This is a genomic window from Thalassolituus hydrocarboniclasticus, assembly GCF_025345565.1.
Taxonomy (GTDB): Bacteria; Pseudomonadota; Gammaproteobacteria; order Pseudomonadales; family Oceanobacteraceae; genus Venatoribacter; species Venatoribacter hydrocarboniclasticus.
Genome location: NZ_CP054475.1, coordinates 1,730,161 through 2,652,906, shown reverse-complemented (window position 1 = coordinate 2,652,906; position 922,746 = coordinate 1,730,161). Strand labels below are relative to the sequence as shown.

General features: G+C 53.2%; 813 protein-coding genes, 26 tRNA genes, 1 other RNA gene, 3 pseudogenes and 1 riboswitch (2 of these 844 cut by a window edge). Of the genes and pseudogenes, 460 read left to right on the top strand and 383 right to left on the bottom strand.

Translation table 11 applies throughout. The features are described 5' to 3' along the window. From HUF19_RS11835 to HUF19_RS11805, 7 genes are all read left to right on the top strand, one after another. A protein-coding gene (locus HUF19_RS11835; protein WP_260996818.1) for a TatD family hydrolase crosses the window boundary here: on the top strand, positions 1-633 show its 3' portion. It extends 189 nt beyond the left edge of the window; only the last 633 of its 822 coding nucleotides appear in the window; its start codon lies beyond the left edge, outside the window; it ends in the stop codon at positions 631-633. Positions 634-774: 141 nt separating this feature from the next. Further along, entirely contained in the window at positions 775-1,377 is a 603-nt protein-coding gene (locus HUF19_RS11830; RefSeq protein WP_260996817.1) for a Yip1 family protein, read from the top strand. A gap of 154 nt (positions 1,378-1,531) precedes the next feature. Further along, positions 1,532-2,875: a DUF1329 domain-containing protein gene (locus tag HUF19_RS11825; RefSeq protein WP_260996816.1), complete on the top strand. Its 1,344-nt coding sequence runs from the start codon at positions 1,532-1,534 to the stop codon at positions 2,873-2,875. Between the two features lie 55 nt (positions 2,876-2,930). Continuing rightward, positions 2,931-4,016, top strand: a complete 1,086-nt coding sequence (locus tag HUF19_RS11820) for a murein transglycosylase domain-containing protein (RefSeq protein ID WP_260996815.1) — start codon at positions 2,931-2,933, stop codon at positions 4,014-4,016. Positions 4,017-4,151: 135 nt separating this feature from the next. Then, positions 4,152-4,736, top strand: a complete 585-nt coding sequence (locus HUF19_RS11815; RefSeq protein WP_260996814.1) for a class I SAM-dependent methyltransferase — start codon at positions 4,152-4,154, stop codon at positions 4,734-4,736. A gap of 49 nt (positions 4,737-4,785) precedes the next feature. Further along, positions 4,786-5,340: a hypothetical protein gene (locus HUF19_RS11810; RefSeq protein WP_260996813.1), complete on the top strand. Its 555-nt coding sequence runs from the start codon at positions 4,786-4,788 to the stop codon at positions 5,338-5,340. A 168-nt stretch (positions 5,341-5,508) separates the two neighbouring features. Beyond that, positions 5,509-5,964 (top strand): ferritin family protein, encoded by a 456-nt coding sequence (locus HUF19_RS11805; RefSeq protein ID WP_260996812.1) that lies wholly within the window; start codon positions 5,509-5,511, stop codon positions 5,962-5,964. 71 nt (positions 5,965-6,035) lie between these two features. Here HUF19_RS11805 and HUF19_RS11800 read toward each other — a convergent pair whose 3' ends face one another. Continuing rightward, positions 6,036-7,088 (bottom strand): AraC family transcriptional regulator, encoded by a 1,053-nt coding sequence (locus HUF19_RS11800; protein ID WP_260996811.1) that lies wholly within the window; start codon positions 7,086-7,088, stop codon positions 6,036-6,038. Between the two features lie 179 nt (positions 7,089-7,267). On the opposite strand from HUF19_RS11800, the gene HUF19_RS11795 reads away from it, so the two are divergent. The 4 genes from HUF19_RS11795 (at position 7,268) to HUF19_RS11780 (ending at position 10,154) form a co-directional block, all read left to right on the top strand. Next, positions 7,268-7,344, top strand: a tRNA-Met gene (locus HUF19_RS11795). Between the two features lie 45 nt (positions 7,345-7,389). After that, positions 7,390-7,466 (top strand) — tRNA-Met (locus HUF19_RS11790). A gap of 51 nt (positions 7,467-7,517) precedes the next feature. Beyond that, on the top strand, positions 7,518-7,817 hold the full coding sequence (locus HUF19_RS11785) for a hypothetical protein (RefSeq protein ID WP_260996810.1): 300 nt from the start codon (positions 7,518-7,520) through the stop codon (positions 7,815-7,817). 57 nt (positions 7,818-7,874) lie between these two features. Then, positions 7,875-10,154: an FG-GAP repeat protein gene (locus tag HUF19_RS11780; RefSeq protein WP_260996809.1), complete on the top strand. Its 2,280-nt coding sequence runs from the start codon at positions 7,875-7,877 to the stop codon at positions 10,152-10,154. A 268-nt stretch (positions 10,155-10,422) separates the two neighbouring features. Here HUF19_RS11780 and HUF19_RS11775 read toward each other — a convergent pair whose 3' ends face one another. Together HUF19_RS11775 and HUF19_RS11770 are read right to left on the bottom strand one after the other, a co-directional pair. Continuing rightward, complete coding sequence (locus HUF19_RS11775; protein ID WP_260996808.1) at positions 10,423-11,400, bottom strand: helix-turn-helix domain-containing protein; 978 nt, start codon at positions 11,398-11,400, stop codon at positions 10,423-10,425. Beyond that, positions 11,397-12,350, bottom strand: a complete 954-nt coding sequence (locus tag HUF19_RS11770; RefSeq protein WP_260996807.1) for a helix-turn-helix domain-containing protein — start codon at positions 12,348-12,350, stop codon at positions 11,397-11,399. Before HUF19_RS11770 ends, HUF19_RS11775 begins: the two co-directional genes overlap by 4 nt. A gap of 583 nt (positions 12,351-12,933) precedes the next feature. Here HUF19_RS11770 and HUF19_RS11765 point away from each other — a divergent pair. From HUF19_RS11765 to HUF19_RS11755, 3 genes are all read left to right on the top strand, one after another. Further along, positions 12,934-15,438 (top strand): FG-GAP repeat protein, encoded by a 2,505-nt coding sequence (locus HUF19_RS11765; protein ID WP_260996806.1) that lies wholly within the window; start codon positions 12,934-12,936, stop codon positions 15,436-15,438. Positions 15,439-15,717: 279 nt separating this feature from the next. Further along, positions 15,718-18,309 carry a penicillin acylase family protein gene (locus tag HUF19_RS11760; RefSeq protein ID WP_260996805.1) on the top strand — a complete coding sequence of 864 codons (2,592 nt, stop codon included), beginning with the start codon at positions 15,718-15,720 and terminating at the stop codon, positions 18,307-18,309. 74 nt (positions 18,310-18,383) lie between these two features. Further along, positions 18,384-19,097, top strand: coding sequence for an SDR family oxidoreductase (locus HUF19_RS11755; RefSeq protein ID WP_260996804.1), 714 nt, complete (start codon positions 18,384-18,386; stop codon positions 19,095-19,097). Here HUF19_RS11755 and folK read toward each other — a convergent pair. Then, on the bottom strand, positions 19,079-19,474 hold the full coding sequence (folK, locus tag HUF19_RS11750; protein WP_260996803.1) for a 2-amino-4-hydroxy-6-hydroxymethyldihydropteridine diphosphokinase: 396 nt from the start codon (positions 19,472-19,474) through the stop codon (positions 19,079-19,081). The two genes, HUF19_RS11755 and folK, sit on opposite strands and share 19 nt — an antisense overlap. Before the next feature lie 184 nt (positions 19,475-19,658). Between folK and HUF19_RS11745 the strand changes: the two genes are divergently transcribed. From HUF19_RS11745 to HUF19_RS11735, 3 genes are all read left to right on the top strand, one after another. After that, complete coding sequence (locus HUF19_RS11745; protein ID WP_260996802.1) at positions 19,659-20,507, top strand: DNA ligase; 849 nt, start codon at positions 19,659-19,661, stop codon at positions 20,505-20,507. A gap of 117 nt (positions 20,508-20,624) precedes the next feature. Next, entirely contained in the window at positions 20,625-22,331 is a 1,707-nt protein-coding gene (gene recJ, locus HUF19_RS11740; protein ID WP_260996801.1) for a single-stranded-DNA-specific exonuclease RecJ, read from the top strand. Between the two features lie 28 nt (positions 22,332-22,359). After that, positions 22,360-22,800 (top strand): DUF4124 domain-containing protein, encoded by a 441-nt coding sequence (locus HUF19_RS11735; protein ID WP_260996800.1) that lies wholly within the window; start codon positions 22,360-22,362, stop codon positions 22,798-22,800. 11 nt (positions 22,801-22,811) lie between these two features. Here the strand turns inward: HUF19_RS11735 and HUF19_RS11730 are convergent, their stop codons facing one another. The 3 genes from HUF19_RS11730 to HUF19_RS11720 form a co-directional block, all read right to left on the bottom strand. Then, a complete protein-coding gene (locus HUF19_RS11730) occupies positions 22,812-23,393 on the bottom strand; it encodes a chalcone isomerase family protein (protein ID WP_260996799.1) in 582 nt (193 codons plus the stop codon). A gap of 154 nt (positions 23,394-23,547) precedes the next feature. Next, positions 23,548-26,661 (bottom strand): efflux RND transporter permease subunit, encoded by a 3,114-nt coding sequence (locus HUF19_RS11725; RefSeq protein ID WP_260996798.1) that lies wholly within the window; start codon positions 26,659-26,661, stop codon positions 23,548-23,550. Positions 26,662-26,676: 15 nt separating this feature from the next. Beyond that, positions 26,677-27,807: an efflux RND transporter periplasmic adaptor subunit gene (locus HUF19_RS11720; RefSeq protein ID WP_260996797.1), complete on the bottom strand. Its 1,131-nt coding sequence runs from the start codon at positions 27,805-27,807 to the stop codon at positions 26,677-26,679. Positions 27,808-28,380: 573 nt separating this feature from the next. On the opposite strand from HUF19_RS11720, the gene HUF19_RS11715 reads away from it, so the two are divergent. The 4 genes from HUF19_RS11715 to HUF19_RS11700 all read left to right on the top strand — a co-directional run bounded on the left by HUF19_RS11715 (position 28,381) and on the right by HUF19_RS11700 (position 32,027). Beyond that, on the top strand, positions 28,381-29,235 hold the full coding sequence (locus HUF19_RS11715; RefSeq protein WP_260996796.1) for an EamA family transporter: 855 nt from the start codon (positions 28,381-28,383) through the stop codon (positions 29,233-29,235). A 100-nt stretch (positions 29,236-29,335) separates the two neighbouring features. Next, positions 29,336-29,842 (top strand): TIGR03546 family protein, encoded by a 507-nt coding sequence (locus tag HUF19_RS11710; RefSeq protein WP_260996795.1) that lies wholly within the window; start codon positions 29,336-29,338, stop codon positions 29,840-29,842. A 4-nt stretch (positions 29,843-29,846) separates the two neighbouring features. Further along, positions 29,847-31,697 (top strand): TIGR03545 family protein, encoded by a 1,851-nt coding sequence (locus HUF19_RS11705; RefSeq protein ID WP_260996794.1) that lies wholly within the window; start codon positions 29,847-29,849, stop codon positions 31,695-31,697. Between the two features lie 12 nt (positions 31,698-31,709). Further along, positions 31,710-32,027: a hypothetical protein gene (locus HUF19_RS11700; protein WP_225690885.1), complete on the top strand. Its 318-nt coding sequence runs from the start codon at positions 31,710-31,712 to the stop codon at positions 32,025-32,027. Between the two features lie 45 nt (positions 32,028-32,072). Here the strand turns inward: HUF19_RS11700 and sufT are convergent, their stop codons facing one another. The 6 genes from sufT to sufB all read right to left on the bottom strand — a co-directional run bounded on the left by sufT (position 32,073) and on the right by sufB (position 37,977). Continuing rightward, the gene (sufT, locus tag HUF19_RS11695) at positions 32,073-32,600 is read right to left on the bottom strand and encodes a putative Fe-S cluster assembly protein SufT (RefSeq protein ID WP_260996793.1); all 528 of its coding nucleotides are present in this window, start codon (positions 32,598-32,600) and stop codon (positions 32,073-32,075) included. Positions 32,601-32,689: 89 nt separating this feature from the next. After that, positions 32,690-33,076, bottom strand: coding sequence for a HesB/IscA family protein (locus HUF19_RS11690; RefSeq protein ID WP_260996792.1), 387 nt, complete (start codon positions 33,074-33,076; stop codon positions 32,690-32,692). Positions 33,077-33,089: 13 nt separating this feature from the next. Further along, positions 33,090-34,322: an aminotransferase class V-fold PLP-dependent enzyme gene (locus HUF19_RS11685; RefSeq protein ID WP_260996791.1), complete on the bottom strand. Its 1,233-nt coding sequence runs from the start codon at positions 34,320-34,322 to the stop codon at positions 33,090-33,092. Further along, the gene (gene sufD / locus HUF19_RS11680; RefSeq protein WP_260996790.1) at positions 34,319-35,689 is read right to left on the bottom strand and encodes a Fe-S cluster assembly protein SufD; all 1,371 of its coding nucleotides are present in this window, start codon (positions 35,687-35,689) and stop codon (positions 34,319-34,321) included. Before sufD ends, HUF19_RS11685 begins: the two co-directional genes overlap by 4 nt. A 1-nt stretch (position 35,690) precedes the next feature. Continuing rightward, positions 35,691-36,449, bottom strand: coding sequence for a Fe-S cluster assembly ATPase SufC (gene sufC, locus HUF19_RS11675; RefSeq protein WP_145470095.1), 759 nt, complete (start codon positions 36,447-36,449; stop codon positions 35,691-35,693). A gap of 85 nt (positions 36,450-36,534) precedes the next feature. Continuing rightward, positions 36,535-37,977, bottom strand: coding sequence for a Fe-S cluster assembly protein SufB (gene sufB / locus HUF19_RS11670; protein ID WP_145470096.1), 1,443 nt, complete (start codon positions 37,975-37,977; stop codon positions 36,535-36,537). A 325-nt stretch (positions 37,978-38,302) separates the two neighbouring features. Here sufB and HUF19_RS11665 point away from each other — a divergent pair, with 325 nt between their 5' ends. The 4 genes from HUF19_RS11665 to tcdA all read left to right on the top strand — a co-directional run bounded on the left by HUF19_RS11665 (position 38,303) and on the right by tcdA (position 41,735). Next, positions 38,303-38,773, top strand: coding sequence for an SUF system Fe-S cluster assembly regulator (locus HUF19_RS11665; RefSeq protein ID WP_260996789.1), 471 nt, complete (start codon positions 38,303-38,305; stop codon positions 38,771-38,773). A gap of 76 nt (positions 38,774-38,849) precedes the next feature. Continuing rightward, entirely contained in the window at positions 38,850-40,025 is a 1,176-nt protein-coding gene (locus HUF19_RS11660; RefSeq protein WP_260996788.1) for a TonB family protein, read from the top strand. A 157-nt stretch (positions 40,026-40,182) separates the two neighbouring features. Continuing rightward, positions 40,183-40,851 (top strand): hypothetical protein, encoded by a 669-nt coding sequence (locus HUF19_RS11655; protein WP_260996787.1) that lies wholly within the window; start codon positions 40,183-40,185, stop codon positions 40,849-40,851. A gap of 89 nt (positions 40,852-40,940) precedes the next feature. Then, on the top strand, positions 40,941-41,735 hold the full coding sequence (gene tcdA / locus HUF19_RS11650; protein ID WP_260996786.1) for a tRNA cyclic N6-threonylcarbamoyladenosine(37) synthase TcdA: 795 nt from the start codon (positions 40,941-40,943) through the stop codon (positions 41,733-41,735). 27 nt (positions 41,736-41,762) lie between these two features. Here the strand turns inward: tcdA and HUF19_RS11645 are convergent, their stop codons facing one another. The 3 genes from HUF19_RS11645 to dmeF are packed head-to-tail and all read right to left on the bottom strand — an operon-like array spanning position 41,763 to position 43,827. Further along, entirely contained in the window at positions 41,763-42,116 is a 354-nt protein-coding gene (locus tag HUF19_RS11645) for a GFA family protein (protein WP_436317709.1), read from the bottom strand. Continuing rightward, positions 42,113-42,820, bottom strand: a complete 708-nt coding sequence (locus HUF19_RS11640) for a DUF4336 domain-containing protein (RefSeq protein WP_260996784.1) — start codon at positions 42,818-42,820, stop codon at positions 42,113-42,115. The genes HUF19_RS11645 and HUF19_RS11640 overlap by 4 nt, the downstream gene beginning before the upstream one ends. Before the next feature lie 23 nt (positions 42,821-42,843). Beyond that, complete coding sequence (dmeF, locus tag HUF19_RS11635) at positions 42,844-43,827, bottom strand: CDF family Co(II)/Ni(II) efflux transporter DmeF (RefSeq protein ID WP_260996783.1); 984 nt, start codon at positions 43,825-43,827, stop codon at positions 42,844-42,846. A gap of 271 nt (positions 43,828-44,098) precedes the next feature. Between dmeF and HUF19_RS11630 the strand changes: the two genes are divergently transcribed. Then, positions 44,099-44,866, top strand: a complete 768-nt coding sequence (locus tag HUF19_RS11630; protein WP_145470104.1) for a hypothetical protein — start codon at positions 44,099-44,101, stop codon at positions 44,864-44,866. 74 nt (positions 44,867-44,940) lie between these two features. Here the strand turns inward: HUF19_RS11630 and HUF19_RS11625 are convergent, their stop codons facing one another. After that, a complete protein-coding gene (locus tag HUF19_RS11625; protein ID WP_145470105.1) occupies positions 44,941-46,041 on the bottom strand; it encodes a nucleoid-associated protein in 1,101 nt (366 codons plus the stop codon). Positions 46,042-46,065: 24 nt separating this feature from the next. Next, entirely contained in the window at positions 46,066-46,608 is a 543-nt protein-coding gene (locus tag HUF19_RS11620; protein ID WP_145470106.1) for an adenine phosphoribosyltransferase, read from the bottom strand. A gap of 264 nt (positions 46,609-46,872) precedes the next feature. Between HUF19_RS11620 and HUF19_RS11615 the strand changes: the two genes are divergently transcribed. Continuing rightward, positions 46,873-48,165 carry an NCS2 family permease gene (locus HUF19_RS11615; protein ID WP_260996782.1) on the top strand — a complete coding sequence of 431 codons (1,293 nt, stop codon included), beginning with the start codon at positions 46,873-46,875 and terminating at the stop codon, positions 48,163-48,165. Between the two features lie 109 nt (positions 48,166-48,274). On the opposite strand, the gene fghA is transcribed toward HUF19_RS11615, so the two are convergent. Both fghA and HUF19_RS11605 read right to left on the bottom strand, forming a co-directional pair. Then, on the bottom strand, positions 48,275-49,141 hold the full coding sequence (gene fghA, locus HUF19_RS11610; protein ID WP_260996781.1) for an S-formylglutathione hydrolase: 867 nt from the start codon (positions 49,139-49,141) through the stop codon (positions 48,275-48,277). Between the two features lie 9 nt (positions 49,142-49,150). Further along, positions 49,151-50,281, bottom strand: coding sequence for an S-(hydroxymethyl)glutathione dehydrogenase/class III alcohol dehydrogenase (locus tag HUF19_RS11605; RefSeq protein WP_145470110.1), 1,131 nt, complete (start codon positions 50,279-50,281; stop codon positions 49,151-49,153). 129 nt (positions 50,282-50,410) lie between these two features. Here HUF19_RS11605 and HUF19_RS11600 point away from each other — a divergent pair, with 129 nt between their 5' ends. From HUF19_RS11600 to HUF19_RS11585, 4 genes are all read left to right on the top strand, one after another. Continuing rightward, the gene (locus HUF19_RS11600; protein WP_270049421.1) at positions 50,411-51,322 is read left to right on the top strand and encodes a LysR substrate-binding domain-containing protein; all 912 of its coding nucleotides are present in this window, start codon (positions 50,411-50,413) and stop codon (positions 51,320-51,322) included. Positions 51,323-51,384: 62 nt separating this feature from the next. Then, positions 51,385-51,768, top strand: coding sequence for a DUF2750 domain-containing protein (locus HUF19_RS11595; protein WP_260996780.1), 384 nt, complete (start codon positions 51,385-51,387; stop codon positions 51,766-51,768). Positions 51,769-51,858: 90 nt separating this feature from the next. Then, the gene (locus tag HUF19_RS11590) at positions 51,859-52,446 is read left to right on the top strand and encodes a glutathione peroxidase (RefSeq protein WP_260996779.1); all 588 of its coding nucleotides are present in this window, start codon (positions 51,859-51,861) and stop codon (positions 52,444-52,446) included. A gap of 629 nt (positions 52,447-53,075) precedes the next feature. Next, positions 53,076-54,238 (top strand): IS3 family transposase gene (locus tag HUF19_RS11585; RefSeq protein WP_260996778.1). Its coding sequence is split into 2 segments (ribosomal slippage): positions 53,076-53,331 and positions 53,331-54,238, totalling 1,164 coding nucleotides; the frame shifts between segments, so codons are not numbered across the junction. Positions 54,239-54,338: 100 nt separating this feature from the next. Here HUF19_RS11585 and HUF19_RS11580 read toward each other — a convergent pair. Further along, positions 54,339-54,911 carry a VF530 family protein gene (locus tag HUF19_RS11580; RefSeq protein WP_260996777.1) on the bottom strand — a complete coding sequence of 191 codons (573 nt, stop codon included), beginning with the start codon at positions 54,909-54,911 and terminating at the stop codon, positions 54,339-54,341. A gap of 165 nt (positions 54,912-55,076) precedes the next feature. On the opposite strand from HUF19_RS11580, the gene HUF19_RS11575 reads away from it, so the two are divergent. The 3 genes from HUF19_RS11575 to HUF19_RS11565 all read left to right on the top strand — a co-directional run bounded on the left by HUF19_RS11575 (position 55,077) and on the right by HUF19_RS11565 (position 59,460). Continuing rightward, complete coding sequence (locus HUF19_RS11575; RefSeq protein WP_260996776.1) at positions 55,077-55,556, top strand: MgtC/SapB family protein; 480 nt, start codon at positions 55,077-55,079, stop codon at positions 55,554-55,556. Between the two features lie 99 nt (positions 55,557-55,655). Beyond that, positions 55,656-57,035: a molecular chaperone gene (gene yegD, locus HUF19_RS11570; protein ID WP_260996775.1), complete on the top strand. Its 1,380-nt coding sequence runs from the start codon at positions 55,656-55,658 to the stop codon at positions 57,033-57,035. Between the two features lie 172 nt (positions 57,036-57,207). Then, a complete protein-coding gene (locus HUF19_RS11565) occupies positions 57,208-59,460 on the top strand; it encodes a chitobiase/beta-hexosaminidase C-terminal domain-containing protein (RefSeq protein WP_260996774.1) in 2,253 nt (750 codons plus the stop codon). A 47-nt stretch (positions 59,461-59,507) separates the two neighbouring features. Here the strand turns inward: HUF19_RS11565 and HUF19_RS11560 are convergent, their stop codons facing one another. Further along, positions 59,508-61,472 (bottom strand): phytase, encoded by a 1,965-nt coding sequence (locus tag HUF19_RS11560; protein ID WP_260996773.1) that lies wholly within the window; start codon positions 61,470-61,472, stop codon positions 59,508-59,510. A 109-nt stretch (positions 61,473-61,581) separates the two neighbouring features. Then, positions 61,582-64,323 carry a TonB-dependent receptor gene (locus HUF19_RS11555; protein WP_260996772.1) on the bottom strand — a complete coding sequence of 914 codons (2,742 nt, stop codon included), beginning with the start codon at positions 64,321-64,323 and terminating at the stop codon, positions 61,582-61,584. Between the two features lie 517 nt (positions 64,324-64,840). Between HUF19_RS11555 and HUF19_RS11550 the strand changes: the two genes are divergently transcribed. Both HUF19_RS11550 and HUF19_RS11545 read left to right on the top strand, forming a co-directional pair. Beyond that, positions 64,841-65,719 carry a diguanylate cyclase domain-containing protein gene (locus tag HUF19_RS11550; protein ID WP_260996771.1) on the top strand — a complete coding sequence of 293 codons (879 nt, stop codon included), beginning with the start codon at positions 64,841-64,843 and terminating at the stop codon, positions 65,717-65,719. Continuing rightward, positions 65,716-66,762, top strand: a complete 1,047-nt coding sequence (locus HUF19_RS11545) for an AraC family transcriptional regulator (protein ID WP_260996770.1) — start codon at positions 65,716-65,718, stop codon at positions 66,760-66,762. Before HUF19_RS11550 ends, HUF19_RS11545 begins: the two co-directional genes overlap by 4 nt. A 5-nt stretch (positions 66,763-66,767) precedes the next feature. Here HUF19_RS11545 and HUF19_RS11540 read toward each other — a convergent pair whose 3' ends face one another. The 3 genes from HUF19_RS11540 to HUF19_RS11530 all read right to left on the bottom strand — a co-directional run bounded on the left by HUF19_RS11540 (position 66,768) and on the right by HUF19_RS11530 (position 72,478). After that, complete coding sequence (locus HUF19_RS11540; RefSeq protein WP_260996769.1) at positions 66,768-69,215, bottom strand: fatty acid cis/trans isomerase; 2,448 nt, start codon at positions 69,213-69,215, stop codon at positions 66,768-66,770. A 102-nt stretch (positions 69,216-69,317) separates the two neighbouring features. Then, positions 69,318-69,986 carry a glutathione S-transferase family protein gene (locus HUF19_RS11535; protein ID WP_260996768.1) on the bottom strand — a complete coding sequence of 223 codons (669 nt, stop codon included), beginning with the start codon at positions 69,984-69,986 and terminating at the stop codon, positions 69,318-69,320. 176 nt (positions 69,987-70,162) lie between these two features. Next, positions 70,163-72,478, bottom strand: a complete 2,316-nt coding sequence (locus tag HUF19_RS11530; RefSeq protein ID WP_260996767.1) for a methyl-accepting chemotaxis protein — start codon at positions 72,476-72,478, stop codon at positions 70,163-70,165. Positions 72,479-72,600: 122 nt separating this feature from the next. Here HUF19_RS11530 and HUF19_RS11525 point away from each other — a divergent pair, with 122 nt between their 5' ends. Beyond that, entirely contained in the window at positions 72,601-72,831 is a 231-nt protein-coding gene (locus HUF19_RS11525) for a hypothetical protein (protein WP_260996766.1), read from the top strand. Positions 72,832-72,903: 72 nt separating this feature from the next. On the opposite strand, the gene HUF19_RS11520 is transcribed toward HUF19_RS11525, so the two are convergent. From HUF19_RS11520 to arsC, 4 genes are read right to left on the bottom strand one after another with little or no spacing between them, the layout of a single operon-like run. Then, positions 72,904-73,350 (bottom strand): YtoQ family protein, encoded by a 447-nt coding sequence (locus HUF19_RS11520; RefSeq protein ID WP_260996765.1) that lies wholly within the window; start codon positions 73,348-73,350, stop codon positions 72,904-72,906. A gap of 14 nt (positions 73,351-73,364) precedes the next feature. Next, positions 73,365-73,739 carry a DUF2069 domain-containing protein gene (locus tag HUF19_RS11515; RefSeq protein ID WP_260996764.1) on the bottom strand — a complete coding sequence of 125 codons (375 nt, stop codon included), beginning with the start codon at positions 73,737-73,739 and terminating at the stop codon, positions 73,365-73,367. Then, positions 73,739-74,344, bottom strand: a complete 606-nt coding sequence (gene wrbA / locus HUF19_RS11510; RefSeq protein WP_145470148.1) for an NAD(P)H:quinone oxidoreductase — start codon at positions 74,342-74,344, stop codon at positions 73,739-73,741. Before wrbA ends, HUF19_RS11515 begins: the two co-directional genes overlap by 1 nt. Then, a complete protein-coding gene (gene arsC / locus HUF19_RS11505; RefSeq protein ID WP_260996763.1) occupies positions 74,344-74,694 on the bottom strand; it encodes an arsenate reductase (glutaredoxin) in 351 nt (116 codons plus the stop codon). Before arsC ends, wrbA begins: the two co-directional genes overlap by 1 nt. Before the next feature lie 199 nt (positions 74,695-74,893). Here arsC and HUF19_RS11500 point away from each other — a divergent pair, with 199 nt between their 5' ends. The 5 genes from HUF19_RS11500 to HUF19_RS11480 all read left to right on the top strand — a co-directional run bounded on the left by HUF19_RS11500 (position 74,894) and on the right by HUF19_RS11480 (position 80,267). Continuing rightward, complete coding sequence (locus HUF19_RS11500; RefSeq protein WP_260996762.1) at positions 74,894-76,189, top strand: YihY family inner membrane protein; 1,296 nt, start codon at positions 74,894-74,896, stop codon at positions 76,187-76,189. A gap of 65 nt (positions 76,190-76,254) precedes the next feature. Next, the gene (locus HUF19_RS11495) at positions 76,255-77,634 is read left to right on the top strand and encodes a DUF3422 family protein (RefSeq protein ID WP_260996761.1); all 1,380 of its coding nucleotides are present in this window, start codon (positions 76,255-76,257) and stop codon (positions 77,632-77,634) included. Positions 77,635-77,762: 128 nt separating this feature from the next. Continuing rightward, the gene (locus HUF19_RS11490) at positions 77,763-78,479 is read left to right on the top strand and encodes a hypothetical protein (protein WP_260996760.1); all 717 of its coding nucleotides are present in this window, start codon (positions 77,763-77,765) and stop codon (positions 78,477-78,479) included. After that, positions 78,454-79,311 carry a hypothetical protein gene (locus tag HUF19_RS11485; RefSeq protein WP_260996759.1) on the top strand — a complete coding sequence of 286 codons (858 nt, stop codon included), beginning with the start codon at positions 78,454-78,456 and terminating at the stop codon, positions 79,309-79,311. The genes HUF19_RS11490 and HUF19_RS11485 overlap by 26 nt, the downstream gene beginning before the upstream one ends. Positions 79,312-79,520: 209 nt before the next feature. Then, entirely contained in the window at positions 79,521-80,267 is a 747-nt protein-coding gene (locus HUF19_RS11480; protein WP_260996758.1) for a hypothetical protein, read from the top strand. A 119-nt stretch (positions 80,268-80,386) separates the two neighbouring features. Here HUF19_RS11480 and HUF19_RS11475 read toward each other — a convergent pair whose 3' ends face one another. Both HUF19_RS11475 and HUF19_RS11470 read right to left on the bottom strand, forming a co-directional pair. Beyond that, positions 80,387-80,818: a hypothetical protein gene (locus HUF19_RS11475; protein WP_260996757.1), complete on the bottom strand. Its 432-nt coding sequence runs from the start codon at positions 80,816-80,818 to the stop codon at positions 80,387-80,389. Between the two features lie 240 nt (positions 80,819-81,058). Then, on the bottom strand, positions 81,059-82,993 hold the full coding sequence (locus tag HUF19_RS11470; RefSeq protein ID WP_260996756.1) for a DUF885 domain-containing protein: 1,935 nt from the start codon (positions 82,991-82,993) through the stop codon (positions 81,059-81,061). A 172-nt stretch (positions 82,994-83,165) separates the two neighbouring features. Here HUF19_RS11470 and HUF19_RS11465 point away from each other — a divergent pair, with 172 nt between their 5' ends. The 11 genes from HUF19_RS11465 (at position 83,166) to HUF19_RS11415 (ending at position 92,200) form a co-directional block, all read left to right on the top strand. Continuing rightward, positions 83,166-84,026 carry a DUF4892 domain-containing protein gene (locus HUF19_RS11465; RefSeq protein WP_260996755.1) on the top strand — a complete coding sequence of 287 codons (861 nt, stop codon included), beginning with the start codon at positions 83,166-83,168 and terminating at the stop codon, positions 84,024-84,026. Positions 84,027-84,028: 2 nt separating this feature from the next. Beyond that, entirely contained in the window at positions 84,029-84,949 is a 921-nt protein-coding gene (locus HUF19_RS11460; RefSeq protein WP_260996754.1) for a patatin-like phospholipase family protein, read from the top strand. Positions 84,950-85,038: 89 nt separating this feature from the next. Further along, the gene (gene prmB / locus HUF19_RS11455; protein ID WP_260996753.1) at positions 85,039-85,968 is read left to right on the top strand and encodes a 50S ribosomal protein L3 N(5)-glutamine methyltransferase; all 930 of its coding nucleotides are present in this window, start codon (positions 85,039-85,041) and stop codon (positions 85,966-85,968) included. A gap of 54 nt (positions 85,969-86,022) precedes the next feature. Next, a complete protein-coding gene (gene aroC, locus HUF19_RS11450; protein WP_260996752.1) occupies positions 86,023-87,123 on the top strand; it encodes a chorismate synthase in 1,101 nt (366 codons plus the stop codon). Between the two features lie 72 nt (positions 87,124-87,195). Then, a complete protein-coding gene (locus tag HUF19_RS11445) occupies positions 87,196-88,350 on the top strand; it encodes an MFS transporter (protein ID WP_260996751.1) in 1,155 nt (384 codons plus the stop codon). A gap of 60 nt (positions 88,351-88,410) precedes the next feature. Then, the gene (locus HUF19_RS11440) at positions 88,411-88,665 is read left to right on the top strand and encodes a DUF6489 family protein (RefSeq protein WP_260996750.1); all 255 of its coding nucleotides are present in this window, start codon (positions 88,411-88,413) and stop codon (positions 88,663-88,665) included. A gap of 199 nt (positions 88,666-88,864) precedes the next feature. Next, positions 88,865-89,251 (top strand): phasin family protein, encoded by a 387-nt coding sequence (locus HUF19_RS11435; RefSeq protein ID WP_260996749.1) that lies wholly within the window; start codon positions 88,865-88,867, stop codon positions 89,249-89,251. A 70-nt stretch (positions 89,252-89,321) separates the two neighbouring features. Beyond that, positions 89,322-91,133, top strand: a complete 1,812-nt coding sequence (phaC, locus tag HUF19_RS11430) for a class I poly(R)-hydroxyalkanoic acid synthase (RefSeq protein ID WP_260996748.1) — start codon at positions 89,322-89,324, stop codon at positions 91,131-91,133. A gap of 102 nt (positions 91,134-91,235) precedes the next feature. Continuing rightward, positions 91,236-91,679, top strand: coding sequence for a hypothetical protein (locus HUF19_RS11425; RefSeq protein ID WP_260996747.1), 444 nt, complete (start codon positions 91,236-91,238; stop codon positions 91,677-91,679). Further along, complete coding sequence (locus HUF19_RS11420) at positions 91,669-92,016, top strand: YheU family protein (RefSeq protein WP_260996746.1); 348 nt, start codon at positions 91,669-91,671, stop codon at positions 92,014-92,016. Before HUF19_RS11425 ends, HUF19_RS11420 begins: the two co-directional genes overlap by 11 nt. Next, positions 92,003-92,200, top strand: a complete 198-nt coding sequence (locus tag HUF19_RS11415) for a hypothetical protein (RefSeq protein WP_260996745.1) — start codon at positions 92,003-92,005, stop codon at positions 92,198-92,200. The genes HUF19_RS11420 and HUF19_RS11415 overlap by 14 nt, the downstream gene beginning before the upstream one ends. Before the next feature lie 10 nt (positions 92,201-92,210). Here the strand turns inward: HUF19_RS11415 and mnmC are convergent, their stop codons facing one another. Further along, on the bottom strand, positions 92,211-94,316 hold the full coding sequence (gene mnmC / locus HUF19_RS11410) for a bifunctional tRNA (5-methylaminomethyl-2-thiouridine)(34)-methyltransferase MnmC2/FAD-dependent 5-carboxymethylaminomethyl-2-thiouridine(34) oxidoreductase MnmC1 (protein WP_260996744.1): 2,106 nt from the start codon (positions 94,314-94,316) through the stop codon (positions 92,211-92,213). A gap of 90 nt (positions 94,317-94,406) precedes the next feature. Here mnmC and HUF19_RS11405 point away from each other — a divergent pair, with 90 nt between their 5' ends. Beyond that, entirely contained in the window at positions 94,407-95,288 is an 882-nt protein-coding gene (locus HUF19_RS11405) for an AEC family transporter (RefSeq protein WP_260996743.1), read from the top strand. Between the two features lie 7 nt (positions 95,289-95,295). On the opposite strand, the gene HUF19_RS11400 is transcribed toward HUF19_RS11405, so the two are convergent. Further along, positions 95,296-95,904, bottom strand: a complete 609-nt coding sequence (locus tag HUF19_RS11400) for a peptidylprolyl isomerase (protein ID WP_270049420.1) — start codon at positions 95,902-95,904, stop codon at positions 95,296-95,298. 124 nt (positions 95,905-96,028) lie between these two features. On the opposite strand from HUF19_RS11400, the gene HUF19_RS11395 reads away from it, so the two are divergent. Continuing rightward, entirely contained in the window at positions 96,029-96,268 is a 240-nt protein-coding gene (locus tag HUF19_RS11395) for an Rdx family protein (protein ID WP_366516508.1), read from the top strand. A 75-nt stretch (positions 96,269-96,343) separates the two neighbouring features. Here the strand turns inward: HUF19_RS11395 and HUF19_RS11390 are convergent, their stop codons facing one another. Together HUF19_RS11390 and HUF19_RS11385 are read right to left on the bottom strand one after the other, a co-directional pair. After that, positions 96,344-97,006, bottom strand: coding sequence for a TIGR04211 family SH3 domain-containing protein (locus HUF19_RS11390; RefSeq protein WP_260996741.1), 663 nt, complete (start codon positions 97,004-97,006; stop codon positions 96,344-96,346). Between the two features lie 25 nt (positions 97,007-97,031). Then, the gene (locus tag HUF19_RS11385) at positions 97,032-97,331 is read right to left on the bottom strand and encodes a YciI family protein (RefSeq protein WP_145470192.1); all 300 of its coding nucleotides are present in this window, start codon (positions 97,329-97,331) and stop codon (positions 97,032-97,034) included. 271 nt (positions 97,332-97,602) lie between these two features. On the opposite strand from HUF19_RS11385, the gene HUF19_RS11380 reads away from it, so the two are divergent. From HUF19_RS11380 to rluB, 7 genes are all read left to right on the top strand, one after another. After that, the gene (locus HUF19_RS11380; RefSeq protein WP_260996740.1) at positions 97,603-98,439 is read left to right on the top strand and encodes a PHP domain-containing protein; all 837 of its coding nucleotides are present in this window, start codon (positions 97,603-97,605) and stop codon (positions 98,437-98,439) included. Positions 98,440-98,500: 61 nt separating this feature from the next. Then, the gene (locus HUF19_RS11375) at positions 98,501-99,121 is read left to right on the top strand and encodes an L-threonylcarbamoyladenylate synthase (RefSeq protein WP_145470195.1); all 621 of its coding nucleotides are present in this window, start codon (positions 98,501-98,503) and stop codon (positions 99,119-99,121) included. A 117-nt stretch (positions 99,122-99,238) separates the two neighbouring features. Next, positions 99,239-100,255, top strand: coding sequence for a tryptophan--tRNA ligase (trpS, locus tag HUF19_RS11370; RefSeq protein WP_260999497.1), 1,017 nt, complete (start codon positions 99,239-99,241; stop codon positions 100,253-100,255). Between the two features lie 73 nt (positions 100,256-100,328). Beyond that, a complete protein-coding gene (locus HUF19_RS11365; protein ID WP_260999496.1) occupies positions 100,329-101,504 on the top strand; it encodes a tryptophan--tRNA ligase in 1,176 nt (391 codons plus the stop codon). A gap of 83 nt (positions 101,505-101,587) precedes the next feature. Then, a complete protein-coding gene (locus HUF19_RS11360; protein WP_260999495.1) occupies positions 101,588-102,442 on the top strand; it encodes a segregation and condensation protein A in 855 nt (284 codons plus the stop codon). After that, complete coding sequence (scpB, locus tag HUF19_RS18435; protein ID WP_366516507.1) at positions 102,439-103,521, top strand: SMC-Scp complex subunit ScpB; 1,083 nt, start codon at positions 102,439-102,441, stop codon at positions 103,519-103,521. Before HUF19_RS11360 ends, scpB begins: the two co-directional genes overlap by 4 nt. A 3-nt stretch (positions 103,522-103,524) precedes the next feature. Continuing rightward, complete coding sequence (gene rluB, locus HUF19_RS11350) at positions 103,525-104,394, top strand: 23S rRNA pseudouridine(2605) synthase RluB (protein ID WP_186436001.1); 870 nt, start codon at positions 103,525-103,527, stop codon at positions 104,392-104,394. A 72-nt stretch (positions 104,395-104,466) separates the two neighbouring features. Here the strand turns inward: rluB and HUF19_RS11345 are convergent, their stop codons facing one another. From HUF19_RS11345 to HUF19_RS11320, 6 genes are all read right to left on the bottom strand, one after another. Then, positions 104,467-105,423, bottom strand: a complete 957-nt coding sequence (locus tag HUF19_RS11345; protein WP_260996739.1) for a GGDEF domain-containing protein — start codon at positions 105,421-105,423, stop codon at positions 104,467-104,469. Between the two features lie 374 nt (positions 105,424-105,797). Then, positions 105,798-106,931, bottom strand: a complete 1,134-nt coding sequence (locus HUF19_RS11340; RefSeq protein ID WP_260996738.1) for an aminotransferase class V-fold PLP-dependent enzyme — start codon at positions 106,929-106,931, stop codon at positions 105,798-105,800. 204 nt (positions 106,932-107,135) lie between these two features. Continuing rightward, entirely contained in the window at positions 107,136-107,879 is a 744-nt protein-coding gene (locus HUF19_RS11335) for a YciK family oxidoreductase (protein WP_260996737.1), read from the bottom strand. 66 nt (positions 107,880-107,945) lie between these two features. Continuing rightward, positions 107,946-108,638, bottom strand: coding sequence for an HAD-IA family hydrolase (locus HUF19_RS11330; protein WP_260996736.1), 693 nt, complete (start codon positions 108,636-108,638; stop codon positions 107,946-107,948). Beyond that, positions 108,635-109,354 (bottom strand): bifunctional 2-polyprenyl-6-hydroxyphenol methylase/3-demethylubiquinol 3-O-methyltransferase UbiG, encoded by a 720-nt coding sequence (gene ubiG, locus HUF19_RS11325; RefSeq protein ID WP_145470215.1) that lies wholly within the window; start codon positions 109,352-109,354, stop codon positions 108,635-108,637. Before ubiG ends, HUF19_RS11330 begins: the two co-directional genes overlap by 4 nt. A 31-nt stretch (positions 109,355-109,385) precedes the next feature. After that, positions 109,386-110,720 carry a TRZ/ATZ family hydrolase gene (locus tag HUF19_RS11320; protein WP_260996735.1) on the bottom strand — a complete coding sequence of 445 codons (1,335 nt, stop codon included), beginning with the start codon at positions 110,718-110,720 and terminating at the stop codon, positions 109,386-109,388. A gap of 521 nt (positions 110,721-111,241) precedes the next feature. Between HUF19_RS11320 and gyrA the strand changes: the two genes are divergently transcribed. The 41 genes from gyrA to pgm all read left to right on the top strand — a co-directional run bounded on the left by gyrA (position 111,242) and on the right by pgm (position 154,920). Continuing rightward, positions 111,242-113,878, top strand: a complete 2,637-nt coding sequence (gyrA, locus tag HUF19_RS11315) for a DNA gyrase subunit A (RefSeq protein WP_260996734.1) — start codon at positions 111,242-111,244, stop codon at positions 113,876-113,878. A gap of 8 nt (positions 113,879-113,886) precedes the next feature. Then, a complete protein-coding gene (locus HUF19_RS11310; RefSeq protein ID WP_260996733.1) occupies positions 113,887-114,990 on the top strand; it encodes a GNVR domain-containing protein in 1,104 nt (367 codons plus the stop codon). Between the two features lie 78 nt (positions 114,991-115,068). Beyond that, on the top strand, positions 115,069-116,163 hold the full coding sequence (gene serC / locus HUF19_RS11305; protein ID WP_260996732.1) for a 3-phosphoserine/phosphohydroxythreonine transaminase: 1,095 nt from the start codon (positions 115,069-115,071) through the stop codon (positions 116,161-116,163). Positions 116,164-116,215: 52 nt separating this feature from the next. Further along, positions 116,216-117,307, top strand: coding sequence for a prephenate dehydratase (pheA, locus tag HUF19_RS11300; RefSeq protein ID WP_260996731.1), 1,092 nt, complete (start codon positions 116,216-116,218; stop codon positions 117,305-117,307). Between the two features lie 42 nt (positions 117,308-117,349). Then, the gene (hisC, locus tag HUF19_RS11295; protein WP_260996730.1) at positions 117,350-118,477 is read left to right on the top strand and encodes a histidinol-phosphate transaminase; all 1,128 of its coding nucleotides are present in this window, start codon (positions 117,350-117,352) and stop codon (positions 118,475-118,477) included. Then, a complete protein-coding gene (locus tag HUF19_RS11290) occupies positions 118,474-120,723 on the top strand; it encodes a bifunctional prephenate dehydrogenase/3-phosphoshikimate 1-carboxyvinyltransferase (RefSeq protein WP_260996729.1) in 2,250 nt (749 codons plus the stop codon). Before hisC ends, HUF19_RS11290 begins: the two co-directional genes overlap by 4 nt. A gap of 10 nt (positions 120,724-120,733) precedes the next feature. Beyond that, on the top strand, positions 120,734-121,417 hold the full coding sequence (gene cmk / locus HUF19_RS11285; protein ID WP_260996728.1) for a (d)CMP kinase: 684 nt from the start codon (positions 120,734-120,736) through the stop codon (positions 121,415-121,417). 168 nt (positions 121,418-121,585) lie between these two features. After that, on the top strand, positions 121,586-123,268 hold the full coding sequence (rpsA, locus tag HUF19_RS11280) for a 30S ribosomal protein S1 (RefSeq protein ID WP_230330859.1): 1,683 nt from the start codon (positions 121,586-121,588) through the stop codon (positions 123,266-123,268). A 213-nt stretch (positions 123,269-123,481) separates the two neighbouring features. Further along, on the top strand, positions 123,482-123,703 hold the full coding sequence (locus tag HUF19_RS11275; protein WP_260996727.1) for a hypothetical protein: 222 nt from the start codon (positions 123,482-123,484) through the stop codon (positions 123,701-123,703). 47 nt (positions 123,704-123,750) lie between these two features. Further along, positions 123,751-124,044 (top strand): integration host factor subunit beta, encoded by a 294-nt coding sequence (gene ihfB / locus HUF19_RS11270; protein ID WP_260996726.1) that lies wholly within the window; start codon positions 123,751-123,753, stop codon positions 124,042-124,044. Between the two features lie 26 nt (positions 124,045-124,070). Continuing rightward, on the top strand, positions 124,071-124,352 hold the full coding sequence (locus tag HUF19_RS11265) for a LapA family protein (RefSeq protein WP_260996725.1): 282 nt from the start codon (positions 124,071-124,073) through the stop codon (positions 124,350-124,352). Positions 124,353-124,358: 6 nt separating this feature from the next. Beyond that, entirely contained in the window at positions 124,359-125,537 is a 1,179-nt protein-coding gene (locus HUF19_RS11260; RefSeq protein ID WP_260996724.1) for a hypothetical protein, read from the top strand. Beyond that, positions 125,534-126,271, top strand: a complete 738-nt coding sequence (gene pyrF / locus HUF19_RS11255) for an orotidine-5'-phosphate decarboxylase (RefSeq protein ID WP_260996723.1) — start codon at positions 125,534-125,536, stop codon at positions 126,269-126,271. Before HUF19_RS11260 ends, pyrF begins: the two co-directional genes overlap by 4 nt. Before the next feature lie 27 nt (positions 126,272-126,298). Then, positions 126,299-126,781 (top strand): transcription/translation regulatory transformer protein RfaH, encoded by a 483-nt coding sequence (rfaH, locus tag HUF19_RS11250; protein WP_260996722.1) that lies wholly within the window; start codon positions 126,299-126,301, stop codon positions 126,779-126,781. Positions 126,782-127,105: 324 nt separating this feature from the next. Next, positions 127,106-127,993 (top strand): UTP--glucose-1-phosphate uridylyltransferase GalU, encoded by an 888-nt coding sequence (galU, locus tag HUF19_RS11245; RefSeq protein ID WP_260996721.1) that lies wholly within the window; start codon positions 127,106-127,108, stop codon positions 127,991-127,993. 123 nt (positions 127,994-128,116) lie between these two features. After that, the gene (locus HUF19_RS11240) at positions 128,117-129,283 is read left to right on the top strand and encodes a nucleotide sugar dehydrogenase (RefSeq protein ID WP_260996720.1); all 1,167 of its coding nucleotides are present in this window, start codon (positions 128,117-128,119) and stop codon (positions 129,281-129,283) included. A gap of 12 nt (positions 129,284-129,295) precedes the next feature. Further along, a complete protein-coding gene (locus tag HUF19_RS11235; protein ID WP_260996719.1) occupies positions 129,296-130,357 on the top strand; it encodes a Gfo/Idh/MocA family protein in 1,062 nt (353 codons plus the stop codon). After that, positions 130,354-130,833, top strand: a complete 480-nt coding sequence (locus HUF19_RS18370) for an acyltransferase (protein ID WP_270049419.1) — start codon at positions 130,354-130,356, stop codon at positions 130,831-130,833. Before HUF19_RS11235 ends, HUF19_RS18370 begins: the two co-directional genes overlap by 4 nt. Then, positions 130,826-131,926: a DegT/DnrJ/EryC1/StrS family aminotransferase gene (locus HUF19_RS11220; RefSeq protein WP_260996718.1), complete on the top strand. Its 1,101-nt coding sequence runs from the start codon at positions 130,826-130,828 to the stop codon at positions 131,924-131,926. The genes HUF19_RS18370 and HUF19_RS11220 overlap by 8 nt, the downstream gene beginning before the upstream one ends. Before the next feature lie 48 nt (positions 131,927-131,974). Beyond that, entirely contained in the window at positions 131,975-133,801 is a 1,827-nt protein-coding gene (locus HUF19_RS11215) for an acyltransferase family protein (protein WP_260996717.1), read from the top strand. Then, the gene (locus HUF19_RS11210) at positions 133,794-135,230 is read left to right on the top strand and encodes a lipopolysaccharide biosynthesis protein (RefSeq protein WP_260996716.1); all 1,437 of its coding nucleotides are present in this window, start codon (positions 133,794-133,796) and stop codon (positions 135,228-135,230) included. Before HUF19_RS11215 ends, HUF19_RS11210 begins: the two co-directional genes overlap by 8 nt. Beyond that, complete coding sequence (locus HUF19_RS11205; RefSeq protein WP_260996715.1) at positions 135,224-136,807, top strand: asparagine synthase family protein; 1,584 nt, start codon at positions 135,224-135,226, stop codon at positions 136,805-136,807. The genes HUF19_RS11210 and HUF19_RS11205 overlap by 7 nt, the downstream gene beginning before the upstream one ends. 1 nt (position 136,808) lies before the next feature. Next, positions 136,809-137,360 carry a GNAT family N-acetyltransferase gene (locus HUF19_RS11200; protein ID WP_260996714.1) on the top strand — a complete coding sequence of 184 codons (552 nt, stop codon included), beginning with the start codon at positions 136,809-136,811 and terminating at the stop codon, positions 137,358-137,360. A gap of 17 nt (positions 137,361-137,377) precedes the next feature. Beyond that, positions 137,378-138,868: an AMP-binding protein gene (locus HUF19_RS11195; protein WP_260996713.1), complete on the top strand. Its 1,491-nt coding sequence runs from the start codon at positions 137,378-137,380 to the stop codon at positions 138,866-138,868. Next, complete coding sequence (locus HUF19_RS11190; protein WP_260996712.1) at positions 138,865-139,104, top strand: acyl carrier protein; 240 nt, start codon at positions 138,865-138,867, stop codon at positions 139,102-139,104. The genes HUF19_RS11195 and HUF19_RS11190 overlap by 4 nt, the downstream gene beginning before the upstream one ends. Before the next feature lies 1 nt (position 139,105). Further along, on the top strand, positions 139,106-140,011 hold the full coding sequence (locus HUF19_RS11185; RefSeq protein WP_260996711.1) for an AAC(3) family N-acetyltransferase: 906 nt from the start codon (positions 139,106-139,108) through the stop codon (positions 140,009-140,011). Between the two features lie 144 nt (positions 140,012-140,155). Then, complete coding sequence (locus tag HUF19_RS11180) at positions 140,156-141,520, top strand: polysaccharide deacetylase family protein (RefSeq protein WP_260996710.1); 1,365 nt, start codon at positions 140,156-140,158, stop codon at positions 141,518-141,520. A 21-nt stretch (positions 141,521-141,541) separates the two neighbouring features. Further along, the gene (locus HUF19_RS11175) at positions 141,542-142,702 is read left to right on the top strand and encodes an O-antigen ligase family protein (protein ID WP_260996709.1); all 1,161 of its coding nucleotides are present in this window, start codon (positions 141,542-141,544) and stop codon (positions 142,700-142,702) included. Further along, positions 142,695-143,822 carry a glycosyltransferase gene (locus HUF19_RS11170; protein ID WP_260996708.1) on the top strand — a complete coding sequence of 376 codons (1,128 nt, stop codon included), beginning with the start codon at positions 142,695-142,697 and terminating at the stop codon, positions 143,820-143,822. The genes HUF19_RS11175 and HUF19_RS11170 overlap by 8 nt, the downstream gene beginning before the upstream one ends. After that, a complete protein-coding gene (locus tag HUF19_RS11165; RefSeq protein WP_260996707.1) occupies positions 143,822-144,601 on the top strand; it encodes a glycosyltransferase family 2 protein in 780 nt (259 codons plus the stop codon). The genes HUF19_RS11170 and HUF19_RS11165 overlap by 1 nt, the downstream gene beginning before the upstream one ends. Positions 144,602-144,611: 10 nt before the next feature. Beyond that, positions 144,612-145,730: a dTDP-glucose 4,6-dehydratase gene (rfbB, locus tag HUF19_RS11160; protein WP_260996706.1), complete on the top strand. Its 1,119-nt coding sequence runs from the start codon at positions 144,612-144,614 to the stop codon at positions 145,728-145,730. Beyond that, positions 145,730-146,611 carry a glucose-1-phosphate thymidylyltransferase RfbA gene (rfbA, locus tag HUF19_RS11155; RefSeq protein WP_260996705.1) on the top strand — a complete coding sequence of 294 codons (882 nt, stop codon included), beginning with the start codon at positions 145,730-145,732 and terminating at the stop codon, positions 146,609-146,611. The genes rfbB and rfbA overlap by 1 nt, the downstream gene beginning before the upstream one ends. After that, on the top strand, positions 146,608-147,009 hold the full coding sequence (locus HUF19_RS11150) for a sugar 3,4-ketoisomerase (protein WP_260996704.1): 402 nt from the start codon (positions 146,608-146,610) through the stop codon (positions 147,007-147,009). Before rfbA ends, HUF19_RS11150 begins: the two co-directional genes overlap by 4 nt. Beyond that, on the top strand, positions 147,006-147,467 hold the full coding sequence (locus tag HUF19_RS18365) for an acyltransferase (protein WP_270049418.1): 462 nt from the start codon (positions 147,006-147,008) through the stop codon (positions 147,465-147,467). Before HUF19_RS11150 ends, HUF19_RS18365 begins: the two co-directional genes overlap by 4 nt. Then, positions 147,464-148,582 (top strand): DegT/DnrJ/EryC1/StrS family aminotransferase, encoded by a 1,119-nt coding sequence (locus HUF19_RS11135; protein WP_260996703.1) that lies wholly within the window; start codon positions 147,464-147,466, stop codon positions 148,580-148,582. Before HUF19_RS18365 ends, HUF19_RS11135 begins: the two co-directional genes overlap by 4 nt. 2 nt (positions 148,583-148,584) lie before the next feature. Next, positions 148,585-149,178 carry a GNAT family N-acetyltransferase gene (locus tag HUF19_RS11130; RefSeq protein ID WP_260996702.1) on the top strand — a complete coding sequence of 198 codons (594 nt, stop codon included), beginning with the start codon at positions 148,585-148,587 and terminating at the stop codon, positions 149,176-149,178. Next, the gene (locus tag HUF19_RS11125) at positions 149,175-150,335 is read left to right on the top strand and encodes a DegT/DnrJ/EryC1/StrS family aminotransferase (protein ID WP_260996701.1); all 1,161 of its coding nucleotides are present in this window, start codon (positions 149,175-149,177) and stop codon (positions 150,333-150,335) included. Before HUF19_RS11130 ends, HUF19_RS11125 begins: the two co-directional genes overlap by 4 nt. Beyond that, a complete protein-coding gene (locus HUF19_RS11120) occupies positions 150,328-150,921 on the top strand; it encodes a sugar transferase (protein ID WP_260996700.1) in 594 nt (197 codons plus the stop codon). Before HUF19_RS11125 ends, HUF19_RS11120 begins: the two co-directional genes overlap by 8 nt. A 74-nt stretch (positions 150,922-150,995) precedes the next feature. Further along, positions 150,996-151,505 (top strand): RNA methyltransferase, encoded by a 510-nt coding sequence (locus HUF19_RS11115; protein WP_260996699.1) that lies wholly within the window; start codon positions 150,996-150,998, stop codon positions 151,503-151,505. Positions 151,506-151,630: 125 nt separating this feature from the next. Beyond that, complete coding sequence (locus HUF19_RS11110) at positions 151,631-153,100, top strand: MBL fold metallo-hydrolase RNA specificity domain-containing protein (RefSeq protein WP_260996698.1); 1,470 nt, start codon at positions 151,631-151,633, stop codon at positions 153,098-153,100. A gap of 245 nt (positions 153,101-153,345) precedes the next feature. Beyond that, complete coding sequence (gene pgm / locus HUF19_RS11105) at positions 153,346-154,920, top strand: phosphoglucomutase (alpha-D-glucose-1,6-bisphosphate-dependent) (protein ID WP_260999494.1); 1,575 nt, start codon at positions 153,346-153,348, stop codon at positions 154,918-154,920. Positions 154,921-155,376: 456 nt separating this feature from the next. Here pgm and HUF19_RS11100 read toward each other — a convergent pair whose 3' ends face one another. Next, positions 155,377-157,284, bottom strand: a complete 1,908-nt coding sequence (locus HUF19_RS11100; RefSeq protein WP_260996697.1) for a polysaccharide biosynthesis protein — start codon at positions 157,282-157,284, stop codon at positions 155,377-155,379. A 157-nt stretch (positions 157,285-157,441) separates the two neighbouring features. Continuing rightward, positions 157,442-157,517, bottom strand: a tRNA-Asn gene (locus tag HUF19_RS11095). Between the two features lie 245 nt (positions 157,518-157,762). Here HUF19_RS11095 and HUF19_RS11090 point away from each other — a divergent pair. Then, entirely contained in the window at positions 157,763-159,262 is a 1,500-nt protein-coding gene (locus HUF19_RS11090) for a hypothetical protein (RefSeq protein ID WP_260996696.1), read from the top strand. Positions 159,263-159,317: 55 nt separating this feature from the next. Here HUF19_RS11090 and dcd read toward each other — a convergent pair whose 3' ends face one another. From dcd to purM, 4 genes are all read right to left on the bottom strand, one after another. Next, positions 159,318-159,899 carry a dCTP deaminase gene (gene dcd, locus HUF19_RS11085; RefSeq protein WP_260996695.1) on the bottom strand — a complete coding sequence of 194 codons (582 nt, stop codon included), beginning with the start codon at positions 159,897-159,899 and terminating at the stop codon, positions 159,318-159,320. 70 nt (positions 159,900-159,969) lie between these two features. Beyond that, on the bottom strand, positions 159,970-160,770 hold the full coding sequence (locus HUF19_RS11080) for a DUF3108 domain-containing protein (protein ID WP_260996694.1): 801 nt from the start codon (positions 160,768-160,770) through the stop codon (positions 159,970-159,972). A 45-nt stretch (positions 160,771-160,815) separates the two neighbouring features. Continuing rightward, the gene (gene purN / locus HUF19_RS11075) at positions 160,816-161,490 is read right to left on the bottom strand and encodes a phosphoribosylglycinamide formyltransferase (protein ID WP_260996693.1); all 675 of its coding nucleotides are present in this window, start codon (positions 161,488-161,490) and stop codon (positions 160,816-160,818) included. Then, a complete protein-coding gene (purM, locus tag HUF19_RS11070; RefSeq protein ID WP_260996692.1) occupies positions 161,487-162,539 on the bottom strand; it encodes a phosphoribosylformylglycinamidine cyclo-ligase in 1,053 nt (350 codons plus the stop codon). Before purM ends, purN begins: the two co-directional genes overlap by 4 nt. 264 nt (positions 162,540-162,803) lie before the next feature. On the opposite strand from purM, the gene HUF19_RS11065 reads away from it, so the two are divergent. Both HUF19_RS11065 and hda read left to right on the top strand, forming a co-directional pair. After that, the gene (locus HUF19_RS11065; protein WP_260996691.1) at positions 162,804-163,814 is read left to right on the top strand and encodes a DUF2066 domain-containing protein; all 1,011 of its coding nucleotides are present in this window, start codon (positions 162,804-162,806) and stop codon (positions 163,812-163,814) included. Beyond that, positions 163,815-164,522, top strand: coding sequence for a DnaA regulatory inactivator Hda (gene hda, locus HUF19_RS11060; protein WP_301332378.1), 708 nt, complete (start codon positions 163,815-163,817; stop codon positions 164,520-164,522). Positions 164,523-164,684: 162 nt separating this feature from the next. Here hda and HUF19_RS11055 read toward each other — a convergent pair whose 3' ends face one another. Next, complete coding sequence (locus tag HUF19_RS11055; protein WP_301332385.1) at positions 164,685-165,869, bottom strand: pyridoxal phosphate-dependent aminotransferase; 1,185 nt, start codon at positions 165,867-165,869, stop codon at positions 164,685-164,687. 113 nt (positions 165,870-165,982) lie between these two features. Between HUF19_RS11055 and uvrB the strand changes: the two genes are divergently transcribed. Beyond that, positions 165,983-168,013, top strand: a complete 2,031-nt coding sequence (uvrB, locus tag HUF19_RS11050) for an excinuclease ABC subunit UvrB (protein ID WP_260996690.1) — start codon at positions 165,983-165,985, stop codon at positions 168,011-168,013. A gap of 103 nt (positions 168,014-168,116) precedes the next feature. Here uvrB and HUF19_RS11045 read toward each other — a convergent pair. From HUF19_RS11045 to HUF19_RS11035, 3 genes are all read right to left on the bottom strand, one after another. Then, positions 168,117-168,193 (bottom strand) — tRNA-Val (locus HUF19_RS11045). Between the two features lie 153 nt (positions 168,194-168,346). Continuing rightward, positions 168,347-169,285 carry a GGDEF domain-containing protein gene (locus tag HUF19_RS11040; protein ID WP_260996689.1) on the bottom strand — a complete coding sequence of 313 codons (939 nt, stop codon included), beginning with the start codon at positions 169,283-169,285 and terminating at the stop codon, positions 168,347-168,349. Positions 169,286-169,486: 201 nt separating this feature from the next. Continuing rightward, positions 169,487-170,356 (bottom strand): sterol desaturase family protein, encoded by an 870-nt coding sequence (locus HUF19_RS11035; protein ID WP_260996688.1) that lies wholly within the window; start codon positions 170,354-170,356, stop codon positions 169,487-169,489. A gap of 126 nt (positions 170,357-170,482) precedes the next feature. Between HUF19_RS11035 and HUF19_RS11030 the strand changes: the two genes are divergently transcribed. The 10 genes from HUF19_RS11030 to HUF19_RS10985 all read left to right on the top strand — a co-directional run bounded on the left by HUF19_RS11030 (position 170,483) and on the right by HUF19_RS10985 (position 179,174). Beyond that, positions 170,483-171,481, top strand: coding sequence for an AraC family transcriptional regulator (locus HUF19_RS11030; protein ID WP_260996687.1), 999 nt, complete (start codon positions 170,483-170,485; stop codon positions 171,479-171,481). Positions 171,482-171,596: 115 nt separating this feature from the next. Continuing rightward, positions 171,597-173,528, top strand: a complete 1,932-nt coding sequence (thrS, locus tag HUF19_RS11025) for a threonine--tRNA ligase (RefSeq protein WP_260996686.1) — start codon at positions 171,597-171,599, stop codon at positions 173,526-173,528. Positions 173,529-173,611: 83 nt separating this feature from the next. Beyond that, on the top strand, positions 173,612-174,073 hold the full coding sequence (gene infC, locus HUF19_RS11020) for a translation initiation factor IF-3 (protein ID WP_436317707.1): 462 nt from the start codon (positions 173,612-173,614) through the stop codon (positions 174,071-174,073). Positions 174,074-174,203: 130 nt separating this feature from the next. Beyond that, complete coding sequence (rpmI, locus tag HUF19_RS11015; protein ID WP_145470287.1) at positions 174,204-174,398, top strand: 50S ribosomal protein L35; 195 nt, start codon at positions 174,204-174,206, stop codon at positions 174,396-174,398. 21 nt (positions 174,399-174,419) lie between these two features. Then, positions 174,420-174,773, top strand: a complete 354-nt coding sequence (gene rplT, locus HUF19_RS11010; RefSeq protein ID WP_230331460.1) for a 50S ribosomal protein L20 — start codon at positions 174,420-174,422, stop codon at positions 174,771-174,773. Between the two features lie 139 nt (positions 174,774-174,912). Then, complete coding sequence (gene pheS / locus HUF19_RS11005) at positions 174,913-175,917, top strand: phenylalanine--tRNA ligase subunit alpha (RefSeq protein WP_145470290.1); 1,005 nt, start codon at positions 174,913-174,915, stop codon at positions 175,915-175,917. Between the two features lie 26 nt (positions 175,918-175,943). After that, positions 175,944-178,337, top strand: a complete 2,394-nt coding sequence (gene pheT / locus HUF19_RS11000) for a phenylalanine--tRNA ligase subunit beta (RefSeq protein WP_260996685.1) — start codon at positions 175,944-175,946, stop codon at positions 178,335-178,337. Position 178,338: 1 nt separating this feature from the next. After that, complete coding sequence (gene ihfA / locus HUF19_RS10995) at positions 178,339-178,644, top strand: integration host factor subunit alpha (protein WP_015487305.1); 306 nt, start codon at positions 178,339-178,341, stop codon at positions 178,642-178,644. Beyond that, positions 178,622-178,990 (top strand): MerR family transcriptional regulator, encoded by a 369-nt coding sequence (locus HUF19_RS10990; RefSeq protein WP_260996684.1) that lies wholly within the window; start codon positions 178,622-178,624, stop codon positions 178,988-178,990. The genes ihfA and HUF19_RS10990 overlap by 23 nt, the downstream gene beginning before the upstream one ends. Positions 178,991-179,097: 107 nt before the next feature. Next, positions 179,098-179,174, top strand: a tRNA-Pro gene (locus tag HUF19_RS10985). A 100-nt stretch (positions 179,175-179,274) separates the two neighbouring features. On the opposite strand, the gene HUF19_RS10980 is transcribed toward HUF19_RS10985, so the two are convergent. Genes HUF19_RS10980 through HUF19_RS10965 form a run of 4 tightly spaced genes read right to left on the bottom strand, consistent with a single transcriptional unit; the run spans position 179,275 to position 183,609 of the window. Then, the gene (locus HUF19_RS10980) at positions 179,275-180,471 is read right to left on the bottom strand and encodes an ABC transporter permease (protein WP_260996683.1); all 1,197 of its coding nucleotides are present in this window, start codon (positions 180,469-180,471) and stop codon (positions 179,275-179,277) included. A gap of 8 nt (positions 180,472-180,479) precedes the next feature. Next, on the bottom strand, positions 180,480-181,697 hold the full coding sequence (locus HUF19_RS10975; protein ID WP_260996682.1) for an ABC transporter permease: 1,218 nt from the start codon (positions 181,695-181,697) through the stop codon (positions 180,480-180,482). Next, positions 181,694-182,452, bottom strand: coding sequence for an ABC transporter ATP-binding protein (locus tag HUF19_RS10970; RefSeq protein WP_260996681.1), 759 nt, complete (start codon positions 182,450-182,452; stop codon positions 181,694-181,696). Before HUF19_RS10970 ends, HUF19_RS10975 begins: the two co-directional genes overlap by 4 nt. Beyond that, entirely contained in the window at positions 182,449-183,609 is a 1,161-nt protein-coding gene (locus HUF19_RS10965) for an efflux RND transporter periplasmic adaptor subunit (protein WP_260996680.1), read from the bottom strand. Before HUF19_RS10965 ends, HUF19_RS10970 begins: the two co-directional genes overlap by 4 nt. A gap of 189 nt (positions 183,610-183,798) precedes the next feature. On the opposite strand from HUF19_RS10965, the gene HUF19_RS10960 reads away from it, so the two are divergent. The 3 genes from HUF19_RS10960 (at position 183,799) to HUF19_RS10950 (ending at position 186,130) form a co-directional block, all read left to right on the top strand. Further along, the gene (locus HUF19_RS10960; protein WP_260996679.1) at positions 183,799-185,154 is read left to right on the top strand and encodes an APC family permease; all 1,356 of its coding nucleotides are present in this window, start codon (positions 183,799-183,801) and stop codon (positions 185,152-185,154) included. 217 nt (positions 185,155-185,371) lie between these two features. Then, positions 185,372-185,704, top strand: coding sequence for a hypothetical protein (locus HUF19_RS10955; protein WP_260996678.1), 333 nt, complete (start codon positions 185,372-185,374; stop codon positions 185,702-185,704). Positions 185,705-185,827: 123 nt separating this feature from the next. Next, the gene (locus HUF19_RS10950) at positions 185,828-186,130 is read left to right on the top strand and encodes a hypothetical protein (protein ID WP_260996677.1); all 303 of its coding nucleotides are present in this window, start codon (positions 185,828-185,830) and stop codon (positions 186,128-186,130) included. A gap of 148 nt (positions 186,131-186,278) precedes the next feature. Here the strand turns inward: HUF19_RS10950 and HUF19_RS10945 are convergent, their stop codons facing one another. The 3 genes from HUF19_RS10945 to purE form a co-directional block, all read right to left on the bottom strand. After that, positions 186,279-186,833: a DUF2058 domain-containing protein gene (locus HUF19_RS10945; protein ID WP_260996676.1), complete on the bottom strand. Its 555-nt coding sequence runs from the start codon at positions 186,831-186,833 to the stop codon at positions 186,279-186,281. Between the two features lie 9 nt (positions 186,834-186,842). Continuing rightward, positions 186,843-187,913 carry a 5-(carboxyamino)imidazole ribonucleotide synthase gene (locus HUF19_RS10940; RefSeq protein ID WP_260996675.1) on the bottom strand — a complete coding sequence of 357 codons (1,071 nt, stop codon included), beginning with the start codon at positions 187,911-187,913 and terminating at the stop codon, positions 186,843-186,845. Positions 187,914-187,974: 61 nt separating this feature from the next. Continuing rightward, positions 187,975-188,469, bottom strand: a complete 495-nt coding sequence (gene purE / locus HUF19_RS10935; protein ID WP_145470314.1) for a 5-(carboxyamino)imidazole ribonucleotide mutase — start codon at positions 188,467-188,469, stop codon at positions 187,975-187,977. A 468-nt stretch (positions 188,470-188,937) separates the two neighbouring features. Between purE and HUF19_RS10930 the strand changes: the two genes are divergently transcribed. Beyond that, positions 188,938-191,301, top strand: coding sequence for a hybrid sensor histidine kinase/response regulator (locus HUF19_RS10930; protein ID WP_260996674.1), 2,364 nt, complete (start codon positions 188,938-188,940; stop codon positions 191,299-191,301). Between the two features lie 33 nt (positions 191,302-191,334). Here the strand turns inward: HUF19_RS10930 and HUF19_RS10925 are convergent, their stop codons facing one another. The 4 genes from HUF19_RS10925 to HUF19_RS10910 all read right to left on the bottom strand — a co-directional run bounded on the left by HUF19_RS10925 (position 191,335) and on the right by HUF19_RS10910 (position 196,806). Continuing rightward, a complete protein-coding gene (locus HUF19_RS10925; protein WP_260996673.1) occupies positions 191,335-193,209 on the bottom strand; it encodes a long-chain-acyl-CoA synthetase in 1,875 nt (624 codons plus the stop codon). Between the two features lie 118 nt (positions 193,210-193,327). Next, complete coding sequence (locus tag HUF19_RS10920; RefSeq protein ID WP_260999491.1) at positions 193,328-194,533, bottom strand: acyl-CoA dehydrogenase family protein; 1,206 nt, start codon at positions 194,531-194,533, stop codon at positions 193,328-193,330. Between the two features lie 15 nt (positions 194,534-194,548). After that, positions 194,549-195,859 (bottom strand): acyl-CoA dehydrogenase family protein, encoded by a 1,311-nt coding sequence (locus tag HUF19_RS10915; RefSeq protein ID WP_260996672.1) that lies wholly within the window; start codon positions 195,857-195,859, stop codon positions 194,549-194,551. A 251-nt stretch (positions 195,860-196,110) separates the two neighbouring features. Further along, positions 196,111-196,806, bottom strand: a complete 696-nt coding sequence (locus HUF19_RS10910; protein ID WP_260996671.1) for an adenosylcobinamide amidohydrolase — start codon at positions 196,804-196,806, stop codon at positions 196,111-196,113. Between the two features lie 72 nt (positions 196,807-196,878). Between HUF19_RS10910 and yaaA the strand changes: the two genes are divergently transcribed. Both yaaA and HUF19_RS10900 read left to right on the top strand, forming a co-directional pair. After that, entirely contained in the window at positions 196,879-197,667 is a 789-nt protein-coding gene (yaaA, locus tag HUF19_RS10905) for a peroxide stress protein YaaA (RefSeq protein ID WP_260996670.1), read from the top strand. Continuing rightward, positions 197,660-198,256 (top strand): YajG family lipoprotein, encoded by a 597-nt coding sequence (locus tag HUF19_RS10900; RefSeq protein WP_260996669.1) that lies wholly within the window; start codon positions 197,660-197,662, stop codon positions 198,254-198,256. The genes yaaA and HUF19_RS10900 overlap by 8 nt, the downstream gene beginning before the upstream one ends. An 80-nt stretch (positions 198,257-198,336) precedes the next feature. Here the strand turns inward: HUF19_RS10900 and HUF19_RS10895 are convergent, their stop codons facing one another. Next, positions 198,337-200,454: a carboxy terminal-processing peptidase gene (locus tag HUF19_RS10895; RefSeq protein WP_260996668.1), complete on the bottom strand. Its 2,118-nt coding sequence runs from the start codon at positions 200,452-200,454 to the stop codon at positions 198,337-198,339. Positions 200,455-200,772: 318 nt separating this feature from the next. Here HUF19_RS10895 and HUF19_RS10890 point away from each other — a divergent pair, with 318 nt between their 5' ends. Next, positions 200,773-201,216 (top strand): acyl-CoA thioesterase, encoded by a 444-nt coding sequence (locus tag HUF19_RS10890; RefSeq protein WP_145470330.1) that lies wholly within the window; start codon positions 200,773-200,775, stop codon positions 201,214-201,216. A gap of 76 nt (positions 201,217-201,292) precedes the next feature. Here the strand turns inward: HUF19_RS10890 and HUF19_RS10885 are convergent, their stop codons facing one another. After that, complete coding sequence (locus HUF19_RS10885) at positions 201,293-202,201, bottom strand: LysR family transcriptional regulator (protein WP_260996667.1); 909 nt, start codon at positions 202,199-202,201, stop codon at positions 201,293-201,295. Positions 202,202-202,361: 160 nt separating this feature from the next. Next, entirely contained in the window at positions 202,362-203,264 is a 903-nt protein-coding gene (locus HUF19_RS10880) for a DMT family transporter (RefSeq protein ID WP_260996666.1), read from the bottom strand. A gap of 259 nt (positions 203,265-203,523) precedes the next feature. On the opposite strand from HUF19_RS10880, the gene clpB reads away from it, so the two are divergent. From clpB to nadA, 15 genes are all read left to right on the top strand, one after another. Beyond that, a complete protein-coding gene (gene clpB / locus HUF19_RS10875; protein WP_260996665.1) occupies positions 203,524-206,109 on the top strand; it encodes an ATP-dependent chaperone ClpB in 2,586 nt (861 codons plus the stop codon). 135 nt (positions 206,110-206,244) lie between these two features. After that, positions 206,245-206,682, top strand: a complete 438-nt coding sequence (locus tag HUF19_RS10870) for a protease complex subunit PrcB family protein (RefSeq protein ID WP_260996664.1) — start codon at positions 206,245-206,247, stop codon at positions 206,680-206,682. Beyond that, positions 206,679-207,194: a crossover junction endodeoxyribonuclease RuvC gene (gene ruvC / locus HUF19_RS10865; protein WP_145470338.1), complete on the top strand. Its 516-nt coding sequence runs from the start codon at positions 206,679-206,681 to the stop codon at positions 207,192-207,194. The genes HUF19_RS10870 and ruvC overlap by 4 nt, the downstream gene beginning before the upstream one ends. An 85-nt stretch (positions 207,195-207,279) precedes the next feature. Further along, positions 207,280-207,891, top strand: coding sequence for a Holliday junction branch migration protein RuvA (ruvA, locus tag HUF19_RS10860; protein WP_260996663.1), 612 nt, complete (start codon positions 207,280-207,282; stop codon positions 207,889-207,891). A gap of 8 nt (positions 207,892-207,899) precedes the next feature. Then, on the top strand, positions 207,900-208,925 hold the full coding sequence (gene ruvB / locus HUF19_RS10855) for a Holliday junction branch migration DNA helicase RuvB (protein WP_145470342.1): 1,026 nt from the start codon (positions 207,900-207,902) through the stop codon (positions 208,923-208,925). Position 208,926: 1 nt separating this feature from the next. Further along, positions 208,927-209,397 (top strand): tol-pal system-associated acyl-CoA thioesterase, encoded by a 471-nt coding sequence (gene ybgC / locus HUF19_RS10850; protein WP_260996662.1) that lies wholly within the window; start codon positions 208,927-208,929, stop codon positions 209,395-209,397. Continuing rightward, positions 209,394-210,113 (top strand): protein TolQ, encoded by a 720-nt coding sequence (gene tolQ, locus HUF19_RS10845; RefSeq protein ID WP_222428601.1) that lies wholly within the window; start codon positions 209,394-209,396, stop codon positions 210,111-210,113. Before ybgC ends, tolQ begins: the two co-directional genes overlap by 4 nt. Continuing rightward, positions 210,113-210,562, top strand: coding sequence for a protein TolR (tolR, locus tag HUF19_RS10840; protein WP_225690720.1), 450 nt, complete (start codon positions 210,113-210,115; stop codon positions 210,560-210,562). The genes tolQ and tolR overlap by 1 nt, the downstream gene beginning before the upstream one ends. Before the next feature lies 1 nt (position 210,563). Then, complete coding sequence (tolA, locus tag HUF19_RS10835) at positions 210,564-211,385, top strand: cell envelope integrity protein TolA (RefSeq protein WP_145470350.1); 822 nt, start codon at positions 210,564-210,566, stop codon at positions 211,383-211,385. Further along, the gene (tolB, locus tag HUF19_RS10830; protein ID WP_366516505.1) at positions 211,379-212,659 is read left to right on the top strand and encodes a Tol-Pal system beta propeller repeat protein TolB; all 1,281 of its coding nucleotides are present in this window, start codon (positions 211,379-211,381) and stop codon (positions 212,657-212,659) included. Before tolA ends, tolB begins: the two co-directional genes overlap by 7 nt. A gap of 30 nt (positions 212,660-212,689) precedes the next feature. Further along, positions 212,690-213,241 carry a peptidoglycan-associated lipoprotein Pal gene (gene pal, locus HUF19_RS10825; protein ID WP_260996661.1) on the top strand — a complete coding sequence of 184 codons (552 nt, stop codon included), beginning with the start codon at positions 212,690-212,692 and terminating at the stop codon, positions 213,239-213,241. After that, positions 213,241-214,020 carry a tol-pal system protein YbgF gene (gene ybgF / locus HUF19_RS10820; protein ID WP_260996660.1) on the top strand — a complete coding sequence of 260 codons (780 nt, stop codon included), beginning with the start codon at positions 213,241-213,243 and terminating at the stop codon, positions 214,018-214,020. The genes pal and ybgF overlap by 1 nt, the downstream gene beginning before the upstream one ends. Positions 214,021-214,205: 185 nt before the next feature. After that, positions 214,206-214,281: transfer RNA gene (locus HUF19_RS10815), tRNA-Lys, on the top strand. Between the two features lie 73 nt (positions 214,282-214,354). After that, a tRNA-Lys gene (locus tag HUF19_RS10810) sits at positions 214,355-214,430 on the top strand. Between the two features lie 161 nt (positions 214,431-214,591). Continuing rightward, positions 214,592-215,626, top strand: coding sequence for a quinolinate synthase NadA (nadA, locus tag HUF19_RS10805; protein WP_260996659.1), 1,035 nt, complete (start codon positions 214,592-214,594; stop codon positions 215,624-215,626). A 101-nt stretch (positions 215,627-215,727) separates the two neighbouring features. Here the strand turns inward: nadA and HUF19_RS10800 are convergent, their stop codons facing one another. After that, the gene (locus tag HUF19_RS10800; RefSeq protein ID WP_260996658.1) at positions 215,728-217,188 is read right to left on the bottom strand and encodes a M48 family metalloprotease; all 1,461 of its coding nucleotides are present in this window, start codon (positions 217,186-217,188) and stop codon (positions 215,728-215,730) included. Positions 217,189-217,346: 158 nt separating this feature from the next. Between HUF19_RS10800 and HUF19_RS10795 the strand changes: the two genes are divergently transcribed. The 7 genes from HUF19_RS10795 (at position 217,347) to HUF19_RS10765 (ending at position 222,791) form a co-directional block, all read left to right on the top strand. Then, positions 217,347-217,589 carry a sulfurtransferase TusA family protein gene (locus HUF19_RS10795; RefSeq protein ID WP_260996657.1) on the top strand — a complete coding sequence of 81 codons (243 nt, stop codon included), beginning with the start codon at positions 217,347-217,349 and terminating at the stop codon, positions 217,587-217,589. Between the two features lie 4 nt (positions 217,590-217,593). Beyond that, positions 217,594-218,664, top strand: coding sequence for an AI-2E family transporter (locus HUF19_RS10790; RefSeq protein WP_260996656.1), 1,071 nt, complete (start codon positions 217,594-217,596; stop codon positions 218,662-218,664). A gap of 84 nt (positions 218,665-218,748) precedes the next feature. Beyond that, positions 218,749-219,624 (top strand): 4-hydroxy-tetrahydrodipicolinate synthase, encoded by an 876-nt coding sequence (gene dapA / locus HUF19_RS10785; RefSeq protein WP_145470366.1) that lies wholly within the window; start codon positions 218,749-218,751, stop codon positions 219,622-219,624. Between the two features lie 13 nt (positions 219,625-219,637). Further along, on the top strand, positions 219,638-220,288 hold the full coding sequence (bamC, locus tag HUF19_RS10780) for an NlpB/DapX family lipoprotein (RefSeq protein ID WP_260996655.1): 651 nt from the start codon (positions 219,638-219,640) through the stop codon (positions 220,286-220,288). Next, positions 220,285-221,046: an MBL fold metallo-hydrolase gene (locus HUF19_RS10775; protein WP_260996654.1), complete on the top strand. Its 762-nt coding sequence runs from the start codon at positions 220,285-220,287 to the stop codon at positions 221,044-221,046. Before bamC ends, HUF19_RS10775 begins: the two co-directional genes overlap by 4 nt. A 48-nt stretch (positions 221,047-221,094) precedes the next feature. Next, the gene (purC, locus tag HUF19_RS10770; protein WP_145470372.1) at positions 221,095-221,805 is read left to right on the top strand and encodes a phosphoribosylaminoimidazolesuccinocarboxamide synthase; all 711 of its coding nucleotides are present in this window, start codon (positions 221,095-221,097) and stop codon (positions 221,803-221,805) included. A 233-nt stretch (positions 221,806-222,038) separates the two neighbouring features. Further along, positions 222,039-222,791: a TIGR04219 family outer membrane beta-barrel protein gene (locus HUF19_RS10765; RefSeq protein ID WP_260996653.1), complete on the top strand. Its 753-nt coding sequence runs from the start codon at positions 222,039-222,041 to the stop codon at positions 222,789-222,791. A 90-nt stretch (positions 222,792-222,881) separates the two neighbouring features. Here HUF19_RS10765 and HUF19_RS10760 read toward each other — a convergent pair whose 3' ends face one another. Next, a complete protein-coding gene (locus HUF19_RS10760; protein WP_260996652.1) occupies positions 222,882-223,718 on the bottom strand; it encodes a hypothetical protein in 837 nt (278 codons plus the stop codon). Positions 223,719-223,882: 164 nt separating this feature from the next. On the opposite strand from HUF19_RS10760, the gene HUF19_RS10755 reads away from it, so the two are divergent. Further along, positions 223,883-224,083 carry a hypothetical protein gene (locus tag HUF19_RS10755; RefSeq protein WP_260996651.1) on the top strand — a complete coding sequence of 67 codons (201 nt, stop codon included), beginning with the start codon at positions 223,883-223,885 and terminating at the stop codon, positions 224,081-224,083. A gap of 118 nt (positions 224,084-224,201) precedes the next feature. Further along, entirely contained in the window at positions 224,202-224,894 is a 693-nt protein-coding gene (bamJ, locus tag HUF19_RS10750; protein WP_260996650.1) for a BamJ family beta-barrel-assembly machinery protein, read from the top strand. Positions 224,895-224,991: 97 nt separating this feature from the next. On the opposite strand, the gene HUF19_RS10745 is transcribed toward bamJ (HUF19_RS10750), so the two are convergent. From HUF19_RS10745 to HUF19_RS10735, 3 genes are all read right to left on the bottom strand, one after another. Continuing rightward, on the bottom strand, positions 224,992-225,219 hold the full coding sequence (locus HUF19_RS10745) for a hypothetical protein (RefSeq protein WP_260996649.1): 228 nt from the start codon (positions 225,217-225,219) through the stop codon (positions 224,992-224,994). 87 nt (positions 225,220-225,306) lie between these two features. Then, a tRNA-Pro gene (locus tag HUF19_RS10740) sits at positions 225,307-225,383 on the bottom strand. A gap of 9 nt (positions 225,384-225,392) precedes the next feature. Further along, a tRNA-Asn gene (locus HUF19_RS10735) sits at positions 225,393-225,468 on the bottom strand. 356 nt (positions 225,469-225,824) lie between these two features. Between HUF19_RS10735 and zwf the strand changes: the two genes are divergently transcribed. From zwf to HUF19_RS10710, 5 genes are read left to right on the top strand one after another with little or no spacing between them, the layout of a single operon-like run. Beyond that, positions 225,825-227,282, top strand: a complete 1,458-nt coding sequence (gene zwf / locus HUF19_RS10730; RefSeq protein WP_260996648.1) for a glucose-6-phosphate dehydrogenase — start codon at positions 225,825-225,827, stop codon at positions 227,280-227,282. Positions 227,283-227,291: 9 nt separating this feature from the next. After that, on the top strand, positions 227,292-228,041 hold the full coding sequence (gene pgl / locus HUF19_RS10725) for a 6-phosphogluconolactonase (protein ID WP_260996647.1): 750 nt from the start codon (positions 227,292-227,294) through the stop codon (positions 228,039-228,041). Next, positions 228,022-229,833, top strand: coding sequence for a phosphogluconate dehydratase (edd, locus tag HUF19_RS10720; RefSeq protein ID WP_260996646.1), 1,812 nt, complete (start codon positions 228,022-228,024; stop codon positions 229,831-229,833). Before pgl ends, edd begins: the two co-directional genes overlap by 20 nt. A gap of 48 nt (positions 229,834-229,881) precedes the next feature. After that, positions 229,882-230,490 (top strand): bifunctional 4-hydroxy-2-oxoglutarate aldolase/2-dehydro-3-deoxy-phosphogluconate aldolase, encoded by a 609-nt coding sequence (gene eda, locus HUF19_RS10715; protein WP_145470386.1) that lies wholly within the window; start codon positions 229,882-229,884, stop codon positions 230,488-230,490. 10 nt (positions 230,491-230,500) lie between these two features. After that, on the top strand, positions 230,501-232,240 hold the full coding sequence (locus tag HUF19_RS10710) for a sugar phosphorylase (RefSeq protein ID WP_260996645.1): 1,740 nt from the start codon (positions 230,501-230,503) through the stop codon (positions 232,238-232,240). A gap of 10 nt (positions 232,241-232,250) precedes the next feature. Here the strand turns inward: HUF19_RS10710 and HUF19_RS10705 are convergent, their stop codons facing one another. Further along, positions 232,251-232,862, bottom strand: coding sequence for a TetR/AcrR family transcriptional regulator (locus tag HUF19_RS10705; RefSeq protein WP_260996644.1), 612 nt, complete (start codon positions 232,860-232,862; stop codon positions 232,251-232,253). A 206-nt stretch (positions 232,863-233,068) separates the two neighbouring features. On the opposite strand from HUF19_RS10705, the gene HUF19_RS10700 reads away from it, so the two are divergent. Continuing rightward, the gene (locus HUF19_RS10700) at positions 233,069-233,356 is read left to right on the top strand and encodes a DUF6482 family protein (protein ID WP_260996643.1); all 288 of its coding nucleotides are present in this window, start codon (positions 233,069-233,071) and stop codon (positions 233,354-233,356) included. Between the two features lie 44 nt (positions 233,357-233,400). On the opposite strand, the gene HUF19_RS10695 is transcribed toward HUF19_RS10700, so the two are convergent. From HUF19_RS10695 to HUF19_RS10685, 3 genes are read right to left on the bottom strand one after another with little or no spacing between them, the layout of a single operon-like run. After that, the gene (locus HUF19_RS10695) at positions 233,401-234,612 is read right to left on the bottom strand and encodes a glycosyltransferase family protein (protein ID WP_260996642.1); all 1,212 of its coding nucleotides are present in this window, start codon (positions 234,610-234,612) and stop codon (positions 233,401-233,403) included. Beyond that, a complete protein-coding gene (locus HUF19_RS10690) occupies positions 234,605-235,438 on the bottom strand; it encodes an HAD-IIB family hydrolase (RefSeq protein ID WP_260996641.1) in 834 nt (277 codons plus the stop codon). The genes HUF19_RS10695 and HUF19_RS10690 overlap by 8 nt, the downstream gene beginning before the upstream one ends. Next, a complete protein-coding gene (locus HUF19_RS10685) occupies positions 235,435-236,430 on the bottom strand; it encodes a hypothetical protein (protein ID WP_260996640.1) in 996 nt (331 codons plus the stop codon). The genes HUF19_RS10690 and HUF19_RS10685 overlap by 4 nt, the downstream gene beginning before the upstream one ends. Before the next feature lie 394 nt (positions 236,431-236,824). Here HUF19_RS10685 and HUF19_RS10680 point away from each other — a divergent pair, with 394 nt between their 5' ends. Then, positions 236,825-237,661 carry a prephenate dehydratase gene (locus HUF19_RS10680; protein ID WP_260996639.1) on the top strand — a complete coding sequence of 279 codons (837 nt, stop codon included), beginning with the start codon at positions 236,825-236,827 and terminating at the stop codon, positions 237,659-237,661. 8 nt (positions 237,662-237,669) lie between these two features. Here the strand turns inward: HUF19_RS10680 and HUF19_RS10675 are convergent, their stop codons facing one another. The 7 genes from HUF19_RS10675 to HUF19_RS10645 all read right to left on the bottom strand — a co-directional run bounded on the left by HUF19_RS10675 (position 237,670) and on the right by HUF19_RS10645 (position 246,191). Then, complete coding sequence (locus HUF19_RS10675) at positions 237,670-239,325, bottom strand: alpha-amylase family glycosyl hydrolase (RefSeq protein WP_260996638.1); 1,656 nt, start codon at positions 239,323-239,325, stop codon at positions 237,670-237,672. A gap of 91 nt (positions 239,326-239,416) precedes the next feature. Next, positions 239,417-242,191 carry a hybrid sensor histidine kinase/response regulator gene (locus HUF19_RS10670; RefSeq protein WP_260996637.1) on the bottom strand — a complete coding sequence of 925 codons (2,775 nt, stop codon included), beginning with the start codon at positions 242,189-242,191 and terminating at the stop codon, positions 239,417-239,419. Further along, positions 242,154-243,167, bottom strand: coding sequence for an AraC family transcriptional regulator (locus tag HUF19_RS10665; protein WP_260996636.1), 1,014 nt, complete (start codon positions 243,165-243,167; stop codon positions 242,154-242,156). The genes HUF19_RS10670 and HUF19_RS10665 overlap by 38 nt, the downstream gene beginning before the upstream one ends. 109 nt (positions 243,168-243,276) lie before the next feature. Further along, complete coding sequence (locus tag HUF19_RS10660) at positions 243,277-244,245, bottom strand: sensor domain-containing diguanylate cyclase (RefSeq protein ID WP_260996635.1); 969 nt, start codon at positions 244,243-244,245, stop codon at positions 243,277-243,279. A gap of 3 nt (positions 244,246-244,248) precedes the next feature. Beyond that, the gene (locus tag HUF19_RS10655) at positions 244,249-244,869 is read right to left on the bottom strand and encodes a histidine kinase (protein ID WP_260996634.1); all 621 of its coding nucleotides are present in this window, start codon (positions 244,867-244,869) and stop codon (positions 244,249-244,251) included. A gap of 1 nt (position 244,870) precedes the next feature. Next, a complete protein-coding gene (locus HUF19_RS10650) occupies positions 244,871-245,245 on the bottom strand; it encodes a response regulator (protein ID WP_230331428.1) in 375 nt (124 codons plus the stop codon). A 142-nt stretch (positions 245,246-245,387) separates the two neighbouring features. Continuing rightward, positions 245,388-246,191, bottom strand: coding sequence for an acyl-CoA thioesterase (locus HUF19_RS10645; protein ID WP_260996633.1), 804 nt, complete (start codon positions 246,189-246,191; stop codon positions 245,388-245,390). Between the two features lie 321 nt (positions 246,192-246,512). Between HUF19_RS10645 and HUF19_RS10640 the strand changes: the two genes are divergently transcribed. The 11 genes from HUF19_RS10640 to HUF19_RS10590 all read left to right on the top strand — a co-directional run bounded on the left by HUF19_RS10640 (position 246,513) and on the right by HUF19_RS10590 (position 257,198). Next, a complete protein-coding gene (locus HUF19_RS10640) occupies positions 246,513-247,007 on the top strand; it encodes a PaaI family thioesterase (RefSeq protein ID WP_260996632.1) in 495 nt (164 codons plus the stop codon). Continuing rightward, positions 247,004-247,438, top strand: a complete 435-nt coding sequence (locus HUF19_RS10635; RefSeq protein WP_230331426.1) for a PaaI family thioesterase — start codon at positions 247,004-247,006, stop codon at positions 247,436-247,438. Before HUF19_RS10640 ends, HUF19_RS10635 begins: the two co-directional genes overlap by 4 nt. 125 nt (positions 247,439-247,563) lie before the next feature. Continuing rightward, a riboswitch (TPP riboswitch) is annotated at positions 247,564-247,695 on the top strand. A 155-nt stretch (positions 247,696-247,850) separates the two neighbouring features. After that, the gene (gene thiC / locus HUF19_RS10630) at positions 247,851-249,773 is read left to right on the top strand and encodes a phosphomethylpyrimidine synthase ThiC (RefSeq protein ID WP_270049416.1); all 1,923 of its coding nucleotides are present in this window, start codon (positions 247,851-247,853) and stop codon (positions 249,771-249,773) included. Then, complete coding sequence (locus HUF19_RS10625; RefSeq protein ID WP_260996631.1) at positions 249,770-250,912, top strand: FAD-binding oxidoreductase; 1,143 nt, start codon at positions 249,770-249,772, stop codon at positions 250,910-250,912. The genes thiC and HUF19_RS10625 overlap by 4 nt, the downstream gene beginning before the upstream one ends. Next, positions 250,903-251,136 carry a MoaD/ThiS family protein gene (gene thiS / locus HUF19_RS10620; RefSeq protein ID WP_260996630.1) on the top strand — a complete coding sequence of 78 codons (234 nt, stop codon included), beginning with the start codon at positions 250,903-250,905 and terminating at the stop codon, positions 251,134-251,136. Before HUF19_RS10625 ends, thiS begins: the two co-directional genes overlap by 10 nt. Before the next feature lie 20 nt (positions 251,137-251,156). Next, positions 251,157-252,014 carry a thiazole synthase gene (locus HUF19_RS10615; RefSeq protein ID WP_260996629.1) on the top strand — a complete coding sequence of 286 codons (858 nt, stop codon included), beginning with the start codon at positions 251,157-251,159 and terminating at the stop codon, positions 252,012-252,014. After that, positions 252,011-253,633: a bifunctional hydroxymethylpyrimidine kinase/phosphomethylpyrimidine kinase gene (locus tag HUF19_RS10610; protein WP_260996628.1), complete on the top strand. Its 1,623-nt coding sequence runs from the start codon at positions 252,011-252,013 to the stop codon at positions 253,631-253,633. Before HUF19_RS10615 ends, HUF19_RS10610 begins: the two co-directional genes overlap by 4 nt. A gap of 40 nt (positions 253,634-253,673) precedes the next feature. After that, positions 253,674-255,575: a molecular chaperone HtpG gene (gene htpG, locus HUF19_RS10605; protein ID WP_260996627.1), complete on the top strand. Its 1,902-nt coding sequence runs from the start codon at positions 253,674-253,676 to the stop codon at positions 255,573-255,575. 172 nt (positions 255,576-255,747) lie between these two features. Then, positions 255,748-256,320: a YfaZ family protein gene (locus tag HUF19_RS10600; RefSeq protein ID WP_260996626.1), complete on the top strand. Its 573-nt coding sequence runs from the start codon at positions 255,748-255,750 to the stop codon at positions 256,318-256,320. Between the two features lie 25 nt (positions 256,321-256,345). Then, positions 256,346-256,825 (top strand): DUF6586 family protein, encoded by a 480-nt coding sequence (locus tag HUF19_RS10595; RefSeq protein WP_260996625.1) that lies wholly within the window; start codon positions 256,346-256,348, stop codon positions 256,823-256,825. Positions 256,826-256,946: 121 nt separating this feature from the next. Then, on the top strand, positions 256,947-257,198 hold the full coding sequence (locus HUF19_RS10590; RefSeq protein ID WP_145470427.1) for a hypothetical protein: 252 nt from the start codon (positions 256,947-256,949) through the stop codon (positions 257,196-257,198). 113 nt (positions 257,199-257,311) lie between these two features. Here the strand turns inward: HUF19_RS10590 and HUF19_RS10585 are convergent, their stop codons facing one another. Next, positions 257,312-257,758: a cell division inhibitor SulA gene (locus tag HUF19_RS10585; protein WP_260996624.1), complete on the bottom strand. Its 447-nt coding sequence runs from the start codon at positions 257,756-257,758 to the stop codon at positions 257,312-257,314. 32 nt (positions 257,759-257,790) lie between these two features. Continuing rightward, positions 257,791-258,390: a transcriptional repressor LexA gene (lexA, locus tag HUF19_RS10580; RefSeq protein WP_260996623.1), complete on the bottom strand. Its 600-nt coding sequence runs from the start codon at positions 258,388-258,390 to the stop codon at positions 257,791-257,793. Positions 258,391-258,656: 266 nt separating this feature from the next. On the opposite strand from lexA, the gene HUF19_RS10575 reads away from it, so the two are divergent. The 4 genes from HUF19_RS10575 to HUF19_RS10560 are packed head-to-tail and all read left to right on the top strand — an operon-like array spanning position 258,657 to position 261,766. Continuing rightward, positions 258,657-259,301, top strand: a complete 645-nt coding sequence (locus HUF19_RS10575; RefSeq protein ID WP_145470433.1) for a TetR/AcrR family transcriptional regulator — start codon at positions 258,657-258,659, stop codon at positions 259,299-259,301. Positions 259,302-259,349: 48 nt separating this feature from the next. Next, positions 259,350-259,892 (top strand): L,D-transpeptidase, encoded by a 543-nt coding sequence (locus HUF19_RS10570; protein WP_260996622.1) that lies wholly within the window; start codon positions 259,350-259,352, stop codon positions 259,890-259,892. Then, the gene (gene nagZ, locus HUF19_RS10565) at positions 259,877-260,968 is read left to right on the top strand and encodes a beta-N-acetylhexosaminidase (RefSeq protein ID WP_260996621.1); all 1,092 of its coding nucleotides are present in this window, start codon (positions 259,877-259,879) and stop codon (positions 260,966-260,968) included. Before HUF19_RS10570 ends, nagZ begins: the two co-directional genes overlap by 16 nt. Before the next feature lie 51 nt (positions 260,969-261,019). Continuing rightward, a complete protein-coding gene (locus HUF19_RS10560) occupies positions 261,020-261,766 on the top strand; it encodes an S-methyl-5'-thioinosine phosphorylase (protein WP_260996620.1) in 747 nt (248 codons plus the stop codon). Positions 261,767-261,849: 83 nt separating this feature from the next. Here HUF19_RS10560 and HUF19_RS10555 read toward each other — a convergent pair whose 3' ends face one another. The 3 genes from HUF19_RS10555 to mfd are packed head-to-tail and all read right to left on the bottom strand — an operon-like array spanning position 261,850 to position 266,664. After that, positions 261,850-262,383, bottom strand: a complete 534-nt coding sequence (locus HUF19_RS10555) for a dihydrofolate reductase family protein (protein WP_260996619.1) — start codon at positions 262,381-262,383, stop codon at positions 261,850-261,852. Positions 262,384-262,390: 7 nt separating this feature from the next. Then, positions 262,391-263,203 carry a peptidoglycan binding protein CsiV gene (locus HUF19_RS10550; RefSeq protein ID WP_260996618.1) on the bottom strand — a complete coding sequence of 271 codons (813 nt, stop codon included), beginning with the start codon at positions 263,201-263,203 and terminating at the stop codon, positions 262,391-262,393. Then, positions 263,200-266,664, bottom strand: a complete 3,465-nt coding sequence (gene mfd, locus HUF19_RS10545; RefSeq protein WP_260996617.1) for a transcription-repair coupling factor — start codon at positions 266,662-266,664, stop codon at positions 263,200-263,202. Before mfd ends, HUF19_RS10550 begins: the two co-directional genes overlap by 4 nt. Before the next feature lie 180 nt (positions 266,665-266,844). Between mfd and HUF19_RS10540 the strand changes: the two genes are divergently transcribed. From HUF19_RS10540 to HUF19_RS10475, 14 genes are all read left to right on the top strand, one after another. Beyond that, complete coding sequence (locus HUF19_RS10540) at positions 266,845-268,293, top strand: glyceraldehyde-3-phosphate dehydrogenase (RefSeq protein ID WP_230331415.1); 1,449 nt, start codon at positions 266,845-266,847, stop codon at positions 268,291-268,293. A gap of 341 nt (positions 268,294-268,634) precedes the next feature. Next, the gene (locus tag HUF19_RS10535) at positions 268,635-269,969 is read left to right on the top strand and encodes a Na(+)-translocating NADH-quinone reductase subunit A (RefSeq protein ID WP_260996616.1); all 1,335 of its coding nucleotides are present in this window, start codon (positions 268,635-268,637) and stop codon (positions 269,967-269,969) included. A 2-nt stretch (positions 269,970-269,971) separates the two neighbouring features. Continuing rightward, the gene (locus HUF19_RS10530) at positions 269,972-271,186 is read left to right on the top strand and encodes an NADH:ubiquinone reductase (Na(+)-transporting) subunit B (RefSeq protein WP_260996615.1); all 1,215 of its coding nucleotides are present in this window, start codon (positions 269,972-269,974) and stop codon (positions 271,184-271,186) included. Then, positions 271,173-271,970 carry a Na(+)-translocating NADH-quinone reductase subunit C gene (locus HUF19_RS10525; protein WP_260996614.1) on the top strand — a complete coding sequence of 266 codons (798 nt, stop codon included), beginning with the start codon at positions 271,173-271,175 and terminating at the stop codon, positions 271,968-271,970. Before HUF19_RS10530 ends, HUF19_RS10525 begins: the two co-directional genes overlap by 14 nt. A 1-nt stretch (position 271,971) precedes the next feature. Further along, on the top strand, positions 271,972-272,634 hold the full coding sequence (locus HUF19_RS10520; RefSeq protein WP_145470448.1) for an NADH:ubiquinone reductase (Na(+)-transporting) subunit D: 663 nt from the start codon (positions 271,972-271,974) through the stop codon (positions 272,632-272,634). Next, positions 272,634-273,248, top strand: coding sequence for an NADH:ubiquinone reductase (Na(+)-transporting) subunit E (gene nqrE, locus HUF19_RS10515; RefSeq protein WP_145470449.1), 615 nt, complete (start codon positions 272,634-272,636; stop codon positions 273,246-273,248). Before HUF19_RS10520 ends, nqrE begins: the two co-directional genes overlap by 1 nt. A 12-nt stretch (positions 273,249-273,260) precedes the next feature. Continuing rightward, positions 273,261-274,484, top strand: a complete 1,224-nt coding sequence (gene nqrF, locus HUF19_RS10510) for an NADH:ubiquinone reductase (Na(+)-transporting) subunit F (protein WP_260996613.1) — start codon at positions 273,261-273,263, stop codon at positions 274,482-274,484. A gap of 346 nt (positions 274,485-274,830) precedes the next feature. After that, positions 274,831-275,970 (top strand): acyl-CoA desaturase, encoded by a 1,140-nt coding sequence (locus HUF19_RS10505; RefSeq protein WP_260996612.1) that lies wholly within the window; start codon positions 274,831-274,833, stop codon positions 275,968-275,970. A gap of 84 nt (positions 275,971-276,054) precedes the next feature. Next, entirely contained in the window at positions 276,055-276,852 is a 798-nt protein-coding gene (locus tag HUF19_RS10500; RefSeq protein ID WP_260996611.1) for a hypothetical protein, read from the top strand. Between the two features lie 110 nt (positions 276,853-276,962). Further along, positions 276,963-278,216: an oxygenase MpaB family protein gene (locus HUF19_RS10495; protein ID WP_260996610.1), complete on the top strand. Its 1,254-nt coding sequence runs from the start codon at positions 276,963-276,965 to the stop codon at positions 278,214-278,216. A gap of 177 nt (positions 278,217-278,393) precedes the next feature. Then, complete coding sequence (locus tag HUF19_RS10490) at positions 278,394-279,065, top strand: SDR family oxidoreductase (protein ID WP_260996609.1); 672 nt, start codon at positions 278,394-278,396, stop codon at positions 279,063-279,065. A gap of 68 nt (positions 279,066-279,133) precedes the next feature. Continuing rightward, positions 279,134-279,496: a hypothetical protein gene (locus HUF19_RS10485; protein WP_260996608.1), complete on the top strand. Its 363-nt coding sequence runs from the start codon at positions 279,134-279,136 to the stop codon at positions 279,494-279,496. 48 nt (positions 279,497-279,544) lie between these two features. Beyond that, the gene (locus HUF19_RS10480; RefSeq protein ID WP_260996607.1) at positions 279,545-280,198 is read left to right on the top strand and encodes a hypothetical protein; all 654 of its coding nucleotides are present in this window, start codon (positions 279,545-279,547) and stop codon (positions 280,196-280,198) included. A gap of 106 nt (positions 280,199-280,304) precedes the next feature. After that, positions 280,305-280,895 (top strand): DUF4349 domain-containing protein, encoded by a 591-nt coding sequence (locus HUF19_RS10475; protein WP_260996606.1) that lies wholly within the window; start codon positions 280,305-280,307, stop codon positions 280,893-280,895. 72 nt (positions 280,896-280,967) lie between these two features. Here HUF19_RS10475 and HUF19_RS10470 read toward each other — a convergent pair whose 3' ends face one another. Together HUF19_RS10470 and HUF19_RS10465 are read right to left on the bottom strand one after the other, a co-directional pair. Further along, entirely contained in the window at positions 280,968-281,630 is a 663-nt protein-coding gene (locus HUF19_RS10470; RefSeq protein WP_260996605.1) for a nitroreductase family protein, read from the bottom strand. Positions 281,631-281,848: 218 nt separating this feature from the next. Then, positions 281,849-284,575, bottom strand: coding sequence for a DUF349 domain-containing protein (locus tag HUF19_RS10465; protein ID WP_260996604.1), 2,727 nt, complete (start codon positions 284,573-284,575; stop codon positions 281,849-281,851). A 253-nt stretch (positions 284,576-284,828) separates the two neighbouring features. On the opposite strand from HUF19_RS10465, the gene HUF19_RS10460 reads away from it, so the two are divergent. From HUF19_RS10460 to HUF19_RS10450, 3 genes are all read left to right on the top strand, one after another. Next, positions 284,829-285,800, top strand: coding sequence for an alpha/beta fold hydrolase (locus HUF19_RS10460; RefSeq protein ID WP_260996603.1), 972 nt, complete (start codon positions 284,829-284,831; stop codon positions 285,798-285,800). Positions 285,801-285,826: 26 nt separating this feature from the next. Beyond that, positions 285,827-287,269, top strand: a complete 1,443-nt coding sequence (gene sbcB, locus HUF19_RS10455) for an exodeoxyribonuclease I (RefSeq protein WP_260996602.1) — start codon at positions 285,827-285,829, stop codon at positions 287,267-287,269. Positions 287,270-287,550: 281 nt separating this feature from the next. Further along, entirely contained in the window at positions 287,551-288,948 is a 1,398-nt protein-coding gene (locus HUF19_RS10450) for a solute carrier family 23 protein (RefSeq protein ID WP_145470470.1), read from the top strand. A 111-nt stretch (positions 288,949-289,059) separates the two neighbouring features. Here the strand turns inward: HUF19_RS10450 and HUF19_RS10445 are convergent, their stop codons facing one another. After that, a complete protein-coding gene (locus HUF19_RS10445; RefSeq protein ID WP_260996601.1) occupies positions 289,060-289,641 on the bottom strand; it encodes a hypothetical protein in 582 nt (193 codons plus the stop codon). A gap of 103 nt (positions 289,642-289,744) precedes the next feature. Here HUF19_RS10445 and HUF19_RS10440 point away from each other — a divergent pair, with 103 nt between their 5' ends. The 3 genes from HUF19_RS10440 to HUF19_RS10430 all read left to right on the top strand — a co-directional run bounded on the left by HUF19_RS10440 (position 289,745) and on the right by HUF19_RS10430 (position 294,899). Continuing rightward, positions 289,745-290,500 carry a TSUP family transporter gene (locus tag HUF19_RS10440; RefSeq protein WP_260996600.1) on the top strand — a complete coding sequence of 252 codons (756 nt, stop codon included), beginning with the start codon at positions 289,745-289,747 and terminating at the stop codon, positions 290,498-290,500. Positions 290,501-290,733: 233 nt separating this feature from the next. Then, positions 290,734-292,944 carry an EAL domain-containing response regulator gene (locus HUF19_RS10435; protein WP_260996599.1) on the top strand — a complete coding sequence of 737 codons (2,211 nt, stop codon included), beginning with the start codon at positions 290,734-290,736 and terminating at the stop codon, positions 292,942-292,944. Next, positions 292,944-294,899: a sensor histidine kinase gene (locus HUF19_RS10430; RefSeq protein ID WP_260996598.1), complete on the top strand. Its 1,956-nt coding sequence runs from the start codon at positions 292,944-292,946 to the stop codon at positions 294,897-294,899. The genes HUF19_RS10435 and HUF19_RS10430 overlap by 1 nt, the downstream gene beginning before the upstream one ends. Before the next feature lie 27 nt (positions 294,900-294,926). Here HUF19_RS10430 and HUF19_RS10425 read toward each other — a convergent pair whose 3' ends face one another. The 3 genes from HUF19_RS10425 to trmA all read right to left on the bottom strand — a co-directional run bounded on the left by HUF19_RS10425 (position 294,927) and on the right by trmA (position 298,261). After that, positions 294,927-295,520, bottom strand: a complete 594-nt coding sequence (locus HUF19_RS10425) for a GNAT family N-acetyltransferase (protein WP_260996597.1) — start codon at positions 295,518-295,520, stop codon at positions 294,927-294,929. 216 nt (positions 295,521-295,736) lie between these two features. Further along, complete coding sequence (dbpA, locus tag HUF19_RS10420) at positions 295,737-297,125, bottom strand: ATP-dependent RNA helicase DbpA (RefSeq protein WP_260996596.1); 1,389 nt, start codon at positions 297,123-297,125, stop codon at positions 295,737-295,739. Further along, positions 297,122-298,261, bottom strand: a complete 1,140-nt coding sequence (trmA, locus tag HUF19_RS10415; protein WP_260996595.1) for a tRNA (uridine(54)-C5)-methyltransferase TrmA — start codon at positions 298,259-298,261, stop codon at positions 297,122-297,124. Before trmA ends, dbpA begins: the two co-directional genes overlap by 4 nt. Positions 298,262-298,813: 552 nt before the next feature. On the opposite strand from trmA, the gene HUF19_RS10410 reads away from it, so the two are divergent. Together HUF19_RS10410 and HUF19_RS10405 are read left to right on the top strand one after the other, a co-directional pair. Further along, entirely contained in the window at positions 298,814-299,707 is an 894-nt protein-coding gene (locus HUF19_RS10410; RefSeq protein WP_260996594.1) for an acyl-CoA thioesterase, read from the top strand. Continuing rightward, positions 299,704-300,264 carry an acyl-CoA thioesterase gene (locus HUF19_RS10405; RefSeq protein WP_145470489.1) on the top strand — a complete coding sequence of 187 codons (561 nt, stop codon included), beginning with the start codon at positions 299,704-299,706 and terminating at the stop codon, positions 300,262-300,264. Before HUF19_RS10410 ends, HUF19_RS10405 begins: the two co-directional genes overlap by 4 nt. Before the next feature lie 18 nt (positions 300,265-300,282). Here the strand turns inward: HUF19_RS10405 and HUF19_RS10400 are convergent, their stop codons facing one another. The 4 genes from HUF19_RS10400 to xseA all read right to left on the bottom strand — a co-directional run bounded on the left by HUF19_RS10400 (position 300,283) and on the right by xseA (position 304,094). Further along, positions 300,283-301,494: an HD-GYP domain-containing protein gene (locus HUF19_RS10400; RefSeq protein ID WP_260996593.1), complete on the bottom strand. Its 1,212-nt coding sequence runs from the start codon at positions 301,492-301,494 to the stop codon at positions 300,283-300,285. 83 nt (positions 301,495-301,577) lie between these two features. Further along, positions 301,578-301,790, bottom strand: coding sequence for a hypothetical protein (locus HUF19_RS10395; protein WP_260996592.1), 213 nt, complete (start codon positions 301,788-301,790; stop codon positions 301,578-301,580). Then, positions 301,780-302,670 carry a M23 family metallopeptidase gene (locus HUF19_RS10390; RefSeq protein ID WP_260996591.1) on the bottom strand — a complete coding sequence of 297 codons (891 nt, stop codon included), beginning with the start codon at positions 302,668-302,670 and terminating at the stop codon, positions 301,780-301,782. The genes HUF19_RS10395 and HUF19_RS10390 overlap by 11 nt, the downstream gene beginning before the upstream one ends. Positions 302,671-302,672: 2 nt before the next feature. After that, complete coding sequence (gene xseA / locus HUF19_RS10385) at positions 302,673-304,094, bottom strand: exodeoxyribonuclease VII large subunit (RefSeq protein ID WP_436317766.1); 1,422 nt, start codon at positions 304,092-304,094, stop codon at positions 302,673-302,675. A gap of 205 nt (positions 304,095-304,299) precedes the next feature. On the opposite strand from xseA, the gene HUF19_RS10380 reads away from it, so the two are divergent. The 5 genes from HUF19_RS10380 to guaA all read left to right on the top strand — a co-directional run bounded on the left by HUF19_RS10380 (position 304,300) and on the right by guaA (position 310,863). Next, complete coding sequence (locus HUF19_RS10380; RefSeq protein WP_260996589.1) at positions 304,300-304,773, top strand: DUF3015 domain-containing protein; 474 nt, start codon at positions 304,300-304,302, stop codon at positions 304,771-304,773. Between the two features lie 182 nt (positions 304,774-304,955). After that, a complete protein-coding gene (locus tag HUF19_RS10375; RefSeq protein WP_260996588.1) occupies positions 304,956-306,752 on the top strand; it encodes an Lnb N-terminal periplasmic domain-containing protein in 1,797 nt (598 codons plus the stop codon). Further along, positions 306,752-307,678 (top strand): alpha/beta hydrolase, encoded by a 927-nt coding sequence (locus HUF19_RS10370; protein ID WP_260996587.1) that lies wholly within the window; start codon positions 306,752-306,754, stop codon positions 307,676-307,678. Before HUF19_RS10375 ends, HUF19_RS10370 begins: the two co-directional genes overlap by 1 nt. 53 nt (positions 307,679-307,731) lie before the next feature. Further along, positions 307,732-309,216, top strand: coding sequence for an IMP dehydrogenase (gene guaB, locus HUF19_RS10365; RefSeq protein WP_260996586.1), 1,485 nt, complete (start codon positions 307,732-307,734; stop codon positions 309,214-309,216). A gap of 66 nt (positions 309,217-309,282) precedes the next feature. After that, positions 309,283-310,863, top strand: coding sequence for a glutamine-hydrolyzing GMP synthase (guaA, locus tag HUF19_RS10360; RefSeq protein WP_260996585.1), 1,581 nt, complete (start codon positions 309,283-309,285; stop codon positions 310,861-310,863). 622 nt (positions 310,864-311,485) lie between these two features. On the opposite strand, the gene HUF19_RS10355 is transcribed toward guaA, so the two are convergent. The 3 genes from HUF19_RS10355 to HUF19_RS10345 form a co-directional block, all read right to left on the bottom strand. Further along, positions 311,486-312,415, bottom strand: a complete 930-nt coding sequence (locus HUF19_RS10355; RefSeq protein WP_260996584.1) for a class I SAM-dependent methyltransferase — start codon at positions 312,413-312,415, stop codon at positions 311,486-311,488. 263 nt (positions 312,416-312,678) lie between these two features. Then, positions 312,679-313,068 (bottom strand): hypothetical protein, encoded by a 390-nt coding sequence (locus tag HUF19_RS10350; protein ID WP_260996583.1) that lies wholly within the window; start codon positions 313,066-313,068, stop codon positions 312,679-312,681. A gap of 233 nt (positions 313,069-313,301) precedes the next feature. Then, positions 313,302-315,326: an NADPH-dependent 2,4-dienoyl-CoA reductase gene (locus HUF19_RS10345; RefSeq protein ID WP_260996582.1), complete on the bottom strand. Its 2,025-nt coding sequence runs from the start codon at positions 315,324-315,326 to the stop codon at positions 313,302-313,304. Positions 315,327-315,439: 113 nt separating this feature from the next. On the opposite strand from HUF19_RS10345, the gene HUF19_RS10340 reads away from it, so the two are divergent. Continuing rightward, complete coding sequence (locus HUF19_RS10340; protein ID WP_260996581.1) at positions 315,440-315,988, top strand: PadR family transcriptional regulator; 549 nt, start codon at positions 315,440-315,442, stop codon at positions 315,986-315,988. Between the two features lie 103 nt (positions 315,989-316,091). Next, on the top strand, positions 316,092-317,042 hold the full coding sequence (locus HUF19_RS10335) for an MBL fold metallo-hydrolase (protein WP_260996580.1): 951 nt from the start codon (positions 316,092-316,094) through the stop codon (positions 317,040-317,042). Here the strand turns inward: HUF19_RS10335 and HUF19_RS10330 are convergent. Next, complete coding sequence (locus HUF19_RS10330) at positions 317,021-317,920, bottom strand: LysR family transcriptional regulator (RefSeq protein WP_260996579.1); 900 nt, start codon at positions 317,918-317,920, stop codon at positions 317,021-317,023. The two genes, HUF19_RS10335 and HUF19_RS10330, sit on opposite strands and share 22 nt — an antisense overlap. Before the next feature lie 129 nt (positions 317,921-318,049). On the opposite strand from HUF19_RS10330, the gene HUF19_RS10325 reads away from it, so the two are divergent. From HUF19_RS10325 to HUF19_RS10315, 3 genes are all read left to right on the top strand, one after another. After that, complete coding sequence (locus HUF19_RS10325) at positions 318,050-318,496, top strand: DoxX family protein (RefSeq protein WP_145470538.1); 447 nt, start codon at positions 318,050-318,052, stop codon at positions 318,494-318,496. 69 nt (positions 318,497-318,565) lie between these two features. Further along, a complete protein-coding gene (locus HUF19_RS10320) occupies positions 318,566-319,519 on the top strand; it encodes a glutathione S-transferase family protein (protein WP_260996578.1) in 954 nt (317 codons plus the stop codon). A gap of 231 nt (positions 319,520-319,750) precedes the next feature. Then, positions 319,751-319,960 (top strand): cold-shock protein, encoded by a 210-nt coding sequence (locus tag HUF19_RS10315; RefSeq protein ID WP_145468155.1) that lies wholly within the window; start codon positions 319,751-319,753, stop codon positions 319,958-319,960. A 117-nt stretch (positions 319,961-320,077) separates the two neighbouring features. On the opposite strand, the gene HUF19_RS10310 is transcribed toward HUF19_RS10315, so the two are convergent. Continuing rightward, positions 320,078-320,938 (bottom strand): PA4780 family RIO1-like protein kinase, encoded by an 861-nt coding sequence (locus HUF19_RS10310; protein ID WP_225692803.1) that lies wholly within the window; start codon positions 320,936-320,938, stop codon positions 320,078-320,080. 97 nt (positions 320,939-321,035) lie between these two features. Then, entirely contained in the window at positions 321,036-322,316 is a 1,281-nt protein-coding gene (locus HUF19_RS10305) for a saccharopine dehydrogenase family protein (RefSeq protein WP_260996577.1), read from the bottom strand. Positions 322,317-322,543: 227 nt separating this feature from the next. Here HUF19_RS10305 and HUF19_RS10300 point away from each other — a divergent pair, with 227 nt between their 5' ends. From HUF19_RS10300 to HUF19_RS10280, 5 genes are read left to right on the top strand one after another with little or no spacing between them, the layout of a single operon-like run. Next, positions 322,544-322,882 carry a metalloregulator ArsR/SmtB family transcription factor gene (locus HUF19_RS10300; protein ID WP_366516504.1) on the top strand — a complete coding sequence of 113 codons (339 nt, stop codon included), beginning with the start codon at positions 322,544-322,546 and terminating at the stop codon, positions 322,880-322,882. A gap of 18 nt (positions 322,883-322,900) precedes the next feature. Further along, the gene (locus tag HUF19_RS10295) at positions 322,901-323,365 is read left to right on the top strand and encodes an arsenate reductase ArsC (protein WP_260996575.1); all 465 of its coding nucleotides are present in this window, start codon (positions 322,901-322,903) and stop codon (positions 323,363-323,365) included. Between the two features lie 3 nt (positions 323,366-323,368). Next, complete coding sequence (gene arsB / locus HUF19_RS10290) at positions 323,369-324,412, top strand: ACR3 family arsenite efflux transporter (RefSeq protein WP_260996574.1); 1,044 nt, start codon at positions 323,369-323,371, stop codon at positions 324,410-324,412. Then, positions 324,409-325,119, top strand: coding sequence for an arsenical resistance protein ArsH (gene arsH, locus HUF19_RS10285; protein ID WP_260996573.1), 711 nt, complete (start codon positions 324,409-324,411; stop codon positions 325,117-325,119). Before arsB ends, arsH begins: the two co-directional genes overlap by 4 nt. Then, positions 325,116-325,655, top strand: a complete 540-nt coding sequence (locus HUF19_RS10280) for a DUF6942 family protein (protein WP_260996572.1) — start codon at positions 325,116-325,118, stop codon at positions 325,653-325,655. The genes arsH and HUF19_RS10280 overlap by 4 nt, the downstream gene beginning before the upstream one ends. Positions 325,656-325,736: 81 nt before the next feature. Here the strand turns inward: HUF19_RS10280 and HUF19_RS10275 are convergent, their stop codons facing one another. Beyond that, positions 325,737-325,940 carry a hypothetical protein gene (locus HUF19_RS10275; protein WP_260996571.1) on the bottom strand — a complete coding sequence of 68 codons (204 nt, stop codon included), beginning with the start codon at positions 325,938-325,940 and terminating at the stop codon, positions 325,737-325,739. 243 nt (positions 325,941-326,183) lie between these two features. Here HUF19_RS10275 and HUF19_RS10270 point away from each other — a divergent pair, with 243 nt between their 5' ends. Then, on the top strand, positions 326,184-326,969 hold the full coding sequence (locus HUF19_RS10270) for a DUF599 domain-containing protein (RefSeq protein WP_260996570.1): 786 nt from the start codon (positions 326,184-326,186) through the stop codon (positions 326,967-326,969). Positions 326,970-327,022: 53 nt separating this feature from the next. On the opposite strand, the gene HUF19_RS10265 is transcribed toward HUF19_RS10270, so the two are convergent. Further along, a complete protein-coding gene (locus HUF19_RS10265; protein ID WP_260996569.1) occupies positions 327,023-327,820 on the bottom strand; it encodes an alpha/beta hydrolase in 798 nt (265 codons plus the stop codon). 101 nt (positions 327,821-327,921) lie between these two features. Here HUF19_RS10265 and bamJ (HUF19_RS10260) point away from each other — a divergent pair, with 101 nt between their 5' ends. Genes bamJ (HUF19_RS10260) through HUF19_RS10240 form a run of 5 tightly spaced genes read left to right on the top strand, consistent with a single transcriptional unit; the run spans position 327,922 to position 331,423 of the window. Next, positions 327,922-328,401 (top strand): BamJ family beta-barrel-assembly machinery protein, encoded by a 480-nt coding sequence (gene bamJ, locus HUF19_RS10260; RefSeq protein ID WP_260996568.1) that lies wholly within the window; start codon positions 327,922-327,924, stop codon positions 328,399-328,401. A 6-nt stretch (positions 328,402-328,407) separates the two neighbouring features. After that, complete coding sequence (locus HUF19_RS10255; protein ID WP_260996567.1) at positions 328,408-329,043, top strand: hypothetical protein; 636 nt, start codon at positions 328,408-328,410, stop codon at positions 329,041-329,043. Between the two features lie 20 nt (positions 329,044-329,063). Beyond that, entirely contained in the window at positions 329,064-329,906 is an 843-nt protein-coding gene (locus tag HUF19_RS10250; RefSeq protein ID WP_260996566.1) for a M90 family metallopeptidase, read from the top strand. Positions 329,907-329,961: 55 nt separating this feature from the next. Beyond that, positions 329,962-330,699: a substrate-binding periplasmic protein gene (locus tag HUF19_RS10245; RefSeq protein ID WP_260996565.1), complete on the top strand. Its 738-nt coding sequence runs from the start codon at positions 329,962-329,964 to the stop codon at positions 330,697-330,699. Further along, on the top strand, positions 330,692-331,423 hold the full coding sequence (locus tag HUF19_RS10240; protein ID WP_260996564.1) for a substrate-binding periplasmic protein: 732 nt from the start codon (positions 330,692-330,694) through the stop codon (positions 331,421-331,423). Before HUF19_RS10245 ends, HUF19_RS10240 begins: the two co-directional genes overlap by 8 nt. Here the strand turns inward: HUF19_RS10240 and HUF19_RS10235 are convergent, their stop codons facing one another. Further along, entirely contained in the window at positions 331,424-331,972 is a 549-nt protein-coding gene (locus HUF19_RS10235; protein WP_260996563.1) for a YaeQ family protein, read from the bottom strand. It lies immediately after the preceding gene. A 484-nt stretch (positions 331,973-332,456) separates the two neighbouring features. Between HUF19_RS10235 and pdhA the strand changes: the two genes are divergently transcribed. The 3 genes from pdhA to HUF19_RS10220 are packed head-to-tail and all read left to right on the top strand — an operon-like array spanning position 332,457 to position 335,775. Beyond that, positions 332,457-333,536 (top strand): pyruvate dehydrogenase (acetyl-transferring) E1 component subunit alpha, encoded by a 1,080-nt coding sequence (pdhA, locus tag HUF19_RS10230; RefSeq protein WP_260996562.1) that lies wholly within the window; start codon positions 332,457-332,459, stop codon positions 333,534-333,536. Position 333,537: 1 nt separating this feature from the next. After that, positions 333,538-334,575, top strand: a complete 1,038-nt coding sequence (locus tag HUF19_RS10225; RefSeq protein WP_260996561.1) for an alpha-ketoacid dehydrogenase subunit beta — start codon at positions 333,538-333,540, stop codon at positions 334,573-334,575. Between the two features lie 42 nt (positions 334,576-334,617). Beyond that, the gene (locus HUF19_RS10220; protein WP_260996560.1) at positions 334,618-335,775 is read left to right on the top strand and encodes a dihydrolipoamide acetyltransferase family protein; all 1,158 of its coding nucleotides are present in this window, start codon (positions 334,618-334,620) and stop codon (positions 335,773-335,775) included. 7 nt (positions 335,776-335,782) lie between these two features. Here HUF19_RS10220 and HUF19_RS10215 read toward each other — a convergent pair whose 3' ends face one another. From HUF19_RS10215 to HUF19_RS10185, 7 genes are all read right to left on the bottom strand, one after another. Next, a complete protein-coding gene (locus tag HUF19_RS10215) occupies positions 335,783-336,271 on the bottom strand; it encodes a P-loop nucleotide/nucleoside kinase family protein (RefSeq protein ID WP_260996559.1) in 489 nt (162 codons plus the stop codon). 104 nt (positions 336,272-336,375) lie between these two features. Next, on the bottom strand, positions 336,376-336,840 hold the full coding sequence (locus HUF19_RS10210) for a 3'-5' exonuclease family protein (protein ID WP_225692520.1): 465 nt from the start codon (positions 336,838-336,840) through the stop codon (positions 336,376-336,378). Between the two features lie 33 nt (positions 336,841-336,873). Then, a complete protein-coding gene (locus HUF19_RS10205; protein ID WP_260996558.1) occupies positions 336,874-338,823 on the bottom strand; it encodes a putative bifunctional diguanylate cyclase/phosphodiesterase in 1,950 nt (649 codons plus the stop codon). Next, positions 338,808-339,950, bottom strand: a complete 1,143-nt coding sequence (locus tag HUF19_RS10200) for an FIST signal transduction protein (RefSeq protein WP_260996557.1) — start codon at positions 339,948-339,950, stop codon at positions 338,808-338,810. Before HUF19_RS10200 ends, HUF19_RS10205 begins: the two co-directional genes overlap by 16 nt. A 7-nt stretch (positions 339,951-339,957) precedes the next feature. After that, entirely contained in the window at positions 339,958-340,212 is a 255-nt protein-coding gene (locus HUF19_RS10195; RefSeq protein WP_260996556.1) for a DUF2789 domain-containing protein, read from the bottom strand. 114 nt (positions 340,213-340,326) lie between these two features. Next, on the bottom strand, positions 340,327-341,391 hold the full coding sequence (locus tag HUF19_RS10190; RefSeq protein WP_260996555.1) for a fatty acid desaturase family protein: 1,065 nt from the start codon (positions 341,389-341,391) through the stop codon (positions 340,327-340,329). A gap of 66 nt (positions 341,392-341,457) precedes the next feature. Then, entirely contained in the window at positions 341,458-342,534 is a 1,077-nt protein-coding gene (locus tag HUF19_RS10185) for an AraC family transcriptional regulator (protein WP_260996554.1), read from the bottom strand. A 134-nt stretch (positions 342,535-342,668) separates the two neighbouring features. On the opposite strand from HUF19_RS10185, the gene HUF19_RS10180 reads away from it, so the two are divergent. Both HUF19_RS10180 and HUF19_RS10175 read left to right on the top strand, forming a co-directional pair. Next, entirely contained in the window at positions 342,669-344,393 is a 1,725-nt protein-coding gene (locus tag HUF19_RS10180) for an AMP-binding protein (protein WP_260996553.1), read from the top strand. 226 nt (positions 344,394-344,619) lie between these two features. Further along, positions 344,620-346,425 (top strand): acyl-CoA dehydrogenase C-terminal domain-containing protein, encoded by a 1,806-nt coding sequence (locus HUF19_RS10175; protein ID WP_260996552.1) that lies wholly within the window; start codon positions 344,620-344,622, stop codon positions 346,423-346,425. 69 nt (positions 346,426-346,494) lie between these two features. Here HUF19_RS10175 and HUF19_RS10170 read toward each other — a convergent pair whose 3' ends face one another. After that, positions 346,495-348,273 (bottom strand): HAMP domain-containing protein, encoded by a 1,779-nt coding sequence (locus tag HUF19_RS10170; RefSeq protein WP_260996551.1) that lies wholly within the window; start codon positions 348,271-348,273, stop codon positions 346,495-346,497. Between the two features lie 315 nt (positions 348,274-348,588). On the opposite strand from HUF19_RS10170, the gene HUF19_RS10165 reads away from it, so the two are divergent. After that, entirely contained in the window at positions 348,589-349,161 is a 573-nt protein-coding gene (locus HUF19_RS10165) for an OmpW/AlkL family protein (protein WP_260996550.1), read from the top strand. 83 nt (positions 349,162-349,244) lie between these two features. Here the strand turns inward: HUF19_RS10165 and HUF19_RS10160 are convergent, their stop codons facing one another. The 4 genes from HUF19_RS10160 to murI form a co-directional block, all read right to left on the bottom strand. Further along, positions 349,245-349,895, bottom strand: coding sequence for a chalcone isomerase family protein (locus tag HUF19_RS10160; protein WP_260996549.1), 651 nt, complete (start codon positions 349,893-349,895; stop codon positions 349,245-349,247). A gap of 101 nt (positions 349,896-349,996) precedes the next feature. Then, positions 349,997-351,394 carry a cardiolipin synthase gene (gene cls, locus HUF19_RS10155; RefSeq protein WP_260996548.1) on the bottom strand — a complete coding sequence of 466 codons (1,398 nt, stop codon included), beginning with the start codon at positions 351,392-351,394 and terminating at the stop codon, positions 349,997-349,999. A 41-nt stretch (positions 351,395-351,435) separates the two neighbouring features. Continuing rightward, positions 351,436-351,987 (bottom strand): GTP cyclohydrolase I FolE, encoded by a 552-nt coding sequence (gene folE, locus HUF19_RS10150; RefSeq protein ID WP_260996547.1) that lies wholly within the window; start codon positions 351,985-351,987, stop codon positions 351,436-351,438. Positions 351,988-352,068: 81 nt separating this feature from the next. After that, complete coding sequence (gene murI, locus HUF19_RS10145; RefSeq protein WP_260996546.1) at positions 352,069-352,884, bottom strand: glutamate racemase; 816 nt, start codon at positions 352,882-352,884, stop codon at positions 352,069-352,071. Positions 352,885-353,013: 129 nt separating this feature from the next. Here murI and HUF19_RS18360 point away from each other — a divergent pair, with 129 nt between their 5' ends. From HUF19_RS18360 to HUF19_RS10125, 3 genes are all read left to right on the top strand, one after another. Next, on the top strand, positions 353,014-354,009 hold the full coding sequence (locus HUF19_RS18360; RefSeq protein WP_270049415.1) for a GGDEF domain-containing protein: 996 nt from the start codon (positions 353,014-353,016) through the stop codon (positions 354,007-354,009). Between the two features lie 63 nt (positions 354,010-354,072). Further along, positions 354,073-354,945 (top strand): polyphosphate kinase 2, encoded by an 873-nt coding sequence (gene ppk2 / locus HUF19_RS10130; RefSeq protein WP_260996545.1) that lies wholly within the window; start codon positions 354,073-354,075, stop codon positions 354,943-354,945. Between the two features lie 274 nt (positions 354,946-355,219). Beyond that, positions 355,220-355,441 carry a phosphatase gene (locus HUF19_RS10125; protein ID WP_260996544.1) on the top strand — a complete coding sequence of 74 codons (222 nt, stop codon included), beginning with the start codon at positions 355,220-355,222 and terminating at the stop codon, positions 355,439-355,441. Between the two features lie 56 nt (positions 355,442-355,497). Here HUF19_RS10125 and HUF19_RS10120 read toward each other — a convergent pair whose 3' ends face one another. From HUF19_RS10120 to HUF19_RS10100, 5 genes are all read right to left on the bottom strand, one after another. After that, positions 355,498-356,070: a YceI family protein gene (locus HUF19_RS10120; RefSeq protein WP_260996543.1), complete on the bottom strand. Its 573-nt coding sequence runs from the start codon at positions 356,068-356,070 to the stop codon at positions 355,498-355,500. A 71-nt stretch (positions 356,071-356,141) separates the two neighbouring features. Further along, entirely contained in the window at positions 356,142-356,624 is a 483-nt protein-coding gene (locus HUF19_RS10115; protein WP_260996542.1) for a DUF2489 domain-containing protein, read from the bottom strand. 76 nt (positions 356,625-356,700) lie between these two features. After that, positions 356,701-356,886 carry a hypothetical protein gene (locus tag HUF19_RS10110; RefSeq protein WP_260996541.1) on the bottom strand — a complete coding sequence of 62 codons (186 nt, stop codon included), beginning with the start codon at positions 356,884-356,886 and terminating at the stop codon, positions 356,701-356,703. 17 nt (positions 356,887-356,903) lie between these two features. Further along, on the bottom strand, positions 356,904-358,619 hold the full coding sequence (locus HUF19_RS10105) for a SulP family inorganic anion transporter (RefSeq protein ID WP_260996540.1): 1,716 nt from the start codon (positions 358,617-358,619) through the stop codon (positions 356,904-356,906). Further along, the gene (locus HUF19_RS10100; protein WP_260996539.1) at positions 358,606-358,962 is read right to left on the bottom strand and encodes an ArsR/SmtB family transcription factor; all 357 of its coding nucleotides are present in this window, start codon (positions 358,960-358,962) and stop codon (positions 358,606-358,608) included. The genes HUF19_RS10105 and HUF19_RS10100 overlap by 14 nt, the downstream gene beginning before the upstream one ends. Positions 358,963-359,063: 101 nt before the next feature. Here HUF19_RS10100 and HUF19_RS10095 point away from each other — a divergent pair, with 101 nt between their 5' ends. Continuing rightward, on the top strand, positions 359,064-359,951 hold the full coding sequence (locus HUF19_RS10095) for an MBL fold metallo-hydrolase (protein WP_260996538.1): 888 nt from the start codon (positions 359,064-359,066) through the stop codon (positions 359,949-359,951). 82 nt (positions 359,952-360,033) lie between these two features. Next, positions 360,034-360,471: a DUF695 domain-containing protein gene (locus HUF19_RS10090; RefSeq protein WP_260996537.1), complete on the top strand. Its 438-nt coding sequence runs from the start codon at positions 360,034-360,036 to the stop codon at positions 360,469-360,471. Here HUF19_RS10090 and ylqF read toward each other — a convergent pair. Then, on the bottom strand, positions 360,434-361,318 hold the full coding sequence (gene ylqF, locus HUF19_RS10085; protein WP_260996536.1) for a ribosome biogenesis GTPase YlqF: 885 nt from the start codon (positions 361,316-361,318) through the stop codon (positions 360,434-360,436). The genes HUF19_RS10090 and ylqF overlap by 38 nt on opposite strands. Positions 361,319-361,552: 234 nt before the next feature. Between ylqF and HUF19_RS10080 the strand changes: the two genes are divergently transcribed. Beyond that, positions 361,553-361,744, top strand: coding sequence for a hypothetical protein (locus HUF19_RS10080; RefSeq protein WP_260996535.1), 192 nt, complete (start codon positions 361,553-361,555; stop codon positions 361,742-361,744). A 97-nt stretch (positions 361,745-361,841) separates the two neighbouring features. On the opposite strand, the gene HUF19_RS10075 is transcribed toward HUF19_RS10080, so the two are convergent. Then, the gene (locus tag HUF19_RS10075; RefSeq protein ID WP_260996534.1) at positions 361,842-362,465 is read right to left on the bottom strand and encodes a hypothetical protein; all 624 of its coding nucleotides are present in this window, start codon (positions 362,463-362,465) and stop codon (positions 361,842-361,844) included. Positions 362,466-362,587: 122 nt separating this feature from the next. Here HUF19_RS10075 and HUF19_RS10070 point away from each other — a divergent pair, with 122 nt between their 5' ends. The 3 genes from HUF19_RS10070 (at position 362,588) to HUF19_RS10060 (ending at position 365,183) form a co-directional block, all read left to right on the top strand. After that, the gene (locus HUF19_RS10070; RefSeq protein WP_260996533.1) at positions 362,588-362,884 is read left to right on the top strand and encodes a BolA family protein; all 297 of its coding nucleotides are present in this window, start codon (positions 362,588-362,590) and stop codon (positions 362,882-362,884) included. Between the two features lie 158 nt (positions 362,885-363,042). After that, entirely contained in the window at positions 363,043-363,705 is a 663-nt protein-coding gene (locus HUF19_RS10065; protein WP_260996532.1) for an START domain-containing protein, read from the top strand. Between the two features lie 113 nt (positions 363,706-363,818). Next, positions 363,819-365,183 carry a substrate-binding domain-containing protein gene (locus HUF19_RS10060; RefSeq protein WP_260996531.1) on the top strand — a complete coding sequence of 455 codons (1,365 nt, stop codon included), beginning with the start codon at positions 363,819-363,821 and terminating at the stop codon, positions 365,181-365,183. 75 nt (positions 365,184-365,258) lie between these two features. Here the strand turns inward: HUF19_RS10060 and HUF19_RS10055 are convergent, their stop codons facing one another. Then, complete coding sequence (locus tag HUF19_RS10055) at positions 365,259-365,834, bottom strand: YecA/YgfB family protein (RefSeq protein ID WP_260996530.1); 576 nt, start codon at positions 365,832-365,834, stop codon at positions 365,259-365,261. A 44-nt stretch (positions 365,835-365,878) separates the two neighbouring features. Between HUF19_RS10055 and HUF19_RS10050 the strand changes: the two genes are divergently transcribed. Further along, the gene (locus HUF19_RS10050) at positions 365,879-366,577 is read left to right on the top strand and encodes a M48 family metallopeptidase (protein WP_260996529.1); all 699 of its coding nucleotides are present in this window, start codon (positions 365,879-365,881) and stop codon (positions 366,575-366,577) included. A gap of 6 nt (positions 366,578-366,583) precedes the next feature. Here HUF19_RS10050 and HUF19_RS10045 read toward each other — a convergent pair whose 3' ends face one another. From HUF19_RS10045 to HUF19_RS10035, 3 genes are read right to left on the bottom strand one after another with little or no spacing between them, the layout of a single operon-like run. After that, complete coding sequence (locus HUF19_RS10045) at positions 366,584-367,627, bottom strand: polysaccharide deacetylase family protein (protein ID WP_260996528.1); 1,044 nt, start codon at positions 367,625-367,627, stop codon at positions 366,584-366,586. Beyond that, positions 367,624-368,244 carry a DNA-J related domain-containing protein gene (locus HUF19_RS10040; protein ID WP_260996527.1) on the bottom strand — a complete coding sequence of 207 codons (621 nt, stop codon included), beginning with the start codon at positions 368,242-368,244 and terminating at the stop codon, positions 367,624-367,626. Before HUF19_RS10040 ends, HUF19_RS10045 begins: the two co-directional genes overlap by 4 nt. A gap of 50 nt (positions 368,245-368,294) precedes the next feature. Further along, positions 368,295-368,561: a PGPGW domain-containing protein gene (locus HUF19_RS10035; protein ID WP_260996526.1), complete on the bottom strand. Its 267-nt coding sequence runs from the start codon at positions 368,559-368,561 to the stop codon at positions 368,295-368,297. 136 nt (positions 368,562-368,697) lie between these two features. Here HUF19_RS10035 and greB point away from each other — a divergent pair, with 136 nt between their 5' ends. Continuing rightward, a complete protein-coding gene (gene greB, locus HUF19_RS10030; RefSeq protein ID WP_260996525.1) occupies positions 368,698-369,246 on the top strand; it encodes a transcription elongation factor GreB in 549 nt (182 codons plus the stop codon). Positions 369,247-369,311: 65 nt separating this feature from the next. Beyond that, a complete protein-coding gene (locus HUF19_RS10025) occupies positions 369,312-369,806 on the top strand; it encodes a hypothetical protein (protein ID WP_260996524.1) in 495 nt (164 codons plus the stop codon). A 37-nt stretch (positions 369,807-369,843) separates the two neighbouring features. Here the strand turns inward: HUF19_RS10025 and ttcA are convergent, their stop codons facing one another. The 12 genes from ttcA to ccoN all read right to left on the bottom strand — a co-directional run bounded on the left by ttcA (position 369,844) and on the right by ccoN (position 381,181). After that, entirely contained in the window at positions 369,844-370,695 is an 852-nt protein-coding gene (ttcA, locus tag HUF19_RS10020) for a tRNA 2-thiocytidine(32) synthetase TtcA (RefSeq protein ID WP_260996523.1), read from the bottom strand. A gap of 122 nt (positions 370,696-370,817) precedes the next feature. Then, positions 370,818-371,312 (bottom strand): hypothetical protein, encoded by a 495-nt coding sequence (locus HUF19_RS10015; protein WP_260996522.1) that lies wholly within the window; start codon positions 371,310-371,312, stop codon positions 370,818-370,820. A 255-nt stretch (positions 371,313-371,567) separates the two neighbouring features. Beyond that, positions 371,568-372,335 carry a fumarate/nitrate reduction transcriptional regulator Fnr gene (gene fnr, locus HUF19_RS10010; RefSeq protein WP_260996521.1) on the bottom strand — a complete coding sequence of 256 codons (768 nt, stop codon included), beginning with the start codon at positions 372,333-372,335 and terminating at the stop codon, positions 371,568-371,570. An 85-nt stretch (positions 372,336-372,420) separates the two neighbouring features. Beyond that, entirely contained in the window at positions 372,421-373,083 is a 663-nt protein-coding gene (locus tag HUF19_RS10005) for a sulfite exporter TauE/SafE family protein (protein ID WP_260996520.1), read from the bottom strand. Next, positions 373,080-373,274, bottom strand: coding sequence for a cbb3-type cytochrome oxidase assembly protein CcoS (gene ccoS, locus HUF19_RS10000; protein ID WP_260996519.1), 195 nt, complete (start codon positions 373,272-373,274; stop codon positions 373,080-373,082). The genes HUF19_RS10005 and ccoS overlap by 4 nt, the downstream gene beginning before the upstream one ends. Positions 373,275-373,277: 3 nt before the next feature. After that, positions 373,278-375,722: a heavy metal translocating P-type ATPase gene (locus tag HUF19_RS09995; protein ID WP_260996518.1), complete on the bottom strand. Its 2,445-nt coding sequence runs from the start codon at positions 375,720-375,722 to the stop codon at positions 373,278-373,280. Next, the gene (locus HUF19_RS09990; RefSeq protein ID WP_260996517.1) at positions 375,719-376,219 is read right to left on the bottom strand and encodes a FixH family protein; all 501 of its coding nucleotides are present in this window, start codon (positions 376,217-376,219) and stop codon (positions 375,719-375,721) included. Before HUF19_RS09990 ends, HUF19_RS09995 begins: the two co-directional genes overlap by 4 nt. Positions 376,220-376,401: 182 nt before the next feature. Then, positions 376,402-377,808, bottom strand: a complete 1,407-nt coding sequence (gene ccoG / locus HUF19_RS09985) for a cytochrome c oxidase accessory protein CcoG (protein ID WP_260996516.1) — start codon at positions 377,806-377,808, stop codon at positions 376,402-376,404. Positions 377,809-378,017: 209 nt separating this feature from the next. After that, positions 378,018-378,941, bottom strand: a complete 924-nt coding sequence (gene ccoP / locus HUF19_RS09980) for a cytochrome-c oxidase, cbb3-type subunit III (protein ID WP_260996515.1) — start codon at positions 378,939-378,941, stop codon at positions 378,018-378,020. Between the two features lie 2 nt (positions 378,942-378,943). Next, positions 378,944-379,120, bottom strand: coding sequence for a cbb3-type cytochrome oxidase subunit 3 (locus tag HUF19_RS09975; protein ID WP_260996514.1), 177 nt, complete (start codon positions 379,118-379,120; stop codon positions 378,944-378,946). 5 nt (positions 379,121-379,125) lie between these two features. Continuing rightward, a complete protein-coding gene (gene ccoO, locus HUF19_RS09970; RefSeq protein WP_260999487.1) occupies positions 379,126-379,731 on the bottom strand; it encodes a cytochrome-c oxidase, cbb3-type subunit II in 606 nt (201 codons plus the stop codon). 16 nt (positions 379,732-379,747) lie between these two features. Then, positions 379,748-381,181 (bottom strand): cytochrome-c oxidase, cbb3-type subunit I, encoded by a 1,434-nt coding sequence (gene ccoN, locus HUF19_RS09965; RefSeq protein WP_260996513.1) that lies wholly within the window; start codon positions 381,179-381,181, stop codon positions 379,748-379,750. A 371-nt stretch (positions 381,182-381,552) separates the two neighbouring features. Here ccoN and HUF19_RS09960 point away from each other — a divergent pair, with 371 nt between their 5' ends. From HUF19_RS09960 to HUF19_RS09935, 6 genes are all read left to right on the top strand, one after another. Then, on the top strand, positions 381,553-382,194 hold the full coding sequence (locus HUF19_RS09960) for an alpha/beta fold hydrolase (RefSeq protein WP_260996512.1): 642 nt from the start codon (positions 381,553-381,555) through the stop codon (positions 382,192-382,194). Positions 382,195-382,347: 153 nt separating this feature from the next. Continuing rightward, entirely contained in the window at positions 382,348-384,711 is a 2,364-nt protein-coding gene (locus tag HUF19_RS09955) for a TonB-dependent receptor domain-containing protein (RefSeq protein WP_260996511.1), read from the top strand. Between the two features lie 161 nt (positions 384,712-384,872). Continuing rightward, entirely contained in the window at positions 384,873-385,496 is a 624-nt protein-coding gene (locus HUF19_RS09950; protein ID WP_260996510.1) for a PepSY-associated TM helix domain-containing protein, read from the top strand. Positions 385,497-385,506: 10 nt separating this feature from the next. Next, on the top strand, positions 385,507-386,046 hold the full coding sequence (locus tag HUF19_RS09945; RefSeq protein WP_260996509.1) for a DUF2271 domain-containing protein: 540 nt from the start codon (positions 385,507-385,509) through the stop codon (positions 386,044-386,046). 13 nt (positions 386,047-386,059) lie between these two features. Beyond that, the gene (locus HUF19_RS09940) at positions 386,060-386,887 is read left to right on the top strand and encodes a DUF4198 domain-containing protein (protein WP_260996508.1); all 828 of its coding nucleotides are present in this window, start codon (positions 386,060-386,062) and stop codon (positions 386,885-386,887) included. Positions 386,888-386,889: 2 nt separating this feature from the next. Next, positions 386,890-388,272, top strand: a complete 1,383-nt coding sequence (locus tag HUF19_RS09935; RefSeq protein WP_260996507.1) for a sulfite reductase subunit alpha — start codon at positions 386,890-386,892, stop codon at positions 388,270-388,272. A 284-nt stretch (positions 388,273-388,556) separates the two neighbouring features. On the opposite strand, the gene HUF19_RS09930 is transcribed toward HUF19_RS09935, so the two are convergent. Next, positions 388,557-388,838, bottom strand: coding sequence for an antibiotic biosynthesis monooxygenase family protein (locus HUF19_RS09930; RefSeq protein ID WP_145468287.1), 282 nt, complete (start codon positions 388,836-388,838; stop codon positions 388,557-388,559). Between the two features lie 553 nt (positions 388,839-389,391). Between HUF19_RS09930 and HUF19_RS18465 the strand changes: the two are divergent. The 13 genes and pseudogenes from HUF19_RS18465 to HUF19_RS09865 form a co-directional block, all read left to right on the top strand. Next, positions 389,392-389,487 (top strand): annotated as a pseudogene (locus HUF19_RS18465) (SDR family NAD(P)-dependent oxidoreductase); the annotation flags it as partial. A 577-nt stretch (positions 389,488-390,064) separates the two neighbouring features. Continuing rightward, positions 390,065-390,985, top strand: coding sequence for a restriction endonuclease (locus HUF19_RS09920; RefSeq protein WP_260996505.1), 921 nt, complete (start codon positions 390,065-390,067; stop codon positions 390,983-390,985). A 145-nt stretch (positions 390,986-391,130) separates the two neighbouring features. Continuing rightward, positions 391,131-392,795 carry a type I restriction-modification system subunit M gene (locus HUF19_RS09915; protein ID WP_260996504.1) on the top strand — a complete coding sequence of 555 codons (1,665 nt, stop codon included), beginning with the start codon at positions 391,131-391,133 and terminating at the stop codon, positions 392,793-392,795. Continuing rightward, positions 392,785-394,251, top strand: coding sequence for a restriction endonuclease subunit S (locus tag HUF19_RS09910; RefSeq protein ID WP_260996503.1), 1,467 nt, complete (start codon positions 392,785-392,787; stop codon positions 394,249-394,251). Before HUF19_RS09915 ends, HUF19_RS09910 begins: the two co-directional genes overlap by 11 nt. A gap of 32 nt (positions 394,252-394,283) precedes the next feature. Beyond that, on the top strand, positions 394,284-395,519 hold the full coding sequence (locus HUF19_RS09905; protein ID WP_260996502.1) for a TIGR00725 family protein: 1,236 nt from the start codon (positions 394,284-394,286) through the stop codon (positions 395,517-395,519). Next, positions 395,506-396,420: a M20/M25/M40 family metallo-hydrolase gene (locus tag HUF19_RS09900; protein ID WP_260996501.1), complete on the top strand. Its 915-nt coding sequence runs from the start codon at positions 395,506-395,508 to the stop codon at positions 396,418-396,420. Before HUF19_RS09905 ends, HUF19_RS09900 begins: the two co-directional genes overlap by 14 nt. Further along, positions 396,408-397,901 carry an asparagine synthetase B family protein gene (locus HUF19_RS09895; RefSeq protein WP_260996500.1) on the top strand — a complete coding sequence of 498 codons (1,494 nt, stop codon included), beginning with the start codon at positions 396,408-396,410 and terminating at the stop codon, positions 397,899-397,901. Before HUF19_RS09900 ends, HUF19_RS09895 begins: the two co-directional genes overlap by 13 nt. After that, complete coding sequence (locus HUF19_RS09890; RefSeq protein WP_260996499.1) at positions 397,898-398,629, top strand: arylamine N-acetyltransferase; 732 nt, start codon at positions 397,898-397,900, stop codon at positions 398,627-398,629. The genes HUF19_RS09895 and HUF19_RS09890 overlap by 4 nt, the downstream gene beginning before the upstream one ends. After that, positions 398,626-401,118 (top strand): glycosyltransferase family 2 protein, encoded by a 2,493-nt coding sequence (locus HUF19_RS09885; protein WP_260996498.1) that lies wholly within the window; start codon positions 398,626-398,628, stop codon positions 401,116-401,118. Before HUF19_RS09890 ends, HUF19_RS09885 begins: the two co-directional genes overlap by 4 nt. After that, on the top strand, positions 401,115-404,381 hold the full coding sequence (locus HUF19_RS09880; protein WP_260996497.1) for a type I restriction endonuclease subunit R: 3,267 nt from the start codon (positions 401,115-401,117) through the stop codon (positions 404,379-404,381). The genes HUF19_RS09885 and HUF19_RS09880 overlap by 4 nt, the downstream gene beginning before the upstream one ends. Before the next feature lie 109 nt (positions 404,382-404,490). Then, entirely contained in the window at positions 404,491-404,637 is a 147-nt protein-coding gene (locus tag HUF19_RS09875) for a hypothetical protein (RefSeq protein ID WP_260996496.1), read from the top strand. Positions 404,638-404,700: 63 nt separating this feature from the next. Continuing rightward, entirely contained in the window at positions 404,701-405,090 is a 390-nt protein-coding gene (locus tag HUF19_RS09870; RefSeq protein ID WP_225692564.1) for a DUF3127 domain-containing protein, read from the top strand. 221 nt (positions 405,091-405,311) lie between these two features. Further along, positions 405,312-406,145, top strand: coding sequence for a glutathione S-transferase N-terminal domain-containing protein (locus HUF19_RS09865; protein WP_260996495.1), 834 nt, complete (start codon positions 405,312-405,314; stop codon positions 406,143-406,145). Between the two features lie 15 nt (positions 406,146-406,160). Here the strand turns inward: HUF19_RS09865 and HUF19_RS09860 are convergent, their stop codons facing one another. Then, entirely contained in the window at positions 406,161-406,655 is a 495-nt protein-coding gene (locus tag HUF19_RS09860) for an RrF2 family transcriptional regulator (protein ID WP_260996494.1), read from the bottom strand. 144 nt (positions 406,656-406,799) lie between these two features. Between HUF19_RS09860 and HUF19_RS09855 the strand changes: the two genes are divergently transcribed. Continuing rightward, entirely contained in the window at positions 406,800-407,771 is a 972-nt protein-coding gene (locus HUF19_RS09855; RefSeq protein WP_260996493.1) for an NAD(P)/FAD-dependent oxidoreductase, read from the top strand. 777 nt (positions 407,772-408,548) lie between these two features. Here the strand turns inward: HUF19_RS09855 and HUF19_RS09850 are convergent. Beyond that, positions 408,549-410,264, bottom strand: a complete 1,716-nt coding sequence (locus HUF19_RS09850; RefSeq protein ID WP_260996492.1) for a beta-ketoacyl synthase — start codon at positions 410,262-410,264, stop codon at positions 408,549-408,551. 285 nt (positions 410,265-410,549) lie between these two features. On the opposite strand from HUF19_RS09850, the gene HUF19_RS09845 reads away from it, so the two are divergent. The 4 genes from HUF19_RS09845 to aceF all read left to right on the top strand — a co-directional run bounded on the left by HUF19_RS09845 (position 410,550) and on the right by aceF (position 417,604). After that, complete coding sequence (locus tag HUF19_RS09845) at positions 410,550-411,536, top strand: GlxA family transcriptional regulator (RefSeq protein ID WP_260996491.1); 987 nt, start codon at positions 410,550-410,552, stop codon at positions 411,534-411,536. 286 nt (positions 411,537-411,822) lie between these two features. Continuing rightward, positions 411,823-412,860 carry an outer membrane beta-barrel protein gene (locus HUF19_RS09840; protein ID WP_260996490.1) on the top strand — a complete coding sequence of 346 codons (1,038 nt, stop codon included), beginning with the start codon at positions 411,823-411,825 and terminating at the stop codon, positions 412,858-412,860. A 372-nt stretch (positions 412,861-413,232) separates the two neighbouring features. Next, the gene (aceE, locus tag HUF19_RS09835; protein ID WP_260996489.1) at positions 413,233-415,911 is read left to right on the top strand and encodes a pyruvate dehydrogenase (acetyl-transferring), homodimeric type; all 2,679 of its coding nucleotides are present in this window, start codon (positions 413,233-413,235) and stop codon (positions 415,909-415,911) included. Between the two features lie 13 nt (positions 415,912-415,924). Beyond that, complete coding sequence (gene aceF, locus HUF19_RS09830; protein WP_260996488.1) at positions 415,925-417,604, top strand: dihydrolipoyllysine-residue acetyltransferase; 1,680 nt, start codon at positions 415,925-415,927, stop codon at positions 417,602-417,604. A gap of 122 nt (positions 417,605-417,726) precedes the next feature. Here aceF and HUF19_RS09825 read toward each other — a convergent pair whose 3' ends face one another. Both HUF19_RS09825 and HUF19_RS09820 read right to left on the bottom strand, forming a co-directional pair. After that, the gene (locus HUF19_RS09825) at positions 417,727-418,596 is read right to left on the bottom strand and encodes a CPBP family intramembrane glutamic endopeptidase (protein WP_260996487.1); all 870 of its coding nucleotides are present in this window, start codon (positions 418,594-418,596) and stop codon (positions 417,727-417,729) included. A gap of 146 nt (positions 418,597-418,742) precedes the next feature. After that, positions 418,743-419,351, bottom strand: coding sequence for a MarC family protein (locus HUF19_RS09820; protein ID WP_260996486.1), 609 nt, complete (start codon positions 419,349-419,351; stop codon positions 418,743-418,745). A 177-nt stretch (positions 419,352-419,528) separates the two neighbouring features. Here HUF19_RS09820 and rlmF point away from each other — a divergent pair, with 177 nt between their 5' ends. Next, positions 419,529-420,836, top strand: a complete 1,308-nt coding sequence (gene rlmF, locus HUF19_RS18430) for a 23S rRNA (adenine(1618)-N(6))-methyltransferase RlmF (RefSeq protein ID WP_366516503.1) — start codon at positions 419,529-419,531, stop codon at positions 420,834-420,836. A 51-nt stretch (positions 420,837-420,887) separates the two neighbouring features. Here rlmF and HUF19_RS09810 read toward each other — a convergent pair whose 3' ends face one another. The 3 genes from HUF19_RS09810 to HUF19_RS09800 form a co-directional block, all read right to left on the bottom strand. Further along, the gene (locus HUF19_RS09810) at positions 420,888-421,097 is read right to left on the bottom strand and encodes a tautomerase family protein (RefSeq protein WP_145468326.1); all 210 of its coding nucleotides are present in this window, start codon (positions 421,095-421,097) and stop codon (positions 420,888-420,890) included. Positions 421,098-421,109: 12 nt separating this feature from the next. Beyond that, positions 421,110-421,478, bottom strand: a complete 369-nt coding sequence (locus tag HUF19_RS09805; protein WP_260996485.1) for a nuclear transport factor 2 family protein — start codon at positions 421,476-421,478, stop codon at positions 421,110-421,112. Between the two features lie 64 nt (positions 421,479-421,542). After that, on the bottom strand, positions 421,543-422,166 hold the full coding sequence (locus HUF19_RS09800; RefSeq protein ID WP_260996484.1) for a glutathione S-transferase family protein: 624 nt from the start codon (positions 422,164-422,166) through the stop codon (positions 421,543-421,545). Between the two features lie 165 nt (positions 422,167-422,331). Between HUF19_RS09800 and HUF19_RS09795 the strand changes: the two genes are divergently transcribed. Beyond that, positions 422,332-423,225: a LysR family transcriptional regulator gene (locus HUF19_RS09795; RefSeq protein ID WP_260996483.1), complete on the top strand. Its 894-nt coding sequence runs from the start codon at positions 422,332-422,334 to the stop codon at positions 423,223-423,225. A gap of 51 nt (positions 423,226-423,276) precedes the next feature. Here HUF19_RS09795 and HUF19_RS09790 read toward each other — a convergent pair whose 3' ends face one another. Next, a complete protein-coding gene (locus HUF19_RS09790) occupies positions 423,277-424,395 on the bottom strand; it encodes a helix-turn-helix transcriptional regulator (RefSeq protein WP_260996482.1) in 1,119 nt (372 codons plus the stop codon). Between the two features lie 133 nt (positions 424,396-424,528). On the opposite strand from HUF19_RS09790, the gene HUF19_RS09785 reads away from it, so the two are divergent. Further along, the gene (locus tag HUF19_RS09785; protein ID WP_260996481.1) at positions 424,529-425,779 is read left to right on the top strand and encodes a hypothetical protein; all 1,251 of its coding nucleotides are present in this window, start codon (positions 424,529-424,531) and stop codon (positions 425,777-425,779) included. Between the two features lie 59 nt (positions 425,780-425,838). On the opposite strand, the gene HUF19_RS09780 is transcribed toward HUF19_RS09785, so the two are convergent. Then, positions 425,839-426,603 carry a GntR family transcriptional regulator gene (locus tag HUF19_RS09780; protein ID WP_260996480.1) on the bottom strand — a complete coding sequence of 255 codons (765 nt, stop codon included), beginning with the start codon at positions 426,601-426,603 and terminating at the stop codon, positions 425,839-425,841. Positions 426,604-426,879: 276 nt separating this feature from the next. Here HUF19_RS09780 and HUF19_RS09775 point away from each other — a divergent pair, with 276 nt between their 5' ends. The 8 genes from HUF19_RS09775 to HUF19_RS09740 all read left to right on the top strand — a co-directional run bounded on the left by HUF19_RS09775 (position 426,880) and on the right by HUF19_RS09740 (position 438,848). Beyond that, entirely contained in the window at positions 426,880-427,746 is an 867-nt protein-coding gene (locus HUF19_RS09775; RefSeq protein WP_260996479.1) for a (Fe-S)-binding protein, read from the top strand. Continuing rightward, positions 427,743-429,332: a LutB/LldF family L-lactate oxidation iron-sulfur protein gene (locus HUF19_RS09770; protein WP_260996478.1), complete on the top strand. Its 1,590-nt coding sequence runs from the start codon at positions 427,743-427,745 to the stop codon at positions 429,330-429,332. The genes HUF19_RS09775 and HUF19_RS09770 overlap by 4 nt, the downstream gene beginning before the upstream one ends. Continuing rightward, positions 429,329-430,033, top strand: a complete 705-nt coding sequence (locus tag HUF19_RS09765; RefSeq protein ID WP_260996477.1) for a LutC/YkgG family protein — start codon at positions 429,329-429,331, stop codon at positions 430,031-430,033. The genes HUF19_RS09770 and HUF19_RS09765 overlap by 4 nt, the downstream gene beginning before the upstream one ends. Before the next feature lies 1 nt (position 430,034). After that, positions 430,035-432,839, top strand: a complete 2,805-nt coding sequence (locus tag HUF19_RS09760; RefSeq protein WP_260996476.1) for an FAD-binding and (Fe-S)-binding domain-containing protein — start codon at positions 430,035-430,037, stop codon at positions 432,837-432,839. Between the two features lie 147 nt (positions 432,840-432,986). Then, positions 432,987-434,831 carry a PAS domain-containing protein gene (locus HUF19_RS09755; protein WP_260996475.1) on the top strand — a complete coding sequence of 615 codons (1,845 nt, stop codon included), beginning with the start codon at positions 432,987-432,989 and terminating at the stop codon, positions 434,829-434,831. 22 nt (positions 434,832-434,853) lie between these two features. Further along, entirely contained in the window at positions 434,854-437,253 is a 2,400-nt protein-coding gene (locus tag HUF19_RS09750; RefSeq protein WP_260996474.1) for a two-component system response regulator, read from the top strand. 111 nt (positions 437,254-437,364) lie between these two features. Then, positions 437,365-438,288 (top strand): Dyp-type peroxidase, encoded by a 924-nt coding sequence (locus tag HUF19_RS09745; protein ID WP_260996473.1) that lies wholly within the window; start codon positions 437,365-437,367, stop codon positions 438,286-438,288. A gap of 23 nt (positions 438,289-438,311) precedes the next feature. Beyond that, entirely contained in the window at positions 438,312-438,848 is a 537-nt protein-coding gene (locus HUF19_RS09740) for an isochorismatase family protein (RefSeq protein ID WP_260976411.1), read from the top strand. An 88-nt stretch (positions 438,849-438,936) separates the two neighbouring features. On the opposite strand, the gene lon (HUF19_RS09735) is transcribed toward HUF19_RS09740, so the two are convergent. Further along, on the bottom strand, positions 438,937-441,318 hold the full coding sequence (lon, locus tag HUF19_RS09735) for an endopeptidase La (protein WP_260996472.1): 2,382 nt from the start codon (positions 441,316-441,318) through the stop codon (positions 438,937-438,939). Between the two features lie 200 nt (positions 441,319-441,518). Between lon (HUF19_RS09735) and HUF19_RS09730 the strand changes: the two genes are divergently transcribed. Together HUF19_RS09730 and HUF19_RS09725 are read left to right on the top strand one after the other, a co-directional pair. Continuing rightward, a complete protein-coding gene (locus HUF19_RS09730) occupies positions 441,519-442,733 on the top strand; it encodes a YeiH family protein (RefSeq protein WP_260996471.1) in 1,215 nt (404 codons plus the stop codon). A 246-nt stretch (positions 442,734-442,979) separates the two neighbouring features. Further along, positions 442,980-444,338 carry a TrpB-like pyridoxal phosphate-dependent enzyme gene (locus tag HUF19_RS09725; RefSeq protein WP_260996470.1) on the top strand — a complete coding sequence of 453 codons (1,359 nt, stop codon included), beginning with the start codon at positions 442,980-442,982 and terminating at the stop codon, positions 444,336-444,338. A 102-nt stretch (positions 444,339-444,440) separates the two neighbouring features. Here HUF19_RS09725 and HUF19_RS09720 read toward each other — a convergent pair whose 3' ends face one another. From HUF19_RS09720 to HUF19_RS09710, 3 genes are all read right to left on the bottom strand, one after another. Beyond that, complete coding sequence (locus HUF19_RS09720) at positions 444,441-446,717, bottom strand: DUF6351 family protein (RefSeq protein WP_260996469.1); 2,277 nt, start codon at positions 446,715-446,717, stop codon at positions 444,441-444,443. 138 nt (positions 446,718-446,855) lie between these two features. Continuing rightward, positions 446,856-449,168 carry a DUF6351 family protein gene (locus HUF19_RS09715; RefSeq protein WP_260996468.1) on the bottom strand — a complete coding sequence of 771 codons (2,313 nt, stop codon included), beginning with the start codon at positions 449,166-449,168 and terminating at the stop codon, positions 446,856-446,858. A 186-nt stretch (positions 449,169-449,354) separates the two neighbouring features. After that, positions 449,355-450,071 (bottom strand): pseudouridine synthase, encoded by a 717-nt coding sequence (locus HUF19_RS09710; protein ID WP_260996467.1) that lies wholly within the window; start codon positions 450,069-450,071, stop codon positions 449,355-449,357. Positions 450,072-450,294: 223 nt separating this feature from the next. Here HUF19_RS09710 and rimO point away from each other — a divergent pair, with 223 nt between their 5' ends. From rimO to HUF19_RS09690, 4 genes are all read left to right on the top strand, one after another. Then, the gene (gene rimO / locus HUF19_RS09705) at positions 450,295-451,638 is read left to right on the top strand and encodes a 30S ribosomal protein S12 methylthiotransferase RimO (RefSeq protein WP_260996466.1); all 1,344 of its coding nucleotides are present in this window, start codon (positions 450,295-450,297) and stop codon (positions 451,636-451,638) included. Between the two features lie 169 nt (positions 451,639-451,807). Continuing rightward, positions 451,808-452,170, top strand: a complete 363-nt coding sequence (locus HUF19_RS09700) for a helix-turn-helix transcriptional regulator (RefSeq protein ID WP_260996465.1) — start codon at positions 451,808-451,810, stop codon at positions 452,168-452,170. Then, positions 452,164-453,492 carry a type II toxin-antitoxin system HipA family toxin gene (locus HUF19_RS09695; RefSeq protein WP_260996464.1) on the top strand — a complete coding sequence of 443 codons (1,329 nt, stop codon included), beginning with the start codon at positions 452,164-452,166 and terminating at the stop codon, positions 453,490-453,492. The genes HUF19_RS09700 and HUF19_RS09695 overlap by 7 nt, the downstream gene beginning before the upstream one ends. Then, positions 453,489-454,523 (top strand): tRNA-queuosine alpha-mannosyltransferase domain-containing protein, encoded by a 1,035-nt coding sequence (locus HUF19_RS09690; RefSeq protein ID WP_260996463.1) that lies wholly within the window; start codon positions 453,489-453,491, stop codon positions 454,521-454,523. Before HUF19_RS09695 ends, HUF19_RS09690 begins: the two co-directional genes overlap by 4 nt. Here the strand turns inward: HUF19_RS09690 and HUF19_RS09685 are convergent. Next, positions 454,514-455,641, bottom strand: a complete 1,128-nt coding sequence (locus HUF19_RS09685; RefSeq protein WP_260996462.1) for a response regulator — start codon at positions 455,639-455,641, stop codon at positions 454,514-454,516. The two genes, HUF19_RS09690 and HUF19_RS09685, sit on opposite strands and share 10 nt — an antisense overlap. A 249-nt stretch (positions 455,642-455,890) precedes the next feature. Continuing rightward, the gene (locus HUF19_RS09680; RefSeq protein ID WP_260996461.1) at positions 455,891-457,363 is read right to left on the bottom strand and encodes a RimK family ATP-grasp domain-containing protein; all 1,473 of its coding nucleotides are present in this window, start codon (positions 457,361-457,363) and stop codon (positions 455,891-455,893) included. Positions 457,364-457,701: 338 nt separating this feature from the next. Here HUF19_RS09680 and HUF19_RS09675 point away from each other — a divergent pair, with 338 nt between their 5' ends. Beyond that, complete coding sequence (locus tag HUF19_RS09675; protein WP_260996460.1) at positions 457,702-458,826, top strand: GNAT family N-acetyltransferase/peptidase C39 family protein; 1,125 nt, start codon at positions 457,702-457,704, stop codon at positions 458,824-458,826. On the opposite strand, the gene HUF19_RS09670 is transcribed toward HUF19_RS09675, so the two are convergent. Next, positions 458,805-459,017, bottom strand: coding sequence for a hypothetical protein (locus HUF19_RS09670; protein WP_145468375.1), 213 nt, complete (start codon positions 459,015-459,017; stop codon positions 458,805-458,807). The two genes, HUF19_RS09675 and HUF19_RS09670, sit on opposite strands and share 22 nt — an antisense overlap. Before the next feature lie 301 nt (positions 459,018-459,318). On the opposite strand from HUF19_RS09670, the gene HUF19_RS09665 reads away from it, so the two are divergent. Continuing rightward, a complete protein-coding gene (locus tag HUF19_RS09665; RefSeq protein WP_260996459.1) occupies positions 459,319-461,043 on the top strand; it encodes an endonuclease/exonuclease/phosphatase family protein in 1,725 nt (574 codons plus the stop codon). A 69-nt stretch (positions 461,044-461,112) separates the two neighbouring features. On the opposite strand, the gene HUF19_RS09660 is transcribed toward HUF19_RS09665, so the two are convergent. After that, positions 461,113-462,327: a GNAT family N-acetyltransferase gene (locus HUF19_RS09660; protein ID WP_260996458.1), complete on the bottom strand. Its 1,215-nt coding sequence runs from the start codon at positions 462,325-462,327 to the stop codon at positions 461,113-461,115. A gap of 136 nt (positions 462,328-462,463) precedes the next feature. On the opposite strand from HUF19_RS09660, the gene HUF19_RS09655 reads away from it, so the two are divergent. Next, the gene (locus HUF19_RS09655; protein WP_145468381.1) at positions 462,464-462,922 is read left to right on the top strand and encodes an HIT domain-containing protein; all 459 of its coding nucleotides are present in this window, start codon (positions 462,464-462,466) and stop codon (positions 462,920-462,922) included. Positions 462,923-462,943: 21 nt separating this feature from the next. Next, positions 462,944-463,738, top strand: coding sequence for a hydroxyacylglutathione hydrolase (locus HUF19_RS09650; protein ID WP_260996457.1), 795 nt, complete (start codon positions 462,944-462,946; stop codon positions 463,736-463,738). Between the two features lie 20 nt (positions 463,739-463,758). Here HUF19_RS09650 and HUF19_RS09645 read toward each other — a convergent pair whose 3' ends face one another. From HUF19_RS09645 to HUF19_RS09630, 4 genes are all read right to left on the bottom strand, one after another. Beyond that, a complete protein-coding gene (locus HUF19_RS09645; protein WP_260996456.1) occupies positions 463,759-464,523 on the bottom strand; it encodes an SGNH/GDSL hydrolase family protein in 765 nt (254 codons plus the stop codon). Then, entirely contained in the window at positions 464,520-465,107 is a 588-nt protein-coding gene (locus HUF19_RS09640) for a uracil-DNA glycosylase family protein (RefSeq protein WP_260996455.1), read from the bottom strand. The genes HUF19_RS09645 and HUF19_RS09640 overlap by 4 nt, the downstream gene beginning before the upstream one ends. Positions 465,108-465,276: 169 nt before the next feature. After that, positions 465,277-465,780: an HU family DNA-binding protein gene (locus HUF19_RS09635; RefSeq protein ID WP_260996454.1), complete on the bottom strand. Its 504-nt coding sequence runs from the start codon at positions 465,778-465,780 to the stop codon at positions 465,277-465,279. Between the two features lie 211 nt (positions 465,781-465,991). Next, positions 465,992-466,810, bottom strand: a complete 819-nt coding sequence (locus tag HUF19_RS09630) for an SDR family NAD(P)-dependent oxidoreductase (protein ID WP_260996453.1) — start codon at positions 466,808-466,810, stop codon at positions 465,992-465,994. Positions 466,811-467,111: 301 nt separating this feature from the next. Between HUF19_RS09630 and aspS the strand changes: the two genes are divergently transcribed. Beyond that, on the top strand, positions 467,112-468,887 hold the full coding sequence (gene aspS, locus HUF19_RS09625; RefSeq protein ID WP_260996452.1) for an aspartate--tRNA ligase: 1,776 nt from the start codon (positions 467,112-467,114) through the stop codon (positions 468,885-468,887). Positions 468,888-468,956: 69 nt separating this feature from the next. Beyond that, entirely contained in the window at positions 468,957-469,298 is a 342-nt protein-coding gene (locus HUF19_RS09620) for a hypothetical protein (RefSeq protein WP_260996451.1), read from the top strand. Between the two features lie 51 nt (positions 469,299-469,349). Here the strand turns inward: HUF19_RS09620 and HUF19_RS09615 are convergent, their stop codons facing one another. From HUF19_RS09615 to HUF19_RS09595, 5 genes are all read right to left on the bottom strand, one after another. After that, complete coding sequence (locus HUF19_RS09615) at positions 469,350-470,276, bottom strand: lysophospholipid acyltransferase family protein (RefSeq protein ID WP_260996450.1); 927 nt, start codon at positions 470,274-470,276, stop codon at positions 469,350-469,352. 301 nt (positions 470,277-470,577) lie between these two features. Further along, positions 470,578-471,513 carry a 1-acylglycerol-3-phosphate O-acyltransferase, YihG family gene (gene yihG / locus HUF19_RS09610; RefSeq protein ID WP_260996449.1) on the bottom strand — a complete coding sequence of 312 codons (936 nt, stop codon included), beginning with the start codon at positions 471,511-471,513 and terminating at the stop codon, positions 470,578-470,580. A 136-nt stretch (positions 471,514-471,649) separates the two neighbouring features. Next, positions 471,650-472,168, bottom strand: a complete 519-nt coding sequence (locus tag HUF19_RS09605; RefSeq protein ID WP_260996448.1) for a hypothetical protein — start codon at positions 472,166-472,168, stop codon at positions 471,650-471,652. Between the two features lie 155 nt (positions 472,169-472,323). Continuing rightward, positions 472,324-474,093, bottom strand: coding sequence for a phosphoethanolamine transferase family protein (locus HUF19_RS09600; RefSeq protein ID WP_260996447.1), 1,770 nt, complete (start codon positions 474,091-474,093; stop codon positions 472,324-472,326). Positions 474,094-474,326: 233 nt separating this feature from the next. Further along, positions 474,327-476,930, bottom strand: a complete 2,604-nt coding sequence (locus HUF19_RS09595; RefSeq protein ID WP_260996446.1) for a bifunctional aconitate hydratase 2/2-methylisocitrate dehydratase — start codon at positions 476,928-476,930, stop codon at positions 474,327-474,329. A gap of 592 nt (positions 476,931-477,522) precedes the next feature. On the opposite strand from HUF19_RS09595, the gene HUF19_RS09590 reads away from it, so the two are divergent. The 3 genes from HUF19_RS09590 to HUF19_RS09580 all read left to right on the top strand — a co-directional run bounded on the left by HUF19_RS09590 (position 477,523) and on the right by HUF19_RS09580 (position 479,154). Then, positions 477,523-477,759 (top strand): hypothetical protein, encoded by a 237-nt coding sequence (locus HUF19_RS09590; protein WP_260996445.1) that lies wholly within the window; start codon positions 477,523-477,525, stop codon positions 477,757-477,759. Beyond that, positions 477,756-478,226: a DUF8453 domain-containing protein gene (locus HUF19_RS09585; protein ID WP_260996444.1), complete on the top strand. Its 471-nt coding sequence runs from the start codon at positions 477,756-477,758 to the stop codon at positions 478,224-478,226. The genes HUF19_RS09590 and HUF19_RS09585 overlap by 4 nt, the downstream gene beginning before the upstream one ends. Positions 478,227-478,305: 79 nt before the next feature. Further along, the gene (locus tag HUF19_RS09580) at positions 478,306-479,154 is read left to right on the top strand and encodes a hypothetical protein (protein WP_260996443.1); all 849 of its coding nucleotides are present in this window, start codon (positions 478,306-478,308) and stop codon (positions 479,152-479,154) included. Between the two features lie 272 nt (positions 479,155-479,426). Here HUF19_RS09580 and acnA read toward each other — a convergent pair whose 3' ends face one another. Further along, positions 479,427-482,144 carry an aconitate hydratase AcnA gene (gene acnA, locus HUF19_RS09575; protein WP_260996442.1) on the bottom strand — a complete coding sequence of 906 codons (2,718 nt, stop codon included), beginning with the start codon at positions 482,142-482,144 and terminating at the stop codon, positions 479,427-479,429. 270 nt (positions 482,145-482,414) lie between these two features. On the opposite strand from acnA, the gene HUF19_RS09570 reads away from it, so the two are divergent. The 3 genes from HUF19_RS09570 to HUF19_RS09560 all read left to right on the top strand — a co-directional run bounded on the left by HUF19_RS09570 (position 482,415) and on the right by HUF19_RS09560 (position 489,534). Continuing rightward, on the top strand, positions 482,415-484,280 hold the full coding sequence (locus HUF19_RS09570; RefSeq protein WP_260996441.1) for an ankyrin repeat domain-containing protein: 1,866 nt from the start codon (positions 482,415-482,417) through the stop codon (positions 484,278-484,280). A 927-nt stretch (positions 484,281-485,207) separates the two neighbouring features. After that, a complete protein-coding gene (locus tag HUF19_RS09565; RefSeq protein ID WP_260996440.1) occupies positions 485,208-487,733 on the top strand; it encodes a DUF8727 domain-containing protein in 2,526 nt (841 codons plus the stop codon). Positions 487,734-487,743: 10 nt separating this feature from the next. Beyond that, on the top strand, positions 487,744-489,534 hold the full coding sequence (locus HUF19_RS09560) for a hypothetical protein (RefSeq protein ID WP_260996439.1): 1,791 nt from the start codon (positions 487,744-487,746) through the stop codon (positions 489,532-489,534). 419 nt (positions 489,535-489,953) lie between these two features. On the opposite strand, the gene HUF19_RS09555 is transcribed toward HUF19_RS09560, so the two are convergent. Beyond that, the gene (locus HUF19_RS09555; protein WP_260996438.1) at positions 489,954-492,746 is read right to left on the bottom strand and encodes a bifunctional aconitate hydratase 2/2-methylisocitrate dehydratase; all 2,793 of its coding nucleotides are present in this window, start codon (positions 492,744-492,746) and stop codon (positions 489,954-489,956) included. 523 nt (positions 492,747-493,269) lie between these two features. On the opposite strand from HUF19_RS09555, the gene HUF19_RS09550 reads away from it, so the two are divergent. Beyond that, positions 493,270-495,405, top strand: coding sequence for a molybdopterin oxidoreductase family protein (locus HUF19_RS09550; RefSeq protein WP_260996437.1), 2,136 nt, complete (start codon positions 493,270-493,272; stop codon positions 495,403-495,405). Positions 495,406-495,491: 86 nt separating this feature from the next. Beyond that, positions 495,492-496,634 (top strand): 4-phosphoerythronate dehydrogenase PdxB, encoded by a 1,143-nt coding sequence (gene pdxB / locus HUF19_RS09545; RefSeq protein ID WP_260996436.1) that lies wholly within the window; start codon positions 495,492-495,494, stop codon positions 496,632-496,634. Between the two features lie 751 nt (positions 496,635-497,385). Here pdxB and HUF19_RS09540 read toward each other — a convergent pair. Both HUF19_RS09540 and HUF19_RS09535 read right to left on the bottom strand, forming a co-directional pair. Then, positions 497,386-497,823 (bottom strand): hypothetical protein, encoded by a 438-nt coding sequence (locus tag HUF19_RS09540; protein WP_260996435.1) that lies wholly within the window; start codon positions 497,821-497,823, stop codon positions 497,386-497,388. Continuing rightward, entirely contained in the window at positions 497,823-499,040 is a 1,218-nt protein-coding gene (locus tag HUF19_RS09535; RefSeq protein WP_145468422.1) for a pyridoxal phosphate-dependent aminotransferase, read from the bottom strand. The genes HUF19_RS09540 and HUF19_RS09535 overlap by 1 nt, the downstream gene beginning before the upstream one ends. A gap of 94 nt (positions 499,041-499,134) precedes the next feature. Between HUF19_RS09535 and msrB the strand changes: the two genes are divergently transcribed. The 3 genes from msrB to HUF19_RS09520 all read left to right on the top strand — a co-directional run bounded on the left by msrB (position 499,135) and on the right by HUF19_RS09520 (position 500,579). After that, entirely contained in the window at positions 499,135-499,533 is a 399-nt protein-coding gene (msrB, locus tag HUF19_RS09530; RefSeq protein WP_260996434.1) for a peptide-methionine (R)-S-oxide reductase MsrB, read from the top strand. Between the two features lie 95 nt (positions 499,534-499,628). Then, positions 499,629-500,108, top strand: coding sequence for a glutathione peroxidase (locus tag HUF19_RS09525; RefSeq protein ID WP_260996433.1), 480 nt, complete (start codon positions 499,629-499,631; stop codon positions 500,106-500,108). A 3-nt stretch (positions 500,109-500,111) separates the two neighbouring features. Continuing rightward, positions 500,112-500,579, top strand: coding sequence for a MarR family winged helix-turn-helix transcriptional regulator (locus HUF19_RS09520; protein ID WP_260996432.1), 468 nt, complete (start codon positions 500,112-500,114; stop codon positions 500,577-500,579). Here HUF19_RS09520 and HUF19_RS09515 read toward each other — a convergent pair. Beyond that, positions 500,548-502,704 carry a response regulator gene (locus HUF19_RS09515; RefSeq protein WP_260996431.1) on the bottom strand — a complete coding sequence of 719 codons (2,157 nt, stop codon included), beginning with the start codon at positions 502,702-502,704 and terminating at the stop codon, positions 500,548-500,550. The genes HUF19_RS09520 and HUF19_RS09515 overlap by 32 nt on opposite strands. Before the next feature lie 94 nt (positions 502,705-502,798). After that, positions 502,799-503,542 (bottom strand): hypothetical protein, encoded by a 744-nt coding sequence (locus HUF19_RS09510; protein ID WP_260996430.1) that lies wholly within the window; start codon positions 503,540-503,542, stop codon positions 502,799-502,801. Between the two features lie 183 nt (positions 503,543-503,725). On the opposite strand from HUF19_RS09510, the gene HUF19_RS09505 reads away from it, so the two are divergent. The 4 genes from HUF19_RS09505 to HUF19_RS09490 all read left to right on the top strand — a co-directional run bounded on the left by HUF19_RS09505 (position 503,726) and on the right by HUF19_RS09490 (position 504,192). Beyond that, positions 503,726-503,801, top strand: a tRNA-Glu gene (locus HUF19_RS09505). A gap of 26 nt (positions 503,802-503,827) precedes the next feature. Continuing rightward, positions 503,828-503,903, top strand: a tRNA-Gly gene (locus HUF19_RS09500). A gap of 110 nt (positions 503,904-504,013) precedes the next feature. Further along, positions 504,014-504,089, top strand: a tRNA-Glu gene (locus HUF19_RS09495). A gap of 27 nt (positions 504,090-504,116) precedes the next feature. After that, positions 504,117-504,192 (top strand) — tRNA-Gly (locus HUF19_RS09490). Positions 504,193-504,278: 86 nt separating this feature from the next. Here HUF19_RS09490 and HUF19_RS09485 read toward each other — a convergent pair. After that, the gene (locus HUF19_RS09485) at positions 504,279-504,680 is read right to left on the bottom strand and encodes a PA2817 family protein (RefSeq protein ID WP_260996429.1); all 402 of its coding nucleotides are present in this window, start codon (positions 504,678-504,680) and stop codon (positions 504,279-504,281) included. 22 nt (positions 504,681-504,702) lie between these two features. Between HUF19_RS09485 and HUF19_RS09480 the strand changes: the two genes are divergently transcribed. The 3 genes from HUF19_RS09480 to queF are packed head-to-tail and all read left to right on the top strand — an operon-like array spanning position 504,703 to position 507,233. Then, positions 504,703-505,626, top strand: coding sequence for an ABC transporter ATP-binding protein (locus HUF19_RS09480; RefSeq protein WP_260999485.1), 924 nt, complete (start codon positions 504,703-504,705; stop codon positions 505,624-505,626). After that, on the top strand, positions 505,623-506,399 hold the full coding sequence (locus HUF19_RS09475; RefSeq protein ID WP_260996428.1) for an ABC transporter permease: 777 nt from the start codon (positions 505,623-505,625) through the stop codon (positions 506,397-506,399). Before HUF19_RS09480 ends, HUF19_RS09475 begins: the two co-directional genes overlap by 4 nt. A 12-nt stretch (positions 506,400-506,411) precedes the next feature. Next, positions 506,412-507,233, top strand: a complete 822-nt coding sequence (gene queF, locus HUF19_RS09470; protein WP_260996427.1) for an NADPH-dependent 7-cyano-7-deazaguanine reductase QueF — start codon at positions 506,412-506,414, stop codon at positions 507,231-507,233. A 77-nt stretch (positions 507,234-507,310) separates the two neighbouring features. On the opposite strand, the gene HUF19_RS09465 is transcribed toward queF, so the two are convergent. Next, a complete protein-coding gene (locus tag HUF19_RS09465) occupies positions 507,311-508,699 on the bottom strand; it encodes an adenylate/guanylate cyclase domain-containing protein (RefSeq protein WP_260996426.1) in 1,389 nt (462 codons plus the stop codon). A 188-nt stretch (positions 508,700-508,887) separates the two neighbouring features. Between HUF19_RS09465 and HUF19_RS09460 the strand changes: the two genes are divergently transcribed. From HUF19_RS09460 to HUF19_RS09410, 11 genes are all read left to right on the top strand, one after another. After that, entirely contained in the window at positions 508,888-509,454 is a 567-nt protein-coding gene (locus HUF19_RS09460; RefSeq protein WP_260996425.1) for a nitroreductase family protein, read from the top strand. A gap of 83 nt (positions 509,455-509,537) precedes the next feature. Then, a tRNA-Ser gene (locus tag HUF19_RS09455) sits at positions 509,538-509,625 on the top strand. Between the two features lie 782 nt (positions 509,626-510,407). After that, positions 510,408-511,925: a glutamate--tRNA ligase gene (gene gltX / locus HUF19_RS09450; RefSeq protein WP_260996424.1), complete on the top strand. Its 1,518-nt coding sequence runs from the start codon at positions 510,408-510,410 to the stop codon at positions 511,923-511,925. 152 nt (positions 511,926-512,077) lie between these two features. After that, positions 512,078-512,153: transfer RNA gene (locus tag HUF19_RS09445), tRNA-Ala, on the top strand. A gap of 21 nt (positions 512,154-512,174) precedes the next feature. Then, positions 512,175-512,250, top strand: a tRNA-Glu gene (locus HUF19_RS09440). Positions 512,251-512,285: 35 nt separating this feature from the next. Then, positions 512,286-512,361, top strand: a tRNA-Ala gene (locus HUF19_RS09435). Between the two features lie 18 nt (positions 512,362-512,379). Next, positions 512,380-512,455, top strand: a tRNA-Glu gene (locus tag HUF19_RS09430). A gap of 183 nt (positions 512,456-512,638) precedes the next feature. Further along, positions 512,639-513,199: a KdsC family phosphatase gene (locus tag HUF19_RS09425; protein ID WP_260996423.1), complete on the top strand. Its 561-nt coding sequence runs from the start codon at positions 512,639-512,641 to the stop codon at positions 513,197-513,199. Beyond that, positions 513,196-514,203, top strand: a complete 1,008-nt coding sequence (locus HUF19_RS09420) for an NAD-dependent epimerase (RefSeq protein WP_260996422.1) — start codon at positions 513,196-513,198, stop codon at positions 514,201-514,203. The genes HUF19_RS09425 and HUF19_RS09420 overlap by 4 nt, the downstream gene beginning before the upstream one ends. A gap of 7 nt (positions 514,204-514,210) precedes the next feature. After that, positions 514,211-514,978: a 3-deoxy-manno-octulosonate cytidylyltransferase gene (gene kdsB / locus HUF19_RS09415; protein WP_260996421.1), complete on the top strand. Its 768-nt coding sequence runs from the start codon at positions 514,211-514,213 to the stop codon at positions 514,976-514,978. 278 nt (positions 514,979-515,256) lie between these two features. Beyond that, entirely contained in the window at positions 515,257-515,673 is a 417-nt protein-coding gene (locus HUF19_RS09410) for a DUF3429 domain-containing protein (protein WP_260996420.1), read from the top strand. 21 nt (positions 515,674-515,694) lie between these two features. On the opposite strand, the gene HUF19_RS09405 is transcribed toward HUF19_RS09410, so the two are convergent. The 3 genes from HUF19_RS09405 to purB all read right to left on the bottom strand — a co-directional run bounded on the left by HUF19_RS09405 (position 515,695) and on the right by purB (position 519,211). Continuing rightward, on the bottom strand, positions 515,695-516,606 hold the full coding sequence (locus HUF19_RS09405; RefSeq protein ID WP_260996419.1) for a GNAT family N-acetyltransferase: 912 nt from the start codon (positions 516,604-516,606) through the stop codon (positions 515,695-515,697). Beyond that, complete coding sequence (locus HUF19_RS09400; RefSeq protein WP_260996418.1) at positions 516,596-517,765, bottom strand: cupin domain-containing protein; 1,170 nt, start codon at positions 517,763-517,765, stop codon at positions 516,596-516,598. The genes HUF19_RS09405 and HUF19_RS09400 overlap by 11 nt, the downstream gene beginning before the upstream one ends. 78 nt (positions 517,766-517,843) lie before the next feature. Further along, entirely contained in the window at positions 517,844-519,211 is a 1,368-nt protein-coding gene (gene purB / locus HUF19_RS09395; RefSeq protein WP_260999484.1) for an adenylosuccinate lyase, read from the bottom strand. Positions 519,212-519,436: 225 nt separating this feature from the next. Between purB and HUF19_RS09390 the strand changes: the two genes are divergently transcribed. Continuing rightward, complete coding sequence (locus HUF19_RS09390) at positions 519,437-519,997, top strand: DedA family protein (protein ID WP_260996417.1); 561 nt, start codon at positions 519,437-519,439, stop codon at positions 519,995-519,997. 103 nt (positions 519,998-520,100) lie between these two features. Here HUF19_RS09390 and HUF19_RS09385 read toward each other — a convergent pair whose 3' ends face one another. Further along, positions 520,101-520,937, bottom strand: a complete 837-nt coding sequence (locus HUF19_RS09385; protein ID WP_260996416.1) for a 6-carboxytetrahydropterin synthase — start codon at positions 520,935-520,937, stop codon at positions 520,101-520,103. 316 nt (positions 520,938-521,253) lie between these two features. Here HUF19_RS09385 and HUF19_RS09380 point away from each other — a divergent pair, with 316 nt between their 5' ends. After that, positions 521,254-524,208: a hypothetical protein gene (locus HUF19_RS09380; protein ID WP_260996415.1), complete on the top strand. Its 2,955-nt coding sequence runs from the start codon at positions 521,254-521,256 to the stop codon at positions 524,206-524,208. Positions 524,209-524,283: 75 nt separating this feature from the next. On the opposite strand, the gene HUF19_RS09375 is transcribed toward HUF19_RS09380, so the two are convergent. After that, the gene (locus HUF19_RS09375; protein WP_260996414.1) at positions 524,284-525,228 is read right to left on the bottom strand and encodes a nucleoside recognition family protein; all 945 of its coding nucleotides are present in this window, start codon (positions 525,226-525,228) and stop codon (positions 524,284-524,286) included. 296 nt (positions 525,229-525,524) lie between these two features. Between HUF19_RS09375 and HUF19_RS09370 the strand changes: the two genes are divergently transcribed. From HUF19_RS09370 to dinG, 6 genes are all read left to right on the top strand, one after another. Continuing rightward, positions 525,525-527,705, top strand: coding sequence for a malate synthase G (locus HUF19_RS09370; protein WP_260996413.1), 2,181 nt, complete (start codon positions 525,525-525,527; stop codon positions 527,703-527,705). A 139-nt stretch (positions 527,706-527,844) separates the two neighbouring features. Beyond that, a complete protein-coding gene (locus HUF19_RS09365; protein ID WP_260996412.1) occupies positions 527,845-530,880 on the top strand; it encodes a hypothetical protein in 3,036 nt (1,011 codons plus the stop codon). After that, complete coding sequence (locus HUF19_RS09360; protein WP_260996411.1) at positions 530,877-531,926, top strand: hypothetical protein; 1,050 nt, start codon at positions 530,877-530,879, stop codon at positions 531,924-531,926. Before HUF19_RS09365 ends, HUF19_RS09360 begins: the two co-directional genes overlap by 4 nt. A 161-nt stretch (positions 531,927-532,087) precedes the next feature. Beyond that, on the top strand, positions 532,088-533,605 hold the full coding sequence (locus HUF19_RS09355) for an ExeA family protein (RefSeq protein WP_260996410.1): 1,518 nt from the start codon (positions 532,088-532,090) through the stop codon (positions 533,603-533,605). After that, the gene (locus HUF19_RS09350) at positions 533,606-534,256 is read left to right on the top strand and encodes a general secretion pathway protein GspB (protein ID WP_260996409.1); all 651 of its coding nucleotides are present in this window, start codon (positions 533,606-533,608) and stop codon (positions 534,254-534,256) included. A 15-nt stretch (positions 534,257-534,271) separates the two neighbouring features. Further along, complete coding sequence (gene dinG / locus HUF19_RS09345) at positions 534,272-536,362, top strand: ATP-dependent DNA helicase DinG (RefSeq protein WP_230332304.1); 2,091 nt, start codon at positions 534,272-534,274, stop codon at positions 536,360-536,362. A 64-nt stretch (positions 536,363-536,426) separates the two neighbouring features. Here the strand turns inward: dinG and HUF19_RS09340 are convergent, their stop codons facing one another. Both HUF19_RS09340 and HUF19_RS09335 read right to left on the bottom strand, forming a co-directional pair. Continuing rightward, on the bottom strand, positions 536,427-537,704 hold the full coding sequence (locus HUF19_RS09340) for an alpha/beta fold hydrolase (protein WP_260996408.1): 1,278 nt from the start codon (positions 537,702-537,704) through the stop codon (positions 536,427-536,429). 187 nt (positions 537,705-537,891) lie between these two features. After that, positions 537,892-538,530 (bottom strand): hypothetical protein, encoded by a 639-nt coding sequence (locus HUF19_RS09335; RefSeq protein ID WP_260996407.1) that lies wholly within the window; start codon positions 538,528-538,530, stop codon positions 537,892-537,894. Positions 538,531-538,799: 269 nt separating this feature from the next. Here HUF19_RS09335 and HUF19_RS09330 point away from each other — a divergent pair, with 269 nt between their 5' ends. Continuing rightward, positions 538,800-540,050, top strand: coding sequence for a lipoprotein-releasing ABC transporter permease subunit (locus HUF19_RS09330; RefSeq protein WP_260996406.1), 1,251 nt, complete (start codon positions 538,800-538,802; stop codon positions 540,048-540,050). Further along, a complete protein-coding gene (locus tag HUF19_RS09325; RefSeq protein WP_260996405.1) occupies positions 540,043-540,732 on the top strand; it encodes an ABC transporter ATP-binding protein in 690 nt (229 codons plus the stop codon). Before HUF19_RS09330 ends, HUF19_RS09325 begins: the two co-directional genes overlap by 8 nt. A 49-nt stretch (positions 540,733-540,781) precedes the next feature. Here HUF19_RS09325 and HUF19_RS09320 read toward each other — a convergent pair whose 3' ends face one another. Next, positions 540,782-541,327: a DUF2062 domain-containing protein gene (locus HUF19_RS09320; protein ID WP_260996404.1), complete on the bottom strand. Its 546-nt coding sequence runs from the start codon at positions 541,325-541,327 to the stop codon at positions 540,782-540,784. Positions 541,328-541,384: 57 nt separating this feature from the next. Between HUF19_RS09320 and HUF19_RS09315 the strand changes: the two genes are divergently transcribed. From HUF19_RS09315 to murB, 8 genes are all read left to right on the top strand, one after another. After that, positions 541,385-543,775, top strand: a complete 2,391-nt coding sequence (locus HUF19_RS09315) for a DNA internalization-related competence protein ComEC/Rec2 (protein ID WP_260996403.1) — start codon at positions 541,385-541,387, stop codon at positions 543,773-543,775. 115 nt (positions 543,776-543,890) lie between these two features. After that, positions 543,891-544,523 (top strand): MotA/TolQ/ExbB proton channel family protein, encoded by a 633-nt coding sequence (locus HUF19_RS09310; RefSeq protein WP_145468493.1) that lies wholly within the window; start codon positions 543,891-543,893, stop codon positions 544,521-544,523. Next, positions 544,524-544,946, top strand: a complete 423-nt coding sequence (locus tag HUF19_RS09305; protein ID WP_260996402.1) for an ExbD/TolR family protein — start codon at positions 544,524-544,526, stop codon at positions 544,944-544,946. It abuts the gene before it with no gap. A 5-nt stretch (positions 544,947-544,951) separates the two neighbouring features. Next, positions 544,952-546,691 (top strand): lipid A export permease/ATP-binding protein MsbA, encoded by a 1,740-nt coding sequence (gene msbA / locus HUF19_RS09300; protein ID WP_260996401.1) that lies wholly within the window; start codon positions 544,952-544,954, stop codon positions 546,689-546,691. Between the two features lie 8 nt (positions 546,692-546,699). Beyond that, on the top strand, positions 546,700-547,707 hold the full coding sequence (gene lpxK, locus HUF19_RS09295; protein WP_260996400.1) for a tetraacyldisaccharide 4'-kinase: 1,008 nt from the start codon (positions 546,700-546,702) through the stop codon (positions 547,705-547,707). Next, positions 547,700-547,915, top strand: coding sequence for a Trm112 family protein (locus HUF19_RS09290; RefSeq protein ID WP_145468501.1), 216 nt, complete (start codon positions 547,700-547,702; stop codon positions 547,913-547,915). Before lpxK ends, HUF19_RS09290 begins: the two co-directional genes overlap by 8 nt. Positions 547,916-547,920: 5 nt before the next feature. Next, positions 547,921-548,418: a low molecular weight protein-tyrosine-phosphatase gene (locus HUF19_RS09285; RefSeq protein WP_260996399.1), complete on the top strand. Its 498-nt coding sequence runs from the start codon at positions 547,921-547,923 to the stop codon at positions 548,416-548,418. Next, positions 548,415-549,440: a UDP-N-acetylmuramate dehydrogenase gene (gene murB / locus HUF19_RS09280; protein ID WP_260996398.1), complete on the top strand. Its 1,026-nt coding sequence runs from the start codon at positions 548,415-548,417 to the stop codon at positions 549,438-549,440. The genes HUF19_RS09285 and murB overlap by 4 nt, the downstream gene beginning before the upstream one ends. Before the next feature lie 79 nt (positions 549,441-549,519). On the opposite strand, the gene HUF19_RS09275 is transcribed toward murB, so the two are convergent. Both HUF19_RS09275 and HUF19_RS09270 read right to left on the bottom strand, forming a co-directional pair. Then, a complete protein-coding gene (locus HUF19_RS09275; protein ID WP_260996397.1) occupies positions 549,520-550,245 on the bottom strand; it encodes a UDP-2,3-diacylglucosamine diphosphatase in 726 nt (241 codons plus the stop codon). Next, positions 550,245-550,739, bottom strand: a complete 495-nt coding sequence (locus tag HUF19_RS09270) for a peptidylprolyl isomerase (protein ID WP_145468505.1) — start codon at positions 550,737-550,739, stop codon at positions 550,245-550,247. Before HUF19_RS09270 ends, HUF19_RS09275 begins: the two co-directional genes overlap by 1 nt. A gap of 161 nt (positions 550,740-550,900) precedes the next feature. Between HUF19_RS09270 and HUF19_RS09265 the strand changes: the two genes are divergently transcribed. Beyond that, on the top strand, positions 550,901-552,571 hold the full coding sequence (locus tag HUF19_RS09265; protein WP_260996396.1) for a glutamine--tRNA ligase/YqeY domain fusion protein: 1,671 nt from the start codon (positions 550,901-550,903) through the stop codon (positions 552,569-552,571). Positions 552,572-552,579: 8 nt separating this feature from the next. Continuing rightward, the gene (gene cysS / locus HUF19_RS09260; protein ID WP_260996395.1) at positions 552,580-553,950 is read left to right on the top strand and encodes a cysteine--tRNA ligase; all 1,371 of its coding nucleotides are present in this window, start codon (positions 552,580-552,582) and stop codon (positions 553,948-553,950) included. A 79-nt stretch (positions 553,951-554,029) separates the two neighbouring features. On the opposite strand, the gene folD is transcribed toward cysS, so the two are convergent. Further along, positions 554,030-554,887 (bottom strand): bifunctional methylenetetrahydrofolate dehydrogenase/methenyltetrahydrofolate cyclohydrolase FolD, encoded by an 858-nt coding sequence (folD, locus tag HUF19_RS09255; protein ID WP_260996394.1) that lies wholly within the window; start codon positions 554,885-554,887, stop codon positions 554,030-554,032. A gap of 225 nt (positions 554,888-555,112) precedes the next feature. Here folD and HUF19_RS09250 point away from each other — a divergent pair. From HUF19_RS09250 to HUF19_RS09205, 10 genes are all read left to right on the top strand, one after another. After that, a tRNA-Pro gene (locus HUF19_RS09250) sits at positions 555,113-555,189 on the top strand. Between the two features lie 23 nt (positions 555,190-555,212). Then, positions 555,213-555,289 (top strand) — tRNA-Arg (locus HUF19_RS09245). A 27-nt stretch (positions 555,290-555,316) separates the two neighbouring features. Continuing rightward, positions 555,317-555,392: transfer RNA gene (locus HUF19_RS09240), tRNA-His, on the top strand. Between the two features lie 170 nt (positions 555,393-555,562). Further along, a complete protein-coding gene (gene tig / locus HUF19_RS09235; RefSeq protein ID WP_260996393.1) occupies positions 555,563-556,876 on the top strand; it encodes a trigger factor in 1,314 nt (437 codons plus the stop codon). 114 nt (positions 556,877-556,990) lie between these two features. Beyond that, on the top strand, positions 556,991-557,614 hold the full coding sequence (gene clpP, locus HUF19_RS09230) for an ATP-dependent Clp endopeptidase proteolytic subunit ClpP (protein WP_145468515.1): 624 nt from the start codon (positions 556,991-556,993) through the stop codon (positions 557,612-557,614). 95 nt (positions 557,615-557,709) lie between these two features. Then, complete coding sequence (gene clpX, locus HUF19_RS09225) at positions 557,710-558,996, top strand: ATP-dependent Clp protease ATP-binding subunit ClpX (protein WP_260996392.1); 1,287 nt, start codon at positions 557,710-557,712, stop codon at positions 558,994-558,996. 131 nt (positions 558,997-559,127) lie between these two features. Beyond that, positions 559,128-561,518 (top strand): endopeptidase La, encoded by a 2,391-nt coding sequence (lon, locus tag HUF19_RS09220; protein ID WP_260996391.1) that lies wholly within the window; start codon positions 559,128-559,130, stop codon positions 561,516-561,518. A 117-nt stretch (positions 561,519-561,635) separates the two neighbouring features. Continuing rightward, positions 561,636-561,908 (top strand): HU family DNA-binding protein, encoded by a 273-nt coding sequence (locus tag HUF19_RS09215; RefSeq protein WP_145468521.1) that lies wholly within the window; start codon positions 561,636-561,638, stop codon positions 561,906-561,908. Positions 561,909-561,922: 14 nt separating this feature from the next. Further along, positions 561,923-561,999: transfer RNA gene (locus HUF19_RS09210), tRNA-Asp, on the top strand. A 66-nt stretch (positions 562,000-562,065) separates the two neighbouring features. Then, entirely contained in the window at positions 562,066-563,901 is a 1,836-nt protein-coding gene (locus tag HUF19_RS09205; RefSeq protein WP_260996390.1) for a SurA N-terminal domain-containing protein, read from the top strand. An 87-nt stretch (positions 563,902-563,988) separates the two neighbouring features. Here HUF19_RS09205 and HUF19_RS09200 read toward each other — a convergent pair whose 3' ends face one another. The 3 genes from HUF19_RS09200 to HUF19_RS09190 form a co-directional block, all read right to left on the bottom strand. Next, a complete protein-coding gene (locus HUF19_RS09200) occupies positions 563,989-564,786 on the bottom strand; it encodes an enoyl-ACP reductase FabI (protein WP_260996389.1) in 798 nt (265 codons plus the stop codon). 45 nt (positions 564,787-564,831) lie between these two features. Beyond that, positions 564,832-566,562 carry an ABC transporter substrate-binding protein gene (locus HUF19_RS09195; protein WP_260996388.1) on the bottom strand — a complete coding sequence of 577 codons (1,731 nt, stop codon included), beginning with the start codon at positions 566,560-566,562 and terminating at the stop codon, positions 564,832-564,834. 88 nt (positions 566,563-566,650) lie between these two features. After that, on the bottom strand, positions 566,651-568,198 hold the full coding sequence (locus HUF19_RS09190) for a LysM peptidoglycan-binding domain-containing protein (protein WP_260996387.1): 1,548 nt from the start codon (positions 568,196-568,198) through the stop codon (positions 566,651-566,653). A gap of 72 nt (positions 568,199-568,270) precedes the next feature. On the opposite strand from HUF19_RS09190, the gene HUF19_RS09185 reads away from it, so the two are divergent. The 3 genes from HUF19_RS09185 to dnaQ are packed head-to-tail and all read left to right on the top strand — an operon-like array spanning position 568,271 to position 570,178. Beyond that, a complete protein-coding gene (locus HUF19_RS09185) occupies positions 568,271-569,041 on the top strand; it encodes a class I SAM-dependent methyltransferase (RefSeq protein WP_260996386.1) in 771 nt (256 codons plus the stop codon). Between the two features lies 1 nt (position 569,042). Beyond that, entirely contained in the window at positions 569,043-569,483 is a 441-nt protein-coding gene (gene rnhA, locus HUF19_RS09180; RefSeq protein ID WP_225692649.1) for a ribonuclease HI, read from the top strand. Continuing rightward, positions 569,480-570,178, top strand: a complete 699-nt coding sequence (gene dnaQ / locus HUF19_RS09175; RefSeq protein WP_260996385.1) for a DNA polymerase III subunit epsilon — start codon at positions 569,480-569,482, stop codon at positions 570,176-570,178. The genes rnhA and dnaQ overlap by 4 nt, the downstream gene beginning before the upstream one ends. A 31-nt stretch (positions 570,179-570,209) precedes the next feature. On the opposite strand, the gene nhaB is transcribed toward dnaQ, so the two are convergent. After that, a complete protein-coding gene (gene nhaB / locus HUF19_RS09170; RefSeq protein WP_260996384.1) occupies positions 570,210-571,721 on the bottom strand; it encodes a sodium/proton antiporter NhaB in 1,512 nt (503 codons plus the stop codon). Between the two features lie 253 nt (positions 571,722-571,974). On the opposite strand from nhaB, the gene HUF19_RS09165 reads away from it, so the two are divergent. Together HUF19_RS09165 and HUF19_RS09160 are read left to right on the top strand one after the other, a co-directional pair. After that, complete coding sequence (locus HUF19_RS09165) at positions 571,975-573,618, top strand: FimL-related protein (protein ID WP_260996383.1); 1,644 nt, start codon at positions 571,975-571,977, stop codon at positions 573,616-573,618. A 1-nt stretch (position 573,619) separates the two neighbouring features. Beyond that, positions 573,620-574,261: a hypothetical protein gene (locus HUF19_RS09160; protein WP_260996382.1), complete on the top strand. Its 642-nt coding sequence runs from the start codon at positions 573,620-573,622 to the stop codon at positions 574,259-574,261. 69 nt (positions 574,262-574,330) lie between these two features. Here the strand turns inward: HUF19_RS09160 and HUF19_RS09155 are convergent, their stop codons facing one another. Continuing rightward, the gene (locus HUF19_RS09155; protein WP_145468542.1) at positions 574,331-574,645 is read right to left on the bottom strand and encodes an SCP2 sterol-binding domain-containing protein; all 315 of its coding nucleotides are present in this window, start codon (positions 574,643-574,645) and stop codon (positions 574,331-574,333) included. Between the two features lie 234 nt (positions 574,646-574,879). On the opposite strand from HUF19_RS09155, the gene sohB reads away from it, so the two are divergent. The 4 genes from sohB to HUF19_RS09135 all read left to right on the top strand — a co-directional run bounded on the left by sohB (position 574,880) and on the right by HUF19_RS09135 (position 578,245). Then, positions 574,880-575,941: a protease SohB gene (sohB, locus tag HUF19_RS09150; protein WP_260996381.1), complete on the top strand. Its 1,062-nt coding sequence runs from the start codon at positions 574,880-574,882 to the stop codon at positions 575,939-575,941. Positions 575,942-575,962: 21 nt separating this feature from the next. Continuing rightward, positions 575,963-576,955, top strand: coding sequence for a YhdH/YhfP family quinone oxidoreductase (locus tag HUF19_RS09145; protein WP_260996380.1), 993 nt, complete (start codon positions 575,963-575,965; stop codon positions 576,953-576,955). A gap of 123 nt (positions 576,956-577,078) precedes the next feature. Beyond that, a complete protein-coding gene (locus HUF19_RS09140; RefSeq protein ID WP_260996379.1) occupies positions 577,079-577,792 on the top strand; it encodes a helix-turn-helix transcriptional regulator in 714 nt (237 codons plus the stop codon). A 72-nt stretch (positions 577,793-577,864) separates the two neighbouring features. After that, positions 577,865-578,245: a VOC family protein gene (locus HUF19_RS09135; protein ID WP_260996378.1), complete on the top strand. Its 381-nt coding sequence runs from the start codon at positions 577,865-577,867 to the stop codon at positions 578,243-578,245. A 29-nt stretch (positions 578,246-578,274) separates the two neighbouring features. Here the strand turns inward: HUF19_RS09135 and HUF19_RS09130 are convergent, their stop codons facing one another. From HUF19_RS09130 to metH, 6 genes are all read right to left on the bottom strand, one after another. Beyond that, positions 578,275-579,435 carry a cation:proton antiporter domain-containing protein gene (locus HUF19_RS09130; protein WP_260996377.1) on the bottom strand — a complete coding sequence of 387 codons (1,161 nt, stop codon included), beginning with the start codon at positions 579,433-579,435 and terminating at the stop codon, positions 578,275-578,277. Positions 579,436-579,541: 106 nt separating this feature from the next. Continuing rightward, positions 579,542-580,030, bottom strand: a complete 489-nt coding sequence (locus HUF19_RS09125) for a DUF934 domain-containing protein (protein ID WP_145468554.1) — start codon at positions 580,028-580,030, stop codon at positions 579,542-579,544. Beyond that, positions 580,014-581,675: a nitrite/sulfite reductase gene (locus HUF19_RS09120; RefSeq protein ID WP_260996376.1), complete on the bottom strand. Its 1,662-nt coding sequence runs from the start codon at positions 581,673-581,675 to the stop codon at positions 580,014-580,016. Before HUF19_RS09120 ends, HUF19_RS09125 begins: the two co-directional genes overlap by 17 nt. 168 nt (positions 581,676-581,843) lie before the next feature. Then, on the bottom strand, positions 581,844-582,635 hold the full coding sequence (locus tag HUF19_RS09115; RefSeq protein ID WP_260996375.1) for a glycerophosphodiester phosphodiesterase family protein: 792 nt from the start codon (positions 582,633-582,635) through the stop codon (positions 581,844-581,846). 38 nt (positions 582,636-582,673) lie between these two features. After that, complete coding sequence (locus HUF19_RS09110; protein ID WP_260996374.1) at positions 582,674-584,032, bottom strand: MATE family efflux transporter; 1,359 nt, start codon at positions 584,030-584,032, stop codon at positions 582,674-582,676. A gap of 3 nt (positions 584,033-584,035) precedes the next feature. Continuing rightward, positions 584,036-587,746 carry a methionine synthase gene (gene metH, locus HUF19_RS09105; RefSeq protein ID WP_260996373.1) on the bottom strand — a complete coding sequence of 1,237 codons (3,711 nt, stop codon included), beginning with the start codon at positions 587,744-587,746 and terminating at the stop codon, positions 584,036-584,038. A gap of 143 nt (positions 587,747-587,889) precedes the next feature. On the opposite strand from metH, the gene nfuA reads away from it, so the two are divergent. After that, the gene (gene nfuA, locus HUF19_RS09100; protein WP_260996372.1) at positions 587,890-588,480 is read left to right on the top strand and encodes a Fe-S biogenesis protein NfuA; all 591 of its coding nucleotides are present in this window, start codon (positions 587,890-587,892) and stop codon (positions 588,478-588,480) included. Between the two features lie 70 nt (positions 588,481-588,550). On the opposite strand, the gene HUF19_RS09095 is transcribed toward nfuA, so the two are convergent. Next, a complete protein-coding gene (locus HUF19_RS09095; protein WP_260996371.1) occupies positions 588,551-588,853 on the bottom strand; it encodes a PilZ domain-containing protein in 303 nt (100 codons plus the stop codon). A gap of 258 nt (positions 588,854-589,111) precedes the next feature. On the opposite strand from HUF19_RS09095, the gene HUF19_RS09090 reads away from it, so the two are divergent. The 8 genes from HUF19_RS09090 (at position 589,112) to HUF19_RS09055 (ending at position 595,084) form a co-directional block, all read left to right on the top strand. Next, a complete protein-coding gene (locus HUF19_RS09090) occupies positions 589,112-590,284 on the top strand; it encodes a PP2C family protein-serine/threonine phosphatase (protein WP_260996370.1) in 1,173 nt (390 codons plus the stop codon). Continuing rightward, the gene (locus HUF19_RS09085) at positions 590,281-590,775 is read left to right on the top strand and encodes an STAS domain-containing protein (protein ID WP_260996369.1); all 495 of its coding nucleotides are present in this window, start codon (positions 590,281-590,283) and stop codon (positions 590,773-590,775) included. Before HUF19_RS09090 ends, HUF19_RS09085 begins: the two co-directional genes overlap by 4 nt. Positions 590,776-590,811: 36 nt before the next feature. Then, on the top strand, positions 590,812-591,837 hold the full coding sequence (locus HUF19_RS09080) for an NAD(P)H-dependent glycerol-3-phosphate dehydrogenase (RefSeq protein WP_260996368.1): 1,026 nt from the start codon (positions 590,812-590,814) through the stop codon (positions 591,835-591,837). A 47-nt stretch (positions 591,838-591,884) separates the two neighbouring features. Then, on the top strand, positions 591,885-592,157 hold the full coding sequence (locus HUF19_RS09075; RefSeq protein ID WP_260996367.1) for a DUF4389 domain-containing protein: 273 nt from the start codon (positions 591,885-591,887) through the stop codon (positions 592,155-592,157). A gap of 18 nt (positions 592,158-592,175) precedes the next feature. After that, positions 592,176-592,640 carry a phosphohistidine phosphatase SixA gene (gene sixA, locus HUF19_RS09070; protein ID WP_260996366.1) on the top strand — a complete coding sequence of 155 codons (465 nt, stop codon included), beginning with the start codon at positions 592,176-592,178 and terminating at the stop codon, positions 592,638-592,640. 97 nt (positions 592,641-592,737) lie between these two features. Further along, entirely contained in the window at positions 592,738-593,523 is a 786-nt protein-coding gene (locus HUF19_RS09065) for an alpha/beta fold hydrolase (RefSeq protein WP_260996365.1), read from the top strand. After that, on the top strand, positions 593,520-594,362 hold the full coding sequence (locus HUF19_RS09060; protein WP_260996364.1) for an alpha/beta fold hydrolase: 843 nt from the start codon (positions 593,520-593,522) through the stop codon (positions 594,360-594,362). Before HUF19_RS09065 ends, HUF19_RS09060 begins: the two co-directional genes overlap by 4 nt. Further along, a complete protein-coding gene (locus HUF19_RS09055; protein ID WP_260996363.1) occupies positions 594,359-595,084 on the top strand; it encodes a lipoprotein intramolecular transacylase Lit in 726 nt (241 codons plus the stop codon). The genes HUF19_RS09060 and HUF19_RS09055 overlap by 4 nt, the downstream gene beginning before the upstream one ends. Positions 595,085-595,108: 24 nt before the next feature. Here the strand turns inward: HUF19_RS09055 and HUF19_RS09050 are convergent, their stop codons facing one another. The 6 genes from HUF19_RS09050 to HUF19_RS09025 form a co-directional block, all read right to left on the bottom strand. After that, positions 595,109-595,726: an RluA family pseudouridine synthase gene (locus HUF19_RS09050; RefSeq protein ID WP_260996362.1), complete on the bottom strand. Its 618-nt coding sequence runs from the start codon at positions 595,724-595,726 to the stop codon at positions 595,109-595,111. Continuing rightward, a complete protein-coding gene (locus HUF19_RS09045; RefSeq protein WP_260996361.1) occupies positions 595,723-597,024 on the bottom strand; it encodes an ABC transporter substrate-binding protein in 1,302 nt (433 codons plus the stop codon). The genes HUF19_RS09050 and HUF19_RS09045 overlap by 4 nt, the downstream gene beginning before the upstream one ends. Positions 597,025-597,119: 95 nt before the next feature. Next, positions 597,120-598,454, bottom strand: a complete 1,335-nt coding sequence (trhP, locus tag HUF19_RS09040) for a prephenate-dependent tRNA uridine(34) hydroxylase TrhP (RefSeq protein WP_260996360.1) — start codon at positions 598,452-598,454, stop codon at positions 597,120-597,122. A gap of 100 nt (positions 598,455-598,554) precedes the next feature. Continuing rightward, entirely contained in the window at positions 598,555-599,055 is a 501-nt protein-coding gene (locus HUF19_RS09035) for a hypothetical protein (RefSeq protein ID WP_260996359.1), read from the bottom strand. A gap of 72 nt (positions 599,056-599,127) precedes the next feature. Beyond that, a complete protein-coding gene (locus HUF19_RS09030; protein ID WP_260996358.1) occupies positions 599,128-599,646 on the bottom strand; it encodes a hypothetical protein in 519 nt (172 codons plus the stop codon). After that, positions 599,643-600,680 (bottom strand): MBL fold metallo-hydrolase, encoded by a 1,038-nt coding sequence (locus HUF19_RS09025; protein ID WP_260996357.1) that lies wholly within the window; start codon positions 600,678-600,680, stop codon positions 599,643-599,645. The genes HUF19_RS09030 and HUF19_RS09025 overlap by 4 nt, the downstream gene beginning before the upstream one ends. A 437-nt stretch (positions 600,681-601,117) precedes the next feature. Between HUF19_RS09025 and HUF19_RS09020 the strand changes: the two genes are divergently transcribed. Then, on the top strand, positions 601,118-601,483 hold the full coding sequence (locus HUF19_RS09020; protein WP_260996356.1) for a hypothetical protein: 366 nt from the start codon (positions 601,118-601,120) through the stop codon (positions 601,481-601,483). A 1-nt stretch (position 601,484) separates the two neighbouring features. On the opposite strand, the gene HUF19_RS09015 is transcribed toward HUF19_RS09020, so the two are convergent. From HUF19_RS09015 to HUF19_RS09005, 3 genes are read right to left on the bottom strand one after another with little or no spacing between them, the layout of a single operon-like run. After that, the gene (locus HUF19_RS09015) at positions 601,485-602,099 is read right to left on the bottom strand and encodes an IMPACT family protein (protein WP_260996355.1); all 615 of its coding nucleotides are present in this window, start codon (positions 602,097-602,099) and stop codon (positions 601,485-601,487) included. Between the two features lie 8 nt (positions 602,100-602,107). Continuing rightward, entirely contained in the window at positions 602,108-603,196 is a 1,089-nt protein-coding gene (locus HUF19_RS09010) for a class I SAM-dependent methyltransferase (protein ID WP_260996354.1), read from the bottom strand. Further along, positions 603,196-603,555 (bottom strand): hypothetical protein, encoded by a 360-nt coding sequence (locus tag HUF19_RS09005; protein ID WP_260996353.1) that lies wholly within the window; start codon positions 603,553-603,555, stop codon positions 603,196-603,198. Before HUF19_RS09005 ends, HUF19_RS09010 begins: the two co-directional genes overlap by 1 nt. Positions 603,556-603,720: 165 nt before the next feature. Here HUF19_RS09005 and HUF19_RS09000 point away from each other — a divergent pair, with 165 nt between their 5' ends. Beyond that, positions 603,721-604,659, top strand: coding sequence for an AEC family transporter (locus HUF19_RS09000; RefSeq protein ID WP_260996352.1), 939 nt, complete (start codon positions 603,721-603,723; stop codon positions 604,657-604,659). Positions 604,660-604,720: 61 nt separating this feature from the next. Next, entirely contained in the window at positions 604,721-605,650 is a 930-nt protein-coding gene (locus HUF19_RS08995; protein WP_260996351.1) for a DUF4062 domain-containing protein, read from the top strand. A gap of 9 nt (positions 605,651-605,659) precedes the next feature. On the opposite strand, the gene HUF19_RS08990 is transcribed toward HUF19_RS08995, so the two are convergent. Continuing rightward, positions 605,660-605,998, bottom strand: coding sequence for an ArsR/SmtB family transcription factor (locus HUF19_RS08990; protein WP_145468606.1), 339 nt, complete (start codon positions 605,996-605,998; stop codon positions 605,660-605,662). 214 nt (positions 605,999-606,212) lie between these two features. Here HUF19_RS08990 and HUF19_RS08985 point away from each other — a divergent pair, with 214 nt between their 5' ends. From HUF19_RS08985 to sthA, 3 genes are all read left to right on the top strand, one after another. Continuing rightward, complete coding sequence (locus tag HUF19_RS08985) at positions 606,213-607,250, top strand: FAD:protein FMN transferase (RefSeq protein WP_260996350.1); 1,038 nt, start codon at positions 606,213-606,215, stop codon at positions 607,248-607,250. A gap of 17 nt (positions 607,251-607,267) precedes the next feature. Further along, positions 607,268-607,501: a (Na+)-NQR maturation NqrM gene (gene nqrM, locus HUF19_RS08980; protein WP_145468610.1), complete on the top strand. Its 234-nt coding sequence runs from the start codon at positions 607,268-607,270 to the stop codon at positions 607,499-607,501. Positions 607,502-607,640: 139 nt separating this feature from the next. Then, positions 607,641-609,032 carry a Si-specific NAD(P)(+) transhydrogenase gene (gene sthA / locus HUF19_RS08975; RefSeq protein WP_260996349.1) on the top strand — a complete coding sequence of 464 codons (1,392 nt, stop codon included), beginning with the start codon at positions 607,641-607,643 and terminating at the stop codon, positions 609,030-609,032. Positions 609,033-609,109: 77 nt separating this feature from the next. Here sthA and HUF19_RS08970 read toward each other — a convergent pair whose 3' ends face one another. Genes HUF19_RS08970 through tal form a run of 3 tightly spaced genes read right to left on the bottom strand, consistent with a single transcriptional unit; the run spans position 609,110 to position 611,348 of the window. After that, on the bottom strand, positions 609,110-609,967 hold the full coding sequence (locus tag HUF19_RS08970) for a DNA replication terminus site-binding protein (protein ID WP_260996348.1): 858 nt from the start codon (positions 609,965-609,967) through the stop codon (positions 609,110-609,112). After that, on the bottom strand, positions 609,964-610,401 hold the full coding sequence (locus HUF19_RS08965) for a tellurite resistance TerB family protein (protein ID WP_260996347.1): 438 nt from the start codon (positions 610,399-610,401) through the stop codon (positions 609,964-609,966). Before HUF19_RS08965 ends, HUF19_RS08970 begins: the two co-directional genes overlap by 4 nt. After that, on the bottom strand, positions 610,398-611,348 hold the full coding sequence (tal, locus tag HUF19_RS08960; RefSeq protein ID WP_260996346.1) for a transaldolase: 951 nt from the start codon (positions 611,346-611,348) through the stop codon (positions 610,398-610,400). Before tal ends, HUF19_RS08965 begins: the two co-directional genes overlap by 4 nt. Positions 611,349-611,513: 165 nt before the next feature. Here tal and HUF19_RS08955 point away from each other — a divergent pair, with 165 nt between their 5' ends. Then, entirely contained in the window at positions 611,514-611,852 is a 339-nt protein-coding gene (locus tag HUF19_RS08955) for a rhodanese-like domain-containing protein (protein WP_260996345.1), read from the top strand. A 44-nt stretch (positions 611,853-611,896) separates the two neighbouring features. On the opposite strand, the gene dusA is transcribed toward HUF19_RS08955, so the two are convergent. From dusA to HUF19_RS08930, 5 genes are read right to left on the bottom strand one after another with little or no spacing between them, the layout of a single operon-like run. Continuing rightward, positions 611,897-612,892, bottom strand: coding sequence for a tRNA dihydrouridine(20/20a) synthase DusA (gene dusA, locus HUF19_RS08950; protein ID WP_260996344.1), 996 nt, complete (start codon positions 612,890-612,892; stop codon positions 611,897-611,899). Beyond that, positions 612,889-613,539, bottom strand: coding sequence for a high frequency lysogenization protein HflD (gene hflD, locus HUF19_RS08945; RefSeq protein WP_145468624.1), 651 nt, complete (start codon positions 613,537-613,539; stop codon positions 612,889-612,891). Before hflD ends, dusA begins: the two co-directional genes overlap by 4 nt. Continuing rightward, positions 613,536-614,633, bottom strand: coding sequence for a tRNA 2-thiouridine(34) synthase MnmA (mnmA, locus tag HUF19_RS08940; protein ID WP_270049414.1), 1,098 nt, complete (start codon positions 614,631-614,633; stop codon positions 613,536-613,538). Before mnmA ends, hflD begins: the two co-directional genes overlap by 4 nt. 2 nt (positions 614,634-614,635) lie before the next feature. Next, a complete protein-coding gene (locus HUF19_RS08935; RefSeq protein ID WP_260996343.1) occupies positions 614,636-615,085 on the bottom strand; it encodes an NUDIX hydrolase in 450 nt (149 codons plus the stop codon). Positions 615,086-615,144: 59 nt separating this feature from the next. After that, positions 615,145-615,771 (bottom strand): pseudouridine synthase, encoded by a 627-nt coding sequence (locus HUF19_RS08930; RefSeq protein ID WP_260996342.1) that lies wholly within the window; start codon positions 615,769-615,771, stop codon positions 615,145-615,147. A 264-nt stretch (positions 615,772-616,035) separates the two neighbouring features. Between HUF19_RS08930 and HUF19_RS08925 the strand changes: the two genes are divergently transcribed. After that, positions 616,036-618,270, top strand: coding sequence for an NADP-dependent isocitrate dehydrogenase (locus tag HUF19_RS08925; RefSeq protein WP_260996341.1), 2,235 nt, complete (start codon positions 616,036-616,038; stop codon positions 618,268-618,270). 71 nt (positions 618,271-618,341) lie between these two features. On the opposite strand, the gene cspD is transcribed toward HUF19_RS08925, so the two are convergent. Further along, positions 618,342-618,617 carry a cold shock domain-containing protein CspD gene (cspD, locus tag HUF19_RS08920; protein ID WP_260996340.1) on the bottom strand — a complete coding sequence of 92 codons (276 nt, stop codon included), beginning with the start codon at positions 618,615-618,617 and terminating at the stop codon, positions 618,342-618,344. A 215-nt stretch (positions 618,618-618,832) separates the two neighbouring features. On the opposite strand from cspD, the gene clpS reads away from it, so the two are divergent. Together clpS and clpA are read left to right on the top strand one after the other, a co-directional pair. Further along, positions 618,833-619,192, top strand: coding sequence for an ATP-dependent Clp protease adapter ClpS (clpS, locus tag HUF19_RS08915; protein WP_260999449.1), 360 nt, complete (start codon positions 618,833-618,835; stop codon positions 619,190-619,192). 14 nt (positions 619,193-619,206) lie between these two features. Then, complete coding sequence (gene clpA, locus HUF19_RS08910) at positions 619,207-621,465, top strand: ATP-dependent Clp protease ATP-binding subunit ClpA (protein WP_260999448.1); 2,259 nt, start codon at positions 619,207-619,209, stop codon at positions 621,463-621,465. A gap of 28 nt (positions 621,466-621,493) precedes the next feature. Here the strand turns inward: clpA and infA are convergent, their stop codons facing one another. The 3 genes from infA to aat all read right to left on the bottom strand — a co-directional run bounded on the left by infA (position 621,494) and on the right by aat (position 623,209). Then, entirely contained in the window at positions 621,494-621,712 is a 219-nt protein-coding gene (infA, locus tag HUF19_RS08905) for a translation initiation factor IF-1 (protein WP_028292799.1), read from the bottom strand. A gap of 100 nt (positions 621,713-621,812) precedes the next feature. Beyond that, a complete protein-coding gene (locus HUF19_RS08900) occupies positions 621,813-622,517 on the bottom strand; it encodes an arginyltransferase (RefSeq protein WP_260999447.1) in 705 nt (234 codons plus the stop codon). Then, positions 622,514-623,209 (bottom strand): leucyl/phenylalanyl-tRNA--protein transferase, encoded by a 696-nt coding sequence (gene aat, locus HUF19_RS08895; RefSeq protein WP_260999446.1) that lies wholly within the window; start codon positions 623,207-623,209, stop codon positions 622,514-622,516. Before aat ends, HUF19_RS08900 begins: the two co-directional genes overlap by 4 nt. A 52-nt stretch (positions 623,210-623,261) precedes the next feature. Here aat and HUF19_RS18460 point away from each other — a divergent pair. The 8 genes and pseudogenes from HUF19_RS18460 to HUF19_RS08855 all read left to right on the top strand — a co-directional run. Then, positions 623,262-623,783: pseudogene (locus HUF19_RS18460) on the top strand (DNA translocase FtsK 4TM domain-containing protein); the annotation flags it as partial. A 573-nt stretch (positions 623,784-624,356) separates the two neighbouring features. Then, positions 624,357-625,898 (top strand): annotated as a pseudogene (locus HUF19_RS18455) (DNA translocase FtsK); the annotation flags it as partial. A gap of 12 nt (positions 625,899-625,910) precedes the next feature. Continuing rightward, positions 625,911-626,597 (top strand): outer membrane lipoprotein periplasmic chaperone LolA, encoded by a 687-nt coding sequence (gene lolA / locus HUF19_RS08880; protein WP_260999445.1) that lies wholly within the window; start codon positions 625,911-625,913, stop codon positions 626,595-626,597. Next, positions 626,587-627,924: a replication-associated recombination protein A gene (locus tag HUF19_RS08875; protein ID WP_260999444.1), complete on the top strand. Its 1,338-nt coding sequence runs from the start codon at positions 626,587-626,589 to the stop codon at positions 627,922-627,924. Before lolA ends, HUF19_RS08875 begins: the two co-directional genes overlap by 11 nt. Then, complete coding sequence (gene crcB, locus HUF19_RS08870) at positions 627,921-628,295, top strand: fluoride efflux transporter CrcB (protein ID WP_260999443.1); 375 nt, start codon at positions 627,921-627,923, stop codon at positions 628,293-628,295. Before HUF19_RS08875 ends, crcB begins: the two co-directional genes overlap by 4 nt. A 6-nt stretch (positions 628,296-628,301) precedes the next feature. Further along, a complete protein-coding gene (gene serS / locus HUF19_RS08865) occupies positions 628,302-629,576 on the top strand; it encodes a serine--tRNA ligase (protein WP_260999442.1) in 1,275 nt (424 codons plus the stop codon). Continuing rightward, positions 629,573-630,943 (top strand): siroheme synthase CysG, encoded by a 1,371-nt coding sequence (cysG, locus tag HUF19_RS08860; RefSeq protein ID WP_260999441.1) that lies wholly within the window; start codon positions 629,573-629,575, stop codon positions 630,941-630,943. Before serS ends, cysG begins: the two co-directional genes overlap by 4 nt. Before the next feature lie 100 nt (positions 630,944-631,043). Further along, positions 631,044-632,663: a methyl-accepting chemotaxis protein gene (locus HUF19_RS08855; protein WP_260999440.1), complete on the top strand. Its 1,620-nt coding sequence runs from the start codon at positions 631,044-631,046 to the stop codon at positions 632,661-632,663. A gap of 70 nt (positions 632,664-632,733) precedes the next feature. Here the strand turns inward: HUF19_RS08855 and HUF19_RS08850 are convergent, their stop codons facing one another. Genes HUF19_RS08850 through tusD form a run of 5 tightly spaced genes read right to left on the bottom strand, consistent with a single transcriptional unit; the run spans position 632,734 to position 635,031 of the window. After that, positions 632,734-633,708, bottom strand: coding sequence for a glycosyl transferase family protein (locus HUF19_RS08850; RefSeq protein ID WP_260999439.1), 975 nt, complete (start codon positions 633,706-633,708; stop codon positions 632,734-632,736). Continuing rightward, a complete protein-coding gene (locus tag HUF19_RS08845) occupies positions 633,705-634,019 on the bottom strand; it encodes a TusE/DsrC/DsvC family sulfur relay protein (protein ID WP_260999438.1) in 315 nt (104 codons plus the stop codon). Before HUF19_RS08845 ends, HUF19_RS08850 begins: the two co-directional genes overlap by 4 nt. Further along, entirely contained in the window at positions 634,020-634,286 is a 267-nt protein-coding gene (locus tag HUF19_RS08840) for a DsrH/TusB family sulfur metabolism protein (RefSeq protein ID WP_260999437.1), read from the bottom strand. A 1-nt stretch (position 634,287) separates the two neighbouring features. Then, a complete protein-coding gene (locus HUF19_RS08835) occupies positions 634,288-634,635 on the bottom strand; it encodes a DsrE family protein (protein WP_260999436.1) in 348 nt (115 codons plus the stop codon). Between the two features lie 6 nt (positions 634,636-634,641). Next, positions 634,642-635,031, bottom strand: a complete 390-nt coding sequence (tusD, locus tag HUF19_RS08830; RefSeq protein WP_260999435.1) for a sulfurtransferase complex subunit TusD — start codon at positions 635,029-635,031, stop codon at positions 634,642-634,644. A gap of 143 nt (positions 635,032-635,174) precedes the next feature. Between tusD and HUF19_RS08825 the strand changes: the two genes are divergently transcribed. After that, positions 635,175-635,264, top strand: a tRNA-Ser gene (locus HUF19_RS08825). Between the two features lie 55 nt (positions 635,265-635,319). On the opposite strand, the gene HUF19_RS08820 is transcribed toward HUF19_RS08825, so the two are convergent. Beyond that, positions 635,320-635,463, bottom strand: coding sequence for a hypothetical protein (locus tag HUF19_RS08820; protein WP_260999434.1), 144 nt, complete (start codon positions 635,461-635,463; stop codon positions 635,320-635,322). Positions 635,464-635,576: 113 nt separating this feature from the next. Beyond that, positions 635,577-636,503 (bottom strand): histone deacetylase family protein, encoded by a 927-nt coding sequence (locus HUF19_RS08815; protein WP_260999433.1) that lies wholly within the window; start codon positions 636,501-636,503, stop codon positions 635,577-635,579. An 80-nt stretch (positions 636,504-636,583) separates the two neighbouring features. On the opposite strand from HUF19_RS08815, the gene HUF19_RS08810 reads away from it, so the two are divergent. The 9 genes from HUF19_RS08810 to HUF19_RS08770 all read left to right on the top strand — a co-directional run bounded on the left by HUF19_RS08810 (position 636,584) and on the right by HUF19_RS08770 (position 644,306). Next, a complete protein-coding gene (locus tag HUF19_RS08810; protein WP_260999432.1) occupies positions 636,584-639,298 on the top strand; it encodes a bifunctional acetate--CoA ligase family protein/GNAT family N-acetyltransferase in 2,715 nt (904 codons plus the stop codon). Positions 639,299-639,383: 85 nt separating this feature from the next. Then, on the top strand, positions 639,384-640,031 hold the full coding sequence (uvrY, locus tag HUF19_RS08805) for a UvrY/SirA/GacA family response regulator transcription factor (protein WP_260999431.1): 648 nt from the start codon (positions 639,384-639,386) through the stop codon (positions 640,029-640,031). Further along, entirely contained in the window at positions 640,031-641,851 is a 1,821-nt protein-coding gene (uvrC, locus tag HUF19_RS08800) for an excinuclease ABC subunit UvrC (RefSeq protein WP_260999430.1), read from the top strand. The genes uvrY and uvrC overlap by 1 nt, the downstream gene beginning before the upstream one ends. Before the next feature lie 15 nt (positions 641,852-641,866). After that, positions 641,867-642,415 (top strand): CDP-diacylglycerol--glycerol-3-phosphate 3-phosphatidyltransferase, encoded by a 549-nt coding sequence (pgsA, locus tag HUF19_RS08795; protein WP_260999429.1) that lies wholly within the window; start codon positions 641,867-641,869, stop codon positions 642,413-642,415. 75 nt (positions 642,416-642,490) lie between these two features. Beyond that, positions 642,491-642,566, top strand: a tRNA-Gly gene (locus tag HUF19_RS08790). Between the two features lie 26 nt (positions 642,567-642,592). Beyond that, positions 642,593-642,666 (top strand) — tRNA-Cys (locus HUF19_RS08785). Between the two features lie 41 nt (positions 642,667-642,707). After that, a tRNA-Leu gene (locus HUF19_RS08780) sits at positions 642,708-642,793 on the top strand. Between the two features lie 110 nt (positions 642,794-642,903). Further along, on the top strand, positions 642,904-643,788 hold the full coding sequence (locus HUF19_RS08775) for a radical SAM protein (RefSeq protein ID WP_260999428.1): 885 nt from the start codon (positions 642,904-642,906) through the stop codon (positions 643,786-643,788). Next, on the top strand, positions 643,788-644,306 hold the full coding sequence (locus HUF19_RS08770; protein WP_260999427.1) for a DUF1285 domain-containing protein: 519 nt from the start codon (positions 643,788-643,790) through the stop codon (positions 644,304-644,306). The genes HUF19_RS08775 and HUF19_RS08770 overlap by 1 nt, the downstream gene beginning before the upstream one ends. Before the next feature lie 93 nt (positions 644,307-644,399). Here the strand turns inward: HUF19_RS08770 and HUF19_RS08765 are convergent, their stop codons facing one another. Then, entirely contained in the window at positions 644,400-646,040 is a 1,641-nt protein-coding gene (locus HUF19_RS08765) for an electron transfer flavoprotein-ubiquinone oxidoreductase (RefSeq protein WP_260999426.1), read from the bottom strand. A gap of 360 nt (positions 646,041-646,400) precedes the next feature. On the opposite strand from HUF19_RS08765, the gene HUF19_RS08760 reads away from it, so the two are divergent. From HUF19_RS08760 to gorA, 13 genes are all read left to right on the top strand, one after another. After that, positions 646,401-647,150 carry an electron transfer flavoprotein subunit beta/FixA family protein gene (locus HUF19_RS08760; RefSeq protein WP_260999425.1) on the top strand — a complete coding sequence of 250 codons (750 nt, stop codon included), beginning with the start codon at positions 646,401-646,403 and terminating at the stop codon, positions 647,148-647,150. A 14-nt stretch (positions 647,151-647,164) separates the two neighbouring features. Then, on the top strand, positions 647,165-648,094 hold the full coding sequence (locus HUF19_RS08755; protein WP_145468689.1) for an electron transfer flavoprotein subunit alpha/FixB family protein: 930 nt from the start codon (positions 647,165-647,167) through the stop codon (positions 648,092-648,094). Between the two features lie 118 nt (positions 648,095-648,212). Continuing rightward, complete coding sequence (locus HUF19_RS08750; protein ID WP_260999424.1) at positions 648,213-649,553, top strand: UDP-glucose dehydrogenase family protein; 1,341 nt, start codon at positions 648,213-648,215, stop codon at positions 649,551-649,553. A 2-nt stretch (positions 649,554-649,555) separates the two neighbouring features. Further along, entirely contained in the window at positions 649,556-651,097 is a 1,542-nt protein-coding gene (gspE, locus tag HUF19_RS08745) for a type II secretion system ATPase GspE (RefSeq protein ID WP_260999423.1), read from the top strand. A gap of 2 nt (positions 651,098-651,099) precedes the next feature. Beyond that, positions 651,100-652,311: a type II secretion system inner membrane protein GspF gene (gspF, locus tag HUF19_RS08740; RefSeq protein WP_260999422.1), complete on the top strand. Its 1,212-nt coding sequence runs from the start codon at positions 651,100-651,102 to the stop codon at positions 652,309-652,311. A gap of 18 nt (positions 652,312-652,329) precedes the next feature. Next, entirely contained in the window at positions 652,330-652,761 is a 432-nt protein-coding gene (gene gspG / locus HUF19_RS08735; RefSeq protein ID WP_260999421.1) for a type II secretion system major pseudopilin GspG, read from the top strand. Next, the gene (gspH, locus tag HUF19_RS08730; protein WP_260999420.1) at positions 652,761-653,342 is read left to right on the top strand and encodes a type II secretion system minor pseudopilin GspH; all 582 of its coding nucleotides are present in this window, start codon (positions 652,761-652,763) and stop codon (positions 653,340-653,342) included. The genes gspG and gspH overlap by 1 nt, the downstream gene beginning before the upstream one ends. Then, positions 653,332-653,703, top strand: coding sequence for a type II secretion system minor pseudopilin GspI (gspI, locus tag HUF19_RS08725; protein ID WP_260999419.1), 372 nt, complete (start codon positions 653,332-653,334; stop codon positions 653,701-653,703). Before gspH ends, gspI begins: the two co-directional genes overlap by 11 nt. After that, on the top strand, positions 653,703-654,437 hold the full coding sequence (gene gspJ / locus HUF19_RS08720; RefSeq protein WP_260999418.1) for a type II secretion system minor pseudopilin GspJ: 735 nt from the start codon (positions 653,703-653,705) through the stop codon (positions 654,435-654,437). Before gspI ends, gspJ begins: the two co-directional genes overlap by 1 nt. 8 nt (positions 654,438-654,445) lie before the next feature. After that, positions 654,446-655,453, top strand: a complete 1,008-nt coding sequence (gene gspK / locus HUF19_RS08715) for a type II secretion system minor pseudopilin GspK (RefSeq protein WP_260999417.1) — start codon at positions 654,446-654,448, stop codon at positions 655,451-655,453. Between the two features lie 10 nt (positions 655,454-655,463). Then, positions 655,464-656,720, top strand: a complete 1,257-nt coding sequence (gspL, locus tag HUF19_RS08710) for a type II secretion system protein GspL (protein WP_260999416.1) — start codon at positions 655,464-655,466, stop codon at positions 656,718-656,720. Then, positions 656,717-657,241, top strand: a complete 525-nt coding sequence (locus tag HUF19_RS08705) for a type II secretion system protein M (RefSeq protein WP_260999415.1) — start codon at positions 656,717-656,719, stop codon at positions 657,239-657,241. Before gspL ends, HUF19_RS08705 begins: the two co-directional genes overlap by 4 nt. A gap of 26 nt (positions 657,242-657,267) precedes the next feature. Further along, complete coding sequence (gorA, locus tag HUF19_RS08700; protein WP_260999414.1) at positions 657,268-658,623, top strand: glutathione-disulfide reductase; 1,356 nt, start codon at positions 657,268-657,270, stop codon at positions 658,621-658,623. Between the two features lie 116 nt (positions 658,624-658,739). On the opposite strand, the gene rapA is transcribed toward gorA, so the two are convergent. Further along, positions 658,740-661,499, bottom strand: a complete 2,760-nt coding sequence (rapA, locus tag HUF19_RS08695; RefSeq protein ID WP_260999413.1) for an RNA polymerase-associated protein RapA — start codon at positions 661,497-661,499, stop codon at positions 658,740-658,742. Between the two features lie 263 nt (positions 661,500-661,762). Between rapA and HUF19_RS08690 the strand changes: the two genes are divergently transcribed. Next, the gene (locus HUF19_RS08690; RefSeq protein ID WP_260999412.1) at positions 661,763-663,055 is read left to right on the top strand and encodes a YdgA family protein; all 1,293 of its coding nucleotides are present in this window, start codon (positions 661,763-661,765) and stop codon (positions 663,053-663,055) included. Between the two features lie 379 nt (positions 663,056-663,434). Here HUF19_RS08690 and HUF19_RS08685 read toward each other — a convergent pair whose 3' ends face one another. The 5 genes from HUF19_RS08685 to HUF19_RS08665 form a co-directional block, all read right to left on the bottom strand. Beyond that, positions 663,435-664,688, bottom strand: a complete 1,254-nt coding sequence (locus tag HUF19_RS08685) for a tetratricopeptide repeat protein (RefSeq protein ID WP_260999411.1) — start codon at positions 664,686-664,688, stop codon at positions 663,435-663,437. Between the two features lie 86 nt (positions 664,689-664,774). After that, positions 664,775-665,197, bottom strand: coding sequence for a hypothetical protein (locus HUF19_RS08680; protein ID WP_260999410.1), 423 nt, complete (start codon positions 665,195-665,197; stop codon positions 664,775-664,777). A gap of 20 nt (positions 665,198-665,217) precedes the next feature. Next, positions 665,218-665,679: a hypothetical protein gene (locus HUF19_RS08675; RefSeq protein ID WP_260999409.1), complete on the bottom strand. Its 462-nt coding sequence runs from the start codon at positions 665,677-665,679 to the stop codon at positions 665,218-665,220. Positions 665,680-665,880: 201 nt separating this feature from the next. Further along, positions 665,881-666,426, bottom strand: a complete 546-nt coding sequence (locus HUF19_RS08670; protein ID WP_260999408.1) for an RNA polymerase sigma factor — start codon at positions 666,424-666,426, stop codon at positions 665,881-665,883. Between the two features lie 72 nt (positions 666,427-666,498). Further along, a complete protein-coding gene (locus tag HUF19_RS08665) occupies positions 666,499-667,404 on the bottom strand; it encodes a DUF4382 domain-containing protein (RefSeq protein ID WP_260999407.1) in 906 nt (301 codons plus the stop codon). 264 nt (positions 667,405-667,668) lie between these two features. Between HUF19_RS08665 and HUF19_RS08660 the strand changes: the two genes are divergently transcribed. Further along, positions 667,669-668,904, top strand: coding sequence for a tyrosine-type recombinase/integrase (locus HUF19_RS08660; RefSeq protein WP_230332782.1), 1,236 nt, complete (start codon positions 667,669-667,671; stop codon positions 668,902-668,904). 64 nt (positions 668,905-668,968) lie between these two features. Here HUF19_RS08660 and phbB read toward each other — a convergent pair whose 3' ends face one another. Further along, positions 668,969-669,715, bottom strand: coding sequence for an acetoacetyl-CoA reductase (phbB, locus tag HUF19_RS08655; RefSeq protein WP_260999406.1), 747 nt, complete (start codon positions 669,713-669,715; stop codon positions 668,969-668,971). A 250-nt stretch (positions 669,716-669,965) separates the two neighbouring features. Between phbB and thiI the strand changes: the two genes are divergently transcribed. Next, positions 669,966-671,483, top strand: coding sequence for a tRNA uracil 4-sulfurtransferase ThiI (gene thiI / locus HUF19_RS08650; RefSeq protein ID WP_260999405.1), 1,518 nt, complete (start codon positions 669,966-669,968; stop codon positions 671,481-671,483). A 117-nt stretch (positions 671,484-671,600) separates the two neighbouring features. Here thiI and HUF19_RS08645 read toward each other — a convergent pair whose 3' ends face one another. Then, complete coding sequence (locus tag HUF19_RS08645) at positions 671,601-673,436, bottom strand: TonB-dependent receptor plug domain-containing protein (RefSeq protein ID WP_260999404.1); 1,836 nt, start codon at positions 673,434-673,436, stop codon at positions 671,601-671,603. Between the two features lie 493 nt (positions 673,437-673,929). On the opposite strand from HUF19_RS08645, the gene xthA reads away from it, so the two are divergent. Further along, complete coding sequence (gene xthA / locus HUF19_RS08640) at positions 673,930-674,742, top strand: exodeoxyribonuclease III (RefSeq protein WP_260999403.1); 813 nt, start codon at positions 673,930-673,932, stop codon at positions 674,740-674,742. 75 nt (positions 674,743-674,817) lie between these two features. Here xthA and HUF19_RS08635 read toward each other — a convergent pair whose 3' ends face one another. The 7 genes from HUF19_RS08635 to HUF19_RS08605 form a co-directional block, all read right to left on the bottom strand. Next, a complete protein-coding gene (locus HUF19_RS08635) occupies positions 674,818-676,086 on the bottom strand; it encodes a tetratricopeptide repeat protein (RefSeq protein WP_260999402.1) in 1,269 nt (422 codons plus the stop codon). Beyond that, entirely contained in the window at positions 676,086-676,706 is a 621-nt protein-coding gene (locus HUF19_RS08630) for an energy transducer TonB (protein WP_145468763.1), read from the bottom strand. The genes HUF19_RS08635 and HUF19_RS08630 overlap by 1 nt, the downstream gene beginning before the upstream one ends. Beyond that, positions 676,706-677,113 carry an ExbD/TolR family protein gene (locus HUF19_RS08625; protein WP_145468764.1) on the bottom strand — a complete coding sequence of 136 codons (408 nt, stop codon included), beginning with the start codon at positions 677,111-677,113 and terminating at the stop codon, positions 676,706-676,708. The genes HUF19_RS08630 and HUF19_RS08625 overlap by 1 nt, the downstream gene beginning before the upstream one ends. An 18-nt stretch (positions 677,114-677,131) precedes the next feature. Continuing rightward, a complete protein-coding gene (locus HUF19_RS08620) occupies positions 677,132-677,635 on the bottom strand; it encodes a MotA/TolQ/ExbB proton channel family protein (protein ID WP_145468765.1) in 504 nt (167 codons plus the stop codon). A gap of 1 nt (position 677,636) precedes the next feature. Beyond that, complete coding sequence (locus tag HUF19_RS08615; protein WP_260999401.1) at positions 677,637-679,034, bottom strand: MotA/TolQ/ExbB proton channel family protein; 1,398 nt, start codon at positions 679,032-679,034, stop codon at positions 677,637-677,639. Continuing rightward, positions 679,034-679,870, bottom strand: coding sequence for a DUF3450 domain-containing protein (locus tag HUF19_RS08610; RefSeq protein WP_260999400.1), 837 nt, complete (start codon positions 679,868-679,870; stop codon positions 679,034-679,036). The genes HUF19_RS08615 and HUF19_RS08610 overlap by 1 nt, the downstream gene beginning before the upstream one ends. A 130-nt stretch (positions 679,871-680,000) precedes the next feature. Then, positions 680,001-682,898, bottom strand: a complete 2,898-nt coding sequence (locus HUF19_RS08605) for an insulinase family protein (RefSeq protein WP_260999399.1) — start codon at positions 682,896-682,898, stop codon at positions 680,001-680,003. Between the two features lie 150 nt (positions 682,899-683,048). Between HUF19_RS08605 and HUF19_RS08600 the strand changes: the two genes are divergently transcribed. Beyond that, a complete protein-coding gene (locus tag HUF19_RS08600) occupies positions 683,049-684,188 on the top strand; it encodes an aminotransferase class V-fold PLP-dependent enzyme (protein WP_260999398.1) in 1,140 nt (379 codons plus the stop codon). A gap of 77 nt (positions 684,189-684,265) precedes the next feature. On the opposite strand, the gene HUF19_RS08595 is transcribed toward HUF19_RS08600, so the two are convergent. The 15 genes from HUF19_RS08595 to rluC form a co-directional block, all read right to left on the bottom strand. Next, the gene (locus HUF19_RS08595; protein ID WP_225692736.1) at positions 684,266-684,616 is read right to left on the bottom strand and encodes a PilZ domain-containing protein; all 351 of its coding nucleotides are present in this window, start codon (positions 684,614-684,616) and stop codon (positions 684,266-684,268) included. Continuing rightward, the gene (locus HUF19_RS08590; RefSeq protein WP_260999397.1) at positions 684,613-685,614 is read right to left on the bottom strand and encodes a DNA polymerase III subunit delta'; all 1,002 of its coding nucleotides are present in this window, start codon (positions 685,612-685,614) and stop codon (positions 684,613-684,615) included. Before HUF19_RS08590 ends, HUF19_RS08595 begins: the two co-directional genes overlap by 4 nt. Next, positions 685,611-686,270, bottom strand: coding sequence for a dTMP kinase (tmk, locus tag HUF19_RS08585; RefSeq protein WP_260999396.1), 660 nt, complete (start codon positions 686,268-686,270; stop codon positions 685,611-685,613). The genes HUF19_RS08590 and tmk overlap by 4 nt, the downstream gene beginning before the upstream one ends. Before the next feature lie 15 nt (positions 686,271-686,285). After that, positions 686,286-687,326 carry an endolytic transglycosylase MltG gene (gene mltG / locus HUF19_RS08580; RefSeq protein WP_260999395.1) on the bottom strand — a complete coding sequence of 347 codons (1,041 nt, stop codon included), beginning with the start codon at positions 687,324-687,326 and terminating at the stop codon, positions 686,286-686,288. Beyond that, a complete protein-coding gene (gene pabC / locus HUF19_RS08575; RefSeq protein ID WP_260999394.1) occupies positions 687,323-688,156 on the bottom strand; it encodes an aminodeoxychorismate lyase in 834 nt (277 codons plus the stop codon). The genes mltG and pabC overlap by 4 nt, the downstream gene beginning before the upstream one ends. Beyond that, on the bottom strand, positions 688,146-689,387 hold the full coding sequence (gene fabF / locus HUF19_RS08570) for a beta-ketoacyl-ACP synthase II (protein ID WP_260999393.1): 1,242 nt from the start codon (positions 689,385-689,387) through the stop codon (positions 688,146-688,148). Before fabF ends, pabC begins: the two co-directional genes overlap by 11 nt. A gap of 104 nt (positions 689,388-689,491) precedes the next feature. Then, complete coding sequence (gene acpP, locus HUF19_RS08565) at positions 689,492-689,725, bottom strand: acyl carrier protein (RefSeq protein WP_145468776.1); 234 nt, start codon at positions 689,723-689,725, stop codon at positions 689,492-689,494. 44 nt (positions 689,726-689,769) lie between these two features. After that, positions 689,770-690,510 (bottom strand): 3-oxoacyl-ACP reductase FabG, encoded by a 741-nt coding sequence (gene fabG, locus HUF19_RS08560; protein ID WP_260999392.1) that lies wholly within the window; start codon positions 690,508-690,510, stop codon positions 689,770-689,772. Between the two features lie 2 nt (positions 690,511-690,512). Further along, on the bottom strand, positions 690,513-691,451 hold the full coding sequence (gene fabD, locus HUF19_RS08555) for an ACP S-malonyltransferase (RefSeq protein ID WP_260999391.1): 939 nt from the start codon (positions 691,449-691,451) through the stop codon (positions 690,513-690,515). Between the two features lie 177 nt (positions 691,452-691,628). Beyond that, positions 691,629-692,609, bottom strand: coding sequence for a phosphate acyltransferase (locus HUF19_RS08550; RefSeq protein WP_260999390.1), 981 nt, complete (start codon positions 692,607-692,609; stop codon positions 691,629-691,631). Positions 692,610-692,634: 25 nt separating this feature from the next. Further along, positions 692,635-692,820, bottom strand: a complete 186-nt coding sequence (gene rpmF / locus HUF19_RS08545; protein WP_145468780.1) for a 50S ribosomal protein L32 — start codon at positions 692,818-692,820, stop codon at positions 692,635-692,637. A gap of 20 nt (positions 692,821-692,840) precedes the next feature. After that, complete coding sequence (locus tag HUF19_RS08540; protein ID WP_145468781.1) at positions 692,841-693,377, bottom strand: YceD family protein; 537 nt, start codon at positions 693,375-693,377, stop codon at positions 692,841-692,843. Between the two features lie 30 nt (positions 693,378-693,407). Then, the gene (locus HUF19_RS08535) at positions 693,408-694,394 is read right to left on the bottom strand and encodes a S49 family peptidase (protein WP_260999389.1); all 987 of its coding nucleotides are present in this window, start codon (positions 694,392-694,394) and stop codon (positions 693,408-693,410) included. Further along, positions 694,387-695,046 (bottom strand): HAD-IIIA family hydrolase, encoded by a 660-nt coding sequence (locus HUF19_RS08530; RefSeq protein WP_260999388.1) that lies wholly within the window; start codon positions 695,044-695,046, stop codon positions 694,387-694,389. The genes HUF19_RS08535 and HUF19_RS08530 overlap by 8 nt, the downstream gene beginning before the upstream one ends. Continuing rightward, positions 695,030-695,998, bottom strand: coding sequence for a 23S rRNA pseudouridine(955/2504/2580) synthase RluC (gene rluC / locus HUF19_RS08525; protein WP_260999387.1), 969 nt, complete (start codon positions 695,996-695,998; stop codon positions 695,030-695,032). Before rluC ends, HUF19_RS08530 begins: the two co-directional genes overlap by 17 nt. A gap of 464 nt (positions 695,999-696,462) precedes the next feature. Between rluC and rne the strand changes: the two genes are divergently transcribed. Both rne and HUF19_RS08515 read left to right on the top strand, forming a co-directional pair. Beyond that, positions 696,463-699,612 carry a ribonuclease E gene (rne, locus tag HUF19_RS08520; RefSeq protein WP_436317763.1) on the top strand — a complete coding sequence of 1,050 codons (3,150 nt, stop codon included), beginning with the start codon at positions 696,463-696,465 and terminating at the stop codon, positions 699,610-699,612. Between the two features lie 170 nt (positions 699,613-699,782). Beyond that, a complete protein-coding gene (locus tag HUF19_RS08515; protein WP_260999385.1) occupies positions 699,783-701,678 on the top strand; it encodes a hypothetical protein in 1,896 nt (631 codons plus the stop codon). 68 nt (positions 701,679-701,746) lie between these two features. On the opposite strand, the gene prpF is transcribed toward HUF19_RS08515, so the two are convergent. The 5 genes from prpF to HUF19_RS08490 all read right to left on the bottom strand — a co-directional run bounded on the left by prpF (position 701,747) and on the right by HUF19_RS08490 (position 708,525). Next, on the bottom strand, positions 701,747-702,919 hold the full coding sequence (prpF, locus tag HUF19_RS08510) for a 2-methylaconitate cis-trans isomerase PrpF (RefSeq protein WP_260999384.1): 1,173 nt from the start codon (positions 702,917-702,919) through the stop codon (positions 701,747-701,749). 146 nt (positions 702,920-703,065) lie between these two features. Further along, positions 703,066-705,663 carry a Fe/S-dependent 2-methylisocitrate dehydratase AcnD gene (gene acnD / locus HUF19_RS08505; protein ID WP_260999383.1) on the bottom strand — a complete coding sequence of 866 codons (2,598 nt, stop codon included), beginning with the start codon at positions 705,661-705,663 and terminating at the stop codon, positions 703,066-703,068. Between the two features lie 90 nt (positions 705,664-705,753). Then, positions 705,754-706,884 (bottom strand): bifunctional 2-methylcitrate synthase/citrate synthase, encoded by a 1,131-nt coding sequence (gene prpC / locus HUF19_RS08500; protein WP_260999382.1) that lies wholly within the window; start codon positions 706,882-706,884, stop codon positions 705,754-705,756. Between the two features lie 97 nt (positions 706,885-706,981). Then, positions 706,982-707,860 carry a methylisocitrate lyase gene (gene prpB, locus HUF19_RS08495; RefSeq protein WP_260999381.1) on the bottom strand — a complete coding sequence of 293 codons (879 nt, stop codon included), beginning with the start codon at positions 707,858-707,860 and terminating at the stop codon, positions 706,982-706,984. Continuing rightward, positions 707,857-708,525 carry a GntR family transcriptional regulator gene (locus HUF19_RS08490; protein WP_260999380.1) on the bottom strand — a complete coding sequence of 223 codons (669 nt, stop codon included), beginning with the start codon at positions 708,523-708,525 and terminating at the stop codon, positions 707,857-707,859. The genes prpB and HUF19_RS08490 overlap by 4 nt, the downstream gene beginning before the upstream one ends. Positions 708,526-708,717: 192 nt before the next feature. Between HUF19_RS08490 and HUF19_RS08485 the strand changes: the two genes are divergently transcribed. After that, positions 708,718-710,001 carry an FAD-dependent oxidoreductase gene (locus HUF19_RS08485; protein ID WP_260999379.1) on the top strand — a complete coding sequence of 428 codons (1,284 nt, stop codon included), beginning with the start codon at positions 708,718-708,720 and terminating at the stop codon, positions 709,999-710,001. 126 nt (positions 710,002-710,127) lie between these two features. On the opposite strand, the gene rraA is transcribed toward HUF19_RS08485, so the two are convergent. From rraA to ppsA, 4 genes are read right to left on the bottom strand one after another with little or no spacing between them, the layout of a single operon-like run. Further along, a complete protein-coding gene (rraA, locus tag HUF19_RS08480) occupies positions 710,128-710,619 on the bottom strand; it encodes a ribonuclease E activity regulator RraA (protein WP_145468793.1) in 492 nt (163 codons plus the stop codon). 58 nt (positions 710,620-710,677) lie between these two features. After that, the gene (locus HUF19_RS08475; RefSeq protein ID WP_260999378.1) at positions 710,678-711,358 is read right to left on the bottom strand and encodes a Rossmann-fold NAD(P)-binding domain-containing protein; all 681 of its coding nucleotides are present in this window, start codon (positions 711,356-711,358) and stop codon (positions 710,678-710,680) included. A 1-nt stretch (position 711,359) separates the two neighbouring features. Beyond that, positions 711,360-712,331 (bottom strand): alpha/beta fold hydrolase, encoded by a 972-nt coding sequence (locus tag HUF19_RS08470; RefSeq protein ID WP_260999377.1) that lies wholly within the window; start codon positions 712,329-712,331, stop codon positions 711,360-711,362. Further along, entirely contained in the window at positions 712,332-714,701 is a 2,370-nt protein-coding gene (gene ppsA, locus HUF19_RS08465; protein ID WP_260999376.1) for a phosphoenolpyruvate synthase, read from the bottom strand. It abuts the gene before it with no gap. Between the two features lie 123 nt (positions 714,702-714,824). On the opposite strand from ppsA, the gene ppsR reads away from it, so the two are divergent. Then, positions 714,825-715,646 (top strand): posphoenolpyruvate synthetase regulatory kinase/phosphorylase PpsR, encoded by an 822-nt coding sequence (gene ppsR, locus HUF19_RS08460; protein ID WP_260999375.1) that lies wholly within the window; start codon positions 714,825-714,827, stop codon positions 715,644-715,646. A gap of 15 nt (positions 715,647-715,661) precedes the next feature. Here the strand turns inward: ppsR and HUF19_RS08455 are convergent, their stop codons facing one another. From HUF19_RS08455 to HUF19_RS08430, 6 genes are all read right to left on the bottom strand, one after another. Further along, entirely contained in the window at positions 715,662-716,510 is an 849-nt protein-coding gene (locus HUF19_RS08455; protein WP_260999374.1) for an alpha/beta hydrolase, read from the bottom strand. Continuing rightward, positions 716,491-717,378, bottom strand: a complete 888-nt coding sequence (locus HUF19_RS08450) for a DUF4124 domain-containing protein (protein ID WP_260999373.1) — start codon at positions 717,376-717,378, stop codon at positions 716,491-716,493. The genes HUF19_RS08455 and HUF19_RS08450 overlap by 20 nt, the downstream gene beginning before the upstream one ends. Beyond that, positions 717,288-718,937, bottom strand: coding sequence for an OmpP1/FadL family transporter (locus HUF19_RS08445; RefSeq protein ID WP_260999372.1), 1,650 nt, complete (start codon positions 718,935-718,937; stop codon positions 717,288-717,290). The genes HUF19_RS08450 and HUF19_RS08445 overlap by 91 nt, the downstream gene beginning before the upstream one ends. Positions 718,938-718,988: 51 nt before the next feature. Further along, entirely contained in the window at positions 718,989-720,056 is a 1,068-nt protein-coding gene (locus HUF19_RS08440) for a transporter (RefSeq protein ID WP_260999371.1), read from the bottom strand. Between the two features lie 27 nt (positions 720,057-720,083). After that, the gene (locus tag HUF19_RS08435; RefSeq protein ID WP_260999370.1) at positions 720,084-720,995 is read right to left on the bottom strand and encodes a C39 family peptidase; all 912 of its coding nucleotides are present in this window, start codon (positions 720,993-720,995) and stop codon (positions 720,084-720,086) included. 246 nt (positions 720,996-721,241) lie between these two features. After that, positions 721,242-722,222, bottom strand: a complete 981-nt coding sequence (locus HUF19_RS08430; RefSeq protein ID WP_260999369.1) for a DUF6160 family protein — start codon at positions 722,220-722,222, stop codon at positions 721,242-721,244. Positions 722,223-722,745: 523 nt separating this feature from the next. Here HUF19_RS08430 and pabB point away from each other — a divergent pair. After that, entirely contained in the window at positions 722,746-723,933 is a 1,188-nt protein-coding gene (gene pabB / locus HUF19_RS08425; protein ID WP_260999368.1) for an aminodeoxychorismate synthase component I, read from the top strand. 111 nt (positions 723,934-724,044) lie between these two features. Here pabB and thrH read toward each other — a convergent pair whose 3' ends face one another. Then, on the bottom strand, positions 724,045-724,662 hold the full coding sequence (gene thrH, locus HUF19_RS08420) for a bifunctional phosphoserine phosphatase/homoserine phosphotransferase ThrH (RefSeq protein WP_260999367.1): 618 nt from the start codon (positions 724,660-724,662) through the stop codon (positions 724,045-724,047). A gap of 244 nt (positions 724,663-724,906) precedes the next feature. Between thrH and HUF19_RS08415 the strand changes: the two genes are divergently transcribed. After that, a complete protein-coding gene (locus HUF19_RS08415) occupies positions 724,907-725,632 on the top strand; it encodes a phosphoadenylyl-sulfate reductase (protein WP_260999366.1) in 726 nt (241 codons plus the stop codon). Between the two features lie 92 nt (positions 725,633-725,724). On the opposite strand, the gene cysB is transcribed toward HUF19_RS08415, so the two are convergent. Next, on the bottom strand, positions 725,725-726,699 hold the full coding sequence (cysB, locus tag HUF19_RS08410; protein WP_260999365.1) for an HTH-type transcriptional regulator CysB: 975 nt from the start codon (positions 726,697-726,699) through the stop codon (positions 725,725-725,727). Positions 726,700-726,833: 134 nt separating this feature from the next. Between cysB and HUF19_RS08405 the strand changes: the two genes are divergently transcribed. Further along, positions 726,834-727,607 (top strand): sulfite exporter TauE/SafE family protein, encoded by a 774-nt coding sequence (locus HUF19_RS08405; protein WP_260999364.1) that lies wholly within the window; start codon positions 726,834-726,836, stop codon positions 727,605-727,607. Between the two features lie 111 nt (positions 727,608-727,718). Beyond that, positions 727,719-727,898: a helix-turn-helix domain-containing protein gene (locus tag HUF19_RS08400; protein WP_260999363.1), complete on the top strand. Its 180-nt coding sequence runs from the start codon at positions 727,719-727,721 to the stop codon at positions 727,896-727,898. 13 nt (positions 727,899-727,911) lie between these two features. On the opposite strand, the gene HUF19_RS08395 is transcribed toward HUF19_RS08400, so the two are convergent. Continuing rightward, a complete protein-coding gene (locus HUF19_RS08395) occupies positions 727,912-728,841 on the bottom strand; it encodes a DUF72 domain-containing protein (RefSeq protein WP_260999362.1) in 930 nt (309 codons plus the stop codon). A 61-nt stretch (positions 728,842-728,902) separates the two neighbouring features. Between HUF19_RS08395 and HUF19_RS08390 the strand changes: the two genes are divergently transcribed. After that, positions 728,903-729,976, top strand: coding sequence for a 3-deoxy-7-phosphoheptulonate synthase (locus HUF19_RS08390; RefSeq protein WP_260999361.1), 1,074 nt, complete (start codon positions 728,903-728,905; stop codon positions 729,974-729,976). Positions 729,977-730,046: 70 nt separating this feature from the next. Here the strand turns inward: HUF19_RS08390 and HUF19_RS08385 are convergent, their stop codons facing one another. From HUF19_RS08385 to HUF19_RS08355, 7 genes are all read right to left on the bottom strand, one after another. Next, positions 730,047-730,682, bottom strand: a complete 636-nt coding sequence (locus HUF19_RS08385; protein WP_260999360.1) for an MlaA family lipoprotein — start codon at positions 730,680-730,682, stop codon at positions 730,047-730,049. Positions 730,683-730,878: 196 nt separating this feature from the next. Next, a complete protein-coding gene (locus tag HUF19_RS08380; RefSeq protein ID WP_260999359.1) occupies positions 730,879-731,487 on the bottom strand; it encodes an HvfX family Cu-binding RiPP maturation protein in 609 nt (202 codons plus the stop codon). Between the two features lie 15 nt (positions 731,488-731,502). Beyond that, entirely contained in the window at positions 731,503-732,276 is a 774-nt protein-coding gene (locus tag HUF19_RS08375; RefSeq protein WP_260999358.1) for an HvfC family RiPP maturation protein, read from the bottom strand. Then, on the bottom strand, positions 732,269-733,147 hold the full coding sequence (locus HUF19_RS08370) for an HvfB family MNIO-type RiPP peptide maturase (RefSeq protein WP_260999357.1): 879 nt from the start codon (positions 733,145-733,147) through the stop codon (positions 732,269-732,271). Before HUF19_RS08370 ends, HUF19_RS08375 begins: the two co-directional genes overlap by 8 nt. Positions 733,148-733,149: 2 nt before the next feature. Continuing rightward, positions 733,150-733,530 (bottom strand): HvfA family oxazolone/thioamide-modified RiPP metallophore, encoded by a 381-nt coding sequence (locus HUF19_RS08365; protein WP_260999356.1) that lies wholly within the window; start codon positions 733,528-733,530, stop codon positions 733,150-733,152. Positions 733,531-733,690: 160 nt separating this feature from the next. Beyond that, entirely contained in the window at positions 733,691-737,608 is a 3,918-nt protein-coding gene (gene hrpA, locus HUF19_RS08360) for an ATP-dependent RNA helicase HrpA (protein ID WP_260999355.1), read from the bottom strand. Between the two features lie 112 nt (positions 737,609-737,720). Beyond that, complete coding sequence (locus tag HUF19_RS08355) at positions 737,721-739,400, bottom strand: AMP-binding protein (protein WP_260999354.1); 1,680 nt, start codon at positions 739,398-739,400, stop codon at positions 737,721-737,723. Positions 739,401-739,636: 236 nt separating this feature from the next. Between HUF19_RS08355 and HUF19_RS08350 the strand changes: the two genes are divergently transcribed. After that, positions 739,637-740,548, top strand: a complete 912-nt coding sequence (locus tag HUF19_RS08350) for an alpha/beta fold hydrolase (protein ID WP_260999353.1) — start codon at positions 739,637-739,639, stop codon at positions 740,546-740,548. Between the two features lie 46 nt (positions 740,549-740,594). Beyond that, positions 740,595-741,071, top strand: a complete 477-nt coding sequence (locus HUF19_RS08345; RefSeq protein ID WP_260999352.1) for a MaoC/PaaZ C-terminal domain-containing protein — start codon at positions 740,595-740,597, stop codon at positions 741,069-741,071. Between the two features lie 90 nt (positions 741,072-741,161). Here HUF19_RS08345 and HUF19_RS08340 read toward each other — a convergent pair whose 3' ends face one another. The 26 genes from HUF19_RS08340 to ybfE form a co-directional block, all read right to left on the bottom strand. Then, entirely contained in the window at positions 741,162-742,124 is a 963-nt protein-coding gene (locus HUF19_RS08340; RefSeq protein ID WP_260999351.1) for an AgmX/PglI C-terminal domain-containing protein, read from the bottom strand. Further along, positions 742,124-742,630, bottom strand: a complete 507-nt coding sequence (locus HUF19_RS08335; RefSeq protein WP_260999350.1) for an ExbD/TolR family protein — start codon at positions 742,628-742,630, stop codon at positions 742,124-742,126. The genes HUF19_RS08340 and HUF19_RS08335 overlap by 1 nt, the downstream gene beginning before the upstream one ends. Then, complete coding sequence (locus HUF19_RS08330) at positions 742,627-743,082, bottom strand: biopolymer transporter ExbD (protein ID WP_260999349.1); 456 nt, start codon at positions 743,080-743,082, stop codon at positions 742,627-742,629. Before HUF19_RS08330 ends, HUF19_RS08335 begins: the two co-directional genes overlap by 4 nt. A 67-nt stretch (positions 743,083-743,149) precedes the next feature. Further along, on the bottom strand, positions 743,150-743,800 hold the full coding sequence (locus HUF19_RS08325; RefSeq protein WP_260999348.1) for a MotA/TolQ/ExbB proton channel family protein: 651 nt from the start codon (positions 743,798-743,800) through the stop codon (positions 743,150-743,152). A 148-nt stretch (positions 743,801-743,948) separates the two neighbouring features. Next, a complete protein-coding gene (locus HUF19_RS08320) occupies positions 743,949-744,266 on the bottom strand; it encodes a hypothetical protein (RefSeq protein WP_260999347.1) in 318 nt (105 codons plus the stop codon). After that, positions 744,266-744,880 carry a tetratricopeptide repeat protein gene (locus HUF19_RS08315; protein ID WP_260999346.1) on the bottom strand — a complete coding sequence of 205 codons (615 nt, stop codon included), beginning with the start codon at positions 744,878-744,880 and terminating at the stop codon, positions 744,266-744,268. The genes HUF19_RS08320 and HUF19_RS08315 overlap by 1 nt, the downstream gene beginning before the upstream one ends. Further along, positions 744,861-747,695, bottom strand: a complete 2,835-nt coding sequence (locus HUF19_RS08310) for a tetratricopeptide repeat protein (protein WP_260999345.1) — start codon at positions 747,693-747,695, stop codon at positions 744,861-744,863. The genes HUF19_RS08315 and HUF19_RS08310 overlap by 20 nt, the downstream gene beginning before the upstream one ends. Next, positions 747,688-749,667 (bottom strand): hypothetical protein, encoded by a 1,980-nt coding sequence (locus HUF19_RS08305; protein ID WP_260999344.1) that lies wholly within the window; start codon positions 749,665-749,667, stop codon positions 747,688-747,690. The genes HUF19_RS08310 and HUF19_RS08305 overlap by 8 nt, the downstream gene beginning before the upstream one ends. Before the next feature lie 25 nt (positions 749,668-749,692). Next, positions 749,693-750,205 (bottom strand): hypothetical protein, encoded by a 513-nt coding sequence (locus HUF19_RS08300; RefSeq protein WP_260999343.1) that lies wholly within the window; start codon positions 750,203-750,205, stop codon positions 749,693-749,695. Next, a complete protein-coding gene (locus HUF19_RS08295; RefSeq protein ID WP_260999342.1) occupies positions 750,202-750,723 on the bottom strand; it encodes a peroxiredoxin family protein in 522 nt (173 codons plus the stop codon). The genes HUF19_RS08300 and HUF19_RS08295 overlap by 4 nt, the downstream gene beginning before the upstream one ends. Continuing rightward, entirely contained in the window at positions 750,693-751,298 is a 606-nt protein-coding gene (locus tag HUF19_RS08290; RefSeq protein ID WP_260999341.1) for a hypothetical protein, read from the bottom strand. Before HUF19_RS08290 ends, HUF19_RS08295 begins: the two co-directional genes overlap by 31 nt. Then, positions 751,295-752,020: a hypothetical protein gene (locus HUF19_RS08285; RefSeq protein WP_260999340.1), complete on the bottom strand. Its 726-nt coding sequence runs from the start codon at positions 752,018-752,020 to the stop codon at positions 751,295-751,297. Before HUF19_RS08285 ends, HUF19_RS08290 begins: the two co-directional genes overlap by 4 nt. Before the next feature lie 123 nt (positions 752,021-752,143). Further along, entirely contained in the window at positions 752,144-753,325 is a 1,182-nt protein-coding gene (locus HUF19_RS08280; protein ID WP_260999339.1) for a vWA domain-containing protein, read from the bottom strand. 4 nt (positions 753,326-753,329) lie between these two features. Beyond that, positions 753,330-754,172 (bottom strand): AAA family ATPase, encoded by an 843-nt coding sequence (locus HUF19_RS08275; protein WP_225692780.1) that lies wholly within the window; start codon positions 754,170-754,172, stop codon positions 753,330-753,332. A gap of 143 nt (positions 754,173-754,315) precedes the next feature. Further along, on the bottom strand, positions 754,316-756,571 hold the full coding sequence (locus HUF19_RS08270) for a VWA domain-containing protein (RefSeq protein WP_260999338.1): 2,256 nt from the start codon (positions 756,569-756,571) through the stop codon (positions 754,316-754,318). Between the two features lie 23 nt (positions 756,572-756,594). After that, positions 756,595-757,263 (bottom strand): YEATS-associated helix-containing protein, encoded by a 669-nt coding sequence (locus tag HUF19_RS08265; protein ID WP_260999337.1) that lies wholly within the window; start codon positions 757,261-757,263, stop codon positions 756,595-756,597. 359 nt (positions 757,264-757,622) lie between these two features. Beyond that, entirely contained in the window at positions 757,623-757,973 is a 351-nt protein-coding gene (locus HUF19_RS08260; protein ID WP_260999336.1) for a hypothetical protein, read from the bottom strand. After that, positions 757,961-758,401 carry a YcgN family cysteine cluster protein gene (locus HUF19_RS08255; protein WP_260999335.1) on the bottom strand — a complete coding sequence of 147 codons (441 nt, stop codon included), beginning with the start codon at positions 758,399-758,401 and terminating at the stop codon, positions 757,961-757,963. The genes HUF19_RS08260 and HUF19_RS08255 overlap by 13 nt, the downstream gene beginning before the upstream one ends. Continuing rightward, the gene (locus HUF19_RS08250) at positions 758,398-758,682 is read right to left on the bottom strand and encodes a YcgL domain-containing protein (RefSeq protein ID WP_260999334.1); all 285 of its coding nucleotides are present in this window, start codon (positions 758,680-758,682) and stop codon (positions 758,398-758,400) included. Before HUF19_RS08250 ends, HUF19_RS08255 begins: the two co-directional genes overlap by 4 nt. After that, positions 758,663-759,844: a ribonuclease D gene (gene rnd, locus HUF19_RS08245; protein ID WP_260999333.1), complete on the bottom strand. Its 1,182-nt coding sequence runs from the start codon at positions 759,842-759,844 to the stop codon at positions 758,663-758,665. The genes HUF19_RS08250 and rnd overlap by 20 nt, the downstream gene beginning before the upstream one ends. Further along, positions 759,841-760,446: a toprim domain-containing protein gene (locus HUF19_RS08240; RefSeq protein WP_260999332.1), complete on the bottom strand. Its 606-nt coding sequence runs from the start codon at positions 760,444-760,446 to the stop codon at positions 759,841-759,843. Before HUF19_RS08240 ends, rnd begins: the two co-directional genes overlap by 4 nt. A gap of 1 nt (position 760,447) precedes the next feature. Continuing rightward, positions 760,448-760,774: a YbaB/EbfC family nucleoid-associated protein gene (locus HUF19_RS08235; protein ID WP_145468840.1), complete on the bottom strand. Its 327-nt coding sequence runs from the start codon at positions 760,772-760,774 to the stop codon at positions 760,448-760,450. 22 nt (positions 760,775-760,796) lie between these two features. Further along, positions 760,797-762,842: a DNA polymerase III subunit gamma/tau gene (dnaX, locus tag HUF19_RS08230; protein ID WP_260999331.1), complete on the bottom strand. Its 2,046-nt coding sequence runs from the start codon at positions 762,840-762,842 to the stop codon at positions 760,797-760,799. Positions 762,843-762,924: 82 nt separating this feature from the next. Further along, positions 762,925-763,021, bottom strand: an RNA gene (ffs, locus tag HUF19_RS08225) — signal recognition particle sRNA small type. A gap of 83 nt (positions 763,022-763,104) precedes the next feature. After that, complete coding sequence (locus HUF19_RS08220) at positions 763,105-763,500, bottom strand: hypothetical protein (RefSeq protein ID WP_260999330.1); 396 nt, start codon at positions 763,498-763,500, stop codon at positions 763,105-763,107. Positions 763,501-763,786: 286 nt separating this feature from the next. After that, on the bottom strand, positions 763,787-764,056 hold the full coding sequence (gene ybfE, locus HUF19_RS08215; protein ID WP_260999329.1) for a LexA regulated protein: 270 nt from the start codon (positions 764,054-764,056) through the stop codon (positions 763,787-763,789). A 129-nt stretch (positions 764,057-764,185) separates the two neighbouring features. On the opposite strand from ybfE, the gene HUF19_RS08210 reads away from it, so the two are divergent. Beyond that, on the top strand, positions 764,186-766,576 hold the full coding sequence (locus tag HUF19_RS08210) for a Lon protease family protein (protein ID WP_260999328.1): 2,391 nt from the start codon (positions 764,186-764,188) through the stop codon (positions 766,574-766,576). A 5-nt stretch (positions 766,577-766,581) separates the two neighbouring features. Here HUF19_RS08210 and HUF19_RS08205 read toward each other — a convergent pair whose 3' ends face one another. From HUF19_RS08205 to HUF19_RS08185, 5 genes are all read right to left on the bottom strand, one after another. Next, positions 766,582-768,240, bottom strand: a complete 1,659-nt coding sequence (locus HUF19_RS08205; RefSeq protein WP_260999327.1) for a hybrid sensor histidine kinase/response regulator — start codon at positions 768,238-768,240, stop codon at positions 766,582-766,584. 383 nt (positions 768,241-768,623) lie between these two features. After that, positions 768,624-769,184 (bottom strand): chalcone isomerase family protein, encoded by a 561-nt coding sequence (locus HUF19_RS08200; protein WP_260999326.1) that lies wholly within the window; start codon positions 769,182-769,184, stop codon positions 768,624-768,626. Between the two features lie 91 nt (positions 769,185-769,275). Beyond that, positions 769,276-769,638: a diacylglycerol kinase family protein gene (locus tag HUF19_RS08195; protein WP_260999325.1), complete on the bottom strand. Its 363-nt coding sequence runs from the start codon at positions 769,636-769,638 to the stop codon at positions 769,276-769,278. A gap of 64 nt (positions 769,639-769,702) precedes the next feature. Next, positions 769,703-770,167, bottom strand: coding sequence for a DMP19 family protein (locus HUF19_RS08190; RefSeq protein WP_260999324.1), 465 nt, complete (start codon positions 770,165-770,167; stop codon positions 769,703-769,705). 95 nt (positions 770,168-770,262) lie between these two features. Further along, positions 770,263-771,156: an alpha/beta fold hydrolase gene (locus HUF19_RS08185; protein ID WP_260999323.1), complete on the bottom strand. Its 894-nt coding sequence runs from the start codon at positions 771,154-771,156 to the stop codon at positions 770,263-770,265. Positions 771,157-771,412: 256 nt separating this feature from the next. Between HUF19_RS08185 and HUF19_RS08180 the strand changes: the two genes are divergently transcribed. After that, the gene (locus HUF19_RS08180) at positions 771,413-771,595 is read left to right on the top strand and encodes a gas vesicle protein GvpG (protein WP_260999322.1); all 183 of its coding nucleotides are present in this window, start codon (positions 771,413-771,415) and stop codon (positions 771,593-771,595) included. On the opposite strand, the gene HUF19_RS08175 is transcribed toward HUF19_RS08180, so the two are convergent. The 4 genes from HUF19_RS08175 to HUF19_RS08160 all read right to left on the bottom strand — a co-directional run bounded on the left by HUF19_RS08175 (position 771,596) and on the right by HUF19_RS08160 (position 775,352). Further along, positions 771,596-772,213 (bottom strand): MiaE family protein, encoded by a 618-nt coding sequence (locus HUF19_RS08175; protein WP_260999321.1) that lies wholly within the window; start codon positions 772,211-772,213, stop codon positions 771,596-771,598. It abuts the gene before it with no gap. Beyond that, positions 772,210-772,626: an acyl-CoA thioesterase gene (locus HUF19_RS08170; RefSeq protein ID WP_260999320.1), complete on the bottom strand. Its 417-nt coding sequence runs from the start codon at positions 772,624-772,626 to the stop codon at positions 772,210-772,212. The genes HUF19_RS08175 and HUF19_RS08170 overlap by 4 nt, the downstream gene beginning before the upstream one ends. A 126-nt stretch (positions 772,627-772,752) precedes the next feature. Then, positions 772,753-773,520 (bottom strand): flap endonuclease Xni, encoded by a 768-nt coding sequence (gene xni, locus HUF19_RS08165; protein ID WP_260999319.1) that lies wholly within the window; start codon positions 773,518-773,520, stop codon positions 772,753-772,755. Then, positions 773,520-775,352, bottom strand: a complete 1,833-nt coding sequence (locus HUF19_RS08160; RefSeq protein WP_260999318.1) for an ABCB family ABC transporter ATP-binding protein/permease — start codon at positions 775,350-775,352, stop codon at positions 773,520-773,522. The genes xni and HUF19_RS08160 overlap by 1 nt, the downstream gene beginning before the upstream one ends. A 29-nt stretch (positions 775,353-775,381) precedes the next feature. Between HUF19_RS08160 and HUF19_RS08155 the strand changes: the two genes are divergently transcribed. From HUF19_RS08155 to HUF19_RS08145, 3 genes are all read left to right on the top strand, one after another. Continuing rightward, positions 775,382-776,476: a DUF2817 domain-containing protein gene (locus HUF19_RS08155; protein WP_260999317.1), complete on the top strand. Its 1,095-nt coding sequence runs from the start codon at positions 775,382-775,384 to the stop codon at positions 776,474-776,476. A gap of 145 nt (positions 776,477-776,621) precedes the next feature. After that, on the top strand, positions 776,622-777,329 hold the full coding sequence (locus HUF19_RS08150) for a TorF family putative porin (RefSeq protein WP_260999316.1): 708 nt from the start codon (positions 776,622-776,624) through the stop codon (positions 777,327-777,329). 17 nt (positions 777,330-777,346) lie between these two features. Further along, a complete protein-coding gene (locus HUF19_RS08145) occupies positions 777,347-778,204 on the top strand; it encodes an alpha/beta fold hydrolase (RefSeq protein ID WP_260999315.1) in 858 nt (285 codons plus the stop codon). Here HUF19_RS08145 and HUF19_RS08140 read toward each other — a convergent pair. The 3 genes from HUF19_RS08140 to HUF19_RS08130 all read right to left on the bottom strand — a co-directional run bounded on the left by HUF19_RS08140 (position 778,122) and on the right by HUF19_RS08130 (position 780,793). Then, positions 778,122-778,697, bottom strand: coding sequence for a hypothetical protein (locus HUF19_RS08140; RefSeq protein ID WP_260999314.1), 576 nt, complete (start codon positions 778,695-778,697; stop codon positions 778,122-778,124). The two genes, HUF19_RS08145 and HUF19_RS08140, sit on opposite strands and share 83 nt — an antisense overlap. A gap of 69 nt (positions 778,698-778,766) precedes the next feature. Next, a complete protein-coding gene (gene rhlB / locus HUF19_RS08135) occupies positions 778,767-779,954 on the bottom strand; it encodes an ATP-dependent RNA helicase RhlB (protein WP_260999482.1) in 1,188 nt (395 codons plus the stop codon). Between the two features lie 284 nt (positions 779,955-780,238). After that, on the bottom strand, positions 780,239-780,793 hold the full coding sequence (locus HUF19_RS08130; protein WP_260999313.1) for an elongation factor P hydroxylase: 555 nt from the start codon (positions 780,791-780,793) through the stop codon (positions 780,239-780,241). Between the two features lie 166 nt (positions 780,794-780,959). Here HUF19_RS08130 and HUF19_RS08125 point away from each other — a divergent pair, with 166 nt between their 5' ends. From HUF19_RS08125 to HUF19_RS08105, 5 genes are all read left to right on the top strand, one after another. Next, on the top strand, positions 780,960-782,339 hold the full coding sequence (locus tag HUF19_RS08125; protein ID WP_260999312.1) for an MATE family efflux transporter: 1,380 nt from the start codon (positions 780,960-780,962) through the stop codon (positions 782,337-782,339). 54 nt (positions 782,340-782,393) lie between these two features. After that, on the top strand, positions 782,394-783,212 hold the full coding sequence (gene mtgA, locus HUF19_RS08120) for a monofunctional biosynthetic peptidoglycan transglycosylase (protein WP_260999311.1): 819 nt from the start codon (positions 782,394-782,396) through the stop codon (positions 783,210-783,212). Positions 783,213-783,297: 85 nt separating this feature from the next. Beyond that, positions 783,298-784,593, top strand: a complete 1,296-nt coding sequence (locus tag HUF19_RS08115; protein WP_260999310.1) for a BaiN/RdsA family NAD(P)/FAD-dependent oxidoreductase — start codon at positions 783,298-783,300, stop codon at positions 784,591-784,593. 94 nt (positions 784,594-784,687) lie between these two features. Then, positions 784,688-785,980: a GGDEF domain-containing protein gene (locus tag HUF19_RS08110; RefSeq protein WP_260999309.1), complete on the top strand. Its 1,293-nt coding sequence runs from the start codon at positions 784,688-784,690 to the stop codon at positions 785,978-785,980. A 67-nt stretch (positions 785,981-786,047) separates the two neighbouring features. Further along, positions 786,048-786,221 carry a DUF1289 domain-containing protein gene (locus HUF19_RS08105; RefSeq protein ID WP_366516553.1) on the top strand — a complete coding sequence of 58 codons (174 nt, stop codon included), beginning with the start codon at positions 786,048-786,050 and terminating at the stop codon, positions 786,219-786,221. Positions 786,222-786,476: 255 nt separating this feature from the next. On the opposite strand, the gene HUF19_RS08100 is transcribed toward HUF19_RS08105, so the two are convergent. After that, entirely contained in the window at positions 786,477-786,890 is a 414-nt protein-coding gene (locus HUF19_RS08100) for a hypothetical protein (RefSeq protein ID WP_260999307.1), read from the bottom strand. Between the two features lie 115 nt (positions 786,891-787,005). Here HUF19_RS08100 and HUF19_RS08095 point away from each other — a divergent pair. Then, positions 787,006-788,168 (top strand): IS3 family transposase gene (locus HUF19_RS08095; RefSeq protein ID WP_260996778.1). Its coding sequence is split into 2 segments (ribosomal slippage): positions 787,006-787,261 and positions 787,261-788,168, totalling 1,164 coding nucleotides; the frame shifts between segments, so codons are not numbered across the junction. Positions 788,169-788,268: 100 nt separating this feature from the next. On the opposite strand, the gene HUF19_RS08090 is transcribed toward HUF19_RS08095, so the two are convergent. Next, on the bottom strand, positions 788,269-789,303 hold the full coding sequence (locus tag HUF19_RS08090; protein WP_260999306.1) for an NADP(H)-dependent aldo-keto reductase: 1,035 nt from the start codon (positions 789,301-789,303) through the stop codon (positions 788,269-788,271). Positions 789,304-789,630: 327 nt separating this feature from the next. Between HUF19_RS08090 and HUF19_RS08085 the strand changes: the two genes are divergently transcribed. Both HUF19_RS08085 and HUF19_RS08080 read left to right on the top strand, forming a co-directional pair. Continuing rightward, on the top strand, positions 789,631-790,512 hold the full coding sequence (locus tag HUF19_RS08085) for an SDR family oxidoreductase (RefSeq protein ID WP_260999305.1): 882 nt from the start codon (positions 789,631-789,633) through the stop codon (positions 790,510-790,512). Positions 790,513-790,527: 15 nt separating this feature from the next. Continuing rightward, the gene (locus HUF19_RS08080; protein WP_260999304.1) at positions 790,528-791,697 is read left to right on the top strand and encodes an acyl-CoA dehydrogenase family protein; all 1,170 of its coding nucleotides are present in this window, start codon (positions 790,528-790,530) and stop codon (positions 791,695-791,697) included. 5 nt (positions 791,698-791,702) lie between these two features. On the opposite strand, the gene HUF19_RS08075 is transcribed toward HUF19_RS08080, so the two are convergent. Both HUF19_RS08075 and HUF19_RS08070 read right to left on the bottom strand, forming a co-directional pair. After that, positions 791,703-792,305: a hypothetical protein gene (locus HUF19_RS08075; RefSeq protein ID WP_260999303.1), complete on the bottom strand. Its 603-nt coding sequence runs from the start codon at positions 792,303-792,305 to the stop codon at positions 791,703-791,705. A gap of 29 nt (positions 792,306-792,334) precedes the next feature. After that, positions 792,335-793,327 (bottom strand): thioredoxin family protein, encoded by a 993-nt coding sequence (locus HUF19_RS08070; RefSeq protein ID WP_260999302.1) that lies wholly within the window; start codon positions 793,325-793,327, stop codon positions 792,335-792,337. A 238-nt stretch (positions 793,328-793,565) separates the two neighbouring features. Here HUF19_RS08070 and HUF19_RS08065 point away from each other — a divergent pair, with 238 nt between their 5' ends. Next, on the top strand, positions 793,566-794,279 hold the full coding sequence (locus HUF19_RS08065) for a DUF6436 domain-containing protein (protein ID WP_260999301.1): 714 nt from the start codon (positions 793,566-793,568) through the stop codon (positions 794,277-794,279). Positions 794,280-794,295: 16 nt separating this feature from the next. On the opposite strand, the gene HUF19_RS08060 is transcribed toward HUF19_RS08065, so the two are convergent. From HUF19_RS08060 to leuC, 17 genes are all read right to left on the bottom strand, one after another. Further along, a complete protein-coding gene (locus HUF19_RS08060) occupies positions 794,296-796,350 on the bottom strand; it encodes a transglutaminase TgpA family protein (RefSeq protein WP_260999300.1) in 2,055 nt (684 codons plus the stop codon). Then, positions 796,347-797,324 (bottom strand): DUF58 domain-containing protein, encoded by a 978-nt coding sequence (locus HUF19_RS08055; protein WP_260999299.1) that lies wholly within the window; start codon positions 797,322-797,324, stop codon positions 796,347-796,349. The genes HUF19_RS08060 and HUF19_RS08055 overlap by 4 nt, the downstream gene beginning before the upstream one ends. After that, on the bottom strand, positions 797,321-798,247 hold the full coding sequence (locus HUF19_RS08050) for an AAA family ATPase (protein WP_260999298.1): 927 nt from the start codon (positions 798,245-798,247) through the stop codon (positions 797,321-797,323). Before HUF19_RS08050 ends, HUF19_RS08055 begins: the two co-directional genes overlap by 4 nt. Positions 798,248-798,445: 198 nt before the next feature. Further along, complete coding sequence (locus tag HUF19_RS08045; protein WP_260999297.1) at positions 798,446-799,660, bottom strand: O-succinylhomoserine sulfhydrylase; 1,215 nt, start codon at positions 799,658-799,660, stop codon at positions 798,446-798,448. 26 nt (positions 799,661-799,686) lie between these two features. Further along, complete coding sequence (gene purF, locus HUF19_RS08040) at positions 799,687-801,207, bottom strand: amidophosphoribosyltransferase (protein WP_260999296.1); 1,521 nt, start codon at positions 801,205-801,207, stop codon at positions 799,687-799,689. Positions 801,208-801,237: 30 nt separating this feature from the next. Beyond that, positions 801,238-801,732 (bottom strand): CvpA family protein, encoded by a 495-nt coding sequence (locus HUF19_RS08035; RefSeq protein WP_260999295.1) that lies wholly within the window; start codon positions 801,730-801,732, stop codon positions 801,238-801,240. Positions 801,733-801,876: 144 nt separating this feature from the next. Further along, complete coding sequence (locus HUF19_RS08030) at positions 801,877-802,431, bottom strand: SPOR domain-containing protein (RefSeq protein ID WP_260999294.1); 555 nt, start codon at positions 802,429-802,431, stop codon at positions 801,877-801,879. Next, on the bottom strand, positions 802,416-803,702 hold the full coding sequence (locus HUF19_RS08025) for a bifunctional folylpolyglutamate synthase/dihydrofolate synthase (protein ID WP_260999293.1): 1,287 nt from the start codon (positions 803,700-803,702) through the stop codon (positions 802,416-802,418). The genes HUF19_RS08030 and HUF19_RS08025 overlap by 16 nt, the downstream gene beginning before the upstream one ends. Before the next feature lie 4 nt (positions 803,703-803,706). After that, entirely contained in the window at positions 803,707-804,510 is an 804-nt protein-coding gene (gene trpA, locus HUF19_RS08020) for a tryptophan synthase subunit alpha (protein ID WP_260999292.1), read from the bottom strand. A gap of 222 nt (positions 804,511-804,732) precedes the next feature. Continuing rightward, entirely contained in the window at positions 804,733-805,959 is a 1,227-nt protein-coding gene (gene trpB, locus HUF19_RS08015) for a tryptophan synthase subunit beta (RefSeq protein ID WP_260999291.1), read from the bottom strand. Beyond that, positions 805,925-806,572 (bottom strand): phosphoribosylanthranilate isomerase, encoded by a 648-nt coding sequence (locus tag HUF19_RS08010; RefSeq protein ID WP_260999290.1) that lies wholly within the window; start codon positions 806,570-806,572, stop codon positions 805,925-805,927. The genes trpB and HUF19_RS08010 overlap by 35 nt, the downstream gene beginning before the upstream one ends. Before the next feature lie 92 nt (positions 806,573-806,664). Beyond that, a complete protein-coding gene (gene truA, locus HUF19_RS08005) occupies positions 806,665-807,495 on the bottom strand; it encodes a tRNA pseudouridine(38-40) synthase TruA (RefSeq protein WP_260999289.1) in 831 nt (276 codons plus the stop codon). A gap of 12 nt (positions 807,496-807,507) precedes the next feature. Next, positions 807,508-810,657, bottom strand: coding sequence for a FimV/HubP family polar landmark protein (locus HUF19_RS08000; RefSeq protein ID WP_260999288.1), 3,150 nt, complete (start codon positions 810,655-810,657; stop codon positions 807,508-807,510). 255 nt (positions 810,658-810,912) lie between these two features. Continuing rightward, the gene (asd, locus tag HUF19_RS07995; RefSeq protein ID WP_260999287.1) at positions 810,913-812,037 is read right to left on the bottom strand and encodes an aspartate-semialdehyde dehydrogenase; all 1,125 of its coding nucleotides are present in this window, start codon (positions 812,035-812,037) and stop codon (positions 810,913-810,915) included. Between the two features lie 2 nt (positions 812,038-812,039). Beyond that, on the bottom strand, positions 812,040-813,125 hold the full coding sequence (leuB, locus tag HUF19_RS07990) for a 3-isopropylmalate dehydrogenase (RefSeq protein ID WP_260999286.1): 1,086 nt from the start codon (positions 813,123-813,125) through the stop codon (positions 812,040-812,042). Between the two features lie 60 nt (positions 813,126-813,185). Then, positions 813,186-813,827, bottom strand: coding sequence for a 3-isopropylmalate dehydratase small subunit (leuD, locus tag HUF19_RS07985; RefSeq protein WP_230332018.1), 642 nt, complete (start codon positions 813,825-813,827; stop codon positions 813,186-813,188). An 11-nt stretch (positions 813,828-813,838) separates the two neighbouring features. Next, complete coding sequence (leuC, locus tag HUF19_RS07980; RefSeq protein ID WP_260999285.1) at positions 813,839-815,257, bottom strand: 3-isopropylmalate dehydratase large subunit; 1,419 nt, start codon at positions 815,255-815,257, stop codon at positions 813,839-813,841. Positions 815,258-815,392: 135 nt separating this feature from the next. Here leuC and HUF19_RS07975 point away from each other — a divergent pair, with 135 nt between their 5' ends. The 4 genes from HUF19_RS07975 to HUF19_RS07960 are packed head-to-tail and all read left to right on the top strand — an operon-like array spanning position 815,393 to position 818,772. Then, entirely contained in the window at positions 815,393-816,334 is a 942-nt protein-coding gene (locus HUF19_RS07975) for a LysR family transcriptional regulator (protein ID WP_260999284.1), read from the top strand. Between the two features lie 46 nt (positions 816,335-816,380). Then, positions 816,381-817,304 (top strand): universal stress protein UspE, encoded by a 924-nt coding sequence (gene uspE / locus HUF19_RS07970; protein ID WP_260999283.1) that lies wholly within the window; start codon positions 816,381-816,383, stop codon positions 817,302-817,304. Between the two features lie 10 nt (positions 817,305-817,314). Beyond that, positions 817,315-818,268: a bifunctional enoyl-CoA hydratase/phosphate acetyltransferase gene (locus HUF19_RS07965; protein ID WP_260999282.1), complete on the top strand. Its 954-nt coding sequence runs from the start codon at positions 817,315-817,317 to the stop codon at positions 818,266-818,268. 42 nt (positions 818,269-818,310) lie between these two features. Beyond that, positions 818,311-818,772: a flavodoxin family protein gene (locus tag HUF19_RS07960; RefSeq protein ID WP_260999281.1), complete on the top strand. Its 462-nt coding sequence runs from the start codon at positions 818,311-818,313 to the stop codon at positions 818,770-818,772. 7 nt (positions 818,773-818,779) lie between these two features. Here HUF19_RS07960 and HUF19_RS07955 read toward each other — a convergent pair whose 3' ends face one another. The 11 genes from HUF19_RS07955 to sdhC all read right to left on the bottom strand — a co-directional run bounded on the left by HUF19_RS07955 (position 818,780) and on the right by sdhC (position 834,657). Further along, the gene (locus HUF19_RS07955) at positions 818,780-821,068 is read right to left on the bottom strand and encodes a putative bifunctional diguanylate cyclase/phosphodiesterase (RefSeq protein ID WP_260999280.1); all 2,289 of its coding nucleotides are present in this window, start codon (positions 821,066-821,068) and stop codon (positions 818,780-818,782) included. A 304-nt stretch (positions 821,069-821,372) separates the two neighbouring features. Next, complete coding sequence (locus HUF19_RS07950) at positions 821,373-823,268, bottom strand: propionyl-CoA synthetase (protein WP_260999279.1); 1,896 nt, start codon at positions 823,266-823,268, stop codon at positions 821,373-821,375. Between the two features lie 174 nt (positions 823,269-823,442). Continuing rightward, positions 823,443-824,315: a succinate--CoA ligase subunit alpha gene (gene sucD, locus HUF19_RS07945; protein WP_225691984.1), complete on the bottom strand. Its 873-nt coding sequence runs from the start codon at positions 824,313-824,315 to the stop codon at positions 823,443-823,445. A gap of 9 nt (positions 824,316-824,324) precedes the next feature. Beyond that, entirely contained in the window at positions 824,325-825,491 is a 1,167-nt protein-coding gene (sucC, locus tag HUF19_RS07940; RefSeq protein WP_225691983.1) for an ADP-forming succinate--CoA ligase subunit beta, read from the bottom strand. A gap of 138 nt (positions 825,492-825,629) precedes the next feature. Next, on the bottom strand, positions 825,630-827,075 hold the full coding sequence (lpdA, locus tag HUF19_RS07935) for a dihydrolipoyl dehydrogenase (protein ID WP_260999278.1): 1,446 nt from the start codon (positions 827,073-827,075) through the stop codon (positions 825,630-825,632). 22 nt (positions 827,076-827,097) lie between these two features. After that, positions 827,098-828,306, bottom strand: coding sequence for a 2-oxoglutarate dehydrogenase complex dihydrolipoyllysine-residue succinyltransferase (gene odhB, locus HUF19_RS07930; protein WP_260999277.1), 1,209 nt, complete (start codon positions 828,304-828,306; stop codon positions 827,098-827,100). 29 nt (positions 828,307-828,335) lie between these two features. Then, a complete protein-coding gene (locus HUF19_RS07925) occupies positions 828,336-831,173 on the bottom strand; it encodes a 2-oxoglutarate dehydrogenase E1 component (RefSeq protein ID WP_260999276.1) in 2,838 nt (945 codons plus the stop codon). A 266-nt stretch (positions 831,174-831,439) separates the two neighbouring features. Continuing rightward, positions 831,440-832,150, bottom strand: a complete 711-nt coding sequence (locus HUF19_RS07920) for a succinate dehydrogenase iron-sulfur subunit (RefSeq protein ID WP_260999275.1) — start codon at positions 832,148-832,150, stop codon at positions 831,440-831,442. A 15-nt stretch (positions 832,151-832,165) separates the two neighbouring features. Next, entirely contained in the window at positions 832,166-833,938 is a 1,773-nt protein-coding gene (gene sdhA, locus HUF19_RS07915; RefSeq protein ID WP_260999274.1) for a succinate dehydrogenase flavoprotein subunit, read from the bottom strand. A 3-nt stretch (positions 833,939-833,941) separates the two neighbouring features. Then, entirely contained in the window at positions 833,942-834,289 is a 348-nt protein-coding gene (gene sdhD / locus HUF19_RS07910) for a succinate dehydrogenase, hydrophobic membrane anchor protein (RefSeq protein WP_260999273.1), read from the bottom strand. Continuing rightward, the gene (gene sdhC / locus HUF19_RS07905; protein WP_260999272.1) at positions 834,283-834,657 is read right to left on the bottom strand and encodes a succinate dehydrogenase, cytochrome b556 subunit; all 375 of its coding nucleotides are present in this window, start codon (positions 834,655-834,657) and stop codon (positions 834,283-834,285) included. Before sdhC ends, sdhD begins: the two co-directional genes overlap by 7 nt. Before the next feature lie 352 nt (positions 834,658-835,009). On the opposite strand from sdhC, the gene gltA reads away from it, so the two are divergent. The 3 genes from gltA (at position 835,010) to HUF19_RS07890 (ending at position 837,871) form a co-directional block, all read left to right on the top strand. Further along, a complete protein-coding gene (gltA, locus tag HUF19_RS07900) occupies positions 835,010-836,287 on the top strand; it encodes a citrate synthase (RefSeq protein ID WP_260999271.1) in 1,278 nt (425 codons plus the stop codon). 63 nt (positions 836,288-836,350) lie between these two features. Continuing rightward, the gene (locus HUF19_RS07895) at positions 836,351-837,229 is read left to right on the top strand and encodes an NAD(P)-dependent oxidoreductase (protein ID WP_260999270.1); all 879 of its coding nucleotides are present in this window, start codon (positions 836,351-836,353) and stop codon (positions 837,227-837,229) included. A gap of 60 nt (positions 837,230-837,289) precedes the next feature. Next, the gene (locus HUF19_RS07890; RefSeq protein ID WP_260999269.1) at positions 837,290-837,871 is read left to right on the top strand and encodes a hypothetical protein; all 582 of its coding nucleotides are present in this window, start codon (positions 837,290-837,292) and stop codon (positions 837,869-837,871) included. A 20-nt stretch (positions 837,872-837,891) separates the two neighbouring features. On the opposite strand, the gene HUF19_RS07885 is transcribed toward HUF19_RS07890, so the two are convergent. Together HUF19_RS07885 and HUF19_RS07880 are read right to left on the bottom strand one after the other, a co-directional pair. Further along, on the bottom strand, positions 837,892-838,692 hold the full coding sequence (locus HUF19_RS07885) for an MOSC domain-containing protein (protein WP_260999268.1): 801 nt from the start codon (positions 838,690-838,692) through the stop codon (positions 837,892-837,894). Between the two features lie 135 nt (positions 838,693-838,827). Next, entirely contained in the window at positions 838,828-839,778 is a 951-nt protein-coding gene (locus HUF19_RS07880; protein ID WP_260999267.1) for a chemotaxis protein CheV, read from the bottom strand. Between the two features lie 100 nt (positions 839,779-839,878). On the opposite strand from HUF19_RS07880, the gene HUF19_RS07875 reads away from it, so the two are divergent. Next, positions 839,879-841,108 (top strand): EAL and HDOD domain-containing protein, encoded by a 1,230-nt coding sequence (locus HUF19_RS07875; RefSeq protein WP_260999266.1) that lies wholly within the window; start codon positions 839,879-839,881, stop codon positions 841,106-841,108. Between the two features lie 19 nt (positions 841,109-841,127). Here HUF19_RS07875 and HUF19_RS07870 read toward each other — a convergent pair whose 3' ends face one another. The 3 genes from HUF19_RS07870 to HUF19_RS07860 form a co-directional block, all read right to left on the bottom strand. Then, the gene (locus HUF19_RS07870) at positions 841,128-842,687 is read right to left on the bottom strand and encodes an FGGY-family carbohydrate kinase (protein WP_260999265.1); all 1,560 of its coding nucleotides are present in this window, start codon (positions 842,685-842,687) and stop codon (positions 841,128-841,130) included. Positions 842,688-842,773: 86 nt separating this feature from the next. Then, positions 842,774-844,369 (bottom strand): glycerol-3-phosphate dehydrogenase/oxidase, encoded by a 1,596-nt coding sequence (locus HUF19_RS07865; RefSeq protein WP_260999264.1) that lies wholly within the window; start codon positions 844,367-844,369, stop codon positions 842,774-842,776. Positions 844,370-844,470: 101 nt separating this feature from the next. After that, the gene (locus tag HUF19_RS07860; protein ID WP_260999263.1) at positions 844,471-846,147 is read right to left on the bottom strand and encodes an FAD-binding oxidoreductase; all 1,677 of its coding nucleotides are present in this window, start codon (positions 846,145-846,147) and stop codon (positions 844,471-844,473) included. Positions 846,148-846,316: 169 nt separating this feature from the next. Between HUF19_RS07860 and HUF19_RS07855 the strand changes: the two genes are divergently transcribed. The 3 genes from HUF19_RS07855 to HUF19_RS07845 all read left to right on the top strand — a co-directional run bounded on the left by HUF19_RS07855 (position 846,317) and on the right by HUF19_RS07845 (position 849,972). Further along, positions 846,317-847,339: an AraC family transcriptional regulator gene (locus tag HUF19_RS07855; protein WP_260999262.1), complete on the top strand. Its 1,023-nt coding sequence runs from the start codon at positions 846,317-846,319 to the stop codon at positions 847,337-847,339. Between the two features lie 101 nt (positions 847,340-847,440). After that, entirely contained in the window at positions 847,441-848,061 is a 621-nt protein-coding gene (locus tag HUF19_RS07850; RefSeq protein ID WP_260999261.1) for a TetR/AcrR family transcriptional regulator, read from the top strand. 27 nt (positions 848,062-848,088) lie between these two features. Then, positions 848,089-849,972 (top strand): MFS transporter, encoded by a 1,884-nt coding sequence (locus HUF19_RS07845; RefSeq protein WP_260999260.1) that lies wholly within the window; start codon positions 848,089-848,091, stop codon positions 849,970-849,972. Positions 849,973-850,006: 34 nt separating this feature from the next. Here the strand turns inward: HUF19_RS07845 and dgt are convergent, their stop codons facing one another. Then, complete coding sequence (gene dgt, locus HUF19_RS07840) at positions 850,007-851,530, bottom strand: dGTPase (protein WP_260999259.1); 1,524 nt, start codon at positions 851,528-851,530, stop codon at positions 850,007-850,009. 95 nt (positions 851,531-851,625) lie between these two features. After that, entirely contained in the window at positions 851,626-852,645 is a 1,020-nt protein-coding gene (gene waaC, locus HUF19_RS07835) for a lipopolysaccharide heptosyltransferase I (protein ID WP_260999258.1), read from the bottom strand. Positions 852,646-852,821: 176 nt separating this feature from the next. Between waaC and HUF19_RS07830 the strand changes: the two genes are divergently transcribed. The 4 genes from HUF19_RS07830 to HUF19_RS07815 all read left to right on the top strand — a co-directional run bounded on the left by HUF19_RS07830 (position 852,822) and on the right by HUF19_RS07815 (position 857,474). Next, positions 852,822-853,757, top strand: a complete 936-nt coding sequence (locus HUF19_RS07830) for a lysylphosphatidylglycerol synthase transmembrane domain-containing protein (RefSeq protein WP_260999257.1) — start codon at positions 852,822-852,824, stop codon at positions 853,755-853,757. 225 nt (positions 853,758-853,982) lie between these two features. Continuing rightward, positions 853,983-855,086: a glycosyltransferase family 2 protein gene (locus HUF19_RS07825; protein ID WP_260999256.1), complete on the top strand. Its 1,104-nt coding sequence runs from the start codon at positions 853,983-853,985 to the stop codon at positions 855,084-855,086. Next, a complete protein-coding gene (locus HUF19_RS07820; protein ID WP_260999255.1) occupies positions 855,076-856,686 on the top strand; it encodes an ArnT family glycosyltransferase in 1,611 nt (536 codons plus the stop codon). The genes HUF19_RS07825 and HUF19_RS07820 overlap by 11 nt, the downstream gene beginning before the upstream one ends. Continuing rightward, a complete protein-coding gene (locus HUF19_RS07815; RefSeq protein ID WP_260999254.1) occupies positions 856,683-857,474 on the top strand; it encodes a phosphatase PAP2 family protein in 792 nt (263 codons plus the stop codon). Before HUF19_RS07820 ends, HUF19_RS07815 begins: the two co-directional genes overlap by 4 nt. 48 nt (positions 857,475-857,522) lie before the next feature. On the opposite strand, the gene HUF19_RS07810 is transcribed toward HUF19_RS07815, so the two are convergent. After that, on the bottom strand, positions 857,523-857,774 hold the full coding sequence (locus HUF19_RS07810; RefSeq protein WP_260999253.1) for a hypothetical protein: 252 nt from the start codon (positions 857,772-857,774) through the stop codon (positions 857,523-857,525). Between the two features lie 174 nt (positions 857,775-857,948). On the opposite strand from HUF19_RS07810, the gene fabB reads away from it, so the two are divergent. The 4 genes from fabB (at position 857,949) to HUF19_RS07790 (ending at position 866,208) form a co-directional block, all read left to right on the top strand. Then, the gene (gene fabB, locus HUF19_RS07805) at positions 857,949-859,160 is read left to right on the top strand and encodes a beta-ketoacyl-ACP synthase I (RefSeq protein WP_260999252.1); all 1,212 of its coding nucleotides are present in this window, start codon (positions 857,949-857,951) and stop codon (positions 859,158-859,160) included. 205 nt (positions 859,161-859,365) lie between these two features. After that, on the top strand, positions 859,366-864,288 hold the full coding sequence (locus tag HUF19_RS07800; protein WP_260999251.1) for an ATP-binding protein: 4,923 nt from the start codon (positions 859,366-859,368) through the stop codon (positions 864,286-864,288). A 232-nt stretch (positions 864,289-864,520) separates the two neighbouring features. Further along, positions 864,521-865,003 carry a protease complex subunit PrcB family protein gene (locus HUF19_RS07795; protein WP_260999250.1) on the top strand — a complete coding sequence of 161 codons (483 nt, stop codon included), beginning with the start codon at positions 864,521-864,523 and terminating at the stop codon, positions 865,001-865,003. A gap of 38 nt (positions 865,004-865,041) precedes the next feature. Continuing rightward, a complete protein-coding gene (locus tag HUF19_RS07790) occupies positions 865,042-866,208 on the top strand; it encodes a dipeptidase (protein ID WP_260999249.1) in 1,167 nt (388 codons plus the stop codon). A gap of 48 nt (positions 866,209-866,256) precedes the next feature. Here the strand turns inward: HUF19_RS07790 and HUF19_RS07785 are convergent, their stop codons facing one another. The 9 genes from HUF19_RS07785 to ald all read right to left on the bottom strand — a co-directional run bounded on the left by HUF19_RS07785 (position 866,257) and on the right by ald (position 882,895). Next, positions 866,257-868,554 (bottom strand): DUF748 domain-containing protein, encoded by a 2,298-nt coding sequence (locus tag HUF19_RS07785; RefSeq protein ID WP_260999248.1) that lies wholly within the window; start codon positions 868,552-868,554, stop codon positions 866,257-866,259. Positions 868,555-868,652: 98 nt separating this feature from the next. Next, positions 868,653-870,347 (bottom strand): flotillin family protein, encoded by a 1,695-nt coding sequence (locus HUF19_RS07780; RefSeq protein ID WP_145468924.1) that lies wholly within the window; start codon positions 870,345-870,347, stop codon positions 868,653-868,655. Positions 870,348-870,411: 64 nt separating this feature from the next. Then, entirely contained in the window at positions 870,412-871,056 is a 645-nt protein-coding gene (locus tag HUF19_RS07775) for a YqiJ family protein (RefSeq protein WP_260999247.1), read from the bottom strand. Further along, positions 871,056-871,709: a PspA/IM30 family protein gene (locus HUF19_RS07770; protein ID WP_260999246.1), complete on the bottom strand. Its 654-nt coding sequence runs from the start codon at positions 871,707-871,709 to the stop codon at positions 871,056-871,058. Before HUF19_RS07770 ends, HUF19_RS07775 begins: the two co-directional genes overlap by 1 nt. Positions 871,710-871,713: 4 nt before the next feature. Further along, on the bottom strand, positions 871,714-872,196 hold the full coding sequence (locus HUF19_RS07765) for a hypothetical protein (protein WP_145468927.1): 483 nt from the start codon (positions 872,194-872,196) through the stop codon (positions 871,714-871,716). A 133-nt stretch (positions 872,197-872,329) separates the two neighbouring features. Beyond that, positions 872,330-874,291: an exodeoxyribonuclease V subunit alpha gene (gene recD, locus HUF19_RS07760; protein ID WP_260999245.1), complete on the bottom strand. Its 1,962-nt coding sequence runs from the start codon at positions 874,289-874,291 to the stop codon at positions 872,330-872,332. Further along, a complete protein-coding gene (gene recB / locus HUF19_RS07755) occupies positions 874,288-878,076 on the bottom strand; it encodes an exodeoxyribonuclease V subunit beta (RefSeq protein WP_260999244.1) in 3,789 nt (1,262 codons plus the stop codon). Before recB ends, recD begins: the two co-directional genes overlap by 4 nt. Continuing rightward, positions 878,073-881,612: an exodeoxyribonuclease V subunit gamma gene (gene recC / locus HUF19_RS07750; protein ID WP_260999243.1), complete on the bottom strand. Its 3,540-nt coding sequence runs from the start codon at positions 881,610-881,612 to the stop codon at positions 878,073-878,075. The genes recB and recC overlap by 4 nt, the downstream gene beginning before the upstream one ends. A 164-nt stretch (positions 881,613-881,776) precedes the next feature. Beyond that, positions 881,777-882,895 carry an alanine dehydrogenase gene (gene ald / locus HUF19_RS07745; protein WP_260999242.1) on the bottom strand — a complete coding sequence of 373 codons (1,119 nt, stop codon included), beginning with the start codon at positions 882,893-882,895 and terminating at the stop codon, positions 881,777-881,779. A 433-nt stretch (positions 882,896-883,328) separates the two neighbouring features. On the opposite strand from ald, the gene HUF19_RS07740 reads away from it, so the two are divergent. Both HUF19_RS07740 and HUF19_RS07735 read left to right on the top strand, forming a co-directional pair. Then, the gene (locus tag HUF19_RS07740; RefSeq protein ID WP_260999241.1) at positions 883,329-884,816 is read left to right on the top strand and encodes an SIR2 family protein; all 1,488 of its coding nucleotides are present in this window, start codon (positions 883,329-883,331) and stop codon (positions 884,814-884,816) included. A gap of 74 nt (positions 884,817-884,890) precedes the next feature. Continuing rightward, positions 884,891-885,334: a hypothetical protein gene (locus tag HUF19_RS07735; RefSeq protein ID WP_260999240.1), complete on the top strand. Its 444-nt coding sequence runs from the start codon at positions 884,891-884,893 to the stop codon at positions 885,332-885,334. Between the two features lie 90 nt (positions 885,335-885,424). On the opposite strand, the gene HUF19_RS07730 is transcribed toward HUF19_RS07735, so the two are convergent. From HUF19_RS07730 to HUF19_RS07720, 3 genes are read right to left on the bottom strand one after another with little or no spacing between them, the layout of a single operon-like run. Continuing rightward, positions 885,425-886,855 (bottom strand): PepSY-associated TM helix domain-containing protein, encoded by a 1,431-nt coding sequence (locus HUF19_RS07730; RefSeq protein WP_260999239.1) that lies wholly within the window; start codon positions 886,853-886,855, stop codon positions 885,425-885,427. A gap of 7 nt (positions 886,856-886,862) precedes the next feature. Then, positions 886,863-887,408 carry a hypothetical protein gene (locus HUF19_RS07725; protein ID WP_260999238.1) on the bottom strand — a complete coding sequence of 182 codons (546 nt, stop codon included), beginning with the start codon at positions 887,406-887,408 and terminating at the stop codon, positions 886,863-886,865. Positions 887,409-887,466: 58 nt separating this feature from the next. Next, positions 887,467-889,626: a TonB-dependent siderophore receptor gene (locus tag HUF19_RS07720; RefSeq protein ID WP_260999237.1), complete on the bottom strand. Its 2,160-nt coding sequence runs from the start codon at positions 889,624-889,626 to the stop codon at positions 887,467-887,469. Between the two features lie 503 nt (positions 889,627-890,129). Here HUF19_RS07720 and HUF19_RS07715 point away from each other — a divergent pair. Then, positions 890,130-890,768, top strand: a complete 639-nt coding sequence (locus HUF19_RS07715; RefSeq protein WP_260999236.1) for an NAD(P)H-dependent oxidoreductase — start codon at positions 890,130-890,132, stop codon at positions 890,766-890,768. 106 nt (positions 890,769-890,874) lie between these two features. Here HUF19_RS07715 and HUF19_RS07710 read toward each other — a convergent pair whose 3' ends face one another. Further along, positions 890,875-891,912, bottom strand: a complete 1,038-nt coding sequence (locus HUF19_RS07710) for an SAM-dependent methyltransferase (protein WP_260999235.1) — start codon at positions 891,910-891,912, stop codon at positions 890,875-890,877. Positions 891,913-892,044: 132 nt separating this feature from the next. Beyond that, the gene (locus HUF19_RS07705) at positions 892,045-894,198 is read right to left on the bottom strand and encodes a YgiQ family radical SAM protein (protein WP_230331983.1); all 2,154 of its coding nucleotides are present in this window, start codon (positions 894,196-894,198) and stop codon (positions 892,045-892,047) included. Between the two features lie 314 nt (positions 894,199-894,512). Here HUF19_RS07705 and HUF19_RS18450 point away from each other — a divergent pair, with 314 nt between their 5' ends. The 10 genes from HUF19_RS18450 (at position 894,513) to HUF19_RS07655 (ending at position 908,026) form a co-directional block, all read left to right on the top strand. Then, positions 894,513-895,505, top strand: a complete 993-nt coding sequence (locus tag HUF19_RS18450; protein WP_260999234.1) for an AraC family transcriptional regulator — start codon at positions 894,513-894,515, stop codon at positions 895,503-895,505. Between the two features lie 463 nt (positions 895,506-895,968). Beyond that, positions 895,969-897,711, top strand: coding sequence for a parallel beta-helix domain-containing protein (locus HUF19_RS07695; protein WP_260999233.1), 1,743 nt, complete (start codon positions 895,969-895,971; stop codon positions 897,709-897,711). Positions 897,712-897,768: 57 nt separating this feature from the next. Then, positions 897,769-898,971 carry an SO2930 family diheme c-type cytochrome gene (locus HUF19_RS07690; protein ID WP_260999232.1) on the top strand — a complete coding sequence of 401 codons (1,203 nt, stop codon included), beginning with the start codon at positions 897,769-897,771 and terminating at the stop codon, positions 898,969-898,971. After that, positions 898,971-900,095: a hypothetical protein gene (locus tag HUF19_RS07685; RefSeq protein WP_260999231.1), complete on the top strand. Its 1,125-nt coding sequence runs from the start codon at positions 898,971-898,973 to the stop codon at positions 900,093-900,095. Before HUF19_RS07690 ends, HUF19_RS07685 begins: the two co-directional genes overlap by 1 nt. A 267-nt stretch (positions 900,096-900,362) precedes the next feature. Further along, positions 900,363-901,649 carry a nitrate regulatory protein gene (locus HUF19_RS07680; protein WP_260999230.1) on the top strand — a complete coding sequence of 429 codons (1,287 nt, stop codon included), beginning with the start codon at positions 900,363-900,365 and terminating at the stop codon, positions 901,647-901,649. 364 nt (positions 901,650-902,013) lie between these two features. Next, a complete protein-coding gene (locus tag HUF19_RS07675) occupies positions 902,014-903,411 on the top strand; it encodes a CmpA/NrtA family ABC transporter substrate-binding protein (RefSeq protein WP_260999229.1) in 1,398 nt (465 codons plus the stop codon). A gap of 91 nt (positions 903,412-903,502) precedes the next feature. Next, entirely contained in the window at positions 903,503-904,519 is a 1,017-nt protein-coding gene (locus tag HUF19_RS07670) for an ABC transporter permease (RefSeq protein WP_145468947.1), read from the top strand. Positions 904,520-904,534: 15 nt separating this feature from the next. Beyond that, positions 904,535-905,473 carry an ABC transporter ATP-binding protein gene (locus HUF19_RS07665; RefSeq protein ID WP_260999228.1) on the top strand — a complete coding sequence of 313 codons (939 nt, stop codon included), beginning with the start codon at positions 904,535-904,537 and terminating at the stop codon, positions 905,471-905,473. A 24-nt stretch (positions 905,474-905,497) separates the two neighbouring features. Continuing rightward, entirely contained in the window at positions 905,498-906,673 is a 1,176-nt protein-coding gene (locus HUF19_RS07660) for an alginate export family protein (RefSeq protein WP_260999227.1), read from the top strand. A gap of 84 nt (positions 906,674-906,757) precedes the next feature. Further along, positions 906,758-908,026 (top strand): NAD(P)/FAD-dependent oxidoreductase, encoded by a 1,269-nt coding sequence (locus tag HUF19_RS07655; RefSeq protein WP_260999226.1) that lies wholly within the window; start codon positions 906,758-906,760, stop codon positions 908,024-908,026. Positions 908,027-908,044: 18 nt separating this feature from the next. On the opposite strand, the gene HUF19_RS07650 is transcribed toward HUF19_RS07655, so the two are convergent. Next, on the bottom strand, positions 908,045-908,377 hold the full coding sequence (locus tag HUF19_RS07650; RefSeq protein WP_260999225.1) for a DMT family transporter: 333 nt from the start codon (positions 908,375-908,377) through the stop codon (positions 908,045-908,047). Between the two features lies 1 nt (position 908,378). Then, positions 908,379-909,857, bottom strand: coding sequence for an aminotransferase-like domain-containing protein (locus tag HUF19_RS07645; RefSeq protein WP_260999224.1), 1,479 nt, complete (start codon positions 909,855-909,857; stop codon positions 908,379-908,381). Positions 909,858-910,117: 260 nt separating this feature from the next. On the opposite strand from HUF19_RS07645, the gene HUF19_RS07640 reads away from it, so the two are divergent. Then, the gene (locus HUF19_RS07640) at positions 910,118-911,086 is read left to right on the top strand and encodes a DMT family transporter (RefSeq protein WP_260999223.1); all 969 of its coding nucleotides are present in this window, start codon (positions 910,118-910,120) and stop codon (positions 911,084-911,086) included. Between the two features lie 32 nt (positions 911,087-911,118). Here HUF19_RS07640 and HUF19_RS07635 read toward each other — a convergent pair whose 3' ends face one another. From HUF19_RS07635 to HUF19_RS07615, 5 genes are all read right to left on the bottom strand, one after another. Then, the gene (locus tag HUF19_RS07635; RefSeq protein WP_260999222.1) at positions 911,119-912,948 is read right to left on the bottom strand and encodes a bifunctional protein-serine/threonine kinase/phosphatase; all 1,830 of its coding nucleotides are present in this window, start codon (positions 912,946-912,948) and stop codon (positions 911,119-911,121) included. 243 nt (positions 912,949-913,191) lie between these two features. Continuing rightward, positions 913,192-914,676: a NarK family nitrate/nitrite MFS transporter gene (locus HUF19_RS07630; protein ID WP_260999221.1), complete on the bottom strand. Its 1,485-nt coding sequence runs from the start codon at positions 914,674-914,676 to the stop codon at positions 913,192-913,194. A gap of 406 nt (positions 914,677-915,082) precedes the next feature. Next, complete coding sequence (nirD, locus tag HUF19_RS07625) at positions 915,083-915,448, bottom strand: nitrite reductase small subunit NirD (RefSeq protein ID WP_260999220.1); 366 nt, start codon at positions 915,446-915,448, stop codon at positions 915,083-915,085. Between the two features lie 16 nt (positions 915,449-915,464). Continuing rightward, entirely contained in the window at positions 915,465-918,029 is a 2,565-nt protein-coding gene (gene nirB / locus HUF19_RS07620; protein ID WP_260999219.1) for a nitrite reductase large subunit NirB, read from the bottom strand. Between the two features lie 547 nt (positions 918,030-918,576). Continuing rightward, on the bottom strand, positions 918,577-919,917 hold the full coding sequence (locus HUF19_RS07615) for a diguanylate cyclase (RefSeq protein WP_260999218.1): 1,341 nt from the start codon (positions 919,915-919,917) through the stop codon (positions 918,577-918,579). 480 nt (positions 919,918-920,397) lie between these two features. On the opposite strand from HUF19_RS07615, the gene HUF19_RS07610 reads away from it, so the two are divergent. Further along, positions 920,398-922,746 carry the 5' portion of a nitrate reductase gene (locus HUF19_RS07610; RefSeq protein WP_260999217.1) on the top strand. 408 nt of this gene lie beyond the right edge of the window, so only the first 2,349 of its 2,757 coding nucleotides appear in the window; the start codon lies at positions 920,398-920,400; its stop codon lies off the right edge, out of view.

Genomic DNA, 922,746 nt, shown 5'->3' with positions numbered 1-922,746 from the left:
GCTCTTGGGTTGCATCCGTACTTTATCGCTCAGCATCAGCAGGATGATCTGAACTGGCTTGAGCAAACCCTGCAGGATCAGCTTCTTGCTCAAAAGCTGGTGGCCTTGGGAGAAACCGGACTCGACTGGATGCTGGCGACGGATGCTGAACAGCGCGAAGAACAGTGGTTCTGGTTCCGGGCTCAGGTGGCGCTGGCAAAAAAATATCAGTTACCGCTGATTCTGCATGTCCGTGGAGCACACGATGAAGCGGCGTCTTATCTGCGTCAGCAGCAGTTTACCCATGGAGGCATGGTGCACGCCTTCAGTGGCAGCGAACAGCAGGGCAGAGCCTGGTACAAACTGGGTTTTCGCCTGGGGATTGGTGGGGCAATGAGTCATTCACGGGCGCATAAGTTACGGCGTACAGTCGCTTCTCTGCCGCTGGATTGCTGGTTGCTGGAAACCGACAGTCCGGATATGAAACCGGCGTTTTGGGCGGGGGAGCATAACAGTCCGGCTTGTATTCCCGTACTTGCAGCTTTACTGGCCAGTCTGCATAAGCTCAGCCTGCCGGCATTGGCGCTGCAGCAGCAACAGAATCTGCTGCACAGTTTTCCGCGCATGGCGCAGACAAGGGATAAGGCCGAATGAGCCATTATCGCTTCTTTTATTGCCACCAATGCTGAAGGAACGGTTTTTTAGACAAGCTTATTGCATTAAACCCCGGCGGCTTGCTTTGTCCGCCAATAGCGCATAATTCTTGTAACGTAGTCACACAAAGAGGTGAGCACTATGTTTGCAAATCATATGTTTGGGCTGCTGTACCATCCCCGCCGTGAATGGGATGAAATCCGTCGTGAACGGGCAGGCTCTATTCTTGAAGTCTTTCTGCGCAACCTGGTATTTCTGGCTCTGATTCCCCCCGTATCCTTGTATATCGGGACCACGCAATACGGCTGGAGTATTGCCGGAGGCGATGTGGTGAAGCTCAGTGCTGAAAGTGCGTTGCCGATGGCGGTTGCCTTTTACTTTGCTTTGCTATTCGGTGTCGCAATGGTGGCTTATGCCATGTTCTGGATGGAGCGGACCTTTGGTGTCAGTGCCAGCTATGAACGATGTCTGATTTTTACCGTTTTTACTTCCACGCCCATGTTTTTATCCGGCTTTATTGGTCTGTTGCCGATTTTGTGGCTGGATGTTCTGGTCGTGCTGTCGGCTGTCTGCTACAGCGTTTACCTGTTGTATTCCGGCGTTCCCATTTTTATGGATATACCGGAAGAGCGCGGGTTTATCTTTGCCAGCTCCATGTTAACGGTCGGATTATGTGCTTTGGTTGGCTGTATGGCGGTGACCGTTATCCTTTGGGGCATGGGGGTAGCGCCAGCCTTCGTCTGATATAGCAGTACCAGTGCTTACCATTACGGAGAGGACGTATTACGCCTCTCCGTGGTTCTCTGGAGTTTTGTAGTGATTTTGTAACACATAGTTGATCATAGAATCACCAGTCAGTAGCCTGCACGCCCCCTGAATATGGCTCTATGGTGATGTGATGAAACGACGGCTTTTGTTTGCTACGTTAGTGTGCTTTGTTTTGCCGGCCATGGCTGCCGTCGCTCCGGAAGACATTGCCAGACTGGGCAAAGACCTGACTCCGGTAGGCGCAGAGAAACTGGGCAATGGTAATGATATTCCGGCCTGGCGAGGTGGTCTGCCTCTCGATAAAAAACACAAACCAGGCGCGTTTCATGCCGACCCTTTCGCCGCCGATCAACCACGATTCCGGATTTCGGCCGCTAATGTTGCAGAGCACCGTTCACGTCTGACCGATGGTCAGGTTGCCTTGCTGCAGCGTTTTCCCGACCTGTATTTCGAAGTTTATCCAACCCGTCGTTCAGCGTCTTACCCGGACTACGTATATGACGCAATTAAGGTCAATGCGAAACGTGCCGGTCTGATGAAATACGGTGCCGGTGTTACCGGTGCCACCATGACGTCGCCTTTCCCTGTGCCGGAGAACGGCCTGGAAGTGTTGTGGAACCATACCCTGCGTTTCCGCGGTCACTCGATGTCTTATACCTCCGTTGCTTCATCCGTCACTCAGGGGGGTCAGCGCATCGATGCCTTGCGTGAATATGAATACTTCCTGCAATACAGTATGCCAGGTGCTGAACCTGCAGATCTCGATAATAAAATCTTCTATCTGAAGCGTAAAACCCTTGCTCCGGCACAGCTGGCAGGTGGTATCACACTGGTTCATGAAACCCTCGATCAGGTACGTTCACCACGTAAATCCTGGATTTATATGCCGGGCCAGCGTCGTCTGCGCCGTACCCCCGATCTTGCGTATGACACGGCGGATATCAACACCAACTCTATCCGTACCGTTGACCAGGTGGATATGTTTAACGGCGCGCCGGATTACTATGACTGGGAGCTGAAAGGTAAGCGTGAAATCTATATTCCGTACAATGCCTACAAGGTTCATCAGGGCACGCTGAAAATTGATGATATCCTGCAGGATCATCACATAAACCCGTCACTGTTGCGTTATGAGGCACACCGTGTCTGGGTCGTTGAAGCTAAGTTGCGTCTTGGTTACAGCCATCGTTATTCAACCCGCCGCTACTACGTGGATGAAGACTCCTGGTCGATCATTTACGCTGAAGAATACGATGAAGAAGGTAAGCTGTGGCAGGTTACCGAAGCTCACACCATTAACTACTATGATGTTCAGCTGGTCTATCCAACGCTGGAAGTAACCTACGATCTTGAGAGTGGTCGTTACTACGCCGAGGGGCTGGATAACGAACGTGGCGGCACTATCGATTTCAGCCAGGAGCTGGATGCCGACGACTTTTCGCCGAATGCCATCCGCCGTGAGGCCGTGCGCTGACATTCAGCGGTATGGCGATTACACTGGGCAGCAATCTTTGCTGCCCGTGTTTTTTGTGAACCTTAATTTTTCTCCGTCGTTCTTTTCTTACTTCCGTCTTGTTGGGCTGTGGCTGCTCTGTTTGCCGGCGCTGGCAGACGACGGACGCCTGCCGGATAACTTTGCCGAGCTGTCGGATGATGTACAGGCGGTGATTCTCGAATACGCCTTCTTTTCTGAAAAAGCCAATCAGGTCTGGGGTCAGGACTTCGAAGAGGCCTCAGCTCATGCGATGGTTAAATATCTCGATGATTACCACACCCGGGTTCATATCGACTTTGCTGCCGGGCGTATCCGGGTCGAAAGTGAGCGCAGTAAAACGCCGTTAACGGCAATAAAGCAGGCATTGGTGGCTACACTGCTGACGCCGGCCGATCCTTCGGCCGTCGATCTGTACACGGCAGCCGATATGGGCATTACCGGCAAACCTTTTCTGGCCGGGCAGGTGCTTGATCAGGATGGTAAAAGCATTGAATACCCCTGGCGGGCTGAGCGCTTTGCCCAGTATCTGATTGATCACAAAGTCCGCCATAAAGGCGCGCGCTATTGGGTCGATGTTGCTATGGTGCGCAGTCATAAACAGCGCAGTGCCGCCGGCTACCGGCCTCTGGTTGAGCGTGCAGCAACACGTTATAAATTATCGCCATCATTAATTCTGGCGGTGATTGAAACAGAAAGCAGTTTTAATCCTTTTGCCGTTTCCCACGCTGGTGCCTATGGCCTGATGCAGGTTATGCAGAATACCGCCGGGCGTGATGTCTATCAGCGTATTTATGGCCGTGATGACCGTCCGACACGCAGCTACCTGTTGAATCCGGCTAATAATATTGACGCTGGCAGTGCCTATCTATCGATTCTGCGGGATGTGTATCTGCGTGATATTCAGGGTTGGCAAAAACGTGAATACTGCATTATTGCCGCTTATAACGGCGGCGCCGGAAATCTGTTTAAAGCCTTTCACTCCGACCGTAAAAAAGCTGTACAGCGTATTAATGCTATGTCGGCAGAGGAAGTTTACCGCACGATAGTACACAAGCATCCGAAAGCAGAATCCCGGCGCTATCTGGAAAAAGTAACGGCGTTTAAAAAACACTGGTTTTAAGCGTCATCTGCTTTTTACACAGCAATATTTCAAAAAACAGGTTTTTTGTACGTTATGCCAACCGATACTTCAGCGCCAACACAGTTGCAACAGGCATTGATACTGCCTGATGCTCAGCTTGTTATGGAAAAGCTCATGCAAGAGCAGTTAACCCTGTGGTTGCTCAGTCTGCCAGACAGTGAATTGGCTCTGGATACTCAGGCCATCGGTGCTTTCTGGCAGCGTCTGCCGTACTGGGCCTTTGCCTGGGCGGGCGGGCGTGCTCTGGCGCAATGGATTGTGGCTAACCCTCAGGCGGTTGCCGGCAAGAAGGTGCTGGATTTTGGCTGTGGCTCAGGGTTGGTTGGCATCGCCGCAGCTAAGGCCGGAGCAGCGGAAGTCTGGGTTGCCGATCTGGACGCAAATGCTCTGCAGGCTGCAGCCGAAAATGCAGCCCTGAACGGGGTGGAGGTTTTACCGGTAAAAGGTGAGTGGCCACAGGTCGACCTGCTGCTGGCCAGTGATGTGCTCTACGACATCAGCTCCAGTGCCGATCTTAAGCAGCTGATGCTGAGTATTCCCGACTGGATTCTGGCCGAAAGCCGCTTTGTTGCACCGGATTTTGTTGCGCTGGATTGCCTGCACTCCATGGTCAGTTCGACACTTCCCGCCATTGGTGATTTTGATGAGGCGGTGGAGGTTGAGATTTATTGCCGCGCCGGTCAATCTCGACTAACGTAACCGCCTTATCAATAATAACGCTTTAATAAACACTCTCAGGGAGATACTCATGCGCATCGTTATGACGTTGTTGTTCAGCTTATTGGCACCACTGGCAATGGCCGCTGATCTGACAGAAAAAGATGTAAAACACTGGATGGAAGCCATGCCAGCGCTCGAAAACTGGCTGGATCAGCATGAAGATCAGTTGCCGGAAGAAGATTTCAGCGGCAGCGAAACCAGTATTGATGCCATGTTTAATAAAGGCATTGAGCAACTGAAGGCGGCCGGCTTATATGATGATTTCAGCAAGCAGGTAAAAGCGGGCGGTTATAAAAACATTGAACACTGGGCTGAAGTTTCCCGCCGGGTGACCATGGGCTATATGGCGCTGGAAATGGAAAACGAACAGGTCAGTCTGTCACAGCTTGAAGCTCAGCTCGAACAGATCCGTCAGGCAGAAGGCATGCCTGCTGAGCAAAAAATGATGATGGAACAAATGATGAGCGCCTCACTGATGATGATGCGTGCGGTGGAAAACGTCAGCGAACAGGATAAATCCGCCGTACGTCCATTCCGTCAGCAGCTGGCGGACCAGTTTGCTGAATCCGGTGATGACGAATAAAGCCTGCGCAGGCTGCTCTGCTTGATCCTGCGCAATGGCGTATACAGCGGCTAACGCTATGCTGTAGTTATCCACTGTGTATATGCCCTCAGGCCATAGCGTCTGAGGACAGCAGGGGTCTTTGAAGCCGGAACGTTGAGCCAGAGCCTTTGAACAGGAAGCAGAGATATGAGTTACTCCACGGTCAAAGACGTACTCGAATACAGCCGCCGCTTACATGAGCACGCGCGCAATCTGTATCAGCAATTACGCGATCAGACGCAGCGCGAGCGGGTCGATATGATGCTGCAGTTGCTGGCAGCCCATGAAGATACGCTGGCGAAATCAATGGTCAGTATGCAGGAGCATATCAGCCAGAAGGTACTCTCTGAGTGGCATCAGTTTGAACCAGGTTCCATCAGCGAAGCCCTGAAAGGCTGTCGTGAGCTGCATCCGGATATTTCGGTGGATGAGTTAGCCCGGGTAGCACTGAAAATTGATGACTACCTGATCGGGTTGTACCGGCAGATGCTCAGCGAAGCGACAACGGACGATTCGCGGCAGCTGTTTGAAAACCTGATCGCATTGGAGGAGTCCGAAAAGATGCGTACCGTCAGGGCGGCACTGTCCGCCAGTGACTGGTAGTCAGACGGAAATAGCAGTTCATAAAAAAAAGCGGCCAATGGCCGCTTTTTTTTTGAGCTGTTGATCAGCCGTTAATCGGCCTCGGCCATTTCGGTAACCACTTCACTGCGGGAGCGACAATTGCGCCGATAGGCTGCCGGAGTTTCACCGGTCCATTGCTTGAACGCCCGCTCAAACCCCCGACGGTCAGAAAAGCCCAGCTCAATGGCCAGCTGCTGTACATCGGTATGACCGCGCTCCAGTGCCTGTTTGGCCTTCTCCAGGCGTACGTCACGCAACAGGGAAGAGAACTGGCAGTTTTCTTCCTGCAGGCGCCGGGTCAGGGTACGGCTGCTGGTGCTCAGCAGGTCGGCAACGGCTTCTTTGGTGATCGGGATGGAGTCCGGCCACTGATACAGAATATGCATCACCTTACGGCTGAACGCCTGCAACTGGCCGAAACGGGTTGTTGCTACTTCAGCCTGACGACGCAGAGAGTTGAATAACTCCGGGTTTGCCTGCGCCAATGGCTTATCCAGTAACTTGCCGGAAAACGATATCCAGTTATGTGGCTGATTGTACTGAACCGGAATACCGAAGAACTGCTCCAGCCGGTCACGGTAGGACGGTGGCGGAAAGCGGAAGCCAACCCCCTGTACCTGATAGTAACTGCCGCCAAAGGCCTTGCCGGCGGTATGAATGCTGGTGGCGATAAACTCGCTGCGGGCATGACTGCCAAAGGCACTGCCTTCGGCAACATAGTAAAGCACTTTAATGCTTTCATTACCGACAAACAGGTCAGGCGAACGGGTATCACTGATCAGCGAGTAGTAACGACGCAGAATGGTCAGGGCTTCCCGGCCAGTCTGGCAACCGCTCAACAGGAACCCCAGCAGATAAAAGCTGGGCAGGTCGAGATGCTGTCCGGCGGCAAGGCCGATGGCAGGTTCGTTAAGCAGTTTACTGGCCTGTTCCAGCAGCCGGTCAAACTGGCTGATGGACATGCGCTGGCTGGAAAGATGCTCGGTTCTGGCCTCATGGCCCGGTGACAGCAGGTCCATGCCGGAGAAGCCTTTGCTTTCCAACAAACGCAACAAGGGCTGCAAAGCCGCCGTTGTCAAAGTATTGGTCGGATGCGAACTCATATGCTCGATTTTTATTGTTGTTATTTTTTGTTCAGATAACGTACCACCTGTATTCCATACACGCCAGACGATGATGCAACTTTTCTGTAAATTCCCGGTCATTGCGGGAAAAATACCTAAAAAACAAAATGTTAGGCTTGACAGCACAAGGGGGCATCCGTATTATTCGCAGCCTCTGACGCGGGATGGAGCAGTCTGGTAGCTCGTCGGGCTCATAACCCGAAGGTCGTAGGTTCGAATCCTGCTCCCGCAACCAACCGCTTCTGTTGGTTGTAACGTCAGAAAGTAGTGAAGCAATTGTCGCGGGATGGAGCAGTCTGGTAGCTCGTCGGGCTCATAACCCGAAGGTCGTAGGTTCGAATCCTGCTCCCGCAACCAAAATTGATGAAAAAGCCCGAATGTTCGCATTCGGGCTTTTTTATTGCCTGAATGTCGCGCGAATTCCTCATCTTTTATGTCACAGCGTTAGCCATGTCCGCGACGGATGATGCTGCCATGATTGTTTTCGTTTTACGTATCCGCGAACACTTTATTCAGCCTGCCCTTATTGCCGCAGCGCCGCAGGGCAGATGTGCCTGCTGCCATCAGTCTGTTGCGAAACTTCAGACCGGTAACAACCCTGCCGGCAGGTTGAGACAAATTGAAAGCCATATCGCGGTTTTTGCCCGTCAGGCTCCTGTTGTTCTCTGTATCATTACCCAACTTTTGGTGGATCTTGAGCGCTGTTAATCGCAAACGGCGTGCTTTTGTGCGCCATCGATTTTTGCGGATACTAAAGGATATAGAATGAATCAAAGGCATGTTAAGGCGCGCTCTGTCGCGTCTGCGGTTCAGGTCACGCTCGTCAGTGCGTTGTTATCGGCCTGTGGCGGCAGCAGCAGTGACGACCCGCGCTTCAGTGTTACTCCGTCAGCGGGTAATGGCGGCAGCATCAGCCCGGACACGGCGCAGGTGTTGAATAAAGGTGAGACCACCCGTTTCGACATTATGGCCGAGAGTGGCTACCGCATTGATGACGTGTCAGGCTGTGACGGTACGCTGCAGGGCAGCACCTATACCACCGGGGCCATTACGGCTGACTGTACGGTAGAAGCCAGCTTTATGCGGACTCACCGCGTTGCTGTCAATGCTGGCGCAGGCGGCAGCATCAGCCCGGACACGGCACAGGTGGTGGATACCGAAACCACCACCAGTTTTGAGATTACAGCAGACAATGGTTACCGCATTGATGGCGTGTCGGGCTGTGACGGTGCGCTGCAGGGCAGCACCTATACCACCGGGGCCATTACGGCCGACTGCACGATAGAGGCGAGCTTTATTCCCGCGGACCCGGTACTGAGTCTGTCGTTGGCGGCGACTAAAACCTTCAGTTTCAGCTGGCAGGATGTTGCCGAAGAAACCGAATACCGTTTGCTGGAAAGCCTGGACGGCCAGCAGGATTTCACCCAGATTCAGACGTTACCCGCCGATACAACCAGTTATCAGTATTCGGTGTTTCTGCCCCAGCGTGTGAATGCCCGCTACAGATTACAGGCCTGTAATCTGTCAGATGGCTATGAAGACTGCCGCACCTCTGCTGAAGTAACAGCCCAGGGAAGCCTGACCGACGCGGTGGGTTATGTTAAAGCAGCGCGGATTGATTGGGGCTTGAATGATCCTGCCTATAGGTCTGCCGAAGGTCAGTTTGGATTGGCTGTAGCGCTATCGGCCGATGGCAGTACGCTGGCGGTAGGTATGCCAGAGGAGACCAACCTTAACTCTGGCATTGATGCGGAGCAGTCAGATATCCGTGGCAATAGTGTCGGTGCTGTGTATGTGTTCCGCCTTATCCATGGGCAGTGGCTGCAGCAGGCTTATATCAAAGCCTCGAATGCCGATGAATTGGACAGCTTTGGCAGCAGTCTGGCATTGTCAGGCGATGGCTCGACACTGGCGGTTGGCGCTTTTAATGAAGGCAGCAGCGCGACCGGTGTTAACGGTGTTCAGGCAGATAACAGTACTCCTTACGCAGGTGCGGTGTATGTGTTTCAGTACTCAGGCGCTGGTTGGGCGCAGCAGGCCTATATAAAAGCCTCGAATACTGGGGCGGGTGATCGGTTTGGCCGTTCGTTAGCGTTATCGGCCGATGGCAGCACCCTGGCGGTAGGCGCTTTTTTTGAAAGCAGCAGTGCAACCGGTGTTGACGGTGATCAGGCGGATAACAGTGCCTATTTAGCGGGTGCGATATATATGTTCCAGCGTGCAGGCCTTAGCTGGACACAACAGGCTTACATCAAAGCCTCGAATACCGGGGTAAAAGATCAGTTTGGCATCAGCCTGGCGCTGTCGGCCGATGGCAGCACTCTGGCGGTCAGCGCTTTGGCTGAAGCCAGCAGTGCAACCGGTGTTGGTGGTGATGAGACGGATGACAGTTTGACATACGCAGGTGCGGTGTATGTGTTTCTGCGTGCAGACCAAGCCTGGGCTCAGCAGGCTTATATTAAGGCTTCTAATACCGGTGCAAATGACTATTTTGGCTCGAGTGTCGCATTATCGGCTGATGGCAGCACTCTGGCGGTTGGCGCTCAGAATGAAGGCAGCAGCGCAGCCGGTGTTGGTGCAGGGCAGGAGGACAACAGTGCTTCTAAAGCAGGTGCGGTGTATGTGTTCCAGCGTACCGGCTTGCACTGGGCGCAGCAGGCCTATCTTAAGGCCTCTAATACCGGCACGAGAGATAACTTTGGCTATGCCGTCGCCTTATCGGCGGATGGCGACAGCCTGGCGGTAAGCGCTCCGGGCGAAAGGAGCAGTGCAGCCGGTATTAATGGTGAGCAAATGGATGATGCCGCTTATGAATCTGGTGCGGTGTATCTGTTTCAGCGCACAGAGGCTGGCTGGGCGCAGCCGGCCTATATCAAAGCCTCCAATACCGGTTACGGTGACACGTTTGGCCGATCGGTTGCCTTATCCGCGGATGGCCAGACTCTGGCTGTGGGGGCGCCACTAGAAGCGAGTAGCGCTACCGGTGTTAATGGCGATCAAACTAATAACAACGCTGTAGGGTCTGGCGCGGTGTATCTGTACTGATCGCGTTAGCTGGCAGGCCGGCTTGTGGTGTAATGCCTGAGTTGGCCTGACCTGTAAAAACCTAATCCGCCGGGTGGTGACAGCCGGCGGATTTTTTATTCTCCGCCGTTAATGCTTTGTCTGGCAAAAAAGCCTTTATTCGTTTGCTGGTATATGTGCCATTTTTCTCAGGCTTGCGCGTTCAGCTCCGCTGGATATATTGCTGAAAATATAAACCATGGATGCTGCAGGCTTGATTGTATTAATAACGATGATTGCGGATTCTGTCTTACTCAGAATGACCTGGAGACGGGTTAATGCGGTTATGGATATCACTTAAGAACTTACTCGGCACGACGCCGGTTACACTTTTAAATATCCGCCGGAAGGCTGATTCAGACCTGAATCCCAGATCAAGTGACAGCGCATAAAGGTTGTAAGAGTAGTCGATACCTTGGTGTAGTTTTCTGCAAAATTCCTCAATTCTGGCCTTGTTGATGTACTGCTTCAGGCCACCGTGAGGTTGCATAATTTTCTGCAGTTCGTAAGTCGATATATCGAGTTCTTTACACAGGGTGGCTGCGGTGATGTCGGGCTGAAATATATTTGCAGCTAAGTATTTTTGCACCGCCATGGTTTTTTCATGGCTGTTGCGGATTCTGGCCAGATATTGATCCTGTACCATTAACCGCAGAATATGGCTGGCTGTTTCCTGTCGTATTGTATAACCAGAACTGTTCAGATTCCGGAACCGGTCAAACTCATCCCGAATAAAGTGCTGCAATAGTTCTGCTTTATTGTTATGGCTTAACGGCATGATGCGCGTCATTTTTATCAGTGGATAAATGGCCGATATAAGGTGCAGGTTAAATATCACCAATCTCAGGCGACATGTGTCAGCCCGAAGAATAAAAGGCTGGCTGTTTTCAATAATAAATGTCTCGCCGCAGTTAATTTTTATGTTCTGGCTGCAGGTAAACAACTCTGCGCTGCCTTGCTCTGTATACACTAAGACAGCGGATGCATTTTCTTGCAGCGATGCGTTTATTTGAGATTGAAGCAATACTTCCTGGTGTATTTCCAGGCAAAGAATGGTCATTCCATCGGTAGTGCAGGTTTCTGCCTGATTCTCCGGGGGCGGATGCGGGTTAATTTTTGTCTGGACTTTAAAAAAAGGAGACAGAGCCTTATCCCACTGGCCCTCTGTGCTGCTCATAGAGTGATTGCCACCAATAGCATATTGAAAATAAAGATCCTTTTTCATCATATATTCCAGATGAAATAGCTCCGGAACCATGCATAGAAACGCGGTTTTTGGGCATGGCTTTGACCGGATTCATTGTCTTGATGTAATGACTTCAATCCGTTTTTTCTGATGTCACCCGGAGGGACACCATGAATTTTTCTGAAAGCACGAAGAAAGCAACCGTAAGAGCTGAAACCATAGTTAGGGTATGCATCTTTGAAGGATATGTCAGCCCGGTCTTCATTCAGAATGTCAATCAGTGCGAGTGTTGAGCGCATATGATTGATTAACCCGATGGCTCCGCCGAAGTGATTGGTCAGACGATAAATACCCGCGCGTGACATAAACGTTGCCTCTGTCAGCATGTTGATGCCCAGCTTGCGTGAATTCAGGTTTCTGCCAATATAAGAAAGTAGTCTGTAATAACTATCTGTTAGTTTCTTTTCGCAGGCATTCTGTTCGAGTTCACTGTTAATCGTCTCGAAAAGATAGCCGCTGATAATCTGACTTATGCTTGTTGCACGCAGTGAATCCTGCTCGTTTAATGCAGTAAAAAGTTGATGCAGATCAAAGCAGAGGTTGTTCTCCAGCCAGTCATCGTTATTCATCAGAATCACGGTCTTACTGTTAATGAGACTATTGAGGTCAACCTGAAGGCCAGGAATCAGCATGCCAAAAAAAGAGCATTCATTAGTGCTTATATGGCGGATAGCATGGAGATTACATAAATAAAACCTATCCGTTAAAAGATGCTGGTCATTAAGCTTCAGATGGCCGTTATTAACCCGGATGAGCGCAACAGACATGCCTGTATTAAATGGACTGTCAGACAAGGAAAGATCTTCTGCATGGCCCTGAAAACCAATAAAGCCATGAAGAAAGTGTAAGTTGATCTGTGACGCTGACACTTTCTTACATAACCTGGCATTTGGCTTTAAATAAATATTTTCTGAAAACAATTGGGTAACCATTCCGTAAGATCAGGATTTGGGTGCTTGCTTTGACGGGTATCAGGCTTGCGCTCAGGGCTTGTTTTATTCTTCCCCGGTATTTTCCTGGGGAAATTAACTTTTTTTTCATTCTATTGGATATTGTAAAGTAAAAACAGATTTAGTTGATATTTTTAATTTTACTGGTCAGGTGTTGTGTAAAACTGTGAAATATTCAAGAGGATCACCCCTCTTATTAGCTTTATTTGATAATGGTTATCAGTTTTAAAGTGACTGACGATGGAGAGTTAAAGGTTGCAGGTGCTATATCTGGCCGCTTTTCATCGTTAAGAACACTTGAGTTTTTCGTATTTTTAGGCTTTGTTTCTGTTTTTATTTGAATATTCTGCCCGGGTTATTTTTGTTTCCTTTATGTCACTTATATGACCAGAGAAATCGGAGTAATTTGAGACAAAATGAAAGATTGATTGCATTTTTTGCCCGTCAGATATCAGTTGTTATCTGTATCATTAGAAAACATTTTTGTGCCGATATCGCACGCTGTTTATAGCAAACAGCGTGTTTTTTTGTGCCATTAATTTTTGCGGATACTAAAGGATATAGAATGAATCAAAGGCATGTTAAGGCGCGCTCTGTCGCGTCTGCGGTTCAGATCACGCTCGTCAGTGCGTTGTTATCGGCCTGTGGTGGCGGCAGCAGCAGTGACGACCCGAGTTTCAGTGTTACTCCGTCAGCGGGTAATGGCGGCAGCATCAGCCCGGACACGGCGCAGGTGGTGGATACCGAAACCACCACCAGTTTTGAGATTACAGCAGACAATGGCTACCGCATTGATGGCGTGTCAGGCTGTGACGGTACGCTGCAGGGCAGCACCTATACCACGGGAGCCATTACGGCTGACTGCACGGTAGAAGCCAGCTTTATGCGGACTCACCGCGTTGCTGTCAATGCTGGCGCAGGCGGCAGCATCAGCCCGGACACGGCACAGGTGGTGGATACCGAAACCACCACCAGTTTTGAGATTACAGCAGACAATGGCTACCGCATTGATGGCGTGTCAGGCTGTGACGGTACGCTGCAGGGCAGCACCTATACCACGGGAGCCATTACGGCTGACTGCACGGTAGAAGCCAGCTTTATGCGGACTCACCGCGTTGCTGTCAATGCTGGCGCAGGCGGCAGCATCAGCCCGGACACGGCACAGGTGGTGGATACCGAAACCACCACCAGTTTTGAGATTACAGCAGACAATGGTTACCGCATTGATGGCGTGTCGGGCTGTGACGGTACGCTGCAGGGCAGCACCTATACCACCGGGGCCATTACGGCCGACTGCACGGTAGAGGCGAGCTTTATTCCCGCGGACCCGGTACTGAGTCTGTCGTTGACGGCGACAAAAACCTTCAGTTTCAGCTGGCAGGATGTTGCCGAAGAAACCGAATACCGCTTATTGGAAAGCCTGGACGGCCAGCAGGATTTCACCCAGATTCAGACGTTACCCGCCGATACAACCGGCTATCAGCATTCGGTGTTTCTGCCTCTGCGTGTGAATGCCCGCTACAGATTACAGGCCTGTAATCTGTCAGATGGTTATGAAGACTGCCGCACCTCCGCTGAAGTAACAGCCCAGGGAAGCCTGGCCGACGCGGTGGGCTATGTTAAAGCCGCGCGGGTTGATTGGGGATGGAATTATCCTGATGACGGGTATGCCGCTGGTTGGTTTGGCACTGCCGTAGCGTTATCGGCCGATGGCAGTACGCTAGCGATAGGTATGCCAGGGGAGAGTAACCTTAACTCTGGTATTGATGCTGAGCAGTCAGATATCCGTGGCTATAGCGTCGGTGCGGTGTATGTGTTCCGCCTGACCCATGGCCAGTGGCTACAGCAGGCTTATATCAAAGCCTCGAATGCCGATGAAGGGGACATCTTTGGCATCAGTCTGGCATTGTCAGACGATGGCTCGATACTGGCGGTTGGCGCTTTTAATGAAGGCAGCAGCATCGGGGGCGTGGATGCTGCTGGCGCTGAGCAGGATAACGCTGCACGCGATGCAGGAGCGGTGTATGTTTTCCAGCGCACAGGCGAGAGCTGGGCGCAGCAGGCTTATATCAAGGCTTCGAATACGGATGCCGGCGATGAGTTTGGCCGTTCGTTAGCGTTATCGGCCGACGGTTTTACCCTGGCGGTGGGTGCACCCCGTGAACGCAGCAGCGCAACCGGTGTTGGTGGTGATGAGACAGATAACAGTTCTGGAGGCGTAGGTGCGGTGTATATGTTCCAGCGTGCAGGCCTTAGCTGGGCACAGCAGGCTTATATCAAGGCCTCGAATGCCGGGGAAGGAGACGAGTTTGGCAGTTCAGTCGCATTGTCGGCCGATGGCAGCACTCTGGCGGTAGGCGCTTATCGTGAAGCCAGCAGTGCAACCGGTGTTGGTGGTGATGAGACGGATGACAGTTTGAGATACGCAGGTGCGGTGTATATGTTCCAGCGCACCGACTTGAGCTGGACGCAGCTGGCCTATATTAAGGCTTCTAATACCGATGCAGATGACTATTTTGGCAGCAGCCTCGCACTGTCTGCTGATGGCTCTACTTTGGCGGTAGGCGCTTGGGGTGAAGCCAGCAGTGCAACCGGTGTTGGTGGTGATCAGGTTGATAACATTGCTAATAGGGCAGGTGCGGTGTATCTGTTCCAGCGCACCGATTTGAATTGGGCGCAGCAGGCTTATATTAAGGCCTCTAATTCCGGCAGAGACGATCACTTTGGCCATGCAGTCGCCTTATCGGCGGATGGCGACAGCCTGGCGGTAAGCGCTCCGGTCGAAAGCAGCAGCGCAACCGGTATTAATGGTGAGCAAATGGATGATGCTGCTCCTGGATCTGGTGCGGTGTATCTGTTTCAGCGCACAGAGGCTGGCTGGGCGCAGCCGGCCTATATTAAGGCCTCGAATACCGGTGAACTTGACTTTTTTGGCAATTCGGTCGCGTTATCGGCGGATGGCCAGACCCTGGCCGTGGGTGCGTCAGAAGAAGCGAGTAGCGCTACCGGTATTAATGGCGATCAAACTAATAACAACGCTGTAGGGTCTGGCGCGGTGTATCTGTACTGATCGCGTTAGCTGGCAGGCCGGCTTGTGGTGTAATGCCTGAGCTGGCCTGACCTGTAAAAACCTAATCCGCCGGGTGGTGACAGCCGGCGGATTTTTTATTGTCTGCCGGATCTGTTTCTGTCTGTGTTTCTGTCTGTGTTTCTGTCTGTGCTTTTTTGGCTTTAGTTCACTCAGTGCCTGTTTGGCACAAAAGTCCCTGTTCGCTCTCTGGCCTGCCCGCCATAATCCGCTGCGTTCTCACCTTTTCTTATGAGTCGCAACTGCGGCACGGGTATCTCTGTGAATAATAAAAAATATAAAAAGCTTTCAGGTCTGCGTCAGGCCTTGTTTCTGCCGTTTCTGGCAACCACCACCTTATTAACCTTAACCGGCTGCGGTCAGGTGTTTGACTGGATCAGCGAGCGCAATCTTGATCCTGCTGTGGGTGTGGTTCAGGTTCGCGGTCTGCAGGAAGACGTCAGTATCCGTCGCGATGACTACGGCGTGCCTTTTATTGAGGCGCAAAGCCTGCAGGATCTGACCTTCGGCATCGGCTATGCCATGGCAGAAGACCGTCTGGCGCAGATGGTATCGATGAATCTGCTGGCGCGTGGCCGTCTGGCGGAGATGACCGGCGATATCGCGCTGGATATGGATATCTACATGCGTACCCTGGGTATTCCGCAGATTATCGAAGAGCGCTATGCCGCATTAAGCCCGGAGCTGAAGCAACACCTGACGGGCTTTGCCGCCGGGGTGAACGCTTACATTAACAGCCACCGCGATCGTCTGCCGCTGGAGCTGATGATTAACGATTATCAGCCGGAAGCCTGGCAGCCCGCCAACACGCTGGGCTTGTTTGTGATGCTCAATCTGGGGGTGGGTTTTAACCTGCATGAAGAGCTGGGCTTTCTGCAGCTGGCAGAAAAACTGGGTGTCGAAAAAGCCGCGTATCTGGCGCCGATTTATCCGGATGAACCCATCGACCTGGCAGAAGCCAACAAGCTTGCCGCTGTGGATTTGGCCGGCGCTGAAAGCCCGGTGGTTGCTGTTAAAGAGCAACTGGAATATCTGGCCGCGGTTGAGCAGAAGCTGAAGCGGATTAACGGTCAGGGTATTGCCGCCTCCAATAACTGGGGCGTGCATAAAGATAAAACCGCCGCCGGTGCGACCCTGATCGCCAACGATACCCACCTGTTGTTATCGCATCCGTCGACCTGGATGCTGATGGGGGTAAAAAGCCCGGAATACAGCGGTGTGGGCATTACCTTGCCGGGCATTCCGGCACTGGTTGCCGGCTACAACGGCCATATTGGCTGGGGTGAAACCATGGTGATGGCGGATACCCAGGATGTGTTTCTGGAGAAATTGCGCGAGCGCGATGGCAAAACCGAATATCTGTATCAGGAACAGTGGTATCCGGTCAGCAGTCGCAGCGAAACCATTCAGGTTAAAGGTGCAGAACCGGTCACTATTGAAGTGCAGTCCACACGCCATGGACCATTGCTGAATGCCGCAATTAAAGGCAAACCTAAACACGAAATGATCGCCATTCCGGCCAGCTCGGAATTCGGTCTGGCATTAAGCTGGACGGCGCAATTTCCGGATAACACCATCGATTCCTTTTTTAATCTGGGTAAAGCCAAAACCATGGATGAGGCTGAGCAGGCATTAAATGGTGTCGGTTTTATTCATCTGAACGTGATTTATGGTGACAAAGACAATGTGGCCTGGCAGGTGACGGGGAATTATCCCAAACGCAAAGCCGGAAGCGGCCATTTTCCAAGCCCTGGCTGGACCGGCGAGTACGACTGGCAGGGTTACTGGGGCGGTGCCGATACACCGCGTTCACGTAATCCGCAAAGCGGTTATTCAGGCACGGGTAATAACCGCACGGTGGCAGCTGATTACAGCCCGCGCCTGACCAGTTCCTGGTATTACCCGGAACGCTCCGAGCGCATTATGCAAATGCTGACGCAGCACGGCGGTGGCCACGACTATGCCAGCATGGAAGCCATGCAGGCCGACCGGCGCGATATTCTGGTGGCCAAGGTGCAGCAGCTCTGGGGGTCTGAAGCGTGGCAAAATATGATCCGCGATGGCATTGCAGCTTTACCACAGGCACAGCAGGCTGATGCTGAGAACGTGCTGCAGATTATCCGTGCATTTGACGGCGATATGGCGCAAGGCTCACGCAGCGCGGCGGTGTGGGGTGGCTTCGAACACAATCTGATCCGTGCGATTTTTATGGACGAATTGGGGCCGGAAGACGGCCAGCTGTGGCAGGCCTTTCTGGCGATGAATGGCCGTGCTTATTCCGGTTATCAGGATCATTTACTTGGGCGCACACAAGGCAGCAACTGGGCACCGTTCTGGGATGATATCAATACCGCTGATAACGAATTACCGGGGCAGATTATTGCCCGCGCACTGGCGGCGACCTGGCCTTATCTGCAACAGCAATTGGGTAGTGATGACAGCCAGTGGCGCTGGGGAGATCTGGCGTTTTATCACTGGCAAACTGAAACCACGCATATGCTGCCGTTTCTCTCCGGTCTGAAAGCCGCGGCGGTGGAAAGTCTGGCGGAATATACCGACCGCGGACCGTATCCGGCTGGTGGTAACCGTAATACGCTGAATGTGGCAGGCTACGATTTAGGCTCGGATTATGCCGTCTGGAATATTCCGGCGATGCGTATGATCGTCGATTTCAGCCAGCCGGAACCGCTGAATCTGATTGTCGCCGGCGGGCAGTCCGGTAATCCGGCATCGCCGCATTACGACGACGGTATTCAGCTGTGGCTGTCGCGTAAAAACCGCAATTTACCTTTTAACGATGCGGAAAAAGTCAGAGCGCACTTCAGTTATGAACGTGTACTGCACGCAGAGTAATTTCACACATTCGTGACAGCTGCAATAAAGCCGGTTAACGTACCGGCTTTGTTGTTTTTGTGCGTGGAAAAATCATGAGCAAACGTATTCTGATTACCGGAGCCGGCCGGCGTTTGGGGAAAGTTCTGGCCGAGCATTATCTGGCACAGGGCTGGCAGGTTGTTGCGCACTACAACAGCGCGAATGAATTAGCCGCTCATCCGGCGCTGACCTGTCTGCAGGCGAATCTGGCCGACAGTGAAGATATCCGTCAGCTGGCCCTTAAATTACCGGCACTGGGTAATTTTGATGCGGTTATTCATAATGCTTCCTGCTTTGTACCCGATGCCGCCGCCAGTGATCTGATTGCCCATCATGAAATGCACCAGCGCGTTCATGTACTGGCACCGGCGCTGATTAGCGAAGCGCTGAACAGTATATGGAATCCGGGCGCATCGATGGTGTGTATCAGTGATATTTATGCCGATATTCCCAATCAGCGTTTTTCCGCTTATTGCGCCGCAAAAGCCGGGTTGCAGAATTTTGCCCTGAGTATGGCGCAGCGTCTGGCCGGCAGAGTGCGGGTCAATGTGATTCAGCCCGGGCCGATTCAGTTTTTACCTGAGCATGATGAGGCGTACCGCAAAAAAGTGCTGTCGCAATCGCTGATCGGTGAAGAGCTGGGCTATAGTGCAATTGTTCAGGCCTGCGATTATTTACTGCAGGCTGAGGCGGTGACCGGTTCGGTGATGCGTGTCGATGGCGGGCGCTTTGTTGCCAACCGTTACGATCAGACGTTTTCTTCCTGATGCCATAATTGCTGCAATTCGCGGTAATAACTTTCTTCCAGCGGCGTATTGCGACACTCCGCTGCGCTGGCCGCCATCGCTAGAATATCGATATCAATTGTGCGGTCTTTTATTTTTCGCGACGGGTTTTTAGGCTCACGGCCAAGGTCCACTTCAATTTTCTGCAGTCGTTGCTTCAGCGGTCCGGGTAATAATTCTGACGACAGAATCAATAATTGATTTTTAAATTCAAAATGAAAGGTATCGCCGACTGGCGCGCTTCTCAGTACCGGTGATTGAGCGCAGAGTGTGCCCAGAGAGGCTAATGCTTCACGCGCCTGCAGCATATGCTGCTCAGGATCGATGTTGCTGCCAAGGCCAAGTAAATAAAATCGCATAACCGAAACATCAATAAATGACAGGCAAGGATTAAGGTTCAGGCTGCAGGTGTCAAGCACAGAGCCGTCAGCATCTCGTCTGAAAGTCTGAAAATCACTGCAAAAGGCTGGTATTTAGCCTGAGCAATTGCTTGATTGACGGCATTGCAGTGAAGACCAATGGTGCGTTCAGGGAGGACTGCCCATGGAAAATACAATTGTACTGACTCTGTTGTTATTGGTGAGCCTGTGGCCACAACTGGTCGTGGCATCGGAACTGATTCCGCCACCGCTGATGTTGGCCAAGGTGTACAACAAGGGCATTGATGTCAGCCAGTATTATGTCAGTGAAAAACTCGATGGCGTGCGCGCCTACTGGAATGGCAGGCAGCTGTTAACCCGCAGTGGCCGGCCGGTTAATGCGCCGGCCTGGTTTCTTTCTGCGCTACCTAAAAATCCTCTGGATGGCGAATTATGGGCCGGACGCGGGCAGTTTTCTTTTGTCAGTGGTCTGGTCAGACGCCATCAGGCGGATGACGAAGACTGGATGAAAGTAAAATACATGGTGTTCGATCTGCCGCAGATGGCCGCACCTTTTACCGAACGCTTATGGGTATTACGCACTCTGGTTGCGCAGCAGGCGAACCCGCAGCTTAAAGTTCTCGACCAGACTAAAATCGGCAGTGAGCAGGAGCTGGAAAAAAAACTGCAGATGATTACCGCTGCCGGTGGTGAAGGTTTAATGCTGCGCCGCAGTCAGTCACTGTATCAGGTAGCGCGCAGTGACGATTTATTAAAGCTGAAACTCAGTGAAGATGGCGAGGCGGAAGTGGTGGGCTATGTTCCCGGCGAGGGCAAATACCGCGGTGCATTAGGGGCTTTGGTGGTGCGTACTGCCGATGGCCGTGAATTTCGTCTTGGCACCGGCTTCAGCGATGATGAGCGTTTTTCGCCGCCACCGCTCGGTGCACAGGTAACGTTTTCTTATAACGGTCTGACTGAGCATGGCCTGCCGCGCTTTGCCCGTTTTGTGCGGGTAAGACCACAGGAGTAGCCGCTCCATTCTCCCGCTGCCAGCCGGACAAGCAAGACCGGGGCTGGTAAACTGCCGGCCTCAGTTCTTTCTCTGTGCTTATGCACGCAGGTTCACCTCTTTTTCAGACGATAATTCATGGTTCAGATCAGTCAGCGCTCTTTCTCTGCCGGGTTGCAGTTGCCCGGCGTGCATCCGGTACTGCAGCGTGTTTATGCTGCCCGTGGTATTGCCGATGCCGCACAACTGGAGCTCAGTTTGCAGGGGCTGTTGCCATTTTCTTTGCTGAAAGGCATCACCGCTGCAGTCGAGCTGTTATTGCCGGTGGTGACGCAGCAGAAGCGCTTACTGGTGGTTGGCGATTTTGATGTCGATGGTGCCAGCAGCACGGCGTTGGCGATTCGTGCTTTGCGTTTGCTGGGAGCGCGCCATCTGGATTACCTGGTGCCTAACCGCTTCGATTTTGGCTATGGCCTGTCCCCGGAACTGGTGCAGGTTGCACTGCCGATGAAGCCGGATCTTATTATGACGGTGGACAACGGCATTGCCTCCCATGAAGGCATTGAGGCTGCACAGGCGGCCGGAGTTCCGGTGCTGGTAACCGATCATCATCTGGCTGCGGCAACCCTGCCGGATGCCGCCGCCATTGTGAACCCAAATCAGCCGGGCTGTGAATTTCCCAGTAAGGCTGCCTGCGGCTGTACGGTGGTGTTTTATCTGATGCTGGCGCTGCGCGCGCGTCTGGCGGAACTTGGGCAATTACCACAGCCGGCACCCAATATGGCGCAGTTACTGGATCTGGTGGCACTGGCAACCGTTGCCGATGTGGTGCCTCTGGATTACAACAACCGCATTCTGGTGGAGCAGGGTTTGCGCCGTATCCGTGCCGGGCATGCCAGTGCAGGTATTCTGGCGCTGTTGCAGGTTGCCGGGCGTGAGCCGTCGCGCATTATCGCTGCCGATTTTGGCTTTGCTATTGGCCCGCGCCTGAATGCCGCCGGCCGGCTGGATGATATGTCGCTGGGGATTGAATGCCTGCTCAGTGACGATGCCGGACGGGCAGCGCAGCTGGCCCAGACGCTGGATGAGATGAACCGTGACCGGCGTGAGATCGAGCAGGGCATGCAGGCCGAAGCGTTGCAGTATCTGAGCCGTTTTGAGGCGGACGACAACCTGCCCACCGGATTATGTCTGTTTCAGCCGGACTGGCATCAGGGTGTGATTGGTATTCTGGCATCGCGTATCAAAGAAAAAGTGCATCGTCCGGTGATTGCCATGGCGGCGGATGAGCAGGGCATGCTGAAGGGCTCGGCGCGTTCTATCCCCGGTTTGCATATGCGTGATGCACTGGATGAGGTTGATAAACGCGCGCCACATCTGCTGAAAAAATTTGGTGGTCATGCCATGGCCGCAGGGCTGACTTTGCATGCCAGCGGTCTGGAAGAATTCTCGCGTTTATTTGATGACGTCTGTCGCCGCCATCTGAGCGACGCGCAGCTGCAGCAGCGGATTGAAACCGATGGAGAGCTGAGCCCGGCAGAATTCAGCCTTGAACTGGCGCAACTGCTGCGCTGGGGCGGGCCCTGGGGGCAGGCATTTCCTGAGCCGTTGTTCAGTGGCGATTTCCGTTTAGTGCAGCAGCGTATCGTCGGCGAGCGCCATCTTAAGCTGGTGCTGCAGCCCAAAGGCTCAGATCTGGCACTGGATGCCATCTGGTTCAATATCGACCCCAAAGTCTGGCCACAGCCTCAGGCTGAGTGGGCGCACTGCGTGTTTCAGCTGGATGTGAATGAATTCCGCGGGCGTCAGAGTGTGCAGCTGCTGGTACGTGAACTGGTGGCATAGATGTAATGTTATGACGGAGGACTCAGGGATGAGTATTCGCTATCTGATCGGTTTAATGCTGTTAAGCAGTCTGTCTGTACGGGCAGATATTTATCGCTGGGTGGATGAGCAGGGACGGTTACAGTTTTCTGACCGGCCGCCGGCAGAGGAGCATGCCGAAACCGTAGAGCTTAAACCGCTGAATCAGTATGACGCGGATGAGGCTGAGCGGGAGGGACGTTCGCTGACAGAAGGACGTGATTACCGGGCAGAAGAGAAGGCCGATAAAGCCAGACGCAAAGCACAGCGTCTGGCCCGGGAAAAAGAACAACAGCAGGCGCAGCAACGCGCCGCCCAGTGCGAAAAAGCGCGCTACGATCTGCGTATGTTCAGTGCCAAACCCTATGGCTCAACCAGTCTTGAAGCGATGCAGAAAAAGCGCCGGCGGCGTGATGCTCTGAACGACAAAATTAAAAAATATTGTCACTGAGAGCCGGCAGTTCAGCTGTTGCTGTGACCCAGCACTTCTTCTTTAAAACGCTCACTGACCGGATGATCGCCGATCCAGATCTTCAGCAAAGCATCGTTCAGGTCTTTGCCCGGAACGCTGCCGCGCACGGTATCGTCAATGACGATGCGGGACTCCTGCAGGTCCGGAACCCATTCGATATAACCCACAGTACCTTCGACAAATTTGTGATCAAACAGATTGACCAGCTGGCTGACCCGGTCAGCCATAGCTGCCATTTCATCTTTGCTGATGTTAATGGCCAGACCTTCCTGGATAGCGTTGGTAAAGCGCCGCGCACTGACCCGTTCAGAGGTCACGTAAAACACCATGCGGCGGGGCTCGTCGACACGGATGATTTCCTGTTCTTCAAGAGCGTTATTCTGCAGATATAAAGCGCCCACATAGACTTCAACAAAGCCATATACCCGGCGTACAGAAGCGCCACGCAGCGTCATTTCCGGTGAGTCGGAGGTGGCGGCAACGATTTCGGGAACGTCGACATTTTCGACAGTGATCGCCCATAACGGAGCGGCTGCTGTGAACAGCAGTGTTATGAACAGAGTGCGTAACATATTAGACCTTCTTATTGTTATTTATCGTAATGCTGCAGAGGGTAGTGCGATGAGGACAAAAAGTGCAAGCGAAAGATGATGCTGTCCCTTTATGACCTGTCATGGGTCAGGGAAAAGGATGAAGGAAGCGCCCGGACAGACCGGGCGCTGATACTTACTGCGCGTTCTGGCCGCGCAGCTTGTGGGTGAGTTTCATCACCAGAACGTAGAACAGTGGCACAAAGAAGATGGCCAGGAAGGTTGCTGCCAACATACCACCAATCACACCGGTACCAATAGCCTGGCGGCTCATGGCGCCGGCACCGGTACTGATGGCCAGTGGCAGTACGCCGAGAATGAAGGCCAGCGAGGTCATCAGAATCGGACGCAGACGCATACGACAGGCTTCGATTGTGGCTTCAGCCAGATCTTTACCCTGTTCAACCAGCGATTTGGCGAATTCGACGATCAGGATCGCGTTCTTCGCAGCCAGACCAATGGTGGTCAACAGGCCAACCTGGAAGTACACGTCGTTGCTCAGTCCGCGGCCAGTGGCTGCCAGCAAGGCACCCATAACGCCCAGTGGTACCACCAGGATCACGGAGAACGGCACCGACCAGCTTTCGTACAGGGCCGCCAGACAGAGGAAGACAACCAGCAGCGACAGTGCATACAGCAGTGGTGCCTGAGAACCGGCAACGCGCTCCTGATACGACATCCCCGTCCATTCAATACCGACACCGGCCGGCAGCTTGGCGACGATTTCTTCAATGGCCTGCATCGCATCACCGGTGCTCAGACCCGGAGCTGCCTGACCCTGAATGTTCATCGACGGAACACCGTTATAGCGCTCCAGGCGTGGTGAACCGTAATCCCAGCGAGTGGTGGTAAAGGCGGTGAAAGGAACCATTTCGCCGTTTTTATTGCGCACATACCACTGCTCAAGATCCTCAGGCAGCATGCGCGATGATGCTTCGCCCTGGATATATACTTTCTTAACCCGGCCGCGGTCGATGAAGTCGTTGACGTAAGAACCACCCCAGGCGGTGCTCAGGGTTGAGTTTACATCGCTGATGTTCAGGCCCAGAGACTTCACTTTCTCGTAGTCGATATCGACGCGGAAAATAGGTACGTCGGGCATACCGTTAGGACGAACCTGGCTCAGGCGCGGGTCCTGTGCAGCCATTCCCAGCAGCTGATTACGCGCCTGCTGCAGTTTCTCATGGCCTAAGTTGTTACGGTCCTGCAGCATCACATCGAAGCCGGAAGCTGTGCCCAGCTCAGGAATCGGTGGCAGGTTGATCGGGTAAATGGTGGCATCTTTCAGCTGGCTGAGAGCGCCCCAGGCACGGCCGATTACCGCTTTCGCTGACAGAGCCGGGTCCTGACGTTCATCCCAATGCTTCAGTTTGACGAAGCCAATACCCATATTCTGACCCATACCGGCAAAGCTGAAGCCGGAGGCGGTAAAGACAGATTCAACCGCCGGATCATTCATATAATGCTCACGCATTTTATCCATGGCTTCGTTGGTGCGGGTCAGGGTGGCGCCCTGTGGCAGCTGTACCAGGTTAAGGACAACCCCCTGATCTTCTTCCGGCAGGAAGGAGGTTGGCAGACGGGCATACAGCAGCACCAGTACCGCAACCATAGCGCCATACACCAGCATCATGCGTAACGGACGCTTCAGCGTACCTTCAACGCCGGTCACATAACCTTTGGTGCCTTTGGCGAAGGTGCGGTTAAACCAGCCGAAGAATCCTTTCTGATGCTCCAGTTCATTTTTATGAGCGGGTTTCAGAATGCTTGCACAGAGTGCCGGTGTCAGAATCAGGGCGACCAGCACCGACAGCACCATGGCCGACACGATGGTCAGCGAGAACTGACGGTAAATGGCACCGGTCGAACCACTCATAAAGGCCATAGGTACGAATACCGCCGACAGAACCAGGGCAATACCCACCAGAGCGGAGGTAATCTGTTCCATGGATTTACGGGTAGCTTCGCGTGGTGGCAGACCTTCTTCGTCCATTACCCGCTCAACGTTTTCCACCACAACAATGGCGTCATCAACCAGCAGACCAATGGCCAGCACCATACCGAACATGGTCAGGGTGTTGATGCTGTAACCAAAGGCGGCCATTACCCCGAAGGTACCCAGTAATACCACCGGCACCGCGATGGTCGGAATCAGGGTGGCGCGGAAATTACCCAGGAACAGGTACATCACCAGGAACACCAGCACAACGGCTTCGATCAGGGTCTGTACCACTTCTTCAATGGAAATCTGCACGAACGGCGTGGTGTCATAGGGGTACACCACCTTCATGTCTTTCGGGAAGAAAGCGGAAAGCTCGGTAATGCGTTCACGGACGGCGTTGGCGGTATCCAGCGCATTGGCACCGGAAGCCAGCTGAATCGCCATACCGGTGGCCGGCTTACCGTTGTAGAAGCCTTCCACTTCATAGTTTTCGGCACCGAGTTCAATGCGGGCCACGTCTTTCAGACGTACCTGAGAACCATCGGTATTCACCTTCAGCAGAATGTTTTCGAACTGCTCCACGGCTTCCAGACGGGTCTGGGCGATGATGGTGGCATTCAGCTGCTGATTTTCAACCGCAGGCAAACCACCCAGCTGACCTGCGGCAAACTGACTGTTCTGTTCGCCCACCGAGCTGCGCACATCCAGTGGTGTCAGGCCATAGGCCGTCAGTTTCTCAGGCTGCAGCCAGATACGCATGGCGTACTGGGAGCCGAAAATCCGCATCTCACCCACACCCGAAGTACGGGACAGCGGATCTTTGAGATAGCTGTTGGCATAGTCGGCCAGATCGGAACGGGTCATGGCGCCGGATTCTGATACCAGGCCAACAACCATCAGGAACGAGGTGGATGCCTTGGTAACACTGATCCCCAGCTTGGTCACTTCCTGAGGCAGCAGGGCTTCGGCCAGAGACAGCTTGTTCTGCACCTGAACCTGAGCAATATCCGGATCGGTTCCGGCGGCAAAGGTCAGAGTGATGCTGACGTTACCGGAAGAGCTGCTTTGTGAGGACATGTAGAGCAGGTTGTCCAGCCCGGTCATGTTCTGCTCAATCACCTGGGTGACACTGTCTTCCAGTGTTTTTGCCGAAGCCCCCGGATAGTTGGCGCTGATACGCACGGATGGCGGAGCAATAGTTGGATACTGCTGTACCGGTAATGTGATCACCGACATGATGCCCGAAAGCATAATGATGATGGCAATCACCCAGGCAAAAATTGGCCTGTCGATAAAATACTTAGCCATGTTTCAGGACTCTCCTTAAGGCTTGGCTTCTTCCGGGGCGACGGTAATTCCCGGTTTCACTTTCTGCAGACCACTGATAATCACGCGATCACCGGCATTCAGACCGGCTTTAACCAGCCACTTGTCACCAATTGCACGGGTGACTTCAACACCACGCAGACTGACAACATTGGCGTCATCAAGCACGTAAGCGGTTGTGGTGGCATTGGCCTGACGCACAATCGCCTGTTGCGGAACCAGGATGGCATTCTCGATCAGTGCGCTCGGAACATTGGCACGAACGAACATTCCCGGCAGCAGCAGGGCATCTTTGTTTTCAAACTGTGCACGGACGTTAACGGTACCTGTACCCTGATCAACGCTGACATCGGCAAACTGCAGTTCACCCACGTCTGCATAGGGAGTGCCATCATCCAGTTCCACGGTGACGCTGCGTGACAATGAAGGGTTCTTCATACGCATCAGGGAAGCGGCCGGACGCTGGATATCGACATAGATAGGAGTCAGCTGACGGATGGTGGTCAGTGCCGTTGCCTGCTGGGCTGATACCAGAGCACCTTCGGTAATGGTCGAGCGACCGATGACACCGGAAATCGGAGCCGTGATTTCGGTATAGCCGAGGTTTACTTTGGCGCTGCGTACCTCTGCCTGAGCTGCTTTAACCTGAGCGTCAGCCTGTTTGGCTGCGGCTTCAGAGTCGTCCACTTCCTGGGCACTGATGGCCGATTTCTTCGACAGCTCTTTGTAGCGCTTGGCTTTCAGGCGTGCGGCGTAAGCATTTGCTTCGGCTACGGTCAGCTGGGCTTCGGCACTGGCAAGGGCTGCCTGATACAGGCTGGGATCAATCTGGTAGAGCTTGTCACCGGCTTTGACGGTGGCGCCTTCATCAAAGAAGCGCTTCAGAATAATGCCGTTAACCTGCGGACGGATTTCTGCTGTGCGGAATGCTGATACCCGTCCGGCGAGGGTATCTTTCAGTTCCAGGGTTTCACTTTTCAGTGTCACGACATCAACGGCAGGAGGTGGCATTTGCATCGCCTGTGGCGCCGCCGCCTGCTGGTCGCTGCAGCCTGCCAGTGTCAGTATGGTGGCGCTGGCGGCTGCGAGAAGGAGCCTGTAGCGGATACGTGGTTCAAATTTTCCCATAATGTCCTCGTAAAGTGACGATTGCGTCGTTGTGCAGTCTTATTGATCTGGCGTGGTGGCGCAGGCCGGAATTTCTCCCGGCGTGCCCACAGAACACTGCTGTTAATCTGCTGACAAATTTATAACGGCTCAGCTGACTGGTTACTAGATGAGCCCTGCGGAATGGATTGTTTACTTGTGTGGAATAATCGCAGTCCGTTGTCTTACTGTTCTTTACATCCTGTCGCCAGACAGGGTTTTCAGCGGCGCCAGCGCCCGGTCAACCGCGGAGCGGATGGAGCCCGCCGGCTTCAGCGGCCAGTGAGGCTGCACAGCATGCAGGTTTTCCGTGATATTGCTCTTGCAACCGCGGCAGGGCTGTGTACAGACTCAATCTATGCTCTTAGCGCACAGCAAACAAACCTTATTTGCCGTTGTGACGCTATAAACCGGCCGCGACGGGATGATGCATTACAGCCTCCCGTGCAACAGTTGCCGATATTCAACCATCTGTCTGGTGAGCACAAACCATAATTAACAAAAAAGACAAAAAAGTATGATTCTTATTCAAGTGCTGTGCCAAAGGGTGAACCTGTGCCGTTACTGACCGCCCTTGTGTTGCTGGCCTTTGCCGCTAACTCTTTGCTGTGCCGCTGGGCGCTCTCGGTTTATGAACTGGACCCTTTGCTGTTCAGCGCGCTGCGCCTCGGCAGCGGAGCGCTGACCCTGACGTTATTACTGACATTCAGCGGCCGTCCGGCGCTGCAGTGGCGTGACGTTTTTACCGGTGCGGCGTTGCTGACTTATGCCCTGGCTTTTGCTTATGCCTATCTGGCACTGGATACCGGAGTCGGTGCTTTTATTCTGTTTGCCACCGTGCAGCTCAGCTTGCTGGTCGTTTCTCACCGTCAGGGTAAGCGCTTGCAGGGGCTGGCGTTGTTCGGCGTGCTGATGTCGTTTACCGGGCTGGTGATGTTGTTGCTGCCGGGCAATGAGCTGCCGGACCCCGGACCTTCCTTATTAATGCTGTTATCCGGTCTGGGCTGGGCGGCCTTTGTGGTGCTGGGGCAGGGGTCGTCACAACCGCTGCGCGATGTGCAGGGGGCTTTTGTCAGCGCTTCTCTGTTACTGCTGCCGTTGCTGATGGTCTGGTTATTCTGGTTTGCTGATCCGGTAACAAACGGACTAAAAAATGCGCTGCCATGGCAGGGGGTTTTGCTGGCGCTGATTTCGGGAGTGCTGGCATCGGGATTAGGTTACTGGGGCTGGTATCGGTTGCTGCCGTCCTTAGGTCTGCAACGGGCTGCGCAATTGCAGTTGTTGGTGCCGGTTCTGGCGACATTAATGGGCAGCCTGATCCTGGCGGAATTACCGGATCTGCTCAGTATTCTGGCCATGCTGCTGATTATCAGCGGTGTCTTTATGGCACTGCGTTTACGCAAAGCCTGAGGTATTTTCCGGTGTTTTTATCTGACCTGAGACGTCCACTGTTTCGTCACAGGTCACATGGTATAGTGTGCGTTATTAAATCGGATGCCGGGAATGCATTATGTTGAGTATGTTGGCAAAACTGCTGAAAGCGCTGAATTCTGAATCAGCACCGGGCCAGATTGCGCTGGCCTTTTCATTCGCTCTGATCGTCGCACTGACTCCCATGTTTACCCTGCACAATGCCATTATTTTGCTGCTGGCATTTGTGTTGCGTATTAACCTGAGTGCATTCTTTTTGGCGCTGGCTGCCTTTTCTGCGCTGGCCTGGTTTATTGATCCTTACTCGGCGCGTCTGGGAGAGAGTCTGCTGGCAAATCCGGCGTTAGTGGATACCTGGCGTGACATGTATCAGAGCGATTTCTGGCGTATGACCGCGTTTAATCATTCACTGGTGCTGGGTGGGTTGCTCATCAGCCTGCTGGCTGCAGTGCCGGTTTTTGTGCTCAGTAAAGTACTGATCAATCTGTACCGTCATCGCTTACTGGCCTGGTTTAATAAGCTGAAAATTGCTCAGGTATTAAAAGCCTCGAAATTCTACAACCTGTACAAGTCAATCGCGGAGTAAGGCTATGAAGCAATGGATTCGCTGGTCAGGCCTGGCCGCATTTATCGTTATTTCCCTGGTTCTGGTTGCTCTGTTCTGGTTTGTTGCCGGCCCGTTAATCGAAAAAGGCATTGAATCGTTTGGCTCCGATGCCGCCGATGCCAAAGTGGAAGTGGACAGTGTGTCGCTCAGTTTAAGTCCGCTGGGTTTTGTTATTCATGGCCTGACGGTTGCCGACAGCCGCAAGCCGATGACCAATGCTCTGCAGCTGGATAAAGCGACCGCCGAACTGGAGCTGGCGCCACTGTTTCTGGGTAAAGCCATTATCAGTGATCTGGCGGTGGATAATCTGCAGTTTGGCACTGCCCGTACAAGCTCCGGCGCGCTGGAGAAAAAGGCAGTAAAAGAAGATGAAGCAGAGCAGGTTGCAGCCAAAGAAGAGACCGCTTCGCCTTTCAGCAGCGTGGACCTCCCCAGTGCCGATGAAATACTGGCGCGTGAATCCCTGCGTACTGAGCAGGCCGGTGCTGAATTTGAGCAAAGTTATGCCAGCCATAAAGAAGCGGTAGATCAGGCACTGAATAATGTCCCGGATGATAAAGCCCTGAGCCAGTACGAGCAGGAAATCAAAGCGCTGACGTCCGGCAGCTTTAAATCACTGGATGATTTTAAAGCGCGTAAGAAAAAACTGGATGAACTGAAAGCCCGTTTCAAAAATGACAAAGCCGCAATTGCAACGGCGAAAAAAGCAGTGGCTGAGGCGCGTAGCGATATCGCTGACAAGCTCAAAGCATTAAAAGCAGCGCCGGGTGAAGATATCAGCAGTATTCGCGGTAAATACCAGCTGAATGCCGGTGGTGCTGCCAATATGAGTGCTCTGCTGTTTGGTGATCAGGCCGGCGAATGGGCGGAGAAAGCCCTGTACTGGTATGAAAAAGTAAAACCGTATCTGGCTGAAGATGAAGCAGGCAGCGCGGCAGAGGAAGAAAGCCCAAAAGCTCCGCGTGATGGCCGCTTTGTGCATTTTCCGTCGGATAATCCATGGCCGGGCTTTTTACTGCGTAATGCACAGCTGACAGCAAGCACAGCTTCCGGAAATCTGTTGATTAATGCGCAGGATATTACCAGTGAGCCTCGGGTGTTAGGTCGTCCGACGCGGATTCTGATCAATGGCTCAGGTTTAAAGCAGGTTGAAGATATGAGCGTGGATATTGTACTCGACCACCGTAAAACGCCGGGTACCGATACACTGACGCTGACGATCAAAGACTGGCAACTGCATGATATGAATCTGGGCGTTGCCGGCGCCAAACTGGCTTCGTCACTGGTACAGGTACAGGGTCTGGCCGTTGTCAGTCAGGGTAAACTGAATGCCCAGAGTGATGCGCAGTTTGGCCGTACTCAATTCAGCAGTAAGGGAAAAACAACCTTTGCCAAAGAACTGGGGCTGGCACTGGCGAACGTGCAGCAGTTTGATGTGAATGCCAAAGCCAGTGGTAAAATCACCTCGCCGGATTTCAGTTTAGGTTCAGATCTGGATAAGCAATTAAATGCTGCTTTTGGTGCCCGCCTCAAAGACAAACAGGCGGAGCTGGAAGCGAAGCTGCAGGCCAGACTGGAGCAGAAACTGCAGGGCTATATCGGTGATTACGCCGGTAAGCTGGGCGAGTTCAACCAGCTTGAAGGCTCGCTGGACCAGCGCCTGAATAAAGTGTCAGAGCTGGCTGGTCAGAACCTTGAAGATTATCAGGCGCAGAAAGAGCGTGAAGCCCGTGAAAAAGCGGAGCGTGAAAAAGCCGCTGCCAAAGCTGACGCTGAACGTAAGAAAAAAGAAGCTGCAGAAAAAGCCAAAGAAAAACTGAAAAACCTGTTTTAACGAGAGATAACCATGCAGACCCGTAAGCTGAACCCGCTGGAATTTCATGAAACCCGAATCAACCCGCAGCGGGTTGAAGCCGGTGAGCCGGTGGTTGATTTCTGGGAATACGTTGCCGCGATTCCACCCGAAGATTTTGCCTTTGCAGATTGCCGGGCCGGTAACGTTACCCATGTGTACCGCATGGAAGATAAGTACGAACACGTACTGATCAACAGCCAGTATCAGGGCGTAGCGATGGTGATAGTGGTCGATCTGCAGAGCCAGTCTATTTATGGACACATGCTGCTGGATCTGAACCCGGCGGGGACTAAAGAGCCGGAGGCCTGAGGCTAAAGCGGAAATAAAAAACGGGGCTGATGCCCCGTTTTTTTATCAGAAGAATAAACCCGCTTCTAACTGGGCTTCTTCGGTCATCATGTCACGGCTCCATGGCGGGTCGAACACCAGTTCAACTTCAACGCGTTCTACATTCGGTACTTTGGCGACACGGTATTTAACATCGGAGATCAGTACCGGGCCCATACCGCAGGTTGGCGCGGTTAAGGTCATACGGATTTTTACCGCGTTATTGTCGATATCGATACCGTAAATCAAACCCAGATCAAGCAGGTTGATCGGAATTTCCGGATCATAAATGGTGCGCAGCGCCTGACGGATCTGATCTTCATGCACCAGACCGTCGCTGCGCTGTTCAAATTCAATTTCTTCGGCTTCAAGACCCAGGGCTGCGGCATCGGTACCGTCAACGCGCAGCATATTGCCGTTCAGTGTCACGGTGTAATTGCCACCCAGAGCCTGATTGATGGTGACAAAGCTGCCGGCCGGAATGGTGGTTGGCGTACCGGATGGCACCATACGGGCGGGGCAGGTGGCGTGCGCCACGACCATTCTTCTTTCCACATTGACTCCTGTATGAAGCTACTGCGCTCGTGACGCTTCATGAATGTTGCTATTGCCGCGATATTTTCAACAAATTTCAGCAGCTTCGGTTAAACCGAAAATGATTCACCGCAGCCGCAGAGATCTTTGGCATTCGGGTTGTTGAACTTAATGGTGCTGTTCAATCCTTCTTTGCTGAAATCAATTTCAGTGCCGCGTACATAAGGTGCAGCATCGGCGGCAATAAACAGCAGAATATCGTCGGCCACCTGAATGGTCTGATCACCGTCATGAGCCTGTTCGACAAATTCGATATCGTATTTAAAGCCGGAACAACCGCTTTTTTTCACACCCAGACGAATACCTTTCATCGCCGGATTTTTCGCCAGCTGTTTGCGGATATGGCTGATAGCCGCTTCCGTCATACTGGCGCTGGCAACCGCATTTGGGTCGTAGGTGGCTGGCTGTGCATTTGGATCAAAGGTTTCGGTGCTCATTGTCCTTCCATCCTCAGAGTAAAAACAGTTTGGCTTTTTCCAGGCCTTTAAACAGTGCGTCCACTTCTTCCAGCGTATTGTAGAAGGTGAAAGACGCCCGCACAGTGCCGGGAACTTTAAATTGCTCCATCACCGGCATGGCGCAGTGATGGCCTGTGCGTACCGCAATACCCTGCTGGTCGAGCAGGGTGCCGACGTCGGCCGGGTGCGCACCTTCAAGAATAAAGCTGAATACTGACGCTTTATGAGCGGCATTACCGATAATGCGGATTCCGCCCATCTCAGCGGCCAGCTCGTTGGCGCGCGCCAGCAGGGCATCTTCATGGGCTGCCAGAGCTTTACGGTCGAGGGTATTTAAATAATCAATGGCGGCTGCCATACCAATGGCGCCGGCAATGTTGGGCGTACCGGCTTCGAATTTATACGGCAGAACGTTGTAGGTGGTTTTGCTGAAACTGACGTGCTCAATCATTTCGCCACCGCCCTGATAAGGTGGCATAGCATTGAGCAGAGCTTCTTTGCCATAGAGTACGCCGATGCCGGTCGGGCCAAAAAGTTTATGGCCGGAAAAGGCGTAAAAATCGGCATCCAGCGCCTGTACGTCGATATCCCAGTGAGCAACGGCCTGCGCACCATCGATCAGCACTTTACTGCCGTTGGCATGGGCCAGTGCAATAATGTCTGCTACCGGATTAATGGTTCCGAGGGCATTGGATACGTGTACAACCGAAACCAGTTTGACTGCGGGAGTCAGCAGGCTTTTAAAGGCGGCCATATCCAGCTCGCCATTTTCCAGTACCGGAATGGGCAGCAATTCGGCGCCACTTTGCTCACACAGCATCTGCCAGGGCACGATATTGGAGTGGTGCTCCATACCGGAGACCAGAATGCGGTCGCCGGCTTTAATATTGCTTCGGCCCCAGGTGGCTGCCACCAGGTTAATGGCCTCGGTAGTGCCGCGGGTCCAGACGATTTCTTCCGCTTTGGCCGCATTTAAAAAGCGCTGTACGGTTTTACGCGCGTTTTCAAAATGTTCAGTCGCACGGTCACTCAGGGTATGAGCACCACGGTGAACATTGGAGTTATCGTGCTCGTAATAACGGCTCAGCGCATTGATAACCGCTTTCGGTTTTTGCGTGGTGGCACCGTTATCCAGATAAATCAGCGGCTTGCAGTTCACTTCCTGATGCAGGGCAGGGAACTGTTCGCGGATGCTGTTTAATTGTTCCGGGCTGATTGTACTCATGCGTCTTCTCCGCTGAGACCGGCAGCTTCATTTTCCAGCAGATGACGGCTTAACGACTGATCGCGGCCAAAACGGCGCGCCAGTAATGGCCGCAATACCAGTGCGATGTCTTCGTGCGGAAGAGCTTCGAGTAATTCGTTAATAAAGCCAAAGCTGAGCATGACTTCAGCTTCTTTTTTGCTGATGCCGCGGCTCTGCATATAAAACATGGCTTTTTCTTCCAGCTGAGCAACGGTCGCACCGTGGGCGCATTTTACGTCGTCGGCGTAGATTTCCAGTTCCGGCTTGGTGTAAATCTCAGCGGTATTGGTCAGCAACAGGTTTTTATTGCTTAACTCGGCCAGTGTTTTCTGCGCCTGCGGATGAATATGAATACGGCCATTAAATACAGCACGGGCTTTGTCATTCATAATGCCGCGGAATACTTCGTTGCTGGTGCAGTGCGGCACTTTGTGTTCAATGCAGGTGTGGAAATCCAGCAATTGCTGGTTCTGCGGAATATACACGCCGTTCAGTTCGCAGTGCGAGCCACTAACATTGTGATTAACCACAATATCGTTACGGGTCAGGCGGGTGCCCAGGCCCAGATGAAAAGCGTTGTACTGACTGTCACGCGCCAGATCAACATGAGTGCTGCCGATATGCAGGGCATCTTCCTGCATTAACTGCAGGCGGTAATGTTGCAGGCGGGCGTTATCGCCAATCACCAGCTCGCTCAGAGCGTTGGTAAAGCTGTTCTGCGGCTGTTCATCGGAAGCATAATGCTCAACCAGCGTTGCTTCGGCACCGCTCTCCAGTACCATTAACATACGGCTGGTGATGCTGAACGGCTGCGGATTATTACTGCTCAGCCAGCTGATCTGCAGCGGCTGTTCGAGGCGCTGGTTTTTACCGACGTGAATCAGTACGCCATCGTTCAGGGCGGCATTATTCAGGTCATTAAATAAATGCGCGCTGCCGCTGTTACTGCTGCTGGCCTGCGCCAGTACAGTGCCCAGATGCTGGCTGATTAATACCTGTTGCTCTGCATCTGCCTGGCTGAACAGGGTAACCTGTTGCAACGCCAGGGCATCGGATAATTCGCTGCTTAACCGGCCATTAATAAATACCAGTCGTGCTGCTTTTAAATTGCCCAGAGTTGCCACTTCACGCAGCCCGGCGGTTAATTCCGACTGGCTGGCAGTACGCTGAAAATCACCGGTCAGCAGGTTATGCAGCGAGGTGTATTTCCAGGCTTCGGTTTTACGGTTGGGCACAGACGCTGCGGCAAAGGCTTGTTGGCCGGCTGCATTCAGGGCAGCCAGCAGCGGGTTGCGGGCCTGCTCTGTGGCCAGCGCCAGCTGTTGTGCGTGAAACTGTTCTGCCATGTTACGCCGCTCCGTTGTCTGCGCTTTCCAGCCAGCCGTAGCCTTTTTCTTCCAGCTCCAGTGCCAGCTCTTTACCGCCGGATTTAACGATGCGGCCGTTGGCCAGTACGTGAACGTAATCCGGTACGATGTAGTCGAGCAGACGCTGATAGTGGGTCACCACAATAAAGCTGCGGTTGGCATCGCGCATCGCATTCACACCTTCGGCTACCACCTGCAGTGCGTCGATATCCAGACCGGAGTCGGTTTCATCGAGAATGCACAGGGACGGTTCGAGCAGCATCATCTGCATCAGTTCATTACGTTTTTTCTCGCCGCCGGAGAAGCCTTCGTTGACACCACGCTTAAGAAAGCTCTGGTCGAGATTAACGGCTTTGCATTTTTCCCGCGCCAGTTTTAAAAACTGAACGGAATCCAGTGCAGGCTTGCCCTGATGAGCGCGCACGGCATCAACAGAGGCTTTTAAAAATTCGAGGTTGGAGACACCGGGAATTTCTACCGGATACTGGAACGCCAGAAATAAACCTTCACGGGCACGTTCTTCCGGCTCCATCTCAAGAATATCTTTACCGTTCAGGGTGACACTGCCATCGGTCACTTCATAACCATCACGACCTGCCAGAACGTTGCCCAGAGTACTTTTACCGGCACCGTTCGGACCCATGATGGCGTGCACTTCACCGGGTTTAATCTCCAGGTTCAGACCTTTGAGAATGTTTTTGTCTTCTACGTTGGCGTGCAGGTTTTTAATGCTGATCATGGTTAGCAGTACCTTTTTTCAGTCTGTCATCCGCGCGATGGCAGATAAATTTCAATTTTTTAGTCCCGGTTAAGTCTGGCCTTAATCAGCCGACAGAACCTTCCAGTGACACTTCCAGTAACTTGCCGGCTTCCACCGCAAATTCCATCGGCAGCTCTTTGAATACCTCTTTACAGAAACCGTTAACGATCATGGACACGGCTTTCTCGGTATCAATGCCGCGCTGACGGCAGAGGAATAACTGGTCGTCGCTGACGGTTGAGGTGGTGGCTTCGTGCTCCACGACCGCAGAAGGATGTTTGCTTTCGATATAAGGGAAAGTATGGGCGCCACACTGATCACCGATTAACAGCGAGTCACACTGGGTGTAGTTACGCGCACCGGCGGCGGTCGGATTCATACGTACCAGACCGCGGTAGGCATTCTGACTTTTACCGGCAGAGATACCCTTGGAAATAATGGTTGAGCGGGTGTTTTTACCCAGATGAATCATCTTGGTGCCGGTATCGGCCTGCTGATAATTATTGGTTAACGCCACGGAATAAAATTCGCCGACCGAGTTATCGCCTTTTAATACACAGCTTGGGTATTTCCAGGTCACGGCAGAACCGGTCTCTACCTGGGTCCAGCTCACTTTGGCATTGGTATGGGCAACGGCACGCTTGGTTACGAAGTTGTAAATACCGCCTTTGCCTTCTTTATCGCCGGGATACCAGTTTTGCACGGTGCTGTATTTAATTTCGGAGTTGTCCAGCGCGATCAGTTCAACCACCGCTGCATGCAGCTGGTTTTCATCACGCATCGGAGCGGTACAGCCTTCGAGGTAGCTCACGTGGGAACCTTCGTCGGCAATAATTAGGGTACGTTCAAACTGACCGGTTTTGGCTTCATTAATACGGAAGTAAGTGGACAGCTCCATCGGGCAGCGTACGCCTTTGGGGATGTATACGAAGGAGCCGTCAGAAAACACGGCTGAGTTCAGTGCTGCGTAAAAATTGTCACGCTGTGGCACGACGGTGCCGAGGTATTTTTTAACCAGTTCCGGATGCTCATGCACGGCTTCGGAAATCGGCATAAAAATAACGCCGGCTTCGGCCAGTTTGGCGCGGAAGGTTGTGGCAACGGATACCGAGTCGAATACGGCGTCAACGGCGATGCCGGCCAGCGCCATCTGCTCATGCAGTGGGATACCCAGCTTTTCATAGGTACGCAGCAATTCAGGGTCGACTTCGTCGAGGCTTTTCGGTTTGTCAGCCATGCTTTTCGGCGCGGAATAATAAGACAGCGCCTGAAAATCAACTTCCGGGTAATGCACATGCGCCCAGGTTGGCTCAGCCATTTCCTGCCAGGCACGGAAGGCTTTTAAACGCCATTCGGTCATCCACTCGGGTTCACCTTTTTTGGCGGAAATAAAACGCACCACATCTTCGCTCAGGCCCGGTGCAATGGTGTCTGACTCGATGTCGGTAACAAAGCCGGCCTGGTAGTCGTTACCAATGCGGCGTTCGATTTCAGCGTTGCTGCTCATAGTGAACTCTCTCGTATGGATGCGGCCCGATCTGCCTGCGGTTCCGCTCAGTGAAACCGCTGTGCGCCGGACCCGCGTCTGGCGTTTACCCTGATGTATCATCCGCTCCGTCCCGGGGGATGTCTGACGTGCGGTGCGCTCTTGGCGCCATATTCTAACGCAGATCAGGGTAATAACAGAGTAATTTAGTCGGGTATATTAATCAATACCGTATTGGTATGCTTTAATGGATGCGCGCATTCTAGCAAAGCGGATGAATTCTGACCAATCGCGACATATTCTCGTTTGGCCAGACCCTTAACTACTGATCAGACAGGGCAGGAGTATGCTGAAAATAAGTAAGCTGACCGATTATGGCGTGGTCGTCCTGAACGAGCTGGCACAGGCCGGCGCGGTTAAGCTGTCGACCGACGACATTACCGGCCTGACCGGGCTGGCACTGCCCACGGTGCGTAAAGTGATGAAAGCCCTGGTCGACAGTGGTCTGGTAAGCGCCCAGCGCGGTGCGCGCGGTGGCTACCGCCTGGCGCGGGCGCCGGGGCAGATCCGTATGCTGGATGTGGTGCAGGCCTTTGAAGGCCCGGTTGCCCTGACCGAATGCGCGGCCGACGATCATCAGTGTGACATCACCGCCAGTTGCTCACTGTCATCTAACTGGGGCGGCATCAATCAGCTGATTACCCAGGTGCTGGCACGGGTGACCTTGCAGGATATCCGTAACCCGGAGCGTCAGGAACAGCTGGTGCGTGATGCGGTACCGCTGACTTCCTTTATTGAACTGGTGAATCTGTCCTGATACAGGTCCTGCTGCCGACAATTTTCTGTCATCTTTTCTTATTAGAATCGCCGGAAATCTTTCAGGATGACCGACGATGCGCTTCTTACTCTTCTTTCTGACTTTCTGGCTGGCTCCTGCCCAGGCGCTTGAGTTACAGGCGATGGGAACTTATCGCCGTCTGCATAACGATGTGTACCTGGCGGCTGTTTACAGCGACCTGAACGACAGCCAGCAGTGGCTGAGCGCAGAGCAGCCCCTGGCTCTGGAAATCCGTGTGCTGGCGGAGCGTATATCGCCGCGCCGTTTTTACCGGCTGTGGAATGAAGGGCTGGCCATCAATCTGAGTGAAGCGGAAATGAATGCGCGTTTGGAAGATATCAGCCGCTTTACCAATCTGTTGCAAGATGATTTGCGTGAGGGAGACCGGATGCTGATCAGTAATGAAAGCGGTCCCTGCCGTGTGCTGATCAATGATGTGGAAGTACTTCTGATTGAGGATGGTAGTTTTGTGCGTCTGTTGCTGGCTGCCTGGATTGGCAAGTTCCCGCAGTCTCCGGGATTTCGTGAAGATCTGCTGCGGATGAAAGCAGCGGAGCGCAGCGAGCTGAAAGCCAGTTGGGATGCCAGGCAGGTCAGGCCGGGGCGGGCAGAGGCCGTTGCGGGCTGGCTGAAACGTGACGCGGATCACGTTGCTCAGGCACAACCGGTCACAGCGGCGCGACCTGTCGCAGGCGGAAATGTAACGGTGGTGGCGCAAAATGTGGAGTCCAATGTACCAAAATTGTCACAACCTGCAGTAAAAACGCCGCCAGAGGTTACAGAACAGGTGTCGCTGCCGGAGGTGTCGGAGCGGAAAAAACAGCCGGAAACGGCATCGGATCTGGCGGCCAGAGCGGCAGAAAAACGTGAAAAAGAGCGTGCTCTGGCAGCAGCCGAACAGGCCCGGGAGAGGGCACAACTGATCGCCCGTCAGCAGGCTGAGATGCAGTATTACCGTGCCTTGTTGCGGCAGGCCAATAGTCAGGTTCAATACCCGGATCAGGCACTGAGAAAGCGGCTGGAAGGCACGGTGCGCGTGAGTTTGCAGCTGAACCGTTTCGGCGAATTATTGCTGGCGGATACCAGTGAAAGTTCGGCGGTCAGTCTGCTTGACCGGGCAGCCTTACGGGCCGCGAAAAAAGCCGCGCCATACCCTCCGGTGCCAGAGCTTCTGCAGGGTGAAAACTTTGAATTTGATATCCCTTTCCGCTTTGTTCTGGCCCGTAACTGATTTTATTTTTGTGATTAAAAACAAGGAATTAGGTCACACTTTGGGAGGTTGCAAAACCTTTCTCCGGTGGCGCAAAGGGTCGTTGAGTACTGTTGACTGCAAGCACATTATACCTGTGTCTATTGAGTTGTATGAAAGCAGGAATAGAGGTTTTACCATGCGTAGTCTGCTTGCCGTTTTTGCTGCTCTGATCTGGTCGGTACATAGTCAGGCCGCTGAATTACAGGGCGTCGGTATTTTTCAGACGCTGAACAAGCCCTGGTTTTTGACCGCACTTTATACGACCGAAGTCAGTGCCGCCGATAAATCGGCCGTCACCGAAGCGCCGCAGCCGGAGCGTCTTGAGTTTAAGGTGGTGGAAGACAAAATCAGCGCTTACCGTTTCCGCCAGTTATGGCAGGAGGCCTTTGCCGTGGTTCATGGTGATGATATCTGGAACACCTATGCGGCCGATCTTGGTGTGTTCTTTGATCTGCTCAAGGGGCCGTTAAAAACCAATGATCATCTGATTATTGAGCAGAACAACGGCGCGGCGGTTGTCAGCCTCAACTATCGTGAGCATGCCCGTTTGTCGTCCGGTTTTCTGCCATTGCTGGTCAGTACCCTGACCGCGCGTATTGCCCCGATTCCGGAGCTGAAAGCCGGCTTGCTGGGTGAATTACCGGCGTCTGAAGCCAAGACTCTGTTGCTGAAGTATGATCGTGGCGAGCCTTCGCTGCGCCGTATTGCCGAAACTGCCCGCTGGTTACGCCGTAAAGAGCCGCAGGTCAGCGCTCAGGCATCGGTTGCAACCAATCTGCAGGCAGCCCGCGTCCCTACCCTCTGATATACTGCGCGCCGTTATTAACGGCGGCGCTTCTTTGTGTTCGCCTGATATTGCTCTGGTATTGATCTGCTATTGCTCAAAAGGTGTGCATGACTCCCGACTATCTTGATCGTTTTGGTGGTATTGGCCGTTTGTACGGCGTTGCCGGTCTTCAGCGTCTGCACGCATCCCATGTCTGTGTGGTCGGCATTGGTGGTGTGGGTTCCTGGGCGGCGGAAGCGCTGGCGCGTTCCGGCGTAGGGGAAATCACCCTGATCGATATGGATGATATCTGCGTTACCAATACCAATCGCCAGATTCATGCGTTGGGCGGGGATATCGGCAAGCTGAAAGTCGAAGCCGTGGCCGAGCGTATCCGCCGTATCAATCCTGAGTGCAAAGTGCATGCGCTGATGGAATTTGTGACCGTCAATAATCAGCGGGAATTAATCCATAGCGGTATGGATTATGTGATTGATTGCATCGACAGCGTAAAAAACAAAGCAGCCCTTATTGCGCACTGTAAACGCAATAAAATCCGTATTGTTACCACTGGCGCTGCTGGTGGTCAGACTGACCCGACGCAGATTCAGGTCGCGGATTTAAATAAAACCTTTAATGACCCGCTGGCGCGTAAAGTACGTTCCTTGTTGCGGCGTGAATATAATTTTTCGCGTAATGCCGCGCGTAATTATTCCATTCCCTGTGTATTTTCCAGCGAGCAGCTGCAATACCCGCAGCCGGATGGCAGTGTCTGTCAGACCAAATCCTTTGACGGCGACAGCACACGGCTGGATTGTTCATCGGGCTTTGGATCGGCCACCATGGTCACCGGCACCTTTGGTTTTGTCGCTGCCGCCCGGGTGGTGAAACGCATTGCTGATGAGTCCGGCAAAAAGAGCTGAGGTGTTTTAACCGTTGCAGGCGGCGCTTTACAGCGCCGCACCATCAAACACCTCAGTGCGCAGGCTGAACGGGTCGATACCTTCAATACAGCCGATATTCACCCGGTAATGGCCGGGCTTGCGCAAGGTCTGGTGAAACGTATAAATACCGCAATGGCGGCAGAAGTGATGTTTGGCGATACCGCTGGCAAATTCATAGGTGGCCAGGGCGTCATTCTGTACGCCGATGGTTATCTCATCCGCAGCCAGTACAAAGCTGGTCATTAAGGCGCCTTTACGGATGCAGATGGAGCAATTGCAACGCAGGCCTTCGCTTATTTCTTCATGGCTAAAAGAAAATTTTACAGCGCCGCAGTGGCAGGAACCTGAATACGCTCTCATTGCACATTCTCTTGTTTAAAATTCAGCCAGCTGAATGAACGGCGCAAAAAAGCGACGGCATTGCTTTCAACCATCAGGCCGTGTGCCATGCTGATTTTCTCCGGCTGCCAGTCGATAATCCGTAGCATATGAGCGCGGGCTTCAGCCTTGTGAAACAAAAAGCTTAAACGCCAGTCGGCCGGCATTTTACCGTTGGGGGCGAGAATCCCCGCGGCTTTGGCCAGCAGACGTTTCAGCGGGGTAAAAGAATCCGGGGCAAAGTTTTCGATCAGGTCTGTGACGATCAGTATTTTTGATGCTTTGTGAAAGAAGACGGCTTCTTCCATTACCGCAGAGCCGGTAAACAGCAGTTGTTCTATATCGTCCTGCCAGGGGGCGCTAAAGCCGGCAGTGAACACTCCGTCAAAGCGGATATCGGCACGTTTCTGCTGTACGCCCTGAGTTCCGAACAGCTGCGCCTGAGGGTATTGCTGCTGCCACTGGGGCAGAAAAAGATGATGCAGCTGGTTGGGTGCGATCAGATAGCGAACGGGGCCAAGCTGATCAATCTGCTGCTTCAGCGTCTCATCCAGACGAATTGGACTGTGTATCCAGAGCGAGCCACACGACAGGCGAATCACTGTCATGCGGGTGGTATAGGGAAGGGTGAAAAAAGGTACCGCTTCCCCGTCAAAAGACCAGATATTATCTGCAAGATTATTCATCGCACTCCCTGCCTTATGTCTGTTCAATGTTGCGGACGGTTAACCGGGCACTCCGGCATCCGGCATTCGTTCACCTCGATGGTGATATGCGCCAGTTGGTGGAAATCACTCAGCAATGCTTTGTAGTGATCGGTATGGCGTGGCTGGTGGGTCACCAGCGAAATAATCGCCGCGTAATCATTACCGCTTACTTTCCAGATATGAATATCGGCTACCTGATTATCACCATCCTGTTCAATGGTCTGACGGATAGCGGCACGCTGTTGATCGCTGATACTGGCGTCGAGTAACACCGGTGCACTTTGTTTAACCAGACCGATTGCCCAGCGGGAAATAATCAGAGCACCGACAATGCCCATTAACGGATCAAGCCAGTTAAGGCCAAAATATTTACCGCCCAGCAGCGCGGCAATGGCCAGCACCGAGGTCATGGCGTCCGCCAGGACGTGCAGGTAAGCGGCGCGTAAATTATGGTCATGGCCTGTATGGCTATGGTCGTCATTATGATCGTGATCGTGGTGTGCATGGTCATGATGATCATGGCCGTGATGATGGTGGTCTTTCAGCAACAGCGCACTGACCAGATTCACCGCGAGACCGAGCAGGGCCACCAGAATGGCCTGATCAAATTGAATGGCGTGCGGCTCAAATACCCGTACCACCGATTCGACCAGCATCACCAAAGCCACGACGGCCAGCGCCACTGCACTGGCAAAGCCACCCAGAACATTCACTTTACCGGTGCCAAAACTATAGGCCGGATTATCGGCATGGCGGCGTGCATAGCGGTAAGCAAATAAAGTAATAAGAAAAGCGGCCACATGGGTGCCCATATGCCAGCCATCGGCCAGCAGTGCCATGGATCCGTACCAGGCGCCGGCGATAATTTCTGCCACCATGGTAACGGCGGTCAGAATCAGTACATAAAAGGTATTGCGCTCGCCATCCGGATTGCTGCCGCTGAAGTGGTGTGGGTGCTGCCAGTGGCTGATATTGTGCTCGGTCATTAAAACCCCTGTCATACATTTAGCATACGGCTTCCACTAAATTGGAACGCTATGCCCAGATTTCATGATGTATCGCGACAATCTTATCGCACTTAGCGGCAAAAAGGACGTACCACAAAAATCCGGGGGTTAGTGTCCGCCTTTATGACAAACCACTATTGACACCATGGCCCGGTTAAAGAGAAGGTTCAGCCAATGAAAAAAACAAGCGACAGATTAACTGTCCTCTCTCAGTATTAAGCGCGCACCATAAAATAAGGAGTATAAGCGAGTGAAACGTCTGTTGTTGCTGATGGTGGCCCTTGGGTCAGTATTGATGAATCCTGCTCAGGTGAGTGCTGATGAAAACCCGGTAAATACAAGCCAGCCTCAGGTAAACCTGAGCGCCGATACAGTGCGCCAGCGCTTGTTCTTGCAGACTCTGGCCTATCGCAGCAGTGCTGAATTCAGCCTTTATTCTTTACAGCATGGTGATCGTAAATCCGCTCAGCGTCTGGATGCCGTATTGGCTGAAGGGCAGGCTATGGCGAACGCTCTTAAAGCAACCTGGCCAGAGCTGGCGCCTGCCTGGCAAGACATGACTCAGTTCGTTGACAGCAACCGTGCCATTGCAGCAAAAGCGGAAGACGTTAGTTTTTCCATCCGCCTGAATGAAAACTACAGCAAACTGTATGCGGTGCTTGATGGCAGCATTCCTGATACCTCGGTACTGGATAATGAAACCCGGCGCATATTGAATATGCTCGATAGTCTTGAACATATGGTTTCAGCTTATCTGTTTTTTAATATCAATATTTTCGGTGGTCTGGCGGTGACGGATACCGGTATCGAACAACAGAATAAACTCTTTAAGGCGTTAACTGCCGAACTGGATGATGCGGAATTACGTACCCAGGTTGAGCGCAAGTGGGGCTTTTTGGAAAGTACTTTGCTGGCCTATAACGAACGCTCAGCCGTCTTTATTGTGACCCGCACCTGTGACTCCATTCGTGAGTTATTACTGAAGAAACTGCAGCCCGAAGACAGTGCTGAATCCTGAGTTAACAGCATAAAAAAAGCCGCAGTTGCGGCTTTTTTTATGTCCGGGTTTTTATTCTTCCGCGTTGCCGGTAATCAGGATTCTTTTAATTGTTTCAGCAGCGACTCCGGCACCTTGGTGATGCGCAGCTCGTTACTGCTTTTATCAAAGATAATATCTTTATCCAGCAGGCTGGCAGAGAAACTCAGGCTCAGGTCTTTATTTTTACCGCTGTAACGGATAAATCCGCGCAGCTTTTTACGGTCGGGAATCAGTTCGGTTTTAATGGCTTCCGCCACCACCTGTTGTGAGGCTCCCTGAGCCGCCAGCTGCTCCGGCGTTAATCCGCTGTTTTGTCGCTGGCTTTGCTGGCGTTCTTTTTGTTTGTCGACAATATAGTGAGCAAAGGCTTTGGCCGGTTCGGCTTTGACCTGGGTTTCCATATAGCTGGCCAGCTCATCGAACACGACTGGTTCACCGCGCAGATCCTGCTCAATACAGTAATCCACCACCTTGGTTTTGTATTCGAAGCTGTCTTCCGGACTCAGGGTCTGGCTGAACTCGTCAACAATTTCCAGAAACTCTTCGGTTTCGGCAGCGGTATTTAAGGTATCGGTAAAACCAATGCATTCGGCAAACTGGTTCTGCAGCGGTTTATCGCCGCGGCCAAAACTGAACGTCAGATATTTGCTGTCGTCATCGGCCAGCCAGTCGGTGATGTTGAGCATGACACCAAAACCGGTATTGGAAAAATCCAGATAATGGGTTTCGCTCAGCGTCATATCGGTATTAATCGATACGCTGCTTTTGCGCCGCAGGTGGAACATGTACAGGCGGTCGCTGTCGGCCAGCTGCTCGTAAAAGAAGGCGAGGTAGCCTTCCAGTGCCAGCTCGGTATTGTCGAGAGCGTTGGCGAACTGTTTGCTCAGGCGGCGGGTGAGGGCAACAAAACTCTGACGCTCGCCCTGCCAGTCCTGAATCTGCGCCCGCGCCTGGGTAATTTCCGGATGAAAAATACCGTAACGCTTACCCGCGCGCTGGGTCAGCACGGCTTTTAGCTGCGCCGCAGTCTGGGCGTAGAAGTGGGCGACCAGTTCGCTGTCGAGATCGGCTTCCTGTTCACTGCATACCAGCGTTGCCGCCGGGTCTTTGATGTCTTTGCTGATCTGATGGGTTACAAAATGGCGCAGGCTCATGATTTTTTATCTCTTAGCGGGCTTTCAGTGTCCGTCAAATTCGCAGATGGCATAAACGTCGAAACCGGCGTTACGCAGTTTTTCGCTGCCTTTCAGGTCTGGCAGATCAATAATGGCGGCTACTTCCACCACCTCGGCCTGCAGCTGGCGCACCAGTTCACAGGCCGCCAGCATGGTGCCGCCGGTGGCGATCAGATCGTCCATTACCAGTACGCGGTCGCCGGCTTTAAAGGCATCGGTATGCAGTTCGATGGTGGCACTGCCGTATTCCAGATCATAGCTCTGGGTCACGGTTTTAAATGGCAGCTTACCTTTCTTGCGTACCGGTACCAGGCTCAGACCCAGCTCGTAGGCCAGCGGCGCGCCGAGGATAAAGCCGCGGGCGTCGATGGCGGCGATGGCATCCAGCTGCTGGTCCTGATAGCGGTGTACAAAGCTGTCGATCAGCTTACGGAATACGGCACGGTTCTGCAGCAGCGGCATGATGTCGCGGAACATCACTCCATCTTCCGGCCAGTTGGCTACGGTACGGATGGCGTCTTTAATTTCCTGGCTGTAGGCACTCATGGTCTGTCTCTGTCGGTTCGGGTACGGCAATGTACGTGGGTATAAGAGCGTGTGCGGCGTATGGCCTGCGGTGCTGGCCGGCAAAAGAACCGACCATTCAGTCAGGTTTTCTTGGGCTTTGGCCAGCAGGGCATTATAATCCGCGGCCACAAAAAGTCTCCCTCCGCCGGATGCGGATCACTTATGGCAGCAGTCTGCCTGAGTTGAGGCCAGCATGAATGCAGGCTGCCGGGCTTGTTTCGCTAACCAACAAAGGTTCTTCCCATGCTGGAAAAGCTGTTTCAGCTGTCGCGCTTCGGCAGCAATGCACGCACCGAGCTGCTGGCTGGTGTCACCACCTACCTGACCATGGCGTACATTATTTTCGTTAACCCGTCGATGCTGGCCGATGCCGGTATGGACCACGGTGCGGTGTTTGTGGCGACCTGTCTGGCGGCGGCTGTTGGCTGCTTTATTATGGGTTTCTGGGCTAACCTGCCGGTGGCGCTGGCGCCGGGCATGGGCCTGAATGCTTTCTTCACCTACGGTGTCGTGCTGGGTATGGGTTACAGCTGGCAGACCGCTCTGGGGGCGGTATTCCTGTCGGGCTGTATTTTTATTCTGCTCAGTCTGTTCAGAATCCGTGAATGGGCGATCAATGCCATTCCGGTCACGCTGAAAAAAGCCATTGCTGCCGGTATCGGCGCCTTTCTGGCACTGATCGCCCTGAAGAATGCCGGTATTATCGTTGCTAATCCGGCGACACTGGTCAGTCTCGGTAATTTAGGTGATTTCGGCCCGGCCATGGCCATTCTGGGTTTCTTCCTGATCATTGCCTTCACCCAGCGTAATATCCACGGTGCTGTGTTGCTGGCGGTGTTGCTGGTAAGCGTGATTGCAGTCGCTAGCGGCCATGTGGAATACACGGGCATTGTTTCTGCGCCGCCGTCTATCGCGCCGACCTTTATGCAGATGAATCTGGCGGAAGCCTTTGATGTGGCGATGCTGAGCGTTATTTTCGCGTTTCTCTTTGTTGATCTGTTCGATACCTCCGGCACCCTGATTGCCGTGACCCAGCGTGCCGGTCTGACCAAAAGTGATGGTCAGGTGCCACGCTTAAAGCAGGCCTTGCTGGCTGACAGTACCGCGACCGTGACCGGCGCGATGCTGGGCACCTCAACCACCACCAGTTATATCGAAAGTGCGGCCGGTGTTTCCGCCGGTGGCCGTACCGGCTTAACGGCGGTTGTGGTCGGCGTTCTGTTTCTGCTGAGCATTTTCTTCGCACCACTGGCCGGAATGATTCCGCCTTATGCGACAGCCGGTGCGATTTTTTATGTCTCGATTCTGATGCTGTTTACGCTGAAAGAAGTGGACTGGGAAGACCTGACCGAAGCCGCGCCGGTGGCGGTGGTGCTGCTGATGACGCCGCTGACGTTCTCCATTGCCCATGGCATCACGCTGGGCTTTATCACCTATGCGCTGGCGAAAGTGCTGGGCGGTAAGGCGCGTGAGCTGTCGGTTGGTGTCTGGGTGTTGTCGGCGCTGTTATTGCTGAAAGTAATTTTTGTGCACTGATAGAGAGTGCGTAAAACCCCCGGTTATCAATGGGCAATAAAAAAGGCAGTGGAGCAATCCACTGCCTTTTTTGTTTTACCGTTCTTTTTGGTTTTACCGTGCTGGTTGATCAGGCAACTAAATACTGCGCATGAAAGCGCAGATGATCATCAATAAAACTGCTGATGAAATAGTAGCTGTGATCGTAGCCTTCATGACGGCGCAGGGTCAGCGGATAGTTGCTGGCTTGGGCGGCGTCTTCCAGCGTTTCCGGGTGCAGCTGGTTGCTTAAGAAATCATCGGCCAGGCCCTGATCGACCAGCGCCGGCAGATGTTCACCTTGCGGGCTGTTGCGCATCAACTCGCTGCTGTCATAAGCCAGCCATTGCTCGCGGTCGTTGCCCAGATACGCGCTGAACGCTTTGATGCCCCAGGGGCAGCGGCTCGGATTACTGATCGGGCTGAACGCCGACACCGAGGTAAAGCGCTGCGGATTTTTCAGCGCCAGCGTCAGCGCACCGTGTCCACCCATAGAGTGACCACTGATGGCGCGCTTGTCGCTTACCGGAAACAGCGCTTCGATTAAGGCCGGTAATTCCTGCAGTACATAATCTTCCATGCGGTAGTGCGCGGCCCATGGCGGCTGAGTTGCGTTCAGGTAAAAACCGGCTCCTAAGCCCAGATCGTAAGCGCCCTGCGGATCGTCGGCGATACCTTCGCCGCGCGGACTGGTGTCCGGGGCGACGATGGCAATGCCCAGCTCAGCGGCCAGGCGCTGGGCGCCGGCCTTCTGCATAAAGTTTTCATCGCTACAGGTCAGGCCGGACAGCCAGTAGAGCACCGGCACCGGGTTGTCGTTACTGGCCTGTGGCGGCAGAAAAATCGCAAAGCGCATGCTGCAGTTAAGCACCGCCGACTGATGCCGGTATTGCTTATGCCAGCCGCCAAAACTTTTGTTCTGGCTGAGGCGCTCAACATCGGTATTCACGTCCGTCATAGCAGCCCCTTACTGGTTGTAATGAATAACGCTGCGGATGCTTTTGCCTTCGTGCATTAAATCGAAGGCGTCGTTAATGGCATCCAGACCCATGGTGTGAGTAATAAAATCACTCAGTTTGAATTCGCCTTTTAAATAACGCTCAACGTAATCCGGCAGTTCGCTGCGGCCTTTCACACCACCAAAGGCGGTACCGCGCCAGACGCGGCCGGTAACCAGCTGGAACGGACGGGTGGAGATTTCCTGACCGGCACCGGCAACGCCGATAATCACCGATTCGCCCCAGCCTTTGTGACAGCATTCGAGGGCTGAGCGCATCACGTTAACGTTGCCGATACATTCGAACGAGAAATCCACACCGCCATCGGTCATCTCGACGATCACGTCCTGAATCGGCTTGTCGAAGTTTTTCGGATTTACACAGTCAGTCGCACCCAGCTGTTTGGCCAGTTCGAATTTACTTTCGTTAATGTCGATAGCGATGATGCGCGAGGCCTTGGCCATGGCCGCACCAATCACCGCCGATAAACCAATACCACCCAGACCGAAAATGGCCACGGTATCGCCTTCTTTTACTTTGGCGGTGTTCATCACCGCGCCCATACCGGTGGTGACGCCACAGCCCAGCAGGCAGACTTCTTCCAGTGGCGCCGTCGGGTTGACCTTGGCCAGAGAGATTTCCGGCAGTACGGTGTACTCAGAAAAGGTTGAGCAGCCCATGTAGTGATAAATGGTTTTGCCGTTTTGTGAGAAGCGGCTGGTACCGTCCGGCATCAGGCCTTTGCCCTGGGTGGCACGGATTTTCTGACACAGGTTGGTTTTACCCGACAGGCAGAATTTACATTCGCCACATTCCGGGGTGTACAGCGGAATCACATGGTCGCCAACGGCAACACTGGTTACGCCTTCACCGATGGATTCCACAATACCGCCGCCTTCGTGGCCGAGAATGGCCGGGAAAATACCTTCAGGGTCTTCACCGGACAGAGTGAAGGCATCGGTATGGCAGACGCCGGTGGCAACGATGCGCACACGCACTTCACCAGCCTTGGGTGGCGCTACCTGAACTTCTTCGACGGATAACGGCTGGCCCGGGCCCCAGGCAATGGCGGCGCGGCAGGTAATGGTTTCTGCGGTCATGGTGTATCTCCAACAGCAAAGGTGATGGGTAAAAGATTCTGAACCGGCAGTGTAATCATTTCTTTTGGTGAGATAATCCCGCTGGTTATAAAATCACTTTTACATATTGGTAATAATCGGGCGGAAAAGATGCAATCAATACCCCAGTGGGAGGGCATCCGTGAGTTTGTCGCGGTGGCGGAATCCTGCAGTTTTACCGCGGCGGCGGTGCAGCTTGGGTTGTCTACCGCGCAGGTGAGCCGTCAGGTGCGGGCGCTGGAGCAGCGTCTCGGCAGTGAGTTGCTGTTCCGCACCACGCGACGGGTGGCGTTAACCGAACCCGGGCAGTTGTATTACCAGCACTGCCGCCTGCTGCTGGATGGTCTGGCCGAGGCGGAGCTGGCGCTGGGCAATCTGCAGGCTACGCCGCAGGGTAAGCTGCGCATCACTGCGCCGATGAGTTACGGCGAGCGCCATATTGCGCCCTTATTAAATGACTTCGCTTTGCGTTATCCGCAGATTCAGCTGCATTATCTGCTCACCAATGAAAAGCTTGATCTGGTCGGCGGCGGTTACGATATGGCCGTGCGACTTGGCAAACTCGATGACGACCGGCTGGTGGCGCGGCGTCTGGCATCGCGCGAGCAGTACACCTGTGCTTCGCCGGGCTATCTGGCGGCCCATGGCGAGCCGCATTCGCTGGCGGAACTGAAGCAGCATAATTGCCTGGCCGGCACCCTCGATTACTGGCGTTTTCAGGAGCAGGGGCGCGAGCGGGTGGTGCACATCCGCGGCAGCCTAAGTGCTAATAGTGGCCCGGCGCTGCTCGATGCGGCGCTGAAAGGCATCGGTATCGTGCAGCTGCCGGATTATTACGTGCAGCCCTATATTGAGCGTGGTGAGCTGATCAGTTTATTACCGGCCATCCGCACCTCGCGTGAAGGTATCTGGGCGCTGTATCCGCCAAGCCGCAATTTATCGCCCAAGGTGCGTCTGCTGATTGATTATCTGGAGCAGCAGCTGAACGGAGCAGGCAGCGATCCGGACGCTGAATATCTGTGATGACTTAACCGGTACGAGTCCTTATAGTGCGCTTTTTAACGCCCGCATTAAGGCACCGCATCATGAGCTATACCCTCAGTCCGAAAGAACATCAGGCCAGCCTGAAATTGTCGAACCATCAGCGCTATCAGCACTTTATTGACAAAGTTGTGGCGAACGGCGAAATCTGGAGTCTGGCCAACGACGAAGGCTGGGTAACCCTGACCTCCGAAGGCGATAACTGCCTGCCTGTCTGGCCCCATGCGGACTATGCCGCTGAATGGGCAAACGGCGAGTGGGAAGATTGCGTTCCCAAAGCTGTTGCGCTGGATGTCTGGCTGGAGCGCTGGACGCCGGGCCTGACCGCCGATGAAACCTATCTGGTGGTGTTCCCGAACCTGAAAGAAGAAGCGTTGCTGGTTGAGCCGAATGAGCTCGATGAAGCCCTGCGTGAGGCGATGGAATAAACCCGCCTTTAGCGGCGCTCATTGCTTGTTGTATAGGTTTTGTATAGTGTTGGTGTTCTGTGACATCAACCCTTTCCTGCGGAGAACACCATGACTGTTATTCCCCTGCTTAAACGACTCGCCATGGGCGTTGTGCTGCTCAGCGTCAGCGCCTGTTCAACCCAGGCGGTTGCCATTGATCGCAGTGCTTTTACCACCACCGCTGAGGGCAATGCCTGTGCACCGATTTTTCAGCACAAAATGAAAAAACTGCACAGCTCCAAAACGCTGGATCTGTGTGAAGTGGTGCAGGGCAGACCGGTGCTGTTAATCAATACCGCCAGCCATTGTGGCTTTACCAAGCAGTTTGGCGATCTGGAAGCCATTCACGAAAAATACAAAGACCGTGGTCTGGTGGTGATTGGTGTATCGTCGGACTCGTTTGATCAGGAAGCCAAATCAGAAGAAGAAGCGGCGACCATCTGCTTCGAGAATTTTGGTGTCAGCTTTACCATGCTGGCGACCGTGCCGGTCAAAGGCGATAACGCTCATCCGCTGTTTAAAGAAGTGGCCCGCCAGGACACAGCACCGAAGTGGAATTTTTACAAATACCTGATTAACCGCGACGGTCAGATCATCAGCTCCAACTCCAGTTTTACCATTCCCGGTGACGACGATATTGAAGCGCTGCTGAAATAAGGAAAGTGTTCGGTATTATCGTGCTCTGAAAAAGCTGCCTATTCGGACACCGCTGTCCGACAGTTTTTAATCAGCACCATAAGTAGCAAAAACATTGTTTTTAAATCAAAGCCTGTTGCCTCCCAGGGGAACTTATCCCCTTGCCGGCGGGCCGACCCCAGCTTCGCGCTGTGCAGTACTTAATCCGCTCTGAATAATCCTGCGTTCTCGGTAATGCGAATAATGGGCCATCCATGGCCCTATTCGCTCGCCCGGCATCCATGCCGGGACGTACCGGCGCAGCATTATTCAAACCGGCGTCCTGCAGGCGCATTGATTATTCCGCTAAGCGGCTTTTCAGAACGGACATTGCTGTTCGATAAAACGACGTTGCGGCTGGGATAAACCGCGCCTCTGGGCCCGCCGCCATGAACGATGATTTTTACGATCTGTCTGGCATGGATGCCAGGCAAGCCCTGCCTTTACAAGAAAGGGGCCATGGATGGCCGATATACGCGTGGTCAGTAAAAAACGAGTGAATAAGGATTACGGGCCAGAAAGCGCAAAGCAGGGGTCCGGGGAGAAGTGTAGTGGTCTAATCAATCCGGACACCCGCTTAGGTGATAAAATCACAACCCAAGAGGTGTCCAATGAAAAAACAACGTCGTATTTTTACTGCAGAGTTCAAGCAAGAAGCTGCCAGCATGGTGCTCGATCAGCAGCGCGCTGTTTCCGAGGTTTGTCAGGCGCTGGATATTGGCGATACCACTCTGCGACGCTGGATTGATCAGTTACAGGAAGAACGCGGCGGTGCTACGCCAAAGGGCAAAGCCCTCACGCCTGAACAGCAGAAAATTCAGGCACTTGAAGCCCGAATTAAAGAGCTGGAGGAAGACAAGGTCATTCTAAAAAAGGCTACGGCTCTCTTAATGTCAGACGCGATCAAGCCTACCCGCTGATCAACCAATTGAGAGAGCGGTATCCGGTTAAAAAGCTGTGCTCACTATTTGAGATTCACCGCTCTTGTTACTACGCCTATCGCAACAGAGTAAGCCGTATCAATAGCCAGCGGGTACGCCTTAAAGCTCACGTGGCTGAGGTCTTTAAAATCAGCCGTGGTTCACTTGGAAGCCGGGGAATTCGCGACAAGCTGAACGAAAATGGCAACCAGGTGAGTCGCTATCTGGTCGCCCGATTAATGAAAGAGCAGCGCTTAGTCAGCAAACAGCCCGGAGCACATAAATATAAACCAGCAACGGCAGAGCATCTGTCGATTCCTAATCGTCTGAACCGTAGGTTTACCGTGACAGCACCCAATCGGGTCTGGTGTGGCGACATCACTTTTATACGAGCCGGTGGACGCTGGATTTATCTGGCCGTTGTACTGGATCTGTACGCCCGCAAAGTGGTGGGCTGGGCGATCTCTGATAAAGCGCAGACAGGGCTGGTCACTAAGGCTTTGGATGATGCGTATCAGCGACGGGGAAAACCATCCGGCGTGATGTTTCATTCCGATCAGGGCGCTCAATATACAAGCCTGAAGTATCGGCAACAGCTGTGGCGTTACAGGATGCAGCAGAGTATGAGCCGTCGCGGAAACTGCTGGGATAATGCGCCGATGGAGCGTTTATTCCGAAGTCTGAAAACCGAGTGGATACCGGATAAGGGGTATCGTTCGGTGATGGAAGCAAAAATGGATGTGGGCCGGTATCTGATGCATTACTACAACGGCTACAGACCACACAGTGCTAACAATGGGCTGAGCCCATCGGCAGCCGAAGAATTACTTAAGACCGTGTCCGGAATTAGTTGACCACTACAAAGTTCCCCGGGTTGGGGCGCAGGGGCTTGCCCCGCAAAGGCTGTTCAAATGCAGTCAGCGCTGGCTGGTTGCTTAAGTGAACAGCATTAGCCTATTCGGCAGCTTTTTTCGCTTTAGCCCAGGGATCAACCTTTGTGCCAGATGCCGGCTTATCGTGTTTATCGGTAGTTTCCTCACGTTGACTGCGCGCAGGCGGGCGCTGTTCAGAACGGGCGGCAGGGCGCCCTGAGGACTGTCGCCCGGAACGCTGACTATGATGTTGGCCTGAACGCTGCGGACGTCCGCCACGGCCAAAGGCCGCTGTTTTTTCTGCCTGCTTGGCCCGCAAGCGCTCGGCGTCTTCCAGGCTCAGTACCGCAGGTTCCCCCGGAGTCTGGTCGGCCGGAATTATGCGGTCACGCGGAGGCAGGGCAAATTGTTTGCCCGAGGCTTTCGGCAGGCTTTTAAACTGATACAGATAAAAGGCTTCAACCTTTTCCCGCGCCCAGTCGGTTTTTTTCAGGAATTTTACGCTGGATTCAATGCTCGGCTTGGTTTTAAAGCAGTTGATATTCAGATAAGCATGGAGGATTTCAAAGCCATAATGATCAACAAGTTCAATCAGCAGATTTTTTAAACTGACCCCGTGCAGCGGGTTGTTCTGGTAATTGACCTGATCGTTCATGGCGGTATCCGGTAGGAAGAATGAACGCTCTATTGTACGGCTTTAAGGCGGGTGATCCTATAGCGCTTTTGTAGCCGGGAGTAACGATTGCAGAAACAATACCGCGCCCGCTTTTCTCTCCACAATCAGCACTGCTAAACTCGGGGTTAATAACGGAGGTTATCGATGACGCTGACTGAATTTCTGAGTGTTGATCCGCTGAGCTGGCCGGCAATTGCCGCCTGTTTACTGTGTGGCTCCATTGTTGGCCTTGAACGCCAGCTGCGGGGCAAGCCGGTGGGTATCCGCACCTCATCACTGATTGTGCTTGGCACCTATGTGTTTATTGCTTTGTCACAGGCGGTGACCACCGATGCCACCGATGCCTCGCGTATTATCGGTCAGGTGGTAACGGGTGTTGGTTTTCTTGGTGCCGGGGTGATGCTGGCCAAAGATGGTATGGTACTTGGCGTTACGTCAGCCGCGACCATCTGGGCGCTGGCTTCCATCGGTATCTGCGTGGCGGTGGCCAGTCCGCTGGTGGGTATCAAGTTGGCGTTGCTGGTAGTCGCGATTCTGGTTGGCGTCGATATTCTGGAAAACTATTCCAGCATGCTGACCCGTGGTGTGCATGCGCGCTACAGTGCCTGGCGCCAGCGCCGCTGACTTTTGTGGCTGTCTTTAGCGGCAGCCATTCTCCGACTTCCTTCCTTTTTCTCTCCGCCCTGTGCTACCTTGCGCCGCTTTTTTGCAGCGGGGGTTTTTATGATCTGTGGTTTTGACTATGGCACGTCCAATTGTGCTATCGGTGTGATGACAGAGGATCGTGTCAATCTGCTGCCGGTCGACGGTGAGAAAACCTTTATGCCATCGGCGCTGTATGCGCTGGGCCGTGAATTAATCTGCGAGCAGGTTGGTCTGGGACTGCCTGCAGGCATGCTGCGTGATGATTTTCTGCTCAGCCGCAAAGTGCAGTTACAGCAGGCGCTGCGTGCCCGCCGTGAGCTGGAGTTAAGCAACGATGAGCAGGTGATGTTTGTTGGTCATCAGGCCTTTGCTCATTATTTTGCCGATCCGGAAGAGGGCTATTTTGTTAAATCACCGAAATCCTTTTTAGGGGCCAGCGGTTTACGGCCGGAATTTGTGCATTTTTTTGAAGATATCGTCACCGCCATGATGCAGACGGTAAAACAGCGTGCTGAGCAGGCTTCTGGAAAAACGCTGACCCATACCGTTATTGGTCGGCCGGTGAATTTTCAGGGCTCACGCATCAGCGATAACAGCGCCGAACAAAGTAACCAGCAGGCGCTGGCTATTTTAACTGCCGCAGCAAAACGCAGTGGCTTTCAGCAGGTTGAATTTTTATACGAGCCGATCGCTGCAGGCTTAAGTTTTGAACGCAATCTTACTGACAATAAAACCGTGCTGGTGGTTGATATCGGTGGTGGTACGTCTGACTGTGCCATGGTGCGCATGGGGCCGGATCACCGTGGGCGCAGCGAGCGCAAAGCGGATTTTCTCGGTCACAGTGGTGAACGGGTCGGCGGTAACGATCTGGATATTCAGCTGGCGGGTAAACAGCTGATGCCACTGTTCGGCATGACCGCGCCATTAAAAAGCGGCAAGCCGATGCCCACCAAAACCTTCCTCGATGCCGTATGCACCAACGATGTCGGCGCTCTTGGCCGTTTCAGCAGTCTCGAAACCGGACTCTACCTTGAGCAATTACAGCGTGATTGTTTACAGCCGGAACTCATTGCCCGCTTAATCCGCCTGCGTGATAACAAGCAGAATCAGCAACTGGTGCGCAGCGCAGAAAATGCCAAAATTGCCTTATCCGACAGCGATAACACCTGTGTGGCACTGGATTATATTGAAACCGGGCTGAATACCCATATTCAGCGCACAGAGCTTGAACAGGCCATTGAGCGTCCGCTGCAACGCATTATGGCGTTAATGCAGGAAGCGGTTGCTCAGGCCGGCGTGCAGCCGGATCTTATTTTTGTGACTGGCGGCAGTGCCCGTTCGCCGGTTATCCGCGAGGCTGTTGCCCGGGTATTTGGTGATATTCCACTGCTGGACGGTGACCATTTTGGCAGTGTTGCCTCTGGTCTGACGGAGTGGGCGGAGAAAATTTACTGCTGATTTCCGCCGGCTGGCTGACCGCCAACTGACCGTCGATAGGGTATCGCGGCGGTCAGTGTAAGAGGCTTGCCAGGCGTTTTATCCATTCTGGTTACATCTTTCAACCTTTTGGCTGGTATAGCTTGTATCAGTATTCGCTTATTGTAGGAACTATTCTGATGAGATCTGTGATATGAGCGCCTTTTGTTTGCCTGAGCACAGGTCTGCCCCCTTATTTCTTGCCTGCGTGGTGTGCTTAACCACGCTGCTGCCATCCGTTCCTGCTTATGCTGAAAAAGTGGTTGAGAAAAACCTGACGCTGACGGCGTTTATTGGTGCTGACTCAACGGCTGTCCAGCTCAGCGATCATTCGGCGGGTGCGGATATTATTGATGGACTGAAATTTTATCGCAGCAGCGACAATAATTGCGACAGTGAAAATTATGCTGCCTGCACCGCCGGACAGATGGATATTTTCAGCCTTGATAGCAGCAACAGTAATCTTATTACCGACACCGCTGCGCAGTTAAATCAGACCGGCTATTACCGTTTTCAGCAAGGCAGTTTTTTCAGTGATCAGTTCGGTGTGACAGCCGGAGAATATCTGACCGCAATGCCGGTACGTTTTGGCCATGCGACGGTAAAATTTAAAAATAAAATATGGGTTATTGGTGGCCGTACCCGCAGTACTTTTGACAATGATGTCTGGTCATCCGCCGATGGTGTTTCCTGGGCACTGGAAACCGCCCATGCTGCCTTCAGGGGCCGTGCCGGACATTCGGTAGTCTCTTTTCCTGACCCTGAAACCGGCGAGGAAACATTATGGCTGACCGCTGGTATGACCTGGGACGGAGTTCCTTTTAATGATGTCTGGTCGTCAGTGGATGGTGTTAACTGGACTCAGGCTTATCCGACAGACCCGACTTCGGAGCATTTCCAGCGTCGTGATCAGACCCAGATAGTTGTTTTTCCTGATGCGGTAACAGGCAAAGACAAACTGTGGTTAATCGGTGGTGGTTTTAACTATTCGATGGCTGGTATACATTTTTTCGGGATTCTTAACGACGTCTGGTCATCGGTCGATGGCAGGAACTGGGTCGAAGAAACCAGCAGTGCTGCATTCCCGCCACGATTATCCCATCAGGTGGTTGTTTTTCCTGATCCGGTAACCCACGAAAAGAAACTCTGGTTGATTGGTGGGGGAACGGGTGGTGAAGACAGGTTCGACGACTACAAGCATGATATCTGGTCATCAACGGATGCGGTTAACTGGGTTCAGGTAAAAGAGACCAGCCCGTTTTCACGCAGAGCTCATCACCGGGCCGCCGTTTTCACCGATCCGGTGGATGGTATTGAAAAGATCTGGCTGATGGGTGGTTTCTTTATGGGGACTACTCTGGGCGATATCTGGTCGTCTGCGGATGGTGAAAACTGGCAGAAGCGGCTTGAGCGTGGGGCATTTGTATTTTCCAGCCGTCATGGACTGGAGGTATTTCAGGACCCTCAGACCGGCCAGCAAAGAATGTGGAAAATTGCCGGCAGAACACCAACCAATGGTCCGGAAAAAGATATCTGGGTATCCGACGACGGCGTTAACTGGGCGCAGGCTTACCAGCGACAGCTGACATTGTCTCCGACCTTTTATGATATTACGGCTGCGCCAGCCAGAAGCGGAAAGATATCTCCGGCTGCCACCTCGCTGGTGCAGGGAGGCAATACTACGCTGACTGTTATACCGGATGCTCATTACCGTATTAGGAATGTGATGGGGTGTGATGGGGAATTAAACGGCAATCTGTATCAGATTAATAATATTGCCGCTGATTGCACGGTCATCGCCCAGATGGCGGCGATTCTTTATACGGTTAATACCGTTGCAGAAGGTCAGGGAACACTGACGCCAGAGCTGAAACTCGTACAGGAAGGCAGTGACCTGCAATTAACGGTAACACCGGAGCCCGGTTTCCGGCTTACCAGCATTGATGGCTGTGATGGCTCGTTGCTGGGGGATATTTATCGTATTAATAATCTGTCCGGTGACTGTACGGTAACCGCGGTATTTGAACCTGGCACTGTTTTTATCGCAACACCGGTGTTTGATATTCCGGCAGGAACCTATTCTGTTGCTCAAACCGTTACTATCCACAGCTCCAGTGAGAATGTCAGCATCCGTTATACGCTCGATGGCAGCAGCCCGGATATTAATACCGGCAGTGCGCTGAATAATGGTGGCACAGTGCTGTTGACTGAATCGGCACAGCTTAAAGCAATAGCGGTTGATGCTGAGGGCAATACCTCAGAGCTGTTGCAGGCAACCTATCGTATTGAAAAGAACAGTACGGCTGCCGGCAATAACTCATCCGGCAATAACAGTGGTGGGGCGTTGAGTCTGTTCTGGCTGTTGTCTCTGGCACTGATTATGACCGGCCGGCGCAGGCTGGTATAAAAAAAAAGCGGGCCTGATTACAGGCCCGCGATTTTTACACTGTGCGGTTAGGGGTTGAGTACAGGCTGAATCAGCGCCTGAATATCCTGCCAGTTCACATATTTAAAGTTCTGATTCTCTTCCGGCAGAAAGTTACGGCCATCCTGAACAACCAGCATACCTTGTGGGTATTCCGTACCCAGATTGGCTGAGGTAACGGTTAAGCCATCGGTTTCTGATGCACCATCAATGCCTTTTTCAGCGTTAATACCCACGCGGAAGCGGCCAATATATTCATAGGGTGCTTCGGCCTGATAAAGCACATAGCTGTCGTTGCCCTGGCTGGAAACTACCAGATAGGCTTCTTTTTCGTTACGGTAAATATCCATACCTTCAATATCGGCGACCAGAATGTCGGAGGCTGCTGCGACCTGAGTGAGCCTTTCTCCGGCGTCAGCTTCAGCACCAATGGTCCAGATAGCGACATCTTCTTCACCCAGAAATAATTGCTGTTTTATATCATCAGCAGCACAGCCTTCGGGTTGGGAATTGACGTGGAACTCACGCACTTTTTTACCATTCCAGCCATTGGCCGAGTCGGTAATTTCATATTGATCGAAGCGTCCGTCTTCATCGTTAATAAAAACAAAAAACTGTTCTTTAAGGTTTTTGTACATGCACAGGCCGTAGACATTATCCAGAGTGGTGGTAATTTCTGTGGTGGCACTGACATGTCCGCTTAACGGATCAATATGAAATAACGCAATGGACTTTCGGTCACGCTGGCTGGCTGCGGCAATATCCGCAGGCTGGTTTTTAAAGGTAAAACCCTGGCGCACATCGACATTATTAACCCGCCCGGCCTGCAGTTCCTGCAGCTCCTGACCATTCAGATCATAAACATAAAGACCGAATTTTTTATTGGTGCCTAGAATACGGCTATTTTCCGGCTTACCAGTATTTACCCAGATAGCCGGATCGTCGGCAGCGTCGCCGGTTTTCCGTACCGGTGTTGTTTCTGTATGGGCAGCAATTTCCGGGATATTTTCCTGATTACGTGCCTGTTGTGGCAGGTGAATATTGCTGCTGAATAACTGGCCGCTGTTATCATCCAGAACAATCAGACGGGTTGTTCCATCGCTGTTAATGGCGGTACGCAGGCTGTCAGCGGCCAGTGACTGGTCAAGAATAACTGCGCGGCCTGCGCCCGTTGCCTGTGTGCTGCCTGCCTGTGGTAAAGGATAGTGGTGCAGAACATTGTGAGCCAGCTCGGCGATAAACAGTTGTCCCTGGCTGATGGCTAACGGACCGCTGTTGCTGTGCAGCTGCCCCCATGGTTGTATCAGATCAACGGCCTGACGGCTGACTTCACTTTCGGCGCGGGCGTTATAGGCCCAGACACCAACATTTTCTTCGCTGACAAACAGCTGGCCACTGACATCATCGACGACACAGTATTCACTGTTGGGTGGCACTGGGAAACGGCGGATTTCCTGCTGGGTTAACACTTTACCGTCGCTTTTAATTAACAGATGGTGTGCCATTTGTTGCTCGTCGAGAACAAATAACTGCAGTGGCGATCTGGCCGGTTGATACAGGCAGATGCCTTCAACCGGGTAGGTCAGCGCCTGGCCAAAGGCCAGTTCGGTAATACGCTGGTTGTTAATGCGATAGCTGACCGGGCGGTTGTTTTCTTTATCGATACTGACAAACAGCGTGCCTTGCTGATCACGGCGCTGATCAATAAATTCAGCCTGAATGTCTTTTTTATCTAATAGGGTAAAGTGGCTGTCCTGTAACTGGATACCGTTATCTGGCCCGGTACTGAGCCAGAGTTTTTGTGTGGTATCTCCTGCGCTGTTGATCAGAATAGCCTGCTCGGCACTTACCGGCAGAAGGCTTGCCGCCAGCGTTGCAGAAGGCTGGCGGGGTTGATGACCTGTGTTTTCAGACAGGTCGTTACTGGCACAGGCGGCGAGCAGCAACGACAGGGTGGCAGTGCTCAGGGCGCGGTTAAGGTTACGGATAGTCATAAATTAAGTCTTTCTCTTTATATCGTTGTGCATCAGTGTGAACGGCATTCGGTCGTAATCAGCATGTTAAAAAACCGGACCCATAACAGGCCCGGCTGGTTTCTGATAATCAGAAACTGGTGTAGCTGATACCTACACGGTAGGTCGGACCGTAGTCTTCATACTGTGCGTTGTAGCGTTCTTTATTGACGTAGGCGTAATACGGCTCGTCGGTAATATTGGCGACCTCAAAACTGAGTTTCAGTTGTTCGGTCATTTTGTATGAGGCATTAAAATCGAGCTGGGTCTGAGCGCTTTGGTAAACATCCCCTTTGCTGTTTTCCAGATTGCCGACTTCAGCCAGATATTCCGATTTATAGTTGGTTGCCAGACGCATGCTCAGGCGCTCATTTTCGTAACCGATAATAAAGTTACCGGTCAGGTCTGATTGATTCGGCAGGCTGATATCACGCTGCAGCAGAGTGCCGCTGTCATAGGCCGATACAGTTGCATCTGAGCGGGTAAAGGTCGTGTTGGCGGCGAGCAATAAGCCATTAAAGGGGGCCGGCAGCATTTCCAGTTTGTGGGAAAATGCCAGTTCCAGACCGTTCAGTGTGGCCTGATCACCGTTGCGGAAGGTAATTACCTCGTCGTATGCAGCATAGTCGGCAGAGCCTGCCAGATCGGTTTCGTAAATAAAGTTGTCGATTTTTTTACGGAATACAAAGGCCGACAGAGTACCGGCACTGCCCATAAAATGTTCGATGCCAAGGTCAAAGTTGGCGGCTTCCAGTGCTTTCAGGTCCGGGTTACCCAGTTCGGCTTCGCTGCCGTCATCAGTAAAGTTAGGACGCATCTGTTCAAAGGTCGGGCGAACGACGGCGTTGGTCCAGGCGGCACGTACCTGAGTACTGTCAGCAAGCTGCCAGCGTGCCTGTACCGATGGCAGTACATGGCTGTAGTCGTTGTCTTTTTTAACGGTAACCAGTTCATCGCTCTGGTTCAGGGCATTACCGCGCGCGCTGATTTTGGTTTGCTCATAACGTACACCGGCAATTACCCGCAGTTCGTCAGCATCTATACGTCCCATCAGATAGCCGGCATTGATATCTTCGTCGATGTCGTAGTCTTCCAGTACGGAGTCTTCATCATCGAATGCGCCGGCACGATCCAGAGTTGCCATATAGCTGCGCACTTTATTGCTGGAAATTCCCGGCCCAAAACGTCCCAGACTGTAATCACGTTCGCCACTGGCGAAACCGCTCATAGAAACAGAGCTGTCTTCTGACAGGTCTTTATATTTCCAGGTATCGGCATCCTGAGATTTTTCACGCATTTTGGTTTTGGCACCGAATTTTACCAGTGCAGGGTTATCCGCCAGATCGAAATCACGGGTGATATCCAGCTGAGCCATGGTTTGTTTGTCTTCGGTATAACTGCGTGTACGCTCGATTTTATCCAGCTCATATTGTGCCGGGTCATAAAAAGCGGCAGGAGCATTAATACGTGGCTTACGGCTGTTGCTGAAGCTGAGCCCGGTAATATCGGCGGTGCTGACAAAATCGGCGCCGGCGATGGTGTCGGGTTCATCTTCTGAGGCCTTGCTGATACCGACTTTGTATTCCACGGTCCAGTCACCGATAAAATGATTGGCGCCCAGGGTTGAAGAAACAATTTTCTGCGATTCTTCACGGTCTTTCAGCGAGCGGACAACTTCCGCATCACTGCTTTCACCCAGACCGATGGCATCGGTAAATTCAATTTCGTTGGCAACCCGCTGTTCGTTATCACTGAATTTGCTGTACAGGTTGTGCATATAAAAGCTGTGATTAACGCCATGTTCGTAATCCAGGTTCAGTGCGGCACCTAAGCGTTCACGCTCGATGCTGTATTCGCGCTGTTCCAGTTCTCCGAGCTTTGCACCGCTATCAAAATCCCAGGCACCACCGGTTTCAACGTTATCTGAGCCGAATTTCCGGTTATCAAAACTCAGTGCTGCAGCAACCCCCAAACGACGGTCGTTACCGAAATCAAAGGTATTGCCACCGGCAACAGAATAAGCCGGGTTGGTTTGTTCGCTTTGCTCGTCATAGCTCAGCTGCGTGGCGGCGGAATAAAATGCACCTTCACGGTCGAGTGCTGAAATACTGTTAATTTCAACGGCGCCACCAATGGCATTGGCATCCATATCCGGCGTCAGGGTTTTGGTGACCACCAGTGAACTGAGCAGATTCGATGGAATTACATCGAGGGCAACCGAGCGACTGCCGGCTTCCGGCGCCGGAATTTGTGTGCCGTTAACGGTTACGCTGTTTAAATCGGAGCTGATGCCACGGATACGGACAAAGCGGCCTTCCCCCTGATCGCGTTCGATGGATAAACCCGGTACCCGTTGTAAGGCTTCAGCGGCGTTGGCATCCGGCAATTGACCAATGGCATCGGCATTAATAACGCTGATCATATTGTCGGCGTAACGCTGGCGATCGAGGGCGCGTTGCATCTGCGCTGCCTGACCAATGACCAGAATTTCTTCTACATCTTGTTGTGCGTTGTTCAGCACAATATTGGCGGTCAGGGTTTCGCCATCGCGGATGGTGATGGTGCGGCTGTCGACGGTCTTGCCGCCAACCACGGTGCTCAGTAAATAATCACCGGCCGGAACCTGGGGCAAGCGGAAACGTCCGCCTTTGGTCGCCAGCACTTCACGGTTCATGCTGGCATCGCCCGGCATTTCCAGACGGATAACGGCGCCGCTGTATACGGTTTGATTGCGGGTATCGCTGACCCGGCCTTCGAGGTTGCCATCGGCCTGGGCCAGTGCCGCGCAGCTGAGGGCAATGACCGCCGCCAGTGGCTTAATGCAAAAATTCATGCTCGTCTCCATGTCGTTCTTTATCGATCGTTTTTATATCTGCCCCAGAGCCTGTCGACAGAATCTGGCGGGCAGCAGGTGGCGCGACGGTAGAAAGAGCGTATGACGGTTCTGTGACAGCCAGTCGGTAAGACGGCAGAAAACCCCGGTTTTCAGTGGCTTTCAGTCTGATAATGATCTGATTTAACCCTTATTACTGATAACGGAGACGCCGTCAGCAGTGCGCAATAGCAGGCCATGCTGAAGGTTGGCATTAACCTTTTAAGAGTGGCCAGAACGGTCAGAGCAGGTTTTTCATAAAGAATCTCCGGTTGCATGAGACAAAAAAACGCCGGTAAAAATGTAAATAATGCAGCACTGTGCTGAGCCAAATTAACCCCCGGGGTGATGTGTGCCGTATTTACCTTCTTATGCCGGATTGTCATGTTTTTGTCATAAAGCCCTGCTAGTTATGCCAGCCATTATTGATTAGCTGGTATTTTTTATGTTCAGCACGTTGTTTTTACACCGGCGAAAGTTGCTGTTGATTTTTAGTCTGGCACTGGGGTCGGTTATTGCTTCAATTCTGGTCGGTGATGCCAAACACTGGCGTGAAATTGACTGGCTGGATGTTCTGGGGGAGGGCGGCAGTGCGATCGCGGTGGCGATCTGGATGCTGTTGATTCTGGGCAGCCGGCCGGCGGGCAGAGTGACAGATCTGCTGATGCTGGGGCTGGGGTTTATTTTTCTGGCGATGTGGCAGGATAATCTGGATGAATTTATCCGTATTCCTGCAGAGCAGTGGTGGGACGCCTGGCTGGAATCGGTTGCCATGCCTGTTGGTATTGCGTTGCTGACGTATGGTTTATTTCACTGGCACAGTGAGCAGCTGTCGATTAATCGTCAACTGGCGAAACGTGAGCGGTTATTCCGCGAACATCGTTTTATCGATGGTCTGACTCAGCTTGGGCGCGCCGATTATTTAAAAGAACAATTACAGCAGCATTTGAACAGTACCCGGCCGATGACGCTGATGATGGTTGATATTAACGAATTCGGCAGTTTTACCCGGCGTTTCGGTCATCGGGAAGGTGATCGCCTGGTGCGTGAAATTGCGGAGCTGCTGCTGCTGAATCTGCGTCAGAGCGATCTGATCTGCCGTTATGCCGGCGACCGTTTCGCATTGTTGTTACCCGATACTCAAGGTGATGCAGCATTACAGCTGGCGCAGGAGATTGAGCTTTCGGTACAGCATTTTGCGTTTAAACACAGCCAAAACGGAGAAACACTCTATCAGCGTATCAGTATTGGCCTGACTGAATGCCGTTCCGGTGATCAGCCTGCTCAGAGCATTGAACGTGTTAATCAGGCTCTGCTGACAGCGCAGCGTCAGCATGGCTGTTTTCTGGCAGCATGACGATGTATTGCGGTCGCTGGTATGAGCGTGACGAGCGGATTATTGCCGCTCATCATCAACCGGCTCTGCTGATTGATCTGTTGCTGGCACGTGATATTTCCAGCCATAAAATACTGCGCGGCAGTGGGCTTTTTTATGACGATATTCTGACCGGCAGTCATTATCTTTCACCCGCACAATTACAGCAGCTGATCATTAATGGACGGAAATTACTGCCTGAAGAAGATTTAAGTTTTCGCTGGGGTGACAGCTTATGGCCCGGACATTACGGTGTATTCAGTCAACTGCTGGCGAATGCACCGGATCTGGCAAGAGCACTGCAGGCGCTGGTGGACTTCCGGCAGTTTTTATCTCCGTTACTGGTTCCCCGTATTTATCAGGATGAGCGTTATTGTTATGTGCAGTGGCTGGACGCCTGTGGTTTGCAGGATGAACGGCGCTTTATGGTTGAAACAGCAATGACCGGCTTAACCGCCATGAGTCGCTGGCTGGCGCAGGAAGCTTTACCCTGGCGCTATGGTTTCAGCTATGCACGCCCGGCCAGAGACGAGCAGTATCAGGTGTATCTGGGGCCAGATCTGCACTTTTCGGTCGGTGTGGATGTCATGATGATTGAAAAGCACTGGCTGGAAAAAGTCTGGCCGCGTGGCTCATCAACGGCTTTTCAGGTGGCTTTGCGTGAAGCGCAATTGTTGATTGAAGGGGAGCCGGCCATGAATGGTTTTAATGAAGCGGTATATCATTATTTAACCCGGCAGTTGCGTACACCGCAGAGTTTGCCGGAGGTTGCCCGGGCTTTTGCCATGAGTCCGGCGACTTTTAAACGGAAACTGCAAAAGCATCACTGCCATTTTCAGCAGTTACAGGATCAGGCAAGGCTGCATGTCTGTCTGTATTTATTCCATATTAACGGCTGGACCAACGAACAGGTGGCGCATTATCTGAATTTTAATGACACCACCAATTTCCGTCGCGCCTTTAAGCGCTGGTCTGGCCTGACACCGAGTGACAGCAAACAACTGTTATTGTTTGCTGCGGGCTGAACAGCTCAGCGGTTTTCCAGACGGTTATAATCCAGCAGACCGGCATTCAGCGGGTCATTATGCAAAAACCACTGATGTATCTGATCACTGTGCGTCCAGAATTGCGGATCAGTACGGCGTACGGCGAAACGGTCTGCCAGCTTTTCATAATCGTCTTCATCTTTCAGTGCGGTGACTGCGCTGACAAAATCATTCAGGCGGAACGATGACACACGATAATATGCTGAAGGGTAGGCACCGATAATACCGGGCACCAGCGTCAGATAATCTTCTTGTGGCAGACGGTTTTCTTCTTCGTAGAGCAGCCCGGTCAGGTTGCTGTGACCGCTGTTGCGTATCAGTGTGTAGACCTTGCTGTCTCCCTGCATATTTTCAACCAGTAATAAGGATATTTCCGGCATCAATGTTGCCGGCTCTCCCTGTACCCGGTTAATCCGGCTGAGAATATTCAGATCCTGTGGGGTAATCCGGCGTGCAAGATCGTATTTATCTTCCAGTACCGGCTGCAGGTGCTGACGTAGTTTTTCGTACAATTCAGCCTGCGGATTCTGGCTGTGATAGGCGATCGCCGGGTCATTAAGAACATGCTCCTCGTAGTTGACCAGATGTTTTTTTACTCTGTCGGAAGCATCGCGATACCAGTAATCGGCCAGTCGTACTCTTTCTTCCTGTGGCAGCAGGGTAAGAAAATTAAATTCACCTTCCATCCGCAGGAAGTCCATATACAGGCGGGTCATCAGCTGATGTCCGATATTGCCGTAAACATCAAACTCAGCGACCAGTAAGTAATGAATACGCTCGAGTAACGAATAGTTAATGACCCAGGCGGTTTTCGGGTGCTGGCCAACCATGCCTTTAACCACGGTAGAGCTGTCAAAGTGGCGGAAAATGGTCAGTGCAGCATTGGGATTGCGGATACCGTCGCGATGGCTATTACTGATGCTGTCATTACCCCGCCAGATCAGATCCAGATTAACCGGCTGGCCATCGGGAAATTTTTTAACAAGAGCAGCATTTTTCGCATCCAGATATTCGTTGTGCAGGCTGGAATAGCGTATCCAGTCGGTAATGATTCCGGAATTGCTTTCTGCTTCGCCGGGTAAGCGCAGGTGGTCGCTTTGCTCGGTTAAAAACTGGCTGTAATCAGGATCATTCTGGATTTCAGGCTCGACAAAAAAGACCCAAAAGTGATCGTCGATAACGTTCAGCGCCACCTGGCCACGGCATACCGGGCCTTTAATAAAGCCGGTGATAATAAATTCCGCTTCTTCCAGCATAAAGCGGTAGCGGGCATTTACCGGAAGCTGTGCGAAGGCGATAAACGGATTGGCTGCGGTTTCCGGTTTATAATCGGGCAGATAATCAACGTCGTATTCAGGCTCAATAAACAGGGCTTTAATCCAATCCATGCGCTCGTTATTCAGGCGATAGGGCATATGGGTTTTGGCAACAACGCTGCTGCTGTCACGCATAAGGCGGTAATAAACCCGCTTAACCTGAGGATCATCATATGGCCTGCGTGTTGCTACCGGACTGATAGGCAGGCCCGGAGGTGTGGCAGAGCGAACCAGTCTGAAAAAATATTCAGGTCGTTTGGCCGGTTGCTGGTTACGGAATAATGGTTCCGGTGAAAAATACAGGCTGGCGAGAAATAAGTGCTCGTAAATATAACGGCTGGTTAAACGCTGTTTTAAATTATCCTGATTAAGGAAGGCTTCCCAGTGATCGATTTCTGCCTGAATTGCTTCAGGTAATGGCAGATCAGCAGCCAGTGCCGCGCCGCTTTTCATCCACTGGGTAAGTTTGGAATATTCATCATGACTGAGGGCGGGGAGTGCATAAGGCATGCCCCAGAGCGGGTGCTCTTGCGCGAAATCGGTAAATTCTTCCTGAGTCGGGCATTGCTGGTTACGGTTCAGTCCCAGGGCAAAATCATCATCGTCGAGAATTTTTCCTTCAGGCAGCGGGTTGTTTGCCTTCAGTGCCAGCATCTGGAAGAACACGCTGTTTTGCAGATTAATGTCAGCCGTTTGTGAGCGTTCGTTCAGAACCGGAAAAAAGCCTTTATTACGCCACTGCTCGGTGGTCTGAGCATCGATACCAAGGCGACTGGGTTCGCTGGCAAGAATGCGGGTGCCGTCGTAGACCAGGGTTTTACTGGCACCACGCATAATGCCCTCGGGAGACGATAATTTCAGCTGGCAGGGTGCATCGTAGCAGCCGTGGCATACGACACAGCGGTTTTCGAGAATCGGCTGGATCGTGTCACGGTAATGGTGCGCCTGGCTGCTGTTGGCCTCTGCTCTGCGGTCGGTAATAACGGTTTTACCGAAAAGATCATCGGCATTCATACTTACGCCAACGGTTGCGCAGCCAGCAATCAAAAGTGTCAGCAGGGTCGGGTTGAGTAAGCGACGAATGTTTACAGAAAGATGTTGCAACAGGATAGCCATAACGACTCCGGGCAATAAAACAGTGTTTATTATAGCGATGCCCGGATAAGCATGACAGCCGCCGGACGCTTTCCGCGCGGCTGGCATGCCTGAACGCTGTGTTCAGGCGTAGTCGTATGGCCCGCCTTTTTGTAAGGCTACCTGGTAGGCCGGCAGGGCATGAACCTTTTGCACCCAGGCGGTAATGTTAGGGTAATCGCTGCTCTGACTACCGCGGTTAAGAGCGGCCTCCAGAGGGAATATCAACTGAAAATCGGCACCGGTCATCTGCTCTCCTGCGAACCACGGGTTGCTGCCCAGATGCTGCTCAATGTATCGCAGATTATTCAGAACATTAGGACCGACATAGCTTTGCATGACTTTATCGGCGATGCCGCGGGCAATGGGTTTGATGAAAAATGGCATTGGCGCGGTTTTGATTTTATTAAAAATCAGTGACATCACCATCAGTGGCATTAATGACCCTTCGGCATAGTGCAGCCAGTATAGGTATTGCCAGTACGCCGCAGAGCCTTCTTCGGGCAAAAAACGTTCTTTGCCATAAGTACGGATTAAGTACTCGATAATCAGCCCGGACTCGGCAATGGTCTGATCGCCGTCGGTAATTACCGGGGATTTACCCAGCGGATGGATGGCTTTCAGACTGGCGGGCGCCAGGGATGTTTTGGCATCGCGTTCATAACGTTTGATGTCGTAGTCAACGCCCAGCTCTTCAAGCAGCCAGATAATACGTTGCGAGCGTGAATTATTCAGATGGTGCAGAGTGATCATAAAAGCCTCTGGGATGGATGAGATAAGAGGCCAAGGATGCAGGTAAAACGGTGAACTGCGCAGAGCCATTTGTGCCAGCGCAGACTTTTCTCCGGGAGTATTCCGGCATTGATCCGGATATTTTTATAAAAGACTCCGGCCACAACCACACGAGCAGAGGTCGCGGCCGGAAAAGATCAGAATTTAAATTCGCTGATCTGACTGCGGATCGTGGTGGTTATATTATCCAGATCGGTACTGGAGTTCTGGATCATGGCGGTGGCATCAAGAATACCATCCGACAGATCTTTAACGTGGGTAATGTTGCGGCTGATTTCGGTGGTTACGCTGCTTTGTTCTTCTGCGGCGGTGGCAATCTGCGCGCTCATTTCTTCCATCTGATCAATCAGGGCGGACACTTCGTCCATCAGGCGCGCGGTACCTTCCACTTTTTCCAGACTGTCGTTGGTGCCTTCCTGTGATGTACTCATGGCATGCTGGGCACTGCTGACGCATTGCTGCAGTGACTGAATTTTATTGCGGATTTCTTCTGTACTCTGAGCGGTACGGGAAGCCAGCGTGCGCACTTCATCGGCAACCACGGCAAAGCCACGCCCCTGCTCACCAGCCCGTGCTGCTTCAATGGCTGCGTTCAGCGCCAGCAGGTTGGTCTGCTCGGCGATGGTCTGAATGACATCCAGCACCGCCCCGATACCTTCGCTTTCCTGTGCCAGCTGCTCCATACCGGCAATAGACTGGCTCATATTTTCCTGTAACTGATAGATGGTGGTGCGTGCGGTATTGGACATTTCGTGGCTTTCTTTTACCCGCTCACGGGTATTGCGCATATTTTCCGCGGCCAGTTCGGCGTGGCTTGCCACTTCACCGACAGAGGCGCTGACTTCGGTAGTGGCGGTTGCTGCAGAATTCACTTCTTCATTCTGCTGCATCACCTGGTTGGCGGTGGAGTTACTGGATGTTTTCAGCTGTTCTGAATGATGAGTCAGGATATCGGCGGTTTGCTGCATTTCACCAAAAAATGATTGCAGCTGACGGAACAGCTGATTCAGCGCCTGGCCCAGCTGAACGAATTCGGCAGCACCTTTTTCGCTGAAGCTTGCGTTCAGTTCGCGCCGTTCTGCAACCTGACGAATACGGTCTATTACATTCACAATCGGCGCGGTGACCCGGTTACCCAGCCAGATCCCGACTATCGACATGATTACCGCCATCACCAGTACCAATATGACGCTGTTACGGATAAGTGTCTGCGCCATCTGGCTTACACCGGCATAGGCTTCATCGCGATCAATCTCGCTGATCAGCGCCCAGCGGGTACCGACAAAGTCGATATAGGTATAGGCCGAGAGTACGGGAACATCACGATAGTCGTTGATGGTCTGCACACCGTTTTCACCCTGTAGCGCTTTTTTGACCGATGGCGTCTCCAGTGGCTGCAGGCCAATGGAAGAATTACGCTGGTCAATTTCATTCAGCAGCGTTTTGGATAAGCCGGCCTGCTGCAGAGCCTGCAGATAACCGGCTTTATCTTCGATTAAAAAACGGCTCTGGCTGCGTGGTGTCATATCCTGACCGACCAGATAACTTTCGCCGGATTGGCCAAAACCCACTTCGGTCCAGCGGTTGTCATTGGTCATAATGCCGTTAATTTTATCGACCGGCATCTGAAAGATCAGTACCCCGCTGCGCTGGCCGTCGGTAAAGATAGGAGTGGCAATAAAAGATGCCGGTGCGTTATATGACGGCATATACGTGGTGAAATCACTGAAGGCAACTTCTCCTGCGGACAGGCTCATAGCTTTATTGAAGACGTCAGCAATGCCGCTGTCTTTATAGGGGCCGGTGCGCAGCGAGGTGGCGAAATCCAGCTCTTTAAAGACCGAGTAAATAATATGCCCGCTGTCAGCATCGGCGATAAAAACATCGTAATAGCCAAAGCGCTGCTGAAACTGGTACAGATAAGGATGAATAGTGCGGTGCAGCTCATCGTATTCAGTACCATTGTTGAGCGCGATCAGTTCGGCTTTGGCGCCCAGCGGGTGACTGTTGCCGCTGATATAGGCACTTTGCAGATAACGGGCATTATCACCCAGCTGGGAATATAGCTGCTGTTGCGGCGCATTCTGGCCGTCGTTCAGTCTTGCAAAGGTGGCGTTGAAATCGTTGGCGTAGTAGTTTTTTAACGGCTGTTCATCGAGTGCTTCGCCGTACTGCAGCGGGTAATCGAAGAACGCGGTTTTCAGCAGCACGGCAGATTGCTGGATCAGTGGGCTGCTGCTTAAGGTAATCAGCTGGGATTCAAGAGTTGCCAGATAGCGTTCGATGCTGGCTTTATTCAGGTCACGGCGGCTGATTAATGCCTGAACAACCTGTTGGTCAGCACCTTCCCTGGCGGTGGTTACGGAAGTCTCACTGCCAATGAAGGCTGTCAGAATAACGGCGCAGAGGGTGCTGGCAACAATCGTCAGTACCAATTGATGTTTTACATTCATTAACAGGATCCATATTCAGGCTTTGCTATAAAGCGTAGAATAAACCGCAGTATTTTTCGGGGAATATCCTGATAATCTCACGCCATTCTGTGGTGATTTAGTATTAAAACCGGAGTAACACAATGGAACGAACCGAACGCGATTTTTACGCACGTGATAAAGAAGATCAGGAAGCCTTCCTGAGCCAGACCTGGTGTAACAACTGTATGGAAGCCGATCTGGGTATGGTTGAGCCGGTAGAATTTGAGCAGGAAGGAGTGATCTTTATCGAAGGCAAGTGCGCCAAGTGCGGCGAGCCTGTTACCACCGAGATCGCTGATGACAGCACTGATGGTGAATGGGACGACGAGTAACCGTTCGGCTGCGGGAGCCTGATGCAGGCTCCCGGGCATTAGGCTGCCGCGCTGAACAGCGGTTTGAACCGTTCAGTTGTCGCGGTTGATATAACGTAAAATCTCCACCACCTGCAGCGGTGTTTCACAGACTGCCATTGCCGCAGCGTCTACTTCTTTCAGCGGATGAGTCAGGGCCGGATCGTGTTGCACAATCAGCGACTTACCCAGCGCCGCGGCGTAGCCTGCATCAAAGGCCGCATTCCACTGCTTGTACTGATCACCAAAACGCACCACCACAATATCGGCATCGGCAATCAGCTTGCGGGTACGCAGTGCATTGATCTTGGCGGCTTTGTGATCTTTCCAGAAAGCTTTCTCTTCGGCGCCCAGAATCTGGTCGCCACAGTCGTCGCTGGCGCCATGGTTGGTATTTGGCCCGGTCAGTTCAACGTCCAGCCCGGCATCAGCAACACCGCGGGCAATGTCAGCGCGCCAGTCCGTATGAATTTCGCCGGATAAATACACGGTCAGTTTCATGGTATGAATTCCTGTTATTGGTGGGTGTTCGCAGCCGTTTGGTTGACAGCTGCAGCATCGGCCTTGGCCCAGCGGGTGTACAGCATGCTGCTGAGGAACAGTACGATGCACAGGCTGGCGGCCGTGAATGAGCCAAGGCCAACCAACACGGCAAAGCTCAGAATCGACATATAGGACAGCCAGGCCGCGGCTTTGTGTGAGCGCTTGATCAGGCCGGGAATAAACAGCAGGAAAGGCAGCACTTTAATCAGCCACCAGAGTACGCCAACGGCGTAATTGGCAGTGCCTTCACTGCCAGCCGGAGCGTTGCTCAGTGTGCCGTACAGTAACACCAGCAGAACCGCCAGATAGCTGGCCAGCATGATGCGGTATGCATTCAGGGTTTTCATCAATTGGCCTCCGCCAGTGCTTTGGCCAGGGTGGCAATACGTTGCCCCTGCGCCTGACAGAGCTGGCTTTCGGCCTGACTCAGTTCGTTATTGTTATCGGCTCCGGCCCAGTGGCTGGCACCGTAAGGTGTACCGCCGCTCTGGGTATTGAGCAGGGCGGCTTCGCTATAGGGAATGCCGGCGAATACCATGCCGTGGTGCAGCAGTGGCAGCGCCATACTCAGCAGGGTGCTTTCCTGGCCACCGTGCAGTGACGAGCTGGAGGTAAACACCCCGGCTGGTTTGTTGATCAGTGCGCCGGTCAGCCACAACGGGCTGGTGCCATCGAGAAAGAACTTCAGCGGTGCGGCCATATTGCCAAAGCGCGTCGGGCTGCCAAGCAGCAGGCCGGCGCAGTGTTTCAGATCATCGGCGCTGCAGTATACGGCACCGCTGTCCGGCACTGCCGGCAGGCTGGCATCGGTATCGGCCGACACTTCCGGCACGGTGCGCAGTCTGGCTTCCATACCGCTGACTTTTTCGATACCGCGCGCCATCTGCTGCGCCATGCGCTCCGTTTTGCCATGGCGGCTGTAATACAGCACCAGAACGTAAGGCTGGGCCATTACAGAATCTCCAGAACCTGTTGTGGCGGACGGCCGATACGCGCCTGTGATCCTTTGATCACAATCGGGCGTTCAATCAGTTTCGGGTGCGCGCACATGGCGGCAATGATGTCATCATCGCTCAGCTGCAGATTGTCGAGGCCGGCTTCTTTGTATTCGGCTTCTTTTGTGCGCAGCAGATCACGGGCGCCGATGCCCAGTTTGCTCAGTACGCTTTTCAGTTCGGCGGCAGAGGGCACATTCTTCAGATATTCGATCACCTCGGGTTCAATGCCCTGTTCCTGCAGCAGGGCCAGGGTTTCGCGGGATTTGGAACAGCGAGGATTGTGGTAGATCTGTATTTCGCTCATGCTTTGCGTGTCCTGTGTCGTTGTCCGGAATTACCGGCAGCGGATGATGTCTGGCGGCCGTGAACAGCCTGTCGGGCAATTTTGTCTCACGGACTGAATGGCCGGTATCTTAACAAAGGATGCCCGCGCAGAGGAAAAGCTTGCGTAAAAAGCCGGTATTTTTGTTTCCGGCTGCACTCAGACGAACGGAAAATTGCATATGACAGTCAGCGGACAGGAAGCGGCAGCAATTCTTACCCCGATGCGGCGTTTCTGGCGGCGGTTACGCCTGACCGGCCAGATTTTATGGCAGACACTGAAGCGCTTCGAAGGCGAAGAGCGGCGCCGTGATGCTGCTGCGTTAACCTATACCACGCTGTTTGCACTGGTGCCGGTGATCACCGTGACCTACGCCATCCTCAGTGCTATTCCGGAACTGCAAAGCTGGGGCGATCAGGCCCACGGCGAGCTTCTGGCTTATGTTATGCCGGAGGGCAGCGAAACCATTTCGGCCTATTTAGTACAGTTCAGCCAGCAGGCGCGCAAGCTGACCTGGGTTGGTGTTGCCTTTCTGTTTGTAACGGCTTTTATGTTGTTGCGTACCATTGAGATGCAGTTCAACCGCATCTGGAATGTCGACAAGCCGCGTTCCGGTCTGCAGACCTTTTTCCGTTACTGGGCGGTACTCAGTCTTGGCCCGCTGTTGTTCGGGGCTGCCTTTGCTGCCAGCTCGCTGCTGGCGGCGATGCCTTTGTGGCAGGACGCCGGCGCGTTAACCGGCCAGATTGCCTTACCCGTCAGGCTGCTGCCCTGGCTTTTAAGCAGCGGTGCTATCTGTGCGCTGTATATGCTGGTGCCTAACTGCCGGGTGCCGTGGCGTAATGCCTTACTGGCGGCGGTACTGGTGGCTACGGTATTTGAAGCCGGTAAGTTTCTGTTTGCCAAGGCGGTGGGGTTATTTCCGTCATACCAGTTGATTTACGGCGCCTTTGCCGCGGTGCCGCTGTTTCTGCTGTGGATCTATCTGGCCTGGATGCTGTTATTGCTGGGCGCCGAACTGAGCTACAGCCTGAGCCATGTACGCAGCCAGAAACGCCGTTTGCCGTTATTGTGGCAGCGTCTGTTGTTATTGCAGACGCTGTGGCAGGCACAGCAATCCGGTCAGCTGCCGGATGAAGCACGCCTGTGCCGGCTGGCCCGTGATCTGCCGGCGGCCGATGTCGGGCGTCTGCTGCAGGAGTTTCAGCAGCAGGGCTGGGCGACTCAGACGCAGGATCAGCAATGGGTATGGATCGCCGATCTGAATGGTCTGAGTCTGGCGTCTTTTTTCCGTACACTGACTCTGCAGCAATTGCAGCAGCCGTTACCCGATAACATCAGTGGGCCGGCGTTCGGTGCTCTGCAAAACTGGCAGCAACAGTGGCTTGAACAGCGCAGCACCCTGCTCGATATGCGATTAAGCGAATTGTTGCCTGCTGCGACGACTGCTGCTGAGGAAGTGCACGGACCGGCCTGAAAAGTCGCATCTGTGCCTGCCCTTGGGTAAAATCCGCGCACTTTTATAGCAGGCAGCAGGATGGAATGATGAAAAACGCTCTAACGGATCAGGCTCCGGATATTGCCGCACCTTCGGTTGCCCTGAAGGTGCATCCATGGCGTTCGGCTCTGTACGAAGAGCTGCACAACCGTCCTTCACCCATCATCGAAGGCAACTGTCATGTTGCTCATTTCACCGTTCTGCTGAACGATAACCGCGAAGACCTGCACGCTCATGTGGTCGATCTTTGCCGCCGTTTCAGCGTGCCGGCGCCAGCACCGGAATCGTCCTGCCTGTATCAGGATTTCGGTGGTTTTGAGCTGCGCTGGGAGCGTCACCTTGAGTTTGCCAACTTCACCTTTATCTGTCCCGATGTGGAGCCTTTCTCTGCCGATGCCCTGAGCTTTGTGCCCAAAGACTGGCTGGCTGCTATGCCCGGCGAGCTGGTGGTGGCGGTGAATCTGGCGCTGGTCGACAGCTTGCCTGATGATAAACAGATCCAGCGCTGGTTCGAAGGGCAGCGGGTTTCCGGCGCCTGGGTGGCCGATGATAAAGCCCAGGTGTGGACAGCCTTTAAGCTGCACTCTGATGGTTTTGGCCGCATTGTGGTGTGTAATAAAGGTGCTGAAACCACCACTCAGCAACTGACACCGTATCAGACCGGGCGGTTGGTGCAGCGCTTATTCGAACTGGAAACCTACCGTCTGATGTCGCTGATTGCGCTGCCGATTGCGCGTCAGATGGGCGGCGAATTAAGCCGTATCGAAGACAATCTGGCGACACTGAATCAGAGCATTTCCGATATTGATGCCGGCAAAGACGAGCGTGTACTGCTGCAGGAATTATCGCAGCTGGCGGCCGAAGTGGAACGTCATCGCTCCAATACCAACTTCCGCTTTTCGGCAGCCGTGGCTTACCACGATCTGGTGCGTGACCGCCTGCGCCAGCTGAAAGAAAGCCCGATTGACGGGATGCAGAGTTTGCGCGAGTTCCTTGAACGGCGTCTGACGCCGGGTATTAAAACCTGTAACTCGGTGCGTGACCGGTTGGAAGATTTATCACGCCGCATCAACCGTACCACCAGTCTGTTGCGTACCCGTGTTGACCTGTCGATTCAGGAACAGAATCAGCATTTACTGTCTTCCATGAACCGCCGCAGCCAGCTGCAGCTGCGCCTGCAGCAAACCGTGGAAGGCTTGTCGGTCGTCGCCATCGGTTACTACATACTGGCGTTGCTCGGCATTGCTTTTACCGCCCTGAAAGCCGCGGGTCTGAATATCAACAGCGATCTGTTGAAAGGCATTGCCTTGCCCTTGGTGCTGGGGACGGTGTACTGGGGCGTACACCGTCTGCGCCAGCATATTACCCGTCGTGCGCGCGTCCCCGGCGCGGCTCAGGATGCGGATGAGCAAAAGGGAAAGTAGCGGCAAAAAGCTGACGCAAAGCGGCGAGTGCTTGCCGCTTTTATTTATAAATTATTGATTATTAACAGGATTGTTTGTCTGGCCTGGTAATTGCGTATTTCTTCTCAGTCTTTTTGGGAGGATGTCAGGTGGATATCAATAATTCCTCGTCCGGTTATCAGAACCTGCTGGCGATGTTGGGTAAAAGCGTTGCTTCAACAACCGATGCGCTGAATGGCGACAACCGCCAGGCAGCCGAAAGTGATGAGGCGGCAGCGGCCGGTCAGGCCAGATCTGCGGCCCCGGCGGCAAGCCAGATGAATGCCGACAGCAGTGATAAAGTCTCTTTTTCCTACCGCGCAGAAAAACTCAGCCGCATCAGTGCAGAGTTTTTTTCCGGCACTATTAATTCCAGCCAGATTCCGGCACTGACCCAGCGTCTTTACGAAGATGGTTTTTTATCCAATGGCGATTTTCAGGCACTGGGCGGGCAAACACAAAAGGTATCTGCGATTGCTGAGGCTTCCAATTTCCTCAACAGCTTTATTCTGAATGAAGCCGTGGATGGTGACAGCGAAGCTGCCAAATCATTACTCAATGTTGTGGATGTGATTGGCCGCATGGATGAAAGTGCCACGCCAGCGCAGCGCCGTGCCGAAACCGAGGCGTATGAGTACGTTGCCAACTACACTGATCTTCTGAAAGAGGTGGGAGCGCCGGACGATATAGTGGCCGGTTTCGAGAATGTTCTCGACGTTCTGACCGCACTCGATACCGTCCGCAAAAATGAGCAATCGACAGGCGCACTGGCCAGTTATGCCAGTGTTCAGGAAGCATACAATGACCTTTATCCCGATGAAAACTGATGTACGTAAAATCGGCACGGTAGTGGCTGGCTGTTTGTGCAGCTGGGCTGCCGCGGCCAATGGCCTGTATTGGGCTAATGAAGGACCGGCGGCACCGGAAAACGGTGCCGGAACAGAATTTGGCCGCAGCGAGCTGAGCCTGACTCTGCCACTGGAGCATAAAAAGCGCGGTGGCGAGCAGCTGTCGTCCTCTTTTCATCTGGATATGAGTAAATTCCGCTGGACCGGTACGACCGCCTTGCAGAACGATTATTTCTGGATTTCTTTGCCGCTGGAATATCGTCAGAAGCGGGGCAGAAACGCAGAGTTTTTATTACGCGCTGAACCGGGCTTTATGACCGATTTAAATGTGCTCGACAGTGAGAGTATCGGCGTTAATGCCGATATTATTGGTCGCCTGTATCGCCGTGGTGGTTCTTTCTGGCAGTTTGGTATTACTGTTAATCGTGAGTTCGGTGATTTTAATCCGCGTCCGGTGATTGGAATGGCAACCAAAGCAACACGCGACACCGAAGTGTTATTGGGTTTTCCGCAAACCAGAATCCAGACCCGCTGGAGCAACGATTTATCGTCCTATGTGCATTTGCGCCCGGCCGGTGGTGTCTGGGTTGAAGAAGTGAAAGACCAGACCGGAAGTTTTAAAGCGAATTACACTAACTGGAAGCTTGGACTGGGTGGTGAATTTCACTGGCGCGGTGCTTTATGGCTGACAGCAGAGCTGGGCCAGATGCGTCATCGCCGTATTGTGGCAACGGATACGACCGGTGCGCAGGTCAAAGCCACACCAGCCGATGACCGCTACTGGCAGGCCGGTATCGAACTGCGTTATTGAGGCGCCAGATAACACTGAAGTAAAAAGCCCGGATTTCCGGGCTTTTTTGTATCTGGCAGATGGTGGCAGCAGGGAAGATTGATCTGTCAGGCCTGTTTGCAGTGGATGCACTTTATTTTTCTGCAGTGTGCTGGCCACTGGCTTATCGTTGCGTGTCTGTTATCGTCGCGTCTTCACCATTTTATCAGGGCTACGGCTCAGGGAAGACAATGAATAATCATGTACAGAAAAAGGCAGCGGCGTCCTGGCTGAATAAACATGGACGATCGCTACTGGTGGTATTCATCCTGATGCTGTTATTTCTGCATTTTGTTGTGGGTTTTCATCATATACCAACGCACTGGGAAAGTTTCCGGATTAATGTTCTGAATCTGGGCGGCGAAGAATTTTCCGATCTGGATGATGTACCGCAAGCACGTGATGAAAACGATAACGCAGATTCTGTCTGGGCTGAACATTCGGCCTCGGCACAGGATTTTACCGCTGCGGTTGATGCTCCTGAGGTCCGTTACCCATTCGATATCAATAAAATCACTGATCCGGAACGTAAAGCTAAAGAGCTTAAGGCAATACAGGCGCAACATTTTGAACAGCTTGAAATTGCGGATGATTACCCGATTGATGAAAATGCCCAGAGCGGACTGATTCGTCTGACTGAGGGGTTACTGCTGGATGTCATCCGTGAACAGGGCTTAACCATCCGGCTGGGAACCTGCTACAACAACCCACAGACCGATGGTAACTACCGCTGCATCAGCTGTATGGTTTTACTGTATGACGATACGATTAACCGCTATCAGGAAGCGCCGGAAGGCATTAACTTTATGAAGCCCGCTTACGATTTTTGCCGGCCTTCAGAGGGAGCGTTATGGCAGGCAAGGGATCTGACCATGAGTATTCCCTACGACTATGCATTGTTTAAACGCTACAGCGTGAAAGATAAAGAGCGGCTATAACGCCGCTCTTTTTTATGTACTGATGAATGCCAGTGCCACGGCTGTCAGTATAGAAAAGTGCCACAGCTGTCGGTTTAGAAAAGTGCCACAGCTGTCAGTTTCGAAAAGTGCCGCAGCTTTCAGCGCAGAAACAATGCTGCGGAATCGTCGTTAAAATAAAAGGTATTCAGTAACCACTTATCTTTTGGCTTGTAAAAAATAAAGTGCCAGGTCATCAGGTGGCGTTCAAATTTTTGCAAAAATATATATTTAACCAGCGTGTCACCGATCAGCTCTTTGGATACAAAGTCGTAGCCTAAGGATTTGCCATAGTGTTGATCCATTACCGGTAACTGCGAACTGACATTATTCATCTGCGCGTTAAATTCTGCTTCCGAAAACATGACATAAGGTTTTAACAGGGCCAGGCCTTTGAGCATGGCGTTATTGCCGACATCGCTCATGACCGCTTCCGCCAGTTCTTTGGTTTTTTCTATTGATGCCAGCGATCTGGCTTCAGCGAAAGCCTGCAGTGGCAGCAATGCTGCAAGGAGAAACAGGATTCTTATCATGGTGGAGGTCTCTGCTGGAATATTGGCCCGGAAATACGCCGGGAAGCGCTGCAGAGGAAATCGTCAGAACGAAGCGACGGAACAGCGGCATGAGATCCGCTATCCGGAGGGGCTGCTGCATTCCTTTGCCTGAGGGAGGCTAATGCAGGCAGGCTTCAGGCACAATCGTCAGTATTGGACGCCGGAGGTATCTGGCCCGAAAGGACAGAAATTTGGTGTCCTTTCGGGGTACCGGCAGGTTTATTCCTTATCGGTCGGTTTGTCTGTAACGTCAGAAGCGTTATTCATTGCCGCTGTTGTCGCTTTCGGCTGTTTGTTTTTCTGTTGCTTGGCCCAGCGGATCATCCACTCCTGCAATACATCCAGCGGCAGCGCCCCCTGACTGAGCAGGGCGGAATGGAAGGCGGCAAGATCAAAGCGGCTGCCAAGAATGTCCTTTACCTGCTGGCGAATCGACAGGATACGTAATTCGCCCATTTTGTAAGACGTAGCCTGACCCGGCATCACCAGATAGCGGTTAACGGCCGCTTCGCTGTCGGCGCGGGAGAATGGGGTGTTTTCCAGACGGAAATTAATCGCCTGTTCGCGGCTCCAGCCTTTGGCGTGTAAACCGGTATCCAGCACCAGACGCATGGCGCGCCACAGTTCCATAACCAGGCGGCCGTATTCTTCTTCTGCCGATTCGTAAGCGCCCATTTCGGCGGCCAGTTTTTCGGCATATAAAGCCCAGCCTTCGCTGAAGGCGCTGTAACTCAGATTACGGCGGAAATCCGGCAGCTGTTCATTTTCCTGGGTCAGGGCAATCTGCATATGGTGACCTGGCAGGGCTTCATGGAAGGCCAGTGCGGCCAGACGGTAGCGCGGCAGATCGTTCATACGTGCCGGATTGACGTAGTAAATACCGGGACGTGTGCCGTCCATCGACGGTGACTCATAGAAAGCGATAGGGGCATTGCTCTGGCGATAGTCTTCCACCGCTTTAACCACGATCGGGCTGACCGGCAGGCGGGTAAAAAAGTAGGGCAGGCGCTCGGCCATCTGCCGCACTTTATTTTTCTGGTAGCCAATAAACTCATCCCGTCCCTGTTGATCATCAGGGAAACGATAACTGCGTTCTTCCATCCACTGAAAAAAGTCGCGTAACTGCTGCTGATTGTTGCTGCCATCGGCTGGTTGGTAACCGAGCGCCGGCATCAGGGCAATGATTTCCTGCTGAATGCGGGTAACTTCGGTCAGCCCCAGCTGGTGAATACGGTCGGCGTCAAACTGACTGTTGGTGTAATGCGTCAACAGCAGCTGGTAATAGCGCAGGCCATCGCTCAGGTTGAGTGCGGCCTGATGCTGCGGTGCGCGTTGCTTCTGCTCGCGCACCAGCGCCAGCATATTGCGGTAGGCCGGTAATACATCCTGCAGCAGTGCTGAACGGGCTTTGCGTTCCAGTAATTTACGGCTGGACGGGTACAGGTCCAGCTGGTCGAGCTTGCTGTTAAAGTCGGCCCACAGTGGTGAGACGTCCGGGCCGTTATCAAACGGAATGCCTTTGATAATGGCTTCCATGCTGCTCTCGACGGCCGGGTAAACAAAAGCCGGCGGAATGATGCCGTCTTCTTCCGCGGCGCGGATATTCTCACTCCAGCGTTTAAACAGTGCAGGAATGGTTTTCATCCGGCTGATGTAATCATGGGCTTCAGGAACGCTGCTGATCGGGTGGTTATTAATTAACACATCCACCACCAGTGTATGCCAGCCACCCATCTGGCTGAAGGCATAGCGGTGCTGCTCAAACGGCACCATTAACAGGCTGAATTCCAGATCGGATAACAGGGTGCGGTAGCTGGCCTGATGGTCGGCTGACAGTGCTTCTTCGTCGATAGCGTGCAGGCGGCTGCGCAGATCCTGATAGAACGCGACCTGCTGTTCCCGTGCTTCGGGAGAAATATCGTCCCAGTCAAACTGACCGCTGATACCCAGCTGGCTGCGCAGCACCGGGCTTTGTTCCAGTGCAAACTGGTAGTATTCATTAAACAGTTCATCGGCTGCAGCATTGGCCTGTTGCTGCTGTTCCTGGCTGTAGACCTGTACCTGAACCGGTGATCCTGATTTTGGCAGCATGGCCTGACAACCAGCGAGGATGAGCAGACAGGAAAGAGTAGCGGGACGGAGTAGCGAATTCATAAATACTGGCTTCTGACTCTGAAAAATGGCGCGGCCGAGTGTAACAGCCACAAGGGCAGGGGTTAAAGGGCGGGGCCTGAGGCGAGTGTCAGAAGAACCACTTTATTCACAGCATAGGGAGTGCCCTGTGCGCCGTGTTACTCTAACGCCGTATTTCAGAAAGGAGTAACCCATGCGCTGGTTGGTATTGTTAACAGGTTTGCTGGTGTCGCCACTTTGGGCGCTGGATGCTTTTCCGCAGGCGGGTGTGCTGGAAGACAAAACACAGGATGTCAGTAATTACCGTCTGGTTATTTCAGGACTGAAGCGCAATCAGGCCACCACCTATGGTGAGCATGAACGGCGCCTGCAAGGCTCTCTCTGGCGCCGGGTCTGGGCGGTGGAAGACCGGGTGCCGCTGGATACCGTGATTAATCATTACACACAGCAGCTGAGTGACAGCCGGGTGATTTATCAGTGTCGTGCCCTGGATTGCGGCAGTAATCCATTCTGGGCCAATGAAATATTTCATAACGCCCGTCTGGGCGGACGTGAACAGAATCAGTTTTATAGGGTGGCGCTGAAAGAGCAGGAAGGACGCAAAGAAAAGACACTCTACGTTCTTTATATTATCGAGCGTGGCTCAAAGCAGGTGATGGTGAATCTGGATGTGCTGACCACCACTGATGCGGTACAGGAACAGGCCGATATGAACGTGCTGATCCAGCAGGCTTTGGTCAGCAGTCATGGCTGGCTGCCGGGGCTGGTGGCCGATAATGGCCGTATTGATGAGCAACAGAGCAGCGCGCTGATTGCCTATCTGAAAAATCTTACCCCGGGGATGAAACGCCGTTTATATCTGCTGGTCCATTGTTACGACGCCAGCCATATGAGTGACAATATTCAGTGTTCGCAGCGTCTGGCCAAGCAGCTGCGGCTGGCAACCTTTGACGGTCAGTATGAACTGAATATTGATGGTCATGGCGCACTGACGCCGGCGCCGGATAACAGTCTGCAGCCGGCTTTACGTTTTATATTCTGGCCAGGGAGATAAGCATGAAAAAAACAGTGGCACTGGCACTGGGCAGTGGTGCGGCACGGGGCTACACCCATATCGGTGTGATCGATGCGCTGGAAGCGCGCGGTTATGACATCGTGATGGTTTCCGGCTGCTCGATGGGAGCCGTGGTCGGTGGTTTTTATTGCGCCGGTCAGCTGGATGTTTACCGCGACTGGGTGTGTGGTCTGAAATATCTGGATGTACTGAAACTGGTGGATCTGAGTCTGTTATCCGGTGGTGTTATCCGTGGCGACCGGGTGTTTAACATCATCAGCGAAATGCTTAACGGCCGTAATATTGAAGACCTGCCGATTCCCTTTACGGCGGTCGCCACCGATCTGACCAATAAAAAAGAAATCTGGTTTCAGCGTGGTTCGCTGCAGGATGCGGTGCGGGCATCGGCGGCTATTCCCAGTCTGCTGACGCCGGTGGCGAACAATGGCCGTATGCTGGTGGATGGCGCGGTGCTGAACCCGCTGCCGATTACCCCCTGTGTGTCCGCCCATGCTGACTTCATTATTGCCGTGGATCTGAACGCTGAAGTGCCGGTACCGCAGGAGCTGGCACACGACCCCGAGAGTGAGCGCAAAGAAAAGCAGGACTGGTTTAACACGCTGGTGGATAAGGCCAGTCAGTGGTTTGAAAACAAAAGCAATGCACGTAAAGAAGCAAATGACAGCCTCGGCAAACTGGATATTCTGAGTCAGGTGTTTGAGGTGATGTCAGCATCGCTGACCCAGTACAAAATTGCCGGTTACCCGCCGGATCTGCTGATCAAAATCCCGCTGAACTGCTGTGAGGTGTACGAGTTTTACCGCGCCGAAGAAATGATCGCGCTGGGACGGCATATTGCCGATCAGGCGCTGGATGCGTTCGAGGCTGGTAACAGCAGCCTGTATGGCCAGCGTATGGGCTAGGAATCGTACGGTGGAAAGATGCCCTGAGCCTTCAAAATAGGTAAACTAGCGCACTTTCTGCCCGATTCATCTCACAGAGCTTTTCTTTTATGGATTTACAGCATCACGCCGAATGTGCCGTTGATGAACTTAACACCCTGCAGGATGTGATCCGCTGGTCGGTCAGCCGTATGTCAGAGGCTGGTATTTACTATGGTCACGGCACGGATAATCCCTGGGATGAAGCTTTGTTACTGGTTACCCACGCCCTGCATCTGCCGTGGAATCTGGCCAACGAATGGCGCAACGCGCAGCTGACCCGGACAGAGCGTCAGGCGGCGATTGAGCTGATTCTTACCCGTATTGAACAGCGCGTACCGGCCCCTTACTTAACCGGCGTGGCCTGGTTCTGCAATCTGCCGTTTGTGGTGGATGAGCGGGTGCTTATTCCACGTTCGCCGATCGGCCAGATGATTGATCAGGGCTTTGCGCCCTGGTGGCAGGGCCATACGCTGGACGGTCAGCCGCAGCCACAGCGCATTATGGATCTGTGCACCGGCAGTGGTTGTATCGGTATCGCGATGGCGAAAAAATTCCCGCAGGCTGAGGTTGAGCTGCTCGATCTGTCGTTCGAAGCGCTGGAAGTGGCCGATGAAAATATTCAGCGTCACCAGCTGGAAGACCGGGTAATGGCGCTGCAGTCGGATCTGTTTGCTGCCGCCAGCGGCAAATACGACCTGATTGTGTCCAATCCGCCCTATGTCGATGCTGATGATATGAGCTGCCTGCCGGAGGAATACCACCACGAACCGGAAATGGCACTGGCCGCCGGCGACGATGGCCTCGATCTGGTGCGCATTATGTTAAAAGAAGCCCGCCAGTATCTGACCGATGATGGTCTGCTGGTGGTGGAAGTCGGTAACAGCTGGCCGGCTCTGGCCGCGGCGTATCCGCAGTTACCTTTTGTCTGGCCGGAGTTTGAACACGGCGGACACGGCGTGTTTGTGCTGCAGGCGCGCGACTTAGATCTACTGAATTAGATTTATTGAATTAATAGACGGCCGCCTGACCGGCCCTGAAATAAGAGACTGATTATGTCCGGAAATACCTTTGGCAAAAGTTTCACCGTTACCACCGCCGGTGAAAGTCATGGCCTGGCGCTGGTGGCTGTCGTTGATGGCTGCCCTCCGGGTATTGAACTGAGCGAAGACGATCTGCAGCTTGATCTTGATCGCCGTAAGCCCGGTACCTCACGCTATACCACCCAGCGTCGTGAAGACGATGTGGTGAAAATTCTGTCCGGCGTGTTTGAAGGCAAAACCACGGGCACACCGATTGGCCTGCTGATCGAGAACACTGACCAGCGTTCGAAAGATTACGCTGACATAGCCAAGACCTTCCGTCCGGCCCACGCCGATTACGCCTACACGCAGAAATACGGTTTCCGTGATTACCGTGGTGGTGGCCGTTCGTCAGCCCGCGAAACCGCAATGCGTGTGGCGGCCGGTGCCATTGCCAAGAAAGTGCTGGCAGCGAAAGGCATTCAGGTGCGTGGTTACTTAAGCCAGCTGGGGCCGATCAAAATCGAACAGTTCGATTGGGATCAGGTGGAGCAGAACCCGTTCTTCAGCCCGGATGCCTCTAAAGTGGCCGAAATGGAAACCTACATGAACGCGCTGCGTAAAGAAGGTAATTCCGTTGGTGCGAAAATCTCTGTGGTGGCGACCGGTCTGTTCCCGGGCCTGGGTGAGCCGATTTTTGATCGTCTGGATGCCGAGCTGGCCCATGCGCTGATGAGCATCAATGCGGTAAAAGGCGTTGAAATTGGCGATGGCTTTGCCTGTGTTGAGCAAAAAGGCACCGAGCACCGTGATGAAATGACGTCGGAAGGCTTCTTAAGCAACCATGCCGGTGGTGTGCTGGGTGGTATTTCCACCGGTCAGGACATCATTGCCCATATCGCGCTGAAACCGACCTCCAGCCTGATCATTCCGGGCCGTTCCATCGATTCTGATGGCAACCCGATTGAAGTCATCACTAAAGGCCGTCATGACCCTTGTGTAGGCATCCGTGCCACGCCGATTGCCGAAGCGATGATGGCGATGGTGCTGTGTGATCATCTGCTGCGTCATCGTGGCCAGAACGCTGATGTGCACTGCACAACACCGGTGATTGCCGCTGAGGCAAAACAGTAAAATGAAGGGCCGGCTCTGCCGGCCCTTTTTTGTATAACCGCATTTCAGGCATGAGGCTGAGCGTTCAACGCCATGATGTCTTCCGCTTTGCCGTTTAAACGGCTCTCTTTCTTTTACGCCCTGTATTTCGCCCTGTTGGGTTGTATCGCGCCTTACTGGGGGTTATTTCTGCAGAACCGCAGTTTTAATCCGGAGCAGATCGGTCAGCTGATGGCCTGCTTTGGTCTGGTACGCATACTGGCACCGAATCTCTGGGCTTACTGGAGCCGTTATTTCCGTACGCCAATGCAGATGGTGCGCTGGGCCGGGATGCTGACCATGCTGTGCTTCTCGCTGATCTGGTGGGCTGACAGCTTTGTCAGCATGGCTGCGGTGATGATTCTGTACGGTTTTTTCTGGGCGGCCATGCTGCCACAGTACGAAGCCATGACATTGCAGCACTGTGGCACGCAGGCTGATATCTATGGCCGTATCCGTATGTGGGGCTCTATTGGTTTTGTGCTGGTGGTGCTGGGCGCTGGTTATTTATTCGAGTGGATTTCCGTTGGCTGGTTGCCGCTGCTGATGCTGAGCCTGATGGCGCTGATCGGTATTAACAGTCTGACTTTGCCTGAACCGGCCGAAGGGCATCCGCAGCCGGCGCCGTCAGGACAATTTTTAAATTTATTAAAATCACGGCCGGTGCAGGTGTTTATTCTGATGAATATTCTGCTGCAGATCAGTCATGGCCCTTATTACACATTTTTCAGTATTTACCTTGAAAATCATGGATATAAACCAGCAGAGATCGGTTTGCTGTGGTCGCTTGGGGTTATTGCCGAGGTTTTTTTATTCTGGAAATTTCACCGATTGGTCAGCTTTTTCAGCTGGCGGACCTGGTGCGTATTAAGTTTATTAATTACAGCGGTACGCTGGACACTGATTGGCAGTCTGGTGGATTTCTGGGGCTGGTTGTTGCTGGCACAGCTGGGACATGCGTTCAGCTTTGCTGCTATGCATGCCGTATCCATGCGTTATATTCAGCATTTATTTCCGCGGCCACTGCAGGGGCGGGCACAGGCAATGTATTCCAGTGTCGGCTTTGGCATCGGCGGTGCGCTCGGCGCCTGGTTAAGTGGCAGCCTGTGGTTGTCTTTGGGTGGCAGTCAGGTCTTTTTTCTGGCTACATTAGCGGCAGTGCTGGGTGCCTGGGTAGCATGGAAGGGCCTGGATAAACAGGATGGCTGACAACGGGCGGCTTATGCTGATGTCTTTAAAAATAAAACATAGAACGACAGGGAATAAACGATGAAAATTAATGTTACTTTTGATCTTACGCCGGAAGAATTTCGTCGCGTTATGGGATTGCCGGATGTACAGGAGTTCCAGAAAGAACTGTTTGCCAGCATGCTGGAAAAAATGAAATCCGGGGAAGACGGCTACGATGCCATGAGCCTGTATCAGCCGATGTTTAACGAAGGCATGAATGCGATGGGACAGTTTCAGAAAATGATGATGAGCATGATGTCGGGTGCATCTTCTTCTGATAAAGAGAACAGTTAGAATTTAAAGTGAATGCTCTAGGGCAATTGGCGCCAGCCTTTGGCCTCATTGTTAAGCACTTTAAAAAAGAGATCATAAAAAAGGCTGATATTAATCAAAAAAAACCTCTTTGATTGGGGGGCTGTCATTTAAGTGTAAGATAAAATGCCATAGGATAGATTTACCCCAACTGCTATTAGACTTTTGAAGGAGCAAGACTATGCAAGAGAATATTCTTAATGCATTCGCAGAGCAGGCTAAAACCATGTACGCACCCATGGCGAAATTTAACAGTCTGTTTGTCGACAACATGGAAAAAATGACGGAATTCCAACTGAACGCGATTAAATCGTATGCAGATCTGGGTCTGGAGCAGATGAAAAAAGCGGCAGAAGTTAAGGATGCAGAAAGCATGCGTTCTTTTACCGCTAACCAGGCGGAAACTGCTTCTGCACTGAACAAAAAAGTGATGGAAGATGCCAAGGCATTTTCTGACATGGCGATGGAATTCAAAACCCAGATTGAATCCATCATGGAAGAAGCCCGCTCAACCGCAGCGGCGACTACCACCACTAAGCCAGCTGCCAAGCCTAAATCAGCTGCCTGATCACGTCTGATATCAGAGGCCACCTTCGGGTGGCCTTTTTTGCTCAACCGTTTCTGAATGCAGGTGATACATGAATATGCCAATGGAAAGCATAGAAACAGCCGTTAGTGATTTTTATGATATGGCCAGCCGCGCAGCGGAGCAGTACGGACGCCTGCTGGAAAAGGCGGTAAATCAGCCGACCAGCGCCGATGACCCGGCTGCCTCTGTATTGACCGATTTCAGCGAAGCCTTCCGTGAGCTGGGCGAACATATGCTGGAGAACCCGGGCAAGCTGATGAGTTACCAGATGGATCTGCTGAAAAAACAGCAGGAACTGTATCAGCACACGGCTTTGCGCTTTTTAGGGAAAGACGCTGATCCGGTCGTTACACCGGATAAAAGCGATAAGCGCTTCAAAGATGCACAGTGGAGCGAGAATCCGCTGTTCGACTACATCAAACAACTCTATCTGCTGCAGGGCAACGCCCTGATGCAGATGGTCAAAGATACCGACGGCCTGAGCGAGCATGCGCAGCAGAAAGTTGAGTATTTTGTGCGTCAGTACGTCAATGCCCTGGCACCGACCAATTTTGCCGCACTGAATCCTGAGGTCATCCGTAAAACACTGGAAAGTGGTGGTGCCAATCTCTATGCCGGTATGGAACAGCTGGGTAATGATCTGGAAGCCAGTGTCAAAGGGGCACTGAACGTTGCCATGACTGACACCAGTGCGTTTCAGGTTGGCCGCAATCTGGCGACTACGCCGGGCAAGGTGGTGTATCAGAATGATCTGATTCAGCTGATTCAGTACACGCCGACAACGGAAAAAACGTATAAACGTCCGCTGCTGGTGATCCCGCCATTTATTAACAAGTACTACATTCTCGATCTGCGTGAGAATAACTCGTATCTGAAATGGCTGGTCGATCAGGGGCACACCGTGTTCTGTATTTCCTGGATTAATCCGGGGCCGTCGCTGCGCGATAAAGGGTTCGACAACTATATGCTTGAAGGCCCGATTGCGGCACTGGAAGCGATCGAACAGGCAACGGGAGAAAAAGAAGTTAACGCCATCGGCTACTGTCTGGGCGGCACTTTGCTGGCCGCGACGCTGGCTTACCTGAAGAAAAAGAAACAGGAGCCGATCAAGTCTGCAACCTTCCTGGCAACCCTGACCGATTTTTCCCAACCGGGGGAGATTGGCGTCTTTATCAATGAGACGGCAATTTCGGCGCTGGAAAAACAGATGAATTTACTCGGGTATTACGACGGCCGGCAAATGGCTTTCAGTTTTAATACCCTGCGGGAAAATGATCTGTTCTGGTCGTTCTTTATTAACAACTATCTGAAAGGTGAGCGCCCGGCGGCTTTTGATCTGTTGTACTGGAATACCGACAGTACCAACCTGCCGGCGGCTATGCATTCTTTCTACCTGCGTAATATGTATCTGGAAAATAAACTGGTGCAGAAAAATGCGCTGGAACTGGATGGCGAGAAAATCGATCTGAGTGCGATCAGCATTCCGACCTATTTCCTTTCTACCGCTCAGGATCATATTGCTCTGTGGCAGGGAACCTATAAAGGCCCGCTGCTGATGGGTGGTAAAAACCGCTTTGTGCTGGGTGGCTCAGGCCATATCGCCGGGGTTGTTAATCCTCCTTCAGCCAATAAATATGGCTACTGGACGAACGAAGCTCTGCCTGCAGATCCGGAAGAGTGGTACCGCAATGCCGAGCAGCATGAAGGTTCGTGGTGGCTTGACTGGCAACAGTGGGCAACCGCTCAGGGCGGCTCTGAGCAGACCGACGCACGTCAGCCCGGAAGCGGTAAGCTCGGTATCATCGAAGATGCCCCGGGGCGTTATGTTAAACAACGCATCATTGATGTACTGAATAAGTAATCAGCCCTGATTACTGGCTCACAAAAACGGCGCTTCGGCGCCGTTTTTGTTTTTCCATAATTCCGCTATGATGGCCGCAGCATTCAGTTGTAAGGATTTTGCGTGTCACAATTCGATCAGGAATCCATCGTCTACGGCGTGATCCGCCATATACCGGCTACCGATGAGTTCAGTGCCCGTCTTCACCGTCGCGCCAACTGGAGTGCCATTCAATCATTGCCTTTAGGTGTTGATGATGACTGGTCACTGTTGTGCCGGGAAATGTTTTCCATGCCCGGTGATGATGTATTCAGCGGCACTTACCATACCCAGCTGATTCACTTTGCTGCCTCTTATAAAGCGGTGGAGTATGAGTGGGAGCAGTGGCTGCGTCAGTTCGAGGCTTTGCTGAAAAGCATGTACTGGGTGTCGGCCACCGTGCATCTGGAAACCGAGCTGTCCGGTAAGCACACTTTTAACTGGAACACCGACCAGGGCCATGTGCCTTCAGATGCCGATCTGCGCATGAGTTGTGAGTGGGAGCGGGAGGCAGGTTTTGCCATCTGATTCCGTACCGTCTGATGACCACGACTACACCAGTACTTCTTGCGAAGAAGCTCCTTACGGTGAGGATGCGCCGCAGGAAGGTGTTCTGGCGATTCCTTACCAACAGCTGAGTGCCGAAGCACTGGACGGTATTCTGGAAGACTTCGTCTGCCGTGAAGGCACAGATTACGGCGATTACGACGTCAGCCTGGAAGATAAAAAGGCCCAGGTTAAAGCTCAGTTAGCCGACGGCAGTGCCATACTTTTGTTTGACCCCATCCAGCAGACCTGCCACATTGAAATGACCCGCGTATTACGCAGTCATGGCTGGTCTGGTGGTGACTATGGACGATCTTAAGCAGCAACAACTGAAACGACGCCTGCGCACAGCCATTGGCGATATCGATGAGATGAAAGCACAGCTGGCAGAAGTCCGCCGCTGCTGTGCTGAGCTGGCCGCTGCTATGCGCCAGATCCGCGAAGAGGCCGAGCAGGCCAGGCTGGAAGCTGAGCGGCGCAAGCGCATCAAACGCGTTGTCTGATCTTTCCGGCTCAGCCCTGAGCCAGTTCCGGCGGCAATTTGCGCCGCACCATATCCCGCAGTAAAAACCGTCCCGGCCATAAGGCTTCGGCCACATCCAGTGCCACGGGCAGCGGAGCACCCATCATCTGTTGAGTCAGCAGCTCGGCACAGAGCGGAGCTGACGCCAGTCCGCGTGAACCATGACCAATATTCAGCCATAAACCCGGATACTGCGGTGCTGCTTTGGCTGGAATACGCTTGGCATTACGCACCAGCCCGCTGAAGCACTGCACAAACCCGCGGCTCTCTGGCACGGCTCCGACCATCGGCAGGTAATCCGGAGTGGTACAGCGGAAACCAACCCGTCCGCCGAGTACCAGTTTCATACCCTGTTGTTTATTCAGCTCCTGCCATTGCGGGCCGAAATCCGGCAGGTGATCAAGGTTGGTCTGATGGTCGCTGTCACGCAGCTGAGTGTCATCATCCCGCAGGTTATAGGTTGCCCCCAGACACAGCCGGCCATTACGCGCCGGCGCCATATAGCTGCGGCCGCAGAGTACGGTATTCAGTGCCGGAGTCTGCGCTGGGTTTAAATAACTGAGCTGGCCGCGAATACGTTTCAGCGGCAGATACGCCTCAGGCAGCAGGTTTGTGGCCGCATTGGCGCAGGCCAGTACCAGCTGGCGGCTTTGCAGGATGGTGCCGTCGCTGCACTGAATCTGCCAGCCCTGTGGGATTTGTTGCAGCGCGCTGACCTGACGTTGTGTGAAGCGGATATTCGTGTGTTGCAGCAGAATCCGGCATAAATCTGCCGGGCTGACCCAGCCTGCCTGTGGGAAAAACAGACCGCCGCTCTGTTGCGGATTACCTGCAATGTTTCCCGCCTGTGCCTGATCCAGCGACTGCACCAGAGTCTCGGGCAGGCTGCGGGTCTGGCTGAATTTCAGCTGGCGCTGGGCTTCTTTATTATCGTAAGCCAGCTGCAGCACGCCACATTGTGACCAGTAGGGGTTATCCGCATCGCCAGCGCCTAAATAGCGGCGCATATAGGGCAGGGCATACTGAAAGGCGGCCAGATAAAAATCGGTATGAATGGCGTTGTCGCCGGCCGCGAGTTTTACATAGAGCCCGCCCTGAGGGTTGCCGGAGGCCTGCTGGGCAATGCCTGCGGCATCAATCACCTCTACCTTCAGGCCACGCTCGGCCAGTGCTCTGGCGGTGGTGGCTCCGGCGAGTCCGGCGCCGATAACAACAACCTCGGCGTCATCGGGCCATCTGTTTTCCTGCAGTAACCAGGGTTTGTGCAGAAAGCAGGGCGCCAGCTCTGGTCCCTGACGGCGGTTAAAGCTGCCGGCCAGCATCTCGCGTTTACGGCCATAACCGGGCACCCGTTTAACATGAAAACCTGCGCCCAGCAGGCCACGGCGGACAATGCCTGCCGAGGTGAAGGTGGCGACCGTGGCGGGCTGTTCGCCCTGATATTGGCCCGGCTGGCGCTGGCTTAAGCGGCGCATACCGCTGAATAATTCTTCCGACCACATCTGTGGATTTTTTGAGGGTGCAAAGCCATCCAGATACCAGGCATGCACCGGGCCGCTTAATTGCGGCAGAGCCTCTTTGACATCGGCAAAGATCAGCGTCAGGGATATACGTTCTTCTGGCCAGACCAGACGATGGAAACCGGCAACCGGCAGTGGGTATTGGCTAAACAGCTGAGCGCTCAGCTCGCTGAGTTGTGGCCACAATGCCAGTGCCTGTTGCAGCTGGCTGAGTGTCAGCGGGAATTTTTCAATGCTGGTGAAATGCAGCCAGCTGCTATCGTGTCTGTTGCTCTGGCGCCAGCTTTCCCAGGTCATCAGGAAATTCAGCCCGGTGCCGAATCCGGTTTCAACAATGCTGAAGTCGCCCTGCCAGTCAGACCAGCGCTGTGGCAGACCATTGTGCTGCAGAAAAACATAGCGGCTTTCTTCCAGACCGTTATCCACAGAAAAATACGGATCATTAAATTCACGGGAAACCGGCAGGCCGTCGTCATTCCATAACAGGTCAGGAGCAGAGGGTGCCTGATTACTGTTTGCCGGAATATTATCTGCCGGCGGATGGCTGGCCGGGTGGTCGGAAGGACTGGAAGACACAGATATTCTCAGAGTAGTGGGTATAAACGCCGCTATTTTAGCGTCAGTACGCTGCAGACAAAAAGCACGGCACTCACGTATGATCCGCCCATGATAACCGAAATTTTCGCCATTATGGCGCCTGTACTGGCCTGTGCCGCCATCGGCTTTTTCTGGGCGCGCCAGGGCTATGCGTTTGATCCGGAATTTATTTCCCGGCTGGTGCTGAATGTGGCCGCGCCCTGCCTGATGTTGTCGGTACTGGGCTCTGTTGAAATCGACATTGTGGCTTTTCAGCGTACCGCGCTGGCCTGTGTGCTGGTGGCTGCTTTTATGGCGCTTCTGGGGGCTTTGGTCCCTCGTCTTCTGGGCGATGATGTACGCGCTTATCTGCCATCTTTTGTCTTTCCTAATGTCGGTAATATGGGATTGCCGGTATGCCTGCTGGCATTCGGGCAGGAGGGACTGGCACTGGCGCTGGCATTTTTTATGGTGCTGTCTGTTGCGCATTTTCCGGCCGGGATTTTGCTGGCCGGCGGACGTCAGGCCGGTGGTCTTGCCGGGCTGGCTAAAATGCCAATTTTATATGCCATTGTGATTGCATTGCTGTTGTTATGGGCGGATTGGACGTTACCGGCTGCGGTGCAGAATTCGGTGCGTTTAATCGGTGGTATGACGATTCCGTTAATGCTGATTACCCTGGGTGTTTCGTTGCAGCGTCTGCAGGTCCGGCAGTGGCGGCAGGCTCTGCTTTACAGCCTGTTGCGGATATTCGGTGGTTTTGTTGTGGGCTTACTGGTGGTGAGCTTGCTGGATCTTTCCGGAACGGAAAAAGGCGTCGTGCTGTTGCAGGCGTCGATGCCGGTTGCGGTGTTTAATTATTTGTTTGCGGAGCGCTATCAGCGGGCTCCGGAAGCGGTGGCCGGAATGGTGGTTATGTCGACTCTGATCTCATTTATTACCATTCCGGCTCTGCTCTGGTGGCTGCTTTAATCAGGCCTTACTGAGCTTCTGCCGCTTCCGCTGTATTGTCGTCGCTGATCACGCTGACGGATTCAATCAGGATGGTCTCGCGCGGAATATCGCGGGCACCGGTTGGGCTGGTGGCAATACTGTCAACCACATCCATGCCTTTCACGACCTTACCGAAAACGGCATAACCGAAATCCCGCGCACCGTGATCAAGGAAGCTGTTGTCTTTCACATTAATAAAAAACTGGCTGGTGGCGCTGTCGATAACGCTGGTACGCGCCATGGCAATGCTGCCGCGGGTATTTTTCAGGCCATTTTCTGCTTCATTTTTAATCGGTGGCAGTGTGGCTTTCTGGCGCATATCGGCACCGAAACCACCGCCCTGGATCATAAAGTCACGGATCACGCGGTGAAAAACCGTGCCGTCGTAGTGCTTGCTTTCAACGTAGGTTAAAAAATTGTCGACACTGATCGGCGCTTTGCTGCGGTCCAGCTCCAGTTCGATATCACCGGCGCTGGTTTTCATCAGTACATGAACACTGTCAGCGGCTTCTGCTGCGTGCAGGCTTAGCGGTGCGAGTAAGACAGACAAGCTCAGGGCGGCGCTTTGCAGGGTTGTTTTTATCAGACGTTGCATTAATCATCTCCGCAGGAAAAAGTCTCCGGTTTAGTGCCGGAATTCGTTAAATGGTTCATATGGGGTCAGGCTTTTGGCTAAAGCTAAAGTAAGAATCGTATTTTGTGAAGGCTGTAAATGGGCTTTGCGTTCTGGCTGGTATGCGCAGGAGCTGTTTTCGACCTTTCACGGCAAGCTTGCAGCCATCGAACTGGTGGTTGGCGAATCCGGGCAGTTTCAGGTCTGGGCCAATGATCAGTGTCTGTGGGATCGTAAAGAGCAGGGCGGTTTTCCGGAAATTGCCGAGCTGAAGCGCCTGTTGCGCGACTGCATTGCCCCGGATGCATCGCTCGGGCATTGCGATCTGGAGGCCGGAGCGGAATAGCGTCCGGCACGTCGGTCGGCACACGCACAAAAAAAGGGAGCACAAAGCTCCCTTTTTTATTATTGAGGCAGAGCCTCAGGACCAGCCGCTGCTGCGTTTGCCTCGCAGAGACGGCAAAATCAGACCCGCCAGAATACCGATAATCACCAGCGCGCCACCGTACAGAATAAAGGTCTGCTGACGGTTATCCTGCAGCTGGGCATTTTCAGCCGTCAGCGCTTCTACCTGAATTTCCAGTTCCTGATTACGCATGGTCAGCTTTTTCGATTTTTCATCCAGCGCCAGAGCGTTGGCAGAAATACTTTTGATGCGTTCCAGTTCTTTTTCCAGGTCGGTGTTTTCACGTCCCAGACCTGAACGTTCACTTTTCAGTTTTTCTACTTCGCTCTGAAATTCAGCGCGCTGGGTTTTGGTGGTTTCCAGTTCCGCTTTTACTTTTTCCAGTTCGCGGTTGGCCAGAATTAATTTTTCTTTGGCAATGGGTTCCATTTCCAGAAAACGGGTCAGTACGTAACCTTCCACACCTTTATCGGTCTGCACTTTGGTGTAACCGGTTTCGGCATCTTCTTCGATAAAAATCAGATGCTCACCACTTGGTAAGGCTTTCAGAATGCGGAATTCCTGGCTGGGGCCGGAACGCAGTTGCAGCCACAGGGTGTCGGTAACGTAGCGTTTTTCAACAGCAGCGGCCGTAGCCGCGGTGGCCAGCAGGGAGAGGGCAATCAGAAATTTTTTCACAGCAAATACCTTTTATTTTTTCCGTTCAGGGAAGGACTTTACGGAACGGCTTAACCGTTACCTGCTGGTAAACACCAGCACTGACATAAGGATCGGCATCGGCCCAGGCCTGAGCATCAGCCAGAGAAGCAAACTCCGCCACAACAAGGCTGCCGGTGAAACCTGCACTGCCAGGATCTTCACTGTCGATGGCCGGGTGCGGACCAGCAATCAACAGGCGACCTGCGGCGGTTAAATCCTGCAGGCGCTGCAGGTGAGCAGGGCGGACTGACAGGCGTTTTTCCAGACTGTCAGGTACGTCCTGACTGATAATGGCGTACCACATGCTTACTGTTCCTCATTATTCATGTAGCGGTATAAAAACAGCGACTGACCGATAATAAACAGGACGGTCAGAGCCGGCAAACCGAAGAGTGTGACGTCGACCCTGATATCTTCGACACATTGAGCGCGAGAAGGTTAGTCAGCCCGGGTGCCCATTTATAAACCAGTAAAAAGCACAATGGGCAGGTCGCCGGGGAGTAACTTCATTCGCTTAGTGGCTTCAGTGTCATTACAATGGGGCGATTATGGCGTAACCGGGAGTGAGCGTCCACGTGAACTCAGAAATCGATCTTCATTGCCACAGCACAGCATCCGACGGCAAATTACCGGCGGCTGAACTGGTTGCGCGGGCGGCGGAGCGCGGCGTAAAAACCCTGGCGATCACCGATCACGATACCGCCGAAGGCTATCGTCAGGGGCAGGCCGCAGCGCAGGAACTGGGCGTGCGGCTGATTCCCGGTATTGAGCTGTCCTGTATCTGGGGCGGTGTCACGATTCATATTGTTGGCCTTAATTTTGATCCTGAGTCGGCGGCTATGCGTGCCGCTGAGCAGTCTCAGACCGAAGCGCGCAGCAGTCGTTCCCAGCTGATTGCCGAACGGGTCGGCAAACGTCTTAAACACGATATTAATCTGCAGGAAGTGCAGGCCTATGCCGGTGGAGAATCAGTGGGGCGTCCGCATTTTGCCCAGTATCTGATCGATAAAGGGCTGGTGCCGTCAATGGCCGTTGCCTTTAATAAATACCTCGGTGCCGGTAAACCCGGTGATGTCAAAGCCAGCTGGCCGGAAATGGCCACCGTGGTGCAGTGGATTATTGAGGCCGGTGGTATCCCGGTAATGGCCCACGCGCATCTTTATAATATGACCCGCACCAAGCTGCGTGCCTGTCTGGCCGACTTTGTCGAGGCCGGTGGTCGTGGTCTGGAAGTGGCGTATGGTCAGATGGATAACAACCAGCGCGGTCAGATGGCGGTGTTGGCGCGTGAATTTGAGCTGCTGGGTTCCTGCGGCAGCGATTTCCATGGTCCGAACCGCTTCGGACTTGATCTGGGCGTGATGCCGGCCTTTCCGGCGGATATTACCCCTGTATGGCAGAGCTGGGCCTGATCGGGCACAGCATAATTCCCTGACATAGCGAATGCCGTTGTGCGTGGGTTAAGGAGCTTTAGTGAGCCAATTTTTCCAGATTCACCCTGATAATCCTCAGGCGCGGCTGATCAAGCAGGCCGCAGAAATTATCCGTAATGGCGGCCTGGCTGTGATTCCGACCGATTGTGCCTATGCGCTGGCCTGTCGTATCGGCGATAAAAAAACCACCGACCGGGTACAGCGTTTACGGCAATTGCCGCCGAAGCATAATTTCACCCTGCTGTGCCGCGACCTGTCCGAGTTGTCTCTGTTTGCCAAAGTGGATAACACCAAATACCGCATGCTCAAAGCACACACGCCCGGTGCTTTCACTTTTATCCTGGAAGCCACGCGCGAAGTACCGCGCCTTCTGATGCATCCGAAAAAGCGCACCATCGGCATCCGTGTACCCAATAACCCGATTGCCATGGCGCTGCTGGAAGAGATGAACGAGCCGCTGATGACCACCTCGCTGATCATGCCTGGTGATGAGCTGCCGTTGTCTGACCCTTACGATATCCGCCAGTCGCTGGAGCATGAGCTGGAGCTGGTAATTGACGGCGGTCACTGTGGCTTCGAGGCCACCACCGTGATTGATATGACCGATGAAATACCGGTCGTGCTGCGTCAGGGCGTCGGCGACGCCAGCGATTTTCTCTGAGAGCTGGGCGTTAGACTGGTGGGATGCTGAAACTGGTGCTTAAGGAGACTGAAACGCGCCGCTAAAACCGGTATGATGGCGCGTTTTCAGATTCAGAATTTCACCAAGCAGGGCAGTATGAGCAAGCAGCGTGTATTAACCGGTATTACAACCACAGGCACCCCGCATCTGGGTAACTATGTTGGCGCTATCCGTCCGGCCATTGCCGCCAGCCAGGATCAGGCTAACGATACGTTTTATTTCCTCGCCGATTACCATGCCCTGATCAAGTGTCAGGACCCGGCGGCGGTGCATCAGTCGACCATGGAAATTGCCGCCACCTGGCTGGCACTGGGTCTGGATACCGATAATTCTGTGTTCTACCGCCAGTCGGATATCCGTGAAATTCCGGAACTGAGCTGGATTCTGAACTGTGTCTGCGCCAAAGGCCTGATGAACCGCGCCCATGCCTACAAAGCTGCGGTGGATGCTAATCTGGCCGAAAACGAAGACGCCGACAAAGCCATCACCATGGGTCTGTTCAGCTACCCGGTATTAATGGCCGCCGATATTCTGATGTTTAACGCCAACAAAGTACCGGTCGGTAAAGATCAGATTCAGCACGTTGAAATGGCGCGCGATATCGCCGGCCGTTTTAACCATATCTACTGCAAAAAAGAGCCGTTACTGAGCCTGCCGGATTATCAGGTTGATGATCAGGTGTCGGTACTGCAGGGGCTGGATGGCCGTAAAATGAGTAAGAGCTACGGCAACACCATTCCGCTGTTTTTAACCGAGAAGCAGCTGCAGAAGCACATCAACAAAATCAAAACCAACCTGCTGGAACCGGGTGAGCCAAAAGATCCGGATTCCTCGACCGTATTCCAGATCTGGCAGGCATTTGCCACAGCAGAGCAGAGCGCTGAAATGCGTCAGGCATTTGCTGATGGTATTGGTTGGGGCGATGCCAAGAAGCAGTTGTTTGCCCTGATTAACGCTGAAATCGGCGAAGCGCGTGAACGCTACAACGATCTGCTGGCCCGCCCGGCCGATATCGAAGCCGAGCTGCAGAAAGGTGCTGCCAAGGCCCGTGCCATCAGCCAGCCGCTGCTGGAGCAGGTACGTGAAGCCGTTGGCATCTTTAAGCTGGCCTGATATCTGTGAACGACAGCACTGAGAGGCATTCCCTGTGAGCAGCGTCGATCCGCAGAGGCGGGTGGTATCGGGCATGCGCCCGACCGGTCAGTTACATCTTGGTCATTATCATGGTGTGCTGAAAAACTGGGTAAAACTGCAGCATGAGTTTGAGTGCTTCTTTTTTATTGCTGACTGGCATGCGCTGAGCACCGATTACGAAACCGCGACCGGTGTGCGCCGCTCAAGCCGCAATCTGCTGATTGATTGGCTCGCCGCCGGAGTAAATCCCGGCTCGACGACCCTGTTTGTGCAGAGTCAGGTGCCGGAGCTGGCGGAGTTGCATCTGCTGTTGTCGATGATTACACCAACGTCCTGGCTGGAACGGGTGCCCGGCTATAAAGACCAGCAGGAAAAGCTGCAGGATAAAAACCTCAGCACCTATGGTTTTCTCGGTTACCCGCTGCTGCAGAGTGCCGATATTCTGGCTTACCGCGCCGGTCTGGTGCCGGTTGGTGGTGATCAGGAAGTGCATATTGAAATCGCCCGCGACATCGCCCGCCGTTTTAATCATCTTTATGGTCGTGAACCCGGCTTTGAAGCCAACGCACTGGCCGCGGTAAAAAAACTGGGTAAAAAAACCTCTGCGCTGTATCAGCAGATGCGCACTGCTTATATCAGTCATGGCGATGTTGAGGCCCTGCAAACCGCGCAGGCGCTGGTGAAAGAGCAAAGCAATCTGACACTGGCCGATAAAGAGCGACTGCTGGGGTATCTGGAAGGAACCGGGAAAAATATTCTGACTGAACCGCGGGCGCTGCTGACCAGTGAAGCGCGTATGCCGGGCCTTGATGGTCAGAAAATGTCCAAGTCGTACAGCAATATGATTCCGCTGCGGGCCGAGCCTGATGACGTGGTAAAAAAGGTGCGCAGCATGCAGACCGACCCGGCGCGTATTCGCCTGAGTGATGCCGGTGATCCGGAAAAATGCCCGGTCTGGCATTTTCATAAAATCTATTCCGATGAGGCAACCTGCGAGCGGGTGCAGACCAACTGCCGCAGCGCGGCCTGGGGTTGCCTTGAATGTAAGCAACCGGTGACCGATGCCATCATTGCGGAACAGGCGCCGATCCGTGAGCGTGCGCAGCAGTTTGAAGAAAACCCGGAACTGCTGACGCGCATTCTGACCGAAGGCAGTGAGCGTGCGCGGGATGCCGTGCGCAGTACTATGGCTGATGTGCGTGAAGCAATGGGGCTGGGTTACCGATGAGCACACAGGACGTTACTGATCATTCCTCAGAGCCGGCCGCAGACGCGACGGCCGCGCCGGTACCCGATCTGGCGAAAGCCAGCATGCGGGTAAAGACCGGCCAGCAGGAAATGCCGTTTGCACTGGTGCAGGGGCAGCCGATGACCCAGCTGCCACTGGATCTGTATATTCCGCCGGATGCGCTGGAAGTGATCCTTGAGCAGTTCGAAGGGCCGCTGGATTTACTGCTGTATCTGATCCGCAAGCAGAACCTCGATATTCTCGAAGTGAATGTCTCTGAGATTGTTGACCAGTACATCGAATACATCGACATGATGCAGGCCATGCAGCTGGAGCTGGCCGGGGAATATCTGGTGATGGCGGCGATGCTGGCGGAAATTAAAAGCCGTGTGCTGTTGCCGCGTAACCGCGAAGACGGCAGTGACGAAGAAGAAGACGATCCGCGGGCGGAATTGCTGCGCCGTTTGCAGGAATATGAACGCTTTAAAACAGCCGCCGAAAACCTCGACGAATTACCACGGCTGGAGCGCGATATCTTCCTGCCGGAAGTAGATGCACCCGACCGCATTCAGGAGCGGGTGCATCCGGAAGTAGAAATGCGTGAGCTGATGCTGGCCTTTGCCGCAGTATTACGCCGCGCTGAGCGTTTTGAGCATCACGAAATTCAGCGTGAGCAATTGTCGACCCGAGAGCGTATGAGTGATGTTCTCGGGCGACTGCAGGCAGGGCACTTTATGTCGTTCCGCGCCTTGTTTGATCCCAGCGAAGGCAAGCTGGGCGTGGTGGTGACCTTTCTGGCCATTCTGGAGCTGGTTAAAGAGTCACTGATTGATATCGTCCAGCAGGACACCTTTGGTCCGATTCATTTGCGCGTACGCGAGCAGCGTGCTGCCGGCGGACCGGCGTATGAAGAATTTGGCCGCGGGGATGAGGCATGACACAGCCAGCGTTAAAAAACATTCTTGAAGCAGCACTGATGGCGGCAGGCGGCCCGCTGTCGCTCGAACGGATGCAGAGTCTGTTCGATGAAGATCAGATTCCGCTGCCGTCAGCCCTGAAAGCTGCCCTGACGGAATTGCAGCAGGACCTGCTCGGGCGCGGTATTGAACTGGTCGAAGTCGCCTCCGGCTACCGCCTGCAGGTTCGCACCGAAGTGGCGCCCTGGGTGGCACGCCTGTGGGATGAACGGCCACAGCGTTATTCGCGCGCATTGCTGGAAACCCTGGCGTTGATTGCCTATCGCCAGCCCATTACCCGCGGCGATATCGAAGATGTGCGCGGCGTGGTGGTCAGTTCCAGTATTATGAAAACCCTGCTCGAGCGTGAGTGGGTGCGGGTTGTGGGCTATCGTGATGTGCCGGGGCGGCCGTCGATGTACGCCACCACGCGCGAGTTTCTTGATTACTTTGGTTTAAAAAGTCTCGAAGACCTGCCGAGTCTGGGTGAAATCCGCGAACTGGATGACGCCAACCGCAAGCTGGAACTGGGCGATGATGCCGAAGCACGTAAAGAACCGGCGAAAGATTTTGAATTCCGCAGCGATGAAGAAGTGGCCCAGCGTGGTGCCGATGTACTGGCTGCCACCGAAGAAGATCTGGCAAAAGCGGCTGATATTGTCGCGCGGGTAGAAAGTAATCTGTTCGCACGGGATGACGACGACGGCGACGAAGCGGATAATGACGGCGAACCGAAAAAACGCAGCATTGGCGATCTGCTGCAGCGGCTGGAACAGAAAGCCGTTGAAGAAGAGCAGGCGGCAGAATCAGCTGAGGTTGAGACTGACAGCAAAGAGCCTGATTCAGAAGAATCTGAGCAGGCTGAAGAAGAGAGCGTGAACGAAGACGCTGACGTTCACGAAGCAACAGAACACACACAAACTGATGGCGAAGAGTACGGCGATGACGCTGACGATATTGCCGTTCAACGGACTCAGGATGTTCCGAGTTTATTTAACCAAACCCCTGACACGGTGCGGCCGGATGCCCCTGACACAGCTGCAGATGAAGAAGACCGATAAATTATGAATGAACGTATCCAAAAATTGCTGGCGCTGGCTGGTGTGGCTTCCCGTCGTGAAGTCGAACGCTGGATCGGTGAAGGCCGTGTCAGTGTTAACGGCGTAACCGCCAAACTCGGCGACCGTGCCAGCCGCTACGACGATGTGCGCGTCGATGGCCGCCAGATCAAACTGGAAGACGCCGGCCGCTCACGCCGCGTACTGGCCTATAACAAGCCAGTGGGTGAAGTCTGCACGCTGAAAGATCCGGAAGGCCGGCCAACGGTGTTTGATCACCTGCCGAAAACCAAAGGCGAGCGCTGGGTAAATATCGGCCGTCTGGACATCAATACCAGTGGTCTGCTGCTGTTCACCACCGATGGTGAGCTGGCCAACAAGCTGATGCATCCGTCCTCCGGTGTTGACCGTGAATATGCGGTGCGTGTGCGCGGTGACGTCGATGAAGCCATGATCGAACGCCTCAAAGAAGGGGTGATGCTGGACGATGGCATCGCGCGTTTTACCGACGTGAAATTCTTTGATGGTGAAGGCCAGAACAAATGGTTCCACGTTGTGCTGATGGAAGGTAAAAACCGCGAAGTCCGCCGTCTGTGGGAGAGCCAGGGCATCGCCGTGAGCCGCCTTAAACGCGTACGTTATGGCTGTATCTTTATGCCGTCTAACGTACCTGTCGGTACCTGGGTGGAGCTGGGGCAGCGCGAAGTAAACGATCTGGCGGATCTGGTTGGCATCGAACGTAAGCAGACCAAACGCATGGTTGGCCGTGAGAAAGAGCAGTTCCAGCGGGTGGCCAAACGTCAGAAAATCCGTCAGCAGGCGACTGCGCGTAAAACCTCTGCGCCGAAACCGCGCCAGAAGAAAAAGATCGACTGAACCTCTGTATTCGCTGTATTGCTCAGCCATAAAAAAGCCGCTCATTGAGCGGCTTTTTTATGTTTTATCAATTCACAACACACTCTTTGACGCCGGTGTGCCCAGTTCATCGTCGGTATCGCAGATCACCCGGTTGCGGCCATTGCGTTTCGCCTGATACAGCGCTTTATCGGCGCGTTGAACCAGAGATTCCATACTGTCTTCCATCATCAGGGTGGCGCAGCCGATGCTGGTGGTGACCTGTAAACGGCCTTTGTCATTACTGAAATCCAGAGCACTGATGCTCATGCGGATACGTTCGGCAATGCGCAATGCACCGGCGTGCTCGGCATTGCTGAGCATGATCAGAAATTCTTCGCCGCCATAGCGGAAGCACATATCAGTCTGGCGGATACAACCGGTAATGCAGGTAACGGCTTCCTTCAGTACTTTGTCGCCCATGCTGTGACCGAATTCGTCGTTCACCAGTTTGAAGTGATCAAGATCCAGCATCAGAATCGACAGTTGCTGTCCGTGGCGCTTGGTCAGCTCGATTTCCCGTTGCAGGGTTTTATCCAGTGCAACACGGTTACCGGCGCCGGTCAGCGGGTCGCGGAAGGCGGCGGCCAGAGCTTCGTGGTAACGCAGCGCGTTGCGCATCGGATAAACCAGCGTCGTCAGCAGGCCTTCGAGATTGGCCAGTTCGTGCTCACGGAAGCGGGTCGAGCGGTGAAAGACCAGATCACCCATATAGTCCTGCTGCGTCTGCAGGCGATAGCTGGCACTGTGCACGCTGTTGCGGCCATAGCTCAGCAACAGGTTCTGGGCGTTATGACTGAAGCTGATGCCGTCGACCAGTACCGCTTGCTGGATTTCCTCAAAGAAAATTTCCAGCAGTTGCGACAGCTCTAATGTTGTCTGCAGTTTGCCTGACAGCTTCAGCAGCACTTCCGGGCGTATATCGGGCTTCGGTGCCAGATCTCCGATACTGGAAACGATCTTGTCGTCCTGGAGTTCTGCCCGGCCGTTGCTGTGTAACGGACTGACCATGAGTTACCTCATACAGGTAAATGATTCCTGATCAGTAGAAGCGATTTCTGTGCCAGTATTTATATTGGATATTTTTCCTTAAAAAACAAAGTGTTAGATACTAACTCTGTGTCTTGGTGGCAGGATGTTGGCAATTTGACAAAAGGCCATACTGATTTTTTGCCAATAAAATGACTGCTTGGTCAGAGAATAATGACAAAAATCGGGCAAAACTTTGCGGGACGGATCGGTTATCTGCAGTAATTGGTAATAAAGTGATCAGGTCTAGGGGGAAGGTAGTAAGTTTACCGGGTCAGCGGCAGAGGTATGCCGCTGATCATTGCCGCTTACTCTTGCCGCCGATCCTTGCCGGTGACTACAGTCACCGATCAGGATTAAACAAGCTGGTCGATAACCTTTTCCAGGCGCGTAACGGCACCGTCGATATCGTGCAGCTTATCGAGCCCGAATAAACCGATGCGGAAGGAGCGGTAATCGTCACCTTCATCACACATCAGCGGCACACCGGCGGCCGCCTGCAAGCCCAGTGCGGCAAACTTTTTACCGTTCTGCAGTTCGGCGTCGCTGGTGTAATTAACCACCACGCCCGGTGCTTTAAAGCCTTCGGCGGCGACACTGTGAATGCCTTTACTTTCCAGCATCTGGCGTACGCGTTTGCCCAGGGCCAGCTGCTCGTCCCGGACTTTATCAAAACCGTAGGCTTTGGTTTCCAGCATGGTGTCGCGGAATCTGGCCAGAGCATCGGTTGGCATGGTGGCGTGATAAGCGTGGCCGCCGTTTTCGTAGGCCTGCATGATCATATGCCATTGCTTCAGATTGGCGGCAAAGCTGGTACTGGTGGTGGTGGCCATTACATCCAGCGCAGCCTGATTCATCATGATTAATGCCGCACAGGGGGAAGAGCTCCAGCCTTTCTGCGGGGCGCTGATTAAGATATCGACGCCCACGGCTTTCATATCGACCCACAGGGTGCCGGAAGCAACGCAGTCGAGTACCAGTAAACCGCCGACCGAATGCACGGCGTCGGCGACCGCTTTCAGGTAATCGTCCGGCAGAATCATGCCGGAAGCGGTTTCAACGTGGGGCGCGAACACGACGTCCGGTTTTTCTTTTTGAATAGTGGCGACAACTTCGTCGATGGGCGCTGGCGCAAAGGGGGCCGGAATCTGAGCGCTGTCTGCGCTGCGGCGTGCTTTTAATACCGTGCTGGAGGCCGGAATATTGCCCATGTCAAAAATCTGGGTCCAGCGGTAGCTGAACCAGCCATTGCGGATTACCAGTGTCTTTTTATCCTGAGCGAACTGGCGCGCCACGGCTTCCATGCCATAGGTACCACCACCGGGAACGATGGCGACGGCGTCGGCGTTATAAACCGACTTCAGGGTGGCGGAAATATCATTCATTACGCCCTGAAAACGCTTGGACATATGGTTCAGAGAGCGGTCGGTAAATACCACGGAATATTCGAGCAGGCCTTCGGGATCGGGGGTGGGAAGTAAGCCAGCCATACGGTGTGCCTCCTGCGCATCTGCGCTCTGATCAATCGGTAATATCTGACGGATTGGACAGGAAAAGCACGGTGGGGTAAAGAGCAGGTTGGGCAAAAGTCGGAGGGGGGAGCGGGAAAAACCGTACCCGCTGCAGCAACAGTAATACTAAACAGTGTTACTAAACTGTGACTACAGTGCTGCGCGGGAGGCGGGCTTTACGGATTATTTTTTCGGTTGTGCGTCCAGGCTCTGGCCGTGGGTGCCAATGGATTCCGGACTCATCAGATGCAGGTAGAGCGGCATGATGGTATCGGCTTCCGGTACTTTGCTCGGATGCTCGGCCGGGTAAGCAGCGGCGCGCATGCTGGTGCGGGTACCGCCGGGATTAATACAGTTAACGCGGATGTTGCTGGTGTTTTCCAGTTCCTGCGCCATAACCTGCATTAAGCCTTCGGTGGCAAACTTGGAGACCGAATAGGCTCCCCAGTAAGCACGGCCTTCGCGGCCAACGCTGCTGGTGGTGAAAATAACTGAAGCATCCGCCGGTGCCTTACGCAGCAGAGGCAGCAGGTGCTTCATCAGCGCGAACTGGCCGTTAACGTTAATCTGCATCACCTTCTGCCAGGTATTCCAGTCGTAGTTTTCCAGGCTGGTGCGCTGGCCGAGGACGCCGGCATTGAGCAGTACACCATCGAGATGGCCGAAGTTTTCGTCAATCAGTTCGGCCAGCTGGCGGAAAGGATCTTCATCATGCTGTTCCAGATCGAAGGGCAGCACGGCGGCCTGTGGCAGGTTTTCAGCCTCGATCAGGTCGTAGGTATCGTTCAGCGCTTCCTGGGTGCGGCCCAGCAGTAAAACGGTGGCTCCGGCCCGGGCATAGGTGAGGGCGGCCGTCCGGCCGATGCCGTAGCCGGCGCCGGTTACCAGAATAGTGCGGCCTGTCAGTGAGTTCGGGGCGGTTTCCATCGGTCTACCTTTTTTCTGTATATAGGGTTGTTGTTAATGGCGCGCGGCCGTATCCGGTTCCGGGCTTTATCCGTGGCTGGCCTGCAATAAGCTCAGCAGATCCAGCGGCTGATGAATCAGCCGGTCGGCCTGCCAGTTGTCAGGATGATCACCGGCTTCGATATAACCGAAGGTGGCGGCAATACTGAGCATGCCGGCGGCGCGGGCGGCGTCGATATCGCGGATATGGTCGCCGACATACCAGCAATCAGTGGCCTGCAAACCAAGATCGGCGGCGGCTTTTAATAATGGCTCGGGGTGGGGTTTGGATTTTGTGACATCATCCGGGCACACCACCACATCACCTGTAATGGCGAGTTTCGCCAGCAGGGCTTCGGTATACAGCCGTGGCTTATTGGTCACAATTCCCCAGCGGATATCCTGCTGTTCGAGGGTGGTAATCACCTCCGCGAAGCCTGGAAAATAACCACTTAACAGGCCGATGTTCTGCAGATAACGGTCGAGAATCTGCTGCCGCTGGTCGAGAAATTCCTGCGCTGCGCTGGCCAGATCACGCCCGGCATGGTCCGGGTGATCAAAGGTCAGACGGGTCAGTGCGGCGCCACCGTTGGATACCTGCTCGCGGATGGTTTCATCGGCCAGCAGCGGTTTACCCAGCTCTTTGCGCAGGCCGTTCACCACGTCATAAAAATCCGGCGCGGTATCGACCAGCGTGCCATCCAGATCAAACAGGATGGCCTTGGGGCGGCTCAGGCTCATACCGCGCTGTCCGGTTTACGCGTTGCCATCAGGTAATTCACGCTGACGTCGTTGTCTTTCAGTTTGTAGATTTTGGTCAGCGGGTTATAGACCATGCCGGTCATATGCTGCACTTCCAGACCCACGTTACGGCACCAGCGGGTCAGTTCGCTGGGTTTGATGAATTTGTGGTAATCGTGGGTGCCGGCCGGCAGCAGGCGCATCAGATATTCAGCGCCAAGAATGGCAAAGGCATAGGCTTTCGGATTGCGGTTAATGGTGGAGAAAAACACCTGACCGCCCGGTTTTACCAGCTGATAGCAGGCGCGGATAATGGATTCCGGGTCCGGTACGTGTTCCAGCATTTCCAGGCAGGTGACTACGTCAAAGCTTTCCGGTTGCTGTGCCGCCAGCTCTTCCACCGGAATGCACTGATAACTGACCTTTACGCCGGATTCCAGCGCGTGCAGTTTGGCGGTGTTGAGGTTGGCTTCGCCCATATCAATACCGGTCACCACGGCGCCGCGGCTGGCCATGCCTTCGCTCAGAATGCCGCCGCCACAGCCAACGTCGAGCACGGTTTTGCCGGCCAGTGGCGCATAGCGGTCGATGTAATTGGTGCGCAGCGGGTTGATGTCGTGCAGCGGTTTGAATTCGCTTTCCAGATCCCACCAGCGCGAGGCGAGGGCTTCGAATTTGGCGATTTCGGCGCGATCAACGTTCTGTGTCTGTTCCATGCTCGGCTCCTGCAAAAAGTAATTCGTTGGTTCAGGACTGGCGGATACGGTCAGCCCACTGACGGGCGTTGTGCTGTATCTGTTGTTCGTCCAGGGTGGTCAGCTCGCCCTTATTCAGCAGCAGTTTACCGGCGACCCAGACATGGCTGGTGGCGCGGCTGCTGTCGGTGTAAACCAGCTGGGAAATCGGATCGTACAGTGGCTGCTGCCCCAGCTGTGACAGATCCACCGCCTGCAGATCGGCCCATTTACCGGGGGTCAGCGAGCCGGTCTGGTCGTCCAGTCCCAGTGCTTTGGCGCCGCCCATCGTCGCCATATACAGCGCCTGTGCGGCAGGGACGGCGGCAGCGTCGCCGGCGACGGCTTTGGCCAGCATGGCCGCGGTTTTCATTTCGCCCTGAATATTCAGATCGTTATTGCTGGCGGCACCGTCGGTACCGAGGGCGACATTAATCTGACTGTTCAGTAATTGTGCCGACGGGCAGAAGCCGGAGGCCAGTTTCAGGTTGGATTCCGGGCAATGCACCACCGAAGCGCCGCTATGTTGCAGGACGCTGATGTCTTCAGCGCTGATCTGGGTCATGTGCACGCAGCTTACACGCTCGGTCATAAAGCCCAGTTCGGCCAGACGCTGAGTCGGCCGGCAACCAAACTGCTCCATGCTCTGCGCCACTTCAAAGGCGGTTTCCTGCAGATGGATCTGGATCGGCATCTCCAGCTGATCGGCCAGCGTGGTGATTTCCTGCAGCGGGCCGTTGGAGACGGTGTAGGGCGCGTGCGGACCAAGGCCCAGAGTCAGCAATGGCTGATGTTTATAGCTGTCGCGCACGGCGAGGGCTTTCTTGATGTACTCGTCGGCGTTCTGGGCAAAGTTGGTGGGGAAATCCAGCACCGGGGTAAAGCTGACGTTGCGGATACCGGCTTCGAGGGCGCTTTCCACCCCCGAGCCCGGATAAAAATACATATCGGCATAGGTCGTGGTGCCGCACTTCAGCATCTCGGCGATGGCAAGTCGGGTACCGTCACGCACGAAGGCGTCATCCACCCAGCGTCCTTCGGCCGGCCAGATATGTTCCTGCAGCCAGGTCATTAAGGCCAGGTCATCGGCCATACCGCGAAACAATGACATCGCCGCGTGGCCGTGAGCGTTCACATACCCGGGAAGTAACACGTGGTCAGGCAGGTCGAGGGTTTCGGTGGCCTCGTGGCTAACAGCTGCCTGATCCTGCACGGCGAGAATCCGGCCATCTTTGATAAACACCGCCTGATGATGCAGCAGGCTGGCAGCGTTGCTGGTCTGGCCGCCGCTCTGCTGACTGTTCATCGGAATCACCCAGCGGGCATTAATTCTCAGGTCGGCCTGCATGGCTCGGTTCTCTCCGGTGCGTATAAAGGCTGGCATTATAAACGTGCCGACCTCTCCCGTCTCGTCTTCAGGGGATTGCCGGACTCGCTGGGGACCCTCTGAATAACTCGGTGCCCGCTCTGGATTGCGGGGTGTTTCTGAATCAAGAAGCCGATTTGCAGGCCTGGCGGGTCAAGTCAAAAATCGGCGACAAAGAGTCAGGGATTCCCCGTAATCCCCAACGGGCGCGGCCAGCAGCCCACCAGAATTGTGTTGGCGAATTTGAAAAGGATCTGTCGTTTCGCTGCGTTCGCCGTCTTGTTCTGACGAGCTGCGGGACTCGCGCAGAGCTGTGCAGAGTTATTCAGAGGGTCCCTAGGTATCTTGTTGATTTATGGTATGATTCGGCACTTTATTGGCAGCCTCGTCCGGACGGTGTCAGCACAGAGCCTTGTGCATCCGGGGAGGTGGTCAACAACAAGGACAGAATCACCTGAAAATGACCATAAAAGGGTGATCCGCAGAACACGGGCCGAGTATCTATGGGTGAGTTAGCCAAAGAAGTTCTTCCGATTAACATTGAAGACGAGCTGCAGCAGTCGTATCTCGATTACGCCATGAGCGTAATCGTAGGGCGCGCATTGCCGGATGTACGCGATGGCCTTAAGCCCGTACACCGTCGTGTACTGCATGCGATGAACGTGCTCGGTAACGACTGGAACAAGCCTTACAAAAAATCGGCGCGTGTGGTCGGTGACGTGATCGGTAAATACCACCCACACGGTGACTCTGCGGTGTATGACACCATCGTGCGGATGGCGCAGGACTTCTCCATGCGTTACACGCTGGTCGATGGCCAGGGTAACTTCGGTTCGGTCGACGGCGACTCTGCGGCGGCGATGCGTTATACCGAAGTGCGGATGAAAAAGATCAGCCATGACATTCTGGCTGATATCGACAAGGAAACCGTGGATTGGGTGCCTAACTACGACGGCACTGAACAGATTCCGGCGGTGATGCCGACCCGTATCCCGAACCTGCTGGTCAATGGTTCGTCCGGTATCGCGGTGGGTATGGCAACCAATATTCCGCCACACAATCTCACCGAAGTTCTGAACGGCTGTCTGGCGCTGATTGATAATCCGGAACTGGATGTCGATGCGCTGATGGAATATATCCCGGGCCCGGATTTCCCGACCGGTGCCTTTATTAATGGCCGTGATGGCATTGTTGAAGCTTACCGCACTGGCCGTGGCCGTATTTATCTGCGTGCGCGTCATCATTTTGAAGAAGATGAGCGTAACGGCAAGGTATCGATTATTTTCACCGAGATCCCGTATCAGGTGAACAAAGCCCGTCTGATCGAAAAGATCGCCGAGCTGGTTAAAGAGAAGAAGCTGGAAGGCATTACCGAACTGCGCGACGAGTCGGATAAAGACGGTATGCGTATTGTGGTTGAACTGCGCCGTGGCGAAATGCCGGAAGTGGTGCTCAATAACCTGTTTGCCCAAACTCAGCTGCAGGGCGTGTTCGGTATCAATACCGTGGCGCTGGTTGATGGTCAGCCAAAAATCCTGAACCTGAAGCAACTGCTCGAAGCCTTTGTTAAGCACCGCCGTGAAGTGGTGACCCGCCGTACTATCTACGATCTGCGCAAGGCGCGTGAACGTGGTCACCTGCTGGAAGGTCTGGCGCTGGCACTGGCGAATATTGATCCGGTGATTGAGCTGATCAAAAAATCCCCGACGGCTGCCGAAGCGAAAGAAAATCTGATTGCCACACCGTGGGCGCCGGGTGATGTACTGGATATGCTGGAACGTGCCGGCCCGGATGCCTGCCGTCCGGATGATCTGCCGGAAGAATACGGTTTCCGCGATGGTAACTACTATCTGTCACCGGCTCAGGCACAGGCGATTCTGGATCTGCGTCTGCAGAAACTGACCGGCCTTGAGCACGAAAAACTGATTGAAGAATATCAGCTGAAACTGACCGAAATTGCCGAATATCTGGAAATTCTGGGCAGCGCCGATCGCCTGATGCAGGTGATCCGCGAAGAGCTGGAAGCGGTGCGTGAAGAATACGGTGATGCCCGTAAGACCGAAATTATGGCGGTTAAGCGCGACCTGACCATGGCCGACCTGATTCCGGAAGAAACGCTGGTACTGACCCTGTCGCACGGTGGTTATGCCAAGACCCAGCCGATGGATGCCTACCAGGCGCAGAAGCGCGGTGGTAAAGGTAAGTCGGCCACCTCGGTTAAAGATGAAGACTTTATTGAACGTCTGCTGGTGGTCAACAGCCACGACACCGTGTTGTGCTTTACCGACGCCGGTAAGGTGTACTGGCTGACCGTATACGATATTCCGCAGGCCAGCCGTAATGCCAAGGGCCGTCCGATTGTGAACGTGCTGAATATGTCGGAAGAAGGCGAGCGCATTACCGCTATTCTGCCGGTCACAGAATACAGCGAAGACCGTTATGTCTTTATGGTGACAGCACGCGGTACCGTGAAGAAAACCACGCTGGATCAGTTCAGCCGTCCGCGTTCTTCCGGTCTGATTGCCTGTGAACTGGACGAAGGCGATCACCTGGTGGGTGTCGCTATTACTGACGGCAGCAAAGACATTCTGATGCTGTCCGATGCCGGTAAAGCGGTACGCTTTAAAGAATCCGATGTGCGTGCCATGGGCCGTACTGCCCGCGGTGTACGCGGTATCAAACTGGGCGATGGTCAGCGCGTTATCTCGCTGATTATTCCGGAAGAGGGCGGCACTATCCTGACCGCTTCCCAGCGTGGTTACGGTAAGCGCACCGACGTGACTGAATTCCCGACCAAAGGCCGCGGCACTCAGGGTGTTATCGCCATGGTCACCAGCGACCGTAACGGCCCTCTGGTCGGCGCGGTACAGGTGTTCGAAGGCGATGAAGTGATGCTGATCAGCGATCAGGGCACGCTGGTCCGTACCCGTGTGAACGAGGTCTCTGTACTGGGTCGTAACACTCAGGGTGTGACCCTGATTAAAGTGTCCGAGAAAGAAAAACTGGTCGGCGTTGAGCGCATCTGCGATGCCGAAGAAGATGAAGACGATCTGCTGGAAGGTGAAGTCGTTGCGGAACAGGCTCAGGCTGCAGTTGCAGAGGACAGCACTTCCGGCTCTGCTGATACTGAAGAGGAATAATCAAAGGAATGAGTGTTGAGACACCGCACCCGGTGAATCACGATGAGATCGATATTTTCGATCTCATCGATGACATTAAGGATAAATGGTACTGGTTGCTGGGCACGGTGGTTGTTGCTCTTTGTCTGGCAGCGGCTTATGCCTATAACGCGACGCCGGTTTATCAGACGCAAATCGTTTATAAACAGGTCGCGCAGGTGGATTTGCTGCCGGTTAATCAACCGCGTCTGCAGGACGTGTTCTCAATCAGCAGTGAAGATGCCTTTAAAGAGGTTCGTGCACTGGCCCGCTCCGGTAATACCAAGCGAGCCTTTTACGAGCAGCTGTTAAGTGAACAGAATGAGGCATTGTCTGCGCTGATTTATGATCAGGCACTGACCGCAGAGCAGAATTTCAGCCGCTTTGCCCAGCGCTTTGTTTATGTTGATCCGGGCGCCAAAGATACCGATGTGCATCTGACGATTAAATTTGAGTTAAACGATGCAGAATGGGCAACGGCATTGCTGAACCGCTTCAGTGATTTTGTTCTGCAGAGTTACCTAGATGAAGTGCGCAATACCGTTGAATTAAGCCGGCAATCGATACTGGATGCGCTGCGTCTGGAGGCCGATGGCTTGCGCACTCAATATCATGCGCATAAAAATCAGCGGATTTTAACGCTGCAGGAAGCTGCGTCTATTGCTGCTTCGGTGAAGCAACAGCAGCCTTTTTATGCGGCCTCTAATAATGTGGTGCTGAGCGCTCAGCCGCCGCTGTTTATGATGGGGCAGACCGCTCTTAATGCTGAGCTTGCGCAATTACGTGGCCGTGGCGAACGCAATGAAGATGCTTATATTGCCGGGCTGCCAGAGCTGACATGGAAAATTCAGAATCTGGAAGACGCCAGGATCGATTGGGATCGGGTGCGCTTTGTGCAGCTGGATGAATCGGCGGTATTACCGTTAAAACCGGTTAAACCCCGTAAGCAGCTGATTATTGCCTTAGGCGGAGCGCTGGGATTAATGGCGGGAACAATGTTCGCCTTGCTGGCTGCGGCTTATGTTCGCCGCCGCAAATCAAAACGTGGCAGCCGGCGTGGCCGTCTGGCCGCGATGCTGACGCCGCGTTTATAAACGGCAGAAAAGAGTAACTATTTCCGGTGCGGCTTTAACAAAGCCGCGCCTTTTTGTTATCAGTGAGTTCAAAGCAAAATGAGTCGAGCGTATAACTTCTGTGCGGGGCCGGCGGCATTGCCAACGGCGGTTCTGGAACGTGCCCGTGAGGAAATTGCGGACTGGCATGGCAAAGGCCTGTCCATTATGGAAATGAGCCATCGCAGTAAGGATTATGTCTCGGTTGCGCAAAAAGCCGAGCAGGATCTGCGCGACCTGCTGGCGATTCCGGCCAACTACAAAGTGCTGTTCATGCAGGGCGGCGCCAGCAGCCAGTTCAGCATGATTCCGATGAACCTGTTCCGTGGTGCGTCCGCTGCCGATTACGTGGCCGATTATGTGAATACTGGGCAGTGGTCGATTAAAGCCATCGCCGAAGCGCAGCGTTATGGTCAGGTGAATGTGATTGCCTCGACTGAGCACAACAAATTCACCTCGGCACCCACTCAGAGCGAACTGCAGCTGAGCGCCAATGCCAGTTACGTGCACTACACCCCGAACGAAACCATCGGTGGTGTGGCCTTCGATTACATTCCGGACGTGGGCGATAAGCCGCTGGTAGCTGACTTCTCGTCTTCTATTTTGTCCGAGCCGCTGGACGTGTCCAAATTCGGTCTGATCTATGCCGGTGCGCAAAAAAACATCGGCCCGGCCGGTCTGTGTGTGGTGATCGTGCGTGAAGACCTGCTGGGTAACACCATTGCCGGTACGCCAACCATGTTCGATTACAAGGTCTGTGCCGATAACGACTCCATGTACAACACGCCACCAACCTACAGCTGGTATCTGGCTGGCCTGGTGTTCGAGTGGCTGAAAGAGCAGGGCGGTCTGGAGGCAATCGCTGCGGTTAACCGTCGCAAAGCTGAGAAGCTGTACGGCTTTATCGACAGCAACGATTTTTATGCCAACCCGGTGGCGAAGGCAAACCGCTCCATCATGAACGTACCCTTCACCCTGGCCGATGCTGCGCTGGATAAAACCTTCCTGGCGGAAAGTGAAGCGGCTGGTCTGCTGAATCTGGCCGGTCACCGCAGCGTCGGTGGTATGCGTGCTTCTATTTATAACGCGGTATCGGAGCAGGCGGTTGATGCCCTGATCGGCTTTATGGGTGATTTCGCCAAGCGTCACGGCTAAGTAGCGCAGGCTTGCAGATCATGGCTAAACAGACAGAAAACGGCAGAACACTATGAGCGAAGCACAAGAGCTGGATCAGCTGCGTCAGCAGATTGATTCACTGGATCAGCAGATTCAGGACCTGATTAACCAGCGCGCCAACTGCGCCCAGCAGGTGGCAGAGGTTAAGCAGAAATACGCATCGCCCGGCGAGCTTGTGGTGTTTTACCGGCCTGAGCGTGAAGCTCAGGTGCTGCGCAAAGTGATGGAGCGTAATCAGGGGCCGCTGCCGGATGAGGCCATGGCGCGACTGTTCCGCGAAATCATGTCGCAGTGTCTGGCGCTGGAAGAGCCGCTGCAGGTGGCCTATTTAGGGCCGGAAGGGACCTTCACTCAGCAGGCGGCGGTGAAACATTTTGGTCATGCGGTGCAGTGTCGCGGTCAGGTGTCGATTGCCGATGTATTCCGCGAAGTGGAAAGCGGTGCCGCTAACTATGGTGTGGTGCCGGTTGAGAACTCTACCGAGGGCGTGGTAACCCATACCCTCGACAGTTTCTTCGACTCCAATCTGCAGATCTGTGGCGAAGTAACGCTGCGCATTCATCATCATCTGCTGGTGAAAGCCGATGCTGAGCCGGTAGAACGCATTTATTCCCATGCCCAGTCGCTGGGGCAGTGCCGCCGCTGGCTGGATCAGAATTACCCTAATGTTGAGCGCATTGCCGTCAGCTCTAATGCCGAAGCGGCACGTCGCGCCAGCAAAGAAGCCAATGCAGCAGCCATCGCCAGTGAAGCGGCGGCGGAGTTGTATCAGCTGCGGATTCAGGCGGCCAATATTGAAGACCGTCCGGATAACACCACGCGTTTCCTGATTATTGGCCGTCAGGCAACCACGCCGAGCGGTGATGATAAAACCTCGGTACTGGTATCCAGCCGCAACCAGCCCGGTGCGCTGTATCAGGTATTGGAGCCGTTTCATAAGGCCGGTATCAGCCTGACCCGGATTGAAACCCGCCCGGCACGCAGCGGTACCTGGAATTACGTATTTTTTATCGATTTTGAAGGTCACCGCCACGACGCAAGCATCGCGCCGTTAATTGATGATCTGCGCGATGTCGCGCTGGATTTCAAATGGCTGGGCTCCTATCCGAAAGCCGTGCTTTAAGCCGGCTTTTCTTCCCTATTAACGCATTGTAAGGCAGGCACTATGGCAGTCGATTTTCAGCAGCTGGCAGTGGAAGGCGTTCGTGGCCTGATGCCCTATCAGCCGGGTAAACCTATTGATGAACTGGCGCGCGAGCTCGGCCTGAAAGAAGCCGACATTGTTAAACTCGCCAGTAACGAAAATCCAATGGGCCCAAGCCCGAAAGCACTGGCGGCCATTCAGGCGGAACTGGCGGATCTTACCCGCTACCCGGATGGCGCCGGTTTTGAGCTGAAAAAAGCCCTGTGCAATACACTGAGCAGCGATGCTTATCAGGTTGCGCCAGAGCAGATTACTCTGGGTAACGGCTCCAGCGATATTCTCGATTTTATTACCCGTGTGTTTGTCAATGACGGCGATGAGATCGTGGTGTCACAGCACGCCTTTGCCATTTATGAGCTGGTCGCACGCATGGTTGGCGCCCGTACCCTGGCGGCGCCGGCGAAAGATTTCGGCCACGACCTCGACGCCATGCTGGCACTGATCGGTGATAAAACCCGCATCGTATTTATTACCAATCCGAATAACCCGACCGGCACCTGGCTGACAAAAGACGAACTGACGGCGTTCCTCGATAAGGTGCCGGAGCGCGTACTGGTGCTGCTCGACGAAGCCTATTTTGAATACGTCGATGAAGCCGAGTATCCCGATGGTATTCAGCTGCTGAGCCGTTATCCGAATCTGGTTATTACCCGTACCTTCTCCAAAGCCTATGGTCTGGCGTCGTTGCGCGTGGGTTATGGTATTTCCAGCCCGCAGATTGCCGACTTGCTCAACCGTGTACGTCCGCCGTTTAACGTTGATTCCTTTGCGCTGGCGGCCGCAGCGGCGGCGTTGTCTGATGACGATTATGTGGCACAGAGTGTGGCGGCGAATAAGGCCGGTATGCAGCAACTGACCGCAGCGTTTGAGGCGCTGGGGCTGAGTTTTATTCCATCGGTTGGTAACTTTATTGCCTTCCGTGTGCCGGAGGCTATGGGTGCGATGGATGTGTACAACCAACTGCTGGCAAAAGGGGTGATTGTGCGCCCGGTGGCGAACTACGAGATGCCGCAATATCTGCGCGTTTCTATTGGAACCCAGGCCGAAAATGCCACTTTTATCAGTGCTTTGACCGCGGTGTTGTCTTGAGCAGAAAAGCGACGTTGTTTATTCCCCGGGTTGCCGTTATTGGCCTCGGTCTGATCGGCTGTTCCTGGGTGAAAGGCTTGCGCGTGCGCGGCTGTGTCGGTCAGGTTGCCGGTTTCGACCGCAATCTGGATTCGATGCAGCAGGCGCTGGACGTTGGCCTGATTGATGAATTCAGCAGTGATATCACCGAGGTGGTGCGCGCCGCGGATCTGGTGATTATTTCGGTGCCGATTCTGGCCGTGCGTCAGGTGCTGCAGGATATTGCCGCAGCCATCGGTGACGCTACTGTGCTGACCGACGTTGGCTCGGTGAAAGGCTCGGTGGCCGGTGATGTTGAAGCCGTGTTTGGCGCTGACTTCGGTCGCTTTGTGCTGGGCCATCCGATTGCCGGTTCTGAGCGCAGCGGGGTGAGCGCCGCCGATGAACATCTGTATGTTCGCCATAAAGTGATTATCACGCCGCAGGCACATACCGATAAAGCAGCGTTGCGTCTGGTGCGTGCCGCCTGGCAGGCGGTGGGCGCGGATGTTGAGGATATGGCGGTCAGTCATCACGATGAAGTGCTGGCGGCGACCAGTCATCTGCCGCATCTGCTGGCCTATTCGCTGGTCGATACCCTGGCCAACAGCCACGAAAACAAAGAAATCTTTAACTATGCCGCCGGCGGCTTCCGCGATTTTACCCGCATCGCTGCCAGCAGCCCGGTGATGTGGCGTGATATTTTTTCCGCCAATAAAGAGCAGATTCTGAAAACCCTGGATCTGTTTCAGCACGACCTGAATTTTTTACGCAGCGCGATCGAGCAGGAAGACACCACCACGGTGATGGGGGTGCTGACCCGTGCTAAAGTGGCGCGCGACCATTTTTCTAAAATACTCGCCCGCAGGGCCTACGTTGAACCTATGAAAACCGCATCTGTTACTTATATCGCATCACCTGCCGGTTCGCTGAGCGGCAGTTTCCGTGTTCCCGGAGATAAATCCATTTCCCACCGTTCCATCATGCTGGGCTCGCTGGCGGAAGGCACGACCGAAGTCAGTGGCTTCCTTGAAGGGGAAGACAGCCTGGCAACGCTGCAGGCATTCCGTGATATGGGCGTGGTGATCGAAGGTCCGCACCGTGGCCGGGTAACCATTCATGGCGTTGGTCTGCACGGTCTGCAGCCACCACCGAATGCGCTGTATCTGGGTAACTCAGGTACCTCTATGCGTCTGCTGGCGGGCTTAATGGCCGGTCAGAATTTTGATGTGGAAATGAGCGGCGATGAGTCGCTGTCCAAGCGTCCGATGGGCCGTGTGGCCGATCCGCTGAAACTGATGGGTGCAGTGGTGGAAACCGCCGAAGCCGGTCGTCCGCCAATCAAAGTGCATGGTGCCGGTAAACTGAAAGGCATTCACTACGATCTGCCGATGGCCAGTGCCCAGGTAAAAAGCTGTGTGCTGCTGGCCGGTCTGTACGCCGAAGGCGAAACCTCGGTGACTGAGCCTGCGCCAACCCGCGATCATACCGAGCGAATGCTGAAAGGCTTTGGTTATGACGTACAGGTTAATGGCAGTACGGTAACGCTGCAGTCCGGCGGCAAACTGACCGCAACCAGCATTGATGTGCCGGCGGATATCTCATCGGCAGCCTTCTTTATGGTCGCCGCGAGCATTGCCGAAGGTTCCGATATCACCCTCGAACACGTGGGCATCAACCCGACCCGTATTGGTGTAATCAATATTCTGCGCGCTATGGGCGGCAATATTGAGGTGCTGAACGAGCGCGAAGTGGGCGGTGAGCCGGTGGCGGATATCCGTATCCGCAGTGCGCAGTTAAAAGGTATTCATATTCCGGAAGATCAGGTGCCGCTGGCCATCGACGAATTCCCGGCGCTGTTTATTGCCGCCGCCTGTGCCGAAGGCGAAACCGTTCTGACCGGTGCAGAAGAATTGCGGGTAAAAGAAAGCGACCGTATTCAGGCCATGATTGATGGTCTGATCACCCTGGGTGTGGATGCCAAAGGTACCGAAGACGGCGCAATCATTCAGGGGATGGGAGCTGCCGGCAGTTTTGGTGGTGGTGAAATTGTTACCCATCACGATCACCGTATCGCCATGAGTTTTGCTATTGCTTCCGTGCGTGCTGCCGAGCCGATCATCGTGCTCGACTGCGCCAACGTCGCGACCTCATTCCCGGACTTTGTTGGTCTGGCCAATAATGCCGGTCTGCAGATGGATGTAATCAGCAAGCCAGCTGCTGAATAAAGGAGTTTTGATGAACCTGTCCGCCGCCCCCGTAATTACAATCGATGGCCCGTCCGGTGCCGGTAAAGGCACCGTGTGTGCCCGTCTGGCGCAGGTGCTGAACTGGCAGCTGCTCGACAGCGGTGCGCTGTACCGTATTACCGGTCTGGCTGCGAGCCGCAAAGGCCTGAAACTGGATGATGAAGCGGCGCTTGCTGCGGTCGCCGGCAGTCTGGATGTGCGTTTTGAACCGACTCCGGTAGGCGTGCGGGTTATCCTGGAAGGGGATGACGTGACCGATTCAATCCGCACCGAAGAAGTCGGTAGCCTGGCTTCTCAGGTGGCGGCATTACCGGCGGTACGCGATGCATTATTGCAGCGCCAGCGTGATTTCCGCACAGCTCCGGGTGTCATTGCCGACGGCCGCGATATGGGTACGGTGGTTTTCCCGGATGCACCGGTCAAGGTATTCCTCACCGCCAGTGCCGAAGAACGCGGTCAGCGCCGTTACAAGCAGTTGCTTGAAAAGGGATTTAGTGCTAGTTTACCCGCCCTTATCGAAGACATCCGAGCTCGCGATGAGCGTGACAGCAACCGTTCTGTCGCCCCATTGAAGCCCGCGCAAGATGCTGTGCTGATCGACAGCACCTCAATGAGCATTGAGGAAGTATGCGATCAGGTTATGAATCTTGTCCGTACTACAGGACTGATCTGAGATGAAACCGGTGCGTTAGCCGGCTCTGTCCCCGCGGCGGGAAAATGAGAAAACGCACAGGTTTTTATGTTTGACTAACCCCGAATGTCTGGCCATTTGGTACGCGTTGTCTTCCATTAATTACCCCACGGAAGCGCGCCTTAACGAGATAGGTACATACTCATGAGCATGAGCGAAAGCTTTGCAGAATTATTTGAAGAATCCCTTAAAGAACTGGACATGCAGCCAGGTTCCATCGTTACCGGTACTGTTGTCGATATCGACAGCGATTGGGTTACCGTTAACTCTGGCCTGAAATCTGAAGCTGTTATCCCACGCAGCCAGTTCCTGAATGAAAAAGGCGAGCTGGAAGTTGCTATCGGCGACACCACTCAGGTATCCCTGGAAGCCGTTGAAGATGGTTTCGGTGAAACCCGCCTGTCTCGTGAAAAAGCGAAACGCGCAGAAAGCTGGATTGAGCTGGAAAAAGCCTTCGAAGCTGACGAAATGGTTATGGGTATCATCAATGGTAAAGTCAAAGGTGGCTTCACTGTTGATCTGAAAAACATCCGTGCCTTCCTGCCAGGTTCCCTGGTTGACGTACGTCCGGTACGCGACACTCTGCACCTGGAAGGCAAAGAGCTGGAATTCAAAGTTATCAAGCTGGATGCCAAGCGTAACAACGTGGTTGTATCCCGTCGTGCCGTTCTGGAAGCTGCTAACAGCCAGGAACGCGAAGAACTGCTGGCTAACCTGCAGGAAGGCCAGTCTGTTAAAGGTATCGTTAAGAACCTGACCGACTACGGTGCTTTCGTAGATCTGGGCGGTGTTGACGGCCTGCTGCACATCACTGACATGGCGTGGAAGCGCATCAAGCACCCAAGCGAAATCGTTGCTGTTGGCGATGAAATCGACGTTAAAGTGCTGAAGTTCGACCGTGAGCGCAACCGCGTTTCTCTGGGTCTGAAGCAGCTGGGTGATGATCCATGGGTGAACATCAACGAGCGTTACCCAGAGCACGCCCGTGTTAAAGCACGCGTAACTAACCTGACTGACTACGGCTGTTTCGCCGAGCTGGAAGAGGGTGTTGAAGGTCTGGTTCACGTATCCGAAATGGATTGGACCAACAAAAACATCCACCCAAGCAAAGTGGTTCAGGTTGGCGACGAAATCGAAGTTATGGTTCTGGACATCGACGAAGAACGTCGTCGTATCTCCCTGGGTATCAAGCAGTGCACCATGAACCCATGGGAAGAGTTCGGTACCAAGTTCAACAAAGGCGACAAGATCTCCGGTAAGATCAAGTCCATCACTGACTTCGGTATCTTTATCGGTCTGGATGGCGGCATCGACGGTCTGGTTCACCTGTCTGACATTTCCTGGAACGACAGCGGCGAAGAAGCCGTTCGTAACTACAAGAAAGGCGACGAACTGGAAACTGTGATCCTGTCTATCGATCCTGAGCGTGAGCGTATCTCTCTGGGCGTTAAGCAGCTGGAAAGCGATCCGTTCTCCGAGTACGTAGCTGAAAACGACAAAGGCACTCTGATCACCGGTAAAGTGATCTCTGTAGACGCTAAAGCCGCTATCATTGAAATCGCTCCTGGCGTTGAAGGCACTCTGAAAGCCTCTGACATCAGCCGCGACAAGGTAGAAGATGCCCGTAACGTGCTGAACGAAGGTGACGCGGTTGAAGCTGTGATCACTGCCGTTGACCGTAAGAACCGCGCTATCAGCCTGTCTGTTAAAGCAAAAGACAGCGCAGAAGACAAAGCGGCTCTGAAAGAACAGCGTGCTAAGGCTGATGCCGAAATGACTGGTCCTACCACTATTGGTGACCTGATCAAAGAGCAGCTGAACCAGAAAGACTAAGTCTTGCTGAGTTAAGCTGATCTGAAAAAACCCGCTTCGGCGGGTTTTTTTATGCCTGACCATCCATGGCCGGCACCCTGCGGGCCGCACTTCGTGCGTTAAGCTTTGTTCCTGACAGAGCTTTGATGCCTGACCATCCATGGCCGGCACCCTGCGGGCCGCACTTCGTGCGTTAAGCTTTGTTCCTGACAGAGCTTTGATGCCTGACCATCCATGGCCGGCACCCTGCGGGCCGCACTGCGTGCGTTAAGCTTTGTTTCTGACAAAGCTGTGATGCCTGCGCTCTGTGGCCGTCGCTCACAGAGGATCAATACGGCCATTGCAGCGCAGATATTGGCTGCTTTATCCCTGTTTGTTACAGATTTTGGTCAAAAGGACGCGGAAAGTGTTGTACAAACAATCAACACTTGCAAAAGGGTTGAGCTAACTGCATGATTTGGCTAGGTTTATTGCCATGCTTCGTTCTCAAGGAGGGAAAAGCCATGACAAAATCTGAGCTGATAGAAAAAATCGTCAGTCGCCAGCCGCAGTTGTCATCGAAAGATGTCGAGCTGGCGGTTAAGACCTTGCTGGATCATATGTCGCAGACCCTGTCGTCAGGTGAGCGGATTGAGATTCGTGGTTTTGGCAGTTTTTCGCTGCATTACCGCGCACCGCGCATGGGGCGTAACCCCAAGACCGGCGAAACGGTCGATCTGAAAGGCAAGTTTGTTCCTCACTTTAAGCCCGGCAAAGAGCTGCGTGATCAGGTGAATGACAGCCCGGAAGAAGAGTAAGTATTCCGGCTTATGGAGTCGATGCTATGAAAACGCTGAAAGTAGGCCTGAGTGTTGTACTTTTTGTTGTTGTACTGGCCTATGCCCTTGCGTTTGCCGCGCAGAACAGTCTGCTGGTTGAACTGAACTTTCTGTTTGGCAATCCGGTTGCGCTGCCTGTCTCACTGTGGCTTGGTGCTGTACTGCTGCTGGGCGTGGTTGCAGGCCTTATCAGTGGCATCATGATCAATGCCCGTCAGAAACTGCAGATGCGCCAACTGCGCAAAGAACTCGCCAACACCCAGCAACGCCTGAACAAACTGCCATAGGCACTTATGATGGATTCTGCACTGGTTTATGTGCTGCTACTGCTGGGAATTGCTATCGGCTGGACACTGGGTTACCGCTTTGCCCGCCAGGTTAAGAAAGATTCCCCTCCGGACTGGATTCCCAGTGTCGAATTCCTGCTGGCCGAAGCCAATGATGCTTCGCTTGAGCGCTTCCTGAATATTCCGCAACTGGATGATGATGCGATCGATCTGTTCCTTAAGCTGGGGCGTTCCCTGCGTGAGAAGGGCGAAGTAGACCGCGCGATTCACCTGCATCAGGCACTGTTCGCCCGCACCGATCTGGCCCGTAATACACAGATGCAGCTCGAACTGGAACTGGCCATTGATTATTCCTATGCCGGTCTGCTGGACCGTGCAGAACGGCTGTTTGTAGAGTTGCTGGAAGCCCGTGGCCGGGTGCAGGAGCAGGCTGCGCGTTATCTGGTTGAACTCTATGAAGAAGAGGGTGAGTGGCAGCGCATTCTTGATCTGTTCCGCGAGAAAAAACTGGTTGGCAACACGACGCTTAATAAGCGTATTGCCCATGCGGTGTGCGAGCTGGCGGAAGATGCGTCTGCCCGGGGTGATTTTCTCGAAACCCAGCAATTGTGCCGTCAGGCATTAAAAATAGACAACCGCTGTGCCCGCGCCTTTGTTGTTTTGGGCGATATGGCTTACGGCCAGAAAGAGCCGCGCGAAGCCATACGCTGTTACCTGAAGGCGGTGGATGTTGACAGTCAGGCAATTGTGACAGTGCTGGAACGCATGGTGGATTCCTTTCATCAGGTGGATGATGACAATGGTTTGTTAACGCATCTGGCCAGACAGTGGCAGGCGACACAATATGTTCCTGCTCTGGTGTCAAAAGCTGAATGCGAAGTTAAAAATCAGGGAATAAAACAGGCGATGACAACGTTATTGTCAGAGCTGGCCGCACAGCCATCCAACCTGGGTTTTTTTGCGCTGGTTGAGTTAGTGGTGCGTCACAGACAGCAGCTCGACAAGTCGCAGTTGCTGGTTGTGTATGATATTCTGCGGCGCATTGTTGAAAACGAGCCTAAGTTCGTTTGTAAAAATTGTGGTTTTAAGGCCAAAGAATTTCACTGGCGTTGTCCCAGCTGTAAAGACTGGTCAACCATTCATTCCTTTGTTCCGCAGTTGCCAAAAGCGAAGCTCGATTTATGAATAAACAATCTTTTTCTGCTGACAATGCAGGTTCTATCCGCTCTGTCAGCTCTCCTGTTGTGGTTGCCCTGGATTACCCCGATCAGACGCAGGCTCTGGCAATGGCCGCGCTGCTTAATCCGCATCAGTGCCGCGTAAAAGTAGGCAAAGAACTCTTTACCGCTGCAGGCCCGGCCATTGTCGAAGCCCTGCATAAGCTTGGCTTTGAAGTTTTTCTCGATCTCAAATTTCATGATATTCCCAACACCTGCGCCAAAGCCGTTGCGGCTGCTGCCGATTTAGGTGTCTGGATGGTGAATGTTCATGCCTCCGGCGGACGTCGCATGATGGAAGCGGCACGCAACGAAATTGACAAAAAAACGCATAAACCATTACTCATCGGCGTAACGGTACTGACGTCTATGGAACGTGCGGATCTGGCTGATATTGGCCTTGATATTGAGCCGCGAGTACAGGTTGAGCGTCTGGCAAAATTAACCGAAAACTCAGGTCTTGATGGTGTTGTATGCTCCGCTCAGGAAGTTGATCTGATCCGTGCGGCCTGCGGTAAAGAATTTCTGACCGTAACGCCAGGAATTCGTCCGGAAGGTTCGGAGCAGGGAGACCAGCGCCGTGTCTTAACTCCTCGTCAGGCGCTGGATGCCGGTGTTAATTATATGGTTATTGGCCGGCCAATAACCCAGGCGGCCGATCCGGCCCTTGCCTGTGAGCGGATTCTCGCAGGCCTTAGCTGAGGCTTCTGGAACGGCATGGATGTGTCAATGCAATGGTACGTTGTTCTGACTAAACCCCGTCAGGAGCAGCGTGCCCTTGAGCACCTTGTGCAGCAGGGGGCTTCTGCCTTCTTACCTCTTTTTCGCCGTGAGCATGTTGCTAACGGCAAGCGCGCTGTGCGCGACGAACCTTTGTTTCCCGGATATCTTTTTCTGCAATCAAACGCCAATAATCCACTGTTGAGTAAAATACGCTCTACACTCGGGGCGCGTGGTTTGTTGTATTTCGGGACACAACCGGCCGTTGTCAGCTCTTTACTGGTTGATGACTTGCAGCAGCGCAACCTTTGCAACGAAAATGAAAGCCTTTATAAAAAAGGGCAGAAAGTGACGCTGAACAGCGGCCCTTTTAAAAATTATGAAGCCATTTTTCAACACTATGATGGCGAAGAACGGGCAATGATTTTGCTGTCTTTATTGGGGCAGCAAAGTGAATTACTGGTTGAGTTGCAAGAATTAGCTCAGGCCTGAAGTGTTGCCTGTACAAACAGATCGGTCAGCCAACAGCGGCTAAAGCCAGTATTGGTAACGACAGCAGATGCGCAAAAGAATCTGCAAAGATCTGAAAAATTAAGAGTAACGATGCGACCTCAGGGATTATTCGCGAACAACCCTCGGGCGGCAGCGTGTCTGAACGAAACCGGAACGACAGCGATAACAGTCCGGAACAACAGCGATAACAGCTCAGAATGAAAGCAATAAAAGTCTTGTGCGTGGCAGTATCTGTCCCGACTGTCTGTTAATTAATCTGATTATAATTTGTGCGAAATCAGGAGCGGGTAATCCCGGTTTATTATGAAAAAAGTTACCAAAGCAGTAATTCCGGTCGCAGGTCTTGGCACCCGTATGCTCCCGGCGAGCAAAGCCATTCCCAAAGAAATGCTGACGCTGGCCGATAAGCCACTGATTCAGTATGTGGTTAACGAATGTGCTGCAGCGGGCATTACCGAAATTGTGCTGGTGACCCACTCGTCAAAAAATGCCATCGAAAATCACTTTGATACCTCCTTTGAACTGGAATCGACACTGGAAGCACGGGTTAAGCGCCAGCTGCTGGACGAAGTGCGTTCGATTACTCCCAAAGGCGTAACCATCATGCATATTCGCCAGGGACAGGCTAAAGGCCTTGGCCATGCGGTACTCTGTGCCAAACCACTGGTTGGAGATGCACCTTTTGCCGTGGTGTTACCAGACGTGCTGATTGATGACGCCAGTGCCGATCTGGAGCAGGAAAACCTCGCCGCCATGATCCGCGAGTATGAAACAACAGGCGCCAGCCAGATTCTGGTAGAAGCTGTAGCACAGCAGGACGTGGATAAATACGGCATCGTCGATATTTCAGGGGCTGAACTTAAACCCGGCGAAAGCGCTCCGATTTCGACCATTGTTGAAAAACCGGCGGTTAAAGAAGCACCATCCAATCTGGCCGTTGTTGGCCGTTATGTTCTGCCCGCCAATATCTGGGAGATTCTTGAACATACCGCCCCTGGTGCCGGCGACGAAATTCAGCTGACCGACGCCATCTTTACCCTGATGAAACAGGACGCCGTTAACGCGTTCTATATGACCGGTAAATCCCATGATTGCGGTGGCAAGCTGGGCTATATGAAAGCCTTTGTTGAATACAGTATGCGCCATGAAAAAGAGGGTAAAGCCTTCAGTGAATGGATTAAAACCCTGTAATCAGGCGTGATAAATCGAGGGAGCGGGCAATGCCCGCGAACCGCCGTAATAAACCGTAGGAGCGGCATTTTGCCGCGATAAATTGCAGGAGCAGCATCTTTGCTGCGACCATGAGGAATCAACATGAAAATCGCCATTGCCGGAACCGGTTACGTCGGTCTTTCCAATGCCATGTTACTGGCACAACACAACGAAGTAATTGCCGTTGATATTATTGCCGAAAAAGTTGAGATGCTTAACAACAAGCAATCTCCCATAGTCGATGCTGAGATCGAAGATTTTCTGCAGAACAAACAACTCAACTTCCGTGCAACACTGAATAAAGAAGAAGCCTACGCCGCTGCTGAGTTCGTAATTATTGCTACGCCAACCGATTACGATCCGCAAACCAACTACTTCAACACCAAAAGCGTTGAATCGGTTATTAAAGATGTTATGGCGATCAACCCTGCTGCGGTAATGGTGATTAAATCGACCATTCCTGTAGGTTATACCAAGCGACTGAAAGAAGAGTTTGGCTGTGACAACCTGATTTTCTCGCCGGAATTCCTGCGTGAAGGTAAAGCTCTGTACGATAACCTGTACCCATCACGGATTATTGTTGGTGAGCAAAGCAAGCGCGCAGAAACCTTTGCAGGCTTGCTGAAGCAAGGAGCGGTTAAGCAGGATATTCCGGTATTGTTTACCGACAGTACCGAAGCCGAAGCAGTAAAACTGTTCTCCAATACTTACCTGGCATTACGGGTTGCTTACTTCAACGAGCTCGACACCTATGCCGAAACCCATGGCCTGGATGCCAAACAGATTATTCAGGGTGTAGGCCTCGACCCGCGTATTGGCAACCACTACAACAACCCATCCTTTGGATACGGTGGTTACTGCCTGCCGAAAGATACCAAACAGCTGCTGGCCAACTTTGATGATGTACCCAATAACATTATCCGCGCCATTGTAGACTCCAATACCACCCGTAAAGACTTTGTTGCCGACTCGATTCTGCGTCGTAATCCGAAAGTGGTTGGCATTTATCGTCTGGTCATGAAAACCGGCTCAGACAACTTCCGTGCCTCGGCCATTCAGGGCGTAATGAAGCGTATTAAAGCCAAGGGTATCGAAGTGGTGGTGTATGAACCGGTACTGGAAGAAGAAGAATTCTTCCACTCGCGGGTGATCAATAACCTTGAAGAGTTTAAGAAAATTTCTGATGTGATTGTCGCCAACCGGCCATCCGCCGAGCTGGAAGATGTGGCGGGCAAAGTATATACCCGTGATTTGTTTGGTAGTGATTAATAGGAATATTTCATGCTTAAGTTTGCACTGGTTGGATGCGGTCGTATTGCAAAAAGACACTCTGAATTACTGGGTTGTGATCAGATAAAAAATGCAAAACTAGCTGCAGTTTGTGATATTGATCTGCAAAAAGCGAAAAAAATAGGGGAGCAGTTTGATGTTCCTTATTACGCAGACATGCATGAAATGATGCGTAAAGAATATGTAGATGTTGTTTCTGTTCTAACTGAAAGTGGTTATCACGCAGAGCATGTTATTCAGCTTGCACAATATGGCAAGCATATCGTTGTTGAGAAACCAATGGCTCTGACGCTGGATGATGCGGATGCGATGATTCAGGCTTGTGATAACGCTGGCATAAAACTTTTTGTGGTTAAACAAAATCGCTTCAACGTGCCTGTTACGAAAGCTCGGGAAGCACTCGAGGCCGGGCGTTTCGGTAAGCTGGTGCTGGGTACAGTTCGGGTAAGATGGTGTCGACCACAATCATACTATGATCAGGATTCATGGCGTGGAACCTGGGCCCTGGACGGTGGAGTGTTAACTAACCAAGCAAGCCATCATATAGATCTTCTTGAGTGGATGATGGGAGATGTTGAAAGCGTTTACGCTATGAGTACTACTGCGCTGGTTAATATCGAGGCAGAAGATACAGCAGTTGTAACGCTCAGGTTTAAAAATGGCGCTCTTGGTGTCATAGAAGCAACAACTGCATGCCGCCCCAAAGATCTGGAGGGTTCACTCTCTATTATGGGCGAAACCGGCACTGTTGAAATTGGCGGTTTCGCAGTCAATAAGATGAAAGTCTGGAACTTTGTCGAATCTGCCCCCGATGACGAATGTGTTATGGAAAAGTACTCTGTGAACCCCCCAAATGTTTACGGATTTGGCCATCAGGAATATTACCAACATGTAGTAGACTCGATTATGAATAATACGCAACACCTCGTTGATGGGTTGGTTGGGCGTAAAAGTCTTGAGTTAATCAATGCAATCTACGAGTCTATTGAGACCAAAAAGGAAGTCTTCTTAAGATTTAAACCAGACTACTGTAAATTAGGTCAAAAAAAATGACCTCACCATCTTTCAAATACATTGGAATCAGAGAAGATGTTGAATTTGGTAAGGATGTAGTTCTGGTTGAGCCAGTAAATATTTATGGATGCAATATCTCAGACTCTGTATTCATTGGTCCATTTGTTGAAATTCAGAAAGACGTCAGGATTGGCGCAAGAACAAAAATTCAATCTCACACATTTATATGTGAACTGGTTTCAATTGGAGCTGACTGTTTTGTTGGACATGGAGTCATGTTTGTTAATGATCTTTTTTCTAACGGTGGACCAGCCCGAGGTGATAAAACGTTATGGAAGAGTACAATAATTGGCAATCATGTTTCCATTGGCAGTAACGCTACTATTCTTCCGGTTGAAATTTGTGATTATGTTGTTATCGGTGCTGGATCCGTCGTTACAAAAAGTATTACCAGTTCAGGCATATATGCAGGTAATCCTGCTGTGAAAATAAAGGATATCGAACAAAATGGTTAAGTTTTTAGACCTGCAGTCTCAGTATCAGTTAATCAAAACTGAAATAGACGAGGCTATAGCCACTGTTATTTCAGAATCAGCGTATATTGGTGGAAAATACGTTAAAAAATTTGAGGAGGAGTTTTCTCAATATTGTAATACTGCCTATTGTATTGGTGTTGCGAATGGTACAGATGCACTAGAAATAGCAATTGAAGCACTGGATCTACCGAAAGGCTCGGAGATAATTGTCCCGGCGAATTCATTTATAGCAAGTTCGGAGGCGGTTACCAGAACGGGGCATCGCGTGATATTCGCTGATGTAACACCAGATTCCTATATTCTTGATGTTTCAGATGTGGCAAAAAGAATAACAAAAAAGACATCGGCTATTGTGGCTGTTCATTTATATGGTCATCCATGTGATATGGATCCACTGAAAGAACTCGCAAGTATTCATGGTCTGAAAATTATTGAAGATTGTGCTCAAGCTCACGGTGCAGAATACAAGGGTAAGCGGGTTGGTTCACTTGGTGATATAGCGACATTTAGTTTCTATCCGGGGAAAAATCTTGGTGCCTATGGTGATGCCGGAGCAATAACGACAAATAATGCCGAGCTTGCAGAAAAAAGCCGCATGATTGCGAACCATGGGCGTATTGCAAAGTATGATCATGAGTTTGAAGGTAGAAACTCCAGGCTTGACGGCCTGCAGGCTGCAATCCTGTCTGTTAAGTTAAAACACTTAGATGCATGGACAGGTAAGCGAATAGCTGCAGCAAACGACTACCTGGAAAACATGAAGGAAATCGGTGAAATTATACTACCTGTTAGGCAGGAGTGGGCTAAGCAAGTATATCACTTGTTTGTAGTTCGGTGTGTTAACAGAAATGAACTTGCAGAATATCTAAAAGAACATGGAGTTCAAACAGGTGTGCATTATCCGGTTGCACTGCCAAAATTGAAAGCATATTCATATTTAGGGCAGTCGGAAGATAGACTATTTGCAAATGAATCTGATGGTATGTTGCTGAGTCTGCCGATAGGCGAGCACTTGAGTCAAGAGGATACTCTCAAGGTCGTGAAGCTTATTAAGAAGTACTTTGATGTTTAAGTATTGAAGCAGTATATACATTAAAGATGTCTGGTTAAGGCTATAATAATGTATAGAAAAGATATTCAGGGTTTGAGAGCCATTGCTGTAATTGCTGTAATGGCTTTTCATTTTAATCCAGCTTTATTGCCGGGGGGGTTCATCGGAGTCGATGTATTCTTGGTAATATCTGGATTTCTGATAACTCACATTTTGCTTAGCCATAAAGCGAGGAAAGATTACAGCCTGAAGAAAACCCTGCAATATTTTTACATCGGCCGATTAAAGCGTATCGTCCCGGCTTACTTCGCGATGCTTGTCGTTGTAGCACTGTTGGCAGCAGTATTATTTCTACCGCAAGACTTTATGACCTTCAAACAAGGGCTTGAGAAGGCAGTTTGGTTTAACAGCAATAGCTATTTTGCTGGCTTTGGCGACTATTTTTCTCCGGCAAGCAATGAACAGCCATTGCTGCATACCTGGTCATTGGCAGTAGAAATTCAGTTCTATCTACTTGCACCATTTTTAGTTTTGATGATGCCAATTCATTGGTTGAAATGGGTACTTGCAAGTCTTCTGGTGTGCTTAACCGCTTTGGCAGAGTATCGTTTACGCGTAATGGGTCTCGAACAAAATACTTATTACAGTTTATATGCTCGTCTGCCAGAGTTTTTTGCAGGTAGTCTGGCGGCTTTATTTTCAAATACAAAGTCAGGAATTGAGGATGCTAAACGCCCCAGTGAACTCGGATTGTTATTCATTTTTATCGCTGCCATCACTCAGCCTCTTTTAGGGGCTTTCCCAGGTGTAACTGCTTTATTGCCGGTACTTGGGGGAGCGCTATTACTTTGCCAACCAGCACAAGGATTGGCTGGTAGATTTTTAGTTTCAAGAGCCATGGTCTGGATAGGAACTCTATCCTATTCGCTTTACCTGTGGCACTGGCCAGTTTTGGCCTTCATACGCTACTACACGGGTACGGAAATATTAGACTGGCAATTCAGTTTCGCTTTTGTCGGCTCCACTCTAGCACTGGCCATTGCCAGCTATTACTGGATTGAAACGCCATTACGACAGAAACGCAGCAAAAAGCAGGTGACTGGCTATGCCTGTTTAGTGCTGTTAACCCTAGGGGCAGGGGGGGGGATGCAGAAAGTTAACGCTTATTTTACGCCAGAACCGTTACCTATTGAATACACACGCTCTGCAGATCCTGAAAGGACTTGTCATGGTGAGATCATTGGTGATTGCCTATGGGGAAAAAGTAACAGCGATAAAGAAGTACTTGTTATAGGTGACTCGCACGCAAACATGCTTTCACATTTTTTTGAAACTCTGGGAGAAGAGCTAAATTTTAAAGCAAAGATAATAAGTGGGAGCAGCTGTGTAACTATCCCTAATTTTGATTACCAGCGCATCTCTGAGTGGGCACAAAAAGCCTGCTTGGCTCAGATAGAGTATTCATCTAGGCTGGTTGGAAACTACAAGAATATTTTTCTAGCGGCTTCCTGGAATTACCACTTAGAAAGTAACAACTTTAAAGAAGCCTTAGATTCATTTTTGAAGCAATACAACTCTAAAAGTATTTACATAATAGGACAGGAGCCGCTGCTAACCGGCAGTCCATTACGAAGTATACGATTCAATTTTATAGGGCTCCCATCTTTGGTTCAAATAAATAATAGCTATTTAGATACAAATAAGATGCTCGTCAATATGGCAAATGAGCATGAAAACGTAACGTATCTAGATTTTTCGATGCTACCAATATTTCAAAGCGTGCCAGTGTATGAAGATATGGTGATATATAGAGATTATCATCATATACATTCAGTAGCTGCAGAAGAATATGGCCGTCAGGCAAAAGAGCAGTTTAAGAAAATATTAAATGATTAAAAAATTATTACCAAAAAGCACATTTGCTCGTGCTGTTAGTGTGTTAGTGGGAGGAACTGCTGGTGCGCAGGCCTTGATGATACTTGCTTCACCTTTGCTTACCCGTTTATATAACCCTGATGATTTTGGTGTTTTAGCTGTCTACAGCGGTCTTCTCGCACTTTTTGCAGTTGTTGCCAGCCTTCGCTATGAGATTGCTATACCGTTACCCGAAAGTGACATCGATGCTGCTAACTTGGTGATGCTTAGTTTGCTTGTTGTTCTGTTTATGACTAGCATTTCAGCTGTTATCGTGCTTGCTTATGGCAAAGATATAGCCTTGGCTTTAGATACCCCGCAGTTGGCTGACTATTTCTGGTTGTTACCGCTCGGTGTTTTACTGACTGGCTTCTATAATATTTTTAGTTTTTGGTCTGTCCGAACGAAAAAGTTTGGGAATATTGCAACTACTCGTATAAGCCAGACAATAATAACTCTTGCAGTCCAGATTATGGGTCATAGATTTGGTGGCGGGGTTCTTATCTTTGGTCAAGTTGGAGGTTTGGGGGTTGCAAGCATATCTCTGGGATATTCTTCATTTATGCAGGGGATATTTACTAAGTGTTCCTGGTCTGGTGTTATTTGTGTTGCAAAGCGCTACCGACAGTTCCCGATATTTTCAACATGGTCAGGTTTGTTTAACACTGCAGGGACTCAATTACCTCCTTTAATGTTTGCGGCTTTTTTCAATACTGGTGCTGCGGGTCTGTATGCTCTTGCTCACCGAGTGCTTGCTATGCCAATGGCAATAGTTGGCGATGCGATCGGGAAAGTTTTTTTCTCAAATGCAGCTGATGCCCATAGAGATGGAAAATTGGGTAGCTTGGTTGAAAACGTACATTTAAAGCTTTCCGAAATAGCTATGCCTATAGCCTTGTTGCTAATAATCGCAGCACCAGATCTCTTTGTCTTTATTTTTGGCAGTGATTGGCGTGTGGCTGGTGAGTTTGCACGCTATATGGCTCCATGGTTGTATATGGTCTTCGTTACTTCACCTTTATCGACCCTTTTTTCAGTATTTGAGCGAGAACGTTTAGGGATGCTATTCCAAGGAGGCTTGTTTGTTGCCCGACTGCTTTCAATTTTTCTTGGTGCATATTGGCTCCAAGCTTTGATGCCAACAATTATTCTTTTTAGCACAGTCAGTGCAATATTTTGGTTGGCTTTTTTAGGATGGGTAAGTTTTGTATCAGGATGCGGGATTATCTCGACCATGAAGCGTACTGTCAAAGTTGCTGGTAAATCTTCTTACTGCGTAGTTCCATTTCTTATGTTGAGAATCATTAATCCAGAAGAAGGTAGTTGGTTCTACTATGCATTATTCGCAACCAGTTCATTACTGGCTTTGTATTACTTCTTATTATTTCGTAAGGCTTATACCCGATGCTGATTTCGGTACACTTGACCTGTGAAGACTGGCAAGAAAAATTAAATGGTCAAATCAAACAACGCGGAACTTGCTTTCAGGAAATTGATTCTCTTTTGAAAGTATCGGAAACCGACCTAATCATTTCAGAACTCAGGAAAAAGAACGGTTTTTATGCATTGATCTGGGAACAGGGTGATAAGTTCTACGCAGCAGTAGACCATATACGCAGTATTCCGCTGTTTTATGGCCAAAAAGACTCAGTTTTCTTCTTGTCAGATAGTGCAGACTGGGTGCGTGAGCAAGTTGGTAATACAATTATAGATGAGGTTTCTAGGGATGAGTTCCTGCTTACAGGTTATGTTACCGGTAGCGAGACCCTATATCCGGATGTTAAACAATTGCAGGCCGGTGAGTTTTTGACTGTCAATAAAAAAGACAACGAGCCTGTTGTAAATCTAAAGCGTTATTATAGATTTCTTCATACAGAACCATCATTATTTGATAAGCAAGCTCTGAATAAGGGTTTGGATAATGTCGCCTTATCTTCTATTGATAATTTAATCCGTTATGCTAATGGCCGCCAAATTGTCATTCCTTTGAGTGGCGGATATGATTCGCGCTTAATTGCAACATTGCTAAAATACAAAAACTATAAGAATATATTAACGTTTACTTATGGGGTTTTAGGAAATAAAGAATCTGAATACAGCCAAAAAGTTGCTAACTCGTTAGGATTGAAATGGCATTTTATAGAGTATGACAGTGATTTATGGAGCAACGCTTGGAATACAGAAGAAAGGATTCAATATCAAAAGTGGGCCAGTGGTTGGAGCAGTCTTCCGCATATGCAAGACTGGTTGGCAGTCAAAATACTGAAGAATAGTAATATTGTCGCGCAAGATTGTATTTTTGTTCCAGGCCATTCTGGAGACTTCGTCGCTGGTAGTCATATCCCAGAAGTCGCTTTTATAAGAAAAAATCTTACTTTAGTCGATTCGTGTCGCTTAACCTACAACTTTCATTATTCAATCAGCCCTTCCGAAGAATCCAAGAAAAGTCCAAACTATTGGTACGCGAGGATTAAACAGAATATGGAATACGATGATTTTTGTTCCAGTGAGAGCCTTGCTGATAGCTATGAAAAGTGGGATTGGCAGGAAAGACAAGCAAAATTCATATGTAATTCGGTGAGAGTATACGAATTTTATGGTTATGACTGGTGGCTACCATTGTGGGATAAGGACTTTGTAACATTTTGGCAAGAGATACCATTGGAGCTGCGGAAGAAAAGACTGTGGTATATTGAGTATGTTCAGAAAAAGTACAATTCAATTTGTGCTGAAACCATAGATAATGCATCAGACACCTCCGCTGTTAAAATGTTGGTTTTATCACTTCTGAAAAGGAATCAAGTGCTATTAAAGATTCTAAAAAAAGTCAGAAATAATGTAAGAAGACGCACCGGATTAGGTACCAATTTTGCAATTGAAGCAGTGTTTGATAGGGAAGATTTAAAATCTTATGCTTCAAAGGGTTATTCGATTAATGGTATTTTTGCCAGTGAGTTTATTAAATCCTTGAATAATGGTGATTTTTAATTTGAAAAATATTATTCGCCGAGTATTTTTCTTGCTGGGTGAGTGCCTGTTTGTACGTAGTTTGAATGCAGCTGAACCATGGTCTGATGGCGGAATTACATATGGTTTTGCGACAAAATCAGACTATAAACGTATAAGAGAACTCTATTGGACATTAAGCGGTTCGGACTTCTCAAGGTCCCAGAAATGCATGCTGCGACTGTATATTAATAAGCAAATTGTAGTTGCTAAAATGGGTGCTGAAGTACTGGGGTTTAACTACTATTACAGAAATCTTGAAGACAAGAAAAAGCAAATGATTCACGAAGGTTATATTGGTGTGCTTTCGTCTTATAATGGTAAGGGGGTTGCTACATCAATGCGTAAGTATGCTCATGCCTATTTTAGGAGTGAAGGACTTAAAGGAGTGTCAAGCCGTATCTCAGAAGCTAACATGGCTTCACTTAATTCAGCCAGAAAACTTGGCTTTAAGGTTATTGAAAAGTATTTTGACGCGGGCATGAATGAATGTCGTTACTATCTTATCTGTACATTCAATGAATCAGACAGTTAGGGAAATGTTGGTGAGCTATGTTTAATGCGATTCTGGATGGAAGTCAATATAAAAGTCTTGAAGTCTTCGATGGTGAATCCACTGTTGGAAACAAGCTAATTGAAAAATATTCTTCTCGATTGATAAGTATTGCAGAAGATTTTTTTGAAAAAAATCAGCAGCCGGGTATCTGTATTTTGATGGAACGGAGTGCTGATTATATAGCTTTGATATTATCTGCTTGGCATGCCGGGTTTTATGTGGTTCCTTTAAACACCTCTTGGCCAGTCGAAAAGAATCTTGATATTATAAAACGAATAAAGCCCGCTGTTGTTCTGGTGGATGATGGTTTTGATTCTGCTCTTGTTCAGGATGTTAACTTTGTTACTAAGGAGGCTCTATTAGAGACCCCTCATGATCCTAAAGTATGTAAGCGTTCTTTAAAACCTTGTGATATTGCATATATTATTTTTACTTCAGGTTCTACGGGTGAGCCGAAAGGGGTTGTAATATCTGCATCTTCTTTTCGCTCCTATATGGATTGGACAAAACGCCATTTTAATGAATATAAGAATTCAAAGAAACTATTGCTGACATCAGAGCTGACCTTCGATATTACGATGGGAGATATTGCATTTGCTCTGGCCTTTGGAACGCATATTGGTGTTGCGAGATATAATACCAATATTCCTAGTGTGCTAGCTATGATCATGCAGCATCAAATTGATGTTTTGTACTCAGTGCCAACAACGCATTTGGCACTGAGTGCATTTGCGAAGAAGAAGCGCGGCGCAGATCTTTCATCCCTGAAGCTCATTCTGTCTGGTGGTGACCGATTCCCCTGGCAACTTGTTGATGACTATAAAAAGCTAACCAATGGCGCTCATTTCTACAATGTATATGGGCCTACAGAGGTAACAATTAACTGTTTTTCCATTCGTCTTGATGATAAGAATTATCTATCAGATTCTGGAGCCCCCGTTCCCATCGGTTATTGCTTTGATTCGTTGGATTATCTATTGCTAGATGAAAATGGAGATCAAGCAAAGGAAGGAGAACTTTGTATTACGGGCCCGCAAATTATGATGGGTTATCACAACGATTCTGAATTAACGAAGAAAGCTCTTACAACGGACCCGAGACTAAGCAGTGTAAACAGATTGGTATACAGGACTGGAGATCTGGCTTACAGTGAAGAAGGTATAGTTTATCTTAAGGGTAGAATAGACGGACTGGTAAAAATAAGGGGTTACCGTATTCACCCTGACGAGATATCTAAAGCTCTTGACGCCTGTCCTGGAGTCGTTGCTTCAGCTGCAGTAGCTTATGGCGCACAATCTGAAGCTGCCCTTGCTGTATTTCTACAGCTGGAAAAAGACTGTGATCTTCTGGCTCCTCAAGTAGAAGCATTTCTCAGAAGTAAAGTACCGGAATACATGATTCCTGATAGAATTGTTTTTATAGATGAGTTCCCGCTGAATCAAAGTGGTAAAATTGACAAGAAAGTACTGACTACGAGATTGATATGAGTTTGACAGAAAAAGTATGTGCAATTGTTGCTGGTGTACTGAAAACCGAAGCCAATACACTCGATAGCCATTCAGGGCTCGGCGTAACACCAAAATGGGATTCCCTGAATCATACTAAACTGGTTTTAGAGCTTGAGGAGGTTTTCGATATTGAATTTGATTTCAGCGAACTTGATAAGATTATTACAGTAGAGGCTATAGTTTCTTCGTTGGAGGGTAAAGGGGTGTGCAGTTAATATGTTGGTGATTTTTTTTAAAAAACTTAAGGGATATTGTACAACAATACCCAGTCAAATCACTGGCAGGGTCGCTAGTTATCTGCACGAGAAACTCCATACTTCCAAGAACAGGAAGGTTCCATCTGATATTTCAGTTGAAGGCATTCTGCACTTTCTAGAGCGGGCAGAAGTAAAGCAGGGTGACGTATTATTTGTGCATTCATCCTGGGGCAATCTGAACAGTGGTAAGTTTGATGCACAGGAGCTGATAAACTCTTTACTTTCCTATTTGGGAAGTGATGGTACTCTTGCTATGCCGGCAATCCCAAATATACCCCATGTAAATGGGGCTTTATTTAAGTTAAAACGCACACCTTCAGCTGCGGGTTTACTTACAGAAGTCTTTCGGCGTTACCCGGATGTTAAGCGTAGTATTAATCTCAATCATTCGGTATGTGCGCTTGGACCACAGGCAGATTTTCTTACGAAAGATCACCACCATTCAGAAACTTCTTGGGATGATATGTCACCCTACTATAAGTTAGGACAGTTTGAAAATGCCTGGATTATCGGATTAGGGGTTGGCCATCGGCTGAAAGTTGCCACGTCGTTACATTGTGTGGAAAGTAAGTTGTGGAAAAATAACGCTTATTTCAATAAGTTATTTAAAAAACAAATTTGTTACAATTACGTAGATGAGCTGGGCAATGAGGGCCAGCATTGTTATCGACAACGTTTCGGGCAAATTTATACACCTAAAATTGCTAAATATTTCAGTAAAGATGAACTGCGAGAGGAAACTGTCGATGGACTTGAGGTGTATGCAGTTAGAGCAAAAGTTCTTATTGAGCGTTCTGTTGCGCTAGGTGTACAGGGGAAGACGATGTATGTTTGGCCAATTCCTTGGCCATGGCTATTTAAATAAAGCAATTAGCCTATAAGTGATGTGTTGCTTATATCGTGTTGGATTTTGATGTATTAATAAAATCATGCTTCTATTGAGAGTATAGAATAACGTTTTCAGAATTATGATTTTAAAATCTAATCTTGTACAAGAGGTGAAACTGATATGTTAATAGTCAGTATTCCGGATTATTGTCAGAGTCAGATTACTTATTCATTGAATGTTTTACTGAAATATTTTCTTGGATTGGATTTTATTATCTCCGATAAGGTGTCCAGCTGCATTGAAATACGCTGTCAAAGCTCAATCAAAGTACTCAGCATTGATGTCAGCTTTTTTAGTGGGGCGGTTGATAACTGGCTGAAGTCAGATTCACTACCATTGCTGCCTTTGCGAAGCTGGAAACCCCAGGATGATAATCTTCGTGCAATACTTGTGAATGAAGAGCTTCCCATTCTTTATGGAAAAGGATTGATTGTTGATGATGGAGATCACGTCCAACTCGGGATTGATATTTTCGGCAGTGCCTTTTTTATGTTATCACGCTATGAGGAATTGGTAGTACAGGATCGGGACAATCATGATCGTTTTCCTGGTACTTCTTCTTTAGCTTATAAGGCTAACTTTCTGGATCGGCCCATTATTAATGAATATTTAGAAGTCTTATGGTTCTCTATGTCCAGGCTTTGGCCTGCTCTTGATAGAAAAAAGCATACAGCATCAATAAGAGTGAGCTGTGATGTCGATGATCCGTTTGATTCTCTGGTAAATAAGCCCTTGGGTCTTTTTAAAACAGCCCTTATGGACGTAATTAAAAGAAAGGATATTATTCTCGCTTTTAAAAGGGTTCTCAATGCTATAATCGCCCCTTTAAAAATATACAAGCTTGACCCATACAATACATTCGATTGGTATATGGATGCCTGTGAGCGTAATGGTTTGAAAGCTACTTTTTACTTTATAGTTAATCATAGTGCAGGAAAAATTGATGGTGAATATAGTATACAGGAACAAAGAATTCAGCAGCTTATAAAACGTATTATTTCCAGGGGGCACAATGTTGGTGTGCATGGCAGTTATAATACATATCGTGATGGTGGAATGATTGCATATGAAAAAAGACAATTTGATAAATTTGTAATTGCTTGTAATAAGTATGCAAAACCAATTGGCATTCGTCAGCATTATTTAAGAGTAGATTACTCTGTTACTCAGGACTACTTTGAACGTGCTGGCTATAGCTACGATACAACAGGCGGCTATGCAGATGTTCCCGGTTTCAGGTTTGGCGTTTGCTACAGCTTTCCAATGTGGAGCTGGCTTGAAGGTCGTCAAATAAATTTGATTCAACGGCCACTAATTGTCATGGAAGTGGCTGCTTTTTCTTTATATCCTCCGAGTGAGGTTTTATATAAATTAAATATTCTTAAAGCGAATTGCTACAAGTTTAATGGGGACTTCTCCTTGCTTTGGCATAATAGCCAGTTCTTTCTGGGTAGAAAAAAAATGTTCAATTTTATAATCTCTTGAGCTAAGTTTATGTATCGAAATATGGGTTATAATATATCCTTCTTGGCTATATTTCCTGGTTTTCTTATCTATAATTTTTTGATCTTTAAATATGGTTTTTACCCATATCTGGGGGGCTATTTTACTCTTGTAACAGCTGCCTTATCCCCTTTGCTGGTGCTTGGATTTAAACTCAATAGATTTGATTGTTTGTTTGTATTTACAATGCTATTCTTTTTGTCTGTTTCGGTAATACATTATATGTTATCCGAAAGTGGTGTGGCTCAGGTTGAATTGCTAGTTTGGACTGTTGTCTATTTGTTTAATGTTCTGTATCTATTCTTTCTTTTTAAGAAGGCTTATGTGTTCTATGTTCACATATGGCCTGTTTTGCTTTATCTTGTATTTTATTCACTAATGATTTTTTTCAATTTAGAAGGTACTTATCATTTCAATCCAAGAAGCATGAGCAAAGATGTAAGTACTTATCTGATATTTGCTTTTCTTTATATTGTTCCTGTGTTTATTGTTTTTTCTTATCTGTTATCAAAGAATAAAATGCTACTCCTTTGTTTATTTTTCTTTGTTTCCATGAGTTCTATTTTTTTGATTGGTTCTAGATCGGTTTTAATATTTTATGTGGTTTCCTCATTGATTACTTATATTTATTTTAAGGGAGCTTTTACAAAAGAGTTCGTTTTTGTTTGTGTTGTCGCACTATTGCTCAGCATGCTTTACTTAATGTTTGATATTGAATTGAATAATAGAATTATGAGGATTTCAGCAAGTGATGAAAGCGTTTCTAATCGATATGAATATATTGTGTTCGCTTTAAATGAGATAATTGAATCTCCTATTTGGGGCAACTATGGGGCATATTTATCTGAATTTGGAAGTGTATCGGCCTACCCTCATAATTTCATATTAGTGTGGTTGAATAATGGTTTGATAGGTCTTGTGTTATATCTTTGGCTATTGTTATTGCCTGCTTTGGCTTTTTTAGGCAAGAGAAAGCGCTTCTTACGAATTGCTGAATGTTCACCATATTTTTATTTCATTTATGTACTGTCATTCTTGCTTTACATATTTCTTCTAATGAAAGTTTTAGTATCTGACCAATATTTGACGCTCTATCTTGGGGTTTCAAGTGGTGTTTTCTCATTATTTTATTCTGTCTACAAGAGTGAGCGTGTAAGTGTCTAGTATTTTTCATATTACAACTGTCCATAAAAGACATGACATCCGAATCTATTTAAAGGAGCTAATATCGCTGTCTAGAGCGTATGATAGCACTCTTATCGTTTTTGATGGCCATGGTAACGACGATGATTCGGTAGTCAAGATTGTTGATCTGGGGGAGCGGGTTGGTAATCGGCTTTTCAGGGTTTTCTCTCACTATCGTGGAGTCATTGCATATTTAGCAGATATTAAGCGAACAGTTGTTTCTAGTGAAAAAGTGGTTGTTCACTTTCACGATCCTGAAAATCTGATCCTGGCATATATCCTGACTTTCAAAGGGTTTAAAGTGATCTGGGACTCTCATGAGGATTTTCCTAGGCAATTGCTGTATAAAATGTGGTTGCCAGTCTTGATAAGAAAGCCACTTTCATCAGTTGCTGAGATTATCGAAAATTTTGTTTCGAAGCGTATTGCTGGGGTTGTTGCTGCAACCCCATTAATTGAGAGCCGCTTTAAGTCTATTAATAATAACACTGTTTGCGTTAAAAATTATCCTATTTTAGACGAGTTTCTTGATCTTCCTGTAATAAAAGAAGGTGAAAAAGTTATTTGTTATATTGGGTCTATTAATGTTGAGCGGGGGATTGTTGAGCTTATGGATGCACTCGGGGTGCTTGGTCCTGAGTACAAATTAATTTTGTGTGGCACCTTTGATTCACCCAATACAGAAAGGCTTGTTAATAGTCATTGTTGCTGGAGTCAGGTTGATTTTAGAGGAATGCTAGGACGTGAGGGTGTCCGGAAGGCGCTTTCTGAATCAAATGTTGGAATGGTTACATTACACCCGAGCCCTAATCAAGTTGAGGCTTTGCCAATCAAACTGTTTGAATATATGGCTGCAGGGGTGCCCGTTATTGCTTCCAATTTTCCTCTTTGGGAGACTATTGTAAATGAGTCCTCTTGTGGAAAAGTAGTCGACCCATATTCTGTTGATGAGATTGTAGATGCAATTAAATCTATTTGTGGCAATGTTGGTCTGGCGCGGAGTTATGGCGAATCCGGCCGTGCTGCAGTTATGCAAAAATACAGTTGGGAGTCTGAGGAGAAAAAGCTGTTAGAATTCTATAAGGATATTATCCAATAATGAATATGCCAAAAGTTAGTGTTATTGTTCCTTGTTATAACCATGAAGCTTATGTAGAACAGGCTATTCTTAGTGTTCTTAATCAGAGTTACAAGAATATTGAGTTGATTGTTATTGATGATGGGTCAAAAGATAATAGTTGTAGTACCATTCGCTCGCTTTCAGATAAGCATGGCTTCACTTTTGTTGAGCAGTCTAACGCCGGTGTATGTAAAACGCTTAACCGGGGTGTATCAGAGTTTTCCACGGGTGATTATATTGCACTGCTGGCTTCTGATGATTATTGGGCGCTTGATAAAATTGAGAAGCAAATGAAATTGATTCTGTCGTCTGATAATGCTGAGTTTTGCTATACGCAGGCATTAGAATTCGATTCGGATTCTGCTGAAAATATGCGTGTTTTCCCCAAAAATCCCAAGGTTGGGAGGGTGCTGAATAGTGTATTTGTCAGCCAGCATGTTCCTGCAGGTTCAATTCTGTTCAGCAGCCGGTTATTTCATGAGATGAATGGTTTTGACGAATCGCTTAAAGAAGAAGACTGGGATTTTGTTATACGTGCTGCCAGTCTGACTAATTTTGTAGCTGTTCCTGAGCCGTTGTTTTATTACCGATCACATCGTGGAAATACAATGAAAACTCGCTCGCGGAGAAGTATATTTCACGACAAAGCTAAAATTTTGGCTAAAAATTATATGCTGGTATCGCCACTGATTTGGTTATTTTCTGTGGTTTTGCATTTTACCTATGATCATTTGATTTATTACTACAAAAGTAGATGAGGATTGGCTCTTGAAGATTCTGGTAACTGGTGGAGCGGGCTTTATTGGCTCAGCAGTTGTTCGCCATATTATTAACGACACCAATGATTCAGTCGTAAACCTCGATAAACTGACATATGCCGGAAATCTGGAAAATCTGTCTGCTGTTAGCACGTCTGAACGTTATACTTTCGAACAGGTAGATATCTGCAACCGTGCTGAATTAGACCGTGTGTTTGCCCAGCATCAGCCTGATGCGGTGATGCACCTGGCAGCTGAAAGTCATGTGGATCGTTCGATAGATGGTCCCGCTGCGTTTATTGAAACCAACGTCGTTGGCACTTTGACGTTACTGGAAGTGGCTCGCAGCTACTGGCAAGAGTTGGACGAAGGTCGTAAGGCGGCGTTCCGCTTCCATCATATCAGTACCGATGAAGTCTATGGCGACCTGCCGCACCCGGATGATGTGGCGAATAGCGAACCTATAGGAGCGGGCCATGCCCGCGACAACGATACAGAATTACCGTTATTTACAGAAACAACAGCTTATGCGCCAAGCTCGCCCTATAGTGCCAGTAAAGCCAGTTCCGACCACCTTGTACGTGCCTGGCGGCGTACTTATGGTTTACCAACTATTATTACTAACTGCTCCAACAACTATGGCCCTTATCATTTCCCGGAAAAACTGATACCGCACGTGATTCTGAATGCCTTACACGGTAAACCACTGCCCATTTACGGCAAGGGAGATCAGATTCGCGATTGGCTGTATGTAGAAGACCATGCGCGTGCGCTGTATCGGGTAATTACACAGGGAGCAGTAGGTGAAACCTACAATATTGGTGGCCATAACGAAAAGCGGAACATTGAAGTAGTTCAGGCTATCTGCACCATTCTGGATGATTTAGTGTCAAGCCAGGCGCCGAAAGGAGGCCATTCGACCCTCATCACCTATGTGAAAGACCGTCCTGGACACGATCGCCGCTACGCCATTGATGCCAGTAAAATTGCCAATGAACTGGGCTGGCAACCGGAAGAAACTTTTGAAACTGGCTTACGTAAAACCGTAGAGTGGTATTTAAACAACGAACAATGGTGGCAACGTGTATTAAACGGCGACTACCAATTAGCACGTTTAGGAAATAAATAATGAAAGGTATCATCCTCGCAGGAGGCTCCGGCACTCGTTTGTACCCCATTACGATGGGCGTATCCAAACAACTGTTACCGATCTACGACAAGCCTATGATTTACTATCCGTTGTCGGTGCTGATGTTGGCTGGTATCCGCGACATTCTCATTATTACCACAGCGGAAGATCAACCCGCCTTTCAGCGTCTGCTGCAAGATGGCAGTCAGTTTGGTGTAAACCTGAGCTACGCCATACAGCCAAGCCCCGATGGCTTGGCTCAAGCTTTCATTATTGGCGAGGAGTTTATCGGGACTGACGATGTATGTTTGGTACTGGGCGATAATATTTACTACGGTCAAGGCTTCACTCCAAAACTGAAAGAAGCGGTTAAAAAGGCCAAAGAAGGCAAGGGTGCAACCGTATTTGGTTACCAGGTAAAAGACCCAGAACGCTTTGGTGTGGTGGAGTTCGATACCAACATGAAAGCTGTTTCAATCGAAGAAAAACCGAATAAACCCAAGTCCCACTATGCGGTAACTGGCTTGTATTTTTACGATAACCGCGTAATCGAAATCGCAAAAAACGTGAAGCCCAGCGATCGTGGCGAGTTAGAAATTACCTGTGTTAACAACGCCTACCTCGATTTAAACGAACTGAACGTAGAGCTGCTGGGGCGTGGCTTCGCCTGGTTAGATACCGGCACCCATGAAAGCTTGTTGGAAGCCGCACAGTTTGTAGAAACTATTGAAAAGCGCCAGGGCTATAAAGTGGCCTGTATCGAAGAAATCGCTTTCAACAATGGCTGGATGAGCAAAGAACAGCTGCAAGAAGCTGGCAAGTTAATGAGCAAAAACAGCTATGGCCAATATCTGCTGGAAGTGTCAGAGGGTAAAATATGAGCCTTATTCGTCTTATTGATCTACCATCGCTCGGGGATGAACGTGGTTCATTGGTAGCAATAGAAGCAAATAAGCACATCCCCTTTGAGGTTAAACGTGTTTATTACATCTTTGCCACCCAGCCTGGCGTTTCCCGTGGGTTTCATGCGCACAAAAATCTGCAACAGCTTGCCGTTTGTGTAGCTGGAAAGTGCCGTATGCTGTTGGACGATGGTATAGATAAAGAATCGGTATGGTTAGATTCACCGACAAAAGGTCTTCTGATTGGTAATAATGTGTGGCGGGAAATGCACGATTTTAGTGACGATTGTGTTTTGTTGGTCTTGGCCAGTGAACACTATGATGAATCGGACTATATCCGTGATTATTCTGATTTTACAAAATCGGTGAATAAATGAGTTTTATCCATTCACTCGCGGATGTTTCAGAATGTACCTTAGGTGCTGGCACAAAAGTTTGGCAATTTGTTGTGATTTTAAAAGGTGCAATAGTCGGTGAAAACTGTAATATTTGTGCACAATGCCTTATTGAAGGCGATGTTATTATTGGTGATAACGTAACCGTCAAGTCAGGAGTCCAGGTTTGGGATGGTACACGAATTGGTAATAATGTTTTTATTGGACCCAATGTCACATTTACCAATGATCCTTTTCCACGCTCAAAAGAATATCCTGACAGCTTTACTGGCATTACAGTGTGTGATTCTGCGAGCATTGGAGCTAATGCAACAGTGCTGCCAGGAGTTACAATTGGTGCGTCGGCTATGGTTGGTGCTGGTGCGGTTGTAACAAAAGATGTTCCTCCAAAAGCAGTTGTTGTCGGTAATCCAGCTAAAATAATCAGGTTTTTAGAATGATCTCATTTTTAGATTTAAAAGCGATCAATGCTCAGTATCGCGACGAATTAATTCAGGCTTGTGCCCGTGTTATAGATTCTGGCTGGTATATTCAGGGGGCAGAAGTTAAAGCATTCGAGCAAGAATTTGCAGATTACTGCGGAACCAAACATTGTATCGGTGTGGCGAACGGTTTAGATGCTCTGATTCTGGTTCTTCGTGCCTGGAAAGAAATGGGCAAGCTCAAAGACGGTGACGAGGTAATCGTACCCGCCAATACCTATATCGCCAGTATTTTAGCCATTACCGAAAATCACCTCCGGCCAGTGTTAGTAGAGCCAGACCCTGCTACTTACAATATTAGCCCGGAAAATATTCGTGCGGCTATTACGGATAAAACCAAAGCAATTGTAGCGGTTCACCTATATGGCCAGCTGGCAGATATGCCAGAAATTATGAATATTGCAAATAAACACGACTTGTTAGTGCTGGAGGATTCTGCTCAGGCGCACGGTGCAGCAATCAATGGTAAAAAAGCCGGTAACTGGGGTCATGCTTCGGGTTTTAGCTTCTATCCAGGTAAAAACTTGGGTGCACTTGGTGATGCGGGGGCTGTAACTACAAATAATGATGAGTTGGCACAAACGATTCGAGTACTGGGTAATTATGGTAGCAACAAAAAATACGAAAACCTGTATCAGGGGGTAAACAGCCGGCTTGATGAAATGCAAGCTGCCATGCTGCGTGTAAAATTGAGATATCTTGATTCAGAAACGAAACGTCGCCGGGAAATTGCAGCTACCTATGCTGATGGTATAAATAATCCCGCGATATTATTGCCAGTTTCTTCAATAGATGTTTCCCGTGGATTGGAACATCATGCCTTTCATTTATTTGTGGTTCGTACTGGTCAGCGGGATTGTCTGCAACAATACCTATCAAATGTTGGCATTCAGACTATGATTCATTACCCTATAGCACCTCATAATCAGAAGGCTTATTCTAGGGTTTTTAGTGGTCATTTTGATACAACTGAGAGCATCCATTCCGAAGTGTTAAGCTTACCTGTTAGTTCAGTTATGAGTGGCTCTGATGTAGCTTTCGTCATTGATGCTTGTAATGCTTACAGGGGATAATTATGTCATTTAAATGTATAAATGTGAGTCCAATTCATCTTGATGATGTGGCCTTGATTCATGCTGCTAGTTATCCATCTGATCATATCAGTGGGAGTATGGGGCGTGATCTTATTGTTAAGTATTACTCTGAATTTTTAACTGATGAAAATGCTTTCTATGTTTGTGTAGAAAATGGTTTAACTACTGATATTAAAGGGTTTGTTGTTTTTGGTAAAGGCCTGCCAGGTAAGGTTTCAAAATTCAAAAGAGAGAATCGTCTGGATATAATTAAGTTTTTTCTTTCCAGACCCTCAGTTTCCTTTAGATTCATATTGAAGCGTCTCTCTGCGATTATTCAGAACTCCGATCGTTTTGATGAGGCAGAACACCTTATACTTTCGATAGCCGTTAGTAATGATTCTGTAGGTGTAGGGTCTTTCCTGATGAATGCAGTTGATAACTATTGCACTGGTAATGGTGTAGATAAGCTGGGTTTGTATGTTGCTTGTTCAAATGTCAGAGCGTTAAATTTTTACTATAAAACAGGTTTTAAAGTACAAGCATTTATTTCGGGTCAGTATTATATGGAAAAGACTTTTGAGGTTGCACGATGAATGGTTTTCTTCCGTTTGCTTTGCCGGAAATCGGTGAAGAGGAGATTTCTGAGGTTGTTGATTCCTTACGCTCTGGCTGGGTAACTACTGGGCCGAAGGCTAAGAAATTTGAAGAGCAGTTTACTGAGTTTTTAGGCGATTCCTCACTTCAGTCAATTTCTGTAAACTCCGCCACTTCTGGGTTGCATCTGGCTTTAGAAGCCTTAGGTGTTGGCCCGGGGGATGAAGTTATTGTGCCCGACTATACCTTCACTGCAACTGCAGAAGTGATTCGTTACTTGGGGGGGACACCGGTTTTTGTTGATGTTGATTCAGCAACTTTCAATATGACTGCGGAATCCTTTGCTGCGGCCATTACCGATAAAACCAAGGCGGTGATGCCAGTTCATTTTGCTGGGCTGTCGTGCGATATGGATGCCATTATTAAAGTTGCTAAAACGCATGGTATTCGTATTGTTGAAGATGCGGCTCATGCATTGCCTACCCATTATAATGGTAAACTGATCGGTACCTTGGATTCTGATTTTACGGTATTCAGTTTTTATGCCAACAAAACCATGACTACTGGTGAAGGTGGTATGGTGGTAACCCGTGATGCAGAGCTTGCCAAGCGTTGTCGCATTATGCGGTTGCATGGGATAAGCCGGGATGCCTTTGATCGTTATACGTCTACTAAACCTGCTTGGTTCTATGAGATTGTTGCACCGGGTTTTAAGTACAATATGCCCGATATCGCAGCCGCCATTGGCATACATCAGTTAAAGCGTTTACCAGCATTTCAGCTGAAGCGTAATGACATGGCGGGATTTTATAATCAGGAGTTTTCGGGTGTGCCTTTGGTGCTACCTGCATTACCTGGTAATGGGTCTGAACATGCATGGCACTTGTATCCCATCCGTCTTAAGCCTGAAGCAGGTATTGCGCGGGATGAGTTTATACAGAAAATGGCTGATGAAGGCATCGGTTGTTCGGTGCATTTTATTCCTCTGCATTTACAGCCGTACTGGCGTGACACTTACTCTCTTACTCCTGAAGTGTTCCCAAATGCGCATGCCGCTTATGAGACGGAAGTTTCTTTGCCCTTGTACACTAAGATGACGTATTCAGACCAGCAGCGTGTTGTTCGTGCAGTCAAGAAGGTGCTTGGTTGTGATTAAGCGGCTTTTAGATGTGCTGGCATCTTTTTTCGGGTTGCTGATTCTTGCACCTTTTTTTGCCCTGATTGCAATATGGATTAAGTTGGATTCAGCTGGCCCTGTTTTTTTCAGGCAGAATCGAGTCGGTCGTTTTGGCGTGCCATTCAAAATCCATAAATTTCGTACCATGCGTCTGGATGCCGAAAAATCAGGTCGTTTGACGGTAGGAGCAGACTCACGCATTACTCGTTCAGGTCATTTTTTACGCAAAACAAAAATTGATGAATTACCACAGTTGATCGACGTTCTTATGGGGCGAATGAGTCTGGTCGGACCGCGCCCGGAAGTTCAGGAGTTTATTGACTGTTATCCCATTGATGTGCGGGAGAAGGTGTTGTCTGTAAGACCTGGTATCACAGACAAAGCTTCTATTGAAATGGTCGATGAAAACGAAATTCTCGCGAAATATAATGATTCAAGGCAGGCATATATCGATATCATTTTGCCGATAAAGCAATCTTACTATTTAGAATATGTTGATTCGAAGAGTCTGTGTCTTGATCTTAAATTGATTTTTCTGACTCTTAAAAAGATTATCACACGTTAATTTCAGGTATTTTGAGATTTGCATGACTGGTTTTTATTCTCGGCACTTCTAATTCTAAATTTCACAAAGAGCTTATGGTTTATCTTGGTTTAGAAAACCCCAAAGATGCCGGTAACGTCGGTTCGGTTTTACGGGCGCTGGGGTGCTATCAGGCTGATGGCATCTTTTACACCGGCAGCCGTTATGACCGTGCCGTAAAGCACAGTACCGATACGCGTAACGTGGCAGAAAAAGCGCAGATGTCTCATGTCGGGAGTCTGCTTCTGGTTAAAGAGCAGTTGCCGGATGATACCCGCCTTATTTGTGTGGAACTGGTTGTCGGTGCAACGCCGCTGCCGGAGTTTGAGCATCCTGAGCATGCGCTTTATGTGTTCGGCCCTGAAGATGGCAGTATTCCGCAGGATATTGTCAGTGCTGCAGATGAGGTGGTTTATATCCCTACGGTGGGGTGTATGAATCTGGCGGCAACGGTTAATGTTGTGCTTTATGACCGCCTGGCAAAGCTTGGCCCGGCAAAGGACATTAAATCAGGGGATGAGCTGATAAAAAGAAGTCGGGATAACAGAAACAGGTTAAAGCGTTAATTAGTCGGAAGTCGGAAGTCGGAAGTCGGAAGTCGTCCTGCTTATCCGACAATTGCCTGATAGGTTTGGGTTCAGGGGAGTGTCAGCATACTGATGTGGTTATTGCAGCATTTAAAAGGATTTTTATGTTTGAAATACTTCATCATGGCGCGGTTAATGGTGTAACCGGCTCCTGTCATCAGCTGAAACTGGCGAACGGGCTGTCGTTGCTGGTTGATTGCGGTTTGTTTCAGGGGGCGGAGTCCATTGACCGGGAAAGCGGTAACGAAGATTTTAACCGCAAGCAAATCGATTTTCCGCTGGCAGGTATTCAGGCTTTAGTGGTTACCCATTGCCATATTGATCATGTTGGGCGTATCCCTTATTTATTGGCGGCGGGATTTGACGGCCCGGTGTATGCCAGTGAGGCAACGGCACAGTTACTGCCTCTGGTAATTGAAGATGCTATTAAAGTGGGCGTCAGTCGTGATGAGCGGTTAATCCGCTCGGTGTTGCAGAAGTTGCAGTCGCTGTTGGTGCCGGTGCCTTATAAGCAGTGGTTTGATATTGCGGGTATCGATGGTTTAAAGGCAAAGTTTCATTGTGCAGGGCATATTCTGGGCTCTGCCTATGTGGAGTTTGATCTGGCTGCCGCCTCTCTGACTGCGGCCGCCTCTCCGGCAGAAAAACATGCTCGGGAAAAGTCCCATAAAATCGTATTTTCCGGTGATTTGGGTGCACCGTATTCACCGTTATTGCCTGCGCCAAAAGCCCCGTATCGTGCCGATACTCTGGTTATTGAAAGCACCTATGGTGACAGGGTGCATGAATCGCGCCGCCAGCGCCGAGCACAGTTGCAGCAGGTTATTGAAACCTGTCTGAAAAATGGCGGAACGGTATTAATCCCGGCATTTTCGATTGGCCGTACGCAGGAGTTGTTGTACGAGCTTGAGGAGATTATTCACCGGGTAAGCGCGGCCAATACCCGTAACAGTGGCTCTGACAATGTGTGGGAGCATCTGGATATTATTGTCGATTCGCCGCTGGCTGCTGAATTTACCGCCAGTTATCGCGCATTAAAGCATCTGTGGGATGCTGAGGCGCGCAATAAGGTAAGGGCAGGGCGGCATCCGCTGGATTTTGAGCAGTTGCTTACTGTTAACCGCCATGCCGATCATCTGAATACCGTTGCTTATCTTAAAAAGACCGGCCGTGCGGCTGTTGTAATTGCCGCCAGTGGAATGTGCAGCGGTGGTCGTATTCAGAATTATTTAAGAGCCCTGCTGCCGGATGAGCGTACCGATGTGATATTTGTTGGTTATCAGGCGCGTGGTACAGCGGGGCGTGATATTCAGCAATATGGCCCGCGTTTCCGCGAGGGTAAATCACCTGGTTACGTGGTGCTGGATGGTCAGCGGGTAGATATTAAAGCGGGTGTGTATACGCTTGGTGGATACAGTGCCCATGCCGATCAGCGCGACCTGCTTAATTTTGTCAAACGTATGCGCCATAAGCCGCAGCATATCCGTATTGTGCATGGTGATGATGAGGCGAAGCGTGAATTGCGGCAGCTCTACCGGGAGATGTTACCGGATACCGATGTGGTGATTGGGTAGGAGAGGCCCATGGCCGCGAATCGGGGTTTTTAAAGTCGCTATGCAGCGTTGATGTTTATCGGCCCGCCGTTGGCGGGCATCGCGGCCATGGGCCGCTCCTGCACAAAACGATGTGTCGCGGCAGACATTCCGCTCTTACCGTTTCATCGCGAAAGACATGTCACTCCCAGAGCTCCGTGTTACAGGAGCCACTCATGCTATTATGGGGCCATTATCAGAACACCCAAAATGAGGATGCGTGTGTGATTCAGAATTTACTGGATGCTTTTTATGCGATTAAACCAGACGCCTCTGTCGCGGCACAGCGTGTTGCTTTTGGCACATCCGGGCACCGTGGCTCTGCATTAAAAAGTACCTTTAACGAGTGGCATATTCTGAGTATTGCTCAGGCTGTGGCCGATTACCGCGCTCAGGCCAATATTGGTGGGCCACTGTTTCTCGGTCAGGATACTCATGCTTTGTCACAGCCTGCCTGGGAAACCGCTTTGCAGGTGCTGGCTGCTAACAATATTGATGTGCGTATTGCCGCGGGTGGAGAGGTTACGGCAACGCCGCTGGTCAGCCGTGCCATTCTCAGTTTTAACGCGTCTGAGCCGGCAGGGCAGGCCGATGGTCTGATTATTACGCCTTCGCATAATCCGCCGGAAGACGGTGGTATTAAGTACAACACCCCGGATGGCGGCCCTGCCGATAGTGACGTTACCGGCTGGATTGAACAGCGTGCTAACGAATATCTGCATAATGGCTGCACGGATGTGAAGCGCCTGGATATCAGTACGGCCCGCACGCAGGCGCAGGAATACGACTTTGTTGCTGAGTATATTGCCCAGCTGGGTCAGGTTGTTGATCTGCAGGCTATCCGTAACAGCGGGCTGAAGCTGGGTGCTGATCCTATGGGGGGTACTGCGCTGCCGGTGTGGCAGGCGCTGGGCGCTGAAGCCGGTATGAATATCAGCGTGGTTAATCAGCAGGTCGATCCGGCATTTGCTTTTATGCCGCCGGATCACGATGGCCGTATCCGTATGGATTGTTCCAGTACCGCTGCGATGGCGAATTTGCTTAAGGTCAGAGATCAATTTGATATTGCCTTTGGTAACGACCCCGATGCCGATCGTCATGGTATTGTCGATTCTGCAGGCTTAATGAATCCGAATCATTTCCTGTGTGTGTGTGTTGATTATTTATTAACCCATCGTCCACATTGGTCAGCCACTCTGAAAGTGGGCAAAACCCTGGTTACCAGTTCAATGATGGACCGCGTGGTACAGGCGAATAACCGTGAATTGTACGAAGTGCCGGTCGGGTTTAAATGGTTTGTACCAGGGCTGTTTAATGCTGAGCTGGCATTCGGTGGAGAAGAGAGCGCCGGTGCCAGCTTTTTAACCCTGAATGGCAAACCATGGACTACCGATAAAGACGGCATTGTATTGTGCCTGCTGGCCGCAGAAATTATGGCGGTAACGGGTCTGAAACCATCGGAATATTACGCCAGGCTGGTGCAGCAGCATGGTAATCCTGTTTATCGTCGCATCGATGCGCCAGCAACCCCGGCACAGAAAGCGGCTTTTAAACAGCTGACAGCTGACCGCATTCAGGCTTCACAACTTGCCGGTTCTGACATTACCGCGGTACATACCCGTGCGCCAGGTAATGGGGCAGCTATTGGCGGAATTAAGGTGTGTACAGAGCAGGGTTGGTTTGCTGCACGTCCGAGCGGGACGGAAGATATTTATAAAATTTATGCAGAAAGTTTTGTCGGTGAGGAGCACTTAGGACAGTTGATTAATGAAGCGCAGAGTTTGCTGAGCGCGGTGCTCTGACAGGAGTTTCACTTTTTTAAAATCACCTGGCTTCCACGCTCTGCGTACATCTGGCTCCCACGCTCTGCGTGGTAGCCCTTGCGGGCACAGTTGCATTCCCACGCGGAGTGTAGGAGTTGCGTTCCCACGCGGAGCGTGGGAACGAGAAAAAATCACCTGGCTCCCACGCTCTGCGTACATCTGGCTCCCACGCTCTGCGTGGTAGCCCTTGCGGGTACAGTTGCATTCCCACGCGGAGCGTAGGAGTTGCGTTCCCACGCGGAGCGTGGGAACGAGAAAATACACCTGGCTCCCACGCTCTGCGTGGTAGCCCTTGCGGGTACAGTTGCATTCCCACACGGAGCGTAGGAACGAGGAACGAAGGAACGGGAAAAGGTAACATCTGGCTCCCACGCTCTGCGTGGTAGCCCTTGCGGGACAGTTGCATTCACACGCGGAGCGTAGGAACGAGAAAGCTTATTTAAGTGTTTTTGATGCATTTAAAGATGCATTTAACACCCAGTCCGGTGATTCTCCCTGCTTACTGTAGGCAGCCGGAGCTTCGAGTAATAAGTTAATCACGTCTTCTACGCGGAATTCGTGACAGGCTTTATCCAGTCTGTTCAGTAAATTGTGGGTTTCAGGCCAGGACAAGTGCACTTCATTTGCAGTCATAATACGTGGGTGATCAGTGCCTTCTACATTGTCGCCAATCAGCAGCTCTTCGTAGAGCTTCTCGCCGGGGCGCAAACCGGTAAATTGCAGTTCAATATCACCATGAGGGTTCTGCTCGGTTTTTTCTGTTAAACCTGATAGCCGGATCATTTTCTTCGCCAGGCTGGTAATTTTTACCGGCTCTCCCATATCCAGTACAAATACGTCGCCACCTTTACCCATGGCCCCTGCCTGAATGACCAGCTGCGAGGCCTCAGGAATGGTCATAAAGTAACGGATAATATCCGGGTGCGTAACCGTAATGGGGCCGCCTTCTTTAATCTGTCTGCGGAATAAGGGCACAACCGAGCCGGATGAGCCCAGCACATTGCCAAAACGTACCATGCAGAACAGGGTATCGCGCTGGCGTTCAGCCAGTGCCTGTAAAATCAATTCGGCCATGCGTTTAGATGCGCCCATTACATTGGTCGGGCGTACGGCTTTATCGGTAGAAATTAATACAAAGCGTTCGACACCGGCGGCGATCGCAGCCTCTGCACAGTACCAGGTGCCGAATACATTGTTGCGCACACCTTCAACCACATTATGCTCGACCATAGGTACGTGTTTGTACGCAGCAGCATGATAAATAGTCTGTACACCGAAGGTGCGGAAGATAGCTTCAAGACGATTCTGTTTTTGTACCGAGCCCAGGATGGAAATAATTTCAGTATCGATATGATGGGTGCTGCTCAGTTGTTGCAGCTCCTGCTCGATGGCATACAGGCTGTACTCGTTCAGTTCAAACAGAATGAGTTGTTTTGGTTGTTGCAGCAGGGCTTGCCGGCAAAGCTCAGAACCGATAGAACCACCTGCACCGGTAACCAGTACAATTTTATTGTGAATATTGTTTTGCAGCAGTTCGCTGCGTGGAGTAACGCAATCACGGCCGAGTAAATCTTCGATTTCAACTTCGCGCACTTCTTCAATCCGCGCTTTGCCACTGATAATGTCATTAACAGATGGAGCGGTCAGTACTTCCAGTTTGCTGTCAGCCAGTTTCTCAATCAGCCGTTTGCGTTCGGCGATACTGGTTCTGCCCAGAGCCAGCAGGACTTTTTTTATCTGGTGAAGTTCCGTCAGTTTTTTGATTTCATCGGCAGCATGAACTTTCAGACCCTGAATATTCATATTCTGCTTTTTATTATCATCGTCAATAAAAGCAAAGGTACGGTAGTGATCACTGCCGGTTAATGCATTGGCGAGTGCAACCCCTTGTTGTCCTGCGCCATAAATTAATACCGGTTCGCATTTTGACCGGCCCAGCTGGGTGACAATGCTGCGGATAAAAAGACGCGGTGTTCCCAGTACGGCAAAGGCGGTGAAGCAATAAATAATAAGGCTTGAACGTGGCAGGCCGGCATGGGTAAAAAAAGAACTGCTGGCCAGAGTGATGGCCGATATGGCAATTCCCAGAGCCAGTCTGACAAACGCCTGGCCAGTCATAAAACGTACAACCGCGCGGTACAGGCCTAATTTGACGAAGGTAATTAAAGTAATAAGTGTTGTGATCAGTGCTGCTGAAATAACGGCGTTATCTACGTTTGGTGTTACGCTACCAAAGCGCAGTGCAAGGGCGAGATAAATTGCAAAAGGAACGGCAATAAAATCGTAAGTGACAGAAATAATGCGCTTAACGGGACGCGAAGCATTCAGCAAAAAGTTGATCATATGGCCAAAAATCATCTGGTTATTAGACACGAAAGTTTAGCAGCATACGCAGAAAATTTGCGGTTATACTCTGTAAATTCTGGCTTTTTTATCGGATGTTTTTTGAGTTTTGTCTCAATTAGAGACTGGGAAGATCTTTGGCGGGATCTTACTGAAGTGGCTCCCCGAGTTGGACTTGAACCAACGACCAATAGATTAACAGTCTACTGCTCTACCGACTGAGCTATCGGGGAACATCAGTAAGTGATGCGCATTATGCTGATGCGGATTTCGGCTGTCAAGCATCTGTTTGATTTTATTGGCTTTTACTGAGGATTTTGTTCTTTGGCGGAGAACTTTTGCTTGTCGTCGGCTTTTTGTTTTTCTGGTACCTTAAATGTAACCAATTGAGACTATCCTTAGTGGCTGTGAGTTGAATGGCTGGGCATTTCTGAATCTTTCAGGCGTGTGCAGGTTTTGTTTATAGAATGGAGCTCGTATGAGTCAGCAACACCCCGTTAATCCTGCGGCAGTAAGCCCTGTTATTGGTATGGAAGATGAAGTTAATCTGACGGATCTGTTCCGTAATATCTGGCGTCAGCGTGGGCTGGTGTTGGGTGTTGCACTGTGTGTGGGACTTGCCGTACTGATGTTTCACTTTGCCAGAGCTTCGTTTGCGGTGCCGCACAGCGTTGATTATCCCATTACGCTGACCTTTCTGAATGGCGATAAATACCCCAATGGCCGGGTGTTCAGCCCGCGTGACATTATTACCCCGGCCGTACTGAACGCTGTTGAGACGCAGGGCAGGGTTACGGTCTCTGCTGAGCAGCTGGCAAAATCCCTGGATGTATATTATTCCAACTCACTGTACCGGGCGACCGAAGAAAAGCTGAATGAACTGCTGGTAAACAGCAAAACCCCTCCGGAAATGCGTGCCGCCGCCGAGTCAGCGCTGAAAGAGCTGCGTGAAAAATCCCATGCTTCGCTGACTCTCAGCCTGAACCTTCAGACCGCAGGGATTACCGCTGCTGAAGCTGAGCAGGCGGTTGCGGCTGTAGTTGATGCCTGGGCGCAGCTGGCCACCGAGCGTGGGCTGATGAATGCCGATATTGAACGGCCATTGCAGGCATTCAGTGCCGCAGACAATCTGAACATTATTGATGTATACGACAGCGCAACCTCGTATCTGGAATCGTTGCAGCTGGCCGTGGCTAAGCTGTCGGAGTTTCCGGGCACAGGCAGTCTGGTGGTGGATGGCCGCACCCTGGATGATATTCGCCGGCAGTTACTGATGCTGGAGGGAAGCGAAATTGGCCCGCTGCGCGAATTTGCCTACTCCAACTCATCTGAGCTGGCAGCAAAAGATCCTGCGATTATGGTGCGTCTGTTTTCCCGCCAGCGTTTACTGCGCCTGGAACATGAGCGTCTGACCAAGCTGGTTGCCTCTTATGATGCGGCGTTAAATCAGTTGTCTCGTACCAGCGCACAGGATCTGAACAAAACGGCGGGCAGCAATGAGTCTTCCGGAGCGCAGTTTGATGAGTCGTTTCTGGATTCGTTATTGGCATTGGGCAATAAGCTTGGTGATGTCGAAATGCGCAAGGATCTGTTTCAGCGCCGTACTGCTGCGACCGAGGAATTGTTGGGGCTGGAAAAAGAAATTGCCATTCTGACCGGTACTGACAACAAGAATTATGGCAACCTGGATTCTCAGGCAATCCTGCGCGGCTCGCTGGCTGGCGTTGAAACCAGTCTGAATACTATTCAGCAGCAGCTGGATCGTTTTATTGCTATTTACCGTCAGCAGACCTTGCAGAGTGGCGGACATCTGTTTGTTGCCGATGCGGCACCTGTTGTTCGTGGTGGTAGTGCACAGGTGGGCAGAAAGATAGGCACACACCTGACACTGGGCATTATTCTTGGTGGCATGCTGGGTGTGATGCTGGCGCTGATGCGTGCGGCGATGATCTCCAGCAGGAATAAAAACCGCAGCTGAATGATATAAAAAAGCCCGGAATTTACCGGGCTTTTTTATGCGTGTTGCCTGAGAATCAGTCCTTCGCTATGCGGCTGAAGGTGGCGCCTTTCTGGTCGCGGTATTTGGCATTTTCGCGTTTGTTATAAGGACGCAGTGCCGGGCTTGAAAGCATCTCAAACGACATGGCACAGATCACCATCCCCGGTCGCAGTGCCAGTGGCAGTTTGCCGTTGTTATAGAACTCCAGCACGATCTGCCCCTGCCAGCCCGGATCAATCCGTCCGGCAGTCACATGCACCATCAGGCCGAGGCGGGCGAGGGAGCTGCGGCCATCCAGCCAGCCAACCAGATCTTCGGGTACGCTGACCGATTCCAGCGTCGCGCCCAGCACCAGTTCGCCCGGGTGAATAAACAAAGCGTCATCGGCTTCAATCTCGATCTCTTTACTCATGATGCGGTTGATGTCGCGTTCAAGCTGAATGCGGTCACCGGACAGGTCGAGGTGAGTCACTGAGTTGTTGTTGAATACGCGGAAGCGGTGGTCGAGGCGCAGGTCTACGCTGATGCCGGCGATGGCATCGCTGGCTGGCTGTGGATCGATAACAATGCTGCCATCGGCAATGCGTTGTTCAATATCGCCGTCGCTGAGTCGCATGCTGTGCTTCCTGTGGAGTCAAAAGAGCAGGCAGTTTACCTGAAAAGCACAGTTGGGCGAAGACGGTGAGTTATCCGTCTTTGAGGTCGGTAATATCAATCTGATAGCGTGTTTTGCCTTTTTCCTTGTCAACCAGACGTACCAGCTGGTAGTCACGATCGATGGCAAACCAGGCAAAGACTTCGCGCCCTTTTTTCTGACGTATCTGTTCAACCTTGATGGTTTTCAGCTTACCTATCCGTGTACTCAGCTGCTCTTCGCCGATAATTCTGAACTGGAACTCTTTAACACGTTTTTTCTCAAACACCGGGTATGTCAGTTCTTTGCCGTGCAGGCCGTTTTCATAATCACTTTGCTGTGGCGCGGTTTGAGCAAGATCCAGACTGGCCTGCAGCATATAGGTAAGGTTGTCATGAACCTCATGTTCCCATGCCTTCGGGTAGTCTTTGTTGTTTTCCAGATCTTTAATCAGTTTCAGTTCCGGAGAAAACAGCAGTGTACGGTCGGGTTCGTTAAACAGGCCGCTGGCGCGGTAGTGATAGGCCAGTGGTGTTATCCGGCCGTTGTGAAGATTAAATTCGGAGGTTTCTTTTAAAGCTGCGGCGCTGGTTTCTGCTTCGAAGGTTAACAGCCAATGGCCACTGGCAAGCTGGCGCAAACTGCGCTTGGCTTCAACGTCAATGCTGAACCAGCCGAGTTTCCACTCTGTTTTGTAGTGCGCGGAAAAAGGCTTAAGGAGTGTCACTTCGCTTGCAGCTATGCTGACAGGTTTTGCTTTGGCGTCTGTTTTTTCTGCGGCAGTGGCAAAAGAAAAGGGTGTACAGACAAGCAGGGTAAAAGCGAGCAGGCGGGAATATAAAGAGGAAATCATAGAGGTCAGCCAAATCCGTTTGGCCAACAGTATATCGGAGCAAAATCAGGACGTCAGTTGCAATCCGGTCGCGGGAATCACATTTCCATCCAGGCGGGCAGTGTTGCCGGCCATGGTCAGGCGGCCTTCAACAAACCATTTAACCGCAATCGGATAAATTATGTGTTCCTGTATTTGTACGCGCGCTTGCAGGCTGGCAGCATCGTCACCGTCGTAAACCGGTACAACCGCCTGAATCACGTTCGGTCCGCCGTCCAGCTCTTCGGTCACAAAATGCACCGTCACACCGTGTTCATTCTCGCCATCATCAAGGGCACGCTGATGGGTATGCAGGCCCTGATATTTCGGCAGTAATGACGGGTGAATATTCAGCATGCGGCCATGATAATGAGCGACAAAATCCGGCGTCAGAATGCGCATAAATCCGGCCAGCACCACCAGATCGGGGGCATGTTCGTCGATTTCTGCCATCAGTGCGCGGTCAAAGTCTTCACGGCTGCTGAATTCTTTGTGATCCAGTACGGAGGCCGGCAGGTCGCGGTCGCGGGCTTTCTGCAGGCCCGCCGCTTCCGGACGGTTACAGATAACCGCGGCGATTTCGGCTTCCATACTGCCACTTTTAATGGCATCGGCAATGGCAACCATATTGCTGCCACTGCCGGAGATCAGAATCACGATACGCGGTACAGCAGGCTTATCGTGGGTGCTGCTGTCGTTCATAGACTGCGGTTACCGGTAAATTCAACCTGTTCGTCGGCGTCGTCTTTGGCCTGAATTTCACCAATCAGCCACGCCTGTTCGCCTTCGGCGTTGAGCAGGGCGATAGCGGCATCGGCTTTTTCTTCCGGCAGCGCGACAATCATGCCGACACCACAGTTAAAGGTGCGGAACATTTCTGCGGTAGCCACTTTACCGTTGCTCTGCAGCCATTCAAAAACCGCAGGCCATTTCCAGCTGTTGGTATCAATAACGGCTTTGCAGTCGTCAGGCAGAACGCGCGGAATGTTTTCCTGGAAACCGCCGCCGGTTACGTGGCACATAGCGTGTACGTCAGAGGCGTTAATCAGCTTCAGTGCGGATTTCACATAAATGCGGGTTGGCGCCATCAGTGCATCAGCAACCGGCTGACCATCCAGATCGGCGCTCAGGTCGGCACCAGATACTTCGATAATCTTACGGATCAGCGAGTAGCCATTGGAGTGCGGGCCGCTGGATGCCATCGCGATCAGCTTGTCGCCGGCTTTTACTTTGGAGCCGTCGATGATGTCGTCTTTCTCAACGATACCGACGCAGAAACCGGCCAGGTCGTAGTCTTCGCCTTCGTACATGCCCGGCATTTCGGCGGTTTCACCACCAACCAGAGAGGCTCCGGCCTGCTCGCAGCCATCACCGATACCGCTGACAACCGCGGCGGCTACGTCCACGTTCAGTTTGCCGGTGGCGTAGTAGTCGAGGAAAAACAGCGGCTCAGCGCCGGCAACTACCAGATCGTTGACACACATGGCAACCAGATCGATACCGATGGTGTCGTGTTTTTTCAGATCCATTGCCAGGCGCAGCTTGGTGCCTACACCGTCAGTGCCGGATACCAGAACCGGTTGGCGGTAGCCCTGTGGCAGCTCGAACAGGGCGCCGAAACCACCCAGTCCGGCCATCACTTCCGGGCGGCGGGTACGTTTGGCAACGCCTTTGATGCGTTCGACCAATGCATTTCCGGCGTCGATATCGACACCAGCGTCTTTGTAGCTCAGGGATTGTTGTTCACTCATGCCGTCGTCACTGGGTGGCCCATAGAAAGGCGCGTATTCTAACGATTTGTGCGCCGTCCTGCATCATGGAAATGAGCAAATCTGAGAGCGGCTGAAAGCTGTCTGTGTGGTCAGATTTTCGCGGGCGTGCTGTGAGGAAAGATGCCGGAAGGCACATTCTTATTTTGCGGCCTGCGGCACAATTTCGGACGCAGTAGTGGTTATGTTGAACATTCGTGGCACAATACCGCCCGATTTAAATATTCAGCTGTAAGGAACCTGTCTGTGCGTGCAGCCAGTCTGATTTTATTGTTGTTTCTAAGCCTTGGCAGTCATGCAGTGACCGTCTCTGACCTGTATCAGGTGCGTGTGCCGGTTACCGATCAGTCGCAGGACAGCCGCCAGAGCGGTATTCAGGATGCGCTGCAGCAGGTGCTGGTGAAGGTCTCCGGCCAGACGGCGAGTGTGCAGAATGAGACAGTACAGGCAGCGGCGGCCAATGCCGACCGTTATGTAAAAAGTTTTCGCTACAGCCGCGACGAAGCCGACGACAGTCTGCTGCTGGAAGTGTTATTTGCCCAGAACCTGATCGATTCCCTGTTAAAAGACGCGCAGCAGCCGGTATGGGGTAAAAGCCGTCCGCTGGTATTGCTGTGGCAGGGCGTTGAAGATGAGTTGCAGCGCAAGGCGCTGAACCAGAACAGCGGCGCCTGGCGGGCACGGCTTGAGCGCGCCATGAGTGAGCGCGGTATTCCTCTGTTATGGCCGGCGCAGGATCTGGAAGACGAGCTGATTCTGCCAGTAGAGCGCCTGTGGGGTTTATTTAAAGACGACGTGCAAAAAGCCTCTGCCCGTTACGCCGCCGATGCCTTTATAGCCGGGCGTTTGTCTCCGGGGCGCGATAATGGCTGGCTTTATCAGGGCTTTATTCAGCATAAGGGTGACTGGCTCGATCTGCAGGCTGAAGGTGAGGATGTGAATGCCGTGCTGCTGCAGGTGGCCGATCAGGTGGCTGGCTTTCTGTCTGCACGTTATGCCCTGCGCAGCGATGGTATTGCCGGTGGTCACCAGCTGATGATTCAGGGCGTGCAGAATTTCCGCCAGTATCACGATGTGATCAGTTATCTTAACGCCAATGTGGCGGTGAATTCGGTACGTGTGCTGGCGGTTAATCAGCAGGATTTAACACTGGAGCTGGATCTGGCGGCCGACTGGGCGCAGGTCTGGAGTACTCTGGCCCTGGATAAGCGCCTGCTCGCCACGGAGCAGGAGCAGGTTTTTCGCTGGCAGCCATAAATGCAGACCATGGATCATCATCAACAACTGACCCTCTCGGTCGCGGTGCGCGATGATGCGCGCTTTGCGAACTATTACGCCGGCCCGAACGAGCAGATCGTGCAAGCGCTGCAGCAGCAGTGGACGGTACATGGCGAGCCTTATCTGTATTTGTGGGGCGCGCCGGGCGTTGGCTGCAGCCATCTGCTGCAGGCTTCCTGCCATTATGCTGAAGGGCTGGGGCATCAAAGCGTCTATCTGCCGCTGGACGAACTGGTGGAATACAGCCCGGCAGTTCTCGATGCGATGGAGCAGTTACCGCTGGTTGCGCTGGATAATATTCAGGCCGTTGCCGGTCGTCCGGACTGGGAAGAGGGGCTGTTCCATTTATTTAACCGTATCCGCGACCGTCAGGGGCATCTGCTGATTGCCGCCAGTCAGGCGCCGGGTCATATCGGTGTGCAGCTGCCCGATCTCTCATCCCGCCTCAGTTGGGGCATGGTGTATCAGGTCGAGCCGCTGGAAGATAACGATAAAGTGCTGGCGCTGTTGCTGCGCGCCAAACGCCGTGGTCTGAATATGAGTGATGAAGTGGCGCGCTTTATTCTGACCCGTGGTCCGCGTGATATGCAGGGATTGTTTGATTTGCTGGAAACCCTCGATCAGGCTTCTTTGTCGGCCCAGCGTAAGCTGACCATTCCTTTTATTAAGGCGGAAATGGGCTGGTAAGTGGCCTTTTGCTGATATTTCCTCGTTCCTACGCTCCGCGTGGAAATGCAACTGCGCCAGTAAGGGCTACCACGCAGAGCGTGGGAGTCAGGTGAACAGCAGACATAAAAAAACCGCCAGCAGGCGGTTTTTTTATATGCGTTAAACGTGTCGTAAAAGCACTCAGCTGAGTGCTTTTTTGATGCGGTTCAGGGCATCTTCCAGAGTTTTCATGCTGGTCGCGAATGACAGGCGCATATAACCCGGTGAGCCGAAGGCAGAACCCGGAACCAGCGCGACACCGGCTTCCAGCAACAGTTTTTCGGCAAAGTCGACATCGTTATCGATACCGGCTTTATCCATCGCGCCTTTGACATTCGGGAATGCGTAGAAAGCGCCGTCGGCCGGGATGCAGCTGAAGCCCGGAATCTCGTTCAGGGTTTTCACCACGTAGTCGTGACGTTCTTTAAAGGCTTCAACCATTGGCAGAACGCAATCGCGGCCGCCATTCAGTGCCGCTTCTGCTGCGACCTGAGAAATGGAGGTCGGGTTAGAGGTGCTCTGCGACTGTACCTTCTTCATCGCGCCAATCAGCTTGGCCGGACCGGCGGCATAGCCGATACGCCAGCCGGTCATGCTGTACGCCTTGGATACACCGTTCAGTACGATGGTGCGGTCGTACAGTTCAGGGCAGACGGTGAGGATGTTTTCGAAGGCAAAATCTGCCCACCAGATGTACTCGTACATATCATCGGTGGCGATCATGATCTGCGGATGCTTTTTCAGAACGGCGCCCAGGGCCTTCAGTTCGTCAGCGGTATAAGCCACACCGGACGGGTTGGACGGGCTGTTCAGTACCACCAGTTTGGTGTTAGCGGTGATCGATGCTTCCAGCTGCTCGGCGGTGATTTTAAAGCGGGTGCTTTCATCGGTTTCGATAACCACCGGTACGCCACCGGCAATCACAACCATATCCGGGTAAGAAACCCAGTATGGCGCCGGAATAACCACTTCATCGCCCGGATTGATGTAGGCCAGAGCCAGGTTAAAGAAGCTCTGCTTGCCGCCGCAGGACACCAGAATCTGGTTGGCTTCGTAGCTCAGGCCATTGTCTTTCTGCAGCTTGTTAATAATCGCTTTCTTCAGACCCGGAGTACCGTCCACCGCGGTGTACTTGGTGAAGCCGTTGTTAATAGCCTCAACCGCCGCCTGCTTGATATGCTCGGGGGTATCGAAATCCGGCTCACCGGCACCCAGGCCAATAATGTCTTTGCCTGCAGCCTTGAGTTCGGCAGCACGGTTAGTCACGGCCAGTGTTGGGGAGGGCTTGATCTGTTGAACGCGATCAGACAATTGCAGATCCAAAATGTGTATCCTCAATAACGCGATGGTCGGCGGCAGAAACGGGCGTAAAGCGCCAAGTCCTGCCGGTAAAAAAAACCGTATAATGCTACTTGATTTAACCTATAACTGGAATCCTGATGAGCAAGGCATTTGAGCTTTCTGCCAAATATTCTCCCGCCGGTGATCAGCCGGAAGCCATCCGTCAGCTGGTCGGTGGTGTAAATGCCGGTCTGCTGAAGCAAACCCTGCTGGGTGTGACCGGTTCAGGCAAGACCTACACCATGGCTAATGTCATCGCTCAGTGTCAGCGCCCGGCCATTATCATGGCGCATAACAAGACCCTGGCGGCCCAGCTGTACGGTGAGTTTAAAGAGTTTTTCCCCAATAACGCGGTTGAGTATTTCGTTTCTTACTACGACTACTACCAGCCGGAAGCCTATGTGCCATCGTCCGACACCTTTATCGATAAGGATGCTTCGGTTAACGAGCACATTGAGCAGATGCGGCTGTCAGCAACCAAAGCGCTGATGGAGCGCCGCGATGCGGTGATTGTGGCCACCGTATCGGCGATTTATGGTCTGGGTGATCCGGACTCCTATCTGAAAATGATGCTGCACATTGTGCGTGGTGACCGCATTGATCAGCGCACCGTGCTGCGTCGTCTGGCTGAGCTGCAATACACCCGTAACGATATGGATTTTCATCGCGGTACTTACCGGGTGCGCGGTGATGTGATTGATATCTTCCCGGCGGAAAGCGACGACGAAGCGGTACGTATTGAGCTGTTTGACGACGAAGTGGAACAGATCAGCAGCTTCGACCCGCTGACCGGTGAGGTGCTGAACCGTCTGGCGCGGGTAACTATTTATCCGAAAACCCACTATGTGACCCCCCGCCAGCGCATCCTTGATGCGGTTGAAGGTATTAAGGTCGAGCTGGAAGAACGCCTGCAGTATTACCGCGATAATAATCTGTTGGTGGAAGCGCAGCGGCTGGAGCAGCGTACCCGTTACGATATCGAGATGATGCAGGAGCTGGGTTATTGCTCCGGTATCGAAAACTACTCGCGCTATTTATCCGGACGTGAAGAGGGCGCGCCACCGCCAACGCTGTTTGATTATATTCCCGATGATGCGCTGGTGTTTGTCGATGAATCCCATGTGACCATTCCGCAGATCGGCGGTATGTACCGCGGTGACCGCTCGCGTAAAGAAACCCTGGTGCAGTTTGGTTTCCGTCTGCCGTCGGCGCTGGATAACCGGCCGATGCGCTTTGAAGAATGGGAAGCCATTGTGCCGCAGTGCATTTTTGTTTCGGCGACGCCGGGTAATTATGAAAAAGAGCATCAGGATGCTGTGGTTGAGCAGGTGGTGCGTCCGACCGGTCTGATTGACCCTGAAATTGAAGTGCGTCCGGCCACCGGCCAGGTGGACGATGTGCTGCATGAATTGCGCGAGCGCGTCGCCAACGGCGAGCGGATTCTGATTACCGTGCTGACCAAACGCATGGCCGAAGACCTGACCGAGTTTTTGCTCGAGCAGGGTATCCGCGTGCGTTATCTGCACTCTGATATTGATACGGTTGAGCGGGTGGAAATTATCCGCGACCTGCGTCTGGGCGAGTTTGACGTGTTGGTGGGTATTAACTTATTGCGTGAAGGTCTGGATATTCCGGAAGTGTCGCTGGTGGCGATTTTCGATGCCGATAAAGAAGGCTTCCTGCGTTCCGAGCGCTCGCTGATTCAGACCATCGGCCGGGCTGCGCGTAACCTGAATGGTAAAGCGATTCTTTACGCTGACCGCATGACCGATTCGATGCAGAGAGCCATCGATGAAACCGACCGCCGCCGTGAAAAGCAAGTGGCTTTCAATACCGAGCATGGCATTACTCCGGTTGGGGTGACCAAGTCGGTGGAAGACATTCTCGAAGCGGCGCCACCGCCGGGTAAGAAAGGCAAAGGCAAGACCCGTGGGCGTAAAGTGGCTGAAGATCAGGCCGGTTATGCGGCGGATGACTGGCAGGCATTGTCTGCCGCTGAGTTGGTTAAGCGCGTGGCTAAAGTTGAAGATCAGATGTTTAAAGCGGCGAAAGATCTTAATTTTGAAGAAGCGGCGCGTCTGCGTGACTTATTGCATCAGATGAAAAATAAGGTGATCGAGAACAGCTGAGGCTGTTCTTGTTTCACTGACGCAGTCTGATAAAAAGCCACGTGCAGAACTGAAGCAAAGTGCAGAAACGAAAAAACCGGCCAGAGGCCGGTTTTTTTAATTCTGGTAGGACTAGCCAGATTCGAACTGGCGACCTCTACCATGTCAAGGTAGCGCTCTAACCAACTGAGCTATAGTCCTGAAGTGGCGCGTATATTAACGATGCCTTTTCGCGGGTGCAAGTGCTTTTCTTGTTTGTTAAACGAATTTCTGCGCGATAAGTGCTTGAAAAACAATCACCTGCGCAGTGCTCTGCATCCGCCAGGGGATGGCGGGGCACTGCTGTTGGTGATGTTAAGGCTTGCTGATCTGGTGTACCGATATACGGTTGCGACCATGCTGTTTGGAAAGGTAGAGCTGTTCATCGGCAATATTCAGCAGGCCGGCCAGCGTCAGATCGTCGCAATGCTCGCAGCTGCTGATGCCAAAACTTGCCTGAACATGAATGTCTGTGCCGTTGATTAACAGGGTATCGCTGTCCAGCGTCTGGCGGATGCGCTCGGCCAGTATGCGTGCCTGCGGCATATCGGTCTGTGGCAGCAGGATGGCAAACTCTTCGCCGCCAATACGGGCCAGAATGTCCGCATTCCTTATGGTTGCTTCGGCCAGCGTTGCAACCCTTTGTAAGACGGCATCACCGGCACTGTGTCCCCAGGTATCGTTGATCTGCTTAAAGTGGTCGAGGTCAAACATGATGATGGACGTCGGGCGACCAAAGCGCTGTGCCTCTTTCAGAACCTGTTCGCCCAGTTTAAAAAAGGCGCGGCGGTTATTCAGCCGGGTCAGGGCATCGGTGCCGGCCAGATATTCAGCTTCGCGGCGGGCTGCTTCCAGTTCCTGCTCCATACGTTTTCGGTCGGAGATATCGGTCGCAATTTCAATACGTACCAGACGACCATCGATCCAGCGGATGGCTTCATCGCGACACTGATACCAGTGCTTGTTCTGAGTGTTCTGGAATTCCCAGACGTATACCCCGGTTGGCTGCTGCTGTTCATCCAGCAGTTTATGATTGGTGCAGAACGTACAGGGGCCCTGCTGATCTTTCTGCAGATATTCCCAGCAGCGTTTGTTACCGGGTTCGCCCCATTTCTGGCGGGCATAATCGTTGATGAAAAGCAGCTCATAGGTCGACATGTCGGCGACATAAATCAGTGCATCAAGGCTGTTCAGAACGGTGACAACGGCAGCCCCCTGAGTCGCCTCTTGTGAGGCGTCCGGGGTGTTGTTCATGTTTGTTTCAGGAGGCTTAGTCATGTCAGAAAGGCTGGCTAATACAGCAATGAGCTTAGACGGCTGTGGCTGATGCGGCAATGCTGGCCAGAGAATTTCGCTCTGTCCTTATTGGCCGTAATGGCCGGCGGCGTTGTTGCAGTCGTATGCCGGAGGGGGCTGTAGCCTTGAGTGAATGCCCGGAGCCCCCTTTGAGCGTTATCACTTTATATCATTCTGCCGGCCGTATTGCTGCTGTGCCCAGTCGGGGTGTTTGTAGAGAATCCGCAGATCTTTATAGCGCCACACGTCCTTAAACATGTCGACCCAATCGTGTACCTGTAAATAAAAGGGATTGTAAGGTTTGGCAGGCATGCGGGTGACGCCGTATTTAATCTCGCCGGCGTCATCTTCTGCCCGGAAAGTACCGAACAGTTTGTCCCAGACAATAAAAATACCGCCGAAGTTGGTATCAATCTGCTTCGGATTGCTGCCGTGATGCACGCGGTGGTGTGACGGGGTATTCATAAATTTTTCCAGCCAGCCGAGCTTACGCACCTGCTCGGTGTGCATAAAAAACTGATAAACCAGATTGCCTTCAATGGCGAGCAGAACCCAGTTTTTATCAAAGCCAATCAGTGCCGCCGGAATCCACCAGAACAGCCAGGAGCCGGACAGGGCAAAGGTAAAGTTCTGGCGCAGCGCAGTGGAGAAATTCATATGTTCAGACGAATGATGGGTAACATGCACATTCCAGAACCAGCGCACTTTGTGCATCAGTACATGGTTGATGTAAAAGCAGAAGTCGATAAACACAATCAGCGCCAGCACGCTGAGAACAGACAGCTCCGGATTCCATTGCAGGCCGTAGTCGTACACCCACAAATAGAACGCCTGAATAAACAGCGCGATGGCAATACCATCGACCAGTTTGTAGGAAAAGCCGGTGGTCAGGTTGGCGAGGGTTTCGCGTGCATGGTAAATGCCGGTTTTTCCCTGACGGCGGGCATACCAGTATTCCGCCAGCATAACGCCAAGAAACAGGCCGCCAAAGGCGACGACGAAAAACAGGGCGTGCAGAACATCCTGCATATCTGGCTCCTTATTATTGTTGTTGTGACGTTCTACTTTAGTGCGTTGCTTTGGTTCTGAATTGACATTATCTGCCTTTGTTTTGACAATCTCTGCCAAGGTGGGCCGTAACAAAGAGAGGAGGGCATGATGACAATGCTGGCGCAGCTGCAGGTCAGTGGTGATCTGGCAGGTCTGGCGCGTTGCTTTCTTGAACAGGAGGGCGATACCCGCTGCGACTTATATGCCTATCTGCAGGGCTTTTCGGCCGACAGTCGCATCAGCTTCAGCCAGTGGTGGGAACTGCTTGAGCGTTTGCAGCAGCGTTATCCGCAGCGTCATATTGGTCTGGAGCTGGGGCAGCTGGTGCGGCCGGAGTTTGTCGGCGTACTGGGTTATTTGTTGCTGTCGAGTGAAACGGTGGCTGACGCTCTGCAGGGTTTTCAGCGTTATCAGCGGCTGCTGCACGATGGCGACCGGGCAACAGCCAGCCTGCAGGATGGTTGTCTGCGTCTGAGCTGGAGTACCGACTACGGCCCGTCGTCGCGCTTGTCGGATGAGGTGCTGGTGGTGGGGATGCTGACCTTTATCCGTCAGATGACAGCGCGGGCCGATTTAAGCCCGCAGGTGGTGCATTTTTCTTTTGCCGAGCCGGCCGATACTGAACCCTATCGCCAGACGCTGGGCTGTGAGGTGCTGTTTCAGCAGGCGCAAACCGCCATTCTGATCCGACCGGAATATCTGGCGTTGCCGGTCAATAACCACAATGCCGGCTTAAAGCAATTGCTGGAGCAGCAGGCTCAGGCATTAATGGATGTGCTGCCGCAGAGCGAAAGCTTTGTGCAGAGCCTGCGTACCGCACTGCTGAAAGCCTTACAGAGTGGCGAACCAACCTCGCGTACAGTTGCGCGCTTGCTGCATCTTTCCGAGCGCACATTATTCCGTCGTCTGGAAGAGTACCAGCTGGCCTTTAAAGAGGTGCTGGCGCAAACGCGTATGCAGCTGGCGAAAGAATATCTGAGTGAAGGTCGCCTGACCCACAGCGAAATTGCGTTGCTGCTGGGCTATTCCGAGCAGAGCGCCTTCAGCCGGGCGTTTAAGCGTGAAAGCGGATTATCGCCGCGCCAGTGGCTGCACCGGAGCTGAGGTTGCTGGCGTGATAAAACCCGCGGTTTACAGCACGCGGCGCGGTCTGTAGAGTACGTCCTCTTTTTTTATTCATGTGGCCTGTCGTGGGGGCCACCACTGACAAGGATCTGATATGCCTGTTATTACCCTTCCTGATGGTTCCAAACGCGAATTTGCCCAGCCGGTAACACTGCTGCAGGTGGCCGAAGATATTGGCCCCGGTCTGGCAAAAGCAACGGTATGTGGCCGTATTAATGGCCAGCTGGTGGACGCCTGTGAACTGATCACCGAAGACGCAAATATCACACTGATCACCGGTCGCGATGAAGAAGGTCTGGAAGTGATCCGTCACTCTTTTGCGCACCTGGTCGGACATGCGGTAAAGCAGCTGTACCCAACAGCAAAAATGGCAATCGGTCCTGTTATCGATAACGGCTTTTATTACGACATCGAGTTCGAGCGTCCTTTTACCCCGGAAGACGTCACCGCCATCGAAAAACGCGTTGGTGAGCTGATCAAGAAAGACTACGAAGTCATCAAGAAAATGACGCCGATTAAAGAAGCGCGTCGTGTTTTCGTTGACCGTGGCGAAGATTACAAAGTTGAGCTGATTGACGACCTGATTCAGAAAGGTGAAGAGGCCGTTGGTCTGTATCATCACGAAGAATACATCGACATGTGTCGTGGTCCACATGTGCCGAATACCCGTGTTATGCGTGTATTTAAGCTGATGCGTGTGTCCGGTGCATACTGGCGTGGTGACTCGCAGAACAAACAGCTGCAGCGTATTTACGGTACTGCCTGGAACGACAAAAAAGATCTGAAGGCCTACATCACCCGTATCGAAGAAGCGGAAAAACGCGATCACCGTAAACTGGCCAAGCAGCTGGACCTGTTCCACCTGCAGGAAGAAGCGCCGGGTATGGTGTTCTGGCACCCGAATGGCTGGACTATGTGGCAGGTGCTGGAACAGTACATGCGCAAAGTGCAGCAGGATGCCGGTTATCAGGAAATCAAAACACCGCAGGTAGTTGACCGTACCCTGTGGGAAAAATCCGGCCACTGGGAACACTATGGCGATGCCATGTTCACCACTGAGTCTGAGAAGCGTACTTACGCGGTTAAGCCGATGAACTGCCCGTGTCATATTCAGGTGTTCAATCAGGGGCTGAAGAGCTACCGCGACCTGCCGCTGCGTCTGGCAGAATTCGGTTCCTGTCACCGTAACGAGCCGTCCGGTGCACTGCACGGCATTATGCGTGTGCGTGGCTTTACCCAGGACGATGCACACATTTTTGTGTCGGAAAAGCAGATCCGTCAGGAAGCCTCTGACTTCATCAAGCTGACTCTGGCTGTGTACAAAGACTTCGGCTTCGATGCGGTGGAAATGAAGCTGTCCACCCGTCCGGAAGGCCGTATCGGTGATGACTCCCTGTGGGATCAGGCTGAAGCGGCACTCGAAGACGCGCTCAACGATGCGGGTCTGGAGTGGGAGCTGCAGCCGGGCGAAGGTGCCTTCTATGGTCCTAAAATTGAATTCTCACTGCGTGATTGCTTAAACCGCGTCTGGCAGTGTGGTACTGTGCAGCTCGATTTCATGCTGCCGGAGCGTCTTGGTGCTCAATACGTCGATGAAGACGGCGAGCGTAAAACACCAGTGATGCTGCACCGGGCGATTCTGGGCTCTTTCGAGCGCTTTATCGGAATTCTGATCGAGCACTATGCGGGTGCGATGCCGCCATGGCTGGCACCGCAGCAGGTATCGGTTCTCAATATCACCGACAATCAGGGTGAATATTGTCAGAATCTGGCCCAAAACCTGAAATCAAAAGGCTTCCGGGCCGTTGCGGACTTGAGAAACGAGAAGATCGGCTTTAAAATCCGCGAGCACACTTTGCACAAGGTACCCTACCTGTTGGTTGTAGGGGATAAAGAAGTAGAAGCAAACACCGTCGCTGTGCGTACCCGTAAAGGTGAAGACCTGGGTGTAATGAGCATCGATGCCTTTATAGAACTCTTAGAAGGCAGCATTGCACAGCGCGGACGGTTTGGAATGGAGAACTGATCATCAGACGCGATAACAGAAAGGGCGGCCGTCAAGACAATCGAGCTGCCATTAACGATCAAATTCGTGCAACCGAGGTACGTTTGATCGGCGCCGATGGAAGCCAGGTTGGTATCGTCAGTATTGAAGACGCTTTGCGTATGGCGGAAGAAGCAGCCCTGGATCTGGTACAGATTTCAGATGGCGATCCGATCGTATGTAAGGTGATGGACTTCGGTAAGAAGCTTTACGAAGAGAAGAAGCAAAAAGCCGAAGCCAAAAAACGCCAGCATCAGGTCCAGATTAAGGAAATGAAGTTCCGTCCGGGCACTGAAGAAGGTGATTATCAGATTAAATTACGTAATCTGACACGTTTCCTTGAGGGTGGTGATAAAGCGAAAGTGTCTCTGCGCTTCCGCGGTCGTGAGATGGCTCACCAGCATATCGGGATGGAGTTGATGAAACGCATTGAAGAGGACCTGAAGGAACTCGGCACTGTGGAACAACACCCGAAAATGGAAGGCCGTCAAATGGTGATGGTCATCGCCCCGGGTAAGAAGAAGTAGTCTGGTTCCTAAATGAATCACATAACCCCGGCTTAATGCCGGGTTTATGCGTTCTACCGACTGCTCGTTATGGCAGGTGTTATACAGGGTCTTAGTTTCTGTATGCACCATAACCTTTTGGAGTAACAAAATGCCTAAAATCAAAACTAAGAGCGGCGCAGCCAAGCGCTTCAAGAAGACCGCGAACGGCTTCAAACACCGTTGTGCGTTCCGTAGCCACATCCTGACCAAAAAGAGCACCAAGCGTAAGCGTCATCTGCGCGGTATGTCTCAGGTTCACGCCTCTGACGTTAAGCTGGTAGCACGCATGCTGCCTAATCTTTAATCGGTATTCAGGAGATAAACTATGGCTCGTGTAAAACGTGGTGTGATCGCTCGTCGTCGTCACAAAAAAATTCTGAAGCAGGCTAAAGGTTATTACGGTGCGCGTAGCCGTGTATTCCGTGTAGCTAAACAAGCTGTGATCAAAGCTGGTCAGTATGCTTACCGCGACCGTCGTCAGCGTAAGCGTCAGTTCCGTCAGCTGTGGATCGCGCGTATCAACGCCGGTGCACGTATTAACGGTCTGTCTTACAGCAAGTTCATCAACGGCCTGAAAAAAGCCGCTGTTGAAATTGACCGTAAAGTACTGGCTGATCTGGCGGTTAACGAAAAAGCAGCGTTTGCGGCTCTGGTTGAAAAAGCCAAGTCCAGCCTGTAATTTCACCGCTTAGCCGGAAAACGGTAATGGTCAGTGTGTAAGCTCTGACCAACGCCTGCGAAATAGGGGATGAGCTTAGGTAATCTAGGTGATTCCCCTATTTTTTTGTCAATCTGACGTCAATTGATGGATAGCAACGATGGAAAACCTTGAGGCCCTGACACAGCAAGCCCTGGCCGCCGTAAGTGAAGCGCAAGATGTAGCGGCGCTGGATCAGGTACGGGTTCAATTTCTGGGCAAAAAAGGGGAAATCACTTCCCTGATGAAAAACCTTGGCAGCGTGGCGCCGGAAGATCGTCCGAAAATGGGTGCGATCATCAACGAAGCCAAAGACCAGGTTGAAAATGCAATCAGCCAGCGTAAACAACTGCTGGAAAGTGCCGCTCTGGATGCCAAACTGGCCGCTGAAACCATCGACATTACTCTGCCGGGCAGAGCAATGCAGGAAGGCAGTCTGCATCCTGTTACCCGCACCATCGAACGTATCGAATCCTTTTTTGCCGGTGCCGGCTTCCAGGTGATGGAAGGTCCGGAAATCGAAGACGAATTCCATAACTTCGAAGCGCTGAATATTCCGTCGCACCATCCGGCGCGTGCTATGCACGACACTTTCTATTTTGACGCCGGACGCCTGCTGCGTACCCATACCTCGCCGGTACAGGTGCGCACCATGGAAGCCCAGCAACCGCCGCTGCGCATTATCTGCCCGGGTCGTGTTTACCGCTGCGATTACGATCAGACCCATTCCCCGATGTTCCACCAGATGGAAGGGTTACTGGTTGATAAGGGCGTCAGCTTCGCCGACCTGAAAGGCATTCTGCAGGAATTTATGGCCGCCTTCTTTGAAAAAGACATCAAGGTGCGCCTGCGTCCGTCGTATTTCCCGTTTACCGAACCCTCTGCAGAAATCGACATTGAATGGGTGATTGAAACCCCGGAAGGCACCAAAACCCGCTGGCTGGAAATTGGCGGCTGCGGCATGGTGCACCCGGAGGTGTTCCGCCATGTAGGCATCGATCCGGAAGAGTACACCGGTTTTGCCTTTGGTATGGGAATGGAGCGTATGGCGATGCTGCGTTACGGCGTTAACGACCTGCGTCTGTTCTTCGAAAATGATCTGCGCTTCCTGCAGCAGTTCCGTTAATCGCTTATTACAGGATTTAGTACAACATGAAATTCAGCGAACAATGGTTACGCGAGTGGGTGCAGCCGGCTGTCAGCACTGAAGAACTGGCCGCCCAGGTAACGATGGCTGGCCTCGAAGTTGACGGCGTAGAAGCCGTTGCCGGTATGTTCTCCGGCGTTGTGGTGGGCCAGGTAGTCAGCCGCGAACAACACCCGGATGCCGACAAACTCAGTCTGTGTCAGGTGACCGATGGCAATGAAACCTTCCAGATTGTCTGTGGTGCGGCGAACGTCCGTACCGGCCTGAAGATCCCGCTGGCGAAAATCGGAGCGGTGCTTCCCGGCGACTTTAAAATCAAGAAAGCCAAGCTGCGTGGCGTCGAGTCCTTCGGTATGTTGTGTGCCGAAGCCGAGCTGGGTATGGCCGAAAGCTCCGATGGTCTGATGGAATTACCGGAAGATGCACCGGTTGGCGCCGATTTCCGCGAATATATGAACCTCGATGATGCCATCATCGAAGTGGATCTGACCCCGAACCGCGCCGATTGCCTGAGCATGGCCGGTCTGGCGCGTGAAGTGGGCGTACTGAACAAAGCCGATCTGACCGAGCTGGTCGTTAACGCTGTAGCGCCTGCCATCGATGACAAACCTGCCATCGAAGTCTCGGCAGCCGAGCAGTGCCCGCGTTATCTGGGCCGTATCGTCAAAGGCGTCAACGTAAAAGCCGTTACACCATTATGGATGGTGGAAAAGCTGCGTCGTGGCGGTATCCGCTCCATTGATCCGGTGGTCGATGTTACCAACTACGTGATGCTGGAGCTGGGTCAGCCGATGCATGCTTTCGATCTGAAACAGATTGACGGTGGCATTCGTGTGCGTATGGCCGAGCAGGGCGAAAAACTGACGCTGCTCGATGGTCAGGACGTTGAACTGAACGCCGACACTCTGGTGATTGCCGACCACGCCAAGCCGCTGGCTATTGCCGGTATTATGGGTGGTGAGCACTCCGGTGTGGCGGACGATACGCAGGATCTGCTGCTCGAAGCAGCTTTCTTTGCACCGCTGGCGATTGCCGGCCGTGCCCGTAACTATGGCCTGCATACCGATTCTTCCCACCGCTTTGAGCGTGGTGTTGATTACAATCTGGCGGCCAAAGCCATGGAACGTGCGACAGCATTGCTGCTGGATATCTGCGGTGGTCAGCCCGGCCCTGTGGTGGAAGTGGCAAGTGAAGCGCATCTGCCAAAAGCGCCGACCATTCACCTGCGTCGTGCCCGTGCCGAGCTGATTCTGGGCCTGAAGCTGGCCGATAGCGAAATTGAAGACATCCTCACCCGTTTGGGTATGCAGCTGACTGCGACCGACGATGGCTGGGATGTGGTTGCGCCAAGCTACCGCTTCGATATGGCGATTGAATCTGACCTGATCGAAGAACTGGCCCGTATCTACGGTTACGAGCGCCTGCCGGTGCGTCTGCCAAGTGCGGCCTCGCCGCTGGCGCGCGTGGCTGAAAACCGCCTGAGCATGGGTGATCTGCGTCGTCATCTGGTGGCACGCGGTTATCAGGAAGCCATTACCTACAGCTTTGTTGAACCTCAGCTGCAGAAATCCATGGACCCTGACCATGCACCGATTGCACTGCTGAACCCGATTTCGGCAGAAATGTCGGTGATGCGTACCGATCTGCTCGCCGGTCTGGTACAGGCGGTCAGCTACAACCTCAAACGTCAGCAGCCGCGTGTGCGTCTGTTCGAAACCGGCCTGCGCTTTGTGCCACAGGCCGATGGCCAGCTGGATCAGATTCCGACACTGGCTTTTGCTCTGACGGGCAATCGTCTGCCGCAGTCCTGGGCTGATACCGATGCCGGCGTCGATTTCTTTGATGCCAAAGGCGATGTGGAATCCCTGCTGGCACGTACCGGTCAGCTGAGCCGCTACCGTTTTGTCGCGGCAAGCCATCCGGCGTTGCATCCGGGCCAGACTGCACGCATCGAAAAGCTCGACGCGGACGGTCAGTGGCAGGAAGTTGGCGTAATGGGTGCGCTGCATCCGAGCCTGCAGAAGCCTCTGGGCGTTAAGCAGGCGCTGTATCTGGTGCAGCTGGATCTGGCGGCAGTGCGTGAGATTGCGATTCCGGATTTCTCCGAATTGTCGAAGTTCCCGGAAATGCGCCGCGATCTGGCTCTGGTGGTCGCTCAGGATGTGCAGGTTGATCAGGTTTTACAGGCAATCCGTGCGAAAGCAGGGGATTACCTGACAAAGCTCAACCTGTTTGATGTGTATGTCGGCAAAGGCATTGATCCAGATAGAAAAAGTCTGGCTTTGGGGTTGACCTGGCAGCATCCTTCGCGCACATTAACTGATGAAGAAGTGAACGATTCTGTTTCATCAGTACTGGCTCATCTTGAAGAGAGCTTGGGAGCAACGCTAAGGGGTTAGCATGACCGCTTTGACCAAAGCAGAACTGGCAGAAAAACTGTTCGAAGATCTTGGTCTCAACAAGCGCGAGGCGAAAGATATGGTGGATCTCTTTTTTGATGAGATCCGCGATAGCTTAAGCCGTAATGAGCAGGTGAAGTTGTCGGGTTTCGGCAACTTCGACCTGCGTGATAAGCGTCAACGGCCGGGTCGCAATCCAAAAACAGGCGAAGAAATCCCTATCTCCGCCCGTCGCGTTGTGACCTTTAAGCCGGGGCAAAAACTTAAGGTTCGGGTAGAGGCGTATGCTGGAACCCAGCCACAATAACGAACTTCCCCCCATCCCCGCCAAGCGCTATTTCACCATCGGTGAAGTGAGCGAATTGTGCGATGTGAAACCTCATGTTCTGCGTTACTGGGAACAGGAATTTCCACAACTCAGTCCGGTGAAACGCCGTGGCAACCGCCGTTATTACCAGCGTCAGGATGTGATCCTCGTGCGTGAAATCCGCGCCTTGCTCTACCACGAAGGCTACACCATCGGTGGTGCGCGTCAGCGTCTGAGTGAAGAGGGTGAATCCAATGCCGTGGCGATGGATCAGGCACTCATCAAAAACATGATTGCCGAGCTTAAAGAACTGGCCGATTTACTCAGCCCGGACAACCGTTCCTGAGCCTCCCGCACAGTCCCGCATTCTAAAAAAATCTTTAACTTTTCAGTGGCTTAAGTATACTTGAGCGCGTTCTTAAGGGGCTTTTCAGCTCGTTTCTGAACATGTGTCGGGGCGTAGCGCAGCCTGGTAGCGCACTTGCATGGGGTGCAAGGGGTCGCGAGTTCGAATCCCGCCGTCCCGACCAATTTCCAGAATTCCTATAAAAAGGCCAGTCAGCGATGACTGGCCTTTTTTATTTTATTGCACTGAACAGCGCTTAATAATAAATCTTTTTTATCCCGCTTTTATTCATCCCTCAGCGCCTCAATCGGACTTAATTTAGCCGCCTGCCAGGCCGGACCCATGCCGGCCATTAAGCCAATCAGTGCGGAAAAAATAAGGGAAATCATCAGGTACAGCGGGCTGGGTTGTATCGGGAAGTCCGGCATTATTAAACCGGTGATGGCGAGCAGGGCGAGGGCGCCAAACATGCCGGCGAGGGCACCAATAACCGATAATAAGACGGCCTCGCCAAGAAACAGGCTGAGCAGTTGCCGGCGGGAAATACCAATGGCGCGCAGCAGACCGATTTCCGGCGTGCGCTCGCGTACGTTGGTGGTCATGATGGTGAAAATGCCGACGCCGCCGACCAGTAATGAGATGGAGCCGAGCGCGGCAACGCCCATGGTCAGCACCGACAGAATGCTGTTCAGGCTTTCCAGCATTTCGTCCTGAGTGACGATGGTAAAGTCTTCCTGACCGTGGCGTTCGATGAGCCGTTTGCGCACAATGTCGCGCATATTTTCTGAGGTGGTGGCGGCGGAGAACACCACGTCTACTTCCATTAATCCTTCGCGGTTAAACAGTGTCAGTGCGCGGTCGGCGGGAATGTAGACCATGTCGTCGAGGTCGAAGCCGAGCATGCTGCCTTTGGGTTTCATCACACCAATGACGCGAAAGCGCTGACCACCAACGCGGATAAACTGCCCCAGCGCATTGCTGCCTTTAAATAATTCCTGCCAGACCTTATGGCCAAGCACAACAAAGGCGCGCGAATTACCGCCCTGGGCTTCGGGCAGAAAGCGCCCGCTGGCCAGCGGAAAATCCCAGGCCTGTACCATGCTCGGTGTGGTGCCATAAATATCGGTGTTGCGTACCCGCTCGCCAAATTCAATTGGGCCGGTGCCCTGCACGCTGGCGACCACGTGTTCGGCGTAGGGCAGGTTAATCAGGCTGCGGTAATCTTCCATGGTCAGCAGGCGTACCGAGTTGAGCACACCGCCCATACCGGCGGTGTCGTTCTTGCCCGGACTGACGGCAATAATGCGGGTGCCAAACTGTGAGAAGTTATCCATCACATACATGCGTACGCCTTCGCCCAGCGAAGTCAGCAGGGTAACGGCGGCAATACCAATGGCGATGCCAAGCGCGGTGAGCAGGCTTTTCAGCGGGTTGTAGCGCACGGAGGAAAACACCAGATGTAACCAGTCAGTGCTGTGCATTGGGCCTCCTATTTGCCGTTCTGATGTTGCAGGGCGGTAACCGGCGCCATATGTGCGGCGCGGCTGGCGGGAATCCAGGAAAACAAAAAGCCGCAGCCTACGGCAATGGCGGTGGCCGCGACGGTAGCCCATAAGGGAGCAGCAAAAGGAATTTCCGGATAACGGATGCGCACCAGCCATAACAGAATTTCGGCCAGCAGGGTGCCCAGCAGGGCGCCAAACAACGACAGCATTACCGCTTCGGTTACAAACAGCTGGCGCACTTCGCGGCTGGAAGCCCCCAGCGCTTTCAGCAGGCCGATTTCGGCGGTGCGCTGCGATACGGTAATTAACGTCATGTTCATAATCAGTACGCCGGCGACAAACAGGCTGATGGCACCGATACCGGCAATGGCAAAGGTCAGCACCGAGAGAATACTGTCGAAGGCTTTCAGCAGTGAGTCGGGAGTAATCAGGGTGACGTCGAGCTGGCCGTCGTGGCGCTCGCGCATAATGTCTTCGATCTGGCGGCTTAACACGCCCATGCCCATGGCCGAGCGCACATCAATCATTACCCGGAACACGCCTTCGGTATTAAACAGCTGCATACTGCTGGCCACCGGCATGATCAGCGCTTCGCTCATATTCATGCCGAGGCCGGTGCCGGTATCGGCCAGAATACCAATCACCCGGCAGCGGTAGGTGTCGATGCCAACCCACTGGCCAAGTGCCTGTTCGGCGGCAAACAGTTCTTGTTTTAATGTGGTGCCGATCACACAGACCGGGCTTGGCTGATCGAGTGGCAACTCAGGCAGAATCTGGCCGCGTGCCAGCTGAATATGGCGGATATCGAAGAAGGTGCTGTTGGTGCCCAGCACCAGGGTTTCGCGGCTGCGAGCGCCGCGCGAGATTTCGGCATTACCGACGACCAGCGGAGCAATACGCTCCACTTCGGGCAGGCGCAGCAGGCTCTGGGCATCCTGCAGGGTAATATCGCGCGTGCCTTCGCCAGTCATCGGTGGCATACCGCCGGAGGTTTCTTTGCGCCCCGGCAGCATAATCAGAATGTCTTTTCCCAGTACCGAAAATTCGCCCAGCACATACTGGCGCGCGCCTTCACCGAGGCCGGTTAATAACACCACCGCGAGTACACCAATTGACATCGCAATCAGCTGCATCAGCGTGCGGAAGCGCTGACGCAGCAGGGCGCGGATGCTGAAATTAAGCTGGTCGCGGGTGCGGATCATGGTGCGTCGCTCTGATCGGTACGGCTTTGAGTGTCTGAAGAAGGCGTACGGTCATCGCTGACGATCACGCCATCCACCATACGGATACGGCGGCTGGCGCGGCGGCCCAGATCGGCATCGTGGGTAACCACAACTAAGGTAATGCCGTCGGCATTCAGCTCTTCCAGCAGCTGTACGACTTCGGCACCGGACTGACTGTCGAGGTTACCGGTTGGTTCATCGGCGAGCAGCAGGCGCGGTTTCATAATAATGGCGCGGCCAATGGCTACGCGCTGACGCTGGCCGCCGGATAACTGATTGGGTAAATGTCCGGCGCGGCTGCCAAGGCCCAGACGCTCAATCACCGGTGCCAGCCGGCGTTTGCGTTCTGCCGGTGCAATGCCGGCCAGAATTAACGGCAGCTCGATATTTTCGCTGGCACTTAAACGCGGAATTAAATGGTACGACTGAAAAACAAAACCGATATGGCTGCGGCGGTAAACCGCGCGTTGTTCTTCACTCATGGGCACGGTATCGGCACCGTTCAGCCAGTACTGGCCATTATCCGGTACATCGAGCAGGCCGAGCATATTCAGCAGGGTAGATTTACCGGAACCGGATGGCCCCATTACCGATAAATATTCACCGGCCTGAATACTCAGGCCAATATTATTCAGCGCGTGTACCGGCTCATCACCGAGCAGGAAGGTTTTATTTACCCCCTGCACACGGATGAGTGCGGTGTTGGCTGCAGCTGCAGATTTGGCCTGGTTCATGGCTGATCAGCCTGACGCTTATCGCCGTCGTCGATGACCGTCACTTCGGCACCATCGACCGCTGCCGGATTATCTAGGGATAACAACACCGGCTGGCCAGCGTCTAAGCCTTCTTTTACTTCGGTCCAGGTCCAGTTACTCAGGCCCAGGGTCAGCGCTTTTTTCTGCAGGGTTTTACCGTCAGCAGCCAGAGTCAGCACATGATTACCTTCAAGCAGCGCTTCGCTGGGAATACGCAATGCCTGCGGACTGGCGGCGGTAATTACTTCAATATCGGCGCTGTAGCCAACCAGCAACTGCACATCGTCGGGCAGGGCATTTAAGGTGACATCCACATTCACTGTGCGTGCCTGCTTTTCTTTATCTTCCACGTAAGGGGCAATGCGGCTGACCTTGCCGGTAAAGGCCTGATCGCGGAAGGCATCGAGGGTTACCCGTGCATCCATACCGACGCGGATTACTGAAGCGTCCACCTCGTCGATCGGTGCGCGCACATACAGGCAGCGCTCGTCGATCAGATCAATGGCGGGGGGGGTGGCAACACCTGGCGGAGAAGGGGTGGCGTATTCGCCGACCTCGCCATTCACTTCGGCAACAATACCGGCGAACGGCGCGCGCAATTGTGTCTGCGCTAAGCGTGCCTGCTGCACCGCCACGCTGGCTTTGGCATTCTGCACCTGAGCTTCATTCTGCTGGCAGCTTAAACGGGTAATTTCGGCACTGGTTTCTACCCGGTCGAGCTGTTCGGCTGAGGCCAGTTGTTTTTTGAATAATTCACGCTGGCGTTTTACTTCGCGCTCATCGGCCTGAGCCTGACGGCAGGCGGAGGCTTTATTTAATTCCGCCATGCGCACCTGTGCCTTGCTTTGCTCCAGTGCGGCTTTTAAATCGTCGTTCCATAATTCCAGCAATAATGTACCGGCTTCGACTTTATCGCCCTGATCAACGTATAAATGATTCACCTGTCCGCCCAGCGCCAGAGAAAGGCGGGAGCGTTGGCAGGCTTTAATAGTGCCTGAGCGGGTATTGGAAACCAGTGCTTCGACCAGTCCCGGAGCAGCCTGACCCATGCGTACTTCGATGGGTTTAGCGGGGCGCAGCATAAAGGCGGCAACCAGAGCGGCCAGAATGGCGGCGGATATCAGCAGTTTTTTCACGGTATAACGTCCTGTTGCGGCAGCTGTGGAGTTACCTTAGAGCTTTTTCATATGCTTGCCCAGTGATATAAGTCATAGGATTATTCCTGCTGCTGCAACACAATTCCCTTTTTATAGGGCACAGTCAGTTCAGCCTCTGTTCACGCTTTATTATTCTTACTGATCACCGATATTCAGCCCGGAGCTCCGATGAAATTACCCCACTGGTTCAGCGTACGCAGCGAAGGTAAAGCGCTGGGATTACCCGAGCTGATCGCCATTGCCCTGGGCGGCATGGTGGGGGGCGGTATTTTTACCATTCTCGGTATTTCCGTTGCCCTGATCGGCCCCTATACGCCTCTGGCGATTATGGCTGGCGGCATCATTGCCGCGCTGGCGGCGTATTCTTACGTAAAACTGGGCGTGTACTACCGTGACGAAGGCGCGACCTACGGTTTTTTTAAACGTACCTTTCCCAGCTCGCCACTGGCCGCCGCGCTGATTGGCTGGTACGTGATTTTCGGTTATATCAGCACCATTGCCCTTTATGCCTACACCTTTGCTTCCTATGCGTTAAGCGGCACCGGTTTTGCCGATAATAACGATCTGCGCAAAGCGGTGGCCTGTGGTGTGATTGCGCTTTTTACTCTGGTGAATGTCTGGAGTGTGCGCGGCATGGGCAAAATCGAAGACATTATGGTGTACAGCAAACTGGCTTTATTACTGCTGATTGCCGTGATTTTACTGCTGCACCGTGAAACCAGCCTGACGGAACTGCTGGTGCATCCGGAGATTGAATTCTCCTGGCTCAATATTCTTACTGTTGCGGCCGTTACCTTTGTGGCTTACGAAGGCTTTCAGCTGGTGATTAATGCGGTAAAAGAAATGGAAAACCCCGATAAAAATATTCCGCGTGCGATTTACAGCGCCATCGTCATTGCCATCATTTTGTACGTGGTAATCGCTGTGGCTGCCATTCTCGCCATTCCCGCCGCCGATATTATCGCCAACGAAGAATACGCACTGGCCGCCGGAGCCGGAAAAATACTCGGCCATATCGGCGCCGATATTGTGGTACTGGGGGCAGTACTGGCAACCAGCAGTGCCATCAACGGTACCTTATTCGGCGCCTCACGCCAGGTGGCGGTGATTGCCGGTGATGGTTTCTTCCCTAAAAGTCTGGAAAAACGCAGCAATAATATACCGGTGGCAGCCATCGCCATGATGGCGGTATTAGCGATGGCGCTGATTCTGGCCGGTGGCTTAAAAGTAATACTCGAATTCGGCAGCGTTACCTTTTTGCTGGTGTCATTGTTAATGGCCATTGCCAACTTCCGTATCCGCAAGCTGACTGATTCATCGCTGTTTATTACCCTGTTATCCATTGTCGGTCTGGCGATTGGCGGCGGCCTGATTCTGCACTTTGAATACACCGACAACCCGGAGCAGCTGATCTTTATGCTGGTGCTGTACGCCATTCTGACTCTGGGCGCGCTGGTATTTGCGCGGATTAATGCGGTGCGCGGTTACTCGGCGGAGAAGCAGGCCGGAGGTAAAGAAGAATGAGGGTTAATCGTTAAATAACAGTTAAACCAGTGTAAGCAGAATGGCCAGATGCAAGATGTATTGGTCAGGTATGGCTATTGCCGGGATTATGTTGGGGTGGTAGCTTACCTGGAAAATAATCAACGGCCTGCGAGCAAAGTGCAAAAGCTGTGCGGGATAAGATAAGCAGTTGTACGTTCTTGCCGAAAGGATATCTGAGTAAGGATCATTTCAATTGATGAATTTTTTTAAACCGGTACTGGTCTCTTTCTTATTGCTTTCATCGGTGTCTTCCTATGCCGGAAAATATGTTCTGGTTGAGGAGAACCGGGCTGAAATCAGTCACGACGGTGCTATATATCTTTTGAATACCTACATTGTGATGTTTGAGCAGCCTTATTACATCACTGTAGAAAGAACTGACGGACAGGTAGTGGATATCAACGTCGCTGAGAAAATAGCGGTTGAGTATATAAAGCCAAGAGGCTGCACTCAGGAACCTGAACGACGGGCGGATCTTGATCAGAAAAACGAGAAGCAAACAAAGGTTGTTATCGGTGTTGCTTGCTAGGTGACGGCATCGTCTGGCTCCCATGTTCTGCGTGGGAGTCCTTACGGGTAAAGTTGCATTCCCACGCAGAGCGTAGGAACGAGAGATCTCTGCGTTTTATCGAATGGTTACTCTGGAAATAAAATGAGGCATAAAACCCGCGAGCTTTTAGCCTATATCGAACCGGGAAACGGCGAGGTACTGATTGATCTTGTGAAGCTCACCCGTAACGGGCATTCATATTATTTTCAGGATAAGCGCTGGCTGCGGAATCTGCGCTGTATGGGCGGTGATGGCTGCACTTCCGATCAGGGCGAGACAATCAATATTGCCATACTGAACCGCAGATACAGCCCGGCATGGGTTGCCGGTAAAACCATTCGGGTTACTGACAGGGCAAAAGAGCGGTATCAGCTGTGGCTTGAAGGTATGCATCGCTGCGAGTAGCAATTTCATCTGGCTTCCACGCTCTCATCTGGCTCCCATGCTCTGCGTGGGAGTCCTTGCGGACACAGTTGCATTCCCACGCGGAGCGTAGGAACGAGAGGGCAGCCATAAAAAAGCCCGCATCAGCGGGCTTCTTTTTAACCGTGTGTCACCACATCAGATCATCCGGAATCTGATACGCTGCATACGGATCATCTTCATCCATCGCATCAGCAGTGCTTTCTGCAATATAAATAAAGTGATTATCTTTGCGCTGGCGGATTTTCTCAGCAATCTGCAGTGGCAGTACTTCGTATTTTTTCTCACCCGGTAAATCCAGTGCGATAACCGCCAGCTGGCCGCGGCTTAAGCGGTCCCAGATGGCCTGGTCAACGTAAATGGATTTCACTTTTTTGCCATCAACAAACTGATATTTAATATCGGCATGTTCGCTTTTAATGGCGTTGGTGGTAACCAGCTGACGCACCTGAGCAGCAATGGCTTTTTGCTGTGCTTCCTGTTCCTTTTTCTGGTTCAGTTCGCGGTCGCGCTCAGCTTTTTCTTTACGCGCAGCGTCGGCTTTGGCCTTGGCTTCGTCGATCTGGTTGTCTTGTCCGGTACGCTGCAGGTGATCCTGCTTTTTCAGTTCTTTAGCGGCTTTTTTCGCTTTTTGCTTGTCGATCAGACCGGCGGCGAGCAGCTGTTCCTGTAATGACTTGGCCATAATAATTCCTCAGCGTTGCCATACACCGGCAGGAATTAAATCTGCCAGCTGGTCGATGGTGTTATCGCGTTCGTTAACGTCGGCGGCAACCACGGTAACGTGGCCGAGCTTACGCGCCGGGCGCGCTTCTTTGCCATAGGAGTGGCGGAAGGCGTTGCCGATGGTGGCGGCTTTTTCTGCCGGGGTTTCATCGCTGATCACGTTAAGCATGGCAACGGCCGGGTATTTGGCGGTGGTGTCGCCCAGTGCGCGGCCGGCAATGGCCAGCATATGATTGCGGAACTGGCTGGTGGCAGCGCCTTCAATCGACCAGTGGCCGGAATTGTGTACGCGCGGTGCCACTTCGTTGGCGACCAGGCCGTTTGCGGTGTCGAACAGTTCCAGCGTGATGGTGCCGACATAGTCGAGGCTGTCGGCCAGCTGGCGGATATAGCGCTCGGCCTGTTGCGCTTTTTCGGCACTGAGGTCGGCGGCCGGGAACAGCGAATAACGCAGAATGCCTTCGTGGTGTACGTTTTCGGTCATCGGCCAGATCACCATATTGCCGTTAACGTCGCGGCTGGCGATGACGGAGGTTTCACGCTCGAAGCTGACAAAGGCTTCGGCGATCAGTTCACGTCCGCCAATGGCGGCCCAGGCCGGTTCGGCATCGGCCGGGCTGCGCAGCACGTACTGACCTTTACCGTCGTAACCTTCGGTGGTGGTTTTCAGCACGATAGGCAGGCCCAGTTGTTCTACCGCGGCGTGCAGATCGTCGAGTGAATTAACGGCACAGAAATCGGCGGTGTCGATGCCGGCGGCACGCAGGGCGGTTTTTTCCAGCAGACGGTTCTGGAAGGTTTTCAGTGCTTTCAGGCTGGGATACAGCTTGTCGGCAACGCTTTCCAGACGGGCAACGATGTGTGCCGGGATATTTTCGGTTTCGAACGATACGCGCTCAACACTGGCCAGAAACGCATCCAGAGCTTCGTCGCTGTGGGCACGCAGATCGTACAGCGATACGTCAATATCGCTGATGTCCTGCACACTGTCAGACAGCATCTGGCCCAGCTGGCCGTTACCTAAAATACCGATTTTCATGCTTCTTCACTCTCAGAAAAGTCGGGCCCGGCAGTACCGGGCCCGGATAGGTCGTTAACGCTTACAGTGCGGTGCGCGGATCGGGTTCGGCCAGCACGCTGTCGGTCTGTTCGGCGCGGAAGGCGTCGATTTTGGCCAGCAGGTCGTTGTCGCTGGTGGCCAGAATCTGGGCGGCCAGCAGACCGGCGTTTTTCGCACCGGCATCACCGATGGCCAGAGTACCAACGGCAACACCACCAGGCATCTGCACGATGGACAACAGCGAATCCAGGCCGCTCAGGGCGCGGGATTTAACCGGCACGCCGAGTACCGGCAGCGAGGTCTGGGAGGCACACATGCCCGGCAGGTGAGCAGCGCCACCGGCACCGGCGATGATGACTTTAATGCCGCGGCCCTGAGCGGTTTTGGCGTAATCAAACAGCAGATCCGGGGTGCGGTGGGCAGACACCACTTTTACTTCGTAGGCCACGCCCAGTTTATCCAGCATATCTGCTGCGTGTTGCATGGTGGGCCAGTCGCTCTTTGAGCCCATGATGATACCAACCGCTACGGTCATCGGGTCATCCTCGTTGAATTCAGTCAGGGCAGCCAAAGTGGCGGCCGGTGCAGGAAAGCGGCGCATTCTATCACAAGGTTTACAGCATGATTAAGCGGATACGGGGGCAGGAAAGCGGGGTCAGCGCTACCACGAGGTTTACAACATGATTAAGCGGATACGGGGGCAGGGAAGCGGGTGCGAGCTACCACAAGCTTTGCGCTGGCTCAGTCTCCGCGGCTGACGCACTTTTATTCCCCCAAGGTCTTAGTCGTTATGGGGCAGTGATGATGCCATGTCGGAAAGAGTCATACTTCCGGATTGGGGAAAAATCAGCGGGTTTTGGCCCGTCAGGCTCTTCCTATCCGGCTTAAAACCATTTACTTTGTGCGGTTTAATGGTCTACAGTTGTGTAAATTATAATCAATTCCGGACGAACCGGGATGCAGGGGCAGGTTGTTAAGGGGCATAGCCTGAGGAGTTGAAAGGATGCCAAGTCTTTATGGCCGGGTCAGACAGATGGTGACCCGTCTGAATATGAAAAACGACAGTGAGTTGTATCAGATATTGTTCGACACGGCGGCGGCCGGGATTGTGACGATCAACAGTGATGGGCAGATTCAGGCCTGCAATCCGGCGCTTTGCCGTATTTTCGGTTATGAAGCAGAGGAACTACTGGGCGAGAACATCGCTATGCTGATGCCGGTTCGCCATGGTCAGCGCCATCAGGGTTATATTGAAGAGTACCTGCATAAAGGACACGCCACGGTGATGGGGCGTGGCCGTGAGTTGCCTGGTTTACGTAAAAACGGCGAAGAATTTTTGCTGCATCTGTCGGTCAGTGAGATGAACCTGGGCGGTGAGCGTAGCTTTACTGCGATTGTTCATGATTTAACCGCCTCTTTAGCGGGGCAGAACCGCACCCAGCAGGGTGATCAGGCCTGGCTGGGCAGTGTGCTGGACCATACTCCGGCAGCAGTAACGGTTAAGGATATGAAAGGCCGTTACCTGCTGCTGAATCACCGCGCAGAAAGCCTGCTGGGCATCAACTCCCGTGATGCTGTGGGGCGCACTGACAGCGAGCTGTTTACCCCGCAGTGGGCGGCATTGCAGCAGCGCACCGATGAGGAAGTCAGTCATGCTGAGGGGTTCCGTGTTTTTCTTGAACCCTTTTTGGCTACCCGCCATAGCGCTGCTGCGGTGAAGGCAGCGGCAGAGACAGAGACCCTGCGTTTCCTGACCAGTAAAAATGTTCTGCGCGATGCCGCCGGTGAGGCCATGGGCATTGTGGCTATCAGTCTTGATATCTCGTCGCTGCCATTATTCAGTCGCTCAGCCTCGGCCGATGGAGAGCACCTGCTGAATGCGTTGCCTCAGCCGCTGGCATTACTGACGGCTGACGGTGAAGTGCTGCAGGCTAACGAAGCCTATGCGCGCCGCTTTGGTCTGAGTGCGCGCTCGGTGAAGGGGTGTCAGGTGCAGATGCTGGAGTCGGAAGGCTTTGTTGAGTGGTTCCGGCATTTTCAGTTGCAGGATGGGCTGCAAAAAACGCGGCATAACGAAGACAGCCTGCAGCTGCAGTTACAGTCCCACGAGCAGGATGGTCAGAAGTTGCTGTTACTGACAGCGACAGAGCGACCGTCCGGAGCGCCTGTACCTTTATCTGCGCCGGTTGCCAGCGCTGATGGTGTTGCTAATGGTGCTGCTGATGACCGTGCTCCTTTCCATGCCCTGACCGATAATGCCCGCTTTATTGCCGGGCTCAGCCATGAACTGCGTACCCCTTTAAATGCGGTGATTGGCTTCAGTCAGTTGCTGAAGCCGGAGCTGCAGTTACCTGGGCAGAAAGAAGCTATCGACATGATTGAGCGTGCCGGTAAGCATCTGGTGGATCTGGTTGATCAGGTGCTTGATCTGGTCAAAATCGAAGGTCATATCACCCCTCCGCAGATGGAGGCTGTCGCGGTGCTGACCTTACTGGAAGAATGCTGTGAGATGCTGCGTGCCACTGCTTTAGCCTGTGGTGTCCGTATCCGCATGCACAGCGAGGTTGCCGAACCCTGGATATACGCCGACCGGGTGCGTTGTAAGCAGATTATTCTTAACCTGCTCAGCAATGCGATCAAATACAACCGTGAGGGTGGCAGCGTGGATATCCGCATTGAGTCTGCGGAAAACGAGCGCTTACGGATCAGTGTCCGTGACACTGGCTGCGGTATAGCAGACAAAGATCAGGCCGCTCTCTTTACCCCTTTTCAGCGCTTTGGCAGTGAGCAAAACCTCATTGAAGGGAATGGTCTGGGTCTGGTGATCAGTCGCTTACTGGCCAGTCGTATGAATGGCGTGCTGAATTTCAGCAGCCGCGAAGGTGAGGGCAGTTGTTTCTGGCTGGAACTGCCGCAGACGGCACCGATGTACTCGTTTAATGCTATTCCGCCGGTTTATTCCGGTGTGCCGGTGGGACAAAAGCAGAAGGTCGCCGAAAATCAGCGCCGTGTGCTGTATATCGAAGATAACCCGATTAATGCCCGCTTTGTTGAGCTGGGTCTGAAGCGTCGTGACAATCTCGATGTTGCCATTGCCCGTACCGGCCGCGAAGGCATGGATATGGCGCAGCAGCAGACCCCGGACGTTATTTTACTGGATATGCGTCTGCCGGATATTCATGGTCTGGATGTGCTGAAAAAATTACGCGCGATGCCGGAGTTACGTCATGTGCGTATTTATGGGGTCAGTGCTGATGCTTTGCCGGATCAGATCCGTCAGGCGCAGGATGCCGGTGTCGACGGTTATATGACCAAGCCCTTCGACCTGCAGGCACTGGGAGAGATGATCGACAACCCACAGCAATAATTGCTGTGGGCTGCCGGAAGGCACTGGTGCGCATTACAGGCTGAGCTGGCCGTTATTAATGGCTTGCTCTAGTGCCGGTGTTAATGGCTGATAAGGCTCATTTTTACCGCTTAGTACCAGCAGCGGATCGCTGACTCTGGCCAGATGGAAGGCCTCGTCTTTTAACTCCACCTTGCGGTATTTAAACGTACCGGTCACTTCTTCCTGCGGACGCAGGCGCAAAAATAATGGAATGGCGTAGGCCGGTAATTTTTCGCGCAGGTGCAGGGTCAGAGCATTCCAGTTAATGTCGGCCCCGGCGCGCAGGGTGAGTGCGGCCATACCGGCACGGCCATCGGTGTGGGGTACTTCCACGCCATACACCACCGCATGCTCAATATCGGCAAATTCCATCAGGATGGATTCCACCTCAGTGGTGGCCACGTTCTCGCCTTTCCAGCGGAAGGTATCCCCCAGACGGTCAGCAAAAGCGACGTGTTTAAAACCCTGGTTCAGCACCAGATCACCGGTATTAAACCAGCAATCGCCTTTTTTAAAGACATTGCGGAACAGTTTTTTCTGGCTCGCTTCGGCGTCGGTATAACCCTCAAACGGCTGCTTGTCGTTGACCTCGGTGATTAACAGCCCTGTGCCACCTTTTTTAACCGGCAACATAAAACCTTTTTTATCCCGCAGCGGTTCGTCGTTTTCAATATCGTAGGCCACGATGTTGTAAGACAGCGGGCAGATACCCGCGGTCTGATCGAGATTTAATGCATTGGTAAAGACCAGATTGCATTCGCTGGCGCCGTAAAATTCGTTGATGTGTTTAATATTGAAACGCTGCTTGAATTCCATCCAGATATCCGGACGCAGACCGTTGCCGATAATCACGCGGATATTATGCAGCTGGTCTTTGTCTGACGGTGCTGTATTCAGCAGATAACGGCACAATTCACCGATATAGCAGAAGCCGGTGGCACCATAGTCGCGGATTTCATCCCAGAAACGCGAGACACTGAATTTACGCGAAATTGCAATGCAGGCACCGGCACCAAGAACAGCGGCCAGTGATACGGTTAAGGCATTGTTGTGGTACAGCGGCAGGCTGACATAGAGCACATCGTCTTTGCGTAATTTCATCGATGCCAGGCCCATACCTGCCATGGATTTAAACCAGCGGTAATGGCTCATGACTGAGGCTTTGGGCAGACCGGTGGTGCCGGAAGTAAAAATGTAATAGCAGGGCTGATGCATTTTTACCTGTGGTGTACTGGCCGGGTTATTTTTGTCCTGTGAGGCGATCACCTGCTCAATATTCTGATAATGGCCCGGACATTCGTGCCGACTGTCAGCACCATCCTGCCAGAAATATAACTGCATTTTTAATGCGGCAGGCAGAGCATGTTCGACCGTTGCCATATTGCCCAGCATTTCTTCACCGACAACCAGCAGTTTGGGTTTGACCAGATTAATGCTGTGCTCCAGCACTTCACCGCGCTGGGACGTATTAAACATACTGGCAATGGCACCGAGTTTAACTGTGGCCAGTACGGCCAGCAGGGTTTCCGGGCGGTTTTCCAGCATGACGCCGACGGTATCACCATGGCTGATGCCCTGACTGGCAAAATAGTGGGCCAGCTGATTCACTTTTTCGTTCAGCTGACGGTAGCTGATGCGCTGCTGCTGATAGCGGATGGCAATATGATCCGGCTGGCGGGCGGCGTGTTGTTCCAGCAATAAACCAATGGATTTGTTTTTTTCCGGCTTGGTGGTTGCCAGCGCGAGTACGCCTTTCAGGGTGATGCCGATATCCGGTAATCCGATGATGGCGCTGCGGATAATATTAACCAGACTGACAGTGCGCGGTTTCAGGGGCGGCTGGCTCATGCCTTCGGCGGGCAGGCGGGTAGTCGCTGAACGATTCATGGATCTGACCTTGGTGATGTATTTATAGTTATGAAGTCGAGAATGACATAAATCCTGCCGGCCGGGCCACAGGATTTATGTCAGGTTTTATCTAGGGCACCTCTGAATAGTGTGCAAATCAGCGCAATTCGGCTGAGCTTTTACCCAATAAACGGCGGGCAATAATCAGTTGCTGAATTTGCTGCGTGCCTTCAAAAATATCGAGAATTTTTGAATCCCGCGCCCATTTCTCCAGTAATTCATCTTCGCTGTAACCCAATGAGCCAAGCAATTCGACACAACCTAAGGTGATGGCGTTGGCACTGCGTCCGGCTTTGGCTTTTGACATCGACGCTTCTTTCGAATTAGGCATGCCATTATCGGCCATCCACGCGGCTTTTAACGTCAGCAACCGGGCGGCTTCCCAGTCGGCTTCGTAGCGGTACAGCTGCGCTTCGATCTGGCTGCTGTTTTTAATACTGGTGCGGTAGCCGGCGCTGATGCCGTACTCTTTCAGCAGCTCGCGGCTGCGGTCGAGGGCGGCTTTAGCCACGCCGACGGCCATGGCGGCAACTACCGGGCGGGTGTTGTCGAAGGTTTGCATGACACCGGCAAAGCCCTGATCGACATTGATTTCCGGTGAACCCAGCAGGTTGGCCGCAGGCACACGGCAATCGGTAAAGGTAATGGCGGCGGTGTCAGAGGCTTTAATACCGAGTTTCTTTTCCAGGCGCACCACTTCCATGCCGGGGGTGCCTTTTTCCACCACAAAGGATTTAATGGCCGCGCGGCCGATATTACGGTCGAGGCTGGCCCAGACCACCACGGCTTCGGCACGCTCACCGGAGGTGACGTAAATCTTTTCGCCGTTCAGCACATAATGATCGCCGTCTTTGACCGCGGTGGTGCGGATGGCGGCAGAATCCGAACCGCAGCCCGGCTCGGTAATCGCCATGGCTGCCCATTTTTTGCCGAAACGGGCCAGCTGTTCATCATTGGCTACTGCGGCAATCGCGGCGTTACCCAATCCCTGGCGTGGCAGGGTTAATGACAGGCCAACATCCCCCCAGCACAGTTCCTGCAGCCCCAGTACCGTGGTCATATTGGTGCTGTTAACGATGCCGTCGGTTTTTTTCTTATCCTGTTTGAGTTTGCCGGCACCGGCGCCTTCGCCCAGGGTGCCGTCGTTCATGCCATCCATAATGGCGGCCAGCATATCCAGCTCGACCGGATAGGCGTGTTCGGCGCGGTCATATTTACGCGAGATCGGGCGGAAGACATGTTCGGCAACCTGACGGGCCTGATTGACCAGCGGGCGGAATTTCTTCGGAACTTCAAGATTCATCATATGCTGTTCTCCTTACAGGTGCAGACCGCTGTTAACACAACCCAGAATGCGCAGGTCGCGGTACCAGCGTTCAGCCGGATGTTCTTTGGTAAAGCCGTGGCCGCCGAGCAGTTGCACGGCATTGGTGCCGATTTCCATGGCTTTGTCGGCACACAGAACATGGGCCAGATAGGCTTCGCGGTGGAATGGCTGACCCTGTTCGGCCAGTGCGGCCGCACGCCAGGTGAGCAGGCGCATGGATTCCAGTTCGATGGCGATATTGGCGATCATAAAGGCCACTGACTGGCGGTGACTGATGGGCTCGCCGAAGGCTTCACGCTCGTTGCAGTAAGGAATCAGGTAATCCAGTGCGGCCTGACAGGTGCCGATGGCCAGGGCGCACCAGTGCAGCTGGCCAAGATCGACAAAGGCGCGGTAATCGAAATCACTGTCTTCACCACCCAGCAGGGCATCGACATTCACCTGCACTTTATCCAGTGTCAGGGTGCCGGAGGCGGCGGCGCGCAGACCCATCGCCGGGCTGCGGGTAAAGTTCAGGCCATGGCTGTCGCCGGGCACAATAAAGAGTTGTGGTTTGCCATTCAGCAGCGCGGCAACCAGATACAGATCGGCGTTACCGGCAAAAGGCACCAGGGTTTTCACGCCATTCAGCACATAGCCCTGCTTATTGCTTTTGGCGCTGCAGGTCAGCTTATCGGGGGCGAACAGCGGATGCGGTTCCTGCAGGGCAATAGCGGCAGTTACCGGTTGCTCGGCCAGCCACAGTGGCAGCCAGCGTTGCTGTTGCTGTTGTGTGCCCCAGCGCACCAGTGCGTTGGCGACCCCCACGGGGGCGAGGGCAGCATAGGCCAGGGTAAAATCGCCCCAGGCCAGTTCTTCGGCAATGATGGCGCTGGTGGTCGGGCTGTAGCTTTGTGCCGCACCGCCCAGAGATTCGGGCACCGAGAACAGATTCAGACCCAGGGCCATGGCGTCCTGCAGATAACTGTCGGGCAGTTGCAGGTTTTCGTCGGCGTCGTGGGCCAGGCCGCGTACGATTTCTTCCGCGTAGGAGCGCACGCTGTCGCGGATCATCTGTTGCTCTTCACTTAAGCTCAGATCAAACAGGGCCTGGGGCTTACGTTCCGGCAGGCGTTCGCCACGGGTGCTGTCCTGTTTTTGTGCACGCTTCTGCATCATTTCGCCGGCAAATTTAAAACCGGCGCGGGTGGAAAGGTAAGCGATGCGCTCGGCGGGTTTACGCAGCCCGTATTTTTCAGCCCAACGGCTGCCGGCAAAGCGACTGGCCAGGCCAAGGCCCAGTCCCTGAATATCTTTAGCCATACAATCTGCCCTCAGTGGATCGTTGTAATTATTGTCAGGGCCGGACGCTGCGGTGGCGGTATCGCGACGCGGTGTTGCGATGGGTGTTACGGGGGAGATACAGCGTGACCGGCCCTCTGCCTGGCAGAATAAAACACAGGCAGCGCTGGCAGGTTCGCAGTTTGGCGCTGGTGGCGCATTGGCAGAGGTGTCAGTTACTGCCGGGCAAAGTGGTCATATTGCGCAGCTCAGCTGCTGCTGAAGTGGCGGGATCAGCTGGCTGCAGCGCGCAAGCAGTGGCCGATGCTCTGCTCGCAGGCGTCCAATACCACACGGCCAATCAGCTCGCCGGCCAGGGTATGTTTGCCGCAAAAAGCGAGGGCTTCACCATGGGCAGGCAGCGGTGGGCAGATCACTGCATGACTGTCGGTGCCGGTACCGCTGGCGGGCAGGTTGGATAAAGGGCTGAGCAGCTCAGCATCGCGGATGGCGGTAACCTTGGCTTCGGTCAGCTGGATCAGGGCTTCGGCCATAGCCGCCGGGGTCAGGGCAAAATGCAGCAGCAGCCAGATATTAATGGTTCCGGCACCGGCAAAAGCATCGGCCGGATCGCCGCTGCGGCGCAGATTGGAAAGTCCGGCGGTTACCCAGCATTCGGCGCGCAGTTGTTGCAGGCTCAGGCTGCTGTAGCCCAGTGATTTCATGGAGGCGGCGGTCATCATGCCGCAGCAGGGCACTGGCAGCATAAGCTGTTCAGCCTGTTGTTGCAGGGTCTGTTCTGCTGGTGGCCAGGGCGGCGGTGCATGCTGATCAACACGCAGGTTAAGCAGGCTGTGGGTACTGCCAAAGCCGCCGTTGAGTACCGCAGAACTCAGCACCGGCCAGGGCTCAGGTAACGTCAGAGCGATATGGGTGGCGCTGTGCGCAAAGCGGATTGTGCCCTGATTATCCTGTTTAAACAGGGACATAGGCGGACTCTATTTGGGTCATGGGATGGGACTCGTTATGATAGGCGCAATTTTCATTTACAGGATGCCCGCATGCTGACGTTACTGTCACCGGCGAAAACGCTGGATTTTGACACGCCGCCGACCACGGCAAAAGCAACTCAGGCCGATTTTCTGCAACATTCTGCCGAATTGGTGGATGTGCTTAAACAGTATTCTCCGGATGATATCGGTGCGCTGATGAAACTCAGCCCGGCGCTGTCGGAACTGAATGTGCAGCGCTACCACGACTGGCGCCTGCCGTTTAATGCCGATAATGCCAAGGCGGCTATTCTGGCCTTCAAAGGTGACGTTTATACCGGTCTGCAGGCCGACACACTGGATGAGCAGCAGCTGGATTTTGCCCAGAATCATGTACGTATCTTAAGTGGCCTGTATGGTTTACTGCGACCGCTGGATTTAATTCAGCCTTACCGGCTGGAGATGGGCACCAAACTGAATAATGCCCGCGGTAAAGATCTGTACAGCTTCTGGGGCAGCATTATTACCGATGCCCTGAACCGCGAGCTGGAACAACAGGGTACAGATGTGGTCGTTAATTTAGCGTCGAACGAATATTTTAAATCGGTGCAGCCAAAAAAACTGAACGCGCGCCTGATTACACCGGTCTTTAAAGACGAAAAAAACGGCCAGTATAAAATCATCAGTTTTTACGCGAAAAAAGCCCGTGGTCTGATGACGGCTTATATTATCCGCAGACAGCTGCAAAAGGCTGAAGCCCTGCAGGATTTTGATGTGGCGGGTTATCGTTTCAGCGCCGAAGATTCGCGCGGCGATACCTGGGTATTTAAACGAGCAGAGAAGGATATTCCGAATGCGTAAGTTAGTAATCGCCAGCCTGTTAACTGGCACCATGGCAGCGGGTCTGAGTGGCTGTGTACTGGCACCACAAACCATTGCCCTGAATGAAAGCGTCACTGTACCCGGCGGCATGCCGGCAATTCAGCGTGACGCCCTGGTGCGGGTAGTGGATGAGCGCGGACAAGGCGCCGATGTGCTGGGACACCGCGGTGGCCGGGCGCCGGAAAATTCTCCGCTGCTGTCAGAAAAACCATTAAGCGATGTGTTAACGGCGCGCATGCAGGAGTCGCTGAAATCTTTGGGTTTTGGCTCTGCCAGTCCGGTTGATCCGGTGCGGGTACAGCTGACGGTTGAAGAGTTTTCTTATCAGTGTAATGAAGGCGCGATCGTAAATGAATGCGGCATGAAAATGCGCTTTATGATTACTGTTATGGATAACGGAAAAATCTTCACCAAGCCCTACAGCGCCAACGAAACCCGCTCTCTGGCGGCGTCACCAGCGGTGGAATATAACCAGAAATGGGTGAACGAGGTTCTGGATAAACTGTGGCAGCATATGTTTAACGATAAAGAACTTCAGCAGGCACTGAATGTGACGGTGCAGGGCTGATTTTTTACAGCATGACTGACGCATAAAAAAAAGCCCGGAGTACTCCGGGCTTTTTTTATAGCTTAAATAACCTCTGGAGGTTATTTTTCTTCGCGCTGGGCGGTCAGGCTGGCGGTCTGAATATTCATATAATCCACCAGAATATGTCCGGCTTCGATCAGCAGGGCATCATCTTCTTCCGGCTTTTTATCGTCTTCTTTCTCCGCGTCAGCAGCGTTATCGGTTTCTTCATCGTCGATGCTGGTTAACAGCGGCATGCCTTTGGCTTTGCGGCGTTCGTTTTCCAGTTTCAGACGCTTATCGTCGTTGGCTTTGCGTTCCTGCTCGCGCACTTTTTCGTTCAGCGATACCTGAGTCTGCTGACGCAGTTCGGTAATCAGGGCTTTTTGCTCGCGCAGGAAACGAAAATCCGGATTGTGTTCGATACGGGTCTGGTGCAGCTGGCGTAACGCGGGCAGGGTAGCCGCGATGCCTTTATTGCTGCGGTATTCCGCCGGCCGGATGGTGTCCCACGGCAGGGCTTCTTCCAGCGCGCTTTCGCCGATTTTTTCCTTATCGAACAGCGACGGGAACAGAATATCCGGGATAACGCCCTGGTGCTGGGTACTGTCACCGGATACCCGGTAGAACTTGGCCTGGGTAATTTTCAGCTGGCCGGAGCGCAGCGGACGCAGGCTCTGAACCGTCCCTTTACCGAAGGTCTGGCCACCGACAATTAAACCGCGGCCATAATCCTGAATCGCACCGGCAAAAATTTCCGAGGCCGACGCACTGAGGCGGTTAACCAGAACGGTAAGCGGTCCGTCGTACAGTACGGAAGGGTCCTGATCAGGCAGAACTTCAACCCGGCCATGAGTACTGCGTACCTGTACCACCGGGCCCTGCGGAATAAACAGGCCGGTCAGGGTAATGGCTTCTTCCAGTGAGCCGCCGCCGTTATTGCGCAGATCAATGATCAGGCCATCGATGCCTTCTTCTTTCAGTTCGTTAATCAGCACGGTGACGTCACGGGTCGTGCTCTTATAGTCCGGCTTGTTTTCCATACGACCCTGGAAGTCGATATAGAAGGTCGGAATATCGATCACACCGATTTTATGGGTCACGTCGCCATCTTTAACCTCGATAACGTCTTTCTGGGCGGATTGCTCTTCCAGTTTGACCTCATCACGTACGATGGAAATGATTTTGCTGTCGGTGCCGGAAGAGTTGGCCGGCAGAATTTCCAGCCGCACGGTGGTGCTTTTCGGACCACGGATCAGCTCGACCACTTCATCCAGACGCCAGCCGATCACATCAACGATATCGCCTTCGGCCTGACCAACGCCGATGATTTTATCGGCAGGCTGCAGGTTACCGGCTTTGGCGGCCGGGCCGGCCGGCACCAGACGTACCACCTTGGTGTGTTCGTCTTCGGTTTGCAGCACGGCGCCAATGCCCTGTAAGGACAGGCTCATATTGATATTGAAGTTCTCGGTGTTGCGCGGCGAGAAGTACTGGGTGTGCGGGTCGAAGGCGCGGGTAACGGCATTCATAAAGGTCTGATACGCGTCTTCAGATTGTGACTGATGGACACGGTTCAGCTGGTTCTGATAACGCTTGCTCAACAGCTCAATAATGGCGTCTTTTTCTTTGCCGGCCATTTTCAGATTGAGGATGGAGTTTTTCAGACGCTTGCGCCACAGGTCGTCGAGTTCGGCGCTGGTGGTCGCCCAAGGCGCTTTTTCGCGGTCGAGATCGAGACGCTCGTCAGTGTCGAAGTGGTAATCGGCGGCTTTGCTGTGCAGTTCGTTGAGCAGAAATGACAGGCGCTCAGACACACGCTGCTGGAAACGGTTAAAGATGATGAAGGCCGGGCGCATATCACCGCGGTTCAGGGCTTCATCCAGACTGTAACGGTATTGCTCAAATTCTTTGACGTCGCCAGCCAGCAGATAGCTGCGGGTGCTGTCGATATCGTCGAGCAGGATATCGAGCACCCGTGATGACAGTTTGTCATCCAGACGCTGATGCTCGTAATGGCCGCGCAGCAGGTTGTTCATGATCTGCTGGGTGATCATGGCGTGATCACGGGTCGGCTCAAGGGGTTTGAAGGCGGTGCCGGGGGCAATTTCCGGGATGGTGGCCTGGCTCAGCTGGGCCGTGAGCAGCGCTGTAAGGGTCAGCGCAATTTTCAATGTGCGGAAGCAAATGGAAAGCATAGTCGTTGCCAGATTTCCTTGTTGTTATCTGTTTGTACTGTGCGCCGGGCGCCGTTATCATGCCGGCGCTTTGTCAGGATAAGCCCTGTACGCACGTACCGTTACGGTGTTCAGTCATGGTTCTTGTCTGTATCTCAGACAGCTGAACATCCGTTTGGGTGCCACTGGTGTAAAGCACAGAGAGCTGGCGTAAGACGCATGGCTCATCTGCACACCCCGGCTACTGCGGTATAGTAGACCGCATTGGAATCGCAGTTGCCAGAATAATTCCCCGGATTTTGCTGCATTGGCAGCAAAACAGACGATCAGGAGGCTGTTTTGGCCAGAGTACAACTCGAATTACCCGATGAATTTACCTTCAGTACAACGCTGGATGTGCGGGTAACGGAAATTAATTACGGCAATCATGTGGGTAACGACCGCATGGTGTCTCTGTTGCATGAAGCCCGCTTACGTTTTTTGCGCGAACATGGTTTCGGTGAATTTAATATTGGCGGTCTGGGATTAATGGTGTCGGATCTGGTGGTGTGTTTTACCGCAGAATCCTTTGTTGGCGATATTCTCACCTTTCATGTTGGCGTGACCGACTTCAATAAATACGGTTGCGACTTTATTTACCGGGTCGAAAATCAGGCTCAGGACAAACAGGTGGTGAAAGCCAAAACCGGTATCGTCTTCTTTGACTATGACGAGCGTAAGATCGCTCAGGTACCGCGGGTTTTCTACGAGCGCTGCGCGCCACAGTTGCTGCCACAGGAATAATCCGGCGGCATTCAGCGCATAAAAAAACGGGCCTCTGATCAGGCCCGTTTGTTTATGTGCGGAACTCAGCTGCAGCTCAGTTGTTCTGGCTTGGATCGTCAAAGTAGGCGGTAATAAAGTCGAGGAATGCACGGCTTTTGTTCGCCAGATAACGGTTCTGCGGGAACACCACTTTGATACTGCGCACCGGAATATCCACTTCCGGAAATAATCTCACCAGTTCACCACTTTCCAGATGCCGCTCGGCAATATAGGTTGGCAGGGCAGTGATCCCCATACCGGCCAGACAGGCTTCATATACCAGGTCGATATCATTCACAGCCAGTTTGCGTTCGACGCTCGACAGGCTGAAACCATGGTCTTTTTCAAACTGACGCAGCCAGTTGATACGGGCGTATTCGGCGTTGGCGACAATCAGAATGCGATGGTTATTGAGGTCTTCCAGTTTTACCGGGGTGCCCCAGCGTTCCAGATATTCTTTTGACGCACAGATAACAATGCTTTGCTCGGCCACCGGTTTGGCAATCAGGCGCGAGTCTTCCAGCGAGCCCAGGCGCAGGGCGAAGTCGTAGCCTTCTTTCACAATATCCAGCGGGCGGTCAGAAATATGCAGGTCGAAGCTGATGTCCGGGTACTTCTGGGCAAAATCGGTAAACATACGCGCCAGCTCACGGCGGCCGAAGTTCGACATCGCAGTGATGCGCAAACGGCCGCGTGGCGTGACGTCAAAGTCGGTGACCAGCTTTTCGGCTTCCGTGATCGACTCAAGAATATTCTCGCAGTGCTGGTAGAACATTTGTCCGGCTTCGGTTGGGCTGACGGAGCGGGTGGTACGGTTCAGCAGACGTACGCCAAGGCGTTCTTCCAGACCGCTGATCTGCTTACTGACGGCAGATGGCGTCACTCCCAGTGAATCGGCTGCTGAAGTAAAGTTACGCGAGCGCACAACGGAGACAAAGGTTTGCAATGAGTCGATACGGGACATAATTAATGATTCATTCTAGGCAATTCATCAGAATGGCCAGTATATTTAATTCTGAGGAAATAATAAGCCTGTTTTGATCATAAATTAGACTTATATCTAAGAGAATGGCGCCTTATACCTGTGCCGGGAATTCTCCCCATGCATTCACCTGCAGTCGAAATCAGCTTTTGTTGCCGGTTTTGGGCGCATACAGGTTCAGTAAGCCTGCCAGTACGATCAGAATGGCCCCGGCCCAGGTCGTCCACGGCGGAATCTCTCCCCAGAACCACCAGCCCATCAGGGCGCCATAAATAACCGCACTGTAAACATAAACACCGACCTTGCCGGTAGGCGCGATGCGGTAGGCGCGGGTCAGCGCCAGCTGGCCGCTGGTAGCGACCACGCCAAGCGCCAGCAGCCACAGCCAGGTACTGTCAGGAACCGGCTGCCAGTTGAGCAGGGCGCCGGGGGCTGAAACCAGTGTGGCGGTCAGGCCAAAATAAAACACAATACGCTGGCTGGATTCGGTAGCCGACATGCGGCGGATGGTCACCTTGGCCAGTGCGGCCAGAAAAGCACCGAGCAGACCGATCAGCAGCGCTGTGTTGTAGCTGTCGCCATTACTCAGCATGGCCGGGTGTTCAGCGCCGGGCTGCAGGATGACACTGACCCCGGCAAAGCCGATCAGCAGCGCCAGCCAACTGTGGCGCCCGGCGGGTTCTTTCAGCCACCAGAGTGCCAGTAATGGCATAAACAGCGGCGCCGAAAGCTTCACCAGAAAGGCTTCGGTGAGCGGCAGATGAGCCAGCGCCCAGAAGTAACAGTACATGGCGCTGACACCAACCAGACCGCGCAGCAAATGCCAGTGCCAGACCCGGGTTTTCAGCTCAGTTAAGCCAGTACGCAGCAATAAAGGGGCGAGTACGATCAGACCGGCGATATTACGGAAGAACACAATCTGCTCGGTCGACAGCACGTCCGACAGGTCTTTGACCAGCGCGCCCATTAATGCCAGCAGGGCTTCACCCAGCAGCAGAAATAAGGCACCGCGGCGCAGGGCGTCGGTCATTGCAGGGGCTGTCATGGCTGGTTTGTGTCCTACGCTTTAAAAGGTGAATCGCGCCACTATATAAATGAAGGCTGACGATACGGATGAAGGCTGGCGATTATACGCGATCACACGCTTGGCAGCCGGGTCTTTGCGCTGCATCAAGATGAATTTCTATTAGTTTTACTAAATTTAATCTAGAAGGTGTTGAAAAAAATTAATCTGGTCGCATCTAAGTGGTAATGAATCAACTCTGCTCGGGGCTGCCCTGAGCGTCTATTTAGGAGATTGGAATATGCGTATGGATCGGTTGACCACCAGTCTGCAGAACGCTCTGGCCGAGAGCCAGAGTCTGGCGCTGGGGCAGGATCATAATCAGATTGATACCGTCCACTTACTGTTGGCATTGCTCGAGCAGCCAAGCAGCTCGGTTAAAGATGTGGTGCGCCGTTGTGGTGCCAATGTCGTTGAGCTTGGCCGTGCCCTGCGGGCGCTGCTGGACGAGCAGCCCAAAGTCAGCAGCCCGGATGGCAATATTCAGCTGGCGCCGGAACTGGGCCGTCTGCTCAACCTGGCGGATAAAGAAGCGCAGAAACGCGGTGACCAGTATGTGTCGAGCGAAGTCTTTCTGCTGGTGGCGCTGGACGATAAAAACAGCACAGGTAAGGCTCTGGCTGCGGCTGGTCTGAATAAAGACGGCGTTAATAAAGCCATTAACGAACTGCGTGGCGGTGAAAGTGTGCAGGACGCCAATGCCGAAGATAACCGTCAGTCGCTGGATAAATACTGCATCGACCTGACCGAGCGTGCCGAAGCGGGCAAACTGGACCCGGTGATCGGCCGTGATGATGAAATCCGCCGTACCATTCAGGTGCTGCAGCGCCGTACGAAAAATAACCCGGTGTTAATCGGACCTCCGGGCGTGGGTAAAACCGCGGTGGTGGAAGGTCTGGCGCAGCGTATCGTTAATGGTGAAGTGCCGGAAAACCTGAAGCATAAGCGCATCCTGTCGCTGGATATGGGTTCGCTGGTGGCCGGTGCCAAATACCGTGGTGAGTTCGAAGAACGCTTAAAAGCCGTTTTAAAAGACGTCACCAAGGCCGAAGGCAGCATCATTCTGTTTGTCGATGAATTGCATACCATGGTCGGTGCCGGTAAGGGCGATGGCGCTATGGATGCCGGCAATATGCTGAAACCGGCGCTGGCCCGTGGTGAGCTGCACTGCGTGGGCGCAACCACACTGGATGAATACCGCGAATTTATTGAAAAAGACGCGGCACTGGAGCGTCGTTTCCAGAAAGTGATTGTTGATGAGCCGAGCGTGGAAGACTCCATTGCCATTCTGCGTGGTTTAAAAGAACGCTACGAAGTGCACCACGGTGTGCAGATTACCGACAGCGCGATTATCGCCGCGGCCAAACTGTCGCAGCGCTATATTCCAGATCGTCGCCTGCCAGATAAAGCCATCGACCTGGTGGATGAGGCGGCATCGGTTATCCGTATGGAAATCGACTCCAAACCACAGGAAATGGACAAGCTCGAACGGCGCCTGATTCAGCTGAAAATCGAACGTGAAGCACTGCGTAAAGAAAAAGACGAAGCAGCGAAAAAACGCCTGAGCGATCTCAATGAAGAGATCAACAAGGCCGGACGTGCTTACGTCGAGCTGGAAGAAGTGTGGAAGAAAGAAAAAGCCCTGCTTGAAGGTGCCAGCAAATCGAAAGAACAGCTGGAACAGGCGAAAATCGAGATGGAAGCGGCGCGCCGTGCCGGCGATCTGCAGCGTATGTCGGAACTGCAGTACGGCCGTATACCGGAGCTGGAAAAGCAGCTTGCCACAGCCGCCGAGGCAGAAACCTCCGGTAAGCAGGAATTTACCCTGCTGCGCAATAAAGTGACCGAAGACGAAATTGCTGAAGTGGTATCAAAATGGACCGGTGTGCCGGTGACCAAGATGCTGGAAGGCGAGCGTGAAAAACTGCTGCGCATGGAAGAGGTGCTGCACGACTCGGTGGTGGGGCAGGATCAGGCTATTGCTGCAGTATCGAACGCGGTGCGCCGTTCCCGTGCCGGGTTGTCTGACCCGAACCGGCCGAATGGTTCGTTCCTGTTCTTAGGGCCAACCGGTGTCGGTAAAACCGAACTCTGTAAGGCGCTGGCGACCTTCCTGTTCGACAGCAGAGACGCCATGGTGCGCATCGATATGTCGGAATATATGGAGAAACACTCCGTGGCCCGCTTAATCGGTGCGCCTCCGGGTTATGTTGGTTACGAAGAGGGTGGCCTGCTGACCGAAGCCGTGCGGCGTAAACCTTATTCGGTGATTTTGCTCGATGAAGTGGAAAAGGCGCATCCGGATGTGTTCAACATTCTGCTGCAGGTGCTGGATGATGGTCAGCTGACCGACGGTCAGGGACGCCGGGTCGACTTTAAAAACACCGTACTGGTGATGACCTCGAACCTGGGCTCGGATGTGATCCAGACCATGTTTGCCGATAAGCCGTACGAGGAAATGCGCGAGGCGGTGATGGATATTGTCGGCAGCCACTTCCGTCCGGAATTTATTAACCGGATTGATGAGGCGGTGGTATTCCATCCGCTGCTGAAAGATCAGATCCGCGGCATTGCTGATATTCAGCTGGATCTTCTGCGCGGCCGTCTGAAAGAACGCGATCTGGCGTTTGAAATGAGCGACGCGGCCATCAGCAAGCTGGTGGATGTGGGTTACGACCCGGTGTTTGGCGCACGGCCTTTAAAACGTGCGATTCAGCGCTGGATCGAAAACCCGCTGGCGCAGGATATTCTGGCGGGTAAATTCCTGCCGGGTACCACCATCGTTGCCGATGTTGACAACGATCAGCTGGTTTTCCGTGCGGGGTAAGCTCCGCGCCGCTTAAACCGGCTGAGTGCCACTGACAAAACCCCCGTTGCAGTCTCTGCAGCGGGGGTTTTGTGTATACTGCGCTCATCTTTATTTTTGCCCCGCGAATGCAACGGTTACGGAGGACGGATCATAATGCGTCATTTATTCAACCACTCCCTGCTTGTGGCTGGCCTGACGATGGTGCTGAGTGCCTGCACCACGGTAATGCCGCTCAGTCTGCCACTTAGCACCATGGACCAGTGTGCTGCTCCTGAAGGTGTCAGCCTGCGTTTCAATGCCCTGACCATTGCTCTGGGTGAACGTCCGCACGCCGGTTATGGTATCGATCTGGTGGGGCAGCAACAGGATGACGGCGATTACCAGCTGATCTTCCGTGAGCGCTATCCCGACCCGGACAGGAAATACGCACAGGTGATTACCTCACCTTGTCTGCAGGTTATTCTTCCGGCGGGCTGGCAGCATCTGACGGTGACCGATCAGGTCAGTGGCCGTGAATGGACCTTTACCCCGCAAGACGCTCTTCAAAGTCAGACTCCGCTGAAAAAACAGGCGCCTGTAAAAGTCCCATGATTATTCTTGGTATTGACCCGGGATCACGCATTACCGGTTTTGGTGTGATCCGCCGTACGGGCCAGAAAATTGAATACGTCGTCAGTGGTTGTATCCGTACCGGCGAGGGCGAATTGCCCGGGCGGCTGAAGAAAATTTACGACGGCGTCAGTGAATTAATCAGTACCTACCAGCCAGAGCAATTTGCCATCGAGCAGGTGTTTATGGGCAAAAATGCCGACTCCGCATTAAAACTGGGTCAGGCCCGTGGGGTGGCCATTGTGGCGGCGGTACAGCAGGGCTTGCCGGTAGCAGAATATGCCCCGCGTACCATTAAACAGGCGGTTGTCGGTAAAGGTGGCGCGGCGAAAGAGCAGGTTCAGCATATGGTGCAGTACCTGTTAAAGCTGCCGGGCATCCCGCAGGCGGATGCCGCGGATGCGCTGGCCATTGCCATCTGCCATGCCCATACCAGCGCCAGTCTGATGGCTCAGGCCGGAGTGAAAGGTGTTACCCGCGGACGGATGCGTTAGCGTCTCTGCCACTACCTTCCATTGAGCCGCCCCGGCCATGCTGGTAGGCTAGGCCGCTTTCCAGTTATGCAGTCAGAACGCAATCATGATCGGACGATTACAGGGCGTTATTCTTGAGAAGCAGGCTCCGGAGCTGCTTCTTGACGTCAACGGCGTGGGCTATGAGATTCAGGCGCCGATTTCCACCTTTGCCATGCTTGGCAAAACCGGCACCGAGGCGGTGCTGTATACCCACCTTGCCATCCGCGAAGATGCGCACCAGTTATATGGCTTCAGTGATAAGAGTCAGCGCACGCTGTTCCGTACCCTGATTAAAGTCAGCGGTGTCGGGCCTAAGCTGGCGCTGGCGATTTTATCCGGTATGGATGTCAACGCCTTTGCCGTCTGTGTGCATAACGAAGATGTCACAGCGCTGACCAAGCTTCCCGGTGTCGGCAAGAAAACCGCCGAACGTTTAATTGTTGAAATGCGCGATCGTCTGACCGAATGGCAGGCGCCGGCGCCATTGTGGGCGGCAGCGGATAATGCCGAAAAAGCCTCACAGGATAATCTGTTGCGCGAAGCGGAAAGTGCACTGGTCGCGCTGGGCTATAAGCCACAGGACGCGGCGAAAATGCTGAATAAAGTCAGTGCCGGTGTCGACAGCGCGGAAGAAATGATCCGCCTGGCACTGCGCAGCACTCTGGGTTCTAAATAAGGTGATCCATGATCGAAACTGACCGCTTTATCAGCCCTCAGCCGCAACCGGCCGAAGAACATCAGGACCGGGCTATCCGTCCCAAATCGCTGAACGAATACATCGGTCAGCCCCATGTGCGTGAGCAGATGGAAATTTTTATCGGCGCGGCACGGGCCCGTAACGAAGCGCTGGATCATACGCTGGTATTTGGTCCGCCGGGTCTGGGTAAAACCACGCTGGCGAATATTATTGCCGAAGAAATGGGCGTGGCGATTAAGTCGACCTCCGGCCCGGTGCTGGAAAAAGCCGGTGATCTGGCGGCATTGCTGACCAATCTCGAAGAAGGCGACGTTCTCTTTATTGATGAAATTCACCGTCTGAGTCCGGCGGTGGAAGAAGTGCTGTATCCGGCCATGGAAGATTATCAGCTGGATATTATGGTGGGCGAAGGACCGGCGGCGCGCTCGATTAAAATTGATCTGCCACCTTTTACCCTGGTCGGCGCCACCACCCGTGCGGGTCTGCTGACCTCGCCACTGCGTGATCGCTTCGGCATTGTGCAGCGGCTGGAGTTTTATAATATCGCCGATCTGACCCATATCGTGTCGCGCTCCGGGCGTCTGATGCAGCTGGAAGTGGATGACAGTGGCGCCAAAGAAATTGCCCGCCGTGCACGTGGCACGCCGCGTATTGCCAACCGTCTGCTGCGCCGTGTACGTGATTACGCTCAGGTGAAAGGCGATGGCACGGTTAACCATGCCTGTGCCGATGCGGCGCTGAATATGCTCAATGTCGATGTGCAGGGCTTCGATCATATGGACCGCCGCCTTCTGCTGACGCTGCTGGAAAAATACGACGGTGGCCCGGTGGGCGTTGACAGTCTGGCGGCTTCCATTGGTGAAGAACGTGACACCATTGAAGACGTGCTGGAGCCTTATTTAATGCAGCAGGGGTACATTACCCGTACACCGCGCGGACGTATGGCGACCAAACTGGCCTATCTGCATTTTGGTCTGGATTTGCCGGTTCGTTTTAATCAGGATGCGCAATAACATGGCATTTACCTGGCCGCTGCGGGTGTATATCGAAGACACCGATGCCGGTGGCATTGTGTATTACGCCAATTATTTCCGCTTTCTGGAACGCGCGCGCAGCGAGTGGTTACGCGCACTGGGCTACGGTCAGGAACAATTACGTCATCAGAATGTGTTATTTGTGGTGCGTGAGGTACAGGCCAAATACCTGAGTCCGGCACGACTGGATGATGAACTTCTGGTGTCGGTGGCCGTCGAACACAGCCGCAAAGCCAGTCTGGTGCTGAGTCAGAAGGTCTGGCGCAAACCGGCAGCAGAAAGCCCGGAGGCAGTTGCTGCACATGAATATCTGGTAGAGGCGCAAATAACCATCGCCTGTATCAGCGATACCGGACGTCCGCAGGCGGTACCCGCGGACATTCTTAAACGGATGACGGCAGGGGCCGTTTATCCGTCCGAACATAATGATGAATGTCAGGAGACGTTGTGAACGAGTCTGTTTCTATTTTTTCGCTGATTATCAACGCCAGCTTTGTTGTGCAGCTGGTGATGCTGATGTTGCTGGCGGCTTCGGTAATGAGCTGGGTGGTAATCGTACAGCGTACCCGTTTGTTATCTGCCAGCCGTGAGCAGCTGCACGATTTTGAAGAACGCTTCTGGTCGGGTGTGGATCTCAATGATCTGTACCGCGAATGTCAGCAGAAGGCGGTGCCAAGTGCAGTTGAAAACGTCTTTATGGCGGGCCTGAAAGAATTCGGAAAAATGCGCCAGCAAAACACCAATGACCCGGATGCGGTCATGGCCGGTGTACAGCGTGCGATGCGTATTGCCATTACCCGCGAATCTGAATTACTGGATACCCATCTGCCATTTCTGGCAACTGTGGGCTCTACCAGCCCGTATATCGGTCTGTTCGGTACCGTGTGGGGCATCATGCATTCCTTCCAGGGGCTGGCCAGTGTTAAGCAGGCGACTATTGCCACCGTTGCTCCCGGTATTTCTGAAGCGCTGGTCGCTACGGCAATGGGTCTTCTGGCGGCGATTCCGGCGGTGATTTTCTACAACCGTTTCGCCAGCCGCGTCGATCAGACGGTAACCGGCATGCATACCTTTGCCGATGAGTTCTCCTCACTGCTGTACCGTCAGGCACATAAAATTCAGCAGGCAGTCAAAGCCGAAGAGAAAAAGGCGGCGGAGAAAAAATAATGGAACCTATGGCTCCTCCTGCGGCCAAGCGCCGGCCGATGGCCGAAATTAACGTAGTACCTTACATCGATGTGATGCTGGTGCTGCTGATTATTTTTATGGTGACAGCACCCATGCTGGTGCAGAGCGTACCGGTTAATCTGCCGGATGTAGACGCGACACCGACCGAGATCGAACCGGATGACAGCACTATTATTGTGTCGGTTAACGAACGCGGTATTTATTTTATCGAGCGTGATGAAGGTCAGCCCACCGCCATGACACTGGGCGAAATTCAGGAATACGCGCAGAAAATTATTGGCGCAGTGCCCGAGACCCGCCTGATGATCCGCGGCGATGAAGCCGTTCCCTACGGCAAGGTGGTCGCGCTGATGGGCGGGCTGCAGAGTGTTGGTATTAATAATGTTGGCCTGATTACTGAAGCGCCGGACCCGGAGGCTCGCCGCTGATATGAGCTGGCTGAATCCGGAACGGTACTCGCTGCCGGTCGTATTATCTGTGGGGCTGCATATTCTGGTGGCCTCGCTGTTTCTGCTTGAATGGCCAACAGAGCACCGCGTGCCTGAGCCTGTGCCACCGCATGTCGTGGCCACGGTCGTGCAGGTGGAAAGTGCGGCCGAAAAGCAGCGCAAACAACAGGCAGAGAAACAGAAAAAGCGTCAGGAGCTTGCCGCCAAACGGGAAGCGGAACGTAAGAAAAAACTGGCTGAACAGAAAAAACGCGAAGCTGAGCAAAAGAAAAAACAGGCTGCTGCGAAAAAACGCGAACAGGAAAAAGCGTTAAAAGAAAAAGCACTGGCAGAAAAGCAGGCAAAAGACAAAGCAGCAAAAGAAAAGGCCAGTAAAGAAAAAGCCGCCGAGCAGGCAAAACAGAAAGCCGCTCAGGAGCAGGCCTTGCTGGAGCAGATGGCACAGGAAGAAGCTGCTGCAGAATTGAAAGAACAGCAGGAGGCCAAGATTCAGGCTGAACGTGCTGCTGCCCTGACGCTGGAGTTTACCGATCAGATTAAAGCCCGGGTGGAATCGGTATGGCGCTATCCACCGGCGGTGACGGCCAGTCAGGAAGTGGAAGTGCGGATTACTCTGGTACCGACCGGGCAGGTGATTCAGGTTCAGATTACCAAGGGCAGTGGTAATGCGGCGCTTGACCGTTCCGTTGAACAGGCCGTTTATAAAGCCTCGCCACTGCCGGTACCAAAAGATGTGCGGGTATTTGAAGAGAACTTCCGCAGCTTTTTAATGAAATTCAGACCGGAGAATGCAACGTGGTAAAGCACAGTTTGATTGTCCTGATGTGGCTGTTCGCCAGCCTGAGTCAGGCCGAGTTATTAATTGAAGTCACTCAGGGGAAGCAGAGCGCGATTCCGGTTGCGGTTGTGCCTTTCAGCTGGAATGGCAGCAGTGCTCTGCCGGAAGATGTCAGCGCAATTGTCACCAATGATCTGGCCAGCAGTGGTTATTTCCGCACGCTGGGGGTCAACAGTATGATCAGCCAGCCGCATCAGCTGAGTGAAGTGATTTATGCTGACTGGTCGCGCCTGAAGCAGGATTTTGTCGTCATTGGTACGGTTGAACTGCAGGCCGATGGTTATGCGGTGCAGTTTCATGTGATGGATGTGCACCAGCAGGTCGAAATTCTGCGTCACCGTGTAAAAGGCAAAGCATCACAATTACGTGACCTGGCGCATTACATCAGCGATTACATCTTTAAAAAGCTGACGGGTGTACCCGGTGTGTTTTCCACCAAGCTGATTTATGTGACCACCAATCGTGAGCGCAGCCGGTTTAATCTGAATTATGCCGACGCCGACGGGGCACGTGAGCAGCTGATCTACAGCTCAAAGCATCCGATTATTTCTCCGGCCTGGTCGCCGGATGCAAAAAAAGTGGCGTATGTTTCCTTTGAAAATGGCCGCAGTGAAATTTTCTTCCAGGAACTGTCTACCGGTAAGCGTGAAAAGATTGTCGCTTTTGACGGCTCTAACAGTGCGCCGGCTTTTTCACCGGATGGAACCCGGCTGGCGTTTGTGTTGTCAAAGCTCGGCAATCCAGACATTTATGTGATGGATCTGGCAACCCGGAAAGTTGAGCGCATGACTAATCACTACGCAATTGATACTGAACCTCAATGGGATATTGATGGCCGGCATCTGTTTTTTACCTCGAGCCGTGCAGGTGGTCCTCAGGTTTACAAACTGGACACTGACAGCAAAGAGGTAGTACGCGTAACCTTTGATGGTGGTTATAACGCACGCCCCCGGATTACCGCAGATGGCCGCAAATTGGTGTATGTCCATAAGGCAAATAACCGCTTTCATATCGCTTCACAGGACGTGAAAAGTGGATTAGTGCACATTCTTACCAGTGAGACCGAATTGGATGAGTCTCCTAGTGTTGCACCTAATGGAAGTATGGTAATTTATGCTGCGAGTGAGGCGAACCGAAGCATTCTGGCGGCCGTATCGGTCGATGGTGATGTTAAGTTCCGCTTACCATCTAAATACGGTGACGTCAGGGAGCCTGCTTGGTCGCCGATTTTCCAATAATTCAAACTTACTTCGGACTGGAAAACTGTTATGCAAACTACTGCACTGTATAAAACCTTAGGTTTGGCCTTTGGCGCTATGTTGATTTCTGCTTGTGCAAGCAAGGGAGACGTAAATGAGGGTGCAGGTTCTACTGTTGCACCAACAGCTACTGAACAACAGGCCGAAGACACCAATGCTGTTGAAAGCGCTGGCGTAAACGGCGAAGCTCTGGAAGCAGAAGCAAACGAAGCTCAGGCTGCGCTGCGTGAACAAACTGTATTCTACTTTGACTTCGATCAGAGCACTCTGAAGAGCGAAGGCAAAGCGGCACTGATGGCTCACGCTGCGTTCCTGGCGGCTAATCCAGCAGCTTCTGTTGTTCTGGAAGGCCACGCTGATGAGCGCGGTACTGTTGAATACAACCTGGCTCTGGGTGAGCGTCGTTCTATGACTGTTCGTCGTTTCCTGATGGCTAATGGTGCCAACGGTTCTCAGCTGAAAGTTGTGAGCTTTGGTGAAGAGCGTCCGGTTATGATGGGTCACGATGAAGGCTCTTACTCCAAGAACCGTCGCGTTGAAGTGAAATACCAGAGCCGTTAATGAAATCTGTCGTCCTGACCTTTGCGCTGGTTGCAGTAACGGCCAGCGTCAATGCGGATGATCAGTGGGTATCTGTTGGTGCGGCCCGAGCGGTCGCACCGGCAACTCAGAACACTCCGACCGACTCCTCCGACCGGGCAAGCGTTAACGTCCCGGCTGCTATAGCTCCTTCTGTTACACCCGCCGCTTCCTCCGGTCTGTTGTCTGAAATGGCCATGCAAATGGAACAGATGCAGATGGAGATTGCTGAGCTGCGTGGGCGTGTAGAAGAGCAGGATCACCTGATTCGCCGTCTGACTCAGGATCAGCAGGAACGTTACCTGGATCTTGACCGGCGTATGGCTGCCTTATTAGCTGGTGGTACTCCTGCTGCTGTGGTTGCTCCTGCTGCGGTAAAAGAATCTCCGGCTGAGGCCTATAAAAATGCCATGACGCTGGTGCGCGAGAAAAAATTCGCTGAAGCCAATGTTGCCTTTAACGATTTTGTGAAAAATTACCCGCAGGATCCGTTAGTAGGTAATGCGTTGTATTGGTCTGGTGAGGTTTATCTGGTTCAGAGCGATCTGGATAAAGCCCTGGAGAGCTTCCGTAAGGTGGTTACCCAGTATCCTGATCATGACAAAGCAGCCGATGCGACTTATAAAATGGGAATCACACTGCATAAAAAAGGCGATGTGGCGCAGGCAAAAGTCTGGCTGCAGACGGTCATCGACCTGTACACCGGTAAAGCCGATGGTACGGTCAGACTGGCTAAGTCCTATCTTGCAAAGCTTTCCTGACAGGCCTTTTAAGGCCTGTTTTTCTTTCTGAATATTCGTTGTTATCGCGCCTGAAAGCCCATGAATTCTGGGCTCGTAACCTGTCTTTTGTAGCCACCGGATGACGCTAAGTCCCTGATAGTGAAACTTTTTTCGAAAAAAGGGTTGTCAGCTCCGGAAAATTAAGTATTATATGCGCCTCTTCCGGGTCGTTAGCTCAGTTGGTAGAGCAGTTGGCTTTTAACCAATTGGTCGCAGGTTCGAATCCTGCACGACCCACCAATTTTTACGGAAGAGGTAAGTTACTGAAAAGGTTGACTTTTTTTTAGAACCCGGTAACATACGCAGCACTTAAGGGTCGTTAGCTCAGTTGGTAGAGCAGTTGGCTTTTAACCAATTGGTCGCAGGTTCGAATCCTGCACGACCCACCAACACCTAAAAGGGGAGAAAGCGAAAGCTTTCTCCCCTTTTTATTTGCCTCCCGGAACCCCATCTGTTCTGTGCAGGGTTCTGGTCCGCAGGGTGACGCAGCGGACAGTGTTCTGTCTGTGATAAAATTGCCACGTTATATCTATGCCTGACAGAGAGATGTATGAACGAAACCATACCGGCTGCACAACAGATTGTCCGTGACTTCTGGTCTGCACCTGCTGCACCACTGACGGCCGAGCAAAGCGCTGAGCTTAAGCAGGAAATCCGTGAATTATTAATTCAGGAAGATGCGGCTCTGGTTGCCCATTATTACACCGACCCTGAAATCCAGGCGCTGGCAGAAGAAACCGGCGGCTGTGTGGCTGATTCTCTGGAAATGGCCCGTTTTGGTCGTGACCACAAAGCCAGTACGCTGATTGTGGCTGGTGTACGTTTTATGGGGGAAACCGCAAAAATTCTCAGCCCGGAAAAACGCATTCTGATGCCGACGCTGGAGGCAACCTGCTCGCTGGATATCGGTTGCCCGGTCGAAGAGTTTTCTGCGTTCTGTGATCAGCACCCGGATCGCACCGTGGTGGTGTATGCCAATACCTCGGCGGCGGTAAAAGCGCGTGCGGATTGGGTGGTCACCTCGAGCATTGCCCTTGATGTGGTTAATCATCTTAAAGAGCAGGGGCAGAAGCTGATCTGGGCACCGGATAAGCACCTGGGCAGTTATGTGCAGCGTGAAACCGGGGCTGACATGATTCTGTGGGACAGTGCCTGTATTGTTCACGATGAATTTAAAGCCAAGGCGCTGGAAGATCTGAAGAAGGTTCACCCGGAGGCTGCGGTTCTGGTACATCCGGAATCACCGGAGTCGGTTGTCAAAATGGCCGATGCTGTGGGCTCGACCAGTCAGCTGATTGCGGCAGCCAAAAACTTACCTAACCCGGTGCTGATTGTTGCTACTGATAAGGCCATTTTTTATAAGATGCAGCAGGCTGCGCCGGATAAGTTACTTATCGAAGCGCCAACTGCCGGTAATGGTGCAACCTGTCGCAGCTGTGCGCATTGCCCGTGGATGGCGATGAATGGTCTGCAGAGCATTCGCGATGTGCTGGTTAATGCTGATCAGGAAATTCTGATTGAAGAAGGTTTGCGTCAGCGGGCGGTGGTCAGCCTGCAACGCATGCTGAATTTCAATAAAGGCTGACATTTAATTAAGCCTTAATGTAATAAGGTTTGGGTGCAGCAAATAAAAGTGGGCCTTCTGGCCCATTTTTTATGTCTGTATTTCAGGTGTTATGGATGTATTCAGGGAAGAATTGCAGCGCTGTTGGCCATGACCCGCAGGCGCTGCCCCAGTGCAGCTTCCTGCTGAAAATCACGGTTCTTTTTCGCCAGCTGTAAAGCCAGTTCCATCTGTCGCAGTGCTTTGGCGTGGTACCCTGAATAAAACAGATATTCAGCATTAGCGCGGTGGCCCAGCAAAATCATATTGGCATCGCCTGCAGCTTCACCCAGCATGCGCCAGACGGCCGGATTGGTGCTGCGTAATTCACTCAGGTGTTTGAGGACCGCAACGGCCTCATTTTTCTGGCTGGACTGGCGCAGCAATGAAGCTTTGATGCTTAACAGCAGATAATCCTGAGGATCGAAGGGCAGGGCGTTATCGATGGCTTCAATGGCTTCTGTATATTTACTTTCCGCTGCCAGGTTGCGGGCATTAAGGGCAACCACGGCAGAGTGATCGCGCCACGGACTGATGATTTTTTTCAGATAAGCCCGGCTGCTTTTGCTGTCATTATTATCCAGTGCCAGGCGGGCCAGGCTGTACAGTGCTGCAGCATGCTCAGCGCTGCTGCGCGCTGTGATCTGCAGTTGTTGAGTGAAGTAATCCACGCGCTTATCGGCGCTGAGCTGGTAGCGGATCATGGCTTCGTTCTGCAGGGCGCGGAATTCAAACCCCGCCAGTCGTGGTTTACGCGGATATGTCTGGGCGCGGTCTGCAGCATCCGCGACACGGGACTCGGTGACCGGGTGGGTCAGCAAGAATTCCGGTGGTCGCTGACTGTAACGATTGGCCTGCAGCATCTGCTGAAACATAGATGGCATAGCGTAAGGATCGAGCCCGGCGGTTGACAGGGTGCGCATGCCAATACGGTCTGCTTCCTGCTCCCATTCGCGTGAATAGGCCAGACGGCTCTGAATGCTGGCGGCCTGACTGGTAACCAGACCGGCAAAACCGGCGTCGGGATTGTTGGTGGCAATCAGCAGGATGCTCGCCAGCAGCGTGGCGATAGCAATGGGTTCCTGTTTTTCTGCGGCTTCGATCTGGCGGGCAAAGTGACGCTGACTCAGGTGGGCCAGTTCGTGCGCCAGAACGGCTGACAGTTCGTCTTCGTCGCGGGTGTGTAACAGTATGCCGAAGTTAATACCGATAATGCCGCCGGGCACGGCAAATGCATTTAATTCCGCGCGGTCAACGACAACAAACTCAAAGTCGGATTGTTTGACCTCGCTGTGCGGCACCAGACGGAAAATCAGGTTTTCCAGAAATTCGGTGATCAGCGGATCGTCTACCGTTTTTGCCTGTGCGCGCAGCTGGCGCAGCCAGACCCGTCCGAGGTCGTGTTCTTCCTGCAGCGAGACATAGCTGGAGGCGCTGTCGCCAAGATCCGGCAGGTCGGCAGTTGCGGCCTGAATGGTTGGAGTGCTGAAGGCGGCGCAGCTGCTCAGCAGTAACAGCGCGAGACGTGTTAGGCGGAAATTCAAGCCCGGATTCCTGATGTTGATTTGCGTTAGACCCGCCAGAGGAAAGGAGTTCAGCAGGTTCTGATGAATCATTGTCGCCGAACTGCAATTTCCTGTGCAGGCGTTATCAGCAGACATCCGTATATAATGAAGCTTCAGTTTGGCAAAAGGCGTGCGCTGTGTCTAATTCAAACCAATATCATCAGGCTCTGGATGCATCCGGACTGGAATGCCCGTTGCCACTGTTAAAAACCAAGCTGGCGCTGAAGACGCTGGCGGCCGGTGAGGTGTTGTGGGTGACGGCAACCGATGCCGGTTCGTGGCGTGATATCCGTAAATATATTGCAATGACCAATAATGAACTGGTGGCCGCTTCCGATGTCGATGGTTGCTATCAGTTCTGGATTAAAAAAGGAGCCTGAGGGCATGATTAAGGTATTCCGGCGCTGGATTGACCGCTATTTTTCTGATGAAGAAGCGCTGCTGTTGTTATTGCTTATTACGGCGGTATTGCTGGTCATTATTACGCTGGGCAAGGTGCTGGCACCGTTCCTGACAGCCATCGTGCTGGCGTATCTGTTACAGGGGACAATGAATTACTGTAAGCGCCGGGGGTTGGGTCATCTCGGTGCGACGATACTGGTCTTTATGTTGTTTGTTGGCGTACTGATGCTGCTGTTGCTGATTATTCTGCCCGCCACCTGGCAGCAGCTGACGCAGTTTTTTTATGAATTGCCGCGTATGGCCAGTAAGGGACAGGAGCTTCTGATGCTGCTTCCACAGCAGTATCCGGATCTGGTATCGGTCGATCAGGTGAAAGTCTGGACCAAGCAGATTGGTGATGAACTGGCGTCAGTCGGGCAATTTGCCGTAAGTTTTTCCATCACCGGGATTACCGGGGTTATGGCGGTACTGATTTACTGCGTACTGGTGCCGATTCTGGTGTTCTTTCTGTTGAAAGACTCTGATCAGATTCTTTCCTGGTGTACGGCATTTTTACCGCAGCGCCGGCAATTACTGAACCGCATCTGGTCTGAAATGGATGTACAGATTGCCAACTATATCCGCGGTAAGGTGCTGGAAATTGTTATCGTCGGTGGTGTCACCTATGTGGCTTTTCTGATTCTGGGCGTGAACTATGCGGCGCTGCTGGCCATTGCGGTGGGTTTGTCGGTACTGGTGCCTTATATCGGCGCTGCGGTGGTCACCATTCCGATTGCTCTGGTGGGTTACGTGCAGTGGGGCTGGACCAACGACTTTATCTGGCTGATGGTGGTGTACGGCATTATTCAGGCACTGGATGGCAATGTGCTGGTGCCGTTGTTGTTTTCTGAAGTGGTCAACCTGCATCCGGTGGCGATTATTGTGGCGGTGCTGGTGTTTGGCGGGCTGTGGGGATTCTGGGGTGTGTTTTTTGCAATCCCGCTGGCAACCCTGTTTAAAGCGGTTTTGCAGGCCTGGCCCGATAACAGAGTAAGCGATAGTGACTGCGTCTGACTTGTCACCAATCCCTTGCATCAGTAGACTTGCGCCTTTGTTTTTCTGCGCCCGTTCCGGGCGGATATTTTGGAGTAGAGCTCAATGATTACCGGCAGTATTGTGGCTTTGGTAACCCCTATGCACGCTGATGGCAGTGTGGATTGGGAAAGTCTGGACGGACTGGTGGAGTTCCACATCAAACAGGGCACCGACGCGATTGTTGCCGTGGGCACAACCGGCGAGTCGGCAACCCTGAGCACAGAAGAGCACTGCGCGGTGATTGAGCGTGTGGTTAAAGTCACTGCTGGTCGTCGTCCGATCATTGCCGGCACCGGTGCCAACTCAACCTCAGAAGCGATTGAGCTGACTCAGGAAGCGAAAAACCTGGGTGCCGATGCCTGTCTGCTGGTGACTCCGTATTACAACAAACCACCACAGCGCGGCCTGATCAAGCACCACGAGGCCATTGCTGCGGCCGTCGATATTCCGCAGATTCTGTACAACGTACCAGGCCGTACCGCCTGTGACATGCTGCCGGAAACCATTGCGGCACTGGCGGATGTTGAGCAGATTGTGGCCGTGAAAGAAGCGACCGGCGATCTGGAGCGGGCGCGTAAAGTCATTGAACTGGTAGGAGACCGTATGGCGGTCTATTCCGGTGATGACGCTACGGCTTATGAGCTGATCCTGCTGGGCGGTAAAGGCAATATTTCGGTAACGGCCAACGTGGCACCGGCTTTAATGCATCAGCTGTGCATGCTGGCGCTGGATGGTCAGGCGGCGGAAGCGAAAGCGCTGAATGAGCGTCTGATGAATCTGCACAACGCCATGTTCTGTGAAGCCAACCCGATTCCGGTGAAATGGGCTCTGCACAAAATGGGGCTGATGGGTCGTGGTATCCGTTTGCCGCTGGTTGAACTGGATGAGCGTTACAAGCCAAAAGTCGAGCTGTCTCTGGCCGCTCTTGAACTCATTTAAAGCAGGCGATTGCATGCGTATTTTATTGTTGCCAGCCGTTGTTATGCTGTCCGGTTGCAGCTGGATGTTCGGTGATACTTTCCGCGATCGTGCGATGGATTATCTGGATGCAGAAGAGCAGGCGCCAACCCGCACGGAGCAGGACATCCGTCTGGTAACATCTGATGCCTATGCCATCCCGGCTTTACCGGTGACACCGGACAAACCGTCTTCATTCGAGACCCCGCAGCCGCAGCGTTATATTGCGGAAGATGAAGAGGCCGATGGTGTTGCCTCGCTGAATGAATACCGTTCTGAGGCACTGAATCCGCGTCTGGATAAAGATGGCGCCGGCACTCAGATTCTGCGTATGGACGGTGGTTTTGCCAGTGCCTGGGCGGCGGTTACGGAAGCTCTGAGTGCTTCAGATCTGAAGCTGACCGACCTTAACCGCAGTACCGGTACTTATTATCTGGAAATGAAAACCCGTAATGATGCCGTGCAGCTGAGCTGGTGGGATCGCTTCTGGGGTAATGACAATATCGTGACCGAAACCTATCTGCTGAAGATGAACCGTGCCCGTCAGGGGGTGTATCTGTCACTGTTGACTGATGCTGATAATCTGGCCGGCGAAGCCATAACGGCTGATGTGCTGAACGAGATTAAAGCCCAGCTGGAAAAGTGAGATACGCATCTTTGGGCAGTGGCAGTCGCGGCAATGCCACCATTGTTTTGCAAAATGACCGTGGAGTGCTGATTGACTGCGGCTTTAACCGTAAAAACATTCTGCTGCGTCTGCAGGAGTCAGGCATTGATCCGCGCCAGCTGGATGGTGTGTTTGTTACCCATGAGCACAGTGATCATGCCAAGGGCGTGGCAGCGTTATGTGAAACGCTGAATATTCCGTTTTATGCATCCTTTGGTACCGCGCGCAAAATGGAATGGACGGAACATCCGCTCTGGCGTTGCATCAGCTCAGATCAGGTAACCAGTGTAGGTGGTCTGGCGGTGTTGCCGGTTGTGGTTCCCCACGATGCGGAAGAACCGCTGCAGTTTGTACTGGAAAACAGTGCGGAAAAACGTCTTGGTGTATTGTCGGATCTGGGTTCGCTAACACCGCATATTGTGAATGTTTATCAGCGCTGCCATGCCTTGCAGATTGAAGCCAATCACGACCCGCTGATGTTGCAGAATGGTCCTTATCCACCCAGTCTGCGCGCCAGAGTGGCTGGTAATTTCGGTCATCTGAGTAATCAGCAGTGTGCTGAGCTGATCAGTCGCGTGCAGTGGGACGGACTACAGCATGTAACCGCAGGCCATATCAGTGAAAAAAATAACGACCGTGCTCTGGTTTGTCAGACACTGTCACAGGCGCTGCAGTGCGCGCCGCATGAAGTATCTTTGCTGCAGCAGGATCAGGTATCCGACTGGCGGCAGCTTTAGTAACCGGTTTTTAAGATCCACAATTTAAGATCATCCTCGGAGAACCCCATGGAAAAGCGTGAATTACTCTACTCAGGTAAGGCGAAGTCTGTGTATACCACTGACGATCCGGACTACATGGTGCTGGAGTTCCGCAACGATACTTCCGCTTTCGATGGCAAGAAGGTCGAGCAGCTGGACCGTAAAGGTATGGTGAACAATAAGTTCAACGCCTACATCATGACCAAGCTGGCTGAGGCGGGTATTCCGACGCACTTTGAACGTCTGTTGTCGGATACCGATGCGCTGGTTAAGCGTCTGGATATGATTCCGCTGGAGTGTGTGGTGCGTAATATCGCCGCAGGTTCTCTGTGCCGTCGTCTGGGTGTGGAAGAAGGTATCGATCTGGTTCCGCCAACCTTTGAACTGTTTCTGAAAAACGATGCGCTGGGCGACCCTATGGTCAATGAATACCACGCCCGTTCTTTTGGCTGGGTCGAAGACCAGCATCTGGCGCGCATGAAAGAGCTGACCTTTAAAGTGAACGATGTGCTGAAGCAGATTTTCCTTGAAGGTGGTCTGCTGCTGGTTGATTCCAAGCTGGAATTCGGCCTGTTTAAAGGTGAAGTGGTGCTGGGTGACGAGTTCTCACCAGACGGCTGCCGCCTGTGGGATAAAGACTCCCGTGAGAAGCTGGATAAAGACCGTTTCCGTCAGGGGCTGGGCGGTGTGGTTGAAGCCTATGAAGAAGTGGGCCGTCGTATCGGCGTAACCTTCTGATCAGCGGGTAAACCTCTGGTATATACTCTGTGTCGCTGCTGCTGGCGCAGAGTATTCACTTCTTTTATTTTTATTCCCTCTTTTCTCTCCTTTTTCCGCTTTTCTCTTCTGTTTGTGAAGTATTTCCTGCTTGTAGCGCAAATAATTGGCAATCGCGCCATTTGCGGGCAAACTAGCCGTACTCGGCCGCACTGACGGTTGACTGGATAAATCATAAGAACGGGAATATCTCCATGAAAAAGACTGCAATCGCTGCGTTTCTGCTGGCAATGACGCCGGTGGCCGCACAAGCTGATTTACTTTTTACCGTCGGTGCCAAAGCCAGTGTCTGGAATGCTGAAGCCGGTGGCCAGATTGATGAAGGCGTTTCGGTTGAAAAAGACGGCCTGAATCTCGACTCTGACAACGGTCAGCAGCTGACTGTGTTCTTCGAACACCCGCTGCCGTTTATTCCGAACCTGAAGCTGAAGCAGACCTCACTGGAATTGGAAGGTGACGGTAATATTAACGCCCAGTTTGCTGATCAGACGTTTAATGAAGACGTTAGCAGTAAACTGGATCTGAGCCACTCTGATCTGACCCTGTACTGGGGCCTGCCGCTGCCGGTACCTTTTGTTGATGTGAATTTTGGTCTGACTGCCCGTCAGTTTGATGGCGTTGCAGAAGTCAGCGGAAAAACCACCAGTGTTAATGAAAGTGTTGATCTCGATTTCGTGATGCCGCTGGTTTACGGTGAAGTAAAAATCGACAGCCCATTTGGCCTGTATGCGTCAGCCGATATTAACTACATCGGTATGGGCGGTAATAAGCTGAGCGATATCAGCTACGGCATCGGTTACGATCTGCCGGTACCGGTTGTGGATATCGGTCTGGAAGCCGGTTACCGCAGCATTAACCTGAAAGCCGATAAAGACCTGGCTGACATCGATACCGATTTCGATGTGTCCGGTGCTTACTTTGGTGCTTCTCTGGCACTGGGTTTCTGATAAGTGCTTCTGATAAGAGCTGATATGTCAGCATAAAAAAAGCGGCCTTATGGCCGCTTTTTTTATACATCGTTTTGCTGTTCTGCGTACTTATTCTTTTTCACGGATAAATTCGGCCAGAATGTCACCATTCTTATGGCTGGCGATCAAAACGCTCATTACTTCAGCGCGTACTGCATGGGTCGGGTGTTTGCGGTAATCGGAATCAAGGTAGCAGCGGTCGGTCAGCAGGCAGAAGCGCAGGCCAAGTTGCAGGGTCAGGGTGCGTTCTGAGGTGTAAGGGTAGGCGGCTTCCGGTGTGATATTCCAGGACAGGTCGTCAAACAGGCCCGGTTCCCAGTACCACTTGCTGGTGTTGTTCTGATTAACCAGAGAGTCGTAGCTTTTAAAATTCAGAGTTGCGGCTACCCAGCGCTGTCCGCGATCGCGTAATACTTCCTGGCCAATGCGGTTAATTTCGGTTTCTTCTTTCAGTGCAAATTCCAGTACCGATTTGGCCAGCTGCCCTGGCTGATACTGGGCTTTTTCATCGGGAAATAATGGCCCGTAAACGGCGCTGTTTGGCAGATTACGCATACCAACAATGGTGAAGCTCTGCTTATTCTGGCCGTAGTTATATTTGGCCGGCTGCAGATCGAACTGAACATAATAGATTTTATCGGATGACAAGGCGGCTGCAGGATTTTGGCCAAACAGGTTGTCAATCTGAGATGAACTCAGTTTGGTTTTCTTTTGCCATGCTGTGCGTGCGTCGGAGAGGCGCTGGCGGGTGCGGATTTCACGTTCCTGAGCTTCTTTCTGAGCGGCGAGGGCGGCTTGTTCTGCGCGCTGTGCTTCCAGCAGTTGCATGCGCCGCAGTTCTTCTTTAGAAGGGCCGGAGCAGGCTTGCAGTGTGAGTATGCAGGCCAGAATAATCAGCATCCGCATGGTGGTATCTCCTTTATTTTTCTCATTTGTGGCGGATTATATCCTGCTTTTATCCTGATTGTGTTACAGAAAGGAAATCAGGTTATTGCTGATGTGCGGCATGTGGCTGGACACTGGTGTGATGCTGTGCGAATCTTTGCCAAAATGTGCATTTGGATAATGCTGTGAAAGTTCTTTTCTGTGTGTTGTTTCTGAGTTTGTTGGGCTGCAGTGAGGGGTTGGGGAATATACCGGATTCTGAACTGCGCCAGCGCCATTATCGTTGTCAGATGGCAACCGGTCTGTCTCAGGCTGAAATTCAGGTCTGCAAAAACATCAAGCGGGAATGCGAGCAGCGGGCTAAAAACGGTAATTTTGCCTGCTGAATGTGGTTTGATTCTCTGTTTGGGCGGAAAAACTTCGTATTGCTTTTGCTGTCATAGGAATTGCTACGGGCTTGTAGTAGTGTACTGGCCTCTTGGATAACTCATGCAAGGAATTTTCATGAATCTGATTAAATCAGCACCTGCGGTCATTCTGGGTGCTTTGTTGTTGGCCGGTTGCGGTCAGGAGGACTCTGTGAAGTTAGAAAATCATGTTGATCAGGCGAGCTATGGCGTTGGTCTTAATATTGGTCGTCAGTTGTCTCGCGAAGAAGTCGACATGAATGCCGATGCGATTGCTGCAGGCATCAAAGATGCTCTGGCAAATGCTGAGCCGCGCATCGGTGAAGATGTGATTAAAGCCGCTTTCGATAAAATCCGTGAAGAGCAAACCATGAAGCAGGAAGCACTGAATGATGCTGCTGCTAAAGCGGGTCAGGATTTCCTGGCTGAAAATGCCAAGCGTAAAGATGTGACTGTGACTGAATCTGGTCTGCAGTATGAAGTTATGGTTGCTGCGGCCGATGGCCAGCCAGTGCCGGAAGCTTCTGATACTGTGCGTGTGCATTATCATGGCACTCTGATTGACGGTACTGTATTTGACAGTTCTGTTGAGCGTGGTGAGCCTGCACAATTCCCGGTTACCGGTGTTATCCGTGGTTGGGTAGAAGCGCTGCAGATGATGAAAGTGGGTGATAAGTGGAAGCTGTATATTCCTGCTGAACTGGCTTACGGCGCACGTAGCCCAAGCCCGCGTATTCCTGCAAACTCCGCTCTGGTGTTTGAGGTTGAGCTGCTGGATATCGTTAAGTAATTAACGCCAGTTGTAAGGTGCGGTATATGCCGCACCTGCTTTTCTGTTTTTCTCCGCTCGTCCTTCTCTTCTTTATTTCTATTGGCTGCCCTGTGTATTAATCGGTGTGTGTCGCCGGTGTTTGCCCTTCTCTCAGATAGTTGGCCATATCGGCCAGTGTGCGGCGCAGGCTGTTCAGCTGATTTTCGTTCATGGCGATGGTGTGTTCACATTTGCGGCAATTAAGGCTTTTGTTCTGAAGGAGTTCGGCTGCACGTTTGGCATTGATGGTGTTGCAGGCAGGGCAGGTGACCGGATAATGGGCAGATTGAGCAACAGAATTCACAGCAATTCCCGCAAGTTAACATGAATAGTAAACAAGCTAATGGAAAAGTATGAAGAAGAAAAGAAGGAAGTGTTAAAAGTGTAAATATGGTCGGGGTAGAGAGATTCGAACTCCCGACATCCTGCTCCCAAAGCAGGCGCGCTACCAGACTGCGCTATACCCCGAATGCTGTTTGGCTCCCCGAGTTGGACTTGAACCAACGACCAATAGATTAACAGTCTACTGCTCTACCGACTGAGCTATCGGGGAACTTCGTAACAGCGAGGCGTATATTACGGAGAGGCCTGTTGTTCGTCAACACCTTTTTTCAATAAAAACAAAAAACTAGCGAAGATTTTACCATCAGCGGCATTCTGTCTGCGCAGCCCGGCTAAAGTGGATTAAGGGGAGGTTCGGCGGCGTATGGTTGTCAGCGGACAAAGCGGCCGAAGATGCCGCGCGGGCAAGGCAATTCATGTCACACTTTGTCCAGATTATGGTTGGTTGCTACGACTCAGACAAACTGTGGGTGCGGAATGTGCATCAGGCAGTGGTGTTCTGCCACACTTGATGAGATGTTAACGAGTGACAGGAAAGCCCTGATTTCTTTGCAAAGGAGATAGCGGATGCATATCAATGCTCCATTCGAGCTGATTCTGTTTGGTGGCCTGGGGGATCTGGCGCAACGCAAGCTGCTGCCGGCGTTGTATCTGCTGCATCGTGACGGGCGTCTGCCGGCCGGGCGTATTTATTCGACTACCCGGCGCGACATCAGTGCCACCGATTTTGCCGAGATGGTCCGCGCGGCACTTAAACGGCATGTCGCAACCGAATATCTGGAAGAAAGCAGCTGGCAGAGCTTCAGTGAGCGTCTGCACTGTCTGACGGTAGATCTCAGCGATGAGGCCCAGTACAGCCTGTTGGCCGGCGCGCTGATGCCCGGCGATATTAACCGTATTTTTTATCTGGCTACCGGTTCCGATCTGTATACCGGCATTGCCCGCGGCTTGCATAACAGTGGTCTGATTCTCAGCCAGAGCAAAATCGTGCTGGAAAAGCCCATCGGTCATGACTTTGCTTCAGCGCAGGCGATTAATAACGCCGTTGCTGAATACTTTGCTGAATCGCAGATTTACCGTATCGACCATTATCTGGGCAAAGAAACGGTACAGAATCTGATGGTGCTGCGCTTTGCCAATTCCCTGTTTGAATCCCAGTGGAATCAGAAGTACATCGATCATATTCAGATCACCATTTCTGAATCTCTGGGCGTGGAAAAACGCGCGGGTTTTTATGATCAGGTCGGCGCTATGCGCGATATGTTTCAGAACCATCTGCTGCAATTACTCTGTATTACCGCGATGGAACCGCCGGCCCGGCTGGAACCGGATGCGGTGCGTGACGAAAAGGTAAAAGTACTTAAATCCCTGAAGGCCATTACGGCAGAAGCGGTCAGCGATAAAGTGGTTCGTGGTCAGTACGATGCCGGCGTATCCGATGGTCAGCCGGTGCCGCGCTACCGCGATGAACCCGGTGTGCAGGCCAAAAGCATGACCGAAACCTTTGTTGCGGTAAAAGTTGAGATTGATAACTGGCGCTGGGCGGGGGTGCCGTTTTATCTGCGTACTGGTAAGCGTCTGGCGGACCGGGCCTGTGAAATTGTGGTGCATTTTAAAGCCATTCCGCACTCCATCTTCCCGATGCAGCATAAAAATACCATGGCCAACAAACTGATCTTCCGCCTGCAGCCGGATGAAGGTATCCGCCTGATGTTGTGCGAAAAACGGGTAGGGCCGGGCATGAATGTGCGGCCGATGAATCTCAGTCTGAATCCGGCCAACCATAAGCAGACACGGGTGCCGGAAGCCTACGAACGTTTGTTGTTTGATGTACTGAGTGCAAATGCCACGCTGTTTTTACGCGATGATGAATTACTTGAGGCATGGCGCTGGGTCGATCCGATTCTGCAGGCGTGGAACGACTCTGAGCAGCGTCCGGAACCCTATACTTCGGGCTCCTGGGGGCCGGCTGCAGCAACCTTGCTGCTGGCCAAAGATGGCCGTCTGTGGGATGAGAACAGCTGAGGAATGCCTATGTTGAACGGAATGCAGGATCTGCGCTTTAACAGCAGTGATACGCTGGCCAGACAGCTGGCGGGTGATCTGGCGACGCGTCTGCAGCGCTGCATTGAACGCCGTGGCCGGGCTTGTCTGGCGGTCAGCGGTGGCAAGACGCCGGTCGCTTTTTTTCAGCAGCTGGCACAACAGCCGGTCGACTGGCAGAAAGTTCTGATTACGCTGGTGGATGAACGCTGGGTGGACGAGCATGATCCTCAGAGCAATGCCGCGCTGGTGCGTGAGCATCTGCTGCAACATCAGGCGGCACAGGCTTACTTTCTGCCGTTAAAAAACAAGGCAGCGTCGCCGCAGCAGGGCTTTATGGACTGTGAAAATACCCTGCATGAGCAGCTTGATCAGCTCGATTATGCGGTACTGGGTATGGGCAGCGATGGACATACGGCGAGCTGGTTTCCACACAGCCAGGCACTGCCGCGCTGTCTGGATGGTAACTCCGGCGCCTGGTGTTGCCCGGTGAGCGACGAACAGGTCACGCCGCCACGTATGACCCTGACCTGGAGTTTACTGGCGAACTGCCGCCATCTGTTTTTGTTATTTGACGGTGACGATAAAAACCGCGTGTTCAGTCTCGCCTGCGATACCGCTGAAGCAGGCAACACCGCGGCCATGCCGGTGCGCCGGGTTTTGTTTCAGTCACAGGTCGGCCTGAGCGTTTATCGCCGGGAAAATTTACACGGAGAGCCTGATGCACCCCTTACTGCTTGATGTTACCGAACGCATCCGCCAGCGCAGCAAAGCCACCCGCGCTGCTTATCTGGCACAAACAGAACAGGCCGTAGCGCAGGGGCCTGTGCGCGAACAGCTGAGCTGTACCAATCTGGCCCATGATTATGCGGCGTCCCCAGATGCTGAAAAACTGATCCTGAAGCAGAATCACCGTGCCGCCAATATTGCCATCATCAGTGCGTATAACGATGTGCTGTCGGCTCATGCGCCATATCGCGATTACCCGCAGCAACTGAAAAAAGCACTGGCGGCCAGTGGGCATGTCGGACAGATGGCCGGTGGTGTGCCGGCGATGTGCGATGGTGTCACTCAGGGGCAAACAGGAATGGAGTTGTCGTTATTCAGCCGTGATGTGATTGCGCTGAGTACGGCGGTGGCGATGTCACATCAGGTGTTTGACGGCATGCTGCTGCTCGGCATCTGCGACAAAATTGTGCCGGGGTTATTGATGGCTGCTCTGCGCTTTGGTCATCTGCCGGCGGTGTTTGTACCGGCAGGCCCCATGCCCAGCGGTATCAGTAACAACGATAAAGCCAAAGTCCGGCAGGCTTATGCTGCCGGAGAGGTCGGCCGCGATGAGCTGCTGCAGAGTGAGATGGCGTCGTATCACAGTGCCGGCACCTGCACCTTTTATGGCACAGCCAATTCCAATCAGATGCTGATGGAAATCATGGGCCTGCAGTTACCTGGGTCATCGTTTATTAATCCGAATGATCCGTTGCGGGCGCCGTTAACCGCTGCCGCAGCCCAGCGTGTCAGCGAGCTTACTGCTCTGGCGCCAGACTTTATGCCACTGGGACAAATGGTCGATGAACGCACGCTGGTGAATGCCATGGTGGGGCTGCTGGCGACCGGTGGTTCGACCAATCACAGCATTCATTTACCGGCGATCGGACGTATGGCCGGAGTGATTATCGACTGGCAGGATATGGCCGATCTGTCCGATGTCGTACCGCTGCTGACGCGGGTTTATCCCAATGGCAAGGCCGATATCAACGCCTTTCAGCAAAGTGGTGGTATGGCCTATTTAATGCGCGAACTGGCTTCCGCCGGGCTGCTGCATACCGATGTTAAAACCATTATGGGCGATGGCCTGGAGCCGTATTTCAAAGAGCCGTATCTGAATTCAGAGGGCACACTGGGCTGGCGTCCGGCGGTGGCTGAGAGTCTCGATTTATCGGTACTGGCACCGGCTCACGCGCCTTTTATGCGCGAAGGCGGCATGAAATTACTGCAGGGCAATCTGGGGCGGGCGATTATGAAAGTCTCTGCGGTGCCGGATGACCGCTGGCAGGTCGAAGCCCCGGCGCGGGTATTCACAACCCAGGAAGCGGTGCTTACCGCTTACCATAATGGTGAACTCAACTGCGATGTGGTGGTGGTACTGAAGTATCAGGGGCCAAAAGCCAATGGTATGCCGGAGCTGCATCAGCTGACACCGGCGCTGACCAATCTGCAGGACGCCGGCTACCGTGTGGCGCTGGTGACCGATGGTCGCTTATCCGGTGCTTCCGGTAAGGTTCCGGCGGCCATTCATGTCTGCCCCGAAGCTTATGCCGGCGGCTGGCTGGATCGGGTTCAGGATGGTGATGTGATTCGCCTCGACGGCCATCATGGTGAGCTGACGGTGTTGGCCGAAGGTTTTGCTCAGCGTCCGGCCCAGGAGCCGCCCGTGTTGTCGGCGACCGGGGTTGGTCGCGAGTTATTCGCCGGCTTGCGCAAATTAGTCACTCCGGCCGATCAGGGCGCGTTGTCTGTCGGCTGGGATTAAAACAGAACACTCGTCTGAGCATTCAGGGTACGTTTAAGGAGAATCGTGATGTGGGATTTATGGTTAGACCGCGCCAAGCCTCTGGTGCCGGTGATGGTGATTGAAGACCCGGAAGACGCGGTGCCGATGGCGCAGGCGCTGGTGCAGGGCGGTGTGCGTCTGCTGGAAATTACCCTGCGTACCCGTCATGGGCTGGAAGCCATTACGCGGATAAAGCATGAAGTTCCCGGAGCTATTGTCGGCGTGGGTACCGTAACCAGTGCACAGCAGATGGAAGATGCACTGAACCGGGGCGCCGAGTTCGTTGTCAGTCCGGGCATTTCGCCGGAGTTGCTGGAATGTGCCCGTCGTTGGGGAGGCCCTTATCTGCCCGGTGTGGCAACCCCGAGCGAAGTGTTGCAGGCGCGGGCCGCGGGCTTTAAATATCAGAAGTTTTTCCCCGCTGCAGCGGCTGGTGGCATCGAGATGCTGAAAGCCTTTTCAGGCCCTTTTGCCGATGTGAAATTCTGCCCGACCGGCGGTATTGGTCAGAAAAATTATCAGGATTATCTGGCACTGAATAATGTCTTTGCGGTAGGCGGCAGCTGGCTGACACCGGCAGAGGCCGTCTCGGCACGAAACTGGCAAGCCATTACAACCATGGCCATTGCCGGATAACTGAGAGCCTATGAATGACCCAATACTGAGCGGTTTTAAACAGCGCCTGGAGCGTATTTATTCTGAGCGGAACGATCTGGATGAGCTGGCGCAGAATATTCTGCGTCTGTGCCAGCAGTTTTCTGACAATACGCTCCGGAAGGAAAAAACAGCCAGAGCGGAACGCTGGTCGGAGCAGGACGTTATTCTGATTACCTACGGCCACAGTATTCAGAGCAGTGGTGAGATTCCGTTGCAGACACTGGGCGATTTTTTACGCGCTCATTTGCAGGATACGATTAACAATGTGCATATCCTGCCGTTTTTTCCTTACAGTTCGGACGATGGCTTTTCGGTAATTGATTACCGTCAGGTTAACCCTGACTGGGGCAGCTGGGAGGATATCAGCGCCATCGCCAGAGATTTTGATCTGATGATGGATCTGGTGATCAATCATTGCTCGCGGGAAAATCTGTGGTTTGTCGATTACATCGCTAACCGTGAACCCTACAGTGAATATTTTATTGAAGTGGACCCGGCAACCGATGTGTCGGTGGTTACCCGTCCGCGTAATACGCCGTTATTAACCCCGGTGCATACTCACCGTGGCGTGCGCCATGTCTGGGCTACGTTCAGCGAAGACCAGATCGATCTGAACTTTGCCAACCCTGCCGTTTTACTCGAATTTATTCAGATATTACTGTTGTATGTGGAGCGTGGTGCGCGCTTTATCCGGCTGGATGCGATTGCTTTTTTATGGAAAAAAATCGGCACCCGCTGTGTGCATCTGCCGCAGACCCATGAGGTGGTAAAACTGCTGCGCGATGTACTTGCTTATGCCGCACCGGAAGCGGTGTTAATTACCGAAACCAATGTACCGGTGGCAGAAAATCTGAGTTATTTTGGCCAGTCCGATGAAGCTCATATGGTCTATCAGTTCGGTCTGCCACCGCTGGTTTTACATGCGCTGAATCGTGGTAATGCCAGCTTTCTGACCGACTGGGCGGATAAAATACCGCCGCTGCCAGCCGACTGCACCTATCTGAATTTTACCGCTTCCCACGATGGTATCGGCGTACGCCCGGTAGAGGGCATTTTGCCTGAGCGTGAAGTGCAGGATCTGATTGATTCCATGCACCGTTTTGGTGGCTTTGTCAGTATGAAAGCCAACCCTGATGGCAGTCAGAGCCCTTATGAAATCAATATCAGCTTGTTTGATGCCTGCATGGGCACCCGGCGCGGCAGCGATCATTTTCAGGTGCAGCGTTTCCTTTGTTCGCAGGCCATTATGCTGGCCCTGAGGGGGATTCCGGCGTTGTATATTCACAGTCTGGTCGCCACCCCGAACGATCTGGATCATGTTGAACAAACCGGTCGAACACGCTCAATTAACCGTAAAATCTGGGATAAGCATGAACTGGAATGTCTGTTAAATAACCCAGTGACACCCCAGGCGGAAGTCTTTACGGAATTACGCCGTATGATCAGAATACGCCGTGAGCAGAAGGCTTTTCACCCGGATGCAAAGCAGGACATTGTACGGATTAATTCCGATTTATTTATTGTTAAGCGCACCAGTGTGGATAACCGTCAGACACTGTATGCACTGTCAAATGTGACGGAGCGTATTCTGCAATTGCCGTTAGCCAGTCTGGGTTTTTTACCGGGAGGATTGGTTGATCTGCTGAGTCACCACGAAGCCGATATTGCCGCAACGGAGATATTAACTCTGGCGCCGTATCAGACGGTATGGCTGACTCAGAGTCTGTAACAACAATACCTCAGCGGCTGAGGCCGCCGATCATCAGGCGGATAATCTCACGCCGCCAGGGTTCAATCTGCTTGTCGCTGAAATCATTAAGGGCGACATGTTTAACCGTTTCCATCAGCATTGCGGTCACCAGCCGGGCAGCGATGGCAGTGTCCATTTCGCTGCGCAGGAAGGCCTTGCTGATACCGTTTTGCAGATAGTAAGCGGTAAATTCAGCGAATAATTCCTGAATACGGTTTACCGCATCACTGATTTCGGCATCGACTCCGTAAGACTCGTAAAAGGCAATGCGTGCCAGCTGCGGGCGTTCACGGAAAATAGCAATTAACCGGTCAGCAATCCGTTCCAGCTGTTGCTGATATTCCGGCAGCGAGTTGGTGTTGGGCGGATCCTGTTGCACGACGGTCGACATCTCGCTCAGCAGCAAACTCAGAATTTCATTAAAGATATCCCGTTTGTTTTTGTAATAGCGGTAAACCGTGCCGTGCCCAATCCCCAGGCGGGTGGCGATATCAGCGATGCCACTGGCATGGAAGCCTTTTTCAGCAAAAATATCGATGGCTGCATCCAGAATATCCTGGCGGCGGCGGGCAATTTTTTCAGGTGACGCAATATTAACCATAACAGTCCAACGGTTTGCCGCAGGCTTTAGTTGCGACGCAAAAACGGAAAGAGGCGTCATTTTTGAGGGCATCATCGCATATTGTCAAATACAGAGGTTGGTGTTTTTTTTGATAGCAAACAATTCTTAACCCCTATGGAGCTGTCTGTGTATATTGTTGTATATGTTTTGTATAGGTATATTTAAGCAGAGGCAGGAGAAGGGTTATGACTACATCAGAACTTAAAAAAGCACTGCGCCAGGGGGGAGTGGATGTCAATATCCTCACCAATGAGGGCGATCTCTATCTGGTACAGGTGGACTATCTGGGACGCCTGAGCCTGCTGATGGAGGATGGTATGCCGGTACGTTTCCGTGGCTTATCGGAATGTTCCGGAAAACTGGCCAGTCTGGGTGTAAGCAAAGGCTTTATGGTGCAGCAATTACCCTATGACGAGATGATCAATAACGCCGAGCGTCCCCAGGCAGACCGCCTGCCGATGCATTTTCATTGATACACCGGTCATGGCAGGCAGTCTGAAGACAATCACTGAACCTGTCAGTGGTTGTCTTCCTCGACAGCTTCATAGATGCGGTCGAGAATATCAGGCACGGCTGAAATCACCCGGTTCCAGCTCGGGATAAAAGGCGTTTCCATCGGATTGGCGAGGAAATGTTCACCGGCAGACATAATATTTTCGGCAAAGAGTTCTACGGCTTTTTCTTCGGCATGGCGATCGAGTGTTAAGCCATTCATGCGCGCATCGTTGTAATAGGTTTCAACAAAATCCAGCGCAATGCGGAAGTAGGTGGCTTTGATTGAGCGGAAGGTTTCAGTAGTAAAAATCTCTCCCTGGGTGGCCAGCTTACGGAAAATGGCTTTGCAGATATCGGTGCTCATTTTCGATAAGCCGCGGCTGGCGTCTTCTTCCGACAGAGGCTGGTGTTTATGGTCATACACATCGGCAATATCGACCTGGCAGATACGGTTAGTCGAGTAATTACGCTTCATTTCTGACAGGACACCGATTTCCAATCCCCAGTCCGAGGGAATGCGGATATCGTTCAGCACATCGGTACGCATAGAAAATTCACCCGACAGCGGATAACGGAAGCTGTCGAGGTATTCCAGATAATCGAGAGAGCCATAGACTTTTTTCAGGGCGCGGATTAACGGTGTTACCAATAAACGACTGACCCGGCCATTCAGTTTTTGTGTGGCCACGCGGGCATAATAGCCTTTGGCAAATTCGTAGTTAAAGGCCGGATTAGCCACCGGATAAATTAAGCGCGCCAGCATGCTGCGGTCGTAGGTAACGATGTCGCAATCGTGCAGTGCAACCGATTCGGCACGGCCCGACGCCAGCACATAGCCATAGCAGTACCAGACATTACGGCCTTTCCCCATTTCTTTCGGCGCCAGGCCTTCGTTTTGCAGCAACTCATCAATTTTGCGCAGGCGCGGGCCATCGTTCCATAAAATGCGGTGATGCTGTGGCAGGCGCGAGAAAAACTCCCGGGCATGGGCATATTCTTTTTCATCGGCGCGATCAAGGCCAATCACGATTTCGTTAAGGTAGGGGACTTTGGCAACGTCGTTAATAATGTTGTCCAGTGCCGGGCCGCTGAGTTCGGAGTAGAGAGAGGGCAGCACCAGCGACATGGGCCTGATACGTGAAAAACTGATGAGTTCTTTTTCTAATTCGTCCAGCGGACGGTCAACCAGATTATGCAGAGTGGTAATAATGCCGTTCTGATAAAAATCAGCCACTATGAGCCTCCTTGAACAGGTCATCTAACAGGGAAAGTAAGGTTTCATTCCAGCCCGCCGGTCCGGCTTTGCTGGCAATCCGCAGCTGTGGGTGCTGCAGTTCGAGGGTGTTTTTTATACCGGGAATCACAATGGCGTAGTCGGCGGCGCTGAGCATGGCGCGGTCATTTTCGCCATCACCGAGGGCGATAACTTTGACCGGCTGTTGCCATAACGCTTCGTAATGATGACGGCAGAATTCCAGGCCGTGGGCCTTATCGTTAGGCCCCATTACATGATGAAAACGGCCGCCACTGAGCAGACGCAGATTGTGCATGGTCAATGCCTGGCGGAACTCTTCCAATTGCTTTTCCGTACCGGTCCAGACCAGCGGTTCGGACGCGCTGCGCTGTTTTGCCAGATGAGCGTCGTCTACCGATAAACCGGTTAATGCCGCTACTTCGGTGGCGGTCATATCGTTAAAACCACGGAACTGAAAACCCTGCTGACGCAGGCTGTGCAGCACTTTCAGTATGGCCAGATAACTGCTGTGCAGAATTTCGCTGTTGTAGCCATTGCCGTTGCTTTTCGGAATAAAAATCGCGCCGCCGTTTTCGCAGACAAAGGGATCGTGGTTGTCGAGCGTTTCCCTCAGAAGCAGCATTTCGTCAAAGGTTTTACTGCTGTTAAAGACGCAGGGAATATTCAGGCTGTGCAGTTTTTTTAAGGCTTTTTCTGCTGCCTGCGCGCTGTAGCTGTGATGATCTAGCAGGCAGCCATCAAGATCGGTGACCACAACCAATGGCAGCTCCGGCGGGGTATTGTGCGGATGTGTGGATGTATTCATGGCTTATCCACCTCCGGGGTTTTGCTGTGAATGGCGGCAACCTGATGCTGCGTGTCGAGTTCCAGCACCAGATCGGCATGCTCAGGCAGTTCGCGCAATGCGTTCTCGGTCAGGCGCTGATAGTGCTGAATAAAGCGTATCAGCCCGGCCTCGCTGAGGCTGCGGTCGGTGGTTTTGCGCAGGCTGATTTTGTTCTGTGACAGGGCTTCCGATTGTTTGCGGTTGTTGTCTTCCTGCTCGCGCCGCCATTGGTGTACGGCTTTCATGTCGGGGACTTTCAGCATCAGCAGGCGGTCGATCTGAGCGAACCATTCGGCATAGCTGCCGGCCAGTTGCTGATTGACCCAGCGCCGCCACTGGCCGTCGCTGTCATCGCTGGCTTCGAGGCTGTTGACCGGCTCCTGCAGGTCTTCTTCTGCAACCGGCAGACAGCCTACACACCAACCTTCAAACAGGATCAGATCGACCGGGCCTGTCACTTTATGCCAATAATTATCCGGCAGGCGGTCATCCTGAACTTTATCGAAGACCGGAATCATCAAACGCTCACCTTCGTTCAGCTTGCGCAGCTGGCGGGTCAGCAACATGCCCAGTGCCACGTCATGGGTACCGGGTACGCCGCGGGTGCTCAGCAGCGGGTGAATATTCAGCGCCAGCTGGCTGCGTTCGGAGTGCGTCAGGTAGAGATCATCAATGGACAGTACCACCGTGTTCCAGCCCAGAGCTTTGCGGTAGACCAGTGCCAGAGCTTTACACAGGGTGGATTTCCCCGATCCCTGGCCACCATGAATACCAATAACCGGCACTTCTGTCGGCAGGCGGCCTTTCTCGCTTGCCAGCCAGGCGGCAAGCGGTGCCCAGACATCCGGCCACTGACTCCGCCAGGCGGCAGGAAAGTCCTGCAGCTCGGTTTCGCCGGCGCTGCGTAATTGTTCCAGCAGTTGTGGATCGCTGCTGAGTGATTGTGGCCAGAGTGTTGGTTGAAAATTCATATCGATACCTGTTATCTGTCCCGGTTAAATTAATGGTAGAGCAGATACCTGAATGAGACAGAGCAGGCACTGTGCCAGATAAAATTTTTCGCCTGATTTTACTGACCCAGAGCACGGCTTTTGTGTGCTTTGGTGAGCATGTACCGGTGTAGAATGGTCTGTATAAGCTCAGAACAGCGGGGCTGGCAGTCTGCACAGGCAGTGCAGATGCGGGAACGCCAGCGGGAAAGGTGGCGTTTTATTTTAATGCTTTGTTTTGGTGCATTTTATGCTGGTGTTTTTCATGCGCCCCATGGTGGTGCAATAATGCGGTGGTGCGATAATGCCGCCCAGACCGGACGATGCATGTGTTGTTCTGTTCGCTTCTTTCAGTCGCTTATTTCAGGAGAGTTTCATGCAGCCACGGGTTGCCTATCAGGGCACTGCCGGCGCTTATTCGCATCTGGCTTGTTGTAAGGTGTTCCCACATTGGGAAGCGGTCGCCTGCGATGATTTTTTATCGGCGCTGGAGCTGGTGGCTTCGGGGTTTGCCGATCGGGCGATGATTCCGCTGGAAAACTCAACCGCCGGGCGGGTTGAAGAGATTTACCGGTTGATTCCGAAAACCTCGCTGTTTGTTATTGCCGAGCATTTTGAACCGGTGAATCACTGTTTGCTGGCATTGCCGGGGGTCAGCCTCAGCGAAATTGAGGAGGTGGCTTCCCATCCGCAGGCGCTGGCGCAGTGCCATCAGCGCATCGTTAATCTGGGCATGAAAGCGGTGGCGGCGGTTGATACGGCAATGGAAGCGCGTAACCTGAGTCAGGGTGAAAACCGCAAGCGTGGCGCCATTGCCTCGGCGCTGGCCGCCGAGCTGTATGGCCTGAATGTGGTGCACGATAACTTTCAGGATGTCATCGGTAATACCACCCGTTTTCTGGTGTTCAGCCGCGAGCAGGAGCATCAGCAGGCTGAACCCGGTATGGATTACATCACCAGTATTCTGTTTTCGGTGCGCAATATTCCGGCAGCGCTGTATAAAGCCCTGGGCGGCTTCGCCACCAACGGTGTGAACCTGTTAAAGTTGGAAAGTTATATGGATGGCGGCACCATGGAGGCCAGCCATTTTCATGTTGATATTCAGGGGCACCCGCAGCAGCACAATATGATTCTGGCCCTGGAAGAGCTGGAATACTTTGCCCGCGAAGTGCGCATATTAGGCAGTTATCCGGCGCACGATTACCGCGTTTAAGCAGGTACTCAGACATACATCTTCAGCGGATAATCATCCTGTAATTGCAGCACCAGAGCCTGCAGGGGCTGCAGTTGCAGACGTCCGCCATGAAAATGAAGGGTTTCCGGGGCGGCGTTCTTTTGATCCTTTTTCTTATTATTCAGCAGACAACTGGCCAGCGCCTGCGGGTGCAGACTGGTGGATTGCGTGCGGTTGGAAAAATTCAGCAGTATCAGCAGTCGTTCGCTTCGGCCGGCATTTATACCACTGCGTTCATAGGCGAGGACATCCGCTGACGCCTGCAAAAGGCGCAGTTTTCCCTGATGCAGGGCCGGTGTTTTTTTGCGCAGCCAGATCAGTTTTTTATACCAGCTCAGCAGGCAGTGCGGGTTTTGCTGTTGTTGCGCAACGCTGTGAGCAGGTATGGCTTCATCCGGCAACCAGCTCTGTCCCTGACTAAAGGTGTTAAGCGGAGCATCCCACATCATCGGCCGGCGGCAGCCGTCGCGTCCGGGATGCAGTGGCCAGTAACGGATACCCACCGGGTCCTGCAGGTCGCCACGCTTAACGTTTTGTTCCGGCATTCCGGTTTCTTCACCGTAATATAAAAACGGCGTTCCGCGTAACGTCAGCAGCAGGGCGGCGAGTATTTCAAGGCGGGCCTGGGTATGTTTACCGGCCTGATAACGGCTGGCATGACGGCAAAAATCGTGATTACTTAATGTGTAATTAGGCCAGTTTTCACTGCCCAATAATTCCGTCCATTTTCTGATGATGGCGTGAAACGCACTGGCTTTAAAGGGTGCACGCAGAAATTCAAAATTAAAGGCCAGATGCAGCTCGTCATTCTGACCATAATAACTGGCTGGTAAATCACTGTTGCCAGCATCAGCAAGCATCACTTCGCCTACCATCATCCGCTCTGGCCAGGCATCAATCCAGTGCCGCATTTCATGCAGCAGACTGTGCATCTCCGGCTGATCACGATCATAGATATGACGCTGGCGATCATAAGGCCGTGCCAGCCTGAACCAGTCGGTCGGGTTATTACGCAGTTGCGCATCTTTGTAATACAGATTCACCACATCCAGGCGGAAGCCATCGACGCCTTTCGCCAGCCAGAACTCCATAACCTGTTTTACGGCCTGTTTAACCGCAGGATTGCGCCAGTTGAGGTCGGGCTGCTGTGGCAGAAAAGAGTGGTAATACCAGGCCTGACGCTGAGCGTTAAAGGTCCAGCCGCGCCCGCCAAAACAGCCAAGCCAGTTATTAGGCGGCTGTTTACCGTTATGCCATATATACCAGTCGGCTTTATCAGAATCCGGATCGCAGCTTTGCTGAAACCAGGGATGCTGGTCGGAGGTATGATTGACCACCAGATCGAGAATAATCCGGATCTGGCGCTGATGCGCCTGCTGCAGTAATTCATCGAAATCATCCATGCTGCCGAACTGCGGATCGATAGCGCAGTAGTCGCTGATGTCGTAACCAAAATCGTGCATGGGGGATGGAAAAAACGGTGACAGCCAGATGGCATCAATGCCGAGAGATTGTTCAGTGCCATCATTTAAATAATCAAGACGCTGAATCAGCCCCTGCAGATCACCGATACCATCGCCGTTGCTGTCCTGAAAACTGCGCGGATAGATCTGATAAAAAACTCCCTGTTGCCACCAGTTCATAAAGGCCTCTGCTGTCCGTAATAAGGCGATTATGGCCGGCGCTTTGTGACAGAGGTATGAAGCTCAGGGTTAATTATCAGCACACTTACCGTTAGCAGCTTTCGTCGGATGGTGGCAGCAGCCAGCGCAGGCATAACTGGCGCAGCTGTTCCTGACGGATGGGTTTGCTGAGGAAATCATCAAAGCCATTATTCAGGGCTTTTTCCCGGTATTCAGGCAGGGCATGGGCGGTGAGAGCAACCACCGGAATGCGCTTATAGTCCGGGGTTTCCTGCTCATGTTCCCGTAGCCGCTGGGTGGCGGTAAAGCCATCCATCACCGGCATTTCACAGTCCATTAAAATCATATCCGGATGAGCCTGTTGCTTTTCCTGCCAGGCCTTAATAAGGCTGCTGCCATCGGAAAAAAGCTCATATTTAACACCAAGATGGCGCAGCATGCCGGCAACAACCTTTTGATTAACCGGATTATCTTCGGCTACCCAAATGAGGCAATCTTTGAATAACTGCGCAGGCGTTGTATGAGTGTTGCCATACTGCGTACCTGTATTATTCAGGCGGTGAACAATGCTGGAAGTTTTCAGTGGCCGAACAATCTGTTGTAACGGGTTCAGGTCGCTTTGATTCTCATCGCAAAGATATATAACACGCCGGTAATCCTCAGGGTTTATTTCTGCTGCAGCTTTGTCGCTGAATAATATATCGGCGGGCGCGTGCCGGGTTTGCTGGAAACCGAGTTCACGCATAAAGCGTGCTGTTAATTCCTGTTCTTCGGGCTTATCCAGCTGAATACATACACTGCCTGAGCCTATGTTTCTGATATCGATGGGATTGTCCGGCAGGCAGTCGGGTAGGGTAAAAATAAATTCTGTGCCCTCGCCGCTGCGGCTGTGAACGTTGATATCGCCACCGAGTAATTCGCTTAACTGTTTACAGATGCTTAACCCCAGACCGGTGCCGCCGTAATTACGGGAGGTAGAAGCATCAGCCTGGCTGAAGTGTTCAAATAAGCGTGTTTGATATTCTTCACTGATACCGATCCCCGTGTCTTTAACACTGAGCAGCATTTTTCCATCGCTGAAACGCACTGTCAGGATAATACTGCCACGGCTGGTAAATTTGACGGCGTTGCTGAGCAGATTATTGATGATCTGGCGCAGGCGTGTGGGGTCAGTATGAATGGTCTGGTACATTGGCAGATGCAGGTAGGCCAGTAATGTCAGATCTTTTTCTTTTGCCTGCTGGGAATACAGTGTCAGGCAGTCACTGATCAGTTCGTGTAAAAGAACTTCCTGCATCTCCAGCTGCAGTTTGCCGGAATTCATTTTTGATAGATCCAGAATGTCATTAAGAATGGTGAGCAGTGATTCGCCGGATGTGTTGATGGTTTCCAGATAGCGTTGCTGCTGTGGGTCGAGTCGCGTCTGCCCCAATAATTGCACCATACCCAGTACACCATTCAGCGGTGTGCGGATTTCGTGGCTCATCATGGCCAGGAATACCGATTTAGCCTGATTTTCCAGTTCGGTCTGTTTGCGCTGCAGTTCTGCTTCCTGCATACGATAGCGCGAGCGCAGGCTTTCTCTCTGTGCTTCCGTCATCTGCTCCAGCGTGAGTTTATGTTGCTGGCGTTCTTCGTAAAAACGCAGGGCAATGGCCATGCTGTGCGTACAGACCAAGAAAATGGAGCCAATGTGTGAGGAGTATTCAATTAGTGGCGTGATGGGCAGCAAGCCTTCTTTGCTCAGGCTGTGGACGATGACTCCCAAAAGCAGAGTCAGCCAGCCGCCGGCATAAAGTACCCCGGATATTGTCCGTTGCAGAGCTGCACTGATGCCGATCATCAGACTGAGCAGGCCTACAGTAAAAGTACCGGCCATGGTTATTTTTACGGCGAGCTGATAATCCAGCAGAGGATTCAGCACCAGCATCAGCCAGGCAGAATATAAACAGAGCTGATTCAGGCGGTTCAGACGCGGATAGTATTTCTTCAGGTGTAAAAAGCGCTGGGTGAAAAGGGCAGCAAAAATACAGGAGGCAGCGATAGCAATAATGGTCAGACGTTCCTCCAGCCATAAATTGTCAGGCCACAGGTATTCAAATCCATAACCGCTGAGAGAGACGTAAAAGACCAGATAACCAAATAAAAAGCAGGTGAAATACAGGATGTACATTTCACGGGTTGTTGCGGCAATAAAGAAATTAAACAGCAAAATGGCCGCAATAAAACCGATATACAGCCCCGCGCCCAGATAGTCGCTGGCTGCCTCGGCTTCCTGCTCGTCCCTTAACCAGAATGCAACAGGCAGCTGCATAGAGCCCGCACTTTGTGCCCGGAGATAAATCTCGTACTCACCGGCATAATTCAGCCGCAGGGGTATATGGAAATTACGGTGTCGCAGGGGGCGCTGGCTGAACGGCAAGCGATCGCCAAACTGTTCCTGCTGAATGGTTCGCTGGTCAAACTGCAGATACAGATCAACCCGGTCAAGCAGCGGGAATTCAATACTCAATCGCCACTGGTCGCTGGCTTCCGGTAATTTTACACGCAGCCGGAACCAATAAGCATGCGGCGATAAGCCGAAATTCGGGATGGTATCAGAGTGGCGCCGCCAGTCGGGCTTTAAAGCTTTTAATTCGTCCAGAGTAAGAGCTTGCTGGCTGTCTTCCCGCCAGTACTCAAGTTCGCGCCCCAGCAGGCGCCCTGAGTCCTGTGCGCTGAGTGTCCAGCTGGCTGGTGTTATGGCAAAGGCCGTCAGTGACTGGCCGGAAAGACAGAGCAGAAATATCAGGGAGACAGCAAAGCGGATAACGGACGGATAACCGGAATCAGCGGCGTATGCCTTGTTGTTGGCTGCGATAATCACCCGGTGTCAGTCCCATCCATTTTTTGAAAGCGCGGTGGAATGTGCTGGTTTCGGTGTAACCCAGATACTCGGCAATTTCACGGATGCTGGTATCCTGCTGCGCCAGACGCAGGCTGGCTTCTTCCAGCCGGCATTCATCTTTCAGTTTCTGAAAAGAGGTCTGCTCGTCATGCAGGCGCCTTCTCAGTGTAGCACCGGATACACCGAGCTGGACGGCGCTTTCCGCCAGATCCGGAAGGCTGTCGAGTTCGTAACGGCGGAACAGCTGACGCAGTTTACCGGTCATGCTTTCATGCGGATTCGGCCGGGCGAGAAAATCGGCCGGAGAGTGATTTAAAAAGGCGCGCAGGGAGGCCGCAGTCTGACTGACCGGCAGGCTGAGTACCCGGCTGGGAATCAGCAGATAGGTACTGTCTTCGTTGAATTTAACCGGTGTGGCAAACAGGTTCTGATACAGCGCGGCATGGGCAGGGGGCGGATAGTTGCAACCGACCGACAGCAGGGGAATACCCTGGCCTACCAGCCAGCTGCTCAGCCTGTGCCAGATAGCCAGCAGGGATTCACTGAGAAAATGATCAGGGTCTGCAACCGGATCATGTTCAATCTGTATTCGCGACAATTGCGGACCGCGAATAACAAGTATATTGGGGGCGCCATCAAACAGCGCGTAAAAGCTGTGGGCACGGTGTAAGGCATGCTCCAGTGATGAGCAACTGATGATGGCCTTGCACATCATGGCAAAGGTGCCGGAATGGCTGCGCACTTTCGCCAGCCCCATAAATTCATCGTCGCTGTGGGCCCACAGGGTGGCCATCAGACTGGCGTAGTCATTAGCATTAATCTGCCCTTCAGGATCGGCCAGAACAGCGGTATCCAGTCCGGCCGCCGTCCACAGCTGTTCAGGGTTCAGACCCAGTCGGGCAGCACCGCGCAGTGGCGCATCAATAAAGGGGCGGGGTATCCAGTGACTCGACATGCCTGAAACTCACAGTATCCGGCCGGAGTGGCCGGATGTGATTTTGTTGTTATTGATCAGGAATGGCAAGGTTTGATGAGCATATCTGCTATACCGTGCAGGCGTCGGCTTAGCGGGCTTTGGGCTGATAGACTGTGGTTTTGTTACGACCGCTTTCTTTGGCGTGATAGAGCGCTTTGTCGGCGGCCTGTAGCCAGTCCTGAGCACTGGAGAAGCTTTTCTGATAGCGGGCAATACCCAGGCTGGCGGTGGCATGAATGCTTTGCTGTTCATACCGGACTTCCATGCGTTCAATCATCTTGCGGATACGCTCGGCAAAGACCACGGCCTCTTCTTCATCGGTATCGACCAGCAGAGCCGCAAACACTTCACCACCAAAACGGCAGACATGGTCGGTCTGGCGCAGTGTCTGGCGAACGCCTTCCGATACCGAGCGCAGTACCTCGTCACCGGCCTGATGGCCATAGCGGCCATTAATGGTACGGAAATCGTCCAGATCAAACATGACCAGGGTGCTTGGTAATACCGAACGCTGGCAGCGCAGAAATTCACGCTCGATATCTTTCAGCCAGTAACCGCGACTGGACAGCTCGGTCAGCTGGTCTGTGCGGTTCAGTTCATTCAGGGTCTGATGAGCAGACTGTACGTCTTCGCGGCTGACGGCAATGTCGGTTACGTCATAAATAATCACGCAGATATGATCAACACTGCGGTTAATCGACTCCAGCGGAATAATACTGGTGTTCTGATACATCACCGACGCGCGGCCGGTAATAGGGCGGTAATTTTTAAAGCGGAATAAATACGGACGTTGCTCCCAGATGGTAAAGGTGCGGGTTTTCAGCTGATAAACCGGCTCCGCTTTTTTCATAAACCAGTCTTTGGGAATTTCGTTGAACAGGTCGAACAGATTTTCGCCCTTGGCTTTTTGCGGGCTTAAGCCACTGTGGCTTTCCATAAAGCCATTCCACAGCTGGATATTGTACTGGCGGTCGAGTACCACCAGACCGACGTCGATATTCTGCAGAATATCCATCAGCCAGTGGATGTCACCAAATTCAATGTTTGAATCCGTCATACGTTAATCCAGCAGATAATTAATTTTGTTGTTCAGTTTCGCGACTGAGTCTTCGGTAAACAGCAACAGCAGGTCACAGTCGATATTCACATGCTCAATGGTGTAGTGGATTTCAATGGCCAGGGTTTTGGTCCACTGATGATTACCACTTTTTAAAATGTCCTCGACTTTGCAATGCTGGCCAAGCACCACCGGATGACCCTGATTAAAGTGAATCTCCAGCTGCTCACCAATGCCCTGAATACAGGCGCCGATTAACAGTGAGCTGACGTCCATTAATAATTCCAGCTCGCCGTAACGGTCGAGTTCGCCACCATAATTCATCAGTGCGGCCAGGTCGGAGAAGCTGGTGTCGTTAAATAACAGCAGCGCTTCACCGGCAATACCTGAACCAATAAATCCCTGGCATACCGCTGACATAGCCGAATCGGTTTCAGCATCCTGAATCGCCATATGCAGATCGCTGGATTCAATCAGGTTTACTTTGGGAATCGGCAACACCACATAGACATCCAGCAGTCGTGCTAAACGGTCGGCGGCCTGACCCATGGCAACGTTAGTCAGCTCCTGATAACAGTCGCGTTGGTCTTCGTTCAGAGATACTGCGGTAGATGTGACGCTCATATCAGGCCCCTGTCAGAATGCCGTATTCGGTCAGCACTTCGCGGGCTTTATCGGCATCAATCGGCTTTTTGATAAAAGCCATTGCACCGAGTTTTCTGACTCTGTCCTGAGCATCGGGCTGAATATCGCCGGACACAACAATCACCATGGCAGGCAGATCTTCTTTGCGGATGGTTTCCAGTACGCCGTAGCCATCCATATTGGGCATGGTCAGGTCGAGAAAAACCACTTCGCCTTTTCCTTCGCGGATGGCCTGTACGCCTTCCACGCCATCACCGGCAAAATGAATGTCCACTTCCCATTCTTTGGGGATCGCCCGCGCCATTTGTTTACGGGCAAAACTTGAGTCGTCGCAGATCAGAACGTTGGTAGCCATAGCTGTCATCGGCAGAGAAATTGATGACTAAGTAATAGTTGCCCGCTGCTTATTGAGCAACTAATCGGAAGGAATAGAGGGAAGAAACTGCTGTTGCAGCCTGATAGTCAGACGAAGGTATCAGGCTACAGTAAGAACGTCCTCAGCGTTTATCGTAAACCACCACCAGCTGACGGCTGAGTGCCAGCAATACACCGTCGGCGGTGTAGATCCGCGCTTCTGTGTGGCCATAACCATCGTGCGCCTGACGGATGTCCGCCTCGTACCAGAGCCAGTCGCTGCCGCCCGGTAACTGCGGCAGCTGGCTTAACGGCGTCACCATCTCGATGCTCCAGGTTACGCTGGCACAGGGCGCCGGGCTTTTCAGTTTTTGCAGCAGCGTTGGCGGCCAGGCATCGATCAGGGCGACCAGATGGGCATTGCTCAGCGCGCGTTCGCCATCGTTAAAGCGCATCCAGCCACGGATAACATTGTGTTTGCTGTTGGTGAAGGGTAGGCCGCCTTCCACATAGGTGAAGTTAATATGCTGGGTAAACTCCGGAGTTATGCCTTTGATAAAGGGCATGGCCTGACCTGATCCTGGCGTGCCACAGCTGACAGGTGGCAGCTTAACCTCTATGTCGGATTCCCGCTCACGCCCAAAGCAGGCATTAACCAGCGTGGTTACCTGATCCTGCTGTACGGTCTGGCCCTGATAGTGAGCAACGGATTTACCAACGCGGATGCTTTGGCTGCTGAGGGTAAAGGATTCAGCGGTATTGAGCGGGCCGCAAAAACTGACATTCAGTGAACGCAGCACCTGGCCGTCATCCAGACCCTGTTCTATGCGGTGCAGGATCAATGCCGCCGACAGGCCGCCAAAGGTGGTGCGGCCCTGACCCCAGCTGGGGTGGATTTCCAGCGTATCCTGCTGACTAACCTGCTGCAGGTAATCGTCAAAATTCATAGCGTCTCACTTTTAAAGGCAGGTCCCTTTTAAGGGCAGATCCTTGTTAAGGGCTGATTCGGGTGTGTATCCGGGACATTCTCAGGCGTCAAACCATAGCACAGGGCGCTTGTTTGTCTTATAGCGTGGTGGGAAAAACGTTCAGTTCTTATGTCTGTTTTGAGCAATTCTGTTAACAGAATCGGGCAAAGCGATCATTGCCAAAATCCAGCTTTCCGGTATAACGGGCGCCCTTTGCGCCGGTCAGGCCATTTCCTGATAGAATTCACACAGTCGTGCTGTGCCTGTCTGGCTATCACAATCACCCTCAGCGGAGATCTTATGAGCTTATCGGTTAAAACACGGGCCGAGCGTTTCGTTGCCACCCTGCGTCATTGTCAGGTACTGGGGCTGACGGTTGAAAGCGCGCAGGACAATGTACTGGTTATGCGCCTGCCATACAGTGAACAGATTGTGGGCAACCCGGTCACCGGCACTGTGCACGGCGGCAGCCTGACCACGCTGATGGATACCGCCTGTGGTACGGCGGTGTTCTCCTCGCTGCCGGGTTTCGAGTTGTGCCCGACACTGGATCTGCGTATGGATTATATGAAAGCGGCAACACCAAACCGCGATCTGTTTGCCGAAGCACGGGTAACGCGTATCGCCAGCTCGGTGGTCTTTACCGAGTGTGAGGTATTTCAGGGCGAAGAGCGCGACCTGGTGGCCAAGTGCGCTGCTACTTTTATGCGTATCGGTGAGAATATGACCCCACCGGAATTCCGTGCCCGTATCGAGCAGGGCGATGATGTAACGGCTGCAGGAGCTGCACAATGAGTTTTGAAACCGTGCTGCAACAGGCGCAGCAGAGTGGTGATTTCCAGCCGCTGGTGGATGGTATTCCCTATGCCAATTTAATTGGTCTGAAATTTCAGCGTTTTGGTCAGGATGTGCTGTTTCATCTGCCGGCTAACGAAGACAATATCGGCAATCCGATTTTACCGGCCATTCATGGCGGCGTGATCGGCGGCTTTATGGAGCTGGCGGCGTCACTGCATCTGATGATGACTATGGATACTGCCGCCTTACCGAAAATGATCGATTTCTCCCTCGATTATCTGCGTGCCGGACGTCATCAGGATACCTTTGCTGAATGTCAGGTCTGGCGTCAGGGCTCGCGTGTCGCCAACGTCGCCATTACCGCCTGGCAGACTGAGCGCACCAGCCCGATTGCCACGGCCCGCGCGCATTTTCTGTTGGCGCGTTAATGTCCGGCTGTTTTTCTTACGGCGGCTTTTCTGACCGCCGTTGATGCCTGCCCGGCGCGGATGTTTTGCATAAATAACCCGCCGGGTGTCTTGTCCGCGTAGTCTTCTCTGCCGTACACTCTGTGCCGATTCTGTCGGGGTGCCTCAGGATGTTCAGCGTGCTGAAACATCAAAGAGGTTGAGATCGCAATGTGTTTGCGGATCCCGTTGAACCTGATCTGGTTAGTGCCAGCGTAGGGAACAGAAAAGCGGGTTTTTCGCGGCTGTCGCCGATTTCTTAAACCCCGGTCAGTCACCGTTTACGGTGTGGGCTGTCAGTATTTTACTGCTGCCTGTGATCATCTTTTTCTTTTCTTCGCTGCCTGCCGTTATTTTTCTTCCGTCGTCTGCGACGGCTAAAAAGGTATTGAGCATGGGCAAAAACAATTCAGCGCATACATCGTTAAGCGAACAGATGCGTGTTGACGAACTCTCTCTGCAGCCATTTCCGGCGTCCAGCAAATTCTATGTGCAAGGCAGCCGTGCCGATTTACAGGTTGCACTGCGCGAAATTGCGCTGTCCGATACACAGCTGGCTAATGGTAAAACCGAAGCCAATGCGCCGGTGCGGGTATACGATACTTCCGGCCCTTACACCGACCCGGCCGTGAATATTGATGTGCGCAAAGGTCTGCAAGCGCTGCGTCAGAACTGGATTAATGAACGGGCCGATACTGAGGAGCTTGCCGGTTTCAGCTCCGAATATGCGCGTATCCGCGATATGAACCTGACGCTGGAAAAACTGCGTTTTGAACTTAAGCGTCGTCCGCGCCGGGCATTACCCGGCAAAAATGTCACCCAGCTGCATTATGCACGACAGGGCATTATCACCCCGGAAATGGAGTATGTGGCCATCCGCGAAAATCTGGCATTAAGCCGGGCACAGCTGGATGAGGCACAAAAAAGCCAGCATCCGGGTATGAGTTTCGGTGCGTCGATTCCGGCGGAAATTACCCCGGAATTTGTTCGCTCAGAAATTGCCCGTGGCCGGGCGGTGATTCCCAATAATATTAACCACCCGGAAACCGAGCCGATGATTATCGGCCGTAATTTCCGCACCAAGGTCAATGCTAATATCGGCAATTCGGCAGTTACGTCGTCCATCGAAGAAGAAGTGGAAAAGATGGTCTGGGCCACCCGCTGGGGCGCCGATACCGTGATGGATTTATCCACCGGCGATCATATTCACGAAACCCGCGAATGGATTATCCGTAATTCACCGGTGCCTATTGGTACCGTGCCTTTGTATCAGGCGCTGGAAAAATGCAACGGCGTGGCCGAAGACCTGACCTGGGAATTATTCCGCGATACCTTAATTGAGCAGGCCGAGCAGGGCGTGGATTATTTTACTATTCACGCCGGTGTGCGTCTGGCGCATGTGCCGCTGACCGCCAAACGGGTGACGGGTATTGTCAGCCGTGGTGGTTCGATTATGGCGAAATGGTGTCTGGCGCATCATAAAGAGAGTTTTCTCTACACCCATTTCGAAGATATCTGCGACATTATGAAAGCCTACGATGTCTGCTTCTCCCTCGGCGATGGTCTGCGTCCCGGCTCCATTGCCGATGCCAATGACGAAGCGCAGTTTGCCGAATTAAAAACTCTGGGGGAATTAACCAAAATCGCCTGGAAGCACGATGTGCAGACCTTTATTGAAGGTCCGGGCCATGTGCCGATGCATTTAATTAAAGAAAATATGGAGATGCAGCTCGAGCATTGTGACGAAGCGCCGTTTTATACCTTAGGACCGCTGACCACCGATATTGCACCGGGCTACGACCATATTACCTCAGGCATCGGCGCGGCATTAATTGGCTGGTATGGCTGCGCCATGCTGTGTTACGTCACGCCGAAAGAGCATTTGGGCCTGCCCAATAAAGAGGATGTTAAACAGGGCTTAATTACCTACAAAATTGCTGCTCATGCCGCTGACTTAGCCAAGGGGCATCCGGGCGCGCAGCTGCACGATGATGCGATGTCGAAGGCGCGTTTTGAATTCCGCTGGCAGGATCAGTTCAACCTGGCCCTTGATCCTGATACGGCACGCAGTTACCACGATGAAACCCTGCCGAAAGAAGGCCATAAGCTGGCGCATTTCTGTTCTATGTGCGGGCCAAAATTCTGCTCGATGAAAATCTCGCAGGAAGTGCGCGATTTTGCTTCGGCCCAGGAGGCGGAAGACGCGCCGCAAAGCGAAGGCGTGCCACAGTACGAAGAAGCGCAGCAGGGCATGGCTGAAAAAGCCGCAGAATTCCGCGCCAGCGGCAGTGCGCTCTATCAGGAGGCCGAAGCATGAGCGAGCAGCGTCGGGTTTGTATTGCCGGCGCGGGCCTGATGGGCAGCTTGCTGGCGTGGCGTCTGGCCCGTCAGGGCTTTCAGGTGGAGGTCTATGAGGCCGCCGCCGAAGACCAGCCCGCCAGTGCTGCGCATACCGCCGCGGCGATGGTCGCGCCTTACAGCGAGCGCTCGCTGGCGCATCCGGAAGTCTTTGCGCTGGGCCTGCAGTCGTTGCAGCTGTGGCCGCAGTTATTACCGGAGTTGCACGCCGACAGTGGTATTGCCGTGCACTATGGTCAGAGCGGCAGTCTGGTGGTGGCCCATCCGGCGGATCAGGCCGAGCTTACGCAGTTTGCTCAGGATCTGCGTCAGGGCGGTTTATGGAATCCCGCCGATGACGGCCGTGAAAACGAAGCCGCCATTCAGCGTCTGAATCAGGCGCGGTTGCAGGACCTTGAGCCTGCGCTGAATCCGCAACTGGCCGAAGGTTTCTGGCTGCGCCACGAAGCCTGGGTCGATAACCGTGCGTTATTACCGGCCCTGCACAAAGCAGCGCGCAGTTTTGGCGCGCGCTTTTATTTTTCAACAGCGCTGAACGATTTACCGCCTTACGCCGCCATTAAGCTTGATTGTCGTGGATTGGGCGCCAAAGCCGCCTTGCCACAGCTGCGTGGCGTACGCGGTGAGGTGTTGTGGATTGAAAGCCAGGAGGTGCAGATTTCGCGGCCGATACGGTTGCTGCATCCGCGTTATCACCTCTATCTGGTACCGAAAGGGCGTCACCGCTATGTACTGGGTGCTACCGAAATCGAAAGCGAAGACCGCTCGCCGGTCAGCGTGCGCTCGGCGCTGGAAATGCTCAGTGCGTTGTATTGCCTCAGTCCGGCGCTGGCCGAAGCGCGGATTCTGAACTTCGACGTCAATTTACGCCCGGCACTGGCCGATCATCGTCCGCAGATCCTTGCTCAGGATGATGGGGTGCTCAGCATTAACGGCCTGTTCCGTCACGGTTATCTGCTGGCGCCAGCGCTGCTGCAGCGCCTGCAACAGCAGCATGGTCTGGTGCTGGGGCTGGAGCCTGCGCCAACCGGGCAGTCCGCCCCCTCAAAGTCCATCCCCTCACAAGCCATCGCCTTCGGAGGTGAAGCATGCGCCTGATTATTAATGGCGAGTCGTGTGATCTGCCGGTCAGCGCAGGGCTTAGCCTGCAGCAATTGCTGCAACAGCTTGGCTATCTGCAAATACGGCCGGAGGATGCTGCTGTGAGTGGCAATTTTATTGTTGCCGTGAACCAGCAGATCGTCAGTGCAGCGCTCTATGCCACGACCGGCCTTAACGAAGATGACTGCATCGACATTCTCGGTGCTATTACCGGTGGCTGAGCGGGGTTCTGGAGAAGGATATGAATACAGAAAATAATGTTGCACCTGACGCTGGTGCCGACGTGCTGCAGATTGCCGGTGAAACCATCGGCAGCCGTTTGTGGCTGGGCTCCTCCCTGTACCCGTCACCACAGGTGATGGGTGATGCCATTGCCGCGGCAACCCCCGGATTTGTTACCGTATCGCTGCGCCGCCAGAGTGCTGCTCAGGTACAGGAGCAGGTGAGTGAACATGGTCACTGGCATCTGCTGCATCAGCAACTGGCCAGTACCGGGGCAAAACTGCTGCCCAATACCGCCGGTTGTCACAGTGCCCGTGAAGCGATTCTGCTGGCGCAGATGGCGCGTGAGCTGTTTGTCACCGACTGGATCAAGCTCGAAGTTATCGGTGACGACTACAGCCTGCAGCCGCATCCGCTGCAGCTGGTGGAAGCGGCGCGCGAGCTGGTGGCGCAGGGCTTTAATGTGCTGCCGTACTGCACCGACGATCTGGTATTGTGCCAGACCCTGCTGGAGCTGGGCTGTGCGGCGGTGATGCCCTGGGGTGCACCGATCGGTACTGGCAAAGGGCTGATGAATCCTTATCAGCTGAAAACCCTGCGCGAACGTCTGCCACAGGCGGTATTGGTGGTGGATGCCGGACTGGGCAAACCCTCTCAGGCGATGGCGGCGCTGGAAATGGGCTTTGATGCGGTACTGCTCAACACAGCGGTGGCGCGTGCCCATGATCCGGCAGCGATGGCAGCGGCGTTTAAGCAGGCGGTGGATGGCGGCCGGGCTGCCTATCGCGCTGGTCTGATGTGCGAGCGTGATCAGGCATCGCCTTCCACGCCGACGCTGGGGCTGCCGTTCTGGCATCAGACCGGAGGCGGAGTATGAGCCTCTGTTCAGGCCCGGTGAACCGGGCAAAAATCTGGAGCATTGCCGCCTCCGACTGCAGTGCTGGCGCCGGCAGTCAGGCGGATTTAACCATGGCGCGGGCGCTGGATACCGATTGTGCCACGCTGATCTGTGCCATAACCGCGCAGAACAGTCAGGGCGTGCAGGCCGTTGAGGTGCTGTCGCGGGCAATGCTGGAGCAGCAATGGCAGAGCCTGAAAGCCGATGGCTGGCCGCAGGCGATTAAAATCGGCTGGCTGCCACCGGGCAATCTGCTGCTGCCCTGGTTGCTGGAAAAACTGCAGGAATATTCCGGGCCAGTAATCTGGGACCCGGTGCTGTCGGCATCGCAGGGTGGTTTCCCCCAGGCCAACTGGCCGAAAGACGCATTGCAGGCCCTGCTGCAGCGGGTTGATGTACTGACGCCTAATCTGGCAGAAGCACAGGCGCTGCTGACGTTATTGCAGCCGCAGGATGATGGCGGCGCTGTACAAAACGATTACGAGCCAAGCGATTACGAGCTAGGCCATTGCGCAGACATCTCCGCCGCACTGCAGGTACTGGGCGTTAATCATCTGCTGATTACCGGCGGCGACAGCGCTCGGGCTGGCAGTGCTGAATCTGACGAATGGATTCAGGATGCGTTCTTTGCGGCTCCCTCGTCGGCATCAGGATCTGCTTTCGGTGATCAGCTGCCGGGCCCGGATTTATTGCGGGCGTTTGTTTTCCGCCACCGGCGCTTACCGCTCAAGGTACACGGCACCGGCTGTCATCTGGCCAGTGCCATTGCCTGCGGTCTGGCGCAGGGCTATACGCTGTATGATGCCCTGAGCAGAGCGGTGGCGGCGGTACGCCTGGCGATCCGTTCGGCCAGTGAGCGCGCCAATGGTTACCACAATGCCTGGGCGCGCCCGCTGAATGAGTCGCTGGCCGAAGACTGGCCGCAGGTGGTTCCTGTGCAACAGCGGGCATCCGCTGTGCATTTTCCGCGCTTGCCGCAGCCTCTGGGGCTGTATGGGCTGGTGGACAGTCTGCCGCATCTTAAGCGTCTGCTGGCGCTGGGTATCGACAGTCTGCAATGGCGGGTTAAATCGCCGGGGGCAGAGCATAAAGCTCAGACCGCTGAGGCCATTTATTATGCTGCAGAATCTGCAGTACCTTTGTTTATCAACGACGACTGGCAGCTGGCGCTGGAGTTGGGGGCTTTTGGTGTGCATCTGGGGCAGGAAGATCTGTTAACGGCGGATCTGCAGGCGCTGGCAGAAGCGGGTATCGCACTGGGCATCAGCACCCACAGTGACTGGGAGATTGCCCGGGCGCGCGGGGTGAATCCGTCTTATATCGCCTTTGGCCCGGTGTTTACGCCGCTGTCGAAAGTGTTGCGTTACCAGCCTTTGGGCACGGAAACCTTAGCCCTGTGGGTTGAACGTTTTACCGATCATCGGCTGACCTGTATCGGCGGGATTACAACAGCGAATATTGCTCAGGTCATGGCCAGTGGCATTGATTCGGTCGCCATTGTAACTGAGCTTGCCGACGATGAAGCGCTGCCGCAGCGACTGGCCAATTTGCGTAAGTGTATTCCGGCGCTTGAAAAGCGTTGCGGCGTCCCCATTTAAACAACACTGTTTTTTATGGCGCGTTGTAAAGGAGACGAACATGACCGCAGCCAGCAAAGAAACCTTGGGTTTTAAAACCGAAGTTAAACAACTGCTGCATCTGATGATTCACTCTTTGTATTCCAACAAAGAGATTTTTCTGCGTGAGTTGATTTCCAACGCTTCAGACGCCTGCGACAAGCTGCGCTTTGAAGCCCTGCAGAACGATGCTCTGTTTGAAGGTAATGCAGATCTGGGCGTGCATATCGATTTCGACAGCGAAGCCCGTACCCTGACCATCGAAGACAATGGTATCGGTATGAACCGTGAAGAGGTGATTAACCACCTCGGCACCATCGCTAAATCCGGTACGGCCGAATTCCTCAGCAAACTGAGCGGCGATCAGAAAAAAGATTCGCAACTGATTGGCCAGTTTGGTGTTGGCTTTTATTCGGCCTTTATTGTCGCCGATAAAGTCACGGTTGAAACCCGTCGTGCCGGTGATGATGCGTCTGAAGGCGTGTGCTGGGAATCGGCCGGTGAGGGTGAATTTACCCTGGAAAGCATCGACAAAGCGGAACGCGGTACCCGCATTACCCTGCACCTGAAAGAAGACGATGCAGAATTTGCCGACAGCTTCCGTCTGCGTTCGCTGATTAAAAAATATTCAGATCATATCGCTGTGCCTGTGTATCTGCCGCAGGAAGTCAGTGAAGATGATGCTGACGGCGAGAAAAAACAGATTCCGGAAGCGGTTAACCAGGCCAAGGCGCTGTGGACCCGCAGTAAGTCCGACCTGAGCGATGACGAATATAAAGAGTTTTACAAGCACGTTTCCCACGATTGGAACGACCCGCTGCTGTGGTTGCACAACCGTGTGGAAGGCAAACTGGATTACACCAGTCTGCTGTATATCCCGGCCAAGGCGCCGTTCGATATCTGGAACCGCGATGCGACCCGTGGTCTGAAACTGTACGTGCAGCGTGTCTTTATTATGGATGACGCTGAGCAGTTCCTGCCGCTGTACCTGCGCTTTGTGAAAGGTGTGTTGGATTCCAACGACCTGTCGCTGAACGTTTCCCGCGAAATTCTGCAGAAAGACAAACAGGTCGACAGCCTGCGCAGCGCGCTGGTTAAACGGGTACTCGATTCACTGGAAAAACTGGCGAAAAATGAGCCGGAAAAATACCAGAGCTTCTGGGATGAATTCGGTGATGTGCTGAAAGAAGGCCCGGCAGAAGATTTCGCCAACCGTGAAAAAATTGCCAAACTGTTCCGCTTTGCCACCACCAAGAGTGACAGTGCCGTACAGAATGTCGGTCTGGAAGACTATGTTGCGCGCATGCGTGAAGGTCAGAAAAAGATTTACTACATCACCGGCGACAACTATGCCGCGGTGTCCAGCAGCCCGCATCTGGAATATTTCCGCACTAAGGGTGTTGAAGTGCTGCTGCTCACCGACCGTGTTGACGAGTGGATGGTTGGCCACCTGACCGATTTCGACGGCAAAGTTTTCCAGGACGTTACCAAAGGCGAACTGGATCTGGATGAACTGGCGGATGCTGCGGAAAAAGAGCAGCAAAAAGCGCTGGAAGAAACCCATAAAGATCTGGTTGAACGCGTGCAGAAAGCCCTCGAAGGTGAAGTGAAAACCGTCCGAGTCAGCTCACGCCTGACCGATTCACCGGCCTGTCTGGTGGTTGGCCAGTACGATATGGGTGGCCATATGCGCCGGCTGATGGAAGCCGCGGGGCAGGCGGTGCCTGAACCTGAAACGGCCCTGGAAATTAATCCGTCGCATCCGCTGATCGAACGTCTCGACAGCGAGCAGGATGAAAGCCGCTTTGCCGAGTTAGCGCAGGTGATTCATGCCCAGGCGCAATTGGCAGAAGGCAGCCAGTTAAAGCAACCGGCAGAATACGTCGCGCGGCTGAACAAACTGTTGCTCGATTTAATGCGTTAACAGGGACTTTTACTGGTCTTAGTCGCGGCGGCCGTGGTTTAACCACTGCCGCCGCACTGCTATTATGCCGGCAAATAAAAATCAGCTGCTGTCTGTTGCTCTCTTTGTGGGAGAACAGTGACGGGTAATCCGCGCAGCAGCCGGTACTGTGATCTGATCATTGGGGAATGCTATGAAAATGTTGCGTATGACCGCTCAGGGAATTCTGACGGCTGGTGCTCTGGTTTTGCCGACACTGGTACAGGCGGGTGGTTCGCTGGATATCAGTCTGGCCGATGATGTCGCCCGCGTTGCTTACGACGCCACCCAGATGGGCTCCGGCCTGCATGTCAGCCTGGCGGCTCTGCACCATGAAGATGACGGTGATATGGTTTCTGCCGGTCTGCATGTGGTGGATGTACGTCCATCAACCAGTCATCTGTACATTGGCGTGGGTGCCAAGGTTTTTGCGTTTAATACCGATCACTTTGATGGTGCGGCTATGGGGGTGGGAGGCTTTTTCCGCTACAGCTTCCCGGCAGCACCGGATGTTGGTCTGGCAGGTTATGCCTATTACGCGCCGCCGGTTGTGTCATTCGGTGATGCTGAAAATATGATCAACAGCGATATCCGTCTGCAGTTCAGCCTGCTGCCGACCGCGCGTATTTATGCCGGTTACCGCTATAACAGCATTCGTATCGAAGACATTAACGAGCGTTACGAGCTGGGCGATGGTGCTCACTTCGGTCTGACCATCGACTTTTAATCTCAACCTTCCGCCGGAGCAGGCTATGTCGCAGTGGATTGGCTTTACCAATCAGAAACTCTATCAGTGCCGTTTATTGCTGGAGCAGCTGGCAGCGCTGCAGTCGGCTGCGCCTGCTTTGCAGCAGGCTCTGGAAGAGAGTGCACTGTATCAGCTGCGCGATGCCTGGCTGTCTTATCTGGCAGAGTTGGGGGATATGGTGGCGTATCGTCAGCCTGTCAGCTCTCTGGAATCACTGCTGCAGAATACGCCGCTGATCACCGGCGAAATGCGCGAGCTTAAGCATCTGGCGGAGAACGGCTTTTCCTGGCTGGCGCAGATGCTGGCGGCGGCAGATGCTCAGGGACGTCCGGCCGGAATGAATCAGCCGGCAGCGGCGGTGCAGACGGTTGAGGCTCCGGGCAGAATTGCGCTGGTGGCGACGCAGCAGTCGCCGGTTGCCGGTTGGCTGCAGGATCTGACCCGCCTGATTGAAGCTCAGCGCGCCAATCGTCAGGAAAGCTGATGCCTTGCTGAGTGCATTTATGCAGAGCCGTTTACTTTTTATTACTAACGGTTCTGTGTGTCGTTCAAGCTATTGAAAACATCCTGTGATACACTCCCGCGCCCAGTTTTGAGAGGCGGTTATGGCGCGCTTTTTTGAAATCGTAGAACTTTCCAATGGTGATATCGCCCTGCGTCGTGCTGACGATCAGGACAGCGATGCACTGGTGTGTATTCATTTTTCCGAAGATGCCAAGGCCAGCCTGCAGGCGCATCATATGGATGTTGCGCGGGTGATGCTGGAAGCCGGAGTGCGTAAAGTCGGCGAGCTTTCCGGTATGGAAGTTGAGCGCGAAGACTTTGACACCCCTGAGTATCAGCAGCGACTGCACTGAATGGTGTCTGGCGGTATTGAATCGCCCACCGTTGTGCGTATGAAATTGTGCTGAAAACACAAAAAAGCCCTGATAAAAATCAGGGCTTTTTTGTGTTCGTCGTTTGCTGCACTTCAGGGACGGCGCTGAATCAGCACCACATGGCTGCCGCTCTGGTCGGCCTGCTGGCGGATGATCTGCCGTTCGTGGTTGCTCAGTTCTCCCTGCCATTCAACAATCATATGGCTGTTGCCGGCCGCCAGAACTTTGCTGCACAGGGCCAGTTGGGTGTCATTGCACAGATCGAGATGAATCACCGGCGAATGCTGCAGGCCCATGCTTTCCAGCCAGCTTTTATTCATCGGACGGTGCGGGCTCAGCCACATCAGCCAGCGCTTGTGCGCATTGCACTGTGCCAGCATCGGCAACAAATGCATGGGCTGAATGGCACCGCCTTCACTGACGATGACCTCGGTCAGACTGCCGCGCAGCGCACTGGTGCTGACTCTGGCCATCCTGCCTGGTTGCTGGCTGCTGAGAGATAAGCCGGCTTCTTCCATTCCGAGTAATAACTGACGCATAACAATCACCCCGAACCTGTGAACAGTTGCTGTTAGCTGCGGCGTACAACGCCGACGTATAAACCTTCAACGGCAAATTCCGTTTCCCGCAGATCAACTTCAATCGGCTTAAAGTCGTCATTTTCCGGGTGCAGAATCACCTGATTACGCTTCTTCTCGTAGCGCTTGACCGTTACTTCGTTATCGACGCGGGCAACAATGATTTCGCCATTACGGGCGGTTTCGGCCTTGTGCACCGCAATGTAGTCGCCGTCGAGAATGCCGATGTTCTTCATGCTGTCGCCATGAACTTCCAGCAGGAAGTCGGCAGAAGGGCGGAAGAAGCTGGGTGGAATCTCGCAGTAATCGGCGATGTGTTCCTGAGCCAGGATGGGCTCACCGGCGGCTACACGGCCAACGATCGGCAGACCCGGGTTCTGCTCTTCAACAATGCGCAGGCCGCGGGAAGCGCCGGGCATAATCTCAATCGCACCTTTACGTGCCAGCGCCTTCAAGTGTTCCTCTGCGGCGTTAGGCGATTTAAAGCCCAGCTCGGCAGCGATTTCGGCGCGGGTGGGCGGAAACCCTGTATCTTCCAGTGAGGAGCGGATGAAATCCAGAACCTGCTGTTGTCGTGCCGTGAGCTTGATCATGATGCTTATCCAGTCTGTTGATCCATACAGTATGGTGTAAATGTATACAGTATTTTATCCAGTGTAAACCCCTGTTGTCAGAGGTCTGTGGATTGCTGTGGATGCATTGCTGCTGCACCGGCCCGGATGATGGTATGAGGCTTTTAGCCTTTGGCCGTATATGGGGTTGCCTAAATCTCGTTTTAAACGTATGTTTGAAACAGTTGTTTTGTACTGTCGGCGATGGCAATAAAGCCGCGACAGCGTGATAGGGCAGATGCAGGGTTATGGCACAGAAAGATACGGTTAAAAGTATCCTGAATGCGGCAGAGGAGTTGTTTTCGGAGCGTGGCTTTGCCGAGACCTCATTGCGGAATATCACCACCAAGGCCGGAGTGAATCTGGCGGCGGTGAATTATCATTTTGGCTCTAAGAAAGCGTTGATTCAGGCGGTGTTTGCCCGTTTCCTGACGCCATTCTGCGAAGATCTGGAGCGTGAGCTGGACGCCGTACAGGCGCGGCTGGATGGCAAGGTGCCGGAATTACCCGGCATATTAATGCTGCTGTCGCAGACGGCGCTGCGTGCCGGGCATGACAGTCCGCGTCGTCTGGGGATCTTTATGCGTCTGCTGGGGCTGGCTTACACCCAGGGGCAGGGGCATTTACGCCGTTTTCTGCAGAAAGAATACGGTCCGGTGTTTAAAGCCTTTATGCGTCTGGTGACGGCGGCGACGCCTGAGCTTTCCGATGAAGACCGTTTCTGGCGTATTCACTTTATGCTGGGGGCGACGGTGTTTACGTTGTCGGGGGCCGATTCACTGACGGCGATGGCAGAACACGATCTGGGTAAGGGATCGGATATTGCGCAGGTTGTTGATAAATTGATACCTTTCCTCGCATCCGGTCTTAACGCTCCGCATCAGGCTGGTTGAGCGGAGCCGGGCTTTCCGTTTTTCGCTTTTTACCAACAGGCCTTTGCTATGGCGCCCACGGCTGCGCAATCTGCGTTACCGCAAACATTAATAGAAGTTTCTATTGCCGATCAGGTACTGCGCGTGTCGAGCGCCGGTATCTGCCACCTGTATCCGGTTTCCACGGCGCTTAATGGTGCCGGTGAGCAGGAAAATTCCGGTTGTACCCCCCGTGGCTGGCACCGTGTCCGTGCGGCTATTGGTGCCGGTTTGCCACTGAACACCGTATTCGTTGGCCGGCGCCCGACCGGTGAAATGTATTCGCCTGAACTGGCGCTACAGCAACCACAGCGCGACTGGATTTTAACCCGCATTCTTTGGCTGCAGGGACTGGAAGTCGGCGTCAACCGTATGGGCAATGTCGATTCCATGCGCCGTTATATTTATATCCATGGCACGCCGGATTCTGAACCTATGGGCCAGCCACTGTCTCATGGCTGTATCCGTATGCGTAACAGTGATATTGCTGAATTATTTGAACTGGTCAGTGCCGGTACGCCGGTGTGGATTCAGCCACACAGTTTTTCGAGGATTCCATGCCGCAATCTGTAATACAGAATCTGAACCAGCGTATCGGTGTGGTTGCCGATATTGAAGGTACAGAATTAACCGCTGCCGACCGTGAATTTTTATTGCAGCCGGAAATCTGCGGGTTAATTTTTTTCGCGCGTAATTATCAGTCGCCACAGCAGTTAAAGGCTCTGACCGGCGATATTCTCAGCCTGCGCCCGGATTTATTATTGTGCGTGGATCAGGAAGGCGGTCGCGTACAGCGTTTCCGTGAAGGCTTTACCCGTCTGCCGCCAATGCTGGCTCTGGAAAAAGAATATCAGCACAACAGCACAGAAGCGCTGACCCTGGCCCATGAACTGGGCTGGCTGATGGCCGCCGAGCTGCGTCAGCAGGGGGTGCATCTGAGCTTTGCGCCGGTGCTGGATATTGAAACCGATGTGTCGCAGGTGATTGGCGATCGTGCCTTTGCTCATGATGCAGCGACCGTTATTGCGCTGGCTTCCGCCTTTGTGCGTGGTATGAATGAGGCCGGCATGCTGGCGGTAGGCAAGCATTTTCCCGGTCACGGTGCCATTGCCGCAGACTCGCATCTGGCGCTGCCGGTGGACACTCGTTCGCGCATTGAACTGAATAACGATATCGAGCCTTTTCATGTGCTGATGTCGATGGGGCTGTTAAGCGGTATTATGCCCGCCCACGTGATTTATCCGGCGGTCGACAGTGACAATACCGCCGGTTTTTCTGCGCACTGGCTGCAGAATATTCTGCGCACCGAGCTGCAGTTTAATGGTGTGATTTTCAGTGATGATTTATCCATGGCCGGTGCGGCCAGTGTTGGCAGTTACGCCGAACGTGCCGGCTGTGCCATGCGTGCCGGTGCCAATGCGCTGCTGGTGTGTAATGACCGCCCGGCCGCGCAGCAAGTCATCCTTACTGTACGTGAACAATTACAACAGCCGGGCTGGCAGACGCTGAGCCTTACCGGATTGCAAGGGACCTCGGAAGAGCTACAGGGTTCGGTAGGCGGGTTGCAGGGAGCAGCAGGTGATATTTCAGAGAACATGCTGGCCGAACGCCGCTCGGCGATCTTGCTGCAGCTGGAAAAGCTGCGCTGAATAATGAATAACGGTGCCTTTAAAAACGCCGTCTGAAAACGTTGGAATGATATGAGCATTAACAAAATAGCCATTATTGGTGGCACCGGTTTAACCCAACTCGAAGGTCCGGAAATTACCGCCAGCCATGATGTGAGCACGGCGCTGGGTCAGCCTTCATCAGCGGTTCAGGAAGGTCGCTGGAATGATAAAACCGTACTGTTTTTAGCGCGCCACGGACACCCGCATGCTGTACCGCCGCATAAAATTAATTACCGTGCAAATTTACTGGCGCTGCAGGAGCAGGGGGCAGAGGCTATTATTGCGGTAAATGCTGTCGGTGGTATTCATCCGGCCATGCAATCCGGTGCAATTTCGGTTCCGCATCAGGTGGTTGATTACACCTGGGGGCGTGAGGGTACCTTTTTTGATGGTGAATTCCGTCCGCTGGATCATATCGACCTGACGCATCCCTACGATGAAAATCTGCGTCAGGCTTTAATTTCTGCCGCCGCCGATATTGCTTTGCCGGTGTGTGATTTTGGCGTGTACGCTGCGACTCAGGGCCCGCGTCTGGAAACCATCGCTGAGATTAACCGACTGGAAAAAGACGGTTGTGATCTGGTGGGAATGACCGGTATGCCGGAAGCCGCTCTGGCGCGTGAACTGGGTATTCCTTATGCGAGTATCTGTCTGGTGGTTAACCCCGCGGCCGGTAAAAGCGAAGGCGAAATTACCATGGATGAAATCCGCGCAGTATTAAGTGGCGGTATGCAGCAGGTGCGTGATTTGCTGGCGGCGACGCTGAAGCGGGTTTAAATAACCTTTTTGCTGAAGCCGATAGACAAAAAAGCCCGGAATTTCCGGGCTTTTTTATTTGGTATTTCTTATATCAGTGGGCCTCAACCGATACGGTAATGACTCTGCACAAAACCATTGGCGTAGCTTTTATTGGCAAGCAGGTGTAGCAGGATATCACCGTTCAGTTCGCCGAATAACGGAATCCCGCGGCCCAGCAGCAGCGGAACACGGGTCACGATCAGCTCGTTGAGCAATCCGGTGCGCAGAAACGACTGAATCAGGCGGCCGCCATCAATATAGAGTGAGTCTTCGCCTTCGCGCTGCAGACGCTCGGTTAAGGTCAGTGGTGACTCGGCACTTAATTCTGCTTTATCCCGGTGTGTTTCCGGCAGGGTTTTAAGCGATTGGCTGAGCACAATCACGCGTGTGCCCTCATAGGGCCATTCACCAAAGGTGAGGACTTTTTCGAACGTATTACGCCCCATTACCAGACAGCTGGTGCCGGCCATAAATTGCGCATAGCCGAAATCTTCTTCTGCGATGGTAAAGGCCGGATTTTCCAGCCAGTCGAGTGCACCATCCGGCCGGGCAATAAAACCATCCAGGCTGCAAGCGATAAAGGAGCGGATTTTCATGGTCGGCTTAAAGGTCTTCTGCACGTTCAACGGGAATAATTTTCAGCACAATGCCGAGCATCGGGTGATCAATGTAGTGCAGCTCGTTACTGCGCATACGGCGGCTCTGTTGTACCCGTGCGGCGCGGATAGGGGCTGGTAAATCAACCGCCATGGACGCTTCCATATCCGTCTGGGCCAGCAGATCGCTGCGGTAATCGGCGCGGTTATCGCTGGCGGGTAAGGTCAGCGCACTCAGTTCGGCCGGTTCGTGGATTTCGTATTGCTGTACCTGTAAATCGGTATTGATATGCAGGTAACGGCTGCGGTGCAGCTCAAAGCTACCGGTCAGCTGAATATCCAGTTTGTCCTGCAGGCGTACATTCAGGTTGTGGCGGATCGCCTGGCCTTCTTCCTGAATGGGTTCCACCCAGGCCTGATGCCAGATCACTTTCATATCACTGCGCTTATTAATGCGTTCGGCTTCATTGGCCATTTTCAGTTCGGCCAATGGCTGCAAAGGGGCAGGCCATTCCGCTTTCGGGATGCGGGCAAAACCAAAGCCTGCAAATAATGCATTATGCAGTTGCTGGTAGCGGGCCGGACTCAGCCACCAGGTGTAGTCGGGTGCCGTATCCGCTTCGGTCTGTAAACTGCCGGATTCATTGTCCTCGCTGGCGCTGGTTTCCAGCACTTCAGGCCAGAGTTCCTGATCAATCAGGCTTTCGTCTTCGTAGGCGACCAGGATCATTTCTACACGATACCAGGGCGCGGCACTGGCCGATAAGGGCAGGGCAACAGAGCACAGAAGCAGAAAGGCACGGCAAAACAGCTGGCTCACAGATTAGGGTCCTTTTGTAATTCGGTTAATACCAGATCGATCTGGTTAAAGCGCTGATCGATACTGGTCATGTTGAGGTTGAAACGCAAGGTATGACCACCTTCGAGTTTGAAGGTGCCGGATTTGCTTTGCACCAGTTTTACCAGTACGAAAGGGTTGATATTGGTTTCGGCGGCAAATTCAATGCGGCCACTTTGCTCGCCGGCATCCAGCTTGGCAATACCGAGGGGGGTCAGTTTCAGTTTTAATGAGGTCTGACGGAACAGGTTTTTGACGGCATCCGGCAACAGGCCGAAACGGTCGATCATTTCTACCTGCAGTTCTTTCAGCTCATTGTCGTCGCGCGCGCTGGCAATGCGCTTGTACAGTGTCAGGCGGCTGTTAACGTCGGGCAGATAATCCTGCGGAATCAGTGCCGGAATGTGCAGATTTACTTCCGCGCCCTGATTCAGTGACAGATCCGCGGATGGGGTTTTACCGGATTTCATGGCTTTTACGGCCTGTTCCAGCATTTCCATATACAGGGTAAAACCGATGGTTTCGATCTGGCCGCTCTGTTCTTCACCGAGCAGCTCACCGGCGCCGCGGATTTCCAGATCGTGGGTGGCGAGCATAAAGCCGGCGCCCAGATCCTGCGCGGCCGAAATGGCTTCGAGGCGTTTTTCGGCGTCTTTGGTCAGGGTTTTCGGCGGCGGAGTCAGCAGGTAAGCGTAGGCCTGATGGTGCGAACGACCGACGCGGCCACGCAGCTGGTGCAGCTGGGCAAGGCCGAATTTATCGGCGCGCTCAATAATAATGGTGTTGGCCGACGGCACGTCGATACCGGTTTCAATAATGGTGGTACACACCAGCACGTTAAAGCGCTTGTGATAAAAATCGCCCATCACCCGTTCCAGCTCGCGTTCGGACATCTGGCCGTGTGCGACCACCACGCGTGCTTCGGGAATGGCTTCGCTTAATTCGCGGGCGGTTTTCTCGATGCTTTTAACTTCGTTGTGCAGGTAATACACTTGACCGCCGCGCAGAATTTCACGCAGAACCGCTTCTTTAATGGTCGGTTCGTCATGCTGGCGCACAAAGGTTTTTACGCTTAAGCGCTTGGCCGGCGGTGTGGCGATAATGGACAAATCGCGGATGCTGGCCATGGCCATATTTAATGTACGCGGAATCGGCGTGGCGGTGAGGGTCAGAATATCTACTTCGGCACGCAGGGCTTTAATGCGCTCTTTCTGCTGCACACCAAAGCGGTGTTCTTCGTCGATAATCAGCAGGCCCAGATGATCGAATTTCACATCTTTCTGCAGCAGTTTATGGGTGCCGACAACAATATCGGTTTTGCCTTCGAGCATACGGTCGAGGGCAGCCTGGGTTTCTTTGGCGGAATTAAAGCGCGACAGTACGTCGACCTTCACCGGCCATTCGGCAAAGCGGTCGGCAAAATTCTGATAATGCTGCTGCGCCAGCAGGGTGGTGGGCACTAACACAGCCACCTGTTTGTCGCTCTGCACCGCCATAAAAGCTGCGCGCATGGCGACTTCGGTTTTACCAAAACCAACGTCACCACAGACCAGACGGTCCATGGGGCGTGGCGAGCACATATCGTTAATGACGGCATCGATGGCGGCCTGCTGATCCGGGGTTTCCTCAAACGGGAAACCGGCGGAAAAACGCTCGTACTCTTCATCCGGGCCGCTGAAGGCGAAGCCCTTACGCGCTTCACGGCGGGCATAAATATCCAGCAGTTCGGCGGCAGTATCGCGGATTTTTTCGGCGGCTTTACGTTTCGCCTGCGCCCATTTATCGGTGCCGAGTTTATTCAGAGGTGCCGCACCCTGTTCGGCGCCACCGTAGCGGGCAATTAAATGCAGGGCAGAAACCGGCACGTACAGTTTGGCGTTACCGGCGTATTCCAGCACCAGAAATTCATTCACCTGACCGCCGGCTTCCAGTGTCTGTAAGCCCTGATAGCGACCAACGCCGTGATCGAGGTGCACCACCGGCGCGCCGGGTTGCAGCTCTGACAGATCGCGGATCACCAGTTCAGAATCGGTTTTCTGTTTACTGCGGCGGCGGGTCTGGCGGATGCGCTGACCGAATAACTGATTTTCGGTAATGATGCTCAGCGTTTGCTGGCCGTCGCTGACGGTGACGCCATCATCAAGCGGGCCAACAATTAATCCCAGCGGCTCGCTGCCGGTAATAAAGTCAGTCCAGCCGTCCTGATCTTTCGGCCGCAGCTGAATGCGGCCGAGTAATTCTTTTAATGCTTCACGGCGACCGGCAGATTCGGCGCAGAACAGCACGCGCTGATCTTTGTTGTCTGTCAGCCAGGTCTGCAGGCGCTGCAGCGGTTGCTCAAGACGGGAATCGACGCTGATGTCGCTTAACACCTGCGTATTAAAGTGCTGGCTGCCGGCGCGTTCCGGAGGTGCATCGGCCTGCCACTGAATACGCGGGAATTCGTTCAGACCGGAAAATAACTGCTCGGCGGATAAAAACAATTGTGACGGTGACAGTACCGGACGCAGGCGGTCGTAGCGGCGGCTTTCGTAGCGCTGTTCGGCGTCTTTACGGAACTGGTTGGTTGCCTGCTCGAGCCGGGCATCGTGAATCACCAGGGTTTTACGTGGCAAATAGTCGAGAAAGCTGGCCAGGTCCTCACTGAAAAACAGCGGCAGATAATATTCGATACCGGCCGGCGCAATGCCCTGAGAAACGTCGGTGTACACCGGGCAGGCTTTCGGGTCGTGCTCAAAAAAATCAAACCAGCGGGTTTTAAAGGTGCGGATGGCACCGGTATTCAGCGGAAATTCACGCGCCGGCAGAATGCGGATGGACTCCACTTTATCCAGTGTGCGCTGGGTTTCCGGATCGAAGGTACGCAGGGTTTCGATCTCGTCATCGAATAATTCGATGCGGAAGGGGGTGTCCTGACCCATCGGAAAGATGTCGATAATCGAACCGCGTACGGCAAATTCGCCATGCTCGTAAACGGTGTCGACACAATGGTAACCGGCCGACTCAAGTTGCAGGCGGGTGTTGTCGACATTAAAGGTCTGGCCAATATCTAGTGCAAAACTCTGGCCCTGATAAAAGCTGGCCGGCGGCAGACGGTGCAGCAGGGTAGTGACCGGCAGAATCAGCACGCCCTGTGTCAGGTCGTGCAGGCGGCTTAAGGTGGCGATCCGCTGGGAGACGATGTCCTGATGCGGCGAGAACACATCGTACGGCAGAATTTCCCAGTCGGGGAAATGCAGTACGGTCAGGTCGCTGGCAAAAAAGCGGATTTCTTCTTCCAGCCGTAACGCACTGGCCGGATCGGCACTGATCACCAGCGTCAGCCCCTGTTGCTGGCTGGCTGCACTGGCAATGGCCAGAGCCTGGCTGGCGCCATGCAGATTTCCCCAGAAGCGCCGTTCGGCAGCTTTGGCGGGCAGTTCCGGATGGAATGGGCTGACCATTCAGGTTCCTCAGGCAGTCAGAAAATAAGCGCGCTAGTGTAACCAAAGGGCAGGGGGCTGTTAAGGAACCTCTGCATAATGGTCGCCGCCGCGAAATGCGCTCAGGTTTGTGCATTGTCTGACATACAGGCATAATATGCGCCCCGAATTTGCCCACTGATTTTTACGGAAGGTGAACCCGTGAGCCAAGACATGCGCGAAGCCTGTTTGCAGGACTGGATGGACCGTGAAGCCATCGCCGAATCTATGATTCCTCTGGTTGGTACTATGTACCGCAAGAAGAACGTTGTGACTTCCATCTATGGACGTCCTGTTATTAACCGTTCTGTTATCGATCTGCTGAAAGCGCACCGTTTTGTGCGTCATATGGAAAAGCAGGAACTGTCTGTACACGACACTTTCCCGGTTCTGGCTGCGCTGAGCGAACTGGATGTGGGCCGTGCCCATGTCGATATCGGCAAGCTGGCGGTTAAATTCCGCGCTGAAGGCAATGGCCGTGATCTGAATACCTTCCTGCAGGACGAACTGGCTGATGTGATCGGCAAAGATCTGCCGGATGGAGAGAACCGTGATGTGGTTCTGTACGGTTTTGGCCGTATCGGTCGTCTGCTGGCCCGTATCCTGATTGAAAAATCCGGTGGCGGCCGTGGTCTGCGTCTGCGCGCTATTGTTGTTCGTCGCGGTAAAGGCGATGACCTGGTGAAGCGTGCTTCTCTGCTGCGTCGTGATTCTGTACACGGTACTTTCCGTGGCACCCTGACCGTGGATGCAGAAAACGAAGCGCTGATCGCCAACGGTAACTTCATCAAAATCATTTACGCTGGCAACCCGGCTGAAATCGATTACACCCAGTACGGCATCAAAAACGCGCTGGTTATCGATAACACTGGTGTATGGCGTGACGAAGCTGGCCTGGCTCAGCATCTGCAGGCTAAAGGTACTGCCCGTGTACTGCTGACTGCACCTGGTAAAGGCGATCTGAAAAACATCGTATACGGCATTAACCACGGTGATATCGAAGAGTCTGACAAAATTCTGTCTGCTGCTTCCTGTACCACCAATGCCATTACTCCGGTACTGAAAGTGATGGATGATGCTTATGGCATCAACAGCGGTCACGTTGAAACCGTTCACTCCTACACCAATGACCAGAACCTGATCGACAACTACCACAGCGGTGACCGTCGTGGCCGTTCTGCACCACTGAACATGGTTATTACCGAAACCGGCGCTGCGAAAGCCGTTGCCAAGGCGCTGCCTGCCCTGAAAGGCAAGCTGACCGGTAATGCTATCCGTGTTCCGACGCCAAACGTTTCTATGGCGATTCTGTCTCTGAACCTGAAGAAAGAAACCACGGTCGAAGAGCTGAACAACTACCTGCGTGAACAGTCTCTGCACTCTGCAGTGCAGAAACAGATCGACTGGGTGAACTCTCCTGAAGTGGTATCTACCGACTTCGTGGGTAACAGCCATGCCGGTATCGTGGATGCCAAAGCAACCATCGTTAACGGTAACCACGTTAACCTGTATGTGTGGTACGACAACGAGTACGGCTACAGCCGTCAGGTTGTGCGTATTGCTCAGCAGGTGTGTGGCGTTGAGTATCCGACTTTCCCTAAAGTGGTGTAAGCCAGCTTTAGCCGGATTGGATGTTAAATGCTCCATAAAAAAGCCGCTGCCTCTGCAGCGGCTTTTTTTTATTGGCTTATTGGCTAAGCTTTAACCAGTTTTGGGCTGCTGGTACGAATAAGCCAAAAGGGGTAGTCAATTGCCGGGATGACCGGTGGATTAATCCGTTAGCGGTCATTATACTTAGCGCGATTTTTAACTTGGAAAATGAGTCCAAGTACTTGTTTCCTGTGCAAAAAGCATCTGAACGTACCGCAATCTTGATGAGAGGGAGTGTTGTGCGTCTTTTGTTGCACGCCGGAAGCAATGACCTTGGAAGCAACAGTGATTAGGCGAGGCGTATGATCAATATCAGGAAGGGTCTCGACTTACCAATCACCGGAACTCCTGAACAAGTCATTTCTGCAGGGCGTGCCGTTACGCAAGTAGCTGTACTCGGAGCAGATTACGTTGGTATGAAACCAACGATGGCCGTACAGGAAGGTGATCGAGTCAAGAAAGGCCAGGTGTTATTCACCGATAAAAAAACCGAAGGTGTTCAGTACACAGCTCCTGCTGCCGGTGTGGTGAAAGCCATTAACCGTGGTGAGCGTCGGGTATTCCAGTCCATTGTCATCGATGTCGATGGCACGGATGAAGAAACCTTCCAGAGTTATGCGCCGCAGCAACTGTCGTCGCTGTCTGCTGATGATGTTCAGGCTAATCTGGTGAATTCCGGACTGTGGACGGCACTGCGTACCCGTCCGTTTTCCCGAGTTCCGGCGCCGGGCTCCCGTGCACAGGCGATTTTCGTCAATGCCATGGATACCAATCCGCTGGCGGCGAATCCGGAACTCTTTATCAACGAGCAGGCTGAAGCCTTTAAAAACGGTCTGACCGTGCTGAAGCAACTGACCGAAGGTCCGTTGTTTGTCTGCAAGGCGCCGGGAGCCAATATCCCGACTGCTGGTGTTGAAACCACTGAAGAATTTGCTGGTCCGCATCCGGCTGGTCTGACCGGTACTCATATTCATACCCTGTTTGCCGTGAGTGCAGAGCGTGTGGTGTGGAGCATTGGTTACCAGGATGTGATTGCTGTGGGCCAGCTGTTTACCACCGGTAAACTGTTTACTGACCGTGTAATCTCTCTGGCCGGTCCTCAGGTTAAGCAACCACGTCTGGTCCGCACTCAGGTCGGTGCCAGCCTGGCACAGCTGACTGAAGGTGAGCTGGCCGATGGCGAGAACCGCCTTATTTCCGGTTCTGTATTTGGTGGCCGTACCGCCACTGGCGAAAGCCAGTTCCTGGGTCGTTACCACAATCAGGTTTCTGTACTGCGCGAAGGGCGTGAACGTCCGATGCTGCATTACCTGACTCCGGGTGCTAACCGCTTCTCGGTAATGCCTATCTACCTGTCCAAACTGCTGAAGAAAACCTTTGCCTTCACCACCACGACCAATGGTTCTGAGCGTGCAATGGTACCGGTGGGCGCGTATGAGAAAATCATGCCGCTGGATATCCTGCCAACCCAGCTGCTGCGTGCGCTGATCGTTGAAGATATGGATACCGCCATCAATCTGGGCGCTCTGGAACTGGATGAAGAAGACCTGGCTCTGTGCAGCTTTGTTTGCCCGGGCAAATATGAATACGGTCCGATTCTGCGGAAAAATCTCACCCGAATTCAGGCGGAGGGTTAATCATGGGCTTGCGTAGTATGCTCGACAGCCTGGCACCCAAGTTTGAAAAGGGTGGCAAGTTTGAAAAAATGTATCCGCTGTATGAAGCGGTAGACACTGGTCTTTATTCACCACCAAACGTGACCAACAACACGGCTCACGTGCGTGATGGTATCGACCTGAAGCGCATCATGATCACTGTGTGGTTGTGTACTTTCCCGGCCATGTTCTTTGGTATGTACAACATCGGTCTGCAGGCTAACGAAGCTCTGGCAGCCGGAACCGGTACTGCGATTGAAGGCTGGCGTGAAATGCTGATCGCCCTGCTGGGTGGCAGCGCTCATAACGCCGCCAGTATCTGGGACAACTTTGTCTTTGGTGCTGCCTACTTCCTTCCTGTGTATGCCGTTACCTTTATTGTGGGTGGCTTCTGGGAAGTGCTGTTTGCCACTATTCGCCGCCATGAAGTGAACGAAGGTTTCTTCGTAACTTCCGTACTCTTTGCCCTGACGCTGCCGCCAAGCATTCCGCTGTGGCAGGTTGCACTGGGTATTACCTTTGGTGTGGTGATTGGTAAGGAAATTTTCGGTGGTACCGGTAAAAACTTCCTGAACCCGGCGCTGACTGGTCGTGCTTTCCTGTTCTTTGCCTACCCGGCCAACATGTCCGGTAACGCGGTATGGACTGCAGCCGATGGTTTCAGCGGTGCGACCGCTCTGAGTAACGCTGCCGAAGGTGGTGTGCAGAGCATCATCGACAACGGCGTCAGCTGGATGGATGCCTTCATCGGTACGATTCAGGGCTCTATGGGTGAAACCAGTACACTGGCGATTTTCATTGGTGGTGCTGTTCTGCTGGTGATGGGTATTGCCTCTGCGCGTATCGTGGCCGGTGTGATGATCGGTATGGTTGCTACCACGCTGCTGCTGAACGCTGTTGGTTCTGATACCAACCCGATGTTTGCGCTGCCATGGTACTGGCATCTGGTTCTGGGTGGTTTTGCCTTCGGTATGATCTTTATGGCGACCGACCCGGTATCGGCTTCTATGACCAATAAAGGTAAGTGGTTCTTTGGTGCCCTGATCGGCTTTATGGTGGTGATGATCCGTGTGGTTAACCCGGCATTCCCGGAAGGCATGATGCTGGCGATTCTGTTTGCCAACCTGTTTGCACCTTTGATTGACCACTTCGTGGTTCAGGCAAATATTAAGCGGAGGACTGCCCGTGTCAGCCAATAATGACAGCATTCAGAAGACCCTGCTGGTCGCCATTCTGCTGTGTCTGGTGTGTTCCGTTATCGTAGCCGGTGCTGCGGTCGGACTGCGTCAGAAGCAGAATGAAAACAAAGCTAACGACAAGAAAGCAGCAGTACTGCAGGCGGCTGGCCTGTATCAGGCTGATGTTCCCGTTGCAGAGCAGTTCAAACAGGTCACAACCCGTATTGTGAATCTGGAAGCCGGTCGTTTTGCGACTGACGCTGAACTGGATGAGATCCGTGCCGCTAACCTGAATCCGGAAAATTTCGATCAGCGTAAGTCTTCCAAACTGCCTGCGCTGTCGCGCAAGCTGTCTGGTGCAGAAGACAAGGCCAGCATCAAGCGTCTGGAAAAGTTCGCTGCGGTTTACATGATTGAGAAAGACGGCGCGATCGAAACTCTGGTTCTGCCGGTTCATGGCTACGGTCTGTGGTCGACCCTGTATGGCTTTATCGCTCTTGAGGGCGATATGGAAACCATCGCTGGTCTCGGTTTCTACGCTCACGCAGAAACTCCTGGTCTGGGCGGTGAAGTCGACAATCCAAAATGGAAAGGCATGTGGATTGGTAAAAAACTGCATAACGCCAAAGGCGAACTGGCTATCACCGTTGTGAAAGGCAGTGCGGCCGAAGGCAACCTGAACCAGGTTGATGGTCTGTCCGGTGCGACTCTGACCAGTCGCGGTGTCGATAATCTGGTGAAATTCTGGGTTGGCGATATGGCGTTCGGCAAGCTGCTGACTCAATTGAAAGGACAGGGGGCTTAATATGTCTGATATGAAAAATGTCCTGCTGGACCCGTTGTTTAATAAAAACCCGATTGCTGTGCAGATTCTGGGTGTGTGTTCTGCGCTGGCAGTAACCACCAGTCTGCAGGTTACGCTGGTAATGTGTATTGCACTGACCTCGGTAACCGCATTTTCGAACTTTGGTATCGCCCTGATCCGTAACCATATTCCGAACAATATCCGTATCATCGTGCAGATGATCATTATTGCCTCGCTGGTTATTGTGGTGGACCAGATTCTGAAGGCGTATGCCTATGACATCAGTAAGCAGCTGTCGGTATTCGTTGGTCTGATTATCACCAACTGTATCGTAATGGGTCGCGCTGAAGCCTTTGCCATGAAAAATGGTCCGGTGCTGAGCTTCTTTGATGGTATCGGTAACGGTCTGGGCTACTCCGTCGTACTGATCACTGTTGGTACCATTCGTGAACTCTTTGGTGCCGGTAAACTGCTGGGCTTCGAAATTCTTCCGCTGATTCAGGATGGCGGCTGGTATCAGTCCAACGGTCTGCTGCTGCTGCCACCGTCAGCGTTTTTCATTATCGGTCTGTTTATCTGGGTACTGCGTACCTGGAAGAAAGATCAGGTGGAAACCGCAGAGTTCAAAATTCTGCCTAACACTGAGCATTCCGGAGGCCATTAATGGAACACTATATCAGTCTGTTCGTTAAGGCGGTCTTTGTTGAGAACATGGCGTTAGCCTTCTTCCTCGGCATGTGTACCTTCCTGGCGATTTCGAAAAAAATTCAGACGGCTATTGGTCTGGGTGTAGCGGTTATTGTGGTACTGGCGATCACTGTACCGGTTAACAACCTGATTTACGGTCTGCTGCTGAAAGAAGGCGCACTGACCTGGATCAGCCCGGATTTCGCTACTGTGGATCTGAGCTTCCTGGGCCTGCTGACCTACATCGGCGTAATTGCTGCGATGGTGCAGATTCTGGAAATGGTACTCGATAAGTACGTTCCGTCCCTGTACAACGCGCTGGGCGTGTTCCTGCCACTGATCACCGTTAACTGCGCGATCATGGGTGCGGTACTGTTTATGGTTGAGCGTGACTACACCTTTGGTGAGAGTGCGGTATACGGTGTTGGTGCTGGTCTGGGCTGGGCTCTGGCGATCACTGCTCTGGCCGGTATCCGCGAAAAGCTGAAGTACAGTGATGTGCCTGCAGGTCTGCAGGGACTGGGCATTACCTTTATGACCGTTGGTCTGATGTCGCTGGGCTTTATGTCATTCTCTGGCGTGTCGCTGTAAGGAGTCGGTATTTTGAATATTGAAATCATCCTCGGCGTTGTGATGTTTACCGTGATTGTACTGTCACTGGTATTCATCATTCTCGGCGCCCGTGCCAAGCTGGTCAGCTCTGGTAACGTAAAAATTCTGATCAATGGCGAGAAAACCATTGAAACGGAAGCCGGTGGCAAGCTGCTGCAAACCCTGGCTGCCAATAACATTTTCCTGTCCTCTGCCTGTGGTGGTGGTGGTACCTGTGCCCAGTGTAAGTGTGTGATTAAAAGCGGTGGCGGCGAAATGCTGCCAACGGAAGAGTCCCACTTTACCAAGGGTGAGGCCCGCGAAGGCTGGCGTCTGTCTTGTCAGGCACCGGTTAAGCAGGACATGGTGATTGAAGTTCCGGAAGAAGTGTTCGGCGTTAAGAAATGGGAAACCACCGTGGTTTCCAACCCTAACGTGGCAACCTTTATTAAAGAACTGACCCTGAAGCTGCCGGAAGGTGAAAACGTAGACTTCCGTGCCGGCGGTTACGTTCAGCTGGAATGTCCTCCGTATGAAATCAATTTCTCTGATTTCGACATTCAGGAAGAATACCGTGGTGACTGGGAACGTTTTGGCTTCTTTGATCTGAAAGCGGTTAATAAAGAAGACACTATCCGTGCTTACTCCATGGCGAACTATCCGGAAGAGCGTGGTCTGGTGAAATTTAATATCCGTATTGCGACCCCACCTCCGGGCAGCAAGGGTATTAACCCGGGCATCATGTCTTCTTATGTCTTCAATCTGAAGCCAGGTGATAAGGTCACTGTTTACGGTCCGTTTGGTGAATTCTTCGCCAAAGACACCGATGCCGAAATGGTATTCATCGGTGGTGGTGCCGGTATGGCGCCGATGCGTTCACACATCTTCGATCAGCTGAAGCGTCTGGGCTCCAAGCGTAAGATCAGCTTCTGGTACGGTGCACGTTCATTGCGTGAACTGTTCTATCAGGATGAATACGATCAGCTGGCGGCCGAGAATGATAACTTCGAATGGCATGTGGCCATGTCTGATCCGCAGCCTGAAGATAACTGGACAGGCCTGACCGGCTTTATCCATAACGTGCTGTACGAACAGTATCTGCGTGACCATCCGGCGCCGGAAGACTGTGAGTTCTACATGTGTGGACCTCCGATCATGAACCAGTCGGTGATCAACATGCTGCTGAGTCTGGGTGTTGAACCCGAGAACATCATGTTGGATGACTTCGGCGGTTAATCTGCCGGAATAAAAAAACCGCGCCAGGCGCGGTTTTTTTATGTCTGTATGAAAAGGGGCGTGGGTAGTGATGCGCACAGGTGTCGTTATATTGCCTCTTCCTCAGGATATTCTCTTATTCCATTATCGATATAATCGACTGTCAGTTCCGGTTCTGCTGCAGAAATGGGCAGTATAAAGCCTTTCGGTTACATGTTTTGATTAAAAAGTAACCAGTCAGAGTGATTTACCGCAAGCCTTTACGCAGCCTGCCGTGCCGGAATTGCGACAATCAGGTATCATGTAACGCAGATTTAACAACCGGTCTGTATCCGTGTTGTCTGTATATCCATAAAGAAAGAGCCTTATGAGCGATACCAATAATAAAGAAACCGCCCCGATCAACTGGGTTCCCGCCATCATGTTTTCAGTTACCGGCCTGGCCGCTCTGACGTTAGTGCCATGGTACGGATTAACCTATGGCTACACACTGGCCGCGGTGGTGTTTTATATCCTGCTGACCTCAGCGACTGAGCTTGCGATTACCGCCGGTTATCACCGTTTGTGGTCACACAATGCTTATGAAGCCCACTGGAGCCTGCGTCTCTGGTATGCGCTGTTCGGCGCCATGGCACTGCAGAATACCATTCTGCACTGGAGTTCCGGTCACCGGGTGCATCACCGTCATGTCGATGATGTGGATCTGGACCCTTATTCGGCTAAGCGCGGTTTGTGGTTTTCCCATATGGGCTGGATGGTTCGCCAATATAAAAGCGGCGAAGTGAATTTCGATAATGTTAAAAACCTGATGAAAGACCCGATCGTGATGTGGCAGTACAAGTACTACGTGCCAATTGCAGTGGGGATGAATATTGGTATTCCGGTTGCTTTGGGTCTGATGTTCGATGACCTTTGGGGCATGATCCTGTTGGCCGGCGTACTGCGCATTGTGACCACGCATCACTTTACCTTCTTTATCAATTCCATCGCGCACAAGTGGGGCTCACAGCCATACACCGATGAAAACACGGCCCGCGATAATCATTTCTTTGCCTTTCTGACTTTTGGTGAGGGCTATCACAACTATCACCATATTTTTCAGACCGATTACCGTAATGGCATCAAATGGTGGCAGTGGGACCCGACAAAATGGCTGATCAAAAGCTGCTCTATGCTGGGGCTGGCGAGAAATCTGCGTGTCGTTCCGGATTTTAAAATTCAGCGTGCCAAACTGAAAATGCAGTTTAAACGTGCTCAGGAGCGTCTGGCCAAATCGAAAAACTCTGACAAATGGTCGCACCTGCTGGAAAAAGAATACGAAGAATTTAAAGTGATGCTGGCCGAATGGACTGAACTGCAATCAGAAAAGTATCAGGAAACCCGTCGCCATCTGCAGGAAAAATGGGAGAAGGCAGCTCTGCATACTCGTTACAAAGAGCTGGAATACTCATTAAAAATGCAGCAGAAACGACTGAAGTTACTGACGGCACAATTTGCCGCTGGCTGAGTTTCTGACGCAAAACGCAGCGGATTAAAAGCTGTAGTGTGATTAACCCCGCAGGTTTCGGCCTGCGGGGTTTTTTATTGGCTGATGATCATTGAGAATATAATTATCAGTAATGTGAGGGAGAACGACGTGAAGCATGTGTATTTATCTGTGTTGGCGCTGGCATTAACGGCATGTGGTGGTGGTAGTTCGTCAGGCGGTACTAATGCGGATAGTGGTAATTCGGGCGGTGATCAGGGGCGCGACTCTCCGCAGGCGATCGACTGCAGTGCCGATAAAAGTCAGAACTTAATCATTCCGGTGCCTGAATATGCCGGCAGCTTTTCGGCCTACCAGGGTGATTATTCCGATTTTCCTGTTGGCGGTGGACTTGACCCTGAGAATCTTGTGGGCATGGCTCAGTTGGGCATTTTGCTGATGGTGTCGGGCAGCAATGAAGGAATAATGCACCCTGGCCCGCGCTGGACTAACGAGCAGGATCAGCCAACTAAATATCTGGACTACAGCCATAATGCCGAAGGTGAAGTCTGGCTTTTCACACAAGATGGCTACGATGCTGAAAACGACCTAACTATCCGCATGGAGCAACCTGCAAATTGTGGTTACAACGAATACCAGTATGAAGATGGCCATCTTGTGCGCGCCCTCGAATCTTCGAAATACGAATGGACGCTGAAGGGCTATACCGCAGGTGTGCAGGATAGCCTGATCGAAACGCAGATCAACACAGACCGCAGTGGCCGTACGGTAGCTGTCAGTCTTCCAGTAGATGGCGACTATCCGTACACCATCATGACCTGGGATGGTAATGGTGAAAATGTCCTGCTGAAATACTGTGAAACCGCAGCGGGCACTAACTGCGCATCGGCAACGGCTCCCTGACACCGGGTGCAGCTGCTTCCCTGACAGATCGGCCGATCTGTCATTGTTCAGTTTTCCGGCTTTCTGAAATACTGCGGTGATCATTTAATCACCGCAGCAGAGAGACTGTTATGTCCGAGCAACCGCACCCGCAACATCCCCCGCGCTTTGTTTATCTGGCAGAGCAGGGCCGGGGACGATCCCGCAAAATTGCCTGGGGGCTGAAGCTGCTGATGGGGAAGAAACCAAATCCCCCGGCAGAGCTGACCGATGCTGTTGCTGCCAGCTATTACCGCAGTGATGAGTTGGGGGATGCCGTCGCCGCTGAGCTTTTTGCCAATCCCGAGCTGCGTGCCGCAGGCATTCATCCGCAGCAGTTGCTGAAGAAAGCCATTCACGATGGCAGTCATATTCTCGATGACCGTACCCCCGCGCTGAAAGCGCTGCTGCAGCAGGCCGAGCAAACACCCGACTGGCTGGACGCTGACAAGCTGAGCCATGCCTGTGCCGTCATTCACCGCTGCGGCCGATTTGCTATGTACGCGCTGGGGGATTTCTCCTTACTGGGCGGTTATGCCAACAGCGATATTTCCAAACCCCTGGCCTTTACCGGTGCCCTGAGTGGCAACAGCTCGTTTGACCGCGTGTCGGAAACCACCTCGTTCTGGTTTGATGTCACCACGCCGGGCGGACTGGAACGTGGTGCGCCCGGTTACAGTGCTGCCGTGCATGTGCGCGTTATGCATGCACTGGTACGCCGGCGTTTACTGCAACACCCGGACTGGAACAGCGACGAGTGGGGCCTGCCGATTAATCAGGGTGATGCACTGGCCACCAATGTGGCGTTTTCCATGATGATGATGACCGGCCTGAGCATGCTCGGCTGGCGGTTCAGTAACCGTGATCTGGAAGCCGTACTGCACCTGTGGCGCTATGTGGCGTATCTGATGGGCGATGATATCGAGTTGCTACCACAAAACCGTCAGCAGGGTGTCGACTGGCTGTACATCATTGCCACCGGCAGCCGGGTAAACCCGGATGCCGACAGTCGCCAGCTGGCGGCGTCTTATCTGGAAAGTTTCCGCCAGGTGCCGGGCAGCCGTTTTTATCAGCATTTTGTTTACTGGTTTCACCGCAGTTACGCGACATTTTTTATTCCCTCTGATATTCGCCGCGCGCTGGATTTACCGCGTACTCCGTTGCTGGGGCTGTTGCCATTGCTGCAGTTTCCGTTTTTACGTCTGGCCGACATGCTGGCGCGGGTTTCGCCACGTTTTGATCGTTGGCTGCAGCAGTTTGGCCGTAAGGGGCAGGCTTATATTGTAAACAGCCGGTTGCAGGGGCGGACTGTCAGTTTTGCCGATAAAAAGACGCTGACCCGCTGATATTTTATACCGTTATCTTTATGTGCCGGATATTTTCAGCAGGTGTGTATTCTGTCGTCCGGGCAGAGAGGTAAACAGGACACTCCGTATTGCTGGCGTTGGTGTGAACAGGGGGCAAAACAGGGTAGTATTGCCGCCTGTTAACCGCGAACGAACACCTAAAACCAGGAGGCCCTGATGGCAAATGTAGTAATTACCGGTGCAAACCGGGGTATTGGTCTGGAACTGGCGAAGTTGTATGCCGCCCGCGGGGATTCGGTTACCGGTATTTGCCGTGAAACCAGTGATGAACTGGAAGATCTTGCCGATCAGGTCATCAGTGGTATCGATCTGACCAACGATGAAAGCATTTTTGCGGTCACCAGTATTCTTGAACAATTACTGGAGGGCGAGCTGGATATTCTGATCAATAATGCCGGCCTGTTCTGTAACGAAACTCTGGAAGAAATGAATTTCGATACCATTCAGCAACAGCTGGATATTAATGCTATCGTGCCGCTGAAACTGACCTGCGCTTTACTGCCATTTATGGGTGAAGGCAGCAAAATTGCCAACATCACCAGTCGTATGGGTTCCATCGCTGATAACACCTCCGGCAGCTATTACGGTTACCGTGCTTCCAAAGCTGCACTCAACGCTTTTGGCAAATCGCTGGCCGTAGATCTGGAGCCGCGCGGCATTGCCGTGGCACAACTGCATCCGGGGTTTGTTCAGACCCGTATGGTCGGCTTTAATGGTGACATCACCCCGGCACAGGCGGCAGAAGGTCTGGCAGCCCGTATTGATGAACTGAATTTGTCTAATACCGGCGGTTTCTGGCATTCCAATGGCCAGTCGCTGCCCTGGTAACACAAGCGCAACCGATTCTGCGTTCTGCCGCTTTGACAGAACGCACACACAAATAACAGGAACAGAATATGTCTAACCGTCGTATCACTAAAAAATTCCACAGCCGCTATCTGGCCGATTTTTTTGTTGAATGCAGCCAGGACCCGGAATGGGAAAAGAAACTGCGTGAACTGAAAATCGAAGACAAACTGAACACCGTTGAAGACGGTTTTCCAGCGGACTTTGCTGAGATTTTCCCGGAAACCCAGGGCCTGAACCTGCAATACTGCATTGAGCGTATCACTCTGGCCGATGTACCCCGTGCAGCTTCGTGCTGGTGGCCAACCGATGAAAACACGCATTTTTATATGGCTTATCCGGCCGAATTCCCGCAAAGCTCTATCTATATGGCCATCGATTTTCCGGATGGTCATGAGAACTGCTGCGGCTGAGCAGGGTTTAACAAAGCGATGACTGTTTCAGTCACAGAGCCGGGCGCCATGAATGCAGACGTTTTAAAAGAACGTCTGCGTGCGCAGCGCGATCTGTTGAATGAGCTGCATTCGACCCGTCTGCACCGGGCATTAAGCTGGTTGCAGGCGGCACAGGCACAACAGGACGATGATGATCTGCGTTTTATCAGTGGCTGGATTGCCTTCAGTGCCTGTTGTTCGGTGGATGTTGGCGGTCAGCCGCTGGAAGATCAGTACGCGGTACAGCGTTTTGTGCAGCAGCTGGTCAGTTTTGATCAGCACAATAAAATCTACCATTGCCTTTGGCATCAGTATTCCGGGCCGGTTAAAGCCCTGCTGAAAAATCCTTTTGTGTTTGCACCGTTCTGGGTCAGCCAGCGCGCCGGTAACGACGACTGGCGTAAAGCCTTTGATGAATCCTCTGTTGCCGCGCTGAATTGCTTAAGCCGCAAAAAAGTCCCCGAATTACTCACCATCGTACTCGACCGATTATTCGTTCTGCATAATCAGGTGGTGCGTGGCGGTGCGACTTATAAAAGCCGGGTTAACCGCGAGCAGGTAATCGACGGCGCCAATCTTCTGCAGACGCTGGTGCCGGTGTTTGTCGATATAATGCTGGAAGCTCAGCATCAGGACTGGGGTGAGTTAGCCTATCCGGTGGTCAGCAGCCCGGCCCCTTAATATTCTTTCTCCGTTATTCGTAAAGGACTCTATGAAATATCCGGATCTGTTTTTTAAACTCCCTCTGCTTGTTTTCGTTTTTCTGTTGTCGGCCTGCGCTGCTCCGATGAATCAGCATATTAGCTATGACGCAGCTGAGCAGGCGCAAGCGCCGGTGGATGGTCGCCTGATCATCAAATCCGCTTCGCTGACGCTGGTGGTTGAAGATATCAGCTCTGCATCAGCGGGTGTTAAGGCGGTACTGAACGAGGTTGAAGGGTATGTCGATTCGTCTTACGATGAAGGCGATAAAACCCGTCGTCTGTCGCTGCGTGTACCTGAGGCTCAGTTTGATAAAACCGTTCAGCGTCTGGGTACTCTGGGAGAGGTCAGCGATCAGAATATCCGCACTCAGGATGTCACCAGCGAGATTGTTGATTATGAAGCCAGACTGGCCAACCTGATTGCCCTGCGTGAACGCATGAAAGTGCTGCTTAACCGGGCAGAAAAAATCGAAGATATTCTGGTGATTGAAAAAGAAATCAGCCGCCTGCAGACCGAAATTGATACCTATGAAGGCCGCCGCAAAGTCCTGCGCCAGCAGGTCGCACTGTCGGATATCCGTGTAACACTGGAAAAGAAAGTGACTCTGGGTCCGCTGGGTTATATCGGCTACGGTTTGTATTGGGCTGTCAGTAAATTATTTGTGATTGAATAAAAAAGATAAACCGCTGCGGCTTACCGCAGCGGTTTTTTATTCAACTGACATTTTATTCAGCTGACATTTTATTCAACTGATAAAGCTCACTGCATCCTGAAGTGCGGCACGGTCGGTGCGCGTTTTATTGGCGTCGGCATTGTCATCGGCATAACCGAACGACATACCGAACAGCACACCACGGCCTTGCGGTAATTCAAGGAATTCACGCACTGGCTGCGGGAATTGTCCCAGCGCCCCCTGCATACAGCTGTCGATACCACGTTCTTTCAGCAGCAAGGTCAGCGTTTGCGCGTAAATCCCCACATCAACCGCACCCATAATATCGAGATAGGTATCCATGGTGAAAAAAGCCACGTGCGGTGCATCAAAGAATGCCCAGTTACGCAGCATCGCCATATTGCGTTTCATCTTGTCTTCACGGGCAATGCCCATTGAGCTGTACAGCGCATTGGCTGAACCGAACTGACGCTCGCGGTGAATGCCTTCGTAAGCGACCTTCCAGTTAAAATCCGGCTCCGGTTGCTGTTGCTTCATGACCGTGCCGATTAACAGGTTTTTCAGCTGATCTTTTTTCGCGCCGGATACCACATAGGTCTGCCAGGGCTGAACATTACAGTTGGATGGCGCGCGCTGAGCGGCGGTAAATACTTCTTCGAGGATGCTTTGCTCAACCGGATCTTTTTTAAAAGCACGGACAGAGTAGCGGGAATTCAGGATTTCGCTCAGGGACATCGTTCAGTCTCTTATTATCAGTAAACAGATGAACCCGATGTTAGCAGTGAACGCGTTTTCCGTGCAGGGCAGATGTGCCAGAAAAGGAGTCAGATAAAGACAGTGACTGAGAGGGAGCTGCAGGGTAAGACGGAGAGCAGGGCGGGGATGATAACGGAAAAGCCTGCGGCGGCGGTGCACCGCCGCAGGTCTTATTTTTTATGCTTCAGGACACTCGCTCAGAGACTGGCCTGCAGTGCCTGAATAAAACGCTGCTGCAGGGCTGCATCGCGGTTGCCACTGGCATTCAGCCAGCGCTCAACCAGCTGCTGACGTTCCTGCGCCGGGGTAAGACCTTTGCCCAAGCCTTCGGCCAGACGCTGAACCTGCAGTGCCATACGGCGGGATTTATCGGCGTCGGCACTGTCGCTGTCGGCCAGAATCTCCATCAGGATGCATAAATCCTGCGCGCTCTCATCGGCTTTGCCGCTGTTTTCACGGGCCTGACTGAACAGAGCTTCGTCGTATCCCTGTGGCAGGGCAGCACTGCTGGCTTCTGCCCATTGTGCCTCATCGGCGCCGAGGTTCTGCAGACGGCTGATCAGGCCGGCCCAGCGTGCCTGTTCGGCCTGTTTCTGCTGCTGCTGGCGCAGGTCCTGCAGCTGCTGCTCGTGCTCCTGCAGCTGTTTGCTCAGGCGCTGATGGACGCTGCGTGGCAGCTCCAGTGCTGAGAACTGCTGTTTGATGTCGGCCAGGGCTTCACGCAGTTGTGGTAATTGCGCTTCGCTGGCACCGTTCAGCAGTTCAGCGGCCTGTTGCACCAGTACCTCAGCGTTACTGATAACCTGTTCGAGCTGTGCCTTACGTTCGGCTTTGCTTTCGTCCAGACGGGCAAATACGGCATCGCAGTGAGCGCGGAACTGCTTCCACAGCTTCTGATCCGGATTGCGTGGCGTGACGCCTACGGCCTTCCATTGCTGTTGCAGTTGTTTGACCTGATCAATGGCGCCGCTCAGATCGTCCTGCTCAATCAGTGCTGCGGCATTATCTACCAGTGCCTGTTTGGCTTGCAGGTTGCGGTCGTACTCGGCTTTCAGGTGACCATAAATGGCATCGCAGGCCTGCTGGAAAGCTTCCTGAGTGCTCTTATGGGCATTACGTTCTACCGGTGAATACTGGCGGAAGGTTTCACGCGCGGCATCCAGTGTTTTCTGTACGGTTTTCCAGTCGGCGTTGCTCCAGTCCATCGCCGCTTCGTAGCTGAGCAGCTCGGCGGTCAGTTGCTGGCGCAGCTCAATGTTACGGTTACGCTGCTCAGCAATGGCGGCAAAGTAGGCACGGCAGGGCTCAAATGCCTGATCGCCGGCGGCCTGAAAACGCTCCCACAGTGCCTGATCGGCCGGTGCGTGGCCGAGGGTTTTCCACTCTTCCTGCAGGGCGTGAATTTTGTCGGCCAGAATACCGGCATCAATATCGGCATTGATCAGGGCTTCCATGGCACTGACCAGCGCTTCTTTTTTCGGTGTGGTGGCAAAGCCCTGCCAGTCGCGCATTTCCTGCAAGCGGGCACTGAGGTTGCGGTACTGACGCTGAGCGTTTTGCGCAGCCTGGCTGTCTACCTGACGCAGATTCTGCTGTACCTGCTGACTGAGGCGACCGGCGTCTTTCAGCTGACCATCGTTCAGCGCCTGTTCCAGTGCACTCAGCTGCTGGTCGAGGGTATTCAGGCGCGCCTGTTGCTGCTGTTGCAGCTGCGCCAGAGCCGCTTCGGCCTGCTGCTGTTTATTGTGAATGGCATTCAGCCAGGCCGGGGTTGGTAAGGCTTGTGGCCAGGCCAGTTGCTTCAGCCATTGCTGGGCCTGCCTGGCGGTATTTTTCAGGCCGTTCATATCATCGGCCAGGGGGGCATTCAGCCACTTCTGCAGTTTTTCCTGCTGATTGCTGTAATGCTGATTGGCGGATTGCAGCGCCAGTAACTGTTGCAGCTGATTTTCAAAGCGGCGTGCCTGTTCAGCGGCGGGTTTGTGCTGATGGAAGGCCTGATCCCAGTCCTGTTGTAGCTGCTGTAAGGCAGCGCTGATATCCGTTTGTGGCTCAGCAGCGGCGTCTTCAGCCAGCTGATTCAGGTGTTGCAGCAGTTGTTCCTGCTGGCTTGCGGCTTCGCTGGCAGCAGCACGGGCGGCCGCCTGACGCTGTTCTTCTTCGGCGTGGGCGCTGAGCAGGGCATTGGCCTGAGCTAGTTCGGCATTGATGCTGGCGGCAGTTGTGGTGTCAGCCTGAGCCTGCAGTTCCTGCCATTGTTTGTTCAGCAATTGCAGCTTGCCGTTAAATTCCGGGTGATAGCCGACCTTGTTCAGATATTTCGCCTGCGCCAGCAGGTTATCGATGGCATCGGTCTGCGCCTGACGTTCCTGTTGTACGGCTTTGTGAGCGGCCAGACGGTCTTTGCACAGACGGTAAATGGCTTTGTCTTTGCCCTGCGCGTGATCCAGCAATTGTTGCAGCAGTTCCGGGCTGTCGATGCCTTCGGCGGCGGCCAGACGCACTTTGGCAACAGCGTGGGTACGCGCCAGTTGCAGGCGTTCCTGTTCGTCGCTGATGCGGGCAATGGCTTGCAGACGCAGTTCGTTGTCGTCGGTCAGACCGGCGATCTGCACTAACAGACGAGAGTCCTTAATCTGGCTCAGGTCGTTGTCGGCTGGCAGCAGCTGGGTCAGCAGGCGGCTGCGGGCAGCCTGGCGCACATCGTCACGGGCGCTGTGCAGCAGTTGCTCAAGGGCGCTGTGCTGATCAATGCGGGCAATGGCCAGCTGACGCAGCTCAGCCTGGGATTCGTTGTTAACGAAGGTGATCAGTTGGTCGGGTGATTTAAGATCCTGCAGCGCCTGTCGGCGTACTTCGGGGTTTGCATCCTGCCACTTCTCAATCCGTACTTTGGGTCTGAAAAACTTCTTGAATAACGCCATCGGGATTCCGTCCAAACTGCCACAAAAAAAAGCGCGGTCATTGTACCCTTCGCACCTGAATAGGGAAGGGCTGTTATTGGCAGAAAGCGCGCTCCGCGGCGCAAGACGATTGAAAACAGCTGTGATAAAGTTCAGCCCGGCTGGTCGTCCTTTGTGTGGCGCCGCTGTGGCACAAGGCGTTGTCGGCATTAAGGACGTGCACCGCGCAGGCATCGCTGGTTAAAACAATAAGAAAATCACCTCGGGGTATCGCATGAAATCCATCCAACTGTTGCTGATGATCAGCTTGCTGGCTTTAACTGGCTGTGCATCTATGGGCGTAGGCTCGCGTCCGCTGTCGGAGCTGACCCAGAACTACACCAACGAACAATCCAAATTTTTAGCGGTCGATGATCTGGTGATCCATTACCGCGATGAAGGCCAGGGCCCGGTGCTGGTATTGCTGCACGGCGTGGCGTCATCACTGCACACCTGGGATGGCTGGGTGGATGAACTGAAAGGCAGCTACCGCATTATCCGCCTGGATCTACCGGCCCATGGCCTGACCGGCCCGGACCCGAAGATGGAGCGCTATAACATCGGCTATATGGTCGACAAGCTGGATAAATTCCTGAACAAGCTGGGCGTGAACAAGATGTCGCTCGCCGGTAATTCACTGGGTGGTTATATCAGCTGGAATTATGCGCTGCACCGTCCTGACCGGGTGGAAAAACTGATTCTGCTGGATTCGGCGGGTTACCCGCAGGACATGCCGTTTATTATGGATTTTGCTTCCTGGCCGGTCATCGGCGAGATGAGCACATTAATGATGCCGCGTTTTATGGTCGGTATGAATGTCCGTGCGGCCTACGGCGATGACAGCAAGGTAGACGACAAGCTGGTTCACCGTTACCACGATCTGACCCTGCGTCCGGGCAACCGTGAAGGGCTGGTGAATGTGTTCCGTACGATGAAAGAACAGAGTGATAACCCGCATCTGGGCGACCGGGTGACGGAGATCCGTGTACCGACCCTGCTGATCTGGGGCGAAGAAGACGACTGGGTACCGCTGGATATTATGGAGCGTTTCCGCCGTGATCTGGCCAATGTCAGCGTGATTACCTACGAAGGCGTCGGCCATATGCCGATGGAAGAGCTGCCGGTGCAGAGCGCCCGCGATGCACGCAGCTTCCTGCAGACCGGCAAAATCTTTACCCTGCCGGCAGCAACCGCAAGCGGCGACTGAGGTTTCAGGCGCCTGAGGAAAAGAGTGTGAATACGATTGTCTGGTACGACTACGAAACCTTTGGCGCCAGTCCGGCCTGGGATCGCCCGGCACAGTTTGCCGCGATCCGTACGGATGAAGACCTGAATGAAATTGAAGAACCCATCGAGCTGTTCTGTAAGCAGAGTGACGATTATCTGCCGCATCCGCAGGCGGTGCTGATTACCGGCATCGTACCGCAGGATTGTCAGAACAAAGGTCTGAGCGAAACCGATTTTATCGGTCGCATTAACGACGTATTCAGCCAGCCGGGTACCTGCAGTGCCGGCTATAACAGCATCCGTTTTGACGATGAATTTACCCGTTACGGTCTGTACCGTAATTTTTATGACCCTTACGCCCGTGAGTGGCAGGGCGGTAATTCGCGCTGGGATTTACTCGATGTGGTGCGCTGCGCCTATGCTTTGCGCCCCGAGGGTATTGTCTGGCCGGAGCATGACGACGGCCGTAAAAGCTTTAAGCTCGAGCACCTGACCGCGGCCAACGGCCTGGATCATGGTAAGGCGCACGATGCGGTCTCCGATGTGCGTGCCACCATTGCGCTGGCGCGTCTGATTAAAGATAAGCAGCCTAAGCTGTATCGCTACCTCTATGGTCTGCGGCAAAAAGCCCAGGTCGGCGCGCTGGTGGATGTGCTTAACCATAAACCGCTGGTGCATATTTCCGGTATGTTTCCGGTTGTGCAGGGCTGTATGGCGGTGGTTGTACCGCTGTGCTGGCACCCGAGCAATAAAAACTCCTTTATTGCCTTCGATCTGCATCAGGACCCGACGCCGCTGTTTGAGTTAAGCGCCGAAGAGATCCAGCAGCGGGTGTTTACCCGTACCGCCGATATGCCTGAGGGCATGACCCGTCTGCCGCTGAAAGAAATTCATATTAATAAAGCGCCGGTGCTGGCGCCGGCCAATACCCTGACGCCGGATCAGGCAGCGCGCTGGAACCTGAGCGGTGAAACCTTACGCCGTCATCTGGCGCAGATTAAAAATAATGGTGATTTAACTGCCAAGCTGCATCAGGTATTCAGCGGCCGTGAATTTGCGCCGGCGACCGATGTCGACAGCCAGCTGTACGATGCGTTTTTCCCATCCGCCGATAAACAGGCAATGCAGACCGTGCATGAATTATCCCCCTGGGATCTGGCCGACTGGCCGGCACCGTTTAAGGACCGCCGTGGTGAGGAAATGCTGTTCCGTTACCGTGCGCGTAATTTTCCCGATACTCTCAACGAGGCCGAACGTGAGCGCTGGGAGCAGCACCGTATCGCGCGTCTGATGCACACTGACCCGGCATCACCGGTGATGAACTACGAGCGCTTCGCCCGTGAACTGCAGTTGGCGGCACAACAGGTAGCCGATGACCCGGTTAAACTGCAGTGGATTCAGGATCTGCAGGTGTATGCCGAATCGATTTACCCCTACGACGCTTACTGATCACCGCTTTTCCTGAGGCTGACAGAACGCCGCAATAATGTTTATTGCGGCGTTTTTATTTGTCTGTTGTTTTGGTGGCTCTCAGGCACAGCACTATTGCTTAAAAAGTGCTGGATAAAGTCAGTATTTCCCGACAAGCGAAAAATACGTACGACCTTGGTTTAATTTTTAGACTAAGGTGGTGTGCACTGCTCTCGCTAATACTTCCTCCATTCTTTAATGTCCGCGCTCTGATAACTCATAACAGACGCAAACAACAATAATTGAGGAAGAGAGCACTTATGCAAATGCAGCAACGTACGCCGGGAGGCGAGCAACCGTATTGGCCGGCTGGTCCGTTCAAAATCCGACTGCCTTTTGTTCATTACCGCTGGGAAATGGCTGAAACCATTCAGGGTCTGGTAATGTTTGTGGTTGGTCTGGCCATGATTCCATTGCTGGAAAAATATCTGGGCATGCCGTATGAAGCGGCTCTGGCTTTTACCTTTATTGCGGGTCTTGGTTATATTCTGCCGGCTTTGCTGGGTGTACCTCTGGTGCCGGGCTGGATTACGCCGGCAATTCCGGTGGTTATTCTGTTTCTGAACGGTTTTGAACCGGGCCCGGATGCCATTAAAGCGTTATTTGCTTTGCAGATTGAAGTGACGCTGATCTTCCTGATTCTCGGTCTGACCGGCTGGGGTTCAAAACTGGTTCAGGTGATTCCTAACTCCCTGAAGTCGGGCATTATTATCGGTGCCGGTATTGCCGCCTTAATGGGCGAATTAAAAACCGGTGGCCGTGTGGATGCGACACCGATTTCGCTGATTATCGGTTCCGTTGTTTCAGCCTATGTGCTGTTTTCCCTGTCGTTTAAAAACGTCGTTGAGCAGTCAGCCATTGCCCGTCGTATCGCTAATTTCGGTATGGTGCCGGGTATGATTATCGCGATGATTGTCGGCTGGATTGTCGGTGAATATCCGCTGCCGGATATCCAGTGGGGCATCACTCAGCCAGACTTCGCCCTGATGGCTAATTACCTGACCTTTGCTGTTGGCTTCCCGGGCTGGGATGTATTCCTGCTGGCCATTCCAACTGCGTTAATTGCTTACGTGATTGCCTTTGGTGACATCATTGTTGGTTTTACCCTGGTTGAGCGTATCGACAAGGTCCGTACCGATGAAAAAATTGAAACCAACGTTGACCGCGTGCACGTTGTTACCGCGATCCGTAATGGTATTCATGCCTTCTTCGCGCCGTGGCCGGGTCTGGCTGGTCCGCTGTGGACCGCTGCTCACGCTACCGTAGCCGAGCGTTATGCCATGGGCCGTAAAGCGATGGATTCTATCTACAGTGGTGGTGGTACCTTCTGGCTGACCGGTTTACTCGCGCTGTTCTGTCTGCCACTGGTGACCATGTTTAAACCGGTACTGCCGATTGCGCTGTCACTGACGCTGATCCTGACCGCTTATATCTGCATCATGGTGGGTATGGAACAACTGCGTAACCCAACCGAACGTGGTGTGGCCGGTATTGTGGCGGTAACTCTGGCGATGCCGGACCCTAAATCCACCGTGTATGCGGTCATTATCGGTCTGCTGCTGTACTTCCTGATTGAGCGCCCAAGACTGATGGGCAAACATAAAACGGAAGACGAATTTATGTTCGCCGACCCGCAGGAAAGCACCGAAAGTAAATAAGTATTTATTGATGTGCTGAAAAGCCCCGCTCATTGGAGTGGGGCTTTTTTATTTTCGCGCTACTGTTCTGGCTGATAAAGGCGGCTGATTATTTTGCCGCAGAATGGCTGATTATTTTGCCGCAGAATGGCTGATTTCAATCAGCTCCTGCTCGCCGGGAAAATCCGGTAGTAACCAGATTTTTTCAAAACAATGGTGGGGCAGTTTCAGATGGCGGACAATGGGTAAAAAATCATCGCGGTTCCACAGCGGACTGGCATTGCGGATGACCAGCCAGACGCGTTTGGAGTGATAACGCTTGCGCGCTTTATTCACCAGAATACGGTTAAGTGCAGTGTGCAGTTTACGTCCGCTTTCCAGACTGGCGAGGTCGGCGAGATAACTCCACAGATGGTCATCGCCATGGTAGTGATTATGATCGGTTTCCCGCGGGTGGTCGCCCGAGGCAATACGTGCTTCATTCTCGCTGGCATATAAATGTGCGATTTCCAGATCCAGCGCTTCGCCCTGTAAATAACAGGAAATATCCGGCTTGGCCGGTTCGTTATGCCAGATATGACGGATTGGCTGATGAAATTCCCGCTCATAGGCCCGCATAAAGAGCTTGGCCGCATCACGTTCCAGCCGTCGCTTCTCCGTATCGGAGTGACTTAACGGTTTACCGTCCTGGGTGTGGTGAATATCTGAGGTCATAAAGGCTCCGTCTGACGCCATCGCAGCAGGCCGGAAAGCGCCCCTGTCTGCACCCCCGGCCTTCGCGTATGATAATCAATGTTTATCTTCCGCAAAGAATACTATGCCTGAGTTATCTGTTGATGTGTTGCTTTTGTTAGCGCTGGTGGCCGGTGCGGCGGGTTTTATTGATGCCATTGCCGGAGGAGGCGGGCTGCTGACCATCCCGGCCCTGCTGGTCGCCGGGCTGAATCCGGTGCAGGCGATTGCCACCAATAAGCTGCAGGCGTGCTTTGGCAGCTTTACCGCAACCCGGTTTTTTGTGCGCGAAGGTCTGGTCGATCCCATGCTCCAGCGCTGGAGTGTGGCAATCACGGCGCTGGGCGCTGCTGCCGGCGCACTGGCGATTCAGTGGTTCGACAGCGCCTTGCTGGTTGCGGTTATGCCCTATGCCTTAATCATGATTGCTCTTTATTTACTGCTGGCACGTAAAGCAGGAGAACAGGAAACAAACGCAAGGCTGAGCGCCGGGCAATTTAACGCCAGTGTGGTTCCGGCCGTTGGCTTTTATGATGGTTTTTTCGGGCCGGGTACCGGCACCTTTTTCACCCTGGGTTATTGTCAGCTGCGTGGTATGAATATGCTGCAGGCCACTGCACATGCCAAACTCCTGAATTTCACCACTAATGTTGTTTCACTGTTGATTTTTATTTTATCGGGTCAGATCGCATGGGTTGTTGGTTTAAGCATGGCGCTGGGGCAGGCGCTGGGCGCTCGTCTGGGGGCGGCAACGGCGGTACGGCGCGGCGTGGTGTTTGTCCGTCTGATGACCGTGGCGGTATGCATTGCTATGAGCATCAGCCTGATGGTTAAGAATTAGCTTTTGCTGCAATACGCGTTTCAAAAAAGCTCTGCACTGTCCTTTATGGCGGGAATTGACGTGTTATCTGCGGTTTTTTCCTGATTTATCATCAGTTGGGCCAGAAAGCGGTTTTTGATAGCAGCTATCAATGGCAGCATCTGATGCTATCCCCTATAACTATATAAAGCTCAATATTCAGTGTTTATCGGCTCAGCTTCTGTCTGAACCGGTAAGACAAGGACAGCACACACATGTCTCATGACGCCTTCGTTTTCAGTGACGATGAATCCAATATATCCCCGCAGCAAGCCCATGTCCGCTGGAAGATTCTCAGCGTTGAAGATGATCCTGTCTATCAGGCTTCGCTGCTGCATGGTCTGAGCGGTCTGCAATTCAGAGGTCAGGATGTTGAAGTTCTGACTGCTTCCTCGGCGGTTCAGGCGGCGGAGATACTGGCTGAACACGACGATATCGCGGTAATGCTGCTGGATGTGGTAATGGAGCAGGATGACGCCGGCCTGCGGCTGGTCAGCTCTGTGCGCGAGGTTCTGGGTAATTCCTCAATCCGTATCGTGCTGCTGACCGGGCAGCCGGGTGTGGCTCCCGAGACCGATGTCATGCGTCAGTACGATATTGATGAATACTGGAACAAAGCGGACCTGAACCGCGAAAAGCTGCATTCCGTGGTGGGCAGCCATCTGCGCACCTGGCACTACATGATGGAGCTGAGCCGGGCACAGCGTGGCTTGCAGCTGATTCTGGACGCATCCCGTAACCTGCACAGTCAGCAGGAACTGGGAGCATTAACCCAGGCGGTGCTGACGAATATCAGCCTTATCATTGGTGCCGGAGTGGGTGGCATTGTCTGTATGGGGCAATTCCGGGAAAGGTCCCTTGAGGCTGCACAGGTGATAGCCAGCTCCGGTCACTACAGCAATATGCCGGACATAGCGGTCAGTGATCTCGAACCGGCTGGGCGTCTGGAAACCTTGCGCACTGCTTCCAGCAGCCAGAGTCATCAGTTCCGCAATGACCATTCCGTTCTGTATTTTGAAACTCACGCCATTGACGGGGCCGAATATCTGGTTCTGATTGATGGCTTGTTTGACCTGACCGAAGCTCATATCAACCTGCTGCGTGTGTTCAGTGAAAATATCCGCAGTGGTTTTGCTAATGTTGCACTGCTGAATCGCGTCAGTCGCCTGGCCTACTTTGATGATTTTCTGGGTATACGTAACCGTAATGGTTTATTGCGTGAGCTTGGCACACTCAATGAAAAGGAGCGCCGGGAAGGGGTATTGTTGCTTGCCCGCATAAAAAACTTTCAGGATGCGATGGTCACCTTTGGTGAGAGCTATTGCGAAAGTCTGCTGCAGGCCGCCGCCGCCGCGCTGCAGCAGCAACTGCCGGGCTGCAGTTGTTTTGCCACGTGCAGTACCGATTCATTCGCCATGATTTTTAATCACAGTACACAGCCTGATGAAGCGCGGTTGCTGCAGGTGTGTGAACAGGTATTAATGTTGTCAGGCGTTCAGCATCATATACAGCTGATATTCTGCAAGCTTGAACTTAATCTGCTTGAAGACAGCTCGCCGCAGGAAATCCTGCACCTGGCTGAAATTACGTTGTCCGTTGGCAGTGGCTACAACCTGAATCTGATTGGTTACACTCCGGGGTATCGTGAAAAAATTACCAGCAGCCATCTGCTGTTACTGGAGCTTCAACAGGCGCTGCAGAATAATGAGCTTTTTATTATGCTGCAGCCAAAAGTTGAGCTGCTCAGTCAGAAGCCGGTGGGTTTCGAAGCGCTGGTACGCTGGCAGAAACGCGATGGTAATTTTATTCCCCCGGATGTATTTATTCCGCTGGCAGAAACCTCCGGTCTGATCGGTAGTCTGGATCTGCATGTTTTACGTTCGACGTTTTCTGCGGTTCAGCAGCTGAAGGCGGCCGGATTTGACTTGCCCGTTTCTTTCAATGCGACGGTTTCTGATCTGAAAAACCGCGATTATATTCAGGAGATTTTTAACGCCATTGAGGGAGGTCAGGTCAATCCGCAACTGCTTGAAATAGAAGTTACGGAATCTCAGGCGATGGCTGATTATCGTCATTTTGACAAAATATTGCGGCAATTTATGGACGCAGGTATGGGGGTCAGTATTGACGATTTCGGCACCGGCTATTCATCGCTGTCGCATATCACACGCCTGGCGGCTACCACCCTGAAAATTGACCGGTCCTTTATAAATGGCATTGAAAACTCAGAAGAAGATCGCCACGCGGTTGAAATGGTAGCCAAAATCGGTCAGCGCTTCGGCTATCATATTGTTGCTGAAGGCGTCGAAACAGAAGCACAGAATCAATGGCTGCAGGAGGTTGGTTGTCGTATCGGCCAGGGCTATTTTTTTGCACGGCCAATGACCATCGATGATGCTATTGCCTGGTTAAAGTCCCGCCCCTGATGCCTTTTGCTCTCCTGCAACGCCTGTCAGAAAAGCTGGCAGGAAATTTCCCTTATCTTGCAGTTTCCCGCAAGCGCAAGCGTGGTTTGCGTTTTCTGCTGCTGTTGCTTGTGGTCGCGCTGGCTGCCGGAATGTCCGTCAGCTATTTTTTTCGCCAGTCATACATCAGTGAAATTAATACCCGGCACGATTATATTCTTGGTACCGCGTCGGCTTATCTGAACCGCGAACTGGGTGATGTCCGCAATATTGTTTCTATCCTGTATCGCGATCAGGGTATTTCGCAGGGAATATCTTCTGACTCAATGTTGGATGCATCGCTGATTGCCGGACGATTTTCAGACTTTGTTTATTCTCTGGATAATCTTTTACAACTGCGCTGGCTGGATGGACAGGGGCAGGAGCGGGTTAGGGTGGATATCGACAAAGGTCAGGTAATGATTACCCCCGAAGATAAACTGCAGAATAAAAGTCAGCGCTATTATTTTCAGGATGCCATGAAGACGGTACCCCCCGAGGTCTATTTCTCCGGACTGGATCTTAATATCGAGAATGGCGCGATTGTTGAACCTTATGAGCCGACTCTGAGAGCGGGTATCCGTACCGGTGTTGATGACGGCAAGCAAGCTGGTTTATTGCTGATTAACTATGATTTCAGAAATTTGCTGAAGCAACTGAGAACGCTGTCTGATCACGATGCTGAGTTATTGATCGCCGATGAAAAAGGTTACTGGATTTTAAATCCGCAGGCTGATCTGGAGTGGGGTAATGATCTGGGACATAAGAATAATACGCTGCAGGTCAGTCAGCCTGAGCTTTGGCGCGAGTTGCTATCACGCTCTGTTATCTCCGCCTCGGTATTTTCCGGAGAAATGATCAGTAGTCTGAAAATTAATCTGGCTAAGGCTGCAGCCGGTGCTAATACCACACCGGTTTATCTTATGGTTCGCAGTAATAAAGCTTATATGTCAGCGATACGCTGGCAGTCTGCATGGCCAGGAGTATTGCTGATGGTGGTGATTATTTTGCTTGGTGGCCGCCTATTGCATCATGATCTGCTGCAGCAATATCAGCGCTATCAGCTGAACCTGCAGCTGCAGCGGGAAAAAGAGCAGCTTGAAGCCGTGAATAAAAGACTGGATACCAGCTTGCAGGCACAGCGTATTTTACAGGATGAGCTGGTTGAAACCCGTAAATTATCGGCGCTTGGCATGATGGTGGCCGGTGTCGCGCACGAGCTGAATACCCCGGTGGGAGGGGCACTGATGCTGGCATCGACACTGGAAGACCAGCTGAATGATCTGGCTAAAGCCTTTGATGAGGGGTTAAGCCGTCAGGCGCTGAGCGATTATATTCAGCATAACCGCGAGGGACTGGCGTTGCTGAGCGAAAACCTCCGGCGCGCCAAAACCCGGGTTGAGAGCTTTAAACGTCTGGCCATTGATCGCGCCAGTGACGAAGTTGTCGGCTTCTCCCTTCAGCAGGTATGCGATGATTTATTACGCTCTATGCAGGTAATGCTGAATAACGCCGGAGTTAACGTTGATGTAACGATCGCCGGAGATCTTCAGTTGCAGGGATATCCGGGCATTGTTTCGCAAATATTACAGAATCTGATCGTGAATGCGGTGATTCACGGTTTAACCGATATAAGCGCAGGCCGGGTGACTTTGCAGGCATGGCAGGACGACGAAGCCATGGTCAATATTCGCGTCAGCGATAATGGCCAGGGTGTACATGCTGACATCGCAGGTCGTCTGTTTGACCCTTTCGTTACCAGTGCCCGTGGACAGGGGTCAACAGGTCTGGGCCTTCATCTGGTGCACCAGTGGGTGACGCACCTTCTGCATGGCAGCATCCGCGTTGAAGAATCTGCTCAAGAGCCGGGTAAGCAGCAAAGTAAGAGCGGCTTGTCGTTATTACTGATTTTTCCGGCGCAGATCAGCGCTGCTTAATTCATGCACTCCGGCTCTGCAAACAGCCTAACTCCGTACAGAAATGTCTTTTTCCATCAGCACCAGACTCAGGTCATTCTGCAATGGTGTACCGACCGCCAGTTGTTTGGGGAAAGGAGCCCGTGAGGACGTCAGCTGATATCCGCGTCTCTGATAATAGGCAATTAAATCTTCCCGGGGTGCCAGTACCTGCATCTGCATGACGGTGCAATTCAGATCAGAGGCGAAGGCTTCGCCCCAGGATAGTAACTGCTTACCCAGTCCCTGTGCCTGATAGTGCGGATGTACGGCAAAGCTGCCGAATTCACATGCCACTACCTGTTGGCTTTCCAGTGGTTGTAATTTTTTTTGTATCAGAGAAAAGCAGGCGATAATGTCGGCATTATTTTTAATGCAGAAAAAATTCACATCCGCACGATGAATAAAGGCCTGTAAATCGTCGGGCTGAATACGCTGACCAGCGACCAGACCGACTTCCGAAGTCCAGCCCCGTAATTGCGCTTCAGTACCGTCTTCGCTGCCGCGATAACACAGATTCATTAATGCACAGAGCGCCGGTACATCGGTGTCTGTCGCAGCCTGGAGCGACAGAGGATGCAGAAATGAAGCGTCAGGCAGCATAGTGGAGTACTCAGCAGTGTTATAACGGTTATTGCCGCAAAGTATCTTATCAATAACCGGGTTTAACAACAGGGTTTAACAGCAGGATTTAACAACAGGATTTAACAACAGCGTTATCCTGCTGCGGTCAGTCGTCAGATTTTTACAGACACTGTTTTCTGAGCCATAAAAAAACGGCTGCACCGGCAGCCGTATTTTTCTCTTATTACCCGCCGTTTAAACCCGGCGTACTTTAATGGCGCGGCCTTTTATGCGGGTTTTCTGCAGATGATTCAGGGCGATTCTGGCCTGATCGCGCTGGACTGCAACATAAGCGGCGTAATCCAGCACTTCAATTTTACCGACAGCACTGCCGGCAATACCGCCGGGTGAGGTCAGGGCGCCGAGAATATCGCCGGGGCGCAGTTTATCTTTACGACCCGCCGCCAGACACAGGCTGACGTTGGCCGGTTTTTCTGCCTGCAGCATCACATCGCTGAGTTCACTGATTGGCAGCAGTGGAATATCGCGGCCCTGTTGTTCGGCAATGGCAGCGCGTTTGTAGTCTTCGCGTTCGGTAGCAATAGAGATTGCCAGACCTTCTTTACCGGCACGGCCGGTACGGCCGATACGGTGTACATAGACTTCCGGGTCGCGCGGTAATTCGTAGTTAATTACCGCTGGCAGATCATCGACATCCAGACCACGGGCAGCGACATCGGTTGCGACCAGAAAATTGGTGCTGTTCTGTTTGAACTGCACATAGACCTGATCACGGTCACGCTGATCCAGATCGCCGTGCAGGGCGAGGGCGATAAACCCCATATCGCGCAATATCTGGGTGACTTCTTCGGTTGCCTGTTTGGTGTTGCAGAACACCACGGCCTGCTGAATACCAAAGTGGCTTAATACCCGTGCCAGTGCCTGTTCTTTTTCATTGCGTTCGCAGATGACCAGATGCTGCTCGATGCTGTTGCTCTGATGCACGGCTTCGACTTTGACATTCAGCGGGTTGTGCTGAAATTCGGCACTTAACTGGCTGATGTTTTCCGGATACGTGGCCGAAAACAGCAGGGTCTGACGGTTGGCCGGGGTGTGCGCCACAATATTATGAATATCGTCGGTAAAACCCATATCGAGCATGCGGTCGGCTTCGTCCAGCACCAGTGTCTGTACCTGATCAATTTTCAGGGTTTCTTTGCGCAGGTGATCTTTAATCCGCCCCGGAGTACCAACCACGATGTGTGCACCGTGTTCCAGCGAGCCGATTTGTGGGCCAATAGACACACCGCCACACAGCACCACCACTTTAATATTGGCCTGAAAGCGTGCCAGCTTGCGGATTTCTTCCGCCACCTGAGTGCTGAGTTCGCGGGTCGGACACAGGACCAGCGCCTGCACACCAAAAAAGCGCGGATTAATTTTGCTTAATAACGGCAGACCAAAGGCGGCGGTTTTACCGCTGCCGGTTTTGGCCTGGGCAAGAATATCCTGACCGGCCAGTGCCGCCGGCAGAGTCTGCTGCTGTACCGGCGTCATCTGGCTGTAGCCCATGCGCTCAAGATTCTGCAACTGGCTGGCAGGCAGATCGAGCTGACTGAAGGATGAAGATGCGGTGCTGTTCATGAAGGGTTTTTCCGGGTCAGGACCACACCGGTTTCGATATGGTCGGTATAGGGGAACTGATCAAACAGCGCAAAGCGTTTGATCTCGTGGGTGTTGCACAGCACCTGCAGGTTGTCGTAAAGGGTATTGGGGTTACAGGAGATATAAATAATATTGTCGTAGCCCTGCACCTGTTTCACCGATTCATCATCCAGCCCGGCGCGTGGCGGATCGACCAGTACGGTACGGAAATCGTAGCTGCTTAAATCGACGCCGGACAGCCGCTCAAAGGTGCGTTCGCCGCGCAGGGCCTGCACAAATTCTTCGCTGGATAAACGCGCAATCACGACGTTATCAAGCTGGTTATCGGCAATATTGACCTGGGCGGCCGCGACCGAGGTTTTGGAAATTTCGGTCGCCAGTACGCGGCGGAAAGTATCGGCCAGCGCCATGGAGAAATTACCGTTGCCGCAATACAGCTCCAGCAGGTCGGATGACGGCTCGCCGTTGTTATCACTATTGTTAATCTCAGCGGCGGCAGAACGGGCCCAGCTCAGCATCTGCTGATTCATCTCGCCATTGGGCTGGGTAAAGCCCCCTTCAATCTGGCGGTAGTGCAGGGTTTTGCCGTCCACCTGCAGGGCTTCGTTCACATAGTCACGTTCCAGTACCAGCTTTTGCTTGCGTGAGCGGCCAACAATCGGGAAGCCCAGACGGGCCTGCAGTGCTTCGGCTTCGGCGCGCCATTCATCACCTAATGGCTTGTGATAAATCAGTGTGATTAAGGCATCACCGCTCAGGGTGGTTAAAAACTCGACCTGAAACAGTTTGCGGCGCAGCAGCTCGTTCGGCTGGATGTCCTCCAGCAGGCGGACCATTAATTCGTTAATCAGATGCGAGGCGATGGGAAATTCACGCACTTCATAGACTTTGCTCTTATCGCCCGGCTCAAACATGGCGTAAAAACAACGGTCGCCATCGTGCCACAGACGGAATTCCGCGCGCAGGCGGAAGTGGCTCGGGGCACTGGCATGCACCTGTAATGACGGCGGATTAAAGTCGGCAAACAGATCGCGCAGGCGCTGTGCTTTTACCTCCAGCAGCTCGGCATAATGCTCGGGGTTTACATGGTGCTGGTAGGGGTCACGCTGTTGCATAGGTCGCCTGTGTGAAATCGGGTTGTGCGGAAGTCGGGTGCATTGTGCCTGTGTATCGTTGTTTACGCGGGTTTGGCCCCGGATCGCGTTGCATCTGCGGATGCGGGCGGAGGCAAAATCCCATTGCAAAAAGGCCGCGTATTATACGGATTGCACGCTATTGTGCATCTTTTAACCTCAGGATGCCGGTTTTAACCTCAGGATGCCGCTTTGTCGCCGCTCAGGCACGGATAATCTCCCCCAAATGATCCGGGAATGGCAATTTCAGCCTTTTAGCAGGTCTGGTTGTCAGATGCGGCACTGGGCCAGACTGCCATGTTGTGAGATAAAGACGCAGATGGATGATTGGTTTATCCAATCAGGGCTTCATTCAGAGGATGTCACGGCGGCCAATGTGTCGCCGTACTGAATCCGTATTGTGTGAAACATTAACAAACAGAAAGACGCTGGTCAGGCCGGTCAACAGTGCCCGCCAGCGATGATTTTAATAAGAAAAGGTGGCGTCAGGGCAGCAGCATCCGCCCGCGTCCGCCCGTTAAGGCAGGGTTTAGTATGAGCAATGTATTGGCAGAATTGATTGAGCTGTTAAAGCTGGAAGCCATTGGCGTAAACCGTTTCCGTGGTCAGAGCCAGGATCTGGGCTTCCGTAATTTGTTCGGCGGTCAGGTGCTGGGGCAGAGTTTATCGGCAGCCATTCAGACGCTGACTGAAGGCGAGTGGGCTCCACACTCACTGCATGCTTATTTTCTGCGTCCCGGTACGGTGACCGACAGCGTTGAATTTGAAGTGGATGTACTGCGCGATGGCCGCAGTTTTGCCACCCGGCAGGTAAAAGCCAGCCAGAACGGCAAGGCGATTCTGACCATGATGTGTTCGTTCCAGCATCCGGAAGCGGGCTTTGAGCATCAGAATCCGATGCCCGATATCAAAGGCCCGGAGGGTATTCCGTCGCAGCTGGAGCTGGCGCGCATGTTCCGCGATTACTTCCCGGAGCGGGTTCGCGATATTTACACCGCCGACCAGCCGATTGAAATCCGTGTGCTCGACCCGGTGAATATTTTTGCGCCACAGAAAAAAGAACCGGTGAAATACGCCTGGATGAAGGCCGATGCGCCCATGGGCGATAACCCCAATGTGCACGCCACCATGCTGGCTTATGCCTCCGACTTCAACCTGATTACCACAGCGCTGCACCCGCATGCGGTATCGGTCTCGCAGAAAGACATGCAGGTGGCCAGCCTTGATCACAGCGTCTGGTTCCACCGTCCGCTGCGTATGGATGAATGGCTGCTGTATGCCATCGACAGTCCTAATGCCGGTGGTGCGCGTGGCTTCTGTCGCGGTCAGCTGTTTAACCAGAAGGGCGAGCTGGTGGCTTCGGTTGCACAGGAAGGTCTGATGCGCAAGATTGATCTGAACGCCAAATCCGGCGAAGGCAAAGCATGAGCCAGATGTTGCGCTCGGCCCTGATGTTTGCCCGCCGTCCCTGGGCCAAACCGGCAACCGCGCTGGATGTGTTTCACACCCGTTTCCGCGTTTTGCCCTGGGACTGCGATCTGAATCTGCATTTAACCAATACCCGTTATCCGGCCTGGCTGGATCTGGCGCGCACCGAGTTTTTTCTGCGCCTGGGCACCGGCCCATTATTTGTACGCAAGGGCTGGCGCTCGGTATTGGCCAGCCAGACTTTAACCTTTGTGCGTGAGATCAAACCGCTGGCGCTGGTGGATGTGGAAAGCCGGGTGCTGCACTGGGACCGTAAGTATTTCTATATGGAGCACCGTTTTCTGGTCGATGGCCGTTTACATGCCAAAGCGCTGGCGCGCATTGCGGTGCTGAAGGGTGGCCGGGTGCGTTCATTAGCGAGCATGCTGCAGGCCGTCGCGCGTCTGAAAAATGAGCCGGATGAACTGCAGGAAGCGCCACCGGCACCGCTTGAAGTGCTGGCCAAAATCGAATTGCTGGGAGCCAAACGGCAGGCGGAAGAAGAACGCAGCAGCTGATGCTGTGTGGGTTCTGTTTCAGGCGATAAAGTCGTTCAGGCGGATACCAAAGCGGGCCGGGTCTACGGCCTGCAGTATTTCGTCCTGAGTGGTCGGTTTGCTCAGGTCGATGATCTCAACCGGCAGATAACGCTGACTGCTGGTGTTATAAATAACCTTTACCAATGGCAGGCGCTGATCGGTTTCGGAGGCTTCAATCACCACCGCCAGCCGCTGACTTTTCAGCTTCACCAGCGAACCCACCGGATAAATGCCCATTGAGCGGATAAAGCGGTGTACCAGTGTCTGGTCAAGGTGGGTGCCGCTCCATTCGAGCAGTTTTTTCAGTGCCATCGTCGGTGGCAAGCCTTTGTGATACACACGGTCGGCGGTGATGGCATCGTAGACATCGGCAATGGCGCACATCTTTCCTTCGCGGCAGATATCGCAGTCGTGCAGGCCTTCCGGGTAGCCGCTGCCATCAATACGCTCGTGGTGCTGGGCGGCGACTTTAATGGTCAGCTCGCTCACCCCCGGTGTCTTTTTCAGCAGCTCGCGGCTGAATACCACGTGGTTGCGCATAATGGCGAATTCATCGTCGTTCAGTTTGCCGGGTTTATGCAGCACCTCATCGGGGATCATCACTTTGCCGATATCATGCAGCATGGCGCCAACCACCGCCTGGTGCATGGTCTCACGGTCAATCTTCAGGCTTTTGGCAAAGATGCCCATCAGAACGGCGAGATTGATGGAGTGTTCGAGCAGGTAATTGTCTTTTTCGCGGATACGGCCAAGGCAGGCGAGGGCGTTGTGATTGCGCAGCACCGAGTCGACCATGCCATCGGCCAGGCGGTCGAAGGCTCCGACATCGATGGCACGGCCCAGCTTCACATCCTTTAATACGTTGCTGACCAGACCTTTGGCCTGAGTGTGGATCTTATTCGCCTTCAGCAGTTCTTCCTGCACACCGCTGCGGGCTGTCTGATCGGGTTTCAGGGCGGCTGCTTTGTCCAGCGCCTGCTGGTTGGCCCGCTCCACTTCGGCGGCGGTCAGGGCATCATCGCCGACATCCAGACCACGGCTGGTGTCGATATACACCTCGCGGATACCGCGGCGGCGGATTTCGTCAACCATGTTCTGGTCGGGGATGCGGCCTTCTTTCTGATAGTTGTGATGAGGAATCCAGTCGCAGTTCAGATCTGAGACATACATGTCTGGCTTGAGCTGGTCGACGGAGATTTTTTTGATCATGACGGACTTTCAGAAACGGAACTTCCCTGAGTATAGACAGCTATCGTCCGCCGGCGGGCTTATCGGAAGGTGTAATTGCCGGCCTATTTTACCGGCGAGGGTGTATCCGGATGGCTGCTGCTCTTTTCAGCGGGGGAGGACGTGCTGTGTTCATCCTGTTGTTGCAACAGTTGACGGGCGGCACTGAAATCAAAGCCGGTATCGTCATTCAGTGCATCCGGGTCCGGGCGGATACCACAGCCGCTGCCTTTAACCGGCAGTAAACCAGCGGTGCCGGGGTGTTTTTTATCCGCCATGATGGCCTCCGTTAGCGGCCGCCGACAGCAGATTGCCACCGCGCAGCGGTGACATCAGCAGCAAAGGATTGATGCGGGCATTGTTCAGACTGACGGTCCAGTGCAGATGAGGGCCGGTAGCACGGCCGGTAGCGCCGACTTTGCCCAAAAGGCTACCGGCGCTGACTTCATCACCTTCCTGCACGTCAATGGCGCTCATATGGCAGAACATGCTGATCAGCCCCTGACCGTGGTCGATAAAGACGCTGTTACCGTTAAAAAAGAAATTGCCGGTCAGCACTACTTTGCCATCGGCTGGCGCCAGAATGGGCGTGCCGGTAGGGGCCGCGATGTCCAGCCCACTGTGCGGGCTACGTTGCTCTCCGTTAAAAAAACGTTTCAGGCCGAAGGCGCTGCTCATCGTGCCACTGACTGGCCAGGCCATGGGTTGCCATGGACGCGCCGGGCTGAAGCTGGTGTATACCCTGGCCATCTGTGCCTGTTCTTTGCGGATGCGTGCCAGTTCGGCGGCGCTGGGGTTTACATGCTTCTTTTTTACCGTCAGATGCTGTTCCGGGTAAGGATGATCACGAACCTCGAAGCGGATCTGTTCATCGCCGCTGTTAATGCTGGCGGGCCCTGTTTTCTGGCTGAGCGGGATGCCGACCAGCGCCATCCAGGGCTGTTGCTCATCCGGGCGCAGCACCATGACCTGCTGCTTATTGAAGGTAACCTCGGGTGCCTGTACGGCATCAGTCAGCGGAATCACCATCAGACCGCCGGGAATGCTGTGCTGCAGCGGCAGCAGATCCGCCGTTGCCGCAGGCGCTGCGCTGTGGATGGCGGTGGCGGCGAACAGCGAGGCGATAAACTGCATTGTGTTATGAATCAGCTCAGGCATGGTCAGTCCTTAGTGGTTTTACCGGCAGCAGGCGATTTGCGGGAGCGTGGCTTCTTCGGCGCTTTGTTTTGCCCGGCCGCCGGTTCTGTATGAACAGCAATCACTTCCGACTCCAGCCAGCCCTGATGCAGGCGGCTGTGAATGCGCTCACCGGGTGTTACCGTATCGGCCTGCTGCAGTACACGGCCATCGGTTTGCTGGGTTATAGAGTAACCACGGCCGAGAACGTTCAGCGGACTCAGGCTGTTCAGCAGATGCGCCTGAGCAGCGAGTTGCTGCTGGCGCTGGGTCAGCCGTTGCTGAATCAGACGGGTAAATTGTTTTTCCAGTAATGCGACCTGCTGCTGGCGTTCACGCAACAGGCGTTGCGGGTGCTGATGCACCAGTGCCTGCTGCAGTTTCTGCAGGCGGTGATAACGCTGCTGCAGATCCTGTTGCTGGGCGCGCTGCAGGCGGATTTCCAGCTGATCAAGATGTTGTGCCCGGTTTTGCAACAGGCGTCCCGGTGCACGCAGGCGTTGCTGAATACGCAGCAAGCGCTGCTGTTGCTGTTGTAACTGGCGTTGCATTCCACGCTGCAGGCGCTGGTGGATCAGCTGGATCTGACGAATCTGCTGGCTCTGATCCGGACTGAGCAGCTCGGCGGCGGCTGACGGAGTTGGTGCCCGAACATCGGCGACAAAGTCGGCAATGGTAAAGTCCACTTCATGGCCCACTGCGCTGACAATCGGCAGACGCGAATGATGAATGGCCCAGGCCACGGCCTCTTCGTTAAAGCACCATAAATCTTCAAGAGAACCACCACCGCGACCAATAATCAGCAGATCGACATTATTATCACGGTTGGCACGCTCAATGGCGGCAACAATGTGTGCCGTGGCGTCACGCCCCTGTACCGGGGTCGGGTAAATATCAATTTCAATCGCCGGGCAGCGGCGGCGGAATACGGTCAGCATGTCATGAATGGCAGCCCCGGTCGGGGAGGTGATAATGCCAACCCGGCGCACTGAGGGCATGGGCTGTTTGTACTTGTCGTCAAACAGACCGGTCATGGCCAGGCGGTCTTTCAGCTGCTGGAAGGCCAGCAATAAGGCGCCTTCACCAGCGGGCTTCATAGCATCAACGATCAGCTGATAGTCGCCGCGGTTTTCATACAGACTGACCTTGGCGCGCAGCTCAACTTTATCGCCTTCTTTCGGCATGAATTTCAGCATCGCCGTACGCGAGCGGAACATCGCACAACGTACCTGGGCGCCACTGTCTTTTAAGGTGAAGTACCAGTGACCGGAAGACGGGCGTGACAAATTAGAAATTTCTCCTTCAACGCGCACGTTGGCGAAAGAAACTTCCAGTAATTGTTTGGCACGCTGGTTCAGCTGGCTGACGGTGAAAATATTGTTGGCTTGCACAAAAGTGAAAGATATCGGCTGTAGGATGTGTTCAGAGGTTGCCACGCTCAGACCGTATTGGCCAGAGATTTTCTTTTGTGTATCAAGGATGTGCACGGGTTCACTATTAAACTTTAATCCTTATTGATGGCATAGACAGAATGGTTATAACGCGCTAGTGTTAACGACTTCAGCGCAAGCTGAATCAAATTTTAAATAGGCTGACACAAGGATATAGCCCATGAAAAAGTTTATCGCAGGTGCAATTCTGGTTTCTTCTTCCACACTGGCTTTCGCTGGTAACGACCTGGCTGGTTGTGGTCTGGGTACTGCAGTTGTATTCCCGGATGCTAACGAATGGCACGAGCACGTACTGGCTGCTACCACCAACGGTACTTCCGGTAACCAAACTTTCGGTATGACTTCCGGTACTCTGGGTTGTGAAGGCGCTAACGGCCCTCTGAAACTGGCTCAGGCGTTCATGGAAGACAACATGGATCAGCTGGCTCTGGACGCTGCTAAAGGTCAGGGCGAAACTCTGGCTGCTCTGGCTGAAGTAATCGGTGTTGAAGCTCAGGATTCTGCTGCTTTCAACCGTACCATGCAGTCTAACTTCGACAGCATGTTCAACGCTGACGCTACTTCTGCTACTGCTTATGAAGCTATGACTTCTGCAATGGCACAAGACGCTGCTCTGCAGAAATACCTGGGTTAATTTCCGGTATTGAAAAAAAAGCGCGCCCCGGCGCGCTTTTTTATTGTCTGAATTTTATGCATTAACAAAGAAGGAGAGATAACGCTATGCGCTGGTCAGGGATACTGGGGCTTTGTGGATTTTTAATGGCTGCATCGTTCGCAGCGCGTGCTGGAGCAACATCTCTGCCAGATGAGGGCACATTGCAATCATTGGCTGAAAAACCACAATGGGCGCATTTACTGCATTATCGTCTTCACCCGCTCAGGGGGCGTTATCTGAGCCAGAATGACAGTCCGGAATTTTTTCTGGCGACCGATGGCAAAGAAGATCCGGCGGCGGAATTAAAAGCCGACCTGAACGCTTTTTTACAAACCAGTCAGGCGGATAATGAATCGGCGCAGTGTCAGTTTCCTGCCCGTTATCATTGGTTAAAACAACAATTGCCGGAGGTTGCATTCAGCGATCAGCGTTGTCCGGAATTTGAAGAATGGCGCGACGAACTCGACGCCCATGCATTAACCCTTATTTTTCCCGCTTCCCATATTAATTCTCCATCGTCGATGTATGGCCACACGCTGGTGCGTATGGACCGCGCCGACGATTCGCGCAGCAAATTGCTGGCTTACAGCGTAAATTTTGCCGCCAATGCCGACCCCACCGATAACGAGCTGGTATTCAGTTATAAAGGTTTAAGCGGTGGTTACCCCGGTGTGGTATCGGTGATGCCGTACTACGTAAAAACCAATGAATATCAGCACATGGAATACCGCGATGTGTGGGAATACCGACTGAATTTCAGCAAAGCCGAAGTTGACCAGTTTGTGCGCCACATCTGGGAAACCAAAGACACCTATTACGATTATTTTTTCTTCGATGAAAACTGTTCTTACCGTCTGCTGGCATTACTCGATGCCAGTTCAGAACGTGCCGATTTAGCCGAGGCTTTTACCTATAAAGCTGTGCCGGTCGATACCATCCGCGCGTTATGGCAAAACGATCTGGTGGAAAATACCGAATACCGTCCTTCAGCCGCCAGTGATATGGAATTTAAAAGCACTCAGGTGAATGACGAGGTACTGGCTGCGGCGCAGGCGCTGGTCGACAGCGACGAGGATATCGAAAGCCTGATCGCCGCTTTAAATGCACAGGATCAGGTGCGTGCACTGGAGCTCAGTCACGCTTATGCCCGTTATCTGGCAATTAAGAAAAAGCAGGCCAGCCCGGTGTTGCGTAAACGCACGCTGGCGCTGTTGTCTGCCCGGGCCAAGCGTCCGGCGACGGCGGATTTTGCCGATGTGCCAATGCCTGCGGTGCGTGATGATCAGGGCCATCTCACTTCCCGTGCCGGTCTCTGGGGCGGGCAGGTGAGTGCATTTGGTGAGACTCAGGCCTACAGCGATCTGAGCTGGCGTATTGCCTATCACGATATTCTCGATCTGCCGTCCGGTTTTGTGCCCGGCTCACAGATTCAGATGGGGCAGTGGGATCTGCGTGTCTGGGAAGATGAAGGCGTTAAGCTGCAGCGCTTTAAAGTGGTGGATGTGCTGTCGCTCAGTCATCAGACCTATTTTCAGCGTCCGGTAGCCTGGGCGGTAACCGCCGGTGCCGAGCGTTTTCTGGGGGCTGAGGCCGAGCTACATGGCTATTTAAAAGTGGCCTTTGGCCGGGCTTACGAGACTGCATTCGGGCGCTGGTATGGTCTGGCAGAAACCCAGTTGCTGGCGGATAACCAGTTTGAAGATGGCTACCAGCTCAGCTTCGGTCCGCGCGCGGGCTGGCTGTTGCAGCACGAGCAGGTGCAGGCGCAGATCGAAGCCAACTGGCAACCACTGAATGTCGGCGACGACACCGTGCGTCGCAGCCTGCGTGCCGAAGGTGGTTATGCGCTGGGGCAGAATCTGCAGTTGCGGATAAAAGCCGAGCGTCAGTTGTTTGCCACCGGCGCCGGCACCGCAGGTGTCAGTGAAGTCTCTGCTGGTATGCAATGGTATTTCTGATGGCGCGGTTGGTGCGGGTATTACGCAGACCCATCAGTCTGGCACCGGCACTGCTTATTGTGCTGATGCTGGGCGGCTGCACGGCGACCACCGGCCTGTTTTTCTATCCGCAAAAAGTGTGGATTGCGACGCCAGCCGACGTTCCTCTGCCTTATGACGATGTCATGCTGAGCGCCCATGATGGTACCCGGCTGCACAGCTGGTGGTTACCGGCGCAGGGCGAAGACAGCGGCATTATGGTGCTCTATCTGCACGGCAATGCTGAGAATATCAGCAGCCACAGCCGCAGTATTTACTGGTTACCGCAGCAGGGCGTCAGCGTGCTGGCACTGGATTACCGCGGTTTTGGTGCCTCCGAAGGGCAGGCACTGATGCCTGATGTACTGCAGGATATCGAAGCTGCGGCACAATGGCTGCGCGCGCAGCATCCGGATAAACAGCTGGTTGTATTAGGGCAGAGTATTGGTGCGGCGCTGGCGATTAATTTTGTTACCCGAGCACAGGATGAATACCAGATTCAGGCGCTGATTCTCGATGCCCCTTTTACCGGTTTCGGTGCGGTTGCCCGCCATGCGATGAGCAGTAATTTTATTGGCTGGCTGATCTGGCCCTTTACCGTTCTGGTACCCACCGACTGGGACCCGGAAGATTATGCGGCCGATATTACGATCCCGACGCTGATTATGCACAGCGCGGATGACCAGGTAATTCCCTATCAACAGGGGCGCGAAATTTTTACCCGTATGAATGCTAAACGTGCGCAGCCGGGCGCGCAGCAGGACCCACAACAGGCTGGCGCCGCACCAGCGCTATGCTGGCTCGACAGCCGCGGACCGCACATTGCCTCCTTTGCCTTTGCTGATCTGCGTGAGGCAACCTTCAGTTTCCTGCAAACTCAACGTTGTCCGGCGTTTACCGCTCCCTGAGCTTTCGTTATAATGCTGCGCCTTTCCCATACCCTCGTTCTGGAAGGCACTTTATGTTGCGAATCGCTCAGGATGCACTCACCTTTGATGACGTGCTGCTGGTTCCCGGTTATTCCGAAGTTCTGCCCAATCAGGTTACCCTGAAAACCCGCCTGACCCGTGGCATTCAGCTCAACATCCCGCTGATCTCTGCCGCCATGGATACCGTAACCGAAGCCCGTCTGGCTATTGCCATTGCGCAGGAAGGCGGTCTGGGTATCGTACATAAGAACCTCACCATCGAAGAACAGGCCGCGGAAGTCCGCAAGGTTAAAAAATTCGAAAGCGGTGTGGTTAAAGACCCTATCACCGTGCCAAGCACCACCACCATCCGTGAATTGCTGGAGCTGACTCAGCTGCACAACATCTCCGGTATGCCGGTGGTGGATGGCGATGAGCTGGTGGGTATTGTGACCAGCCGCGACGTACGTTTTGAGAAAAATCTCGACGCTACCGTCGCCAGCGTAATGACTCCTAAAGATCAGCTGGTTACCGTTCAGGAAGGCACCAGCGAGCAGGAAGTTCAGAATCTGCTGCACATTAACCGTATCGAAAAAATTCTGGTGCTGAATGCCGCAGGCAAACTGGCCGGTCTGATGACGGTAAAAGACATCGATAAAGCCCGCGCTTACCCGAACGCTGCCAAAGATGACCAGGGTCGTCTGCTGGTCGGCGCTGCGGTGGGCACCGGTGCCGGTACCGATGAACGTGTTGCTGCACTGGTTAAAGCCGGTGTTGACGTGATCGTGGTGGACACTGCCCACGGCCACACCTCCAATGCCTTTGGTACCGGTGTTATTGACCGTGTGCGCTGGGTAAAAGAAAACTACCCGCAGGTGCAGGTGGTTGGCGGTAACATCGCCACCGCCGAAGCGGCGATTGCGCTGGCTGAAGCCGGTGCCGACGGTGTGAAAGTGGGTATCGGCCCGGGTTCTATCTGTACTACCCGTATCGTTGCCGGTGTCGGTGTACCACAGATTTCCGCCGTGGCTAACGTTGCCGCAGCGATGGAAAAATACGGTATTCCGGTCATTGCCGACGGTGGTATCCGTTTCTCCGGCGATATCGCCAAAGCCATTGCCGCCGGTGCCAGCGTGATTATGGTTGGCTCTATGCTGGCCGGTACCGACGAAGCACCGGGTGAAGTGGAACTGTTCCAGGGCCGTGCTTATAAGTCTTACCGTGGTATGGGCTCGCTGGGCGCCATGGATCAGTCGCAGGGTTCTTCTGACCGTTACTTCCAGGACAAAAAAGCCGGTGCCGATAAACTGGTACCTGAAGGTATCGAAGGCCGTATCGCCGTTAAAGGTCCGCTGACTAATATCGTGCACCAGCTGATGGGCGGCGTACGTGCCTCCATGGGCTATACCGGTTGTGCCACCATCGATGAAATGCGTACCAAACCACAGTTTGTGCGCATTACGGCCGCAGGGATGAAAGAGTCCCACGTGCACGATGTGCAGATTACCAAAGAAGCGCCAAACTACCGTCTGGGTTAACACCGGCGGGCTTTGATTTTTCTGGGGATGCACTGCATCCCCGCTTTCGTTTTACGGGAATTAGTTATGTCTCAAGACATTCATGCTCAACGTATCCTGATTCTGGATTTCGGTTCACAGTACACCCAGCTGATCGCCCGTCGTGTGCGCGAAATTGGTGTGTTCTCTGAAATCCGTGCCTGGGATATGGACGAAGCGGAAATCCGCGAATACAACCCGACCGGTATTATCCTGGCCGGTGGCCCTGAGTCGGTTACCGAAGCTGGTTCGCCACGCGCACCGGAAGTCGTGTTCAACATGGGGCTGCCGGTACTGGGTATCTGCTACGGCATGCAGACCATGGCCGAACAGATGGGTGGCAAGGTAGAAAGCTCCACCATCCGCGAATTCGGTTACGCCCAGATTGCGGTGGAAGGTAACAGCCGTCTGCTGCATGACATCAAAGACCATGTCGACGCCGCCAGCGGTAAAGCACTGCTTGACGTCTGGATGAGTCACGGTGACAAAGTGGTGCGCATGCCGGAAGGCTTCGAGCTGATGGCTTCAACGCCAAGCTGCCCGATTGCCGGTATGTTCCACGCCGAGAAAAACTTCTTCGGCGTACAGTTCCACCCGGAAGTAACCCACACCCTGCAGGGTAAGCGTCTGCTCGAACATTTCGTACTGGAAATCTGTGGCTGTGAAGCGCTGTGGACACCAGCAAAAATCATCGAAGATCAGATCGAAAAAGTCCGCGCTCAGGTGGGCACGCAGAAAGTTCTGCTGGGCCTGTCCGGTGGTGTCGATTCTTCTGTGGTTGCCGCGCTGCTGCACAAAGCTATCGGCGACCAGCTGACCTGTGTGTTCGTTGATAACGGTCTGCTGCGTAAGAACGAAGGCGACGCGGTTATGGATATGTTCGCCAAAAACATGGGCGTACGTGTTATCCGTGCCGATGCCGAAGCGCTGTTCCTCGATGCACTGGCCGGCGTATCTGAGCCTGAAGCCAAGCGTAAGATCATTGGCGGTAAATTCATCGAAGTATTCGATGAAGAAGCCACCAAACTGACCGACGTAAACTTCCTCGCCCAGGGCACTATTTATCCGGACGTGATTGAATCGGCGGCTTCCAAAACCGGTAAAGCCCACGTGATTAAATCCCACCATAACGTTGGCGGCCTGCCGGACGATATGAAGATGGAACTGGTTGAACCACTGCGCGAACTGTTTAAAGACGAAGTACGCAAAATCGGTCTGGAACTGGGTCTGCCATACGATATGGTTTACCGTCATCCGTTCCCGGGTCCGGGTCTGGGTGTTCGTATTCTGGGTGAAGTGAAAAAAGAATACGCCGACATCCTGCGTGAAGCCGATGCCATCTTTATTGAAGAGCTGCATAACTTCGACTGGTACCACAAAACCTCCCAGGCCTTCGCGGTATTTATTCCGCAGAAATCCGTGGGCGTGGTGGGTGATGCCCGCCGTTACGAGTGGGTTATCGCTCTGCGTGCGGTAGAAACCATCGACTTTATGACGGCCCGCTGGGCGCACCTGCCGTACGAGCTGCTGGAAAAAGTATCGAACCGTATTATTAACGAAATCGAGCATGTTTCCCGCGTGACCTACGATGTGTCGAGCAAGCCGCCAGCGACGATAGAATGGGAGTAAACCGGCAGGTTTACTCCATTCGTTGACAAAGCGTCAGGACAGATGTTTTGGGCAAGCTTCAGTTTGGCCGCAGGCCGAACAGCAGGGATGCCCTGAGTCAATGGGAATAATCCGACAGGTTTACGGCTCGCTACCACGCTCTGTGTGGTAGTGCTTGTCGCATGACGGGATAATAAAAACGGCAGCTTCGGCTGCCGTTTTTATTGGTGGCGGGAGTGACTCGCTCCCACGCACCGGCTCGCTCCCACGCACCGGCTCGCTCCGCGTGGTAGTGCCTGCTGCTTGGCGGTGGTGCTTTGAACGACTCGCTCCCACGTTCTGCGTGGTAGTGCCTGTGGCTTGGTGGTGGGAGTGGTGGTGCTCTGAGTTGTAGCCGCTGCGCGGGTATGTTTTACCTTCTGTATAAGGCCCGTTTCCAGAGATTGGAGCAAACGCTGATCAGAGCCTGCTGCACTCACTTCCTTTCCCGTATTAACAAGTCAGAGTAACGCGTGTGGAGTTATCAGACAGACGGAATAGCGGCGCTGTTTCAGCAGTAAAAATCCATGCTTAATGTCGGCAGCAGGTTGATTGCGCAGAGCAGGTAAAGGCCACTCAGATGAGCGGCTGCAATGACGCTGGTTTAATCAAGCAGTGCGGTTGTTAATATTGCGCAATTGGATTTCAGTACTGGAATGTTCTTCAGAATAGGGTAGGAAAGGCCTGTTTGGCTTGCATGGTAGACGTTATCTTCCTGTTGTAATGGGATATTAGTTCCCGGTACAGAAAAAATGGAATCCGCCGTATTGTTCGGCTGGATACTATTTGTCGGCACTTTGATAACGAAGCAGGTGGTTGGATTTAATGGGTTGATGATACTGTTGAGGGCTATTTTCTCAATGACCTCTCCACCCAGTTCTTCTACGATACCATCGATATTCTTAATGTATCCGAGTTTGTCCATTCTTTCCTTGCCTTCTTTGCTGTTGGTTTCATAGCAAGGCTCAAATAAAACAAGTTTGTCGATAGTGACTCTGAATAGCTCTTCTATTAGCTCTTTGACTCTCCCTCCGTTTGGCTCCAGGGCATGGCTTGATGTTGTAATGTTTATGGATTTATCAAGCAGTGGAATTTCACCAATTTCACCGACAAATGGCGTTAAAAGCTGAAAATCTTCCCCCATGCTTTTTTGGGCAAAACAGATTCCTTTATGGATTCGCGACCAGCTTATATCGAATGCGAACACATTATCTGGCTTTTGCTCTAGTTCAGGGAGTAACAGACTTAATGTGGTCAGTTCTCCGGTGCCAACATCAAGCAAAGAGCTGTTGGGCTTAATATATTGGCTGAGAATGTGTGCAAGTTCAGCCGAATAGAGAGCGGATGTTTCGAGATTATTTTCTACATAACGGATGTAGGAGCCTGCTTGCAGATCGTATGCGGCTTCTATTATTTCGGCTGTATTTGTGTCTGAATTTTTCTGCTGGCGAAGAAGGCTGGTGATATTGCCACCTTCGCTGTAGGCTTTTTTCGCGGCTAAGATATCAAAATATTCGAGTGCTCTTTTGCTCATTGTTATTATCTTCGCTCAAATGTTTAAAAGCATACTACCTGTGCTAAATATTCGCTGAAAGAACTTTTTATCGGGCGCAGCCTCGTTGGTTGATTGAGTTGCGCAGAGCCAACAAAGTATCTCACCACTGTATCTGTAATCGCGTAAAATCTGGGCGTGTAATATCTAATTAAAACAAAGGCTTACGATTTTCAGGTTGCAAAAAGCGACTGAGAATAAAATTGAACGCTGCTTCCCTCCAACGCCCCTAATTGACGTTGTAGCTATTTATTCGTCTCACCTTCCTGACTCACGCCAGAAAACAGCAGCGGCAGCAGCGCTACAAGACTGGTAGTCTCTGACCATAACCCGAAGATGGCCAATGGAACCAGTAGCCAGGCTGAATAGCGGCGCTGTTTCAGCAGCAAAAATCCCGAAATCGCTATGCTTAATGCGGACAGCAGGTTGATTGTCCAGAGCAGATAAAAACCCGTCAGGTCAACGGATGGGGCTACCCAGTTCAGGTAGTTAAGCTTCACCTGATCAAAACCAACAAAAGCCATAATGGTTAAGGCCGTCGCGGTCAGCAGCAGAGCAAAGGCTCCGATATTGAACAGTATTTTCTGCCGCGGCGAGAGTTGCAGTGCAGGCGCGTTGTTTATATTCAGAGTCATGGCGGTGTCATCGTTTTATTATTGTCGGGGGCCGTTATAAAGGCGGTTACGGTGACGAATATTACCGCAGATTATACGTTTTATTCATTATGGTACGGCCAGACCGGTCTGAATTGGCGTCTGTTTCCGCAGAGAAGATCAGGCGGATGTAATGAAGTGCAGAACATTACGTATAAACGCACTTTATGATTTGCCCCCTTATCTTTTAAAAAAGATAAGGGGGCAGGGCAGCATCAGAGTTTTGCTGCGAGACGCACACCCTGATCAATCGCACGGCGTGCATCCAGTTCAGCGGCAACGTCGGCACCACCAATCAGGTGAACACTGAGGCCACTGTCCTGCAGTTCGTTAAATAAACTGCGTTCCGATTCCTGACCGGCACAGATGACGATGTTATCGACCTCCAGCACCTTGGCTTCACCGTTAACAGTGATGTGCAGGCCCTGATCATCAATACGATCATAGCTGACGCCCGGCATCAGTTTTACGTCGCGTGCTTCAAGCCCTGCGCGGTGAATCCAGCCGGTGGTTTTGCCCGGCCCGGTCAGTTTTTTCTGCTTACGTTGCAGCAGGAAAATCTCACGCGGCGGCATTTCCACTTCGGGTGCTTTCAGACCACCGGCGGTGGCGTAGCTGGTATCAATGCCCCATTCCTGATTGAACTTGGCGGTGTTGAGGCTGGCGCTTTCGCCTTCGTGGGTCAGGAATTCAGCCACATCAAAACCAATACCACCGGCGCCGATAATGGCGACTTTTTTGCCGACCGGCTTACGGTCACGCAATACGTCGAGATAGCTCATGACTTTCGGGTGGTCGATGCCCGGCACGGGTGGTGTGCGCGGCACAATACCGGTTGCCAGTACCACTTCGTCGAAGCCTGCGGCTTTCAGATCGTCTGCGCTAACGCGGGTATTGAGGTTGAGTTTTACCCCGGTCAGTTCGATCTGCTTACCGAAGTAGCGCAGGGTTTCGTAGAACTCTTCTTTGCCCGGAACGGTTTTGGCGATGTTGAACTGCCCACCGATCTGGCTGCCGGCATCAAACAACTCAACCTGGTGTCCACGCTGGGCGGCGGTAACGGCAAAGCTCAGACCCGCAGGCCCAGCGCCGACCACCGCAATGCGTTTGGCGGCGGTGGTGTCCTGCAGTGGAATTTCAGTCTCGTGGCAGGCGCGTGGGTTGACCAGACAGGAGGTGATCTTCATGGCGAAGGTCTGGTCGAGACAGGCCTGGTTACAGCCGATGCAGGTGTTAATTTCGTCGGCGCGGCCCTGGGCGGCTTTTTCAACAAAGAAAGCATCGGCCAGGAACGGACGCGCCATCGACACCATGTCGGCACAGCCGTCCGCCAGTATCTGTTCGCCCACTTCCGGCGTGTTGATGCGGTTGGTGGTGACCAGTGGAATGTTCACGGCGCTCATCAGTTGTTTGGTGACCCAGGCGAACGCCGCACGTGGCACCTTGGTGGCAATGGTCGGTACACGCGCTTCGTGCCAGCCGATGCCGGTGGTGATGATGGTGGCACCGGCCGCTTCAATGGCTTTGGCCAGCTGGATCACTTCGTCGAGGGTTGAGCCACCTTCGACCAGATCGAGCATGGACAGACGGTACAGGATGATAAATTCCGGTCCGACACGTTCACGCACTTTGCGCACAATTTCGATCGGGAAGCGGATGCGGTTTTCGTAACTGCCGCCCCATTCATCGTCACGATGGTTGGTGCGGGCAGCAATAAACTGGTTGATCAGGTAGCCTTCGGAGCCCATCACTTCGACGCCATCGTAGCCGGCTTTCTGTGCCAGGCCGGCGCAACGGGCGAAGTTATCAATGGTTTGCAGAACTTCGTCGTTGCTCAGTTCGCGCGGTACGAAAGGGTTGATCGGCGCTTTTAAGGCGCTGGGGGCTATCTGGTTCGGCTGGTAGCTGTAGCGGCCGGTATGCAGAATCTGCATGGCAATTTTGCCGCCATTGGCGTGCACGGCGTCTGTGACCACGCGGTGATGTTCGGCTTCTTCCTCGGTCGTCAGCTTGGCTGAACCCTGAAAAACAACACCGTATTCATCCGGTGAAATACCACCGGTTACGATCAGACCAACGCCACCACGGGCCCGTTCGGCGTAGAAGGCGGCCATACGCTCAAAGCCATGTTCAACTTCTTCCAGCCCGAGGTGCATGGAGCCCATAAGCACGCGGTTACGAAGGGTGGTGAAGCCCAGATCCAGTGGCGCAAGCAGGTGAGGGTAAAGCGTCGAGGTCATCACGGTGATCCTTTTATGCAATTAGTTGCATCTTTATACTCACAGGCGTCTTTAATTGCAACTTGTTGCATAAAGGCATTATCCTGCGTTGAAAATCCCTGGATGAGTTACCTATGTCACTGCCTCATGCGTTACTGACCTCGTTGCTGGAACAGCCCTGTTCGGGCATGGATCTGGCGCGGCGCTTCGGGCGTTCCATCGGCTTCTTCTGGCCGGCGACGCATCAGCAGATATACAAAGAGCTGGGCAAGCTGGAGGCCGCTGGCTGGGTCCGTTCAAGCGCAGAAGAGGGCGCGCGTGGCCGGAAGCGGTGCTACGAGGTCTTGCCTGCGGGGGAGCAGGAACTTAAACGCTGGGTGGCTGAGACAGATGAGCCGCCACCTTTGCGCGATGCCCTGATGGTGCGTTTAAGGGCGGAAGCGGCGCTGGGCACAGGCGCCGGGGTTGAGAATGATCTGCTGCACAGACTGGCCCGGCACCGCACGCAGCTGGCGTTGTATGAAAACATTGAACAGCGCGATTTCACCGGCCGTGAATTATCGGCGGCCGAGCAACTGCAATATCTGATTCTGCAATCCGGCCTGGCCACGGAGCGCGAGCACATCCGTTTTTGCGAAAAGGCGCTGGTGCTGCTGGAGACGCTGGAAACCGCCGGTGTTTAAGCGCCGCCAAACCCTTTTGCAGTCAACCAATGTGGCATGGTGTGCTGTGCCGCTGTTGTTTAGTCTGCGCCCCAGCGCCAGCGATGTTTACCAGGAGAACTCTATGATTCAGCATGCTGCAGGCATTATGCAGATCGACGCCGATTACGTTGCGCACGGTCTGGCCAGTGTTTATTTAATCCGTCAGGGCGACCGCCTGGCATTAATCGAAACCGGCACCGCGCATACGGTGCCGCATGTACTGGCGGCGATTGCCGAACAGGGGTTAACGCCGGAGCATCTGGACTGGATTATTCTTACCCATATTCACCTTGATCATGCAGCCGGTGCCGGGGCGTTAATGGCGAAATGTCCGAACGCGAAACTGGTGGTTCATCCGCGCGGTGCAGCGCATATGATTAATCCGGAAAAACTCGAAGCCGGCACGATGGCGGTGTACGGCGAAGACAATTACCGCAAATTATACGGTGCGTTAATTCCGGTGGCCGCAGAACGGGTGGTTGAGGCGGCCGAGGGTTTTACACTGAATTTTAATGGCCGTACCTTTACTTTTTTCGATACGCCGGGGCATGCGCTGCACCATGTGTGCATTCACGATTCGCTGAGTAATGCGCTGTTCAGCGGCGATACTTTTGGTGTGTCGTACCGTATTTTTGATACCGCAGAGGGTGGTGTGCTGTTGTTTGTCACCACCACGCCGGTGCATTTTGATCCGCAAGCGATGCGCGCCAGTATTGAGCGGATTGCCGCGCTGGAACCTGCGGCGGTGTATCTCACCCATTACGGCCCGGTTGCTGCTGATAACACCAATGTGGCGCAACTGCTGGCGTCACTGGATGCTTTTGTGGCTATTGCTAACGCCGAAAAAGAGCAAAAAGAAGGGCGGGTTGAGCGTATGGCCGCTGCCATTCTTGACTGGCTGATGGCCCGTGCGCAGGAGCTGAACCCGGCGCTGGATGACGCACTCCGCCGGCGCTGGCTGGCGACCGATGCCCGGCTGAATGCGCAGGGGCTGGAGGTCTGGCTCAGCCGTCAGGAAAAATCATCCCAGTAGGGCATGTCGCCGTAATAATCGCTGATAAAGTCGAGAAAACTGCGCACCTTGCCGGATAATAACTGGCGGTGCGCATACACCGCATACAGGCCGATGGGGGCGGGTTCTGAGCCTTGTAAAATCACCTGCAGTTTTCCTTCCCGTATCGCCGGCCCGGCAATAAAGGTGGGCTGTACCACAATGCCTGCGCCGTTAATGGCGGCCTGGGTTAATACATTACCGTTATTCGCCTGAAAGGCGCTGTTAAGCTGGCCGCTTAAACCGGCTCCGGGCACCAGAATGGTTTCTTCCGAGGCGTAGCTGTAATGCAGATAACGATGGTCTTTCAGCTCTGCGCGGCTTTGTGGGGTTCCGTACTGTTTTAAATAGTCCGGCGAGGCGCAGGTCACCAGTCTTATTGGTGCGATGTGCCGGGCAATGAGTGACGAGCTTTGCAGGCGGCCGATGCGCAGGGCAATATCGAAACCTTCTTCAATAATATCCACCTTGCGGTCGTTCAGTTGCAGATCGATGCGCACATCCGGCCATTGCGCCTGAAATTCGGTCAGCGGTTTTGCCAGATGGCTGATGGCAAAAGATACCGGCGCGCTGATGCGTAATACGCCGCGCGCTGTGTTCTGCAGCTCGCCGAGCTGATTTTCCAGATCATCCATATCGGCCAGTATCTGCTGCGCGCGCTGAAAACAGGCGCTGCCGGCCTCGGTAATGCTGACCTGACGGGTGGTGCGGTTAAACAGGCGGGTATTCAGATGCGCTTCAAGTTGCGACACGTATTTGCTGACCAGCTGCGGGCTCAGATCGAGTCTTTCGGCGGCGCGGGCAAAGGAACCCTCGCTGACGACGGCAACAAAGGCTTTCAGGCTGTCGATGCGATCCATGGTTTATCTTCATTTTGTTGATAATTAAACAATGATAGTGCCATTTATCCTCAAACTGAAAGTAACTACATTGAGCTCAAGCCATGAGGAATTCCCCTCAGCCCAAACAAATCTCAGCGGGAGCACATTATGAACACTCAACTGATTCAACGCGTACTGAACACCAATGCAGGACTGGCCGCTCTGGCTCTGCGTATTCCGGTTGGCCTGATTCTGGCGGCCCACGGATCGCAGAAACTGTTCGCCTGGTTTGGTGGTTACGGCCTGGAAGGCACCGGACAATGGATGGCCAGCATCGGTCTGGAACCGGGTTATCTGATGGCCTTGCTGGCCGGCAGTGCCGAGTTCTTCGGTGGTCTGGCGCTGGTCTTTGGTCTGCTTACCCGTCCGGCGGCTCTGGTCAGCGCCTTTACCATGCTGATTGCAATCTTCAGCGTGCATATCAGCAATGGTCTGTTTATGAGCAATAACGGCTACGAATACGCGCTGACCCTGTTTGCAGTAACCGTTGCGCTGGCGATTCAGGGCGGTGGTGCACTGTCGGTTGACCGTGTGCTGGCGGAGCGTCTGCGCTGAGTCTAAGGCATTCTCAAGCCCGCTTTGGCGGGCTTTCTTTTTCAGTTAATCGTGCGGCGGGAGGTCGTTATGTTAGTGAACGGTGTGTGGACTGCCGACTGGCAGCCGGTGCAGGCAAAAGATAAAGACGGGCGTTTTATCCGTCAGACATCGTCATTCCGCCACTGGATCACCGCTGATGGCAGTGCCGGGCCAAGCGGTGATGGCGGCTTTAAGGCGGAGGCCGGGCGTTACCATCTGTACGTGGCTTATATCTGCCCCTGGGCGTCGCGCACGCTGATGGTGCGCGAGTTAAAACAACTGCAGGAACTGATCAGCGTCAGTGTGGTGAATCCGGTATTGACGGAGCAGGGCTGGGCCTTTGGTGGTTATCCGGGAGCCGATACCGATGAGCTTAACGGCGCGCAGTATATGCATGAACTGTACAGCCGTGCTGACAGCCAGTTTACCGGGCGGGCGACGGTGCCGGTGCTGTGGGATAAAAAGACCGGCACCATTGTGAATAATGAGTCGGCTGATATTTTGCGTATGCTGAACAGTGCTTTTGATCATCTGACCGGTAATACGCTGAATCTGTATCCGCAGGCGCTGGCGGGGACAATCGATGAGCTGAATGCGCGCATTTACACTGAGCTGAATAACGGTGTGTATCAGGCCGGTTTTGCCTCCTCGCAGGCGGCTTATAACGAGGCGTATGGGCGCGTGTTCGCCATGCTCGATGAGCTGGAATGTCAGCTGTCTGATGGCAGGGCGTATTTATTGGGTGATGTTTTAACAGAAACCGATATCCGCACTTTTGTGACACTGGTGCGCTTTGATGCGGCCTATCACGGTCTGTTTAAGTGCAACCGCAATACGCTGGCCAGTATGAGCGCTTTGCATGCCTATATGCAGCGGGTGGGCGCTTTGCCGGGCGTGGCAGCAACCGTGAATATCGATCATATCAAGGCCGGCTATTACTCCATTAAGACGCTTAACCCATCGGGGATTGTGCCGCTGGGGCCGGACAGTATTCTGAACTGATCGAAAAATAAACGTTGACAGGGTGGGGGATAGGTATAGACTGCCCCCAGCTTGTTAGTTCGTCCTTATATTTATGGTCACCGCTTGATGTCCGCCCCGCAATGTTGTCTCAGTCTCTGAGCAATCTGCAGAAGCTCTTCATCCTGTTTTGTTTTTCATAAGTTATTTGTACATCTTCCAGCATACCGGCCAATTGGCCATCCAACTTTTGAAAAAACAGGAATATTGATTATGTCTAATCAAATCACCGGCACTGTAAAATGGTTTAACGAAGCTAAAGGTTTTGGTTTCATCGAACAGGAAAACGGTCCAGACGTTTTCGCTCACTTCAAAGCGATCACTGGTACTGGTTTCAAAACTCTGGCTGAAGGCCAGAAAGTTAAGTTTACTGTTACTCAGGGCCAGAAAGGTCCTCAGGCAGAAGACATTATCCCTCTGTAAGTATTTGTCTTTATCTGTCCGACGGGACGATAAAGAATTAAATATCTGAGAGAAAAAAAGCGAACCTTAGGTTCGCTTTTTTTGTGCCTGAATATTTTTAAAAAATAACGCTGTTTATCAGTCGTCACCTTCTTCGGCTTCTTTCAGGCGTGCGCGGCGTGCTTCTTCTTCGGCCAGTACGGCTTTGATTTCATCCAGTACGGTAGCCACGTCGGCACTTTCTTCGCTGTCGGCAAATTCGCCGCTGAGTTCGGTGTCGGGCAGTAATTCGCCTTCTTCGTATAATGCCCACATTTCCTGAGCATAACGTGTAGCGCTTAATTGCGGCGCATACTGTGCGTAGTAATTGGTCATATTGTCGACGTCGCGCTGCAGCATGCTGCGGGCATGGTTATTGGCGGCGGCATCCACGGCCTGCGGCAGGTCGATAATCACCGGACCATAATCGTCGACCAGAACGTTAAATTCGGATAAATCACCGTGTACCAGACCTTCGACCAGCATTAATTTAACGTAATGCATGACTTCGTAATGATCTTCCAGCGCCTGCTCTTCGCTCATGGCGACGTCGTTCAGGCGTGGTGCTACGTTACCGGCCTCATCCGTGACCAGTTCCATTAACAGTACGCCATCAAAACAGCCATAAGGTGCAGGAACCCGTACGCCGGCACGGGCCAGACGATACAGCGCTTCAACTTCGGCATTGTGCCAGGCATCTTCCTGCTGCTTACGGCCGAATTTTGAGCCTTTTTCCATGGCGCGCTGACGCCTTGAATTACGGACTTTACGGCCCTCCTGATATTGCACAGCCTGCTTAAAACTGCGTTTATCGGCTTCTTTATACACTTTGGCGCAGCGGATTTCGTCGCCACAGCGTACTACGTAAACAGAAGCTTCCTTGCCACTCATCAGCGGGCGGATGACTTCGTCGATCAGGCCATCATCCACCAGGGGTTGTAATCGTTTTGGTATTTTCATCGCCGTGTTATACCCCAGATAAGGGGCAGATGGAATCGGTGGGGGCTGCAGCATCTGCCGCTCAGCAGGATGCTAAGCGGTTGATGCTGCTGGATTTTCAGGCCAGAACTTCGAAGCTCAGATCGGCTTTATCCTGCAGGCGCTGGATAAAACGTTCGTCAAACATGGAGGCCGGAGTCCAGAAGCCGCCTTCGCGATCGCATTTTTTGCCGTCGCGGTAAAAATCAAGCGCCAGCCCGCTGGCCGCCTGACCCAGCACTTTGGCGGTGGAGCCATAACCCGGGTCACCTTTGCCTTTTACGCGGGTGATGATGGTCTGTCCATCGTCGCTGCGGCCGATAAAGCGGATATCAAAATAGCCTTCCTGCTGCTGTTTTGGCGTCGGGCCTTCACCGGGCTTGGGCAGTACGTATTTTTCCAGCAACCAGCGGCTGGGCTTTAACGCCGCACCGATCATAAAGGTGCCCATACCACCAACCAGTGCTGCCGCCAGTGCGTAACCCTTGGCGCCGCCGCCGGTAAGCATGGCTTCGTCGTACATAAAATTGTCGCCATAGAGTTTGTTGCGCAGGGCGTTGGAGCGGTGCACCACGCGGGTGTTAATGGCGGCCATAATAAAAGGCACAGACCAGCTGAGCAGGTCGGTGTCCTTTTCAACACCTTTCTGGTTGATCTGACGGGCGCGGAAACCGTGCTCCGGCGGACAAAGGGAATAGGGGTTAGCCAGCTCCTTACGCAGTGCCGGATCGGCCATTACTTCTTTAGTGAGCTGGATAATACTGGCCACGGTACCACCGGACATACCGCCTTTGGCGGCTTTTACGCGCATTTTAATGCGGCTGGCAGTTTTTCCATTCCAGGCCTTTTGCGCTTCGGCCTGCAAAAAATAAACGCCCATATCGGAAGGCACTGAGTCGAAGCCGCAGCAATGCACAATGCGTGCACCGGAGGCCTTGGCGCTGGCTTCGTATTTTTCCAGCATGCGTTTGATCCACTGTGGCTCGCCGGTTAAATCGCAGTAGTCGGTGCCGCTTTCAGCGCAGGCTTTGACCAGCGGTTCGCCATACAGGGCGTAAGGACCAACGGTGGAGACAATGACATTGGTCTGTTCGCACAGGGCGCGTACCTGCTCATCGCGCGCAGCATCGGCCAGCAGAATCGGCAGGTGTTTGGCCTCGTCTCCCAGTACCGGCACCAGGCTGCCGCGCACCGACTGCAGTTTGCTTTCTGAACGGCCGGCAATGGCCCATTTCAGTTCGCCATTAAGGCCGTAGGTTTCCGCCAGATAGCGGGTCAGAATCTGGCCGACAAAACTGGTGGCGCCAAACACAATCAAATCGAAATGAGGTGTGGCCGTATCAGGGCTGGTGGCTGTCATAGCTGGGCTCCTTGTTATTTTCTTTCAGGCTGCTGCGTTAGGGGCGACAAACCCTGCTAACGGCAACGCTTTTTATTATCAGAAGCAGGCAAGTTACCTCTAAAAGCGGGGGAATGTAAGGGCTGGGAAGACCGCTGAAGGTGGCATCCGGGTCAGGGGGCGTTTGGTGATTGTATATATGAAAAAACATATATATGATTTTCCAGATATTTCTGCTGGTAAGTGCCGTGAGCCCGTTAACCCTGTTCAAGTGTCTGAATGATGAAACCCGGCTGGTGATGGTGCTGTTGCTGCAACAGCACGGCGAGTTGTGTGTGTGCGATTTAATGGCGGCGCTGGAAGAAAGCCAGCCGAAAATTTCCCGCCATCTGGCGCAATTACGCACGGCGCAATTACTCAGCAGCGAAAAACGCGGCCAGTGGGTGTATTACCGTCTGCATCCGCAACTGCCTGAATGGGCTGTGCAGGTGCTCGAAACCACGCTGGCGGCTAATCATGATTTTATTGCCCCTTACGTCAAACGCTGCAGCGCGCTGACTGGGGCAAATTCGTCTTCCTGCTGCTGAGCCTGTCCGGATATTTTTATGAAACTGTTATTTGTTTGTACCCATAACCGCTGCCGCAGCATTCTGGCGGAAGCCATTTGTCGTGCTGAAAGCAATGGTGTTTTTGAGGTGCGCAGCGCTGGCAGTCAGCCAGCGGGTGTGGTGTATCCGGGTACGCTGAATTTTCTGCAGCAGCAGGGAATCCGCAGCGATGATCTGCGCAGCCAGAGCTGGGATGAATTTGCAGATTTCGCCCCGGATGTGGTGATTACCGTCTGCGACAGTGCCGCCGGAGAGGCCTGCCCAATGTGGATGGGCAACAGCATCAAAGTGCACTGGGGATTACCCGACCCGTCAAAATTACCGGAGGCCGAACAAAGCGCGGCGTTTAATCAGGTGGCGACTACTTTGCGTGAGCGTATCCGTGCGCTCAGCGCCATCGACTGGTCGGATAAAACAGCGGCCGATATTCAGCATGTATTTCAGCAGCAGAGCGGAGTCTGAATTATGGGTATTTTTGAACGTTTTTTAACCCTGTGGGTAGGCGCCGGCATGGTATTGGGTGTGGTACTTGGGCTGTTATTGCCTGATCTGTTTGCCAGTATTGCGGCGCTGGAAGTGGCGCGGGTAAATCTGGTGGTGGCGGTATTAATCTGGCTGATGATTTATCCGATGATGATCCAGATTGATTTTTCGGCCATTAAAAATGTCGGTAAAAAGCCACAGGGACTGCTGCTGACGCTGGTGATTAACTGGCTGATTAAACCGTTCAGCATGGCCTTGCTGGGCTGGTTATTTTTTAAAGTCTTTTTCGCCGGGCTGGTCGATGCCCAGACCGCCAGTGAATACATTGCCGGGATGATTTTACTGGGTGTTGCACCCTGTACGGCGATGGTGTTTGTCTGGAGTCAGTTAACCAAAGGCGATGCCAATTACACTCTGGTGCAGGTGTCGGTTAACGATCTGATTATGATTTTTGCCTTTGCCCCTATTGCTGCTTTCCTGCTCGGCGTATCCGATATTCAGGTGCCGTGGCAGACCCTGCTGATCTCGGTGCTGTTGTATGTGGTGCTGCCATTGGTGGCCGGGGTACTGACCCGCAAGTGGTTATCGGCTGATCGTCATAGCGAGCGTCTGGCGCACTTTATGGCGGCGATCAAACCCTTTTCTGTTCTTGGTCTGATCAGTACCGTGGTGATTCTGTTTGCCCTGCAGGCGCAGACCATTGTCGCTAAGCCTTTTGACATTCTGCTGATTGCCATTCCGTTGATGCTACAGACTTACGGCATCTTTTTTATTGCCTATTTTATTGCCCGCAGAATGCGTCTGGCGCATAACATTGCCGCGCCTGCGTGCATGATCGGCACCAGTAATTTCTTTGAGCTGGCGGTTGCGGTGGCCATCTCGCTGTTTGGTCTGCATTCCGGTGCAGCGCTGGCGACGGTGGTGGGGGTGCTGGTGGAAGTCCCGGTGATGTTATCGCTGGTGGCCTTTGCCAATAAAACCCGTCACTGGTTTCCGGCAGTCCAGCTGAATGAGGATAAACTATGAGCGATTTACCGAACCTGATACCGGAGTTATTTAAAGTACCGGCCGCTGACGAATTATTTTCCCGTCAGCCAGCGAGTCATAAGCCGCGGATTCTGCTGCTCTACGGCTCACTGCGCAGTCGCTCGTTCAGCCGGCTGGTGGTGGAAGAAAGTGTGCGCTTATTAGAGGCCATGGGGGCCGAAACCCGGGTATTTAATCCCAGCGGTTTACCGCTGCCGGACGACAGTGACGACAGCCACCCGAAAGTGCAGGAATTACGCGAGCTGGTGAACTGGAGTGAAGGCATGGTGTGGTGCTCGCCGGAACGCCACGGTGCTATGACCGGCATTATGAAAGCACAGATTGACTGGATTCCGCTGAATATGGGCGCGGTGCGGCCTACGCAGGGTAAAACGCTGGCGGTTATGCAGGTGTGTGGTGGTTCGCAGTCGTTTAATGCGGTGAATCAGCTGCGCGTGTTAGGCCGTTGGATGCGGATGCTGACTATCCCGAATCAATCATCGGTGGCCAAAGCCTGGGCCGAATTTGATGATAATGACCGTATGAAGCCATCGCCGTATTACGACCGTATTGTCGATGTACTGGAAGAGCTGCTGAAATTTACGCTGCTAACCCGCGACCGCAATGATTACCTGCTGGACCGTTATTCCGAGCGCAAAGAAAGCGCGGAAGAATTAATGAAGCGGGTTAATCAGCGTTCAATATGAGTAATCAGAGAATTGGCCTCGGTGACGCTGACGCCGGTATTCAGATATTTATCGCCAACCGTCCGCCGCTGGCGGAATACCAGCAATTGCAGGCCATGCAGCCCCTGCAGCGCGGAGATATTGCCCGTATCGCCAGTGAAACCGGCAATCATTGGCGCAAGATTTTTAATGTGTACGCCAAGCTGATCTTTGCCCTGCAGCAGGCCGGTATTAACGGAGATAACAATCAGGAAGTGTCTGGTTTTACACGCTGGCAGGATCTGCGCGATCAGCAGTTATTGCAGGCGGGCAGTGGCCAGGCGTTGTTATTTTCGCCGCCGGAGCTGAATCGGGATACGACAAAAATCCGTTTATTACTGGCTAAAGGCTATGCCCAGACTCTGGGCTTAAGTAGCGAGCTGATCTGGCTGGATAACGACTTCGCCCTGCATAAAGCGTCAGGGCTGGTGTTGTGCCCGTATTTTGATTACCGCCAGTTGTCGGATATTAAAATTCAGCGCTTGGTTGAGTGGTTAAAGCAGAGAACGGAGCGGTGAAAAGGTCAGAGCGGAGCGATAAGCCGTTCGGGTAGAAGGGTAAGCCGTTCGGGGATAGGATCGGGTAGGGAGGTAAGCCGTTCAGGCAATGATGCCAAATAACAGGCAATAAAAAGGGGAGCTGTTGCCCCCCTCACGCATTGCCTTGTTCAGTTGCCGTTTGGCCTGATTACGTTTGGCCTTGGTCGTGGTTTCGTGTACGCCACCTTTGCGCATAATGGCGGCACAGGCATGCAGGTTACGCCGTACCGGCTGGCCAGCCAGTGCATTGCTTTTCTTGCTCATATTGCTCTCCGTTATTGTGATCGCTCTGATCATTACTGCGCAGGCCTTTCCTGTTCAGGTCTTTCCTGCTCAGATCTTCAGACGACAGTTGCTGCCGCAGCGCTATGATTGCAGAAAGCGGCCGCAGTTCAATCGTTATCTTTATAATCACAGAACTTTCCTGCCAGTGGGGCTGGATGACTGGTAAAACTACTTAGTCAGGCTTGCGGTACGGGTGTATTCATACCGGGCCTTAATCCGGTTATGCTGACGCATCTTGGTTCTGTTGTTTATCTGGAGCGCGGCTGCATGTCGGAAATTGGTTTAATTAACTGGCTCAGCCTGGCCTGGTTTATCGGTTGTTGGGTAGCCTATACCCAGTTTGCCAAGTACAAAGCGAAAACGTCGGCCTCACTGTCGTCTGTGTTGCACGTGCACCGTATTAACTGGATGCGGCGCCTGCTGCAGCGCGAAGTGCGGGTGGGGGATGCCGCGCTGCTGGCTAATCTTGAGCGTAACGTTAATTTCTTCGCCTCTTCCTGTGTGCTGATTCTTGCGGGTTTGCTGACTGCGCTGACTGCCGTTGATAAAGTTGAGGGCATGTTGTCCGGAGTGTCGTTTGCGGTAGTCGATACCTTACTGGCGCTGGAACTGAAAATCCTGACTTTAATCGGTGTGTTTATTTACGCCTTCTTCACCTTTACCTGGTCGATGCGTCAGTTTGGCTTTGCCTCCGTGCTGGTGGGCGCAGCCCCGTTACCGGGCGATGATTCGGTAACCGCGGCCGAGCGCCGCAGCTTTGCGATTTACGGCGCTAAAATCATTGATCAGGCCAGCCGCAGTTATAACTACGGGTTGCGCTCCTTTTATTTTTCACTCGCCATTCTGACCTGGTTTATCCATCCCTGGGCGTTTATTGCCGCAGCAGCACTGGTGGTGGTGGTGCTGTATGAGCGGGAGTTTTTGTCAAACTCGCTGGAAGCGCTGAAAAAGGTTGAGAATGTCGGCGATAAGTTATTTAAAGACGATAAAGAACTGTCGCGTTACTGAATGGCTCAGCTAATAACACCGACAATAAAAAACGCCGCATCTGCGGCGTTTTTTTATGCGTTCTGCCCGTGCTGCTGCTCAAGCCAGTCCGCGATATCTCCGGCAATGCTTTGCCAGCCGGGCTCGGCAATCAGCCAATGAGCATGATTCGGGTAGCAGCGATATTTGGCGTTGGCATAGCGCGCAGCGACTTTTTTATTGATGGCCGCAGGGGTGATGTGGTCGTCGGCGCCGGAGATGACCAGTAACGGCTGGATCACTTTGCGCTCATCAACCCGGCTAGCCTTATTCCGGTCAAGCAACCAGAAACCAATTTCGAAGGCGGCGCGACCGCTTTCATAACGCATTTGCTGATAAGCATCCTGTGCTGCGTCATCCGGCAGGCGATTAAAGAGGGCATAACGCGCTGCTGCCGGAGAGAGTTTGTTGGGCTTTTTCCAGAAACCCCAGCGCGTCATCACCGTAAAAAAGCTGCGCACAACGGATGCTGTCAGAGCGTGTACGCCGGCCGGTGATGCCGGGCAGATTAACACCGCAGACGTTGCTGATTGACGTGCACACAGCATTTGCGCCAGCAATCCTCCCATAGAGTGACCAATCAGCACCGGCCGTTGTGGCAGCGTGCGGATAAAAGCTTCCAGATCGGCGGCATAGTCGCGCAGACTGAGTTGACCAAGCGCTGTGCTTTCGTTGTCCTGAATATCGTGCTGACGCAATGCCGGGGTATAGCACTGGTAACCGCGCTCAGTAAAAAATTGCCGGTAGGGCTCAAATACCTCTGGCCCGCACCACATGCCGTGAATAAAAACGATGGGTGGACGCGGTTCTGCTGCGCTGTGAACGGTTGGCATAGTGATATTCCTGTTATTCGGCCGAAGGTCATTAAACGGCATGGTACTGATGCCGTCCAGTCGCTAGAATGCCCGATTATTTTATTGCTCCGGGAGTTCGTATGCTGAATATTTTGCTGGTAGTGATCATTGCAGGTCTGTTGTTCTATGCATTACGTCGTGCCGGTGTCGGCAGCGGTAAAAGTGCGGTCGAAAATGTCGCAGCGGGTGCTGAATTTCTGGCGGAAAATAAAAAGCAGGATGGGGTGAGAGAAACCGCATCCGGTCTGCAATATCTGGTATTACAGCCGGGAACGGGTGAAAAACACCCAGGCCCGCGCGACCGGGTATTAGTGCATTATCATGGTACTTTGCTGGATGGCTCGGTGTTTGACAGCTCTGTGGTGCGTAACGAACCCATTGCCTTTGGCCTGAATCAGGTTATCCGCGGCTGGACGGAAGGTTTGCAGCTGATGGTAGAAGGTGAAAAAACACGTTTATTTATTCCGGCCGATCTGGCCTATGGCAATCAGCGCGCCGGAACCATTCCGGCCGGCTCGTTGCTGATCTTTGATGTTGAATTATTAAAAATTGAGAGCTGAAAGCTGATGAGAAAAGGACTTCATATAGCACTGTGCAGTGTGCTGCTGACTCTGGCCACGGCCTTGCAGGCCGAAACCTCACGGGAATTCCGGGCCAATCACCATGTTGGCATCGACGCTGCGTTTTCTCTGCTTTCCCTGCCATTTCCTGCCGCTAAAGGCGTGGCGCTGAATCTGAACCTCAGCGACCAGTGGCAGTTGGGACTGTCCTATATGAACAGCGGCTTCGAGGTGAATTTTTCTAAGTTAAAACTGGCCGGATTTAAAGAGCGCCATGCGGGTTTGTTAGTACGCCGCTTTTTTGGCAACAGTTTTAACCTCAGTGGCGGTTATGTGTACCGCACCAATGAAGTCTATCTCGATCCCGATGTCTATGGCTTTCCGCTGACTGAGCAGGGGGTACGCAGTGAGGCTTACACCCATATGGCACAGTTCAGTATTGCCAATCACTGGCAGCAGGGGCCATGGACGCTGGCGGTCGACTGGCTGACTCTGGTGGTGCCGGTGTCCGGTGAGGTTACCCGTTCTTCGGCTGAGCTGGCGGAAGAAGAGCAGCGCGATAATGTACGTCAGGCTGAAGACGTTCTGACCTGGTATCCGAATATGGCAGTATCAACATTACGACTCGGATATATGTTCTGAATAACAGGGATAAATACACAATGTGGCAGTGGCTGTTAAATAAGCTGGCAAGCTGGGCTAAACCGGAAGTGTCAGAATTGCCGGCCTGGCAGGCAGAATGGTCCGATTATTTATTGGCTCATGTAGATTTTTACCGGCATCTGAGTGCGGAGCAGCGGCGTGAATTTGAGCGTCGTTGCCTGTTGTTTCTGGCGACCACGGCGGTTGAAGGTGGTGTCGATGTTGATGTCACCGATGCCGATCGGCTGCTGGTCGCCGCCAGTGCGGTGATTCCGGTCTGGGGGTTTCCGGATTGGCATTATTTTAATGTGCGTGCGGTGTTTCTGCTGCCAGCCGCTTTTAATGCTCAGTTTCAGTGTGGTATGCCCGACTCCAGTATTACCGGAATGGTCGGAACCGGTCCGATGGCGGGAAAAGTGGCGCTGAGCAAACCCGACCTTCATGCCGGTTTTGCCAATCAGAAAGACAAGCATAATGTCGGTATTCATGAATTTGTCCATCTGGTGGATATGGCGGATGGTGCGCTGGATGGATTTCCGGAGCGACTGGAAAGTTATCGTACCAGTGACGCCTGGTTCAGCCTGGTACAGCAAAAAATCGCCACCATGGAGATGGATAAAACCGGTATTCCTGAATACGGTGCGACCAATCAGGTCGAGTTCTTTGCTGTGGCGTCAGAATACTTTTTTGAACGCCCCAAATTGCTGAAAAAAAAGCACCCGCAGCTTTATGATTATCTGAGCAGGTTTTATCAGCAGAATCTGGCCGACCTTAAACACGATGCCGCACCCTTTAAAAACAGCCCATGCCCCTGTGGCAGCGGTAAAAAATATAAGCGCTGCTGTATGCCTGCGGGGCGTTAGTAACCCCGCGGATTCTGATGTAGCATGGGCTTCTGACTATTTCAGCAGGCAGGTTATGCGTACAGGCCGGTTATTGATTGCTCTCGGTATCTCTCTGCTGTGCTCAGCGGTTGCTTCGGCGCAATCACTGATATTCGGTACCTATCCGATCCCATTGATGGTGGAGTCTGAACAGCAGGGGATCTTTATCCGGCTGACCAAGGCACTGGCCGCCGAAGCGGGACTGGATGTTCGCATCGTACTGTTTCCGGCAAAACGCGCTTTATCTGAGTTTGAACAGGGAAATCTGGACGGCCTTTTTCCGGCCATCGATGTCAGTATGCCGGTGCCCTATGAGCGCAGTCTCAGTATTTACAGCAAAGATGATTTTGCCTTTACCCTGAAAGAACAGCCTCTGCTTACTTCTGTTGAGCAATTAAGAAATAAACGTGTGGGTATTACTTCTGGCTACCCATATTCCCGTTTATTGACCGGAAACCGTGATATTCAGCCAATGATGGCCAATACTGATCTGCAGAATGTGCAAATGCTGCTCGCCGGCCGCATTGATGTTTTTGTGGTTGAGCAATATTCCGGGCTGCGCGCTCTGGAGCAGGCGGATGCCAGCGACCGTGTGCACTATAATCCGCTGCAGCCATTAAGCCGGCAGGATGTGTTTTATGCATTCCGTACAGGTCAGAACGGACAAGCGCTGGCACATCAGATTAATCAGGCCCTGTCCCGGCTGCAGAAATCAGGTGCTCTGGCAAAGCTTATGAAGCGCCAGATCAGTGCGGAAAAACAGGATGATTAACAGCGTACAAAAATGCTTCCGTTCCGTGCCGGTAATCATGCTGGCTTTATCACTCAGCCTGCCATTACAGGCTGAGCCTGTACGAATGGGGACTTTTACTATTCCGCTGATGGTGGAGTCCGCCAATCAGGGAATGTTTATCCACCTGGCAGAAACGGTCGCGGCTGAAGCCGGCGAGAGGTTGGAGGTTAACCTTTTTCCGACACGCAGAGTGCGTGAGGTTTTTGCTGAGCAAAATCTGGATGTTATTTTTCCGGCCATTGATCTGTCGATGAACTCGCCATATCTGGCAACAACGGCGGTGTACAGTAAGCGTGTTTTTGCTTTTACCCGCGCGCTGGAGCCAAAGATCAGAGACGTTGAGGATATGGCCGGCAAACGTATCGGTTACACCTCAGGTTTCAGCTATTCCAGTGATGTATTGTCGGTGCCGGGGGCAACGTATCACAGCACTCTGACCGATCCGCAAAATATTAAAAAATTGTTGGCAGGCCGCATTGATGTATTTATTAGCGATGAGCAATCAGCCTTGCGGGCCATCCACGAACTGCAGGCGAGCCACCTGCTGCATTACGATGCTGAAAAGCCGCTGAGTTCTCATCCGGTATTCTTTGCTTTTCAGCCTACAGAGCGGGGAGCAGAGCTGCGCCAGCGTTTCGATCATGTTCTGCAACGTATGGCCAGTGATGGTCGCCTGGCGCAATTGCTGAGTCAGACGCGCTGATCAGCGGCTGCTTTCCTGTAACACCATCATACCGATTTCTATGGTCTGGCTGCTGTCACCCAGCCACAGCATGCCATCCTGAATGCTGGCCTGCAGACGCATGGTGCGGCTTGTTAATTGCTGCAGTTGTTCGATGGCGGCCGCATCAAAATCCACCACCTGAAGATTATTGAAACGCCGGCAGCTGTTTTCGATCTGTTGCCACCATAATTGCGCGGCACGTCCGTGGTAGCCGTAAATAATGACCTGTTTTGCACGGTTACAGGCTTTGCGGATGCGTTTTTCGTCGGGCTGGCCGAGTTCAATCCACAGATCTATTTCATCACTCAGGGAATGCGCCCATAAATCCGGTTCGTCATCGGTACTGAGGCCTTTGGTAAACTCCAGCTGTTCACCGGCGTTCAGGGCAAAAGCGGCAAGACGTACCATCATCCGCTCGGTGGTTTCTGACGGATGCTGGGCAATGGTCAGGTTGTAAGTCTGGTAATGATTGCGGTCCATATCGGACACATTCAGTTCGGCTTTATAAATGGTTGCTTTCAGCGCCATGGGTGTAATTGCCAGAAAAAATAAGCGCGTACTCTAATGGTTTCATCGGCTGACGGCTATGGCTGTAAGCACGGAATACGCCGCAGAGCAGATCGTCTTATATTCGATCACACTATTTGCCATCGTATTGTTTAGCTCAAAGTGCTCTTTCACCTTTCTGCCTGATCTTTTTTCGGCTACACATTAACTGTGTCTGTTCTGCCAAAAGCAGGACAGGTGTACCTGTTCAGGTAGCCGCCGGTCAGGCGGACTCAGGCCAAAAGCCGGAGGTGCAGGATGAGCTTGCAATTGATTTACCGGTCTGTCGCCAGACGGAGTCTTACCGGCTGTATGAATCACCACGCCGCAGCCGATGGCAGGCGGCTTCTGTTCTGTATTTTTTCCTGTCTTTATTTGTTTGGCTGGCCGGGCAACCGGGCGGCTGCGCTTATCTGTGCCACCAGCAATGTTGCTTGTGGTGCTGGTACTGAAGGAGGGATATGTTATGGGTAATGTTCCCGGAGTTCATGCTGCAGCCATGGTGCAGTATCTTGGCGAAGATGGTGTGCCGGTGCGGGAAGTTCCGCTCTGGGCCCATGAGCCTGAGCCTTTGCTGCGTGCCTATGAGTGGATGATGCTGACGCGGATGTTCGATCAGAAGGCGGTTGCTCTGCAGCGCACGGGTCAGCTTGGCACTTTTCCATCTTCTGTCGGGCAGGAGGCCATTGGCGTTGCCTGTGGTCTGGCGCTGGAAGAGCAGGATATTTTTGTTCCTTACTACCGTGATCATGCCACGCAGCTTATCCGTGGCGCGGCCATGCACGATCTGTTGCTGTACTGGGGGGGCGATGAGCGTGGCAGTCATGCCGGCCCGGCACAGGATTTACCGGTTTGTGTGCCGATTGCCAGCCAGTGTGGTCATGCCGTGGGGGCTGCGGCTGCACTGAAGTTCCGTAAACAGCCACAGGCCGTACTCTGCACCCTGGGCGATGGCGCAACCTCTAAAGGTGATTTCCTCGAAGCACTGAACCTAGCCGGTACCTGGCATCTGCCGGTGGTGTTTGTCATTAACAATAATCAGTGGGCCATTTCGGTGCCGCGTGCCGCGCAGTGTGGCGCTCCGACACTGGCACAAAAAGGCTGGGGTGCGGGAATACACAGCGTGCAGGTGGATGGTAACGATATGATCGCCATGCTGGATGTGGTCGGCGATGCACTGGAGCGGGCACGGCACCGTAAAGGGCCGACGCTGATCGAAGCGGTAAGCTACCGTCTGGGCGACCACACCACCGCCGATGATGCCAGCCGCTACCGTACCGATGATGAAGTCAAAGCCGCCTGGGAGCGGGAGCCGGTCCGGCGTTTATGCCAGTTCCTGACAACGCAGGGCGCCTGGAACGAAGCCATGGATGCACGCTGGCAGGATCACTGCCATACGGTCGTCAGCAAGGCCGTTGAGCAGTATCTGGCAACACCAGCGCAGGCAGCAGAGGCCATGTTCGACCATCTGTACGCCGAATGGCCACCTGCACTGGATGAGCAGCTTGATCTGTTTGCAGCACGAATGACGGCACGGGAGGTGTGACATGGTCAATCAAACAACAGACTCATTCAGCAGTGCATCTGCATCCCGTGATCTGACTCAGCGTGATCTGACTCTGGTCGAAGCGGTCAACCTGGCGTTGGCACGGGCGCTGAGTGAAGACCCGAACGTCGTGCTTCTGGGCGAAGATATCGGCCGCAATGGCGGTGTGTTCCGCGCCACACAAGGGCTGCAGGATCGCTTTGGCCGCGAGCGGGTAATGGATACGCCGCTGGCAGAAACACTGATTGCCGGTACGGCGATCGGCATGGCCAGTCAGGGACTGAAACCGGTCGCCGAAATTCAGTTTATGGGCTTTATTTTCCCGGCCATGGAACAGCTGGTGACCCATGCCGCGCGGCTGCGTAACCGCACCCGCGGACGGTTACATTGCCCGCTGGTGGTGCGGGCTCCTTTTGGCGGCGGCATTCATGCGCCCGAGCATCATTCCGAAAGTACAGAGGCATTATTTGCCCATATCCCCGGTATCCGGGTGGTGATTCCATCTTCGCCACGGCGTGCCTATGGTCTGTTGCTGAGTGCGATTGATGACCCGGACCCGGTGCTCTTTCTTGAGCCCAAGCGCCTGTACCGTGCGCTGAAGCAACCGCTGGTGGATGACGGTGCGCGTCTGCCGCTGGACAAGGTTTTTATTCTGCGTGAGGGCAGTGATATCACACTGGTCAGCTGGGGGGCCTGCATTCAGGAAACTCTGGAGGCGGCGCAGGCGCTGGAACAGCAGGGCATCAGCGCCGAAGTTGTGGATGTGGCGACGGTCAGTCCGCTGGATATGGACAGCATCCGCGCCTCGGTCGAAAAGACCGGCCGTTGTGTGATTGTGCATGAGGCCGCGCGCAGTGGCGGTATCGGCGCGGATATTTCCGCCCGCCTGAGCGAGCAGAGCCTCGACCTATTGCAGGCTCCGGTGATCCGGGTGACAGGTTTTGATACGCCAATGCCGTATTTCCGCCAGGAGCAGCTGTATCTGCCACAGGTGGCCGACATGGTGGCCGCCGTTAACCAATGCATGAGCTACCGTTAAAGCAGACATAAAAATCAAAAGCCTGATACCTCAGGAGTGTTTATGCGTTATTTCCGCTTGCCCGATCTGGGTGAAGGGCTGGCCGATGCCGACATCGTGGAATGGCATGTAAAAGCCGGTGATACGGTGGCGGTTGACCAGCTGTTGTTATCGGTTGAAACCGCAAAAGCCATTGTTGAACTGCCATCCCCCTGTGCCGGGGTGGTCAGCCATTGTTTTGGTGAACCCGGTGATACCGTCAATACCGGTGAGCCACTGGTTGAGTTTGTGCAGGATGAAGGCTCTGACACTGCAGGGCGTGAAGATAACGGCTCGGTGGTCGGCGAAATGCCGGTTGCGCGCGAGCGCAGCGAAGATCATTTTGTGATTGGCCAGGGCAACAGCCTGAATGCCGGCGCGCGGGTGCGGGTCACGCCCAGTGTGCGGGCGCTGGCACGGCGTCTTAATGTGGATATTCAGCAGATCAGCGGCAGTGGGCCGGATGGCCGCATTACGGCCGATGATGTGGAAAAAGCCGGGCGTCTGGATCAGCAGCTGGGGCAGGGAGAGCGCCTGACTGGTGTGCGCAAAAGCATGGCACGTACCATGGCGCTGGCTCATGCTCAGGTAGTGCCCGTCACGCTGTTTGATGAAGCCGATGTGTCGCACTGGGAAGCCACTGAGGACGTCAGTGTCCGGCTGGTGCAGGCTATTGCTGCAGGCTGTGCGGCGGTACCGGATTTAAATGGCTGGTTTCACGGTGATGAGCAGCATCAGCAGATGACCCGGCGACTGATCAGTCAGATTGATCTGGGCATTGCGGTCGATACTGAGCAGGGCTTGTTTGTACCTGTACTGCGTGACGTTGCCAATCGCAGCGCCGATGACCTGCGTGCCGGCCTCGACCGGCTGAAAGCCGATGTCCGCGCCCGCACCATTCCGCCGCGGGAAATGCAGGGCGCAACCATTACCTTATCGAACTATGGCGCCATCGCCGGACGTTATGGCACCCCGGTGGTGGTTCCTCCGACCATGGCGATTCTGGGAGCTGGCCGGGTGCTGGAAAAACCGCTGTGCGCCATGGGGGAACTCTTTGCCGGTAAGGTACTGCCCTTGTCACTGACCTTTGATCACCGGGCGGTCACTGGCGGGGAAGCCAGTCGTTTTTTAGCGGCTGTTATTACCGATTTGCAGAAAGAGCCGGACTTGATTGACCGCTGATCCGGTTTTAATCCTCCGGCCACTCAACCGTAAAACCTTCATCTTCTGTCGGTAACTGAAAATACTGACTCAGATGATAGAAGGTTTCCTCGTTATCAAATGCCGCGCGTTGCGGTTGTTCTTTGCGGCGTTTGGCTATTTGTTTAAGGCAGCGTTCGTCACTGTGATCCAGGCAAATTAACCGGTGCCGGCACTGAGTGTTATCAATAAGATGTTTAAACCAGCGGCGCTGCTCAATGGTGTTGCCGGGAAAATCGAGAATCAGTGTCAGGCCATTGTTTAACAGCTGACTGATATGGTCGTTCAGGATATTTTTTAACTGAGACGAGCAGCGCAGATAATCCTTTATGGTATGGATCTGCTGTGGGTAAAGGGCGGCCAGCCACTGATCTTCTGAAATAAGAATGGTGTTTTTTTCTTGTGACAATTGCCGGGCGAGAGTGGATTTTCCCGCCCCCATTTTGCCGCAGAAAAAGACCAGCATTCCGCTCGCCATGACACTCTCCTGATAATGTTGATTGTTATCAGGTTTTATCAGGAGAGTACCGCGCTGGCAATGTGCTCTGTTTGTTATTTCCGGTTTGTGTTATTCGCGGCTTGTTATTCGCGAGCAGCAGCGTGTTCCTGTGCCCAGGCCAGCAGCATGCGGTGAACCCGCTCGTCGCAGGGCAGGTGGTGTAATTCATTTTCATCCAGTGCGTTAGCATCCTGCCATTCGTCGCGGCAGTCACTGATTTCAATGCTCAGATCGCGGCTGCAGGCGTCATAGAGTTTTTCCAGCAGCTCTGTTACCCGCACGGGATCGTCGGCAAACAGATAAGGCTGTTCCAGATCGTGTTCCAGCTCACGCATCACCGACCAGGCGGTTTCACCACGCTGATACAGGGTGTCGGGGTTGATGCCGTGCAGGTCCTGCAGGCTGATATCCCAGTCGTCCCAATCATCTTCCGGCTGAATCAGAGTGGTTTTGATCTGGCCGTCAGACTGCGACCAGGCAATGGCAACCGGATGGGCGTGTTCTTCAAACGAACTGCCGTCGATGGCAATAAATTGCGGATATTTCACAGTGGCCTCTCAGCATTCAGGGATGCGGCGAATCTACTCAGATGCACCGGGTTTGGCAAGGGGGGAGGTGGCTGCAGGCAGGGTCGGACTTAACTGAAAATAATGCCGGGCGCTCTCGCCGTTGACCGGGCGGCCATAAAAATAACCCTGTGCCAGATCGCAGCCGCTGTCGATCAGAAAATTCGCCTGCTCAACGGTTTCGATACCTTCGGCCACGATCAGTTTATTTAACTGTTTTCCGAGGGTGATGATGGTGTTGGCGATGGCACGGTCGGCGCTGCTGGTGCTTAAATCGCGGACAAAAGTGCGGTCAATTTTGATCGCATCGACCGGCAGGGTCTTCAGATAATTCAGTGAGGAAAATCCACTGCCAAAATCATCCAGATAAACAAAGACATCATGGGCGCGGAAATACTCCAGCACGCCTCTGGCACTGACCAGATCCTGCATCAGCAGGCTTTCCGTAATTTCAACCGAGATCATCGCCGATGGAATTCCGTAAGAGCGGATGGTATCGACAATATCTTCATGAAAGCCGGGAATCAGAAACTGGCGTGGTGATAAATTGATACTGATATTGCTTTCATAGCCTTCATTCAGCCACTGGCGGGCCTGATGACAGGCTTTTTCAACCACCATCTGGCCGATCTGCGAAATCATGCCGGCTTCTTCGGCGATATGAATAAAACTTTCCGGCGAGACAAAGCTGCCATCGGGGCGCTGCCAGCGCAGCAGGGCTTCAAAACTGTGCAGCTGGCCGGTACGGGCGCCGCGCGGATCGCTCTGCAAAAAAACTTTGGGCTGGTAATACAGTTCGAGCTGATCCTGTTCGATGGCTCTGCGCAGTTCGGTTTCCATCTGCAGGCGATGCTGGGCGATGCGCTCCAGTGATGGGGTAAAAAAATGAAAACAGTTTTTACCGTTGGCCTTGGCACGGTACATGGCGATGTCGGCATTACGCATCAGCAGGCCGGAATCTTCGCCGTCATTCGGATACATGGCGATACCAATGGAGGCGCCGATAAAAAAGCTGCGCTGATCGAGCTCAACCGGAGGCATCAGGGTTGCGAGCATATTGTCTGCACGTTGCAGAACCTCATCCTGACCGCTGATATCGTCCATGATGACCACAAATTCGTCACCACCGACACGGGCTAACGTATCCTGGGGTTTGATTCCCTGTTTCAGCCGTTGTGCGACCTCTATCAGTAAGCGGTCGCCGCTGGCATGACCCAGGCTGTCGTTGATGGTTTTAAAACCATCAAGATCGATATAACACAGGGCTATGCGCGAATGCTGCGCCTGAGCGCGGTTAATGCTCAGTTCCAGCCGGTCCTGCAGCAGTACCCGGTTAGGCAGTCCGGTCAGACTGTCGTGTTGTGCCTGATAGGTGATGGTTTCTTCTTTTTCACGGATTTCACTGATATCACGCAGCATCCAGATATAACCGGCGACCGGGTGTTTGACCGCATACACTTCGAGCCAGCCGCCTTTACGCATCGGGTAAATACGGTGACTGCCATGCTCATGATTGCGCATTTCTTTCAGCTGATCATAAAGTTGCTGACCTTCAAATAATTGCAGAAAAGAATTACGGAACAGATCGGCACCGGTCATATGATTAATGCGTTCTTCGCTCAGCCCCATCAGCAGTAAATAATGTTTATTGACGGCAATCGGCCGGTCGGTATCGGCACTGACTACCAGAATTCCTTCTTTTGAGGCATTCAGGGTCGCATCAAGAATTTCGTAGGAGGCTTTAAGATCAGCTTGCGCCTGTTGCTGCGCCTGCAGGTTCTGGCTCAGGCGCTGATTGCGTTCCAGCAGCTCTTCCGCGGTTAATGCCAGTGAACGTTCCAGCATTTCCCGATCAAGATCGGCCTGATCATAGGCGTCACTGATCGCCTGCAGTAACAGCTGGAATTGCTCCGGCACGCTGTCCTGAAAATGTCGTTTCAGCTGTCGTTTCAGCAGTCGGTGCATGCTGTTCGCTCAGTAAATGTAGTAATGGTCAGCGTTTGGTTGTGCAGATTGCACTTACCGACGCCGCGGTTAGGGGCAATTTCTCCGTAGGAATAAAATCCTGCGACCGGGATGTCGGCTCCGAGGGTCTCGCTGAAGGCTTCCAGTTCTTCATCAATCAATTGTTGCATCACAACACGCCGGCCTACACAGCTGACCAACAGGGCAAAGTCCGGCGTTGCCTGATTTTGTTGTCTGACCTGCTGACAGGCGGTATGAGCACCATCGATCAGACGGTCAACATTCGCACGCATCAGCTGCGCATAATGTTGTTCAGGAATATCGGCGCCGAACAGCAAGCAGCGCTCCTGCCAGTCAATGCCAAGTACCGAGCAGACGACGGGGTCGTTATCTTCTCCGGAAATAAGCAATGGAAAGCGCAGGCCGGAAGCCGGTAGTTGGTCGGCATAATGCCCGAGGTATTTTTCATACAGATCAAGGGCGCAGATATCATCAAGTTCATACAAGCGATTACCCCGGGCGCGGGTAATGCGGCGTTTGGGGCCGAACGGATCCCAGCCGCCATAGCTGCCACAGCTGACACTGAGATGCTGACCGTAAAATCCGATAGCGCAGATGTGGTGGCTGAAACGGCCCTCGCTGGTGTACAGCCAGGTTTGCTTAAAGCGTTCACCATCGGCGGCAATGCCGCCGGAAATACGGTTGAAGGGGGCAAGCTGCTGATTAAGCCCGGCCACCAGTTGGCTGCCATTTACGCAGAGGCCATTGGCCAATACCAGGATGTGCTGCATATCCTTCTGTTGCAGTTGTTGCGCTACACGGATACCGGCCTGATAGCTGTCATCTATGCCGTTAACCGGTTCAGTGACGACGCGGATACGGGTATCAGCAAAATGCAGCACGGTCAGTACAATGCTGTTATCAATAACCCGTTGCTGATGAATTTCGCCACTGGCTGAGCATCCGCATAAGGGAGTATCCGGAAAGTGTTGCTGCAACGTGCTGATCGCTGCGGCCGGATCAACAGAGGCAAACAGCAGCAACAGATCAGCCTGACCTGCTGGCAGGGATGGTATCCATTGTGGCGGAACGACATCAGCGTCCCAGATATGCTGACTGACCTGCATTCAGTAATCAGCTGGGACGGATATCAGCAGCATGACGCAGAAGGCTGTCGAGGGTATCGATAACCTCGGCCCAGTCAGCATCCTGAGCCAGTGATTCACGCAGAAAGGCCCGCTGCGAGTCATTGAAAAAGTCGAGATCGGCTAATTTTTTGTTGTCTGCTACGGGTTTATGCTGCTCGATAAAGTCGGCGATATTCTGGTCGGAGTTCGGCAGGCCGAGTTGTGCAAACAGACCGTTAAGGCTGTGTACTGGCGATTCCATAAGCATACCCCTGAAACATGAGTGTATTTCTGGTAATCCGCTGATTTCGTTCAGAAATCAGCGGTTAAGACCCTCATTGTCCAGTTTAGCAGCTTGCTGCAGGAGTGCTGGTTATCAGTCTGTGCGGCCCAGCTTGCGCAGGTGGCGGTAATGACCTTTCAGTGCCGCGCCCAGGCTGGGATAGCTGCGGATCGGATGGCCCTGGTGGCTGCAGGCTTCCTGCAGCAGCTGATGAAGGGCTGGATAATGGATATGGCTGACACGGGGGAACAGATGATGTTCAACCTGAAAGTTCAGACCGCCTAAAACCCAGGTCAGAACACGGCTGTTGGTGGCGAAGTCGACGGTGGTGCGTAACTGATGGGCCGCCCATTCGTCTTCCATGCTGCCATCAGATGCAGGCTGCGGAAATTCCGCCTGTTCAACAATGTGAGCCAGCTGAAATACCACGGCAAATAAAAAGCCTAAGATGGCGTGCATCAGTAAAAAGCCGGCAATAACCGTCGTACTGTCAGACAGGCTCAGCGGCAGCGCGATATAGATCAGCAGATACAGCAGCTTACTGGCCCAGAATTCCAGATGATCTGCGGCGGATAAGCGATGGCTGAACTCCCTGTTGGCAATCTTCTGACGGAAGTAAGCCTTATAATCGAGGGCAAAAAACCAGAACAGACTGGTCAGCGGATACAGCAGCCAGACATAAATATGCTGATAACGGTGAAACCAGAAACGGCGCTGATGCGGACTCATTCGGAACAGCCCCAGCGCATCAATGTCTTCATCAACCTCGTCCACATTGGTAAAGCTGTGATGATTACGGTTGTGTTTCTGTGCCCAGTAAAAACGGTTACTGCCGATCAGATTAAAGGTAAGAGCGGCCAGCCGGTTGAGGCGCCGTGAGCGGCTGAAAGATTCGTGAGCGCCATCGTGCATCACGTTAAAGCCCACAAGGGCGGTAGCTATGCCATGTATAAACCAGGCGGCCAGACTCCAGGGGGCAGGCAGTAACAGCAGGGCGGCATAGCTGGCAGTGAACAGCAGCAAAATAAGAATGGCTTTACGGTACAGACGCTGATCACCGGTTTTGGTCATGTCCTGCTGCCGGAAATACTGGTTAACCTGAGCGGAAAGCTGCTGATAGAGCTGGCGCTGGCCAGCGGAAAAATGAATCTGATTCATGATTTATTATGATTGTTATTGTTCATCTGATACTACCTGAGATTATAGGGTTATGGAACGGCAGTCTCAGTGAGGGGAGTCCTCTGTAGTGCTTTCTTCCGGGTGCAGTGCAGGATATTGCTCGCGTGTTCTTTTACGGAAAGCCCGTGGCGACTCCCCCAGCCAGCGACGGAAAGCGCGGCCGAAATTCGATGGGTCGTTATAGCCCAGCTGGTGGGCAATATCTTCCACCGAGGTATTGGTTTCCAGCAGCAGATGCAGGGCCTGTTCGCGCCGGGCCTCATCAATAATGTTCTGATAGGTGGTGTTCAGCTGGGCCAGCTGGCGGTTAATAGTGCGCGGACTGGAGTTCAGCGTTTTCGCCATAACGGTAAGTGTCGGAAACGCATCCATACGGTCGAGGCGGCGACGGATCTGGGTGACCAGATCCTGGCCACGATCCAGTTCGGCCAGTTGTTTTTCACATTCGGCTTCCGCCATGCGCCGCGCGGTGGTGTTGGCGGTGGATACCGGACTATCCAGCAGCCAGGCCGGAATACAGAGCTGATTGTGCGGCTGGTTGAACATCACCGGAATGCCGAGAACGCCTTCGTAGCAGGAAACAGGTCGTACCGGAGCATCAGTGAACTTCGCTACGGCGGCCAGCTCTTCACTGTTCTGGGTCAGAAAGCGGGCAATGGTCACCAGTGTTGAAATAATGTTCTGCACGACAAAACTGAAGGTGCTTGGCATGGCCGCCAGACGGTTGATCTGAATGATGGCGGTGTCATGGTCATGAATAAAGCGGATATCGGCCAGCAGGGTGCGGGTGCGTGCATAGCGGATCGCCAGCGACAGAGCCTGACCCAGAGTATCGCTGGCCATAATGGCAAAGCCGAGAAAGCCATGGCTGGAAATATTCATGCGTTTGCCGTGTTCCAGTCCCAGCAGCGGGTCGCCACTCAGCGCCAGCGCATTCTCCACCACCTTGTGATACTGCAGCGGCGAAATGAATTCCTGCGCCGAGGCCAGCGTCTTGCCACTCAGACCGGTGCCCTGAGCTAACTGCGCAGTGCTGATACCCTGTTGGGCCAGCAGCTCAATCAGTTGCGACAGATATTCAGTGCCGATAAAGGCCCGGCTGGCAGCAGAGGAGTGTGACATGGTGACCGGATATTATTGAGTGGCGTATTATGACCGGAAGCATGTCACGTTTTCCTCTTTAACTCAACGCGGCTTTCGGTCATAGTTTTGGCCAATTAAAAAAACAATAACCTGAATTCTGTAAGGGGAACCCTGTGGAAGCATCTTTCTGGGACGGCAAGCGCGCACCTGGTGTTACTGATCAAATCGATCTGGATAAATACAATGCAGTGGTAGAAGTGGTGGAAAGCGCTTTTCAGCGTTATGCCGATCGCGCCGCGTTTACCAGTATTGGTTACACCCTCACTTATCGTCAGATTGACGAATACAGCGCAGCCTTTGCCGCTTATCTGCAAAATCACACCACGCTGAAGCCTGGCGACCGCATCGCCATTCAGATGCCGAATATCCTGCAATTCCCGATTGCTATGTACGGTGCCCTGCGTGCCGGTATGGTGGTGGTGAATACCAACCCGCTGTATACCGAGCGCGAAATGCTGCACCAGTTCAACGACTCCGGTGCCAAGGCACTGGTGTGTATGGATGTGTTTGCCAAATCGGTACAGAACATCCGCGCGGAAACCGGCCTTAAGCATATTATTGTGACCAGTCTGGCCGATATGCTGCCATTCCCGAAACGCACGCTGATCAACGCCGCGGCCAAATACGTGAAGAAAATGGTTCCGGCTTACAACCTGCCGGATGCTATTCCGTTCCGTAAGGCGTTGGCGCAGGGCGCTAAGTTTGGCGGTTTTGTTGCCAACTACATCAAGAACCCGAATGACACCATCATTCTGCAGTACACCGGTGGTACGACCGGTGTGGCTAAAGGCGCTGAGCTGACCAACCGCAATCTGGTTGCCAACATGATGCAATCCCGTGCGATGCTCAGCCAGATTGATCCGGCAACCGGTCAGCAGATTAAACCGGATACCGGAGTAAAGGTGGTGGCACCGCTGCCGCTGTACCACATCTACTCGTTTACCGTGCACCTGATGGCACTGTTTGAAACCGGTGATCACAGCATTCTGATCGCCAATCCGCGCGACACCAATATGTTTGTACGCATGATCAAACCGCATCAGCTGACCGGCTTTATTGGTCTGAACACGCTGTTTGTATCGCTGCTGAACCATCCGGAATTCAAGAACTGCGATTTCAGCCAGCTGAAGCTGACGCTGTCAGGCGGTACTGCACTGGTCGAAGACACCGCCCGTCGCTGGAAAGAAGCAACCGGTTGTGGCATCTCTGAAGCTTACGGTTTAACCGAATGTTCACCTGCAGTATGTATGAACCCGGCTGGTGGTCTGGAGCAGATGGGTACTGTTGGTCAGGCCGTTCCCGGTACTGCGCTGAAATGTATCGATCCTGAAGGTAACGAAGTGGCGATCGGCGAGCGTGGCGAGCTGTGTGTGAAAGGCCCGCAGGTAATGAAAGGCTACTGGAATCGTCCGGACGCTACTGCTGAGAGCTTCACGCCGGATGGCGAATGGCTGCGCACCGGTGACGTTGCGGTGATCGATGAAGACGGCTTTGTGAAGATCGTTGACCGTATCAAAGATATGATTCTGGTATCCGGTTTTAACGTTTATCCGAACGAAATTGAAGACGTGGTAGCGATGCACCCGGCGGTTGAAAACTGTGCCGCTATCGGTGTGCCGGATGACAAAACCGGTGAAGCGGTGAAACTGTTCGTGGTTGCCACCGACCCGAACCTGACCGTGGAAGAAATCAAAAAACACTGCCGTGAAAACATGACCGCTTATAAAGTGCCACGTCATGTCGAGTTCCGCAGCGAACTGCCAATGACCCCGGTTGGTAAGATTCTGCGTCGTGAACTGAAGGACGAAGAAGCAAAAAAGCAGGCTGAGCCAGCCTGATTGGCTCCAGCCCTGAATAAAAAAGCCCGCGCCTGACGCGGGCTTTTTTATTTCAGCCTCCTGCGTCTGACCGCCAGCCTCTGGCAGGTTACCCAAGTGACGCGCAGCCGCGGCCGCGTAGCCAATGGCGCTTGGGCCAGCTGTTGCCAAAATCGCCGCACATTTTTACCCGATAGCGGGCAGTCCATTGTTGCCCTGATTTCCGCGTTATTCTGAGGATGTGCAAATGATTCAGTACAAGGCTCCACTTAAAGATATTCAGTTTCTGATTAACGATGTCTTCGATTTTCAGTCCCATTACAAAAACATTCCGGGTGGCGATGAAGCAACGCCGGAAATGGTTGATGCCATCCTGACCGAGGCTGCGCGCTTCAGCGAAGAGGTGGTTTCACCGCTGTATCAGATCGGCGATGAAGGTTGTGTGTGGAATGACGGCGAAGTCACCACACCAAAAGGCTTTAAAGAAGCTTATGGTCAGTACGTCGAAGGCGGCTGGCAGGGTATGTCAGCACCGGTTGCTTATGGTGGTCAGGGCTTACCTCTGTCACTGGGTGTGATCAAATCCGAGATGATCGGTACCGCCAACTGGGTATGGGGCATGTACCCTGGTCTGTCGCTGGGGGCGATGAATACCATTTATATGCACGGTACCGAAGAGCAGAAGCAGACTTATCTGGTGCCTATGACCGAAGGTCGCTGGACCGGCACTATGTGTCTGACTGAGCCGCAGTGCGGTACCGATTTGGGTCAGGTAAAAACCAAAGCCGAGCCTAATGGTGATGGCAGCTACAGCCTGACCGGCACCAAAATTTTTATCTCATCCGGTGAGCATGACCTGACAGAGCAGATTGTGCATATCGTACTGGCCCGTCTGCCGGGTGCGCCGGAAGGCACCAAAGGCATTTCGCTGTTTATCGTACCGAAATTCCATGTGAACGCTGATGGCTCATTGGGTGACCGTAACCCGGTGGTCTGTGGTTCTATTGAAGAAAAAATGGGTATTCACGGTTCATCCACCTGTGTGATGAACTTTGATGGTGCGAAAGGCTATCTGATCGGACCGGAAAACAGAGGCCTGATGTGCATGTTCACCTTTATGAACACTGCCCGTATCGGTACCTCGATTCAGGGCGTTGGTGCGGCTGAACTGTCTTTCCAGGGTGCGCTGCCTTATGCCAAAGACCGCCGTTCCATGCGTTCTCTGAGTGGCACCAAGCATCCGGATAAAGTAGCAGACTCCCTGATTGTGCACCCGGATGTTCGCCGTATGCTGCTGACCCAGAAGGCCATCGCTGAAGGTGGTCGTGCAATGCTGTATCACGCCGCCCGTCTGGCCGATTTTATGATGGCGGCACATGATCGTGGTGATAAAGAAGGCTACGACCGGTTTGATGACAAACTGGGTTTCCTGACGCCGATTCTGAAAGCTTTCCTGACCGAGCTGGGCTACGAAGCGGCTAACCACGGTGTGCAGGTTTACGGTGGTCATGGCTTTATTAAAGAGTGGGGCATGGAGCAGATTGTTCGTGATACCCAGATTGCCAAGCTGTATGAAGGCACCACCGGTGTGCAGGCGCTGGATCTTCTGGGCCGTAAAATTCTGCTGGGTAAACTGAAGTCCTTTAATGAATTCCGTGCCGAAGTCACGGCATTTATTAAAACCCATGAGAACCGTGCAGAAATGAAGCCGCTGATCAAACAGCTCAAGCGTTATATGCTGCAATGGCGTATCAATACCTTCCGTGTTGCTTATAAAGCATCGAAAAACCGCGATATGGTTGGTGCGGCATCGGTGGATTATCTGATGTTCTCCGGTTATGTAGTGATGGCATATTTCTGGGCGCAAATGGCTGATAAAGCGTACAGCGGTATGAAATCCGGCAAGGGTGATCGTGATTTCTATCAGGCAAAGATCCACACTGCGGAATTTTATTTTGATCGTCTGCTGCCACGGGCAAAAGGCCACGCCAAAATGATGCTGAAAGATCCGAAAACCCTGATGCAGATGAAAGAAGAACACTTCGCTTTCTGATGCTGATAAGAAGAAAAAGCCCGGCAATGCCGGGCTTTTTTATGTCTGAGAACCGGTGGTTCCGGTGTATTACAGTTTTGCCATATCCAGACTGAATTCCACATGAAGCTGCGTCGGTGTTTTCAGCCTGCGTTGCAGGGAGCCGTTGAAACGCATTGAAATAATATGATCACAGAGTGCGTAAAACTCGCCGTCAGGTGCTATCTGTGTTTCCTCAACAGGCGTTTGCAGATAAAAGTCGACACCAGCCTGAACGGTATCCTGAACCAGTCGCAGTTGCAGGTTCAGCCGGGTGCAATATTGTAATGCCGGGTCTTTCACGATCAGATAATCGAACAGGAAATGCATAAGGTGCGGATTTTCTTCGATAATGAGCGAGAAGGGCAGTTGTTTACTGATCTCAACCGACTGCAGCTCCGGCGCCTGATCGAGCCACTCTTCAAGGCAATTGGTCAGGTTCAGGCTGTGACGTTCATCGCGGGTGGTAATGCGCAGGTAACGTAAAAAGACTTCGATGCCCGGCAGTATTTCTGGCTGGCGGATATGTTCGGCCAGATGCTCAAGCTGTTTGAGCAGCAGGTGATTAATCTTCTTCTGCTGTTGCTGGCGTTCACTGGCGTTCATCTGTGCCAGCTCAGATTCCATTTTTTGCATGGATGCTTTGGTGCGCAGCTGTTCGTTGTAGAGCTCTTCTGTACGCTGGGTCACTTTATTCTCCAGCGACACCGTCAGCTCCTGTGCATGGCGGCGGGCAATCTGTTCTTTTGTGCGGTCTACCACGCAAATCAGAATTTCCTGTGGACGGTTCTCATTATAGCGGGTGATCTGCAGTGTGATATCGAAATAGCACTCTTCCTTACGGAAGTTATAGAGGCAGAATTCATCGTGAATGCGAGGAATACGACCCTGTAACAGCTTATTAATACGTTCTCTTTGTTCTACCCCATGCGGACCGCTGATCATATCCATCAGCCTGTCCATCGGGTGTTTCATACTTTCCAGCTCCAGCTCAGTACTGGCCAGCTGGTTGGCAAAGTGATTGTTGCAATCGAAGGTATCTTCCTCGGGCAGATAACGGCAAAAACCAATTGCGGCATTATTAATGGCCATGCTGAGCTGCTCTTTGGTGTTCTCCAGCTGCATATGCGAGCGTTCACGCTCTTCTACATCCTGTTGCAGGGTTTCACGCATACGGTTAATGGCATCGGCAACCATACTGAGCTCATCACGTTTATGCGCTTTTTCATTCAGCTGGAGCGGATGATCAAGCTTATTCAGACTGAATTGGCTGGCCCACTCTGCCATACGGCTAAGGCGCCGCGTAATCACCTGATGAACAATAAATAAAACAAATATTGATACCGAAAAGGTTTTAAAAAACTGGGTCAGAAGAATATTAACGGCTTTATGTCTGAGTTCATTATAGAGCCCGGTGTAGTCCAGATTCAGATGCAGGTTTCCCAGCTGGTAAGACTGCCCGGCACTTTCGTAGGTCAGGGCGAATGAATAGCGCTGGTCTGACTGGCCATAGACATCGCCGGCACTGTGCAGCACGTTGCCGCGGTTTTCGATATAGACATAAACCACGCCGGGAAAGTTAAGAATACCGTTGAGTTGTGATTCGATCTGGCGGGAATCAAAATTCCACAGGCTGTAGCTTATGCTCTGCTGGTAGCTGGTCTGAATCTGACGCAGATTTTTATCGTAGCTGTTCATGCCACGCTGGTAATCAGAGATCAGAATGTAAAGAAACGCCGCGAGGGTGATCACAAAACTGAAGGCAAGCAGATACGACAGCAGTCTGCGCCCAATGGATACGTAGTGTTTGTAGCTGGCTGGGTTGTTCACATCAGTGCTTCGCAGTCAGTTGTTTTATTTTGAGTTATGCCAGCCTAAGCGGTTGCTGCAGCGGTGACATAAAATACTCTTAAGCCGTTGTTTCGTTGGTCTGTCTTCCATTCTGGCGGGCTTATGGCGATAAAACAATGAAATACTCATGCCAGAAACGCTGAAAATGGCTGTTAATGTTATCCGATGTTGATCTGACACAACCTAGTCGAAGGGATGAGGTTGGCTGCTTTTATTTCTTGATTTGTATCAAATTGCTTTGCCCATTACCCGTTAACCTGAGCCCATCTTTTGAGCATAGATGAGGAACACAGAATGAAACTGTTGAAAACTTTGTTAGCAAGCGCAGTAGCGGTTTCTGCAATGCCAGCTCTGGCTTATGAAGCCGGCGATATTATCGTTAAAGCTGGTATTGTTAACGTGAATCCGAAAGAAGACAGTGGTATCGATGGTGTCACCGTTGGTGATGATACCCAGCTGGGTCTGACCCTGACCTATATGGTAGCTCCTCAGGTTGGCGTGGAAGTGCTGGCGGCAACTCCGTTCAAGCATGGCGTATATGCAGGCGGTGAACGTATTGCTACTACCAAGCATCTGCCACCAACAGTGTCCGCTCAGTACTACCTGATGGACCCGGCTTCCAAGCTGCAGCCTTATGTGGGTCTGGGTGTTAACCACACGTTCTTCTTCGATGAAGATGGTGTTGACCACCTGGGTAAAAGCTGGGGTCTGTCATATTCAGCAGGTCTGAACTATGACCTGGGTAATAATCTGCTGGCCAATGCTGCAGTCTGGAAAATCGACATTGATTCTGAGCTGAATGGTTCCGGTACTGATGTTGAAATCGACCCGCTGGTATTTATGGTCGGTGCTGGTATGAAGTTCTGATTCCTGAAAGGATTCTGAACCAATAATAAAAAGCCACGCAATGCGTGGCTTTTTTGTTTTATCTGTTGTTAACCGCTGAGAATTTAATCTGCGGCAATGTTGCCATGCTGCTGCTCAGTCAGGCCCAGAATTTCATCTTTAAACTGATGAGATACCGGATGTTCACCGATCCATATTTTCAGCAGGGCATCGTACAGATCCTTGCCGGGTAAAATGCCTTTTACTTCATCATTGATAACCACACGGGAGCCAACGCCGGGTACGTAATCCACATAGCCCGCATCACCCCGTTCCAGTTTGCTGTCGAACATGGTTACCAGCATATCTAATCGTTCATCCATCTGTTCGGCCTCGCTGCTGCTGATGTTCAGTTGCAGGGCATCATACATTGCCGTAGCAATTCTCCGTCCGCTGACGCGGTTAACCAGAATGTGATAAACGATGCGTTTGTAGCTTTCCTGTTCAATGATCTGGCTGGCATCGGCGGATGGGGCCTCGACATACAGCAGACCAACGTAGGTATCGACCAGATAATATAAGGTGCGCACCGAGGCGCCGTTCAGTTTTAATTCCGGATGGTCGGCGGTTTGTGGCAAAACTTCCGGAAAATCAAATCCTTCGATCGTGCGTGCCTGGGTTGTGGGAGTAAAGATTATGACGGCGCTCAGCAGGGCAGGTTGCAGAATGCGGGCGAGCGGGCGTTTGAGTGTGTTGCGGAATAACAGCTTAACCATAGCGATCCCTCTGGTTTTTTATTGTTATTCCCTCACTCTATGCCGCCCTGCACGGCAGGGCAATCACTGTCACAATTAATTCATCAGATGGCGTTAGCGTTTTACAGCAAAGGGGCAAGCAGCCGGGTGGTTTTGGCCAGTAAGACCGGCCACCAGTGATGGCTGATGTGGGTAAGTTCAGAATGGCTGAAATCATTCAGCAGCATAGCCTCAGTCTCTGCGGCAAATTCTTTGCTCTGAATCAGGGCGCCGATTTCAAAATTAATACGCAGAGAACGGTTATCGAGATTGGCACTGCCAATGCTGGACCATTCATCATCAATCAACAGTACCTTCTGATGCAGAAAGCCTTTTTTGTAAGTGTAAAAGCGTACATTGCAGTGCTGCAGCAAGTCGATATAACCGCGCATCGCCTGCTGCACCAGCCAGCTGTCGCTCTTTTCCGGCACCAGAATGCGGATATCGATACCACGCAGACCAGCCAGTTGCAGAGCGCTGACCAGATTCTGATCCGGTACAAAATAGGGGCTGACCAGCCAGCAGCGCTGGCGGGCGCTGTGAATCAGGTGGGTGAAGTACAGGCTGGCGCTTTCGGTTTCATCGGCGGGGCCTGAGGCAATGCACATCACATTATTGTTTCCGCTCGCCGGGCAGCTGTTCCATTCAATGGCCGGGATATATTGAGTAGCCCAGTGCCAGTCTTCGGTAAAAGATAACTGAAAACTGAGAGCCGCGGGGCCATGGATTTCGACATGGGTATCGCGCCAGAATCCTTCTTTTTCGCTGCTGCCGCGGTATTCGTTGCCGACGTTATAGCCGCCAACGTAGGCATATTCACCATCGCAGATCACCAGCTTGCGGTGATTGCGGAAATTGAGCTGAGTGCGGTTACGCAGTTGCAGCGGATTAAAGCGTGACACCCGCACCCCGGCCTCTTCCAGAGGCTGCAGAAAACGCCGGCCCAGACCGCGGCTGCCGATCTCGTCATAAAGAAGATAGGTTGCGACACCTGCACGGGCCTGCTGGCACAACAGGCTGGCCAGTTCCTGACCGGTATCGTCGTCGCGCAGAATATAAAACTGTACGCAGATATAGCGCCTGGCTTCAGCAATGCGCCGGAACATCGTGCTGAACGTGGTATCACCATCGGTCAGCAGCCGGCACTGATTACCGCCCATTTGCGGTAAACGAAAGAGAGGATACAGGGGCCGTGTAAGCTGGTCAGGAGGTAAGGCAAAGTGTTCGAGCCCGGCCTGAATCTGGTCAGCGATAAAGCTCAGGCTGTGGTCACCATGGCGACGGGCGCGCAGATAGCCATGAAAGCGGCGGCTGCCGAAAAAGAGATAGAGCGGCAGGGTAATCAGCGGCATCAGCAGCAGGCCCAGCACCCAGGCGATGGTGCCCTGGGCGGTGCGCCCCTGCCACAGGGCGTCAATGGCTGCCAGTACCCCGAAGGTGTACAGCAGCAGCGGCCATATCCACCACCCTTGCTCTGGCATGATTTCCCCTTAATTCATCATGGCCTGAGTAAACGGGATTATCAGAGACCAATCAAGCGCATAAATTCATCGCGGGTCGCCGGGTTGGAGCGGAAGTCGCCCTTCATAACCGAGGTGCGCATCATTGAATTCTGCTTCTGTACACCGCGCATCATCATGCACATATGCTGAGCTTCGACGATAACCCCAACACCACGGCAGCCGGTCACTTCTTCCACGGCTTCGGCGATTTGTTTGGTCATGTTTTCCTGAATCTGCAGGCGACGGCCAAACATGTCGACAATACGGGCAAATTTTGACAGGCCCAGTACTTTGCCATTTGGCAGATAGCCGATATGGCAGCGACCGATAAACGGCAGCATGTGGTGTTCGCACAGGGAATAAAACTCGATCCCCTGGACCACAACCATCTCATCATTATCGCTGGTGAAAACAGCATTGTTGACCACTTCGTGCAGGTCGGTGGTGTAACCGCTGGTGAGGAATTGCATCGCCTTGGCGGCGCGTTTCGGAGTGTCCAGCAGGCCTTCACGTTCAACGTTTTCGCCCAGTTCCGACAGTACCTGTTGGTACAGGGATTCGAGATTTGACATGTCTATACCGTTGTTAATTTAAATACCTGAGCATTTTACTCAATTTTGTAAAACTTATACAAACGGGATTTTGTATAAGATTTATTCCACCGCCAGCACTGAGCTGCATTTCAGTTCACCCAGGGCTTCAAGATAGTGGATAGCACCGTCCGGCCTTGTGCTGCGGTCTGTCCAAAAGCACTGCAGAGTGCCTTGTGGCGATTCTTCACCGGCAGACGGTAGCAGGCTGGCTACACGGCGGGCAATGGCCGCCCCCGAGTCAACCCAGCAGACCTCGGGCCAGAGCTGCTGTAACTGTGTTTTCAGTAGCGGGAAGTGCGTACAGCCAAGCACCACATGGCTCAGCGCCTCGGGCTGCTTCAGCCAGACATCCAGATGAGCGAACAGTCCCTGTGGTTGCCGCTGTTCACTGATCCAGTCCTCAGCCCATTGCACCAGTTCTTTGCTGCCGAAGCGGCGCACGCTGCAGTGTCCGGCGAATTCACGGATCAGATCGTCGGTGTAAGCGCGGTTGATGGTTGCCGGAGTGGCCAGCAGGCCGATATGGCAACCGGCTGCGCTGTTGTCTGCCTGCTCTGCCGCAAGAGCTGCGGCCACTTTAATGGCCGGTACAACCCCAACCACAGGAATATCCAGCTGTTGCCGCAGCTGCGGCAGGGTCAGCGTACTGGCCGTGTTACAGGCGATGATCAGCAGATCGGGCTGTAATTCCTGTACGGCGGTAATACAGACCTGAAGCACCCGGGGGATCAGTTCTTCGTCGGTTTTCAGACCGTAAGGAAATGCTTCGTTATCCATCAGGTAATGCAGCGACAGGTGCGGTAACAGCTGTCGCACTTCGCTGAGAATGCTGAGGCCTCCGACGCCGGAGTCGAAGATCAAAACCGATGGCTTCATGGCGGTACTGGTTATGGAAAGCGCGGCAGTTTAGCAAATGTTTCTGTTTATATCTGCAGCGCAGCGTTGCGAGCGCGAAATGACAGGAAGCAACTATACTGGTGCGGACGGAAAAGGAGCTGTAACTGAGTGGATTTACAGGAATTACTGGATAACGCCCGGCGCAATGAAGCGCTGCTGCGTCGCCTGCAGGCGTTTGAGCTGCAGCTGCTGTCCTGCCAGACCTGGTTTGATTTTCTTACCCTGCTGCTTGATGGGCTGCCTGCTCAGTTTGATCTGGATGCTGCAACCCTCAAAGTGTGTGACCCCGACGGTGAGTTAAAAGCGGCGATGCTGCAGTCTCTCGATCTGGAGCAGGGGGTGCTGCTGAATCAGCTCGAGTTTCAGAGCCGCGTTCCTATTATTGATGCCGCTCCGATTGCCCCACCGCCTCCCTGGCAGAGTGGTCTGGCCTTACCTTTGCTGCGCAACGATGTGTATCTCGGGCAGCTGCGTCTGTATTCGACCAATCCGGCCCGTTTTCAGGGCGGTATGGCCACCGATTTTATGCAGCATCTGGCGGCGGTGATTGCCGCCTGTCTGATGATGGTTAAGCAATCGGAAGAGCAGGCAAGGCTGGCTCTGACCGACCCTTTGACCGGAGCTGAAAACCGCCGTGGTTTTGAGCGGGCTTATCAGCGAGAGTGGGCGCGGGGGCAGCGTCAGTACCATGTGTTTGCCATGATCCTGCTCGATCTTGATCACTTTAAGCGGGTAAACGATGTACATGGCCATGGCACTGGCGACCGTGCCTTAAAAGCGTTGTGCCGGACACTGAAAAGCGTGATGCGTCCGACCGATCATATCGGCCGTCTGGGCGGTGAAGAATTTGCGGTATTGCTGCCGGGCTGTCAGCCTGATCAACTGCATGCCGTGGTGAACAGGGTGCAGCAGGCTATCCGCCGGATGACGGTGTATAACGACCTGCAGCAGCCGGTACCGATGACGGCCTCGGGCAGTTTTGTTTCGCTGACGCCACGCCCGCATCAGAATCTTGAACTGGCACAGGTCATTGACCACCTCGACAGTTACCTTTATCAGGCCAAACGTAATGGCCGCGACTGCTTTGTCAGTGCCGAACAGTGACGGGTATCAAATGCCGGTTCGCTGCATCAGTTACAGTTTTGTTTTAAACCGACCGGAGGTGTCATGTCCGACTCTGCTTCTCACCCATATCCTCTGATACTTCCCGTGGATAAAACACCGGCCGATCAGCCTGCAGAAAAATCATCTCCGGCAGAAGCGGAAAAAACCCTGCATTTACCCTACGGCGAGCGCATGACCCGTGAACGCTACGAGCAGGAAAAGCAAAGCCTGCAGATTGAACTGTTAAAAATGCAGAGCTGGGTAAAAGAAACAGGGCAAAAGGTCGTTATTCTGTTTGAAGGGCGTGATGCGGCCGGTAAGGGCGGCACCATCAAGCGCTTTATGGAGCATATGAATCCGCGTGGCGCCCATGTCGTGGCGCTGGAAAAACCCAGCGACAGCGAACGTACCCAGTGGTATTTCCAGCGCTATGTGCAGCACCTGCCGGCGGCGGGGGAAATCGTTATGTTTGACCGCTCCTGGTATAACCGCGCGGGGGTTGAGCGGGTAATGGGCTTCTGCAGCAATACCGAATATATGGAATTTATGCGCGAGGTGCCGGAGCTTGAACGTATGCTCGTACGCTCGGGCATTCACCTGATTAAGTTCTGGTTCTCAGTCAGCCGTCAGGAGCAGTTGCGGCGTTTCCAGAGCCGTCAGATTGATCCGTTAAAACAGTGGAAACTCAGCCCGATTGATCTGGCATCGCTGGATAAATGGGATGATTACACTGAGGCCAAAGAAGCCATGTTTTATTACACCAATCATCTGGATGCGCCCTGGACGGTCGTGCGTTCGGACGACAAAAAACGCGCGCGGCTGAATGCCATGCGCCATGTGCTGAATCAGCTGGATTACACCAATAAATCGACCTCGCTTGATCTGACGCCCGATCCGCTGATTATTCAGCCCGCCACTCAGTCGATGGACTGCTAGGGCCTGTTAATACTCAGTGAATCCGGCCTGCTGAGCGCCAGTTTTTCTCAGAGCAAGGAGAGAGAAGTGATATTAGCGGGCTAAATGAATGACGAACGACGAAGTTAATGAGGAAAACTGGCCTCAGCCCGAAGGGTTATGGCTAAAAATCCCTCATCCTGCGTTGCTGTTCGTTCGCTTAACCCGTTAGGCCACACTCTCAGCGCCTTGTTTGAGAAATTTTTAGCCAATAACAGGCCTGTTTAATGAGTGTTAACAGGCCCTAGGACATAACATGCAGGACAGACCTCATCGTAAGCACGCACAGAGAATTGTGCAGAATTTTCGTAACGAACTGGCACAGGATTTGGCCGACAAGATTGGTGATTACCATTTCGGCAGTCTGGAGGTGTTGATTGAATCGGCACTGAATACCGCGGTGATGAGCGCAATGAACGATACCGTCACCGATATTGAACAATTACTGAAGCAGGCGCAGAAGCGCGCTAAAGGTTAAAGAGCTTAAAACAGGAGCAGAGAGCGGCATGCTGCTCTCTGCCTGTGATCAGGGAGTTACTCTGATTTACCAAAGGTCAGGGTGAAATTAACCGGTACCACTTCGGCAATGCGTTCCAGCTTGGCAATGTCACGCAGTTTCTGAATACCGGCGGTCAGGGCGAAGCTGTCGGCGTGTACCAGCACGGGTTTCAGACTGGTGATAACGACCTGCTTATTCTGTGCCGGTACGATCATTACCGGTACGCTGATTTCTTCTTCGCTGCCATGCAGCATCAGTTTACCTTTCAGGTCCAGTGTCTGACTGATACCGTCACGCGCTTTTTTCATGGCATCGGCCGGGATAACAGCGCTGAAGGTAGCGCTGCTGAAGCTGTTGGTTTCAAACAGGAACTCCTGCATGCGTTCATCGCGGATCGGAATGCCGGAGTCGATGCTGGTCAGATCAATGTTCAGTTCCGCCACACCCTGATCGCTCACTTTGCCGCTGATCTTGCGGAAGTGATGCACTTCGGTCAGGTGTGTGTTCTTGGTGGACAGGAAGGTCAGGGTGGACGGGGATTGAAGTGTCCAGTCGGCCTGTGTGAATGCACTGAATAACAGAGCTGATACGAGTAATACGTGACGCATGGTATTTTCCTTGTCTTGAGCAGATTCACATAGTCAATCTGCCGGGTTGTCGGCGGGTTGAAAAGCCGTGGTTACTGAATAAGAGTAACCGCCGGAAAAGAATAACTGACCAGCCAGCGCAGTTCGCGTTCAATCGCCGTTTTATTTTCGTTTTCCAGCGCCCAGCGTTGCTGGTCGAGTTTGAACTGCTCTTTGCGCGGCAGCTGTTTATAGGCATCCAGAATCGGCATGGATGATGTTGACTGATAATGGCTGCGTAGGGTGCACAGCTCATCCTGTTCCCATACGGCGGGGTCCAGCGCAGACATCAGGTATTGGATGCGTAACACGCCTTCGGTAATTTCGCACTGTTCGTCCAGCACGGAACGGGCGATAAAGCGGATATCCTGCAGTAATTCCAGCTGACGGTTACGCAGCTGCATGGCGGCCTGCGCCTCTTCTTCCTGCTGACGCTGTTCAACCGCCTTAACCTGACGGGTCAGGTGCCAGGCATAGCCGGCCAGCAGGGCGATAATTAACAGACCGAGAATAATCAGGCCGTAAGTCAGAATCATGGAAGGCTCCGTCACATAGCAGGTCGGGCATCATAGCCTGTCATGGTGGAGAAATTAACCTGCAGTTACTGGGGGATTAGCGACACAGGCGACAGCCGGAATCGCGGGTCGTGCCTTCGCGGTAGCGCACGCGCAAACGCGCCGCTCCCCGTTGTGGCTGAACCTGATAGAAACGGCCGTCGCTGCGCTGTTTGTCCGTATTATTAACGCTGCAATCTTTCATTGCTGGCGGTTCTGCGCTGATATCTGTTTTGTTAATCATCGTCTGCTCCGACAGGGTCAGCAGTGGCCAAGGGTGCGTAACGCTTCGCTGGCGGTGAAAAAGATCTGTCCGGGAGACAGTTCGTCCAGCAGGCTGGTTTTACCCAGCTGATCCATCACCGGACCTTTTACCTCGGCCAGATGCAGCTGAATATTGCGGGCGCGTAATTTGTTCAGCAAATGCTGCAGGGTTTCAAAACCGCTGAAGTCGATATGATTAATGGCGCTGCCGACCAGTACCACGTGGCGGATATCCTGGCTGCTCTGCAGACGCTCGCAGATGACATCTTCCAGATACTGACTGTTGGCAAAATACAGGTTCTCATCAATGCGGATCATCAGTACCTGCGGGCAGGTTGTCACCTGATGGCGTTTAACGTTACGGAAGTGATCGCTGTCTCCGACCCGGCCGATTTCGGCAATATGGGGTTCGCTGGAGCGGCGCAGGTACAGTGCCAGAGAGAGCACCATGCCCAGCAGAATACCGTCCACCGCGCCGGCCGCCAGAACGGCAATAAACGTGGTCAGCCAGACCAGGCCATCACCTTTCTGAAAGCGCCAGGCGCGACGGGCGTCAGAGAAGCTGATCAGTGGCAGAACTGCGCTGACAATAATCACCGCCAGTACGGCATAAGGCAGATCAACAAATAAGCGGCTGGCATACAGACAGACGAGGGCCACCAGTACGACGGTTACCACAGACGCCAGCTGCGTGCGGGCGCCGGCAGCGCGGTTAACCACGCTGCGGCCGAATCCGCCGGCTACCGGAAAGGCCTGACTGACCGCCGCGCCAAGGTTCGCCAATCCCAGAGCCAGCAGCTCCTGATTAGTACGCAGACGCGGTGCGTCCGCCGCTGGCTGCGGTGCAGTGTCTGATGTCGACACTGGCGTCAGAGCTTTCGCCACCGACAGACTGGACAGATAACCAATCAGAGCAATCACGGCGGCGGCCGGAACGAGAGCCTGCCACTGTTCAGGGGTGAGCGCTGGCCAAACCAGAGCTGGCAAACCTGTGGGCAGCTCCCCGATGGTCGCGATGGTGAATCCGCTGGCCTGTACTGCCACAATGCCCATGACGACGGCGGCCAGAGGACCGGCTTTATTCAGCAGGCTACTGAGCCAGGCGGGCAGGCGGCGGGTCGCTTTGGGCATCAGCCACTGCCAGCCATACAGCAGTGTCAGGGCGGCCGCTGCCATCAGCAGTGCAGCAGGCTGAGCCTCTGGGTAGTCGCGGCTGAGGTGGGTCAGGGTCTGCCATAATGAGCCGCTACCGGGCAGTGGAATCGCGGTGATGTATTTCAGCTGGCTGATCACAATCAGAATGGCGGTTGCGCTGGTAAAGGCGGAGATCACTGAGTGGCTGATAAAGGTTGTCCAGCGTCCCAGATTAATCAGATAGAACAGCAGCAGCCATAATCCGGTGAGCAGAGCCAGTGCGCTGGCCATATGCAGATAATCGGCACTGCCAGGAGTTGCCAGTGTATGCAGGGCTTCAAAGGTCATCAGAGAAATAACGGCTACCGGACCAACGGCTAACACCGGGCTGCTGCCCAACAGGGCATATACCAGTACCGGCAGCAGCGCAGCATAAAGTCCGGCCTGTGGTGGCATGCCGGCCAGCAGGGCGTAGGCCATCGCCTGCGGTGTAATCAAGGCAGCGACGACCAGACCGGCGGTGATATCCGGCATCAGCCAGTGGCGCTGGTAACCGGAGAAGGTGTTAGTCAGGCGCATGCGGACTGCTCTCCTTACGTGGCATTGGCGCGGTTGTTTCTGGCTGGATATCACAATAGAGGCTGTTCAGAACATTGATGATGCGTTCGGCTTTATCGTCACTGAGTTGATAGTAGACGTTCTGGGCGCTGCGGCGGGTATGCACCAGATGCTCGCTGCGCAGCCAGGCCAGATGCTGGGACAGGGCAGATTGGCTCAATGGCAGACGGCTGATCAGATCACTGACCGAAATTTCACCATGGCGCAGGCAGCAGAGAATGGTCAGCCGGTGTTCGTTGGCCAGAGCCTTAAGCAGGCGGACTGCATCCTGGCGGTGGTGATCAAGGGCGTCGTGGTTAATCATGATGTGTGTTCCGGGCTGCGCTCTTTAAAGTGTATATCAAATATTGCTAAATAAGAATATGCTAATATAATCACTTTAAATTTGTACCGCAGGAGGCCGTAATGACCCGTCAGCCAGGTGATGCCACAGAGATTGGTATCAGGACGTTCTTTCACGAAGATACCTTCACCTTTACCCATCTGTTGGTGGATAAAAGCACCAGCCGTGCGGCCATTATCGACCCGGTACTGGATTTTGATCAGAAGTCCGGGCGTACAGCGACAGCTTTTATTGATGGCATTCTCGCCGAGGTCCGGGAGCAGTCTCTGATTCTGGACTATGTACTGGAAACCCATGCCCATGCCGACCACCTGACTGCGGCGGATTACATCCGCAGCCAAAGCGGTGCGCGCATCGTTATCGGTGCCGCGATCTGTCAGGTACAGGGCACCTTTAAGAAGATCTTCAATGAGGGAGAAGGCTTTATCGCCGATGGCCATCAGTTTGACCTGTTGGTCAGCGAAGGCGATAGCCTGAAGCTCGGCGACAGTCACATTGATGTAATGGCCACTCCGGGTCACACCCCGGCCTGTGTCAGCTATCAGGTGAATCAGCGTGATGTGTTTGTCGGCGATACCCTGTTTATGCCGGATGTCGGTACGGCCCGCTGTGATTTTCCCGGTGGTGATGCGGCGACTTTATATAAGTCGGTACAGCGTTTACTGGCCTTACCGGAAGAGACTGTGCTGCATTTATGCCATGACTATCCGCCGTCTGAGCGGCCGGTTTGCTCGGCCGTAACCGTTGCCGAGCAGCGGGCGGCAAATATCCATGTAAAAGCCGGTATCAGTGAAGCTTCCTTTATTACAATGCGCACGGAACGTGATGCCGGGCTGGATATGCCGCGCCTGATTCTGCCATCGCTGCAGGTGAATATCCGCGCCGGGGCGTTTCCGCAGGCCGAAGATAATGGTGTGTCTTACCTGAAACTGCCGTTAAACCTGCTCTGATGGGGTATGCATGGCAATGACTTTTTGGCATTTGCACCGATTTCTATTAGTCTGAATGCAACCAAACAAAAAGGAATAAGCCATGCTGGCGAACAACCGTTGGGTCAGGGCTACCGGTAGTCTGAATGACAAGCCCATCAGTATTCAGTACCGCGAAGACTGGGAGCTTGCCCGCCAATCGGAAAGCTATCCGTTGTGCGTGCAGATTGCCTGGAACGCCGGCAGCGTCGATGACAGCACCGGCTTTCCCGGTCTGGCCGAACAAAGCAAAATACTGACCTTCGGTGAGCACCTGCAGCAACATCTTGAACCGGCAGAAAATGCACTGGTCACCATGGTGATTACCCACGACGGGGTGTGCCAGTGGATTATCTACTGCAAAGATATTGAACTGTTAAAAGAAGGCCTTGACCGTATTCCCACCGGCGCGGGTTTGTACCCGATCGAGGTGGTGGCCGATGAAGACCCACAGTGGCAGACCTTTACGCAGGTGTATCAGGCGATTCGTCCAGAAGCCTGAGCGCCTCCAGCCGGCGTTCTTCAATCTCCGCCAGCTCCGCTTCGACAATGGCCGGGTTTTCCAGCGTGATCCGGCCTATTTTCCCCGCCCGCAGTTCATGCAGACATAATTCCGCCGCTTTATGCAGATCGGCAATACCGCCGGGCTTCAGGCAACCGCGCTTGGCAGCAATGGTGTTCAGTGCATCGGCTGCGCTGGCCGGTAATTCTTTAAAGCGGAAACGGGCTGACAACTCGGTGGCGTACTGATCAAGCAGGTAACCCAGGGCATAGGTGGCAACGTCGGTGTATTCCATCGCCGTGTCTTTGACGGCACCACTGGCCGCCAGACGATAGCCGCTGTGTTCGTTCTCAAACTTGGGCCAGAGAATCCCCGGAGTGTCGGACAGCACGATGCCGTTTTTCAGATCGATCATCTGGTTGGCTTTGGTCACCGCCGGCTCGTTACCGGTTTTGGCGATATAGCGTCCGGCCAGTGCGTTGATCAGGGTGGACTTGCCGACATTGGGAATGCCCATAATCATAACCCGCACGGAGAGCTTTTTCTCTAGCCGTGCTGCTCCCAGTTTTTTACACAGCGCAATCAGCTTTTTAACCTGATTGCGGTCTTCCGCAACCAGCGGAATGGCCTGGGTATTGTGCTGCTTGCCAAAGTAATCGACCCATTGCTGAGTGACCTTAGGGTCTGCCAGATCGGCCTTATTCAGTACTTTGATGCAGGTTTTATCACGACGCAGCTCATCAACCATCGGGTTGGTGCTGGAGTAGGGCAGGCGGGCGTCAAGAACTTCGACCACGATATCGATGTCCGGCATCGCTTCGCTGATTTTCTTGCGGGCTTTGTTCATGTGCCCTGGGAACCATTGAATTGCCATAGTGACGCTTTCCAATTGACGAGTGATTAAAAGGGCGGCACATTGTAAAGCAAGGCCAGTGGAGAGCAACTGCTCACTTGTACGCAGTGGCCTGAGTATGACCGATTACTGCGTTACCGGTGAAAAATCTCCGACACTGGACTGTCATAATTGCGGGTTACTTTAACCCCATTCGGCAAGGTGAAATTGATCGGATTGGAGACAACTATGGATGTCTTACCAGAAGATTTTGCCCGGAGTGCCAAGAAGCAGGGGCGGCAGGCCTCGGCAACGGTGTCCGGTCGGCGGCGGGCAGGCTTTCTGCTCGGTAATAAGTTTGTTTTTTCAGATCAGGCCGAGGTGGTCTGGGTGGAAGCGGGACCGGGCGAGTTTCGCGAGCTGCGTCTGTGGCGTAAATAGCTGCCCTGATTGATGCTTTCGTCCTGACCCGGATGGTGTCGGACAGGATTATCTAACGTACACCAGAGCTGCTGGGCAGCTCTGGTTTCTGTACTGATCAGCTGCCGAACATCGACATTGGCTGATTTTCTTCTTTCTGTTCGACCGTTTCTTCTGCGCTCTGATCAGAGCTTTCCTGCTCAGTTGTCATGCTTTCGGCCGGAGTGCTGTCGTTCTGTGCCGCCATTGGCTGATTACTGGTCTGAGCGTCAGCCTGTGCGGCTTCATCATCAGCATCCGAATCATCGTTATCGGTACTGTTGTTTTGCGCACGGTTACCGGATTCCTGCATTTTGGCTTTTTTGCGTTCGATCTTGGTGATCTGACGGTCATGGTTGGCCCAGACACCGGTTTTAATCTCAACGCTGTGAATGCCATTTTCTTCGGCGATTTCATCGGCCAGCGAGCGGGCAGCTTCGTCGGCATCACGGGCCAGCAGTTTGCGTTCGCCGGCATCAAGGCGGGCAAACAGATCGATCAGTGCGTTGGACAGCACTTCCTGAGCAATTTCATCGCGGTTTTTACGGAAGCGGCGGGCAATAACGTTAAGCATGGCCAGATCGTTGGCGTCCAGGCGCATGGTGAAGGCGGCCAGAGTCTGTTCGCGTTCACGTTTTGCTTTCTCTTCTTCGTAGTAACGGTCAACAAGAGATTGGGTGCTGGTGGTATCGATATCCTGCATGATTAGCTTCCGTCTGGTGGTTCAAATTCAGTCCGGTACTGTATATGTTTACATAGGTTTTGTGCAACTGTCGGTGGTTGTTTTATAGTAGCCATTATTGTCATTTTTCTTATGGGCTGATTATGAACACTGCTGATTCCATCGCTGCTAAACTCGCCGTTTTATCTCCTCTGCACCTCGATATCCTGAACGAAAGCCACATGCATGCCGGGCCTGCGACCGAATCACATTTCAAGCTGGTTGTGGTCAGTGCGGAGTTTGATGGTAAGCGCCCGGTGGCCCGCCATCAGCGTGTGTATCAGTTGCTGGCTGAAGAACTGGCCGGGCCGGTACACGCTCTGGCTTTGCATCTTTATTCTCCGCAGGAATGGCAGGATGCGACCGTTCCGCCATCCCCTCAGTGTCAGGGCGGTCATTGACCGCAGCTGGCCACAGGGCATCATGTCCTTCTACTCAGTTCCTGTTTTTGCAGCATTTCTGCCGACACCAGGCCGCTATTTTGGCTGAAGTACACCTACTGGGACCATAAAACTGCAGGCATGCTCCGCCTGTAATGATAAATAGCAGGATCTTGTTTATGTGTTTGGCCGTTCGTTTGCTGGTGATGATGTCTCTGATGATGGCGCAGGTTTGCCTGGCCGGCTGGGAGTTAGCCAAAGAAGACGATAAGCGTCAGATCCGTGTGTTCACCCGTGAAGCTGAGCAGTCTGACCTGCGTGAGTTCCGGGGGGAAATGCGTTTACAGACTACCTTGTCGGCACTGGTCGCATTGATCGAAGATAATAAATCCGGCCCAGAGTGGATTCACCACTGCCGTGCCCTTGAAGTCATTGAGCAGATTTCTGAGCATGAACGCTTGTTTTACATGGTTACTGAAGCTCCGTGGCCAGTAAAAGACCGTGATAGCGTTGTTTACAGTGTCCTTAGTCAGGATGAAGTGAGCGGAACGGTACATATTGATATGCAGGTGCGTAACGACGTATTTCCTGCCAGTGATGATCTGGTACGCATCAAGGATATGAAAGGATTCTGGGAGTTCCGCCCTGAGGACGATGGCTGGGTGACCGTGATCTATCAGGTTCACGCCGATCCTGCGGGCGGAATTCCTGCCTGGCTGGCGAACAGTATGGTGGTGGATTCACCATACTACACCTTGAAAAATATGCGCAAAATGGTGGCTAAAGAGCCTTATCTCAGCTCCCGGCCGTCCCATATTCACGATATTGCTACCGGGCAGTAACCGTTTTTGTTGGATGTTGCTGGTGGCTGTTCTGCAACTCCTGCTATTTGTCATCGCATTGTCATAAAAGCGTCATACAATCGCGCCCAAATTTAAACTCAGAAGTAACTCCTATGAATTTCTGGCGCAATTTCTCTCTTTCAGTACTGACTTTTATTTTTGCTGCAGCGGTTAATGCCGGGCAGGTTGCTCCTTTTACAGGGTTACCTGTTGATGGTGAAATTAACCTTTTCTCTGTACAGGGGTCGAACACCATCGGTGCCGAACTTGCCCCTAATCTGGTAAAAGCCTGGTTGCAGGAAAAGGGCGCTGAAAATATTGAGGTGCAAAACTCAGGCATTGAAAATGAGGTCGACGTCAGCGGTTTTTACCCGGCGACCCGTACCCGTGTAACGGTAAAAATTGCAGCACACGGCTCCGGTACCGGTTTTAAAGGCCTGGCAGCAGGCCGTGCCGATATTGCTGCGGCATCCCGCCCGATTAAAGATAAAGAATTCAACCTGCTGCAGCCGCTGGCGAATATGCGCAGCCCGGGCAGCGAGCATATTATTGGTATTGACGGCCTGGCAATTATTGTTCATCCCGATAATCCGGTCAGCGATCTGAGCGTTGAAGAAATTGCGGAAATATTTTCCGGCGGTTACAGCGACTGGTCAGAGGTCGGTGGTAAACCCGGCCCGATTCATGTGTATGCCCGTGATGACAAGTCCGGCACCTGGGACAGCTTCAGCGGCATGGTATTAGGCGACCGTACGTTACTCGCCGGTGCCGAACGCTTTGAATCCAACGCAGAATTATCCGATCGGGTTGCAGCAGATGCCGCCGGTATTGGTTTTGTCGGGCTGTCTTCCGTGCGCTCAGCACGCCTTTTGTCGGTATCCGATGGCAGCGCTAAGTCGTTACTGCCGAATAAACTGACGGTAGCAACTGAAGACTATGCTCTGGCACGTCGTCTCTTTATGTACACCGACGACGAACCTGCTAATGAGTATGTAAAAGAATTTATTGATTTCGCGTTACAGGATGCAGGCCAGAAAATCGTTGCCGATACCGGCTTTATTTCACAGGAATTAAAAGCCGTTATTCCGGAGTTTTACGATGAATTGCCTGAAGATTTCCGTCAGCTGACTTCCGATGCCAAGCGTCTGACCATTAACTTCCGCTTTCAGGAAGGCAGTGCCAAGCTGGATAACAAAGCCCTGAAGGATCTGGAGCGTCTGGCTGATTTTCTGCACGCTAACGGTTCGGCTGAAGTTGTGCTGATTGGTTTTGGTGATAAAAAGAAAACCGAAAAACGGTCGCAATTATTGTCCAAATTGCGCGCAATGGCCGTACGTCGTGAGCTGGTACGTTACGGTATTTATCCGAAAAATTCCGTTGGTTACGGTGAAAACCTGCCGGTTGCTTCCGTTAATGGTATGGAAGGACGTAATAAAAACCGCCGGGTGGAAGTCTGGGTGCGTAAAGCCGGTGCCTGATGCCCTGGTTATTCAGACACATAAAAAAAGCCCGGTTAAATCCGGGCTTTTTTATACCTGCTCTTGAGCGCCGGATTAATTCTCGGCGTGCAGCAGCAGATACAGCTCAACAACGGCCGCAGGAATATTGCTGCACATCTGATTCGACAGGTCGATGTCGTCGTCGATGTCTTCCATTTCCGGCTCGTCCATAAACAGACCCGAGGCATACATGATCGGGAACAGGTGCTGGGCAACGGTTTCTTCATCGCGCGCGTACCACTGTTCTTCCTGCAGCAGGACACCGGTCATAAAGCCCATGGCCCAGCTTTCCAGTGGTGGCTCTTCTTCTTCGTCAACCAGTGTCAGGTCGGCCGGAACCGGGAAATCCTGGCCGGAGTCGAGCCATGCCTGAATCTCTTTAGCGAGCTTCAGGAACAGGGCATTTACCTGTTCTTTCTCCGCTTTGCTGAAACCCAGCTGTTCATCAAAGGCGCAGTCCCACACCTGTTGAACACTGAACTCTACCGGGCCTGCGATTAACGCGGTAATCAGGCCGTGTACGGCGAAAAAATCGAAACTGTCCTGGCGTTCGGCTTCGTCTTCGAGCAGTACGCCCAGGGTTTCCAGTTCGTCTTCATTAAGGGATGGGATACTATTGAGGTCGGACATACGCTACTCCTGAATTTGGCGCTAATCCTAACAGGCTTGAGACCGTGCGGAAATCTTACAAACAACAATTCTGGCTGACTGTTGGCGGCGAGCAGGTCGCTGTACATCTCTCAGCGATGCGGCGTAAGAGCATGCGTATGCTGGTGAATGCCGAGGGTGAGGTAGATCTGCGCATCCCGCTGGGTTATCCGAAGGCGGAGGTGCTGGCGTTTGTGAATGCCAATCATGACTGGCTGCTGAAGCGTCGCAGCGAGGTGCTGGCACGACAGCAGGAAGCCCGGCAAAGTGTCCTGATCCGCGGGCGCGAATTACCGTTTAAAAGCAGTGCGCTGGATGAGTTTATGGTCGCCGAACAGGCGGTCTGGGTACCCGAGGGCTGGACGCCGGCGCAGACGCAGCAGGCACTGGATAACTGGCTGCGCGGGCAGGCACGGCATGAATATCCGCAGATGATCGAACGCTGGTGGCCGTTCTTCAGCCAGTTTGATGTGCGCCGCCCGCAGCTGCGCATTAAAAAGATGCGTACCCGCTGGGGCAGTCTGTCGCAGCGCGGTTATATCAATCTGAGTCTGGCGTTAATGCAGCTGCCAACGGAGCTGATGGAGTTGGTGGTGGTGCATGAGTTGTGTCATCTGCGCCACTTTGATCATGGCGCGGGCTTTAAAGCGCTGATGACTCAGTGTCTGCCGGACTGGAAGCAACGCGAGCAACTGTTAAATCAGTTGTCGCGCCGTTTGCTCTAGGGCCTGTCAGCGCGATTTCACTGCGCTGTTAATCCATAACTGCGAATACCAGTAATACCAGCCCGGATGACGTACGCTGGGGGCGGTACAGTTGTAACGGCTGCGGCCACCGCGGATCGCTTTTTCTGCACGGGCAACCAGATTGACCATGCCATTGGTTGCTTCGGTTTGTGTGCTGATTGCGCCTTCACCGCTGGCAAAACACTGGATCTGGCGCGGACGCAAATCCACTTCTGGGAAATGAATGGCCAGGGTTGGCGGATTCTCTGCGGCCAGCACGGGTTCGATCAGCTGGGTTGGCGGCACCGGCAGGGCAAGGGTATACAGCTTGGTTTTCAGAGTTTTGACGTTGGCATAAATACCGGAGGCCGGGAAGCGCGGCAGAGCCTGCGGATGAGACATGGGGCCTACCGGTCCGGATTGCTGACCAAAAGCAAGGTAACCGTTCGCTGCCAGCCAATCGATAATCTCCAGATCAAATTCGCCATAAGGGTAGGCCAGCAGTTTATGACTGGTGCCCAGCTCTTTTTGCAGACGCGCTTCCGGCTTGGCCACTTCCTGTGTCAGCCAGGCATCCAGTGTCATGCCATCCGGGCGCTCAATCAGATAAGGATGATCCGCACTGTGGTTGGCAATCAGAGCGCCGTTATCCTGCAGTTCTTTCAGCTGCTGCCAGTCCATCACTACGCCATGCTGTTCATCTACGGCATTGGTATTTACAAATACGGTAAACGGCCACTGACGCTGTTTCAGCAATGGATAAGCGTTTTCATACACCGAGCGGTAGGCATCATCGAAAGTAATGGCGACGGATTTTTCCGGTAAGGACTCACCTGCGCGAATCTTGGCCAGCGCCTGGCCAAGATCAATCACATGCATATTTTCCTGCTCCAGCAACTGCAGATGGCTGGCAAAACCTTCCGGACTGATACTGGTCGACGCGGGAGTGTCGGTCGACACATGGTGATATTGCAGTATCACCAGCTGAGCGCGTACCGAGGCAGAGAAAAGCAGCGTGAAGAGAATGAGCGGAAAAGAAAATTTAATCATGAATACCGGTGCTTGAGTCGTTGAAAGGCAGCCTGAATGGTGCGGAAGCGGTTTTCATCACCGCCGCGGTCGGGATGGTGTTGCATCGCCAGGCGACGATATTGTAATCGAATCTCTGCCCCTGTCACGGGCTTACTGAGTTCCAGTTCAGCAATGTCCTGATCCTCCTGTTCCGGCTGCAGCATCTTCTGCCAGAAGCTGCGCAGCAGATCATCCACCTCTTCCTGAGCGGTATTCAGCTGGCTGAGGTCGAGGTAATACTGTGCCAGCGGACTATGTTCTGTCAGTCCACGGTTGTGGGCGTTATCTGGCCAGGGTGAGCGGCAAATTCTGAGTGCGCTGATGTCCAGCAGGGCAGTTTGTTCAGCAGCCCATTGCTGCTGCAGGCGGTAGAGGCAATGCATCAGAATAAAATGGCTGCGAAACATGGTGAGTGAATCGCGCAGGGCATCGGCGCGGAAGACTCCCTGTTCGGGCGCCTGCAGCCAGCACAGCACATCGTATTCAGTGTGGCTCTGGCCGTCGGCCAGATACAGGTTCAGCAGTTCGAGCAGAGGAGCGAAGTCATCGGTGGCGCTGTCACTGGCCGCCAGAGGAGAGAGGGCATCTGAGTTCATGCTCTTATGCTAGCACAGAGGGCTTTATTGGGGGCTTTATAGTGGGCTGCTCAGGGCTGGTCAGGATCGGTATCTTCAATCAGCTGGCGGGCGAATGCAGGCAGGCGGTGTTTGATGCTGTTCAGTTTGTGCGAAAACACGCGGTAGCGCCGGCGCAGAAACTGCAGAAATGTGCGCACCCTGGGGATCGTCGATACCAGCATAGACAGACCAAGGATGATCAGGATAATGCCAAGGGGAATCGGCATTGGCGTAATAATAATGCCCAGCAGCAACAGCAGAACACCGGTCACCATTTTAACGCTGCGTCTGATCATGCTGTGCCATCACCCGGTTTTTTATGCCGGAATTAACCGGTTCGTCAGGCAGCTGTCTCTGTGCTGCCGCAGCGCCGTTATTGCAGCCTGCCACGACTCTGTTGCGGATATATGAAATTTTTATACGGGCCAAGGTATGAGTGAACAGGAAAAAAAGCCGCTGCCGAAACGCAGCCATCTGATAACCCCTGAGGGGGAGCAGGCCTTACGCCGGGAATACGATTACCTGTGGCGCACTGAGCGTCCGAAAGTGACGCAGGAGGTCTCTGATGCTGCCAAGCTCGGTGACCGCTCTGAAAATGCCGAATACATCTACGGTAAACGCCGATTACGCCAGATCGACAGTCGCGTCCGTTTCCTGCTGAAGCGTCTGGAGATTCTGACGGTGGTTGACCGGCTGCCGGCCGATCCGCAGAAAGTTTTTTTCGGTGCCTGGCTGGAGCTTGAAGACGATGACGGTGAAATCCATCGCTACCGTCTGGTGGGCGAGGATGAAATTGACCTCAAGCGCGGCTATATCAGCGTTGATGCGCCGCTGGCACGAGGCTTACTGGGTAAGCGGGTCGATGATGAAGTGACCGTGCGCCTGCCGAAAGGAGAGGAAACCTTTTACATCCTTAGCGTGTGTTATCAGCGTCCTGCATGGGATGCCGGCGGCAGTAATCAGGCGGTATTTTCGGCCTGACAGGCAAATGACCACAACAAGCGCTGGCGCAGACCTCTGCTAGGCTTAATGGCAGGAGGATCATTATGAGATCAGCACGCATGATGACGGCTTTGCTGTCGGTTTGTCTGACGTATACAGCTCTGGCCGCCGACGCAGAGATCAATAACCAGCCAGACGCCGAAGGTGAAACCTGGCCCTTTGCCGGCGTTTATAAAATGCCGGTCTGGATTGATCAGGTGCAGCGGGTCTGCCCATGGAAATCGGAAGCCGGTGAGGGTTATATCCGCGTTGTCCGTACTAATTTCAAAGGCCCGCACGGTATTTATCTGCAATGGATCCGCAAAGGCATTGCCGGCAGTGAAACCCAGGCCATTTCAACGGTACGGGTAAAAGAGCTGGAAGAGCAGTATCAGGTCCGTCTGCAAATGCCGCAGCCGGAACTCAGCAGTGCGGCCTGTCACCTGACAGCGCTGGCGGAGTCCATCATTACCGACCGGCGTTATAAGATGGAGTTTATTGTGAAAGGGCCGGGGGATTATCAGCTGCTGGTCACCAGCATGTTGCAAGGCGGTTTATGACCGCCTTTTCTTTTGCCAGCCAAAAAGAGCAGTCAGATCAGTCGATCTGAACCACATCCAGACGGGTAAACAGATGACCTTTGTCCTGCTTATCCTGCAGGGTGACAAAATCAAACAACTGCGTATCACCCAATTGTGACGGCGCCACATTACAGATAGCGGCAAAGATATTCTCACTGCGTCCCGGCTGTTCTCTGTCCCACTGCTCCAGCATCATCTTGATGTTCTGACGCTGCAGGTTTTCCTGTGAGCCACAGAGGTTGCACGGAATGATCGGGAAGCCCCGTGCCTGGGAAAATTTCTCGATGTCTTTTTCTTTGCAATAAGCCAGCGGGCGGATCAGCACGTGTTTCTTATCATCGCTCAGCAGTTTCGGTGGCATAGCCTTGAGTTTGCCGCCATGGAACATATTGAGGAACAGGGTTTCGATAATGTCGTCGCGGTGATGACCAAGGGCAATTTTGTTCGCACCGATGCTTTCGGCAAAGCCGTACAGGGTGCCGCGACGCAGGCGTGAGCACAGACTGCAGGTGGTTTTACCTTCCGGAATGATCTCTTTCACCACGCTGTAGGTATCTTTCTCAACGATGTGATACTCAATGCCCAGTTTGCTCAGGTATTCCGGCAACACATGTTCAGGAAATCCGGGCTGCTTCTGATCCATATTCACCGCCACGATATCAAAGTGAATCGGTGCGCTTTTCTGCAGGCTTAACAGAATGTCGAGCATGGTGTACGAATCTTTACCGCCGGACAGGCAAACCATGACCTTATCGCCGTCTTCGATCATGCGGTAGTCTTCGATGGCCTTGCCGACATTACGGCGCAGGCGCTTCTGCAGTTTGTTGAACTCGAGTTGCTCTTTGCGCTCGGCAGCGGATTCGATCATAAAAACACCCTGAATAATTGCGCCCGCTTTATAGCAGAATGCACCGGGTGAAGGAACCGCCTGCACAGGTCAGGCAGTTAAAAAGGAGAGGTATTCAGGCGTTTTCAGGACCGTGAGCCTGCTCAGGCTGCACGGTCGAGCAGGGCGGTGGCGGCGCCGAAACTGGCGCAGAACTCTTCAATGCTGACGCCGCTGCGCGGATGGTAAAAACGCTTCCATAAACGTGCGAGCTGCTCTGGGGTGGCATCCGCAGGAAGAACAAAATCCTCATTGCGGGCGTAGATAAACCAGGCAATAGCGGTGGCATAAGACAGATTAGTGGTCAGCTCAGCGTGAGGATGACTGAGAAAATCATGCTGGCTGGCCAGGCCGCGCACGGTGCTGGCCAGTTCCGGCTGTTGCGCCAGATAAGCGTCCCATACATGTCGGTGGGTCAGACTGTGAATGCGGTAAATGCCCAGCGCCCGTTGACCGGCGGCTTTGAGGTGCGAGCCAAGAGCCGATTCCTGAGCCGCAGTTGCCAGCAGCAGGGCAGAAGCCATCGGATTGGTTACGCCGATGCGTTGCAGGGTTGGCTGGATGACCCAGCGGGTCAGTTCGTTTGCGCAGATGCCCATAGTCACCTCCATATACGTCATATCGGCTGAATGACGTTGTTTCTGCAATCTTAGATCAGATTATTTTATCTGCTGCGGTTTTATACCAATTGCCAATAGAGCGTTTGGAAACCGGCGCCAGAAAAACCACAACGGTTCAGCCTTTATTCTGGTGAAAGCATTTCCCGTACCAGAGGGCGTCGGGTCAGCAGGCGGGCATAAAAAAACCGGCCAGAGGCCGGTTTTTTAGCTTTTTTGCTGTGCCTGCTCCGGCACTTACTCTTGCGGGTGAGCAGCACACTCTTTTTCGGTATTCAGGCCCGCCAGTTCATACAGCATATCGGCGTCCTGCAGGATCACTTCTTTGCCCTGGGTTTCGATCAGCCCGTTTTTCTGGAAGCGGGTAAACACGCGGCTGATGGTTTCAACCGCCAGGCCCAGATAGTTACTGATATCGACCCGCGACATCGGCAGACGGAAATGACTGGCCGAGAAACCACGACGTGAATAGCGCTGGGAAATATCAATCAGGAAGGAAGCTACGCGCTCTTCGGCGTTCTTCTTGCTGAGCAGCAGCATCATGTTCTGATCATGACGGATTTCGGTGCCCATCGTGCGCATCAGCTGCTTACGCAGATCCGGCAGATCATCGGCCAGACTGTCGAGTTGCTGCAGCGGAATTTCACAGACGGTGGTGGTTTCCAGTGCTTTGGCGGTTAACGGGTAGTTGCCGTTATCGTAGCCGGCCAGGCCGACCAGCTCAGAGGCCAGGTGGAAACCGGTAATCTGTTCTTCGCCATTACTGGCCAGAGTGTAGGTTTTCAGCGCGCCGGTACGCACGGCAAATACAGACTGGAAAGGCTCGCCCTGCTGGAATAACAGCTGGCCTTTCTGAATCGGACGGCCGCGACGGATGATATCGTCGAGGCGCTCCATATCGGAATCGTTCAGAGACAATGGCAGACAAAGCGCATTCAGTGAGCAGGTCTGACAGTGTGGTTGAGTGCCCCGCAGTGGAGCAGGCGCAGCATGTGTCGTTTTCATGACTGATTCCTGAGTGAAACTCCATATACGGAGTATGTAACAAGTGCAGCAGTTGCGGCTATGTTCGGCATTAGCGTGCGATCTGTCAAGAAAGCAACCAGACCGATAGTGCAGTCCACAGTCCGAAGACGATCAGCAGTGTACCGGCAAGCTGACGCACGTGCTGGTTGCTTAATAAAGGGGTCAGTACGCTGGCCGCCAGTGTGCTGGCAAACAACGCCGGCAGGGTACCCAGACCAAAGGCGAACATCGCGGCGGCCCCCAGTAACGGCTGGCCATTGGCTGCCACCCAGCTTAACGTGCTGTAAATCAGGCCGCAGGGCAACCACCCCCAGAGCATGCCCAGCCAGAAACGGTCGAGCGCACGCGGGGATTGCATAAAGCGGCGGGTCAGAGGTTGCAGGTATTTCCAGATGCCCTGTCCCAGCTGTTCAATACGGGTCAGCAGCAGTGACCAGCGGGCGATATACAGACCCATCAGAATCAGCATCAGCGCGGCCAGGCTGCGCAGCGCCAGCATCAGCCACTGATGCTGGCTCTGTAACCACAGGCCCGCGCTGGCAACAAGCAGACCGGCAATGCTGTAACTCAGAATCCGGCCGCCGTTAAACAGCAGGGTGACACGGACACGCTGCGTCCCGGCCTGGCTACCCATAGCGGCGGCGATACCGCCGCACATCACCAGGCAGTGGCTGGAGCCAAACAGGCCCAGCAGGAAGGCGGTCAGCAGCGACAGCGGTTCAATCATGGCTTGTCAGACGGAGTCTGATCGCTGTCGTCATGGTGGCGACTGAGCGGCTCATCGTCATCAAACAGAATACGGTGGGCGGGGGATTCCATATCTTCAAACTGGCCGCTCTTCACCGCCCAGAAAAAGATCAGCACGGCAATGCCGATCAGCAGCAGCGACAGTGGCACCAGCACGTAAATGATATCCATCGATCACACCTCAGAAGATTGGGGAGCTGGCAGGCGGTTCAGGCGCAGGGCATTGGTGACGACCAGCAGCGAACTGAAAGACATACCAATGGCCGCGGCCCAGGGCGGAACAAAGCCTGCGGCTGCCACCGGCAGAGCGATGAGATTGTACAGCAAAGACCAGCTGATGTTCTGCGCAATAATACGGCGGGTTTTCACCGCGCCGTCCAACGCCGTCAGCAGGGTTTCCAGGCGGCCATTGGTGAGCATGGCGTCGGCGTTGGTCTTGGCCAGATCGGTGGCTTCATTAACCGCCAGAGCAATATCAGCACCGGCCAGCACCGGCACATCGTTAATACCGTCACCCACCATCATGACCCGCTCACCGGCCTGCTGCCAGGCGCGCACTGCGGCCAGTTTCTGTTCCGGTGAGACGCCGGTCTGCAGATCTGTGATGCCGAGCGCATTGGCAACGGTCTGGCCTGATGCGCCGGGGTCGCCGGTCAGCAGGGAAACGGCAATGCCACGCTGCTGCAGACCGCTGATGATGGCCGCGGCGTTACGGCGCAGACTGTCGTTCAGGCGTACCCAGGCCAGCGGTTGCTGATCGCTGGCGAGCAACAGCCACTGACCGGCTGCAGCCGGGTCGGGAAGCGCTAAGTCTGCTGCGGGCCAGGCGTAGTCCGCGCGGCCAAAACGCAGGGTCAGACCGTTCCACTGGCCGCAGATTCCCTGACCGGCGGTTTGTTCGGTGTTCTCTACGGCAGCTGCTTTTATGGCACGGAAAGCGCGGGCAATAGGGTGGGTCGAGTGTTTCTCCAGACCGGCGATCAGCGCCAGCACCTGGGTTTCATCCAGATCAGCCAGGGTTTCAACCTGTTCCAGCGTCAGTTTGCCCTGGGTCAGGGTGCCGGTTTTATCGAACACCACGCGGTTAACCTGTGGCAACACCTCAAGCACATGGCCTTTGCTGATCAGCAGGCCGCGTTCGCGCAGGGCTGCCGTGGCGGCCGTCAGTGCGGTCGGCGTAGCCAGTGACAGCGCACAGGGGCAGGTGACAACCAGTACGCTGAGGGCAATAAAGAAGGCGTGCTCATCGCCCTGCAGCCACCAGAACGTAAATACCGAGCTGGAGACAATCAGCACCGCGGCCACGAAATGGCTGGCAATTTTGTCGGCCAGCAGCGCCGCGCGTGGCTTCTCCTGCTGGGCGCGGTCCATCAGGCGCATGATGGTCGATAACTGCGCTTCAGCGCCGGTCGCGGTAACCTTCATCAGCAGCGGACTTTCAACGTTAAAGGTGCCGCCGATCAGCCGGTCACCGGCTTTTTTGCTGATCGGCAGGTATTCGCCGGTCAGTGCCGCTTCGTCAACCGAGCTGCGGCCTTCAATGACAACACCATCGGCGGGAATGGCATGGCCGGGTTTCAGGCGCAGCACATCACCGATACGGATATCTTCACTGGCTATAATCTGCTCAACACCGTCGTCACCGACCCGCAAAGCAATGTTGGGCAGCAACGTCAGCAGGTTATTACCGGCTTTGCCCATGCGGTGGCGGGCGCGCATCTCCAGAAAGCGGCCAAGCAGCAGGAAGAAGGTGAACATACAGACTGAGTCGAAATAGACCTCAATGCCCTGATTGAAGGTGCTCCAGATACTTGAGCAGAAGGCGAGGATAATCGCCAGCGAGACCGGCACGTCCATCGTCAGATGGCGGGTTTTCAGGTCGCGCAGGGCGGCGGTAAAGAACGGCCGCGCACTGAACAGCACCACCGGCAGGGTCATGACCATGGATGCCAGGCGCATAAAGAATTCGTATTGCTCAGCCATGCCCACATACAGGGGCACCGCGAGCATCATCACCTGCATGGTGCCGATACCGGCAACCGCCAGACGACGGATCGCCACTTTGCCTTCGCGGTGGCGCTGCTCTTCCTGTTCGGTGGCCGAGAATGGAGAGGCTTTATAGCCCAGACGGTAAATCGCTTCGGCAATGCTGGATACGGCAATCTGGTCGTACTGCCAGCGCACCACCAAACGGTGGTTGGACAGGTTCAGTACGGCGTTTTTTACCCCCGGCAGCTGGCCGATGCGGTGCTCGATCAGCCAGGCACAGGCGGCGCAACTGATGCCGTCGATAATAAAGGTGGCTTCCGCTTCCCCTTGCTGGGCTCCGCTCAGGCGGGCCACGAAACGCCGTTGCAGGGCTTCGCTGTCGTACAGAGTGAGGGATTCGCGCGCCGACAGATCGCTGTCTTCCAGCTCAGCCGGTGACAGCTCCGGTAATTCGGTGCGGTGGCGGTAATAATCTTTCAGGCCACTGGCGACAATGGTTTCGGCAATGGCTTTGCAGCCCGGGCAGCACATCGGCTGCCGTTGGCCATCAATAAGGGTTGACCAGCGCTCACCTTCGGTGGTCGTTTCACCGCAGTGAAAGCAGCGCTCCTGGGCTGAAGTGGCGTTCATTTGGCGTGTAAGTTAATAACCTTGTCAGCTTCAATCAGTTCGGTACCGCGGATGCGCCACTGTTGCTCATGGCTGAGTAACCAGATATGACGGCGTTCAGGCAGTACCAGTTCGTTAACACCGGCGTAGTGACCATCGCCCAGGCGCTGCAGCAGTACGGTCAGATCACGATCCTGCAGGGTCGGGTGAATCAGCTGCAGTTGCAGGGTGGCAGGCTCTTCATCCAGATAGCCTTTCAGGGTCAGGTGGATTTCATTTTCGCTGAACGTCAGATCGGCTTTGATCTGCAGGCGGGCAGCGTGGGCATCGGCTTCAACGTTTTCGGTGTAGCTCACGCCATCTTTGTAATAGCTGTCACTGACCAGGGAATCTTTCGATTCCAGTGCCAGGGTCAGCATCACAAAACCCCAGCAGACAGCTAACAGCGGAATACCCGCAACCAGCCACACCATAGGTTCTTTGTACCAGGGAGCGTGTTCTTTGGATTCGGTGTTCATAGACTTCTCAATCGACTGCGGGGCGGGATAAAAAAACCGCCCAAGTGTAACCACTTGGACGGTCAGTCTCCAGCCTGGTTTTGTCAAATTCGCTGACACTGATCATGGAACCGGCCGGCGCGTTTTATTTTTCTGCAGATACCGGCAGCAACTGCTGATGACAGGGCTGCCGCCGGGATTAATCAGCTGCGTGGAGCAATAAAACGGCTTTCTTCGCGTGCGACTTCCTCGCCGGTTTCGCTGTCGGTAATCACGAATTCGATATCCACCTTACTGGCCGGCATATGCACTTCTTCCGGATCAATTTCGATGGTCAGAATCACTTCCTTCAGCTCGTTAACACGCAGGTACTGTGTGGTCGGAGCATCCATTTTCATACCTTCCAGGCCATTCAGACTCAGAGTGTAGGTCTTCGGTGTCTGCGACATGTTAATCAGCTTCAGCGTGTAAGCGTTGGTGACGGTGTCGTTGGCAGTCATCTGGTACAGCGCGCTGCGGTCGCGTTCGATATCCAGTTTAAACGGCGTACGGGTGCCGATGGCGTACACGAAAGCGCCCATCATAATCAGCAGTACTGCGGCATAACCGACCAGACGCGGACGGAAGAAATGAGTTTTCTTACCTTCCAGCTCATTTTCGGTGGTGTAGCGGATCAGACCTTTCGGCTTATCCAGTTTTTCCATAATGGAGTCACAGGCGTCGATACACAGAGCACAGCCAATACACTGGTATTGCAGGCCATCGCGGATGTCGATGCCGGTCGGACACACCTGTACGCACAGTGAGCAGTCAACACAATCACCAAGCTGAGTGGTATCGCTTTCTTCTTTGGCTTTTTTGCTGCGTTTGCCGCGCGGCTCGCCGCGGTTCACGTCGTAGGAAACGGCCAGCGTATCCGGATCGTACATAACCGACTGAAAACGCGCGTAAGGGCACATGTAGATACAAACCTGTTCACGCATCCAGCCGGCATTGATGTAAGTGGCCGCGGTAAAGAATGCAATCCAGAACAGCCCCCAGCCACCGACATTCAGTGTTAAGAAATCAGGCACCAGTTCGCGGATCGGGGTGAAATAACCGACGAAGGTAATGCCGGTCCAGATAGCGATGATCATCCACAATGTATGCTTCAGTGCTTTTTTGCGGAATTTGCTCGCGCTCATCGGTTCTTTATCGAGTTTTATGCGGGCGTTGCGGGTACCTTCGGTACGTTCTTCAATCCACATAAAAATAAATGACCAGGCCGACTGCGGGCAGGTGTAACCACACCAGATACGACCGGCAAGGTTAGTAATGGTGAACAGACCGAAGGCGCAGATAATTAACAGCCACGACAACAGCATAAAATCCTGTGGCCAGAAGGTAATGCCAAAAATATGAAACTGGCGCGCCGGCAGATCAAACAGAATGGCCTGTCGGCCTTCCCAGTTAAGCCAGGCACTGCCGAAATAGCCGAGCATTAACGCCCACAGCGACCATGTACGTAATTTCTGGAAAAAACCCTCAATTTCACGAACGTAAATTTTCTTACGTTTTTCATACATGCTTTGGGTTTTTGGTGTGACATCTTTGACCGGAATATTACTCATAACGGCAAATCACCTTGGTTGGATGTGCATGATGGCGCCTGATAAAACCAGAGACGGAGCAGGGCTTCACAGCGCTCTATATAACGCGGCAATTATATAGCCTGTTGCCTGTCGCTATAACGAAAAAAGCGGCTTTAAGCCGCTTTTTTCTGTTTTTATTGCCTTAGCTCAACCCCGGATGCAGTTGCCTGTCCGGGGTCTTGCTGCGCTTACTGCTGGTGAGACAGCGAGTAAACGTAAGTGGTCAGCAGGTGGATCTTGGCTTCAGCGTTGCTACCCAGAATTTCCAGGTGAGCAGGCATTTTACCGTTACGACCATGCTTCAGAGTGAACTCAATCTGCTTGGAAGAACCACCGTAGAGCCAGATGTCGTCGGTCAGGTTCGGAGCACCAACCAGCTGGCTGCCTTTACCGTCTGCACCGTGACAAGCCATACACAGCTGCTGGTACTTAGGTGCAGCGCGTTCAGCCGCTTCAGCATCGTGCTTCAGGCCAGACAGGCTGCGAACATAGCTAACCATGTCAGCGGTGCCTTCTTCACCCAGAACACCACCCCAGGCTGGCATCGCGCCCTGACGACCGTAAGTCAGGGTGTGCTTGATGTTCTCAGGAGCGCCACCATACAGCCAATCGTTATCGGTCAGGTTAGGGAAGCCCTGAGCGCCTTTGGCGGTAGAGCCGTGGCATACAGAACAGTTGCTCTTGAACAGGCGCTGGCCGGTTTGCAGAGCGTCTGCATCCTTAACCAGTTCCTCAACAGGAGTGGCGGTGTACTTGGCATACAGTGGCGCGATGTCAGCATCGAACTTCTGTACTTCGGCTTTCCACTGGTTGGCAGACGTCCAGGTAACCTGTTCGCCGTCCACTTCAACCGTCAGTAGGCCGTCGAAGTTACCCAGACCATATACGCCGAGGTAGCCAAAACCAAACACGATGGTTGCCCAGAACATAAATACCCACCAGCGTGGCAGCGGGTTGTCCAGTTCCTGAATACCGTCGTAATCATGACCAGTTGTCTGGTCAGTCTCTTCTTTACGCTGGCCGCGGCTGGTGTACATGATCAGTACGCCGCAACCAATCATGGATCCCAGTACGATGACTGCAATCCACACTTGCCAGAAAGTGCTTAACATATTTATTTACTCCGATCTTTATCGTCGTGCGATGGCATTTCTTCGTTATCAAGAAATGGTATCTGGGCATCATCGTCAAAACGCTTCCTGCGGCTGGAGCCATAGGCCCACCAGAAAATACCGGCAAAAGCTATCAGGGCGAATATGGTGCCCAAACCACGCACGTCGTTAATATCCATGGGATTTACCGTTTAGTGACTACAGTGCCCAGGTGCTGCAGATAAGCAACCAGAGCTTCGATTTCACGTTTGCCGTCAACGGCCTCTTTAGCACCTTCAATGTCAGCATCGGTGTACGGTACGCCGACCATACGCAGGGCTTCCATTTTCTTCGGAGTCAGGCGGCCATCGATCTTGTCTTCAAACAACCATGGATAAGATGGCATGATCGACTCAGGCACAACATCACGTGGGTTGTACATGTGTGCGCGGTGCCACTCATCAGAGTAACGGCCACCTACACGCGCCAGGTCAGGACCGGTACGCTTGGAGCCCCACAGGAACGGATGCTCGTACACGGATTCACCAGCGGTGGAGTACGGACCGTAACGCTCAGTTTCGGCGCGGAACGGACGAACCATCTGGGTGTGACACACGTGACAGCCTTCGCGGATGTAGATATCACGGCCTTCCAGCTGCATTGCGGTGTAAGGCTTCAGGCCTTCTACCGGCTGGTTGGTGTCGTTGTGCCAGAACAGTGGAACGATCTCCACCATACCGCCCCAGCTCAGGGCGATGACGATCATCACCACCATCAGCGGCAGGCTTTTCTCAATATTGTCGTGCTTAATCATGTTTCAGTACTCCTTAAGCCTGTGCTGCAACTGCGTTGCCAGCTTCTTTCTTGGCCGCGCGTACAGTCATGAACACGTTGTAAGCCATGATCAGCATACCGGTCAGGAACAGCGCACCACCCAGTACACGAACCACATAGCCGCCATGAGAGGCTTCTACAGATTCAACAAAGCTGTAAGTCAGGGTGCCGTCAGCGTTAACTGCACGCCACATCAGACCCTGCATGATGCCGTTTACCCACATCGCAGCGATGTACAGTACGGTACCAATAGTGGACAGCCAGAAGTGAACGTTAATCAGTTTGATGGAGTGCATATCACCGGCTTTGCGGCCGAACATGATAGGAATCAGGTGATACAGGGCACCGATAGATACCATGGCAACCCAGCCCAGAGCACCGGAGTGAACGTGACCAATGGTCCAGTCAGTGTTGTGAGACAGCGCGTTTACGGTCTTGATCGACATCATCGGGCCTTCGAAGGTAGACATACCGTAGAAAGACAGAGATACAACCAGGAAGCGCAGAATAGGGTCGTTACGCAGTTTGTGCCATGCACCGGACAGCGTCATCATACCGTTGATCATACCGCCCCAGCTTGGTGCCAGCAGGATCAGAGACATAACCATACCGGCAGTCTGGGCCCAGTCAGGCAGAGCGGAGTAGTGCAGGTGGTGACCACCGGCCCAAACGTAGATAGAAATCAGCGCCCAGAAGTGCACGATGGACAGACGGTAAGAGTAAACCGGACGGCCAGCCTGCTTAGGCACGAAGTAGTACATAATCCCCAGGAAGCCCGCAGTCAGGAAGAAACCTACCGCATTGTGGCCCCACCACCACTGGATCATGGCATCAATAGTACCGGCCCAGATGGAGTAAGATTTGGTCAGGGATACCGGTACGGCCAGGTTGTTACCCACGTACAGGATCGCAATCATGATCATGAAGGCTGCGAAGAACCAGTTGGCAACATAGATATGGCTTTCTTTACGGATAGCCAGTGTGCCGAGGAAGTTCACAACATAAGCAACCCATACCAGAGTAACCAGAATGTCGATTGGCCATTCCAGCTCAGCGTATTCTTTGGTAGAGGTCAGACCCATTGGCAGAGTAATAGCCGCTGCAACGATCACGGCATTCCAGCCCCAGAACGTGAAGCTTGCCAGCGTGTCTGAAAACAGACGGGTGCGACAGGTGCGCTGCACAATGTAGTAAGACGTTGCAAACAGTGCAGAACCACCGAAAGCAAAAATAACCGCGTTGGTGTGCAGCGGACGTAAACGACCGAAAGACAGCCAAGGCGTATCAAAGTTCAGTGCAGGCCAAGCCAGCTGGGCAGCGATAAGTACACCGACCGCCATGCCAACAATGCCCCAAACTACGGTCATGATGGCAAATTGTCTTACCACCTTGTAGTTGTACTCGGGATGGTCAAATGCTGTGCTCATGATCAGATTCCATTTAACAGCGAGGATTGAGGGTTAAAAAAATCGGCGCAATTATGGTGTTTGAGGCCACTATTTGCAATCAAACACCGGAAAAACACCAGATTTTACAGCAGGTTATCCTGCTTTTATGGAGCTTATGAACGGCTAACCGGGAACCTGTATCACAATCATGGTTATGATCAGCACCAGCAAACAGCCCACACTCTCTGCCGTTACAGAATAGCTGTACGTTATTCTGATGACGGTTGAGCAAATCATAAGGAAGTGGCAACCGTGAATCTTGATATAGCGCAAGAAGCACTGGGGACAGGAAACACAATTGCAAGTCATGCGACAATTTTCCCTGAAGGCCAACTCTGAACAGGATTTAAATGAACAAAAAATACACAGAAAACGGTGATCCGCTCGATCCGTTATTTATTTTCGCTCACGGCGCGGGTGCCGGCAGTGACAGTGAATTTATGCAAGCGATGGCAGAGTTGATTGCTGCGCAGGGAATCTTTGTTGTGCGCTTTGATTTTCCGTATATGGAACAGCGCGCCATTGATGGTAAGCGCCGCCCGCCACAGCGTATGCCGGCGCTGCTGGACGATTACCGCGCATTAATCCGCCAGCTGGGGCGTCCCTGTGTCATTGGCGGTAAATCCATGGGCGGGAGGGTTGCTTCTTTATTAATGCAGGAAGCCGGTGAGCAGGACGAGGTTGCCAGCCTGATCCGCGGCTGTGCCTGTCTGGGGTATCCGTTTCATCCGCCCGGTAAACCTGAGTCGCTGCGCACAGATCATCTGCAGCAATTGCAGCACCCCTTGCTGATTGTGCAGGGCACGCGTGACGCATTGGGCAATAAAGACGAAGTGGATGGCTATACCCTGGATGACTCACTGCAGTGGGTATGGCTGGAAGACGGCGACCATGACTTAAAACCGCGTAAAAAATCCGGCTATAGCCATGAGCAGCATATGCAGCAGGCGGCGGCAGCGGTGGCTGCGTTTGTTCGTTCTGTGATGGGGTAGTTTGCGCGACAACACAAATGAGATTTAATTCCCTATCTAAATAAAAACTATTCGCAAATGTGTTTTGTTCTTGTTAGGATGCGGGTCGTTTTTGATGGCTTTGTCAAATAAGCCGGATTTATGACCAGCATGTGTTTAACAGGGGACAGCACAATGATCAGACCAACTCACTGGCGCCAGGCCGTTTTGCCAGCCGCGATTGCCTTAGCTACGTTTTCTGCGCAAGCGGAACAGGCAGAAAAAAATCCGGTAGACCTCGGTAAAATGGTGGTATCGGCTGCCGGTTTTGAGCAGAAAGTTGTTGAGGCGCCGGCCAGTATTTCTGTGATTACTCAGGAAGATCTGCGCTCCCGTCCGTACATGACACTGTTGGATGCCGTACGTGAGCTGGAAGGTGTGGATATCGGTGAAACCCGCGATAAAACCGGCCAGGGTTCGGTCAGTATCCGTGGCATGGGAGCGGATTACACCCTGCTGCTGATCGATGGCCGCCGCCAGAACAACCATGGCGATATTTACCCGAATAATTTCGGTGGTAATCAGTTCAACCATGTTCCGCCACTGGATGCGATTGAACGTATCGAAGTTATCCGAGGCCCGGCTTCAACCCTATACGGTGCCGATGCGCTGGGTGGTGTGATTAACATCATTACCAAAAAAGTCACCGATGAATGGGCGGGTTCTGTCACTCTCGGCCGTTCATTCCAGGAGCAGGACGAATACGGTAATGACACCACCGCCGATTTCAGCCTGATGGGGCCGGTGATCAAAGATGTACTGGGTGTTGAGCTGCGCGGCAGTTTTTATCAGCGCGATGCGTCAGAGCCTGAATATGAAGATGCAACCGACCCGGCTGGTGTCAGCCACACCCGCACTCTGGGCTTTGGTTCCGGTGGTAAAACCACCGATAACACCAACACCAATCTGGGTTTTGGCGTGAACTGGAAACCGGCCGCCAATCAGACCCTGACGCTGGATATTGATCAGTCAAAACAGACCTACGACAACAAACCACTGGCGGATGGCAGCTTCCCGCTGGGCACCGTCGACAGCATCGACACCATCTGGCGTGTGCGCGGTGGTCAGGTGCAGCCGCGGGTCGGTTATGCCAAAGATCAGGAATTCACCCGTGACCAGTGGGCCATTGCCCATGAGGGCGAATGGTCCTTCGGCAGCAGTTGGGTGTCGCTGCAGCATATTTCTACCGCCAATAAAGGCCGTACTGTGCCTTTCTCGGTGGCTGAGCGTGAACTGCTGCAACAGATGTACGACGGCACCGGTGCTTATGCCGGTCTGAGCGAAGACGAGCGCAAAACCATCGCGCAAAACACCTTCCTGCCGCGTCCGAAACGCACCATGGAAAGCAGCCAGTACACCCTGGATGCCAAAGTCGATATGCCGGTTAATGATTTTTATGGTCACCACCAGGTAGTGGTTGGCGGTCAGGTGATTGTTGCTGAGCTGGAAGACGGAGTCTTTGGTCTGGAAGGCGGTGACGCCGGCAGCGAAACCTCCGACTTCACCATGTACTCGCTGTTCGCAGAAGATAACTGGTCGATGCTGGATGATTTCACCCTGACCACCGGCTTGCGTTACGACAATCACGATGTGTTCGGCAGCAATGTCAGCCCGCGTCTGTACGGTGTTTACAACCTCGACCTGAGCTGGACAGTCAAAGGTGGCGTGTCGACCGGTTATAAAACCCCGAAAACCACTGACCTGTTCAACGGCATCACCGGTTTTGGTGGGCAGGGTACCAGTCCGTTTGCCGGTAACCCGGATCTGGAGCCGGAGAAAAGCGTCAACAGCGAACTGGCACTCTACTGGGAAGCTATGGAAGGGGGTCATAATTTCAACATCACCGCTTTCCATAACAAGTTCAAAGACAAAATCGCCAGCGGCGACCGGGTACCAACCTGTGCCAGCACCAACGGCGCCAAGCCGTGTGTGAATCTGGGTGAGTACGAAACGCTGAACTACACCACCTACAGTCAGAAAATCAACATCGACGAAGCGCTGGTGCGCGGGGCCGAAGTTGCAGCCCGCTGGCAGATGAGCGAAGCGCTGTCACTGCGTGCCAACTACACCTACACCGACAGCAAACAGCTGTCCGGTAATGAAAAAGGCCAGCCGCTGACCAACAGTGCCAAGCACATGTCGAACCTGACGCTGGGCTGGGATATTAACGACAAAGCCAACGTCTACCTGACCAGCGAAACCCGCTCGTCACGCTTCCGCGATGTGGATGAAGATGGCAACGCGCTGTACTTCAAAAACTACAACGTGTTGCACCTCGGCGCGTCGTACGAAATCAGCGCCAATCTGAGCGTTAACGGCCGTATCAACAACCTGCTGGACGAAGACTTCACCAGCTACCAGACCCGTTTTCAGGATGGGGTTGAGGGCGATGCCGCCGACGGTGATTACGATGACGACGGTGAAATCACCTACATCGACGATTACAACAACAAAGACAAACGCCGCAACCTGTGGCTGGGCGTGAACTACCGCTTCTGATGCTGCGACCGCCTGCGTCAGCATACGGCTCCGTTCGGGGCCGCGTGCTGGCATCAGGAAGTTTCACTAACAGAAGACCCCTTTGCAGAACAACCCTGAGTGCAGCCTTCCTCCGGATGCTGCCGTTTTAACGCTGTTTCAGCCCTGAGTGATGTATCCGGATGATCCGATCTTTATCTGCCCGCCTGTCTGTATCGGGCATCGTTTTTGGCAGTCTGCGCCAGTGGCACTGGATCAGCTCGGCTCTGTGTCTGGTGGGCATGATTCTGTTTGCCTTTACCGGCATTACGTTAAATCACGCGGCGGACATCAAGGCAGAACCGGTGACGGTAACGCTGGAAACCGAGCTGTCCGCCACCTTGTTAAAAACCCTGTCCGGGCGCAGCGCCGGGCCGTTACCGCTGGCGCTGCGCCAATGGTTGCTGCACGAACATAACATCAGCGTGCCATCGACTGACGCCGAATGGCAGAGCAATGAAGTGTATCTGGGCATGCCCAGACCCGGCGGTGATGCCTGGCTGAGCATTGAAACCGACAGCGGTGTGCTGCTTTACGAACGCACCGAACGCGGCTGGATTTCGTACCTGAACGACCTGCATAAAGGCCGCAATACCGGCCCGCTGTGGTCATGGTTTATCGATATTTTTTCGCTGCTGTGTCTGGTTTTTTCCCTCAGCGGTTTATGGCTGCTGATGCGTTACGCCCGCCAGCGCCCATCCACCTGGCCGTTGGTGGCACTGGGCGTGGTTATCCCGCTGCTGATCATTATTTTGAGCGTGCATTAAAGGAATGAATATGAAGAACCCGATACCGCGTTCGTTGCTGCCGGCATTATTGCTCGCCGCAACACAATGCGTGAGTGTGCAGTCGGCAAGCGCCGCTGAGCTGACTCTCGCGGTCGAAATTCCGCGCCAGAACGTCGCTGAATATCACAAGCCTTATGTTGCCATCTGGATTGAGAACAACAGCACCAGAGCCGTTACCAATCTGGCCGTTTGGTACGACGCAGAAATGCGCAACAACGAAGGCGAAAAATGGCTGAAAGATATGCGCCAGTGGTGGCGTCGCAGCGGCCGCACACTGCAGATGCCGGTCGATGGCGTTACCGGCGCGACCAAAGGGTCGGGTCAGCATCATCTGCAATTCCACTTCGGCAGCGCGCCTCTGCATGAACTGGCCGGAGGTGATTACACCCTGCGGATAGAAGCCGCGCGCGAAGTGGGCGGGCGCGAAGTGGTCGATATTCCGTTCAGCTGGCCGCAGACCCAACCCGCTACTTTCACCGCCAGCGGCAGCACCGAACTGGGTGCTGTGGCTGTAAGCATTAAACCCTGAACAGGACACCGACATGTTGAATAAAACCCCATTCAAACCATTCTTAGTCGCCGCGTTGGTGCTGGGCAGTGTGGCCGTACAGGCACACCGCGCCTGGATCGTACCGCAGGAAACCGTACTGTCTGGCGAAAACCGCTGGGTCAGCTTTGATGCCGCGGTTTCCAACGATATTTTTCTCGCCAACTACAACCCCGGCCGTTTCAGCGACGTACAGGTGCTCAACCCTGACGGCAGCGCCGGTCAGGTTGAAAATCTGCACACCGGCAAATACCGCAGCGTGTTTGATCTGGCATTAAAGCAGGAAGGCACCTATCGCCTGTTTATCGCCTCATCCGGTCTGCGCGCCCTGTGGGAAGAAGACGGACAGCGCCGTATGTATCCGGGCCGTGGTGAGCAATACAGCGCCGAAGGTTTTGCCAAAGCCGTACCGGAAAACGCCGAAAAATTAGTGGTATCGCAGGCGTCCCGCCGTATGGAAACCTTTGTCACCCTGGGAGCGCCATCCCGCAACGCACTGGCAGCCAGCGGGCAGGGACTGGAGCTGGTGGCCGTCACGCATCCGAACGATCTGTTTGCCGGTGAAGAAGCCAGCTTCCGTTTTCTGATCGACGGTGAAGCCGCACAGGGTGCCGATGTTACCCTGATCCGCGAAGGCACCCGCTACCGCAATGCGCAGGAAGCCATCACCCTGAAAACCAACAGCAAAGGTGAAATCACCGTGCGCTGGAACGGCGCCGGACGTTACTTTCTGGAAGCCGAATACAAAGACAATAAAGCGCAAAAACCGGCCACCGAACGCAGCGGCAGCTATGTGGCCGTGCTTGAGGTTTTGCCGGACTGATCATGATCTCTCTGCAACCCTGGGGGCAGGCCAGCCTGCTGATACTTGGCTGGTGCCTGCTCACGCTCTGGTGTTTTCGCGCTTCCCTGCGGCAGTTCTGGCATAACCGCCGCGCTGCTCATCCTGATTTGCCTGAAATTCTTGTTGCCTACGCCAGCGAAGGCGGCACGGCAGCCGCACTGGCCGGGGATTTAGCCCAGCAGTTAGAGCAGGGCGGCGAGGCGGTGGCCCTGCTGTCCCTCAACCAATTGAGCCCGCAGCAACTGGCCGTCAGCCGTCGCTTACTGATCATTGCCAGCACCTATGGCGATGGTGAAGCGCCGGCCAACGGCCAGCAATTTCTCCGTCGTCTGCAGCACAGTCAGCAGCAGGGGCAGCATGTTGTGCAGGACGTACGCTACGCCATTCTGGCGCTGGGCGACGATGACTACCCGCAGTTCTGCGCATTTGGTCTGCAGCTGCACAAACAGCTGCAACAGGCCGGTGCGCAACCCATGTTTGACCCGCTCTGCGTGAATCGCCAGGAACGCCAGACGTTGCAGCTGTGGCAACAGCAGCTGGCGGCGCAGGGATTTACCCTGACGGACGCTGTAGCAGACGTTCATACCGCAACAGAAGCACTGACGCTGGAACAACGGCGTTGGTTAAACCCCGGCAGTCCGGGGGCCGCTTTGTATGAACTGCATCTGAGCAAGCCGCATCACAGCCACTGGCAGGCCGGAGATATTGCCCGCTTATGGCTGGCCGGCCGCTACCGCGATTACAGCATTGCCAGCCTGCCGGAAGAGAATCATCTGCGTCTGCTGGTGCGTGAACAGCACCACGATAACGGCGAACCCGGACTGGGCTCCGGCTGGTTGTGCCAGCAATGGCAGCCCGGCAGCACAAGCCGGTTCAGCGTGCGCAGTAACCCTGCTTTTCATGCGCCGCCAACGGCTGTGCCACTGATTCTGATCGGCAATGGCACCGGCCTGGCCGGACTGCGTGCCCACCTTAAACAGCGCAGCCTGCAAAACTCACAAGCCTCTTGCTGGTTGCTGTTTGGTGAACGTAGTCCGGAACATGACCGCATCTGGCAGCAGGAGCTCGACCACTGGTATCAGAGTGGCGTACTTACTGAGCTCGACCGCTGTTACTCGCGCGCATCCGGCGCTGCAGAACTGCCTGCGCTATGTGGACGAAGCCACCGCGGCTATGTGCAACATGCGTTGCAAGGTGAACAAAAACGCCTGCTGCAATGGCTGAAACAAGGCGCGGCGATTTATATCTGCGGCAGTCGTGATGGCATGGCCAGCGATATCGATCAGCTGCTGCAGCAATGGCTCGGCAAACGCGCAACCGAGCGCCTGCAACAGCAGGGGCGTTACCGTAAAGACGTCTATTGAACCTGGTTAAAACCCTATTGTTTGCGGGAACGGCATTTTGCCGTGATAACTAACATCATGACTGAAAGTCGTTCCCACAGGTGTTATGCCACAAAGGTCATTCGCCGCGTTATCTCACACGCTTCATTCCTCAAAAATTCTCGCTTTCGCAGAGTGCGGCTTTTAAAACAACAATGCCTAAAACAGCAATGCCCGCCCTGAAAACAGGGCGGGCATTGCTGGTTGCTCTCTGTGTCACTGCTGGCTGTCAGGCCGGGCATGTCAGAACAAAAACAGATCGTTCATCACACCGTCAGCAGGGTAATTTTCTCTTCATCCACCAGAATCGGTTTAATCGCCGCCAGCAGTGCCGCGCGCTGCTCGGTATGCTTCCACATATCCCACGCCTGTTCGCTCTGCCAGGTGGTGATAATCACCCGGTGGGCACTGTTTTTCATATCGATATAGTTAACACCGGAGGTATAGCCCGGTGCTTCAACCATCGTGCGCAGCATGGTTTTCATAATCTGCTCATAGGTAGATTCCATACCCTCGGCAATATTGCGCTCGATAATCACCTTAATCATGCGGATGTTCCTTACTCTGTGTGTCTGTTTCCAATAAGGTAGAGTCGCTGCCGGTTGAATGCAATGCGGCAGCCCGCTTTAAACTGCAAAAAGAAATAAAAAAGGACATAACATGCGCACATTGTGGATTGCCGGTAGCGGCAGCGAAATTGCCAAAGCCTTAATTGAGCACTGCCAGAGCCAGAATCAGGGTCAGGGTCAGGGTCAGGGTCAGGGTCAGGGTCAGGAGCAAGGACAGGCCACCCAGGCCGTGCGCGTAATCAGCAGTGGCCGCGGGCCAGACTCCGCCGCCAGCGCCCACTGCAAGACCGACACCCGCGAACCGCACAGCGTGGCCGAGCTGCAGGCCTTTATCCGCCGTGAAGGCACACCCGATGCTGTCATCGTCTGCAACGGCATACTCCATAACCAGCAAAGCGGCCCGGAAAAATCCCTGCAAGAACTTAGCGCCGACTGGCTGCAGCACAGCCTGCAAAGCAACGTGATAAGCCATATTCACACCGCTCAGGCACTGGCTCCCTTTATTAAACGTGACAGCCAGCTGCGCTGGTTATCGTTATCGGCCATGGTCGGCAGCATCAGCGACAACCAGCTGGGCGGCTGGTACAGCTACCGCATGAGCAAAGCCGCGCTCAATATGTTTATAAAAAACTAAGGGCACCTCTGAATAATTCTGCACAGCTTCGCGTGAGTGCTGCAGAGTGCTTTTGACAAGGCGTCGATTGCAGTGAATGGCGAGTCCTTTATAAAATCGACAACACCGTCAAAACGCTTTGCAGCCCACGCCCTTCGGGGCTTGCTGAAAAAGTCCAGCTCGGTGTTGCCACGTTTTGACGTAACCCGCTATGCCTTCAACGTGGCGCCTTGATCTGAATTTTTTCAGTAAGCCGAAGCGGGCACTGAATTATTCAGAGGTGCCCTAGTCTTGAATGGCAGCGCAAAGCGCCGCACTGCCTGGTTGCCGCCGTACACCCCGGCACCACCAACACCAGCCTGTCGGCACCGTTTCAGCAGAATATCGCCCCCGGCAAACTCTACACCCCGCAACAAACCGCGCAGCGCATCAGAGACGTATTGCTCAATTTACAACCTGAGCAACACGGCCACCTGCTGCACTGGGATGGCAGTGTGTTGCCGTATTAACTCGCCCAAAATCAGGGATAGGCATTGACGAAACACTCAGTATAATCACAGCCCAAAAGCAGTAACGCCTGTAAGGACACGGAATGCCGATCCCGAACTACCAAGCCTTTATGCAGCCATTAGTCTCCCAGATTGCCGATGGCCGGGTGCACTCATTGGCTGAGTTAAAAACCCCGCTCTGCAATGCATTACAGATATCGGAAGAACAACGGGCAGAAACCATTGCCAGTTCCGGCAATCGCACCGTGGTCTCTAACCGTCTGGGCTGGGCCAGAACGTATCTGCATAAAGCCGGTTTGCTCAGCATTCCCAAGCCTGGGTTTGTGCAGATAACCGACCGTGGTCAGCAGGCACTGCAGTCTGGTCAGACTATCAATAATGGCTATCTGAAGCAGTTTCCGGAGTTTCTGGAATTTATCCGCCCGGTAAAAGATGCAACCGATGCGTCAGCGGATGAAGCCAAAACAACGCATGAAGATGACACCACGCCGGATGAACAGATCAAATCCGCCTGGCAAACCCTTAACAGCGCTCTGGCTGAAGACCTGATCGAACTGGTCAAAAAACAAACCCCGCAATTCTTTGAAGTGCTGGTCGTGCAGATGATGCAGGCCATGGGCTATGGCGGCTGGAGTAAGGACTCCGGCAGTGCAACCCAGTATACTGGCGACGGCGGTATCGACGGCATTATCAACGAAGATCCGCTCGGGCTGGAAACCATCTACCTGCAGGCCAAACGCTACACCGATGCTGCGGTAGGCCGCCCGGATATACAGGCTTTTGTTGGCGCACTGGAAATGAAACGCGCGCGTAAAGGCGTGTTTATTACCACCAGTCGTTTCAGCCGCGATGCGCTGGATTATGTATCGCTGATAGAGAAAAAGGTGGTACTGATTGACGGCAAGCAACTGGCCGAACTCATGATCAAACACAACCTGGGCGTCAGCGTAAAAGAAACGTATCAGGTGAAAGCGATAGACTCGGATTACTTTGCCGAGGATTGAGCGCAGAAGACTGAGCGCTGGAAATTAATCAGCCATCCTGACGCAACCAAATATAAAACATATGGGCATTAGCCAGTGTTACTGAAACAGCCGTTTAAGCAACCGCTGTTTTCGCAGTGCCCCTGCAATCACTAAGGAATCACTCATGGCACGCACGCCAGCGGACCAGAACGACGTCAAACAGAAAGCCAGCCGCAAACCAGCAGCAAAAAAAGACGCCAAAAAACAAAGCTTCGAGCAAACCCTGTGGGCCACCGCCGACAAACTGCGCGGCTCGGTAGAATCGTCCGAATACAAGCACGTGGTGCTGTCGCTGATCTTCCTCAAATTTATCAGCGATAAATTCGAGCAGCGCAAACAGCAGATGATCGATGAAGGGCAGGGCGATTACGTTGATATGGTCGAGTTTTACACTATGACCAACACCTTCTACCTGCCGGAAGACGCCCGCTGGGACTTTATCGCCAAAAACGCCAAGCAGGACGACATCGCCGTTAAAATCGACACCGCCCTGCACACCGTCGAGAAAAACAACAAAGCCCTGCGCGGCGCACTGCCAGATAACTACTTCTCACGTTTAGGGCTGGATGCCAGCAAACTCGCAGCCCTGATCGACGCCATCAACAACATCGACACTATCGTTGGTGAAGAAGGCTCCGCCAGCGAGACCGACATCGTCGGTCGAGTGTACGAATACTTCCTCGGCAACTTTGCCGCCACCGAAGGCAAAGGCGGTGGCGAGTTCTACACGCCCAAGTGCGTGGTTAACCTGCTGGCCGAAATGATCGAACCTTATCACGGCAAAATCTACGACCCGTGTTGTGGCTCCGGCGGTATGTTCGTGCAGTCGGTCAAATTTGTTGAAAACCATCAGGGCAACAAAAAAGACATCTCCATCTACGGCCAGGAACAGACCAGCACCACCTACAAGCTGGCCAAGATGAACCTGGCGATCCGGGGCATCAGCGCCAATCTCGGAGACGTACCCGCCGACACCTTCTTTAAAGACCAGCACCCGGACTTAAAAGCCGACTTCATCATCGCCAACCCGCCGTTTAACTTAAAAGAATGGCGTGGCCCGGATGAACTCACCGACGACCCACGCTGGGCCGGTTACGAAACCCCGCCTACCGGCAACGCCAACTACGGCTGGATACTGCACATGATCAGCAAGCTCAGCGACAACGGCGTCGCGGGCTTTGTACTGGCCAACGGCTCCATGAGCACCAACACCAAAGGCGAAGGTGAGATACGCAAACAGATCATCGAAAACGACCTCGTCGACTGCATGATCGCCCTGCCGGGCCAGCTGTTTTACACCACCCAGATACCTGTGTGCTTGTGGTTCTTAACCAAAAATAAAAAGGCACAGACCTTCAGCGACGGGCGCAAACAACATCGTAACCGCCAAGGCGAAACCCTGTTTATCGACGCCCGCAATATGGGCAGCATGATCAGCCGCATCCATAAAGAACTGACCGCCGATGATATTGCCGAAATCGCGCGGACGTATCATCTGTGGAGGGGGGAGCCAGTTGCTGATTCGTCGGACGTCGGACGTCTGACGTCTGACTCATACACCGACATCCCCGGCTTTTGCCGCAGTGCTTCATTGGACGACATCAAAGCCAACGACTACGTACTAACACCGGGCCGCTACGTCGGCGCCGCCGAAATCGAAGACGACGGCGAACTGTTCGAAGAAAAAATGCAGCAACTCACCCAAACCCTGTTCCAGCAGATGGCGGAAGCGCAGGAGCTGGATACCGTAATTAAACAGAACCTAAAGGGGCTGGGTTATGGGGAGTGAGTGGCGGAAGGTAAAACTAGAAGAAGTAGCCTCTGAAATCACGGTTGGCTATGTTGGCTCTATGACATCCGAGTATATAGAGTCAGGAGTACCTTTTCTCAGATCAAAAAATGTCGATCCTTTTACTGTTAATCTGGATGACATCAAATACATTTCTCCAGAGTTTAACGAGAGGTTAAAAAAATCTGCTCTTGCTCCCGGAGATGTCGTCATTGTTCGCACAGGGAAGCCGGGAACATGTGCGGTTATTCCGCAATGGTTGGAAAATGCTAACTGTTCCGACCTCGTGATTGTTCGATGTGGGCCAGAAATTAATAATCGTTTTCTTGCTTATTACGTTAATACCGTCGCTAGCAGCCACGTGAACGCTCATCTTGTAGGCGCTGTGCAGCAGCACTTCAATGTAGGCTCTGCAAAGTTAATGGAGTTGTCTTTACCTCCATTGGAAATACAGGACAAAATTGTTTCTATCCTCGCGGCCCTCGACAACAAAATCGCCCTTAACCGCCAGATTAACACCACCCTCGAATCCATGGCGCGGGCGCTGTTTAAAAGCTGGTTTGTGGATTTTGACCCGGTGATCGACAACGCTCTGGCCGCCGGTCACGAAATTCCCGACGCCTTGCAAACAAGAGCGCAGGCCCGCGCAGCCAAACGCGAAGCGCTGCGCCAGCAGACCAACAAAACCGCCAACGAAACCACAGGGGCCACCGACGCCGCCAGCTCAGAACAGGCCTTGCCTGAAACTGATTTATCAGACCAGCGCCTGCCGTCTGAGATACAACAACGCTTCCCCGACCGCTTTGTTTTTACCGAAGAAATGGGCTGGGTGCCAGAGGGGTGGGAGGTGAAAACCATTGGTGATGTAATCGAGACTACCGGTGGTGGAACTCCGAGTACCAAAAATCCTGACTTCTGGGAGGGTGGAGTTCACCCATTCTGCACCCCAAAGGACATGTCGCAACTGACGTCATGGGTGCTTATGGATACCGAACGACATCTCACAGATGACGGTGTAAATAAAATTTCTTCAGGGCAGTTGCCCAAAGGAACGGTACTGATGTCTTCGCGTGCACCTATTGGTTATCTGGCGATAAGTGATGTGCCTGTGTCGGTCAATCAGGGAGTGATTGCGTTGTTGCCCAACACAGTTTTTGGCCCACTGTATTTGCTGAATTGGCTGCACGCTAACTTAGGCGCAATTATGGACCGGGCAAATGGGAGTACCTTTCTTGAGATCAGCAAGAAGAACTTTCGTCCGATACCATTTTTGATTCCATCAGATGACGTGGCGAAGGCGTTTAATGAGCAGGCAAAAGCTATTCAACAAAAATTACTTTTACTTGCTGAAGAAACAGTTTCGCTAACCAACCTACGCGACTCCCTTCTCCCCAAACTCCTGTCCGGCCAGGTCACTATCCCGGACGCTGAGCAACAGCTGGCTGAGGTGTTGTAAGCCATGATGATTCTCAGGGACGAGATGTTCGTATGACCGAACCTTCTCAACGTTTATTGATTGCCGTCGTTGGCTCTGCCAGCAATTCACTGCCGGAAAGCCAGAAACAGCTGGCGCTTGAGGTTGGCCAGCAGGTGGTTGATTCCGGCTGCCGTTTGATATGCGGTGGTATGGGCGGGGTAATGATGTACGCCGCTCAGGGCGCGCATCAGTCGGCTCATTATTGCCCCGGCGATGTAATTGGTGTGTTGCCGTCGTATCAAAAAACCGAGGCGAACCCTTTTATTGATATTGCTCTGCCCACCGGGCTGGGTGTCGCCCGTAATGCGGTGCTGATGGCGGCCTGTGATGCGGTGGTCGCACTGGATGGTGGCTCTGGCACCTTGTCTGAGATTGCCCTGGCCTGGCAGATGCAGAAGCCGATTGCCTGCATCGGTGATCAGGGCTGGCATCAGCGGCTTAATTCGCTGACGCTGGATCAGCGCCGGGACGATACCATCTGTGTGCTCGATTCATTGGCTGAGTTACAGCAATTTCTGTCGCAGTTGCACGACCGTGAGCATCGCGCCTATTCGGGCATACAGCTCAGTGGTGTTGGGCGTAAGCCATCTGAATCGTTGCGTACGCTGGAGCACTATCTTGAGCAGAGTTTTTCAGAGCAGTGTCATGATTATACGTTTGAGCTGCTGGGGCAGGGCTCTGAGGGGGTGGTGTTTACTTGCGGCCCGACGATTTTCAAAGTCTTTTATCGCAGCGATTTCACCATGTTGCTGTTTACGCATCTGAGCCAGATTTCTCAGCGTCTTAAGGCTGCAGCCTCCCATGATTATTCACCCGTGCCGCGCTTTGATGTGCATAAAGGTGAGTATCTGGTTGTGAGTTATCCGCGTTTTGAGTCTGTGCCTTATCGCGGTGGTGAGCAGCCGTGCATGGTTAATTTTTTGCGCGCTATGCATCGGGCCGGTGTCTGCCTGAGTAATGTGAAGGCCGAGAACTTCCGCACTGATGCCAACGGCAACCTGGTGTTTATTGATATTGGCCGCGATCTGATGCCGTTCAGTGATGTGATGTTTCTGAGTATGTGTAAGCGGGCTTTTCTGACCGTGTATTTCAGTCAGCATCCTGCGTTTAAAACCATGTGCAGTTACACCAATGATCACGAGGGTTTTATGCCAGTGACTGATCATGATGGCAATGATCTGAGCGCAGAACAGGTTATGAATTTATTCGGCGGGTTTTATCAGGAGGTGCGCCGTGGTTGTGAATGAGTCTGGCATTAGTCATGGCATTGGTCCGTTGGATTTCAGCGCTTACCTGCAGGACCTTGCCGCTTTGATTGCTATGGAGTCGGTCAGCGGTCACGCGCAAGGCAATGCTGACGTGGTGGCATTCTTGCAGCAGCGATTGGCGGCCATCGGGTTTGAGGTAGAGGTACATGGCGCAGCACAGACAGACCAGCCGCTGATGATCGCCAGAAGAGTGAAAGACTCTGGCCCTGTGCTGGTGATGTATAACCACTACGATGTTGAAGCCATTGCTGAGTCTGAGCAGTGGTTGTCAGCGCCTTTTACCCTGACCGCGCGTGATGAGCGTTTATGGGCGCGTGGCATTGCCGATAATAAGGCGGTGCTGCTGGCGCGGTTAGCGGTGCTTGAGGCGCGTATTCAGCAGGGCGAGCCGCTGCCGGATCTGGTGTGGCTGATTCAGGGTGAAGAAGAAGTCGGTTCGCCTGTCGCTCATGAATTAATGCCAGATATTCTGGGATCGCTGAATGCGTTTATCTGTCTCGAAGAAACGGGCTATGTGCGCGACGGCGTGCCGCTGATTTTTTATCGCGAACCAACGACCGAGGCCGAATCTGGCCTGGCCGCTGATGAGTTGCTCTCGTCGTTAAATTCCGCACTGTATGCCGGCGCCGGACGCTGTGAAAACCGCACCCTGAGCAAATTCGGACCATGCCCTATGGTCAGCAATCTGCCAGCGGCGGCGCTTTATCTGGGGTTTGGGCCGAATGATTATCAGGCCCGCATTCACCGTGATAACGAGTCAATGAGCCAGGCGTTATTGCAGCAGTACTTTTCTGTGTTCGACGTTTTTCTGGACTGGACGATCAACACCATTGCTCTCACCGGAATCTGCTCCGGCACTGGCAACGAATGTGTGGCGTAATTCTGCTGGCTGGGCCAGCCGCTGCTGAGCGTTTGCCTGAGTGCCTGCAGCGCCTTAGGCATCGCGGGCCGGATGCATGTGATACATGGCTTAACGGTGAGCTGGCTATGGGCTTTGCCCGGTTAGCGATTAATGATCCATCCCCGGCGGGTGGGCAGCCGTTTATTTATGGCGATTTTGTCAGCGCCGTGAATGGCGAAATATTTAACTCGGTGCCGTTGCACAGCCGCTACACACTGGAATTGTCTTCGGACAATGATTGCCATGTGATTCCGGCGTTGTTGCTGCAACAGGGTCTTAATGCCGTTACTGAATTGGATGGTTTTTTTGCCGGTGTTATTTATGACCAGAAAAACCAACAAGTGTATTGCCTGCGTGACCCGCTGGGGAAAAAGCCCTTGTTTGTCGGGCGCTCGGGCAGTGAACTATTTATCAGCAGTGAGCTGAAAGCGCTGGATCGGGTTGATGAGTTTCAGCAAGTGCCCTCTGGCGTTTGCCAATTTAACCTGTTCACAGGGGAGTTAACCCCTGTGGTGACGAATTCGCTGACTGCTCAGGCTGGAATAACAATGCCGCCAGCAGAGAAGTTGAGTCACTTGCGCCACTTGTTAACGAATGCGGTGAATAAGCGCTTGCCTGTGGCGCAGGAGCCGTTTGGTGTGTTTCTCAGTGGCGGGCTGGACAGTTCGATTGTGGCGGCGCTGGTGCACGCGCAGCGCCGGGATGTGGTGTATTACACCCTTTCATCAGGCGGCGCAGCGGATGAATATTACGTTCGCTTATTGGCTGGCAAGCTGGGCTTACCTGCGTTGCGCGTTGTTCCTCTGCCGACAGCGGATGAGTTGGATGCGCTTATCCGCTCTCTCGTTTACACCACGGAAAGCTTTAACCCATCGGTAATCAGTAACGGGTTGTGTACTTATCTGCTGGCTCAGGCTGCGAGAAGGGATGGCCTTAAGGTCGTACTTTCCGGTGAGGGGGCTGACGAATTGTTTGGTGGGTATCACTATTTTTCAGCGGACGCGCTCTGGCAAGAAACCCGTAAGCAGCTGCTCACTGATTTACGCAATACAGAACTGCGCCGTGTCGATTTAACCTGCATGGCCCATGGCATAGAAACCCGTTGCCCATTTATGGATCGTGATCTGGTGGCCTGGGCGATGAGGCTTACACATAGCGATCTGTATCGACGCTCAGCGACTGAAAAACAGAATAAGCTGATCCTGCGCGCAGCGATGGAAGCCTATCTGCCCGACGAAATTATCTGGCGCAAAAAAGTCTCGTGCGATGTGGGCAGTGGTATGCGTCAGCGGGTAGTCGGGCACCTGCGTAAACAGCACGACTCAGAGCGGGAGGCATTGAAGGCAATCTGGCAGGAGCAGTTTGCTGGCCGCTACCCATCGCAGGAGGTGCATCCGTATTTTTCGGCTTACCCGGTATTTGATGATCTGATTGACCAGCGGGGGGCTGTACACCGATGAGTGGCTATTCGTCTCTGGTGGATAGGGTTCATCAACTTATGCTGGATGAGTGCAGAATGGTGCCTTTCCATAATCTGTTTTATCTTGGCTTGTGCCATGCCGGTGGGGCTGATTCCCCAACAGGTGGCACCTGTTCCGATAAGGTACTGGCTTTCCGTGATCGTTTGACTGCGCAGGGAATTAAGGCCCGGCTACACAGTGCGTTTATCAATGGGCAGAACTGCCACCGGGTGCTGGTGTTGGATATTGACGGTGAGCGCTATTTTGCCGACGTCGGTAATGGCTGGCCGAGCGTGCGTTTATTTCCTGCTGATAGCGACTCGTCTTATTTGGCGTATGGCATTGAGTTTTCTTCTTATCGTAACGGCGACTGGCTGGATATTTATCAGCAAAAAGAAGGGCGTTGCAGTTTGTCTGTGCGTATTCCGCTGGCGCTGATGGATGAAGAACAGGTTGAGCAGATGATTCAGAATCGCTTTGATGGTTCGACAGAATATCCCTTTGACGATGGTATCCGTTGTGCGCAGGTGCTTGGCGATGCGTTTGTTTTTCTTAAACGAGACCGGCTCAGGATTTTTCAATCGGACAAGGATGTGGTGACGGTCTCTTTACCTGAATGGCAAGATCAGATTGCTGCCCTTGAGACCCGTTTTGGTCTGACGTTATCTGCAGTGAATGTCGCTGAACCAACCTTGTGTATTGGTGCTTTACAAGGACGTCAGTTATGAATATTCCGGTGGTTGTCATTATTGCGACTTCGAAGCGCCGCACGCGTCTGCTTCTGGAACGTGCGCTGCCGTCAGTGTTCGGACAGCAGGCGGTAAATCCTGAATGTATTTACATCGTTGATGACGATAACTGCGAGCGTGAATATGAAGCGATCGTACGCGGTGCTGAGAAGGTACGTGAGGTTTATTTCGCGGAAATGTTTCCGCAGGGGATTCCGGATGATTGGTTTCGTGTTCGGGTGATCCGTAATCACCGTACACAGGGGCACTCCGGCTCGGGTGCCTGGAATACAGGGGCTGAGGCGGCGTTCCGGGCGCATAATGGATCTTCTGCGAAGTATCTGGCGATTCTGGATGACGATGATGAGTGGTATCCATCGTACCTGTCGGCCTGTTATCGGCTGAGCCAGCAGAGTAAAGAGCCAGCTGCGGCTGTCGTGACCAGCTTTCACCGTAAAACGGTTGATAAGGCTGAGCTGACCCGTGTGAGCGCAGATGATTTAACGATCGATAGCTTTCTTATTGGTAATCCGGGTTGGCAGGGAAGCAATACCTTTATTGATATGACGGTGTTCTGGCAGGCGGGTGGGTTTGATGAGTCCATGCGCAGTACTCTGGACAGAGATCTGGCCATACGGGTATTGGAGTGCTGTGAGTTACGCGATCTGGCGGTTGTGGTTAATCCGCAGCCTCTCTGGTGCCATCATACGGATGGTCGTGATCGCGTTACCTTATGTTCTGCGAGCAAACGGCAGGGGTTAGACCGGTTTTACAGTAAGTATTCAGCGCGTATGAGCGCTCAGGTATTCGAACAGTCGCTGAAGCGGGCGTCGCGGTTGTTTGGCTATCTATACGAGCCGGAAAGCAGAGAGCCTTGTATGGATATTCAGTGGCGCTCTTTTCGTAATGAGGCTCCGGTCCGGCTGCTGATCGGTGTGACATCATCCTGTGCGCGTAACGTTCGGGAGCAGATGTTATCTCTGACGGCGCAGATTAATGCTGAGCCTCAGTTTTCTGGTTATTGTCATTATGTGGTGCTTACTAATGGCGTTAATGAGGACGAAATCCAGCAGGCTGTGAGTGAGCTTACTTGTGATTTGTTTTGTACTCGCGTTATTACCTTGCAGGAGCAGAGGCAGAGTCGTTTCCGTTTTCCTTACCGGGATATCTATGCCAGTGAAGAACTACATAAAAAGTCGATAGCGCACTCCAGAACACTGCTGCAGTTTTTCTGCTGGGAAATGACTCAGCGTGAAGATGGCCCCGAATACGTTTTAATTCTGGATGATGACCTTCTGTTTGAGACGCTGGCCTTGCAGGATGGTCAGCTGATTACCCAAAAACTGGATTTTCTTGGCAAGATTGCGAAGTTAGGCCGCGAATCAACGGCTGACATGCTGGTGTCTGCTTACTCTGATGCACCTGCATTGCCTTTTTATAGCTCAATACGTACGCAGCTACTCGACACCTATTATTCATTGCATGAGTTTCTCGGTTGCAATGCTGCTGGCTCGACGGGAAATAGTCATTGTTATCAGCTTTCTGTGCTGAGCACCCGTGATGATTATTACTACGACCTGTCTTCCTCCCGCAGTGATCATCTTGAATCTCCGGTGCTCTGGCAAAACGCCAATACACCTGGGCATGCTGTTTCCCTTGGTGATCTTCTGGCAGATATTGCGCACCTGAACAACGAAGCCAATATCACGCGACCGCTGCTGGCAACTCATCAGCAGTGGGCAGAGCTAAATGGTCAACCATCGTTCCGCAGAGGCGGCATCGCTCTGTACCGGAATCTTGGTCTGTTGGTCGATGTGCCGAATCTTGCGCCACTTATGTCGATAACGGGCAGTGGAGGTCACTCCCGGCGCAGTGATTTTATATCTGCGATTTATATGACAGAAATAGCAGGCAAGTCTGTTGAGCTGGTATCGCTGCCTTTGCGTCATCACCGGCGTCAGCAGAACAAGCCTTGTGACATGAGTGCAATGAAGCTGGCAAACGATATTATCGGTTTGTGCTTCTACCGGGTGTTCAGGGAGTTCTGCCGTAACCCTGACATTGCTGAGGATGGTTTGAGAGCCAGTTTCTCTGGGCTTGTGGAACAATATCTCGTGTCGATGCGTGTGAATAATTTGCGGGCTGAGCAGTTGGTTATGCTGATTGAAGATTTGCTTGTTTGCTCACATTTATCGCATGAGGGTTCAGATCCGGTGGTTGCTGGCCAGATCAGGCGCGCTCGGTTGGATATGGCACAATTCAGAAGCGAACATCTGACCGAGAAATTCTCCAGTCAGGTAGGCGAGATCAGGAAGTTCATCGAATCATTTGACGTTTTTGAGCAAGTTGTCAGAATCTATGGGATTTTCAACCATCAGTCACCACAGGTGTGGCGCCTGTGTAACCAGGCTGGGGCTTTGTCGCAGCTGTGCGTAAACGATGACTTGATGAGATTGCAGGATAAAAGCTTTACAGGGACTGGAACTTGAGCAACTTCAACGAAGCCGCATTAGAACAAGCCATCATCGAGTTATTAGGGCAGCAGGGGTATGCGCACGTTGCTGGAAATACCCTCGACCGCGCCCCGCATGAGGTGCTGATCAAAGAGGATCTGCGTGCCTACCTGAACAAACGCTATCAGGCCGACGGCATTACCGAGGCCGAAATCGTTTCTGTGATTAGCCGCCTTGATCGCCTGCCCGCAGCTGACCTGTACGACTCGAACCGCAGCATTCATAAGCTGGTGGCGGATGGCTTTTTACTGAAGCGCGAAGACCGCAGCAAGAAAGACCTCTATGTGCAGTTGATTGACCCTCCACCTACCGGCTGCGCGTCGGCGGCGGAAGGCGCCACCGGCTTACCGGAGCAGCGCTTCTTGCAGACAGGCGAACGTGATTGTGAACTGGCAGCGGTTGCAGATTCTGCTGCCGGTTATGGTGACGGCAATATCTACAAGGTGGTAAATCAGCTTGAGATTGAAGGTAAAGAAAAGCGCATTCCCGATGCAATTCTGTATATCAACGGTCTGCCGCTGGTTGTTTTCGAATTTAAAAGTGCTATTCGCCAGCAAGCCACCATTCATGATGCATACCTGCAGTTAACCACCCGTTATGCCCGTGATATTCCCGAACTGATGAAGTACAACGCTCTGTGTGTGATCAGCGATGGCGTGAACACGCGTATGGGTTCACTGTTTGCCCCGTATGAGTTTTTCTACACCTGGCGCAAGGTCAATGGTAACGAAACCATTGGCCAGGACGGCATTAACGCCCTGCATACCATGATAGAGGGACTGTTTGATCACACCCGCCTGCGCGAGGTAATCCGCCACTTTATTTACTTCCCGGACACTTCAAAACGGCAGGAAAAAATCGTCTGCCGTTATCCGCAGTTTTATGCGGCCAATAAGCTGTACCAGAATATTCTGCGCCACCGTAAACCCGAGGGTGACGGTAAAGGCGGCACCTACTTTGGGGCTACCGGTTGCGGTAAAAGCTACACCATGATGTTTTTAACCCGGCTGCTGATGAAAAGCGTCGAGTTTGAAAGCCCGACCATTGTGCTGATTACTGACCGTACCGACCTGGATGATCAGCTCTCGGGCCAGTTTACCGGTGCTAAGGGTTATATCGGCGATCAGCATGTCATCAGTGTCGAAAGCCGTACGCACTTGCGCGAGCTGTTAAAAGGCCGCAACAGTGGCGGGGTGTTCCTGACCACGATTCATAAGTTCACCGAAGATACCGAGTTGCTGACCGACCGCAGCAACGTGATCTGTATTTCTGATGAAGCGCATCGAAGCCAGGTTAATCTGGAGCAAAAGGTTGTTGTTGACCAGAAGAAAGGCACTGTCAGAAAAACGTTTGGCTTTGCTAAATATCTGCACGACTCGTTGCCTAACGCCACCTTTGTGGGCTTTACCGGCACGCCGATCGACGCCACGCTGGACGTGTTTGGTGAAGTCGTCGATAGCTACACCATGACCGAGTCGGTCAAAGATGAAATCACGGTGCGTATCGTCTATGAAGGTCGTGCAGCCAAGGTGGTGCTGGATAACGACAAGCTGCAGGAGATAGAAAACTACTACAGCGAATGCGCCGAGCAGGGCAGCAGCGACTACCAGATTGAAGAGAGTAAAAAAGCCACGGCCAATATGAACACGATACTGGGTGACCCGGACCGCATTAAAGCTCTGGCGAAGGATTTTGTAGAGCATTATGAAAAACGTATCGAAGAAGCGGCAACTCTGAAGGGCAAAGCCATGTTTGTGTGCAGCAGTCGCGAGATTGCTTACCGCTTCTGGCAGGAAGTAATCGCGCTGCGCCCGCAGTGGAATGAGGTTCTGATTGCTGAAGAAGGCAGCGAACTGAGTGAGCAGGAACGCAAAGAGATCAAGCCGATGGAACGGATCAAGATGATCATGACCCGCGGTAAAGATGACCCAAAAGAGCTCTATGAGATGCTCGGCACCAAAGAATACCGTAAAGAACTGGACCGTCAGTTTAAGAATGCCAAATCCAACTTTAAAATCGCCATTGTGGTGGATATGTGGCTCACCGGCTTTGATGTACCCTTCCTCGATACCATTTATGTCGATAAACCGATTCAGCGCCATAACCTGATCCAGACCATCTCGAGGGTAAACCGCAAGTTTGAAGGCAAAGAAAAAGGTCTGGTAGTGGATTACATCGGCATCAAAAAACAGATGAATATGGCGCTGGCACACTACAACAAAGCCGACCAGCAGAATTTTGAAGAAATTGCTCAGTCGGTGATTGTGGTGAAAGATCACCTCGATTTACTGGGTAAAATCTTCCACAAATTCGATACCAAACCCTACTTTAACGGAACTCCGCTGGAGCAGCTTAACTGCCTGAATATGGCGGCGGAGTTTGTGCAAATTACCGACAAGATCGAAAAGCGTTTTATGGCGCTGGTAAAACGTTTAAAAGCCGCTTTCGATATCTGCAGTGGCTCCGAATCCATTACTCAGGATGAACGCGATCGGATTCACTTCTATCTGGCTGTGCGTTCCATCGTATTTAAACTCACCAAAGGTCATGCGCCGGATACTGCCCAGATGAATGCCCGGGTGCGCGAGATGATCGCAGAAGCACTGAAAGCCGACGGCGTAGAAGAGATATTCAAGCTGGGCGAGGATCAGGGAAAGGAAGTCGATATTTTCGATGATGACTATCTTGCCAAGATCGAAAAAATCAAACTGCCCAATACCCGCATCAAACTGCTGCAGCAGTTGCTCGCCCGTGCCATTGAAGACTTTAAAAAGGTCAACAAAACTCAGGGTATGAACTTCAGCGAGAAATTCCGCAAACTGGTGGAAAACTACAACGAGCGAAACGAAGACAGCATATTGGTCAGCGATGTACTGGAAGATTTCTCTGAAGAGCTGGTCGACCTGCTGCAGGCGCTGAAGAAAGAGAAAGAATCTTTCGCTGATCTTGGCATCGACCTGGAAGAAAAAGCTTTCTATGACATCTTGCTCAAGCTTGCCCGAAAATATGACTTTACCTACCCCGAAGACAAGCTGCTGACCCTCGCCAAAGCAGTAAAAGAACTGGTAGACGACAAAGCTCAGTTTACCGACTGGGACCAGCGCGAAGACATTAAAGCAGAACTGAAAGTCGGGCTGATCCTGCTGTTAGCCAAACACGGCTACCCGCCGGTGGATAAAGACGAAGTGTATAAAGAGATTTTTGAACAGGCAGAGAATTTTAAGAAGTTCAGGGCATAAGCTTTGTTACTCCGATGCCCGAACTGATGTGACCAGACAAGACAGTGAAGGGGTGAAGTTTGAGTTTTCAACAATATTTACTCCCACTGAACGATTTCATGTTTATGGAGTGGTAACCCCGTATGAAGCCTCATTTGCCGAGTTTTCAGGCTGCAGCGTTGGTGCCTGGCTGTCGGATACGCCGCGTAATATCAAAGGCAAGGGCATGATCTGGCCGGATAGGGCGATGCTGGAGCTGTTGGAACGTCTGAATTAAGACAGGTTGTTACCGCTTGCCGGCATCCCTACAATGGGCGTCAAATTGATTAAGGAAGGTAACATGTCCAAAAACTTCGAAGCTCAGGGAATCATCCATTCCATCGACGAAACCCGTTCTTACGGTGCCAATGGTTTTACCAAACGTGAGTTTGTGATCAAGCTGACCGGCGATGGCGAGAAGCCGGAGTACCCTAATTACGTCGCGCTGGAGCTTCTGAAAGATAAGTGTGCGCTGATGGATGCTTACCGCGTTGGCGAAGAGGTGGTGGTGCATTTTAATCTGTCCGGTCGTCTGTGGGCCAAGCCGGGTAACCCGGAAAAATGCTTTACCAGCCTGCAGGCCTGGCGTATTGAGCGTGCCGGTGCTGAAGGTTCTGCTCCGTCGGCTGGCGGCGATTATGATCAGTTCGCGCAGACCATGCCAAACTACGATGATGATGTGCCGTTCTGAGTATCGGCCTTCCGCTGAATAAACGAATCTGAAAAAGCGCAGCCATTTGGCTGCGCTTTTTTTTAACCTCTTGTTGTTGGCAGTGTATTGCCTGTCAGCCTTCAGTTTTTTGCTAACTACGCCACCGACAGGGGTTTTCCGGCCTTTATTCTCTCTGCTTTGAACCTTACTCCGGCGGTTGTGCGTACGCACAATAGGCGCTTTTCTGCCGGAGTGGTTGTATGGCAAACAGGGCACTGACGTTATTCACCATTAATATGTCGCACTACAGTGAGAAAATCCGCTGGCTGCTTGATTATGAAGAGATTCCCTATCAGGAAATTGCGCTGACGCCGGCGTTGCATACTGTGCTGATGTGGCTTAAAGGTCGGCGCGCGCAGACCACGGTGCCGTTACTGCAAAGCGGTAAAACCTGCGTTCAGGACAGCCCACGCATTGTTAACTGGCTGGTCGGGCATCACAGCCCTCTGGACAGTATGCCCAGCGAAAAACAGCAGGAAATACTGGCCATTCAGCAGCGTTTTGATGCCATTGGTAAGCCCATTGCGCGTTATTTATATCTGCCGGGTTTTGCCCATGATGCCTTAATCCGCACCATCTGGACGCAGTTTGCAAAACCCTGGGAGCGGCGCTTTATTACGCTGGCGTACCCACTGATTAAACCGGCCTTCAGAATTAAATTGCGTATTTATCCGCGTGCGGTGACGCAGGCAGAGCAGTTGATTGATGCTGAAATCCGCTGGCTGGAGCAGCGCTTGCAGCAGCTGGAGCAATGGGAACAGGAAAAAGGGAAGCAAGAAAAAGGGCAGCAGGAAAAGAAATGCCGTTATCTGGTGGGCGATGCATTTTCGTTTGCCGATATTGCCGCAGCTTCTATTCTGGCACCGCTGGCCTGTCCGCCTGAACATCCGATTTACGGCGAAGCAGAATTCCGCGAAAAAATGGCTGGCCCGGCTCAGCAATGGGCTGACAGTGCGGCGCTGCAGTGGGTACGTGATATCTACGCCGAACACCGCGGTAAGGTCTGGGCAAAACTACCGGCTAAGGCCGCTTAAGTTTTGCTGTTTCTGTCACTCTGGATTGGCTGTTTTGTCGGCAGCTGTGTCGGTGGCTTTGTCAGTAGCTTTGTCAGTAGCTGAGGGCAAGCGGCCGTCGGGCGAATATCCCACGGCCAGCTGATCCAGTGTCACCTGGCTGAAGCGCTCCAGTACCAGCGCTTCGGCTTCCTGCAATACATCGGTAATCGCGCCGTTTACCGCCTGTTCTATCGGGCAGGCGGTGTGTTCATCGGTCAGACCGATGGTAAATAACGAGCTTTCTTTCAGTGCGCGGTGAATATCCTGCAGCGTAATGTCAGCCAGCGGTGTGGCCAGTTGCCAGCCACCGCCGTGGCCTTTGCCCGAGCTTACATAGCCCGCGGCTTTCAGAATCGCCATGGTGCGCCTTACCACCACCGGGTTGGTGTGCAGCATCTGCGCAATCTGGTCCGATGTCAGCGGAGCGGTCTGGTAATGCATATGAACCAGTACGTGCAGCATGCGTGACAGGCGGCTGTCTTTTCTCATGATGTATCCGTGATGTGAGTGGCGATGGCTGATGGCGCATATTCTACGCGGTTTTATCATGACACATTAAAAGTATCATGAGTTGATTCTCTTGTCTTAAGTAACTTATATTGTTTCGTGAGTGAATGAGACGGAGGAAATGTCATGACGCACGCAACTCACCCACAAAACAGCCATACCTTTAACATTCAGACCCGTACGCCGGACATCTACGACTGCCTGATCATCGGCGGCAGCTTTGCCGGTTTATCGGCGGCGCTGCAACTGGCCCGTGGCCAGCGTCAGGTGCTGATTCTTGATGCCGGGGAAACACGCAACCGCTTTGCCGAAGCATCCCATGGGTTTTTCACCCTCGATGGTGTCTCTCCGGCCGAGGTACGTCAGCGCGCGCTGGAGCCTCTGCTGGCCTACCCAACGGTCAGCCTGCGTCAGACCCGCGTCACGGCGGCCCGCAAGAGCGAAGAGGGCTTTGTACTGCAAAGTGACGATGGCCAGGAGGTAAAAGGGCGAACCTTAATTCTGGCGACGGGTGTGGCCGATCAGCTGCCGGATATTCCCGGCCTGAAAGAGCGCTGGGGTAAAAGCGTAATTCACTGCCCCTACTGCCACGGTTATGAACTGCGGGGGCAGCCGATTGCCGTTCTGGCCGGTTCCGCACATTCGGCAATGCAGGCCGCGATGTTGCCGGACTGGGGGCCGACTACGTATTTCACGCAGGGCGATTTCGAGCCGGACGATGACCTTCTGCCGGTTCTGACACGGCGTGGCGTAACCATTGAGCGCACACCGATTGTGGCCATTGAAGGCGAAGGTGGAGGGGAAGGCGATGCGGTATCGGCGGTGCGTCTGGCCGATGGTCGCCGTATTGCGGTCGGCGCCGTTTATGTGGCGCCGCAAACTCAGATTGCGCAGTCACTGGTTGAGCAATTGGGGCTTGCTACTGAAGAGGCGCCGAGCGGGCAGATGATCACTGCCGATGCCATGCGCCAGACCAGCGTGCCGGGTGTGTTTGCCGCCGGTGATACGGCAATGCCAATGCATAATGCCACGCTGGCGTCGGCATCCGGTGTGATGGCCGGAGTCGCGGCGCATCGCTACTTGATTTTTAACCTGTAACGGCTTGCCGCTGCTTAATGCTTAAAAGTAGTGGCGCACCACTGCTGTCCCACAGCTTGGAGTGACATTGTGTTACTCCAAGCTGCAGCATTCATCGACTACTGTTCTTCAATCTGAAACGCCTTTCCGGGGCAAGCCCCTGGCCCCCTGCAAGGAGAGGTATCTCCTTCCGATCCTCTCTTTTTCGGCGCGTCCGGCTTCATCCAGCCAACTGTAATGATTATGTGGCACGCAAAACAATTCGCCCCGGAACGACGCTTTAAAACGCCCATAATTTGTATTGTTCCGGGGCAGGGTTTTGCTCTGAAGGCCGCAGAATCATCTGGTTGTCTGGCGCCGCACGATCGCCGGTTTAAGCAATCCGCTCAGCCGTATTCCAGAGGAAAACGTGTTTGAGACATGAAATTTCAGATCATCTGTTTGCTCTGAAAAGCCGCTTTGCGGGATAATCAATGCGCCTGCAGGACGCCGAAATGAAGAGCACCGAGCCGGTACGTTTCTGCATGGATGCAGGGCGAGCGGATAGGGCCATGGATGGCCCATTATCCGCGCTACCGTGACCGAGGTGGTCTGAATGGAGGAAAAAGGCCTGCACAGCTCGAAGCTGGGGTCGGCCCGCCGGCAAGGGGATAAGTTCCCCTGCGAGGCAACAGGCCTTGATATTAAAAAAATGTTTTTGCTACTTATGGTGCTGATTAAAAAACTATGGCACTCAGCAGTGAGTGCGCACCATTATTTAAATAAAGTTTATACAGCACGATCAAAAACGAGCAGCCGTCAGAGACTGACGGCCTGCTCCCAGCCTTTAATACGGATTTCGCTGTCAGAAATCTGCAGGTCTTGCGGTTCCAGCACATTTTCACCAAAGCAGTAGCGCGGTTTGATTTTTCCGGCGGTCATATTCTGATCGTAATCCTGCGCCTGTTGCTGAATAAATTCATTGCGTGCCAGATAGTCTTTCCAGCGCTGCGGACCGTATTTATGTGCCAGTAATTTATGAGTTTGCTGCGGGCTGACAAAAAATCCGGAGGCGTTATTGCCGCCAAAACCTTTGGCATTAACAAAGGCCAGCGGCATTTTATCCGCATTAATCGGCTGGTGCTGCAGCAGAATATTCAGCCCCTGCTGGTGCACATCGTCGGCAATTTCGGTGGTCGTGGTAATGCCGGGAATCATATGGTTGGCCCAGCTACCGAGGCTCATCAATAACTGGTCGGCGGAGGCGGCGGCAATGGAGTGGCCGAGGTGTGCTTTAACGGCGGTTACCGGCCAGTTCTGGATATTAAAGGCGCCGGCCAGTTCGCTGAAAATATGCGACTCTGTTGTGCGGTTAGCTGGCGTACTGCTGCCGTGGGCCTGAACAAAAGAGCCATGACGCAGGGCATCTTCACTCAGCCAGCGGCGGGCTTCGGCCATGGCTTTACCCATGGTCAGGTAGTTGCCAACACCGGGGTTGGATATGGATTTTTTATAACCGTCGGCATTTACAAATACATCACCTACCGCGGCATGAATGGTCAGGCCTAATTCCAGTGCTAATTCATCATCACAGAGCACAAAAAATTGTGCAGATTCGGCGATGGTAAAACCACCGTTGTGGCCAAACGGCCGGCTTGCGCGGCGGAAATCCGGCGTCTGCTCTGCACTTAAACCGTCTAAATCGCGCAATTTTTGTTCGGTAATTAACGCCGTCATGGCGCTGTAACCTTCAATGACCTCCGGTACCAGTGGCGCTTCGCTGTTACCGACAATCACCAACCGGCGGCGGCCACTCAGAATATCATCCAGTGCGACTTTTAAATTGTATAAAAAGGTCGCGCAGGCACCGACCATACTGCCGGTGGCGCCAACATTGCCCAGCACGTAAGCATTAATAAAATCGGCGGGCATTTCGCTCAGGCCCAGCGCACATTGTTTGGAACTGGTGCGCTTGCCCAGCAGGGAAGACTGCAGCATGCCGCCGTGGCCATTGCTGTCGAGCTGGCCCATGGCAGAACCGGCATACACAGCGATTTCGTCAGGCTGCAAACGCTGGCGGATAGCATCCCAGTCCATGCCCAGCTGGCCCAGAGCGTCGGAGGCGGCATATACCGCCATCTGCAGTCCGCGGGGATGATGACGCGATGGGTAAAGTAACGCCGGGTCAAAGCCTTTGGGTGTTTGTCCGGCACTCTGTACCGCCAGACGCTTATGGCTTAAACGCCAGCAGGGCGTGCCATCGCTGTCGGTAAATGGCTGGTGAAAAGGTACGGCACTGGCATCCCAGTCCATATTGTCCCAGCCGCGTACCAGAGTGCCGTTGATGATCTGTTCACGCCAGGCAGCATCGCCGTTCAGTGGCAGATTCATGCTTTGTGCCAGAGCGTTGAGGGTGGCCTGTTGCTGCTGGCTGCCGAGTTCATCCAGAACCAGACGCTTATAGGCGTGGTGTGCCGAACTGCGGCCCGCAGCGTTAATGCCACCAAAGGCGGTAATAACGGCCAGTTTTCTCATGATTGCTCTCCTGATAACGCAGGCCCGGCGGTGTAAAACGTCTGCCGGGCGGACAAATGGGGAATAAGGCCATTGTAGGAGTGCATTCTGCTTAGCTATTAGGATAGTCTGGACAAATATGATGACAAAAAAGACGTTATTGCAGAGCAAAGGGCACAGCAGTGTTGCAGCCTCTGTTAAGTGAATGTTGCCCTTGCTGTTTAAGGAGCCGTTTAAGGAGCCGTTTAAGGAGCCGTTTAAGGAGCCGTTTAAGGAGCCGTTTAAGGAGCCGTTTAAGGAGCCGGAATGATCCGTCATGTCACCCTGCTGGCCATGGGCCAGATGCTCAGTTCCAGTGTTGCTATTCCGCTGGAAATGCTGGAGGCCACACGGGCGCGATTACGCCTGGCGCGCGATCCGCGTGCGGTGTTTCAGGTAGACGTAGTGGCGCAGCAATTACAGCCGCTGACCATGCTGGGTGGGTTTCAGATCCGCCCGGGCAAAATTCTGGATGAAGTTGAACATACCGATTTAATTGTGGTGCCAGCACTGTGGCGTAACCCAAAACCGCAACTGGCGCAGCAGGCCGATACCATTGCCTGGCTGGCGCGCCAGTATCGCGCCGGTGCCAGTATTATTGCCATTGGTACCGGCGTTTGTTTGCTGGCAGAGGCCGGACTGCTGGATGGCAAGCCGGCCACCACGCACTGGCATTATCTGGATCAGTTCGCGCGCGATTACCCCAAGGTAAAATTACAGCGCCAGCATCTGCTGACACAGGATGGCCGGTTGTATTGTGCAGCCAGTGTGAATTCCGGTGCCGATTTAATGGTGCATTTTATTGGCCTGCAATATGGCCGTGAGCTGGCCTTACAGGTGGAGCAGCAGTTTTCACCGGAGGTTCGTAACCCGTTCGAGAAAAAAGTCTTTTACGCCGATCAGGCGCATCAGCACCCCGATGAAGTCATCGCTTTAGCGCAAACCTGGCTGCAGCAAAATGTGCAGAAACCCTTATTGTTAAGTCAGCTGGCGGCTGATGCCGGATTAAGTGAGCGCCAGTTTGACCGGCGCTTTCGTGCAGTTACCGGCACCACACCGACGCAATATCTTCAGAAATTACGCTGTGACAATGCCCGCGACTTACTGCAGAACTCGAATCTGAGTGTGGCCGATATCGCCGCCGCTGTGGGGTATAACGACGGTGGTTATTTTACCCGGATTTTCCGCCGCCTGGCTGGACAGACCCCAGCGGAATACCGCAAAAAAGTGCGGGCCAAGTTGTTCAGCAGCTGAAACAGGCTGTTTGAAAAACATCTGGCTCCCACGCTCTTATCTGGCTCCCACGCTCTGCGTGGTAGCTTTTGCTGACGCAGTTGCATTCCCACGCGGAGCTTGGGAACGAGAAATGGGAACGAGAAATTATCTGGCTCCCACGCTCTGCGTGGCAGCCCTTGCTGGCGCCGTTGCATTCCCACGCGGAGCATGGGAACGAGAAATAGGAATGAGAAATACTGCATAACTTTACCCATATTTGTTGTAATCTCGGGCCGGTTAAGGCAAATCACTCAATGGATGAAAAATGTACGGAAACTTATTAAAAATACTGCTGCTTGTTCAGCTGGTGTTAATCATTATTCCTGCACAGGCGGGAAGAAATAAAGATTATTCAGATCTGACCTATTTTTCGCTGACCAGCAATAATACCTTTCCGGACGCTGCTTATCAGTCGCTTACCGGGTTGGGTGATGCCGATCTGGTTGTGGCTATCAGTCTTGACGACACTCCTTATCAAAAGGAGATCAGTTTCAGGGTAGAAGCCGTAGCCGGAAAACTCTATGCGCCGGATATTGTTGTGCTGGATGAACATTTTCGCGTTATTCAGTTAACCAGCTCTTATGCGGATATTGATGCCTGCGATGAGGAACTGGATCATCATGTGATACTCAATAGCGAAGCCCGTTATCTGGTCATCAAGGCAGGGTATAAGGGCAACCGGAAAGCAATGGATACCTGTGTCCGCTGGTGGGCGGTTCCGGGATTAATCATTCCGGTATTTTATTCGGCAGAAGTGTTCACAGCTTATGAGCCTGAAGGGAAGCACAGTCTGGAAATAGACAAGGTATGGAGTGAGCGTACACGCTTTTTCTGGTCTTCTGAGCTGGAAAGTAACGGTAAGGATTTTCTGCGCAGCAGCGATAATCCGGACTTTAAAACCCCACCCAGTGTGAACTTTCATCTCGGCGCTGATGTGCCTTTAAATCCTACGTCCTTTCTCCGCGCCACCCTGGGCGCGCGCTTTACCACGGTCAACGATCAGCAGCAAAAAGGTCAGATGCTGTATCTCGGCGCCGGTTACCGGCCAACACAAAACTGGAATATCAGTGCCGGACTGCGGGCGGAGTTCAACCGCAGCCAGATTGCTCCCTGGATTGATTATCAGGGCAATGCAGCGGTGAAGTATGACACCAGCTATGGCCTGCGCCTGGGAGCGGGTTATCACCTCAGCCGTTCCTGGAGTTCCGAGCTGTCGGCAACCTTGCTGGATTTGCAAACTCAGTCAGGCGTGTCGGTATCTGGCAGCAGTTTGTCGCTGGCGCTCGTTTATCACTTCAATTAACCGCTATCAGCGGGACGCCCGGGCAGTGTTACTGCTTGGGCGTCGCTCTCCGTTTTTGCGCCTCCTGAATTCCTCTCTACGACCTTGGTGGTAAAAATTGGTCATTATGTAAAAAAACTACAGGAATCCATTGTCAACGCCGTTTGTTAAGTGCAGACTGGGTTTTGTCAAGGAATTATGGGCTTTTATTCTGTAAAAGTACTACGAAAATACCTTGGTAAAACTACCTAAAGGGTCTTATCTATGATCATTTTTAAAGAAAAGGATAATAGGTAAGACCAATTTAGATGGGGTTGCAGCTCATAAGGCTGTAACGGACTCAGTGCCGGACTTATCGGTTGCGGCACGTACAATCAGGAGACCGGAGTTCAGATGACACACGATGTCGATGTTTACGAAACCCAGGAATGGCTGGATTCACTGCATGCCACCATTCGTCACGCTGGCCCTGAGCGGGCTGCCTTCTTACTGAAAAAACTCTTCGACCATGCCATGGCCAAAGGCGTTGCTTTGCCGCCCGCCATTACCACGCCATACCGCAATACCATTGCCCCGGAAAAAGAAAAGCGTATGCCCGGCGATTTATTTATGGAACGCCGTATCCGCTCGTTAATCCGCTGGAACGCGCTGGCGATGGTGATGCGCGCCAACGATAACGACGAAGGCCTGGGTGGCCATATTGCTTCTTTCTCGTCGGCCGCGACCTTATATGACGTTGCTTTTAATTATTTTTTCCGTGGCAACGATGATGGTCATCTGGGTGATCTGATTTATTTTCAGGGCCATTCGGCACCGGGTATTTATGCGCGCTCTTATCTGGAAGGGCGCTTTGACGAACAACAGCTCGACAGTTTCCGCCGCGAAGTGGATGGCAATGGTTTGTCGTCTTATCCGCACCCATGGCTGATGCCCGATTACTGGCAGTTCCCGACGGTATCCATGGGGCTGGGGCCCATTCAGGCGATTTATCAGGCGCACGTGATGCGTTATTTATCCGCCCGTGATCTGGTTGCCCGTGGCGACCGTAAAGTCTGGGCCTTTCTGGGTGACGGTGAATGTGACGAGCCGGAAACTCTCGGCGCTATTTCTCTGGCCGGGCGCGAGCAGCTGGAAAACCTGATTTTTGTCGTTAACTGCAACCTGCAGCGTCTGGATGGACCTGTTCGTGGTAACGGCAAAATCATGCAGGAACTCGAAGGCGTATTCCGTGGCGCCGGCTGGAATGTGATTAAAGTGGTGTGGGGACGGCACTGGGATATTCTGCTGGAAAAAGATAAATCCGGCATGTTGCAGAAACGCATGGACGAAGTCTGTGACGGTGATCTGCAGAACTACAAAGCCAATGGTCCTGCCTATACCCGCGAGCATTTCTTTGGCGCTTATCCGGAATTAAAGGAGCTGGCTGACGAACTGACCGATGACGATATCCGCAAACTGAACCGCGGTGGTCACGATCCGTTTAAAGTCTATGCCGCTTATGCCGAAGCCGTTGCCCATAAAGGCCAGCCAACCGTGGTACTGGCGCAAACCGTAAAAGGTTATGGTCTGGGTGATGCCGGTGAATCGGCCAACATTACCCACTCGGTGAAAAAACTCGATAAAGAAGCGCTGAAGCAATTCCGTGACCGCTTTGCCATTCCGCTGACCGATGACCAGCTGGATGACGTGCCGTATTACCGTCCGGCGCCGGACAGCCCGGAAATGAAATACATGCGCGAACGCCGCGAGCAGCTGCACGGTTTTGTACCGTCACGCCGTCCGGATTTTGAGCCTTTAACTGTTCCGGCACTGGAGGCCTTCCAGAACCAGCTCAGTGGTAGTGGTGAGCGCGAATTATCTTCAACCATGAGTTTTGTGCGGGTGTTGTCGCAACTGGTTAAAGACAAAAATATTGGTCAGCGGATCGTGCCTATTGTGCCGGATGAGGCCCGCACTTTTGGTATGGAAGGTATGTTCCGCCAGCTGGGTATTTATTCTTCTGCCGGGCAGAAATATACCCCGCATGATTCCAATCAGATCATGTATTACAAGGAAGATAAAAAAGGCCAGATTCTGGAAGAGGGCATCAACGAAGCCGGTGCCATGTCGGCCTGGATTGCGGCAGCGACGGCGTACAGCAATAGTCATTGCCCGATGATTCCGTTCTATGTGTTTTATTCGATGTTCGGTTTCCAGCGTATCGGCGATCTGGCCTGGGCCGCTGGCGATATTCAGGCGCGCGGCTTTTTAATCGGCGCGACCTCTGGCCGTACCACCTTAAACGGTGAGGGCCTGCAGCATCAGGATGGTCACAGTCATTTAATGGCTCACACTATTCCTAACTGTAAATCCTACGACCCGACCTATGGTTTTGAGCTGGCGGTCATTATTCAGGATGGTTTAAAGCGCATGTATGAGCAGCAGGAGAACTGCTTCTACTACATCACCACCATGAATGAAAACTACGCACACCCGGATATGCCACAAGGTGCTGAAGAGGGCATTATCAAAGGTATTTATCTGCTGAAAGGCGGTAAGAAAACCAAGGCGGCCGAACCCCGGGTACAGCTGATGGGTGCTGGTTCTATTTTGCGTGAAGTGGAAGCCGCGGCGGATATTCTGCGTAACGATTACGGCGTTGAGTCGGATATCTGGAGTGTAACCTCGGTGAACGAACTGGCACGTGATGGTCAGCGCTGTCAGCGTGAAAATCTGCTTAAACCGGATGCTGAAGCCACTGTGCCGTATCTCACTCAGGTACTGGCCGATAAAAAAGGCCCGGCGGTATTGGCAACGGATTATATCAAGTCGTATGGCGAGCAGTTGCGTGCCTTTATTCCGCAAAACTGTGGTGGTGCCGCAGGCTTTAAGGTGCTGGGAACCGATGGTTTTGGCCGCAGTGATACACGTAAAAAACTGCGTCATTTCTTTGAAGTCAGTCGTGAATTTATCGTACTGGCCGCCCTCAGCAGCCTGGCCGAAGAAGGTAAGCACTTCACTAAAGATGATCTGTTGAAAGCGCGCAAAGCTTTAGGCATTGCGGCTGACAAAAACGACCCGACCCTGTGCTGAGAAGGAGGCCATCATGAGTAAACTGACTGTGACTGTGCCCGATATCGGTGGTGCAGAGAATGTGGAAATTATTGAAATTAATGTCGCGGTGGGCGACAGCGTAAACGCCGATCAGGATTTACTGGTACTGGAAACCGATAAAGCAACGATGGAAATTCCGTGCCCGCAGGCCGGTAAAATTCTGGCGTTGCTGGTTAAGGTTGGCGATAAAGTCTCTGAAGGCTCGGCCATTCTGGAGCTGGAATCTTCAGATTCCACAGAGTCTGAGGATGCTGAGCAAAAAAGCGCAGAACCATTGGCTGCTGCGCAAGCGCCTGCTCAGGCGGCTCCGGTGGCAGAAATAAACGCCGGTTCAGCAACAGATAGTGTGGAAAGCCTGATCGATCTGGTGGTGCCTGATCTGGGCGGTGCCAGTGAAGTCACCGTGATTGAACTCTGTGCGCAGCCCGGCGATACCCTCAGTGCTGATGATTCGCTGATCGTGCTGGAAAGCGATAAAGCCAGCATGGATATTCCTGCACCACAGGGCGGCACCTTAAAAGAGTTGCTGATTAATATTGGCGACAAAGTAAAAGAAGGGCAGGTGTATGGCAGGCTGCTGACACAGGCGCAACCGGACTCTGCAGCGACAGCTCAGCAGGCATCGGCTCAGCCAGCGTTAAATAAAGCGGTGGAAAATGCACCAGCGCCAACAGCGGCTGCTGTTTCTGCGGTGCCTGTCGCTGCTACGCCTGTAGCTGCCGTGTCTGAAACGACAAGCAGTGCAGAAAAAACCGATATTCATAACGTCTACGCCGGCCCGTCTTCCCGTCGCCTGGCACGACAACTGGGTGTCGATTTAACCAAAGTGAAAGGCACGGGCGACCGCAGCCGTATTACCAAAGACGATATCCGCGACTACGTTAAAGCGCTGGTAAAACAGGCTGAAAGTGGCGTTGCTGCGGTGACTTCTGGCAGTGGTATTCCTGCGGTTCCGGCGGTTGATTTTGCACAGTTCGGTGAGATTGAACTGCAACCGATGAGCAAAATTAAAAAGGTCACGGCGGCGAATATGAGCCGTAACTGGCTGAATGTGCCGCACGTTACGCAGTTTGATGAAGCCGATATTACCGACCTGGATGCTTTCCGCGCCTCGATGAAAGCGGAAGCAGAAAAGCAGGGCGTTAAACTGACTCCGCTGCCGTTTTTAATTAAGGCAGCGGCCAGTGCCCTGACGCTGGAGCCCAGCTTTAATGTGTCGCTGCATCACGATGGCGAACATATGGTGCAGAAACACTATGTGCATATCGGAATTGCCTGCGATACACCGAACGGCCTGATGGTACCAGTGTTGCGTGATGCCGATAAAAAAGGCATTTACCAGATCGCCCGCGAAGCCAGCGAGCTGATTGAAAAGGCCCGTAACGGTAAGCTCAAACCTAACGAAATGCAGGGCGGCTGCTTTACCATTTCCAGTCTGGGGGCGATGGGCGGTACCGGTTTTACGCCGATTGTGAATGCACCGGAAGTGGCGATTATGGGCGTGTCTAAGGCGCAGATAAAACCACAGTGGAACGGCAAAGAATTTGTGCCGCGTAATATGCTGCCGCTGGCGGTCTCTTACGATCACCGGGCGATTAACGGTGCCGACTGTGGCCGCTTCTTCACCACGCTGGTGGCGTTGTTGTCGGATGTGCGTCGGCTGGTTTTATAACCAAGCGTGTTATCGCGGGCATGGCCCGTTCCTGCCCAAATCTGCTTCTTTTAAAAGACGCCGATTTTTCACAGGAGCGGGCCATGCCCGCGAATACCTGTAGCCTTAAAGATATATTCCTCTCAGCGCAGCCACTGCTCAGGCAGGCCTTTGGTCTGAATCATCGCGGCAAAATCCATGGCCAGTGCAATTGCCACATGCACGGCAACACCACCCCAGATTGAGCGTGACTTTAACGCCAGAATGCCAAGAAAAAAGCCGAATAAAATCGCGCCGGTCGACTCCAGCCACAGCTTTGGGAAATGCAGCATCAGATAGGGCAGGCACATCACCGCGACCGACAAACTGCCAAACTGTGGCCGCAGACCATTCACAATAAATCCGCGGAAGAAAAACTCCACGGCAATAAACTGGGTGATGTAAATACACTCCCAGAGCAACAGGTCAAGCCAGCTTTTATGGGCCAGATTATAAAAGGGGTAGTGGTTGGCGAAGTCGTCGCGGAAGCTGGCCATAATGGCAAAGAACACAATCGGTGTAGCCAGCAGGCAATAACCTAACCAGTGCTTATGCACCTCGCCCCATTGCCAGCCGTAATCCCGTACAGATTGCTTCAGCACGTATCGGATGGTGAGCATCGGGATAATAATAAAGGTCAGCAAATGCCAGAGACCCCACCAGACATAACCCAGTAATTCGCGGTACTGGCTGCGCTGATAGCTGATCAGCCACTGGTGGTTATCAATGGCAAACAGGTTTTCCAGTAGCGGGATTGCAGTACGCAGGTTGCTCGAGTATTTCAGGTAATGCAGCATCAGCAAGCAAACGCAGGCAACGGCAATCACAATCCAGGCGCGGTTTTTTAAGGTTGCCGGGCTGACATTCTGCCGCTCTTTTTCGGCCTGCTCATCAATAGCGCTGACGTGGGACCAGATCTGTTTCGGGTGCAGCCAGTACAACGGGTTATGCAGGGTTCTGGATTGAGACGACATAAACATCCTGTTTGTTAATTCAGAGCGCCCGGCGGCGCCTGGTCAATGCAGGTGTCGCCGGCACTTGGTTAATGCAGGTGCCGCTGGCACTTGGTTAATGCAGGAGTCGGCAGCATTTTATAAATGCCTATGCTGCCAGCGCCATGTTAAAGCAAAAAGTAGGTCTTGATGCCGGACAGAATATTATTCACCGCCACCGATGCCAGAATCAGCCCCATCACCCGGCTGATAATACTGGCGCCACCATCACCGATAAGCCGGTGAACCCGGCTGGCCAGCAGTAGCAGGACAAAAACCACCCCCAGAACCGACAGCATCACCAGCGTGGTCTGCGACTGTTCGAGCAGGCTGTAACGGTTGTTTTCGGTCATCAGTACCGCACCAAGCATGGCGCCGGGGCTGGCAATGGACGGCACTGCCAGCGGAAAAATAGCGGTTTCTTTACCGTCGCGGGCGATGCGTTTTTCTTCAGCCGGTTTGCCTTCGCCAAAGATCATGGTCAGGGCAAACAGAAACAGCACGATACCGCCGGCAATCTGAAACGCCGACAGCGGAATATTGATGGCGGTCAGAATGATTTCGCCGGCCACCACAAAAAACAGCAGGATCGCGCCGGAGAATAACGTCGCCTGCAGGGCAATTTTGCGCCGTGTCGCTTCGTTATGCAGAGCGGTGACCGCAATAAACACCGGAATGGTGCCGATAGGGTCGATCACAGCAAAAAAGAAGATAAAAGTGGCGATCAGTTCACTCATAAGGCTCCGGAACTGTATGGGCCTGGCTGCCGGAACGGTTCCGGTCGGAAGAGGCAGGCCGGTTGCTGATGTGGCGTCGTGGCCACAGAAAGTAGCAGGATAATGGAGTTTGCCGCTGAATGCAGCGCTCCGTGCTAATATGCACGGCTATCTGTTGTTATTTCTGTGATGATTCCTGTGACCAAACCTGTTGATTCTGCTGCATCTGACTCTGCGCCGAAAAAAGTATCCGGCGCTTCTCTTTATGGTTCTGGGTCTGCTAGCGGCAAAGCCCGCCCGGATGCATCCTCCGCTGATGGAACGGGCAAAGCCCGCCCGGATGCATCCTCCGCTGATGGAACGGGGAAAGCCCGTCCGGATACATCCTCTGCGCCCAGTCGTGAGCAGAGAAAAGCGCCTTATAAAGACCGTAATGCTGAATCCGGCGCGTCCGCTTCTGACAGATCCGGCAGTCGTAAGCCTTCTTCCGGCAAACCATCTTCCGGCAAGCCTTCCTCAGGAAAAGACGCCGCAGCTAAGGCGCCCTATGGTCAGAAGAGCAAAAAACCGCCCGCCCGCCGCGATGATGAAAAAACAACCTCAGCGCTCTATGGCGAAGTAAAGCCCGAGGGGCTGCATCCGCGTAATGTGCATCAGGGCCGTTACGATATGGCAGCGCTGGTGGTGGCAGTGCCGGAGCTTGAATATTTTCTGCAGGCGAATCCGCGCGGTGAACAGACCATCGACTTCAGCGATAACAATGCCGTTGTCTGTCTGAATAAAGCCTTGCTTAAACACCATTATGGCGTGCAGCAGTGGAGTATTCTGGCCGGGTTTTTATGCCCGCCGATTCCGGGGCGCGCCGATTATGTGCACTATCTGGCGGATCTGTTGACGGAGTCGGCTAAACCTTCCGTTAATGCAACACCACGGGTGCTGGATATCGGCACCGGTGCGAATCTGATCTATCCGATTATTGGCAGCAGCGTCTATGGCTGGCAATTCACCGCGACCGATGTGGATGCCACGGCGATCCGCAATGCCCATGCGATTATTTCCGCTAATCCGGCGCTGCAGAGTATTAATATTCTGATGCAGCGAAACAGTGAGAAATTATTTGGCGGTATGATCCGCCCAGATGATTATTTTGATTTAACCCTGTGCAATCCGCCGTTTTTTGCCTCGCAAAAAGAAGCCGAAGCGCAGGCACGACGCAAGTGGCGTAATTTAAAAGGTGATAAAGCCTCGGTAAAACGCAACTTTGGCGGACAGGGGAATGAACTCTGGTGCGAAGGTGGTGAGCTGGCGTTTATTAAGCGCATGATCCACGAAAGTGTGGAGTTTTCAGCTCAGGTTGGCTGGTTCAGCAGTCTGGTGTCAGCCCATGACCATCTTCCGGCACTGAAACAGCTGCTGCGTAAACTGGGCGCGACCGATATTAAAACCGTGCCGATGGCGCAGGGACAGAAGGTCAGCCGCTTTATTGCCTGGACGTTTCAGGCATAAATTCTGTGCTGCAACAGCGGCTGGTAAATAATCATTTACCAGCCGCTGCGTTTACTGTTGAGACTGTGCTTTTCTGATCTCCGTTACCTGATCAAAACCGATCCCCCAGTTATCCGTCGGGACTTCATCAATCACCACAAAGGTGACATGTGGTGGCTTATTCAGCACATCGGCCATCAGTTGTGTGGCACCGCGTATCAGTGCCTGTTTCTGTTCGTTGCTGACGTTCTCGTCGGTAATCCGGATATTAATGTAAGGCATAGTCATCTCCGTTCAGGCATCGGCGTACATTTTGTTAACGATGCGCCATTGATTGTTTTCTTTTAACAGTCCGAGAAAATCGATATAGGTGCGGCCCAGCAATGGACACAACACTTTGACGATGGCTTGCTCACCGAGCAGGTCAACCGCCAGAAGCCGGTAGCCGAAGGCGTCACCACGCTGTGCCGGCACTTCGCGCTGAGCGACCAGACTCAGCCAGTCTTCCAGATTGCGGCGTAAACCCGGCGCTTTGAGCACCGCATCGGCATGAAAAATATGCCGGAGTTTTTGCGTATCGCCCTGATGCAGGCCGTCGAAATAGTCCTGTACCAAAGCACAGACCTGATCGAAATCCTGAGTGGTTATTGCATCCGTATTCATCGTAGGTCTCCATCTTGCGCTTCTGTTATCCGCTTCTGTTATCCGCTTCTGTTATCCGCTTTTATCAGCGCAGAGCATCGGCTGCTTGTTGTTCGGCTTTTAATGCCTGCTTAAAGCTGTCCATTGCCAGTACGCGGTCGATCATGGCGCTGGTTTTTTCACCAATCTGAATATTGACCGGGAAGGCCGCGCCCCAGCGTGAATAGACGCTGAGCATAATGTCGGCGGCAGAAGGTTGTTCACCGCCCAGAAATGGTTGCTCCTGCAGCTGATTCTCCACCACTTGCCACAAGGCACTGATGGCGTTGGCGGCGTTGGCAAAAAATGCCTGGCGTGCGTCGGTATCGTGGATCGCTGAGCTGGCAAAAAATAAGCGGCTGTAGGCCGGGTGCATGGTGGCGTTGGCGAACATGATGTTGCGGATGGCCTGCAGGCGTGCGTTGGCATCGTTGTGCGGGAACATCGGGTTGGGGTGTTTTTCCAGCAGGTGGATCATGATGGCGGCACCTTCACGCAGAGTCTGGCCGTTATCCGGATCGTGCAGAACAGGGACGGTGCCGACCGGGTTGATGCGGCTGAAATCGCTGACCTGTTGTTTGTGAATCAGGCTCACTTCCTGGCCCAGTTCGCGCAGTACTACCTGGGTGGCGAGTGAGCAGGCGTCAGGCAGAAAATACAGTGTGTACATAGTCTTCTCCGGTGTATTCGGGATGTTGGTTTTGTCGGTCGCTTTGGGGCTGTGAGCTCTGTGCTTTACAGCCTTATGGGCAGATTAGGGGGTTGGCGTTGTTGGATATATAGCTACAATGCGAACCTGTTGTTTTCAAATTGGAAACAGTTTGACGGAGAAGGCATGAACAAACTTCGGGCAATACAGCTGTTTGTCAGGCTGGCAGAGCTTGGCAGCTTTACCCGGGTGGCGGAGCAGCTGAATACATCGAAATCGGTTATCAGTAAGGAAGTCAGCCGCCTGGAAGAGGATCTGGGAGTCCGGCTGTTGCACCGCACTACGCGCAATGTGCAGTTAACTCATGCCGGGGAAGGCTATCTGCAGCGGGCGCGGGAGATTCTGGCGCAGCTGGAGGCAGCCGACAGCTTTGTGCAGGATCTGCAGCAGGCGCCGCGTGGCCGGCTGAAAATCAATGCACCGATGGCGTTGGGGATTACTGAGTTGTCGCGCATGTTTGCCGATTTTATGCGTACCTATCCGGATATTGAGCTGGATATTCATCTGGGTGACGAAGATGTGGATCTGGTGGAACAGGGTTTTGATCTGGGCTTTCGTGCCTCCAGTCAGCCGCTGGATCTGGCCTATGTCGGCCGGCCACTGACACGCTTTGGCTATCACGTCTGTGCTGCGCCGCAGTACCTGCAGCAGCATGAACCGATTGTGTCGGTTGATGATCTGCGCAGCCATAACTGCTTTGAATACAGTTATTTCAAGGGTAAGAATGTCTGGCCGCTGGATGACGGTGTACGCATTGGCGGTACGCTAAGGGTCAACAGTGTGATCTTTATGCTGACGGCGATTAAATCCGGTCTGGGGCTTGGGCTGGTGCCTGAGTTTTTGTGCCGCGAGGCGCTTGCCAGCGGCGAGCTGGTTGAGGTTTTGCCAGCGGCGCGCAAGCCAGAACTGACGCTGTATGCGCTGTACCCGGCCAGACATTTTGTGCCGGCCAGGGTGCTGCAGTGTATCGACTTTCTGGAGCAATGGTTTGCCGGGCGCAGCCCGTACAATCGTCTTTAACCGGCAGCGTTGGCATCAGGGTAAGTATATTCCGCTGGCTGCCTGACCCAATCACAGGGGAATATTGCTCAGCAGGTTAATTAAGGAAACCTGATTGTTGCATCCCGTTTTCTGGTAAATATTGCTCAGCTGTTCGCGGATGGTATAGACCGACTTATTCCGTTGCGCGGCAATTTGTTTCGGCAGCAGACCAGTGGCCAGCAGGCCACAGGTTTCGGCTTCGGCCTGAGTCAGGTTAAACAATAACCGCAGCCGCTCTATTGGCAGGTTGCCATAAAAGTCTTTGTTGATGATGTATACCATAACACCAACAAATACCTGTCTGTTCTGATAGTTCTCGAATAACGAATGGAAGCCAAGCGCTCCGCCATCGGGTAATGGAATGCGCTCTGCCTGCTCCATTTCCATATCAACGCCATTGGCACGTTTGATGGTCTGCAATATGCCAAGGTTAAGTGATTTATCGTTGCTGCTGTCGGTGAGCTTCAGTGTGCGCTGTTCAAGCCGGAATATCTGATTGCTGCTGATGTACTCTGTCATTGCATGATTTTGTGCCCAGACCTCGCCATATTCGGTAAGTACCGCAGCAGGAAATCTGTAGGTATTAACCAGCGCCTTGGCACGTAATTCATGTTTATCCTGCTCTGCTTGCGACGCGGATGTGCGAACCGATTTCTCGATAAAGGGGATCAGGAGGTTCATCCGGCTGATTTCTTCATGCGTGAACGGGTCTTGCTCAGCCGTGCGGTTACAGGCCATATAACAGGTCCAGTCGCCTTCGGTATAGATTCGAGCGACCGCCCCTTCCTTGATTCCCTGAGGGATTGCCCAGTTTTTAAAGTAATCGTTTCCGTATACGTCAACGTCTTCCGGAAGCAGGTTGCTGGCGTAAAACTGTCCGGCCGGACGATCATTGACTGCTGCCATTAACCGGTCCTGATGGATGTAATGTTCTACATAAGCGGCCATGTACTCAGCACTGACGATTTCTCCGGCATCGACATGAAAACGCATGGCCTGTGTGCTGTTGTTAATAAGATACAGATGAAAGCTGCGGGTGTTGTAGTGAGACAGTACGGCTTGCATAAAACGTTGCCAGCCCTCCAGTGAGGTGTTGGCTTCCAGCAGATGGCCAAGAAGGAAGGCATCGCATTGGGCAGGCAGCTGCATAAGGGCTCCAGCATGTTCGGGTGAGGGATTTTTTCAGGAAGGCATCGTCATTTCAATGCTTTTCTACCCCTCATGTTAAGGGTATGTCATCACCTCGGGTGTTCATATTATGCGCTTTTTCCGGAGCGCATGTATGAAGCCAATAAGTGAAAGCACCAGCCTTAATAAAATCGTGATGATCACCGCGTTGAGTATCCTTGGGGGGTGCGCCGGTGACAGCTCTTCCTCATCAGGATCAGGCAAGCATGCTGAGACTGAAACTGAGGCTGCTACTGACAATAGTGATGCTTTTCCGGATTCTTCAGCGGAGCTGGAGATTTTACTGCAACCGGCAGACGGTGTGGATGAGGCAGTAATTTCTGCCAGATATGACTATCGTGGCTTATTGATTCATAAAGTGACCGAGGACGATGAAGATAAAGTTCAGGTCAGTTTTGAATACAACAGTAATAAATCAGTCACTAAAAAATCTGAGGATGTCGGAGCGGATGGCCTTATTGATAAGGTATCTGTTTACACCTATAGCAATGATGGAAATATCCTCAGTGAACTGGCCGACAATATTGCGGGTGGTACTCGCGTCCGTTACTCATACAGTTACGATGCAGCCGGTAACCGTACCCGTTTTATTCGTGATGATAACGATGACGGCAAAACGGATTATCAGGTTGACTACCACTTTAATTCTTCCAATTTACAAACACAGATACAGACTGACAGTAACGGTGATGGGCAGCCAGACCGCATTCAAAATTTTGTCTATAACGACGACCTGCTGAAGGTACGCGAAGAAACGGACAATAATGCCGATGGTATTGCAGACAGCATTGAATATTATCAATTTGATAACAATAAACGTCAGACTTATACCGCTTATGATGGTGATAACGACGGCAGGATGGAACGTGAGATGCATGTCGTATATGACGCCGACAGTGAGGAAACTTCCTTTGATAATAATGGCGATGGCATCATTGATCGTCGTGTGCGTAAAGAATATTTACCGCAAGAGACGATTCACCGTTTTGATAACAATATGGATGCTATCTATGACCAGGTTGATTACCGGACGTTTACATCCTCGGGTAAGCGTACTTATCTTGGCCGTGATACGAATGCGGATGGCATTATCGACAGGAGCAATCGCTGTGAATTTTATGGTCCCGGTGAAGCTGTTACCAAAATTACGGTGGATTTTAATGGTGATGGTGTCAGTGATCGTACCGAAGTGAGAAGTTTTTCGGATGATGCTCGTCTAACGGATATTCAGAAAAATGGTGCTGTTTTTTACCGTATTGATTATCTGGGTGAAAAGGGAGTATTTGGCTTTATCGACTCTCCTGTTACTGCTGAAATTACGAACGACAGCGATTGTCGCGGCTGATCAGCCTTAGATGAATATCCGGGCAGGTACTGATTTATCGGAACCTGCCCGGTCAATGTTCAGCGCATCAGGCCTATTCTGCGCAGGGAGCGCTTGGAGTGGCTTTCAAAGCGGCTGCTTTGCTGCAGGGTTTCTTCAACAAAGGCCAGATGATCATTCACCGCCTGTTGCGCGGCTTTCGGATCACGGCTTAATACTGCGTCTTTAATTGCGCTGTGCTGGCGCAGGATTTCATCGCGCCGGTCTTCTTTGGTGTACAGGTATTCCAGATTAGTGGCGATGGTCATCTTGAATAAGTTGAACAGGGCGCGCATGGAGTGCAGCAGTACCGCGTTATGTGATGCTTCGGCAATGGCAAGGTGAAAACGCCAGTCGAGCTCTGCCTCTTCTTTGTGGCCAATGCGCTGCACATGGCCGTCGAGCCATTCGTTATAGCGCCGTTCAATAATTTCCCGGTCGTTCTCTGTGGCGCGCAGGGCGGCGTAGTGGGCTGCCACTTCTTCCAGCGCATGGCGGAATTCCAGCAGGTCATAATTAAATTCGCTGTGGGTCTGAAATAACTGCATCAGCGGATCAACAAAGGACAGACCGATTTCGGCCGAGACAAAGGTGCCTCCGCCCTGTTTGCGGGTGACCAGACCTTTGGCTTCGAGCTTGTGCAGTGCTTCGCGCAGCGATGGCCGTGACACTTCAAACTGCTGTGCCAGTTCGCGCTCCGGTGGCATTTTCTGGCCGGGAGCAAGGCTGCCTTCCAGAATCATGGCCTCCAGCCGTTTGGCGATGATGTCGGAAATCTTGCTGGCACGGATCGGATCGTCACTCATGGGGTTCCTGCTGCGGCTTTTGTCTTGTTAAAAGGTAAAACCAATTCTATCTGAACGTTGCGTTACTTGTCAGGCCTTAAAATAGCGATTGGTCTGTTTTTTTATGCGACCAATGTCGATATTACAAAGCGCTATATAAGGCATAAAGGGTTTGACCCTGAAGGTAGGCGGCGGTAATTTATTGCAACAAATCAAGAATGGGTAATTGGTAATACCAATTTATAAAATTGATAATGCCCGTCAGCCCACCTCACAGCCGACAGCGGTGATAGCGCAATGACAGAACAGAACACAACAGCGGCCGCCAGCCGCCAGTCGCGGGTTTATCCGCCCAAACCAGAAGCGGTTTATTTGCTGGGCACCTGCCTGGTCGACAGTTTTTATCCTGAAGCCGGAATGGATGCGATCGCGTTGCTGCAGCATGCCGGTATCGAGGTGATATTTCCGCAAAGCCAGAGCTGTTGCGGTCAGCCGGCGTATAACTCCGGCTATGACGAGCAGGCGCGTGCTGTCGCCCGTACTCAGCTGCAGGCCTTTGCCGCCGACATTCCGGTGGTGGTGATGATGGGCTCCTGTGCCGGCATGGTGCACAAAGAATATCCGAAGCTGTTTGCCGGTCAGCCGGAAGAGGCCGCCGCCATTGCGCTGGCGGCACGCAGTTATGAGTTCAGTGAATTTATGGTGAACGTTCTGCAGCTGGAGCAACAGCTGGCGCAGGCAGAAGATCAGTCGCCGCTAACCGTGGCGCTGCATACCTCCTGTTCGGCACGTCGTGGCATGGGTGTGGCGGCGGAACATAAAGCGCTGGTGGAAAACCTGCCCGGTGTACAGGTCGTTGAGCCTGAACGGGTTGCTGAATGCTGCGGCTTCGGCGGCACCTTTGCGGTGAAGCAGGGTGATATTTCAGCGGCGATGGCGGCGGATAAAGCCAGTGCAATTGCCGCCACCGGTTGCCAGCGGCTGGTCAGTGGTGACTGTGGTTGTCTGATGAACATCAGTGGCACTCTTGATAGGCAGGAGAGGGCGTTGCCGGTTCAGCATCTGGCCTCGCTGCTGTATACGCGTCTTAACGGTGGCGATGGCTCGCAGGTCAGCCAACAACGCAGCCAGCAATACAATAAGAAAAGCGGAGAGAAAGCATGAGCCAGAAAATTGCCTCCGACAGCATGCATATCAATATCGAACAGTTGCAGCAGGAGCTGAACGTCGAGCAGCGCGAATTTAACGAGCTGCAGCAACGCCATTTTAAAGTACGCGCCAAAATGGCACTGGAAAACGAAGCCTTACGTAAAAGCTTTCGCGGTGCTTCCGATTTTTTAATGGGCAAACGCAAAGCCGTGTTTCCTGATGAAGGCGCGTTGTCTGCGTTACGTGACCGTGGCGAAGCTATTCGTCAGCACAGTCTGGCCAATTTGCCGGAGTTACTGGAGCGGCTGGAAAAAAATCTGACCGCCAACGGTGTTCAGGTGCACTGGGCCGAAACCGCTGATGAAGCCTGCACTATTATTCACGATATTTTAACGGCGAATAACGCCCGCACCGTGGTGAAAGGTAAATCCATGGTGACGGAAGAAATTGAACTCAATCATTTTCTTGAAGCACGGGGTATTGAGTGTCTGGAAAGTGATATGGGCGAATATCTGGTGCAGCTGGCCGGTGAAACACCATCGCATATTATTATGCCGGCCATCCATAAAAATAAGGCACAGATTGCCAGACTGATGCACGCCCGTGCGCAGACCAGCGATGGCTCGCAGGTGCCTTATACCGAAGACGTTGACGAATTAATCGGCAATGCCCGCGCTATTCTGCGCGATAAATTTATGCGCGCCGATGCCGGTATTTCCGGCGTTAATATGGCCGTGGCCAATACCGGCACGCTGTGTCTGGTGGAAAACGAAGGCAATGGCCGTATGACTACCACCATGCCGAAGCTGCACATTGCCGTCACCGGTATTGAAAAAGTGGTGGAAGATTTTTCCCATGTACCGGAATTACTGACACTGTTAACCCGCTCGGCAACCGGGCAAAAAATCAGTACCTATTTCAATATGATTTCCGGGCCGAAAAAAGCCGGTGAGCTGGATGGCCCTGAGCAGGTGCATCTGGTGCTGGTGGATAATGGCCGCTCGCGTATTTTCAGCCATCCGACGTTAAAACCGACACTGCAGTGTATCCGCTGTGGTGCCTGTATGAATCATTGTCCGGTCTATGCGCGGGTTGGCGGCCATGCTTACGGCTCGACGTATCCGGGGCCGATTGGTCAGGTGGTGACACCGCAGATTGCCGGATTAGAAAAACACGGCGATATGCTCAGCGCCTGCTCATTAAACGGCGCCTGTGGTGAGGCCTGCCCGGTACGTATTCCTTTGCCGGAGTTAATCCGTGAGTTGCGCGCCGAAGCTGTCAGTCCGCAATTTACCGATGCCACTGCGGTTCAGGAAGTGATGGGACGGGGTGCCAAACGCACGCTGGGTGAAAGTTTAATCTGGCGCGGCTGGGCGCTGACCCATCGTTTTGCGCCGCTGTACCGCATCATGACCACAGCGATGACCCGCGGTCGCGGCCTGTTCCGCAGTAAAGCCGCCGCGGCACTGCTATCCCCCTGGACCGACTCGCGCAGCACGCCACAACCGGCGCGCCGCAGCCTGCACGAATTAGCCAAAGCCCGGGGTGTGGCTGGCCAGTATCAGAACAACACTGCCGATAAACGCGGAGATAACGCATGAACAGTCGTGAGCGTATTTTACAGCGGCTGTATACCAGCCAGGCGTCTGCCCAAAACCCTGAGCAGACAAGCCAAACCACCGGCATTCAGTCGGAGCATGCCGCTGGCTGGACACAACTGGCGCAAAGCGAATGGCTGGCCAGCTTTAAACAGAATCTGCTGGATAACCATGCCGAAGTCATTGAAACCACAACGGCCAACTGGGCAGGAGAGCTGGCACAACAACTGACAGCGCGCGGTGTTAAACGCCTGCTCAGCGGTGAGCATGAGCAGGGCAGGGTATTGCTTAATGCGTTGGCACAGTTTGCCGAACAACAGACGGCTGAGCAGCCATCGGCAGCCATCGATGCGCAATTAGTGACAACGGCTTTAAGCAAAGAAGAGTTATTCCTCAGTATTGACGCAGGCTTCAGTGTGGCGTCGGCGGGTCTGGCGGAAACCGGTTCGCTGCTGGTCGAAACCGGCCCCCAGGAACCACGGGCGCTGTCGCTGGTGCCGCCGCTGAATATTATTCTGCTCAATGCCTCAGCCATTACCGCCAGCTTTTTAACCCTGGTGCAGGCACAGAAATTACCGGCGCATATGCCGACTAATGTGTTGCTGATTTCCGGGCCGAGCAAGACCGCCGATATTCAGCAGACCCTGGCCTATGGCGCTCATGGGCCAAAAGAACTGATTGTGCTGCTGTTAACGGATGCCTGATATGACTGACGCTTTTCATCGTTTTGCCCGGGATCTGGCGCCTTTTATTGCCGATGAACGCATTATTTCCGATCCGTTACGCACCCTGGCCTTTGGTACCGACGCCAGCTTTTATCGCCTGATTCCCAAACTGGTGGTCACGGTTATTAATGAGCAGGAAGTACAGAAGGTACTGGAGCTGGCGCACCAGCATAAAGTGCATTTAACCTTTCGCGCGGCGGGCACCAGTCTGTCCGGTCAGGCCGTGACCGATGGTGTGCTGGTGCGTTTGGGTAATGGCTGGAATAAAGCCGCGGTATTAAATAACGGTGCGCAGTTGCAGGTGGAGCCGGGGGTTATTGGTGCCCGTGCCAATCAGTTGCTGGCGCCTTTTGCGCGTAAAATCGGCCCGGACCCGGCGTCGATCAATACCTGCAAAATTGGCGGAATTATCGCCAATAACGCTTCCGGTATGTGTTGTGGTACGGCGCAGAATTCTTATCAGACACTGGCCTCTATGCGTCTGATTCTGGCCGATGGTACGGTGCTGGATACCGCCGACGAGGCCTCGAAAAATGCCTTCCGCCAAAGCCATGCCAGCCTGTTGCAAAAGCTGGCGGATTTACGCATACAGGTGCTGGAAAATCCGGCGCTACATGAACGCATTGTGAAGAAATTCAGAATTAAGAATACCACCGGCTACAGTCTTAACGCTTTGGTGGATTTTTCTGATCCGATCGATATTATGCAGCACCTCCTGGTGGGCTCAGAAGGCACCCTGGGGTTTGTATCGCAGGTGATTTATCACACGGTCGAAGAGCACGCTTATAAAGCGTCTGCCTTACTGCTGTTTGCCAACATCGAACAGACCAGTAAGGCAGTGACCGCTCTTTCCTCGGCACCGGTCGCGGCGGTTGAATTAATAGACCGCGCAGGGCTGCGTTGCGTTGAAGATAAACCCGGCATGCCGGACTATTTACGCACCCTCGATGAACAGGCTGCCGCCTTGCTGGTGGAAGTACGCGCCGGCAGCGAGGCTGAACTGCAACAGCGCCTGAGCGAAACCACCGCCGCTTTGCAGGCTTTTGATACCCTGCAGCCGAAAACCTTTACCACCGATAAAAACACCTGCCAGCTGTACTGGAATATCCGCAAAGGGTTATTTCCGGCGGTCGGCGCGGTACGTGCCAAAGGCACCACCGTCATTATCGAAGATATTGCCTTTCCGGTTGAGAATCTGGCGCCTGCGGTGCTGGAGTTGCAGGCGCTGTTTAAAAAATACCACTACGACGAGGCCATTATTTTTGGCCACGCGCTGGCCGGTAATCTGCATTTTGTCTTTACCCAGAATTTTACCGATCCGGCGGAAGTCCAGCGTTATGCCGATTTTATGGACGAAGTCTGTGTGCTGGTGGTTGGCCGTTACGATGGCTCGCTCAAAGCGGAACACGGCACCGGACGCAATATGGCGCCCTTTGTTGAGATGGAATGGGGCGGTCAGGCTTATGAGCTGATGTGGGCTATCAAACAGGCCTTTGACCCGGCCGGCCTGTTAAATCCGGATGTGATTTTAACCCGCAACCTGCGCACCCATATTGAGAACTTAAAACCCATTCCTGAAGCGGATGATTTAATTGACCGCTGCATCGAATGCGGCTTTTGCGAGCCGGTTTGCCCGTCACGCAACTTAACCCTGACGCCACGTCAGCGCATTGTGATTATGCGCGAATTAAAGCGTCAGGAGCGTGATGGTAAAAATCCGGCCTATAAAACCCTGCTGGATGATTATCAGTATCAGGGCATTGATACCTGCGCCGCCGATGGTCTGTGCAGCATGGCCTGTCCGGTCGGCATTAATACCGGCGATTTGAGCCGCAAACTGCGCCATGAACGCAATCAAAAACACGCGGGTAAGGCGCAGTGGGTGGCGGAGCATTTTGCCGGCGTGAGCAAAACCAGCCGTGGCGCGCTGCAGTTAATGGATATAACCCGCGATCTGGTTGGTGATGGCGTGATCAGCACCGTGGCGAAAGGGGTGAATACCCTGACGCTGGGGGCCACACCGTTGTGGCACGATGCCATGCCGACCGCCGCCGATAAGCTCAATCCGTGCGAATACGGCGTGAATGAGCTGACTCAGGTGGTGTATTTCCCCAGTTGTGCCAGCCGCACCATGGGGCCGGGAGCCAAAGAGGATGACCAGCGCAGCCTGATGCAGGTAACCCTCGATCTGGCGCAGAAAGCCGGGGTGCATCTGGCCATGCTGCCGGATCAGGACCAGCACTGCTGCGGCATGCCGCTGGAAAGCAAAGGCCATTTTGAGCAGGCCGATGCCATGCGCGCGGCGCTTAATGCGGCGCTGCTGCAAGCCTCCGATAATGGCCGCCTGCCGGTGCTGATTGATACCAGCCCCTGCGTATTCCGCCTGCAACAACAGCTGGATGAGCGTATTCAGTTGCTTGATCCGATCCGCTTTGCCAACCGCTTTCTGGTGCCAAATCTGGATATCCGCCCGACCCATGAGCCGGTGGCGGTGCATATTACCTGCTCAACCACCAAGCAGGGTTTGGGCGAAGAGCTGATTGCGCTGGCGCGGCAATGCTCCACTCAGGTGGTGGTGCCGGCGGATATTACCTGCTGCGGCTTTGCCGGTGATAAGGGCTTTATGCTGCCGGAGCTGAATGCCTCGGCGCTGGCACCACTGAAAGCTCAGGTGGAGCACTGTGTGGAGGGAATCTCGACCAGCCGCACCTGTGAAATTGGCCTCAGCCGCCATGGGGAAATCCCTTACCACTCGCTGTTTTACCTGCTGGACCGGCTTAGCTGAAAGCGCGCCGACGGCCAGAGATGGCTGTCGGCGCGATAAAATAAGGATATTGAGGCGTTATTTTGTAGTTAATGCTGTAATCAGGCCTTATTAAACGCACAGTAATTAGCTAAGCTCAGGGAATCAGGCTCATGAGTGGCGGTGTGTATGGATACAACCCCGATGACGTTCGACAGCAGGGACCTGTCTCTGCTGAGTCTCAAGGCAAGCGCTCTGGATTCATTGCTGGGTCATTCTGACCTGGGGCTTGCCATTCTTGATACCGACCTCCGTTACCGCGCGATTAACCCGACTCTGGCCCGTTTTAACGGGCTGAGCGTTGATGAGCATCTGGGCCGCAGTGTAGGGGAGGTTTTTCCCCATCTGGCTTCCGTCGTCGAACCTCTGCTGCTGACGGTGATCCGCGACGGCAAAGAAATCTCCGATATTGAAGTGCAGGCCGAAACCCCCAGTACCCCGGGTCGCCGTGCTGACTGGCTGGCCACTTACCGCCCGATTATGTCTGCCACCGGCCAGGTATTGGGCGTGCTGGTGATTGCCGTAAATCATACGGTCGAGCTGGAGCTGAAACGTACCAAAGAAGAAGCCGCGACACTGGTGCGTAGTGTGATCGACAGTCTGATGTCCTTTGTCGGCATTATGGAACCCGACGGCACTCTGATTGACGCCAATAAAGCACCGCTGGATGCCGCCGGTATTAAGCTCGAAGATGTGTTGGGTAAAAAATTCTGGGACTGTTTCTGGTGGTCTTACGATCTGCAGGTTCAGCAGCAGTTGCGTGATGCTGTGGCGCTCGCGGTAAAGGGCGAAATCGTCCGTTACGATGTGGTCATCCGTACCGCAGATGACAGCCGTATGATCATCGACTTTATGCTGGCTCCGCTGAAAAATGCTCAGGGCGAAATTGTTTACCTGATACCGTCGGCTATTGATATTACCGCCCGGGTAGCCGGCGAGAATATGCTCAAATACAGTGAAGAACGCTTCCGACGGGTGGTAGAAAGCACTCAGGATGGCCTGATTCTGGTGGACGAAGAAGGCCGCATTCAGTTGGTTAACCGCCGCAGCACGGAAATGTTTGGTTACGACAGTGAGCAGCTGTTGCAGTTGACGGTTGAAGATCTGGTGCCGGACAGCATAAAAGCTGCGCACAGTGATCTGCGTCGTGGGTATTTGCAGGCTCCGCAGGCCAGAGCGATGGCGGCGATGCGGGAGCTGTATGCGCGGCGTCGGGATGGCAGTCTGTTTCCGGTGGAAATTGGCCTGACACCGCTGAATTTCCCGGAAGGACACCGCATTCTGGCCACCATCGTTGATATCTCGGTGCAGAAAAGTATTCAGCAGAATCTTATCCGCAGTCTGAATGAAAAAACCGCCTTACTGAACGAAGTCCACCACCGGGTAAAAAATAATCTTCAGGTGGTTTCCAGTCTGCTCAGTCTGCAGGCGCGCAGCGCGCCGGAAGACGTTCGCAGCTATTTTGACGAAAGCCAGGGGCGGATAAAGGCCATGGCATTAATTCACCAGCTGCTGTACGAGCAGAAAAACTTTGATCGTATCGAAGCGGTTTCTTATATGCGCCGGCTGGGGGATTTGCTGAAACGCAGTTATTTTTCGGCGATGCGCAATGTGCAGCTGGTGATTGAATCTGACCACAAAGAAAGTTATCTGGCCCTGGACATTGCTTTGCCCTTTGGTCTGCTGATTAATGAACTGGTCACTAACGCGATTAAACATGCTTTTCCGGATCACGATGGTGGTGAAATTCGTCTGACGCTGAGTGAGGACGGAGCGAAAAAAGTGTTAATTATTGCCGATAATGGCATTGGCCTGCCGCAGGGGGGCAGGCCCGGAACATCCAATTCTCTCGGATTTCAGCTGATTCCGGGACTGGTCGAGCAGATGCATGCAACGCTGGATGTGCTGGATGCAGAGGGCGCTGTATTTCAACTTATTATTCATGACGCGGGATTGTCAGATGAACAGCCATAATACATCGCACAGCTGTCGGATATTGATAGTAGAAGATGAAAAGGTTACTGCGCTGGATCTTAAACTGACACTGGAAGATCTGGGATATGAAGTGGTGGCTTGTGTCAGCAGTGGGGAGGCTGCCATTGCTGCAGCTACTGAGCAGAATGTCGATCTGATTCTGATGGATATTCATCTGGATACAGCGATGCTGGGCACGGAAGCGGCGAAAATCATCATGCAGAAGACCGGAATCCCGGTGCTGTTTTTATCAGCTTACTCCGATGATCAGACTCTGGATGATGCCAGCGACAGTCTGCCTTACGGTTATATGGTAAAACCCTTTGAAAAACGCGAAGTGGATGCCGCTATCCGTATTGCACTGGCACGCTATAGTGCCGACCTGGAACTGAGACGTTCGGAAGAACGTCTGCGGCTGGCTCTGGAAGCCGCCAGAATGAGTATCTGGGAGTGGACGCCTGATAACGATGAGGATATTCGTTTAAACGTATCGCATACACCTCCACAGCTGATTTCCGAAAGTCTGGATGATTTGCTGGTGAATATTCACCCCGATGACCGTGACAAAATTCATAAACAAATAGGCAGTCATCAGCGCCATCAGCAACCGGTACGTTTCCGCAAACACGAAGGTAATGACTACCGCTGGGTAGAATTATTTGCCAGTCTGTTCCGCTGGGAAAATGGCGACCGGCGTGTCATTGGTGTATTACACGATGTGCACGAACGTTACCTGGCGGATGAGCAGCTGCGCCAGGCCAATGCGGTGTTTAATTCGACTTCGGAAGGCATTCTGATTACCGACGCCCAGCGCCGGGTGTTAAATGTTAACCCGGCATTCAGCCAGATAACCGGCTACACGCAGGCTGATGTGCAGGGTAAAAATCCGGATGAATTTCTTCATGCCCGGCGCCACAGTGACCAGTTTTATCCGCGCCTGATCAATGACGCACAGGGCTACTGGAGTGGAGAAATAGCCTGCCAGCGTAAGAATGGTGAATTCTTTCAGGCCTGGGAGCATGTCTGCACGGTATTAAGTGATGACGGGCAGCTGCAGAATTTTGTCATCACCTTTTCGGATATCAGCGAATTACGCCGTGTTGAAAAAAATCTTGCGACTTTAGCTTATATGGATGCGCTGACCGGTGTAGGCAATCGTGTACGGCTGGAGCAGGTGGTGAGTGATGCACTGGCTGACGGAATTGAAGCACCGGGCAGCGTGGGAATTCTGTATCTCGATCTTGATGGTTTTAAGCTGATTAACGATACCCTGGGTCATTCGGAAGGCGATTTATTACTGCGCGTTATGGCCGATCGTTTTAAACAGACAGTGCGTGATGAAGATACCGTGGTGCGTATCGGTGGGGATGAGTTTGTGATCGTCATCACCAATGCTGAGCAGGAGGATGATCTGAAAGTGGTGGCAGAGAAATTACTGCAGGCAGTACAGCAGCCGGTTTCTCTGAGTCGGGAAAAAGTCGAGGTCTCGGCCAGCATTGGCATTGTGCTGTCACGGCCCTCGGTGCAGGAATATGAAGAGTTATTAAAAGCCGCCGATACGGCACTGTTTGAAGCCAAGCGACAGGGGAAAAACCGCTACTGTATTTATGATTTTGCCCTTGCCATGGAATTTAACGAACGACTGCGCATTGAGCGCAGCCTTAAACAGGCTATTCGTAACGATGAACTGGCGCTTGAATTTCAGCCATTGATCGATTTGCAGACCTCCCGGGTTTATGGCGTGGAGGCACTGTGTCGCTGGTATCACAACGAACTGGGAATGATCCCGCCGGACCGTTTTATTCCGATTGCAGAACAGAGTGATGTGATTGTTGATATCGGCTCCTGGGTTTTGCGCGAAAGTTGCCGTGTGTTACGTGGCTGGATGGACAGTGGTTTGCCGGAGCTGAAAGTGTCTGTCAACGTGTCGGCCCGTCAGCTTACGGACAGTCGCTTTGCTGCATTAGTGAGTAGGGTCCTGACCGAATTCAATATAGCGCCTGAACAGCTCGAGCTGGAAATTACCGAAACCGCGCTGCAGGCAAACGAACAGATACTGCGCCAGCTGGAGCATATCCATAAATCAGGTGTCGGGCTGGCGATTGACGATTTTGGCACGGGCTACTCTTCGCTCAGTCGTCTGAAAGAACTGACTTTTGACCGGGTAAAAATTGACCGTTCTTTTGTACGCGACCTGCCTCACAGCAGCAACGATATTGAGATATGCCGTGCTGTTATGGCGCTTTGTCAGGTGCTCAGTCTGCAGGTTACTGCCGAAGGGGTGGAGAATCACGAGCAGCTCGATATGTTAAGGGAGCTTGGCTGCCACTGTATTCAGGGCTATTTATTCAGCCGGCCTTTACGCCCGGAACTGCTGGCAGACTGGATACGCCAGACGGATATTGCGGCTGTTTTACGCTGAGCGGCGCAATCTGCTGCGCTTCAGCGTACGACCAATCGCCTGCTTAAGAGCATTTCTCCCACAGGCGACGCTTTGTTATAGTGATAATTCACTCTGTCATGGATTATCTCAGTGTCATTGTCAGCTCACGCGTTATCTGCCTTGCCACAGGCAGGCCTGCTGGCCGAGCCCGGTCGCAGTGCTCATTATCTGGAAATGAATTTTAATCCCGGTATCAGTGATGCCGGAATTTGCCGTGCCCTCGACCGTGCCAGGCAGGCACTGCCGGATGTGTATATTGCGCTGGCCTTTGGCGCTACGGCCTGGCAACGGCTGCAGCCCGCCTGGCAACCTGCACAATTACAGCCGTTTAAAGAGATGGTTGGTGAAAATGGCTACACCATGCCAGCAACGCAACGCGATGTGTTTTTCTGGATTCATGGCGAAGATCAGGGTGAGGTGATGAATGCGGTACTGCAGGTGCATGATGCCATGCGCGATGTTGCCGTAACCTTGCTTGATCTAAACGGTTTTAAAAACCGTGAAGCCCGCGATCTGACTGGTTTTGTTGATGGAACCGCCAATCCGAAAGGCGATAAACGTCTGGATGCTGCGGTTATTCCCGAAGGTGAAGCCGGTGCTGGTGGTTCCTATGTGCTGTCGCAGAAATGGCGGCATCATCTGCAGGCGTTTAATCAGCTCAGTGTGCACGAGCAGGAACAGGTAATCGGTCGTACCAAGCAGGATAATGTGGAACTGGAAGGTGATGCGATGCCACCGACCTCTCACGTCAGCCGGACCGATGTCAAAATTGATGGCGTTGGCCAGAAAATCTATCGCCGCAGTACCCCTTATGGCGGTGCCGAAGAGCATGGCCTGTATTTCCTCGCCTTTGCCTGCAACCTGCGCCGTATCAGCGTACAGCTTGAACGTATGCTGGGGAACAGTGGCGATGGTTACAGTGATCATCTGATGAAATACTCGACGGCCTTGACCGGTGCTTACTGGTTTATGCCATCACAGTCTGATCTTGATGCAGTACTCGTCCAGGGCTGAGCAGCCTTAACAGGAGGTATCCCATGCTGAATAAAGAAACAACCGGTTTAATGATCGTTGATGTGCAGGGTAAGTTATCTGAACAAATGCATGAGAGCAGTGCATTATTTGCTCAGTTGCGGCTGTTGATTCAGGGGGCCAATTTGCTGGAATTGCCCATTATCTGGATGGAACAGCTACCGGATAAGCTGGGTACAACACGTCCGGAACTGCGCGAAGTGTTGCCGGGAGAGGCGCTGGTTAAATCAACCTTCAGTGGCATGCAGGAACCGACCATCGCCAAAGCGGTAAAAGAGCAGAAAATCAGCCAGTGGCTGGTGGCCGGGCTGGAAGCCCATGTCTGTGTTTATCAGACGGTCGGAGATTTATTAGCGCAGAAGTACGGCGTGCATCTGGTCACCGATGGCGTCAGTTCACGTACGCAGGCCAATAAAGAACTGGCCATCCGTAAAATGCACAGCATGGGAGCGCAGTTAACATCCGTCGAAATGGCGTTGTTTGAATTGCAGAAACAGGCTGAAGGCCCGGTGTTTAAACAGCTGATTCAGCTGATTAAATAACGAATAAACAGCAAAAAATTATCGCGGGCCATGCCCGCGAACCGAAATGCCCTGTTGTAAAATCTTGCTGATTTAACGTTTCTCTGTTTTAACCAAACACAACCTCAAATACATCGGCATATTTTTCAGCAAAGTGCGCGGTCATGCCCTTACGGATATGTTCCGGTAACTCTTCATAATCGCGGCGGTTGGCCTCTGGTAAAATCACTTCCATGATTTTAGAGCGCCGCGCGGCAATCACTTTTTCGCGTATTCCCCCAACCGGTAATACCTGACCGGTGAGGGTTAACTCTCCGGTCATGGCCAGATGGCGTTTTATGCGTTTATTCAGCATTAACGACATTAATGCCGTGGTCATGGTAACCCCGGCGCTGGGGCCGTCTTTCGGTGTTGCACCTTCCGGTACGTGCAGATGCAGGAAGCGGGAATTAAAGAATTCCGGGTCGCCACCAAAGTCAGCCGCATGGCCTGCGGTATAGCTGTAGGCAATTTCGGCGGACTCTTTCATCACATCGCCAAGCTTACCGGTGAGTTTAAAGCCACGGTTCTGCTGGTGCACAACGGCGGCTTCAATGGGCAGTGTTGCGCCTCCCATCGAAGTCCAGGCCAGACCGGTTACGACGCCGACACCGCTTAAAATACGTTCGGCGCGGAAGGCCGGAGCGCCGAGGTAGTCACTCAGGTCTTTATTGGTTACTGAGATCTTAGCCTTGGGGTTTTCCAGTAATTTAACCACGGCTTTACGTGCAATCTGTTGCAGCAGCTTTTCCAGATTACGCACGCCGGATTCACGGGCATACCCTTCAATAATGCTTTTCAGCGTACTGTCACTGATTTTGACCTGAGATTTTTTCAGGCCATGGCGCTCCAGTACCCGTGGCCATAAATGGCTCTTGGCAATGGCGAGTTTTTCTTCGGCGATATAACCCGATAAGCGGATGGTATCCATACGGTCAAGCAGTGGCGCCGGAATGGTGTCCAGCTGGTTGGCGGTACAGATAAACAGCACTTTGGATAAATCCACGCGCAGATCGAGGTAATGGTCGAGGAATTCTTTATTCTGCTCAGGGTCCAGTACTTCCAGCAGGGCAGAGGCCGGGTCACCCTGATACGAGGCGCCGAGTTTGTCGATTTCATCCAGCATAATCACCGGGTTAGCCACTTCGACATCTTTTAAGGCCTGAATTAATTTACCCGGCAAAGCACCGATATAGGTGCGGCGGTGGCCTTTGATTTCGGCTTCATCGCGCATGCCGCCGACGCTGAAGCGATAAAACTTCCGCCCCAGCGCGTCGGCCACCGAACGGCCAATAGAGGTCTTACCCACTCCCGGTGGGCCTGCCAGCAACATAATGGAGCCGGATATTTCCTGCTTAAACGTACCAACCGCCAGAAATTCCATAATGCGCTGTTTAACGTCATCCAGTCCGGCGTGGTGCGCATCCAGCACTTCGCGGGCGTGGCTCAGATCGAACGCATCGGTGGAATATACACCCCAGGGCACCGACGTTGCCCAGTCGAGATAATTACGGGTCACGCTGTATTCCGGCGAGCCGGTCTCCAGCATTTTCAGTTTGTGCAGTTCTTCATCGATGCGTTTGCGTGCTGCGGCCGGAATGTCTTTGCCTTCCAGCCGTTGTACAAACTCATCGATTTCAGCGGTTTTATCATCCTTGGCCAGACCCAGTTCTTTCTGAATGGTTTTCAGCTGCTCTTTCAGGAAAAAATCGCGCTGATGTTTGCTGATGTTGTCGTTTACGGTTTTGTTAATCTCAACCTGTAAGCGTGCAACCTCGACTTCTTTTTTCAGCAGCACCAGGGTTTTTTCCATACGCTTCTGCAGCGGCAGAGTCGCCAGTACATCCTGCAGGGCTTTGCCTTCGGCGGTGGTGATGGCCGCAGCAAAATCGGTCAGCGGGGAAGGGTCATTAGGACTGAAATGATTGAGGTAGTTTTTCAGTTCTTCTGAGTACAGCGGATTAATCGCCACCAGTTCTTTAATGGCGTTAATGATGGCCATGGCGTAGGCCTTGATCTCATCGGTGAAATCCGTGCTGCGCTGCGGATACACTACCCGGGCCTGTAACGGTGGTGTATGGCTCAGCCACTCACGGATCCGGAAGCGGCGGATGCCCTGGGCGATGAACTGAATACGGCCATCTTCGGCGTGAATCCGGTGGATGCGGGCAACGCAGCCTATTTCCGGGATGCGTTCGCTGGCCGGTATCTCATCCATGGCTTTGTCATCGACAAAAGCAAGCCCCAGCAGTTTGTGCTGTGAATCGGCAACCTGCTTCAGGGTTTCTCCCCATATCTTTTCGTCAACAATCACCGGCTGCACCTGAGCCGGAAAAAACGGGCGGCCATTCACCGGCAGAATATGCAGGGTTTCCGGTAATAGATCATCGGCCAGCGCGAGTGCGCCTGCGCCTTCTTCTCTGCTGATAAATTCGTGATTCTCGTCGCTCATATCAAACCTTAACTGTTCGGCTTATGGAGCAAATGTGGGGGAGCAGTGTGGCTTTTCAAGGCTGAGTGATACAACGATTGTGTATGTTGATGCCTTTGTTCGGTAAAACAGGATAGTTAATGCTGAATTATCGGTTTCTCAGAATTGAATTGCTTGCATAAGCTTATGCAAATACGAAATAAGCAAGGCAGGACCGAGAGATGAGAACAGATGACATGCCACTGGCGGCTGCAGCCAGACGTTTTCCGCGCATTGACGGCGTTACCGCAAATATGGGGCACTGGCAGGGAGCGTTGCCCACCCTGGTGCTTATTCTGGTTCTGGCGCTGGTATGTCAGTGGCTGGCAGGGTTGCCGCAACTGAAGCACTGGGGTATAGGCAGTCTGCCACTGAGTATTCTGCTGGGCATACTGATTGCCAGTACGCTGGCGCCGCGCTTTCTGGGCAACGCCACTCAGGAATATGGCAAAGGGGGACTGAGAGTTCGCCGTTTCAGTCAGCAGGTATTGCTGAAAGCAGGTATCGTCCTGTTTGGTTTTCAGCTGACCCTGGACCAGTTGTGGGGTGTGGGCTGGCAGGCGTTGCTGGTGGATGTTGTCACCATTGCTGCGGTACTGAGCCTGGGCATCTGGCTTGGGCAGCGCTGGCTGAAACTGCCGCTGCGCCTGAGCATTCTGATTGCGATTGGCAGTGCGGTCTGTGGTGCGGCGGCCATTATGGCTACGGCTCCGCTGTTAGCTGAACGAAGCGCCGCAGGCCGTGGCGGAAACACAGCGCCTGACGCAGATGCCGCTACAGACAACCAGGCAGACGATCCGGCAGACAACGCCGAGCAGCAGCTGGCGATAGCCGTCGCGCTGGTCGCGTTATTCGGTACCTTAAGTGTGCTGTTGTATCCGTACCTCTGTCAGTGGTTCGGGCTGGACAGCAACAGCGCCGGCCTGTACATCGGCAGTACCGTTCATGAAGTCGCTCAGGCGGTGGCTGCAACCGATGTTCTTGATCCGGCTACACAGCAGAACGCATTGATTGTGAAGCTGTTACGGGTGGCACTGCTGGCACCGACCTTATTACTGCTTGGGCAGTGGTTGTTGCGCCGGCCTGTAGCGGATACGGATAAGAACCTTCAGCCGCAGACTGCTGCCGCGCCAAAACGGCTGCCGGTTCCCGGATTTGTGCTGGGCTTTGTTGCGGTGATTGTGCTTAACAGCGTGCTGCCATTGCCGCTCTGGCTGACGGAGCTGGCCGCAAAAGCTTCTGTCTGGTGTCTGATGCTGGCGATGGTGGCTCTGGGGCTGAATACCCGCTGGCAGGGTATGGTGGCGGCCGGTATGAAACCCGTGTTGCTTGGGCTGATTCTCTGGTTAGTGCTGCTGTTTGGCGGTGGCTGGCTGAATGCGCTGCTGGTGGTTTAGCCGGGTTGATGCCCGGCTGGTGTCAGCAACTGAGGTGAATGGCAGGCTATGAACCGGGTTCTGGCCTGCGTTGCGTCATTGAGACCGGAGCGGTAATCCGCTAGAGTCCGCGTTTTCCTGAGTTTTTTGTCAGGCTGTGGTTTTTCCCGCGCCTGCGCGCCTCTGACAAAAATCTTGTTCATCGCTAACCGGTCGTACTTATCTGATGAGTGCAGGCCCAGAGATATACATCCAGAGACAAGAATAATGAAACAAACCAAAATTCTGTTGCCGGAAACCGAGATTCCGAAGCACTGGTACAACGTGGTCGCCGACCTGAAGAATCCTCCGGCGCCGCCTATGGGCCCGGACGGTATGCCGATGGACCCATCGGCTATGTCAGCCATTTTTGCTGACAACATCATTGAGCAGGAAGTGTCTGCCCAGCGCTGGATCGAAATTCCGGAGCCGGTGCGTGAGATTTACCAGCAATGGCGTCCGACGCCGATGTTCCGCGCTCATCGTCTGGAAGAAGCGCTGGGAACACCGTGCAAGATTTACTACAAGTACGAAGGGGTGAGTGCGGCCGGTTCGCACAAACTGAACTCAGCGATTCCGCAGGCGTACTACAACAAGGTTGCCGGTATTAACCGCCTGACCACCGAAACCGGTGCGGGCCAATGGGGCTCGTCGCTGTCCCTGGCCGGCCAGATGTTCGGCATCGATGTGCGTGTTTATATGGTTAAGGTGAGCTACAACCAGAAGCCATTCCGCCGTTCGATGATGCAGACCTGGGGTGGTGAGGTGCTGGCCAGCCCGACCAATCTGACCGAAACCGGTCGTCGTATTCTGGCCGAAGATCCGGATAACCAGGGTTCACTGGGTATCGCGATTTCTGAAGCGGTCGAAGAAGCGGCAAGCCGCGCTGACACCAAATACTCGCTGGGTTCGGTACTGAACCACGTTCTGCTGCACCAGACTGTGATTGGTCTGGAAGCGAAGAAGCAGTTTGAAATGGTCGGCGATTACCCGGATATGATCTTCGCGCCTTGTGGCGGTGGTTCTAACTTCGGTGGTGTGGCCTTCCCGTTCTACGCCGACGAAGCGGCGGGCGGCAAGAAGGTGCGTCTGGTGGCGGTTGAACCAAGCTCCTGCCCGAGTCTGACCAAGGGGCATTACGCCTACGACTTCGGTGATACCGAAGGTTTAACTCCAATGACATTGCAGTACACTCTGGGCCATGACTTTATGCCGCCGGGCATCCATGCCGGTGGCCTGCGTTACCACGGTGCCTCGGCGCTGGTCTCGCAGATGTACCATGAGAAGCTGATTGAAGCCGTATCTGTACCGCAGATCGCGACCTTTGAGGCTGGTGTGCAGTTTGCCCGCGCTGAAGGCATTATTCCTGCACCGGAATCCAATCACGCCATCCGTGCCTGTATCGATGAAGCCCTGCGCTGCAAAGAATCCGGCGAAGCCAAAACCCTGTTCTTTAACCTGTCAGGTCATGGCCACTTCGATATGGTGTCGTACGACAAGTACTTCACGCAGCAGCTGGAAGACTACGAATACCCGCAGTCGGAAATCGATGCTGCGCTGGAGCGTCTGCCGAAGGTTAAAGCCTGATTTTTTCTGATCGGTTTTAGCAACAACAGATAAAAACGGCAGATAAAAAACGCCGCGTCTGACTATCAGGCGCGGCGTTTTTTTATGAGTACTTAAACGCTGTTACCAGCTTTTAGCCATATCACCTTTGCGGTAATCACACACACCTTCAGGGAATATAGCTTCCAGTTGCGCCCTGTAGGGGCGGGCATCCAGCGGCGCATAAATTCCGGATTCGATGGCTTCCTCCACGCTGACCCGGTGGCAGAACAATACGCTGGCTGTACTGTGATCACCGGCGGCCTGACGGCTGCTCTGAAAAAACGGATATTGCTGCGTACAGACACCTTCGTTTTTGCCGTTCCAGGTTCCGTCCCAGACGCCGTCTCCGCGGGCGATGAGATTGCCGTTATCATCCAGACAGCGGTCGCTGGCAAACTCAGGCATCTCATTTTCCTGTACGTCTCCTGCTGCACGGGCATCCAGCCAGCGCACCATGGCTGCAAAGGCATCCCAGCGTGCATCGTATTGTGCACCGCTGATCCAGATACTCTGGTTAGGGTTTTTACCCTGATTAAACGCCAGAATTCTTGCCCGGCTGGAAAGGGCAGCCCAGCTGTGATGAATATCCAGAACCGGATCTTTATACGGGCGCACATCAATCAGCGGAATATCCAGCTTGCCGAGAAACACATTGCCCGACTGATACGCACCTTTGGCGGCGGCTAAGCTGCCGGGAATGCGCGCTGCCGGTTTTTCTGCCTGACCGTTATGGCTCATATTCTGTTCACCATACGGACTGAATTTGCGCAGGGAATCATCGCCACTGATCAGCCAGTAATGTTCCGGCTGCATATCTTTTTGCGCCTTCCAGCTGCCGACTTTGGCATTCAGATCAAGAAATTGTGCGGCGCTGATATCGCCTTTTTTCCAGGCATTCAAACCGTATTGCACACCGACATTGCTGGCCGGTACTTCGGCGCGGCCAAAGCGGTCGGTACCGTAAAAGTCGCGGTTATCCTGCCAGTGGGTCCAGAAGTTTTCACGGTTTACCTGTTCGCTGTAACGCGGGTAATGGCTGTTAAACCTTGGGTTGTTGACCAGCTGGGCAGAACCGCGCCAGCTGTAGCTGCATTCGGTGGCACCCTGATGAACCGGCGGCTTTTCCAGCCGTAACACGCTTGCGATATCGGCAAGAATATCCAGTCGCGGTTTGAATCCGGTGTTGTAGGCCAGCCCTTCAATCCAGCTGCGGCGTTCGGCCTTCTGCCAGAAAGTACGGTCAGCAGATAAATGGTCAAAATAATATTCCAGCAGCTCGCAATCGAGGCCGTAGGTAATCTGCGTCACCATATCCGGGTAGGGAATAATCGCCACGCCGCCGTCGATAATGCGTTGCTGTTTGCCCTGTTCGTTATCCACCTGCGGGTGATTCTGGCTGATTAAATATTGCTGCAGGCCGCCACCGGAGTCGCCCATGCCAATGGTGTATTGCGGCTCGCCAAAGCGCGCAATAAATTGCTGTTTAACCCGCGCGGCGGTGTCTTCCTGCAGCCAGATATTGTAGTGGTTGTCAGTTTCTGTGCCGGTGGAATAGAGCACCGCATAGCCTTGCTCCAGCGCCGGGCGCATATCTTTTAACAGGCGTTTAAAGCGCGCCTGACCCTGCTGAAAACCAATGCCAATAGCACCTTTGAAATGATAAATGGCCTTGCCGTTCCAGCGTGATACATCCGGCTGGTCGCGCTGGTCGTTATGGCTGGTGGGCATCAGCAGTACATAAATAAAGCGGTTAATGGTGCCGCTTTCGGCCCTGATTAACAGTTCTTCATTATCGGCGGCCGGGGGGAGTTGTTCGTCGCTGCGGAAAAACTGGCCGTCACGGTAGCCAAGATAGTGCAGTCTGGTCGGCATTCCGCAGTCCTGGCTGTAACCGACAACATTGCCGCTTTTATCGCTGACGGCGGTGCCATAGCCGAGCTGATTATCAACCAGTGGCTGGCCCAGCTCAGAATCCAGCGTCTGGCACATAAAAGGGTATTGTTTAGGGCCGGCAAACAAGGCTTCAGCCGGGCCGGTTTGCCCCCAGTTGATGGGAAAAGGAAAGCTTTCTGCCGGGCGGATCAGATCTTTCGGATGAGCACCGTGATAGGCCGGCCAGTTGGCTATTTTGGTTCCCGGAGGTGTGCTCAGTACCGGTGGTTCAGCCGGATTCAGATCCAGCTTGTCGCTGACATAAGCGAGCGCCCAGTACCAGCCGGCGGTTACCAGCAGTGTGATCAGAAGCCCCAGAATCAGCAGGATTTTCAGGAAGCGTGGCAAGGCGAAAGCCTGTTGCTGGCGCCGTTTTGGCGTTGGGGAAACAGTTTGAATCGGGCGGGTAATAAGCGGCGTGCGCATCGTTATATCCTTATCGTGCTTATCCTGATTGCACATTCTGTTGTGTCAGGTTCGGATGCTCAGCCCTGGGCTGTAAGCTGACGCTTCAGAAGAAAGTGCTGCAGCGAGGATAAAGCGCTGCGGCGGGAATGCAAACGGTCATTTCTGCACTGACGGGCTGCGAACATCAGCGGAATCCGTCAGCGTATGCTGCGTGGTGCTCGCCTTCAGGGTATCGAGCAACTGTGTCAGGCCCGGAGGCTGGGCCTGATCCGGCTGGCGGTAGTCACAGACTCCGTTGGGGAAAATGGTTTGTAATTGTTGCAGGTAGGGGGAGGCGTCGATATCGCCGTAAAAACCTTCGACGATTGCCTGCTCAACCGGAATCAACGCACACTGAAAGGTATTGCCGGCAATGGACTCTCCGGCAATCTGACGGCTGCCCTGATGGAAAGGCATCAGTCGCGTGCAGTTGCCGTCGGGTTGCTGGTTCCAGCGCCCATCCCAGACCTGTTCCCCTTCGTAGATAACGTCGCCTTCACTGCTCAGGCAGCGGTCGGTGGCTGCCGGTGGCCTTGCGCTGATCAGGTCACCGTTGCTGAGGGCTGCGCGGGTAAGCCACTGATCCATCACGGCGATGGCATCCCACATCGGGTTGTAGGGTTTTTGTGAAACCCAGATCGGTTGCAGGCGGATATCCGTACCGGCATCCAGCAACCGCTGACGGGTCGATAAGGCCGCCCAGGTATGGTGGATATTCAGCTCATGGTCGAGGTACATACGCACATCCATCACCGGAATACGCAGTTTGCCCATAAATACATTACCCGACTGATAAGCCGCCGTTGCGGCCGCGCTGTTGCCGCTAAAGCGTGGGGCTGCCTGTTCCGGAGATGAGCTGACGACACCGTGGTGGGTCATATTGTGCTCGCCGTAGGGGGTAAAACGATACAGGCGCGAATCGCCGCTGACGTGCCAGTAGCGTTCTTCTGTCATGTCTTCTGCTGGCTGCCAGGAGCCTACGCGGCGGTTCAGCTCCAGAAATTGCGCCATGCTGATGGTGTCGTTTTTCAGCGCCTGCAGACCATATTGCACGCCGTCGTTACTCCAGGGCGAAGGTGCACGGCCGTCTTTATCGGTGCCGTAAATATCACGGTTGTCCTGCCAGTGGGTCCAGTAGGTGCGTTCCCGCACCGCACGGGCAAAACGGTGGTAATCGCTGTGAAAATGCGGGTTGTTCACCAGAGGCACCGAACCGCGCCAGCCGCTGTTACATTCGGATGCCGGTGGCGTTGGGTCTGGCCATTCCAGCCGCAGCAACTGGGCAATATCGGTGAGCCAGCTGAGGCGCGGCTGGCGCCCGTTACTGACGCTTAACCCCAGTATCGCCTGGCGATGTGCCGGGTTGCGCCAGAAATCCCGGTCGCTGGCCAGATGATCGAAATAGTATTCGAGCAATTCGCAGTCGAGGGTGTAGTGAATCTGGGTGACCATATCCGGGTAGGCAATCAGGGCAACACCGCCGTCGATAATGCCGGGCTGATTCTGGGCAAACAGATTCTGCTGCAGGCCACCGCCGGAGCCACCGATGCCGATGGTAAAAGCCGGTTCACCATAACGGGCGACAAACTGACGTTTTACCCGTAGAGCGGTGTCTTCCTGCAGGCGGATGTTGTAGGTGTTGTCGGTTTCGTTAGCGGTAGAAAAAGCCACGGCATAGCCCTGTTCCAGTGCTTTGCGCATATCGCGGGTCAGACGCTGCAGACTGAGTTTGCCCTGCTGGAAACCAATGCTGATGCCGCCGCGGAAGTAATAAATCAGCTTGCCGTTCCAGCGTGACAGGTCGGGTTTGGTGAGCTGGTCGGCGCGGCTGGTGGGCAGCAGCAGAACGTACATAAAACGGTTGATGGTGCCGCTTTCGGCACGGACCAGCAGCTGATGATCGTCGGGCACCGGATCTATGTTGTCATCGACGCGTCTTGGGAAGGTTTCCTGCTGATTGCGGTAATACAGGTAATGCACCCGGGTGGGGAGCGAGCAGTCTTTGCTGTAGCCGATGACATACTGCGAACGCTGACCTTTCAGGGTTTCAGCGTACACCGGGATACCCCAGCCGCGGGTATTGTCGATCAACGGCTGGCCCAGATGGGATTCTTCGGTCTGACATAAAAACGGATACTGATTCGGCCCGGCAAATAACGGTTCGTCGGGACCGGTGGCGCCAAACTCAATAGGAAACGCAAAGGTTTCGGCCGGACGCTCACTCAGGGCCGGATGCGGGCCGTTATAAGGCGGCATATTGGCCAGCCGGCTCCCCGGAGGTAAACCCACAACCTGGGGGAAGTTGGAGTCCAGTCCGGCCTCGTGACGCAGTTGCAGGTAATAGTGATAAGCAATGCCGGCGCTGCCGGTCAGCAACAGAACAATCACCAGCAGCATTATGTTTATTTTGGCGCGGTTCAGTTTGGGCATGGCGTGCTCCTTATACTTCCAGTCTAGAAGCTGGTAGCGGGAGCTGAGTTACATTTTGTAGTTTTGCTTGTCGTTTCCGGGCATCGTTCAGTGCTGGCCGGGCTGCCAGAACCAGAGTCAATCCGGCTGCAGGCAGCGCCCGGCGCGGGCTTCACGCGGTTACAAAAGGGATGCTTAAAGGTATTGTTATGCCTGTTTTGAACCACCGGCGAGCAGGGCAATTTCCTCTTCTGTCAGGTCGCGGAACTCTCCCACCGGCAGGTTCGGGTCGAGCACAAACTCACCCACCTGCTCACGATGCAGGCGCTCCACATGATTACCCATGGCGGCAAACATGCGCCGAACCTGATGGTAACGGCCTTCGTGGATGGTCAGCAGTACTTCACGGTCGCTGATGCGTTGCAGCTGAGCTGGTTTGGTCGGCACCGGGTCGTCGTCGAGCAGAATACCGCGCTCACAGCGTTGCTCGGCGTCGGCGCACAGGTCTTCGGCCAGCCAGGCACGGTACACTTTCGGCTGGTGGTGACGCGGTGAGGTTAAATGGTGCGACCACTGGCCATCGTCGGTGATCAGCAGCAGGCCGGTGGTGTCCAGATCGAGACGGCCAACGGTGTGCATATCCAGCCGGTTGGTAATGCCTTTGAGTAAATCAAACACCAGCGGGTGAGCGCTGCCGCGGTTGGCGCAGACATAACCGGCGGGCTTGTGCAGCAGAATATAGCGGTAGCCTGTCTGCAGAATTAAGCGTTCGCCATCGAGGGTGATTTCATCATTGTCAGCCACTTTGGCGGATGCGCTTTTGGGTTTGACGCCATTGACCAGTACACGGCCGGATTTAACGGCTTTGGTGGCGAGGGAACGGGTCAGGTCGGTGGTATCGGCTAGGAATTTATCGAGGCGCATAAAACTACAGATGGCTTGAAGAAGATGGCGGCGATTCTAACATGCCGGCGGGTTGGCCGTCCGCTTACGGCCGGCCTGCCTTTCTGCGCCGTTACCATGACGGCAGCGCCCGAACTCTGTACAATCCGCGCCAATTCTGTTTCCGGTACGCTGCCTTGCGCCGTTACAACCAACGGCGGAGCGATAAACGAGGGTGGCGGCCTTATTCCGTGAGGTTTGTGTTATGTCCGATGGCAAATTGTCTTCCGGCAAAGTCGGTTTTGTATCTCTTGGCTGCCCCAAAGCGCTGGTGGATTCTGAAAAGATCCTGACCCAGCTGAAAATGGATGGCTACGAAGTCGTCAACAGCTACGACAACGCCGACGTGGTGGTGGTGAATACCTGTGGTTTTATTGATGCCGCCAAGCAGGAGTCGCTGGATGCCATTCGCGAGGCCATGACCGAAAACGGCAAGGTGATCGTGACCGGCTGCATGGGTAAGGGCAAAGATGCCGAGACCATCAAAGAGCTGAACCCCGGCATTCTGGCTGTTACCGGCCCGCAGGCCTATGAAGAAGTGATGACCGCTGTACACGAGTGGGTGCCGCCGGTTTCACAGGAACATAACCCCTTTACCGATCTGGTGCCGCCGCAGGGTGTGAAGCTGACTCCGCGTCATTACTCTTACCTGAAGATTTCCGAAGGCTGTAACCACAGCTGTACCTTCTGCATTATCCCGGATATGCGCGGCAAGCATGTCAGCCGTCCGATCGGTGATGTACTGGACGAAGCCAAGCGTCTGGTGGCGGCGGGTACCCGTGAGCTGCTGGTGATTTCGCAGGACACCTCGGCGTATGGCGTCGATCTGAAATACCGTACCGGTTTCTGGGACGGTAAGCCGGTTAAAACCAAGCTCTACGATCTGTGCAAAGAGCTGGGTGAACTGGGTGCCTGGGTACGTCTGCACTATGTGTACCCATACCCAAGTGTCGATGACATTATGCCTTTGATGGCCGAAGGCAAAATCCTGCCGTATCTGGATATCCCGTTTCAGCACGCCAGTCCGCGTATTCTGAAACTGATGAAGCGTCCGGCCCATGCTGAGAACACGCTGGAGCGTATCCATAAATGGCGCGCCCAGGTGCCGGATCTGGTGATCCGTTCCACCTTTGTGGTCGGCTTCCCCGGTGAAACCGAAGAAGACTTCCAGATGCTGCTTGACTGGCTGGAAGAAGCGGAGCTCGACCGCGTAGGCTGCTTTAAATACAGTCCGGTGGAAGGTGCGAAGGCCAACGATCTGCCGGACCATGTGCCGGAAGAAATCCAGCAGGAGCGTTTCGACCGCTTTATGCAGGCACAGCAGGCCATCAGTGCGCGTAAGCTGCAGCGTAAAATCGGCAGCCGCATGACGGTCATCATTGATGAAGTGGACGAAGAGGGTGCGGTTGCCCGTTCTGCCGCCGATGCGCCGAACATTGACGGTATGGTGTATCTGAACGATTTCTTCGATTGCCAGCCGGGCGATTTTGTTGAGGTTGAAATCGAGCACGCCGACGAATATGACCTGTGGGCATCACCGGTCGCCTGATTTTGGCCTGAGTGTATGGCAATTCTATAGAGTCCCTTTTTAGGGACTTTATTTTGCCTTTTTGCTATTAAAGTCCCTTTTTAGGGTCTTTATGGTGCGTTGACTTTAATGTCCTATAATGGGATCTTAATGTTCATTTTTGGTCTTTAAGTCCCTTTTAGGTAACTTTATGTCGTCTGTATCGTCGTATTCCGATCTGTCTCCTGCCGCCCTCAGTGAGCTGCTGGGTGAACGGCTGAAGCTGGCACGGCTGAATCAGGACCTGACTCAGGCTCAGGTTGCTGAGCAGGCGGGTGTCAGCCGTAAAGTCGTGATCAATGCCGAAAAGGGCAAGGCGTCGCTGGAAGCCTTTGTTGCCGTCCTGCAGGCGCTGAATCAGGTGTCGCAGCTGGATCAGTTTTTGCCGCCGCAGACCTTATCGCCTTTGCAGCTGGCAAAGCTGCAGGGGAAGCGCCGCCAGCGGGCTTCAGGTTTGGGGCTGGGACAACAGGTTACTGATACGGGGCAGGCAGAGGAGGACGGTTCATGGTGATGGAGGCGATCCGGGTGCAATATGCCGAAGGTGCCGTCACCCATTCTGTGGGAGCGGTCAGCTTTGATACCACGACCGGGCAGGGGGCATTCGAATACAGTCCGGAATTTATCCGCAGTGGCATCGAACTGGCACCTCTGACAATGCCTCTGGCGGCGGGTGTTTATCGGTTTCCGCAACTCGGCTTTGCCACCTTTAAAGGCTTACCCGGTTTAATTGCCGACTCGCTGCCGGATGACTTTGGTAATGCGGTATTAAATGCCTGGGTTGCCAGTCGCGGTAAGCGCCCGCAGGGCATCACGCCATTGCAGCGTTTGCAGTACACAGGTAAGCGCGGCATGGGTGCGCTGGAATTTGCACCGGCAACGCGGCTGAAAAGTCTGAATGCCTCGCAGCAGGTAGAAATCCGTGCGCTGGTGGAAATCGCGCAGGATATTCTCGATAAGCGCAGTGATTTTCAGGTGACGCTTGATCAGCACGGTGCGGATGATAAAGAAGCCATGCTGGCGCTGTTGTCGGTGGGCATGAGTGCTGGTGGTGCGCGCCCCAAAGCGGTATTGGCCTTTAACGACGATTTTACTCAGGCGCGCTCCGGGCAGACCGATGTACCGGCAGGGTTCAGTCATTATCTGATGAAGTTTGATGGTGTCAGCGAGCACAATCAGAATACAGAAACCTTTGGTGACCCGCTGGGTTATGGCGCCATGGAGTATGTTTACGCGCAGATGGCGCAGGCCTGCGGTATTCAGATGATGCCCTGTTATTTATTGGCAGAAGGTGATCGCCGCCATTTTCTGACCCGGCGCTTTGACCGCGAAGGTAACGACAAAATTCATATGCAGACGCTTAATGGTCTGGCGCATGTGGATTATAAAAAACCGGGCAGTTTTTCCTACGCCGAATTGTTTGCCGTGGCGCGCCGGTTAAAGCTGAGTGCGCCTGAAGCAGAACAGATTCTGCGCCGTATGGTGTTCAATATTGTTGCCCGTAATCATGATGATCATGCCAAAAATACCGCCTTTCTGTACCGTAACCGGAAATGGTCGCTGGCACCGGCCTATGACCTGGCATACAGCTATAAACCCGGCAGTCCCTGGGTAAACAATCATTGGATGAGTTTAAACGGCAAGCGTGATGGTTTTACCCGTGAGGATATCTTCTCGCTGGAAAAGCTCAGTCCGTTGTTCAGCCGTAAAAAACTGAATACGGTCATTGATGAGGCCATTGAGCAGGTTTCCCGCTGGCCGCAGCTGGCAAAAGAGCAGGGTGTACCTTTGTCATTGGTGAATGAAATTACCGCCAATCTGCGTCTGACGTTATGACTAAAAAAATACTGTTACTGTCTGCCTACCGTTCTGACAGTCATGCCAGCTGGGCGAAATGGCTGACGCAGAATTTAGCCGCCGACTGGCGTGTACTGGAATTACCCGGACGTTATTATCGCTGGCGCATCCGTGGCAATCCGCTGAGCTGGCTGGATGAATTGCCTGAACTTCTGCACGATTGGCAACCTGAGCGTATTCTGGCCACCTCTATGGTGGATATTGCCACGATTAAAGGCTTGTTGCCGCAGCTGGCGGCGGTGCCGGTCAGTTATTATTTTCACGAAAACCAGTTCGCCTATCCGCAGGGGGAGGGGCAGCATAATTCCGTTGACCCGCTAATGGTGCAGCTGTATGGCGCGCTGGCGGCCGATGAATGTTTATTTAATTCGGATTTTAACCGCCAGACGTTTTTAACCGGCGTTGATGCGCTGTTAAAAAAATTACCGGACTGTAAGCCGGCTGGTCTGGCTGCGCGGCTTGGACAAAAATCGGTGCTTTTACCTGTGCCGGTCAATGCCGTTGCTGGCGGTGAAAAAATACCGGGGCTGATTCTCTGGAGTCACCGCTGGGAATACGACAAAAAGCCGGAGCTTTTTTTACAGCTGCTGCAGCTTTTGAAAGCACAGAATGCCGATTTTAAACTGGCGTTGCTGGGCGCACGGGCGCAGAAAATACCGGCGGCATTAACCCATATCCGCAAGGAGTTCTCCGCTCAGATTCTGGTCGACGCTATGGTCAGTCGCGCGGATTATGAATACTGGTTGGGGGCTGCTGAGGTGGTGGTCAGTACGGCTATCCACGAGTTTCAGGGGTTATCGGTGCATGAGGCGGTCAGCGCCGGTGCTGTGCCTGTGGTGCCCGATGATCTGTGTTATCGCGAGCAGTATCCGGCGTCTTTCCGCTATACACCGGGAGATATGAATGCGGCAGCACAGATGATAGGTGGCGTGCTGGCTGAGCAGTTCAGGCCTTTACCTGAGGTGAAAAGTTCTGCGGATACCTGGCAGCAATGGCTGTGTTACTGCTGAGCCAGCAGGTCGTACAAGGCCTCAAGAATTTTGCTCAGATTACCATCCATATCTTTGGTTTTTTCAGCCATATCATCCAGTTTAGCCGTGGTCTGATTGGCCAGTTTCATCAGTTGCTTTTCCTGATCTTCCTCCAGACCAAGGCTGAACAGCATCCCTTCGAGACGGATAACCATATCGCTGACGATCGAAGTAACGCTTTCGGTATAGGCGTTAACTTCATTACTGGTCTGGCGGATGTTGTCTTCAGCCAGAGCAATCAGGTCACGCAAAAATTGTATGCGCTGCTGGCTTATATCGGATTCCGCAGCAATGGCTCGTGCGCGGCCATTAGCAATATCCGCAAGTACCGCCAGGTGGTCTTTGAGGCGGCCATAGCGGGCCTCATCGTCCAGAGGCATATTCTTGATCAGGATAATCACCATGCCGCTGTGAATAACGGTACGAACGCCAAGATGGGTAATGCGCTGGTCGGCATTGCGGAATTTCATCAGTACCCTGGCTTCTATTGAGTCTGCGGAGCAGCCCAGCAGTACCGGTTCCGCTTCGTCAATCAGCACACAGCAGTTCAGGCCGAATTGTGCCGCAACGGTCATAATGGCGACGGCAAGAGAGTTGCCTTTCTGGATGGTCTGAACTTCTTTTACAAAGTGGATGATCTGACCCAGCTCGCTGGAGCTTGTCATCGCTTCCATTGCGACATTCATGGCCTCATGTGATTGCGCAATGGCCAGCTTGCGCGCCAGTACGCGCTCCAGATTAAAGGCTATTTTTTCCAACAGCAGGGTTCCGTTGACCGGCTTGGTCAGGTAATCATCAGCCCCTGCTTCAAACCCCTCCAGACGCTCTTCGATGCTGTCTTTGGCTGAGACAAAAATCACCGGCGTATTTTTACTTTTCGCTTGTTTGCGTATAGCGATACAGGTGTTGTAGCCACTGATGCCGGGCATCCTGACATCCAGCAAAATCAGATCAGGCTCTTCCTGCTCCAGAAGCTTCATGCATTGCTCACCGGAATCGGCTTCCAGCAAACGATATTTATCTTTCAGCAGGCCGTGCAGGAGTAAGCGGTTGTCGGCTGCGTCGTCGACAATAAAAATAAGTGGCTGGGGTGTCATGCTGCTCTCCATTATGGCTGCTGATAGCCGGCAGTCGGCTGCTTCCCTGTTCTGCAGATAACAGAATGCAGCCAGAGCATCTCTGAAGTATTCAGAGGTGCTCTGGCTATGAGTTTAGACCGGTACACCGATGCGGCAATGTTTGTGTTCAGACCCTGGTGATCAGCTGTCTGGCGGTACATGTTGTGAGCAGTAAAGTGGCAGTAAGGAACACAGAGGCGCGTGACCTCTGTGTTTGCGAAGAGAGGTTTAATGGCGGCCGTTCAGCTCGTCCAGCTTGCGCAGCATAATGCCCATGATCTGTTGATACAGCAGGCTGCCGCTGTGCAGATCCTCGACACCCATGTCGATGCTGGGGTTGTCGTTAACTTCAATAATAACGGCACGGTCACCGCTTTCTTTCAGGTCAACACCGTAAAAACCATTACCCATGCATTTTGCGGCTTTCAATGCGGTTTTGATGACCTTCTTCGGTACCTTGTCGACCGACATTGCATCGGCATTGCCGGATTTATGCGAGCGGGCACTGTGGTTGTAAATCTGCCAATGGCTTTTGGCCATAAAATAACGGCAGGCGTAAATCACCTGGTTATCCATAATGCCGATGCGCCAGTCGTAATCGGTCGGCATAAATTCCTGCAGCAGTAAAATCGCCGAGCGCTGACTCAGGCGCTCGATGCATTCGATCAGTTGTTCGCGGTCTTTGGCTTTTTCCACCCCGATAGAAAACGAACCGTCCGGCACCTTAACAATCACCGGCAAGCCCAGCTCGGCAATCAGACCGTCGAGATCATAGGGCTGGTTACCCATAATCAGACGGGTTTTCGGCGTGTCGACTTCAAAGCGCTGCAGGCGTTCGTGCAGATACACTTTATTCGAGCAGCGCATAATGTCGGTCGGGCTGTCGATCACCAGCAGCCCCTGATTTTCTGCATTCTGGGCTATCTGATAGGTGTGATGATCCACACGGGTGGTTTCGCGGATAAACAGCGCGTCGTATTCACCGATGCGGGACGCATCTTTCCAGGTAATAAAATCGACATTCAGGCCGAGGTCTTTACCGGCTTTCTCAAAGGCTTTTAAGGCGCCTTTATTGGATGGCGGCAGAGCTTCTTCCGGGTTGTGCAGAATGGCGAGGTCGTACTTAAAGCGTTTGCCCGAACGGCGGTTGCGCCAGATTTTATGGCTGAAAGCATCCAGTGCTTCGGCAAAACGGGTCTGGCCGGCATCGTCCAGATCATCCAGCGAACAGCAGTGCACGCGGCTGATAGTCCAGACGCCGGGCTGATGGCGGGTCAGGGTGATATCCAGTACCGGAAAACCAAAGGTATCAAAAATACGGCGGGCAACGGCTGCCAGCTCCGGTTGTTCGCTCTGACCAAAATAAATGCGTAATGACAGCTGCTGGCTGTCGGCATCGCGCTTTTTGTAGAGGCTGTCGAGCTGGCGCCCATAGCGCAGTGGCAGCGGCTGGCCGGATTCAAAGCTGTTCAGTTCGCGGATGGCGCGCACCGACGGAAATACCTGACCGCCACGGGCTTCGGCCAGCAGAGAACCATAGTAACCGGTGCTCAGGTAGCTGTAGTCGCGGCACAAGTTGATGACGTAGCCGCGGGTCTCGGCGAAGTCGCGCAGGTATTGCTCAATCGCAATCACCTGATTGGTCGGATAAAACGGACTCCAGTCCGTCAGCTGATCGACAAGCACGAGCAAAGGTTTCATAACATATTCCGCAGAATGAGACCGATAAAATAAGGTGGTTGCTGAGCCCGAAAAGGGGTTTGGTAAGACTCCGGATCAACGCTCTGGTTCGTGCCGGATTACGGCGTAAGAAAAAGGGCAGTCCATCGCCTGACGGTTGCGGGTGTCAGCAGGCAGCGGCACCAGAACAGTGCTGGCTGAAAAATCATAGTATGCAGGGGGCGCGACTTTCGCCAGTAAAAAAATAGCGCCGGCGCTACTTTTTTTCGGCCGGCGCGAAGACTATGCTCAGCGGCATTGTCAGCCCGTGCGCTATGCGACCGGCTGATCTTTTCTGGTTCTGAAAATGACGGATTTTTATGCATCCCCGACTGGCGGAAATTAGCGACGTTGCGGCGTTGAGTGCACTTGAAGCGCAGGTATTCAGCGGTGATTGTCTGAATGCACGGCGCTTCCGTCATTTTATCCGCAGCGAGCACAGTGAGCTCTGGTGTCTGGACTCTCCGCAGGGCGGCATTCAGGCCTATGCGCTGGTGCTGTTTCATCGTGGCACCTCGCTGGCGCGTTTATATTCTCTGGCGGTTGCACCTGAGGCCCGCGGACAGGGTCTGGGGCTGCAATTGCTGCGCTGGGTGGAAGAGCGGGCGCTGGCCCGTCATGTATTGTTTATGCGTCTTGAAGTGCGTAAGGATAACGCTGGCGCTCTGGCATTGTATGAGCGTTATGGCTATCGCCGTTTGCGTACCCTCAAGCAATATTATGAAGATGGTGCCGATGGCTGGCGTATGGAAAAACACCTGCGCGGCGCGATTCCTGTACCGGATAAAATCCCGTTTTATGCCCAGACCACGCCTTTTACCTGCGGCCCGGCCGCCTTGCTGATGGCGATGCGCAGTCTGGATAAAAGTGTGGTGCTGAATCGTCTGCATGAACTGAATCTGTGGCGCGAGGCAACCACTATTTATCTGACCACCGGTCATGGCGGAACCTCACCGCAGGGATTGGCTCTGGCGGCGCACAGTCGTGGTTTTGCGGTGCGGTTGTGGCTGTCGGATATTCGTGTGGCGTTTCTGGATGGTGTGCGCAGTACGCACAAGCGTGAGGTTATTCAGCTGGTCGGTGATGATTTTCAGACGCGCTGTGACAACGCCGGAATTATTACCGAGGTCGGCAATAAAAGTGTGGATGACCTGCGTCAGGCGCTGGCGGCGGGTTACCGCATTCTGTTGTTAATCAGTACCTGGCGTCTTAACCGCAATAAAGCACCGCACTGGGTGTGGCTGGTGTCGGTGGATGATGATTACGGCTATATCAATGACCCGGATGTGGATGCCGATCTTGATCAGGTGGCGACCGATAACCTCTATGTGCCGGTCAGCCTCGACAATCTGGCGCGTATGATTCAGTACGGCAGCGCGCAGTACGGAGCGGCGGTATTGCTCTCGGGGTCGTTACCGCCGGATCAGGATGCGGCGTGCACATAAGGCTCGGTGCGTTGCGGATCGTACAGTTCGTCAAATTCCGGCGCGCGCTCTGAGCGCAGCGCCACCCAGCCGGCGACATCTTCACGCCATTCTTCCATTGGCCGTATCAGCGGTGCGGCCAGCATCTTGGCTTCGGTACCACGGGTTGCAAATACCAGAACCTGTTCCACTTTGTATGCCTGTAATGCCATGTCTGTTGCTCCGCGATTATCTGACTCTGTGCCGGCCGTAAGTACTGCTGCCGGGTCGCACTTTATACCAGAAGAGGATCAGTCAGCCTATGCCGGGTCTGCACGGGAGGGTGTCTCCGGTCATCAAAAACAGCTTCACCAGCCGATAGAATTGGCGCGAAAAAGCGTAACAAAAACAAGGGCTTCTGCTATATGCTGCACGATAGTCCCGGATGGACTGCGCTGAATATTCTCCGCTGACAGCGACGTTTTAACGAACAGCAATAAAAAGTTAACTAACGACGACAAAAAGAGATTCCCTATGCTGAACCTTGTCCGTTTCCGTCCCGTTGCCTCTGTAAGCGCGGCCGCATTACTGCTGGCCAGCTCAGGTGCAATGGCCATGTCGCAACCGCCGCAGTCGCTGAGCAGCGAGATTGTATTTACCAACAGCACGCTTGAGACTCTGCAGGTTAATCTGCAGGGGAATGCCAATGCTGAGCTGGTCAGTGCTGAAGTACCGCCGCTGGCAACCCGTACCCTGGCGCGTCTGACCCGTGACGCCGCAACCGACAGCAGCCTGCTGCTGAGCCTGAGCTCTGATGCCGATCAGTTTGTGTTGCAGCAAAACACTACTGGCCTGAACGTCAGCTTTGCCGCCAGTGGCAATGGCTGGAATCTGGCTGGCCAGAGTGATGACAGTATTCATCGTCAGGCGGCGAACATCGAAGGCCGCGCCGCCACACTGGCAGTGAAAGGCGAAAGCCTGAGTGACGGTGGTGTTATCCGTTATGTGTTGCAGGAGCAGGATAGTAAGCCTGTGACCGCCACGGCCGGAGAGTTCAGCCTGTTTAACTATAACGTCTGGGCAACGACTATTTACGGTTCGAAGAAAGTGTCCACCCGCCTGACTCAGATGCCGCAGGTGATGGCCGGTCACGATGCGCTGGTGTTAACTGAAGTCTTTGATCTGGCCGAGAGTAATGCGTTGCTGGACGATCTGCGTGCTGAGTATCCGTACCAGACCGACGATGTATTTAAAGCGGGTAAGGTCATGGCGTCCGGTACCCGTATTCTGTCGCGCTGGCCGATCGTGCTGGAAGACGCTCACGCTTACAGTGCCTGTGATGGCATTCAGTGTGCTGCAACCCGCGCCGTTATTTATGCCAAACTGAATAAACAGGGTAAAACGTATCACTTGTTTGCCACCCATACTCAGTCTTCAGACGATGACGCCAACCGCAACGCCCGTCTGGCACAGTTGCAGGAAATGGGCGATTACATCCGCAGTCTGAACCTGCCTGCCGATGAACCTGTACTGATGGCTGGTGACTTCAACGTTAATAAAATCGGTCTGCCGCAGGATCGTGATTATCTCGAAGCTGTACTCAATGCCCGTGAACCTCAGAACCTTGGTCATAACCTGAGCTACGATTCCAATACCAATCACTGGGCCGAAGCGCCGTATCTGGAATATCTGGATTACACCCTGGTGAGTAATGCTAACCAGCCAGCACTGGTGGCCAGCCAGGAAATCATTGCGCCGCGTTCGCTGCAGGATAACCTCTGGGGCGAGTGGGATTTATCCGATCATTATGCCGCCCGTGGCCTGTTCCGTTTTGATGACAGCAATGTCGTTCGCAGCGTATTTCCTTATGCCGGTGACGTGGTGCATCTGCAAACTGCGAATGGGCACTTCCTGCGTGCCATGAGTGGCGGTGGCAGCTTTGTCTCGGCGGGTTCATCGCAGGTCGGAACCTGGGAAAGCTTTATTATGGCCAGTCTGGCTGACGGTAAAGTGGCTCTGCAGGCGCGCAATGGCGGCTATGTCGGTCTGGATTCTTACCTGCTGGGCACACTGGCTACCGGGCACAGTAAAGACAGTGCAGCAGCACAGTTTGAACTGGTGAACCTCGGTAATGACCGCGTGGCCCTGAAAGCGGATAACGGCAAATATCTGCGTGCCGATTTTGGTGGTGGTGCCGGTGCGAGTGCTGGTTCTGCCGATATTGGTGCTAATCAGACCTTTGTGCTGATTCGCCCATAAAGCGGAGTTTTAGCAGACATAAAAAACGGAGCAGCAGCTCCGTTTTTTTATTGCAGTTGTTAAGCTATTTCAGCTTTTAAACGGCAGCAGGCTGCGTGCCTGTTGCTCATAAATAATAACCTGAGCTTCTTCTTCCTGCGCAAAGTGCGCAACAGCCTGCTGGAATTCCGGCTGCATCAACTGGTGATAACTGAAGGTGCTGACCGGCGTAAATCCACGGCTGATTTTATGCTCTCCCTGGGTGCCCGGATCAAAGCGCTGCAGGTTGTTTTCTATACAGAATTCAATGCCCTGATAATAACAGGCCTCAAAATGCAGACCGTCGATATCCTGCTGACAACCCCAGTAGCGACCGTAGAGCGTCGTGTCATCAAAAAAATACAGGGCAGAGGCCAGAAGCTGGCCGTCTTTTTCGGCCTGTACCAGCAACATTTGTCGGGATAAATGCTGGCGGCATAACTGAAAAAACGTTTCGTTTAAATAGCCCTGAGAGCGCCGGCGCCAATAGGTTAATTGGTAACACTGATAAAAAAAGTGTATGTCGGCGGCGCTGATATTATCGGCGGTTTTTTGCACAATATTGATGCCCATATCCTGCAGACGCTGGCGTTCTTTACGCACATTTTTGCGCTTGCGGCTGGCAAAGGACTGCAGGTAATGATCAAAACTTATATAGCCCTGATTAAACCAGTGAAACTGGCAGCCGCGCCGGCGTACCGGTGGCATTGCCTGCGTGGTTGCGGACTTACAAAGTGTATCCAGCAGCACTTTGTCGCCGGGAGCGACAAAGTTAAGGTGCCAGCCGGATAACTGTTGCGCTGAGCAAAATGCCTGTACCGCCTGTAATGCATCCTGCCAGACCTGTTGTACTTCTGTTTCTGACGTAGCGTTATGCAGCAGCCGGGGGCCACTTGCCGGAGTAAAAGGCGCGGCCCATAACAGCTTTGGATAATACTCCAGTGCATAGCGCTGATAGGCTTCGGCCCAGCTCCAGTCAAATACGTATTCGCCGTAACTGTGCGTTTTGCGGTAGCAGGGAATGATTATTTCGGCTTCGCCCTGAGTATCAAAGCGCACCAGATACTGTACCTGCCAGCCGCTGTCGTGTTCATTGCCTTCGTTGTTGTTGCCGCTGCTGCCGGAGCCAATACAGCCGCTGTGTTCGAGTGCGGCGAGAAACTGATAGTCGAGAAAAGGATAAAGCCCCGCACTGTTGCGCTGCAGCGTTCGCCACTGAGTTTCAGGGATGGCGCTAATGCTGGTGATCAGGTGGAAATCCTTCATTCAGAGCGATCCGTAGTCTTTGTGGGTTACATATCCGTTCTGCGGCAGAATATTTGTCGGCTTTATCGTGAAAGCAGTGACCTTGCACAGACTCAGGCCTATCATAGTGACTGGAATAACTGCTGCGGAGGGAATTATGTTCCGTCTTGATGAACGACTGCAATCGGATACCACACTGATCGGCCGCCTGCCACTGAGCCAGGTGCTGCTGATGAACGACAGCCGTTACCCCTGGGTAATTCTGGTACCGGCGCGCAATGATGTGTTTGAAATTTATCATCTGTCGGAAGAAGACCGGATGCAGCTGGCGAAAGAATCCAGCTGGGTGCTGGAAAAAATGGCCGATCATTTTTCTGCCAAATCCATGAACGTCGCCGCACTGGGTAATGTGGTTGCTCAGCTGCATGTGCACCATATTGCCCGTTTTGCTGATGATCCTGCCTGGCCAGGTCCTGTCTGGGGACACAGCCCGGCGGTGCCGTACAGTGCGGCAGCTCTGGAGGAGCGCGTGCATGAGCTGAAGAGTTTATTTTCCAGCCATTTTGTTGAAGACCTGCACGCTGAGGATGACGAAGAAAACAACGTCTATTGGTAATGTCTGAGCCGGAGAAACTATATGATTGTGTTACGCCGTTTTATGAATAATCCGCTCAGAAATTTTAATTATCTGATCGCCTGTGAAGAAACCCGTCAGGCCATTGCCCTTGATCCTCTGGATGGCGAAGGCATGGTGCAGTTAGCCGCTGAACAGGGGTTGGATATCCGGCTGATTATCAATACCCACGAGCACCATGATCATATTGAAGGTAATCCGGCGGTGCAGGCTGCAACCGGTGCGCCCATCTGGGCGCATAAAAATGCGCTGGGAAAAATCCCCAATCAGGCGCATGGCCTGACCGCCGGCGATGTGATTGAACTGGGTACATTGCGCTTTAATGTGTTGTTTACGCCGGGGCATACACCGGTACATCTTTGCCTGCTGGCACCGGTGTCGGAGCACGAACCTGTGCCGGTGTTATTTTCCGGCGATACCTTGTTTAATGCCTGTGCCGGTAATTGTTATAACGGCGGTAATGTCGACACTATGTACGATACTTTTGTGTCGCAGCTGCTGCCATTACCGGATGAAACCTTGCTGTATCCCGGGCACGATTATATGAAAAATAATCTGGCCTTTGCCCTCGACCGGGAGCCGGGAAATAGTATGGCGGGCTATTGGGCAGATCAGGTGTCAGCCTTTTCTCCGGACGATATGCCGGTGATGACGCTGGGGCAGGAGCGTGAATACAACCCGTTTTTACGTCTGCACGAGCCGCGGATTCGCGCGAGGTTAAAAGAACAGTTTCCGCAATTAGGCGAGGGCGACCGGGATGTGTTCCGGGCGCTGCGCAGCCTGCGTGATCAGTGGTAAATAGCTGATTTAAGCATTACTCAGAGCAAAGTGCGGATGCTGTCCGCAACCCCTTCACCCCAGCGGGCGTAGCCTTCAGCGTTGGGGTGATAACCATCTTCTGCCATCCATTGTGGCTGCAGTGGCAAGCTGATTGCTGCATGATGCCAGCCCTGCTTGCGGCATAAGTGTCTTATTTGTTTATCCAGCTGCCAGGCGCGCAAACCAAGAAAACGGTTCAGTGGTGCAGGCAGTGCAGGAAAATCCTGCATTGGCGGTACCTGAGTAAAAATCACCTGGGTTTCTGCCGGTAAATAGGTTTTCTCATGCTGAATTAACCGACTGAGCTGGCGGCGCCACTGATGGGCCGGGGTAAGGCCTGTGGTGTCGTTTACGCCCAGAGTAATCAGCAGCAGTGCTTTCTGATGTGGCGCTTGCTCCGCTGCTTTATCTTCTTCTGCAATCAATTCGTTTAACTGTGCTGCGCGGATGCCGCTTTGTGCTATCGCCTGCCATTGTACTGCCAATTGTTCACTGGCCAGCGCCCGGGCGATGCAGGCGGTGAGGCCGTTGCTGATGCTGCTGATACCCACACCGGCGACGGTGCTCTCGCCGATATGACGCAGCAGCAGGCTGTGCGCCGGCTGTTGTAATTTCGGTTCAGTGCCAGAGCGTATGCCGCTGGCTTCAGGCAGGCGCAGGGTATCGCGTTTGACGGTTTTTCCCTGGTAAATAATCCAGGGCAATACCGGCAGCAGTGGCAGATAGAGCAGATAGCTGAGCAGTAACGTCAGTCGTGAGGTCATGGTGTGCTTTCCAGCAGGCGGTGAATTCGTTGTTGCAGGGCAGGGATGGCTTCCTGCTCAAACCAGGGATGTTTTTTCAGCCACAGCTGATTGCGTGGTGAGGGATGTGGCAGGGCAAAAAAATCGTCGGGAAAATCCCGCCAGTGCGCAACGCGTTCGCTCAGGTTGCGATAATCATCCTGTAAATAGTAGTTCTGCGCATATTGCCCGATTAACAGCGTCAGGCGGATATTGGGCATGGCGCCCAGTAACTGCGCATGCCAGTGCGGGGCGCACTCCGGGCGCGGTGGTAAATCGCCGCTTTTACCTTTTCCCGGGTAGCAGAATCCCATCGGCATAATGGCGACTTTGCTGTCGTCATAAAACACATCATTGCTGACGCCCAGCCATTGCCGCAGTCGCTGGCCACTGGCGTCGTCCCAGGGAATTCCGCTGGCGTGAACTTTGGTTCCGGGTGCCTGGCCAATAATCAGCAGACGCGATGTTGCCGCCGCGCGGACAACAGGGCGAGGCCCCAGTGGCAGGTCAGCAATACAGCGGGTGCACTGTTCAATCTCGGTGAGAAGGGGAATCAGCTCAGACATATTCAGCGGCCAATGGCAGGTATCTGTGTATGGTGGCGTGTTCCGGGCTGAAGATCACAAACAGACCGGTAGAGTATCAGGCAAAAAAAAGCGGCCGGTGCAGACACCGGCCGCTTAACGATGTGCCGGCTGCCTGAGGCCGTGCCAGCGGTTGCTGCAAAAGCAGCGATTACATCGCCATGTCTTTCAGTTTTTTCAGCGGCAGAACTTTAACCTTGGTGCTGGCAGGCTTAGCTGCAACATCCATGGTTTCGCCCGGACGGAATGGGTTTGGTACATTCTTACGTGCTTTTTGCGCAGGCTTCTTAACGGTTTTGATTTTCAGCAGGCCTGGCAGAATGAATTCACCAACGGCACGTTTTTTCACGTGACGCTCGATCAGTACGGTCAGCTCTTCCAGTACGGCGTTAACGTCTTTACGCGCCAGACCGGTGGTTTCTGCGATTTCATTCAGCAGCTGGGTTTTGCTGTATTTTTCAGCAATCGCAGTCGTCTTGCGTGCTGCCGGAGCGGCGGCTTTTGCTGCTGGTGCTTTAGCTGCCGCTTTTTTGGCAGGTGCTTTAGCAACGGCTTTCTTGGCTGGTGCTTTGGCTACGGCTTTTTTAGCCGCAGGAGCTTTGGCAACCGCTTTTTTCGCAGGGGCTTTTGCCGCCGGAGATTTTTTTGCAGCCATGATCTGATCCTTTTGGTTTTGTTGTTCCGGGTTCGGGCTTCTCCGTGGCGGGCTGACGTTGAGCTGCTGCACATTACCGGAGACGCCAGAGAATTCTTATGTAAAAAAAAGGGTGAGGCAAGCACCTCGCCCCTGTTTTTTCGGGGTTTTTCGTCACAAAACGTGATTTGCGACCGTCTGATGCGCTTTTTTGCGGAAATTCACCGGTCTTTTATGCCAGTTTTTTCAGCACCCAGCCGAAAATACCGCTGTAGCGTACCGGGAACCAGCGCTGAATGCGGTCCATCAGGCGGGCGTCAGCACCGATCAGAATGCGGCGTTTTTGTTGTTTTACCCCGCTGAGAATCACATCAGCGGCTTGCGCAGGGGTTGTGCGTGCCATCTTTTCGAACTCTGCAATCTGGGTGGCGTGGTCTTTCTCGCCGGCCAGAGAGGTTTTCATGCGGCCATTACGGACGATGTTGGTTTTAATGCCACCGGGGTGCACGGTGGTAACGAATACATTGGTATCGGCCAGCTCCTGGCGCAGGGATTCAGTAAAGCCGCGCACGGCAAATTTGGTGGCGTTGTAAGCAGCCTGGGTTGGCAGGGCAATGATGCCAAAGATGCTGGATATATTAATAATGGCGGCCTCCGGACGGCTTTGCAGGTGCGGCAGAAAGGCCTTGGTGCCGTAGACCACGCCCCAGAAATTAATATTTACAATCCACTCCATGTCCTCGTAGCTCATATTGGCGACGGTTTCTGATAGGGCAACGCCGGCATTATTGATCACGGCATCGACCTGACCATGGTCGGCGACTACCTGAGTGGCATAGGCTTCAAATGCATCGCGGTCGGCAACGTTCAGGGCGCTGAGGGTTACTTTGCCGTGGCCGCTCAGTAATGAGCGGGTTTCTTCCAGCCCTTTCATATTGACGTCGGACAGTGCCAGATGAGCGCCTTCACGGCTCAGTTGCTGGGCCAGTGCCCGGCCAATGCCGGAAGCTGCGCCGGTGATGACGACGACTTTGTTGGAGAATGACTGCATGGGTTTGCTCCGCTGATGTTCTGCTGAAGTGAGGGATGCTCACAGGTTTTTATCATTATTGAGCGGGCAGACTACCGCAGTGGGGAGCGGACTCAAGGTGGATTTGCGACGATCCGCAGGGCTTTCTGCCCTGGCCGGCGGTGCCTTTGCCGCAGGTTGAGCCTGAGGTTGCAGGAATCCGGCTGCTGAGGTATCGGATCGCCGCCAAAATCCGTTATACTGCCCGCCTTTTATTTCCGGCCCGCCTTCTATTTACGGCCTGTCGGCAACTTCATTGACGATTCAGATGCAGGACCAAGCGATGCGCACACATTATTGTGGTGATATCAACGAAACCTTGATCGACCAAACCGTAACCTTCTGTGGCTGGGTGCATCGTCGCCGCGACCACGGGGGCGTGATTTTCCTCGACATCCGTGACCGCGAAGGTCTGGTGCAGGTGGTGTTTGACCCTGACACTGTGGATGCTTTCAATACTGCCGACAGCGTGCGCTCTGAGTTTGTTGTACAGATCAGTGGTCGTGTGCGTGGCCGTCCGGAAGGCACCACCAATGCCAATATGAAAACCGGTCTGATCGAAGTTCTGGGTAAAGAAATCACCATCCTGAACAAGGCGGCAACGCCGCCGTTCCCGCTTGATGGTTACAGCGATGTGGGTGAAGAGATTCGTCTGAAGTATCGCTTTATGGATATGCGTCGTCCGGAAATGCAGGACAAGCTGCGCTTCCGTTCAAAAGTGACTTCCCATGCCCGCCGTTATCTGGAAGAGCAGGGTTTCCTCGATATCGAAACCCCTATCCTGACCCGTGCGACGCCGGAAGGTGCGCGTGACTATCTGGTGCCAAGCCGTACCCATGAAGGTTCTTTCTTCGCACTGCCACAGTCGCCACAGCTGTTCAAACAGCTGCTGATGGTTGCCGGTTTTGACCGTTACTACCAGATTGCCAAGTGTTTCCGTGACGAAGACCTGCGTGCTGACCGTCAGCCGGAATTTACCCAGATCGACGTCGAGGCTTCGTTTATTGACGAAGACGACATCATGGGTATCGCTCAGGGCATGATCAAAGAAATCTTCCAGAAAGAACTGAATGTTGATCTGGGCGACTTCCCACGTATGCCATATTCCGAAGCGATGAACCGTTACGGTTCAGACAAGCCGGATATGCGTATTCCGATGGAAATCGTTGATGTTGCTGAATTCCTGCAGGATATCGAATTCAAAGTCTTTGCTGCTCCGGCGAAAGATCCGAAAGGCCGTGTTGCTGCACTGAAAGTACCGGGCGGCGCTGAGCTTTCCCGTAAACAGATTGACGATTACACCAAATACGTTGGTATTTACGGTGCCAAAGGTCTGGCCTGGATTAAAGTCAACGAAATCGAAAAAGGCGTTGAAGGCCTGCAGTCACCGATTATCAAGTTTATCGGCGACGATAACACCATGAAGATCATGGCCAAGCTGGAAGCGAAGAACGGCGATATCGTTTTCTTCGGTGCTGATAAAGCCAAGATCGTTAACGAAGCGCTGGGCGCCCTGCGTTGCAAGGTTGCCGCTGACCTGAACATGTACACCTCTGAGTGGGCGGCATTGTGGGTTGTTGACTTCCCGATGTTCGAAGAGAACGACGATGGCTCTGTAACTGCATTGCACCATCCGTTCACTGCGCCAAGCTGTTCTCCGGAAGAGCTGGAGAAAGACCCGCTGAACGCGCTGTCCCGTGCTTACGATATGGTACTGAACGGCTGTGAGCTGGGCGGTGGTTCTATCCGTATTCACGATCAGAGCATGCAGCAGAGCGTATTCCGCGCGCTGGGCATTTCTGAAGAAGAACAGCGTGAGAAATTCGGCTTCCTGCTGGATGCACTGAAGTTTGGTGCGCCACCACACGGTGGTCTGGCTTTCGGTCTGGATCGTCTGATCATGCTGATGACTGGTGCAACCTCCATTCGTGAAGTGATTGCCTTCCCGAAAACCCAGTCAGCTGCTTGTGTGATGACTCAGGCCCCGGGTGCAGTTAACAACACCCAGCTGCGTGAGCTGCACATTAAATTGCGTGAAAAGCCAAAGGCTGCGGAATAATTCCGGCAGACTAATGGGTAAAAAAACGGGAGCTGATGCTCCCGTTTTTTATGCTGTAAGGAAATTCATATGGATAAGAAAATAAGTGCCAACCCGGCGTTGCTGTCGTTGTCGGAAGTTGCCAGTGAGGCACATGCGCGGATTCAGCAGGATTTCGCTGAGATTAATCCGGTGATCGGGGTTATGCAGGGGATGCGCAGGATGGGGATTCCGGCCGACGTGATGAGTATTGATTGCTTACAGACGCGTAAACGAATTCTTATTGTGTTGCATGATGACCACCCGGAGCTGATTCAGTATCAATATACCTTTATTGATCAGGACCCGGGAGATGACTATCAGGCAGTAAAACATGCCGATTTTAACGCAGATGTGTTGTATCACTGGATCAGTGAATACTTTATGAAATGAGATTTCTGAACTCACCCTCTGTCGTACAATTAAACGTCAGAGGGTGGTCGTTCAGTACATTTTTGCTTCACCGGCAGGGCGCTTTTTAAAGCGCTTATGCACCCAGAAGTACTGAGCCGGATAGTGGAGAATGGCTTTTTCCAGTTCCCTGTTCCAGGCTTCGCAGTCTTGTTGTGCATCATTACCAAAGCCTTCCAGTTCATCACTGAATTCGTATTCGAAGTTGCCATCGGCAAGACGGTGCATACGCATAAAGACCACCGCGGCACCGCTCTCTTTCGCGATCCAGGTAGGCGTTGACAGGTTCGCGGCCTGTACGCCGAAAAAGGGAGCAAATAAATCAGATTTGCTGAAGTTCTGATCGCAACCGTACCAGGCCATGCCGCCGTCTTTCAGAAACTGAACCATGTCTTTCAGTTCGTATTTGGTAAAACCGTGTACATGATGGCGGTGGCGTCCGTTGACAATCATGCGGTTAATCACCGGATTGTCGTGGGGGCGGTACATATAGCCGAGGGGATAATCCCGGGCAACCCGGTCGGCGAAGATGGCCAGAATAAAATCGACGGCGGCGAAGTGGCCACCCATGATCAGTACGCCATTGCCTTTGGCGCGGGCATTAAGCAGTTTATCCAGACCAATAACCTTTGCTTTGGCCGAATAACCGGACATGTCCCGCCACCAGGGGTGAGATGCCTCAAGTGCGCCTCTGGTCATTTCCACCATGTTTTCTTCAATCAGTGTTTCTATTTCTGCAGGGGATTTATCCGGAAAGCAGGCACTCAGATTGCGGCGGCTAATGCGCGTACGGCTTTTCATTCTTTTGCTCAGCACGCGGCCAAGGCGGGCGCCCATTGCATGTTTGGTGTTAACCGGTAGCCAGGCCAGTGACCACATCAGCAGAACGATAATCCAGGCGCCCCAGTATCTGGGTTTCAGCAGGGTGGGAGTAAGCGGTATAAGAGCAGGTTGTGTCATGTAACGGTTATTTCATGCGTAAAAACGCGGGATTTTAAATCATTCAGAACATGTTGTTCCATATTTATTCTGAATCTGTTTCCGGGTAAAGAGCCATATAAAATACCCGGTTTTTATGCCGATAATATTCTGCTGATTCCCTTAGGGCGGGAGGGAAAAGAGCGGTATCGAACCAGAAGGGTACGGAAACAGAAGGGTACGGAAGAAGCGATAATGCAGTGGGGAATTGTGAAAACAAAAGCCGGCGATTACAGGAATGGCCGGCTCGTTTGAGTCAGGTTCAGGACTGAGACCTGATCTGCTACAAAGGCTCCGCCTTCTGTCCGGCTAAGTCAGAAAGCTGTTCATCTTTTTTCAGCCATATTTCCGTTACCCACTGCTGGATTTCCAGGCGTAAGGCGTCGTCATTCTGATAATCGCCTTTGCAGAAATGCGCAGGAATCGGCAGCTCTTCAATCTGTACCACGGCGTGTTTAAAGCGTCCGCACATCATGTCCCAGAAGCTTGGAATACCTTGCGGGTAATAAATCGTGACATTGGTCAGGGCGCTGAATTTATCGCCCAGCGCCTGAATGGCAAAGGCCAGGCCACCGGCTTTGGGTTTTAACAGGTGCTTAAAAGGTGACTGCTGGTCACGGTGTTTGGCAACGGTAAAGCGTGTGCCTTCGAGAAAGTTCATCACACTGGTGGGGGTCAGTGAAAACTTTTCACAGGCTTTTTGGGTTTCTTTTAAATCATCACCGGCCTTTTCCGGATGTTTGGCCAGAAATTGCTTTGAGTAGCGACGCATAAAAGGAAAGTCGAGAGCCCACCAGGCCTGACCCACAATTGGTACATAAGCCAGTTCTTTTTTAATAAAGAATTTCAGCAGTGGCACTTTGCCGTGGTAAATCTGATACAGCACAAAAATATCCACCCAGCTCTGGTGGTTGGCGCTGAGCAGGTACCAGTCTTTTTTGCCCTGACGCGACAGGCCGCGGATATCCCAGCGTACGCGATGTACGTTGTTCAGCCACCACAGAATGCCGGCCAGCCACAGGCTGGCGATGGCAGTAATCACCGGGTTCGCCAGTTGCTGCGCCTGACGGGCAGGCAGAATAATGCGCAGCAGAATAAAGGCGTAAAGGAATACACCGAGAAACACGGTATGAATCAACAGCGCAAGCGAGCTGATGATACCTGCACAGGTTGTCAGAAAAGAGGGTTTTCCGGCGGAGTGTAATTCAGCTTTGCTCACGTTAGAGTCCGTGTCTGGTGGGCGGTTAAGAGTGATGGCTAATGTTAGATAAAGTGGCGGAGCGCGGCAATCTTATGTTGCGCTGAGGCTGTGTTGCATGCAGGACAATCTGTTGCGCGCGGCCTGTGTTGCTGTGTCAGAAGGAATCCGGGCTTTGGTCGTCGATAACCCGGGCAGGGGATTGCTCGGTAAATATCTGGCTCTGTCCGTTACTGTGTGGAAAATAAGCAAGATTGATGATGACGCGCTCATAAAGCCAGTAGACCGCGTCCGGCTCTTCGGCCCGGTAACGCTGTTGATAGCGGTATTGCAGCCAGCCATCCTGTAATTGCCATTGAAAAAAGTCACCGTTGCTGTGGCGTAAGCAGATGGCACCATCCTGTTGCTGATAAAACAGCACCCGGTCCAGTTGCCAGCCCTGATTGCCGACTTTTTTCAGACGAAAACGACCATCGGGGTAGCGCGAACATGGGCGGTCGTCGCCATGGATATCGAGGCGTAATTGCTGGCCATTACCGAGAGGTATATGCGGGAGTTGCTGTATGGATGCTATGGAGCTGCGTTCAGGCTGACTGTGCCTGAGCGAGGCATAGGGTTCGCCGCGTTGCGATTTTTCCCATTGCTGACAATGAATCTGAACCAGATATGCACCCATAATATTGTCCGTTGGCCTGGCTGGCCTGGTAAGCAGCGAATGACTGGACGCATATTAACAGAAAGTTTGTCCGGGACAGACTGTCCGGCCGGACTGGCAATAACAACTACCGGGATAAACAGAAGCCGGGCCATAAGGCCCGGCTCTGTTTTGTATTATTGGCTGGTTACTGTTGCGGCGGGCTGAAGGTCTTTCAGGGGTTTATAAGCCAGCTTGCCGTGCATGGTGCGGGCATTTTCCAATGGCAGTTCATAGTCAAAGCTGAACAGATCGCAGCTGCTGCAATAGGCATCGCTGTCCAGTCTGGTGCCGCTCATCCCTACGACCGTATCGAAAATAAAGTCGTTAGGGTAATACTGGCCAAGGTTGTGGCGCAGGGCTGCGGTTTTATCGGCATTGTGCTGCTGGTAAGCCTTTGACAGCCAGATCAGCGTCGGCGACTCGACCATATCAAAAGAGAAGTTTGCACTGGAATGACCAACGCCGCGTTCGATATCTTCCGAATGGTCGGCAAAGTAGATCAGGCCGCCAATACCTTCTTCACCCAGAGTGCTCTGCAGGTCGTCGATCAGGGTGCTGACAACATGGTCGTTATAGAGAATGCTGTTGTCATAGCACTCGCGGGAGTGACCGAGGCCGCCCTTGAAAATATGCGAATAGATGGCGTCGAGAGTAGCGACTTCATAACGTTTGTAGTCTTCCGGATAGCGCTCACAGTAGTCGGTGTGATTGCCCATCAGATGCACAAAAATCACCTGATTTTTACCCGCATCACGCTGTGCCAGAACATCTTTATACAGTGGCAGAAGAACGCCGTCCGGCTGATGGTCTTTGTGTGACATGCTGTGGAATTCAATATCGAAGGTCAGCTGTACATCCTGTGCTTCTTTGGCGATCAGGCCGAGGATCATATCGTAGCTGTTGGACAGTGGCTGATTACCCAGCCAGTGAGTTACGAAACCGGCTTCGTTCATTAATTCAACAATGCCCAGTGACTGGGTGTAGTGCTTATTGTTTTTCTGATTAGCTGCAGTCAGGGCGTGGGACAGGGCAGCCATGGTGCCCGGATAATTGGAGAAAGAATTATCGGCAATAAACAGATTGCCTTCATCTTTCAGACGCTGCAGGTTAGGGGTGGTGTCCAGCTCATAACCGTAGACGCCCATGTGGTGTTTGTTCAGGGATTCACCAACAACCACAACATAGACTTCGCCTTCACCCTCTTTGCTGATATGGAAGTCTTTATTGATTTTGCGTTCGCTGAACTGCGCCATCCGTTCTTTGGTGGTGGAAATCTCTTTCTGGTAGCTGACATACACATCGACCGGATAGGTGAAGAGTCCCTTTTCCAGTGGTGCCAGTGCGATCATAACAAACGCCAGCAGGGAGTAGAGTGCTGTGGTTCTGATGGGCAGGGTCTGGCGCGGAGTATCGTTGTTGTGTTTTACCACCCAGATCAGCAGTGCAGCGGCCAGCAATAGCGGGATAACTGACATCACTGAGGTGAAGCTGGCGAGGTACTCACCGGCTTCTGCACTGGTGGTCTGGAAAACAGCAATAAAGCTGTCTTTGTTCATGGCGCCACCCACAACCTGATAATGCAGCAGGTAGGCAAGAGGGCCCAGTAAAGGTAAGGCAATCAGCAGAAAGCCCAGAATACGGCCAACAAAAGTGCGCATGGGCAGGGTCATAAACAGGCTGGTTGCAACCGCAAAGATCAACAGGTCGGTCACTGCACCGTAGGGGTAGATTTTGCCGACGGAAATCACCGACAGAATAATGCTCAGGATCGCGGCACCAAGCATTAAACGGCTGACGCGGGGTTGATTAAGTGCAGTGCCGCGCTTGATCAGTTGCGTCCAGATGTAGACAGTCAGACCAATAAAAAGGAGTTTTACCGGAATTAAAGGAAATATAGCTGACATGGTGCTCCCTTGGATTGGTAAGGTTGTCCGTAACGGGCAGTAGAGCGCGGAATGTAATGAAAATGTCACCGGATTGCAAAGGAATGACTGTTCATCTTCCTGACTTAATATTACGGGCAGGTGGTAACGCCGGTTCAGTCTGGGTTCAGGGAACTGTCGTCGGACAGGAGTGCTGAAGACGGGCATAAAAAAACCCGGCGATTGCCGGGTTTTTGATCTGCACAGAAAACCGATTACTTGTCAGAAGCAATCACAGCAGTCGCTGCTTTTCTGGTGTACTCGTCCATCTTGTCGAAGTTCAGGTACTTGTAGATGTCGGCAGACATGCTGTCGAGTTTGTTGGCGTATTCCATGTATTCTGCGGTGGTTGGCAGTTTACCCAGAATCGCACCTACCGCAGCCAGTTCCGCAGAGGTCAGGTACACGTTGGCACCATCACCCAGACGGTTCGGGAAGTTGCGGGTAGAGGTAGACAGTACGGTGGTGTTCGGAGCTACACGTGCCTGGTTACCCATACACAGAGAACAGCCCGGCATTTCGGTACGTACACCGGAAGTGCCATAGATGTTGAAGTAACCTTCTTCCATCAGCTGAGCTTCGTCCATCTTGGTTGGCGGAGACATCCACATACGGGTGCTCAGACCACCTTTGTGCTGGGACAGCAGCTTACCCGCGGCGCGGAAGTGACCGATGTTGGTCATACAGGAACCGATGAATACTTCATCCACCTTGTCGCCAGCCACTTCGGACAGGAACCTGGCATCGTCCGGGTCGTTCGGGCAGCACACGATAGGCTCTTTAATATCAGCCAGATCGATTTCGATCACGTGGGCGTATTCCGCATCTTTGTCAGCACGCATCAGGTTTGGGTTCGCCAGCCAGGCTTCCATGGCTTTCGCACGACGTTCCAGAGTACGGGCGTCGCCGTAGCCTTCCGCGATCATCCAGCGCAGCATCACGATGTTGGAACGCAGGTATTCAGCCACCGATTCTTCCGACAGGTTGATGGTACAACCGGCGGCAGAACGCTCTGCAGAGGCGTCAGACAGTTCGAACGCCTGCTCAACCGTCAGGTTTTCCAGACCTTCGATCTCCAGAATCCGGCCGGAGAATTCGTTGATCTTACCTTTCTTCTCAACGGTCAGGATGCCTTGTTTGATACCGTACAGCGGAATGGCGTGAACCAGATCGCGCAGGGTGATACCCGGCTGCATCTGGCCTTTGAAGCGCACCAGTACAGATTCCGGCATATCCAGTGGCATAACACCGGTCGCTGCGGCGAAGGCAACCAGACCAGAACCCGCCGGGAAGGAAATACCCATAGGGAAGCGGGTGTGGGAGTCACCACCGGTACCGACCGTGTCAGGCAGCAGCATACGGTTCAGCCACGAGTGGATGATACCGTCACCCGGACGCAGAGCCACGCCGCCACGGGTCTGGATAAAGTCAGGCATGGTGTGCTGCATTTCAACGTCAATCGGCTTCGGATACGCCGCCGTGTGACAGAACGACTGCATCACCAGATCCGCCTGGAAGCCCAGACACGCCAGATCTTTCAGTTCGTCACGGGTCATCGGCCCCGTAGTGTCCTGAGAGCCTACAGTCGTCATTTTAGGTTCGCAGTAAGTGCCCGGACGTACGCCCTGGCCTTCTTCCAGACCACAAGCCTTACCCACCATTTTCTGCGCCAGAGTGAAGCCTTTGGTGCCGGCTTCAGGGTCAACCGGCAGACGGAAAGTGTCGGTTGCGCCCAGATTCAGAGCAGCGCGGGCCTTGGTAGTCAGGCCGCGACCGATGATCAGCGGGATACGGCCGCCAGCCTGAACTTCGTCCAGAATCACATCGGATTTGAATTCGAATTCGGAGATAACGTCACCGGCTTCGTTCAGGATTTTGCCTTCGTACGGACGGATATCGATCACGTCACCCATGTTCATCTTGTCGACAGGAGCTTCGAATACCAGAGCGCCGGCATCTTCCATGGTGTTGAAGAAGATAGGAGCCACTTTAGAACCGATACAGACACCACCGCCGCGTTTGTTCGGCACGCCCGGAATGTCGTCACCGAAGAACCACAGCACCGAGTTGGTGGCCGACTTACGCGAAGAGCCGGTACCGACAACGTCACCCACAAAGGCAACGGGCAGGCCTTTGGCTTTGATCGCTTCGATCTGCTTCATCGGGCCGGTTACGCCGTGCTCTTCCGGAGTCAGACCGTCACGGGTCATTTTATAAGCAGCGCGGGCGTGCAGCGGGATATCAGGGCGGGACCAGGCATCGGGAGCAGGAGACAGGTCATCGGTATTGGTTTCGCCGGTGACTTTAAATACGGTCATCTTGATGGATTCAGCAACCTTGTTGCGCTTGGTGAACCACTCAGCGTTGGCCCAGGATTCCATCACTTCTTTGGCAACGGCGTTGCCGGCGTTCATTTTGTCCTGAACGTCGTTGAAGGCATCAAACATCAGCAGGGTGTGCTTCAGTTCGTTACCGGCCAGCGGAGCCAGTTCGGCGTTGTCCAGCAACTCAACCAGCGTGGCGATGTTGTAGCCACCCTGCATCATACCCAGCAGCTGAATCGCCTTTTCTTTGGATACCAGCGGAGACGTCGCTTCGCCTTTCACGATGGCCGTCAGGAAGGCGGCTTTTACGTAGGCAGCTTCGTCAACACCTGGTGGGATGCGGTTTTCCAGCAGATCAACCAGAACGGTTTCTTCGCCAGCCGGTGGGTTTTTCAGCAGTTCGACCAGAGCAGCAGTCTGCTCAGCATTCAGTGGCTTGGGTGGAATATTCAATTCAGCACGTTCAGCGACGTGTGCGCGATAAGCTTCTAACACAGCGGTATCCTCATCGTTAACAAGTTAGATTCTGCACGGTCCGTTCCTTTTTATCGGGACGAATTATAGCTTCTGCTGCCATTCTAGCAGCGGGGATGACAGAAATATTGACAGACGAACGTCGACAATGTGCAGCCTGCTGAAGGGGCAAAAGGAGGTCTGCCGTTTTTTGAGAGCAGCCGCTAATCACCAGCCACAGGAGCGGCCTTGCCTGCGACAAACTTGTTGGAATTCACAGCTCGTAGGAGCGGGCCATGCCCGCGATATTACAAACCTTTCATAGTAATCTGAATCCAGTACTTTATACCTAGACCGTAAAAATAAGTTTTCTGTTATTAATAACGACGGGCAGTTTGCGTAACAGAGTCAGAGCGACAGGTTAACCAGACGAGAGCTTTACAGGCGCAGAAAAACTGAATTAACCAGCGTGCGCGTTTTTCTGGGGTGTTTTTCTGAGGTGTTTTTAAGGGGCAGGCGACATTTCCGAACTAGATCAACTGGTTGCTGAAGAAGCCTCGAAAAAGTCTACCCGAGTTAATGTGTGCGCACTAATAAAAATGCTACACGTACAGGGAGCATCGAGGTACACATCATGATCAAAACAACACATGTATCAATCCAATGTCGAGAATGTGGCCATGCTGAATTTGAGCAGCCAGATAATGTACAAGATGATGACTTCGTAAAATGTCATGATTGCGGGTTTCAGATCATGCTGGCCGATTTAAAAGAAGTCGGTGTTGAGCAAGTAAAAGAAATTGTGATACCTGAAGTAAAGAAAGAAATTGAAAAAATGCTTAAAAAAGCATTCAGAGGCCGTTTGAAATGAGCGAGTACGAAATCCTAAGCTTATTGATCTCGATTTTAGCTGTCGTTGTTTCGGCTGTTTCTCTTGTCAGAACCAGAAAAATAGCTAAAGAGCAGCTTGAGCTTGAAAAAGTTACAGCTGAATTATCTCGTTTGCAAATTGATTCTCTAAACGAAGAAAAGTCCAATAAAGACAAGCCAAGCTTCAATGTTACGCTGACTAAGCTGGGGAAGTCATATAACTTCTATATTTCAAATACAGGTCAAGGCAGTGCGTATAACGTAAATTTCGAGTTAGTTGATTGCGAAGATAGCCCTCTTTGTAATGACGTTGAAGACAAGTTTCCACTTCCTGAAATGAAGCCAAACTCACGAGTTAAACTCATTGCTGCAATACACATGGGTAGTCCTCTGAAATATCAGGTAAGGCTTTCTTGGCAAAATAAAGAAGGTGAAAACTTCAATGAAAGCCATTGGATTACCATGTAATGTACGTGTGACCAGGCATTCCAGGTGACGCCTACGGCGCACCTGAATGAGATGTTAGTATCAGGAAAGGTAGCTCATTTTGATAGGGAAATATGACCAAAATATAACTTTTATTTCTTCAGTGGTAAAACTATGTGTTAACGCAAATATAGTGATTGGTGCTTTTGTAACCATTATATACTGTGGGATTATTGACTATTACCCTAGCGGATTAACTATTGGGGATTCGCTGTTTTTTATCGCAGCGAGTTTAGCTTTTGCTTTGACTTATACAGTTATGGTGCTGGCCCTGCTATGCGCAGGAATTACGTTTTCACCAGTAATGAGAGTTCTACAATCAATAGTAATGGACTGTATGAATTACATGCTGAAAATTAGAAGGAAGCCCGCCATAATTTTCAAGATAAATTTCCCGGTGATAAGGATGGATAGCTTTGCCTTAGTATTTATTGGGTTATCTATAATTGCTTTAAATGTTATTAGTTATAGTAAAGACTTTGATAAGGCCTTCGATCTTAGTGGTGCTATAGTTGCCATGACATTTTTATATGGTTTGTGGAGTACTAAGCCTCGAAGGAAGGAATACAATGAAAAATCCATTAGAAATTTTAAAATTGGTCTGGCTGCTGCTATCTATTTGATTCCGTTAATAATGTTTCAACTCAAAGGGAATTACCTTAATCAATCAATGAGTATGATCGGTGTTCGAATAGACTCAAGCATCATACAAGTCTCAAAAAAGTATAAAGAGTTTCTAGTTGAAAATGGTGTCAAACCTGATAAAACAACTACCACTGGAGAAGGAGTATATAAAGATGTGATGATAGTTTTTAGGGGTATAGGAACAAATGTTGTTGTGAGTGTTAATGGCTTTAGTCTGGTTATCCCTAATAAAGAAATTATAATCGGTAAAGGAAATAGCGGTTAACAATGGAAATTGAACCATACAAGTTGTTCAAGGTGACGCCTGAGGCGCACCTTACCAAGGCGTTATAAAAACCGAGATTTAGCCTGTGCCCCTCTGAACCAGATTCACTCATCACCAGAGTATTCCGCGGAAGGTTGCATTCAGACCCAAAAAAACCGGCTCCTCTTACGAGTGCCGGTTTTTTTAGCTTTTCAGTCAGAAGGTCTGGTCAAACCAAAATATCTGCCGAACCAAATATCTGATTAAGCCGGTGGTACCTGTTTCAGCTGTTGTTAGCTGTTGGCCGCAATAATATCGCGCAACACCATCGGCAGAATGCCTTTGTGGCGAATCTGCTCAAGCTCGGATGAGGTATCTACCCGCGACAGCAATGTATGCTGCTCAGATGATCCGTCTTTACGCTTAATCGTCAGCGTCACAGAGCCGCGTGGTGTAAGGCTATCAATGCCCGCCAGGTCAAAGGTTTCCGAGCCATCTAAGTTCAGCGAACCCAGTGTCACGCCTTCTGGTAATTGCAGCGGTAATACGCCCATGCCCACGAGGTTGGATTTGTGAATGCGCTCAAAGCTCTCGGCAATAATGGCTTTTACCCCCAGCAGCGCCGGGCCTTTGGCTGCCCAGTCGCGTGATGAGCCGGTGCCATACAGCTTGCCGCCGAATACCACGGTTGGCGTGCCTTCCTGCTGGTAGCGTGATGCTGCATCGTAGATCGACATCTTTCCCGCGTCGCCATTGGCATCGTAGTAATTCGTCACCGCACCTGTGGTGCCTGGCAGCATCAGGTTGCGGGCTTTGACGTTGCCGAAAATACTGCGCAGCATCACGTGGTGGTTACCACGACGGGCGCCCAGTGAGGTCAGGTCGTTGGCGTCCACGCCGATCGACATCAGGTACTCTCCCGGTGCGGAATCCGGGCGGATACGGCTCACCGGCGAGATATGGTCGGTGGTGGTGTTGTCATCACACATCACCAGCATGCGCGCGTTGCTGATGTTGTTCAGGGAATCCTTTGGTGTTTCCAGTGAGAAACCATCAAAGAAGGAGATTTCCTGAATGTAGCTCGACTTCTCGTCCCACTGATACACAGGGCCTGTCGGTGACTCCAGCTTCTGCCAGGTTTCCGGGCCAGCGAGTGAGTTTTCGTAGGTTTCACGGAAGGCTTTCGGGTCCATGCACTCGTGCATGGTTTGGGTGATTTCGGCGTTGCTTGGCCAGATATCTTTCAGGAACACATCATTGCCCTGAGCGTCTTTGCCCAGCGGCTCTTTGGTAACGTCGATATTCACATTGCCCGCGATCGCCATGGCAACGACCAGTGGCGGCGACATCAGGAAGTTGGTGTCGACATCCGGGTGCACACGGCCTTCGAAGTTACGGTTACCGGACAGTACGGATGACACAATAATGTCGTGGTCGCGCAGGGCGGCTTCAATGCTTGGTGCCAGCGGACCAGAGTTACCAACGCACGTCGTACAGCCGTAACCAGCGGTATTAAAGCCCAGTGCGTCGAGGTGTTCCTGCAATCCGGCTTTGGTTAAGAAGTCGGTTGCCACTGGTGATCCGGGTGCCATCGAGGTTTTTACGCCGTCGGGCACTTTCATGCCCAGTTGATTGGCTTTTTTCGCCAGCAGGCCAGCGGCAATCAGCAGGCCGGGGTTAGAGGTGTTGGTACAGGCAGTAATCGCGGCAATTACGATGTCGCCGTCTTTTAAGGTGCGCTCTGGCAGTGATTGGAAAATACCGGCTTCGTCGGCTTTAACAGGTGTAACGGTTACTTCTTCCGGCGTGCGCGCGCCTGCCGTTGCAGCCTGCTGGAATACCTTGCCGATATCGCCCAGCGGCAGTCGGTCTTGTGGGCGTTTTGGCCCCGCAACAGAAGGCTCAACGGTCGATAAATCCAGATGCAGCAGGTCGGTGTAGCGCGGCAGTTTCTGGCCCGCTTTCCACGCCATGTTCTGCGCCTGGTTATAGGCCAGTGGCAGATCGCCATCGCGGCCGGTGGCTTTCATATAGTCGGCGGCGATTTCATCAAACGGGAAGAAGCCCATGGTCGCGCCGTATTCCGGCGACATGTTGGCAATGGTTGCGCGGTCTGGCAGCGACAGGTTAGCGCTGCCTTCACCCACGTATTCCACGAATTTACCCACCACACCGCGCGGGTATTTGCGCAGCATTTCGGTGATGGTTAATACCAGATCAGTGGCGGTAACGCCTTCGCGCAGGGCGCCGGTCAGTTCTACACCAATTACCTCAGGTGCCAGCATTTCCATCGGCTGGCCCAGCATAGAAGCGCCGGCTTCAATACCGCCCACACCCCAGCCAACAATACCCAGCGCGTTGGCCATTGGCGTGTGGCTGTCCATACCGATCAGGGTATCCGGGATCATTAGGTCGTCTTGGGTGAGGTAGCCCTGAGCCAGATACTCCAGGTTCACCTGATGCACGATGCCGGTTTGCGGCGGAATAATGCGGATGGTGTTAAACGCCTGCGCGCCCCATTTAAGGAAGGCATAACGCTCTTTGTTACGGGCAGCCTCCAGCTCGCTGTTAATGCGCAGCGACGCCGGGCTGCCGGTGTTGTCCATGGTGACCGTATGGTCGATCACCAGATCGGCACGCACCAGCGGCTCAATAATGGCCGGGTTCAGACCCATGCGCTGTACTGCCGAGCGCATCGCGGCGAAATCGACGATGGCCGGTGTTCCGCTTAAGTCGTGCATGATCACCCGGCCCGCGGTGAACGGAATTTCGACCGGCTCTTTACCCTGATGCGCAGGCCAGTTGCCCAGCGCCTGCAGCTGCTCAACGGTGATGCCGTTTTTGCCGACATTGCGCGCAATGCCTTCGAGGATGGGGCGCAGAGAAAACGGTAGATCATCCAGGTTGATGCCGAAGTGTTCTGCGGTGTCTGGCAGGCTGTGAAAACGATGAGACGTGCCTGGCAGAGTCTTAATCGAGCTTGAAGGGTCGAAATGGGTAGGTGATGTCATGCTGGATTCCTGGCAGGTTGTTGAGTGCAGGGGTGGCAGAAGCCTGAATTGTCAGCAATTTTAACGGCATGAGGGGCTAAAGCAAGGTTTTTGACTGCCGCTTTAGTCGGATTGTATACAATCTTGTGCTACTCCGGCTTCGGCTTGCTGTGCTGCTGGGATCGGGGCAGGGGTTCGGGGCAGGGGTTCGGGGAGCCGTATTGTGTCTTCTGAGTAGCGCTATGAGCCGCAATCCGGCGTTCGCGGCTCATGGTTGGACGTAGTGTTAACGTGGGTGTCCTGATAGAGTTTGCTAAACAATTCCCCGGTTTAGGTAGTCTCCAGCCGATGTTGATAACGAAACGTCCTTATTTAAAAACCACATTGATACTGATGCTGGTATCAGCCCTGTCAGCCTGTGTAGCGCCCAATACCAACAACGCAGCAGAGAATAGAAAGAATCAATCCATTCAGGAAGCAAAAGCCCTGTTATCAGAGCCAGGGGATATCAATCGAACCTCCCCCTCCGGTATGACTCCCCTGGGAGCAGCTATTTTACTGGCACCTGAACGCGTTCCTGAACTGATTCAGCAAGGCGCTGATGTCAACGCCCCCATTCAATGGATGACTGAAAAGGGTAGCTGGTATGCAAATTACCCGCTCAATTTAGCGGTGGGTCGTCCGAAGTTTCTAGGATACACATCCATCAACGCCTTTGACTTCAGCCAGGATCTCCCAATGATCAAGGCACTACTGGCCGCTGGAGCCGACCCTAACCAAGCGGCACAAGGACAATACACTCCATTAATCACTATTACATTTAATCAATATACTGACTTCTTCTTTCAGGATACTAAACACGCCAATGAGCATTATATAGAAGTGGCCACCTTGCTCTTGAGCTACGGCGCAGATATTAATTGGGCTCCCGATGGGCCCGCGCTGACCGCATTAGTGTGGACTCAGGGCCATTCCCGACTAGAACTATTGAGACATTTCTACATGGAAGTGGCTAGCAGAGAGTCCGTAAACACTGCATTCTTCACTGGCAGCCCTGAAGACCGCGTTGCCGCTTGGAAGAGTAAACAGGCCGAACTCGCTGAAATAAAAGCGACTGAAGAAAAGGCTGCCGTCGAAGCCGAGGCTCTGCGCCAGCAGCAATATCAGCAAAAGCGCCAAGTCATTGCCCAGCTGATTGATGAAGACCCCAACCTGCTGGATGCCATCGACCTGATGCGCGAGAGTTACTCGCCCTACTTAGCCTTCCGATCCGGTATGGGGAAAGTCAACAACACCCCATGTGGGAGTAAGGACGGTTGGTCAAAGTCCTGCGACTCACTCGGTAAAGAGCTCAGGGACGAGCTGATCACCAAGAGTAATCAAGCCTCCAAAATCTACCTGGCCCAACGGAAACGAATCGCCAATCTCTTCGGTCAGCAATACGACATTGCCTATGATGTGCTGGGGGATCATCTAAAGGGTGTCCAAGCCGATCCCGACATCACAGCCTATTACGATGCTCAGACTCGACGTATGGAGAGTCTTCGCCGCAGTGACCGCCGTCAGAGCCAGGCTGAAGAACAGCGCCAGATGTATGATCTGATGAAATACGCCGAGAAGTCTTTTAACGACAAAGCCGTGATGATCGAGCGTAGCTGGGAAAAAACCGCACAAGTCATCACCAACGCTGAGAACAGCCGCAAAATGGCGCAGATGCAAGCCAAGCTCGACAGCATCGATAAACGCCTGGCCCAGCAACAGGCGCAAGCTCAACAGCAGCAAAAAGCCTTGACTCAACGCACACAGGTGAAAACTGTCCCCACCCAAGGTGCCGCAACCACCGGTCAGGAGCTGCGTACATCCAAAGACCCCGAGATCTGCTCCGGCCCTCACACTCTAACCGCTCAGGAAGGTGTTTATAGCTTTGCGGAAGTGAACAGCGGCCGTCCGTCCGATGAGCTGCAATCGCTTAAATGCCCGAAAGACCGCGTGGTCAGGGTGGTTAATGGCCGCCCAGACTTCCTCACCGGTGGCTACGTTGCGCCGGTTAAGAAAACAAAACTGGATGACGGTAACTTCAAATTGTCGACAGAGGCCATGACCTATATGTGTCTGTGCGCCAAAGCGCCAAGCGGGACCAGCGCCGTGTCGCAATAACCTACAACTAAAACGGGGTGCATTATTAGCACCCCGTTTTGGTACTGAAGGCGAGCGCCAGTATTAGCTGACGATCTGGCCGCGGTAGATACGCACCGGCTTGGTGGCGATTAATCACAAGTTATTGAATTTGGATCAAGGATGAATATTAAAGAAGAGACAATATATTTAAGCGTTGATATGGCAAGCAGCCTTAGGAGCTTAAGGGACTATTTATGAAAGGTGGTTTCTGTTCAGTTTGCTATTTGTACTGCCAATCTTAGCTTGGCATTTTGAGCCTGTTTTTAACGAAGCAATGCCAACGCAGATAGTTTTTCAACAGCCTGCGAGTGAATACAGTGTGTGAATTGTCGCCAATTTAACGTCATAAGGGGCTAGAGCAAGGCTTTTGAGTGCCGATTAGTCAGATTGCATACAATTTTGGCGTTGGCAGTGCATTAAAGGCCGTAGGAGCGGGCCATGCCGGCGATGATGCAAGCCCTTGTTGCGAACGCCAGCCGGAGAATGAAACCGCATTAAAAACCTCAGGGACGAAAAGTGGCCGGTAAGACACTGTGCACCGACAGCGTTGGAGTTTGCTGGGTTCTGCCCTGGATATTGCTCAATCGGAAGAATGTGTTGGCGAGGGTGTTTGTATTAACGTTACAGTTTATTGATGAGATTTCGTCTGAGCTAAGGGGTTATGAGTTTATGCCATCTGATTAAGTATGGGATCTACCCCTTTTTCTCGGACGGTTTAATTGAATCGCCACTAACTTGCTAGACTCCTTTCAGTCAACGTTTGGCTTCTGGAATGCGTGCATTTGGACTAGCCACAACTCAAGTTTTAAGAGTAAAAATAGCATTAAGAAGCATTGAGGAGTAACTCCTGGTTCTATATATTTCATTGATATAATTCTCAAAATGTCCACATTTAAAGGAATGCCAATGTACAGTGAAGAACAAGTAGTAGCCACGCGGTATGTGGTTGCAAAACGATCAACTCTGAATCAGGACTGCGGACTAGTTACCATTCTCTTTGAGGTCGACGAAAACAATAATTTCATCCCCCCGAGAACGATGAGAACAGAGCAGGAGAGGCTCGTATGGATTTCTCGTGGATATTCAGAAGTTAATGACCAGTTCCGAGATGGCCAGTCCATGTTGCTCGAAAATCTACATGAGCAGGACAAAAACTCAGACACTTACCAAATAGCACCAGATAAGAATCGTGCTGAATACTGGGCAACCGGTAAATCCATTAAAGCCATTCCGGACAGTCAAATTATTCCCGTTATTCGTGCAGAGCTTCCAGATACGGCTAGTGGTCGTTTTCGTACCGACGAACTCGTTCCCTCCGGACCAATATTCATCCAGAACAACGATGCTATTTATGGGCCGTTCCATGCAGTTCGAGATGACGATGAGGTATACCGCGCTGAACCCCACCAACAGATGATCCTTCGAGTAGCCAATGATCATGTGGCTAAGTTTAATTGCGATGATCTCTTGCAAGCTGGCGCCATGCTGGAAGTAGATCCGGAAGAGGGCTACCCGTATCGAGCGTATATTACCGATCTGCGTGTACTGGCCACTGAGCATAAGAATTTTGAACAAGTTGATTACATAACTGACGCTCAGCTCGTTACCTATTACGTTAAAAGTGCCTTTGGTCGTGGTAAGAGCCCTCTTGCGCGCAAGCACGCAGACACACTGAAGGGAGCGCTGGCTGAACAGGCAAAGAAAACCAAGATTCTTGATGACCCACGACTGTCACGATTCAGAAGTATTCTGGATAAGTTCCTGTCAGAGAAAGATCCCGGTGAGCAGATCATCCACGACTGGTTGTCTACTCCGGAGGGCAAGGCTTTTGCCGAAGATAAGCTGAAGGCGAATCCAGCATTGGCAGGGCAGTCGTCGATGGTAGTCGAAAAGAAACAGGAGCTCGACGAACTCCAGCAGCAAATCGACGAGTTCCGAGGCAAGCACGAACATGAGCGCCGTACTTACGAGCAAGCACGTAACAAACTGCAGCTCGATCTTGAGCAAGAGCGTATCAGACGAGAAAGAGAAATTGAGACCAGTCTGAAGGAAAGTGAGAAGAATCTGACTGAAAAGCTGGGAAGCGAGGTACAAGAGCTGCTTGAGCGTAAAGATGCTCTGAATCATGAAATCGAGAAACTGAGATCTGATAAAAAAATCGTTATGGATGTTGCTCGGTTAGAGGAAGAGGTTCGTCATCTGGAGCGTGATAAAGACCGTCTCCGAGATGCGATCAGGGATCAGGAAAGTACACTGAAAAACCCTCAGTTGGGAAGGGATGTGGCGGAGCTGCATTGGCATTTACAGGTACTGAATGGACAGCTGGGTAGTGCTGCAAATCAGGAACTGTCATACACCCCATCCAAGCTTATGAAGTCAAAACCAGAAAACCGAATGCTGATTGCAGCTATCGCGAACTGGTTTGAGGCCGAAGGGAGAGCGTTCACATTTGAGGAAATGGCTAACCTTCTGATTACTACTCAGCAGTCGCTAATGACTGTGATGAAAGGGCGGCCGGGGTCCGGTAAGACATCTTCGTCTATTCGTCTGGCGCGGGCGCTTCACATTGCTGATGAGAGTTCACGTAGTGATGACTTTCTCAATGTTCCAGTCAGTCGTGGTTGGGTATCAGGTCGTGATTTTCTGGGGTACTTCAATCCACTTAAAGGTAGTTTCCAGCCAGCACGGACTGGGATTTATCAGTTCATTGTAAATGGTACACGTGAGGGAGCTGGTAATACGCTACGTTTGATTTTGCTGGATGAAGCAAACCTGTCTCCAATTGAGCACTATCTATCGGATTTCATTGGCATGTTTGACTCTGAAGGCCGAAACAGGCCTCTGGATACCGGGTGCCTAGGAGACGATCAATACCTCTCGCTGCCTGAGAACATACGCTTTATAGCGACAATAAACTCGGACGGTACCACGGAACCTCTGTCTCCACGTATGTGTGACCGTGTACCCGTCATCTCAATGGATTATGAAGAGCCAGAAGGAGAGAACATCTTCTCTGACCTGACGATGGACGGTGCTGTGCCATACGATGTTCTGGAGTCCTTCTTTGGTGTAAGTGCTGCCGGCGAGACAAACATTGGCTATACGCCTCTGAAACTCCGCAACTTCATGAGAAAGATGACATCCGTTGATCAGGGTATGGGGCGTTCAATACCCATCAGCGCTCGGAAGCAGAACGCCATCGCTAACTATTTCGCTGTTGCTAAAGAGTATCTTGGGGAAACCCGAGCAGCTGATTTTGCCATCGCTCAGTATCTGCTACCGCTTGTAAATGGCTCTGGCCAAGCCTTTGGGAATAGGCTAAAAGAACTGAATGCTCTTGCTGGTGAAAGTGGATTTGAGCGTACACGCCATCTATTGACCGAGATGGTTGAGATTGGCAAGGAGAACATCGACAACTACAGCTTCTTCTAAGGTCGTCGACATGAAAGTGAGATTCGAGGTCCTAGACCGTCGCGACATGGCGCGGGTGATAGAGCTGTCAGCCGATGATGCATTAGGTCATCGCCAGTGGGTCACTGAAATGGATGCTCTGAAAATATCAGTGCGCCTTGAAGCCCCAGTGGATGAAGTGAAAGTAATCGTCAGTGATGGTGAGGTTGTTCTCAGTCCAGATGACGAGTCGGGGTGCATATTTAGTTGCATGCCCGGGCGTCGGCCTGACGGGCGGTATAAATCACTTTTTTATAACTATTTTGGTGTTGCCCCTATCTATGTTGAAACCATAGAGCAGGGAGTGAAGCACCTGGTATCAGTAGGTGAGCTGGAGGTACTCGCCCGTAAGGCCTCCGTTGAACAAGCTAAACGGATGGTTTCTTATGTTCTGGAGTCAGGAAATATCGAGCTACTCAGGCGCTATGGGGCTACCCGGCGAGGCGCCGGGCCGTCGGAGGAGTCGGGACTGCCGCCGAATCGTCTGATTGAGCATTTGGAAGAGACGCTGAGAGTGATGGAGAATACCATCCCCTCAATAGTCAGGAGTCCGATTCACTCCCTTACGAGTGAGTTAAAGGTTGTAAATAACCCGGGCGATTTGGACATCCAGGATCAGGGGGTTGCTTGGCTATGTGAAAACCTTGGTGTATTGGAAATTAGTGACGATATTGAAGACTACGTGATGATACATGATGGACGACAATATCGAGCGAGATCTATCCAAGCGCCAATTACCAGGGAAAGCAATGATGTCTATGAAAACCGGATTATTCATGGGTTCATCGATCGCTGTATTTCATTCGTTCACCAGCTTAAGCAAGGTATAGGAGAGAACTCCAAACCCGTTTCATTAAATAAAGCCGTTGGTTATGAGAGCTTCTTCAATGTGATGGGCGAGTGGCTGAAGGTAGAGGCGCAGATCCACATAGATAAGCTCGAGCTGATTTCGCATAGGTTGAAGCGTTTGAAGTCGTTGGTGGAAAGAAAGATTGATGTTACGCAAATACTGATCGAACCGCCTAAGTTCACACCTAAAGCCCGTGCGAACCGGAACTACTCGACACTTTATAAAGCGATGCATGAATGGTATCGGAACACTAATGTCGACTGGACAATAGAGAAGTTTCTGATGGCTATTAACAGCATCCCTAAGCTGTTTGAGCTGTATTCGGTTCTGGTTGTTGCAGACTGGCTGAAAATCAACGGACGACGATTGTCGACTGACGCTGAATCCTTTGTTTCTGTTGAAGTTGGGGAGCGGAAGATTACGCTTAAGTACGAGCCAGAATATTGGAGGACTAAGCATCTGAAGGCCAACGAGTCCAGTGTTGTAGGGACTCAAATTAAGAAGGCCGATGAGGCCCTTCGGCATTGGCAGGGCGCCCGGGTGCATACATCGGGACATTACCAATTAAGGGCACCTGATCTTGCTCTGGAGTGCAGCGAGCAGGGTAATCATAACAGGCTGGACAGACTAATTATCCTGGATGCGAAGTATGTTCGACGGGACATGGCGTTCGAGCAGAGCCTTCCTGACTGTACTATGAAATATGTTCACGGGCTGACATCGATGAATCGGAAAAGCTTGGTGGATGCCATGGTGATCTTGTATCCGGATGCAGAGGGTCCATGGCTTGACTACCATGCTTGGGATTACGGTCTCTTTGGTGCGACCCCACAGCAACCTGTACTTGGGGCTATGGGGTTGCTCGGTGTAGAAGATGATTCAATGGACACTATTAACCGCGTTATGAGCCGATTAATATCTGACTGGTATTAGAGGTGAGAAGCCAGACGCCACGAGTCCCAGCTTAATGAATCGGCAATAGTGTCACTGGTTGAGCTAATGATGAAAATCAGGGGTTCTACCCCGTTTCCCAAGGCCGGGGTAGAACTCCTGATCATTATTTAGGCTTAAAAGGAATAAAAAACCGGCCCCTCTTTCGAGTGCCGGTTTTTTATTCGATCGCGTTTTGTTTCAACAGAAGCCGATCAGTTCAGTGAGCTGCATAGGCCGGTTTAAAACCCGCCTAAATCCGCTCTTAAATTCAATCTGTCGTCATTGATCTTTTGTGCTTAGAAGTCGTTCCTTTCAGAACCTCAAAACCCAATCGTTCATTCTGGCTTAGCGCATTGGCTGAGCTTAGCCCGCTGCCTGAACCTTAAAGGTCAGGGCAGTGGGCTGATTCCCGCAAAAGCTTAGATAGCTTTCAGAGGGATTGATGGACGAGCCAGATCTTCAGACGGTGGAGCAAAAGACGTCAGGTTGATACCGTCAACCGCTGCTTTGTACTCTTCCAGAGTCGGGAAACGACCCAGAATAGTAGACAGAACAACCATTGGGGTTGAACCCAGCAGAGACTCACCTTTCTTCTCAGCGCTGTCTTCTACAACACGGCCCTGGAACAGACGGGTAGAGGTCGCCAGAACGGTGTCACCGGCTTCTGCTTTTTCCTGGTTACCCATGCACAGGTTACATCCAGGACGCTCCAGGTACAGGATGTTCTCGTACTTGGTACGGGCCGCTTCTTTTGGCTTGTCATCGTCGAAAACGAAGCCAGCGTATTTGGCCAGAATGTCCCAGTCGCCTTCGGCTTTCAGCTCGTCAACGATGTTGTACGTTGGTGGCGCTACAACCAGTGGCGCTTTGAACGTGATAGGACCGTTCTTCTCCAGGTTGCGCAGCATGGCAGCGATGATCTGCATGTCACCTTTGTGAACCATACAAGAACCAACGAAGCCCAGATCCACTTTACGGCCATTGTAGTAAGAAGCCGGACGGATCACGTCGTGGGTGTAACGTTTGGATACGTCTTCGTTGTTTACGTCCGGGTCAGCAATCATCGGCTCGTCGATGGCGTCCAGGTCTACAACCAGCTCGGCGTAGTACTTGGCGTTGTCGTCCGGAGCCAGGGCTGGCTCTTCACCAGACTTGATGCCGGCAATACGCTTGTCAGCCAGGTCGATCAGGCCTTTCAGCATGCCCGCTGCGTTGTCCATGCCTTTGTTGATCATGATCTGGATACGGGACTTAGCCAGTTCCAGAGATTGGATCAGGGTGTCATCGGTAGAAATACAGATAGAAGCTTTCGCTTTCATTTCTGCAGTCCAGTCGGTGAAGGTGAAGGCCTGGTCAGCCAGCAGGGTACCGATCTGTACTTCGATCACACGGCCCTGGAATACGTTTTCGCCGTTGAACTTCTTCAGCATCTGCGCCTGGGTGGCGTGTACGATGTCACGGAAGTCCATGTGTGGCTTCATTTTGCCTTTGAAGGTTACTTTCACAGACTCTGGGATTGGCATAGCTGCTTCACCAGTGGCCAGTGCGATAGCAACGGTACCGGAGTCAGCACCGAACGCCACACCTTTAGACATACGGGTGTGAGAGTCACCACCGATGATGATCGCGCGGTCGTCCACAGTAATGTCGTTCAGTACTTTGTGGATTACGTCGGTCATGGAGTGGTAAACGCCTTTCGGGTCACGTGCAGTGATTACACCGAATGCGTTCATGAAGGCCATCAGCTTAGGCGTGTTGGCCTTGGCTTTGTTGTCCCATACAGAGGCTGTGTGACAGCCAGACTGGAAGGCACCATCAACGCTTGGAGAGATGGTAGCCGCTGCCATGGATTCCAGTTCCTGACAGGTCATAGGACCTGTGGTGTCCTGAGAACCTACGATGTTCACTTTAACGCGAACGTCAGAACCGGCGTGCAGAGGGGTCTTGGACTTAACGCCTACAGCGTTGCGGTTGAAGATTTTTTCAACAGCAGTCAGGCCCTGGCCTTCGTGAGAGATTTCTTTAGATGAGGCGTAAACAACCGGTGCTTCGATGCCCAGAGTTTCAGCAGCAAAAGTCTGGATCTTCTTACCGAAAGTTACCGCGTAAGAACCACCGGCTTTCATGAATTCCACTTTTTGTGGGGTGAAAGCGGATGCTACGTCAACCAGTACATTGCCTTCGCTGTCGAGCAGCTTCTTGGCTTTGGTGTCGATGGTCAGAACGGTGCCGGTCTTAACAGAGTAGGCTTCTTCCAGTACCGGGTCGCCGTTGGCGTCACGTACGATTTCGCCGTTTTCGTCTTTCTTCTGTACCCAGTTTTTCAGGTCCAGACCGATACCGCCGGTTACACCTACAGTAGTCAGGAAGATAGGAGCGATACCGTTGGTACCGGCAACCACAGGACGGTTGTTAACGAACGGGATGTATGGAGAGGTTTTTTCACCGGCCCACAGTGCCACGTTGTTCACACCAGACATACGGGAAGAACCCACACCCATGGTGCCTTTTTCAGCGATCAGCATCACTTTGGCGTCTGGGTTTTCTTCGCCCATTTTTTTGATTTCTTGCTGAGCTTCAGGAGAAATCATGCACAGGCCGTGCAGTTCACGGTCAGCACGGGAGTGAGACTGGTTACCCGGAGACAGTAAGTCAGTAGAGATGTCACCTTCAGCAGCGATGTAGGTGATAACCTTAATTTTCTCTGGGATGTCGTCCAGCTTGGTGAAGAATTCTGCTTTTGCGTAGCTTTCCAGAATGTCTTTAGCAATGGCGTTGCCAGCTTTGTAAGCGTCAGCCAGACGGCTGGTGTCGGCTTCGTACAGGAATACCTGAGACTTCAGAACTTCGCCGGCAGCGGCGTTGTTGGCGTCGTCAGACAGAGCGATGTCCAGCAGGGCTTCAACAGAAGGGCCGCCTTTCATGTGAGACAGTTGCTCTAACGCGAATTCCGGAGAGATTTCGGCAACGGTTTCTGCACCGGTGACGATGTCTTTCAGGAATTTGGCTTTAACACCAGCGGCCGGGGTAGTACCTGGCAGGGTGTTGTAGATGAAGAAGTTCAGAGAGGCTTCACGCTCTGCATTGCCGGTATCTTTGATCTGGGCAATGATTTCAGACAGCAGTTCTGCGCTATCGATTGGTTTTGGGTGTAAACCCAGCTCGTTCTTACGAACCTCAATTTCTTTCAGATATTCTGAATACAGACTCATTAGCGACCCTCTCAAAGCCTCAGTTGCAACGTATGGGCACTTTAGTCAGCAACGAGGGATTGTATTCCGTTCTGACTAAGTACCATTAAGTAAGAAGGCAGTTTCCTGAACAGACGATCAGCCCATACAGGGAGCTACCCTTTCTATAATGGCGCGGAGTATACCGGAATTATGGCGTCAGGCGCATTAGTCCCCCTGATGTGCATCATTCATAGAAGTTATGTGTGTAAGGTCCGATATTTTCCCGGTTTATCAGTGCATGCGCATGGCCGCCGTCATGGCCGTCAGGGGCTTTCTGCGGTTTCTTTTTGCTGTTTTTGTGTGCTGTTGGCTGCGTATAAGCGGGGGAAATACAGTTTGGCCGCGACCTTGGTGGCAGCCCCGGATGTCCTGAGTTTTGTTGTCCTGAATTTGGCACAAAAGGCCTGCTCCGGGCCATTGAGCAACAGGTATAGTCAGTAAAAACAATAAGCCCGGCCTCAGCCGGCTATTCAGCAGCCAGAACAACAGCCAGGACAACAGCATGACTATTCAGACGCATAAACGCACCTGCAGCCTGTGCGAGGCCACCTGCGGCATTGAAATTGAGTTTAATCCGGCAACGGAAGAGATTCTGTCCATTAAGGGCGATAAATCCGACCCTTTCAGTCGCGGCTATATCTGCCCGAAGGCTACCGCACTGCAGGATCTGCAGAACGATCCTGACCGCTTGCGCACACCGCTGAAAAAAACCGCTTCCGGCTGGCAGGAGATTTCCTGGTCACAGGCGCTGAATGAAGCAGCAGAAGGTTTTCGCCGTATTCAGGCCGGGCACGGACGTGATGCAGTGGGCAGTTATCTGGGCAATCCCAATGTTCACAATTACGGCAATATGATTTTTGGCCCGTTGCTGCTTAAACAACTGGGCTCGAAGAACAAATTCTCTGCAACATCGGTTGATCAGCTGCCGCACCATATGGCCAGTTTGCATATGTTTGGCCATCAGCTGCAGATTCCGGTGCCGGATATTGACCGTACCGATTTTCTGATTGTTATGGGTGGTAATCCGCTGGCCTCAAACGGCAGCCTGATGACCGCGCCGGATATTAAAAACCGCCTGAAAGCCATTCGTGAGCGCGGCGGCAAGATTCTGGTGATCGATCCGCGCCGCAGCGAGACGGCTGGCGTGGCCGATGAGCACTGGTTTATCCGTCCGGGGCAGGATGTGCTGCTGTTGCTGTCGTTGCTCTATGTCTTTACCCATGAGCTGAGTGCCCAGCTGCCAGCGCTGCCGGAGTATATCGACAGTGCCGATCTGGCCGGATTGTGTGCGGCGTATGCACCGGAAAATACGGCTGCGCGCACAGGTATTGAAGCATCTCAGGTGCGCGCACTGGCAGCGCAGTGGCTGCAGGCAAAATCGGCGGTCTGCTATGGCCGTATGGGGGTTTCGGTGCAGCAGTACGGTGGCCTGTGCCAGTGGCTGATCAATGTGCTGAACATTGTCAGTGGCAATTTCGATCGTGCAGGCGGGGCGATGTTTACCTCACCGGCGGTGGATATTGTTGGCATTACCGCCGCGCAGGGCGGGCGCGGACACTTTGACCGCTACCGTTCGCGGGTACGTAATCTGCCGGAATTCGGTGGCGAGCTGCCGGTGGCGGTGCTGGCCGAAGAAATCCTGACGCCGGGCAAAGGGCAGATCCGTGGCATGCTGACGGTGGCCGGTAATCCGCTGCTGTCTACGCCCAACAGCCGCCAGCTTGAGCGTGCTTTTGAATCCCTCGATTTTATGGTGTCGGTGGATTATTTCCTCAATGAAACCAGCCGCCATGCCGACCTGATTCTGCCGCCGTGCGGCCCGCTGGAACGTGATCATTACGATGTGATCTTCAACGCGCTGGCAGTGCGCAATGTGGCCAAATATTCGACGGCCTTGTTTAAACCCAAACCCGGCGTGCTGCAGGACTGGCAGATTCTGCTGCAACTCACAAAACGACTGAACCGTGGCGACCTGAAAAAACGCCTGATCAACCGCCTGACCTGGGTGGTGATGGGCTGGCTTAAGCCTGAAGGCGTGCTGAATAAGATGCTGAAGAGCGGCAAAAGCGGGCTCGACCTGAATGCCCTGAAGAAGCAGCCCGAAGGGGTTGATCTTGGTGCGCTGCAGCCGGTGATGCCAAAGCGGCTGTTTACCCGCGATAAGCGCCTGAATCTGACCCCTGAGGTGTACCTGAATGCTCTGGCGGAGGTTGCTTCTGAGCTGCAGCAGCCGTTGCTGACGGGCGATCAGTTGCTGCTGATTGGTCGCCGTCATATCCGTTCCAACAACTCCTGGCTGCATAACAGCAAGCGTCTGGTGAAGGGCAAAAGCCGCTGTACGCTGATGCTGAACCCGGCGGATGCGGAGCGGTTGGGTATCGCCGATGGTGTCAGCGTGCGGGTCAGCTCGCGTGTCGCCGAGCTGGACGTGGTGGCCGAAGTCACCGATGAACTGATGCCCGGTGTGGTCAGTATTCCCCACGGCTGGGGACATGGCGTGCCCGGTATCCGTCTGCGTCAGGCGCAGGAAGTGGCCGGTGTTAACACCAACGACCTGACCGATGATCAGCTGCTGGATGGCCTGACCGGTAACGCGGCACTGAATGGTGTGGCGGTGACACTAACGGCGGTGGCCTGAGATCGGTACTCCATGAGCTGTGGCAATTGTCATTCTTGATGGCAATTGCCACAATGGCGCCTTCCTGTTGAAAAGAGCGGACCCCAGTGCACATAGTTGCGGACGAAAACATTCCCCTGTTAAACGAATTCTTTGCGGATTTTGGCGAGATCACTCTGGTTGAAGGGCGCAGTATGACGGCGGCGGATGTCGCAGAAGCCGATATTCTGCTGGTGCGTTCTGTTACCCGGGTGGATGCCCAATTGCTGGCCGGCAGCAAGGTAAAATTTGTCGGCACGGCAACGATCGGCACCGATCATATTGATCAGGATTATCTGCAGGACGCCGGAATCGGTTTCAAAAGTGCACCGGGCTGCAATGCGCAGGCGGTGGTTGACTATGTGCTGAGCGCGCTCAGTGTGTTAGTGGACGAGCGCGGTATCGGCTTTACCGATGTCAGCGTCGGTATTGTTGGTGTGGGAAGTGTGGGTCTGCTGCTGCGTCGCCGTCTGGAAGAGATGGGCGTTACCGTGCTGGCGGTTGATCCGTTCAAAGACCCGGAAGAGGTGGGTGAGCTGGTCACGCTGGACGAAGCCCTGCAGGCCGATGTGGTAACCCTGCATACGCCACTGACCCGTGATGGCGAACATCCGACCTGGCATCTGATTGATCAGCAGCGTCTGGCGCAGATGAAGCCGGATGCCAGTCTGATTAACGCTGGTCGTGGTGCGGTGGTCGATAACGCCGCATTACTCGAACATATGCAGAATAACCGCGATTTTGAGGCGATTCTGGATGTCTGGGAAAACGAGCCTGAGCTGGATCTGAACCTGATGCACCGTTGTCTGCTGGCAACACCGCACATCGCCGGTTATTCGCTGGATGGCAAAATGCGCGGCACCGAATATGTGTATCAGGGGTTGTGTGAGTTTTTCGGCTTGCCTGTACGGCGCAAACTGGCGCAGTTTTTACCTGAGCCGGGGGTTAAACGGGTGAATTTCTCCGATCAGGTGCCGGTTCATCAGGCATTGCGTACCGCCATTCGTGCGGCGTATGAAATCCGTGTCGATGACGGTGTAATGCGTACGGCGATGAAGCGCTCGGATAACCTCAAGGCAACCTTCGATCATTTGCGCAAAAACTATCCGCTGCGCCGTGATATTCCGACCTTGCGGGTTGGTGTGCCGGCCAAGTGTCATGATCTGCACGAAGCATTAACTGCTGCGGGTTTTGATGTGCGGACTAAATAAATTGGCTGCAGAGCTCCCATAAAAAAACCGCGCACTGCGCGGTTTTTTTATGTCTGCCGTCTGCTCAGGGCTGATGACTGAGCAGGTAGTCGCGAACCAGTCCACTGGCTCCCACGCTCTGCGTGGTAGCCCTTGCTGGCACAGTTGCATGCCCACGCAGAGCGTAGGAACGAGGAGATCCTTGAAACCTTGATATTTACTGGCCGCGTGCCTTATCGGCGAGACTTCGGGCGTCCTGCCCTTCGCCCTGCGGACAGGCCAGACATATCAGCGGTTTCTGCGGCGGCCCCAGAGGCGCAGAAAACCGTCACCGCGATGTCGTTTTTCAAATCAAACGCATTTTTTAAATATCATGTCTCAAACGCGGTTTTCTTTGAAATACGGCTGAGCGGATTACTTAAACCGGCGATCGTGCGGCGCCAGTCAACCAGATGATTCTGCGGCCTTCAGAGCAAAACCCTACCCCGGAACGATACAAATTATTGCTGTTTTAAAGCGTCGTTCCGGGGCGAATTGTTTTGCGTGCCGCATAATCATTGCCGTTGGCTGGAAGAAGCCGGACGCGCCGAAAAGAGAGGATCGTAAGGAGATACCTCTCCTTGCAGGGGGCCAGGGGCTTGCCCCGGAAAGGCGTTTCAGATTGAAAAGCAGTCGTCGATGAATACTGCAGTTTGGAGTGACACGATGTCACTCCAAACTGTGGGACAACAGTGGCTTTGCGCGGTTTTTTATGTCGGGTGTTTAGCCGTCGTTATATCGGATTGCTGAGCAGATAATCCCTCACCAGCTCGCCCACCCAGAGTGAATCGCCCTGCAGCCGGGCAAATTCCAGCACCTGAAACACCGGCGTAATATCGCCGGAGTGTTCAATGCTCTCCGCATCACCGCGCAGTGACTGCGGCTGGGCTGGTGCTATAAGGCGGGTGAAGGCTTTGCTGGTGAGGACAAAATCATCCACCGAATCCTGACGGTTAATGGCACCGAAACGGATAAAACCTTCTTCTTTCAGCCACTGCACTGCGCCGAGGGCGGCGAGGTGGCGGGGGCTGTGCAGGCCAAATTCGTCAACGGTATCCGGGCCTGAAATATCTTCGATAAACAGCGTTTGCTGGCGCGGAAATGCGCGGAAACCACTCAGCAGAGTGGTTGCGCAGTCTTTGTAAAAATCGTCGATATGAACGTCAAGCATCAGAGCTGGCGATAGCTTTCAAAAAACTGCTTGGTTTTGCCAAGAGCCAGTGTCAGATCTTCCGGACGTGGCAGGAACACCACGCGGAAGTGATCCGGATAAGGCCAGTTAAACGCAGTGCCGTGCACAATCAGGATTTTCTGTTGCTCCAGTAAATCGAGCACCAGACGTTCATCGTTGCGCACGTTGAATTTTTTCGCATCGACTTTCGGGAAGCAGTACAGCGCGCCCTGCGGTTTTACGCAGCTGATGCCGGGAATGTCGTTGAGCATTTCCCAGGCAATATCACGCTGCTGGCACAGGCGTCCGCCCGGTGCGACCAGATCGTCGATGCTCTGATAGCCGCCTAGTGCGGTCTGAATAGCGTACATCGCCGGCACGTTGGCGCACATGCGCATGGAAGCCAGTAATTCCAGACCTTCGATGTAGTCGCGGGCTTTGTGTTTGGCGCCGCTGATAATCATCCAGCCAGAGCGGAAACCGGCCAGGCGGTAATTTTTCGACAGACCGTTAAAGGTCACAATCAGCAGGTCATCGGCCAGTGATGCGGTGGAAACATGCTCAACTTCGTCGTACAGAATCTTGTCGTAAATCTCGTCGGAGAACACGATCAGGTTATTCTGGCGGGCTATTTCCAGCATCTGCAGCAGCATTTCCTGCGGATACACGGCGCCGGTCGGGTTGTTCGGATTGATCAGTACCAGTGCACGGGTTTTATCGGTGATTTTGGCGCGCATATCATCAAGATCCGGCTGCCAGCCAGCACCTTCGTCACAGATATAATGCACGGCACGGCCACCGGCGAGACTGACGGCGCCGGTCCAGAGCGGGTAGTCCGGGGCCGGAACCAGCACTTCATCGCCATTATTCAGCAGGCCCTGCATGGCCATAACGATCAGTTCGCTGACGCCGTTGCCGACGATGATGTCTTCAATGCCGACGTTCTGAATATTTTTCTGCTGGGCGTACTGCATGATGGCTTTGCGTGCAGAAAACAGGCCTTTGGAATCGGCATACCCTTCGGAATCCGGCAGGTTATAGATGACGTCCTGAATGATTTCTTCCGGCGCGTCGAGGCCAAAAGGCTTGGGATTGCCGATGTTCAGTTTCAGAATCCGGTGGCCTTCTTCTTCCATGCGTTTGGCGGCTTGCAACACAGGTCCACGCAAATCGTAAAACACATTAGCCAATTTGTTGGATTTAAGAATTTCCTGCATGGAAGTCGCACTGCCTTTGTTGAAAGGAAAAAGAAAGCTGGCATGATACTCCTCAGATCGATGCTTCGAAAGTGGCTTATCAGGAGATCCGTCAATGAGCAAAGTAAATAAAACAGCCGAACAGTGGCGGAAAGAACTGGATGCCGAAACCTACCGGGTAACGCGCGAAGCCGGAACGGAAGCGCCTTTTACCGGCCGCTATCACGACTGCAAAGACCCCGGCGTGTATCATTGCGTATGTTGTGGTGAGGCGCTTTTTTTGTCGGATACAAAATTTGATTCAGGCTGTGGCTGGCCGAGTTTTTTCCAGCCGCTGACCGATGACGTGATCGAAGAGCGTATGGATACCAGTCATTTTATGGTGCGTACCGAAGTCTTGTGTCAGAACTGCGGGGCGCATCTGGGCCATGTGTTTACCGATGGTCCGGCTCCTACCGGATTGCGTTACTGTATTAATTCGGTGTCGCTTAAACTGGAGAAGAAAGACGGCTGAGGGATGGCAAGGAAAAGGGCGGGCGAGACTTGCCCTTTTTTACCAGTAAATATATTGTGTGCAATACTATTTTAAAAAATTAAAAGGAGAGGTTTATGTCCGTTCTTTCTCACACCATGCCGCTGCTGAGTGGTCAGGAGCAGGATCTGAGCGCCTATCAGGGGCAGGTCGTACTGGTGGTTAATACCGCCAGTGAGTGTGGTTTTACCTATCAGTACGAGGGGCTTGAGTCTTTGTATCAGCAATACAAAGACAAAGGGCTGGTGATTCTGGGCTTCCCCTGTAATCAGTTTGGTCAGCAGGAAAAGGGTGACAGTGCGACCATCGGCGCCTTTTGTCAGAAAAACTACGGCGTAACCTTTCCTATGTTCAGCAAGATTGAGGTGAACGGCGACAATGCAGCCCCCCTGTATCAGGAGTTGAAGAGTGCGGCGCCGGGCATTCTGGGCAGTAAAGGCATTAAGTGGAATTTCACCAAGTTCCTGATTAACCGCGAAGGGCAGGTCGTGAAGCGCTATGCGCCAACCACTAAGCCTGAAAAACTGCAGGCCGATATTGAGCGTCTGCTGGGGTAATCTGTGAAGCACAAAGTTTACCCGCAATTACATCTGGATAATCAGCTGTGCTTTTCGGCCTACAGCCTGTCACGCCTGATTACCCAGGCCTATCAGCCATTGCTGAAAAAGCTGGAGCTGACGTATCCGCAATATCTGGTGATGCTGGTGTTGTGGCAGGCACAGGAAGAAGAGCAGCTTCCTGTGTCGGTGAAATATCTGTGTGAACGTCTGCTGCTGGATACCGGTACGGTAACGCCACTGTTAAAGCGTATGGAAAGCGCGGGTCTGCTGGTACGCAGCCGCAGCAGCGAAGATGAGCGGGTGGTGCTGGTTGCCTTAACCGATCGTGGCTGGGTGCTGCGCGAACAGGCGGCTTCTGTTCCGCAGGACATTCTCTGTGCGACGGCCGTCGATGCGGCAGAAGCTCTGTCGCTGAAAGAGCGCCTGCAGAGTCTGATCAGTCGCTGGCGTTGTCGTAATAGTTGTTAATCCACTGCACCAGCGTTGCCTGAATCTGATCCTGAGTGAATGGCTTACCGATAAAGTCGTTCATACCGGCGGTCAGGCACTGCTGGCGTTCGTTTTCTCCGATCAGTCCGGTCAGGGCAATGATCGGTGTCTGGCTGTTGAGGGAGTTGCGGCGTATCTGCCGTGTTGCTTCGAAGCCATCCATTACCGGCATCTGACAATCCATCAAGATCAGGTCGTAGCGGGTATGACGGGCGTGACTGATGGCTTGCAGGCCGTTGTCTGCGGTGTCCGGTTCTATATTCAGGTTCTTAAGGTAGCGCTGGCACAACATCCGGTTAATGGTGTTGTCATCGACCAGCAGTACGCGCAAGGAGCGTGTTGTCTCTGTGTGTTGTGGGGCCGCCTGTTCCAGCAGGGCGGTCAGCAGGTCAGACTCTGAGCATACCTCTGTGGTCGTCACTCCGTTCGGGGGATCGTTCCGGGTGTTCAGCAGAATGCAGCGATCACCATGCCGGCGCGCGGTTTCAGGGTTGTCCGTTACAAGCAGGTTATGCACGTTGCTGCTGTCATCGGAATGCAGCGGCAACTGCCACTGTTCGCTCCACCGGGTGAGCCGGGTTCGGCATTGGTTGTTTTCAACGACAATGCTGAGCGGGTGCTGGTGCAGGTGTTTGCGGACTTTCGGCAGCAGGTTTTCCAGTGAATCACAATGAATGCTGCACAACAGCAGGCTGCTGCCATCGGCCTGTTGTTGTGCACGCAGTTCGCCGCCCAGAAGCTGGGCAAGCTCCCGGCTCAGGCCGAGACCAAAGGCCGAGGGCAGGGCCATGTTTTCCGGACAAAGAGGCATAAGGTCCTGTTCAAACAAGGCTTCATTGAGAAATAACTCCGCTCCGGACAGGCTGAATGTCAGCCGTTGCTGCTCATGCCAGAGGCTGAGTGTCAGGTGGCCTTTGCTGCTGGTATGGATAATGGCATTGCTGAGCAGGCTGTGCAGTAGCAGTCTGACGCTCTCCCGGTTCAGGTACAGTGCTCCGCTTGCCGGTGGCTGATAGTCTGTACTGGCGTATCCTGGCGGAAGATTTTGCAGGCATTCTGTAGCGATGTTGCTGATATCAATAAGTTCGCGGCCGCGCTGGCTGTTGCTGTCCTGCAAAATCCGCAGATCACGAAGCAGGCCGCGGATATGTGTGGCCATCGCCGTGGCATGGGTCTGCTCGGTGTCACTCAGGGTGTTGACGAGCTGATCAAGAGGTTCCTGCAGCAGGTGTGTGAGGGTGTGCAGGCGTGCTTGCAGTGGAGCTGCTGTGACCGGGTTGTCGTCAGCAGACTGTTGCAGGCGGCGGTTCAGGTGAGTCAGAGCGTGGGTGCGTTTATGAATCAGCTCTTCCAGCTTGATGGAGTAGTCATTGATTGTGGCCTCTGCTTTACGCTGCTGATGGATGTGATCTTTCAGCAGGTTAAGCAGGGCTGCAAACTGGTTCGTCAGCTGGCCGAGTTCATCCTGACGTCTTGACTGCATCCGGGTCAGATCTACCTTATCCAGATTATCGGCCGTGAGTCCGGTAAGTTGCTTCACCAGACGGGTTAGCGGGCTGGTGACAGCACGGTAAAAGGCCGCATAGATAAAGGTCGCCAGCAGAAGACTGAACAGCAGGGCATTAAATAAAATGTTCCAGGCCTGATTGTTGAGTTCAGCGATGCTCCGGCAGTGATCCAGTTCGATAATCAATTTACCGAGTGGTGTATTGTTGTAGCTCAGGGCTTCGATATGGATGCCGGGTTCGCTGAATATCATCAGGCCAAGGGTCGATGGCTGGCAGGTGGTTGCCTTGATGGCCTGAGCCAGCTGTGTTCCGGTGCTGTCGATAACAACGGCAGAAATAATATAGGGGTGGGTTACCAGTCCTTCGGCCAGCTGTTGGTTCAGGCGCGTGTTGTAATTAAACGTGGCCAGATTGAACGAGGGGAGGGTGCTGGATATTGTGCTGCTGACGATCTGTTGCTGGCGTGTTTTCAGGCTCTGGATGCTGCTGTGTATGCTGATGGTGCTGATGATGGCGGCAATAATGAGAGTGACGGCTGCCGTGTTAAGAGCCAGCTGCAGGGCCAGTTTCTTTTTGACCTGAGAAAATATCTGCATTCTGTCCTTCGCGCAGGCGCTGTTTCAGGTGTATTCCGCTCTGAACTTTACCTCAGATAACATAACAGGCACAGGTTGTTGTATCAGGCCTGTCTTAAAAGTGTTTTTTCTTCCAGGAATCGTCTTCAGCGTTAAGCAGATCAGTGCCTTCTGCCAGTCGCGTGCCGCTGGCTGCAGGCTGGCGTTCTTCCTGATGTTGAGCGATGCGTTGCTGGATATTGTCCAGTGTGTTTTTCAGCTCATCCGGCAGGTTGCTGAGTTGTTGCAGGGTTGTTTCGGCTTTTTTCAGGTAATGAACCGCCTGGGCGGGGTTGTTGACGCTGGCGGCCGCGGTTGCTTTGGAGTCAAACACGGCGATGGCAACTTTGACGTTAAGCAGTTTGGCTTCCTGCAAAAGCTGACGTGCCTGCTCTGTGGAAAGGTGTTGTTTCTGATGGCTTGTCCGTATCAGCTCCTGCAGTCGCTGAATAACGTGACGCATTTCCTGCGCCTGTTTGACTTGTCCTGGCAGCCGGGCCGGTGGTCTTGGTGTTGCATTCAGCCAGGTCAGTGCATCTTCCATCGCTTTGTTACAGCGTTTGTTGCTGGGGGCTTTCAGTTGGGTCAGTTCAGCGCCGTGGTATTGAATTTCCTGAGCCATAAAATGCAGCATGGGAACTGAAAGCCATGCCTGCAGGCTTTCGCCAATCATACTCAGTTCACCCATCTGATCGGAATGCAATACGGCCAGTCTTGCCTGTTCAAGGCGTTTCTGTTCTTGCCAGCGCATAAAAACCAGGGCGCCAACGGCTGCCAGAGCTGTAAAAATTGCCAGAATAACCAGACTGGTGGTGGACATGTGTTTCCTGCTTCCTTTCCTGGACCCCGGAGAGTCGATGATAAACGGGATTTGTCATAACACCGGAAATAGAGACCGTCCGGTTTTAAGCACGCCTTTTGTAAGTGTAGCTGTAAAAATCTTATTTACAGGGGTTGACGACCTAAAACTCCATCAATAGAATGCGCGCTCCTTGATTGAGACGTCCCCATCGTCTAGAGGCCTAGGACACCGCCCTTTCACGGCGGTAACAGGGGTTCGAATCCCCTTGGGGATGCCATTTAATATGGCAGCTTAATAAAGTGCGCGGGAATAGCTCAGTTGGTAGAGCACAACCTTGCCAAGGTTGGGGTCGCGAGTTCGAGTCTCGTTTCCCGCTCCAATTTATGAAACTCAGGTTTCAGCGGCTTAATCAGGAAGTTGTTGATTTAAAAGAAAAAAGTTCTTGCAAATCAACAAAAGCGCAGTAAAATGCGCAGCGTGTTCAGCGATGTCCCCATCGTCTAGAGGCCTAGGACACCGCCCTTTCACGGCGGTAACAGGGGTTCGAATCCCCTTGGGGATGCCATTTAAAATGGCATAAGCAAGAAAAATTGCGGGAATAGCTCAGTTGGTAGAGCACAACCTTGCCAAGGTTGGGGTCGCGAGTTCGAGTCTCGTTTCCCGCTCCAAATTCTAAAAAAGCTGCCTTTATGGCGGCTTTTTTTATGCCTGCGATTCAGGTCTCCTGCCGCAAGGCGGCAGGGTGCTGGCTGATTCAGGCGTTGAAGCCGGGGGTTGGCTTCAGCAGCAGGGCTTTTGTCGCCTGGCGGTCAAAAGGCTTTTGTTCCTGCTGGTGTTGGGCTTCAATTTCGTCGATCTGCTGGAACAGGTCGATCTCTTCATCGGTCAGGAAATGCAGGCAGTCGCCACCGAAGAACCACAGCAGGTCGCGGTCTATGGCGGGTGATAATTGTGGGTGATGGCTGAATATATGGGTAATCCAATCCTGTCCCATGGTATAGCCTGAATCAGAATGTTGCGTGAGCTGATCAATAACCTGCGTCAGCTGATGTAGAATCTCATCACTGATAATGCCACCGGCCTGGCTCTGCGCCTTGCTCAGGCGTTCATGGACCTGCTGCAGCAGTTGGATATGATCATTCAGTCGTTCACTCATTAATACGCTCTTAAGGTTAAAAATTATGGTTCCTGCCCTCGTGGTGCGAAATTTATCCAAGGTATATGACAATGGCTTTCAGGCACTGAAAGGCATCGATCTGACCGTAGAGCAGGGCGATTTCTTTGCTTTGCTGGGCCCCAATGGCGCCGGCAAGTCGACCACTCTGGGTATTCTATCGGGTCTGGTACAAAAAACATCCGGCAATGCGGAAGTTATGGGCTTTGATGTTAACGCTGAGGCCTTTTCGGCGCGGCGCTATCTGGGCGTGGTGCCGCAGGAGTTTAATTTTAATCAGTTTGAAAAGGTGTATGACATCGTCATCACTCAGGCTGGCTATTTTGGCCTGACGGCGGCGCAGGCGGCTCCCAATGCTGAAAAATTGTTACGCGCACTCGATTTATGGGAAAAGCGTGAGCAGCAGGCGCGCATGCTCTCAGGTGGTATGAAACGCAGGCTGATGATCGCCCGTGCACTGGTGCATGAGCCTAAGGTTCTGATTCTGGATGAGCCAACGGCAGGGGTGGATATTGAGTTGCGTCGTTCTATGTGGACGTTTATGCAGGAGCTTAACCGCGCCGGCACGACGATTATTCTGACTACGCATTATCTGGAAGAGGCGGAGCAGCTGTGCCGTAATATCGCCATTATTAATCATGGCGAAATTATTCAGGCAACCAGTACGCGAAAATTGCTGAGCCAGCTCGGTACTGAGACCTTTATCTTCGATCTTAATTCCGCCGTGGCAGATGATTTTTCTCTGGCCGGATTTGACTGTCAAAAGATGGCAGATGATTGCATTGAGGTTGTTGTGGAAAAAGGTCAGAGCATTAACCAGATTTTTGCGCTGTTAACGCAGCAGGGTGTTGAGGTGCGCAGTATGAGAACCAAATCCAATCGTCTGGAAGAATTATTTGTTGGCCTGGTCCGGGGGGCAAACGCATGAGCCCTGCCCGTATTCAGTGGGTTGCTTTCTCAACCATCGTGACCAAAGAAATCCGTCGTTTTACCCGTATCTGGCAGCAGACGTTGTTGCCGCCGGCCATCACCATGACATTGTATTTCGTGATTTTTGGTCAGCTGATCGGTTCCCGTATCGGCCAGATGGGTGGCGTCGATTATATGTCCTTTATCGTCCCCGGGCTGATTATGATGAGCGTTATCACCAATGCTTACGCCAATGTATCAAGCTCGTTTTTCAGTAATAAATTTCAGCGCAGCATTGAAGAGCTGATGGTAGCACCGGTTCATCCGGGAACGATTCTGCTTGGTTATGTCTGCGGTGGCATTGCCCGTGGCGTTGGTGTTGGCATTATCGTGACGCTGCTGTCTTTGTATTTTACCAATCTGCAGATTCATAATCTGTTGGTGGTGTTTCTGGTGATTTTATTGTCGGCGATGCTGTTTTCGCTGGGCGGGTTTATTAACGCGATCTTCGCCAGTAAATTCGACGATATCTCTATTATTCCGACCTTTGTAATAACCCCTTTAACCTATCTTGGCGGGGTATTTTATTCGATTAATCTGTTGCCGGAGTTCTGGCAGGGCGTTTCCCTGTTTAATCCGATTCTGTATATGGTTAATACATTCCGTTACGGCATTTTGGGTGTGTCAGATGTGAATATCTGGTTCTCATTAGGAATGCTGGTGTTTTTTATTGTTGTGCTTTCGGCCTACAGTCTCTGGCTGTTGCGTCGTGGTGTCGGTATGCGGCAGTGATTGGAGTTTAAAATGGCGTCAGTAACAAGTGAACACAACCCGCTGGGCAAAGTATCAGCGTATAAAGACGAATATGATGCGTCCTTACTGTTTCCGATTGAGCGGGAAGAAAGCTGGCGGGCGCAGGGGCTTGATCGCCATGAAGTACCGTTTTACGGCGTTGATATCTGGAATGGTTACGAGATTTCCTGGCTGAATGCCAAAGGCAAGCCGGTGGTTTGTCTGGCGGAATTCCGTATCCCTGCAAGCAGTCGTTTTCTGGTTGAATCCAAGTCGTTCAAACTCTATCTGAACTCTTTTAATCAGACCCGCTTCGATGATGCGGAACAGGCTCGCCTGCGTATGGCTGATGATTTATCTGCGGCGGCTCAGGGGGATGTTCAGGTGATCTTTCATGCGGTTGATGCAAACTTTCCGCAGCCGCCAGTTGCTCACTGTATCGATGATCTGGATATTGAGGTCAGCAGTTATGATCTGGATGCTTCACTGCTGAAAACAACAGAAGGGCAGTTCGAAGGCTGGTTGTGCAGTCACTTGCTGAAGTCCAATTGCCCGGTTACGGGCCAGCCTGATTGGGGGACGCTGTATATTTATTATCGTGGCCAGAAAATCGATGAGGCTGGTTTGCTGGCTTATATCGTTTCACTGCGCCAGCATCAGGATTTCCATGAGCAGTGTGCAGAGCGTACTTATCGTGATATTTCACTGGCGTGTAAGCCAGAATCGTTAACCGTGTATGCGCGCTATGTGCGCCGTGGCGGTCTGGATATTAATCCTTTCCGTACCTCTGAGGCGGATTTTTCGGCTGAAAATTTCCGCTTGGTACGCCAGTAAAAGTGCTTGGTAAGCGTTAGGGTGAGTATAAAAAAAACAGCGGCCAATGCCGCTGTTTTTTTATTGGTGTAAAGCGATCAGGTGCTGACTTTGCCGCGGATTTTATTGGCCGCTTTTTCGAGCGCGTCGGCCACTTTTTCCCGTTCTTCTTCGCGGATTTTGTCGGACTCAAGGTAGAGCGAGAAGCCTTCTGATTCGTGGTTCATAAAACTTGGGTTGGAGCCCAGATCACGGCGATAATCCATCACCTGATACAGCGGCACCGGGTCGCGGAAGCCTTTCACCATGGCACTGCCACGCTGGCGGCAGATGATTTTATCTTTAATTAAAGCGTAGGTTTCGTGTGAAACCAGAATCTCACCGGCATCCGCTTCACTTTCGAGACGGCTGGCGAGGTTCACTTCTTTACCGATAATGGTGTAATCCATGCGGCTTTCGGTACCAAAGTTACCCACGGTGCAGTAGCCGGTATTGATACCCATGCGAATCTGCAGGGGGGCTGTCATGCCATGTTCAGCCCATTGCTTGCGTAATTTGAGCATGTGACGGCGCATTTCGATGGCCATGGATACACAGGCAAGGGCATCGCGTTTGGTGCCTTTGCTTTTCGGATCACCAAAGAAAATCATCATGCCGTCACCGATAAATTTATCGATGGTGCCGCCGTACTTGAGAGCAATGCGCGACATATCGGTGAGGTATTGATTCAGCAGGTCGGTAAAGGCTTCGGCTTCCATTTGTTCTGAAAGAGAAGAAAAACCAACGATATCGGAGAAAAAGATAACCAGCTTTTTACGCTGGGTTTCCAGTTTAGCCTGGCGGCGTCCGGAGAAAATGGATTCCCACACCTGAGGAGCAACGTATTTTGATACCTGGTGGGACAGAGCCTGAAAACGCTCAACCTGGCCCTGAAATTTTTGCTTCAGGCGGATCAGATCCCGCGCCTGGCGGTTGCTGTTGAAAGCTGAAATGCCAAGATGCAGGCCAACACCAAAGGCCGCCGTTAAAAACAGCTCGGTCGGAACCGGTGGGGCAGCTTCGTGGCCGAACAGCAGAATGCCGGCTGCAGCACCGGAGATCAGCGAAATAATGCAGAAGGCCCAGGCGGTAATGCTGCCGACAATAATAAAGCTGGTGTTGATCATGATCAGGAATAATACGGTCAGCTCAATCGGCAGTTGGATATAGCCGAGGAAAACGCCACAGAGTATGGCGTCGAAGTGAATCAGGAACTGACGGGTGGAGTAGGCACGTTTCTGGCGGAAAGGGCGACTCAGAACATAGACGGTATGGGGATAAAGAATACTGACAACAGCGACCGCAATAGCCTGTTCTTTAAAGTAGCCAAGCAGAATGCCCATTAAAACCGTGACGGCAGCGACCCCATAGCCCAGAATCCGGGCCATGTAGTCTTGTTTTGGTAATGTGGTTTCCGCGAAATGTGACGGGTCCTGACGGTTAGACATTGTGAAGGCCCGAAAAAATTGTTGTTCTTATAATGGGTGACACGGTTCGACCAGTGGCAATGATTGATAACATCTATATACCCAGAATAAGACAGCTCAGCAAGTGCATGACGGCTAAGTCAGGCTTTTCGTTAAAGGTCGCGACTTTACAATAGACATATGAAGAAAAAATTGATTTGGATGCGCCTATGGAAGCTTTACAAGTGTTGACTGAACGAGTGTCTGTTCCACAGCTGACAGGACCGGACATTACGCGACAGCAGCAGGAGATATTGTTGCGTGCGGCGTTGCGGGCGCCTGATCACGCCTGGTTGCGTCCCAGTCGCTATCTGCTGGTAGAGGGCGACGACCGGCGCTTGCTCGGAGAGTGTTTCCTGCGGGCAACACCGGGCTGGCAGGAGTTAAGTGCCGAAAAACAGCAGAGATTACTGAATATGCCGCTGCGGGCTCCTTTGCTGATTGTTGCGGTCAGTCGTATTCAGGAGCATCCGAAGGTGCCGCGCGATGAGCAGCTGCTGTCTACAGGAGCTGGTGTGCAGAATATTCTTAATGCCGCCTGGGCGATGGGGCTGGGGGCTATCTGGCGGACCGGTGATATGGCGACCAATCCAAAGGTTGCTGAAGCTCTGGGTCTGCAGGCTTGTGATGTCATTGTTGGTTTTGTCTATGTCGGGCATATCAATGGTAGTCTTAAGCAGCCCCCGGAATTGCCTCTGGATGATTTTGTTACCCGCTGGAAGCCGAAATCGTCATAAAAACAAGCAATTAGCGCAGATTTTCTGTTGACGCACGGGGCGCTGCTACGTATAGTACGCGGCCTCTGAGCAGTGCTCAGTTAGGTGAGGTGTCCGAGTGGCTGAAGGAGCACGCCTGGAAAGTGTGTATACCGCAAGGTATCGAGGGTTCGAATCCCTCCCTCACCGCCACTAATTTTAAAAACTGCATAGTCGTCAGGCTCTGCGGTTTTTTTATGCCCCGTATTTGCGTAAAAGGTCGGTGAGAGGAGGGTGCCGAGCCCTCGTGGGTTCGTACCGAGCGTAGCGACAAACGCCCGGAGCCTGCGACGGCGTTCATCCCGACCGGGTTTATGCTGTGGCGTAGTCGGGATATCCCTCCGCTGACTCATATCGGCCACTCATTTTAAAAAACCGCATAGTCGTCAGGCTCTGCGGTTTTTTTATGCTCCGTGTTTGCGTAAAAGAACGGTGAAGGGAGGGTGCCGAACCCTCGTGGGTTCGTACCGAGCGTAGCGACAAACGCCCGGAGCCTGCGACGGCGTTCATCCCGACCGGAAAAGTATCGTGGCGTGGTCGGGGATCACCCTCCACATCCTCGTATCGGCCACTAATTTTAAAAACCGCATAGTCGTCAGGGTGTGCGGTTTTTTTATGCCCCGTATTTGCGTAAAAGGTCGGTGAGAGGAGGGTGCCGAGTCCTCGTGGGTTCGTACCGAGCGTAGCGACAAGCGCCCGGAGCCTGCGACGGCGTTCATCCCGGCCGGGTTTATGCTGTGGCGTAGTCGGGATATCCCTCCGCTGACTCGTATCGGCCACTCATTCTGAAAACCGCATAGTCGTCAGGCTCTGCGGTTTTTATGTTCGCGGTAAGTTATGCGTAGCGGTTGGTAATGCAGCGGACCGGTGCGTTATGTGCGTGAATTCTCTATAATCCTCCGCCTTAAATCCGCATGTCACAGAGAACACCATTTATGACGGTCCGCACCCGTGTTGCACCTTCGCCTACCGGCGATCCGCACGTAGGTACTGCCTACATCGCTTTATTCAATCTGGCTTTTGCCCGCCAGCATGGCGGCCAGTTTATTCTGCGTATTGAAGATACTGATCAGGCGCGCAGCACCCCTGAATCTGAACAGGCCATTATGGACAGCATGCGCTGGTTGGGTCTGGAGTGGGATGAAGGTCCGGATGTCGGTGGTGAATTTGGCCCTTATCGCCAGAGCGAGCGCCGTGATGTGTACCTTGAGCACGTGCAGAAGCTGCTCGACAGTGGTCATGCCTTTAAGTGCTACCGCACCGCTGAAGAGCTGGATGCTCTGCGTCTTGCCCGTCAGGAGCAGGGCTCGCTGACTGCACTCAAACCTTCCGATCTGCTGTTGCCTGCTGATGAAGTTGCCCGTCGCGAAGCGGCAGGTGAGCCTTATGTGGTGCGTATGAAGGTGCCGGAAGAGGGCGTGTGCGTGGTGGACGATATGCTGCGCGGTGCGATTGAACTCGACTGGGCTCAGGTCGATGCGCAGATTCTGCTGAAATCCGATGGCATGCCGACTTACCATCTGGCTAACGTGGTGGATGATCATCTGATGAAGATCACCCACGTTATCCGTGGCGAAGAGTGGATCAGCTCTGCGCCTAAGCACAAGCTGCTGTACGAATACTTCGGCTGGGATATGCCGCATCTGTGTCATATGCCGCTGCTGCGCAACCCGGACAAGAGCAAACTGAGCAAGCGTAAAAACCCGACCTCGATCCTGTTCTACGATCGCATGGGCTACATGCCGGAAGCGCTGCTTAACTATCTGGGCCGTATGGGCTGGTCGATGCCGGATGAGAGTGAAAAGTTCACCCGTGATCAGATGTTTGCCAACTTCGATATCAAACGTGTATCCCTTGGCGGGCCGGTGTTTGATGTGGAAAAACTGCGCTGGCTGAACAGTCTGTGGGTGCGTGAGCTGGATGCTGAGACCTTTGCTCAGCGCTTTGCCGCCTGGGGTTTGCGTCCGCAGAATATTCTGCCTGTGATTCCGCATGTGCAGCCGCGTATTGAAACCTTCTCCGATGTTGTACCGCTGGCCGGGCACTTCCTGTCGGGTCTGACGCCGCTGACGCCCGCCAGCTTTGAGCATAAAGCCTATGACGAAGAGCGTCTGCTGACCGTGCTGCAGTTTGGTTTGTGGCAGCTGGAAGAGATTCGCCACTGGAGCAAAGAAGACATCGAAGCACGCCTGTTTGCGCTGGCGCGTCTGTTGGATATTAAGGTCCGCGACTTCCTGTTCCCGTTCTTTATTGCTATTGCCGGTACCTCGGCCACCATTTCCGTACTCGACAGCATGGCGCTGCTGGGACCGGATATGAGCCGTGCCCGTCTGCGTCATGCCATTGATGTGCTGGGCGGTGTTGGTAAGAAAAAAGCCAAGAAGATGGAAAAGGACTATCAGCAACTGTCAGCAGCCATTGCCGCTGAACTGAGTGCTGCGGCAGAGTCCTGATTTATTACGGCTGCCCATTCTGCCCATCGGGTGGGAAGGGCAGCCGGTAATTTTGGCTAAGTTGTTGTTTCAGAAAATTTTTTCGCTCATTTCTTACGTCATAGGTTGACAGTGCAGAAGGGCGTAAGTAATATTCGCGCACGTTTTGAGACGGGGCCTTAGCTCAGCTGGGAGAGCGCAACACTGGCAGTGTTGAGGTCAGCGGTTCGATCCCGCTAGGCTCCACCATATTCTCAAAGCAGTCCTTGTGTCCCCATCGTCTAGAGGCCTAGGACACCGCCCTTTCACGGCGGTAACAGGGGTTCGAATCCCCTTGGGGATGCCATTTTTGCATCAGCCTTTTCAGGTTGTACTGCATACGGGGCCTTAGCTCAGCTGGGAGAGCGCAACACTGGCAGTGTTGAGGTCAGCGGTTCGATCCCGCTAGGCTCCACCAATTTTTGTTCGTCCTTGTGTCCCCATCGTCTAGAGGCCTAGGACACCGCCCTTTCACGGCGGTAACAGGGGTTCGAATCCCCTTGGGGATGCCATTTTTCTGACCGTTCTGGTTATATTCTTCGTATTCATAGCTCATATTTTTTTGCTGTAACAGGCTGGCTTCTCTGCTGCTTTGCCATAACACTGCTTCGTTAAACGCGTTACAATGGCGGCATATTCTGTGCCTGGGCAACGGCTGTGGTACAGACCCGTACAGGCGTTTTCAGGATGCGGTTATGGTACATCTTCCCAATGTGATTAAAGAAAAAGCCCGCGCTATTAAACTGGTTGTGTTTGATGTTGATGGCGTACTGACCGATGGCACGCTGACTTATTCTGCCGATGGCGAACAGGTGAAACATTTTAATGTTAAAGATGGCGTCGGTATTAAGTTACTGGATAGCTACGACATTGTGACCGCCATTATTTCCGCCAAAGAATCTGCACCACTGGCGCGCCGTGCGGCCGATCTGGGCATTAAGCATTTCTTTCCGGGCACCAAAGATAAATGGGCGGTGTTATCAGCCTTAATGGATGAGTTGTGGTTTGAACCTGGCGAAGTCTGTTATGTCGGCGACGATGTGATTGATCTGAAGGTCATGAAAAAAGTCGGTTTAAGTATCGCGCCGAAAGATGCCTTCTGGATGGTGAAAGATCACGCCGATTTAATTACTGAAGCCGAAGGTGGCCGGGGCGTTGCCCGCGAAGTGGCCGATATTGTACTTGGCAGTCGTATGCCGCTGGATGAAGCTTATATCAAGGCCATGCTGCCTGGGTTTGAGGATAAAAAAATATGAATATTCTGGTAACCGGTGCGGCCGGTTTTATCGGTGCTTTTACCAGTAAGCGCTTTGTTGAGCAGGGTCACGAAGTTATCGGGATCGATAACCTCAATGACTACTACGACGTGAATTTAAAGCACGGGCGTCTGGGCTGGTTGGCTGAACAGTCTGGTTTTACCTTTAAGCAGGTCGAACTTTCTGACCGTGCTGCGGTTGATGCGGTGTTTGCCGAACATAAATTTGACCGTGTTGTGCATCTGGCGGCACAGGCTGGTGTGCGTTATTCCATTACCAATCCGCATGCCTACGTCGACAGTAATTTAATTGGTTTTGTGAATATTCTTGAAGCCTGTCGTCATAATGAAGTAGGGCATCTGGTTTACGCCTCGTCCAGCTCGGTCTACGGCCTGAATACCAAAATTCCGTACAGCACCTCCGACCGTGTGGATCATCCGGTATCGCTGTACGCCGCGACGAAAAAATCCAATGAATTAATGGCACACACCTATGCCCATCTTTATGGTTTGCCGGTAACCGGTCTGCGCTTCTTTACCGTGTATGGCCCCTGGGGACGTCCGGATATGGCGTACTTCAGTTTTACCCGCGATATTCTCGAAGGCAAAACCATTAACGTCTTTAATCATGGCAAGATGCAGCGCGACTTTACCTATGTCGATGATATTGTCGAAGGTGTAACCCGTATCACCCAGAAAATTCCTCAGGGCGTGAGTGGCTGGACGCCGGAAAGCGGCGACTGCTCGCGCAGTTCTGCGCCTTATAAAATTTACAATATTGGCAACCATAACAGCGTTGAACTGGGCACCTTTATCGAAACCATCGAAAATGTGCTGGGTAAAAAAGCCAATAAAAACTATATGGAAATGCAGCCGGGCGATGTATTGGCGACCTATGCCAACGTTGATGATCTGGTTGAAGATGTTGATTTTGCTCCGAACACACCGCTGGCAGAAGGCATTGAACGTTTTGCCCGCTGGTACCGTGATTTTTATAAGGTATAAGCAATAAATGGCTGATTATAAAATTGTGATTCCGGCCCGCTATGGCTCCAGTCGTCTGCCGGGTAAGCCGCTGATTATGCTGGCCGGTAAGCCCATGATTCAGCATGTTTATGAACGTGCGCTGGCAACCGGTGTGCAGGATATTGTGATTGCCACCGATGACGAACGCATCCGCGATGCGGCTTTGGCTTTTGGTGCGGATGTGGTGATGACCTCACCGGATCATGAAAACGGCACTGAACGTATTGCCGAAGTTGCGCAGATTAAAGGCTGGGATGCTGAGGCTGTGATTGTGAACCTGCAGGGCGACGAGCCGCTGATCCCTCAGTCTTTAATCGAGATGACCGCTGCCAGTCTGCTGGAAAATCCGCAGGCCGGGATGAGCTCTGTCTGCACACCGTTAAAGCATGCGGCAGACGCGTTTGATCCGAACGTGGTGAAAGTGGTGCTGGATCGGGCGCATTTTGCCATGTACTTCAGCCGTGCTTCGATTCCCTGGGATCGTGATGCCTATAAAATCAGCACAGAGCAGATGACCGGTAAAATGCCGGTGTACCGCCATATCGGTATGTACGGTTATCGTGTGTCCTTTCTGCAGCAATATACCAGCATGGAACCCTGCGCACTGGAAACTACCGAATCTCTGGAGCAACTGCGCGCTCTATGGTACGGCGTCAAAATCCATATGTCGGTGATCGATCAGGCGCCGGGTCATGGCGTTGATACCCAGGATGATGTGGCGCGGGTTGAAGAGCTTTTGCTTGGCCTGAGCTGAGTAATTTTTCTTTTTTGCGCTTAATTGTCTTAAGAATGGCTGCAGTGTCCAGCGCTGTAGCCATTTTTTTAGATACTTTTTGTTCTGTCTGAGCTATTTTTAGTTTTTAAGTCTTTGAAAACACGGGTTTTCCGGACTTAAGGCACCTCTGAATACTTTCCTGATGGTTGTGCTGGCACTTCGTCGTCTGTTCCGGGCGTTGTTGTGGCTGTTCTGTTATTCCGGTTTCTATTCAGGTGCGCCGAAATACAGGCCTTGTTGAAGTAAGGAGTACCACGATGGCATTGTCTATTTCTGAAAAGCTCGGTTATGCCGGTCTGCTGCCTTTTATTGCGGGCGCTGCGGCGGTCGTTCTGTCGCTTGAGGGTGGGGAAGAATTTTTTAAATTATATTCGCTGCTGATTCTGGCATTTATGGCTGGCGGTTGTTGGGGGGTAGAACAGGCGAACCCGGAGCAGATTGATGAAATTCCGCTGGAGTTATCGATCGGTACTTTTCTCTGGGGGTTACTGGCGTATTTTCTGCCAACCAATGTGGCGGTGCTGATGTTTATGGTCGGATTCTGGCTGTTGCTGTGGACTGAAACCAATCCGATCTTTAAAAGGGCTTATGCTGAGTCTTATAAGCGTTTGCGTAATATTCTGACGGCAGCGGTTACCATTCTGAATGTGATCGTATTTCTGGCTGTTCACTGAGTGACGTCTGGCAGGCGGGGCTTACAGCCCCAGTCTGCGCCCTTCTTTACATGGCTGGCTGCTGCGCCACCATTCCTGAAACTTTTCCATCTGGCGGGCTACCGTTGGCCGGTCATTCATGCAGGCGGTGACCTTATTGCGTTCAATGCGGATAAAAGCCGCTGGCGTCATTAAAACCAGATTGATATCCACCGCTGAATGAACCTGCAACTGTATGCGGCTGCTCATCCGTTGTTGCAACTGCAATAACGGGTGGTCGGCAATACCCGGATATTCGCGTGCAATTAAAATGCGGATGCTGCGCTGGCGTGCGCCACGCAGATAGCGGTTAAGGCAGGAGAGTGTGGTTTTGTCCGACCAAAGCGGGTGGTTAAGATCGGCGATGCAGAAATTGATGGCTGCAGGGGCAAACTGACTGGCAATCTGCAGTATCCCTTCCGCCGCTGCAGGCTGCTCCAGTACATACACTTCGTTGTCTTTGCCGGGCATAAACTGCTCGCTGCCCTGGCTGGAGCGTCCCAGTACTTTACTCATGCGCACATGGGGAATGCCTGCATCCCAGCAGAATTCGGTTTCCGGTGAGAAGCCGTTGTGGTGGTAAAAGCCATAGGCCTGGGTCTGAACGCTGGCACGCAGAATACGCCCACGCATTTCTTTTTCGTAGTGATGTTCTACGGCGCGCAGCAGGCGCGTCCCCCAGCTTTGGTGGCGGTATTCAGGTAAGACTGCCATACGCCCGAAATAGCCGTTGCTCAGCAGGCGGGCGCAGCCGACCGGGCGCTTGCCGTCGCGGGCAATAAAATGCACCGCGCTGGCGTCTTCGGCATCCCATTCGAGTTCTTCCGGGACATTCTGCTCCTGAATAAATACGCGCTGTCGGATGGCGCGTAACAGTTCCCGGTGTTCACTCCAGTTGGCGGTTTCAATCTCCAAATTCACTCTCCGGACTGTACAGCATATGACGTTGCCAGAGGCTGACCAGTAATTCTCGGGAGGTTGTGCTGGCCAGCAGATTCAGCAAGCTCTCAGCTTCATATTGGCTGTTGTCGGCCAGATAGGCAACCAGCGCCAGATCGCTCAATGGCAGGGTCCAGCTGTGACCAAGGGCGAAGAAGCTGCACTGGTTATCCTGCTGACTGTAAGCAAAGCGGGCAAATTCAGAGCGGCGCCATTGCTGATAGTGGCTCAGCTCTTCACTCAGTTCTTCCCAGCTGGCGTCATCTCTTGGCTCCGGCAGCTGTTCCGGGTATTTGGCTTCGGTCATCAGTTTGCCCAAAACCTGCTGCAGACGCTCGTCATCGTTGAGGGCAGCGGTCAGCAGCGCACGCAGGCGCGCGATCGCGTCCTGATCAATCAGGCCCGGGGTCTGGGTTGGGCGGATGCCGGCATCGGTGTAGCGCTGATCTTCACTGGCGCTGGCGAGAATATCGTCCATGGCGGCCTGTGCCAGTTCCGCCTGGCTTGGGGCGCGGAAGCCGATGGAGTAGGTCATGCACTCGCCCTGAGCGATACCGTAGTGGGCCAGCTGTGGTGGCAGGTAGAGCATGTCGCCGGGGTTCAGGGTCCAGCGCCCGGTTTCGTCGAACTGTTGCAGGACGCGGATTTTCGGCCCTTTAAGAATCGGTGAGTCGTCGCTGCACATCTGGCCGATACGCCATTCGCGCTGGCCTTCGGCCTGCAGCAGGAATACATCGTACTGGTCGTAATGCGGGCCAACGGAACCGCCGTCGACGGCATAGCTGATCATCAGATCGTCGATGCGCCAGCTCGGCAGAAAGCGGAAATGCTCAAGAATATCCGCCGCTTCCGGAATCCAGTGATCGACGGCCTGCACCAGTAAAGTCCACTTGCTTTGTGGTAAGGCGCGGTAATCGTCTTCTGTGAAAGGGCCGGTGCGGATGGTCCAGGGACCGTCTTTGCCTTCTTCTTCGACTAAGCGCGATTCAATTTCCTCTTCCAGGCTCAGACCGGCCAGCTCGGAGGAGCTGAGCAATGGCTCGAAGTCCGGCCAGGCGTTGCGGATTAATACCGGTTTCTGCTGCCAGTAATCGCGCAGGAATTCTTCAACCGTCAGATGACCCAGAATATGCATAGTGTGTTACTCAGAATACGGATACAAAAAAGCCTCCGCCAGAAAGGTGCTGGCGGAGGCTTCCGATGTTAACGCGGCTTAAACGTTCTTCGCCTGATCTGCGGCATTACCGATGTAGGTAGCCGGAGTCATGGCATTCAGCTCGTCTTTGGCAGCTTGTGGCAATTCCAGTGAGGCAATGAATTCAGCCATCGCGTCACGGGTAATGGCTTTGCCACGGGTAAAGGCTTTCAGTTTTTCGTATGGCTGTTCAATGCCGTAGCGGCGCATCACAGTCTGTACCGGCTCAGCCAGAACTTCCCAGGCGTTGTCGAGATCCTGAGCGATACGCTCGGCATTGACCTGCAGCTTGCTGATGCCTTTCAGGCTGGCCTGATACGCCAGCAGGCTGTAGCCCAGACCAACGCCCATGTTACGCAGTACGGTGGAGTCGGTCAGGTCGCGCTGCCAGCGTGAGATCGGCAGTTTCTGCGCCATATGAGTCATCACTGCGTTGGCGATACCGAGGTTGCCTTCGGAGTTTTCGAAGTCGATCGGGTTCACCTTGTGCGGCATGGTCGAAGAGCCTACTTCGCCAGCAATGGTGCGCTGTTTGAAGTAACCATTCGAGATGTAAGCCCAGATGTCGCGGTCAAAGTCGATCAGGATGGTGTTGAAGCGGGCGATGGCATCGAACAGTTCGGCGATGTAATCGTGTGGCTCGATCTGGGTGGTGTACGGGTTGAAGGTCAGGCCCAGAGAAGTCACGAAGGTTTCAGCGTTGGCCGCCCAGTCGATATCGGCGTAGGCCGACAGGTGAGCGTTGTAGTTACCCACGGCACCGTTGATTTTGCCCAGCAGTTCAACTGCTTTGATCTGCTTGATCTGGCGCTCAAGACGGGCCACTACGTTGGCCATCTCTTTACCCAGCGTGGTTGGCGAGGCGGTCTGACCGTGGGTACGTGACAGCATCGGCAGGGCAGCGTTTTCGTGGGCCAGGGCGCGGATCGCATCGGCGACTTCCTGCATAACCGGCAGCATGACGTCGTCACGACCGGCTTTCAGCATCAGTGCATGGGACAGGTTGTTGATGTCTTCAGAAGTACAGGCGAAATGCACGAATTCATTCACCGCCATCAGTTCGCTGTTGTCGGCAAACTTTTCTTTGATGAAGTATTCCACCGCTTTCACGTCGTGGTTGGTGGTGGCTTCGATGGCTTTGATGCGCAGGGCATCTTCTTCACTGAAGTTGGCAACGATGGCGTCCAGCTGCTGCTGGGTAGCTGCCGAGAAGGCCGGAACTTCGGTGATGGCTTCATGGGCCGCGAGGCGCTGTAACCAGCGGATTTCCACTTCGACGCGGGCGCGGATCAGGCCGAACTCGGAGAAAATCGGACGCAGCTGCACGGTTTTGCTGCCGTAACGACCATCAATCGGAGAAATAGCGGTCAGGGCAGACAGCTCCATTGGGTTCTGGGAGGACATAGCGACTCTCAACGGACAATGAATGTAAGAATTTTAAGGCGCGCAATTCTACCGGATTTTTTTGCATATCTCAGCATCGGGGTGGATTTTACTGCGCGATCAATGGTTGTGGTGTTCTGCATCCCCGGTTTCCGGCTGTCATCTGGCTGTCACAAAGCTGCGGGTAGAATACGTGCGCTGTTGTTGGCCACTATCTGAGAAGTTTTCATGCTGGACTCATTGCTGAGTTATTCCGACAGCCCGGTGTGGCTGGTTCTGGTGGTGATTGTGTCGACCTTTATGCTGGAGGATCTGGCGATTATCGGCGCCGCTATGCTGGCCGCGAGCGGTAAACTGGCGCCGGAAGTGACGTTTGCAGCAATCTGTAGCGGTATGTTTATTGGCGATACCGCCCTGTATCTGGTTGGCCGGCTGGCGCATGTCTGGCCCTGGCTGGCAAACAAATTCCGCCATGATCAGATTCAGCGTCAGGTAAAACCTTTGCAGCAGGCCCCCTGGCATCAGCTGGCGCTGATTCGCTGTATGCCCGGGTTGCGTACGTTTGGATATATCGCCTGTGGTCTGGCGCGGGTGCCGGGCTGGACTTTTACCCTGGCCAATGTGGTTTCTATCGTGGTCTGGGCAGCGTTGATTTTTTCCGTGGCCTTTATGCTGGGTAAGCAGTACGCCGAAACCCTGCATGAGTGGTTGTGGTTTGCACTGCCGCTGGCGCTGCTGGTGTTTATTCTCGGACAACGGCGTTTGCGGGCCCGGATGGAAGCGGCCTGACAGCAGGCAGGCTGAACAAAAATCAATAAAAAAAGCGGCCCTGTTTCTGGAGCGTGAAGGTGCAATGGAAACAGGGCCGCTTTTGTTTTGGCTTGTATCAGGATCAGGCTTTTGCAATGGCGCCTTTATTAACACCTTCAAAGGCACGCACTTTGACCTGACTGGTCGGGTGTTGCTGTTTGATGGTGTCGGCCAGATGGCGGGCGATAAATTCAACGGTGGTATCAGTATTCATCATGTAGTTGCGGCTTTCGGGTAGGGATAACTCGAATTCGCCTTGTTGTGCGCTGTAGCGGAACAGCAGCTGGTTATTGTCGTTGCTGATCAGGTCTTCTTCGCTGCCCAGATAAATATCGGCCCAGCGTTCTGCCCATTGTTGTTCCAGTGCGCTGCTGCGCTCATCGTTAAGCCAGATCTGAATGCGTGAGCGATGACCGTGGGCGATGCGCTGGCAGTTACCATTGTGCTTCTTCAGGCCGTGACTGTAGTGGTAAAAGGCGCCATCAATGTCTTCAGCAGCGAAGCTCAGGGTCAGTTGTTCAACGTTGACCGGAAAATGGCTGCGCAGTTGTTCGCGGCACCAGTGGGCAACGCTGTCGGCATCGATTTGTCCGGCATCGACCAGAGCGACGGCCTGGCGCGGCGCACGCATCTCCAGCAGCTCGCCGTTGTCGTACCGCCAGCTGAGTTCAATCATGTCAGCGCTGTGTTTCAGGGTCAGGGCCGGTGACTGAACCGGTACCAGCAGGCGGTGATCGAGCTCGTCGTCCAGCCAGTTACGCAGTGTCTTTTTAACAATGCCGAAGTCGCAAACCATGCCCTGATCGTCGAGTGCGCCATCGAGTACGGCGGATGCCCACCAAGTTTCACCCACCAGGCCGCGCCTGGCGTCCAGGTAGCTGAAATCGACGTTGGTGAGTTGCTCTACGAATAACTGCATGGTGTTCCTCTGGTGTTCCGCGGTTAGGCAATGCCTGAAGATAAGGCTTCGCCTGAAATAGCCGCGCATTCTAGCGGAAAGCGGCCATCAGGGCATAGCATTGTGCGGCCGGAAACCCGGCACGGACTGCGCCGCGAAGGGATTGAACCTGTCTCAGCTGTCCGGGTCTATGCACTGCGCTGCGTTCATAATGAGTGGTATTAAGTGGTTGCTGAGCTATCACCGCTGACAAAGCCTGTTATGATAGGCGGCATTTTTATACCTGAACGGCGCGCGGGTCACAGCGCGGCCGGTATTAACAGAGTGATTCCTTTGTATGGCTATGCATAAACTTCTGACTGCTTCTCTGATGTTTCCTGCGCTTGTGGGGCTGGTGTCCGGCTGCAGTGACAGCGGCTCCTCTTCTTCCTCAACGGTGTCGGTTTATGTTCAGGCCGGGCAGGAAGATATCAATCATGCCATTGTGCGCTCGGCGGCAATCACCGAAGCCGGCTGGCCGAATGAAGATGCCGAAGGTCGCCTGGTACGCTCAGAGTACGTAACCGATGAGGAAGGTGCGGTTAAAGCCGTTATCTCCACCGGTGAGCTGCAGCTATTTGAAGTGGTTGGGCGTGAAGCCGACGCGGTTACCGCGACGGTGGCAACCACGGTCCGTTGTCAGTGGGTGGGCGGCTGTGCTGCTGGTGCATTTGCTGCCGATATGGCACAGACAGATAATCTGGGCTGGCGCTCGGTTGCTTATGATCTGAACAAAAATGAGCGCATCCGCGTAACGCCGCTGACGGATCTCGCTGCTCAGCTGGCATTCGATTATGTCTATAACGAGAGTGCCGATGCCGGTGCTACTGGTGTGCCGAATGTACCGGATGTGCCGGATGTCGCTGTCGGTTGGGTTGAGACCGGTTATTACTCGGCGTTCTCCGTTGAGCAGGCGATTTCTCAGGTGTCGCGGGTGTTTGGTATCAGCAATGTACAGACTACAGAGCCAGCGGACCTGACTCAGATTAATGAATGGCGTAAAGCCGATGCCGCCAAAGCGGCTGACAGTATTCGTTATGGTGCCTTGCTGGCGGCCTGGGCGCATCGTGCAGAGAATTACACGCCGCTGGTTACTGGTGTTGACTTTACCCATGCCGTCGCTGCTGATTTCAGCGCAAATAAAGGCCAGATGATGCAGCAGGGTGGTACCCAGACGCTGAATCTGACCGCACTTTATACCGATGCTATCGCCAATCTGCAGGCGCTGAACGTTACGGATGCCACTCTGCAGGGCTATATTGCCGGCGTTGTTTCTGGTCTGCAGGCGGATATTGATGCTTTTGCTGCCGACACCCTGACCGCTGAGGTTCCTGACACGCTGCAGTCGTTGTTTGGTCAGAGCGAATACGATGACTTTGTGCTGGGCATTAAACGGACCAAAGCCTTTGTTGGTGTGCTGCGCAACTACAGCGAGACATTCTTTGAAGACGGCTATAAAGCCGAGATTGATCAGTACGTTGATCTGCTGAAAAAAATCGGCGATGAGCATGCCGCTAATCTGGATTTAATTCTTGATGCTTATCGTGAAACGGCAGAGCTGTATCAGGAAACGTATCTGGCAGGCGGCGCTAATGTGTGTGCCAGTACTGCTCTTTATCCGTGGGTGACATCCTGCACCTATAGCAATGGCACCATGACGCTGAACAGCGGCAAAATTATCGTCAGCCAGGCGGTGGCCGATGTAAATACCACGGATGCAGACGACAACCCGACTTCGTCCAATGCTATCGATATACTGATTCGCGGTACCTATGAGCAGGGCACGCTGCGTTTTGTCGTCGATAATGTCTATGAAGATGACAATGCCGCTAATGACATTCTTTCGGCGTCCGGGGTGCGCGTGTATTTCACAACACCGGTGAGCGAGCTGGCTGATCCGGCGGGGAATGAAATTCTGGCGTATGAAATGCGCTGGTCGGATTTTTCACTGTACGACACCAGTCGTGTCGGGGGAGCTGAAGAAGCCGAGGTAACCGGCAGCTATCGCATTTTCTTCCGCGGCGTGAAAGACCCTCAGGACAGTAACAGCGAACGTCGTTTTAATATCGACACCGTGGTGCTGAATGGCCGTATCTCCGATAAGGTCGGCGATGACAATGAGCAGGATGTGGATTACTCAAGCCTGTACGTTGCCGCAACCAGCACTAACGCTGCCCAGCACTACCCAGAGAAGGAGTTTGCTTCTTTTAACGGATTTTTCACTCCGAATCCGGTCTTTGCCAAGGGCAGTATTCAGAACGATCTGGTGAGCTATGCCACCGGTGAGCAAACGATTGGCGGGCAGAATGTACAGTATCTGGATTTTTATGTGCCGCTCGGTGAGTCGCAGCGCTTCCGTTTTTATCCGACGGTAAGGCGTGAAGATACGAATGACTCGGATCGAGACGGCGATATAACCGAACTGGTCAGCACCCACGATCTGGAAATCTGTGAACTGAATGATTCCGGCAGTGGCTGGGCTGTCAGCTCCTGTCAGCCAAAGCAGCGCCTGTATGCCGAGCGTGATCTGCAGTTGGCGATTAACGATCTGTGGGAAGCGGGCGTGTTTTCGCGCGTGGAAATTCCCGGTCGTGGGGTTTACTTCGTTACCTGGCCAACCAATACGGCAGACTCCAATGGCTGCCTGACACTGGCGCCTCTGGCGGAAACCGGAATGCCAATGAGTGGTGAGCTTTATGAGCCCATGGTGCTTGGACTGAATGCCGTGCGGGTGACCGGAGAGGTGCGTCTGAATGACCAGCCGCGTACCTTGCTGGATGTGTTGCTGAATGCACCGGATGCTGACCGTTACAAGCTGACAGCTGCGCTGTCGCATGATTATTCAGGCCTGACCAGCAGTGATGTTTATCTGGGAACCGGCTCGGCGTTAGATCGTATTGTGCTGAGCTTTGATACGGATTCCACCTTTAAAACCACCGGCAGTGTGGCGGTCTATAAAGACGGCGTAGCGCTGACGCTGGAAGATGGAACGACCACGACTCTCGACAGTGAGCTGACGGCCTATCTGCAGCAGAACTACAACCTGGCGCCGCTGCCGTACAAATACATTACCGGTGCCGATGGCAAATACGATCTCTGTGTGCTGGAAAATGTGTCTGAAGTGACCGACAGCACGGTGCTTTCTGATGCGGTGTTCACGCTTAACTTCCGTGATGTGGTCTACGGCCGTATCCGTCAGGAAAATGGTATCTGGCTGATCCGCTATATCGATGGTAGCTGGGAGATGCTGTAACTTCGCAGCGCTGAACAAACAAAAAAGCGACCTCCGGGTCGCTTTTTTTATGCGCGCTCTGCAAAGCTGCGAAGTTTATGTGAACAGCCAGAAATGCCCGGCGGTGCGTAAAGCGATACCAATCAGTGCGCCATAAATGGCTGGGCGGACAACGGCGGCAACAGGCTTGCCTGCGGCAATCAGAATGGCAACGCCGGCAACATCGAGCGGACACAGAAGCAGACCGGCGAGCAGGTTGATGTCCTGTGCGCTGAGTAGTCCGAGCTGCATCTGTTCCATCGCGATGCCCATCATGGCAGTGCCGCCGGCGATGTATTTGGTGATGGCCAGCAGCAGAGTTTGCTGCGGAAAGCCGAGGGCTGTAAGTAAAGGAGATAGCAGGCTTTCGAGTTCGCTGATAGCGCCGGTCAGACGGATCAGATTCACGGCCACCAGAGCAACGACCAGCAAGGGCAGTGCACCCATGGCGATATCCCAGGCATCGCTGCCGGCGCGGCGGATAACCTGCAGCAGTTTGCCGTGCTCGGGATCGGCCTCTGGCATCAGTTCGGCAGATGGCGGTGCGCTTTCTTCTGCACTCAGCGTGCGGCCGAAACCATAGTAGGTTGCGGCGGCAGCAATCAGACCGGCTGGAATAGCCAGTAGCAGGGTGGTTGGGATATCCAGCCCGGCAGCGGCCATCGGAAATACAACATTAGCTTGCGCCAGAGCCAGTACCATGGCCAGGGTGGCGGCGATATGGCGTGGAGAGGAGCCGTTACGCGCCATAATGGCCAGTGTCGCGATCGGTGCGGCAAAGCTGACCATAGAGACCTGAATCAGGGCGAACACCCCCAGACCCGTCAGGCCGAAAGGGCGCAGCAGCGGGCTGACTACGCGGACAATGCGGTGCAGCAGGCCGCGGGCTTCAAGCCAGCGCATGATGCTGAGCATCACAATCATAATGGGCAGCAGAATAAACAGCGCGAGCTCAACTGCTGAGCGGCCGGAGCTGAGAATGGTGGTGGCAATCTGATCCATAAACGCGGTTCTTGGTGAAAACGCAGACAATAGCAGACCTCAGGTTGGGCAGCCTTTGTTACTTGGTCGGATAGGGTTAGTCTTCTTTTATTTATACCGTTATCTATTTGGTGTTTTTACTGTTGTCTGGTTGCGGATTTTACTGGTGGTTGTCAGAAGCGGGTTAGCAGTCGCCAGTTCGTTCCTGTATACTGCCGCGTCTTAATTTGTGGCTGGCGATTGTCCGCAGTCGTTCAGTAGTGGTCAGAATGACCGGCAGCAGCCGGTTGTGATTGAATTTTTTTTGAGGCTTAACAATGACTGGATACGTTCAGAAGGGTGGCTTGCAGGTTGCTCAGGCGCTGTACGACTTCGTAAATGAAAAAGCGATTCCGGGTACTGGTATCGATGCAGAGAAATTCTGGGCAGAGTTCGACGTTCTGGCGAACGAACTGGCTCCGAAGAACAAAGCGCTGCTGGCCAAGCGTGATGATCTGCAGGCGAAAATCGACGCTTACCATACTGAACGTAAAGGTCAGCCTCACAATGCTGCAGAGTACAAAGCATTCCTGCAGGAAATTGGTTATCTGCTGCCTGAAGGCGCGGATTTCGAAGCAACCACGGCTAATGTAGAGCCGGAAATTGGCCAGATGGCCGGTCCTCAGCTGGTTGTGCCGGTAATGAATGCGCGTTTTGCCCTGAACGCTGCCAACGCCCGTTGGGGGTCTCTGTACGATGCGCTGTACGGCACCAACGTTATTTCTGAAGAAAACGGTGCGGAAAAAGGTACTGGCTACAACAAAGTACGCGGCGACAAGGTTATTGCTTATGCCCGTGCTTTCCTGAACGAAGCGGCACCTCTGCTGAGCGGTGACCACGTCGACAGCACTAAATACGCCATCGAAGACGGCAAGCTGGTTGTTACCCTGAAAGACGGTTCAACCACCACGCTGAAAAACGCTGCTCAGCTGGCTGGTTACAACGGTGATGCTGCTGCGCCGGTTGCGATTCTGCTGAAGAACAACGGTCTGCATTTCGAAATCCAGATCGATGCATCTACTCCGGTTGGCTCTACTGACGCTGCTGGTGTTAAAGACATCCTGATGGAATCTGCACTGACCACCATCATGGACTGTGAAGACTCTGTTGCTGCGGTTGATGCGGCCGATAAAGTCGTAACTTACGGCAACTGGCTGGGTCTGATGAAAGGTGACCTGGCAGAAGAAGTGACCAAGGGTGGCAAAACCTTTACCCGTACCATGAACGCTGACCGCGAATACACCGGCCTGAACGGTGAAACCGTGAAGCTGAAAGGTCGCTCCATGCTGTTCATCCGTAACGTTGGTCACCTGATGACTAACCCGGCGATTCTGCTGGCTGATGGCAGTGAAATCCCTGAAGGTATTATGGATGGCATGATCACCACGCTGATCGCGATTCACGACCTGAAAGGCAATGCGCCATTCCGCAACTCTACTGCTGACTCCGTGAACATCGTTAAGCCAAAAATGCACGGTCCTGAAGAAGTGGCTTTTGCTAACGAACTGTTCGGTCGCGTTGAAGATGCACTGGGTCTGCCACGCTTCACCATGAAAATGGGCATCATGGACGAAGAGCGTCGCACCACAGTTAACCTGAAAGAATGTATCCGTGCTGCGAAAGACCGTGTTGTGTTTATCAACACCGGCTTCCTCGACCGTACCGGTGACGAAATCCATACCTCTATGCTGGCCGGTGCTTTCGTACCTAAGTCTGTAATGAAGCAGCAGCTGTGGATCAACACCTACGAAAACTGGAACGTGGACACTGGTCTGGAAACCGGTCTGCAGGGTCGTGCTCAGATCGGTAAAGGCATGTGGCCTATCCCGGATGAGATGGGCATGATGATGGACCAGAAGATCGGTCACCCTAAAGCCGGTGCCAACACTGCATGGGTTCCGTCTCCGACTGCAGCGACTCTGCACGCTATGCACTACCACAAAGTAGACGTATTTGCTGTTCAGAACGAACTGAAAGGTCGTGAGCACGCTTCTGTTGATGGCATTCTGACGATTCCTCTGATGACTGCTGAAGAAGCCGCTGCGCTGACTCAGGAACAGATTCAGAAGGAACTGGATAACAACTGTCAGGGTATCCTGGGTTACGTTGTGCGCTGGATCGATCAGGGCGTTGGTTGTTCCAAAGTGCCTGATATCAACAACGTTGGCCTGATGGAAGACCGCGCGACTCTGCGTATCTCTTCCCAGCACGTTGCCAACTGGCTGGAGCACGGCATCTGTACCCGCGAACAGGTTGAAGACAGCCTGAAGCGTATGGCTGCGATCGTTGATGGCCAGAACGCCGGTGACCCGCTGTACATCAACATGGCACCAGGCTTTGATGGCATTGCCTTCCAGGCCGCGTCTGACCTGATCTTCAAAGGTAAAGAGCAGCCAAGTGGTTACACTGAGCCACTGCTGCACGCTTACCGTCTGAAGTTCAAAGCTGCGCAGAAGTAATTCCGACAGCTTGAGAAAAAGCCCGGCTCTGCCGGGCTTTTTTTTGTGTAAAAGGCGGGTAAACCATGGGTGCCTGCTGGCTGCCGTCAGGGTGGCCGGTTACAATCGCAGGACTTTGGTATTAAAAAGAAAAATAACTATGTTCTCTCTTCCCCGTATCTCTCTCCTGCTGAGTATCTGTCTTCTGGCTGCCTGCAGTGGTAACGGTTCCAGTACCACCCGAAAAACCGAGCCGGTCAAATATGTGAATGGCTATGTAGGCAGCAGCAGTGTGCAGAATGCTGTGGTGCAGGCCGTACCTATCGATGTTCAGGGGCAGACGACAACTGAAGCTGTTACCAGAGAAGATGGCACAAAAGCAGAGGTTTATGCCGGCGCTAAGGCCAGCAGCACAACGCTGGCGTATTATCAGGTAAAACTCGGCAATGATGATATCGGCCGTCCGGTTACGCTGATTATCAGTGGCAAAGATGATGAAGCAACAGTAGAGCGCTGTGAACTGGTTAATGGCTGTTATGGCGGCTGGAATTACCGCACGACCAAAGCGGTTCCGGCGGAATATGAATTACGTGCTTCGGTTGGCAGTGCGCAAAACAATATGCGCATTAATGCCAACTGGGTGACACACCTCGCCAGTGCACTGGCGTACACCAGTTATATTGATAACAGCGGAGATGGGACGAACCCTGATACACCAAAAGCGGGGGTCTATACACCGTTTACCATTGAGCGCGCTAATTTATGGTTGAGTGCTCTGTTCGGTCTGTCGGATATTATTTCCCTGCGCCCGCTGGCACCATCAGAATTATATAAAGACAGTGGTCTGGCGTCGGCGATAAAGCAGGAATCCATTATCTATGGTGCCATTGTGGCTGCGGGGCAGCAGCTGGCGTTCGAAACCGGGCAGGATCAGGTTGACTGGCTGGCGGACATGGTCGATGAATTCCTGCACAATCAGGGGCAGTTATATCAGCGCTCCTCTATCGGTACCTCTTTTTCTCTGTACCGCATCTACAATGCAGCAAAAACGCTTCTGCAGGAAAACCGTACTTATATTGCCAGCCAGAATTATTCTGTTCCGTCAGAATTGTCGGGTGCTATTACCGTGTTGGATCAGCGTCTGGCCGCTCTGGAAGATCAAACTGATCAGCTGACGAATATTGATATACCGGCCAGCCAGGTTAATGACTGGCTTGACCGGATTAATAATGCCCGTGCTTTTATGGCCGATCTGAATGAGCGCCTGGTAAATTACAAAGGGCAGGACATAAATACCTGCCCGGCCGGCACACCACAAACAGATGCCAGCTGTGTGCATAGTTTTATCGACCCGGCGTACGTTGAAAAAACGGTGAACTACTACTCGGCGCTGAACAGTATTTACTATGGCATCGCGCCACAGCTGTCTGCCGGTACCCGTACGGTCAAAGATCTGGTGCTGGAATTAATTGCCTGTGTTAATGCTACTTGTACTCCAGCGGCAGGGCATATTTATGATGCAGCGGCTAAAAAACTGACGGCAGAAGGGCTCACTCTTACCATGGTGCCGGTTGAACTTGGCGCCGCCATTGAAGAGGAGGGTAAATATAATGCCTTTGATATTCAGCTGCTGGGTGAGTTAATTATCGATCCGGATGAGCCTGAAGTTCCTAATATTCCTGGCGAAGCCATTGAACCGCTGGATACTGTTGCCAGCATTAAATTTAAAGAAGTCAAAACAACCAATGCTGATGGCGATGAGGTTAAAAGCTATTCACGGGTTCGTATCGTTTATAGCGGTGATGATGGTTATGACGCTCCGCCGGACCCGGTGGTTACACCGCCTTTGGGTTATGACCTTGAATGGCCGGATGTTGTCGTGCCGGCAATGGTTAATGGCGTTAAGCAGGAATTTGGCCTGTATATTTCGGCCAAGCTGATTGGTGTTAATGATATTGTTGAAAATAATAATGAGCTGACCCCGCCTTCACCCCTGCATTACAACCTGACATCCATCGCAGTATCGCTGACGGCAAGCAGTGAAGTTAAAGGCAGTATTACCGAAAATGGTGAGGAGGTTGAGCTTAAGGATCTGGCTCAGGTGACCTTGTCGGCAGAAGCAACCAATGCCGCTAATTATTATTCTGATTCAGTCTGGCCTGAGCTGGATGATTTCTTCCGTATACGCAGCGGTTATGAAGCAGGGCTGATTGAACCTGGTTTGTTTGAATATCTGTTTATGGAAAATCAGAGTGTGCTGTTCAGCAAAATAGATGACGAAGAAGTGTATCGTCAGGCTGATTACATTGATGTTGAAATTAAAAATTACGGTATTAATCGTCTGGAGATTTTCAGTGATACAGATGGTCTTCCCGGACTGCGCAAATGTTCAGTGGTTATTAATGAAGCGAACGAACGTGAGACTGATGTCTGCACCCAGCTGAGCGAAGAAGAAAATCTGAGTATTCAGAAACTGATTGATGACGATCGCCTGGGTTTATTTTCTATTCCCAGTCGCGGAGCATATAAGCCGTTATTTCCGGATGTTGATGATGATGGTGTGCATGAATTGGTTGTTGGCAGTAATGTCGAGCTTGATGGTGAGCTGAAAGCGGTATTTACCCAGGGAATTAACAATCTTCATGTGCGTGCTGCGCATGAATTAACAGAAGAACAGGATGGCAGTGTTGGCCGTGCACCACTGGCTATTGTCGATATGAAACTGACCCGCACATCAAAAGATGTATGGGATCTGGCTATAGCAGCAGGCTACGATTACGACTATCTGGTCGATGTTCTGCCTACCGGCGTGCGTGCACAAAGTTTGTATCTTTCGTATCTGGTGGGAAATAACTCTGTAAAAGAAGAGGATGACAATCAGGTCGAAACTGTTCGGGATTTCACCTTTGAAATCGGGGGGATGATTATTTATCGCGGCGGGGTGAAATTATTTACCACTGGAGATAAGGGCGAAAGTATCGGTATTACTCTGGCAAGCAGGGTTGACTACGAACTGAACGGTACCGCTCAGCCCTGCGGTATTATTAACCGCAAAGACGAAAGTGTGACAGGCAGCTGTAATGCCGTGGGGTATCTGACTTACCGTAACTCCATTGTCGGCGTTATCCGTGAAGAGCGTGATGGCGTTTATGTTGTTCGTTTCAGTGATGGCCAGTTTCTGGTGCTTGGCGGTTGAAAAATAAAATTGGTATTTTTTTTGGGGCGGCTTACAGTGCCGCATTGTGTTTCCCCATTGTTGCTGAGGCGGATGACTGGCAGCTCTACTCAGCGGTTGATGTTCATGGCAGTTCTGAGCCGGTTTCTCTGACCAATATGCTGTCTGGCTGGGATGGCGATTTTCAGTCAGGCACTTATGCCTATGCTGATGCCCGTTTCCGGATGGGGATGCATTATCAGAGCTGGCAGGTAGAGCGTGAGACACGCTGGTATTACTACCTGACGTTTAATCGTGATACGTCAGAATTTTATCGTGAGCTTGAGTTGGGGCTGCCAGGTTCAAAGGATCGTATTCTGGACCTTGAGGTCAGAGGATTGCAGGCTCGGGGCGTACGTCTTTCTCGCCGGTTTGATCTGCCGTTGTTCAGCGTAACTCCTGGTCTGGCGTATTACCGTGTCGGTCATTTCCAGCTGGGCTCCCTGAAAGGCGCTTCGTTTGCGGGGGAGCCGCTGACGGCATCGGCAGTGCTCGATTATCATTTTGATCAGGATAAAATTCTCGAATATCCGGCGGATGTCGGTGATGGCTCCGGAGTCAGTCTGGATATTTCTCTGCAGACTCGGTTGCGGGATCGTTGGCAGCTGGATGCAGCGTTCAGCGATTTATGGAATCGCTGGCAGTTTGCGGATGCGGCTTTCACCACTGGTTGCATTAACCTGAGTGGTGGCGGGCAGGCCGTCTGCAACAGTTCTGGCGCAGCTTCAGGCCGCTCCGGACAGTCTTCTTACACAACAGATATTCCCTGGACATTGGATGCTGGTGTCTATGACGAACAGCGGCAGCTGGGCGTACGTTATTTCCAACATGACCGCTATCAGCGTCTCAGTCTGGCTAAAGACTGGACGACACCTTTAGGTGATATGGGGGTGTCACTTCATTCTACGAGTCAGGTTGGAGTGCACTGGCGTTCAGGCTGGCACCGGCTGGAAATAGTCAGCGATGATATACGGCCTGCTTATGCCCGCGATATTCAGCTGCGTTTGGGAATTGCTCTGGGCTGGTAGAGGTTCCAGGGTGCAGGATGCGAGCGACATGCTCTCCGGTGTTATTAATTCTGCTGCCGCCGTTTCCACTGCGGCAGGCGATAAAATCCGTTATCATGCGCGTTGAATTTTGCCGGCGGGGCCGCTGCCGGTAAGCACAGACCTGAGCAGCAGAGCCCCCGATGTATCTTGAACATTTCGGTTTTCAGCGTTTCCCTTTCACCATTGCCCCAGACCCGGATTTTCTTTTTCCGTCGGATGGGCATCAGGAAGCGCTGGCACATCTGCAGTACACGCTCACCGGGCATGGCGGTCTGATTTGTCTGACCGGCGAGGTGGGTACCGGTAAAACCACGCTCTGTCGTGCTTTTCTGGCACAAACTCCGGCCGATGTGCGGACCGCGTATCTGTTTAATCCGCAATTATCCGCGACCGAATTGCTGCAGAGTCTGTGTGATGAGCTGGGTCTGAGTTACGAAGAAGACGCCACCCAGCGTGAGCTCTATGCATTGCTCAATAAAGCCTTGCTGGAATGGTATGCCGCGGGTCAGCGGGTGATCTGTGTTATCGACGAAGCGCAGAGTATGCCGCCGCCTTTGCTTGAACAAATCCGCTTGCTGACCAATCTGGAAACCCATAAAGAAAAGCTCCTGACCCTGATTCTGGTTGGTCAGCCAGAGTTGCGGGAATTGCTTGCCCGCCATGATCTGCGTCAGCTCAGTCAGCGTATTACCGCGCGCTATCATCTGCACAATCTCAGCCTGAAGGAAACCCGCGCTTACCTGCGTCATCGTTGTGCTCATGCGGGTGTCGATGCCGAGCTGTTTACTGCGGCGGCGGCCAGGCGTCTCTGGCGTGCCAGTGGCGGTGTGCCACGGCTGCTGAATAATCTGGCTGACCGGGCGTTATTGGGTGCTTATGCCCGGGGTGTCAGGCTGGTTGATGTTGCTCTGGTTAAAGGCGCGGAACGGGAAATTCTCGGAGCACGACGGGCTGGTGTTCTCGGTCAGGGTATCAGGACGGTATCCGGACGTTTACCCGCGATGTTGGCGCTGATGTCTGTGACCGCAATGCTGGTGTTGGCTGCTTCTTTTATGCCACAGCTGCAGGAGCGGTTATCGCACTGGCTGGCACCGGCTGCGGCCGAGCCTTCATCCCCTTTGGCATTGCTGCTGGCTGATGATCACGGGGCGGGCAGGTCTGTCGATACTGCTATTACCTGTGAGCAGTTGCAGGGTAGCCACCAGTGTCTTTGGGTTGACTGGCCGTGGCTCAGGCTACAGGGGCTGCAGGTACCATTGGCGGTGCAGATGAACTCTGCGGATGGGACGGTATGGCAACGTTTCAGTCGCAGTCTGAATCCGGCGTTATTTGCCGGACGGGCTTTAGTGCTGTGGCAGCCGCCGGCAGGTTATAACGGTCAGCTGGTGCGTCCGGGTAAGAAGTCGGATCTTATCCTGTGGATACGCCGTCAGCTGGGTATGGAATGGCGTGCTGACTGGCAGGTGATCAGTCCGGAAGGACAAAGCAACACGATAGATTCACGTTTTTACGACCCTTTGCTGGCGAACCGGGTCGCTCAGTTTCAGGCTGAGCATGGCCTGAGTGCGGATAAGATTATCGGCCCCGAAACCCTGCTGGTAATGCAGCAGGTTGAGCGTGGTGCTGGCCAGAGTCATTTGTCTGCGGAGGGTAACTGAATGTCTTACATTCTGGATGCTCTGAAAAAATCAGAGCAGGAACGGCAGCGGCAGATGAATCCGTCAGTAAGCCCTCCGGACGTTGTAGTTATTGCTCCGCCAGTCAGCCGTGCGCCGGCGAGCGTTAATCCTTTGTTGTTCTTCTTCGCCATACTCGTCGCTCTGGTGCTGGTATTTTTCGGGCTGCAGTGGTCTCGCCAGCAATCCCAGAACTCGCCGGCTGAGCCTGCACAAACCAAAGCGGACACTGTGGTTGCTGAGCCTGAGATTGTGCAGGTTCAAACACAAACAGAGCTTTCTGTTTCACCACCCCCGGTTATTGCCAGGCCAGTTACTCAGCCAGCTATTGAGGCGCCGGCCTCTGCAGTACCAGAACAGGTGGCGGCGACTGATCGCGGCGCAGTGGATACGCGTTCTTTACCCCCGCTGGCAGCATTACGCCGGATTCCGCAATTAATGATTACCGGACATATCTACAGTCCGGTGCCGGAAAAACGTACCGTCAGTATGAATAATCGCCAGTGGAATGAAGGCGACTTCATTGCTCCCGGTATTATTCTTAAAGAAATTACCCCCGGGGGAATCCTGCTGGATGTCGATGGCTGGCCGCTGCATGTTGGCCGCAGTAAAGGCTGGCAAGCCGTCCCCTGATTTGAGAAAAGCAGCATGCTGAGCAGTGAGAGCAAAGAGCGCATTCAGGCGTTATACCGAGAGTGTATCAAGGCGCTGGATTTAAAGCCGCGTTATGGTCAGCGGGTAATGATTGCTGAAATAGCCAAAAGCCTGGGCGCTATTCATGAAGATGATAAAGGCCAGCGCGATAATGATAATGGCATTGCGGTGGTGGAAGCGGGTACAGGTACCGGTAAAACACTAGCGTATCTGTTGGCTGCTTTGCCGATGGCGATTGAAAAAGAAAAGAAACTGCTGATCTCGACGGCAACGGTCGCCCTGCAGGAGCAGATCCTGGATAAAGATCTGCCGAATTTAAAAAAGACCATTTCCCTGCCATTTAATTTTGCCCTGGCCAAAGGCCGTGGTCGTTATCTGTGTTTGTTAAAACTGGATAAATCACTGCAGCATTTGTCCGGGTTACTGTCCACGGTCGATTTATTTGAACAGACACCGGAAGAACAGGACAGGGAGCTTTATGAATCTTTATTGCAATCGTATGGCTCCGGTAAATGGGACGGTGATCGCGACCGTCTGACCGATGCCATCGAAGACAAACAATGGTCGCATTTAACCGCCACACACCGTGAATGCTCAAACCGGCGCTGCCCGCATTTCCAGAACTGTGCTTTTTATAAAGCCCGTAATGCGATGGAAGATGCGGATGTGATTGTCGCCAACCACGATCTGGTGCTGGCTGATTTATCGCTGGGTGGTGGTGCTGTTTTACCTGCGCCGGAAAAAACTATTTACGTATTCGATGAAGGTCATCATCTGGCCGATAAGGCGCTGAATCATTTCCGCCTTGAAATCGGTGTGCGGGCGCAGCGTCAGTGGTTGCAGCAACTGGAAAAGGGCATAGAGCAGTTTGTTGCGGCCAGCGGCATTCCGCACAGCATTATGCATTCTTTAACAGAGGCGCCGCAGAATATCCGCGATATTCTGCAAAGCATCAGCCTGGTGTGGCCACTGCTGATGGATATGATCGGCGATCAGGACCGCTTGCGTTTTGAATCGGGAAAAATGCCGGAAAATTTACGCCAGCTGCTGATCAATATAAAAGGGCCGTTGCAACCTCTGTTGCTGTGTCTGGATAAGCTTAATGACATGCTGCAGAAATCCCTCGATCCGAAAGAAGACGGTGATTTCACCCGCGACGTAGCGGAGGCCTGGCAGGCGCCAATGGGGATTATGTTTTCCCGTGCGGAGCAATTATCCGAAGCGCTGTCCTGGCTCTGTGCCGAAGAGGCCGAAGGGGCATTGCCGGTAGCGCGCTGGTTATCAAAAACACCATTCGGCGATGGCTGGGATATTCGGCTGAGTGCATCACCCATTGCGGTGGCCGATCAGTTGCGTAAAAACCTCTGGTGGCGCTGCTATGGTGCGGTGGTTACCTCGGCAACCCTGACGGCGCTGAACAGCTTTAATAAATTAAGCTGGGAAAGTGGTTTGCCCGACTGGGCAAATTATCAGCGGGTTATGAGTCCTTTCGATTATCAGAAACTGGGTGAACTGCAGCCGGTATCGCTGGCATCGGATCCCAAGAGCGATCAGTTTCAGGCGGATATTGAAGACTGGCTGAAAAATAATACCGACCTGAGCCGGGGCACTCTGGTGTTATTCAGTTCCCGTGCCCAGCTTGAGGCAACGCGTGATACGTTTTTGCATGACTGGTATGACCAGTTGCTGTGCCAGGGCTTTTTACCGAAAGCAGAAATTGTTCGCCGTCATAAAGAGCGGATTGATAATGGTGAGGGCAGCATTATTTTTGGTCTCGCCAGTTTTGCTGAAGGGATCGACTTACCGGGCGAATATGTCACCCATGTGGTGATTGTTAAAATTCCGTTTGCGGTGCCCGACGATCCGATTCAGGCAGCGATCAGCGAATGGATGGAAAGCCGTGGACGCAATCCTTTTATGGAATTAACCCTGCCAGCGGCTTCTATTCGTCTGGTACAGGCCTGTGGACGTCTGATCCGCACCGAAGAGGATCGCGGACGCATCAGTATTCTCGATAAACGGTTGCTGTCGCATCGCTATGGCAAGTTATTGCTGGATTCTTTGCCGCCTTTTAAGCGGATTTAATAAAAAGTGTGCGCATAAAAAAGCCCGGTAATGACCGGGCTTTTTTATGCCAGAGGGCGGGCTTTCAGGCCAGTTGCTCTCTGAGGGTATTATCGTTTTGGTCGCGGATCATCAGTAAATGGCCTTCAAGGTAAGCCAACAGCTGATCGGCTTCTTTCAGATCGCGCTGAATCAGCAGGCAGCGCAGCTGTTTGCGTTCACGTTCCATAATGCGGACATGAAAACGGGCGCCGGTTTCCGGAATTTCCAGATACAGGCCACGGCTGGATTCAGACAGGCTGAGATCGACATGGGTTTGCTCCAGTTCGCAGCCGGCAAAATTAATATTGTTGATACGTACGGTGTGTTCTTTGCCATTCACGTCATCGATCAGGCGATAAGGCTGCTCCAGCGGACGCTGGCGGCTTTGCAGGCGCTGGTCAGCAAAATCATAAGCTTCCGGGTTGTATACCTCAGTACCGTCGATACCTTCCAGGCTCTCACCGCACATAAAGCGATGAAACAGGGTACTGGAGGCTTCTTTGCGTTCAAACTGGGCCAGATGGTCGGCATTCTTGATGATGGCAAAAGTAGCATTGGCGCATTGGCGCGCAACCGCGGCATTTTCTGATGGCAGGGTGAAGTTATCGAATTCACCGGTAGCAATCATGGTCGGGCACTCAGGGAAGCGTTCAAAGCCCGGAAAATCGAGTAAGCGCTGGGTGTTCTGTGCATAGCGCTGACGTTCATTGTCGTTCAGGCGTGCGATCTGACGGAACAGCAGACGGCGGTAAGTCGGGCTGACTTCGGTTGCCTGCAGACGGTTATGGTTGATCAGATTGCAGACCGCAGTGGTCGCGAAAGCGTTCATATCGCCCGCGGCCAGTAACTCCAGTGAGTCTTCCAGCAGGGTGATCAGGCTTTCGCGGCGGAAGCAGGTGATGCCGGATAATAACAGGCGTTCTACGCGCTGCGGGTAGGCCGCCGCAAACAGGGTCGCCATGGCCGAGCCGTAGCTGATTCCCAGCATCTGAACTTTATCCAGCTGCTGTTGCTGACAGAACAGTTCAATCAGATCGGCGTAGTCATTCAGGCTGAGTTCCGGAGCAAGCTGATCGTTGCTGCCCTGTGAAGGGAAGTCGGCCAGAATAACCGGATGTGTATTGACGACTAATTCCACTTCACTTTTGAAGGATGTAAAGCTCTGGAAAGCACCACCAAGAAAAACGACAGGCGTTTTGTGGCTGTTTTCCGGCAGGCTGTAAGCCTGGAATTCGACTTTGTATTGCCCGCGTGGAGTATCCAGCAGTTGGATGCGGGGAGTGTTGCGTAGCTCGGTGGCAGAGAAGGTAGAGAACTGCATAACACAATTGGCTCTTTTATTCTTATAGTGTCCTGACTCTATCCCATTTATAGACAAATGGCCACAGTTGTATGTTTTCTTTACGGATTCCTGAGTGTTTTTCAACCTGTTGATTTGTAAGGGGAAAATTTATTTTTGTGGGCCAGTTCCGGACGCTTTTGCGGGAAATTGGCCCGTTATGTCCGACTTATTGCTGAGGAAGATTGATGGTAAAGATAATCTCAGAAGGAGTGACCTCGACCTGATATTCGCCGCCAGGAGTCTGGTGGGTCTGGGCGTTGATGTTGTCGCTGTTGGGAATGCTGATCGAGAATTGCCCCGGAGCAATAACATACCCGAGACCTGCCGGAGGCGGATTGTCAGGCGTTATGGTAGTCGGGAACTGCAGATTGTTGTAGTCAATCGGCGTACCGGGTTCGAGGCCAAGCACATCACGCAGGTATTCCTCACGCAGAGCTTGCTGTGGATCGAGTGTTGGTGTTTGAAAATCGTAGGTGCTTTGGCTCAGCAGGGCGTTATCGCGTTGTTCTGATAAATACTGATCGGCAATCTGGCTGGGGACTTCAGTGCCGCCCTTTAGCTGATCACTCTCACTGTAGGGCTTGTCGAGTGGTGACACCCGCAGGGAGGTGTCACCCTGACCGTTTTCCGCCTTCTGCGCGGCTGGCTGGCGGCGGACAATAACGGTGGTGTCTTTAATGTAGGCTTCCGTCATTTCTTCGGGCGGAATCTCTGTGATTTCGGCCTGAGCGGATGCGCTGATAAGTATGCTGGCCGGCAGTATGAGTGACAGAGGCAGCAAGGCAGAAAGAAAGAAACGGTTCATGACGGTGTGTCCGGTTGGTTTTTCTTTATCCTAGAGCAGGGCGATAAAAGGACAAGGTTCTTTACGTCAAGTTTGCCTCTGTTTATCTGTGCGGCGTTTGTGGTGGAGCTTATGGCCCGGAATGCCTTATTTCTTTGCGGTTAAAGGGATATTGCTTCTGGGGTGTGCGCAGCTTTTCCGCGCGCGGGTGTCGCTAAATCCGGCATTGTCGGGCACTATTGCGTCCGGATTGTTGTCCACTCCGTTCTCTTTGTTTGATTAAGGTCACAATGAACATTTCAGAATCCTCTCTGCCTTTATGGATAGGCCTGCGTTATCTGGCGGCTAAGCGGCGTAATCATTTTATTTCTTTTATTTCAGCGTCTTCGATGGTCGGCATGACCCTCGGTGTTGCCGTTCTGATTCTGGTGTTGTCGGTGATGAATGGTTTCGATCACGAATTACGTGAGCGGATTCTCGGTATGGTGCCCCATGGGGTACTGTATGAGCGTGGTGGTATTAATGACTGGCAGGCATTGGCTGAACAGGTTGAACGGCAGCCTGGAGTCGTGGCTGCTGCACCTTTAACCCGTTTGCAGGGCATGCTGGGTTATGGCGGTCGTGTTCAGGGAGTTATGGTTACCGGCATTGAACCAGCGGCAGAGGCGCGGGTTTCTATATTGCCGCAGCATGTGATTGATGGCCAGCTGGACGATTTACAGCCCGGCAGCTTTGGTGTGCTGCTGGGCAGTTTGCTGGCGCAACACCTGAACGTAGTGGTGGGCGATAAAATTACTTTAATGCTGCCGGAAGCGACTCTGTCACCGGCCGGGGTATTGCCACGGATTAAGCGTTTAACGGTGGTGGGTATTTTTTCGGTCGGAGCTGAACTGGATGCCAATCTGGCCGTCGTGAATCTGGAGGACGCGCGTAAGCTCGGGCGTATTAATGCTCAGGCTCAGGCTTTGCGGGTTAAATTCAGTAATTTATTCGATGCACCGGCCGGTATCTGGCGCATGGTGAATCAGCTGGATGGTTATTACACCGGCAGCGACTGGACCCGTACCCACGGCAATTTATTTCAGGCGATTAAACTTGAGAAAACCATGATTGGTCTGCTGCTGCTGATTATTGTTGCGGTGGCTGCATTCAATATTATTTCAACGCTGGTTATGGTCGTAACCGATAAACAAGCCGATATTGCGATTTTACGTACCATGGGCGCACGGCCATCAACGGTGATGGGTATTTTTATGGTGCAGGGGCTGTCGATCGGCTTGGTTGGTGTTGTGCTGGGGACGGTTCTCGGTGTGCTGGCGGCGCTGAGTATTTCCGACATTGTTGCCTGGGTTGAGCAAGCCTTTGGTTTCCAGATTTTAAGTGCCGACGTGTATTTTATTTCTTATCTGCCTTCACAGTTGTTATGGAGTGATGTGGTGATTGTAACCAGTGCGTCTCTGTTGCTGAGTTTCCTGGCAACGCTGTATCCATCGTATCGTGCATCGCGAGTTCAGCCGGCGGAGGCATTACGCTATGAGTGAGTCCTGGGTGCTTGAGGCTACAGGCCTGCGTAAAACTTATACTTCCGGACCGCAGGCGGTCACGGTCTGGCAGGATGTCGAATTAAAAGTAAAAGCGGGCGAGTCGGTTGCTATTGTCGGAGCTTCAGGTTCAGGTAAAACCACCTTGCTGAATGCGCTTGGCGGGTTGGATACGGTGGACAGCGGCAGCGTGGTGATTGGTGGGCAGCAGCTGCATCAGCTGAGTGATGCGCAGCGCACCCGTCTGCGTAATCAGGAAATCGGTTTCGTTTATCAGTTTCATCATTTATTGCCGGAATTCTCGGCACTGGAAAATGTGATGATGCCGCAGTTGCTGGCCGGTGTTGCGCGTAAGGCTGCTGCAGCGCGGGCGCGTGAATGTCTGGCCCAATTAGGGCTTGAGCACCGTGTGGATCATAAACCGGCAGAGTTGTCCGGTGGCGAGCGTCAGCGCACGGCTATTGCCCGTGCGTTGGTAAATCGTCCGCGTTTGGTTTTGCTGGATGAGCCGACCGGTAATCTGGATCAGCAGACTGCACATCAGGTAGAAGCGGCAATGCTGGCATTAACCGAACAGGCGGAAACCGCTTTTATTATGGTGACCCATGACAGTCAGCTGGCAGCGCGGATGGATCGTTGTCTGCAGTTGCGCGACCTGACGTTATCTCCCTGGCAGGGATAAGCCGGGAGATCATTTCACATCGGCCGGCAGTATTAATTACTGCCGCTGATCAGTTACTTTCTTCCTCTTCTGCGGCACGCTTCAGGCGATTAATGCGGCGTTTTTTCCAGTTATTGGCAATGTGCAGTCGCCACGCGAGGTGGATGGCAAAATACCCACAGACGCCCAGAAAAATACCGATCGTTAATGAGCCGACCAATAATGGCTGCCAGATGGACACCAGTTCATTCAGTACCCAGTCCAGGGATAATTCGATGCTGAAATCACTGCTTGGAGTGCCGAGCAGCCAGGTGCCGAATAAATAGGTGCCGTAAAACAATGGGGGAATGGTTACCGGATTACTGACCCATACCAGGCCAACTGAAATCGGAACGTTGGCGTTGGCATAAAAAGCAAAGAATGCGGCAATCCCCATCTGGAATGGCATCGGCAGAAAAGCGGTAAAGAGTCCAACCATAAAGGCGCGTGCCACCGAGCGGCGGTTTACGTGCCATAGATTGGGTTTACTGAACAGCGGGGAAAGGAAGCGCAGAGATGGATTGCCCTGTACCTGTTCCGGCGATGGAAAAAACTTCTGTAAAAACTTTTTAGGCATGAACATCGCCAGCTGATTTATGCGCGCCGATTATGCCGATAATGCCATGGAGTGGCAATGCACCTGATTGTTCTGACCTGTGCCGCTGCTATTGTCGCGGGAACACTGTTGAGTCTTATGCAGGCTCTGGTGGTTCTGCTGCTGGCTGGCATATTACTGGCGCTTGCGGTGTGCTCAGGCTGTTGCCGTAAGCGGAGACTGCTGTTTTTACCTGTTCTGGCGACAGGCCTTCTGTATGGCAGCTTCTGGTTGCAGCATAACCTCAGTCATCGCCTGCCGGTGGCGCAGGATCGCAGCCGGCTGAATCTGGATGTTGTTGTCGAGACGGTTGAGGAGCGCGGGCAGGGAGTGCGCCTGATTGTCCGTGTTTTCCGTAATCCGGCTGTGCCCGGGGAACTGTCTGCATCTCAGTCGGGCTGGCAGGCCAATTCTCAATCTCCTCTTCAATCTGACTCCGCGGCAGAGCAAATGCCGCAATTACGCCGTCAGCAACTCAGCTGGTATCACCCTGCGATCGCAGTGCGCAGCGGTATGCAGCTGAATGCTGAACTGGTATTACGCAGTCCGCGTGCTTTTGCCAATGATTTGCCCTTTGATTATGAAGCTTTTCTGCTGTCATCAGGCATCGATGCCAGCGGCTATATCCGCAGTGCGCGGCTGATCGACGGCGGCGAGTCCTCGTTACGCGACACATTGCTGGCTGCGCAACGCCAGCGTCACTCGCCGGAGGCCTGGCCCTGGCTGGCGGGGCTGGTGTTTGGTGAGCAGCAGGCGTTCAGTGCTGAGCAATGGCGGCTGGCCCAGCATACCGGCACGCTGCATCTTTTGGTGGTCAGTGGTTTGCATGTCGGGATGGTTGCTGCTCTGGGCTGGTTGCTGGCACTTGGCGGTATAAGGTTCTGGGGGCTGTTCAGTGGTCGCGGTTTACGCCATCCGGCTTTGTTGCGTCTGTTGCTGATCGGTGGACTGACGGCGGGTTATGTCTGGCTGGCGGGAATGGGGATTGCGCTGCAGCGTGCCTGGATCATGATTATGGTGCTGTTGTGGTTATTCTTCAGCGGCTGGCGATTTAACTGGCTGACGGCGCTTTCTCTGGCGTTGTTGCTGGTGCTGCTGGTTAATCCCCTGATCTGGACCCGCGCCGGTTTTGGCTTTTCTTTTGTTGCTGTACTGGCTTTGCTGGCGTTCTTTACGGGGCGCCGGCAAGGGTGGTTGCAGACGCTGTTTCTGCCCCAGTGGGTGGTATTTATCTCTATGTTGCCGCTGTTATGGTTCTGGCTGCTGCCGGTCAGTCTGGTGCAGGTTGGGGCGAACCTGCTGGCAATTCCGCTGCTTAGTTTGGTGATTTTGCCGCTGGCGTTGCTGGATGCCGGGCTGAGTTGGCTGGCGGGCGCGGTACTCAGTGATACGCAGGCACAGATGGTGATCGCTGTGCCTGATACCTTGCTGGCGGCCGTGGGTGAATTCTTCTGGTCAGTGCTCAGTGCCCTGCAGCAACAGCCGTGGATGGTACAGTTTTATCAGCCCTGGCCGTTACTGCTGCTCTGGCCCTGTCTGTTGTTATTGCTGCGCCTTGGCATCAGTGCTGCGCTGAGCTTTGGAGCCATGCTAATGCTGTTGCTGGCGTTGTTCTGGCCTCTGTCAGTGTCAGGTCCGTACCGGGAACAGGCAGTCATGCTGGATGTCGGGCAGGGGCAGAGTCTGGCTTTTATCAGTGAGCAGCATGCGCTGGTTTATGACACCGGTGCGCGCTTTTCGGAGCATTTTGATGCCGGTTCTGCATTGTTGTTGCCTTTGCTTAAACAGGCCGGTGTCAGACAGATTAATGCGTTGTTTGTCAGTCATTCCGATCTGGATCATGCCGGCGGTCTGAGCTCTGTATTGCAGGGTGGATTGCCGCTGCAGCAGCTGTTTTTAGGGCAGTGGCTGCCGGATCTGCCTGTGCAGCCGCAAGCTCACCTCTGTCGTGAACTTATAACAGCCGGTTGGCAGGAAGTCGGAGCGGATCTGCATTACCGCTTGCTGCTTCTGCCGGATGAGCAGCAGGCACTGGTCAACCCTTCGGATAATAATCAGTCCTGTGTGGTACAGGTGCGCTGGCATGAGCGGCGCTTCTTATTAGCCGGTGATATTGAGCGCGATCTTGAACAGCAATTGGTTGAGCACTTTGGCGCAGAGTTGCGCTCCGATGTATTGGTGCTGGCCCATCATGGCAGCCGCAGCAGTTCATCCTCTGTTTTTCTCGACGCTGTGCAGCCCGCGCAGGTATGGATTTCGGCGGGATTTAATAACCGTTTTGGTCATCCTCATGCGGATGTAACGGCCCGGCTGGAGGCGCTGAAGATTCCCTGGTATCTGACAGCGCGCGATGGGGCGGTGTTGATGGCACCGGACGGACAGGTGACGACGGCACGTTCCGGTTGGCAGCCGCCCTGGCGACAGCCTTGATTTTATTCATGATTCTGCGCACAGTCCGGCACTTTCAGCGGCGTTGCGGGTCTTATGCTGCCGCCCGGGCTTGTGCTAGAGTACGGGCCAAAATAACTGGCAGGAGTAGCTGACAATGCTGGAAATCATCCAGAGCGGTGGGTGGATGATGGTACCTATCATCATTTCTTCTATTTTGGCGTTGGGAATTACCGTTGAACGGTTCTGGACCTTACGGGCGGCGCAGATTGCACCGCGTGATCTGCTGGCGCGGGTCTGGGGTTGGATGAAAAACAATCAGCTCGACAGTGCCCGTATCAAAGAACTGCGTGCTTCCAGCCCGCTGGGCCGTGTGTTGGCGGCTGGCCTGATTAACTCCCGCCATGGTCGCCAGATCATGAAAGAAAGCATCGAAGAAGTGGCCTCCCATGAAATCCATGAAATGGAGCGTTACCTTAATGCGCTGGGCACGGTTGCTGCCGTTGCTCCGCTGATGGGTCTGCTGGGAACCGTATTCGGCATGATTCAGGTGTTCTCTGAAATCATGACGCAGGGTACCGGACAGGCGAATATGCTGGCCGGTGGTATTTCTGAAGCTCTGATCACGACCGCAGCCGGTCTGATCATCGGTATTCCGGCTCTGGTTGCGCACCGTATGCTGCAGCGCCGCGTGGATGAAATTGTGGTCTTTATGGAACAGGAAGCCATCAAACTGGTGGATGTTCTGCATGGTGATCGTGAAGTGGCGGATTCCTCAGAGGCGGCCTAAGTGAACTTCAAACGACAGAATCGTGAAGCAGTGGACGTCAATCTGACGCCACTGATTGATATCGTATTTCTGCTGCTGATTTTCTTTATGGTGTCGACCACCTTCACCAAAGAAAATCACCTCAGTATTGATCTGCCGGAGGCGACGGCGGAAGCGTCCGAAGCGCAGCCACAGGCGATTGAAATACTGATTTCGGCCAGCGGCGAATACAGTATTAATGATCAGACGCTTATCAATCATCAGCTGGATACGCTGAAGCGTGGTCTGCAGAAGGCGTTGGCAGGCCGGCAGACGGTACCCGTGGTGATTACAGCTGATGCCAAAACACCGCACGAAGCGGTGGTGCGGGCGATGGATGCCGCCGGCCAGCTTGGTCTGGTTAATCTGAGCATTACCACCCGTCAACCTGGGAAATCTGAATAAACCCCATGAGTAACGAAACCTCCATCAGGCGTCTGTACGGACGCCTGCTTTCGTATGTCTGGCCACACAAACTGGCCTTTTCCGTGGCCATTGTGGGCTACATTATTTTTGCCTCGGCAGCACCGGCAATGGCGCATCTGATGGGTGTTGTCGAGCAGACCCTGTCAGATCCGCAGCCGGATAAGATTCTGCTGTTGGTGCTGATGCTGATGGGCATCTTTTTTTACCGCGGTATCGGTACCTTTCTGGGAAAATTCTTTATTGCGGTTGTCGGCCGTAATGTCGTGCACAGCCTGCGTACTGAACTGTTCAATAAAATGACCCGCTTGCCGAGCCATTACTACGATGGTGAATCCAGTGGTCGTTTGATCTCACGGGTTATTTTCGATGTGGATCAGGTGACCGGCGCCTCAACCCGGGCCTTAACCACCACGGTGCAGGAAGGCGTTACCGTTATTCTGCTGATGGCTTACCTGATCTGGCTGGATCACAACCTGACGCTGATTTTCCTCGGTCTGGTACCGGTGATTGTTCTGGTGGTTGCTTTCGCCAGTCGCTTCTTCCGTCGTTACAGCCAGCGTATTCAGAAAGCGATGGGGGATGTGACCCAGGTAACCAACGAGAGTATTAATGGTTACCGTGAAGTGCGTACTTTTGGCGGTACTGAATATGAGCAGCAGCGTTTCCGTAAAGCCAGTGACTATAACCGCAAGCAATCGCTGAAGTTTGGTCTGACCGAAGCCATTAACGTGCCGCTGACTCAGCAGATTGTGGCTGTCGGTTTGGGTCTGATGGTGTATCTGATGTTTCAGCGGGTGGCCGACGGCAGTATGAGCAGCGCTGAATTCCTGCAGTTTATGACCGCCGCTTCGTTGATCGCCAAGCCGCTGCGCGCGCTGACCGATATTAATGCCGTGATTCAGAAAGGTATGACCGCTGCAGAATCTATTTTCTCGGTGCTGGATGCCGACGCCGAAGTGGATCAGGGCACTAAAACCCTGACCCGCGCTAAGGGGGAGGTCTGCTTCGATGATGTTCGCTTCCGCTATCAGGGCGCCGAAAACGATGCGCTGAAAGGCATCAGCCTGAAAGTGACACCGGGCACTTCGGTCGCTTTTGTCGGTAAATCCGGCAGTGGTAAGACCACGCTGGTGAATCTGATCCCGCGTTTTTACGAAGTAGGCTCCGGCCGTATTCTGCTTGATGGTGACGATATCCGCGATCTGACCCTCGACAGTCTGCGTGAGCAGATTGCCATCGTCAGTCAGCAGGTGACACTGTTCAACGCCAGCATCCGCGACAATATTGCCTACGGCTCGCTGGCGGATAAAACCGATGAAGAAATCATCGCCGCCGCCAAAGCCGCCCATGCCGATGAATTTATTTCCCGTCTGCCGGAAGGCTACAACACCCAGGTCGGTGAAGACGGCGTGCTGTTATCCGGCGGTCAGCGCCAGCGTATTGCCATTGCCCGGGCGATTCTGAAAAACGCTCCGGTGCTGATTCTGGATGAGGCGACGTCTGCGCTGGATACTGAGTCTGAACGCCATATTCAGGCGGCCATGGAAGAAGTAATGAAAGGCCGTACCACCTTTGTGATCGCCCACCGCCTGAGCACCATTGAGAGCGCTGACCGTATTGTGGTGATCGATCAGGGCGAAGTGCGTGAAGACGGCTCCCATGCCGAGCTGATTGCGCAGCAGGGCATGTACGCCCAGCTGCATCAGATTCAGTTCAGCGAATAACAGTCACTATGAGCAATGCTCTCGCCGGGCTGGCGGCACGGATTGAACGTAACTGGTATGGCTCGGTGCTGGGCAATCTGTGGCTGCTGCCGCTCTGGCCGCTGGTTTGGGTGGTCGTGCATCTGCGCCGCCGGCGCTTTCTGCGTCATCCGCCAGCAGCCAATCCTGTACCTGTGGTGGTGGTTGGTAATATTACCGTGGGCGGAACCGGCAAAACGCCGCTCATTACCTTGCTGGCCGAGCGTGCCCGGGCGCTGGGGCTCAGGCCCGCGGTCGTCAGCCGTGGTTACGGTGCTAAAGCCCCGCAATATCCTCTGGATCTGACGGCTGATACGCCGGTAGAGCACAGTGGTGACGAACCCCGTTTGCTGTTTAACCGCCTGAATGGCGATGCCTCCTTTTGTCCGGTTGTGGTCGATCCTGAGCGTCGCCGTGCGGTGGCTGAGCTTGCTGGCCGGGCGGATATCGTTTTCAGCGATGACGGCCTGCAGCATTACGCCATGGCCAGAGCCGCCGAAATCGTAGTGGTCGATCATGCCCGTGGTTTTGGTAATGGCTGGTTGTTGCCGCTGGGGCCATTACGCGAACCACTGGCACGGCTTAAAACGGTCGATCTGGTGTTGCGCAACGGCGCGGATTTTCAGGTGCAGCCAACGGCACTGGTGAATGCTGTCAGTGGTGAACAGATTTCCCTGCAAAGCTTCAGCGGCCGCGAGGTGGTGGCGGTTTCCGGTATTGGTAATCCGCAGCGCTTTTACGATTCACTGCGCAGTCTGGGGATGCAACCACAGGAGCACAGTTTTGCCGATCATCATCAGTTTCAGCCCGATGATCTGGCCTTTCATCAGCAAACACCGGATCTGCCGCTCGTTATGACGGAAAAAGATTGGGTAAAATGCCGTGACTTTGCCCGGTCCGACTGGTGGTATCTGCAGGTCAGTGCGGTAGCACAGCCTGAGATAGCGGCGCGGCTGGATTCTTTATTAATGACCTGGAGTGGAAAAACTCATGGATAAGCAATTACTGAGCATGCTGGTATGTCCGCTGTGTAAGGGCAAACTCAAGTATGAAAAAGACGCACAGGAGCTGCTGTGTACCTTCGACGGTCTGGCATTCCCGCTGCGCGATGGTGTGCCGGTGATGCTGGAAGGTGAGGCGCGCCGTATGAGCGAAGAAGAAAAGCTCGAAAAAGCGCAGAAAGCTGCCAAAGAACAGGCTGAGTAAGTACTGTGCTGCGTGTGCTTTTTGTGTGTCTGGGCAATATCTGCCGTTCACCGACCGCCGACGGCGTCTTCCGCAGTATGGTCGCCTCTGCCGGGCTGAGTGATCAGGTTGAGGTGGATTCAGCCGGCACTGCCGCCTGGCATATCGGCAAAACGCCCGATCCGCGCACCATCAAAGCCGCGGCTGAGCGCGGTTACGATTTATCGCAGTTACGTGCGCGTCAGGCGCTGGCCGCCGATTTTGATCAGTTTGATTATGTGCTGGCGATGGATCTGGAAAACCTCAGTAATCTGCGCGCATTAAAACCTGCCGCTGCGCGTACCGAACCCCAGCTGTTTTTACGCAGCTTTGCCCGCCGCTTTAACAGCGACGAAGTACCGGACCCATACTATGGCGGTGCCGATGGCTTTGAGCAGGTGCTGGATCTGGTTGAAGACGCTTGTGGAGGTTTGCTGGCCGATATTCGTCAGCGTTTAAACCAGCGCGCAAAGGAAATATCGTGAATCATCCCGTACCTGAGGTGCAGCAGAGCTACGATCTGTCGGCGCTGAATACGCTGCGCTTACCGGCCAAAGCTGAAGCCTTTGCGCGTTTTTCTTCCGTCTCGGAATTGCTCAGCCTGCTGACGCTGGCGCAGCGGCATAACTGGCCGGTGCGGGTTCTGGGTGGCGGCAGTAATGTGTTGCTGGCCGACGATGTGCCCGGTCTGGTGCTGCAATCGGCCATGACTTCGGTGCGTTTGCTGCGTGAAGATGCAACCCATCGCTGGCTGGCGGTGGATGCTGGCATGAACTGGCATCAGTGGGTACAGGACAGTACGGAGTTTGGTCATGGGCTGGAAAATCTGGCGCTGATTCCGGGCTCTGTCGGCGCTTCGCCGATTCAGAATATTGGTGCTTACGGTGTTGAAGTTGCCGACTGCATCGACTCGGTATCCGGCATTCAGCTCAGCTCTCGCCAGTGGCGCACGCTGAGTGCCACCGAATGCCGCTTTGCCTATCGTGATTCCATTTTCAAACATGAGCTGGCTGGCGATTTTATTGTCACCCGCGTGGTCTTCCGTCTGAGTAAAGTATTTGAACCGGATCTGAGTTATGGCCCTTTGGCCAGCTGGGCGACGGCGCAGGGCGGTGCCATCAGTCCGCAGGCGCTGATTGAACAGGTGTGTGTGATTCGCCAGAGTAAATTGCCGGACCCGGTGCAAATTCCCAATGCCGGTTCTTTCTTCAAAAATCCGCTGGTGTCGGTATATCAGGCAACACAGCTGAGCGCTCAGCACCCGTCATTACCAACCTATCCGCAGGCCGATGGCCGTATCAAACTGGCGGCGGGATGGCTGATTGAACAGGCCGGCTGGAAAGGGCGCTGGCTTGGCCCGGTACGGATGCACGATCAGCAGGCGCTGGTGCTGACCACCAATGGCGCGGCAAACTATACCGATGTTGAGCACTTGCGTGATGCGGTGGTCGCCAGTGTGAATGAGCAATTTGGTGTGCAGCTGGAGCCTGAGCCGCAGCCGTTCTGAACAGGATTGCAGAATCACGTCAGTAATAAAAAAGCCGGCATAAAGCCGGCTTTTTTATTACTGCAGCCTGTCGTTTAACTCAGAACGTAAACTGACTGAGCTGCAGTCCGCTTTCTTCGCTCCAGCGGATCATCCAGCCGCAGTCGTCTGACCAGTCGCCCAGCACCAGACGGCGGCGTTCGCATCCGTTGTGCATCCAGCGATGATCATCCGGGCGGTGGGTGTGGCCATGAATCAGGGTGGTAACGCCGGCCTGATCCATTTCGCGGTCTACTTCTTCCTGGGTGACATCCATGATATCGGAGCTTTTCATCTGCTGACCGCTCTGGCTTTCGCTGCGAACCTGACGGGCAAAGGCAATGCGCTCTTCCAGTGGTTTACTGAGAAAGTCCTGCTGCCAGGCCGGGTTGCGGAACATCTGACGGATCTTCATATATTCCACATCAAGGGTGCAGAGGCTGTCGCCGTGCATCAGCAGTACCGCGTCGTCACCTAAGGTGATCACGGCCGGATCATCGAGCAGGGTGGCGCCGGTCTGTTCGCAGAAGGTCTGGCCCAGCAGAAAATCGCGATTGCCGTGCATCAGAAACAGGCGGGTGCCTTTGTTGCTGAGTGCGCGCAGGGCGTCTTTGATGCTGCTGACGAAGGGATGATCAAAGTCATCGCCCATCCACACTTCAAAAAAGTCGCCGAGAATATACAGCGCATCGGCATCCTGCAGGTTCTGCAGATAGTGCACAAAGCCCTGAGCCATGGCCGGGCGGCCGGGCTCAAGATGCAGATCGGAGATGAAATAAACCGCCATTACGCGATGATTTCAGCTTTTTCGATGATGACGTCTTCGACCGGAACGTCCTGATGGCCCATACGGGTGGTGGTTTTAACGGCTTTGATGCGGTTAACCACGTCCATCCCTTCAACCACTTCACCAAATACGGCATAACCCCAGCCCTGAGTGGACTTGCTGGTGTGATTGAGGAAATCGTTGTCCGATACGTTGATAAAGAACTGTGCGCTGGCGGAGTGTGGGTCCATGGTGCGGGCCATGGCCAGAGTGCCAACGGTGTTTTTCAGACCATTGTCTGCTTCGTTTTCAATCGGCATGTCGGTTTCTTTATTAACCATGCCCGGGGCAAAGCCGCCGCCCTGGATCATAAAACCGTCGATCACACGGTGGAAAATCACGCCGTCGTAGTAGCCTTCTTTTACGTACTTCTCGAAGTTGGCCGCAGTTTTTGGCGCTTTCTCGTGGTTCAGTTCGATTTTGATGTCGCCGAAGTTGGTTTTAAGCAGGATCATGTGAAGCCTCTGTCATTGAATCGTGTATCCCTTCATGGGATTGAGTGCGTATAATACCGCCTTTTTCGCGGCCTGACAGCGCCGTGGCACGATTGCCGGAATTTCCGCCCGGAACAGCCTCCGCGCGGCAAGCTGCCGGTACTACTCAGAAACGGATGGTTATGACAGACACAACTCCAAACAGCCACAATTTCATTGCCAAAATCGTTCAGGATGACCTCGCCAGCGGTAAGGTTCAGAGCGTTGTGACACGCTTTCCGCCTGAGCCCAACGGTTATCTGCATGTGGGGCATGCCAAATCAATCTGCCTGAACTTCGGCGTGGCCGAACAGTTTGACGGCCAGTGTAACCTGCGTTTCGACGACACCAACCCGGAAAAAGAAAGCCAGGAATTTATTGATGCGATCAAAGACGACATCACCTGGCTGGGCTTTAACTGGGCCGGAGAGGTGCGTTATGCCTCGGATTACTTTGACCAGCTGCATCAGTGGGCGCTGCACCTGATCCGCGAAGGCAAGGCTTATGTCTGTGACCTGAGTCCGGAGCAGGCGCGTGAATACCGTGGCACCCTGACCGAAGCGGGTAAAAACAGCCCGTTCCGTGAGCGCACGGTAGAAGAAAACCTGGCGTTGTTTGAGAAAATGCGTGCCGGTGAGTTCAACGAAGGTGCCTGCGTGCTGCGCGCCAAAATTGATATGGCATCGCCAAACATGAACCTGCGTGATCCGATCATCTATCGTATCCGCAAAGTGCATCATCATCAGACCGGTGACAAATGGTGTATCTACCCGACCTATGACTTTACCCATGGTCAGTCGGATGCCATCGAAGGCATTACCCACTCGGTCTGTACGCTGGAATTTGAAGACCATAAACCACTGTACGACTGGTTTATTGCCAATCTGCCGGTGCCGGCACAGCCGCGTCAGTACGAATTTGGCCGCCTTAATCTGGATTACACCGTAACCTCCAAGCGTAAGCTGAAAGCTCTGGTGGATGATCAGGTTGTAGCCGGCTGGAATGATCCGCGTATGCCGACTATCGCCGGTATGCGTCGTCGTGGTTTTACACCGCGCTCGGTGCGTAATTTCTGCGAAATGATTGGTGTGACCCGCAGTGACGGTATGGTCGATGTGGCGATGCTGGAGCACGCACTGCGTGACGATCTGAACAAGCATGCACCGCGGGCGATGTGTGTGATCCGGCCGTTAAAAGTCGAGATTGAAAATCTGGCCGCCGATCATCTGGAAATGCTCAGCGCCGAATATCATCACGAGCTGGATCTGGGTTCGCGCGAAATGCCGTTTACCCGTGAGATCTATATCGATCAGGATGATTTTAAAGAAGAGTACAGCAAGAAATTCAAAAAGAAATTCACGCCGGGTAAGCGTATCCGTCTGCGTCATTCGTATGTAATCGAAGCAACCAGCTACGAAAAAGACGAAGCCGGTAATGTTGTGCTGGTGCGGGCGAAATTAATTGAAGGCACGCTGGGTGAAAATCCGGCCGACGGCGATAACCCGAAAGGGGTGGTGCACTGGGTTTCCGCCAGTCATTCGGTGCAGGCAGAATTGCGCCTGTACGAGCGTCTGTTTAATCACCCGACGCCGGATAAAGTCGACGGCGATTTTATGCAGTTTGTAAATCGCGATTCGCTCACCGTTACCACCGGTTGGGTTGAGCCTGCGCTGGCCAATGTCGGTGCAGAAAGTAATTTCCAGTTTGAGCGTGAAGGCTATTTTGTTGCCGACCGCTACGATCACAGCGCTGACAAGCCGGTCTTTAACCTGACCATTGGCTTGCGTGAAGATAAATCACTGCAGGCAGATTAAGGCTGATTATGACTTTGCAGATTTTTAATACGCTGACGCGTCAGAAAGAAGAATTTAAACCGTTACAGCCGGGCAAGGTTGGTATGTATGTCTGTGGTATGACGGTTTATGACTTCTGTCACCTGGGTCATGCCCGGGTGATGGTGGCGTTTGACGTTATTGCCCGCTACTTGCGTCATCGTGGTTATGAGGTGAATTACATCCGTAATATCACCGACATCGACGATAAAATTATCAAGCGCGCCAACGAAAATGGCGAAGCCTTTGATGCATTAACCGAGCGCTTTATTGCTGAAATGCACAAAGATGCCGACCTGCTGGAAATTGAGCGCCCGAATGCGGAGCCAAAAGCCACGGCGCATATCGACGATATTATCCGTCTGGTCGAAACCCTGATCGCCAAAGGTTATGCCTACGCGCCGGGGAATGGTGATGTGTATTACTCGGTGCGCAAATTCGAAGGTTACGGCAAATTATCTGGCAAAATTCTGGATGATTTGGAAGCCGGTGCGCGTGTCGATGTTGACGAGCATAAACAGGATCCTCTGGATTTTGTGTTGTGGAAAGCCGCCAAAGCCGACGAACCGCACTGGCATTCGCCGTGGGGGATTGGTCGTCCGGGCTGGCACATTGAATGTTCGGCCATGTCATCCTGCTGTCTGGGTGAAACCTTTGATATTCATGGTGGCGGTCCGGATCTTAAATTCCCGCACCATGAAAACGAAATTGCTCAGTCGGAGGCAGCAACAGGTAAAAAGTATGTGAATACCTGGATGCATGCCGGGGCGGTTCGTGTTGATGGTGAAAAGATGTCCAAATCGCTGGGCAACTTTTTTACTATCCGTGAAATTCTGGAAAAATATCCGGCGGAAGTGGTGCGCTTTTTACTGCTCTCCAGTCAGTACCGCAGCGCGATCAATTATTCCGAAGACAGCCTGAAAGAAGCGCACACCAAGCTTGAGCGTTTTTATAATGCACTGCGTGGTGTTGCAGTGGGTGAGGTTGCGGATATTGATAATGAATATTCACAGCGTTTCCATGCTGCGATGGATGATGACTTTAATACACCGGAAGCCATTGCCGCCTTGTTTGATCTGGTGCGTGCAGTGAATAAGGCCGAAGGTGCTGAGCAGGCGGCGCTGGCCGGTCAGCTGCGTTATCTGGCCGGTGTGTTGGGCTGTCTGCAGTCTGAGCCGGAAGCCTTTTTGCAGTCCGGTGCCGATGTGGATGAGGCCTGGATTCAGGAGATGATCAGTAAACGTGCTGAGGCGAAAAAAGCCAAAGATTTCGCTACGGCCGATCAGGTGCGTGATGAATTGCTGGCGCAGGGGATTGTGCTGCGTGATGGTCCGGAAGGCACCAGCTGGTCGAAGCAATAATCCGCCGTCACTGGCAGATAACAAAAAGCCCGGACAGAACGATCTGTCCGGGCTTTTTTATTTTCTTAATATTCTGTGATTACTGCTTGTGCAGGGTCTCACAGGCAAACAGGGTATTTTCCAGCAGTTTTGCGCGGGTCATCGGGCCAACACCACCCGGAACCGGGGTGATAAAGGCGGCGCGTTCGGCGGCGGCGGCAAAATCCACATCGCCAATCAGTTTGCCGTCGGCCTGACGGTTAATGCCAACATCAATCACGGTGGCGCCGGGTTTGATCCATTCACCTTTAACAATGCCTGGCTTGCCAACGGCAACGACGACAATGTCGGCCTGCTGAACGTGATGCGCCAGATCTTTGGTGAAGCGGTGGCAGGTGGTTACTGTGCAGCCTTTCAGCAGCAGTTCCAGACCCATCGGGCGGCCAACAATGTTGGATGCGCCAACAATGACCGCATGCTTGCCACGAACTTCCTCGCCGGTGCCGTCCAGCAAATCAACGATGCCGGCCGGAGTGCAGGGGCGCAGCATTGGCATACGCTGTGCCAGGCGGCCCAGATTGAATGGGTGGAAGCCGTCAACATCTTTGGTCGGGTCGATACGCTCAAGAATTTCGTCGGCTTTCAGGCCGGCAGGTAAGGGCAGTTGCACCAGAATGCCATCAACAGTGCTGTCATGGTTCAGCTCGTCGATCAGATCCAGCAGTTGTTGCTGGGTGGTGTCTGCCGGCAGGTCAAAGGCCTTGCTGACAATGCCGACCTGTTCGCAGTCTTTACGCTTATGCGCCACGTAGACTTCGGACGCCGGGTCGCTGCCTACTAATATGACCGCCAGACCGGGGGCGCGCAGACCTTTCTCTGTGCGGGCCTGAACCTGCTGTTTAATGGATTCGCGAATCGCTTTGGCAGTGGCGTTGCCATCGATCAGTTGAGCGGTCATAAGCGCAGTAAACCTGTAGCAGTTATCAAAGCGCGCGATTTTCTCATGTGCGCTGAGAAAAACAAAGATACCGCTGGCGCCAGCCCGCGGATAAATGCAGAAACGCTCAAAAAACCACCGAACCGATTGTTTTTATTAATTTTTTTCAAAAAGTCGTTGACGGGGTAGGGGCTCATCTATAATATGCGCAGCCACTTGCAGGGCACTTTGCAAAGCAAGTAAGTTCGGGGTATAGCGCAGTCTGGTAGCGCGCCTGCTTTGGGAGCAGGATGTCGGGAGTTCGAATCTCTCTACCCCGACCACTAATGTCTGAAAGTATTGACATGCGCCCGTAGCTCAATTGGATAGAGCATCGGCCTTCTAAGCCGAGGGTTGCAGGTTCAATCCCTGCCGGGTGCGCCATTTGGCAATCTCAGCAGAACTTTTGTGGTGGCCGTAGCTCAGTTGGTAGAGTCCAGGATTGTGATTCCTGTTGTCGCGGGTTCGAGCCCCGTCGGCCACCCCACTTCTCCCCCTAATTCCTTTTGTTTATATCTCCTAAGTGTTTGATTGCTCAAGCATTCTAAATGGTTTTATTCGTGCAGTGCCTTGCGCTATAATCCGCGCCTTTCTGATTTTATCGGCGCCGGGCAAAGCCTGTGCGTTATTTTTTGAACAGTATATTGAGAGGCATCTATGCAAGTGTCCATTGAGACCATTTCCGGTCTTCAGCGTGTAATGACCATTGGCGTTCCGGCAGCAGAAGTTGAAACCAAAGTAACTGCTGAACTGAAGCGTATCTCCAAAGGCCAGCGCGTAAATGGTTTCCGTAAAGGCAAGCCGCTGCCTCCGGCTGTTGCCAAGCGTATGTTCGGTAAGCAAGCGCGTTACGAAGCTATCTACCAGCAAATGCAACAGTCTTTCTTTAAAGCTGTGCAGGACGAGAATGTAAAACTGGCCGGTATGCCTACTTTTGAGCCTACCGTTGATGAAGATGGCAAAGATCTGGAATTCAAAGCAACCTTTGAAGTCTATCCGGAAATCACCCTGGCCGATTTCGGCAGCATCGAAGTTGAGCAGAAAACTGCGGCAGTAACTGATGCCGATCTGGAAACCATGCTGGACACCCTGCGTAAGCAGAATGCCAAGTGGGAAGAGTCTGCGGAAGCCGCTGCTGATGGCGACCAGGTAGTTATCGACTTCGAAGGTTTCATCGACGGTGAAGCATTTGAAGGTGGTGCAGCTAAAGGTTACAGCCTGACTCTGGGTTCCAACTCTATGATCCCGGGTTTCGAAGCGGGTCTGGTTGGCGCGAAAGCCGGCGAAGAGAAAACTCTGGACGTTGCTTTCCCTGAGGATTACCACAAAGAAGAACTGAAAGGTAAGCCTGCACAGTTTAAGGTAACCGTTACTGCGGTTAAAAAACCTCAGCTGCCTGAGCTGAATGAAGAATTCTTCAAAGGTTTTGGTGTCGAAACCGCTGATGAAGCTGAGTTTAAAGCAGAAATCCGCAAGAACATGGACCGTGAACTGGCCCGTGCTCTGCGCAGCCTGACCAAGCAGCAGGTTATCGATGGTCTGGTTGCTGCTAATGCGGTTGAAGCGCCGTCCTCTCTGGTTGATCAGGAAATCGATCGTCTGCGCAAGCAGGCTGTTCAGCAGTTTGGCGGTGGCCAGAAGCTGGACCCTAACATGCTGCCAGCTGAGCTGTTCAAGGATCAGGCTGAAAAGCGCGTTGTTATCGGTCTGCTGATGAACGCTGTGATCGAAGCGAACGAATTGACGCCTTCGGCAGAAAAAGTGGCTGAATTGATTGAAGAAGTTGCCGCGACTTATCAGGATCCTGAAGAAGTCCGCAACTACTACAACAGCAACCCGCAGCAGAAATCTCAGGTAGAAGCGCTGGCTCTGGAAGAGCAGGCGGTTGAGAAAGTTCTGGCAGGGGCTAAGATCAGCCAGTCAGAAGCCACTTACGAAGAAGTGATCCGCGCGGCTAATCAGCCTGCCTGATCACTCGACAGAGTGACTGACACAACGCCAATCAATGGCTAAACTCAGAGACAGCCGCACACATTGCGGCTGTTTTTGTAAAAAAGCTAATTATGTCAGGGAGTACAGGGTCGAATGTTTGACTCCATGAAACAACAGTCAGAAATCATCCAGGCAAGCGGTCTGGTACCAATGGTGGTAGAGCAGTCTGCCCGCGGTGAGCGAGCTTACGACATCTACTCACGCTTGCTGAAAGAGCGCGTAATCTTCCTGGTTGGCCCGGTCGAAGACCATATGGCTAACCTGGTAGTGGCGCAGTTGCTGTTCCTTGAATCTGAGAATCCGGACAAGGATATTCACCTGTACATCAACTCGCCGGGTGGTTCGGTGTCTGCGGGCCTGTCTATTTATGACACCATGCAGTTTATTAAGCCGGACGTCAGCACAATGGTGATTGGTCAGGCCTGCAGCATGGGTGCATTCCTGTTGGCTGCCGGTGCCAAGGGCAAGCGTCTGAGTGTGCCGAACTCCCGCGTTATGATTCACCAGCCAAGCGGCGGTGCGCAGGGGCAGGCGACAGATATTCAGATTCATGCGCGCAACATTCAGGACACCAAAGAGCGTCTGAACCGCATTCTGGCCCATCATACCGGTCAGAGTATTGAGCAGGTGACCGCGGATACTGAACGTGACAACTTTATGGATCCGGAAGCGGCTTTGGCATACGGCCTGATTGACAAGGTCGTAACCAATCGCTGATTGACTTAAGGCCGGATTACTCTGTTTCCGGCCTTGAAATACCCGATAAAAAGATCCATCTTCTGGATCAGTGCAACGAATAATGAGGCAGTCGAATGACCGACGATACAAAAGGCAAAGGCGACGATAGCGGTAAGCTGCTCTATTGCTCATTCTGCGGTAAGAGTCAGCATGAAGTACGCAAGCTGATTGCCGGGCCTTCGGTGTTCATCTGTGACGAGTGTGTCGACCTGTGTAATGACATCATTCGTGAAGAAGTGCAGGAAGCCGAGAGTAAAGGTTCGGGCGACAAACTGCCGACGCCGAAAGAGATCAAGGCAACGCTGGATGAATACGTTATTGGCCAGGAAAAGGCCAAAATCGTTCTCGCGGTAGCGGTTTATAACCACTACAAGCGTCTGCAAAGTGGCGAAGGCAAGGCTGAGGTCGAGCTGTCCAAGAGTAATATTCTGCTGATCGGCCCGACCGGTAGTGGTAAGACATTGCTGGCTGAAACTCTGGCGCGTCTGTTGAATGTTCCTTTCACCATTGCTGATGCAACCACGCTGACGGAAGCGGGTTATGTGGGTGAAGATGTTGAGAACATCATCCAGAAACTGCTGCAGAAATGCGATTACGACGTTGAAAAGGCTCAGCGTGGCATTGTGTATATCGATGAAATTGACAAGATTTCGCGCAAATCTGATAACCCATCGATTACCCGCGATGTGTCAGGTGAAGGTGTGCAGCAAGCGCTGCTGAAGCTGATTGAAGGTACTGTGGCTTCTGTTCCGCCTCAGGGTGGCCGTAAGCATCCGCAGCAGGAGTTTTTGCAGGTTGATACCTCTAATATCCTGTTTATCTGTGGTGGCGCCTTTGCCGGTCTGGATAACATTATCCGTGATCGCTCAGAAAAGAGCAGCATTGGCTTCTCTGCTACCGTAAAAGGTAAAGAAGAGCAGAAGGCTGTTGGTGAAGTTCTGCGTGAAGTGGAGCCGGGTGATCTGGTGAAATACGGTCTGATTCCGGAATTCATTGGTCGTCTGCCGGTTGTGGCAACGCTGGATGAGCTCGATAAAGATGCGCTGGTGCGTATTCTGACTGAGCCGCGCAACTCACTGGTGCGTCAATACCAGAAATTGTTCGAAATGGAATCGGTTGAGCTGGAATTCCGTGACACTGCACTGGATGCTATTGCAACCTGTGCGATGGAGCGTAAAACCGGTGCCCGTGGTCTGCGTTCTATCATGGAAGGCGCTTTATTGCAGACTATGTACCGTATTCCGTCAGAAGAGCACGTAGCTAAAGTCGTGATTGAAGAAAGTGTGATCAATGGTGAATCTGAGCCGCTGATCATTTATGAAACGGCAGATGTTGGGAAGGTTTCACCTGACAACGACTGACCCTGATCATAATTTCGTCAACAAAAGGAGCCATTGGCTCCTTTTGTTTTTTCAGGCCTTGTATTTCTTGCGCTTCGCCCTCACTTCCTGACATATTGGCGTCAAAGACGCAGTTTTTAGGTGCATTGTTCATGACTCAAGAAGTATTACCACTATTACCCCTTCGTGACGTGGTCGTTTTTCCTGCCATGGTTATTCCGCTGTTTGTGGGACGGGAAAAATCGATCAACGCGCTGGAAGAAGCGATGAGTCTCGACAAGCGGATTATGCTGGTTGCGCAAAAGGATGCATCGGACGACGAACCCGGGCGTGACGATATGCATGCGGTTGGCACCATTGCCAACGTTCTGCAGCTGCTTAAATTACCGGACGGTACGGTTAAAGTGCTGGTTGAAGGTGATGTGCGTGCAGAACTTTCTGAGCTGATTGATGAAGAAGAATTATTTCGCGGCACGGTTGAGGCAATTGCCGCTGATGAGCTGGCCGAGCGTGAAAATGAAGTTCTGGTTCGCTCCCTGACCGGGCATTTTGAACAGTATGTTCAATTGTCTAAAAAAGTCCCGAGTGAAGTGTTGTCGACAATTTCCGGAATCGAAGATGCCTCGCGCCTGGCGGATACTATTGCCGCACATATTTCACTGAAGCTGGATGAAAAACAGCATGTTCTTGAAATGCTCGATCCGCGTGAGCGCGTCGAACATCTGATGGAATTAATGGAATCTGAAATCGATCTGCTGAAAGTCGAAAAGCGCATCCGTGGCCGCGTTAAAAAGCAGATGGAAAAAAGCCAGCGTGAGTATTATCTGAATGAGCAGATGAAAGCGATTCAGAAAGAACTGGGTGATCTGGAAGATGGCAGCAACGAATTCGATGAACTGACTCATAAAATTGAACAGTCTGGCATGACCAAAGAGGCCCGTGAAAAAGCCGATGCCGAGCTGAAGAAATTACGCATGATGTCACCGATGTCGGCCGAAGCTTCGGTTGTACGCGGTTATCTGGACTGGCTGGTTAACCTGCCGTGGAAAAAGCGCAGCCGCGTGAACCATGATCTGGCGAATGCCAAAGAAATTCTCGATGCCGATCACTTTGGTCTGGAAGAGGTTAAAGAGCGGATTCTGGAATACCTCGCGGTTCAGACCCGGGTGAAAAAAGTGAAGGGCGCTGTGCTTTGTCTGGTTGGACCTCCGGGGGTTGGTAAAACCTCTCTGGGTAAATCCATTGCCCGTGCAACAAACCGCAAGTTTGTTCGCATGGCCTTGGGTGGCGTGCGCGATGAGGCGGAAATCCGCGGACACCGTCGTACCTATATCGGTTCGATGCCAGGCAAGCTTGTACAGAAAATGTCCAAGGTTGCGGTAAAAAACCCGTTATTCCTGCTCGATGAAATCGACAAAATGGGCATGGATCACCGTGGCGACCCGGCATCTGCGTTGCTGGAAGTGCTCGATCCTGAGCAAAATTCGACTTTTGCCGATCATTATCTGGAAGTCGATTATGACCTGTCGGATGTGATGTTCGTGTGCACCTCCAACAGCATGGATATCCCTGGTCCGCTGCTGGACCGCATGGAGGTTATCCGGATTCCGGGTTATACCGAAGCGGAAAAGGTCAGCATAGCCCGCCGTTATCTGCTGCCGAAGCAGATCAAACTGAACGGCCTGCACGAGCGTGAAATTGAAGTCAGTGACGAACGTTTGCGCGACATTATACGCCACTACACCCGCGAGGCTGGCGTACGTGGTCTCGAGCGTGAGATCGCCAAACTTTGTCGTCGCGTTGTTAAAGCCAATATGCTGGAGAAAAATCAGCAGACCCGCGACATCAGTGCCGAACTTCTGGATGAATATCTGGGTGTGCAGAAATTCCGCTACGGTCTGGCCGGACAGGACAATCAGATTGGTCAGGTGACGGGACTTGCATGGACATCGGTTGGTGGTGAGCTGCTGACGCTGGAGTCGGCTGCAACCCCTGGTAAGGGACGTATTGTTAAAACAGGCTCTCTGGGTGATGTGATGCAGGAGTCCATTCAGGCTGCACTTACGGTTGTGCGCAGCCGGGCTGTAGGTATGGGCGTTTCACCGGAGTATTTCGAAAAACACGACCTGCATGTTCACGTCCCTGAGGGCGCCACACCGAAAGATGGTCCGAGTGCCGGTATCGGTATGGCTACGGCCCTGGCTTCCGTGATGACGGGCATTCCTGTGCGTGCAGAGGTCGCGATGACGGGTGAGATCACCCTGCGCGGTAAGGTACTGGCCATCGGTGGTCTGAAAGAGAAACTGCTGGCGGCTCATCGCGGTGGTATCAAGACCGTAATTATTCCGAAAGAGAACGAAAAGGATCTGCGCGATATTCCCGCCAACATTCTGGATGATATGAATGTGGTGGCCGTGGACTGGATCGACGAAGTGCTGGATCTGGCACTGGAAACTAAACCGGAGCCTCATGTTGGTGAAATTGTCACCAAAGATGAGGCTGTTGGGAAAAAAGACGACAATACCAGGCCAAGCACCCACTAAGGCTGCTTGACGGTCTGGGGAGCGCTTGGTATAAATCGTCGCTCTAATATTTTCCTGTAGCGATCGCCCAGTCGCATAACAAGAATTCACTATTGCGCACAGAGTAAGGGGATAAGTGTGAACAAATCTGAATTAATCGATGCAATCGCAGCTTCTGCGGACATTCCAAAAGCAGCAGCTGGACGTGCTTTAGACGCCATGATTGAAAGCATTGGCGGTGCACTGAAAGAAGGCGATCAGGTCGCTCTCGTTGGTTTTGGTACTTTTATGGTTAAAGAGCGCGCTGCTCGCACTGGCCGTAACCCACAGACCGGCGCTCCGATCGAAATCAAGGCAGCTAAAGTTCCTGGCTTCAAACCAGGCAAAGCACTGAAAGACGCTGTCAACTAAGTTAGTTGGATTAAGGACCGGTAGTTCAGTCGGTTAGAATACCGGCCTGTCACGCCGGGGGTCGCGGGTTCGAGTCCCGTCCGGTCCGCCAAAATTAAAAGCGCATCCCTGATGCGCTTTTTTTGTATTGGTGGCGCGAATCATCATTGGAGGAAGCATGCTACAGACAATGCGCGATAATGCTCAGGGCATGATCGCTAAAGTAATTGTATTTTTTATTATCTTTGTCTTTGCGCTGTGGGGCGTTGAAAGCATTGTCAGTCTGGGCGGTGGCACACCGGCTACAGCGACAGTCGGCGATCAGGAAATCACGGAAGCAGATATCGTACGGACCGTTGAACAACAGAAAGCTAACCTGCGTCGTCAGTTTGGTGATCAGTATGATGAAAATCTGTTCAACGAAAAATTTCTGCGTCAGTCTGCTCTTGAGCAATTAATTGAACAGAAGGTTGCTGTGGTTCAGGCTGATAAGCTCGGACTGCGTGCTGCGCCACGAGCGATCGATGAAGCCATCGTGACCATTCCTGCTTTTCAGCAGGACGGACGTTTTGATAAAGAGCAGTTTCAGAATGTGCTGCGCATGAATGGCTTGTCGCCACTCACGTTCCGCGCCAGTCTGGCTGAAGATATTAAAACCAATCAGGCCCGTGCGGCTTTTGTTCTGAGCAGTGTGGAAACACCTTTTGCTGTTCAGGTCAGCGAGGCTCTGAATAATGAACTGCGTACCTTCAGCTTTTATGAAGTAAATGCCAGAGATCTTGAAGCTTCAGTTGAATTATCCGATGAAGATATTCAGCTGGCTTATGAAGCCAGCAAAGACCGTTACAAGACCGAAGAGCAGGTGCGTATTCAGTATGTACAGCTTAAGCGTGCGGATATTGCGGCTAAGCAGGAAGTTTCTGATGACGAGTTGCAGGCTGCTTACATCGATTATCAATCCCGTGAGCTGGCGAAAGAGCAACGCAGTTCCAGTCATATTCTGGTCGAGGTGAACGATGACCGCAGCGATGCCGATGCACTGGCGCTGGCTAACGACATTAAATCCCGTCTGGATAATGGTGAAGATTTTGCCGCGCTGGCAAAAGAATACTCAGATGATATCGGCACCAAAAATGCTGGCGGTAATCTGGGGCTGAGTACCAAAGGCAGCTTTGTACCGGAATTTGAGGATGTTCTGTATACACTGCAGAAAGATCAGATTTCCGCTCCGGTTAAAAGTGAATTCGGTTATCACATCATTCGTCTCGACGACATTGTTACACCAGCCGTTAAAGCACTGGCTGACGTTAAGGATGAGCTGAGTCGCGAAGTCCGTGCAGGCAAAGCGGAAGCGGTTTATGCCGAACAGATGCAGGAACTGTCGAACATTTCTTTCTCTGCAGAGTCCATTGCCGACGTTGCCAATGCGCTGAATCTGCAATTGCAGAGCACAGATTTCTTCAGTCGCGAAAATGGTAACGGTATTGCTCTGAATGATGCTGTACGTCAGGTTGCGTTTGCAGAAAACGTTATGCTGGATAAGCAAATCAGTGAAGTGGTTGAACTGCAGGATGGTGCTGTTGTTCTGGCGGTGAGTGAACATAAAGATGCATCGGTTAAGCCTCTGGCTGAGGTTAAATCTCAGGTTGTTGCCAGCCTTAAACGCGAGCGTGCTCTTGCGCAGGCGCGTGTTATGGCCGACGCCATTATCAGTGGCGATGAGCAGGCAAAAGCCTGGAAAAAAGTGTCTTCTACTTTCCAGCAGTCCAGCGAAGCTCCGCGCCTGGCACAGCAAAAAGCCTTTGCTCTTACCGTAGGGCAATCGGATGTTGTTAAAACTCCGGGTGGATACACTGTGGTAAGGCTGGATGCGATAGACGCTAAAAACTGGCAGGATATGGTTGTCAGTGAGGAGGCGAAAGAAGCCGGTCGTGCTCAGAACAGCCGTGCCGATATGCTGAGCTATCAGGCCTGGGCTAAATCTGCGATAAATATCGAACGTTCCGGTTCATAATGCCGGCGTCTGGTATCAGACAGTGAAGTAAAAAAAGTAATAAAAAAGGGGCCTTGGCCCCTTTTTTATTTGCTGCTGTTTTACCGCTTATGACTCTTCCATCTCATCAACGCTCATGGCACAGCTGTTGAATCCACCATCGACGTAAATGTTCTGAGCTGCGATACCTGAAGCGAGATCAGAGCACAAAAAGGCTGCGGTATTACCCACTTCATCAATTGTGATATTGCGGCCGATAGGTGCACGTTCTGCGTTCTTTTTCAGCATACGGCGGAAGCTTTTAATGCCGGCTGCTGCCAGGGTTTTAATCGGGCCGGCGGAGATTGAATTAACCCGGATGCCTTCTTTGCCCAGAGAGCCGGCCAGATAGCGTACAGAGGCTTCCAGAGATGCTTTGGCCAGCCCCATGACGTTATAGTTTGGCAGGGTTTGCTGGGAACCATGGTAGCTCAGAGTCAGCATCGCGCCATTGCGTCCCTGCATTAATGGGCGTGCGCCTTTTGCCAGAGCGACAAAGCTGTATGAGCTGATGTCGTGAGCAATGCGGAAGCCTTCACGGGTGGTCACGCTCAGATAATCGCCATCCAGTTCGTGCGCAGGAGCAAAGCCTACGGAGTGAATCAGAATGTCCAGGTGGCCCCATGTTTTTTCCAGTTCGGCGAATACAGCGGCAATTTCTTCATCGGAGGAAACATCGCAGGGCAGGCAGATATCAGAACCCCAGCCTGCGGCCATTTTTTCTACCCGCTCTTTTAATTTTTCGCCCTGATAAGTAAAAGCAAGCTCAGCGCCTTCACGATGGAAGGCGTCAGCAATGCCATAGGCAATGGAGTGCTTGCTGGCTACGCCAACAATCAGAGCTTTTTTACCGGTTAACATACCCATGTTGAGATCCTTTTATTCCGGACTGAAACAGTCGGTTTTTGGTTGTCAGAGCTGATTATTGTTCAGTCTGTATTGAATATTTATCGTCGGCTCAGAATTATCGTTTTTACCACGATCAGGTTTCGCCAGTATGTCAGCGCGTTGCTTACGGTCTATCCAGAACATACCACCGCTGACAGCATCAAAAGGATCAAATAAATCGGTGCTGATCCTTGTGCCGTGATTTTCCGGCAATTTCAGCCACTGCCAGCTTGCCGAGCGACTGTAACGGTAGCCGTAACCGGCTGCGAATATGGATTCTTCCTGCAGGTGCCGGGCAAGTTGTTGTGCGTCAGTGTTGCCGGTTGCAGACATAAAAGCCTTAATCGTGTTGCTTTTAATAAACAGCTGGCCGTTATCAGGGCGGAATAATGATAAGAAGCCGTTTTCATTCAGTGCGCTGGAAAAACGCAGCCAGGCAAGCTCGTAATCGGCCTGATGCAGACTGCGCTTCAGCTCTGCAGGCGAGACCTGCTCCAGTATAAGGTTCAGTCCATGGAGCGCTGCCTGTTGCTGCAGCAGGCGTAAAAATGCCAGATCCAGATTGTCACTGTACAGCAGCGTCAGAGTTTCCGGCAGAGCCGCGGTGCCGGTGTCCGCTGGTAAGGGAAGTGGTTTTGCCGGGGCCAGGAAGTTTGTTTCCAGAGGGGAGGCATCGTCCAGTGCAGTCATGGCAGCGGTCATGTTCAGACTGCGCAGAATCGCCGCCCGCTGACTACGGCGGCTCAGTTGCCTGTTGTCGGCATTCAGGAACAGTCCGCTGAACGGCATGGGTGCCTGATGATGAAACTGAATCAGATCGACCCGTTTGGTCTTGCTGAGATTACGTACTGCGGGCGAATGCCAGTTCTCTGGTGTATTCAGAGGCATAACATCCAGTTCGCCACGCTCCAGTAGCTGTATAGCCGGGTGATTATTATCGGGCATGCGTAAATTGACGCGGCGGACATTAAAGCGATGGCGGAAGTAAGGTTTGTCCTGTCCCCACCAGTTGCCGGTCTGGCGCAGTACAATCTGGGTGCCCGGATTCAGCTGCGCGAGATAATAAGGCCCTGTTGTAGGTTCCGGGTACCAGTCAAAGCTTTTGGGCCAGCCGCGGGCGTTGCGGTAAACGTGAGCGGCAAAGGGGCGCAGCGAGGCAAGCTCGCGGATGTCTTCTGTGCTGGCAGGTTTGTGCAGCACAAAGGCAAAGCGCTGCTGATCAAATACCTCCAGCCGGCGAACCAGTTGGTGCAGTCGTTTTGCCTGCCAGGCAGCTCCGCTTTCAGGGGCGCTGAGAAACTCCAGGGTAAAGCGGATGTCGTCGGTTGTTACTGCAGCGCCATCTGACCAGCGTGCCTCTGCGTCCAGTTCAAAATACAAACGCACGGCCTGTTCAGCGACCAGCCAGCGACTGGCGAGCATGGGTATCCAGCGGGAATCCTGAGGATGACGGGCGATGAGTGGCAGTTGCAGGCTGTTCAGGGTTGAGCTGAAGCTGTGCGGCGTCTGTGGGCCTGCGCGGCGGATATTGGGAGGGAAATGCAGTAAAGGCTGACGCGAAATACCACCGCGCTGGGCGTTTGCTGATGCCCAGGGTTCGCTGTCTGAATTGCTTTGCCAGATTACCTCAGACAATTCACTGCTGGGCCGGTCAGCGATAATAAGGCTGGCGCGGCCTGAGGTGCTGAATGTCAGCAGCAGGAGCAATGTGGCCAGCTGCAGGGCTGAATACCGGGCGGAAGGAGTAAACGTCATGGTGCCCATCCTATGGGCAGTGCCTGTACTTTGGCAATCCGTTGTCATTCCACATATTGTGTCCGAAGTGTTAACAATGAGCGTTTGCTCAGCGCATAACGTCCACATACAGAGTCAGCGTTTGTCCTGGCTGCAGGTACTTTTCTTTTACCTGTGATGAGTTCCAGCGCTTCACATCGGAAATTCTTACATTGAATTTTTGTGAAATCCGCGCCAGGGAGTCGCCGGGGCGAACACGGTAATTCACCTTGCGAATGACTTCGCGCTTGCCCGGCATGTTTTTCTTGCTCCAGATGACAAGTGACTGCCCGGCGCGCAGCGGATCGCCGGGTGCCATACCGTTCCAGCGCGCCAGCTCGCTGACCTTCACATCGTGTGAACGGGCAATTTCCCAGAAGCTGTCACCGGAGCGGACGCGGTACTCAACCCGTTCCGTGTTGCCCGGGCGGCGTTGGGTTTTCAGCCGGTCAAGGCGCTGAGAAACACTGTGAGAATAGGCATTCTGATTTTTAAATGCTCCGGGAATCAGCAGCTGTTCACCGGCGCGGATAATGTTGCCACGAATGCCATTGGCTTGCTTCAGCGCCTCAGGCGTTGTGTGGAATTGCTTGGCAATGGTGATCAGGCTGTCACCGTTACGAACCGCATAGCGTTGCCACTTCAGGCGGGCACTTGGTGGCAGGGCGGCCAGTTGTTCGGTAAAGATATCGTATTGGGCGACCGGAATAAGGACTTCGTGTGGCCCTGTCGGGCGTGTGGCCCAGCGGTTAAAACCCGGATTGAGTTTGTAGATTTCATCAAGCGGCGTTTGTGCCAGTTCAGCTACCTGCGACAGATCAATCTGACCGCCGGTGTCGGCAACGGCAAAGTAGGGTTCATCGGGTACTGGCAGCAGGGTGATCTGATAGTCATCCGCGGATTTAATCAGCTTGGCCAGGGCGATCAGCTTTGGCACGTAGTCGCGGGTCTCTTTAGGCAGATCGAGCGACCAGAAATCCGTTGCCCGGCCGCGGGCGCGGTTTTTACGCATGGCCTTGCGTACTGTTCCTGCACCTGAATTGTAGGCAGCGAGAGCCAGCAGCCAGTCGCCATTGAACTCACGCTGCAGCGCATCGAGATACATCAGAGCGGCTTCTGTTGCGGCGCGGATGTCGCGGCGGCCGTCATGCCACCAGTCCTGTTGCAGGCCGAAATCGCGGCCGGTGGACGGAATAAACTGCCACACACCAGAGGCCCGGCCATGGGAGTAGGCAAAAGGATCAAAGGCGCTTTCCACAATTGGCAGCAGGGCCAGTTCGCCCGGCACATTGCGGGCTTCAACCTGTTCGGCGATAAAATGCAGGTAGCGCACGCCGCGTTCGGCCACGCGATTCATGTAAGACTGATGTGACTTATACCAGTTCAGCTGCGCTTCGATGCGTGGGTTATCAATATTGATATCAAGCTGATAGGCGGCAATGATGCGCTGCCAGATGTCTTCGTAGGTGGCAGGGGATACGTCCTGCGGTTGCCAGTCTTCAAGAACGGTCAGAACCATATCGGAACGTTTCTGTTCCGGTTCATTGCCAGGCTTGGTGGTCAGCTGGCTGCAGCCCGCCATAAAAAAGACAGACAGTAATAGAGTGAACTGCTTCATGTGATTACAATGTCGCTACGTGGCCGGCCAGTCTAGTTTCCTGGGCGTCGGGTAGCAAGTGAACGAGGGCATATGAATACCGTCGGCAGCCGGATTAAACCGGAAATTTACCAACGCTGGTTACAAAGACCGGCAACCCAGCGCCTGTTGGCGCTGGAGGCCGGATGGCTGCGCGACTGGGTCAGTCAGCTGCATGGATACCATTTGCTGTACAGCGGCATTGATACCGATCCTCGCTTCCTGCAGCGCAGCCGTTTGCAGCACAGCTTCCGCATGGGACTGCCCTGGGCGCGTGGCGTGGTTGCTCCTCAGGGTGAAATGGCTGACGATGCCTGGCCCTTTGCCGATGACAGTCTGGATGTGGTGGTGTTGCAGCATTCGCTGGATATGAGTCACCGCCCGCATCAGATGATCCGGGAAGCCGCGCGTACGGTTATGCCTAATGGCTATCTGATTGTGGTTGGCTTTAACCCTTACAGTTGGTGGGGCGGCATGCGCTGGCTGAGGACGTTCTCAACAGAACTGCCATGGTTGACCAATCCGGTCAGTGAGGCCCGTTTGCGGGACTGGCTTTTATTGCTGGATTTCCGTGTCGAGCAGGTCTCTCCGGTTGCCCATGCCTGGCCACTGAATATTGTTTCTGAATTGCTCAGTCGCCGCGTTGACCGCGTACTGGCCGGTACACGCTGGCTTCCCGCTAACGCGTATGTTCTGGTCGCGCGTAAGACCGTCGCCGGGCTGACGCCTATCCGTCCGCGGCGCTGGCAGCTGGCGGAATCCGGCTTTGGGTTAGCGGCACCGGTAGCATCAAGTATTGCAGGCACTCAACACTGTGGAAAATAACATGACGGCGAAAGTCGAACTCTTTACCGATGGCGCCTGCAAAGGCAATCCTGGTCCCGGCGGCTGGGGCGCGCTGTTGCGCTACGGTGATATGGAGAAAGAACTCTTTGGTGGTGAGGCTGATACCACCAATAATCGCATGGAACTGATGGCTGCAATTGAAGGGCTCAAGGCACTGAAACGTCCGTGTCAGGTCATTCTCACCACGGACTCGCAGTATGTGATGAAGGGAATTAATGAATGGCTGGCCGGCTGGAAGAAAAAGGGCTGGCGTAATGCTGCCAAACAGCCGATCAAAAATCAGGATCTCTGGCAGCAGCTGGATGCTGAATGTCAGCGTCACCAGATCGAGTGGCGCTGGGTACGCGGTCATACCGGCCATGCAGAGAATGAACGGGCTGATCAGTTGGCTAATAAAGGTGTCGCCGGAGTAAAAGCATGAGACAGGTCGTACTGGATACTGAAACCACCGGTATTGGTGAGGGGCACCGTATTGTTGAAATCGGTTGTGTTGAGATTTTCGAGCGCAAGCTGACCGGGCGGCACTATCACGTTTATATCAATCCGCAGCGCGATATTGATCCCGAAGCTGCGGCGGTACACGGTATCACCAATGAATGGCTGATTGAGCAGGGAGCCCCGGTTTTCGCTCAGGTGGCGCAAGAATTCCGCGAGTTTATTGCCGGTTCGCAACTGGTGATCCATAACGCCGCGTTCGACGTGGGCATGATGGATGCTGAGTTCCGCCGCCTGAACTTATCCATGACCCGCGACTTCTGCGGTGTGCTGGATACGCTGAAAATGGCCCGGGATCTGCACCCCGGGGCACGTAACAGCCTTGATGCCTTGTGTAAGCGCTATGGCATCGATAACAGTCATCGCGACCTGCACGGCGCTTTGCTGGATGCTGAGATTCTGGCGGATGTCTATCTGACCATGACCGGCGGCCAGACTGCGCTGGCGTTAGCCGTTGAGGAAGAAAAAGAAGAGGAAGAAGTAGTGATCGATATTGCTGATATCGATCTGGATGCGGTTAATCAGCGTATCATCCGCGCCAGTGCTGAAGAGACTGCCGCGCATGAGAAGATGCTCGATCTGATCGATAAAAAAAGCGGCGGCGCCATCTGGCGCCGCTGATCATTACTTTGTGCTTTCCGGCTCTGGAGTCTCAGAGCCAGTGGGTTACCGCGATATAGCCAACACCGGTCATCACAATGGTGTAAGGCAGAGCCATAATTACCATACGTCCATAAGACAGACGGATCAGTGGAGCCAGTGCGGAAGTCAGCAGAAACAGGAACGCAGCCTGACCATTCGGGGTGGCAACGCTTGGCAGGTTGGTTCCGGTGTTGATTGCAGTGGCCAGCAGATCGAAGTGTTCACGGGTAATATCACCAGCAGTCAGGGCGGCTTTTACTTCCGAAATATAGACCGTTGCTACGAAAACATTATCACTGATCATCGACAGTACGCCGTTGGCGAGAAAGAACACGCCCGGCTGCGCGGCGGTTGATACGTTATCGGTATTCAGAATCCAGGTAATGATCGGCGTGAACAGATGCTGAGCATGGATAACACCAACGATCGAGAAAAACACCACCAGCAGTGCGGTAAATGGCAGGGCCTCTTCAAAGGCCTTACCCAGCTGATGCTCTTCGATGATGCCGTTAAAAGCGGTCAGTAATACGATCACCAGTAAACCTATCAGGCCAACTTCTGCCAGATGCAGAGCCAGGCCAATAACCAGAAATACAGCAACCAGCCCCTGCACCCAGAGCTGAGCAACGCGCTTCTGGGTCATGTGTTGCTTCTGTTCCTCATTGAAGTTTTCCAGAATGCCGCGCACGTCATCGGGAAGTTTTGCGCCGTAACCGAACCAGCTCATTTTCTCCAGCAGCAGGCAGGTTAAAAGACCCGCAGCCAGAACCGGCATGGTAACCGGCGCCATCATGGTAAAAAACTCGCCAAACTCCCATCCGGCAACTTTGGCGATCAGCAGATTCTGCGGTTCACCTACCAGGGTGCAAACGCCGCCGAGTGCGGTACCGACAGCACCATGCATCATCAGGCTGCGCAAAAATGCGCGGAAGCTTTCCAGATCCTGGCGGTGTTGCTCTTTCAGTTCGTCATCGTTGCCATGGTCGTGGTCGGTGTTGAAATTTTTGCCGCTCGCGACCTTGTGATAAACACTGTAAAAGCCAACCGATACGCTGATCAGAACCGCCGTGACGGTCAGGGCATCGAGGAAGGCAGACAGGATGGCGGCGACAACACAGAACAGAAAGGACAGCGCCATTTTGGAGCGTACGCCAAGCAGAATCTTGGTGAATACGAACAGCAGCAGATCTTTCATAAAGTAAATGCCGGCCACCATAAACATCAGCAGCAAAATGACCGGGAAGTTAGCCAGCGTCTCTTCATAGACAATTTCGGGGCTGGCCATGCCGAGCAGAATAGATTCAATCGCCAGTAAGCCGCCTGGCTGTAACGGATAACATTTCAGCGCCATGGCCAGAGTGAAAATAAATTCTACGATCAGAATCCAGCCGGTGATGTAAGGGCCGAGGACGTAAAGAAAGACAACGTTGAGCGCCAGAAAGGCCAGAATCGTTTTTTTGTACCAGAGCGGAGCATTACCGAGAAAATTACTGACAAAAGCAGCGGGCAGGGAGGACTGCATGGTGGATTCCTTTTGATCAGGCCGGGGATAGGCGACGGCAATTTAATGGGTTTTCAATTATTTGCAACTCATCCTTGATGTAAGCAGTACATATTGAGCCGTTGAAACCAAAGCTGACCCCGTTTGTCTGAATTGCCGGGTGAGTTTTCCTCGTCTGATTATAGTTGAAGGGCAAGGCTTTGCTGAAAACGCTTCGCGCTTTGCTGTTATAGTCGTTAGAATCCACAGATCACAACAAAGAATGACGCTGGCAATGGCTGATATATCGACAGGAAGTGAAATCACACAATTTGCTGCCTCACTGAATCTGGTGAAGGCAGAGATTGCCAATGCACTGGATCAGGCTGCTGCGCAGCTTGATGTTTATTCAGAGCATGGGAACACCGATAACCTGCGGGCCTTTCTTGAAGAGGTGCAGCAGGTTCGTGGCACCTTTAAAATGCTGGACTTCCGGGCAGGAGAGCGCCTGTGTGAGGAGTTGTCGGAAACCGGTCGGGTTGTACGCAACCAGACGGTGGCCGAATCCACTCTGGCTGCTTTTACCCAGGCCATTGTTTTTCTTAAGCGCTATGTCGACTTCGTTGTCAGTGGTGACCCGGTCGCACCGAGTCTGTTGCTGCCAACAATCAATCTGGTACGGAAAGAACGTCACGAGAAGCCGTTACCGGAAGCTTACTTCTTTCTGGTTAACCTGCGTCCGAAGTTAACCACGCCCGCGGCGGAAGCCGGTGCGGCCAGTTTTCCTTATCGCCGTGCGCGTCAGCTGTATCAGCTGGGGTTAATCGGTCTGATGCGTGGCAACGGGCGCCGTGGTCCGTTACAGGTGATGCTGCGGGCGGTACGTCGTTTTGAACGCGCCAGTCGTGGTGGTGCTGCCTGGATGTTCTGGCGTGTGGTCAGTGGCGCCCTTGATGCCTTATCGCAGGATGCATTTGAAATGACGCCGCAGCGTTTGCTGCTGCTCGGTACGCTGGATCGTCAGGTGCGCAAAATCCAGGATACCGAAGGTAAGGCGTTTAACGAAAAACTGCCTGACTGGTTGCTGAAAGAATTCCTTTATCTTGTCGCTCTGGCTGAGCCGGAAACCGAATTGCTGCAGACCTTGCAGCAGGAGTTTCATATTGACCGCAGCATCAAAGAAAAACAGCTGGCGGTGTCGCGGGCTAAATTATCCGGCCCTGATCAGTCAGCACTGGAGTCTCTGTCGGATGCTTTGCAGGAAGAGCTGCAATCGGTAAAAGATCTGGCCGATCTGTTTGAACGTACGGATGTTAGTGAAGCTAACTTTGACGAGTTGGTTTCATCGCTGGCGCGTATTGGTGACACCCTGCAGATAGCCAATCTGGCTGAAGCCGCGGAGCGTACGGGACGCCTGTGTCAGCGCCTGCGTGCGGCGGGCCCGAAAGGGGTGCTGGCTGATATGGCCTTTATTGCCGATGAAATCATTCATATCGAACAGGCCATGCGGGCACTGACACACAAAGGGCTGGAAAAGGACTCACTGGTTGATCCGGTCAGTCTCAGCGAGGCCAAAATTGCCGTATTGTCCGAATCCATGACTGCTCTGACTATGATCAAGCGGGCGATTGGTGCTTATCTTGATTCCAGTGGCGACAAGCTGCACGTACGCAATGTTGGTAAAAGCCTGATTGATGTGGCCGGTGCCATGATGTTTCTGGAGAAAGAGCCGGTATACAACATGCTGCTTGATCTGGATACCTTTGTAACCAAACAGGTTCTGGAAGAAGACCTGCCACCGTCAGAAGCCAAAATGGAGGCTTTTGCTGATGCGATTACGGCGATCGAGTATTTTCTTGATTCCCTGAATGGGCAATCCGCCGGAGCGGAAGAAGCGTTACAGCTGGCCAGAGAAAGCATTGCGCATCTGAGGAACTAACATGCTGCAGGGAAGCATCACGGGTCTGACCCTCGTCTTCATATTGATTGCCGTTGCCATCATTGTCGTTCTCTGGTGGGGGCGGGACTGGTTTGTTCAGTGGCTGAAAGGGACTGTGGGTCTGGTTCTGCTGATCAGCAGTATTATTGCTGTCTTTATGCTGGTTGATGTCTGGAGTTACAGGCAACTGCTTAAAGAGGAGCCGCTGGTCAGTGTCAGCGTTTATCAGCTGGATGATCAGGTCTTTGATCTGACTCTGGTAGACACTGACAATAAAGAACGCCGCTTTAAAATCCTCGGCGATCAGTGGCAGCTGGATGTGCGCTTACTGGTCTGGAATGGGCCTTTGGCCGCGCTGGGTGCAACCCCTTTATACCGGCTGGATCGTTTGTCCGGGCGTTATCTCTCGCTGGAACAGGAGCGTACAGCTGAGCGCAGTGTGTACAGTCTGGCGGAATCACGCTGGTTTGATCTTTGGGATTCCCTGCGTCATCACAAGCTCTGGCTGGATGCACAGTTCGGTAGTGCCGTATATATGCCGCTGGTGAATGGCGCGGTTTACTCCGTGCAGCTCAGCCCTAAAGGATTAATCGCACGGCCGCTGAATGATGTGGCAGAGCAGGCTCTGGAAGGTGAGTGGTAGATTCAGATTCACCTGACTGCAGGCATAAAAAAAGCGACCGGATGGTCGCTTTTTTTATGCTGTCAGCAATTAAGCAGGGAAGAATTCGCCCAGCTTGGTTGCCAGCATCATGTCGCCTTCAACGCGCAGTTGACCAGACATGAAAGCCTGCATGCCGTCAGTCTCACCAGAAGCGATACCAGCGAAGGTTTCGGTGTTCATGATCAGAGTAACGTTAGCGTCATCGTTTGCACCTTCAGCAACAGCACAAGTGCCATCTTTAACGATCAGGTGGTAGGTTTCGCCATCTTCAATGTTGAATTGGAAGATCAGGTCAACACCGGCAGCAGCCGCGGCGTTGAACTTGCTGTTCATGGTTTCGATGATTTCTGCAACAGATGCCATAACGGTTTCCTTATTATTGCTACAAAAGACAGGAGATCTGCTGATGGGTGATGCGCATATCAGCATCCTGTCAGGACTTTGTCTTACGTCAGACCGCACAACTCTATGGGCTGGCAATGCGGGTGTCAACGAAAAATCATACGATTGTTTGAAACGCACAAAGTGCGCTTACTTGTACGCGTCTGCCATTCAGTTATGCTTGCGGACTATTTTAAATTCATTAAGGAACAAAGCGTGGAATTCCTGGCAGAGTACGGAGCTTTTCTGTTGAAGGCGGTCACCGTTGTGGTGGCCATTCTGGTGGTCGTTGGGGGCGTGGTTTCTATCGGCATGCGTAACCGCCGTTCAGAGGACGGCGAGCTGGTTGTGAAGAAGCTCAATGATGAGCTCGATAACCACAAAGAAGATCTTGAGTATGCGCTGTATTCGAAAGAAGAACTGAAGGCGCTGGAAAAAGACAAGAAGAAAGAAGAAAAAGCCAAAGAGAAGGCAGAAAAGAAACGCATTAAAGACGGCATAGAAAACACCGAAAAGCGCAAGCGCGTGTATGTACTCGATTTTGATGGGGATATCCAGGCCAGTCAGGTTGAGCTGCTGCGTCAGGAGATTACGGCGGTGCTGACCATGGCCACCGGCGACGATGAGATTGTTGTCCGTCTGGAAAGTGGCGGTGGCATGGTGCATACCTATGGTCTGGGCGCGTCACAACTGAAGCGTATCCGTGATCGCGGTATCCCGCTGACGGTCTGTGTCGATAAAGTCGCTGCCAGTGGTGGCTATATGATGGCGTGTCTGGCCAATCGCATCATTGCCGCGCCCTTTGCCATTGTTGGTTCTATTGGTGTGGTCGCTCAGTTGCCTAACTTCAACCGTTTGCTGAAAAAGCACGATGTTGATTACGAGCTGTTCACTGCCGGTGAATACAAGCGTACGGTGACCATGTTTGGCCACAACTCAGCAAAAGCCAAAGATAAGTTCCAGTCTGACCTGGAAGATACCCACGAGCTGTTCAAGCAGCACGTGAAACACAGCCGTCCACGCATCGATATCGAAGCTGTGGCGACCGGCGATATCTGGTACGGGCAGCAGGCCTTGGATCATCGTCTTATTGATGACGTTGGCACGAGCGATGATTATCTGGTTGCTGCATGCGCTAATTCTGATGTTTACAGCGTACGTTATGAACATAAAAAATCGCTGCAGGAAAAGCTGGGACTTGCGGTCCAGAAGGGTGCCGAAGGCGCCTTTACCCGCCTGCTGACCCTGCTTAATAAGCAACAGCAAACCAAAGGCTGAAGCCTGAAATAAGGAGTAACTATGACTTTTCTCGCATACCGGGTAGAAGAAACCGAACAGGGCATGAAAGCCGACTGGCAGACTCTGAGCGATGACGATCTGCCCGCAGGGGATGTGCTGATTGACGTGGCTTACTCCTCGGTCAATTACAAAGATGCGCTGTCCGCCAGTGGTAATAAAGGTGTGACCCGTGCTTACCCGCATACCCCGGGCATTGATGTTGCCGGTACTGTGCTGGCCAGTAACGACCCGCAGTTCAAGGTGGGCGATGAGGTTGTCGTGTTTGGCTACGATCTGGGGATGAACACCGCCGGTGGTTTTGGCCAGCACGTTCGTGTGCCGGCTGGCTGGGTGCTGCATAAGCCGCAGACACTGAGCATGGCGGAAAGTATGGCCTGGGGCACCGCTGGTTTTACGGCTGCCCTGAGCCTGCAAAAACTGGAGCGTGCCGGTATCCGTCCGGACGCAGGCCCTGTCGTCGTGACCGGTGCAACCGGTGGTGTGGGTTCGGTAGCGGTGGCGCTGCTCGCCGCTCAGGGGTATGAGGTTGTGGCGCTGTCTGGTAAGCCTGAGCAGGAAGCTTTTCTCAAAGGTCTGGGAGCAAACCGGGTTATCGGCCGCGATGAGGTGCTGGCACTGAAGGGTAAGGCGATGGCCAAGCCACTGTATCAGGCCGCCATTGATACCGTTGGCGGTGATCTGGTCTCCGCGCTGATTCCGCAGATTCAGCCTGAAGGGGCGGTAACGACCTGCGGCATGATTGCCGGTGTGAAAATTGAAGCCAGTGTGTTTCCGTTTATTCTGCGCGGCGTCAGCCTGTTGGGTGTGGACTCGGTTGAAATCCCGTTGGCCGACAAACAGGCCGTCGTAAATAAGGTTGCTGACGCCTGGCGCCTGCCACAGCTCGAAACTATGACCACCGAGATTGGCCGTGCCGAATTGCCGGCTGTACTGGCGGCAATACTTGCAGGACAGGGTGTTGGTCGTTACCGGGTAAACCTGAAGCGCGATTGATTTTCTGGTCGCTGTAGATAAAAGCCCCGCCATGCGGGGCTTTTTTTTATGTCTGCGCTCCGGTTTCTGGTTTATATGCTGCCATTATCTGGCAGTATGGCGTTTTTACCGGCCGGACATTGTATGAGCCGCTCTCAACGTTTGCTTGATCTTATCCAGTTGCTGCGCAGCTACCGCTTTCCCGTATCAGGCGCAGAACTGGCGGAGCGGCTGGGTATCTCATTGCGCACGCTTTATCGCGATATCGCCACACTGCAGCAGCAGGGAGCGAATATCGAGGGGGAGGCCGGCGTTGGCTATATGCTCAGGCCCGGTTTTATGTTGCCGCCGCTGATGTTCAGTGAAGAAGAACTGGAAGCGCTGGTTCTGGGTATGCGCTGGGTTGCGGGCCGTACCGACAGGCAAATGGCGGTTGCAGCCAGCAGTGCACTGAGCCGGATTGCAGCGGTACTGCCACAGGATTTACGCGATGCTCTGGACGCCAATGCGCTGCTGGTCGGGCCGGCCGCTGAGCGCATGGAAGACAGTGTCGATGTCGCCACCCTGCGCCGGGCGATCCGCAGCGGGCATAAAGTGAATATCGATTACCGCGATCAGAACGGCCAGCAGTCGCAGCGGCTGATCTGGCCTTTTGCGCTGGGATATTTTGATCGTGTACGGGTGCTGGTTGCCTGGTGTGAGATGCGCGAAGATTTCCGCCATTTCCGTACCGACCGGATTCTGGCGCTGACACCACTGGAGGAGCGCTACCCGCGCCGGCGTCAGCAGTTGCTGGCACAGTGGCGCAGAGTTACCGGAGTGCCTGCGCAGGCAATTCACACTACTGACAAAAACTGACAGCAGGGTTTTATATTCTGTACGGGTTGGGGCAGGAGCCCCGGATCATCCAACACGCACAGGAATATCCTTATGTTAAACCCGAACCTTGTCATCCTTTACGTTAATGATGCCCGTCGCAGCACCGATTTTTACACCGGGCTGCTTGATTGCGTACCGGTTGAGGCCACGGAAGACTTTGCTTTGTTTGCCCTGAATCCGGCATTTCGTCTTGGGGTCTGGGCGCGCAGTGACGTACAGCCGAAAGTCGGCGGTACGCAGCTTTCAGGTGGCGGAGAAATCGCCATTCCGGTGGCCGATGCTGCTCAGGTAGATGCACTGTATGCCGATTGGTCAGCGCGGCAGATTGCGCTGGCACAGGCGCCGGTCATGATGGATTTTGGTTATACCTTTACCGTGCTGGACCCGGATGGCCATCGTTTACGTGTCTATGCGCCTGCTATGCGCAACTGAACCTAGATGCGGCGGCCATCGGGCGGCGCTTAATCCCGCCGCAGCTTATCGCTGACAGCAATGGGATTGGGCAGACTGAACACCACGATGTAGCTTGAAATGACAAAGGTCAGAATGGCCGTTGCCTGAATCAGTAATGAGCCCTGTTCACTGAGCAGGGCGCTTTGCACGGCGACAAAGCCAATCAGCAGCGAAAACTCACTGATCTGACCGAGGCGCAGACCGACATCCCAGGCCAGTTCGCGCCGTTCGCTGAAGCGTCCCAGCAACAGACGGAAGCTAACCGGCTTAAGTACCAGAACCAGCAGCGCCAGCAGCATGGCGGGCAGGGCGACATCGGCCAGCAGTTGCAGATTGAAGCGCGCGCCCAGGGCAAAGAAAAACATCACCAGAAAGAAATCCCGCAACGGCTTCAGGCTGATAGCAATAAACTGCGCTATCGGACTGGTGGCGAGGGTAACGCCGGCGATAAAAGCACCAATTTCATGGGTCAGGCCAACCAGTTTGGCACCTTCCGCTACAGCCAGGCACCAGCCGATGGCCAGAATAAACAGGTATTCGTGGTAGCGGTCGAAACGCACTATCAATGGCAGCAGAACGCCTTTAACCAGAAGGTAGCAGGCGGCAGCAAGCAGGGGCAGCGCAACAAAGGGCTGCCAGACCGGCATGCTGCTGCCGCCTTCGAGCACGCCGAGCAGAATCAGTACCAGAATGGCCAGCATATCCTGAATCAGCAGCAGGCCGATCATCAGTTCGCCGATGTGTTTATGGTGCAGAACTGTGGTGGGCAGCAGTTTAAGTCCGATAATGGTGCTGGAAAACATCATCGCCAGGCCGATGATGATGCTGTCCATGGTGCTGAACCCAAAGGCCTGAGTCAGGCCAAAGCCCGCCGCAAAAAACACCAGCGAACTGGCCAGCGCCACCAGCATCGCTTTACGCAACATTGCCAGCAGAGCAGATGGCTGCATATCCAGACCCAGCAGAAACAGCAGAAAAATAATGCCGATATCGGCCATGTCGGCCAGTTCATCCGGGTGTTCAATCCAGCCCATGCCAAAAGGGCCAACGATGGCGCCGAGGGCAATATAAGCAATCAGTAATGGCTGGCGGGTAAAAAGTGCGAAGGTTGCCAGGACCAGGGCGCCGGCAAAGACGAGAAAAAACGAAAAAACGATATCTTGTGGCATGAATAGTCCCCGGGTTCAGCCATAAGGGTAAGGCAGGGGGCGGGGATGTGCCATGCCCCCGGCGCAGAATCTGACATTGTCAGCACTGCGCGGGGGCCGGAAAGAACTAGCGGCGACGGAACAGCGGGCGCTGATCGTTAACGTCGTTCTGATAGCAGACGGTGAAGGTCGCGAACGCAGCCAGAGCGTCGTTGAGGTCCTGATCGTCGCGCAGAGCAAAGCTGTTGAAACCGCAGCGGTTCATAAAGAACAGCTGGTCGATCAGTACGTCACCGACAGAACGCAGTTCGCCTTTAAAGCCATGACGTTCACGCAGCAGGCGGGCGGTGCTGTAACCACGGCCGTCGCTGAATTTCGGGAAGTTCACAGCAATCAGCACAAACTGACGGCAATCATCGCCAATCAGGTCGGCGGTTTCATCGCTGTTCAGCAGCAGGCCGATTTTACCGGCCTGGGCCAGCGGCAGCAGGGCAGCCGCGTTTTCCTGCCAGCGCTTGAGGCTGATGATGCCGTAGTCAGCGATGATGGCATCGTCTTCGATCAGGTGCCATTCGTCGTTGCTGACGAGCTGGCCTTGTTTAATGAGCTGGGCCATAGATCGCCTCCTTGAATGGGTCATGACCGATACGACGGTAGGTTTCGAGGAAGGTTTCACCTTCGCTGCGCTTGGCGACATAGAAGTCGAGAATCTTGGCGATGATGTCCGGCATCTGATCGCGGGCGAAAGATGGCCCAAGGATCTTGCCCAGTGACGTGTTCTCGCCAGCGTTGCCGCCGAGAGAGATCTGATAGAACTCTTCGCCTTTCTTATCGACACCCAGTACGCCGATATTACCAACGTGGTGGTGACCACAGGCGTTCATACAACCGGAAATGTTCAGGTCGATTTCACCCAGATCGTGCAGATAATCCAGATCATCGAAGCGCAGCTGAATGGCTTCGGCAACCGGAATGGACTTGGCGTTGGCCAGGGCACAGAAATCGCCGCCCGGGCAGCAGATCATATCGGTCAGCAGACCCAGAGTCGGCGTGGCCAGACCCAGCGCTTTGGCTTCCTGCCACAGGGCAAACAGTTCGCTCTGCTCAACATCGGCCAGTACCAGATTCTGCTGGTGTGTAGAGCGGATTTCACCAAAGCTGTATTTGTCGGCCAGCATGGCGATCTGATCCATCTGCTCTGCCGTTACATCACCCGGAGGTGTGCCTTTCTGCTTCAGTGTCAGGGTCACGATGGCGTAACCGGCCTGCTTGTGGGCGCGCACGTTACGCTGCAGCCAGCGGGCAAAGGCGGCATTTTCAGCGCGGGCTGAGGTCAGCTCGGCAGGTTCATCGCTCAGTGCTTTGTAGGCCGGGTCGGTGAAGTGTTTCTTCACGCGTTCCAGTTCGGCAGCGGTCAGCTTGCTGTCACCGTTTTTAATGCGTTCCCATTCGGCTTCAACCAGCTCAGCCATACGCTCAACACCCAGTGCTTTCACCAGAATCTTGATACGGGCTTTGTACTTGTTATCGCGGCGACCAAACTGGTTGTACACACGGATAACCGCATCGAGATAGGTCAGCAGGTCTTCTTCCGGCAGGAAGCTGCGGATTTCTTCACCCACGATCGGCGTACGGCCCAGGCCACCACCAACCAGAATGCGATAGCCGATCTGGCCTTCAGCATTGCGGATAATGTTCACGCCAATGTCGTGTACCTGAATAGCAGCACGGTCGGCGCCGGGCACCGCGTTCACGGCAATTTTGAACTTACGCGGCAGGAAGGCGAATTCCGGGTGGAAGGTCGACCACTGACGGATAATTTCACAGTACGGACGCGGATCAACGGTCTCTTCCGCAATCACCCCGGCGTATTCGTCGGTGGTGGTGTTACGGATACAGTTGCCGCTGGTCTGCACGGCGTGCATCTGAACTTCAGCCAGATCGGCCAGAATCTGTGGGCACTGCTCCAGTTTCGGCCAGTTGAACTGTACGTTCTGACGGGTCGAGAAGTGGGCGTAGCCTTTATCATATTCACGCGCGACACGGGCCAGAGCACGCATCTGGGCCGAGTTCATCTGACCGTAAGGCACAGCAACCCGCAGCATAGGTGCATAGCGCTGCACATAGATGCCGTTTTGCAGACGCAGTGGCAGGAACTCGTCTTCGGCGATTTTGCCGGCGAGATAGCGCTCCATTTGCCCCTTAAACTGGGCAACGCGCTCATTCAGCAGTTGCTGATCGTACTCATCGTATACGTACATAAAAAACCGGTTGCTAACCTGTGGTTATTAGAAAAGTCGTTATGGCGGCGAACGATAGCAGAGCTTGTATATTCTTAAAATTAATATTTATCTATATACAAATAACCGTTTGATCTAGCAGCGGTTGGCTGACTGCGGCATTCCGGCGCCGTATTTTTCACTGCTGTATCAGTGGCTGACACTGCCGCCGCGGGCATTGCCCAGTGCCTGCTCTAAGACCTGCGGCAGATCGGTAAAGACACCGTCGACACCGGCCTGCAGCAGGCGCTGGGCGGTGTCCGCATCATTCACGGTAAACACCAGCATATGGTAGCCCGCCTCGCGGATGGCACTCACCTGTGCGGCATCGAAAAATTCTTTGGCGAAATGCAGCCCGGCGCAGTCGGCTTCCTCCAGACGATGCTGCCAGTCGGCCGGAATGGCTTCGACGTTCAGTGCGCGGGTGATATGTGGCATATGCCGGCGCGCAGACTGCAGGGCGTGGATGCTGAAGCTGCTGAGTAGCAGTGGCTGCTCAAAGTGAACCTGCTGTAAGGCTTTATGAATGGCCCAGACGGTTTCCGGCTCGCGCCCAATGGTCGGTTTAATCTCGAGATTGAGCCCCAGCTCCAGATGATTGGCCAGCACCAGCAATTCCGACAAAGTCAGGATCTGTTCGCCACGATACTGCTCAGCAAACCAGCTACCGACATCGAGCTGCTTCAGCTCCGCCAGACGCTTCTGAATCACCAGTCCGTCACCGTCTGAGCAGCGCTTAAGATCGGCGTCGTGGTGAATTACGGCAATGCCATCGGCAGAAATGGTGACATCAACTTCAGCCCAGCGTGCTCCCTGACGCGCCGCCAGCTCAATGGCTGCGCGGGTATTTTCCGGCGCATGGCCGCTGGCACCGCGATGGGCAATGACCGGGCTTATCTCTTCGTAGGCATCAGGGCTGGAAAAAGGAATCATGGTAGGCATGGCTGGACTCGGTGTGATTGATCCGGAGTTGATGATCGTTAAATAGAAATATGAGCCCAGCGGCGGGAGCGCCAGATCAGGCCATAAATCAGCGACAACGTAATACGTTGGCCGCCCTGAAGCAACCAGATTCCCAACAGACCGAAGCCCGCGACAGGCCCTGCCAGAAAGGCCAGCGGCAGCAGTATGCCCCATTGCATCAGCAGGTTAATGTGCATCACCTGACGGCTGGCGCCGGCGCCCAGCAGTGCCTGGGTCAGCACCATGGCGGTGACTTCAAATACGATATTGATGCCGGTAATGCGCAGTGGCCAGAGTCCCAGCTCAATCAGGTGTTGCTCCGGAGTAAACAGGCGCAGCACCAGCTCGGGGAATAGCCATAAAGGCAGGCCGAGCAGGGCCATCATCAGCATGGCCACCCGTACCACCTCCCAGCCCCAGCGGTAAGCGTCATCGCGGTCACCACGTCCCAGCGCATGACCAACCAAACTGGTGGAAGCAATGCCGAGCCCCACGGCTGGCAGAATCAGCAGCAGCGCGAGGCTGATCAGAATATGGCCGATGGCCTGCTCCTGGGTGCCGACCTGACCGATGATCCAGAACAGCACACTGACACCAAGGGCGAACAGTGTTTGCTGGGCCGAGTTGGGCAGGGCGAGGCGCATCACGCTCAGAATAGTGCCGCGGCGGGTGCGGTTACGGCCATGGAAGCGCTGACGGTGACGGGTAAAGGTCTGCCAGAAATACAGCGCGCAGCCAAAGAACAGGGCGATGGTGGTGCCGATGCCGGAACCGACGGCGCCCAGTCCCTGCCAGCTGCCAACGCCAAAGATCAGCAGATAGCTGACACCGACGTTCACCAGATGCATTACCAGCAGTGCCTGCAGATAGGTTTTGCCTTCTCCTATGCCATTCCAGAAACCACGGAAGACAAAGTTCATGCCGACGGCAACGGTGGCCAGTGTGCGCCATTCAAAATAAGGCACTGCAATATCAAGGACTTGCTGATCGGAATTAAAGAGCGGAATCAGGTAGGGCGCGATCAGAACAAACAGCAGCGTAAGCGGCAGGCTGATGGCGAGGGCGAGGAGAAGACCGGCGATTAAGGGTTCGAACAGACGCTCATGTTCACCGGCGCCGAAGCGTCTGGCGACCAGTGCCTGCACGCCGGCGGATAATCCCATCACCATCGACACGGTAATAAAAGTAGCGTAACCACCAACGCCAACACCGGCGAGGGCAGCATCGCCGAGGCGCCCGACCATGGCCGCATCGACCAGATTGATCAGACTCTGTGACAGCATGCCGCCGATAATCGGCACGCCGATGGTAAGGATGCGCAGCAGCCGCTGCGGTTCAATCCGCAGCAGGCTGCTTAACGGCTGCAGCCAGTTCACAACTCAGCGGTCGTAGCTGAGGTTGGGCGCCAGCCAGCGCTCCATCTGCTCCAGATCCATTCCTTTACGGGCGGCAATATCCGTTACCTGATCTTTATCGATCTTGCCCAGACCAAAGTATTTGGCATCCGGATGGGATAAATACCAGCCGCTGACTGAGGCCGCCGGGGTCATGGCGAAGTTTTCGGTCAGGCTGACACCGGTATTGGCTTCGGCATTAAGCAGGCGGAACAGGCTGGTTTTCTCGGTGTGATCCGGGCAGGCCGGGTAGCCAGGGGCAGGGCGGATGCCCTTGTACTGTTCTTTAATCAGCTCTTCATTGCTCAGCTGCTCATCGCTGGCGTAGCCCCACAACTCCTTACGCACAATTTCATGCAGGCGTTCGGCAAAGGCTTCGGCCAGACGGTCGGCCAGTGCCTTGATCAGGATGCTGTTGTAATCATCGTGTGCTGCGTCGTAATCGTTGGCCAGTTTTTCGGCTTCGATACCGGCGGTGACCACGAAAGCGCCCATGTAGTCATCGACACTGCCTTCCGGCGCTACAAAGTCAGCCAGCGAGTAGTTAGGCTGGTCGTTGGGCTTATCGGTCTGCTGACGCAGCTGATGCAGTACCGCCAGCTCAGCGCTGCGGTCTTCATTAAATACCGCAATATCGTCCGCACCGCGGCGCTGGGCAGGCCACAGGCCAACCACGCCACGGGCATTAAAGAGCTTTTCATCGATGATGCGGTTCAGCATGGCCTGGGCATCTTTGAACAGGGCAGTGGCGGCTTCACCGACCACTTCGTCCTGCAGAATACGCGGGTATTTGCCGGCCAGTTCCCAGGACATAAAGAACGGTGTCCAGTCGATGTATTTGGCCAGATCGGCAATGTCGAAGTCTTCGTAAACGGTGATGCCCAGCTTGTTCGGTTTAGGTGGCTGGTAGTTATCCCAGTCGCCCTGATAAGCGTTGGCGCAGGCCTGTTCGTAAGTCAGCAGGGCCTTGGCTTTACGGTTGGCATTGCGGATACGCACGGCTTCGTATTCGTCGCGGCGCTCGGCAATAAACTCGGCTTTGGCGGCCGGAGTCACCAGCTTCTGTGCCACGCCAACGGCGCGGGACGCATCGGCAACATAAACGGCGATGTCGTTTTTGTACTGCGGCTCAATTTTTACCGCGGTGTGCGCCTTGGACGTTGTGGCGCCACCAATCATCAGCGGCAGATGGAAGTCGAGACGCTGCATCTCGCGCGCCACATGCACCATTTCATCCAGCGACGGGGTAATCAGACCCGACAAACCGATGATGTCGACGTTCTCTTCTTTGGCAACCTTCAGAATTTTCTCCGCCGGCACCATCACGCCGAGGTCGATCACTTCGAAGTTATTACACTGCAGCACCACGCCAACGATGTTCTTACCGATGTCGTGCACGTCGCCTTTAACGGTGGCCATCAGGATCTTGCCCTGGGTTTCCGACTTGCCGTTTTTCTCGGCTTCGATAAAGGGCAGCAGATAGGCCACGGCCTGCTTCATAACGCGGGCGCTTTTTACTACCTGCGGCAGGAACATCTTGCCCGAGCCAAACAGGTCGCCGACCACGTTCATGCCGTCCATCAGCGGACCTTCGATCACTTCGATCGGACGGGCAAAGCCTTTGCGGGCTTCTTCGGTGTCTTCTTCAACGTAAGCGTTGATGCCTTTTACCAGAGCGTGGGTCAGACGCTCGCGCACCGGCAGGCTGCGCCACTCTTCCGTTTCTTTTTCCTGCACACTGCCGTCGCCACGGTATTTCTCGGCGATTTCCAGCATGCGGTCGGTACCGTCGGCGCGGCGGTTGAGGATTACATCTTCAACGCGCTCTTTCAGTTCCGCCGGCAGGTCGTCGTATACCGCCAGCTGACCGGCGTTGACGATGCCCATGCTCATGCCGTTCTGAATGGCGTGATAGAGGAATACGGAGTGAATGGCTTCACGTACCGGCTCGTTACCGCGGAAAGAGAACGACACGTTGGAGACGCCGCCGGAAATCTTGGCGTGCGGCAGATTCTCGGTGATGTACTTACAGCTGTTGATGAAATCAACGGCGTAGTTGTTGTGTTCTTCGATACCGGTAGCGACAGCGAAGATGTTCGGGTCGAAGATGATGTCTTCCGGCGGGAAGCCGACTTTATCGACCAGAACGCGGTAAGAGCGCTCGCAGATTTCGTTCTTGCGCGCTTCGGTATCGGCCTGGCCGTCTTCGTCAAAGGCCATGACCACCACGGCGGCGCCATAACGCAGGCAGCGCTTGGCTTTGGCGATAAATTCTTCTTCGCCTTCTTTCAGGCTGATGGAGTTCACCACCGCCTTGCCCTGAATGCACTTCAGGCCGGCTTCGATGATTTCCCACTTGGAGGAGTCGACCATGATCGGCACCCGGGCGATATCCGGCTCGGAGGCGATCAGGTTGAGGTAGCGCACCATGGCCGCCTGGGAGTCGAGCATCCCTTCGTCCATGTTGATATCGATGATCTGGGCGCCGCTCTCGACCTGCTGGCGGGCAATCTCCAGCGCTTCGTCATAGTTTTCTTCGATAATCAGACGCTTGAACTTAGCCGAGCCGGTGACGTTGGCGCGCTCGCCGACGTTCACAAACAGGCTGTCTTCGTCAAAGTTGAACGGCTCCAGACCCGCCAGGCGACAGGCAGGTTTGATGTCCGGCAGGGTGCGTGGCGCGTGTTTGGCCACCGCTTCGGCAACGGCTTTGATGTGCGCGGGGGTCGTGCCGCAGCAGCCGCCGACAATGTTCAGGAAGCCGGAGGCGGCAAATTCTTCGACGATCACGGCCATTTCGGCAGCGGACTGGTCGTATTCACCAAACTCGTTCGGCAGACCGGCATTCGGGTGGGCCGAGACAAAGGTGCTGACTTTCTTCGACAGCTCTTCAATGTGTGGGCGCAGTTCTTCGGCGCCCAGTGCACAGTTCAGACCGACCGACAGCGGACGGGCGTGAGCAACCGAGTTCCAGAAGGCTTCTGCGGTCTGGCCCGACAGGGTGCGGCCGGAAGCGTCGGTGATGGTGCCGGAAATCATGATTGGCAGCTCTTCGCCACGCTGTTCGAACACTTCCTGCGCAGCAAAAATCGCGGCTTTGGCGTTCAGGGTGTCGAAGATGGTTTCGATCAGAATAATGTCGGCGCCACCGTCCATCAGAGCGTGGGTCGCTTCCACATATTCTTCCACCAGCTGATCAAAGCTGATGGCACGGTAGCCGGGATCGTTTACATCCGGGGAGATCGAAGCGGTTTTGCTGGTCGGCCCAAGTACGCCGGCAACGTAGCGCGGAATACCGGTGTCACGCTCGACTTCGTCGGCCACGCGGCGGGCGAGAGCAGCCGCTTCGCGGTTCAGCTCCGGTACCAGATCTTCCATCTGATAATCGGCCTGGGAGACGCGGGTGGAGTTGAAGGTGTTGGTTTCAACGATGTCAGCACCGGCCAGATAATACTGCTTATGAATGCCGGCAATGATGTCCGGCTGAGTCAGTACCAGCAGGTCATTATTGCCTTTGACATCCTGTGTGATGTCAGCAAAACGGCTGCCGCGGTAATCTTTTTCTTCCAGCATGTGCGACTGAATCAGTGTGCCCATGCCGCCGTCCAGAATATGGATACGCTGCTTCAGGTTGTCTTTCAGGCGGGCGATCCGCTGTTGGCGGATGGCGGTAAGGGAAGAGGTAGTCTGACTCATAAATCTCTGATGTCTTAAACCGGAAAAATGGCGCCGGATTGTATCAGAGGTGGAAACGCTTGTCTTATCCAACCATTTTACTGGGGTATTTCACCGGACAGTGCCATTCGTTACAATGGCCGCACTTGATAGAGGTAAAGACTATGACAACCTATGTAACCATCACCCCGGATGCTGAAGATTACCTGGCGCAATTGCTGGAGAAGCAGAATGTTGAGGGGATGGCTGTTCGAGTGTTTATTACCCAGCCCGGTACTAAATATGCCGAAACCTGCCTGGCCTACTGCCGTCCGGAAGAGGTGCACAGCACCGATCTGCTGCAGGCGATGGATAAGCTGCGGGTGTTCGTCGAAGCGATGAGTGTTCCTTATCTGGAGGAATCGATCATCGATTTCGCCAAAGATCGCATGGGTGGCCAGCTGACCATCAAGGCGCCGAATGCGAAGATGCCTAAGGTAACTGCCGACAGTCCGGTGGAAGAGCGCATCAACTATTTGCTGTATACCGAAATCAATCCGGGTCTGGCAGCACATGGTGGTGATGTCAGTCTGGTTGAGCTGACCGAAGATGGCGTGGCCGTGCTTAAGTTTGGTGGCGGCTGTCAGGGCTGCAGTGCGGTGGATATGACCCTGAAAGATGGGGTTGAAGCGTCACTGGTTGCCAAGATTCCGGAAGTAAGAGCGGTGCGTGACGTGACCGATCATACTCAGGCTGATAACGCTTATTTCAAATAAAGCATAAGCATCTTGCCTGATACAAAAAAGCCAGCATCTTGCTGGCTTTTTTGTTGCTGCTGTCTGTGCTTCAGAGAAAAGAGTCGATGGTCGCGCCTATGCGGTAACTGTCATTTCCTGCTTCCTCAACCCGGCAGATGGTTACCTGCGCTTCGAGTGGTGTGGTGTAGCCGCCGCCGCTGGATACCGTCAGGCGCCCGCTTATGCCCGCTGGGATAGCTTCAAAATGCTGCAACTGCACACCACTGCTGCTGAGGTCCAGGCAGGTCAGGTCGTAGCTGCTGCCATCGTTGAGGGTCAGGGTTGCCGGAGCGGATACCTGCATGCGGATAAAATTCCGTTTTTCTTGGTAGTTTCTCGCCAGACTGGACATGGTTTTTCTCCTTATTAGAGTCTGTCCGATGCTAGCGTGGTGGCTAAATTTTGTACATTGAGAAAAATTCAGCATTCGCTGCACCATAAGCGCCCTCAGCTAATAATTTGCGGCCAATAAAATAGCCGCATTCAGGCGCTGTTGCAGGAAGTTGACCACCTGTCAGGTTTTTTGCCAGACGTCTGAGCTTTAGGGATTGCAAGGGGGGGCAGATGACGTTAGTGTTCGCCCCAATTGAGCGTATGCCGGGAGCTACAGATGGCCGCGAGTGTGCTGGTCATTGACGATGATTCGACTGTTCGGGATAGCATGGTTGCCTTTCTGGATGACTGTGACTATCAGGTGTTGTCTGCCGCCTGCGGCCTTGAAGCTTTGCAGCTTCTTGCGGAACACAGCGTGGATGCCGTTGTCTGTGATCTCAAAATGCCGGGTCTGCATGGCATTGAGCTGATTGAAAAACTGAAGCAACAGCAGCCTTTACTGCCGGTCATTGTCGTCTCTGGCGCCGGAGTAATGGACGATGTGGTCAGGGCTCTGCGTCTGGGGGCGGATGATTACCTCGTTAAGCCCATTCTCGATATGGAAGTGTTGCATCACGCCCTGAAAAAATCCCTGCAACGCGCTCAGCTCGAGGCTGATAACAATGCCTATCGCGAGCATCTGGAAAAAACCAATACTGAACTGAAGCGCGGGCTGGATGAGCTGCGCAATGATCAGCTGGCGGGGCGTCAGGCGCAGCTGCGTATGCTGCCCGAGCCGGTGCTGCTGGATGGTATTCGCTGTGATCATAAAATTATTCCTTCGCTGCTGCTCAGTGGCGACTTCCTGGATTACTTCGAACTGGATGACAACCGGCTGGTGTTTTATATCGCCGATGTCTCAGGCCATGGTGCGTCGTCTGCGTTCGTGACGGTGTTGCTGAAAAACCTGACTTACCGCCTGCGCCGCAACCTGCAGCGTGGATCCAGTGATGATCTGCTGCATCCGTCACAGGTCTTGGCACGTATCAATTCAGAGTTGCTGGCTTCTGAGCTTGAGAAACACCTGACCATGTTTTACGGCGTAATCGATACTGAAACCCTGATGCTGGAGTACAGCGTCGGTGGACACTTCCCGATGCCGGTGCTGCTGCATGGCGATTCGGCTGAATATCTGACCGGACGGGGCATGCCGGTGGGTATGTTTCGCGAAGCTGAGTATCAGAACTATCAGCGGCAACTGCCGGAGCCTTTCAGTCTGTTGCTGTTTTCTGACGGGATACTGGAAATCATGGCGGAACCGACCTTGAATGATAAAGAAGCCTTGTTATTACAGGTGGCGGCAGAAAGTCGCGGCGATCTTGAGCAAATCTGTGAGCGGCTGGGGGTCAGAAACTTCCCCGAAGTTCCGGATGATATTGCGATGGTTGCCATTGGCCGGGGTGCGTTATGACTTCAGGTAAAGTGCAGGTAGCCTTTTGCAAAGGCATTCATGTGATCCGTCTGATTGGTGATGTGCGTCTTAACCTGTGCTCGGCACTGGAGCATTACCTTGACGATATCCTTGCCAATCCGGATTTCGACAGTGTCGTGGTGGATCTTTCGCTGGCTGAAGGCGTTGACAGTACAACGCTGGGTCAGATTGCCAAGATCTCTATTATCTGCCGCGAACGTTTTGGCATCACGCCAACGATCTCCAGTCCGAATCCGGGCATTACCCGGATACTGCTCAGCATGGGCTTTGATCAGGTTTTCCATATTATTAATGAACCTTTCCCGGATGAAGCCGATTTTCGTGAGTGGGCAGCGGATGCTGTTGATGAAGACAAGGCCCGGGAGCAGGTGATTTCTGCTCATCGGGTTCTGATGAGTCTCAATGATAAAAATAAAGATGCGTTCCGGGAGCTGGTTGATTCACTTGAATCGGACCGGTTCCATTCTTAACAGCTGATATTTATTCTGCGAATCCAAGGGGGCTAAGTGGTCATCCAGAAGGCGGCCGTAATCGGCGGTGGCAGCTTTGGCACAGTAGTGGCCAATATTCTTGCCGACAATCAAATACACACCGTGCAGTGGATGCGCAACGATGAGGTTGCCCGCTGCATCAATGAGCAGCACAGCAATCCTCAGTACCTGCCGGGTGTCAGTCTTAACCCGTCACTGACAGCAACCACTGATCTGCTCGAGGCCGTTCGCGGCGCGGAAGTGATCTTTGTTTCCGTGCCGAGCAAATCGGTACGTGAAGTGGTGTCATCATTTGCTGCTGAGCTGACGCCGGATCAGGCTCTGGTCAGTACCACTAAAGGTATTGAACCGGACGGTTTCCTGCTGATGAGTCAGGTACTGGCGGAAATTTGTCCGGATAATCCGGTCGGCGTGCTCAGTGGCCCTAACCTGGCCAAAGAAATTGCTAAACGCGAGCTGGCGGCTACTGTTATTGCCAGTGAAAACAGTGACTTACGACGCAATATTCAGGAAGCGCTGAGCTGCCCTTACTTTCGTGTTTACGCCTCCAACGACCTGTATGGGGTCGAGTTGAGCGGGGCACTGAAGAATATATACGCCATTGTGTCCGGTTTCGTCGCCGCCCTTGGTATGGGCGAAAATACCCGCAGCATGATTATTACCCGCTCACTGGCTGAAATGAGTCGCTTTGCTGTAGCGCTGGGGGCCAACCCGCTGACATTCCTTGGTCTGGCCGGTGTGGGCGATCTGGTGGTGACCTGTACATCACCACTGAGCCGAAATTACCGGGTTGGTTATGCCATTGGTCAGGGTAAAAGTCTGGCTGAAGCCGTCGACGAGCTGGGCGAAGTGGCAGAAGGTGTAAATACCTTGCGTTATGTCAGGGCAAAAGCGCAGGAATTGAGTATTTATATGCCCCTGGTGATGGGCGCTTACGAGGTATTGTTCAATGCGGCCGATCCCAGGGTGGTTGCGCAGGGTCTGATGACCGGAGAGCATGCCTCGGATGTAGAGTTTGCTTTGCCGCGTTGCGAAATATAAGCGGCTCCGGTTGTTGTTACTGCGTAATTTTATTCATGAGGTCAGAAATGAACGATTTTAAAGAAAATGTCACATCCGATGCGTTCTGGTTGAAAACGCTCTACATCATCGGATTTTTCATCGTTTACCGTGTGCTGGATCTGCTGCTGCTGCTGATTACTCTGGTGCAGTGGGTTTTTCGTCTGGTATCCGGCGAACCGAATGCGTCGCTGACGGAGTTCGGCCAGGCTTTGGGTGAGTATGTGAAGCAGATCATTCACTACCTGTCCGGAGCCAGCGATGAAAAGCCTTTTCCATTTCAGGACTGGCCCAACAGTTAACAATAAGGCTTTTGCCGAGTGAAAATCTGTATCGTTCGTCATGGTTCTGCGGTCAGCGGGGCTGTTCAGGACCAGAATCGCGGCCTGACCGACAGGGGTGTTGGTCAGGCCGCAGGTGCCGGCCGCTGGCTGGCGCAACAACGCTTCAATAACCCCCGCATTCTGGTCAGCCCTTTTCTGCGTGCGCAGCAAACGGCGCAGGCTATTGCCGATAGTCTGAAACTGCCGCTGGAAGTCATGCCACATCTGGTGCCGGACGGTGATGTCCGGCAAGTGCTGAATGATCTGGCGACTCAGGAACAGGATCTTATCCTTGTCTCGCACTTGCCTCTGGTAGGTCATCTGGCTGCCATGCTGGTTGATGGCCAGCTGTATGATCAGCCCTGGTCGCCGGCTGAATGCTGGATTCTGCAGGGCGATCTGGCGGCAGCCGCTTGTATGAGCGTTGCTGCTGTCTGGTATCCGGTGCTGGACGGTCTCTGATTGCACTTCCGCCGTTATCCTGTGATAACGGCCGGATTCCCCCTTGTGTTGTTTCTCTCATAGCTTTAGCGTTGCCTCTTTTTTATTGCGCCAGCCTATGAAAGACATTCTCCATTTTTCCCATGCCAATGGTTTCCCGGCCGGTACTTACCGGGTGTTGTTTGAGTCTTTATCCGCCCATTACGATGTGCGCAGTATTGACCGTATCGGCCACAATCCGCATTACCCGGTCACCGATAACTGGCGCCATCTGGAAGCTGAGCTGATTCACTACTTTGAGCATCACTACAAACAACCGGTGATTGCGGTAGGGCATTCGCTGGGTGGGTTGCTCAGCCTGATGGTGGCGGTAAAGCGCCCGGATCTGGTCAAGGCCCTGATTATGCTCGATTCCCCCGCGCTATCGCCGCTGGAGGCTAATGGCCTGCGGCTGGTTAAACGTCTTGGATTGGTTGATAAAGTCACACCGGCCGGACGTACCGATGGCCGGCGCAGCGAGTGGTCTTCGACAGCAGAAGCCATTGAGTATTTTCGCGGCAAGTCGTTGTTGCGCTATTTCGATGAGCGTTGCCTGAAGGATTATGTGCAAAGCGGAACTGAGCCCACAGCGAATGGCGTCGCTTTGCGCTTCGATCCGGATATCGAAATGAAAATTTACCGTACGGTACCGCATAATCTGCGTGTCCGTTCCGGGCTTGCGGTACCGGGTGCTGCGATTGGCGGAGAACACAGCAAGGTGTTCCGGCGCTTGAATGGTGCCTATATGCAGAGTCGCCTCGGTATGAAAGTGCGCTGGCTACCGGGCAGTCATATGTTTCCGCTGGAACGACCGGAGCAGACGGCGGCGGTTATTCATCAGTTGTTAGGAGAGTTATTGGGATGACGTCCATTGAGTGGCCATGCCGTTACGGGGTTTTACGCGGATTACAGTGGGGTGATAAGAGCCTGCCTAAGGTGCTGGCTTTGCACGGCTGGCTGGATAATGCGGCAAGCTTTTCGCGTCTGGCGCCATTGCTGCAGAACGTCTGCGTCCTTGCTCCTGACCTGCCGGGACACGGTCATTCCGACTGGCTGGGCGAGGGCGCCGATTATGCGATCTGGTCGTCGCTGGAGCCGTTGTACGATCTGCTGCAGACGCTTAATGAACCTGTGCATCTGCTCGGACATTCGATGGGCTCAGCGGTCGGGATGCTGCTGGCCGGAGCTTTTCCGGACAAGATTGCTTCTTATGTCGCTCTGGACGCGCTGGGACCGCTGACGACGCCGCCGGCTCAGGCGCCGGAGCAGCTGGCTAAAGCCATTATGGCACCGCTAAAAACCGCCGCTTTGAAAGTCCACGCGGGGCCCGAGGAGGCGCTGGCGGCCAGGGTGCGGCAGAACCCGGAGTTGAGCCCGGAGTGCATCTGGCCGGTGGTTGAACGTAACCTGCAATCACTGGAAGGCGGTGTCGGCTGGCGTACCGATGGGCGCCTGCGGGCGATATCAAAGGTGCGCCTGAGCGAAGCGCAGATCGAAGCCTTTATGGCTGCGATGAATATGCCTGCTCTGGTGTTGCGTGCCGAACAGGGGCTGATTCCCCGGGCGATGTTTGATCTGCGTATTAAACACCTGCCGTTGGCCACGCTGGAAGAATTTCCGGGGCATCATCACTTGCATCTGGAAGAGAGTACGGTTGCGGCGCTGGCGACACGGATTAACCGTTTCTGGCAGGAGCACTCATGAAAAGAATACAGGGGCTTTGGTTTCTGGCGTTGCTGGGCGGCTTTATCAGCTGTCTGGCACTGGGCTGGCTGGTTCAGGCCAAACAGAATTACAGCTATGACTTCTGGTATGACTGGTACGATATCGGGGCGCATATCGAGCGCTTTGGCCCACAAAACCGCTATATCGCCGGACTGGAACAGCTGGATAAGGCTGAGCATATGCGTCTGTTTGATGAAATCAGTGTTGCGGTGCACTCACAGGGACGCGGACTGGCGGATATTCAGTTTGAGCATAATGATCAGGCCGTGGGGCTGCTGCGCCGGGCGGAAATAATTCACTTGCAGGATGTTGCTAATCTGATTGATGCAATCTCAGTTGCTTCCTGGGTTATTGCCCTGATAACACTGTTTTTGCTGATTGCTTTGCTATGGCTGCGTACAGCACCGCTGTGGAAACAGCAGTTATTCTGGCTGCTGGGGGCTTTGCTGGTAACCGGATTTGCGGTGCTGATTATTGGTCCCAAAGAGGTGTTTTATCAGCTGCATGTGTGGATTTTTCCGGATAATCATCAGTGGTTTTTTTACTATCAGGAGTCGCTGATGAGCACACTGATGAAAGCGCCTGTGCTGTTCGGCGGCATTGCTTTGGCGATTATTGCTGGCGGGGTGCTGTTTTTTGCATTGTTTGTATTATTGCTGCGCTGGGGTCTGAGATTCCGCTCAGGGGTTGTGCCTGCCTGAGCGGAATGGCTGTAAGGTCCGGCGTCAGAACGGCGTCGGGCAAACAATCTGCAGCGCTTCGCCGCTGCCGGGGTGGGTGAAGTCCAGCTCGCGGGCGTGCAGCATCATGCGTGGTTGCTCTTTGGCACTTTCACCGGCGTAGAACACATCGCCGACAATCGGATGGCCCAGATTCAGCATATGCAGGCGCAGCTGATGGGAACGTCCGGTTTTTGGGTACATTTCCACACGGGTTGTTTCTTCATCCTGCGCCAGTCGTTTCCAGCGGGTCAGGGCATAGCGGCCATTAACATGGCTGATTTTCTGCAGCGGCCGGTTGGGCCAGTCCACGCAAATCGGCAGATTCACACAGCCCCAGGTACCTTTCAGCTGGCCGATCACCAGACATTCATAAACTTTGCGGGTTTTCTGCTTTTCGAATTGTTGCTGCACATGGGTCAGCGCCGCTTTGTGGCGGGCGAACACAATGATTCCTGAGGTGTCGCGGTCAAGGCGGTGGATTACATGCAGTTCGCCGAATTGTTCGGCCAGCAGGGAGAACGCCGACTCCGGAATGTAGCGGCCCGGGACGCTCAGCAGGCCGGCAGGCTTGTTCAGAATGATGATGTCGTCATCGGCCAGAATGATATCAAGAGGGGTCATTGTGGGTAGTTGTGTTTCTTCAGCAAGGATTGATAAGTACCGTCGGCTTTAATGCGTTTCAGTCCGGTATTGAATGCCTTAAGCAGAGCATCGGCGCCCTCTGTGGCGCGCGCGATACTAACACGCAGATCACGACTGGCCAAAGGCGTGCTGACCCGCTGCAGGTGACTGGCGATGTGTTCCTTGCTGCTCAGCTCAATGTCGGCCATCCAGGCATCCACCAGTGCCAGATCAATGGATTTGCCGGCGACCTCGCGGAACAGCTGCGAGCAGTAGTCCATCTTCTGCAATTGGAACAGGGGGGCTACGCGGTTGAACTCGCGGCCATAGTGTACGTCGTTAAAGACGCCTAAACGGTAGCTCTTATCGGCCAGGCTTGTCTGCAGCTGAGCGGGGCTCTGATAGTCGAACGGATCATTGTCGCGTTTGATAAATACCAGGGTGTTTTGCAGATATGGGTCTGAATAAAGCTGTTGCTCTGTCGGTTGCTGTGGCTGCCAGGCGGCAATCTCTCCCTGCAGCTGTCCTGAGCTGATGTGCTCTTCAATCTTGAGTGGCGGGACAAAGGTCAGTTCTACCTGATATCCGGCACGCGCGAATGCAGTCGTTACAATATCGGCTGCAAGACCAAACCCGGGCAGGTTATTGCCCAGGTACGGTCCCCACGCGCGTGCCCCCAGCTTTACCGTGGGGGAGGCGCTCTTGTACTCATCGGCCAGTTTGGAAATGGCCTGAGCCAGGCCGTCCTGTTCGATACTCAGTGATACCTGATCGCGGAAGCTCTTGGTCAGGCTGACGCCTTCAATAATGACATCGTAAACCTGCCACTGATTTTGTTGCAGATAGAGCTTGTAGTCGACCCGGATGGGGGCTGCGCCGGCACGCTGAATCTGACTTTTTACGATGGCCTGATTGCCCTGTTCATTAAGACGTGAGTCTTCAAAGGTGATTGTCTCGCCATCAAAGGCACGAAAGGCTCCGGCATAGGTACGGATGACTTTCTCTTTGAAGGCAATAATGAAGGTTTTTTGCTGCTCCATAGAGGCGCGTTTCCAGTATTTTCCCAGTACGCGCTTGGCCATGTAGACATGATCAACGACCGGCAACAGTAATTCGTCAACCAGTTGCTCAACGTAGTTTTCCTGAGTCCGGACCAGCTCCCGATCACTGATCAGGCGATCGGTCATGGCCTTTGCTGTGGCTTCAACTGTGGCGCGAGGTGCGTCCTCAGCGGCTTGTGCAGTCAGTCCGAGCAGCAGGCAGACGATTAACAACACAGGTTGCAGTGCGTATTTCATAACGTCCCCATTTTTGTTGTATGTGTGTTATTTGGGCAAATTAACTATAGGAAAGGCTTCTCCAACAGAGAAGCCCTGCTGCTTCTGGCCGCTAATCAGGCTGTTAGTTCCGGCAGGTTGCGGATCAGCAATGCTTTATCCAGATCGGTGTTCTGCACACCCTGAGGGCGCGGGATTTTGACAACAAAACCAGAGCCGGGGGCATCATCGCGCGGCTTGTTATTGCGGTCGAGAATGCTGTTCAGGGTAAAGCTGATGTTGCCGGCGGGGGTCATCAGTTCCATTGAGTCGCCACTTTCGAAACGGTTTTTAACGTCAAGCGTCAGTTCTTTATCGTCGCTGGCAATCACTTCAGCTACGAATTGCTGACGGGTGCTGAGTGAGCTGCCACGCTCGTAGTTCTGGTATTCGTCATGTACATGGCGACGGAAGAAGCCCTCGGTGTAACCACGGTTGGACATATTTTCCAGAGTATCCATCAGGTTCTTGTCGAAACGGCGGCCGGCAACGGCATCGTCGATGGCTTTGCGATAGGCCTGGGCGGTGCGCGCTACGTAGTAGTGTGACTTGGTGCGGCCTTCAATTTTGAGCGAGTGCACACCCAGCTCCACCAGCTTTTCGATATGCTGGATGGCGCGCAGATCCTTGGAGTTCATGATGTAGGTGCCGTGCTCGTCTTCGAAGGCTGGCATGTATTCGTTATCGCGGTTGCCTTCCTGCAGCAGAAAAATCTTATCAGATGGCTGACCAATCCCCAGTGTCGGGTCGAATTCGTTAACGCCGGCCGGAATAACATCACCGGACAGGGTTTCCTGCGCTTCGTGAGCATCGTACTTCCAGCGGCAGGCGTTGGTGCAGGTGCCCTGATTCGGATCACGGTGGTTCATGTAGCCAGACAGCAGGCAGCGACCGGAATAAGCAATGCACAATGCGCCGTGGACGAACACTTCAATTTCCATTTCCGGGCAGCGCTGGCGGATTTCAGCAATTTCTTCCAGCGACAGCTCGCGCGACAGAATGATGCGGCTTACGCCCTGGCGGCGCCAGAATTCAACCGAGGCGTAGTTCACCACGTTGGCCTGTACCGACAGATGAACCACCTGATCCGGCCAGCGGTCTTTGACCATCATGATCAGGCCCGGATCGGACATGATCAGTGCATCCGGATTCATGCCAATCACCGGCTCAATATCACGCATATAAGTGTCGATTTTACTGTTGTGCGGCGCGATGTTGCTGGCGACGTAAAACTGTTTACCCAGTTCGTGAGCCCGGCCGATGCCATAGGCCAGATTATCGAGGGTGAAATCGTTGTTGCGCACGCGCAGGCTGTAACGCGGCTGGCCGGCGTAAACGGCATCGGCGCCATAGGCAAAGGCGTATTCCATGTTACGTACGGTGCCGGCGGGGGAAAGTAATTCAGGTGTCATAAAAACAAATGCCCGGATAGAAAATCCGGGCATTATATCAGGCTGGCAGAAGGCTCCGCAGCCCGGGCAGGGCAAAAGCTGTCTGAATCTTGCGCTGGATCTATTCGTCGGCCGGTGCCGTAGCGTCGGCGCGACTGATGGCAGCCTGCAGGGCTTCAGCGGTGTCGATAAACTCGTAACCGGTTACGGTAAATTCCTGCAGGCGGAACAGGGTAACGGCGGAGTCGCGACGTTCCCAGTCACCGGTGCGGCTGCCAACTTCATCGATCAGAATCTGATAGGGTGCCTTACGCATGGCCGGATAGGCAAACATGCGTGCAATAATGCGCGGCATGCCGCTGACATCGGCGACAAACAGTGCATGATGCTCCGTCAGAAAGTCTTCCCCGGCTTTGCTCAGCATACCCTTGACCAGATCTTTGCCCGGCATGTCATGGGAAAAAATGACAAAACGCACGTTGGCAGACATCTTAATAGGGGTGTCGTGCTGATCACGCAGACGCAGATTTTCCATGGAGGCTGGCGAGGCATAACTCATTGCACTGGCAAGCAGCGTCAGACTGAGGGTCAGGGTCTTGAGGGCTGCAGGGATCTTTTTCATAACAGTTCCTTGATCATTAATGCGCGGGCTTCAGGGCAGTGTATCCTGAAAGCCCGCGGCCATCATCCTGCTTTAATCAGCCAAGCCAAACAGGCTGACATCCGCTTCTTTCAGCCATAAAAAGTAGGCTTTCGGCAGCGGAATGCGGCTGCTTTCGGTAACAATGTCGCGCCATTCTGACTGCAGGCTTTGCCAGTATTCACGCAGGTCAGCGGTTTCGGCGCCCAGTTCGTCCATTTCATCATAAATAGCGTTCAGGCTCTGGCGCAACAGCTCAAGGTCGTCGCATTCGGCGTCGAACAGGGTTTCGGTGGCGCTGTACAGGGCGGCGCAACTTGCTTCCATGATGCGGTAAGAAAGGGAGTCTTCTTCGCTCTGCTCCAGGCGCCACTCGGAAAAGGCCTCGTGAAAACGCAGCAGGTTGGCTTCCGATTTCAGCTCGCCGCGCAGGTAGGACAGCACTTTGCTCAACAGCTTGCGATAGGCCTCCGGGTCGACGGCTTGCTGCTCACACCAGAAATGGATATGTGGCAGGTTGATGCTGGCAATGGCGGCGCACAGGCTGGCGCGCTGAATCGGAGTGGTGGTCACTGTGCAGATGCTCCTTCGGGGGCAAAGTATTTAATGCTGAATAAGGCTGGCAAAGTCCAGTCGCTGCCAGAAGGCAGGACGGCATTTAACCGCTCGATAAATTCATCCTGATTGGTATTGCGTACAAAGCGTTGTTCGCTGCTGAGGTCGTTGGCAAAAAAGTCTTCCCAGTGGCCCAGAATAAAATGTTTGGCCTGAGTGTTTTTCACGATGGACTCAGGGTAGTTATCAACCTGAGAGAATGAGGCCGGGCAAAGAATCGCGATGTCGATGCCTTTCTGATCATCCAGCTCCGGTACCAGACCCTGTGGCTCCTGGCTGGCTGAATCCTGATAGAAAATACGGTAAGCGGGCTGTTTGTTCTGATCCAGGAAATCGATCAGGAAAGCCAGTGTCTGGCCTTCTTTCCAGCCAAAGGCGTGCCACGGCAGGGATTTTTGGGGTTCATCATAGGTGCCCTGCATAAATTTCATACCCATAAAATGCGGGGCGTGGAAGGACTCCAGCGCCATGATGCGGATACGGCCGCTGTGGCTGTATACCCATTCGCCGGGTTTGCTGATATTGCCCATAAGATCGTTCATCACATGAATCCGCTCGGCAGGTACCGCAGGCATCAGCGTATTGGCCATAGTACGGGAACCATAGACGTCGGCCTTGGTGGCGTACTGGTTCATGATGTAAGGCACGTCCATCAGGTGATCATAATGGGCATGACCCACCAGAATCATTTCGGCATCGGACACATCCGGCAGGTATTGGTCGACCCGCTCTTTGTCGGTACTGATCGGCATAAAAGGGCCGACACGCATAAAGTGCGGATTGGTAAAAGAAGGTGCTGTCAGCAGAGTGACGCCATCGTATTTGATCAGGTGGCCGCCAACCCCCAGATATTGAATGCTCAGCGGATGTTGCATGCTGGCCGGTGCAGTGGCTGGCGCATCAGCGTAGGTTGGGATATGCAATTTACTGGAGCAGGCTGATAAGAGAGTCAGGATGGCAGGGACAAGCAGCAGGTAAGAGAGCTTTTTCATTATTGTTATGTCAGGTTAAAAGGTTTGGCCGGGGATTGTAGCTCCGGCTGCGGTTTGAGGTAAGTGGCAATTGAACCAATCCGGATTGCTGTTGTCCGACGGAGGTATTTGCAGTTTGCGGACCGGGTTGTGCGTTCCGGTAAGCCGGAGAGATGTATTTGGCGCAATCTGGCTACCGGGTGGTGTCGTCGTGATATTTAACGCCGCAGGGGTTAAATGAGAGATGGTTCACATATTTTATCTGATGATTGCGAATATTGTATAAAACGGGACTAATAACAGAGATATATCGTTATTAGTTTGGCGTCAGCTCACAGATCGTATCCGCATGCGTGCAAATCATTACACGCTATTACGTGATTACTTTTTTATGGGCTTGGCATAAAAAAACATATGGGCTATTGTCTGTTTTGTGTACAGGTGACGGGTGTTTGGGCATGGCAATCGTATTACTAAAAGAAAAGGACGACATATTAGTACGTGGCGACCTTATTGAAATTACCCCGCTGGGTTTTCAGTGTGAATTGCAATTGTGCGAAATGGATCGTTTGCGTGACGAGGCAGGGCGTTATAAAAGTCTCGAGCTTGAGCTGACGCTCCGCAGTCATTCCGGCGATTGTTCTATCCGGGGAAACGGCAGTGTTTATTCGGTACGCCGTGCGTCTCAGACCTTATGTGTGGTGACAGTGCGTTTTGGTGAGCTTGAACAAAATGCTTATCGCCTGATATCTGAGCATTTAACCCCTAATCCGGTATTTGATATCGACGAGGCCCGTTCGGCGCGTAAAAGTCGTATGGCCTGAATTATTCTTTGATATATACACCTGCCTGGACAAGGATGTCCTGCCTGAGGCGACCGTCTTCTTCTTTTATCTCCGCTGTTATTGTTACTCCCTGCGAGTCATATTGGCTGTTTATCACCATACCGTCATAACGCCCGATCAGATATCGGATATGGGCCTCCATAGCAAAATCACAAAAAATATTAAGGCGCTGGTGATTTATTATCGGTTCGCAGTTGGTGCTGTTTAATTGTTGCAGAACGTCCTGAGTGCTGTGGCTGTAGGCCCGCTGCAATCCCCCTGTTCCCAGCTTTATGCCGCCGTAATAACGGATAACCAGCAGAGCACAGTTGGTCAGGTTTTTGTGCCGTAATTGCTTCAGGATGGGCATGCCAGCAGTGCCTGCAGGTTCGCCATCATCGCTGTATCCTTCCTGTACCTGCAGGCTTTCGCTGCCGGAGCTGTCTGGTTGCAGACGGAAGGCCCAGCATATATGGCTGGCCTTTGGGTGCGTTTTCCACTCGGTCGCCAGCAGGTTGCGTACAGATTCTTCACTGGTCGCAGGGATAAGCAGGCTGATAAAACGACTGCGCTTTTCTTCGCTTTCGGCCTGCAGGCTGATCAACGGTTGCTGCATGCGCGGGATCAGCGTTTCTGGCAGAGGTAGACCGAGAAGCGGCTGTCGGACGACAAAATCTCAACCTTGCTGAATTCATTGCGCAACTTGCCGGCATAAGGCAGGTGGCGATTGGCTATCACCAGTAAATGGCCGCCTGAGACCAGAGCCGCTGCGCTTTGCTCAAACATGCGCTCAGCAATATTGGTGAGTTGCTTGTGGCCATCGTGGAATGGTGGGTTGCAGACAACCCAGTCCAGCTGGCCTTCGACTCCGTCCAGAATGTCGCCATGATTCAGGGATGCATCCAGTTTATTCTGAATAGCATTGTGGCGGGCGGAGCACACCGCCAGCCAGGAATCATCGGTGAGAATAACGTTGAGTTCCGGATGCGCCTGTTTCAGTGTCAGGCCCAGCAAGCCATTGCCGCAGCCAAGGTCGCACAGGCGCCCGGCAAAGGGCAGATCGGTGTGCTGCAACAAAACCCGGCTGCCAATATCATGCTGTTGACGGGAAAACACGCCGGGCAGGCCGGACAGTGTCAGGCCGGTAGCGGTCTGGTAGCCGCGCCAGATGTTGGTTTCCTTTACGGCAGGTGTAAAAGTCAGTTCAAGCAGGCGCGCCTTCCTGACGACTCTTTCCTGACGGTAGGTTACGGCTTCCTGTTCCAGCCAGTTAAGCCAACTGACCGGCATGTGCTTAACCATCCCTGCCAGCAGGTAGCGGGTGTCCGCTGGCAGGCGTTCACGACAGCACTGCAGCCAGTATTTCAGCTGTTCAAGGTTTTTCGGCAGTTTGATCAGGACCTGACGAACGGTCGACGGGATCTGGTCTTTATCCAGAATCAGTCGATCGCCTGTCAGTGGCAGCTGATTGTTGTGGTGATTGCGGCGGGTCGCTTCGCAGGCGCAGGCGCTGTCGTGCCAGTTGATATTGTCCATTCCGCGAGCGGCCAGTGCACAGCTCAGTGCGCCATGTCGGTCATTGATCGTCAGGGTGTCGAGTGGCTCAACCCGGGTCAGCAGGTAGTCATCTGCAGCATCCCAGGGCAGGGCGATATGATCAGGTACGGGCGGATGACAGGACAGTGTCAGCCCGGTGGTTTCCCAGGCTGGCATCAGTAAAAATTGTCAAAATCTTTGCTGTCGAGCTGTTCAAGCAGTGTTTTACTGCGCTCGCTGCGTTCTTCCTGGTTTTCTGTCGCGGGAGTGTCGTCGCGCTTGCCTTTGGCTTTGCTGTCTTCTTTCTTATCGGCGCCTTTGGTGGCAGGTCGCTCGGCAGCCGCTGGCTGGGTCAGCGCTTCTTTAGCTTCCGGATTTTCCAGCAGATATTTTTCAAACACGGACAGCGTTTTACGGCCTTTCAGACGTTTGGTGTTCTGACGGTCAGCACCAGCTTCGCGCTTCAGTTTGGAAATGCTGCCGGTTTTTACTTTGTGGATGCGCTTCAGGGAGCGGGTTTTCTTAATGCGGGTCATCGGAATTATGCTGCGAGGTGCGTAGCCGGCCATTTTAGCGCAGTCCGTGAGGGGTTGTAATGTGGATTTACTTTTTTCGTGTAAAGCGTAAGGTGGCGCTCCGCTCGCTGATTGCCTGCATGAGCCGCAGATATCAGACCTTTTTTGATGTTCACCGGAATTGATATGTACTGGCAGTCGTTGCTGTTTACGCTGGAAACAACTCTCCCTGTCTTTATCCTTGTTTTGCTTGGGTTGCTGCTGCGGCGGCGCAACGTGATAGATGATGCATTTATCGCCACATCGTCGAGGCTGGTTTTCAATATTACCCTGCCGGTTCTGATGTTTATGGCTATTGCCCGCTCGGACAGCGGTACCGGTCAGCATTTACCCCTGATTGGTTTTATTCTGTCGGCGGCACTGCTGGCAGCGCTGCTGTCCGCTTTGTGGGCGGGGATGCTGATGCTGCCTGCGCTGCAGCGCGGGGCGTTTATTCAGGCATCGTTTCGCAGCAATCTCGGCATTATCGGTCTGGCGCTCTGCATGAATGCCTATGGCGAAGAGGGCGGTGTGCTGGGCGCTTTGCTGCTGGCGGTAATTACCCCGGTATACAATCTGCTGGCTGTCTTTTTTCTTTCCCGGCAGCATCAGGTTCGCTGGCTGGCTCAGCTGCGTCTGGTATTGTCCAACCCGCTGATTATCGCCATTGTACTGGCTGTGCCTTTCAGCCTGATGCGGTGGCCGCTGCCTGAGGTTGCCGTGCGGGTGGGAAATTCTCTGGCCGCGATGACATTGCCTCTGGCATTGATCGGAGTGGGTGGATCACTGAGCCTGACGGCATTGCGCCGCGGTGGCGTTGCTGTGTTGCATATCGTTACACTTAAATTGCTGGTCTTGCCTGTTATTATTGCGGCCGCTGCATGGCTCTGTGGCTTTCGTGGCGTTGAGCTGGGTGTTATCTGTCTGATGTTTGCCAGCCCAACAGCCGCTGCGGCGTTTGTGATGGCCAGAAGTATGGGGTCGGATGCGGAACTGACGGCCAGCGCCATCGCATTGACAACAATTGGCTCTGTACTGACGGTCAGTGGATTTGTCTATGTTCTCAGTCTTTTGCCACTGGTATAGTTAATGCCTGTAATAATCAAATTGCTTTCCAAACCAAAGGGAATCGCTGTCGGTGAGCTCAATGCCTGTAGATAAACGCTATCTGGTCTATCTGGCCTCAAACTCTTTGGGGTTAGATCTGGAACGTTATGAAGTACAAAGGCAGCTTGCCCGTCATGGCATGATTAATGTCGGCTTTGCCTGTCGTGAAGATGCCGGCCCTTACGACTGGAATCTGGTGCGCTCGCAAATTGAAAGCGCAGACCTGTTCATACTGTTGCTGGGTGACGATTACGGTCCGATGGCACCGACAGGTATCAGTTATCTGCATCGTGAGTTTGTTCATGCCAAGTCGCTGAATAAGCCAACTCTGGCGTTCATTAAAAATACTCTGCCGGAAAAAAATCTGACTGAAGATCAGCGGCGCCTTGCCGGTTTTCACCGCATTGTAGCTCAGCAGTCACCCTACAAACTGTGGCACCTGCGCGAAGAACTGATGTCGCACGTACGTGCATCGCTGTCCAGTTCCATGCTGGTGCTTGGTCCGGGCTGGGTGCCTGCCGGAGCGGGGAAGGTGGCAGAAATGCCTATCGCCGCTGAGCCTGCAAAAGAGACGGCGGAGCCATTGTCAGCACGTCAGCGTCTTGCCCGCAGCCGTCAGGTGGTGAATCTGCAGATTGCTGCCAAGGTCTATCAGGGCGGTAATCTGTCGCAGGAAGAGGTGCTGCTGCCGGTGCGGCTGGATCAGTTGCTGCAGGGTGTGATGCCGCTGCTGAAAAACGGTGCCAGTGAAGATCGTTTACGCGCACAACTGGAGGGCGTCGTGGCCGGAACGGTGAAGTCGCAGCTGTTAAAGCGTAACACTCAGGCGCATGCAGTGGATGATATCCGTATCAGTCGCGGGCAGTTTCAGCAGATTTTGCGCCAGTGGCAGAGTCTGGGTTTTGTGACAGTCAGTGGCGAAGGTGTGCGGGCACTGTGGAAGGCTTTGGCGGATGTCGCCAAAGCCTGACAGGTGACACTAGGCGTTATTGAACTGACCAAGCAGGGAGTTGCGCTGTTCCCATTCACTTTTCATGCTGTCGCAGACGGTGTTGCACACATCAAAAATGAACGGTGCGCCAATACTGAAGTAAGCCATATTACCTTCCTGGCGACGGCGAACCAGGCCGTGGGTACGGAGAGTTGAAAGGTGCTTGGATACATTGGGTTGTGATGCGCCGGTCGCTTCAACCAGTTCACTGACCGATTTTTCTCCGCCCTGCAGCTGATGCAGGATACGCAGACGCATTGGATCCGACAGCAGTCGGAAGCGCTGAGCGATCAGCTCCAGCATCTCATCAGACATTACTTCTTGCATAACAATCTCTCCAAAGAATGCCGGGATTTTAAATCAATTGCACAGCTGAAAATATAACTATGTAGTCATCCTGTGTAATGATTATTTCTATGCATATTCTGTTTTGTTATTAGCCGCCGATTGCGGCTGTCGCTAAGAAAGGTATTTCCCACTCGGGTGTCATGCAAGCCGTGGCAACAATGGGTATACTGCGGCCAGAGTTAATGGGGGTCTCATGCGCAGTTTTATTGTTTGTTTTTTCTTGATACTGGTCGGCTGTTCTCAGCCAGCGGATGACATCATCCGTATCAGCGGGCCAACCATGGGAACCTCTTATCATATTCTCTGGGTCGGCCAGGATCAGAATGCCGCAGCCGGCATCCAGTCTCAGATCGACCAGCGCCTTGCCGAGATCAACCGCAGCATGTCAACCTACGATCCGGACTCTGAATTATCAAAGCTGAATCAGGGGCGCTTGCCTGTTACTGACGATGGCTGGACAGTATTATCTGCCGATCTCTTTGCAGTGCTCACTGATGCAGCGGAAATTCATAGCAAAAGTCGCGGACTGTTTGATATCACTGTTGGTCCATTAGTAAATCTCTGGGGGTTTGGCCCGACACCAGCGGCTGATGAAGTACCCTCTGAAGCCGCCATTGCTGCGGCCCTTGCTCAGACTGGGCCGGAAGCAATCGAGCTGAATACGGCAACATCATCAGTGCGTCTGCAAAAACCGCTGTATATCGATCTGTCTGCTATTGCCAAGGGTTGGGCCGTGGATGAATTGGCGGATCTTTTGCGTACTCAGGGCATCTCACGCTTTATGGTTGAAGTGGGAGGCGAGGTGCATACCTCAGGTGTGAAGCCGGATGGTTCCCTCTGGCGCATTGCGGTAGAGCGGCCGGGCAACATGGCCGATGCGCGCGGCGTGGAGCTGGTGATTGAGCCTGGTGAGATGGCGGTCGCAACGTCCGGTGATTACCGCAATTATTTCGAAGAAAATGGTGTGCGCTATTCTCACACCATTAATCCTTTTACCGGTCGCCCGATTGTCCATCGTCTGGCTTCGGTAACCGTTGTCCATGAATCAGCTGGCATGGCGGATGGCTGGGCAACCGCTTTAAATGTTGCAGGCCCGGATGTCGGCATGCAATTGGCCGAGCAGGAGCAACTGGCTGTTTTTATGATTGTGCGTGCTGATGATGGCTTTTATGAACTGGCTTCCAGTCGTTTTCGCCAGCTGTTTCCACATTATCAGTCAGCTGAACACTGACTTACGAGGATCTGATTATGTTAACAATGTTGGTTGCGTTCGCCGTTATGCTGCTGATCGTTGCGGCAATGGCTATTGGTGTTTTAGTCGGTCGTAAGCCGATCAGTGGCTCCTGTGGCGGCATGAGCGCTATCGGTATGGATGGCGCCTGTGATGTTTGCGGTGGCGATAAAAACAAATGCGAAAAAGAAAGCAAAGAGGCTGCTGAGCAGTCATCCGGCGCAGATTTTTATGATGCGACTAAGCGCTAATCATACGGAATAGGTATTTTCACCTACAATAACAGCTGTCTATGATGGCTGCGGCAGGCCCGAAGTATTTGGGCCTGCTGAACACTTTAACCGCAGCCCTCGGCTGCGGAAATCCGACGGAATGATGGAGTAAACAGGCATGGCAGATTATCACTACGACGTCGTTGTTATAGGTGCAGGCCCCGCCGGGGAAGGTGCCGCAATGAACGCCGCCAAAAAAGGCAAAAAGGTGGCGGTCGTCGAGGATAAAAACATGGTCGGCGGGAATTGTACCCATTGGGGCACGATTCCTTCAAAAGCGTTGCGTCATGCGGTTAAACAAATCATTCAGTTCAATACCAATCCAATGTTCCGTGAAATCGGCGAGCCGCGCTGGTTTTCTTTTCCGCGGGTATTGAAAAACGCCGAGCGTGTTATCGCCAAGCAGGTAAAACTGCGCACCGAATTTTACGGCCGCAACCGCATCAGCGTGTACACCGGTAACGCAAAATTTGCCGACGCCAATACCATTGATGTTTACCATGGCAGCATGAGCAATACCCGTTTGCATGCGCAGGAAATTGTTATTGCAACCGGTTCCAGTCCATGGCGTCCGGACAATATTGATTTTACCCATCCGCGTATTTACGACTCAGATACCATCCTGCAGCTGGAGCATACGCCGCGCACCATTATTATTTATGGCGCCGGGGTTATTGGTTGTGAATATGCTTCTATTTTTTCCGGTCTGGGTGTGAAGGTAGACTTAATTCACCCGGGTGATCGCCTGCTGAATTTCCTCGATGATGAAATTTCCGATGCCCTGAGTTATCACCTGCGTGATAAAGGTGCATTAATCCGTCATAACGAGCAATTCGATTCAGTCGAAGGCAATGAGCGCTATGTGACGATGGTGATGGCGTCTGGCAAAAAAGTAAAAGCGGATGCCTTCCTCTGGGCGGCAGGGCGCAGCGGTAATACCAAAGGTCTTGGGCTGGAAAATATCGGCCTGAAACCAAATGGTCGCGGTCAGATTGATGTCGATCATGAATACCGTACGGCCATTTCTAACGTCTATGCGGTGGGTGATGTTATTGGCTGGCCATCGCTGGCTTCTGCAGCCTACGATCAGGGGCGTGCAGCGGCAGCCATTATTGCTTCACCGGAAGATTTCCGTTTTGTTGATTCGGTTCCAACCGGGATCTATACCATTCCGGAAATCAGCTCGGTTGGTAAAACAGAGCGTCAGCTGACGGAAGAAAAAATTCCGTACGAGGTAGGGCAGGCCTTCTTCAAAAATCTGGCCCGCGCACAGATCACTGCCGAAGGCGTTGGTATGCTGAAAATATTATTCCATCGTCAGACGCTGGAAATTCTCGGCATTCATTGCTTTGGTGACCAGGCGGCTGAAATTGTGCACATCGGTCAGGCAATTATGAGTCAGAAAGGCGAAGGCAATTCACTGAAGTATTTTGTGAACACCACCTTTAACTATCCGACCATGGCTGAAGCCTACCGGGTTGCTGCACTGAATGGTCTGAACCGCCTGTAAGCGTCCGGATGCATTTCAGAGCAATAAAAAAGCCGCTGTTGCGGCTTTTTTATTGCTCTGTTTTTATTGCCCGGGTTTTACGCCTGATAAGTATGAATGCGCAGGCTGGGCAAAAATGCTTCGCCGCTGATTTTCTGATCGCCGCGTTGCTGACGGGTGCGGCCGCTTGGCGGTTCGGGTGGTATTTCATTAAACACCGGCAGTTGTGTGTCAGAGCCTGTAATAAATAATGGCAACGCCAGATTCATGGCTTTTCTGCTCAGGCCTGATTCAGGTTTAAATACCAGGTTGGCCCGCACCACGGGTGCCAGAGTTTGTATCTGTGCAAGTTGCAGGTGAGCCGGTAACTGTGCCAGTTTTTTCAGCTGCACCTGAATATGATTTTTTTCTTCTCCAAGATCCAGCAGCATTTCCTGTGCTTGCTGCACACTGATTTTTTTAATGCTGCGGCCGTTGACGTACCAGCTGAAACCGACTTTTTGCGGGCAATGTTCAAGCAACGGAATATGGCGGAAGCATTGTTTTAAATGGATGCGTTTAAGGCCGGCAAAGGTCAGGGATTCACGCAGAGAATCGTGGCGCTGGCCAAGCTGGCTGTAATGTTCCAGCCAGTCACTGTTGTCCAGCTCCTGACGCACCTGCTGCACGGCTTTGCGGAAACGGTCTTTCTGCAGATTGATGGCCCGGATTTGTTCTGCAATTTCTGCATTGGCCATGACTAAACCGTGGCGGCTGCGTGTTTCGCGGCCGTCCTGACCATCGCGGTACCACAGGTCGCAGATAATATCGGTCAGAAACTGCAACTGATTGGTTGCTTTCTGCTCGCCGGGATTCAGCGGAATCCAGAGGGCGGGGCGGGCGTCCTGCAATTGCTGTCGCAGTGTTTGCAGGGCATTCACCAGGGTGTCAAATTCGCGGGTCAGATCACTGATCACTGAGAATCCCGGGCTTCCAGTTTGGCGCGGATAAACTCGCTGTGCGGGACGTACAGCAATTCTGCGATGCGGCGGATAATGTGCTCTTCGTATTTATCCAGCCCGTTGCTGCTGTAGGCAACCTGCCACAGCCCTTTCATCAGACGGAACTTGGCTGCGGCATCCAGTTGCTGATTAATGACCGCAGTAAACTGAAACAGATCGCTGGATATTTCCACCCGCTGCAGAGCATCCTGCAGCAGTTCGCTGCACTCGCTGCTGCTCAGGTTAAACAGGTTTTTCAGCACCAAAGCCAGTGCCTGTTCTTCCTCGGCGTCGATGCTGTGATCAGCGCGCATGACTTCGGCCAGCAACGCTGCACAGGCCAGATTGATGTGGTGGGGTTCCGGACGTTTTTGTTCGTCACGGAACAGGCTCAGCAGGCGTTCAATCACAGTAACTGACTCAGGCGTTGTTCAAGTAATTGCTGATCCGCAGCAAAGCGGCGGATGCCGTCGGCCAGTTTTTCGGTGGCCATTGCATCTTCATTCATCGCCCAGCGGAACTGCGCTTCGCTGACGCTGTGTTTGACGATGTCAGAGTGGGCTTGCTCTGGGTTCAGCTGTTGCGGCAGATCGCCAGCGGAGCTGCTGAGCTGAGCCAGAAGGTCCGGACTGATGGTCAGCTTATCGCAACCGGCCAGTGCTTCTACTTCACCGATATTGCGGAAGCTGGCCCCCATTACCACCGTTTTGTAGCCGTGTGCCTTGTAATGGTTGTAAATCTGGCTGACGGAAATAACACCCGGATCGGCTTTGCCGCTGTAATCGGCGTCCGGCTTGCTGGCTTTGTACCAGTCGAGAATACGGCCGACGAACGGAGAAATAAGCGTTGCCCCGGCTTCGGCGCAGGCTACGGCCTGGCTGAAGTTGAACAGCAGGGTCAGGTTACATTGAATGCCTTCCTGCTCAAGGATGCGCGCGGCCTGAATGCCTTCCCAGGTGGAAGCGATTTTGATCAGAATACGTTCGCGGCCAATACCGGCATCGGCGTACATCTGAATCAGCTTGCGTGCTTTGGCAACGGTTGCGGCGGTATCAAAGGATAAACGGGCGTCGACCTCGGTGGAGATCAGGCCGGGGATGATGTTCAGGATTTCGCAGCCAATCGCCACGGCGATTTTGTCACAGGCGTTCACAATCAGGCTGTCGCTGTTATGGATGCCTTGCGCCCACTGCAGTGACTGACGAATGAGATCCTGATAGGCCGGCAGTTCAGCCGCTTTGAGTATCAGTGACGGGTTGGTGGTGGCATCCTGCGGTTTGTGCTGGCGGATGGCGTCGATATCACCGGTGTCGGCAACGACAACGGTCATGGCTCTCAGGGCGTCCAGTTTGCTCATGGGGTTCCAAAACCTTATTTGCGGCAGCAGAGCCTGGCTGTGGCGGGCTATGCTGAAGTTTGATCGGATACTGAGTAGAGTGTCGCAATGACGGTACAAGGTCAATGCGGCCCTTGCCTTTCTCTGTTAAAAAAGCATTTCAATACAAACACTTGGGGATGGATTATGAAAGTTTTCAGCAGCATTGCGTTATGGCTGATCAGTGTGGTTGCTCTGGCCGGTGAGCCGGTCTGGATTGATGTGCGCACCGCCGATGAATTCAATGCCGGACATGTTGGTGCCGCGCATCACATTCCTCACCAGCAGATGGCGGAGCAGATTGGCAAGCTGAAGCTGGAAAAAGACGCCGACATCTACCTGTACTGTAAGTCCGGCCGCCGGGCTGGCATTGCCCGTGATGCGCTGCTGGAACTCGGTTACACCCAGGTCACGAATGTTGGCGGTCTGGGCGATGCGTTACGTCTGAAAGCGGAAATGGATAAGAAGGCAAAGGCGGCTCAGTAAGCCGTCAAAATCCGGCCGCCGGCAACCGAAATTGGCGCTGCGGGTTAATAACCCATCAGCGCCAGTGCCTGTTCAAGCACCTCAACCCCGGAAGTACGCTTCGGTGCCTGCTCGCTCAGGTGGCGACGGTACAGACGCGCACCAGGCTGACCATTGAACAGCCCCAGAGTATGACGGCTGATATGGTGCAGCGTTGCGCCTTTACTCAGCTGCTGTTCGATATAAGGGTAGAGACTGCGCACGATGGCGGCTTTATCGATGGCAGCTGGGCTTTCGCTGTGTTCTGACGTCGCGGCGTAATAACGCTGATCCACCTCGGCCAGAACCGACGGGTTATGGTAAGCCTCGCGACCAAGCATCACACCATCAACATGGGGCATCAGCTCTGCAATCTGCTCGTGGGTGGTGATGCCGCCGTTGATCAGAATCTCCAGCTGCGGAAATTCCTGTTTCAGGCGGAATACGGTGTCGTATTTGAGCGGCGGAATCTCGCGGTTTTCCTTCGGTGACAGGCCCTGCAGAATGGCTTTACGCGCGTGCACAATAAAGGTCTCACAGCCTGCATCGGCGACAGTGCCGACAAAATCACGCAGCTGTTCATAGCTGTCCTGATCATCGATGCCGATACGGTGTTTAACCGTAACATCAATACTGGTTGAATCTTTCATGGCCTTAACGCAGTCGGCCACCAGCTGCGGATGAGCCATCAGGCAGGCGCCGATCATATTGTTCTGCACCCGGTCGCTGGGACAGCCCACGTTCAGGTTAACTTCGTCATAGCCCCATTCTTCGGCAAAGCGCGCGCATTGGCCCAGCGCTTCTGGATTGCTGCCACCCAGCTGCAGGGCAATAGGATGCTCAAGCTCGTTGTATTCAAGGAAGCGTTCACGGTTGCCGTGAATCAGCGCGCCGGTTGTGACCATTTCGGTATAGAGCACCGCATGGCGTGTCAGCTGACGCCAGAAATAGCGGCAATGGCGGTCAGACCATTCCATCATCGGTGCAGTCGTAAAGGTTCGGTCGATGTGTTTTCTGGTCATGGCTGGCGATCGTTATCCGCAGGGTTTTGCAGCAGGGTGGTGCAGGCTTTCAGGTAGCGGCTGCGGTTTATCAGCAGGTGCCAGCGTTTGCCGCCAACCTGACGCCAGAGAATGGCGCCGCGGATACCGGCCAACAGCAGCGCGCGTACGCGGTTGGCAGTATGGGCGTTCTGCAGGTGTGTCGGGTTGCCGGTGACGTGAATACGGAAACTGAGGTTGCTCAGCGTCTGTTTATACAGGCCTGCCAGTGCCGCAACAGTGTTTTCATGTCCGACAGAAAAATGATCAGCCTGGCGCGAGGCACTCTGGATACCATCGCCCAGCGCGGCCATCATTGCTGGTTTCTGGCGCAGCTTGCGCTCCAGATGCAACAGGCTCAGGGCATAGCGGGTAACGTCAGGACTGACGCCCTGCATTGAGCGGTTGAGCATGGTGCCCAGGTGGTTAAGGCCAACGTTCAGGCTGGTGTGAGGGTTGCCGTAAACATCGCTGAAATGCTGCGGCGACTGAATAAACAGGGCGCGTAACAATGGCTCGGATGAATCGGCAGGGATATCCCCGGTCCGGGCCAGCTGTTCAACCAGCACCGCAGCCTGCACCACGGCGGCCAGGGCGATGGTTTGCTCTTCGTTGCGGGAAAGCATCATTCGTTATCACCGGTCTGTTCAATAACCCCGCCACCAAGGCAGGTTTCGCCAACATAAAACACCACTGACTGGCCCGGCGTAATAGCCCGCTGTGGCTGATCAAAGGTAATGCGGTACTGGTTGCCATCACGTTCAATCAGACAGGCCTGATCATCCTGGCGGTAGCGCACTTTGGCGCTGCAGCGCAGTGGCAGTTCAGGTTCGCCATTAACCCAGAAAACCTGTTCGGTGGTCAGCCAGTCTTTGAACAATAGTGGGTGGTTTTTACCCTGAACGGCGATCAGAACATTCCGTTCCAGATCTTTGCCGGCAACAAACCAGGGTTCATCCGGATAGCCGGCCAAACCACCGATGCCGAGTCCCTGACGCTGACCCAGGGTGTGGTACATCAAACCCTGATGGGCGCCAATGTCCTCACCTTTATCGGTTTCAATGCGGCCGGGCTGGGCAGGCAGATATTGCTTAAGAAAATCGCTGAAACGGCGCTCGCCAATAAAGCAGATGCCAGTGGAATCTTTTTTGCCCGCAGTGATCAGCCCCTGTTCTTCGGCGATACGGCGTACTTCCGGTTTTTCCAGTTCGCCAACCGGAAACAGGGTCTGGCGGATTTCGGCTTCACCGACGGCATGCAGGAAGTAGCTCTGATCTTTGTTAGCGTCGAGCCCTTTAAGCAGATAGGTGTGGCCGTCTTTATCAAGGCGACGCACATAGTGTCCGGTGGCGATCAGGTCGGCACCCAGCACCTTGGCGTAATCAAGGAAAGCTTTGAACTTGATTTCACGGTTACACAGGATATCCGGATTGGGCGTACGGCCGGCTTTGTATTCGTTGAGGAAATACTCGAACACATTGTCCCAGTATTCGGCAGCAAAGTTAGCCTGATGCAGTTTTATGCCGAGGGTGTCACACACCTGCTGGGCATCGGCCAGATCTTCTTTGGCTGTGCAGTATTCGGTGCCGTCATCTTCGTCCCAGTTCTTCATGAACAGGCCTTCGACCTGATAACCCTGTTCAAGCAGAAGGTAAGCGGAAACAGAGGAGTCGACGCCGCCGGACATGCCGACAATGACTTTGGTTTCAGAAGGCGTTTTCATGATTAAGGGTGCTCTACAATAACGTCCAGAGGGTAACGCTTCCCGGCGAGATAATCCTCAATACAGGTCAGAACCATCGGGCTGCGCAGCTGTGTGCTTGCGCGCAGTTCTTCAATGCTCAGCCAGCGTGGGCCAATAATGCCGTCATCCAGCACAGCGCCTTCTACCGCATGCAGCGCCCGGGCGAACAGGCAGTAGCGGTGGTAAGTCACCTGATTGGCCGGGGCGGTGTAGGTGTACAGGCCAACCAGGCCTTCAGGTTCCACCAGCCAGCCGGTTTCTTCCAGGGTCTCACGCCGTGCCGCGTCGATAACGGTTTCGCCTTCTTCTATATGTCCGGCTGGCTGATTGATTACCTGCTGGCCGAGGCTGATTTCTTCAACCATAAGGAAGCGCCCTTCGTGTTCGACGATGGTGGCAACGGTGGCATGTGGAGTCCAGCGCTCAGACATGAGACATCCTGATAAAAAAGGGGCAGGGAGTTTACCCGAAATAAGGGCGCTTGCTCAAATCAGCGCGGCTTTCGTGCCGGGTTGATTTTACGTCTGCCACGCGGCTGTGCGGCGGGGCGGGATTTGCCCGGCGCCGGGGCTGGCATGTGTACAGTTTCTTTGCGGTATTCGCCGGGCTGCAGATCACCCAGAGACCAGGGGCCAATGCTGGCGCGCACCAGACGCAGAGTCGGGTGTCCGATATGAGCGGTCATGCGCCGCACCTGGCGATTGCGGCCTTCGCGGATACGGATCTCAAGCCAGCTGGTGATGTCATTGGCGCGTTGGCGAATGGGCGGATTGCGGGGCCACAGTGCGGGTTCTTCAATAATACGGGCGCCGGCGGGGCGGGTTGGCCCGTCTTTTAAGGTAACGCCGTTGCGCAAGGCCTGCAGGGCGGCGGCATCCGGAATCCCCTCAACCTGAACCCAGTAGGTTTTTTCCATCTTGTGTTGCGGGTCGGCGATGCGTGCCTGCAACTGGCCGTTGTCGGTCAGAAGCAGCAGGCCTTCGGAGTCGTAATCAAGGCGGCCGGCCGGATAAACGCCGGGTAGGTCAATATGCGCCTTGAGCGTGCAGCGCCCCTCAGAGTCACTAAACTGGGAGAGGACGTTAAAAGGCTTGTTGAGCAGTATCAGGGTGGCCATGGCTTTGTCTGGTTAGTTCTGTAAGAAAACTACTTATTCTTTCGTCTAGCTTGCATTTTTTGTAGAAAAACTACAAATTACCGCCCCGGACTCTATGAGTCGCCGGAACTAATCCCCGGCACCGATGCGGTTGACTGTCCCAGCATAAGCAGGACAGATCCCGAACCGGAGGCTTTATTGTACAGGAAATGTGGTGGCCAAAAGCTACCCGCCTGTTAAGCCTCATGCGAAACAGCAATCAGCTACCATGCGATAGGAGTAACAATGTCCACCGATACCCCAAAGATCATTTACACAGAGACCGATGAAGCGCCGGCACTGGCAACCTATTCTCTGCTTCCGATCGTTAAGGCATTTACTCAGTCTGCTGGTATTGCTGTTGAAACCCGCGATATTTCCCTGGCTGGCCGTATTCTTGCCGCTTTTCCTGAGTACCTGACCGAAGAACAGCGTCAGTCTGACGACCTGGCAGAGCTGGGCGCGCTGGCGAACCGTCCTGAAGCCAACATCATTAAGCTGCCAAATATCAGTGCCTCTGTGCCGCAGCTGATTGATGCCATCAAAGAATTAAAAGCCAAAGGTTTTAAAATCCCCCGTTATCTGGAAGAGCCGGAAACTGAGGAAGAAAAAGAAGCCAAGCGCCGTTACGACAAAATTAAGGGCAGTGCGGTAAACCCGGTGTTGCGTGAAGGTAACTCCGATCGCCGTGCACCAGCCTCGGTTAAACAGTACGCCCGCAATAACCCTCACAGCATGGGTGAATGGTCTGCGGATTCCAAGACCCATGTTGCTCACATGGATCATGGCGATTTCTATGGCAGTGAAAAGTCGGTAACCATGGCCGCGGCGACCGATGCCCGTATTGAATTCATCGCCGCCGATGGTGAAAAAACCGTTCTCAAAGCCAAGCTGCCACTGCTGGCTGACGAAGTTATCGATGCTTCTGTAATGAGCCGTAAAGCGCTGCGTGAATTTTTTGCCCGTGAGTTTGAAGATGCGCGCCAGCAGGGTGTACTGCTGTCTGTGCACCTGAAAGCCACCATGATGAAAGTATCCGATCCGATCATCTTTGGTCATGCGGTATCTGTATTCTTCTCTGATGTGTTTGAAAAATACGCTGAAACCTTTGATGAGCTGGGTATTAATCCGAATAACGGTCTGGGTGATCTGCTGTGGAAGCTGCGCCACCTGCCAGAAGAGCAGCGTGCCTCCATCGAAGCCGATATCCAGGCGTGTTACAGCAAGCGTCCTGAGCTGGGCATGGTGAATTCCGATAAAGGTATCACCAACCTGCATGTACCAAACGATGTAATCGTTGATGCGTCTATGCCTGCCATGATCCGGGCGTCTGGTAAGTTCTGGGATAAAGAAGGTGGCCTGCAGGACACCAAAGCCATTATTCCGGATCGCTGCTATGCCGGTGTTTACCAGGAAACCATCAACTTCTGTAAAAAGAATGGTGCGTTTGATCCGCGCACAATGGGCAGCGTGCCTAACGTTGGTCTGATGGCACAGAAGGCAGAAGAGTACGGTTCGCACGATAAAACCTTCGAGATTCAGGCTGATGGCCGCGTTCAGGTTGTCGACGCCGACGGTAATGTATTGCTTGAGCATGCCGTAGAAGAAGGCGATATCTGGCGTATGTGTCAGGCCAAAGATGCACCCATTCAGGACTGGGTGAAGCTCGCAGTAACCCGTGCCCGCCTGAGTGATACACCAGCAATTTTCTGGCTGGATAAAAACCGTGCTCATGATGCACAGCTGATTGCCAAGGTTGAGAAATATCTGGCTCAGCACGATACCTCGGGTCTGGATATCAGCATCATGACTCCGGAAGAGGCTACTCGTGTAACTCTGCAGCGCCTGAAAGAAGGCAAAGATACGATTTCCGTTACCGGTAACGTTCTGCGTGATTACCTGACAGACCTGTTCCCGATTATGGAGCTGGGTACCAGTGCTAAAATGCTTTCTATCGTGCCACTGATGGCTGGCGGTGGTCTGTTTGAAACCGGCGCTGGCGGCTCTGCACCTAAGCACGTACAACAGTTGCTGGAAGAAGATTTTCTGCGCTGGGATTCACTGGGTGAATTTATGGCCTTGTCAGCTTCACTGGAGCACCTTTCTCATGCCACCGGTAATGACAAAGCTCATGTACTGGCGGAAACGCTGGATATGGCGACTGGTCAGGTGCTCGACAATAACAAATCACCATCCCGTAAAGTGGGTGATATTGATAACCGCGGCAGCCACTTCTATCTGGCGCTGTACTGGGCGAAAGCGCTGGCTGAGCAGACTAAAGATGCTGACCTTCAGGCATGTTTTGCACCTCTGGCGAAAACCCTGTCTGATAATGAGGGTGTTATCATGGCTGAGCTGTCTGCAGTGCAGGGCAGTAAGGTTGATATCGGTGGTTACTATCGTCCGGTGCCTGCTTTGGTTGAAAAAGCCATGCGCCCGAGCGCGACACTGAATGCAGCGATTGATGGACACTCCTGCTAAGCGTTGCGCTGAATAAAAAAACCGCCGAATGGCGGTTTTTTTATGTTTGTCCGTTTTGTCCTGAATTCGCCTCAGGCGCTTTCCGGAGTCAGTGATTGTGCAGTTGTCGATAAGGGTTCTTCGGTAAGGGCTGGTGTGTCAGCATCCAGTGCGCGGATATTTATGGCGTGGGTGCCTTTGTCGCTGGGTTTGGTGTCAAACTGAACCGCTTGGCCGGCTTTCAGTGTACGGTAACCATCCATCTGAATAGTCGAATAATGGGCAAACAAGTCTTCATTGCTGTCGTCGGCCAGGATAAAGCCATAGCCCTTTGCGTTGTTGAACCACTTTACCTTCCCTGTTTTCATTATTATGCCTCCCTTGCATGCCACATGACTGAACAACACACTAAACCTACAAAAACAGAGCGTCAAGCGTCTGAAAATGCTCTTTCGTCTAATCGTGGCTTGTTATTGCTGCGAGATGCCTGCATTTAATAAAAGTACCCTGAGAGTATTACTGACTAGAGGTGCGGAAGGCGTGGCGTTATCATGCCTGCTAAATGTAACGATAATATCAGGCCATGCATCACATCTTTGATTCTCAACTAAACTTACAGTCAGAAGATCCATACTCTAATGATCATGGCGGGGTTGTTACGGAGGCGGTTAAGCCAGCCCTTAAGAAACCCCCTATGTACTGTGTGGTCATGATGAATGATGACTATACGCCGATGGAGTTTGTGGTTGAAGTGCTGCAGCGTTTCTTTAATAAAACGCCTGAGCAGGCAACACAGATTATGTTAACGGTTCATACCAAGGGCAGTGCGGTTTGTGCAATACACACTAAAGATGTGGCGGAAACTAAAGCGGCTGTTGTGAATCAATATGCAAGAGATTGTCAGCATCCGTTGATGTGTGAAATTTCTCCGGCAGATGACTGAGGTCAGGAGGCAATATGCTGAACCGAGAGTTAGAGCAAACACTGAATGAAGCATTTAAGGATGCTCGCTCGAAGCGTCATGAATTTATGACGGTGGAACACCTGCTTCTGGCCTTGCTGGATAATGAGGCGGCGGCGTCCGTGCTGGAGGCTTGCGGGGCTGATATTTCCAAGCTGCGCAAAGAACTTCAGGAGTTCGTTAACTCCACTACACCGCTGATTCCTGAGCATGACGGTGAGCGCGAGACACAACCAACCCTTGGCTTTCAGCGAGTGTTGCAGCGTGCGGTTTTTCACGTCCAGTCATCGGGAAAGTCTGAGGTTACCGGTGCCAATGTTCTTGTGGCCATTTTTTCTGAGCAGGAGAGTCAGGCGGTTTACTTCCTGAAGCAGCAGAATATCGCCCGTATTGATGTTGTGAATTACATTTCTCATGGCATCTCTAAGGTGTCTGGTCCGGAGGAGTCTTCAGACCATATGTCTGATGGTCCTGAGGATGAAGGTGAGAACAGCAGTAAGAGTGCTCTGGAAGGTTATGCCACCAACCTGAATCGCCTGGCGCGGGAAGGTAAAATTGATCCGCTCATTGGCCGTGATTATGAGGTCAGTCGCCTGGTGCAGACGCTTGCTCGCCGGCGCAAAAATAATCCGCTGCTGGTTGGTGATTCCGGTGTTGGTAAAACTGCGATTGTTGAAGGTTTGGCCAAGCGGATTGTTGATCATGATGTTCCTGAAGTGATTCAGGATGCCGTTGTTTACAGTCTGGATATGGGCGCTCTGCTTGCCGGTACTAAGTACCGTGGGGACTTTGAAAAACGTTTCAAAGCCTTGCTTGCTGAGCTGAAAAAACAACCGCATGGCATTTTATTTATCGATGAAATTCATACCATTATTGGTGCAGGCGCTGCATCCGGCGGTGTGATGGATGCCAGTAATTTATTAAAACCACTGTTAAGCTCCGGCGAAATACGCTGCATTGGCTCTACAACCTTTACCGAATTCCGCGGCATTTTTGAAAAAGACAGTGCGTTAACCCGTCGTTTCCAGAAAATTGATGTGGCTCAGCCATCGGTTGAGGATACTTATAAAATTCTTAAGGGGCTGAAATCCCGTTTCGAAGAGCATCATAATATTCGCTATACCGACAAAGCGTTAAAAGCGGCGGCAGAGTTGGCAGAGCGCTATATCACTGACCGTAATCTGCCGGATAAAGCAATTGACGTCATTGATGAAGTCGGTGCGCTGCAGCATTTATTGCCAGCAAATAAACGCAAGAAAGTAATCGGTGTGACAGAAGTTGAGCAGGTCGTTGCGGCGATTGCCCGTATTCCGCCAAAAACCGTATCAGCTTCGGATAAAGAGCTTCTGTTTAAACTGGAAGATAAATTATCCATGGTGGTGTTTGGTCAGGATGAGGCGATCCAGACATTATCGACAGCGATTAAAATGTCGCGTGCCGGACTTAATTCTCCGCAAAAACCCATTGGCTCATTCCTGTTTGCCGGACCTACCGGTGTCGGTAAAACCGAGGTGTCGCGACAGCTGGCGAATGTTATGGGAATGGAATTAATCCGCTTTGATATGTCGGAGTATATGGAGCGCCATACCGTTTCCCGTTTAATCGGTGCACCTCCGGGTTACGTCGGTTATGACCAGGGCGGCTTGCTCACCGAAGCGATCAATAAGAATCCGCATTGTGTGTTGTTGCTGGACGAAATTGAGAAGGCGCACCCTGAGGTGTTTAACATACTCTTGCAGGTGATGGATCACGGCACGCTTACGGATAACAATGGTCGCAAAACGGATTTCCGTAACGTGATTCTGATAATGACAACCAATGCCGGGGCGGAGCAGATGAGCCGTTCAAGTATCGGCTTTACCTTCCAGGATCACAGCACCGATGGTATGGAAGCGCTGAAGAAAACCTTCACGCCGGAATTCCGTAACCGGATCGACAGTATTATTCAGTTCTCGCCATTATCGCGCGATACCATCCTGCACGTTGTCGATAAGTTTTTGGCAGAACTGCAGGGGCAGCTGGACGACAAGCGCGTACTGCTGAATGTCGATGACGATGCGCGTCAGTGGCTGGCTGAGCATGGCTATGATGAGCGCATGGGTGCCCGCCCGATGAGTCGTCTGGTTCAGGACAAAGTGAAGAAACCACTGGCAGAGAAAATTCTGTTTGGCGAACTCGCCCAAGGTGGGGAAGTGGATATTGCAGTCGAGGATGGGGAGTTGGTTCTGACAGTGCCCGAGGAGGTGCCAGCCTGATTGCTGTCACCTGTCGGGCATGTTGGCATCAGCGTGCCCGGTAGGTGATACGACCTTTGCTTAAGTCGTAAGGTGTTAATTCTACTTTCACCTTGTCGCCGGTCAGAATGCGGATGTAGTTCTTACGCATTTTTCCTGAAATATGAGCAGTCACAACGTGCCCGTTCTCCAGCTTTACCCGGAACATCGTATTTGGAAGCGTGTCGATTACTTCACCTTCCATTTCAATGTGATCATCTTTTGCCATTCGTCACCTGTTTAGACCTTGCACAACGCGGGCGCATTCTGCCTTAAATTTCAACAATAAGCAAAGCGCTATCCGTTTGTTGCGTTTCGGATGGTGGGAATCAGCTGTTGAGGAGGGACCATTGACCTGCGCGGTAAGCCTCTAATGGCACAAACTGGCGCTTATAGCTCATCTTCCTGCTGCCATTAACCAGATAGCCCAGATAGTTGAAAGGCAGTCCGAGAGGCTGGCAGAGCTGAGTCAGCCTGAGAATCATCAGAGTGCCGAGGGAACGTTGTGGTAATTCATCGCTGTAGAAGCAATAGACCGCTGACAACCCATCCTGCAAATAATCAAAAACCATACAGGCGACCAGCTTTCCTCCCAGACGTGCGGTCAGAAAGTCTGTTGTGCCGAAGTCGCTGACCAGAAAGTCCGTGAATTGCCGGCGGCTGGGTGGGTACATATCACCATCAGCGTGCTGAGCATTAATGTACTGTTCAAACAGTGCGTACATCTCATCGCTGTCGCTGGGTTTTTCGATGCACAGCTGCAGATCGGTATTTTTATTGAGAATCCGCCGCTGACTGCGGGAGAGTTTAAAGTCTTTAACCCGCAGGCGTACGGAAATGCAGGCCGAACAGGCCGGGCAGTCAGGGCGGTAAACCAGACGGCCGCTGCGGCGGAAACCGTTAAGACTGAGCAGTGTCAGGGTTTCCTGATCGAGCTCGGCGCGCGGGTCTACATATAGACTGCGCGACTGCTGATCTTCAAGATAACTGCAGTTGTGGGTCTCTGGTGGCTGAAACAGCATGATCTTCTTCATGCCAGCCAACCGGGCAGTATTAGTTGCAGTGGCTGCGTTGTCGCTTGCTGTAATATGCCTTCAAACGCTTTGCGCTCAAGTTCAATAAGGCCAAATTGCCCCAGATGCTCCGTTTTCATCTGACAGTCGATCAGCGTTACTCCGGCGGCAAACAATATCGGCGCTGCAGTGGCGAAAGCCAGTTTTGATGCGTTGCTGCGTCTCGAGAACATCGATTCTCCGAATACGGCGCTACCGATGGTCAGACCATAAAAGCCACCACATAAGACTCCGTCAGTGTCCCAGCACTCCACGCTGAACGCCCGGCCGGCACGCTGTAATCTGCCGTAGCAGTCGATGATTTCATCGCAGATCCAGGTGCCGCTTTCATAGTCACGTGGCTGTGCGCAGGCCTGAATAACGCTGTCAAAAGCCAGGTTGCAGCTGATGCTGAGTTGCTCGCGGCGCAACAGTTTGCGCACCGTACGCGGCAAACGAAAACTTTCGGCGGTAATGACCGCGCGCGGGGCAGGGCTCCACCATAGCCGTGCTTCCCCAGGGTCATTCCAGGGAAAGATCCCTTTACGGTAGGCGCTGTCCGCCCATAGCGGACTTACCCGGCCTCCGGCTGCGAGCAGGCCGTTGGGTTCGTTCAGGGCTTTTGACGTAGCCGGAAATACCGGCGGAAGGACTTCATCTAGCCAATCAATCATGATAAACCCGTGGTAAACTTCGCCTCTGAATAAGGGTAACGGGAAGGGTATTTTGCCAAAGGATACGTCTGAAGCAGGTTTTCAGCCAGCAACAACACCGGATTCCGCTTCTGCCGGCAGCTGGCAGCGGCGCCATGATGTTATTTTTTTGCTGCTGACGCTGGTCAGCCTGCTGCTCCTGCTTGCGCTGTTTTCGTATACCCCCTCCGATCTGGCCTGGTCCGCGGCGGGAGAGGGGGCAACACACAATTCGGTTGGCCGTATTGGTGCGGTCATCGCCGACCTTCTTTTTCATGGCCTGGGTTATCTGGCTTTCGCTCTGCCTCTGTTGGTCATGGCCAAGCTGTGGTTACTGTTCCGCAAAGCCCCACGTCCCGGCGGTCGCATCTGGTTGTTGCGCACACTCGGCATGGTGCTCTCTGTCAGTATGCTGTGTGCGCTGGCTGAGATGAGCATCTGGCATGGCGAAGGCTTGCCTGTTGGCTCCGGCGGTATCGTTGGCAAGGTGATTGTCGGTGGTTTTCTGCCGCTGTTCAGCTTCGTTGGCTCGGCCATTATTTTTACCGCATTACTGGCTCTGGGGCTGATGCTGTTTCTTGAATTTTCCTGGCTGCAACTGTTCGACCGCCTGGGTGGATGGTTACTGGAATTGCGTGAGCGCAGTATCGCCCGTCGCCAGAGTGCACAGCATGTCAGCTCAGATGCTGGTGATTATGACGACACAGATGATTATGAGAGCTCTGCTGAGCAGGCTGAGGCGGAGCCTGTCGAAGCTCGCGCAGGTAAAAAGGACAAAGCAACATCCGTAAGCACCAATAAGCCAGGTGATGAAGTCGCAGGTTTTGATCGTTTCTTCAGCCGCATGGATGCTGGCAATACAGCCTCCGCTGGTGATGATGCCGAACCATGGCTTGGCGATCTGGATGCATTCAGTGCCGGGGACGATGCACAGAGCCCGGCCAGTGATTACAGCGCCACGACCGATACGCCGGTGCAGCAAGATAAGGCAGCTCCGCTAGTGGCGCCAGAACCAGCAGATGACACATCAGAAACCCCTCCGTGGGAAGATAAGCCGGTCAAAACCAAGGCGGTAAAAGCCGAACCTGCTGAAGCTGTTATTCCCATCGAGCCCCTGGCCCGTAAAGAGAGCCGGCCAAGTGAGCGGGCGCAGCGTGAACTGCAGGGTGCATTGTTTAAAAGCGATCAGCCGTTGCCATCCATTGCGCTGCTGGATCCACCGCGTAACGATCAGAAAAGCGGCTTCTCGCCCGAGCGCCTGCAGGAAATGTCCAAGCTTCTGGTACAGAAACTGGCGGACTTTGGCGTAAAAATCGAAGTGACGGCGGTGGCGCCGGGCCCGGTAATTACCCGCTTTGAAATTCAGCCGGCACCCGGCGTAAAGGCCAGTAAGATTTCAAATCTGGCCCGCGATCTGGCGCGTTCGATGGCGATGATCAGTGTGCGTGTGGTTGAAGTTATTCCCGGCAAGTCGGTCATGGGGATTGAAGTGCCCAACGAAGATCGCGCCGTGGTATCACTGTCTGAAGTTTTGTCATCAGAAGAATACGATCGCTCGAAATCGCCGCTGACGCTTGCCCTCGGGCACGATATTGGCGGTAATCCGATCATTACTGATCTGGCAAAAATGCCTCATCTGCTGGTTGCCGGTACAACTGGTTCCGGTAAATCGGTTGGTGTAAATGCCATGCTGCTCAGTCTGCTGTTTAAATCGACACCGGATGAGCTGCGTCTGATTCTGGTTGACCCGAAAATGCTGGAATTGTCGGTATATGAAGGAATTCCGCACCTGCTGACGCCGGTCATTACCGATATGAAAGAAGCCGCCAACGGTCTGCGCTGGTCGGTTGCCGAAATGGAACGTCGCTATATGCTGATGGCCGCGATGGGCGTGCGTAACCTCGCCGGCTATAACAAGAAAGTCCGTGATGCTATTGAAGCCGGACAGCCGTTAACGGACCCGTTATGGCAGATTGATAAATCTTTTGAAACGACACCGCCAGCGCTGGAGCCTCTGCCTTATATTGTCATTGTGATCGACGAATTCGCCGACATGATGATGATGGTGGGTAAAAAAGTAGAAGAGCTGATTGCCCGTATCGCGCAAAAAGCCCGTGCTGCTGGTATTCATATGATTCTGGCGACTCAGCGCCCGTCGGTGGATGTTATTACCGGCTTAATTAAAGCCAACGTACCGACCCGGATTGCGTTTCAGGTGTCATCCAAAATTGATTCGCGCACCATTCTTGATCAGGGCGGGGCGGAGCAACTGCTGGGACACGGTGACATGCTGTATATGCCACCGGGAAATGCCTTGCCGGAACGTGTGCATGGCGCTTTTGTTGACGATGATGAGGTTCACCGCGTGGTGGCCGAATGGAAGCTGCGTGGCGAACCCAATTATATTGAGGAAATCACCAGCAGCGATGAAGATGGCGGCGGAGCTTTCTCTCTGGAAGGCGGTGATGAAAAAGATGATCTCTACGATCAGGCCGTCGCCTTTGTTACCGAAAGTGGCAAATGCTCTATTTCCTCTGTGCAGCGCAAGCTTCGCATCGGCTATAATCGCGCCGCCCGTCTGGTTGAAACAATGGAAGCGGCAGGAGTTGTTTCATCACCGGCACACAATGGCTCGCGTGAAGTACTGGCTGGCGCTCCGCCGAATTACTGAGCGGGTTTTATTTTGACGTACGCTAAAAAAATGGTAACCGACGTGTTTTTATCTGAGTCTTTTCGCAAATACTGGCTGATTTTTATCGGCGCGTTAACTTTCAGTCTGTCATCCGGGGCGCAGTCATCCAATGATGCTCTGGCAGATTTTTTATTGCGGCTGAAACAGCTGCAGAGCCTTGAATCCTCTTTTGTGCAAACCACCCGTGATACCTCCGGACGCATCCTGCAGCAGATGAGTGGCAGTCTGACCGTCGCCAAGCCAGGAAAAATGCGCTGGCAGACCGATGCGCCTTTTGAACAACTGGTTGTTTCTGACGGCAAGCTGATCTGGATTTACGATATGGATCTTGAACAGGTAACCATTCGCGACATGGATCAGCGTGTTCAGGAAACCCCAGCGTTGCTGCTGAGTGGCAGTACTGCTGATGTTGAAAAGAGCTTTGTTGTCGCCAAGGAAACAGCCAGCAATGACATTATTTTCCAGCTGGTACCCAAAGATCCGAGCCAGCTGTTTGAGTCTCTGGAATTTCATTATCAGGGCAAAAACCTTAAGCGCATGATGATTTACGATGCGGCCGGTCAGGTGACGGAAATTTCATTTTCAGCCGCCAATATCAACACAGCTGTGGATCCTGCGGCTTTTATATTCGATGTGCCTGAAGGTGTGGATGTAATCGACGGACGTCATGGCATCTGATCTTTTCGGCAACCATACGCCCGCATACGAACCTTTAGCCTCAAGGCTTCGCCCGCAGCGACTGGAACATTATATCGGCCAGGAGCATGTTATCGGGCCGGGAACACCATTGCGTAAGTCACTGGATGCCGGGCAGTTGCATTCGGTGATTTTCTGGGGCCCGCCGGGTGTAGGTAAAACCACTCTGGCGCGCCTGATTGCACAGTACGTTGACGCGGCGTTTCTGGCCCTCAGTGCGGTTATGTCCGGGGTTAAAGAAATCCGCGAGGCGGTGCAGCGCGCGCAGCAATACCGGGCAACGGGTCGTAAAACGGTGTTATTTATTGACGAAGTACACCGCTTCAATAAATCCCAACAGGATGCTTTTTTACCCTATGTGGAAGATGGCACCTTTATTTTTGTTGGCGCGACAACCGAAAATCCGTCCTTTGAATTAAATAATGCCTTGCTGTCCCGTGCTCAGGTTTATGTTTTAAAAAGCCTGAGCGCAGAACAGTTACAGCAGATTTTGCAGCAGGGGATTGCGCAGCTTGATCCTGCGCCACGAGCCAGTACAGAAGCATTGCAGATGATCGCCGATGTCGCCGATGGTGATGCGCGACGTGCTTTGAATATGCTCGAATTTGCCCTGCAGCTCAGCGGCGATGATGAACTCAGCGTGGCGGTTGTTAAAGAATTGCTGGGTAATCAGGCGCGTCGTTTTGATAAAGGCGGCGAGGCTTTTTACGATCAGATTTCTGCGCTGCATAAATCGGTGCGTGGCTCGGACCCGGATGCAGCTCTTTATTGGTTTGCACGCATGCTCGATGGTGGTTGCGATCCGCTATATATCGCCCGCCGGGTGGTGCGTATGGCCAGCGAAGATATTGGCAATGCTGATCCGCGCGCCCTGACGCTGTGTGTGAATGCCTGGGATGTGCAGGAGCGGCTGGGCTCGCCGGAAGGAGAGCTGGCCATTGCGCAGGCGGTTACTTATCTGGCCTGCGCGCCGAAAAGTAATGCGGTCTATAAGGCGTTTAACAAAGTGCGGGCGATGATTGCTTCGCAGCCAAGCTACGAAGTGCCTCTGCATTTACGCAATGCGCCAACCAAATTAATGAAACAGCTCGATTACGGTGCGGAATACCGTTATGCCCATGACGAGCCGGATGCTTTTGCTGCCGGTGAAAATTACTTCCCTCCTGAGCTGAAAGATACTCAGCTGTACGAGCCGGTAAATCGCGGACTGGAAAGCAAAATCCGGCAGAAGCTGGAGCACCTTCAGCAGCAAAATCGTCAGTCTGCGCAGCAACGTTATCCGCGTAATAGCATGGGAGAAAGTGAATGACGTATCTGTGGATCGGCATCGGTGGTGCGCTTGGTGCCATTTCCCGTTACCTGCTTGCCACGGCGGTTTACCGCTGGGCCGACAAGCCCTTTCCCTATGGCACCTTAACAGTGAACCTGCTAGGCTCCTTCGCCATTGGTATGGCCTATATTTGGCTGGTAGAACACCAGTGGGGCGGCGATCATCACAAGCAACTGGCGATGATCGGCTTTCTCGGTGCCTTTACCACCTTCTCTACGTTTTCATTAGAAAGTATTGCACTGCTGCAGCAGGAGCGTTGGCTGGCGATGGCCAGCTATGTCGGCTTCAGTGTTACAGGCTGTCTGCTGGCGACTGCCGCAGGCATGTGGTTATCTAAATCCTTGGTATAAGAAACAATGCTGGACGTTAAGTTTATTCGCGACAATCTGGATCAGGTAAAAGCAGCCCTGGCCAAGAAAGGCTTTATGTTTGATGAAGCCGAATTCACCCGTCTGGACGATGCGCGCAAAGCCGCACTGACCAGCGCTCAATCCCTGCAGGCCGAGAAGAAAAAAGCGTCCAAACAGATTGGCGCATTAATCGGTCAGGGTATGTCTCCGGAAGATGCCAAGGCTCAGGTTATGGGCAGTATCGATTCCGACATCGGCGAAGCGGAACTGGCCGCAAAACAGGCTGAACAGAGTCTGCGCGAGCTGCTGATGAGTATTCCGAATGTGCCGCAAAACGATGTGCCATTTGGGTCTGACGAAAATGACAACGTGGAAGTGCTGACCTGGGGTGAGCCTGTTGCGTTCAGTTTTGCCGCCAAAGACCATGTTGACCTGGGCGAGCCGCTGGGTCTCAGCTTTGACGACGGCGCTCTGGTTGCCGGTTCCCGTTTTGTGGCGATGAGTGGCGCCATGGCACGTCTGCATCGTGCGATTACCCAGTTTATGCTCGACACCCACAGCGAAGAACACGGTTACGAAGAGACTTATGTGCCTTACCTGGTGAATCGCCAGGCGCTGGAAGGTACCGGTCAGTTGCCAAAATTCGAGGAAGATCTGTTTAAAGTGCCGGGTGAGAAAGATTTCTACCTGATTCCGACAGCTGAGGTTCCGGTCACCAATTTGCTGCGCGACAGTGTCACCGACAAGACCCTGCCAATTAAAAAAGTGGCGCATACGCCGTGCTTCCGCAGTGAAGCGGGCAGTTATGGTCGCGATACCCGCGGCATGATCCGCCAGCATCAGTTCGACAAGGTAGAGCTGGTGCAGTTTGTCCGCCCACAGGATTCTGATGCTGCGCTGGAAGAATTAACCGGCCATGCAGAGGCTATTTTGCAAAAGCTCAACCTGCCATACCGCAAAGTAATCCTGTGCGGTGGCGATCTGGGCTTTTCCGCGGCCAAAACCTACGATCTGGAAGTCTGGCTGCCGGGTCAGCAGAAATACCGTGAAATCTCTTCCTGCAGCACCTTTGGTGATTATCAGGCGCGTCGCATGCAGGCCCGCTGGCGCAACCCGGAAACCGGCAAGCCAGAACTGCTGCACACCCTGAACGGCTCCGGTCTGGCGGTTGGCCGCACCATGGTTGCGATTCTGGAAAACTATCAGCAGGAAGACGGCAGCATCGTTGTTCCTGAAGCGCTGCGCCCTTATATGCGTGGCCTTGACGTTATCCGCCCATGATGAATCTGCCCCTGGTTCTCCGGGGGAGTGCCCGGCCTTTTGTGCTGGTTGGGGGCGGTCAGGTTGCCGCCCGCAAGCTGCTGACATTACTGAAAGCCGGCGCTCAGGTTCAGCTGATTGCCCCCGAGCTGCACGCGGACATTGCCGCCTGCGCCGGAAATCCTCTCCTTAGCATTGAACAACGTCCCGCCAGCCTTACCGAAACCTTTGATTCCGGTTCTCTGGTGGTTCTGGCAACCGACGACGCTGAACTGAATGCACAGCTGGCGGCCAACGCCCGTCACTCTGGTTGTCTGGTGTGTCGCTGCGATCAAACCGGGGATAATGATTTTATCTTTCCGGCGGTCATCGATCGTTCGCCGTTACTTGTCAGTGTTTCAACCAGCGGCGCCTCGCCGGCACTGACGCGCTATGTGCGTCAGCGTCTGGAGGCCTTTATGCCGCAGGACTATCGCGACCTTGGGGCTTTTGCCGAGCGCCTGCGCACCCAGGTTAAGCAACAGCTTGCTGCGCCGCTGCGGGCCGGGTTCTGGCGCCGCTGGATTGGTAGTCTGGCACCGGAGCTGATACTGGCACGGCAGACTGAGCGGGCAGAGGCTGTTACTGCAGATCTGCTGAATGGAAATAGCGAACAGCAGGGTGAGGTGTATCTGGTGGGTGCCGGGCCCGGCGATCCGGATCTGCTCACATTCCGCGCTCTGCGCCTGATTCAGAGTGCAGACGTGGTGTTTTATGACCGACTGGTCAATCCACTGATCCTGGACTTTATCCATCCGCAGGCCGAGCGTTTTTATGTCGGCAAGGCAAAAAGTGACCATGCGGTACCACAGGAAGGCATAAACCAGTTATTGGTTGATGCGGCCCGAACCGGGAAGAAAGTACTGCGCCTGAAAGGCGGAGATCCTTTTATTTTTGGGCGTGGCGGTGAAGAAATCGAGGAGCTGGCCGCGGCTGGCATTCCGTTTCAGGTGGTGCCGGGCATTACCGCAGCCAGTGGCTGTGCAGCCTATGCCGGTATTCCGCTGACACATCGTGATCATGCGCAAAGCGTACGCTTTGTAACCGGCCACCTGAAAAACGGAACCTGTGATTTACTCTGGCAGGAGCTGGTTCATCCGGGACAAACGCTGGTGATATATATGGGGCTGAGTGGTTTGCCGCATATCTGCGATCAGTTGATGGCTGCAGGCATGGATAAATCAACACCCGTTGCTCTGGTTGAAAAAGGAACATTGCCCGATCAGAAGGTTCACGTCAGCACCCTGCAGGATATGCCTGGCTACATTGCCGGGCGCACCATTCAGGCCCCGACCCTTACTATTGTTGGCTCAGTCGTTAGTCTGCATGAGCGGCTGAAGTGGCGCTAACCGCCTATATTTCCTGATAGTTTCTGCCGCTTGCTTAAGCGGCAGACTCAAAAATATGCACTATGCTTGGTCTGGTAGTTGTAACTATTGGATCTGAGTAATGAGTCTTCTGAATTCTTTAAGTATTAAAACCAAAATCCTGACCCTTGCCGGTGTGGCTGTGCTCGGTTTTATTGTCAGCCTGTTGGTTAATACCAATATGAATACGGCGAACTCTGAGCGTTTGCAAACGATTCAGAAAACCTTTTTTCCGGTAGTTGAAATATCCAAGGCAAACCTTGTCCGCTTGTCGCGTCTTGAAGAATTGTTTTCAACGGCGGTCAGTACCGGTGAGATTGACTTCGTCAATGCTGCGGAAAAGGTGCGTAAAGAAGTGGCTGATGATCTGGTCCGGCTCGAAGCCATTTGGCCTGAGCGTGCAGCAGAAGTCATGCGTACCCGTTCAGCCTTTGAGGCGTACTTCCGTGCAGCCAAGGCACTTTCTGCCGGCATGATTGATGGATCTCTTGATCCTTCGTTAATGTCATCATCAATTGAAACCATGAATACCTCGCTGGCTTCTGCACGCCAGCTGATGCGCCAGTATAACGATGATGGTATCGGAGCATTTAATCAGACCGTCGCCCGCTCTGATGAGGCTGCACAAAATGCATTGTCTATTGGTCTTGCGGTCACACTGGTGACGCTCGTATTTCTGGGGCTTGTGGCATGGAGTACCAGTAGCTCTATAAATACCGCAGTTTCCGGCCTCCTGACGTCACTCAAAGATATCGCTTCGGGCGAAGGGGATCTTACCCGCAGGATTTCTAAATCATCCAATGATGAAATTGGTGAGGTGGTCGACTGGTTTAACCAGTTTGTTGACAAGCTGCACCGCAGTATTGGTGAGGTTGTGGCTACAACACGTCCTCTGACCAGTGTGTCCGGCGATCTCGGCAGCCTGACATCGGAAACATCGCAGATTACCGAACAGCAGAATCGGGCAACAGAAGAAGTCTCTTTTGTTGTTGACGAAATGGTTGCCAGCGTGAAAAACGTTTCCGTGAATGCCAGTTCAGCAGCACAGGCTGCGCGTGAGGCTGACCAAACAGCCAAAGAAGGCCGCACTATCGTAAATGACACCGTAAAAAGCATTAATGCTCTGGCTGGCGAGGTTGAGCGTGCCAGTGAGGTGATTCGTAAACTTGAAGCGGATACCGCTAACGTTGGCAGTATTCTGGATGTGATCAAAGGCATAGCCGAACAAACCAATCTGCTGGCGCTGAACGCAGCCATTGAAGCCGCCCGTGCTGGTGAGCAGGGGCGGGGGTTTGCGGTGGTTGCCGATGAAGTGCGCACCCTGGCGTCGCGCACCCAGGATTCCACGCAGGAAATTCAGGCCGTTATTGAAGAATTGCAGTCGGCTGCACGTTCGGCAGTTGAGGTAATGAGCTCCAGTAAAGAGCGGGCGCAAACCAGTGTTAGTCAGGCCGCAAAAACGGATGAAAGCCTGCAGGCAATCACCAGCAAAGTAGAATCGATTACGGCCATGAACAGCCAGATCGCTTCCGCAACTGACCGTCAGGAGCAGGCTGCACACAGTATTAAAGATAACGTGGTCGGTATTAAAGATACCTCGGCGACAGCGATGGCCAGCATGCAGAAAGTGGCCGCAGCCAGTCGCTCATTGACGGAAATTGCACAGACACTGCAGCGTATTACCGGGCAATTTAAAGTCTGATGCTGGGCTGATAACAGAGGCATAAAAAAGCCGGCATGATGCCGGCTTTTTGTTTTGCCGGGCAGATGGATTAAAGCGCCGCAGTGTCCCGCGCATCCCATGCCGCACGGCAACGCAGCAGCGCTTTATCAATATCGCTGCTGCGTTCGATGGCGCAGACTGCCAGTGCTGCTGTTTGCAGGATGGCAGCGCTGGCGTAGGTGTTTACAGCGTCTCCCCGCCAGATTTGTGTCAGCCAGCTGATATCGGTGTTCTGCGGCTTGTCATCAATATGAGAAGCCAGTTTTGGCAAATGAATTTCACAGATGTCGCCATTGAGGAAGCCACGCGCAATACAGTCTCTTTCCGGGTTCACTTCAAATTCGCCGCCTTCGCCTTTTATCACCAGCGCATTGCTCTGATTCAGGCGGGCGGCATCAAGGTGGGTAAAGGCGTAATTGGGATGAAAAACGCCCTGAACGCTGGCGATATCTGCAGGGGCGATAGTCTTCATTACCGTATTGATTGGCGAACGGACTCCGAGGATCGATTTCAGGGATAACCAGCGCTGCAGTTGTGGATTGAGCACAGAGCAGGGCAGATACATCAATGGTGCTGCAGCTGAAATCGACAAAAGGTCATTCAGTGTCTCTGCAACCGGCATTCTGAAATGGGCAAAAACGTCGGCCATATAGAGGCGGCCGGAGGTGTGGGCTTCGGTGCCATGAAACAGAATGCGATATCCCATCTGTGTCAGCAGTAAGGCTGACAGGAAACACCAGAATGGCTGGCGGCGTTTGCCGGCGTAGCTTGGCCATACAAGATCTGCAGTTATGTTCTCCGGCCACTGCTGGTTAATGGCGGCGGCAAAGCCGGCCAGTTCCTCGGGGCTTTCTTCTTTAACGCGCATCAGCATAAAAATTGCGCCCAGCTGCTCCGGTTCATACTCACCGGCAAGCATGGTTTGCATGGTGAAAAAAGCTTCATCGAAGGTCATGCTGCGGCTGGCGTTTTTGCCGCGCGCCAGAATGCGAACGTAGTCCGCCAGCTTGTGTTGCGAAGTCAAAGGCAATTCTCCGGGCGGGGCAGGCCGGCAATTTTGGCCGCGATTTTAGCCGGGCTGCCGGGAAATAATGTCAGCAAATAAATGCTGCCGGATTTTTCCGCGCCCAGTGTTTGTTTCAGATGCTTGCTTAATGGACGCATTGCGGGAGCGAGGTCGTACTGCTGATAAAAATCCCGCAGCGCCCAGAGAATTTCCCAGTGTGCCGCAGTAAGCTCAATACCTTCACTTTGTGCCAGCTCGGTAGCCACAGCCTCCGACCAATCGCTCAGGTTCAGCAAAAAACCGTCATTATCCAGTTGCAGTTCGCTCATTTATGACGCCTTCCAGCTCAGGGTGCGGGGAAATTGCAGGCACAGCTCTACCCAGCGGGTGTCGTCGATGGCCGTTGCCGTGGCAAGCTCGGGTAATCCACGCTGATGGCAATCGGTCGCGCGATAGTAACAGGTTTGCGTGCCCTCCCAGCCAGCTAGCGCATAAACACCATCGCCGACAAACATAATGGCATCCTGCTCGCCGATGGTCCTTTTCAGACTGTTCAGGGTTGAGCTTTGGCTGGTGAAAAGAAGATGTAGTGTCATATCAAAAGCTCAGGCAGTGCTGGCTGCTGCGCAGTAATTCCGTAATATCAGAATAACTGAGTGGTTTTGCCAGAGGAGTCAGATTTTCGGCCGGAATATTCAGTTGCTGTAAGTCAGATTGCGCATAAAAGATGGCCTCACAATCGTACATCGGCAGGGCGCTGATCACTTTGGCCGGAGACTTTCCGCCAGGCTTGCGGGCTTCCTGCGTTTTCATTAACCAGAAAATGCCGGGGCCCTGAAAAATCAGACGAATCTCGTGCTCAAAGGCCGCCAGTGCTAGCGCCATTTCCAGTGCTTCAGGATCATTGGCCGGAGCGCTGCGGATTACGATGCTAACAGTACTCATATGGCCTCAAAAGTCGATAATGCGGTCGGAGTCGAGTGCGGCTTCAGCCATTTCGCCCAGGCCGGTCAGTTCAAACCCTGTTGCCAGAGTGTCGGTGGGCAGGTTGTAGCGTTGCTGCTCGGCCTTATCAATGACGCCGCGACGTAAGGCATTGGCAATACACACCTGCAATGGAAAATCATGGTCTGCTGCCAGTGCGAGCCATTGTTGACTCACAGACGGCTGTCCCTGCACCGGATTTTGTGTGCTGAGTGCTGCAAATACAGCGTCCTGATAAAAAAATACACGCTGCAATTTATGTCCCTGAGCAAGCAGGGACAGAGCAAACTCCTGCGCCAGAGTATGGGACACGCCGCTGTACGGGCTCTGGGTCATAAGTAATGAAAAGGTGGCCATGACATCCTTCCGGAAAGGGTGCTGCTATGGTAATCGGCTGCATCAATAATGCAAAGCGGAGTGTGGTTTGGCTGCTATCGTGTTGATTTATAAAAAAAAGTATTGACCCGAAATCTGGATTCAGTATTATACGCGCACTGTTTGGAGGGATGGCTGAGTGGTTAAAAGCACCGGTCTTGAAAACCGGCATAGGTTAATCCCTATCTAGGGTTCGAATCCCTATCCCTCCGCCAAACACCAAAAGGCCAGCGCATGCGCTGGCCTTTTTTTATGTCCGGAATCCAGCTCTTAGCTGAGGATGGCGCGGGCGAGCAAATAAAGGCTGCAGCCGGCCACCAGGGTAATGGCCAGCCATTCGGCCTGATAGATTTTTGCCAGTAAGGCAGGGGAAACCGGAACATCATCCGACGATGACGAAGGGCGCTTTAACATAATTCATTCCACTGCTGTCCTTGATTCAGTAAGAATGAACCAGCTTGCCGGAGCTTGGTGTTGTAGTTCTGTGCGTATTCTGTATCGCTGAGTAATTGCCGTGTCAGCGATATTTACTTCGCAGCAAGCATTTCACCAATAAATTCAGACACCGAACGCCCCAGGGCATTCAGGTTGTAGCCGCCTTCGAGAATGGCCATCCACGGGATATTGCGTGAGGCGGCATATTTCTGAATCCAGTGCCCGATCCAGCGATAATCGTCATCCAGCAGGCACAGTTCAGCCATCGGATCGTCGCGGTGCGCATCAAAACCCGCTGACACAATGATCAGCTCGGGTGCGAAGCCACGCAGTGCCGGCCCCCACAGTTCATCGATCTGATTGCGGAATTCTTCACTGCCGGCGCCTGCATTTAAATGAGCATTAATCAGATTGCTGTACTTGTCGATCTGATAGTGACTGTATGGATAAAAAGGGTGCTGAAAGCTGGAGCAGATGAGAAAGCGCGGATCGTTTTTAAGGATGTCGACAGTGCCATTTCCCTGATGGGCATCAAAATCAAGAATGGCAATCCGCTGCGCATGGTGAACTTCCGCTGCACGTAACGCCGTGATGGCAACATTGTTGAAAAAACAGAAACCCATGCTTTTACGGTGTTCGGCATGATGACCGGGCGGACGGACCGAGACAAATGCATTGTCATATTTACCGGCCATAATATCGTCCAGTGCCTGGGTGCTTGTTCCGACAGAATAGAGAGCTGCATCAAGGCTGCCTGAGGACATTGGTGTATCCTCGTCGACATAGATATGACCCTGCTTAGGCTGAATCAGCCTTAGCTGCTCAACATAGCCCGGACTGTGAGCACGCAGAATGTCTGGCTCATGGGCTGACTGGCCATCGATTATGGTCAGCTGATCCCATAGGCCACGCGACTTGAGCTGCTGTTCAATCGCCAGTATGCGCATGGCGTGCTCCGGATGCTCATCGCCGGTGTCGTGCTCAAAGTGTCGCTGGAAGGAGTAGTAGGCTGTGGTCATATGAGGTAGTTTTTGTCTTTTGTCCGCCCAGTGTATATAGGGCCAGTATTTACGCAAACTAAACTTAAGGATCATTCCTTATGGGAACCCGCTCTCTCGAATTATTTTTCCAGCCTAAAACCATTGCTGTTATCGGTGCTTCTGAGCGGGTCGGCAGTCTTGGTGGCGCCATTGTGCGCAATCTGGTTAATGGCGAATACCCCGGCGTGATCATTCCGGTGAACTCACGTGGCTATAAAGAGGTGTACGGCATTCCGGCGTTGTCACGTATCGGGCAAATTGATGGTCCGGTGGATCTGGCCATTATCTGTACGCCTGCGGAAACGGTACCGAAGATTATCAAGCAACTGCACAGCAAAAATATTGGTGCAGCCATGCTGCTGACCGGCGGAATTGCCCGGACCCGCTCCTGGCAGTTCCGGCCATCGTCCGACCGTCTGAATCAGGTCATCCAGCAAACCCGGATGCGAATTCTCGGTCCGGATTGCCTCGGCATGGTTATCCCGGGGCGCAAGCTGAATGCCAGCTTCCTGCACGTACCGGTACGCAGTGGTCAGATTGCCTATGTTGGCCAGTCCGGGACGCTGGCCTCCGGCGTGATGGATTGGGCCTTCAGTCGTAATATTGGCTTTTCTCACGTACTGACACTGGGCAAGAGTCAGGATGTGACGCTGCCAGATCTGATCGATTACATCGTACAAGAGCCGCAGGTGCGTACCTTGTTGATTCAGCTGGATGAAATCGGCTCTGGTAAGGCGCTGATCCGTGCCTTGCGTGCAGCCTCCCGGCATAAGCTGGTGCTGGCGGTTAAGAGCAACCGCTTTCAGGAGAATCCGTTAAACCGCATTACCAGCCCGAAGGGGCTGCGCTCGCGCGATGCTCTGGTGGACGAAACCCTGGCCCGTGCTGGTGTATTGCGGGTGTCAGCCACCGATGAATTGTTTGATTGCGTCGATGCGCTGAGTCGTCGCCGCGAAAGCTTTGGTCCACGCCTGGCGATCATTGCCAATGGGCGCGGCCCGGCCATTCTGGCGATGGACCGGCTGCTGCACGACAAGGGACGCCTGGCCACTTTGTCTGAGGACACTCGCACCCATTTGCGCAGCCTGCTGCCCGAATATGTGAAAACCGATAATCCGGTATTGCTGAATCCGGAGCTGAAGCCGCAGCAGCTGGCGGCGGTTGCCAACACTCTGTTGCGTGACAAGCAGGTTGATGCACTGCTGGTTATTTACATCCCGAGTCTGGGGTCAGATCCGCTGGCCAATGCCGAAACGCTGGTCAAGATTGCCCAGCACAGTAATAAGAGCGTGCTGACCAGCTGGATGGGGGAGTATTCGGTGGAAGCAGCGCGTGAATGTTTCGACCAGCATGGCATTCCGACCTTCGATACACCGGATAATGCCATCAAATCCTATATGTACATGGTGCAGCATCAGCGCACTCAGGATCTGCTGCGTGAGACGCCGGAGAGTCTCGAGATTCCGATTTCTTCTGTGCATACCGAAGTCGACAAAGCCATTCTGGCGGTCCATCGCCCCGGCGATTACCTGCTGCCGGATCAGGCCTGGGACCTGCTCAATGCCTATGGTTTCTCCTGTGCGGAAAACCGCTACCGCGCTTCGCTGTCGGAGTTGCTGAATGTCGCGGAAGAGGTTAAAGGCCCCTGGGTATTGCGGGTACACCACCGCGACTATCTCTATCCCTTTGCTTACGGTAACAACCCGCGCGAGCGTCTGCGCTCGGTGGCGCGTGAGCTGAAAACCATTGAGGATGTCACCAATGCAGCCGAGGATCTGGAAGGCAAGATTGCTGTAGCTTTCCCGAACAGCCCGGTGCTGGGTTACACCCTGCAAACCATGCACAGGGCTCTGGATAATCTGCAGTTTTCTTTTGGTATTGGCCGTGATTCTGAAATCGGCCCGTATCTGTTCTTTGGTGGTGGCGGCTCCACCGCTGATATTCTGGTGGATCGTCAGGTGGCGCTGCCGCCGCTGAATGCCAATCTGGCGGAAAAGCTGATCAAACGCAGCCATTTTTATCAGGTGCTGAGTGAGCGTTCCGACAACATTGAGCGTGAACTGGTAACGCTTGAGCGCTGGCTGGTCGCGTTGTCGCACATGGCGCTCAATCATCCGTGGATGGCGGGCTTTGAGGTGAATGCCATCCGCCGTCAGGTGGGTCGCTATATGGTGATTGGTGTGGCAGGCGAGGTGGGCCATCCGGCCCGTAGTGCCATCATGCCGTATCCGAAAGAGCTGGAAAGCCAGTATGAAAGCCGCAATGGTCATGCCTACGATGTGCGCCCGATCCGTGCTGAAGACGAACCGGCGCTGGAGCGTTTCTATCAGCGCCTGAGCCCGGAATCGCTGCGCCTGAGGTTCTTCTCGGCACGCCGCCAGTTTGATCACCGGGAACTTGCGCGCTTCACGCAGATTGATTATGACCGGGAAATGGCCTTTGTCGCACTGCGTGAAGGTGAGTTGTATGGCGTGGTAAGGGTGTATATCGATGCTGATGATGTGGCGGCGGAATTCTCCGTTATTATCGATGACAACTGTCGCGGAGAGGGGCTGGGCCTGCGCCTGATGCAGGGCATTATTGAGTATCTGACCGAGCGTGGTGTGCTGCAGATTTTCGGCACTGTACTGCCGCATAACGGCGGTATGCTGAAATTGGCGGAGCGTCTGGGCTTCAGCGCGCACCATAATATGGACGAGGGTGTAGTGGAGGTGGGTAAGAACCTGAATCCACTCAAATACGCCTGGCAGAGAAAACGAATGTACCCTCTGTGAACGGTTTGTTATATTTCCGCCAATAACAACGACAGTACCACGATGTGCTGCAATGCTGAGACTGATGTAATAACGGGGTGGGCCCTTGATTAAAGTGCTGGTTGTCGATGACCATGAGCTGGTTCGCTCAGGTATCTCTCGTCTGCTGACAGACGCAAAGGGAATTGAAGTAGTCGGTGAAGCAGCAAGTGGTGAGGAGGCGGTTCAGTTCGCCAAAGAGCACTCACCGGACATTATTCTTATGGATATCCGCATGCCGGGTATTGGTGGGCTTGAGGCCACCCGCAAAATTACGCGTCATAATCCGGAAATTCAGGTGATTGCGGTCACCGCCTGTGATGACAATCCTTATGCCACACGCCTGTTGCAGGCCGGGGCGGCGGGCTATATCACCAAGGGTGCCGATGCAGACGAGATGCTGCGCGCCATCATGAAGGTAAAGAGCGGGCAGAAATACATCAGTCCGGATATTGCTCAGCGTATGGCGTTAAAGCCATTTCAGCAGGATCAGACGTCACCTTTTGATGAGCTTTCAGAGCGGGAAATGCAGATTACACTGATGATTGTTGGCTGTCAGAAGGTCGCTGAAATCAGTGAAAAGCTGTTCCTCAGCCCTAAAACCGTCAACAGCTACCGCTACCGGATTTTCGAAAAACTCGAGATTGACAGCGATGTTGAGCTGACTCTGCTGGCCATGCGCCACGGTCTGGTGGATCCCACGGCGACCGCCTGATGGCAGACTTTGATATCAGTGCATTTCTGCAGACCCTGACCCAGCGGGCCGGGGTTTACCGCATGTTCGCAGCCGACGATGAATTGCTTTACGTCGGCAAAGCCAAGAATCTTAAAAACCGTGTTTCCAGTTATTTCCGTGCCCGTGGACTGAACAGCAAGACGGTTGCGCTGGTCAGTCGTATTCATCATGTCGAAGTAACCGTCACCGCCAGCGAGGCGGAAGCGCTGCTGCTTGAGCAAACGCTGATCAAACAGCACAAGCCGCAGTACAACATTCTGTTGAAAGACGATAAGTCTTATCCTTTTATTCACCTGTCAGAACACGAATACCCTCTGCTGGCGTACCGGCGGGGGAAAAAGCGCCGCGATGGCCGCTTGTTTGGCCCTTACCCGAATGCCGGTGCGGCGCGTGACACCCTGAATTATCTGCAGCGCTTATTTTTACTGCGCTCCTGTGAAGACAGTTATTTCAATCACCGCAGCCGGCCCTGCCTGCAATATGAAATCAAGCGCTGCTCTGCACCCTGTGTCAATAAAATCAGCCAGCAGGATTACCAGCAAAGCGTACGCCAGGCGACACTGTTTTTGCAGGGTAAAAGTCAGGAGTTGCTGCAGGAGCTGCAGGCGCAGATGCTGGCAGCAGCTGAAACCCTGGATTTTGAAAAAGCCGCCGCGTTGCGCGATCAGATTGAGCTGTTGCGCCAGACTCAGGAAAAACAGTTTGTCGACGCCGGGCAGGGGGAAGCGGATGCCTGGGCTATTGTTGAGTGGCAGAATGTTCTCTGCATTCACCGTCTGGCGTTCCGCCAGGGACGATTGGTGGCGAGTAAAAATTACTATCCGGAGAATCCGGCCGGTGAAAGTAATGAGCAGTTATTGCTGGATTTTATCAGTCAGTTTTATCTGGCCGACCATGCTCTTGAAGGCATTCCGCGTGACCTGGTTGTGGATGTCGGTGATGAAGATGTTGAGCCTTTGCTGGAAGCTTTACGCCTGCACCGTCAGGCAAGGGTTCAGCACAGTCGTGGCGGTCGTGGGCAGAACCGCAAATGGCTGCATATGGCCAGCGAGAATGCCCGCACCGGTGCGCAGACGAAAATCTCCGGTCATCAGGCAGCACTGAATAAACTCAGTCAGGTTGCAGAGTTGCTGAATCTGGCCGAGCCGCCAAAACGCATTGAGTGTTTTGATATCAGCCATTCGCAGGGTGAGGCGACCTACGCATCCTGTGTAGTGTATGGCGAAGAAGGTTTAATGAAACAGCGCTACCGGCGCTTCTCAATTAAAGGCGTTGTTGCCGGTGATGATTATGCCGCACTGGAGCAGGCGGTCACCCGCCATCTGACACGCCTGAAAGAGCAGGATGATTTACCCGGCTTACTGTTGATTGATGGCGGCAAGGGCCAGATTGGCAGGATTCAGGAAGTGCTGCAGCGCCTGCAATTGAGTTCATTGCCAGCCTTTGGTATCTCAAAAGGAGAGACCCGTAAGTCGGGCTGGGAATTCTTGTGGGAAGCCGGTGCCACACAACCTATAATGCCCGACGCCCATCATGAGGGATTCCGTCTGCTGCAATGGGTGCGTGATGAGGCGCACCGTTTTGCCATTACCGGGCATCGTAAAGCCCGGGCAAAATCGCGCAGCCAGTCGGATGTGGATTCTCTGGCCGGTGTTGGGCCTAAGCGCCGGCGTGAACTGCTGCTGCATTTTGGCAGTCTGAAAAACATGCGCAGTGCACCGCGCGAAGAGTTGGAAAAGGTTCCAGGCATTAGTAAAAAACTTGCCGAACAGATATTCATGCAATTACACGGCGAGTAACGGAGATACGTTTTAATGAATTTGCCCAACATACTGACCCTGAGCCGCATTCTGATGATTCCGCTGATGGTGGTCAGTTTTTACTGGTTTGGCCCGGACGGGAAAATCGGTGCCGCCGTATTGTTTGCGCTCGCCGCCGTTACCGACTGGTTCGATGGCTATCTGGCGCGCAAGCTCAATCAGACCACGCCGCTGGGTGCCTTTCTCGATCCGGTGGCTGATAAGCTGATTGTTGCGGTTGCACTGGTCCTGTTGGTTGAGCATTTTTCCAGTATGTGGCTGACCATTCCGGCCTCCATTATCGTTGGTCGGGAAATTGTGATCTCAGCCCTGCGCGAGTGGATGGCTGAGCTGGGCAAGCGGGCCAATATTGCCGTGAGCTATGTTGGCAAAGTGAAAACAGCGCTGCAGATGGCCTCTATTACCATTCTGATGGCGTCCGGTGATCATCCGCTGTTAATTGAAGCGGGTTATGCGACCCTTTATCTGGCTGCGGTACTGACCATCTGGTCCATGCTGGTTTATCTGCGTGCGGCCTGGCCGGAACTGCGCGGCAAAGCATAAATCGTCTAAGTGCTTAAAAAGTAAGAAAAAACACTTGACTCTCAGGCTGCTCCATTTAAAATGCGCAGCACTTAAGCGGGAATAGCTCAGTTGGTAGAGCACAACCTTGCCAAGGTTGGGGTCGCGAGTTCGAGTCTCGTTTCCCGCTCCAAATTTTCATTGCATTCAATGAATCTCGGCGCGATAGCAAAATGGTTATGCTGCGGATTGCAAATCCGCCGATGCCGGTTCGATTCCGGCTCGCGCCTCCAAATTCGGTGATCCCGACATTCGCCGAGCTGCGCGGCAAGATGCCCCGGTGGTGAAATTGGTAGACACAAGGGATTTAAAATCCCTCGGCCTATGGCTGTGCCGGTTCGACTCCGGCCCGGGGCACCATTTCTAGCATTCGCAGTACTCCTCCTTTTTAAAACATATGATATGTCCTGCGATCGCAGCTTCAGGGATAATACCTGATACTCTGTTAATTTCCGGCTGAGACATCGTTTATGTTCAACTACATCGAACCTGTATTCCGTCCACCCAGCGAAGCCCGCTCCCTTATTCTGCAAGTCACCAATGGCTGCTCGTGGAATCAGTGTACTTTCTGCGATATGTACACTCAGCCGCAAAAAAAATTCCGTGCCCGTGACGAAGCTGATGTACTGAATGAAATCCGTCAGGCGGCTGCTCTGGGTCCGCGTTTTGAAAAAGTCTTTCTGGCTGATGGCGATGCCATGGTGCTGCCGGTACGCCGCCTTACGAATATCCTGCTGGCCATTAAAGAACATCTGCCCTGGGTTAAGCGGGTGGGGGCTTATTGCCTGCCGCGCAATATCCGTAAAAAATCGGCGGAAGAGATGGCTGAGTTGCGCAAGCTGGGGCTTGGTATTCTTTATGTCGGCGCCGAAAGTGGTGACGATGAGGTGCTGGGCTTTATTAAAAAAGGCGAAACCTGGCAGAGTACGCTGGATGCGCTGTTAAAAATAAAACAGGCCGGCATTCAGTCATCGGTGATGATCCTGAATGGCATGGGTGGCGTTGCCTACAGTGAACAGCATGCACGCAACTCTGCACTGCTGATGAATGAGGCGCAGCCGGATTTTCTCTCAACATTAATTGTCAGCTATCCGCTCGGCGATCAGCGCGTTGTCGAGGGCTTTAATGGTAATTATCAGCTGCCGGATCAGCATGATCTGTTTGTGGAATTGCGCTCGTTAATTGCTCATCTTGAATTAACCAATACAGTTTTCCGCAGCGACCATGCGTCTAATTATTTACCGTTAAAGGGTACGCTCGGCGCGGACAAGGCAACTATGCTGGCGCAGCTGGATATGGCGATAAATAATCCGGAGCGCATTCGCCTGCGTCAGGAATGGCAAAGGGGGTTGTGATGAATCTGAATGCCTTGCAGCAACAGCTTGGTCTTGAGGCCGAAAATCAGTATCCACCGGTAGAAAAATGGCATCCGCAATTATCCGGTGATATGGATATGGTTATCCGTCGTGATGGGACCTGGTGGCACGAAGGTGTGCAGATAAAACGCGAAAAACTGGTGCGCTTATTTGCCAGCATCCTGCGCAAAGAAAATGATGAATATTTCCTGCTGACCCCGGTCGAAAAATGGCGCATCCGTGTTGAAGACCGGCCGCTGCTAATTGTCATGATTGAGCAGGATGGCGAAGACATTCGCGCCATCACCAATACCGGTGATACGGTGACTATTAATTCGCAGCATCCGCTGATTATGAGCTTTCTGGATGATGTGCTGATTCCGGAAGTGAATATCCGTGCGGATTTATACGCGCGTTTTTCACGTAATGCTTTTTATGAGCTGACCGAGATGGCTGCTGCAGATGAGGATGAGCGTTACTTTGTCATCAGTGGCGGACAAACGTTTTTCCTGAACTGAGCCTGGTGCGTTTACAGGTCAGTAAAGAAGGTTGGTCGTGGATTTTTTTGTGCAATAAAAAAGGAGCCGTATGGCTCCTTTTTTTATCCGAAGTTACATGTTCGGATAGTTCGGACCGCCAGCACCTTCCGGGGTTACCCAGGTGATGTTCTGAGACGGATCTTTAATATCACAGGTTTTGCAGTGAACACAGTTCTGTGAGTTGATCTGGAAGCGCTTGCCGTTCTCGTCTTCGACGATCTCGTATACGCCGGCAGGGCAGTAGCGCTGCGCAGGCTCGTCCCAGGTTGGCAGATTGACGGCCAGTGGGATGGATGCGTCTTTCAGCTTCAGGTGGCACGGCTGATCTTCGGCGTGGTTCACGTTACCGATAAATACAGAATCCAGCTTGGCGAAGCTCAGCTTGCCATCTGGTTTCGGGTAATCGATCTTCGGACACTCAGCCGCAGGCTTCAGTGTTGCATGATCTGGCGTGGTGTCGTGCAGAGTGAACGGCATCGGCAGGATATTCTGGTCGATGTAGTTGAAAGCACCGCCCAGGAATGTGCCGAACTTATGCATCGCCGGGCCAAAGTTACGGCTGCGGTGCAGTTCCTGATAAGCCCAGGAAGCTTCGAAGGCTGCGGTGAATTCAGTTACTTCATCGTTGGCACGGCCAGCCTGAATAGCCTTGAACAGCTCTTCAGCAGCCACCAGGCCACTCTTCATGGCAGTGTGAGTACCTTTGATCTTGGCGAAGTTCAGGGTGCCGGCATCACAACCAACAACCAGACCGCCCGGGAAGGTCATCTTAGGCAGGCAGTTCAAGCCGCCTTTGGCGATTGCGCGGGCACCGTAAGATACGCGCTTGCCGCCGTCCAGGTATTTGGCGATCACAGGGTGATGCTTCATGCGCTGGAATTCATCGAACGGGCTCAGGTGTGGATTGCTGTACGACAGGTCGGTGATCAGACCAACAACCACCTGGTTGTTTTCTGCGTGGTACAGGAAGAAACCACCGGAAGATTTGGACTCGCTCAGCGGCCAGCCGGCACCGTGCAGCACCAAGCCTTCGTCATGCTTGGCTGGGTCGATATCCCACAGTTCTTTAATGCCGATACCGTAGTGCTGCGGATCTTTGCCTTCATCCAGCTTGTATTCAGCAATCAGCTGCTTGCCCAGGTGACCGCGACAGCCTTCAGCGAATACGGTGTATTTAGCACGCAGCTCCATGCCCGGAACGTATTCATCTTTTGGCTGACCGTCGTGGCCAACGCCCATGTCGCCGGTCACGATGCCTTTAATGGCGCCGTCTTCAACAATGTATTCGGCGGCGGTAAAGCCCGGGTAGATCTCTACGCCGAGGTTTTCAGCCTGCTCGGCCAGCCAGCGGCATACGTTACCCAGGGAAACGATGTAGTTGCCATCGTTGTGCATCGGCTTAGGGATGGCCCAGTGTGGAGTCTTGATCGACTTTTCGTTGCTGGTCAGGAAGTAAACTTCGTCGCCTTTAACCGGAGTGTTGAGCGGGGCGCCCATTTCTTTCCAGTCAGGGAACAATTCGGTCAGTGCGCGGTCTTCGATAACCGCACCGGACAGGATATGAGCGCCAACTTCGGAGCCTTTCTCAACCAGACATACAGACAGTTCCTGTCCGGCGGTTTCGGCTAATTGCTTGATACGACATGCGGTTGACAGGCCTGCAGGGCCGCCGCCAACGATCACTACGTCATATTCCATTACTTCACGTTGCATATTGATCTCCTCGAAATGAGCTGGGAGCTACTGAGCTATCACGGACTCTGGTGCACATTACCCATTAATAAGTGTGCCCGGCGATTGTTTTGCCATGCCAGGCGGGCCATATAAAGGTGCCTGCCTGAGAGTCAAAATGGCCGCCATTATACGTTGGGTTAAGCACTAGGCAACTGATTTGACAGGAAAATAGCCTGAATGCCCCGGTCTTTGTGGGCTTCAGCAATGCTGCTATTGACGCTCGCGGCAAACATCCGAATAATGTGGCGCGCTGGAAAGGGCTCCTGATATGACTGTGTCATCCTGTCGGCGTGGTAATTTTGCCCTTTATTCATCCACCAAGTTAAATACGAGGAATCTATGAAGGTTCTTGTCGCTGTTAAACGCGTAATCGATTACAACGTAAAGGTTCGCGTCAAGCCAGATAACTCAGATGTTGATCTGACCAACGTTAAAATGGCTATGAACCCATTCTGTGAAATCGCAGTGGAAGAAGCGGTACGTCTGAAAGAAAAAGGCGTCGCTACTGAAGTGGTTGTGGTTTCTATCGGTCCTAAAGTGGCCCAGGAACAGATCCGTACTGCTCTGGCACTGGGTGCCGACCGTGGCATCCTGATCGAGACTGAAGAAAAACTGGAGTCTCTGACCGTTGCCAAACTGCTGAAAGCCGTTGTGGAAAAAGAACAGCCTCAACTGGTACTGATGGGTAAGCAAACCATCGACAGCGACAATAACCAGACCGGCCAGATGCTGGGCGCACTGACCAACATGGCTCAGGGTACTTTTGCTTCTGAAGTTGTTGTAGACGGCGACAAAGTAAACGTGACCCGTGAAATTGATGGTGGTCTGCGTACTGTTGCCCTGAAGCTGCCAGCTATCGTAACGACCGACCTGCGTCTGAACGAGCCTCGCTATGCTTCTCTGCCAAACATCATGAAAGCCAAGCGTAAGCCTCTGGATGTGACCACTCCTGCAGACCTGGGTGTGGCCATGACCTCTACTCTGTCTCTGGTTAAGGTGACTCCACCGGCCGAGCGTCAGGCTGGCATTAAAGTCGGCAGCGTAGAAGAGCTGGTCGAAAAACTGAAGAACGAAGCCAAAGTGCTGTAAGAGAGGATTGTGTAATGGCTATTTTAGTAATCGCAGAGCACGATAACGCTACTCTGAAAGGCGCAACCCTGAACGTTGTAACTGCTGCTGCCGCTATCGGTGGTGATGTGGTTGTTCTGGTTGCCGGCAGCAACTGTGGCGCTGCTGCTGAAGCTGCTGCCAAAGTGGCTGGTGTAAGCAAAGTTCTGGTTGCCGACAACGCAGCCTACGAATATCAGCTGGCTGAAAACATGGGTGAGCTGGTTGCCGAACTGGGCAAAGAATACAGCCACATCCTGGCTGCAGCGACCACAACCGGTAAAGACTTCCTGCCACGCGCAGCGGCTCTGCTGGATGTGAACATGCTGTCTGAAGTGACTGCTGTTGTTGATGCAGACACCTTCTCCCGTCCTATCTATGCCGGTAACGCCATCGCGACCGTTAAATCTTCTGACAGCATCAAAGTGATGACTGTGCGTGGTACTGCGTTTGACGCAGCTGCGGCTGAAGGTGGTTCTGCGGCGGTTGAAACTGTTGCTGCTGTTAAAGATGCAGGCCTGTCCGCTTTTGTTGGTGAAGAGCTGGCTAAGTCTGATCGTCCTGAGCTGACCGGTGCCAAGATCGTTGTATCTGGTGGCCGTGGTATGCAGAACGGCGACAACTTCGAGATGCTGTACAAAGTGGCCGACAAAATCGGTGCTGCTGTTGGTGCATCCCGTGCAGCGGTTGACGCTGGTTTCGTACCTAACGATATGCAGGTCGGCCAGACCGGTAAGATCGTTGCTCCGGATCTGTACATCGCCGTTGGTATTTCCGGCGCGATCCAGCATCTGGCTGGTATGAAGGACTCTAAAGTCATTGTTGCTATCAACAAAGACGAAGAAGCTCCAATCTTCCAGGTGGCTGATTACGGCCTGGTTGCAGACCTGTTCGACGCAGTGCCTGCTCTGGAAAATGCTCTGTAATATCAGTAGCTTAGAAAAACCCGGCCAAGGCCGGGTTTTTTTATGTCATTGAGTTGTCATTTTTCCGTAATAAGGTAACGTACTGTCGGTTTACGAAGTTACGAATAAGGAAATAACCTTGAATATTACGGTGGTCGGGACGGGTTACGTTGGTCTGGTAACCGGCGCGTGTTTTGCCGAAATGGGCAACAGCGTTACCTGCGTAGATACAGATGAAACCAAGGTTCATCAGCTCAAGGAAGGCATTATCCCGATTTATGAGCCAGGCCTGGAGGCCATCGTACGGGAAAACAGCAAGGCCGGACGTCTGCTGTTTAACACTTCGTTATCTCAGGCAATGCAGCAATCTGCTTTGTACTTTATCGCGGTCGGCACCCCTCCGGGTGAAAACGGCTCGGCGGATCTTACCTATGTCCTGGAAGTCGCCCGTGAAATTGGTCGCAACCTGCAGGACTATGCCGTTATCGTCAATAAATCCACCGTGCCGGTTGGTACGGCAGAGAAAGTGCGCGATGCCATTCGCGCCGAGTTGAATGCCCGCGGTGCAGATATTGCGTTCGATGTCGTGTCTAATCCCGAGTTTCTGAAGGAGGGCGCAGCCATTGATGACTTTATGCGCCCGGACCGGATTATTATCGGCGTCGATTCAGATCGGGCGCGTGAGCAGATGGCTGAGCTGTATCACAGCTTCTCCCGCAATCATGACAAACTGATGTTTATGGGCATCCGTGATGCGGAACTCACCAAATATGCCGCCAACGCTATGCTGGCGACCAAAATCTCCTTTATGAATGAAGTCGCCAACCTGGCCGAGCGCATGGGCGTTGATATCGAAAACGTGCGCAAAGGCATCGGCTCTGACAGCCGTATTGGCTATTCCTTTATTTATCCCGGCTGCGGTTATGGCGGCTCCTGCTTCCCCAAAGATGTGCAGGCCCTGATCCATATGGGGGATGAATTCAGTTTCGATACCAGCATCCTGCGCGCCGTCGAAGAACGCAATCAGGCGCAGAAGCAACGTCTGTTTGAAAAGCTGCAGCAGCGTTTTGGCGAAGATATGAGCGGTCGTACCATTGGTGTCTGGGGGCTGGCATTCAAGCCCGGCACCGATGATATGCGCGAGGCCAGTTCTGTTGCGCTCATCAATCGTTTGGTGGTAGCGGGAGCTGTCGTACGTGCTTATGATCCGGTAGCCATGGACGAGGCGCGGCGCTGGTTTGCGCCAGAGCTGTTCGAGCGGGGGCAGATTGTGTTCTGTGATCACCAGTACGATGCACTGGCTGATGCCGACGCCATGGTACTGGTGACGGAGTGGAAGCCTTTCCGCCAGCCAGACTTTAACGCCATGAAAAAGCTGCTGAAACACCCCATTATTATCGACGGCCGGAACCAGTACGATCCTTATGCGCTCAAAGCGCAGGGTTTTGACTACGCCGGTATCGGACGCGACTTAGGTTAATTATGACAGCGGTAACTCCAGAACATCCGACAGACGATCCATCCTCTCATGTGCCGCCGGCCCAGCATCAGGCTACCAGCCTGGCAACCCGTCTGCCTTTTGGCTTTGCCAAGCGTTTTGGCGTGGTTGTGGAAGGCGGGCAGGAGCAACTGGTGCTGATCCATAAAGAAGGCATCGGTGTTGATGTCATCATGGAAGTGCAGCGTTTTTTGGCAGCACCATTCCGCCTGGAAGCTGTCAGCAAAGAAGAATTTGAACGCCGTCTTGGGCTGGCTTACCAGAGTGATTCCTCTGAAACCATGGAAATGGTTGAAGGTCTGGGCGACGAAATGGATCTGGCCAGTCTGGCCGATTCCGTTCCGGAAACCGAAGATTTACTGGAGCAGGAGGGCGACGCACCGATTATCCGCCTGATCAACGCTCTGCTGACCGAAGCAGTAAAAGAAAACGCCTCCGATATTCACGTTGAAACCTATGAAAAGCGTCTGGTTGTACGCTTCCGCGTCGATGGTGTGCTGCGCGAAGTGGTACAGCCCAAGCGTGCACTGTCAGCACTGCTGATTTCCCGTATCAAGGTTATGGCCAAGCTGGATATTGCCGAGAAACGCGTGCCACAGGACGGTCGTATCGCACTGCGTATCGGTGGTCGCGAAGTGGATGTGCGGGTATCAACCATGCCATCAAGCTTTGGTGAGCGGGTGGTGATGCGTCTGCTGGATAAGCAGGCCGGACGTCTGAGTCTGTCCCAGCTGGGCATGGCTGATCGTGATCTGCGCACCATGCGCAATATCATCAGCAAACCACACGGCATTATTCTGGTCACCGGTCCGACCGGTTCCGGTAAAACCACCACACTGTATGGCGCACTGAGCGATCTGAACGATACAAGCCGCAACATCCTGACCGTCGAAGATCCGATTGAATACAGCCTGCCGGGTATTGGCCAGACGCAGGTAAATACCAAGGTTGAGATGACCTTTGCCAAAGGCCTGCGCGCCATTCTGCGTCAGGACCCTGACGTGGTGATGATCGGTGAGATCCGCGACCTGGAAACGGTAGAAATCGCTATTCAGGCGTCATTAACCGGTCACCTTGTGCTTTCCACACTGCACACCAATACCGCGATCGGTGCCGTTACCCGTTTGCAGGATATGGGCGTTGAGCCGTTTCTGCTGTCGTCCAGTCTGATTGGCGTGATCGCCCAGCGTCTGGTGCGGGTGTTATGCAATGACTGCAAGATTGAAGCGGTCGCCGATGCCAGCGAATGCGAGCTGCTGGGCGTTGATGCAACCAACCCGCCAACCATTTACCACGCCAAGGGCTGTGATAAGTGCAACCAGCTAGGTTATCGCGGCCGCCAGGGTATTTACGAGATCATCGAAGTCGATGAGAAAATGAAAACCCTGATTCACGACCGCTCCGGCGAGCAGGCCATGGAGCAGCACGCGCGCACGCTGGGGCCAAGCATCCGTCAGGATGGCGTTCGCAAAGTATTGGGTGGCAGCACCACCATTGAAGAGCTGCTGCGGGTGGCGAAAGGTTAACCATGGCAGCATTTGAATATCAGGCCATCGACGGCCGCGGCAAGCAGCAGAAGGGCGTACTGGAAGCCGACAGCGCCCGTCAGGTACGCCAGCAACTGCGAGACAAAGGCTGGACGCCGCTGGCCGTTGAGCAGACCGCCCAGAAACAGAAAAAAGACAGCCTGTTTGAGCGTCAGCCGAGTTTATCGGTGCCTGAGCTGGCGCTGATCACCCGTCAGCTGGCAACGCTTATTCAGGCAGGCCTGCCGATTGATGAGTCGCTGCGTGCGCTGTCAGAGCAAACCGGTAAACAGCGCATTAAAGCCATGATTCTGGCGATCCGGGCCAAAGTGCTTGAAGGCTACACACTGGCCAAAGCGCTGGCGGAATACCCCAAAGCCTTCCCGCATCTGTATCGTTCAACCGTTAGCGCCGGTGAACATGCCGGTCATCTGGACGGCGTTCTCAACCGTCTGGCCGATTACACCGAAGCCCGGCAGGCCGCGGACCAGAAGATCAAACTGGCGGCCATGTATCCGGTGATTCTGACCATTGTGGCTATCGGTATTGTCGTGGGGCTGCTCACTTACGTTGTGCCGGATATCGTTGATGTGTTTGTGAAAAACGGTCAGGAACTGCCGGGTCTGACGCAGTTTATGCTCGATCTGAGTCATTTTATTACCGCCTGGGGCATGTACACCCTGATCGCCATTATCGTTGGCCTGATCGCCTTTGGCCGGGCGCTGAAAAGTCCGGCATTCCGCAGTCGCTATCATCATTTTCTGCTGCAGGTACCGGGCTTACGTGGCTTCGTTAAAGACGCCAATACCGCACGCTTCGGCAGCACGCTGGCGATTCTGACCACCAGCGGTGTGCCTCTGGTGGACGCCATGCGCATTGCCAGTCAGGTGGTGACCAATATGCCGATTCAGCAGTCACTGACTCAGGCCACCGTCACCGTCAGCGAGGGTGGTAGTCTGCATAAAGCGTTGGCTGAAACCGGTTATTTCCCGCCCATCATGCTGCACATGATTGCCAGTGGTGAAAACAGTGGTGAGCTGGACAGTATGCTGGCGCGTACCGCACAGCAGCAGGAAACGTCGCTGGAAAATACGGTGTCTGCACTGGTTAAGATTTTTGAGCCCGTCATGCTGCTGGTGATGGGTGGTATTGTGGCAACAATTGTCGCGGCAATTATGTTGCCGATTCTTGAATTACAAAAAATGGTTCAGTAGGAGAACGGAATGAAATCAATGCGCAACGCAAACCGCCAACAGGGTTTTACATTACTTGAGGTAATGGTGGTGCTGGCGATCATCGGCGGCATTATGGCGCTGGTTGCGACCAATATTATTGGCTCGGCCGGCGATGCCCGGGTCAAAACCACCAAGAGTCAGATCAAGCTGATCGAAAACGCACTGGATCTGTACAAGCTGGACAATTTTACTTACCCAACCACCGAGCAGGGCCTGGAAGCGCTGGTAAAAAAACCAAGCAGCTCGCCTGAGCCGAAAAACTACAAATCCGGCGGCTACCTGAAGGGTAACAATATTCCTACCGATTCCTGGGGTAACGAGTTCCTGTACTTCCTCGACAAAGGCCAGTATGAAATCGTTTCTCTGGGGGCCGACGGCCAGGAAGGTGGTGAGGGTGAAGGCGCTGACATCAGCAGCCTGGATCAGTAATGACTAAGCGACTTCAGCAGGGCTTTACCCTGCTGGAGGTGATGGTGGTGCTGGCCATTATTGGTGGCCTGCTCGCCATGGCAACCCTGAGCAGTGGCGATCGTCAGGCTCAGGATGAAACCACGCAGTTTGCCCGTCACCTCAGCACTCTGTTCTCAGCCTATCGGCAGGAGGCGGTATTTCAGAATATCGACCTCGGTGTTGCTATGGATGAACAGGCACTGCAGCTGCTCAGCTTTCAGGATGTGAACAGCCAGGAATTCAGCGCCAATAAAACCCGGGAAGAGCTGGAAAAACTCAGCCAGAACCCCTGGCAGCCTTACAGTGGCAGCCTGAAGTCACAGCTTGAGGCGCCAGAGCACGTGTTTATCACACTTGAGGTAGAAGGGCAGAAAGTCGATTTCGACGAGCTGCTGGATGAAAAAGACGGTGCTAAGCCGGCATTGATGTTTCTTTCTTCTGACGAATACACACCTTATCTGCTGACACTGACCCATGACAGTGATGATCACTTTCAGGTTCTGATTCGCGGTGACGGTTTCGGGGCGCCGCTGATTAAGGTGGAAACCTATGAAAACTGAACGCCGTCAGCGCGGCTTCACCCTGATTGAGGTGATGATTGCCCTGACCGTCTTTGTCGCCATTGCCGCTACGATGAGTGAAACCGCCAGCCAGAGTGTCGGTAGTCTGCTGCATCTGCAGGATAAAACCCTGGCGTCTTTTGTTGCGGAAAACCGCATGGTTGATCTGCGCCTCAACGGCTTGCCGCCGGTCGGAGAAAACAACGATCAGGTGGATATGGCTGACCGTGAGTGGAAGGTATTCACCAAGGTTGAAAAAACAGAGTTCCCGGACACCCACCGGGTAACGGTATCGGTGGCCGATATGCAGCATAAAGACAGCAATCTGATCACGCTGGTCAGCATTATGAGCAAATACTGATGCGGCCATTGTCAGCAGCACAAGGGTTTACCCTGCTTGAAGTTCTCATTGCGGTTTCCATCACCGCCATGATCGGTGTCGCCTCGACCCAACTGCTCAGCAATGTGATTGATTCTAAGCAGGCCAGCGAAATCCGCTCCGAGCAACTGGTCAGCCTGCAACGCTTCAACATGGTGATCAGTCGCGATCTGGAGCAGTTTATAAACCGCAGCATCCGCGATGAATACGGTGATACCCAGGCCTCGATGCTGCTTGATAGTGGCGATTTCCCGATTGAATTTACCCGTGCCGGCTGGCGTAATTCTCCGGTCAGTCGTGATCCGCGCGCCGAACTGCAGCGTGTTGCATACCGTCTTGAACCCATCGACAGTGAGGTCTGCGAGCCCGCACTGCAGCGCCTGCAATCCTGGGGGGTGACGGAGCCGGAGCATGAGTGTCTGGTGCGCTATTTCTGGCCGGTGCTCGACCGGGCCAGTGACTCAGTGCCCCAGCCGCAGGTTGTTCTGGAGCAGATTGAGCGCCTTGAAATTGACCTGCTGGTGCAGCGTGAACGCAAAGCCAGTAACGATCAGGCCGCCGAAATCAGCGGTCGCGACTGGTACAGCGCCTGGCCTGCACTGCAAAGCAGCGGTGGCGAACAAGAGCGGCCGCTGGCTATTCGCTGGCGCCTGACATTACCGGCACTGGGTGACATAGAACGGCAATGGCTGCTGGCCTGGGGAGCCGACGAATGAGGCTCAGAATGCAGGCACCTCAGCGGGGGCTGGCGCTGATTACCGTACTGCTGATTTTTGCCATCGTCTCCATGCTGGCGGTCGCCATGATTGATCGTCAATCCACTGATGTGCAGCGCAGCGGCACGATGCTGGCGCTACAGCAGGCGCGGTCTTATGTTCTGGGTGCTGAGCAGGCGGTAAAAACCGGACTGTATCTCGACTGGAAGAACGACAAAGAAATCGACCACCGCTATGAAGAGTGGGCGCAGGAGCGTACCTTTCCGCTCTCGCCGGGGCTGGCGCGCATCAATATCGCCGATGCCATGGGACGCTTTAACCTCAACGGTCTGAGCGCTGGCGCCAGTAATAAGGCAACGCAGAAACTCCGCTTTACCAACCTGCTTAACTTATTGGGGCTGGATGTGGCGCTGGCTGACACGCTTGCGCGCTGGATGGATGAAACCAGTCAGGATGATGATCGCTATCAGAGTATGGAACCGGCCTATAAAGCCGCCTATCAGGGTTGTAAACATACCTCTGAGCTGCTTCTGCTGGAGGGTATGGATATGGCGGCGTATCGTCAGCTGGAGCCCTATGTTGCCTGCCTCCCCATTACCGCCCAGCTGAATGTAAACAGCGCCAGTGCCGTGGTTCTGGCTGCCCTGGACAGTGGCTTGTCGCTGACAGACGGCGAAGCCATTGTCAGCGCACGTGGTGACAAAGGTTTTAAAAACGTTGATGACTTCTGGACCCTGAGCCAGGTTGAACCATTCACGAAAACAGACAACAACAATAATGGCGGCGACAGTGACGCCACACCCGGCAAGGCACGCTGGGATAAAACCGACTTCAGTGTAAAATCTGAATATTTTGAAGTATTTGTCCGGGTTGAGTTGGGCGACCGTATCGCCACCGGAGAAATGCTGATCAGGCGCGATAATAGCGATGGACGGATGACCACTCTGTATCGTGATTACTCCCGTCGCGAAGCCCGGCGGGAGCCGGAAGTGACCCAATCTGGCATGACGCAATAAGGTGTAGTGCATGGAAACCGCTAAGGCCATAAAAACGATAAAAGTTCAGTGGAACGCCATCAGCGGCCGCTGGACAGTAACAACGCTGGAGCAGATGGCCGCTGGCTCAGAACGAAGCGCGCCATCACTGGCATCCTGGGCTGAAACTCAGGCCGACCTGACGCCGGTGCGTCTGATTCTTTCTGCCTGTAATTATGCTACCCACTGGGTGTCTTTGCCGGGTGTCAGCAATCGCCATCTGGCCCGTGCCTTGCCTTACGCACTGGAAGAAGGGCTGATCAATGATCTGTCGGATTATCTGATTCTGCCCGCCGGTAGCGAAGGCAAAAAAGTCCGCGCTTATGTGATTGGCAACGACCTGATTGAGCGCCTGCTGGAAGAATGCGAGCTGCATCACCTGCAGGTACGCGAACTGATTCCGGAAACCCAGCTGCTGCCACAGGATGTTCCTGTGATGCTGCGTCAGGGGCAGGGTTGGGCTATGCGTATTCCGGGGATATTTGAAGGCTGGGTGACTGACAGTGCAATGACCCCGGTGCTGGAATCGTTATTTGATCACGGTGATGAAGAGCAGGCTGCACATCAGGTCACCGGGCTGCAGATTATGGCGCCACAACTGGATCAGGCGCAGTTGCTGAAAACCACGCTGGAAAGCAGTTTTGCCGGAGTTTTTGCCGGGATCGAACTGCTCGCTAATGATGGCAGTCAGCTGCGGCAGCAGCGTCTGCAGGGTAAGTTAACCAACCTGCTGACCGGACGTTTTCAGGTGCGCGAAGTTGCCGAAGATAAACCGCCGGTCTGGTGGCGTGGTCTTGCGGCCGTCGCTGCGGTTTGGCTGGTTACCGCTACGCTGTACCTCTTTATTGATAACTACACGCTGAAGCAACAATCGCAACAGGTGCGGGCTGAGGCCATCAGTCTTTATAAAAACCTGTTTCCGGGTGAGCGTATCCGCTCGCTGGAGCGCCAGATCAAAGCCAAGCTTGATGGTGGTGACAACACCGACGGAGCTGGCTTTATCAGTACGACCGGCGTGCTGGCGCGGGTGTATGCCGCACAGGGGCTGCAAAAGCAGGTGCAGTTGATGTCATTGCGTTTTAATGACCGCCTGCAGGAGCTGGTTATTGAGGTGCGCGCGGGCAATCTGAATGAATTGCAGACACTGCGTGCGGCGCTGGAGAAAGAAGGCCTGGTGGCAGAAGTGGCATCGGCGACCAATGATAAGGACGGCGTAAAAGGCCGCATTAAAATCGGAGGTTCGGCATGAACGAACGCCTTCAGTTAATTCAGGGGCAGCTGCAGGCACAGTTGCAGAGCAATAAGGCCGTGCAGGCTGCGCAGCACTGGTATCAGGCGCTGCCATCCCGCGATCGGCTGGTTGTTAAGGCGATTGCCGCCTTGCTGGTGCTGGCGCTGATCTTCGTGATGATTTATGCACCGTTAATCCGCGGTCAGAAAGAGGCGGCGCAAAGTCTCGAAAAAAATCTGGCGACTTACAACCTGCTGGCAGAAAACGCGCATCGTTTTGGGGGGGCGGTTCAGTCGGCCAGTGATGCGCCGATTCTGGCAACCGTCACCCAGCAGGCAAAGAAGGCCGGCATTGTGCTCAGTCGTTACGAGCAGGATGGCAAAGGCCTGCGCATCTGGGTCGAGAAAGCGGCCTTCGATGATGCGATTACCTGGCTGGAAGGTATGCAGTCCCGTAACGGTATTCGCGTCAGTCAAATCACTATTGATCGTACCGACCGCTCAGGTCTGGTCGATATTCGCGCCACGCTGACTCCCTGAGTCAGTTCCGGCAGGCAGGGGACTATATGAATTACGATTTTGAATTACTGGTGATTGGCGCAGGCTCCGGCGGCGTCCGTGCATCGCGCATGGCGGCTGCACGTGGTGTTAAAGTCGCGGTGGTCGAAAACCGCTATCTGGGCGGTACCTGTGTGAACGTTGGCTGTGTGCCGAAGAAGATTTTTGTCTACGCCTCGGAGTATGCCGAGAAGTTTGAAGAGGCCCGTGGCTTTGGTGTTAATGGCCAGCTGGAAAACTTTGACTGGCCAACACTTCGCGACAATAAAACAAATGAAATCAAACGCTTAAATAGTATTTATAATAATTTACTGGAAAATTCCGGCGTTGAAATCCTGCATGGCACAGCCAGCATTCTCGACCCGCACCGGGTAAAAGTGGGCGAACAGGAGTTCACCGCTGAGAAGATTCTGGTCGCCACCGGCGGCTGGCCGTTCAAGCCGGATATTCCCGGTGCCGAGCTGGCCATTACCTCAAATGAAGCCTTCTATCTGGACGAATTTCCCAAACGCGTTGTCGTGGTTGGTGGCGGCTATATCGCTGTCGAGTTTGCCGGCATTTTCAATGGATTGGGAGCTGAAACCCATCTGCTGTATCGCGGCGAGCAGGTGCTGCGCGGCTTTGATGAAAGCGTGCGCAACTTTGCCGCCAGTCAGATTACGCACAAAGGCGTACGCATTCATACCCAGACCGATATCCGCCGCATCGAACGGCTGGCCGATGGCAGTCTGCGCTGTCAGCTGAATAACGGTGATACGCTGGATGCCGACTGCGTCATGTACGCCACCGGCCGCAAACCGCTGACCGAAGGCTTAAACCTGGAGCAGCAGGGTGTTGAGCTGCGTAGCGATGGCAGTATTGTGGTGGATCATTTCTTCCGCACCACGGTGCCAAGCATTTACGCCCTGGGTGATGTGATCGGCACTCCGGCACTGACGCCGGTGGCGCTGGCGCAGGCGATGAAGCTGGTTGCCCACTGGTACGATGGCGATAACGAGCCGCTGAGTTACGACAACATCCCGACGGCGGTCTTCTGCCAGCCGAACATTGCTACCGTAGGTCTCAGTGAAGAAGAAGCGCAGGAGCGTTTCGGCGACGATCTGCGTATCTATGAATCCGATTTCCGTCCGATGCGGCACACCATGTCCGGTCTTCCGGAACGTACCTTTATGAAACTGGTGGTGCGTGCCAGCACCGATCAGGTGATTGGTGCCCATATGGTCGGCGCAGAAGCCGGGGAAATTATTCAGGGGATTGCCATCGCCATTAAGGCCGGGGCAACCAAGGCGATGTTTGACAGCACCATTGGCATTCATCCGACCGCAGCCGAAGAATTTGTCACTATGCGTACTCCGCGCAGCTGATCGGTTCTGAATACGGCAACAAAAAAGCCGGTACTGTGTTCAGTACCGGCTTTTTTGTGTGCGCCATATTGCCCGGCGGCGCTGCTGTATGCGCAGCGCCTTTATAGGCGTCGTGCTTAGCCGCAGAACACCAGGCGCACGCTGTCGAGCGCCAGTTGCGACTGGGCGATGGCATCAAGCACCGCGTCGCGCTCACGCTTAACATCGGCCACTAACAATGGCGAAATGTTCGGGTTTTGCTCACTCAGAGCGCTTAAGCGCTCAAGGCGGGCGGCAAAGGCTTCGCTGGCTTTATTGCTGGCGCGCTCGACCATCTTGCTCAGCTGAGCGCTACCCATTTTCTCCAGCTTATGGATCAGCGGCTGCACGGCTTCTGTTTTCTGCTCGACCAGGCCACGTGCGGTGCCACGTTTCAGCGGCAGTACAAAAGCCGGCAATTCGCCATCGTTAACCTTCAGCTCACCGGCCGGGGTCATCATCAGGTGCATGGCATTAGGTGGCAGGTAGCGTTCAACCGCCAGTGCTTTCGGTGCCGGGCAGCGGGCAACAAACTGCAGTTCAATAAAGCAGTCACCGGTACGGAAGTCGTGATCTTCGATATAGCCGGCGCTGGCGTTACCAGCCGGGCCGCTGGTGATCAGTTCCAGTGCCTGATCCACAAACGGGTGCTCCCAGCTCAGGAACTGCACGTCATCGCGGGCGAGGGCGATATCACGGCGGGTGGTGGCCATAAAGCCGTCTTCCGGCAGATGCGGCATATCCGGTACCAGCATATGGTCACCCGGTGCGATGGTGATGCAGTCGCCACCGAGATCGATCAGTTCCAGACCAAAGGCGTCGGCGAACAGCTCAAGGAAATCGTTCAGCTCGGCTTCGTCTTCGATATGGGTGATGGTCATGTCTTTCGCCAGACGACGGGCACGCTGCGGATGGCAGGAGTGCAGTTCCAGCAGGCGATCACGGCCTTCTTCCAGACTCGCCAGCAGCTCATCACGTTCCGTTGCCAGCTGACGGGTCAGATCATCCAGACCTTCGCCACTGATCAGTGCCTGCTCAATGGCGGTGCGGTGTTTTTCCAGCAGCGGCTGGGCTGCCGGGTTCGGGCGACTGAACAGGTCGATACCGGCGTGCAGCAATTGCGCCCAGCGGCCGCTGATGTGGTCGCTGAAGGCCGGAATATAGATTTTGATATCTTCCGCCTGACCGATACGATCCAGACGGCCAATGCGCTGTTCAATCAGGTCGCAGTTAAACGGCAGATCAAACAGCACCAGATGATGGGCGAACTGGAAGTTACGGCCTTCGGAGCCGATTTCTGAACACAGCAGAATACGTGCGCCTTGCTCATGATCGGCAAAGTAAGCTGCCGCCCGGTCACGCTCGACCAGATCCATATGCTCGTGGAACACCGCCACCTGAATGCCGCAGGTTTCCCACAGCCAGGCTTCCAGATCGAGAACCGTCTGTGCGGCATGGCAGATCAGTACGATCTTGTCTTTACCGGTGCTGGCCAGAATGTTCAGCAGCCAATCGGTGCGGGCATCATCATCGCACCAGCCGGTAACGCCCAGTTCGGGGTGCAGGTCAGCCAGTGTCGGCGTCAGACCATCACTTTGCGGCGCCGGCAGGGCGGTCAGTTGTGGCAGGCGTTGCGGGAAGCCGCTCACGCCATGGCGGGTGTTACGGTACAGCGCACGGCCCGGACCATGACGATCAATCAGGGTTTCCAGCAGGCGGTTACGCTGGGTGGCATCGCTGATGTCGGCCTTTGCATGATCCGGCATCAGGCGGGCGAGAGTAGCCTGTTGCTCTGCTGACAGGTCATCGCTGCCTGCCAGTGCAGCGGCCAGGTCTGCGACCGGCTGATAAGCCTGTTGTTCAGCCATAAACTGCTGCAGGGATGGATAACGCTCAGGGTCGAGCAGGCGCAGGCGGGCATAGTGCCCCTGCACACCCAGCTGCTCCGGCGTAGCTGTCAGCAGTAACAGGCCATCGACCTGACGCGACAGGGTTTCCACCAGTGCGTAGCCTTCGTCGAAACCGTCTTCGCTCCACTGCAGGTGGTGTGCCTCGTCGACGACCAGCATATCCCAGTCGGATGCACGGATCTGCGGCGCGATGGCGTCATGGGTAGCCAGTGACAGCGGGCAGAGGAATAACTGGCCGGTGGCGAAGATGTCATCGTCGCCATCTTCAAGCATGTCTTTGCTGACCAGTGAGAAGCGCAGGTTGAAGCGGCGGATCATTTCCACCAGCCACTGATGCAGCAGATGATCCGGCACCAGCACAAGGGCACGCTGGATGCGCTGTTGCAACAATAAGCGATGCAGAATCAGGCCCGCCTCAATGGTTTTACCCAAACCCACTTCGTCGGCCAGCAGTACGCGCGGAATAGAATCCTGAGTGACCTGTTCGGCAATATAGAGCTGATGCGGCAGCAGGCTGGTGCGGCCACCTAATAAACCGTAGAAAGGACGCTGACGCAGTTTGCTCAGTTGCTGCAGTGCCATCTGGCGCAGCTCGTACAGATTGTTGTTATCAATCTGACCGGAGAACAAGCGGTCGGTTGGCTGGTTTAACTGAATCTGGCCACTGAGGTGGATCTCAGAAATTTCGCGCTCACCGTCGCTGTAAAACACAATGCCGTCGATATCGGTCACGTCGGCAACGGTCAGGATGCTGCCATCCTGCAGCGGCAGCAGGTCACCTTCTTTGAAAATTACACGGGTGAGCGGGGCGTTCTGGCGTGAATAGCTGCGCACATCGTCGATGGCCGGAAAATAGATAGTAACGACCCGGAAGTCGACATTTTGCACAAGACCGAGACCGAGGTCGGTTTCGGCCTCACTGATCCAACGCTGACCCACTGTATACATATAAGCTTAACCTGCAGATATTTTGACGTGACAAACAGAACCCGGCGGCAGCATGGCAGCCGGTAAAAACAGGCGCGCAGTCTAGCGCAAGGGGGCTTTAAATCCCACCGGCAATGGCAGCTTATGGCCTGATAAACATCACCGTTCGTGTTTACATTGTTGCTGTGGCTTCTTACGATAGGCCAGCGTCCGCGATCATGCTCAACAAATGTTCAGAATCGCCCGAAAAACGCACACTGGAATCACATATAAGGACATTGACTATGGGTAAGACCCTGGCATTGATTATCGGTCTGCCGGTAATCGCCTCTGCTGCTGCCGCAGGCTATATCACCTATCAGAATATCGAACGCTATGATGCGTTTACCCAGACATCCCTGCGACAAGCAAACGACAGCCTTGCCTTGCAGGGGATTGCAATACAGCTGGAAGAGGTCAGTCGCGGACTGTTCGGAGTCACCCGGGAGGAGCTTTACCATGTTCGCTTGCTGGGTGAGGAATCTGCTGATTTGTTCAGCATTCGCCAGCAGGTAGTGATTGAGCCACACCGGGCATCCGGAACCTTTATCATTGATCCACAGTTGGGGCTTGCGGGCATGATGCTGCAGCAGATGCCGCAATTGCTGGCGGATCAGCAGGGCGAATGGCACCTGGATGGCGGCGATGATCGTATCCATGGTCGCTACCAGACCGGTGCCGTGAATATGACCTCCCCTGATGGCGGTACACTGTCTGTTGCACCACTGATTCTGCAGACGGAAACGCAGCTTGATGAATCAGCGCGCGGAACGGCCAGACTCAGTCTCGCCTCTGCGAGCCTGCAGGGCGGAGCACAGGGGGATGCCAGTCTGCAGCAGCTGGAGTTCAGCATTGTCACCAGCCAGCGCAATGGTACACCCTTTGTCGACAAAGCCAGCTACCACATAGGTGCGCTAAATGTTGATAGTCCGGTGGTGAAAATCAAACTGCAGGATCTGCAAACCGAGCAGGCAGCCCTGATCGATCGCGATGTACTGGCATCCCTCACGACTCTGGGGTTCAGCAATTTGCGCGTCAGTTCCGCGGATAAAGAAGTGAATGTCGATCGCAGCAATCTGTCACTCTACCTGGATGGTGTCAGCTGGTCAGGCTATCGCCACCTGATGGAAAAAGTGCAGAGCGCCGGTGATGATCAGGCGGCTATTGCCACGCTGCTGACGGATGCGAATGAGGTGTTGGCCAGTGGCGGCAGCCTGGCACTGGAATCTTTTGAGACGGCCTTTATGTTTAACGACCTGAGTCCGGGCGGCATAGGTGCCAGTGGCGACCTGAAACTGAACGGTAAGGTAAGTCTTCAGGCTGGTGACGCCGCCGGGCTGCCGCAGGCGCTCAGAGAGCGTCTTAATGGTGAGCTGCAGATCAACCTGAGTCAGAGCCTGATGCAAAGTCCGTTTGCGCAACAACTGATGAGCCTGCTGGAGGCCGGAATGCTGCACAGTCAGGATGGTCGGCTGGTCAGCCAGCTGAAGCTGCAACAAGGACAGTTGAGTGCCAACGACGTTGCTGTAGCGCTTTAGATTCTGGCGATAACCGCTGACAAACCGGAGCTATGGCTCCGGTTTTTTATAGGCCATGAATTGGGCCATGAATGATGAGTGCGGAGCATTAGGCTTAGCCGCCAGAGCAGACTGATCATCTGGCGGAGCTTGGCTCGGGGTAATGTGGCGGATCGGAGTAACGTGGCATTGGATCGGTTATTCGTTTTCCCGAGGTAGTGACATCCTTATATTTCCGATAATTGATATTATCGGAATAGGTGAATAGAGAGTAAAAATGCGGACGAAGCACGCCTTTAAGCCCTGATCCTGCTGGTTTGCACCAAAAGATTACCGGTTTTACTTCCGCTGCCAGGCCATCCCGGCATGACACCGCGATGTGCAGCGGTCCGGATTCAGATCACCACTGATAGCCCGCACCGGCATAAACCTGATGCTGAGTAAAATCGTACAGCTCAAAACGGTCATTCGCTTTACCCGCCATAACGCCGGCATGCAGCCGCCACTGATTTGTACGCCATTGCAGATCGGCACTGATACGCCAGAGCTCCTGACGGCGGCGCGCGGTTTTTTCTGTACCGTCGAGATCAATGATCGTCAGTGATTCATGGTACAGAGCATGGCGTTTTTCCAGCTGCGCGCGCAGGCTCAGTCCCTGCGTCCAGCTCATTCTTGTGCCGGCAAACACTGAGCGCAGCATACGACCGCTATTGGTGAATGATGTCTCCGTGCCTGATTGGCTGGTGTCTTCCAGCTGGTAGCCCAGCCAGCCACGCCAATAGTGACTGCCCGATCCCAGACTCAGGCGCAGGCGTTGCTGCAGGCGATCGTCTGTATTATCGCCAAAGCGATACTCATACCCGGCAGAATACAGGGCTGAGAGCTCTGCTCCATACTTCCGATAATTTGAAGATATATCTGCAAAAGGGGTTGCAGCATACGGCGCACCATCCCAGCGTTCGTAGCGCACACCGGCACGAACATCTGCAGCAACCGGCCCGGCTGTTGCAGACTGCCAGAGTTCTCTGTCAGCACTCAGCTGCAGCCAGTCAGGTGCATCATGGCGCTGATAATCACGGGCAAATACCGCAGCATTCCAGCCATTCGCAGGTGAATCAGCAGCCAGATACAGGTCGGTGTAATAATCAGCGGCGGCCAGTGAATGGTGCAGCTGATCCGGGTTGCTGTCATAACCACCCTGCACCTGCATAAACACCTGCGGCGCTGGGCTGGCGACTGCCTCTGCCTGCGCCAGGCGTTCACTGGCGAGAGCAACCAGTCGCGGGTCAGAATCCAGCCGCACCACCTGCTGCCAGTACTCACGCGCTTTGCCGGGATTGCTCAGTTTTGCTTCGGTCAGTCCGAGGTTGTAGCTGGCCAGTGCCTGCCAATCAGAATGTGCTGCAAGTTCAGTAAACGCAGTACGTGCGAGGGAGTACTGCGCCAGCCGGTAATAGCTGACGCCGATATTGTAAAGCAAGGCCGGGCTTTGATTGCCCGCCTGGCGGGTGGCGATAAAGTGCGTCAGTGCCGCCTGGTAATCTCCGGCACGGAAAGCCTCAACGCCGCTCTGGTAGCTGACCGGAGCAGCCAGCACATAGGGAGTATTGATGAGCAGCAGGATGAAAGCAGGCGTAAAAATAAGGTATCGCAATGAGATCTGTCATTCAGAACAAAGGCGGCAGTATACCTGCCCGGGCGACAGCCAGGCAGCCGCTTTCTGTATTAATGAGCAGTAGTTCAGTCTTTGTTCTGCCCCGGCGGCATATCCGGCCGGTTACCCGGATGGCCGTCCAGTTCACGCTGCTGGCGGCGTTCTGCCGCCGCTTCCTGTGCGCGTTCCCGTGCAGCTTCTCCCGGATTGCGGTTCATCTGCGCACCACTGTCAGAGCCGGCCCCGGCATTCTGGCGCGCCCGGGATGAAGCCGGCTGAGGCAGGCGAATTTCATGGTAAATCACATCCGGTGTCGCCTGCTCATCGATTACGTCGATGGTTACTTCCGCATCACTAATGTCTGCATGCGCAACGCTACTCAGCGTGCTGAAAAACATAGCAGCGACACTGAAAAGCATGACAGAGACGCGCGGCAGCGCTGCCAGATATTGTTCAACTGCCCCTTTCACGGGAGCCTGCGCGCGCTGCGGCATAACGTATTTTTGCATAGCCCCTCTCAACAACCCCATCAGATAGCTCTGGCCGGCATTTTCGCGTCAGCGGCCGGATGATCAAGATGTATCTGGATTTCTTTGTGCGACTGACCGTAACTCAGGGTTACCGTCAGTCCGCCATTGCTGACCGAATGAACACTCACGGGCAGCGTCAGGCGGTTGCTGCCCTGCTGCAGAGGTGTCTGCCAGCGAATCACCGGTTCATCGTAACCGGTCAGCAAAACCCCCTGGCCCGGCCGGATCTCAATGGTCGCCGACTCAATATCCGCAGGTGCGTTAAACACCAGGGCCACATTCTGTTGCCAGCTGAGATCCGCAGCCTGCTGCGAATTGAACATCACAGCTACCGCCATAAGCAGCAATGCGGCAAATGCCGACGCGGAGGGTAACAGCCAGCGCTTAGTTTCAGGCTGCGGCTGGCGCTGATACAGCAACGCCTCGCTGATTACCCGCTGACGAAAATCTGCAGCGGGCATAGGGACGGATGTCCGCAACTGCTGGCAAGCCTCTTCCAGGCGGAGCTCCCCGGCCACAGAGCGGCAATCGGGGCACGCAACCAGATGATCAAGCACTGCCGCAGAATATTCAGCGGCGCCCAGTTGTGGCCGGCATTGCTGACAGTTCATAAACAATACTCCGCTGATGATTGGCAGTTACTGTTAACACGTCCGGGTTGACTAAAACGATCCATGTAATTTTCCTTTCAGCTTCTCCCGCGCCCGGTGCAGGCGGGATTTTACCGTACCTTCGCTGATGCCAAACACCCCGGCGATCTCTGCGGTGGTGAATCCTTCCAGGTCGTGCATCAGCACAACATCCCGGTGATCGTCCGACAGCGAGGTAAGCGCCCTTTCCAGCTGCGCTGCCAGCGCCAGACGGTCTGGCTTGTCCATAACGCTGCTTTCTGCTTCTGCAGCGAAACCTGTTTCCGCACAATCTTCCGCCGGCAGAACCGGAGAGCGCTGGCGGCGGCGATACAGGTCAACGTAGCGATAATACAACACCCGGATCAGCCAGGGCTGCGGCTTATCGGCGGCTTCCAGCTCATCAAGCCGGTTAACAATGCGGATCAGCACATCCTGCACCAGATCTTCGGCGTCATGAGTGTTACGCGTCCAATGCCAGGCCATGCGATACATGGTCTCTATGTGGGGGCCGACCAGTTCACTGAAGCGGCGTTCTGAAGCACGCGCCGGGCGGAATAAACGGGTAAAAAACGCCAACGGCGGTACTCCGGAAGCAAAGGCAAATCATAATAGGCACAAGCAGGCTTGGTGTCTGCCTGTGCCTGTCACTCAGATACCGGAAAAATCCGCCTGAGTTGTCTGATCAGCCACCACCTCAGCGTTGGACTGCTCGGCAAAGGCGATAACATCATCGCTTTCCGCATCGTCAGTCGCAGCTTCACAGGTGTAAGCCAGGGTGTAGGTGCCTACCGGCATAAAACCTAACTCATAGCTGTACACACCTTCGTTTTCATTAACCAGTGCAGAGGTCAGCGGATCACCGGCATCGCCGTCCACATCATCCGCAACAACGTCACTACCGACAAAAGCGTACACTGCACCGGCATCCAGACTGGCGTCGGCGCAGGCGCTGACAATCAGCTCGCCTGCCACTGTGCCGGTAATGGTGCCGGACTGGGCGTTATCAATCAGACGCAGCGCCGGCTTAAGGTGCATACCCTGACCGCCTTTAGGATCGACAACAGACTTGCGCAGATCAAAGTCGATGGTGAAATCCGCACTGCCGCCGGCCAGCAGGGTAAAGCCGCGCACCAGTTTCAGGCCGGTCTGGCTGCCACTCGGTACGTATAACTCCTGCACGGAGCCATCTTCAAATTCGATATAGGAATCCAGCACACTATCCTGCTCGGCATTCACCAGCAGGTGCATCCACTGATACTCACCGGCTGGCAATTCCTGACCTTCAAGCAGGCTGGCAGAGTTGCTGCCCTGCAGCGCCAGCAGGTCAATGCTGCGCGGCTCATCAAACAGAATCTCGGTACGGCTGCCACCGGACTGCAGTTCAACACCACTGAAGCTGACAACAACCTTGCTGGCGGAGTCGACCGGAGCATCGGTCACATTCAGTGACAGGCGGCCAGCATCTGAACCGGAGGAGCTGCTGTTACAACCAGCAACCAGTGCAGACGTCACCGCCAGAAACAGTGAATTGCGTAACCAGTTAGTACGAAACATCGGAGTACCTCTTTATATGTTGGCGTGTGTGCAGTAACACGAACCAGGGCGGCAAAGGGTTCCATCTTTTTTTAATATTCTTTCACCCATTCCCGAAGTTACGAAACAATCATATAAAAAGCCTATTATTTCAATTGTATATAAGATTTACTTAAAGTTATTAATTAAGATCAGGATTGCAATTTCAGGCCCAGACAAGGGCGCACTGGCTCCTTCCGCGATTAGTCGTTATTCTTTGTTCAACTCTTATTTCCGATAATTCCCATGCTGAACACCCCTCCTGCCCCACTAATAGACCAGCTCGATTATCTGGGCAATCCGCTGAGCAGCGCCCGCCGGATTCTGGCGCTGCATCCCGAACTGCAGCGTATTGATGGTGCTTTTGAAGATCTGGTGCACAGTTTCAGTTTTCTGGTCAGCTACAACGGCAGTACCGCCACTTTCAACAGCTACCGCCGTGAAGTTGAGCGCCTGCTGCAATGGTGCTGGCTGGTGCGCGGCTGCGGTCTGGGTGAGCTTAAGCGACAGGACCTTGAGGCTTATATCCATTTCTGTCAGTCACCTCCCAAAGCCTGGATTGGCAGCAAACAGGTGGCGCGCTTTAAAAACCATCAGGGTGAACGGGTCGCCAATCCCGACTGGCGCCCCTTTGTGAATCAGGCGATCAAGGCCGACCCGCAGGCGCGCACTGCGTTTTCGCTGTCACAGAAAAGCCTGCAGGCGTTGTTCGCCGTACTCTCAACCTACTTTAATTATCTGCTGCAGGAGGATTACCTGCGCATCAATCCGGTGGCGCTGATCCGCCAGAAGAGCAAGTTTCTGCAGCGTCATGCCTATCAGGAGCCGGTGCGGCGCCTGTCGAATCTGCAGTGGGATTTCATTCTGGAAACCGTCGAGCAACTGGCAAAAGAAAGCCCGGCCGAGCACGAGCGCTCGCTGTTTGTGATGCGCCTGTTGTTTGGTATGTACCTGCGCATCTCCGAACTGGTGGCCGATGAACGCTCAACACCGGTTATGGGCGATTTTCATACCGATGCCGATGGTAACTGGTGGCTCAGGGTTGTCGGTAAAGGCAACAAGGCACGCCTGGTGACGGTGTCTGACGATATGCTCGCCGCGCTGCGCCGCTACCGCGAGCATCTGAATCTGCCACGTCTGCCCTATGTCGGCGAGCAGACACCACTAGTGCAACGACTGAAAGGACGCGGACCGGTGACCAGTACCCGTCAGATCCGTTATCTGGTGCAATCCTGCTTTGATCAGGCTTTTGAGCGTATGCGCAGTCAGGGGCTGGAAGATGAAGCGCAGGAGTTACGCGTGGCCACCGTGCACTGGCTGCGCCACACCGGTATTTCCGAAGATGTGAAATTTCGCCCCAAGGAACACGTTAAGGAAGACGCCGGTCATGCCAGCATGGCCACGACCGACCGTTACATCGACACCGAGCTGCGTGAGCGCCACGCCAGTGCCCGCCATAAAAAGCTGAAGCCGGAGCTGTAACCCCGGCTTCGCCTTTTTTAATCCCGGAATGCACCGCATGAAATGCGGCGCGAAACAGGCAGGTTCAGTGCATATACTGACCGCCGTTAGCGGAGATGTTGGCACCGGTCACAAAGCCCGCCTTTTCATCGGCCAGAAAGCTCACCACGCGGGCGATATCTTCTGGCTCGCCAAAACGGCCGACCGGAATACCCTTACGTATGTCTTCGCGGATCTCTTCCGGTACATCCATGATCATGCTGGTGGCGATATAGCCCGGCGATACGGTATTTACCGTAATGCCTTTGCTGGCAACTTCCTGCGCAACGGCCTTGGTAAAGCCGTACATGCCCGCTTTGGCGGCAGAATAGTTAGCCTGACCGAACTGGCCTTTCTCACCGTTAATGGAAGAGATGTTGACGATACGTCCCCATTTCTTCTCCAGCATGTCATTGATCACCAGACGGGTCATATAGAACACCGAGGTCAGATTGGTCTCGATCACGTCGTGCCAGTATTCCGGAGACATCTTGCGCAGCGTGGTATCACGGGTGATGCCGCCGTTATTAATCAGCACATCGATGGTGCCGAAGTCCTTGCGGATGCCCTCAATGCAGGCTTCACAGGAAGCGAAGTCACGGATATTGCCGTACGCCAGGGCGATGTCATATCCCTCTTCTTTCAGTTTATCCTGCCAAGTCTGCGCTTTGTCGTGGTTGCCGCCGTGATAGTAGCCGGCAACCACCTGGTAGTCATCGTCATGCAGCTGCTTGCAGATCGCGGTGCCAATGCCGCCGGTTCCGCCGGTTACCAGTGCAATTCGTTTTGTCATGTCCTACTCCTTCAGTTTCATGATGAGATCCCGCAACCCGCGGGGCGCTGTAACAGAGATTGCTGAGCCAATATGACACTACGATGACCCTGCACCATCTGGCAGTGCCACCTCCGGAAGCCTCATACTTTGGACTTGGCCAGGCCATGCACAAAGCGGCCGAAATTCACACTGGCCCGCCCTGCGGATGCCCTGTGGGCGGAAGTAAGATATAATCCGCACCCCCAATTTATTGCCCCTCCGTCGCCTTATGAAGTTCGTAATCAAGCTGTTCCCGGAAATCACCATCAAATCCACCAGTGTGCGCAAGCAGATGACCAAAATTCTGCGTCAGAACCTGCAGAACATGTTCCGCCGCCACGCCATTTCGGTAGATGTACAGAACCGCTGGGACAGCCTGATCGTTCTGGTCAACCGCGATGACGATGCGGCGCGCCGTCAGACCATTCAGATCCTGTCGCACACGCCAGGCATTGCGGCAGCGCTGGAAATCACGGAATACACCTTCACCACCCTGGACGAAGCCTATCAGCGCGTACGCGATGCCTACCGTGAGCGTGTCGCCGGCAAATCCTTTTGTGTTCGCATCAAGCGCGCGGGGCAGCACGATTTCACCTCCCATCAGGCGGAAATCTATATGGGCGGCGGCTTTCTGAAAGAAACCGAGGCGCTGCGCGTTGATCTGCACCGCCCGGAAGTGACCGTGCTGGCCGAGCTGCGTAACGACAAGGTTCAGGTGGTGCAGCAAACCATCAAAGGCCTGGGCGGCTATCCGCTGGGCAGTCAGGGCGAAGTGCTGAGCCTGATTTCCGGTGGCTTTGACTCCACCGTTGCCAGTTACCTGATGACCCGCCGCGGCCTGAAAACTCACTTTTGCTTCTTTAACCTTGGCGGCAGCGCGCATGAAATCGGCGTGAAGCAGGTTTCCCATTACCTGTGGAGCACCTTTGGTGAAAGCCACCGGGTTAAGTTTGTTACCGTGCCGTTCGAGAAGGTTGTGGCCGAAATTTTGACCAATGTCGATACCGGCCAGATGGGTGTTGTACTCAAGCGTATGATGCTGCGCGCCGCCTCGCGCGTGGCTGAAAACCTGAACCTGCCGGCACTGGTGACCGGCGAAGCCGTGGCTCAGGTCGCCAGCCAGACCATTACCAATCTGGCGGTGATTGATGACGTTGCCGACCGCATGGTGCTGCGCCCGCTGGCGGCTATGGATAAGCAGGACATCATCGATACGGCGCGTCGTATCGGCACCGAAATGTTCGCGGCTACCATGCCGGAATACTGCGGTGTGATTTCAGTGAATCCGACCACCGTGGGTGATCGCAGCAAAGTGGCCGAAGCTGAAGCCAAGTTCGATATGGCGGTGCTGGAGCAGGCGCTGGCCGATGCCACCTACCAGCGCATCGACGATGTGCTTAATGGCGCCGAGAGTGGCCTGGAGAATGTCGATATTATTACTACTCCGGGCCTGAATGATGTAATCATCGACATCCGCCACCCGTCGGAAGCGGCCGACGCGCCACTGACGCTGACCAACAACAGCGTGCTGACCATTCCGTTCTTTGATCTCGATAACCGCGTGAACGAACTGACAAAACAACAGCCAGACACCCGCTTCCTGCTCTACTGCCAGAAAGGCACCATGAGTAAGATTCATGCCCATCACCTGATGAGCGAGCAGCGTGGTAACTTTGCGGTGTTTATGGAGCCGGGCTTTGTTAAGCCAGCCTATAAGGCGGAAGCCAGCGACAGCAGCGAAGACTAAAACCCTGCTGGGCGCATAAAAAAAGCCGGAGTGGCTGTCGATACTGAACAGTCACCCCGGCTTTTTTATGACCGGTATTTTATGCGGGCCATGCACTCGCCTGCCCCTTAATTTGATTTACAAACCGGCACTGATCTCAAAGCGATAGCCGGTGCCCGGCGCTTCAATTTCTCCACTATCAATGTAGTCTGCATCCAGCGCATTGGTTGCCGCAACGGCCCAGCTCCAGCCACTATTCTGCTGCTTTAAGCCCAGGTCCCAAATGCGGTAGCCATTCTGGTCGTAGCGGTCTTCGAATTTATACAGCGAAGTTGCACTCAGCCCCGGCAGCAGCTCATAGGTCAGCGCCAGAACCACCTGGTGTTCAAGCTGGGATTTACTGTAGCGGGCCTTTTCATACTGATTGGTAAAGTCCTGAATCAGGCGGGTATAGCTCAGACTTGCCTTCTGCAGACCGCTTGCCGCCAGCAGGCCGGTGGCATCCAGCTCGACATCGTAACCTTTGGTGTCAATCGCATCGATATTACGTGCGGTGTAGTAATTAATGGCCGGATCGGCGACTTCGGCCGCGGTCTGGGTGTAATCAATAGCATCGCTGGTATTGCGTTTAAAAACCGCCAGCCGGGTTTGCAGGCCCGCCAGATTCAGGCGCGCACCCAGCTCGGCGCTACGGGTTTCTTCTGCTTTAAGGTCCGGATTACCCTTGTTGGTGCTTTGATTCAGATACAAATCATTCATGGTCGGCACACGCACGCTTTTGCCGGCGTTCAGATACAGTTGCTGGCCAGCCGCCAGCGGCAGGGTCAGGCCCAGCACCGGTAAGGTATAGCTGTCGCCGCCATCATAATCGAGATACGACAGGCTGCCCGCCAGCTGCACGGCGCCAAAGTCGTACTGACCAAACGCAAAGGCACTGCCGTATTCACGCTTATGGCGATCACCCAGCGTCGAGGTGCTGTCGATGTCTTCCTGATTAAACTCGTAGCCCAACGCCAGTGATTCATTCAGGCGAAAACGCAAACGGCTCTGCCAGGCGTTGGTCTGATGCACGGAAGGCGCATAGTTCAGATAGTAAAATTCATCGTCATGCTGGCGCCAGTTAACGGCAACATCGACACTGCGACCGGCGGAATAACGCTGCTCGTGGGTAAGGTAAGCGTGGCGCTGAATGGTGTTTTCGTTCGCGCGCTTGTCGGCTCCGGCATAAAAGCCCTGAGCACCAAAACCCCGATCCAGATAGCCCAGCCCAAACACCGTGGTGTGAGCATCATTCTGATGCACTAAACGGTAATTACCCTGCTGGCTGATGTAATCCAGATCAGCCCCCTTAATGTAGGTGTCCGACTCCTGCTGGCTGATCGCCGCAAAGTGGCTCCAGTTGCCCTGGGTTTTGGCCAGACTCAGTAAGCCACGGGCGTAATCTTTGCTGCCGGCTTCGGCTTTTAACAGCGCGCTGCGGCCATTGTCAGAATCCACCTGCTTGCGGGTTACCAGATTGATCACCCCGGCATTACCGTTCGGGCCATACTGTCCGGCGCCGGGACCACGGACGATCTCAATGCGTTCAATATCTTCCAGAGTAACCGGCAGATCGAAATTATGATGGCCGGTCTGTGGGTCATTCATGCGCACGCCATCGACCAGAATCAGCGTCTGCTCATAACCTGCTCCACGGATACCAAGATCGACCTGCGCACCACTGCCACGCTGGCGCACATCCAGACCACCCACCCACTCCAGCGCATCAGCCAGATTGGTCACCGGTAATAATTTCAGGTCGGCGCGTTCAATCACCTCAACCGCAAATGCCTGCTCGGCAATGTTCTGGCTGAATAACTGGCCGGTAACGCGCTGCGCATCCAGCTCGACGGTATCAGCTGCCTGAGACTGACTGGCAAGCATCTGAGCAATCAGTGCCGCCAGAATGGCCGGTTTAAAAGGTGTGCGGTTCATGATGACCTCATCGGTTGCGATGGCCGGGCTGGCCGGTAAAAACAATGGCGCTCAGTGTAGTGATTTTGGCTGATCACCCAACAGGAGTGACAAATCCGGGTTTTCATCTGCTTGTTTTTCAGCCAATCAACTTATACTGCCCTGCTCTGGCCGACCAACACTCGACCTGACCTGATGCTGGCAGACTGTTATTATGGCGGCTGTTTGTATTAGGGCCTGTCGACACTAATTGAATAGGTCCTGCTGAGAGCCAGTTTTTCTCAGAACAAGGAGAGAGGAGTGATATTAGCGGGCTAAATGAATGACGAACGACGATGTTCATGGGGAAAACTGGCCTCAGCCCGAAGGGTTATGGCTAAAAATTCCTCATCCTGCGTTGCTGTTCGTTCGCTTAACCCGTTAGGCCACACTCTCAGCGCCTTGTTTGAGATATTTTTAGCCAATAACAGGCCTGTTTAATTAGTGTCGACAGGCCCTAGCGTCAGGATCAGCCATGACCACCATCATCAGTTTCAATATTAACGGCGTACGCGCCCGGCCTCATCAACTGGAAGCCATTCGCGACCAGCTTAACCCGGACGTGCTTGGCTTGCAGGAAACCAAGGTACAGGACGCCGAATTTCCGCTGGCGGATATTCAGGCACTGGGATTTCATGTTGAGTTTTTTGGCCAGAAAGGTCATTACGGTGTAGCCCTGCTGAGTAAAACCGCCCCTGTATTTGTGCAGAAAGGCTGGCCCTGGGATGACGCCGAAGCGCAGAAACGCATTATTCATGCACGCTACGAAATTGACGGCAAAATCTGGAATGTGCTGAACGGTTATTTCCCACAAGGGGAAAGCCGCGACCACGAAACCAAATTCCCGGCAAAAGAAAAGTTTTACGCCGATCTGCAGCGTTATCTCGACGAGAACTTCACCCCGGCCGACCGGGTGATTGTGATGGGTGATATGAATATTTCACCGGAAGATACCGATATCGGTATTGGTGAGCCGAACCGTAAGCGCTGGCTGAAAACAGGCAAGTGCAGCTTCCTGCCGGAAGAGCGCGAATGGTATCAGCGCCTGCTCGGCTGGGGTTTGCAGGATACCTATCGCAAACATTATCCGGCCAGCAACGACACCTTCAGCTGGTTTGATTACCGCTCCAAAGGCTTTGATGACGAACCCAAACGTGGTCTGCGTATCGATCATATTCTGGCAACGCCTGCGGTATACGAAGAATGCACCGCAGCGGGTGTCAGCTACGATATTCGCGCACTGGAAAAACCCTCAGACCATGCCCCCATCTGGGCAACCTTTTCCTGAACGGGCTTTATCTCCGGCAATAAAAAGCGGCGCCTTATAAGCGCCGTTTTTTATTTGAATCCGCATGGCCAGATATCAGCCCGGATACTGCTCCAGCGTATCCAGATAATCCAGCCATACGCGGGCATTGGCGGCAACCGCGGCCAGCGTCAGCGCCTGCTGAAAATAACGCCGTGCTTTAGCAAAGTCTTTCAGTTCATAAGCGCAGCTGCCGGCCAGCATTAATGCCCGGGGTTTATCCCGCTCTGACAGGCCTTTTTTCAGCGCCGCCTCGCTGTCATTTAACGCTTCCTGATATTGTGCAGCCTGTTGCTGCATCTGTGCCGCACGGTACAGCAGACTACCATCGTCCATAAAGGCACTGGCTTCACGCATGGCGATTACGGCTTTATCGCGCTCGCGCCCCTGCTGCCAGGCCGCCGCCAGTAAGCGCCAGTTACGTTCATTTAATTCAACAGTTTCGTCTTTGATATGTGCCTGCAGAATACGTCCGGCGCGCTCAGGGATATTTTCACTGATCAATAATTGCACCAGCAGCAGAATGCTGTCGGCTTTTTTCAGATAGTGTCCTGCATATCCCAACTCCAGTGTCCGCAGGGCCAGCTTCGGCTTTTCCAGCAGCTGATAAATAGCCGCCTGCTGCTGCCAATAATCTTCTTTGGCAGGATTGATACGCAGCAGATCATCCAGCACCGCCGCGGTTTTCAGATAGGATTTTTGTTGATAATGCGCGGCCATCAGCATCTGCAGCCAGTTTTCTTTCGGCTTGTCGCCACGCGACTGTGTGCGCTCAATACCCTGCAACAACCAGGGAATGGAGGCAGCATAATTTTTTTCCAGCTGATACGCAGACGCCAGCGTGATAAAACTCAGCGGCTGAATCCAGTCGGCATTTTTTTCTTTGTCGCCTTTTCTCTTGCTGCTGTTTTTATCTTTTTCCAGCTGCAGGATCTTTGTCAGCCGTGGTTCCAGCTCAGCAATAGCCGCACTGGTATTTTCTGCCGCCAGATGCAGTTGCGCCAGCGTGGTTGACAGTGCTGATTCCTGCGCCGGAGCCAGTGCATTGAGACTCAGCGCTTTGCTGTACCAGGTCATGGCTTCAGTATTTTTTTCCTGCAGCAGGTACAACTGGCCGTGCAGCTGGTAAGTCAGGGCAAGACCAAAGCCCGGTATTAAATCATCTTCCAGTTCCAGCAAGGCCTCTTCGGCTTCGCTGTACTGCTGTGCCGCCAGTTGCTCCTGAATAGAATTCAGTTCTTCGTAGGTTGACTGTGACAGGCTGTTATTGGCTGCGAAAGACGCCGATGCCAACGTGCTCAGCAGCAGCGTAATAAAGAGACGCATCAGGAATCACCCAGCTTAAATTCAATGGTCTGGGTTGCCTGTTGCGCAACCGGCCGGCCATTTTCCATTTTCGGTTTGAATTTGTATTTATACAGTGCACGGATAGCTTCACGCTCAAACACGCCACGCGGCTCGGCCTCGAGAATTTCCACATCATCGACTGTGCCTTCGGGGTTGATCGCCAGTCGCGCCGTTACATAGCCTTCAATTTTCTGTCGCACTGCTTTTTGTGGATATACGGCATTCATCCGCACCAGCGGAATAACATCGGTATCGCCAAAGCCCATACCGACGACGGCGTCGCCCAACAACGAGTTCTGCGCCAGTGATAAATCCGGATTCACATCCGGCATATTAAACGGCAGCTGCTGCATCGGTGTGTTTTGCTCAGCCACCGATTCCTTTGGCAGTTGTGGTTTTTTCGGCTTGGGTGGCTCCTGCTTGCGCCGTTCTTTCAGCTGGGTTTTGCTTTCCTGCTTTAAACGCACAAAGTCGACATAGGTGTTGTCGCGATTATCGCGTTTAAGCTCCCCCGGACCAGACACCATCTGATGCATTGCCCAGAACAAGCCGAGACTTACCCCGCAAGCCAGTAATAAAGCAATCGCCAAACGGGGCATCAGTTAGCCGCCTCGGCGGAAATGGAAATATTGGTAATTCCGGCCAGGCGTACCTGATCCATCACCTTGACCAGAAGGCCGGTCGGTGAAAATTCGTCAGCCTGAATGATCACAGCCCCTTCCGGGTTTTCTGCTTTCATGCGCTCAATGTTCGGACGTACCGCGCGTACATCGATGGCGCGGCGGTCGATCCAGATCTCGCCATTGGCGCGGATCGCCAGCAGAATATTACTGCCCTTTTTCTCTTCCGCGGTCTGCGCGCTCGGACGGCTGACGGTTACGCCGCTTTCTTTAACGAAAGAGGTCGTAACAATAAAAAAGATCAGCATGATAAAGACGATATCCAGCATCGGGGTGATGTCGATATCGTTGCCATCGGCTTCACTATCGGTGTGACGACGTGCCATAACAAATAATCCGTAAATTCAGTCGGTCGTTAGCCATTCGGCGAGCTGATGCACGCCGCGCTCACTTAAACGTTTAAAGCGGGTGCGGAAATACAAACCGGTCAGTGCCACCACCAGTCCGGCCATGGTCGGAATGGTTGCCTGAGAAATGCCCGACGCCATCGCCCGTGCATTACCGGTACCGGTCACCGCCAGCACATCAAACACACTGACCATGCCAGTCACCGTTCCCAGTAAGCCCATCAGCGGACAGATGGCGATCAGAATGCCGACCAGTGACAAATATTGCTGCGCCGCCTGCTTTTGCTGACTGAGCCAGGCCGCGCGGATTTTGCGCGCATTCCAGCTCTGGTGTTCGCTGCGCTGTGCCCAGCGTTCGGCAATGGCGCGATTCAGGCGTGGCATCTCGCGGTAGAAAAACCACAGGCGCTCAATGATCAGACTCCAGAGCAGCACGCACAGCACCAGAATGCCGTACAGTACCGGGCCGCCCTGGGCCATAAAGTCCAACAGCCACTGCATCTCAGTTGCCTTTCGGGTTCTGGCCGGAGCGGTTTTCCAGCGCCTGGGCGATCAATCCGGCAGACTGTTCATCCAACAGCTGAATCAGCGCCTTGCTGCGTGATGCCACCCAGTTGTGTGCCAGCAGCAGCGGGATTGCGGCCAACAGACCCAGTACGGTGGTGATCAGTGCCTGAGAAATACCGGACGCCATCAGCTTCGGATCGCCGGTGCCGAAATTGGTGATTGCCTGAAAGGTCGCGATCATGCCGGTTACAGTACCCAGCAGACCCAGCAGTGGCGCAATGCCGGCAAAGAGTTTGATGATGGTCTGGCCGCGTTCCAGCGCCGGCAGTTCGCGCAGAACCGCCTCGTCCATTTTGGCTTCCAGTACATCCACATCCAGCGGTTGCGGCAGATTGCGGTAGCTGGCCAGTACACGTCCGAGTGGGTTGTCTTCTGCCGCGTTGTCGATGTTATCCAGTTGCTGACGAACCTTACGGCCAATCGTACCCAGCACCACTAAGCGCCAGCCCGCCAGTGCCAGACCAATCAGACCCAGACCGATGATGATGTAGCCAACCAGCGCGCCCTGCTGTACCCGTTCCAGCAGGTCCGGACTTTCCAGTGACAGGTTCAGCAAGGCGCCACGGCTTGGGTCCAGTGCAAAAGGTGCGACGGCAGCGCTTGAGCTCTGCCATTCAGGGATCATATCCGCCGCATCAGGCTGACGGCCCAGCATCTGCAGCTGCTTCAGTTCGGCGTCATAAGCCAGATAACCGCTGTTATCCACGGCGTTGAACACACCCAAACGGGTAACGCTGCGCTTCTGTGGCTTGCCATCGGCACCAATCACCACGCTATCAAAGGATGTCACGGCGCCATTGATGGTCATTTCCTGCTGCAGGCTGAACCACAACGCTTCCAGCTCGGCGATGGTCGGCAGCTCTTTGGCTTCCGCCAGCTTGTTCAGATCGGCTTTGCGCTGAGGAATCTCAACCGAGGTCAGGCTGTCGGCCAGCACGGTGTTCAGATCGTTAGCAACCTGACGCACCACGCCAAACATCTCGCCCAGATTCCCCACCCGCAAACGCAGTTCTTCTTCGCGTTCGGTCAGGGCCTGTTCGTTATTGTCGAAGCGATCTTTCAGCGAGTCGGCCAGTTGCTGTTCACGTTTCAGCGCGGCACGAGCCTCGCTCAGCATGCGTTTCTGGGTATTCAGGTCACTGAGGAATTTGGCCTCACGGGCCTTGTTCTGTGCCGCTTCTTCACGGCTGTAGCTGCCGATCTGATTCAGCAGACCGGTCAGTGGATCGCTGTTCTTAGCGGTTTGTTCAGCAGTATCCGCGGCGATTGCCGTAGCGCTGAAGGTGAAACTCAGAAGTGCTGGCAGTAATACGGAGGACAGGAAAGGTTTCATTATTGTGCCTCCGCCTGGTTATTGGTTGATGTTGTCGTAACCGATTCAAGAGAGGCCTGAGTCGGCAGAGGCAGAACCATCAGTTCCGGTGCGGCGATCTGCTGTGCCACTTTGAGTGCTTTGCGCAGGTCGCGCATATAGCCATCGTCCAGTGCCAGCCAGTTGCCCTGCCCTTTATGCCAGAGCCAGGCACGCTGGCCGTCATTGCTGATGCGGTACAGCGCCAAGCGCCCGACCCGCAGGAAGTCGTAAGAAATATTATCCATCTGGCCACGGTAGGCTTCGATATTACGGCCGTAATCCACTTCCACCTGATAGGCTTCCAGCACCCGGCGGAATTTTTCGGACACGGTAACGTCGGCACGGGTCAGCAGGTCTTTCAGCAGTGCGATACGGGCACCGCGTTCCTGTGGCAGAAAAGGTGTATCCAGTGCCACGAACTGCTCAAGCGAATCCAGCATGCGGCTCATCAGTGGCAGAATGCCCCGTTCGGTACGCTCAATTTCGGTAATCTGACGCGCGAGCGACTCCAGCTCTTTGTCCTGGTTATAAACGATGGCGGCCATCTGACGGTTATAGAGCGCGAGCTGTTCCGTTTCGGCACGCAACTGACGGTACTCGTTCAGCAGTTGCTGCGTTTGATCATCCAGCGTTTCGACCTTCTGCTGACTGTTGCGGCCACTGTTGTCGGTGGCACTGATCTGCTGCTGAGCGCTGGCCAGGGTATCTGGCTGGCTGTCGGCCCTGGTTCCGGTCTGAGTCACGGTTTGAGGGGCAGCATGAGCACTGAGCGTGCAGGCCAGCAAGCAGGTGGCGAGGATATACGGGGTTTTCATGACCGGTCGTGTCCCTGTCAATGTGAGGTAATATTTCAAGCGAGAAGTCTAACGGCTTTGTATTAACAAAAACTGAATGCGCCCGGATGGCAGCAAACCGGCGGCATTATGCCGCCGGATTAGCCCTCAATCAATAATCATTCGCAATTAAGCCAAGATTATTTGCAACCTTGTCAGTTCCGCGTGGCGCAATAACGGCCTTGCTGCCTGTCTGGTTGTGCAGATACTGCTCAGCAACGCGCTGCACATCTGACCAGCGGGTGGCCAGAATGCGTTCACGGAATTGCTGACGCAGTGCCCGCGAGCGGCCGCTCTTATCCTGATGGAAGCATTGCTTGGCCTCACCAGCTGGTGAGCCCGGACGATCCATACCACCAATCAGGCCCAGAACCGACTGCTCAATCAGGTCGTCACCACTGCTGCGCGCCAGCAGCCAGTCGATGGAGGCGGCGAAATCAGCAAAGGTGCCTTCCACCCGCGGATCACGGTAGGAATAAAACTTAAAGCAGCCCAGCGCTGAATCCTGTGTGGCACCGGCGCCGTAAGCACCGCCACGCTCGCGAATGGCAGTGTGCAGGAAGGCATTACGCAACAGGCCAGCCATAACCGCCAGTGGCGCGGCATCGGCGTGATCCATGGTCACCGTCGGCAGTGCCCAGGCACAGAAATTCACCTGCGAATCCACCATCCAATAGGTTGCGGTCTGTGGCATTTCCCAACTCAGTGCTGCTGCAGGTGCAGCAGCCTGTGGCGTCCAGCAGTTCTGCAAGCTGGCAAGATGCGCAGCCGCGCCCTGTTCGTCATGCACCAGCAGCGCCTCCTGCGGCAAAGCGATCTGCTGATAAATATCCTGCAGAGCGGCTGACAGGAAACCCGCGCCTTCTTTCTGCGCACGCTGCAGACGTTCTTTCAGGCGTTTTACCTGCGGCAGGCCGCCAAGGTCATTTGACACATTGGCAGCGCGATTCAGTGGTGCGGCTGCCAGCGACATGGCCAGGCCATGTCCGTTGCCGGTAATGCCCTGTTCGCGGCGTGATTTGGCCTGAGTCAGCAAATCGAGCAGACGGTTTTCTTCAGCAAAGGTCGGTGCCTGCCAGGTTTCCTGCATCAGCGCACTGAAATCATCAGCCTTGGCTGCCAGCGCCTTACCACTCATCACCAGATAGCCTTCCAGCTGATCGGTATTATCAACCTTGCCTTTCAGACTGGCATAGGCCGACAGGCTGCCAACCAGCGCGGTCTGTTTCTGTTGCTGGTAGAGGTAGTCATTGCCGCCGGCGCCTACTTCACTCCAGGCCTGGGTAAAGAACGGCAGCCAGCTCAGCTGTTCGGCATTAAACGCAGGCAGGTCTGCCAGCAACTGCTGGTAGATCAGACCGTTGGTGCCGGCAACGTATTCGGTGGCCGGCAGGCTATCCTGCCAGGTATTGCTCGGTGCCACATAGCTGACCTCAGGGCGCACATCGGCCAATGTCACCTGTGGCAGCAGGCCCGGATCATCCTCCTGCTGCTGGCGTTCTTTCAGTGCCTGAGCCTGATCGAGGATCGCCTGTTTCTGCTCAGCGCTCAGACCAGCTTTAATCTCTGCCAGACGCTGCTCTTCCAGACGTTTCATCTCGTCGTTTACGCCGTTATCCGGGCGCAGAGTAAAGCGCACACGGTGGCGATTATTGAGCAACAGACGCTGTACAGCCTCCTGCATAAAGCCTGGCTGACTGGCTTTGGCGCGCAGACGCTCAAGCGCCGGATCAAGGTTCAGCAGGGCTGCCGGATCGCCGTAATGGGTCGCCGCCGGTAACGAGTTAAAAATAAGCTGCAGACCATAAGGGTAATGGTCGCCACCGATTTCACGCTGATGCAGTTCCAGCTGATGCAGCGCGGCATCAATCATGCTCTGCTCCACGCCGTTGTCGGCGACGTTCTGCAGGGTGTCGAGCACCAGCTGCTCCAGAGCCTGGGCGTGTTCCGGCTCACTGCCTTCGATGCCGCACATAAAGCTCATTTCGCGGTTGGAATCTTCCAGCCCACACAGCGGTGATGGTGAGCCGCCCAGATCGGTTTCTTCCAGCGCGCGGCGCAGTGGTGAGGCGCTATTGTCGAGCAGCACCTGACTGACCAGATGCGCTTCCAGCTGGGCGTCCAGATCGGTTGACTCACCCAGCAGCCAGCCCAGCACATGATGGGTCTGGGCGCTCAGGTCGTCGCTGTCGATGCCGTAGCATTGCTCAACCGCCAGTGGCGCGGCGTAGCGTTTTTCCGGTTCGACACGCCATTGTTTGTTCTGACGCTCAAAGCGGCTCAGTGCCTGGCTTTCAAGGGTTTCGTGCAGCTCACTCACGTCCAGATTGCCAAAGGTCATAAAGATGGCATTTGATGGGTGATAATGGGTCTTGTAGAAGCTGACCAGTTGCTCATAGGTCAGGTCGGTGATTTCTGCCGGCTCACCTCCACTGTTGTAGTGATAGGTGGTGGTCGGGAACAGATAGCTGCTGATGCCCTGCCATAACTGGCTGACCGTGGACGACATCGCCCCTTTCATCTCGTTGAATACCACGCCTTTGTATTCCAGCGGCGAGTCGGCGTTGCCTTCTTCGCTGAACTCAATGCGGTGGCCTTCCTGAGCAAAATCCAGCTCGTGCAGACGCGAGAAAAACACCGCATCCAGATACACATCGAGCAGGTTTTTAAAGTCTTTGTCGTTTTGTGAGGCAAAAGGATACGCGGTCCAGTCACTGCTGGTCATGGCGTTCATAAAGGTATTCAGCGAGCGGCGCGTCATCATAAAGAACGGATCGCGCACCGGATATTTCTCGCTGCCGCACAGTGCGGTGTGCTCCAGAATGTGCGCTACGCCGGTGGAGTCGTGGGGCATGGTGCGCAGGGCGACCATAAAGGCTTTTTCATCGTAGTCGGTAGCCAGATGATAATGCACTGCGCCGGTGGCAATGTGCTCGTAATGAAGAATATCGATATTCAGCGATTCAACGCGGGTGCTGCCGAGGTGACGAAAAGCGTTTGATGATGACATACAGCTCTCTGTTATCCTGATGTGTAAACTCAGGTATGTTAACAGGTGTCTGACAGGCACAGAACCTCAGCCGTACAACCGCGTTGCACCAGCCTGTTCTCTCTGTGCACTAATACCTGATGCCCTATGTAATGAAACCGCGGGAGCCCTATGAATACCGAAGCGCGCTGGGACGATGAATTCCCGGTCAATAATGAGTGTCTGTATCTGAATCACGCCGCCGTTGCGCCCTGGCCAGAGCGCGCGCGCGTGGCGGTCAGCGAATTTGCCGCCGAAAACACCGCCCTCGGCGCCAGCCGCTATCCGCAATGGAGCGCGATGGAAGCAGGCCTGAAACGCAACCTGGAAGCCCTGATCGACGCCCCGAAAGGCTCAGTCGCTCTGGTAAAAAACACCTCGGAAGCGTTGTCCTTTGTGGCCGCCGGGCTCGACTGGCAGCCCGGTGATGTGGTGGTGATCAGCGATCAGGAATTTCCGTCCAACCGCATCGTCTGGGAAGCGCTGGCACATAAAGGCGTACAGGTTGTGGAAGTCGCCCTGCCCTGGGATGACCCGGAATCCCTGTTGCTGGAAGCCCTGGCGCAGAAGCCACGACTGTTGTCGATCAGCGCCATTCAGTACGCCACCGGCCTGACGCTGGATCTGGTCCGGCTGGGCGAAGCCTGTCGGGCGGCGGGCACTCTGTTCTGTGTTGATGCCATTCAGGCGGTGGGCGCCCTGCCGTTTTCGGTTCAGGCGATTCAGGCCGACTTTGCTATGGCCGACGGCCACAAGTGGCTGCTTGGCCCGGAAGGTCTGGGTTTTTTCTATGTACGGCCACAGATTATGGATCAGCTGAGTCTGACTGAATTCGGCTGGCATATGGTCGAGGATATGGGTAACTACGACCGTAAAGATTGGCAACCCGCCACCGATGCGCGGCGTTTTGAGTGCGGCAGCCCCAATATGCTGGCCGCTACTGCGCTGAAAGCCAGTACTGATCTGCTGTTGGAAGTGGGTATGGATCAGGTCGCGACCCGCGTGGTAACCAACGTGCTGTATCTGAAAGAATTGCTGGACGACAAAGGTGCCACCTTTATCAACCCACTGTTGCATAAGCGCCCGTCGGGTATTCTGACCTTCCACTTTATGGGGAAAGACAGCACACAGCTGTACAAGCTGCTGATGCAGGCCGGGGTAATCTGCGCCAACCGTGGTGGCGGTATCCGCTTCTCGCCGCATTTTCACACCACTCAGGAAGTGATGGAGGACGCCGCAGATGCCGTGGAGTGTTTGCTTGAAGCGCTCTGAACGCAGCTTGCGGGCATAAAAAAGAGCGCATCTGCGCTCTTTTTTCTTTCCGGTGTTCGCTACAGCATGACTGCCGCTTACATCGTATGGGTAATACGATCCGACTTCAGGGCACCGGCCAGATAGGTTTCGATCTTGTCGCGGGCCATGCTTTCGTCGCCGGTGAACTGCACGCCGATACCGGCTACTTTATTGCCCTGCGCACCCTTTGGCGTAACCCAGATAACCTTACCGGCCACCGGGATTTTTTCCGCCTCGTCCATCAGCTTCAGCAGCATGAAGACCTCATCGCCCAGCTGATACTGCTTATTGGTCGGAATAAACAAACCGCCTTCTTTGATAAACGGCATATAGGCGGCGTAAAGAACCGATTTATCTTTAATGGTCAGCGACAAAATGCCGCTGCGGGCACCTAAATTGGCGGTCATGCATGCTCCCCGCGATGACTGTCCTGAACGATCTGCTGCCAATCCAGCAACAGGGATTCAAGCAGCAACTGCTTATTATAGTTACCGCCACCGGACAGCAACTGCCCGAGTACGGCCTGAACTTTATGCTGCAAGGTTATCAGCTTTGCCGGATTCAGGGTAGCGCACGGCAACAACTGAAAAACCTGATCGGTAAACACCAGCTGCTCCGGACCGACACCCAGCTTCGCTTTAAGACAATCAGACAAAATTGAATAAAACCAGGAGGTTACATCCTGAAATTCAAGTTTATTCCAGCCTTCGGCTGCGGCCTGCAGCGGAATTTGCCCCTGACTCCACTGGCGCAGCAGCTCAAACCACTTCTGCTGCTGACTGCTTTGCTCACGCGTCAGCCAGTCCAGCGCTTTCAGCGGCGCCTGATGGTTCATGCGCAACGCCTGCTCTGCCACCTCGGCGCTGAAGCCTTGCTGTTGCAGCCAGCTCAGGGCTTCGGCCTGCCCCGGCGGACTGAGTTGCAGGCGCTGGCAGCGGCTGCGAATGGTCGGCAACACCGAGCCGAAACGCTCGGTTTCGAGCAGCAGAAAGCTCTCACCCGGCGGCTCTTCCAGAGTTTTCAGTAAGGCGTTGGCGGCATTGGTGTTCATCACTTCCACCGGACGCAGGCTGACCACCTGGCAGCGGCTGATCTGCGGCGTCTGGGCGAGAAAATCATTCACTTTACGGATCGCATCAATACGGATCTGGCGACTGCCATCTTCCGGCTGACACAACATAAAATCGGGATGCGTCCCTGCCGCCCAAAGCTGACAACTGTGGCACTGACCACAGGGTTCAGCCTCGTCACGCAAACACAGCAGCCATTGCGCCACATGCAGTGCCAGCTGATGCTTGCCAATACCCTCAAGGCCGGTCAGCAGCAGCGCGTGGGGCAACCCTCCGCTCTGCTGGCGGCGCACCAGTTCATGCCAAACGCTCTGATGCCAGGGTTGTACACTCATGAATCAGCTCCGGGTAACAGCGTTTGCAGAACCTGTTCGATCTGTTGCTGCACCTGTATCAGCGGCTGTGCGGCATCAATACGGCGGAAGCGTTCATGCTGAGAGGCCAGCCAGTCAAAGCCCTGCTGAACCCGCTCAAAGAAATCCAGCTGCTCCTGCTCAAAACGATCAACCGCTTCGCCGGCCTGATCGGCACGGCCACGGGCACGACCCATACCGACCGCTAATGGCGCTTCCAGCAGCAAGGTGCAATCCGGTTCCAGCCCCTGCTGCACCAGCGCTTTTAGCTGCTCAATCTGTGTTAGCGGCAGCTGGCGGCCAAAGCCCTGATAGGCGATGGTGGAGTCGGTGAAACGGTCACACAGTACCCAGGCGCCGCGCGCCAGTGCCGGCTGAATCAATGCCTGCAGGTGCTGGGCACGGGCAGCAAACACCAGCAGCAGTTCGGTCAGAGGCTGCATGGTTTCAGTGTGATGCGCTTTAAGAAGGCGCTCGCGGATGGTTTCGGCGATTTCAGTGCCACCCGGTTCGCGGGTCACAACCACTTCAATGTCCCGGGCGCGCAGCCACTCGGCACAGAAGGCGATATTGGTGGATTTACCCACACCTTCTCCGCCTTCAAAGGTAATAAACAAGCCTGCTTGCGGCTTTGTCATACGGGATGTTCCTGCTCAGGATTCTGGCGTGGCAGCTTCTGCCGGCGCCGATCGGTAATCTTTTTTACGGCGGAAAATCTGGTATTTCCGCACCGCTTTATTGTGCTCTTCCAGCGTTGCTGAAAACTGATGACTGCCATCGCCACGGGCAACAAAGTACAGCTCATCGCCATCAGCTGGATTCAGCGCCGCATCCAGTGCGGCACGCCCGGCCAGCGCAATCGGCGTTGGCGGCAGGCCTTTCTGGCGGTAGGTATTGTACGGATTTGTCCGGTCCTGCAGATGTTTTTTACGCAGATTGCCATCAAATTGTGGCCCCAGACCATAAATAACCGTCGGATCGGTCTCCAGACGCATATTTTGTTGCAGGCGGCGCACAAAAACGCCGGCAATGACCGGACGCTCAGCCACTACGCCGGTTTCTTTCTCCACGATCGACGCCATGATCAGCGCCTCATAAGGGCTTTTGTACGGCACGTCCGCCGCACGGGCTTCCCACGCTGCAGCCAGTTGCTCACGCATACGCTGGTAGGCCTGACGAATCACCGACGATACCCCTTCGCCGCTGTGATACACGTAGGTATCCGGATACAACCAGCCTTCCGGGTTGCCCTGCAGGCCAAGCATTTCACCAACCCGCTCCGGCGTCAGCGGGTTCAGATCCTGAGTCAGACGCGGCGCCTCAGCCAGCGCGGTCAGCGCTTCGCGCAACTGCAGCCCTTCAATCAGGCTGACGCGATAAGTCACCGGTGTGGCATTGGCGAGAAAGTTCAGTAACTCAGTACCACTGAGTGCTGCCGGCACATCGTACTCGCCAACACGCAATACCCGCTCCTGACCGGTCAGGCGCGCCTGAAGTCGCAGTAACAGCGCCGATGGCAACCAGCCATCGGCCTGCCAGCGCCGACTGAGGCTGCTGATGGTGTCACCACTGACCACTTCGATACGGACAGGTTGCTCGTTACTGGTTGGCAGCTGCCAGATGGCCAATACGGTGGCGCTCAGTAACAGGAAAACGAGGGAGGACAAAGCCAGCAGGCGTTTGCTCAGTGTCATGCGTAAAGATTCTCCAGATCCTTCTGCAGCGTTGCGATCTGATCCTGCGCTGCCGGGTGTTCAAATTGCCGCCCGTCTATGCGACTGGCCATAACAATCCCCTGCAGCGTATTGCAGAAGAAGACGGCATCAGCAGCCAGCAGACGTTCGCGCCCAAAAGGGGTAATGATGACATTCTGATGCGTCAACAGCCAGCGCCGTACAACGCCATTCACTCCGCTGCCGCTGAGGTCCGGGGTGACCAGCTGACCGTTTTCCAGCAGAAACAGGTTGCTCATACAGCCTTCAATCACCTGCCCCTGTGTGTCCAGCATCACCGCTTCCTGCCAGTCGGGCTCAAAGCGCTGGCGCGCCAATACCTGCTCCAAGCGGTTCAGGTGTTTAAAACCCGCCAGTGCCGGCTGAATCGCCAGCCGGATATCGCTGAATCCGGCCACCATGCCCTGCGGCAGACGAAGATGTCCCCAGTCAGGCGGCGTAAACGCCTGCCATTGCAGCAGCAGTTCCGGCTCAGCCGGCGGCGCATAACCACGCGGACCGGGGCCGCGACTGATCAGCAACTTACCGGCCAGCAGCGGGTTTTGCGGACACTGAGTCAGCGCCTGTTCGATACACTGAAAACTGTCGATCGGGAAGTTCAGTGCACATAAGCCCTGCAGCAGACGCTGCTTATGGTATGGCCATAAAGGAATGCTGCCATCGGGTGCAAAACGGATGGTTTCAAACAGACCATCGCCGTAGTGCAGCGCGCGGTCATTGGACGGCCAATGATTTTGAGCCTGCCACTGACCGCTACCCCAGACGTATGCAGTACTGACTTCAGACATCATAACGGCGGAACAGCAGGCTGCCGTTGGTACCACCAAAACCAAAGGAATTGGAAATGGCGGCGCGAATATCCAGCTTGCGCGCTTTGTGCGGCACGTAATCCAGATCGCATCCTTCGGCAGGATGATCAAGATTGATGGTTGGCGGCGCGATGCCGTCACGCACCGCAAGCACCGTAATCAGGGCTTCCAGAGCGCCGGCTGCCCCCAGCAAGTGGCCGGTCATGGACTTGGTTGAAGAGACAGCCAGGTGACTGACATGATCGCCAAACAAATCTTTAATCGCCTGAGTCTCGGCAATATCGCCAATCAGCGTCGAAGTACCGTGGGCGTTGATGTAATCAATATCCTGCGGCTGCAGACCGGCATCGTTAAGCGCATTGGCCATCGCCATGCGTGCGCCCTCGCCATTTTCCGGCGGACTGGTGATGTGATGGGCATCATCGCTCATACCAAGGCCGCTGAGTTCGGCATAGATAGTCGCCCCGCGGGCCTGAGCATGCTCAAGGGATTCCAGCACCAGCACGGCTGCGCCATCGCCCAGCACAAAACCATCACGGTCTTTATCCCAGGGGCGACTGGCTTTTTGCGGCTCGTCGTTGCGGGTACTCATGGCGCGGGCCGCAGCAAAACCGGCAACACCAAGAGGCGACGACGCCATCTCAGACCCACCGGCAACCATCACATCCGCATCGCCGTACGCGATGGTACGGGCGGCATAGCCGATATTGTGAGTACCAGTGGTGCAGGCAGTGGTAATAGCAAAGTTAGGGCCGCGGAATTTGTGGCGGATAGCAATATTGCCGGACGCCATATTAATCACAGCAGCAGGCACAAGAAACGGCGATACCCGGCGCGGGCCACTATTCTGCAACTGCTGATAATTCTGCTCAATGGTGCCTATGCCACCAATACCGGAGCCAACAGCCACACCGACACGGTCACGGTTTAACGATTCGGGGAAGGCGGCATCAGTGATGGCCTGCTCTGCGGCCACCATGGCGTACTGCAGAAAGAGATCCATTTTGCGCGCGTCTTTTTCACTCATCACACTGGTGACGTCGAACTGTTTAACGGCGCCGCCAATCTTTGTGGCGTAGCCTTCCGTATCAAAGTGTTCAATGCAGGTGATACCACTTTCTCCGGCGCAGAGTGCGCGCCAGGTATCTGCCACATTCAGAGCAAGCGGGTTAACACTGCCCAGTCCCGTAATTACCACTCGTCGCTTTGTCATATTCCGTTTTTCATCCCAGTAGTCGCAAACACGGCCGCCAAAAGGTCACATAACAGGCATAAAAAAAGCCGCGTCAGAAGAGGCGGCTTTCGGGCTCGCTGACCTTACAGGTTGGCGATGATGTAGTCGATCGCTTCCTGAACGGTCGTCAGCTTCTCAGCATCTTCATCAGGAATTTCAGTTTCGAATTCTTCTTCCAGAGCCATAACCAGCTCTACAGTATCCAGAGAATCCGCGCCCAGATCGTCAACAAAAGAGGATGAAGCCTTAACATCTTCTTCTTTAACACCCAGCTGTTCACATACGATTTTCTTTACGCGTTCTTCAATGTTGCTCATGGTTTTTTCCTACTGTTTCAAGTTTCCTGGTGGTCTTAATGACCTCAGCCCATATTCATGCCGCCATTCACATGAATGGTCTGACCTGTAATGTATTTCGCGTCGTTTCCGGCCAGAAAAGCAACCGCACCTGCGATTTCTTCTACCTGCCCGAAGCGCTTGCCTGGAATGGTGGCTAGGATCGCCTCTTTTTGCGTTTCAGGCAAGATTTCCGTCATATCTGTTTGAATAAATCCCGGCGCGACACAATTCACCGTGATGTTCCGGCTGGCAATTTCCTGCGCCAGAGAGCGGCTGAAACCTTCCAGGCCCGCCTTGGCAGCAGCGTAGTTTGCCTGCCCGCCATTACCGGTTGTGCCGATAATGGAACTGATATTAATAATGGCGCCGGCCTTCTGCTTCAGCATCGGCTTAACCATGGATTTGCATACGCGGAATACGCCGGTGAGGTTGGTGTTAATCACCTCGCCCCACTCGTCATCCGACATGCGCAAAAACAGGTTGTCACGCGTAATCCCGGCATTATTCACAACAACCCGTGGTGTGCCGTAATTCTGTAAAAACTCTTTCAGGGCGCTGTCTGTTTGCGCCGCATCGGCAATATTCAGCACCAGCGCATCGTTGTCGCCGTCGATCTGCTTAAGCGCTTCGCGCACAGAAGCTGCACCGGATTCGCTGGTTGCGGTACCAATAACACGATAGCCGTCACGTGCCAGACGTTCGGCAATCGCACGGCCAATACCGCGGGAAGCACCGGTTACCAGGGCGAGTAATTTTTCACTCATATTCAGGATCCTTGAATAAAGGCAATGGTTGCCTGTAAAGACGCAGCATCACCCGTATTATGGGTTGCCAGCGTTTTATCGATGCGTTTATTCAGGCCACTGAGCACTTTGCCCGGGCCGAATTCAATCGCATTATCGGCGCGTCCGCGGCAGGCTTGCACGGCACCGGTCCAGTTGACCGGGCTATACAGCTGCGCCAGCAGACGCGATGGAATTTCTGCCAGAGTTGCCACCGCATTATCAACGTTGTGATACACCGGGAATGCCGGTGCGCGGAAGGAAACCGCATTCAGTGCTTCGCCAAATTCTTCGGCTGCGGCTTTCATCAGGCTGGAATGAAACGGACCGCTGACCGCCAATGGCAGTGCACGCTTGGCGCCTGCAGCCTTGGCCAGCTCAATGGCTTTTTCCACACCGCTCATGGCACCGGCAATAACGATCTGGCCGGGTGCATTAAAATTCGCCGGCTCAACCACACCGGCAGCAGAAGCCTCTGCACACACGGCGCGGATCTGATCTTCTTCCAGGCCCAGCACGGCGGCCATGCCACCCTGACCCGCCGGTACCGCAGCTTCCATCAGCTCACCACGTTTTTTTACCAGACGCACGGCGTCGGCAAAATCGATCGCATCGGCTGCGACCAGTGCGGAATATTCACCCAGAGAGTGTCCTGCTCCGGCAATAACGTTCAGCGCCGGACAGGCTTCCTGCAGCACACGCCATAAAGCAACGCTGGCCGTCAGTAATGCTGGCTGAGTGTTATAGGTCTGATTCAGTGTTTCTGCCGGGCCGTCCTGACACATAGCCCAGAGATCAAGATTGATGGATTCAGACGCTTGTGCAAAGGTGCTCTGAATCTGAGGATATTCGGCCGCCAGATCCGCCAGCATACCAACCTGCTGCGCGCCCTGACCGGGGAAGAATGCAATTACATCGGTCATCACTTGCCCTGTATTCACGGTAAAAATCACTGTTGTACGAATTCTGAATAACGTTTCTGAATACGCGCTATCAATTGCGTTCCAACATCAGTGCCGAAAGCCGGACACATAATATGGAGAGCAATTGTTACAATAAATAGTCAACAATGCACAATATTATTGAATCAGATTCACCGCTCAGTGATTTTGCAGACGATTAAGCTCAGCCAGCAGTTGCGGCTTATCAAAACGCTCAACTTTCTGCAGCAGGTATTCGAGCGCATAACGATAAGCACGCTCGTCCGACTTGCCGTGGGTTTTGACCACCACGCCATCCAGACCCAGCAGCAAAGCACCACCATGACGGGCCGGTGAGATGCGCCGCTCAATACGACCGATGGCCGGCGCCCAGAGGAATGACAGCCAGCGCAAAAACCAGGTATTGCGGAATTCGCTCTGCAGCTGCTCACTGAGCCATTCCGACAAGCCTTCGCTGGCCTTCAGGGCGATATTGCCGGCAAAACCATCGGTTACCAGTACATCCAGCTCGCCGCGGTACAGGTCATCACCTTCGTAAAAGCCGACATAGTAGTCCGGCATAATACGCTGCAGCTGTTCGGCCGCATGACGCACATTATCCGTCCCCTTGGTTGATTCGCGACCGACATTCAGCAGACCAAGGCGTGGCGCCGTGGCGCACTGAGTGCAACTCCAGGCGGCACCGATACAGGCAAACTGCACCAGCTGATCAGCGCTGACACCTAAATTGGCACCCAGATCGAGCATCAGCAGTGGTTTTTTGCGCGTGGGCAACTGGGTTGCCAGCGCCGGACGGTCAAGACCGGGCAGCATTCCCAGCAGGTGACGGGCAAGCACCATCAGTGCCCCGGTATTGCCAACAGAAAGCACACCCTGTGCGCGCCCCTGCTGATATTCATGCAGCACGGCAGCCATGGTGGATTTCAACCCCTGACGCAGCATTTGCGCGGGCTTGTCCTGCATGGATATCTGGGTTTCACAAAGGAGAATGCGCACCCGCGATTTACGGGAAGCAAAGAACGACTCCGCTTCATCAGCGAAGTCCTGAGTCACCGCCACAATCAGATGAACATCCGGGCGCGACTTAAGGAATTTCTTACAGGCCTGAAACGCAACGCGGGGACCTAAGTCCCCGCCCATTACATCTACCGCAACGGTAAACATATTAGTTGTTGCCAGTCTCCACGACTTTTTTGCCACGGTAGAAACCGTCAGCGCTTACGTGGTGACGACGGTGAGTTTCACCAGAAGTCGGATCGGTAGACAGTGCCATTGCTGCAGTGTCCAGTGCATCGTGTGAACGACGCATGCCACGCTTGGAACGAGTTACTTTGTTTTGCTGAACCGCCATTTTAGGCTCCTAACTATTCGCTATTTCTGTTTGAGCTTAGCTAAAACGTCAAACGGGTTGGGTCGTTTGTCGTCTGAATCTGTTGTTTCCGGCTTCGACTCAGGTTGCTTAAACTGACAATCGCCTTCCGGGTGTGTTGGAAACATGGGCAGTGCCAGCAGCACTTCGTCTTCCATCACTGACCACAGATCCAGCTGACCATTTTCGTCAACTTCGACCGGCTCAAACCGTTTCGGTAATTGCTTGGCCTGATCATCGTCAAATACAAGTCCCAGCTGAAAGCTGCTTTCCACAGGAATGGTGACATTCCCGAGACAGCGCTGACAGATCATGACAACACTTGTATTACAGCTACCCTGCAGTAACCGGTGCTTTTCCTGATCACGTTCGAAACGAATTTCGCAGTGAACCGGAGCGACGCAGTCTTCGACTGCTTCGTTAAGCCTGGTTAGCTGTTTGCTGTCAATATCGGCACTGAATTGCTGTCCAACAGTAACCAGTTTTACCGCATCAACACGCTTGGGAAGCTGAGCCTCTGCCATAGTGCGCGACATCATAGGTACGCAAAGCCCCTCTGTCAAAATTATTTAACGCAGACTCAGAGTCTGCTCAGTCAGCAGCGTCGCAAAGCCACGCCCCATACTTGCACCGAAGCGTTTAACCAGCTCATCCCAGGGGCTTGGCTGATAGGTAAAGTTAACCAGCTCTTCGGTATTCAGTTTCTCCCGGGCAATCTGACTGCTGGATGCCAGCCCGTCAATCAGCCCCAGATCCAGCGCCTGCTCACCAGACCACACCAGACCAGAAAACAGATTCGGATCATCTTTCAGGCGCTCACCGCGACCCAGCTTTACCTGCTCGATAAACTGCTTATGGGTGACCTTGAGCACGCCCTGCCAGAAGGCTTTTTCATCTTCATTCTCAGGCAGGAAAGGATCAAGGAAGCCTTTATGTTCACCGGCAGTATACTGGCGACGCTCCACGCCGAATTTCTCCATCGCTTTCACAAAACCAAAACCGGAACCCACTACACCGATAGAACCCACCAGACTGGCTTTGTCGGCATAGATTTCATCCGCCGCCGCGGCAATGTAGTAAGCGCCGGAAGCACCCAGATCCATAATCACCGCATACACAGGAAAATCCGGACGGGTTTCTTTCAGGCGTTTGATTTCATCATAGACGTAACCGGCCTGTACCGGACTGCCACCCGGGCTGTTAATACGCAGAATCACCCCCAGTGCCTTTTCATCATCAAAGGCATCACGCAAGGCACCAATGATGGCATCGGCACTGGCATCCTGATCGGCAGCGATCACACCATTCACCTCAACCACGGCCGCATAATTATCTTCCGGCAACATTTCTGCGCCATGTTCACCCGGCATACGCAGCAGCCAGACAATGGCGAACAGGTAAATAAAGGTGAGCGCTTTAAAGAAAATACCCCAGCGACGGGCACGCTTCTGCTCGCCCTGCATATCCATCAGCACTTTCTCGATCAGCTTCCATTCTTTGCTGTTATCGTCCGGACGGCTTGCCGGCTGATTCTGATTGAGGTTGTCGTTATCCATTAATACGTATCCAGTCGTTAAGTTCTTGAATGCTATGGCAGATGGCCAATGGACCACAAGCCAGAAGCACCTGATCATCGTGCGCGCCATGCCCCATGGCAACAGAAGCCATGCCAGCAGCATTGGCCATATCCAGGTCGTACGTGGTGTCACCGACCATCAGTGCCTCATCCGGCGCCACATTCAGCTCACTCAGCAATTCCCTGAGCATAAGCGGATGTGGCTTCGAGCGGGTTTCATCGGCACAACGGGTCGCAGCGAATCTGTGCCCTATTTTCAGGTCGCGCAGCATCCGGTCGAGTCCGCGCCGGCTTTTGCCGGTGGCAACCGCCAGTAAATAACCCCGCTCAACCAGACCCTCCAGAAACTCCGGAGTTCCGGGAAAGAAGCCCATGGCAACCTGACTGTCAGCGACAAAATAGCGCGCATACACCTGAGTCATGGTCTGCAATTGCGGCTCGTCAATCGCCGGCCATACCGTACGCAGCGCCTCCGGCAAACCAAGACCAATGATGTTCTGCACTGCAGCATCTGGCACCTGCGGCAGCCCCACCTCGCCGGCGGCCTGCTGCATACTGTCAACAATGCGCTGGGTGGAGTCGACCAGCGTACCGTCCCAATCAAAAATAATCAGTTTAAAGCGCAAACTCACACCCCACCTTCTTTAAGATGCTGCTGAATTCATCGTCCGGCAGCGCACTGATCTGCAGGCGCTCGCCACTGTCCGGATGGCGGAAAGACAGCTGCCAGGCATGCAAAAACAAACGTTTAACCCCCTGACGCTTGTCGATATCCTGCTGCGAACGGTCGCAGTACTTCACATCACCGGCAATGCTGCAGCCCTGAAACTGACAGTGCACCCGGATCTGATGGGTACGCCCGGTCACCGGCTCTGCTTCTATTAATGAGTAATGCGGCCCCGAGGCCTTTAATGTGGTTTTGGTCAGGGAGGCTTTACCTTCCGGACTCACCATCACCATGCGCTCACCGGACTGGCGCTCAAAACGCAGCAGCGGTTCACGCACTTCGGTCACAGAGGCAGGCCAATGCCCGTGCACCATGGCCAGATACTTTTTACTGATGCCTGATTTATTCGCCAGCATACGCTGCAAAGCCGTCAGCACTGAACGCTTTTTGGCAATCATAATAACGCCCGAGGTATCACGATCGAGGCGATGCACCAGCTCAAGAAAACGATGATCCGGGCGCATTTTGCGCAAGGCTTCAATCAACCCCAGATTAACCCCGCTGCCGCCATGCACGGCCAGCCCATGGGGCTTGTTCACCACCAGAAGACCATCATCTTCATGCAGGATGGCATTCTGCAGAATCTCCTGCAGCGCCGGTGACACATCCGGCGTTTCATCGCGCTCGGCGATACGCAGCGGCGGCACCCGCACCACATCACCAGACGCCAGACGGGTATCCGCCTTCACTCTTCCTTTATTTACCCGCACCTCGCCCTTGCGGATGATGCGGTACACCAGAGTCTTGGGCACACCTTTTAATACGGAGATAAGAAAATTATCGACACGCTGACCATCGTTATCGGCGGTCACCGTCAACAGCGATACTTTACCGGTATCGATTTCGTGATTTGACATAGGTTCAAAGCAGCCCAGGCGGCGGATTTATTTGTGGTATGGCATTTGCGGGGCGCAACCAATGTTGCTATATTCGCCCACGGCCTTGGTCGGCACAGAGAAAGCGTACAACCCAGCCGACGATCAAGATCAGCCGAAAGGCGAGGCCAGGCCGATCAAGCGGCAGAGTATAAGGAAGAAGACATACTGTTAAAACTCTTCCTGACGAATAATTACGGCGAGCGCAGGCCCATGGCCGCCCGCCCAGTGAGATAAACCACGCAGCGACCTGCGGGCAATCTCGCATTATCAAATTATGGACAGTGTTGGTGCACAACAAACCAGAGGCACCACTGCGAGACAGGTCAGGCGACCCGAAAACGGCGCTGACAACTGCTGCAAAGCACCCATAAATATTTTGGTAGTGGCCGGAATAGTCCGGCATTGCCAGCCGGTACGTTGCCAGAACGAGCTTAACGTACAGCATGAAAAGAATGCTTATCAATGCAACTCAGCCTGAAGAGTTGCGTGTAGCCCTTGTAGATGGCCAGAAACTCTACGACCTCGATATTGAGTCCGGCTCCCGCGAGCAGAAGAAGTCCAATGTCTATAAAGGTAAAATCACCCGCATCGAACCCAGCCTGGAAGCCGCGTTTGTCGACTTCGGTGCTGAGCGTCACGGCTTTCTGCCACTGAAAGAAATTGCCCGCGAATACTTTGTTAAAGACCCAGGCCCAGGCCGCATCAACATCAAAGATGTATTGCGCGAAGGTCAGGAAGTCATCATTCAGGTCGACAAAGAAGAGCGTGGCAATAAAGGCGCTGCACTGACCACTCAGGTATCCCTGGCTGGCCGCTATCTGGTACTGATGCCAAATAATCCACGTGCCGGTGGTATCTCCCGCCGCATTGAAGGCGACGAACGCACCGAACTGCGTGAAGCCATGAAAGGCGTGACCGTGCCGGACAAAATGGGCGTTATCGTCCGTACCGCCGGCATTGGCCGCAGCGCCGAAGAGCTGCAGGCTGACCTGAATTATCTGGTTCACCTGTGGGACGCCATCAAACGCGCTTCCGATGAACGCCCTGCTCCCTGCCTGCTGCTGCAGGAAAGCAACGTTATCATCCGCGCCATCCGTGACTACCTGCGTCAGGACGTTGGTGAAGTACTGATCGACACCGATGCCGCCTACGAAGAAGCCCTGGGCTTTGTGCAGCAGGTCATGCCGCACTACCAGAACAAGTTCAAGCGCTACACCGATGCTGTACCGCTGTTCAACCGTTATCAGATTGAAAGCCAGATTGAATCGGCTTTCCAGCGCGAAGTGAAACTGCCATCCGGTGGTTCTATCGTTATCGACCCGACCGAAGCTCTGGTGTCTATCGATATCAACTCGGCGCGCGCCACCAAAGGTGCCGATATCGAAGAAACCGCACTGAACACCAACCTGGAAGCGGCCGACGAGATCGCCCGCCAGCTGCGTCTGCGCGACATGGGCGGCCTGGTAGTGATCGACTTTATCGACATGCTGTCCAGCAAGAATCAGCGCGAAGTTGAAACCCGCCTGAAGAAAGCACTGGAAGTGGATCGTGCCCGCGTACAGGTTGGCCGTATTTCCCGCTTCGGCCTGATGGAAATGTCGCGCCAGCGTCTGCGTCCGTCTCTGGAAGAAACCAGCGGCCACGTATGCCCGCGCTGTAACGGTACCGGTGTTGTGCGTGATATCCAGTCTACCGGCCTGTCAATTCTGCGCCTGATCGAAGAAGAAGCCGCAAAAGAGAACACCGGACAGATCCGCGCCATTGTGCCGGTATCCGTTGCCACCTTCCTGCTGAACGAAAAACGCACCCTGATCGCCGGCATCGAAGCCCGTCACGGCAGTAAAGTCGTGGTTCTTCCGAATCCGAACATGGAAACACCGCACTACGAAGTACTGCGTCTGCGTCCGGATGACAGCCTGATCGGCGAAGTCAGCTACGAACACAAGATGGAAGAAGAAGAGACCGAATACGGTCTGGATCTGACCATCCGCGAAACCAGCAAAGTACAGCAGGCTGCAGTTAAAGCCGGCGCTCACAGCACTCCTGCTGCCGCACCGGTTGCCACAGCAAGCGAAGCGACAGCCAGCAAAGGCCTGTGGAGCAAAATCGGCAGCGCCCTGTCCGCGCTGTTTGATGGCGGTGAAAAACAGGAAGAAAAACCTGCACCGAAAAAAGCCCGCACAGAAAGCACTAACGGTCGCAATGAACGCAACCGTAACGAGCGCAGCCGCAATGATCGTGACCGCGGCCGTAACCGCAATCGTAACGAACGCAACCGCGATGACCGTAACGATGGCGACAACGAGCGCGGCAGTCGCAGCGAAAACCGCAACGAAGGTCGTGGCGAACGTTCCGGTCGCAACCGTAATGAGCGCCCTGCCCGCAATCGCAACGACAGCCGTAACGAGAGCCGCAATGACGGTGAGCGTAACGACAACCGCGCCGAGCGTAATGAAGCCGAAGCCAGCAACGAGCCACGTGCACCACGCCGTGACCGCAGCGGCAACCGCGCACCACGCAACGAAGTCCGTAATGACAAGGTTGAAGTAACCGAAACCGAAACGAGCAACGTAACTACGAGCGAAACCGCTGAAACCGGTAACCGCAACAGCGAAGGTCGTCCGGAAGGTCGCCGTCGTCGCAACCGCAATGAACGCGGCGAGCGCAACAACAGCCAGGCGAATGCTGCCAGCACTGAAGAAAACAGCAACGAACAGGCTGCTGAAGAACAGGCTGTGGTAGTTGCAGATAGTGCTGTAAGCGAAAATGCAGCAACTCCTGCCAATGCCGATAACAGCACGGATGCGGGCAGCGAAAACAACGCTGATGAGAATGGTGAAAAAACAACCCGCCGTTCGCGCAACAGCCGTCGCCGTAACCGTAACCGTGACGACCGTCCGGCCAAAAACGGTGCTGCGGACAATTCTGACGCCAACGCAGCAGAAACTGCTGTCGAAGCAGCAAATACTGAAACAGCGAACACTGAATCAGTAAACGCCGAAGTCAGCGAAGCAAAAGCAGAAACCGCTGAGCAATCAGTAACTGCCGAAACTACCGCCACTCAGGAAACTGCCGCAGAAGCTCCGGCAACTGAAACTCCTGCAGCAGAAGCCCAGACAGCAGAGGCTCAGGCCCCTGCTGCTGAAACACAAACAGCAGAAGTACAGGCGACTGAAGCAACTGAAGTGCAGGACACTGTCGCTCAGCCAGCAGAAGACACGGCCTCCCTGCCTGAAGTGACGGTTGCTGAAGAAAAACCAGCCGCCGCGGAAAAAGCCTCGGCAGAAGCAACCGAAGCGGAAGCAACCGAAGCGGAAGTAACGACCTCTCAGGAAGAAGTCGCCACGGCAACCCAGGGTAATGATCGCAGCTCGCGCCGCGGACGCCGTCGCAACCCAGGTGGTCGCGCACCGAACGATCCGCGCAACCGCCGCAATGCGGACAGTGCAGAACAGGTATCAGCACCAGCCGGGCAAGACGTTGCAGAGCCAGCTGCCGAGCCTGTGGTTGCAGCTGACGCTGAACCAGCGACAGAAACCACTACGGTAACTGAAGCTGAAACAGCAGCAGAAGCCGGCGAGCACAACAAGTAACACCGACAGGCGACAGCTTACGTCGCCGTCGGTTGCTGACTGAAAAACCGCCTCCGGGCGGTTTTTTTATAGCCTGCAAAAACGTTTCAGTGCTGACTGACGAGACAGTTATCAGTAATATCCCACCCATGCCCCAGCCCCGAATCAGACATTTTCAGCAAGGACGATCCATGGCCAAAGCCCTATCAATCATGCCCGTCGCATATTCAGCCAAGCGGCCTTATTTACAGCTGCTGCTGGCACTGATCATCTGCACAATATTCAGTCAGAGCGCCAGTGCCGAGTCGATGACCATGGTGCGTGAGTACACCTACAACGCCAGCGAAAATGATTCAAAGGTTTCCGCCCGCAAAGCCGCTCTGCAGCAACTTCAGGTTCTGTTAATTGAAGAAGTCGGCGTACAGGTACAATCCAGCTTCAGCAACACTGAAACCCTCGATAAAGAAGAATTCAGCCGTACCGTGCAGGCCAACTACCAGACATTTGCCAGCGCGCTGACCAAAACAAAAATTCTTGAAGAAAAATGGGACGGCGAAAGTTTCTACCTGAAAGCGGAAATTGAAGTCGACCCCGATGGTTTAAGCACCCAGATTGCAACCATTATTGGCAGCGGTGGTAAAAACCCCTGTGACGCCGTACGTGAGCAGGTAAAAATCACATTACAAAAAGCCCCAAGCCCGGATAAAAATACCGAACTGGTCGCTTTTGCATTAAAAGCACCATTCGATAACGACTGCAACGACTGGCAATATAATGTGCTCTACTCCCTCACCCAGAGCCGTTATCCTGCCGAAGGCTACCGCGAGTATCTGTTTGTCCAGCTGGCGCAGATTGCACCGCATAATCTGTCCGAATATCTGCCAGGCATCGCAAAATACGCCATTATTAAAGATAACGGCATCACACCAGCTGAATGGGAAACGATGCTTGCCAGCCTGCAACGCCTGCCGGAAGACCGCCTGCAGCCCCTGCTGTCAGCGTTATCCAATTACAGCGATAAATCCCCCGATGATACGCGCAGCGGTAAGCCCAGCTACCAGCCACAAACTGCGCTACAACTGAAAAATCAATTGCAGTCATTGATTCGGGCGGCAGGAAAAGGAAAAGTCGGCAACCCCGCCCTGAGCGCCGGAGAGCTGACCGCACGCATTATTAAAGCCACTACTTATCGCCAGCCGGCCATCGGCGCTGAATTATTTCAGCAATACAGCGGCGAGCTGCCGGACATTAATGACGTGGTTAAACCCATGACTGATTTTTATAAAAACCAGCTGAAGGACGGCAGCGAGCTGGAACTGGCCAGCAGCAGTTTTAACCTGCTGCTGGAAAAGCTGAACGAGCAAAAAGACATCCTCAACGACAACAGTGCCAAGCAGCTCTACTATCTGCTGACAACACTGGAACGTAACGCTGAAGAAAATCAGCAGCAGGCTGCACTCATCGAGAATATGCTCGGGCGCTATCCGAAGTTATTTGCTCAGATCATCAAAGGCCAGCGCATTAATGAAGTGCAGAAGAACCTGTGGTTTATCCGTTACAACCTGCCGGATTCTGAAGCCTGTACGCCGAGAGAATGTGCTGACCGGTTATTCGGTGACGGCAATGCCATGGAGCTGAATGCCTATGGCGAATATCTGGTGGCTTACGGAACGCGCGCTGCGGCTGCAGAAGACCTCGTTATCCGTAAACTGGAACGTGTGCGCGTACAGGCCAGCGGCCCTTACCGCACCACCATGAAACGTCATCTGATCACCGTACTGGGGAACATACGCACCCAGGATTTACGCGCGCAGGAATTATTAATAGAGAGCCTCGGCGATCTGGATCATAAAATTCCGGAAGAGGCACAAAACGCCCTGATTAAATTAGGCAGAGGTGTGCAGGAAAAGATGATGTCGATGATTTCCACCTACGAACCTCTGGTGCAGCGCCGCATGGTTGAAACCTTAGGGAAAATGCAGCCAGATACTGACATTGTGAATTTTCTTAAGCGCGTCCCACAGAACGATCAATATATGCGCTTTGCTGTTGAAGATGCTCTGCGCGATCAGCAGCGGGCGCTCTGACGGCGAATCTATAAAATAAAAAACCGGCCGCTGGCCGGTTTTTTTATAGCTGCAACATCAGCTATTAATCAGAAAGTATCGTCCGGAATACGAACATTACCTTCCATAATCACCCGCGCACTGCGGCTCATCACGGCTTTGGTTGCGGTCCATTCACCATCAACCAGCGCTGCCGCTGCACCGACCCGCAGCGTGCCGGACGGATGACCAAAGGTTACGGAGTCACGTTCGGTACCGCCGGCTGCCAGATTCACCAGCGTACCAGGCACCGCCGCCGCCGTTGCAATGGCCACCGACGCTGTACCCATCATCGCATGGTGTAATTTCCCCATGGATAACGCACGTACGCACACATCAATATCGGCTGCAGAAATCTGTTTGCCACTGGATGCTTCGTAATCCGTTGCTGGCGCCACGAAAGCAATTTTCGGCGTGTGCTGGCGAGCAACCGCTTCGGAAATATCGGCAATTAAACCCATTTTTACCGCGCCGTAAGCACGCATGGTTTCAAATTTCGCCAGCGCTTCGGCATCGGAATTAATGTCTTTCTGCAGCTCGGTGCCTTTGTAACCAATATCCGCCGCATTGACAAAAATGGTCGGAATACCGGAATTAATCATGGTGGCTTTAAAGGTACCAATGCCCGGAACCTCGAGATCATCGACGACATTACCGGTGGGAAACATAGAGCCTTCACCGTCGGCCGGATCCATAAACTCGATCACCACTTCCGCTGCCGGAAAGGTTACGCCGTCGAGCTCAAAATCGCCGGTTTCCTGCACATCACCATCGGTGATGGGTACATGGGCGATAATGGTTTTCTGAATGTTTTTCTGCCAGATACGCACCACGCAAATACCGTTGTGCGGAATACGCTCAGCGGCGACCAGACCCTTAGAAATGGCAAAGGCCCCAACGGCGGCGGTTAAATTACCGCAGTTACCTGACCAGTCCACAAAAGGCTTATTAATCGACACCTGGCCGAACAAATAATCCACATCGTGATCCGGCTGTTCGCTTTTTGCCAGAATAACGGTTTTAGAGGTGCTGGAAGTCGCACCGCCCATACCATCAATCTGCTGCCCGTATGGGTCAGGACTACCGATGGTGCGCAGCAAAATTTTGTCGCGCGCCTCTCCCGGCACCTGAGCCGCCTCAGGTAAATCGGTCAGGCTGAAAAATACACCTTTCGATGTGCCGCCACGCATATAAGTCGCGGGGATTTTAATTTGTTTGGACATAATTATTTCTCTTTCAGGACGTTACTGAAAACGTCGATGCCCTTAAAAGAAAGGTGGGCAGTGCCCACCCTACTTTGGATTTTTTAAAACGCCGCAAAACTATATTTTGCGGCGTTTCGGAAGCGTTAACGAGGAAATCAGCTTCGTTATTCGCCCTGCAGGAAGTCCTGAGCGAACTTCTGCAATACCCCACCGGCACTGTACACATCCACTTCCGCGGCGGTGTCCAGACGACAGGTCATCGGTACTTCAACTACCTCACCATCTTTACGGGTAATCACCAGTGTCAGATCGCAACGCGGGCTCAGATCGCCTTTCACGTCGTAGGTTTCAGTACCATCCAGGCCCAGAGTCTTACGCGTGGTGCCGGCCTTGAACTCCAGCGGCAGTACGCCCATACCGATCAGATTGGTGCGGTGAATACGCTCGAAGCCTTCGGCAGCAATCGCCTCAACACCCGCCAGACGCACGCCTTTGGCCGCCCAGTCACGGGAAGATCCCTGACCATAATCGGCACCGGCCACGATAATCAGCGGCTGCTTGCGGTTCATGTAGGTTTCAATCGCTTCCCACATACGCATCACCTTGCCTTCCGGCTCAACGCGCGCCAGAGAACCCTGCTTCACGTTGCCGTTTTCATCCAGCACCATTTCATTCAGCAGTTTCGGGTTGGCGAAGGTTGCACGCTGGGCCGTCAGGTGGTCTCCACGGTGGGTTGCGTAAGAGTTAAAGTCCTCTTCCGGCAGACCCATTTTGTGCAGATATTCGCCCGCCGCACTGTCCATCATGATGGCGTTGGATGGCGACAGGTGGTCGGTGGTGATGTTGTCCGGCAGCACAGCCAGAGGACGCATACCTTTCAGCGTACGCTCACCGGCCAGTGCGCCTTCCCAGTAAGGTGGACGACGGATATAGGTGCTCATCGGACGCCAGTCGTACAGCGGGCTGATGGCTTTCTCTTTGGCACCCAGATCGAACATCGGGATGTAGATCTGACGGAACTGCTCCGGCTTCACGCTTTCTTTAACGATGGCGTCGATTTCTTCATCCGATGGCCAGATATCCTTCAGGCGGATTTCTTTACCATCAACGACCGCAAGCACATCCTTTTCGATATCAAAACGAATGGTACCGGCAATGGCGTAGGCCACGACCAGTGGCGGCGACGCCAGGAATGCCTGCTTGGCGTACGGGTGAATACGGCCATCGAAGTTGCGGTTACCGGACAGCACTGCCGTGGCATACAGGTCACGGTCGATGATTTCCTGCTGAATCACAGGGTCCAGCGCACCGGACATACCGTTACAGGTAGTACAGGCGAAAGCCACAATACCAAAGCCCAGCTTCTCCAGTTCTGGCAGCAGGCCGGAATCTTTCAGGTACAGCTCGGCGACTTTGGAGCCAGGTGCAAAAGAAGACTTAACCCATGGTTTGCGGATCAGGCCCAGTTCGTTGGCTTTCTTAGCCAGCAGACCGGCGGCGACCACGTTGCGCGGGTTAGAGGTATTGGTACAGGATGTAATGGCGGCGATGATGACCGCACCATCCGGCATCAGACCTTCGGCTTCCTGCGCTTTGGCGGCATCCAGATTACCGGCAATACCTTTGGCGGCCAGGTCAGCCGTTGATACACGGGCATGCGGGTTAGACGGGCCAGCCATATTACGGCCAACACTCGACAGGTCGAAGCTCAGCACGCGCTCGTATTCTGCGGTTTTCAGTGCATCCGCCCACAGACCCGTTTCTTTAGCGAACTGCTCAACCAGAGCGACCTGCTCCGGCTCACGGCCAGTCAGCTTCAGGTAGTCGATGGTTTGTTCGTCGATGTAGAACATCGCAGCAGTGGCGCCGTATTCCGGTGTCATGTTGGAAATAGTTGCCCGGTCACCGATGGTCAGACTGGACGCACCTTCACCGAAGAATTCCACATAAGCACCGACCACGCGCTCTTTACGCAGGAACTCGGTCAGTGCCAGCACGATATCGGTGGCGGTAATGCCAGGCTGACGCTTGCCCTTCAGCTCAACACCAACAATGTCCGGCAGACGCATCATGGATGGCAGGCCAAGCATCACGGTTTCGGCTTCCAGACCGCCCACACCAACAGAAATAACACCCAGCGCATCGACGTGCGGGGTGTGGGAGTCGGTACCGACACAGGTATCCGGATAGGCTACACCATTGCGCGCCTGAACCACCGGCGACATTTTCTCCAGGTTGATCTGGTGCATGATGCCGTTACCGGCCGGGATCACATCGACGTTGTCGAATGCGGTTTTGGTCCAGTTAATAAAGTGGAAACGGTCTTCGTTACGGCGCTCTTCAATCTCGCGGTTTTTGGCGAAGGCATCCGGATCAAAACCGCCGCATTCAACCGCCAGCGAGTGGTCAACGATCAGCTGAGTCTGCACCACCGGATTGACTTTGGACGGATCTCCGCCCTTTTCAGCGATGGCATCACGCAGACCAGCCAGATCGACCAGCGCGGTCTGACCGAGAATGTCATGACACACAACACGCGCCGGATACCAAGGAAAATCCAGATCGCGTTTGCGCTCGATCAGCTGTTTCAGGGCATCGGTCAGCAGTTCAGGCTCACAGCGGCGCACCAGCTGTTCAGCCAGAATACGGGAGGTGTACGGCAGGCCGTCGTAGCTGCCGGGCTTAATAGCATCGACCGCGGCACGGGTATCAAAGTACTCCAGTGCGGTGCCGGCCAGTGGTTTACGGAATTCGGTGTTCATGCTCTCTCTCACAAAGCGCTCTTAGCAGCGCTCAAAAATTCGCTCAAACAAGAAAGACCACCTGCATGGGGTGCAAGTGGTCTGTATTGATTAACGCTCGCTGATGGGTGCTACAGGGCGGAACTCTTCACCGGTATATTCCGCGCTTGGGCGGATAATGCGGTTGTCGGCGCGCTGTTCCATCACGTGCGCTGCCCAGCCGGTCAGGCGGGAGCATACGAAAATCGGGGTGAACAGCTTGGTTGGAATACCCATGTAGTTGTAGGCCGAGGCGTGGAAGAAGTCGGCGTTACAGAACAGTTTCTTCTCGCGCCACATAACGGCTTCACAACGTACGGAAATGTCGTACAGCGAGGTATCGCCGTTCGCCTTGGCCAGTTTTTCAGACCATTCTTTAATCACGGCATTACGCGGGTCAGATTCAGAGTAAATCGCGTGGCCAAAGCCCATGATTTTTTCTTTACGCTCCAGCATACCCAGCAGTTTTTGCTCAGCATCTTCCGGATCGTTCATGCCTTCAATCAGTTCCATCGCCGCTTCGTTGGCGCCGCCGTGCAGTGGGCCACGCAGGGAACCAATAGCGCCGGTTACACAGGAGTGCATATCACTCAGGGTGGAAGCACAGACACGGGCGGTAAAGGTCGAGGCGTTAAATTCGTGCTCGGCATACAGCGTTAATGACGCGTGCATCACCTGCGTGTGCAGTTCAGAAGGCTTTTCGCCATGCAGGGTCCACAGGAACTGCTCAGCGATAGAATCTGCAGCGGTTTCAACCTCGATACGTTTGCCATTGTTATGGCTGAAGTTGTACCAGTAGTTGATCATGCCCGGGAACAGCGCCAGCATACGGTCAGTCGCATCCTGCTGCTGCTCAAAGCTTTCTTCGGTTTCGAGATTACCCAGCATGGAGCAACCGGTACGCATCACGTCCATCGGGTGCGCGGAAGCCGGAATACGTTCCAGTACTTCTTTTAACGCCTGCGGCAGAGCGCGCATGGATTTCAGCCTGGCTTTGTAGGCGTCCAGCTCAGCCTGATTCGGCAGCTTGCCTTTCAGAATCAGGTACGCCACTTCTTCAAATTCACACTGGGCGGCCAGATCTTTAACGTCATAGCCACGATAAGTCAGACCAGAACCGGATTTACCCACGGTCGACAGTGCGGTTTTACCGGCAACCTGACCACGCAGGCCGGCACCACTGAGTTGTTTTGCTGCTGCCATTGTTATTTCCCCTTAGCAGAGCGCCAGACGTCAGACGTCAGACGCGGATGTTCATCTGGTTGCGACGGGCTCTGAGCCCGTCCGACGGGTGGATGTATTACTTGTTTTTACCTTCTGCGAATAACGCATCCAGCTTCTGCTCAAAATCGTGGTAGTTCAGGTAATCGTACAGCTCCATGCGGGTCTGCATGATATCGACCACTTTACGCTGATCGCCTTCAGCCAGAATGCTTTTATACACGGTTTCTGCGGCTTTGTTCATCGCACGGAAAGCGCTCAGCGGGTACAGCACCATGGCCGCGCCCCACTCACCCAGCTGCTCGCGGTTCCACAGTTCGGTCTGACCAAACTCGGTGATGTTCGCCAGCAGTGGTACATCCAGTGCTGCAGAGAATTTACGGTAATCATCTTCGGTTTTGATTGCTTCAGCGAAAATACCATCAGCACCGGCTGCCACACAGGCCTGAGCACGTTCGATAGCGGCATCCAGACCTTCCTGCGCGAACGCATCGGTACGGGCCATGATAAAGAAGCTTTCGTCGTTACGGGCATCGACACAGGCTTTGATACGGTCAACCATTTCTGCCTGAGAGACGATTTCTTTGTTCGGACGGTGACCACAACGCTTCTGCATCACCTGATCTTCAATATGCACGGCTGCAGCGCCGGCTTTTTCCATCTGCTGGATAGTGCGGGTGATGTTAAACGCGCCGCCCCAGCCGGTGTCGATATCAACCAGCAAAGGCAGGCTGCTGGCAGAAGTGATGCGACGCACGTCTTCCACCACATCGTTCAGCGAGGTCATGCCCAGATCCGGCAGACCGTAAGAGGCGTTTGCCACGCCGCCACCGGACAGATAAATGGCCTGATGACCAATGCGCTCCGCCATCATCGCCGCATAAGCGTTAATGGTGCCGACAATTTGCAGCGGTTTATTATCCGCCAGTGCTTTACGGAATTTCTGACCTGGAGTCATGAGTGACCCTCCTCTTCAGCTAATCGATTTTCCAGATTGGTCAGCGATGCCTGAATATGACGTCGCATCAGTAATTCAGCCAGCTCGGCATCACGCGCCGAGATAGCTTCAACAATTCGTTGGTGTTCCTGCAGGGCCTGCAGCGGGCGCTTGGCGCTGGTACTGGTCTGATAACGGTACATGCGCACGATGTGGTACAACTCGCCGCACAACATCTGATGTAAACGGTGATTTTTGCTGCCCTTGATGATGCGGTAATGAAAATCGAGATCACCGGCCTTCTGGTAATAAGCCTGCCCCTGCTCAGCCGCGATAGAGGCTTCATGCTCCTGCAGCAGGCCGTACAGCTCCTGAATCTCGTCATCGCTCATGCGCAGTGCCGCCAGACGGCAGGCCATGCTTTCCAGTTCAAGACGCACTTCGTAGATATCCCGCAGCTCGGCCAGACTCAGCGATACCACGCGGGCACCGGCATGGGGAATGCGCACCACCAGATGACGGGCTTCAAGCTTCTGAATGGCTTCGCGCATCGGCGCGCGGCTGCCGCCATAGCGCTCAACCAGTGTCTGTTCCGACAATTTGGTGCCCGGACGCAACTCACCACGCACAATAGCGGTAGTCAGTTCCGCGAACACTTTATCGGCCAGCGTTTGATTGTCGCTCATCAGCTTTGTCTACAATACCCTTTAAGTCCGGCTAGATTACGCCGATAAAATCAGATTTCAAGCGAATTAAGACTAAGATTGTATACAATCACCGAGAGCAGCCCATAAAACCGCAAAGTTGACAGCGCAAACTCTGGGATATGCCCGGGCTTTGCGCTAACCTCGGCGCAGATTTCACAGGAAAGTGCCTTCATGCCCGCTCAACCCGCCGCCTCATCCACTCCTATTAATCGCCAGCGTATCGCCATCATCGGCTCCGGCATTGCCGGCCTCAGCGCCGCCTGGCTGCTGAGTCGCGACCACGATGTCACGCTCTATGAGCGCGCCGCGAAGCCGGGCATGGGCATCTACAGCGTAGACATTCCCTGGGCTGACAAAAGTACATCCATTGATATTCCGTTGCGGGTTTTCACTCCGGCGTACTATCCAAGCCTGCTGCGTCTGTACCGTGATGCAGGCGTGCGCACCGAAACTACCGACCATGCCGCCGCTTACGCCGATGCCGACAACCGCCTGTTTTTTCATTACGGCAACCTGCAGCTGGGCAAACGCAGCCTGAGCTTTCCCAAGCTGCTGAACGGTCCACTGCTCGCCCAGCACCTCAACCTGTTTAACACACTGCAGCAACATAAAAGCAACCCGGATACGGATCAGCAGAGCTTCGGCGGCTTTCTGCAGCAGCACAGTCTCGACAACGATTACTGCCGTCAGATATTACTGCCGGCACTGGCGACCGTGTGCACCTGTGACTACGACGACGTACTGGCCTATCCGGCGGATATTCTGATCAACTACCTGACCTGCGGCGTAATGAAAGACGGTCTGATGCGTGCCAGTGGCGGCGTCGACGAAGTGGTCGCGCAACTGCTGGAAAGCAGCGTCAGCCTGCGTACCGCAACGGCCATTGACCATATAGAAGAAGGCAACGACGACGTGCGCGTCTGCAGCGACGCACAAACCGATGTGTTTGACCGCGTGGTGATCGCCACCCAGCCGCATCACGCCAGCCAGATTCTGAGCAAACTGCCCAGCGCCCAGCCACGCTGCCAGCAGCTGCAGCAGATCCCGGTGGTTGAATCGCGCATGCAGCTGCACACCGATACCTCGCTGCTGCCCGCCAGCCTGATGCCGCTGGCGCCGGTCAGTTATTTCTTACCGGGTGACGAGAACCGCCCGGAAGCCACCGTCGACCTGGCCAAAGCCATTGGTCATCTGCGCAACGGCCCGGCCATTCTGCAGGTGTGGAACCCGCTGCGTGCGGCCAATCCGCAAAGCGTGCTCGCCGATGTTACTTTCAGCCGGCCACTGGTAACCCTACAGAGCCGTCAGGCGGTACGCGAGCTGCGTCATCAGGACGCCAGTCAGCGGATTCTGCTGACCGGCTCTTATCTGTGCGATGGCATTCCGTTGCTCGACGGTGCCGTTGAAAGCTCCCTGCGCGTAGCGCACCTGATTGGCAGCTCGCGCGCCTGGTAGCTGGCCACAACAAATGCCAGATACAAAAAAAGCCGGCGTTATGCCGGCTTTTTATTCGTACTCAGATGCGTATAAGACCGCCTTATTCCGGCATGCCCAACGTCTTACTCCGGCATGCCCAACGTCTTACTCCGGCATGCTCAGCGCTTGGGGAGACACGATGATGCCGTTGTTGTCGGCATACACAAAGTGACCCGGTACAAATTCAACACCACCGAATTTAACGGTAACGTTCACATCACCCAGACCGCGTTTGTCGGTTTTCAGCGGGTGAGTCGCCAGCGCCTGCACACCCAGATCGGTCTGCATGATCACGTCGACATCACGGATGCAACCGTAAACGATGATGCCTTCCCAGCCGTTTTTCGCCGCTTTTTCAGCCAGCATATCGCCCAGCAGCGCGTGACGCATGGAGGCGCCGCCGTCCACAACCATCACTTTGCCTTTGCCGTCGGTATCAACCAGCTCTTTTACCTTGGAGTTATCTTCAAAGCACTTAACGGTAACGATTTCGCCACCAAAAGACTCGTTGCCACCGTAGTTGTTGAACATTGGCTCAACCACCTGAATCAGTTCAGGGTAGGCATCGCACAGATCCGGAGTTACGTACTGAGTCATTTCTTTGTCCTTACTTGTGATGGAGGATAATAAAATTCTGTTGTCTGCCTAGGCCTGTTCAGACTCTGGCCAGACGTTTAATGTCACGCACGCGATAGCGCATAACGGATGATTCCTGATTCAAACCAGACTCCGCCGCAGAACCAGCGGCCGCAGCAACCATAGCGCGGGCAATACGTTCACCGGCCAGTGCCTGCACATTACCAAACAGTGGCAGACGTAATATCCAGCCACTCAGGTGTTCGGCCAGACGAAACTCATCGCGCTCACCGAGCAACAGCGACGGCTGCCAGATCTGCAGCCGGGGCAGATTCATCTGCTCCAGCGCCTGCTCCATATCGCCTTTGACGCGGTTATAGAAAAATGGCGAACGGCGGTTGGCGCCCAGTGCACTGACCACAGACACCAGTTCAGCGCCCTGCCGTTTAGCCCAGGACGCACACTCAATAACCAGCTGATAATCCACCTGCCGCAACCCGGCTTTACCGGCTTTGGCCTGGGTCGTACCCAGCGCGCAGAACATCAGATCAACAGGCTGCTGGCTGGCAAACAGTTCGTCATAAGTCAGTACCTGAATGCGTTTATCTGCCGCCAGTTGCGGATGTGCGGCGCACCATTGTTGTGGCTGACGCACAGGCAACACTATGTGCCCAGCCCAATCGGTCAGCAACAGATTGTCCAGCAAGGCACGGCCAATCAGTCCGGTACCGCCGGCCAGCAACAGGCGCCGCGTGCTCATCTCAGGCGCCAGCCTGTTGGCCAAGCTGATTCAGCCAGTGCTGAATGCGCGGCCAGACTTCCGTCGCTGCCTCTTTGCTGACCACCATATCGACATGGCCGTAATCGCGGCTGAAGCCTTCGGTTTTGCCCAGCAGCAGATTGTCTTTCTGCGCACCGCCATACAGGGAGGCAAAGCGCAGACAGGCTTTCGCCGGGTCGGATTTATCCGCCGCCGCGGCAACCGCCAGCAACGGCAGATCAGCCCCCTGTTTCCAGGCTGGCAGCAGCCTGAGTTTTTCACTGCGGATCTGCCAGCGGCCAAACAGGCTGTGACGCGCCAGATATTCATTCACCAGACCCGCTGGCTCATTTTCCGGGCCAATGCCCAGCTTACGGCCATCCAGCTCGGCTTTGCTTTTTACCAACAGGCGCAGCACCAGGCTGGTCAGTGGCAACCACAGATACCAAGGCCGGCGCACCACCTGAGTGCCGAGCAACACCATGGCACGGCTGTTATCCGCATGCAGGCGACCGGCGGCCACGCTGCTGGAAATAATCACACCACCCAGCGAATGACCGATCCAGACCGGCTTCTGCCCGCTCTGTTCCTGCACAAAATCGTTCACCGCCGGAATATCGCTGAGCACATAGCGCTCCAGCGTATTGCGCACATAATCGTGATTACGCGGTGACAGGCCATGACCACGCTGTTCCATCAGCCAGACATCAAAACCCTGCTCCAGCAGATAGCGCGCCAGCCCTTCCCCCTTATCGGACAGCCAGAAGCCGCGATTGGTAAAGCTGCCATGCAGCAGAATCAATGGCTGGCCGCTGTGTCCGCCACGGGAGCGCAGGCCAAGATGCGAAACCGCGATCTGGACGCTGCGGTCCGGATCGCGGTTGTGTTTTACCAGATAGACGTCTTCGGTGAGGTCGCCCAGAACATCCGCTCTGAGCAGGCTCACCGGAAATAATTCACTGCTGCTTTTCATTCAGGAATTTTTGTCCGCCAGGAAGAACCAGGTATCCAGTACCGAGTCCGGGTTCAGCGACACGCTGTCGATACCGTGCTCCATCAGCCACTTGGCGAAGTCCGGATGATCCGATGGCCCCTGACCACAGATACCGATGTATTTACCGGCTTTCTTACAGGCGTTAATGGCATTTTCCAGCAGTGCCAGAATGGCTTCATTACGCTCATCGAACAGGTGCGCAATGATACCGGAGTCACGGTCCAGACCCAGGGTTAACTGAGTAAGGTCGTTGGAGCCGACGGAGAAACCATCAAAAAATTCGAGGAATTGCTCGGCCAGAATGGCATTGGCTGGCAGCTCGCACATCATGATCAGCTTCAGATCGTTCTCGCCGCGCTTCAGGCCATTTTCTTCCAGCAGGTTAACGACCTGCTCGGCTTCGCCCACGGTACGTACAAAGGGCACCATGATCTCGACGTTGGTAAAGCCCATTTCGTTGCGGACTTTTTTCATCGCCCGGCACTCAAGCTCGAAACAGTCGCGGAAGTTTTTCGAGATGTAGCGCGATGCACCCCGGAAGCCCAGCATCGGGTTTTCTTCTTCCGGCTCGTACAGACGACCGCCAATCAGGTTGGCGTATTCGTTGGATTTGAAGTCAGACAGACGCACGATCACGCGCTTAGGCCAGAATGCCGCCGCCAGCGTGGAAATACCTTCCACCAGTTTTTCGACGTAGAAATCCACCGGACCGGCATAACCGGAAATACGGCGTTCAACGGTCGGCTTCACTTCTTCCGGCAGATTGTCGAAGTTCAGCAAGGCTTTCGGATGCACACCGATCATGCGGTTAATAATAAATTCGAGACGCGCCAGACCCACACCAGCATTCGGCAGGCCCTGGAAGTCGAAGGCACGATCCGGGTTGCCGACGTTCATCATGATTTTGAATGGCAGATCCGGCATCTGATCGACGCTGTTGGTGCGGATATCAAAATCCAGAGCACCTTCGTAAACAAAACCGGTGTCACCTTCCGCACAGGAAACGGTAACATCCTGGCCATCCTGCAGCTTGGAGGTGGCATCTTCACAGCCGACCACCGCCGGAATACCCAGTTCGCGCGCAATGATCGCGGCGTGACAGGTACGGCCACCACGGTTGGTTACGATAGCCGCTGAGCGCTTCATTACTGGTTCCCAGTCCGGGTCGGTCATATCGGCAACCAGCACATCACCTTCCTGCACCTGATCCATCTGATCGATGCTTTTAATGACGCGTACTTTACCTTTACCAATGCGGTGACCAATGGAACGGCCTTCAACCAGCACGTTGCCGGTTTCTTTCAGCAGATAACGCTCCATCACGTTTTTGCTGGCGCGGCTCTTCACGGTTTCAGGACGGGCCTGAACGATATAAAGCTTCTGATCATCGCCATCTTTGGCCCATTCGATATCCATCGGACGACCATAGTGCTTTTCAATAATCATCGCCTGACGGGCAAGATTTTCGACTTCAGCGTCGGTTACCGAAAAGACCTGACGCAACTCACGGTCAACACGCTGGGTTTCTACCGACTTACCAACGGCGGCTTCTTTGTTGTACACCATTTTAATGGCTTTAGCGCCGAGGTTACGGCGCAGAATCGCCGGGCGTCCGGCCGTCAGGTTGTTCTTGTGAACGTAGAATTCATCCGGGTTTACTGCACCCTGCACCACGGTTTCGCCCAGGCCATAGGACGAGGTGACAAACACCACCTGATCGAAACCGGATTCAGTATCCAGGGTAAACATCACACCGCTGGAGGCTGTTTCAGAACGCACCATGCGCTGAATGCCGGCCGACAGTGCCACCTTGTGGTGGTCGAAGCCCTGATGATCACGGTAGGCAATTGCGCGGTCATTAAATAAAGAGGCGAACACGTCGCGGATGGCATGCAGGACGTTATCAATGCCAACGATATTCAGGTGGGTTTCCTGCTGACCGGCAAAGGATGCATCGGGTAAATCTTCTGCGGTTGCGGAGGAGCGCACGGCCACGGCCATCTGCTCATTGCTTTCCTGCAGTTTGGCAAACGCGGTACGGACATCCGCTTCCAGCTGTGGTGGCAGCGGCGCGTCCAGAATCCAGTTGCGGATTTTGGCGCCGGTTTCGGTCAGAGCACGGATATCATCGACGTTCAGGTCATCCAGCGCCTGCTGAATGCGGCTGTCCAGACCTTCGTAACTTAAGAATTCGCGGTAGGCGTCGGCGGTGGTGGCGAAGCCGTTGGGCACGGAAACTCCGGCGCTGGTCAGGTTGCTGATCATTTCACCGAGCGAGGCGTTTTTACCACCTACCCGCTCGACATCGCCCATGGATACCTGATCAAACCAGAGTACGTAATCTGTCAACGTCTTTCTCCTGTAATGTCCAACGCCTGTGTTCTGTCTCGCCACACAGGACATAATCACCTAAAATCGCCTGCTGCGGCGAACGGCTGCGTAATACTAAGGGCAGAGGGAACAAATTTCCACATGAAGCGAACCGCCTATTTTATCTCCGACGGCACCGGCATTACCGCCGAAACGCTGGGCAACAGCCTGTTGGCTCAGTTTGAAGCCATTGAATTTGAACGCATCACCCTGCCGTATATCGATTCGATCGAGAAGGCCGAGAAAGCCGTAGCCAAGATTAACCTGGCCGCAGAAAGCAGCGGCGCTCCGGCCATTGTGTTCGACACCATTGTCGATAAAAAAATACGCACTATTATCGACTCAGCCAACGCTCTGAAGATCGATATTTTTGCCGCCTTCCTCGCGCCACTGGAAGCCGAACTGCAGGTTGAATCCTCCTATAGTGTGGGTAAATCCCACTCACCCACAACCAGTACCAGCTATCTGGCACGCATCGATGCGGTAAACTTCGCGCTGGACAACGATGACGGCGCCCGCACCCGTCAATATGCCGAAGCCGACATTATTCTGGTGGGTGTATCGCGCTCCGGAAAAACGCCAACCTGTCTGTATCTGGCGATGCAGTTTGGTATCAAAGCAGCCAACTACCCGCTGACCGAAGAAGATATGGCCGATCTGAAATTGCCCAACAGCCTGGAGCAGCATCGTCATAAGCTGTTTGGCCTGACCATCGACCCGGACCGGCTGGCCGCGATCCGCAATGAACGCCGCGCCAACAGCCGTTACGCATCACTTAAGCAGTGTTATCACGAAATTGATGAAGTTGAGATGCTGTATCAGCGCGAGCAGATTCCGTTCCTGAGCACCACCGACCGCTCAATTGAGGAAATCTCCACCCGCATCATGGCTGAGACCGGCCTGCAGCGTCGCCTGCAGAGCTGAAGAAGACTGGCGTCGTCAGCCCTGCTGGCGACGCTCATTCATCACTTTGGCAATGGTGCGCGGCTTGGTAAACACCAGACTGTGATCCGCATTCGCTACAACATGGCATTGCCAGTCGGCACTTTGCTCCGCCAGTAAACGATGACGCCCCTGCATGGTCGCATGACTCAAGCCACCGACAAAACTGATGCCCGCCCAGGGTGCGATCCAGCCTGCGTAAGTTGCACATTCATCCATTAGCATCTGACTGACCGCCCGCAACGCCTGAGCAAAGCCCTGAGCATTCTCCTGTAAACGGGCAATCGTCAGCCGGTCAACTTTGTCATTTCGCGTACGCTGCGGGGAGACTGAATCGAGAAAAGTAAAATAGGCTTCGGTATCCTGCGGATTGTGCTCAACCCGGTCGGCAACGGTCAGATAATCATCCGCTTTCTGCCGGATTTTGCCGCAGTCAGCCGAAAACAGCATCGCCGGCTCAAGCAAAAAACACAGCCCCCGCGAACCATATTGCTGCAGATAACGCACGGCAACCATGCCACCGAAGGAATAGCCGGCGATATCAAACTCCGCCCAGTCGAGTGCTTCACACAACTCGCGAATCTGAAGCACGTAATCACTCAATCTTGGCGCGCTATCGGTGAGAAACCGCGAACGCCCCATACCGGCAAAGTCCGGAATCAAAACCTCATCCCACTCATGGAGATAATTCGCAACATAGGTCCAGGTCACTTCGCCCGGCACACCGGCGCCATGCAGCAACAATAAACGGCGCGGCGCGGAAGCTTCGCGTAACGATGGGTACTGAAGCAGAAGTGCATGCTGCTGACAGCTTGCAGTGCGGCAATTAATCTGATGTTTTTCCATGCACCCATTCTACCTGCAGCGACGCTGAAGACGGCACGGATTCAGGAAAATAAATAATGAATGCGGAAACTTCTGCATCAAGAATACTGATGAGGCTCTCGCGGTATGCCTCTGAACGCCAGGTAGACAAATAACGCTGAGTAATAAGCTGTGGAATAAAATACAACGGCTGCAGTTGTTTATTCAGCGCTATAAGGGCAACCGGAGCAGCTCCCTCCTCTGGCTTATCGGTTCCACGCAGATACAGTTTCAGTGTGCGGCGCGCGACACCATTATCGCCTGCCAGTCGAAAATACCATGCAGGCTTACCGCCCGAACGGGTTTTAAAAGGCACCGACATTTGCGGCTGTGAAAAAACAACCGAATCATATTCGGAAATCATTTCTTTAAACAGATGACTATATTGCGCACAGCATCCGGCATCCCTTATCTCAGTCGCGACACGCAATGGCGGCAATAAAGAATGATCCGCAGCCTGCAACTGAGTAAGCTCCTCAACTTCGATATCAACCTGAGGAATTTCCTGACTTTGCAGGCGCCCCTGCGCATCAATCCAGGTAAAAAAAGGAGGGTTGTCGGCTTTTTCTTTTGCCAGCTTTTCCTGTAGCTCTTCTTCGGTTAAGAAATCGTCTTCCTGAGACTGAACTTCAGATAAAGGCTTTTCTGCATTTTCAGAAGGTGGCTTGGCAGTATTATGAATGCGTCCCTGCTCATCCACCCAGGTGAAATATTCCTGTTCAGCTCTGGCAGTAAATACCAGGGCCGAACAGAGCAGAATCAGAATTTGGTACGGAAGCTGATACCTGCTGCACCGATGGTCAGCTTGGTGTCTACATCCAGACCCGGATAAGGGTTGGTTACGGTACATGTCAGACAGTTACGGTTGATGGCATCACTGGAGTTAGGGTATTCGCCGGTAGCCTCAGCATTCTGAGGGTCAGCGAGAATGGTTTCTTTAGACTGCATGAAACTCAGCGACAAATCTACCACCGTATCCAGATCCCACTGATAGCCCATGCCAACACTGTATAGCTTAGCGAAGCCCAGCGGTGCCTGAATACTGCGCGAATCATCCGGAATTGAGCTTTTACGCGGCTCATAACCCAAACGCAGTTTGATACGTGAGTTCAGGTCGTACTGCATACCAAAGCCAAAACTCCAGACGCTTTTATAGTTCAGCGGTTGACGCAAGGACGTATCCGTTACCAGTGTTGGCGCCAGAGTTTTAGCCGTACTAAGGAAACTTACCTGACGATCAAACTCAAATTCCAGAGCATCCCATTTATCGTAGTCGGTCCAGCCCGCATCCATGTTTAATTGGAAATCATCCAGGAAGCGTAATTTAACACCGGTCTGAAAATGCTGCGGATAAGTCAGCTCAGTGGAAACATGGCCACTTTCTTTTTTGACACCAGTCGGTAGCGAGAAAATAGCTCCGCCAATGGCACCAATAATCGAAGAGCGGAAGGTACGGAAGAATCCGGAAAATTCATCGGTATACTCCAGATCATAAGTACCTTTCAGACGAGATACTGCCTCGCTCTGATAACCCACACCAAAGGCAAACCAATCTGCCGGCTCCCAGAGAAAGCCAAGATTAAAAGATGGTGACAGGCTTTCTTCAGTAATAATCTTCAGTGTGCCCACGTCTTCATAAGGACCCACCTTACCACCACAAAGTGTAATCAATGGTGCCAGAGGATCATTACCGGTTGGCTCACCTGTTGCCTCATCAAAACAACCAAAGGCATTCTGTAGCTGCTCAAGCACACCAATCAAAACACTCGGCGCGCGAATATCCTGCACAACCGCAACCGCCTGATGGGAAAACAGGAAGCTGGCACCGACCGAAAACTCGTCGGTCACTTTATAACCAAAAGAAGGCGATAAATAAGTAAAGCGCTGCAAGGCAACCTGCTTGGCCTGGTAGCGCCCGGGATCATTATCGTCCTTGGCAAAACCTGCCGCCATTGGCGCATACACCGCGTTAGCAAAGGTGAATTTTGAACCCGGTGGCTGAATAGACACGCCACCGGTTGGCAATGTGAGCACCGGCAGAGTCATCGGCATAAGGCCAATACCTGGAATATAGGCTGCCGCTGTTGCCTGACTTTCAGCACGACCATCACTACCCAGAATAGGGTCTTTGCTGATATCCAGAAGCCCCGCCTGATCGGCATCATAATCGTCGGGCAGACTGAAGGTCGCCTCAGACGACAACAGGATGTTCATCAGCTGAATCTGGATCTGCCGGCCTTCAAGCTTGGTCAGACCTGCCGGGTTAAAATGAATATCCATAATCCCGACCGGATCTGCCGTTACAGCATTACCGAGCGACATGGCCTTGGTATCCAGAAACAGGTTCTGAGCCAACTGCGCGCTGGCCACCCCTGGCATCAGAATAATCAATAGGAAAAGAATGCGCATAATGCTTCGCCGAAACCCTGTTATTTTTATCGTTATAGAAGCCATAGGCTATTAGCTACCAGACGAAGGTTTCACACCCTCAATGTCGATCGGTAACGATAATCCAAGGATGATATCGGGAGATAACTCGGTCATACCAAAACCAACGTTAATATTGGCAATGGTTTTTGGCGAAACCCGGACACCCAGCGCAAAGTTCATGATGCCACTCATCTGGCTGCCAGCAATGGAACTCTGGGTTTCACCCGTAGCCGGTGTGTACAGCTGGAAACGGGTGCGATCATTAAAAGAGCCCTGGAACGAGGCGCTTAATGACACATCATACGACAGTGAATAAGCAAACCCCATGGAGAACGACAAACTGTTGCCAGGATGTACTTCTTCCAGAATCGAGCTGCCACGCACTTGATTTAATCCTTTTTCCGGCACGTTATAGCCGTAGCTGCCAGAGCCGAACAGCACCACCGGGTCCAGAACTTTAGAAACACTCATGCCTGCGCTCAGGCTGTAAGTACCTGAGCCAGTGGACAGATTTTTATCCAGATCAATTTCGTATGGGCTGTCACCGGTTTTCAGTTTCAGCGAGCCGAAAACGGTCTGACTGATTTGTCCCGGCACATACTCATATGGCTGCCAGCGCACTGAGCCACTGATATCTCCAAGACTGTAAGCAGTCAGTTCATCCTCGGTTTCAAACTTGGCAACCAGAGGCAAGCGCGCACTCAGCGTGAGGTTGTTAAACAAACCATAATCAAAGGTGAACGCGTTGGTGAAGGTATGACTGGCAACCGGAGATACATCCGCATTACGGATGGTCGATGAACCAGTAGGCAGCCCTTCGGAATCCAGATTAGGCTCAATCACCAGATCAATTCGCTGATCGCCGTAGTAGCTGTAATCAAAGTTATAATTCAGCGCCACACCGCCGCGCTTCAGCAGCGAGTAATTTTTTTCAGCAGCTTCAAATACTTCTTCAAGCGCCTTTTCTGTGTCGGCGTCATTATCCTGTTTGGTCAGCGCTTCACGGGCTTTTGACAGATCCTGAGCCTGGTCTGCGTTAACATTAGCCCCCCATGCAAGCAGCAGCGGCAGCGAGATCAGCGTGGTTCGAATAAACATGAATTTTCCTTAAATCCCGTATCGTTATTATTTTCTTCTGAAGCGCAGTTCTTTAACCAGACGCTCATTAGGATCATCGGTGACTCTGACATTGAACTCATCCGAACTCACACCGTCAGTAGCATTTTCCGTTTTGATTTTATAAAGCACATTACCGTCTTCATCACGCATGGCCACATCCGGATCATTTTCATTGACCTTAGGAAGCAGCTTAGGAACAAACGACGATTTAGCATTATTGCTCAAAGAGGCAATTTTATTACTGATGGCATCTTCATACTTCATCGCCATCAGCGGGAATTCTTTATAGGCATTTTCCGCAATAATAAAGTCGGACACATAGCGCATATCTTCTTCACGCAACTCCAGGCCACTGGCTGGTTTATGACCGTTAGGGAAAACAATAAACAGGACATTATTATCCCAAACCTCAAGAAAGCGGCTCAGGGTGAAGCTGATATTCCCCAGGGCCGGATCGGCCAGATAAACACGGTTTTCATAGACTGCACGAATAACCACAAAATGCTTAAAACCCGCATATTCAATCGGAGCGATCGCCGGGTGGTCCAGCTCCAGCAAATCCTTTGCTTCTGCTTTAAATCCACCGGACGGATGTCCCAGTGCAGTAACCAGACGTTTCATATCCAGCAGAGAAAAACCACGACGCTGTACGATACGTTCTGTCTCACCAAAACGCAGCAAACCTTCCATCACCTGACGTTCCTGAAAGTTACGACCCAGATAAAAGTCGAGCAAGGTGGTCAGTGCAGCGGAGCCACAGGAATAATCGTACGCCTGGCGCACAACGTTATTGAATTTTTTAACAGAGAGAGGCTCAACATTAACCAACTGGTCATACTGATAGGGTTCGTTCACCGCCACGCGAACAAAGGCATCACCCTGCTGACGGTCGTTCACTATGGCCAGTTCGTGGACCATGGCAAACCCAATAATGGAACCTAGAAGAATGATAAACACAGATGATGGCCCGAGGCCCCTCCGACTTATTACTTTTTATTGTTATGGTGAGTCGAAGCTCATGTTACATAAAATCACACAAACGACCAACACAAAAAGTGTCAATTCAGCTTCTTTTTTACCGATTTTCGTAAAATAAATTCCCTGACTGGACAATAAAAAAACCCGCCGAAGCGGGTTTCTTTTTTACGTCAAACCAAGCAAAACTTAGTTGTGACCGTAGATACGCTGAGTCATGCCAGCCAGATTGATATCGGAAACTTTAAGAGAACCGATAGAGGCCTGACCCATAGAGATTGAGTTAACTTCCAGAGTACCAGCAATCTGGCCAATCTGAATGTACACACCACCACCCTGAGCAACAGAGCCACCTTCAGCCCAAATTACCTGCTCAATGGTTGCAGCACCTTTAGTGGTACCGCCTGCGCCATCATCAACCATGGCATAAAACTGCACACCGCCAACCTGAACAGCAGAACCGGTAGCCAAAGAGTCAGCTGTGGTTTGCTCGGCACCGTCAATAATACCGTTACCGTTACCGCCATAAGCAGCAGAATCAGCTTTGGTTGCCGCCTGCGCTGCAGTGTAACCAAACAGACCAGCATTCATATCAGTAATCTGGAGGGAGCTTTTTGACAGAATGGCAACTGAACCATCCCCTGCACGCGAATCCAGATCAGCAACAGTCCAGGCAGCATTGCCACCAAAACTGGTAGTGTAAGCATTACCAGCAGCTGCCAGGTTCAGAATCGCAGTTTCTGACGCGCCAACGTTAACAGTCATATCCAGATTGTTAACCAGCTCAGTGGTTTCACCAGTATCACTACGCAGAGCCACAGCACTGAATTCACCAGTAGTGTCTGCAGCATTGTTACCCAAACCGATCTGAATACCATTTGAACCGGTCATGCCGATCAGCAGGTTACCGTCACCATCCACGTCAATTGTCTGAGTGATATTGGCTACGTTATTTACAGTCAGGTTTTGCAGAGATACAGAACCTTCATCGATGTATTCGATTTCACCAACGGAGATACCTGAACCACCGATTTCAATTTCGATAGTCACACCAGCCTGACCAGTGGTCGCAGACATGGTAGCGTCATCCAGAGCAACCATTTCAGCATTAACTGCGAATGGGGCTGCTGCGATAGCCGCGGCGAGAGAAGCTTTCTTAAGGAATTTCATGTGCACACTCCTGATTATTTTTCTTAGGTTTGCGGGCATTTTCCGTGCCCTATCACCGACATCACCACCAGGCCTGCAGCCTGAGCGGAATCTCTGTGAATTTTTTAAGTGTTGGTTTCTGATTACAGATTTCTTTATTCTTATTTTCTGTCGGGACAATTCAATATTGCCTCAAGAATTGACGAACAATCTATTATGAGGGTCTGGTGTTGTCCACCACTTTTTTTACAATTAATTACACGCATATGGCCGGCCAACACACGAAATATTGGAACCCCCTACCCAGAACAATGAAAAACCCTTTACTTTCAAAGAGTTACCAGAAACAAACCCCTGTAAAAACTGGCCCGGAATGACACATAAAAACCTCCCCTTTTCAGCCCTGGACGTCCTTTTTTCAGGCCATTTATTGGATAATCCAATACTCATGTATTCCGGTGATTTGCAGTCCTGTCACGCTGCAAGTCTGTCGCAATATGACCATAACGACCTTAAGATTTACGGAACCGCTGTCCTCGCTTGCTTGCCAGATCAGATCCTGTCGGCAACTACCGTGGTGGAGCTTGATCGGCTGCGGCGCAACCTGCGAAGCTGTTTACCCCCAAATAACGGAAAATCTGACAGCAGCGCCATTCATGCCGCCTTCCACAGCGGCTGGGCCGGCTATATCAGCTATGACGCAGGCAAAGCCCTGCAGCAACTGCCTACCACCCAACAAGCAGGCCCTCTGGCGGAGTTTTTCCACTATCCACTGAGTATCTTTCTGAACTTTGCCGACAACAGCTGCACCCTGCAAAACCCGGGTAATTTGCCTGACAAGCAGGTTACTGAGCTGATTGATCATATCCGGAGTGCTGTTACCCGCCATAAAGAGGGCACAGAAAACCCGCCGCTGAAGCAGAGCTGGCGTCCGGCCTGGAGTGAGGAACAATATCGGCAGGCGTTCAGCGCTACCCGTAACTATCTGGCAGCCGGTGATTGCTATCAGGTTAATCTGGCCATGCCTTTTCATTGTCAGGCGGATCTTACCGGCCACAACCCGGCATCACTGCTGCAAACCTTCAACGCACCCTTTTCGGCATATCTGAAGACAGCAGCACAAACGTTATTCAGCGTCAGCCCTGAACGCTTTATCCGCATAGATGGCGATCGTATAGAAACCAAGCCAATCAAAGGCACCATTGCCAGAGGCGAAACAGCGGAAGTTGATGAATACAATCGTCAATGGCTGGCCGGTAGTCCCAAGAACCGTGCCGAAAATCTGATGATTGTGGATTTGCTGCGTAACGACCTGAGTCGCAGTGCGGAGCCTTTTTCGGTAAAGGTAACCAAACTGTTTGATATTGAAAGCCACGCCAATGTGCATCATATGGTCAGTACTATCGTAGCGACCAGACGTCCTGATCAGCATGCAGTGGATGTGATCTTTGACGCCCTGCCCGGCGGTTCAATCACGGGCGCGCCCAAACACCGGGCCATGGAGATTATCGATGAGCTGGAACACGAATCACGTGGAGCTTATTGCGGCGTTCTGGGCTACTTTGATGATGCCGGCCATGCCGACTTCAACATTCTTATCCGCACCATTGCGGCAACCAAAGAGGGTGCCGTCTGCTGGGGTGGTGGCGGTATCGTGATGGATTCCACCTGGGAAGATGAATGGCAGGAGATTCAGAGTAAGGTCGGGCGCATTCTGAACACCCCCATCTGAGTCCTTATCTGCCGCCCTTATCCGTCCCTCCCGACATCAGACACCCTCCGGAAACAACAATGCCGGCAACTGCCGGCATTGTTGTTTTTACTGCTTCTGAGCGTTTTCTGTTCAGAGAGTCAGATCACGGTTACTGGCCTTGATGAATTCCTTCTTCAGGTCTTCATAGGTGTGTACGGCCGGGAATTGCGGGAACTCATCAATCACATTCTGTGGCGCATGGAACAGGATACCTGCATCAGCTTCCGCCAGCATAGTCGTGTCGTTGTATGAGTCACCAGCCGCGATAGTACGGTAGTAAATGGTCTGCAGCGCGCGGATTGACTGGCGCTTAGGATCGGCTTGACGCAGTTTGTAATCAACCACACGGCCTGTTTCGTCGGTGATCAGGCGATGACAGAACAGGGTCGGAAAACCCAGCTGGCGCATCAGCGGCTGAGAGAATTCATAGAAGGTATCCGACAGGATGATCACCTGAAAGCGCTCACGCAGCCAGTTAACAAACTCCACCGCACCTTCAAGCGGCTTCAGGGTAGCAATCACCTCCTGAATATCCTGAATCTTCAGGTTATGCTCATCCAGAATGCGCAGGCGCTGTTTCATCAGCACGTCGTAGTCGGGGATATCGCGCGTCGTTGCCTTCAGCTCTTCGATACCGGTTTTTTGGGCAAACTCAATCCAGATTTCCGGAACCAGAACACCCTCAAGGTCAAGACACGCAATTTCCATGAATACTCCACAATTAGACAGAAGACTGTTATTCGGCGCGTACTCTAGCCATATGCACCCCGATTGACAACATCCCTGCAGATACACACCATAATAGCGGCATAATAATATTCTTTTTTATTATTATTTGAGCTAAAAATGCCATGCTAATCTCCACCACAAAGAATGCACGGCGTCTGCCCTGGTGCCATCAGCGCAAGCCAACAGAAAACGCCGGCCCACAGCAACCGATTAGGCCAGAACCATGACCCAGGATTTTACCGCTCTCAATGAGCAATTTGCCGATAAGCGCCCGAAAGATCTGATCCGCCACGCCATCGAAAATCACGATGCGATCGCAGTATCCTTCAGTGGTGCCGAAGACGTTGTACTGATCGATATGGCCGTAAAAATTAAGCCTGATGTCGAAATTTTCACTCTGGATACCGGCCGCCTGCACCCTGAAACCTACGAATTTATCGAAGCGGTGCGCAAACACTACAACATCAGCATCGATGTGCGTACGCCAGAGCAGGCTGCACTGCAGAACTTCGTGCGTGAAAAGGGTCTGTTCAGCTTCTATCAAGATGGTCATCAGGAATGCTGTGGCGTACGCAAGATCGCCCCCCTGAAAGCCAAACTGGCAACCCTTGACGCCTGGATCACCGGCCAGCGCCGTGATCAGAGTCCCGGCACCCGCAGCGATGTACAGCTGGTCGAAGCCGACGGTGCGTTTCAGGGGCGCAACGGTGAGCTAACCAAGTACAACCCTTTGGCTCTGTGGAGCTCAGCCCAGGTGTGGGAATACATCAAAGTATTCGACGTGCCTTACAACAAGCTGCACGCACAGGGTTTTGTCAGCATCGGCTGCCAGCCTTGCACCCGCCCAACCCTGCCCAACCAGCACGAACGTGAAGGCCGCTGGTGGTGGGAAGGTGCCGGCCATAAAGAATGTGGCCTACACGCCGGCAATATCATCAGCAAAGGCTGATACTGAAAAGCAACAAACAGTAAGAAACAAGCAGGAAACAATAAAAAAGCCGCTCACTGAGCGGCTTTTTTATTATCACAGTGGCAGAGCCATCAGTGCTCCGGCAGCTTAACTCCGGCAAACAGCTCTTCAATCTCCTGCTTGTTATGACATTGCGCAGCCCGCTCAACCAGATCGCGGGTAAGATGTGGCGCAAAGGCGGCAATAAAATCGAACATATAACCACGCAGGAAGGTGCCTTTGCGGAAGCCGATTTTGGTCACACTCGACGCAAATAAGTGGCTGGCATCCAGCGCCACCAGATCATCATCCAGTTCTTTATCGAGTGCCATACTGGCGACAATACCCACCCCGACACCCAGGCGCACATAGGTCTTGATAACGTCAGAATCAGCCGCAGTAAAGGCAATGCGTGGCGTCAACCCCTTGCTTTTAAAGGCATCATCCAGCTTGGACCGTCCGGTAAAGCCGAAGACATAGGTTACCAGCGGGTAAGCCGCCACCTGCTCCAGTGTCGGTCTTGGATGCTGCGCCAGCGGATGCGTGCGCGGCACCAGAATACTGCGGTTCCAGCGGTAGCACGGCATCATGATCAGATCGCCGAAAAGCTCCATCGCTTCGGTAGCAATAGCAAAGTCGGTCGTTCCGTTGGCGGCCATTTCAGCAATCTGCATCGGGGTTCCCTGATGCATATGCAGGGAGACATCCGGATACTGCTGCATAAATTTCTCAATGACGCCAGGCAGAGCATAACGTGCCTGAGTATGCGTCGTCGCAATGGACAGACTGCCTTTGGCTTCATCACTGAACTCCTGCGCAACCTGTTTAATGCTTTCAACTTTGCGCAAAATTTCGCCAGCCACCTGCAGAATGGCCTCACCTGCTGGCGTAATTCGGGTAAGGTGTTTACCACTGCGGGCAAAGATCTCAACTCCAAGCTCATCCTCGAGCAGGCGTATCTGCTTACTGATACCCGGCTGCGAGGTATACAACACCTGGGCTGTTGCCGACACGTTCAAATCGTGGTGAGCCACCTCCCAGATGTATCGCAATTGCTGCAATTTCATAATTCCTCCCTGCCAAACCTCAGTATTTGTTATAAAAATATAAACAAATATTCTTTTCCAGAATAGATGCCACCCTCTACATTAGCATCAATCGCCTCTCTTAGAGCCTCCTGTACTACTTTAGACCATTTTTCATGGATATTTTGTTATATATAGCAGCTGGCGCAGGCGTTGGCTTAATTGTTGGCATGACAGGCATCGGCGGCGGCGCCCTGATGACACCTCTCCTGCTGTTGTTTGGCTTTCCTCCCCAGATTGCTGTTGGTACCGACCTGATGTACGCCGGCATCACTAAAGCCGGTGGCGCCTGGAGCCATCACAAGCAAAGCCATGTCCGCTGGTCTCTGGTAAAACTGCTGGCGTTGGGCAGCATCCCCAGCGCCTTACTGACCGGCCTGCTGCTTGAATACCTGTTCCGGCACCCTGACAACTATGCTCATCTTCTGCGTAATGCGCTTGGTATCATGCTGCTGCTAACTGCAGTCGTGATTCTGCTGCGCAAGCAGATTCAGCAGTGGGCCAGCAACAGAAACTCGCGTAACTGGAGCCAGTGGCGTCCCCAGGCCACTTTCGTTATGGGAGTTTTTCTGGGCGTTTTCGTTACCCTGTCTTCTGTTGGTGCGGGCGCCATTGGCACTGCCATCCTGATGTTACTGTACCCGACCCTGCGCTCAACGCATGTTGTCGGCACTGATATTGCCCACGCTGTGCCACTGACGCTGTGCGCAGGCTTTATCCATATGTACCTGGGCAATGTCGATTTTGCTCTGCTTGGCGCTCTGCTGATCGGCTCACTGCCGGCCATCCATGTTGGCAGCCACCTGAGCCGTAAAATGCCTGACGAACTGCTGAAACCGGTTCTGGCCGGCCTGCTGCTTATGCTGGGTGCCAAGTACGCTTTTTTCTGAAAAACAGCCTGCTGACGCAGATCATCTGCTATTTCCACCTGACATTTCCTTATCCGGACAATGGCCGTGCAAATTGCGTCTAGGCTTACAGAAAAATACGGAGGGCTGTTTGTGAGCACATCAGAAAAATTATCCTTGGAAAAAGTCGCAGAAATTCTTGAACTGAAACCGGTCACGGTAAAGCGTTATGCCCGTGAAGGACTGCTGGATGGCGAAGAGTCTCAGGGCACCTGGGTGTTTGAGGCCGATAAAGTGATGAAGTTTAAGGAACTGCAAAGCAAGCTGCGCTGATCTGCGCGGCTTCTCAGTCAAACAAGTCAGCGGTTTCCGCGCCAGGGCAGTCTTTCATTTCCGACTCCCCTGGCCAGTCGGCCATCATCCCCTGCCACAAGCCGACCAGATCACGGGCAAATTCCGGACAATTATGATTCCCGGCCGTATGCACAAAGAAATACGGCGACCGGCCCTCTGCCAGCCATTGCTGAATTTTTGCCTGCCACTGCTGTAGATAAACCAGATTCTGCTGCCAGCTGGTATGTCCAATAAACCGTACAATGGGATGCCTGCCGGTAGCGATCGGATGTACCGGCAGGCGCGGTTTTTTACTCTGCGCGTGCAGAACGATTTCAGTCATTGAACCATCGCGAAACAAACCACGGCTGTCAAAAATTACCCGATCAGCCTTCATGCTGCTGAGTTCACGCAACAGTGTTACCTCACACTGATCTTTTTGGAAAAAACCGGAATGCCGGCATTCCACAGCCACAGGCAACCCTGCAAGCTGCTGCAGCATCTGCACGGCTGAGAATAACTCTGCACTCCGCTGCGGTGCAAAACTGGCCGGTAATTGCAGCAGCAATACACCAATACGTTCCTGCAATGGCGTAATAAAGTCTTTCAGCAGGGCTCCGTCTTTCTGTAACTGCCGGGGGATATTGGCGGAATGACTGATGCTTTTCGGCACTTTAAAACAAAAGCGAAAATGATCGGGCACCTGAGCAGCCCACTGTGTTGCACGCTCAGGGGATGGCAGTCCATAAAAGGTGGTATTTCCCTCCACCGAACTGAACACCCGGGAATATTGTGCGAGCGCAGCGGAGTGACTGCAATTGCCGGTCAGTAAGTTCCCTTTCCAGCCCGGCATAAACCACATGGGCAGGCCAAGATACAATTGCGCAGAATTGCGTGCATCTGTCAGCGGGAATGGATGTGCAAGCGGGTTATCATTTGTCATAATCGGACATCATTGTAACAGAATTACATTCGCCCACATTCGCCCACAATCAGGAAGCAGAATGACTGACAATCGCGTAGAAGATCTCAATATTGAGTCGATTGTTCCGCTGATCACGCCGGAACAACTGAAAACCGACATGCCCAGCAGCGAAGCCGCTGTTGCCAGCGTACAACAAGGCCGTCAGGTCGTACGCGACATTCTGGACCGCAAAGACCACCGTATTTTTATCGTCGTTGGCCCCTGCTCCATTCATGACGTAGAAGCCGCCAAAGAATACGCAGCACGTCTGCGCGATCTGGCCGAAGAAGTCAGCGACACCCTGTATCTGGTTATGCGCGTGTACTTTGAAAAGCCACGCACCACCGTCGGCTGGAAAGGTCTGATCAACGACCCGTACATGAACGATACGTTCAAAATCCAGGACGGTCTGCACATTGCCCGCCGCCTGCTGATTGATCTGGCCGAATTCGGTCTGCCACTGTCTACCGAAGCTCTGGACCCGATATCTCCGCAATACCTGCAGGATCTGATCACCTGGTCGGCCATTGGCGCACGTACCACCGAATCCCAGACGCACCGCGAAATGGCTTCTGGCCTGTCGTCCGCCGTAGGCTTTAAAAACGGCACAGATGGCAGCCTGACCGTAGCCACCAACGCCCTGATGTCGGTTGCTAACCCGCACCGCTTCCTCGGTATTGATCAGGGCGGCAAAGTGTCCATCGTCTCGACCAAAGGCAACCCATACGGTCACGTGGTTTTACGTGGCGGCGGCGGCAAGCCGAACTACGATTCTGTGAATATCTCTCTGGCGGAGCAGGCGCTGGCCAAATCCGATCTGGCACAGAACATCATGGTTGACTGCAGCCATGAAAACTCCAATAAAAACCCGGCGTTACAACCTCTGGTCATGGATAACGTCACCAACCAGATTCTGGAAGGTAACAAGTCCATTATTGGCTTAATGGTTGAATCCAACCTGAAGCACGGCCGTCAGAATATTCCGGCGAACCTCGATGATCTGGAATACGGCTTGTCGGTTACCGATGGCTGCATCAGCTGGGAAGAAACAGAAGATGCTATCCGCAGCATGCGCAACAAGCTGAAGGATATACTGCCTAAGCGTAACGCCTGATCAATATCAGGCGAACATAAAAAAACCCGCAACTGCGGGTTTTTTTATGTCTGAATGACAGCGGGTTGAATTACTCCTCCCAATCGTCATCCCAGCTCTCATCATCAAAGTCGTCGAAGTCATCTTCAAACTCATCCACCACCACACCGTCGTTAATCAGGTACTCACGACGCTGCAGATAAAAGCTGCGGATAAAGGTATAGCGATCGCCGGATATCAACCCTTCCGAAGCCAGAAGGTCAGCACGCAGATCGACACCACGAACCGTGTACAGCCCCAGCTCCTGAGCGTAATTATTGGCAACACCGGTATAGCCAAGGTCGCTTTCATAATCGAGCAGCAATCCCGCTCCATCCCGAACCGTACTTGGCCCAAGAAACGGCAGCATCAGATAAGGACCACTGCCAACACCCCAGTAGCCCAGAGTCTGACCAAAATCTTCGTTGTGCTTAGGCAGCCCTATGTGTGTTGCAACATCAAATATACCGAAAAACCCCACCGTGCTGTTGATCAGAAAGCGTGCGGTATCCGATAAAGCCTGCCCCATTTTCAACTGACCAATATCATTAGCAATAACCAGAACTTCTCCCAGATTCGAGAAAAAATGCGTTACCGACTGATCGACAGGCTCAGGGGTGATGTACTGATAGCCTTCGGCCAGCGGTCTGGCGACATATTTATCGAGGTTTTCGTTAAATGCGAACATGGAACGGTTAAACCCCTCCCACGGATCGGGATCATTATCGTCCGCAGCCCAGCTGATTGAAGACGCCAGGAAAAAAAGGAATAGCCATGCTGAGCGCATTCTGAATTCTCTGCTGTGAATTTTGCATAATTAAAACAGCTCAGATCCGATAAAAACAGAGCTGCCCTCACCTCTCGGGTATTATCAGTGAAACACTCTATTGCGCCCGGTAGCGTTGCTCTATCCAATAGTCCAGACTGAACCAGCGGCCAGCCCCCTGGAAAAACAAAACCAGCAGCATCAGCAGATAGGTTACTCCCCACTCAATACCATTATTCGACACCACAAAGCTGTAACGTCCATCCGCCGTCAGCCAGGCATAGTTACCGTATTCCTGCAATATTTCACGCGCCCGCTCCAGACGGGTTAATGCCTCTGCAGTCGCGGCCGTAGCTCCCGGAGAATTCAGGTCCGCAATCGCCTGCCAACCATAATCCCAGTGCACGGTAAAAATAGCGACCAGCATGGTAATCATAAGAGGCACGGCAATATAACGGGTGCCAAGCCCAAGCAGCAGCAAAACCGCACCGCCCACTTCAGCAGCCGTCGCCAGAAAGGCCATCAGCCAGGGAAAAGGCAAACCTAACCCCCACTCATCATTGCCAAACCATTGAACCACATTATCGAAACCCGCCACTTTATTCATACCAGCGACCCAAAAAACAGCAGCCAGGTACAGGCGTAAAGCAAGAGGGGCCAGAAAATCAAAGGCGCGGGTTGAATTTAACCGGTCGTACTGCGCATCAAGAAAACTGACTAACGACATAACATATTCCTCAGGTTAATCCGCTTCGGTTGCAGCCTGAACGCCGGTAATTAATCCCTGCCCGGCCCATTGCTGCAGAATTGCCATGCCACCGGCAACTGCTGCCTCGCTGACACTGATTCCGGCCTGTTGCAGTAACGTGCAGACAGCGTCATAGCCACTGAGCGCTTGTTCTTTCAACAGAGCCAGTAATTGCAGAGTAAAAGGATTGGTTTCAATAAAACGGACCTGATCATCCGGTGCACGATAAACGATCAGCGCCGTTGCTTTCGCGTCAGGGGATGTATTCTGTAACGAAATTTCGTGCACCGGATATTGGTAGAGAAAGCCCTCAGCCACCCCCAATAAGGGAATGCCAGCGGCTAGGTTCTCTGCGCTTAATTCACTTGTCAGCCCGGAAGCATCATCAGCAACGGCAATATCCACTGCCAGCTCCAGCCACTCATAATGGGCCAGTTCATAAAAATAGTCAGGATCATCAGCCTCAGGCTGATAATGCGTTTCGAGATAGGTCAGGAATTCACGCGGAATTTCCAGAAAATAAGGACTCTGGGCGCGATAGCTGGCAAAAAAATCACGCGCCAAGGCCTGCCAGCGGGAATCACCCAACACTTCCGCACAGACCGGAAACGTCGTATCCAGAAAGCCTTTAATATTATTAAAAAACAGTTCACGGTAAACCGACAGGCGGCGCTCATCGATACTTCCGGGCGCGGCGACCACCTCCGGATTACGCAGATGAGCGGCAAATTCCCGCTGCTGTTTAAGGTGTTCATTATGCTCAGCCACTGACACGAACACCTCCACTGAGCAGAGAACCATTTTTTACAGCGCGCTCAGCGTCAGCCTGATACTGACGAATGACATCAAGTTCAGCCAGCAACTCAGCTACAGCGGGGAAATTAAAGTCCCGCTCCAGCAATGTCGGCTGTACACCGTGACAATCATAGGCATGTTGCAATAATGCCCAGACATCGGTTTTAACCGCGTTGCCATGGGTATCAACCAGCAGGTCATCGGCTTCATCGTAATGACCGGCAATATGCAGATAGCGGATACGCTGTGTTGGCATAGCCCGGATATATTGCAGCGCATCCTGCCCATGATTAATACTGTTCACATAAACATTATTAACATCCAGCAGCAGATCGCAGTCGGCCTTTTCCAGCACCGCACAGACAAAATCCTGCTCCGACATTTCTTTGCCGGGTTCAGCATAGGTCGACACATTTTCGATAATCAGACGCTGCCCGAGAATATCCTGCACCCGCATAATGCGCTCAGCGACATAATCAACCGCTGCTTCCGTCATCGGCACAGGCATCAGGTCATATAAATGCCCATCGTCACTGCAGTAGCTCAGGTGCTCGCTGTAAGCCTTAATGCCATGCTCCTGCATAAAGCTTTTGACCGAGCGGACCAGTGCTTCATCAAGCGCAGCCGGGCCACCCAGAGATAACGACAGGCCATGACAAAGAAAATCATAACGCTCGGTAAACTGACGCAATTGTTTGCCAAAACGGCCGCCAATCCCAATCCAGTTTTCCGGCGCAATTTCCATAAAATCAATGGCGGTATCCGGCACGTCGGCCAGCGGGCCCATCAGAGCCCGCCGCAACCCCAACCCGGCTCCGGCAACGAAGTGGGAGGTTGTTTTCATGTTTACTTGCTGCCGCCGCACTTACCTTCGCCGCATTTGCCTTCAGATCTGGTCTTATCGGCACCGCACTTGCCTTCAGACTTGGCCTTATCAGCACCGCATTTACCTTCGCCGCACTTGCCTTCAGATTTGGCCTTATCGGCACCACATTTACCTTCGCCGCACTTACCTTCGGCTTTGGTTTTCTCTGCACCACATTTACCTTCACCGCATTTGCCTTCACCACACTTTCCCTCATGGTGCGCAGCCAGTTTATAACCAGACTGCAATTCAGCAGACGCAAATGGATTTTCAGCCGCAGAGGCCACAGGAGCCTGAGCCAGTGCAGCGATGAAGGCAGTACCCAGTACAGCAGCAACGGGTTTCATTGTTTTTTTAGCCATGATGTAGTCCTGTTCAGAGATTAGGAACGTTTTTACCCACGCCTGATGACGCAGAGCTGACACATTAGTGCCCGGAAAAGGTAATTAATTCAACCCTTTTGCGGTGCACTTAACCTTAGTCGCAGGACCCACCCGCCTCTTACAGTCGGGAAGAAAAAAATCAGATATCACGGATTTCCAGCCAACGCTTCTGCAGTCGTTTCATCGATACCGGCTCTCGCGTACCCAGCGGCTGAGCAAACAACGATACCCGCCACTCTTCCAGCAGCCAGCCAAATTCCTGTAATTGCGGATGGTCATCGATATCAACACGCGCCAGTAATTCAAGATAAGGCGTTGCCAGCGCCTCATACTCAATCATCGACTGCCGGTCACGCGGCAGATTGCCCTGCAATTTATCGATGCGGTATTCCATCGCGCGTAAGTAACGGCTGTAGCATTGCAGCTGAACCCAGGGAGTACGGCTCATAAAACCGGAAGCCAGCAGCCGCTGCAGATGAGCTTTTACATCGCTGTAGGCCATCGCACGATCCAGGCTGACCGCACCACCAATACGCTTCAGAATGGTATGACGTAGCTGCAGCCACTCAATGTATTGCGCCAATAACCGTTCGCCGTGGGTAATCAGCTCAGCACGACGCTCCAGGCGGGCTTTATATTCAGCCTCAGTGTAAGGCAGCGCTTCATCCAGAGGCACAAACACCTGAATAAACGCAGCCTCAAGCAGGTCATTGGCAATATCAGCCTGACTGCCCAGACCTTTTGCCAGCAACCAGCGGCTGGCCATGGTTTTCTGAATATGGGCTTTCAGCATCCGCTCCTGTTCCGGCAGAGCGTTGCGGATCAGGCGGCTGACACCTGTGCGGTGTGCACGGCGGGCATCATTAATATTGGCTTCAACGGTTAATTCCAGCTGCTGACCATTAAGACGCAGGCACGGGAATGCACGCACCGGCAAACCATTCACCTGTGTCTGGATAGTCTCCGGTAAATCGGCAAAATCCCACTGGCTGATATCGCTGCGCTGATAATCCTGATGCGCCAGCGTCAGTACCTGCTGCTGACTGGCATCACTCAGCTGCGCTTTTAACGCCGCCAGATCGCGTCCCTGCGCCAGCAGCTTACCATCGGACATCACCCGGATATTCATGCGCAGATGCGGCGCTAACTCAACCTCCAGCAGCTGTGATAACTCCAGCGGCGGACGTTGGGTTTTATTAAGAAAATTCAGCAACTGAATATACAGACCACCCTGAGAGGCATCCGCCTGACGCAGAAAGGCTTCTACCGTATTCGGTACAGGTACAAAGTTTTTGCGCACCGCTTTGGGCAAACCCTTAATCAGCTGAGCGGCTTTTTCGCCAATAAAGCCAGGCACCAGCCACTCAACCTGGGCATCCGGAACCTGCTGCAGCATCGCCACCGGCACACTCAGGCTAACGCCATCATTATCAGTACCCGGGGCAAAGGTATAGCTGAGCGGAAAAGCCATGCCCTGCCATTCCAGTTCGGCCGGAAAATCTTTTGCACCAATACCCGCCGCATCCGCACTGAGTAATTGATCGCGGGTAAATTCGAGTGCTTTTTTCTCCGCCGCCGGGGCTTTTTCATACCAGCGTTCAAGGTGTCTGACCGACGGAATGTCCTGCGGTAAATGCCGGCGATAAAACTCCGCCTGCCAGGCATCGTCAATGACCAGATCACGGCGGCGGGATTTCTCTTCGTACTCAGTGACTTCTTTCAGCAGCGCAATATTTTTGCGGTAAAACGGCAGTTTGCTGCGCAACTGCTGCTCTACCAGACCTTCCTGAATAAAGACTTCCCGTGCTTCCTGCGGATGCGTTAACGCATAGTTAACCCGTTTGCGCGGATTAACGATCAAGCCGTATAACGTACTTTGTTCAAAAGCGGTTACCTGCCCACGCTGGGCATTCCAGTGCGGTTCAAAATACTGATATTTCAGCAGCGGCTTGCCGACCTGCTCTATCCACTGCGGTTCTATACGCGCCACCGTACGTGCATACAGTTTGCTGGTTTCAACCAGTTCGGCGGTCATCATCCACTTCGGCTTTTTCTTGTATTGCCCCGACGCCGGAAAAATAAACAATTTACGGTTACGGGCGCCCAGATATTCCTGCCCTTCCGATTTAAAACCAATCTGGCTGAGCATGCCGGCCAGCAAGGCTTTGTGTACGGCTTCGTAGCTGGCCGGCTCGGCGTTTTCTTTTAATTCCAGCTCTTTGCACAATACATGCAGCTGTCGGTGGGTATCGCGCCATTCACGCATGCGCATAAAAGACAGAAAATGCTTACTGCACCATTTACGCAACTGCGCCTGCGAGGTTTCCTGACGCTGTTCTTCGTAGGCAAACCATAAATTCACCAGACTGAGAAAATCGGATTCTTCATGCTGCCAGAGGCGGTGTTTTTCATCCGCAGCCTGTTGTTTTTCCGGTGGCCGCTCACGCGGGTCCTGCACGGTTAAAGCCGCTGCAATAATCAGCACCTCGCGCAATGATTGCTGCTGCTTTGCTTCGAGCAACATCCGGCCAATACGCGGATCAACCGGCAGACGCGCCATCTGTCGGCCCAGCGTTGTCATATTCCCGTCGGCATCAACGGCTTCAAGTTCCTGCAGCAGATTAAAACCGTCTTTAATAAAGCGCTCGTCGGGGGCATCGATAAAGGGGAAATCCTGCAGCCGGCCGAGTTTCAGATGCAGCATCTGCAAAATAACCGCAGCCAGATTTGTGCGCTGAATTTCCGGATCGGTAAATTCTGAGCGGGCAAGAAAATCGGCTTCTTCGTACAGACGGATACAGATACCCGGCGAAGTACGGCCACAACGACCGGCACGCTGATTGGCACTGGCCTGAGAAATAGCCTCAACCGGCAGCCGCTGCACTTTGCTGCGGTAACTGTAGCGACTGATGCGCGCCACGCCGGAGTCAATCACATAACGGATGCCCGGCACCGTCAGCGAGGTTTCTGCCACGTTGGTGGCCAGCACCACCCGCCGGCCACCGTGAGGCTTAAAGATTTTCTGCTGATCGGCACCGCTTAAGCGCGCATAGAGCGGCAGAATTTCAGTCGCCGGTAGTTGTGCGCGGCGTAAAAATTCGGCGCACTCGCGAATTTCCCGTTCGCCTGGCATAAAAATCAGCACATCACCATGCTGACCGGATTTTTTATCTTCTTCGCGCAGTTCAGCCAGCGCTTCAGCCACGCCTTCAAACAGCGTGCGGTCATCCGCGTCCTCTTCATCCCGTAATAACGAGCGGTATCGGACTTCAACCGGAAAAGTACGCCCGGATACTTCAATCACCGGAGCGGCTTTACCACTGGCATCGGCAAAGTGCTGAGCGAAACGGTCAACATCAATGGTGGCCGAGGTAATAATAATTTTCAGATCCGGACGCTGCGGCAGCAGTTGCTTTAAATAGCCGAGCAAAAAATCAATATTCAGACTGCGCTCGTGCGCTTCGTCGATAATGATGGCGTCGTATTCATTGAGAAAACGGTCGTGCTGGGTTTGCGCCAGCAAAATACCATCGGTCATCAGCTTTACCCGGCTGGCATCGACGCTCTGGTCGGTAAAGCGCACCTGATAACCGACCTGCTGACCAAGCTCGCAACCCAGTTCTTCAGCAATTCGCTGAGCAACCGCACGCGCAGCCAAGCGCCGTGGCTGGGTATGAGCAATCCGCCCCTGACGGCCAAAACCGGCTTCCAGACAGATTTTAGGTAATTGCGTGGTTTTGCCGGAACCGGTTTCACCGGCGACTACCACCACCTGATGATCACGCAGTGCCGTGAGAATCTCGTCACGCTTGCCGCTGACCGGCAGCTCTTCCGGATAGGCAATACGTAAAGGCTGAGAGCGCAACGCTACCGTCTGCTGGCTGCGCTGAATGCGCTGCAGCAGTTTTTCCAGCTGCGCCTGGGTACCGGCATCATCCGGCGAGCGCTTCTTTAACTGCTGCACACTGCGGCGCATGCCGTGCTGATCTTTCAGCAAACATTGGTCAATGGCTTTATGCAGGGCTGCCCAGTCGGCAGTAAAAGCGTCGGCGCTCACAGGGATCTCCACTTTTGTTAACACGCAGGTCCGGCAGTAAATTCGCCGGCTCCACCAATAAAAACGCCCCGTATCCGAAAATACAGGGCGTCTTTATTAAGACCTACACAACTCAGTTGTGCTTGGCCAGCTCCGCATCACGCAGTTCGCGACGCAGGATTTTGCCGACGTTGGTCTTCGGCAGTTCGTCACGGAACTCAATGTGACGCGGTACTTTATAAGCGGTCAGACGCTCGCGGCACCAGTCTTTTACTTCTGCTGCAGTCAGGTTTTCGTTTTTGGAAACGATAAACACTTTAACCGCTTCAGAGCTCTTAGGATCCGGAATACCGATGGCAGCGGCTTCAACGATGTCCGGGTGAGATACCAGTACATCTTCCACTTCGTTCGGGTAAACGTTGAAACCAGAGACAATGATCATGTCTTTTTTACGGTCAACGATCTTCATGTAGCCGTCATCTGTGATCACCGCCATATCGCCGGTTTTCAGCCAGCCATCTTCGGTGATGGTTTCGGCGGTCGCTTCCGGACGCTGCCAGTAACCTTTCATTACCTGCGGGCCTTTAACGCAGAGCTCGCCCGGCTCACCCAGAGGTAATTCATTACCGTCTTCGTCGATCACTTTACAGTTAGTACCAGCAACCGGCATACCGATGGTACCCAGTTTGATGTGGCCTGGCGGATTGAAAGAAACAACCGGAGACGTTTCAGTCATACCGAAGCCTTCAGCAATTTCACAACCGGTAACGCTCTGCCACTGGTCTGCCGCATCTTTGGTCAGCGCCATACCACCGGAGATGGTCAGCTTCAGTTTGCTGAAGTTCAGGGCACGGAAAGCTTCCTGACCACACAGCGCAACGAACAGGGTATTCAGACCCACAAAACCACTGAACTCAGCACCCTGCAGGGTTTTGATAAAGCCCGGAATATCACGCGGGTTAGGAATCAGGATCGAGTGGTTACCGGTTTCCAGCAGCACCATACAATGCACAGTAAAGGCATAGATGTGGTACAGCGGCAGCGGTGCGATAACGGTTTCTTTACCTTCTTCCAGCACCATAGTGAACAGACCATGACACTGCATCATGTTCGACATCAGGTTGCGGTGAGTCAGCATTGCACCTTTGGCAACGCCGGTTGTACCACCGGTGTACTGCAGAACAGCCACATCGTTACGGTCAACTTTAACTGCGGTGAAGCTCTTTCCTGCACCCGCTTTTAACGCACTGCGCAGAGCAACGGCACCCGGAATGTTAAAGGCAGGAACTTCTTTTTTAACATGCTTGAGAACGGTATTGATCAGCACACGCTTAACCGTGCCGTGCATATCACCCACATTGGTGACGATCACGTGTTTGATGCCAGTGTTTGGCAACACGCGCTCCGCTTTGTCAGCCATATTGGCCAGAACCACCAGAGCCTTGGCACCAGAATCGTTAAACTGGTGTTCCATCTCGCGTTCGGTATACAGCGGATTGGTATTAACCACCACCATACCGGCACGCATAGCACCGAATACAACAATCGGATATTGCAGAATGTTCGGCAGCTGCACTGCGATACGGTCACCGGCCTGCAGGCTGGTTTCATTCTGCAGGTAGGCAGCAAAGGCGGCGCTCTGCTTATTCAGTTCGGCATAGGTCAGGGTTTGTCCCAGACAGGTAAACGCCGGACGATCAGCAAAACGTTCTACGAAACTGTTAAAAATTTCGACTAAAGATTCGTGCTTATCCGGGTCAATCGTACTTGGATACCCTTCCGGATAACGCTCCTGGAAAAACTGCTCGTTCATACCGCCTCCTGATAACCCTGAATTATCGTTATGTGCAGGGTTTTGTGAAATTTTGAATTGGCCGGATTCAGGCTCCCCAGTAGAAATACCGGCCAAAAAAGCAGCCGGAGTTTACCTGTTTTCTCACATCGCGGCAAAAGTCGCTCCGTAGCTATTTACAATTTGACACATAACGGAGAAGGTATCAGCGCCGCCTGATACGGCTGGTTAACTCTCGCCAGAACAGTGACTAAATAATGAACAAAATAACTATATCTGCCGCCGATCACTCCACCTTCGAGGCGCGCCTGTGGGCACATTCCTCTCCCGTTGCCACCATCCATCTGATGCACGGCATGGCAGAACACTGCGACCGCTACATTCCACTGGCCGAATTCCTGCATCAGGCCGGTTATCAGGTGGTTACCCATAATCACCGCGGCCATGGTGAGCGCCGCCCGCGCGGCCACTACGCCGATGCAGATGCCGCCGGCATGGGCGGCTGGGAACTGTTGATGGACGATATCCTGCGGGTGCAGCAAGCCGTCTGCGGTTCAGAACCACGCATCCTGTTTGGCCATTCAATGGGATCCTTTATTGCGCAGGGCTTCGCCATCCGGCATGGCGACCTGTTATCCGGCCTGATTCTCTCCGGCTCCAATCATCAGTCGTCCGCCCTGTTTCATCTGGGGCGCAGCGTCGCCAGCCTGCTGAAGCTGCGTCAGGGGCAACAACACCTGTCTGGCGTAATGGATGCCCTGTCCTTTGGCGCATTCAATAAAGCGTTCCGCCCTAACCGTACCGATTTTGACTGGCTGAGCCGCGACAACGAACAGGTTGACCGTTATCTGGCCGATGCCGCCTGCGGACATCTGTGCAGCCTGCAATTATGGACTGACTTATTCGGTGGTCTGATTGAAATCGGCAAGGCCGATAATCTGCGCAAAATCCCGGCGCATTTACCTGTCTATCTTTTTGGCGGTGATCGCGACCCTGTTGGTCAGATGGGTAAAGGTGTTCCGGCATTAAAAGCCTTTCTGGAAAAGACAGGTCATGACAATGTCAGCCTGCGGCTGTACCCTGAAGGCCGGCATGAAATGCTGAACGAAACCAATGCTGATGAGGTGTTTCAGGATATTCTGAACTGGCTCAAAGCGCTGCCGCTGTAATCAGCGGCGCACACACTCAACTTGTTGTAACTAACCCGGAAACTGTATGGAAACAATTACCAATCGTCCGTTTGATGAAATTACTGTCGGAGACAGCTGTCAGCGCAAGCACATAGTGACTTCACAGGATCTTATTCTGTTTGCCGCGGCCTCAGGTGATCACAACCCTGTGCATCTGGATGCCGAATATGCCGCCACCACAATGTTTAAAGGGCAGATTGCCCACGGCATGTTCACCGGGGCATTAATTTCAGCAGCACTGGCGATGGATTTACCTGGTCCGGGAACCATTTATCTCGGTCAGAATTTATCCTTCCGCAAACCGGTGATGATTGGCGATGAATTAACGGTGGAATTAACCGTCAGCAGCAAACACGACAGCAAGCCGGTTGTAACCCTTGACTGCAAGGTCAGCAATCAGAACGGCAAAGTGGTGGCCAGCGGTGAAGCCAGCGTGATGGCACCAACCGAAAAAATGACCATCAAAGCTCCCAAACTGCCGGAAATCCGTATCGGTGGTTGAGAGTGTGCTGTCGTTAATCCGGAACGATACGAACCGGAAAGAATAAAAAAGGCCGCAAATGCGGCCTTTTTTATTGGTTGCGCCCTGCCATTAAGGCATAAAGCGGATCGGAAATTCGACCGTGGTTACATCTATACCCGGACGATTTTCGAACTGCATCTGACGACACTTCATTTCCAGTCGCTTATGCAGACCAGCATCGTTCAGCTCGCTCTTGAGCACCGAACAGGTTGATACAGTACCATTGGGCTGCACATCCATTTTCAGTGTCACAGAACCTGCCAGCGCCGGATTCTTACGCAGAGCGCCGCGGTACAAACGGTCAAACTGCACTTTGTACTGCTCGAACACCAGACGCAATTCTTCCTGCGAACGGGTCGTAGCAGCCGCTGCAGCCTCCTCCTGTTCTGCCGTCATTTCCACCGCCGTCACCTGACGATCACTCAGGTTTTCACCGACCGTCGCATTGGTTAAGGATGCAACATCAACACCACCGGAAGTCCGTGTTGCGGCGTTACGATCAACCACAGTACCGACACTGGTCGCTTTATTGCCGGCATTACTCAGCCCCTTGCTGGAGGTGTTTAATGCAGCAATCGGCACCTGATTGCGGATGCTGTTAAGCGCTGACAAGGCATCGTTACCAAAATTCTTTTTGGCCGTTTCTTTGGCTTGCTCACGCTTTTCCTTCGTCGCTTCTACCTTCGGCTTGGGCTTGGGTTTCGGAACCGGTTTCGGCTTTGGTGGTTCCGGTTTCGGCTCAGGCTTAGGCTCCGGTTTTGGTTCGGGCTTAGGCTCCGGTTTCTTTTCTTCCACTTTGGGCGGCAGCGGTTTTGGCTTGGGCTTTTCAAGCTTTTTACGCTCAATCACCTTGGCCAGCTGCGGCGGTAATTTCTCCAGATCCTTACGGTCTTTTTCCGGCAGATCAACAGACGGAATAACCACACCCAGCACCATGACCACTGCCAGCAAAACAATCAGAATAGGCAGAAAGCGCTGACGGTCGCCGTTGTCGGTCCAGGGCAGTTGTGGTGCGCGATAATAAACGGTCATCAGGCACCTCCCGCAGCGGGTGGTTTCTGATTAACAGCCAGCGAAATATTATTGAATTCCGCTTTCGCGCAGGTATTCATCACCTTTTTCAGCAGCGCATAAGGAATGTCCTTGTCACCCATAATGGTGACCGGCCGCCCCTGGGCTTTCTGTTCATCCGGCAGCGGAGAGCGCGAAGCCAGATAATCCAGTTCTTTTTTCAGTTCGGCAATTTCTTCGCCGCTGATTTTACTGGCCGCAGCAGTACTGATGACCGCACGCCCCTGAACCAGAATATCGTCTTTGCTCACCAGAACCGTGATGTTCTCATTCGGCTTGTTATCCGCCAGCGAGGCCGGTAACTGAATGGCATCACTGCTCTGCACTTCCACTTCGGACTGGTTCACCATCAGGAAGAAAACCAGAATGGTGAAAATATCCATCAGTGCCGTCAGATTCAGGCCGCTTTTATTGGCATTACGCTTATGATTGCGCTGCATACGCTTCGCACGACGCGACATTTTCATGGTGTCACCTCCGCGCCCGGCGCATCGCCCAGAGAAATCTCCGGGAATAACGTCGCATCAACCAGTGAAGCACCAATAACCGCCGGGTAAATGCGTACGCTGTCCATCACGGTAATCAGCGTCTGGTAATCGACATCGGCTTCCGACAGCAGACTGATGTCTTTTTTATCTTCAAAGCCCGGATTCTTTTTAATATCCACGAGCGCAGAAGACAGACCACTGTAATCGTAATCTCCGTCTTTTTTCGGCAGTGTCGCAAGCGATTCAGATTTTTCCTGATAGGTTCGGGTAATTTCAAACCCCTGCTTACGGACAATCACTTCGAGCGAAACATCCTCAGGATTCACAGCCCCCGGCTGATCTCCCAATGGCAACTTAAGATCGAGTACTGCCAGCTGTGAGAACACCATGTTCATCAACAGCACTGGTACCAGTACGATCATCAGATTCATAAAGGATGTAACGTTGAGCTCCGCCTCTTCTTGTATTCGTCTTTGGCGTCTCATCAGAAATTACATCTCAGTTGCTGTTTGCTGGAGTTTGACCTGGCTTACGCTCGGTGATGATGTTGAGGAACTTAACCCCGGCCATCTCAATACTGTCGACAATTTCGTTGGTTTTGGATTGCAGGTAGCTGTGCAGCAGAATTAACGGAATCGCTGCCATCAGACCGAATGCCGTGGTGTTCATCGCGACAGAAATACTCTGCGACAACAGTGCGGCTTTTTCTGCAGGCGCTGCATTGGCAACCGCGGTAAAGGCTGCGATCAGACCCATAATGGTACCCAGCAGTCCCATCAGCGTGGCAATGTTGGCCAGGGTGGCTACGTATTGGGTGCGTTTTTCCAGCTGTGGAATGGCTTCCATCAGACCTTCTTCCAGCGCATATTCAATTTCTTCACGACGCTGACTGCCTGGAATACGGGCAATAGCAGCAGAGAAAATATCACCGATTTTGGTTTCTGAACTGGTGGCATAGCTCAGCGCACCGCGCAGGTCGCGTTTTTGCAGCATAGGCAGCAGTTCTTCAAAGGCGCGGCGGTTGCTGGATTTTTCTTTCATCAGCACCAGCAGACGCTCAAAAGCAATGGCCAGACCAATCGCCATAATGATGGCAATCGGGTACATAAAAGTACCGCCTTCCTGAAAAAAACGTACGATGGTATCCATAGTTACTTCCCCTGGTTTGTAGTTTTTAGCTTATTAATTGTTATTGGCCGGTCTTATGCCGCAGCCTTCCGGGTCTTTCCCATTACTGACGATTTAACCATTAAACCGCTCAGCAAAAAACGTTGTTTATTGCATAAACCAAAAAGTACTACTGCACTGCTGAGCCCCCGCTCAGCTGGCGCAGACGTTCCTGATCCGGCTCCTTTGGCGCATAGCGTTCAGCGTAACGCATTTCGCGGCGGAAGCTGTCGCGGTCAATGCTCTGCAGCCACTGTTCACGATAGCTGTTAATCGGCTGATATAAGCGCCCGGTTCCCGGTGGCGGACGCCACGGTGTTACGTACATTACGTTCGGTTCTTCGCTGTTACCCTGAATGGAGATACCTTCAAGGCGAACCACATTGTCAGCAAGCGCAATGTTATTTAAAAACAGTAACAACAGTGCGCAGGAAAATACTTTAATCACTACGAACCCTCCCCTGCGACCTGCTCGGTACTGCGTCGTTCGAGGTCAGCAATCCAGATCGCCAGCGTTTCATCCGGCTCGCTCATCATGCCCTGTGCCAGCTGATATTGTTGCAGCGCTTTGACCAGATCATGCAGATACAGATCATAGAGAATGCCCAGATTGTAATGCACCTGCACATCCGCCGGGTCACACTGAAGAGCCGTCTGATAGCTGTCTTCTGCCGCCCCGAACTGGCCTAATTCACGCTGTACCAGTCCCAGTACTTTATAGGCCGGGCAGAATTCCTGTTTAAGGGCAACGGCTTTATTCAGACTTTCCAGACTGGCATCAAACTGCTCGAGACGGTATTGCGCCAGTGCCAGATTGGTCCAGCAGCCGGGAAATTCTGCATATTTTTCCGCCAGCGTCTGCCAGTGAACCAGTGCCGCATCAAACTCTTCGTCCTGCAGCAATTCCAGACCGGCGTTATAGGCCTCGATCAGTTCCGGCGGCAATGGCTTTTCCTGCGGCACAGAATCGACCACTTCAGGCTTAGCACCCAACAGGCTGCAGCCCTGCAATCCCATTTGCAATAAAACCAGCAATAACAGGCTAGCGAATCTGATCGACATAACTCAGCGCCTTTTCATTTTTATTGTACTGGCCAGGCATCAGCGTACCCAAAGACCGGTAACTCTTTTTAATCCATTCATCATACAGACCGTCGTAAGTACGGTTGGCATTGGTCTGATGAATTTCAATAGCCGCCTCATCCAGGGGAAATGCCTGCTCTTCCAGCAGGAACTGATACTCTTCCAGCTCCAGTTCATCCATACCGCCTGGCCGCTCCGATTCCATCAGTGCCTTGCTCAGCTGAGCGTACAACTGACCAATGCGATAAGTCGCTGATGTTGTGTATTCCAGTACGCCAATCTGCACCGCCTGGGTATAACGCTTCAGCGCGGCCTGCATCACCGCATTCTTACGCGTCACACTTTTATCAAGGGGAAGCGTAATGGCGATTTTTTCATATTTAACCCGTTCGAATTCACCCAGCTCATAGGCCGCACTGGCGGCCAGATAACGTGAACGATCTGTCTGATCTTTACCGGCTTTATTGTGCAGGGTTATCACCTTATCCAGCCAGAAACGGCGTTTTTCTTCATCGTTCTGCGCCGCATAAATTTCGTTCAGTTTAAAGTGCGCTTCGACGGCTGCATCAAACGGTTTTTTATAGCTGTGGGCGTAGCGCTTATACATCACCAGCGCATTATCCAGATCACCACCTTTTTCAAAATACTCAGCCGACTGGTAGCAGGCAATGCGCTGCTGCTCCGGATCTGTGCCGTCATTCCAGATGCGCTGTAATTCAAACGCGGCCTTGCGCCACTCGCCTTTATCTTCATAAGCGACGATCAGTTTACTTGGAATATCAGCGGTTAATTTATGCTCAGGATACTGTTCACGGAAATGCAACAGTACTTCAATGGCCTGATCATAATCTTTCATCTGCATTAATAAGGTTGCCGCATCATATTCGGCAATAATGCGGGTGCTACTTTCCGGAATAACCGTTGCCAGGCGGCGCCAGTGGCCAACCGCTGCGGTAAGGTCACCCTGCTCTTTGGCCTGCTCGCCTTGTTTATAAACCGTGGCAGCGACTTTATCCCGTAACTCACGCCGGGTTTTCTTATCCAGTTTGCTGTAAGTCAGGGCTTTGCCCAGCGCTTCTTCGGATTCGGCAAACAGGCCCTGTTCAAAACTGGCATGTCCGCGTACCAGCGCCGCACCATAGCGGTAACGCTCAGGCAGGTCGGCTTCGACCTGCGACGCCAGCCGTGCAGTGGTCAGAGCCTGCGGATAATATTTATCTTTCAGCAGCATTTCTGCGGTATTTACCAGCACGGTGCCGCTACGCTCATCCTGTGGAAACTCCTGCACAAAGCGCATTGCACTGGCAACCGTTGCCTGGCGCCAGGCCAGGGCCTCTGTTTTCGCCGGACGGTATTTATTAAATGCCAGAATTGCCGCGTAGCCAGCCTCAGCTGCTTTTTCATAACCCGGATACTGGTAAGCCACGATCTCATAATGATCTTTGGCCAGAGGGTAATCCTGCAGTTCGAACGCCACTTCCGCTAACAGGAAATGAGCTTTAACCGTGTCATCAGCCTCTGGAAAGCTGCGGATATATTCTTTATACCAGCGTTCAGCTTCGCCCAGACGTTCACGCTTGTCTTTCAGCTTTTTGCTGTTCTGCCCCCAGGCGTGATGAAAGCCCGCCAGATCCCAGATGTAAGTTGCCAGCGTTTTTTCCAGTTTCTGCTGCACCGCTTCGGTATGGTTCAGCCAGTAATTACCGCCTACGCCAAACATACCGATATAGATTTCTTTATGTTTACGCATCAGGTTTGGATAGCGCGCGGTTTTATAACCTTCAATCAGGCGCTCGTAATACACCGGTGCCAGCACATCATCGGGGTAGCGCAAAACAAAGGCACGTAAGGTAGAGGCTCCGCTTTTATAATATTGTTTGTCGTAATACAGCGTCGCCAGCCGGTCATAAATCAGATATTCATAATGACGTTTGCCGTGCTGATCATAAAACAGCGCAATCTGCTCCCAGTCGCCAAGGTCATCAAACATGATGGCCATAATGCGCAGAATGTCGTTGAGCATATCCAGCTCACCGCCTTTGGCATCGGACAATGCCGCGACGGTCGGATATTGTTCATCCAATAAACGGGTAAAGGCCAGCAGACTGTCCTGCAGACGATCCTGTTTAAAGATCGACCAGCCCTGCAGATACCCCGCACTGACATAATATTGGTTGTCGTCCGGGCCGCGATCAATCAGGCGCTGATAAGCCTGCTCCGCCCCTTCATAATCACCGGACGCGTACAGTAATTGCGCCAGACGGAATTCCCCTTCAAGGTAATAAACCGAACGCGGGAAATCGGCAACCAGTTGTTCCAGCGTGGCAATAGCAGACTGCATACGCCCGGCCATGCTGTAAGCTTTGGCCAGCTGATAAAGCATGGCGTCGTTATCGGAACGGTCCGGGTAAGCTTCAAGCAATGACTCATAATCTTTGATTGAGGCAATGGCCTGAGCACGCTCTTCTCGCGTTGCACTCGCATCCAGACCGGAGTCAGTGCCTTCCGGTATTTTATCCAGCGCAATTTCTTCGGCCTGCAGTTTAAGACTGGCAATACGGTGGGCGACACGAATGCGCATTTCCGGTTCGGTAGCAACATCGAGATAACGCTGATAACGATCAATTACATCATCATGACTGGTTTCCAGCGGGTCGTTAGATAATAAACGGACTTTCAGGCCGTTAATATTTCCCAGCGTTTTTTCCGTATCATCCGGTTGCGAAAACAGACTACAGCCGGCCAGCGATACTATCGCCAACATAAACACAGCGCGTAAGGCAAAATTATTCATCACTGCCCTCCACCGCACCGCTAACAACCTGTTGCTGCAAGGAATCATCATACAAGCGCGCGATCGACAGACGTGCCTGAGCCAGATAATCGGTAATTCTTACATCCAGATCCGTCATATGGCGCTGCGCATGAGCAATAATCTGTTCCTGCTGCTGGTCGTGCAGTTGTTGCAACCGTGTTTCCTGCTGTTTTAACCGCTGTTGCTGCTGAGCAACGCGCTGCGGAAAACCCTGCCAGCTGCTGTCTGCCCAGCTCAGTGCTGTACGGGTATTTTCCAGCTGTTCCAGCAGCTCCGAAGTAACACCCTGCAGCTGCCAGTAATTTTTTTGCGCCAGCCATTGCCGCTGTGGTTTTTCTTCATAAATACGCCACAGCTGTAAGCCGCGGCTACGGCGCCAGCGTTCTTTATAAACACCCAGATCACGGGTTGGGGTATTGAGACGCTGCAGGTATTCGATGCGCGGTACAACGGCTGCAAGATGATCAACATTCTGCTGATCGGCACTGGATGCAAAGGCAAACACTTTTTGATCTTCGGCCTGCAGACGTTGCTGTATTGCCAGAACATCACGGGTCAGCGCTGCCTGACGCAATTCCAGTTGTTGCAGCTTTTTGCTGGCATTCATGCCCGCAAGTTTCTGCTGACGCTGTTTAAGTACGGCCTGCCATAATTGCAGATCCTGCTGCTGACGTTTAACGTCATGCAGCATACTGTTCAGATCATGCAGAGCGGACGTCATCTGATTAAAATCACGATCGTCCAGCAGATCCTGCAGGGTGCGAGACAAATCACCATCCGGCATATCGCCTAACTGCGCCCGCTGCCAGCCCCAGGACTGCCCCTGCTGTTGTAATTCCCACTCATCCAGCCAGGCACTTAATTGTTCACGGGAATTCTGCATTCGCAGGGTTTCAAGCATGCCGAGCAGACGCTGCTCAACAAATTCATAGGTTTTCAGCGATTGCGTTGTCGCATTCAGTAATTCAAGGGCGTGGGGCACCGCCAGTACGGATTCAATAACCGCCGGGTGAAATTCACTGAAGCGCTGTTGCAGAATCCGCCATGGTTGCATGGCCTCTTCGTATTTCCACTGATCAACCAGCGACCAGCCGTATTGCAATAATCCGGGAGCGGTGAAGGCACTGTCGAGACTGATTTGTCGCAAATAAGCTTCAGCCTGACGGTATTTACCGGCATCCAGCGCGTAAATACCGGCAACCAGTAAAATCCTGTCTTTTAAGGAATGGCCTTCGTAGGTATCCGGCAGATAATACGTGGCTTCTTCGATTAATTTTTCCAGATCGCGGCTGACGGCGTGCAGGCGCATCAGCGACAGTATCTGGTTATAACGTGCATAGCCGCTCCAGATTCCGCTCTGGCTCATAGTCGCGAGTGCGTCATTGGCTTCATGCACGCGATCCTGCTCAGCCAGACTCGCGACCAGAATAAATTTTGCTTCTTCCTGATATGAGCGATTCAGTGCACCAGACGTATCTGCGCCTGTTCCGCTCTGTCGCGTCTCAAATTGCAGTGCCCGGCGGATGCTGCGCTCTGCTTTTTCCCATTCGGATTTTGCCAGCCAACGTCCTGCCAGGTGATACCAGGCATCTGCTGACGCTTTACCACCAGATTGTTCAACCGCTGCAAATAATGCATCAGCATCGTCTTCCAGACCCAGAGCCAACAGAATGGCCGCCTTCATCACTGTTATTTCGGCAACGATTTCAGCCTGACCATAGGCTTTCTGCATAAGATCAAGACTGACCAGTGCCTGCTGATAATTATTGGTTAAATAATGGTAATAAAATGCACCGCGCAGCAGCCGCTGCTCTGCATTTTCGGGCTGACTGTTATTCACAGCCGCCACTGACGGCTGCACAGCAACAGCATCTGCCGTGGCACCGCCGTCGGCAGCACGGGCAACCGACAACAGGCAAAACAGCGGAAAAAACAGTAAATAGAGTCGCATCAGGAGGCTGTCATCCGTACACCGGTTACCAGAATTTCAGCTGCGCGGCGGCGCTTTGCTGCTCGGCGACATCACTGACAACAAACTCCAGCATCAGTGGTTTATCGCTTTTTTCTACTTGCTGCTCGACAACCAGTTCACGGTTTTGTCCAAGCTGATCAACTCCACGGATCACCGCACGCAGATTATGTTTACCTGGCCCCAGATTAATATTGGCCAGTGGCTGCACGGCCCCCATACGCAGCGCGGCGACCTGACGTTCGGTATAAATATGACGCACAGCTTCGAAGCCTGAGCCACTGACTTCAATCGAAAGCGGCTCGAAAAACTCACCGTACGTCAGTGAAAAATAAAACGCCGCGCGGGTCGTTGCCGGACTGAGCAGGTCTTCTTCAAGTTCATACAGGTCTTTATTCAGCTCCAGCACCGAGCGTTTAACCTGAACAATATCGGCAGCAATATTGGCATTCTGCGGTTCAGCCTGCACAGTCAGCGCACAAAAGAGCGCAGCTAAAGTCAGCATCGGTAATTTTTTCATTGTCTGCTCTCCACACGGGCCTGCAACTGTCGCTCAGCCATCCACCGTGCCAGTGTTTGTTCAGTTTCAGCGTAGTGTCCGGTCAGATCTCCCAGAATCAGGTGATCCAGCACACCATCGTTATTAATAAGCATGACCGCCGGACGGGGATTAAAGCCCCAGCTTTGCGTCCAGTACTGATCATTCAGCAACACCGGTAAACGCATTTTCGGCGGCACGTCATTTTTATGCGGCGCCCAGATAAACCAGGCGACCAGTTGATCCAGCGCGTAGCTTTCTGCCAGCAACTGATAGCGCACCAGTTCTTCCTGACACTGGTTGCAACGATCCAGCCATACCAGCATTACCGGTTTGCCACGCTGCTCTGCCAGACGCTGCCCCCAACCGCCAATGGCGGAAGGCATAGAAAAATCGTCGACCAGCTGGCCCGGCGCCAGGGTTTCAATATTTCTGACCTCTTCGGCCTGCACGCTGAACGCGCACAGACTCAGAAATAAGAACCGAACGAAACGCCCCATTGCATACCCTTATTCACATTCAGTTTATCCAGGCGACTGTCGTCACTCTGGTAGGCCCGCCACTCCGTCGCAAACCAGTAATCATCGCCCAGCAACTGCCAGGAAAAGGCCAGGCCGGTGTAACGGCCGCTGCTGTCACCGGTATATTGCTCGCCCAGCAAGGCTTCAACCGCCACTTGCCATGGGTAACTGGTACGACCGCTGAAACTGGCAGCACCCTGCAAAAAAGCGTAACCGGCTCCGGCATTGAGCACATTGGCCTGTTCGCCGGACTCCAGCAAAACCCGGCCACTGCCGTCGCGTACTTCATCTTCATTGAAGGGGGCAATCTGGGCGCTGCCGAGCAGATACCAGCGTTCACCGGCAAACCAGCGAGCGGTAACGTTCAGCGCGCTGCGGCTGCTGAGATTATCCTGCGCCTGCTGCGCCAGACCTACACCCCAACTGCCATAACGGCGATTGATATTTTCGGATTTATCCAGCCCGGCGATTTTGAGCCGTGGCTGATAGATGTCGGTGGTTTCTGCGTTAACCCACCAGGGCGCCACTAACAGGCAAAGAAGCAGATATTTCATAAACTCAGATTCCAGATCAGCGCAACGGCCGTATGTGCAGATTGATCAGCGCCCAGCGCCTGTGAAGCCTGCAGGCGCAGACGAAAATCCAGGCGCTTTTCCAGTGGCCAGACAACATCACCGGAAACCGTAAAAAGCGCCGTTGAGGTTTCCCGCCCCTGCTCATCCCAGTGACGACTCCCCTGTTCATTGATCCCCACGCCAAGACCAGCAAAGCCCTGCAACGACCAGTCCGCATAACGTGAAAACACCTGCTCCAGCCCCAGCTCGGCACTCTGCCAGACCTGCTCACCGGCATTGGCACGGGTAAAGCGCGCCGCCAGACGATACTCATCCAGTGGATAGCTGACGCCCAGCTGCAGTGCTGTTTCACTGTTCCAGCCGCCCTGTACCTGCCAACTCCCCGGACGCAGAGCATCTTTCAGATACCAGCGCTGGGCACGGCTCAGACCTGAGGATTCAGGAACCTGAGCGACAGGCAGCCAGCCCTGACGACGGCCATTACTGAGCAGCAGCCAGTCCCCCTGCAGGCGCAAGGGTTGTAATTGTTCGGTAGAAGAGACTTCGAAGATAACAGGAAATGCACTGCCCGGGCCTTTACGCAGATACAGTTGTTCCTGTTGCGCCCATGACGGAGCACAGATCAGACAGAACGTGGTGATGTAGAGCATCTGCTTCACCCAACGGGTAAGCAGACACCAAAGATTCCCCAGGACCAGCATTGGTCTAAAGCCCTTTTCATTTTTTTAGTTATGTGGGCATCCGTGCCATCAGCGCGCCATTGTCCTATAAAGCGCGCCCTGCAATCAATCGGTACTTACGTACAGGTAAATGATTGCCACTACCTATTTGCTGAGGTAGCGCATCGCTGTTTCCAGCCCTTTCAGGGTCAGCGGGTACATATGCTGATTGACAATTTCGCGGATCGCCCCCAGCGATCCGCCCTGCCCCCAGTAAGACTCAGGTGCAGGATTCAGCCATACCAGCTTGCCGTAATGATCCGCCATACGCTGCATCCAGACAGCACCCGGTTCTTCATTCCAGTGCTCAACACTGCCCCCGACGTGGGTTACTTCGTAAGGTGCCATCATGGCATCACCAACAAAGATCACTTTGTAGTCAGGTCCGAATTTGCGCAGGATATCCCAGGTATCGGTACGCTGATTATTACGACGGATATTGTTTTTCCAGACCGACTCATACAGGCAGTTATGGAAATAAAAAATCTCCATATGCTTGAACTCGGTACGGGCGGCAGAGAACAACTCCTCGCAGACGCGCACGTGCGGATCCATCGAGCCACCGATATCAAAAAACAACAGCACTTTGACCGAGTTGTGCCGCTCCGGCACCATTTTGATATCCAGAAAACCGGCATTGCGGGCAGTGGAAGCAATGGTATCGCCCAGATCAAGCTCTTCTACCGAGCCCTGACGGGCAAATTTACGCAAACGGCGCAGCGCAACTTTGATATTACGGATACCCAGCTCAATACTGTCATCGAGGTCTTTATAGTTCCGCTGCTCCCAGACTTTAACAGCCTTTTTGTGGCGCGACTTACCCTGCTCGATGCGGATGCCTTCCGGGTTATAACCGTTACCACCAAAGGCCGAAGTACCGCCGGTACCGATCATTTTATTGCCACCCTGATGGCGCTTATGTTGCTCTTCAAGGCGTTTTTTAAACTCTTCGAGAACTTTATCCAGCCCACCCAGTGCTTCGATTTTGGCCATTTCCTCTTCTGACAACATGCGTTCAAATTCCTTACGCATCCAGTCAGCCGGAATGTTGGCCTCTTCCATAAATGAAGGCAGTGTATCCAGCCCCTGAAAATAAGCGGCGAAAGCCTTATCGAATTTATCGTAGTGCTTTTCGTCTTTTACCAGGCAAAGCCGGGCGAGCGCATAAAACTCATCCAGATCGGCAAATACCACATGGGCTTTAACCGCCTGCACAAGATCCAGATACTCGCGCACCGAACAGGGTACACGGGCGTTACGGACGGTCTGAAAGAAATCGATCAGCATCGGATCAGCCTTTGCGACGGCTCATAAAAGCCAGTTTTTCCAGCAACTGTACATCCTGCTCGTTCTTCAGCAGAGCGCCGTACAATGGCGGGATGGCCTTGCTGGTATCCGCATTGCGCAGTACGTCGGGGCCAATTTCATCGGCCATCAGCAGTTTCAGCCAGTCAATAAGCTCTGAGGTGGAAGGCTTTTTTTTCAGGCCCGGTACTTTGCGCACATCGAAGAAAACATCCAGTGCATCACGCACCAGCTCAGCCTGAATGCGCGGAAAATGCACATCGACAATGGCTTTCATGGTGTCACGATCCGGGAAGTCGATGTAATGGAAGAAGCAGCGGCGCAGGAACGCATCCGGCAGTTCTTTCTCATTGTTACTGGTGATCAGAATGATCGGACGGTGCTTGGCGACGATACGCTCCTGTGTTTCATACACAAAGAACTCCATCTTATCGAGTTCCAGCAGCAGATCGTTCGGGAATTCGATATCGGCCTTATCAATTTCATCGATCAGCAGCACCACTGGCTTATCAGCGGTAAACGCCTGCCACAGCTTGCCTTTAACGATGTAGTTGGCAATGTCGTGAACCTTGTCGACGCCCAGCTGGGAATCGCGCAGGCGTGATACCGCATCGTATTCGTACAGGCCCTGATGGGCTTTGGTTGTACTTTTGATGTGCCATTGGATGAGTTCGGTACCCAGCGATTCGGCCAGTTGTTCAGCCAGCATGGTTTTACCGGTACCAGGCTCCCCTTTCAGCAACAGCGGACGCTGTAATGCAATGGCCGCATTAACCGCTAACTGCAGTTCCGGCGTTGCAACATATTCCTGGGTGCCCTGAAACTTCATACAAACCTCTAAGTCATTCATTCGACAAAATAGGTCAGCAGTATAAGTAGGGGGGTGCTTATCAGCAAGGCATTAGCGGCCAGCAATATGAGAGTGCCGGCCGGAGATCACCCTCAGCGCTTTACTGAGGGTGTATTGTTCAATCAGGCAGGTTTGTTCTCATCATCATCCGCAGATTCCGGAGACGATTCATTATCAGCGTCAAACTCTCCCCAGTCGTCATCGGCGACCGGGTTTTCATCCGGGTCGATATCAAAATCATCATCCAGCGAAACATTAATATCCGTATCCCCCCCCATTGATGAAGGGGCTGATGACGGCAGCGGGATTTCTTCTTCTGATTCCCCATCAAAGGCATCGAAATCGCCGGCAAAGTCGTCATCGCTCAGATCATCATGGGGCAGATCATCGGGCAACCGGTCATGAGAAACAGGCGCAGCCGCCGCAGCTGCATTACTCTGACGGCGCTTCATAAACCACCAGTAGCCGGCGCCACCAAAGACCGCGAGATTACCCAAAGCCAACAGCAGGTAAACCCACCAGGCAATGCCCTCTTCTTCCTTCACCGGAGGCTCTGCAATGTCTTCCTGCTCAGCAAAACGCTTGGCCAGATCGGGCTTTATCGTCTCTTCTGCTGCAGGCTCAGGCGCTTTTTCTTCAGGCGCCTTATCTTCCACAGGCTCGGCAGGATCTGCCGTTTCCGCCTGAGGAGGCTGCTGCCCTTCCGCCATCGCTGCAGACTGAGATTCAGCCACAGGTACAGACGCCGGATTTTCAGAAACCGATGCATCTTCTGCTGCCATAGAATTTTCAGCCGGCGGCGCATCCGGATCAATCAGTGGGAATTCGATGCGGATATCATCCGGCTTACTTTTAAAGGTCGCCCCACCCTTTGAAACGCCACGGATATTCAGCACGACATCGTAGATACCCGCGCCTTTATCAGCACTCAGACTCAGCAACCAGGCCTGCTGAGCCGCGTCGAATTCCATTGACTGAATAATGGAGCTTTCATCCGGGCTGCTGATTTTGGCAATCACACGACTCAGGCCGGAGTCCACATTGGCGCCTTCAGGAATAACACGAATGTCGACCCGCTGTTCGGCCGGCTGCGGCAGAACTTCAACCCGAAGAGGCTCCATAAGAGTCGAACTCAGCACCTGACGACGCTGAAATGTGCGGCCAATGGCGTTGATTTCAAAACGGTACTCACCCACCTGCGATAAACGGGTCAGAGCTTCACGGAAAATACCATCGGTTGGCAGGTTTTCCGGATCCGATAGCAACTTGCTGCCCGAACGGCCATCCGGGGCAGTGACTTTCAGGCTGATGTCGGTCAGCCGTAACAAAGCATCTTCATCAACCACCTCACCCGCATTTTTTAACGCTATCGCCAGCTCAATCGGATTGCCGGAAAACAGACTGACCGGCAATCCTTCCACATTCAGGGTAAGGTCAGACAAAATCTGCACCCGGTTATCCGGATCGAGATCAGCATCTGCAGCCCAGCTGCCAGCCTGCGGTGACTGAACGGTAATCAGGTCAAAATTCACATCCTGATGCCAGCGTACGGCATCCTGCTGTTGTGCATCGGCGTAAGAAATCAATGTGCCATCAGGCTGCATCAGGCGGGTTTCTTTGCCTCCGCCTTTACGGAAAATAAGCGCGGTGAATTCTTTAACACTGGCATCTATAGAAAAGCGGTTGTCTTCCATCGGCACCTGTTCAACCGGCACCGCACGGTCAAATGCCTTCAGAAATGCCTTCAGTAATTCATCGGCACTGGATGCCTGCAAAAACAAACCGCCGGTTTCCAACGAGATCTGCTGCAGCAAGGCTTTATCCGCACCATCCGATAATGCCAGCGTATGAATACGGGCACCGGCTGCGGCATAAACGGGAAGGACTTCATTAAACAGGCGGGTTCTTTCTGCCGAATTAACCTGCTCAGCATTCTGGCCAGCCTCGGCCATATCGATTTTGCCGTCAGTCAGCAGGATAACACTGTGATTGAAACCACTGTCCGGCGTCACTTTCCAGCTGGCTTTAGCGAGCGCCTCGGTGAGGTTGGTGTACAGCCCAACGGAATTAACCGACTTCCCCTGCTCCTTTGCCGCTTCACGCCAGGGCTGATCTACCGCAGCGAGCGGCACCAACATATTGACGTAACGGCCAAAGGTCCAGACACCGGCCTGCGACTGATCAGGCAATAATTCGACCAGCAGATTCAGCGCCGGAATGCGCAGATTTTCAGGGTCTGTTTCTTTCATGCTGCCGGAAATATCGATAATAATCCGGACATCGGAGGGCTTGGCAGGAGATTCGGCCGCAGAAGATGCGGCACAAAACGACAGGAGTGATACAAGCATCACCCCCGACAGCCAACGATTAATCATCATAACTGCTCCCGGGGGTAAGGCTGTTACAGGTTAGATTCGAGTACGCGACGGCCTTTCTCAGTAATGTGCCAGCGAACACCGTTTTTACCGCTGACTTTACCGGCCAGGCTGCGGGTTACCAAAACATGCAGTGTTTTCAGAATGGTCGACTCTTCTTCATTGGCTTCACGACAAACCCCGGCCAGAGAACGGAAAATAAAGCGCCCGCTGGAGAGAATTTTCAGTACGTGGGTTGAAGTAACATCCAGCTCATCATTTACCTGAACCACCTGAGGATCTTCGTTACCGGAATCCTGTTCGGTTTCGGTATCGATTAATGGCAGCAGTTCACTCTGAATAATGCGCAGGTTCTGCTGAACTTCTTCGGAACGCTGCTTCGCCACCTGAGCTTCATTGAGAATCCGGTCAGACAGATTGTCGATAAAGAAGCGGCTCAATAACGCTGAAATCAAACAGAAACCGGTAAAAATTAACAACCGTGACGGATCGCCCTGACTCTCCAGAACAAGTTCACTGTTCACCATATCCAGCACCACCGGCACCAGAAAGGACGCACCCACACCCACCACAAGAAAACGTGGCAGACTTGCTGCATCGGGATCCTTATCCCCATACAGATAATAATTCACCAGCCCCCCAAAAATGCCAGCCAACAGCATCACAGTTGCCAGAATGAAGATATGATTAGCCATGTTTCCAACCTCTCATCCGTTAGAGCGCAGTCTTTGCTGCCCCTAATCCGATTACTCCACTGACGGAAAAACCCCAAGTTTAAGTACCGTTCCGTATAGCGCCGGCCACCGGAGGATAACCGTCAGAAATACAGAACACTCCTGCATTAAAACTAGCAAAGTTTTATGGGTTAGCCAGAAAAGGAATAAAAAAAATGTCTGACTGGGAAAAATGCCGGATAGAAAAATTCCTGAATGACAGGACAAAAGAAAAGGAACGGGAGAAAAAAAGCTGAACGATTGGTTATTTAATAATCAAGCCATAGCGTTTGACCAGTCATGACTGAAAATAAATAAGGCGCACAATGTGCGCCTTATTTTCACTCCGGTTGCAAACGGCCTCTTATCCAGAGCAGCAGCTGGTGTATCCCCAAAACCAGTACACCGATACACAATGCAGCCAGCAACCAGTTCAGCGCATACAGAGCAGTATTCACGCCCTCACTGATTGCAGTAAAGGGTAATACCACCAGAGCAGGAGCAAAGTAATTGGAATCCTGAGCGATGGGCGCCGGGGTAAACAACAACACCGCACCGATCATACGCACAAAACGGCGCACGTCACTGTCGGCAGCCAACCAGAAAAACATCCGGTTCCAGCACCAATAACCTGTCAGGGCGCATACCAGATAAGCTGCCCAAAAGGGTAAGAACTGAATTATGCCTTCCATATAATACGATCCTGCCACTCATCTTCGGGAATCTGATCATCAGGAATCCCTTTGTTCAGAATTGAAATACCCGCTTTATGTACCGATGCGGGATCACCGGAAACCAGCGGATGCCAGTCAAATAATGGTTTCTTTTCTGCCAGCAAACGGTAAGCACAGGTTTCAGGCAGCCAGAAAAAGCTTTCCGCCTGTTCCGGGCTCAGCCAGACGCAGTTAGGCACTTTGCTGTTCCGTTCCTGATACACGGTGCAACGGCAATTACTGGTGTCCATATAACGACAGTGCACGTCGGTGTAGTACACCTCACCACTGTCTTCATCTTCCAGCTTATGCAGGCAGCACAGACCGCAGCCATCGCACAGAGATTCCCACTCGCTGCGAGTCATCTCGTGCAGGGTTTTCTGTTCCCAGAACGGCTGCGCGCTCATTCTTTGTCCAGTTTGCAGAACAAATCGAGCATGTAGGTTTCTTTGGCTGGCGGCATCTGCAAATAGAAACCCTGCTCATCCAGCGCTTTCAGAACCTTATCGATATCGGCCCGCGCCAGCTTTTTCTCCGGCGTAAGAATCATGGTCATCGCCAGTTCAGGTTTACCAAACTGCTCCAGCAGGGCTTCCGGAACCCGGCTCAATGCATCTTTGCGGGAAACATAGAGATAGGTTTCATCTTTCTTTTTCGTTTTATAAACGTCACACAGTACTTTCGTCATTGCTCTGTTTTCTCAGCGAGATCACTCTCGTCTGATCCTGCAAAATCATCATTAAATAATCCCCGATTTCCGCTTTACGCCAACCGCTGAGGCTTTCCGGCAGTTTAAACGGACCATTCGGGTATCCGGAGCGGATTAACGCCTCCAGTGCTTTTTTCCGTGCCAGCAAATCCGGCGGAATGTTCAGTAGTTCCGCTTTACTGGTAACGGTCTCCTTAAGTAATTTCAGCCATTGCCCGGCCTGTGGCGACAATGGTTTATCCAGTTGCTTTGGCCACAGACTTTTATCCATCCCCTGTACCTGACTGACGATATCCAGCAACACCTTGCCATCTTCGCGCACGGCCTGAGGGCGCATCCCAGCCTTGATCAGCTGATCGCGGTTGCGCGCTTTAAAACGCGCAATATTCCATAAACTGTTGTCATCAACGACTTTGTTGCGTGGCACATTACGCTCACGTGCCTGTTGCTCACGCCACAACACCAGATGCTGCAGCAGCAATAATTCCTGCGGACGCAGCTTCCACGCTAATTTAACCCGGCGAAAATACAGCTGAGCCTTTTCAGACTTCTCCGACATGCTCAGCAAGCGTTCACAGTCTTCGGCAAGCCAGGCCTGGCGGCCAAGCTTTTTCAGTTGCGACACCAGTTTAGGATAAAGACGATAGAGATAGTGAACGTCGGCAACGGCATAGCTGATCTGCTCTTCACGTAATGGCCTCATCAGCCAGTTGGAACGCGTTTCTTCTTTCGGCAGATTGATATTCAGTACTTCTTTAACCAGGCGCTGAAACCCCATGGATGCACCCAGCCCGGCCATGGCGCCACCAATCTGAGTATCCGCCAGTGGTGACGGCACCACACCCGTCAGACGACGGCAAACTTCCAGATCTTCAGCGCAGGCGTGAAAGACTTTAACTACCAGAGGATGCTGCAGCACTTCAATCAGCGGCTGCCAGTCCGTAATGGTTAATGGATCGATCAGATAACTGCCCTGACTGTCAGCCACCTGCAACAAACCGGCTTCAGGATAAAACGTGGTAGTGCGGACAAATTCGGTATCAACGGCAATATAGGCTTCCCGACACCAGAGACGGCAAACATCCTCTAACTGAGTATCCGTTGTAACCCATTGCGGCTGCGGTATTTTCAGGCGCGTCATTGTTCAGTTCCTGCAGCAGCAAGGTCCGCGGGCGACTGAATCCGCAGGCGCTGCAGGTCGGCCTCCAGCTGCTCAGGACGCAAAAGCTGCGTACGGCAATTCATACCGGCCAGCATATCTTCAACAAACTGCCCGGTCGCTTCAGATTCAACCGATGAATCCAGCACCACCTGCACCAGCAAAGGCTGCTCGGCAGAGGCCTCCGCCAGCAGAGTCATAACCCGCTGCTTCAGATCATCAAGATGCAACTGACGCGGACCAATACCCGCTACCGGCGATAACAGTCCGTGCAAAATAAAGTAGTGACCACGATACCCTGCATCTTCCCAGCGCGCCTGATCATCAACCCCGGCTACCACCAGTAAACGCCATACCATACGCGCTTTGTCAGCGCATAGCGGACAAAGGTTATCCTGACTGTAACTGCGGCAACTGCTGCAATGCTGCAGAGTCTGGCGGGCATTCAGGATAGCCCGCTGCAAACGCTCACCGGCATTCTGCTCCAGCACATACTGAGCCAGACGCGCAGCGGCACGCGGGCCAATGCCCGGCAAGGCATCAAAGCATTCAACCAACTGGCGGTACTGTGCTGGTAACTGCATATCAGAATGGCAGCTTCATACCTGCAGGCAGACCCATTCCGGCGGTCAGTTTTCCCATCTGTTCCTGATTCTGCTGTTCAATTTTGCGCACGGCGTCATTGACCGCAGCAGCCAGCAGGTCTTCCAGCATTTCTTTATCTTCTTCCATGATGGAGTCATCCAGCTCAACCCGTTTTACATCATGACGACCGTTCATGGTTACTTTTACCAGTCCTGCACCGGATTCACCGGTTACTTCTGCGTCTGCCAGCTTTGCCTGAGCCTGCTGCAACTGCTCCTGCATCTTCTGGGCCTGCTTCATCAGGTTGCCCATTCCGCCTTTAATCATAAGGATTCTCCGATTTCTGTATTTAACTTACCGGACGGATTGTGTCGTCGATGACAAATCCGCCAAATTCTGCCAGAACCCGCTGCACTAACGGGTCGGCTTCAATCGCTTGTTTCGCCCCATAATGAGCTTCAGCCGCTTCACGCTGGCGGCGCTGTTCCGGTGTTTCTCCCCGCGGCAGCCGCAATGCCATTTCGACCACCGCCTGTGGCAGCCATTCACGCATGGCTTCCTGAATACGCAGGCGCTGACCATCGTTAAATAATGCGCCCTGAACCGGGTCAACATCAAAGATATAACGATCACCATCAACCTGAACCAGTGCGCTGTTACGGGCAATGGCCATCGGCAGCCCGGCCAGCTTCAGTTTATTCACCCATTGCCACCAGGTGTATGGTGTTGGCGCGGCATCATCCTCTGCAGCAGAAGGTGTCCCGACCGCCAGATCCTGCTCAGCGGCGTGGCGGCTTTCACTGATCAGCGGCCCGCGGTTCTCGTCCTGCCCCACAACAACCTGCATAATCTGCGGGCCATCATCATCCATCATGGTTGCCAGACCTGGGGTTGAATCATTGGCAGAGGATGGAACATCCGTTAAAGCTGATGGTTTTACCGCAGCAGTATCTTCCGGCCCAGCCGTTACCGATTGATGCAACAAGGCGGACTGCTGTGACTCATGGCCGGAAGGTTCTGCAACCACTTCCGCAGTGCCTGCATCAGCAGACTCATTAACCACTGCGCTGCCGGCGATGTCGGCCGGGTGATCTTCATCATCGGCCAGCACAGAACCCACTGAAGGGTCGGATGCAGGTGAAATGTCAGAAACAGCCGCCGGGCCCTGCTCCCCCTCATCCGTATCAGCCACAAGGGAAGCGGGAGAGGCAACAGCCGTTACAACAGGAGAGGAACCACTCAGAGATTCAGAGCTGAGACGCTTTTTTTTTTGCAGCGCCGATTCCAGATCCAGCTCCAGCGGAGCCGCAGGCGCCGGGCGGAATGCCAGCATGCGCAGCAGAATCATTTCAAAGCCCTGACGCGGGTCCGGTGCCAGAGCCAGGTCAGCGCGACCACTAAGGGCGATCTGGTAGTACAGCTGCAGATCTTCCGGCTGCATGGCCAGCGCCAGCTGCAGTACAGCTTCACGATCGCCCTGAGAGTTTTCAATGGCATCAGGAACAACCTGACCTAACGCAGCACGGTGCCAGATGGTCAACAAGCCCTGCAGTACTTCATCATAATCCGGTCCATGCTCAGCCATGGCGGCGACTTCATTCATCACCTCCGCAGCATCGGCCCTGGCCATAACTTCAGCCATTTTAAACAACCGGCCACGATCCATGGTGCCGAGCATGGCATTAACCTGAGCTTCGCCGACCAGCCCTTCACCATAGGCAATCGCCTGATCGGTCAGGCTGAGTGCATCACGCATACTGCCCTGTGCAGCACGGCCAAGCTGCCATAATGCCGGCTCTTCGTAGCCGATCTTTTCAGCCTCAAGCACCTTGCCCAGATAAGAGACAATACGCTCGGGGGTCATATTCTTCAGGCTGAACTGCAGACAGCGTGACAGCACCGTGACCGGCAGTTTCTGCGGATCGGTAGTGGCCAGCAAAAATTTCACATGCGCCGGAGGCTCTTCCAGCGTTTTCAGCAGCGCGTTAAAACTGTGCGTCGACAGCATATGCACTTCGTCAATCAGGTAGACCTTAAAGCGTCCCCGGGTCGGCGCGTACTGTACGTTGTCCAGCAATTCACGAGTATCTTCAACCTTGGTACGGGACGCCGCATCGACTTCAATCAGGTCAACAAAACGGCCTTCGGCAATTTCACGACAGGCACTGCACTCACCACACGGGCGGGCACTGATGCCCTGCTCGCAGTTAAGACACTTGGCAAGAATACGGGCGATGGTGGTCTTACCGACCCCGCGGGTACCGGTAAACAGATAGGCATGATGCAGGCGCTGTTCGTTGAGGGCATTAATGAGTGCTTTCAGCACATGCTCCTGCCCCACCATTTCATCAAAGAAACGTGGTCGCCACTTTCGAGCAAGTACTTGATAACTCATGAATTTTCCAGCACCAGAGATTACGCAATGAGGCGCATAATACCTTGTAAGGAGGGGAAAGTCAGGAGAATTTGGAGATGACCTCTACCAGCCACACCCCGGCACACGAGTCAGCCACTACCGTTGCTCCCTTCCGGGCCTGGCGGGGTTCGCGGCGTATCGTTGCGAGGGGACCAGCAGAGGCCACCATAACGACCCGATGAACATCAGGTGGCGGCACATTAACGAAAACTCATTGAGATATCAAGCAGTTATCTGATTTTCAACCGTCAACCAACGCACTGCTGAGGTTCAGATCCTGTAAGGCATCGACAAAACGCTTCAGGCGTTGCTGCGGCCCGAACATTTTCGGCCGGGAAAAATAATCCGACATGGTTCCCGATACACGCTGCTCAACCGTTTGCCCTGCAAAGTAAATACGCAACATAACGGTCTGACGACTGGCAATCTGGTTGAGCTGATCCGGGCTTGCAGAAAAGTAACTGCAATAGAGGCCATCTTTAATATCCGAACCCTGCAGCCTGAGCATTTCATGCTCACCATCCAGGTACAGTACCAGCGGCTTGCCCGCATCCGGTTCACGCGCCTGCTGATCACACAACTGCAGCAGAGGATCAGCCCCCGACTGCCATACCGCCCCGAGCAACAGCTCCGGCATGCCATACAAAGGAACAGGATTGAGAGTCAGTCCACTCGCGGACCGATTGAGACTGCCTGCAGCCGCACCATCTGCGGCAACAACAGGTTTGACAGCCTGACCACCACCGACACAGGCAACAAGGGGTAAAAACAGGATAAGGCCTATAAAAGCCCTTCGCATTCCATGCACAACGACATCCTTTCGTTAATACGTCCGTTATTCTGAATGCAGTTTAGTGAACAATGAAACAGTAATGCAATTGACCAGCTGCGCCACGGGCGCAAATACCTCTTAAGTCTGACACTTAAAGATGCAGCCAGTGTTTCAGCGCCAGCTCCAGAATATCCGCCCGCGCCAGATCGAGCTCAGCGCACACCTCATCCAGACGCTCAACCACCTGCGCGTTGAGCTTGACCTCCAGCCGGTGCAACCCCCGCTCTTTGTCGCGCTGACGCTGCGTTCTTTTGTTAAACCGGCATTGCTGCGAACGCTCATAAGGATTGCTGCGCGGCCGGCCAGGCCTGCTGGGGGCAAACATATCAATGGTAGTTCTGTCTTCTGGCTGAACGGACATGCATCCCCCTAATCGTCAAAGCGGCGCAATTATCACCAGCGCCGGCAGAATTGCAACGCCGGCTGACTTGCCAAGCTCTTCTGTTCTCAATACTGTACCGCCTTTATCCGCCAATGACTGACAACCCGAATGGCCAGAACTCACACTGCGGTAAACGCTTCCGCCCTGACACAAAGCATCAATCCAGCCACCCTGACCTTTGCCGACACCCGTGAACTGGAAACCTTTCAGGGCGTCCTTGGACAAGACAGAGCCGTTAACGCCATTCAGTTTGGCGTTGCCATGCAACGCCCCGGCTACAATATTTTTGTAATGGGCGAGACCGGCACAGGCCGCTCGTCTTACGTTCGCGATTACCTGAAGAGCGAAGCCAAACGTCAGGCCACTCCGAGCGTCTGGTGCTACGTTAATAATTTCCGCAACCCGCGCGAGCCGTTGGCTGTTGAAATGCTGCCGCAGGAAGCCGGAATTTTCCGGCAGCTGATCAGCGAGCTGATCGATCAGCTGCTGGCCACCTTCCCTGCCGCACTGGAACATCCGACCTATCAGCAAAAAAAATCGGCCATTGATTACGTTTTTAACCGCCGCTACGACAAAGCGATTGAACATGTAGAGCGCGAAGCACATAAGCGCGGCGTTGCTGTGTACCGCGACTCCAGCGCCATCAGCTTTACCCCTATGCGCGACGGCAAAGCACTGGACGAAACCGAATTCGCCCAACTGAGCGAAGAAGAACGTGAAGGCTTCCACAACAATATTGCCGAGCTGGAGCAGATGCTCAGCGACCAGCTGGCCGAGCTGCCACAATGGAAACGCGAAAGCAGTAATGACTTGCGCCAGCTGAACCAGGAAACCATCAAAAATGCGATCACACCGCTGATTGAACCAATCCGTAATCGCTTTGAAGGCCATGAAAAGCTGCTGGCTTACCTGCAGGAAATGGAAGAACACCTGCCCAGACTGGTGCTGGAAGAACTGGTTGAAGAACGCTTGCTGGAACTGCGCGAAGAGTACGCCAAACGCAGCAGCCTCGAAGAATCACTGATGCCCAACATCGCCACCCATCACGCGGAAAACAGCGGCGCACCTGTCATCTATGAACCACACCCGAGCTATGCCAATCTGTTCGGCCGTATCGAATACGCCAATGAACAGGGCGCACTGGTCACCAACTATCAGCGCATTTGCCCCGGCGCACTGCACAAAGCCAATGGCGGCTACCTGATACTGGACGCGGAAAAGGTGTTATCTGAACCTCTGGTCTGGGACGCACTGAAACGCGCACTGCAATCCCGCCAGCTGAAGATGGAATCGCCCTACTCCGAAATGGGGCTGATCAACACCACCACCCTGCTGCCCGGGGTTATTCCACTGAATTTCAAACTGGTGCTGATCGGCTCGCGCCAGGTGTACTACCTGCTGCAGGAATACGACGAAGACTTTAAGAGCCTGTTCCGTGCCGTGGTCGATTTTGACAGTGACCTGCCGCTGAACGATGACCATCTGCTGGCCTATGCCCGCCTGCTGAAAAGCCGCATTGAGGAACAGGGTTACGCCGACCTGGATCAGAGCGCCGTGGTCCGCATGGTGCGCTACAGCGCCCGCCTGGCTGAACAACAGGATGTTCTCAGCGCCCGTATCGGTGAACAGTTTGACCTGCTCGCAGAAGCCGACTTTATCCGCCAGCTGGCGCAGGACGAATTAATCTGCGCGAACCATATCGACCGTGCCCTGAGCGCTAAATTTGAGCGCACCAGCCGCGTGTACGATAAGTTATTTGAACAGATGCTCGACGGCACTGTACTGCTGGAAACCAGCGGTAAAGCCATCGGTAAGATCAACGGCTTAACCGTGATGTCGCTGGGCGACACCAGCTTCGGTTCGCCGGCGCGCATTACCGCAACGGTATATCCGGGCAGTAAAGGCGTGGTCGATATTGAGCGCGAAGTATCACTCGGCCAGGCCATTCACTCCAAAGGCGTGATGATTCTCAGCGGTTTTCTCGGCAACCGCTACGCCCAGCGCTTTCCGCTGGCCATTTCGGCGCATATCGCCATGGAACAGTCGTATGGCTATATCGATGGCGACAGCGCCTCTCTGGGCGAACTGTGCTGTCTGATTTCAGCACTGATTCATACCCCCATCGACCAGAGCTATGCCATTACGGGCTCAGTCAACCAATACGGTGAGGTTCAGGCAATCGGCGGGGTCAACGAGAAAATCGAAGGCTTCTTCCGCCTCTGTGCAGCGCGCGGACTGACAGGAAAGCAGGGAGTCATTATTCCGGCATCCAACCGTCTGAACTTAATTCTCAATAACGACGTGGTAAGCGCGGTAGCCGCAGGGAAGTTCCATGTTCACTGCGTTACCCATGTAGATCAGGCCATTGAAATCCTAATGAAACGCAAAGCCGGAAAAATGAACAGCAAAGGAGAATTCCCGGCCGGCAGCGTTAATGGCGACATCATTGCCCGCCTGGAAGCCATCGCCCGCATGGGCGAGAAACGCCAGAACGACTGAAAAGACTAAGGTCGCGGGCAGGCCTCGCCTGCCCGCGACCGTAACAACCAGCAAATCAGGCGCTGCCGGTCAAGCGGCTTGCCAAATACCTCATCCATACCTGCCTGCAGACAGCGTTCGCGCTCGATATCAATAATACCGGCGGTCAGCGCCAGTACCGGTTTATGATACCCGGCTTCACGTAAACGCCGTGCCGTATCCGGACCATCAAGCTGCGGCATATGGTAATCCAGCAGGACAACATCGGCCGCCATAAAGGCTTCTGAATCAAGCAACGCCTGCCCATCCGCAAAAACGTCAACCCGGGCCCCCTGCTTTTCCAGTAGACGGCGGATCACTTTCTGGCTGGTCGGATCATCCTCTCCAACCACAATATTCCAGCCGGCCAGAGCATCAGCGGCCGGAACATCCGCCTCACCGGCGAGCGGCGCCTGCGACTGAGCTGGCTGCAGCGGCACTTTCAGCCAGAAGCGACTGCCATGCCCGTATTCACTGTCCGCGCCAACACTCCCTCCCATCAGCACCGCCAGACTGCGGGACAGACTCAGGCCAAGGCCGGTACCGCCATAATGACTGGCCGTCTGCGCACTTTCCTGCTCGTATGCGTTAAATATATCAGCCAGGCGTTCGGCACGGATTCCCTTACCGTTATCTTCCACTTCGGCAATGAGCTCATAACCACCAGAAACACTGGCACAAGTAATTCGCAGTATGATCCGCCCCCCTGGCGGGGTAAATTTATAGGCGTTACCAAGGTAATTAATCAGCACCTGCTGAATACGCTGGGCGTCTCCGGATACCCACTGCGGCAGACCGGGCGATTGCTGTACCTGAAAATCAATTGTTTTCTGCTGCATTGCGGCAGAAAACACTGCACTGACTTTTTCCAGCAATTCCGGCAGATGAAAGTCGTGAACATTCAGCTCCAGCTTGCCGGCTTCAATTTTGGCAACATCCAGCACATCATTTACAACATCCAGCAAGGCTGAACTGACATAACGCAGATCCCGCAGCAACTCGGCCTGCTCCGCTGACAAGGACGTTTCTGCCAACAACTCCACGATACCGGCAACACCATTTAACGGGGTACGGATTTCATGGCTCATATGCGCAAGAAAATCCGTTTTGGCCAATGAAGCCTGATCGGCAAGCTGACGCTGATGCTCAGCCTCCGCGATACGACGAGCCAGCTCTTCCGCTCTTAAAATATCACTATAACTGCGAATGGCAGCTGTCAGAGATAAGAATAACCTGCTTTGGGTCGCATCGGATTTAACCAGATAATCGTTAATATCGTATTCCTGCACCACCTGACGTTCAGGGGCATACCCGGCCTGGCCGGTACGCAGCAGGATACGGATATGATGATTATTCAGCTGATTGCGGATGTGCTCAACCAGGCGCAAGCCGGCATCATCACTTTCCATCACCACATCCAGCAAAATAACGGCAATATCCGGACGCAGGGCAAGAACTTCGCGGGCCTGAGCAGCACTGCCGGCTTCCAGTATTTCCAGAGGACGGTCTTTATAGCGAAAGCGCGACAAAATGAGACGGGTAACCTGCAGTACTGCTTCGTCATCATCCACGACAAGCAGAACGATCCGCTCAGGCAAAAAAGCATCGACGGATGCCACCAAAGGCATGTCCCCGCGGCTACTCACAGGCTGTCCCACCGGGAATAATGAATGAACTCTGCAACCGTTTACATCCTTGAGGTTTACATAAAAGTTAAGCAACTGCCGGCAAATATGCCAGAGTCAGAAAACGACATGAGACGATATCCACGACCGTCTTTCTGCCACTCAGACAAAAATGGCCAGATTATGTTCGCAATTTTACCGTTCACCACGGCCATCACGGGCAAATTTACACTTACCTTTCATGCAAAAGATTTATAACAGAAGATCATCAACGCTGATCAAAAAGAAAAGAACAACCTGTCCCTGTATGACTAACCTCAGCCTGCCTTACCGCAAAGAGATATCCGGCTCCGTAAGGCTGAACAATAAAAAACGGGCCGAAGCCCGCTTTTCATTTTTGCCCATCAGCCGTTAATCATGCCTTTTTTCAGTGATTTCTGAATAGGATCTTCCGACAACCAGATACCAAACAACGCCTGCTTGAACTTAAGCCCTTTAACATTCGATTTCTCTTCGCCATTGCGGTAAACCGTGACACCGGACTCAGGCGTGTACGCCAGTTCAAAAACATCGCCTTCTTTTACCTCATCGCGGAATGCCTTAATCAGCTCTTCCACATCACTTTCAATCGGGGCGAGATTGCCACCGGTTGACCGCACAAAACCATCACGGGTGGATTCTGACATACGCTTACTGTTGATCATGCCGGATACGATATGCAGACGGATCGCCATTGGCTCATCGGCAGCCACAATGGCCGCAGCATCGTTGCTTTTATTACCGAGGTAAAGGGCCGCAACGTAAACATCAAGAAAGAATTTTGAACGGACACCAGCACCATTGAGAGTCAACTCCTGACCATTAAGGGTCAGCTGCTCAGCAATTTCAGCACCTTCTATCTGTCTGGCGTTCGCATTCAATATCAGGCCAAGAGCCAGCGTGAGGCCCAGTAAGATACGCATCATGGGAGAATTCCTTAATACTTGTTTTTATTAATAGTTAACTGACGTTTTTATAGGCCGCGCTTCAAATGTAAAAGCCAGCATCACCCGAAGATTACGGCAGCCAGTGCGGAATAAAAATCAGCGTGCCGATAATAACAGATGCCAATGCCGATACCAGTACCGCTGCAGCGGCCAGATCTTTGGCCTTACCAACCAGTGGATGATGGGAAGGATGGAGTGCATCTGCCAGAGTTTCGAGTGCCGTATTCATAGCTTCAAGTGACAGCACCAGAGCCATTGAGATCACCAGCACAATCCATTCCAGCCGCGCCAGACCCGTTAAAATACCGGCAATAACAACCAGCAGAATTGCCAGCATATGAATCTGCGCATGCGGCTGACTGCGCAACATATAAATCAGACCGGAGAAAGCATAAGCAAAGCTCTGCCGCCGCCGTACAAGCCATCGGATCATAGCAGCCCGGGTCCACTGAACAGGGGGAAATAAAAAAGCCGGCAATAAACAACCGGCTTTGATTTCAGCGAAACTCTTTCAGATTTTTACTGACAAACAGCAACGTCAGACCGACAAGGTTCTCGCCCACATCATAGAAACGGTCATCAAGTTCAGCTATATCGTCGGCGTGTTCACTTTCGATATGATCGAACATCTGAATCCGTTCATCCTCATCTTTCGGGATTTTCTGCCCGTCAAATAAGGCAATCAGGCGTTCCAGCAGGCTATAGGTTCCTTTTGCCTTGATCCTTTCCAGTGCTTCGAGGGTTTCCTCGGTATATGCCCCGGTTTCGTGATGGATGAACTGAACGAAGCCACCGTTTTCCATTTCCTTTAGCAGGTTGTCGATACAAAAAACGGTTTTCTCTGCATCCGTCAGCGCTTCAAATCCTGACTCAGCTTCCTTGTCGTAAATGACGTCGGTAATCTGAAGAAATGAATCAGTTTCATCGGCAACATCAAGTGCTGCCTGAATCTCCATGTTCATAAATCCTACTCGTAGTTCTCTTTATTAGGCCAAATGGTTAAAGCACAATAGCCTACCCTTATTTATTTGACAAAGGTTTTAAGAGCCAAGCAATTTCAGGTGTTTATAGCCAACAGCTCTTTAATCCGCTGAGCCGTCTGCGCAGGCTGCTCCATCGGGAAGCAATGGCTGCCGGGCGCCATTTCAAAGCGGATATTGTGGTTAGCTTTGGCGGCTTTGCGCGCCGACTTAAGAATGAACGGATAGCTGTCAGCGGCCACCAGAATATCAACCGGTACCGCCACGCGATGCACCGCCTGCCATAAACCACGCGGATAAGAACCAAAAATCGCCGCTTCCCAGGCCGGATTGCAGGCCAGTTCAAGTCCCTCGGTGGTCGCTTTTGTTGCGCCCAGAATAAAGCCCTCAAGGGCCTCAGCATCCCAGTTACGGTACAAAGACTTGCGCTGCAGATCCTGACGCAGACTGGCGGCATCCGGCCATGCCGAACGGCGCCCCTGCACGGCTTTCACCAGAGCCGTGCGCTTCCACAAACCCGTTTTGCGCGCCAGACGCTGGTACAACAGAATCTCGGCGGAGAACAGCACCGGGTCCAGCAAAACAATGCGCTCAAACAGGTGTGGACGCTCAGCTGCCAGCATCAGTGTCATAACCCCACCCATGGAGTGGCCAATGCCAATAGCCTTGCGGCCACCATTGCGTACTTCCAGAGCATCACCCACCCGGCGCGCCATACGTAACCAGTCCGGCATATGATGCGCAGGCTGTTGCGAGCCACCGTGTCCCGGCACGTCAGTCAGCAGCAGATTCCAGTCACCGGGTAACGCCGCAGCCAACGGCGCCAGCGTATGCGCACTGAAACCGTTACCGTGCAGAAAATGCAGTAACGGCGCACCCTCGGCACCCTCACGCTGAAGGCCATGCAGGTCACGGCTTTGTCCGTCCCACCATGGGGTCAGCGTACTGAAAATATTCGATTCAACAGACATAAATTGGTAACAACTCTGAGAGAAAAACAGCGGCGCCTATAGTAACGGCTGCCACCGGAGATAAAAAACCTTTATATCAGCACGGCACAAGCGTCAGCATCAGGCATAACTGCCAGCAACAATGCAAAAAACGCCATATCGACCGGTATTTGTCCGCATTGAAGCGCACAGGCAAAAATAATACTTCCGCCAGATTCCACTCCTGCCGATTATTACCTAGCCTTCAGGTAAAGGAAGAACAGACAAGGAGCAGACCATGACCGCGCGCGCCGTTCTTAACGCACTGGAAGCCAATCGCCGTTACACCGACCTCAAGGATGCGGAAGCCCGCTTATCGCAGGCGCGCCGGGATCTGGATGCCGGCGCCATAGATGAAGAAGAATACAGTCATATCGCGGACGTTTGCCGCAAAATCATCCGCGCCAGCAGTGACGGCTGATTAAGCCGCCACAGGCACACCGCTGTGAAAGCGGAATTCAGGGTCGGGAGATTCGATCAGTTCGCGCTCGAACTCGCGGAATTCCGCCACCCGCTCAGCAATGGGCGCGTCGGCATACTGCGCAGCAAGCGCCAGATAATCCTGATAATGACGACCTTCAGAGCGCAGCAGTGAGCGGTAAAATTTTGCCAGCACGTCATCCAGAAACGGTGCCAGTTTGGCAAAACGCTCACAGGAACGGGCCTCAATAAAAGCGCCGACAATCAGCACATCCACCAGTTCATTGATCCCGCCTTTGCGCACCTGCTCACGCAAACCCGCCGCATAGCGCGACGAGGATACATGCCGGTAAGCAATGCCACGGTCTTTCATGATGTTAACCACCTGCTCAAAATGCAGCAGCTCTTCACGCGCCAGCTGGCTCATTTTTTTCAGCAGGTCTTCACGATCAATGTGTTTGTAAAGCAGGTTCATCGCCGTGGTGGCGGCTTTTTTCTCACAGTTGGCATGATCAATCAGCAGGGTTTCCTGATTTTTCAGGGCCTCATCGATCCAGGCATCCGGTGTTGCACAGCCGAGAAAGCTGTTAATTTCGCTCAGTACGTCTTTTACGCTCATAAACCATCCTCAATCATGGTTTCCAGCACCGTCCGGGCATTGCCCTCGATCGGCACGGCTTTCTGAGTATCCGAATCCATCAGACAAAAAGTAACCACCGCATCGGCAATCAGCGTGATCGCTTCGCCATTTTCCAGTAGGCGGACTTCCTGCACCATCTGCGCACTTTTGTTACCGATTTTTTCCATCCGCGTGCTGATACGGATTGTTTCGCCGGCATACGCCGGGCGACGGTAACTGATGTTGATATTGGCCACGACAAAGGCCAGATTCTGCGCTTCAAACAGCTGAATAAACTGGTGACGATCGAAGTAATCCCAACGCCCCTCTTCCAGAAATTCCAGATAGCGGCCGTTGTTTACATGGTGGTAGATGTCGAGGTGATAACCCCGGACTTTGATATCGACGGACATACAACGTCCTCACAGAAAAGGCGGCGATTTTAATCAATCGGGCCGCCGAGTGCCAGCCGCTCTTGCTCCAACATTTTTGGCCCAACGCATTTTGAGGCAAAGCTCAGGCGGCCGCTATCTGAGGTCTCAGCGGCCGCTTTGCCAGCGCAGATCGTGCAGGTTGAACCCCAACGGCACATCGGTTCGCAGTCGTGCCAGAATCCGGGTAAGCACAGCGGTAGCCCAGTGTTCATTCAGGGCGTTGCGCACTTTGGTATCACACTGCTCACGCTGTACCAGCAACACATCCAGTGAACCGAACTGATCCAGCAGATGACCAGCGGTTTTCGGGCCAATGCCCGCCACGCCGGGCAAATGATTGGTACTGTCGCCGGTCAGTGCCCAGAAATCGGCCAGCTGCTGGGGTTTAAGACCAAATTTCTGCTCAACCATCAGTTCATCCCAGGTAAAGCGGTCAAAATGATTGCGTACACTCAGGCGTGGATTCACCAGCTGGCAGAAGCCTTTATCGGTCGACAGAATCGTCACCTGCAGACCGGCAAAAGCAGCTTTGCTCGCCAGCGTGGCCATCACGTCATCACCTTCCCAACCAGCCAGCTCAAGGCAAAACACGCCCGACTGCTGAAAATAGCGCTGCATATCGGCCAGGTCGCGCTGTAATTCTTCCGGCATCGGTGGCCGGCCCAGCTTGTAATCCGGCCACAACTCATGGCGCCAGGTCTGACATTTCTGCTCAAACACCATCGCCACATGGGTGGCTTTGGCGTATTCCGCATTGCGCGCAATGGCGCTTAAACACCGGCTGCGGGTCGCCTCCAGCGGTAATTCGGTGTCGGCCGCCGCCGCATAAATACGGCGGATCAGGTTCATTGCATCAACAATTAACAGGTGCATTACTTTTCCTCAGCGTCCACATGCTCAGCAGCATCCGATTGCTGTTGCGCCTGCCACAATGCGGCATAGGCACCGCCGGCGGCCAGCAATTGCTGGTGGGTGCCCTGCTCGACCACCTGACCATTCTCTAGCACCGCAATACAATCAGCATCAACCACCGTCGATAAACGGTGAGCAATAATCAGCGCCGTATGACCACGCGCCACTTCGCGGATTTCAGCCATAATGCCGCGTTCGGTATGGGAATCGAGCGACGAAGTCGCTTCATCAAACACCATAATTGCCGGGCGTTTAAGCAGCATACGGGCAATGGCGATGCGCTGTTTTTCACCGCCGGACAATTTCAGTCCACGCTCACCCACTACGGTATCCATACCATCCGGGCATTCATTCTCCAGTTTCTGTAAATGCGCCATACGGATCACCTCAGCAAGTTCAGCATCTGTTGCCTCGGGGCGGGCGTACAGCAGGTTATTTTTCAGTGTATCGTTAAACAGCACCGTATCCTGCGGCACGATGCCCAGCGCCTGCCTTAATTGTTGCTGCGGCACCGACTGTATGGGCTGACCATCAATCAGAATCTCGCCCTGCTGTGCATCGTAAAAACGGAATAATAATTTGGTCAGGGTCGATTTACCGGCACCGCTGGAACCAACCACCGCCAGTGTTTTTCCGGCATCCAGGGTTAAATTCAGGCCGCGTAAAATAGGCCGCTCCGGCTGGTAGGCAAACTGAAGATTACGGAATACCACTTCACCCTGACCAACCTGCAGGGTTCCCGTGCCGTTATCTTTGACCGCTGACTGCTCATCCAGCAGCTCAAACATACGCTCGATATTGGCCATCGACGCTTTGATTTCACGATAAACAAAACCCAGAAAATTCAGTGGTACAAACAGCTGAAACATAAAGGCATTCACCAGGGTAAAGTCGCCCAGAGTCATGCGGCCAATCAGTACGTAGTAAGCAGCGAATAACAGCATTGAGCCCATCGCGACACTGACAATCAGCGCCTGCCCGCTGTTCAGACTGAACAGCGAAAAGCGGTTCATACGCCGCGCCTGCTCCCACTGCGCCAGCGAGCTGTCATAAGCCTCAGCTTCGCGCTGCTCGGCGGTAAAATATTTGACCGTTTCATAATTCAGCAGACTGTCTAGGGCGCGGGCATGGGTGGTGGAATCCATACGGTTGGCTTCACGCACATAATGGGTACGCCATTCCGTTACTTTTACCGAATAGGCCACATAAGCCATGACCGCTACAGCGGTAATTATGCCGAACACCGGCGGGTAGTTGGCCAGCAACAAGCCGATTACCAGAAACAACTCGAGAAAGGTCGGAATAATATTGAAGATCATAAAGCGCAGCAGAAAACTGATGCCGTTGGTGCCACGCTCAATATCACGCTGCAATGCGCCGGTCTGGCGGTTTAAATGAAATTCCAGACTCAGGGTATGCAGATGCTCAAACACCTTCAGCGCCATGCGCCGCATGGCCCGCTCAGTAACGCGGCCAAACAATAAATCGCGCACTTCGCCCATAAAAACGTTTAAAAAACGCACAGCGCCATAGGCCAGCAATAAAGCCAGCGGAAACCACAACCACCAGTCCGCCGGATTAATGGCCTGTTTGTCGACTGCACTCAGGTGATCGACCTGATATTTGAGCAGAAACGGCATCGACACACTGGCCAGCTTCGCCCCCACCAGACACAGCAAAGCCGCAAGAACGCGCCAGCGATGCTCCATCAGATACGGCCAGAGAGTTTTCACCCAGTGCCAGCCGCGGTAACGGTCCGGAGGAGTATCGGGCAGCGACTGGGAAGATTTCATCGAATTGTTACTCTATTCTGGTAAAGAAGATGGCTGAGCAGAATAAGGATGCAGCCAACGTGATTCAACGGATTTACCAAATTAATAAAGCCCTGCCCGAACTGACCGAACTGGAACAACTCATTGAGCAAGGCCGCCATCATCTGCGGGTATCCGTTCCTGCTCATATCCAACAGGGTTCATTCAGGTTGCCGTTTTATGTGCTGGAAATGGGCGCCACCACACCACTGGCGCCGACACTGGTACTGATCGGTGGTGTGCACGGCATCGAACGCATTGGCAGTCAGGTGATTTTATCGTTTTTACGCACCCTGCTGCGCCGCCTTGACTGGGACCCTACCGCTCTGGAAATGCTGGCTCAGATCCGGCTGGTGATTATTCCGATCGTGAATCCCGGCGGCATGTGTAATAACAGCCGCGCCAACCCTAACGGCGTTGATTTAATGCGTAATGCGCCGGTCGATGCCATTGGCAGCACACCCTTTCTGGTCGGCGGACAGCGCATCAGCCGTCACCTGCCCTGGTATCGCGGGCGCAAAGGTGAGCCGATGGAAACGGAAAGTCAGGCCCTGATCGACAGTGTCCGTGCCAGCCTGCAACACCAGAAGCACTGCATCACCCTCGATTGCCACTCAGGTTTCGGTTACAAAGACCGCATCTGGTTTCCCTACGCCAAAAGCACCGAACCCTGGCCCGGCCTGCCGGAAGCCTGCGCCCTGACACAATTGTTTGAACACAGTTACCCCAGCCATAATATGTACCTGTTTGAGCCTCAGGCACACAGTTACACCACCCATGGCGATCTGTGGGATTACCTGTATGACGACTACATGGCACAGCAACCTGATGGCCTTTATCTGCCACTGACGCTGGAAATGGGCTCCTGGCTGTGGGTGAAAAAAAATCCGCGTCACCTGTTCCGTTACCACAGCCTGTTTAATCCGATACTGCCGCACCGCCATCAGCGCATTTTACGCCGCCATTTCACTCTGATTGAGTTTTTAATGTCGGCGGTACGCAGCATGCCATCCTGGGCCCCCACAACCGCTGCCGATAAACAGCAGCTGTACCAGCGTGCCTGTGATCGCTGGTATCCGCACAACCGCAGTGGCCCCGACAGCTGAAACGGAACTTTCAGCCCGGGGACTTGCCCGAAATGACGCCCGGCCGGTGCTGCACCGGCAAAAACACGACAAACACATCACAGCGCCGCCGAAACATCGTATGATAGCGGCCTTTATCTGATCACTAACGGAAAGCGCTAGTCACATGTCTGTATTCCGCCCTCTGCTTACTGCCTCTGCCGCTCTGACGATGCTGGCAGCCACCACCGCCCATGCCGAACTGAGCGCCAATCTGGGTCTGACCTCAGAATACGTTCGTGATGGTGTCAGTCAGACCGGTGGCAATGCGGCCCTGCAGGGCGGCCTGACGTTCCGTCATGACAGTGGTTTTTACACCGGTCTGTGGTCTTCTGGTCTGGATCGTAAAGCTGATCATGCGACCTACGAGCACGATGCTTTTGCTGGCCTGTATCTGCCTCTGAGTGATGGTATTGCAATGGATATTTCCGCGACCCGTTACACCTTTGCCGGCGATGCCAGCATTCAGGATCAGGCTTACAGCGAAGGTACCCTGCGCCTGCTGGTCGACGATGCCCTGACTCTGGGCTGGCGTCACAGCGATTCTTATCTGGATTCAGGATTTGCCAAACGCAGTCTGGAGCTTGGTTACACCATTCAGACTGACAGCTTTTCGATTGAGTTTTTTACTGCCCAGCACCGTTATCTGGAAATCGATGACGATTTCAACTTTGGCGGCAGTAAAGACGATTACTGGCAACTGCGCGTTGGCGTTGAACGCAGCTACGGTCCCTACGATTACCGCCTGAGTATCGACCGCACCAACCTCAGTGCCGCTTATGATGCCGGCACCACACTGCAGTTCAGCGTACACCGCTACTTCGATCTCTGGTAACGGCGGACATATCTGATATGCGCATGGATGCTCAGCAGAACAATCAACACCACAACCAGCCCGAATGGGTACTGATCCGCGGCCTGATCCGCAGCCGCTTTCACTGGGGTGCCTTTCCCGACCAGTTGCTCAGCCAATTACAACAGCAGCAACTGGCACCATCGGCATTACTGCTGCCGGAGCTGGCTGGTAATGGCGAGCGCTTCCGCGATAAAACCCCTTTCAGCATTCATAATATGATGCTTGATATCCGCCACCAGGTGCAGAAACTCAGCCCGGATGACAACCGCCCGCGGGTTCTTGTCGCCATTTCGATGGGCGCTATGATCGCCAGCGAATGGGCACGCTGCTATCCGCAGGAAGTCGCCCGCCTGCATCTGATCAATACCAGCTTCAGTAATTTTTCGACGCCCTGGCAGCGGATGAAAATCCGGCCATTATTAGGATTTCTGCGCGGGTTACGCAGTTCAGATAAGCTTGAAGCCGCCATTCTGCGGTGGACGCTGAATATGAAAGACAGCGAATGCCTGCTGCCGCTCTGGTGTGATTATGCTGCCGCCCATCCGCTGTCATTACGCAACGGCCTGGCCCAGTTACTGGCCGCCAGCCATTTCCGTGGTCCCAAACAGGCGCCGCTGGAAGAAACGTTTTTCTATAACAGTCTGGCCGACCGTCTGGTGGATGCAGCCTGCACCCGCCGCATTGCCGAACACTGGCAGAAAAACCTGCTCAGTCATCCCAGAGCGGGGCACGACCTGCCGATGGATGATCCGGACTGGCTGATTCAGAAAATTATTGCGAACGAACAGAAGTCCAGGGCACACACAGGTCCTGCTCAGCCTGAGCCCCCCGCAAACGCTGACACAAGCCTGTAAATTCTGACGCCGAAATACTCAGCTCCAGCTCATTACCCTGCAGATGAGCATTTACCCCACGTGGAAACTGCACATCGCCGTTATCGGCAACACCGGATGGAAAACTCAGTACGTTGCGGTAATAGCCCAGCAACTCCTCTCCTTCGAATACCAGCAAACTGAAAAACTGCTCGTAATCATCACCACGTACCCGCTCGAGTCCAATCAGGGTACGCTCACCGACGCGGCCGAAAAAATAGAACGACATTACATGGTCGTTAAAACTGTCGTCGAGTAAGGCCGAGTTGCGGGTATAGAGATAACGCTCGACCCACTCCGGCGAGACCTGAGCAGCATCCGCGTGCTTGCCGGCCTGCGGCATTACGGCAGCAGACGAATCGGCGGCCTGTACAGACAACACGTTTAACAAAGGCAGAAGCAGTATTCCACTCTGCAACAGGCAGAAAGAACAGCTGCGGATAAGGCGGAACAAGTGGGTAAACGGCGATGGCATCCGTCAGCAACTCCTGTTCAGTAACGGTTTCACTCACCCTGCCGCATCCGGCGGCAGGGCCTTGCAGCCTCAGGGCTGAGTCAGTTCCAGCTTGGTACCCAGATATTTCTCCAGATCCGGCAGTACGAACGCATCGTCTTCGGAAATAAAGCTGACCGACACCCCTTTTGCCCCGGCACGCCCGGTACGACCGATACGGTGTACGTAGTCTTCCGGATCTTCCGGCAGGGTGTAGTTGATCACATGGCTGACGCCGTCAACGTGAATACCGCGGCCAGCAACGTCCGTTGCCACCAGAATGCGGACGTGACCGGAACGGAAACGTTCCAGCGTGCGGATACGCTTTTCCTGCGCCACTTCACCCGACAACAGCACCGCCACATGGCCGTTTTTGTTGAGTTTGTCACACAGGTTACGGGTCAGGTCACGACGATTGGCGAAGATAATACAACGCTCCGGTTTTTCGTCGGCCAGAACCCGTTCCAGTTGTTTGTATTTGTCGCTCTCAGCAACCAGATAGCAGCGTTGTTCCACCCGGTCGGTCGCGACCTGTTCAGGCTCGATCACCACTTCCAGCGGGTCGGTGGTCCACTGATCGATCAGGATGCGTACATCGTAGTTGAAGGTGGCGGAGTACAGCAGCGTCTGACGCTGATCTTTGGTTGGCGTAGCGCGCACAATACGGCGCACATCCGGAATAAAGCCCATATCCAGCATACGGTCGGCTTCATCCAGCACCAGCACTTCGACCTGGTCGAGGAACACATCCTGACTGCGCATAAAGTCAATCAGACGACCCGGCGTGGCCACCAGAACATCGACCACATGATTGCGCAGCTGTGCGCGTTGCTTCTCGTAGTCCATACCACCAACGATGGTAACAACGTTCAGTCCGGTGTACTTCGCCAGACCTTCTGCGTCTTTACCGATCTGCATTACCAGTTCACGGGTCGGCGCGATCACCAGGGCACGGGGTTCGCTGGCAAAACGCTCTTCCGGCTTAACGGTGAGCAAACGGTTGAGAATGGTGAGCAGAAACGCCGCCGATTTACCGGTACCGGTCTGCGCCTGACCAATGGTATCGCGGCCACGCAGTGCTGCTGGCAGACTTTCTGCCTGAATCGGGGTGCAGTACTGGAAGCCCAGCGCATGAATGCCGCGCATCACAGAATCCGGCAGATCCAGATCGTGGAAACGGGTTTTAGCCGGATCAGCTTCTACTTTGAAGTCATCAATAGACCATGGCGTATCATCAATGGCCGGGCGCTGCTGATCCTGTTTGCCGCGCTTCTGGGACTTTTTATTGTCCGCCTGACCAGCATGATGGGGCTGATGGGCCGGCTGATGAGTATCTTTGGCTGGCTGATTGCTTTTTTTACCGCCACGCTTGGCGTTTTTATTGTCTTTTGCGCTGAGGTCCGCGGGCTTTTTCGCCCCCCGGCCCTGCGTTGCGGGCTTACTGCCCGATCCCTGTTTTCCGGCCGGTTGTTTCTTACCGGTTACGGCCTGCAAAAATTTCTTTAACAAAAGCTACTCCGCTTCTAAATTCGTTCCGGTGCAAACAAGTGCACACCAAATAGTGACTGGCGCTGATAATAATCTAACAGCGCCTTTTTTAATACTTCTGCCCGTGGTGGCAGGCCATGCTCCAGGTAATGGCAGGCCTGGACCCAGACGGCCTGGCGAAAACGCGCCAGCCCCGCTTCGACCGCGGCAGGATCACCATTCAGGTTGTCGGTGCTGACATAAAAGCGCCGGCCACAGGCCTCCGACAGAATCCACTCCACCGCCTGAGGTTTTACCTCCACCTGTTCGAAGGCGCGCTGCTGCTGTGCGCTGCGGCCATCCGGTTCATACCAATAGCCAAAATCGACCTGTTTGCGCCGCTCCGGCCCGGCGATACACCAGTGGCTGATTTCATGCAGGGCGGACTCATAAAAACCATGGGCAAAGATCAGCCGGTGCTGCGCATGCTGGTCATCGGCCGGCAGATAGACCGGTTCGTCGCCACCGGCAACCAGCAGGGTATTTTCTGTCTCCTGAAACAGACCGTTAAACAGCCGCATCAGATCGTTGATATCGAGTGGAATCGTCATAAACCAATAACAATGTATTCACAGAACAACACTGGTCTGCATCGCGCTTTCAGGGCAAAATGCGCAGCTTCTCAACAGTGCATTTTTGTATTCGCAGCCAGCGCTGTTGTCCCCTGCGACCCTATTGCCTGCTCAGAACCCTGAGCTGCGCACGGACACTACCGGCATGACGTTCAAAGCTCAAGAAATAAGAGCCCTGCTTAAACTGACTTTTCCTATTCTGGCGACCCAGCTGGCGCAGATCGGCATGGGCACCGTTGACACCCTGATGTCCGGCTATGTCAGCACCCGCGATCTGGCCGCCGTCGCCATTGGCACCAGCCTGTGGCTGCCCACCTGGCTGTTTCTCGCCGGTGTACTGGTGGCATTGTCGCCACTGGCTTCCGGCCTGAACGCCGCCCGCCGTAACGACGAACTGCCCAACCTGCTGGCCGCGGCACTGTGGGTGGGAATTGTACTGGGCAGTCTGGCGGGCCTGCTGCTCGGAGCCGGCGCTTCCGCCCTGCCGCGGCTGGTGGATGATCCGGTTACTGCGCGTATTGCCGCGGAATACACTCTGGCGATTGCCTTTGGTATGCCCGGCGCAGGCGTTTTTCTGGCCTACCGTTTTTACGCCGAAGCACTGAACGAGCCGGGGCAGGTCACCCGCATCATGCTGACCGGCTTGCTGATGAACGTACCGGTTAATGCCATTTTTGTTTACGGCCTGTTTGGCATGCCGGAACTGGGTGGCGTTGGCTGTGGTATCGGTTCCAGCCTGATCTTTGCCGGTATGGCCATCGCCATGGCACGCAACACCCGTAAAAAGCGCTTACCGGCAGAATACCCTCTGTGGCGCCATGTGCTGCGCCCGGTGAAGGCTCAGGTAAAAGAAATGCTGCAGATTGGCGTCCCCATTGGCGTAGCGATTTTCTTTGAAGTCAGCCTGTTCTCCGTGATCGCCCTGTTCCTGACCGAACTGGGCCCGACCATTGTTGCCGGCCATCAGGTGGCGCTGAACCTGTCGTCGCTGACCTTTATGATTCCGCTCAGCCTGGGCATGGCCTTAACCGTACGCGTGGGCCACTGGCTGGGCTCCGGCCAGTATGTTCTGGCACGGCGCACCGCCTGGATTGGCATCGGTCTGAACCTTGGAATTTCGATGTTTAACGCCAGCGTGATGGTGCTGTTTGCCGCCAGTATCGCCCGCCTCTACTCGCCAGACCCGGCCGTAGTCTCTACCGCCGCTGGCCTGCTGTTGTTTGCCGCGGTGTTCCAGTTGTCGGATGCGATCCAGGTCGCAGCAGCCGGTGCTCTGCGCGGGTATAAAGATACCGTCGCCGTGATGCTGATTACCTTTGTTGCGTACTGGCTGATCGGCCTTGGCCTTGGTTACTGGCTGGCCTTCGGTGAGCGGATGAGCATGGGAGCCGAAGGTTTCTGGACCGGTCTGGTGGTCGGATTAAGCGCTGCCGCCGTCGCATTGGGCTATCGTTTGTACAGGGTCAGTCATCGTCCCGACACCCGTCCTGAGGTTTCATCTGCAACCCAGACGAACGGCGCCTGAAGGCGCCGCGGTTACGGCGATGACCCCTGACATCCGACCACAGGAGCATTCAGGTTGCCGTATCCGCTGACTCACTGGCTTAACTATCCGCGCCGCTGGCTTACCCGGTTATTGTTGCTGACCGGAGCGCTGTTCTGGCTGTTGCTGTTATCGGCTGTCGCCTGGCTTAATTGGCTGCTGCAGGATGTACCGGACGCTGCGCAGCTGACTATGAACAGCCTGCAACAGCAGGCCATCAAGCGCACAGAACAACGTCTGGATCAGGCCAGCGGCATTGATGTCATTAGCCCGCAATGGCTGCCACTGGATGCCATCAGCCGCAATCTGGTGTATGCCGTGGTACTGAGCGAGGATGCCGATTTTTTCAGTCACCAGGGCATCGATTATGACGCCCTGCTCGCCGCTCTGGGCGAGAACATCAAACAGCGCGAATGGAAATACGGCGCCAGCACCATCAGCCAGCAGACCACTAAAAACCTGTTTTTCGACAATCAGAAAACCCTGACGCGCAAATTTCAGGAGTTGGTTGCTACCCGCCATCTGGAACAGGCGCTGAGCAAAAACCAGATTCTGGAGCTGTACCTGAATATGGCCGAATTCGGCCCTAATCTGTATGGCATCGCTGCCGCCAGCCATTACTATTTCCGCAAACCCGCCGCCGGGCTTAACGCTGCCGAAGGCGCTTTTCTGGCCCTGCTGCTGCCATCGCCACGGCGCTATCACTACACACTGGTGCAGAACGGCAACTGGTCTCCAAGCCTGCGTAAAAAAATGCAGCGTATTCTGCGCGATATGCGCTTTAAGGATTACATCAGCAGCGAGCAATATGAAGCATTCAGCCGCTGGCGCTATTCCGGCTTACCGGACAGCTGATTCAGACTCAGGCAGCAATCCGCCACACGGATAAAGACGTGATAAACTGCCGGTTTTTCTGCCCGCCCAAACAGTCCGGACAATCATGAGCATCAACATTTCCTCTTCTGCCTCACCGCGCATTGCTGTTATTGGTGCAGGCCCCGCCGGTCTGATGGCCGCCGAACGCATAGCCCGCCAGGGTCTGGCCGTTGAGGTGTTTGATGCTATGCCGAGTGTGGCGCGCAAATTTCTGCTCGCCGGTGTTGGCGGTATGAACATTACCCACGCCGAAGATTACGCGGATTTTGTCAAGCGTTATGGCAACGCCAGCCACTGGCTGCGACCGATGCTGGATGGTTTCACTCCGGATAATCTGCGCAGCTGGATTCATGAGCTGGGTATTGAAACCTTTATCGGCACCTCCAACCGCGTGTTTCCCAAAGATATGAAAGCCGCTCCGCTGTTGCGCGCCTGGCTGCACCGTCTGCGCAGCCAGGGCGTCAGTATTCATCCGCGTCATCGCTGGCAGGGCTGGCAAATGGAAAACGGCAAACAAATCTGGTGTTTCAGCACGCCTGACGGCGACAAGCGCGAGCAGTTCGATGCTGTGGTTCTGGCCTTAGGCGGCGCCAGCTGGCCGCGTCTTGGCTCCGACGGTCAGTGGTGTAATCTGCTGACACAGCAAGGCGTTGATGTCGCGCCATTATTGCCCAGCAACTGTGGTTTCGAATTGCCCTGGAGCGAGTATATCCGTGAGCGTTTTGCCGGTACGCCGCTGAAAAATATTGCCCTGTCGCTGACCGATATCCATGGCCAGCCATGGTGCCGTAAAGGCGAATTTATCGTCAGTCAGTACGGTATCGAAGGCAGTCTCGTGTATGCCCTGAGCGCCCCGCTGCGCGACCTGATGCTGAGCAAGCAAGCAGAGAAGCATGCCAATCAGCCCGCGCAACTCTGGCTCGACTGGCTGCCACAGAACAGCTATGAACAGATCCTCAGCAAGCTGCAACAACCACGTAAAGGCATGAGCTTCGCCAACGTGCTGCGTAAAAAACTGAATCTGCCGGCAATCACCAATGCACTACTGAAAGAGTGCTGCCCGGAGCTTGATCTGCACGATCATCAGGCCGTCGCCGGCGCGTTAAAATCCATGCCGTTGCCCTGCCCAACCGCCACACGGCCAATCGCCGAAGCCATCAGCAGCGCTGGCGGCATTACCCAGACATCCGTGAATGAGCATTTAATGCTGAAAGCCCTGCCCGGTGTCTTTGTTGCCGGGGAAATGCTCGACTGGGAAGCACCGACCGGCGGCTATTTATTAACGGCCTGTTTTGCCAGCGGTAAACACGCCGGTGACGGTGTCTGCAGCTGGCTGAATGGCAACAACCGCAACGAATAATGCAGAAAGACAGCGCCGGGTCTTCAGGCCGCGATAACCAATGCTAAAGTTTGAAGATAAAAGAGCATAAGCAAAACAACACAGGACCCGTTGAATGGAAAACAGCTACAGCCATCTGGTGCATATTCAGAGTCGCGACGAACTGCGCCTGTATGAGCTGATCCCTAATGTTGTCTGGATTTTTGATCTCGACCGTCACGGCTGGTGGTGGGGCAATCAGGCGGCCATTGATTTCTGGGGCCTGAAGACCGTCGATGACCTGATTAATAAAGATCTGTCCGGTGACACCCAGGGGGCCAAAGACCGCACCGCACAGACCTTCGAACTGGCGGCCCGCCAGGGGCTGACCATCGATCCCTGGACCACCTACCCTAACGGCAAGCCAAAAACCCTGCATATGATGCACCGCGCCGTGTTGCTCGGCCCGCAAAAACATCGGGGCATCATTGCCTACATCAACGAAGAAGTGAATCTGGGCGAAACACCGGAAAATCTTTTGCTGGTCGAAGCCATGCGTTACACCAATGTGCTGGTCACCAGCTTCACCTTTGACGGCGCCATGGTGATCGAAAATCCGGCGGCCACTGAAGCCTATAAACAGATTAATACTGCGGCACTGACGGATGGTATTACGGAATTTTCCGCACGTTTTGCCGACCCGGCAGAAGGCGCCCGCTGTCTGGAAAAAGCCATCGCCGAACAGGGAGGCCGCTGGACGCACCGCATGCAAACCTCTGCCGGGCTGCGCGACCATACGCTGGACATCCGCATTACCCGCCATCCGCTGAGTGGTGACTTTCTGATTCTGATGTCGGAATACGATGTTACCTCACTGCATAAAGCCCTGCAGGATGCCCGTGACGCGCAGGAAAAACTGCAACAGATGGCCTACTACGAAGCACTGACCGGATTACCGACCTTACATTTATTTCAGGATATGGCCAGCGCGCAGCTGACTCATGCGCTGCGGATGAAAGAAAAACTGGCCGTTATGTTCATCGACCTCGACGGTTTTAAAAACGTCAACGACAGCTATGGCCACGAAACCGGCGATCAGGTGCTGAAAAATGTGGCACAGCGTCTGAAGGATAATCTGCGTGCTTCCGATCTGCTTGCCCGTTTTGGCGGTGATGAATTTGTCGCCCTGCAACTTGATATAAAAAGTGCCGACGATGCCATCCTCTTTGCCGGGAAAATCATTAACGTTCTGGCAGAGCCCATAACGACCCAACAAGGCAATATTACAATCGGCGCCAGCGTGGGTATCGCCCTTTATCCGCAGCACGGTCAGGATCTGAAAACACTGATTAATAAGGCCGACAAAGCCATGTATCAGGTTAAGAACGCTGGTAAAAACGGTGTCCGGTTGGCCTCCGCCGATGAGTAATGACAGGAATCAAGCCAGGATCTGATAACACTAATTAAACAGGCTCCAACAGGCACAGGGAGGATTTATGCAAGAGAGCGCTTCACCCTGCACACGCAACTGTTGCCTTAATGATCAGGACATTTGTATGGGCTGTTACCGATCACTGAGTGAAATACTGATCTGGCAGGCCTCCAGCGCTGAGGAAAAACAGAAAATTCTGCGCAATTGCGCAGAACGGAAACAGAAATCAGTAAAATAAAAAGACATTAAACCGAGAAAAGAGGCATAAAGGAAAAGCACCCTCTGATTATTCCACTGGCATTTTCGCATGGCCACTGCTGTCCCACAGCTTGGAGTGACATCGCGTCACTCCAAATTGCAGCATTAATCGACGACTGTTTTTCAATCTGAAACGCCTTTCCGGGGCAAGCCCCTGGCCCCCCTGCAAGGAGAAGTATCTCCTTCCGATCCTCTCTTTTCGGCGCGTCCGGCTTCATCCAGCCAACTGCAATGATTATGTGGCACGCAAAACAATTCGCCCCGGAACGACTCTTTTAAGTACCAACAATTTGTATCGTTCCCGGGCCGGGTTTTGCTCTGAAGGCCACAGAATCATCTGGTTGTCTGGCGCCGCACGATCGCCGGTTTGAGCAATCCGCTCAGCCGTATTCCAGAGGAAACCGTGTTTGAGACATGATATTTCAAAAATGCGTTTGATCTGAAAAACGGCATCGCGGTGACGGTGTTCTGCGCCTCTGGGGCCGCCGCAGAAACCGCAGATATGTCTGGTCTGTCCGCAGGGATGCGGACAAGTGGCTCCGGCCATGGATGGCCGATGAGGCACGCGGCCAGTAAATATCAAGGTTTCAAGGGTGACGGCCCAGAAAGCGCGAAGCTGGGCCTGTTTTTGCTCCTGCAAAACATGCATTTCCGCCATCCATGGCGGTCAGGTATAAAGCCCCGCCGGCAAGGGGATAAGTGTAGTGGTCTAATCAATCCGGACACCCGCTTAGGTGATAAAATCACAACCCAAGAGGTGTCCAATGAAAAAACAACGTCGTATTTTTACTGCAGAGTTCAAGCAAGAAGCTGCCAGCATGGTGCTCGATCAGCAGCGCGCTGTTTCCGAGGTTTGTCAGGCGCTGGATATTGGCGATACCACTCTGCGACGCTGGATTGATCAGTTACAGGAAGAACGCGGCGGTGCTACGCCAAAGGGCAAAGCCCTCACGCCTGAACAGCAGAAAATTCAGGCACTTGAAGCCCGAATTAAAGAGCTGGAGGAAGACAAGGTCATTCTAAAAAAGGCTACGGCTCTCTTAATGTCAGACGCGATCAAGCCTACCCGCTGATCAACCAATTGAGAGAGCGGTATCCGGTTAAAAAGCTGTGCTCACTATTTGAGATTCACCGCTCTTGTTACTACGCCTATCGCAACAGAGTAAGCCGTATCAATAGCCAGCGGGTACGCCTTAAAGCTCACGTGGCTGAGGTCTTTAAAATCAGCCGTGGTTCACTTGGAAGCCGGGGAATTCGCGACAAGCTGAACGAAAATGGCAACCAGGTGAGTCGCTATCTGGTCGCCCGATTAATGAAAGAGCAGCGCTTAGTCAGCAAACAGCCCGGAGCACATAAATATAAACCAGCAACGGCAGAGCATCTGTCGATTCCTAATCGTCTGAACCGTAGGTTTACCGTGACAGCACCCAATCGGGTCTGGTGTGGCGACATCACTTTTATACGAGCCGGTGGACGCTGGATTTATCTGGCCGTTGTACTGGATCTGTACGCCCGCAAAGTGGTGGGCTGGGCGATCTCTGATAAAGCGCAGACAGGGCTGGTCACTAAGGCTTTGGATGATGCGTATCAGCGACGGGGAAAACCATCCGGCGTGATGTTTCATTCCGATCAGGGCGCTCAATATACAAGCCTGAAGTATCGGCAACAGCTGTGGCGTTACAGGATGCAGCAGAGTATGAGCCGTCGCGGAAACTGCTGGGATAATGCGCCGATGGAGCGTTTATTCCGAAGTCTGAAAACCGAGTGGATACCGGATAAGGGGTATCGTTCGGTGATGGAAGCAAAAATGGATGTGGGCCGGTATCTGATGCATTACTACAACGGCTACAGACCACACAGTGCTAACAATGGGCTGAGCCCATCGGCAGCCGAAGAATTACTTAAGACCGTGTCCGGAATTAGTTGACCACTACAAAGTTCCCCTGCGAGGCAACAGGCCTTGATGTTAAAAAATGCAGTTTTTGTCAGCTGCGGTGCTGATTAAAAACTATGGGACAGTAGCGGGATCATGGGCAAGGATTGGAATGCACTTTATGAATAGCATTAATCCGTTCAAGTATCTCCGCCGTTAATACAACATCCGCCGAATCAATATTTTCCCGCAACTGTTCCATAGTGGTTGCGCCAATAATATTCGACGTCACAAAACCCTGCTGAGTAACAAAGGCCAGCGCCATAGTGACTGGACTGATTCCCAGATCCGCTGCCAGGTCGACGTATTTCTGAACCGCCTGTTCCGCATGCTCACCTTTGTAACGGCTGAAGCGTTCAAACAATGTAATGCGGCCTTTAGGCGGCAACTGGCCGTTCAGGTATTTACCACTGAGCACACCAAATGCCAGCGGCGAATACGCTAATAAACCAACCTGTTCACGGTGAGAGACTTCCGCCAGACCGACTTCATAGCTGCGGTTCAGCAGATTATAAGGATTCTGAACGCTCAGAGGCCGTGCCCACTGATTCTGATCAGCAATCTGCAGCACTTTCATTGTGCCCCAGGCGGTTTCGTTCGACAGACCGTAATGGCGGATTTTGCCTTCGTTAATCAGTTCCTGCAGCGCGCTCAGCGTTTCTTCCAGCGGCGTGCTTTCCAGCTCCTGATGTTCGTAGCCCAGCTTGCCAAAAAAATTGGTTGGCCGTGCCGGCCAGTGCAGCTGATAGAGATCGATATAATCGGTCTGTAAACGTCGCAGGCTGTTTTCTACAGCTTCACGAATATGTGCACGGGTCAGTTGTGGACCATTGCGGATATGGGTCATCCAGTCACCCGGGCCTGCCACTTTACTGGCCAGAATCACCTTGTCGCGGTTTCCGCTTTTAGCAAACCAGCTGCCGATGTACTGCTCAGTGCGGCCCTGGGTTTCGCCCTTCGGCGGCACCGGATACATCTCAGCGGTATCGAAGAAATTAATGCCACGCTCCAGCGCATAATCCATTTGCTGATGCGCTTGCGCTTCTGTGTTCTGCTCACCCCAGGTCATGGTACCCAAACAGAGCTTGGTTACCTGTAAATCGCTGTTGCCCAATGGTCGTTTTAGCATCACTCCACCCCGAATACCGAATCAAAGCCCGCATTATGAAGCGGATGCCCGACACTGATAACCCCACTCAGCCGAACAACCTGTATTCTGAAGACAACAGTCGGATGCAGAATTTAACGTCGAATAGATAACGGTATAAAAACATCAAAAAGGCAGAGTTCGCCGCGTTCAAACCGGTACCGAGTGCAATCACACAGAAAGATAACGGTATAAATAGAGAACTAATGGCGCCAACCGACCGTTGATAACCAAGCGCTTGCTTGGTACCTTGATTTTCATAACAACTGACTGCTCAGGTCGTTACAACGCACACCACGGGGACACGTTATGCCGTATCAATCCACGCTGCGCGCCGGTATTTTTGCCGGCAAAACCTTAATTGTTTCCGGAGGCGGCAGTGGTATTGGCCGCTGTACGGCCCATGAACTGGCGTCTTTAGGTGCAAAGGTCGTTCTTATCGGACGCAACGAAGACAAATTGCACAGGGTATTGGGAGAAATTCTCGAAGATGGCGGCCAGGCCTGTTGCTACAGCCTGGATATCCGCGATGAAGACGCCGTAACCGCCACCATCGCCACCATCGTGACTGAACACGGTCCGATAGCCGGCCTGTTTAATAACGCCGGCGGCCAGTTCCCCTCCCCGCTCGAATTTATTAATAAAAAAGGGTTTGAAGCGGTACTGAATACCAACCTTACCGGCACGTTTTTAATGATGCGCGAAGTCTATCGTCAGTCGATGCAAAAGCACGGTGGCGCCATCGTTAATATGACCGCTGATAATCTCAATGGCATGCCGGGCATGGGGCATTCCGGGGCTGCCCGCGCGGGGGTGGAAAACATCACCAAAACCGCGGCCTGGGAATGGGGAAAAAGCGGCGTACGGGTTAATGCCGTCGCACCTGGCTGGGTTGCCTCCAGCGGCTTTGATACCTACAGCCCGGCAATGCAGAAAACCATCCGTAACCTGCGCCACCACGTACCGTTAAAGCGCATCGCCACCGAAGCTGAAATCAGTTCTGCTGTCTGTTTTTTATTAAGCGAAGGCGCCAATTTTATCAGCGGTGTCTGTCTGCGCGTTGATGGCGGATCATCGATGGGCTCGGCACCGGCCATTATTCCGCTGCCGGATAAACCCGCCACCAACAGCGAATCGTTCAACGGTTTTCATCGCTATGAATTACCCGATGTGCTGAAAAATAACGACTAACGGAAGGAACCTCATATGCTGACGTTTGACTCGCTGCGATTAGCCAGCCCGTATTACAACGAACACCACGCTGAATGGCGCAGCCAGCTGCGTAAATTTGTTGAACGCGAAATCATGCCCAATGTCGACGAATGGGAAGAAGCCTGCGACCTGCCACAATCGCTTTGGGATAAAGCCGCCGATGTGGGCCTGCTGCAATTAGGCTATCCGGAACAATACGGTGGTCTGAGCGAAGGCACCGATATATTTCATACCATTATTGCCGTGGAAGAACTCAGCCGTACCGGTGCCGGAGGGATTTATGCCACATTAATGGTGCATGGTATTGGCCTGCCACCGGTCGTGCACTTTGGCAGCGATTATTTAAAAGATAGGGTCATTGCTCCGGTATTGCGCGGTGAAAAACACATTTCTCTGGCCATTACCGAACCCGGCGGCGGTTCAGATGTTGCCAACCTCAGCACCAGTGCTGTACGTGACGGCGACCACTATATTATTAACGGCAGCAAAACCTTTATTACCGGTGGCATGCGCGCCGACTGGTACACCGTTGCCGTGCGTACCGGCGGTGAAGGTGTGGGCGGCATTTCCATGATTCTGGTGCCGGCTGATGCCGCCGGCTTCAGCCGTACGCCATTAAATAAAAAACAGGGTTGGTGGTGCTCCGATACCGCCACACTGTATTTTGATAACGTCCGCGTCCCGGCAAAAAATTTAATCGGCGGCGAAAATCAGGGTTTTATGCCGATCGTGCATAATTTTAATAATGAACGTCTGGCATTAACCGCCGGTGCTTTAGCCAGCGCCAAAGTCTGTATCGAAGAAGCCGCCACCTGGGCAAAGGAGCGTAAAACCTTCGGTAAACCATTGAGCAAGCACCAGGTTATCCGCCACAAGTTTGCCGAAATGGTGCGCCAGGTAAATGCAACCCAGGCGTATATGGACAGCTGTGCCTGGCAGATCCAGAACGGCAAAGCCAAACCTGCCGACATTGCCTTATTAAAAGTGCAGGCCACCATGGTGATGGAATTCTGTGCCCGCGAAGCGTTACAGATTCTGGGTGGTGCCGGCTATATGCGCGGTTGTAAAAGCGAGCGCATTTACCGTGAAGTGCGGGTCAATGCCATCGGCGGCGGCTCGGAAGAAATTATGCGCGATCTGGCCGCCCGTCAGCTCGGTCTTTAATCTCTTCAGGACGATATTGGCGTCGTCCGGCTTAAGTGCCGGCGACGCAGAACAATAATCAGCATCAATGCAATGCAGGCCAGCGCCACCGCCAGCGGAAACAGCAGCGTAATCCAGGAATAATGCTCCAGAGCTGTAACCACCAACAGATTACGTAATAAAAATAAGGCAAAAAAACCGAGCGATTCTGACTGTGGCTGCGCCCAGGCTTTACGCAGTGTCGGGCCAAAGCCCAGTAAGTCCACCGAGGTTAAAATAATAACCGCCATTAATGCAGAATCACTGAAATACCAGAATGGCAGCGACGATAAAGCCGCAATAAAAAATAACCAATCCAGTTTTGTGATAGCCAGATCACCCCGTTTTAAAAACGCCAGACAGGCGATAAACAATGTGATGCAGGCCGACAACCCTACCGCCCAGGCACCCGCCCCGCCGTTATCACTCAGTTGCGCGAAAAAAACCACCAGAGTGGTAATTCCCCAGATCACCCAGGAAAACACATGGGCCTTAATCGCGCCGGTCAGAATTCCGCGGATATAGGGTAAAAAAGCGCTGAAAGTAATGATCATCGCCAGAGCACTGGCGAGCACTTTAAAAGACATCATGATTCTTCATCCGGGTAGTTCAGGGTCGGTTATAACGACAGCCCTGGCAATTCAAACAGCCGGCGGCGATAGCGGTTAGCCAGTACACGATCCGGCAGGATATCAATCAGTTCAATCAGCCGTGCCTGCACCTGCTGATAGTCGGCGGTCTCTGCAAGCGATGTCGATGCCTGCGGTTTGCCGTGGCAACGGGACTGTAAAAAATCCAGCAGCACATCCAGAGCGGCCTGATAATCTCCTGCAGCTGCCAGAGCACCGGCCAACGCCAAAACGGCCGAGCTCTGCTGCACCTCTGGTTGCGTTAATTGCTGGCGCAGCGCATCAATCTCATCAAGCGACTGCTGCCCCTGCTCGCGTTGTAACGCCAGCCGGGCCTGTGCCTGCTGCAGCTTCGGTTCACGCAACACACTGAAATCGGCGGCGGCCAGCCAGCTTTCAGCCAGCTGAATCAACGCGCCACGTTCTGAGCGCGGCAAGCAGCCAAGTCCTTCCAGCAAGATATTCAGAATATCGGCCAGCATCAGCGCCACACCACCCTGTGCAGCAAAGGCAATCTGGCAGGCCTGATTCAGGCTGAATGCCGCCTGATCTGCATCAGCGGCAGCAAAGGCCCGCTCCGCCTGCTGCAGACAGCCGGATAGCAGAGCACTCTCCTGCGCTGGCTGCCTGAGCCAGGGCTGAATAAATGCGCGGATCTGCGATTCGGTGAGCGTCTGCTGAAAGCGATCAACTTCAATGCCGTTCTGCAGCAACAAGACCGCCGGCAAACCTTTAACCGCAAAGCGCTGCAGCAGCTCGGGTGACTGTTCTGCATCGACCTTGAACAACAGTATCTGCCCCTTAAACTCCAGCACCAGCTTTTCCAGCAATGGCAGAATCGCCCGGCAAGGCGCACACCAGCTGGCCCAGAAATCGAGCAGCACAGGAACCCGGGCAGCGGCCAGCTGTGCGGTCAACTGCTCTTCGGTCAGCGATACAATCCAGGGAGGTTCTGCCAGAGCTGGCGCTGAGGGTTCCGTCATAGTGAACGCATAAGTGTCTGCAAAGCTGCGTATCCTAACGCTTTGGAGAGTAAATGCCACAGCCGATAATTCAGTGAGCGACAAATACGGCCCGCACAATTTTGCGGATTAATAACCAGAGCACATCAAAAAGATAACGGTATAAATCAATAAGTCAGGCACACAAAATGTGCCGATCATAAGGTATACTCGCCTCGCCCTGACCCGGCCAACCCCAACCAGCAGCGGAAAGCATTCCATGACCAAACCTGCACTTTCCAACAACAAACATCCAGCTGGCACGCCGTCACCAGCCAGTTCAGCAAAGAATATCTGGCTGGCCCTGCTGGTCAGTGTCTGGTTATTGGCAACCCTGGCCGGCTTGTGGTGGTTTCAGCAGCAGAATGTCCGCCCTTTTGTCGCAGCCAGCGATGACCCGCGCTTCTGGCAAGCCAGTCAGGTCAGCCAGATGCTGCAACCGTTACTGCAGCAATTGCCACCGTCTGCGATCCCGCAGGGCACAGACGAACCCGTGCTTTTGCTGCATTTCTGGAACCCCGATTGTCTGTGCAACCAGCTCAGCCAGCGCCATTTTGATGGCCTGATCAGCCGCTTTAACGCGGCCCAACTGCGCATTGTGGTGATTGCTGCTCCGGGTACCAGCGATGAACAACTGCAGAATTTCCGCCAACTGAACGGTACCCGTATGGAAGTGATGCGCCAGCCCCAGGGCCTTGATCTGCCCCTGCCCAGCAGTCCGGCGCTCGCCCTGTTAAGCCCTCAGGGTGAACTGGGTTACTTTGGCGCTTATGGCTTCGGCGCGCTGTGCACCGTCGCCAATGATGACTTTTTCCCGAATATCGTGCGCGAACTGGGCGCACAGGGTTACGGCCCTTTTGCTAACGTAGCGGGTGATGGCTGCTTCTGTGCCTGGCCGCTGCAAAAAGCCGCCGCTTCAGAAACGCCTGACTGAACATCTGGCGCTCAATTTAACCCGCACTGAGCTGACGGCGAACTCTGGCAATAGCACGTAACAGGTTGCGCTGTTGCTTCAGCATCTGCTGTTTATCCGTCTGTGGCTGATACAGACTGCGGTTAATCTCTGCGGCCAGCCAGCGCAGCAAGCTCTGCTGCTGCGGGCAGTGCTGCTCAAGACGCTGCAGATAACTGCCTGCTGTTTCTCCAGCCTGCGGCTCAACCCCCAGTTTTTGTCCTTTGTCCTGCAGACGCTGCCAGCTGCGCATAAAAGGCGAAACCGGCGCCGGGCGCTGACGCCACCAGACAACCAGCGAAGCCAGCAGGAAAAAGCCGCCAAAGCTACCACCCAACACGTATAAGCCCTGCTGATAGTCATCCAGCCCAAGCACACCGTTCAGAAAGCCCTGCTGCCGCTTACTGTCATAAGACAACACCCACAATTGCCAGTAATAATTCAGGCTGTCCATTTCCATACGCAGCTGATTCAGCCAGCTGACGCCCTTAAAGCGATGCGGTGACAGCAGATTATCCTGCAGAAAGGTTCCCTCTTCAGCGACCGCGCGCTCCAGACCGAACTCGATACGCTGTGGCGCAACCGCCGCGGTCGGATCAACCCGCACCCAGCCCTGCCCACGGAGCCAGACTTCCGTCCAGGCATGGGCATCGTACTGACGCACGGTTAAATAACCATCGGCAGCATTCCACTCACCGCCCTGATAGCCGGACACCACCCGCGCCGGAATCCCTGCGGCACGAGCCAGGAATACAAGCGCACCAGCATAATGAGCACAGAAACCGCGACGCTGATTAAACAGAAAGTCGTCAATTTCTTCGCTGCCCATCAGCGGTGGTTTCAGGGTGTAATGAAAGTCCTGCTCGCGGAAATGACGCAACACGCCATTGATGTAGGCTGCATCATCAGCCGCCTCTGCACGACGCTGCTGCGCCCAGGCCAGCGTCTGCGGATTACGGCCTCGCGGTAACAACAGGTTCTGTCGCTGCTCAAGCGGAACCAGCCCCTCTTCACTGATGCTGACCGAAGGCCAGGACAGAGCCTGATAACGTTTACGCTCGTGTAACGGCCGGCGTACGACCAGGCGGTCATCGAGGGTCATGCCAATGCGCTCTTCCTGCGCGGCTACCCCCCGCAGGGCAAACAACCACTTCTGACTGGTTGCCTCCTGAATAATTTCATAGCGAACCAGCCCTGCGGCACCTGCGGGAGGTTGCCAGCTGTTCGGGTACCACTGAGCTTCAGAGGTAACGCCGCTGGTCTGCCAGCGCCGGCCATCGTAGTCATCCAGAACCAGTGCGCGCCAGTAAAGCTGATCCCGGGGCGGTACCCGGCCATCGCTGAACGACACACGAAACACCAGCTCATCGGACTGGCTGAGATCGGCAATATCACCCGGCGCCATTTCGGCCGACAATCCGGTTTTTGCCTTACCCGACTGCAGCGCCATGCTCCACAGCGGTGCCAGACGCGGAAACAGCAGATACAACACCAGCATCAGCGGCAGCGACACCAACAGAATGGCGGCGGCCAGCTTTGCTGCGCGACGGCTGCGGCGCACACTTTGCGCATCATGGGAGAAACCGTTCTGATGCAGAGCGACCAGCGCGCTGGTCAGCAGCCAGACCGTGATGATGCCATACAGGCCGGAAAACAAACTCTGATCAAAGAGAAAGCCGGTACCGAGCAGAAAGTAGCTTAAAAAAACCACCACATAACCATCGCGGCGGTTACGCATTTCCAGCAACTTCAGCAGGCTGGCGGCAATCAGAAAGGCAGCGGCACTTTCCAGCGAAAAGGATTTATCGAACGCCACCACCACCGCGGCCGAGGCCACGAACACCGCCACCACTTTGGCCCAGCGGTTCGGGTAAGATAAGCGCCCCAGATGCGTCAGCCCGCGCCAGGTAAGAACAAACAACGCCAGCCCCCACATCCACAGTGGCAGGTGTTGTCCGTGCGGCAGTAAAGCGGCCAGATTACTGCCCAGCAACCACAACAAGGCGCTGCGCGGAATCTGCAGATCGGTATTCGGATGACCGGCAGCGCTCATTGTGCACCTCCACCAAAGCCATAGAGTGCCAGTGCTTCAAGACAGCGGTCACGATGACCGTCACTGTGATCCGGGGCGATTTCCTTACCCGGCAGGCGCAAACCGTAACGCCAGCCCAGCTGGTGTGCCTGTAACACCCAGCCACACAGACGAGACAAACGCACTTCCGTGCTTTGCGGCGCCAGCACATCCCAGTCGAGCCAGCAGGTGGCGCCTTCATCATGATCAAAATCTTTGCTCACCAGACCTTTGCCGCGGGCCAGCTGTTTCCAGGCAATCTGGCGCATGGAATCGCCCGGCTGATAATTACGCAGCCCCTGAAAATCCTGCTGACCGGACACACTGGATGGCGCCCCAACCAGCTTATCGCCCTGCTCTCCGGCGGCAAACACAAAGGGGACGGTTTCCGGTTTCGGGTACACCAGCGCGTTAAAGTCGAGTTTGATCCAGGTCCAGGTATTAAACAGCCCCAGCGGGAAGCGTGAATCCAGCCGCAAACGCTCAGCCTGCAGCGGCCCACGCTTATGAGTGCGGAAACTCAGCGCCAGAGTACGGGTCTGGGCCGCATCAACGTCGGTCAGTTGTGCAGGATTATCGGGAAAACCCAGCAATAAGGCTTCATGAAAGCGCTTGGGAGCCGCGATCAGACGCAGCGGTAGCTCAATCACATCACCGGCAAAACAGGGATACGCCCGCCCGGCCGCCAGCGTCAGCCCGGACAGGTTGCGGAAGGTAAACATCATTGTCGCCAGCGATACACTGAACAGCCAGAAGGTCAGGCCGTAAATCAGGCTGTTCTGATAATTTATCGCCGTCACCAGCAGCACAATCAGCAGCAGTGTGAACAACAGCCCGGTGCGGGTTGGCAGAATAAAAATGGATTTATGGTTAAGCGTTACCTGAGGCGCTGGCGGAATACGCCGGTCGAGCCAGCGTTTCCAGCGCGCGCGCCAGCGACTGGCCAGCGACGTCATACCAGAACCGGCACCGTATTGAGAATACGCTGCGATACGCTGTGTGCGCCGCCATCAGCGGCTTCCGCCAGACGATGATCAACCACCGCCGGCAGCACCGCCTGAATATCCTCCGGCAGCAAGTGCTGACGGTTACCATCCACCAAAGCCCAGGCCTTGGCACTGCGCAACAACGCCAGCGCACCGCGCGGTGACAAACCGTACTGATAGCCACCTTCGTAGCGGGTAAAGGCAATAATGCGCTGCACATAATCCAGCACGCTGGCCGAGGCCTGCACACTGTTTACCTGCTGCTGCAGCTGCGCCAATTCCTGTGTGGTTAAAAGTGGTTTGAGGTTGCTGGCCATGGTGCGGCGGTCGCGGCCTTCCAGCAACTCGCGTTCAGCCTTCTCATTGGGATAGCCCAGCTGAATACGCATTAAAAAACGGTCGAGCTGAGATTCCGGCAACGGGAAAGTCCCCGACTGAGACACCGGGTTTTGCGTGGCAATGACGAAAAACGGCATTGGCAGTGGCCGGGTTTCCCCTTCCACTGTTACCTGCCCTTCTTCCATCGCTTCAAGCAACGCGCTCTGTGCCTTAGGCGTTGCGCGGTTAATTTCATCGGCCAGCAATAACTGGGTAAATACCGGCCCCGGATGAAAACGGAAGCGGCCGACATCCGAACCGCTTTCACGTTCAAAAATACTGACGCCGAGAATATCCGCCGGTAATAAATCGGAGGTGAACTGAATGCGGTTATATTGCAGACCCAGCACTCCGGCCAGCGCATGGGACAAAGTGGTTTTGCCCATGCCGGGTAAGTCTTCAATCAGCAGATGACCACGGGCCAACAGACAGCTCAGAGCCAGTTTAAGTTGCTCTTCTTTGCCCAGAATAACTGCGCCGAGTTGCTCAAGCGCACGTTGAATCGGAGTGGTCATAGTGTTTCCCGTTACTGCCCGTCGTAAACCTCAAGCATAAGTGACTCAGGGTTGCAGGGAAATGGGCAGACACTCAGGCTGAGGAAAGAAGCACAGAATTACGCGTAAAGAATGGTCAGAAACAAGCGCAGGAACAGGCATAAAAAAACGGGAATTACCTGCGCAATTCCCGTTTTTATAGCCTGAGTCAGTAATGTCTTACAGTGCGTCCAGACCGCGGGCCAGATCACGCTGAATATCGTCGATATTCTCCAACCCCACAGCAACGCGCAGCAACGCCTGAGAAATACCGGCCTTCTGCCGCTCGTCTTCACTCAGACGGCCATGCGTGGTGGTGCCCGGATGAGTAATGGTGGTTTTTACGTCGCCAAGATTGGCGGTAATAGAAATCATACGGGTGGCATCCACCACCTTCCAGGCTTCTTCACGACCACCAATTACCTCAAAAGATAAAACTCCGCCAAAACCGCTCTGCTGTTTTTTCGCCAGAGCATGGCCAGGATGATTATCCAGACCGCAATAATTGACAGTTTTTACTTTCGGATGCTGCTGCAGCCACTGCGCCAGCTGCAATGCATTTTCACTGTGCGCTTTCATACGCAGCGACAATGTTTCCAGACCTTTGGTAAACACCCAGGCATTAAACGGGCTCATGGTCGGACCTGCTGAACGCAGCACGCCAATAACAGGTTCAATCAGTTCTGTAGAACCAACAACCGCGCCACCAATACAACGTCCCTGCCCATCGATGTATTTGGTCGCAGAATGCACCACAAGATCGGCACCCCACAGCAAGGGTTTTTGCAACGCCGGAGTACAGAAGCAGTTATCTACAACAAATAAAGCGTTAGCCGCTTTGGCGACTGCAGCAATGCCCTCCAGATCCGCCACGTCATTTAATGGGTTGGACGGTGATTCCAGAAAAAATAAACGGGTATTTTCCCGGGTCTTATTTTTCCAGTCATTCAGATCCAGTAAGTCGACATAATCGATCGACACATTAAATTTACGCAGGAATTTTTCGAACAGCATAATGGTGCTGCCGAACACACTGGCCGAACACAATACGTGGTCACCGGCTTTCAGGTGGGCGATCGCCACCGCATAAATAGCCGCCATTCCAGAAGAGGTTGCCGCACAGGCCTCACCGCCTTCCAGTGCCGCCAGACGGTCTTCAAAGGTACGGACCGTAGGATTGGTATAGCGTGAATACACATTACCCGCGGACTCACCACCAAAACGTGCAGCGGCTTCAGCAGCAGAATTAAACACGTAACTGCTGGTCGGAAAAATGGCTTCCGAGTGTTCACATTCCGCGCTGCGTACCTGACCTGCCCGCACCGCCAGCGTCTCAAAGGCACAACCGTCGAGATCCGACTGGTAACGGTCATTAAATTGCGAAAAATCGTTCATAGCGTACCTGTGCTCAGATTTCAGTCTCAGGACTCAGCTTCGTTGTGCAGATCAATGGCAACATTTTCTACCGCTGCACGTTTGCCTTTGCTGGCATCGTTGCGCAGTTGCGACAGACGATCAAAGTAGGCTTCGTTGATATCGCCGGTCACATATTCACCGGTAAAGACCGAACAGTCGAATGAGCGCGCTTCGGTTTTACTGCCTTCCAGACAGGCACTGATCAGATCGTCGAGATCCTGATACACCAGCCAGTCGGCGCCGATTTCTTTGGCAATTTCATCGGTGCTGCGGCCATGGGCAATAAATTCTTCTTTCGCCGGCATGTCGATGCCGTAAACGTTCGGATAACGCACAGCAGGTGCCGCCGAGGCGAAGTACACTTTATTAGCGCCGGCTTCACGTGCCATTTCAATAATCTGTTCGCAGGTGGTACCGCGCACAATAGAATCATCAACCAGCAGAACATTTTTACCGCGGAATTCCAGATCCAGCGCGTTCAGTTTTTGTTTAACCGATTTTTTACGCTGTTGCTGACCCGGCATAATAAAGGTGCGGCCGATGTAGCGGTTTTTCATAAAGCCTTCGCGGTATTTCACGCCCAGCTTGTTGGCCAGTTCCAGTGCCGAAGAACGGCTGGTATCCGGAATAGGAATAACCACATCAATATCATGCTCAGGATGTTCACGCATGATTTTTTCCGCCAGTTTTTCACCCATACGCAAACGCGCTTTATACACGGCAATACCATCGATGATGGAGTCCGGACGGGCAAAATAAACGTGTTCAAAAATGCACGGCGTTAAAGAAGTATTTTCTGCACACTGTTGGGTAAACAGCTCGCCTTCTTCGGTAATAACAATGGCTTCGCCCGGAGCAATATCGCGCTCAAGTTTAAAGCCCAGCGCATCCAGTGCTACCGATTCAGAGGCCACCATATATTCCGGTCCCTGTTCGGTGTCACGGCGACCAAAGATCGCCGGACGAATACCGTTCGGATCACGGAAAGCAACAATGCCGTAACCGCTGATCATCGCCACCACCGCATAACCACCACGGATACGGCGGTGTACGTTCTTAACGGCTTTGAAAATCACTTCCGGCGAAGGCTGCAGTTGTTTCTGTTCCTGCAGTTCATGGGCAAAAATATTGAGCAACACCTCTGAGTCGGAGGTGGTGTTGATATGACGCAGATCTTCGCGGTAAATATCTTCCGCCAGCTGTTCGGTATTGGTCAGGTTACCGTTATGCGCCAGAGTGATGCCATAAGGCGAGTTCACATAAAAAGGCTGGGCTTCCGCTGAGCTGGAGCTGCCGGCGGTCGGATAACGCACATGGCCGATACCCATATTGCCGGTCAGGCGCTGCATGTGTCGGGTACGGAACACGTCACTGACCAGACCGTTATCCTTACGCAGAAACAGCTTATTTTCAAAGCTGGTAACAATACCGGCAGCGTCCTGGCCGCGATGTTGCAACACCGTCAGGGCATCATAGATGGCCTGATTAACATGGGTTTTGGCAACGATCCCCACAATTCCGCACATGCGCGTATAACCTCAGCAGAAACTAAAAAACTAATTGGTAAGAGACATCACCTGATCAGCAGCGCCCGGCAGCGTTTTGCGCGCCCAGTCCGCCAGCGTGGTCAGATGAGGGATAAAGATTGAGTCCTGCCACCAGGCATCCTGGGGCACTAACGTAAACTGCAGACCATAGACAATGGCAACCAGCACCACCAGGCCACGGATCAGACCGAATACCATACCGAACACACGGTCGGTACCGCCCAGTCCGGTCATACGCACCATTTCAACCAATAAGTGGTTAACCATGGCACCGATGGTGACCGTACCGGCGAATAAAATTACAAAGGCAAGAATCCAGCGTACCGAGTTGGTTTCCACCACACCGGCTAATAAGGTTGCGAGGTTGCCGCTGAACAGACGGGCAATAATAAACGCTGCTATCCAGCTGGCCAGAGACAAAGCTTCTTTGACGAAGCCACGTTTCAGACTGATCAGACTCGATACCGCCAGAACGGCAAGTATCACCCAATCAATTACCGCCATTGATCGCCCCGGAGCTGGAAATTGGAAAGCGCGCAGTATACCAAAGCGGCTCGCTTAGGAAAGCAGTACTTGGCCTGAGGCGACGAAACCGGGCACTTGCTGCGCTCAATATTCACAGACAACAGCGCCCCGGATAAGGCTCACTCAGGACTCCGCACGGTAGCGTTTGATATGAATATCCTGCTGCTTCAGCTCCTTACGCAGCTGTTTCTGCAGGCTTTCAATCTGGCTGCGCTGCAGCTCTGGCCCAACATAAACCCGGGTCAGCTTATCGCCGGTAAATTCCTGGGTATACGCCTTGTAGCCTTTGGCACGCAGCTGATCACGCAGAGCAAAGGCATTTTTCTGCTCCGAGAAAGCCCCTAACTGCAGCGTCCAGGCATAGGGCAACTGGTTGCTGTCGAGTTCGGTACGGTCACTTTGTCCACGCGGAGGGGCCGGGTCGTTCTGTTCAACCACGTCCGTTTCCGGCACAGCTATCTGCGCAGCGGCTTCGCCAGAAGCCAGCTGCTCCAGCTCAATGCGGACCCGGCGCTCATCTTCAACACGGGACCATTCCGGCATATCCGGCATCGGCGGAATATCGCTCTGCAAGGCCAGCTGACTGCGCGAGCCGTCCAGCACAATCGGCAAGGCAATGGCTACCGCGACCACCGTAACAAAAGCACCGAGAATGCGTTTTTTCAGATGTTGTTCCATTGCCCCTTCCCTTCTGCCTCCTGTTGCTGCATCCACTCCAGCGCGGCCTCTACCGTATAAAAAGAACCGCACACCAGCCAGTGACCACTGGCCGGCAGTACATTCAGTGCCGCGGCGACCGAGTCAAAACAGTAAGCCGCTTTAGCCGTTAATGCCTGCGCACGTTCCAGCAACTGCTCCGAACTCAGCGCCCGCGGCCCTTCGAGTCCGGCCAGATACCAGTGTTCACTGGCCGGCAGAGCCTGAATCACTTCATTAACCGGCTTATCGCCCAGCATCCCCAGCACAATGCCATCCACCTGCTGCAACTGCGCACCAATATAAGCCGCAGCCTGCTCGTTATGGGCAACATCCAGCGTCAGCTGCAAACGCTGTTCCGCCTTCTGGCGCACATAGTGCTGCAAACGGCCGGCAACCTGTAAATTACCAACCACGCGGGCAACGACAGTTTGCTCCGGAAGTCGCCCCAGCACCGCCAGAGCCTGCACCGCCGTCGCAACATTATGATAAGGAATATGCGCAGCAGGCAGCTGCCAGCTATGCAACTCACCATTCTGCACAAAACGCAGCTCCAATCCTTGCTCAGAGCGCCCGATAAAGAAATCTTCGTCACGGCACAGCCACTGTGCACCAATAGCATCAGCGGTTTCTTTCGCCGTTGCAGGCGGCTGTGGCTGACCACACACCAGCGTTTGCCCGGGCCGGGCAATGGAGACTTTTTCGTAAGCAATCTGTTCCAGCGTATCGCCCAGCCAGGCCTGATGATCAAGACCAACACTGGTTACCACGGAAATATCCGGCTCAACGATATTCACCGCGTCCAGGCGCCCGCCCAGACCGATCTCCAGCACACAGGCATCCACCTGCTGTTGCTGAAACCAGTTGAGCGCAGCCAGGGTACCAAACTCAAAATAGGTCAGACTGGTATCACCACGCTCTGCCTCAACCGCGCGGAAACTTGCACAGAGATCGTCATCCGACACTTCTGCGCCATTGAGTATTACGCGCTCGTTATAACGGCGGATATGCGGCGATGAATAAACCCCGACATTCAGCCCCTGCTCGCGCAGTAAAGCGGCCAGCAATGCCGAGGTCGTGCCTTTACCATTGGTGCCGCCAACCAGAATCACCAGCGGCGCCGGGCGCAGACAGCCAAGCCGTTCGCCCACCGCTTTCACCCGCGCAAGACCCAGATCGATCTCGCTCGGGTGCATGGATTCCAGTCGCTGCAACCACTGCTCAAGGCCGGCCGTCTGAACATCAAAGCTCATGCGTTCAGGCATCCAGTGCCGTGCGCATGCTGCCAACCAGAGCAGATACCGCATCCTGCGCCGCTTTGGCATTATCAGCGTTAGCTGCGATCAGGTTAACGATGGCAGAACCGACAATCACCCCATCACACACCTTACTGACGGCCGCTGCGGTTTCGCCGGTATTGATACCAAAGCCGACACCAACCGGGATAGAAACATGCTTGCGGATACGTTCCAGATTGCGCGCAACGTCATCGACATCCAGCGCTTTGGAACCGGTTACGCCTTTCAGCGATACGTAATAGACATAGCCGCTGCCGGCATGGCCGATACGCTCAATACGCTCGTCTTTGGTGGTCGGCGCGATCAGGTAAATCATGTCGAGATCACGGGATTTGAAGAATCCTTCAACATCTACGGCTTCTTCCGGAGGCAGATCAACCATCAATACACCATCAACACCGGCTTCAACCGCAGCGACAGCAAAGGCTTCATAGCCCATGCGCTCAACCGGATTCAGATAGCCCATCAGCACAACGGGGGTGCTGCTGTTGGTTGTACGGAATTCCGCTACCATCGCCAGCACATCGTGCAACGAGGTGTTGTGCGCCAGCGCGCGCTCACAGGCCAGCTGAATGGTCGGGCCATCCGCCATCGGATCGGAAAACGGCACGCCCAGTTCAATAATATCGGCACCGGCGTTAACCAGTGCGTGCATCATAGGTACGGTTGCGTCTTTCTGTGGGTCGCCAGCGGTAATGTAGGGAATCAGCGCTTTTTTACCCTGAGCTTCCAGGCTGGCAAATGCATTTTTAATACGGGACATCTCAGTCTCCTGAATTCTGTTTAACCTCAGCGGACATCTCCGCTGAGCGATAAAATTGTTTTTGCTTGGTCTTCTGGCTACTGCACCCCAGAGGCACGGGGCGTTATGAGCGATGAAGATACAAGGCAAGAAACAGCGAAAGAGCGGAGTGTAGATCTCCTACATGAGCATCTTGAGCTGTTTCTTAACGCCGTAGCTTCGAGCGCAATAGCACCGAGCGGCTTAAGCGGTGACTCCATCCAAAGTGGCAATCGTATGAATATCTTTATCACCACGACCGGAGAGGTTCACAACAATCACCTGATCCGGCTTCATGGTCGCCGCCAGCTTCATCGCATAAGCCACCGCATGGGAAGACTCCAGTGCCGGCATAATACCTTCCAGCTGAGTCAGCTTATGGAAGGCATCCAGCGCCTCATCATCGGTTGCCGCTACATACTGGGCGCGACCGACATCTTTCAACCAGCTGTGCTCAGGCCCCACACCCGGATAATCCAGACCGGCAGAAATGGAATGCGTGCCCATAATCTGGCCATTCTCATCTTCCATCAGATAAGTACGGTTACCGTGCAGCACACCCGGACGGCCTTTGCTCAGCGGCGCCGCGTGATCGTCACCATCCAGACCCAGACCACCGGCTTCAACACCGTACATAGCCACTTCAGGATGCTTGATGTAAGGGTGGAACAGACCAATCGCATTCGAACCACCGCCAACGCAGGCAACCAGCGCATCCGGCTGACGGCCGAACTGCTCAACACTCTGGCGCTGCACTTCGCGGCCGATCACGCTCTGGAAATCACGCACCAGCATCGGGTACGGGTGCGGACCCGCCGCGGTACCGATGATGTAGAAAGTATCATCAACGTTGGTTACCCAGTGGCGCATGGCTTCGTTCATGGCGTCTTTCAGGGTTTTAGTGCCGGATTCAACCGCTTCAACTTCGGCGCCTAAGAGCTTCATGCGGTATACATTCAGCTTCTGCCGCTCAACGTCGGTCGAGCCCATAAAGACTTTACACTCAAGGCCAAAACGTGCCGCAACGGTAGCTGAAGCCACGCCGTGCTGACCGGCACCGGTCTCGGCGATGACTTTCTTTTTACCCATAAACTTGGCCAGTAACGCCTGACCAATGGTGTTGTTGATCTTGTGCGCACCGGTATGGTTCAGGTCTTCACGCTTCAGATAAATCTGTGCGCCACCACAATGGGCGGTCAGACGCTCGGCCAGATACAGCGGCGACGGACGGCCAACATAATGGGCCAGGTCTTTATCGAAAGCAGCCTGAAAATCGGCATCGTCACGCAGTTTTTTATAGGTTGTTTCCAGCTCATCGAGCGCAGCGCTCAGGGTTTCAGAAACAAAGCGGCCGCCATGAATACCAAAATGGCCACGCGCATCGGGCAGGTCGAGATCAAAAGGATTGTTGGTCGACACAGTACACCTCATTAACAAATGCTGTCATTTTGCCGTGATCTTTCACACCCTTGGCCGCCTCGACCCCACCACTGACATCCACAGCAAAGGGAGCCACCTGACGGATCGCAAGGCCAACGTTTTCGGGGGTCAGACCACCGGCAAGAATAATTGGTTTGGTTTGCTGATCAGGTACCAGCGCCCAATCGAAGGTTTCGCCGGTACCGCCGGGAACACCCGGCTTATAGCTGTCTAGCAGAATTGCCAGTGCGCCTGGGAAGCGCAGGCACGCCTCCACCACATCCGACGCTTGCCGGATACGGAGGGCTTTGATGTAGGGACGATTGAATTGACTGCAGAAGTCATGTTCTTCATCACCGTGGAATTGAAGTAGATCGATTCTAACGCTATCCAGAACATTTTGCACCTCAGCAGCATCCGGATTCACAAATAACGCGGTCACAGTAACAAAAGCCGGAACCGCTGCGACCACCGCCTGCGCCATGGCGATATCCACAGCGCGCGGGCTGGGCGCATAAAAAACCAGACCAATGGCGTCAGCTCCTGCTGCGACAGCGGCGGCGGCATCTTCGGCACGGGTCAGACCACAGATTTTAATTCGGGTGCGGCGATAGGAGGCAGACATAACGACTTCCGGACAATAAAGCCGGCATGATAGCAAGGCAGGCGCTGACATTCACCACGCCAGCATTGCCCAGAAAGAGGATCAGGTGCGACTCAGACCAGACTCAGAACCGGCTCAAGCAGAACCGGACCATAAGGCTTACAGGGAATATCAAACTGTTCCGGATAATCCACACCGACAAAGTACAGCCCTTCTCCCGGAGCGGTAACACCGGCCTGCTTGCGGTCGCGGGTAGCCAGCACTTCAGCCATCCACTCCACCGGCTTATGCCCCTCCCCGATTGGCAGCAGGACACCAACAATATTGCGCACCATATGATAAAGGAACGCACTGGACTCCAGCTCCAGCATGATGATATTACCCCAGCGCTTCACCTGAATATGATGCATGGTTTTGACCGGTGATTTCGCCTGGCAATCTTTGGCACGGAAGGCCGAGAAGTCATGCTCACCAATCAATGCCTGCGCCGCTTCGTGCATACGCTCCGCATCCAGCGGGTAACGCCACCAGGTCAGCTGATCGTGCTGCAGCGCCTGCTTAGTCGGAGAATTATTGATCAGATAACGATAGCGGCGGGCACGGGCTTTAAAACGCGCGTGAAACTCCCCATCAACCGGAGACACCCATTGCAGTGCAATACCATCAGGCAGATTGGTATTCACACCCATCAGCCAGCTGTATTCCGTACGCACGGCATGACTGTCGAAATGAATTACCTGACGGGTCGCATGCACACCGGCATCGGTACGCCCTGCACATGCGATCTCAACCGGGTGATTAGCTACTTTTGAAATGGCCGCTTCAAGAGCGGCCTGAATGGTGGGTTCGTTGTGATGCTTTTGCTTCTGCCAACCGTGGAAACGGGCACCGTTATATTCCACGATGGCAGCGTAACGCTGCACACCGGAGGTAAAACCAGACATTAAAAGACTCTATCAGGCCAGATTATCCATCAGACTGCGGGCATCCGCTTTCTGCTGATCCGAGCCTTCCTGAACCACTTCCTGCAGCAGTTCACGGGCACCATCAAAGTCTTCCATGTCAATATAAGCTCGGGCCAGATCCAGCTTGGTTGCACACTCATCGGTGCCAGCCAGGAAGTCGAATTCATCATCCGCAGCCGCCAGCTCATCCAGATCGATGTCTGCATTATCCACAGCGCCCGAACCAGCAACCTGAGGCACTTCCAGCTGATCATCAACAACCGGAACTTCCTCACCTTCCAGTTCGGAGTCGAGATCCGCCAGATCAGCAGAGAAATCCATCACATCATCAGAATCCCCACCCTCTGCAGCCAGAGCGCTTAAGTCATCGTCAGAGTCACTGGTTTCAAACGAGAAATCATCTTCCGCGTCGGCAACAGGCGATGTCGCCATAGCATCCAGTTCCTGCTCCAGCGCTTTCAGGTCATCATCACCTTCGGCCTGAGCAAAACCGGTATTTTCTTCCATATCGAATGAAAGGTCAGATAACTCACCGGCACCCGCCGCATCTCCGTCCAGCAGACTTTCCAGATCAGAAAGATCGGAATCAGCCGCGGCAGACGTCAGATCACCACCATCAAAATCCAGACTGAAATCATCATCCGCTGCAGCCGTATCACTACTTTCCGCAACAGGCTCAGCTTCAGCCGAATCATCTGCAGACAAGGAACCCAGATCAAAGTCGAGCGAATGATCGTCATCTTCGGTCACAACTGGAGCAGCTTCTTCAGCTACCGGAGTTTCCGTATCAAAATCACCCAGATCAAATTCAAGACCATCACCTTCTGAAGAAGGCTCCGCAGCAATATCAAATTCATCATCCGCCGCGTCTTCAACCTCAGCATCAAGCTTCGGAGCAGACTCGTTCAGGTCGAACTCAAGACCATCATCCAGATCCAGCGTCGGAACTTCTTCCAGGCCGGAGTCAGATGCACCGAGATCCAGTACCGCATCAGAGCTTTCTTCAGGCATATCTTCAGAAAGATCCAGCGCATCACCAAAGTCCAGGGCGTCAGCAAAATCCTCACCCATGGAATCATCCAGTGCAGGTATATCATCATCCAGAGAAAGACCCGCATCAGCAGCAGTATCAGCCGCAAGAGCACTGAGAGCAGCCGCCGGAGCGATTGGTGATGACAGACGGTTGCGCAACTGCTCAGCCTGTTGAGATGCTGCACGGTCACCCAACTGATTCAGACCCGCCTCAGCAACCGCAAAAGCTTCAGCCTCGTCCATCTCAACATACACTTCCAGCAACTTCAGGCGCAGATCAGAGCGGCTTGGTTCTTTTTCAATGGCATCAGACAGCAGATCAACTGCCTGTTCAAATTTGCCATAGGCAATATAGATATCAGACTCACTGATAACATCTTCCGTCTGAGCAACAGTTTCGAAGTGCTCTTCATGGTGTTCAGAGTCATCCAACCCTTCACCCAGATCCATATCAGCATGATCGGTATCCAGATCATTATCTGCTGTCAGATCATCTTCAAAGTCAAAATCATCGAGACTGGAAGGATCGGCATCAACATCAGCAAAAGCCAGCTCTTCGCCATTGAATTCTTCTTCCTGCTTGGCAGCCTTACGCTGTTTCAGTGCACGGGCAATCAGCAGACCAAGCAGAACCAGCACACCAAATCCGGCCAGCGGATACTGAGGATTACGCAGCATCTGATCCATCAGTCCTGGCTTAGGACGCTGCTGAGCTTCCTGTTGCGCCAGCATGGCTGCAACACGGTCACGACGCGCCTGTTCTTCAGCTGCTTTTGCCGCTGCTTCAGCTTCACTTTGCGGTGCAACGTCAGTGGCGGTTACCGCAGTATTATCCGCTGGCTGAGCATAATTAAAATCAATGTTCTCTTCTCCCTGAGCGGCGTCAGCATCCGCAGCCGGGGCAGCTTCAGGCGCAACGTCTGTTGCAGCTTCCGTTGTTTCAGCAGACGCAACATCGGCAGGAGCAGCTTCCGTTGCCTCAGCAGCCTGCTGAGCACCATCAACCTGCATAGTTGCTAACTGATCATCCTTCAGCGAGATCAGGCGCTGCAGGGTATTAATCTGTTCTTCCAGAGACTCCAGGCGCTCACGCAGCTCCTGATTCTCACGACGGCTTTTATCGACATTTTCCAGCGCGATGGCCAGATCATTTTCCAGCGCCTGCTGACGACCACTGCCTGTGCCCTGGCCAATATCACCACTGGTGCCTGCTGAGTCAGAATCATCAGTCTGAGCCGATAACAGACGAACCTCACCACCATCTTTGGCGGTTGCCGCTGCACCTGCCGCACCACGGCGTCCGGTCGCATCAATCTGCGCAGCACCGGCATTCAGTGCACGATTCTGACGATCGACCTCTGCAACAGCCTGACCAAACGACACCCGCTTGATGGCTTCTGCATCCGGAATACGCAACACCTGATGCGTTTTCAGGCGATTAATATTGCCGGCAATAAAGGCATTCGGATTTTCATTCTGGATAGCCAGCATCATCTGTTGCGGCGTTACACCACTGGCAGGACGGGTCTCAAGAGCAATCTGCCACAGAGTGTCATCCGGCTGAACCTTGTAGGTGCCCGGCGCTGCCGGCTCACTGTCCCAGCGATTAACCGCAACAGGCTGTGCCGGAGCCGCAATGGTTGCAGTGCCGCTTTCAGCCGGAGAGCTGACAACAGCACCCTGACCCGCAGGACTCGTCACCAGCGGACGGATGGATTCTTCCTGGAAGGTTGGCGGGTCCAGCAACAGGGTGTACTCACGCAGCACACGACCGGACGGCCAGTTCAGTTCAACCAGAAAGTTAAGAAACGGTTCGTTAACCGGCTCTCGTGAGGTCAATACCACACGATCACCTTCAACTTTGAATGTGATTTTGGTCAGGAAATATAAACGGTCAACGCCTGCGCGTTCAAAGTCACTGGCTGATGCCAGAGCCGGTTTAATTTCCCATTGCGATAAGCCATCGGTTTCAACCAGCTCGATTTCTGCCTGCAGAGGCTGATTCAGTGCCGACTTGAGAGTCAGTTCTCCCAAACCCAACGCCAGTAGCTGAGATGAGGCCGTCAATCCTCCGACCAGCATTAAGGTGTTCGCAAGTAGGCGCTTCATTGGTGCTTCCTTGTTGTCATACGGCGATTATTCGCCCCGTATAGTATCGAAAAACAATTTCGTCGAGATATTCCTGACCCAGCTTACTTATAGATTCCGTTCATAAGCGCCGTAAGTATCAAATATAAAACGGGATTACGCAATCTTTTGGCCTCTGGCACCAAAACAAATACGATAGGAAAGAACGAGTTAGGTCACATTTTAGAGAAAATAAATGAAAAAAACGGGGCTAAGCCCCGTTTTCAATCTGCCAAATCAGGCACTCTTGAGCAGAATGCGTAACATTCTGCGCAGTGGTTCGGCCGCCCCCCAGAGCAACTGATCCCCCACAGTGAAGGCCGAGATATACTCAGGCCCCATGGTCAGCTTGCGGATACGGCCAACCGGAATGCTCAGCGTACCGGTCACTTTAGCCGGCGTCAGCTCCTGCATACTGGCTTCACGCTCGTTCGGAATAACCTTCACCCACTCATTATGAGCCGCCAGAATTTGTTCGATTTCAGCAACCGGCAAATCCTGCTTAAGCTTGATGGTAATTGCCTGACTGTGGCAGCGCATTGCCCCCACACGAACGCATAAACCATCCACCGGAACCGGCGCAGCCGATGTTCCCATAATCTTGTTGGCTTCCACCTGAGCTTTCCACTCCTCACGGCTCTGTCCGGATTCCAGCTGCGAGTCGATGTATGGAATCAGACTGCCCGCCAGCGGCGCACCGAACTGAGCTTTCGGATATTCATCACTGCGGATGAATTCAGCAACCTGCTGATCGATTTCCAGAATGGCCGAAGCCGGGTTATCCAGTTTATCTTTCACATTAGCGTGAATAGCGCCCATCTGACTGATCAGCTCGCGCATATTCTGCGCACCGGCACCGGAAGCTGCCTGATAGGTCTGCGGAGCAACCCACTCCACCAGCCCTTTCTCAAACAGACCGCCCAACGCCAGCAGCATCAGACTGACGGTACAGTTACCGCCGACATAGGTCTTGATGCCGGTTTTGATGCCGTTTTCGATCACATTCAGGTTAACCGGATCAAGCACGATGATAGCGTCATCCGCCATGCGCAGCGAAGAGGCTGCATCAATCCAGTAACCATCCCAACCCGCAGCACGCAGTTTCGGATAAACTTCCTTGGTGTAATCACCCCCCTGACAGGTAATGATCACATCAAGAGCTTTTAACGTATCAATATCGAATGCGTCTTCCAGCAGACCGCAATCTTTTCCGCCAAATTGCGGCGCGGCCTGCCCTTTTTGCGAGGTGGTAAAAAACACCGGCTGAATCAGGTCAAAGTCACCCTCTTCCTGCATACGTTGCATCAGCACGGAACCCACCATGCCGCGCCAGCCTACCAAACCTACTTTTTGCAAAGCCATTTTTAAACCTCTTGCAGGGCAGCTACTACTGCCTCACCCATTTCTTTGGTACTTACTTTGGTCATGCCCGCGGAGAAAATATCACCGGTACGCAGACCTTGATCGAGCACTTTACTCACTGCCAGTTCAATAGCATCGGCCGCTTCAGCCTGATTCAGAGAATAACGCAGCATCATCGCGGCGGACAAAATCGTCGCCAGCGGGTTAGCGATTCCCTGACCGGCGATATCCGGAGCAGAACCATGACAAGGTTCGTACATACCCTTGTTGTTCTTATCCAGAGACGCCGATGGCAACATGCCGATCGAACCGGTCAACATTGCAGCTGCATCCGACAGAATATCACCAAACATATTGCCGGTGACCATCACATCGAACTGTTTTGGTGCACGAACCAGCTGCATCGCTGCGTTATCAACGTACATATGTGACAGTTCAACATCCGGGTAGTCTTTTGCCACTTCGTTCATAACTTCGCGCCACAGCACGGTTACTTCCAGCACGTTGGCTTTATCGACCGAGCACAGTTTTTTACCGCGTTTCTGCGCCGATTCAAACGCGACCTTAGCGATACGGCGAATTTCTGATTCGTTGTATACGTAGGTGTTGTAACCTTCGCGCTCGCCGTTTTCCAGCGTGCGGATACCGCGTGGTTTACCGAAGTAAATACCACCGGTCAGTTCACGTACGATCAGAATATCCAGACCGGAAACCACTTCAGGCTTCAGCGAAGAGGCATCCGCCAGCTGCGGATACAGAATCGCCGGACGCAGGTTACCGAACAACTCCAGACCAGAGCGCAGACCCAGCAGGCCTTTTTCCGGACGCAGCTCGCGATCTTCAAGGTTATCCCACTTAGGACCACCCACCGCCCCCAACAGAATCGCATCTGCGGCACGGGCTTTATCCATGGTCACATCCGGCAGCGGCGTGCCAAACTCATCATAAGCGGCACCGCCCACCAGCGCGTGTTCCATATTCAGGCCCAGATCAAAACGCTGATTAACAACGTCCAGCACCTTAACCGCTTCAGCAACAATTTCAGGACCAATGCCGTCGCCCGGCAGAATCAGAATATTTTTAGACATGTCATTTTCCAGAATCAGAAGCCGGGCACTTGCGCACCCGGCAGATAATCAATTTCAGTTTCAGGCGCCAAACAGCCAGGGAGCCTGCTGACGACGGTTCTGCTCATAGGCACGGATATCATCCGCATCCTGCAGCGTCAGACCAATATCATCCAGACCGTTGAGCAGACAGTGCTTACGGAAGGCATCTACCTCGAACGGGATTTCTTCGCCATCCGGGGTAATCACTTTCTGCTGCGCCAGATCGATGGTCAGCTCATAACCTTCATTCGCCGCAACAGCTTTGAATAAACGGTCGACCGTTGCGTCATCAAGCACGATCGGCAACAGGCCGTTTTTAAAGCTGTTATTAAAGAAAATATCGGCATAGCTCGGTGCAATAATCGCACGGAAACCGAAGTCTTCCAGCGCCCAGGGAGCGTGCTCACGACTGGAGCCACAACCAAAGTTTTCCCGTGCCAGCAGCACAGACGCGCCCTGATAACGTGGTTGATTAAGCACGAAGTCCGGATTCAGCGGGCGACCGGAGTTATCCGCATCCGGCTGACCTTCGTCCAGATAGCGCAGCTCATCAAACAGATTCGGGCCAAAGCCGCTGCGTTTGATCGACTTCAGAAACTGCTTGGGAATGATCATATCGGTATCGATATTGGCACGATCCATCGGGGCAGCAATACCCTTATGTACGGTAAATGGTTTCATCTTTGCTCCCCTTATAACTCACGCACATCAACAAAGTGACCGGCAATCGCGGCCGCCGCGGCCATCGCCGGACTCACCAGATGAGTACGGCCACCATAGCCCTGACGACCTTCGAAGTTACGGTTCGAAGTAGACGCGCAATGCTCACCGTTGCCCAGCTTATCGGCGTTCATCGCCAGACACATGGAGCACCCCGGCTCACGCCATTCAAAACCGGCTTCGATAAAGACTTTATCCAGACCTTCAGCTTCAGCCTGCGCCTTCACCAGACCAGACCCCGGAACCACCAACGCCTGCTTCACACTGCCAGCCACTTTACGGCCTTTGGCCACATCGGCGGCGGCACGCAGATCTTCGATACGGGAGTTGGTGCAGGAACCGATAAAGACCCGGTCGAGTTTAATATCGGTGATTTTCTGACCCGGTGTCAGACCCATATACTGATACGCACGCTCAAAACCGGAGCGCTGAACCTCATCTGCAGCATCGTCCAGAGTCGGCACAGTACCGTCGATGGTGGTGACCATTTCTGGCGAGGTACCCCAGGTAACCTGTGGTTTGATATCTTCCGCACGGATTTCGACCACCTTGTCGAATACCGCATCCTCATCGGATACCAGATCTTTCCAGGCGGCCAGCGCCATCTCCCACTGCTCACCTTTCGGCGCGTAAGGGCGGCCTTTTACGTATTCAGCGGTAATGTCATCAAAGCCAACCATGCCCACACGGGCACCGGCTTCAATGGCCATGTTACACATGGTCATACGGGCTTCCATACTCAGTGAGCGGATGGCAGAACCACCGAACTCCATCGCCGTGCCATTACCACCAGCAGTACCGATCACACCAATGATGTGCAGCACAACGTCTTTACCGGTAATACCGGCACCCAGTTCACCGTCGACGCGGATCAGCAGGTTTTTCATTTTGCGCTGAATCAGACACTGGGTCGCCAGCACGTGCTCAACTTCAGAAGTACCAATACCGTGCGCCAGTGCGGCAAAAGCACCGTGAGTCGCGGTATGGGAATCACCACAGACAACGGTCATGCCCGGCAGCGTCGCACCCTGCTCTGGCCCAACCACGTGCACGATGCCCTGACGTTTGTCAGCCATTTTGAATTCAGTGATGCCGAACTCATCGCAGTTTTCATCCAGTGTTTTCACCTGAATACGGGAAACCGGGTCCTGAATACCGGCAATACCGGATTCACGCTCAGCCGAGGTAGTCGGTACGTTGTGATCCGGAGTCGCCAGGTTGGCGTCCAGGCGCCATGGCTTACGCCCGGCAATACGCAGGCCCTCAAACGCCTGTGGCGAGGTTACTTCGTGCAGCAACTGACGGTCGATATAGATTAACGCGGTGCCGTCATCACGTTCTTTAACAACGTGCTGCTCCCACAATTTGTCATACAGGGTTTTCCCAGCCATCGGGATGTCCTCTCTCATCAGGGATGTTTTTGGTATTGCCTAAGGATACGCCTTCTGCTAAACAACTCAAATTCATATTATTTCTAGTTTGAATTCCAAACTGGAATTCAAACAGAGCACACACGGACACAGACTATGGATACCCAGGCACTCAAAGCCTTTCTTGCCGTTGCAGAACAGCGCTCATTTTCTCTCGCCGCTGAACAACTGCACCTGACCCAGTCAGCGGTCAGCAAACGCATCCAGTTACTGGAGCAGCAGCTGGGTAATGCCCTGTTTGACCGCCACAACCGCACCATCAGTCTGACCGAAGCAGGTCATGCACTGCAGCCTAAAGCGCGGCAGATTCTCGATCTGGTGGCCGACACCGAGCTGCGGCTGATGAATCTGGGCGGTGAAGTCAGTGGCGTATTATCCCTGGCGACCAGCCATCATATCGGCCTGCACCGCTTACCACCGGTACTCAGGGAGTTTGTCAGCCGCTATCCGGCCGCCCAGTTAAACCTGAGTTTTATGGGCTCGGAACGGGCCTACCAGGCGGTCAACCTGCGTCAGGTCGAGCTGGCCCTGACCACACTGGAAGCCAACAATGATCAGGTTCCGGAGGGTATTGAAGCCCTGCCGCTGTGGCAGGATGACATGGTATGTGTGTGTGCTCCCGGCCACCCGCTGGCAGCCATTGCACAACTCAGCCTGCAGGATCTGGCGCAGGCACCAGCAATTTTACCGGAGCCGGATACCATTACCTTCCAGCTGCTTGAGCGGGTATTCCGTCAGGCCGGGCTTAATCTGCATGCACCTATGCCAACCAACTATCTGGAGACCATTAAAATGATGGTTTCTGTCGGCATGGGCTGGAGTCTGCTGCCGCACAGCATGCTCGACGAACAACTGGTACGGCTGCCCTGGCCTTCTGCACCTATCCGGCGCCAGCTTGGACTGATCCATTTGCGTCACCGCACCCTCAGTAACGCTGCCCGGGCTTTCATAGACATATTGTCACCTCCGGCAAATGACGAGCTGCAAACACAACACAATATGACCCAAAACAAGGCCGGTGTAAGCGCAAAGCGCTAGTGTTAGGGTATTCCCATGCCGGACACATTATTTTAAGGAGAAAGTCATGCTGGATATCAATCACATTCTGGTCGTATTGGACAGCGAGCACCCGGAGCAAATTGCGCTTGATCGTGCGCTGTGGCTGGCACGGTCTCTGGAAGCGGATCTGACTCTGCTGACAAATACCTACGAAGCTTACTGCGAAGATCATTCATCCCTTGATCAGGAAACCCGTACCCGGGTGAAGCAGGCCCTGCTGGATAAATCGGAAAAGTGGATCAACAGCTTCCTGCCTGAGGCTGAAAACAGCATTTCAATCAGTACCGAGGTGCACTGGCAAAAGCATCTGCACGATGCTGTCATCGAGTCCATGCGCCATAAGGATTTTGATCTGGTGATTAAAGGTACCCAGCCGCACAACCTGCTTGACCGGATCTTCACCCACACCGACTGGAATCTGCTGCGCCACTGCCCGGCACCGGTGATGCTGGTAAAATCCGCCAAACCCTGGACCAACAACCGTGTATTGGCGTCCGTTGATGCGACCTCCGGCGATAGCGGACACCAGATCATCAACGATAATATTCTGTCTTTTGCCGAGCACCTGTCCGATCATTTTGATACCGACCTGCACCTCGCCAACTCATACCCGCTGGTTGCCGTCGCCTTTGCCATGGTGCCCGAAGTTACCGCACCGGATGACATCCAGAAGTACATTACCGAACAACACGAAGAAGCCTGCGCTGCACTGGCGCGTAAATACAATATTCAGCCCGACCATGTGCATATTGGTGAAGGTGATGCTGACAGCGTGATCGCTGGTATTGCCAAAGACATCGATGCCGACGTTGTGGTCGTTGGCACCGTCGGGCGCGAAGGCATTGCCGGGGTATTAATCGGTAACACCGCTGAATTACTGGTCGATAAAGTCGCCTGTGATGTCATTGTCATAAAACCATCCGATGGTGTTAAGCCAGACGCAGACTAAGGACGTGAGTATGACCGCTGATCTGATCAGGGAAGAAATATTAACGGCGACCGCCAGCCATCCGCACATGCGCCGCTTATTTGAGCGCTCGCTGCTGCGCCCGGCACTGCCAACAGCGGTAGTACACCCGGTTACAGAAGATTCATTAAAAGGCGCCCTCGCGGCTCACCGCCTGGGCATGATGCAGGCCATTCTGGTCGGCCCTGAGCATAAAATCCGTGAGTGCGCAGCCCAGAATGATATTGACCTGTCTGACATTGATATCCGCGACACCGAACACAGCCATGAAGCGGCCGAAGCAGCCGTCAGCCTGGTGCGCAGCGGAGAAGTCCGTGCATTAATGAAGGGCAGCCTGTCGACCGACGAATTACTGGGTGCGGTATTACACAAAACCACAGGTATCCGCACTGAGCGCCGTATCAGTCATGTGTATTATCTGGATGTGCCGTCTTACCCCAAAGCGCTGTTTATCAGCGATGCGGCTATTAATATTCACCCTGATTTGCGGGCCAAAAAAGACATCGTCTGCAATGCCATTCAGATGGCTCAGGCAATGGGCATCAGCCTGCCTAAGGTTGCGATTTTAAGTGCCGTCGAAAAAATCAATCCGGACATTCCCAGCACACTGGATGCTGCAGCGCTGTGTAAAATGGCTGACCGCAAACAAATTGTCGGCGGGTTATTAGACGGGCCCCTGGCCTTTGACAATGCCATCAACCTTGAGGCGGCCAACAGCAAAGGCATTGACTCACCTGTTGCCGGAGACGCCGATATTTTAATTGCACCAGACCTGGAGTCCGGCAACATTCTGGCCAAGCAATTAATTTATTTAGGCAATGCTCAGGCAGCCGGAATATTAATGGGCGCACGGGTGCCTATTATGCTGACCAGCCGAGCAGAAAAAATGGCCGGCCGGCTTTTATCCTGCGCACTGGCACAGGCAGCAGCCCTGCCATTGGTATAGCGCTATCGTTATACTGCCGGGCAACTCAACAGGTTTTATACGATGAAAACACTTTTGATTGTTGCCCATACGCCATCCCCCAACACTGAACGATTATTACAGGCCTGCGAGACCGGCTTTAAATCAGCAGAAACTGAGAACAGCCAGTTAATTATACGAACAGCTTTTAAAGCCAACGCACCCGACACTCTGCAGGCCGATGCCGTTCTTCTGATAACGCCGGAAAACCTCGGCTACATGAGTGGCGCATTAAAGGATTTTTTTGATCGTATTTATTATCCCTGTCTGGAAGAAACACAGGGAAAACCCTGCGCAGCCATTATCCGCGCGGGGCACGATGGCACAGGAACAAAACGCGCATTGGAAAGTATCACGACCGGCCTGCGCTGGCGCTGGGTCCAGGAGCCACTGATTTTACGCGGTGACTGGCAGGAAGAGTTTTTACAACAGTGTGAGGAGTTATGCGCTGCCATAGCCGCCGGGCTCGACAGCGGAATAATCTGAGGAGTTATTAACGCAAGGCAAAAACCTGAGGTTCTTCGCTGTAACTATCCATAAAAGCAATAAAGTCACTGGCAGCCATCGGCCTGGAAATATAGAAACCCTGCAAGGTATCGCAATGCTGCTCCAGCAGAATCTGCCACTGACTGGCCGTCTCCACCCCTTCTGCAACGACCTCCAGATGTAATCGTTTGCCCATTGCAATAACCGCACTGGTCAATGCCCGATCATGCAGATCGGTGGCAATCTGATCAACAAAAGAGCGGTCTATTTTAATTTCCGTGACCGGTAATTTATGAATATAGGACAGCGACGAATAACCGGTACCGAAATCATCAACCGACACACCGACACCCAGCGCACGCAGCTGTGCAACCTGCTGGGCAGCCCGTTCAAAATCATTAAGAACCGCAGTTTCGGTTATTTCCAGCACCAGCTGCTGGGGCGCGAGATCATAACGCCGGATTAATTCAGTCACCTCCGCAATCATTGCAGGATCAAGCAGGTGCTCCGGAGATAAATTAATGGATATGCGCAATGGCCGGGAAAACTGCTGAGAAATCTGATGAATAAACGCACAGGCCTCTGCCATAACAAAGCGATCGATCTGGCGTACCGCACCGATTGCTTCCGCAACAGGGATAAATTCAGCCGGACTGACATTGCCCAGCTCAGAGTTATGCCAGCGAACCAAAGCCTCCGCACCAATTAACGCTCCGGTACGACAATCAATCTGAGGCTGGTAGTGCACCTGCATTTCGTTGCGCTGCCAGCAACCATCCAGCTGACGTTCAAGTTCTTTGCTGCGCCGGCTTAATGCAGCAATATCGTCAGAATAATGAACGATACAGTTACGTCCATCACCTTTCGCCTGATACAAAGCGGCGTTGGCCTTACCCAGCAGATCATTGGGATCTGATGCATCACGGGGGTAATTGGCCACACCGATACTGGCAGACACCGAAATAACCCGGTTATGAATTTCAAACCCTTCTTCCAATGCAGCCTTAACCGCCTGAGTTAAAACATCCCGGCCACGAAAACTCAGTTCATTGCGGAATACGACCAGGAACTCATCACCGCCCTGTCGGGCAAGCCAGTCGCCAGGAGACAGTATTCCCTGCAAGCGCTGAGGGACCAGCTTTAACAGCGCATCACCGATAGCGTGCCCGTGCTGATCATTAATCCGGTTGAAATAATCGAGGTCAATAATCAATAACGAAAAAGCGCTCCCGGGAGCGTTTTCCATACTTTCTTTCATCAGGTTCAACAGCCGCGCACGATTCAGCAATCCTGTCAGCGGATCGTGATGTGCCTGAAACAGAAGATTATGCTGATAAACACGCTGTTGCCTGAGCACAATCCGGTGAACTCCGATGCTCCCCAGCAGCAATGCAATAAACGCAAACAGTGCGGGCTCAATACGAAGCCACCAAACCATCCACAAAGAGGACTGCGGACGCAGAACCAGATTGAACAGGTCATCGCCTATGCGCGAGTAATGTATCCGGTAAGTAACAGAACCCTGATCCTGCCTCCAGTCATGTACCAGCCAACCTTCATCAAGCGCCGAGCGCTTAACCTGCTGCATCAGCTCCTGCATAAACTCACGCCCGGCATGCGTATCATATGCATTAAAAACAGGCACCGCGTAACGGGGGATGCCGTCAGCACTGACCACGACCACGGAGGTATCGGTGCCTAAGTCGACACCGTCCCAGCGTGCCAGCCGGTCCTGCAAACGCACCAGAGCCGTCAGAATGGCCTCAACATCACCGCTGCGAGTGTCCCTCACCGCATAAAACAGCGGCAGCATCCATTCACGGCTGCTGTTTTGCCAGAATGGCGGACCGGTAACCACACCTTCGGAAGCCAGTGCTCTGCGGAATAAACGGGAAGATTGCTGCTGCATATTTGGCAGCGATAAAGAACTGCGGCGGGAATCTCCAGCCGAACTGTACAGAACCATCTGACCATCGCTGCGGGCCAGGCCAAGGCTCACCACTCCAGGCATGACCAAAGCAACCTTATCCAGCATGTCACGCCCAAGGTCAGGCTCCTGCAATGCATTGACATCCAGCAGCTCCTGCCCAAGAAGATAAAAAGACTCGCGCCGCGAGATCATGACAGAGCGTGCATTCTGCAGTGCAACGCGGTTGATATGCGCGATTTCGTTATCAAATGCACTGCGGCTGACAAACCAGCTCTGCACAGCAAAAGTCAGCAGCAGCAGGGTCAGCACCAATATGGCCAGAGGCAACACCCAGCCCGAGGCGCGGAAATTAAAGATATTCAGCAAAAACCAACCTCCGCCCTCAAGAACACTTATTTAATAAACATTCGATCCCCTGATAACCACAAAGATTAGCAGGTCAAGTTACAACTCGATACATGCAAATGGTAACAATTGGCAACATCTGTAAATCGCAGTGTTTCTGCATCATGTTTCAGGGGAGACACGTGACATAAAACCGCCGGAATCGGCGACACGGGCTGGCTGGCAAAAAAAAACCGGGCTGGAATCGGCCCGGTAAACACCATAATAATCAGAGAGAGAGCAAACTGGCTTTAGCCTGCTCTTTGTACGACTGACCCTCTCGGAATTAGTTCTCCAGACGCAGTCCCTTTTGCAGAAGAATCTGCTCAATTTCTCCCAGACAGGCCGGATCATCGATGGTTGACGGTGTCTGGTATTCCTCGTTATTGGCAATATTGCGCAGTACTTTACGCAAAATTTTGCCGGAACGGGTTTTAGGCAACCGCTGCACGACCACCGCATCACGGAAACTGGCTACCGCACCAATCCGGTCACGGACGCGCTGCACCAGCTCCAGTTTCAGTGTTTCTTCATCAATATCAACGCCGTCTTTCAGCAGAACCAACCCCAGAGGCTCTTCCCCTTTAAGATCACTGTGACGGCCGATGACCGCACATTCAGCAACCGCCGCATGCCCGGCAACCACTTCTTCCATCTCGCCGGTCGACAGACGATGACCGGCAACATTGATGATGTCGTCAGTACGCCCAAGCACAAACAGATAGTTATCATCATCCAGATAACCGCCATCACCGGTAATGTAATACCCTTTGTAGGTACCCAGATAACCGGCGACAAAACGCTCGTGATTACCCCAGATAGTCGGCAGACATCCGGGCGGCAACGGCAATTTGATCGCAATACTGCCCTGCTCATTGGCAGCCACCGGACGCCCCTTCGGATCTAAAATCTGCACATTAAATCCGGGTGACGGGCGTGTAACAGAACCCGCTTTCACTTTGGCTGGTTCAAGCCCCATATGATTACCGGCAATCGCCCAGCCGGTTTCGGTCTGCCACCAGTGATCCACAATCGGACGCTTAATATGCTGATCCACCCACTCGTAAGTCGGAGGATCTAAACGCTCACCGGCCATAAAAATGGTTTTAAGCTTACTGAGGTCATACTTTTCTGCCTGCAGGCATTGCGGATCTTCTTTACGGATCGCACGGAACGCTGTCGGGGCGGCAAACAATCCTTTAACGCCATACTCGGCACACACCCGCCAAAAAGCTCCGGCATCCGGCGTACGTACCGGCTTACCCTCATAAAAGACCGTAGTGCAGCCTGCAATGAGTGGGGCATAAACAATATAAGAATGGCCAACCACCCAGCCGACATCGGAAGCGGCCCAGAACACATCCCCCGGATGCATATCGTAAACCACACTCATGCTGTAACTCATGGCCACCGCATGACCGCCATTGTCGCGCACAACGCCTTTCGGCTTACCCGTAGTACCAGAGGTATAAAGAATATACAGAGGATCAAGAGCAGACACCGGAGTGCAGTCAGCAGGCTGAGCTGCGGCAACCGCCTGCTGCCAGTCAATATCACGCCCTGCCGTCAGCTCACAGCGTTGCTGCTCACGCTGATAGATAACGCAGCTGGTTGGTTTGTGCGTCGCCATATCAATGGCCGCATCCAGAATCGGTTTGTATTCAATAATACGGTCAACTTCGATACCACAGGAGGCCGACATAATGACCTTAGGTACGGCATCATCAATCCGCACCGCCAGCTCATTCGGAGCAAAACCGCCAAAAACCACCGAATGCACAGCACCAATACGGGCACAGGCCAACATGGCGATCGCAGCCTCCGGAATCATCGGCATATACACGATCACGCAATCGCCCTTACCTACCCCCTGGCTGACCAGCATACCAGCACAGCGCGCGACGGCTTCGGTCAGCTGGCTGTAGGTATAGGTGCGTTTATTGCCGGTTACCGGGGAATCGTAGATAAGAGCCAGCTGGTCTCCACGTCCCTGCAGAACATGATAATCGAGTGCCAGATAAGCAGTATTAAGCTGTCCATCAGCAAACCAGCGGTCGATGCCATGCTCATCTTTGCTGAGAATGGTCTTGGGTTCTTTAAACCATTGAATCCGTTGCGACTGTTTTTGCCAGAAGGCTTCAGGCAGTTCGATTGAAGCCTGATATTCCTGTTGGTAACCCATAAAAACTCCTCCTGTGTGAATGAATACACCTTAGGGGATGTGTGGTTACCGCGACTATTCGACCAAGGGTCATAACACCAAGGTCTAGCCGAAGCAGGCCCAAACCTTGACGAAACCCGGTATCCGGACACAAAAAAACCCGCCGCAGCGGGTTCTTTTTTGAGCCGGTAAAACTTACCAGCCGGTTACTTCTTTCAGCGTCTTACCAATATCGGCCAGACTCTGACAAGTCGCAACACCAGCGTCCTGCAGTGCCGCAAATTTATCGGCCGCAGTACCCTTACCACCGGAGATGATCGCGCCGGCATGACCCATACGCTTGCCCGGAGGTGCAGTAACACCAGCAATGTAAGAAACAACAGGCTTGGTCACATTAGCTTTAATGAAAGCCGCTGCTTCCTCTTCTGCAGTACCGCCGATTTCACCGATCATAACAATGGCTTCAGTTGCCGGATCTTCCTGGAACATTTTCAGGATGTCGATAAAGTTGGAGCCCGGAATCGGGTCGCCACCAATACCAACACAGGTAGACTGGCCAAAGCCGTAGTCAGTGGTCTGCTTAACCGCTTCATAAGTCAGGGTGCCGGAACGGGAAACAATACCGACTTTACCTGGCAGGTGTATGTGACCCGGCATAATACCGATCTTACATTCTCCCGGTGTGATAACACCCGGACAGTTAGGTCCGATCAGGCGTACGCCCAGCTCGTCACACTTAACTTTCGCATCCAGCATATCCAGTGTAGGAATACCTTCAGTAATACAAACGATCAGCTTGATGCCGGCATTAGCGGCTTCAAGGATAGAGTCTTTACAGAAAGGCGCTGGTACGTAAATAACAGAAGCTTCTGCACCGGTTGCAGCAACCGCGTCTTTAACGGTATTGAATACCGGCAGGCCCAGATGCTCAGTGCCACCTTTACCCGGAGTTACACCACCAACCATTTTGGTGCCGTATGCAATCGCCTGTTCAGAGTGGAAAGTACCCTGAGCACCGGTAAAGCCCTGGCAGATCACTTTGGTGTCTTTATTGATTAAAATGCTCATGATTACCCCTTAATTGCCAGCTGCAGCTGCGACCACTTTCTGGGCTGCGCCAGTCAGGTCGGTATCCGCGATAATGTTCAGGCCGCTTTCAGTCAGAACCTTGGCGCCCACTTCAGCGTTGTTACCTTGCAGGCGAACAACCACAGGAACCTTAACACCGACTTCTTTTACAGCGCCGATCACGCCTTCAGCAATCATGTCGCAACGCACAATACCACCAAAAATATTGATGAATACGGCTTTTACTTTTTCGTCAGACAGAATGATCTTGAATGCTTCAACCACACGTTCTTTGGTTGCACCGCCACCTACGTCGAGGAAGTTAGCTGGCTGACCACCGTGCAGTTTCACGATATCCATAGTACCCATCGCCAGACCGGCACCATTCACCATGCAGCCGATGTTGCCATCCAGTGCTACGTAGTTCAGTTCCCACTCAGCAGCGTGAGCTTCACGTGCATCTTCCTGGGAAGGATCATGCATTTCCTGCAGATCTTTGTGGCGGTATACCGCGTTGCTGTCGATGTTGATCTTGGCATCCAGGCAGTGCAGATTGCCTTCAGTGGTGATAACCAGCGGGTTGATTTCCAGCAGCGCCAGATCTTTATCAACGAACAGCTTGGCCAGGCCCAGGAAGATATTGGTGAACTGCTTCACCTGATCACCTTTCAGACCCAGCTGGAATGCCAGTTCACGACCCTGATATGGCTGCGCGCCTACCAGTGGATCAATCGTGGCTTTCAGAATTTTTTCCGGAGTTTCTTCCGCAACTTTTTCAATTTCCACACCGCCCTCAGTTGAGGCCATAAATACCACACGGCGTGAAGAACGGTCGACGACCGCGCCCAGATACAGTTCCTGAGCGATATCGGTGCAGCTTTCAACCAGAATACGGCTGACCGGCTGGCCCTTTTCATCAGTCTGGTAAGTTACCAGGTTTTTACCCAGCCACTTGTTGGCAAACTCAGAGATTTCTTCTTTAGAAGAAACCAGCTTCACACCACCGGCCTTACCACGGCCACCGGCATGTACCTGAGCTTTAACAACCCAGCGGTCACCGCCAATGGTGTCGGCCGCTGCTGCAGCTTCTTCTGCAGTTTTGGCTGCCACACCTTTCGATACTGGCAGACCATACTGAGCAAAAAGCTGTTTACCCTGATATTCGTGAAGGTTCATCGCTTTCGTCCTGTTTCTCTTATTGAGTCGGGGGTTACCCAACAGCCTGTGTTAACCGGGCAGCCAATCGTGTCGGCAGTACTTACTCAGCACTCTCGCCCGGCCATAAAGCGAGGCCCGGAACTCCGGGCCAACGTATTACTTCTTCGCTTTGGTTTTACGATTCGCTTTGTGAATCGCATTGTTGTTAACGGCCAAAGCTGCTTCATGCACCGCTTCAGAAACGGTTGGGTGTGCAAACACCATCATGCCCACATCTTCAGCGCTTGAACCAAACTCCATTGCCACAACAATCTGCTGACACAGATCACCGGCATTCGGGCCAATCACACTGGCACCAAGAATACGGTCAGTTTCTGCATGGGCGATGATTTTCACAAAACCATCGGTATCCGCAGCCGCCATCGCACGGCCATTAGCTGCAAACGGGAACATACCAACGTTGTATGGTTCACCATCTGCTTTAATCTGCTCTTCTGTTTTACCAACCCAGGCAATTTCCGGGTGGGTGTAAATAACAGAAGGAATCACATCGTAATTCAGCTGTGCTTTATGGCCGGCAATACGCTCGGCAACCATCACACCTTCCTCAGATGCTTTGTGTGCCAGCATAGGACCACGCACAACATCACCAACAGCCCAGACGCCAGGAGCATCGGTGCTGCAGGTTTCGTCGACGTGAATGAAACCACGCTCGTCCATATTCACACCGCAGTCGCCACTCATCAGGCCTTCGGTGTAAGGACGACGGCCAACCGCAACGATCAGCCTGTCGAAGACTTCTTTCTTCTCACCTTCGGCATCCTGATAGGTCACCGTTACCTGCTTACCTTTTACCTCAGTACCGGTCACACGGGCACCCAGACGGATGGTCATACCCTGCTTGGTGAACAGTTTCTGCGCTTCTTTGGCAACGGTCTGGTCAACCAGATGCAGGAATTTGTCCTGCGCTTCCAGTACAACCACTTCCGCACCCAGACGGCCCCAGACACTGCCCAGTTCCAGACCAATGACACCTGCGCCAATAACGCCCAGACGTTTCGGCACTTCGCTGAATTCCAGCGCGCCGGTGGAATCGACAATAACGCCTTCGGTCAGTGGTGCTGGCGGAATATTCACCGGCACAGAACCTGTGGCAATGATCACATGCTCAGCTTCGAGGATTTCAGCAGTTCCGGCGTGACTGGTAAATTCGACCTTTTTACCAGCCAGCAATTTACCGGTACCTTCAAATGGCGTTACACCATTGGCTTTGAACAGCGTCGCCACACCCATGGTCAGGTTTTTAACGATCTGATCTTTACGCTTCAGCATCGCGGCGATATCGATATTGACTTCGCCAACGCTGATGCCGTGCAGAGACAGTTTCTCTTTGGCTTCTTCGTACTTGTGCGAAGTGTCCAGCAAGGCTTTGGAAGGAATACAGCCTACATTCAGACAGGTTCCGCCAAATACAGCCTTACCATCTTTACTCAGCCACTTATCGATACAGGCAGTGTTGAGGCCCAGTTGTGCACAACGGATAGCTGCGACATAACCGGCAGGACCACCACCGATAACGACGACATCAAACTTCTTACTCATCTTTATTTCCTTAACTATCCGATTAAATGTCTAACAGCAGACGGGCTGGATCTTCCAGCAGGTCTTTGATCGCTACCAGGAACTGCACCGCTTCTTTGCCATCAATCATACGGTGATCATATGACAGTGCGAGGTACATCATTGGCAGAATCACAACCTGACCGTTCACAGCCATCGGGCGTTCCTGAATCTTGTGCATGCCCATAATGGCCGTTTGCGGCGGATTCAGAATTGGCGTGGACATAAGGGAACCGAAAGTACCGCCGTTGGTGATGGTGAAAGTACCACCCTGCATTTCATCAATGCCCAGCTTACCGTCACGGGCACGGCCGGCGTAATCACCGATGGTGCTTTCAATTTCAGCCAGACCCATACCATCGGTATCACGCAGAATAGGTACAACCAGACCACGCTCGGTAGAAACCGCAACACCAATATCCTGATAGCCATGGTAAACCATGTCATTACCATCAATAGAAGCATTCACCGCCGGGAAGCGCTTCAGTGCTTCGGTTGCCGCCTTCACAAAGAACGACATAAAGCCCAGCTTAACGCCGTGTACTTTCTCAAACTGATCTTTGTACTTGGCACGCAGATCCATAACCGGCTTCATATTGACTTCGTTATAAGTCGTCAGCATGGCGGCATTCTGTTGTGCTTCAACCAGGCGGCGGGCAATGGTCGCACGCAGACGGGTCATAGGAACGCGCTTCTCAATACGGTCGCCTTCCGGAATCACCGGAGCCTTGGCGGCTGGTGCAGCCGCTTTGGCCGGAGCCGCCGCTGGTGCTGCTTTCGGAGCAGATTTCAGATGGTTAACCACATCTTCTTTGGTCACACGACCATCTTTACCGGTCGCGGCAATCGCTGACGCAGCGACACCGTTTTCTTCCGCAATTTTACGGGCCGCAGGGCTCATAATTACGTCGCCGGCCGCCGCAGGCTCAGCTGCCGCAGGTGCTGAAGCTTCTGCCGCAGGAGCAGCCGCCACTTCACCAGCAACGAAGACCGCAAGAACTTCGTCACTCAGTACAACATCACCCTCTTCTTTCAGCACATTTTTCAGTGTGCCATCGGCCGGAGCAACAACCTCCAGCACGACTTTATCGGTTTCAATATCCACCAACAGCTCATCACGCTGCACAGGTTCACCAGGCTTTTTATGCCAGGTAGCAACCGTGCCGTCAGCGACAGACTCAGGAAAAGTGGGTGCCTTAATTTCAATGCTCATTATGTTTTCCTTAATATTCCTGCGGTTACCTAGCCCTGGAGTCCCAGAGCGTCACGAATTAATTTTTCTTGCTGTTCAAGGTGCAGTGCCATATAGCCTGCTGCCGGAGAAGCAGAAGCTGCACGACCGGCATATTCCAGATGCAGATCAGGGTTCAGTTGTGACAATGCACGACGCATATGGTGCTGACTGCTGTACCAGGCGCCCATGTTCATTGGCTCTTCCTGAGTCCAGACAACTTCTTCAACATTGCTGTATTTAGACAGCACTTTGGCAAGCTGTTTGGCCGGGAACGGATACAGCTGCTCAATACGAACAATGGCCACATCCTTGATCTCTTCCGCACGGCGACGTTCCAGCAGGTCGTAATAAACCTTACCTGAACACAGAAGCACCCGGCGCACTGCCGCCGCTTCCAGCTCATCAACCTCATCGATCACGGTATAGAAGCGACCGCCTGCCAGCTCTTCCAGAGTACTGATCGCCAGTTTATGACGCAGCAGACTCTTCGGTGACATGACCACCAGCGGCTTACGCAGCGGACGAATTACCTGACGACGCAACATGTGATAAACCTGTGCCGGAGTAGACGGCACACAGATCTGTACGTTGTGCTCAGCACAGAGCTGCAGATAACGCTCCAGACGGGCTGAAGAGTGCTCCGGTCCCTGACCTTCATAGCCATGCGGCAGCAGCATAGTCAGGCCGCACAATCTGCCCCACTTATGTTCACCGGAAGAAATAAACTGATCGAACACCACCTGAGCACCGTTGGCAAAATCGCCGAACTGGGCTTCCCAGATAACCAGCGCGCCCGGCGTAGTGGTGGCATAACCGTATTCAAACGCCAGTACCGCCTCTTCTGACAACAGAGAGTCGTACAGATCGAAGGCTGGCTGCCCTTCCTTAACATGCTTCAGCGGAATGTAGCTGGAACCGTCTTTCTGGTTATGCAGAACCGCATGACGGTGCGAGAAAGTCCCGCGCCCTACGTCCTGGCCAGTGATACGGATCTGATGACCTTCATGCAACAAGGTTGCATAAGCCATGGTTTCCGCAAAGCCCCAGTTAATTGGCATAGCGCCCGCAGCCATACGACCACGGTCTTCAAGAATTTTGCCAACCTGGCGCTGCACCGAGAAACCTTCCGGTACTTCCAGCAGTTTGTTCGCCAGTTCCTGCAGTTGCTTCAGGTCAAAGCGGGTATCTGCACGCGCAGTCCACTCATGTCCGAGGTACGGAGTCCAGTCAACGAACAGTTCGGTATTCGGCTCTTTTACCAGACTCTTGGCAACGTGATGACCGTTATCCAGCGCCTTACGGTACTCTTCCTCCAGCTCTTTACTGCTTTCTGCGGCCAGAACACCCGCGGCAATCAGCTTATCGGAATAGAGTTCACGGGTGGTTTTCTGCGCTTTGATTTTTGCGTACATCAAAGGCTGAGTACCGGATGGTTCATCCGCTTCGTTGTGACCACGACGGCGGTAACACACCAGATCGATCACCACGTCTTTCTTGAATTCATTGCGGTAATCAACGGCCAGCTGAGTAACGAACAATACAGCTTCCGGATCATCGCCATTAACATGCAGAATCGGCGCTTCAACAATCTTGGCGACATCGGTGCAGTATTCGGTTGAACGCACGTCTTCACGCTTGGATGTTGTGAAACCAACCTGGTTGTTAATCACAATATGAATGGTGCCGCCGGTTTTGTAAGCACGGGTCTGTGACATCTGGAAGGTTTCCATCACCACACCCTGACCTGCGAACGCAGAGTCACCGTGCATAATCACAGGAACCACTTTTTCTCCGGTCTTGTCATTACGGCGATCCTGACGGGCACGCACTGACCCCTCAACCACAGGAGAAACAATTTCCAGGTGAGACGGGTTGAAAGCAAGTGCCAGATGCACTTCGCCACCGGATGTCATTACGTTGGATGAGAAGCCCTGGTGATACTTCACATCGCCGTGGGATTCGTAATGCACCTTACCGTCAAATTCATCAAACAGATCGGACGTCTTTTTACCCAGAGTATTAATCAGCGTGTTCAGTCGGCCACGGTGTGCCATACCGATAACAATTTCTTTGGCGCCGTAGGTTCCGCTGCGCTGGATCAGCTCGTCCATCAGCGGAATAAGGCTCTCACCACCTTCCAGACCAAAACGCTTAACCCCCGGATAACGGGAACCCAGATATTTTTCCAGACCTTCGGCAGCCGTTAAACGCTCGAGCAGATGGAGTTTAACTTCATCGCCGAATTTAGGATGGGCGCGCACGCTTTCCAGTCGCTGCTGGAACCAGCGCTGTTCTGCTGTGTTTACGATGTGCATATATTCGGCACCAACGGTACCGCAATAGGTCGTTTCCAGCGCCGCAAGAATATCGCTCAGCGTCGCTTCGTCCTGACCAATAAACAAAGAGCCGGTCTGGAAAACGGTATCCAGATCGGCCCGGGATAAACCATGAAACGTCAGATCAAGATCCGGGACTTTCTGACGTTCCATCAGATCGAGCGGGTCCAGCCTGGCATGCTGATGACCACGGCCACGATAGGCATTGATCAGCTGCAGTACCTGAACCTGCTTACGTTCATGATCAGAGCTGACGGATCCCTGAGATACAGGACGGGAGCGGCGCTGATTTTTGGAAATAAGAAGAAACTGTTCCCGAATGGGCTTATGGGGAGTATCTACGGAATTGTTTTCGTCGACGCGTGGTAACTGATCAAAATAATTGCGCCACTCTTCCGGAACCTCATTGGGGTCTTTGAGGTAGGTTTCAAAGAGCTCCTCCATATAAGCAACGTTACCTCCCGCTAACTGAGAGGTGCTCCAAAGTTGCTCCATTGTCTGCTCGTGCATGTACGACCACCCTGTTTTTGAATAAACGAGGGAAATCACCCACAGAGTGTACGCACCGACTCTAGCGCTAGGCAGGTTAGAGGGCCGACCGGATAGATCGCAAGGCCTCTGAGGTGAACCGGGGATTCCCCGCTCCCTCAACTAAAAATTCAGCTTAGTAAAAAATAGAACTTTGTGAGGTCTATTTTTGAAAAATTGTCAACGTAAGTGGACTGTGTGTCCAGCCCACTTACGTCTAATACCACCGGTCGTCAGTGGTGCTATTCCTATAATTGCTGGGATAACAGCATATTACGGATGTGACCAATGGCACGCGTTGGATTCAATCCTTTCGGGCACACATTGACACAATTCATGATGCCACGGCAACGGAAAACACTGAATGGATCACTCAATTCCGCCAATCGTTCCTGTGTCATCGTATCGCGGCTATCCGCCAGGAAGCGGTAAGCCTGCAACAGACCAGCCGGACCGACAAACTTGTCCGGATTCCACCAGAAAGACGGACAGGAAGTAGAACAGCATGCACAGAGAATACACTCGTACAGACCATCCAGTTTTTCCCGCTCCTCAGGGCTCTGCAGACGCTCGATAGCCGGAGCTGGCGTGTTGTTCACCAGGTAAGGCTTGATCTTCTCGTACTGCTTGTAGAACAGCGCCATGTCGATCACAAGGTCACGGATTACAGGCATACCTGGCAGCGGGCGCAGAACCAGCTTATCCATCTTGCCCTTAGTGGCTTCTGAGATCGGGGTAATACAGGCCAGACCGTTCTTACCGTTAATGTTCATACCATCTGAACCACACACACCCTCACGGCATGAGCGACGGAAAGCCAGAGTCGGATCCTGCTCTTTAACCAGAGCCAGAACATCCAGAATCATCACATCCTTATTGCCAGGTACGTTAATTTCGTAGTCCTGCATGTAAGGAGCCTGATCTTTCTCCGGATTGTAGCGATATACACTCACTAACATTTCAATACTCCCCTATTAATAAGTACGGACTTTCGGAGGGAACGCTGCCACTGTCTTAGGAGCAAAGTTCACCGCACGCTTGCCGATGGTCTTGGTTTGCGGGAAGTACAATGAGTGGCACAGCCAGTTCTCATCGTCACGTTCGGTATAGTCGTTACGGGCGTGCGCACCGCGCGACTCTTTACGCTCAATCGCAGCAACTGCGGTTGCATAAGCGGTCTCGAACAGGTTGTCCAGCTCCAGCGCTTCGATACGGGCAGTATTGAACGGTCCGCTCTTGTCTTCGAGCATGGTGTTCTTAACGCGCTCACCAATTTCGTCGAGCATCGCCAGACCTTTTTCCATGCTTGGGCCTTCACGGAATACACCGAAGTACAGCTGCATGGTTTTCTGCAGATCTGCACGCACAGCAGCCACAGACTCACCGGAAGTCGTGTTATTCAGACGATTCAGACGAGCCATTGCACGTTCGATATCTTCTTCAGAAGCATCAACAGATTCGAAGCCTTCTTTGAAGCTCTTCTCTACCTGCAGACCAACCGCACGACCAAACACCACCAGATCCAGCAGCGAGTTACCACCCAGACGGTTGGCACCATGCACAGATACACAAGCAATTTCGCCGGCAGCATACAGACCTTCAACAACAACATCGTTGCCGTTTTCGTCCTGAGTCAGTGCCTGACCACCGATATTGGTTGGAATACCACCCATCATGTAGTGACAGGTTGGCACAACCGGAATCGGCTCTTTTACCGGATCAGCGTGTGCAAAGGTACGGGACAGCTCAAGAATACCCGGCAGCTTGGCATTCAGGGTTTCTTCACCCAGATGATCCAGCTTCAGGAATACGTGATCACCGTCTTCACCACAACCACGGCCTTCCAGAATTTCCAGAACCATAGAACGGGCAACAACGTCACGACCGGCAAGGTCTTTGGCGTTAGGGGCGTAACGCTCCATGAAGCGCTCACCGTCTTTGTTTACCAGGTAGCCACCCTCACCACGACAGCCTTCTGTTACCAGAACGCCCGCACCGGCAATACCGGTTGGGTGGAACTGCCACATTTCCATATCCTGCATCGGCACGCCGGCACGGATCGCCATACCAACACCGTCACCGGTATTGATCAGGGCATTGGTTGTGGACTGATAGATACGACCGGCACCGCCGGTTGCCAGAACAGTAGCTTTGGCTTTCAGGTACAGGGTTTCGCCGCTTTCGATATCGATCGCGATCACACCAGCAACCTGACCTTTGGCGTTTTTAACCAGATCAACGGCATACCATTCGTTCAGGAAGGTAGTACCGCCCTTCAGGTTACCCTGATACAGAGCATGCAACAGAGCATGACCGGTACGGTCAGCGGCGGCACAGGTACGGGCTGCCTGAGTCGGGTTATCCGGACCTTTGGACTGGCCACCGAAAGGACGCTGGTAAATACGGCCTTCTTCAGTACGGGAGAATGGCAGACCCATATGCTCCAGTTCGAAAACAGCCTGCGGACCTACTGAACACATATATTCAATAGCATCCTGGTCACCGATATAGTCTGAACCTTTAACGGTGTCATACATGTGCCAGCGCCAATCATCATTGGGATCCGCTGACGCAATCGCACAGGTGATACCACCCTGCGCTGAAACAGTGTGCGAACGGGTCGGGAAAACCTTAGTCACACATGCAGTCTTGATGCCTGCTTCGGTCAACTGCAGCGCAGCACGCATACCCGCGCCACCACCACCGATTACGATGGCATCGAAGGACATGGTTCTGATTTTTGACATGACTTACACACTCCAGAGAATGTCGATACCCCAAACCAGGTAAACGAACAGGAATCCTGCGCATACCAGCTGGAACGCAAAACGGATTGCGGCGGCTTTGAGATAGTCAGTTGAAATAGTCCACATACCTACCCAGGCATGTGCACAGATTGAGATCAGGGCAGCCAGACTGAATACTTTCATCCAGGTCTGAGCAAACAGGCCCTGCCATTGTCCATACTGCAGATCTGGAGAGGCGATCAGGAAGCCCAGCAGAAACAGAGTGTAAAGCGCAAGAATGACCGCACTCAGACGCTGGACAACCCAGTCATACAGGCCACTACGGCCTAAATTGGTGACACTTGCTACCATACCCAAACTCCTGCCAGAACGATTACGATCACGCCAAGCACCAGGGTAATGATGGCTCCGGTACGACCGCCTTCTTTGGTTTCACCAATTCCCATATCCATCAACAGGTGCTTAACGCCCGCTACCAGGTGGTAACCCAGTGCCGACAAAATGCCCCAGGTGATGAATTTAACCAAACCGTTATCAAACACCGACTTCAGTTCAGCAAAGCTTTCTTCTGACTCCAGGGATGCTGCCAACGCACACAGCATAAATGCTACAGCGAAGAACAGGATGAAACCTGAGATACGGTGAATGATGGACGCCTTAGCGGGAAGTGGGAGCTCAATAGTAGTCAGATCTAAATTTGTAGGTCTATTGCTATTCACGGCTCTTACACTCTTATTTGGGCTTAACACCACCCCGGAAAGGGCAAGTTAAGCGCAGGCTCAAGAAGATACCCGAACCCCTGTACAAGGTTTGCACAAGTTTCGGGTCGCGACAAATTATAGTCACCACCCCGTTGATTTACAAACAGTCTGCGCCGCTATTACGCAGGCTGAACATAAATGCAACAGATACGGTGACATTTCCGCAGCAGGACTATACTAGACGCGGCTGCTTATGGCTGCTCGACCGCTGGGTAATTGACAAACGGAGTTCAGAACCTATAGTTGTGCCCTTTCTTTTTAGGTCCGCCTTATATTTAAGGCTAAATTTTGAACAGCAGGAGGCCTATCCATGGCTGACAAAAAAGCAACACTGAAAGTTGACGGCATAGAAGAAACTCTGGAACTTCCGGTTTACGAAGGCTCTCTGGGACCTGATGTTGTCGACGTTCGCAGCCTCTCCGGCAAAGGCCTTTTTACCTATGATCCGGGCTTCATGTCGACCGCCGCTACAGAATCCAAAATCACCTATATTGATGGCGCTGCCGGTGTTCTGCTGCACCGTGGCTATCCGATCGATCAACTGGCGGAAAAATCCGACTATCTGGAAACCTGTTACCTGCTGCTGCACGGCGAGCTGCCAACAGCACAGGAAAAAGAAACCTTCGTTAACACCATCAAAAACCACACCATGGTGCACGAGCAGCTGAGCCATTTCTTTAATGGTTTCCGCCGCGATGCTCACCCAATGGCTGTTATGTGTGGTGTGGTCGGCGCACTTTCTGCGTTTTACCACGACTCTCTGGATATCCACGATGAACATCACCGTGTTGTATCTGCACACCGCCTGATTGCAAAAATGCCAACTTTGGCAGCCATGGTTTACAAATACTCCATCGGCCAGCCGTTCATGTACCCACGCAATGAACTGAGCTACTCCGAAAACTTCCTGCACATGATGTTCAATACTCCATGTGACGAGAAGAAAATCAGCCCTGTTCTGGCCAAAGCAATGGACCGTATCTTCCTGCTGCACGCCGACCACGAACAGAATGCATCGACATCAACAGTTCGTCTGGCTGGCTCTACCGGTGCCAACCCATTCGCCTGTATCGCATCCGGCATTGCAGCACTGTGGGGCCCTGCTCACGGTGGCGCTAACGAAGCCGTACTGAACATGCTGACGGAAATCGGTGACGAGTCCAACATCGACAAGTTCATCGCCAAAGCGAAAGATAAAGAAGATCCATTCCGTCTGATGGGCTTCGGCCACCGCGTTTACAAGAACTTCGATCCGCGCGCCAAGGTTATGAAACAGACCTGTGATGAAGTTCTGGCCGAGCTGGGCATGGAAGATGATCCACTGCTGAAAATCGCCATGAAGCTGGAAAAAATCGCAACCGAAGACGAGTACTTCGTGAAGCGTGGCCTGTACCCGAACGTAGATTTCTACTCTGGTATCATCCTGAAAGCGATTGGCATCCCGACCGAGATGTTCACCGTAATCTTCGCCACCGGCCGCACCCCAGGCTGGATTGCACACTGGAACGAGATGATCAGCAGCGATTACCGCATTGGTCGTCCACGTCAGCTGTACACTGGCCACCCAAAACGTGACTACCCGGGCTAACCGGTTAGTTGTAAAAAAGCCGCTCACTGAGCGGCTTTTTTATTTCTGCTACAGGAGACTCCAATGGCAACACTGGCATTTATCGGACTTGGCAACATGGGTTACCCAATGGCAGGCCATCTTGCCAATCATGGCCACTCTGTCAGGGTGTACAACCGCACCCCTGCCCGCACTGCGCAGTGGCTCAGCGAATATCAGGGTGAGGGCTTTGATAACATCAGCCATACCGTCCGCCATTGTGATGCGGTTATTCTCTGCGTCGGCCGCGATGATGATGTTCGCGATATTCTGACCGGCCAGCACAACGCCATCGCGGCAATGAATCCCGGCACATTAATCATTGATCACACCACCACCTCAGCCCATCTGGCGGAAGAGATGGCATCAGCCGCCAAAAACGCAGGGCTGCGTTTCAGCGATGCACCGGTATCCGGCGGCCAGCAAGGCGCCATCAATGGCCAACTTAGTCTGATGGTAGGCTGCGACTCCCGTGATTACGATGAAATCCAACGCCTCACCGCCGCCTACACCCGCACCATTGAGCGCATGGGAGAGATCGGCAGCGGCCAGAAAACCAAAATGGTCAATCAGATCTGTGTCGCCGGACTGATACAAGCCCTGGCCGAAGGCCTGCACTTCGCCGAGAAAGCGGGTTTGGATCGTGACAAAGTGATGAGCGTGATTTCTCAGGGAGCCGCAGGAAGCTGGCAGATGAGCAACCGTCATCAAACAATGATTGCCGGCGAGTACCAACATGGCTTTGCCATTGACTGGATGCGTAAAGATCTGGATATCTGCCTCGAGGAAGCACACCGCAGCAACACCGAACTTCCTGTTACCGCACTGGTTAATCACTATTATCAGGAGCTGCAATCCATGGGCGCCGGCAGACTGGATACCTCCGCCCTGCTGCTGCGACTGCAGAACAAAGACGAAAGCTGATCGCAGGCAACCCTCAGATTCTCATCTATGCTTGAAGCAGTCGCAAAAATGAGAATCTGAATGAGCCAACAACAGCGCCACACTCTGGGTGGATATGGGAAAACCACTAATCATGAAGTTGACTGGAGCCAGGTAGGTGAAACCCTGACCATGCTGGCTCTCGCGATCGCCCAGATCGACACCTCGCTGCACGAGGGAAACCAGTCCATTAACAAACTGACCACCAGCTTTACAGCAATGGCTGATAATTCTCAGAAACTGGTTCAGCTAGCCGCCTCTCAGGAAGAAAATTTGTCAGAAAAAACCGGAGCAATCGCTACCGAGCTGCAGCAGGAAATCCAACAGGCGATTATTGCTTTTCAGTTTTATGATCGCCTGACCCAGCGCCTTGAACATGTCGGCGAAAGCCTTGAGCGCATGGGGCACTTAATCGGCAATGCAGAACAACGCTACAAGGCCAATGCCTGGAATAATTTGCAGCAACACATCAAAAGCAACTACACCATGGAAGCCGAACGGATTATGTTCGAACACATCATGGCCGGCCACTCCGTTGCCGAAGCTCTGGAGATTTACCACCACCACTTTAATAAGCAGACTGAAGAAACCTTCGGAACTAACGACGATATTGAATTATTCTGACCGCTTCCAGCGGCCAGTATTCAATCCGAAAAACGCTCTGTAAGCTCATCGCCGACACATAGCCGCTGAAGACCGGAAACCAGAGCGTTCTGGCCAAATATAATTTTGCCATCGATACGGCAAAGCGCTTTCAGTGCATCCATCACATCACCTTCGCGCTCAAGAGTTTCCATATTACGCGTTGGAATCACACAACGCTGACAGGGCTTGCGGATATCCAGCAGCCCATCTTTGTGCTCCAGCGCCTGCCAGCGACGCTCTGCAAATGCCCCCACACCACTGACAACAATATTGGGCCGGAAGCGTTCAATCGCCAGCGGGCGCCCTATGCAATCAGACAAAGCTGCGAGACTGCTTTCCGTCGCCACCAGCACAGGAAAACCATCAGCAAAACTGACCCATTGCCCGGGATCAGCATAACGCAAGTCCACCTGTCGCTGACTGTTTTGCGGCAAACGCACAAGGCGGCAACGGATACCTAAAACCGAAGAAAACCAGTCTGCAGCTTCATCACCACAATCTTCTGCGGCGAGAGTATCGCTCCAGACAGTGACAGTCTTGCAGGGTGCATCCGCATCAGACAGCGGCACCAGCAAAGCAGGCTGGTCAGCGGCTTCAACGCGCAACAGCGTTTCGCCCGGCACAGGATAAATATGTGCCATCTTCGGCTGCTGGCGCTGGGTAATAAAATTACCCTGCTCATCCACCAGCAAGAAACGGCGGTCTCCCGCCGGGCCATATTCATCAAACACCAGCTGTTCGACCTCAACCGGTGCGCATGATTTGATCGGGTAAATAAATAAACGCGAAACCTGTGGCATACCGCCTCCTTGATTGCAGCCACTCTAATAGATCGGTCAATGACAGACAACCAGACATCACCGGAGTAAACGCAGTTACGGCAATCAATAAAAAAGCGCCCGACCGGGCGCTTTTAAACAGACGATCACCCGTTATTACTCTGGCCGTGGCGGCATATGCATTTTTTCCCGCATCAGACGCTGAACCTCTTTTGCCATTGCCTCCGGAGCAAACTTCGACAAAAACCCGTTACATCCGACTTTTTCAACCATCGCTTTATTGAAATTGCCAGACAAAGATGTGTGCAGAATAACAAAAGTATCCTTCAGTTCCGGGTCGCGGCGAATCTCGGTTGTCAGCATATAGCCATCCATCTCTGGCATTTCCGCATCGGTAATAATCATCACCAGATTATTATGGATATCCCGGCCTTCTTCTTTCCAGTGCATCAACAACTGATAAGCTTCAAGGCCATTATTGGCTTCAATAATATTCAGCCCCATAGGTTCCAGAACCTGCCGCATCTGCTGAATAGCAACATGGGAGTCATCAACAATCAGAATGTCTTTACCCCGTACTTTTTCCAGCAACTCATCATCGTAAGCATCAGCCGAAAGCACCGAGTTATAAGGGGCAATTTCGGCGAGAACCTTTTCCACATCGATAATTTCGACAATGCGGTCATCAATGCGGGTAATGGCCGTCAGGTAATGCTGCCGCCCGGCTCCGCCAGGAGGGGGCAGAATTTCGCTCCAGTTCATATTCACAATACGATCAACCCCTCCAACCAGAAAGGCCTGTACCGTCATGTTGTACTCAGTGACAATGATGGTCGCATCTTCTTCATTCAGCTTCAGCGGCCCCATCTGAATGGCATGACGCAGATCGACGACAGGCACAGTCTGCCCGCGCAGATGCGTTACCCCACGCACCACCGGATGGCGGTCCGGAATACGGGTAAGGCGCGGCATGCGCATCACTTCCTGCACTTTAAACACATTGATGGCAAAGTGCTGTGAGCCACCAAGATGAAACAACAGCAGTTCCAGCCGGTTCTGCCCAACTAGCTTGGTACGGGCATCAACACTACTCAGAACCCCGCTCATATCACACTCCAATAACCGTTCTTTACCAAAGTGTAGCTAAGCGCAATAAAAACGCATGGAAATAGTGTCTACACTTAAGACTGAAAATCAGGGACATCGTATGGACAAAACAGATCCTCCACTGCTGGCGCGCCAACCCATTCTGGACACCAGTCTGAAAGTGGTCGGTTATGAGCTTCTGTGCCGGCCGCTGCCGGAAGACACTCTGGCCTGGCAGAATGAACATGGCGACCGGGCTACCAGCGAAGTTATGATCAGCGCGTTCAACGATATAGGCATAGACCTTGTTACCGGCGGCCTGCCTGCGTTTATCAATTTCACCAGTCACTGGCTGCACAATCCGCCGATTATGCCGGCCAACAGCCTGGTTGCTGAGTTGCTGGAATATATCCCGGCAAACGAAGACAATCTGGCCGCGCTCCGCAAACTGAAGAAACTGCGTTACAGGATTGCCCTTGATGATTATCAGGGTGACGAAGAGCAAACGGCTTTATTCCCGTTAATTGATATCGTAAAGGTCGATATCCGCCGCCTGCCGGATCTGAATCAGCTGCCAGAGCTGATACGCAAACACCAGCACCATAACCTGCAATGGCTGGCGGAAAAGGTTGAAACGCGGGAGGAATACCGTTTATGCCGGGAAGCAGGCTGCACCCTGTTTCAGGGCTACTTTTTCAGCCATCCCGACAATGTCTACGGCAAACGCCTGCCCGACAACCAGATAGCGGTTCTGCAGTTATTGCAGATTCTTAATGACCCGGACAGCAGCATCGAGGATGTCGCAGCCATTCTGCAGACCGACCCTCAACTCAGCTACAAGCTGCTGCAGATCGTTAACTCTGCGGCCGTCGGACTCGCCCGTGAGGTCACGTCCATCTCCAGGGCCATCGTACTGGCCGGTCTTGATCGCCTGAAAGCATGGGCCAATCTTATCGCCCTTGGTCGCCTGCAGGACAAACCGGCGGTATTACGCGAACAAGCCGTCGTCCGCGCCCTGCTGTGCAAGGCACTGGTTTTTTCCTGGCCAGACCTGGACGATGAAACCGCCTTTACTATCGGCCTGTTTTCCCTGCTGGACGCATTTCTTGACCGCCCGTTGGCAGAAATCTGCGAACGCCTGCGCCTGCCTGCAGAACTGACTTCAGCCCTGACAGAACACTCTGGCGATTATGGTTTTATTCTGGCCACGACAATCAGTATGGAACAGGGACGCTGGGATGATATTGAATGGGATGTGCTGCAGGGGCTGGGCATCAGCCCTGCGCAAATTGAATGGCATTACCTGAATGCGTTGCAAACAGCCAACACCCTGCTGCAATCCAGCAGCTGAGACGACGCCTCACAATCCGTTATTTCGGATATCCCGTGATCTCACGAATGCTCTGATACAGAGGTTTCATACGCTTATACATTTTGCGATAAACCTCTTTGTATAAGCGGTCATACAGTCTTACCGTTTTGAATTCAGGCTCAAATACCTGACCGACACGGGTCATCTGCATAATCGCCGTACGGTAATCAGGATAAATTCCCAGACCCACGGCACAGTTAATGGCCGCGCCCAGCCCTGAGGTTTCACTGGTATGCGGACGCTCAGCGGTCATACCAAAAATATCCGCCGTCAGCTGCATGGCGGCATCACTTTGCGAACCACCACCAGATACCCGCAAACGGGTAATCGGCACCCGGCTGCGCTTTTCAATCTGCTCTTTACCCTGACGCAATTCATACGCCAGACCTTCGAGAATGGCGCGGTAAATATGAGCGCGCTTATGCACATCGCCAAAACCAATTAAGGCCCCCTTGCCTTCCGGGCCTGGCTGACGCACACCCGGCGACCAGTAAGGCTGCATCATCAGCCCCATAGAACCCGCCGGTACCTGATTCACCAGTTCATCAAACAACTGCTCTGCCTCAACACCGCGTTCGGCCGCCAGTCGCTGCTCGTTATGCGCCAGCTCTTCCTTGAACCAGCTCACCATCCAGAAACCGCGGTAAATCATCATCTCGGTATTGTAATGACCGGGAATGGCCGCGGTATAAGGCGGAATAAACGGAATGGTTTCAATGTATTTTGCCGTTGTGGTGTTAATCGTGGCGGTCGTGCCATAACTCAGACAACCGATATGCGCATCAAGTCCACCTGCCCCCATCACCTCGCAGGCTTTATCGGACGCCGCTGCAATCATCGGCAACCCGGCCGGCAATCCGGTTAATGCCGCAGCACTGGCCGAAATAACGCCCAATTGCTCACCCGGCGCGGCCAGCTCCGGCATCATCTCACGGGTCGCAGACAGCAGCTTCCATTTCAGGTCAGAAGGTTTGGCCCACTGCTGACGTTTATAGTCGTAGGGTAGATAGCCGACGATGGAACCGGTCGAATCTTTTAATTCACCGCTCAGGCAATACGTCAGCCAGGCCGATAAATTCACGTAATAACGGGTTTTTGCCCAAACATCCGGTTCGTGCTGCGCAATCCAGTTATCCCGTGCCTTGGCCCGCATCTCACGAATTAAATGACTCAGCCCGAGGGTTTTAATCAGTACACCCCAGATGCCACCAACCGGTGTTTCCACCTCAGCCTGACGCTGATCCATCCAGACAATGGCCGGACGCAGCGGCTGAAAATTTTCATCAAGGTTGATCATGGTGTAACGCTGCGTTGTCAGCGACACGCCGCGAATCTGATCTGGAGTTACCGTACCCTGCGCCCACAAGCGCCGGAAGGCTTCCTGAAGATTTTCCCAGTAATAACCGGCATCCTGTTCAGCCCAGCCCGGATGACGGGAAAAGTACGGTTCAATGGTCACTTTGCTTTTGGCAACTTCATTACCCTGCTGGTCAAATACCAGCACGCGTACACTTTGGGTGCCATTATCAATTGCCAGTAAATATTCCGCGTTTGCCATACTGCTGAGCTGCCTGATTCTTTTTATCGTTGTGATAAAACGCCACAACAGACTGCCCGCAAAGGCAGTATATTGCGGCGCTTATATTATTTAGGAATGCTGTAGTGCTTGTTCCAGATTGCTTTGTAACGCTCAAGCTCTTGCTGAAAGTGAGCATCATCCCAACCCAGTTCTTCGGCACAGACCGCACGGATTTTATCGGTAAATCCAAGCCCGCCCTGCTCCAGCAGCAAACCGAGACGAGTACGGCGCAGCAGTAAATCATCCAGATGTTTAACCGACTCATTTGCTGCAGCCCAACGTAACTCAGCCCACAGGGTACGACTGCCGGGAATCACCTCAAGCTCGCCATCTTTAGCCAGATTTAATAATGCGTCCAGATCCATGCCAAAATGGCCACTCAAACGCTTCTGCAGATAGCCAGGTAAAGTCTGATATTTTTCATGTTGAGAAACAGAAGGCGTGAAAATCTGCGCACCGAATTCACCGGAAGGAAAACGCTTAATGTATTTACGTGCTGCTTCAAGTGCATCCAGCGCAATCAGACGGAACGTGGTTAATTTACCACCACTGACACTGACCAGGCCTTTATCATCCCAGACGCTGTGATCGCGCTTTTCTTTCGATGGATTTAAAGCACCGGAAGATACCAGCGGACGTACCCCGGCCCAGCTGGAAATAATATCTTTCTCGACCACATCCGCTTTCGGAAACTGATAACGGGCGACTTTTAATAAATAATCCAGTTCAGCCCGGGTCATACTGGCTTCACTGTTATCGATACCGTTGTTATCCAGATCGGTCGTGCCGATCACGGTACGGCCTTCCCACGGGAAAATAAAAATCGGCCGTTTATCATCCGGGTGCATCGCCGTAAATGACTGAGCAACCGGCAAACGCCAGGCCGGTACAACAATATGGCTGCCACGTGCCGGACGGATTTTTTTATCATCCGTCATCTGGCCGCGCAGTTCATCCGCCCAGGCACCGGTGGCATTAATCACCACATCAGCCTTAACGTCATAAGCTTCGCCTGTGAGCACATCTTCCACACGGGCACCGACAACCTGCTCACCATCTTTCAGCAGTTGTTTAACGCCAACATAGTTCAACACCACAGCACCGTCTTTCTGCGCTTCACGCAGCACGCGAACCACCAGACGGGCATCGTCGGTAACCGCATCAGCAAACTGGGTGCCACCAATCAGTTCGTGTTCATTCAGCAACGGGCTTAAATATTCAAAATCATCGCGCTTGAAATAATGGCGGTAGCGTTTACCGGCAAAAAAATCATAGATGCGCAGCAGCGTATTAAATACAAAAGGTCCGGGAAAACCGCCCTTATAATGCGCCATCAGATAACCCATCTGATCAACCAGACCCGGCGCTTCTGTCATCAGGCGCTCACGTTCCTGCACCGAATGCATAGTGGTTTTCACATCACCGGCGGCGATATAGCGCAGACCACCGTGCACCATTTTCGATGACCGGCTTGAGGTACCCCAGGCAAAATCCTGGCGCTCAAGCAACAGGACTTTCAGACCACGACGGGCGGCTTCACGGGCAATCCCCGCACCGGTAATACCGCCACCGGCAACGATTACATCCCAGTGCTGCGGAGCACTCTTTAACTGCTCCAGCTGATGCTCGCGCTGTCCTGGTGCCCATGCTGTTTGCGACATACTGCTCTTATTTCCTGTCCGGCGTTTATTGAGTAATGGGTGAGAATGTAGTTATTAATCAGGGGCTGTTCAGATGTACTAAACCGCCCCCGGGAGGAATGTTATTCCACGGTGGACTCAGTCTGCTCCTGCTGTGTCTTTCTTACAGCATTCTCTGCAATGTTTCCGTCCTGATTTTTTTCCAGCAAAGTCCCCGGATTAAGACGCTGTTGCGGATCAAAATCCTGCACCAGGGTATTCAGTACGCGCATACCCAGCGCGCCTTTTTCCGCTGGCAGATACGGCGCATGATCTTTACCAACGCCATGCTGATGCGAAATCGTCGCACGACCACGGGCAATCACCGAAGATGCTTTGTGTTTCAGTTTGCGCCAGCGTTCCAGGGTTTCTTCGTAGCTGTCGGCACAGCGGAAGAAATACGTGGTGTAAATACTGGAGCCCTGGGTGTACATATGCGAAAGGTGAGTAAATACCATCACTTCTTCGCCATCGCTGCGCAGCGCCGTTTCCAGTGCGCTTTCCACATCGGCCATTAACTGATCGATATTATCCCAGTCGGTCGAGGTTTCCAGTGTGTCCACGGCAATACCACGGGCCCAGGTGGTTTCACGCAGGTAAGGGAATTTAAAGCGGCCATGAGACCAGATACTGCCCATAATATTGGCCAGAGGGCCACCGACGCCACCGTGGGCTTTTAATACTTTACGGATCTGCTTCAGTGAGGTTTTGTTCTGATATTTAGTGCCAGTGACACCATAGGTCAGCATGCAGCGCTCATCGCCCATTCCCATAAAACGCAGGAAACGGTCCAGTAATTTAAACTGCTTTTCCTGAGTGCCCAGATGCAGGTGGGCTTTAGCCTCTTTGGCATTACTCACGCGCATCATCGACATCGGTACTTTGTTCTGTACCAACTCGCGTACGGCCGTTTTCGCCGCCTGCCAGTTTGGCATAAAGACCACGAAGAATTTTTCCTCTTCCGCCATCCGTGTCACTCGTACCTTCACTTCAGTAAAGATGCCCATGCGCCCTTCCATGCCCATGGTGATTTCACGCATATCCGGACCCGCGGACGATGCCGGAATGGTCGGAATATCCATAGTCCCCAGCAGGGTTTCCATGCGTCCACCGGCAAACATTTGTTCAATACGACCGTAACGCAGCGACTGCTGGCCACTGGAGCGGGAAGCAATCCAGCCACCAATGGTTGAAAGCTCCCAGGATTGCGGAAAGTGTCCCAGCGTGTAACCACGGGCACGCAGCTGAGATTCCACCAGCGGCCCCGGTGTACCGGCACCAAAGGTGGCGATCTGGCTTTCTTCGTTAAGCTCCATCAACTGGTTCATACGACCCATATCAATGGTCAGGATCGCACGCTGACTGGCCAGCGGCGTGATATGCCCCGCCACCGAAGTACCACCACCGTATGGAATAACGTCCACATCGTGCTCAACGGCATAATCCAGCAGCTCACGAACCTGAGAGCTGGTTTCCGGATAGGCAACCCCGTCAGGAAAAACCCCGAAGTCCCCACTGCGCATGGCCAGCCAATCCGGAAAACTTTGTCCACGGGCATGACGTACACGGTCTTCAGCTGCCGTTACCACCAGGGGGTGAGCAGGCAAGCGGGATGGCGGAACCTGAGCCATAACCGACTCCAGTGTGGCATCCGGCAAAGCTCTGGTTTCCCCGATGATGGAGTGAATGAGACGCTCACCATGTGCAGGCACCTCTTTGATATAACTTTCATCACCCCAACCATTCCAGCGACGACCCATGTTGTAATCCTCAATGTCCGTTAGACCCAATTCGCAGAGAGCGCTAAGATACAGCGAAGCCTGAGCGCTGGCACTGACAGTTTGAGACAGAGACGTAGTATATTCAGCCAGTCAGACAAATCCCGGCACCAGCCCCATGCAGCTATAACAACAAGATGATGCACATCGGATGAACTCTCAAGACTTATTAGGTAGCGCTTCATCTGCTGCTATCCGTCAGTACCTGCGGGCGGCGCAGGACTACGATATTGAACCGATCCAGGCCCTGGATGCTGTTGGCATGCCTCATGGCATTATGGATAACAGCATCAGCCGCACCCACGGCCGTGCCTTCCAGAGCCTGATCCGCTGGCTGATCGAACAGACCCGCGACCCGTTGTTCGGCTTAAAAAGCTCACGTTATGTGCAGCCCGGCTCTTACAGTCTGGTGGGTTACATGGCGATGAACTGCCGCACCGCACGCGAGGCGCTGCACATTACCCCGGAATATGAAGCCATCGTTGGCGACATGGGTGTTACCAAAATCGAAAAATACGGCCCGCATCTGGCCATGCGCTGGGTCTGCCAGTACGACGACCCCGTGGTGCGCCCACACATGATCGATAACGTGCTTGGCAGCTGGCTGGTATTCGCCCGCTGGCTGGCGGACATGCAGGACGGCAAGCCCGACCGTGTTCTGTTCGAGCGCAGCAAACCGGCCCCTGCACTGCTGGCAGTCTACGAAGATATTTTTCAGGCTCCGCTGGAATTCGGTTGTGACCGCAGTGCACTGATTTTCCCGGAACCCATCCTTGATACACCTCTGCGCCAGCCCGACCCAACGCTCCTGGCCACACTGGAACAGCAGGCAGCCAGCGTTATGGCTGAGCTGCAGGAAAAGCACCCGATTGTGATGCAAACCCGCTCACTGCTGCGCAGCCTGATGGAGGAAGACCTGCCGCGGCGCGACAAAGTCGCCGCCGAACTCGGCATGACCGAGCGCACGCTGCAGCGTCGTTTGCAGGAAGCCGGTACCGGCTACCAGCAACTGCTCGATGATTTACGCCGCGAGGTAGCAACCAACTGGCTGCGCACCACCAACATACCGGTCAACGACATCGCCGCCCGCCTGGGCTTTAGCGAGGCCCGCTCGTTCCACCGCCGCTTCAAGGCCTGGACAGGTATGACCCCTGGCGAGTACCGGGGCAAATAAGCCCCGGCCACTCTTACTGAAGCTGACGTAAAAAATCTATTGAACAGCGTTCAGAACCACCCTATATTGAACGCCGTTCAAAATCATTCAGGTGAATCAGTATGGCCCGCCGCCAGGATCACACCCCTGTACAATTGCAACAACTGACCATGGATACGGTGCTCGCCCTGCTGCAGCAGCAACCGGCCAGCAGCCTCAGTCTGCGCCAGATTGCACGCGAGGTCGGCTATTCCCCCGGCACGCTGATCAACCAGTTTGGCAGTTATGGGTTGTTGCTGCTGGCCGCTAACGCCCGCACTCTGGATCAGATATACCGTGAATTATGCGCCGCGATTGAGCAGGCAGACTCACCACAACAGGCGCTGGAAGCCTGCGCCATGAGTTATCTCAACTTCGCCAGCCAGCACCCGCATCAATGGCGATTACTGTTTGAGCATCAGCTACCGGAACAGGAAAACCTGCCCGACTGGCAACAACAACGAATCGACAATGTATTCACTCTGCTGCAACAGCAGCTCGCCATACTCAAACCCGGCACCACCGCCGCCGACTGCGCCCAAACCGCACGGACGATCTGGGCCAGCGTACACGGCATCTGCGTGCTGGCTCTGGACGATAAATTATTTACCCCGGGCAATATCAGTGGTAACAGCATGATTCTCTCGCTGCTGCACCATTATTTACCCGGCTGGATTAACGCTAAGGAAGACCGCCATGCATAACCAACAGGCCACACAAGGACATCAGCCATGAGTCAGCACAGTCAGTTCACCCTGCTCGGCAAACGCCGCTTTCTGCCGTATTTTATTACTCAGGCACTGGGCGCGTTTAACGATAATTTATACAAAAATGCGCTGTTATTGCTGATCGCTTTCAGCGGCATTATTGCCGAAGAAGATTCCGCACTGTACACCAACCTCGCAGCGGGTTTATTTATTCTGCCGTTTTTCCTGTTTTCGCCAATCGCCGGTCAGATCGCCGATAAAATGGAAAAATCGCGTTTAATCCGCAGCGTTAAATTACTCGAAGTCGCCATCATGCTGATTGCTGCGGCCGGCATTATTACCAACAACATGCTGCTGATGATGACCCTGCTGTTTTTGATGGGGCTGCAGTCGGCATTGTTTGGCCCGGTAAAATTCGCCTTACTGCCGCAACAGCTGCATAAAGACGAACTGGTGGGCGGTAATGCACTGGTTGAGATGGGTACTTTTCTGGCCATTTTAGGCGGCACGATTACCGCCGGTTTATTATTTGATTTGAGCGCTGCCAAATACTGGATTGCTGCAGGTGTTATCTTTTTTGCTGTACTGGGTTATTTCAGCAGTCGCTTTATTCCAACCGCTGAAGCCGGTGACCCACAACTGACTATTAACTGGAATCCGCTTACCGAGCTGGTAAATACACTGCGCAATGCCCGCCAGCAACGCGCCGTGTATTTATCCATTATGGCCATCAGCTGGTTCTGGTTTTTAGGCGCCAGTTACCTGACCCAGTTTCCGAATCTGGCCCGCGATCATTTAGGCGGCAATCCGCAAATCGTTACCCTGCTGTTAACTCTGTTTTCTGTCGGCGTAGCCGCAGGCTCGCTGCTGTGCGAAAAACTATCCGGTCACAAAATTGAGCTTGGTATAGTACCGATCGGTTCACTGGGCATGAGCATTTTTGGTATTGACCTGTACTTTGCCATCAGCAGTCTGAATATCAGCTCCGACCTCAGCGCTCTGGCGTTCGTACAGAATGCCGACCACTGGCGCATGATGGCGGACATCGCACTGATCAGTTTGTTTGGCGGTTTATATGTTGTGCCACTGCAGGCGTTAATTCAGCAGCGCAGTGACGAAAAAATGCGCGCCCAGACCATCGCAGCCAACAACGTGATGAACGCACTTTTTATGGTTGGTAGTGCCGCTTTCGGCATCATCAGCCTGGTGATTATGAAGTTATCCATCGCCGAATATTTCTGCGTGATTGCCATCATGAATATTGTCGTCGTCGGCTACGTCTATTCGCAGGTACCGGAATTTGCCCTGCGTTTTGTTATCTGGATGCTGTCGCACACCATGTATCGCGTAAGCCATAAAGGCATTCAGAATATTCCCGAAGAAGGCCCGGTTGTATTAGTCTGCAACCACGTCAGCTATGTTGATGCCTTACTGATTGCCGGTGCCTGTCCGCGCCCTATACGCTTTGTTATGGATCGCGGTATTTCAGAAATGCCGGGGATGAAATGGTTTTTCCGTCTGGCCAAAGCCATTCCGATCTGTTCGCCTAAGGCCAATAGTGAGGTCTATGAAACGGCCTTCCGCCGCATTAAAGAAGAGTTAGCCGATGGCCAGGTGGTGTGTATTTTTCCTGAAGGAAAACTGACGCAAACCGGAGAAATTGAACCCTTCCGTGCCGGCATCGAACGTATTATTGCCGAAACTCCAGTACCGGTTATTCCAATGGCTCTGGACGGTTTATGGGGCAGTTTTTTCAGCCACAAAGACGGACTGGCACTCACCAAAACACCACGACGTTTCTGGTCACGGGTGGGTTTAACTGTGGGCCAGCCACAATCACCTGACAGCATCAGTGCTGCGGGTCTGGAAGATGATGTACGAAACCTGCTAAAAACAAACAGCTATTAATAATGTAAGCCTGCTGCCTGACAACGCAGCAGGCTTAATCTATTACATGCAATGCTCTGTATTCATCCAGAGCAAACTGATCTGTCATACCACTGATATAGTCCAAAATCAGTCGGCAGCGAAAGTAAAGCTCCCAAGCATTATCTGACAAAATCTGAAGCTCCGGTTCATCCAATAGTCTTTTAAAACCATCCAGCGTAACAATTGCACTAGCGTAAGCTTTAAGGTGTTTACCCGGTAATTTCTTAAACAAACGGGTTTCATACAACGGAGTTTTATATTGTCCGGAAAACATTGCTTCAAACGTTGAGCGATCAAGAGTCAGCAGGGGTTTATAGATATCCAACAGCCCGGTAATGATGCGGTAGCCCTGCAACTCCTGCGCTTCAACTTCCGGATGATTAAAGACGTGCTCCACCGCAATATTTTTCAGAGTTTGCAACAATACGTGATTGGCGCTCAGATCCTCCACCAACGCCTGATCGTAGCAGCCAGAAAATATATCGCTGATATTATCAACAAAGCGGCTTGCGGCATGTTCAACCGCTTTAGTATTAATACCAACCCGCAGAGAGACAAAAAAATTCCCTTCCAGTTCAGATTTTCTGTATGAGGCCAATGCCTGTGAAGTGATTTTTTTCATCCAATCAGCATGATCCGGACTAGCGAAAGTCACTCCGTCTTTTGTCAGAGCTTTATTACCACAGAACAAGTCTTCATACTCACGATTCAGCAGCCCAGACAACTCGTCAATCTTCAGAATTCCTTTTTCTACAGCATCTTCTATATCTGCTATGCAGTAGGAAATATCATCGGCAGCCTCCATTACGTAGGCGAAAGGTGAGCGCCTGCCCGCAGCCATATTGAGAGCATCCCCCACACCCCGCAGCAATGCGATTTCACTGAGATAAAAGCCCACTTTTTTCTGTAAATAGGAATTTTTAGGTTTTTGCTGATCACCGCGACGGGTATATTTGAGTAAACCTGACAACTGACTATAAGTCAGATTCAAAGCCTGCAGCGTATCCACAATCCTCAGTCCCTGAGCATTACCCTCAAAGCTACACAAATCCCGCCTCAGGGGGGTAAGATGCTCCTGATCATCCGTGATGCAAGCCCGATCAAACAGCACACCGATATTACCATCGCACCATTGATTGATGGCCGCCTCACCAAAATGACCAAAAGGCGGATTGCCAATATCGTGCATCAGACACGACATATCGACGATACTTTCAAACTGACGTTCAAGCCCTGCCAGCCCGTATTCTTGCAGCAGTCCTTCATCTGTCAGTTTTTTGATAATAGTCTGACTGATATGTCGTCCGACCTGCTGCACCTCCATAGAATGTGTCAGACGACTGCGCACAGCAGCATTACGCTCTAAAGGAAAAACCTGAGTTTTCTGCTGCAGGCGACGCACGGCTGCAGAATTAATAATCCGGCCGCGGTCACTTTCAAAAACGGCCAGAGGCGTTAGCTGATCCGTAGCTGTAGATACCGGTGAAGTATTCCAGCGGCGGGCACCGCTGATACGCTGTTTGAAATCAATCGCCATCTTTTACACCTGTCCATACGTGATAGAAACAAGATGACAGCAATTAAGATTATCATCAAGCAGCTACAGACAGGCTGAGTCATAACACTTTCCGCTTAGGATATGTGTGCTAATAGTGACTCAAACACTCGTTGCGGGCTGATCTCACGATAACAGGGCGGCTGAATATCGCCGGACTCATTCTTCAGGCAGGTTTTCGACAGGCAGGGAGCGCAATCGCTGTAACCGCTGCGCATGACTTCAACCTGAGGCCCCAACACGCCGGTCAGGGTTGAATCGGTGGCGCCATAAATAGCCACGGAGGGTACTTCCAGCGCGGCAACCACATGGGATAAACCGGTATCCACGCCAACCACGGCCTGCGCATGGGCCAGATAAGCATTCAGCGCATTGAGGCCCATTTTTGGCAGTACCTCAACACCATCCAGCCCGTCAGCAATACGTTCGGCGCGCTGTTGTTCTTCATCATTCCCCCAGGGCAGAACGACTTTACGGCCACTGGCCGCCACCATAGCTGCCAGCTCACGCCAGTAAGCTTCCGGCCAGAGTTTGGTGATCCAGGTCGTGCCGTGCAGGAACAGCCAGTAATCACCGTCAACCGCCGGCCGCGGCCAGCGTGTGCGGTCAACGCCATAACTCAGCCCATCCGGCACCTCATAACCCAGTACCTGAGCAAACAGCTGGCGCACCCGTGGAATAGCATGCTGCCCTTTCGCCACCGCCTGCGGATGCTGATAGGCCAGCGCCGCCAGCGGCTCACGGCAACTGTGCTTATCCAGACCAAAGCGCGGACCGCGGGCCATGCGGGTAAATACCGCGCTTTTAATCAGGCCCTGAGCATCGAGCACCACATCGTATTCAGTGGCGCGCAGATCACGCCAGAAGGCTTTCATTTCTGCACGATTGGCTTTATCACGCAGATTTTTGCGCCAGCGCCGCCAGGCCACCGGGATGACTTTTTTTACTGCCGGATGCCAGGCCGGAATCGCAGCAAAAGCTTCTTCCACCACCCAGTCGACTTCCAGTCCGGGAATCGCCCGCCAGGCATCTTCCAGCGCCGGCAGGGTGTGGAATACATCCCCCAGCGATGAGGTTTTAATCAGCAGGACTTTCACGGCAATTCTCCATCCACAGAAACGTCTATCTGGCTCAGCCAGCGGCTTATTCTTTTTCGGGAGCGCACTTTATACCAAGCCAGCGGCGATTCAAACGGCAAACGCCTGCCGGCTGGCTTGACAATACAGCGGGTGGCGGCAACCATGCCCGCCTTTATCAGGCGCTAAGGTGTATTGTGTTCAAATCGTGGAAATTCTGGCTGGGGCTGACCTTATTACTGGCACTGATCTGGCTGGTTGAACGCAGTTACGGCTGGGACGCCGTGGTACAGAGCTGGCAAAGCATCCCTCCGCAGCAGGTTGCGATTGCCATACTGCTGATGCTGCTGAGCTACATACTGCGCGCACTGCGCTTCTACGACTTCTTCTGGCAGCAATGCCGCGGGCAATTTTTACGCCTGACACGCATCACCGTGCTGCATAACTTCTTCAATAATATGCTGCCGATGCGCAGCGGCGAAACCGCCTTCCCCCTGCTGATGAAACAGCATTTTGATGTGCCCTATCGTCACAGCGGCCCGGCATTATTGTGGCTGCGTCTGCTCGATCTGTACGCCCTGCTGGTACTTGCCGCGCTGTCACTGCACACCCAGCTGGACGTCGGCAACAGCGTCAAACTGCTGCTGGCTGCCGCCCTGCTGACCGCACCGCTGCTGGTACTGCCACTGCAGAATGCCCTCAACCGTTTTCTGCTGGCGCACCCCAGCAAACTGGCCAACCGTGGCGCCGAGCTGATGCACGCCCTGCCCAAATCACCCTGGAGCTTCGCCCGCGCCCTGTTCTGGACCCTGATCAACTGGGCACTGAAGCTGGCGGTCTATGCCTGGCTTTTGGCGCAATTTCTGGATCTGCCCTACAGCCAGAGCTGGATGGGTGCGACCACCGGCGAACTGAGCAGTGTGTTACCGATTCATGGCGTGGCTGGCGCCGGCACCTACGAAGCTGGGGTACTTGCGGGCCTTCTGCCCTGGGGCATTGATCACGCCAAAGCACTGGCTGCGGCGGTAAACCTGCATCTGTTTGTACTGGGCAGCACACTGCTGCTGACGGCTCTGATTACACTGCTGACCCAGCGCCTGCGGCTGCCGGCAAAGGCTGCAGACAACGGCTGAAACCCTGCCCATCGGGAACTTCAGCGCTGACAAAGCCACTGAAAGACAGCGATCAGGGTACAGGGTGGCACACTGAGTTTTCATCAGCGGCCGTGCTCGTTATTTTCCTGTCATCCCCTTTTGGGTATGATCGCGGTTCTTTTTACATCGCGCGCCGTGGCGGTGCCGGTTTTACTGTTATCAAACCGGCTCATGGCGCCCGCAATTCCTTTTTACAGAGTGGTAATGACCTTGACTGAGGCAAATACATCCGCGGCAACCCAGAAGCCTTCACTGTCTGTAGTGATTCCTATGTTCAACGAGATCGAAAACGTTGGCCCTATGGTCGCACGCGTGCATGAAGGTCTTGCCAGTTACAACGGCGACTGGGAACTTCTGGTCGTTGATGATGGCAGCACCGATGGCACGCCTCAGGCTCTGAAAAAAGAATCCGAAAAATACGGCAGCCACGTACGTGTGGTTGAACTGCGCCGTAACTTCGGCCAGACCGCCGCGATGCAGGCCGGTATTGATGAAGCCCGCGGCTACCTGATTGCCACCCTCGACGGCGACCTGCAGAACGATCCGGCCGATATTCCGCGCATGGTCGACCATCTGCTGGAGAATGATCTGGATCTGCTCACCGGCTGGCGTAAAAACCGTAAAGACGATCTGGTGCTGCGTAAGATCCCATCGCGCATCGCCAACCGCCTGATTGGTAAAATCACCGGTGTACGTATCAATGACTACGGCTGCTCGCTGAAAATTTACAAATCTTCGGTCATCAAACAGGTTCGTCTGTATGGTGAAATGCACCGCTTTATTCCGGCCTGGGTGGCGGCGGTCGTTCCACCAAGCCGTATTGGCGAAATTGTGGTAACCCACAACGCACGGGTTGCCGGTGAATCCAAATACGGTATTTCGCGCACCTTCCGCGTGATTCTTGACCTGTTATCGGTCTATTTCTTCATGCGCTATCGCGCCCGTCCGGGCCACTTTTTTGGCTCTATCGGTCTGGCACTGGGTTCGATGGGTGGCCTGATGATGACCTATCTGGCTTTTGTGAAATTCATTCTGGGTGAAGACATCGGCAACCGCCCGCTGTTTTTAATTGCCGTGGTCTGTGTGATTGCTGCCCTGCAATTCCTCACCACCGGCGTATTGTCTGAGCTGATTTCACGTACTTACTTTGAATCATCCCAGCGCCAGCAATATGTGATCTACCATCCTGCGGCCGATGCCGACAAAGGTGAACCGGGCTGGAATCAGCAACAAAATACAGCAACCGCTGCAACCACTACCCAGACAGAGGCCAACGCTTCAGGTGGTGACGATCAGCATGCCAGCTAAGTTGCAATACCGCCTCCCGGGCCTGCAGATCCCTCTGTGGCTGCTGCTGGTTCTGGTGGGCTTTTTCTTTGCCAACCTCAATGGGTATCTGCTGTTTGATCATGACGAGGGCGCCTTCAGCGAGGCGACCCGCGGCATGTTTGAGCGTGGCGACTTTATTACCACCTGGCTTAACGACCGGGTGCGTTTCGACAAACCCATCCTGATTTACTGGCTGCAGGCCGCATCTATCTCGGTATTCGGCACCGAAGTCTGGGCCTTCCGCCTGCCTTCAGCGCTGGCCGGTCTGGGCTGGACACTGGCCATATTCGCTTTTGTACGCCGCCATCTGGATGAAAAAACCGCCATCATCGCCGCGCTGATGGCCGCTGCCAGCCTGGGCATTAATATGATCGCCCACGTTGCCACCGCCGACGCCTTACTCAACGCCCTGCTGGCCACCACACTGCTGCTGATGTACAGCTACAGCCGTCAGCCCGCCAACAGCCTGCTGGTTGCAATCTACGCGTTAATGGCTCTGGGTGTACTGACCAAAGGGCCGGTGGCTGTGGCTATTCCCTTTATGGTGGCTGCTCTGTTCTACCTGAGTCAGGGCCTGCGGGCAGAGTTTCTGCGCGCGATATTCTTTATTCCCGGCTGGATTCTGTTCGTTGCCATCGCCGCGCCCTGGTACATCCTTGAGTATCAGGCACAGGGACAGGCCTTTATTGACGGCTTCTTCCTTAAGCACAATGTCAACCGCTTCAACAATGCGATGGAAGGTCACGACGGCGGCTTCCTGTTCTACCCGCTGGTACTGCCTTTTGTGCTGGCGCCATTCGGTGCCCTGTTGCTGCGTATTGTGCCGTCTGTACGCAATATCCTGCCGGGCAAAGACCCGCTGGATGCTTTCCTGTGGATCTGGTTTCTGGTGGTGCTGGTGTTATTCAGTCTGGCCAGTACCAAGCTGCCGCATTACATCCTGTACGGCTGCACACCACTGGTGATCCTGATGGCGCGCTACCACGCCTGGCTGCAGAACCGCTGGTTCGCCCTGCTGTTCCCGGCCCTGCTGTTTGCTGTCATGGTCGCGTTCCCACTGCTGATTCCGGTGGCCGAACAACGTCTGACCAACCCGATTGAGATCGCCGTCGCCCAGCGTGCCGGACATTACTTTAATCAGGACTTCGCCATTCTGGCCGCGCTGGCCGGCATCGTCAGTCTGACCCTGATCCTGTGGCGCCGCTATCCGTTATGGAGCCGCCTGGTCATGGTTGGTGGCGTACAAACTATCTTCGTCTGGTTCCTGTTTGTACCGGCTTTCAGCGAAGCGCAGCAGCGCCCGGTCTGGGAAGCGGCACAGTTTGCCAAGACGCTGAATGAGCCGGTCTATACCCAGTCCATCGATATGCCGAGCTTTAACGTCTACCTGAACAAAATCACTCACCGCCGCCCACTGGAAATTGGCGAGGTCGGCTTTGGCCGTGAAGATCGCTTAGCTAAAGACAGCGAATATTATGATGTGCTGTTCCAGTCGGGCCCGATTCAGATTGTGCGCCGCATCGCGGCACCAGCCTCTGAGTCTGAATCCGCACCAGCCCCTGCTGCGGAGCAGCCATGACACAGCAGCCGACTCTGGGCAGCACGCCATTACTGACACTGGCAGCACTGATGCTCAGCGCGGCGTTATGGCTGTGGCTGAGCAACGCGAACCAGGCCCTGTTTTTACAGTGGAATCACGCCGGCGGCATGCTGCCTGACTGGTTGTGGGCCAATCTGACGCTGGTTGCCGACACGCTGTTTGCCGTTGCTGTGCTGCTGATTGCTGCCTGCTACCGGCCACTGCTGCTTACCCAGTCACTGGTCTTACTGATTCTGGGCGCGGTTTTTGTGCATTTTTTCAAAAGCACACTGGACGTTGCCCGTCCGGCCGCAGTGCTCAGCCATGACAGCTTCACCATTATTGGTTCAGTGCTGAAAGGACACAGCTTCCCGTCCGGCCATTCTTTTACCGCATTAAGCTGTGCCGGCCTGTTATGGCTGAACAGCAAGCGTCTGAGTGTTGGTCTGTTGATTCTGCTCTTAGGGTTGTCGGCAGCGCTGAGCCGGGCGATGGTCGGCGCCCACTGGCCGCTGGATATTCTGGTAGGTGGTGCCTTCGGCCTGCTGTTCGCTAGCCTGAGCGTTACTCTGGTCAATCGTTTGCACTGGCTGCAGGCCCATGGCTGGAAATTATTCAGTGCCCTGTTGCTGACACTGGCTTCGGGCTACCTGGCCTTTCATGAAGATGGCTATCCGTTTACCGATCCGCTGGCGATCACTGCCAGTCTGGGCGCGGTCATCACCGCACTGGTCAAAATCTGGTTGCCGTTTGTGCGTTTACTGCGACAGCAGAACGCTGGCAGCTGAGTAACAGGGGCAGCTTAATGCCCCCTGTTTTATCGTATTCTGCTGAAATCAGGCACCAAACAGGTCGAAGGTAATACCGCCATCATCAGACTGATCAAGCCAGCCCTTGGGCTTGGAGAAGGTCTGCTCCATCTGTGCCGCCACGGCATCCGTGATTTTCCGCGTCGGTTTTTCCCCCAGCATCGCCAGCATCCGGTCTTCGTCCTGCCCCAGACAAGCAGCCATGGTCTCCACATCCAATGCATTCTCCAGCATCAGCTCCTGCGCCCGGCGCCAGCGCACATCTTGATCAGCCATCACTAATACAACCCTTTTTCTTTCGATTAAAGACTATTGGTTAACAATATTTTTCTTTATGCCTTTTTGACGACTGCTATATAGTGGTGGCCGCCAAAGGATTGAAATATTACCTCAATATTTCTGTCATAGGCTGTACAGGATTTCATTTCGTTAATAAGAATCAGAGTATCAGTTATGCGTCGAGTCGTGGTTACAGGTTTAGGAATCGTAGGTTGTCTGGGTAATAACAAAGATGAGGTACTGGCATCCCTGCGGGCACAGCGCTCTGGTATCAGCTATATGCCGGAATATGCCGAACTCGGCCTCCGCAGCCATGTTGCCGGTAAACCAAAGATCAACCTGGACGAAGTCATCGACCGCAAGCTGAAGCGTTTTATGGGTGACTCCGCCGCGTATTCTTATTTATCCATGCGTGAAGCCATCGAAGATTCAGGCCTGACCGCCGACATGGTCAGCAATCCCCGCACCGGCCTGGTTGCCGGCTCCGGTGGCGCCTCATCCAGCGATATCGTTGAGTCTGTCGATATCCTGCGTGAAAAAGGGGTCCGTAAAGTTGGTCCATATCGCGTGACCCGCACCATGGGCAGCACCGTGTCGGCCAACCTGGCCACCCCCTTCTCGATTAAAGGTGTGAATTACTCGATGACCTCAGCCTGTGCCACCAGTGCACACTGTATCGGCCATGCAATGGAACTGATTCAGTGGGGCAAGCAGGATATCGTGTTCGCCGGTGGCGGCGAAGAAGAGCACTGGTCTCTGAGTATGCAGTTTGATGCCATGGGTGCCCTGTCGAGCAAATACAACGATGCTGCAGAAACGGCATCCCGCCCATACGACGCCACCCGTGATGGTTTCGTTATCGCCGGCGGCGGCGGCATGCTGGTACTGGAAGAATACGAACACGCCGTAGCGCGTGGCGCGACGATTTACGCTGAGCTGATCGGCTATGCGGCCACTTCCGATGGTGCCGACATGGTTTCACCATCCGGTGAAGGTGCCGTGCGCTGCATGCAGGATGCGCTGGCCATGGCCGGCAATCCAACCATTGATTACCTGAACACCCACGGCACCAGCACGCCGGCGGGTGACATTACCGAACTGCGCGCTGTAGGCCAGGCCTTCGGCGACAAAGTACCGCCAATCAGCTCAACCAAATCCCTGACCGGCCACTCACTGGGTGCCGCCGGGGTACAGGAGGCTATTTACAGCCTGCTGATGCTGAAGCACGGTTTTATTACCGGTAGCGCCAACATCACCGAAAAAGACGAAGGCACTGCTGGCTTCCCCATCGTGACCGAAAACCGCGACGCCGCGCTTAAAACCGTGATGTCGAACAGCTTTGGCTTCGGTGGGACCAACGCGACCCTGATTTTTCAGTCCCTCTGAAAAAACGTGTACTGAGTCGCTTTTACTGGTTATTAGTGATATTCAAGAAAGACTTTTTAGGTTTTACTAATGCCCCCTGTTAATCCGCACACGGTCAGTTTTCTGGCTGTGGCGGCAGTTTTACAGAGGCATGATGGGCTGGTTCCGCGACATCCGATTCAGGCCGGCCCGATTGAATATCGGCACATTATGGAATGTAGTAACGATGACAGAGCAACAGGTTTCAACAGGAAACGCCGTATCCAAACATATCGACCAGCTGTTCCAGAAAGCAGAACAGCTGTCTGCCGATTTCTCCCTGTTTCCGGAATATGAAGACAACGCCGTTGATCAGAGTGTTAAAGGGCTGATCTCTCCGGAACGCTGCGAGGCCGAACTTGAACGTCTGCGCGGCCTGAATATCGACAGTTATATCGAACAGATTGTCACTCCGAGCGAAAGCAGCAGCCGCATGGGCAGCAAAGCCGTCGTGCAACATCTGGTGCTGCGGGTTATTACCGAGGTAGAAGACGGTCCGCTGTACTGCGCCGAAGCCGACATGGACTTTGGCGGCCATGTGCGCCGCATTGGCTTTATTTGCCAGAACCGCGAGCACGCCAATGGTGTCTGGGGCCCGCAGCATCACAACCGCGCTGCCCAGCAGGCCCGTGCCTTTGCCCGTCGCGCGATGCCGATTGTTACCTTTATCGATACTCCGGGAGCGGACGCCGGTGAAGTTGCCAACGCCGGTAACCAGGCGCACAGCATCTCTCACCTGATTACCGAAATGGCCAATAATGATGTGCCAACCCTCGGTATTATCTGGGGTGCCGGCTACTCCGGTGGTGCGATCCCGCTGGCCACCACCAATATTCTGCTGAGCGTCCGTGATGGTATTTTCAACACCATTCAGCCGCAGGGTCTGGCCTCGATTGCACGCAAATACAACCTGTCCTGGCAGGAATGTGCCAAATACGTGGGTGTATCCGGTTTTGAGTTACGTGAAGCCGGCATCATCGATGGCATCATCGATTACGCCCCGACCGACGCCGACGAAAAGCGTTTTAATCTGCATCAGGCCATCACCACCGGCATCGAATCCATCGAAGCCAGTGCCGCCGAATTTGCCCGTCACAGCCAATATCTGATGGATCATTATCAGCGCAGTGTTGAACGTTTCCTGCGCCCATCGGAAAAACTGGAAAAACTGCAGAAAGACTCCAACTTCTTCCTGGCACAGACACCAACCGAGCACATCAACCTGTTCGGTCTGACCTACCGCTATACCCGCTACCTCACCCTGCGCCGCCGTATTCACTCCACCTCGCTGGAAAATTATGGCCGCCTGGCAGAAAAAGAGGTGCCGGAAGGCCAGCTGCAGTCCCGTCTGCAGCGTGAATCCAAGCGCAAATTCCAGAACTGGCTGCAGGCTCCGGAAAAAATCGTCTACGACGACAACCTGCACAAGAGCTGGAAAAACTTCTGGAGCAAATACGAAGACCGTGACGAGAGCCGCAGCACCATCGCCCGTCTGTTCTTCGGTGAGCCCAAGAACAATTACTTAAAAGCCAAGCAGGAGCTGTGCTTCAACCTTGGCCTGTATCTGTTCAACCGCTGGAAATCCGATGCCTCGGTTAACTTCCAGGGACTGATGGATTACCTCGAAGACTATAAGCAGAGCCGTTTCCTGCTGCGCGCCAATGACATCCTTGATGCTGTTGCCGTGGCTGAGTTCGTAGAAAAGAATCCGCATCCGCTGGCGGCTTACATTCGCGAACAACTGCCGCACGAAACCCGTCAGGAACTGACTCAGGGCCTGGCCAAGGAAAAGTCCAAGGGCGCGCTGAAGCAGTCGCTGGCAACCGCTCTGAACAGCATTCTGAAAGACGATCTGATTCCGGATCATATCCGTGCGGATTTAAAACTCTCTACCCGTACTGAAGCACTGGCCAATTCCATTGCCAGCATCAAGGTTGAAGCCAACCGTCGCATCATTGAAGAAGCGCTGGCCCCTTACATTCAGTTCCGTCAGGAAAACATTCAGAACCCGGCACACCCGGATATCACCATTCTGGATGCCATCCTGCACGACGAACTGCGTTACGAGTTCAGCCAGGTGTGTCAGAACATGCTGGTGTTTGGTCAGCTGTACGACAACTTCATCAACAATCTGGTGGGTGTGGCGAAAGAAGCGAACGAAGACCGTTCGCTGTCCCGCGACTCGGTGAAAACCCTGCTGGAGAAATCTCTGGCCGAAGCCACCGAAGGCGACAGTTATACCGCACAGGAGCGCGAATCCTTTAACCACTGGCTGAGCTACTTTATCAAGAGCAATCAGCGTGGTGACTTCCTGAAGTCGGTTGAAGAATGGAAAAAGCTGGCCTTCCCGCGTCTGTCCGACACCCTGTTTGTGGTGATCACCTTTATTTTTGAAAAACTGCTGCCGGAATATCATGAAGCCGAGCAGGATGGTAAGACCTATAACGGCCGTATCAACCCGGTCTCTATCGGTCGCCGTAAGGATTTCTGGAACCGTCTGACCATGGCTTACCACGATCTGCTGATTCAGCAGGTTCTGGACGATACCAAACGTCAGAAGAAGACCTCGGCACAGGCCATCATTGACCGTTTCTTCAACGATTTTGAAGAGCTTAACGCCAGTCTGATGTCCGCCGATCCGGTGGCCTTCCCGGGCTTCCGCAGCTCAATCGAAGGTGCGCTGAAAAAAGATATCAAGCCATGCGGCGTCGTAACCGGCATCGGTACCATCAAAATCGGTGAACGTGAGCAACAGGTCGGTGCGCTGGTTTCCAACCTCGACTTCCAGGCCGGCGCCTTCGATATGGCCTCCGCTGAGAAGTTCTGTAAGCTGATGGTGGAATGTGCGCGTCTGCAATTGCCGATCGTGTGCTTTGTTTCCTCCGGCGGTATGCAGACCAAAGAAGGTGCAGCTGCCCTGTTCTCTATGGCCGTGGTTAACGACCGTATTACCCGTTTCGTACGCGACAACGATCTGCCGATCGTAATCTTCGGTTTCGGTGACTGTACCGGTGGTGCGCAGGCGAGTTTTGTGACTCACCCGCTGGCACAGACCTACTACTTCTCCGGCACCAATATGCCGTTTGCCGGCCAGATCGTAGTGCCAAGCTATCTGCCAAGTACCTGCACCCTGTCGAACTACCTGTCGGTATCGCCTAAGTCGATGGACGGTCTGGTCAGCCACCCGTTCTTTGACGATCTGGACGACCGTCTGCGTGCCATCGACCCGGATATGCCGGTTGCCCGCTTCAGCGTCGATGACGTTCTCGACCGCGTGCTGCAGGGCTATGTCACGGCAGAGCGCATGGCTCCGGATACCGGCGCCAATGCCAGCAAACTGAAGAAATACGGCAAGATCGACAAGGTGCTGATCCACGCCCGTGGCTGTACTGCGGTAAAACTGATCCGCAAGGCACAGGAAAACGATATCAAGGTCATCCTGATTGCGTCCGACCCGGATATGGAATCAGTTCCGGTGGATATGCTCGGACCTGAAGACCGTGTGGTCTGTATCGGCGGTAATACGCCGGACGAAAGCTATCTGAACGCCAAATCGGTACTGCGTATCGCCCACCACGAAAACGTGGATGCGCTGCACCCGGGTATCGGCTTCCTGTCGGAAAGCAGCCAGTTTGCCGCCCTCTGTGGTAACCACGACATTAACTTTGTCGGACCGCCGGTTTCCTCGATGGAAACCATGGGCAACAAATCCAACGCCATTAACACCGCGATGCGTGTGAATGTGCCGGTTGTACCGGGCTCCCACGGCATTCTGACCAGTTCCGCCAATGCCGCTGCGGTAGCCGATGAAATCGGTTATCCGGTGCTGCTGAAAGCGGTACACGGTGGTGGCGGTAAAGGCATTCAGGTGGTGCATTCGCCGGATAAAATCCACGCCCTGTTCCACCAGATTTCGACTGAGGCCAAAGCTGCTTTCGGTAACGGCGACGTGTATCTGGAAAAATACGTAACCTCCCTGCGTCATATCGAAGTACAGGTATTACGTGACAGCCATGGCAACACCAAGATTCTCGGTCTGCGTGACTGCTCAGTGCAGCGTAACAACCAGAAAATCTTCGAGGAATCCGGTTCCACCATGCTGCCGCGTGACCTGGAACAGGCGGCCTACGATTTTGCGGCCAAACTGGCGGATGCGGTGAAATACGTCGGTGCCGGTACGGTTGAATTTATTTTCGACCTGCACGCCAACACCATCTACTTCATGGAGATGAACACCCGTCTGCAGGTAGAGCATCCGGTGACGGAACTGGTGTCCGGTATTGATATCGTCAGCACCCAGTTCCGCATTGCCGAAGGCGACAGCATTGCTGACCTGAAGCCGGTATCCAAGGGTTATGCCATTGAAGTGCGCGTGAACGCTGAGAAAGCCGTGCGTAAGGGTGATGATGTTGAGTTCGTACCAACACCAGGCCTGATCCGCGACTGCGTGCTGCCGGAAGAAGACTACATCGAGCTGATTGCGATGGCCGCACCTGGCAAACAGGTATCGCCGTTCTACGACAGCATGGTGGTGCAGATTATCTGTTACGGTAAAGACCGCAACGACACCATCGCCAAGATGCGTGAATATCTGGAACGCGTACGCATTACCGGCGTGTGCACCAATATCCCGCTGCTCAAGCGCGTGCTGGACGACAAAGTCTTCCAGGACGGTGTCTACGACACCACCTATCTGCCGCAATTCCTTGACCGTATCGATGTCGATGCGCTGATCAAAGATATTGAAGACGCGGCCGATATGAGCGCCAACGCGGTGGATGCGGCGGCACTGAAGATCGAAGGTTCCGACGAGCTGAAAGTACTGTCGCCATCGACCAGTATTTTCTACGGATCGTCATCGCCAAGTGAACCGGCCTTTGTCAAAGAAGGCGATATCATCGGTGTTGATCAGACCCTGTGTCTGATGGAAGCCATGAAAATGTTCACTCCGCTGAGCCTGAAACAGTTCAACCGTTCCGGAACTGAACTCTATCCGGCTAACCAGAAGTTCAAGGTCACCCGTATCATGAACTCTGATGGCCAGCAGGTTAACCAGGGCGATTTACTGTTCGTGGTAAAACCGGTCAGCGACAGCGAAAACGCAGCCTGAGTGACTCTGGCTGAGCAATAAAAAAAGCGCCTGCGGGCGCTTTTTTTATTGGCAGAATTTCCCACACGGATTACTGGCGATCTGTTTGTTAGCGGCGTGTATAAAACAGAATTACACGGGTTTTACATAGCCGACGTTGTTCATAAAGGCCATCCCCTTCATGCTACGCGCATTATTCTTTCATCCGGTAAACACCGGAAGATTTTTATTCCCGTTATGTAAGGACCATGTTATGACACGTAATCATCTGCTGCCTGTGAAAGCCCTGCTGATCAGTGCCTCTGTTTTATTATTCGGTTGCGTCGCTACCGATCAGGAAGCAGAAAACCGTCTTTCCCACACGACCCTGCATCAGGGGCTGCAGACCATTGGCAGCGGCAGCGAAATTAAAACCATCCGTATACTGAATAATGCCGATGATTATCGTGAAGTGCTGGCAGACTACTCCGCGGAAAGCAGCAAAGATGTTGACTTTAACCAGTACCAGATTGTGCTGATCGACCTCGGTATCCGCCCGAATGGCGGTTACGGTATCCGTATCGATGACGTGCTGGAGCAGGCTGATCATGTAGTGGTTGAATTTACTCAGCTGACACCCGGAAAAGGTTGTAACTATGACGGCGCACAAACCAATCCATACCGCTTTGAAGCCATTAAAAGCCTGAAAGAAATCGTTATTCAGGAAGCTATTGCCGCCGCGACCTGCAGCCAATAACCTGTAGCATCATTCACCGGACAGATCAGGGGCCTCCCGTGCTGCGCAAAATACTGTACGTATTATTCATCCTTTTAATTCTGGCCTTAATCGCAGCACGCATTTTCGTGCCTGCGCAGGTAGAAAAAGGCATGAACAGCGTAAAAAGCCACAAACCCTGGCCTGTCTCTGCGGAAGCCCGTGCACTGCATCAGACGCTGTTGATTGGCGACTGGCATGCCGATTCCCTGTTGTGGGACAGAAACCTGCTGCAACGCAGCGATTACGGTCAGGTTGATTTTCCCCGGCTGCGCGAGGGTAATGTTGCCCTGCAGGTATTTACCGCGGTTACCAAAAGCCCCAGCGGTCAGAACTACCACGCCAACAGCAAGGACGCCGCCGATAATATTACCCCGCTCGCCATTGCCCAGACCTGGCCTGTTGCCAGCTGGAGCAGTTTGTATGAGCGTGCGCTGTATCAGGTAACGCGCCTGAAAAATTATGCCGACAAAGCACCGGAGCAACTGACATTAATCCGCACGGCGGCCGATATAAAAGCCGTTGTCAGCGCGCGCGAACAGGGGAAACCTCTGATCGGGGCATTAATGGGCATGGAAGGCGGACATCCGCTGGAAGGTAACATCGAAAATCTGGATAAACTCTACAATGCCGGTTATCGCCTGATCGGTCTGCAGCATTTTTTTGATAACGAACTGGGTGGTTCATTGCATGGCACATCCAATGCCGGGCTGACGCCGTTTGGCCGCAAGGTGGTGCTCCGGGCGGCTGAAAAAAACATGATTATCGACCTCGCACATTCCTCCCCCCAGGTGGTGAAAGACGTACTGGCCATCACAGCACAACCATTGGTTGTCAGCCACAGCGGTATTTTTTCGCACTGTCAGGTAAAACGGAATTTCCCTGACGCGCTGATGAAACAGATTGCGGCCACCGGTGGCGTGATCGGTATCGGTTACTGGAAAGATGTCACCTGCGACGACACCCCGGCCGGCATTGCCAGAACCATCCGCAGCGCCATCGACTTACTTGGTGAAGATCATGTGTCACTGGGCTCAGATTTTGACGGCGCTGTTGCCACACAATTCGATACCTCTGAGCTTGCAGCATTAACCCACGAGATGCTGCGTCAGGGATTCAGTAAGCAGGAAATCCACAAAGTCATGGGCGGTAATATGCTGCGGGTTCTGCTGCAGATTCTGCCCTGACCCGGCAGAACCCCGCTGTTCAGGATTTAATAAGCGCTCAATCTGGCTTTAATTAAATCCCAGTACCACTTCCGCTTTTTCCCCCTGCTGCGGTTTGCAGACAGTTACCCTTGGCGCCAGAGAATGATCATTGTCATCGGTTTTCTGCGCCAGCCAGGCCTTAACCACAGCACCGCGCTGACGTGCCAGTTGCGGCCACTGCTCTTCCTCAGCCGTAGCCTCAGTTTTGCTGACAAAAGGACACACCTGCAATTCCAGCCCGGTTTTACCGTGCATCAGTTGTGCGACTTTTTCCAGATGCGGAATCTGCTCATCATTCAGTTCTGTCTGCCCCTCAGCAAACGCCAGAGCATCCAGCCGGATCGCCATTAATTCTGACCCGGCATAGGAGGCGATGCTCAGTAACAAACCATAAGGCTGCAGGCTTTGCTTCAGATAATGCAGAGCGGCACTCTGCAGGGCCAGCTTACTTAATTGCGCGGTAATATCACCGGAGCCGAAATCCGGGCTGCTCATATCGCCGGAAACCGGTACGGTCAGACGGACATTGCCATTATCGTCACGCAATAAATCCAGCGCAGTATCCACCGGCATGGAAATCTGCTTGCTGACCCGCTTAATGGTTGCTTCATCTTCCGGCACAAAACTGGAATTACGCAATAATATCCGCGCTTCGCCACCCAGTTGGGCTTGCTGCATATCCATATCCACGTCCAGATTCAGCATACCTTTTTCCAGGTGATAGCCCATCGCCTGCGCCAGATAGCCATTAAATGCCACTATATCCAGCTGGCTGATGCGCAGCGTGACATTGCCCTGCGGATAAATCTCAGGGGCATGACTGTGATCCAGAGTCAGACTGGTATCCAGTGCAATACGGTTATAATCATCCAGTGACAATACCGCATGTATCTGTACCGGTTTTATTAACTCCGGCTGAGACGATGCTGCCAGTGTGGCGGATATTTCACTGATGTTCAGTTCCCGTATCTGCACCCTGCCCTGATACGCAGGTTTTACAGAAACATCGTGAATCTCTGCACCACTGCTATCACCGCTTTGCTGAATACCGGCAATAAATAATTGGAAATGATCCGGTTCAGCAATTTCCGGCTTTTTCCCTGATTCAGAAGCAGAAGCATCGCTATTTGTTGCCGAGCTATCCGGTGCATCTGCTGTATTGGTTGTTGCCTGCGGTGATTCAACAGCGGCATCGCCCAGCGCACTGCGGTCGAGACTGCCATCCGCCAGACGCTTTACCGCGACCTGCAAATCCGCATATTCGTGCAGGCCTGTTGCCAGCTGTGATGCTGATGCCGAAATATCGCTGACCTGATAATGTCCCAGACTCAACAAGGGGGCATCGCCCACTCCGAGCAGCAATTGCTCAAGACTCAGCTCTGCAATGCTTTGTGTATCAGCGCCAGCCTGCACGCCGCTCAGTTGCAAGCGTTTAACGGCCAGAGGTGGCGCACCGGCCGCTGTCAGCTGCAAATTATCAAGGCTGATATCTCCGATCCACTGCGGTGTGGTTAAGGCCTGCTGAATCTCTCCGGCCAGCGTCAGGGTAAAGGGTTGCTGCAGACTGACCGGTTGCGCGCCGCTTAATTCAAACTGCGTCAGTTCCAGTGTCAGGTTCAGTGGCAAAGCTTTTGCGGCGGTACTGTCAAAAGGGCCAGCCTGCAATGATGCAATCCGCAGCTGACCACGGCTCGCCGGGCCTTGTGTTGTCAGTGCATCCTGCTGCCAGTCAATGATCTCATCGTTAAGGGTTAAACGGCCAAGGCGCAGCCGCCAGGGTTGTTCTTTCTGAGTGCTTTCTTCTGCCTGAGTGATTTCTTCTGTCTGAACAGAAGCAGACTGAATATCCGCACTCGCAACATCCACAGCCTCGCTTTGCTGAGCTGCAGACTCTGTTTCAGCGGCTGCGCTGTTATCTGCCTGCAGCGGAATCATCAGACCACTGATTAACAGGCGCAACGCTTCATCATTGCGCAGTGCAGCACTCAAACGTAATCCGTCGAGGCTGATATCCCGGATATAAATTTCCTGACGAGCCAGTGCCCAGGGATCAAAACTCAATCGCAGCCGTTCAACACGGGTCGTTGCTTGCGGCGCATCCGTCTGCGGGTGGCGCAGTTCAACACCGGTTAATTCAAGTTCGGTGCGAAACGGCACCCAATGCCAGTCTGACACCGTTAACTGATAACCAGCGCCCTGACTTCCGTACCATTTCTGGCCAGCTTTGACAGCAAAAAAAGGCGCACTGTAAAGCAAGACCAGCAGTAGCAAAATCAGCACTACAAAGAAGGAAAATAAAAAACCGGCAATGCGTTTTTTAGTCAAAAAAGCCGTCTGAAGCGGAGGCATAAGGACACTCCCAATAAAAAAACAGAGCGTAGATAATACGCTCTGTTTCTTTATTTAAAAACCGGCGACAGGAATCAGCTGTTCAGATCACGGGCAAATTCATGCACGCCGGCTTCTTTCAGCAGTGAATCAACCAGTGGCGCCATAGCACGGTGTTTTAATGCACTGTTGACCAGTGCTTCCGGCAGGCTCTGGCCATTAGCCGCACTGTCCTGATCCAGCACACCACTGCCATTGGCGCTGCGTTCACCACCCATCTGATTCAGACCATCGATAGAGATAATTTTCATACCCTCAATGTTTTCCAGTGGTTTCACGCTTTCACGTACAATGCCCGGCAGCGCTGCATGCAGGCTCAGCACACGCTTCAGCGCAATCTGCGCATCGCTCAGGCTGTTCAGGGCTTCGTTCATCAGACGCTGACCTTCAGCATCCACCGCGTACTTCTCACGGTCGGCTTCCACTTTAATACGGATAGCATCGGCTTCAGCATTGGCCTGCAGACGCAGCGCTTCGGCTTTATCTTCGGCGGCCATTTTTTCCGCTTCGGCGGCGATTTTTACCCCGGTCGCCTGACGTTCCGCTTCTTTCTGCGCTTCAATCAGCTCGATGGCTTTGTCACGCTCAGCAATTTCCACCTGCTTGGCAGTCGTTACTTTTTCTTCTGCACGCACCGCTTCCGAACGGGCCTCGTTCGCCAGTTTATCGGCCAGCGACTGTTCTTTCGATTTTTCGGCAACCGCAATGGCACGTTCCTGTTCAGCAATTTCCAGTGATTTCTGTTTCTGGATCTGACGCTCTTCCAGCTGACGCTCGCGCTCAATTTCCTGCTCGCGCAGGCGGCGGTCTTTTTCAATTTCCAGCAACAATGTTGCCTGATCGGCGGCGATGCGCGACTGGTCAATTTCCCGCTGCGCTTCAATTTCGGCCTGTTTGGCACTACGTTCTTTATCCGCGCGCTCTTTGGCGATTTCAGCCTGCTGATCAGCTTCGCGGGTGGCAATTTCGCGTTCCTGCTCCATTTTGGCGTAGCGGGTTTCACGCTCAATCTGCAGACGCTGACGTTCTGCTTCGAGGTTTTTCTGTTCGATCAGTACACGGGTTTCCTGCTCAATTTCGTTCACTTCCTTACGGCGTGATTCAATCGAACGGGTCATACGCGCCAGACCTTCGGCATCGAACACGTTGTCCGGCGAGAAGAATTCACGTGGCGTCTGATCCAGACCGGTCAGGGAAACCGATTCCAGTTCCAGACCGTTTTTCAGCAGGTCTTCGCTCACGACCTGCTGTACTTTCTGTACAAACTGGCTGCGCTGTTCATGCAGTTCAGCCATTTCCATTTCTGCCGCCACCGAACGCAGGGCATCAACGAATTTACCTTCGATCATTTCTTTCAGCGCATCCGGGTCCAGCGTACGCGCACCCAGAGTTTGGGCCGCGTTGGCAATGGCATCCGCATCGGGTTTAACGCGCAGATAAAACTCGGCCAGTACGTCGACACGCATACGGTCTTTGGTAATCAGCGCCTGCTGTTCTTTACGTGATACCGCCAGACGCAGGGTGTTCATATTGACGGGAATAATTTCATGCAATACCGGCAGCACCATCGCCCCGCCGTTCATAATGACTTTCTGCCCGCCCATACCGGTACGGACAAAAGACCGTTCTTTCGATGCGCGGGTATATAAACGCGCAAAAATCATCCCAATGACCAGCAGGCCGACAAAAATAAATCCAGCAAAAAAGACTGCTGAGAAAAGGTTATCCATAAAAGCTCCCTGAGAGTTTTAAAAAGTAGTCCGTAATGTAATTTTTAATTGTTGCAGGTTTTGCTTATTGCAGGTGTTGGTTATCCGGGCGGATGCACAGATACACAGCACCTTTCTGTTGCACCAGCAAAACACTGTCGCCGGCGCGATAGATTTCATCACCATCCGGTTCAACCATCAGATAATGCGTTGTACCAAACTGATCGCGGAATCGCGCTTCCGCCGGACTGCCCTGACGGGCTTCACCCAGCGTAATGGTCGCTACCTGGCCGATAAAAGACGCGGAAGATACCGCTTCTGTTTCGTCTTTCAGTAATACTTTGCCCAGCAACCCGGTCAGCAGGCGCGTAAGAGGCAACGCAACCGCCAGCGCCGGCACCACGGCAACGATCGCCGGCAGCATAAAACCGAAGGCCGACATAAACAGTGATTGCAGCACCACACCGCTGAGTCCGAAAAACATCAGCAGCATCACCAGAATAATCAGCACCGGCACCTGACCAATACGCAGCCAGGCCAGAAAACGGCTGAGCCCCATATTCGGCACCTCGCCGTCAACGCTCAAGTCAACGTCGGGTAACAGGCCATCAATAAATTGTGATAAGCCCAGACCGATGACCACCAGCACACCTTCCAGCACGGCGATAATCAGCATTAATACCAGCGCGACGGCAAAAGGATAATTGCCGTCTGAAAACAGAAATTCCATTAATCGTTCGCCTGCGATTTAACCCGCGCCAGTCGTTCCTGAATGCGGTTCTGACGGGCCAGCTGATCGAGTTCGGCCAGCTTACGCTCATCACCACTGCTCACACCCGGTGCACCGGCTTTATTCAGAATGCGGTTAAAAGCATCGGTCGCCTGCTCCACCTGCGTGGCGGTCGAGGCCGTGCCGGCATGTTCAGCCTGCACCGCAGCGGCATTGGCAATTTCATAATGTTTCAGGGTTTCCTGCATTTCGCGTTTTTTCGCCTGCAGTGCCTGAATATAAGAATTCAGTTCATTAATTTCGGCGTCGCTGTCGGCGATGCTTTTTTCCACCACGGGAATCATGGCTTCGATATCCATCTGGCGCGCAATCGCCGCTTCGGCCAGATCATCGCGGCCCTGAGCAACAGCCACTTCAATCTGCGCCTGCAGTTCAGCATGACGGCTGTTATCCGCGTTTAAACTTTTGGTGCTCAGATAACGCGCCGCTTCAACTTTACCCAGCTGGGCACGGACATCGGCAATGGCGCTGTCGATTTCGCGGATCGCTTCTTCCATCACCATGGTCGGTGCGGCATTTTCCAGACTGTCGACCAGAGAGTTGGCGGATGCCGACACCAGCCGGCCGATACGTTTTAATAATCTTTCAGACATGGTGTTACTCCTTGCGGTTGGCGCAATTCAGGTGAGAAAAATCCGTCAGCAGCTGCTGTTGCAGTTGCTCAGCCAGATCATTATTCAGTAGTGTACCGCCGCTTTGTGCCAGTAATGGCGGCAGCAGACGGCGCAGCAGATCGCTGACAACGGGAAATAATTGCCGTTCGAGATCGGCAGCACAGGCTTTGCTGTCCTGCGACTGAATAATGGCAGCGCTTTCGGTAAGCAGATCAAATACCGCTTCATTCAGGATGCTGCGGTCAGATTCGGGGGATTTATAACGTGCGCGATACGGCGCCATGCTGTCACTGGCGGTAATAAACGAGCGGGCAAAACTTTCGGTGCCCACCGCTTCCCGCGCCATAGCAATCAGCTCGCGAACTTTATCGCTTTGAGTCAGCGCACCGTTCTGGCGGATGGCCATCAGATAGGCGTAATCGTCTTCCGATAAACGCACACTGATTGATTGTGACTTGCTGATCATGAGCTTCCCTGTTCATCTGCATACACAGTGAATACAAATGTATACAGCCTTGTTTACGTGGTCAATAAAAAATATTGAGCACGTAAACAAACACCTGCGTAAGCAAAAACCGGTGAAAACACTAAACCAGACCTCAGCGCTGAGACCAGAGTGCTTCGCGTAAACCACTGGCGCGCTGCACCCGGGTATTCAGCCCCTGTTGCCAGCAGGCTGTGCCGCCAAACAGGCTGAAGGTCTTTTTCGCGCGGGTAATGGCGGTGTAAATCAACTCGCGGGTAATAACGCTCTGCCACTGCTCCGGTAACAACAGACACAGATGATCAAATTCCGAGCCCTGGCTTTTATGCACGGTCATGGCAAAAGCGGTTTCATGGGCCGGCAAACGGCTGGGCAATAAATAACGCACGCCGCCGTCGGCATCCGGGAAGGCGACTTTTAACGTCTGCCTGCCCTGCTCATCCGTCAGCGGCAAAGCAATACCAATATCACCGTTATACAGGCCGAGATCGTAATCGTTACGGCTGATCATTACCGGACGGCCGGCGTACCAGCCGGAAGCCGAAGCACGGGTATCGATTAATCCCGCTGCCTGCAGTAAACGCTCAGTGCGCTGATTCACCTGTTCAACCCCATAAGGCCCCTGGCGTAAAGCGACGAGAATCTGAAAACGGTTAAAGGCGCTGAAAACATCGTTCGCAGCGGCTTTATCCGCAGCAAAAGCGCGCAACGCTTCGGCGTAATCACGGTAGCCATCCACCAGGGGTTGCTGCCATTGCGGCTGTTGCCAGAACGGCTGCTCGGCCAGCGGATTTACCGCCACAAAGCGTACATCGGCAAACTGGCGCAGCACCTGATCAGCGCGTGCAATGTCACTGTTATTGACCGCCGCCGCCAGCTGGCCAATGCCACTTTCCGCGGTAAAGCGATGGGATACCCGCAGTGACGCCACCGCATTCTGCATCGGGCTTACAGAACCTTCTGTGACGGCCGTTAAATCAAAACCGGTCAGTTGTTGCAGGCGCTGAGCAAAGGCGCTGTCCGGACCGTGCTGCACGCCGGCATCGCATAAATCCGCCAGCACACTGCCCGCTTCTACCGAAGCCAGCTGATCACGGTCGCCGAGCAGAATTAAGCGGGTATCCGCGGCCAATGCCTGAAACAGGTGATACATCATCGGCAGATCGACCATCGACGCTTCATCCACCACCACGCAATCGAAGGGTAAATGGCGATTGGCGTTATAACGGAAGCCGCGCGGCGACCAGCCCAGCAAACGATGCAGCGTATAGCTGTCGTCCGGAATCTGTTCGGCAAAAGGCAACGATTTTTCGCCGCTTTGCTGGGCCCGTAATTTGGCACCACGAATGGATTCCGTCATGCGCGCAGCGGCTTTACCTGTGGGCGCAGCCAGCGCAATCGACATCTGCGGGTTCTGGCTGAGCAGCGCACTGAGCAGACGCGTGACCGTGGTGGTTTTACCCGTACCCGGGCCACCGGTAATCACCGCAAAATTACGGATACAGGCACTGGCCGCAGCCACTTTCTGCCAATCAACCACTGCCTCTGAGCTAGCAGCCCCCGAGCCAGCAGCACCCGGATCGCCGAATAATTGCGTCAGCGTGCTGGTCAGTTCCGTATCCTTTAACGCCGGTTCCTGCGCCAGTCGCTGGTGAATCTGGGTTAATACACCGCGTTCGTAGAAAAAGTAGCGCGCCAGATAAAGATTATTGCCATGCAGCACCAGCGGCTGCTGGGCGTAATCGCGAAATTCGCCAACGGCTGTTTTCGGGTCAGCCTCTGCCACATACACCGTACGGCAAGCAGCCAGCTGTGAACTGGCCAGTAACGAATGCTCACTCCAGAACTCGCGCCATTCAGGCAAGGCACAGGATGTCAGCGGCAGACACACCTGCCCCTTGCCCAGAGCAACGCTGACCATCACCGACGCCATCGCCAGCAACTGCAGTGTGTGTGGTTCTGTCTCTGCCGACGCCTGTAATTCCCACTGCAGCATCTGCATAGCCACCTGACGGTCAATATCACGCAGGTTTTTCACTTCAATTTCGGGTAAATATTGCAACAGCAGCGGATTCATACACCGGCCTCCGCTTTGTTATCAGTTCTGTTTCGCGCACAGACAGAATCCGGCAACAGCACCTGCCGCCAGCGCTGCAATTCATCAGGGTCGACAGCGTGGTAATACACGCCCGGCACCTGAGTCAGCGCGGGCGCGGCAAATAAATCCTGCTGTGAGACAGCCGCATCATCGGCATTTAAACGCGGCGCATTGCTACCTAAATGCATACCGCGCAGCCAGAAGTAATACACGCCACCCAGATGCTTAGCCGGATCATAATGATTCAGACGCTGACGCAGCAGCTGGTCAAGGGCGACCGTATAGAGCCAGGCCTGTAAATCATACTGATGATCGGCCATCGCCACTTTTAATGCCGCCGGGGTGTAGTCATTAATGCTGAACCCCAGATGATTGGATTTATAGTCCGCCACGTAATAGCGGCCGTTATGGCAGAAAATAAGGTCAATAAAACCTTTTAAATAGCCGCTTAAGGTATCGAAATGAAAGCGCCCGCTTTTCGCCGGGTCGGTTAACAGACGATTAATATCCGCCGCCTTAAGCTGCTGCACCGGCAGGTAAAATTCCATTTCATCGAGGCGATTGGCCGCAGAAATATCCGCTAAGGCAAATTGCTCGCCCTGCTCATTCATCAACGAACTGTTCACCACCGCCTGCATCCAGCCAGCAAGGTTATTGATCTGCTTTTGTTTTTCCTCAGCGCCGGCTTCATCCTCACTGAGTGCTAAACCATAGTGGCTCAGTTCACGTTCGGTAATGCTGAGCAGCGCATCGGCATCCACAAAATCCCAGTGTTCAAAAATTGCGTGCAGACAGGTACCGGCGTTCGCGCCTTTAGCAAAGGTCAGTGCCGGTGCTGTTGCATCAAATTCGCGGTTTGGCATGTCATCCATAACGGAGGTTTCGATCAGCTCGGCCCCAATAAGCTCGGCAAGGGACTCATCACTGTCGTTCTGCCCGGATACTTCATCCATCACCAATACATCGTCGTGAGCAGAATGCCCGCTATGATCATCGGCGGTTAACTGGCTGTAACTGCTTACCCGCCAGCTGTCCCAGCTGTGCGGCCGGCACACAGCCGCCTTTGGCGGCTCCTGTATTACAGCCTGACGACGCAGCTCATCTATCGGCCAGACCGGCAAACCGGTAATTAAACATTCAGCTGAAGCTGATTGTTTTAAGCCGGCCCAGTCAGGATCATTTTCCAGTGCCAGCAAATAGCCCAGCGCGGTTTGCGCAATACGGGATTTTTTCTCTTTTTTGCTTTTGCCATCCACGGCATCGGCCAGCCAGATAAAACAGCCCTGCACCGCACGGGTTAAGGCCACGTACAGCAAACGCAAAGACTCCGCCAGAGAATCACGCTGCGCCAACGCTTTGGCTTCATCATCCGGCTCAAGATTCAGCACCATGCCGTCGCGTTCACTGAAATACTGGGTATCGCTTTTCGGATTCGGTAAATAACTGTCGTCCCACAGGAAGGGTAAAAACACCAGCGGATATTCCAGCCCCTTGGATTTATGGATGGTGACAATAGTAACCAGATTGGCGTCGCTCTCTAAACGCAACTGTGCTTCGTCGCCACTGCGGTTATCGGAGAAAATATGCTCACCAAACCAGCGCAATAATGCCTCGTGGCCGCGTAAACGGCGGGCAGCGCTCTGCAGTAATTCACCCAGATGCATCAGGTTGGTAATACGGCGCTCACCATCCTGATGGCGGCGTAAGCGTTGCGCGCGGCCGTCTTCTTCCAGCCACTGCATAATGGCCGCCATCACGCCACGGCGTTGCCACAGCTGATGATAACTGTGGTTTTGTTCCAGCGTGCGCTCCCACGCCAGCTCGTCATTTAACAGAGCATCCAGCTGCGCGGCAGTTAAGCCCTGGGTTTCCGTTGCCATCGCGGTACGCAGTGCACGCTCATCGGTTGGGTGAGCCACCGCCTGCAACCAGGCAAATAAATCCTGCGCTTCCAGACTGTCGTACACGCTGTCGCGGGTTAAAAACACACTGCCGATCTGACGCGCGGATAACGCCTCACGGATTAATCCGGCCTGCTTGCGGCTGCGCACCAGCACGGCAATATCGCGCGCCTGCACCGGCTCATCCCCCAGCGTCGCATCACCGTGCATTAAGGCATCAATTTTCTCAGCACACTGTTCTGCAGCGGTAAATTGCGCCCTGCTACGGGAATATTCACCGCCGTCATGCCACAGTTGCAGCGGGGTTTGTTCTTCACCGGCAATTTTTAATGGATGGCCGTCGGGTTTACCTGCCGCCGATACATTAACGAACTGAATATCCTGATCGAATACAAAGGGACTGTCGTGGCCGGCGAATAACTGGTTTACCCCGGCGACCAGTCGGGTATGACTGCGCCAGTTTTTTTCCAGAGTAAAACGGCGCTCTTCGGAAAGCTGCCGGCGGGCTTTGATGTAGGTAAAAATATCAGCGCCGCGGAAGCCGTAGATGGCCTGTTTAGGGTCGCCGATCATAATTAACCCATGCTGACCTGGCTGCGTCGCCAGCGCGTTATCATTCTCACTTAACGGCGGATAAATCCGGTTAAAAATTTCGTACTGCTGTGGGTCGGTATCCTGAAACTCGTCGATCATCGCCAGCGGATATAAACGGCGGATATGACTGGCCAGCAACTCGCCCTGATCGGCACGCAAGGCATTCACCAATAAACGCAATAAATCATCCGGGGTTAAAGCACCGGCTTTTTCCAGCAGCTCGAAATAACGTTCTTTAATGGCGTCCATCCACGCGGCTTCCAGCAGCAGTGCTAACTGCTTGGCCGCCTGCAGAAAATCTTCAGTGGCGTCAAAGGCTGCATGCTGCGGTAATTCACCACCGTCTTTCAGCTTTTCTGCCATCGCGGTTGGCGTCATACGGTAGAGATTTTTCGGCGCTGGCATATAAAAACGCCCGGCAAAATAACCGGCCGCTTCTTCCACCCAGTTCGGGGCAAAACGTTTGCTGTAGGATTTTTTATCCAGCCCGGAATCCGCAATTAACTGCACCACATCAGCTGCACTGATTTGCGACCAGGCGGCTTTGGCGCTCGTAAATGCGGCTTCGGCACTTTGCCACGCCCTGTTCAGACCATCAGCTGAAAGCGGCGGAATTACCGTCATATCCGGGCGGTTAATCCGTGCTTTCACTTTCGCCAGCACATCGTCCGGGCCGGCATAACGGCTGATTAAATAACGGCTCTGCTGTTCATTCAGGCTATAGGCCTGCTGACGCCAGATATCTTCACAGGCCTGTTGCAGGTAGCTGTCACTGTCGAGCACCAGCTCGGCGCTGAACACCACACCACTGTCGAAGGCAAACTGCTTAAGCATGCGCTGACAGAAACCGTGAATGGTATAAATCGCCGCTTCATCCATTAACGCCAGATTGCTTTGCAGCCAGGGTTTCAGTTGCTTACACAGGCTGTCGATATCGCTGTGCCGTGCCTCAGCCAGTTGCTGTAAATATTGCAGCTGCTGCGCTTCAATCGGCTGGCCGTTTTCCAGCGACAATAAATCTTCCAGCGTATCACGCAGACGCTGGCGGATACGGCCACGCAACTCTTCGGTAGCGGCACGGGTAAAGGTCACCACCAGAATCTGATCACAGCCCAGCCGTTCACTCTGTCCATCAGCATTGCTGCGCCCATGACCGAGAATCAGACGGTTATACAGGCCGGTAATGGTAAAGGTTTTACCGGTACCGGCACTGGCTTCAATCAGCGACTGACCGTACAGCGGAAAATCAGGAATGGATAAGGTTTTCATACGCCTTCTCCTCCACCGTAGCTGGCAGCGGAGTCTTTATGCAGTTCATCGGTTTTTATGTGTTTTTTCAGACTGGTCAGCAAGATGCCCTGCTCAGCAAGCCACTGATCGGGCGACTGGCTTTGCAACTGCGCGACAAAGTCCGGCAAACAGCGCTGTAAATAAGGTGATGCCAGTTCACCAAAATCCCGCTCGGCCAGTTTGTTGATTTCTTTTTGCATGGCATCGGCTTGCGCGTCGGCATCGTCGGCGTGTTTTTCGGCAAATAATTCCTGCGCCTGAATCAGACTCCACAGCGTATCGGGTAAATGCGCGATGGGTTTACACCAGCACTGCCAGTACCAGTCGACGGCCTGTTTAATTAAAGCCAGCGCAGTGTCCGGTGCGGGCAAGCCCAGCTGTATTTCCCGCAGCCAGGTATTACCCTTGTCTTTGCTTAAACCGAGCAGGCAGACATGACTGATACTCTGAGGAGAGAGAGCCGGCGCGGCCGCAGCCACCAGCAAGGCATCCAGCCAGGCCTGCAATAAATGTTTACCATAAATATCACCGACGCGGTGATACAGCAGATAACCGCAATCATCACCCTGATGGCGCACAAATGCCTGCTGCAGTTCGCCCTGCACGGTGCAGTTTTCCAACGGTACCGACAGTGCTTTTACCTCCATACGGAATTCGGATAATTCGACGATTTTCTGCGCCAGCGGGCGCGAATAATCAATCAGATCATCGCTCCAGACTTTACCCAGAGCATTTACCGGTAATTGCCCCAGCGCCTGCTGGCGACGGGTAAAAGCCAGTTCATCGCTTAATTCTTCAGCGTGGCCCTGCTGAATATCGGCCATGGCCAATTGCAGCCAGTCGTCTTTCAGCTGATATAAATCCAGACCATTTAAGGCAAAGGGTTCTTCGGTTTCGTGCTGTTGCCAGTACACATCGAACGAGGCTTTTAAGCGGCGGGTGACAAAATATTTAAGCGGGTCTGCCAGGGCCTGCTTCACGTCTTCCCAGGCAACCACGCTGGTATCGATATCGGCCGGAATAGCCAGCGGCTCACTGAAGAAATGATCATTTTCCGCTTCATGGCCAGTACCCTGCTCAGCGGCGACGTCGGCCCACACCTGCTGATAACTGCGCACATGACGCTTCAATAAATCATCAGCCGCAAAGGCCTGACGGTTATAGGGCTGCAGTGGCAGCTCCTCCAGCAGCCAGTGCAGCATCTGTTGACGGCTTTGCTGGTGCGGTAAATCAAGATCCTGCTCAAGGGCAAAACCATCGCATAAATAATCGCGCAGTTCCGCCACCAGCACCGACGGCTGCAATTCGGCATTTTCCCGCACATCGTGACCACGGTAACTGATGTACAGATAATCCTGCGCCGAACACACCGCCTCCAGAAACAGATAACGGTCATCTTCGCGGCGTGAACGGTCACCACGGCGGCTGCGCCCGGCAACCATTAAATCGAAGCCCACCGGCGTTACCCGGCGCGGATAATCCTCGTCGTTCATGCCCAGCAGACACACCGCTTTAAACGGGATGGAACGCATCGGCATCAGGGTACAGAAGTTCACCGGCCCGGCGAGAAAACGCTGCCAGCCGCCCTGCTGCCCTAATTGTTCGTTAAACCAGCTGCGCACCACCGGTGCGGATAATTCGCCGTTAAAGCCGGCCAGGGTTAATTCTTCCTGCCAGCGCTGAATAGCATCGCGGATACGCTGCAGCGAGTTCTGCTCAATACTGTCGGCCAGATACAGATCATCCAGCAGCCGCAGCAGCGACGCCGACCAGTCAGCAACATGACGCGGCCCGGCCGCAAACAGCCGCTGCCAGTGTTCCAGCACGTCGATAAAGGCCATTAAATGACCAAGCAATTCGCCTTCGTTGCCTTCGGTGGCCGCCACCGGAAAATCGCCCATAAAATCCTGACGGCTGTCCGGGGTCAGATAACCCAGCAATAACTGGCGCAAACCTTTACGCCAGCTGTTCTGCTCAAACGCCGGCAAGCCCAGCTGCTGACGCTGTTCGCTGTTTAAGCCCCAGCGAATCTGCGCCTGCGCCAGCCAGTCACGCAGTGCCGGCAGATCGTCTTCGCGGATATTAAAACGGCTGCGGATAGCGGATACATCCAGCCAGTCCTGCACTTCGGTAATCAGCAGGCGCGAGTCACCCAGCCCCAACAGGCTGAGGAAGCTGTCGATGAGCGGATCTTCCTGCGCCATCGACTGGTCGGCAATGGCCCAGGGAATACGGTACTCACCGCCCTGATCTGTGCGCGCGCGGCTGCTGGCAAATACGGCGTCGATATAGGGCGCGTACTGGTCGATATCCGGCACCATCACCACGATATCGCGCGGTTTAAGGTCCGGGTCGTTATCCAGCCAGTGCAGAATCTGATCGTACAGGCGCTGCACTTCACGCAATGGGCTGTGGGCGCTGATTAAACGCACGCTGCCGTCATCAGACGCGATGCTTTGTTTAAAGTGGCTGTGTAATTGTGCCTCTTTACTGAACGCGCCCTGCTGACGATCAGTGAGGGTGAGGATGTCCTGCTGCAGGTGCGCCAGCAGCGTTTGTGATTCAGGTTCAAGCTCCCGCTCTAAATAGGCATCCACATCCTGAATACGGCCTTCATACTGCTCGGCGGTTTCGTGTACCAGCGTGAGGAAATCGCGCCCTAAACGCCCCCAGGAAGCGAGTAACGGATTACCGCTGTCCAGCAGGGTTTCCACCTCTGGGTTATCACGCAGAATGCGCATCTTCTGCCGTTCGCTGACGATATCGCCCCAGAAGTTTTTGCACGGATTGAGCAAAAAGAAATGCACTTCAATCACCGGCGAAATCGCCTGCAACACCTGCCAGTAGCTGCCGGGCAACGCCGCAATACCAAACACAAACAACCGTTTGGGCAGATCGGCCAGACGTTCAGGATGGGCCTGCACCAGCTGTTCCAGCTCCTGCAGCAGGCGCGCGCGGTGATCCAGCGAATGACCAAGTCTGGCGCTGTCGGCCACTAACGCCCGCCACACCAGCGGCTGCCACGGATGGGCCGATACCTGTGTATCGGCGACTTCATCCTCACCCAGCTCCCAGCTCAGCAGCCAGTCCGGGCGATACACCAGATACTGGTCAAACACGTCGGCGATGGTTTGCGCCAGCTGATAACACTTAACGCCATCGGCATCGTTCTGCAGGTAATGGGCAATGGCCTCACAGCCCGGCTGTGTTGCCAGCATTGGCAACAGACGCACCAGCTTCCACGCCATGATCTGTTTATCGAAATGGGAGCGTTCCGGCAGCTCCGGTTTCAGACGGTTAAACACCTGCCAGACAAAGCTTGAGGGCAGCGGAAAATCCACCTGCGCGGCGATCCCCAGCGAATCAGCCAGCTGTAGTTTGAGCCAGTGCGACATGCCCTGACTCTGTACCAGAATGGCTTCCTGACCAAAGGGGCCGACGGGCGATTCCTGCATCTGATGGACAAGAATGCCCTTAAGAATTTCAAGATCGTTGGAATGATAGAGGCGGAACATGCTTTCCCTGCGGGCAAGTGGTTGGCAGGCCATAGAGTACCAGAGAAGATGGTCTTTGAGAGCGGATCACTTGCTGGCGATAAGCGGAATCTGGACAGGCCATAAAAAACGGAGCCTGACGCTCCGTTTTTATGTTTGCTGGTATTTTTTATCTGCGGATACGCTCAGAGCCCGAGCAGCGTCTCGCGCTCAACATAATCCACACCCTGACTGGCCGCCACTTCGGCACTGGTCAGCGCGCCCTGACACAGGTTCAGGCCCATACGCAAATACGGGTCATCACGCAGCGCCTGCTCAACCCCTTTAGCCGCCAGCGCCAGAACAAAGGGCAAGGTAGCGTTGTTCAGTGCCTGCGTGGCAGTGCGGGCTACCGCCCCCGGCATATTGGCAACGCAGTAGTGCACCACGCCGCTGTCGACATAGGTTGGATTGCTGTGGGTGGTTGGCCGTGCGCTTTCCACACAACCGCCCTGATCGATGGCGACATCGACGATCACCGCGCCGCGCTTCATGCTTTCTAAATGAGTACGCAGCACCAGTTTAGGCGCTGCAGCACCGGGAATTAATACCGCACCAATCACCAGATCGGCCCTGGGCAGACACTCATCCAATACGGTGCGGGTAGAAAAACGGGTCTGGATGCGGTTGCCGTACTGCTGATCCAGCTCGCGCAGCGCCTGCATCGAGGTATCGAGCACGGTGACCTGCGCGCCCATGCCCACGGCGATGGCCAGAGCATTTCGCCCTACGACCCCGGCGCCGATAATCACCACCTCGCCAGCCGGCACTCCCGGCGCTCCGGCCAGCAACACCCCGCGCCCGCCAGCCTCCATCTCCAGACTGCGGGCACCGGCTTGCACCGCTATGCGCCCGGCGATTTCTGACATCGGGGCCAATAATGGCAGCCGCCCGGCTTTATCGGTGACGGTTTCATAGGCGATGCCTGTGGCACCGGTTGCCATCAGCGCCTGGGTCAGTGCCGGGTCCGGCGCCAGATGCAGATAGGTAAACAGCGTATGTTCAGCACTGATCAGGCTGATTTCTTCCGGCTGCGGCTCTTTGACCTTAACGATCAGTTCGGCGTTATCAAACACCTCAGCCGCGGTATCAACGACCATTGCCCCACAGCTCAGATAATCGTCATCACTGAAGCCAATGGCCGCTCCTGCGTTCTGCTGCACCCAGACTTCATGACCGCGATGCACCAGCTCGCGCACGCTGTCCGGGGTCAGGCCAACCCGGTATTCATGGTTTTTAATCTCTTTCGGGACACCAATACGCATAAGCACCTCCGCAATATATAAAAATAGTGTAGCTCGGTCGGGGCTGCTGGGCGCAGTAATAAACACCGCACCAGACGACTGCGTATCAGACTACTGAATAGTCCACCAGATTATTTTAATAAATGGCCGGAATCCTGCGCGTTTACGCGCCGGTATCAAAATAACGATGCGCAATCTGTCACCTACCAGGAAGAATATACCCTGTAAAATCAATGAGTTAACGGATTGATCAACGAGATAGTGCGCTAAGTGTAAAACGATGGCGGAGTGATAGTGTGCGTGCGCGTTTATAGCCTGATAGCAATGTCATTAGCGGCGCTTTTCGCAGCGGTGACAGTGGGTTAGACTCGGACCTTGAACAAGGACACAGGTGTGTAAATGAGCATGCCTACTAAGAAACTGTTAGATGTCAAAATGACAGGAAACCTAGAAATTGAATTTTAATATCCTAGAAGAAAAGCTATTTGACTATGGATCAGGCGGATACTACCTGGTTGAATCTTTTTTACTGGAACTGCTACGGATAGAAGCAGTTAGTTCTGGAAGTGAGTTGATTACCGAAGAGCGAAACTCTAAATCTAGATTTGATGCCTATGCTCCAAATGGTCTGGCGGGAATTAATCAACCATTAGCTATCGAAATAGTTCATTCAATATCTCCAAATAAAGTCAATTCTATCGTCAATTGGCATAAAAAATTCATTAGATCCGAAAATGAAGCGCTTCTAATTATCTCAATGCGAGAAATTAAGAGCTCATCCTACTTTGAAAAGTTAAGCAGTAATTTCAAAGAAAAGGTATTTTTTTGGGGAAAGGATGAAATACAAGGCTTGATTAAAAAACATCAGGCTGAAGCCACAAAATTGGTTAATACCCTCTTCTCAATTCGATTTAAGCAAGCGATTTCCCGCTCATCCGACGATTGGAAAGAACAAAGAAACGAGGTGATTAAAGAGGTCGCTTATCATTATAGCAGTGGCAGATTTTCAATGATGCTTGGAGCTGGTGTGTCTAGTAGTGCTGGTCTTCCTGACTGGGATACACTATTAAATTCACTTTTTGTTTCTATGCTCACCGATGACGGTTTAGGTGAGAAGAAAACTGAAAATGATCAAATATCGAGTATTGTTAGAAGGTTGCGTGAAATAGATGGGCCTTCTGCGTTAATGCTCGCTCGTTATTTAAGAAAAGGGTTATCTTCAGGGTCTAGTGAAGAGCAAAGCAAATTCATCGAGTCCGTAACTAATCAGTTATATGCATTAAGAAACAAAAGATTCTCAATAAATTCACCTTTGATAAAGTCAATTGCGAGTTTATGCACCCCAAGCCGAACAGGCGCTAGGGTTAGATCTGTTCTCACTTATAACTTCGATGACTTGCTTGAGAGGGAGCTTCTTGAGCGTGGATTGTCTTTTAAGAGTATTTTTGAGGAAATTGACCTGGCCGGGCCAGAAGACTTGCCAATTTATCATGTTCACGGATTCTTACCAGAAGATAGAACTAATTATCCTAATATCGACCAGTCAACTTTGGCCTTCTCGGAAGAAGGTTATCACCAGATATATGGTGAGGCATATCATTGGTCGAACTTAATACAGCTAAATAGCTTAAAAGAAACAGCATGTTTGATGGTTGGTCTTTCGCTTACCGATCCGAACTTAAGAAGGCTGCTTGAAATATCCGCGAAATCACTGGATAAGCCAAAGCACTTCGCATTCCTTAAGAGGATAGATTACGAAGAATTCGCTAAAGAAGGTGGAAAGAGCGTAGTAAACGCGTCAGCTACTACGATAAGAACATTCCTCGAGAGGCACCACAGCCTAAATGAAGAGGTCATGCGGGAACTTGGCGTGAATATTATTTGGTATGAAAGTTATGACGAAATACCGAGGATTCTTAAAGATATAGGAAAAAACATCTAACAAAAACAGGCAGGAGGACGCTCGCAAGCTCACGCCTCTGCTGTAAGCGTTAGTGTCCGAGGAGAATTATCACCATGAAATGGATTGGACCACTGTTTACCAATGCTGGAGGCTGGTCCGCGTATGTCTCATATTCTGATGGTGAGTGGTATATCGACAAGGATAGCCCGATAAAAATAGGTGAAGGGAAATCCGGATTAATGCTTTTACCTATAATGAAAAAGGGCTACGGAGAAAGCTATGAGCGCCAGCTAGAATTACTGAAAGCTGGTTTACTCGAAAATGGTTTCGAGTCAGAGCTAGCGGAATCGTTCCCATTTCATGTGCCTGTAATATTCTCCTTCGAGCAAAGGATGTCGCGCTGGGCTGAAATGGCTGCAGAATGGGTTCCAGTCATAGAGTTATCCGAAGAGTCGGCTCAGTTACTATTCGATGCATCGCAAGATAAATTATTCAGCCAACGTACAAGGCAGTTGCTACAAAAAGCAGTAAACAGCTGGTCAAAGGAGCGAGGTTGATCCTGCCCCGCTTTAACGGACACCAAGTCAAACTGACCAGGTGTCCGATACCAATTTTCTCTCTTCCCTCTCCGCCCCCCTGCCCTGCACTTACCCGGTTTTTCCCACCCCAGTCCCTGAGCTTCGGATCACAAACACAGCGAGCACCAGCGCCCACACCAACAGGCCGCAGGTCAGCAGTAATCCGGCGCCAAAAGCAGCTGCCAGCCCGAATTGAATGGCATAGCCTGCCAACAGCACGAATACGGTCAGTATTCCGGCAAGCTGAATCTGGCGCCGGAACCGGGCCGCTGGCTGAGCAATTACCGCCAATACCAGCGCTGCCAGCAGTACGCTCCAGAAAGGTATTACCGATGGCCAGCGCGCTAACACGCCGCTGATGGCGGAGACGGTAATGGCCAGCGGTGCGCCCCACACCACTGCTACCCATAAGCGGTTGAGCAGATCTTCGTGTTTGCGCCGGTTCAGCCAGATATTAATGCCGCTGACGCAGACGACCGTAAGGGCCAGCCCCATTACAAAATAAAGCAGCTTGCTGCCCATACCGGCAAAATTGCCGAAATGCAGGCGATAAATGGAATACACAATCTGTTTGGCCAGATCACCGTCGGAATAGCCGGCACGGTTGAGGAAATTGCCCTGCATATCGAAGCGGTAATTTTCGGAATAAATCAGCCGCCCCGGTTGCTGCACATAATATTCCTGAAAGCGTTGTTCGCTGTCGGCTTCGTGGATGGTCATAAACAATAACTGACCATCGGGCACGTTGGCATTCAGATACTGCAGCGGCTGCTGAATATCCACCTGTAATGGCTGTGCTTCTACCACCGGGTCGCCACTGAAAAATTGCCGCGTTACCGCTTCCCGGTCGCCATCATGAAAGGCTTCAGCAGCAATCAGAATAATCAGCCCGGCCAGGCCAAAATACGCACCGGTAAAGGCCATCATCAGATGAAATGGCAAACCCCAGACGCTCAGACGGTTATGCAGATCGGTAAAATGAATGCGTTCAGAACCGGAACGCCAAGCAAAGGCATCTTTGATAATAGATGGATGCGCCAGTAAACCGCTGATGATCAGCGCCAGCAGAATAACCCCCATCGCACTCACCAGAATTATGCCGATATTTGTCGGCAGGTGCAGGTAATAGTGCAGGTCGCTGAGTTGGTGCGCCCAGTCGTCATAGGCCGGCACTCCGGCACTGCCATCGGCATTACGGTATTCGCCCTGCTGCTCGTTGGCGAATTTAATCCGCGGCATCGCGTCTGACGGAAAGACCAGATACATATGCGGCGTCAGATTATCGGGCGTGGTCAGATATTCATTAAATGCGCTTTCAACCGCGGCCGCATCAAACTCATGGAACTCCGCTGCCAGCGGTTGCTCCCAGCGTTCGATATGCGTATGAAACACCACCAGCGTACCGCTCAGAATAATAAGATACAGCACCGCTGCCATGCCAATGCCCAGCCAGCTGTGTGCGCTGAGACTGGATTTCACTAATTGTCTGGAATATTTCATAACACCATCAAACCAATAACCATAAGGATGACACCAGTGCCGCTACGGTGCTCAGTAACGATACTTTCCAGGGTTTGCGACTGCTCAGAAACCAGCACACCGAGGCGGCCCACAGCAGAGGAAATAACAACAATGCTGATGCCAGATTCAGATTGGCGGCAAAGGGAAATTGCATAACCAGTGCCACACTCACCAACAGCATGGCCACACCCAGGCCGGCAAATAACCAGAGAAAGCGCGCAATATTCCGCCCAATTCCCTGCCAGGATGGCGCAGGCATGGGCTGAACAGTCTTTGGCGCTGACGTTTTACGACGGCCTTTGCGGCGCTGAAAAACAATCATCAGCCAGGCAAAAAAAGCGGGAAATAACAGCGCAAACACAACGCCGTATTCGGCCCCGGCCAGCTGTATCCAGCCCAGCAGCGACAAAGCCAGCAGCAGCCAGCCATAAACAACCAGGCTGCGTCCGTATTTCCGTGCGGATTTCCACGAACAAAAAAGACAACCAACCCCGCATAACGCAGGGACAGCTGCCATCAGAAATAACATCATGATAAATATCCGTCCGGGCCTGCTGCCTGCTTAATACGCAGGCAGCTGGCCGCGATAATCAGAAGTTGTAAGTAACACGGGCATTAACGGTACGGCGCACGCCCGGGAAACAATCGCCACGGGCCAGACAGGAAGTGAGGTATTCCTCATCGCCCAGGTTGCGTACGTTCAGCGCCAGATCCAGCTGCTCGGTTGCTTCGTAGCCCAGCATCATGTCGACCAGGGTGTAATCCGGCGTAACGTATTTAACCGTTGCCGTTTCAGACACGCTTTCTCCGACATAACGCACACCGCCACCCATGCGGAATTTTCCGGCCGGTTTCCAGGCTACCCAGAGCGAAGCATTGCTATCCGGCTCAGCCGCATACTGGTAGCCGTTCTGATCTTCTGTATTCAGTGTGCTCAGCGCACCCTGAATATAAAAATCACCGACGTTGGCCTTACCTTCCAGTTCAACACCGTCAATTTTTGCTACGCCCTGCTGTTGTGAATTGGTGCCTGGTACGCCATTCGGGTTGGGCAGATTGGTAATTTCGATATCGAAATACGACAGCGTAAATAATCCGGGGAAACCGTTAGGTTCAAATTTCAGACCCGCTTCATATTGTGTTGCTTCGCGTGGTTCCAGCTGTTTACCGTTGGCATCAATACCGACCACGGTTTCGAAAGATTCGGAATAGCTGATGTAAGGTGCCAGGCCATTATCAAAGGCATACAACACACCGGCACTGGCCGATAACGCATCGTCTGATTGTTTGCGGCTGCCGGTGTCATTATCGACTTCGTCATAGCGCAGGCCGGCGGTAAAACGCCAGTTGTCATAACTGATCTGATCGGACACATACAAACCGATACTGTCGATTTTCTGCTCCGGATTATCGGTGTAGGTAAACATCGAATCATCCGGCGCACCGGTGTATTTCGGGTTTTTCAGATCCAGTACGTAATCAAAATTACCGGATGACGCACCACCATCGGCGGAACGTGCGGTGTCATTATCCGTGGTCACACTCTGCTTTTGTGCACCAACCAGAATCTGATGACGCAGCGCGCCGGTATCAAAATCGGCTAACAGGCGAACATCCAACGCATACAGCTGAAATTCGTTATCGGCTTTATAAAAAGTCCGCGCCACAGTGGTGTCGGTAAAGGCATTGGTACCGAGAATATCATTCAGATAGCGGCTGTTACCGGCACCGGTAAAGACCGGCCAGGCCTGATTATAATCAGCGCTGCCTTCACGCCATAAAGCGGTCGCTTCCAGTGCCAGATTGTTTGTCAGCTGCTGCTCAACCAGAGCGGTTAACTGATTGGAGCGGGTATCGTATTTATTCCAGCCCGGCTCACCGGTATACACATCCTGATCGAGGTAGGTACCGTCTTTTAACGGTTTTAAGGTTCCTTCCACCGGTACAAACTGCGCACCGGTATCGCTGTCGGTGTTCTGATGCATAGCGATTAAGGTGTAACGGCTGGTCGCTGACGGTACATAACTGACCGATGGCATCAGCACCAGCGTATTATCTTCAACATAATCCACCTGAGTGTCGCTGTCGCGCTTCATCGCCACCATACGGTACAGCCATTTGTCACTGCCCAGTTTACCGGTTGAGTCGACGGCCAGCTGCTTGCGGTTATTGTTGCCCAGCTCGGCAACAATTTCGGTCGCGGCGTCCGCCTTCGGCGTTTTCGACACATAGTTAACAATACCGCCGGGCGTGCCCTGCCCATAGAGTACCGACACCGGGCCTTTCAGCACTTCGACCTGTTCCAGCGTATACACTTCGGCACGGGTAGTGTTGTAGCTGCCGAATAATTCCTGAATAGAATCGCGGTAACGTGGCAGGCTCAGACCACGGGCGTGAATAGCATCCCCACGGGTGGCAAAACCATAAGTTTCGGCGGTCACACCGGCCATATAGGAGGTAGCCTGAGAAAGATTCAGCGCGCCTTTTTCTTCAAATTGTTCGCTGGTTTCTACCGAGACAGAGCGCGCAGTTTCAACAACAGGCACACTGGATTTGGTCGCGCCAAAGTTGGTCAGTTCCGCACGAACGACGGTTTTATCGAGGCGCACCTCACTCTGTTCCGGCGCATTATCAGTATCGGCGATCTGCGCTCCCGCCTCTTGGCCCACTGTGGTTTCTGCCAATGTCACAGAGGCCACATTCAATAGCGCAATACTCCACGCCAGGCGGTTTAATCGTTGTGTATTCATCAGTCCTCCCCAGAACCTGCAGACTTAAACCAATAGTTATTGATACTCATTATCATTACGAATTGCAACTGAGTCAAACCCCAAAATGACCAGAAATGTCCTTATCATCACCCTGAGCCGGATACTGAGGAGAAAAGCCGGACAATAGAGTCAGGTTGAAGTGGTCGCATTGACCGGATCTGCAGCGCAGAGTCACAGTAGCGCAGAGTCACAGTAGCGCAGAGTCACAGTAGCGCAGAGTCACAGTAGCGCAGAGTCACAGTAGCGCAGAGTCACAGTAGCGCAGAGTCACAGTAGCGCAGAGTCACAGTAGCGCAGAGTCAGTAGCGCCGGGGCTGCAGCCCTCAGGTACCGGGGATTAACCGGATCAGCGCAATAGTGTTACCCGCCACCGCGACTCAAAGCCTCTCGCTGACAAGCGTATACTTGCGCCAACAGCCTGATGCTGTACCAGCCCAAACAGCCGCTCCGGCCTCGTATCACTGTTTCTGTGGAAGTTTTTTATGTCTGATGTAATCAGTAATCTGCAATGGCGCTACGCCACCAAAAAATTCGACCCAAGCCGTACTGTTGAGCAGGAAAAGCTCGATACTATCCTCGAAGCGATTCGCCTGACCGCAACGTCCAGCGGGCTGCAACCCTATGAAGTACTGGTTGTGACCAACAAAGAAATACGTGAACAAATCAAACCCCATGCCTGGAATCAGGAACAGATTACCGATTGTTCTCACCTGCTGGTGTTTGCCGCCTGGGATAATTACACCGCAGAACGCATTAACCATATGTTCGATCTGACCAACGAAATCCGTGGTTTTAAAAACGAAGGCTGGGAAAATTACCGCGCAATGCTGCTGGGCATCTACCCGCAACGTGATGCTGAAGCCAACTACCAACATGCTGCCCGACAGGCTTATATCGGCCTGGGGTCGGCATTAATCGCCGCCGCCGAAGCACGGGTAGACAGCACACCGATGGAAGGCTTTGTCCCGGAAAAAGTAGACGAAATCCTGGGCCTGAAAGAAAAAGGCTTACGCTCGGTTATTCTGCTGCCATTAGGCTATCGCGCTGAAGAAGGCGACTGGCTGGTGAATCTGCAGAAGGTGCGCCGCAGTCACGATGGTTTTATTACTGAAGTAAAATAATCTTCGCAATATTCAGACACATAATAAAAAAGAAGGCCCGCTGGCCTTCTTTTTTTATTGTGACTATGAGAGAAACGGAAAAAACGGTATTTGATAATGCATTCGGCTATCCAACCGCTGCAATAAAAACGCCCGGATTATCTCCCAGCCGGTATTGAAAATGCAGCTGCGCTCCGGAGGATATTTTCTCAGCCGATTCCAGCATTCGCGGAAAGGTCAGGCCGGATTCATAAGCACCAATGCGGTATTGTTGATACACACAAATATCGGTAAACAACATTGGCTGGTAACGGTCATCAGGAAGATGATTAACCTCTACCGATAAACCAGGCAAATAACTGCCGCTGACATTCTTCCATGAGAAAACAGCCTCATTATTCAGAATAAACACAGAACCGGCATAAACACGCCCGTCCTGCGCACTCTGGCCAGCAACCGCCCTTCGCGTTGCAGAAAACTCAACCGCCGGATCAGCATAAACAAGATCAATACGGACTTCCTGAGGAATAACAAGTGCTGACGGTGACTGCGATAACAGGTGGCGGACAACCGCAACCTGAGGCTCGGTCTGCAGACACGCCTGCATCACCTCTGTCAGAATAATATCCGCAGAAAAATCCGGGTCTGCCAGATACCCGGTAGCGTCCACAACCTTCATATCGAAAACCGCATCCGCAAGATTCAGGGCAGTAATGATACGCTCTGCAGAAACGACCGATTCCGGATGAATATCGACAAGTGTAAAAGAAGCTTCTTCAGCGCTAAGAACCAGCATCAGAGGCACAGCCAGAATGGCATATGGCCCACAGCCCGCATATAAAATCCGTACCGGACCACCTGAACCCTGAGCATATTGATCAGCAATAGCCGCCCGTGTGCCACGCAGGAACATAATTGTCCGGACAGCATCATCAGCGCAGGTTGCCGCCATATCCGGTGCCAGTGCCAGGCCGTTTGCGGTTAACGTTCCTTTAGCAGCAGTGCCTGACAGGCCCTCAGGATGTTCGTATCCCAACGATTTGAGAGCAGCAGCTAACTCACTGACTTCTGCCCGCAATAAATACGGCGAAATGGAGTTATCGAGTATTTTTTCAACCAGCGATATAAGCCATGCGGTATCCGGAACCGGGGGGAGCTCAACCATAGGGTCATCCCGACAGAGTTTCAGGTCACCGTACCGCCTTTTGCCATTCAGCTCAAACCGATACGTGCAGGCTCCAGCCGCTCAAACCACGTCAGCGCAATCTGCCCCCGCAGCAGCAGGGGCAAACCAGTATTAACGTGGCTTACGCACAGGCCGTTTATTACGCACACCGGCTTTACTGTTTTTAGCAAAACCCGGACGCGGAGTATTACGCAATACCGCCTCCTCTTCTGCCGGAATCAGCGCTTTCGGGCCGCTGCCGATCAGGTCAGTGCGCCCCATATCCTTCAGAGCCTGTCGTAATAATGGCCAGTTTTTCGGATCGTGATAACGCAGGAAGGCTTTCTGCAGGCGACGCTGATTCAGATCGCGCGGGATATAAATCTTGTCCGATTTATAACTCATGCGGTGCAGTGGATCGCGTTCAGAATGGTACATGGCGGTTGCCAGCGACATCGGCGACGGATAGAAGGTCTGCACCTGATCTACACGCATTTTCTGGCGTTTCAGCCACAGCGCCAGATTCATCATGTCTTTATTTTCTGAACCCGGGTGGGCGGCAATAAAATACGGTACCAGATATTGTTCTTTGCCCGCCTCTTTTGAGAAACGGTCGAACATTTTCTTAAAGGCGTCGTAGGTGCCCATACCCGGCTTCATCATTTTATTCAGCACGTTTTCTTCGGTGTGCTCCGGAGCAATTTTCAGCAAGCCGCCCACATGGTGGGTAACCAGCTCACGTACGTATTCCGGATCACGCACGGCGAGGTCGTAGCGCAGGCCGGAAGCAATGGCGATGCGTTTAATGCCGGGAATTTTACGCGCCGCACGGTACAGCGCCGTTGTGTGTTCGTGGCTGGTTTCCAGATTTTTACAGATGCCCGGAAACACGCAGGACAAACGCCGGCAGCTTTTCAGAATGGTTTCACTCTTACAGTGCAGGCGATACATATTGGCGGTCGGGCCGCCCAAATCGGAAATGGTGCCGGTAAAGCCCGGTACTTTATCGCGGATTTCTTCCAGCTCGTGCAGGATAGATTCCTGTGAGCGGTTCTGGATAATCCGTCCTTCGTGTTCGGTAATCGAACAGAAGGTACAGCCGCCGAAACAACCGCGCATAATATTGACCGAAAAACGGATCATATCGTAAGCAGGAATTTTCGCATCGCCGTAACTCGGGTGTGGCACACGCTGATAGGCGAAGCCGAATACCGAATCCATTTCATCGGTTTCCAGCGGAATCGGCGGTGGGTTAATCCACACTTCCTGATGACCGTGTTTCTGAATTAATGGCCGCGCGTTATAGGGGTTGGCTTCCTGATGCAGAACCCGTGAAGCATGGGCATACAGGGCACTGTCGTTGCGGACTTTTTCAAAGGATGGCAAACGGATACAGGTTTTATCCGGATCAAGACCGGCCTTACGCTGCAGAGGCATCGGCACGATTTTTACCGGCATCACATCATCGGCGCCTTCGGCTGAATCACCGCTAGTGCCATTCGTGCTGCAGCTCATATTTTCCGTATCTTTCATTTCATACGGATTTGGAATCTGGTCAATATGCCCCGGCCAGTCAATGCGGGTGGAATCGACTTCGCTCCAGCCTGCCGGGGTGGCATCACGCACCACCGCCGTACCGCGCAGGTCCTGCAGATCGTCCAGGGTTTTACCTTCCGCCAGCGCATGGGTCAGTTCCACCAGCGCACGCTCGGCGTTACCGTACAGCAGAATATCGGCACCGGAATCGATTAATACCGAGCGGCGGATCTGGTTGCTCCAGTAATCGTACTGGGCGATACGGCGCAGGCTGGCCTCAATGCCGCCAATCACGATAGGTACGTCTTTATACACCTGACGGCATTTCTGCGAATACACAATCACCGCGCGGTCCGGGCGCTTGCCCGGCTCGCCGTGCGGGGTATAGGCGTCATCGCTGCGGACTTTCAGGTCGGCGGTGTATTTGTTGATCAGCGAATCCATATTACCGGCGGTAACACCGAAATACAGATTAGGCTTACCCAGTTTTTTAAACTCTTCCGGGTTGTTCCAGTCCGGCTGGGCAATAATGCCGACACGGAAGCCCTGAGCCTCAAGCAGTCGGCCCAATACCGCCATGCCGAAGCTCGGATGATCAACGTAGGCATCACCGGTTACCAGGATCACATCACAGCTGTCCCAGCCCAGCACATCCATCTCTTCACGGGACATGGGCAGGAAAGGAGCTGTGCCGAAACATTCGGCCCAGTAGGGGTAGTAAGAAAACAGGTGTTGCGCTGGCTGAGTCATAAGTCCGGACCGGGAAAAAACGGCCGCTATTGTCCCAAATTACACGGGCAGACAAAAGGTGAAAGGTAAAATATTCCCTGCCTTTCGCGATCATTTCACGCTTCTATTCCCTTTGTTTTTATATGGACTATTCCGTGATTCACAGGCTGTTTTTTACCTTTCCGCCATTTTATCCGCACCATCGTCTTGTCTTTTTGCGCGTACTGGCCGAGTATCGGGAGCTGCGCAAATAGCGCTCAAAATAAGAAAAACGTACGAGCCAACCTATGCCACCCTTTGATCCTCTGTTGTTTTTTGCGGCTTTCGGAGCCGGATTGAGCCTGATACTGGCGGCGATTATTGCCCGGGATTTTTTTCATACCCTGACTGCCCGGTTGTTTATCCTGCTGCTGGTTGCCGCCAATATGCATCTGTTTCACCCCTGGCTGCCTCAGGCCTGGCACGGCTACTCCTATGTTGTGCAAAGTGCCACACCGGCCCTGTTCTGGATGTGCTGCCGCCTGACCTTTGTCGCCCCCGATGAACCGCGCCGTCTTCTCTGGGGACTGGCCTTTTACAGTTTCTTAGGTCCGCTACTGTATTTACTGGCCGGCACCCCGGATAGCCTGCACCTGTTGCTGAAAGGTATTCCGCAGTGGCTGGAGTACCTGCTGATTCTGGCCGGCCTGTGGGAAGTCATCAGCAACTGGAATAACGACCTGGTCGAAGCCCGCCGCCGCCTGCGTGGCGGCGTGATGCTGGCAACGGGTCTGGCCGTTGGCTGGGGTATTTTTTCGTTCAATATGAATATCGGCGACAGCACCTCACGCTACCTGGCCCTCGACGTTTCCATCCTGATTCTCGCCTGGCTGCTGATGCAGGGACGTTCTGAGTTGTGGCGTTTACTGCCACAGCCTGCGCCAGCCGACAACAATACAGACGAGGCGCCAGCAGGCACCACTCTGGCCCTCAGCCAGCAAAGTTGCGAAGAACTGCAGATGCTGCAGGAATTGATGAATCAGGGTTTTTACCGGCGTGAAAACCTGACGCTGGCCATTCTCGCTCAGGAACTTGGCATTCCGGAATACCGTTTGCGCGCCACCATCAACAAGGCGCTGAATTACAACAACTTTAACGAGTACATTAACGAGCTGCGTATCGGCGAAGCCGCCGATCGCCTGCTGAATGAAGCCGAAACCCCGATTACCAATATCGCGCTCGACGTTGGCTACCGCACCATGAGTTCGTTTAACCGTGCCTTCCGTAAGATCCACAACAGCACACCGTCCGATTACCGCGAACACCGCGGCCAGCCACCACACAACTGATTCTGTGCCGGAGGATTCTCCGGCCATACGGTATTTTTCTATCCTGCTTCAGCACTGAAGTTCCCGAAGTGGTTCCTATTAGCGGGTAATTAAAAAGCCCCCTCTTGCGATACTCACTCCAGGCGCCAAACGGATGCTGCCAAAGGGACGCCCTTTCTTTCATCAGGTACCTGCAAGAGGCCCGAAAAAACACCCGAATACGTACCAAAACACTCCCCGAAAGACTGTGCACATCCTGCGTTTTAACTTTTGCACAGCCTCTTTTCTGCAGCCTGCGGAAGCCCTGCAAGCCCCATAAACACTGACTTTTCAAAAAATGCACAACCACCTCCAGAGTTTGCAGCACGATTTGCTTTTACCCCTTCCAAACCTTCCGCTTTGATAAATGCGGCCTGGACGCTACCGACATAATGCTCAGGAAAGGAATCCGGGCGAATAACAACAAAGATAAAAGGTATTCATCATGCAGAAAGCACACACCTCCCGCGCTCACAAGCCGCTGGTGCTGGCGATGGCCATTGCCGCCATCGGCCTGACCGCCTGCGGCGGCAGCGATAATAAAAGCAGCAGTGACACAGGTCTGAAAAAAGTTTTTAACTGTACCGACAGTAACGTTCAGGGGGCACGGGTGATCTGTATCGGCTCGGCTAACGACCTGAGCGATCAGGCCGTTCAGGATGAGCTGATTGATGCTCTGACTGAAGCACAAACCGGGGATACCTTTGTACTTCCTCAGGGCCGCTACGCTTTTAATGCCACCATCAGCTACTCAGGCCAAACCGACGGTCTTAAAGTAACCGACCTCACCTTCCGCGGTGCGGGTATGGACAAAACCATTATCGACGCCAGTGGTGTAAGCGGCGACGGCTTCCTGATTCAGTATACCGACAATCTGATTTTTGAAGATTTTGCCATCTACGAGTCAAACAACAACGCCCTCAAAGTGATTCAGTCTGACGGGGTGATTATGCGCCGTATGGCAACGGTGTGGGAAACCGATTACCAGTCAACCAATGGCGCCTATGGCCTGTATCCGGTACAGACCAGCAACGTGCTGATTGAAGACTGTTACGTGAAAGGCTCTGCCGATGCCGGTATCTATGTGGGTCAGTCTGACAAGATCGTTGTGCGTAATAACATCGCCGAGAAAAACGTTGCCGGTATCGAAATTGAAAACAGTACCGAGGCGGACGTATACGGCAATACCGCCCGCGGTAATACCGGCGGCATTCTGATTTTCGACCTGCCAATCGGCAGTGGTAAATACGGCTCCGGCGTGCGCGTATTCGATAATCTGGTCGATGCGAATAATGCACCAAACTTCGCTAACGTCGGTACCTTTGCCGGTGGTGTTCATATTGTGCCACCGGGTACGGGTGTGATCGTGCTGTCGACTTCCGACGTCGAGATTTACAACAACACCATCAAAGACCACCAGACAACCTCTGTTGCTATTACCTCTTACCTGCTTGCTGACGAAACCGTGGCCGCCGCACCTAACCTGAATGTTGGTACAGAAGTAACCAGCTATGAGGACATTCACCCACATTCGAAAGCCATCATGGATGGCTGGTCGCCATTAGTGCGCAATATCAATATCCATAACAACAGCATCAGCCTCGCCGCCGGGCTGAATAACCCACAGGGTGACCTGATTGAGGATCTGATCAACGGTTACAATGCCTTCCATAATATGCAGCCGGATATTGCCAGCGGCAAAACCACCGTACCGCACATTCTTTATGATGGTGTTGGTGAACTGCTGGCCAATACGCCAAATCCGGATGGTGAAGGTGAAAGCATTCTGTACGCGATCGCCGGCGGCATTAATCAGGTAGCGGCTGCAGTAAAAGCCAACATTCCTGGTGCTCCTGATTACACCCCGATTGATCTGGACAAGTTTGCCCCTTACGCAACCGATGGTGGCGTCTGCCAATCCGATAATGGTATCGACGGCCAGAATCTGTTCGCGGCTTCTGTCTATGAGACCAGCGCAACCGCCGGCACCTTTGTCGACGGCTCACCGCTTACCAAACTGGAACAGCTCAGCGGTAATCTCAGCCTTGCGGGAGCCATTATGGCCGACCCGAGTGGCGTAATGGATTGCGCATCAGGTTACGAAGGCTCACCGGCCACCGTTACCTTTAATGCTCAAACCTTTGGTTGCACCGCTGACGACAGCGAAAAACCGTCCTGCGCTCTGTAATCTCCACGGGGGCCATAGGCCCCCGGCTTCTCCAAGTCTGTATTGCGGATTAAATTTATGAAATATATCAATTCTCTGGCAGTAATTTCAGCCGCTGTATTACTGACGGCCTGTGGCGGCGAAAGCAGCAATAGCGACAATACCGATTCGTCTGCCTGTATCTCATCGGAAAAATCGGTTAACTGGGAAAAAGTCCTGCAGGCTGATGCCAATACTCTAGCCGAATACCAATTATTCGATAACCCCTGTGACCCCAGCCAGAATGCCAGCGAACGCGGCCTGCCTTATACCTTGTCAGCACCGTTATTTACCGACTATGCATCCAAATACCGTTTTGTATTTATCCCCGAAGGACAAACAGCCACCTACTCAGAAAAAGAAGTGTTTGAATTTCCAGAGGGTACGGTGATTACCAAAACCTTTACCATGCCAGCCGACACCTCTGATCGCGGCATAGCAAAAGAAAGAATGATTGAAACCCGCCTGCTGATTAAAAAGGCCAACGGTTGGGTTGCCCGCGCCTATGTCTGGAATGAAGCAGGAACCGAAGCCGTACGTGATAAGAACGGCGAGCTGGTAGCCATTAATAACCTGCAGCATGGCGAAGATACCCTGTCGTTTAATTATGCTGTTCCCGATCAGAACGCCTGCGTCAGCTGTCATCAGTTTAATCCCAACGGCAATCACGATGCCGTTAACGGCGTTGACCCAACTCCTGCATACTTCAGCCCAATCGGCCCAAAAGCCCGCTATCTCAATACGGATTATGACTTTGGCCAGGGCCCGAAAAATCAGCTCAACAAATGGGTAGAGGAAAATATGCTGTCCGGACTGCCGGACGAAAACAGCAGCATTCAGAAAGCGGCAGATTTCAGTGACTATAAATCTCTCGGTGAATACAGTGGTACACCAGAACTGCTGACTGCAACGGCTAAATCCTGGATCGATATTAACTGTGCTCATTGCCACCGCACCGAAGGTCAGGCCAGCAATACCGGCTTCCGTGCTGACTACAATGTCCTATGGCAGGGTAACGAGCAGTATCATGGTGCCTGCGCAAAACCGGTTTCCGGCTCACAATCCGGTTCGACATTGATTATTGTCCCCGGTGATTCATCTAACTCGCTGGTGTACAACCGCCTGCATACCGCAGAACCAGGTAAGGCGATGCCACCACTGGGCCGCGCGGTTATTCATACCGAAGGCACGGCACTGATTAAAGCCTGGATTGACAGTCTGGACCCGGCACTGTGCGATTAATGAATATTGACGGGCGCCTCGGCGCCCTTTTTTTACTGCTGTTACTGAGTGGCTGCGGTGCAGAAAACACCGCTGATAACGCTACGGACCTGTTTAACGCTGATCCGCTTTGCCAGCATGACACCAACAGTGTTAACTGGCAGGCGCTGCAACAGACGCGCTGTCCGCTATTATCGCAATACGGTCTGTTTAAAGGATTACCCTCCGATAATAAAAGCAGTAATGGCGGTATGTATTATAAATTGGGCAGTGAATTATTTACCGATCATGCCCGCAAATACCGCTATATCTTTCTGCCGCAAGGCACTCAGCTCGGTTACCAACAACAGGATGTGCTCGATTTTCCAACCGGCAGTGTCATTGTCAAAGTCTTTGCTATGCCCACAGAAAGCACCACTAGCAGCGCAGAAGACATTATGGAGGTCCGCCTGCTGGTCAAACGCAGTAATGGCTGGGTATTTATTCCTTATGTCTGGGATAACAGTATTAATGATGCACGTCTGGCGACCGCCGGCAGCCGGACACCTGTAAGCTTCAGCCATAACGGTGAACAGCTGACCCTGACCTATGAATCACCGTCACAGCTCACGTGTCAGATCTGCCACCAGATCGGCGATGATGAACAACTCCGCTTTGGCCCGATAGGCCCGAAAATCCGCCACCTGAACCAGCCCATCGAAGTCAACGGTCAGATCGTTAATCAACTGCAATACTGGCAATCGCTGGGCATTATTACCTTACCGGCCGGTGAACATCCGTATGCTCCCAACTGGCGCGATACATCGGCACCGCTGCAACAACGTGCCAAGGCCTATCTGGATATTAACTGCGCGCACTGCCACAACGATAACGGCTCGGCAGCCCTGTCCGGCCTGCGGCTGGAATACTGGCGCAATCTCGGATATTCCCACGGGATCTGTAACTCGGCCCATGGCTGGCGTGGTGGTGGTTTTGATATCTGGCCCGGCCGTGGTGATGACTCCAGCCTGCCATTGCGCATGGAGTTAAACGGTGCAGCCGACCGCATGCCGCCGATAGGACGCAGTGTCGCCGACGACGAAGCGGTGGCTTTAATACGTGCCTGGATTGATACCCTGCCCGCTCAGGACTGTGCCAGCGGCTGAAACGGCCACTGGCAGCTTTGCACCAGAACAGAGCGATTTTATATCGCTCTGCCGCTTTACAGCGCAAGCAGTCTGCCTAAACCCTGCTCTCTGACCGGCTCAGAGGCTTTTCCCTGTCCACGATACCGATAACACAACGTTAATCTGATCAACGACTGCACATCCGTTAACTGCTCCTTTTTATTAAACAATATTTAACAGCTGGTACTCATTTTGCACCGCTCATGGGCAGTCTCTCTGTTTATTGGTTTATAAGGATTCATTTCCGTGCAGGATCTTCACAGCGTTGCCTACTTTCTGAACCTCGGTCAGCAACAGGAAATACAGGAACTTGAACAGTTTGCCCGTACCGGCCAACTGGTGATTGCCATCAGCAATCTGTTGCATCAGCTGCAGTACGAACGCGGATTATCCAACCGTTTTCTCGGCAGTGCCGGCCTGCGCTGCCAGCAAGAACTGCAACAACAGTGGCACAGCAGTAATGAGCAGCTGGCGCTGTTTCATAAGGCTCTGGCCAACTTACTGCCAGAGCACGGGCAGCATGCTTTTCCCGCGCGCTGGTTTCGCCGTCTGGGTTATGCCCTGCACAGTCTCGAACGGTTGCCACAACTGCGTCAGGATGTAGAGCAGCTGAAATTCAATACCACCGTTGCCATCAAAGCCTATTCCGAAATGATCCAGAGCTTACTGGCCGTGGTGTTCGAGGCCGCAGGCAACGCGGCCGATGAAATCACCGCGCGCATTCTCGTCGCCATGTTTAATTTAATGCAGGGCAAAGAGCTGGCCGGACAGGAGCGCGCCTGTGGTGCTGCCGGATTTTCCGCTCATGAATTTGACCCCGGCCTGCGCCAGCGCCTGACACAATTAATTGACCGCCAGGATCGCTGTTTTCATATCTTTACCGACTACGCCAGTGACGAAGCTTTGAGCGCCTGGGAACAGGTTCAGCGCGGTGAATTCCAGCTCGAATTTGAACGCCTGCGGCGTCTGGCCCTGACTGCCGGTCCGCAGTCACTGGCAGCCGCTGATTATGATGTGCGCTGGTTTATCTGCTGTTCTGAACGGCTGGATGCCATCAAATATGTCGAAGAAGTGTTGGAAACTCAACTCCTCTCCCACAGCCAGCAACGCATTCTTGCGGTACGCGAAGCGGCATTAAGTCCCGACCAACAAGGCCATGACCTGCAACGCGGAGCGTTCGACGATGTTCCTTCGTTTGCTCTGTACGTCAGCCATTCACAGTCCGCCGGGCATGAGTCAGACCACACCCTCAGCGGCCCTGATGACGATATGGTACATAACGTCAGTAAGCCGGTGGTCGAATTAATCGAAGCTCAGGGCCAACGCTTAAAAAGCCTGAATGATGAACTCGATGCCGCCCGTACAGAACTGCATGAGCGCAAACTGATTGACCGCGCCAAACGTGAACTGATTCAGCGCCGCCAGATGAGCGAACAGGAAGCCTATGCGTTATTACGCAGTATGGCGATGAATCAGAACCGTCGTCTGGTCGATGTTGCTGCCGGTTTATTAAGCATGACCGAGCTTCTTTAAATCAGGTTGTGCACTGCACCAAGTCGCAGCACCAGCGCATAACCTGCTCTTCAGCAGAGCAAAAAAAAATCCTTGCCGTAAAAACGCAGGGATTTTTTTATTCCCGACAACCGCTTTTAAAAGCCTTACGGTTGATTGCAATCCAAATAAAAACAGGAAGTTAGCGGATTTAAATGCGTAAAAAACGCCATAGACGGACATTGTCCGAAAACTCTGGCACGCTTCTGGCAATACTTATTCTGAATTTCTTATTCAGTGCATACCCAATGGCGGGTAACCGTACTGACACATTTTAACAGCAAAGGCGCTTACAACGGGCAACCGTTGTGGCGCCTTTTTTTTGTTGCCAAGAAAGGGGAAGACCATGCAAGGACTGAACACTCTGCGCCGCACTCTGATAAAAAGTGCATTGATTCTGACCACAGGTCTGGCCTGTGGTTTATCGGCATTATCGATACCACTCAGTCATGCTGATGATTATCCGGAAAAAGAAGAGCTTAAATTCGGTTTTATTAAATTAACCGATATGGCACCGCTCGCTATTGCCTATGAAAAGGGTTTCTTTGAGGACGAAGGCTTGTATGTCACCCTCGAAGCACAGGCAAACTGGAAAGTATTACTCGACCGCGTGATTGATGGCCAGCTGGATGGCGCTCATATGCTGGCGGGCCAGCCATTGGGCGCAACCATCGGATTTGGCACCAAAGCCGATATCATTACCGCCTTCAGTATGGATTTAAACGGCAATGCCATTACTGTTTCCAATGATGTCTGGCAGCAAATGAAACCCTTTATCCCCAAAGATTCTGAAGGGAAACCCGTACACCCGATTAAAGCCGATTACCTGAAACCCGTTATAGAAAAATACAAAGCCCAGGGTAAGCCATTTAATATGGGCATGGTTTTTCCGGTATCCACCCACAACTACGAATTACGCTACTGGCTGGCGGCTGGCGGTATTAACCCGGGTTATTACGCTCCGGCAAAAGGCGATACCTCCGGTCAGCTGAATGCTGATGCCCTGCTTTCGGTTACACCGCCACCACAAATGCCGGCAACGATGGAAGCCGGTACGATTTATGGTTATTGCGTAGGCGAACCCTGGAACCAGCAGGCCGTCTTTAAAGGCATTGGTGTTCCGGTGATTACCGACTACGAAATCTGGAAAAACAATCCGGAAAAAGTATTTGGCGTCAGCAAAACCTGGGCAGAAAAATATCCGAACACTCACAAGCGTGTGGTCAAAGCACTGATCCGTGCTGCCGCCTGGCTTGATGAAAATAATAATGCCAACCGCGAGGAGGCGGTAAAAATTCTGGCCAAACCACAGTATGTCGGTGCCGATTACAAAGTGATTGCTAACTCCATGACCGGTACTTTCGAGTATGAAAAAGGCGATAAGCGCTCTGTACCGGATTTCAATGTCTTTTTCCGCTACAACGCCACCTACCCTTATTACTCCGATGCCATCTGGTATCTGACACAGATGCGCCGCTGGGGCCAGATTGCCGAAGCTAAACCGGATGACTGGTACAAAGACATCGCGAAAAAAGTGTATCGCCCTGACATTTACGCAGAAGCAGCCAAAGCACTGATTGCTGAAGGTAAAGCCGATGCCAAAGACTTTCCTGACTTCAGCAATGAAAGCGGCTTCCGTGCCCCACAAACGGAATTTATCGACAACATCACCTATGACGGTCAGCAACCGAATGCTTACCTGCAGAAGTTTGCTATCGGCCTGAAAGGCGAGCAAAAGCTGTAACACAGGGAATAAGCCGGCTGTTAAAACAGCCGGAAAACCATCACACATTCATCGACATTGTGCAGTCAACTGAATCCGTCAAGGAGATCCTATGAGCATTGCCCTGACCCAAACATTAAGCAAAATAAGCTGGCTGGAACCGATGATTAAAGCCGCTCAGGGAGAAAACCGAAGCCAGAACCTGAGCATTATTGCCAAAGCCATCGGCATTCCTCTGGCAGGGATTCTGGTGTTTTTAATGATCTGGCATGCGGCCGCATCAAGCATTAACACCTCTCTGGGAAAATTCCCCGGACCTGCCGATGTCCTGATCCAGAGTAAAACCCTGATCAGCGAACATATTACCGAACGTGAAAAAGCCGCAGCGTTCTACCAGCGCCAGGATGAACGTAATGCCCGGCGTCTGGCACAGGACCCGGATTATATCGTCAAAATCCGCGACTACACCGGTAAGCCAACCTACGTCGATCAGATTGGTACCAGCCTGATTACAGTTCTGAGCGGTTTTCTGATTGCCTCACTGATCGCCATTCCGCTGGGTATAGTTATTGGTTTAAGTGCCAACCTGTACTCAGCATTTAACCCGGTGATTCAGATTTTCAAACCGGTATCACCTCTGGCCTGGCTGCCACTGGTCACTATGGTGGTCAGCGCTGTCTATGTCAGCGATGACCCGGTTGTAGCAAAGTCTTTTGTCACTTCCATGATTACCGTCATGCTCTGCTGCCTGTGGCCAACCGTTATTAATACCGCCGTGGGCGTCGCCTCTATTTCTCAGGATTTAAAAAATGTCAGTCAGGTGCTGCGTTTAAGCTGGCTGACTCATGTACGGAAAATTGTGTTACCTGCCGCTATTCCGATGATGTTTACCGGTCTTCGTCTGTCGCTGAGTATCGCCTGGATGGTGCTGATTGCGGCGGAAATGCTGGCACAAAACCCCGGACTCGGAAAATTCGTCTGGGACGAATTCCAGAACGGCAGCTCAAATTCCCTCGGCCGTATTATGGTCGCGGTTATTACCATCGGCTTAATTGGTTTTGCCCTTGACCGCATTATGTTGCTGCTGCAACGGAGTGTTTCCTGGGATAAGTCCGCCACCTTACGCTGAGAATCGGAGAAAATTATGAACCCACTACTCGAACTGACTCAGGTAGGTATTGAATTCAGCACCGCAAAAGGCAGTTTCCGCGCGTTGCAGAGTGTCGATCTTAAGATTAATAAAGGTGAGTATATTTCACTGATCGGCCACTCCGGCTGCGGCAAATCCACCGTGCTGAATATTGTTGCCGGTCTGCTGCAGGCAACCGAAGGCGGCGTAGTTCTGAATGGTAAAGAAGTGAACGAGCCAGGTCCTGAACGTGCGGTGGTTTTTCAGAACCACTCCCTGCTGCCCTGGCTCAGTGCTTATGAAAATGTCGAGCTGGCAGTAAAACAGGTATTCCGTGGCAAAAAATCCAAAGCCGAAATGAAAGCCTGGATTGAGCACAATCTGGAGCTGGTGCATATGACCCATGCCATGCATAAACGTCCGGATGAAATTTCCGGTGGCATGAAGCAACGCGTGGGCATCGCCCGGGCACTGGCGATGGAGCCTCAGGTGTTATTAATGGATGAGCCTTTTGGTGCACTCGACGCCCTGACGCGTGCGCACCTTCAGGATTCATTAATGGACATCCAGAAAGAGCTGAATAACACCGTCATTATGATTACCCATGATGTCGATGAAGCGGTCTTACTGTCTGACCGCATCGTTATGATGACCAACGGCCCCGCCGCTACCATCGGTGAAATTCTGGACATCGATCTGGAGCGGCCACGTAACCGCCTGCAGTTAGCTGATGACCCACGCTACAACCATTACCGCCATCAGGTGCTGAGTTTCCTTTATGAAAAACAGCGTAAGACTGATGACAGCCTGCCTGCCACGCAACCCCATGGTCAGGTCTCAGGTTCCCAAATAATAAAAGAAAATAATGAAACCCGCGCGATAAACACCCCGGCCGGGCATTCCCATGCTCATACACCGGATCAGGATAAAGCTAACCAGTTAAAAACTGCCTGATTTTAATCAAATACCGGAGAAAGAATGATGCAAACAAAAAAAACGTTGTCAGCTACTGCCCTGAGTTTAGCCATCAGCCAGCTTGTCTTCAGTCAGAGTGTACTGGCAGAAGAGACGGCTGTTGATATGCTGAAAAAAGGTGACGCCATTATTGATCTTCGCCTGCGCTATGAAAGCGTTGATGATGACGATGCTGCCGATAAAGACTCTGCCACGGCACTCACTCTGCGTTCACGCCTGGGGTACGAAACAGCCGATTTCAACGGCTTTAAAGTGCTGTACGAAATTGAAGATGTACGCGCAGTTATCGACGACTATGCTCCGGAAAATACCGATTATGATACCGTTGCCGATCCGGAGAACACCGAGATCAACCGTGCCCAGATCAGCTACAGCAAAGATGGCTTCAGCCTTGTAGCCGGTCGTCAGCGTATTATTCTCGATAATGCCCGCTTCGTCGGTAATGTCGGCTGGCGTCAGAATGAACAAACGTTTGATGCGCTAAAAGCAGGCTATAAAACCGGCGATCTTAACCTTCAATACGCTTACATCGATCAGGTGAACGGTATTCTGCGTAAATTTGATGCCGACGTTACCAGCCATTTACTTAATGCCACCTACTCCGGACTCAAAGCCGGAAACCTGACCGGTTACGCCTATTTATTAAAGGATGACGACAGTGACGCCAAGCTGGATACCTATGGTGTGCGCTTTGCCGGAAAAACGGCCGTCAATGATATTAACCTGATTTACAGTGCTGAATTTGCCACCCAATCCAGCGATGATTTTGATGCCGGTTATTATGCCCTGGAAGGCGGCGTGGTGTTATCCGGCATTACTCTCGCACTGGGCAATGAAACCCTTGGCAGTGATGACGGCGCCTATGGATTCCAGACCCCGTTAGCCACCAAACATGCGTTTAATGGCTGGGCAGACAAATTCCTGGTAACTCCGGCCGATGGTCTGAGTGATACCTATATTAAAGCCACGGGTGCCGTCGCCGGTGTCAAATTGCTGGCCATGTACCATGACTACAGCACTGACGAAGGCAGTGATGATAAAGGCAGTGAGGTTAATTTTCTCGCCGCTAAAAGCTTTGCTGAGCATTACAGCGCTGGTGTGAAATACGCCGCCTACAGCGCCGGTGATACCGGCACCGACAGCGACAAAGCCTGGCTGTGGCTGGAAGCAAAATTCTGATTAAGCATCAGCCTTAATACTCAGTCTTAAAGCAATATGGCGGTGCCCTGTGGTACCGCCATCTGTCAGCGAAGGAGACAGAACATGGCGACAAACATTCTGGTGATTATTGGCAATGGTCTGGCAGCCAACCGGGTACTGGAGCAACTGGGCGAGAACCATCCGTTCAGCGCTATTCAGGTTCTGAGCGATGAACCTGTGGCCCATTACAATCGCATTATGCTCTCACCACTGCTGGCCGGCGAAACAACGTTAAATGCCATTACTCCGCATGATAAAGACTGGTATCAGAGCCGGCGTATTGCTGTTTATCTGAATCAGAATGTTGAACGCATTGATACGCTAACCCAGCAGGTTATCTGTTCCGGTGGTGACCATTTTGCTTATGATGCGCTGATACTAGCCACCGGCTCCCGTTCTTTTGTGCCTGATATTCCCGGTGCAGATGCAAGCAATGTTGTTGGTTTCCGCAGTCTGCGTGATGTTGACACCATGTTTGCACGCTTGCCGGATATACAACACGCTACCGTGATTGGCGCCGGGTTATTAGGGGTAGAAGCCGCCACGGGACTTCGCAGCCACGGCATTCAGGTAACCCTGCTGCACCGTAATCCTGTTTTGATGAACCGCCAGCTGGATGCCACAGCGTCGGCATTACTGGAAAAAGAACTGCTTAACCGTGGCATTGATGTATGCACCGGCTGCACCCCGCTTAACTTGTGCAGCAGCAATGCGCCAAAGCTGCACATCAATACTATTCAGTTTGAACAGGCGGACAGTAATAGTCAGCAACAGCTGAATACCGATCTGGTGGTATTTGCCACCGGTATTATTGCCAATAAAGAACTGGCAGAAAGTGCCGGCATCCGTTGTAGTCAGGGGATTCAGGTAGATGCATTGATGCGTACCAGTCATCCGCATATTTATGCATTAGGCGAATGCTGCGAATTTAATGGCAATACCTATGGTCTGGTCGCTCCTATCTGGGAACAGGCCAGCATCCTTGCACGCCAACTGCACCAGCAATATCAAACCGGTCAGCAGCAGAGATTAAGCACTGCCGATCCTCTGTTGTCGTATGAGGAGCGCGAGCATTTAACCAAATTAAAAGTATCCGGTGTCGATATTCACAGCATCGGTCAGTTTGAAGCAGACAGCAGCACAGAAGTTCTGCAACTACTGGATGAGCATGCGGGTATTTATAAGAAAATACTGTTGCGCGATGAGCGTATCGTCGGGGCCCTGTGTGTCGGCGATGTCGCCGACAGCCACTGGTATTATGAATTAATGCAACAGGGTGACAGCGTTACCGCTCTGCGGCCAACATTATTATTCGGCCAGGCGTATTGTTGATACGGTGCTGAAAGATTATCAGTGACCGCTACTGGCAGAAAAAACATTCATCACCACGACCCCGGCAACAATCAGCACCATACCGATAATAGCCGCCGGATCGAGTTTCTGATCGAATAAAAACCAGCCAATCAGGGTAACCAGAACAATGCCCATGCCCGACCAGATAGCATAAGCAACGCCGACCGGAATGGTTTTTAATGTCAGGGCCAAACCATAAAAGGCAATGCCATAACCAACCACCACCACCAGCGAAGGAATTAAACGGGTAAAACCTTCGCTGACTTTTAACGCCGAGGTTGCGATCACTTCGGCGATAATCGCAATCGCCAGAATCCACCAGGTATTCATACTAGGCTCCCACACTGCCACTGTATTTTTGCTGCTGTCTTTTCACCAGCTGCGCCAGCATCTTTATTGACTCCTCCACATCCACGCTCCAGGTAATGGCTGTATTAATACGGATATAATTAGAAAAATGCTCCGTATTGGAAAATACATCGCCGGGAATAATAATCACCGAACGCTGTGCTGCTTCATAATGCAGATCCATTGCGCTGACGCCTTCGGGTAAACAGACCCAGAGAATAAATCCTCCGGCAGGCTCACTCACCCGAGTTTCGGCAGGAAAATACTGACGAATGGCATGAATAAAACGCTGCATACTGTTCGCGGCACGCACCCGGAACTGACGCAGATGGCGGTCGTAGTGGCCGTTCTGCAGATACGACAGCATCGCGTATTGTGACAGGCTCGCCGCCGAAAAGGTGGTAAATGTCTGCCGTTCTGTTACCTGCCGGTACCAGCGGCCGGGGATGCACCAGCCCACACGCAAGCCGGCCGAAACCGTTTTGGAAAACGACGAGCAGTACAGCACCATACCTTCACGGTCGTAGGTCTTGAGTACCGAAGCCGGTGACTGAGTCTGTCCACGTGCAACCGGGTATCCCGTTTCACCATAAACATCATCTTCAATCACCGGCACCTGATACTGGCTGGCCAGTGCCACCAGTTTTTTCTGTTGCTCTACTGGCATACTGCAACCGGTCGGATTGGAATAACGGCTGCTGACCTGAATCACTTTTACCGGCCACTGCTGTAATGCCAGCTGCAGTGCCTCGACACTCATGCCCTGCTGTGGGTCGGTGGGTATTTCAATAATCTTCAGCCCCAGCATATCGGCGGTCTGCAAAAAGCCGTAATAACAGGGCGATTCAACCGCGACCAGATCACCGGGGTTCGTAACAGCCCGTAAACACAGGGCCAGCGCTTCGGCACAGCCATGGGTAATAACGATATCATCCGCCTGACAACGCACATTCACATCGCGCATACGTACCGCAACCTGATTACGCAGCTCTTCCAGACCGGGTGAAAATAAATAATCAAATACTTCGGCAGAATGAAAACGACTGACTTTCTGAATATGGGTCTGCAGCACCCGCTGCGGTAACCAGTCCGGACGCGGAATCGCAGCACCGAGATTGATCATGGCCGGACGATTGATTTTGGTCAGCATGCCATTAATAAATTCAGCCTTGGTAACAGCACTGGGTTTATCACCTGCCGATAACGGTGGTGTCTGCTGCTCGGCCGGAGAGACATGACCACGGACAAAATAACCCGATTGTGGCCGGGCCGAAATCCAGCCCTGATCCTCAAGCCAGGCATAGGCCTGAGTAACCGTCGAAATACTCACGCCATACTGCCCTGCCAGTTTACGCACACTGGGCACTTTGCTGCCGGCGGCAAACACACCGGCGCGGATATCCTCCGCCACCCGGCCAGCCAGTTGCTGATAAAGGGGTTGTTCTGTCTGGCGCTGTAACACGGTGAACTCCTGAGCACTGACGGCTGCATAGAATCGGCGGCGTGGAATAGGCTCCATGGCCAATTACTCACTGACAAAGCGCATTCTAAAGAAACAACTGTACCGCCAACCGATACAGTTTGGCCAATTCATTCCAGTACAGTTGCCAATAGCAGCGCTACTGTACCGCTGCTTCTCTCCCGGCCTGCGTCTGCTGCCGTAACCCACAGCACGGCATGATGATTCATCAGTTATCCATCGATTCAGCACAAAGGCCATGTATGCAAAATCCATCTCTGACCATTCCTTCTCCTCCTGACAGCAGGACAAATTTACCCGCTAACAGCAAACCCGGAAAATTCGCGATCCCCGTATTCAGTGCCGTACATCAGGCCTTGTTTGCGGTGATGTTGTTTGCCCTCACTATTCCGATGACTCAGGTCGCACTGAACAGCTTTTCAGCCGAGTTTATTGCCGCCAGCCGCGCCGTCATCGCCGGCCTGACGGCCTGGGTTGTCATCGTTATTAATGGCTGGCAACGTCCGCCGCTGCAGGCGTTGCCCTGGTTGCTGCTGGCCGGTGTTGGTGTGGTACTGGGCTTTCCGTATTTACTGAGCCTCAGCCTTACCCGGATACCCGCGGCGGATATGGGCGTGGTACTGGCCGGCCTGCCGCTGGTGACCTCGTTACTGGCCACCCTGCTGCAGGGCGAACGTCATCCGCCACGCTTCTGGTTTTTTTCCGTTGTCGGTTGCAGCCTGCTCGCCGGTTATGTGATCACCACCATCGGCAGTCTGCCTGCTTTTGAGCCACAACATGTGCTGACTCTGATCGCCACCCTGCTGTTTGGCGGTCTGGGTTACAGCGCCGGAGCCAAAGCCGCCGCAATGATTGGTGGCTGGCAAACCATTTGCTGGATGGTGGTTTTATATTTGCCAGCGGCGGCGCTGGTATGGGGTAGTTTGTGGGCTGAGGAAGTGCAAAAGATGCAGCCGCAGAACCTGGCCATCAGCCTGTCTGCCCTGCTTTATCTGGGGCTGATCAGCCAGCTATGGGGCTTTCGTTTCTGGTATCGCAGTCTGGCGACGGCGGGGGTTGCCAAAATCAGTCAGCTGCAATTGCTGCAGCCGTTTTTTACCCTGGCATTTATCAGCCTGATGCTGCGTGACAGCATTACTGTCGCTCAACTGTTCTTTTGCGCGCTGATAGTGTTGATGGTGATGTGTGCGATGAAAAGTGCAAAGCGCTGATCTGCGATCAGGGCCTGTTGACAGGCCCTGAATCAGCCGGAAAAAATCAGCGTCTGTACAATAATCACAAGCAGTAAAAGCCCACTGAGTATTTGCCAGAAACGCAGTGGGTTACGCTCCAGTAACGGCTTTTGCCGGTATTGCCGCTGCAGCGAAGCATTCGGCTGATGCAGGTCGGTCCAGAATTCAGAATAAGCCTGATAACGCTCTGCCGGATTGGGTTCACAGGCTTTCTGAATACAGAGATCCAGCCACAGCGGCAAGTCCGGACGATGCTGCAACAGCGACGTGTAACGCCATTGCGAAAACGATCTCGCTCCGCGCCGGTGTACCTGCTCCATCGCAAAAGGCTGCGCACCGCTGAACAGCTCATAGACCATAACGCCCAGCGAAAATAAGTCACTCTGATGGCTGGCATTGTACAGGCCTGTCGTACCAAGAACAGTTTCGGGTGCAATATAGTTAACCGATCCCTGCGGACATTCTTCTTTAACAGCGCTGTTAATTTCTGCCAGGCCGCGCACCTGAACGGTGCCAAAATCAATTAATTTAATACCACCATCGCGGTCAACCAGCACATTTTCAGGCTTTAAATCACGGTGCACCATGCCCAATCGCTGAAATGCCCGCAGGGCATGAATTAATTGTCCTGTGAGCTTACGCACATCGGCAGCAGACGGAGCCGGGTGGTCATGCAACCACTGGCGCAGGCTGTCGCCATCCAGCTTTTCACAAATATGATAAAGAAAGCGGCTGTTATCCAGTGGCGGGTAAATCTTCATAATATTCGGATGATCGACCCGGCTGCCAACCCATTGCTCGCGCACAAAACCCTCAAGATAAACCAGATCATCCTGAAAATTCAGCGACGGTGCTTTTAATACATAATCTTTGTTATCGCGTAGGTTACGCACCCGATAAACATGGCTGCGCGTACCGGCATACAGAATTTCCTGTATCTGAAAATGATCAATTTTATCGCCGGTTTTCATTACCGGCGGAATCACCCGCTCACACAAAGTGCGGTGCGCCTCTTCCAGATTGGTCTGCGGTAATTGTTCAACCACCAGCAGACAGCAGGTTGCATTGTCGTCGCCGCCCTGAGCCAAAGCCTGTTGCACCAGCTGTTTGCTGCATTGTTCCAGCTGATACTGATTGATTCCGTGGCTGCCGGTTGCAGCCTGCAACGCATTATTCAGAGTCTGCTGTAATTGCTGGGCGGTTAAAAAACCATGCACACCATCGCTGGTGAGCATAAATACATCTCCCTGTTGCAGGGGCTGAGTCTGATAATCGACTTCCAGATGGGTATCCATGCCCAGCGCCCGGCTAAGATACTGACACCCACCCTGCTGATGATTATGATCGCGGGTCAGCAACTCAAGCATACCGTCCCGCAAACGATAAATCCGGCTGTCGCCGACATGCAGTAAATGCGCAGTATTGGATTTTAAAATCAGCCCACTGAAGGTCGTCACCAGACTGTTATGGCGGGCACTGGCCTGCTGACCGTGATGATACAGCCAGGCATTCAGTGACGATAAAACTCTTCCTGCTGCAGTTTTTACATCCCAGCTGTCGGGCGTGCTGTAATAATCCTGCAGAAAATGCGTCACACTGGTGGTGCTTGCCTGCTGCGCATGCTCGCTGCAGCTGACACCGTCGGCGACACACAGGGCCACCCCTTTATAATGCTCCTGGGTGGTGAGACAAGCGGCAAAGGCATCCTGATTTTCGTCTTTCGGGCCTGCAGAAGAGTAGCCGCCCAGCGTGACCATCAGGCGTTTGGCAGAAGGCCGACGGATAATGTCACCTTCAGTGGCAAGACCATATTCCTTGTTTAATGCTCTGTCAGTCTGCATAGATGTCTCGGAGTCAGGCATCAGAGCCCAACGGTCTGCAATAAAAAACCTGTGTAAAACGACATACCGATAATGAATCACAAAGCATGAGAGGGTTGCCCTGTAGCCATTAATATCAGCCCCGTTTTACACAGTGCGCAACAGCGCAATAGGCGATATATCCAAACACGGCACAACTGATGAAGGAAGGTAAGCACCTGCTGTCACCGTATGTCTGGTTCGCCCGATCGTTATACTTATAACTCAGCGCGCCGTTGCAGCAGAGTTCACATCAATCATTTCAACCGTACCATCATCGCGCACCTCAGCAATATGGCCTGCTGGTTCTTCCATGGCCAACAGAGCAATAAAGCCCACGACAGCCGTCGCCGCGATCACCATAAAGAAAGTTGAATAATCCACGAATGACAACACCGTTAAATAGGTCACGGCACCAACATTACCGTAGGCTCCGGTCATACCGGCAATCTGCCCGGTCAGACGGCGTTTGATTAATGGCACGACAGCAAACACAGCACCTTCGCCGGACTGAACAAAGAACGAACAGGCCATTGCCGCAACAACGGCAAGCCACAAAGGCCAGCTGCTGTCGACCATGGCCATCGCACAGTAACCAATGGCCAGACCCAGGGTCAGAATCAGCAGGGTTGGCTTACGGCCGAATTTATCCGACAACCAACCGCCCCCCGGACGTGACATCAGGTTCATAAAGGCATAAGCCGAAGCCACCATGCCGGCCATAACCGGTGTCAGTTCAAATGTTTCGGCAAAAAACAGCGGTAGCATGGAAATAACCGCCAGTTCAGAACCGAAGGTGGCAAAATACAGAATATTCAGCACCGCCACCTGACGGAATTTATAACGATGAATTTCAGCAACCGGTTCTTTGAAAACCGTTTTATTAACATTCCAGACATGGCTGACATCGTACAGATACAACAGCACCAGGCCGATATAAATCCCCACTGCCATGATATCGGTCAGCATGCTGACACCCGCCGGAGACAGCTTCCATGCCAATAATGCCAGCGCCGCATACATAGGCACCTTCATCACCAGCAGAAAGAAAAAATCGCCTTTACTGGTGACTTCCAGCGCACCAACATGCTTTGGCTTAAAGTAGGTAGAGCCTTTCGGTGTATCCGAAACATTACGATAATAAATAACGCTGAACAGCAGGCTAAGCACACCGGTCAGAGCAATGGCATAACGCCAGCCATCGTCGCCGCCAAATAACAGCGCAATAACCGGCAAGGTGAATGCCGCCGCCGCAGAGCCGAAGTTACCCCAACCACCGTAAATACCTTCGGCCGTTCCCAGCTCGTTAGCCGGAAACCATTCACTGACCATACGGATACCAATCACAAAACCGGCACCGATAAATCCCAGCAGAAAACGGGCAATCGCGGCCTGGGTAAAATCATCAGCCAGGGCAAACATAAAACAGGGAACAGAACACAGGGCCAGCAGCAGAGAATACACAATACGCGGACCAAAACGATCCGTCAGCATGCCAATAATAACCCGTGCCGGAATGGTCAGCGCGACGTTAAGAATCAGCAGTGTTTTAACTTCCGCAGCGCTCAGCCCCAGACTGGCGGCAATCGCCTGCAGCATGGGCGCATGGTTAAACCACACAACAAAGGTAATAAAAAATGCGATCCAGCTAAGATGAAGTACTTTCATCTTACCGCTGAAATTAAACAGATTAAATTTTTCGACCGTCATCAGATAATTCATCCGGTAATTAATATCACTGCCCGGTTTCCGGGCAGCGTTTCAACAATTGAAGCTAGGGCCTGTCGACACTAATTAAACAGACCTGTTATCGGCTAAAAATTTCTCAGGCAAGACGCTGAGAGTGTGGGATGTTCAGCACATCCCTGTGCTTCACCCCTTAGGGGTTGGCACGCCAATCTGTTCCAGACAGATTGGTAACGGGTTAAGCGAGCGAACAGCAACGCAGAATGAGGGATTTTTAGCCATAACCCTTCGGGCTGAGGCCAGTTTTCCCCATTAACATCGTCGTTTGTCATTCATTTAACCCGTTAATATCACTCCTCTCTCCTTGTTCTGAGAAAAACTGGCTCTCAGCAGGCCGGATTTACTTAGTGTCGACAGGCCCTATGCAGCCTCAGCCCAGAAGAACCTGCTGCTGCTCCACTCTTACCCGGTAGGTTTTCAGCAACAAATCACTGTCTTCCAGACACTCGCCGGTCGCCAGATCGTAATGCTGTTTATATAAGGGTGATGCCACCACCAGCCGCTCACCAATGGAACCGACAATACCGCGTGACAACACATTGGCCTCACCCAGCGGATCGTAATTACTGATGGCAAACACCTGATCGCTGTCACCGATCCGGAACAGTGCGACCTGCTCGCCCTGATACAGCGCGCACACACCGGTATCCGGAGCGATATCGTCCAGCAGACACACGGTATTCCATTCCACCTGGCTCTGTTCCTGAGCGTTGTTCAGCGTATTTAATAAAGTCATGTTCGGCTCCTAATAATCAGTTCTGCACACTGCTGAGGTTAACCAGTTCAATCCGCTCGGTTGCGGTTGCCGGACGGCGCTGACCACGTTCACGCACATACAGCAGGTTGCTGTCATCTTCATCGGCATTAATAAAATGCTGGAAGCGTTTGAGTTTTTGCGGATTTTCCAGTGTTGTTTTCCATTCGCACTGGTAAGTACTCACGACGCGGGTCATGGCATCTTCCAGTTCGCTGCAGATACCCAGTTTGTCGTCGACCACGACCTCACGCAGGTAATCCAGTCCGCCCTCAAGGTTTTCCATCCATACCGACGTGCGCTGCAGACGGTCGGCGGTGCGTACATAAAACATCAGTACACGGTCAATGGTTTTAATCAGGGTTTCATCGTCCAGTTCGGTGGCAAATAAATCGGCATGACGCGGACGCATACCGCCATTACCACAGACATATAAGTTCCAGCCTTTTTCGGTGGCAATAACACCGATGTCTTTGCTCTGTGCCTCCGCACATTCGCGGGTACAGCCGGATACGGCGAACTTAATTTTGTGTGGTGCACGCAGGCCTTTGTAGCGGTTCTCCAGTGCAATCGCCATCGACACACTGTCGAGCACACCGTAGCGACACCAGGTACTGCCAACACAGGATTTCACCGTGCGCAGCGATTTACCGTAGGCATGGCCGGTTTCAAATCCGGCAGCAACCAGACGCTCCCAGATCTGCGGCAATTCGTGTAATTGCGCGCCGAATAAATCGATACGCTGTCCACCGGTAATTTTGGTATATAGGTCGTATTCTTTGGCAATTTCACCCAGTACGATCAGTTTATCCGGCGTAATTTCACCACCGGCAATACGCGGCACAATGGAGTAAGTACCGTCTTTCTGCATATTACCGAGGAAGATATCATTGGTATCCTGCAGACCGATATGCTCGTCTTTCAGAATGTATTCGTTATGGAAGGAGGCCAGTACAGAACCGACCGTTGGCTTACAGATTTCACAGCCATGGCCTTTACCATGCCCCTGCAATACCTGAGCAAAGGTGGTGTAGCCTTTAACACGGATAATATCCGCCAGCTCAGCACGGGTATAAGCAAAGTGTTCGCACAGATTATTATTAACCTCAACACCAAGAGCCACCAGCTCAGAATCCATCACCTGCTTCACCAGTGCAGAACAACCACCACAGCCGGTTGAGGCTTTGGTCGCGTCTTTAATATCCCCCATGGTGCAACAACCGCCCTGCACCGCTGCCGCCAGATCACCTTTGGTAACATCAAAACAGGAACAGATCTGAGCCGTTTCCGGTAAGGCAGCAACGCCCAGTCCGACGGAAGCTTCACCATCCACCGCTGGCAGAATCAGTGCCGCCGGGTTACCGGGAATATCCATATCGTTCAGCATTAACTGCAACAGCGTACCGTAAGCCTCAGCCTCACCCACCAGCACCGCACCCAACAATTTTTTACCATCGGCAGAAACAATCAGGCGTTTATAGACTTCGGCAATATCGTCATTAAATACATAACTCTGACTGCCGGCAGTATGTCCGTGTGCATCACCAATAGAGGCAACATCAACGCCCAGCAATTTAAGTTTGGTGCTCATATCGGCACCTTTAAAGGCCAGTGCCGGTTCTTCGTGGGTAATTAACGAACTGACAATATGTGCGGCACTGACTTTGGCCATCTGATAGCCGGGAGCAACCAGACCGAAAATTTTGTTATCCCACAGTGCGCATTCACCAATGGCATAAATATCGTCATCGGATGTCTGACAGTAATCGTTAATAACAATACCGCCACGTTCACCCAGATCCAGTCCGAACTGACGCGCCAGTTCATCCTGCGGACGGATACCGGCAGAGAACAGAATCATATCGGTTTCCAGAAAACTGCCATCGGCAAAATTCATGCGATAGCGGCATTCCTGCCCGGCAACAATTTCTTTGGTATTTTTTTCGGTATGAACAGTAACGCCCAGATCTTCGATTTTACGGCGCAGTAATTTACCGCCGCCTTCGTCCAGCTGTACGGCCATTAAACGCGGCGCAAATTCCACGACATGGGTTTCCAGCCCGGCCTGTTTTAACGCGTTTGCGGCTTCCAGACCTAACAGCCCGCCCCCCACAACAACACCGGTTTTACTCACGGCGGCCGAGGCAGAAATCGCTTCAAGATCTTCAATAGTACGGTAAACCAGACAGTGATCCTGGTCTTTGCCCGGAATTGGCGGAACAAAAGGGTAAGAACCGGTTGCCAGTACCAGCTTGTCGTAACCTTCTTTACGGCCACTGGCGGTGGTGATGGTTTTTTCATGACTGTTAATGGCCACGACTTTATCGTTCAGGGTAAATACCACGCCCTGACGTTCATAATCATCTGTTGTGGTCAGTGCCAGATCAGCGGCGGTATAGCCGGAAAAGTATTTGCTCAGCTGTACCCGGTCATAAGCCAGACGCGGTTCTTCTGAGAAGGTAACGAGTTCAAATTCGGAGGAATGTTCGGAGGTGGCAAGAGTGTTGATAAAGTTGTGTCCAACCATGCCGTTGCCAACGACGATAATACGCTTTTTGCTCATGGGATGGCCTCGCTATCGGGTCATAATCTGATTTCTCCTGTATTTGCATCGTTGCTCTATTTTCACACCACGCCGTTGCAGTGCAAAAACATCACAAGGGGTTTAGCAACATGAATGCCAAAGAATAAATTTGCCCTGTTTTCAGCAATCAACAGCCTGTTTATGGCGCCGGATCGGGTTTTATGCAGGGAAAGTGCACCAGAAAATATCGGATAAACCGTAACCTGCCCTTATTAAGGGCAATAATGATCCCGGGCGAAGATTTACGGTAAGGGTTGCACAAAAAGATCCGCCGCCGCGCCGTTCAGACACCAGACAACGGCACCAATGAAAGACAAGCCGGAATAAAAAAGTGCAAAAGAGGTAAAGCCATAGACTGGGTATGAGACAAGCTTAGAAACAATGACATGATTGGCAGGCAAGAGTAATAAAAGGGGCTGCGCTGAGATTGGATTCCTGCGATGCTCAGGCCGTTAAACGCTCACTCTGTGAAGCGGATTCGCGCACTCGCCACACCGGATTCAGAGAATTCCGCGTGTGGCTTTTTTTATCCGTGTCCGGATACCGGATGATCCACACAGACAACCCGATCACGACCCGCAGCTTTGGCTTCATACAAGGCAACGTCTGCCTGCTCCAGCAGGGCATCTTCCATAACCCCGGGTAAGCAACGTACCAGACCTCCGGAAAAGCTATAGGAGAAATCACTGAACGGTTTCTCGCGCAATTCTTCGGCCAGACGTTCAAAAGTTCGCCGGGCAACCGCCAGCGTCGTTTCCGGCAGCACCACTATAAATTCTTCTCCTCCGATACGGCCAATAATGTCGCCGTCACGCAGACTGTCTTTTAACTGCAAAGAAAAATGTTTGATAACCCGGTCACCGACAGCATGACCATAGGTATCGTTTATACGTTTAAAACGGTCCAGATCGAGCAGCGCAACGCACAGTTTATTGCCATAACGCTGACAGCGAAGCACTTCTTCCTGCAGGCGGCGCATGGATTCACGCCGGTTCAGCAGCGCGGTCAGCGAATCACGGGTCACCAGATTTCGTACCATACGGCCGCGACGGATACGCGATTCTACGGCAAACAACAGATCAACCGGCTGCACCGGTTTGCTTAAAAAAACATCGGCGCCGGTACACATGGCCTGCACCTGAACTTTGGGGCTGATTTCATTCGACAGAAAAACAATAGGCACGCTGATCAGATTATCCTGCTGGCGTATAACCCCGGCGATTTCCTGCCCATTAATGCCCGGCATATAGAGGTCAAGCAGGATCAGATCGGGGATATGGTTCTGCAGATAAGGCATAAGCTCGGTCATGGGCTTGGTAATCACATGGGTATGAAAACCCGCCTCCTGCAGAGTAGAAGAAAGAAACTCCGCCACAGAAGGCTGATCGTCAACAATCAGTACCTGATAAGGGTCGCGTTCATAGCGCTCCGTCAGAGCATTAATTTCCGCCAGAACCTGATCATCGTTAACCGGCGTGGTAATAAACGCCTGCGCCCCCATGCGTATTGCGACCATGCGCTCTTCCAGGCCGCTGGCTGTGCTGATGGCCAGCACCGGCAGATGCAGATTCTGCTGTGCAAGCTGCAGCACACGTTGCTGCTGTTTGTTATTGAGAGAATCAAGATTAACAATCAGGGCGCAGGTGTTATTACCTTCGTGATGCAGCAGATGCGATATGGATTCCACCTCTTTCAGCCGGTAACCCGCCGCACAGATTTTTTCCGCCAGTGATGGCGGTACAGTACCGGTACCGAACGTCAGAATGGTGATCGGCATACCCGGCTGATAGTGCTGAATACGGCGATTCAGCAAAGGGATTTCGGCGAGCAGTCGCTTTATTCCGGGGTTATTTATTTCGTCAGTCATCGCATACCGGGCCTTTCTGTACAAATTGATCCGGCACACCTGGAGCCGATCTTCAGAGTGTAGCAACGATTCTGCCTGCTTATAGCGCAAACTCAGGCAGTGCCTGCTAAATCACAGGCACCTTCGCACCAATTTGAGTCATAAAGACCAATCCGCGCTCCGCTAAAACGCATTTTTATTCTTTGCCAAATCAATACCGGCCGACGAAATACTGTGCCGCCCTGCACGGATGATCCATTCTGCGCCTTTGCCGTTCTTTTTCAGGGCAGCTCTGCAGGATTGGCATTTATCTTGAATTGCTTCAGATAACGAAGTGGCCGCTACCTGGCTGTTTCCGGCATCAACGCAGATGCCAACCGTCATACACAGCGCTTACAAGGCCTGTCGCGACGAAACGTATGTTGTGCAGAATGAGCATTGGCGCTCACAGGTAAAAACCTGTGGGCGCTTTTTTTTGGGATTTTTCAGAGTGGATTGCCAATGAGCGCCATTGAGCAGACAGCAACGCCGTTAACCGCCACACAGCAAACGCAGACCACCTGCCCTTACTGCGGTGTCGGCTGCGGCGTTGATATCAGCCAGCAGAATGGACAGCTGTTACCGGTCGCCGGAGACAGCCGTCATCCGTCTAACTTCGGCCGCTTGTGCGTAAAAGGTTCAGCGCTGCATGAAACCATCAGCCATAACGGCCGCCTGATGTATCCGCTCATGAACGGCCAGCGCAGCAGCTGGAGCCAGGCCATCAACCTGATTGCCGATAAAATTCAGCAGGTAATCCACACCCATGGCCCGGATGCCGTGGCCTTTTATGGCTCAGGCCAGCTGCTGACCGAAGATTATTACGTTGCCAATAAGCTGATGAAGGGCTTTATCGGCAGCGCCAATATGGATACCAACTCCCGTCTGTGCATGGCTTCCGCCGTGGCGTCCTATAAGCGTGCGTTTGGCTCCGACACCGTCCCCGGCTGCTACGAAGATTTAGAGCAGGCAGACCTGCTGGTGCTGACCGGCTCCAATGCGGCATGGGCCCACCCCGTGTTGTATCAGCGCATGGTGGCCGCGAAAAAAGCCAACCCGGATATGAAAGTGGTGGTGATTGATCCGCGCCGCACCGCCACCTGTGATCTCGCCGATCTGCATCTGGCTATCCGCCCCGGCAGTGATGCTTTTCTGTTTACCGCCCTGCTGGCGTATCTCGGTGAAACCAATAACCTCGACCACCATTTTATCGCCCTGCATACCGAAGGCTTTGGCAGCGCGCTGGAGACCGCACGGCAACAATGCCGCAGCCTGAAAGAGGTTGCTGAGCAACTGGATATAGAAGCCTCAGATCTGGCGCAGTTCTTTCACTGGTTTGCCGATACCCCACGCACCGTTACTTTTTATTCTCAGGGTATTAACCAGAGCGCGACCGGCACCGATAAAGGCAATGCCATCATCAATGTGCATTTAGCCACCGGCCGTATTGGTAAACCCGGCGCCACGCCCTTTTCCATTACCGGTCAGCCCAATGCCATGGGCGGCCGTGAAGTGGGCGGACTGGCGAATCAGCTGGCTGCGCATATGGATTTTTCCGCTGCCGAGCGCGATCGGGTACGGCGCTTCTGGCAGGCATCCAATCTGGCCGAACGTCCGGGCCTGAAAGCCGTTGACCTGTTTCAGGCCGTTAAACGCGGCGAGATCAAATTTCTGTGGATTATGTCCACCAACCCGCTGGTCAGCATGCCCGACGCCGACGATGTAAAAGAAGCTCTCAAACACTGCGAACTGGTGGTGGTTTCCGATTGCATGGCCGATACCGATACTGCTGCCGCTGCCCATGTATTGCTGCCAGCGGCCAGCTGGGGCGAGAAAAACGGCACCGTCACCAACTCCGAACGCCGCATTTCACGTCAGCGCGGTTTTCTGCCACCACCGGGCGAAGCCATGCCCGACTGGTGGATTGTCACCCAGGTGGCCCATGCCCTGGGTCATGCAGATGCATTTAACTACAGCCATCCGGCCGATATTTTTGACGAACATGCGAGACTCTCGGCATTTGAAAATAACGGCAGCCGTGATTTTGATTTAAGCGGATTAAGCGGTATGAGCCGCGCGCAGTACGACGCCATGGCACCGGTACAGTGGCCGGTGAATGCGCAATATCCGCAGGGGCGTCAACGCTTTTTTGATGACCGTCGCTTCTATACCGATAACGGTAAAGCACGCTTTATTGCCGTTGCTCCCGAACTGCCACTGCCACGCACTGGCGGCGATCTGATTATGAATACCGGCCGTGTACGCGATCACTGGCACACCATGACCCGCACCGGTAAAGCACCGAGGCTGGCACAGCATATCAGCGAACCATACGCCGATATTCACCCGCAGGATGCCGCCCTGCGCGGGATTGAAGACGGCTCACTGGTACGGATATTCAACCCCCGTGGCAGCCTGCTGCTGCGTGCCCATATCAGTGATAACCAGCGCACCGGCGAAATATTTGTACCTATGCACTGGACCAGCCGTTACGCCAGTGCCGCACGTATGGGCACCCTGACCGACAACAGCGTGGACGCCATCTCCGGTCAGCCGGAACTGAAATACAGTGCGGTTAATGCCGAGCCTTTCCGCCCCGGGTGGCAGGGCTTTGTGTTAAGCCGCCGTGATATCGGCACACCGGATTGCGCTTACTGGGCCTGCGGTGTGTTTGGCGACGACATCCATCATCCTGGCATGGTCTACGAAGTAGCTGGTCAGGGCGATGCCGGTGAGTTTGTCGATGCTCTGCGTCAGCGGCTGCCGGACCAAGCGTTAAAAGGCCAGTGGTTAACGCTGAGCGACCCCGCT

What these genes read in the sequence shown, in the direction of transcription:
- HUF19_RS11415 (WP_260996745.1), top strand. Translation starts at nt 92,003, where the DNA reads ATGGACGATCTTAAGCAGCAACAACTGAAACGACGCCTGCGCACAGCC.
- HUF19_RS10930 (WP_260996674.1), top strand. Translation starts at nt 188,938, where the DNA reads ATGCCAAGTCTTTATGGCCGGGTCAGACAGATGGTGACCCGTCTGAAT.
- leuB (WP_260999286.1), bottom strand. Translation starts at nt 813,125, where the DNA reads ATGTCTAAAAATATTCTGATTCTGCCGGGCGACGGCATTGGTCCTGAA.
- clpA (WP_260999448.1), top strand. Translation starts at nt 619,207, where the DNA reads ATGCTGAACCGAGAGTTAGAGCAAACACTGAATGAAGCATTTAAGGAT.
- sufB (WP_145470096.1), bottom strand. Translation starts at nt 37,977, where the DNA reads ATGAGCAGCAACGCTGAAATCGAACGCCGCATTGGTAACGACTACCAG.
- HUF19_RS11575 (WP_260996776.1), top strand. Translation starts at nt 55,077, where the DNA reads ATGACGCTGACTGAATTTCTGAGTGTTGATCCGCTGAGCTGGCCGGCA.
- HUF19_RS09400 (WP_260996418.1), bottom strand. Translation starts at nt 517,765, where the DNA reads ATGCATATTCTGGGTCATCTGACGGTTGAAGAATTCCTGCGCGATTAC.
- HUF19_RS09665 (WP_260996459.1), top strand. Translation starts at nt 459,319, where the DNA reads ATGCTGAACCTTGTCCGTTTCCGTCCCGTTGCCTCTGTAAGCGCGGCC.
- HUF19_RS09085 (WP_260996369.1), top strand. Translation starts at nt 590,281, where the DNA reads ATGACTTCAGGTAAAGTGCAGGTAGCCTTTTGCAAAGGCATTCATGTG.
- HUF19_RS09790 (WP_260996482.1), bottom strand. Translation starts at nt 424,395, where the DNA reads ATGCAGCTGCCTGCCCAATGCGATGCCTTCCTTCTTGGCCATCTGCTG.
- HUF19_RS11620 (WP_145470106.1), bottom strand. Translation starts at nt 46,608, where the DNA reads ATGAGTGCCTACAGCCAGGAAATTAAAGACGCCATCCGTACCGTAGCC.
- HUF19_RS08270 (WP_260999338.1), bottom strand. Translation starts at nt 756,571, where the DNA reads ATGATGATTAATCGTTGGCTGTCGGGGGTGATGCTTGTATCACTCCTG.
- HUF19_RS09855 (WP_260996493.1), top strand. Translation starts at nt 406,800, where the DNA reads ATGACGCACGCAACTCACCCACAAAACAGCCATACCTTTAACATTCAG.
- HUF19_RS10165 (WP_260996550.1), top strand. Translation starts at nt 348,589, where the DNA reads ATGAAACTGTTGAAAACTTTGTTAGCAAGCGCAGTAGCGGTTTCTGCA.
- HUF19_RS11780 (WP_260996809.1), top strand. Translation starts at nt 7,875, where the DNA reads ATGAATCAAAGGCATGTTAAGGCGCGCTCTGTCGCGTCTGCGGTTCAG.
- HUF19_RS09565 (WP_260996440.1), top strand. Translation starts at nt 485,208, where the DNA reads ATGTACAGTGAAGAACAAGTAGTAGCCACGCGGTATGTGGTTGCAAAA.
- HUF19_RS11475 (WP_260996757.1), bottom strand. Translation starts at nt 80,818, where the DNA reads ATGATAAGAATCCTGTTTCTCCTTGCAGCATTGCTGCCACTGCAGGCT.
- gspI (WP_260999419.1), top strand. Translation starts at nt 653,332, where the DNA reads ATGAAAACTGAACGCCGTCAGCGCGGCTTCACCCTGATTGAGGTGATG.
- HUF19_RS10570 (WP_260996622.1), top strand. Translation starts at nt 259,350, where the DNA reads ATGGCGCCCACGGCTGCGCAATCTGCGTTACCGCAAACATTAATAGAA.
- HUF19_RS08060 (WP_260999300.1), bottom strand. Translation starts at nt 796,350, where the DNA reads ATGAGCGCTGCCGGTCATCCGAATACCGATCTGCAGATTCCGCGCAGC.
- HUF19_RS09060 (WP_260996364.1), top strand. Translation starts at nt 593,520, where the DNA reads ATGACGTCCATTGAGTGGCCATGCCGTTACGGGGTTTTACGCGGATTA.
- HUF19_RS11385 (WP_145470192.1), bottom strand. Translation starts at nt 97,331, where the DNA reads ATGTGGTACGCCATTATCAGTCAGGACGTACCTGACAGTCTGGAAAAA.
- pheS (WP_145470290.1), top strand. Translation starts at nt 174,913, where the DNA reads ATGGAAAACCTTGAGGCCCTGACACAGCAAGCCCTGGCCGCCGTAAGT.
- HUF19_RS09695 (WP_260996464.1), top strand. Translation starts at nt 452,164, where the DNA reads ATGGTGATGGAGGCGATCCGGGTGCAATATGCCGAAGGTGCCGTCACC.
- sufC (WP_145470095.1), bottom strand. Translation starts at nt 36,449, where the DNA reads ATGATCAGCATTAAAAACCTGCACGCCAACGTAGAAGACAAAAACATT.
- HUF19_RS10045 (WP_260996528.1), bottom strand. Translation starts at nt 367,627, where the DNA reads ATGATTAAATTTTCTTTTCCGCTCATTCTCTTCACGCTGCTTTTCTCT.
- HUF19_RS08260 (WP_260999336.1), bottom strand. Translation starts at nt 757,973, where the DNA reads ATGGAAGGCATAATTCAGTTCTTACCCTTTTGGGCAGCTTATCTGGTA.
- HUF19_RS09660 (WP_260996458.1), bottom strand. Translation starts at nt 462,327, where the DNA reads ATGAAGGATTTCCACCTGATCACCAGCATTAGCGCCATCCCTGAAACT.
- HUF19_RS10610 (WP_260996628.1), top strand. Translation starts at nt 252,011, where the DNA reads ATGAGCCTCTGTTCAGGCCCGGTGAACCGGGCAAAAATCTGGAGCATT.
- HUF19_RS08755 (WP_145468689.1), top strand. Translation starts at nt 647,165, where the DNA reads ATGGCTATTTTAGTAATCGCAGAGCACGATAACGCTACTCTGAAAGGC.
- purE (WP_145470314.1), bottom strand. Translation starts at nt 188,469, where the DNA reads ATGACCGTAGCGGTTGGTATCATCATGGGCTCAAAGAGCGACTGGCCC.
- HUF19_RS07720 (WP_260999237.1), bottom strand. Translation starts at nt 889,626, where the DNA reads ATGAATACACAACGATTAAACCGCCTGGCGTGGAGTATTGCGCTATTG.
- pheT (WP_260996685.1), top strand. Translation starts at nt 175,944, where the DNA reads ATGAAATTCAGCGAACAATGGTTACGCGAGTGGGTGCAGCCGGCTGTC.
- uvrC (WP_260999430.1), top strand. Translation starts at nt 640,031, where the DNA reads ATGGCAGACTTTGATATCAGTGCATTTCTGCAGACCCTGACCCAGCGG.
- rnd (WP_260999333.1), bottom strand. Translation starts at nt 759,844, where the DNA reads ATGACGCGCCTGAAAATACCGCAGCCGCAATGGGTTACAACGGATACT.
- HUF19_RS11555 (WP_260996772.1), bottom strand. Translation starts at nt 64,323, where the DNA reads ATGAATTTTTGCATTAAGCCACTGGCGGCGGTCATTGCCCTCAGCTGC.
- HUF19_RS10950 (WP_260996677.1), top strand. Translation starts at nt 185,828, where the DNA reads ATGAGGCATAAAACCCGCGAGCTTTTAGCCTATATCGAACCGGGAAAC.
- HUF19_RS10075 (WP_260996534.1), bottom strand. Translation starts at nt 362,465, where the DNA reads ATGCAGGATATCGATACCACCAGCACCCAATCTCTTGTTGACCGTTAC.
- HUF19_RS08620 (WP_145468765.1), bottom strand. Translation starts at nt 677,635, where the DNA reads ATGCAGTGGCTGTTGGACTTTATGGCCCAGGGCGGCCCGGTACTGTAC.
- HUF19_RS11515 (WP_260996764.1), bottom strand. Translation starts at nt 73,739, where the DNA reads ATGAAAACCCTGAATGCATACCGCATCATGCTGGCCAGCTATCTGGCG.
- cmk (WP_260996728.1), top strand. Translation starts at nt 120,734, where the DNA reads ATGAACCTGTCCGCCGCCCCCGTAATTACAATCGATGGCCCGTCCGGT.
- HUF19_RS07920 (WP_260999275.1), bottom strand. Translation starts at nt 832,150, where the DNA reads ATGTTAGTGAGTGTATATCGCTACAATCCGGAGAAAGATCAGGCTCCT.
- HUF19_RS08595 (WP_225692736.1), bottom strand. Translation starts at nt 684,616, where the DNA reads ATGACCGCCAATTTAGGTGCCCGCAGCGGCATTTTGTCGCTGACCATT.
- HUF19_RS11435 (WP_260996749.1), top strand. Translation starts at nt 88,865, where the DNA reads ATGCAAGAGAATATTCTTAATGCATTCGCAGAGCAGGCTAAAACCATG.
- uvrB (WP_260996690.1), top strand. Translation starts at nt 165,983, where the DNA reads ATGAGCAAGGCATTTGAGCTTTCTGCCAAATATTCTCCCGCCGGTGAT.
- HUF19_RS10990 (WP_260996684.1), top strand. Translation starts at nt 178,622, where the DNA reads ATGCTGGAACCCAGCCACAATAACGAACTTCCCCCCATCCCCGCCAAG.
- HUF19_RS08445 (WP_260999372.1), bottom strand. Translation starts at nt 718,937, where the DNA reads ATGCGCATTCTTTTCCTATTGATTATTCTGATGCCAGGGGTGGCCAGC.
- HUF19_RS09810 (WP_145468326.1), bottom strand. Translation starts at nt 421,097, where the DNA reads ATGCCTTACATTAATATCCGGATTACCGACGAGAACGTCAGCAACGAA.
- purC (WP_145470372.1), top strand. Translation starts at nt 221,095, where the DNA reads ATGGAAAAGCGTGAATTACTCTACTCAGGTAAGGCGAAGTCTGTGTAT.
- bamC (WP_260996655.1), top strand. Translation starts at nt 219,638, where the DNA reads ATGCGTATTTTATTGTTGCCAGCCGTTGTTATGCTGTCCGGTTGCAGC.
- HUF19_RS08250 (WP_260999334.1), bottom strand. Translation starts at nt 758,682, where the DNA reads ATGACGAAAGTACTGTGTGACGTTTATAAAACGAAAAAGAAAGATGAA.
- HUF19_RS10870 (WP_260996664.1), top strand. Translation starts at nt 206,245, where the DNA reads ATGCGTCATTTATTCAACCACTCCCTGCTTGTGGCTGGCCTGACGATG.
- HUF19_RS07665 (WP_260999228.1), top strand. Translation starts at nt 904,535, where the DNA reads ATGAACCCACTACTCGAACTGACTCAGGTAGGTATTGAATTCAGCACC.
- HUF19_RS08000 (WP_260999288.1), bottom strand. Translation starts at nt 810,657, where the DNA reads ATGAAGCGCCTACTTGCGAACACCTTAATGCTGGTCGGAGGATTGACG.
- HUF19_RS08100 (WP_260999307.1), bottom strand. Translation starts at nt 786,890, where the DNA reads ATGCATGTTTTGCAGGAGCAAAAACAGGCCCAGCTTCGCGCTTTCTGG.
- HUF19_RS10370 (WP_260996587.1), top strand. Translation starts at nt 306,752, where the DNA reads ATGGCGCGGTTGGTGCGGGTATTACGCAGACCCATCAGTCTGGCACCG.
- HUF19_RS08210 (WP_260999328.1), top strand. Translation starts at nt 764,186, where the DNA reads ATGGCCAGAACTCACACTGCGGTAAACGCTTCCGCCCTGACACAAAGC.
- HUF19_RS08075 (WP_260999303.1), bottom strand. Translation starts at nt 792,305, where the DNA reads ATGATGTCTTTTAAAGTGCTCGCCAGTGCTCTGGCGATGATCATTACT.
- HUF19_RS10325 (WP_145470538.1), top strand. Translation starts at nt 318,050, where the DNA reads ATGAACACTCAACTGATTCAACGCGTACTGAACACCAATGCAGGACTG.
- acnA (WP_260996442.1), bottom strand. Translation starts at nt 482,144, where the DNA reads ATGACATCACCTACCCATTTCGACCCTTCAAGCTCGATTAAGACTCTG.
- HUF19_RS11240 (WP_260996720.1), top strand. Translation starts at nt 128,117, where the DNA reads ATGAAAATCGCCATTGCCGGAACCGGTTACGTCGGTCTTTCCAATGCC.
- sdhD (WP_260999273.1), bottom strand. Translation starts at nt 834,289, where the DNA reads ATGGTAGCAAGTGTCACCAATTTAGGCCGTAGTGGCCTGTATGACTGG.
- trhP (WP_260996360.1), bottom strand. Translation starts at nt 598,454, where the DNA reads ATGACACCTGAATTACTTTCCCCCGCCGGCACCGTACGTAACATGGAA.
- HUF19_RS08330 (WP_260999349.1), bottom strand. Translation starts at nt 743,082, where the DNA reads ATGAATCTGATGATCGTACTGGTACCAGTGCTGTTGATGAACATGGTG.
- HUF19_RS07975 (WP_260999284.1), top strand. Translation starts at nt 815,393, where the DNA reads ATGGATACCCAGGCACTCAAAGCCTTTCTTGCCGTTGCAGAACAGCGC.
- HUF19_RS11705 (WP_260996794.1), top strand. Translation starts at nt 29,847, where the DNA reads ATGAAGCAATGGATTCGCTGGTCAGGCCTGGCCGCATTTATCGTTATT.
- HUF19_RS11480 (WP_260996758.1), top strand. Translation starts at nt 79,521, where the DNA reads ATGAATAATCATGTACAGAAAAAGGCAGCGGCGTCCTGGCTGAATAAA.
- fabF (WP_260999393.1), bottom strand. Translation starts at nt 689,387, where the DNA reads ATGACAAAGCGACGAGTGGTAATTACGGGACTGGGCAGTGTTAACCCG.
- serS (WP_260999442.1), top strand. Translation starts at nt 628,302, where the DNA reads ATGCTGGACGTTAAGTTTATTCGCGACAATCTGGATCAGGTAAAAGCA.
- HUF19_RS08550 (WP_260999390.1), bottom strand. Translation starts at nt 692,609, where the DNA reads ATGGGCGGGGACTTAGGTCCCCGCGTTGCGTTTCAGGCCTGTAAGAAA.
- HUF19_RS09310 (WP_145468493.1), top strand. Translation starts at nt 543,891, where the DNA reads ATGCTGGAAATCATCCAGAGCGGTGGGTGGATGATGGTACCTATCATC.
- HUF19_RS09370 (WP_260996413.1), top strand. Translation starts at nt 525,525, where the DNA reads ATGACTGGATACGTTCAGAAGGGTGGCTTGCAGGTTGCTCAGGCGCTG.
- HUF19_RS11645 (WP_436317709.1), bottom strand. Translation starts at nt 42,116, where the DNA reads ATGAGAGCGTATTCAGGTTCCTGCCACTGCGGCGCTGTAAAATTTTCT.
- HUF19_RS10790 (WP_260996656.1), top strand. Translation starts at nt 217,594, where the DNA reads ATGATTAAGGTATTCCGGCGCTGGATTGACCGCTATTTTTCTGATGAA.
- HUF19_RS08300 (WP_260999343.1), bottom strand. Translation starts at nt 750,205, where the DNA reads ATGAAAAAATTACCGATGCTGACTTTAGCTGCGCTCTTTTGTGCGCTG.
- HUF19_RS09645 (WP_260996456.1), bottom strand. Translation starts at nt 464,523, where the DNA reads ATGACCTCACGACTGACGTTACTGCTCAGCTATCTGCTCTATCTGCCA.
- HUF19_RS09870 (WP_225692564.1), top strand. Translation starts at nt 404,701, where the DNA reads ATGTCCAAAAACTTCGAAGCTCAGGGAATCATCCATTCCATCGACGAA.
- HUF19_RS10880 (WP_260996666.1), bottom strand. Translation starts at nt 203,264, where the DNA reads ATGACAGCCCCTGCAATGACCGACGCCCTGCGCCGCGGTGCCTTATTT.
- HUF19_RS08195 (WP_260999325.1), bottom strand. Translation starts at nt 769,638, where the DNA reads ATGATCCGATGGCTTGTACGGCGGCGGCAGAGCTTTGCTTATGCTTTC.
- HUF19_RS08930 (WP_260996342.1), bottom strand. Translation starts at nt 615,771, where the DNA reads ATGGCCACCCTGATACTGCTCAACAAGCCTTTTAACGTCCTCTCCCAG.
- HUF19_RS11175 (WP_260996709.1), top strand. Translation starts at nt 141,542, where the DNA reads ATGGGTTATAATATATCCTTCTTGGCTATATTTCCTGGTTTTCTTATC.
- HUF19_RS09840 (WP_260996490.1), top strand. Translation starts at nt 411,823, where the DNA reads ATGTACGGAAACTTATTAAAAATACTGCTGCTTGTTCAGCTGGTGTTA.
- HUF19_RS10590 (WP_145470427.1), top strand. Translation starts at nt 256,947, where the DNA reads ATGGCGCGCTTTTTTGAAATCGTAGAACTTTCCAATGGTGATATCGCC.
- HUF19_RS08615 (WP_260999401.1), bottom strand. Translation starts at nt 679,034, where the DNA reads ATGAAACCTTTCCTGTCCTCCGTATTACTGCCAGCACTTCTGAGTTTC.
- HUF19_RS08635 (WP_260999402.1), bottom strand. Translation starts at nt 676,086, where the DNA reads ATGCGTCTCTTTATTACGCTGCTGCTGAGCACGTTGGCATCGGCGTCT.
- HUF19_RS10470 (WP_260996605.1), bottom strand. Translation starts at nt 281,630, where the DNA reads ATGTCCCTGAGCGAAATCCTGAATTCCCGCTACTCTGTCCGTGCTTTT.
- HUF19_RS09780 (WP_260996480.1), bottom strand. Translation starts at nt 426,603, where the DNA reads ATGAGTGACGATCCGATCCGTGCCAGCAAGATTTCCGACATCATCGCC.
- HUF19_RS09515 (WP_260996431.1), bottom strand. Translation starts at nt 502,704, where the DNA reads ATGCAGATATTTTCTCAGGTCAAAAAGAAACTGGCCCTGCAGCTGGCT.
- HUF19_RS08610 (WP_260999400.1), bottom strand. Translation starts at nt 679,870, where the DNA reads ATGAAAACCCCGTATATCCTCGCCACCTGCTTGCTGGCCTGCACGCTC.
- HUF19_RS09465 (WP_260996426.1), bottom strand. Translation starts at nt 508,699, where the DNA reads ATGTCTAACCGTCAGGACCCGTCACATTTCGCGGAAACCACATTACCA.
- HUF19_RS10330 (WP_260996579.1), bottom strand. Translation starts at nt 317,920, where the DNA reads ATGGATCGCATCGACAGCCTGAAAGCCTTTGTTGCCGTCGTCAGCGAG.
- HUF19_RS09770 (WP_260996478.1), top strand. Translation starts at nt 427,743, where the DNA reads ATGAGCCAGAAAATTGCCTCCGACAGCATGCATATCAATATCGAACAG.
- HUF19_RS11700 (WP_225690885.1), top strand. Translation starts at nt 31,710, where the DNA reads ATGCAGACCCGTAAGCTGAACCCGCTGGAATTTCATGAAACCCGAATC.
- HUF19_RS11090 (WP_260996696.1), top strand. Translation starts at nt 157,763, where the DNA reads ATGAGTCAGCAACACCCCGTTAATCCTGCGGCAGTAAGCCCTGTTATT.
- HUF19_RS11810 (WP_260996813.1), top strand. Translation starts at nt 4,786, where the DNA reads ATGCGCATCGTTATGACGTTGTTGTTCAGCTTATTGGCACCACTGGCA.
- HUF19_RS10500 (WP_260996611.1), top strand. Translation starts at nt 276,055, where the DNA reads ATGATCATTGAGAATATAATTATCAGTAATGTGAGGGAGAACGACGTG.
- HUF19_RS08645 (WP_260999404.1), bottom strand. Translation starts at nt 673,436, where the DNA reads ATGAACCGCACACCTTTTAAACCGGCCATTCTGGCGGCACTGATTGCT.
- HUF19_RS07670 (WP_145468947.1), top strand. Translation starts at nt 903,503, where the DNA reads ATGAGCATTGCCCTGACCCAAACATTAAGCAAAATAAGCTGGCTGGAA.
- HUF19_RS07850 (WP_260999261.1), top strand. Translation starts at nt 847,441, where the DNA reads ATGGCCCGCCGCCAGGATCACACCCCTGTACAATTGCAACAACTGACC.
- dcd (WP_260996695.1), bottom strand. Translation starts at nt 159,899, where the DNA reads ATGCGACTCAGCGACGGCGATATTGAACAACGCATTGCCGATGGCAGC.
- HUF19_RS07735 (WP_260999240.1), top strand. Translation starts at nt 884,891, where the DNA reads ATGAAATGGATTGGACCACTGTTTACCAATGCTGGAGGCTGGTCCGCG.
- HUF19_RS10095 (WP_260996538.1), top strand. Translation starts at nt 359,064, where the DNA reads ATGACCCGTCAGCCAGGTGATGCCACAGAGATTGGTATCAGGACGTTC.
- aceE (WP_260996489.1), top strand. Translation starts at nt 413,233, where the DNA reads ATGACACACGATGTCGATGTTTACGAAACCCAGGAATGGCTGGATTCA.
- HUF19_RS08295 (WP_260999342.1), bottom strand. Translation starts at nt 750,723, where the DNA reads ATGGGGCGTTTCGTTCGGTTCTTATTTCTGAGTCTGTGCGCGTTCAGC.
- HUF19_RS09065 (WP_260996365.1), top strand. Translation starts at nt 592,738, where the DNA reads ATGAAAGACATTCTCCATTTTTCCCATGCCAATGGTTTCCCGGCCGGT.
- HUF19_RS09785 (WP_260996481.1), top strand. Translation starts at nt 424,529, where the DNA reads ATGAAGCCAATAAGTGAAAGCACCAGCCTTAATAAAATCGTGATGATC.
- HUF19_RS09730 (WP_260996471.1), top strand. Translation starts at nt 441,519, where the DNA reads ATGAGAACAGATGACATGCCACTGGCGGCTGCAGCCAGACGTTTTCCG.
- HUF19_RS10885 (WP_260996667.1), bottom strand. Translation starts at nt 202,201, where the DNA reads ATGTCCCGTATCGACTCATTGCAAACCTTTGTCTCCGTTGTGCGCTCG.
- HUF19_RS09140 (WP_260996379.1), top strand. Translation starts at nt 577,079, where the DNA reads ATGAGCCGCTCTCAACGTTTGCTTGATCTTATCCAGTTGCTGCGCAGC.
- HUF19_RS11150 (WP_260996704.1), top strand. Translation starts at nt 146,608, where the DNA reads ATGAGCCTTATTCGTCTTATTGATCTACCATCGCTCGGGGATGAACGT.
- dapA (WP_145470366.1), top strand. Translation starts at nt 218,749, where the DNA reads ATGATTACCGGCAGTATTGTGGCTTTGGTAACCCCTATGCACGCTGAT.
- HUF19_RS09685 (WP_260996462.1), bottom strand. Translation starts at nt 455,641, where the DNA reads ATGACACCCCAGCCACTTATTTTTATTGTCGACGACGCAGCCGACAAC.
- HUF19_RS11725 (WP_260996798.1), bottom strand. Translation starts at nt 26,661, where the DNA reads ATGGCTAAGTATTTTATCGACAGGCCAATTTTTGCCTGGGTGATTGCC.
- HUF19_RS11720 (WP_260996797.1), bottom strand. Translation starts at nt 27,807, where the DNA reads ATGGGAAAATTTGAACCACGTATCCGCTACAGGCTCCTTCTCGCAGCC.
- HUF19_RS09340 (WP_260996408.1), bottom strand. Translation starts at nt 537,704, where the DNA reads ATGCAGTTCTCTACCTTCTCTGCCACCGAGCTACGCAACACTCCCCGC.
- HUF19_RS08835 (WP_260999436.1), bottom strand. Translation starts at nt 634,635, where the DNA reads ATGAGTACTGTTAGCATCGTAATCCGCAGCGCTCCGGCCAATGATCCT.
- HUF19_RS09905 (WP_260996502.1), top strand. Translation starts at nt 394,284, where the DNA reads ATGACCGAACCTTCTCAACGTTTATTGATTGCCGTCGTTGGCTCTGCC.
- HUF19_RS11165 (WP_260996707.1), top strand. Translation starts at nt 143,822, where the DNA reads ATGAATATGCCAAAAGTTAGTGTTATTGTTCCTTGTTATAACCATGAA.
- HUF19_RS07885 (WP_260999268.1), bottom strand. Translation starts at nt 838,692, where the DNA reads ATGCCACAGGTTTCGCGTTTATTTATTTACCCGATCAAATCATGCGCA.
- HUF19_RS11560 (WP_260996773.1), bottom strand. Translation starts at nt 61,472, where the DNA reads ATGACTATCCGTAACCTTAACCGCGCCCTGAGCACTGCCACCCTGTCG.
- ccoS (WP_260996519.1), bottom strand. Translation starts at nt 373,274, where the DNA reads ATGGATATCATTTACGTGCTGGTGCCACTGTCGCTGCTGCTGATCGGC.
- HUF19_RS10495 (WP_260996610.1), top strand. Translation starts at nt 276,963, where the DNA reads ATGTCCGAGCAACCGCACCCGCAACATCCCCCGCGCTTTGTTTATCTG.
- ccoN (WP_260996513.1), bottom strand. Translation starts at nt 381,181, where the DNA reads ATGAGCACAGCATTTGACCATCCCGAGTACAACTACAAGGTGGTAAGA.
- HUF19_RS08455 (WP_260999374.1), bottom strand. Translation starts at nt 716,510, where the DNA reads ATGGAAAAACATCAGATTAATTGCCGCACTGCAAGCTGTCAGCAGCAT.
- HUF19_RS08350 (WP_260999353.1), top strand. Translation starts at nt 739,637, where the DNA reads ATGAACAAAATAACTATATCTGCCGCCGATCACTCCACCTTCGAGGCG.
- HUF19_RS10215 (WP_260996559.1), bottom strand. Translation starts at nt 336,271, where the DNA reads ATGGCGAGCGGAATGCTGGTCTTTTTCTGCGGCAAAATGGGGGCGGGA.
- HUF19_RS08765 (WP_260999426.1), bottom strand. Translation starts at nt 646,040, where the DNA reads ATGCAACGTGAAGTAATGGAATATGACGTAGTGATCGTTGGCGGCGGC.
- HUF19_RS08395 (WP_260999362.1), bottom strand. Translation starts at nt 728,841, where the DNA reads ATGACAAATGATAACCCGCTTGCACATCCATTCCCGCTGACAGATGCA.
- HUF19_RS09700 (WP_260996465.1), top strand. Translation starts at nt 451,808, where the DNA reads ATGTCGTCTGTATCGTCGTATTCCGATCTGTCTCCTGCCGCCCTCAGT.
- HUF19_RS10350 (WP_260996583.1), bottom strand. Translation starts at nt 313,068, where the DNA reads ATGACTCTGAATATAAACAACGCGCCTGCACTGCAACTCTCGCCGCGG.
- HUF19_RS07925 (WP_260999276.1), bottom strand. Translation starts at nt 831,173, where the DNA reads ATGCACGAGCAGACAATGGAGCAACTTTGGAGCACCTCTCAGTTAGCG.
- HUF19_RS11335 (WP_260996737.1), bottom strand. Translation starts at nt 107,879, where the DNA reads ATGGAAACCGCCCCGAACTCACTGACAGGCCGCACTATTCTGGTAACC.
- HUF19_RS08180 (WP_260999322.1), top strand. Translation starts at nt 771,413, where the DNA reads ATGACCGCGCGCGCCGTTCTTAACGCACTGGAAGCCAATCGCCGTTAC.
- sdhA (WP_260999274.1), bottom strand. Translation starts at nt 833,938, where the DNA reads ATGTCAAAAATCAGAACCATGTCCTTCGATGCCATCGTAATCGGTGGT.
- HUF19_RS09950 (WP_260996510.1), top strand. Translation starts at nt 384,873, where the DNA reads ATGATCCGATCTTTATCTGCCCGCCTGTCTGTATCGGGCATCGTTTTT.
- HUF19_RS10115 (WP_260996542.1), bottom strand. Translation starts at nt 356,624, where the DNA reads ATGATTCTGACTTACGGCCTGATTATTCTCGGTCTGTTAATTATCGCC.
- HUF19_RS10440 (WP_260996600.1), top strand. Translation starts at nt 289,745, where the DNA reads ATGCCTGAGTTATCTGTTGATGTGTTGCTTTTGTTAGCGCTGGTGGCC.
- ubiG (WP_145470215.1), bottom strand. Translation starts at nt 109,354, where the DNA reads ATGGAACAGACACAGAACGTTGATCGCGCCGAAATCGCCAAATTCGAA.
- HUF19_RS09185 (WP_260996386.1), top strand. Translation starts at nt 568,271, where the DNA reads ATGAATACCGTCGGCAGCCGGATTAAACCGGAAATTTACCAACGCTGG.
- HUF19_RS08080 (WP_260999304.1), top strand. Translation starts at nt 790,528, where the DNA reads ATGCTGACGTTTGACTCGCTGCGATTAGCCAGCCCGTATTACAACGAA.
- tolR (WP_225690720.1), top strand. Translation starts at nt 210,113, where the DNA reads ATGGAACCTATGGCTCCTCCTGCGGCCAAGCGCCGGCCGATGGCCGAA.
- HUF19_RS10535 (WP_260996616.1), top strand. Translation starts at nt 268,635, where the DNA reads ATGATCAATATCAGGAAGGGTCTCGACTTACCAATCACCGGAACTCCT.
- HUF19_RS08370 (WP_260999357.1), bottom strand. Translation starts at nt 733,147, where the DNA reads ATGAAAACAACCTCCCACTTCGTTGCCGGAGCCGGGTTGGGGTTGCGG.
- trmA (WP_260996595.1), bottom strand. Translation starts at nt 298,261, where the DNA reads ATGCAACAGCGTGACCCCTACCAGCACCATGTAAACCCCGAGCATTAT.
- ald (WP_260999242.1), bottom strand. Translation starts at nt 882,895, where the DNA reads ATGCGTATTGGTGTCCCGAAAGAGATTAAAAACCATGAATACCGGGTT.
- HUF19_RS09155 (WP_145468542.1), bottom strand. Translation starts at nt 574,645, where the DNA reads ATGGCATCTGTTGCAGAAATCATCGAAACCATGAACAGCAAGTTCAAC.
- folD (WP_260996394.1), bottom strand. Translation starts at nt 554,887, where the DNA reads ATGACCGCTCAACTGATCGATGGCAACGCCACTGCCAAAGCGATTCGC.
- HUF19_RS09020 (WP_260996356.1), top strand. Translation starts at nt 601,118, where the DNA reads ATGGCAATCGTATTACTAAAAGAAAAGGACGACATATTAGTACGTGGC.
- HUF19_RS09765 (WP_260996477.1), top strand. Translation starts at nt 429,329, where the DNA reads ATGAACAGTCGTGAGCGTATTTTACAGCGGCTGTATACCAGCCAGGCG.
- gspH (WP_260999420.1), top strand. Translation starts at nt 652,761, where the DNA reads ATGACTAAGCGACTTCAGCAGGGCTTTACCCTGCTGGAGGTGATGGTG.
- HUF19_RS10490 (WP_260996609.1), top strand. Translation starts at nt 278,394, where the DNA reads ATGGCAAATGTAGTAATTACCGGTGCAAACCGGGGTATTGGTCTGGAA.
- HUF19_RS08840 (WP_260999437.1), bottom strand. Translation starts at nt 634,286, where the DNA reads ATGACACTACATCTTCTTTTCACCAGCCAAAGCTCAACCCTGAACAGT.
- HUF19_RS09535 (WP_145468422.1), bottom strand. Translation starts at nt 499,040, where the DNA reads ATGCAGGAAATTCTTAAATCCAACAAATTGGCTAATGTGTTTTACGAT.
- HUF19_RS08345 (WP_260999352.1), top strand. Translation starts at nt 740,595, where the DNA reads ATGGAAACAATTACCAATCGTCCGTTTGATGAAATTACTGTCGGAGAC.
- HUF19_RS11320 (WP_260996735.1), bottom strand. Translation starts at nt 110,720, where the DNA reads ATGCAGGCCGACCTGAGAATTAATGCCCGCTGGGTGATTCCGATGAAC.
- HUF19_RS11260 (WP_260996724.1), top strand. Translation starts at nt 124,359, where the DNA reads ATGATGGATTCTGCACTGGTTTATGTGCTGCTACTGCTGGGAATTGCT.
- HUF19_RS11035 (WP_260996688.1), bottom strand. Translation starts at nt 170,356, where the DNA reads ATGCAGGATGTTCTGCACGCCCTGTTTTTCGTCGTCGCCTTTGGCGGC.
- lon (WP_260996391.1), top strand. Translation starts at nt 559,128, where the DNA reads ATGACTCAAGAAGTATTACCACTATTACCCCTTCGTGACGTGGTCGTT.
- acnD (WP_260999383.1), bottom strand. Translation starts at nt 705,663, where the DNA reads ATGAACACCGAATTCCGTAAACCACTGGCCGGCACCGCACTGGAGTAC.
- HUF19_RS09845 (WP_260996491.1), top strand. Translation starts at nt 410,550, where the DNA reads ATGATCCGTCATGTCACCCTGCTGGCCATGGGCCAGATGCTCAGTTCC.
- sucC (WP_225691983.1), bottom strand. Translation starts at nt 825,491, where the DNA reads ATGAACCTTCACGAATATCAGGGTAAACAGCTTTTTGCTCAGTATGGT.
- HUF19_RS10530 (WP_260996615.1), top strand. Translation starts at nt 269,972, where the DNA reads ATGGGCTTGCGTAGTATGCTCGACAGCCTGGCACCCAAGTTTGAAAAG.
- HUF19_RS07820 (WP_260999255.1), top strand. Translation starts at nt 855,076, where the DNA reads ATGCCAGCTAAGTTGCAATACCGCCTCCCGGGCCTGCAGATCCCTCTG.
- HUF19_RS08415 (WP_260999366.1), top strand. Translation starts at nt 724,907, where the DNA reads ATGACCCAGGATTTTACCGCTCTCAATGAGCAATTTGCCGATAAGCGC.
- HUF19_RS07715 (WP_260999236.1), top strand. Translation starts at nt 890,130, where the DNA reads ATGTCTGATGTAATCAGTAATCTGCAATGGCGCTACGCCACCAAAAAA.
- HUF19_RS09320 (WP_260996404.1), bottom strand. Translation starts at nt 541,327, where the DNA reads ATGCCTAAAAAGTTTTTACAGAAGTTTTTTCCATCGCCGGAACAGGTA.
- truA (WP_260999289.1), bottom strand. Translation starts at nt 807,495, where the DNA reads ATGTCTGGTTTTACCTCCGGTGTGCAGCGTTACGCTGCCATCGTGGAA.
- HUF19_RS10080 (WP_260996535.1), top strand. Translation starts at nt 361,553, where the DNA reads ATGGATGTCTTACCAGAAGATTTTGCCCGGAGTGCCAAGAAGCAGGGG.
- trpB (WP_260999291.1), bottom strand. Translation starts at nt 805,959, where the DNA reads ATGAGGTGTACTGTGTCGACCAACAATCCTTTTGATCTCGACCTGCCC.
- mfd (WP_260996617.1), bottom strand. Translation starts at nt 266,664, where the DNA reads ATGGTCAGCCCATTCCATCCGGAACTGCCCGCCAAAGCTGCCGAACGG.
- HUF19_RS11125 (WP_260996701.1), top strand. Translation starts at nt 149,175, where the DNA reads ATGAATGGTTTTCTTCCGTTTGCTTTGCCGGAAATCGGTGAAGAGGAG.
- HUF19_RS09540 (WP_260996435.1), bottom strand. Translation starts at nt 497,823, where the DNA reads ATGCTTGACGTTCATATCGACGATTTTTACAAAGACTGCGCAACCACT.
- prmB (WP_260996753.1), top strand. Translation starts at nt 85,039, where the DNA reads ATGGATTTACAGCATCACGCCGAATGTGCCGTTGATGAACTTAACACC.
- HUF19_RS10915 (WP_260996672.1), bottom strand. Translation starts at nt 195,859, where the DNA reads ATGGCTAAAGATATTCAGGGACTGGGCCTTGGCCTGGCCAGTCGCTTT.
- HUF19_RS11180 (WP_260996710.1), top strand. Translation starts at nt 140,156, where the DNA reads ATGTTAATAGTCAGTATTCCGGATTATTGTCAGAGTCAGATTACTTAT.
- sthA (WP_260996349.1), top strand. Translation starts at nt 607,641, where the DNA reads ATGGCAGATTATCACTACGACGTCGTTGTTATAGGTGCAGGCCCCGCC.
- HUF19_RS11830 (WP_260996817.1), top strand. Translation starts at nt 775, where the DNA reads ATGTTTGCAAATCATATGTTTGGGCTGCTGTACCATCCCCGCCGTGAA.
- HUF19_RS11345 (WP_260996739.1), bottom strand. Translation starts at nt 105,423, where the DNA reads ATGGTCAGTCCGTTACACAGCAACGGCCGGGCAGAACTCCAGGACGAC.
- HUF19_RS08875 (WP_260999444.1), top strand. Translation starts at nt 626,587, where the DNA reads ATGGCATCTGATCTTTTCGGCAACCATACGCCCGCATACGAACCTTTA.
- HUF19_RS07690 (WP_260999232.1), top strand. Translation starts at nt 897,769, where the DNA reads ATGAAATATATCAATTCTCTGGCAGTAATTTCAGCCGCTGTATTACTG.
- HUF19_RS08025 (WP_260999293.1), bottom strand. Translation starts at nt 803,702, where the DNA reads ATGAGCTTTGATGTTCAGACGGCCGGCCTTGAGCAGTGGTTGCAGCGA.
- aspS (WP_260996452.1), top strand. Translation starts at nt 467,112, where the DNA reads ATGCGCACACATTATTGTGGTGATATCAACGAAACCTTGATCGACCAA.
- HUF19_RS07855 (WP_260999262.1), top strand. Translation starts at nt 846,317, where the DNA reads ATGAACTCTCAAGACTTATTAGGTAGCGCTTCATCTGCTGCTATCCGT.
- HUF19_RS10970 (WP_260996681.1), bottom strand. Translation starts at nt 182,452, where the DNA reads ATGAACCAGGCCAAATCTGCAGCTGCAGCCAACACCGCACTCATCCGT.
- prpB (WP_260999381.1), bottom strand. Translation starts at nt 707,860, where the DNA reads ATGACTCCAGGTCAGAAATTCCGTAAAGCACTGGCGGATAATAAACCG.
- HUF19_RS08540 (WP_145468781.1), bottom strand. Translation starts at nt 693,377, where the DNA reads ATGATGTCGCGCACTATGGCAGAGGCTCAGCTTCCCAAGCGTGTTGAT.
- fnr (WP_260996521.1), bottom strand. Translation starts at nt 372,335, where the DNA reads ATGAAAACGACACATGCTGCGCCTGCTCCACTGCGGGGCACTCAACCA.
- infA (WP_028292799.1), bottom strand. Translation starts at nt 621,712, where the DNA reads ATGGCAAAAGATGATCACATTGAAATGGAAGGTGAAGTAATCGACACG.
- HUF19_RS11265 (WP_260996725.1), top strand. Translation starts at nt 124,071, where the DNA reads ATGAAAACGCTGAAAGTAGGCCTGAGTGTTGTACTTTTTGTTGTTGTA.
- HUF19_RS11605 (WP_145470110.1), bottom strand. Translation starts at nt 50,281, where the DNA reads ATGACCGCAGAAACCATTACCTGCCGCGCCGCCATTGCCTGGGGCCCG.
- HUF19_RS09920 (WP_260996505.1), top strand. Translation starts at nt 390,065, where the DNA reads ATGCCGATCCCGAACTACCAAGCCTTTATGCAGCCATTAGTCTCCCAG.
- HUF19_RS09860 (WP_260996494.1), bottom strand. Translation starts at nt 406,655, where the DNA reads ATGAGAAAAGACAGCCGCCTGTCACGCATGCTGCACGTACTGGTTCAT.
- gltA (WP_260999271.1), top strand. Translation starts at nt 835,010, where the DNA reads ATGGCTGACAAAAAAGCAACACTGAAAGTTGACGGCATAGAAGAAACT.
- HUF19_RS09755 (WP_260996475.1), top strand. Translation starts at nt 432,987, where the DNA reads ATGGATACAACCCCGATGACGTTCGACAGCAGGGACCTGTCTCTGCTG.
- HUF19_RS11465 (WP_260996755.1), top strand. Translation starts at nt 83,166, where the DNA reads ATGCGCTGGTTGGTATTGTTAACAGGTTTGCTGGTGTCGCCACTTTGG.
- HUF19_RS11755 (WP_260996804.1), top strand. Translation starts at nt 18,384, where the DNA reads ATGAGCAAACGTATTCTGATTACCGGAGCCGGCCGGCGTTTGGGGAAA.
- HUF19_RS10015 (WP_260996522.1), bottom strand. Translation starts at nt 371,312, where the DNA reads ATGGGCATCTGCGCAAACGAACTGACCCGCTGGGTCATCCAGCCAACC.
- mnmA (WP_270049414.1), bottom strand. Translation starts at nt 614,633, where the DNA reads ATGAAAACGCCTTCTGAAACCAAAGTCATTGTCGGCATGTCCGGCGGC.
- HUF19_RS18370 (WP_270049419.1), top strand. Translation starts at nt 130,354, where the DNA reads ATGACCTCACCATCTTTCAAATACATTGGAATCAGAGAAGATGTTGAA.
- pal (WP_260996661.1), top strand. Translation starts at nt 212,690, where the DNA reads ATGCAAACTACTGCACTGTATAAAACCTTAGGTTTGGCCTTTGGCGCT.
- pdhA (WP_260996562.1), top strand. Translation starts at nt 332,457, where the DNA reads ATGGGTAATGTTCCCGGAGTTCATGCTGCAGCCATGGTGCAGTATCTT.
- HUF19_RS08760 (WP_260999425.1), top strand. Translation starts at nt 646,401, where the DNA reads ATGAAGGTTCTTGTCGCTGTTAAACGCGTAATCGATTACAACGTAAAG.
- HUF19_RS08265 (WP_260999337.1), bottom strand. Translation starts at nt 757,263, where the DNA reads ATGGCTAATCATATCTTCATTCTGGCAACTGTGATGCTGTTGGCTGGC.
- phaC (WP_260996748.1), top strand. Translation starts at nt 89,322, where the DNA reads ATGAATATGCCAATGGAAAGCATAGAAACAGCCGTTAGTGATTTTTAT.
- HUF19_RS08475 (WP_260999378.1), bottom strand. Translation starts at nt 711,358, where the DNA reads ATGAGCACGCGGCGCCTGTTGCTGGCCGGCGGTACCGGACTGATTGGC.
- HUF19_RS09620 (WP_260996451.1), top strand. Translation starts at nt 468,957, where the DNA reads ATGGATAAGAAAATAAGTGCCAACCCGGCGTTGCTGTCGTTGTCGGAA.
- HUF19_RS09200 (WP_260996389.1), bottom strand. Translation starts at nt 564,786, where the DNA reads ATGGGTATGTTAACCGGTAAAAAAGCTCTGATTGTTGGCGTAGCCAGC.
- HUF19_RS07795 (WP_260999250.1), top strand. Translation starts at nt 864,521, where the DNA reads ATGACACGTAATCATCTGCTGCCTGTGAAAGCCCTGCTGATCAGTGCC.
- HUF19_RS08125 (WP_260999312.1), top strand. Translation starts at nt 780,960, where the DNA reads ATGACGTTCAAAGCTCAAGAAATAAGAGCCCTGCTTAAACTGACTTTT.
- hda (WP_301332378.1), top strand. Translation starts at nt 163,815, where the DNA reads ATGCAGACCATGGATCATCATCAACAACTGACCCTCTCGGTCGCGGTG.
- ruvA (WP_260996663.1), top strand. Translation starts at nt 207,280, where the DNA reads ATGATCGGACGATTACAGGGCGTTATTCTTGAGAAGCAGGCTCCGGAG.
- HUF19_RS09910 (WP_260996503.1), top strand. Translation starts at nt 392,785, where the DNA reads ATGGGGAGTGAGTGGCGGAAGGTAAAACTAGAAGAAGTAGCCTCTGAA.
- HUF19_RS11440 (WP_260996750.1), top strand. Translation starts at nt 88,411, where the DNA reads ATGAAAATTAATGTTACTTTTGATCTTACGCCGGAAGAATTTCGTCGC.
- HUF19_RS10600 (WP_260996626.1), top strand. Translation starts at nt 255,748, where the DNA reads ATGAAAATGTTGCGTATGACCGCTCAGGGAATTCTGACGGCTGGTGCT.
- galU (WP_260996721.1), top strand. Translation starts at nt 127,106, where the DNA reads ATGAAAAAAGTTACCAAAGCAGTAATTCCGGTCGCAGGTCTTGGCACC.
- HUF19_RS10110 (WP_260996541.1), bottom strand. Translation starts at nt 356,886, where the DNA reads ATGATTAACAAAACAGATATCAGCGCAGAACCGCCAGCAATGAAAGAT.
- HUF19_RS09425 (WP_260996423.1), top strand. Translation starts at nt 512,639, where the DNA reads ATGGTACATCTTCCCAATGTGATTAAAGAAAAAGCCCGCGCTATTAAA.
- HUF19_RS10460 (WP_260996603.1), top strand. Translation starts at nt 284,829, where the DNA reads ATGAAATCCATCCAACTGTTGCTGATGATCAGCTTGCTGGCTTTAACT.
- HUF19_RS09460 (WP_260996425.1), top strand. Translation starts at nt 508,888, where the DNA reads ATGGAAGCTTTACAAGTGTTGACTGAACGAGTGTCTGTTCCACAGCTG.
- HUF19_RS07640 (WP_260999223.1), top strand. Translation starts at nt 910,118, where the DNA reads ATGCAAAATCCATCTCTGACCATTCCTTCTCCTCCTGACAGCAGGACA.
- HUF19_RS07815 (WP_260999254.1), top strand. Translation starts at nt 856,683, where the DNA reads ATGACACAGCAGCCGACTCTGGGCAGCACGCCATTACTGACACTGGCA.
- HUF19_RS08085 (WP_260999305.1), top strand. Translation starts at nt 789,631, where the DNA reads ATGCCGTATCAATCCACGCTGCGCGCCGGTATTTTTGCCGGCAAAACC.
- HUF19_RS07650 (WP_260999225.1), bottom strand. Translation starts at nt 908,377, where the DNA reads ATGAATACCTGGTGGATTCTGGCGATTGCGATTATCGCCGAAGTGATC.
- HUF19_RS10900 (WP_260996669.1), top strand. Translation starts at nt 197,660, where the DNA reads ATGCGTAAGTTAGTAATCGCCAGCCTGTTAACTGGCACCATGGCAGCG.
- HUF19_RS10295 (WP_260996575.1), top strand. Translation starts at nt 322,901, where the DNA reads ATGAAACTGTTATTTGTTTGTACCCATAACCGCTGCCGCAGCATTCTG.
- ccoG (WP_260996516.1), bottom strand. Translation starts at nt 377,808, where the DNA reads ATGAGTAATATTCCGGTCAAAGATGTCACACCAAAAACCCAAAGCATG.
- HUF19_RS10345 (WP_260996582.1), bottom strand. Translation starts at nt 315,326, where the DNA reads ATGACCTCGACGCTTTACCCTCACCTGCTTGCGCCACTGGATCTGGGC.
- HUF19_RS09605 (WP_260996448.1), bottom strand. Translation starts at nt 472,168, where the DNA reads ATGGGTGCATATCTGGTTCAGATTCATTGTCAGCAATGGGAAAAATCG.
- HUF19_RS08660 (WP_230332782.1), top strand. Translation starts at nt 667,669, where the DNA reads ATGCTGAACACCCCTCCTGCCCCACTAATAGACCAGCTCGATTATCTG.
- HUF19_RS09130 (WP_260996377.1), bottom strand. Translation starts at nt 579,435, where the DNA reads ATGCCACAAGATATCGTTTTTTCGTTTTTTCTCGTCTTTGCCGGCGCC.
- HUF19_RS08175 (WP_260999321.1), bottom strand. Translation starts at nt 772,213, where the DNA reads ATGAGCGTAAAAGACGTACTGAGCGAAATTAACAGCTTTCTCGGCTGT.
- HUF19_RS09850 (WP_260996492.1), bottom strand. Translation starts at nt 410,264, where the DNA reads ATGAGAAAACTGGCCGTTATTACCGCCTTTGGTGGCATTAACGCTGCG.
- tmk (WP_260999396.1), bottom strand. Translation starts at nt 686,270, where the DNA reads ATGACAAAGCCGCAAGCAGGCTTGTTTATTACCTTTGAAGGCGGAGAA.
- HUF19_RS09710 (WP_260996467.1), bottom strand. Translation starts at nt 450,071, where the DNA reads ATGCGCCTCGATAAATTCCTAGCCGATACCACCGACCTGACCCGTTCC.
- HUF19_RS08010 (WP_260999290.1), bottom strand. Translation starts at nt 806,572, where the DNA reads ATGTCTGCCTCCTATCGCCGCACCCGAATTAAAATCTGTGGTCTGACC.
- tal (WP_260996346.1), bottom strand. Translation starts at nt 611,348, where the DNA reads ATGAGCAAACTGGACGCCCTGAGAGCCATGACCGTTGTCGTTGCCGAC.
- HUF19_RS10160 (WP_260996549.1), bottom strand. Translation starts at nt 349,895, where the DNA reads ATGGTTAAGCTGTTATTCCGCAACACACTCAAACGCCCGCTCGCCCGC.
- HUF19_RS07685 (WP_260999231.1), top strand. Translation starts at nt 898,971, where the DNA reads ATGAATATTGACGGGCGCCTCGGCGCCCTTTTTTTACTGCTGTTACTG.
- pheA (WP_260996731.1), top strand. Translation starts at nt 116,216, where the DNA reads ATGAGCGAAGCACAAGAGCTGGATCAGCTGCGTCAGCAGATTGATTCA.
- HUF19_RS07635 (WP_260999222.1), bottom strand. Translation starts at nt 912,948, where the DNA reads ATGCAGACTGACAGAGCATTAAACAAGGAATATGGTCTTGCCACTGAA.
- HUF19_RS11110 (WP_260996698.1), top strand. Translation starts at nt 151,631, where the DNA reads ATGTTTGAAATACTTCATCATGGCGCGGTTAATGGTGTAACCGGCTCC.
- HUF19_RS10760 (WP_260996652.1), bottom strand. Translation starts at nt 223,718, where the DNA reads ATGCGGATGCTGATTATTCTGGCCTGCATACTCACACTGCAAGCCTGC.
- HUF19_RS10005 (WP_260996520.1), bottom strand. Translation starts at nt 373,083, where the DNA reads ATGATTGAACCGCTGTCGCTGCTGACCGCCTTCCTGCTGGGCCTGTTT.
- HUF19_RS09640 (WP_260996455.1), bottom strand. Translation starts at nt 465,107, where the DNA reads ATGTCTGAGCTGATTCCCCTTCTCACCGAGATTGAACAGTGCACCCGC.
- HUF19_RS08855 (WP_260999440.1), top strand. Translation starts at nt 631,044, where the DNA reads ATGAGTCTTCTGAATTCTTTAAGTATTAAAACCAAAATCCTGACCCTT.
- dgt (WP_260999259.1), bottom strand. Translation starts at nt 851,530, where the DNA reads ATGGCGATTGATTTCAAACAGCGTATCAGCGGTGCCCGCCGCTGGAAT.
- HUF19_RS11660 (WP_260996788.1), top strand. Translation starts at nt 38,850, where the DNA reads ATGCGCTTCTTACTCTTCTTTCTGACTTTCTGGCTGGCTCCTGCCCAG.
- HUF19_RS10560 (WP_260996620.1), top strand. Translation starts at nt 261,020, where the DNA reads ATGAGCATTAACAAAATAGCCATTATTGGTGGCACCGGTTTAACCCAA.
- HUF19_RS10125 (WP_260996544.1), top strand. Translation starts at nt 355,220, where the DNA reads ATGCAGGACAGACCTCATCGTAAGCACGCACAGAGAATTGTGCAGAAT.
- HUF19_RS08490 (WP_260999380.1), bottom strand. Translation starts at nt 708,525, where the DNA reads ATGAGCGACAATCAAACGCTGGCCGATAAAGTGTTCGCGGAACTGACT.
- lpxK (WP_260996400.1), top strand. Translation starts at nt 546,700, where the DNA reads ATGAGCAATGCTCTCGCCGGGCTGGCGGCACGGATTGAACGTAACTGG.
- recJ (WP_260996801.1), top strand. Translation starts at nt 20,625, where the DNA reads ATGGTTCAGATCAGTCAGCGCTCTTTCTCTGCCGGGTTGCAGTTGCCC.
- HUF19_RS10185 (WP_260996554.1), bottom strand. Translation starts at nt 342,534, where the DNA reads ATGTCACACTCCTCTGCTGCCAGCCGGGCCTTTATCGGCACTGAATAT.
- rfaH (WP_260996722.1), top strand. Translation starts at nt 126,299, where the DNA reads ATGCAATGGTACGTTGTTCTGACTAAACCCCGTCAGGAGCAGCGTGCC.
- HUF19_RS08155 (WP_260999317.1), top strand. Translation starts at nt 775,382, where the DNA reads ATGGCTGAGCAGAATAAGGATGCAGCCAACGTGATTCAACGGATTTAC.
- HUF19_RS08130 (WP_260999313.1), bottom strand. Translation starts at nt 780,793, where the DNA reads ATGACGATTCCACTCGATATCAACGATCTGATGCGGCTGTTTAACGGT.
- HUF19_RS10585 (WP_260996624.1), bottom strand. Translation starts at nt 257,758, where the DNA reads ATGCGTCAGTTATTACTCGGAATGGAAGAAGCCGGCTTATCTCTCAGC.
- HUF19_RS10340 (WP_260996581.1), top strand. Translation starts at nt 315,440, where the DNA reads ATGTCACTGCCTCATGCGTTACTGACCTCGTTGCTGGAACAGCCCTGT.
- HUF19_RS08630 (WP_145468763.1), bottom strand. Translation starts at nt 676,706, where the DNA reads ATGCCCCGTTTGGCGATTGCTTTATTACTGGCTTGCGGGGTAAGTCTC.
- HUF19_RS10305 (WP_260996577.1), bottom strand. Translation starts at nt 322,316, where the DNA reads ATGACAGCCACCAGCCCTGATACGGCCACACCTCATTTCGATTTGATT.
- HUF19_RS07800 (WP_260999251.1), top strand. Translation starts at nt 859,366, where the DNA reads ATGACAGAGCAACAGGTTTCAACAGGAAACGCCGTATCCAAACATATC.
- cls (WP_260996548.1), bottom strand. Translation starts at nt 351,394, where the DNA reads ATGCCAGAGCAAGGGTGGTGGATATGGCCGCTGCTGCTGTACACCTTC.
- HUF19_RS10910 (WP_260996671.1), bottom strand. Translation starts at nt 196,806, where the DNA reads ATGTCCCTGTTTAAACAGGATAATCAGGGCACAATCCGCTTTGCGCAC.
- HUF19_RS09165 (WP_260996383.1), top strand. Translation starts at nt 571,975, where the DNA reads ATGGCTGATATATCGACAGGAAGTGAAATCACACAATTTGCTGCCTCA.
- HUF19_RS07615 (WP_260999218.1), bottom strand. Translation starts at nt 919,917, where the DNA reads ATGACTGACGAAATAAATAACCCCGGAATAAAGCGACTGCTCGCCGAA.
- HUF19_RS09485 (WP_260996429.1), bottom strand. Translation starts at nt 504,680, where the DNA reads ATGAGTGAACGACTGAATGATCATATCCAACTGCTGCAGCAGGTCCAT.
- HUF19_RS10520 (WP_145470448.1), top strand. Translation starts at nt 271,972, where the DNA reads ATGTCTGATATGAAAAATGTCCTGCTGGACCCGTTGTTTAATAAAAAC.
- HUF19_RS10635 (WP_230331426.1), top strand. Translation starts at nt 247,004, where the DNA reads ATGAGTTTTGAAACCGTGCTGCAACAGGCGCAGCAGAGTGGTGATTTC.
- HUF19_RS09095 (WP_260996371.1), bottom strand. Translation starts at nt 588,853, where the DNA reads ATGTCCAGTCTGGCGAGAAACTACCAAGAAAAACGGAATTTTATCCGC.
- HUF19_RS10390 (WP_260996591.1), bottom strand. Translation starts at nt 302,670, where the DNA reads ATGCCTGAGCTGATTCATAACACAATGCAGTTTATCGCCTCGCTGTTC.
- HUF19_RS09390 (WP_260996417.1), top strand. Translation starts at nt 519,437, where the DNA reads ATGCTGGACTCATTGCTGAGTTATTCCGACAGCCCGGTGTGGCTGGTT.
- HUF19_RS10320 (WP_260996578.1), top strand. Translation starts at nt 318,566, where the DNA reads ATGTTAGTGAACGGTGTGTGGACTGCCGACTGGCAGCCGGTGCAGGCA.
- HUF19_RS08705 (WP_260999415.1), top strand. Translation starts at nt 656,717, where the DNA reads ATGAACGAACGCCTTCAGTTAATTCAGGGGCAGCTGCAGGCACAGTTG.
- HUF19_RS09205 (WP_260996390.1), top strand. Translation starts at nt 562,066, where the DNA reads ATGCTACAGACAATGCGCGATAATGCTCAGGGCATGATCGCTAAAGTA.
- fabD (WP_260999391.1), bottom strand. Translation starts at nt 691,451, where the DNA reads ATGACCGATGTAATTGCATTCTTCCCCGGTCAGGGCGCGCAGCAGGTT.
- asd (WP_260999287.1), bottom strand. Translation starts at nt 812,037, where the DNA reads ATGGCTTTGCAAAAAGTAGGTTTGGTAGGCTGGCGCGGCATGGTGGGT.
- zwf (WP_260996648.1), top strand. Translation starts at nt 225,825, where the DNA reads ATGCATATCAATGCTCCATTCGAGCTGATTCTGTTTGGTGGCCTGGGG.
- HUF19_RS08065 (WP_260999301.1), top strand. Translation starts at nt 793,566, where the DNA reads ATGACCAAACCTGCACTTTCCAACAACAAACATCCAGCTGGCACGCCG.
- HUF19_RS10315 (WP_145468155.1), top strand. Translation starts at nt 319,751, where the DNA reads ATGTCTAATCAAATCACCGGCACTGTAAAATGGTTTAACGAAGCTAAA.
- HUF19_RS09475 (WP_260996428.1), top strand. Translation starts at nt 505,623, where the DNA reads ATGAGCCCTGCCCGTATTCAGTGGGTTGCTTTCTCAACCATCGTGACC.
- HUF19_RS08605 (WP_260999399.1), bottom strand. Translation starts at nt 682,898, where the DNA reads ATGTCATCATCAAACGCTTTTCGTCACCTCGGCAGCACCCGCGTTGAA.
- HUF19_RS09585 (WP_260996444.1), top strand. Translation starts at nt 477,756, where the DNA reads ATGAGCGAGTACGAAATCCTAAGCTTATTGATCTCGATTTTAGCTGTC.
- HUF19_RS08390 (WP_260999361.1), top strand. Translation starts at nt 728,903, where the DNA reads ATGACTGACAATCGCGTAGAAGATCTCAATATTGAGTCGATTGTTCCG.
- HUF19_RS08150 (WP_260999316.1), top strand. Translation starts at nt 776,622, where the DNA reads ATGTCTGTATTCCGCCCTCTGCTTACTGCCTCTGCCGCTCTGACGATG.
- dinG (WP_230332304.1), top strand. Translation starts at nt 534,272, where the DNA reads ATGCTGAGCAGTGAGAGCAAAGAGCGCATTCAGGCGTTATACCGAGAG.
- guaB (WP_260996586.1), top strand. Translation starts at nt 307,732, where the DNA reads ATGTTGCGAATCGCTCAGGATGCACTCACCTTTGATGACGTGCTGCTG.
- HUF19_RS08045 (WP_260999297.1), bottom strand. Translation starts at nt 799,660, where the DNA reads ATGAACGATTTTTCGCAATTTAATGACCGTTACCAGTCGGATCTCGAC.
- HUF19_RS10625 (WP_260996631.1), top strand. Translation starts at nt 249,770, where the DNA reads ATGAGCGAGCAGCGTCGGGTTTGTATTGCCGGCGCGGGCCTGATGGGC.
- HUF19_RS11100 (WP_260996697.1), bottom strand. Translation starts at nt 157,284, where the DNA reads ATGATCAACTTTTTGCTGAATGCTTCGCGTCCCGTTAAGCGCATTATT.
- crcB (WP_260999443.1), top strand. Translation starts at nt 627,921, where the DNA reads ATGACGTATCTGTGGATCGGCATCGGTGGTGCGCTTGGTGCCATTTCC.
- HUF19_RS11405 (WP_260996743.1), top strand. Translation starts at nt 94,407, where the DNA reads ATGATAACCGAAATTTTCGCCATTATGGCGCCTGTACTGGCCTGTGCC.
- HUF19_RS10195 (WP_260996556.1), bottom strand. Translation starts at nt 340,212, where the DNA reads ATGGAATCGCCAGTACACAGCCTTAACGGTCTGTTTGCACAACTCGGC.
- murI (WP_260996546.1), bottom strand. Translation starts at nt 352,884, where the DNA reads ATGAAGCCATCGGTTTTGATCTTCGACTCCGGCGTCGGAGGCCTCAGC.
- cysB (WP_260999365.1), bottom strand. Translation starts at nt 726,699, where the DNA reads ATGAAATTGCAGCAATTGCGATACATCTGGGAGGTGGCTCACCACGAT.
- sufD (WP_260996790.1), bottom strand. Translation starts at nt 35,689, where the DNA reads ATGGCAGAACAGTTTCACGCACAACAGCTGGCGCTGGCCACAGAGCAG.
- HUF19_RS09680 (WP_260996461.1), bottom strand. Translation starts at nt 457,363, where the DNA reads ATGAAACCTTTGCTCGTGCTTGTCGATCAGCTGACGGACTGGAGTCCG.
- HUF19_RS08200 (WP_260999326.1), bottom strand. Translation starts at nt 769,184, where the DNA reads ATGATGCGTATCTTACTGGGCCTCACGCTGGCTCTTGGCCTGATATTG.
- recD (WP_260999245.1), bottom strand. Translation starts at nt 874,291, where the DNA reads ATGAATCCGCTGCTGTTGCAATATTTACCCGAAATTGAAGTGAAAAAC.
- cysG (WP_260999441.1), top strand. Translation starts at nt 629,573, where the DNA reads ATGATGAATCTGCCCCTGGTTCTCCGGGGGAGTGCCCGGCCTTTTGTG.
- HUF19_RS09365 (WP_260996412.1), top strand. Translation starts at nt 527,845, where the DNA reads ATGTTCTCTCTTCCCCGTATCTCTCTCCTGCTGAGTATCTGTCTTCTG.
- HUF19_RS08325 (WP_260999348.1), bottom strand. Translation starts at nt 743,800, where the DNA reads ATGGATACCATCGTACGTTTTTTTCAGGAAGGCGGTACTTTTATGTAC.
- dnaX (WP_260999331.1), bottom strand. Translation starts at nt 762,842, where the DNA reads ATGAGTTATCAAGTACTTGCTCGAAAGTGGCGACCACGTTTCTTTGAT.
- fabG (WP_260999392.1), bottom strand. Translation starts at nt 690,510, where the DNA reads ATGAGTGAAAAATTACTCGCCCTGGTAACCGGTGCTTCCCGCGGTATT.
- rluB (WP_186436001.1), top strand. Translation starts at nt 103,525, where the DNA reads ATGAATGAACGTATCCAAAAATTGCTGGCGCTGGCTGGTGTGGCTTCC.
- HUF19_RS09890 (WP_260996499.1), top strand. Translation starts at nt 397,898, where the DNA reads ATGAGTGGCTATTCGTCTCTGGTGGATAGGGTTCATCAACTTATGCTG.
- recB (WP_260999244.1), bottom strand. Translation starts at nt 878,076, where the DNA reads ATGAAAACCTTATCCATTCCTGATTTTCCGCTGTACGGTCAGTCGCTG.
- aroC (WP_260996752.1), top strand. Translation starts at nt 86,023, where the DNA reads ATGTCCGGAAATACCTTTGGCAAAAGTTTCACCGTTACCACCGCCGGT.
- HUF19_RS11825 (WP_260996816.1), top strand. Translation starts at nt 1,532, where the DNA reads ATGAAACGACGGCTTTTGTTTGCTACGTTAGTGTGCTTTGTTTTGCCG.
- serC (WP_260996732.1), top strand. Translation starts at nt 115,069, where the DNA reads ATGAGTCGAGCGTATAACTTCTGTGCGGGGCCGGCGGCATTGCCAACG.
- HUF19_RS11730 (WP_260996799.1), bottom strand. Translation starts at nt 23,393, where the DNA reads ATGTTACGCACTCTGTTCATAACACTGCTGTTCACAGCAGCCGCTCCG.
- HUF19_RS10335 (WP_260996580.1), top strand. Translation starts at nt 316,092, where the DNA reads ATGATTCAGCATGCTGCAGGCATTATGCAGATCGACGCCGATTACGTT.
- HUF19_RS08030 (WP_260999294.1), bottom strand. Translation starts at nt 802,431, where the DNA reads ATGGAACAACATCTGAAAAAACGCATTCTCGGTGCTTTTGTTACGGTG.
- HUF19_RS10445 (WP_260996601.1), bottom strand. Translation starts at nt 289,641, where the DNA reads ATGACCTCAGATATTCACCACACCCAGGACGGTAAACCGTTAAGTCAC.
- gspL (WP_260999416.1), top strand. Translation starts at nt 655,464, where the DNA reads ATGGAAACCGCTAAGGCCATAAAAACGATAAAAGTTCAGTGGAACGCC.
- HUF19_RS07765 (WP_145468927.1), bottom strand. Translation starts at nt 872,196, where the DNA reads ATGATCAGCAAGTCACAATCAATCAGTGTGCGTTTATCGGAAGACGAT.
- HUF19_RS10685 (WP_260996640.1), bottom strand. Translation starts at nt 236,430, where the DNA reads ATGAATTTTCAACCAACACTCTGGCCACAATCACTCAGCAGCGATCCA.
- HUF19_RS11030 (WP_260996687.1), top strand. Translation starts at nt 170,483, where the DNA reads ATGATGACAATGCTGGCGCAGCTGCAGGTCAGTGGTGATCTGGCAGGT.
- HUF19_RS08315 (WP_260999346.1), bottom strand. Translation starts at nt 744,880, where the DNA reads ATGTCGATCAGATTCGCTAGCCTGTTATTGCTGGTTTTATTGCAAATG.
- HUF19_RS08665 (WP_260999407.1), bottom strand. Translation starts at nt 667,404, where the DNA reads ATGTTTCGTACTAACTGGTTACGCAATTCACTGTTTCTGGCGGTGACG.
- HUF19_RS07870 (WP_260999265.1), bottom strand. Translation starts at nt 842,687, where the DNA reads ATGGCAAACGCGGAATATTTACTGGCAATTGATAATGGCACCCAAAGT.
- HUF19_RS11665 (WP_260996789.1), top strand. Translation starts at nt 38,303, where the DNA reads ATGCTGAAAATAAGTAAGCTGACCGATTATGGCGTGGTCGTCCTGAAC.
- HUF19_RS10665 (WP_260996636.1), bottom strand. Translation starts at nt 243,167, where the DNA reads ATGTCGAGTCACTGGATACCCCGCCCCTTTATTGATGCGCCACTGCGC.
- HUF19_RS09115 (WP_260996375.1), bottom strand. Translation starts at nt 582,635, where the DNA reads ATGCCTACCATGATTCCTTTTTCCAGCCCTGATGCCTACGAAGAGATA.
- cspD (WP_260996340.1), bottom strand. Translation starts at nt 618,617, where the DNA reads ATGAAAACAGGGAAGGTAAAGTGGTTCAACAACGCAAAGGGCTATGGC.
- HUF19_RS10615 (WP_260996629.1), top strand. Translation starts at nt 251,157, where the DNA reads ATGAATACAGAAAATAATGTTGCACCTGACGCTGGTGCCGACGTGCTG.
- HUF19_RS09325 (WP_260996405.1), top strand. Translation starts at nt 540,043, where the DNA reads ATGAGTGAGTCCTGGGTGCTTGAGGCTACAGGCCTGCGTAAAACTTAT.
- HUF19_RS10655 (WP_260996634.1), bottom strand. Translation starts at nt 244,869, where the DNA reads ATGAGCGTCACATCTACCGCAGTATCTCTGAACGAAGACCAACGCGAC.
- HUF19_RS08900 (WP_260999447.1), bottom strand. Translation starts at nt 622,517, where the DNA reads ATGAAGAAGATCATGCTGTTTCAGCCACCAGAGACCCACAACTGCAGT.
- HUF19_RS08335 (WP_260999350.1), bottom strand. Translation starts at nt 742,630, where the DNA reads ATGAAAATGTCGCGTCGTGCGAAGCGTATGCAGCGCAATCATAAGCGT.
- ruvC (WP_145470338.1), top strand. Translation starts at nt 206,679, where the DNA reads ATGATTATTCTTGGTATTGACCCGGGATCACGCATTACCGGTTTTGGT.
- HUF19_RS10450 (WP_145470470.1), top strand. Translation starts at nt 287,551, where the DNA reads ATGCAAATGCAGCAACGTACGCCGGGAGGCGAGCAACCGTATTGGCCG.
- HUF19_RS08820 (WP_260999434.1), bottom strand. Translation starts at nt 635,463, where the DNA reads ATGTTAAAGCGCCCTTCGTCATCGTCGGATGATGTTCCGGTTTCCCCT.
- HUF19_RS09355 (WP_260996410.1), top strand. Translation starts at nt 532,088, where the DNA reads ATGTATCTTGAACATTTCGGTTTTCAGCGTTTCCCTTTCACCATTGCC.
- HUF19_RS08450 (WP_260999373.1), bottom strand. Translation starts at nt 717,378, where the DNA reads ATGTACCGTAACCAACCCTTATCCGGGTCTGGATGTAGACACCAAGCT.
- HUF19_RS09075 (WP_260996367.1), top strand. Translation starts at nt 591,885, where the DNA reads ATGAACGATTTTAAAGAAAATGTCACATCCGATGCGTTCTGGTTGAAA.
- HUF19_RS11360 (WP_260999495.1), top strand. Translation starts at nt 101,588, where the DNA reads ATGCGGGTAAAGACCGGCCAGCAGGAAATGCCGTTTGCACTGGTGCAG.
- prpC (WP_260999382.1), bottom strand. Translation starts at nt 706,884, where the DNA reads ATGGCAGCAGCAAAACAACTCAGTGGTGCCGGCCTGCGTGGTCAGGTT.
- HUF19_RS10380 (WP_260996589.1), top strand. Translation starts at nt 304,300, where the DNA reads ATGAAAAAGTTTATCGCAGGTGCAATTCTGGTTTCTTCTTCCACACTG.
- HUF19_RS10435 (WP_260996599.1), top strand. Translation starts at nt 290,734, where the DNA reads ATGTCTCATGACGCCTTCGTTTTCAGTGACGATGAATCCAATATATCC.
- HUF19_RS11275 (WP_260996727.1), top strand. Translation starts at nt 123,482, where the DNA reads ATGGCCGGCACCCTGCGGGCCGCACTGCGTGCGTTAAGCTTTGTTTCT.
- HUF19_RS08775 (WP_260999428.1), top strand. Translation starts at nt 642,904, where the DNA reads ATGTTCAACTACATCGAACCTGTATTCCGTCCACCCAGCGAAGCCCGC.
- hisC (WP_260996730.1), top strand. Translation starts at nt 117,350, where the DNA reads ATGGCAGTCGATTTTCAGCAGCTGGCAGTGGAAGGCGTTCGTGGCCTG.
- HUF19_RS09600 (WP_260996447.1), bottom strand. Translation starts at nt 474,093, where the DNA reads ATGTCAGCTATATTTCCTTTAATTCCGGTAAAACTCCTTTTTATTGGT.
- HUF19_RS10090 (WP_260996537.1), top strand. Translation starts at nt 360,034, where the DNA reads ATGCTGGCGAACAACCGTTGGGTCAGGGCTACCGGTAGTCTGAATGAC.
- leuC (WP_260999285.1), bottom strand. Translation starts at nt 815,257, where the DNA reads ATGGCTGGGAAAACCCTGTATGACAAATTGTGGGAGCAGCACGTTGTT.
- HUF19_RS09760 (WP_260996476.1), top strand. Translation starts at nt 430,035, where the DNA reads ATGACTGACGCTTTTCATCGTTTTGCCCGGGATCTGGCGCCTTTTATT.
- HUF19_RS10065 (WP_260996532.1), top strand. Translation starts at nt 363,043, where the DNA reads ATGTGTTTGGCCGTTCGTTTGCTGGTGATGATGTCTCTGATGATGGCG.
- ccoP (WP_260996515.1), bottom strand. Translation starts at nt 378,941, where the DNA reads ATGTTAAGCACTTTCTGGCAAGTGTGGATTGCAGTCATCGTACTGGGA.
- HUF19_RS10280 (WP_260996572.1), top strand. Translation starts at nt 325,116, where the DNA reads ATGAGTAATCAGAGAATTGGCCTCGGTGACGCTGACGCCGGTATTCAG.
- HUF19_RS10430 (WP_260996598.1), top strand. Translation starts at nt 292,944, where the DNA reads ATGCCTTTTGCTCTCCTGCAACGCCTGTCAGAAAAGCTGGCAGGAAAT.
- HUF19_RS08955 (WP_260996345.1), top strand. Translation starts at nt 611,514, where the DNA reads ATGAAAGTTTTCAGCAGCATTGCGTTATGGCTGATCAGTGTGGTTGCT.
- gspE (WP_260999423.1), top strand. Translation starts at nt 649,556, where the DNA reads ATGACAGCGGTAACTCCAGAACATCCGACAGACGATCCATCCTCTCAT.
- HUF19_RS11625 (WP_145470105.1), bottom strand. Translation starts at nt 46,041, where the DNA reads ATGAGCCTGCGCCATTTTGTAACCCATCAGATCAGCAAAGACATCAAA.
- HUF19_RS10555 (WP_260996619.1), bottom strand. Translation starts at nt 262,383, where the DNA reads ATGAAAATCCGCTCCTTTATCGCTTGCAGCCTGGATGGTTTTATTGCC.
- clpP (WP_145468515.1), top strand. Translation starts at nt 556,991, where the DNA reads ATGTTTGACTCCATGAAACAACAGTCAGAAATCATCCAGGCAAGCGGT.
- HUF19_RS09550 (WP_260996437.1), top strand. Translation starts at nt 493,270, where the DNA reads ATGACTATTCAGACGCATAAACGCACCTGCAGCCTGTGCGAGGCCACC.
- HUF19_RS09055 (WP_260996363.1), top strand. Translation starts at nt 594,359, where the DNA reads ATGAAAAGAATACAGGGGCTTTGGTTTCTGGCGTTGCTGGGCGGCTTT.
- kdsB (WP_260996421.1), top strand. Translation starts at nt 514,211, where the DNA reads ATGGCTGATTATAAAATTGTGATTCCGGCCCGCTATGGCTCCAGTCGT.
- gspJ (WP_260999418.1), top strand. Translation starts at nt 653,703, where the DNA reads ATGCGGCCATTGTCAGCAGCACAAGGGTTTACCCTGCTTGAAGTTCTC.
- HUF19_RS09410 (WP_260996420.1), top strand. Translation starts at nt 515,257, where the DNA reads ATGGCATTGTCTATTTCTGAAAAGCTCGGTTATGCCGGTCTGCTGCCT.
- HUF19_RS09740 (WP_260976411.1), top strand. Translation starts at nt 438,312, where the DNA reads ATGCTGAATAAAGAAACAACCGGTTTAATGATCGTTGATGTGCAGGGT.
- HUF19_RS11365 (WP_260999496.1), top strand. Translation starts at nt 100,329, where the DNA reads ATGCGCCCGACCGGTCAGTTACATCTTGGTCATTATCATGGTGTGCTG.
- HUF19_RS07710 (WP_260999235.1), bottom strand. Translation starts at nt 891,912, where the DNA reads ATGGTTGAGCTCCCCCCGGTTCCGGATACCGCATGGCTTATATCGCTG.
- rimO (WP_260996466.1), top strand. Translation starts at nt 450,295, where the DNA reads ATGTCCGATGGCAAATTGTCTTCCGGCAAAGTCGGTTTTGTATCTCTT.
- HUF19_RS10270 (WP_260996570.1), top strand. Translation starts at nt 326,184, where the DNA reads ATGCTGACGCATCTTGGTTCTGTTGTTTATCTGGAGCGCGGCTGCATG.
- phbB (WP_260999406.1), bottom strand. Translation starts at nt 669,715, where the DNA reads ATGACAAAACGAATTGCACTGGTAACCGGCGGAACCGGCGGCATTGGC.
- HUF19_RS09995 (WP_260996518.1), bottom strand. Translation starts at nt 375,722, where the DNA reads ATGAACGCCACTTCAGCCCAGGAGCGCTGCTTTCACTGCGGTGAAACG.
- HUF19_RS09720 (WP_260996469.1), bottom strand. Translation starts at nt 446,717, where the DNA reads ATGCGCACGCCGCTTATTACCCGCCCGATTCAAACTGTTTCCCCAACG.
- HUF19_RS09630 (WP_260996453.1), bottom strand. Translation starts at nt 466,810, where the DNA reads ATGCAGTCATTCTCCAACAAAGTCGTCGTCATCACCGGCGCAGCTTCC.
- ihfA (WP_015487305.1), top strand. Translation starts at nt 178,339, where the DNA reads ATGACCGCTTTGACCAAAGCAGAACTGGCAGAAAAACTGTTCGAAGAT.
- queF (WP_260996427.1), top strand. Translation starts at nt 506,412, where the DNA reads ATGGCGTCAGTAACAAGTGAACACAACCCGCTGGGCAAAGTATCAGCG.
- sucD (WP_225691984.1), bottom strand. Translation starts at nt 824,315, where the DNA reads ATGAGCATTTTAATCAATAAAGACACCAAAGTGATCTGCCAGGGCTTT.
- HUF19_RS09935 (WP_260996507.1), top strand. Translation starts at nt 386,890, where the DNA reads ATGATCTCTCTGCAACCCTGGGGGCAGGCCAGCCTGCTGATACTTGGC.
- HUF19_RS07730 (WP_260999239.1), bottom strand. Translation starts at nt 886,855, where the DNA reads ATGAAATATTCCAGACAATTAGTGAAATCCAGTCTCAGCGCACACAGC.
- HUF19_RS09715 (WP_260996468.1), bottom strand. Translation starts at nt 449,168, where the DNA reads ATGCCCAAACTGAACCGCGCCAAAATAAACATAATGCTGCTGGTGATT.
- HUF19_RS08815 (WP_260999433.1), bottom strand. Translation starts at nt 636,503, where the DNA reads ATGACCACAGCCTACTACTCCTTCCAGCGACACTTTGAGCACGACACC.
- pyrF (WP_260996723.1), top strand. Translation starts at nt 125,534, where the DNA reads ATGAATAAACAATCTTTTTCTGCTGACAATGCAGGTTCTATCCGCTCT.
- HUF19_RS09335 (WP_260996407.1), bottom strand. Translation starts at nt 538,530, where the DNA reads ATGAACCGTTTCTTTCTTTCTGCCTTGCTGCCTCTGTCACTCATACTG.
- msrB (WP_260996434.1), top strand. Translation starts at nt 499,135, where the DNA reads ATGAGCAAAGTAAATAAAACAGCCGAACAGTGGCGGAAAGAACTGGAT.
- HUF19_RS08990 (WP_145468606.1), bottom strand. Translation starts at nt 605,998, where the DNA reads ATGCAAGAAGTAATGTCTGATGAGATGCTGGAGCTGATCGCTCAGCGC.
- HUF19_RS09050 (WP_260996362.1), bottom strand. Translation starts at nt 595,726, where the DNA reads ATGACCCCTCTTGATATCATTCTGGCCGATGACGACATCATCATTCTG.
- nirB (WP_260999219.1), bottom strand. Translation starts at nt 918,029, where the DNA reads ATGAGCAAAAAGCGTATTATCGTCGTTGGCAACGGCATGGTTGGACAC.
- HUF19_RS10465 (WP_260996604.1), bottom strand. Translation starts at nt 284,575, where the DNA reads ATGGCGTTATTCAAGAAGTTTTTCAGACCCAAAGTACGGATTGAGAAG.
- HUF19_RS08290 (WP_260999341.1), bottom strand. Translation starts at nt 751,298, where the DNA reads ATGAAATATCTGCTTCTTTGCCTGTTAGTGGCGCCCTGGTGGGTTAAC.
- HUF19_RS07660 (WP_260999227.1), top strand. Translation starts at nt 905,498, where the DNA reads ATGATGCAAACAAAAAAAACGTTGTCAGCTACTGCCCTGAGTTTAGCC.
- thrH (WP_260999367.1), bottom strand. Translation starts at nt 724,662, where the DNA reads ATGGAAATTGCGTGTCTTGACCTTGAGGGTGTTCTGGTTCCGGAAATC.
- HUF19_RS11445 (WP_260996751.1), top strand. Translation starts at nt 87,196, where the DNA reads ATGATGTCTTCCGCTTTGCCGTTTAAACGGCTCTCTTTCTTTTACGCC.
- HUF19_RS11340 (WP_260996738.1), bottom strand. Translation starts at nt 106,931, where the DNA reads ATGGCTGGCTTACTTCCCACCCCCGATCCCGAAGGCCTGCTCGAATAT.
- eda (WP_145470386.1), top strand. Translation starts at nt 229,882, where the DNA reads ATGTGGGATTTATGGTTAGACCGCGCCAAGCCTCTGGTGCCGGTGATG.
- HUF19_RS09090 (WP_260996370.1), top strand. Translation starts at nt 589,112, where the DNA reads ATGGCCGCGAGTGTGCTGGTCATTGACGATGATTCGACTGTTCGGGAT.
- HUF19_RS09975 (WP_260996514.1), bottom strand. Translation starts at nt 379,120, where the DNA reads ATGGATATTAACGACGTGCGTGGTTTGGGCACCATATTCGCCCTGATA.
- HUF19_RS10980 (WP_260996683.1), bottom strand. Translation starts at nt 180,471, where the DNA reads ATGCACAGCACTGACTGGTTACATCTGGTGTTTTCCTCCGTGCGCTAC.
- HUF19_RS09945 (WP_260996509.1), top strand. Translation starts at nt 385,507, where the DNA reads ATGAAGAACCCGATACCGCGTTCGTTGCTGCCGGCATTATTGCTCGCC.
- HUF19_RS11235 (WP_260996719.1), top strand. Translation starts at nt 129,296, where the DNA reads ATGCTTAAGTTTGCACTGGTTGGATGCGGTCGTATTGCAAAAAGACAC.
- dnaQ (WP_260996385.1), top strand. Translation starts at nt 569,480, where the DNA reads ATGAGACAGGTCGTACTGGATACTGAAACCACCGGTATTGGTGAGGGG.
- HUF19_RS08770 (WP_260999427.1), top strand. Translation starts at nt 643,788, where the DNA reads ATGAATCTGAATGCCTTGCAGCAACAGCTTGGTCTTGAGGCCGAAAAT.
- fghA (WP_260996781.1), bottom strand. Translation starts at nt 49,141, where the DNA reads ATGACGGACGTGAATACCGATGTTGAGCGCCTCAGCCAGAACAAAAGT.
- aat (WP_260999446.1), bottom strand. Translation starts at nt 623,209, where the DNA reads ATGATTGATTGGCTAGATGAAGTCCTTCCGCCGGTATTTCCGGCTACG.
- HUF19_RS08680 (WP_260999410.1), bottom strand. Translation starts at nt 665,197, where the DNA reads ATGCAAAAATACGTTATGCCGCAGCGCGCGCAGGCTCCCGTGAAAGGG.
- HUF19_RS08110 (WP_260999309.1), top strand. Translation starts at nt 784,688, where the DNA reads ATGGAAAACAGCTACAGCCATCTGGTGCATATTCAGAGTCGCGACGAA.
- HUF19_RS10220 (WP_260996560.1), top strand. Translation starts at nt 334,618, where the DNA reads ATGCGTTATTTCCGCTTGCCCGATCTGGGTGAAGGGCTGGCCGATGCC.
- ruvB (WP_145470342.1), top strand. Translation starts at nt 207,900, where the DNA reads ATGATCGAAACTGACCGCTTTATCAGCCCTCAGCCGCAACCGGCCGAA.
- HUF19_RS09675 (WP_260996460.1), top strand. Translation starts at nt 457,702, where the DNA reads ATGCATCCCCGACTGGCGGAAATTAGCGACGTTGCGGCGTTGAGTGCA.
- HUF19_RS09955 (WP_260996511.1), top strand. Translation starts at nt 382,348, where the DNA reads ATGATCAGACCAACTCACTGGCGCCAGGCCGTTTTGCCAGCCGCGATT.
- HUF19_RS10040 (WP_260996527.1), bottom strand. Translation starts at nt 368,244, where the DNA reads ATGAACTCAGATGCCCTCTCTCCTCTGGCGGCCAGTGACAGCGCCACC.
- HUF19_RS08275 (WP_225692780.1), bottom strand. Translation starts at nt 754,172, where the DNA reads ATGAAGTTTCAGGGCACCCAGGAATATGTTGCAACGCCGGAACTGCAG.
- HUF19_RS07865 (WP_260999264.1), bottom strand. Translation starts at nt 844,369, where the DNA reads ATGTCGCAAACAGCATGGGCACCAGGACAGCGCGAGCATCAGCTGGAG.
- HUF19_RS10235 (WP_260996563.1), bottom strand. Translation starts at nt 331,972, where the DNA reads ATGGCGCTGAAAGCAACCATTTATAAAGCCGAACTGAATGTGTCCGAT.
- HUF19_RS10480 (WP_260996607.1), top strand. Translation starts at nt 279,545, where the DNA reads ATGAATGCAGACGTTTTAAAAGAACGTCTGCGTGCGCAGCGCGATCTG.
- dbpA (WP_260996596.1), bottom strand. Translation starts at nt 297,125, where the DNA reads ATGAACAGCACCGCATCTTCATCCTTCAGTCAGCTCGATCTGCCTGCC.
- HUF19_RS11655 (WP_260996787.1), top strand. Translation starts at nt 40,183, where the DNA reads ATGCGTAGTCTGCTTGCCGTTTTTGCTGCTCTGATCTGGTCGGTACAT.
- HUF19_RS10975 (WP_260996682.1), bottom strand. Translation starts at nt 181,697, where the DNA reads ATGATCCGCACCCGCGACCAGCTTAATTTCAGCATCCGCGCCCTGCTG.
- HUF19_RS09510 (WP_260996430.1), bottom strand. Translation starts at nt 503,542, where the DNA reads ATGTCCACCACCAGTCTGGTTATTCTGGCAATTTTTACAGCTCTGGCA.
- HUF19_RS11310 (WP_260996733.1), top strand. Translation starts at nt 113,887, where the DNA reads ATGAGTGTTGAGACACCGCACCCGGTGAATCACGATGAGATCGATATT.
- HUF19_RS11485 (WP_260996759.1), top strand. Translation starts at nt 78,454, where the DNA reads ATGACCTTTATCCCGATGAAAACTGATGTACGTAAAATCGGCACGGTA.
- HUF19_RS10955 (WP_260996678.1), top strand. Translation starts at nt 185,372, where the DNA reads ATGAATTTTTTTAAACCGGTACTGGTCTCTTTCTTATTGCTTTCATCG.
- ttcA (WP_260996523.1), bottom strand. Translation starts at nt 370,695, where the DNA reads ATGATCGAATCCGCTGCCGAGCGCAAAGAGCAACTCGAGTTCAACAAA.
- clpX (WP_260996392.1), top strand. Translation starts at nt 557,710, where the DNA reads ATGACCGACGATACAAAAGGCAAAGGCGACGATAGCGGTAAGCTGCTC.
- HUF19_RS08050 (WP_260999298.1), bottom strand. Translation starts at nt 798,247, where the DNA reads ATGACCACTCCGATTCAACGTGCGCTTGAGCAACTCGGCGCAGTTATT.
- HUF19_RS07770 (WP_260999246.1), bottom strand. Translation starts at nt 871,709, where the DNA reads ATGTCTGAAAGATTATTAAAACGTATCGGCCGGCTGGTGTCGGCATCC.
- HUF19_RS08240 (WP_260999332.1), bottom strand. Translation starts at nt 760,446, where the DNA reads ATGCAGTTACCAGCACAGTACCGCCAGTTGGTTGAATGCTTTGATGCC.
- HUF19_RS09125 (WP_145468554.1), bottom strand. Translation starts at nt 580,030, where the DNA reads ATGGCCCAGCTCATTAAACAAGGCCAGCTCGTCAGCAACGACGAATGG.
- arsH (WP_260996573.1), top strand. Translation starts at nt 324,409, where the DNA reads ATGAGCGATTTACCGAACCTGATACCGGAGTTATTTAAAGTACCGGCC.
- HUF19_RS10945 (WP_260996676.1), bottom strand. Translation starts at nt 186,833, where the DNA reads ATGGCCAAGTCATTACAGGAACAGCTGCTCGCCGCCGGTCTGATCGAC.
- HUF19_RS09160 (WP_260996382.1), top strand. Translation starts at nt 573,620, where the DNA reads ATGCTGCAGGGAAGCATCACGGGTCTGACCCTCGTCTTCATATTGATT.
- HUF19_RS11330 (WP_260996736.1), bottom strand. Translation starts at nt 108,638, where the DNA reads ATGAGCCTGAGCCGCCCCAAGGCCATCCTGTTTGATCTGGATGGCACG.
- HUF19_RS08090 (WP_260999306.1), bottom strand. Translation starts at nt 789,303, where the DNA reads ATGCTAAAACGACCATTGGGCAACAGCGATTTACAGGTAACCAAGCTC.
- xthA (WP_260999403.1), top strand. Translation starts at nt 673,930, where the DNA reads ATGACCACCATCATCAGTTTCAATATTAACGGCGTACGCGCCCGGCCT.
- HUF19_RS10475 (WP_260996606.1), top strand. Translation starts at nt 280,305, where the DNA reads ATGAATCAGCATATTAGCTATGACGCAGCTGAGCAGGCGCAAGCGCCG.
- HUF19_RS11565 (WP_260996774.1), top strand. Translation starts at nt 57,208, where the DNA reads ATGAGCGCCTTTTGTTTGCCTGAGCACAGGTCTGCCCCCTTATTTCTT.
- HUF19_RS09825 (WP_260996487.1), bottom strand. Translation starts at nt 418,596, where the DNA reads ATGTCGTCTCAATCCAGAACCCTGCATAACCCGTTGTACTGGCTGCAC.
- HUF19_RS11775 (WP_260996808.1), bottom strand. Translation starts at nt 11,400, where the DNA reads ATGATGAAAAAGGATCTTTATTTTCAATATGCTATTGGTGGCAATCAC.
- HUF19_RS08190 (WP_260999324.1), bottom strand. Translation starts at nt 770,167, where the DNA reads ATGAACATGGAGATTCAGGCAGCACTTGATGTTGCCGATGAAACTGAT.
- HUF19_RS09930 (WP_145468287.1), bottom strand. Translation starts at nt 388,838, where the DNA reads ATGATTAAGGTGATTATCGAGCGCAATATTGCCGAGGGTATGGAATCT.
- HUF19_RS09615 (WP_260996450.1), bottom strand. Translation starts at nt 470,276, where the DNA reads ATGACACAACCTGCTCTTATACCGCTTACTCCCACCCTGCTGAAACCC.
- prpF (WP_260999384.1), bottom strand. Translation starts at nt 702,919, where the DNA reads ATGTCCAAACAAATTAAAATCCCCGCGACTTATATGCGTGGCGGCACA.
- HUF19_RS10410 (WP_260996594.1), top strand. Translation starts at nt 298,814, where the DNA reads ATGAGCAATGTATTGGCAGAATTGATTGAGCTGTTAAAGCTGGAAGCC.
- scpB (WP_366516507.1), top strand. Translation starts at nt 102,439, where the DNA reads ATGACACAGCCAGCGTTAAAAAACATTCTTGAAGCAGCACTGATGGCG.
- yegD (WP_260996775.1), top strand. Translation starts at nt 55,656, where the DNA reads ATGATCTGTGGTTTTGACTATGGCACGTCCAATTGTGCTATCGGTGTG.
- rapA (WP_260999413.1), bottom strand. Translation starts at nt 661,499, where the DNA reads ATGTATACAGTGGGTCAGCGTTGGATCAGTGAGGCCGAAACCGACCTC.
- HUF19_RS09895 (WP_260996500.1), top strand. Translation starts at nt 396,408, where the DNA reads ATGTGTGGCGTAATTCTGCTGGCTGGGCCAGCCGCTGCTGAGCGTTTG.
- HUF19_RS09555 (WP_260996438.1), bottom strand. Translation starts at nt 492,746, where the DNA reads ATGAGTCTGTATTCAGAATATCTGAAAGAAATTGAGGTTCGTAAGAAC.
- HUF19_RS08925 (WP_260996341.1), top strand. Translation starts at nt 616,036, where the DNA reads ATGTCCACCGATACCCCAAAGATCATTTACACAGAGACCGATGAAGCG.
- gspG (WP_260999421.1), top strand. Translation starts at nt 652,330, where the DNA reads ATGCGCAACGCAAACCGCCAACAGGGTTTTACATTACTTGAGGTAATG.
- HUF19_RS11640 (WP_260996784.1), bottom strand. Translation starts at nt 42,820, where the DNA reads ATGAATAATCTTGCAGATAATATCTGGTCTTTTGACGGGGAAGCGGTA.
- HUF19_RS11710 (WP_260996795.1), top strand. Translation starts at nt 29,336, where the DNA reads ATGTTGAGTATGTTGGCAAAACTGCTGAAAGCGCTGAATTCTGAATCA.
- thiS (WP_260996630.1), top strand. Translation starts at nt 250,903, where the DNA reads ATGCGCCTGATTATTAATGGCGAGTCGTGTGATCTGCCGGTCAGCGCA.
- tolA (WP_145470350.1), top strand. Translation starts at nt 210,564, where the DNA reads ATGAGCTGGCTGAATCCGGAACGGTACTCGCTGCCGGTCGTATTATCT.
- folE (WP_260996547.1), bottom strand. Translation starts at nt 351,987, where the DNA reads ATGTCAAATCTCGAATCCCTGTACCAACAGGTACTGTCGGAACTGGGC.
- tcdA (WP_260996786.1), top strand. Translation starts at nt 40,941, where the DNA reads ATGACTCCCGACTATCTTGATCGTTTTGGTGGTATTGGCCGTTTGTAC.
- HUF19_RS07875 (WP_260999266.1), top strand. Translation starts at nt 839,879, where the DNA reads ATGGACAAAACAGATCCTCCACTGCTGGCGCGCCAACCCATTCTGGAC.
- HUF19_RS09820 (WP_260996486.1), bottom strand. Translation starts at nt 419,351, where the DNA reads ATGAGTGAACTGATCGCCACTTTTATCTTCTTTTTTGCTGTGATCGAC.
- HUF19_RS09120 (WP_260996376.1), bottom strand. Translation starts at nt 581,675, where the DNA reads ATGTACGTATACGATGAGTACGATCAGCAACTGCTGAATGAGCGCGTT.
- ppsR (WP_260999375.1), top strand. Translation starts at nt 714,825, where the DNA reads ATGAAGCGAACCGCCTATTTTATCTCCGACGGCACCGGCATTACCGCC.
- HUF19_RS08485 (WP_260999379.1), top strand. Translation starts at nt 708,718, where the DNA reads ATGCCCGCTCAACCCGCCGCCTCATCCACTCCTATTAATCGCCAGCGT.
- HUF19_RS09010 (WP_260996354.1), bottom strand. Translation starts at nt 603,196, where the DNA reads ATGCCAGCCTGGGAAACCACCGGGCTGACACTGTCCTGTCATCCGCCC.
- HUF19_RS08185 (WP_260999323.1), bottom strand. Translation starts at nt 771,156, where the DNA reads ATGTCTGTTGAATCGAATATTTTCAGTACGCTGACCCCATGGTGGGAC.
- HUF19_RS09650 (WP_260996457.1), top strand. Translation starts at nt 462,944, where the DNA reads ATGATTGTGTTACGCCGTTTTATGAATAATCCGCTCAGAAATTTTAAT.
- rfbA (WP_260996705.1), top strand. Translation starts at nt 145,730, where the DNA reads ATGAAAGGTATCATCCTCGCAGGAGGCTCCGGCACTCGTTTGTACCCC.
- pgsA (WP_260999429.1), top strand. Translation starts at nt 641,867, where the DNA reads ATGAATTTGCCCAACATACTGACCCTGAGCCGCATTCTGATGATTCCG.
- ihfB (WP_260996726.1), top strand. Translation starts at nt 123,751, where the DNA reads ATGACAAAATCTGAGCTGATAGAAAAAATCGTCAGTCGCCAGCCGCAG.
- HUF19_RS09795 (WP_260996483.1), top strand. Translation starts at nt 422,332, where the DNA reads ATGAACAAACTTCGGGCAATACAGCTGTTTGTCAGGCTGGCAGAGCTT.
- dmeF (WP_260996783.1), bottom strand. Translation starts at nt 43,827, where the DNA reads ATGACCGAGCACAATATCAGCCACTGGCAGCACCCACACCACTTCAGC.
- purM (WP_260996692.1), bottom strand. Translation starts at nt 162,539, where the DNA reads ATGAGTGAACAACAATCCCTGAGCTACAAAGACGCTGGTGTCGATATC.
- HUF19_RS09290 (WP_145468501.1), top strand. Translation starts at nt 547,700, where the DNA reads ATGGATAAGCAATTACTGAGCATGCTGGTATGTCCGCTGTGTAAGGGC.
- rluC (WP_260999387.1), bottom strand. Translation starts at nt 695,998, where the DNA reads ATGTCAAATCACGAAATCGATACCGGTAAAGTATCGCTGTTGACGGTG.
- trpA (WP_260999292.1), bottom strand. Translation starts at nt 804,510, where the DNA reads ATGTCCCGTATTAAAAATGCATTTGCCAGCCTGGAAGCTCAGGGTAAA.
- ybfE (WP_260999329.1), bottom strand. Translation starts at nt 764,056, where the DNA reads ATGTCCGTTCAGCCAGAAGACAGAACTACCATTGATATGTTTGCCCCC.
- lexA (WP_260996623.1), bottom strand. Translation starts at nt 258,390, where the DNA reads ATGATCAAGCTCACGGCACGACAACAGCAGGTTCTGGATTTCATCCGC.
- HUF19_RS10895 (WP_260996668.1), bottom strand. Translation starts at nt 200,454, where the DNA reads ATGCTTTCCATTTGCTTCCGCACATTGAAAATTGCGCTGACCCTTACA.
- HUF19_RS09375 (WP_260996414.1), bottom strand. Translation starts at nt 525,228, where the DNA reads ATGGATCAGATTGCCACCACCATTCTCAGCTCCGGCCGCTCAGCAGTT.
- HUF19_RS11205 (WP_260996715.1), top strand. Translation starts at nt 135,224, where the DNA reads ATGCTGATTTCGGTACACTTGACCTGTGAAGACTGGCAAGAAAAATTA.
- HUF19_RS10265 (WP_260996569.1), bottom strand. Translation starts at nt 327,820, where the DNA reads ATGCCAACCGTTCACAGCGCAGCAGAACCGCGTCCACCCATCGTTTTT.
- HUF19_RS08430 (WP_260999369.1), bottom strand. Translation starts at nt 722,222, where the DNA reads ATGAAATTCCTTAAGAAAGCTTCTCTCGCCGCGGCTATCGCAGCAGCC.
- HUF19_RS09135 (WP_260996378.1), top strand. Translation starts at nt 577,865, where the DNA reads ATGTTAAACCCGAACCTTGTCATCCTTTACGTTAATGATGCCCGTCGC.
- msbA (WP_260996401.1), top strand. Translation starts at nt 544,952, where the DNA reads ATGAGTAACGAAACCTCCATCAGGCGTCTGTACGGACGCCTGCTTTCG.
- folK (WP_260996803.1), bottom strand. Translation starts at nt 19,474, where the DNA reads ATGCGATTTTATTTACTTGGCCTTGGCAGCAACATCGATCCTGAGCAG.
- HUF19_RS09000 (WP_260996352.1), top strand. Translation starts at nt 603,721, where the DNA reads ATGTACTGGCAGTCGTTGCTGTTTACGCTGGAAACAACTCTCCCTGTC.
- HUF19_RS08355 (WP_260999354.1), bottom strand. Translation starts at nt 739,400, where the DNA reads ATGAACGAGCAGTTTTTCCAGGAGCGTTATCCGGAAGGGTATCCAAGT.
- HUF19_RS10120 (WP_260996543.1), bottom strand. Translation starts at nt 356,070, where the DNA reads ATGCGTCACGTATTACTCGTATCAGCTCTGTTATTCAGTGCATTCACA.
- HUF19_RS08280 (WP_260999339.1), bottom strand. Translation starts at nt 753,325, where the DNA reads ATGCTGATCGATTTCTTTCAGACCGTCCGTAACGCCCGTGTACCCTGT.
- thiI (WP_260999405.1), top strand. Translation starts at nt 669,966, where the DNA reads ATGAAGTTCGTAATCAAGCTGTTCCCGGAAATCACCATCAAATCCACC.
- gspK (WP_260999417.1), top strand. Translation starts at nt 654,446, where the DNA reads ATGCAGGCACCTCAGCGGGGGCTGGCGCTGATTACCGTACTGCTGATT.
- HUF19_RS07895 (WP_260999270.1), top strand. Translation starts at nt 836,351, where the DNA reads ATGGCAACACTGGCATTTATCGGACTTGGCAACATGGGTTACCCAATG.
- HUF19_RS07890 (WP_260999269.1), top strand. Translation starts at nt 837,290, where the DNA reads ATGAGCCAACAACAGCGCCACACTCTGGGTGGATATGGGAAAACCACT.
- HUF19_RS11185 (WP_260996711.1), top strand. Translation starts at nt 139,106, where the DNA reads ATGTTGGTGATTTTTTTTAAAAAACTTAAGGGATATTGTACAACAATA.
- HUF19_RS10690 (WP_260996641.1), bottom strand. Translation starts at nt 235,438, where the DNA reads ATGAATACATCCACACATCCGCACAATACCCCGCCGGAGCTGCCATTG.
- ybgC (WP_260996662.1), top strand. Translation starts at nt 208,927, where the DNA reads ATGGCATTTACCTGGCCGCTGCGGGTGTATATCGAAGACACCGATGCC.
- HUF19_RS11130 (WP_260996702.1), top strand. Translation starts at nt 148,585, where the DNA reads ATGTCATTTAAATGTATAAATGTGAGTCCAATTCATCTTGATGATGTG.
- HUF19_RS08055 (WP_260999299.1), bottom strand. Translation starts at nt 797,324, where the DNA reads ATGACGTCGCTGGCCAGTCGCTGGCGCGCGCGCTGGAAACGCTGGCTC.
- HUF19_RS08985 (WP_260996350.1), top strand. Translation starts at nt 606,213, where the DNA reads ATGCGCAGTTTTATTGTTTGTTTTTTCTTGATACTGGTCGGCTGTTCT.
- odhB (WP_260999277.1), bottom strand. Translation starts at nt 828,306, where the DNA reads ATGAGCATTGAAATTAAGGCACCCACTTTTCCTGAGTCTGTCGCTGAC.
- rraA (WP_145468793.1), bottom strand. Translation starts at nt 710,619, where the DNA reads ATGACTCAGTACGTAACTCCGGATCTGTGCGATGCCTACCCTGAACTG.
- greB (WP_260996525.1), top strand. Translation starts at nt 368,698, where the DNA reads ATGAGTGAACAGGAAAAAAAGCCGCTGCCGAAACGCAGCCATCTGATA.
- HUF19_RS11580 (WP_260996777.1), bottom strand. Translation starts at nt 54,911, where the DNA reads ATGAACGATCAGGTCAATTACCAGAACAACCCGCTGCACGGGGTCAGT.
- nqrM (WP_145468610.1), top strand. Translation starts at nt 607,268, where the DNA reads ATGTTAACAATGTTGGTTGCGTTCGCCGTTATGCTGCTGATCGTTGCG.
- bamJ (WP_260996650.1), top strand. Translation starts at nt 224,202, where the DNA reads ATGAATCTGATTAAATCAGCACCTGCGGTCATTCTGGGTGCTTTGTTG.
- HUF19_RS10225 (WP_260996561.1), top strand. Translation starts at nt 333,538, where the DNA reads ATGGTCAATCAAACAACAGACTCATTCAGCAGTGCATCTGCATCCCGT.
- ybgF (WP_260996660.1), top strand. Translation starts at nt 213,241, where the DNA reads ATGAAATCTGTCGTCCTGACCTTTGCGCTGGTTGCAGTAACGGCCAGC.
- leuD (WP_230332018.1), bottom strand. Translation starts at nt 813,827, where the DNA reads ATGAAACCATTTACCGTACATAAGGGTATTGCTGCCCCGATGGATCGT.
- HUF19_RS10940 (WP_260996675.1), bottom strand. Translation starts at nt 187,913, where the DNA reads ATGAAAATCGGTATTTTAGGTAACGGCCAGCTGGGCCAGATGCTGTCT.
- HUF19_RS09670 (WP_145468375.1), bottom strand. Translation starts at nt 459,017, where the DNA reads ATGGCATTACAGGCATACAAAGTGGAACAGGTTCTGGTATTTGCAACC.
- HUF19_RS08365 (WP_260999356.1), bottom strand. Translation starts at nt 733,530, where the DNA reads ATGGCTAAAAAAACAATGAAACCCGTTGCTGCTGTACTGGGTACTGCC.
- HUF19_RS18365 (WP_270049418.1), top strand. Translation starts at nt 147,006, where the DNA reads ATGAGTTTTATCCATTCACTCGCGGATGTTTCAGAATGTACCTTAGGT.
- HUF19_RS09590 (WP_260996445.1), top strand. Translation starts at nt 477,523, where the DNA reads ATGATCAAAACAACACATGTATCAATCCAATGTCGAGAATGTGGCCAT.
- HUF19_RS11770 (WP_260996807.1), bottom strand. Translation starts at nt 12,350, where the DNA reads ATGGTTACCCAATTGTTTTCAGAAAATATTTATTTAAAGCCAAATGCC.
- HUF19_RS11210 (WP_260996716.1), top strand. Translation starts at nt 133,794, where the DNA reads ATGATTAAAAAATTATTACCAAAAAGCACATTTGCTCGTGCTGTTAGT.
- HUF19_RS09035 (WP_260996359.1), bottom strand. Translation starts at nt 599,055, where the DNA reads ATGAAAAAGATCCCTGCAGCCCTCAAGACCCTGACCCTCAGTCTGACG.
- HUF19_RS08440 (WP_260999371.1), bottom strand. Translation starts at nt 720,056, where the DNA reads ATGTTTATTCGAACCACGCTGATCTCGCTGCCGCTGCTGCTTGCATGG.
- HUF19_RS09990 (WP_260996517.1), bottom strand. Translation starts at nt 376,219, where the DNA reads ATGAACACCGAATCCAAAGAACACGCTCCCTGGTACAAAGAACCTATG.
- HUF19_RS10175 (WP_260996552.1), top strand. Translation starts at nt 344,620, where the DNA reads ATGATTCAGTACAAGGCTCCACTTAAAGATATTCAGTTTCTGATTAAC.
- metH (WP_260996373.1), bottom strand. Translation starts at nt 587,746, where the DNA reads ATGAGTCAGACTACCTCTTCCCTTACCGCCATCCGCCAACAGCGGATC.
- HUF19_RS11685 (WP_260996791.1), bottom strand. Translation starts at nt 34,322, where the DNA reads ATGAGTACAATCAGCCCGGAACAATTAAACAGCATCCGCGAACAGTTC.
- HUF19_RS09885 (WP_260996498.1), top strand. Translation starts at nt 398,626, where the DNA reads ATGAATATTCCGGTGGTTGTCATTATTGCGACTTCGAAGCGCCGCACG.
- HUF19_RS09350 (WP_260996409.1), top strand. Translation starts at nt 533,606, where the DNA reads ATGTCTTACATTCTGGATGCTCTGAAAAAATCAGAGCAGGAACGGCAG.
- lon (WP_260996472.1), bottom strand. Translation starts at nt 441,318, where the DNA reads ATGAGCGACGAGAATCACGAATTTATCAGCAGAGAAGAAGGCGCAGGC.
- HUF19_RS10920 (WP_260999491.1), bottom strand. Translation starts at nt 194,533, where the DNA reads ATGAATCTTGAAGTTCCGAAGAAATTCCGCCCGCTGGTCAATCAGGCC.
- wrbA (WP_145470148.1), bottom strand. Translation starts at nt 74,344, where the DNA reads ATGGCCCAGCCTTACGTTCTGGTGCTGTATTACAGCCGCCATGGCAAA.
- HUF19_RS10190 (WP_260996555.1), bottom strand. Translation starts at nt 341,391, where the DNA reads ATGAATCAGATTCATTTTTCCGCTGGCCAGCGCCAGCTCTATCAGCAG.
- HUF19_RS11805 (WP_260996812.1), top strand. Translation starts at nt 5,509, where the DNA reads ATGAGTTACTCCACGGTCAAAGACGTACTCGAATACAGCCGCCGCTTA.
- purN (WP_260996693.1), bottom strand. Translation starts at nt 161,490, where the DNA reads ATGAACGACAGCAGCACCCACGATAAGCCTGCTGTACCGCGTATCGTG.
- HUF19_RS08310 (WP_260999345.1), bottom strand. Translation starts at nt 747,695, where the DNA reads ATGAATAATTTTGCCTTACGCGCTGTGTTTATGTTGGCGATAGTATCG.
- HUF19_RS11540 (WP_260996769.1), bottom strand. Translation starts at nt 69,215, where the DNA reads ATGGCTATCCTGTTGCAACATCTTTCTGTAAACATTCGTCGCTTACTC.
- HUF19_RS10505 (WP_260996612.1), top strand. Translation starts at nt 274,831, where the DNA reads ATGAGCGATACCAATAATAAAGAAACCGCCCCGATCAACTGGGTTCCC.
- HUF19_RS10650 (WP_230331428.1), bottom strand. Translation starts at nt 245,245, where the DNA reads ATGGCTACCAACGTTCTGATCTGCGACGACTCAAGTTTTGCCCGTAAA.
- HUF19_RS08810 (WP_260999432.1), top strand. Translation starts at nt 636,584, where the DNA reads ATGGGAACCCGCTCTCTCGAATTATTTTTCCAGCCTAAAACCATTGCT.
- HUF19_RS07965 (WP_260999282.1), top strand. Translation starts at nt 817,315, where the DNA reads ATGACCGCTGATCTGATCAGGGAAGAAATATTAACGGCGACCGCCAGC.
- pgl (WP_260996647.1), top strand. Translation starts at nt 227,292, where the DNA reads ATGTTGAACGGAATGCAGGATCTGCGCTTTAACAGCAGTGATACGCTG.
- HUF19_RS10240 (WP_260996564.1), top strand. Translation starts at nt 330,692, where the DNA reads ATGATTAACAGCGTACAAAAATGCTTCCGTTCCGTGCCGGTAATCATG.
- HUF19_RS10425 (WP_260996597.1), bottom strand. Translation starts at nt 295,520, where the DNA reads ATGCTGCCTGACGCTTCATTTCTGCATCCTCTGTCGCTCCAGGCTGCG.
- HUF19_RS11400 (WP_270049420.1), bottom strand. Translation starts at nt 95,904, where the DNA reads ATGCAACGTCTGATAAAAACAACCCTGCAAAGCGCCGCCCTGAGCTTG.
- HUF19_RS10060 (WP_260996531.1), top strand. Translation starts at nt 363,819, where the DNA reads ATGAATTTCTGGCGCAATTTCTCTCTTTCAGTACTGACTTTTATTTTT.
- nirD (WP_260999220.1), bottom strand. Translation starts at nt 915,448, where the DNA reads ATGACTTTATTAAATACGCTGAACAACGCTCAGGAACAGAGCCAGGTG.
- nfuA (WP_260996372.1), top strand. Translation starts at nt 587,890, where the DNA reads ATGACAACCTATGTAACCATCACCCCGGATGCTGAAGATTACCTGGCG.
- edd (WP_260996646.1), top strand. Translation starts at nt 228,022, where the DNA reads ATGCACCCCTTACTGCTTGATGTTACCGAACGCATCCGCCAGCGCAGC.
- uspE (WP_260999283.1), top strand. Translation starts at nt 816,381, where the DNA reads ATGCTGGATATCAATCACATTCTGGTCGTATTGGACAGCGAGCACCCG.
- rne (WP_436317763.1), top strand. Translation starts at nt 696,463, where the DNA reads ATGAAAAGAATGCTTATCAATGCAACTCAGCCTGAAGAGTTGCGTGTA.
- HUF19_RS08380 (WP_260999359.1), bottom strand. Translation starts at nt 731,487, where the DNA reads ATGTCGTTAGTCAGTTTTCTTGATGCGCAGTACGACCGGTTAAATTCA.
- HUF19_RS10035 (WP_260996526.1), bottom strand. Translation starts at nt 368,561, where the DNA reads ATGATCAGACGCAGCGTTAAAATGGTGACCGGTGTTCTGCTGTTGCTG.
- HUF19_RS08285 (WP_260999340.1), bottom strand. Translation starts at nt 752,020, where the DNA reads ATGCTGGTCCTGGGGAATCTTTGGTGTCTGCTTACCCGTTGGGTGAAG.
- HUF19_RS07630 (WP_260999221.1), bottom strand. Translation starts at nt 914,676, where the DNA reads ATGACGGTCGAAAAATTTAATCTGTTTAATTTCAGCGGTAAGATGAAA.
- HUF19_RS08340 (WP_260999351.1), bottom strand. Translation starts at nt 742,124, where the DNA reads ATGACCGTTTATTATCGCGCACCACAACTGCCCTGGACCGACAACGGC.
- HUF19_RS11215 (WP_260996717.1), top strand. Translation starts at nt 131,975, where the DNA reads ATGTATAGAAAAGATATTCAGGGTTTGAGAGCCATTGCTGTAATTGCT.
- HUF19_RS11615 (WP_260996782.1), top strand. Translation starts at nt 46,873, where the DNA reads ATGCTGGAAAAGCTGTTTCAGCTGTCGCGCTTCGGCAGCAATGCACGC.
- HUF19_RS08220 (WP_260999330.1), bottom strand. Translation starts at nt 763,500, where the DNA reads ATGCCGGAGCTGTTGCTCGGGGCGGTATGGCAGTCGGGGGCTGATCCT.
- HUF19_RS11765 (WP_260996806.1), top strand. Translation starts at nt 12,934, where the DNA reads ATGAATCAAAGGCATGTTAAGGCGCGCTCTGTCGCGTCTGCGGTTCAG.
- HUF19_RS11135 (WP_260996703.1), top strand. Translation starts at nt 147,464, where the DNA reads ATGATCTCATTTTTAGATTTAAAAGCGATCAATGCTCAGTATCGCGAC.
- HUF19_RS08255 (WP_260999335.1), bottom strand. Translation starts at nt 758,401, where the DNA reads ATGAGCGCGCAGCCGTTCTGGGAACAGAAAACCCTGCACGAGATGACT.
- HUF19_RS10485 (WP_260996608.1), top strand. Translation starts at nt 279,134, where the DNA reads ATGTCTAACCGTCGTATCACTAAAAAATTCCACAGCCGCTATCTGGCC.
- HUF19_RS07880 (WP_260999267.1), bottom strand. Translation starts at nt 839,778, where the DNA reads ATGAGCGGGGTTCTGAGTAGTGTTGATGCCCGTACCAAGCTAGTTGGG.
- HUF19_RS11470 (WP_260996756.1), bottom strand. Translation starts at nt 82,993, where the DNA reads ATGAATTCGCTACTCCGTCCCGCTACTCTTTCCTGTCTGCTCATCCTC.
- rpmI (WP_145470287.1), top strand. Translation starts at nt 174,204, where the DNA reads ATGCCTAAAATCAAAACTAAGAGCGGCGCAGCCAAGCGCTTCAAGAAG.
- HUF19_RS09560 (WP_260996439.1), top strand. Translation starts at nt 487,744, where the DNA reads ATGAAAGTGAGATTCGAGGTCCTAGACCGTCGCGACATGGCGCGGGTG.
- HUF19_RS08690 (WP_260999412.1), top strand. Translation starts at nt 661,763, where the DNA reads ATGGGTAAGACCCTGGCATTGATTATCGGTCTGCCGGTAATCGCCTCT.
- HUF19_RS10645 (WP_260996633.1), bottom strand. Translation starts at nt 246,191, where the DNA reads ATGAATTTTGACGATTACCTGCAGCAGGTTAGTCAGCAGGATACGCTG.
- HUF19_RS11080 (WP_260996694.1), bottom strand. Translation starts at nt 160,770, where the DNA reads ATGATTTCCTCTTTATATTCCCGCCTGCTCGCTTTTACCCTGCTTGTC.
- HUF19_RS10205 (WP_260996558.1), bottom strand. Translation starts at nt 338,823, where the DNA reads ATGCACCGACTGCTGAAACGACAGCTGAAACGACATTTTCAGGACAGC.
- HUF19_RS08160 (WP_260999318.1), bottom strand. Translation starts at nt 775,352, where the DNA reads ATGAAATCTTCCCAGTCGCTGCCCGATACTCCTCCGGACCGTTACCGC.
- HUF19_RS08145 (WP_260999315.1), top strand. Translation starts at nt 777,347, where the DNA reads ATGCGCATGGATGCTCAGCAGAACAATCAACACCACAACCAGCCCGAA.
- HUF19_RS07845 (WP_260999260.1), top strand. Translation starts at nt 848,089, where the DNA reads ATGAGTCAGCACAGTCAGTTCACCCTGCTCGGCAAACGCCGCTTTCTG.
- HUF19_RS08170 (WP_260999320.1), bottom strand. Translation starts at nt 772,626, where the DNA reads ATGTCCGTCGATATCAAAGTCCGGGGTTATCACCTCGACATCTACCAC.
- gorA (WP_260999414.1), top strand. Translation starts at nt 657,268, where the DNA reads ATGAATTACGATTTTGAATTACTGGTGATTGGCGCAGGCTCCGGCGGC.
- HUF19_RS08675 (WP_260999409.1), bottom strand. Translation starts at nt 665,679, where the DNA reads ATGCCCGCTGCAGATTTTCGTCAGCGGGTAATCAGCGAGGCGTTGCTG.
- HUF19_RS08590 (WP_260999397.1), bottom strand. Translation starts at nt 685,614, where the DNA reads ATGAGTGTACAACCCTGGCATCAGAGCGTTTGGCATGAACTGGTGCGC.
- nadA (WP_260996659.1), top strand. Translation starts at nt 214,592, where the DNA reads ATGAACGAAACCATACCGGCTGCACAACAGATTGTCCGTGACTTCTGG.
- HUF19_RS10765 (WP_260996653.1), top strand. Translation starts at nt 222,039, where the DNA reads ATGAAAAAGACTGCAATCGCTGCGTTTCTGCTGGCAATGACGCCGGTG.
- HUF19_RS07725 (WP_260999238.1), bottom strand. Translation starts at nt 887,408, where the DNA reads ATGATGTTATTTCTGATGGCAGCTGTCCCTGCGTTATGCGGGGTTGGT.
- HUF19_RS10680 (WP_260996639.1), top strand. Translation starts at nt 236,825, where the DNA reads ATGCAGCCACGGGTTGCCTATCAGGGCACTGCCGGCGCTTATTCGCAT.
- HUF19_RS08625 (WP_145468764.1), bottom strand. Translation starts at nt 677,113, where the DNA reads ATGGCACGTCGTCACACCGATAGTGAAGCCGATGGCAACGATATCGAC.
- HUF19_RS11545 (WP_260996770.1), top strand. Translation starts at nt 65,716, where the DNA reads ATGACGATGTATTGCGGTCGCTGGTATGAGCGTGACGAGCGGATTATT.
- dusA (WP_260996344.1), bottom strand. Translation starts at nt 612,892, where the DNA reads ATGACCAGAAAACACATCGACCGAACCTTTACGACTGCACCGATGATG.
- HUF19_RS09420 (WP_260996422.1), top strand. Translation starts at nt 513,196, where the DNA reads ATGAATATTCTGGTAACCGGTGCGGCCGGTTTTATCGGTGCTTTTACC.
- recC (WP_260999243.1), bottom strand. Translation starts at nt 881,612, where the DNA reads ATGTTCCGCCTCTATCATTCCAACGATCTTGAAATTCTTAAGGGCATT.
- HUF19_RS11220 (WP_260996718.1), top strand. Translation starts at nt 130,826, where the DNA reads ATGGTTAAGTTTTTAGACCTGCAGTCTCAGTATCAGTTAATCAAAACT.
- HUF19_RS07695 (WP_260999233.1), top strand. Translation starts at nt 895,969, where the DNA reads ATGCAGAAAGCACACACCTCCCGCGCTCACAAGCCGCTGGTGCTGGCG.
- rplT (WP_230331460.1), top strand. Translation starts at nt 174,420, where the DNA reads ATGGCTCGTGTAAAACGTGGTGTGATCGCTCGTCGTCGTCACAAAAAA.
- HUF19_RS10925 (WP_260996673.1), bottom strand. Translation starts at nt 193,209, where the DNA reads ATGAATCGTTCAGCGACTACCCGCCTGCCCGCCGAAGGCATGAGCCAG.
- rnhA (WP_225692649.1), top strand. Translation starts at nt 569,043, where the DNA reads ATGACGGCGAAAGTCGAACTCTTTACCGATGGCGCCTGCAAAGGCAAT.
- nqrE (WP_145470449.1), top strand. Translation starts at nt 272,634, where the DNA reads ATGGAACACTATATCAGTCTGTTCGTTAAGGCGGTCTTTGTTGAGAAC.
- HUF19_RS08435 (WP_260999370.1), bottom strand. Translation starts at nt 720,995, where the DNA reads ATGGTCCACGAACTGGCCATAGTGAACGACCGTCAGCAGGGTGATGCC.
- HUF19_RS10310 (WP_225692803.1), bottom strand. Translation starts at nt 320,938, where the DNA reads ATGAAAATACCAAAACGATTACAACCCCTGGTGGATGATGGCCTGATC.
- HUF19_RS11530 (WP_260996767.1), bottom strand. Translation starts at nt 72,478, where the DNA reads ATGAATGTAAAACATCAATTGGTACTGACGATTGTTGCCAGCACCCTC.
- HUF19_RS10055 (WP_260996530.1), bottom strand. Translation starts at nt 365,834, where the DNA reads ATGTCCGACCTCAATAGTATCCCATCCCTTAATGAAGACGAACTGGAA.
- HUF19_RS08535 (WP_260999389.1), bottom strand. Translation starts at nt 694,394, where the DNA reads ATGGATAACGACAACCTCAATCAGAATCAGCCGGCAAGCCGTCCGGAC.
- HUF19_RS09525 (WP_260996433.1), top strand. Translation starts at nt 499,629, where the DNA reads ATGTCCGTTCTTTCTCACACCATGCCGCTGCTGAGTGGTCAGGAGCAG.
- HUF19_RS08035 (WP_260999295.1), bottom strand. Translation starts at nt 801,732, where the DNA reads ATGGCGGTAATTGATTGGGTGATACTTGCCGTTCTGGCGGTATCGAGT.
- HUF19_RS07655 (WP_260999226.1), top strand. Translation starts at nt 906,758, where the DNA reads ATGGCGACAAACATTCTGGTGATTATTGGCAATGGTCTGGCAGCCAAC.
- HUF19_RS11690 (WP_260996792.1), bottom strand. Translation starts at nt 33,076, where the DNA reads ATGAGCACCGAAACCTTTGATCCAAATGCACAGCCAGCCACCTACGAC.
- HUF19_RS08070 (WP_260999302.1), bottom strand. Translation starts at nt 793,327, where the DNA reads ATGACGGAACCCTCAGCGCCAGCTCTGGCAGAACCTCCCTGGATTGTA.
- htpG (WP_260996627.1), top strand. Translation starts at nt 253,674, where the DNA reads ATGACCGCAGCCAGCAAAGAAACCTTGGGTTTTAAAACCGAAGTTAAA.
- HUF19_RS09005 (WP_260996353.1), bottom strand. Translation starts at nt 603,555, where the DNA reads ATGACCCGCATTAAGAAAACCCGCTCCCTGAAGCGCATCCACAAAGTA.
- ylqF (WP_260996536.1), bottom strand. Translation starts at nt 361,318, where the DNA reads ATGAACAAAGCCCGCAAGAAAATCAGCGAAGCGATGCCGGACATCGAT.
- HUF19_RS11195 (WP_260996713.1), top strand. Translation starts at nt 137,378, where the DNA reads ATGTTTAATGCGATTCTGGATGGAAGTCAATATAAAAGTCTTGAAGTC.
- trpS (WP_260999497.1), top strand. Translation starts at nt 99,239, where the DNA reads ATGAGCAAGCAGCGTGTATTAACCGGTATTACAACCACAGGCACCCCG.
- HUF19_RS10400 (WP_260996593.1), bottom strand. Translation starts at nt 301,494, where the DNA reads ATGATCAAAAAAATCTCCGTCGACCAGCTCAAGCCAGACATGTATGTC.
- gspF (WP_260999422.1), top strand. Translation starts at nt 651,100, where the DNA reads ATGGCAGCATTTGAATATCAGGCCATCGACGGCCGCGGCAAGCAGCAG.
- HUF19_RS09940 (WP_260996508.1), top strand. Translation starts at nt 386,060, where the DNA reads ATGTTGAATAAAACCCCATTCAAACCATTCTTAGTCGCCGCGTTGGTG.
- HUF19_RS10245 (WP_260996565.1), top strand. Translation starts at nt 329,962, where the DNA reads ATGCGTACAGGCCGGTTATTGATTGCTCTCGGTATCTCTCTGCTGTGC.
- HUF19_RS10105 (WP_260996540.1), bottom strand. Translation starts at nt 358,619, where the DNA reads ATGCGCCTGACTAACACCTTCTCCGGTTACCAGCGCCACTGGCTGATG.
- HUF19_RS10640 (WP_260996632.1), top strand. Translation starts at nt 246,513, where the DNA reads ATGAGCTTATCGGTTAAAACACGGGCCGAGCGTTTCGTTGCCACCCTG.
- aceF (WP_260996488.1), top strand. Translation starts at nt 415,925, where the DNA reads ATGAGTAAACTGACTGTGACTGTGCCCGATATCGGTGGTGCAGAGAAT.
- HUF19_RS10395 (WP_260996592.1), bottom strand. Translation starts at nt 301,790, where the DNA reads ATGGCGGATAAAAAACACCCCGGCACCGCTGGTTTACTGCCGGTTAAA.
- HUF19_RS10355 (WP_260996584.1), bottom strand. Translation starts at nt 312,415, where the DNA reads ATGAGCAAAAGAGCACTCGAATATTTTGATATCTTAGCCGCGAAAAAA.
- HUF19_RS10255 (WP_260996567.1), top strand. Translation starts at nt 328,408, where the DNA reads ATGAGAAAAGGACTTCATATAGCACTGTGCAGTGTGCTGCTGACTCTG.
- HUF19_RS09045 (WP_260996361.1), bottom strand. Translation starts at nt 597,024, where the DNA reads ATGAAATACGCACTGCAACCTGTGTTGTTAATCGTCTGCCTGCTGCTC.
- lpdA (WP_260999278.1), bottom strand. Translation starts at nt 827,075, where the DNA reads ATGAGTAAGAAGTTTGATGTCGTCGTTATCGGTGGTGGTCCTGCCGGT.
- HUF19_RS11040 (WP_260996689.1), bottom strand. Translation starts at nt 169,285, where the DNA reads ATGAACAACACCCCGGACGCCTCACAAGAGGCGACTCAGGGGGCTGCC.
- bamJ (WP_260996568.1), top strand. Translation starts at nt 327,922, where the DNA reads ATGCTGAATATTTTGCTGGTAGTGATCATTGCAGGTCTGTTGTTCTAT.
- arsB (WP_260996574.1), top strand. Translation starts at nt 323,369, where the DNA reads ATGGGTATTTTTGAACGTTTTTTAACCCTGTGGGTAGGCGCCGGCATG.
- HUF19_RS10575 (WP_145470433.1), top strand. Translation starts at nt 258,657, where the DNA reads ATGGCACAGAAAGATACGGTTAAAAGTATCCTGAATGCGGCAGAGGAG.
- HUF19_RS11600 (WP_270049421.1), top strand. Translation starts at nt 50,411, where the DNA reads ATGCAATCAATACCCCAGTGGGAGGGCATCCGTGAGTTTGTCGCGGTG.
- nagZ (WP_260996621.1), top strand. Translation starts at nt 259,877, where the DNA reads ATGCCGCAATCTGTAATACAGAATCTGAACCAGCGTATCGGTGTGGTT.
- HUF19_RS09690 (WP_260996463.1), top strand. Translation starts at nt 453,489, where the DNA reads ATGACTAAAAAAATACTGTTACTGTCTGCCTACCGTTCTGACAGTCAT.
- HUF19_RS08515 (WP_260999385.1), top strand. Translation starts at nt 699,783, where the DNA reads ATGGCCAAAGCCCTATCAATCATGCCCGTCGCATATTCAGCCAAGCGG.
- HUF19_RS10960 (WP_260996679.1), top strand. Translation starts at nt 183,799, where the DNA reads ATGAAATTACCCCACTGGTTCAGCGTACGCAGCGAAGGTAAAGCGCTG.
- thrS (WP_260996686.1), top strand. Translation starts at nt 171,597, where the DNA reads ATGCCTGTTATTACCCTTCCTGATGGTTCCAAACGCGAATTTGCCCAG.
- mltG (WP_260999395.1), bottom strand. Translation starts at nt 687,326, where the DNA reads ATGACACTGAGCAAACGCCTGCTGGCTTTGTCCTCCCTCGTTTTCCTG.
- HUF19_RS07825 (WP_260999256.1), top strand. Translation starts at nt 853,983, where the DNA reads ATGACCTTGACTGAGGCAAATACATCCGCGGCAACCCAGAAGCCTTCA.
- HUF19_RS09265 (WP_260996396.1), top strand. Translation starts at nt 550,901, where the DNA reads ATGACAGACACAACTCCAAACAGCCACAATTTCATTGCCAAAATCGTT.
- HUF19_RS11595 (WP_260996780.1), top strand. Translation starts at nt 51,385, where the DNA reads ATGAGCTATACCCTCAGTCCGAAAGAACATCAGGCCAGCCTGAAATTG.
- HUF19_RS11745 (WP_260996802.1), top strand. Translation starts at nt 19,659, where the DNA reads ATGGAAAATACAATTGTACTGACTCTGTTGTTATTGGTGAGCCTGTGG.
- HUF19_RS10405 (WP_145470489.1), top strand. Translation starts at nt 299,704, where the DNA reads ATGAGCCAGATGTTGCGCTCGGCCCTGATGTTTGCCCGCCGTCCCTGG.
- HUF19_RS07950 (WP_260999279.1), bottom strand. Translation starts at nt 823,268, where the DNA reads ATGGGTTACCAACAGGAATATCAGGCTTCAATCGAACTGCCTGAAGCC.
- HUF19_RS10675 (WP_260996638.1), bottom strand. Translation starts at nt 239,325, where the DNA reads ATGAACTGGTGGCAACAGGGAGTTTTTTATCAGATCTATCCGCGCAGT.
- HUF19_RS09775 (WP_260996479.1), top strand. Translation starts at nt 426,880, where the DNA reads ATGACAGAACAGAACACAACAGCGGCCGCCAGCCGCCAGTCGCGGGTT.
- HUF19_RS11815 (WP_260996814.1), top strand. Translation starts at nt 4,152, where the DNA reads ATGCAAGAGCAGTTAACCCTGTGGTTGCTCAGTCTGCCAGACAGTGAA.
- HUF19_RS11520 (WP_260996765.1), bottom strand. Translation starts at nt 73,350, where the DNA reads ATGAAACTGACCGTGTATTTATCCGGCGAAATTCATACGGACTGGCGC.
- HUF19_RS09275 (WP_260996397.1), bottom strand. Translation starts at nt 550,245, where the DNA reads ATGGCGGTTTATTTCATCTCCGATCTGCATCTTGAGCCCGGCCGCCCG.
- HUF19_RS09800 (WP_260996484.1), bottom strand. Translation starts at nt 422,166, where the DNA reads ATGTACACACTGTATTTTCTGCCTGACGCCTGCTCACTCGCCACCCAG.
- HUF19_RS10070 (WP_260996533.1), top strand. Translation starts at nt 362,588, where the DNA reads ATGAACACTGCTGATTCCATCGCTGCTAAACTCGCCGTTTTATCTCCT.
- HUF19_RS10200 (WP_260996557.1), bottom strand. Translation starts at nt 339,950, where the DNA reads ATGCAGGTCAGTCAGCATATCTGGGACGCTGATGTCGTTCCGCCACAA.
- HUF19_RS10660 (WP_260996635.1), bottom strand. Translation starts at nt 244,245, where the DNA reads ATGACGGATTCAAACATTGAATTTGGTGACATCCACTGGCTGATGGAT.
- HUF19_RS09960 (WP_260996512.1), top strand. Translation starts at nt 381,553, where the DNA reads ATGAACAAAAAATACACAGAAAACGGTGATCCGCTCGATCCGTTATTT.
- yaaA (WP_260996670.1), top strand. Translation starts at nt 196,879, where the DNA reads ATGCTGACGTTACTGTCACCGGCGAAAACGCTGGATTTTGACACGCCG.
- HUF19_RS09270 (WP_145468505.1), bottom strand. Translation starts at nt 550,739, where the DNA reads ATGATCCTGCTTAAAACCAACTTCGGCGACATCAAAATCGAACTGAAC.
- purB (WP_260999484.1), bottom strand. Translation starts at nt 519,211, where the DNA reads ATGGAGCTGTCTGCCCTGACCGCTATTTCTCCGATTGATGGTCGTTAC.
- HUF19_RS08385 (WP_260999360.1), bottom strand. Translation starts at nt 730,682, where the DNA reads ATGTTCGCATTTAACGAAAACCTCGATAAATATGTCGCCAGACCGCTG.
- HUF19_RS08140 (WP_260999314.1), bottom strand. Translation starts at nt 778,697, where the DNA reads ATGCCATCGCCGTTTACCCACTTGTTCCGCCTTATCCGCAGCTGTTCT.
- HUF19_RS10275 (WP_260996571.1), bottom strand. Translation starts at nt 325,940, where the DNA reads ATGAGCAAGAAAAGCAATGCACTGGCTGGCCAGCCGGTACGGCGTAAC.
- HUF19_RS07960 (WP_260999281.1), top strand. Translation starts at nt 818,311, where the DNA reads ATGAAAACACTTTTGATTGTTGCCCATACGCCATCCCCCAACACTGAA.
- guaA (WP_260996585.1), top strand. Translation starts at nt 309,283, where the DNA reads ATGTCTCAAGACATTCATGCTCAACGTATCCTGATTCTGGATTTCGGT.
- HUF19_RS11190 (WP_260996712.1), top strand. Translation starts at nt 138,865, where the DNA reads ATGAGTTTGACAGAAAAAGTATGTGCAATTGTTGCTGGTGTACTGAAA.
- ppk2 (WP_260996545.1), top strand. Translation starts at nt 354,073, where the DNA reads ATGTCCGACTCTGCTTCTCACCCATATCCTCTGATACTTCCCGTGGAT.
- tig (WP_260996393.1), top strand. Translation starts at nt 555,563, where the DNA reads ATGCAAGTGTCCATTGAGACCATTTCCGGTCTTCAGCGTGTAATGACC.
- HUF19_RS08995 (WP_260996351.1), top strand. Translation starts at nt 604,721, where the DNA reads ATGCCTGTAGATAAACGCTATCTGGTCTATCTGGCCTCAAACTCTTTG.
- HUF19_RS09915 (WP_260996504.1), top strand. Translation starts at nt 391,131, where the DNA reads ATGGCACGCACGCCAGCGGACCAGAACGACGTCAAACAGAAAGCCAGC.
- HUF19_RS09865 (WP_260996495.1), top strand. Translation starts at nt 405,312, where the DNA reads ATGGCAAACAGGGCACTGACGTTATTCACCATTAATATGTCGCACTAC.
- HUF19_RS08470 (WP_260999377.1), bottom strand. Translation starts at nt 712,331, where the DNA reads ATGAAAAGCAGCAGTGAATTATTTCCGGTGAGCCTGCTCAGAGCGGAT.
- HUF19_RS09195 (WP_260996388.1), bottom strand. Translation starts at nt 566,562, where the DNA reads ATGACGTTTACTCCTTCCGCCCGGTATTCAGCCCTGCAGCTGGCCACA.
- HUF19_RS11525 (WP_260996766.1), top strand. Translation starts at nt 72,601, where the DNA reads ATGGAACGAACCGAACGCGATTTTTACGCACGTGATAAAGAAGATCAG.
- hflD (WP_145468624.1), bottom strand. Translation starts at nt 613,539, where the DNA reads ATGATGCTTTCCCGCAACGAAGAGCAAACCATCGCCCTGGCCGCCGTG.
- HUF19_RS09145 (WP_260996380.1), top strand. Translation starts at nt 575,963, where the DNA reads ATGACTTTTCTCGCATACCGGGTAGAAGAAACCGAACAGGGCATGAAA.
- HUF19_RS08115 (WP_260999310.1), top strand. Translation starts at nt 783,298, where the DNA reads ATGAGCATCAACATTTCCTCTTCTGCCTCACCGCGCATTGCTGTTATT.
- HUF19_RS09330 (WP_260996406.1), top strand. Translation starts at nt 538,800, where the DNA reads ATGAACATTTCAGAATCCTCTCTGCCTTTATGGATAGGCCTGCGTTAT.
- gltX (WP_260996424.1), top strand. Translation starts at nt 510,408, where the DNA reads ATGACGGTCCGCACCCGTGTTGCACCTTCGCCTACCGGCGATCCGCAC.
- tusD (WP_260999435.1), bottom strand. Translation starts at nt 635,031, where the DNA reads ATGGCCACCTTTTCATTACTTATGACCCAGAGCCCGTACAGCGGCGTG.
- rpmF (WP_145468780.1), bottom strand. Translation starts at nt 692,820, where the DNA reads ATGGCGGTTCAGCAAAACAAAGTAACTCGTTCCAAGCGTGGCATGCGT.
- gyrA (WP_260996734.1), top strand. Translation starts at nt 111,242, where the DNA reads ATGGGTGAGTTAGCCAAAGAAGTTCTTCCGATTAACATTGAAGACGAG.
- HUF19_RS08405 (WP_260999364.1), top strand. Translation starts at nt 726,834, where the DNA reads ATGGATATTTTGTTATATATAGCAGCTGGCGCAGGCGTTGGCTTAATT.
- HUF19_RS09725 (WP_260996470.1), top strand. Translation starts at nt 442,980, where the DNA reads ATGAAACAAACCAAAATTCTGTTGCCGGAAACCGAGATTCCGAAGCAC.
- HUF19_RS07780 (WP_145468924.1), bottom strand. Translation starts at nt 870,347, where the DNA reads ATGGATAACCTTTTCTCAGCAGTCTTTTTTGCTGGATTTATTTTTGTC.
- HUF19_RS07675 (WP_260999229.1), top strand. Translation starts at nt 902,014, where the DNA reads ATGCAAGGACTGAACACTCTGCGCCGCACTCTGATAAAAAGTGCATTG.
- acpP (WP_145468776.1), bottom strand. Translation starts at nt 689,725, where the DNA reads ATGAGCAACATTGAAGAACGCGTAAAGAAAATCGTATGTGAACAGCTG.
- HUF19_RS09025 (WP_260996357.1), bottom strand. Translation starts at nt 600,680, where the DNA reads ATGAAAAAGCTCTCTTACCTGCTGCTTGTCCCTGCCATCCTGACTCTC.
- HUF19_RS09385 (WP_260996416.1), bottom strand. Translation starts at nt 520,937, where the DNA reads ATGCAGTTATTCGTAGAGCAACTCACCAACGTCGATTTCAGCTACCTG.
- HUF19_RS09380 (WP_260996415.1), top strand. Translation starts at nt 521,254, where the DNA reads ATGGCTATGCATAAACTTCTGACTGCTTCTCTGATGTTTCCTGCGCTT.
- HUF19_RS11785 (WP_260996810.1), top strand. Translation starts at nt 7,518, where the DNA reads ATGTCGCGCGAATTCCTCATCTTTTATGTCACAGCGTTAGCCATGTCC.
- HUF19_RS07775 (WP_260999247.1), bottom strand. Translation starts at nt 871,056, where the DNA reads ATGGAATTTCTGTTTTCAGACGGCAATTATCCTTTTGCCGTCGCGCTG.
- arsC (WP_260996763.1), bottom strand. Translation starts at nt 74,694, where the DNA reads ATGAGCGAAATACAGATCTACCACAATCCTCGCTGTTCCAAATCCCGC.
- cysS (WP_260996395.1), top strand. Translation starts at nt 552,580, where the DNA reads ATGACTTTGCAGATTTTTAATACGCTGACGCGTCAGAAAGAAGAATTT.
- rpsA (WP_230330859.1), top strand. Translation starts at nt 121,586, where the DNA reads ATGAGCGAAAGCTTTGCAGAATTATTTGAAGAATCCCTTAAAGAACTG.
- HUF19_RS08305 (WP_260999344.1), bottom strand. Translation starts at nt 749,667, where the DNA reads ATGCGACTCTATTTACTGTTTTTTCCGCTGTTTTGCCTGTTGTCGGTT.
- nhaB (WP_260996384.1), bottom strand. Translation starts at nt 571,721, where the DNA reads ATGCAGTCCTCCCTGCCCGCTGCTTTTGTCAGTAATTTTCTCGGTAAT.
- fabB (WP_260999252.1), top strand. Translation starts at nt 857,949, where the DNA reads ATGCGTCGAGTCGTGGTTACAGGTTTAGGAATCGTAGGTTGTCTGGGT.
- HUF19_RS11115 (WP_260996699.1), top strand. Translation starts at nt 150,996, where the DNA reads ATGGTTTATCTTGGTTTAGAAAACCCCAAAGATGCCGGTAACGTCGGT.
- HUF19_RS09805 (WP_260996485.1), bottom strand. Translation starts at nt 421,478, where the DNA reads ATGAATACGGATGCAATAACCACTCAGGATTTCGATCAGGTCTGTGCT.
- HUF19_RS07860 (WP_260999263.1), bottom strand. Translation starts at nt 846,147, where the DNA reads ATGGGTCGTCGCTGGAATGGTTGGGGTGATGAAAGTTATATCAAAGAG.
- HUF19_RS10250 (WP_260996566.1), top strand. Translation starts at nt 329,064, where the DNA reads ATGTGGCAGTGGCTGTTAAATAAGCTGGCAAGCTGGGCTAAACCGGAA.
- HUF19_RS09190 (WP_260996387.1), bottom strand. Translation starts at nt 568,198, where the DNA reads ATGAAGCAGTTCACTCTATTACTGTCTGTCTTTTTTATGGCGGGCTGC.
- HUF19_RS10700 (WP_260996643.1), top strand. Translation starts at nt 233,069, where the DNA reads ATGACTACATCAGAACTTAAAAAAGCACTGCGCCAGGGGGGAGTGGAT.
- purF (WP_260999296.1), bottom strand. Translation starts at nt 801,207, where the DNA reads ATGTGCGGAATTGTGGGGATCGTTGCCAAAACCCATGTTAATCAGGCC.
- HUF19_RS10100 (WP_260996539.1), bottom strand. Translation starts at nt 358,962, where the DNA reads ATGATTAACCACGACGCCCTTGATCACCACCGCCAGGATGCAGTCCGC.
- HUF19_RS11735 (WP_260996800.1), top strand. Translation starts at nt 22,360, where the DNA reads ATGAGTATTCGCTATCTGATCGGTTTAATGCTGTTAAGCAGTCTGTCT.
- xni (WP_260999319.1), bottom strand. Translation starts at nt 773,520, where the DNA reads ATGCACCTGTTAATTGTTGATGCAATGAACCTGATCCGCCGTATTTAT.
- HUF19_RS11495 (WP_260996761.1), top strand. Translation starts at nt 76,255, where the DNA reads ATGATGAAAAACGCTCTAACGGATCAGGCTCCGGATATTGCCGCACCT.
- HUF19_RS08600 (WP_260999398.1), top strand. Translation starts at nt 683,049, where the DNA reads ATGAATACCGAAGCGCGCTGGGACGATGAATTCCCGGTCAATAATGAG.
- HUF19_RS10710 (WP_260996645.1), top strand. Translation starts at nt 230,501, where the DNA reads ATGAATGACCCAATACTGAGCGGTTTTAAACAGCGCCTGGAGCGTATT.
- HUF19_RS09635 (WP_260996454.1), bottom strand. Translation starts at nt 465,780, where the DNA reads ATGGCTGCAAAAAAATCTCCGGCGGCAAAAGCCCCTGCGAAAAAAGCG.
- HUF19_RS07705 (WP_230331983.1), bottom strand. Translation starts at nt 894,198, where the DNA reads ATGACTCAGCCAGCGCAACACCTGTTTTCTTACTACCCCTACTGGGCC.
- HUF19_RS11590 (WP_260996779.1), top strand. Translation starts at nt 51,859, where the DNA reads ATGACTGTTATTCCCCTGCTTAAACGACTCGCCATGGGCGTTGTGCTG.
- HUF19_RS11535 (WP_260996768.1), bottom strand. Translation starts at nt 69,986, where the DNA reads ATGATCACTCTGCACCATCTGAATAATTCACGCTCGCAACGTATTATC.
- HUF19_RS11460 (WP_260996754.1), top strand. Translation starts at nt 84,029, where the DNA reads ATGAAAAAAACAGTGGCACTGGCACTGGGCAGTGGTGCGGCACGGGGC.
- HUF19_RS09315 (WP_260996403.1), top strand. Translation starts at nt 541,385, where the DNA reads ATGCACCTGATTGTTCTGACCTGTGCCGCTGCTATTGTCGCGGGAACA.
- HUF19_RS11800 (WP_260996811.1), bottom strand. Translation starts at nt 7,088, where the DNA reads ATGAGTTCGCATCCGACCAATACTTTGACAACGGCGGCTTTGCAGCCC.
- HUF19_RS08105 (WP_366516553.1), top strand. Translation starts at nt 786,048, where the DNA reads ATGCAAGAGAGCGCTTCACCCTGCACACGCAACTGTTGCCTTAATGAT.
- thiC (WP_270049416.1), top strand. Translation starts at nt 247,851, where the DNA reads ATGGGCAAAAACAATTCAGCGCATACATCGTTAAGCGAACAGATGCGT.
- HUF19_RS10595 (WP_260996625.1), top strand. Translation starts at nt 256,346, where the DNA reads ATGTCGCAGTGGATTGGCTTTACCAATCAGAAACTCTATCAGTGCCGT.
- HUF19_RS09655 (WP_145468381.1), top strand. Translation starts at nt 462,464, where the DNA reads ATGTTCCGTCTTGATGAACGACTGCAATCGGATACCACACTGATCGGC.
- HUF19_RS08935 (WP_260996343.1), bottom strand. Translation starts at nt 615,085, where the DNA reads ATGTCTGAGCGCTGGACTCCACATGCCACCGTTGCCACCATCGTCGAA.
- HUF19_RS10705 (WP_260996644.1), bottom strand. Translation starts at nt 232,862, where the DNA reads ATGGTTAATATTGCGTCACCTGAAAAAATTGCCCGCCGCCGCCAGGAT.
- clpB (WP_260996665.1), top strand. Translation starts at nt 203,524, where the DNA reads ATGCGTATGGATCGGTTGACCACCAGTCTGCAGAACGCTCTGGCCGAG.
- pabC (WP_260999394.1), bottom strand. Translation starts at nt 688,156, where the DNA reads ATGATGTCTGAAGTCAGTACTGCATACGTCTGGGGTAGCGGTCAGTGG.
- clpS (WP_260999449.1), top strand. Translation starts at nt 618,833, where the DNA reads ATGCATCACATCTTTGATTCTCAACTAAACTTACAGTCAGAAGATCCA.
- HUF19_RS11500 (WP_260996762.1), top strand. Translation starts at nt 74,894, where the DNA reads ATGACAGTCAGCGGACAGGAAGCGGCAGCAATTCTTACCCCGATGCGG.
- HUF19_RS09015 (WP_260996355.1), bottom strand. Translation starts at nt 602,099, where the DNA reads ATGCAGCAACCGTTGATCAGCCTGCAGGCCGAAAGCGAAGAAAAGCGC.
- HUF19_RS08235 (WP_145468840.1), bottom strand. Translation starts at nt 760,774, where the DNA reads ATGATTAAAGGCGGAATGGGCAACCTGATGAAGCAGGCCCAGAAGATG.
- HUF19_RS08845 (WP_260999438.1), bottom strand. Translation starts at nt 634,019, where the DNA reads ATGAGCGAACTGCAACTGGATAATGACGGTTTTTTGCTGAACCTGAGC.
- HUF19_RS10025 (WP_260996524.1), top strand. Translation starts at nt 369,312, where the DNA reads ATGAGATCAGCACGCATGATGACGGCTTTGCTGTCGGTTTGTCTGACG.